We start from the raw sequence: 922,746 nt of genomic DNA on the forward strand, positions 1-922,746 counted from the left end.
CACCGTGATTTTGCCGTTAACGATTTGCAGCGGGGATTTGGTCAGGCGCTGTTCGCCTTCCTGCCAAATCCAGTGGGTGTCGATGGCCGTTGGTTTGCCCGGTGCTGCGGCGCCAACATGTGTGAACATCGCCAGTGAAATATCGAAATGGTTATTAGAGTGACAACCCCACGTCAGACCCCATTCATCGCACATCTGCGCGACACGCACGGCTCCGCTGAGCGTCCAGAAATGTGGGTCGGCTAACGGAATGTCCACCGCGTTAAGCATGATGGCGTGATTCATTTCGCGCCAGTTGGTGGCAATCATATTGGTTGCGACAGGCAAGCCGGTGGCGCGGCGAAACTCAGCCATCACTTCACGACCGGAGTAACCTTGTTCCGCGCCGCAAGGATCTTCGGCGTAGGTCAGGACATCGCCCATTCCTTTGCACAAGGCTATGGCTTCATCCAACATCCAGGCACCGTTTGGATCAACGGTAATTCGCGCATCCGGGAAGCGTTTTTTCAGCTCGCGCGCGGCGTCCAGTTCTTGCTCACCCGGTAAAACACCACCTTTAAGCTTGAAGTCTTTGAAGCCATAACGGTCTTGCGCGGCCTCGGCAAGTCGCACAATGGAATCGCTGCTCAATGCTTCCTGATGGCGCAAATCGTACCAGGCATGTTTTGCATTTTGTCCGTCCAGATACGGCAAATCAGTTTTGCTGCGGTCGCCGATATAGAACAGATAACCAAGAACGGTTACTTCATCGCGCTGCTTGCCTGGCCCAAGTAATTCGCAAACTGGAACATTGAGCGCCTTGCCGAGCAAATCAAGCAGGGCCGCTTCCAGCGCCGCCACCGCATTAACGCGCAGTTCGAATGTCCACGCACCCTTGCCAAAAGTATCGAAGTCCGCCGATTGGTTACCTTTATGAACGTTCTGTACCACGCGATTCATTCGCGCAACTTCCTGGCCCACGACTTGTGGAATTGCATCGACCAGCGTCTGGTAAATCACTTCACCACCCGGTGCTTCACCCACGCCGAGATGCCCGCCGTTATCGGTAAGAACCACAATGTTGCGGGTGAAAAAGGCGCCATGAGCACCGCCGATATTTAGCAGCATGCTGTCATTTCCCGCTACAGGAATGACTTTCATATCAGTAATAACCGGGCTTGCCTGAGTATTCATGATTAGCGTCCTGTAGTGACGGGTTTAAGCTCAACACGTTTGATGTCGCCGACGATGACCAGGTAGCTCAGTACCGCGACAACCGCGTGAATACCAACGTAAATCAGCGCACCGTTAAATGAACCGGTTGTACCGACAATGTAGCCGATAGCAATTGGCGTCACGATGCCAGAGACGTTACCGAACATATTGAACAGGCCACCGCTCAGGCCGCTGATTTCCTTTGGTGCGGTATCGGCCATCACAGCCCAACCCAGCGCACCGATACCTTTGCCGAAGAATGCCATCGCCATAAAGCCAACAACCATCATTTCTGATTCAACGTAGTTACAGAACACCATGCTGACCGAGAGCAACATACCCAGTACGATTGGCGTTTTACGTGCGATATTGAGTGAGCCAGTACGTCGCATCAGCCAGTCGGAAATAACACCACCGAGCACGCCACCTACGAATCCACAGACCGCTGGAACTGAGGCAACAAAGCCGGCTTTCAGAATCGACATGCCCTTTTCCTGCACCAGATAAACCGGGAACCAGGTAATGAAGAAGTAGGTTAAAGCGTTAATACAATATTGGCCGATATAGATCCCAATCATCATGCGTGATCCGATCAACTGTTTGATCTGGCCCCACTTCTGCGCCATTGGGATATGTTCTTTGGGTTTCTTCTGATCCATGTTGATCAGCGCGCCGCCCTCTTCGATGTATTCCAGCTCTTTCTTGTTTACACCGGGATGGTTGTTCGGCTCATGAATCACTTTTAGCCAAACAAAGCTGATGATGATGCCCAGTCCGCCCATGAAGAAGAACACATGTGACCAGCCTACTTCATGCGTCAGCCAACCCATGATTGGCGCGAAGATGACCGTCGCGAAATACTGTGCGGAGTTAAAAATGGAAACCGCTGTGCCGCGTTCCTGTGCCGGGAACCACGCAGCGACTATTCGGCTATTGCCGGGGAAGGAAGGCGCTTCGGCAAGACCCACCAAAAAGCGCAGCGTAAATAGTGCGATGATGATGCCAAAACCACTGAAGATATCGACGAAACCTTGCAGCAAGGTAAACAGCGACCAGATAAAGATCGACCAGAAATAAACCCGTTTTGAGCCAAATTTATCCAGCAACCAGCCACCGGGAATTTGCCCTATGACATATGCCCATGAAAACGCGGAAAATACATAACCCATGCCAATCGGATCGAGGCCGATATCTTTTGCCATTTCTGAACCGGCAATCGATAACGTGGCGCGGTCACCATAGTTAAACGAGGTGACGATGAAGAGCATTACTACTATCCAATAACGAGCGTTGGTCCTTTTTTCGGCAACGCTCGCTGTTTGGCTAATTGTATTCATGTTGCACTCCTGAATTATAGCTTTTGTGCCCTTGATAATTCGAGTTGCATCACGGCGGCAAGATAGCGAGTCCCGATGAGCTTAGTAAACTAAGTGGTTCGGGCGAGCGAACGTAGCCAACAACGATCCAGCTTGAAGAATGAAGGGAATAACTACAGTTCATTCTGTACGTGTAGGGTCATCAGAATGAGGGTTCGGCCTGTCCACAGTATTTTTGTGATGCTGTATCTGCGGTTTTTATTTGGCTGATGGAAAGTATATGAAGGGAGTTAAAACCCCTCACCGTGCAATGACACAAGTTTGTCGCGCGTTTATTGAGCACTTTATGGCGTATGTCCAACGCGCTGGGGGATGGTTCACGATTTTTGAAACAACCAGATAAAATGAAGGGACTAAACTTGAGGTGAAACGAAGTGCAAATTTTATTCGGAGGGCAGGTTAGTGTGACGTCACCTGCCCTGGATTCATGTTGTTATTTTAACAATGCAGCCCACTGCTCAACCCATGGGTTAGAGATAGATTCGGGTTCGGGATGATCGTTAGCATCAATGGCTAAAACTGTGCCCACACGTTTAGCACCCTGCTCTTGCAGTAAGGCATCAAACTGCTTCCCGCCACCACAAAAATGCTCGTAGTTGCTGTCACCTAATGCAATCAAACCGTAATGCAATTCAGGCTGGTAACCGATTTTGTCTTTGAGCGCCTGAAACAGCGGAACAATACTGTCTGGCAAATCGCCCTGGCCGGTTGTGGATGTCACAACCAACACATATTGATCGCGATATTTTTGCCAGTCTGCGAGTTCAGGATCTTCGAATACTGTTGCTTTATGACCATTCTTTTTTAGGATCGCTGCGGCTTCTTCTGCCACCAACAGCGAGTTTCCATACATTGTGCCTACAAAAATTCCCACTTCGGCCATCAGTTAACTCCTTGCGTTACGGCTGTATTATTCATCCTGGCCGTTGCTTGCAACAAACTCAACCTTTTCGATATCACTGAGCAATCCGCTCCAGCCAAACTGTGACATCATCTGCATCCATGTGTCATCAAGGCTGGCACGAAGACACAGCGGTTCACCGGTAACCGGATGATTTAGCGAAAGCTGACTTGCATGAAGCATTAAACGCTGGCAGCCAAAATGTTCAGCAGCGGCCCGGTTTTGGCGCAAATCGCCATGTTTTGAGTCACCAATCATCGGGTGGCGTAAGTGAGACATATGACGGCGTAACTGATGTTTACGACCCGTTTTAGGTTCTAGTTCAACCAGGCTGTAGCGCGCTGTTGGGTAACGCCCAACCGGCACCGGCATTTCTACCGTTGCCAACCCACGATAATGCGTTACCGCAGGCTGTGCCTCTTTATCCTGAGTCGCTTTTTTATCAGCGATTTTATCCAGCTCTTCAACGAGCGGGTAATCAAGCACTGCATCATCTTCAAGCCAGCCACGCGTCACAGCATGGTAGCGCTTCTGAATCTGGTGATTTTCGAACTGCTGAGACAACAAATGCGCGACTTCGCTGGAAAGCGCCATCAGCAACACGCCGGATGTGGGTCTATCGAGGCGATGAACGGTGAAAACGTGCTTGCCGATTTGATCACGTACGGTTTGCATCACAAAAACGGTTTCATACCGGTCAAGCCAGCTACGGTGAACTAACCATCCAGAAGGTTTATTAACCGCCACCAGCCACTCATCCTGATAAATAATTTCCAGCATTATTTCGTGTCACTCGCAAACAAGGCATCAAGATCTTGCAACGCTTTTAGCAGCGGATCGCGCCCGATATGTGCCGCATCCAGCGCCATTTCGTAATAAGGCGCGAGGGCAAAATCAGCAGGCAGAGGGTGTTGAGCGTCAAGAAGTGCGTGCATTCGGGGAATCAGAACCCACTGTAGCCATTCATGGGGCTGCATTGTATCCAGGCAAAATGGCTGCGTGCTTTCAAAGGCTTCAGCGTTCGGTGCACAGCCCTGCCAAAGTTGATGGTCACGCAAAACTTGTTCAATGATAAGTAAATGCTGGCGTACCAGCGCGTGGCGTTCCATGAAAACCTCCGGCATCAGTCAAAAGAAGCCGGCAATCATACCACTTCTTGCTAGGGGCGAAAAAAAGCATAAAAAAAGGGAGCACTGTATAAAACAGTGCTCCCGGTTCGTTTCGCAGCTAATCCGGCTACTTTTGGTGCTCCCTGCTCGTCCGTGACAACTATGTCCTGTGGTCTCCTGACCTACATTCCTTCGTACTCGCGTCCTGCTACCATCATCCTGAGGTGTTCCGGCATCATCCTGATGCAATATCCTTCGATCTTCCAGACCCACCGAACATCCAAATTCGGCTCTCTTTCTCCGTCCTGGAGGTGTCCCTTACTCTTCCTGAGTGATCCTTGCTTCGTCCTGAAGCCTTCCTTGCAACACCATCCTGGTGTGTTCCGCTTCTTCAATGAAGTGACATCATCCTGACATCTCCTTCACTTCCCGACTTCCTGTCGACGGACATAGAATCTACCATTTCGTTCACTCTGGCAAGGCACTCACAACTGAAGCTTACGATAACTTTCATTCAAAAGCTGATCGAGATAAACGTAACATCATGATAATTAATAATAATGTTTTTAACCGTCAAATAAAGTCTGCATGTAAAGTTAGAGATCTCTTACAGCTTGTGTAAGAGATCTCTCACAAGCCCATCAGCGATCTTCGCTTAAATAACCTGTGGCTCAAGGTTGTTAAGGAATGAAATCAGCGATGGAGCGAGTGTTTTGCGCTGCTTAGTACCAATTTTCTCCAGCACAACTTCACCCGTTAAATTGCAAAGTGACACCACTTCCATTTCATCCGGAGTGGTTGCCAGGAACAGTGTCGGCGGGATTTTCAGACGTTTTTGCGTAACTAAATGGCCAATCAGGTTTTCCTGAACGCGCTGAAAATCATCTTCGCTCCAGGCCTGTAACAACGTTAACGCCTGCTTGCCCAAAAGCGCTGGCATATCGCCGGCAAATTGCGTGGTGTAGAACTGATGCGCCGCAGGCTGTAATGCAATGTCCATTGCTCGCTCTACCGCACTTAGATCGTTTTCCGGTGTAAAAGGCTGCGGTTGCCAACGCACATCGTCATCCGTCGTTGTCACGATACACGGCGACGGCACGCCATATAATTCTTCGCTCACAGGCCATCCACCTACCTGCTCACGCCATGCATGACAAAAGCGATTGGTAAAATCTTCCAGTGCCTGACGTACGTCGTTATCCACCAATTTCTCACTCCCTCAAGGCTGCGGTACAATAAAGGCCAATTGTACCTGCATTCTATTGGTGACACATGTCTTATGAAAAACACCAGGCGCTGAGCGGCCTGACGCTGGGCAAGCCAACCGCTTACCAGGATAAATACCAGGCATCTTTACTACAGCCTGTACCACGTAGTCTTAATCGTGACCCGCTTGGCTTACAGGCTGATAACCTGCCATTTAGTGGCGGCGATATCTGGACCTTGTACGAGCTTTCCTGGCTAAACAGTAATGGTTTACCTCAAGTCGCAGTCGGGCATGTGCAGCTTGATGCAAACAGCGTGAATCTGATTGAGTCCAAAAGTTTTAAGCTCTATTTAAATAGCTTCAACCAGACGCAATTTGCCGACTGGGAAACCGTTCAGGAGACGTTAAAGCGTGATTTAAGCGCCTGCGCGCAGGGCGATGTGAGTGTGGTGTTATTCCGCCTGCATGAACTTGAAGGCCAGGAAATTGCGGCGTTCACCGGCGAGTGTATTGACGACCAAAATATCACTATTGATAACTATGAATTTAACGCCGATTACCTCAGTGGTGCAGCTGGTGACGAAATCGTAGAGGAAACACTGGTGAGCCACCTGCTGAAATCTAATTGCCTGATCACCCACCAGCCAGATTGGGGTTCCGTGCAGATTCGCTACCGTGGCCCACGCATTGACCGGGAAAAGCTGCTGCGCTACCTGGTGTCTTTCCGTCATCACAATGAATTCCACGAACAATGCGTTGAGCGCATCTTCAATGACATCCAGCATTTTTGTCACCCGGAAAGCCTGAGCGTTTACGCACGCTATACCCGTCGTGGCGGACTGGATATCAACCCGTGGCGCACAAATACCGATTTCCACCCGGCATTTGGCCGCCTGGTTCGCCAATAAGTGCGAAACACCTCGCAGCCTGCGGAGGGATTATTGTTTTCAGGTTGTTAAATTCAGCTTAGCGAGGCTATTGTAATCATTGGGAGCGGCACTTTACGCTTCGTAAGGAGTTAACTTGATTACACATATTAGCCCGCTAGGCTCAATGGATATGTTGTCGCAACTGGAAGTGGACATGCTTAAACGCACGGCCAGTAGCGACCTTTATCAACTGTTTCGCAATTGTTCACTTGCCGTACTTAACTCAGGAAGCCAGACCGATAGCAGTAAAGAGCTGTTGTCGCGTTACGAAAACTTCGATATCAACATCTTGCGCCGCGAACGTGGTGTCAAACTCGAACTGATTAACCCTCCTGAAGACGCTTTCGTCGATGGTCGTATCATCCGGGCTTTGCAAGCTAACTTGTTTGCCGTATTACGCGATATTTTATTCGTCAACGGCCAGCTTTCCAGCGCAGGTCGCTTCCAGAATCTCGATCTGGAAGACCCGGCAAATATCACCAATATGGTGTTCTCTATCTTACGTAATGCCCGTGCACTGCACGTCGGCGAAGCGCCAAACCTGGTCGTATGCTGGGGTGGGCACTCAATCAACGAAAACGAATACCTCTATGCGCGTCGCGTCGGCACTCAACTAGGCTTGCGTGAGCTCAATATTTGTACCGGCTGTGGCCCTGGCGCTATGGAAGCCCCAATGAAGGGTGCGGCTGTAGGCCACGCTCAACAACGCTACAAAGAAAGCCGTTTTATTGGCATGACAGAACCGTCAATCATTGCAGCAGAGCCACCGAATCCATTGGTGAATGAGCTGATTATCATGCCGGATATCGAAAAGCGCCTTGAAGCGTTTGTTCGTATTGCGCATGGCATCATTATCTTCCCAGGTGGGGTAGGTACTGCGGAAGAGCTGCTTTACCTGCTCGGCATTTTGATGAATCCTCACAACCATGATCAAGTATTGCCATTGATTCTGACCGGGCCGAAAGAAAGTGCTGACTATTTCCGTGTACTCGACGAGTTCATCGTCAATACCGTGGGTGAGCAAGCACGCCGTCATTATCAAATCATTATTGACGACCCGGCTGAAGTGGCCCGTCAGATGAAAAAGGCCATGCCGAAAGTAAAAGAGAATCGCCGTGAAACGGGTGATGCTTATAGCTTCAACTGGTCGATTCGAATCGCGCCGGATTTGCAGATGCCGTTTGAGCCAACCCATGAAAACATGGCAAATCTCAAGTTGTATCCAGACCAACCAGCAGAACAGCTGGCGGCCTCTTTACGTAGGGCATTTTCAGGAATTGTTGCGGGTAACGTTAAAGAGGGCGGGATCCGTGCAATTGAACAGTTCGGCCCCTATAAGATCCACGGTGATGCAGACATGATGAAACGCATGGATGTTCTTCTTCAGGGTTTTGTCGCTCAACACCGTATGAAATTACCTGGCAGTGCTTACATTCCTTGCTACGAAATCTGCACCTGAATCCCAAGGGCGGAAGTACTCCGCCCATCTTTTTTTCTCCATTTTTTCACCCTTCTCCAGATTTATTCACCCTCCTGAATGTTACCGGTATCAGAATTTATCACTACATAAAAACTTATGCTTTCATATAAATTGTCTCTAAAAATCGTGCTTATACAGACAATTACACCACGCCACAATAATGAAACTTCGTTTTATAAACTAAAATACATTCAATTTTAGGGTATAAATACTGCCTGAAATATCACCCGCAGACTGAAAAACTGCAAAAAACCATACAAATAGTGGATTCTTACAATTGGGATCTCGATCACTGATGAATTGACGACATGAATGTATCTTTCCGCCCGCTGATTATCACTGGCCAAAATTACTATAAAATCCACCGTAAACAGCATTAAGTTTCAGTAGTCAATGGCAAGTCATCGCGATTGAACCAGATTTCGAATCATATGTTCCTTTGGAGAAGTAGTAGATGGAAACCACTCAAACCGGCAGTATTGCCTCTGTCGAGAGCAAAAGTTCATGGCGCAAGTCCGATACCATGTGGATGCTGGGGCTATACGGCACCGCAATTGGTGCAGGCGTTTTGTTCTTGCCAATTAACGCCGGTGTTGGCGGCCTGATCCCGCTGTTCATCATGGCAATTCTCGCCTTCCCGATGACTTTCTTTGCCCACCGTGGCCTGACTCGCTTCGTGCTGTCAGGTAAAAACCCGGGTGAAGACATCACCGAAGTTGTAGAAGAGCACTTTGGTGTGGGCGCAGGTAAAGTCATCACCCTGCTCTACTTCTTTGCTATCTACCCAATTTTGCTGGTTTATAGCGTTGCTATTACCAACACCGTTGATAGTTTTATTACTCATCAGTTGGGTCTGGTTTCTCCGCCGCGCGCGCTTTTGTCCCTGATTCTGATCGTCGGCCTGATGACTATCGTTCGTTTCGGCGAGCAGATGATCGTTAAAGCGATGAGTATTTTGGTCTTCCCATTTGTTGCCGCTCTGATGATTTTGGCTCTGTATCTGATCCCTAACTGGAGCAGCGCTGCATTCGATACCATGTCATTTAGCGCGAGCCCGGCAACCGGTAGCGGTTTGTGGATGACATTGTGGCTGGCAATTCCGGTCATGGTGTTCTCCTTTAACCACTCACCAATCATCTCTGCATTCGCTGTAGCGAAACGTAATGAGTACGGTGAAGAAGCTGAGAAAAAATGCTCCCGCATCCTGTCCTACGCACACATCATGATGGTCATTACCGTGATGTTCTTCGTATTCAGCTGCGTACTGAGCCTTTCTCCAGCAAATCTGGCGGAAGCAAAAGCACAGAACATCTCTATTCTCTCTTACTTGGCTAACCACTTTAATGCGCCAGTGATTGCGTGGATGGCACCGATTATCGCTATCGTCGCTATCACCAAATCCTTCCTCGGCCACTATTTAGGTGCTCGTGAAGGCTTCAACGGAATGGTTATCAAGTCCCTGCGCGGCAAAGGTAAGAGCATCGAAATCAGTAAGCTGAACCGCATTACTGCAATCTTCATGCTGGTGACCACCTGGATTGTTGCCACCCTGAACCCAAGCATTCTGGGGATGATTGAAACTCTCGGCGGCCCAATCATTGCGATGATTCTGTTCCTGATGCCGATGTATGCGATTCAGAAGGTCCCGGCGATGCGCAAATACAGCGGCCATATCAGCAATATATTTGTGGTAATTATGGGTCTGGTCGCTATTTCTGCTATCTCTTACTCTCTATACTCGCTGTTCATCTAACAGTTCTAAACCGCCGGCTTCCTGCTGGCGGTTTTTTCATTAAGTTATTCAGGCAACGGACGCAACATGATTAGCGTATTCGATATTTTCAAAATCGGTATTGGCCCTTCCAGCTCCCATACCGTCGGCCCGATGAAAGCCGGTAAGCAATTCGCAGACGATTTAATCGCGCAAGGGATTTTGCAGAACGTCACGCGGGTAGTGGTTGATGTATATGGTTCACTTTCCCTCACCGGCAAAGGCCACCATACCGATATCGCCATTATCATGGGTCTTGCTGGCAACATGCCGGACACCGTCGATATCGATGCTATCCCTCACTTCATTCAGGACGTGAATACACACGGTCGTCTGTTACTGGCAAATGGCCAGCGTGAAGTGGAATTCCCGGTCGATAGCTGCATGAACTTCCATGAAGACAATCTTTCACTGCACGAAAACGGAATGCGCATTACTGCGTTAGCCGGTGATAAAGCTATCTACAGCCAAACTTATTACTCCATAGGCGGCGGTTTTATCGTTGATGAAGCACACTTTGGCCTCGAAGAGACTCAACAGACTGTCGTTCCATATCCCTATAAGAGTGCGGCAGATTTGCAGCGTCATTGCAAAGAAAGCGGGCTTTCATTGTCAGGCTTGATGATGCTGAATGAACGCGCGATGCGTCCTCAATCTGAAATTGATGCACACTTTGCCAACGTATGGAACGTGATGCGCAGCGGTATCGAACGAGGTATCACCACCGAAGGCGTGCTGCCGGGCAAAATGCGTGTACCGCGCCGCGCCGCAGCTTTGCGCAGAATGTTGGTCAGCAGTGATAAGAACAACTCCGACCCAATGGCTGTTGTGGACTGGATTAACATGTTCGCCCTGGCGGTGAATGAAGAAAATGCTGCCGGAGGGCGTGTTGTTACAGCCCCAACAAACGGTGCATGTGGCATCGTTCCAGCGGTTCTGGCCTATTACGACAAATTTATTCGCGAAGTTAATACCAATTCTTGTGCGCGGTATTTCCTTGCTGCCGGTGCAATTGGTTCTCTGTATAAGATGAACGCATCAATTTCTGGTGCAGAAGTCGGTTGCCAGGGAGAGGTCGGCGTTGCCTGTTCGATGGCGGCGGCAGGTCTTGCTGAGTTGTTAGGTGGCAGCCCAAGCCAGGTGTGTATTGCTGCAGAAATCGGCATGGAGCATAACCTTGGTCTGACATGCGACCCGGTTGCCGGGCAAGTTCAGGTGCCATGCATTGAGCGTAATGCTATTGCGGCAGTGAAAGCGGTAAATGCGGCACGTATGGCATTACGCCGTACCAGCGAACCTCGTGTCTGCCTTGATAAGGTTATCGACACCATGTACGAAACAGGCAAAGACATGAACGCCAAATATCGAGAAACTTCTCGCGGCGGTCTGGCTATGAAAGTGTCCTGCGATTAAAAACAAAAACCCGCTGAAAGCGGGTTTTTTTATGTCATCCACTCAGCGCAAATCACCCACTTTCACGTGGTCCATATCATCAAACACCTGGTTCTCGCCAACCATACCCCAGATAAAGGTATACGCACGCGTACCCACACCTGAGTGAATTGACCAGCTTGGTGAGATCACTGCTTGCTCGTTCTGCATCACAATGTGACGAGTTTCTTGAGGCTGGCCCATCATGTGGAATACGCAGCTATCCTGCTCAAGTCCGAAGTAGAAATAGACTTCCATACGACGCTCATGAGTATGGCAAGGCATAGTGTTCCACAGGTTGCCTGGTTCCAGTTGGGTCAGACCCATGCTCAGTTGGCAGGTTTCCAGTACATCCGGAACGAAGTACTTATTGATGGTACGACGGTTGCTGGTAACGCTGTCGCCCAGAGTAACCGGAGAAACATCCGCAGGCGTTACGCGCTTGGTTGGGTAAGTAGTATGAGCCGGTGCGCAGTTATAGTAGAAGCGCGCTGGGTTTGCCGGGTCAATGCTTGCAAACACCACTTCTTTAGCACCTTTACCAACATACAGACCATCACGAGAGCCAATTTCGTAGCAAGTTCCATCGACAGTAATTGTGCCCTGCCCGCCGATGTTAATCACCCCCAGTTCACGACGCTCCAGGAAGTAGCTCACGCCTAACTGTTTACCTACTTCACCGCCAACGCTCACAGTGCGAGTTACTGGCATGACACCACCAACAATGATGCGGTCAATGTGGCTGTAAGTCATGGTGTACTCATCGGCGGTAAAAATAGTTTCAATCAGAAACTCTTTACGCAGACCGGCAGTATCCAGCGTTTTTGCATGATCACTATGAATGCTTTGACGAATATCCATTATTTTCCCTTACTGGAATAAGAGGCGGAAATAAAATCACGCCCGTTACTATTAATAATAATTTAGCAATTAAAATATAGTTGTTCACAGAAACCCTACATTTAACTGCACCACATAGACAGTTTATCACCAGAATAAATAAATAATGTGATCCAAATTGAAATATTGTTTCAATTTGATTGAAGTGCAGTTCCGATCGGTAGATAGTTTATCTCACGACGCGTTACCTGGCAGATTAGCCGAGGTAATTAGCTCAATAAGATTTATGAAACTGCCATTAAGAGCAAATAGCATCTCTGACCCAACATACTCATTAATCAGGGAAAACAAACGGTTTTCGCCGCTAACTGTTAAGTCATTTTTTCATTAACACGCTGTAATTAATGAAAAAATCATAAGGAATTACCATGAAGATCAAAGCTACTATTGAACGCATTCCTGGTGGGATGATGTTGGTTCCATTGATACTTGGAGCTATTTTAAATACTTTCGCTCCAGATACTGGTGCCTATTTTGGTTCATTTACTAAAGGGATGATAAGCGGCACTGTTCCAATTCTGGCGGTCTGGTTCTTCTGTATTGGTGCCTCAATTGATCTTCGTGCTACAGGTACGGTTCTGCGTAAATCTGGCACCCTGGTACTGACCAAAATTGCCGTTGCCTGGGTTGTGGCAATGATTGCCGCTTCCTTTATTCCTGAAGGCGGTATTCAGACCGGAATGTTTGCAGGTTTGTCCGTTCTGGCCCTCGTTTCTGCGATGGACATGACCAACGGTGGCCTGTATGCGAGCCTGATGAATCAGTACGGTACTAAAGAAGAGTCAGGTGCATTTGTCCTGATGTCTCTGGAATCTGGCCCACTGATGACAATGGTGATTCTGGGTTCCGCAGGTCTGGCTTCATTTGAACCTCACCACTTTATCGGTGCCGTACTGCCATTCCTGATTGGTTTTGCTTTGGGTAACCTTGACCACGATTTCCGTGCTTTCTTTAGTAAAGCAACGCCTGTCCTGATTCCGTTCTTCGGCTTTGCGTTGGGTAACACCATCAACCTGGGCGTGATTATGGACACCGGTCTGCTGGGTATCATGCTGGGTGTTGCGGTTATCGTTGTTACTGGTATTCCTTTGATTCTTGCCGATAAATACATCGGTGGCGGTAACGGTACAGCGGGTATTGCAGCATCTTCCGCAGCAGGGGCTGCTGTAGCAAACCCGGTTATCATTGCACAAATCAATCCGGCATTTGAGCCAGTAGCCGCATCAGCAACAGCTCTGGTTGCAGCAAGTGTGATTGTGACAGCAATTCTGGTGCCAATTATTACCGCGCTGTATTCAAGGCGTATGGGCGGCAAAGTCGTAAAAGCTAAAAAGGCTGAAGCCGTCGAAATGACGCATTAATTTCAGAATGCTTTAATAAAAAATGGAGCCTTTCGGCTCCATTTTTTTATCTTACAGCGCAGATTTAAGTCGCTGAACTGCCTCGTAAAGCTGCTCTTCAGTGGCCGTGGCGTAAGAGAAACGTAGCGTTTTCTTATCAGCATTATCACTAAAGAAGAACTCACCAGGTACATACACGACTCCTTTTTCCAGGGTCTGTTGTAACCAACGAGTGGTGTCAAATTCATAGCGGAAAGCGGCCCACAAGAACATCCCACCCTGCGGCTGATTGAAGGTAATGTGCTCACCGAGTTCCTGTTGTAAAAACGTAGACAAACTCAGGCACTTCTTCTTATACGCTTCACGAATAAGCTCGATTTGCGGGTTCAGGCGCTCAAGTGTGAGATACGCCGACACCAGCGATTGCGTAAAGGAATTAGCATGCAAATCTGTAGCTTGTTTAATGATGGCCACTTTTTGCTTCATCCACTCGGGCAAAACAATCCAACCTACACGCAGACCCGGTGCCAGAATCTTAGAAAACGTTGAGGTATACACGACGTTATCTCTGCTACCGCGTTCAGTAGCCACTTGCAGCAAGGTTTTTTCACGAGCTTCAGAGAAGCTAATCGCCCCATACGGATCGTCTTCAACGATGACAAAATGGTGTTCTTCTGCCAGCTTGACCAGTTTTTCACGGCGACTGGCACTGAGTGTTGTGCCACTTGGGTTGCCAAATGTCGGAACGATGTAGACGCCTTTAATACGCGTTGTTTTCAGCAATTCTTCCAGTTCATCGACGATCATACCGTGCTCGTCGCTGCCCACTGATTTCACATTGGCTTCATTGAGGCTGAGGATTTGCAGCGTCGCCAGGTAAGTCGGGCGCTCAACAACAAACACATCACCCGGATTCACCAGCGCACGCATCAGCAAATCCAATGCTTGCTGCGAACCAGAAGTGATCAGGAGTTGATCCGCAGTAGTGGTAATGCCACGTTCCTGGCAAAGCCCAACGAGTTGATGACGTAGTTCAACATTGCCTTCAGTCAAACCATATTGGAAAGCATCGTTAAAATTCTCAGCGACCACTTTTTGAGTCGCTATACCTAACCCTTCGGTATCAAACAATTCGCTGGAAGGAATGCCACCAGCAAGAGAAATCACGCCTGGCATTTTGCTGTGCTTCAATAATTCTCTGATTGCTGAGGGTTGTAGAGCCTGAATACGATGTGCGAGGTGTGAACTATTACTCATGTTGTTGTCTCTAATTTTTCTATTCGCTTAAAATATACATAGCAACCTAATTAGTTAGCAATGTATTTTCAGATCAATAAGTACGACTTTTATTGCGAGCCGCTTTCCTGATTACGCTTCCCGAATTCGCGGTCACTCTACAGAAATGTTAGTGTGTACAAAGCAAATATCGAAAGCGAAATATCCATGATGATTCATTTACTTATCGTTGACGCCCTGAACCTGATACGTCGTATCCATGCGGTCCAGGGGTCCCCCTGCGTTGAAACTTGTCTGCATGCCCTTGATGCGCTGATAACACACAGTCAACCTACACATGCTGTTGCCGTGTTTGACGACGAAGACCGCCGTGAAGGTTGGCGACATCAGGTCTTGCCAGACTATAAAGCGGGGCGCGCACCAATGCCAGATACCTTGCATCAAGAAATGCCACTCTTACGGGAAGCTTTCGCTAAAAGAGGTGTAGCTTGTTGGCATTCCCAGGGAAATGAAGCAGATGACCTGGCGGCAACTCTTGCAGTAAAAGTCGCAGCCGGTGGGCATCGAGCCACCATCGTTTCGACCGATAAAGGTTTTTGCCAACTGTTAGCGCCCACTATTCAAATTCGTGATTATTTTCAAAAGCGCTGGTTGGATGCGCCTTTTATTGCGCAGGAATATGGCGTTCAGCCTGAACAGTTGGCTGATTTCTGGGGACTTGCAGGGATAAGCAGCAGCAAAATTTCCGGCGTTCCGGGCATTGGGCCGAAAAGTGCCACGCAGTTAATCAATCAATTTTCCACACTGGAAGCGCTGTACGAAAGGTTGGATGAAGTGCCAGAAAAATGGCGCAAGAAATTAGAGCAGCATAGGGAAGTTGCGTTTATTAGCCGCCAGGTTGCAAAGCTACAGACGGATTTGGTGCTTGATGGGAATTTGCAGCAGTTACGTTTGCCGAATGGAACACCCTCACCATAGCCCTCTCTATGAGGAGAGGGTTGGGATGAGGGGCGAATTATTATCTTTCGTCGCGACGACCACCGACAGCCGCCCACATACGGCGCACATGCACGGTCACTTCTTCACGGTCGTGATATAACTGGCGAGCCTGAATTTCAGCACTGATACCATGTTCTGCCAGTTTTTCATGAATCAATGCCAGGTTTTGCGACACTTCTTCATAACGTTTCTTCATTGGCAGCTTAAGGTTGAAAATGGTTTCACGGCACCAGCCATTAACCAGCCACGTTGCCATCAGACTCGCTACTTTCGCCGGTTTCTCAACCATGTCACAGACCATCCAGGAGATGTTGTTGCGGCTTGGCTTGTATTTGAAACCGTCTTCCTGCAACCAGGTCACCTGCCCTGTGTCCATCAGGCTTTGCGCCATTGGGCCGTTGTCGACTGAACAAACCCACATGTTGCGTTGCGTTAATTGGTAAGTCCAACCGCCTGGACAGGCTCCGAGGTCAACGGCATGCATCCCGTTTGCCAGACGCTCATCCCACTCATCAGCCGGAATAAAAGTATGGAAAGCCTCTTCCAGTTTCAGCGTTGAACGGCTTGGCGCCTCAGAAGGCAATTTCAGACGTTGGATGCCCATATAGAAAGGCGAGTTGTTATTGCTATAGGAATAGCCGGTATAGCAACAGCCGGGCGCGATAAAAAACACATGCACTACCGGGCGTTTTGGCGTTTCGTAATTGGTAAGAACCCCTGCTTCACGCAGGCTTGCACGCAGTGGCACCGTCAGCTTACGGCAGAACTTCATCAACTCTTTGCTTTCATTAGTGTCAGCAACTTCAACGCGAAGATCGCCGCCTTTTTCTACGACACCTGTCAGCATTCCGGTGATTGGCGTAATACGATCGTCAGTTGGAAGATCTTTGAGCAGTTCACCGGCAACAAACATCTGACGAGCAAAGATCAAATCTTTAAATGGCAGCTCACGCGCAAGCTTATCGGCATCATCTTGCTGATAACATTCGTAAATAACATAACCGCTGTTTTCTTTAACACGAGCAAAACCAAAAATGTCGCGTTGACTGGCTTTATCGGTAATCTCTGCCGCACACTCTTTCTCAAAACCTTGTCGGCAATACAAAATAACTTTATTCATGGCTTACGCCCCTACGTTTCAGGCGCATTGCACCAATCAACATCAATATCCAACCGGCCAGAAAACTGATTCCACCGACGGGGGTAACAAACGCCCAAAGGCGTAAATGAGACAGCGCCAGACAATAAAGGCTGCCGCTAAATAGAACTGTACCGAGCGCCATAAATACGCTGCTCCAGTAAAACCAAATGCTGATCCGGCGCTGCATAGCGACCGCCAGACCAAAAATGGCTAATGTGTGAAACGCCTGATATTCAAGGCCGGTTTGAATCCAGCCCATCTCCACAACACCAAGCGTTTTGCTCAAAACGTGAGCCCCGAAGGCTCCGAGAGCAACAAAGACAAAACCGCTAATTGCGGTAAAAATCAGCATGAAACGGCTGGTCATGGTGTAACCCTAAATTAAGGCGTAGCGGCCTGGCTACGCGATGGTTTGCTTATTGATCGTAGCGAAAACGGAATTTTTCTTGTTCGCTCGCAGTTTTCGCCAGAATCCACTGCCTGAAGGCCGCTATTTTACCCAGTTCTGCCTGGCTGTCATGACAAACAAGATAAAACGCGTTTTTACTCACCAGAACATCATTAAATGGGCAAACTAAGCGACCCGCTTCAAGCTCGGATTGCGCCATAACATTATTCGCCAATGCAATGCCTTGCCCATGAATTGCAGCCTGTAACACCATCGCACTGTGGCTGAAGATGGGGCCCTGCTGCACATTAATATGGCTTACGCCTAATTGGCGAGTATAGGTCTGCCAGTCTCGACGAGAAGCATCATGCAGCAAAGTATGATGGGCTAAATCTTCAGGGGTTTTAATTGGTTTATCGCCCGTTAACAGCAAAGGCGAGCAGACCGGCAGCAAATATTCTGCATAAAGCTTTTCCACTCGCAAACCTGGCCAGTTTCCACGCCCGTAAAAAATCGCGACGTCGACATCATCAGAAAGTTTATCTTCCTGGCGGTCAACAGCCTGGATTCGTACGTCGATTCCCGGATAAGCTGTATTAAAGCTAGTTAGGCGTGGCACAAGCCAGTGAATGGCAAAACTTGGCAGTAAACTGACCGTTAACGCACCTTTAGCGCTTCGCGCCTGAAGCTTACGCGTAGCTTCTGTCAGCTGCGAAAATATCTCTTTGATGTCCAGATAGTAACTCTGCCCCTCTTCGGTCAGCAACAAAGAGCGGTTGCGACGGCGGAACAGCTTAAGGCCCAGAAAATCCTCCAGAGACTTAATCTGGTGGCTCACGGCGGCCTGTGTCACGAATAACTCATCAGCCGCTTTAGTAAAACTCAGGTGGCGAGCAGCGGCGTCAAATACACGTAAGGCATTTAAAGGTGGCAAACGCTTGGACATAGTTGATTGGCTTAAATGTTAAAGTCTATTAACAAACAGGTGAACTTAGTTAACCTATTAGTTTTTTTTATCTGAGCCATTATAAATTGTCCGTTGAGGATGCACCAGCAAATACCTATAGTGGCGTCACTTCCTGAGCCGGAACGAAAAGTTATCTGAAATGCGTGTTTCGGAGGGCTTTTGGCTTACGGTTGTGATGTTGTGTTGTTGTGTTTGCAATTGGTCTGGCATTCCAGACCCCGGTAGCTAAGCTACCCCTTTTTCACTTCCTGTACATTTACCCTGTCTGTCCATAGTGATTAATGTAGCACCGCAAATTGCGGTGCTTTTTTTTGCCTGTACTTTGCGCGATAGTCTGAGCAAAAAGGTTACTGATCCAGTTCAACCATCTCTTTCACATCCGTACGGTTAATCTGCTGCTTATTACCGTTGGCATCTTTATAAGAAATCATCCCGGTTTCATCATCAGTTTTCGGTTTGCCATCGGACACGATGGTACGGCCATCGTTGGTGTGCATCACGTAATTCGGGCTGGAACATCCTGAAAGACCAAAAGCCATAACACCAACAAATACTGCTGCGGCTGCCTTGTTCATATTCTTCTCCTTAGTAGCGTTTAATGCTGATTAACACTAAAAAATAAAGTAGGTGAAATACTCACCTAACATTAATTAGCATAACTCTCTTTCGTGAGCTTGCCAGTTTTGCAGATTATTCCGAAGGTCATTGATCCCTTGTGTGATTAAAGCAAATGCGCCACGATCTACGGATTGGATACGAGGAAAATCATGAAAACTTTTAATCCTGCCCAGTTTCGCAGCCAGTTTCCGGCACTGGCAGATGCGGGTGTCTATCTCGACAGCGCTGCAACCACACTTAAACCTCTCGCCGTTATTGAAGCGACTCAACAGTTTTATAGCCTCAGTGCCGGTAATGTTCACCGCAGCCAATTTGCAGCGGCACAGCGTCTTACAGAACGCTATGAGGCAGCTCGCGACAGCGTAGCGACTCTACTCAACGCGCCTTCAGGCAAAGATATCGTCTGGACTCGTGGCACCACTGAAGCAATCAACCTGGTAGCACAGTGCTATGCACGCTCTCGCCTGCAACCTGGTGACGAAATTATTGTTAGCGAAGCCGAACACCACGCTAACTTTGTGCCGTGGTTAATGGTCGCGGAGCAAACTGGTGCAAAAGTCATTAAGCTGTCGCTGGGCAAAGATTACCTCGCTGATTTAAGCAAACTGCCAGAATTGCTGAGCGAGCAGACTAAAATTCTGGCATTAGGCCAGATGTCTAATGTTACGGGTGGCTGCCCGGATCTGGTTAAAGCCATCACTGCCGCTCATGCAGCAGGCGCGGTTGTAATGGTCGATGGGGCGCAAGGCATAGTGCATTGCCCACCTGACGTACAAGCATTAGATATCGATTTTTATGCTTTCTCCGCCCATAAGCTTTACGGCCCAACCGGCATCGGCGCGCTCTACGGCAAAAGCGAACTGCTGGAAGAAATGTCTCCTTGGCTTGGCGGCGGCAAAATGATTACTCACGTCTCGTTTGAAGGTTTTAAAACGCAGCCGGTACCGTATCGCTTTGAAGCAGGCACGCCAAATGTAGCGGGAGTTATCGGCTTGAGTGCTGCTCTTGAGTGGTTGGAAAGCGTTGATTTGCAGGAGGCTGAAGCATATAGCCGAGGCCTTGCGACTCTCGCTGAAGCGCAGTTGGCTAAACGCCCAGGTTTTCGCAGTTTTCGCTGCCAGGATTCAAGCCTGCTGGCGTTCGATTTCACCGGCGTTCACCACAACGATATGGTCACGTTATTGGCTGAAGCGGGTATTTCCCTGCGTGCCGGTCAACATTGTGCACAGCCGCTGCTCGCCGCATTAGGGGTGAGCGGGACACTACGCGCCTCTTTTGCACCATACAATACGCAAAGCGATGTGGATGCGCTGGTCAAAGCCATCGACAATGCACTGGAAATTTTGGTGGATTAAATGACAAGTGGATTCCTGGCCGGTCACCCTTTCGGCACCTCAATCACCGCTGACAACCTACGAGCCACATTCGCTCCATTGCAGCAATGGGAAGATAAATACCGCCAGCTGATCCTGCTAGGGAAACAGCTTCCAGCACTCCCGGCTGATTTAAAGTGCGAAAATATCGAGATTGCAGGCTGTGAAAACCGCGTCTGGTTGGGTCACAACCTTCAGGCAGATGGCACTCTGCATTTCTATGGGGATAGCGAAGGGCGAATCGTTCGGGGCTTGCTGGCGGTGTTGCTCACCGCAGTTGAAGGGAAAACAGCGGAACAACTGCTCAATGAAGATCCGCTCGCCCTGTTTGATGATTTAGGGTTACGTAATCAGCTAAGTGCTTCACGTAGCAGCGGGCTTGCGGCATTAGCGCAAGCCGTACGTGTTGCGGCTCAGGCCTGATTACGCGCAGCTTTCGCCATCATTTTCTTTAAAACATGGGACACCGCCACGAAGCCAAAACTGGCGGTGACCATGGTTGCCGCACCAAAACCGGATGCACAATCCATACGTTTCGGGCCATCAGCGGTGCTTTTCATGGCGCACACGGAACCGTCAGCCTGCGGGTAAACCAGCGCTTCGGTGGAAAACACGCAATCCACACCCAGCTTCCCTTTGCTGTTCTTCACTACACCAAAATCACTTTTTAATCTTTCACGCAGTTTTGCTGCCAGCGGATCCTGAATCGTTTTTGCCAGATCGGTAACCTGGATCTGCGTTGGATCGATTTGCCCACCCGCACCACCAGTGGTCACCAATGGTATCTTGTAGCGACGACAATAGGCTATCAAGGCGGCTTTAGGGCGCACACTGTCAATAGCATCAATCACATAGTTAAAGCCTAGGTTGAGCAATTGCTCGGTGTTTTCGGCAGTAATAAAGTCATCCACCACTGTCACACGGCATTCCGGGTTAATTTCGCGAATACGTGCGGCCATCACTTCAGCCTTGGACTGCCCTACTGTAGCTCGCAAAGCGTGAATCTGACGGTTAGTGTTCGTCACACAAACATCGTCCATATCGATAAGCGTAATTGCACCAATTCCAGTACGAGCCAGTGCTTCTGCGGCCCATGAGCCCACGCCGCCAATGCCAATTACGCAGACATGTGCATCGGCAAACAGTTGCAAGGCATCGCGGCCATACAAACGAGCAGTACCACCAAAGCGTTGCAGCCAGGCATCGGTCAAAACTACAGACATTACGTTATCCTCGGAAAATCTTTGCGGGTGTTATTGCAGATACAGATGACGGGCTGATTATACAGCCCGTCTGCGGGAAGATTAACCCGTGAATACACTGTTGGTCGTGCCCGGAGCATTTTTCAGCACCCACACGCGACCATAGTGGTTATACCAACCCGCACGGTGACCGGCATCAGCCCCAATCCCCTGGTAGATATCAAAGTGCTGCCCTTTAATCGCACCGCCAACATCCAGCGCCACCATGACACGCAACTCATACTGGCCATTAAATTTACCGTTGTTATCCAGTAAAGGGACTTCAGCAAGAATGGTAGTGCCCGCAGGAATAATAGAACGATCAGATGCGACAGATGCACGACCAATTAACGGCACGGCACTCGCCCCTTTAACTGGAGCGAAACTTGCTGGTTTGAAGAAGACAAAAGATGGGTTCTGCTCGAGCAATTCCTGCACTTGCGCCGGGCTGTGAGTTTCACCCCAGTGGCGAATTGCCTGCATAGACATATCTTCTTTCTTTACTTCACCCCGGTCGATAAGCACCTTGCCGATACTGCGGTAGGCATGGCCGTTTTTACCTGAATAGCCAAAGAAGGTTAATGGCTGCCCATCGCCGAAATCGATATAGCCGCTGCCCTGTACGTCCATAATGAAGTTATCCATTAAGGAGTTGCTGTAAGCAATAATGTAGCTGTCATTGAGTGCGCCACGGTAGATCTCAGCGCGAGAAGGTAAACGTCCACGTTTTGGCGGCATACGGTAGATAGGATACTGGAACTCGCCCTGGCGGGTATAACGCGCTTGCACCACGGGCGTGTAGTAACCAGTGAACTGTACGTTACCGTAGTTATCTGCACCTTCCATCTGCCAGGCATCGATGCCGTACTGGCTCAGCTTGCTGGTGTCTCCACCGGCACGTAACCACTGCTGCACGGCACCGTAAACATCACTCTTGCTATTATAGAGGCGAGGAGACGCAGAACGGATCTGGTTAACTTGTTCAGCAAAGTCGCCACCATTAATGGGTGCACCCACCGCATCAGGCCGGTTTACGAGCGAAAAAGGCTGAGAAAATTTCCCATCCTTATATTGCTGGCCTTTATCTGTCGGTTTTGAGGAACAACCTGCCAGAATGGCAACCATTACCCCAGTTACAATGTACTTCGTCCAACGTCCTATCATTACTTCCCCGCCCTGTTAATAATTTGCGCTATACCCGGGATACTTCTAGATGCAGCCACGGGAAGATAGCAAACACCATGCAAGAATTAAACGTGTTGGACCCCACACAGACCAGATGTGTTCACTATCTGTACTTAAAGTAAATTATTATCAGCTACATGTGACAAATCGGGCATTTATTAAAAAAAAGGTTGCATCAAAAGCCGGGCAGAGTATAGTGCGCTTCCACGGACGCGGGGTGGAGCAGCCTGGTAGCTCGTCGGGCTCATAACCCGAAGGTCGTCAGTTCAAATCTGGCCCCCGCAACCAATTAAAAAAGTCGCTGAAAGTAGCGCGGTGGTGAAAGCCATTAGTAGTAAATTAGTTATACGGACGCGGGGTGGAGCAGCCTGGTAGCTCGTCGGGCTCATAACCCGAAGGTCGTCAGTTCAAATCTGGCCCCCGCAACCAACTAAAAAGTCGCTGAATTTAGCGCTGTGGTGAAAACCATTAGTAGTAAAGAAGTTTACGGACGCGGGGTGGAGCAGCCTGGTAGCTCGTCGGGCTCATAACCCGAAGGTCGTCAGTTCAAATCTGGCCCCCGCAACCAACTAAGTCGCTGAGTTTTCGCGCAATGATGAAAATCATTTGGGTACTAAAGAAGTTTACGGACGCGGGGTGGAGCAGCCTGGTAGCTCGTCGGGCTCATAACCCGAAGGTCGTCAGTTCAAATCTGGCCCCCGCAACCAACATTAAAGCACCTTTATAGGTGCTTTTTTTGTATCTGAAATCCACTCATGACTCTCCAGCCCTCTCAATAATTGCGTAACGCAGCCAACATAGCTGCGCTCAAATTATAACGGGGGATTATCCGCGTCTTGCCAATCGCGCACTATCTGCAAAATACGCTTTTATCCCCGCCAGAATAGACTCGGCAACTTCCTGTTGGAAAGTAGCCGTACGCAACTTGCGCTCTTCCTCAACGTTACTAAGAAACGCAGTCTCCACCAGAATGGATGGAATATCCGGCGCTTTCAGAACCGCAAACCCTGCCTGGTCGACGCTATTTTTATGCAGCTTATTCACCTGCCCCAGGCGAGTCAGCACTTCTTTACCGAATTTAAGACTGTCGTTGATGGTTAACGACTGCACCATATCGAACATCGTATGGTCGAGATATCTGTCGCCACTCTTACTCACCCCACCGATTAAGTCGGCGGCATTCTGTGTTTGGGCGAGGAATTTTGCGGCGGTACTGGTCGCACCTTTGGTTGAGAGCGCAAAGACAGAAGAACCACGCGCAGCGCCGGAGGTAAATGCATCCGCATGAATAGAAACAAAAAGATCGGCGCGTTGCTTCTGCGCTTTCGCTACCCTGACTTTTAACGGGATAAACACATCCTCGTTGCGGGTCATGTAGGCTTTCATATTCGCTTCTTTATCAATCAGCGCTTTCAGGCGGCGAGCAATTTTCAGCACAATGTCTTTCTCGCGCGTCTTATTCGGCCCGATAGCACCAGGGTCTTCCCCGCCGTGGCCGGGATCCAGCATGATAACAATCGGTCGGTCGCGCCCGGCTTTACCCGGCTGTGGCCCTTGTTCTGGCGACGGCGGTTTGTCTTTATCCAGCTTGCCGTTGTTGTAATCTTCCAGCAATGCCAACAGCGGATCTTGCTCACTATTCATATTTGCCGGATACAAATCCATCACCAAGCGCTCTTTAAATTCAGCTACCGGGGCAAGTCCAAACAGATGTGGTGTGACGTTCTGTTTAAGCTCAAACACCATGCGTACGGTTTGCGGGTCAAACTGCCCGACACGCGCAGATTTGATGAAAGGATCGTCAGCACGAATTTGGCTACCGATTCCTTTTAATACTGAATTTAAATTCACACCTTCGATGTCGACAACGACACGATCAGGGTTACTCAGAGCGAACTGCTTATATTTAAGCTCCTTGTTCGATTCCAGCGTGACACGAGTGTAAGACGAAGCGGGCCAGACACGCACCGCAACGACCAGGCTTGAGGCAGCAAAGCCAACCTGGCTAACACTTAGCAGCCACATAGCACCTGCTCCCTTAAGCAAGCGGCGCCGACTTATTAATAGACTGGAATCAGACATAGCTCTCCTGAGCGGTGTATTTCCGGGAATCAAATATTCAGTTTTATTTTTTTGAGCCGAAAACTTTAACGAAACAGGCACGGACTGTCACTCATTAAAGGGTAAACATTCGCAATCAAGCACCTGGCAGGTTAAATGTAGAAATATCCGCTTTGTGGAAATTGTCTCTTGCACCGAAGGCAATAAAAGAATAAAAATACAGAAATTACGAATAATCATGCAATGAGGTCTGGCCGTGGTGAAGGAACGTAGAACCGAACTGGTACAGGGATTCCGCCATTCTGTTCCCTATATAAATGCCCATCGGGGAAAAACGTTTGTCATTATGCTTGGCGGCGAAGCCATCGAACACGAGAACTTCTCCAGTATCGTTAATGATATTGGGCTACTCCACAGCCTGGGGATTCGTCTGGTGGTGGTGTATGGCGCCCGTCCACAGATTGATGCCAATTTGGCTTCGCATAATCATGAGCCTATCTACCACAAACACACGCGTGTTACCGATGCAAAAACGCTGGAGCTGGTAAAACAGGCGGCCGGTCTACTGCAACTGGATATTACCGCACGTTTATCCATGAGCCTTGGGAATACGCCATTACAAGGCGCACACATCAATGTGGTCAGCGGCAACTTTATTATTGCGCAACCATTGGGTGTGGATGATGGCGTGGATTATTGCCATAGCGGGCGCGTGCGTCGTATCGACGAAGAGGCCATTCACCGTCAGCTTGATAACGGTGCGATTGTTTTGATGGGGCCGGTTGCGGTTTCTGTCACAGGTGAAAGCTTCAATCTCACATCTGAAGAGATTGCCACGCAGCTGGCCGTCAAACTGAAAGCCGAAAAAATGATTGGCTTCTGCTCTTCTCAGGGTGTTATTGACGACAACGGCAATATCGTTTCCGAACTCTTCCCGAACGATGCGCAAAAACGCATTGAAGAGCTGGAAGCAGCCAGCGATTACCATTCTGGCACCGTACGTTTCTTACGCGGAGCGGTGAAAGCCTGCCGTAGCGGTGTACGTCGTAGCCATTTGATCAGTTATCAGGAAGATGGCGCGTTACTACAAGAGCTATTCTCACGCGACGGTATCGGTACGCAAATTGTTATGGAGAGCGCTGAGCAAATTCGTCGCGCCACCATTAACGATATTGGCGGTATTCTGGAGTTGATTCGCCCTCTCGAACAGCAAGGGATTCTGGTGCGTCGCTCGCGTGAGCAACTGGAAATGGAGATCGACAAATTCACTATTATCCAGCGCGACAATCTGACTATCGCCTGTGCAGCGCTCTATCCATTCCAGGAAGAAGGGATTGGAGAGATGGCCTGCGTAGCCGTTCACCCGGACTATCGTAGTTCGTCACGCGGTGAGGTGTTGCTACAACGCATTGCCACACAGGCCCGTCAAATGGGTCTGAGCAAGTTGTTCGTGCTGACAACTCGTAGCATTCATTGGTTCCAGGAACGTGGCTTTATGCCGGTCGATGTTGAACTGCTGCCAGAAAGTAAAAAAGAGATGTACAACTATCAACGCCGTTCGAAAGTGCTGATGGCAGATTTAGCGTAACCCATAAGCTAGCCCTTTTAAGGGCTAGCTAAAACTCTCCATTAATCCACTGCGTCTTTCCGTCTTCGTCACAATTGCCTTTTCCAGCACCCGATCATCGGCATACAAAGATAGCCTGTTTCGAGCACGAGTAATCGCGGTATAGACCAGTTCACGCGTCACCACAGCGGTATACTGATTTGGCAAAACCAGTGCGGCATGATCAAATTCCGAACCCTGAGATTTATGCACCGTCATAGCATAGGCGGTCTCATGCCCCGGTAAACGGCTCGGCTGCACTGATTTTATCGTGCCATCTGGCATCGGGAACCAGACGCGCAGCCCCTCGCCTGTGTCTAACGCGATACCAATGTCACCATTGAATAAGCCTAACGAGCTGTCGTTACGCGAAATCATAATTGGTCTGCCGTTGTACCATCTTGAAGCAGCCTGATTTGGCCGCTCAATGAGCCTTTTTTGAATCAGCGCAAGTTCGATTCTGTTATTCAGGCCGCTGACGCCAAACGGGCCATCACGCAATGCACATAACAACTGATAACGCCCGAAAGCGTCAATAATAGCTGCAGGCTCTGCGTGATTGCGTATTAACTCCAGATAGGGCCGATACCCATCCACTGCATCAGCAATCATTAATGCGTAGTCTTCAGTTTCGCGCAAAGGCTGCTTTGTGATATCGCCAAAACCTTTAGCAAACACTGCTTTAGCCTGTTTCACATCGCTTGCATTGACGGCATAGGCCAGTTGCCCAATCCCTGACTGGCTATCAAAACGGTAGCTTTTTTGCAGTAGACAAAGCCCATCACGCAACACACTAGCTTCGGTTCCTTCACCGGTCGACAGTGAGTAACCTGTCAGTCGACTTAATTCGGCCGCACGAACTGGAGAATATCCGTGTGTAACATAGTGGCAAATATCCCCGAGCACTGCCCCCGCTTCCACCGATGCCAGTTGATCACGGTCGCCTAAGAAAATGATCCGCGCATGCGTTGGCAACGCATGAATCAGTTTCGCCATCATTGGCAAATCCACCATCGAGGCCTCATCCACCACCAGCACATCAAGATGCAATGGGTTCCCTGCGTGATAGCGCAGACGTTGGCTGTTAGGTTGTGCACCCAATAAGCGGTGCAAGGTACAAGCATCGCTCGGCAACGAGGCTTTTTGCGCATCATTCAGCGGCAAACGCCGTAGAGCTGAACCTAAGGATTCGGTTAAACGTGCAGCAGCCTTACCCGTTGGAGCCGCCAGTTGGATACGCAAAGGTTTTGCGTCAAACAGCTGAACAAGTGCTGCGAGCAATTTAGCCACCGTAGTGGTCTTCCCCGTTCCTGGCCCACCAGAAATCACTGAAATGCGTCGTGTCAGTGCCACGGCCGCAGCAACCTTTTGCCAGTCGATATCGGCTGTTGGTTCAAAGAGTTGATTTAGTACACGGATAATCTGCGTTTCATCAAGTGGGATTGCGCAGTTCTCTTCACCAAAAAATCGCGCGACAGACTGTTCGTTTTGCCACATTCGGTTAAGGTACAACCGCTCGCCAATCAATTTCAGCGGTGTCGCCCCTTCATGCTCACTTACCGCATCAGACGCCAGTAGCACCTCGTGCCAGTTGGCTTTGGTATCAACCATAGCGAAAAGTTGCTCAGCAAAATCAGGTTGCCGCCCGGCAAAACAGAACTCCGGTTTTAAGCGAGAAACTGGGATACACACATGGCCTTCACCTGCATCGTGACTGACAAGTGCCGCTGCCAGCATGGCTGCGGGCTGCTCGTCACTGGCAATCATCATGGCGAATTGCGTATCCAATGCGCGCAACAATTTTTGCTCGACCGCCTGCTGTAACAACTCAGACATTTTCATGGCATAACCTCGTCCGTTTGCCCGGCAAACAATGCGTCCATCTGATCAATTAATTGCACAGAAGGGCGTGTTGTAAATATTCCCTGTGACGAGCCATTGCTTTCAACACCGCGTAAAAACAGATAAATAACACCACCAAAATGCTTTTGGTAATCGTAATCAGGCATACGGTGGCGCAAATAGCGATGCAGTGCCAACGTGTATAACTGATATTGCAGGTCATAACGATGGGATTGCATCGCACCCATCATTGCTTCCTGGGTATAGGCACTACTGTCTTCACCCAGCCAGTTGGATTTGTAATCCAGCAGGTAGTAACGCCCTTGCCAGCGGAAAACCAGGTCGATAAACCCTTTCAGCATGCCACGCACCTGTTTGAAGTTTAACGGTGGGCAACCTGCCGATAATGAGTCATGTTCACGTACCAACCTATCCAAATGTGCAGCCTGCAAATCACTTTCGATGGGTAGATAGAACTCCAGTTCGACCTGTTTTTCCTGAGGAGATAATTGGTTGAGTGAGACGCCAGAATCATTCAACGGGGCCTGTAAAATTGCCTGCAACCATTCGCTGACAATCGGCTGCCACTCTTCAGCAAAACCTTGCTCTGTGAGTTGCTTTGCAACCCACGCATCGTCAATCGGCTGAGTAAAATCAATGCCTTCGAATAAGCTATGCAAAAATGTGCCCGGCCCTGCCCCACGCGGGAAGGTGTGTGGAGTTAGTGATGGCTCACTTTGCACAGGCATTACACCTGCAGCATCCACATCTAATCGAGGCAATAGTTCCAGCACCTGGCTACTGCCATGCTGCTGCAAACCGGAATAACTGGTTACACGCCAGTTATCAGCAACCTGTCTTTTCATCACTCTGGCACTCAGTTCCGGGAGTGCGGCACTAACGGGCTGCCACGGCGTGTAGTCTTCCGAGTGAGGTTCTTCGACATTAATCGACTCACTGACCAGTTCCTGCAAGCATGCCTGTAAACCGGCAGCATCTTTCGCTTCACCTTTTTGCAGAAGATAGCCCAGCGCACCGAGATGCAGATCGCTGTTCCCCTTTTTAGCGCGATTCCCCTTAAACAATGGGGCGACACCAAGACTGCAATGCCAGATAGAGCGCGTCAAAGCGACGTACAGCAAACGTAAATCCTCTGCCAGACGCTCTTCTTCCGCAAGACTAAGGCTTTCCTCATCGTCGCTTAAATCCAGCAACGGCGAGAATGTTGAACGATCGTGGTACAGGCCACTGTTTTGCGCTCGGTAGTTGGCAATGAATGGCAACCAGACCAACGGATACTCAAGCCCTTTTGATTTATGGATAGTGACAACCTGAACCAAATGCCTGTCACTTTCGAGACGTAATTGTTGGCTAAACGCGTTGCTGTCAGGTTCAGCGACCTGTTGCGCCAACCATCGAACCAGAGCATGTTCACTGTCAGTTTGCGCGGCTTCTTCTTGTAGCAACTCGCTGATATGCAGAATGTCGGTAAGACGCCTTTCACCTCCCGGCGTTGCCAACAAGTTTTCAGCGACCTGGCGATACGCAATAAGCGCCCGCAACATAGGCATTACGCCCCGGCGCAGCCAAATTTGTCTATATTCTGAGAACTCTTCAACCAACTGATCCCAGGCATTTTCATCGTTATTTAGCGCCTCAATCATTTGGGCATCAAGGCCAAACATACTGGTCGCAACCGCACTTCTCAGAGCTGTTTCAATTTCAGGAGCAAGTACAGCCTGCAAGATCCACAAAATCTCGCGCGCTTCAGGCGTTGCAAAAACCGAGTCACGATTTGAAAGGTAAACAGAGGGGATATTTAGCGCGCTCAAAGCTTCCCGAACAATTGAAGCTTCACCGCGACTACGAACCAAAATGGTGATGTCTGATGACTGTACCGGGCGAGATACCTCACCTTTCCACAATAGAGCCTCACCGCGCTGCCCGGCACTCAGCCAGTCGCGAATCTGCTGCGCGCACTGCATGGCCATGATTTGTTGGTAATCACTCACACCACAACCATCACCCGACGGTATCCAGAGTGACATCGCCGCCTGGTTCTTCCCTTTCATTGTAAAACGCAGGCCGCAGTTCTTCTCCGCGGCTTTCACCGCCATAAACGGAATTTGCTCGAATAAGAAGGGATTATCCAGTTGTTGGAACAGCGTATTTACGCTGCTTATCATTGCAGGCGATGAGCGCCAGTTAGTATCCAACGTGTAGTGGGCACTTACCTCATGACGAGCTTTCATATAGGTAAAAATATCTGCCCCGCGGAAAGCATAAATGGCTTGTTTTGGGTCACCGATAAGCAACAGCGCCGTTTCGGGCTGATTGATATATAAGCGCCGAAAAATGCGATATTGCTGAGGGTCGGTATCCTGGAACTCATCAATCATCGCTGCCGGGAAACGGGCACGAATGGCGGCTGCCAGGGCATCACCACCCGGCTTATGCAGAGCTTCATCAAGACGAGTCAGCATATCGTCAAACCCGAGTTCGCCACGACGAAGCTTTTCCTGCTGAACGGTATAGCGGATTTCTGCCATAGCACGAGCGATAACTAAATCACGTAGTGTTAGCGGCTCACCCAATAAATCGTTAATCGCTCTGAAAACAGGATGCTGCGGCGGTTGGCCTTCTTTGGTTTTCTCATCAAGCATTGACTGAGAGAAACGCTCCAGTTGGTCAGGCAATTTATAAGTTGTGGTTTCCGTCTGCGCCCATGTGCCAACAATGTTCAGCCAGTTAGGTAGATTTTTGCTGCTGTAACTACGGCGGTCTATTTTCGCCACACTCAGGAGCTGCGCAATTTCATCCGCGCAAGCGCACCATTGTGCTTTCACATCTTCAATAGCGTTAATTATTTTCTGATGGCGTGCGAGAAGCGTTTCATCATCGGCTGGTGGCTGTTTCAGAACCGGTTGTTCACCTTGCAACCAGCTGTTTATGTCTCTGAGAAGTTCTTCCGGGCCGGCCCACTCCTCAGCCATTACCTGCGCGACCGGTTTAGGAAGCGGGTAACAATGGCGACGCCAGAAATCAGCACAGGCATTACGGCGCAACCGCGATTCATCTTCAATGAGTTGTTGCTCAAACAACATGCCTGATTCGAAGGCATTCAGGCTGAGCATTCGCTGGCAAAAACCATGGATAGTGAAAATAGCCGCTTCGTCCATTTGCTGTTCTGCAAGGCGCAAAACCTGAGCAGCCTGATGAAGATCTGGAATTTCAGCCAGCAGACTTTGGAACAGTGGGTTGTCAGTACGATTACGTACACAGGCGATGCGCAACTCATGAATATTGGCGCGAATACGGCCGCGGAGCTCTTCGGTAGCAGCCTGAGTGAAGGTAACGACCAATAATTCTTCAACTGACAGTGGCCGGGGATGGGCGCTTTGCCCACCCAGGCCAAGTAGCAAACGCAAATAGAGTGCCGCAATGGTAAATGTCTTTCCGGTACCGGCAGAGGCTTCAATCAGCCGCTCCCCCGTCAGAGGTAAACTTAGGGGGTCAAGCGGCTGAGTGATTCCGGTCATTATTATACCCATTGTCTTTCAAGTTGCAGGTGCCGTGGCCGCCATTACTTAGCGTCTACAAGCGGCAATGATTGCTGCAGAGAGCTGACCTCCTTCCAGGTTTTCCAGCCTTTCGGAGTGGCATAATCTGACTTGCCATTGTGGCTACCAGAAACTTGCGACAGTACAGCTATTCCCTGTGGTTCAATCACTGCCTGATGGAAGAAATCAGCCAGTTTTTGCGGCGTCAGTTTTTTAATTTCGGCGACTACTTTATCACGCGAATCAAAATCCAGGTTTCCGCGATCGAAATCTTTGCTCAGTTGTGAAGCCTCCTGAGACAAGGTTTGCGGTGCCTGCATAATTTCACTGATCATTCCCTGCTGCATTTGAGCAAAATCTTCAGCGCTCATCTCACGCAACTTCTTTTCAGCCGTTGGGTAAAACGCTTTAAAACGCTGGTACAAGTAGGCTGGTTGCTTATCGTTACTTTGCAGTAAGAAACCAATCCCCCACTGGCGGCCAACTGACATCGGGAATGCAAACACGGCATAACCCAACTGTTCCTGGGTACGCAACTGATTGTAGAACCAAGGCTGAATGATTTGCCCCAGCATAGAGCTGTAAGCAGTACTTACCGTTTCATCGAAACCTTTCGGTACATAAACTGCGGCCAGCGCCGAATCTGTGCTGCCACCTGTTTTTTCAAACATCGCCAAATGTTTGCTATCCACAAGCACGTCTTTATTGCGACACCACTCATTACCTTTGGTAGCGAGCTGGTTTTGTACATTATGTGCAAGCTCTTTTGCCTGACCAGCAGACATATTGCCCAGCACTAAAAACTCAGGTTTAGCATTAGTTTTTAAAACTTCCCGGTAATCAAGCACGTCTTTTATCGTCAGATCAGGCAACAACGCACGGCGTGTTTCACGCTGGAAGTACGGCACCTGCGATACCATCTGCACCGGCATAATCGCCTGATCGTAAGCTTTGCCTTTATCTGCCGAATCCATCATTTGGGCATACCATGACTTTGCCTGATCCAACTGCTCTTGAGTCGGTGTATAGGAGAAATAGCCTTTTAGCAGTGCTTCAAAAAGTTGTGGCAAACGTTGGGTGTAACCGTTGGCATTAACCATCAAACCACTATTGGCATTTGTAGAGAAGCCAATACCGCCAATGGAAGCCTGGTTGCTTAACTCGTCCAGAGCGATTCCTGCCAGATAGTCATTCAGAGCAAACAAGACCTGGTTTTTCGCGCTATCCATCGCCTGCGGGTTACGCAGCACCATAGTCACGTCAGCTTTTGGTTCACTGGCAAAATAGTGGCTTGGCATATACAACACACGCAAACCTGGTTCTTTTACCAGTAACTCAGGGTGAGCATAGGTTTTATCTGGTTTAACTAACGTAAAGTCATCCGGGATGTACGGGTTCAATTGCGGCAATGTCAGTTTGATTGCTGCCGCTTTTTTCTGCCAGGTATCGAAGAGTTGTGGTGTGATTTTATCGACCTGATAAGGCGCTTCGACAAAATAAGCCGTTTTATTATGTGGCTCTTTCGGGCTGATATACCAGACACGTGCATTTTGCGGCGTCATCATATCCAGGCGCGCTTTAATAGCCGCTGGATCGTATTGATCGGCGATATTGACAGCATCAAGTGTGTGCTCGACAGGCACGCGCAGCATGGTGTCTGCTAACCATTCTACGTAATCCATATCTCGGGTTATGGATGGATAACGGAAGTCGAGATCGAGAACATGGGCAAGTTCGTCGAAATAACTTTTATCGACACCATTCTCACGCAGTTTATTTAAGTAACTGAAAATAGCCGCAACCACTTCATCACGCTGCGCAAGACCTTTATCAGTCAACGATACGGAGATTGCGAACACGCCACTGTTGCCGTTAACTAACGGGTCGGAATCGGCACGGATGCTATCTGCCAACCCCTGCTTTTGCAGCCAGTCAGAAAGCGTATTGTTGCTACGATTGCCAATCAAATAGCCAATTAATTCATCTGTTTTGCTGCGGAATTTATCGCTGTTATTGTCGATACGGAATTCAACACGCACCACTTTGCGAGGCAATGCGGGTACATAATGAATGACGATTCCTTTTTGCGCATCAGTGACAACCGGCACATCAATAACAGGCCGTTCAATATTTTTATTCGGCACTCGGCCATATGTTTCCACAGCAATTTTTGCCAGTTCTGGCAATGGTTTATTACTGTAAATAACGGCCTTCATCAGGTTCGCAGAATAATATTTATCACGGAAAGCGACCAGAGCATCCAGCAGCTTGCTTCCTGGTTTGTCGCGCAGAGTTTCAAGATTACCGCCAGAAAAACGCGAACCTGGATGTGCAGGATTGATAGTTTCAGCACTAACTTGCGCCATACGCATACCATCACGGGAGCGAGCTAAGGTCAGCTCTGCATTAACCGCATTACGTTCACGTTCAGCGTATTCTGGCGCGAGATTCGGCTCAGCGATAGCATCAGACAAACGGTCAACCGCCCCTTCCAGCGCATCGTTTTCCACTTCGAGATAAAACGCAGTGCGGTAAGTTGCAGTGCTGGCGTTATGGCTGCCACCATGCTTTTTGAGAAACTCTGAGAGGCTATCCGGCTCCGGATACTTTTTGGAGCCCATCAGCGTCATATGTTCAAGATAGTGAGCCAAGCCAAGATGGTCGTTAGGATCCTCTAAAGAACCAACGGGAACAACCAACGCAGACAATGACTTAACAGCTTGCGAATCAGAAACCAGCAGGACTGTCATACCATTATCAAGACGTATAGCCTGATATTGACGGTTGTCTTTCTCACTTTTGCGGATAGTTTCCTGGATAGGTTGCCAACCCGTGTCTGCCTGACTTAATGGTGCCCAAAGGGCAACTAACAACAAGAAAAGCGGTTTTAACCAGGTGCTGCATTTAGGCATTCACGAACCTCATAATCACGAAACTTCCTAACTCACTCATCATTAACAACTTTTAAAAACAATCTGTTATTTTAGTTGTTTATTTTTTCGCCAACCCTGAGCAAGTAGCGCATCATAGATGAACCTGCCGGATTGTGCAATTTTTATACAGACATTTAAGCTTTATTAAAACGAAACAGCGGCAGTAAGTAGCGCTCTGCCTCTCTTATAATCGCCTCGTAGTAGTCAGGTTCAAGCGTACGATACAGGCGTTGTAGCCACATATCAGCCCCCTCACCTTCAACTCTCTGATTTCCTTCCCAGGCCGCCAATAGCTTACTTTTGGCTTTCTGTTGCGTTTGCTCATCCCATAAAATGGCATCATTCGCAGGTTCATAACAGGCTTTTATCCATGCACCACCACTCATAGGAAGCAATAAGAGCGGTTGTACCAATCCTTTGCGATAACCATCAATAAGTTGCTGGAGATAGTTTTTTGCCTGTTTCCTCTCAAGTGCAGGGAATTTCCACTCCGTTGAATCCCGTCCGTACAGGCGACTTTCGCCATCCCCCCCCAATGCACACCAGACAACATGTTCGATCCATAGCTGCATACCGTGTGCCGGATTGAGGATGGAAGGACGCCAGCGCAACAAGCCATCAGCCTGCACATCCGACAGCCAACCTTCCAGACTTGTTCCGTCTAAATCTAGCGAGACTTCCACGCTGTTACCGTTTTGCCGTTCAGCTCTCACTTTTTGTGCCAGTTCTGCCATTTCTGTTAACTGGGTTTCCCACAAAATCTCACCGAAAGCTCCATACGGCAACGAGCCTGCCGCACGGTAGCGGCGGAATAGTTGCTGTGTGTCACCTTCCTGAACCAGGGTATTGAGCAGTTCCTGATTCATCTGGAAACGCTCCAGGCTATCTAATGTGAACGGCTCGGCATCGGGTAAATCGCTCTCTTCAAGTCGAAAATGGATACCCAGACGCATCTGGAAAAAGGCCCGTACCGGATGACGCCAGAAACGCTGTAATTGGTCGAGCGTAATGACTTCCTGACTCTCTTCTTGTAATGGTTGAATAAATGCCACCTGGGCCTGGCCCTGATCCCTTGCAGCTGGTAACCATTCGTTGGCATAGCTTTGTACAAGTGCTCCCGGCAAAAAATTACCCGCCTCGAAAGGGGTACGATAATGCTGGTGAACCAGATGTTTTTTCACAAGCTCACTGCTTTCATCACAGGTTTGTTCCGTGTCCTGTGGCAGGCAATGACTTTGCGCGATGTAGTCCAATAATTCGTCAACCAGTACTGAAGGATAGCGTTGGCTGTTGTCCTGAATAGACCGCCCGATATAGCTAATATAAAAACGTAATTGCGCCGAATTTAGGGCTTCAAGGAATAAGTAACGGTCATCGTCCCTGCGGCTACGGTCACCACGCTGCGGCTTCTGGCTCATAAGATCAAAACCAAGTGGCGCCAGTGTGCGCGGATAAACGCCATCATTCATACCAAGCAAGCACACGACTTTGAAAGGAATGGAACGCATCGGCATCAGGGTACAGAAGTTTATTGGCCCGGCCAGAAAACGTTGACTGATGCGTTCTTGATCGAGACGCTGTGCCAACTCGTCACGTAATAACGTTAGCGAGATTTGCTCCTGGTAACGCGACTCAAGACCATATTTAATGATTTCTTGCCACTGCTGTTCAATGAGCGCCAGCGCACCTTCTGTTTCAGTATCAGGCAAGAAGAAGCTCGATAACATGTCGCGGCAGACTGTTGTCCATTCGGCTAATGGCCGAGCTACAGAGAGCTCCCTACGCCAGATGTTCAACTGCATTAATAATTCAGCCAATTGCCCGACAAGTTCAGCGATTAAACCGCTCGACTCATCGTAAGGGAGAATGGATTGCCATTCGCCCGCCTGACTATCCATTGCATAACCCAACAGCATACGCGTGAGACCAAAACGCCACGTGTGCTGCCCGGTTGCGGGAAGATCCATTTCGCGCACATTGTCGTCATCAATTCCCCAACGAATCCCAGATTCATTGACCCATTGGCGCAAATAGCGCAGCCCTTCTTCGTTAATTGAAAAGCGAGCAGCCAGCGCGGGAACCTCAAGCAGTGCAAGAACATCCTGTGCTGCGAAACGGCTATCAGGAAGCGAAAGTAGAGAAATAAACGCCTGCAGAGCCGGGTGAGCCTGTCTGGCGCGGCGGTCAGAAATCGCAAAGGGTAAACGACGCTCACCAACAGCGTTCCCAAATACGGCCTGGATAAATGGGCTGTAGCTATCGATATCTGCCACCATCACGATAATGTCTCGTGGTGTTAGCGTCGGATCCGCATCCAGCATCGCCAGTAGCTGATCGTGCAGCACTTCGACTTCACGCTGAGGGCTGTGGCATTCATGGAATGTTACTGATTGATCATCAAGAGCAAGAAGGCGTTTCTTATGGCTATGTTCAAACTCTTCTTCGGTTAATCCGCTGACAGCATTGTTTTGTAGCTCCAGCAAATCGTACTGCACATTGCGCAGCAAGTTGTCAGGCTCAATATCGACAAATACATCAATCTCTTCAAAACGTTGTAATTCAGCTAACAGGTACGTGTAATCACGCCCCAACTTTCCCCATGAGGCCAGCAGTGGGTTGCCAATATCTTGTTCACCATCGTCGTTGAACAATGTTGAGGCTGTGTCGCAATCTCTGAACAGTGGTAGCGTGATGTCTCGCTGCGCGTGGCTGCGACGTCGACGGCTGATCAAACGAGCAAGATAAGCGGGGTCTTTGATATCACCCCAGTAGTAGCGGCAAGGGTTGGTAAACAGCAGATGCACGTCAATGTGCTTACCAAGGGCCTGTAACGCCTGAAGGTAAACAGGTGGTAATGCCGAAATACCACAAATAAACACACGCGCTGGTAAGCCCGGCGGGCATTCACTGCTTTTTTCCAGAGTATCAATGAAGCGTTGATAGAGATTTGCACGATGCCATTCCGGTTGTTCAAGTTCTTGCGTATGCCGAACCAATGCCGCCCAGAGAGGAGCCTGCCACAATTGGGCTTCACCCACATTGTCCGCGAGTTCACCCTTTTCCCACAGGCTTAACCATGCAGGCCGATAAACTAAATATTGGTCATAGAGGTCAGCAATTCTTGAGGCCAACTGTGAGAGTTTTCGCCCATTTTCATCTTCTTCAAGATACTGACTCAAAAGTGAAAATTCAGGCTGCTCCAGCATCGTAGGGATGAGCGTCATCAATTTCCAGCTCATGCTTTGCTTGTTGAAAGCACTTTGCTCAGGAATGTTTGGTAACACACGTACAAACATATCCCAGATGAAACTAGCGGGAAGCGGGAAGCTTATGTTCGCTGCGATACCAAATTTTTGTGCCAACGTCATTTGTAGCCACTGCGCCATACCGGTGCTTTGCACCAATACCACTTCAGGCTGGAAAGGGTCCGGCAACGGTTGCCTTTCCACTATATATTCCATAATTGCTTCCAGCACATCCAGCCGGTTGGAATGGTAAACACGCAACATAGAATCGCTACTCCTGACTTTTCTCTTTTTGCGGGCAATATAGCCGCGATAGCTGCCCGGTTCGCCCACCAGGGCTAATAATAGTAACGGCGATGCTGACACATCCCGCCGCTGATGTCTGCTGTCGACTGACTGTCCATCCATCTGTTGGCAATGGCACATCAGGCTCGCTCATCTCTACGGCTAAACGCCACAGCTGGCGAGAATGCCATTGCGACTGAAAACCTTGTTGTAATACCCGGTAATACCCCAGCAGAGCCAGCATCACCACTGAAAATAGTGCCATAGCACACAACACTTCAATCAGACTAAATCCGCGCTCTAACGATTTTACTGTGGTAACTGGCATCTGGGCACCTCAGCAAAAGGGCAAAAATCCAGCCAACCATGAGGCGTCGATAGCCAATGTGAATTATCTACAATACCCCATTGCCACAATGTTAGTGCCACCCCTGAATAAGCTCCATGCGCCGCCATCACCACCTCATTTCTATCTACCAACAAGACGCAGGCTTTCCAGCCTTTTTCTATTTCTTGCTGGCACTGCCATGTTTGCTGAGGTTGCCAGGTTAACTGACTTCCCCAGGCTTGAGCAGAAACAGCAGCAGCATATTGCTTAAGAAAACCCACTTCGCTGGCGACCAGGTGCCGCTGGTGACTTAACTGCCGTTGTAATCCACCTAGTATTAATATCCCCAGCGCAAACAATAGCAGGACAAATCCGAGGGTGATATTCCCCTGCTCAGAATGCCCACTCACAAGTTATACCCCACAACGGCATGACGCACAGACACCGGGTTTTGGCCTTTTTTGAAAGCCGCTTCCAGTTCAATGATTAACAACGGAGGCATTAAATGACGGGCCTGGCGGGCGACGGAGAATTTCTGTATAGACATTATTGCTGGATCAGATACTTTCTCCCAGCCACTACCTTCACAACTGGTAGCTCCGCGCATAAATTCCAGATTGCTACCGTTTAGTCGATAGCCTGCCAATTCAGTTTCGGCATGGCTGGCGGGCTCCCAGCGCCCATTACTATTGCTATCCCATTGCAATAAAACGCATCTGCCCTCTTTGCGCAGAACCAACCCATCCCCCTGGCAACTTCCGTGACAATAGCCTGCTCTTTGCAACTGTTTCCCCAAGCTGAACGCCAACTGCCAGATTGACTCTTGTAGGCTTTCTTTTTGGTATTGCTGCAATACTGCTTGTTGCAGAACTGGAAATAATCGCCCTGCACCGAGCAAAACAATACTACTTAATGCCATGGCGATGAGGGTTTCCAGTAAGGTGAATCCCTGCTGATTCAGCTGCATTTGTTGCTCCCTATAACCTCGCAGACACGAATTCTTCCCTGAGCCGATAGAACAACCCGCCATTTCCCAGCCATGCTTTGCAACATGATATGGCCAGGCCAGGCGGTATTTCTTAATCCATAAAACCCTATACCTGGCGTGATCTCAGTGAGATCAACATCAGTAAAAGGCTGGTTCAATCGCCAGCGTTTATCAGAATGACATTCACTGTCATCCACCATTTTGCTGGTAAGACACCACATTTTCTCTGTTCGCTTCACTACTAACAGATGGTCTCGGTTATGCCAGTTAGCATCACTGCGCAGTTGTTCAAGCAAATTGCGGACATGTTGGGTGGTTATCCATAGTCGTTGTTGTTGCTGCCACTGTTGCCAGCCATACACACCGCCTGCACTTAGTACCGCAACAATGACCATTACCACCATCATTTCTATCAGGCTAAAGCCTTGTTGTTTTGTTTTCATGGCGACAGTGTGCCAGCCGAAAAATTCTTCGCTACAGACAAGGATCTATTTTTCGGGGTGACTCGAAGGATAGTTTTACGGTTTCATCAGGTTACAGAAGTACTGGAAAGAGGCTCGCAGAGACGAAATTCAGGCAAAAAAAACCGGCGCACAAATGGCACCGGTTATAGCAGGCTGTCGGTCGTTAGATAGCGACTGGCGCTTTGATTGCAGGATGCGGATCGTAGCCTTCTATTTCGAAATCGTCGAAACGGTAATCGAACAGAGACTCAGGTTTACGTTTGATCACCAGTTTCGGCAAAGCCCGTGGTTCACGGGTTAACTGCAAACGGGTTTGCTCGAGGTGGTTACTGTACAAGTGGGTATCGCCACCGGTCCAGACAAAGTCACCAACTTCCAGGTCGCACTGCTGCGCCATCATATGAACCAGCAGTGCATAGCTGGCGATATTAAATGGCAGGCCAAGGAAGATGTCGCATGAACGTTGGTAAAGCTGGCAGGAAAGCTTGCCGTCAGCCACGTAGAACTGGAAGAACGCATGGCACGGGGCCAACGCCATTTTATCCAGCTCACCCACGTTCCACGCCGAAACGATAATGCGGCGTGAGTCTGGATCGTTTTTAAGCTGGTTAATCACAGTAGTTAACTGGTCAATATGGCGACCATCAGGCGTTGCCCAGGAGCGCCATTGTTTGCCATATACAGGGCCAAGGTCACCATTTTCATCCGCCCATTCGTCCCATATAGAGACGTTGTTTTCATGCAGATAAGCAACGTTGGTGTCCCCTTTCAGGAACCACAAAAGTTCATGAATGATGGAGCGTAAATGGCAGCGTTTGGTGGTAACCAGCGGGAAACCATCTTGTAAATTGAAGCGCATCTGATGACCGAAAATCGACAGCGTACCGGTGCCAGTGCGGTCATCTTTTGGAGTGCCGTTTTCCAGCACATGTTTCATCAAATCAAGATACTGTTGCATGTTCCCTCACGAAAGTTGTTGCTGTGGGCGACGACGATACGCCCAAACCATCATTACCACACCGGCGACAATCATCGGAATAGAGAGGATTTGCCCCATGCTGATGTACTGCACCCACGCACCGGTAAACTGTGCATCCGGCTGGCGGAAGAATTCAACGATAATGCGGAAAGCACCATAACCAATCAGGAACAGACCGGATACAGCCCCCATCGGGCGCGGTTTACGGATGAAGATGTTAAGAATGATGAACAGCACGATACCTTCCAGAACCATCTCGTAAAGCTGAGAAGGATGACGTGGTAAGACACCGTAGGTGTTAAACAGCGACTGCCATTCAGGGTGAGTCGCCAGCAGGCCAATATCTTCGCTACGGGAGCCAGGGAACAGCATCGCCCACTGGAAGTTAGGATCAACACGGCCCCACAATTCGCCATTGATGAAGTTACCCAGGCGACCAGCGCCCAGGCCAAATGGAATCAGAGGTGCAATGAAATCAGCAACCTGGAAGAAAGAGCGGTGAGTGCGGCGCGCAAACCAAATCATCACGCAGATAACACCAACCAGCCCGCCGTGGAAGGACATACCGCCATCCCAGACTTTAAACAGATACAGCGGGTCAGCAAGGAAAGATGGTAGGTTATAGAAGAAGACATAACCAAGGCGTCCGCCGAGGAATACCCCAAGGAAGCCAGCATATAGCAGGTTTTCGACTTCGTCTTTCGTCCAACCGCTACCTGGCTTATTAGCGCGACGACCCGCAAGCCACATAGCAAACACGAAACCAACCAGGTACATCACTCCGTACCAGTGCAAAGAGACTGGCCCGACGGAAAAAATCACCGGGTCAAATTCAGGGAAATGCAGATAGCCACTATTCATCTGTCACCACAAACCATTGTTACCCCACCGAAAGTCCACGATGGGTTGCAAGTACGCATCTGTGCAGATGCGCTCCGAAAGCAGCGGATCATAGCACAAAGGGGGGAAGGGTTAAGCCGGGCAAGTTGTAAAAGATATGTAATACCGGGTGTGGGGAAGAAACAACGAGCGCCTTAACGCCCACCGCGAATCAACCCACCCATACCGCGACGCTCCATGAAGGAAGCTACCTGATGGCGCACTTCTGTCGATAATTGAGCCTCCAGGCTACGCTGTGCAAGCTGTTGCGTCTCTTCCAGGCTAATGTGGCGCAACAGATATTTGACGCGAGCCACCGAGCGGCCGTTCATCGACAAATGGCGATAACCCATACCAACCAGCAGTGCCACGCACATCGGGTCACCCGCCATTTCACCACATAAACATAGGTCAATACCGTTACGTTCCGCTTCTTTCGCAATGTGGCTCAACGCACGGATCATTGCCGGATGAAGGCTGTCATACAGGCTTGCAACGCGAGTGTTATTGCGATCGACGGCCAGCAAATATTGCGTCAGGTCGTTGGTGCCCACAGAGATAAAATCAACCCGGCTGGCAAGGTGCCCCATCATAAATACCATCGACGGCACCTCAACCATCACGCCAATGCGCGGTTTAGGTAGCTCATAACCCAGCACTTCTTCCACTTCACGCCCGGCGCGATCAATCAGGCGGCGTGCCTCATCAATCTCGTCGATGCTGGTGATCATCGGTAGCAGAATGCTCAGGTTGCCCGTTGCCGCATTAGCTCGCAGCATAGCTCGCACTTGCACCAGGAAAATCTCTGGTTGGTCGAGCGTGATGCGGATCCCTCGCCAGCCCAGACATGGATTTTCTTCGCTGATAGGCATATATGGCAGTTGTTTATCCGCGCCGACATCGAGCGTTCGCAGCGTGACGGGTTTTTCATTAAACATCTGCAACATGCCCTGGTATTGGGCAACTTGTTCTTCTTCTGAAGGAAAGCCACTTTGCAGCATAAATGGTATTTCAGTGCGATATAGCCCTATACCATCAATACGACTGCCAAGTTGTTGCTCATGCTCCGGGCTCAAGCCTGCATTGAGCATAACTTGTACACGCTCACCGCTTTTCAGCGCTGCCGGGCTATCAACCTCATCTTCAACCAGGCGGCTGAGCTCATTCTCTTCGGTGATGAGTCGCTGGTATTCCTGCAGCAGCACTGTTTCAGGGTCAACCAGCAGTTCACCGCGATAGCCATCGACAACCAATGTGCGGCGATGAAGCACCGAGGGTTGAATATCAGCCCCCATGACGGTTGGAATGCCCAACGCCCGCACCATGATTGCAGCATGCGAGTTCGCAGCGCCATCACGCACCACAACACCAACCAGGCGGCTTTGCGGCAACTCAGCAAGCGTGGTTGCTGAAAGCTCATCAGCCACCAGCACAAAGCGTTCAGGCCATGTATTTGGGCTCTGAATGTTGTCATCAAGATGGAATAGCAGACGTTGACCGAGCGTGCGGAGATCGCCCGCTCGTTCTTTTAGGTAGCTGTCGCTGAGGCTTGCGAATTGCTCCGCAAATTTTTCGATGACTGTTTTAACTGCCCATTCTGCCACCGACCCTTTATCCACCTCTTCGAATAATTCACGACGAAGTCGGGCATCGGTAAGAAGGTGAGAATAGAGGTCAAAGATGGCGGCAGTTTCTTTCTGCGCCCCCGCGGCAAAGCGTTTGCTATAGCGGCGAAACTCGTTAGAAGCCTCTTCAAGGGCTGCAGTCAGACGTTCACGCTCAAGTGTCGTATCAAGTGTAGATGCCTCAGACACTTGCTCCATTAACGGGAGTGTCGAGTCCATCCAACCTTCTGCAATCGCCACACCCGGAGAGGCAGGCAACGCGCGAATACGCGTTTGGCGATATTGACCAAATAAGGCAGCTAGCTGTGATTGAGAGAGGATTGCTGCCATTTGTGTGGCGAGCGTTACGAGAAAAGACTCCTCGCTTTCATCATATTGCCGGTGCTCACGTTGTTGTACTACCAACACACCCAGCAACTGGCGGCGCTGGATGATAGGAACCCCGAGGAAGGCGCGGAAACGTTCTTCTTTTACTGCAGGAACATATTTAAAACTTGGGTGCTTCTGCGCATCCGCAAGGTTTATCGGCTCTGCAAGACGCCCAACCAGTCCGACAATGCCTTCATCAAATGCGAGTGTAATGGTGCGACCACGCGGCTTTTTAAGGCCACGTGTTGCCATCAGATAAAAGCAACGCCTGTCATGATCTGCAAGATAAACCGAGCATACCTCGGTATCCATCGCAAGGCAGATGTCCGTAACCAAAATATCCAGCGCCTCATTGAGGCGCGGGGCACTGGCAACCTTCTCGACTATTTCTCGCAGACGGGTAAGCATTTTTCGCGTGACTTAACCTCTTTTACGTCGCCATGCAGGCGCGTTATTACGTGGTGGCGCAACTTCCTGTAGCGGCATTACGACGCTTGCAAACTCTTTCATCACCCGACGATAAACATCGCGTTTAAAGGAGACGACCTGACGAACCGGATACCAATAACTAACCCAGCGCCAGCCATCAAACTCTGGAGTACTACTGGTTTGCATATTGATATCGTTATCGCTGCTGATCAACTGCAAGAGAAACCATTTTTGTTTCTGGCCGATACAAACCGGCTTTGTGTCCCAACGCACCAAACGTTTAGGTAACTTGTAACGTAACCAGTTTCGGGTCGAGGCGAGTATTCGGACATCTTTTCGCTGTAAACCCACTTCCTCGAAAAGTTCCCGGTACATTGCCTGTTCCGGGGATTCGCCAGGATTGATGCCACCTTGCGGAAACTGCCAGGAATGTTGACCAAAACGCCTGGCCCACATGACTTGACCCTGCCGATTACAGATTACGATACCAACATTCGGGCGGTAGCCATCATCATCGATCACCGGACTACCTCAAAACAAACTTAGATTAGGGCGATTGTTTCATACAAGCGCTAGACGGTAAACCACTGTGTAGCGGTTCTCAGAAGGAATAACATTTGAATAACTCACAAAATATGACCGAGTTATAAACATTAACACCGGTAGGCATCGTAGTTTATTCACTTTTTCTGTGGATATAACTGTGAAGAACTACCTTATACACTCGGGACAACTTAGGATAACTCCTGAAACAGGTTAAAAATACGAAATAAAATAACCAATATATTCAATGCAATAAAGATAAAATGAATAACTCACAGCTTAGTAGTGTGATGATCATCACACATGAAGATCCCTCACTGATGAAAGATCGACCAATGACGTTTTTATCCACAGATTGTGCCAACAAGTTAGTCACAATCTGGTGAAAAAATGGGTTTCACCCCTCAGTCAAGGCTGTAAATCGAACCAGTAGTGGGCATTTTTACCACTTATCCCATTTTTCTGTGGATAACCCGGTGTAAGATCCTGTTCATTGCCAGTGACCAGAATGGGAAAAGGTTTTTTCTAAATCACAAAACGATAATTTTTAATCTTAAAAATGATTAAAAATCAGTAAATTGCCATTCTTATCCCCGGCACGCTAAACTATCTTCCTATCGCGGGATAATTACGATTAATTTTTGACCAGCCAGTAATAAGACACTATGCAAACACTTAGTCCTTTACTTAACCCTCCAGAAAACGAACAGATTTTACTGACTCAAGCTCAGAAACTGGCAGGCTATACGCTAGGTGAACTGGCGACTTTAGCCAGATTACCGATCCCAAAGGATCTAAAGCGCGACAAAGGCTGGATCGGTGTTTTGCTCGAAGTATGGTTGGGTGCCAGTGCTGGTAGCAAACCTGAACAAGATTTCGCAGCATTAGGGATTGAGCTGAAAACCATCCCTGTGGATAGACTTGGCCGCCCGTTGGAAACGACTTTTGTTTGCGTGGCCCCGCTCACCGGCAACACTGGGGTGAGCTGGGAAACCAGCCATGTGCGCCACAAGTTAAAACGGGTGCTCTGGGTTCCGGTTGAAGGAGAACGGCAAATTCCTCTTGCGCAGCGGCATATCGGCACCCCTTTGCTGTGGACTCCTTCCGAAGAGGAAGAGCAGCAGTTACGCCAGGACTGGGAAGAGTTAATGGATTTGATTGTCCTCGGCCAGGTTGAGCGCATCACCGCACGTCACGGAGAAGTGTTGCAGTTACGCCCTAAAGCCGCCAACAGCAAAGCGCTAACCAATGCGTTCGGTGCTGATGGCGCGCCAATTCTTACGCTCCCCCGCGGTTTTTATCTGAAAAAGAATTTCACCGCCGCTTTGCTGGCTCGTCATTTCTTGTTGTAGATTCATTTAACTTGCACCCAGTTCCAGGCTGGCGTTTATAATTGGCGTTTTATATTTTCAGGCAGGATTTTTTAATGTTGTTTGCATGGATTACCGACCCTAACGCGTGGATGGCGCTGGGCACCCTGACGATTTTGGAAATCGTACTGGGTATCGACAATATCATCTTCCTTTCACTTGTCGTGGCGAAGCTGCCGAAAGCACAACAAGCTAAAGCCCGCCGTCTGGGACTGGGCGCTGCGATGATTATGCGTCTGGTGTTACTGGCGTCAATCGCCTGGATGACGCACTTAATTCACCCACTGTTTTCCGTGATGGGCCATGCGTTCTCGGCACGAGACCTCATTTTGACATTAGGTGGTCTGTTCTTAATCTGGAAAGCGAGTAAAGAGATTCACGAGTCCATTGAAGGTGAAGAGGAAGGAATGAAAACCAACGTTCACTCCTTCTTTGGCGCAATCGTGCAGATAATGCTGCTGGATATTATCTTCAGTCTGGATTCCGTTATTACCGCAGTTGGCCTGTCCGATCATCTGTTTATTATGATGGCTGCTGTAGTGATTGCCGTCATGGTAATGATGTTTGCTGCAAAATCGATTGGTGATTTTGTAGAACGCCACCCTTCGGTGAAAATGCTGGCGCTGTCATTCTTGTTGCTGGTCGGTTTTACGCTGATCCTGGAAGGCTTCGATATTCATGTGCCGAAAGGTTACATCTACTTTGCGATGTTCTTCTCAATCGCTGTAGAAACGCTAAATCTTATTCGCAACAAAAAGAACCCGCTTTAATCGTCTCGGGGGAGGTATTCTCGCTTCCCCTCTGTTTCTTTTAAGAATTTACTGCTTACTTTTCCTGGTTGCCCGAGTTATTACTAGACTGTATATGTCATTCCAAACCACACGAGGCGAATAACAATGAAAAAATGGGCAGTTATAATTTCCGCTGTCGGTCTGGCATTTGCGGTTTCAGGTTGTAGCAGCGATTACGTGATGGCAACCAAAGATGGCCGTATGATCCTGACAGATGGTAAACCGCAAGTCGATGACGACACCGGTTTAGTTAGTTATCGCGATCAGCAAGGCAATGAGATGCAGATTAATCGCGATGATGTTTCACAGATCATTGAACGTTAGTAAATACAGCGACTAAAGGTCAGCGCCTCGCTGGCCTGTAATACTTTTTCTTCATTTACCCCCTTCCGCTTTTCCCTTCCCTCTGCCATGTTTATAGTCCATTTTTGTCGGGCGTTTGCCTGACGGATAAGACAGTAGAATAAGGAAAGCGGCTATGCACTATCACCGTATCCCCCACAGCTCTCTTGAAATAAGTACGTTAGGGCTGGGAACCATGACGTTTGGTGAGCAAAACAGCGAAGCCGACGCTCATGAACAACTTGATTACGCTGTCAGCCAGGGCGTTAACCTGATTGATGTCGCGGAAATGTACCCTGTGCCACCTCGCCCGGAAACTCAAGGCTTAACAGAAACCTACGTCGGTAACTGGTTAAAGCAACGCGCGAATCGCGAGAAGTTAATTATCGCCACAAAAGTCAGTGGCCCAAGCCGCAACAACGATGCCGGCATCCGTCCCAATCAAATGCTGGATCGCCGAAACATTCGCGATGCGCTGGACGCCAGCCTGAAACGTTTGCAAACCGACTATATCGATCTTTATCAAGTTCACTGGCCGCAACGAGCCACTAACTGCTTTGGCAAACTGGGATATACATGGACCGATAACGCAGTACCGGTCACCCTACTTGAAACCCTGGAAGCACTCACCGAGTTCCAGCGTGCCGGGAAAATCCGCTATATCGGTGTCTCCAATGAAACGCCATGGGGCGTGATGCGTTACCTGCAACTTGCTGAAAAGCATGATTTGCCGCGTATCGTCACCATTCAGAACCCCTACAGCTTAGTAAACCGCAGCTTTGAAGTGGGGCTTGCAGAAATTACTCAGCGCGAAGGTGTGGAGTTGCTGGCTTATTCCTGTCTGGCGTTCGGAACACTGACGGGTAAATATCTTAACGGAGCTAAACCTGCTGGCGCTCGCAACACGCTGTTTAGCCGCTTCACTCGTTATAGCGGTGAACAGACTCAGCATGCGGTTGCAGCCTATGTTGATGTTGCGAAGCGACACAATATTGACCCAGCCCAAATGGCACTCGCATTTGTTCGCCGTCAGCCATTTGTTGCCAGCACGCTGTTAGGTGCCACCACACTTGAGCAGTTAAAGACTAACCTTGAGAGCCTACATCTGGACCTAAGCGAAGAGGTGATTGAAGAGCTGGAAGCGGTGAACCGCGTTTATACTTATCCTGCGCCTTAAACTATAAACCCCTCTCCAGTTGGAGAGGGGAAATTCTCTATTTCTGACGAACCTGCCAAACCCACAATCCTGCAATAGCCAGCGCAAACACAGCACCGAAACCAATGCCAATGCCGACTATCGATGCGCCAGTTTTAACCGCCAGCGAATACAACCCAAGCATCAGTAACATCGCGGTATTTTCACCGAGATTCTGCACTGCAATCGCATTCCCTGCGCCCACCGAATGCTTCCCTCGTTCCTGAAGCAATGCGTTCAGCGGCACAACGAAGAAACCACCCATAATACCAATCAGCACCAGCAGCATATAAGACGGCAGCAATGCGGTTTGCATGGCGAAGAACAGTACGCCAACGCCAATCAAAATACCGGCAGGCATACAACGCGCGACAGTTTTAAGCGTCACCAGTTTTGCCGCTGCACCGGCCCCAACGACAATCCCCACCGCCACCATCGCATTCAAATACGTTGGCGTCGCGTTATCGGTAATACCCAGCGCGACCGGCACCCACAACACCAGCAAGAAGCGCAATGTTACGCCTGCACCCCAGAACAAACTGGTGCCAACTAACGAGAAACGAGTTTCACCGTTGTGCCAAAGTGTACGACACGCCGTGAAGAAACTGCGCGTCATCGGTGTAAAGCGCCATGACTGACCAGGGCGCGCAGGGGCAAGTTTTGGGATGAAGAGGTTGGCAACAACCGCACCCGCATACACCAGCACGCACACGCTCAGTGCCGCCAGGATATGCCAGTCGGCCAGCACACCGCCAGCCATTGAGCCAAGCAAAATTGCGGCAATGGTCGAAGATTCCATCAGGCCATTAGCCTTCACCAGACGATCGCCGGTGGTAAGTTCACCGAGAATGCCATATTTAGCCGGTGAATAAGCAGCAGCCCCCACGCCCACCAGCGTATAGCCGACAAACGGATTGAAGCCAAAACAGATAATTGCCGCTCCCATCAGTTTGAGGCTGTTGGCGAACATCATCACCCGTCCCTTGGCAAAGCTATCAGCTATCTGGCCGACAAACGGAGCAAACAAAATGTACGCACCGACAAAGACCATCTGTAAAACAGGCTGGCTCCAGTCGGGATAGAACTGTTGTTTCAGCACCGCAAGCGTGGCAAACAACAGTGCGTTATCACCAAACGCCGATAGAAACTGTGCGCCGGTAACTGCCATCATACCTCTGGACCAGATAGAGGTGTCGTTCACGGCATTATCATGCATTCTCTGTCTCCGGCTGGTCTACCAGCGCTTTCAGGCTGACATAATCTGGTTTACCGCTACCTAACACAGGCAACTGTTTCAGGAAGCGAATATCACGAGGAATAGCCAGCTCCGGCACACCATTTGCGCGAGCATATTGCAGCAGTTTTTCGCGGTTAAGTTCGTTATCAGTGGTGAACATCACCAATGCCTCACCCTTTGCTGCATCCATTTTGATAACGGTTGCATGCATTTTTTCTGGAGAAACACCGAGTGCCAGTTGCTCCACCATTTCCAGCGAAACCATTTCACCAGCAATTTTTGCAAAGCGTTTTGCTCGCCCCTGAATTACACAAAAACCATTTTCATCAAATTTAACGATATCGCCCGTGTCATACCAACCCGGTTCAACTTCACCCAGTGCATTTTCAGCGCCCGGCGCTTCCAGTACACCAGGGTTTTCCACACGAAGATAACCTTTCATGATGTTCGGCCCCTTCAGTTGTAGCCGCCCGCCATCTTCAATACCGGGAACCGCCATCAGACGGGCATCCATCGCCGGGAGAATGCGCCCCACAGTCCCGACCTTCGCCGCCATTGGGACGTTGATAGAAACTACTGGTGCGCACTCGGTTACGCCGTAGCCTTCAAGAATGCGCAAGCCGAATTTATCCTGCCAAAGCTGTTTGGTGCTTTCCTGGAGTTTTTCCGCCCCTGCTACAACATATCGTAAACGGAAGAAATCATATGGGTTTGCAAAACGCGCATAGTTGCCGAGGAATGTGGATGTGCCAAACAGCACGGTACAGTTACGGTCATAAACCAGTTCCGGCACAATGCGATAATGCAGCGGGCTTGGGTACAGGAAGACCTCCGCACCGGTTAATAGCGGTGTGAACAAACCTACCGTCAGGCCAAAAGAGTGGAACAGTGGCAACGCTGACATAAAGCGGTCATTGGCCGTAAAATCAGCAATAGTGCGAATTTGTTCAACGTTTGCCAACAGGCTTTTATGGCTATGCACTACGCCTTTTGGATTCCCTTCAGACCCGGAAGTGAACAGCACCATCGCCGCATCTTCTGGCTGCTGCTTTACCTGGGCGAGATGCGGCACGAATAAATGAGCGAATATCCATAGTTTATCGCTAAGTGTTACCTCTGCTTTTAAATCTTCGAGGAACACCCAGCGCACCTGTGTAAGCTGCTCCGGAAGGTGCCATAACTTGCCTTTATCGAGAAACTGGCGCGAGGTGAAAATCGTTTTGAGCTGAGCCGCCGTTATCGCGCTGGTCAACCCTTTCACGCCAGCGGTGTAGTTCATCATGGCAGGAATCCGTCCGCGCGATGACGCACCAAAAATCACCGCAGCGGTTATTGCCGCATTCGGCAACATCAGCCCGATGGTTTCGCCCGGCGCACTGTATTTATTCAGAATGCGCCCAACAAATAGTGTTTTAGTGAGTAAGCTACGATAGGTATCGGGTTTGAAATTAATGTCTTCGATGCAGTTTTTACGATCGCCGTAGCGGTACTGTGCGCAAAGCAAAGCCTCAAACAATGTTTCCCGAGGACGCACTGCCATACGCGCTTCCATCATTATTTGATGAAGCATCTCCCCAGCCATTTTACGACGCTCGCGGGCACGTGGTGCATCAGGCATCGCAATTGAAGTGGGTGGCAGAATATGTAGATTAATGCGCGGGAATAAGCGGCGTTTGACCAACCCTTTCAGACGGCTGAAAAATGTCAGTTCAGCACCATCAATGCGAATGGGGATAACAGTCGCATTAGATTTAGCGGCAACAAACCCTGCGCCCTCATAGATTTTCATCAGTGAGCCAGTCACCGAGATACGCCCTTCCGGGAAGATAACAACCGGTCGTCCCTGCTCAACCAGGCGAACCAGATGCTTAATCGACATCGGTTTAGTTGGGTCAAGCGGCACAAAATCAATCAGCGATTTTAGCCAACGCATATACCACTGCTGGCTAATCGATGAATACACCGCAAAAACCGGGCGCCCCGGTAAAAATAATGCCAGTAAAATGCCGTCAATAAAGGAGACGTGATTGGGGACAATCAGAACGCGTGGTTGGGAAAGAAGTTTTTGATCGCCATGAAGTCGCACCCTGAACAGAATACGAAAAAGCGTACGGAAAAAACCAAATAGCATAGCAACTCCCTTTGTCATTAATGAACCGCAGGCAATTAAGTGTAGCGGCAGATTACATGACTAACTGCATGGGAGCGAGAGGAGGAATGTGTGTCAACTCTGAAAAAAAGACAAAAAAAACCTGCGCATCTGCGCAGGTTGGTGCAAAAGAATTGTACTTAACAACGTAACTAGAATTCTCACCAATCAATACCTCTGGGATCTGAATTGTGGCTCAGTACAGTCGGTGTCACCAGCGAGAAAAAGCAAGAGAATTAGCGGAAAGTGCAACCAGGTGTTTAAAACATCGCGTCTTGTTACAGGCAGGCAAATTTTGGGCAAAAAAAACCTGCGCATCCGCGCAGGTTGGTGTAATTCATGTGATCAGCATTAGATGCTGACATCACCTATCAATACCTCTGGGACTTCAAATGTAGCAGTGGCTGAATACTTTTCGCCATGGCGAAATAGCAACAGCACGCTGCAAACTGTAAGCAAAAATTTAGTCTGAAATCATTAAAAATCCAGAACATGCCTCTTTCTGCCGCTGCGCTTGAATTTCCGAGTTGGCTAAGTGTAACGATTACACTCAAAACGCCCCCATTTTGCATAGGTTTGCGACAAGGAATACAGTTCCAACCTTGAAGTAGCGTGTCTTTTCCGTAACACTTAACGTTGTGTAAGCGTTTACCCACCCAGGAATATTGACGATGGCGACAATAAAGGATGTAGCAAGACTGGCAGGCGTTTCTGTCGCCACTGTGTCTCGTGTCATTAATGATTCACCAAAAGCCAGCGATGCATCACGTCAGGCAGTAACTTGCGCGATGGAAGAGCTAAATTATCACCCTAACGCCAATGCGCGTGCGCTGGCGCAACAAACTACTGAAACTATCGGACTTATTGTTGGCGATGTGTCCGACCCTTTCTTTGGCGCAATGGTAAAAGCCGTCGAGCAAGTTGCTTACCGCACCGGTAACTTTTTATTGATCGGCAATGGCTATCACAACGAACAAAAAGAGCGTCAGGCCATTGAACAACTCATTCGCCATCGTTGTGCGGCATTAGTGGTTCACGCGAAGATGATTCCTGATAGTGAGTTGATTTCACTAATGAAGCAGATGCCTGGGATGGTAGTGATTAATCGCATCTTGCCAGGTTTTGAGCAGCGTTGCGTAGCACTTGACGATCGCTATGGCGCTTGGCTCGCGACACGACATCTGATTCAGCAAGGCCATACCAAAATTGGTTATCTGTGTTCCAACCACCAGATTTCTGATGCGGATGACCGACTACAGGGTTACTACGATGCGCTTACGGAGCACGGCTTGCCGGTGAATGATCGCTTAGTGACTTACGGTGAACCGGATGAGAGTGGCGGTGAACAAGCCATGACCGAATTATTAGGGCGTGGGAAACACTTCAGCGCAGTCGCCTGTTATAACGATTCTATGGCCGCAGGTGCGATGGGCGTTCTCAATGACAACGGAATTGACGTACCAAAAGAGATTTCATTGATTGGCTTTGATGATGTGCTGATCTCGCGCTACGTACGCCCACGCCTGACTACAGTGCGTTATCCAATAATCACGATGGCAGCACAAGCTGCAGAACTGGCACTGGCACTGGCTGAAAAACGTGAACTACCAGAAATCACTCACATGTTTAGCCCAACGCTTGTGCGTCGTCATTCAGTCATTGCGTATTCAGGCGAGTAATGTTCAGAGAGTAAATTGGTACAAATGAACCGGTGTATTTGGGTAGTCAAGGCCATCACCAATGTACTGCCACCCAAAACGTTCGTAATAACCTTTACAGGCTGAGTAAAGATAAAGCTGCGGGTAACCGAGTCCACGGGCATATTCGATAACGTGCTGTTGGAGTTTTTCCCCTAAACCTTGTCCGCGCTGGTTTTCATCGATGTAAAGTGCAGCCAGCCATGGATAAAGATCCTGGCGGCTAATCAGATCGCAGCGCCATAACCCTACCGTTCCAACTAGCTTCTCACCTTCAACCGCAGCGAAAGTTAAAGGCATCTTCTCTTCTCGCTGGCGTGTTGCCACAATTGAGGCGAAAAAGTCCCGGCTATCGGAAGTACCAAACGCTTGCCACAGCCAATCGGTAATTTGCTGTTCATGTTGTGGCACTGCGTAAAGTGGCACAATTTTCACATCAGTTTTCCCTGGAAGATAGGAACGGACTCGAACAAATAGCCGTCAAAATCAGGAGCATCAGAATCAGACTGTTCAAGCAGACTGTTTTTCACGTTTTCAAGATGCTGCCACATTGCCTGCCACGAGCCCATCACATCCCGGCGGCGAAGTGCAGCCAGAATAGTTTGTAAGTCGCCAAGCCATTTCAGACGATAACTGCGGGAATCGATATGCGCGCGCAGTTGCTGCCACATTGGGCTGCTGTCCATATGACGCCAGATGCTTTCAACCGTCGCCAATAACATCTGGTTTTGCGAAGCGCCTGCCAGCACCAGATGAAACATTTTGCAGTTATCCTGGCCCAGGTCGTTAATCGCAATCGCACGTTGCTCTTGTTCGAGAATACGTTTGAGATTGTCGATATCAGCTTTGGTTGCCATTTTGGCAGCGAACGCCGCGATGTTGCTTTCGAGCAACTGGCGGGCCTGGAGCATTTCAAACGGACCAATATCGCTACTGAAAAACGCTTCTTCTTCCGCTTCGTTTTCTGCAGGAACGCGGGTGACATACACTCCCGAACCCTGGCGAATATCAACCGTACCTTGCAGTTCAAGCATGAGCAGGGCTTCACGGACAATGGTGCGGCTAACACCGTAAGTCTCCGCAATATTTCGTTCCGGCGGCAAACGCGAACCGACTGGATACAATCCTTGTATTATTTGCGCGCGCAGATCCTCACCAATTTCCTGGTATTGTTTTTTTTCTGGCGAAAGTACTACCTTGTCCACAGCGTTACCTACGTTTTTGCAAAAAGCGGCACTGGGTTATGCCGCTGATCAATACTCATTAGCTTATCAAATTAAGCTGCTGAATAATTATTTCCATTCATCGTCAATGGTGATTTGTAACGTGCGAGTTTCACCCAACGTCCGATACCAATGGGCTGATTTTTTCGCACGTCGCTCGCGGTTGTTTTGCAGGTTAATCTCAATCAAACCGTAGCGGTTTTTGAATGCGTTCATTGGCGAAACATTATCGGTGAAAGCCCACAGCATATAGCCCTGACAGTTGGCGCCATCTTCACGGGCGCGCAGCGTCTGGTACAAATGTTCGCTGATAAACGCAATACGATAATCATCTTCAATCACACCGTCAGCATTGCGAAACTGAGCTTCATTTTCTGTGCCCATTCCGCTCTCCGCGACAAACCACGGAATATTGCGGTACTCGGTTTTAATGCGCATCGCCATGTCATAAACAATGCGCGGGTAGATTTCCCACCCACGCGACTTATTCATCCGCCGCCCAGGCAACTCAAACGGTTCATAATAATAAGCCGGATGGAATGGGGTCTCCGGGTTCCAGGCTCTCGACGGTGCTTTTACCCGGTGCGGGTAGTACAAATTAATCCCCAATTCATCAACGGTATTTTCGCGGATGATTGCCAGTTCTTGTTCAGTGTAATCCCACTGCACATTGTGCTTTTCCAGCAATTCCATTAGCTGTTGCGGATATTCACCATGCACCAGAGGGTCCAGGAATACACGGTTGTAGAACAGATCGTAAATTTGCGCCGCTTGCTGATCATGAGCGGCACTGGACCGCGCATAGATCACTTCTGGATTAAGAATGCAGCCAATGGTTCCGCTATAACCTTTCTCGCGGAAATGTTTCACCACTTTCGCTGTGGCGAGGTTTTTATGGTGATTCCACTGCATCCATTTATGGGTATTTTGCTCATATGGCCAACGTAGCGCATCAAGATACACGCGGGTCTGCACCACAATCGGCTCGTTAAAAGTAAACCAGCGATTCACCTTGTGGGCATAACGAGCAAAAACTTTCTCCGCGTATAACAGATACAAATCGACAACCTTCTTCGACGCCCATCCGCCGTAAGTTTCAAACAATGTGGCAGGCAGTTCGTAGTGTTCGAGGCAGATCATCGGCTCAATGCCATTCCTGCGCATTTCGTCGATCAGATTGTCGTAGTACTGCGCATATTCCTCATCAACCACGCCATTTTCATAGTCAGTGAAAAAGCGAGACCAATTGATGGAAGTGCGGTAATGCGTCAACCCTGCCTGTTTCATCAACGCCACATCTTCGCGATAACGATTAATAAAATCCGTGGCGACCGCCGGGCCGTAGCCCTCATGCCAGACGTGCCTGTCGTTTTTATACCAGGCATCCAGCCACGAATCCTGCCCCTCTTTCTTACCGCTCCAGCCTTCTGTTTGCCAGGCCGATGCCGCTGCACCAAGGATAAAATCTTTTGGGATAGTGATTTTTACGTTGCTCATACCTTCCTCATGCGTTATTGGCAATTTGTTGCTGTTCGGCCTGCAATTGAGCCTGTTCGGCACGGCGAGAAGCGATTTTCACAAACGGCAGGTAAATCAGCACAGAAACCAAAATACAACCCAATTGCGTAATGACCGCCCCCATAGAACCGGCAGTAGAAAGCCAGGCGTTGATGAGCGGTGGCGTGGTCCATGGCACCATCACAACGGCTTTACCCGCAAAACCCATTACCGTGGCGAAATAACCAATACTGCCGGTGACCAGTGGCGTAATGATGAAAGGAATAGCCAGTATGGGATTAAGCATAATCGGCATACCAAAAATAACTGGCTCGTTAATATTGAAGATCCCAGGACCAAAAGAGAGTTTGGCTATCTCTTTCATTTCTTTCCTTTTTGTCGCAATCATCACCGCAATCAGCAGGCCGATGGTTAAGCCAGAACCACCGATACTCATATACACATCCCAGAACGGCATGGTGATGATATTAGGAATCTCTTTACCTTGTTCAAACGCGCTCATGTTCACGGTAATCGCCCCAAGCAGCAGCGGCTCGCGGATAGGCTTAATCATCTGGTTGCCATGAATACCGATAACCCAGAAAAGCTGCGCCACAAACATCAACAACAAAATGCCCGGTAGGCTTTGCACCACTTTTTCCAACGGTTGCTGTACCACCTGATAGACCGCGTCATACAGGTACATGCCCGTCGTTTGGTGAAAAATAAAACCAAAGGTCGCTATAGCGGTAACGGTAATGATCGATGGGATCAATGCGGAGAAAGAAGCAGAAACATTCGGCGGAACGGTGTCAGGCATTTTGATCTTCAGCCCTTCCCTTTTTTCCAGCCAGCAGTAAATTTCAACCGATAAAATGGCGATAAACATGCCAAGGAACAGGCTGCGGGTATCAGAAAACTGGCGTGCCAGAATGTCTTTCACCATGTGCATCTGCCCGTCGACCATCATCTCGATTGTGGTCGGCGTAACACAGATAAAACAGATCACCGCCAGCAATCCCGGGAACAGACTTTTAATACCGTTTATCCTGCCCAGTTCGATACCAATCAGGAACACCGCGCCAATGTTCAAAAAGTTAAGCGTGGCATAGTTTATCGCCGCGGTAATCGGCTTTAGCTGTGCGAGAAACGACAGCGCGGAAAAACTGGCAAGACCATTTTTGGGATCTAGCACCATATTAGAGATCAGTACTGAGAATGCCCCAACGATGATCACTGGCATCAGGGTAATAAAGGAAGCTTTGATCGCCATAATATAGCGGTAGCTATTGAATTTAGTGGCAAAACTTCCCAGAGAGTCGATTAACTTTTCCTGCAAAGCCATAGGGTATACCTCGGTGTTGTCGTTTTTTATTATGTAGTGTGATGTATGACGACCTGGATCCGAAAGACTTCAATATGCAGGTAGGCGGCTATCAAACGAATCCCGATGAGCTTACTGAAGTCAGCGATTCAGGTGAGTGAGAGCAGCCAACAACCCTGCATCCTGAAGGGCGACGGGTTTATTTGGTATACCAAAAATAGAACCAACTTCTTAACATTTCCGTGATAAATGTCCCACATTGTTATATTGGAATTCCAATGCCAACCAATTCAATTAATTTGGTATGCCAAATTAATATAAATATTCTGAATCATTCAAAAGCGTGATCTGGCACGACAAATGATATAGCGAAGCCGCAAGCCCGATGTTTCATAAACACAGCATGTTAAACTAGCGAAATCATGCGACCACGCAGCAAGCGTCTTAATCAGGAATGAATTGATGGTAACAATGCTGGATGTCGCGCTACGCGCTGGCGTTTCTAAAGCAACGGTATCACGCGTGCTCAACGGGATTGGGCAAGTCAAAGAGAGCACCCGTGAACAGGTATTTAACGCCATGGAAGAGCTGGGCTACCGGCCTAACTTTTTGGCGCGATCCCTTGCCAATCGCAGCAGTAATAGCGTGGGTCTGGTGGTGTCTACTTTTGATGGCTTCTACTTTGGACGCCTGTTACAGCAAGCCTCACGTCAGACTGAAGCCTGGGGTAAGCAGTTGATTGTCACTGATGGGCATGACACGCCGCAAAAGGAGCTGGAAGCCGTGCAAATGCTGGTGGACAGACATTGTGACGCCATTGTTCTTTACACCCGGTTTATGAATGAACGCACATTACTTTCGCTCATGAATAGCATCAAAGTGCCACTGGTCGTAATTAACCGTGATGTAAGTCAGGCTCGCGATCGCTGCGTGTTCTTCGAGCAACAGGATGCTGCATTTAAGGCGACTGAATACCTCGTAGAGCAAGGCCATCGCGACATTGCATGTATTACAGTGCCAATTTCCACGCCAACGGGCCAGGCGCGCCTGATGGGTTATCGAAAAGCGCTACAAAAGCATGGTATCGCCTTTAGTGAAGAGCGGGTCAAATATGGTGATTCAAGCATGGAGCTCGGCCATAAACTGTGCCAGGAATTGCTGGAAAGCCGCGTACCATTTACCGCGCTATTTGCCTGCAACGATGATATGGCATTGGGTGCATCGAAAGCTCTGCATCAGTCAGGTGTGCGAATACCACAGGATATTTCGTTGTTTGGCTTCGATGATGCCCCGAGCGCTCAGTGGCTGGAACCTGCGCTATCGAGTGTCTATTTGCCTATCGATAGCATGATAACCACGGCTATCGATCAAGTCATAAAACTGGCAAACGGCGAGTCGCTTGAAGCAATCCCACCGTTTGTTGGCAAGCTGGTTTTACGCGAGTCAGTCGGTCCGGGTCCGTATTACGAGCCACGTTAGCTCTGACGAAAAGGGTGGATGAAGCAGTGCTTATCCACCCGACAAAACAATGAAATTAGAACAACTCTAACGCCAGCAACTCCTGAATAGTCTGGCGGCGGCGGATCAGTCGTGCCTGACCATTATCAAACAGCACTTCCGGTAATAATGGGCGGCTGTTGTAGTTAGACGACATCGATGCGCCATACGCCCCGGTATCATGCAGCACTAGATAATCCCCCACCTGTACCTGCGGCAGCGCACGAGTTTCTACTTTTCCGCCTTCTTGTTGAGTAAATACATCCCCAGATTCACATAATGGCCCGGCAACAACAGTTTCAACCAACGGGAACTGAGTCAGCTCTCGCCCATCACCCGCCAAAGCGGAAATATGGTGGTAGCTGCCGTACATCGACGGCCGCATGAGATCGTTAAACCCGGCATCAATCAGCACAAAGTGTCGAGAGCCCATGTTTTTAACCGAACGCACCTGAGCCACCAGCACACCAGACTCCGCCACCAGGAAACGGCCTGGTTCAATTTCGAGCTTCACCGCGTGCCCCAGACGCTGAGCAATTTTTTCACGTGCAGCATTCCACAATCCGTAATAGTGGTTGGTGTCGATTGTTTCTTCACCTTCATGATACGGAATAGACAAGCCACCACCTGCGGAAATCGCCTCCAGATCCTGACCAAAATCAATCACCTGCTGTACCATCGCACCACAAACACGCTCCAGGTGGCCGTAATCAACACCAGAACCAATATGCATATGGATGCCGACCAAATGCAGTTTGTAACGCTGAATAACTTCCAGTGCCTGTGGTAAATCTGCGTGCCAGATACCGTGCTTGCTGTTTTCGCCACCGGTATTGGTTTTCTGGCTGTGGCCATGGCCGAAGCCCGGGTTGACACGTAACCATACGCGATGACCAGGAGAGACTTCACCAAGCTGTTGGAGCATATCTACGGAACCGGCATTAACCGGAATCTGTTGCTCGGCGACCAGTTGCAGCGTCGGCTGGTCAATCATATCGGCGGTGAATACGATATCGTCGTGATTTTCCAGCGGCTTGTAACCTGCCGCCAGCGCACGCTCAATTTCACCCTGTGAAACAGAATCGACCTTCACGCCCTGCTCGCGCATCAGACGCAAAATATGAATATTGGAGCACGCTTTTTGCGCGAAGCGGATCACATCAAACTGACGCAATTGAGCAATCTGCTGGCGAATAATTTGCGCATCGTAAACCCAGACCGGGCAGCCAAATTCAGCTGGCAATGCCAGCAGGTTTTGCGCATTTAAAGCAGTGTCAGTGTTATTGAGTGGGCGTGGCATGGTTGGCTCCGGCAACAATTTGTTTTTTGTATTACGCCACAGAGTGAAGTGAAGAAAAAATATCGCTTTAGCCAGAGTCTATGCAAAACTGATATAGATAAAGGAGACCATCATGCCCTCAATAACCCTGCGCCATATCGAAATTTTCCACGCGGTAATGACTGCCGGTAACCTCACCGAAGCCGCAGGGTTACTGCATACTTCACAGCCTACAGTGAGCCGCGAACTGGCAAGACTTGAGAAGTTGATTGGCCTGCAATTGTTCGAACGTAGCCGCGGGCGCTTACATCCTACAGTGCAGGGTTTACGGTTATTTGAAGAGGTGCAGCGCTCCTGGTACGGACTGGACAGAATACTGAGTGCTGCTGAAAGCCTGCGCGAATTCCGCCAGGGTGAGCTCTCTATAGCCTGCCTACCCGTGTTTTCACAATCATTCTTACCGATGCTGATTCAACCATTTCTGGCTCGCTACCCGGAATTGAGTCTGAATATTGTGCCGCAGGAATCACCGCTGTTGGAGGAATGGCTATCAGCTCAGCGTCATGATTTAGGGTTAACCGAAAACACCACAACACCTGCCGGAACGGAACGCCAGACTTTACTCACGCTCAATGAAGTGTGCGTGTTACCCGCCGGGCATCGCCTCGCCGGTAAAAAAGTGCTCACGCCGCAAGATTTCGCCGGGGAAAACTACATTAGCCTTTCACGCACCGACAGCTATCGTCAGCTTCTGGATTCGCTTTTTCAGGAGCACGACGTAAAGCGCCGTATGGTGATGGAAACACACAGTGCAGCCTCGGTTTGCGCGATGGTACGGGCTGGGGTGGGTGTATCAGTGGTCAATCCGTTGACCGCTCTGGATTATGCTTCAAGTGGCGTGGTTGCTCGTCGCTTTAGCGTGGCGGTGCCATTTACAGTGAGCCTGATTCGCCCACTGCACCGCCCTGCATCTGCGCTAGTGAGCGCTTTCAGCGAGCATCTGCAAAACAGCATGCAGATTTACATCGAGCCGCTAAATCAACTGCTCGATGCCTGAGTTACGACTCGGTTACCGGCTGATGGTGACCCGTTCCACCACTAAAGTTAATCAGGCAAATGATAAGCCCTATAGCCGCAAGCCCTGCTGCCGCAACCGGAACGGCTGTCAGGCCAAAGCCGTGGGCAATGACTGTACCGCCAACCCATGCACCGAGCGCATTGCCAACATTAAAGGCCGCAATATTCAGCGTCGAAACCAGGTTCGGCGCATCTCTACCATGCAGCACAACGTTGATTTGCAGCGCGGGAACTGTCGCAAAAGCTGCCATCGCCCAAAGGAATAAGGTGATTTCCGCAAGCCACATACCGTGGCTAGTCCAGCGAAACAGCAAAGAGAAGATAGCAATCAAGCTAAAACTCAGTATCAGGCTAAAGGAAACTTTCCAGTCTGCCAGGCGCCCACCAAGAATATTACCGACTGTTAAACCCGCACCAATCAAGAACAGTGTCCAGCTTACGCCTTGATGAGTCACACCGGTAACCTGTAACAACATCGGTGCGATATAGCTAAATAGAGCAAACATGGCGGCCGCGAAAAAGACAGTCATCGCCAAAGAAAGCCAAAGTTTGCCATTAGCCAAAGCGCTGACTTCACGTTTAAGGTCAGTCGGCGCTTCCTCTTTCTGCGACGGCAGGCTGACAATCAGCGCAATAAATGCGACCACACCGATGATCGCCACTCCCCAGAACGTCGAACGCCAACCGTACAATTGCCCAAACCAGGTGCCAATCGGCACGCCCAACACATTGGCCAGCGTCAGACCGGTGAACATCAGTGCCACCGCTGATGCTTTACGATTCGGAGCAACCAGACTTGCGGCCACCACGGCGCCAATACCGAAGAATGCACCATGGCAAAGTGCTGTAATCACGCGAGCTAACATCAGGAAATGGTAATTGAGCGCTAAGGCACACAGGATGTTACCGACGATAAAAATCACCATCAGTAACACCAGGGAGAGTTTGCGCGGCAATCTTGCCGTGAGTAACGCCATGATGGGTGCACCAATCGCCACACCCAGCGCATAGCCGCTAATCAACCAACCGGCTGTGGGAATAGAGATCGCCAGATCCCCTGCCACATCGGGCAACAGGCCCATAATAACGAACTCTGTCGTGCCGATGGCAAATGCACTCATCGCCAGCGCGAGTAAGGAAATAGGCATGGAATAACTCCAGGTTACAGAAATAACAAAAGGCGGCAGAACTGTGTTCGACCGCCAGATTACGAGGATGTCAGAGGTGCAGCTTGTTTGGAAAAGCGTGCGCTGCTTAACAAATTAATAACACAAAAAACGCCGGTGGTGACCCGGCGTACGCTAAGGATACTCTTTTTTACCGTTTAACTATTTGAAATATTGAATAAAAAAATTATTACTCGGCCAGCATGAATTTCACCGCGTCGGCGGCGTGAATCGCGGCGGTATCAAAGACCGGGAGTGGACAATCCTGCTGGTTTAACAGCAACCCGATTTCAGTACAGCCAAAAATCACCCCTTGTGCCCCCTGCCCCTGCAACTCTTCAATGACTTGCTGATAGTAGCGTTTCGATTCTTCGGTGATTTTCCCAAGGCAAAGCTCTTCAAAGATAATCTGGTTGATACGCAACCGTTGAGGCTCGTCCGGGATTAGAGATTCGATACCAAATTCAGCACTCAGGCGGCCACGGTAGAAATCTTGTTCCATAGTGTAACGCGTGCCAAGCAGCGCCACTTTATTCACACCTTGCGCGGTAATCACGCGCCCGGTTGCGTCAGCAATATGCAAAAACGGCAGCTCACAGCGAGATTCAATATGGTGAGCGACTTTGTGCATCGTGTTGGTGCACAACACAATACCTTCCGCTCCGGCTTTCTGTAGCCCTAACGCTGCCTGTGCCAGCCTATCACCTGCCAAATCCCACTCACCTTTAGACTGGCAAGCTTCAATCTCATGAAAATCAACGCTGTGCAGAAGGATCTTAGCGGAATGCAACCCACCTAAACGATCCTTAATACCTTCATTAATTAACCGATAATAAGGAATGGTCGACTCCCAACTCATCCCGCCCAGTAAACCAATTGTTTTCATGACCTTTCACCTATTAATTTTTATTACTTTGGTTATATCAGAGAGATTGCCCATCGGGAAAGCGTGATCCGCCTTACAAAATGCTGGCGTGAACTATCGCAAAAGGACTTTTCAGGATACGATTAATTAAATGAAACAACGTTTCACATAGAAAAGGATCGCGAATGTTCACTTTTATTAAAGATACTAAACTGGAAGACTTAGGTGCTGGCGTGAGCCGCCGAATTCTGGCTCACAACGGTAAAATGATGGGTGTGCAGGTTAACTTTGAAGCTGGCGCAATCGGCCCGATGCATAACCATCCACATGAGCAGTTAACCTATGTACTGTCCGGCGAGTTTGAATTCACTATCGGTGATGAAACTCACCGCGTTACAGCGGGTGATACGTTATATAAAGAACCGCATGTGATGCACGGCTGCGTGTGCCTGAAAGCGGGTACTTTGCTGGACACTTTCACCCCAGTGCGTGAAGATTTCCTGAAGTAAACTGCAAAAAAGCGGCACCTGATAAGGCGCCGCTTTTGAGAAATACTGATTTAGGTATTTTCAATCAATATCCATACGAGATGCGAATGCACCACGTACTAACACCATACCTGATGCGACAATTAAACCCACCAGTGCTGCCAATACGATAATCAACGATTTACCTGGACCATCTTTTTTCAGTGGTAACGAAGGCTGCATCTGGAATTGATAAGGTTTGAAATCGATCTCACCCAGCTTTACGGCTTCTAAGGAACGTAGAATGTGATCGCGGTTTTGTACCGAAGCATTCAACTGAGCCACATCTTTAATTGACTGCTCAATCTTTAATTTTTCTGAAATCCCTCTCGAGCCCAGAGCAATAGAGTAATCAGGGTCATCTTTTACCGCCTGTCCGTTGCTATACACCGGGTCTTTCAGGCCCGCTGCATTTGCTACCTGCAATGAATATCCCAGACGTTCCAGGTTAACATTGTGATCGTTCTCAAGCGCAGTACGGTCCAGTGCCAGTTTGTTTTTTTCAAATGCCACTTTGAGTTCAAGAGCAGTTTTTACATTAGAGATAACGTCTTTATTCACTTCAGCAGCAATAAACTCAACATAGCTTTTCAGCACCTGCTGGGCCGCCTCCGCATCTGGTGCGGTAAAACTGAGTGTCCAGGAACTATAAGGTGCATTGTCGGTTTTTTTAGGATCGATATTGTTGACTGCCTTAAATTTTTCCGAAACATTGGATATTGCGCGATAAAGCGCACTTTTATCCACATCAGCATTTTTCACCAATGCCTGTACATAAGGAGATTTTGCCAGAAATTGCTCGCGAAGCTCTTGCGAGTCAAATTTCTTCAAAAACATATTATAGAGGCTACCCGCATCAATATTCGCATCCACCCCAAGCACCGTCATATCAACCATCGCGCGACGCAAACCAATAATATTGGCTGTTTCAGGTGGTGTGATAATCGCTTCGCTAGTCCATTTTTGCGGCAATAAAAAACTGACTGCCAATCCACATAATGCAAATAGTAACGTAATTGTAATTATCTGTTTTTTTGCCGCGTATAGAGTAGACATCAGGCTTAGTAAATCGATCTCTTCATGGCGTGGAGCCATAAGCGGGTATGGAGATGTGTTCTCTAATTGATTGGTTTTCATTTCTATAGAAGACATAACTGGCCGGTTTTTAAGTTATTGAGAAAATACCCGTCTAATTTCCAGGAACAGAAAATTAAGCAGCGCTTACGTCAAAGATTGAGAAATAGGTTGGGTTTTAAACCATAAGAAAGGCTGCTTATCTTTTCCTTGTGCATGTCACTGTCGATATCAAAACTGACTTTAAACAACATACCTACAATCTGGTAATGCACTGATAACAAAGCCTTAACTCTGTAACGAAACGTAACTCTCTTTAATGAATGGGCATTATTCCTAAGAATCACCTGAAAAACAACCACCAACTATTGCAGTTTAAAAACTAAGAATTTCCTCCTTCCTTTTTTTATCCCGCACAAAACCTCGTCCATTTCACATTATCGAAACAGTGTTTCGATGTTGATCACATTTCCATGATGAATCGAATGACTCGGTTACAAATCGTAATAAGATTAATTAAAACGCTGTTTTACAAATCAGGAACCATGGTTCGTATGTTTCTGAAATCCAGAAAACAATAGAGATGTCAGAAATGCAACGGTGTTGTAAGCCTTTAATTATCAACCAATTATCAGGGAATGAATATGACCGATACACCCACCGTTTTCCGACCCAACCGTTTTACTTCACGGGTGAGGCAATGAGTTTCGAGAAAGATTTTTGCAGAAAACAATTTTTAAACCATTGAGCGCCAGGTAGGTATGTATGAATGAAAACAAAATGCTGGGAATGGCATGGATTTCGCCCTACATAATAGGGTTGTTAGTCTTTACTGCCTTCCCATTTGTTTCATCTTTCTTCCTCAGTTTTACTGAGTACGATTTGATGAACCCGCCGGTATTCACCGGTATTGAGAACTATCGCTACATGTTGACCGAAGATTCACTCTTCTGGAAATCCATGGGGGTAACTTTTGCTTATGTATTTTTAACCATCCCGTTAAAACTTGCATTCGCACTCGGTATCGCATTTGTTCTGAACTTTAAACTGCGCGGCATCGGCTTCTTCCGTACTGCGTATTACATCCCATCTATTCTGGGTAGCTCCGTTGCTATCGCCGTTTTATGGCGTGCGCTGTTTGCCATCGACGGCCTGCTCAATAGCTTTATTGGTGTGTTCGGTCTGGACCCGGTGAACTGGCTGGGTGAGCCATCACTGGCACTGATGTCCGTTACGCTCTTACGTGTATGGCAGTTCGGCTCGGCGATGGTTATCTTCCTGGCGGCATTGCAAAACGTTCCGCAATCACAATATGAAGCGGCGATGATCGACGGCGCGTCCAAGTGGCAGATGTTCATGAAAGTGACCGTGCCTTTGATTACGCCAGTCATCTTCTTCAACTTCATCATGCAGACCACGCAGGCGTTCCAGGAGTTTACCGCACCGTACATCATTACCGGCGGCGGCCCGACTCACTACACCTACTTGTTCTCACTGTATATCTACGACACCGCATTCAAATACTTCGACATGGGTTATGGCGCGGCGCTGGCGTGGGTATTGTTCCTGGTCGTGGCGGTCTTTGCCTCCATCGCCTTTAAGTCATCGAAATACTGGGTGTTCTACTCCGCAGATAAGGGAGGCAAAAATGGCTGATATTCAACCAAGCCAGTTAGCGGCTAAAAATGCGACGGATATTGCAGAAGAAGAAATTGCACGTACTTTGCGCCGTGAAAAAATCAGCCGCACCGTTCGTTATATCGTGCTGATTATTGTCGGTCTGTTGATGCTCTACCCATTGGTGTGGATGTTCTCGGCGGCATTTAAACCGAACCATGAGATCTTCACCACACTCGGGCTGTGGCCGGCAAACCCAACCAGTGACGGCTTCGTCAACGGCTGGAAAACCGGTACTGAGTACACCTTTGGCCATTACATGTGGAACACAATGCAGTATGTGATTCCAAAAGTACTGCTGACCATTATCTCTTCAACGATTGTCGCTTACGGCTTTGCCCGTTTCGAAATCCCGTTCAAGAAGTTTTGGTTCGCGACGTTGATTACCACCATGTTGCTGCCAAGCACTGTGCTGTTAATCCCGCAATACCTGATGTTCCGTGAAATGGGCATGTTGAATAGTTATCTGCCGCTGTGGCTACCGATGGCGTTCGCAACCCAGGGGTTCTTTGTCTTCATGTTGATCCAGTTCCTGCGTGGTGTTCCACGCGATATGGAAGAAGCGGCACAGATTGATGGCTGTAACTCCTTCCAGGTGCTGTGGTATGTGGTGGTGCCGATTCTGAAACCGGCCATTATCTCTGTCGCCCTGTTCCAGTTCATGTGGTCAATGAACGACTTTATCGGGCCGCTGATTTATGTGTACAGCGTAGACAAATACCCAATTGCACTGGCGCTCAAAATGTCTATCGACGTGACTGAAGGCGCTCCATGGAACGAAATTCTGGCAATGGCGAGCATCTCCATTCTGCCATCGATCATCATCTTCTTCCTGGCTCAACGCTACTTCGTACAAGGCGTGACCAGCAGCGGAATTAAAGGTTAAGTGAGGGAATATCATGGCTGAAGTTATTTTCAACAAATTGCAAAAAGTTTACTCCAACGGCTTCCAGGCGGTTCATGGTATCGACCTGAAAATTGAAGACGGTGAATTCATGGTTATCGTCGGCCCATCTGGCTGCGCGAAATCAACCACCTTGCGTATGCTGGCAGGTCTGGAAACCATCAGCGGCGGTGAAGTCAGAATTGGCGACCGCGTCGTTAACAACCTGGCACCGAAATCTCGCGGTATCGCGATGGTGTTCCAGAACTATGCACTGTATCCACACATGACCGTGCGTGAAAATCTGGCCTTTGGCCTGAAGCTCAGCAAGCTGCCAAAACAGCAGATCGACGCTCAAGTTAATGAAGCGGCCAAAATCCTTGAGCTGGATGAGCTGATGGACCGCCTGCCGCGCCAGTTATCCGGTGGCCAGGCACAGCGTGTGGCCGTAGGCCGTGCGATTGTGAAAAAACCTGACGTGTTCTTGTTTGATGAACCGTTATCTAACCTTGATGCCAAACTGCGTGCGTCGATGCGTATTCGTATCTCCGACTTGCATAAGCAACTCAAGAAAAGCGGCAAACCTGCGACCACCGTATATGTGACTCACGACCAAACTGAAGCGATGACCATGGGTGACCGTATCTGCGTGATGAAATTGGGTCACATCATGCAGGTGGACACACCAGATAATCTCTATCACTTCCCGAAAAACATGTTCGTGGCAGGCTTTATCGGTGCGCCAGAAATGAACATTCGCCCGAGCAAGCTGATTGAAAAAGACGGCAGCCTACAGATCAGCGTCGGTAATGACACTCTCGCGCTGAACGAGCGCCAGCAGAAGCGTTGTGCTGAATACAAAAATCAGGACATTTTCTTTGGTATCCGTCCTGAGTTTATTTCAATCTCTGATGAACCGTTTGCCGAAAGCCATTCCAGCGGCGAGATGGTGCGTGTAGAGAATATGGGCCATGAATTCTTCATCTACCTGAAAGTAGCTGATTTCGAAATGACCTGCCGCATCCCTTCCGATGAAGCTAAGCCAATGATTGAAAAAGGCCTTCACCGTAAGGTGTATTTCAAGTTTGACATGGAAAAATGTCATATTTTCGACGCAAAAACAGAACAAAACATCTCTCTCTGACAGGAGTCTATGATAATGAAAAAAGTACTGTTAAGTACCCTGATTGCCTCTACCTTAGGAATGGCTGCCGGCTCGGCGTTTGCGGCAGATGAAGTTGATTTACGTATGTCCTGGTGGGGCGGCAACGGACGCCACCAGGTTACGCTCAAAGCAGTTGAAGAGTTCCAGAAGCAACACCCGAACATCAAGGTGAAGTCTGAATATACCGGTTGGGACGGCCACCTTTCGCGTCTGACTACGCAGATCGCGGGCGGTACCGAGCCTGATGTGATGCAGACTAACTGGAACTGGCTGCCAATTTTCTCCAAAACCGGCACGGGCTTCTACGATCTGAACACCGTGAAAGGTGAGTTGGATCTGGCGCAGTTTGACCCGAAAGAACTGCAATCAACCACCGTTGACGGCAAGCTGAACGGCATTCCAATTTCCGTGACTGCACGCGTGTTCTATTTCAACGATGAAACCTGGAAAAAAGCGGGTGTTGAATACCCGAAAACTTGGGATGAGTTGATGGCAGCGGGTAAAACTTTTGAAACTAAACTGGGCAAGCAATATTTCCCAGTCGTGCTTGAGCACCAGGATACGCTGTCTCTGCTGCGCTCTTACATGGTGCAGAAATACAATATCCCTGAAATCGATACTGCGAAGAAGCAATTCGGCTACTCCAAAGAGCAGTGGGTTGAGTTCTTTGGCATGTACAAAAAGCTTATCGACAGCCACGTAATGCCTGACACCAAATATTATGCGTCATTTGGTAAGAGCAATATGTACGAGATGAAGCCGTGGATTGAGGGCGAGTGGGCCGGTACTTATATGTGGAACTCGACCATTAAAAAGTATTCCGACAACCTGAAGCCACCAGCGAAACTCGAGCTGGGTGCTTACCCAATGCTGCCAGGTGCAACCGATGCGGGTATGTTCTTTAAACCAGCACAGATGTTCTCTATCAGCAAAACGACCAAGCATCCGAAAGAAGCAGCCATGCTGATTAACTTCTTATTGAACGAAAAAGCAGGTGTGGAAGCACTGGGGCTTGAGCGTGGCGTTCCATTGAGCAAAGCGGCTGTGACCCAACTGACGGCTGATGGCGTGATCAAAGATAACGATCCGTCAGTTGCGGGCCTGAAACTGGCGCAATCTTTGCCAAACAAACTGCCAACGTCTCCTTACTTTGATGACCCGCAGATTGTTTCCCTGTTCGGCACTTCTTTGCAGTACATCGACTATGGCCAGAAAACCGTAGAAGAAACTGCTGCTGAGTTTGAACGTCAGGGTAACCGTATTCTGAAACGCGCAATGCGTTAATCAACCAGCCTAAGTTTTCAGTTCTATACCCTGCCCCGCTTGCGGTGCAGGGTATTTTTTTAACTTAACAGGAATATCGTTATGGCTAAAGGTAAGAAAATCCAACTTTCCTTCCGCGCCCGACGCGACATGGAAACCGGAACTGAAGTATTACGTCTGACCCCTCCGCATATTATTTGCCACCGCAATTATTTCTATCAAAAATGTTTTAGCCGCGACGGGCAGCGGCTTATTTTCGGCGGTGCGTTCGAAGGGCACTGGAATTACTATTCGCTGGATTTAGAAAAACAAATTGCCACTCAGCTAACGGAAGGTGAAGGCGACAATACCTTTGGCGGCTTTTTATCGGCTGACGATCGGTCATTGTGGTATGTGAAAAATACCCGCGAATTACGCCGCGTCGATCTGGAGTCGCTCGAAGAATACATCGTTTATGAAGTGGATGATGAATGGGTGGCTTACGGCACCTGGGTTGCGAACTCCGATTGCAGCCAACTGGTGGGTATTGAAATCAAAAAGAGTGACTGGTCGCCGCTTACCGACTGGCAAAAATTCCGCGATTTTTACTTCACCAACCCTGAGTGCCGCCTGATTCGCATCGATTTACACACCGGCGAGCAGCAGGTCATTCTGAAAGAAAAACGCTGGCTGGGTCACCCGATTTACCGTCCATTCGACGATGAAACCGTCGCTTTTTGCCACGAAGGGCCGCGAGATGCGATCGATGCACGCATGTGGCTAATTAACCAGGATGGGAGCAATCTGCGTAAAGTTCGCCAGCATGAAGTAGGTGAAAGTTTTACACATGAATTCTGGGTGCCGGACGGTTCCGCACTTTATTACGTGGCGCATAAAGAAGGTGATGCGCACCGTTATTTATGGAGCGCCGACCCGCAAACACTTGAGAACCGTCAGCTCCGCACCATTCCGCCTTGCTCACATTTAATGAGTAACCACGACGGTTCGTTAGTCGTCGGAGATGGCGCACCGCATAAGACCGGAAATATCGATCTCAACGATCCTTTCATTTGGGTATTTGATCTAAAGAAAGGTACACAAAAAGCAGTATGTCGCCACAATACATCGTGGAAAGTTCTGGATGGCGACCGCCAGGTGACGCATCCGCATCCTTCATTTAGCCCTGATAATCAATGGGTGCTTTACACGTCAGATGAAGAAGGAATGCCTGCGCTTTATCTGGCTAAAATCTAAAAAAAACCCTCAGTCCACACGGACTGAGGGTTTTTAAAACGGTGATGTTGAGCGTTAATTAACGCGCTAACCAGCCACCATCAACTGCCACGGTATAACCGTTGATGTAGTCAGAAGCAGTGGACGCCAGGAATACGATTGGACCTTTCAGATCTTCTGGCAGGCCCCAGCGGCCAGCAGGGATACGCTCAAGAATTGCAGCGCTACGCTCTTCATCGGCACGCAGTTGTTGAGTGTTGTTGGTCGCCATGTAGCCCGGCGCGATAGCATTCACGTTGATACCGTGTTGTGCCCACTCGTTCGCCAGCAGACGAGTCACGCCCATAACTGCACTTTTAGAAGCAGTGTAAGACGGTACGCGGATGCCACCCTGGTAAGAAAGCATTGAAGCGATGTTAATGATTTTGCCGCCTTTGCCTTGAGCAATGAACTGGCGAGCAACAGCCTGAGACATAAAGAACACGCTCTTAATGTTCAGGTTCATAACGTCGTCCCAGTCTTTTTCGCTAAAGTTGATTGCATCTTCACGACGAATCAGACCTGCGTTGTTAACCAGAATGTCGATTTTGCCGAACTCAGCAACCGCACGCTCCAGCAAAGATGGAATACCATCAATCTGGCGCAGATCGGCGGTCAGGCTCAGGAAGCGGCGACCCAGAGCATTTACACGCTCGATGGTTTCAGCAGGTTCAACGATATTGATACCAACGATGTCACAACCAGCTTCTGCAAGACCGATAGCCATACCCTGGCCCAGACCTGTATCACAACCAGTAACAACTGCAACTTTACCTTGTAGGGAGAACGAATCCAGAATCATGTAGATTTCCTTTTTTTATACGGGCCTGCTGTTAGCGCAAGCATCCTGGGAAAATTTTGTTCACGCAAACTGCGCAACTCATAAATCACTTACGGCAAAAACACTGTTCCGTAATCTTTGATGGATTCATAGTAATCTGGTTGAAACCGCTTTTCAATTATAAATGAAACGTTGTTTCAAATTATAGGCAATACTTTTCAAATTTGATATTTCGATCACGTTCCCCCTTCCCTTATCCCTTTCAATGCATCTGTTTACTGAAAGTATTGCCAGTGGTGTTGCCGTTTAGTGAATGCAATCACACATATTGAAACAATGTTTTGATAAATTAACACCAGAATTTTGAACATACATTTCGACAATTGAGATTGTCATTTTAAGGAGAGCATCATGGCTAAAGGTATGCGGGTTAAGCTGGTTTATGAAGTGAGTCAGGACCCAGACACAGGCGTCGAAATCACCCGCTTAACGCCACCAGAAGTAACCTGTCATCGGAATTACTTCTACCAAAAATGCTTTACCAATGATGGCAATAAGTTGCTGTTTGCTGGCGAGTTTGACGGCAACTGGAATTACTATCTATTGGATATCGCCGCTGCCGAAGCCGTGCAATTAACTGAAGGGACTGGCGATAACACCTTTGGTGGTTTCCTCTCCCCGGATGACAAATCTCTTTATTATGTGAAGAACGAACGCACGTTGCTGGAAGTTAACCTTGAAACGCTGGTTGAACGTGAGGTTTATAACGTGCCTGCTGACTGGGTTGGTTACGGCACATGGGTTGCTAACAGCGATTGCACAAAACTTGTCGGTATCGAAATTTCCAAAGACGACTGGGTTCCATTGAACGACTGGAAAATCTTCCACGATTTCTTCCATAAAGGACCAAACTGCCGTTTGCTGCGTGTTGATCTGCAAAACGGTGAAAGCGCTGTTATTCACCAGGAAAAAAATTGGCTCGGCCACCCGATTTATCGTCCATTCGATGACAACACCGTGGCGTTCTGCCACGAAGGCCCGCACGACCTGGTTGATGCACGTATGTGGATGGTCAACGAAGATGGCAGCAACGTGCGTAAAGTTAAAGAGCACGCGGAAGGCGAAAGTTGCACGCATGAATTCTGGGTGCCAAACGGTTCATCCTTAATGTACGTTTCCTACCTGAAAGGCCAGCAAGGCCGTACTATTTATAGCTACAATCCGGATAACGGCGAAAATACAGAAGTCATGCAAATGCCAGCATGTTCACACCTGATGAGTAACTTCGATGGCACACTGCTGGTGGGTGATGGTTCAGGTACCCCGGTCGATGTTAAAGATACCAGTGGTTACACCATCGACAACGACCCATATTTGTATGCTTTCGATATAGCGAAAAAAGCTTATTTCCGAGTAGCTCGCCACGATACTTCCTGGGCAACTTTTGCCAATAGCCGCCAGGTTACGCATCCGCATCCTTCATTTACGCCGGATGACAGTGCCATTTTATTCAGCTCTGATAAAGATGGTAAGCCTGCACTATATATTGCAAAAATGCCTGGTAACCCAGAATTAATTTCTGCCTGATAAATAATAGAGTATGCCCTGTGTAGGCCCTTGCCCTCTCTTTATGAGAGGGCTTTTTTATATCTATTTATTGAAGGTGTTGGCTGCTTACTTAAAACCAACCGTTTTATATCCCACTCAAATATAAAAAAGCCTCTGCTAATAGCAGAGGCTTGAAGAGAGTATTAAAGGATTAACTATCAGAAGGAGTATGCAACACCGACACGTAAACGGGTCTGACGGTCATCGCGGTCATTTACCCCAACGTTACCGACTTCACCATATGGAGCCCAGTTTTTATCCAATTTATAAGCTAACTTCACGTTATATTCCTGAGAATAAGGCTTGTTGTTATTACGAGGATTACCCTCTTCACTACGTGCGTAAACATAGTTTAGCTCGGTACGCCAGTCACCCATCACGAAGCCAGCCCATGCATCACCACGGTTGACTTTATCATCATCTTTCTTAGCGTTAGCCGGGTAACGGGTGTAATCATAACGGTAACGAGCAGCAACATAGAAACCATTATCAAAGCTATATTGCACACGTAAGTTTGGTTTATAGATAGAACGGCTATCGTTACTTTCAATATTAAAACCAGGAGTTACTGAGAAGTTTTTATTCGCTTTCCATTGCCAACTAATGGCTTCTTCATGACCATTACCTACAAAATCACTAAATGGCTGATCGGTATTATCGCCACCTGATTTCCATTTCGCTTCTACAGAGAAACCAAAGCCATTTGCAAAACGATGTGAAACTGAGACGCGATCGGCGTTGGTTGAGTCCGTTTTACCACCGTCAATGAATTCATGGCGTAAGTCGACAGTTACAGCCTGGGCTGCAAAAGAAGCACCAATCAACATTGCCAGACCCAGAGTTTTCTTCAACATAAATAAATCCCTCATTGAAATATCGTTTCATTATTATGAAACTGAATTTTATTTTTAAATGAACATCATTTTAGTGATCGAGATCGTAAATATTTATGTCGAAATTCACACGTAGCAATCTTCGTGATGGGTATCAACAAAAGAAACAATGAGTATCAAAATTAAGCGACTCCCATCACGCAAAAAACGCAAAAACCATCAATAAAACATTATTTCAATAATGTTTTAATTTATTTACATATAACATTGTCGTGACTTAAATAAAATTAAAGAAATACCGCCTAATTTATTTGAATTCAAATAGTAACGGAGGAAAATACAATGGAGCTATTTACAAAAAATGATGGTCATTGCCAATGAGCTGGGGCTTTTAACAATGATTGAAGGATCATCTGAGGATAACGATGCTAAATAAAACCCGATAAAAATATTATACCGCTTAAAGAAAAGGCACCTTCATAGCGAAGGTGCCTTTACATTGATAAGCAGGACTGTATGGCAGTTAATCTCTCTCGATAGCTAATGCAACTCCCTGCCCGCCGCCAATACACAACGTCGCCAGCCCTTTTTTGGCATCGCGCTTGATCATTTCATGCACCAGCGACACCAGAATCCGGCAGCCGGATGCGCCAATCGGGTGCCCTAAGGCCAGCGCGCCACCATTAACATTCACTTTGCGCTCATCCCACTCCAGCATTTTGCCGACCGAAAGTGCCTGCGCGGCAAAGGCTTCATTGGCTTCAATGAGATCAAGTTGATCAAGCGTCCAACCCGCGCGTTCAAGGCATCGCTGGGTAGCGGTGACCGGCGCAATCCCCATGTAAGCAGGATCGACGCCGACGCTGGCGAATGCCCGAATACGTGCCAGAACCGGCAAATTCAACTCTTCGGCTTTGCTGGCGCTCATCATTAACACCGCCGCTGCACCGTCGTTTATAGAAGAAGCATTACCGGCAGTTACACTTCCCTGAATATCAAAGGTTGGGTGTAATTGCGCAAGGGCCTCGGCGCTGGCATCAGTACGTGGCTGCTCGTCAGTATCGACAACAACTGATTTCCCAGAATTGAGTTCAACAGTCACCGGTACAATTTCATCTTTAAAACGCCCGGCATCAATCGCTGCCCGCGCTTTATGTTGTGATGCCAGCGCGTAGGCATCCTGGCTTTCACGGCTGATACCATATTCACGCGCAAGATTTTCTGCCGTCACGCCCATATGGTAGTCGTTGAAGGCATCCCACAATCCATCGTGAACCAGGCTGTCGATAAGTTGGCTATTCCCAAGGCCAGCACCGTTACGGCTATCGGCCAAAACGTGTGGAGCACGACTCATATTCTCCTGGCCACCAGCAATCACCACGTCAGCCTCACCACACTGAATCGCCTGCGTGGCAAGATGAAGCGCTTTTAAGCCGGAGCCACACACATCATTAATGGTGATAGCGGAAACAGACCACGGCAAACCACTGTTCAGTGCGGTTTGTCGTGCGGGGTTTTGCCCTGCCCCCGCAGTGAGTACCTGACCCAGGATCACTTCATCAACTTCTTGCTCACTTACGCCGCTGCGTTCTAGTAGCGCTTTAACCACCGCACTCCCCAGCTCCGAAGCGCTACGTGGTGAAAGAGCCCCTTGAAAGCAGCCAATGGGCGTTCGTGCAGCCCCCACGATCACGACATCTTTCATCATTATCTCCGCAACGTTGTGACTGCTTTTCTGGAAAGTTTATAAGCCCCGGCGACGATCTTTTTCGATATACATCGCCGCATCAGCTTCACGCAAAGCTAAATCGTGATCGGTATCTGCCGGGTTGACTGCGACAACACCAATGCTGGGGCCCGCATAATTAATCACACTGGAATGTAGCTGATACTCGCCAGTCAGCAAGTTTGCCAGCCTAATTTTGAATGACTGCGCCGCTTGCAAAGCCTCATCAGAGGCCGAAGGCCCAACGCTTGCCACAACAAACTCATCGCCACCAACACGCCCAATGATTTCACCAGGACGCGTTCCTTCTTGTAAACGCCGCCCGATTGCGCACAGAAAACTGTCGCCAACGCCATGCCCATAGGCGTCATTAATCTCTTTGAAATCATCCAGATCGGTAAAAGCCAGCAACACAAAGCGCGCATCATTGCGAGCCTGTGAAAAGAGTTTCGGTAACTGTTCAAATACAGCTCGACGGTTAGGCAGTCCGGTCAGCTCATCAGTATAGCTGGCGGTCGTGAGCGCGGCATTTGCCTGCTGAAGTTGCTGCATAAGTTGTTCATTTTGAATTTGTTGAGCAATCAACTGCGCAAACAGTTGCAGGACTTGCTCGCTACGCTCGGTCAAAATGCGATGCTCAGAACTGGCCGCGCAAAGTGTTCCATATAAAGAACCATCCGCAAGCGTGACTGGCGTGCTGACGTAAGTGGTAATACCTAGTGCCTTCGCAGCCTGCGAATCACCCCATACATTCGCCACATCGCAGGTATAGCGTTTTCCTTCGTCCAGCGCGCGCTTGCAAAGCGTATCGCCCCACGGCACGCAAAGCCCCTCTGGGATCTGCATATGTCTGGAATTACGAGCAAAAAGAATATGTTGGAAGCTGCCATCAGGTTCGATTCGAGTCAGATAGGTTGACTCCATATTGGTTACCAGTTCGAGCATTTCCAGCAGCTGTCGGACAAGTCCCTCAAGTGTGTATTCAGATTCTAACGCGGTAGAAATGCGCTCGATAAGATTGTCAGACATAAAATCGGGTATACCTTTTTAATTAATCGCACAGATGTAAGCCTCAGATGTGCACGTTTTTAACATATTTTTAATACGACTTCCCCTGCCAAATATGACAATTGGGAGTCTGATACCCGTTGGCTGGATTCATTTTTCAGAAGACTGGAGAAGCGTATAGCTCAGGGAGTTGTCTACGAATTCGACTTGGTGATAACGAAGAGAGCGGGCGGTGCAATACTCACCGCCAGCTTAATAACGGACTCAGGCTTTCATCCTGCACCAGAGCGCGCAGTCCGGGTAATTTGCAGCATTGCTGCAATATCACAGGCAGGGGGAGGATTTCATTTTGCCGAAGTACCACATTTTCCAGCTCTCCCCAGAAAAGCCACCCTGTTGCGACATTGCTCGCAGGAACGAATAGATGCAGATGCATACCGCGCGCTGGCTCATCCGGTAAGCCTAACCATTGGCTAAATCGCTGTATATCTGGATTTTCGTCCCCAGCCAGCACGCAGCGCTGCACCTGCGATGAAGGGATATAAAAATGCGCATCCCCGAGGGTAATTCGCACTGCCGAAAGACTAAGCGAGTGAGTCATAGCCGCTGCTTTCCAGGTAACGCTCAAAGACTAAATTCAAATCCAGCAGTGCAAAATACTCGTGGCCTACAGGAACAATCCCGACCACCACTTTTTGCATGGCGGCAGATAAATTATCAGCAGCTGGATGAATCAGGCTTTCAGCCACATCCAGCACGTCTATTAATTTATCGATAAGAATCCCACTTTGCATTTTATTACCGCGGCCAATAAGAATTGTGCGTTTACCCGGCACTTCCTGCCCCGCGGTTTCAATCAACTGATTTATGTTAATCACTGACTCAACGCGCCCGCGATGATTAATCACCCCTTCAAGAGAAGGCGGGCAGCCCGGCACCCATGAAACAGGGCGCTCTGCCAGAATCTCTTTTATTTGCGAACCGTAAAAAGCAAAATTTTTGTCAGCTTGCTTAAATAAAACAAGGCTACATTGCGGTTCGTCAACGTTGGCAATTTCCCGATGCTCATCCTGATAAAGATTGAGTATTTGCTCTAATGGCTCGCTCATGCCACCTCCTTCTCATCGGCAATGCAATAACGGTTACGACCACGCTGTTTTGCCGAATACAGAGCCTGGTCTGCACGTTCGCGGATAGTTTCAATCTTATCTCCCGGCTGCCAGGAGGCAATTCCCGCACTGAAGGTATTACTGAAGTTAGTCTGGTTGACTGAGAAGTGAATTTTTTCAAACCCCTGGCGCAGTCTTTCAACCACTGCTGCAGCCTGTTCTTGCGTGGTGCCTGGCATAATTATCGCAAACTCTTCCCCGCCATAGCGCCCAACAATATCGGTGCTGCGTAAACGATGGGAGAAAAGCTGTGAGATGCCCAGAATCACCTGATCGCCCGCGACATGGCCGTAGGTATCATTGATATTTTTAAAGTGATCCAAATCGACCATGACCAGACTAAATGGAATGCCGCTGTAGTTGGACTCTGTAATGGCGCTTTCCAGATAATGCGTTGTCGTTGAGTGGTTATACAGGCCCGTCAAACTATCCTGAGACATACGAGCACGCAGCGTACGCATTCTTTCTGCTCGAATCGAAACCGCATTAATTAACTCCTGCGGATCGGCCTGCTTAATAATAAAATCTTCCGCACCGGTACTCATCGCCCCAAACTGGGTTTTCTTATTGGTTTCACTTGAGAGATAGGCGATTGGCAAACCGATATGTTGTGGGATCTGACGAATCAGTTTTGTCAGTTCTTCACCACTGTAGTCCGGCATGTGGAAATCCATAAGAACAATATCGATCGGATGGGTATTGAGAACATTCAGCAAGTGCGGAATCTGTGTAAGAACATGCACTTCCATCCCCGCCATACGCAGCATTTCGGCATTGTATTGCGCGACTTCAGGCTCATCATCAATCAGTAAAACCTGATACGGTTTTTTCAGTGACGGCTGCGTTAAGCGGTGCAGTTCCTGAACTAAATCGGTGGTTGATGCAGGTTTCACATAGTAACCATCACACCCGGCTTTTATCGCGTTGATACGGGCGTGGAAATGGCTATGGCAGGAAAGATAAAGCACCGGGAAAGGAGTGCCGACTTTCTTTCTCAGATCGGACATCGCAAGCGGGCCGCCATAAGCGTTATCCGGGAAGCTGACATCCATAATGACCACTGACGGAGGCTGTGATAACACCGCCTTGGTAAAATCTGCTGTGTTGGTAAACACATAACAGATAAAGCCGAAGCAGCGAAGCTGGGTTGCCAGTAATTCAGCCTGATCGCATTCATCATCACACAGATAAACAGGCTTAATGGTGCGGTTAATCGCCACCTCTTCCTGAGTAGAAGCCGCTATCGGGAACTTAACTAAAGAATCAGCCCCGCGACGTGCGCTCTCCATCTGCTCTTCCGTCAATGCATATAACTGCCGCATTATCTCGCCAAGCTTGCTGTACTTCGTATCCGAAACAGAATGGCTCACTAACAGGTGTTCACCTTCAGCCGCCTGGCTGGCAATTTTCGTGAACCCAAATGACGCGCTGGTTCCGTGGATGCTATGCAATAAAAGGTGCAATTGCTTACTATCTGCTTCATTCGGCTCCGCGACTAATTTCGCCAGCAGCCCATCAGCCTGGTCCAACATCACGGGAATACGTTGCAAAAAACGCTGACGCAAGCGAGCGATTTTATCCTGAGCAGTATTCATCGTATTCTGCATAAATTCTTGTTTTATCATGATTTATATTTGCTCGACCGCCGCATCTGGCTTAAGTAATTCATTCACTACCGCCACCAGTCTTTCTGCCATATTCTCGTCTTTCTTCACCCAGCAATCCGGGATGATGGTGATATCTGTCATCTCACTGGCGCTGAGTAAAATAAAAGGTTTTTTCCAACCGTTGGCACGCAAAACCTCTAATAGATCCAGCCCGGTAATTTCCGGCATATGGAAATCGCTGATGACCAAATCGATTCCATCATCAGAATCAATATTGGCTAATGCGGTCATTGCACTTTCAGCAAGAATCACTTCATAGCCGCTCATTTCCAGAAATACCGAAGCCAATTCAGCGGCAAACAAATCATCATCAACTAATAAAACACGCATCTTTTTTCTCACTTATACCCATCGCCCTTCAAGACACAGGGTTGTTGGCTGCTCTCATTCACCCGAATCGCTTACATCAGCAAGCTCATCGGGATTCACTCGATTGCCGCCTGGCTGCATCTTGAAGTCGCTTGGGTATTTTACGTTTTCAGCATAAAAGCATTTTTAATGTTTCTATGAGGCTGTCCTGTTCGAAATCACCCTTGGCTATATATGCATCCGCGCCCACCTGGATTCCTCGGCGGCGATCTTCTTCTTTAGCCCGTGAAGTCACGATAATAATCGGAATATGTTGGTAATTATCTTCGGCGCGCAATGCTTTAGTGAGGGAGAACCCATCCATCACTGGCATTTCTACGTCCGTCAATACGGCGTCAAACTGTGTTAGACGCGCTTTTTGTAACCCCGAGAATCCATCTTCGGCGAGCGTGACCTGATAACCGTGTGCTTCCAGAACGTTTTTCTCAATTTCACGCGTATTCAATGAGTCATCGACTATCAACACATGCCACGAGTTCTGTCGAACCTGCGGCTTAGGAGCAGCGGTCCGCGGCTGCCCTTGTTTTTGTGCCATCTCCATCAGAACCGGAACTTGCAAAATACTGACCAGTTGGTTGTCCTGGCTCAGAACCATGCCGGAGACTAGCGGCTGCTGTTGCATATGCTTTGGCAGAGGCTTAATCATCATGCTGCGTTCGTCGAGCAATCGGTCCACCAGCATCGCCATCTTGCCAAACTGGTTCTGAATGATGATAAGCAGCAAGTCGTTCGTATTGGAGGCTTGTGAGCTTTGCCCTCCGGGCCTGTCGTTGATACGCAGTAATTCAGCCGCTGAGATAACCGGGATAAACTCGTTGTGCAGAATAATTGCTGGCCGCCCGGCAATATCACGAATTTCTTCACGAGAATATTTAACAACCTCAACGACATATTGAGCAGCAAGGCCAAAAAGATGGTTCTGCTGCTCAAACTGCAAAATGCGCATCATCGCCAGAGAAATGGGCAGCCTAATAATAAAGGTGGTGCCTTGCCCTGGGCGGCTATGAACCTGAAGCGTGCCTTGCAAGTCGGTAACAATGGTTTTGCGAACGATATCCAAACCCACACCACGGCCGGATAATTCGGTGACAATCTTGCTGGTTGAAAAACCCGGGTGGAAAATAAGCTCGTTACATTCCAACTCTGAAAGCTGATCAACGACGGCAGCATCAACCAAACCTCGAGCCACTGCTTTGGCGCGAATAGCCGGATAATCTAATCCACGACCATCGTCCTCTACGCGCAGCAAAATACCTCGCCCGTCTTGCTGAGTGGTCAGGGTGATAGTGCCACGCGCGGATTTCCCCGAAACCAAACGTTCGGAGGGTTCGCAAAGACCATGATCGACGGCATTACGTAGCAGGTGAGTTAGCGGCTCAGAAAGTCTGTCTATGAGTTGTCTGTCGATCTCTACTTCACCACCCAAAATGCGGCAGTCCACCTGCTTATTCAGGGAAGTCGCGAGTTCGCGTACCTGCATAGAGACCGGCTCAAACAGCATTGACACCGGAAGCATCCGAATAGTGGTGGCAACGTCATAGAGTTCATACATCTGGAGATGTTGAACCTGAAAATCTTCTTTTAATTTGCGGCTAAATTGCAGAACCTGCGTGCGCAGTTGCTCTACATCCATGTGAGAGATACGCGGCCCCAGATTAACTAAACTCTGTACCTGCTGCTCAAGGCGATCATGGCTGGCGACAACTTCACCGAGAATATTAATCAGATCATCGAGTTTTTCGAGCTTAACTCGTACCGAACCGGCCTGTTTTAACCCACCATCTAATACTTCAAACGATGGCAAAGTGGCCGGTTTTTCTACCGAAGCTTTAACCACCTCATCAGTTACTGGGCCCATCTCACCACGGCTGGCACGGGCTAATTGCTCGCATAATGCAACATCTGCCGGAGGCAACTGGTTATTACCTTCACTTGCCGACAGTTGCGTCAGTTGATTCGAGATGTAGTCGCAAGCCTGAAGAACCAAGGTGCCAAGACTTTGGTTAGGCTCGAGTTTTTTATCCCGCAGCTCGCTTAATATCTCTTCAAGTTGATGGGTGACATCGGCGATGCTTTGTAATTTCAGCATTCGAGCCCCCCCTTTCAGGGTATGTGCCGCGCGGAACATCTCTCCGATTTGTGCGTCGGTATTTTGGCCAGACGAGAGCAGGAACGCCCCCTCTTTTACGGTATTTAAATGGCCGTTTGCTTCATCAATAAAGCGCAGCACAAATTTTTTAAGATCGATAGCCATACGGTTCTCTATTGCCCATCCTGAGTGGTGAACTGCGCCAGCTGATGTTCACAAAGAAAACGAAACGAATTACTCGGAAATGACAGCGGCAACCGCAGTGCGGTGGCGTTGCCGGTATTGTTCATTTCGGCGTTGAGTAATTGCAGTGTAATGCGGTAGGTCCGCTGAGCCGGTCGGTACAACTCACTTTGTCGGTACATTTCCGCCAGGTAGTAATGGGCAGGCCAATAACCCGGTTGTTGATAAACAACCTGTTTGAACCAGGCAATGGCTTGTTGGGTATGTTGCTGCCACATCATTGCCAGCCCGAGCAACATTTTCGCTTCCGCAGACCATTCATCCAGTTCAAGTACGTGTTTCGCACTCAGAGCCGTTTGCTCGAACTCACATTTTTCCAGCGCAATTGCGCCTTTGATAACCAGTGCTTCCTGATTATCGATATCGCTATCGAGCACCTGGCCTATCCACTCTTCCGCCTCGGTAAAGCGTTTATCCGCAACGCAAGCGAGAGCCTTTTTAATCCAGCTATCACACTGCTGTGCAGAAGGGACAGGAGCGACAACAAACGGTGCTTCGGCGGGAATAACTGGAGTAATAATTCTTGGCTGTACGCCAGGTGCCGGAGCCTGAGTTCGTGACGCCTGGGGCTGGCAAAAGTAAAAACTGCCGAACTCTTGCTTAAGTTTCAGGATGCCAAAGTTATTTGCCAACGTCTCCGCGTTACCAAAGAACAATGCACCATCAGGTTGCAACATCGAGAGAAGATTAAAATGCAGGATTCGCCTGGTTTCGACATCAAAGTAGATGGAGACGTTACGCAGCAAAATAATATCGAATTTGGGCTGTAACTGTTCTTTGACGATATTTGCCCGATGGAACTTCACTTTATTGTGAATCACATCGTGAAGCTGAAACTGGTTACCGTTGCGTGTGAAATAGGTTTGCTGCAACAACGGATCAACACCACGGAAAGAGTAGCTGGAGTAATTTGCCGCACGGGCTTTATCCAGAATCTTGGTGTCAATGTCGCAGCCGTGAATATCGACATTATCCGTAAATTTATCGTGGTATTTCTGATGAAGTTTTATTGCCAGAGAGTAGGCTTCTTCACCCGAAGAACAACCTGCGCTTAAGATGCGCACTGGGCCGCTGCGCTGCTCAAGAATGCGCGGCACCAGCTTATCGCAAATGATGTCCAGCACATCTGGCTCACGGAAAAAGTAGGTTTCGTTAATCGTCAGCAGGCTAAGAAGCTTGTCGAACTCGACAGTCGAGACACAAAGGATCTCATAGTACTCTTCGAAACTCTCTTTTCCGCGCTCAGAGATACGCTGATGCAATGCCGCATTGAGCAATCCTTCCATGCCATTAAAAAAATGCAGGCCTACTCTGTCCTTGATGAGTGTTTTAAAGGCCGCAATGTTTGGGATCATGGCTGTTTGCCCTCAGAGGCCCCAAGGCGAGCCATAGATAATAAAGTCCCGGCAAGCTTTTCCAGCGGCAGAATTTTATGGATGATATTTTTATCGATGGCGAACTTATTCATACCGAATACGACAGATGAGCCTTCATCCTGAGCCAACGTTTTACCGCCTTTTTTATAGATAGCTTCAATTCCATGGCACCCATCACTCCCCATACCGGTCATGATGAGCCCGACGGATTTTTCACCATAAACTTCAGCGACAGACTCCAGCAGTAAGTTACAACTCGGGTGATAGACATCACTCGCTTTACGAGGAATAGCAGCTAACCGATGGTATTTTTTTACTACCAGATGGTGTTCGGGAGGCAGGATATAGACATGACCTGCACACAGGACGTCATTTTCCTGAGCGAGCTGCACAACAAGCCCAGTGACGCTATCCAGCCACTCCACCATGCTTTTGGCAAAACCGTCGGCAATGTGCTGGGCAATAATAATGGGGCAAGGAAAATCAGCAGGCAGTGCCTGCAGTAATTTGCTCAGCGCCTGTGGCCCACCCGTCGAGCAGGCGATAGCCAGTACATAAGGCCACTCCCGGTGATACGCATCATCAAAGCCGCAAGCCTGAACGCTATCGTGCTGAACCTCGGGGGGGTGACGCAAACCCTGGATGTGGCGAATCACTTTAACCCCGACCAACATTTCGACCTGACGGTGCAAGGCTTTGGTCGCGAGCACAGAGTCCCCCTGATTGCTCACTACGGCTAACGCTCCACGCGTGATGAACTCGGCATCCCACTGTGCATCGGAATAATAGCGCATCACCATGATAGGAATTGCGCAAGTCGCCATAATCGTTTCAACGGTTTCCACGTTTTCCGGACCTGGCGCACCTAAGGTCAACAACAGAAGTTGCGGAGCCATCTTTTGGACCAGGGTCGCCGCTTGTTCGCGATGTACTGCCTGGCCTACAACCTCGATGTTGTTGTTAATCTCAAGCTGTCGAATCAGGGAGTTGCGCGACACACTCCCATGATCGACGATCAGCACCCGAATTTTAGGCCTGTTCATCAGGTCCATCCGCCAACTTGAACGACTGTGAAGCCTGGTTCAACTCTTCGGATAACTGAGTCATATCCTGGCTGATGGACAGAATGTCTTTAATTGATTGAGAGGTATAATTGCTGGCAACCACAATTTCGCGCAAAGCCATAACAACCTGATTGCTAGCGGTTTTCTGCTGCTGAGTTGACAGTGAAATCTGCATGGCCGCGGTGGATGTTTGCTCAGCAGTCGCCACAATGTCGTGTAAACGTTCGGCGCTGACTTTACAGGCTTTGGTACCAGCTTTAATGCTGTTGCTACCTTTCTCTGCGTTAAGAACCAGGCGATTAATCGAGTTTTGGATTTCGCTGATTTTGTTCTCAATCTCAAAGGTCGATTCAGTCACTGAATCTGCCAGGCGGCGAATTTCTGCAGCAACTACCGAGAAACGTTTACCGGACTCGCCAGCACTTGAAGCTTCCAGTGCTGCATTGAAGGCGATGAGCTTAGTCTGATCCGCGACGTTGTTGATGATCACCATCACGCGGCTTATCTCTTTAGACTTGTTACCGAGCATCATAATTTCGCGCATGCTTTGCTGGTTGTCGCTGTCGATATCTGACATGCGAGTGAGCAATTCACCCATCGAATCGGAGCCCTTGTTACAGTCTTCAAGAGTCACATTGGCAATGTCTACCACTGCGCGAGAATGCTCAGCAATCTGCGTAGAGGACGCTGACAGCTCTTCCATCGTCGAAGTGATTTCTGCTACTGAAGAAGAGGTTTCAACGCTGGTTGACGCCTGGCCATCAACAGCCTCAGTGATTTTTAGTGCTGCTTCATGTACGTGATGAGCATGAGTAACAACCCCACCGACCAACGCATGTAAAGATGCTCTCATCTTTTCATTGGCATTGAGCAACTCACCAATTTCATCTTTATGATCGATCTGAATATCAACAGTAAGATCACCTTGAGCAATCGACTGAGAAATTTTCAATACGTTCTTCAGACGCTTGGAAATCAGGATTCGACTGGTAAAAGCAATAAGCAGCAAAATAACCGGCATCAGAAGCACGCTGAAAATTAGCAGGCTATTGCGTACAAGATTGCTACTTTTGGCAACATCATCAACAAAACTGGTGGTAGCAACTATCCAGTTAATACCATCAATATGCTCAAATACTGCGACTCTCTTACGTGGTGCTGCACCATATCCACTCACAGTTTCGTAATAAACAGTGCCGTTTTTACGCGCTAAAATATCGGAGTAGCGCTTGTAGCCATGGGCGTCAGTCAAGTTTTCAACATGTTGGTTAACCAGTGTTGGATGTGCCACCATCATCCCTGGACTAAATCCAGCATCCATCACGTAAGCGTAACCACCCTCGCCAATATGTACTGCTAACAGCTCTTTAATGACTGGTTGCAGAGCAAGTTTAACGTCAAAACCAATCGCTACTGCCCCCACAACCTGGCCGTATTTATCGGAAATAGGTTCATAGTGACTGATGAACTGTTTTCCGTATAACACCACCACACCAGAATAGGATTTATTTTTGATCAAACCTGCCAGCGCAGGGTTATCGTGGCTAAGCACTGTAGCCGTGGCTATTCTTCCTTCTTTACCCTGCAACGTCGTGGAAACGCGAACAAACTGATCCCCTTCGCGCACAAAGGTAGAGGCAAACACACTGGTTAACTCAGTAAAATGAGCGTTGATACGCGTATCGTTTAACAACGCTTTTAGAGCATCGGAATCGAGAGAACGCAGCGGGACATCCGACATATTCTGATAATTATTAATATAAACGTTGCTGTAACGCTCAGCGTCCTTCATCACCCTTCTGTATTCAGTCAGGATGTTGTTATGGAAGATTCGGGTATTGGAACGCAGGACTTCCAGCGCGTTGTTTTCCAGTTGCGAGGCTAAGTAATTCGAGAGCAGGAAAGAAGCGCCAATCAGCAATATACCAATAAACGAAACCAGCATTAGCCCCAGTTTCATGGCGACACCCACCTGCAACTTATGCAGCCAGAATGCCAGAATATTTTCTTTGCCTTTAGCCTGTTCCACATCGGAGTGGCTCTGCATGTTTAGAAATTTATGCATGGGGTTCCAGTTATTTAAATAATGTGAAATGAATGCTGATTAATTTCGTGCTACGTGTGGTACTCACTGGACACGCAAGCGTAAGGGCCGGAAATAAAATCATTTCAGATGGATTCGTTTTCATCGCAATTTCATACCAACGTAAGTAAAGGCACAGGCTTACCAATGTGGTATCCCTGAAGCCAGTCCACGTTCATTCTTTCAAGGGTTCTTTGAATCTTTTCGTTTTCAACATATTCAGCGACTACCTGCATATTTTTCATTCTTGCCACGTGGCAGAACGACTCAACGATGTAGTGGCTTAGCTCGTTCTCCGTAATTTCACGAATGAAAGAGCCGTCGATTTTCAAGATATCTGCGCTGACATCTCTTAAGCGCGCATGGCTTGAAAAACCCGTTCCGAAGTCATCAATAGCAACCCGACAGCCCAGGCTTTTAAGTGAACGGACGGTATTCTGAGATTGTTCGGTATCCGAAAGCGCATCAGCTTCGGTAATTTCAAAGATGATGCGATGCGGGTCGACTCCGAACTGCGTAAGCAACAACTGAACGCTATTAACAAAACTTGCACGGCACACAGTTACCGGAGCCAGATTTATCGAAAAACAGTGCTCAGGATGTAACTGCATTGTTTTTAAAGTATTTTTTATGACCCACAAATCAATATCTGGCGCAAGGCCCGCTTCAGTTGCCACGGGTAAGAACCGATCCGGTGGAATAAAACGACCTTCTTCGTCCAGCATACGCAGCAGTATTTCGTGATACCGTTCTTCACCACGGGTGCTCACGATAGGTTGAGCCATCAAGACAAATGCATCGTTATCCAGTGTTTTCTGTAAAACCGTGCGAATGTCAGTACGTCCGACAATATGATTTTCAATTGCGCGGCTGGACTGAGCTTCGAGATTTTCAGGCTTACCACTCACCACCGATAGCCCTGAGACAATGCCCAGCTTTCCTGTAAGGCTGTAAACGTCATCGCAAAATTGTGTAGCCCGGCAATAACCAAGCCCACTGCGAAAACCGAGTTGCTGATTATTATGGGAATAACGAAACGTATTCGCTGACCGGTACAGAATGCTGAGTCTTCCCCAACTTGGCTGCTCGAGTTTTAGCAGCAGACCGTAACCTGCGTGGTAGTAAACCTTTTCGTTGGCATTGAGTTTTGTACGCAGAGTTTCGCCTAGCTTTTTCTGGTATCTGGCGCGAAAGTGCAGGCCATAACGCCGGGCAAACAGATCCACTTCAGGAACCTGTATCAGGCAAACCGTAGAGTTCGGGGATGCTTTTACATCGGCCTTTAGTGCCCGGAGATTAGGCATGTTGGTCATAGGGTCTGTGAGCCCCATATGCAGCAACTGCTCGAAGCGTAACATGTTGAATCTGGCCAGAACGCCCATGATGACAATAGTCAGGGTAAAGATAAAAATGACCGTTGAAACCAACATCTGATGGAGCATGAAGTCATCGTTCAGCGCGATATAATTTGCGTTGTTCTTCGCCAGCACGATCATCATTACGGTCCAGACTGGCGCCGTAAAAACATAGCCGATACGCACAGAACTCCACAGCATCAGCGGGAAAATTAATATCAGGCTATAAAACGTGAATAATACATTGCCCTGATAAGGAGTATTCAGGCAGTACATCAGAATCAGTAGCAGCACCGACCACGCTGCATACTGGGAAAGGCCCACGTTTGTAGAAAACTGAGCTTTCATCGTCCTTACACAAGTAAACCAATACTGCGGGCGGCAAATAATCCTTAACACTGTATAAAACAGTGGAATACCGGTGACACATCCGTTCATCACCCCTTGTATTCTGACCAGAACTTCAGCATTGAAAACATGGTCCAGCACCATTTCTGAACTGCTATGGTAATTTGTCAGCAAGCAAATCACTTCATTCATCACGGTGTTTAGCAAAGCATTGCAAACGCATAACCAGATAATTCTTTTGGTCGTGAGCTTGATACGCCCAAAACTTGCCGCACTCCGCCAACCGGTACTCTGTTTATAAAGGAAGTAGCTGATCAGGGCCGCTAGCTGATAACAAAACAGTTCGTAGATTTCAGGTTCTGGGCGGAATATCAATATGTAAACCGCGAGCAGAGTTGTCCCGGCAATGACTCTGTAGCCAAACAACACGAGTAAAGCCGTCAGAGCCGCTAACCTCAGGTCATACACGACCAATACATGGTTATCAAAAATCCGATGGCTACTAAGTAGCTGCGCCAGTAAGTACAGCAGGCATGGAAGTACCAGCGGTAAAATCCACCGTTTATTGGTATGCGCTGTGCTATTGCTCACTGTAGAGTCCAAGTATTTAACCCGTCTTGTATGTTTTCGTGTGTTATTAATGTGATGTGGTGAGTGTATTGCTAAATGGACAAAAATCTTGCAGCAGATATAATGAATTAAAACAAATACCGTAATTAATTAACATTCACACCATAGCAAAAAAGACATATTCCCTTCCAGGCTAGCAGCGGTATAAACAAATAACTAACAATTACTCTTAACTTTAATAATCTTTATGACTAATGAGCGTTGAAACTGCTTTCATTCTCAAGATTTTTTAATTGTATTCATTTTTCGAACAAAAAAGAACAGCCATTTATAGGTAGAAATGGACAATAAAGAACAATGGGAAATTGTAAAAAAACAAACAGAAAAAACACCCAACTTACTGAAAAACAACAATAATGACAAGAATAAACATTAAGGGATGCTAGCTCTATAATGTTTAATGAAGGACAATACATAATAGTATCTAACGTGTTTATTTAATACAGACGTTAAAGATAATCAATCAATGCTGAAGTTGGTTTTTAACGTATGTTTATTATGATTGACTTGACTAGCAGTGTTAACTATAGTCCCGGCGCGTCGCTCTACCTTTATTTATTATCTCATCAACAATGCTACATTATAGTTGATAATTGTTGACGCAACGTCTGACACACTTCATAAAAACTCACATAAAAGCAACAACCAGACAATATAGTAATGAGTTAATACCAAATTTTTAATTCATGAGTCATTCGCATTTATTAGGAAACGAACAATCTGTGGCTAAAAATTTTTTCTCGCTTAAAGGCGTAAAAGGTTGGCACCATTCTATTGCAGGAAAAATAACCCAATTCTTACTGGCGGGTATTCTTATTGCATTTGGGGCTGGTGCATGTGCTGGTTGGGGCCTGATAGATAGTTTCTCGTATCAGCAGTGGGTACACCAGGCTGAAGCGAATGCTCAAATAATGACTTACATCGTCCGTAACGTGTACACGAATGTTGCAGTAGGCACGAGCTCAACCGGGCAAATTACACGTATTGTCTCGGAGCATAAACTGGGTGATCCCGACTCAGTCATTCAAACGGGTTATAACCCTGTCGATGTATTAGCCCTGGCTTCAGTGCAAACGCGTAACCCAACATGGCTTTTCCTTTATACGCCAGAAAAAGGCTTTCAGGGCATCAGCAATAACTCAGACTCACCGGAAGCAAAAATAACCTTTAAAGGGCAAAGAGCCACCGACGTTTTGGTGAACTATTATATTGGCTTCGCCTCGATTAACGGAAAAGAGTGTTTTATTAGTGCCGTTCCAATCCTTACACCATCAGGTGAAATTCTTGGCAGTTTAATCAGTAGCATCGGTGATAAAAGCCAGCTGTATGCCGCTTATGATGCCATGTTGAAGAAGACACTTGTCATTCTGGCATTGGTTTTATTGGCGACACTCGCGCTGGTTACCCTCTTCATGCGCCGACTATTCCGTCCGGTCCCTGTACTCATTAACTCTTTAACTCGCATTGCACACGAGCAAACCGATCTTATTACACCATTCTTAGACCAGGATGATGAAATCGGAAAGCTTGCTGCTGCAATTGAAAAACTTCGCGTGGCGATGGTGGAACGAGATTACCTGCAACGAATGCAGGAGATGTCGCAAAAAATGGAATATATGGCTCACCATGATTCCCTGACCGGCTTCCCAAATCGCGCCTCCTTTAGCCAGGCCCTTGATAAGTGCATCCGCGAAGTGAACCAGAACGGGCAGCTATTCAACCTTCTGCTTATTGACCTTGATAACTTCAAACCGGTCAACGATACCTTCGGTCACTCAGCAGGTGACGAAGTGCTTATTGGCGTTGCCCAACGTTTATCACTGCTGTTAGGGCCATCAGATTTTGCAGCCCGACTGGGCGGCGATGAGTTTGCCATTCTTCAAAGCGTGAAGTCAGATAATTGCCAGGAAGCAGCGGCCCTGTCGCAGAAAATTGTGCGTGCATTAAGCATTCCATTTACCTATGGAACAAATTCATTTGCGATCAGCTGTAGTGTCGGCATCGTAGCGGCCCCTTCTCAGGGAAATAGCGCGACAACCTTAATGATAAACGCCGATCTCGCCTTATATGCTTCAAAACATAGCGGTCGCGGCTGCTATCACTTCTTCGAAGATGGCATGATGATGAAACATACAAACAGTGTGTTTGTTAATCAGGAAATCATTAATAGTATTGATAACAACGAGTTTGTATTGCACTACCAGCCTATTGTCGATCTGGAAAGTGAAACTGTTTGTGGTTATGAATCGCTAATTCGCTGGAATCATCCAACCAAAGGTCTGATATACCCTGATTACTTCATTAATATTGCTGAAGAATCGGGGCTGATTATCCGTCTTGGTGAGTGGATTATTCGTCAGTCCTGTATGGCAGCAGCTAAGTGGCCTGAAACAATAAAAGTTGCCGTTAATATTTCGGCCTATCAACTTCATAACCCTGGATTGCTTGATATTATTGTCGATGCACTGAAACAAAGCGGCCTCTCGGCCAATCGCCTTGAAATCGAAGTGACTGAATCTGAAAAACTGGATCAGTCCATCGCATTACCCGTCTTTAACAGCATTCGCGAGATGGGAATATCCATTGCAATGGATGACCTGGGCACCGGGTACGCAGCCCTGGATTACCTGCTTATTTATCCATTCACGCGCATAAAAATTGCCCGCACGCTCATTATGAAACTGGAACAAGAAAGTGCCAGCCAGTATCTGGTAGTCATGTTGATTCAGTTTGCTCAGAAATATGGCATGAGTGTGACGGCGGAAGGCGTTGAAACCGAACAACAGCGAACTATTTTACGGCGTATTTCTTGTCAAAACGTACAAGGCTACTATTACAGCCGACCGTTGCCAGAAAAAGATCTGGAACCAACCTTTGGCAATAAAGTTATCGACGGTGAGGTTTGCAATGCTGAATAAGCCATTGTTTTATAGAAGCTCGTATCTCGCCATTGCGCTATTGCTTTTGATAAGCCCGCTGTGCCGGGCATATAACATTCATAGTAAGCCTACCCTGGAAAGAATAGCTGAGACAAAGACCATTACTCTCGGCTATCAGGATGATGCGTTTCCATTTTCTTATATTGAGTCCCAGCATCCAGCGGGCTATTCCATAGATATTTGTAATAAAATCGTTGATGCACTCAAAGTTAAGTTAAAAATTAAAGTTCTCAAAGTTCGCTGGATCAAAAGCAGCACCGCCTCACAATTTGTTTTAATCAAAAACCATGTGACGGACATGATGTGCATTCCGGCATTTTATTCAGAAGCGCGCCATCAACAAGCGGAGTTTACCCTACCCTTCTTCTTTTCCAGCACACGCTTTATCACTCGGAAAAATAATCATACCGATACCATCCATGATTTAGCCGGACACAGTGTGTTAGTCAAAAGTGGCACAATCTATGTTGAGCAATTACATCAACTTAATAAAATGAACGATCTCAATCTTAATATAGAGCTAGACAATAATAACAATGCAGCATTTCAGAATATTGAATCAGGAGAATCACCCGCTTTAATTTCAAGCTACGTATTGCTTAAAGGTATGATGACCCTGGCCCCTAATCCTGATGAGTTCGAAATCTCGGATGAGGTGTTTAGCCAGCCAATACCTGCTGGGTTACTGCTGCCCTTAAATGATAGAGACTTTAAAAGCTTCGTCGATGACACAATGAAATTAATCCTTATTAGTAAGGACTTTACTAATTTATATCAACATTGGTTTATGTCACCCATTCCGCCGAAAGCGATAAATCTTAACATACCTATGTCGACTGCACTAAAAGCGCTAATTTCAGCTACATCGAACGATACGAACTAAAATGAAAAAGTTATTTAATCTCAAGCTAAAGCATTTGCTTAATGCATTGATGTTAATACCATTAATCATGGTGTCGCACCATTTATCAGCACAACCAACGTCTGTTACTCTTGAACATATCAAATCAAGTAGCACGTTAAATATCGGCTATCGTCAGCTTGAACCGTTTTCATTCCGCGATAGTGATGGCAAAGTCACAGGCTACACTATTGCACTGTGTAATATGGTTGCTGATGAATTACGAGAAAGCCTGGGTATCAAAAAGCTCGCTATTCATTATATTCCTGTTTTATTTACCGAACGTGTTTCCGCACTGAACACCAGCAAGATTGATTTAGATTGCAGCGTTAACACGGTTGCACCTGAGCGCAAAAACAGCGTCTCTTTCTCTGTTGATTACTTTGTCGCAAACATGCGCATTGTGTCCCTTCGTAAAAATAATATTAAATCCCTTAATGATTTAAGAGGCAGAACCATTGCTGTTCCGCGCGGTTCTAAAGACCTGTTAGAACTGAACAGGATTAATCGCGAAAAAAACCTTAGCCTATCGATTGTGACTTCAGATACTGTGGAAGACGCTTTCGATATGATGACGCAAAAACGTACAGCCGCGCTAATATTGGATGACATTCTGGCTTATCCTTATATCAACAAAAGCGAACACCCTGAAAACTTCTTCGTTTCGCATGAGGTTGTTGGTGTTAAAATGAAATATGCCCTTATGATGAGAAAGGAAGATCCAGTTTTTGTCGCTTTTGTCGACAAAACTCTGGGAAAAATATTCGAATCGCCCCTTAATGCTCAGTTAGCAAATAGATGGCTGACGCAGAAAGTGGTCGCAAAAAACACACAGAAAACCCAATATTAAGCGCCTCTATGTGGACGTGTAATTGAACTCAGTCAGGAAATTTTTGCCGACCAGGCTACCTGCGCATTTCATATTTTCTGGAATGCTGTTGTTATTGTTGGCGGGGAGCTCGTTGCGTGCTGCCTGGGATTTCACCACCATTCAACAACGCACCGACAGGCTTTATGGCCCTGCCACTATTGACGCCGGGCAGCGAATTGATGACTGGCAGCAGCTGCTGCTTGAACAGCGAAACAAAAGTGAGTCTGAACAATTAAGTGCAGTGAATCATTTTTTTAATCAGAAGCTGCACTATCGTGAAGATATTGATATCTGGCACGTAATCGACTACTGGGCAACACCGATAGAATCCCTACGAAAAGGGGAAGCAGATTGCGAAGACTACGCCATCGCTAAATATTTCACTTTACGTCAGTTAGGTGTTTCAGGAGAAAAGCTGCGTATTACCTACGTTAAAGCCTTACGTCTTGATAAAGCACATATGGTATTAACCTGGTATGAAACACCCGATGCAATACCGATAGTACTTGATAGTTTGACGGATAATATTTTGCCTGCAACAAAGCGTACGGATTTATTACCTGTTTATTCCTTTAATGATAACGGTCTGTGGTTACCAGGAAGTCAGAATAATAAACGTGTCGGGGATAGTAAGCGCCTTTCTCGCTGGCAGGATGTGTTGAAAAAAATGCGGGAAGAGGGTTTCCCAATTGATGAATAGGATAAGCCTGTGTCTCTTTTCAAACAGCTTCTTATAGCTATCTTTCTTTTTATGCTGATTATTTTCAGCGGCAGTTTTATTGTTAATCTCGAAAGTTCTCGGGAGCAGTACAATAACCAACTGCTTTCACACGCACAGGATGCTGCGACGGCACTGGGCTTATCACTCACGCCACACGTAGACGATCCGGCAATGATCGAGCTAATGGTGAGTTCGATTTTTGATAGTGGTTACTACGATGCTATTCGCGTTATTGATCAGAGTAGCGGGAAAATCATCCTTGAGCGTACCGCCTCTTTATCTATTCCTGAGGTTCCGCACTGGTTCGTTGCGTTGGTTAATGTCTCTCCGCAGGCGGCTGAAGCAACAATTATGCGCGGTTGGCAGCAGGCAGCGCGCGTCGAGGTCGTGAGCAACCCGGTCTTTGCCATTAAGCGTTTATGGCAAAGTACCCTGGCAAACCTGTTGTGGATGCTGGCTTGTAGCGTCGTGTGTATTCTGGCCGGTGCCGCACTATTACGCCGCCAATTACGCCCCCTTAACTACATGGTCAAACAATCACAAGCGATTACTCGCCGTGAATACCTGACTCAGAACGACTTACCGAAAACCCCAGAACTGCGTCGCGTGGTTGAAGCCATGAACCTGATGGTCACCAAGCTCAAGACGCTGTTTGAAGACCAGGCCGAGCATAGTGAGCGTCTGCACAGTGAAGCTTATCTCGACAGCCAAACCGGAGTCGCTAACCGCCGTGCTTTCGATTTACAAATGCAAACGCGTTTAAGTGATGAAGAGACCTCATCAGGGTATTTGCTGTTACTGCGTATTCAGGATCTTGGCGGCTTAAACCAACGTTTTGGCGGCCCACATACTGATAATTTGCTTAAGCATGTTGCCGACATGATGGCTGCTGTGAAAAACCAATACGCCAATGCAGACAGCATTCTTGCCCGTATTCGCGGCGGTGAATTCGCCCTGCTCTGCCCGGGTTTATCACATAATGAAATGCTGAATCTGCAAAATTCACTCCATCAGCAATTAGCCGCTTTCTACGCAACAGGTATGTCAGATATTAATCCTGTCGCGCATACCGGAATGGTGCCATTTAGCTATGGTGACTCTCCACAGTCGCTGATTGTTCAGGCTGACCGCGCGTTGATGGAAGCTGAAACTCACACTACGCATCAGACGAATCTGCTACCTGTGGTGCAAACTGACGCCGCAACAGAAGATCAGCACCTGTGGTTTACCCGTCTTGAAAATGCGCTGAGTAAAGAGCAGTTCCAGCTCTTCTTCCAGCCGGTGGTGAACTGTAAAAACACGCAAGAAGTCATTCATTACAAAGTGCTTTCGCGCATCATTGATGAAGAAGGTAACAGTATTCCTGCGGGTCGTTTCCTGCCATGGATACACCGTTTTGGCTGGAGCCAACGTCTTGACCAGGTGATGTTAAGCCTGACCCTGAAGCAATTGAAAAGCTATCCGGGCTACCTGGCACTCAGCTTGTCAGGCAACTCACTGGCCAATGAGGCGAATATCAAAGAGCTTCTCAGCCCGCTGAAGCATAATCCGCAGCTTGCCAGCCGTTTAATTGTGGAGCTGGACGAAAACCAGCTACCAGAACCAGAGCAGATGGAAGTCTTTATCAAGTCGTTGAACCAATATGGCTGCGGCCTGGGTCTGCAACACTTTGGTAGCCGCTTCGATATGATTGGCCACCTGTCACAATGGGGCCTGGCTTACCTGAAAATCGACTCAACCTACATTCGTCACATTGATATTGAAAACGATAAACGCTTGTTTATTGACGTGCTGCACGGGGCGACCAACAACATTGATTTGCCATTAATTGCCGAGCGAGTAGAAACCGAAGGGGAACTGCGAGTGCTACAAGAAGTGGGGATTTATGGTGCAATGGGGCAGTTGTTGGGTGAACCAGCGCCTTTTTAAGCCGCAAAAAATGTTGGATGACGCTTCGCTTATCCTCCCTACAAACCATTAAACGCTTTCACGAATGCATAGCGTCAAGGCGGCAAGAGAACAAACCCCCAGGAGCTTACAAAAGTAAGTAACTGGGGTTTGTGAAAGTAGCCAACGCAGAAGCAGGACGAAATATGACGGCTATTTAGAAGATGCCCTGGTCGTCACTATTTAACAGATCCTCTAACCCACCCAGTCCCTGGCGCGCCTGCGCACGATTCATCAACTTAACTTGCGCCATTGGCGGCAAATCAGTAATCGTTATCACGCCTTTTTGAATCAGCAAGAAAATCAGGTCGTCCAAAACACGGACCATTTCCAGGTCGCTTCGCTGAAGCAACTCTCGATGCTGCAAACTCTCATCAACAACATTGCGCGCGTTATTCCAGGCTGCAATTTCAGGGGTCGGAGAGAAAACCTCACCCGTCATTCCGGTAAACGGTTCTTTCTCAACACGCGTTAACTGGCCTTCTTCATTACGCTGAACGTAGTACATAGTCGATACCTTTAATTGCATGTGATATCACCGCCCGGTTAAGGGCGGTGACTATCAATTATGAATGGTAATGCTCAGGCTTTGGGATTAGGTGATCCAGCGAATGGGTCGCCCCTCCCGCTGAGTCATAGCTTATATGGTGTGCATCACCACCGTGTGCCGGGGCAGCAGAAGGTGCATCAGTAGCACTTGCACTTCCCTTGCCGTGGTGTGCATCTCCACCCTTAATCATCTGTGTAATATCTGTACCTTCATGTAGCTCGTGCGCCAGATCGCTAAGATCCACTTTCTCATGCCCGTGGTTTTCTTTACCGGTAAAGACCTTCAGGCTTTCATCGCCGTGATGGTTTTTAGAATCATGAGCAAGATTAAAGGATAAGGTATCGTGGCTATCATCAAACAGATTGCTTAATCCATTATCGTGAGAAGGTGCATTAGCGGCATGGTGTGATTTATCACTACCATCAACATCATGTTTTCCACGATGAGACGGATCATCCATCGTGAATTCGCTCTTTTGATGGATCACATCTGAGTTGCCATGGTTATCGTTAGCAATGACTGAAACATCCACGTTATTCTTGCCGATACTAAGATCGTGGGTATTAACCGGAATATCGTAGGTTAAACGCCCATTATCATCGTGCAGTACCGCGTCATAATGTTTGCCATTGATAGTGGCGTTGATGTGATCGTTGGCATGTACATCAGCACTGTCAATCTGGCCAGTAATATGAGTCACATGATGACGCGCTTCTTGCGAGTCCAGGTGGTCATCACCGGTCACTTTATCGATAGTGATTTTGGCGTCGGCATGGGTGTCCACCAATACATCGTGTGAGTCATGAACGGTGATTGCGTTACCAGCTTTATCCGTCGCATCGATACTGACATCAAAGGTATTTTTCCCTTCGTGCAGGTAACCTTTGTCTACATGAATGTCGTAACCCAGATGGCCATTAATAACTTTAACCTCACCTGTAAACGACTTGTTGTTAACTGTCACCGTCACATGGTCGCCCAGTTGCGCATCTCCATCAGGAGTCACCGTGCCGGTGACAGAAACATGGTCAACCTCACTGGCATTGATAACATCATTCCCTGCCACAGTATCGAGGGTGATATGAGCATCAAGCTGTGTGTCCACCTGGACATCGTGTGAGTCATGAACGGTGATAGCGTTACCGGCTTTATCCGTCGCATCGATACTGACATCAAAGGTATTTTTCCCTTCGTGCAGATAACCTTTATCAACATGAATGTCGTAACCCAGATGGCCATTAATAACTTTAACCTCACCTGTAAACGACTTGTTGTTAACCGTCACCGTCACATGGTCGCCTAGCTGCGCATCTGTATCTCGGCCAACCGTGCCGGTGACAGAAACATGGTCAACCTCTTTTGCGTTGATGACATTGTTCCCTGCTACCGTGTCGAGCGTGATTTCAGCGCGAAGTTGGGTATCCATCTGTACATCGTGTCCGGCATGAACAGTGATTGCGTTACCCGCTTCATCCGTCGCGTTGATACTCACATCAAAGGTGTTAGTCCCTTCGTGTAGGTACCCTTTATCCACAGAAATGTCGTATCCCGGATGGCCATTAATATCGATCACCTTACCGGTGAACGAGTGACCATTGACCGTCACCGTCACTTCATCGCCCAGCTTTGCATCTCCATCAGGAGTCACCATGCCGGTAACAGAAACGTGGTCAGACTCGCTGGCATTGATGACATCGTTTCCAGCCACAGTGTCGAGGGTGATATGGGCACCGATCGTCGTATCAAGCGTAACTGTGTGAGTCTCGGTGGAGGTTGCAGGGTTGCCAGCGTTGTCTTCCCCATTGATGGTGATAGTGACCGTGTTATCACCTTCAATTAGCGCATCGGTTGAAACCGGAATAGCAAAAGTCTTATGCACACCGTCATCAGCGACGACAACGTCTTTAATATCAACAGTGATATGCGTGCCGTTCAAATCGATGGTTATCTTGCCGTTGACAACATCACCCGTAATGACGCCATGCACAATAGTATTGGCATTGTGGGATTCAGTGATATTCACTCGATCATCACCAGCAACAATATCGATTTTAACCGTGTTTACTGCATCGTGGTCGATGGTAATGGTGTTAGTTTCGGTGACGGTTAAGGTGTTGCCGACAGCATCGACGCCAGTCACTTTATAGGTAATCGTCTGATCGGCAAGCAGATCGGAAGTCGGGACATCCAGTTTAAAGGTGTAGCCATGTGTCACATCGCCATGGATAGTCACAGGGCGCTCATTACCGTTGATGGTAAGAATAACCATGCTGCCGTCTTTCACATCGCCGGTTACTGTGCCGCTAATCTGCGTGGTTGAATTATGACTTTCTTCGATATTCAGGATGTTATCTGTTGCCACCGGATCAAACGTCAGTTTCACATTGGCATGATCGTCGATGGTCACAACTTTGCTCTGACTTTGGGTAAAGTGGTTACCCGAGTCGTCTTCGCCATTTACCGTCACGACAATCGTTGGTTTATCGGTGTGCTGGTATTGCGCCTCGGCTTTGAGATCGGCTGAGTCAACGTCCACCGTATAGACCAGCTTCCCGGTCACAGCATCCACTTCAACAAGCCCGCTCTTCTCAACGCCATTGAGCATGATGGTGACTTTGTCACCGACCGCTGCATCACCCTCTACCGTGCCGGTGATCCGGGTATGCTCCGCGCTGAGATCTTTCGCCGAAAGGATGTCATCACCGGATACGATATTGATTTTGATACCCGCATGGGCCTCGGTATCAACGGTAATAGCCTGAGTCGCGTGTACAGTCAGGGTATTTCCATGATTATCATGGCCCGTTACCTCAGCCGTGATAGTTTTGCCCTGTTCCAAATCTTTGGTATTAACATCAACCGAATAATTCAGTTTCTTATCGAGCGCAATGTCTTTGTAATCCTGACCATTAATATGCAGTGTGACATGATCCCCAGGCTTCACATCACCAGTAACATGGCCTGTAATCGTAGTCGTATTTTTACTCGTTTCAGCAAGATTCAGAACGTTGTCGCCGGTGACTTTGTCGATAGTGATAGTGGCGCTAATGTCCGTATCAACGGTAATCGTTTTACCGTCCGTTGCCGTAAATGTATTCCCTTCGTCGTCATGCCCGGTCACGCTCACGGTGATGGTCGGGGTGTGGCGTAGATCGTCAACGCTGACGTCTTTGCTGAAACGCATCACACCTTTGGCGTCGGTAAAGACCTGGGTGGTAACAGGATTACCATTCACCATAATGGTGACGTTACTGCCGTCATGAATACCATCACCTTTGACGATACCGCTGACGGTTGTTGTCCCGGACTGTGACTCCAGAATATTTATAACGTTGTCGCCAGCAATGTTATCGAGGTGAATTTCGGCCTTAGCCTCAGTATCTATGCTCAGTTCTTTAGATGCCGTATACACTTGGTTACCGCTGTGTGACGTGATGAGTGCTGTCACAGCCGGACTGTTCATCAGGCTTGCTGTATCAACCGGAATTTCATATCCATACTCACCCGGAAGATTGGGCAACTCAACGACTTTGCCGGTATAGGAATCTCTACCAATATGTAGCGTCACTTCATCACCAGGATGAACATCCCCTGAAACCGTACCGCGAATTAAGCTCTTGCTCGCTCCTGATTCGGTTTTATTGATCACATCATTACCCGCAACCGGGCTGATAGTGATTTCGGCATGTGGGTGCTGAGTAACGTTCGATGGATCTGTATAAGGTGGTTCCGCGGAGTTATCATTAGAACCTCGCGCAAAAGCATGATCTGACACCGTTTTAGTATTACCGAGGCCATCATGCCCCGTAACTTCAGCGACAATAAATTCATTTTTAACTGCAATAGGTATATGCCTTATTACGCCAGTGACTGGGTCTTTTTCCTCATCGAATCGATACCATTTCTCAGTAGAACCATTAAAGTTGGTAAAGGTATAAACCTCAGCGGTGTAGGTATGACCACCAGCAGTGATAGTAACTTTATCGCCGTCGTTCACATCCCCGGTTACTTTCCCCTGAACGACCCAGTGATCACCTGACTTATCAATGCCAATGGTGATATGTGCATCAGCACGCGTATCTATACCGACCGCATGATCGGCCGTTGCCGGCACGGTGTTCCCCGCCGCATCGTAGCCAGTTACGGATGCATGAAGAACGGGTTTATCGCCGCCGGAAAGCAGATCATCGGTACTCACATCAATGCTGTAGCCCAGACCCTGTCCCTTGACTTCAGAAACAACTTTTCCGTAGTAGTGCTGATTGTTGACCTCAAGATCAACGGTGTCACCGATATGAACATCGCCGGTGACTTTTCCAGTGATAGTGGTGTATTCCTTGTGAGCATCTACGTTATTGATCCAGTCATCGCCTGAAACAGTATCAATAGAAATAGTCGCCTGTGCACCGTCATCTCTGAAGACTTCGTGTGATGCGTAAACCGAAACGCTGTTGCCATGCGGATCGACAGCGGTGACGGTGGCATGAATATATGGATTGGCTAACAGCCCGTCGGTTCTCACTTCAACGGAATAACCCAGGGCGTTATTGAGATGCAGCTGCGGTTCAACTGTTGCTGGGTAATCAACCCCATTGACCCAAACATGGACGATATCCCCTTTATGAACATCGCCACCGACGGTACCGTTAATGGTGGTGGTTGGGTATTTTTGATCAAGATGATTGAGGGTATCGTCGCCAGAAACCACGTTGATCGTCACTGATGCATCAGCATGATCGTCAATAATGATCGTATGATCTGCAAAGGCTTCCGCGCTGTTTTTAGCATCGTCGGTGACAATGATGCTGGCATGAATATGCGGATTGGCCTGAAGATCTGCCGTGCTAACGGAAATATGGTACCCCATCTTTCCGTTACCATAATCTTCTACAAAACCATGGTAGTCCTTGCCATTTATGGTTAACGTCAGAAGGTCACCTCGATGCATGTCCCCTTCAACCGTGCCACTAACCAGAGTATGTCCCTGCTTGAGTTCATCGGCGTTCAGGGTGTTATCAGGCGTCACCGAATCAACGGTAATCACAGCGTCCACTTTCAGTTTAACCTCAACAGTCCTGTCTGCTTCAGCGGTTGCCGTGTTGTTGGCATTATCATTGACGGTCACGCTTGCCGTGAAGTGAGGGTCGACCATCAGGTCATGGGTGCTCACCTGTTTGCTCCAAAGCAGGTTGCCCTGAGAATCTTTGGTGACTTCCGCTGTCAGTTCATTGCCATTAATCACCAGGTGAACAATGTCGCCTTCTTTCGCGTCGCCGCCGACGGTACCTGAAACCGTGGTTAATTCTTGATCCGACTCTTTACCATTGATCTTATCGTCGCCGGTCACTTTATCGATGGTAATGGTCGCCGTCGCTTCAAGATCAATATCGATATGGTGGGTGATGTCGATATGATCTTCGTTACCGGCAGCGTCGTGCGCCACAACATGGGCAATTGGATCAGGGTCAGCCAGCAGATCTTTGGTCGATACATCCACGCTATAGCCTAAAGCGCCATTCTGATAAGGCAGCTTGATAACGGTAGTTTCATATGAGTGTTGATTAACGGTGATGGTGACTTTATCGCCTTCATTAATCTCACCGCTCGTCGTGCCACTCACCGTGCCAGTGACTTTGGTGGTGTGCTCTTGTGATTCGTGGTGGTTAATGATGTTATCGCCAGTCACCTGCCCCACAGTGAGAACGCCATCAGCATGGTTATCAATATGCACGGTGTGTTCGGTGGTCACAGTGACAACGTTGTGCAGTTCGTCATGAGAGGTGACGGAGGCGGTAAATTTCACATCGGTGTCGATTTTGCCTTGATTGTCGCTGATAGCATAATTATCGACTTCAATACGGAAACCTAAATGACCGTTACCCAAGTCAACAACCTCGCCTGGGTATTTATAGGAATTCACTTCAATAACAACGTGGTCGCCGACTTTGGCATCGCCACCCACTTCACCGGTGATCGTCACCTTAGGCTGTTCTAACTCATTGTAGTTAAGCACGTCGTCAGCAGTGACTTTATCAATACTGATAGTGGCATCCGCATGGGTATCGACCGCAATATCATGCGTATGGGAAGTCGTGACGACGTTACCGATTTCATCATGGCTGGTGATAGAAACTTTTACCGTGTCCAGACCTTCATAAAGCCCGCCCGGTGGCACCGGCACTGAGTAAAAAAGATTGCCATTTGAATCAGTGTGAACCTGACCGTGATAATCATGATGCGCAGGCTTGCCGTGTTCATCAACTCCCGATACACGTACGGTTACTGCATCTCCATTTTTCGCATCATCACCCGTAACTGCACCACGAATAATGGTGTTTTTCAGGGATTCAGCATGGCTGATCCAGTCTTCGCCCGACACCGTTTCGATGGTGAAATCATTTACCGCGAAGTTATCGATATGCACCGTGTGATCGGTGGTGACGACAACTTCGTTATTATGCACATCATGGGAAGTGATTTTTGCCGTGAAGGTGACGTCTTTTTCGACGTTGCCTTTGTTATTGCTGAAATCCACAGAATTAACTGGAATATTGTAGCTAAGGTCATTCCCGAGGTGGCCGGTGTACGGGTTGCCATTAACAGTGATAATGACCTCATCGCCCGGTTTGGCATCCCCCCCAGCGAACCCACTGATCATCTGGGTTTTATCACCCAGTTCTTTGTGATTCAGGAGGTTGTCATCGGTAACGTGTTCAACGTTCAGCGTTGCGTTGGCGTGGTTATCGATATACACCGTGTGTTCGCTAGTTTGAACAACGACGTTGCCCGCAACATCATGAGATTTCACTGTCGCCAGGATGTGAACTTTGTCATCCACTTCACCTTGGTTATTGCTGAACAACCCGGAATCCACTTCAATGTGGTAGGCGAACCCTTTACTCTCAGCCACCACTTCGCCCGTGAACTGATGCCCTCTCACGTCGATAACAACCACATCACCCGCTTTAGCATCCCCCCCCACCGTGCCGCTTACCATCTGCTTCGGTGCAGTCAGTTCGCTGTGGTTCAGGACGTTATCTTGTGTGACATCGTCAATTGAAATCGTGGCGTTGGCGTGGTTGTCGATGTTAACCTGGTGATCATGCGTCGCGATCACTTCGTTGCCCGCATCATCATGAGAGGTAATGGTGGCGTGCACATTGACCGTGCCGTCCACTTCACCTTTGTTGTTGCTGAAGACGCGCGGATCGACCGGAATGTTATAGCCCAGTTGCCCGTTACCCAGGTCAATCACTTCTCCTTTGAAATGATTGCCTTTAATTTCTATATCCACACGGTCGTGAAGTTTCGCATCACCATCCACCACACCATGAATAAACTGGGTTTTAGCCGCCAGCTCATCGTGATTGAGGACGTTATGTTTGGTGACATCATCAATGGTGATCGTGGTGTTGGCGTGGTTGTCGATATACACCGTGTGTTCAGCGGTCTGCACCACCACGTTACCCACACCATCGTGAGATTTTATCGTGGCATGAACGTTAACTTTGCCATCGATTTCACCCTGGTTGCGACTGAACGCCGCAGGATCCACTTCGATGTTGTAACCTAGCTCGCCGTTGCCGAAATCAACGACACTGCCGGTGAAATGGTTGCCATGAATGTCAAGATCAACCACATCCCCCACGCGTGCGTCGCCGCCAACGTTACCGTGAACAAACTGTTTTTCGGCATTCAATTCGTCGTGATTGAGGACGTTATCTTTGGTGACATCATCAATGGTGATCGTGGCGTTGGCGTGGTTGTCGATGTTAACCTGGTGATCATGCGTCGCGATCACTTCGTTGCCCGCATCATCATGAGAGGTAATGGTGGCGTGCACATTGACTGTGCCGTCCACTTCACCTTTGTTGTTGCTRAAGACGCGCGGATCGACCGGGATGTTATAGCCCAGTTGYCCGTTACCCAGGTCAATCACTTCTCCTTTGAAATGATTGCCTTTAATTTCTATATCCACACGGTCGTGAAGTTTCGCATCACCATCCACCACACCATGAATAAACTGGGTTTTAGCCGCCAGTTCATCGTGATTGAGAAGGTTATCTTTGGTGACATCGTCAATGGAAATCGTGGCGTTGGCGTGGTTATCGATATACACCGTGTGTTCAGCGGTCTGCACCACCACGTTACCCGCGTTATCATGGGATTTTATCGTGGCATGGACGTTAACTTTGCCATCGATTTCGCCCTGGTTGCGGCTGAACGCCGCGGGGTCCACTTCGATGTTATAGCCTAAGTTGCCGTTGCCGAAATCAACGACACTGCCGGTGAAATGGTTGCCATGAATGTCAAGATCAACCACATCCCCCACGCGTGCGTCGCCGCCAACGTTACCGTGTACAAACTGTTTTTCGGCATTCAATTCGTCGTGATTGAGGACGTTATCTTTGGTGACATCATCAATGGTGATGGTGGCGTTGGCGTGGTTGTCGATATACACCGTGTGTTCAGCGGTCTGCACCACCACGTTACCCGCRTCATCGTGGGATTTTATCGTGGCATGAACGTTAACTTTGCCATCGATTTCACCCTGRTTGCGGCTGAACGCCGCGGGGTCCACTTCAATGTTATAGCCTAAGTTGCCGTTGCCGAAATCAACGACACTGCCGGTGAAATGGTTGCCATGAATGTCAAGATCAACCACATCCCCCACGCGMGCRTCGCCGCCAACGTTACCGTGAACAAACTGTTTTTCGGCATTCAATTCGTCGTGATTGAGGWCGTTATCTTTGGTGACATCGTCAATGGWRATCGTGGCGTTGGCGTGGTTGTCGATGTTAACCTGGTGATCATGCGTCGCGATCACTTCGTTGCCCGCATCATCATGAGAGGTAATGGTGGCGTGCACATTGACCGTGCCGTCCACTTCACCTTTGTTGTTGCTAAAGACGCGCGGATCGACCGGGATGTTATAGCCCAGTTGCCCGTTACCCAGGTCAATCACTTCTCCTTTGAAATGATTGCCTTTAATTTCTATATCCACACGGTCGTGAAGTTTCGCATCACCATCCACCACACCATGAATAAACTGGGTTTTAGCCGCCAGCTCATCGTGATTGAGGAGGTTATCTTTGGTGACATCGTCAATGGTGATAGTGGCGTTGGCATGGGTGTCGAGCACCACGTTTTTATGCTCCACCGCAATCGCGGTGTTGCCGGCAGCATCGACGCCGGTAACCATCACCTGCACATCATTGTTGCCTTCGTTCAGTGCCGCGGTCGGCACCGGCACGGCGTAGTGCAGCTGGCCGTTTTCATCGGTGACCACATCGCCACGGTATTCATGACCGTTGACGCTGACCACCACTTTATCGCCTGCCTGCGCATCCCCGCTCACCACGCCGGAGATCATGGTCGGCATACGGGATTCAGTGGCATTCACTACGTTGTCGCCGGCCACGGTCTGGATGAGTACATGGTTTTCAGCATGGGTGTCGAGCACCACGTTTTTATGCTCAACGGCAATCGCTGTGTTGCCGGAGGCATCGACGCCGGTGACCATCACCTGCACATCATTGCTGCCTTCGTTCAGCGCATGCGTCGGTACCGGCACGTCATAGCGCAGCTGGCCATTTTCATCGGTGACCACATCGCCACGGTATTGATGGCCGTTGACGCTGACCACCACTTTATCGCCTGCCTGCGCATCTCCGCTCACCACGCCGGAGATCATGGTCGGCATACGGGATTCAGTGGCATTCACTACGTTGTCGCCGGCCACGGTCTGGATGAGTACATGGTTTTCAGCATGGGTGTCGAGCATCACATTTTTATGCTCCACCGCAATCGCGGTGTTGCCGGAGGCATCGACGCCGGTGACCATCACCTGCACATCATTGTTGCCTTCGTTCAGCACGGATGTCGGTACCGGTACGGTGTATCGCAACTGGCCATTTTCATCGGTGACCACATCGCCGCGGTATTCGTGACCGTTGACGCTGACCACCACCCGGTCGCCCACCTGCGCATCGCCTGACACCGTGCCACTAATCATGGTCGGCATGCGTGATTCCGTGGCATTCACAATATTGTCGGTCGCCACGGTTTCAATTGTCAGCGCATTATGCGCCTGGGTGTCCAGGGTGACGGTATGATGTTCAACCGCAATCGCTTCGTTACCTGCCGAGTCATGGCTAACCAGTTGAACCTGAACGTCGTTCGCCCCTTCCTTAAGGAGGCTGCTCGGTACCGGCACTTCATAGCGGAGTTTGCCGTTATCATCGACTACCACCACACCATGGAACTGCTGGCCCTGCACCGTCACGGTAACGGGATCGCCAGCTTTAGCATCGCCACTGGCGTCGCCTGCAATCATGGTTGGCATGCGGGATTCGGCGCGGTTTACAACATCATCGCCAGCAACAGTACCAATGGTGACTGAGTTATGAATGTCGAGATCGATATCGACCTGGTGATCGGCTGTAGCCTGGGTGGTATTGCCTGCTTCATCCGTTGAGGTGACGACAGCGTGGATCTGCGGATTAGCCAGCAGTCCCGGAGTTGATACATCAACCGTATACCCCAGCGTACCGTCACCCATCGCGATAACGTTGGTGTGGTAATCCTTGCCGTCTACCGTCAAGGTCACCTCATCGCCGATTTTGGCGTCGCCCCCCACATTTCCGTGAACCGACGTCAGTGGATTATGAGATTCAGCGATGTTGATAACGTTATCTGGCGTGACGTTATCGATGGTGATGTTGTCATGCAGGTCCGTAATGTCGATTACGGCATTATCGGTACTTGTTGCCGTGCGCCCCGAAACGTCAGTGGCTGTTGCCAAAACAGTAATATCACCTTCAACCAGGCCGGTGAGATCAGGTTGCGCCGTCCAGTGCCCGTTGTTGACGGGAACATCAATGGTGATTGTGTTTTTTTGGCTATCGGTAAAGGTGAGTGTGATGTGATTTTGATTACTGGTACCGCTGATGGGAGTATGGTTTATTTCATTTTTGTTAATAAAACCATCATTACCAGCAAAATCATCAATGTTAACTAACGGTGGTAAAACAGGAGGGGACCCCGCATCGGCTAAGCCGTTCTCGGGTAAGTTAAGTTCCCATGTCGGCGAACCCAGGCCAGCTGTTTTAAAACCAGCGGTTGGATCAATTATCTGCCCGGTTAAATCTAACTGAACAAGAGTGTGGCCACCGCCGCCGCCCTCAATTTGCACCGGGGCTTCATTGCCCGCAGCGGTTGCTTCTAATGCTTGTGTCGGGTCAGCGCCGTCAGCAATGGCTTTCTGTAATGATGCGACATCTTGAGTGTCATGCTCTGCAGTACTTACTGCATTCAAGCCATGCTCACTCCAGTGGCTATTACGACCAAGATCCAAGGTTTTACCATCGGGCAGCGATACGCTCACCGCACCGCTGGCACCTGTGACAATCTCTTCACCACTGTAAATTCTGTCACCTTCTTTCAAGAGACGCTGCGAGCCATCTGCTTCTACTACATAAACCTGGCCAATTACCGCTTTAATAACACCGAGTAAATTACTCACAGTACCCTCTCTTGAAAATCATCATTATTTTTATAAAAGCCGCAATAAATTAAATAATTAATAACATTATCATTTCATTTATAATACATAACCAAGAATATAAAAATGCCCATTAATGGACATATCCTTATTAGAGAGTATTTATAAATGTAGAAAAAAACACAGTTATTAGAACTCTATTATCGGAGGCTTGACTGAGCGTTAAATATAATCAAAAATGACGAAAAGTGAAACATCACATTACAGAACATTAAATTTCATTGCGAATGAAGCTGCGTTTAATGTAATCAGATAAAGACCTCTGCGCTTGTTAATTAATATGATGTTTCGTGTTAAAACTGAAATGGATATAAGGCGTGATATAGGGATATCGTTAACGCGCTCAATAAAGGCTTCATAAAAATGCAGAAGTTTTCCCTTTTTATACTTGGTTGTTTATCAATACCATCAGTTAACGCAGCAACTTTACAAAATACCGTAAATCAAGCTTTATCCAGCCATCCGGAAGTTAATGCTTCAGTAAATAGCCGTTATTCTGCAGAACAGGATTTGCGTGCTGCTCGCGGTGGGTATCTTCCTTCTCTAAATGTTGATGCCGAAGCAGGTAAGAAAAACATCAATGATGCTACCACGCGCGCGGGTGGAAGTAAGAATGGGATGAATCTGTCGCCAAACGACGCCACGCTTAGTCTCAACCAGAATGTATTCGACGGTTTTGCAACATCAAGTGAGGTTGGACGTCAAAAAGCAACCGTTGATTCCCGGGCTTTTAGCGTGCTCAACATCAGCGAGAACACCGCTTTCCAGGTGGTGCAGGCCTACCTTGATGTATTGCAACGCCAGGAATATGTGCATCTGGCAGAAGATGACCTCGCGAACCATGAACGTATCTATGACCAGATTCGTTTACGTACCGACCAAGGCGTTGGCCGCTCGGGCGATTTAATGCAGGCTGAAGCGCGTCTGGCGCAGGCGCGCAACAACTTGTTGACTGAGCAAACCAACCTCGAAGATGCCAATACGACATTCATGAGCGTGACCGGCGAAGCGCCCGAGAACCTGAGTCTGCCTGAGCGTATTGATGCCATCCTTCCAAAATCGCTTGAAGATGCCAAACGCATAATGGAAGACAACAGCCCGCTGTTGAAATCTGCCAATGCTGATATTCAGGCAGCTCGTCAACAATATGAAGCTTCTAAATCAACGTTTTACCCACGCGTTGATGTGGCACTGTCTCGCAGCATCAGTAATGACACCGACACGACTCGCGCCCATTCAGAAGAATGGCAGGCGATGGTAAAGCTGCATTACAACCTGTACCAGGGTGGCAGCGATAAAGCAGCAATGCAGTCCCGCGCGTATCAGGAAAAACAAGCTCAGGACGTGCGTAATAACACGCTGCGCCAGATGAACCAGGAAATTGGCCTGGCATGGTCAGCATTAAAAAGCGCCAGAGACCAAATACCCGCAGCCACAGATTATGCCGATCGCAGCGTGAAAGTTCGTACCGCATATCAGGATCAATTTAGTTTAGGTGAACGAACACTTCTGGATTTATTAGATAGTGAAAATGAAGTATTCTCAGCGAAACGTCGCTTGGTTGAATTACGTTACCTGGAAATTACCACGGGTTATCGTATTTGTGCGCGTATTGGAGAATTATTAAAAGCACTTAAAATTAATCCAGTGCCTGCTGGCCAACCAATCGACTCCCCAGAAGATAACTCATTACCTGAACTTAATTAGCATTTAATTAACTGAAATAGTTCACCGGTGAACTATTTCAGGATTAGCGCATTTTTTATTTTTTGCTGAATAATTGCGTCAGGAACTTTCTTATCAATGAATTCACAAGTTGAAAACATGAATACAATGTCAGAGGCTCCTCCTGTTGAGGAGTCGCATTATCATGACCCGCGCAGTCGCAATGACGATCCATTGCTCGATTGCCTGCTGGTTCTTTGTTCTGTGCATGGTAAATCAGCAAGCCGCTCAACATTAAGTAGTGGGCTGCCGCTGGAGAACGATCGCCTGACGCTGGCTATTTTGCCTCGTGCTGCCGCTCGTGCAGGATTAAAAGCACGTGTCATCAAACGTTCTCTCAATAAAATCGCCGCCATGTCTCTGCCTGCGATTCTTTTGCTGCACGATGGTGGTGCCGCCGTACTGCTGGGTTGGAACGCCGATGGTACTGCTCGCATTATGCCAAGCGAGAGCGAAGGCGGTGAAATCAATATTGATGCAGCAGAACTTGAGAAAAGCTACGCAGGCCAGGTGATTTTCGCACATCCTCGCCATGAGTTTGACTTACAGTCTGAATCTTTCCTGCCACGTACAAAATCCTGGTTCAAAGACACGCTGATGCTGTCTCGCTATCTGTACATGGATGCGATACTAGCAAGTTTGCTGATTAACCTGATTGCACTGGGAACACCGCTGTTCACCATGAACGTGTATGACAGGGTTGTACCCAATCATGCCACGGTGACTTTGTGGGTTTTGGCCGTCGGTATTTGCATGGCGTTTGTTTTCGACTTGATCTTAAAAATGCTACGCGGTGTCTGCCTCGATATTGCCGGTAAAAAAAGTGACCTGATTATCTCAGCCACACTCTTTGAGCGTATTACCGGCATGGAGATGAAAGCGCGCCCTGCTCGCGTGGGTAGCTTTGCACAAAACATTCATGAATTTCAGTCGCTGCGTGATTTCCTTTCTTCACTGACGTTGACCACGCTGATCGATTTGCCGTTTACGCTGGTGCTGTTGCTGGTAATTGGCATTATCGGCGGCACGTTGGCATGGATTCCGTTACTCACCTTCCCTATCGCGCTGGTGATTAGCTGGGCATTGCAGAAACCGGTAAATGCTGCCGTTGCCAAAACCATGAGTTTGGCAAGTGAGCGTCAGGCATTGCTGATTGAAACACTCAGTGGCCTGGACGCTATCAAAGTTAACAACGCACAAAGCGAACGCCAGTATCAATGGGAACAAACTCTGGGCAGTTTAAGCCGCCTGGAATTACGCGTTAAAACCTTATCCAGCTTCGCCAGCAACTTGACCGGATGGTTCCAGCAAATGTCTGGCGTCATCATGATTATCGTCGGCGTGTATATGATTATTGGCGGCAAACTGAGCATGGGGGGCCTGATCGCCTGCTACATGCTTAATGGCCGAGCACTAATGCCAATGGGTCAGCTGACCGGGTTGATAGCCCGTTATCACCAGGCGCGTCTGACCATCAAAAACACCGAGCAAATGATGTCGATGCCGCAGGAAAGACGCGAGCATGAGCATCCGCTGAAGCGTGAAACCTTCCGTGGCAGCATTGAATTCAAAGATGTTGACTTCAGTTATCCTGAGCAAAAAAACCCTTCACTGCAAAAGATTAACCTGACTATTAAGCCCGGCGAACGCGTGGGTATTATCGGGCGCAGTGGCTCGGGTAAGAGCTCGATCAGCAAGTTGATAATCAATCTTTACCAGCCAACCGGCGGTAATATTTTGATCGATGATGTAGATGCTCGTCAGTTGGACGTCAACGATTTGCGCCATAGCATTGGTTATGTTCCTCAGGATATTCAGCTATTTAATGGTTCACTGCGCGATAACCTGATTTGCGGTGCCCGTTATGTCGACGACGAAACGATGCTGCGCGCCGCAGAACTTGCTGGTGTTAATGAATTCGCTCGTGTTCACCCTGATGGTTACAACTTGCAAGTTGGTGAGCGTGGTATGCAACTGTCCGGTGGGCAACGCCAGGCTGTTGCGCTGGCTCGTGCACTCCTGCTGGAGCCACCAGTCCTGCTGCTTGATGAACCAACCAGTGCGATGGACAACACCAGTGAAGACAAGATTAAACAAGCACTGGTGCCATTTGTCGCGGATAAAACACTGTTGCTCGTGACGCACAAAGCGTCAATGCTGACACTGGTTGATCGACTGATTATTGTTGATAAAGGACGCATTATTGCTGATGGCCCGAAAGCCATTGTTATGGATGCGCTGAAGAAGGGTCAAATCAATGCGTCTCGCTGAGTTATTTGCACGTTTACGCCCGCAAATTCGCCACTACTTTAAAGGTCGTGATGAGAACCAGGCCGATAACATTAACGAGGTGAGTCATGCTCTGATTGATGACTCCCCGCGCGTTATTCGCCTGACTCTTTGGACTATCCTGGTGTTGGTCTTACTGGCGTTCGTTTGGGCTGGATTTGCCAAACTTGATGAAGTTACACGAGGCGAAGGCAAAGCCATCCCATCATCGCGCTTGCAAAAAATACAGAACCTGGAAGGCGGTATTGTCACCGAGCTGTATGTACATGAAGGGCAGATAGTTGAAGCTGGCGCACCATTGATTCATTTGGATGATACTCGCTTTGCATCGAATGTGGGTGAGACTGAAGCCGACAAACTCGGCTTGCAGGCTAAAATCGACCGTCTGACTGCGGAAGCTGAAGACAAAGATTTCGTTATTTCAGATGAGATTGCTCAGAAGGCTCCAGAAGTTGCACGCGGGGAGGTCGATTTATTTAATAGTCGCCGTCGCCAGTTCCAGAATGAAATTGAAGGTCTTCAGGAACAGTTAGTGCAGAAAAAACAGGAACTGCGTGACTTCCAGTCGAAACAGGAACAGTACAAACATAGCCTGGGTTTACTGCAACAAGAGATCAAAATGTCTGAGCCGCTGCTGGCATCAGGTGCAATTTCTAAAGTGGAAATTCTGCGTTTACGCCGCACTGAAGTGGAGACTAAAGGGCTGCTGGACTCCATCACTCTTTCTATTCCGAAATCCGCATCAGAAACGAAAGAGATTGAAAATAAGATTGGCGAAAGTCGTAACCGCTTCCAGAGCGACGCACTTTCACAGCTAAATGAAGCACGCACCAATCTGAGCAAAGCAGAAGCAACTGGCAAAGCACTGGAAGACCGCGTCAATCGAACCATGGTGGTTTCACCGGTTCGCGGTGTCGTCCAGCAAATTATGGTTAATACCATTGGTGGTGTTATTCAACCCGGTAGTGACTTGGTAGAAATCGTTCCCCTCGATGACTCACTGCTTATTGAAGTGAAGATTCAGCCGCGTGACATTGCCTTCCTGCATCCAGGGCAGCATGCCGTAGTGAAGTTTACCGCTTACGACTACACCACCTACGGTGGCCTGAATGGCGAGCTGGTACAGCTAAGCCCAGACACGATAACCGATAAAGAAGGCCACAGTTACTACATCGCTCGTCTGCGAACAGATAAGAACTACCTGGGAACAAAAGAGCATCCAATGGTCATCATTCCGGGTATGGTCGCATCAGTCGATATTATAACTGGTAAAAAATCCATTCTGAGTTATCTGCTAAAACCGATTATTCGCGCCAAAGCAGAAGCATTACGCGAAAGATAAAAACGATAAAAAAGCCGCAACAGATGATGTTGCGGCTTTTTTTATGGTGAGATGCAGTTAGCTCATTGGCGTTAAAAACATAACACCCAAATTTGTATTACTAACAGTTAAACGAAGACAACTTCCCACGGTTCAACGTCAATTTCCCCTCATTAACCAACTCCTGCAGCACTTTATGGATAGCGCTGCGTGAAATATGGTTCCTGCTGAGGATAAACGTATAAACTGATGTTTTATCACGAATTTCTGGATCAAGAGACCAGATATGCTTCACATGTTCCGTCACGATTTCGCGAATTGTTTTGTGTGAACGCAAATTTTCACGCTGGAAATAACGCTGCAGATGATTAGTCAGAATATCAAATGCATGTATCCATAGGTTTTTCTTGCTAAGCATCTCATTAGCATTAGCCGCATTCATCACCCACATCTCACAGTCTGTATCACAACGCAGGTAATGAGACATCACATCATTACGCATCTGTGCCAGGCCAAGGATAGCAGGTGCGGTAAAGCTCACCGTAACCAGGTCATTTTCAACCCGGTAAACAGAGACAGAACCTTTCTCAAGATAGAAAATACTTCCATCTCTTTTCATTTCAATGCGCTGACGTTTTTTTCTCAGAGAGAAATAGGCGTTTTCAGATTTTTTAATCTCGTCTCCAATGAGCATTACAGATTCATCAAAATTAAGAATGGACATCAGCTTCTCTTACTCTAGTTATGGGATTGAGATTATCTCCAGGCAAAAAGCCAGGGAGATCACCCTAATGTAAATTGATAACCCACTACCTGGAACGTATATCAATATAGAACATTATGGTAAACCTGCGATTGATAAATCAGATACTGAGGATTGTAGGATGGCGGTTTGAAAAAAATAGCCTTATAAATTTCCTGCCAAACAATATTCAACATTCATGAACAACCGCATACATCATTATTATTTCATTATCTACCAATGAAATAATCACTCAAAAAAACCACATCAGGGCACGTTATTTTTCAAACAATCACAATTTTCATTCCATAAACAGCAAGGATTAAAAATAACTTGAAAAATAATATATATTAAATACAATGGCCAAATAATTGACACTACAATTACTGTATCAATCTTATCTTTGAACCAAGAAAAATCATATTGCTTATACTTTATAACTTGCATCCAAAGCCATACAACTCTGAATAGCATAAACACTAAGGTTGAAACCCCATAAATACATACTATTAATTGAAATAGTTTATTCAATGGCCATAGCCCCATTGTTATGGTGAGACATCGTCAACGATGAGTAAAGGCGACTGAAATACTCAGATATTAAATTTCATTTTCAAATTTACATTATTGAGAATCTAAACCTGAGATACCACGCCTGCCCTCTCGTGCTGCTCTGTCTGTGAGTATATTTATCTAAAGCCAGAAACGTAATTTTTTTAATCTTTGCACTGTTAACTTTCTCTTTTCAGTTAAAAAAGAAACAACATACAACTATAACGAATTGATTTTAAATGACTTTTATTGTATAAAAATAGTTAACTACTTGTTGATCATACGTTTATTGATAAGACAGGAAGTACCTACAGGGTAAATTCGCTAAAAGGCAGGATTATTCCATGCCACATTGTGCTTATAATAGCAGGTGGAAAACCAGCCTGAGTCAACGAGAGTACTGGCAACATGTCCGAAGCAGATAATCCATGTTATCTCATTGAAAATAAAATATTATTTATACCAGAGAAACAGTGCCTGGTGCATACAGACAGCCATGAACAGATAAAGCTCAAGCCGACAGCCTCATCATGCCTGCTGTTGTTGCTCAGAAATCACACTGAAATTGTTACTCAGAACGAGTTGCTCGCTTTCGCATGGGGTGAAAGCCACAGGCAGGTTAGCTTTAACGCCTTTTATCAAAGTATTCTCTCTCTACGAAAGTCATTTTTACAAATGAATGTAGAGAAGCAAATAATCACTACGATCCCGCGCAAAGGGCTACTCATTCAACAAGAAATAACCATTGAAAAAAAATGGGATCATGTTGTACCTGAGGTTGAGATCGAACTTACAGATACTCCCTCGGTAACACCTAATAAAATAGAAAATAAAAAACTGCCGAAACTAAACCTGGCAGAAATGCTCATTATTATATTTACCGTACTAATAGTTGGCGCACTTCTCTATCCTAAGATATCCAGCGAGAATTATTTTTCGGGCTATGTTGCCTCAAAAAAATATGATGGCCAATGCCATTATTTTGTTAATGCTGATGCCAGCAACTATTCCCGTCATGAGGGCTTTATCAAGGAACATCCTGAGATGTGCAGTGATAATAAATTTCTCTATATTACAGCTTATCCTGAGACAAAAAATATCTCAGTCATACTTTGCACTGCCGGTATGGATTTATCACATGATAATTCCTGTCAGTCGGTCTATTACCCTCGGTACGATAGTAAATGAAGATATTCACCGCGATTGCCTCTCTTCGAACACAGACGCGCATCATTTTTTTAGTGTGTCTCGCGATACTTTCCGGTGTGGTGCTGTATCTTCATCACCCTTCTGACGAAAAACCGCATACTCTTGCCTGCAGGGCGACTTTGCAGATAGTCAGAGACAAAGCTTCATTTCGTGGAATTGTCGATTTCAAATCCGGGGATGGTAAAGGCATTGCACACATTAATGGCATCATCAACGTAACCCCACAAGAAGAGTACACCGTCCAGCGCACCGTGCTCTTTACCCTCGCAGACTATGGCCGCAGCCCGGTTTGGGTATCTCGTCAGATTATCATTTCAAACCGTGAAACAACCCCCGCAGGCATTGTTCAGCAATTTCTTCCTGACTTTTATTTGAAAAGCTCAGGAGTGACCGATATCGATATTTTTGCGTTGAACAAGGATGCTGATCTCATCACTCGTGAAGGTATACCTTACTTGTACTGCCAGAAGTACATGCTACCTGATGATGCATAACTTTCATCCGTAAACTCACCTCTATGCATGGATAGATTTGACAAGTTCTGAGCATAACCATAAAAATTTTAGTACTTAAAAAGAGAATCAACTCTTTGACTGTCTTTAATTTATGGAAAAGAATAAAAAAATCTTGAAGATAATAAACACATCGTTATTATCCCACTGCACATTAAGATTATAATAAACATGTACGCCTCTAAGAGTGAACTTTAAGTTAAATATGTTATTTAATTATGATATTTCATTAGTCCTACTCGCAATAATTATTGCTTGCCTGGCTTTTTATGTCTCTTTTTGGCTATGTAAGGCTGGCGCCCGTAAAAAACATAACTGCTGGCCTTTATTCAGCGGGCCAACGATGGGCTGTGGTATTTGGGTTTTACACTATATGGTGATGCAGGCACATCATCATAGTCACATCATAAATTATAACATTAAGATAACGCTGGCCTCCTTAATTGTTGCTATTATTGGTTGCTCGCTTGGTTTTGGTTGCTTTTTATTCAAAAGATTGCGCAAAAATCATTATCTCTTGCCTGCATTGATATTTTCAGCAACCGCAGCTTCCATGCACTATCTGGGAATGGCTGCAATCATCAATGCGGGTGATTGGTATGTTAGCAATGCTTATATCGCTCTTTCACTAATCGTTATTTTTATTACTTCATTAGGCATGTTGCGTTTAACTCATCTGATGTTGGTCATGACGAGTAAAAACGATATCTATGCCAACTTCTGCCGATTAGGTGCCACCGTGACTCTTTGTATCGGTGTAGCAATCATGCACTTTTTGGGTACAAGCAAAATGAATATGGCTCCAATGGGCTCATCCCCCCTTGCCATAAGTCATGATGATCACATCGAAAATACATTAGCTATGACGATGACAATACTCATCGCTCTGGTATTTATGTTGGCTATATTTATCTGGTTTATTAATTTCAAAGAACACTTGAGTAATGAGCTTCTAAAAAGAGAGTTAATCTCAAAAAACTTGCAGTTAAAACAAATGACTCAACATGATTCATTAACTCAATTACCTAACCGCCTTTATTTACAAAATCATTTAAACACTTTATTTGATAAACAGTTACAACCACTGTTTATTATGTTTATTGACCTTGATGGCTTTAAACGTGTGAACGATGTCTGGGGGCATGCCATTGGTGATGAACTGCTGGTAAAGATATCTAAAAAGCTAAGAAATGTTGTTGGTAACGGAGGGTTTGTTGCAAGAATTGGTGGTGATGAATTCATCATCGTCGTTTGTGAACAAACAAAAGAGGCCGCAATACAACTGGCAAACACATTGCTTTCAAGAATTTCAGATAGTTATGAACTTTCAGCAACAACGATTGATTTCTTATCTGCCAGTATAGGGATTTCAATTTACCCAGAGCATGGGCATGACGTTGCTACGCTATTGAAAAAAGCCGATGTGGCGATGTATTACATAAAAGACAAAGGGAAAAACAATGTTATTTTTTATGATGAGGTAACAATGGTATTACCTACTTGATGAGCGAGTGTATTAATAGAGCAAGATAGCCGAGTGCGAGTAACACTTATTTTTAAGCAATGGATGCTTGTAAATCATTCCGAACAGTGGAATTAGTAAAAAAGCAGACATTGATGATGAAATTTACTGCATTATATAATAAGTACAAAGACAAATGGTGGGCGTTACCACTTGTCCTCCCCTTCATTCTTTATCCTATAACTCAGTATATGAGTTCTTATGGGCAGATTGATGGTCACGAAATATCTTTCTATTACCTGAATATGGCTTTAACTACAGCCCTTACAATGATTTATGGCTTTAAATCTCTACCTGGAATTATTTTATGCCTGCTTTACCGGGTTTATCCAGAGCGAGGTTTAGAACCTGCATTAATGTCATTGATTCATTATTTTACTTCTGTAGCATTAAGCTGTGCAGGTTATTACTATTTTACTGGTAAGCGCGGGCTTGCTAGTTTTGGGTACCATCAGCTTGCCAAACCACGCATCTTTTGGCTTGTATTCATTAATGCAACATTATTCCTCCATTATTACCATGCAGAGCTCTACCTGGGACTTTTTGGAATAAATGGTGCACAAATGTATGTAAATCCATTCACAACACAAACATTAATTAGTTATCAGGGAATGCTAGTAGGAAACATGACGGGCTTACCAATGTGTTATTTGGTTATCCGTTCAATACGTAACCCTTTATATCTAATTAAATACTTCAAAAAAATCCGCAATCAGGTTGCAGAGGATTTGCGCGCACCGGAACTTATTTCTTTGTTTGGTGCAATTACCATACTCACTGTATTAATGGTTTCACCAAGACATCATACATTAACACTAATGAATTCCATTTATACTTTGACGTTATTGCTACCAATGATGATATGGGGAACCCTACGTTTGGGCCATGCCGCCATTTCTCTAATATGGTGGACTATATTAATTGTTCTTTGTAACTATTATCAAAGCTTCATACCACCAGGAGCTGATTTTAAATTACATCTTGCAGTAGCATCATCCTGCTTCGCAGCGTTTTCAATAACCATTATCCTTATGGCTATAAATATTTCACGGCAACGCGCCTTGAATATTAAGTCCAAACGATTAATGAGCATCGATCCAGTTTTACATCTACCAAATTTGCTGGCACTTGATGCAGATTTAAACAAACACACTGTATCTGTCTTATGCCAGTTATACGTTCCTGACCTCGAACTACTAGGCCGCCGCTATGGTCTGCTGATGCAAGTTCAATACAAACAACAGCTGGCTCAGTTTTTAAAGCCTGTGCTGGAAAGTGATGAGTTGATTTGTATAAGCTCTGGTCACGATTTAATCGTACGTATGTCCCCTTTAAATGCTGAAAAAAGAATCTCTGAGTTACATAACAAAGCCAAAAATTTCCGTTATACCCGAGATGGCGTAAAGCTTTATCCACAAATTGGTTGTAGCTACTGCATCATTAATTATCCAGTGGGTCATCTATATTTATTAATTGGTGAACTACGCGCGCTGGCAGAGATCTCCCTGACGACAAACTTGCCCGTGGATATGAGAAAGCAAAGCAGCCGCCAGGTACAAAATCAGGTTAAAACTAAAGTCGACATGATGAATCAGCTTCAACGTGCACTTGAGTTAGATCGGTTTGTGTTGATGGTTCAGCCAATTGAAAATAAAAATGGTCATCGCTACCACGAAGTCCTGCTGAGGATGCTTGGTAGCAACGATGAACTTATTTTCCCAGATACCTTTTTACCATTAGCAAATGAATTTGGCATGTCATCCAGCATTGATCTGTGGGTGCTAAACAACACTATGAAGTTTATGGATGAAACCCGTCATTCACGGCCAGACCAGTGCTTCGCTATTAATTTGACTCCAGCATCGATCTGCCGAACCGATATGGCACATCTCATTGAAAATATGCTAATTAAGCACGGTATTGCACCTGAGCAGATTGTTCTGGAAGTGACAGAAACCGATGAGCTTACTAATAACTTACAAGCAGATAAGACATTGGATGCGCTACAACGTTTGGGCTGTAAAATTGCTATCGATGATTTTGGAACAGGTTATGCAAGCTATGCACGACTGAAAAATATGCAGGCGAACATACTCAAAATCGATGGTAGTTTTATCCACAATATTATTTCCAGCGAAATGGACTACAAAATCGTGGAATCTATTTGTGAGTTAGCAAGAATGAAAAATATGACTTTAGTGGCTGAGTTTGTCGAAACAGAAGCTATTCAGAATGCTCTATTCCGAATGGGAATTGACTATGTTCAGGGCTACTTCATTGGTAAACCTGCGCCTATCGAAACCTTACAAACAACGACTTAAGCCTTAAATCAGGCAGCAGAAAGCACATTTCAAAGGGTTTCTTGTAAGCAGTTTTTCTGGCCTACTGAAACCCTTGCGATCTGCACCCATTCGCACTTTTCCGCCAGGAAATCGCATCAGTACGTGTCATTGAATATTAAACCGTAATGGTGTTCTAACTGAAGCGTTACGACTGCTACCAGTACGACGTGTGACCTCGACCACCACAGCAATAAAATTTTTTCAAAACAATAAGATATGCAAATTATCAAATAAAATATCAACACAAGTTGAAATTTCAACTTTATGTTGATATTTTATTTTCACGGTGATGATAATGAACTGACATCTTTTCGGCATACGTGCTGAGAAAAGAACTGTGAACGACAAATTGAGAGAATGCCAATGTCCGATTGCAAGATTAAAGAACAACGCGTCGTTATTTATACCATTATAGTGACACTGGCAGCATATCTTCTGATAACGCTAAGTAGCATATATCTATAATTGAGATACTTTATCTGGTTTGGATATTAAAATGAAGAAAACAAAAAAAATTAATAAACCACAAAACATCCATGGAGATAGACCATTATCGGTCAGGCATAACCTTATTGATAACATTCAGGGGCAGATCTTTGGAATTATTATTATTTCTTTTGGCATGTCCATTTTGCACAGCCTCGGACTCATCACCGGCCAGACCGCAGGACTCGCATTTCTCATTACCTATGCGACAGGAACAAGCTTCGGAATTGTTTTCTTTCTGATCAATATCCCTTTTTATCTTCTGGCAGCCATGAGATTAGGCTTTGCATTCACGATAAATACATTGATGGCCGTGACGTTAATATCTATTTTTACGGGATTATTACCTTCTTTTATATCCTACAACTACTTTAATCCCCTCGTTGGTTCTGTTTTGGCTGGTCTATGTATTGGTATTGGTTTATTAGGGCTATTCAGGCACAAATCCAGTTGTGGGGGTATTGGAATATTAGCTATCTACATTCAGGAAAAGACAGGGCTCAAAGCTGGCTGGTTCCAGCTGGCCTTTGATCTGGTTCTGTTCTCATCCTCACTTTTCTTTTTAAAACCCCAATTAGTTTTATATTCACTTATCGGCGCTGCAGTACTTAATTTTTTGGTCGCATGGAATCACCGAAAAGAATGGTATGTAGCAAAATAAACAGATTGATGGATTGGAACAGCATCCAATTCTCAACAAAAAATCAACACTTGTTGATAAGTTGAATTTTGTTGAACTACCTTTGAGGCAATGCTACCGTGAATGCCTCATTTTGCATCAACGGCAACCAAGAGACTCCGCTATGACACTCACTCGTTACCCGACTACAAAGCCCTTCCCTTTCTCCGACGTGGTCGAAGCCAATGGCTTTCTTTTTCTGTCAGGGCAGGTATCCATGAGCGCGGATGGGCAGCCAATCTATGGAACGGTAACCGAGCAAACTAATCGCATCATGCAGGCAATTCGCGATGTTTTACAACGTGCGGGTTCAACGATGGAAGATGTGGTCCGCGTGCAGGTTTGGCTGAGCAGTATGGAAAATTTTGCCGAGTTCAATGCCGCTTACCGCGATGAATTCCCGCAGGGATTTCCGGCGCGTTCGGTAACCACAAGCCAACTGGCATTTGGCCTGGATGTTGAAATTGAAGTTCAGGCTGTATGCCGTACAGGAACGCCCCATGAATAATGAACGTGAACAACTGATTTCGGTTCTGTCAGGGTCAATTGAGGCGCTTGCAGCAACGCTACCCGCCAACACCGAAGCTGTATTACACGATCTGACTCGGCCAGAAGCCTCGGTTATCAGCATCGTTAATGGCCATGTGAGCGGGCGAAAAAAAGGTGACGCGCTATTGGCAGGCCCTGAAGAAGATGATGGCTTTTTAGGTTTGCTTGACGAGCCAAAAGAGGGTTTATCTTACCAGGTGTTCAGCGGTTATTTTTCGACCACGGCTGCTGGTAAAAAGCTGAGCAGTTCATCGACCATTTACTACGATGTAAATGGCAGTCCTGTTGTTGCCTTCTGCGTGAATGTTGACACTGAAGTTGCGATGCGGCTCAAACGAGATTTGGACTATCTAATGTCTATTCCGGGAATGACTGAGACCCCGGAAACGAGCTCGTCCGCATTAACGGAAGCATCCGTTGAAGAATTGCTTTCCAGCCTTCGACCAACAGGTTCAGAGAGCACCAAAGAATTCAGGCTGCGCGCCGTCAAAGAAGCACACGCCATGGGAATGTTTAAGATTAAGGGTAGTGTTAATCAAATGGCTAAAGTCCTCGGCGTGACGCGATACACCATCTACAACTATCTGGAGAAAATCAGTGAAAAAGAGTGATCTCACCAAGTTGCCTTTCTATCAGGTAGATGCTTTCGCGTCGCAGCCTTTTGCGGGGAATCCTGCAGGCGTATGCCCATTGACACACTGGCTTGATGATTCTGTTTTGCAGTCTATTGCCAGCGAAAACAACCTTTCTGAAACTGCCTTTTTTGTATCTACAACAGAGGGTTATCATCTGCGTTGGTTCACTCCTGCCGTGGAAGTCGACTTATGTGGACATGCCACTCTCGCCGCTGCATGGGTGCTTTTTAATAAGCTGAATTATTCAGAAAATGTTATTCACTTCTCCACCCGTAGCGGGATTCTGTCTGTGAGTAAAGAAGCGGATGAATACTGCATGGATTTCCCGGCGAAGAAAGCATTGCCAATTGATGAACCAGAAGGATTGCTTGCGGCGTTAGGGCTGGCTGGTAACGTAGAAGGGTTCTGGCTGTCCGACGATATAATTGTGCTGGTGAAAGACAAATCATGTCTGGAGAACCTCAATCCCGATTTTAATAAACTGGCCGTATTCAAAACCCGTGGCGTCATTGTTACAGCGCCAGGCGGCGGCGAGTTTGATTTTGTATCCCGCTGGTTTGGCCCACAGGTCGGTGTGAATGAAGATCCGGTAACAGGTTCTGCACATACCTTCCTCGCACCTTTTTGGGCAGAACGTTCAGGTAAAAACGAACTGTTGGCTCAACAGGGGGGCAGCCGTAAAGGCACTCTGCGTTGTTGTGTTCGCAATGATGGGCGCGTAGCTCTTTACGGTTCAGCACGATTAATGATTGAAGGCACTTTCATTTTATAAACAATGGCAAAATATAAAAATATATACACCAATATCGTATTACTGACCATTTTTATGGTTCTGATAGTTTACGGAATAGGCCTATGGCTAATGGTACAGATATGATAATTTTGTTTTACACAAAAATTCATTATTAGATTAACTTTAGAAACCATCAGTATCGTGTGAGTAATAGCTATACGCTCAGCCATTATGCACAATAAAAACTATAATTTTTCTCACAACACAACATCAGCACTACGGATATTAAATGAAGCTAAAAAAAAGTGAAGTTATTACATTAGGGTTAATGACTTTTGCTTTATTTGTCGGCGCCGGAAATATTATCTTCCCACCCTTCATTGGGATGCAGGCTGGCAATAACCTATGGTTTGCAGTCAGTGGTTTTCTAATTACCGGTGTAGGGTTGCCGGTTCTGGCCATCATTGCTATGGCAAATAAAAATGGTTCACTGGAAGCACTAACGGCACCGGCCGGTAAGATATTTGGACTGATTCTGACATTAATCTGTTATCTGGCATTGGGACCATTGTTTGGAAGCCCACGCACAGCAACTGTGTCCTATGAAATAGGAGTAGCTCCGGCAACGCACGGGGCATTATCCTTGCATTTATTCAGCGTGCTATTTTTTATTGCTGTGGTGCTTTGTTCATTAAATCCTTCTAAGCTTGTGACCATAGTCGGTAAATATCTTTCACCGATAAAAGTGGTGTTATTAATAATTCTGGGTATTTATGCTTTCTGGAATCCTGCCAGTAACGAACTCACCACCACGCCAGAGTATGTAGCGATGCCCTTTTCCAGGGGAATGATCAATGGTTATCTCACAATGGATACCCTCGCGGCATTGGTGTTTGCAGTTATTATCATAACGGCTATTCGTCAGCGTGGAGTCAGTCGGTCAAGCTTAATCACGCGGTATTCAGTGATAACCAGCCTGATTGCCGGGCTTGGGCTTGTTTACGTGTACATCAGTCTTTTCTATCTGGGCGCGCATAGCCACTTCCTGGCACCCAACGCAACAAATGGTGCCGTTGTGCTTCAATCTTTTATCGCATATTCCTTTGGGTATAAAGGCACCGTCTTTTTAGCTGTGATCATCACGCTCGCCTGTCTGGTGACAGGAATTGGGCTTACCAGCGCCTGCGCTGGTTATTTGCATCAAATCTTACGCCTGAACTATAAATTGTTAGTCATAATTCTGGCGGGGATATCGTGCGCCATTTCCAACATCGGACTTACTGAAGTTATCAAGTTTTCAGTACCAGCCTTAACTGCTATTTATCCACCCTTTATCGTACTGGTGCTAATTGGGCTGACAAAACATGCTCCCAAAAACATCTGCTTCCCACCTTTGTTGGTTTCATTTGTTTTAGGCATTATACAGAGCATCGTTCCTGATGAATTGACACCTGATTTTATTAAATGCCTGCCATTTTATAATGAAAGCATGGGGTGGATTATACCGACTATCTCAATGTTTATTGTTACCTTGGCTATTACAAAAATCCGCACTAAAAATGCGTCAAGATAAAGTGGAATAAATCAATGTTTGAAGATAATGATTATAAACTTTACGTCATTGTAAATAAAAATGTGGATGTTGCGATCCAAATGAATGCAACAGGCCATCTATGCTCAGGTATCATGCTAAAAGCAAGCGATCCCTGCTTTCACACATATACCAACAGTGACAGTGAGCTAACAGCTTATTTAAACAACTATCCCGTTATTATTTTACAGGCAAAGAACAGCAACCAACTTTCGGTAGCAGCACAACATTGCCAGAAAGAAAATATTCTTTATAATTTTTTCACCACGACGATGCTGGCGCATTCATCTGAGCAACAAATCCAGGATACGCATGCTACAGCACTAGAAGATTTGGAATTTATCGCCATTGCTATATATGGTGAAACGTCAAAGATAAAACAAATCACCAAAAAATTCTCAGTATTAAAATAGAGGACTTTAAGTCGCATTGGTATCCCGGCTATGGCCAGCAGGCCATAGCTGTTTCGAATAAGAGATCAGAGAATAGAACCTTCGAGGCGAATAAATCCATTATTTGATATATGAATCCAGCACTTTTAACACGACTTCAAGATCTTCCTCTCGTCGAACTTCATCACCTTCATGAACAATGTGCTCAGTAAGGTGACCTTTAATCACTTCCCGCATTAATCCGTTTACAGCACCACGTATAGCTGCAATCTGTTGCAACACAGCGGCGCATTCGTGCGGCTCATCGAGCATTTTTTTCAGTGCAACTACCTGGCCCTGAATCTTATTTGTACGTGCTTTAAGTTTTTGTTTATCCCTGATGGTGTGCGACATACAGCAGCCTCAATGAGTGAAGATTCGGTAAATTGTACCATCGGCATTCTACTGGGGGGTAGTATTAGGTACTGGGGGGGAGTAGAATCTCATCGCTCATCAATTCCTAAGAAGCATTCTCATGAACGATTTTGCAACACTCATTCAGCAGGGTAACGCCTGGTTTTTCATTCCCAGCGCTATTTTATTAGGCGCTTTGCATGGCCTTGAACCTGGCCATTCAAAAACAATGATGGCGGCTTTTATCATTGCCATTAAAGGCAGCATTAAACAGGCTGTGATGCTGGGTGTAGCAGCGACAATTTCACACACAGCTATCGTTTGGCTAATTGCTTTTGGCGGTATGTATCTCAGCAAACAGTTTACTGCTGAATCTGTCGAGCCATGGCTACAGCTTATCTCTGCGTTTATTATCCTGGGCACCTCAATCTGGATGTTCTGGCGCACGTGGAAAGGCGAACAACTCTGGAAGCTGGAACAAGAGATAGAACACCCTTCGCATGATGAAACCAGAGTCATCAGTACTGGCCATGGCAGCATTGAACTCTCTATTTTTGAGGATAACCAACCTTCACACTGGCGATTACGTACTCTGTCCGGTAACAGATGGAAAGCGAATGAAGTCTCACTGGTTACAAATCGCGGTACAGGAACATTCTCACAGGTATTTAATTTCACGGATAAAGGTGATTACTTAGAATCAGTATTACCCATTCCTGAGCCTCACAACTTCAATGCGCGGCTTACATTAGGTCATCGCGGTCATGTACATGATTATGATATTGAGTTTCACGATCACCACCATGAGCACTCGGTGCTTGAAGGTATGGATATAAACTCAAAAGAATATCAGGACGCGCACGAACTGGCCCACGCTAACGATATCAAACGCCGTTTCACTGGTCAGGAAGTGACAAACTGGCAGATCCTGCTTTTCGGACTCACTGGTGGTTTGATTCCCTGCCCGGCAGCTATCACCGTGCTGTTGATTTGTATCCAGTTAAAAGCATTTACATTGGGTGCAGCAATGGTGGTGTGTTTCAGTATTGGTCTTGCATTAACGCTGGTGACTGTCGGTGTTGCGGCTGCGGTGAGTGTTCAGCAAGCAACAAAGCGCTGGAGTGGTTTTAGTACCATAGCAAGAAGAGCACCTTATTTTTCAAGTGTATTAATTGCGCTGGTCGGGCTGTATATGGGTATACATGGTTATATCGGGATCACAAATTGAGCAGGTTCGAAAGTGTTTATGCACCAGATAGCTGTTCTTTGATTATTTTTGGGATTGAGAAAGATAGGCACTTGAAGTGTAGCGATCAACAACAAGTTGGGCTGATTCGCGTTTAAACTCTGCTTTAAAATTTCTTTTCTTCATTGAGGCACCTGTAATGTTCTGAGGTGAGCATATCACTTCTGTTCAGATGGCCAAATTCAGTGTGCCACGACACATCAGGCTCATCAATTTCATTCCCAGCTCCAGATTAGGTCTATGAATTCCATTCATAGCGCCTATTTAAGCAGCGTAATTATCTTTAACCGCAACTTCGTTAATCTGTGTATATCGCGTGAAAACGCAATGTAAAGTGCAGCGGCAACTGTCTACAGCTGGCACAGGTTCTGCGTGAACATGGCGAAAATGATGCAGCAACGCGAGCTGAAAAGGCGCTGCAACAGGCGCTCGCAAACAATTAGGAGCTGGTTATGGAGCATGATCCCAACCGCAGAATATTAATCACCGCACTTGCCGGGCTGACGCTGGCGAACGTCCCGCTTGCGACAGCTAACACCGGAACCGCAAACGTGCAGGGTAAAAGCCGTGTTCTGGTGGCGTACTTTTCCCGCAGCGGAAATACACGGGTCATTGCAGGCGTCATTCACCGCAGCCTGAACACCGATCAGTTTGAAATCGAACCGGCAATGCCTTATCCGGAAGACTATTTCCAGACCGTTGAGCAGGCGAAAAATGAGCGTGAACGAGGAGTAAAACCCGCATTAAAAAATCGCGTTGTAGATATCTCACGCTATGAGACCGTGTATTTAGGCTTCCCCATCTGGGGGACCAGCGTACCACCTGTAGTGCAAACATTTCTCAGCAGCCACAACCTTGCGGGCAAATTACTCATCCCCTTTATTACTCACGGCGGCTACGGTAAAGGAGACAGTGACGACATCCTTGCCAGTCTCGCGCCAGCTGCCCGCAGGGAAAAACCGCTGGTCATTGAATGCGACCAGGAGCGAAGAACCACAGAAACGGTCACCCGTTGGTTAGAGACGATACGCGGTTAACCATCCGCATTCATGAGCCTGCCAAATAAGGGCTATCAGGGGTACTAAATAATTAACGCTGACAACTCAGATATGATTGCACGGCAAACATAACAGAGGATGTAATCTTGAAGACAATCTTAAAAACACTGGTCATCTGCGTGATGGCGGGTGGTCTGGTGGCTCAGTCGGTATATGCCGAGCCACTGGTCATTCAGGAACAGGGAAGCTTTTCTGCTGGTGGCACTATCATCACCGCACCAGGAACATTTGACGCGAAAAAGCCGCTGGATTCTGCTGGCCAAACCTGGCATGGCGATCATGCATCTGTGTTCTACCAAATCCCGGAGAATCCGCACAAATACCCCATCGTCATGCTACACGGCGCGGGTCAGTTCTCCCGTACCTGGGAAAGCACGCCGGATGGTCGTGAAGGGTTCCAGAACATATTCCTGCGTCGCGGGTTCTCAACCTATCTGGTCGATCAGCCACGACGGGGCAGCGCAGGGCGCACGACTGTAGAAGGGACTGTTACGCCAAAACCTGATGAGCAGATGTGGTTTAATCAGTTCCGCGTTGGCGTCTGGCCAGCGTATTTTGAAGGTGTGCAGTTCTCTCACGATAAAGAAGCCTTAAATCAGTATTTCCGTCAGATGACCCCAAATACCGGGCCATTTGATGTCAATGTTATCTCTGACGCCATGTCCGCCGTCGTGGATAAATCCGGCCCGGCTATCCTCTTCACCCACTCTCAGGGCGGTGGACCAGGCTGGTACACGGCGATGAAAAATGACAAGGTCAAAGCCATTGTCGCCTTCGAGCCTGGGAGCGGGTTTGTGTTTCCCGAGAAAGAATTGCCCTCCCCTATGCCAAGCGCGTTCGATACGCTGAAGGGTGAGCCTGTGCCAATGGAACAGTTTTTAGCGCTTACCAAAATCCCGATTCTGATTATTTACGGCGATAACATACCGGATAAACCTGTCGCCATGCCCGCGCAGGACAGCTGGCGCGTACGTCTGGCGATGGCCCGCGAGTGGCGCGACGTGGTAAACAAGCATGGCGGGGATGTGACTGTGACGCATCTGCCTGAAGTGGGAATCAAAGGTAATACCCACTTCCCGTTCTCTGATTTAAACAATGTGCAGATTGCTGATTTGGTGAGTCAGTTCCTGAAAGAGAAAAATCTGCAGTAGGACGAAATAGTATTGAGCTTTCATTATTGAGGGCTCAATACAAAAATCAATTTTTATCAAAAAAAATTGGAACGTGATGGGCTGCTTTGAGCGAGGAGCGGATGTTAGTCAAATATTTCCGATGGTTTTTCATTTTCAGGCGACCAATAACCACCGCTGCCATGGTAGGTTTCAGCACCCAATACAAACTGAGTACCACAGTGCTTACAAACAAAATGGTAATCAACTATATCGCCCCATATCATCTTTTCAGCACACTCTTGAAAGCTGTATTGATTCCAGTTATCCGCTGAGTTAATTTCGAACAGAATCCCTTCGCTGAGCGCATGCTTTGCGATACGGATTGCCTTACGTAACTGTTCAGGTTGACGGATAACGTATTTAACACATAAATCCATACACTGTTCGCAACTCATTAAGCAGCCTCCATAATGATGATTTGTTGACGTGGTTTATTCTAATCACTCACCACTGTAAACCCATCAAATTATTCACTACCGCTTCTATGATGTTCTTATGGATTGATGTGAGCAACGTCCGCACCTGGCACAGGAAGTGTATAAACGCTACCTTTGTCATCACGTTTTAGCAGCTTCCAGCAGGTACGGTGCTGCTTACCGTATTTATCCTCAAACGGTGGCATTTTCTGCCCTTTACGAGTCTGGATATATTGGGTGGTGCCGTTAACAATCGACGCCCACTGCCCGGCGTGGGGCGCAATTTCATCGGTCCAGCGAGTAATGCGCACAGGGTCGTAGGATTTTCCTATTTCGTCTTTATCCAGCAGAGCACTGGCTTCATCGAAGCGGGCAAACCATTTCATTGACGACTCTTTTTCGAACTGGAGTCCTTCATATTCTGAGTAAAAATGCAGACCATTGTGTCCGTCATAGCGGATGGGACGAATAATCTGGTTCACCTTTACTAGCAGAGGCGGTAGGTCTTCTGTTTTTGTTTCTCCCAAGGTTGGTGGTAACTCCCCGGCTTTAAGGATCACACCGTTGTTATATGTGAGAAAGCTGATTTCAGGTGTTTTGGCTAAACAATGCTTTAATCGTTCGCTACCCCCCAACTTCTCCAGCCACGGCGTACCTACGATGGTGTACCAGCAGGCACTTTTCAGCCCTTCCGTTGAATTAACACCATCAAGGAAGCCAAGAGAATCCACCATTACTCCAGGAAAACGTTGTGCTAAGGCAAATTCATAGGGGAACATCCGCTCGAATGCGTAAGGAAGAACAAACGAAAGGCCCGCATAGCCACTTTCCACTGAAAAGGTGCCACAGAGCCACATCAGCCAGGCTTCATATCGCTGCTTTCCACCAATCTCTTTTAGCAGCGATAATGGAAAAGATAATTTGATTACCGAGCGATTATTTTCATTATGGTAAACACGTTTGCCCATAATGAGGATATCGTAATCGGGGGTCAGATAAGACTCAGTAGCGCTGCTTAGAACCCAGTCGACAATCTCTTCAGGCGTGGAATCAAGTACTTCCTGCTTTTGTTTCCCATAATTCTTCTCTGTAATAGCTGTCCACTTCTTACCTGGTAACGTTTTTTTCAGATATGGCTTAAATTCCTCATAAAAACGATCCACACACTCCACCATCCTGCGGCGGACTTCCGGCGTATGCCCGTCTTTAAAAAAGACGGTGATAATCAGACCGAGATTGACCGCCGGACTGCCGTCTTTATATTTCACGGAGGCTTCCGGCAGCCATTTCTCGATGTAGTTCAGCTCAAAATCTTGCAATTCCATACCTGCTCCTTTTTAACCGGCCGCCAGTGCCGCCGTCCCCGTACCGAGAATAGCTGCCAGTGTTCCCCAGGCGCTTATTGCCAGACGAACAATCAGTAAAAATGCGCCAATAATGGCTTCCGGAATACCCAGTGTTACCACCAGAACGCCGATACCCACGGCAACCAGAATAACGCCGACCGTTTTCGCGACATTGGTTAAAACCTGTACCCAGTCCACCTGTCTGAGCATATCGAGCGTCATATCGGTGGCGTGCTGTATTTCAGCCCAGGCCTCGCTTCCCTGCCAGTATTTCGCGCCGCTGGTCTGCCAGGCTTTCATCGTCACGTTGACCACCTGGCCCACCGACTGCTGCTCTTCCGGGCCGCAGTCGGTGGGTCTCCATTTAACACATGACGTTACTCAGGAAGTGTATAAACGCTACCATTGTCATCACGTTTCAACAGCTTCCAGCAGGTACGGTGTTGCTTACCATTTTTATCCTCAAACGGTGGCATTTTCTGCCCTTCGCGGGTCTGGATATACTCGGTGGTACCGTTAACAATCGACGCCCACTGCCCGGCGTAGGGCGCAATTTCATCGGTCCAGCGAGTAATGCGCACAGGGTCGTAGGATTTTCCTATTTCGTCTTTATCCAGCAGAGCACTCGCTTCATCGAAACGCCTGTACCACTGCATGGTGGATTTTTTGTCGAACTGAAGTCCTTCATATTCCGAGTAGAAATGCAGGGATCTTGATTCATTAAACCGCACGGGTTTAATTAGCTGGTTAACTTTGACCAGAAGTGGCGACAATCCTTCGGTTTTCATTTCGCCTAATGGCGGAGGAAGTTCACCGGCTTTAAGGATCACCCCGTTGCTATAGGGAAGCAGGCTGATTTCAGGCGTTTTGGCCAAACGATGCGTTAATTTTTCCGCTCCGCCCAGCTTTTCCAGCCACGGCGTACCCAGAATGGTGTACCAGCAGGCACCTTTCAGGCCAATGACGGCTCCATCACCTTCCAGCGTGCCAATGGAATCCACCATTACGCCGGAAAAACGCTGCGCCAGGGCGAATTCATACGGGAACATCCGTTCGAATGCATAAGGAAGGACAAACGACAGTCCCGCATAGCCACTTTCCACCGAAAAGGTGTCACACAGCCACATCAGCCAGGCTTCATAACGCTGCTTTCCATCAGGCTCTTTCAGCAGTGACAGCGGGAACGTTAACTTGATGACTGAGCGATCATTGTCATTATGAAAAATTCGAGTTCCCATAATAAGAATGTCGTAATCTGGGGCCAGAAAATCCTTCTCTGCGCTACCCAGATACCAGGAAAAAATATCTTCGGGTGTTGAATCGAGGATCTCCTGTCGCTTTTTGGCGTAATTTTTTTCAGTGATCCCCACCCAGTTTTTGGTGATCGTTTTCTTCAGATGTGGCTTAAACTCCTCATAAAAACGATCCACACATTCCACCATCCTGCGGCGGACTTCTGCCGTATGCCCGTCTTTAAAAAAGACGGTGATAATCAGACCGAGATTGACCGCCGGGCTACCGTCTTTGTACTTCACGGAGGCTTCCGGCAGCCATTTCTCGATGTAGTTCAGCTCAAAATCCTGCAATTCCATACCTGCTCCTTTTTAACCGGCTGTCAGTGCCGCTGTCCCCGTACCGAGAATAGCCGCCAGTGTTCCCCAGGCGCTTATTGCCAGACGAACAATCAGTAAAAATGCGCCAATAATGGCTTCCGGGATACCCAGCGTCACCACCAGAACGCCGAGACCCACGGCAACCAGAATAACGCCGACCGTTTTTGCGACATTGGTTAAAACCTGTACCCAGTCCACCTGTCTGAGCATATCGAGCGTCATATCGGTGGCGTGCTGTATTTCAGCCCAGGCCGCACGTATCTGGGCGTTGGTCCAGGACTTCACCGCCTTACCGGTTTTGCTGGCCCAGACCCAGGCCTCGCTTCCCTGCCGGTAAACCCACTCACCGCCGTCGTTAAGCCAGCTGGCCGCTGAATTCAGGACCTGCTGCGTCTCTTTTGACAGGGCGTTCCAGCCTTCTGCCACGCCACGCACCGCGCCCTCACTGAGGTCGGCTACAACGTGCCCGGCGTAAGTCCAGGGTTCGATTCTGGCGGCAACGGGGGTTGATGGTGGGCGGGGCATAAAAATAGGCGGGTAGAGAGCCAGCGGCCAGTACTTCGCGCCGCTGGTCTGCCAGGCTTTCATCGTCACGTTGACTACCTGATCAGCCCACTGTTGCTCTTCCGGGCGGCAGTCGTGGATCTCCAGAATGGTCATGCGATCTTCATGACCAATTCCGCCGACAATCTTCATATACTCGCGGTACTGATCCCGATAAAGAACATCCCCCGGAAATTTCACCTCCACCAGGCGGGCCAGATTGTCACCGTGCATCTGTCCTTCCGTATCCGGTCCCGCCAGTCCCGACCATCGATCTTCCTTGTTCTTAACGATAATCACATCAGGGCGACGGTATATGCCTTTGCCGGGCACCGGGAAGGGATTGGTGGTGTGGCGACGGCCGGGGCCGTCCTTGTTCAGCAGCGTACTGCTCAGAAAAGGGCGTGGCGGTGTGGTACGCATATCAAACGCCACCTCCGCCTTGTAGTACCAGCAGTAGTTTCGCGCGATTTCATCCACGCGAATAAGACCACTCATCATGGTCTGCTTAAGACTCATCTGGTAAGTTTTACCTTCCCGGCGGATCTGCGCCGACAGTTGCGGAAAACGCATGGCGTATTCCACCTTGATATGCAGGTACTGACGGTTTTCGGTGGTCGGCAGACGTGACTGTTTCTCGACCATTTCGACGCCCGTCGTGGTGCAGTCCCACGGCTGGCTGGTCCCGCCGGTGGGAATATCGGGTGTCGGTGTATCGGGTAAATCGGGCATTTCCATTATGACGGGTTCTCCCTGAGTTCAGTTTCCAGTTGTTGCGTATCGGTTTCCCCCACAAACCACATCGATTCTTCCGGCTGTGGTGTTTTCGTCAGGACATGCAGTTCCACATCCTCCTGCTGACGGGTATAAACCGGCACGGAGCGGCCTTCGTTATCGCTGAATCCTGTTGCTGTCTGGCCTGATGGGGTGGTGAGGCGATAGGGTGTATTCACCAGAATGTTGCCGTTTTTGTCCTGCAACTGATAGATAGCCGAATAGATGTATGCAGTGCCGGTGCGGGGCATTTTCATCGGCATACCCTGCGCCCCTCCCTTTACCGTCCGCTTCACCTTACGCAGGTACTGGGTTGTCGTGCCGTATTCCACTTTCCCCGCCTCTATCTTCAGGTAACTGCCGCCACCGCCAATCAGCGTGATGCGCTTCTTACCCGCAAACAGAATGTCTTCGGTGCTGGCCAGCGTCAGTTTCTTCTCCGCAAACAGCCGCAGGTTACCGTTCTGGGCCTGCATCTCCACCGGGCCTTCACTCGCTTTCAGGCTCATCGCCCCGCTGCGCGCAAACATCCCCAGCTTTTCCCCTGTCAGCGCGGTCATATTGCCCATGACGCCCACGCTGATATCGCCTCCGGCACTGATGGCAACGTTCTTCTTTGCTGCAAGCTGCATATGCTCACCGCTGGTAAAGGCCACCCCTTCCGGGGCCGAGACGTGCAGGATTTTATTCAGCGGTTTCAGGCGCGCTTCAAACATCTGTTTCTGGCTGTCGATGTCTGCCTTCAGTGCTTTGGCCTGTTCAGCGGCGGCAGCCAGCCGGGCCAGTTGCTGTTGCAGCAGGTCGATGGTCTTCAGCGCCGCGTCCATATCCAGCACCTGGCCCTGCGCTTTCGCCTGCCCGTCTGCGCTGATAAACAGCCCCTTTGCTGCGCGCAGCGTGCCGTAGCCGTCGGTGCGAAGTTCGGTGCCGGTGCCACGGGGTTTGCCCTGTGCATCCACCAGATGTCCGGTGTTCAGCTGGGTTTTCCCCGCTTCCGTGGTGAGCTGGTTATGCTCCTTGCCCCGCAGGTCTTCCATCCGCAACTCATTTCGTGAGGCGGTGCGCAAAATATTCTGGCTGCGGTTATCGCGACTGACGATATCAGGGTGCCCGGAGTCATGCAGCGCATGAGAAATATACGGCAGGTCAATATCGCCATTCCCGTAAGCAATAGCGACTTCGGTACCGTCAGTCAGCGGCGTGTGCCAGCCGAATGTGTCACCGGCATACGGCTTTGCCATCCGCAGCCACAGGTATGCGTAACCCTGTTCGCAGTCATCACGGTCAAAGTCCAGTTTCACCCGGTAACGACCCTGCTCATCCAGGTGTGCGTAGATATCCCCCTTCTCGCGACTCTCGATTCTGGCCGGGAGTGTGCCGTGGGTTTCCGGGCGTTCAGGGCACACCGGGCGGAAGCAGTACCGTTCGGTGTAGGGCTGGCCCCAGACAGAGACATACAGCCGTGAATCGCGGGAGCCGATAAACGTCACCAGCGTCATTATCACACCTTCTTTCAGCGCCGGGACGACGTCACCCTGCGGCTCCAGCACCTGGCCGGGGCTGAGCTGGGAAGCGTTGCTGAACAGGTGGATACGGGCCGATTTATTCAGCTCGCGTTCGTGGTGGAGTCGGGCGTAAAACGCGCCGCTTTCAGTCTCCGGCTCAGGGGCGCTGTCATCCCCTGCTTCCCGGTATGGGGCGCTGTAGTGATAATGTTCTCCCGTAGTCACCACGTCATTGCGCACGCTGACTGTCGCGTCCAGCGGCGTGGTGGCGGTACGGTAGTTGTAATCACGCAAGGCGACACCGCCACTCACCACATTGTGCCAGGTGCGCACACCCCACACCGATTCACGCGCACCGTCAGACAGCCCCGAAAGCTCCCCGTAAGGCAGGCTGACACCGAACATATACTGCAACTGGCTATCACCAAAAATGACGATTTCCATTTCCGTTGCGGCATTCATTTCAAAACGGAACCAGATCCCCACCTCTGCAAGAATACGCTGGATAAATTCCAGGTCTGTTTCACGCCACTGGGTAATCACTTCACGCGGCGGATATTCGCGGAACAGGCGAAACTCAAAGTCAGGCGCCTCCAGCCCGTGCGCTCGCAGCACCTGTTCAACCACTTCTGGTACAGAGTTATTCTGATAAACACCGCAGCGGCGGGTGCGGGACAGTAAGGCAAGACGAGATTCAAGGGTGACGCGGTAGCGGGATTCATCGGCATTCGTGGAAAGCCATTCCAACCGGGTAAGAACGCCATGCACCACCTTGCCGTCCCGCATACTGAAACTGGCGTACTTCATCAGTGCCTGTTCAGGCCGGAGGTTGGCTTGTGGCGACGTGAACTCAATCACCCAGCGAAACGGCTCGCTTAATGCTTCCCGACCACGATAACGCAGCACATCTGCCGGGAACGTTCCGCCCCAGATCTCTAGCGAATAGCCGGACAGTGTTTTAACTTGAGTAGCCAAATGCCCTTCCTTAGTCATTAGACAAAGTACCCATTATGAAAATCAGGGCGTCCTTAACGTAAATCGGGGAATAGTTTCACGATTTTATCCCTTATTCCATAAGGGATATTTAAGAATCAGACTGTCGCCAGTAATATATCGGGTCATTGATCTGACATTTACTACTCTGCCCGGAGATTCAACATCATTCCCCCTGCAGATTGACCTGAAGTGCTGTTGCCGCTGGTTAGCACCATCTGTGCTTTGTAGCCAGGCCATTGAAGCCATTTCTCATATCGGTGATACCGGCAACCAGCCAGATTTGGGTCCCGGAAGGTCATGGAATCATCGCTTTAGTTCCTGTATCAGCAGAGTGAGAAGCTTTTCGCTGACAGGCCGTTAAGGCGTATTAATCAATGGGGAACAGGTCAGCCTGGGCACAAACCCGCCCCTCAGCCCTTATCAATTAATGAGCCCACCTAATAAACCCTAGCTAATTACCCCATCTAATCAAATAAATCGCTTTGCGTTATGCTTTTCCAACACAACAGCTGAAGGATAACGTCATGCAAACTGTAAAACTGAACAACGGTATTGAAATGCCCCTGCTGGGCTTTGGTGTCTTCCAGATGACGGATGCTGCTGAATGCGAAAGAGCCGTTATTGATGCCATCGATACAGGATACCGCCTGATCGATACCGCAGCGTCTTACCAGAATGAAACTCAGGTCGGGAACGCACTGAAACAGACCGGTATCGCCCGTAACGAACTCTTTGTCACCACCAAACTGTGGCTGCAGGATACTAATTACGAAGGCGCTAAAGCCCAGTTCGAACGTTCCCTGAATCGGCTGCAACTTGATTACGTTGACCTCTATTTGATTCACCAGCCTTACGGCGATGTCCACGGGGCATGGCGTGCTATGGAAGAATTGCAACAGGCAGGAAAAATTCGCGCCATTGGCGTAAGCAACTTCCATCCTGATCGACTGGCCGACCTTATCGCCTTCAACAAAGTCGCCCCGGCGGTAAACCAGATTGAAGTTAACCCCTTCAACCAACAACTGCATGCGGTTCCATGGAATCTAAGCCGTGGCATTCAGCCGGAAGCCTGGGCACCGTTTGCTGAAGGTAAAAATGGCCTGTTCCAGCATCCCGTGTTAACGGCAATTGGTCAGAAGTACGGCAAAAGCGTCGGCCAGGTTGTACTGCGTTGGATCTTTCAGCGCGGCATCGTTTCACTGGCGAAATCGGTGCGCAAAGAACGCATGGCAGAGAACATCAACATACTCGATTTTGAACTCAGTTCTGAGGATATGCTGCAGATTGCCGCACTTGATACTGCAACCAGCGCCTTCTTCTCTCACCGCGACCCGGCGATGGTGGAATGGCTGACTGGCCGCAAACTTGACGTTTAAGTCGCGATAAAAGAGGTATTCATTCAATGCAAAAACGTTATCTTGGTCAATCAGGACTCGAAGTCTCCGCGCTTGGGCTCGGTTGCATGGGCTTAAGCCACGGCTACGGCCCGGCGACCGATACTCGTCAGGCTATCGAGCTCATTCGCGCTGCGGTTGAACGTGGCGTCACCTTCTTCGATACCGCCGAAGTGTATGGCCCCTTTCTTAATGAAGAAGTTGTCGGCGAAGCCTTAAAACCGTTCCGTGACCGTGTGGTCATCGCCACCAAGTTTGGTTTTACCTTTGGCGACGACAACAAGCAGCAGATTTTAAACAGCCGTCCGGAGCATATCCGTGAAGCAGTGGAAGGATCATTACGCCGTCTTAAGACTGATGTCATTGACCTGCTGTATCAACACCGTGTCGACCCGGATGTGCCGATTGAAGATGTTGCGGGTACCGTAAAAGACCTGATCGCTGAAGGCAAAGTTAAACATTTCGGTCTGTCCGAAGCGGGTGCGCAAACCATTCGTCGGGCGCATGCGGTACAACCGGTCACTGCTCTGCAAAGTGAATACTCCATGTGGTGGCGCGAGCCTGAGCAGGAGATCCTGCCGTTGCTGGAGGAATTTGGCATTGGTTTTGTGCCCTTCAGCCCATTAGGCAAAGGCTTCCTGACGGGATCGATTAAGCCTGGAACGACGTTTGGCAAGGGTGATTACCGCAGCACCGTGCCGCGTTTCGCCGAACAGGCGATTGAAGCCAATGAAAAGCTGGTCTCGTTGTTGGGTGAACTGGCAGCTGGGAAAGGCGTGACCTCTGCGCAAATCGCGCTGGCATGGCTACTGGCACAAAAGCCGTGGATTGTTCCCATCCCTGGCACCACCAAACTGCACCGGCTGGAGGAGAACCTGGGAGCTGCCGACATCATTCTTTCGCAGGATGATTCTCATCAGATAACCCAGGCACTTGAAACGATTAAAATCGTCGGCGAACGTTACTCTCCTGAGCACCAGGCTCGCGTAGGTCGTTAATACCCGGACGGGTCCACAGCAAATGGCGGACCCGTTATTCCGAGTAGCGAAGTGCATCAATCATCAGTGCAAAAGCGGGCGGATGCTGCTTACGGCTCGGGTAGTAGAGATAATATCCGGGGAAAGATGGACACCAGTCCTGCAGAACCTGAATAAGCTCTCCTGACTTTATATAATCCTGAACCCTGTCTTCAGGAATACAGGCGATGCCAAAACCGGATAAAGCAGCATCAATCCTTTCCGTCTGCAGATTAAACGTTACCTGCCCTTCGACTCTGACCCGTAACGGTTTTCCTTCTTTCTCAAACTCCCAGTGGTAAAGCCCCCCAGCAGTCGGCAGGCGCATATTGATACACCGATGATTTTGTAGCTCGTGCGGTGTTTTGGGTACGGGGTTAGCGGCAAAATAAGACGGTGCTCCCACCACGGCCATTGTCATGTCTGGCCCAATTCTTACCGCAATCATGTCCTTATCCACGCTTTCGCCCAGACGGATCCCGGCATCAAAACGCCCCTCAACAATATCGACAAAGCCGTTATCCACCACCAGTTCGAGATTAATTTCCGGGTATTCCCTGAGGAAGGGTTTTAGCTTCGGCCATACCAGACTTCGCGCGGCATGCTCCCCGGCAGATAAACGGATATTGCCGGAGGCAGTGCCGTTCAGTTGAACAAGCGATTCCAGCTCCTGCTCAAGATCGGCAATACGGGGTTCAAGGCAGGCAATAATTCTCTCACCGGCTTCTGTGGGGGCAACGCTTCGGGTCGTGCGGGTCAGAAGGCGGATATTCAGCCTTTCCTCTAAAGCCTTCATCGCATGGCTGAGTGCAGACTGAGAAACACCCAGTTTGCCCGCTGCTTTGGTAAAACTTCGCTCCCTTGCCACCACAAGAAAGATTTGCAGTTCGTTGAAGTTTTCTTTGAGCATCGGTGATTTCCTTATAAAGGCATTCCCTTCATCGCACATTCATGAGGGGTATTCATAGACACAATCATTTTAGCCCCATTACTGACATTAATGATAATTGATAGTCTGACTGTATCGAATATAAGTCTGAATTATCAGAAGGTTTATCATGAAAATACTCGTTGCAGGCGCGACAGGAAGTATTGGTCTGCATGTCTTGAATACCGCCATCAAAATGGGCCATCAGCCCGTAGCGCTGGTCAGAAATAAGCGCAAAGTAAAATTGCTTCCTCGTGGAACGAATGTTTTTTACGGCGATGTTTCAATGCCGGAAACACTCACCGAATTGCCGAAAGATATTGATGCCATCATCTTTACTCTCGGTTCCGATGGTCAGGGTCGTATTGGTGCCAGAGCGATAGATTACGGCGGTGTGCGTAACATTTTACGCATCTTCAAGAAAACGCCTGTTCGTATCGGACTAATGACCACGATTGGCGTGACTGAACGACTCAGCAGCTGGAATCAACGCACTGAGGTTCATGACTGGAAAAGACGTGCCGAGCGAGTGGTCAGGGCAAGCGGTCACACCTATACCATCGTCAGGCCCGGCTGGTTTGATTACAACAATGATGATGAGTACAGAATCGTTATGCTTCAGGGAGATCGTCGCCATGCGGGAACACCGGAAGATGGCGTGATATCCAGGGAGCAAATCGCCCTGGTTCTGGTCAGCGCCCTGACCAACGATGCAGCAAAAAATAAAACTTTTGAGATTGTGGCTGAACGAGGCGAAGCACAGCAGGATCTTACCCCACTGTTTGCAGACCTGCGGATTGATGATCCACAAAAAAATGATGGGGTTTTGGACATCGACAATATGCCCCTCAGGGAAGAACCTGAGTGCATTATTAATGAACTGAACTTGTACTCAAAAATTAACCAATCTACAACCCTGACAATTTTGTCATATAGCAGTCAGCCTCATGACAGCTTAAGTCTGTATATTTGAATTGATCTTGACCCGCCACCTCCGGACAGCTTTTGTATCTTAAGTTAACGATGCCCGCTGTTGCCGGTATTCTCGTGGAGAGATGTATCCCAGCGCACTGTGCGGGTGATTTTCATTGTAATGCGTGAACGCTGCTGCAAGGTTTTGCAGGGCTGTTCTCACATCCGGTTTTGACATGAACGCGATATAGTCTTCCTTCATCGTCTTCACGAACCGTTCCGCCATGCCATTACTTTGCGGGCTGCTCACCGCTGTTGTACAGGGCTCCAGATTCAGCTCTCTGGCGAACCTCCGCGTTTCATGCGCGGTATACGCGGAACCATTATCCGTCAGCCACTGTACCGCTGTGTCCGGCAACCTGTCGCCGAAGCGCTTTTCCACCGACCTCAGCATCACATCCTGCACGGTCGAAATGTCATAGCCTCCCGTGCTTGCTGCCCAGTCTATGGCCTCACAGTCGCAGCAGTCCAGCGCGAACGTTACCCGCAGTTTTTCGCCGTTGTCGCAGCCGAACTCGAAGCCATCTGAACACCAGCGCATATCGCTTTCTGCTACCGCGATTTTGCCCTTATGTTCACGCTTCGGTCGCTCTGGCTTGTCATGCAACAACAATAGGTTATGCTCGCTCATGATCCTGTAAAGTCGTTTGGCATTGACCGGCGTCAGCCCCTCAGTACGACGTTGCTTACGCAGGATGCCCCACACGCGGCGATAGCCATAACTCGGCATATCGCTGATGATATCGAGGATACCCGACGCTATTTCAGCGTCTGCTTCGTCATTACGCCAGTTACAACGCCTGTCCTGCCAGTCGGCAGAACGCTTTACCCGCAGTGATAGTTGCGCATGCGACACGCTCATGGCGCGGCTGACCAGAGCTATTCCCCATCCTTTGGCAACAAGGGCGCGTGCGCTATCCATTTTCGCGACTGACCGTACTCCACGGCTTCTTTCAGGATCTCAACTTCCATCGTCTTCTTGCCCAGAAGGCGCTGGAGCTCCCGGACCTGCTTCAGCGCAACAGTGAGCTCTGAAGCAGGAACGACTTCCTCTCCGGCCGCTACGGCGGTGAGACTGCCTTCCTGATATTGCTTCTTCCACTTGAACAGCAGGCTGGGCTGAATACCGTGCAGCGTGCGACGTGGGAGACATTAATGCCGGGCTCCATCGTCTGCTGGATAATGGCGATTTTCTCCTGAGGAGTCTTACGTTTACGGACTTCTTGCCCTAAAAGGATCCCGGTCATCTCAAAATTGGCGTTAGTGTTAGACATATATTCAAGCCTATCTCTTATCTGGAGATACAGCTACTGTCAGGTGTTTCAGGGGGTCACATCATGATGCTCAGGCCGTAGCAGCAATGCCGCTACACAATGACCTTTGAAGAGGAATAACCAACTCTCACTTTGTTACGAAACGCAGTTTCGCTTAAGTCTAATACTTGTTGCGCAAATGGTTGCTGCTCGTAAAATGACCACTGTAATTATTTCCATAACAAGCAAAAGGGACTTATGAAGCAATACATCAACGAACTCACCCCACCTGTGCTCGCATCATTCAAGAATCCATTCAGTGCAGAGCAACTGGCAAACGCAGACGACGAACAACGCCAGATTTTCAAATCTCATGTTGAAGAAATGGAAGACCGTTCTTTACTGGCGATTTGGCGTTTTGCCACTACGGGCGCAGTCACCCAAAACGGCGGGAAGATTGAGAAAGCCAGCGCCAACGACTCGTTTACTCTTGAGGACGGGAGTGAAGTTAGTCTGGCAATGGTTGGTGATTATGTTGTTTACCCTGACGGAACACGCGCAAAAATCATCAACGGCTCGGGATCAGTCGATACCAACGGCAACGGCGTTTCTTACGCTCTCGTAGGAAGCCAGCTCGATAACGATGATGTGATTATCAGTACCCCACAAGATTATGCCCTCCTGTGCCAGTTAGACAACAGCCCCGCAATGCCAGCCGATTTTCTCGCTCCAGCAACACTCTAAAAAATAAGGAGTCCAAAAATGTCTATAGGCTTTTGGGTTGTGAAAGGCGATAAAACAACATGCGGTGGATCGGTACTGACCGGACACCCGAAAGGGAAGCAGATTGGCCCGAATCTAAACAGACAGGCAACAGTAGGCTGTCAGGTATCCTGTGGTAAACATCCAGGCACTTACAGCGTGGCAGGTGGATACCCTGGAGAGTATATTCACGGACAATTAGCCGCCAGTACACTTTACAGCCGCTCTACCTGCCCGTGTAAGTCTTTTTTCATCGCCACCCATACTTTTATGCGGCACGGTCCTTACCAGGCGCCAGTGAAAGCAGCGTTTGCGCCAGTGGCAACGAAAGCAGTATCTGACCCAGTACAAGAGTCGGAACAGCACGCCCAAGTAGCGAAGAAGCAAAACAGCTTTTCTGACACCTGCAAACCCGAAGATAACCCGCTATTGAACGGCGTTTACATCTGGACTGAAACAACAAGTGCAGGTCATGCTTTCGTTTCGGTGCATGAAAATAACAACATCTATCTGTACACCTATGGACGCTATGGACGCACAGACAGAAGCACACTAACAGGGGATGGGATTTTAGATTTCTTCCAAGATGAAGATGCACGGAAGTATTACCGTTACGAACTTTATGAAATGGGTGCTCGTGCATTTCGGATTGATGATGCCGATCCTGAATTAATCCGTAAGTTCTTCGAAAAATTATGGAATAACGGTGTATCACCGATTCAAACACCAAAGATGCAGGATGGCACAATACGAAGAGGCCGCACGATAGATAAGTATGACGTAACAGGGAATAACTGTACCACTCACTCAGTCGAGGGGATCAAGTTTGCTGGATCAAAGGTATTCGAACACGGTTACACCTCCACGACTACGCAACTACCAATCGACATAGAAGAAGATTTCACTATCCCTGTATCACTGCAAAGTTACCTTGAATCAAAGAGTGCAGATTATTCCTCAATGCTCGTTGTCGAGATGACAAGCACGTTCAAGCAGCAGTATCCAAACATTGAGAACAAAAGCCCTCAACCGATGGGAGGAAGTGCAAAAATCCAACAAGCAGCGGCTGATTCTGCTGCCGTTGCTGGCTCAACTTCGCCATACTCAGGCGGCACAGTAGGCGGCTCATTGGGAAGTACATACGATGATGAATAAGAAGTTCTGGATCAGGTGGGTGAGTATCGCGCTGATCTGCATAGCGTATTACGCTATCGTGCTTTACTTCGATCTTGTCTTCGCCCTTAACTTCTCAGAGACAATGAGCCAGGGCGGGGAGTTTACACCTTCTCAATGCACTTGGTTTGTTAAGGAGCTATCGCAAAATCACTCTGATTCAGCGTTAGCCTCTATTGTTGGTTTCGCTGTCTGCGTACCTCTGATCCTGCTCATCTTCAAAAAGGTGAGATGACCGCCAAAGGCTGGAAGTCTCCAGCCTTTTCCCTCTTCCCCCGATTTTAGGCAATAGAAGCCATAAAGCCCCGTTAGTGGTAAGGAGACAAGCGGAGCGTAGCGACTTCATCAGATTGTCAGAGGGATCACACCTTATCAGGGTGCCCGTGTACCGTTAGGAGCGTGAGCGAAGTGCTGGCAGAGCCTGCATGTCGTGTGCAGGTACGTAGCTACGGTTGAGCGCAGCGATTACCACTATCACCTGTTTCCGCAGCCACAAGGCCGCACATCGGGCTTAAATGCATATGATCAATCTGGTGTAAGAGACAATGCCCGGACCAGGCTTTTCCTTCACGTTGTGCTATCGCGGTGTGAGGTTGGAACTGCCGCCGTCGAATAGTTATACTCTTACTTCCATAGTAACTATCCGTGACAACTAACAGTGTACCTCTTGTTGGTAGATCGTCGTTCAATGGTAGAACGATCATAGACAACTTATGTTAAGTAAGTTGTTGATAGCGAAACACATTTAAGCCAGTAGCTGGCGGTGTTTTGCAACAAGAGGAGAGATCTGGAGCGGGTGAAGGGAATCGAACCCTCGTATGCAGCTTGGGAAGCTGCCGTTCTACCATTGAACTACACCCGCTTAGAAGTGCGTAGGCATTATAGACGTTCAGCTTTCACTGGCAAGCGCCTTTTCATTTTACATGGTGGATTATTAAGCGATTGTTTTTATTAGAGGCATGCGAATATTTTAGCCTTGTTGGTAAATCAACTTATTGGCACTCCCCTCCCGTTGTCCCCTCCATCCTATAAGTTCTACAATGGTGAACATTTCAACTGCATAGAGCTTAAAAATGATTGATGAGAACCGCCGCATACAGTCAGTTGAACGCGCGATGGCGATACTTGAAGATATTGCTGCCGCAGGTGGTGTCGCTCGTCTAGCCGATTTATCAGCACGGCTTGATTTAAACAAAAGCACATTACATGGTCTGCTTAACACTCTCTCGGCACTGGGTTACGTAACCCGCAGAGGAACGCATTACGCACTAGGTTTGCGTTTACGGGATATCTCGCAACCTCTGGCGGACGCGGATGAACAATTACGGGAAGTATTTACCCCAGCTTTAATGAGAATGGCGAGATTAAGCGGCGAAACCAGCTATCTGGCAGTCCCTTGTGGCACGCGTGAGTATCTTTATATTGATGCTATCGAAGGGTGTAATAACCTACGGGTAGCCAGTCCACGCGGGCGCCGAGAAGGGTTAACGACCTCAGCTATTGGCAAGATATTTTTAGCTAATGAACCTGGATTAGTGCGCAGTTTGCGACGAGCAAACCTACTGCCTGCAAAACTTGAGCAGGAATTACATACCATCCGCGAGCAAGGTTATGCTCTCGACCTTGAAGAAGCTGAAGTGGGGCTACATTGCCTGGCTATACCGCTTCGTCGGCAAGGATGCGTTATTGCAGCATTAGGCGTAGCAGCTCCAGCCAAACGTTTATGCAAGCCAGCCTTGAAAGCGCTCGCTATCGCATTTAATCAGGATTAGTTCGGCATTATCAAACTTTAGCCTCCAGGCACTCTCCCTGTCTTCACAAATTATTAGCTCACAGCAATCATTGGCAACTCTTTATCACATCAAGGAGTTTTCCAATGTCTGTTTTAAGTGAATCAACCGTTGTGCAAGTGATTGAGCGCGCCCGTAAGCTCGCTCAAGAGATGAACTTTGCTATCAATATCAGCGTGGTGGATGACGCGGGTCTACTGCGTGGTTTTTTGCGCATGGACAACGCCGTCCCTGGCGCCATTGATGTCTCTATTAAGAAAGCACGCACTGCAGCACTGTTCCGCACAGATAGCCTGACTCTTGGTGCAGATGCTCAGCCGGGCGGTGCAATTTATACTCTCGAGTCCACGAACGGTGGGTTAATTAGTTTTGGCGGTGGCGTAGTGCTCTACGATGAACAGAACCACGTAACAGGAGCCGTAGGTATAGCTGGCGCAACGGTAGAAGCCGATCAGATCATTGCGCTGGCCGCAGCCGGGAGAACATAAATGAGCTCGACACATCGCATTCATGCGGGTGTATGGGCCCTTGCAGTTACGGCATTTGCTATTGGTGTGGCGGAGTTTATCGTCGTCGGTGTGCTGCCCGCCATTGCACAAGATTTACATGTGTCGCTGGCGCAGGCCGGAAGCCTGGTCGGAACCTACGCGCTTGCGCTCGCCATTGGCACACCGATTGTCGTTCTTGGGCTTGCACGATTACCGCGCAAACCATTGCTAATGGCGTTAGTGACGACCTTTCTTTTTGGTAACCTGCTATCCGCATTTTCTACCGGCTATCACATGCTATTGCTGGGTCGCATCATCACAGCAATTGCACACGGCAGTTTTTTTGCTATTGGTGCCACTGTTGCTGCCCGATTAGCTGCACCGGGGGCTGCAAGTCGGGCAATTTCCGTTATGTTTGCAGGCCTGACGCTTGCGATGGTTATTGGTGTGCCATTGGGAAGCCTGATGGGTAACGGTCTGGGCTGGCGTTTACCCTTTTTTGGGGTCGCAGTGTTAGCCGCAATTGCTCTGGTGGCAACGGCACGCTGGGTTCCGGCGTTACCCACACAGAAGGCAGCATCGGCGTTTGTACAGCTGTCTGCATTAAAGCAGCCCACGATTCTGGCGATGATGAGTATTACCGTACTCGGCTTTGGTGCGAGTTTTGCAGCCTTCACCTTTATCACCCCTATTTTGACTGGTATTAGTGGGTTTTCGGTTCACACCGCCAGCATGTTATTGGTGATTTTTGGCATAGCCACTTTAGTTGGAAATATGGCGGGAGGACGCTGGGCTGCAAGTCTCGGCTGGCCTACTGCGCTACGTCGTATGCTGCCAGGTTTGATGGCGGTATTTGTGCTCCTGGCATTCAGCCTCTCAAACAAACTGGCTGTTGTACCGCTGCTATTTATTTGGGGTGTGCTGGCATTCGGAATGTCGCCAGGTTTTCAGGCAGGAATGCTGGAAACGGCATCACGCTGGGCCCCTCGCGCAGTGGATTTCGCTTCAGCGTTGAATATTTCGGCTTTTAACCTGGGTATCACTTTGGGGGAAATTTTGGGCAGTGGATTAGTGGCGCAAAACAAGATGTCGATGACCCCATGGGTGGGCATGCTGTTGGTGTTGTTAGCTCAAATCCCCCTACTCTGGCTTACGCGTAAACATAATCAACGCAACTGAGATAAAGGGAAACCTCACGGTTTCCCCTCTCTTTTTTAAGCGTGAGCTACCGATTTTTTCGGGAATACCAGCAGTGCCACGATAGGTGAAACAACCATCAACGCAAACACCCAGATAAAGCCCATTGTGAAGCTACCGGTTGCATCAATCGACCAGCCAATTAATTGACTGTTAGCGGTAGCGATAACGAAAGTGCATACCCAGAATGTCGACATTGTATAGGTAACGGTTTGGGTATTGGCCCCTTTTAGCATCTCTTTTGGGATAGAGAAGATAAAGGCAAACCAGGTCGCAAACACAAAACCCGTCAGGAATGAGCAGACCAGAATAAGAATGTCATTTGTTGCAAACAGCATAATGAAGGTGGTTATCGCCATTACAATGCTGGTGCTAAACAACCAGTTTTTATAATGGTAGCCGCGAGCTTTGAAGAAAGGTCCAACAATGGCACCAAGCATAATACCGACCTGGTTCACGGTACCGCTCAGATGAGCATGTGACTCTGGTGGCAGGTGTGCATATTTGGCGTAGTAAAGTGGCAGGAAGGTGAACATGAAAATCATCATGATCATCGCGCCGACGTACTGGGCAATCATTCCCCACACCACGCGGTTAAAAATCGCATCTTTCATGATGCGCAGTTTATCCGTGCTCCCGTCGTTGCTTGCAGTAGTAACGGCAACCTCTTCATCGGTAAAGAAGATAAGCCACACCACTCCCAGAACCAGCGTGATCACGCCATATACTGCCAGCAGGTTTCTCCAGCCACCAAAGTAGACAGATAAGCTGCCCGCCAGCGTCAACGCGATAATAGTACCGATGATATTGGAGGTGCAGTTCAGGCTGTTGAGTGCAGAGGCGGTTTTGTTATTAAACAAACGTGCCACGGTCGGCACCAATGAAACCAGGCAAATTGCGCCGCCCAGGCCGCCCATAAAGCGAATCACTAACAACAGGTCGAAATTATTAGTCCATGGGATGAATATCGATAACCCGGTAAGCACACAACCCAAAAGATAGGATTTCTTCGCGCCCAGTTGTGCCGTCAGAATTGACGTGCAGAAGGCACCGAGAATTTTCGCCCACAGAATCACATTCGACATCAACGCCGCATGAGAAACATCGATATTAAAATCGGCCATGATTTGCGGCATCACTGCACCGGTTGTCGCCCAGGCTGCGCCAAAAACCATATAAACCGCATACAGAACAAACTCGATTATCCACTTATTCACGCAGAAACCTCCTGAGCGCTCAGAGTGATGATTTCCAGCAGCATTTCGCTTGCCAGGCGCAGGGATTCTGCAGGGAGGAACTCTTTAGTTGAGTGGAAATTATGGGCACCGGTAAAGATATTTACTGTAGGCAAACCAGCTGGAGTGATAACGCTGCCGTCATACCCACCACGCATAATTAACGGCTTCGGCTCGATTCCCAAATTGCGCATTGCTTGCTGAACACTGGCAATAATTTCCGGCTTTTTATCGAGACCCGCTTTAACATTATCGTAGGTATCAGATAGTTCCAGAATGATATTTTCGTGACCGTAGCGACTTTGCAATTGTTCGGTAATTGCCCGCAATGTCGATTTTCTGTTCTGGTAACCCTCTATTTCAAAATCACGCAGTGCAATTTCAAGCGTTGCACTAACGGTATTACCAGAGATTTTATTTACCCAAAAATACCCTTCGCGGCCTTCCGTTAATTCCGGACGCTCATTTTCAGGCAAAGCATTGATAACTTCATTAGCAATGAGCAGAGCATTGACTAATTTACCTTTGGCGCTCATAGGATGAGCCGTCACGCCTTTAAAGGTCATTTTGGCACTACCGGCATACCAGTTTTCAATCACGTATTCACCGATACCACAGCAGTCCAGGCAAATACCAAAATCAGCATTGAGCTGCGCGACATTTAGCGCTTTAGCACCACGAATACCAATTTCTTCATCCGGCAATAACACCAGTTTGATATCGCCATGTTTAAAGCCAGGCGTGGCAATCATATAGCGAATGGCTTCAACTGCCGCCGCAATGGCCGCTTTGTCATCAGCACCCAGCAGGCTGGTGCCGTCGGTGGTGATGATGTCCTGGCCAACGTAGTCCAGTAATTCCGGGAATGCTTCAACGGTAATCGCATCACCAGTCGCAGGCAGCACGATATCTGTACCGTCATAGTTTTTCACGCGTACAGCGTGGGTGTCATTCGCGTTATCTGGCGCTGTGTCGAGATGTGCAAAGAAGACAATGGATGGCATTGCTGGACTATTTGCGGCAAGGCTAAGAACGGTAATAGCATTATCGTTAATGGTGGTCTCAACAGCATTTTCAGTTGCGAAATCACTGGCAACAAGTTGCGCTAATTTATACTGATTTTCACAGCTAGGAAGGTGTTGATTATCTGGAACGGAAGTGGTGTTGATTTTTGTATACCTGATAAAGGTATCTATTATTTGGTCTGCGTTGATACGTGTTGTCATTATTTTCTACTCACCATTAACATGGAATGGTTGATAAATATTACAAATTCATTAAGTGAGTTATATTTTTATAACTTAGTTAATATCCTGAAACATATTTACCATTCATATTATGAATTTAAGTGAGCAGCATTATTAGCCAGGAAAGGATAAGGATGCGTGATAAAGATCAATAGGAATGGTATTTAATAGAAGCCAGAAAATATCTGGCTTCTATTAATTAGCAAGATGGCTTGCTACCTGGAGGAGGTAAGTAGCGCTGTGGATCGATAGCATTTGCACGATAACGAATCTGGAAGTGCAAATTCACCGAATCTGAACCGCTGCTGCCCATAGTAGCAATTTTCTGGCCGGCGCTAACTTTCTGGCTGGTATTTACCAGTGTCGTTTCGTTATGAGCGTAGGCCGTGATGTACTCTTCGTTATGCTTAATCATCACTAAGTTGCCATAACCGCGCAGCTGGTTACCGACGTAAACCACGGTTCCGGCCGCAGAAGCATAAACGGGTTGCCCACGTTTACCGGCTATATCAATACCTTTATTCCCACCGTCACTATCGGAGAATGGCGCAATCACTTTACCCGACGTTGGCCAGAGCCAGCATTTTGAGCCAACCGGAGGAGCAGCGACTTTCGCAACGCTACTTGTGGAAGATGAACGTGGTTTTGAGGTTTTCGCAACGGCTGTTTTCTTCGATGAAGATGAAGAACCAGAGCTACTTTTAACACGGATTTTTTGCCCGATCTCCAGCGTATAAGGAGCAGGAATACCATTAAGGCGAGCCAACTGGCCGACGCTTGTGCCGGTCATACGCGAAATACGCGAGAGTGTGTCACCACGTTTGACGGTATAAACCGAACCGCTGTAGCTACCTGAAGAGGCTTGAGTGGTGCCCGCTTTATTTGATGAGCAAGCGACGAGTAACAGGCTTAGCACCAGGATGACGGCATTCGGTGCCCACTTTCTGACTGTGCTTTCCTTGCGCAAACCAATCCTCGGAATACATTAACTGAGAAGAAGATGTTCCTCCCCGCAGCGCAGGGAGGAACCAGTACAACTTACTTAACCGGGCGCAGAGCCGGGAACAAGATAACGTCGCGGATGGTGTGGCTGTTAGTGAACAGCATAACCATACGGTCGATACCAATACCCAGACCCGCCGTTGGTGGCAAGCCGTGCTCCAGTGCAGTCACGTAGTCTTCGTCGAAGAACATCGCTTCGTCGTCGCCTGCATCTTTTGCAGAAACCTGGTCTGCAAAGCGCTGTGCCTGGTCTTCTGCATCATTAAGCTCGGAGAAGCCATTACCGATTTCACGACCACCGATGAAGAACTCGAAACGGTCAGTGATTTCTGGGTTTTCGTCATTACGACGCGCCAGTGGAGACACCTCTGCCGGGTATTCAGTAATGAAGGTCGGCTGAATCAGATGGCTTTCTGCCACTTCTTCAAAGATCTCAGTCACTACACGGCCCAGGCCCCAGCTCTTCTCAACTTTGATGCCGATAGCTGCTGCGATTTCCAGTGCTTTGCCCATATCGTCCAGATCTGCAATATCAGTTTCCGGGCGGTATTTTTTGATGGCTTCGCGCATGGTCAATTTGGCGAACGGCTGGTCGAAGTCAAAGATCTCTTCGCCATATTTCACTTGCGCAGTACCCAGCACGTCATGTGCCAGAGTACGGAACAGAGATTCGGTCAACTCGATCAGATCTTTGTAATCCGCATACGCCATATAGAGTTCCATCATGGTGAACTCTGGGTTGTGACGCGGAGAAATACCTTCGTTACGGAAGTTACGGTTGATCTCGAATACGCGATCGAAGCCACCAACAACCAGGCGCTTCAGATACAGTTCCGGCGCAATACGCAGGTACATGTCGATATCCAACGCGTTGTGATGCGTGATGAATGGACGCGCAGAGGCACCACCCGGAATCACCTGCATCATTGGCGTTTCCACTTCCATAAAGCCGCGCTCAACCATGAAGTTACGAACGCCAGCCATGATTTGCGAACGAATTTTAAAGGTGTTGCGGGATTCGTCGTTAGAAATCAGATCCAGGTAACGCTGACGGTAGCGCGCTTCCTGATCCTGCAGACCGTGGAATTTGTCCGGCAGCGGGCGCAGCGCTTTGGTCAGCAGACGCAGTTCAGTACAGTGAATAGAAAGCTCACCGGTTTTGGTTTTGAACAGCTTACCGCGCGCACCCAGGATGTCACCGAGGTCCCATTTTTTGAACTGCTCGTTGTAGATGCCTTCTGGCAAATCATCACGCGCAACATAAAGCTGAATGCGACCACCAACATCTTGCAGGGTAACGAAAGACGCTTTACCCATGATTCGGCGAGTCATCATACGACCAGCAACGGCAACTTCGATGCCCAGTTCTTCCAGCTCTTCGTTCTCTTTAGCATCGAAGTCAGCGTGCAATTGGTCTGAGGTATGATCGCGACGGAAATCATTTGGGAAAGCAATGCCCTGCTCGCGCAGGCCTGCCAGCTTCTCGCGGCGTGCTTTCAGTTCATTATTAAGATCGACCGCTTCGGTACCCTGTGCTTGTTGTTCAGACATGTTGGTTCCTCATAACCCTGCTTTCAAACTTGCTTCGATAAATTTGTCCAGATCGCCATCCAGTACCGCCTGCGTGTTACGGGTTTCTACACCTGTACGCAAGTCTTTGATACGGGAGTCGTCCAGTACGTAAGAACGAATCTGGCTGCCCCAGCCGATATCCGATTTATTGTCTTCCAGCGACTGCTTCTCAGCATTCTTCTTCTGCATTTCCAGCTCGTATAACTTCGCCTTCATCTGCTTCATCGCCTGATCTTTGTTCTTATGCTGCGAACGGTCGTTCTGGCACTGAGTCACTGTATTGGTCGGAAGGTGGGTAATACGCACCGCAGATTCTGTACGGTTAACGTGCTGACCACCTGCGCCAGATGCACGATACACATCGATACGCAGATCTGCCGGGTTGATTTCGATATCAATGTCGTCATCCACTTCTGGATAAACGAAGGCGGAGCTAAAGGAGGTGTGGCGACGGCCACCGGAATCGAACGGGCTCTTACGAACCAGACGATGGACGCCAGTTTCAGTTCGCAACCAGCCAAAGGCATATTCGCCCTGAATGCGAATAGTCACGGATTTAATACCGGCAACTTCACCTTCAGACTCTTCAATAATTTCGGTTTTGAAGCCACGAGCTTCTGCCCAACGCAGATACATACGCATCAACATGCTGGCCCAGTCTTGCGCTTCGGTGCCGCCAGAACCTGCCTGAATGTCGATATAACAGTCAGCGCTGTCATATTCGCCGGAGAACATACGACGGAACTCCAGCTGTGCCAGTTTGGCTTCGAGCTGGTCTATCTCAACAATGGTTTCATTGAAGGTATCTTCGTCGTCGGCTTCGATGGCCAATTCCAGCAAGCCGTTAACATCTTCCAGCCCCTGGGTCATTTGGTCTAAGGTGTCGACAATGGCTTCCAGTGAAGAACGCTCTTTACCTAGCGCTTGCGCGCGTTCAGGTTCGTTCCACACATCAGGCTGTTCCAGCTCTGCGTTTACTTCTTCCAGGCGCTCTTTCTTGGCATCATAGTCAAAGATACCCCCTAAGAACGTCGCTGCGCTCAGTGAGGTCCTGGATGCGGTTTTTTACCGGGTTAATTTCAAACATGGTCTGTATTATCTTATGTTGATGACAGAAGACGAAAATGCGGTCGTAGACCGGAAAGTTTACCGGAATTACGCCGCTTTTTATAGTTTTGGTTGGCTAAATCGGCCAGATGTGATCGATTAACAACTGAACGCTGCGATTACCCCGAAACTCATTCACATCAAGCTTAAAGGCCAGTTCAACCTCACGCACGCCATTATCCGGCCAGCATGCGGTATCGACGTTAAAAGCAATGCCGTCAATCAACTGGCCACCGCCGATTGGTTCAACCATCACTTTAAGATGGCGCTCGCCCACCAGCCGTTGTTGTAACAAACGGAATTTACCGTCAAATAATGGCTCCGGGAACATCTGCCCCCACGGCCCGGCATCACGCAGCATCTCAGCGGTTTCCAGTGTTATCTCTTGCGCAGAAATAGCGCCGTCTGACCAAATCACGCCCTGAAGTAATGCGGGATCAAGCCATTCGCCGATCAGATCGCCAAAACGCTGGCGGAACTCTTCAAATTTAGCTTCTTCCAGCGACAAACCTGCAGCCATCGCGTGGCCGCCAAATTTCAGCATCATGCCGGGATACAGAGTATCAAGCCGTTCAAGAGCATCGCGCATATGCAAGCCTTGCACTGAGCGGCCAGAGCCTTTGAGCGTGCCGTCACCGGCAGGCGCAAATGCAATTACCGGGCGGTTAAAGCGCTCTTTGATACGTGAAGCCAGTATTCCGACTACGCCCTGATGCCATTCCGGATGGTACATCGCCAGGCCATATGGCAGCTCATCATGGCTGTGTTCAAGTTGTTGGCACAGAGTTAGTGCTTCAACCTGCATGCCCTGCTCAATCTCTTTACGTGTCTGATTGAGTGCATCCAGCTCATTGGCCAACATACGTGCTTCAGAAATGTTTTCACTGAGCAATAACGCCACACCAACGGACATATCATCCAGGCGCCCTGCCGCATTTAGGCGTGGGCCTAATGCAAAGCCTAAATCGCTGGCTGCAAGTTTTTGCGGCTCACGGTTAGCGACTTCTAACAGAGCTTTAATTCCAGGGCGACACTTGCCGGCGCGAATACGGCTCAAGCCCTGCCAGGTCAAAATGCGGTTGTTGGTATCAAGCGGAACAACATCAGCTACCGTGCCCAACGCCACCAGATCCAGCAGTTCTGCAATGTTTGGAATCGCCAGCCCTTGCTGCTCAAACCAACCACAATCACGCAGATGAGCACGCATTGCCAGCATCAGATAAAAGGCAACGCCAACACCGGCAAGTGATTTTGACGGGAACTCACAATCAACCAAATTTGGGTTAACTATGGCATCAGCCGCCGGAAGTTCAGGCCCCGGTAGGTGATGGTCCGTCACAACTACCGGAATGCCCAGTGCGTGCGCTCGTTCTACACCGCTGTGGGAAGAGATGCCGTTATCGACGGTCAAAATCAGCTGCGCGCCACGCGCATGAGCTTGATCCACCACTTCCGGGCTTAAACCATATCCGTCGTCGAAACGGTTAGGTACAAGATAGCTGACGTTTTGACACCCAAGGCTACGCAGCCCCAGCACGCTTAATGCGGTGCTGGTTGCTCCATCGGCATCAAAATCGCCAACAACGATGATGCGCAAACCTTCACGGAAAGCGTTATGCAGTATCTCAACGGCTTTATCCATGCCATTAAGCTGTTGCCACGAGAGCATTCCCTTCACACTGCGTTCCAGGTCTTGCTCACCGCGCACACCACGGCTGGCGTAAAGACGTTTTAAAAGTGGGTGCAATTGCTGGGGTAACACCACGGATTCATCGACCGTACGGCGGCGAAGTTGTGTTTGCTGTTTCACCCGTTAACTACCCGCCTACATTGGTAAGTTGCTGGTGCGCGTCCAGCATTTGCTTCATCTCTTTCGGCCCCTGGTAGCCTGGAATAACCGTACCGTTACTCAGCACAATCGCAGGCGTCCCCTGGATACCGAACTGCACGCCCAGATTGTAATGGTTCGCGATGTTCATGTCGCAAGTCCCACCCGCGACCGCTTCGCCCTTCATCGCCGCATCGAAAGCTTTTTTAGGATCTTTTGCACACCAGATTGCTTTCATGTCGTTTTCAGTCTGGCTTTGCAGACCCTGGCGCGGGAAGGCCAGGTAACGCACGGTAATACCCAGCGCGTTGTAGTCTTTCATCTCTTCATGCAGCTTGTGGCAATAGCCGCAGGTAATGTCGGTAAACACCGTAATGACGTGTTTCTCTTGCGGCGCTTTATAAACGATCATCTCTTTTTCGAGCGCTTTAAGTTTACCCACCAGCAGCTGATTGGTGACATTAACAGGCTGCGCACCGCTCACATCGTACAGCGGCCCCTGAATAACGTGCTTACCATCTTCGGTTACATACAAAACGCCGCTATCGGTTAAAACCGTTTTCATGCCCGCAACAGGTGCCGACTGAATGTCAGCATTTTGCACGCCTAGCTTAGCAAGAGACTGCTTGATTGCTGCGTCGTCAGCATGAACAAAACCGGACACAGAGACCGCTAATAATGGGAGCAGCCACAAACGCTTTTTCATGATGATTCCTTTATCTTTTACCACTCACGCTCGTGGGTGGTGCTGTTGATGTAGCTTGCGTAAACGTTCGGTTGCTACATGCGTATAAATTTGGGTTGTGGACAAATCACTGTGCCCAAGCAACATCTGTACGACTCGTAAATCCGCCCCATGGTTCAGTAAATGCGTGGCAAATGCGTGTCGCAGAACGTGCGGTGACAGCTTTTCGCTGTCGATTCCGGCCTGCACCGCATAGTGTTTAATGCGATGCCAGAATGTCTGGCGCGTCATTTGTTGGGCTCGATTACTAGGGAAAACAGTATCAATCGACACGCCATTGAGCAGCCATGGTCGCCCATGTTCCAGATAGTTTTCCAGCCAGTAAACGGCTTCTTCACCCATTGGAACCAGACGCTCTTTATTACCTTTACCGATGACCCGTACAACTCCTTGACGTAGGCTGACATCACTCATCGTCAGCCCAACTAACTCCGATACACGCAGCCCAGTAGCATACAATAATTCGAGCATCGCCTTGTCACGCAGCTCGATTGGCTGATCAATACAAGGAGCTTGCAGCAGACGTTCTACCTGCGCTTCACTTAAATCTTTCGGCAAACGTTGTGGTAGTTTTGGCGATGAAAGCATCACGCTCGGGTCATCTTCGCGTAATTTTTCGCGGTAGAGATATTGAAACAACCGACGAATCGCGCTCAGCATACGCGCTGAACTTGTTGCTTTATAGCCACCTTCAAGACGTTCAGCAAACAGCGACTGCAAATCGCCAGTTTGCACATTCAACAGGCTCAGAGAGTGACGTTCCAGCCACTCCGCAACCATCTTCAGATCCCGACGGTAGGAGTCTAGCGTGTTTTGTGCCAGATTCCGCTCAAGCCAGAGCGCATCAAGAAATTGTTCGATTCGGGCCAGATCCTGTTCCACTGCAGCCTCACATTTGGCGAATTGTGTCCATTATGCATGATGCACAATGGGATCTGATACACTTGCAATCCTGCACGTTTTTAAAAGAGTTGTTAACGCGATGAACATTGGCCTTTTTTATGGCTCCAGCACTTGTTACACCGAAATGGCTGCCGAAAAAATTCGTGACATCATTGGCCCTGAACTGGTGACACTGCACAATCTGAAAGATGATTCACCCGCCATGATGGAACAATACGATGTGTTAATTCTCGGTATCCCCACCTGGGATTTCGGCGAATTACAGGAAGACTGGGAAGCCATCTGGGATCAACTGGATAATCTGCATCTTGAAGGCAAACCGGTGGCACTTTATGGCATGGGCGATCAGCTCGGCTACGGTGAATGGTTCCTTGATGCTTTGGGCATGCTGCACGACAAACTTGCCCCACGCGGCGCTCAGTTTATTGGCTATTGGCCAACAGAAGGCTACGAGTTTACTAGCCCGAAACCGGTTATTGCCGATGGGCAACTGTTCGTAGGCCTGGCGCTTGATGAAACTAATCAGTACGATTTAAGCGATGAGCGAATCGAAACCTGGTGTGAGCAAATTCTTGCAGAAATGGCTGAACATTTTGCCTGAAAGCTAATTAAGCTTCCCCACTTCCACTCGCCTGTTGTTGCAGCATCAGGCGACGCAAATCACGCCACTCACCTGTATCCATGCTGTCGGCAGACAGCCATAAATGCTGGCAGCGTTTGCGCCCGGCACGACGTAAGCGCAGCATCATGCCACTGCGTAAAACCCAAGGGGAACCAACGATTTCCCACTCCTGGTTTTGCCAACGCAGATGGTAATCGGTCAGAAGTTTCATTTCGCCCTGGCAGGCATGAATGCGCCGCTGGCTGCGCACACTGTCAAATACAACCAGCGAAAGTAGCAGCATCCAGATTAGCGTATAGCTCATCGGCCACGGTATCAGCAGCACTAACAGGGCAACCAGACCGTGAGCCAATAGAGACAGCCATTGTGCACGCCAGGAGACGCGAAGATCAGATTGCCACAGGACCACGTTCTTTATTCCGTGTCTGAATCAGTGTCACCATTCGTTGCAGCTCTGTATCTACTGGTTTGCCATGATTCATTAACCAATTGAACAGGTCTGGATCATCGCTTTCGAGCAAACGGACAAACAACTGCTTATCCTCAGTGCTTAACGAGTCATATTCATATTCGAAGAATGGCATAATCGAAATATCCAGCTCGCGCATTCCCCGGCGGCACGCCCAATGAATTCGGGCTTTGTTATTGATATCCATGTGCTCTTTCCTGGTTCTCTGACAAAGTAGGTACAAATGTTAGTGTAACGTGTTTTTATGGCACGCATTAAATGAATGTTACCGTTTGCGCGCTTTATCGAAAGAAAAATCTGTAATGCGTTGCAGTGGCATTAACCTTGCGAGAAAACTCGCAAGCGCACAACTCGCGTAATCAAACTGCTTGCATTGCCAGATGGCTCTTTTACCATTGAGCCAATTCATTTGCTCAAAACCCAGGGACATAACTATGGCTTTCACTCCATTTCCTCCGCGTCAGCCTACAGCCGCAGCTCGTCTGCCGCTAACACTCATGACTCTTGATGATTGGGCACTGGCAAGCGTGACAGGCAAAGATGCAGAAACCTATCTACAAGGCCAGGTCACGGCTGACGTTGCACAACTGGCTGCCAACCAGCACACGCTTTGCGCGCATTGTGACGCGAAAGGAAAAATGTGGAGCAACTTGCGTCTGTTCCATCGTGGCGAGGGTTATGCCTTGATTGAGCGCCGCAACCTGCGTGATGCGCAGCTTGTTGAGCTAAAAAAATATGCAGTATTTTCTAAAGTCACCATTGCTCCAGATGATGAAAGCGTGCTGATGGGCGTTGCAGGTTTCCAGGCTCGTGCTGCGCTAGCTAATCTATTTGCTACTCTGCCGGATGCAGAGAATCCGGTTGTACAAGAAGGTGCGACCACGCTCCTATGGTTCAACTTACCTGCCGAGCGTTTCATGCTGGTTACAGATGAATCTACCGCCCAATTACTGGCCGAAAAATTACAGGGCGAAGCACAGCGTAACGACAGCCAGCAATGGCTAGCTCTGGAGATTGAAGCTGGTATTCCGGTGATTGAACCTGTCAATAGTGCGCAGTTCATCCCGCAGGCAACAAATCTTCAGGCGCTGGGCGGAATCAGCTTCAAAAAAGGTTGTTACACCGGCCAGGAAATGGTGGCTCGGGCGAAATTCCGTGGCGCTAACAAGCGTGCTCTGTGGTATCTCGCAGGCAAAGCCAGTCGTTTACCGGAAGCCGGTGAAGATCTGGAGTTGAAAATGGGTGATAACTGGCGTCGTACCGGGACGGTACTTGCAGCCAGTCAGCTTGATGATGGGCGCGTACTGGTGCAGGTTGTGATGAACAACGATCTGGAAGCCAATAGCGTACTGCGCGTTCGCGACGATAACGGCAGCGAGCTTGTTATTGAGCGGCTGCCTTATTCATTAGAAGATGAGTAATTCTGATTAACTGTCGCTCCCTGTTCGGGGGGCGACAGATTTAATGGATATACAAATAAATTGCTAGGAAGTGGCAAAAACTGCCGCCCAGCACGAAGCCATGCCAGATAGCATGATTATAAGGAATTCGTTCACAGGCGTAGAAAATAACGCCTAACGAGTAAATCACGCCGCCTAGAGCCAGAAGCGTTACGCTGCCCGGAGCAAGTTTGATTACCATCTGGTAAATCACCACCAGCGATAACCAGCCCATCAGCAGATAAGTCACCAACGACAAAACCTCAAAGCGATGCGCGATGGTCAGCTTAAAGAGAATACCTACTAGTGCCAGGCCCCAGATAACAATCATCAGCCCGCGCGCCAGAGGCGAGTCCAGCCCGACGAGTAAAAAGGGTGTGTAAGTCCCTGCTATCAGTAAATAGATCGCGCAGTGATCAAAGGTCTTCAACCAACGCTTAGCGCGTTGATGGGGAACCGCGTGATAAAGCGTTGAAGCGAGAAACAGCAAAATCATGCTACCACCGTACAGGCTATAACTGGTTATCGCTGTCACGCTTGCGTTGGTATCAAACGCCTGTACTAGTAATAAAATCAGCCCGACGATCCCAAAAACCAGCCCTATACCGTGGCTAATACTATTGGCGATTTCCTCCGCCATTGAATATCCTTTCACTATCAATGGTTTGTCAACCATATGGCAACTCCCGGTGAGACAAAATGGATAATGCTTAGCACACTCAAATTGAAGTATGACCGGAACAGCATAACTGAGAATGATTCCAGCTAACACCTGTACGCTAAAATAAATACATCAGAGCTTATAACGATATCGATACAATAAATTCACACAAATAATTTACTAATGGAGCACAGGATGACGCAGCTAGCTTTTGGCGCAATGAGTGAAGTGATTAACTTTCTGATGGAGATCGACAAGCTGAAACTTGTTGAGCGTCGCACTAAGATTATCGGTCATGGTCGCCCCGAGAACTCAGCTGAACATAGCTGGCATTTTGCCGTAGCAGCCATAAGTCTTGCTCCCTTCGCGCCAGAAAATGTTGATATTTCCCGTGTCGTCCAGATGGCATTACTACATGATATCGTCGAGATTGATGTCGGTGATGTCCTGGTTTATGACCTTGCCGCTCGCGCAGCCATTGCCGAGAAAGAAGCCGTCGCAGCTGAAAGGTTGTTTGGTTTGTTACCCAAACCACAGAGCACTCTGTTTTTACAGCTCTGGCAGGAATATGAAGCTGGTGCCACAGCCGATTCTCGCTTCGCAGGTGCGCTCGATAGAATCCTGCCTATCCTGCAAAATTTGCATAACGAAGGGCAAAGCTGGCGTGAGAATGGAATTTCGCTTGAACAAGTATTGAAGCGCAACGCGCTGGTGGGCGAAAGCTGGCCCGATTTATGGCAACATGTCGTCGGTCATTTATATTCAGCGCAAGAAAAAGGCTGGTTAATTTAATTCAGGAAGACCCAGATGTTTACTCATGCAGCAATTGCCAATCTCAATGGCCTGGAAATGTTGGTCTATAACTTTGTCATCAAAAATCGTGACAAAGTGATGTACATGACAATCCGCGAGTTGGCTGATGCGGTGGGCGTTTCCACGACGACAGTGCTGCGTTTTTGCCGCAAGCTGAACTGCGAAGGCTATTCTGAATTTCGTGTGCGCTTTAAATTGTACCTTGAACAAAATGATGAGCAGCTGGTTAATTTTGGCCCGAGTGAAATAATCAGCTTTTTTAAAAGTACCAACAATGAAGAATTTGATAATTTAATTGATCAGGCAGTTGATATAATTTGCTCATCCGAACGAATTATATTTGTCGGAGCAGGGACTTCTGGTGCTTTAGCTAAATATGGTGCACGTTTCTTTTCTAATGTCGGAAAATTTAGTAACCATATTGATGACCCTTATTTCCCAGTCACTAATGACATGGCGAAAAATGCCCTGGCAATTGTGCTTTCTGTTTCTGGCGAAACAGAAGAGATCCTGCGTTTCGCCAGCCAGTTTAGCCTGCACAACTGTAAAGTGCTCTCCATTACCAGCCACGAGAACTCAGCGCTGGCAAAGCTTGCGGACTTTAATATCTCCTGGCACATTCCCCTTACACGCGTCGGTGGGGTGTATGACATCACCACGCAAATCCCGGTCATTTATATTTTAGAAACCATCGGCCGTAAATTGGCTAAGAAGATGGCATAAAAAACAGCCTGTTTTTTTCATGTAACAAATCACATAAACCGTGATTTGTTATATCGTGACAATTAAATCTCATTTGCTAGACTCCAGACCAGAGTTTATTAATGCACTGCCATTTTGTGATGTATTCCACATTATTTCTGGCACTGACTGTGAGATTACAAAATATGAAAAAACTGACTTTACCTAAAGATTTTTTATGGGGCGGTGCAGTTGCTGCACACCAGGTTGAAGGTGGCTGGAACAAAGAAGGTAAAGGCCCAAGTATTTGTGATGTGCTAACCGGTGGCGCGCATGGCGTACCGCGTGAAATCACTCAGGAAGTTATCCCCGGCAAATATTACCCGAACCATGAAGCCATTGATTTTCATGGACGTTACAAAGAAGACATCGCACTGTTTGCAGAAATGGGCTTCAAATGCTTCCGCACCTCAATCGCCTGGACGCGTATTTTCCCTAAAGGCGACGAACTGCAGCCGAATGAAGAAGGGCTGAAATTCTACGATGATATGTTCGATGAGCTGCTGAAATACAACATCGAGCCGGTAATCACCCTATCCCACTTTGAAATGCCTCACTATCTGGTGACTGAATACGGTGGCTGGACCAATCGTAAAGTGGTCGATTTTTTTGTTCGCTTTGCTGAAGTCGTATTCGAGCGCTACAAAAGCAAAGTGAAATACTGGATGACCTTTAACGAGATCAACAACCAACGTAACTGGCGTGCGCCGCTGTTCGGTTATTGCTGCTCTGGCGTGGTTTATACCGAGCACGATAACCCGGAAGAAGTGATGTACCAGGTATTGCACCACCAGTTCGTGGCCAGTGCTATGGCGGTGAAAATTGGTCACCGTATCAATCCTGAGATGCAAATTGGCTGCATGCTGGCGATGGTGCCGCTATATCCTTTCTCCTGCAAACCAGAAGATCAAATGTACGCACAGGAATCCATGCGCGAACGTTATGTCTTCACCGACGTACAACTGCGTGGTTACTACCCGTCTTATGTGTTGAACGAGTGGGAGCGCCGCGAATTCAATATCAAAATGGAAGCAGGCGACGAGCAAATCCTGCGTGAAGGCGTATGCGATTACCTCGGCTTCAGCTATTACATGACTAACGCCGTGAAGGCTGAAGGCGGTAGTGGTGATGCGTTATCTGGCTTCCAGGGCAGCGTACCGAACCCACACGTTAAAGCGTCTGATTGGGGCTGGCAAATTGACCCGGTTGGCCTGCGTTATGCACTGTGTGAGTTGTATGAACGCTACCAGAAACCACTGTTCATCGTTGAGAATGGTTTTGGCGCTTACGACAAAGTGGAAGAAGATGGCTCAATCGACGACGATTACCGCATTGATTATCTGAAAGCTCACGTTTCCGAAATGATGAAAGCGGTCACGTATGACGGCGTAGATTTGATGGGATATACCCCATGGGGCTGCATTGACTGCGTTTCGTTCACCACCGGTCAGTACAGCAAACGCTACGGCTTTATCTATGTGAACAAGCACGATGACGGTACTGGCGATATGTCACGCTCACGTAAGAAAAGCTTTAACTGGTACAAAGAAGTGATTTCCAGTAACGGCGAAAATCTTTGATTAATTTGCTCGATATAACGCCCCATTTTTGGGGCGTTATAATTCAGGTAGGTAATCCAAAACGGAAGCAGGCACCAGTTTCAGGCCCTTCCACCAGCGCAATATCGCTACCATGTAGCTGTAACATCTGGCGCACTATCATCAGCCCTAATCCACCTACTCTGATGTGCGACTGATTAACAATAGACGGGCGCACAAACAGCCCCTCTTTGAGCTCCTGTGGGATCCCTGGCCCATTATCGCTTATTTGCACCATCACTTTTTCATCCTCTTTCCACAGGCGAACCGCGACAGTTCCCTGCTCTGGCGTATGGCGAATTGCGTTGTCGAGCAAGTTAGTCAGCACCCGCTCAATCATCCCCAAATCTGCATCAATCAACGGCAAACCAGGTTGAATATCAGCCACCAGTTGCAATTGACGAGTTTGCGTCATAAGTTCGAATTTCTGGAAGACATCCTGCAACAGTTCACTCAGGCAAAAATGCTCTTTTTGTGGTTTCACCACACCGTATTCGAGGCGGGCTAACTCAAACAATGATTGTGCGAGGGTACGTACTTTCTGGCTCTGCGCTAAAGCAATTTCCAGATACCGCTTTTTCTCAGCTTCGGAAAGTGTTGCGGACATAACAGATAAGCTTTCCAGATAACCGTGAAGTGAGGTCAACGGTGTGCGCAGATCATGAGAAATATTGGCGATAAATTCACGGCGCAGCTGGTCTTGTTGCGAAAGGCGGTGCCACTGTTCTGAAATCCGCCGCGCCATCATGATAACTCCCTGGCGTAACAGGCTAATTTCATCATTGCTCTCTACTTTTTCGCAAGGGAGTGCAGCCATAGCCTGCATTTCTGCCATGCCACCGGTTTCCAGCGCATTCACCTGGCGTGAAAGCGAGCGCAGTGGCCGGGTAATCCAGCGAAATGCCAGTCCCCCAACAATCAAACCCAGTAATGCAACCAGGCTTATCGAGAGCAAAACCACTTTAAACAACGTGTTCGACTGCGCGTCGCTGGCAAGCGCATTGTAATTTTCACCCAGCAAAATGACATATAGATAGCCTTTCACCTGTCCGTTTTGCCGCATAGGTGCCACGCTAAACACTTTTTTGCCATCAAGACTGCGTGGATCATCACCATAGATCGGATATTGCCGATCGTTAAGAGCTAACTGGATCGGCGCCAGATCGACTTGATGGCGTTTAATATGATCCGGCGGTGCGCCATCGCCAATAATATTGCCTTGTTCATCTAACAGATAAACTTCAACGCTCGGGTTTACCGTCATCAAATGATCGAACAAAGTCCGCACTGAATCATTATTCAGGCCATCTTGTCCAAGAAGTGGATAGCTTTGGTTGATGTGTTCGGCGAGTGAGCCGGAAAGTTGTTGAATCATCGCCTGGCTGTACTGCGTGCTGGTGCGAATTTGCACCCACCCCAACAACGAGCAAGAAGTGATAAGCAGTAACGCAAAAACCAGAGTCAGGCGCTGTGAGAGAGTGAGTTTTCGCATGATTTACTCGTGTCGCGGTGCGATGAATTTATACCCTTTTCCCCACACCGTCAGAATGAATTCAGGCTCTGCAGGGTTATCTTCAATCTTGATGCGCAGCCGATTGATATGCGTGTTTACCGTATGTTCATAGCCTTCGTGTTGATAGCCCCAAACCTGGTTGAGCAAATTCAGTCTGGAAAAGACTTTGCCAGGGTGTTTGGCAAAAAACCACAGCAAATCAAACTCACGAGGCGTCAGTTCAACAGGTTGTTCTCTGAGGCGCACATCTCGCGCAAGCGGATCAATTGTAAGTCGGTCAAAAGTCAGTGTTCCTGCATCCTGCATGAGGTTCTGGCTCATCGCTTCCTGGCGGCGGAAAAGTGCTTTAACGCGCGCGACAAGTTCCAGCATCGAAAAAGGCTTTGCCAGATAATCATCGGCACCGAGCTCCAGCCCTAAAACCCGGTGCGTTTCACTGGATCGCGCGCTTATCATCACAATCGGCGTATAACGCGTCATGGTGCGGGCGTGGCGGCAGATTTCCAGTCCATCAACACCCGGAAGCATAAGATCCAAAATCAGTGCATCCCAGCCCCCCTGCTTGAGTAGTTGCAATCCCTGAGTGCCATCTGCCGCATGGACAAGCTCATAGCCTTCTTCTCGCAAATGGAGTTGCAGAAGTTCAGCAATATTTTCGTCATCCTCGACGATGAGCAGTTTTTTCGCCTGATTCACTAACTGACTCCCGCGCTTATTTGGTGTTAAAAGTCTACACAACAAGTGCGCGGGAAGTTGTCACATTTTGTTGAAGATTGGCGCTACTTTCCGCCCGCTAAATCCAGGAAACTCCCCGTCACGTAAGATGCATTATCACTAAGCAACCAGACGATGGCCTGTGCGACCTCTTCTGGCTGGCCGCCACGTTTCATCGGCAAAAGATCTTTTACGCGATCAACACGCCCGGCTTCACCGCCAGAAGCATGCATTTCGGTATAGATGAAACCAGGGCGCACGCCATTTACACGAATGCCCTGCGCTGCAACTTCCACTGACAGCCCGGTGGTTAACGTATCCACCGCACCTTTTGACGCCGCATAATCAACATATTCACCTGGCGCACCTAAACGTGACGCAGCAGACGAAACATTAACAATCGCGCCCCCCTTTCCACCGTGGCGAAACGCCATGCGTTTTACGGCTTCCCGGCAACAGAGAAAATAACCGGTGATGTTAGTCGCCATCACGCGATTGATTCGGTCTGCTGTCAGTTCTTCGATGGTGGATTGCTGGAACAAGATCCCGGCGTTATTGACCAGCGCGGTCACTGGCCCCAAAGCATTGTCGATTTCAGCGAACATCGCCATCACTTGCAGTTCATCGGCGATATCCGCTTTGATGGCAAGCGCCTCGCCGCTATGCGCACGAATAATACTCACCACTTCATCAGCGGCTTGTTTATTTTGCAGAAAATTAACCACGACTTTGTAGCCAGCCTGTGCCAACAGGATAGCGGTCGCCCTGCCTATGCCACGACTTGCGCCCGTTACCAAAACCACGCCCATTTTGCCTCCTGATTTACAGATAAAACAAAGGGCACCGAAGTGCCCTTAAGAGTGTATCGCGGGATAAATGTTACTGATATTCGCTCATCGGCACACAAGAGCAGAACAGATTGCGGTCGCCGTATACATCATCCAGACGTTTCACCGTTGGCCAGTATTTGTTGCTATGGCCTACCGGGAACACTGCCAGTTCGCGGGTATATGGATGTGTCCAGTCAGCAACGATTTCGTCCTGCGTGTGCGGCGCGTTAACCAGTGGGTTATCTTCCAGCGGCCATTCACCACGCGCAACGCGGTCGATTTCAGTGCGGATAGTCAGCATCGCATCGATAAAGCGATCCAGTTCCAGTTTGCTTTCTGATTCAGTTGGCTCGACCATCAACGTACCCGCAACCGGGAACGACATCGTTGGCGCGTGGAAACCAAAATCAATCAGTCGTTTAGCAATATCCAGTTCGCTGATGCCAGTCTCTTCTTTCAGTGGGCGAATATCGAGAATACATTCATGCGCCACATGGCCACTGCGCCCTGTATAAAGAATCGGGAAGGCAGATTTCAGGCGAGTGGCAATATAGTTAGCGTTCAGGATTGCCGTCTGGCTTGCCTTTTTCAGCCCCTGCGCACCCATCATGCGGATGTACATCCAGCTGATTGGCAGAATCGATGCACTACCAAACGGTGCTGCGGAAACTGCGCCCTGTTGAGTCAGCATCTCTTCAATTTGCACAACGCTATGGCCTGGTACGAACGGAGCCAGGTGCGCTTTCACACCGATCGGCCCCATACCTGGGCCGCCGCCGCCGTGTGGAATGCAGAAGGTTTTGTGCAGGTTAAGGTGAGAAACATCGGCGCCGATATAGCCCGGTGAAGTGATCCCGACCTGTGCGTTCATATTTGCGCCATCGAGGTAAACCTGGCCGCCAAACTGATGCACGATCTGGCAGACTTCACGGATCGTCTCTTCGTACACGCCGTGAGTAGACGGGTAGGTCACCATGATACAAGACAGGGCATCGCCAGCCTGTTCGGCTTTCAGGCGCAGATCGTGAAGATCGATGTTGCCCTGTTTATCACAAGCCACCACCACCACTTCCATGCCAGCCATTTGCGCAGATGCCGGGTTAGTACCGTGTGCTGAACTTGGGATCAGACAGATATTACGACTGCCTTCGTTGCGGCTTTCATGGTAACGACGAATCGCCAGTAAGCCCGCATATTCACCTTGCGCACCAGAGTTTGGCTGCATGCAAAGCGCGTCGTAACCGGTCAGTTTCACCAGCCAGTCAGACAGCTGGGAAATCATCTGGTGGTAACCTTCTGCCTGGTTTGCCGGGCAGAATGGATGCAATTCTGAGAATTCAGGCCAGGTAATTGGGATCATCTCAGCAGCAGCGTTCAACTTCATGGTGCATGAGCCAAGTGGGATCATCGCCTGGTTGAGCGCCAGATCTTTGCGTTCAAGCGAGTGCATGTAACGCATCATTTCGGTTTCGCTGTGATAGCGGTTAAATACCGGATGCGTCAGGATCGCGTCTTCACGCAACATGCCTTTCTGAATAGACAGGCTATCACCTGCCACGTTTTGATCTAATTTGTCGATATCCAGACCATGGTTCTCACCCAGCAATACGGTGAACAGCGACTGTACATCTTCACGCGTGGTGGCTTCATCAAGTGTGATGCCAACTGCATTCAGAATGTCGCTGCGCAGGTTGATTTCACTCGCTTCAGCGCGCGCCAGAACAGCAGCTTTATCGGACACTTCAACACAGATAGTGTCAAACCAATGTTTGTGACGCAGCACCAGGCCTTTTTGCTGTAAGCCTGCGGCCAGAACATCAGTCAAACGGTGAATGCGCCATGCAATGCGTTTCAGGCCAGCCGGGCCGTGGAAAACTGCATACAGGCTCGCAATGTTTGCCAGCAGAACCTGAGACGTACAAATGTTGGAGTTCGCTTTCTCGCGGCGGATATGTTGCTCGCGAGTTTGCATCGCCATGCGCAGCGCAGTACGGCCCGCTGCATCGCGGGAGACACCGATAATACGGCCAGGCATGGAGCGTTTAAATTCGTCACGCGCGGCAAAGAACGCGGCATGTGGACCACCGTAGCCCATTGGCACGCCGAAGCGCTGTGCGGAACCAAACACGATGTCTGCACCTTGTTTACCTGGTGCGGTCAGCAGAACCAGCGTCATAAAGTCAGCGGCAACACTCACGATGACTTTACGTTGTTTCAGTTCGCTAATCAGCGCGCTGTAATCATGCACTTCACCGGTAGTGCCCACTTGTTGCAGCAGCACACCGAAGACATCCTGATGATCCAGCACTTTCGCGGCGTCATCGACAATCACATCAAAGCCAAAGGTTTCAGCACGGGTGCGCACCACATCCAGCGTTTGCGGATGCACGTCGGCGGCAACAAAGAAACGGTTGGCATTTTTGAGTTTGCTGACGCGCTTAGCCATTGCCATTGCTTCGGCAGCGGCGGTGGCTTCGTCGAGCAAAGAAGCAGAAGCGATATCAAGGCCAGTAAGATCCAGCGTAACTTGCTGGAAATTAAGCAGAGCTTCAAGGCGGCCTTGTGATACTTCAGGCTGATACGGCGTGTATGCGGTGTACCAGCCTGGATTTTCCAGCATGTTACGTAGAATCACCGGGGGAGTTTGCACCGCGGTGTAACCCATGCCGATGTACGTTTTAAAACGCTTGTTACGGCTGGCAATGGTCTTTAATTCCGCCAGGGCCGCGAATTCGGTTGCAGCCTCACCCACCTGCGGTGGCTCGGCAAGCTGGATATCAGCCGGAACGATCGAAGCGATCAGCTCGTTTAACGAACGAGCGCCCACCGTCTCCAGCATTTCGTGTTGCTGCTGTGCGTTTGGTCCAATGTGACGGTCGATAAACGCTTCGTGATTTTCAAGCTGACGTAAAGACTGGGTCATGAGCGGTGATTCCTGAAACATGTGGGGCTTTAGCGGTGGATGGCACTATGTTTATCCACCCTACAAACCGGGCTGGTACAGCTCACCCGACTAATTTCAATTCCTAAAATCATTTGTGTTGCTGGTAGGCGGTAAGCGAAAACATCGCCAGGTGCGTACATAAGTACGTGACTGAGGTGTTTGAGCGACGCCAACACCCCAGCAACACGAAGGATGAGGGAATTTATTCGTCTTCTAACAGAGCTTCGTACGCAGTTGCGTCCAGCAGACCGTCCAGTTCAGACTCGTCGCTAGCTTTGATTTTGAAGATCCAACCCGCGGCGTACGGCTCGCTGTTGATCAATTCTGGCGCATCGCTCAGTTCGGTATTCACGGCAATGATTTCACCGCTGATTGGTGCATAGATATCGGAAGCTGCTTTCACAGACTCGGCAACAGCACAGTCATCGCCCGTGCTTACAGTTGCACCAACATCTGGCAGGTCAACAAACACCATATCGCCCAGCAGCTCTTGCGCGTGCTCGGTGATACCAACGGTGTAAGTACCATCAGCTTCTTTACGCAGCCACTCATGCTCTTTGCTGTATTTCAATTCGTTAGGCACATTGCTCATTGTTTTTCTCCTGATTTCAAATTCACTGCGCGACAGCTTTACCGCCGCGAACAAAAATTGGTTTGGTTACTTTGACCGGCATTTCTCGGTTGCGGATTTGAACAATGGCAGTTTCGCCAATGCCCGCAGGAACACGTGCCAGAGCAATGCTGTAACCTAACGTCGGCGAGAAGGTCCCGCTGGTAATCACGCCTTCACGGATGTTGCCTGATTCATCAGTAAAACGAACAGGCAGTTCATTACGTAATACGCCTTTTTCGGTCATGATCAAGCCAACGAGCTGGTCGGTGCCTTTCTCACGCTGGCTCTCCAGGGCTTCACGACCAATAAAATCACGGTCTTCAGGCTGCCAGGCGATAGTCCATCCCATATTCGCGGCTAATGGAGAAACACTCTCATCCATTTCCTGGCTATACAGGTTCATACCGGATTCCAGACGCAGCGTGTCACGCGCGCCAAGGCCGCAAGGTTTCACGCCAATCTCAACCAGCTGCGCCCAAAACTCGGCAGCTTTTTCATTTGGCATGGCAATTTCATAGCCCGCCTCACCGGTATAACCGGTGGTCGCAATAAACAGGTCACCCGCCTGAACACCGAAGAATGGCTTCATACCAGCCACTGCTTTGCGTTGTTCTTCAGTAAACAATTGCGCGGCTTTAGCCTGAGCATTTGGACCCTGAACAGCAATCAGCGACAAGTCATCACGCACGGTGACTTCAACGGCGAACGGTTCAGCGTGTTGATTAATCCAGGCCAGATCTTTTTCGCGGGTGGCGGAGTTCACCACCAGGCGGAAGAAGTCTTCGGTCTGGAAATAGATAATCAGGTCATCGATAACACCACCGGAGGCGTTGAGCATGGCGGTGTAGAGGGCTTTACCCGGTTGGGTCAATTTCGCTACGTCGTTTGCAACGAGATAACGCAGGAATTCGCGGGTGCGGCTGCCTTTCAGATCAACGATAGTCATGTGGGAGACATCAAACATTCCGGCATCGTTGCGCACTGCATGGTGCTCATCAATCTGCGAGCCATAGTGCAATGGCATCATCCAGCCATGGAAGTCCACCATGCGCGCACCGCAGAGATTGTGCTGTTCAAACAAAGGGGTCTTTTGAGTCATTTTTTCCTCTTTAACCATCTGGTTGAAAAGCGCATTTCGCTTTTCTTTTCTTCAGACGAAACCCAGCACCGCCATCGATCCCGAGGGCGACGCAAACGTTACCTTTTGTCTGAAGTTACCACTGAATGAGGGAGTAAACCATAAGGCTAAAATCGTTATAGCATTAGCTTATGACCAAAACAGAAGACGCAGCATGCAGAGTATTCGACTGAAAAAATGCGAAACACCGCGCATAAATAAGAAGTGTTTGAGTCATAATTTAGCGTTAGCTAACATTTACGACCATTTCAGAAACAAATTCACTACATCGCTAAAAACGTGGGATGAGAAAAAGTAATCCGAAATAACAGGTGAGATTAGAATTTTTCAAATGAGGGGGGCGTTTCCCTTTCCGATAAACAAAAAGGGAATTGTGACGTAGTTATCTTAACCAGGCCGGAAGATCGTGTAAGCCCATCGCCTGCTTTACAAGTTGCGGTTTCACACCCGGTAACGTATCCGCTAGTTTCAGGCCAATATCGCGCAGCAGTTTCTTCGCCGGGTTGCTTCCAGCAAACAGATCGCGGAAACCCTGCATACTGGCAAGCATCATCGCCGCACTATGTTTACGGCTACGCTCGTAGCGACGCAGATACAAATACTGCCCGATGTCTTTGCCCTGGCGATGCAAACGACGCACTTCATCAATCAGTTCAGCGGCATCCATAAACCCAAGATTCACACCCTGCCCGGCTAACGGATGAATGGTGTGTGCCGCATCGCCAACCAGCGCCAGGCGGTGAGCCGCAAAATTGCGGGCGTAACGGCCTGTCAGTGGGAATACCTGGCGTTCGCTTTCAACACTGCACAAACCAAGGCGCATATTGAATGCGACGGACAGCGTCTGGTTAAATTCTTCATCGCTTACCTGTTGCATACGTTCAGCTTCCAGCGGCGGCAATGACCAGACAATCGAACATAAATGCGGGTCACTTAATGGTAAGAAGGCCAAAATCCCTTCACCATGAAACACCTGACGAGCCACTGCTTCATGTGGTTCAGCGGTACAGATGGTGGCAACCAGTGCATGATGGCGATAATCCCAAAAAGTCAGCGGAATATCGGCCTGATTGCGTAGCCAGGAGTTCGCACCATCTGCGCCGACCACCAAACGCGCAGTCAGCATTGCACCATCTTTCAAGGTAATAAACGCTTCGTTTTCACCCCATGCGACCTGTTGCAATTCGGCTGGAGCCATCAGAGTCACGTCGCTGCACTGCTCGGCACGCTGCCACAAGGCATGATGGATTACCGAATTTTCGATAATGTGCCCAAGATGGCTGAAACCAAAGGATTTATCATCAAAAGCGATATGCCCGAAGCTGTCTTGATCCCACACTTCCATGCCGTGATAGCAACTGGCGCGTTGAGCGATAATTTTCGGCCATACGCCCAGGTGAGCCAGCAGTTTTTCGCTGGCGGCATTGATGGCAGAGACACGTAATGCCGGTGCAGATTCAGGGGCTAGTGGTTGCGGGAGGTGGTTATCCAGCACAGCGACTCGCAAACCACTGCCTTGTAGACCACAGGCAACTGCCAGCCCAACCATTCCACCACCAACAATCGCCACATCAACGCTTTGCAAATTGACTCTCCTTTAACGCGCAACCCAACCGAGGGTGCGCTGTGCCAACACATCACGTGCCGGGGTAAAATGTTCCATCGCCATTAGTCCAAGATTGCGCCCCACCACCAGCGGAGCCCAACGGTTGGCGAACAGTTGAACTAAGCCATCCGTCACGCCAATGGTGGCGATTTTATCTTCACTGCGACGTTGCTGGTAGCCAGCCAAAACGGCATAGCTGCCAACATCCTGAGATGCTTCGTGCGCAACAGCCAGATTTTCAGCAAGCGACATGACATCCCGCAAGCCAAGGTTAAATCCCTGTCCGGCAATCGGATGCAAGGTTTGCGCGGCATTTCCCACCAACGCAACGCGGTGTAATACCGACTGCGAAGCCGTAGTCAACGACAGAGGGTATTGCACTCTCGCACCAGCATGGGTAATTCGCCCAAGTCGCCAGCCAAATGCACGCTGTAATTCGTTGCAGAAACGCTCGTCGCTCCACTGCGATATTTCAGCCTGAGCGTCCAGCGGATGGCACCAGACTAACGAGCAGCGCCCATCAGACATCGGCAACATCGCTAGCGGGCCATGCTCGGTAAAACGTTCGAATGCGCGCCCGTTATGAGGCTCAGAGGTGGTGATATTGGCGATCACCGCCACCTGTTGATAATCCTGTTGCTGCCAGGTCATGCCGCACTGCGCGGCAAGCGGTGAACGCGAACCATCGGCAGCCACTAGCAACTGGCCTTCGATTAGCTCGCCGTTATCAAGCTCGACGCTGACTTTATCCGTTTCACGCGTAAACGACGAAACACGCTGCGGGCAATGTACAGTCACACCCGGCGTTTTACGCAGCAGAGCAAACAGGCGTATCCCAACGTCGTGCAGTTCCACCACCTGGCCCAGCGCGGAAATTTGATAATCCTGCGCTTCCAGCGTGACAAAACCCGCATGGCCGCGATCGCTGACATGCACGGTGGTAATTGCCGTCGCGCAGTCTTTAATAGCAGGCCACACACCAATGCGTGTTAATTGCTGGCAAGTCCCTTGCGCAATGGCGATAGCGCGAGCATCAAAACCGGGGTGCGTCGCAGATTCAGGATCTACTGCTTCAATCAAATGGACCGGCAATTTTCCGTAGGTCAAATGCGATATCGCAAGTGCCAGGGTCGCGCCCGCCATACCGCCACCGACAATAATCACGCTCATGACTGACGTGCCGCCGCCATTAAGGCTTCAATATCATCCGCGGATTTCACCACGCTGGCGGTCAGGTTTTCGTTACCGTCGGCGGTGATAAGAATATCGTCTTCAATACGAATACCAATGCCACGGTACTCGGCGGGCACATCTGCATCTGGCCCAATGTATAAACCAGGTTCAACGGTGATAACCATTCCCGGCTCAAGCACCCGAGAGCGATCCTGACCATAAGCGCCAACGTCATGTACATCCAGCCCCAGCCAATGGCTCAAGCCGTGCATAAAGAACGGGCGATGGGCGTTGTCAGCAATCAGTTGATCAACCTCACCTTTGAGAATGCCGAGCTTCACCAGTCCATTAACCATAATGCGCACCACTTGCGTGGTAACTTCCTGCATCGAGGTGCCTGGACGATAGAGTTGTAGAGCAGTTTCAAGGGATTCGAGGACGATGTCGTAAATCGCACGCTGCGGCGCGCTGAATTTACCGTTCACCGGGAAGGTGCGGGTAATGTCACCGGCATAACCTTTGTATTCACAACCTGCGTCGATTAACACCAAATCACCATCACGCATCTGGCTTTCGTTTTCGGTGTAATGAAGAATACAGCCGTTTTCACCGCTACCCACAATGGTATTGTAAGAGGGGAAACGCGCGCCATGACGATTAAATTCGTGATGGATTTCACCTTCAAGCTGGTATTCAAACATGCCCGGCTGGCACTTTTCCATCGCACGGGTATGTGCAAGCGCAGTGATTTCCCCGGCGCGGCGCATAGCGACAATTTCTTCTTCCGATTTAAACAGGCGCTGTTCGTGAACCCAGGGGCGCCAGTCGGTCAGTGTCATCGGTGCGCTGAGATTCTGACGAGATCCATGGCGCAGTTTATCCAGTGCGGCAAACACAATGTTATCGGCATAAGCGTATTCGCCCTGCGCGTGATAAACCACATCAAGCCCGTTGAGCAATTGATGCAGTTGCTGGCCGATTTCGGAGAACGCCAGCGCACGATCAACACCCAGCTTTTCAGGCGCAGCTTCCTGCCCAAGACGGCGACCAAACCAGATTTCCGCAGTTTTATCACGCAGGCGGTTAAACAGAACGCTGTGGTTATGGGTCTCGTCGCTTTTAATCAATACCAGTACAGCTTCAGGTTCGTTGAAACCGGTGAAGTACCAGAAATCGCTGTTCTGGCGATACGGATACTCACTGTCGGCACTGCGTGTTACCTCGGGAGCGGCAAAGATAAGCGCGGCGCTTGCCGGAGCCATTTTGGCCAACAACGCCTGACGGCGCCGGAGAAATTCGTGCTGAGTCATCACACCTCCTGAAGCTTATAATTATTAATGCAGAGTGGGTTTTTGCACTTCTGGCGCAGTCGGAACCGGGCGAGTAAAGGTGTCATGGCATAGCAATGCAGCCACTCGAACATACTCGACGATCTCTTCAAGCGACATTTCCAGCTCTTCCTGATCTTCGTCTTCGTCATAGCCCAGTTGCGCAATGTTACGCAAATCGTCGATAGCTTCGCCGGTTTCGCCAGTCACTTTATCGAGCTTAGGTTGAGTCACGCCCAGACCCAGTAAAAAGTGGTTTACCCAGCCCGCCAGAGCATCAGCACGCTGGAATACCGTTACGTCGTCGCCATCTGGCAGATAAAGCTGAAAAAGAAAACCATCATCTTCCAGCGAGTCACCCGTTGCGCCATGCATCTGGCGCAGTGTATCTGCAAGGTTTTGCCCAAAAGCCAGACCTTCATTTGTCAGGTCGTGCAACAGCGGTTGCCAACTGGTGTCTTTGTTGCCACCACATAACATGCCGCTGATTAAGCCGTGCATTTCAGAGGCCGTCAGACCCACACCTTGTTGGTTCAATAGTTGGCCGACTAAGTCATAGTCAGGCATAGTGTTCTGTATAGACATGCGCATTCGCCATCGTTGGCAGGGATAGTTCATGTTATGCTACCACCAGGGACCCCAAGGCACCAGAAAAGGGCTTGTATCTTCATTTCGGGATAGCTATAGTGACGCCCCTTTCGTTACCAGGTACGGTAAACGAAGGCAGGCGAGTTAACAGCAGGAAGGTGGCATGTCTGCACAACCAGTCGATATCCAAATTTTCGGTCGTTCATTGCGCGTGAATTGTCCGCCTGAACAACAGGATGCACTGAATCTTGCGGCGGAAGAGCTTAATCAACGGTTGCAAGATTTAAAAGTTCGCACTAGAGTCACAAATACTGAGCAGTTAGTTTTCATCGCGGCACTGAACATTTGCTACGAGTTGGCTCAGGAAAAATCGAAAACCCGCGATTACGCTTCCAATATGGAAGAACGTATTCGAATGTTACAGCAGACCATCGAACAAGCGTTGCTTGAACAAGGTCGCATAACAGAAAGACAGGGTCCAAATTTTGAATAACACTTCGCAGTTACCTATGGTAGAGTAACTTCGAAGACCAAATTTCTCTGAGATGTTTGCATGCGGGCCAGTCCCCTGAGCCGATATTTCATACCACAAGAATGTGGTGCTCCAGATTCTGTGAGCATGCTCGGTCCGTCCGAGAAGCCTGATGATTCTGACGCTGCATTCACCTTGAACCAAGGGTTCAAGGGTTACAGCCTGCGGCGGCATCTCGGAGATTCCCTCTTTCTACCAACCAGTCATCACCATGACGAAAATTCAGTTAATCCCATCGCTTCGCCAGGAAATCCGACAACATATTCGGCAACGACGCCGTGCACTCACTACAACTGAACAACACCATTTTGCTGAACTCGCCGCTGCGCGTATGCTCGCTTACGAGCCTATTGCAAAAGCAGCTACGGTCGCCGTGTTTTTGTCGTTTGATGGTGAACTGGATACCACGCCGTTAATTCGCGCTTTATGGCAAGCAGGCAAAACCGTTTATCTGCCAGTGCTTCACCCTTTTAGTAAGGGCAATTTGCTGTTTCTACGTTATGCCCAGGATAGCCACCTGGTGATGAATCGTCTGAAAATCCTTGAGCCCAAACTTGATGTCCGCGACGTGCTACCGCTGAATAAACTGGATGTGCTGATTACGCCGCTGGTTGCTTTCGACGAGCAAGGGCAAAGACTGGGAATGGGTGGTGGTTTTTACGATCGCACGCTGCAGAACTGGCAGCAGCATGGTTTGTGGCCAGTTGGGCTGGCACACGATTTCCAGCACGTTCCGGCGTTACCCGCAGAAGAATGGGATATCCCATTGCCTGCGGTCGTCACGCCGTCAAAGATTTGGCAGTGGTGAGATCAGGCTACGCGCAGTTTCAGTAGCTGTTTTGTGTGCCAGTATTGCAGTATCAAAACTGTAGTCAGCGCACCGAGAAGCGCACAAAACATATCTGATTGTGTGTCCCAGACGTCGCCCTGAGTCCCCAAAAACTCATCTGCTCCCTGCCCTAATGACAGCGCCGCCGCCCATTCAATGAGTTCATAAACCGCACTGATGGCGAGCGCGACGCAGCACACCAGAAACGCGATCATTTTGCGCCCACGAACATAGCCACCCCGAATCAGAATTTCCCGTGCCGCCAGTGTGGGAACCAGCCCCTGGAAAAAATGGCCGAGTTTGTCATAAGGATTACGGCTCAAACCCAACCACTCCTGAACTTCAAAACCGATCGGCACTTTGGCGTAGGTATACAAACCGCCCACCATCAAAATAATGGCGTGCAGAAAAATCAAAATATAGAGCAGTGGCGTGAGGGGAAAACGCGAATGAGTCGCTAAAAGCAGAGGGATAATGATAATGACCGGAGTGACTTCCATCAGCCAGGTAAGCCTGTCTGCGGTGCTAAATCCCGTATAGATGAGAATCAGCAGAAGTATAAAGGCACCGGATTTTAAGAATGTAGTTGTCATGTTGCTTCGCCGCCTAGCTAAAAGCCTAACTATCCGTGGGGCAGGCGGAAAAAACAACTCAGGAAAAGGACTTTAAGAAAAAAACGGGAGCCCGTGCAGGCTCCCGTAGACTTGCGATTAGTAAAGCAGACGGGCACGGATAGTGCCCGGAATCGCCTTCATGGATTTCAGTGCCGCTTCAGCAATATCTTCTTCGGCGTCCACATCAATAACGACATAACCCATTTGCGGAGTTGTTTGCAGGTATTGAGCAGCAATGTTGATACCTTGCTCGGCAAAAATCTGGTTCAGCGCGGTCAAAATGCCCGGGCGGTTCTCATGAATGTGCAGCAAACGGCTGGTGCTTCCACCGTGCAGCGGCAGAGACACCTCTGGGAAATTTACCGCCGACAACGTTGAGCCGTTATCAGAGTATTTTGCAAGCTTGCCAGCGACTTCCAGGCCGATATTCTCCTGCGCTTCCTGAGTAGAGCCGCCAATGTGCGGAGTCAGGATCACGTTATCAAACTCACACAGTGGTGACGTGAACGGGTCACTGTTGGTCGCAGGCTCAGTTGGGAAGACGTCGATTGCCGCCCCCGCCAGATGCTTACTTGCCAGCGCATCACACAGAGCCGGGATATCAACAACGGTACCGCGCGCGCAGTTAATCAACAGTGAACCTGGTTTCATCAGCGCTAATTCATTTGCACCAATCATATTCTTCGTAGATGCATTTTCAGGCACATGCAGACTAATCACGTCGCTCATATTGAGCAGGTCTGAAAGATGTTGAACCTGAGTCGCGTTACCCAGCGTCAGCTTGTTTTCAATATCGTAAAAATAGACGTGCATCCCCAGCGCTTCAGCCAGAATACCCAACTGAGTCCCGATATGGCCGTAACCGATGATGCCGAGTTTTTTACCACGCGCCTCAAAAGAACCAACCGCAAGCTTATTCCACACGCCGCGGTGTGCTTTGGCGTTCGCTTCCGGTACACCACGCAGCAGCAGCAGCAGTTGGCCAATAACCAACTCAGCAACAGAACGAGTGTTGGAGAACGGAGCATTAAACACTGGTACACCGCGTTTAGCCGCAGCATCCAGGTCAACCTGGTTGGTGCCGATGCAGAAACAACCCACAGCCACCAGCTTTTCAGCCGCCGACAGAACATCTTCAGTTAAGTTAGTACGGGAACGCAGACCAATGAAATGCGCATCACGGATCGACTCTTTAAGGGCTTCGCTATCCAGCGCGCCTTTGTGGTATTCGATGTTGGTATAGCCTGCTGCGCGAAGGTTATCCACGGCTTTCTGGTGTACGCCTTCCACCAGCAGGAATTTAATCTTGTCTTTATCCAGTGATACTTTTGCCATTTCCCGACCCTATTTTTAGAACTGATGTTGTGCTGTGTGATAAGACACCCTTCTGCCAAAATATCAAAAAATACGGGCGGGGCAATATAAACGATTGCGCACTCATCTGGTCAAAAAAGGAATAAGCCATAGCTGGCAGCAGAAAATGCTAAGTAGAAGAGAGAACCAGGAATGAAAAGTAGACAGTTGTTAATAATGTGACATATGTCACCAAATTTGGCGTTAGATTATTTTGTCATTTTTTATTCATTTTAAGGGGCGCTAATGCGCCCCGGTCATATCATTTCACAATGGTTTTCACGCCATCGGCTGTACCAATCAACGCAACATCTGCGCCACGGTTAGCAAACAGGCCGACAGTCACGACACCAGGTATGCCGTTAATTGCATTTTCCAATGCAATTGGCTCGACAATGCTCAGGCCATAAACATCAAGAATGATGTTGCCGTTATCGGTCACCACACCCTGGCGGTATTCAGGGCGGCCGCCCAGTTTGACCAGTTGGCGAGCCACACAACTACGTGCCATTGGAATCACTTCAACCGGCAGAGGGAAGTTACCAAGAATACCCACTTGCTTGGACGCATCAGCAATGCAGATAAACTTTTCCGCCACAGACGCGATGATTTTTTCGCGGGTAAGAGCGGCACCACCGCCTTTGATCATTTGCATCTGGCCGTTGATCTCATCTGCGCCATCTACGTAGATGCCCAGTGAGTCCACTTCGTTAAGATCGTAAACCGTGATACCAAGGCTTTTCAGTTTGGCGGTAGAAGCGTCGGAGCTAGAAACAGCGCCATCAATTTGATGCTTGATAGTCCCGAGAGCATCAATAAAGTGCGCGGCAGTTGAGCCAGTACCCACACCAACGATCGTGCCTGGTTGCACGTATTGTAATGCTGCCCAGCCGACTGCTTTTTTCAGTTCATCCTGCGTCATGGTTTTTTGCCTGTGCTGTGAAAACTGACGCGCATTATAGGGCAAGCTTCAAAAAAATGCCCTGCGATTGCCATAATACTCAGGCGAACTTTGCGGTTTTGGTCTGGATCAGCGGCAAATTTATGTCATAGTGCGGGGATAACAAAAACAGGAGTTAGCTAACAACAATGAAACGCCCGGACTATAGAACGCTACAGGCGCTGGATGCAGTCATTCGTGAACGAGGATTTGAGCGCGCGGCACAAAAGCTCTGCATTACTCAATCAGCCGTTTCACAGCGTATCAAGCAACTGGAAAATATGTTCGGCCAACCGTTGTTAGTGCGCACCGTGCCACCCCGTCCAACCGAACAAGGGCAAAAGTTACTGGCGTTATTACGCCAGGTCGAACTGCTTGAAGAAGAGTGGTTGGGCGATGAACAAACGGGCTCCACGCCACTGCTGCTTTCGCTTGCGGTGAACGCCGACAGTCTGGCAACCTGGTTGCTGCCGGCACTCGCGCCTGTTCTGGCAGACTCCCCTATCCGCCTTAATCTTCAGGTTGAAGATGAAACCCGAACGCAAGAACGCCTGCGTCGCGGTGAAGTGGTCGGCGCGGTGTCTATTCAACCACAGCCGCTGCCAAGCTGCCTGGTTGACAGACTGGGTGCGCTAGATTATCTGTTTGTCGGTTCGAAAGATTTTGCAGCGCGCTATTTCCCGAACGGCGTCACGCGTTCAGCATTGCTCAAAGCCCCTGCCGTCGCGTTTGACCATCTCGACGACATGCATCAAGCGTTCTTACAGCAAAACTTCGATTTGTCGCCGGGCAGCGTGCCGTGCCACATCGTTAACTCGTCGGAAGCCTTCGTACAACTGGCGCGTCAGGGAACCACATGTTGCATGATTCCGCATCTGCAAATTGAAAGAGAGATTAACAACGGTGAGCTGATTGACCTGACGCCGGGGCTGATGCAACGCCGGATGCTTTACTGGCACCGCTTTGCGCCAGAAAGCCGCATGATGCGTAATGTGACCGATGCACTGCTCGAATACGGACATAAAGTTCTACGACAGGACGCAGAATAGAAGAAGGCCGCTAATATTTAGCGGCCTTCTTGTTTTGTCGAATGACGCTAATGCTTATCCGACCTACATTTTACGATTTTCTAGGGTGGGTAAGCGCAGCGCCATCCACCATTTATTGTGCAGACTGCTCGCTCTTAGCGCGTTCGAGTTCAAACACCACATCAACCTGATCGTCAAACTGAATCGTTTGCTGATCGTAGGTATCCTGGGCTGAAACCGGCGCAGCCGCGTCAGCTTTCATCATCCGTACCATCGGCGCGGGCTGGTAGTTAGAGACGTGGTAACGCACGCTATAAACTGGGCCCAACTTGCTGCTAAAGCCTTCGGCCAGCAGTTTTGCCTGGCGAACGGCATCGTCGATAGCGGCTTTACGTGCTTTGTCTTTATAAGCTTCCGGGTTTGCAACCCCCAAAGAAACAGAACGAATTTCGTTAAGACCCGCTTTTAATGCGCCATCAAGCAACTCGTTCATTTTGTCGAGTTTACGCAGCGTGACATCAACCTGACGCACGGCAATGTAGCCTTTAAGCTGCGTTTTACCATCTTTCAGGTATTCATATTCTGGTTGGGTACGAAGATTGGCAGCATTGATGTCTTTCTTCTCAATGCCACTTTGCTGCAAGAATGTCAGGTATTGTGCAACGCGATCGTCAGCCTGTTTTTTAGCTGATGCAGCATCTTTGGCTGACACATTAACTTCGATTGCGAGCTTAGCAATGTCAGGAACAGCATCCACGCTTGCGGTGCCGGATGTCACGACATGTGGGCCATTTGGCAACTCATCGGCCAACGCCGAAACCGAACCTAATCCCACTAAAGCGGCTAATGCCAGGGTTTTAAACTTCACTGTAATTCCTCCATGCTACATTCCACTGTCATTACGTCTGCAAAATACACTGACGTCTGGCTGCAAGCTTAGCCTGGAATAGTCAGTTGTCTATCAGATAAAGGCTAATTAACCTATCAGCGATGCAATGTGGCGAACCCCGTCAGACGCAAGCTGCAACGCGATAACCCACATCACCACGCCAACCACGCCATTAATAATACGCTGCGCTTTCGCGGTACGCAGGCGCGGTGCCAGCCATGCTGCCAGCAGTGCCAGACCATAAAACCACAGAACAGACGCACTCACGGTACCTAATGCAAACCAGCGCTTCGGTTCATCAGCCAGTTGCCCGCCGAGACTCCCCAGCACCACAAAAGTATCCAGATAAACATGCGGATTAAGCCAGGTCACCGCCAGTACGGTGGCGATAATTTTCCAGCGCCCTTGCTTCATCATCTCAGCCGACGCCAGCTCAACGCTGCTGCTCAACGCGGTACGCAATGCGCCCCAGCCATACCACAAGAGGAATGCCACACCGCCCCACGTGACGATAGCCAGCAGCCATGGCGATTGCATCAGCAGCGCGCTACCGCCAAATATCCCACCGCAAATCAGCACTACATCGCTAATTGCGCAAAGAGAAGCAATCATCAGATGATATTGGCGGCGAATGCCCTGGTTCATCACAAAAGCATTTTGTGGCCCCAGCGGCAGGATTAACGCAGCTCCTAATGTAAGACCTTGAAAAAAATAAGATAACACGATAATTCACTCTTCAATGTTTAGCGATTGAGGAAGAGTGTAATGAGGAATAATTATTAGAGGAAATGGATAATATTAATGGCTTATTAGTATGGCTAATAATAATCAGGCCAGCCGAAGCTGGCCGAGAAAATCATTCTTACGCAGCTTCTGCTTCTTTCACACGTTTGAAATTCACATCCATTTGCGGATAAGGGAAGCTGATCCCCTGTGCATCAAACTCGCGTTTAATGCGTTCCAGCACATCCCAATAGACATTTTGCAGGTCACCACTGTTGCTCCAGGCACGTACCACAAAGTTAATGGTTGACGGTCCAAGCTCATTGAGGCGCACGGTGATTTCGCGGTCTTTTAGCACGCGCTCATCGCTGGTGATGATATCTGTCAGGATTTGCTTAACTTTATCGATATCCGAATCGTACGCCACGCCGATGATAAATTCGTTGCGGCGCACCGGTTCGCGGGAGAAGTTAATAATATTGCCGGCGATGATTTTACCGTTTGGCACGACAACGATTTTGCCGTCTACAGTGCGCAAAGTGGTGGAGAAAATCTGCACATTCAGTACCGAGCCTGCAATACCGCCAAGATCAACATATTCACCCGCGCGGAATGGGCGGAAGGTAACCAGCAAGACGCCTGCCGCAAGGTTAGAAAGCGAACCTTGCAATGCCAGGCCAATGGCTAAGCCTGCGGCACCGAGCACAGCGATAACGGACGCAGTCTGTACGCCAACGCGCCCCAGCGCGGCAATTAACGTAAATGCGATGATGCCGTAACGCACCAGAGCGGAAAGGAAATCAGCTACCGTCGCATCAATACCACGCGCCAACATCACACGGTTAATAGTATTGGAAACCACGCGAGCCACGATCATCCCGACGATGATTATCGCAATCGCCGCCACAATGTTGACCGCATAGCTCAGCAGTAACGCCTGGTTGCGCACCAGCCAGCCTCCAGCATTATTAATACTGTCTACTACGTTGAGATCTTCCATTCACGGTTCCTTGTCATTACTGATTTTTGCGCCTGAAAGGCACAACAGAGACTTTAAAGGGTAAACAAAACAACCGAATATGCCAAGTTGCTCACAAATTTGGCCGAAAAAAACCCGCACGTGGCGGGTTTAAAGAGTGAATAAATGCAGTGTGGTATCAGATAGCGTGAGTAAAGGTGCGAGAAATCACATCCTGTTGCTGCTCACGCGTGAGCGCATTAAAACGCACCGCGTAGCCGGAAACACGAATGGTCAGCGTCGGGTAGTTTTCCGGGTGTTCAACGGCATCAAGCAACATTTCCCGGTTCATGACGTTAACATTCAGATGCTGCCCACCTTCAGTTCGCACATCGTGATGGAAATAACCATCCAGCAAACCCACCAGGTTTAACTGGCGCACGGCGTCATCACGCCCTAATGCCGCAGGAACAATCGAGAAGGTATAAGAGATACCATCTTTGGCGTAGCTGAACGGCAGTTTGGCTACCGACGTTAATGAAGCCACCGCACCTTTCCGATCCCGCCCGTGCATTGGATTTGCCCCTGGTGCAAATGGCATTCCGGCACGGCGACCATCCGGTGTGTTACCCGTTTTTTGCCCATACACCACGTTTGAGGTGATCGTCAGGATCGACTGAGTCGGCACCGCATTGCGATAAGTTGGCAGCGCCTGGATCTTCTTCATAAAGCGCTCAACCAGATCGCAGGCAATGGCATCAACACGATCGTCATTATTACCGTATTGCGGGTACTCCCCTTCAATCACGAAATCTACTGCCAGCCCGCTTTGGTCACGCACCGGTTTCACCGTCGCGTATTTGATCGCGGAAAGCGAGTCCACCGCCACCGAGAGCCCGGCAATACCACATGCCATCGTGCGATAAACATCCCGGTCGTGTAGCGCCATCAGCGAGGCTTCGTAGCTGTATTTATCGTGCATATAGTGGATGAGATTGAGCGCCGTGATGTATTGCGCTGCCAGCCAATCCATAAAGTGGTCGAGGCTGCTCATCACCGTTTCATAATCCAGAACATCGTCCAACAACATCGGCATTTTCGGGCCGACCTGGATTTTGAGTTTTTCATCCATGCCGCCGTTGATGCAATACAACAGCGTTTTTGCCAGGTTAGCGCGTGCGCCAAAGAACTGCATCTGTTTGCCAATCACCATCGGGCTGACACAGCAGGCAATCGCATAGTCATCACTGTCAAAATCACAGCGCATTAGATCGTCATTTTCATATTGCAAAGACGAGGTTTCGATAGAGACTTTTGCTGCATACACTTTGAATGGTTTCGGCAGCGCCTCCGACCACAGAATCGTCAGGTTCGGCTCTGGTGCAGGCCCCATGGTGTAAAGCGTGTTGAGGTAGCGATACGCATTTTTGGTGACCAGTGTGCGCCCATCCAATCCCATACCACCAATGACTTCTGTCGCCCAGATTGGATCGCCGGAAAACAACGAGTCGAACTCTGGCGTACGCAAGAAGCGCACCATACGGATCTTCATAATAAAATGATCGACCAGCTCTTGTGCCTGCAACTCAGTCAGCAAGCCCGCTTTCAGATCGCGTTCAATATAAATATCGATAAACGTGGTGGTACGGCCCAGCGACATCGCCCCACCATTTTGCGATTTCACCGCGGCCAGATAAGCAAAATAGAGCCATTGCAGCGCTTCTTGTGCATTGTTGGCAGGACGTGAAATATCAAAGCCATAGTTCGCCGCCATCTCCTGGATTTGTAACAGTGCGCGGCGATGTTCAGACAACTCTTCACGCAGACGTATCACCGCTTCCAGGTTTTCACCGCGCTCAAGCTGGCCCTGTAGATCGGCAAACTGTAATTCCCGCTCGCGTACCAGATACGCAATCCCGTAGAGCGCCACACGGCGGTAATCACCGATAATACGACCACGACCATAACCGTCCGGTAAGCCGGTCAGCACGCCCGATTTACGGCAGCGCAGAATATCCGGTGAATAAACGTCAAATACCCCCTGGTTATGGGTTTTACGCAGTGAGGTGAACTGGTATTCGAAGTCTGCATCCATTTCACGACCATAAGCTTCGAATGAGCTTTTGATCATATTGATGCCGCCATACGGATGGAGGGCACGCTTCAGCGGTTTATCGGTTTGCAAACCAACAATTTTCTCACGCTCTTTGAGAATATAACCCGGTGCATGGGCCGTAATCGTGGTGGCAATATTGGTGTCGAAATCCACCGGGGCATGGGTGGCATTTTCGATACGAATACCGTCCATGACCTTTTCCCACAGCGCAGTTGTCGCTGGAGTTGCACCCGCTAAGAATGATTCATCACCCTCATACGGTGTATAGTTCTGCTGGATAAAATCCCGAACATTAATTGTCTTTTTCCATTCTTCGCCCGAAAACTGCTGCCAGGCATGGGAATAATTATCGTTGGTAATATCAATATCCACTTTCATTACTTCATTCCTTTGTACCAGATGATTAATTCAGACGTATTCTGCGAGATGGCATTCTCTACCTAAATGCAAAGCATCAAGCGCAATCATTTTTTCTTCATTGGTGGGAATAACAGCTAAATTGACCGGCGACTGTGAGCAGGAAATAACACGTTCACCGATTCGGTTAGGCTGGTTATTTTTATCGATATCCATTTCAATACCAAAAACGCGTAACCGCTCGGCGACCAGGCGACGAATAAGTATTGAGTTCTCACCAATACCACCGGTAAAAATAACGCCATCAAAACGTTTTAACGCAGCGACATGCGCACCAATTGTTCGGGCAATACGATGGACAAATGTTTTTATCGCTAATTGCGCCCGTATATCACCGTTGTGCCAGGCATTTTCCAGCGTACGTAAGTCAGATGACTGACCTGAAAGACCCAGTAGCCCTGACTCTTTATTGGCTACCTGCTCAAGATCATCCATCGATTGCCCTGTCTGACGAGCAAGCCAGGCCATTGCGCCAAAATCCACGTCACCACAACGTGTGCCCATAATCAGCCCCTCGAGTGGCGTCATGCCCATTGAAGTGTCGACGCTCGCACCATTCTGAACCGCACAAACCGAAGCTCCATTTCCTAAGTGAGCAATCACTAACCCCGAGTCTTCTGGCCTGAGACCTAATAACTCACACGCCTGCTGCGCTACGTAACGATGTGAAGTTCCATGGAACCCATAGCGGCGCACACCGTACTCTTCAAAGTAACGATATGGCAAACCGTACAGATAAGCTTCGGGCTTTAGCGTCTGGTGGAAACTGGTATCAAATACCGCGACTTGAGGAAGGCCCGGAAAACGAAGCCGTGCAGACTCCACGCCGTGTAAATTGGCATAATTGTGCAGCGGAGCCAAAGGTGAAACCTGGCGAATTTTGTCTATAACGTCATCGGTAATTAATACAGACTCGCTAAATAAAGAACCACCGTGAGCAATACGGTGGCCAACAAAGGCCACACTATCAATTAAATGACGCTTCTCAAGTTCAGCAGATATTGCCGCAAGTGCCTCTTCATAATTCTGGTGAGCCAGAATAACTGGCTCTCCATCATTGACCGTTAAAAATGCACGTTCGGTATTAATACCTTCACAAACTCCAGATAAAAGCACATCGCAAGTTTCTGCATCTAACACTGAAAACTTAACCGAAGAAGAACCACAGTTAATCGTCAACACTACCGGGTATTCATTCATTTTAAATTCCACTCATCCTGAGTAAGTAATTAGATAAGCTTGTAAACAATATTAAGAATGGTCAGCAAACCAATTACTGTGACAAAAATGTTTTCGGTTCTGCCTTTATATTTCGCCAGAGCAGGGGTTTTGCGGATGGCATACATTGGCAGCAGGCAAAGCAGAGAGGCAATAATTGGTGCGCCCATCGCTTCAATCAAATCGAGGATGTTCGGGTTGGCATAAGCCACAACCCAGGTCGACCCCATGATAAAGACCATACTGATAAGATTGAGTTTTCCCCCAGAGACTTTGGTTTTATCGCCCTTATAGCCAAACTTGAGAACCAGACCGTTAAGCCCTTCGAGGGTGCCAAGATAGTGGCCGAAGAAGGATTTGAAGATAGCGACCAGGGCAATAATCGACGCGCCATACTCAAGTGTGGTTGCAAAGGTAGACTTAGAACCAGACATCGATGAGAAGTGGTTTGCCAGATAAGAAAGCACCGGAATATTTTGCGCTTTAGCTTCAGCCATATTTTGTGGAGAGAGCGTGAACAGGCAGCTGAAGGCGAAGAACATCACAACGGCCACCATCAACATGCTGGCACGGGAGATAATTTTGGAGCATTTGTCTTCAGTGTACTGCCTGCCGAAGTCCTGCTCATACTCTTCGCGTTTAGAAACTACAAACGAGGAGACTATCGGCGAGAAGTTAAAGGAGAAGACCATGATAGAAATACCGAGCCATACGGTCACCAGAATGCCGTCACTGCCGGTAAAGGAAATATCGCTGAGACTCACCTGGTCGATAACCGCAGAGTTCCAGTAAGGGATCAGCGAGACAGAAATCAGGATCAGGCAGGCAATGAACGGGAACACCAGATAGCTCATGACTTTGACCATCAGGTCTTTGCCAAAATAGATAACAAAAGCCATCAATAGCAGCAGGAACAGCGCCACTACACCGCGGTTTAGCGGCATGAGTTGCAACTGGTTTTCCCAGAAAGTCATAAAGGTGTTGGTAATAGTAACGCCGTAAATCCACAGCAGCGGGCAAATGGCGAAGAAGTACAGGAAGGTAATGACCACACCACCAGTCTTACCAAAATGCTCTTCTACCGTTTCGGTAATATTTCCAGAAGGGTTGCTGCCTGAAAGACACAGGCGTGCTAGTGCGCGGTGGCAATAAAATGCAATGGGATAGGCCAGGAACAACATAATCAATATTGGAATTAAGCCACCGTAACCTGCACGAATAGGGAAAAATAAAACTCCGGCGCCGATAGCGGTGCCAAATAAGCCTAATGTCCAGGTAGTGTCAGATTTACGCCACTGCGATACAGCTTTTTGGCCAATAATAGTTGCGTCAGTATTACTCATAATAGAGTTCCTTTAATAATTCAATATCCGTTATATTCCGGGCTACACATTTATTATTCTGAGTGCAACCCGAATTAGTTGGCTATATCAAATATCTGCTGATCCTGTGATTTGCGAAACACGCGAGAGATCGATGTTTCCGCCGGAGATAATACTTACTGTTTTACGGCCTTTAATATAGTGATCCAATTTGCCACTTAATAAAGCCGCCGTGGCCAGAGCACCAGCGCCTTCAGTAACAACTTTATTGCGTTGGATTAACGCCACCATACTGTTGCGAATTTCATCTTCACTTACTAAAACAATGTCGGTAACTAATTTCTTCACTATTTCATAGGTTATTCTGCCCGGACGAGAAACATCGCAGCCATCGGCTAATGTACCTGAAGTACGGTGTGCCATCAGTTCGCCTTTATAAAATGATGCGGCCATACCATGCACATTTTCAGCCTGCACACCGATAATATTAATTGTCGGGTTAATTGATTTAATCGCCAGCGCTATACCCGCGATTAAGCCACCACCGCCAATCGGCACGATAACGTTATCGACATCATATAAATCTTCAAGAATCTCGAGGCCGATGGTGCCTTGCCCGGCAATAACATGTTCATCATCATACGGCGGTATGAAAATACGCCCTTCCATCTCAACAATTTCGCTGACCTTAGCGATGGTGTCGTTGAAGTTATCACCGTGCATCACTACCTGCGCGGAGTAATCAGTAGTTGCTGCCACTTTAGATTTCGGTGCACCGTTAGGCATCACCACCTTGCCATCAATGCCCAGAATAGCGCAGGAAAGTGAAACCCCTTGCGCGTGGTTGCCAGCAGAACAAGCCACTACCCCTTTTTTTCTTTCTTCTTCAGTTAAGGAGCTAAGCTTATTAAAAGCACCACGTATTTTAAATGAACCGGTACGCTGCATATTTTCAAATTTCAAAAATATCTCGCCCTTGCAGCATTCGCTAAGGTAATTAGAACGAGGCATTCCTGTTTTATATATATATCCAGCGAGTCTTTTTTTTGCTTCAAGAACATCAATAATAGTTACAGGAAGTTCATAGTCGATATGCATGTTGACCTCAACATTAAAAAGCTAAAACAATACAGGAGGTGACTGCTTATTAAATCAATCACCTTGAATAAGTTATATATTTATCAATTACTGAATTATGCTAAGCAACTTCAGTTAATTGATTAAATTGAAAATGGCTACGCAACGAGTGTTTTTTGGCAAGCTCAACTAATGTGGCTGCAGAATGATTAATTCGGTAATTTTTAGACCACACCGCGGCATAGCGAGCAATAGGTAATTTATCTTCAACTGGAATTTTTATAAATTGGTTAGAACCAAATGGGGCAATCATATCTCGAGGGATTACCGTCAGGAAGTCGGCATTCAACACTAAATTATAAATAGTCACTACCGAATCAGTTTTAACGATATTTTCGCTTTTAATATTGTTCTTTTGTAGCGTAGTAAGGAGTTCGCTGTAATATCCCATTTCCGTTTGCGGCAAGACCCATTGTTCATGGCTTAGAGCACTTAGCGTAGTTGTTCCTTTGACTACCCGTGTTCGGTTCGCGACCAGAATGAATTCTGACTCAAACAGCGGCTCAATATGGAGATCCTGCAATAGCATTTCATCACTCAACGTACCGATAGCAAAATCCAGACGACCATCACGAATTGCGGGCAAGAATGAGGAAAGCTGGGCTTCAAACATTGATACCTGAGATTGCGGAAAGAGCCCTTTAAACTCTTTCATCATGCCGGGCAAAAAAGTAAAACCGATCAGGGAAGGATAGCCAAATGATACATCACAGACAGTATTGCCAATCATTCGACTCATTTCGCTGCACATATTTCTCAGTTCACGCGTGATGGATTCTGAGTATGTCAGTAACACTTTGCCTGCTTCGGTTAATTTTACGCCGGTGTTTTTTCTAATGATGATCTCTAAGCCGAAATAAGCTTCCATCTCACTAATAACTTTACTGACTGCTGGTTGTGAGAGGCCAAGCTGTTTTGCCGCAGAACCAAATGAACCACTTCTGACAACTTCCTGGAATACCATCAGGTGTTGTGTCTTTGGTAACGAATTATTGTCCATGAAGTTCTGCGCTCAATTTACTTTCCATGCAGAAGATCATAACGAATTGCACACAGGATGTTATGTGGCTTGACTCACAAATACTTGAGAGTTAATTGCATACAGAGCAATCAATTAAAATAAGCGCTTTAAAAACAGATAGATACAAAAAACAATTAGCCTTTAATATGATAAACATCAACCTTAAGCACCCTAATAAAATTAAGTTATGGAGATAATTTAATCATATAAGTTTAAATAAGCAGCTGTTCATACTGCATTTTATAATAGCAAGAGAAGATTTATCTTAGGGTTTAAAGTGAAATATAAACTAATCGTGTTATTTTTAAAAATTAATTAATACACCCAACCTGTTTATTTGAGCATTTAATGAACTTAAATAAAGGGTTTATTGGATTATGAGCAGTGAGTTTAACGGAATATTTCATTTTAAATATTGAGATATAAACGATTGCGTTCTCATTACTGTCGTAAAAAAACCCGCACAAGGCGTAATGCTGGTCAGTTAAGGAAATGAGGCAAAGTAATTCAGGCCTCCGATGAAGGAAAACGGTTCTGTAAGCCTGATTCCTTCGTTATCCTCATAAGCAAAGAAATGAATTTTTATTCATAAAAATACTTAAGTGACTGGCATTAGCCATTACGGGTCCTTTGCCGTTTATGGGGTGTTCACCGTAGCGTTTATTACGCGCAGGTGAAGCGTCCTGTTAATGTGCAAAGAATTGAATTGCGAAGCCGGGTGAGAGCTTTTCATGCCCTCAGTCGTGGCGCTGCCGGTAGCCGGGCCATCAGCCAGCCAGATGTTGCGCCAGAGTGGCGTTGATGCTGGGCGGTGGCTGGCACGACGACTGACGCAGGAATGTGGACTGACAAGTAGTCAACCCGTTAAACATCGCTACCGGGTGAACGAAGACAATAGTCCGGCATTACCAAACTTATTGAACCGGCAGTTTAACCCGGCTATTTTTATTCCCCTCGTATTCCTTTTGCTGTTCTTCAAAGGTCACCAGATTGCCCCGCTTATCATAGCGGCGCGTTTCGCTGATGTTGCTCGGGCCGGCGGCGACAACCTCTTCATTACCGTCATGATAAGTGGTGGCCGGACTCACCGTGTCGGTATACAGCTTGTCTAAAATATAAAATCTTTCGCTGAACGTTTTCTCTGACGTTTTCACCGTTTGCCGATCGATAAACCCGGTGCTGTCCCAGTCCGTACTTTCGATTCTCCGGTTATAGTGCTGCTGTATAACGGCAGAAAGTACGCCGGATCGATACCACAAATATTCCGTTCCGCACACCGCCGCAGAGGTCCAGGAGGCGGAGCACCAGAAGTTGTGCCTCGAGAGTTTATTGCTGCCGGAATGGAAGGTGGATTGCTCTTTACGTCCGTCGTTGAGCAACCGCGTATCGGCCAGCAGTGACATACGAACAGGTTTATGGGCGTAATCATCTAACTGGGAATAATCGTAGCGGGTATTCTCCAGCGGATCCGCTTTCCCATCCCAGCGCGCATAGAAGGACAGCTTGCCGGAGTGGTTAAATTCATATTCAGTCCCGTACCTCTTCCCGTTGCGCCGCTCAGAGATAGCCGCCAGCTGGCCGTCCTCGTAGAAAGAGCGCCACTCGCCCTCTTCCAGAGACTGCGCTAACTTCGCTGCGCGTATATCACAGGCATCCTGGTTGGTCAGGCCCTGACATAAATCGGCATTAACCGCAGAGCCAGGCTTCCAGTTTTGGACCTCAGCGATCTTGCCGCTATCCCTGTAGTTGTAGCTTGTTCCCTGCAACTGGCCATAGAGATAATTGGCGCGTTTTTTTAATTCCCCGTTGTCATGCCACTCGCTGCTCTCGCCGTGCCGCAGGCCCTTCTGATAATGGCCGCTCTCACAGTTCTGACCGTTGAGCTTTGTCACGCGCAGCTCTCCGTCCAGCAGCCCGTTATGATAATGCGCGTAGCGTGGCTCGTGGGTCATTCTCTCCTGCCAGGCTCCTTCTTTGTTATCGTTGAGGTACTGCCCTTGCTCTTCGGTCACCCAGCCGGATTCGCTGCCCTTCGCTGCCACTTTTCGCCACCAGGGACCGTTGCGATATCCCTTCTGGTAGCTTTCTAAGGCAATAACCTCTCCTGACTCAGCGAAGGTTTGCCATACGCCGTCCTCTACATCATGGAGATATTTCCCCTCTTTGCGCAGCCCTTGCTCGTCGAACCGCTGCCAGCTCCCCTCGCGAAGGCCCTTTCTGAAGGTCCCCTTTTCCACCAGGCGCCCGCCTTCTTCAGGACTGTACCAGGTCCAATCACCCTCATAGTGATTATCGTGATATTGCCCTTCACTGTTCTTGGTCAGCTGGCATCCCTGCAGGGTGTAATAGACAAAAGGTCCCTCCTTGACAGATTTTTTTCCTGCCGTGAGGTTTTCATAATGGAGCCCGGTGGGGGAAAAACCTGCCTCATCCATACCGCAGCTGCCCTGGCGTATGATATCCATGGTCAGCGTATATTTGGTTTTTTCAGCTTTCTCGTTAGTACGCTCAATAAACTTGCCCGGGAAGATAAGCGAGTAGCCCTGTGCATCCTGCGGGTTAGTTACGTCGTCCCCCAACTCATCAAAATAGCGCTGGAAGACCGGGTGGTATTTATGCGGTGCGCCCAGCACATCTCTGAACAGTGGCTCGGACGGATCCTGTATTACGCGGGTGATTAAATACTGCTGAGGTAAGAGGTCCGCCAGGGCCTTGCGCGCGCCGGCAACAGTAAATTTCTCCAGCGATGCGGCGATATCCTCAAGCTGTGGCGTAAGGCGCGTTAGCGGCAGCATCTGGTCTGCGTCCGCTCCCCAGGCCCTGAGATGGGGTTTTCCGGACGCATCGCGATACATAACGATAACCTCATCCTGGCCGCCCTTATCGAGATCCTGGTAAAACACCGCCACAATAGAGACACTTCCCAGCTCGTAGTGGCTATCAACGATCAAGGCGTAATCCGAAATCGTCTCCTGCTCGGTCTGAGGAGGGGAAGTAAACCAGGCGGTGACGTTATTGTCCTTCTGATAAAACGCGAGCGTCTGGCCGTCATTGGTCGCCAGCGGGCCGTGAACCAACTTGCCGAGGTCTGTAGCGCACGCCGCCCCCGATGTGAAAGAGGCGCCGAGCAGCGCCGTAAAGGCCAAGGCAAAAGTGTTATTTTTCATATTACTTCCCTGCCTGCAGCGCATGCTGGAGGGTGACCCCCCCCCCAACCGTGGAGAGCGTAAGCTGAGCAGCCGGTGCGGCTCCCTGAGTCAGCTCCAGGCGTTCGTCGCTAAGCGGTGGCTTGACCGCCGTCGGCTTGAGGTCAGACAGATGATTGATGATGTTATTGCCGCTGACACCCTCGGCAACTATCTTCCCCTGCCAGTCGTCGGCAACAAGAGTGGTAATCTCCCCCCCGGCTGAAACTATCGATCCTTTCTTCAGCTTCGAGCCTAAACGAATTTCGCTGCTGCCGGTTTGCAGGTCGTTGGTGAAGACCTCACAGGCCTGGGCGTCGATGGTCTGTTTGCCGGTAATCTGCTTAATGTGCAGGGTTTTCGACGCCGAATTAAGCAGTAAATCACCGTTAACCAGATCCACATCCAGGTCACCCTGAGAGCCTTTATCCGTTAAGGTGCCACTGCGCAGCTTTAACGACAGCTTGCCTTTCATGCCTTCCGTGGTGATGCTGCCGTTTAAGACATCTATCGCCACATCTCCCGCCGCAGCATTCTGCGCGATGACCTTGCCGTTAACCACCTTTACGCGGAGGGTATTTTTTGTGTCCTTAAGATAGACGTCGGACAGCGTGCCGTTAATTTCATACTCGCCCGTAGCGGGGAGGATAAGCGCGGCGGAAACGCCGGTTACCTTCTGTAAATCGATATCAGCAGGAGTGGGGAACGTAAGCGTGGCGGATGAACCTTTAATCGACCAGAGCGGCTCTTCGGAGGGGATATCACCGGTGATTTTGCGGCTGGTTAGCGACGATTCACGGGCAATATTCACCTTTTTCAGATCCAGAGAAACCTGCTGCTTACCGTCTACTCGGGTGACAATGAGCAGCGCCCCACGGGGAATATTCACCGTCAAGGTGGTGTTTTCCGGCAGCGGCCAGTCATAGGTTTTTGCAAAGGCGGAGGCGGCCAGCAGCCCCAAAGAGAGCGCCAGCGCGTGCAGCACAAAGGAGATTTTCTTTGCGGATAACATCGAATTCCTTTTCCATAACAGATTAACTTTCCTCCGGCTGGGCCGGAGCTTCCTTTTCTTGCCCGCATAACTATACGCTTATCCGATAAAAATGATCCGCCGTCTCAGCTCTTTTTTTGGATTTTCCTTACCGTCTCCAGGGAGATCCGCGTTCCCCCACCATCGACGGGCTCTCAACGCTGGTGATTGACGGCAACATGGTCAAAATGCTTGCCTGGTATGGTAACGGGTGAGGATTCTCCAATCGCCTGATGGACCTTGCTCGGCTGATGGCCTGCCAGGAACAGTAACGGCCCGACATAAAAACCAGACCGGAAAAATCGAACGTTAGAGTGGATTTCTGAAAGGTTAACGGCGCCGGGAGCCACGAAGGGGCGGTCGCCCAGCAGCATGATATCCAGCCGGTTAACGATTTGATGAAGAGGTTCTTTACGCTCGAGCGCCATCCCGACAATGCACCAGACCATCATTTCCAGCGGCAGGCGGCGCTTACGCAGAGTCACCGTGCCGGATTCGGCAAGGCAACGGGAGATGAACTCGGGGTCGAGGTAATCTCCCAGTGTGGTCAGTGGGTTACGCAGTGAGTCGTAGCAGGAAACGAGATCAAGAGCCTGTCCGATGTGCATAAAAAAATCCGGAAACGAAGAACATTTCCGGATTCTTACACAACCACTGGATCGGTCAACCGATCCTTAACTGATCGGCATTACGCACAAGGCGGGTTTTTCGGTACGGCAATTAAGCTACAAAGATTACAGAACGTCTACTGCGTTCAGTTCTTTGAAAGCTTGCTCCAGACGGGTGATCATGGAAGTCTGTGCAGAACGCAGCCATACGCGCGGATCGTAGTATTTCTTGTTCGGCTGGTCTTCGCCTTTCGGGTTGCCCAACTGACCTTGCAGATACGCTTCGTTAGCTTTGTAGTAGCTCAGGATACCTTCCCAAGTTGCCCACTGGGTATCGGTATCGATGTTCATTTTGATAACACCGTAGCTCACGGAATCTTTGATTTCTTGAGCAGTAGAACCAGAACCACCGTGGAATACGAAGTTCAGGGAGTTGTGCGGCAGGTTGTGTTTCTTAGAAACATAATCCTGAGAATCGCGCAGGATAGTCGGGGTCAGAACCACGTTACCTGGTTTGTAAACACCGTGCACGTTACCAAAAGAAGCAGCGATGGTGAAACGTGGGCTGATTTTGCTCAGTTCAGTATAAGCGTAATCAACGTCTTCTGGCTGAGTGTACAGAGCAGAAGCATCCATATGGCTGTTGTCTACGCCATCTTCTTCGCCGCCGGTGCAACCCAGTTCAATTTCCAGAGTCATGCCCATTTTGGACATACGCTCCAGATATTTAGCGCTGATCGCGATGTTTTCTTCCAGAGACTCTTCAGACAGGTCGATCATGTGAGAAGAGAACAGTGGTTTGCCGGTAGCTGCGAAGTGTTTTTCACCCGCGTCTAACAGACCATCGATCCACGGCAGCAGTTTCTTCGCGCAGTGGTCAGTGTGCAGGATTACTGGCACGCCGTAATGTTCAGCCATCTGGTGTACGTGATGTGCGCCAGAGATAGCACCCAGGATTGCAGCGCCCTGAGGAACGTCAGTTTTCACGCCTTTACCAGCGATGAATGCAGCGCCACCGTTAGAGAACTGAACGATAACTGGAGCTTTAACTTTCGCAGCAGTTTCCAGTACAGCGTTGATAGAGTCGGTGCCTACGCAGTTAACTGCTGGCAGAGCAAAGTTGTTCTCTTTTGCTACCTGGAAAACTTTCTGTACGTCATCACCAGTGATAACACCAGGTTTTACGAAATCAAAAATTTTAGACATGTTACGTTGTCCTGTATCGTTGGCCGTTAGAAAAAACGATGAGTCGCCCGCGTTTGCAAACGACTAAAAAACAACGGGCAGGAAACCCTGCCCGTAATCATTACTTCTTAGCGCGCTCTTCAAGCATCGCTACTGCTGGCAGAACTTTACCTTCCACGAATTCGAGGAATGCGCCGCCGCCAGTGGAGATGTAGGAGATTTTGTCAGCAATACCGAACAGGTCGATTGCTGCCAGAGTGTCACCGCCGCCTGCGATAGAGAATGCTTCGCTGTCTGCAATTGCATTAGCAACGATTTCAGTACCTTTACGGAAGTTCGGGAATTCGAACACGCCAACCGGGCCGTTCCACAGAATGGTTTTTGCATTCTTCAGGATTTCAGCCAGTTGTGCTGCAGATGCATCACCGATATCCAGAATCTGCTCGTCAGCTTTCACATCGTTTACAGATTTCAGAGTTGCAGTAGCAGTCTCAGAGAACTCAGTTGCAACGCGAACGTCAGCAGGTACTGGGATATCACAGATAGTCAGCAGGCGTTTAGCTTCGTCAACCAGGTCTGCTTCGTACAGAGATTTACCTACGTTGTGGCCTTGAGCAGCAACGAAGGTGTTCGCGATGCCACCACCAACAATCAGCTGGTCAGCGATTTTGGACAGGGAATCAAGAACAGTCAGTTTGGTAGAAACTTTAGAACCGCCAACGATAGCAACCATTGGACGAGCTGGTTCTTTCAGTGCTTTACCCAGTGCGCTCAGCTCTTCAGCCAGCAGCGGGCCTGCACAAGCGATGTCTGCAAATTTGCCAACGCCGTGAGTAGAAGCCTGTGCGCGGTGAGCTGTACCGAAAGCGTCCATTACGAATACGTCACATAGTGCAGCGTATTTTTTAGACAGAGTTTCGTCGTCTTTCTTTTCGCCTTTGTTGAAGCGAACGTTTTCCAGAACAACCAGTTCACCTTCAGCAACTTCAACGCCGTCGAGGTAATCTTTAGCCAAACGAACCGGGGAAGACAATTTGTCTTTCAGGTAGTTAACAACCGGCAGCAGAGAGAATTCTTCGTTGTACTCGCCTTCAGTCGGACGACCCAGGTGAGAAGTTACCATCACTTTAGCGCCTTGCTTCAGGGCCAGTTCGATAGTTGGCAGTGATGCACGAATACGTGCGTCAGATGTCACTTTCCCTTCTTTAACTGGTACGTTCAAATCTGCACGGATCAGAACGCGCTTACCAGCCAGATCCAGATCGGTCATCTTAATTACAGACATGGTGAATCCTCTCGTTGATTCTTAAAGTTTTGCGAACGCATATGCGCTCTACCTGAAACCACTTGCGGCCATGACTAACGTCGTGTCGAGCATTCGGTTAGCAAAGCCCCATTCATTATCACACCAGACTAAAGTTTTAATCAGATGTTGCCCACTGACCCGGGTTTGTGTGCCATCAATAATGGCACTATGCGGATCGTGGTTAAAATCAGTCGAGACCAACGGTAATTCCGTATAGTCAACTATACCATGAAATGAATCTCGTGCTGCTTTTTGCAGCAACTTGTTGACTTCATTGGCTTTAACTGCATTTTTCACCGTCACGCTTAAATCTATCGCTGTGACGTTGATGGTAGGAACACGTACCGCAATTGCTTCAAAACGATCGTTAAATTTCGGGAAAATACGTGTGATACCAGCAGCAAGACGCGTATCAACGGGAATAATAGACTGGCTGGCGGCACGGGTGCGGCGCAAGTCTGGATGATAGGCGTCAATAACTTGTTGATCATGCATGGCCGAATGAATGGTGGTCACTGTGCCCCACTCAATACCGTAAGCATCATCAAGCAGTTTGATAATTGGAATGATGCAGTTTGTGGTGCAAGAAGCATTTGAAACAATGCGATGTTCAGCAACCACACTTTCATGATTCACACCGTAAACAACGGTGGCGTCGAGGTCGTTACCGCCAGGATGAGAGAAGAGGACTTTTTTAGCACCAGCGGCCAGATGAGCTTCACCGTCTGCACGGGAGCCAAACACACCAGTACAATCGAGCACCACATCAACACCCAGTTCACGCCACGGCAAATTAGCAATTTGCGGTTCGTGCAAAATACGGATGGCGTCGTCGCCTACCCATAACTGGTCACGCTCCTGACGGACGTCCCAGGCGAAGCGACCATGGCTGGTGTCATACTTCAACAGATGCGCCATACCCGCAGCATCAGCCAGTTCATTGATTGCTACGACGGTAATTTCCGCACGGCGACCGGATTCGTACAAAGCACGTACCACGTTGCGCCCAATGCGACCGAAGCCATTAATTGCTATGCGTACGGTCATATCTCTCCTGCCAGAATCCCTGAGACTAAGTGGCTGACAGAGTAATCCAGCAATCGTCTGAGGGGAATCCTCGCACTATTGAAACTGCATTTGTTTGCTTAATTGTCGAACATTTAGTCGACTGAAACGCTTCAGCTATGGTAAGCGAAACAGGGAATAAATGGAACGTTACCCCAGGACAGGCAACTAATCTTCTGACGCAGGTCACATTTTCGATGGAATAACTGCAACGAATTAAAGGCTAAGGACGAATAGTAACCAGCCTAAACAAGCTACCCTCATACTTACAGGCTTAGGATCGAGACCGGATGTATACGACAGAGGACAAACGCCACCACCGGGCAGCATTTGTCCTTTAGGCACTCTATTATGCACTCAATTAAAATTCGATTCGTGCACCCAGGTTGTAGCGGAGCCCTTCGACCAGCCCGTAATCACCCCATGGGCTGATACGTAGTGGGTCAGCATCAAATACGTTGTAAACACCTGCCATAAGCCGTAATGCTTGTCAGTTAAGCTTTTGATGGAAACCGTAACGCGTAGCGTTGCGGTTTCTTTTTACTGCCCGGGGATAATGTCAGCACCCGAACCCTTTTCCCATTTACGCCTTGCCTGTGGTGACATATTCAGTTCAACTATTTCATCTCCCTTACCCTGCTTTTTTACTACCTGATACTGCGCGTCTTTTTTGATTGGGATTACCCGGCAGAAGAATATCGAGGTGTGAGACCTGTTGATTCATGGACAATGAGCGAAACAGCGTCATACCGGTGACAGCCCAGACGATCATTTCCATTGGAAATCGACGCTTACAGATGGTTGCGGTGCCGATGTCAGCAAGGCATTCATCAATAAGCTCAGGAGAAAGGAGCTCAGAAATAGCAGAAAACGCTTCTGGCGTGAATTTATGGACGGTATTAAGAGCCTGACTCAGTAGCATAAAAAAATCCGTAATCCCCGGGAGATTACGGATTCTTACACAGCCACTGGATCGGCCAACCGATCCTTAACTGATCGGCATTAGAGCAGTGCTGGCCTTTTTCACATTACAGAACTGCTTTAGCCTGTTTCACCACATTCTCAACGGTGAAGCCAAACTCTTCGAACAGCTGCTCTGCTGGAGCAGACTCACCGAAGGTGGTCATACCCACAACCGCGCCGTTCAGGCCAACGTATTTGTACCAGTAGTCAGCGATGCTGGCTTCGATAGCAACACGCGCAGCAACGGCTTTCGGTAGCACGGCTTCACGGTACGCTGGATCTTGTTTGTCGAATGCATCAGTAGACGGCATGGAAACCACACGTGCTTTGATACCTTCAGCAGACAGCTGATCCCAGGCTGCAACAGCCAGTTCAACTTCTGAACCGGTGGCGATCAGGATCAGTTCCGGCTGGCCTGCACAATCTTTCAGAACGTATGCACCGCGGGCGATATCCGCCAGCTGCTGTTCTGTACGATCCTGCTGTGCCAGGTTCTGACGAGAGAAGATCAGCGCGGTCGGGCCGTCGTGACGTTCTACTGCGTATTTCCACGCCACCGCAGATTCAACCTGGTCACATGGACGCCATGTGCTCATGTTTGGCGTTACGCGCAGGGCAGCAAGCTGCTCTACTGGCTGGTGAGTTGGGCCATCTTCGCCCAGACCGATGGAGTCGTGGGTATAGACCATCACCTGGCGTTGCTTCATCAGCGCGGCCATACGCACCGCGTTACGGGCGTATTCAACGAACATCAGGAAGGTAGAGGTGTACGGCAGGAAACCACCGTGCAGTGCAATACCATTCGCAATCGCCGTCATACCGAATTCACGTACACCGTAATGGATGTAGTTACCGGCCAGATCTTCGTTGATCGCTTTAGAACCAGACCAGATAGTCAGGTTAGACGGTGCCAGGTCAGCGGAACCGCCGAGGAATTCTGGCAGCAAGTGTCCGAATGCTTCGATGGTGTTCTGAGACGCTTTACGGCTAGCGATTTTCGCAGGGTTAGCTTGCAGGTTCTTGATGAACTCTTGCGCTTTAGCTGCGAAATCAGCAGGCATGTCGCCTTTCATACGACGGGTAAATTCAGCAGCTTCCTGCGGGAAGGCTTTCGCGTAGGCTGCGAACTTCTCGTTCCATGCCGCTTCTTTCGCCTGGCCTGCTTCTTTTGCATCCCACTGAGCGTAGATCTCAGACGGGATTTCGAATGGCGCGTGTTTCCAGCCAAGTTGCTCACGAGTCAGTGCGATTTCCGCATCACCCAAAGGTGCGCCGTGGGAATCGTGCGTACCGGCTTTGTTTGGCGAACCGAAACCGATGATGGTTTTGCACATCAACAGTGAAGGTTTGTCGGTAACGGCCTTAGCTTCTTCAACAGCGCGTTTGATGGCGTCTGCATCGTGACCGTCAACGCCGCGCACAACGTGCCAGCCGTAAGCTTCAAAGCGTTTCGCAGTATCGTCAGTGAACCAGCCTTCAACGTGGCCGTCGATAGAGATACCGTTGTCATCATAGAAGGCAACCAGTTTACCCAGACCCAGCGTACCGGCCAGTGAGCAAACTTCGTGGGAAATGCCTTCCATCATGCAGCCATCACCCAGGAATGTGTAGGTGAAGTGGTCCACGATGTCGTGACCAGGACGGTTGAACTGTGCTGCCATGGTACGCTCAGCAATTGCCATACCCACTGCGTTCGCAACACCCTGACCCAGCGGGCCAGTCGTGGTTTCAACACCAGCGGTGTAGCCCACTTCCGGGTGACCCGGAGTTTTGGAATGCAGCTGACGGAAGTTTTTCAGTTCTTCAATCGGCAGATCATAACCTGTGAGGTGCAGCAAGCTATAGATCAGCGTTGAACCGTGGCCGTTAGACAGCACGAAGCGGTCACGGTCAGCCCATGCAGGGTTCTGCGGGTTATGGTTCAGGAAATCGCGCCACAGGACTTCGGCAATGTCTGCCATACCCATAGGGGCGCCCGGGTGACCGGATTTGGCTTTTTGTACTGCGTCCATGCTGAGTGCACGAATAGCATTGGCAAGCTCTTTACGAGAGGACATTTTGACTCCAGATCGGATGGTTGAAGGTCAGGCCTTGACTACTATGCGTTATGGGCTACGCCCAAAAAATTGCCATCAATGTACCGCAAGCCGTGTGCCATGTACATGGAGCATCCTTTTGTCCGGTTAAGAAATCTCTGGAACCTGCTCGCATGTTGCGCAAGTTGCTGCGCGAGTTTGGCTAACTTCTTTATACTGAAGCGACTAGCCAATGGTTTGTGGCTGAATCACCTCTGAGCAGTTATCACTAATTAAGGATATTGGCATGAAATTGCGCCCAATTTTATTAAGCCTGAGCGTTGCTGCCCTACTGAGCGGCTGCCAGAACATGGACTCTAACGGTCTGCTCGCTTCCGGTGCGGAAGCATTCCAGGCGTACACATTAAGTGATGCGCAGGTGAAAGAGTTAAGTGACAAATCTTGTGCTGAGCTCGACAGCAAAGCGAGCATCGCTCCAGCCAGCAGTGAATATGCTAAACGTCTCAGCAAGATTTCCTCAGCCCTGGGCGACAACATTAACGGCATGCCGGTGAACTACAAGGTGTACGTCACCAAAGATGTAAATGCCTTTGCGATGGCTAACGGCTGCATTCGCGTATATAGCGGCCTGATGGACATGATGAACGATAATGAAGTCGAAGCGGTTATCGGCCACGAAATGGGCCACGTCGCGCTCGGTCATGTGAAGAAAGGGATGCAAGTGGCGTTGGGCACCAACGCAGCACGCGTAGCGGCAGCCTCAGCAGGCGGTGTGATTGGCAGTCTGTCGCAGTCGCAGCTTGGTGATTTGGGCGAAAAACTGGTGAACGCGCAGTTCTCCCAGCGTCAGGAATCTGAAGCCGATGACTACTCGTATGATTTGTTGAGAAAACGTGGAATCAACCCAATTGGCCTGGCAACCAGCTTTGAGAAGTTAGCGAAAGCAGAAGAAGGCCGCCAAAGCTCAATGCTTGATGACCACCCTGCTTCTGCAGAACGTGCGCAACATATTCGTGACCGTATGGCTGCGGATGGGTTGAAGTAATATAAAAGCGGTGGATGGCGCGATAGCGCCATCCAACACAAACAATTATTTATTCGCCTTTCTTAGCAGCCTGGATATACAACATCTCCAGCGCCAAAGTCGCACCCGCCAGCGCGGTAATTTCAGACTGATCGTAAGCCGGAGAAACTTCCACTACATCCATACCAACGATGTTCAAGTCTTTCAAACCACGAACCAGTTTAAGCGCACGGTCAGTCGTCAGACCACCGATAACCGGAGTTCCTGTTCCTGGTGCGAAAGCCGGGTCGATACAGTCAATATCAAAGGTCAGGTACACCGGCATATCACCAACAATCTGCTTAACCTGCGCCAGCACATCGTCAACAGTGCGGTCATTCACCTGGCCTGCATCCAGCACGGTGAAACCGTTGTCTTTATCGAACTCAGTACGGATACCAATTTGCACAGAGTGGTTCGGGTCGATCAAACCTTCTTTAGGTGCGGTGTAGAACATGGTGCCGTGGTCGAACTCGCAACCATTTGCATAGGTATCGGTGTGCGCATCGAAATGTACCAGTGCCATTTTACCAAAGTGCTTGGCATGGGCACGCAACAGCGGCAGAGTCACAAAGTGGTCACCACCGAAAGAGAGCATACGCTTGCCGGCAGCCAGTAATTTTTCTGCGTGGGCCTGCAGACGTTCGCTCATATCACGCGCATCACCGAAGGCGTAAACCAGGTCGCCGCAGTCAACAACGTTCAAACGCTCACGCACGTCGAAGTTCCACGGGAAGCGGTTGCCTTCCCATGCCAGATTAGTTGAAACCTGACGAATTGCCGCAGGGCCATGACGACCACCTGCACGGCCAGACGTTGCCGCATCAAAAGGAACGCCAGTGATAACCCAATCGGCATCGCTGTCGTATGGCATAAAGTTCAGCGGAAAACGTAAAAAACCGAAGGCATTGGATACCAGGGAATTGTCGTACTGATGGCCTAAGGTGCTCATGGTTTGACCTCACGATGATGGTAATTATTAGCAAAAAAAAGTCCCCTCCGCGTCGTTAAACCCGACGAGGAAGGGACTGTTTCATTCAGACTGCTTGTTGGCGCGGATTATCGCCGAATGCAGCATTATTTGTACACTATTTACTCTAAATAATTCGCGTTGCAAAGTGTTGGCTGCAGCTCGAAGTATGACGAGTAATTTACTCGTCTTCTAAGTAAGTATAGCCGTACAACCCAGCCTCAAACTCTTCAAGGAACTGCTGCTGTAATGCCGCATCCAGATCGGTCTGTTTAACCTGATCGCGGAAATGCTTCAGCAAAGTGTTTGGATCAAGCTGAACATATTCCAGCATGTCCGCAACGGTATCGCCTTCATCAGAAAGCTCCACCTCTACACTGCCGTCAGGGAAGACAAACACGTCAACCGCTTCGGTATCACCAAACAGGTTGTGCATGTTGCCCAGAATTTCCTGGTACGCGCCAACCATAAAGAAGCCCAACAGCGGCGGGTTTTCTGCATCGTATTCTGGCATTGGCATGGTAGTCGCAATACCGTCGCCATCGATGTAGTGATCGATAGCACCGTCGGAATCGCAAGTAATATCCAGGAGTACTGCGCGGCGCTCAGGGATCTGATTCAGACCTTCAAGCGGCAGCACAGGGAACAACTGGTCTATGCCCCATGCATCCGGCATCGACTGGAACAGTGAGAAGTTGACGTAAATCTTATCCGCCATACGTTCTTGCAGTTCGTCGATTATTGGGCGGTGCGCACGGTTACTTGGGTCGAGTAAGCGCTGAATTTCATGGCACATGCTCAGATAAAGCTGCTCCGCCCAGGCGCGCTCTTGCAGCGAGAAGCTGCCGGACGCATAACCGGTGTGGATATCGTGCAAATCAATCTGGCTGTCGTGCAGCCATTCGCGCAGCGAGCGACGGTTGTTCGGCTCGTGCATTTCGCCCCAGGTTTCCCACATGCTTTGCAGTGCGCGCGGTGCGTCTTCAGCAGGCGCGGTTGGGGTTGTGTATTCGTTACGTTCAACACCGATGATGTTAGACACCAACACGGTATGGTGCGCGGTTACCGCACGACCAGACTCAGTGATAACCGTTGGGTGTGGCAAACCGTGTTCTTCACACGCATCACCAATCGCCCAAATAATGTTATTAGCGTATTCGTTCAGGCCATAGTTGACCGAACAATCCGACTGGGAACGCGTTCCTTCATAGTCCACGCCCAGACCGCCGCCGACATCGAAGCATTCGATGTTGACGCCCATCTTGTGCAGCTCAACATAGAAACGCGCAGATTCACGCACGCCTGTGGCGATATCGCGAATGTTCGCCATTTGCGAACCAAGGTGGAAGTGCAGTAATTGCAGGCTGTCGATACGACCAGCTTCACGCAACATATCAACCAGTTGCAGAACCTGCGTCGCCGCCAGACCAAATTTGGATTTCTCCCCGCCAGAAGACTGCCATTTGCCGGAGCCTTGTGACGCCAGACGTGCACGCACGCCAAGACGTGGCACGACATTCAAGCGCTCTGCTTCTTCCAGCACGATACGAATTTCTGACATCTTCTCGATGACCAGATAAACCTTGTGGCCCATCTTCTCACCGATCAACGCCAGGCGGATGTATTCACGGTCTTTATAGCCGTTACACACAATAACTGAACGCGTCATACCGGCATGCGCCAGAACCGCCATCAGTTCCGCTTTAGAACCCGCTTCCAGGCCCAGAGGTTCACCGGAATGAATCAGTGATTCAATTACGCGGCGGTGCTGGTTCACTTTGATTGGGTAAACGAGGAAATAGTCGCCGTTATAGCCATAAGATTCGCGAGCACGTTTGAAGGCTGCATTAATAGAACGCAGGCGGTGCTGCAAAATCTGCGGGAAACAGAACAGTGCAGGTAAACGCTGCCCCTGTGCTTCACGGGCTTTTACGAGTTCAGCGAGATCAACACGAGCCTCTGGGACATCGGGATCGGGGCACACGGTAATGTGACCGAGTTCGTTGACGTCGTAATAGTTATTGCCCCACCAGGCAATATTGTAAGTACGCAGCATCTTGCTTGCTTCCTGGGAGCTCATGGCAACCTCCTGCATGGAGCGGTGTACATCCTGCTCGCCCACTGACGAACCCGAAACAGAAGAGATTTTGTCAGACATGGCGAACCTCAAATTTAAACGAATGTGCAAAACAGTTGACTACTATCGCAGGGGTATCCTGCAATAACAACCCATTAACAGCGCGTAGAAGCAGCATAAGACGCTGACAGACTAGCTGTGCGACCGGTTTCTTTTTCATATCATAAGTAAAACACGTAACCGAACTCCGTTGTGCGGAGCGGCGAAACCACGAGAATACTCTTATCGATGACAAGAGAGCCCAAGTTCTGAATTTTGCGGGTTAAAAACCGGCCCGAGAATCCATCGATGCGCCAAGATGGGTATAACATCGGCAGGAATGTAGCTGTAGCAAAGAGTTGCTGGATGCGAGGAGCATATGCACGACCTGGACGGTCGCCAGAGTTTGCGAATTAAAGCGGTTTTTCAATCGTATCACCTCCACGCATACGGTTTGGGTATGCGACAAGCCAAAGCTCAGAAATTTGCTCAACCCGGCTGGAAGTGGGCAACACAAAAACTGTGTGCTTGTTGAATGAGCCGCGCGCGCCGCTTTATACCGATAACAGAAGAAAATTGCAAAGTAAAAATCCCTGGATTGCGGCACTGTCAGTAAAATTTGCCACCTGAGATTATTGGCACAGACTTGCAGGCGTAAAAATCACTGGTAATCTGATTAATGGATAACCTAGAATAGCCGTCCAGATGTTAATCCATCTATACCGATTAACTGTTAGACTGCCTGAAATGAAACCTGTGGTGAAAACTCAAGTTACCAGTACATCGCACTGGTTCGAGCGCCGATAAACAGCAGTCTGCACTAACCTAATTCTCTTAGGGTGAATAAAACATGGCCAAACACCTCTTTACGTCCGAGTCTGTATCAGAAGGGCATCCCGATAAAATCGCTGACCAAATCTCCGATGCGGTGCTTGATGCGATCCTGGAACAGGATCCAAAAGCGCGCGTAGCTTGCGAAACTTACGTAAAAACCGGCATGGTTCTGGTTGGCGGTGAAATCACCACCAGCGCCTGGGTTGATATCGAAGAGATCACTCGTCAAACGATTCGTGAAATCGGCTACGTGCATTCTGATATGGGCTTTGATGCCAACTCTTGCGCAGTGCTGAGCGCTATCGGTAAGCAATCCCCTGATATCAACCAGGGCGTTGACCGTACTGACCCGCTGGAGCAAGGTGCTGGCGACCAGGGCCTGATGTTTGGTTATGCGACCAACGAAACCGACGTGCTGATGCCAGCACCAATCACTTACGCACACCGTTTGGTTCAACGCCAGGCTGAAGTTCGTAAGAATGGCTCTCTGCCATGGTTGCGTCCGGATGCAAAAAGCCAGATCACCTTCCAGTATGACGACGGTAAAATTGTCGGCATCGACGCGGTAGTATTGTCTACCCAGCATTCAGAAGATGTTGCGCTTAAAACGCTACAAGAAGCCGTTATGGAAGAGATCATCAAGCCAGTTCTGCCGGCAGAATGGTTAAATGCTTCCACCAAATACCACATCAACCCAACTGGCCGTTTTGTTATCGGTGGCCCAATGGGTGACTGCGGCCTGACCGGTCGTAAAATTATCGTTGATACCTACGGCGGTATGGCTCGTCACGGCGGCGGTGCATTCTCTGGTAAAGATCCGTCTAAAGTGGACCGTTCTGCAGCGTATGCGGCTCGTTATGTGGCGAAAAACATTGTTGCAGCTGGCCTTGCTGACCGCTGTGAAATCCAGGTTTCTTACGCAATCGGCGTGGCTGAGCCAACATCTATCATGGTTGAAACCTTCGGTACTGAGAAAATCTCTACCGAGCAACTGACCCTGCTGGTACGTGAGTTCTTCGACCTGCGTCCGTACGGCCTGATTCAGATGCTGGATCTGCTGCACCCAATCTACAAAGAAACCGCAGCATACGGTCACTTTGGTCGTGAGCATTTCCCTTGGGAAAAAACCGACAAAGCAGAATTGCTGCGTGATGCTGCTGGACTGAAGTAAACCTCGCCAGTTCACCATCAAACTTTAAAGGCCAGCGCTTCGCTGGCCTTTTTGTTTTTTACTCCCCTTCAACACTTAAATCCTCCTCCGAAAAATCTCTCGTAACAAACAGCACCAGTGGAAACGGTTACATTGGCGTTAACAAGGCATTAATTAAGACAGTTCTGCATGACAACTTTTTGTTGCTGCGCTAGTTACAAAATATTTCAGATTAGTCTCGCATGGAAAATTTTTGTTTTATTTTCTACACTCAATTCACTGTTTTAATTAAAAAAATTGCACATACAATTCTTGACAGTAGTGTAACCGATTACACTAACGTGAGTTGAATCACACAATTTTACGTCGCGTTAACCTAATCTTAATAGCGAGATATCCCCCAAATTATTCAACTGGAGAGCAATATGCCTGAAATAAAAAAACAAGGGCGCTCGAACAAAAGCATGACCTTTTTTGTCTGTTTTCTTGCAGCCCTGGCCGGTTTGTTATTTGGCCTGGATATTGGCGTGATTGCCGGTGCGTTACCGTTTATCGCAAAAGATTTCCAGATAACTGCGCACCAGCAAGAGTGGGTTGTAAGTTCGATGATGTTTGGTGCAGCTGTCGGTGCCGTTGGCAGCGGTTGGCTCTCCTTCCGCATCGGGCGTAAATACAGCCTGATGATTGGTGCTGTGCTTTTCGTTGCAGGTTCACTGTGCTCTGCTTTTGCACCGAACACTGAAATTCTGATTCTCTCCCGTGTATTGCTCGGCCTGGCAGTCGGTGTTGCGTCTTATACCGCCCCACTTTATCTGTCTGAAATTGCCCCTGAAAAAATCCGTGGCAGCATGATCTCGATGTACCAGTTGATGATTACCATCGGTATTCTTGGCGCTTACCTTTCCGATACAGCTTTCAGCTATAACGGCTCATGGCGCTGGATGTTGGGTGTTATCACCATTCCTGCGTTGATCTTACTTGTTGGCGTCTTCTTCCTGCCGGACAGCCCACGCTGGTTCGCCGCGAAACGTCGCTTCCATGATGCTGAACGTGTGCTAATGCGCCTGCGCGATACCAGTGCAGAAGCTAAACGTGAACTGGAAGAAATCCGTGAAAGCCTGAAGGTAAAACAAAGTGGCTGGTCACTGTTTAAGGACAACAGCAACTTCCGTCGTGCCGTGTTCCTTGGTGTTCTGCTTCAGGTGATGCAACAGTTCACCGGTATGAACGTCATCATGTATTACGCACCGAAAATCTTCGAAATTGCAGGCTTCACCAATACCACTCAGCAAATGTGGGGCACCGTCATCGTAGGTCTTATCAACGTCCTGGCAACCTTCATTGCTATTGGTCTGGTGGACCGTTGGGGTCGTAAACCAACGCTCGTTCTGGGCTTCCTGGTTATGGCGGTAGGTATGGGTATTCTCGGCACAATGCTGCACGTCGGTATTCATTCCCAGGGTGCGCAATACTTTGCTATCGCCATGCTGTTGATGTTCATCGTTGGTTTCGCGATGAGTGCCGGCCCGCTGATTTGGGTGCTGTGTTCTGAAATCCAGCCGCTTAAAGGGCGCGATTTTGGTATCACCTGTTCCACCGCCACCAACTGGATTGCGAACATGATTGTCGGTGCAACGTTCCTGACCATGCTCAATACGCTGGGTAATGCGAATACTTTCTGGGTGTACGCGGCGTTGAACCTGTTCTTTATTGTTCTCACTGTGTGGCTGATTCCTGAAACCAAACACGTTTCCCTGGAACACATCGAACGTAACCTGATGAAAGGTCGTCGGTTACGTGAGATTGGTGCTCACGACTAACAATCACAAGCCCCTCTCCTCAACCGAGAGGGGCTTGCACCCTGTTCCACCTCGCACTATTCTTTGCCGCTATGAAATCCCCAAGACTCCCCATCGCTATCCAGCAGGCCGTTATGCGCTGCCTACGGGAAAAGCTTCAACAGGCAAATCTGCACTTAGGCCGTAACTACCCTGAACCGAAGCTGGTATATCAGCAGCGAGGCACGGCTGCGGGCACCGCATGGATGGATAGCTACGAAATCCGCCTCAATCCGGTGTTGTTAATGGAAAACCAGCAGACCTTTATTGATGAGGTAGTGCCGCACGAACTGGCTCATTTGTTGGTGTGGAAACACTTTGGTCGCGTAGCGCCGCATGGTAAAGAGTGGAAATGGATGATGGAAACAGTGCTTGGCGTTCCTGCCCGCCGGACACATAAGTTTGAAGTGCAATCTGTTCGCAAAAACACCTTCCCCTATCGCTGCCGTTGCCAACAGCATCAGTTGACGGTGCGCCGCCATAACAAAGTCTTGCGCGGCGAATCAGAATACCGCTGCGTGCAATGTGGCGACCTGTTAAAACCCGACGTTACAACCTCCTGTAATTAAAAATATTATTCATAAAGTTTCCTGATTTAGCTTATTGAATCCCAATAAAGCTTCAAGTACGGTGCGAGCACGTTTTAAAAAGGATTCTGGAAATGTCTCGCAAAATTTCTTTGGCTGTTGCACTTGTTGCAGCCCTCTGCTCTTTCTCCACGTTCAGCACCGGTATCAATAATTTCTCTCAGGCTAAAGCGGCTGGAGCAAAAGTGAATGCCGATGCGCCCGGCGACTTCTATTGCGGATGTAAAATTAACTGGGAAGGGAAAAAGGGTGTTCCCGATCTGGAGTCATGCGGCTATAAAGTGCGTAAAAATGAAAACCGCGCCTCACGTATTGAATGGGAACATGTTGTTCCAGCCTGGCAGTTCGGCCACCAGCGCCAGTGTTGGCAAGATGGTGGTCGTAAAAACTGCGCTAAGGACCCGGAATATCGCAAGATGGAAAGCGATATGCATAACCTGCAACCGGCTGTGGGTGAAGTGAATGCTGACCGTAACAACTTTATGTATAGCCAGTGGAATGGCGGTGAAGGCCAGTACGGGCAATGCGCAATGAAAGTGGACTTCAAAGAAAAAATTGCCGAACCGCCTGCACGCGCCCGGGGTGCTATCGCCCGCACTTACTTCTATATGCGTGACCAATATCAGCTCAACCTTTCTCGCCAGCAAACACAACTGTTTGAGGCGTGGAATAAGCAATATCCCGTCACCAACTGGGAGTGCGAACGCGACGAACGAATCGCTAAAGTTCAGGGCAATCATAACCCTTATGTGCTGCGGGCTTGCCAGGCACAAAACAGCTAACCTACACTAGCGGGAATTGTTTCTGTCCCCTCTCCCTGCAGGAGAGGGAGAATATATATCTGATTTTGGATCATAAAAAACCATGCGCATACCCCGCATTCATCACCCTGAACTCCTTTGTGTCGGCCAGGACATCGCACTTTGTGAAGACGCAGCAAATCATGTTGGCCGCGTACTACGCATGAGTGCAGGCCATGCGCTGCAATTGTTTGACGGCAGCAATCAGGTTTTTGAGGCTGAAATTGTTCAGGCCGATAAAAAAAGCGTGCGGGTAAAAGTCCTCAGCGCGAGCGTTGATGACCGTGAGTCCCCACTTCATCTACATCTCGGCCAAGTGATGTCGCGCGGTGAAAAGATGGAATTCACGATTCAGAAAGCAGTCGAGCTGGGTGTGAATGTGATTACGCCTTTGTTTTCCGAGCGCTGTGGCGTAAAACTGGATGCCGAACGCCTGAATAAGAAGCTTGGGCAGTGGCAGAAAATTGCTATTGCAGCCTGCGAGCAATGCGGCCGGAATATCGTGCCGGAAGTTCGCCCAGCGATGGATTTGGAAGCGTGGTGTGCGGAACAAGATGACAGCCTGAAACTGAATCTGCATCCTCGTGCCAACGCCAGTATTAATACATTGCCGCAACCTGTTGAACGTGTGCGCTTACTTATTGGCCCGGAAGGTGGTTTAACGGCTGATGAAATTGCCATGACCGCACGTCATCAGTTTACTGATATTCTGTTGGGACCTCGCGTTCTGCGTACTGAGACTACCGCGCTCACCGCCATTACCGCGCTGCAAGTGCGCTTTGGCGATCTGGGCTAAAACGGAGAAAAACAATGATCAAGCTCGGCATCGTGATGGATCCCATCGCAAACATTAACATTAAGAAAGACTCAAGCTTTGCCATGCTGCTGGAAGCCCAGCGCCGTGGTTATGAACTGCATTACATGGAAATGGCCGATCTGTATTTGATCAACGGCGAAGCACACGCACGCACTCGCCTGGTCACTGTCGAGCAGAATTACGATAAATGGTACGAATTTGGTAGTGAGCAAGACATCCAGCTTGCCGATCTCGACGTTGTATTGATGCGTAAAGACCCGCCCTTTGATACCGAATTTATCTACGCAACTTACATTCTTGAGCGCGCCGAAGAACAAGGCACATTGATCGTTAACAAACCGCAAAGCCTGCGCGATTGTAACGAAAAGCTGTTCACCGCCTGGTTTGCAGATTTAACTCCGGAAACGCTGGTGACGCGCAACAAAGCGCAGCTTAAAGCATTCTGGCAAAAACACGGCGACATCATCCTCAAGCCGTTAGATGGCATGGGTGGTGCTTCAATTTTCCGTGTTAAAGAAGGCGACCCTAACATTGGTGTTATCGCTGAAACACTGACTGAACTCGGCAACCGTTACTGCATGGCGCAAAATTACCTGCCTGCGATTGTTGACGGTGACAAACGTGTTCTGGTGGTGGATGGCGAACCTGTTCCATATTGCCTGGCGCGTATTCCACAAGGCGGCGAAACTCGTGGCAACCTGGCAGCGGGTGGCCGTGGCGAACCGCGTCCTTTGACAGAAAGCGACTGGGAAATTGCCCGTCGTGTTGGCCCTACTCTTAAAGCGAAAGGGCTGATTTTTGTTGGCCTGGATATCATTGGCGATCGCCTGACTGAGATTAACGTCACCAGCCCAACATGCATTCGCGAAATCGAAGCCGAATTCCCGGTTTCTATTACCGGCATGTTGTTTGACGCAATCGAAAAACGCCTGGCTAAATAGTCCGGCGCACCTCTTCAAAGAGGTATGGCCCAAGGATGGGCCGAGTGTCCAGAGCAGTTCAACAGTGATAAACTGGCTATTCTCTGCGCATCAAATGTCGCTTTTTCAACCGGAACCAGAACCTCTGACAATGAATTTACAGCATCACTTTCTAATTGCCATGCCGGCGCTCCAGGATCCTCTGTTTAAGCGAGCAGTCGTTTATGTTTGTGAATACAACGATGAAGGCGCTATGGGGATAATCATTAACAAGCCCCTCGAAAACCTCCAGGTTGACGGTGTTCTGCAAAAACTCAAGATCGAACCAGAACCACGTGACCCAGCTATTCGCCTTGATAAACCTGTTTTTATTGGCGGCCCGCTGGCGGAAGACCGTGGTTTTATTTTGCACACCCCACCAGATTGTTTCGCCTCCAGCATCCGTATTTCGGATGACACTGTGATCACCACATCTCGTGATGTCCTGGAAACTATCGGCACAGCAAAACAACCTGCAGATGTGATTGTTGCACTCGGTTACTCATCGTGGGAAAAGGGGCAACTGGAACAAGAGATTCTGGACAATGCGTGGCTAACCGCTCCGGCAGATGCCTCTATTCTGTTCCACACCCCGATTTCTGAACGCTGGCGTGAAGCCGCAAAATTAATCGGCATTGATATCCATAATATGCCAAGTGAAGCGGGACACGCCTGATGAGCAGTGGAACTTTATTAGCCTTTGATTTCGGTACCAAAAGTATTGGTGTGGCCATCGGCCAACGCATTACCAGAACTGCACGCCCCTTAACTGCACTGAAAGCACAAGACGGCACACCCGACTGGAACGTTATCGAGAAAATCCTCAAAGAGTGGCAACCTGATGAAGTTGTCGTGGGTTTACCACTGAATATGGATGGCACCGAGCAACCACTCACCGCCCGTGCGCGTAAATTTGCTAATCGCCTGCATGGCCGGTTTGGCGTAAAAGTCTCTTTGCAGGATGAACGCCTGAGTACCGTTGAAGCACGCGCAGGGTTATTCGAGCACGGTGGTTTCCGCGCGCTCAATAAAGGCAGCATTGACTCTGCATCGGCGGTTATCATTCTTGAAAGCTGGTTTGACTATAACCCTTAAGCCCTGCCTCTGATTAGCTCCATCCCTCTTCATTCGGAGAGGGTGAAAGCACTTCATTCGCAAGATCTCCTTGTGCATGTAATAAAGCTTCGCACTGCGCAAAACTCTGCATACCGTATTGCTGCCCGGTTTGAATCAGCCCTGGTAACTGATGCGTCTTGCCTTCGCGGATAAGGCTTGCCACGGCGGGTGTATTAACCAGTAATTCGAATGCAGCCACCCTTCCCCCGCAGCTATCAGGCAATAATTTCTGCGCCAGCACTGCTTTTAAACTGCCCGCAAGTTGGCTACGCACCATGTTTTTTTCTTCTGCAGGAAAGACATCTACCAACCGTTCCACGGCTTGTGCCGCCCCGCGAGTGTGGAGGGTTGCCAGTACCAGATGCCCAGTTTCTGCGGCGGTAAGTGCAAGGCGGATAGTTTCACTGTCGCGTAATTCCCCGAGCAAAATAACATCGGGATCTTCACGAAGTGCCGCGCGTAAACCGGCAGAAAATGAACGGCAATGCTGGCCTGGCTCTCGCTGTTGAATCAAACAACGCTTCGAGTGGTGTACAAATTCAATCGGGTCTTCAAGAGTGAGAATGTGCCCGTCTAGCTGATGATTCAGGTTGTCTACCATCGCGGCGAGTGTGGTGGATTTCCCACTGCCTGTAGCCCCCGTCACCAGAATCAATCCATCAGCAGATTTCAGTAATTCCGGGATGATGGCAGGAACGTTTAACGACTCAAGTTTTGGACTGTGGGAAGCAAGTATCCGTAATGCTAGTGAGACCCCCTCCATCTGGCGAAAGGCGTTGGCACGCAGTCGCATACCGCTGGCGAGGGTCACAGCAAAATCCAATTGTCCGTGCTCTTCCAGCTCTTCTCTTTGCCCGTTTGTCAGCCAGATGTCCAGCAACGTTGCGGGTAATGGAACGTTTTCGGGTAAAGGTTCAAGTCGCCCTCGTCTACGCCAGCGAGCAGGAAGCTGTGCACACAGGTGTAGATCAGAGACATTATGCTTTACACTAAGGGCCACAATTTCTTCGATATCCATATCACTTTTCAACCTATGAACGAGATAGCGCACAATCTGGCACAGGTTCAGAACAAAATCCTGGTGGCAACTGAACGCTGCGGCCGTGCTCCAGAAGAAGTTACTCTGCTTGCAGTCAGCAAAACTAAGCCTGCGAGTGCCATCGCAGAAGCTATTGCTGCTGGCCAACGAGTCTTTGGTGAAAACTACGTTCAAGAAGGCGTGGACAAAATTCGTTACTTTGCCGAAAACGGTGAGATCCCACTGGAATGGCACTTTATCGGCCCATTACAGTCGAACAAAAGCCGTCTGGTTGCTGAACATTTTGACTGGTGCCATACCGTCGATCGTTTGCGAATTGCAACGCGGCTGAACGAGCAGCGTCCAACTGAGCTACCGCCGCTTAACGTACTGATTCAAATTAATATTAGTGATGAGCAAAGCAAATCCGGCATTGCGCTCAATGAGCTTGATGCACTGGCAGCTGATGTCGCTGCTCTGCCGGGTTTGGTGTTACGAGGTTTGATGGCAATCCCTGCCCCTGAACCTGATTACGAGCATCAGTTAGCGGTTTGCCAGAAAATGGCAGACGCTTTCACATCGCTCAAAAACCGTTATCCAACGGTTGATACGTTGTCCCTGGGCATGACCGATGACATGGACGCCGCGATTGCTGCAGGCAGCACCATGGTGCGCATTGGAACCGCTATTTTCGGCGCGCGGGATTACCCTGCTCGTTAATTCATTATAATTATTGAGGAACGCCATGCTGACGTTGACTTTCCTGGTCAAAACGCTGATTGAACTGTATGTAATGGTGCTGCTGATTCGCATCTGGATGCAGTGGTCACGTTGTGATTTTTATAATCCTTTTGCACAGTTTATCGTCAAGATTACTCAACCGATTGTCGGGCCACTGCGCCGGGTAATTCCATCGATTGGCCCGATTGATACATCTTCATTGTTGCTGGCGTTTATTCTCACCACGATGAAGTATCCAATTTTGCTACTTATTCAAGTGGGCGCATTGTCACTTGACCCGATGAACTTACTGGTTGGCCTGTTATCACTGCTGAAATCCGCCGGTACGTTGGTGTTCTGGGTGATTATTATTCGCTCACTGATGAGTTGGATTAGCCAGGGCCGCAGCCCAGTTGAATACGTGCTGATGCAACTGACTGAACCGATGATGGCACCTATTCGCCGTGTGATTCCGGCGATGGGCGGAATTGATTTCTCCGCGATGGTCGTCATCTTGATTCTCTACGCACTGAACTACCTCGGCATGGACTTGTTCCCGGGGCTTTGGTATTTGCTGTGAGTGCAGTGAGTCAAACCGAGGATGGGCTGGTTTTACGGCTATATATTCAGCCTAAAGCCAGCCGCGATAGCATTGTTGGATTGCATGGCGACGAGTTAAAAGTCGCCATCACCGCCCCACCGATAGACGGCAAAGCCAACGCCCATCTGGTAAAGTATTTGGCTAAGTTGTTCCGCGTTGCCAAAAGCCAGGTTCTGGTTGAGAAAGGTGAGTTGGGCCGCCACAAGCAAATTAAGATTATCAACCCGCAACAAATCCCGACGGAAGTCGCGGCATTGCTCGATTAATCATCTAATTTCACAGGATTTTCTCACTATGCAAAAAGTTGTCCTCGCGACCGGCAATGCCGGCAAAGTGCGTGAACTCGCTGATTTACTGGCCGATTTTGGTCTGGATGTTGTGGCACAAACTGAACTGGGTGTTGAGTCTGCTGAAGAAACTGGCCTGACATTTATCGAGAATGCCATTCTGAAAGCACGCCATGCATCACAAGTTACTGGCCTGCCTGCTATTGCCGATGACTCTGGTCTGGCTGTTGATGTACTCGGCGGCGCACCGGGGATTTACTCCGCACGCTATGCCGGTGTTGATGCCTCAGATCAACAGAACCTGGAAAAGTTACTCGCTACACTGAAAGATGTGCCGGACGAGCAACGCAAAGCACGTTTCCACTGCGTGCTGGTGTATATGCGCCATGCAGAAGATCCCACGCCACTCGTGTGTCACGGTAGCTGGGAAGGTCAAATTACCCGCGAAGCCGCAGGCCAGGGTGGCTTTGGCTACGACCCCATTTTCTTTGTCCCGAGTGAAGGCAAAACTGCCGCTGAACTGACTCGCGATGAAAAACGTGCGATTTCCCACCGTGGGCAAGCGCTAAAACTGTTACTGGAAGCAATGAAAAATGGCTAATTTGCCACCTCTGAGTCTCTATATTCACATCCCGTGGTGCGTACAGAAGTGCCCCTACTGTGACTTCAACTCTCATGCACTCAAAGGCGACGTACCGCACGACGAGTATGTCGCCCATCTGTTGCGCGATCTGGATAACGACGCGCCAATGGCACAAGGACGTGAAATAAAGACCATCTTTATTGGTGGCGGTACGCCGAGCCTGCTTTCAGGTGAGGCGATGCAAAATCTGCTCGACGGTGTGCGTGCTCGCCTGCCGTTGGCAGCTGATGCGGAAATCACAATGGAAGCCAACCCAGGAACGGTAGAAGCAGACCGATTCGTGAGCTATCAACGTGCGGGTGTGAACCGCATTTCTATCGGCGTGCAGAGTTTTAGCGAACCAAAATTGAAGCGTCTGGGGCGTATCCACGATTCAGGTGAAGCGAAACGTGCAGCACACCTCGCAAGCGGGCTTGGCTTGCGCAGCTTTAACCTGGATTTGATGCACGGCCTGCCGGATCAAACTTTGGAAGAAGCGCTCGACGATTTGCGCCAGGCTATTGAGCTCAGCCCTCCGCATCTTTCCTGGTATCAGCTGACGATTGAGCCAAACACGCTGTTTAGCTCACGCCCGCCAAAATTGCCGGATGACGACGCGTTGTGGGATATTTTCGAGCAAGGCGACAAGCTGCTGACCGCTGCGGGTTACCAGCAATATGAAACCTCTGCCTATGCAAAACCGGGTTACCAGTGCCAGCACAACCTGAACTACTGGCGCTTTGGTGATTACCTGGGGATTGGCTGCGGCGCGCACGGCAAAGTGACATTCCCAGATGGCCGTATTTTGCGTACCGCTAAAACCCGCCATCCGCGTGGTTATATGGAAGGTAAATACCTCGACAAGCAGCACGATGTGGAGCAAGGCGACAAACCGTTCGAGTTCTTTATGAACCGTTTCCGTCTGCTGGAAGCCGCGCCGCGTAAAGAATTTATCCTGTATACCGGGCTTGATGAGTCGGTGATTCGTGCGCAGTTAGACGAGGCAATTGCTAAAGATTATTTGGTTGAAACAGAGGATTATTGGCAGATTACCGAGCATGGGAAGCTGTTTTTGAATTCGCTGTTGGAACTGTTTTTAGCTGAATAATCAGAAGTTATTTGGCGGATGACGCTACGCTTATCCGCCCTACTAAGTGCAGTTGTAGGTTGGATAAGCGTAGCGTCATCCGACATAATTTCGGCTTAAATATTCTTCACCCGGCTCGTCAAAATCAACGCCAGTACCGACAGCCCGGCAATCAGCCAGTACACCGAATGGTGCCCAAAACTCTCCGCCAGCGCCCCCTGTAAAACCCCTGCCAGAATCACACCCGTCGAGATACTATTGGTGAATAATGTGGTTGCAGACCCCGGCCTACCCGGCATTAAATCCTGGAACCACAACATTCCAATACCGGCGACAATACCAATAAACACCGCGTTAAAGAGCTGGAGCAATAGCAGCGCCGTGCGGCTATGGAATAGAATTAAGCCGACGTAGAACAACACGCCAGCCGCCACAGCAATCACCATCATGCGCCGCTTGCCAAAACGCTTCACGTAATAGCCCGCAAGAATCATTGCCGGGATCTCAAGACCCGCAGCCGTTCCCATCAGAAGCCCCGCCAACGATTCGGGCAGCCCTAAATCACTGCTGACCCACAACGGCATGTCGATGATATACATGGTGTTGCAGGTCCACATCAGCATCGAGGCGATAAACAGCATACGGACGTTTTTGTCTTTCCAGCCACTGACCTGGGTAAGCGCCACATCAGCGGGCTGCTCAATTCTTGCGACGGAAGGAAGTGCGAAGAAAATTAGCGCAAGCGAGATAACAAAAATCCCGGCCGCGATAAGAAACATGGTGGTAAAGCCGTAATTTAACGCGAGCATAAACGACAATGGCGGGCCAATAACCCAGGCAAGCGAGAGCTGCGCACGCATGATCGAGCTGAACATCACCACTTCACGCGCTGAGTTATCTGCATACTCACGGGCAAGCGCGAAAATTTGCGGCATGGCGGTATTAGCAATAGACGCGAACATGACGCCAACAGTGATTAACGTCAGGTAATGACGGTTAAAAGCAAAAAGCACACAGTTTGCTACTGCCATCATGCAACAAACCATAATCAGTTTGCGGCGATCGCCCTGATTATCTGAACGCTTCGCCAGTGCCAGGCTGACGAGAATCCCGGCTATCGCATTGACGGTATAAAACAGACCGACCCAGAATGGGCGCACCTCTACTTCGCGACTTAAAAACAGGCTAAGAGTGGGCGCCTGGAGTGCCCCCGCAATCCCCATCATGAAAGCCACAATCATAAATGCGGCATATACCGGATTGAGGCGGCGTCCTTTGGTCAGAAACCAAATCATGCAGAAATTCCTTTTGTTCGAGCGCTCACTGGGTGTGCAAAACGTAAACTATACCTTAATGACGGGCATAAAAAAGCCAGCAGGAACAATCTGCTGGCCAGGTGAAATTCACCAATTCTCAGTCACACATGTATCAACGAGTCAGTGCTTCACGGTCACGGAAGTTGTCACCTCCCACTGCATTAAGTCCTCAAGCATCCTTAGACGTTGCGATGCTGTCAGGCGAGCCAGCCATCCAGCGGAAACACTTTGGGTTGCGGTAAAATACTGTTGATAGAACTTAATAACTGGCGACCGTTTCATATACATCTCCACTTCCTCGTTTCAACGTTGTTAATTATTGGCGTAATATGAGGAGAGTTAAATTGATGAGTTTCTGACGGGAGTTCCTCTTTTATGTCCAGCGGTCGTCTACAACAACAGTTCATACGTTTATGGCAATACTTTGAAGGTAAGCCGCAGGAAACCACGCTTAATGAGCTGGCAGATCTGCTGAATTGCTCCCGTCGCCATATGCGTACGCTACTGAGTGCAATGCAGGAAAAAGGCTGGCTCAGTTGGAAAGCAGAGGTCGGGCGCGGCAAGCGTTCACAGCTGGAATTCCTGTATACCGGCCTTGCACTGCAACAACAGCGGGCTGAAGATCTTCTTGAGCAAGACAGAATTGATCAACTGGTGCAGATCGTTGGTGATAAAGCCGCTGTACGCCAAATGTTGATTTCGCATCTTGGCCGTAGCTTTCGTCAGGGGCGGCATATCCTGCGCGTTCTCTATTACCGCCCACTGTTAAATCTATTACCAGGCTCGGCTTTACGTCGTTCAGAAACCCATATTGCCCGGCAAATTTTCAGCGGATTAATCCGTATAAATGAGGAAAATGGGGAACTGGAAGCAGATATTGCCCATCACTGGCAGCAAATTTCCCCATTACATTGGCGTTTTTATCTGCGCCCCGGCGTTCATTTCCACCATGGACGTGAGCTGGATATGCTGGATGTAATGACGTCCCTGCAACGCATTAATAGCTTGCCGCTGTATTCACATATTACGCAAATTACCTCTCCAACTGCATGGACGCTGGATATCATGCTTTCGCAACCGGACAACTGGTTGCCGTGGCTGCTGGGTAGCGTCAATGCCATGATTCTGCCGCGTGAATGGCAAACCCTGAGCAATTTTTCCCGCCAGCCAGTCGGTACTGGGCCGTACTCTGTCGTGCGCAACAATACTAACCAACTGAAGATTCAGGCTTACGATGATTACTTCGGCTATCGCGCACTCATTGACGAGGTAAATTTCTGGGTATTGCCGGAGATCGGTGAAGATGTCAGTTGCGCAGTGCAACTGTCGGGCATGCCTGATAGTGAAAAAGCCGTAGAAAGCCGCCTGGAAGAAGGCTGCTATTACATTTTGTTTGATAGACGCTCCGAATCTGGCAGTAATGACGAAGTTCGCCGCTGGCTAAGCCATGTGTTGGCCCCCATCCATCTGCTTTATAGCGCGGGAGCTCAAAACCAGCAGTACTGGTTCCCGGCGTATGGGTTATTGCCGCGCTGGCACCACGCACGTCCACAACCGGTGCTTGAAAAACCTGCTGGTCTGGAATCTGTAACGCTGACGTTTTATCGCGATCACGTCGAACACAGAGTTATCAGTAAAGTCATGGAGGAATTGCTGGCTCGCGTAGGGGTTAAGCTTGTGGTGCAGGAGGTTAGCTATGAGGAGTGGCATCAGGGCAATGCTGAAAGCGATATCTGGCTTAACAGCGCGAACTTCACCCTGCCGCTGGAGTTTTCCCTCTATTCTCATCTTTATGAAGTGCCGTTGATTCAAAAATGCATCGCAAATGACTGGGAAACCGATACCCGCAAATGGCATAACGGCGAGCTTTCGCTGCCTGAATGGTGCCAAAAACGAGTTGAAAACAATGATATTTTGCCGTTAATCCACCACTGGCTGCGTATTGAAGGGCAGCGCAGTATGCGCGGTGTACGCATGAACACATTGGGTTGGTTTGACTTTAAATCGGCATGGTTTGCGCCGCCGGAGCCCCAATCCGTGAATACGGGTAAAGAGCTTTCGTAAGATTCACAAAATCATTACAATGCACGCGTTCTCAACGGGGTGCTAAGACGAAAGTCTGGCTGAGATAATACCCGTCGAACCTGATCCGGATAACGCCGGCGAAGGGATTTGAGGCTCAATTCTCAAAGTCCTTTGCCACCCCTAATTCCAAGAGGTGCAAAGTGTTCAAAAAATTCCTGCCGTTACTGGCACTCATCGCAGCCCCTGTTTTTGCAAAACCCCTGCTGACTGTTTACACCTACGACTCTTTTGCTGCCGATTGGGGTCCTGGCCCTGCGGTGAAAAAGGCCTTTGAAGCTGACTGCAATTGCGAGCTTAAATTTGTTGCCCTCGAAGATGGCGTTTCACTGCTTAACCGTCTGCGCATGGAAGGTAAAAACAGCAAAGCCGATGTAGTTCTGGGGCTTGATAACAACCTGCTGGAAGCGGCTGCACAAACCAAACTGTTCGCCCCGAGCAACGTCGACACCGGTTCACTAAAAATCCCAGGCGGCTGGAATAACAGCACCTTCGTGCCGTTCGACTACGGTTATTTCGCCTTTGTGTATGACAAAAACAAACTCAAAAATCCGCCAAAAAGCCTGAAAGAGTTGGTCGAAAGCGACCAACAATGGAAGGTAATTTACCAGGATCCGCGCACCAGTACGCCGGGTTTAGGTCTGCTGTTATGGATGCAGAAAGTTTACGGCGACAAAACGCCTGAAGCCTGGGCGAAACTGGCGAAGAAAACCGTCACCGTCACTAAAGGCTGGTCTGAAGCTTACGGACTGTTCCTGAAAGGCGAAGGCGACCTGGTGATGAGCTACACCACCTCTCCGGCGTATCACATCATTGAAGAGAAAAAAGATAACTACGCGGCAGCCAATTTCAGCGAAGGGCACTATTTGCAGGTGGAAGTGGCGGGTCGCCTGGCTTCAAGCAAGCAGCCAGAGCTGGCAGCGAAATTCATGAAGTTCTTTACCACGCCTGAGTTCCAGAACACGATCCCAACCGGCAACTGGATGTACCCGGTCACAGACGTGAAATTACCAGAAGGCTTTAATAGCCTTGTCAAACCGCAGACCACGCTGGAATTTAGCCCGCAAGACGTCTCTTCCCATCGCGCCAGCTGGATTAGTGAATGGCAACGCTCCGTCAGCCGCTGATCCCAGGCTGGCTGATTCCAGGGCTATGCGCCGCCACTCTCGTGGTCACCGTAGCCCTGGCTGCTTTTCTGGCATTGTGGTTTAACGCCCCGCAAACCGATATCCGCGCTTTGGTGCAGGATAGTTATTTGTGGCACGTACTGCGCTTTTCCTTCTGGCAAGCGTTTCTCTCAGCCGCCCTTTCCGTGTTACCAGCCATTTTTCTTGCCCGGGCACTTTATCGACGCCATTTCCCAGGGCGGCTCGCGCTGTTGCGTTTGTGCGCCATGACGCTGGTTTTGCCAGTGTTGGTGGCAGTGTTCGGGATTCTGACGGTGTATGGTCGCGAAGGCTGGCTGGCCTCATTTTGCGCCTGGCTGGGAATCGAGTGGGCATTTTCGCCCTACGGACTGAAAGGCATTTTGCTGGCCCACGTTTTTTTCAATATGCCGATGGCGACACGCCTGCTTCTTCAGGCACTGGAAAATATCCCCAGCGAACAACGACAGGTCGCCGCGCAGTTGGGAATGCAGGGTTGGAACTTCTTTCGTTTTGTAGAGTGGCCGTGGTTACGCCGCCAGATCCTTCCTGCCGCCGCACTGATTTTCATGCTCTGCTTCGCAAGTTTTGCCACGGTGCTTTCACTAGGCGGTGGGCCCCATGCAACCACCATTGAACTGGCTATTTTCCAGGCGCTCAGTTACGACTACGATCCCGCTCGTGCGGCATTGCTCGCATTAGTGCAAATGGTTTGCTGTTTAGGCCTGGTGCTAATGAGCCAACGGCTGAGCAAAGCGATTCCCGTTGGTATCAGCCAGATGGAGGGCTGGCGCGATCCGCAAGATAACCTGCGCCGCAAACTGTGTGACGGGCTGTTAATTTCACTCGCATTGCTGCTGTTATTACCGCCACTTTTGGCGGTAATCATTGATGGCATCAATAGTGGTTTTAACACGGTATTGTCGCAGCCGATTCTCTGGCAGGCACTGTTCACCTCATTAAGAATTGCTGTTGGCGCGGGATTGATAAGTGTAGTCATCACGGTAATGCTGCTGTGGAGTTCGCGGGAATTGCGCCTGCGCAATCGTGCATTCGCAGGACAGGCGCTGGAACTCAGCGGCATGCTAATCCTCGCAATGCCGGGCATAGTGCTGGCAACCGGCTTTTTCCTGCTGCTCAATAACAGCATGGGTTTGCCACAATCAGCCGATGGGATTGTGATTTTCACCAATGCGCTGATGGCGATCCCTTACGCGCTAAAAGTGCTGGAAAACCCGATGCTGGACGTCGCGGAACGCTACAACAAACTGTGCCAGTCGCTGAATATCAACGGCTTAAACCGCCTGCGTTATATCGAGTTGCGCGCCCTGAAACGCCCACTGGCGCAAGCCCTGGCATTTGCCTGCGTGCTGTCGATTGGTGATTTTGGCGTAGTGGCGCTGTTTGGTAATGAAGATTTCCGTACGCTGCCGTTCTATCTCTATCAACAAATTGGTTCATATCGCAGCCAGGATGGCGCTGTTACCGCGCTTATCCTGCTGATATTGTGCTTTGCTTTATTCACATTGATTGAAAAACTTCCGGGGCGCTCTTCCCAAAATCATTCGGGTTGCAGGAAGGCGGTAAGTGAATGAAGCCTGGGAGCAGAGAAAACTATGTGACCAGGGTGACCAGGATGAAAGAAGGCAGCCAACGCACCTGTAACTTGAAGGATGAAGGGAATGCTAACGCTGACTGATGTAACCTGGCTCTATCACCATTTACCGATGCGCTTTTCGATGCAGATCAATGCTGGAGAACGCGTTGCGGTGTTGGGGCCTAGCGGAGCGGGGAAAAGTACGCTGCTCAGTTTGATTGCCGGTTTTCTGACGCCTGCCAGCGGGCAAATCATGCTAAATGGCAATGACCATACGGCGACTGCGCCAGCACAGCGCCCGGTGTCGATGCTGTTCCAGGAGAATAATCTATTCAACCACCTGACTGTGCGTCAGAACATTGGCCTCGGGTTAAATCCTGGCCTGAAGCTTAATGCCGCACAGCTCGAACGCCTGGCCACGATTGCCAACCAAATGGCGATAAGCGATTTACTCGACAGGCTGCCGTCGCAGCTTTCCGGTGGCCAGCGCCAGCGTGTCGCCCTTGCCCGCTGCCTGGTGCGCGAACAACCGATTTTGCTGCTCGATGAGCCATTTTCAGCACTCGACCCGGCACTGCGCCAGGAGATGCTGCAACTGCTTGATAATTTATGTCGCCAACAACAGCTGACGCTATTGATGGTGTCACACAGTATTGAAGATGCAGCGCGAATCGCTGAAAGAAGTCTTGTGGTGGTCGATGGCCGTATCGCCTGGGATGGCGACACGGCAACCTTATTGAGCGGAGAAGCTAGCGCATCAGCGCTGTTAGGTATTAGTGGTGCCCAGTGAGCACTTTCCAAAGAATACTGCGGTAAATCGGCATCATTGGGTGCATCTGAATGGCAACAAAGCTCCCCACCGCCAGCACGGCCATTGTTGGGGCTAACCAATGCAAACGAGATCGTGGCAGGTACTGAGTTAAACGATCGGTACCTGCTTTACCGCTGCGCCACCAGCGCCAACACAACCACCCCGCCAGCCACAGCCCCAGAGCCACCAGCAGCAAGAGCCATTTAAAGCTGCTGCTTTGCATATCCGCAGGAATATCAATCGCGGCACCCGCCAGAATCCCCGGTAAGAAATAGATTGGTGGCCAGAAAATGCAGCCAATAATGTTCGGGACGATAAATTTAGAAACCGGGAGATCAAGCATGCCTGCAACCATCGGCACCAGCGGTCGTGTCGGGCCAACAAAACGGCCAACCAGGATGGTAAACATGCTGTGCTGATGCAGCGCATGCTCGGTTTTATCCAGCAGCGCTTTGTTCTTTTTCATAAACGACCAGCGATGCAGCGGCCCTTTAAAGCGGCCTCCTAGCCAGAACGAAATCCAGTCGCCCAGCAAACAACCGATAATCCCCGCAGCCCAGGCATGATAGAACCCGACCTGACCGCCACCAATCAGCGCACCAAGCCCCGCCATCATTACCGTGCCTGGCAGGATAAGTCCCACCAGCGCCAGAGATTCCAGAAAAGCCACCAGCATCACTGCAAAAAGCGAGTACGCCACTGACTGAGTAATAAAGTGTTCCAGCAAAGCTTCCATAAAGCGTCCGTCGAGAAACGAGTGGGCGATTCTCCAGAGTGTGGATTCAAGCGTCAAGCCATGATTTGTATGATTATGTAGGCTACCTACAAAACCCATTCAGCCGTATGTCGGATAAGCGTAGCGTCATCCGACATACATAAGGGCATCCAGTAAGGATAGCGGTTATTCGCAACCTGCACGAAACTCACTCGGACTTGCTCCGGTGCACTTCTTGAAAACTCGCGAGAAATAGAGCTGGTCTTCAAACCCGACATTGCGACCGACGCTAGCAATCGGCATACGCGTAGTACTCAGCAATAGTTTGGCCTGCAAGATACGCTGGTCTTCGCGCCAGCTTAAAACGCTGACACCAAGCTGCTGGCGGAACAGATGCGACAGACGTGAAGGCGATAAGCAGACATGCTGCGCCACACCTGCAATATCAAAATGGTTATCGGCCAGATGGTCGCTGATGTACTGGCAGGCATCACGAACGCGATTATCAAGCGGTGGATTGAGCGATGCGCTCAGCACTTCCATGCGCCTCAACAACAGCTGCTCTAATAGGTTAATCGCCAGTAGTTCGGCGTAGCGCCCTTCCGCCTGACCGGCTTCGATAATCTGGCCAAACAACTGCGAAAAATTCTGCTGATGCGCATCATCCGGCCGGAAAAACCCGGTATGCGCAAAGATAGGATCCCAGTTTAACCACTCCTGCCAGTATGCACGTGGACGGAAGTACACCCACTGGTGATACCACTCTTTGCTGTCTGGAGCACGGCCATAATGATGCACCTCACCCGGCGGGAACAGAAGAATATCGCCTGGTCGGCAAACGTAGTTTTTGCCCTGATTATTGATAACACCTTCACCCTTCACCGTTAAATTCAGAATGTAACCTTTCATTCCTAATGGGCGGTCGATGAAGAAATCCAGCGGCCCATCGGCTTCAATCGGCGTTAATCCCGCAACTAAATGGGCATTAAAAGAGTACCCCGGCAAAAGAGGGTCATTTTGCATTTCAGCCATCTACAAGCTCGCTATTCAAGAAGGGTGTAGAAACAATTTGTCCATATCCGTGCTATTCCTTGCCAGGGCAACACTATCTGAACCGTAAACCGTCCGATTCTCATCATAAAGCCGCAATTTACCTGCACCTATGCTTTTTACCTGACAATTATGGGGTTTTAAGAAGATAACCAAACTGTTTATAAAAGTAGCAGAAATATCCACATCGATTATTTGCGGGGCGTCACACTTCTCAAAGGCACAGCACATTTCTCCATAACTACAGCGAATACGACCTGACTGTTTTTCTGCATAAAAACTAATGTCATTTCCATAGATAACAGGTCAGGGAGTTTAAAAATGTCGATTGCGCTGGGCCTCGATTTTGGTAGTGATTCCGTTCGCGCTTTAGCCGTTGATTGTGAAAACGGTGCAGAGCTTGCGACCAGTGTGGAATGGTATCCGCGCTGGCAAGAAGGCCAATACTGCGACGCCCCAAATAACCAGTTTCGCCATCACCCACGAGACTATATTGAGTCCATGGAACGAGCGGTCAAAACCGTTCTCGCCGAACTGACTGCCGAACAACGCACCCGGGTTTGTGGCATCGGCGTTGACAGCACCGGTTCAACCCCCGCGCCAATTGACGCCCAAGGGAATGTGCTGGCGCTGAAGCCAGAATTTGCCGACAACCCGAACGCAATGTTCGTGTTGTGGAAAGACCATACTGCGGTTGAAGAAGCCGAAGCAATTACTCGCTTGTGCCATCAGCCTGGGAAAAATGACTACTCCCGTTATATCGGCGGCATTTACTCCAGCGAATGGTTCTGGGCAAAAATCCTGCACGTTACCCGCGCCGATCAAAAAGTGGCACAAGCGGCGGTGTCGTGGATTGAATTGTGCGACTGGGTCCCGGCACTGCTTTCCGGCACCACTAAACCACAGGATATTCGCCGTGGTCGCTGCAGCGCCGGGCATAAATCCTTGTGGCATGAAAGCTGGGGAGGTCTGCCTCCGGCCAGTTTCTTTGATGAGTTAGATCCGGTCATTAACCAAAATCTCGCTTACCCGATGTTTACTGAAACCTGGACTGCCGATATTCCGGTGGGCAACCTTTCCGCCGAATGGGCTGAGCGTCTTGATTTGCCACAAAGTGTGGTGATTTCCGGTGGCGCGTTTGACTGCCATATGGGTGCCGTTGGGGCGGGTGCGCAGCCGAATACGCTGGTGAAAGTTATTGGCACCTCCACTTGCGACATTTTGATTGCCGATAAACCTACTGTTGGCGACCGTGCGGTGAAAGGCATTTGCGGGCAAGTCGACGGCAGTGTTGTCCCTGATTTTATCGGCCTTGAAGCCGGGCAATCTGCTTTCGGCGACATCTACGCCTGGTTTGGCCGTGTGCTTGGCTGGCCGCTGGAACAATTGGCGCAGCAGCATCCGGCACTACGCGAACAAATCAATGCCAGCAAGAAGCAATTGTTGCCAGCACTGACGGAAGCCTGGGCGAAAAACCCATCTCTTGAACATCTTCCGGTGGTGCTCGACTGGTTTAACGGACGTCGCACCCCGAATGCCAACCAGCGTCTGAAAGGTGTGATCACCGATTTGAACCTGGCAACAGACGCACCAGCGCTGTTCGGTGGGCTGATTGCCGCTACCGCCTTTGGTGCTCGGGCCATTATGGAATGCTTCACCGAGCAAGGCATTCCCGTCACTAACGTGATGGCACTTGGCGGTATTGCACGTAAATCGCCCGTCATCATGCAGGTCTGTTCTGACGTACTCAATCGCCCATTGCAGATTGTCGCTTCTGACCAGTGCTGTGCATTAGGTGCTGCCATTTTTGCCGCTGTTGCCGCGGGTATTCACTCGGATATTTCTCGTGCTCAACTCGCTATGGCCAGCCAAATTGAAAGTACCTTGCAACCCGATACCCAACGCGCCGAGCGTTTTGAGCAGCTTTATCGCCGTTACCAGCAGTGGGCTGTTAGCGCGGAACAACATTATCTCCCTTCAGCCCCAGTTGCAGCCCCTCGCGCAACCCAGGCCACTGTGACCCATTAAGGAAATGACGATGAACATTTTTGAACAATATGAAGTGTGGTTTGTAATTGGCAGCCAGCATCTCTACGGTGCGGAAACGTTGCGTCAGGTGAACCAACACGCCGAGCAGGTTGTAAATGCGCTGAATAAAGAAGCCAAACTCCCGTGCAAGCTGGTGTTGAAACCTTTAGGAACCACACCGGATGAAATTACCGCTATTTGCCGCGATGCCAGTTACGACGATAAATGTGCAGGTATGGTGGTGTGGTTACACACCTTCTCGCCTGCCAAAATGTGGATCAACGGCCTGAGTATTCTGACCAAGCCACTGCTGCAGTTCCATACCCAGTTCAATGCACAGATCCCATGGGGCAGCATTGATATGGACTTTATGAACCTGAACCAGACCGCCCACGGCGGCCGTGAGTTCGGTTTCATCGGCGCACGTATGCGCCAGCAGCACACCGTGGTGACCGGTCACTGGCAAGACCCCCAAGCCCATCAACGCATTGGTTCCTGGATGCGCCAGGCCGTGTCGAAACAAGATACTCGCCAGCTCAAAGTTGTTCGTTTCGGCGATAACATGCGCGAAGTGGCAGTGACTGACGGTGATAAAGTTGCCGCGCAGATGAAGTTCGGCTTCTCCGTAAACACTTACGCTGTGGGCGACCTTGTTCAGGTCGTCAATGCGGTTAGCGACGGTGACGTCAATGCGCTGGTTGATGAATATGAAAGCAGCTACCGCCTGACTGCTGCTGCGCAAATTAATGGCGACAAACGCCAAAACGTAATTGATGCTGCACGCATTGAGCTGGGGATGAAACAGTTCCTGGAACAAGGTGGATTTAGCGCCTTTACCACCACATTTGAAGACCTGCACGGCCTGAAACAACTTCCTGGCCTGGCAGTACAACGTCTGATGCAGCAAGGCTATGGTTTTGCTGGCGAAGGCGACTGGAAAACCGCCGCTCTGCTTCGCATCATGAAGGTGATGTCAACGGGCCTTGCGGGCGGCACCTCTTTCATGGAGGACTACACCTATCACTTTGAAAACGGCAACGACATGGTGCTCGGTTCCCATATGCTGGAAGTTTGCCCATCTATTGCTCTTGCTGAAAAACCCATTCTCGATGTGCAACACCTGGGGATCGGTGGCAAGGACGATCCTGCACGGTTGATCTTCTCCACTCAGACCGGCCCGGCACTTAACGCAAGCCTTATCGATCTTGGCGATCGTTTCCGTCTGCTGGTGAACTGCGTTGATACCGTTGAAGCACCGCACCAGTTGCCGAAACTGCCTGTGGCGAATGCCCTGTGGAAAGCGCAGCCGGATCTGCCTACCGCATCCGAAGCATGGATCCTGGCAGGGGGTGCGCACCACACCGTGTTCAGCCAGTCTCTGACGCTTGACGATATGCGCCTGTTCAGCGAACTGCACGGTATCGAACTGGCCGTTATTGATAACGACACCCGCCTGCCTGCGTTTAAAGACTCTCTGCGCTGGAACGAGGTTTATTACAGCTACAAACGTTAGTCAGGAGAACGGTGGATGGCGCGTGCGCTTATCCACCCTACCAATTCAAGTAGGTCGGATGAGCGCACGCGCCATCCGACACTCATTTGACCAGGACTTAATATGTTAGAAGATCTCAAACGTCAGGTACTCGAAGCAAATCTCGCGCTGCCGAAACATAATCTGGTCACCCTGACCTGGGGGAACGTCAGTGCGGTAGATCGTGAACGTGGCGTGTTAATTATCAAACCTTCCGGTGTCGATTACAGCATTATGACTGCCGATGATATGGTGGTGGTCAGCCTGGAAACGGGTGAAGTTGTTGAAGGCAATAAAAAACCCTCCTCCGATACCCCAACGCACCGCCTGCTCTACCTGCAATTTCCGCACATTGGCGGAATTGTCCACACCCATTCACGCCATGCGACAATTTGGGCTCAGGCCGGGAAATCTATTCCTGCAACTGGCACTACTCATGCGGATTACTTCTACGGCACCATTCCTTGCACCCGCAAAATGACCGATGAAGAGATTAATGGCGATTACGAATGGCAAACTGGCGAAGTGATTGTAAAAACCTTTGCTGAACGTGGAATCGACGCCGCGCAAATGCCTGGCGTGTTGGTGCATTCTCACGGCCCGTTTGCCTGGGGCAAAGATGCTGTCGACGCGGTACACAACGCTATTGTGCTGGAAGAAGTGGCATATATGGGCATCTTCTGCCGCCAACTTGAGCCAGAATTACCAGATATGCAGCAAACTCTGCTCGATAAACACTACCTGCGTAAACATGGCGCTAAAGCCTATTACGGCCAGTAAGCACTGTATATAAAAGCAGTAAAGCGAGGCGAAGTGGTCTATAATCAGACCACTTTTTCCTTTATGAGAATGCAGCGTGTCGCAAGCTCGTCAGGGGTTTCTACTCACGCGTCACTGGCGAGATACCCCACTCGGTACTGAAGTTGAATTTTGGCTGGCAACAGATGATGGCCCGGTAAAAGTGCGCCTGCCGCGCCAGGAATCGGTCGCATTTATCCCACAGTCACAACAAGCCGAAGCCTCGCGTCTGCTTGAGCGTGAAAGCCAGTATCGGCTTACACCGCTGCCCCTCAAAGATTTCCATCGTCAGCCCGTTTGCGGCCTTTATTGCCGCCAGCATCGCCAGCTTATGCGCATCGAAAAACTGCTGCGCGATGGCGGTATCAGAGTGTATGAAGCCGATATTCGCCCGCCAGAACGTTTCTTGATGGAGCGTTTTATTACCGCTCCCGTCTGGTTTAGCGGCGAGTCGCAAAATAACGTGTTGGTTGAAACAAAGCTAAAACCTGCACCGGAGTATCGCCCACCACTAAACTGGGTATCGCTGGATATCGAAACAAATCGCCACGGCGAACTGTATTGCATCGGCCTGGAAGGCTGCGGGCAGCGTGTCGTCTACATGCTTGGACCGGAAAACGGTGACGCCAGCGGGCTTGATTTCACGCTGGAATACGTCGCCAGCCGGCCGTTGCTTATCGAAAAACTCAATAGCTGGTTTGCACAGCACGATCCCGATGTGCTGATTGGCTGGAACGTGGTGCAGTTCGATTTACGTGTATTGCAAAAAATGGCGGAACGTTATCAGGTGCCATTACGTCTTGGGCGTGAAAATAGCCTGCTGGAATGGCGCGAACATGGTTTCAAGCAAGGTGTGTTTTTCGCACAGGCCGCCGGGCGCGTGATTATCGATGGTATCGAAGCATTACGTTCCGCCTTCTGGAATTTCTCGTCGTTCTCCCTTGAGACAGTGTCCCGCGAACTGCTCGGCGAAGGTAAAGCGATTGATAACCCATGGCAGCGGATGGACGAAATTGACCGTCGTTTTGCCGAAGATAAGCCAGCGCTGGCAAAGTACAATCTTAAAGACTGTGAGCTTGTAACGCGGATTTTCCACAAAACGGATCTGATGCCGTTTTTGCTCGAGCGGGCAACGGTTAACGGTTTGCCGCTTGACCGCCACGGCGGTTCTGTTGCCGCATTTGGTCACCTGTATATTCCACGCATGCACCGTGCCGGTTATGTTGCACCAAATCTGGGTGATGTGCCTCCGCAGGCAAGCCCTGGCGGTTATGTCATGGACTCGCGCCCTGGCCTTTACGACTCAGTATTAGTACTCGATTACAAAAGTCTTTATCCGTCGATTATCCGCACATTTCTTATCGACCCCGTAGGCCTGGTTGAAGGGATGGCGCACCCGGAACCTGAGCATTCCGTTGATGGTTTTCTTGGCGCGCATTTTTCCCGAACCACGCATTGCCTGCCCGATATCGTTGGGCAAATCTGGTCCGGGCGCGATGAAGCCAAACGTCATGGCAACAAGCCATTGTCCCAGGCGTTGAAGATCATTATGAATGCGTTTTATGGAGTGTTGGGCACCAGTGCCTGCCGCTTCTTTGATCCTCGCCTTGCCTCGTCGATCACCATGCGCGGGCACCAGATCATGCTACAAACCAGGGAGTTGATTGAATCGCAGGGCTATGACGTGATTTACGGCGATACAGACTCTACGTTTGTCTGGCTGAAAAAAGCCCATTCCGAAGAAGATGCGGCACGTATCGGCAAGGAGTTAGTGAATCATGTGAATGCGTGGTGGAAGGCGCATCTGCAAGAAACCCAACAGCTAGATAGTAAGCTTGAACTGGAATATGAGTCCCACTTTTGCCGTTTCCTGATGCCAACCATTCGCGGAACCGTTGAAGGTTCCAAAAAGCGCTACGCAGGAATGATTCAGGAAAATGACAAACAGCGGATGGTGTTCAAAGGGCTGGAAACGGTGCGAACGGACTGGACACCACTGGCACAAGAGTTCCAGAAATCACTTTATTTGCGCGTATTCCGCAACGAGCCCTATCAGGATTATATTCGTGAAACCATCGCCAGTTTGATGGCGGGTGAGCTTGACGAACAGTTAATTTACCGTAAACGTCTGCGCAGGCCGTTAAGCGAATATCAAAAAAATGTGCCGCCGCATGTCCGTGCCGCTCGCCTCGCCGATGAGCATAATCAACGGCTTGGCCGTGCCCCGCAATACCAGAATCGGGGAACAATTAAGTATGTGATCACCACCAACGGCCCGGAGCCCGTGGATTACCAGGAATCTCCCCTGGACTATGAACATTACCTAACCCGCCAGCTCCAACCGGTAGCTGAAGGAATTTTACCTTTCCTTGAAGATGACTTTGCTACACTGATGACAGGGCAATTAGGGCTATTTTGATTAACTCTAAATAGTTCGAGTGACAGGAAGGCGGCATGGGAGCAAATCCCCAGCAGCTTGCTAAAGTAAGTGACTGGGCTGAGTGAGTGCCGCCAACGCCCCTGTAACTTGAAGTATGACGAGTAGGTGACGAATGCGTCGGCTTCCAGTACCATAGCGCCCTCCTGAACCATCCATAAATCTACTTTTGAACTACCGCCCTCTTTACGCGCGGTCGTTATGCTATTGCCTGCAAATCTTAGTAACTGATAATAGAGCCGAAATCATATGCCTTTTACACTTGGTCAACGTTGGATCAGCGATACCGAAAGCGAACTGGGACTGGGAACCGTGGTCGCTTTAGACACTCGCATGGTAACCCTGCTCTACCCTGCCACCGGTGAAAATCGACTGTACGCCAGAAATGACTCACCTATCACGCGCGTGATGTTTAACCCGGGTGATACCGTCACCAGCCATGAAGGCTGGCAACTCAAAGTTGATGAAGTTAAAGAAGAAAATGGCTTACTTGCCTACATCGGTACGCGTCTGGATACAGAAGAAGCCGGTACCATGCTGCGCGAAGTGTTCCTCGACAGCAAACTGGTGTTCAGCAAGCCGCAAGACCGTCTTTTTGCCGGGCAAATTGACAGGATGGACCGCTTCGCCCTGCGTTACCGTTCCCGCGTTTACCAAAGCGAGCAGTATCGCCAGCCCTGGAGCGGCCTGCGCGGCATGCGCACCAGCCTGATTCCACACCAGCTGAACATTGCCCACGATGTGGGTCGTCGTCACGCGCCACGCGTATTGCTCGCTGACGAAGTCGGTTTAGGTAAAACGATTGAAGCCGGGATGATTTTACATCAGCAACTGCTGGCAGGCAGCGCTGAACGCGTATTGATCGTGGTGCCAGAAACCCTGCAACACCAGTGGCTGGTTGAAATGCTCCGCCGCTTTAACCTGCGTTTTGCTCTCTTTGATGACGAGCGTTATGCCGAAGCCCAGCACGACAGCGATAACCCATTCGAAACAGAACAACTGGTTATCTGCTCGCTTGATTTCGTGCGCCGCAGTAAGCAACGCCTTGAGCATCTGTGCGATGCAGAGTGGGATTTAATGGTGGTCGATGAAGCCCACCATTTGGTGTGGAGCGAAAATGCCCCAAGCCGTGAATACCAGGCGATTGAACAGCTCGCAGAACACATTCCAGGTATCCTGCTGTTAACCGCAACGCCTGAGCAATTGGGTATGGAAAGCCACTTCGCGCGTCTGCGTTTGCTTGACCCAAGCCGCTTCCACGATTTCGAGCAGTTTGTTGAAGAACAACAGCACTACCGCCCGGTGGCCGACGCCGTGGCATTGCTGCTGGCTGGCAATCATCTGACCAACGATCAGCTCAATATGCTGAGTGAATTGATTGGCGAGCAGGATATTGAACCTCTGTTGCAAACTGCAAACAGCGACCGTGAAGGTAGCGATGCGGCACGTCAGGAACTGGTTTCCATGCTGATGGACCGCCACGGCACCAGCCGCGTGCTGTTCCGTAACACCCGTAATGGCGTCAAAGGCTTCCCGAAACGCGAACTGCACACCATTCGTTTGCCACTACCAATGCAGTATCAAACTGCGATTAAAGTGTCCGGCATTATGGCCGCACGTAAATCCGTGGAAGAACGCGCACGCGACATGCTCTACCCAGAGCAGATTTATCAGGAATTTGAAGGCGATAGTGGCACTTGGTGGAACTTCGACCCGCGTGTTGAATGGCTGATGGGTTACCTGACCAGCCACCGCTCTCAGAAGGTTCTGGTTATTTGTGCCAAAGCCGCGACAGCATTACAACTCGAGCAAGTTCTGCGTGAGCGCGAAGGCATTCGTGCCGCCGTGTTCCACGAAGGTATGTCCATCATTGAGCGTGACCGTGCAGCCGCATGGTTTGCCGAAGAAGACACTGGTGCCCAGGTACTGCTGTGCTCCGAAATTGGTTCCGAAGGCCGTAACTTCCAGTTCGCAAGCCAACTGGTGATGTTCGATCTACCATTTAACCCGGACTTGCTGGAGCAGCGTATTGGCCGTCTTGACCGTATCGGCCAGGCGCACGATATCCAGGTTCACGTTCCTTACCTTGAGAAAACGGCGCAATCGGTGCTGGTGAAGTGGTTCCATGAAGGTCTGGATGCGTTCGAGCACACTTGCCCAACCGGCCGCACAATTTACGACAGCGTTTATCCGCAACTGATTGAGTATTTAGCAGCACCTGAAAATACCGACGGTTTCGATGCGCTGATTAAGCAATGCCGTGAGCAGCATGATGCATTGAAGATTCAACTTGAGCAGGGCCGTGACCGTTTGCTGGAAATTCACTCTAACGGCGGTGAGAAATCACAGGCGTTAGCTGAGTCCATTTCCGAACAGGATAACGATACCAATCTGGTAAGTTTCGCTCTCAACTTGTTCGACATCGTCGGCATTAATCAGGACGACCGTGGCGACAACATGGTGGTACTGACTCCTGGCGATCACATGCTGGTGCCTGATTTCCCAGGGCTTCCAGAAGACGGTTGTACGATTACCTTTGAGCGTGAAGTGGCCCTGTCGCGTGAAGATGCACAGTTTGTGACCTGGGAACACCCAATCATTCGTAATGGCCTGGATCTGATTCTCTCAGGCGATACTGGTAGCTGTGCACTCTCTTTGTTGAAAAACAAAGCACTGCCTGTTGGGACATTATTGCTGGAGCTGATTTATGTTGTTGAGGCAAAAGCGCCGAAGCAATTGCAGCTCAACCGCTTCCTGCCGCCAACGCCAGTGCGTATGTTGGTGGACAAAAATGGCACCAACCTTGCTGCTCAGGTCGAGTTTGAAAGCTTTAACCGCCAGCTCAGCACCGTGAATCGCCATACTGGCAGCAAATTGGTGAACGCAGTTCAGCAAGATGTTCACGCGATTTTGCAATTGGCAGAAGAGAAAGTGGAAGCTGCAGCGCAAGTGTTGATCAAAGCTGCTCGTGAAGAAGCTGATGATAAGCTGAGCTCTGAACTTTCCCGTCTGGAAGCGCTAAAAGCGGTGAATCCAAACATTCGTGATGATGAACTCGAAGCTATCGAGAACAACCGTCAGCAAGTGTTGGAAAGCCTCGCACAAGCCAACTGGCGTCTCGATGCGTTGCGCCTGATTGTAGTGACACACCAATAGTTTGCACACCGCTTTACTCAAATCATTCGAGTTGCAGCAAGGCGGCAAGAGAGAACATCCCCAGGAGCTTACAACAGTAAGTAACTGGGGTGGGCGAAAGCAGCCAACGCCGCTGCAGCTTTAAGGATGTAGAGTAAATGTTGATGGAACCCTATAACCCGCCTACCGAACCCTGGTTAGTTATTTTGTACCAGGACGAGCACATCATGGTCGTCAATAAGCCTTCGGGCTTGTTGTCTGTACCCGGGCGTCTTGATGAGCACAAAGACAGTGTGATGACGCGCATTCAGCGCGACTTCCCGTTGGCAGAATCAGTTCATCGCCTGGACATGGCCACCAGCGGCGTAATTGCCGTGGCACTGACAAAAGCGGCAGAGCGCGAGCTGAAGCGTCAGTTTCGTGAGCGTGAGCCGAAAAAGCAGTATGTGGCGCGGGTTTGGGGGCACCCTCAGCCAGAAGAAGGTCTGGTGGATTTACCGCTGATTTGTGACTGGCCGAACCGGCCAAAACAGAAAGTGTGTTATGAAACCGGCAAAGCGGCACAGACGGAATATCAGGTTCTTGAGTATGCAGCGGATAACTCGGCTCGTGTGCTGTTAAAACCAATTACTGGACGCTCACATCAGTTACGCGTTCATATGCTTGCGATGGGCCACCCCATTCTTGGCGACCGCTTTTACGCTACACCAGAAGCGCTGGCGATGGCTCCGCGTTTACAGCTTCATGCTGAAATGCTGACCATTACCCACCCCGAGTATGGAACACCCATGACGTTCCGCGCTCCGGCAGACTTCTAAAAAAAAGCCTCTCAATTGAATGAACTGACCCCATAAAGTTGGACGGTTTATATCAGGCGGCTATCTGGGCCTGGGTTCGGTACTCTACCGGACTCAGGCCTTTTAGTTTCTGTTTTATTCTTTCATGGTTGTAATAGTAGATATATTCGTCAATAGCATCCCGTAACTCCCTGATGCTTTTATACTCCTCCAGATACAGGCATTCCGTTTTCAGCGTGCCGAAGAAGCTTTCTATCACCGCATTGTCATAGCAGTTTCCCTTGCGTGACATACTCTGTTTCAGCCCTGCTTCCCTGAGTCGCTTCTGATAGTGCGCCATCTGATACTGCCAACCCTGGTCTGAATGTACCAGCGGATATTCACCTTCACTCAGAACCGACAGCGCCTTACTCAGCATATCGTCCACCATCGACAGAACGGGTCGATGCTCCATCTGATACGCCACGATTTCACCGTTATACAGGTCAAGGACCGGGGATAAATACAGCTTTTCCCCGGCAATTTTAAATTCTGTCACGTCTGTTACCCACTTCTGGTTGGGTTTGTCTGCACTGAACTGGCGGTTCAGCACATTACCCGCAGCTTTGCCATATCGCCCTTTGTAAGAGTTGTATTTCTTCCTTCTGATACAGGCGGTTAARTCTAACTGCTGCATCAGTCTCTGAACCGTTTTATGATTCAGTGAACTCCCTTGCCGACGACCGGCCAGCGTGATACGCCGGTATCCATATCGCCCTTTATGCTTATGGAACAGCGCTAAAATCTGATGCTTATCATCAGCATATTTGTCCGGTTTTTTCGCGCAAGCCAGCTGCCAGTAAAACGTACTTCTGGCCAGCTCYGCCGCTTTTAACAGACGAGCCAGGGGATGCTGCGGCCTTAACTCATTCACGACCTGTGTTTTCTGCCGCGTTCTGGCGTGTTTTTTTCCCTGAGTAAGGCCTGAAGCTTTTTTAGATAAGCYACTTCGACGCGTAGCTGCTCGAGCTCCTCACGTTCGTCCGGGTTAAGGGGCGTTTGAGGCGTGTTGACTGATTTATTTCCAGGGGTATCCGGCATCGTTTTTTTCCTGCGGCGGTTATCTGTCAGGGCTTGCAGACCGCCTTCATCATACAGTCGTTCCCACTCACAAACCGTGGAAAAGGCAGGAATAGAGAATGTTGCACAAACTTCGCGAACAGACAGTCGATGCTCACGCATATACAGGATGACGGACTCTTTAAAGACAGGAGAGTAGGTGAAGCGTCGTGTGGTTAGCCCGGCTTCGCCATGAAGCTTCCAGACGGCAGACCACTTACGAACGGCACTGTGATCGATACCAAAACGCTTTGCTGTCGCTTTGTACCCTTCCAGACCGGAAAGATAGTGCTTCACAACCTGAAGTTTGAAGCTAAGAGAATATTTGCTCATAAAAAACTGCACCTTACTCGGTTGGGTGTCCAACTTTTTGGGTGCAGTTCATTTGTCGGGAGGTTTTCTTAGATACGGACTTTCCTCACTCAATATTTTAACTGTATACTTATCCAGTAAAATAATGGATGTGAAAAGTATGCGTAAAATCATTCATGTTGATATGGACTGCTTTTTTGCAGCCGTGGAGATGCGTGATAACCCCGCTTTGCGGGATGTCCCACTGGCTATTGGCGGCAGCGCACAACGCCGTGGTGTTATCAGTACCGCAAATTACCCTGCACGAAAATTTGGTGTGCACAGCGCAATGTCAACTGCGATGGCACTCAAATTATGTCCTCACCTGACACTTTTGCCGGGGCGTTTTGACGCATATAAAGATGCATCAAATCATATTCGTGAGATATTTAGCCGCTACACCAATCTTATTGAACCGCTTTCGCTTGATGAGGCTTATCTGGATGTTACCGATAGCCTGAACTGCCACGGTTCTGCAACGCTCATGGCGCAGGAAATTCGCCAGTCGATTTCTGATGAGCTTAATCTTACGGCTTCCGCGGGGATAGCCCCGATAAAATTCCTTGCCAAAATCGCCTCAGACCTGAACAAACCGAACGGGCAATATGTGATTACCCCTGAGCAGATTCCTGCATTTTTGCAAACCTTGCCGCTCGGTAAAATTCCAGGCGTTGGCAAAGTCACTGCGGGAAAGCTAGAAAGTCTGGGGCTACGTACCTGTGCTGATGTGCAGAATACTGATCTAGCTTCGTTGCTCAAACGTTTTGGAAAATTTGGGCGCGTTCTGTGGGAGCGAAGCCAGGGCATTGACGAGCGGGAGATAAACAATGAACGGCAGCGCAAATCTGTTGGCGTAGAGAAAACATTGGCTGAAGACATTCATGATTGGCAGGAGTGTGAAGCCATCATTGAGCAGCTTTATGCTGAACTTGAGCGACGTTTGATAAAGGTGAAACCAGATTTATTGATTGCTCGTCAGGGAGTCAAACTCAAGTTTAATGATTTCCAGCAAACCACTCAGGAACATGTGTGGCCGCAGCTCAATAAAGCCGATTTAATCGCAACGGCGAAGAAAACATGGGAAGAGCGCAGGGGAGGGCGAGGCGTAAGGCTGGTGGGACTACATGTCACGTTACTGGACCCGCAGTTGGAGCGCCAATTGGTTCTGGGATTATAAAAAACCCTCTCAACGAAAGGGTTTTTATCTGCGCGTATTTGGCTTACTTAGCTGGAATTGCCTTTAGCAACTCAGTCAGCAGGATCCAGTATTGGCCAACGCTTGCAATATGAACTTGTTCATCAGGCGAGTGTGGACCTGTAATGGTCGGCCCAATAGACACCATATCCATCTCAGGGTAAGGCTTCTTGAACAGACCACATTCCAGACCGGCATGGATAACCATGATGTTTGGTGTCTTGTTGAACAGCTTTTGGTAAGTTTCACGAACCAGAGCCATTACCGGGGATTTTGCATCTGGCTGCCAGCCTGGGTAGCTGCCTTTCGCAACGCTTTCTGCGCCAGCAAGCTGACCCAGTGCGTGAAGCATGCCAACCACATAATCTTTGCCGCTATCAATCAATGAACGAATCAGGCAGATGATTTCTGCGCTCTCATCTTTCATTGTGACCACACCCACGTTCAGTGAGGTTTCCACTACACCTTTTACAGCATCGGAATTGCGGATAACGCCGTTTGGCATTGCGTTGAGCAAGTTAATGAAAGCTTCGCGGCTTTTTACTGTCAGCGCGAATTTGTCTGTGCTGGTCGCTTCAACCAGAACGGCTGTGTTTTTCTCAACGGCACCAAGCTCATTTTGAAGAATTGACAGGAACTGCGCTGCCAGTTGCTTGAGTTGTGCTGCTTTATCGGCAGGTACAGCAAGGATAGCTGAACCTTCACGAGGGATTGCGTTGCGCAGCGTACCACCGTTCAGATCAATCAGACGAGCATCCAGTTCTGCTGCGTGAGCGAACAGGAAACGCGCCAGCAATTTATTTGCATTGCCCAGACCCAAATGGATCTCAGCACCAGAGTGACCACCTTTCAGACCTTTGATGGTCAGTTTGAAGGTTTCGTAACCTGCTGGAATCGCTTCACGTTGCAGTGGCAGCGTGGAGATAAAATCAATCCCGCCAGCACAACCCATATAAATCTCACCTTCTTCTTCTGAGTCGGTGTTGATCAGGATATCAGCTTGCAACCAGCCCGCTTGCAGGCCAAAAGCACCGTCCATACCCGCTTCTTCGGTCATGGTCAGCAGGACTTCTAACGGGCCATGAGACACGGAATCATCAGCCAACACTGCCAATGCAGATGCCATACCGATACCGTTATCTGCACCCAGCGTAGTGCCGCGCGCTTTAACCCACTCGCCGTCGATATATGGCTGAATCGGGTCTTTAGTGAAATCATGGACAGTGTCGTTATTTTTCTGCGGCACCATATCAAGGTGAGCTTGCAGGACAACCGTTTTACGGTTTTCCATACCAACTGTTGCAGGTTTGCGGATCAGGATATTACCAACCTGGTCGCGCTCAACATGCAGGCCTTTTTCTTTTGCCCAGGACAGAATATGTTCCGCGAGTTGTTCTTCATGATAAGAAGGGTGCGGAATAGAACAGATTTTGGCAAAAATATCCCACAGCGGCTGTGGAGATAATTGAGACAATTCAGACACGATAAGTCTCCTTGACATCGACTCTGCTGACAATTTTGGTTCGCAGAGCGCAGGATTGATCTTAATGAAATACAACACAAGTAAGCATTGTGCGCTGGCCTGAGAATACCACTATAACTAAGGCTGTGACGAACTAAAGCACGTAAAAACGAGCGGGACAGGCCTACAGTACTGGTTTTTAGTGCGTCAGATCTCTATAATCTCGCGCAACCAAAACCCCTTTGAACATTTTTAAGCCGTTAATAACTGGCTGGGATAATTTCACATGAGCGAAAAATACATCGTCACCTGGGACATGTTGCAGATTCACGCGCGTAAGTTGGCAAGCCGTCTGCTTCCTGCTGAACAGTGGAAAGGCATTATTGCTGTTAGCCGTGGCGGCCTGGTTCCTGGCGCACTGTTGGCGCGTGAACTGGGGATTCGTCATGTTGATACCGTATGCATCTCCAGCTATGACCACGACAATCAGCGTGAGCTGACTGTGCTAAAACGTGCTGAAGGTGATGGTGAAGGCTTCATCGTTATCGATGACCTGGTAGACACTGGCGGTACCGCTGTTGCTATCCGTGAAATGTATCCAAAAGCGCATTTCGTCACTATCTTCGCTAAGCCTGCTGGTCAGCCTTTAGTTGACGATTATGTTATCGATATCCCGCAAGATACCTGGATTGAACAGCCGTGGGATATGGGCGTTGTTTTCGTTCCACCATTAGCTGGTCGTTAATTTTCCCTCTTCGGAAAATACCATTACAGATTTGCATTGATTTACGCCCGGCATAGCCGGGCGTTTGTGTTATTTGGATGCTGACAGAGTACAATAGCCCCATTCCTGACGTTTGTATGGAGGCAGAAACGATGTCGCAGGCCAATCTTAGCGAAACCCTGTTTAAACCACGATTTAAGCACCCCGAAACTTCGACCCTGGTTCGGCGTGCTAAGCATCAAGCCGCCCCTGTTATCCAGTCAGCTCTGGACGGTGCAACAGCTCCTCAGTGGTATCGCATGATCAACCGCCTGCTTTGGGTTTGGCGTGGTGTCGATCCGCTCGAAATCCTCGAAGTACAGTCGCGAATTACCATGAGCCAGGCCGAACGCACCAATGATGAGTTATTTGATACGGTCATTGGCTATCGTGGTGGGAACTGGATTTATGAATGGTCAAAGCAAGCGATGCAATGGCAACAGCGAGCTAACCAGGAAACAGACAAGGTACTTAGCGGCAAGTATTGGTTACAGGCTGCTAATCTTTATAGCATTGCCGCCTACCCACATCTGAAAGGTGATCAACTTGCAGAACAGGCACAAGTACTGGCAAATCGCGCGTATGAAGAAGCGGCTCCCCGTCTTTCCGGCGGCTTGCGTGAACTTGAATTCCCAATCCCTGGTGGCGGAACAATAACCGGATTCTTACACCTTCCAAAAGAAGGGCAGGGGCCATTCCCGACGGTGTTGATTTGCGGTGGCCTTGACGCCTTGCAGAGCGATTATTACAACTTGTTTGATAAGTATTTTGCACCTGAAGGTATGGCGATGTTGACCATCGATATGCCATCGGTTGGCTTCTCTTCAAAATGGAAACTGACTCAGGATTCCAGTCTTTTACACCAGCATGTTCTGAAGGCGTTACCGAATATTCCGTGGGTCGATCACACTCGTGTAGCAGCGTTTGGTTTCCGGTTTGGTGCTAACGTAGCAGTACGGTTGGGGTATATCGAAGCACCCCGTTTGAAAGCGGTGGCATGCCTTGGACCCGTTGTTCATAGCTTATTGAGCGACGCATCACGGCAGGCACAGGTGCCCGAGATGTATATTGATGTACTGGCAAGTCGTCTTGGGATGAATGATGCATCAGATAGCGCCTTGCGTGTGGAGTTGAATCGCTATTCATTAAAAACCCAGGGACTGTTGGGGCGTCACTGCCCAACGCCAATGCTATCTGGTTATTGGGCAAACGATCCATTCAGCCCGGAAGAAGACTCCCGTTTAATCACTTCGTCATCTGCGGATGGTAAGTTGCTGGCGATCCCGTTTAACCCGGTGTATCGCAACTTTGACAAAGCGCTGAAAGAAATTACTGGATGGATCAAGCAGAGATTGCGTTAAAGATTTGCTAAATTTCATCGGTTTGGTAAAACAGTTGCTTCACAACAGGAGATCGCAATGACGTTACCGAGTGGACACCCGAAAAGTAGATTGATTAAAAAATTCGCCTCGCTTGGCCCATATATCCGGGAAGAGCAGTGTGAAGATAACCGTTTCTTCTTCGATTGCCTGGCTGTGTGCGTTAATGTGAAGCCGGCACCAGAAAAACGTGAATTCTGGGGCTGGTGGATGGAGCTGGAAGCGCAGGAAAAGCAATTTACCTATACATATCATTTTGGTCTGTTCGACAAAGATGGTAAGTGGACTGCAACAGCGGCAAAAGACAAAGAAGTAGATGAAAGACTTGAGCAAACACTACGTGGTTTCCATGAGCGCCTGCGCGAGTTATTAAGCTCTCTGAGCCTGGATTTGGTACCCGCAGAAAACTTTGCGGAAAAACCCGTTAAGCTTTCGGCCTGAAATAAAAACCCCCATCCTTGAAGGATGGGGGTTTTCTTTTGCTAATTAGAATTGATAAACAATACCGATGGCAACGACATCATCACTATTCAGTTTTAATGTATTGTCGTCACTGAGTTGGTTAATTTTGTAATCAACATAAGTAGACATGTTTTTGTTAAAGTAATAAGTGGCCGCAACATCGATATATTTTACCAGGTCTGCATCGCCGACCCCTTCAATATCCTTGGCTTTTGACTGGACATAACCCAGAGATGGTCGCAGACCAAAGTCAAATTGATACTGTGCAATAACTTCGAATGCCTGGTTTTTATTTGCAAAACCGCTGACGCTATTATTTATACCATTAATTGATGCAGTGCCAGAAATTGGCGTCATATTACGTGTTTCGGCATACATTGCAGCCAGATACACATTATTCGCATCATATTTCACGCCGGTAGTCCAGGCTTCGGCATTGTCACCCTTGCCGTAAGCCTGATTTTTCTGCGCCAAAGTTCGATTGGAGTTGGCGTAACCGGCACCAACTGTCAGGCCAGTATCGCCGATGTCATAAGACAGTGAAGTACCAAAACCGTCACCGTTTTGTTTGCTGGTTGCACGGCCATCATTCTCATTTTTCCCTTGATATTGCAGGGAAAGCTTCAGACCATCAACCAAGCCAAAGAAGGTATTGTTACGGTAGGTGGCAACACCGTTAGCACGGCCAGTCATAAAGTTATCGGTTTTGGTGTAAGAATCATCACCAAACTCTGGCATCATATCGGTGTAGGAAGCGATGTTATACAACACACCGTAGTTACGACCATAGTCGAATGAACCAATATCACCTGCTTTTAACCCAGCAAATGCCAGACGAGTTTTGGTGGTATTAACATCACCTTCAGCTTTGTTAGCGGCAACTTGATATTCCCACTGCCCGAAACCGGTCAGTTGGTCGTTAATTTGTGTCTGGCCTTTAAACCCCAGACGGACATAAGACTGGTCACCATCTACAGAGTTATTATCACTTAAATAGTGTTCTGCTTTTACTTTTCCGTAAAGGTCGAGTTTATTGCCATCTTTATTATAAATTTCTGCTGCTTGCGAAGAAGTTGATGACGCCAGAAAACCCAATACCATTAATGCTAGTGTGCTTTTCTTCATTTTCTCATCCCAATGATGTATACGCGCTAAAATTTAATCGGAAAATATCCCGTTAAAAAACGCAGAGAGTTTTATCGCCTTGAGATGAAAGTTTTATGACATAGTGAGAGAAAGTTTAAATAAACGTAATAATTTATATTTGTCACAAAATTGTCAAAATTTGCCGTTACGGTTATCGATCGTTTACGCGAAGTTAGCTGTTTTCCGTGCCGGGGCAGTTGGCATTCATCGCGACTCCTGTTACAACGTCATTTGGCATTTTAAATTTCCAATTTCGCTAACACGGCAGAGAATCATGAGTGACAGCCAGACGCTGGTGGTAAAACTAGGCACGAGCGTATTAACCGGTGGCTCACGCCGCCTGAATCGGGCTCATATTGTTGAGCTAGTGCGTCAATGCGCACAACTTCATGCCTCCGGGCATCGTATCGTTATTGTGACGTCTGGGGCGATTGCCGCAGGACGTGAGCATTTAGGCTACCCCGAACTTCCCGCAACTATTGCGTCGAAACAGTTACTTGCCGCCGTAGGGCAAAGCAGGCTGATCCAACTCTGGGAACAGCTATTTTCTATTTATGGCATTCATGTTGGGCAGATGCTGCTTACGCGGGCCGATATGGAAGATCGCGAACGTTTCCTGAATGCGCGCGATACCCTGCGAGCACTGCTGGACAACAATATCGTACCTATAATCAATGAAAATGATGCTGTTGCGACGGCAGAAATTAAAGTTGGCGATAACGATAACCTTTCTGCGCTGGCCGCTATTCTTGCGGGTGCCGATAAGTTGCTCCTGCTGACCGATCAACAAGGGTTATTTACTGCTGATCCACGTAATAATCCAGCCGCCGAATTAATTAAAGAGGTCCATGGTATTGATGATGCGCTGCGCGCCATCGCCGGTGATAGTGTTTCCGGGCTTGGGACCGGAGGTATGGGCACGAAATTACAAGCAGCTGATGTTGCCTGCCGTGCCGGTATTGATGTTGTTATTGCTGCAGGGAGCAAACCTGGCGTTATTGGTGATGTAATGGCGGGAACACCTGTTGGCACGCGTTTCCATGCTCAGCAATCACCATTAGAAAATCGTAAGCGTTGGATCTTTGGCGCGCCACCTGCCGGTGAAATCACGGTTGATGATGGGGCACTGGCCGCGATTCTTGAGCGTGGTAGCTCTTTACTGCCGAAGGGTATCAAAAATGTGGCAGGCAACTTCTCCCGTGGAGAAGTTATTCGTATTCGTAGCCTCGAGGGTCGTGACATTGCTCATGGGGTTTGCCGTTATAACAGCGATGCATTACGCCGCATTGCGGGCCATCACTCTCAACAGATCGATGAAATCCTCGGCTATGAATATGGCCCAGTGGCGGTTCATCGTGACGATATGATTGTTAATTAAGGAGCTGGCAATGCTGGAACAAATGGGCAAAGCTGCGAAAGCGGCTTCTTATCAGATGGCTCTCCTCTCCAGTCGCGAAAAAAATCGGGCGCTGGAACGAATTGCAGATTATCTGGAAGCACAGGCCGAAGCTATTTTAATGGCCAATGAGCAGGACTTAGCTGAAGCAAAAACCAATGGTTTGAGTGAAGCGATGCTCGATCGTTTACAACTTACACCATCGCGCCTGAAAAGCATCGCCGATGATGTTCGCCAGGTTTGTAATCTGGCCGATCCTGTTGGACAGGTGATTGATGGAGGCTTACTCGATAGCGGCCTGCGTCTCGAACGTCGCCGCGTTCCATTAGGCGTAGTCGGGGTCATTTATGAGGCCCGCCCTAACGTAACGGTTGATGTAGCCTCACTGTGCCTAAAAACAGGTAATGCAGCGATTCTACGCGGTGGTAAAGAAACCTGGCGTACCAATGCCGCAACTGTAAAGGTTATTCAGCAAGCTCTGATGGAGTGCGGTTTACCTGCAGCGGCGGTTCAGGCGATTGAAAGCCCGGATCGTGAATTGGTGAACGAGTTGCTGCGTATGGATCGCTATGTAGACATGTTAATTCCACGCGGTGGTGCTGGCCTGCACAAACTTTGCCGCGAGCAATCCACTATTCCGGTGATAACGGGTGGTATCGGTGTTTGCCATATTTTTGTTGATGCAAGTGCTGAATATACTCCTGCGCTGAACATTATCGTAAATGCGAAAACACAACGCCCAAGCACCTGTAACACAGTGGAAACTTTGCTGGTGCATCAGGAAATTGCCGAAACTTTCCTGGTGGCTTTAAGTAAGCAAATGGCAGTATCTGGCGTTACGTTACATGCGGATGAAAAATCGTTGCTGCTTTTGCAAAAAGGCCCGGCTGAAGTGCTGCCAGTGAAAGCTGAAGATTACGACGATGAATGGTTGTCACTGCATCTGAATGTGAAAGTTGTTGCTGATATCGATGACGCTATCGATCACATTCGACAGCATGGCACACAACACTCAGATGCAATTCTGACGCGTACTTTAAGCCACGCGAATCGCTTTGTGAATGAAGTCGATTCTTCAGCGGTTTACGTGAATGCTTCAACGCGTTTCACCGACGGCGCTCAGTTTGGCTTAGGTGCTGAAGTGGCTGTAAGTACGCAGAAACTTCATGCCCGTGGTCCAATGGGGCTTGAAGCACTTACGACTTATAAATGGATCGGATTCGGCGACGATACTATCCGCGAATAATTGATATAAAGGTAATGCATATAAATCTGGAAATTATAAGATTATATGTGTTACCCATCATTTTCTTAAGTTAATCAATATCCCTACTATTCGCTCCTGTACTTCTGGATATTCTAACTATCAGCTATTTGCATGTTATCTATATTATGTATCATGCTAGCCTAATGTTAACCCTCTCCATTTAAATAATGCATTAATAAACATGAATTATTCATTTTTTATATGGGTTTGTTTTTTATTTTTGCATGTCATTAATATGTAACCAGTTATTGATCATAAGTGCTCGCCGTTTTTTATCATATTTGTCCTTTTTCATACTTAATTAATAAATTAATTGAACCATTAACAGCAGGGGCATAATAATCGTTCCGCTAACATCATTACATCTTTTAGTGATTACCGCTTATTGCATTGACTATTGATGGACCAACGAAAATTTAAATCCCTTAGGAGGGATGGCAAATGCATTCTTCGAAAAACAAACTCATAATTTCTCAACTGGCATTAGCCTGCTCCATGGCTATCGCTACACAAGCATTAGCAACCGATATCTCTAATACTCAGTTCGATACTTTTTATTACACTGCTAATGATGGTGTGATGTATCAGGGATATGCCGGATGGAATAACTATGGAACAGATAGCCTCTACAACGGCAATGTTTATCCTGTTATCAACAATGCCAAAGTTAATGGCATTATTTCGACGTACTACCTTGATAACGGCGATACAACAAATACTAATCCGAATTCCCTGACTATCAAAAATAGTAACATCCATGGCATGGTTACATCAGAATGTCTTTCTAAGGATTGCAACCGCGCTACTGATGGTTACATTTATGATCGACTTGCTCTGACTGTTGATAACTCAACGATTGATGATAATTTCGAACATTTCAGCTATTACACACAAAATGCTGATGGCACGATTAGTACCGCAAGTGTGAATACATTTGACTTGGGAACAGCAATTACTTTGAATCAAGAAGCTGATATTGCTATCAAAAATAACTCTCATGTCGCCGGTATTACCCTGATCCAAGGGCATGAGTGGGAAGATCATCTTGATGTGACTTATACTGATGGCTCAAATAGTGCTGAAGTATTCAATAATAACATTACTGTGACAGACTCAGTTCTTACTTCAGGTTCATGGAACGATCAAGGAACCACTGGCTTTTATGGTCGCACGGGTAAGGCAAGTGATTATGACAATTCAGCCACTATAAATGATGTAGCATTGCTAGTTACCGCGAGTTCCTCGGCTGATAATTCTATGCAAACGGTAGCCACTTTTGACCATTCAACGATCACTGGCGACGTAAAATTCAACAGCACATTCGATGAAAATTTTGGTGGCTATAGCAACACGAACGCTAACGGCACAATCACCCACGTTAATGCTTATGACATAAATGGTGACGGCACATTTGATTCTAACGGTTGGGATAATACCGACCGTCTGGATTTGACCCTGACTAATGGCAGCAAATGGGTTGGCGCAGCGGTTTCTAATGTACAAGCGACTTCCGAATTGTACGATATCACCGCAAATAGTATCTGGCCTGCTTCAACATACGGCATTGAAAATGCTGATAGCGCTTATAACGAAAGTGGCCATGTTGTAGGCAACGCTGTTTATCAAAGTGGTATTTTCAATGTCGCGCTAAATAATGGTTCCGAATGGGATACCCGTAAATCCTCCAATATTGATGCGTTGACAGTCAACAATCAATCTCAGGTCCATATTGAAGACTCGAAATTACTGGCTGATAGCATAACTCTGACTAATCGCTCTTCAATGAACATTGGTGATGGTGGCAATGTTGCGACAGATAGCCTGTACATTGATAGCTACAGTAAAGTAGCTTTAACTGAAGAGTTAGCTAATTTGTACGCTAACAAAATTACCATTGATAACCATGCAGAATTGGCTCTGGGTATAGGGCAGGTTGACACGGATAATATGGTAGCGACAGATGGTGGTGTTCTGAATGTTGCCAGCCGTAATTATGTACTGAATTCTGACCTCAACAATGCTCGTTATATTACTAACGATGCTAACCATGCAAATTATGACTACGGTGTCGTTGCATTGCACTCAGATGGTCATCTGGCTGTTAACGGTGATGTAGCGGGTAACTATAAAGTTCGTATCGATAATGCAACGGGTAAAGGCTCCGTTAAAGATTATAAAAACAACGAAGTCATTCGTGTTTATGATAACAATGCAAATACCAATGCACGATTTACTGCTGCAAACAGTGCTGACTTGGGTGCCTATACCTACGAAGCGCAACAGCAAGGTGACAGTGTCGTTCTGAAGCAGGATCGCTTGACTGATTACGCCAATATGGCGCTAAGCATCCCTTCTGCTAACACCAATATCTGGAATTTGGAACAAGACGCTCTGGCAACTCGCCTGGCAAATGGACGCCATACAGAAGGTGATACTGGTGGTGCATGGGTCACTTACATCGGCGGTGGCTTCTCTGGCGATAACGGTACCCTGAACTATGATCAAGACGTAAATGGCATCATGGTTGGTCTGGATAAGCAGATCGACGGCAACTCTGCTAAGTGGACCGTCGGTGCAGCAGCAGGTTTTGCAAAAGGTAGCATTAGCGACAACAGCGGTAATGTTGATCAAGACAGCCAATCTGCTCGCATCTACTCTTCAGCTCGTTTCCAGAACAATATTTTCCTGGATTCAACGTTGAGTTATAGCCATTACAGCAATGATCTGACTGCTCGCATGAGTAACGGATCTGCGGTTGATGGCGATATTTCTTCTGATGCCTGGGGCTTTGGTATGAAACTCGGCTATGACTGGCAGATTAATCAGCAAGGCTATCTGACTCCTTATGCTTCTATTTCTGGTCTGTTCCAGGATGGCGACAACTATCAACTTAGTAATAATATGAAAGTGGGTAGCCAGTCATATGACAGCATGCGTTATGAGTTGGGTATGGATGCGGGATACACCTTCGACTACGGTGATCAAGCTCTTACGCCTTACTTCAAACTGGCTTATGTCTATGATGATTCTAACGGCAATAGTGCTGATGTGAATGGTGATGATATTGACAATGGAGTGGAAGGTTCTGCGGTACGCGTAGGACTTGGTACTCAGTTCAGCTTCACCAAAAACTTCGCAGCTTATGCAGATACTAACTACCTCGGTGGTGGTGATGTTGAGCAGGACTGGTCAGCAAATGTTGGTGTTAAGTACATCTGGTAATAATATAATGAGCGATATGGTTCAAGGGATAATATGAACCATATCTAATCTGAATAAATCAACAGTAATAAATGCCTGTCTCTAATAGAGACAGGCATTTTCTTGTGGCTCTTAAAATAAAGGAATATCGATTATGTATATGAAACCATTAACCCAGCTCGAAGCTATTCGCAGCAGGTTGGTGGACGCGGGCAAGAAATTCAATTTGCCAGCAGACAGTGAATTAAATATGTTTAATGAAAATAATGAACAACTTATTTGGTTCTTTAGTGAGGGGACGATTGTACTACACCGTGAAGTGGATGACCTTTTGATGGAGGTTATATCGGTACCAACATGTATTGGTCTGTCTAATATATTGCAATCATCTCAGATTAAGTATCGATTAACTACTCAAACTGATTGTAAGGGATTTAATGTTCCCACAAACCTTGCTCTTGAAATTATTGAAAAAAATAAACTCTGGCAACCGGTTTGTCACTGGACAGCCTTCCTTCTACATAGTCTTGAGAACCGCGATGCTCGTTTCATTGGTGCAACAAAGTATTCTCAAATTCGAGCAACCTTGCTCATTATGGACTCATGGAGTCCTGAATTACGTGAGCGTACCGGTGTCATAACGTTTGTACAAAAAAGAACTAAAATATCACGCTCAGTTATTGCGGAAATTTTATCTGCTCTACGCAAAGGTAACTATATTGAGATGGACAAAGGAAAGCTTAAATCAGTCAATCGCTTACCGACTAGCTATTAAAAAAGCAGGTCGGTTTACCGACCTGCTTCACCATCTAAGAGGCAGGGCTGGTCTGTGGGGTAAACCCACTTAATTCTGAAACTAAATCATTCACACCGTTACTCATATTCACGAAACGAGTTAATGGCGAGCGAGTAACAACGACAAAAACGCCTACATTACTTTCTGGGACCATTGCCATATAAGTGATAAAGCCACCGCCGCCACCGGTTTTCTGCACAATACCCGGCCTACCATTTTTAGGTGCCATATATACCCAGCCAAGCCCTAAAGCATCTGCTTTCCCCGGAACATCCATACCTATCACTTTAGTGAGCTGAGTACGTTGATAAATAAGCGTCTGCATTCTGTCGGCTTGGGTATTACGGCGATGGAAATCAGAGCTCAGGAATTGCTGCATCCAACGCATCATGTCATCAGGTGTGGAATAAACACCACCACTTCCAATTGCCGCGAGGGTGTTATCGCACGGGCTGGCCCCTTTTTCAGCCACCATCAGACGTTTGCACTGGTCAGGTGAAGGAGTGAACGTGGTGTCCTTCATCCCTAGTGGTCGCGTGATTTGTTCTTCGAACAGGGAAGGGTAAGGTTTACCTGCTGCACGAGAAAGCGCATCAGCAAGTAAGTCAAAAGCAAGGTTTGAATAAGCGGCGATAGTGCCAGGCGAACTCTTTAAACTCGCGGTGGCTAGCCAGTTCCAGCGCTGATCGCGTGTAGGCCAGGTAAACACCGTTCGGTGAGCTGCACCACCAGGTTGTTCACGGGGTAAAGCACTGGTATGCGTAGCCAGATTCACAAGAGTGATAGGGTTACCGTTGTAGGTCGGGACCCTGGCTCCAGGCGGGGCATATTTACTTAACGGATCATTGAGCTGAACTTTTCCCTGATCCAACATTTTCACCAACATCTCACTGGTCATCAGCTTGGTCAACGAGGCTATGCGGATAACAGAGTCAAGCTGTGGGCGGACATTATTTCCGGGCCGTGTTTCACCAAAGCTTCTGAAAACGCGCTGATTACCATCAATCACTACCATTGCCATACCGGTAGCGCCGCTACCGTAATAAATATGGTTGGCGTAACGGTCTGCAATTTCGGAAGCAAAAACAGGATCGGGAGATGTTTGTGCAAAGCTTAAAATTGGCAGCGCAGCAATAACAAGCGCGGCAAGGCGCGGGAGACGAATTTTCAACGCAGGTAACCCATAAACGAAGAGAAGCGATATTGATCGTATTTATACTACTCTCTGGCGCTGCGCAAACGTGGAAAATGAGGAATGTGATAAGAAAAAGCGTAACGCATCATTTCAATGGGTTTTCCGCTCAGTAATGCACCACTGCTTGTCGCTGTGGCGCATCTGATTCTAGTTAGTTTTTTGCACGTCTTTTTGCATTACATCGTCGGTTGTACCGCCTTTCTCCAGCATTTTCTCGTTTCCTTTATGTTCTTTGCGCATTTCATGTTCGGGTTCGCAGCCTTTTTTATCTACATTACCTGGCGCACGGCAATCATCAATAATATGACCAGGATTATTGAGTTGTTCTTTCTCAGCTTGCATACCTGAGGTACTGGTTGCTGGGTTTTCGGCAAATGCCCCCGCGCTAACGAACAGAAACATGCCGGACATTAAGCTTAATGTAAGTTTTTTCATATGGTTTGGTTCCTGAGATATGTAGGGAAATCCCAATAAGTATTGGTACAAATGTCACTATATGACAGGTGAAAAGATGAAAATTTATTCAGCAGAAGTGGCTAAGTGATAGGGAGATTACTGGTAGTAAAAAAACGAAATCAGACTTTTATTGACTGTTTTTTGAACTGAAAAGTGCGTATAACGCTTGATGCTGATGTAATTGTAGGAAATACGCAAAAAAACTGACAACTCCTATACATAGCTTGATCAGAAAATGCGTATCATCAGCGGAACATTGAATACTGTGCTGCAACTATTACTGCCCGATGGCGTCTTAGTTATGGCACCTCGCTGTACCGCTAATGATTTAACTCCTTATGCGATACACACCAATTACGCATAAAGAAGCAGAAAATGTCTAGTAAACCGTCATTCCGAAAAGATCTCCTTCACCCTCGCTATTGGCTGACCTGGTTTGGTCTGGCTATTTTGTGGCTTTGGGTGCAATTGCCATATTCCGTACTGCTTAAAATGGGCGACTTAATCGGTCGGACATCAATGCGTTTTCTTAAACGCCGGGTTTCTATTGCTCGCCAGAATCTCAAACTTTGTTTCCCACATTATAGCGACGTGCAAATCGAAGAACTCGTTAAGCAGAATTTCTCTTCGTTGGGGATGGGGTTGATTGAAACGGGAATGGCCTGGTTTTGGTCTGATGAGCGGGTTCGCAAATGGTTTGATGTCAGCGGCCTTGAGCACATCACCGCAGCTTGCGGAAAAGGAAAAGGCGTTCTGGCCATTGGCGTGCATTTCATGTCGCTGGAATTAGGTGGCCGTGTAATGGGGCTCTGCCGACCAATGATGGCGATGTATCGGCCACATAATAATAAAGCGATGGAGTATGTACAGACCCGTGGTCGCTCCCGTTCTAATAAAGCGATGCTCGATAGGCGCAACTTAAAAGGTATGGTGAAAGCACTTAAAGCCGGTGAAGCCGTGTGGTTTGCACCTGACCAGGATTACGGTCCTAAAGGCAGTTCATTTGCGCCATTCTTTGCCGTGCCGCAGGCCGCAACGACTAACGGGACTTACACTATTGCCCGTCTGGCGAAACCCGTGCTTCTTACGATTGTTCTGTACCGCAAATCTGATGGCTCCGGTTATCAACTGGTTATTGGGCCTGAAATGATTGATTACCCGCTCGATGATGAACAAGCAGCCGCGGCGTATATGAACCGTAAGATTGAGCATGAAATTATGCGTGCTCCGGAGCAGTATCTGTGGCTGCATCGCCGGTTCAAAACCCGGCCTGACGGCGAGCCCAAACTTTACACGGTTTAAAGCAAAACAAGGCTTATGCTACGCTCATGACTTCCTTGTTCATTGAGAGCTTAATTATGCCTGCCCAACGTGTGCTGATGGTGATCGATATGCAAAATGGGGTATTTGAAACCCCACGTTTTAACCGTGAAACTTGCGCGACTCGTATTAACCAACTGATCGATGCCGCAGAAATAGTTATTTTCATCCAGCATACAGAACCTGGTTTTGAACAGGGGAGCGCGGCGTTTGGTTTGTTACCTGAGCTAATACAGCCAACTAATGCGCTGTATGTGACCAAAACAGCCTGTGACGCTTTTTATCGCACGGAACTTGATGAGCTGCTTCAACGCCACAAGATAAACGAATTTGTGGTGTGCGGTTGTGCCACGGATTATTGCGTGGACGCTACTATTAAAAATGGAGCCAGTCGCGGCTATGCCATGACTGTTGCCCTTGATGCCCATACCACAGCAAATCGTCCGGCGGCGCTTGCTGAAGTGTTGATCGAGCATTACAACGATGTCTGGCGTAACTTTACGATTCCTGGAAATACCCTGCGGGTAAAATCTACCGCAGAAATCCTTGAGCAATGGTAAAGCGGCACTCAGCCTTACATCTCTTGATACAACATTTAGTGAGCCTTATTTTTCCGGGGAAGTTATACCTGTCATCCTTCAATATGCAGGGTTGTTGGCTGTTCTCGATCCCCGAATAATCACTTACTTGAGTAAGCTCATCGGGACTCAGTCGATTGCTGCCTGGCTGCATTTTGACGTCGCTTGGGTATACAACAATAAGAGTGTGTTTTCAGGAGTGTTGTAATGTTTAAATCGTTTTTCCCACGCCCGACAGCTTTTTTCCTGTCGGCTTTTATCTGGGCAATGATCGCAGTTGTTTTCTGGCAGGCTGGTGGAGGCAACTGGCTTGAGCATATCACCGGCGCAAGTGGCGAAGTGCCAATCAGTGCGGCTCGTTTCTGGTCGATGGGCTATCTGGTGTTTTACGCCTATTACGCTCTTTGCGTGGGTATGTTTGCACTATTCTGGTTTATCTACAGCCCGCACCGTTGGCAGTATTGGTCTATTCTCGGCTCCTCGCTGATTATTTTCGTTACCTGGTTCCTGGTGGAAGTGGGGGTAGCGGTGAATGCGTGGTATGCCCCATTCTACGATTTAATCCAGACTGCGCTTAGTGCCCCCCATAAAGTGACCATTGAGCAGTTCTACCATGAGGTTGGCGTATTTCTCGGTATTGCACTGATTGCGGTGATTGTTGGCGTGATGAATAACTTTTTCGTCAGCCACTATGTCTTCCGCTGGCGTACCGCGATGAATGAATACTACATGGATAACTGGCAGATGCTGCGCCATATCGAAGGTGCCGCACAGCGTGTGCAGGAAGATACCATGCGCTTTGCCTCCACTCTCGAAGATATGGGCGTCAGCTTTATTAACGCAATTATGACGTTAATTGCCTTCTTGCCCGTGTTGGTCACTCTTTCAGCTCACGTTCCAGATTTACCGATTGTTGGGCATATTCCTTACGGCCTGGTCATTGCTGCCATTATCTGGTCGCTTCTGGGAACAGGGTTGCTGGCTGTGGTCGGTATTAAATTGCCAGGGCTTGAGTTCAAAAATCAGCGTGTTGAAGCGGCTTATCGTAAAGAGCTGGTCTATGGCGAGGACGATCCATCTCGTGCTTCTCCACCAACAGTAAAAGAGCTGTTTGATGGCGTACGTAGAAACTATTTCCGCCTCTATTTCCACTACATGTACTTCAACATTGCCCGTATTCTCTACTTGCAGGTTGATAATGTGTTTGGTCTGTTCTTGCTGTTCCCATCGATTGTAGCTGGGACTATTACGCTTGGACTGATGACGCAAATCACCAACGTGTTTGGTCAGGTTCGTGGGTCATTCCAGTATTTGATTAGCTCGTGGACCACACTTGTTGAACTGATGTCTATCTATAAACGTCTGCGCAGCTTTGAGCGCACGTTACAGGATATTCCGGTAGAAGCGGCAGGTGAATCGGTCTAGAAAGAGAGATCTGGCGGGTATTCCCGCCAGATTGATTTAATGCCCAGCTGATGGAGCACCGGGTGCGTCCGAGCGTACAAACGGTGGACGGGCAAACCAAATAACCACAATCAGTGCCATAAAACCCCAACCTAAAATCCAGAAGTAGTCGATGGTCGACATCATGTAGGCCTGCTGCTCGATAGTCTTATCTACAAACGCCAGATGCTGCTGCGTTGCGCCCCCCATCTTATCCAGATAATCAACCGCTGAAGGGTTATAAATCGACACGCTCTCGGTCAGATTTGCGTGATGGAACACTTCACGGCGTGACCAAATCCACGTAGTGAGTGATGACGCAAAAGAACCACCCAGCACACGGAAGAACGTAGCCAGACCGGAACCTTCGGCCACCTCTGCACCGTTAAGGTTTGATAGCACTATGGTTGTTATTGGCATAAAGAAGAATGCCACACCGATCCCCATAAACAGCTGCACTTCGGCGATGGTACGGAAATCTATATCGGTATTGAATTGCGCACGGATAAGGCACGAAGCCCCCATGGTCAGGAATGACAGCGAGGCCAGGATACGCAAATCAAACTTACTGGCGTAGCGCCCAATAATCGGCGTCATCATTAGCGGTAACACTCCCATTGGCGCTGCAGCAAGACCCGCCCAGATTGCCGTATAACCCATCTGCGTTTGCAGCCACTGGGGCAAAATGATGTTGATGGCGAAGAATGCGGCATAACCGAGTGTCAGCGAAACCGTGCCAATGGCAAAATTACGATCCTTGAACAAGCGCAGGTTAACAATAGGATGGCGCTCGCCCAATTCCCAAATAACAAACGACACCAACGAGATAGCTGAGATCGTTGACATAATAATAATGTGCGGTGAGGCGAACCAGTCGAGATCGTTTCCCTTATCCAGAACGACCTGCAATAGCCCAACACCGAGGACGAGCAGAGCGATACCGATATAGTCGATAGGCGAATGGGTCGTGGTTTCTTCACGACTTCGCAGTTGTGTCCAGACAACAATGGAAGCAAAAATCCCGATTGGCACATTGATGTAGAAAATCCACGGCCACGAGTAATTATCAGTTATCCAGCCGCCGGTAATCGGGCCGACGATTGGCGCAACCACCGTTACCATCGACAATAGAGCAAGCGCCATGCTGCGTTTGCTCGAAGGGAAGATAACCAAAAGTAGTGTCTGACACATCGGGAACATTGGGCCTGCGAAAAAACCTTGCAGAGCGCGGAAGATGATCAACTCAGTCATGCTGTGGGCAAAGCCGCACAGAAAAGAGGTGAGGGTGAACATCACCACTGAACCGATAAATAGCTTTAACTGCCCGAAACGCCGGGTGAACCAGCCAGTCAGGGGCAGAGCAATGGCGTTACACACCGCAAACGAGGTGATAACCCAGGTCCCCTGATCGGCACTTACACCAAGGTTCCCTGCAATGGTCGGCAGCGCAACGTTTGCAATGGTGGAGTCCAGCACTTGCATAAACGTTGCCAGCGATAGTGCGAGCACCGCCAGCCACATGTTGGGAGGCGTAAATGCGGCTTTATCTTGCATAACGTCTCTCTTAATGGGCGCTTGCGGCTACCGCATTGCTGTTGTCATGAAGGATTTTTGCCACAAGTTTATCTGCTGCCTCCAGCGAGTCTTTATAGACATCGGTGGTAAAGCGAGGCGTGCTAACGGTTTGTTGTGGCAGCAGATGGCCATCTTCATTGTTTCGAATATCTACACGGGCATTCATTGATAAGCCAACGCGTAACGGGTGCTTCTGCATATCGTGTGGGTCAAGTGTGATGCGCACAGGTAAACGCTGAACGATTTTGATCCAGTTACCGCTGGCGTTCTGGGCAGGCAATAGCGAGAACGCGCTGCCGGTGCCGATTCCCAGACTTTCAATAGTTCCGTGGTACTCAACATCATCGCCGTAGAGGTCGGCGTTAAGCGTCACTTTTTGTCCAAGACGCATTGTGCTCATCTGGCTTTCTTTAAAGTTGGCATCAACCCAAACTTCATTCAGTGGCACGATAGCAAGTAATGTAGTACCGGATGTCACTCTCATCCCTAACTGCACCGCGCGTTTAGCAACATAGCCACTGACAGGGGCAACAATGGTGGTACGTGCATTATCAAGATAGCGCTGGCGTAGTGTCGCCACTGCGGTTTTGATTTCTGGATGGCTATCAATCACAGTGTCGTCAACCATCGCAAGGTTGGTGCGTAATGCTTGTTGTGCGGCAGCCAAATCACTTTGCGCACTAGAAACTGCATCGCGATAATGCGAGAGATTTTCAGCCGCAATTGCACCGGTCGAGAAAATTTTCTGGCGGCGCGCATAGTCATTTTGTGCAGTTTGCAGGGCAACCTGTTTTGCTGCGACCTGAGCGCGGTAGTTATCAGCCGTGCTGTACAGACCGCGAACCTGGCGCACGGTATTGGCAAGGTTTGCTTCTGCTTGTTGAAGTGCAATTTTAGTATCGCTTGGGTCAAGCAACACGAGTGGCTGGCCTTTCTCGACAAAGTCTCCTTCGTCAGCAGTAACTTGAGTGACTGTGCCACCAATCTGTGGCGTTAACGCCACCTGGTTGCCATTTACATAGGCGTCATCGGTAGACTCGTAATAACGAGCATATAAGAGATACCATGCCAGACAGCCCGCGGCTGCCAAGACGATAATCAGGATAAGAATAATAAAGTTACGTTTGCGTTTACTGGAGCGCTGAACGTGTTCTTCTGGAGTGGTTTCCATCTTTTGGCCTTTATTCGGTGTTATCGGTGCGGCGCTGTAATGTCATCGGGCAGCATCTTGGTAATTAACGTCACCAGCTGTTGGGATTCATCCTGCGTCAGGCGTGCGGTAAGGTCGCTGATGATTGAGGCGAGTGCTTCGTTTTGAAAACGGTCGCAAATCATCTGGCCTTTATCTGTAAGAGCCAGAATGACCTGGCGCTTATCGTGTGGATTTGGGGAGCGAACGATCAGTTCGCGTTTGACCATACGTTCAACCATACGGCTCATTGCGCCAGCATCCATCACCAGATTTTTGCTGATTTCGACCGGGCTTGTGACACCTTTATAAATATTAATCAGCACCTTAAATTGTGCAGCGGTAATATCCATACCAGAGAAATATTGGCTGATAAGCTGGTCTTTAAACTGGTTTGCAAGGTGGATAAGCAAACCGAGATGGAATTTGTTGTCGATAATACCCGGATTGTTCTTCATGATATTTGCCTGGTCAGTAATTACATATGAAATTACTGACCAGGCAGCTAAGTGTCAAGTTTATGTCAAGAAGATCGCACTTTATGTCAGCAAGCCGATGGTCACAGCATTTATCAGTCAATCTCTGATAAACGGCAGATTGCAGAACTGCTATTGTTTCATCCTGCCTTAGAAAACAATTACAACGGAACGTTATGACCATAGTCACGTTAAGCAGACAGCATGGGCTTTTTGCACTCAGCCTCGGTGCTATTTTTGTCCTGGCAGGGTGTGCGACTAAAAGCACTCCCTCTGTTTCGGAAACCAAAAAACCTGTTGATGTTGAAAGTGTAGTGAAGCAAAAAATCCCTGCCAGCGTTAAAGATCGCAACAGTTGGGCGAAAGATTTAGCGGTCACGTTCAAGAGCCAGAATATTGCACCTGACGAAAATAATATTTGCTCGGTACTGGCAGTGGCGCAGCAGGAGTCCAATTTGGTTGCAGACCCTGCGGTGCCGAATCTGAGCAAAATTGCCTGGAAGGAGATAGACCGCCGCGCTGAAAAAATGCATATCCCCGTTTTTCTGGTCCACACCGCATTATTAATTAAATCGCCTAATGGGAAGAGCTACAGCGAGCGCCTGGATAATGTGAAAACCGAAGGGCAACTGAGTGCGATATTTGATGATTTTATCGACATGGTACCAATGGGGCAGAAACTTTTCGGCAATCTGAATCCGGTACATACTGGCGGGCCAATGCAAGTCAGCATCGCTTTTGCTGAACAGCACACTGCTGGCTACCCGTGGAAGATGGAAGGTACAGTGCGTCAGGAAGTGTTCACTCGGCGTGGTGGATTATGGTTCGGTACCTATCATTTGCTGAATTACCCGGCGAATTATACTCAACCTCTATACCGTTTTGCCGACTTCAACGCGGGATGGTACGCCAGTCGCAATGCGGCATTTCAGAGTGCAGTCAGTAAGGCTACCGGAGTGAAACTGGCGCTGGATGGCGATTTAATTCTCTACAACACCGATAAAGCGGGTAGCACTGAGTTGGCCGTAAGGAAACTGGCGGGCAAACTCGATATGAGTGAAAGCCAGATTCATCGTGCGCTGGAGAAAGGTGACAGTATCGATTTTGAGAAAACGGAATTGTATCAGCAGGTGTATGCAATAGCAGAGAAAAAAGCGGGCAAGAAATTGCCGCGTGAAATGTTGCCGGGCATTACACTTGAGAGTCCAAAGATTACTCGTAATTTGACGACAGCATGGTTTGCAAAGCGGGTTGATGAGCGGCGTGCTGCGTGTATGAAATTGTAAGTCAGACTGTCTACGCGGGTGATACTTTGCTCACCCGCCCAACGAACTAAGTTTTCAACTGCGCATTGAATAAGACGCCATTAAAAATGGTGGCGCTGGTAGAATTTTAGCGCAAGGCTAATCAAACCGATTACCGCACATCCCGTGAGGAATGGAACCAGACCAAATACGGTGCTTACTGCGAATCCCATTTCAATGTGCGGACGCGACGCATCATTACCCTGAGCGAGATGTTCAAGCACTCCTGGAGAGTGAACCATCAAACTCAGTATCTGCGTACCGACCCAAAAGCAGAATAAAACGAACACAGCGTAAGCCAAATTACTCTGGGTAGATCCCTCTGTTTTCGTTGTTGAAATCGTGGTTATTACAGGAACAACCTGTTTCGACAAACTCATATCAGCCATCACGACCTCCCATGCAACAGTAAAACGATTCAGGCTGTGGCCTGAGACTTCAATTGCGTTGAGTTTGGCAGGTCATATGGGTTGTCAATATCAGATTGTTGGTAATTTAACGGGCGGAATGCTCCTGGTTTGTGAATGTATGTTTGAGATCACATATTTGTAACTTAGGTGAAATTTACGTAACAATCCTCTGTTTAGCCCGCATTAACGTGCGCTTTATACCCTTCATACTTCAAGTTGCATGTGCGTTGGCTTTCCTCGCTCACCCCTGTCACTTACTGAAGTAAGTGACAGGGGATTCCCTGCGTTGCCGCCTTCCCGCAACTCGAATTATTTTGGGTATATAGCTGTTAGCTATGCCACAATAAGTTCTCTTTTTGCCCTGACGGATTGCATCATGTCTGCGAAAACACTCTCTTTGAAAATGCGCCGTGACTGGCACTATTACGCTGTAGCGATTGGTTTGATCTTTATTTTGAATGGTGTGATTGGCTTGCTGGGGTTTAAAACCGAAGGCTGGCAAAACTATGCTGTTGGGCTTGTGACCTGGGTAATATGTTTCTGGCTGGCCGGGTTTATTATTCGCCGTCGTCCAGAACTTGAGGAGACGGCGAAAGAGTAAGGTTTAGGCGGTAATCGAACTCTTCAGAGCGCAATCTTGCTGGTGGCGCTCAAGAGCCAGTTCAATTAAACGGGTAATCAGTGTCTGATAATCTAAACCGCTTGCCTGCCAGAGTTTTGGATACATGCTGATATTGGTAAAACCTGGCAGTGTGTTGATCTCATTGATAATGACTTCATTATCAGCTGTCAGGAATACGTCAACTCGCGCCATTCCGCTGCATTCCAGGGTCTGATAAGCACGCACTGCAATCTCACGGATTTTGTCGTTAATTTCTGCCGGGATTGAAGCAGGAACAACAACTTGCGCGCCTTTATCATCAATGTACTTAGTGTCGTAAGAGTAGAAATCACTGCTTACCACCACTTCACCACAGGTACTCGCTTGTGGCTCATCGTTACCCAACACAGCACATTCAATCTCACGGCCTTTAATACCGGTTTCCACGACAACTTTATGGTCAAACTCGAAGGCTAAGGTGACTGCTGTTTCATATTGTTCGGCGGTATTTACTTTGCTGACACCCACGGAAGAACCCTGGTTGGCAGGTTTAATGAACAATGGTAGGCCAAGTTTTGCTTCGACTTCGGCAAAGCTGATTTTGTTTCGGTTTGAACGGGTGAGGGTAATAAATGGAGCAACATTTAGCCCCGCATCACGTAACAGGCGCTTAGTTACATCTTTGTCCATGCTTACGGCTGAACCCAGCACACCTGAACCAACGAATGGTAAGTTAGCCATGCGCAGCATCCCTTGCAAAGAGCCATCTTCGCCCAACGTGCCATGAACAATCGGGAAAATGACATCTACGGGCGCTAAAAACTCGGCGGAGGAGGATTCAATCAGTTGGTTTTCTGTTTGACCTGGCACCACGGCTATATTTGTCCCTGAACGATTCAGCGCGATTAATGCCGGGTTTTCTGCATTTAACAGGTAGTTGGACGCATCATTGATATGCCACTGCCCTTGTTTATCAATGCCCAGTAATACGACTTCAAACTTTGATTTATCAATGGCGTCGACAATATTTTTCGCCGACTGTAATGATACTTCGTGCTCAGCTGACTTGCCCCCAAACACGATACCAACCCGCAATTTTGCCATGCCAAAATCCATCCTTAAACGGTACAAAGGCGGACAACATACCATGCTCATAACAAGGATTCATGCGCTTCCTGCCGCTTAAAACCGACCGACTTCTATAATGATTATTCCGTAAACAAAATCAGGTGAAGGGATGGTGAAAGGAGTGAAAATTGTGATGGTCATAGCCATTATGGCCGTAGTGGGGTTCTGGCTCTATCAGCGCCTGCCTGCGCAGTACAATCCGTTTGCGCCACTATCGATTGATGATCCGCCAACGCAGATTACGCGCTACAAATTGCGCCAGATGGTAAACGACCCTCAAGCTTGTTTTGCGTTGCTGCAGCAGGCACAGGCGCGTGGACAAATAAACTTCCGCAAGTCTGCGGATACCCAGGGTAATTGCCCATTAACTGGCGCAGTACGGGTGCTGGATTTTGGTAACGTAGCGCTAAGCAGCAGCTTTCTGGCAAGTTGCTCACTTGCCCTAAGTAGCACGATGTTTATTCACCAACGCGCGGTTCCACTAGCGCAATCTGAAATAGGCAGCAAGCTTACGCGGATTAACCATCTGGGGAGTTTTGCTTGTCGAAATATCTACAATCGCGATGGGGCCCGACGCAGTGAGCATGCTACAGCAGATGCGCTGGATATTAGCGGTTTTAGCTTTGCTAATCAGCAACAAATCAGTGTCCTGAAAGACTGGCGCAGTACAGGGAAGGGAAGTGAATATCTTCATCGGGTATTCGAAAACGGTTGTACATTTTATGGTAATGCGTTGGGGCCTGAATATAACGCTGCTCATGCCAATCATTTTCATATGGGGATGCGTGGCTACGGGCTTTGTCGATAAAATTAATTTGTATGATAAACTTCACATTATTCTACCGATCTTTTTATCCCACTATTAAAGCGTACACGGTATGGAATCCTGGAAGGTCAACATTATCTCGGTATGGTTCGGCTGTTTTTTTACCGGACTTGCCATTAGCCAAATACTGCCGTTTTTACCGCTTTATGTTGAACAACTTGGTGTGACTTCTCACGAAGCGTTATCAATGTGGTCGGGTCTGACCTTTAGTGTGACGTTTCTGGTGTCTGCCATTGTTTCTCCAATGTGGGGAAGCCTTGCTGACCGCAAAGGCCGAAAATTAATGCTGCTGCGTGCTTCTTTGGGTATGGCGGTCGCTATTTTGCTACAGGCATTTGCCACTAATGTTTGGCAACTCTTTATTTTGCGCGCTGTGATGGGGTTAACCTCCGGTTATATTCCCAACGCGATGGCGCTAGTGGCTTCTCAGGTTCCAAGAGAGCGCAGTGGCTGGGCGTTAAGTACACTTTCCACCGCACAAATCAGTGGTGTTATTGTTGGTCCGCTACTGGGCGGATATATGGCCGATACTCTTGGGCTGCGGATGGTCTTCTACGTCACGGCTGCATTGCTGATGGTCAGTTTTTTAGTGACGTTATTTCTGATAAAAGAAGGCGCACGCCCTAATATTAGCAAGGCCGATCGTTTATCGGGCAAAGCTGTGTTTGCGTCATTACCTTATCCTAAATTAATGATAAGTCTGTTCGTCACCACGATGGTCATTCAACTTTGTAATGGTTCCGTCGGGCCAATACTTGCCCTTTTCATCAAACACCTTTCTCCTGAAAGTAATAATATTGCATTCATTAGTGGTTTTATTGCGGCAGTCCCTGGGATATCCGCTCTTATTTCCGCCCCCAGATTAGGTAAGTTGGGCGATAGAATCGGTACCGCCAGAGTATTAATGGCAACGCTAATCTTTGCAGTGATATTATTTTTTGCTATGTCGTGGGTAACATCACCGCTGCAATTGGCTGTATTGCGCTTTTTACTTGGCTTTGCAGATGGCGCGATGTTACCAGCGGTTCAAACTTTGCTCGTTAAGTATTCCAGCGACCAGGTTACAGGAAGGATCTTTGGCTATAACCAGTCGTTTATGTATCTTGGAAACGTTGTTGGGCCGCTCATGGGGGCAGGCGTTTCCGCAATGGCGGGATATCGTTGGGTATTTCTTGCTACCGCGTTGGTTGTATTACTGAATGTTTGGCAACTGGCGGTTATGTTACGGCGTAAAAAGCAACAAGATGCTCAGAGAAAACAAGTTGGGTCATAATATATCCCGTTTATTTTGAAGCTATTTTTTTATTGGGTGATTAAAAAGTATTCACCAAGGGGTGTCGTAGTAGTTGTCATAATTTTAATTGTTGGAATTGTTACCTGATAATATTTTTTTTGGGCTCCGACACATATTTAACAAGTCATATAAAAATAGTCGCCTCACCCTCTAGGCAATCTGAAATCATAATGCTAACTTCATGTTTCAAATCTCAGGTGGTTAGAACTATGAAAAACCTTATTTCTGAATTACTGGCTAAACTCGCTGAAAAAGAAGAAGAGTCAAAAGAGTTTGTTGCACAGATAGAAGCCCTGGAAATAGTGATTTTCGCCATGCTTGAAAGAATGGAGCGTAGCGAAAGATTAGCAATAATCACAAATATTGAAGATGCTTTAAATGAAACTCAGCCTGATGATTCAGTGACTGCAGATGATACCACTCTGCTTAAACAATATTTATCGCGCTTATTGACTCCTCCAGCTACTTGATTTGTCTTGCGGGCATTTCACATTATTTTCTTATTATTAATTAGAATAATTAAAGTAAATTAGCATCCAGCTATATTATCTCTCCCTTTACATTTTATCCCCCTGAAACCTGGTGCCGATTGCGGCGCTTTACCGCTACGCTTAAGCAATAGGCCGAGCAATATTGGGTCTGCCAGTTCGCCATTTTCCCAACTACAGGCCAAAATTAATGCACCACAATAAAAAGGATGGTGCTATGAAAAGTGTATTAATGATGGTGTTACTGGCGGGTGTTATTGGGTCGGCGGCGGCGGCAGATAAAGCGATGACACCGCAGCAGCAACGTATGACGTCGTGTAACCAACAAGCGACCTCACAAACTCTGAAAGGAGATGCCCGTAAAACATATATGAGCAATTGCTTGAAAAACAGTCAGTCAGCGCCAGCAGATAAAAGTCTGACGCCGCAACAGCAGAAAATGAAAGACTGTAATGCTGAAGCTGGCAAAAAAACATTATCCGGCGATGCGCGAAAAACTTTCATGAGCAATTGCCTGAAAAAACAATCCTGATAGCCTAAATGGGTGAGTCGGTTCGCTGACTCACTCATAAAATCATACTTCCCCCCGAATTAAACTTTCTATAATTACGGAAAATATTTCAGAATATTCCTAATTATCATGAAAGATGAACACCGTTCTGGAAGATGGCTTCCTGGGGGATTTATGGATAGCTCAACGTACCTTGATGAAGATCGGCATCGCTCGGCGCGACGATTTGCCCGACGACTTTACATCCCTCGAATCATAGGATTAGCGACAGGTTTTTTCTGTATCTCCTCGGTTCTGGTTATGCAACCGGTGTCAGGATGGTGGTGGCTGCTTCTGGTCGCCTATGGTTTTATCTGGCCACACTTCGCATGGCAAACTGCCGATCGTGCATCCGATCCCGCCCGGGCTGAAATCCGTAACTTAATGGTCGATTCTTTGATGGGCGGTGTTTGGATTGCGGTGATGGGATTGAATGCTTTGCCATCAGCGCTAATTCTCGCGATGTTGTGTATGAATAATGTCGGCTGTGGTGGATTGAAACTGTTCCTTGGTGGTTTGGGGGTAATTGTACTGAGTTGCCTGCTGACGTTGGGTTTATTTCATATACCGCTCAATCTACAAACCATGCCATCACAGGTATGGATTTGCCTGCCGTTCCTGTTGATTTACCCGACTTACTTTGGCCTGGTCAGTTACCGAACGGCTCTCAAACTCTCCGAACACAAGCGGCGTTTAATGCATATGAGTACTCGCGATGGCATGACGGGGGTGTATAACCGCCGTCACTGGGAACACCTGCTTCATGGCGAATATGATAACTGCCAGCGTTACCAGCGTAGTGCCACTTTGTTACTCATTGATATTGACCACTTTAAATCAATTAATGACTCATACGGGCATGATGTGGGTGACGAGGCGATTCTGGCGCTGACCGAGCACTTGCAACTGACTCTGCGTATTACCGATGTTATCGGGCGCTTCGGGGGTGATGAGTTTGGCGTAATTATGTCGGGCACATCTCAAGAGAGTGCAATACAGGCGATGGCGCGAGTACGTGAATATCTTGAAGAGTTTCGCATACCTCATGCACCGCGTATTTCGCTATGCATAAGTGTAGGAGTGGCGGAGTTTGATAACAGTATGGTTAATTATCGCGAATGGTTAAAAGCGGCCGATGTGGCGTTATATAAAGCCAAAAATCTGGGGCGTAGCCGCACAGAGGTTGCCGATATTGCGGCTTAAAACCCTCTCCCATTCATAGGAGAGGGCTGAAAAATTATGATTTACCTAAGTGCTCGGATTTGGCCATACATTTCACTACGGCTTCCATCACTGCGGCTCTGAACCCTTTTTCTTCCAGAACTTTTACCGCTTCAATCGTTGTACCGCCTGGTGAACACACCATATCTTTCAACTCGCCTGGATGCTGGCCAGTTTCCAGTACCATTTTGGCTGACCCCATCACTGCCTGCGCTGCAAACTGATACGCTTGCTTGCGCGGCATTCCACCCAGCACTGCGGCATCAGCCATAGCTTCGATAAACATAAAGACATAAGCCGGTGCTGAACCACTGACACCAACGACTGGGTGGATCATGTTTTCAGAGACGACTTCGGCAAGCCCGAAGCTGCGGAAGATATTCACCGCATCGGCAATATCTTCTGAAGTAACCAGAGCGTTTGGCGTAATCGAGGTCATGCCTGCATTGACTAATGCTGGCGTGTTAGGCATTGCGCGGATAATTTTGCGGTCATGGCCCAGGGCTTTAGCCAATGAATCCAGCGTAACGCCTGCGGCAATTGAAATCACCACGGTATCTTTATTCAGGCTGGAATTAACTTCACCCAGCACTTTTAGCATCACATTGGGCTTTACTGCGCCGAAAACGATATCGGCGATCTGCGCCACTTCCTGTGCACTTTGCGCCGCATTAATACCGTACTGGTCGCGCAAGGCTTCCACTTTATCGGGTGAAGGTGTGTAGACCCAGATATTACCTGGAAGTACCTGTCCACTAGCTATCAGTCCACCCAGGATGGCTTTTCCCATGTTGCCGCAACCAATAAATCCAATTTTCTTATCCAAAGTCTCACTCCATCTTTTGAGTTGTGTGATGAGCATAGCTTACCGTGCTTTCTGGCGCTCACGCTACGTTCAGGCGGAACAACAAGCAAAGATAAAGTTGGTGATTGACGTAAAACCACGGCAAGATCGCCCCCTTCCCACTGACAACCAGGAGTCGTCATGCAAATTTGGGTGGATGCTGATGCGTGTCCAAAAGTTATAAAAGAAGTGCTGTTTCGTGCTGCTGAGCGCGCGCAAATTGTGGTAACTCTGGTAGCCAATCAGGGGCTGAAAACCCCGCCTTCGCGCTTTATTCGTACCCTGCAAGTCGCCACGGGTTTTGATGTGGCTGACAACGAAATCGTGCGCCGTTGTGAAAAAGGTGACTTAGTGGTCACTGCTGATATACCGCTCGCAGCGGATGCGCTGGAAAAGGGGGCGATTGCTCTTAATCCTCGCGGTGAACTTTACACTCCTGCTACTATCCGTGAGCGCCTGACGATGCGCGATTTTATGGATACATTAAGAGCCAGTGGAGTGCAAACTGGTGGGCCTGATAGTCTTAATCAGCGCGACCGCCAGATGTTTGCCAATGAACTGGAAAAATGGCTGCTTGTCGCTGGTCGTTCAAAAAGCGCTTAATACCGATGTAATTCTATTCCACGTACTAGCTTGCTGGTATGATGACAACCTTTGGCGGACTTCTAAGGATTAGCCACCGATGACTCAACCCATTTATTTAGTCGGCGCGCGAGGTTGTGGCAAAACAACCGTCGGTGTTGCATTAGCGCAGGCATTGGGCTGTAACTTTGTTGATACCGACCATTACCTTTTAACCAGCACGAAGATGAGTGTTGCCGATATTGTGGCGCAAGAAGGATGGGACGGTTTTCGTCGTCGTGAATCCGGTGCACTAAAAAGTGTTACCGCCCCCAATACGGTCATCGCCACTGGCGGCGGTATGGTTCTGGCGGAAAGTAATCGTCAGTTTATGCGTGAGCATGGTGTGGTTATCTATTTACGTGCACCGGCGCAAATCCTTGCTTCACGTTTAGAAGCCTTCCCTGAAGAGGGCCAACGGCCAACACTGACTGGCAGACCCATTACTGACGAAATCGTTGATGTTCTCGCGGCGCGTGAAGCGCTGTACAACGAGGCTGCACATCATGTGATTGATGCCACTCGTCCCCCAACCGAGATAGTCGAAGCAGTACTCGCTGCGCTGCAAAAGGCTCATGCCAGCTAATTCTTCACTATACTTAACGCTCATTCATTACCAAAGGAAGAGCGATGGCGAGCAATCCTCCATATCCTCGGGAAGCGCGTGTTGTTGCAGTTGAAAAAGGTTCAACAGACCAAACAGTGACCTGGTATCAACTCCGTGCCGACCATCCACATCCTGATACGCTGATTAGTGAACACGAAACAGAACAAGAAGCGCTGGATGCGAAGCGGCGTTATGAAGATCCGCAAAAAACGTAATACCTCGGCATGGATGCCATGATTACCTCCTTCTTTTTCGAGTGAACTCAATGACCTGGTCATTCATCACACCTTTCGTTTAATCTGGTTGTTAGCAATTCATTATCATGATGTTGTATAGGTGTCATTAACGTTTCGTTGAATATTCCGGCAGATGCTCTGCAATTATGCTGCTACGCTTTGTGGTTAATTATTGAGCGACCTTCAGCAGAGTATCATTCACAGGAAAGATACCAGTGCAGCAGCGAAGGACTGATATTGGGCAAGGGCGGAACGAAACATGAAACAAACATTGGCGATTCTCACCATCGGCGTTGTCCCGGTCAGTGAAATACTGCCGCTACTCACAGACCATATTTCTGAAGAGCAAATCAAAACTTTCAGTCTGTTAGGTAATCTTTCATATGACGAAGTGATGGAAGAATTTTCACCGTCACCCGGTGAAGAACAACTTCTGACGCTGTTAACCGGGAACGTTTTGGCTTACGTGGGGAAGCAGAAAGTAGAACAAGCGTTGCAAAGTGTTATTGAGGTGCTGGATAACCAGGGTTTCGATGTCATTTTATTGATGAGCACACACCGCTTAGCCAATCTTTCGGTGCGTAAAGGCATCTTGCTGGAGCCTGAGCGAATTATCCCGCCGCTGGTGGCCTCAATTGTCGATGGGCATCAGGTCGGTATCATTCTGCCCGTTCCCGAAATGATGAAATACCAGAACAAAAAATGGGAGTTACTCCCCATTGAGCCGCTGTATGAACTGGCTAACCCTGTTCATGGAACTGAGCAAGATCTCATCGATGCAGGGAAAAAACTCGTCGACAGTGGTGCAGATGTTTTGGTGCTGGACTGTCTTGGATTCCACCAAAAACATCGCGATTTGTTGCAAAAATCCCTAGATGTCCCGGTATTGTTATCGAACGTGTTGATAGCGCGTTTAGCCTCAGAATTGCTCGCTTAACGGCAGGTAATAATTTGCGTGACAGGCTCTCAAGTTCCCCTCTATATTGTTTTTTCAACTATTTTAAAAAGGGCTTGGTCATGCTTCAAAGTAATGAGTACTTTTCCGGTAAAGTGAAATCTATTGGTTTTACAAGCAGCAGCACTGGCCGCGCGAGTGTTGGGGTAATGGTTGAAGGTGAATACACTTTCGGTACTGCACAACCAGAAGAAATGACAGTCATCAGTGGTGCATTACACGTTTTACTGCCGGGTGAAACCGAGTGGAAAACTTATGCTGCGGGCACCGTGTTCCATGTCCCTGGACACAGCGAATTCCATTTACAAGTCGCTGAGCCTACTTCTTATCTTTGCCGTTACCTGGCCGACAAATAATGTTGTTTCCCTCTTCCTTTCGGGAAGAGGGAACAGCTTTTAGCGCTGAGCTTCGCCACCTAACGCTTCAACCAGATTTTTAATCAACGCCGCTAACTCGCCGGTCATCAGAATAAAATCGGCATCAAAACGCCCACCAAAATCTTCGCGTTCAATATCATCATTCTGCTCACGCAGTGTATCCGCAAACTTCAGGCGCTTAATCGAACCGTCATCAGCAATCAAAAACTGAATACGTTCTTGCCAGTCGAGAGCCAGTTTCGTTACCACTTTGTCGGCTTCAATATGAGCTGCAATCTCATCGCAAACCAGATCCTGCTGTTTGCAGCGAATCACGCCGCCACCTTCGAGAATAGCTTTAAGCTCGGCTTCATCCATCAGCGCAAAACCTGGAGGCACGTCGCCAGAACGCACCCACTCAGTCAGCGTCAGCTCGATAGGGGTTTCCAGCGCCAGTGGCACAACAGGCAGCGAACCAAGACTTTTACGCAGTAGTGCCAGCGTATCTTCAGCTTTTTTAGCACTGGCACAATCGACCATGATCAAACCGTTTACGGTATCGATCCACATCATTGTTTGATTGAAACGGCTGAAAGCACGTGGCAGTAAAGAGTGCAGCACTTCATCTTTCAGAGAATCTTTCTCGGTCTTTTTCAGCTTACGTGCTTGTTCGGCTTCAAGTCGGCTGATTTTCGCTTCCAGTTCTTGTTTAATCACCGGGGCCGGGAGGATTTTTTCTTCTTTACGGGCGCAAATCACAATCTGCCCGTTAGCGACATGGGTTAATGCATCGCTGTGCGAACCCATCGGTGACACCCAGCCGGTCTTCGCCATATCCTGGCTGCCGCAAGGGGTGAAAGTAAACGCGGCCAACTGTTTTTCCATCTCATCCGCTGAAAGCGTGATGTCACGGCTTAAACGGTAAACCATTAAATTTTTGAACCACAGCATGATTATTTCCCGGACTGTCAGTTAAACGCAGCGGGCATGATAGCGAATCAGCCGCTGTGTTTCATTGCCTTTACGGGGCCGCACTTCTATTCTGTTGATAACACTAATTAAATGAGGGCATCGCTGTGCGCATTGGTATCGACTTAGGTGGGACAAAAACAGAAGTGATCGCACTGGCGGATGATGGTAAACAGCTTTTCCGTCATCGCCTGCCAACACCGAAAAATGACTATCAGCAAACCATTGGCACCATTGTTGAATTGGTACGCCTGGCTGAGGAGGCCACGGGTGAGAAGGGAACGGTCGGCGTGGGCATCCCAGGCTCGATTTCGCCTTATACCCGTGTGGTAAAAAATGCCAACTCAACCTGGCTCAATGGCCAACCTTTCGATAAAGACTTATGCGATGCGCTAAGCCGTGAAGTGCGTTTGGCAAACGATGCTAACTGCCTCGCGGTTTCCGAAGCTATAGATGGTGCAGCAGCAGGGGCTGCGATTGTCTTTGCGGTGATCATCGGAACCGGATGTGGCTCAGGTATTGCCATTAATGGCCGCAGCCTGATTGGTGGCAACGGTACTGCGGGCGAGTGGGGACACAACCCATTGCCGTGGATGGACGAAGACGAGCTGCGTTTTCGCGAGGAAGTGCCTTGCTACTGTGGCAAACAAGGGTGCATCGAAACCTTTATTTCCGGTACCGGCTTCGGCACGGATTACCATCGTTTGAGTGGCAAACAGCTCAAAGGCAATGAGATCATGCATTTAGTCGATCAACAAGATCCTGTTGCTGAGCTGGCGATCGCGCGTTACGAAATGCGCCTCGCAAAATCACTGGCGCACATTGTCAATATTCTTGACCCCGATGTGATTGTATTGGGCGGTGGGATGAGTAACAACGAACGCTTGTACAAAACGGTGCCGCAGCTAGTGAAACCATGGGTATTTGGTGGCGAGTGCGAAACCCCAATTCGTAAAGCGGTACACGGTGATTCCAGCGGCGTACGTGGTGCTGCATGGTTGTGGCCATTAGAGAAATAAAAGCCGCTGGATGACGCTGCGCCCGTAGATTTGATAAGCGCAGCGTCATCCGCAAAAATCAACCGACAGCAAACTCCTTCGCGAGGCGACTCACGCCCAATCCGTTAATTTTCTTCACCTTAATCTGCACTGGAATACGTTCTTTCATCGCTTCAACATGGCTAATTACGCCTATGGTTTTGCCGCTTGCATTTAAAGTGTCGAGTGCATCCAGCGCAGTATCCAGCGTTTCGGCGTCCAGCGTGCCAAAGCCTTCATCGAGGAACAGCGAGTCGATACGCGTTTTATGGCTCACCAGATCGGAGAGCGCGAGTGCCAGCGCGAGGCTGACCAGGAAGCTCTCGCCGCCGGAAAGCGTGCGCGTGTCACGCACCGCATCGGCCTGCCAGGTATCTACTACCTGCAACTCCAGCGCTTCGCTGTCTTTGCGTTGCAGCAGATAGCGGCCATGCAGACGGTTGAGCTGGTTGTTCGCCAGCCACACCAGATTGTCGAGCGTCAGCCCCTGGGCAAACTTACGGAATTTATCGCCTTCTTTTGAGCCAATTAGCGCATTGAGATAACCCCAGTCTTCAACTTGCTGCTGGCACTCAACTATCGCCTGCATCAGCCCTTGCTGGCGCTGGCGGTTTTCCTCGTCATGGCGTAGCTGTTGCTGAATTTGCCCTTGCTGCGTGGTGTTTTCACGTAGTTGCTGATTGCAGTGCGCCAGTTGTTCCTGCAATAAACTCAGTTCCGCCTCCGCCGCCAGTGTTTCCGGGCGAGCTGCAAGGTGTTCTGTCAGCGCTTTTTCTGCCTGCTGGAAAAGAACGGTTTGCTGCTGATGCTGTTGCTCAAGTTGCTGTTTTTTCTGCTCGAGCTGCTGGCGCTCGCTTTCACTTAACAACGCCGCCTGGAATGATTCCACATCAGCAAAGGGGCTTGCGGCAAGCGCAGTCAGGAACTGCTCGTTTGCCTGAGCAAGGCGGGTTTCTTCCTGCTGGAGTTGCTGTTGCAACGTCTGCCACTGGCTTTCCAGTGCGATGCAATCGCTGTGCAGGTTATGCCAGCTTTGTAGCGCCGAAATTTGTACGCTTTCGGATAACGGTGCGGGCTCGCTGCCGTCGTCAATCAAAGCGTTGAGTATGTTTTCCAGCGTGGTCAATTGCTGCTGCAAGTGTGGAAGCTGTTCGTGGCGCTGCTGCCAGTGCTGTGATTCCTGTTGGCGCTCCGCAAGCCAGCTATTTTCTTCGCCACTCGCCGGATGCTGTAAAGCGACATTTTCGAGCGCGGCGTTTAATGCTTCACGCTGGGATGTTATCTCTGCGGCGAGTTTGTCGTGCTGAACTCGCGCCTGCGCAAGTTGCTCTTCCACGGCGATGCGCTGGGTGAGCTGATGCAATTGCTGCTCGCGTTGTTCTTCGCTTGCCAGCCAGTTCTGGAGATCGTCTTCTGGCGCCAGTGCAAGTTGCAAGCTGGCGCACAATTGTTGCCAGCGCGCACGAAGCGCGGTTTCTTCTTCATCCAGCGCCGTGGCTGCGGCAATCAGGTGTTCACGTTGCTTGCGTTGGGTATCAAGCTGGCCCTTCATCGCAAAGCCCGCTTCCGCAAGGCTTGCCACTTCAAGTTTCAGCGTTGCAAGCCGCTGCTGATTTTCACCCGGTTTTATCGCCTGATAATCCGCCACCGCCGGATGCTGCGTGGAGCCACACAGCGGGCAGGGTTCATCGGGCTGCAAATGGGCGCGTTCCGCTTCGAGGCTGACAATTCGTCTTTCCAGCTCGCACACTTTTTCCAGATCGCTTTCGTGCTGGCGGCGTTCTTTATATTGCTGGCGCTTGAGTGCCAGTTCCGCATCACCCTGAGCGATCAGTTTTTCAAGCACGGCGATATCTTGCTGCTGCTGCGTTTTGCGCTTGAGAAGTGAGGAAAGCTGCGGCTTTAGCGTGGCGAGCTGTTGGCGCAGAGGGCGAGCGGCTATCGTCGCTTGTAAATGAGCGCTCACTTCATCTGCATTAAGAGACAACTCAACAACCGGCAGCAGTCCGAGTTTTTTCTGGTTAGCTTCGATATCGCGCTGCAAAGTCTGGAGCTGAGAGGTGTCGCGCTGTTGCTGGCTGAAAGCCATGCGCCAGCCCGCTAATTCCGCTCCCCACAGGCGATAACTGTCGTGCGTTTTGAGCCACTCCTGAAGCTGTGTGTTTTCCTGCGTCAGTTTTGCTGCCTGGCTTGCGGCGGCTAGCCGAGTCTGCTGGCGGCGCACTGTTGCCTGACGTAAGCGAGTATTCACTTCCTCTGTCTGGAGGCGGGTTTTTTGCAGCGTAGTCTGGAGCTCTTGCAGGCGTTGCCAGTCCGGGCGCAGTTTCTCCGCTGGCTGCGCGCGCGTTAGTTTTTCTAATAAAGGTGCCGCTTCTTCAATGGCTCGTGCGGCCGTATTGCGCGCCAGCTCGGATTGCGCATGGTTTTGCGTAAACTGTGCAAGTTGGCTTAGCCATTGTTGGTGCTGCTGGAGTTTGAGCTGTTCTGCCAGCCGTGTTTTTTCTTCTGTAGTGAGTGCCTGCAAACTCCCGGAAAGCTGCTGGCGCTGCTCTTCGCTTAACAGCGCGACACCTGCGGCCTGGGCTTGCAGGTTTTCAAGCTGGCTGCGCACATTCTTATGATTTTCGAACACCGCCGCAGAAACGGTGCCGTAGATTTCGGTGCCGGTGAGTTCTTCCAGCAGTGAGGCGCGGTCATTAGCATCGGCGTTTAAAAACGCGGCGAACTGGCCCTGGGAAAGCATCATCGAGCGGGTAAAACGGTCGTAATCCAGCCCGGTTAGCTTGGCGGTAAGATCGAGCTTATCTTTGACCTTATCGGCAACTATTTTGCCGCTGGCGACTTCGGCCAGCTCCACGCGCGGAGCTTGCAGATTGCCGTTTACCGCATTGCGCGCACGATTCTGGCTCCAGAATGCGCGATACGCCACGCCTTTGACTTCAAACTCCACTTCCGCCAGGCATTCGGCGGTATCCCGCGTCATCAGGTCATTTTGCGACTGGGAGACGGTATTGAGGCGCGGAGTTTTGTGATAAAGCGCGAGGCAGATCGCATCGAGCAGCGTGGTTTTCCCGGCACCGGTTGGCCCGGTAATCGCAAACAAGCCGTTGCTGGCAAAAGGCTCGCTGGTGAAATCAATTTTCCATTCCCCTTTCAGGGAGTTGAGGTTTTTTAACCGCAGGCTGAGAATTTTCATGCCTGTTCCTCCGCGTCATGCAGGCTTGCCACTGTCTGGGCAAACAGAGTGCGCAAACGTTGCGCGCGTTCTTCCGTGGTCTCTTCCTGAATCAGGCGGCGCTCAAAAACTTCTTCCACCGTCAGTTCACTCAGGGTTTCTTTGTGCTGCTGGGCGATAACGCGTTCACGCTGTTCTCGGCTGCGGCGCAGCAACACCACTTCAACGGGCAATGTTTCAGTGAGTTGCTGAATATGGCGCTGCATATCATGCAGATATTCATCGGTGGCGATTTCAATATCCAGCCACACTTTGGGCTCTGTGGGGGCATCGCGCCACTGCGTCAGCTGTTGTTCTATTTCGCTAAGAGAGCCTTTGATCACCGCCAGCGGCTGGCTGACGGGTACATTCAGCGCGTTGACTTCATGCAGTTTGCCTTCGGCAAATTCCACCAGATAAACGCTTTTGCTTTTGCCGGTTTCATCAAAACTTAATGGAATTGGCGAGCCGCTATAACGGATATGTTCAGTGCCGCCAATTAATTGCGCACGGTGAATATGGCCCAGCGCGATGTAATCCGCCTGCGGGAAGTGCTGCGCCGGGAAGGCATCGAGCGTGCCGATATAAATGTCGCGCACCGCATCGCTTTTGGTCACGCCGACCGTCGTTAAATGTCCGGTGGCAATAATCGGCAGCTTTGCATCAGCGCGTAAATCGCAGGCCGCGCTATAACACTGTTGATAATGCTCGCTGATGGCTTCCATTAATGAACGCTGTTTTTCATGGCCGGATAAACCCGCCTGGCTGCTTTGAATATCGCGTGGGCGCAAAAATGGAATAGGGCAGAGAATCGCACCGGGTTGACCACTTTTGGATTTTAGAACAATAGCTTGCTGGCTGGTATCATGGCGAGCACTGGCAATAACATATGTATTCAGGCACGCCATCAGTTCGCGGGATTCGTTAAGCGTCGCGACGGAGTCATGGTTTCCGGCCAGCACCACGAGTGAGCAGCCCGTTGCCTGGAGTTGCACCACAAAGCGGTTATATAGTTCACGCGCATAGCTCGGTGGCGAGCCGGTATCAAAAATATCGCCCGCGACAATTATGGCATCCACATCATGCTCGACTGCGGCTTTCAGCAACCATTCAAGAAACGCCTGGTGCTCAGGACCGCGGCTTTTGGTATAAAAATTTTGACCCAGATGCCAGTCTGATGTGTGAATAATGCGCATTACTTGTCCCGTGGTTCAAAAGCGTAGCCGCGATTATAAAGCGGATACGGAATAACGGCATAACTGAGTGTCATAATTCAAAGTGATGGGTCATCTGGCGGTCATGTTTTTCATAAATCTGTCATAAATCTGACGCATAATGGCGCCGCATTGAAACAACAATAATTATTCCTTGAGCAGGGCGAATCATGGCGAAGCGTATTTTAGTCGTAGAAGATGAAGCTCCAATCCGTGAAATGGTGAGCTTTGTGCTCGAGCAAAACGGTTTTCAACCTGTAGAAGCGGAAGATTATGACAGTGCAGTGAATCTGCTTATTGAACCCTTTCCTGACCTGATATTGCTGGATTGGATGTTGCCGGGTGGTTCGGGGATTCAGTTTATCAAGCACCTGAAACGTGAAGCATTAACCCGTGAAATACCGGTGATGATGCTGACGGCGCGTGGGGAAGAAGAAGATCGCGTGCGCGGCCTGGAAGTTGGGGCCGATGATTATATTACTAAGCCGTTTTCCCCGAAGGAGCTGGTGGCGCGAATTAAAGCTGTGATGCGGCGTATCTCGCCAATGGCGGTGGAAGAGGTAATTGAGATGCAAGGGCTGAGTCTGGACCCATCATCGCACCGGGTAATGACTGGCGAAAACCCACTGGATATGGGGCCAACCGAGTTTAAGTTATTACACTTCTTTATGACGCACCCGGAGCGTGTGTATAGCCGTGAGCAATTGCTTAACCATGTGTGGGGCACCAATGTTTATGTCGAAGACCGAACGGTGGACGTACATATTAGGCGGTTACGCAAAGCACTCGAACACAGTGGACATGACAGAATGGTACAAACAGTACGCGGTACGGGTTATCGGTTCTCAACCCGCTTTTAATTCCTTATCAGGAGAGTGACGCGTGCTGGAACGGTTGTCATGGAAAAGGCTGGTACTGGAGCTGGTGCTCTGTTGTATACCGGCCGTCATTTTAGGCCTTATTTTTGGTCATTTACCCTGGTTTTTATTACTGGCGGTCACTGGGCTGCTGGTTTGGCATTTCTGGAATTTGTTGCGTCTATCGTGGTGGTTATGGGTTGATCGCAGCATGACGCCTCCTCCGGGGCGGGGGAGTTGGGATCCATTGCTCTACGGCCTTCACCAGATGCAGTTGCGTAATAAAAAACGCCGCAAAGAGTTAGGTAACCTGATTAAGCGCTTTCGTAGCGGTGCGGAATCATTGCCTGATGCGGTTGTGCTGACCACCGAAGAAGGGACGATTTTTTGGTGTAATGGTCTTGCTCAACAGTTATTAGGGTTGCGCTGGCCGGACGATAACGGGCAGAACATCCTTAATTTGCTGCGATACCCGGAATTTACCCGCTATTTGTCACAAAAAGATTTTTCCCGCCCACTGACACTTGTGCTCAATAATGGCCGTCATCTGGAATTTCGCGTAATGCCATACAGCGACGAACAGTGGCTGTTGGTGGCGCGTGATGTGACTCAGATGCACCAGCTTGAAGGGGCGCGCCGTAACTTTTTTGCCAACGTCAGCCATGAACTGCGGACACCATTGACAGTGCTGCAAGGTTACCTGGAAATGATGCAGGATCAGGCGCTTGAAGGGCCATTGCGGGACAAAGCGCTAGGTACCATGCGTGAACAAACTTCACGAATGGAAGGCCTGGTTAAGCAACTTCTGACACTGTCAAAAATTGAAGCAGCCCCGGCGATGGTGCTCAATGAAAAGATTGATGTCCCACTGATGTTGCGTGTGGTGGAGCGCGAAGCGCAGACTCTCAGCCAACAAAGACAGACGTTAGAGTTTGATATCGACTCAACCTTGAAAGTGTTTGGTAATGAAGAACAATTGCGCAGTGCGATTTCGAACCTCGTTTACAACGCGGTAAACCATACGCCAGAGGGCACATATATTACGGTGAGCTGGAAACGGATTGCAGGTGGTGCGTGTTTTAGTGTTGAAGATACGGGGCCTGGCATTTCAGCTGAACATATTCCGCGCCTGACTGAGCGTTTTTACCGCGTAGATAAAGCGCGTTCACGGCAAACCGGTGGTAGCGGGCTGGGGCTTGCGATAGTGAAACATGCTTTGAGCCACCACGACGCACGCCTGCACATTGAAAGCCAGTTGGGTAAAGGAACAACATTTTCCTTTGTACTGCCTGAGCGTCTTATCGTGAGCGAAAAAGTGATTCAGACAGAGTAGTTTACTCAAATGGTGTCAAAATAACTTTCCGCAGGCCAGTTTTCTGGCCTGCGTTTTTTTTGCTCAAATGTAAATCAATAATACTCAGTTGGCTATAATTTGACCGCACAAACAACCATGATGTTTTCTTATGAATAAACTTATCCTCTAAATTACTGGCTAATTTAAGGATATCAATCTGGTTTTGGGATCCCTTCTTGCCTTCATTCGCTATAAGCGTTTTAATTGCGGCCCTGTAATTAGTAGACCGACTGGATTTGAGTGGTAATTCAAACAACTATTCTTCTCCACCGATCCCGGAAAGGATTTTCCGCTGTCGTAACTACTGATTGCCGCTTTTATGCCGAGTTTAAAAGTATAAAAATTTGAATATTTTCAAAACTTTCAACACCACACATCCACAGGCTGCAAATATTTTATGACCCATCATTTGAAATCTCGTGACATCCTCGCACTGGGCTTTATGACCTTTGCGCTGTTTGTTGGAGCAGGCAATATCATTTTCCCACCTATGGTGGGTTTACAGGCTGGCGAGCATGTCTGGATTGCCTCACTTGGCTTCCTGGTCACTGCGGTCGGCCTGCCAGTTCTGACCATTGTCGCCATCGCCCGCGTAGGGGGTGGTATTGATAGTTTGAGCTCGCCGATTGGCCGTCGTGCTGGTGTCATATTAGCCACTGTTTGTTACCTGGCCGTTGGTCCACTGTTTGCGACACCGCGTACAGCGACCGTCTCCTTCGAAGTCGGGATTGCGCCACTGGTTGGCAGCAGTGAACTTGCGCTGTTTATCTACAGCCTGGTTTATTTTGCCATTGTTATGGCCATCTCTTTGTATCCGGGCAAATTGCTCGATACCGTCGGCCATGTGCTGGCTCCGGTAAAAATTGTCGCGCTATTGGCGTTGTCAGTCGGTGCGATTCTGTGGCCTGCTGGGGGTATCAGCACCGCGACTGAAGCGTACCAACATGCAGCGTTTTCAAACGGCTTCGTCAATGGTTATCTGACCATGGACACGCTGGCATCTTTGGTCTTCGGGATTGTGATTGTTAACGCGGCGCGCTCGCGTGGCGTTACAGAATCTCGTCTGCTGACTCGCTATACCATCTGGGCTGGCCTGATTGCAGGTGTCGGCTTAACGCTGATTTACTTAGCACTGTTCCGCCTGGGTTCAGACAGCGCAACGCTGGTCGCTGACCAGAATGCGAACGGTGCGGCGATTCTTCATGCTTATGTTGCTCACACCTTCGGTGGTGCCGGTAGCTTCTTCCTTGCCGCACTGATTTTCCTTGCATGTATGGTAACGGCGATTGGCCTGACTTGTGCGTGTGCTGAATTCTTCAGCCAGTACTTACCACTGTCTTACCGTTCGCTGGTGTTTATCCTTGGATTGTTCTCGATGGTGGTATCAAACCTTGGTTTGAGCCATTTGATTCAGATTTCGATTCCCGTGCTAACGGCGATTTACCCACCGTGTATTGCGCTGGTGGTGCTGAGCTTCACCCGTCCGTGGTGGCATAATTCAACTCGCGTTATCGCTCCGGCGATGATCATCAGTACCTTCTTTGGCATTATTGATGGGCTTAAAGCATCGGCAATCAGTAGCATTCTACCGGAGTGGACTTCGCGCCTTCCGTTATCCGATCAAGGCCTGGCATGGCTGATTCCGACCATTATTATGGTGGTGATTGCCATCGTATGGGACCGCGCCGCAGGGCGACAGGTGGCATCCGCCGCCCACTAAAAATTAGAATTATGTTCAACCACGGGGCTTAGCTCCGTGGTTTTTTTATTGTTAAGCAGGTATGGAATCAATGGAAAACGCTAATAAACTCAAGCGCGGCTTGAGTACCCGGCACATACGCTTTATGGCGTTGGGCTCGGCAATTGGCACCGGGCTGTTTTATGGCTCGGCAGACGCAATCAAAATGGCTGGCCCAAGTGTATTGCTGGCTTACATCATTGGCGGGGTGGCGGCATATATCATTATGCGTGCACTCGGCGAGATGTCGGTTCATAACCCTTCAGCCAGTTCATTCTCCCGCTATGCGCAAGATAACCTTGGCCCATTAGCCGGGTATATCACTGGCTGGACCTACTGTTTTGAGATCCTGATTGTGGCGATTGCGGATGTTACCGCCTTCGGTATCTATATGGGGCTATGGTTCCCGGCAGTGCCGCATTGGGTCTGGGTATTGAGCGTAGTGCTGATAATCTGCGCCATTAACCTGATGAGCGTGAAGGTGTTCGGTGAACTGGAGTTCTGGTTCTCGTTCTTCAAGGTTGCCACCATCATCATCATGATTGCTGCCGGCATCGGCATTATCGTGTGGGGGATTGGTAACGGCGGCCAGCCAACAGGTATTCATAACTTATGGAGCAATGGCGGCTTCTTCAGCAATGGCTGGATAGGCATGATTATGTCGTTGCAGATGGTGATGTTTGCTTACGGTGGTATTGAAATCATTGGCATTACTGCCGGTGAAGCGAAAGACCCGCAGAAGTCGATTCCACGTGCGATCAACTCTGTTCCTTTACGTATTCTGGTGTTCTATGTGGGCACGCTGTTTGTCATCATGTCGATTTACCCGTGGAACCAGGTTGGGACGGAAGGTAGCCCGTTCGTGCTGACTTTCCAGCATATGGGGATAACGGCTGCGGCAGGCATTCTGAACTTTGTTGTTATCACGGCCTCGCTTTCAGCCATTAACAGTGATGTGTTTGGTGTGGGTCGTATGCTGCACGGTATGGCAGAACAAGGCAGTGCGCCGAAAGTGTTCGCCAAAACCTCCCGTAACGGTATTCCGTGGGTCACGGTATTAGTGATGTGCTGTGCGCTGTTACTGGCTGTGGTGCTTAACTACTTAATTCCAGAAAACGTCTTCCTGGTGATCGCGTCGTTGGCAACATTTGCCACGGTGTGGGTATGGATAATGATTCTGCTTTCGCAGATCGCTTTCCGTCGCAAACTCTCTCCTGAACAGACAAAGGCGCTGAAATTCCCGGTGCCAGGTGGTGTTGCGACCACAGCTGTTGGGCTGGTGTTCCTGGTATTTATTATCGCGCTTATCGGCTGGCACCCGGATACCCGCATTTCGCTGTATGTTGGCTGTGTGTGGATAGTTTTGCTGTTGGTGGGTTGGATATTCAAACGCCGTCAAATCCTGGCCGCAAGCGAGAGTAACAGCGGGATTTAATCGCAGCAGTAAGGTGGACTAGCGTCAGCGACGTCCACCTTATTATTTACATCTCCGGGCATTCCACTTTACTTATCGCATCCCAGTAGTTTTTCTCGTTGCTGCGCTCAAGCGCAATTCTCGCCTCACGGATATAGCCTTTGTTATCCTCATTAGAGAGGATTTTATTCGCCCAAACCTCATCAGAAACCTTCTTCTGCGGGTGACAAGTCCTCTTCAGGTCACTGACAATTTGTTGTTTATATTTTCCAAACTGTAGAGCTTCATACGTCGAATCTGCCAGAGAGTTGGCAGACCAGGTCACACAAAGAAGCAGGGTAATATTTCGGACGATAGACATAGCAGCCTCCTGCACAGTGAGAATATTCTCACTATAGGTAGGGCTAACTTATTAAGCAAACGGCTCAATTTCTCATCCCCCGCTTTCATCCCCCAATAAAAATAGCAACGATGAGTGATAGCCAGCTACGCTGTGGCAAGGTGGCGGCAATAAATTTTCTGGGGATACGATTATGTTGAATGCCTGGCACCTTCCGGTGCCCCCTTTCATACAAACACGTAAAGACAAGTTGTATATCACGCTGTGGGTTTCTGGCGATGATTTACCGCAGCGTGTAGTTCTGCGTTACGAAAAGGATAATGAAGAAACCTCAATACCGATGACGCGCCAAAAAGTGGCTCCCGAAGAGGGTGTGGTGGCATGGCGCGGTGTGATTGATCTCACCGAAGGGCAGCCGCGTCGACGCTACAGCTTCAAGCTACTGTGGTTGGACAAGCAGCGCTGGTTAACACCACAAGGTTTGAGGTCAATTCCGCCTGCAAGACTTGAGCAATTTGCCATTGATCTGCCCGATGATGGCCCGCAGTGGGTGCAGGATCAGATCTTCTATCAGATTTTCCCCGATCGTTTTGCGCGTAGTGAGCAACGCACTCCAGAGCAGGATCAGGTTTATTATCACCATGCGGCAAAACGCGACATTATTTTGCGCAATTGGGACGATCCGCTGAGTGGGGATGCTGGAGGATCGACATTTTACGGCGGCGATCTGGATGGTATTAGTGAAAAACTGCCATATCTGAAAAGGCTGGGCGTCACCGCGCTCTATCTCAATCCGATCTTCACCGCACCGAGCGTACATAAATACGATACTCAGGATTATCGCCATGTAGACGTGCAGTTCGGCGGCGATCACGCCTTTTTACGTCTGCGTAAAAATACTCAGAAATACGGTATGCGCCTGATGCTCGATGGGGTGTTTAACCACAGTGGTGATACGCATCAGTGGTTTGACAGGCAGCAAACTCATGGAGAAGGAGCGAGCCACAATCCACAATCTCCATGGCGTGATTTTTACAGCTATAACCAGCAGGGGCATGCGCTCGACTGGCTTGGCTATTCCAGCTTGCCAAAACTGGATTACCAGTCTTCCTTGTTGGTTGATGAGGTTTACCAGGGAGAAGACAGTATTGTGCGCCACTGGTTACGTGAGCCGTGGGGGATCGACGGCTGGCGGCTTGATGTGGTGCATATGCTCGGTGAGGCAGGTGGGGCGCGGAATAACTTCCTGCATGTCACGGGTATTACCAGGGCTGCAAAAGAGACCAATCCAGATGCCTATATATTGGGCGAACATTTTGGTGATGCGCGGCAGTGGCTACAGAATGACACTGAAGATGCGGCAATGAACTACCGTGGCTTCACCTTCCCGCTGTGGGGGTTCCTCGCTAACACCGATATTTCCTACGATCCGCAGCATATCGACGCACAAACATGTATGGCCTGGATGGATGAATATCGTGCGGGGCTTTCTCAGCAGCAGCAATTGCGCATGTTTAACCAGCTTGATAGCCATGACACTGCACGTTTCAAGTCGATACTTGGAAAGGATATTGCTCGGTTGCCTCTGGCAGTGGTATGGCTTTATTGCTGGCCGGGCGTGCCTTGTGTTTATTACGGTGATGAAGTCGGCCTGGATGGTAATAACGACCCGTTCTGCCGAAAACCATTCCCGTGGGATCCTGATCGGCAAGATCTGGATTTGCTGGCGCTTTACCAGCGTTTAGGAAAGTTGCGCCATAAGAGCCGTGCTTTGCGCCATGGCGGTTGCCAGGTGATTTATGCGAACGCTGATGTGGTGGTATTTGCGCGTGTTTATCAAAACGAACGCGTGCTGGTGGCGATTAACCGTGGCGAACAAATTGATGTCACGTTGCCGTGGAATCCGCTGCTAAACGGCATAACCTGGACACAACGAGAAGGTGAAGCGCAGCTGGATAATCACCGATTGTCACTACCTGAAGTTTCCGTTTCTCTCTGGCAAAGTCTCTGATTCTGTAACCGGTTTCCCTTTTCGTCAGGCGAGGGGGGAAACTGGTGCTATTCTTATTTCTCGTCCCCCTTCATCACTACCATTCAGGCTAGATATTTCCAGCTCTCATGCCCTCCGGGCCCACTGATTCTGAGGAAACACTATGTCTATACGTGAACTGATCGACCCCACTAACTCCACGCTGATTTTTATCGACCACCAACCGCAAATGTCTTTTGGCGTGGCGAATATCGACCGGCAAACGTTGAAAAACAACACGGTGGCATTAGCAAAAGCGGGCAAGATTTTTAACGTTCCCACCATTTTCACCTCGGTCGAAACGAAAAGCTTCAGCGGTTACATCTGGCCCGAACTTCTGGCTGTTCACCCCGAAATAACCCCAATAGAACGTACCTCAATGAACTCCTGGGAAGATGCCGCTTTTGTTGCAGCGGTGAAAGCGACCGGGCGCAAGAAGCTGATTATCTCTGCGCTGTGGACGGAGGTATGCCTGACATTCCCGGCGCTAATGGCGTTGGAAGAAGGGTTTGAAGTTTACGTGGTAACTGATACTTCGGGCGGGACTTCTGTCGATGCGCACGAACGCTCGATTGATCGCATGGTGCAGGCGGGAGCGGTTCCAGTGACCTGGCAACAAGTATTGCTTGAATATCAACGTGACTGGGCGCGGCGTGATACATACGACGCTGTAATGGATCTAGTGCGAGAGCACAGTGGCGCGTATGGCATTGGCGTGGATTACGCTTACACCATGGTTCATGGCGCGCCAGAGCGGAAAGCCTGATTCATTGCGGCAGGCATTTCCCTGCCTTCTATTTTCTTTGCATCAGGAATAGCCCATGGCTGACAACAATACTGTCACGCTTGTGATTACCCACGCCCTGAAAGCGGGCCAGGCTGCGCGTTATGAAGAGTGGCTGGCGAAAATCATGCCCGCTGCGGCACGTTATCCGGGGCATCGTGGCGTGCATGTCATTCGCCCAACGGCCGGAAATGACGTATACAACATCGTTATCCGCTTCGATACACTGGAAAATCTCACCGCCTGGACGAAATCGGCCGAACGTGAAGCATTGGTCGAGGAGATCAAACCGATCCTCAGCCAGGACGACCATCTGGAAGTACGCACCGAAAACGCATTTTGGTTCACCCCGGAAACACCGACGATCAAACGCCCGGCTCAGTGGAAGCAATTCCTGATAACGCTGGCCGTCATTTTCCCAAGCACTAACGTGGTGCCACGTATCACAGCCCTGGTTTTTCCTTCGCTGCATGGTTCGCTTTTATTACATCTCATCAATGACGCGTTAGTGGTGGCGTTGGTGGTGTGGTTATGGATGCCAATCATGACGCGCCTGTTTGCAGGCTGGTTGAAAAAATAACGTTCCAATGAGGAGAACAGGTTATGTCGCAATCTGCTTCATTAATTCTCACTAACGGTCAATTTCATACCCTTGATAGCGAAGCACCGCTGGCCGAAGCGGTGGCAATCAAAGACGGCAAAATTATCGCAGTAGGGAATGAGTCGTGGGTGATGAGCTTTGCGAGTGGGGAAACACAGCGAATTGATCTTAAAGGCCATACGGTAATACCAGGACTTAATGACTCACATTTGCACCTTATTCGTGGTGGGCTCAATTACAACCTGGAGCTACGTTGGGAAGGTGTGCCATCACTTGCGGATGCACTACGGATGCTAAAAGAGCAGGCCTTGCGTACCCCTTCGCCGCAGTGGGTGCGTGTGGTTGGAGGGTGGACGGAGTTTCAGTTTGCTGAGCGCCGTATGCCAACGCTTGAAGAACTCAATGAGGCAGCTCCAGATACGCCCGTTTTTGTGCTGCATCTTTATGACCGCGCACTGCTAAACAGGCGGCGCTTAGAGCGGTGGGCTACACCAAAGAGACGCCTAATCCGCCGGGCGGTGAAATCATGCGTGACCGCCATGGCAATCCAACGGGGATGCTTATCGCCAAACCGAATGCAATGATCCTCTATTCAACACTGGCTAAAGGGCCGAAATTACCGCTGGAAATGCAGGTAAACTCGACACGTCAGTTTATGCGAGAACTCAACCGCTTAGGTGTAACCAGCGCCATTGATGCTGGTGGTGGTTTCCAGAATTACCCGGAGGACTACCAGATTATCGACCAGCTTCACGCGCAACAACAGATGACGGTGCGTATTGCCTATAACCTGTTTACCCAGCGCCCGCAGCATGAACTGGAAGATTTTGAAAAGTGGACCGATATGCTGAAACCGGGGCAGGGAACGGATTTCTATCGCGCCAATGGAGCCGGAGAAATGCTGGTCTTTTCCGCCGCCGACTTTGAAGACTTTTTGCAACCACGTCCGGATTTACCAGAGGGTATGGAGCAAGAGCTGGAACGTGTGGTACGCCATTTAGTAGAACATCGTTGGCCATTCCGTTTGCATGCGACCTATAACGAGTCCATCAGTCGGATGCTGGGCGTCTTCGAAAAGGTGGATCGTGATATTCCGTTTAATGGTTTGCATTGGTTTTTCGATCATGCAGAAACGATTACCGAGAAAAATATCGAGCGAGTTAAAGCGTTGGGCGGTGGGATTGCTGTGCAGCACCGTATGGCTTTTCAGGGGGAATATTATGCCGCACGCTACGGAACACAGGCGGTTAAGCAGACGCCACCCGTCGCGAAAATGCTCTGTGCTGAATTGCCTGTTGGGTTAGGCACAGATGCGACACGAGTTGCCAGCTACAATCCATGGACCGCGCTCTACTGGCTAGTTTCAGGGCGTACCGTGGGTGGCATGCAAATGTATGACGACAATAACCGGCTATCGCGTGATGTTGCGCTGGAATTGTGGACGGCGGGCAGTGCGTGGTTTTCCAGTGAGCAGGGCAAAAAGGGTCGAATTCAAACCGGGCAACTGGCGGATTTAGTTGTGCTGTCGAAAGACTTTTTCAGCGTGACGGAAGAGGAAATCAAAGGCATTGAATCATTGATGACACTGGTGGATGGCAAAGTGGTTTACGCAGCCGGTGTGTTTACGTCACTGGGACCGCCGGCAATTCCGGTCGTGCCTGAATGGTCACCCGTGGCAAATGTCCCCGGACATTATCGAAGCGATCCGCCAATAGCCGCAAAAGTGGGCATAGCTGCGCAGGTTCATCAGTGTTGTGGGGGTTGTAACGTGCATGGTCACCAGCATGATGCAGCGCGTAAATCGGCGATACCGGTTTCTGACGAAGGGGCATTCTGGGGCGTGATGGGTTGTTCTTGTTTTGCGTTTTGAGTAGATTTAAACCATTAAAAAGGCCGCTTGTGCGGCCTTTTTCGTCAAAAACGTTTAGCGATTACAGGCTAGAAACGTTTTCGCTCAGGTATTTAGCAACGCCGTCTGGGGACGCGTTCATGCCTTCTTTACCTTTTTCCCACTGAGCTGGGCACACTTCGCCGTGCTCTTCGTGGAATTGCAGCGCATCAACCATACGCAGCATTTCATCAACATTACGGCCCAGCGGCAGGTCGTTAACAACCTGGTGACGCACGATGCCGTTTTTGTCGATCAGGAAAGAACCACGCAGAGCAACGCCTGCGTCTGGATGTTCGATGCCATAAGCTTTCTGAATTTCACGCTTAATGTCAGCAACCATCGCGTATTTCACTTCGCCGATGCCGCCATTTTCAACAGGGGTTTTACGCCATGCGTTGTGAACGAACTCGGAGTCAAAAGATACACCAACGACTTCTACGCCACGTTTCTGGAATTCTTCGTAACGCTTGTCGAACGCAATCAGTTCAGACGGACAAACGAAAGTGAAGTCCATTGGCCAGAAGAACACAACGGTGGTTTTACCATTGGTGTGTGCTTTGAAGTTGAAGTTCTCAACGATTTCGCCACTACCGAGAACGGCTGCAGCTGTAAAGTCAGGGGCTGGACGAGTAACCAGGACCATATGTACTCCTGTTAATTTTGTTAAAGTGAGTGTTAACGCAACGGGGGGGAGTATAGGGGCGGCAATCCCTCTAACTCAAGCATGCTGCGCCAATTAATCAGATAGGATTTGCCTATCAAAAAATGAATATTCGCACGGCAGCAATCCAAAATAGCCCTTTTTTACAAAAGGGCAAGAATTTAATCGTAAGGCTGCGATCGCTTACAAATTCTTTTGTTCGGCTAGATTCATCATGCGTGGGTAGAACTGCCAGAACAGCTCTTCAAGCGCATCATAGTGAGCATCAAGATCTTGCCAGGAAGCTCGCAAAGCATCGAGTTTTGGTCTACGGCTAGCCATACCATTGAGAACATTAGCAATAAATGCCATGTCGCTATAACGCTCCATCCAGCGCTCTTCCCACAGATATTGATTCAGATTGATAAAGCGCGGTGGGGTATCTGCTAAGAACGGTTCAATATTGGCACGGGCACTGGAGATAAACTCTGCCAGTGGGAAATCCGGGCTTAGCGTTTGCCAATGGCGTGAAACGAAATGATCCCACATGACATCCAGCGTAATCGGTGCGACACGGCGCGTTTCAGGGCGGAACCATTGACGTGCAATTGCCACTTCCGGTAAACCATCGGTCAGAACATCCACACGGCGGTGCATTCGGATGCCAGCCACCACATCGCCTGGAAAACTTTCATCCGGGTTGCCACGTACGAAATCAGCCAGCAAATTACCCAAGAGTGAGCTGTCAGCAAGGCTTGCGAGATGTAAATGGGCGAGAAAATTCATAGTAACCTTATTCGTAAATAGCGTAAGGGCGGCTTATTCCTTGCAGGGAAAGTCCCCTGGCACTAGACTGTAGCGCCACTTTTTAAGTCTTGAGTTCTAAACCATGCGCGTTGCCGATTTTTCCTTTGAATTACCAGAATCCTTGATTGCTCATTATCCACAAGCACAGCGTAGTGGGTGTCGTTTGCTGTCGCTGGAAGGGCCGACGGGTAATTTAACGCATGGCACTTTCACCGATCTGCTCGATAAGCTCAACCCTGGAGATTTGCTGGTCTTTAACAATACCCGTGTAATCCCGGCGCGTCTTTTTGGCCGCAAAGCGAGCGGCGGCAAGATTGAAGTGCTGGTTGAGCGCATGCTCGATGACAAACGCATCCTTGCCCATATCCGCGCTTCTAAGGCCCCTAAACCGGGTGCCGAATTATTGCTGGGCGATGATGAAAGCGTACATGCGACTATGGTTGCGCGCCACGATGCGCTGTTCGAAGTGCAGTTTGAAGACGAACGCAGCGTGCTCGATATTTTAAACAGTATCGGCCATATGCCGTTGCCACCGTATATTGACCGTCCGGATGAAGAGTCTGACCGCGAGCTATACCAGACGGTCTATAGCCAGAAACCAGGTGCGGTTGCGGCTCCGACGGCGGGTTTGCACTTTGATGAGCCGTTGCTGGAAGCGCTGCGCAGCAAGGGTATTGAGCAGGCGTTTGTCACGCTGCACGTAGGAGCCGGGACATTCCAGCCAGTGCGCGTTGATAGCATCGAAGACCACATCATGCATTCCGAATATGCGGAAGTGCCTCAAGATGTCGTTGATGCCGTATTAGCCTGTAAAGCACGTGGTAATCGCGTTATTGCGGTTGGCACGACATCAGTTCGTTCGTTAGAAAGCGCGGCTCAGGCAGCAAAAAACGATCTGATTGAACCTTTCTTTGGTGACACACAAATTTTTATCTACCCAGGTTATCAATACAAAGTGATTGATGCGCTGGTGACCAATTTCCACCTGCCGGAATCGACTCTGATCATGCTGGTTTCTGCGTTTGCTGGTTATAAAAACACCATGAACGCCTATAAAGAAGCCGTAAGTTCCGAATATCGCTTTTTTAGTTACGGGGATGCCATGTTCATCACGTACAATCCGCAGGCTATTGATGAGCGCCCAGGCGCTTAATCACTAAATTCTACGCCGCCGGTTACTCCGACGGCGTTTTGTCTTAACCATCAGACTGTTTCTCTGATGCTGGAGGAAATGTGAAATTTGAATTAGATACTACCGACGGACGCGCTCGTCGTGGTCGCCTGGTGTTCGACCGTGGCGTTGTAGAAACGCCTGCGTTCATGCCTGTTGGCACTTACGGCACCGTAAAAGGGATGACGCCGGAAGAAGTTGAAGCCACTGGCGCGCAAATTATTTTGGGTAACACTTTCCACCTGTGGCTGCGTCCTGGCCAGGAGATCATGAAGTTGCACGGCGACTTACATGACTTTATGCAGTGGAAAGGCCCAATTCTGACTGACTCCGGCGGTTTCCAGGTCTTTAGCCTTGGTGACATCCGTAAGATTACTGAAGCGGGTGTGCACTTCCGCAACCCAATCAACGGCGATGCAATTTTCCTCGATCCAGAAAAATCGATGGAAATTCAATACGATCTCGGCTCCGATATCGTGATGATCTTTGATGAATGTACGCCATATCCAGCTGACTGGGATTACGCTAAGCGTTCAATGGAGATGTCTCTGCGTTGGGCACAGCGCAGTCGCGATCGCTTTGATTCTCTTGAGAATAAAAATGCGCTGTTCGGCATTATTCAGGGCAGTGTTTACGAAGATTTACGAGATATCTCGGTAAAAGGTCTGGTAGAGATTGGCTTTGATGGCTACGCTGTCGGCGGCCTGGCTGTAGGTGAGCCGAAGGAAGACATGCACCGTATTCTGGAACATGTTTGCCCGCAAATCCCTGCTGATAAGCCACGTTACCTGATGGGCGTAGGGAAACCGGAAGACCTGGTTGAAGGTGTTCGTCGCGGTATTGATATGTTCGACTGCGTGATGCCAACCCGTAATGCACGTAATGGTCATCTTTTCGTCACCGATGGTGTGGTGAAAATCCGTAATGCGAAGCATAAAGATGATGTTTCGCCGCTGGATGCAGAGTGTGATTGCTATACGTGTCGCAATTATTCACGTGCCTACTTGCATCATCTTGACCGTTGCAACGAAATACTCGGCGCACGGCTCAACACTATTCATAACTTGCGCTATTACCAGCGTTTAATGGCTGGTTTACGCAAGGCCATTGAAGAGGGTAAATTAGAGCACTTCGTGAGTGATTTTTACGAGCGAACCGGTAAACCAGTTCCACCTTTGAATGTTGATTAATTTAATAATGAGGGATTTTTAATGAGCTTTATCATTTCTGATGCGGTTGCTGCAACAGGTGCTCCGGCGCAGGGTAGCCCGTACTCTTTGATTCTTATGCTGGTGGTTTTTGGTCTGATCTTCTATTTCATGATCCTGCGCCCACAGCAAAAACGTACCAAAGAGCATAAAAAGCTGATGGACTCCATCTCTAAAGGGGATGAAGTGCTGACTACTGGTGGTCTGGTTGGTCGCGTAGTGAAAGTAGCTGAAACTGGCTATATCTCTATCGCGTTAAACGACACCACTGAAGTGGTTATCAAGCGTGATTTCGTAGCTGCCGTTCTGCCGAAAGGCACTATGAAGGCGCTGTAATATTCGTTTTTCCCTAAGGGAACTACCGTGCTAAACCGCTATCCTTTGTGGAAGTACATCATGCTGATCGTCGTGTTTATCGTCGGTCTGCTATACGCACTTCCCAACCTATATGGTGAGGATCCGGCAGTTCAGATCACTGGCGCGCGCGGCGTCGCCGCCAGTGAGCAAACGCTGATCCAGGTCCAGAACACCTTAAACGCAGAAAAAATCCCCGCTAAGTCTGTGGCCCTGGAAGAGGGTGCGATTCTTGCACGCTTTGACACCACTGATACGCAGCTTCGTGCTCGTGAGGCGCTGATGAGCGTCCTTGGCGATAAATACGTTGTGGCACTTAACTTAGCTGCGGCGACTCCTCGCTGGTTATCCGCTATTTCCGCAGAACCGATGAAACTCGGTCTTGATCTGCGTGGTGGCGTGCACTTCCTGATGGAAGTCGACATGGATACCGCTCTGAGCAAGTTGCAGGAACAAATTATTGATAACCTGCGCACAGACCTGCGCGATAAGAGCATTGCGTACACTAACGTGCGTAAAGCCGATAACTATGGTGTCAATGTTGTTTTCCGTGACAGCAAAACGCGTGATGACGCTATCTCCTATTTAACTCCACGCCATCGTGATTTGGTGCTTTCTGCTCAAGGCAGCAACGCAATGCGTGCTGTAATGACAGATGCTCGCCTGAGTGAAGCGCGTGAGTATGCCGTTCAACAGAACATCAATATCCTGCGTAACCGTGTAAACCAACTGGGCGTTGCTGAGCCATTGGTACAGCGTCAGGGTGCGGATCGCATTGTTGTTGAACTACCTGGTATTCAGGATACCGCGCGTGCGAAAGAGATTCTTGGCGCGACTGCAACGCTTGAATTCCGTCTGGTCAACACTAACGTGGATGCTTCCGCTGCGGCTTCTGGCCGTGTGCCGGGTGATTCCGAAGTGAAACAGACCCGTGAAGGTCAACCGGTTGTCCTGTACAAGCGTGTGATTCTGACCGGTGACCATATCACTGACTCCACTTCCAGCATGGATGAATACAATCAGGCTCAGGTGAATATTTCACTTGATAGCGCTGGGGGTAACATCATGTCTAACTTCACCAAGGACAACATCGGTAAACCGATGGCAACCCTGTTTGTGGAGTACAAAGACAGCGGTAAGAAAGATTCCACTGGTCGTGCAATTCTGGCGAAACAAGAAGAAGTTATTAACGTGGCGAACATTCAGTCACGTCTGGGTAACAGCTTCCGTATCACCGGTATTAGCAATCCAAATGAAGCTCGCCAGCTTTCTCTACTGCTGCGTGCGGGTGCATTGATTGCACCAATTCAGATTGTTGAAGAACGTACCATCGGCCCAACTCTGGGTATGGAAAACATCAAGCAAGGTCTGGAAGCGTGTCTGGCAGGTCTGGCCGTTTCAATCATCTTTATGCTGTTCTTCTATAAGAAGTTTGGCCTGATTGCGACCTCTGCACTGTTGGTTAACCTGGTGATGATTGTTGGGATTATGTCCCTTCTGCCGGGGGCAACGCTCACCATGCCGGGGATTGCGGGGATCGTGTTAACCCTTGCCGTCGCCGTCGATGCCAACGTACTGATAAACGAACGTATTAAGGAAGAACTTAGTAACGGACGTTCGGTACAACAGGCTATCCACGAGGGCTACCAGGGCGCGTTCAGCTCTATTTTCGATGCCAACATTACGACGCTTATCAAGGTCATCATCCTGTATGCCGTAGGCACCGGGGCAATTAAAGGCTTTGCGATCACAACCGGTATTGGTGTGGCGACGTCCATGTTTACCGCAATTGTCGGTACCCGTGCCATCGTAAACCTGTTGTACGGCGGCAAACGCATCAACAAGCTGTCTATCTGAGGAGTGCGTTGTGGCACAGGAATATACTGTTGAACAATTGAACTACGGCCGTAGAGTCCATGACTTTATGCGCTGGGATTTCTGGGCTTTCGGTATCTCCGGGTTCTTGCTAATCCTTTCTCTCGTCATTATCGGCGTGAAAGGTTTTAACTGGGGTCTGGATTTCACCGGTGGTACGGTTATCGAAATCTCGCTGGAAAAACCAGCGGATTTAGACCAGATGCGTGAAGCGTTGCAGAAGGCGGGCTTTGCTGATCCGCTGGTGCAGAACTTCGGTAGCAGCCGCGACATTATGGTACGTATGCCACCTGCCAAAGGGGAAACCGGTGGGCAGGTGTTGGGGAGCAAAGTCGTTAGCGTCATTAACGAAGCGACTAGCCAGAATGCAGGTGTAAAACGTATTGAGTTCGTAGGCCCAAGTGTGGGTGCCGATCTTGCTCAAAACGGTGCTCTGGCACTGCTGGCCGCGCTGCTTTCCATCCTGGTATATGTTGGATTCCGCTTTGAGTGGCGTCTGGCTGCCGGTGTGGTTATCGCGCTGATGCACGACGTGATCATTACTCTGGGTGTACTGTCGCTATTCCATATTGAGATAGACCTGACCATCGTCGCATCGTTGATGTCGGTTATCGGCTACTCACTGAATGACAGTATCGTCGTATCTGACCGTATTCGTGAAAACTTCCGCAAGATTCGTCGTGGAACGCCTTACGAAATCTTCAACGTTTCTTTGACGCAGACTCTGCATCGTACGTTGATTACATCCGGTACTACGTTGGTTGTGATTTTGATGTTGTATCTGTTTGGTGGTGCGATGCTGAAAGGCTTCTCACTGACCATGCTTATCGGTGTTTCTATCGGTACTGTTTCTTCTATCTACGTGGCGTCAGCACTGGCGTTGAAACTGGGCATGAAGCGTGAGCACATGTTGCAGCAGAAAGTAGAGAAAGAAGGTGCGGATCAACCGTCGATTCTGCCTTAATAATCAGGGCATTTGCTGATATCGAAAACCGCGGCCATTGTGCTGCGGTTTTTTTTCGCCGGTATAAAAGTCTCCTGACAGTATGCTGTCAGGAGGGTCTGGTTAGACTCCTTAATGAACCCTATCACTGAGGAGTAAACAAATGGACACCATCATCAATTGGTTTGAAATTCCGGTACAAGATCTGGAACGCGCGGCGGCTTTTTACGAGGCGGTTTTTGCAACTAAGCTTCATCGTGAAACGATGCCCGGTATGGAAATGGCTATTTTCCCGCATACCAAACCTAATCCCGGTGGAGCGTTGTTAAAATCTGATGCGTTCAAACCTTCGGCGCAAGGTACGGTGGTTTACCTGCATGCATCTGACTTGAGCGCGATGCTTGAGCGAGTGGCTAGTTCCGGAGGGGAATGTGTCTTTGGCCCGCAAGAGCTTCCTGATGATATTGGTACTTTTGCACTGATCATCGACAGTGAAGGCAATCGTGTCGGGTTACACCAACCCGTTTGAGTCCCGGTATATACTGAATGACGAACGCCTGTCGGAAATTCTGGCAGGCATTACTCTTTCGAAATAACGCCATGAGCCGAAGAGCAGACCGCCTTTTTCAAATCGTCCAGATCCTGCGTGGGCGTCGTATTTCCACGGCAGCGTTACTTGCCGAACGCCTCGAGGTTTCTGAGCGCACTATCTATCGCGATATCCGTGATCTTTCACTTTCCGGTGTTCCCATTGAAGGTGAGGCAGGGTGTGGCTATCGTTTGCTGCCAGGTTACGATTTACCGCCGCTGATGCTAACGCCAATGGAAGTGGAAGCCTTGGTTGCTGCGATACGTTTGGTGCAAACCTGGAGTGGTGAAACGCTTGCACAGGCAGCAGGAACTGCGGAGGAAAAACTGCTGGGAATTTTGACCCCACAGCGACGAGTAGTTGCTGAACGGTGTCGTATTCTTTCACCGGATTTTAATAAATACCCGCAGGTTAAAACCTGGTTTGACGTTTTTCATTCTGCTATCGGGCAGTTACAGGTGCTTCATATCAGTTATGAGGATGAACAGGGCCGCGTGTCGAACCGAAATATACATCCATTAGGGCTGACTTTCTGGGGAGATGTTTGGTTACTGGTAGCCTGGTGTGAGGTGCGCGAGGATTACCGTAGTTTTCGCGTAGATCGCTGTTTGTCAGTCACACCAGCAGGGCGGAATTTCTCTGAACGCCCCGATCGTTCTCTGAATCATTTCATTCAGTTACAGCAAAATGAAGGCTGTCTTCCAGAAACAAAAAAGCCGATCGGCAAATAGCGGATCGGCTTTTTAAAGATTCAGACAGCGATTAGAAGTTGTAACCAACCACTAAGTAACCACCCCAACCAGTGGAGCGCACGTTCTCATTCATAAAGCTAAGATCTGCATCATCGTTCCACTGGCCACCGTTGTGCCAGTAACGGGCAACAACTGCATAATGGAAGTGATCATAGTTCAGAGAAAGAACATGGCTGGAAGCGATAGAGTTACTGGTGCGAGCTTGTTTGCCATTCTGATCAAGGAAATTGTCGTCGCCCAGATCTGAACCCCAGTCAAAGTTTGTGAAACCGATGTAGCTCAGGTTACCGCCCCACAGGGAAGTAATCGGCACAAAGTATTTCACTTTGAAACGGTAGCCATCCCACTCGTTTTCGTTGGATGCGCCATAGTTCTGCCACTGGTATTTTGCATACACGTTCATGGACAGGCTCATTGGCAGGCCAGTGTCGATGTCGGTACCCAGACCCATGTACCAGGTGCTCTGACGGCCATCTTTGTTGCGACCCATATCGTAGATATAGTTGTTTGCAACATACCACTCTTTGAACGGACCGAAGCTCAGGTCAGTGCCAGTCAGCTTGTCGATAGAGAAACGTGGTTCAATTTCCATAAACAGCGGAGAACCGTGGTTCCAGATACCTTTCGCATCGGTGTTACCACCGAAGAATACTGGCGCATCCATGTAACCATAGAAGTCGAACCAATCTTTCTTAGCGAAAGCTTCATATTCCAGGTAGGTATCGTTACGGATTTGTGGCCCGAAACGGGTGTGGTAGCTGCCTACAACGTTAACGCTTTGGTGCCACCAATCAGAAAGGTATTCAGTGTTTTTTGTTTCTTCGGCGTGAGCCGCGAAAGAGCTTGAAAGCGCCAGGACGGTGCTAGCCGCCAAAATAATTTTTTTCATTTTATATGCCACTGTTTTTACATGAATCCCGTGAGGGCAGGAGGTGTTTTATCACCTAAGGTCATCAACCATTCACTTGGTTCTTATTGACGCGCCTATTATAGAAATCCCTGCTCACAAAAATATGTTTCATTTCACATTATCGACAAGTGCGTAATCGATTGCGTTCTCAATTACGCACATTAAAAACGGGCGAGATTCTACCTGCTTCGTGAATTTAAGCAAATAAATGGCCCGTTGTTACAAATATATGTGATTAAGATCACTAGATTTATTCATCAGAGAGAAAGGAGTTGATCGGGTTTCATTCGCTGAGTTGTAACAAAAAACGCAGATGTTACTGAGGGTTACCCCCGCAAACGCGAGGGTAGTTGTTTATTACTGGACTGGTAGCGCCAGGGAAGGATCGACGGGTTGTATATCGTGAATTCTCACAAAACCTAATTGGTCAGGCGAAAGCCCTGAAAGCACTAACGGAATACTGACATCGCTCGGTGCTAACACGCTCGCAGGTGCATTGAATTGTTGCGACTGAACGTTCAATTCCTGGTAGTTATCCGTGGTGCCCTGTATTTGTCCCCATTCTACTTTGCCGGTAAAAGCGGGTAGCGGATCGTTGGACTCACCTTTGATTATTAGCATCACACGGGTGCCATTTGCTTCCGGGGTAATGCTGCTCAGCGACATTTGCAGATTGCCTAACTGACTATTCAGGCGCGCCGGAGTTTTAGATCCGGGTAACAAATAGACACCAGTCGTTGATTTAGCGTTCAGTGCATTTTGTTGCGTCAGTTTCACGGTCTGATCAGTGAGCTGGGTCATTTCTTTATTTAAAGAATCCACTTCGGTTTTCATTTGGCGCACTTCAGTTTGTTGTGCGCAGGCGCTGAGGCTCACCAGGCTGGTAACCAGGAGAATTCTTAGGTAACTCTTTGTCATCGCTAATTTTTCCTTGAGGTTCTTTCCTGAATTAAGCGTAGCTTGTCACTAATGAAAAGTCATATTTGTTGGGATGAGGTGGCGTTACCTTTGTACTCCCGCTACTTCGCGGTAAACTATTGTTCATTTGAATAATCCTTCAGGACGCGCCATGCATTGCCCATTCTGTTTCGCAGTAGACACCAAAGTGATTGATTCCCGGCTTGTCGGCGAAGGGTCATCCGTGCGTCGTCGCCGTCAGTGCCTGGTTTGTCATGAGCGTTTTACGACTTTTGAAGTGGCGGAGCTGGTGATGCCACGTGTCGTGAAAAGTAATGATGTTCGCGAACCGTTTAATGAAGACAAACTACGTAGCGGTATTCTAAAAGCACTGGAAAAACGCCCGGTAAGCTCTGACGATGTAGAAACAGCGGTAAACCATATTAAATCTCATCTGCGTGGTACTGGTGAACGTGAAGTGCCAAGCAAAATGATTGGCAATCTGGTGATGGAGCAGCTGAAAAAACTCGATAAAGTGGCATATATCCGCTTTGCTTCGGTTTACCGCAGCTTTGAAGATATCCGCGAATTTGGCGAAGAAATTGCCCGTTTACAGGATTAATGCTGATGTCGCTTGATGAAAAATTTATGGCGCGTGCTTTGCAATTGGCAAAGCGCGGCCGTTTCACCACCATGCCGAACCCGAATGTTGGCTGCGTGATTGCCAAAGATGGCGAAATTGTTGGTGAGGGTTTCCACTTTCGTGCCGGTGAGCCCCATGCAGAAGTTCATGCGTTGCGCATGGCGGGTGACAAAGCACGAGGTGCTACAGCGTATGTCACACTGGAGCCTTGTAGTCACCATGGTCGCACACCACCGTGCTGTGATGCGTTAATTGCGGCTGGTGTTTCGCGAGTGGTTGCCGCGATGCAAGACCCAAATCCACAAGTTGCCGGGCGTGGTTTATACCGCCTGCAACAGGCTGGCATTAATGTGAGCCATGGTTTGATGATGAACGAAGCCGAGGTCATTAACCGGGGCTTCCTGAAGCGCATGCGTACCGGTTTCCCGTATATTCAACTCAAGCTGGGTGCATCGCTCGATGGCCGTACCGCGATGGCCAGTGGTGAAAGTCAGTGGATCACTTCGCCTGAATCACGCCGGGATGTGCAGCGCCTGCGTGCGCAAAGTGCAGCTATTCTAAGCAGCAGTGCAACGGTGTTGGCTGATGATCCATCTTTAACTGTGCGTTGGAACGAATTAGACAGCGCGACTCAGGCAGTTTACGCCCAGGAAAACTTACGCCAGCCAACGCGCATTATTCTCGACCGAGAAAATCGCGTGACGCCGCAACACAAAATTATCGCTCAGGCAGGTGAAACCTGGCTTGCACGTTGTAAAGCCGATGAGCAAATATGGCCTGACGGTGTTGAGCAATTTATCGTGCCAGAGCATAACGGCCATCTCGATTTGGTCGTTATGATGATGTTACTTGGCAAACGCCAGGTGAATTCCATTTGGGTGGAGGCGGGTGCAACACTTGGTGGCGCGCTACTGCAAGCCGGTCTGGTTGATGAGTTGATTGTGTATGTAGCACCGAAATTATTAGGTAACGAGGCGCGTGGCTTATGTAACCTGCCGGGGCTTGAAAAACTAGCCGATGCACCCGAATTTAGCTTTAGCGAAGTCCGTCAGGTCGGCCCTGATTTGTGCCTGCATTTGACGCAGCGTATCGCACGTTAGTAAAACGTAAGCAGTCGCGAAAAGATTATGATAAAATCCGCCCCCCTAACGGGGCTAAACAGAACCGTAAAGGAAGAATATGAACATCATTGAAGCAGCCGTTGCTACTCCAGACGCTCGCGTCGCCATCACCATCGCGCGTTTTAACAACTTCATCAATGACAGCCTGCTGGATGGTGCGCTTGACGCCCTGAAACGTATCGGCCAGGTTAAAGATGAAAATATCACCGTGGTCTGGGTTCCGGGTGCTTATGAGTTGCCATTGGCGGCAGATGCACTGGCGAAAACCGGTAATTATGACGCGGTGATTGCGCTGGGCACGGTTATCCGTGGCGGTACAGCTCACTTTGAATATGTTGCTGGTGGTGCCAGCAATGGCCTGGCACATGTTGCGCAGGAAAGTGGTATTCCAGTCGCCTTTGGCGTGCTGACCACCGAAAGTATTGAACAAGCCATCGAACGCGCTGGCACAAAAGCCGGTAACAAGGGTGCAGAAGCTGCACTGACCGCGCTTGAAATGATTAATGTATTGAAAGCCATCAAGGCCTGATTTTTTGTAAGGGGAAATCTGTGAAACCTGCTGCTCGTCGCCGTGCCCGTGAGTGTGCCGTTCAGGCGCTATACTCCTGGCAGTTATCTCGAAATGACATCGCTGATGTCGAATACCAGTTCCTGGCTGAACAGGACGTCAAAGACGTTGACGTTAACTACTTCCGCGAACTGTTGGTCGGGGTGGCTACTAACAGCGCGTATCTGGATGGGCTAATGAAGCCTTACCTGTCTCGCCAGCTCGAAGAGCTGGGTCAGGTAGAAAAAGCGGTTCTGCGTATTGCACTGTTTGAATTGGCTAAACGTGATGACGTGCCATACAAAGTGGCAATCAACGAAGCCATTGATCTTGCGAAAACCTTCGGTGCCGAAGACAGCCACAAGTTCGTAAATGGTGTGCTTGATAAAGCTGCTCCACAGATTCGTCCCCGCAAAAAGTAATCTTCTGGCCGGTGATTATTCATGAGTTTTTGAGCTACAGCTAACAACGCTGTAGCCTAAAGAATACTGAATACCCGGCCTTTTTTTATTCTATATCCGTTAGCATTCGAGTTGCAGCGAAGACCCCTGCAGCTTGCAGAATGACGGGTATATTCAGAGGCGTAACGAATGGCATGCGGTGAGTTTTCCTTAATTGCCCGTTATTTTGATCGCGTAAGCAGTTCCCGTCGCGATGTGGAAACCGGAATCGGCGATGATTGTGCCTTGCTGACGGTAGCCGAGAAGCAACTTTTAGCGATAAGCACCGATACGCTAGTCTCAGGCATCCACTTCCTGCCGGATATTAATCCTCGCGATTTGGGCTACAAAGCTCTGGCAGTTAATCTAAGCGATTTGGCTGCTATGGGCGCCGATCCAGCCTGGTTGACGCTGGCTATTACCCTTCCTGAAGTCGATGAAAGCTGGCTTGAAGCCTTCAGCGATAGTTTGTTTGAACAACTCGAATACTACGATATGCAGCTCATCGGTGGTGATACCACCCGTGGCCCGCTCGCAATGACGCTTGGTATTCACGGCCTGGTGCCGGTGGGGCGTGCGCTAAAACGTAGCGGAGCTCGCCCTGGTGACTGGATTTATGTCACGGGTACGCCAGGTGATAGCGCCGCAGGCCTTGCCATACTGCAAGATCGTTTAGTCGTTAAAGATTCGGCACAGGCTGAATATCTTACTCAACGCCATTTGCGCCCAACTCCTCGCGTGCTGCACGGGCAGGCCCTGCGTGATCTTGCCAGCAGCGCAATTGACCTCTCTGACGGGCTAATCTCTGATTTGGGTCATATCCTTAAAGCAAGCGGATGTGGAGCGCGCATTGATCTCGATGCTCTGCCATATTCGACTGCCTTGAAAGCTAACGTTAGCGATGAACTTGCGTTGCAATGGGCGCTTTCTGGCGGAGAAGATTACGAGCTGTGCTTTACCGTGCCGGAACTCAATCGTGGTGCCCTGGATGTGGCTATTGGTAATCTTGGGATTCCATTTACCTGCATCGGCCAGGTTGCGCCTGATTCTGAAGGGCTGCAGTTCTTGCAAAATGGCAAACCGGTTAAGCTGGATTTAAAAGGATACGATCACTTTGCCTCGTGCTAAAGATGTGGCTAAAAGCCGTCTCAAACTCAGCAATCCATGGCATTTGCTTGCCACTGGTTTTGGCAGCGGCTTAAGCCCAATAATGCCCGGTACCGCGGGGTCGCTTGCAGCGATCCCATTCTGGTATGTAATGACATTTTTGCCATGGCAGCTCTATTCCATGGTCATCATGCTCGGTATTTGTATCGGTGTTTATCTGTGCCACCAAACCGCACGTGATATGGGAGTTCATGACCACGGCAGCATTGTGTGGGATGAATTCATCGGCATGTGGATTACTCTGATGGCACTGCCAATCAACGATTGGCGTTGGGTTGCCGCAGGCTTTTTGGTATTCCGAATTCTCGATATCTGGAAGCCATGGCCAATTCGTTGGTTTGACCGCAATGTGCATGGTGGCATGGGGATCATGGTGGATGACATTGTCGCCGGGGTGTTCTCCGCGGGAATAATCTATGTGATTGGTCACCACTGGCCGATTGGTTTGTTCTGATTTAAAACAACCCTCACGCACTCCCTCGGGAGATCGTGAGGGCATTAATAGTTACTTAAATCCTACCTTTTCATGCGGTTCGTATACCGTTTCCAGCTCTGCAATCTCTTCAGGTTTCAGCGTTAAATCCACTGCTCCGAGCAAATCATCCAGTTGATGTTCGCGGGAAACGCCAATAATCGGTGCGGCAACGCCAGGCTTACTTAACAGCCATGCCAGCGCGACCTGGGCGCGTGACACGCCTTTATCATCCGCGACATTCGCCAGGCGTTCTGCAATCATCGCATCGTTATCCCGACTCCCTTCGTAGAGCGTTTTACCGAACTCATCAGACACCGATCGCGCGGTGGTATCACCCCACGGGCGAGTCAACTTACCGCGCGCCAGCGGGCTCCATGGGATCACGGCGATCCCCTGTTCATAGCAAAGCGGCAGCATATCGAGTTCTTCTTCGCGGTAGATCAGATTGTAGTGATCTTGCATGGTGACGAAACGCGCCCAACCATGTTGATCCTGTAATGCCAGCGCTTGTGCAAACTGGGAGCTGTGCATGGACGAGGCGCCGATATAGCGGGCTTTCCCCGCTTTCACCACATCGTTTAGCGCTTCAAGCGTTTCCTCAATGGGCGTGTTGTAGTCCCAACGGTGGATTTGCAGCAGATCGACATAATCCGTTCCCAGGCGTCGCAGGCTGTCATCAATCGAACGCAAAATCTGTGTACGCGATAAGCCTTCGGCAAGATCGCCAACCTGATGGTAAACCTTAGTGGCCAGTACATAATCTTCGCGGCGCATGAAGTCTTTAAGCGCGCGCCCGACAATCTCTTCGCTGCTACCGTCGGAATAGCTATTGGCGGTATCAAAGAAATTAATGCCGTTATCGATGGCGTGTTTGATGATGAGGCGACTGCTCTCTTCAGGGAGCGTCCAGGCGTGTTTGCCGCGGTCTGGCTCGCCAAAGGTCATGCAACCCAGGCAAAGACGGGAAACTTTGAGGTCTGTTTTTCCTAACGTGTTGTAGTGCATGGTTCCACTCCTGCATAATTTTACTCGTCATACTTCGAGCCGCTGGAGTGTTGGCTGCATTCGTTCACCCCAGTCGCTTACTTTAGTAAGCGACTGGGGATTCTCTCTTTTGCCGCCTTCCTGCAACTCGAATTATTTAGAGTAGTAAGAATCGGTTATAAGCATAGCAGGAGTGGAGGAGGGGGATTATTTAAGCCAGTCGCGAATCCGGGTTTCCATGCCCTGAACATCCAGGCCGATGGCGGCGCGCGCTTCTTCCTGAGTGCCTTGCGGAATAAAGTAATCAGGCAGGCCTATATTGAGCACCGGAACAACTTTACGATTAGCCATCAGCACTTCATTGACGCCGCTGCCAGCACCACCCATGACCGCATTTTCTTCAATCGTCACCAGCGATTCATGGCTGGCTGCCAGTTCCAGAATTAAGGCTTCATCGAGTGGTTTCACAAAACGCATATCAACCAGCGTGGCGTTAAGTGATTGCGCAACCGCTTGGGCTTCTGGCAACAGAGTGCCGAAGTTCAGCAGTGCGATTTTCTCACCTTCACGTTTCTTCACGCCTTTACCGATTGGCAGCAATTCCAGGGGTTGCAACTCAGCGCCAGTACCATTCCCACGCGGATAACGCACCGCAGATGGGCCTGAGTTGTAATGATAACCGGTGTGCAACATCTGGCGGCATTCGTTCTCATCACTTGGCGTCATGATGACCATTTCAGGAATGCAGCGCAGGAAGGAGATGTCGAACGCGCCCTGGTGGGTTTGCCCGTCAGCGCCAACAATCCCCGCACGGTCGATGGCAAATAACACCGGCAGTTTCTGGATAGCAACGTCGTGAATCACCTGATCGTACGCACGTTGCAGGAAGGTCGAGTAAATGGCGACAACCGGTTTGTAACCGCCAATGGCAAGACCGGCCGCAAACGTCACTGCGTGCTGTTCAGCAATGGCGACATCAAAATACTGCGATGGATACTGACGTGAAAACTCCACCATGCCCGAGCCTTCGCGCATCGCAGGCGTAACGGCCATGAGTTTGTCGTCTTTGGCTGCGGTTTCGCATAGCCAGTTACCAAAGATTTTCGAATAGCTTGGCAGGCCACCCGCAGCTTTCGGCAGTGTGCCGCTTTGCGGGTCAAATTTTGGCACCGCATGGAAGCTAATCGGGTCTTTTTCAGCAGGCGCGTAGCCACGACCTTTTTTAGTCATGATGTGCAGGAACTGCGGGCCGTTCAGATCGCGCATGTTCTTAAGTGTATTGACCAGGCCGACAACATCGTGTCCATCAACCGGGCCAATATAGTTAAAGCCTAACTCTTCAAACAACGTGCCCGGCACCACCATACCTTTTAGGTGCTCTTCGGTACGTTTGAGCAGTTCTTTAATCGGCGGTACGCCAGAGAACACTTTTTTCCCGCCTTCACGCAGCGAAGAATAGAGTTTCCCGGAAAGCAATTGTGCAAGATGGTTGTTCAACGCGCCGACATTCTCGGAAATCGACATTTCGTTGTCGTTGAGAATGACGAGCATATTTGGGCGAATGTCACCGGCATGGTTCATCGCTTCAAACGCCATACCTGCGGTAATTGCGCCATCGCCAATCACGCAAACTGTGCGGCGGTCTTTGCCCTCTTTTCCTGCGGCAACCGCAATACCGATTCCCGCGCTGATTGAGGTCGACGAGTGGCCCACGCTCAATACGTCATATTCGCTTTCGGCGCGCCACGGGAAGGGGTGTAAGCCGCCTTTCTGGCGGATTGTGCCAATTTTGTCACGACGGCCAGTAATGATTTTATGCGGATAAGCCTGATGACCGACATCCCAGATTAACTGGTCAAACGGAGTGTTATACACATAGTGGAGCGCCACGGTCAGTTCTACCGTGCCAAGGCCAGAGGCAAAATGCCCGCTGGAACGGCTTACGCTATCGAGCAGGTAACGACGCAGCTCATCACAAAGTTTCGGTAAGCTCTCTTTTGGCAACAGGCGTAGCTCAGGGGCTGATTCCACCAGTGCGAGGGTCGGGTATTTGGCAATATCAAAACTCATTAGAAACTCATCGTGGTGTTATTAATTATTTATCACGTTGGATTATATAGCTCGCTAACGCTTCCAGTGCGCTAGTGTCTAACGACTGGCGAGCCAGGCCTTCCAGCGCCCTGAGAGAATCCTGGTAGAGATCCCAGGCTTTAGCTTTGGCATTTTCAAGCCCCAACAAGGCCGGATAGGTACTTTTACCCAGTTGCTGGTCTGCACCCTGGCGTTTACCCAGTGTAGCGGTATCACCAATAACGTCGAGGATATCGTCCTGAACCTGGAATGCCAGGCCGATGCTTTCAGCATAACGGTCGAGTAGTGGCAGGGCAGCACGGCCCGCATCACCTGCGCTCAGCGCGCCCAGACGAACAGAAGCGCGAATTAACGCCCCTGTTTTGTGGCGATGAATGCGCTCAAGGCTTTGCAGATCCACATGCTTGCCTTCTGCTTCCAGATCCAGTGCCTGGCCGCCACACATTCCGGCAACGCCACTGGCTGTAGCCAGTTCTTTCACCATCGCGAGTCGGTCAGCAATAGCGACGCCAGCCATTGGTGCATCACTGAGTATAGAAAATGCCAGTGTTTGTAGGGCATCTCCGGCCAAAATGGCGCTCGCTTCACCGAATTTGATGTGGCAAGTCGGTTGCCCACGACGCAGATCGTCGTCGTCCATGGCCGGCAAATCATCATGAATCAATGAATAAGCATGGATGCATTCGATTGCCGCAGCAGGTGCATCCAGCGTCTCTTGCGCTATGCCGAACATTTCCCCGGTCGCGTAGACCAGGAAAGGACGCAGTCTCTTGCCGCCAAATAGTGCGCCATAGTGCATAGCCTCAACCAGAGGAGTGTTCTGAAACGGTAGCGGTGCCAGAAAACGCAGCAGCGCATCGTTGGCCCGTTCGGCGTGGGCCTGCAACTGATGGTTAAAATCCATTTACTCGTTATCCGGGGTAAAAGGCTTGAGTGGGGCGTCTTCGCTATCGCTTAGCAGGATTTGTACGCGTTGTTCTGCTTGCTGCAGTTTCACCTGACCCTGGCGTGCAAGCTGCACTCCACGCTCAAATTCATTTAACGCCTCTTCGAGCGCTAAATCTCCGCTCTCCAGACGAGTAACAATCTGCTCAAGCTCCACAAGCGCAGTTTCAAAACTGGCCGGGACTTCGGTTTTTTTCGGCATAGTGAATGTCTGACTCTAATAATTTTGCGACTCTGCAATGGTAGCGGAAACTGACAAGCAAGTAACCATGAGCATGTTGGTTAGCAGAGGTTAGTGATATACTTGCGCGCCTCGGATGCAGCGGCAACTCGCCGTTGCAGTTCTTTAAGTCTTCCAGCCCGCATGATTAGTCATGCCTGGCTCATCAACGAATCTAAGCCGCCATGAAGTTTATCATTAAATTGTTCCCGGAAATCACCATCAAGAGTCAATCTGTGCGCATACGCTTTATTAAGATGCTCACCGGGAACATTCGCAACGTTTTAAAACACTACGATGAAGATCTGGCGGTTGTTCGCCACTGGGACAACATTGAAGTTCGCGCTAAAGATGAAAATCAGCGTATCGCCATTCGTGAAGCGTTGACCCGCATTCCCGGTATTCACCATATTCTGGAAGTTGAAGATGTGCCGTTTACCGATTTGCACAATATCTTCGAGCAGGCGCTGGAGCTTTATCGCGATCAACTGGAAGGCAAAACCTTCTGCGTGCGTGTGAAACGTCGTGGTAAACATGAGTTTAGCTCGATTGAAGTTGAGCGTTATGTCGGTGGCGGCCTGAATCAACACATTGAATCAGCACGCGTAAAACTGACCAAGCCAGAAGTTACAGTTAACCTGGAAATTGAAAATGACCGCCTGCTGCTGGTAAAAGGCCGCTATGAAGGTATCGGCGGTTTCCCGATTGGCACCCAGGAAGATGTGCTGTCTTTGATTTCCGGCGGCTTCGACTCCGGTGTTTCCAGCTATATGCTGATGCGCCGCGGTTGCCGCGTGCATTACTGCTTCTTTAACCTCGGTGGTGCCGCGCACGAAATCGGCGTTAAACAAGTTGCTCACTATCTATGGAACCGCTTTGGCAGCTCCCACCGTGTGCGTTTTGTTGCGATCAACTTCGAACCGGTTGTGGGTGAGATTCTTGAGAAAGTCGAAGATGGCCAGATGGGCGTGGTGCTCAAACGTATGTTCGTGCGTGCTGCTTCTAAAGTCGCAGAGCGTTACGGCGTGCAGGCGCTGGTAACCGGCGAAGCACTGGGCCAGGTTTCCAGCCAGACGCTGACTAACCTGCGTTTGATCGACAACGTTTCCGATACGCTGATTCTGCGTCCGCTTATCTCTCACGATAAAGAGCACATCATCGATCTTGCGCGTGAAATTGGTACTGCTGACTTTGCGCGTACCATGCCGGAATACTGCGGCGTGATCTCGAAAAGCCCAACCGTGAAAGCGGTAAAAGCGAAGATTGAAGCCGAAGAAGCCAACTTTGATTTCTCTATTCTGGATCGCGTGGTTGAAGAAGCGACGAACATTGATATTCGCGAAATCGCCAATCAGACCAAAGAAGTGGTGACAGAAGTTGAAACCGTTGACGCATTTGGCCCGAATGACGTGCTGCTGGACATTCGTTCTATCGACGAACAGGACGATAAACCATTTAAGCCAGAAGGCGTGGAAGTGGCATCACTGCCATTCTATAAACTGAGCACCGCATTCGGCGATTTGGACCAGAGCAAAAACTATTTGCTGTGGTGCGATCGTGGTGTGATGAGCCGTTTGCAGGCGCTGTATCTGCGTGAACAAGGCTTTAACAACGTTAAGGTTTATCGCGCTTAAGTTATTTGATAAGGGTCTTTCTCGAAGGAAGACCCTTTCACAATTTCAGCGTTGATAGTGCCTGTTTTAATTCCCGCGCAATATCTGGAATATCTTCCTTTTCAAAGAACCCCATTGTGACACCAATAGCCAATAGATTGCCTTTACGGTCCAGTATCGGGCAGGCGATTGATTGCGCGCCCGGAATTCCCTGCGCAGGTTTATAGCGTACGGTGTATCCCAGTTTTGTTGTCTCTTCAATTAATTGCTGCTCTCGCTCATTCGCTGGCGTGTAATTGCCAAAGCACATATACACTTGCCCGGCAGCACTTAAGTGAAGTGGGATTGGCGTATTATCACGAAAATCAATTTCGACATTTCGAAAACTGCGGTGATAGTGGCGTAGAACAAGATTGCCCGATTGAGCAATGACCATACCCGTTGAGAGATTCATCCGATCGCGAAACTCGCACAGCAAGTTGTTGATCAAAGAGAGGGGATCAGTATGCGTTGCCGCACTACTTGCGAGCCGCACAATCGTGTCACCCAGGCAGTACTGCCCACTGCCATCCTGAAACAACATTCCCGTCCGGCAAAGTGAAACAAGATACTTATGCAGACGGCTTTTTGATAATCCGCAGCCTGCTGCTATATCCGTGGCTCTCGCCCGGCCATGCTGCGTGGCGATGTACTCCATAATGGAGACTGCAATATCAACTGAATTAACGCCTTGTGTCGTTTCTGGCATGGTATATCCCGTCCTCAATCCTCGCTGAGTTTATCACTAAACCCCCTGTTATCGATCCGACTTAACACTCCTTAAACCCTGATTACGGGATTAAACTATCGTTGACCTTTCTCAAGTTCACCATTGGTTTACCATGATTCACTAATGGTGATTAAAACCAGGAGGTATTTCATGGAAGCGTTGAGCAAATATCGATTACAACGAAGAATGTTACTTAAAGGGATGGGAGTTGTTGGGTTGGCTTCGCTTACACCCTGCATGTTGGGTCTAAGTCAGGCAAATGGTGAGCCATTGCCACGGGTGCGCCTGAAACTCTCGGATTACAAGACCTACCGCTCCACCTGTGCAATGGAGTGCTTACATTGCAATTTGACGGCCTTTGTCTGGCAAGACCGGCTGATCAAAATTGAGGCAAGCAAAGATTTCAATGTGAAATGTTGCCTGCGCGGTATTAGCCGTACCAAATGGGTATATCACCCGCTACGTCTGACCCAGCCACTTTTGCGGACAGGTGAGAAAGGTAAAGGGATTTTTAAACCGATCGGTTGGGATGAAGCTCTCGATCTTATCGAAAACAAGATTCGTGACACGATTAAGGATCATGGCAATGAAGGGCTTTTAATCACCACCCATGCCGGGAATATGGACTCCATCAAGAATGATATGGGGAAAGCCTTTTTCGATTATCTGGGAGGGTCAACCAAACAGGCTGGGTCTCTTTGTTGTGCAGCGGTGACTGCGGCGATGATACCAATGCTGGGTCTTCGCTATGCCGATACACGCGATACGATAGCCGACAGCCGTTATATTCTTTGCTGGGGGAATAATCCAGCAGTCACCATGCATGCTTATTTCAAAAATTACAGTCAGGCGCAGCGCAATGGCGCACGCATGGTGGTTATTGATCCTCGTTTTAATGAAACGGCTGCAAAAGCTGATGAGTGGGTCCCTATTGTTCCAGGTACGGATATCGCTTTGGCTTTGGGGATGATCAAAATCATCATTGATGAAAAGCGTTATGACGCTGAATTTTTGAGGGCACATACCGGCGCTGTTTATCTGGTAGATGCGCAGCAAAAATTATTGCGTGAAAAAGCTGATGATCCAGATAGCTATCTGGTCTTCGATACCCGCAGTCAGAGCGTTGTGCGCCATGACTTACCAGGCGTTATGCCCGCTCTTTTTAGCAACGAATTGCCAGTAGGCAGCGCGTTTACAACCGTTCTTGACCAGATAAAACAAGAAGCAGAGCCCTGGAATGTCCAAAGAGTAACGGAAGAAACTGATATTCCTGAACAGACGGTATTGCGCCTTGCACGTGAATACGCCAGCACAACACCTTCGATGATTATCCAGAATATGTCGGGTGCGCAGCGCACTGAATTTGGAACTTATGTGGCTGCGAGCCAATTCTATCTGGCATTGCTCACCGGGAATATCGGTAAACGGGGCGCTGGTGTTTGCGATGCTGGTGGTGCAAGGCAGATGGCTAAGTTTTCCCCGATTATTCCACCCGCACCAAATGCCAAAAAAATCGCGCCAATCCCTGTGTCGAAAATTGGGGAATGGGTTGTCCAGCAAAAACCTCATCCTGTTAAGTTCTGGTGGAACATGACGATGGGAGCGATGACTCAACTCCCGAATACCAACCAGGTTCGTGAAGCCTTCAAAAGCGTTCCTTTTGTTGTGGTTGCGGACAACCTAATGACTTCTTCGGCACTGTATGCGGATCTGGTGCTTCCGGTAACGACTATTTTTGAAGACGTGAGCCTGATGGCCGGTGTACGTAGTCATTATGTGCAATTGATGGAAAAGGCCGTGGAACCGCCGGGTGAAGCAAAACCTGACTATTGGATTTTTGCCCGACTTGCTGAGCGCTTTGGGTTTGGTGAGGTGTTTAACCAGCCAATAGAGCACTACATTGATGCCTGCCTTGAAGGCTCTGGTATTACACGAGAGATGCTGGCTCAAGGGCCCGTTCGCCCCACTCAGGGCGATTGGATTCCATTCAAAGACGGGCAGTTCCGCACCAGTACCGGCAAAGCAAATCTGTTTATAGAAGAGTGGCAAAAGAAAAACTTTTCACCGGTGGTCACCTGGAAACAGGTTGCTGAGTCAGTAAAAGGTTCTCCTGAGCTTGCGAAAAAATACCCTCTCATGGCGGTGCAGCGCAAGTTGGCCCGCAGCGTTCATTCAAGCCACGGTATGAATGAATGGATCCTCGAGGTGCAACGCAACCGTCCAAACGTAATGATTCATCCAGATGATGCGCGTTCGCGCAATATCAGCGCTGGCGAATGGGTGGTTGTTTATAACCATCGCGGTGAACATCGGGCAATTGCGGATGTGACCAGCCATATTAAGCGGGGTGTGGTGTCGTTAGATAACGGTTGGTGGGAGCAACAGGGCGGCAGTAGTAGTCATGTGACGAATGATCATGTGGAACCATTAAGCAACGGACATTGCTGTAACAGCACCTTGGTTGATGTGAGAAGGGAGGCGTAACTATGGCTAAACAATATGGTTTTCTCATCGATATGAAAAATTGCTATGGGTGCAAAACTTGCAGCATGGCGTGTAAATCAGAAAACGAAACACCTCTGGGTGTACTTTGGCGACGTGTAAGGGAATGCCGTACGGATGATCCAAACAGTCAGGCATTTATTACGATGTCCTGTAACCACTGTGACGATCCACAATGCATGAAAGTTTGTCCGGCAAATACCTACCATAAACGTCCTGATGGCATCGTAGTACAGGAGCACGATCGCTGTATTGGTTGCCGTATGTGCATTATGGCTTGTCCATATAACGCACCCGTGTTCGATCCCAATGAAGGCAAAACGAGTAAATGTAATCTTTGTGCCGAGAGGCTAGATGAAGGGTTATTGCCCCGTTGTGTTGAGTCATGCCCAGCAGGTGTACTGCGTTTTGGTGAAATTTCTGCACTACGAGCGGAGTATCAAACTCCCTGGGAACGGCTGGAAAAACGTTATCACCTGCCAGACCATCGGATCAGTGGGCCAAATATCGTGATCATTCCTGCGGATGAGTAAGGGGTTTATATGGAAATTTATGAATTACCACTCGTATTCTTTACGGTTCTGGCGCAATGGGGAATAGGCGGTGTAATCGCTTTAACTCTTTGTCAATCCGGTAAAAATAGAGTTTTTGATACACCGACTGTGCGTAAAATTGCATTGGTCTTTTGGCTGATAACCATAATCGGCTCCTGTGCTTCTTTAGCTCATTTAGGGTCGCCATTAGGTGCTTATCGGGCTTTTGCAGGCCTTGGGCGTTCATGGCTTAGTCGTGAAGTTGTCGCCTTTATTTTGCTTAATGGGGGGCTGACGCTTTGGCTTTTAATGTGCTGGTTTGCGAATGACTCTGTATGGATGAAAGTCGCCAGCTGGTGTATTTGTTTGCTGGGTATTGGCGCGATCCTGGTCAGCTCTCAGATCTATTACCAGATGACGCTACATCCATTGTGGAACACCCTCGCCACGCCGTTCGCCTTCTTTGGCTCCGCACTATTGCTTGGATTTGCCAGTATCAATGTCATGGCAAATTATGTTCAGCAAAATCTCCCGGCAACGATTAAAGCGGGGTTGTTGCTGGGAATCGCGTTGATCATTCTGGCTCTGTGGATGCGATACCATATTCCCGGCGCGGATGCCGGCAGTGCACTGTTCTGGTGGCAGTTGCTGGCAAGCGTTGTCGTGAGTGTCTGGTTATTAGCTCGTGCAGGCAGTAGAAAAATCCCTTTATTTGCAGGGATGTTGCTGGTGGGGATAATTTTATCGGGTGAACTTGCAGGCCGGATGTTGTTTTATGGCAACGTCATGAGTGGAGCGCCCTGGTTTTAGGGCGCTTGCTGCTTAGACCCGGTAATCGAAAATGCCTGGAGGCAACACAACCTGAGCCGCTACTTCAGCGGCTTTTTCTTTCCCTACCAGCAGATGGATTATCTTCAGAGCAAAATCCATGGCTGTGCCGGGCCCCTGGCTGGTCAACAGGTTAAACCGCGGGTCCCAGACCATACGTTTATCTTGCCATTGAGCTTCTGGAATCGTCTCTTTCAGCCCTGGGAAGCCTGTCATATTGGCGATGGGGAAAAGTTCATGCGGAACCAATACCGTACCGGCAGCAGCACAAATAGCGGCGACGATACGCCCCGAAAGATGGAATTGGCGCACGGTTTCAACCAGCAGTGGGCTGTCGCGAAAACATTCCGCACCTTTTAAGCCGCCTGGTAATACGATGATATCGTACTCACCGTCTGCGACTTCAACCAGCGGCGCGTCGGCCAGCAGTTTTACCCCACGCGAACAGGTAATCGTCAGATCTCCATCGCTGGCAACGCTTGCTGTGGTAACGCTAATACCGCCACGGACCAGTAGATCGATAGTGGTGACGGCTTCGGTCTCTTCAGTCCCAGGAGCCAGACAAACTAGTGCTCGAGCGCTCATATTCATTCTCCTTACGCTTTATTTGCTCATACAAGCGGCTGTTCACCGGCACTGAAAGGCCATGGGCGCGCGCGCGTTGCAGTAAATAACCAGTAATGTAATCAATCTCGGTGTGGCGTTCGACCCGCACATCCTGAAGCATTGACGAGATGTTTTCCGCCGTGCTTTCGATAACTTTGCCGACATAATAAATCAAGTCTTCGGCCGTAGTGTGGTGACCTTCGCGTTCCATCACCCTGGCAACCTCATGGCATATCTCATTAACTTCACTCTGATGATGGCGCAGCTTACCGTTCGGGCAATTGTAGAGTGCAGTAAGTGGGTTTATCACACAGTTCACTGCCAGCTTTTTCCAGTTCGCCGCAAGAATGTTGTCGTGCCAGGCAATCTCAGGTAACGCGTGGTGCAGAATATCTGCAAGAAAGCTAAAATCGTTGCCCGTAGCGTTCCCTGGCCCAATATGTGTAATGCCATTGGCTACGTGAATAATGATGTTGTTATCGCGCCGCGCCGCATGCGTGGTAGCGCCTGATAAAAGTGGCTGGTGCAATGCCCCTAACTCTTCGAGAGTGCCCATGCCATTATGTAGCAGCAGAATAGGGCAGTTAGTTGGAAGTTTACCCGCCAGTGCTTTCACGGCGTCAGAAACCTGCCATGCTTTTAGTGTCACCAGCAATAATTCGCTGCTGGCGAGAAAATCAGGATCGTTGGCGATAAGCGTTTGGTTGAACACGCTTCCATCGGTTTCGACCAGATTGACATGGCAAAAAGGTTGCGGCACGCGCAGCCATCCTTGAACTTCATGTCTCTGCTTAAAAAGCGATGCCAGCCAGAGTTGACCGAGCGCACCGCAACCTAGCACGGTGATTTTCATTTTGCCTCCTGGCAGCAGATGTTTTGCTTAATCTATATTATACAGGGCTCTCTCCTGCTTTAACGGGTTGTTTTGCGCGGCCCAGCAGGTATTATGCAACGCAACAAAAAGAGAGGGGGAAGAAAGCATGCCATCTTTTGACATTGTGTCTGAAATTGATATCCAGGAAGTGCGTAACGCGATTGAAAACGCGGAACGTGAGGTTGCTACTCGTTTTGACTTCCGCAATGTGCCAGCAACATTTGAGCTGAATGAGAAAAATCAGTCCATCAAAGTTGCCAGCGAGTCTGACTTCCAGGTCAACCAACTGTTGGATATTCTTCGTGCTAAGCTGCTTAAGCGCGGTATTGAAGGCGCTTCAATTGATGTGCCGGAAGAGTTCGTGCACAGCGGTAAAACCTGGAGCGTTGAAGCGAAGCTTAAGCAGGGCATCGAATCTGCCATTGCCAAGAAGATTGTGAAGCTGATTAAAGACAGCAAAGCAAAAGTTCAGGTGCAGATTCAGGGCGAAGAGTTGCGCGTCACCGGCAAATCTCGCGACGATTTACAGGCCGCAATGGCGCTGGTTCGTGGTGGTGATTTGGGGCAGCCGTTCCAGTTTAAAAACTTCCGCGACTGATTTTTAAAGGGGCTTTATGCCCCTTTCACCAACTGTTCAATCTCAAAGCGATTCGTTAGCTTACTGTCTATCTTCACGTAGGCGCTGCGTTCCTGCGCGATAATATTCACCTCACTCACGCCATGTTGAGCCAGCAAACGCTGTTTCAGTGATTCATCTGCGGCCACATCTTCCGGTAATTCAATTCGCAGGCTTGCTACATACGGCGGCTCGGTCATCGTGCTGCTCACCAGTAGCCACACCATTGCCAGCAATGCGCCCATCAGGAATACCGTCTGCGAATCAAACAACCCGTCAATCCATCCGCCCAGAGAACCGCCAATGGCTACGCCTAAAAACTGGCTGGTGGAATAAATCCCCATCGCCGTGCCTTTGTAGCCTGCCGGAGATTCTTTGCTGATCAGTGACGGTAAAATGGCTTCCATCAGGTTAAACGCCAGGAAGAAGAGCTGAACACCCAGCACTAATTCCCAGAAATGCGGACCGGAACCCCACAGCACAATTTCAGCAATCAGCAAAAGTGCCACACAGCCCACAAACACGCGTTTCATACGGCGTTTTACTTCTGCATAGATGATAAATGGCACCACCGAAGCAAAAGCAATCAACATAGTGCAAAGGTAAACTTTCCAGTGCTCAGCCGCCGGGAAACCGGCTTGTTCAAGCTGGCCGGGAAGAGCGACAAATGTCGACATCAGCATGATGTGCAGGCACATGATGCCGAAGTTCAGCTTGAGTAGTTTTGGCTCTGCCAGCACTTTGCTAAAGCAGCCTTTCACCATGCCGGACTCGCGGTTCAACACATGGCTTTTAGTGTTTGGCACCACCCATAGGGTGATTAAAATGCCGCAACTTGCCAATAGCGCAATCATCCAGAACAGCGCATTTAAACCGAGGCTATGGGTGATGATGGGGCCAAGTACCATAGCGATGGCAAAGGTGACGCCGAAGCTCACGCCGATAAAGGCCATGGCTTTGGTACGATTCTGTTCACGAGTTAAATCAGAAAGCAGGGCCATTACGGCCGCAGCAATTGCGCCAGAACCTTGCAATGCCCGGCCAAGAATCACGCCCCAGATAGAATCTGAAAGTGCAGCAATCACGCTACCGAGCACAAAAATCAGCAAGCCGCCGATAATTAGCGGTTTGCGGCCAATACGATCGGATAGCAGGCCAAATGGAATCTGGAAGACAGCCTGAGCAAGGCCATAAATGCCGATGGCAATACCAATCAGTGCCTGGCTTGCACCTTGTAGCGCCATTCCGTAAGTAGTAAGAACCGGTAGCACCATAAACATGCCGAGCATGCGTAGTGAAAATACCGTGCCTAAACCCCACGTCGCACGTAACTCGACGGGCGTCATTTTGTAATCGTTCATTACCACCTCAGATAAAAAGCAGGCCTTAGTGTAGTGCGTGGGAAGGGGAGGGTAAATGGCTGGTTGTTTAATAAATATTACAATGTGGAATGCTTGATGGCACTAATAAAAAAGGGCGCAATTGCGCCCTTTTATGAGGTTCATGACTTACCAGACGTAAGTCATAAGATTTTGTGAATCTGGCACCATGAAATCGACCGACATCATCACGCTTAATGAGGTGATAGCAACGATTGAAAAGACGAACAATTTGCGCGCCCAGACTTTATCGTCCTCCACTTTATAACCACGTAATGCCATGCCCAACCACCAGACACTGACTGCGGCGGCCACGACCAGATATTTCCATCCGGCATAACCACCCAGCGACAGCATCAACGTTGCGACGGCAAAAGCGATGATATAAACCGTAATGTGGTTTTTCGCGACCGAAATCCCTTTAACCACTGGCAACACAGGAATGTTAGCCGCCTGGTAATCTTTAAAGCGGAAGATGGCAATCGCATACGAGTGCGGCATCTGCCACAGGCTAAAGATAGCCAGCAGGATTAAAGCACCGGCATCAAATTCATTGGTCACAGCACAGTAACCAATGACTGGCGGTGCGGCACCTGACAGGCTGCCAATTAGCGTGCCATAGACGGAGTGGCGTTTCATGTACAGGCTATAAACGCCGACATAAACCACAAAGCCCATCACGCCTAACCACATGGCCAGCGGGTTAGCACCAAACCACAGCAGCATGAAGCCAGCAATACCCAACAAGGTGGCGTATACCAGCGAGGTTTTCGGCGTAATCAAGCCTTTGACCAAAACCCTGTTCTTGGTTCTCTCCATCTTGCGGTCAATATCGCGGTCAATGAAGTTGTTATAAACACAACCCGATGCAACGACCAACGACACCCCAACAAGGGTGGAGATAAACAGGGAATAATCAATACTGCCCTTTGAGGCCAGTAAAAATCCGCCAATAACAGAAATTAAATTGCCGAAAATAATTCCTGGTTTAGTGACTTGTAGGTACCGCTTCATCATATAGGCTGCTCTTAGTGAACCATCATGTTCTGGTTGAGGTTCCACATAATCCAGATAGAGCCGACCACCAGAATGGCTATTATCAGCGCAGTAAAGGCAAAGGCCACCAGGTTCCAACGTTCCTCAGAAGAGGTGTTCATGTGCAGGAAGCACACCAGGTGAACTAAAATCTGTACTACAGCACTCACAAGTACCACGCCAAGAATTACTGCGTGGGACGCTGTTCCTGTCATAACCATCCAGAACGGGATTGCCGTCAGGATGATAGACAGGATAAAACCAGTCATATAGGTTTTAACGCTACCGTGGTGGGCGCCAGCGTGTTCGTTTGAATGACTCATTACATCGCCCCCATCAGATAAACAACCGAGAATACGCAAATCCATACCACATCCAGGAAGTGCCAGAACAAGCTCAGGCACATCAGGCGAGTACGGTTAGTACTGGTCAAGCCGCGACGGTAAACGTGGAACATCATCAGCGCCATCCAGACCAGACCAGAAGTTACGTGCAGACCGTGCGTACCAACCAGGGCAAAGAAGCCTGACAGGAAGCCGCTACGATCCGGGCCGAAACCTTCTTTGATCAGATGATGGAATTCATAGATTTCCATCGCGACGAAGCCCGCACCAAACAGGAAGGTCAGCGCAAGCCAGGAGATAACCTGGCTCTTGTTACCTTTGTTCATGGAGATGATCGCCATGCCGTAGGTGATGGAGCTGAACAACAGCAGGGCAGTTTCAACCAGCACAAATGGCAGTTCGAAAATATCTTTCCCTGCCGGGCCGCCGGCAGTGCCGTTCACCAGAACGGCATAGGTAGCAAACAAGCAACAGAACAGAATGCAGTCGCTCATCAGGTAGATCCAGAAACCAAAGACCTTATTGGTTCCTGCATCGTGATGCCCATGCTCCGCGGCGTGGGCGTTAGCGTGAGTGAGAGTTTCAGTTGACATTTTTCAGCCCTGCTTTGGTAATTTCATCGAAGTGCTGGTTTTCCAGTTTTTCAACTTCCGCAACCGGAACGTAGTAATCCACATCTTCGTCGAAGCTTTTTGCAATCCAGGTGATGATGATGCCGGCAAAGCCAACAATCGCCATCCACCAGATGTGCCAGATCATCGCGAAACCAAACACGGTAGCGAACGCGGCAATAACGATGCCCGCTGCGCTGTTACGTGGCATATGAATTTCTTCATAATGCGTTGGCTGTTTGTACGCTTCACCTTTCTCTTTCATTTCCCAGAATGCATCACGCTCATGAACGTGCGGCAGGTGGGCAAAGTTGTAGAACGGAGGAGGGGAGGACGTTGACCACTCCAGCGTACGGCCACCCCACGGGTCACCTGTCAGGTCACGGTTCTGCTCACGGTCACGGATTGAGACATAGAACTGAATCAACTGGCACAGGATGCCCAGCGCAATCAGCGCTGCACCACAAGCTGCAACAACCAGCAGAGTGTGGAACTGCGGATCAATCTGTTGGCTCAGGCGACGAGTCATACCCATAAAGCCCAGCACGTACAGCGGCATAAATGCGACGAAGAAGCCGATGATCCAGAACCAGAATGCGCGTTTGCCCCAGGTTTCATTCAACGTGAAGCCGAAAGCTTTTGGCCACCAGTAAGTCAGACCAGCGAAGCAACCGAACACCACACCACCGATAATGACGTTATGGAAGTGGGCAATCAGGAAGAGGCTGTTGTGCAGTACGAAGTCAGCGCCCGGGACTGCTAACAGAACACCGGTCATGCCACCGATAGAGAAGGTGACAACGAAGCCAATGGTCCACAGCATCGCGGAGTTGAACACGATACGGCCTTGATACATGGTGAACAGCCAGTTGAAGATCTTCACCCCGGTCGGGATGGCGATAATCATGGTGGCGATACCAAAGAAGGCGTTTACGTTCGCGCCGCTGCCCATGGTGAAGAAGTGGTGCAGCCAAACGATGAACGACAGTACCGTAATCGCGATAGTCGCCCATACCAGAGAGGTGTAACCGAACAGGCGTTTTTTCGAGAATGTCGCAACCACTTCTGAGAACACACCAAACACCGGCAGCACCAGGATATAAACTTCCGGGTGGCCCCATGCCCAGATGAGGTTGATATACATCATCATGTTGCCACCCATATCATTGGTAAAGAAATGGGTGCCAAGGTAGCGGTCAAGGGTTAACAGTGCGACGGTCACGGTGAAGATTGGGAATGCCGCAATAATCAGTACGTTGGTACACAGTGAAGCCCAGGTAAACACCGGCATTTTGAACATAGTCATGCCAGGTGTACGCATATTCAGGATAGTAACGAAGAAGTTAATACCCGTTAATGTCGTACCGATACCCGAGAGTTGTAGTGCCCATATCCAGTAATCGACGCCGACCCCCGGACTGTACTCTATGCCCGATAGCGGCGGATAAGCCACCCAACCGGTTTGAGCGAATTCACCAACCCCAAGAGACAGGTTAACCAGCACCACACCCACAACGGTGAACCAGAAGCTCAGGTTGTTCAGGAATGGGAAGGCAACGTCACGCGCACCAATCTGCAACGGCACGACAACGTTCATCAGGCCGATAACAAATGGCATCGCCACGAAGAAGATCATGATTACGCCGTGGGCGGTAAAGATCTGGTCGTAGTGATGAGGTGGCAGGAAGCCTGCTTCTCCGGCGGAAGCCAGAACTTGCTGGCTACGCATCATGATGGCATCAGCAAAGCCACGCAGAAGCATGACGATTGCGACAATCACGTACATTATGCCGAGGCGTTTGTGGTCAACCGAGGTAAACCACTCTTTCCATAAATATTCCCACTTACCGAAGTAAGTGATAGCTGCAACTAGCGCCAGTCCCCCGACGATAATTGCTGCCACCGTAACCATGATAATGGGTTCATGATATGGGACTGCATCCAGTGTAAGTTTTCCGAACATCGTATTATTCCTCGGCCCCTTAGTGAGAGGTTTCCGCGTGACTCATGTCCATGCCTTCCATTCCTTCATGCGCAGCGTGCTCGCCTTCAGGTTGGGTCATGTCCATGCTCTTCCCGTGCCCCATGAATTTGTTAATAACGTCTTTAAACAAATCAGGTTTAACAGCGGAGAAGTATTCGACTTTGTTGTATTCGCTAGGCTGTGCCAGTTTCTCGTAAGTCGTCATATCGTTCATGACTTCTGGAGATTGTTTAGCTTTAGCAACCCATTGGTTAAAGGTGTCCATATCTGGGGTGGCGATTGCCTTGAACTTCATCCCAGAGAAACCTTTACCACTGTAGTTAGACGAAATACCGTCGTAGGTGCCCGCTTCATCAGCAATCAGGTGCAATTTGGTTTGCATGCCTGCCATTGCGTAGATTTGGCTGCCCAGGCGCGGAATAAAGAAGGAGTTCATCACTGAGTTAGAAGTGATTTTGAATTCCACCGGGGTATTGGCTGGGAAGGCGATTTCATTCACCGTAGCAATACCTTGCTCTGGGTAGATGAAGAACCATTTCCAGTCCATAGCGATAACTTCGATGGTCACCGGCTTCGCATCGTGAACAAGCGGTTTGCTTGGCTCAAGAGCGTGCGTGGTTTTCCAGGTTAGTACCGCGAGGAAGATGACGATAAGGATAGGAATCGTCCAGACTACAGCTTCAACTTTGTTGGAGTGCGACCAGTTGGGGCTGTATTTGGCGTTTTTGTTTGAAGCACGATACTTCCAGGCAAAACCGATAGCCATTGCGATAGCGGGTATTACGACTATCAACATCAGCCCGATAGCTGTCAGTATCAACGAACGTTGTTCCAGTCCAATTTGTCCTTTGGGGTCCAGAAGCGCAGAATCACAGCCACTAAGTAAAAAAGTGCCTGTAATTAATGCCAACCATCCCAAACTTTTATTGTATTTCCTGAGTCTCATTTAACGACCTCAATTCCGGGGAGCTCTAATTGTCGTTTAAAGTGTGGAGGCATTTTACGGGAAGGTTACATTACTGTAAACATGAATGGCGTAGTGTCAGTGTGGTGTTACCGGGTTCTGCCGACAATGTCACATAGAATGCAACAAACTGTAAAATATCGAGATAGCCCGCGACCATGCTGGGTTATAACGAAAACCTATGTTGCTATAAATAGTGAAGGTTAATTGGTATAACCAATCATTTTGTTAAACATAAATTTAACAAAATGGCATCAATTAACAAACGAAGTGAGCTGTAAATTAATTTACCAACTGGCTGAATCGGTTAAAGGTGCGGAGAAAATAATTTTCGTGCTAATAATGCAAAAAAACAGGCTTGCTTTCGCCAAATAATTCATCGCATAAATCTTTGCATGTTAATTGAACGATATAGTTACTGAGCGAAATTTATTATTTTTATTAATCTGACGAATTTTACACTAAAGCTGATTTTCGCAACGCCAGATAATCAAGTATCCCTCCGAGTAAAACGCCACCAACTGCAAACAACGCTCCCCACTCCAGGAACTGAATGTTGAACGCCCAGTTTGTCAGGCCCGTCGCATTGGTAATTAATACCACCAACCATACCGCCAACAGAGCACAACCTAACATCAATGCCTGCAGAGCTATACGATAAGCGGAAGAAAATTCGCTTCGCGGAATGAAACTATCGTTATTCTGGGTGTATTCCAGCGTTGTTTTGCAAACCAGAAGCAACAGAATGCCTGGAACTGCGGCAATAACAGAGAATAAGTAAAAAGTGGGCCAGCCTTGCGCTTCAACAAACCAACCGGCAATCGGACCAACATAAACGCGGCCTACTGCGGATAAGGCTGAAAGCAGCGCAAACTGAGTGGCAGAAAACGATTTATTACACAGTGCCATTAAAAGCGCGACAAATGCCGCTGTACCCATGCCACCGCAGAGGTTTTCGAAGAAGACGGCGGCTGCCATGCTGAACATGCTCTTATCGGTAATCGACAAAAGCCAGTAACCAGCATTAGAGACACCCTGCAAAATGCCAAAGATCAGCAATGCGCGGAACAGTGACAGGCGCTGCATTAAAATGCCGCCGTAGAGTGCGCCAACGATTGTGGCAATCAATCCCAGTGTTTTATTCACCACACCGACTTCACCGGCATCAAAACCTACGCCGCGGATCAAAAATGTGGTCGTCAGACTCATGGCGAATGCATCCCCGAGTTTGTACAACACAATCAGCAGCAGAATAAGCCATGCATTGTTGCGGCCAAAGAAATCACGCAGTGGAGCGACCACTGCTTGTTCAAGGCTTTTTGGGACCGGAATTGCATCAGTGGGCTCTGGGGCAAGCAATGTAGCGATGATACAAGGCAGCATCAGTGCGGCCATCAACCAGTACATGCCCTGCCAGCCAAGGTATCTATCCGCAAGCCAGAGTGCTAAACCACCCGATACCAGCATCGCCAGTCGATAGCCCAACACGCTGATTGCTGCACCCGTGCCGCGTTCTTCAGCCGGAAGAACATCCGTTTTCCACGCGTCAAAGACGATATCTTGAGAGGCCGAGCAGAAAGCAATCACTACAGCCAATGCTGCCATCCAACGTAACTGCGAGCCGGGTTCAAGAAAACCCATGCCTGCAATAGCAACCAGCAACAGAATTTGGGTGATCAGCAACCAACCACGACGCCGTCCAAGCAGCGGCGGCGTATATCTGTCCATAACCGGCGACCACAGAAACTTAAACACATAGGCTTGCCCAACGAGCGAGAAGAAACCAATGGTTTTAAGATCGATGTTCTCGACCGTCATCCATGCTTGTAGCGTGCCGGAGGTGAGGGCGAGTGGAAGACCGGATGCAAAACCTAAAATCAAAAGAATGGCTGACTTAGGTTGCTGGAAGAGACGCAGATAGTGATTGGGCATACTTTGCTCTACATCCAGCCCGCATGACGCGGGCTGGTGGGGTATTGATTAACGAGCGTTCTGCTTAATAAAGTCGTGAACGCTGGTGTCCTGAGCCATATCAGCAATGGTATCAGTCAATACGGAGTTCACCGCGTTGGCGATATTCTTGTTGGTAGCCTGGAACGCCCCTTCTACGTTATAGCTAGAACGGTAGTTTTTGGTCATCTTGTTGCCATTTTTTGCGGTCGCAATGATCACGATGTCAGCTTTAGTGGCGATGTTGTAGCGCACGCTGCCCTGAGACACGTCAGCAAACAACTGGTTTACGATGATTTGCAGATCAACCGGGCTGTTTGGCCCAACCATATAACCACGCGCAGTCATCTGTTTTTCCAGCACTTCTTGCAGCAAGAAGCGCAGGTCACGGGATGGAGTCAGCGTAACCAGTTGGTTATCACGAGTGACTTTCGCCAGAGCCTGGTCTTTACGCTGATCTGCACCGTTGATGCTGACAGTCACACCCATCAAGCTCGGATCTTGCTGAGGCAGGCTAATGGTTGGAGAAACATCAATGGTAGTTGGTGGTGTTGCACAGCTGGCCAGCATAAATACGGCGACCAACGGGAATAATAGTTTTTTTAACATGTTCGCTATCTCAATGTACTCAAGGGGCAGGCAGATAAAAAATCACGCCATCATAACACTGCGGTTGCCCAGGGGAAGTAGTTAACGCACGTAATTTCATCGCGTTGCGCTTTTTCTGAGCGGTTGCAAAGCTATCTGACCACTTTGCCCTCGATTAGTGCCGTAATCACATTAATCTACAGGGGCTTGGCTAAGAAAATCAGACGAAAGCTAAATAATTGTTGTAATTCCGTTATTAAAACGGCTAAAAGCGGCTAACATTTAAAGGGATGAGTGGCATCTCTACGTAGTCGAGGAGAAAGTTCATGATGATGCGCGAGCAAATAGAATCAAAATTAAGGGCAGCGTTTGAACCCGTGATCCTGGAAGTCGCGGATGAAAGCTATCGTCACAATGTCCCGGCAGGTTCAGAGAGTCATTTCAAAGTGGTTCTGGTCAGCGATCGTTTTGTCGGTGAGCGTTTTTTAAATCGTCATCGTATGATTTATGGCACTTTGAGTGCAGAACTCTCGTCAACTGTGCATGCGCTGGCACTGCATACCTACACCATTAAGGAATGGGAGGGGTTGCATGACACTATTCTCGCCTCCCCACCTTGCCGTGGAGCAGGCTCAATCGCCTGAAGTTAACCTTCAGACTTGCAACTGAGGGAACTTTTCCTTTATGTTGCGGTATATGAATCGTGTTTTATAAAACGGCCTGCGGGCCGTTTTGTTTTGTCTGAGATAGCCCTCGTTATTCCAGGGTTTGGGCAAAAAATCCAAAAGAACTGTGAAAAGGGCCGCAGCAACACTGTGTTGCCGTTCTCGACTCACCTTGGTGATGCCGCTATAATGCTGCGTCTTATTTTTCGGAATGTCTTCGGGACGATTCTGACGACAGGGAATGTGATTCTGATACAGAAGGCATCCCGGTTCTGCGGAGTGCAAATGAGCGCTTCCAGAGTTGACCGAGCACTGTGATTTTTTGAGGTAACAAGATGCAAGTTTCAGTTGAAACCACTCAGGGCCTTGGCCGCCGTCTCACGATTACTATCGCTGCAGACAGCATCGAAACCGCTGTAAAAAGCGAGCTGGTCAACGTGGCAAAGAAAGCCCGTATCGACGGTTTCCGTAAAGGAAAAGTGCCGATGACTGTTATCGCACAACGCTATGGCGCTTCTGTTCGCCAGGACGTGTTGGGCGAATTGATGAGCCGCAACTTTGTTGAAGCGATCATCAAAGAAAAAATCAATCCAGCTGGCGCACCGAACTACGTTCCAGGCGAATACAAACTGGGCGAAGACTTCACCTACGCGGTTGAGTTTGAAGTGTACCCAGAAGTTGAGCTGCAGGGTCTGGAAGCAATCGAAGTTGAAAAACCGGTTGTTGAAGTGACTGACGAAGACGTTGATGCAATGCTGGACACCCTGCGTAAACAGCAGGCGACCTGGAAAGATTCAGACGCTGCTGCAACTGCAGAAGACCGCGTAACTATCGACTTCACCGGTTCTGTAGACGGCGAAGTATTCGAAGGCGGCAAAGCGTCTGACTTCGTACTGGCAATGGGCCAGGGTCGTATGATCCCTGGTTTTGAAGACGGTCTGGTTGGTCACAAAGCGGGCGAAGAATTCACTATCGAAGTGACCTTCCCGGAAGATTACCACGCTGAAAACCTGAAAGGTAAAGCGGCTAAGTTCGACATCGTTCTGAAGAAAGTTGAAGAGCGTGAACTGCCAGAATTTACTGAAGAATTCATCAAGCGTTTCGGCGTTGAAGATGGTTCTGTTGCAGGTCTGCGCACCGAAGTTCGTAAAAACATGGATCGTGAGCTGAAAGGCGCTGTGCGTAACCGCATCAAGTCTCAAGCAATCGACGGTCTGGTTAACGCGAACAACATCGACGTTCCAGCTGCACTGATCGACAGCGAAATCGACGTTCTGCGTCGCCAGGCAGCTCAGCGTTTTGGTGGCAACGAGAAACAAGCGCTGGAACTGCCACGTGAACTGTTCGAAGAACAAGCTAAACGTCGTGTAGTTGTTGGCCTGCTGCTGGGCGAAGTCATTCGTACCCATGAGCTGAAAGCCGATGAAGAACGCGTTAAAGGTCTGATCGAAGAAATGGCTTCTGCCTACGAAGATCCGGCTGAAGTTGTAGAATTCTACGGCAAAAACAAAGAACTGATGGACAACATGCGTAATGTTGCTCTGGAAGAACAAGCTGTTGAAGCTGTTCTGTCTAAAGCGAAAGTGACTGAGAAAGCCACTAACTTTAGCGAACTGATGAACCAGCAAGCGTAAGCATAATTTTTGGCATTATCGCCAAAATATTGCTGCATCAAGCCCGTCACCTACTGGTGGCGGGCTTTTTTTATCAGTGACTCCCTGAAAACCCATCAATAAAACGCAGTTTCAGGGTTAGCGTAACAAGAAAAGGTTGTTATGCTTGAAACAGGGCAAGCTTATCCCCATAAATAAGGGCATGGCTCGAAAATGGATCCCTGACTGATAATCCGTCCGAATAAGGTAATAGGTGTAAGCAGGAGCGTAGTCTTCTTCTGGCACCTCAAGTAGAATCAGTGCTGCAGGTATCGAAGGCTTAATTATTCCAGGAGACGGAAATGTCATACAGTGGCGAAAGAGATCAATTTGCACCCCATATGGCCCTGGTGCCGATGGTTGTTGAACAGACATCGCGTGGCGAGCGTTCATACGATATCTATTCCCGTCTGCTTAAGGAACGTGTCATCTTTATGACGGGCCAGGTCGAAGACCATATGGCTAATCTGATCGTAGCGCAGATGTTGTTCCTGGAAGCAGAAAACCCAGAAAAAGACATCTATCTCTACATCAACTCACCAGGTGGTGTGATTACCGCTGGTATGTCTATCTACGATACGATGCAATTTATTAAACCAGATGTCAGCACCATCTGTATGGGACAAGCCTGTTCTATGGGGGCATTCCTGCTGACCGCTGGGGCTAAGGGTAAGCGCTTCTGCTTGCCGAACTCACGAGTCATGATTCACCAGCCGCTGGGCGGTTATCAGGGCCAGGCGACGGATATCGAAATCCATGCCCGTGAAATCCTGAAAGTGAAAGCTCGTATGAATGAACTTATGGCGCAACACACGGGCAAATCTCTTGAAGAAATAGAGAGAGACACCGAGCGTGACCGTTTCCTCGCAGCAAGTGAAGCGGTAGAGTATGGCTTAGTTGACTCAATCCTGACTCACCGTAGCTAATGCCCGAAAATAGTGAGCCGTATACTATTATTGTTATAGCAACGGCTCATAGCGCGCTTACGATTGGCTGCGCCGTAGAATGGCACTTGCGCCGTCCTGTTCGGTGCACAGAAACAAAAAAGAGGTTTTACCGATGACAGATAAGCGCAAAGACGGTTCAGGCAAACTGCTGTACTGCTCTTTTTGCGGCAAAAGCCAGCATGAAGTGCGTAAACTGATTGCCGGGCCGTCAGTGTATATCTGCGATGAGTGTGTCGACTTATGTAACGACATTATTCGCGAAGAGATTAAAGAAGTCGCTCCGCACCGCGAACGTAGTGCGCTGCCGACTCCGCATGAAATCCGTCACCATCTCGATGATTACGTCATCGGTCAGGAACAGGCTAAAAAAGTCCTGGCGGTTGCGGTTTATAACCACTACAAACGTCTGCGTAATGGCGACAGCACCAACGGTATCGAACTGGGCAAAAGTAACATTCTGCTCATCGGGCCGACGGGTAGCGGGAAAACCCTGCTGGCTGAAACCCTGGCACGTTTACTGGATGTTCCGTTCACTATGGCTGATGCCACAACGTTAACCGAAGCCGGTTACGTGGGTGAAGATGTCGAAAACATCATCCAGAAACTGCTGCAGAAATGTGATTACGATGTGCAGAAAGCACAGCGCGGTATCGTGTATATCGATGAGATCGACAAAATCTCCCGCAAGTCTGATAACCCGTCCATCACTCGTGATGTGTCTGGTGAAGGTGTGCAGCAGGCGTTGCTGAAACTTATTGAAGGTACCGTTGCGGCGGTTCCACCTCAGGGTGGCCGTAAGCATCCACAGCAAGAGTTCCTGCAGGTTGATACCTCTAAGATTCTGTTTATCTGTGGCGGTGCATTCGCAGGGCTGGATAAAGTTATTGCTAACCGCGTTGAAACCGGTTCAGGCATTGGCTTTGGCGCGACCGTAAAAGGTAAATCTCAAAAGGCGACCGAAGGGCAGTTGTTAGGCCAGGTTGAGCCAGAAGATTTGATCAAATTTGGTCTGATCCCTGAGTTTATCGGCCGTCTGCCAGTGGTTGCTACGCTGACTGAGCTGAGCGAAGAAGCACTGATCCAGATCCTGAAAGAGCCGAAGAACGCCCTGACCAAGCAGTACCAGGCGTTGTTCAATCTGGAAGGCGTGGATCTGGAATTCCGTGACGAGGCGCTGGATGCAATTGCTAAGAAAGCAATGGCACGTAAAACCGGTGCTCGTGGTCTGCGTTCCATCGTAGAAGGCGCATTGCTCGATACCATGTACGATCTTCCTTCTATGGAAGACGTTGAGAAAGTGGTGATTGACGAATCCGTCATCGACGGTCAAAGCAAGCCATTATTAATTTATGGCAAGCCGGAAGCGCAACAAGCATCCGGTGAATAATTCGCCAAAATAACCAGTCAGTTAGTCTAAAAAGGGGGATTTATATCCCCCTTTTGCTTTTCCTTCATTCCTGGCATTGAATGCTCGGGAAACATCCCCATATACTGAATTACTTGTTGGTGATGCCATGATTCCTGTCATCCTTCAAGTGCAGGTACGTTGTTTACGCCTTCCTGCAAATTGAAAGATTTAAGGTATAAACAGAGGACATCGCCCCATCACCAGGCGGACCTTAACTAAGAGAGAGCTCTATGAATCCTGAGCGTTCTGAACGCATTGAAATCCCCGTATTGCCATTGCGCGATGTGGTGGTTTATCCGCACATGGTAATTCCACTGTTTGTCGGGCGAGAAAAATCCATTCGTTGCCTGGAAGCGGCCATGGATCATGATAAAAAAATCATGCTGGTGGCGCAGAAAGAAGCCTCGACAGATGAGCCGGGTGTAAATGACCTGTTCTCAGTGGGAACCGTCGCATCCATTTTGCAAATGCTGAAACTGCCAGACGGCACGGTAAAAGTGCTGGTTGAGGGTTTACAGCGCGCGCGTATCACCACGCTTTCTGACAACGGTGACCATTTCTCAGCTCAGGCTGAGTACCTGAATTCGCCAGCTATCGAAGAGCGCGAACAGGAAGTGCTGGTGCGCACCGCAATTGGTCAGTTTGAAGGCTATATCAAACTGAACAAAAAAATCCCGCCAGAAGTGCTGACATCGCTGAACAGCATTGACGATCCTGCTCGTCTGGCTGACACCATTGCTGCACATATGCCATTGAAACTGACTGATAAACAGTCCGTTCTCGAGATGTCCGATATTAACGAACGTCTTGAATATCTGATGGCAATGATGGAGTCGGAAATCGATCTGCTGCAGGTTGAGAAACGTATTCGCAACCGCGTTAAAAAGCAGATGGAAAAGAGCCAGCGTGAGTACTATCTGAATGAGCAAATGAAGGCCATTCAGAAAGAACTCGGCGAAATGGACGACACGCCAGATGAAAACGAAGCGCTAAAACGCAAAATCGATGCGGCTAAAATGCCGAAAGAAGCGCGTGAAAAAACTGAAGCGGAACTGCAAAAACTGAAAATGATGTCACCAATGTCTGCGGAAGCAACCGTGGTTCGTGGCTACATCGATTGGATGGTGCAGGTGCCGTGGAATGCGCGCAGCAAAGTGAAAAAAGATCTGCGTCAGGCGCAGGAAGTCCTCGATACCGATCATTACGGCCTTGAGCGCGTGAAAGATCGTATCCTGGAATACCTCGCAGTGCAGAGTCGTGTTAACAAGCTCAAAGGGCCAATATTGTGCCTGGTTGGGCCTCCAGGGGTGGGTAAAACTTCACTGGGTCAGTCCATCGCCCGCGCGACTGGGCGTAAATACGTGCGTATGGCATTAGGCGGCGTGCGTGATGAAGCTGAAATTCGTGGTCACCGTCGTACTTATATCGGTTCCATGCCAGGCAAGTTGATTCAGAAAATGGCGAAAGTGGGGGTTAAAAACCCATTATTCCTGTTGGATGAAATCGACAAAATGTCTTCTGACATGCGCGGCGATCCGGCTTCTGCACTTCTGGAAGTGCTTGATCCAGAACAGAACGTAGCGTTTAACGACCACTATCTGGAAGTCGATTACGATCTCAGCGATGTTATGTTCGTGGCAACATCTAACTCCATGAACATTCCGGCTCCGCTGTTGGACCGTATGGAAGTGATTCGTCTGTCCGGTTATACCGAAGACGAAAAGCTGAATATTGCTAAACAGCACCTGTTGACGAAGCAAATTGAACGTAATGCCCTGAAAAAAGGCGAAATTACCGTTCACGATAGCGCGATTACTGGCATCATTCGTTACTACACCCGTGAAGCGGGCGTGCGTAGCCTGGAACGTGAAATTTCCAAACTGTGCCGTAAAGCGGTTAAACAACTGCTGCTGGATAAAACGCTCAAGCACATCGAAATCGACGGCGACAACCTGAAAGATTTCCTTGGCGTGCAGCGCTTTGACTACGGCCGTGCAGACAGCGAAAACCGTGTGGGCCAGGTAACCGGCCTTGCGTGGACCGAAGTTGGCGGCGACCTGCTAACGATTGAAACTGCTTGTGTGCCGGGTAAAGGCAAACTGACTTACACCGGTTCTCTGGGTGAAGTTATGCAGGAATCCATCCAGGCAGCGTTGACCGTAGTGCGCGCGCGTGCAGAGAAATTGGGCATCAACGCTGATTTCTACGAGAAACGCGACATCCACGTTCACGTGCCAGAAGGTGCGACGCCGAAAGATGGCCCGAGTGCGGGTATTGCAATGTGCACCGCGCTGGTATCTTGCCTGACAGGTAATCCGGTTCGTGCCGATGTAGCGATGACCGGTGAAATCACACTGCGTGGCCAGGTTCTACCTATTGGTGGTTTGAAAGAAAAACTGCTGGCGGCACATCGTGGTGGTATCAAAACTGTTCTGATTCCGGATGAAAATAAACGCGATTTGGAAGAAATTCCTGACAACGTTCTTGCCGATCTGGATATCCATCCGGTGAAGCGCATCGAGGAAGTTTTGACTCTCGCATTGCAGAACGAGCCTTACGGAATGCAGGTTGTGACCGCAAAATAGTGACCTGACGCATATTCGGTAAATAAAATAAGAGCTGGCTGGTGAATTGTCACTTGCCAGCTTTTTTTTGTATCGCTACTTTAGATCGTTGGTGATGCATGCCATTAACAACGGGTGTTGTAAGGGCATGACAGGCCTGATATAACTGCTGCGCGGTCGCCCTTTGAAGGATACTGGTGCGATATAAATTATAAAGAGAGGAAGAGAAGAGTGAATAAATCTCAACTGATAGACAAAATTGCCGCAGGTGCTGATATTTCTAAAGCTGCGGCTGGACGTGCATTAGACGCTGTGATTGCTTCTGTTACCGAATCTCTGCAATCTGGGGAAGACGTGGCACTGGTTGGCTTTGGAACTTTTGCTGTTCGTGAACGTGCTGCCCGTACCGGCCGTAACCCACAAACAGGTAAAGAAATCACCATCGCAGCTGCAAAAGTACCAGGTTTCCGTGCTGGTAAAGCGCTGAAAGAAGCTGTTAACTGATTTATCACTAGCTAATACCCGTAGCATTCGAGTTGCAGGTAGGCGGCCAGGGAGCTTATCCCGATGAGTTTACTTCAGTAAGTGAATCGGGTAAGTGAATACAGCCAACGCCCCAATAGCTTGAAGAATGATGGGTATATAGGGCAAGGCTAGTAAAGTTAGGTCAGGGCGCATCGTTAGATGTGCCTTTTTTTATGCCTGATGGCTAATTTTGCGCATGTTTGATGATTTGAACCCGTTTTCTTGTCACAATACCCGCTTGCACGCAGCGGCACAGCAGTACGCATATTCAGGGATGCCCATTTAGCGACTGCGCTGGGTTTACCATTCACACTACAGTGGAGTGTTGTTACACCATGATGGACAATTTACGTACGGCGGCAAACAGCCTCGTAATCAAGATAATTTTCGGGATCATTATCGTGTCATTCATTTTGACTGGCGTGAGTGGCTACCTGATTGGCGGTAGTGCCAACTACGCCGCAAAAGTGAATGGCCAGGAAATTAGCCGTGGTCAGTTTGAAAATGCTGTTGCCAGTGAGCGTAATCGCCAGCAGCAACAGCTTGGCGAACAGTTCTCTGTGCTAGCCGGTAACGAAGGCTACATGAAGCAGATGCGTCAACAGGTGCTGTCGCGCATGATTGATGAAGCGTTAATGGACCAATACGCCAAACATCTTGGTCTTGGTATTAGCGACGAACAAATTAAACAAGCCATCTTTAAAGAACCTGCATTCCAGAACAACGGCAAATTCGATAACGCACGTTATACCGCCATTATCAGCAATATGGGTATGACTGCGGATCAATACGCCCAGGCATTGCGTAATCAACTGACCACTCAGCAGCTGATTAATGCTGTTGTGGGTACTGATTTCATGCTGGCGGGTGAAACTGACGAGTTGGCAGCACTGGTGTCGCAACAACGTGTGGTTCGTGAAGCCACAATTGATGTAAATGCACTGGCTGCGAAGCAGGAAGTTTCCGAGCAGGAAATCAACTCCAACTACGAGCAGAACAAAAACAACTACATTGCCCCTGAGCAGTTCAAAGTAAGCTACATCATGCTTGATGCAGCTTCTCAGAATGTTGAAGTAGCAGATACAGATATTCAGGCTTACTACGACCAGCATCAGGACGAGTTCACTCAGCCTCAACGTAACCGTTACAGCGTGATTCAGACTAAAACTGAAGCCGAAGCTAAAGCGATTCTTGATGAGCTAAGCAAAGGCGGTGATTTTGCTGCTCTGGCAAAAGAAAAATCGGCTGATATCATCTCTGCCCGCAACGGCGGTGACATGGGTTGGCTTGAGCCTGGCACCACGCCTGATGAGCTGAAAAATGCCGGTCTGAAAGACAAAGGCCAGCTTTCTGGTGTTATCAAATCTTCAGTTGGCTTCCTGGTCGTTCGTCTTGATGACATTCAGCCTGCGCAAACTAAACCATTGGCAGAAGTGAAAGACGCCATTGCTGCGAAAGTGAAGCAAGAGAAAGCGGTCGATGCTTACTACGCGTTGCAGCAGAAAGTTAGCGATGCGGCAAGCAATGATAACGAATCTCTGGCAAGTGCTGAGAAAGTTGCTGGTGTTAAAGCTGTTGAGACCGGTTGGTTTGGTCACGACAACTTACCTGCAGCGCTGAACTTCAAACCTGTTTCAGACGCTATTTTTAATGGTGGTCTGGTCGGTGCGAACGGCGCTCCGGGTATGAACTCCGACATCATTACTGTTGATGGTGACCGCGCGTTTGTTATTCGTATCGCTGAGCACAAAGCTGAAGCTATCAAACCGTTAGCTGAAGTTCGTGAACAGGTTATCGCGCAGGTTAAACATCAGAAAGCTGAGCAACAAGCTAAGCTGGATGCTGACAAGCTGCTGAATGCGCTGAAATTGGGTAAAGGCGATGAAGCTATGAAAGCCGCTGGCTTGAGCTTCGGTGAAGCGAAAACGCTGACCCGTACTGGCCAGGACCCTATTAGCCAGGCCGCCTTCAACCTGCCATTACCAGCAAAAGATAAGCCAGCCTTCGGCGTGGCAAATGACATGCAGGGTAATGTGGTTCTGTTAGCTCTGGATCAAGTTAAGCCTGGTGACATGCCGGCAGAACAGAAAAAAGCGATGGTTCAGGGTATCACTCAGAACAACGCCCAGATCACTTTCGAAGCGCTGATGACCAACCTGCGCAAAGAAGCGAAAATTAAGATGGGTGACAGCATCGAACAGCAGTAATTAACCTCGAGGTTTCTCGCAGTTAACTGCAACACTATGCAACATTTAAAGGCCGCTTTCGCGGCCTTTTCCATATTTGAAGATTGCCATTTGTAGCTGTTTTTTTTCCTCGATAAGGTGGCTTCGCTGTCAACACACAAGGAGGAACAGCATGAAAACAGGATTCAAAAGTGGAATACAAGCAATGTGCATTGCCGTGGCATTTATTGGTACGAGCATCTGCACTCAGGCTCTGGCGGCCCCAGTTGCTGTCAAAAATGATACAGCTCAGGCTCAACAGCACAGCGATAAAACCCCAGTCACCCCTGTTGCTACCGCTAAATCGAGCGACGCTGATGATGGTGTGGTAAGTATTAACACGGCGAGCGCAGAAGCTTTGGCACAGGCAATGAATGGTGTTGGCCTGAAAAAAGCACAATCGATTGTGAGTTACCGGGAAGAGTACGGCCCATTCAAGGCACTGGAGCAATTGCAAGAGGTACCCGGGATTGGCAGTGCATTGGTAGAACGTAATCTGTCTCACATTAAGCTTTAACGCTTAGTGCTCCTTGCTCGCGCAGCTGGGAAAGTTTGCTATGCTAAATCACAGGTCATACCAGTTTGGTGTGGCCTGTTACCTCACCTGAATATTAAAACTACAGTGAAAGGGTTTTAGCGCTATGCAAACACAAATCAAAGTTCGGGGTTACCATCTTGATTTCTATCAACATGTTAACAATGCCCGCTACCTTGAGTTTCTCGAAGAAGCCCGCTGGGAAGGGCTGGAAAATGCGGCAGGATTCCAGTGGATGACCGAGCACAACATTGCGTTCATCGTGGTGAATATCAACATCAATTATCGTCGCCCGGCGGTGTTGGGCGATCTTTTGCGTATTGAAAGCACCTTGCAGCAACTTAACGGAAAAAGTGGCGTGTTGAGCCAGGTGGTTAAGCTTGAGCCAGAAGGCGAAGTGGTCGCAGACGCACTGCTGACATTCGTGTGCATTGATTTAAAAACCCAGAAATCAGTGCCGTTGGAAGGGGAGTTGCGCGAGAAGTTAGTGCAGATGATGGAATAATTCCTTTATTACTGACAAATGTCGGATGGCGCTCCGCTAATCCGACCTACGAACCGGCTTTGTAGGGTGGATAAGCGTCAGCGCCATCCACCATTGCGAAGCAGATTTATCATCTGCTCCGCGAAACATTACTTCAGGCTGGTTTTCTTTTTCATGGCTGCCATTACTCCTGGTTTATCCGCCAGGTAATGGTTAATACCGTTAGCACGCAGGTTGCATGCGGCACATTCGCCACAGCCGTCGCCTTTAATGCCGTTATAGCAGGTCAGCGTTTCGCTCCGCACCAGATCCAGTTGCTGCCAGTAGTCCGCTAGCGCCCATGTTTCTGCTTTATCGAGCCACATCAGCGGTGTTTCGAAGCGAATATCGCGAGCCATACCAAGACTTACGGCATGATTCAGGGCTTTTACGAATTCATCTCGGCAGTCCGGGTAACCGGAGAAATCAGTTTCACAAACACCGGTGATCACCGCTTCGGCTTCAACCTGATATGCGTAAATCGCCGTCAGCGTCAGGAACAGAATATTGCGGCCTGGAACAAAAGTGCTTGGGATACCTTTTTCTTCGGGACTGTACCCCGGCACCGGAATGCTATCGCGCGTCAGGCTGCTGACAGCCAGTTCATTCAATAGCGTGACATCCAACACTTTATGCGCACGCGCACCCAGTTTCAGCGCCAGTTCACGAGCAACGTCAATCTCAGCACGGTGGCGCTGGCCATAATCAAATGTCACACAGTGGACTTCATCATACTGCTGTAATGCCTGAATCAGGCAGGTTGTGGAATCCTGGCCACCACTAAAGACGACAACTGCACGTTTCATGAGTAATCCTGTTAAACAGCTAAAAACCTATGGTAACTCGTGGGCAGATAGCTGCCCAGCTTCTTCACACCATCGTTGGTGGCGGTAACCATGCCTGGGTGAAATCGAACCAACCCCAGGCATTAAGCTCGATACCATTAACACCCGGCGGCGCGCTGATCTGGTAGCGGTAATTAAACAGTGGCGAGACTATCGCATCACACATTAACGCGCTGAACACTTCCTGCAAACCGGTGCTGCGGGCGTGTTCATCCGGGTGGATTTGCACACTATCGAGTGTTGCCTGCAAATGGGTGTACTGACTTTCAGTAAGAACCGCGGGCCACAGTACATCGCTGCGTAACCACTGCTCCAGCGTGTAGACCGGAGCCTCGCCAATCAGACGGTCGCCCATCATTAAATCGGCCTCAGCCAACGCCTCACATCCTGCCCAGTTTTTCGCATCATGAAATATCAGTGTGAGCTCGCAACCCAAATCCGCCAGATGCGTTTTAAGCTGTTGCGCCATGACATGCAACTCAACAGGCAAATGATAAATCAACGTTAATTGCGGTGGCAGCGTTATCGCTCCGGACAATGGCCATTCGGGGAGTTTCCATCCAGGGATCATCTCGCTACTTGGGGTGATCAGTGATTCATCGACCGGAAGGCTTTCAATCAACTGCTGCTGCTGAATGATTTGCATCAGGAAGCGTGCCTGCTCCGATGTTAGATTGCTGTTTTGTTTTACCGCCAGATAGCAAAACCCAAGGCTAATACTATTGCTGACAGGCCGTAAATGAACCAACTCGTCTTGCTGACCAATGGCGATCTGCACCGGATGGCGGCAACTGGTTCCTAGTTCGGTGTCAAACAATTGCGGGGTAATCCAGAACTCTACGGCTTTGAGCAGTGGATGGCTGAGGTGGTAGTACTCAAAACTCTCGATACGCACCAGATTCTCTTTAAAGCTGCTAATCCGAAATGGCCCACAGCCCATTTGTGTATCTTCCGGATGTGCCAGGCGGCTGCAATAACTTGCCAGCCGATGCGCCAGCCAGTAATCGGGAGTATGCAATATGAAACGGATGCATTGCGCATGGGCAAGTTCAATGCTCTTCACGCTGATAAACAAACGTCGCATAGCCGGAAGTGTCAGCAGCATCATCAATCGTTGCTGTAACTGTATGGTTTCCACCGGCTCGCCATTATGCCAGTGCAAAGTGGAACGAATGAAAAAGTACCAGCTAAGGCCATCTTTAGAGACTTGCCAGTGGTGAGCAAGATCGGGTTGGGGTGCCGCGCTTTGCGAGGTGAAACGGGTAAGTCCGGCAAAGACCTGGCCCGCAAGGTGCTGCTCGGCACGACCTGGCAAGAATCCCGGCTGCAATGGTTCTAATGGTCGATAGTAGGGAATACGTAAAGTCGGCGTATCGTTTTGCCATTGCCCTCCGAGGAATGGTTGCAGCAATTGGCGCAACTGTTCAGGGGCGATTTGCGCAAGCTCAAGGGCATTCTGATGCTGTCCTTTATGCAGTACTTGCTCCATCATTCCGGAACGAACGCTTTCTGGTGTCACCAGAAAAGTCAGGGTGCCGCGTTTCCCTCGCCCCGACTGCGCACGCCATGTCAGCCAACCCGCACCTTCAAGTTGATTAAGTAATGTTCGCACATGGCGATCACTGCAAAAGCAGCGTGCGGCGAGCTCCGCTACCGTAACTTGCTGCGGTTCTCCTGCCGAGGGCTGCCACAGGCGTTGAAATTGGTTTAATCGGTTTAACAGGCGCATTGGTTTAAACCCGGAACAATTTCATGAAAGTATTCACTATTAGTTCCGTATATGCCAGGTGATACTGCCAACTGTGTTTTAGTCGTCACAAACCGGAGTAAACATGGCTCGTCTGGCTGCATTTGATATGGATGGCACGTTGTTAATGCCCAATCATCTTTTGGGTGAAGAAACCGTGCATACCCTTAACCGGCTGCGGGATGAACGCCAGATAACCCTCGCGTTTGCTACTGGCCGCCATGTGCTGGAAATGCGTCATGTGCTGAGCAAGCTCTCCCTTGAAGCGTTTTTGATTACCGGCAACGGCACGCGTATTCACTCAACGCAAGGCGATCTTCTGCATCGCCAGGATCTGTCACCTGAGGCGGCGGAAATGGTTATCCACGGGCAATGGGATACTCAGGCGAGTCTGCATGTGTTTAATGACACCGGGTGGCTAACCCAGTATGAAGTCGGCGAAATGCTGAATGCACACGTTTATAGCGGTTTTAGCCCGAAAATTGTCGACGTTAAGCGCATTCCGTCCGATGAAGTCACCAAAATTTGTTTCTGCGCCCCTCATGAAGATCTTGTTCGTTTAAAAGTCCAACTGGACGAGGCTTTAGATGGGCGGGCATTTTTATGTTTCTCAGCAGTAGACTGCCTGGAAGTGTTACCGATTGGCTGCAACAAGGGTTCTGCGCTCGGTGTATTGAGTCAGCATCTTGGTTTAACAATGAAAGATTGTATGGCATTTGGTGACGCGATGAATGACCGCGAAATGCTTTCAAGCGTGGGGCATGGTTTGATCATGGGCAACGCGATGGCGCAACTGAAAGAAGATTTACCGCATTTACCTGTTATTGGTCACTGCAATAAACAGGCTGTTTCTCATTATTTGAATCATTGGCTGGATACACCAAATCTCACCTATTCCCCCGAATGACGAGACTTTTCAGCTGGCCGGATTAAATATCCGGCCTCTTTTTTTCCCGCCATATATCAATTACATCGAATTATTTAGAGGGATGCCCAGTTAATAATTGCTCGATTTCTGCTCGGGCTGGCTGTAAATCACCGATATTCGCTTTCACCCAATCTGCGTTGTAATAGGTTTCCAGATAGCGTTCACCGCTGTCACAAAGCAGCGTCACAATCGAACCCGTGCGCCCTTCAGCACGCATACGTTCGGCAAGCTGTAAAACGCCCCACATATTGGTGCCGGTAGATGCGCCCACTTTGCGGCCTAACATCGTTTCCAGCCACTGCATGGTGGCGATACTTGCCGCATCAGGAACACGCATCATTTCGTCAATAACATCCGGGATAAACGATGGCTCGCAGCGCGGGCGGCCAATTCCTTCAATTTTGCTGCCAACGGCGCTGCGCAAGCTGCAATCACGATTCTGCCAATAATCCATAAACACAGAGTTTTGCGGGTCGACTACGGTCAGTTTTGTTGGGTGACCCTGGTAGCGTAAGTAACGCCCGATGGTGGCAGAGGTGCCGCCTGTACCTGCACTCATGACAATATAATCCGGAACCGGGTGAGGCTCATGCTCCATTTGGCGGAAAATACTGTCGGCAATATTGTTGTTACCGCGCCAGTCGGTTGCGCGTTCTGCGTAAGTGAACTGGTCCATATAATGGCCATTCAACTCACGCTCCAGCATTTCGGATGCCGCGTAGATTTCACACGCACTCTCCACGAAATGACAGCGACCGCCGTAAAACTCAATTTGCTCCACTTTACGTTTAGCCGTGCAGGCTGGCATAACGGCGATAAACGGCAGACCCAGCAAGCGAGCAAAATACGCTTCCGAAACGGCCGTTGAGCCCGAGGAGGCTTCAATAATCGTGGTGCCTTCTTTAATCCAGCCGTTACACAAACCGTAAAGGAACAGCGATCGGGCGAGGCGATGTTTAAGGCTGCCCGTTGGATGCGTGCTTTCATCTTTCAGGTAGAGCTGAATGCCGGGGAAACCAGGCAGCGACAGGCGAATTAAATGCGTATCGGCAGAGCGTTGGTAATCGGCGTTAATTTCGCTAATGGCGTGGTTTACCCAGGTGCTGGTCATGGTGATATCCGGTTTGTCTATTTGTGCTTAGATTAATGCAAAAGAAAGATAAAAAAGTTGCCTTTTAGCCTTCGAGTGGCATTCAATGGAGAAAATATTTCTCTCCGAGGTCGTCATGTTAGATAAAATTGACCGCAAGCTGTTATCCTTGCTGCAAAATGACTGCACCCTCTCTTTGCAGGCTCTCGCTGATGCCGTTAATCTGACCACCACACCCTGCTGGAAACGCCTGAAACGTCTTGAAGACGACGGGGTGATTCGGGCGAAAGTGGCGCTGTTAGATCCGGAAAAACTCGGCCTGGGGCTGACAGCTTTCGTGCTTATCAAAACCCAGCATCACAGCAGCGAGTGGTATTGTAAATTTGTCTCCGTCGTTGAAGAAATGCCCGAAGTGCTGGGCTTCTGGCGAATGGCGGGCGAATACGACTACCTGATGCGAGTGCAGGTAGAAGACATGAAACGATACGATGATTTTTACAAACGGCTGGTGAACGGTATTCCCGGTTTAAGTGATGTCACTTCGAGTTTTGCCATGGAACAGATAAAATACACCACGGCTTTGCCATTAGAGCGTTAAGCCCTCAGCGCCATTAGTTTTTCATTTTTCTGCCTGCCAGGCAGACAGTACTTCAGGAATCTGACTGCGTGCGATTATTTGCTCAATTAAGCTGGTACTTCACCCGCGAGTGGCGACGCTATCTCGGGGCGGTTGCCTTGCTTATTATCATTGCCATCCTGCAACTGGTGCCGCCGAAAGTCGTGGGCATTATTGTCGATGGTGTCACCCAGCAGCGCCTCTCAGGAAAAGATGTGCTGATATGGATTGGCTTGATGATTGTTATCGCGGTGGCGGTCTATATCCTGCGCTATGTCTGGCGCGTGCTGCTTTTCGGTGCATCTTATCAGTTGGCTGTCGAACTGCGCGAAGACTACTACCGCCAGTTAAGCCGCCAGCACCCCGAATTTTACCTGCGTCACCGCACTGGTGATTTAATGGCGCGGGCGACAAACGACGTCGACCGGGTGGTTTTCGCCGCAGGCGAAGGCGTATTAACTCTGGTGGATTCGCTGGTAATGGGCTGCGCGGTATTGATTGTAATGTCGACGCAAATCAGCTGGGAGCTGACGTTACTCGCGCTATTGCCGATGCCGGTCATGGCATTGGTTATCAAACGCTATGGCGATCAGTTGCACCAGCGCTTCAAACTGGCGCAGGCTGCATTTTCCACGCTTAATGACCGCACCCAGGAAAGTTTATCCAGCATCCGTATGATCAAAGCGTTTGGTTTGGAAGATCGCCAGTCTGCGTTGTTTGCTGCCGAAGCCAAAGATGCGGGAGCGAAAAACATGCGCGTGGCGCGAGTCGATGCCCGTTTTGACCCGACGATTTATATCACCATCGGCACGGCTAACTTGCTCGCTATTGGCGGCGGCAGCTGGATGGTGATTCAGGGGACGCTGACGCTTGGACAACTCACAAGCTTTGTGATGTATCTCGGCCTGATGATTTGGCCGATGCTGGCGCTGGCGTGGATGTTCAATATTGTTGAGCGTGGTAGTGCGGCCTACAGCCGTATTCGCAGCATGCTCGCTGAAGCGCCGTCAGTAAAAGATGGCGAGCAAGAAGCGCCTGCCGGGCGCGGCTCGGTGGAAGCTAATATTCAGGCGTTCCACTATCCGCAAACGGCGCGACCGACTCTTGAAAACGTTTCTTTTACGCTAAAGCCTGGTGAAATGCTTGGCCTTTGTGGGCCGACCGGTGCCGGGAAAAGTACCATTTTGTCTCTGATCCAGCGCCATTTTGATATCGACCAGGGCGAGATTTGTTTCCACGGTATTCCGCTGGTGCAAATGCGGCTCGACTCCTGGCGTAGCCGCCTGGCGGTCGTTAACCAGACGCCGTTCCTGTTTTCTGACACAGTCGCCAGCAATATTGCGCTGGGTAAACCGGATGCTACGCAGGAAGAGATCGAACACGTCGCAAGACTTGCCAGCGTACATGACGATATTTTGCGCCTGCCGCAAGGTTATGAAACCGAAGTGGGCGAGCGCGGTGTAATGCTATCTGGCGGCCAGAAGCAGCGTATTTCGATTGCCCGCGCATTATTACTTGATGCGGAGATCTTGATTCTTGATGACGCGCTTTCTGCTGTTGACGGGCGTACAGAACACCAAATTCTTCATAACCTGCGCCAGTGGGGTGAAAACCGCACCGTGATCATCAGTGCGCACCGGTTGTCAGCCCTGACAGAAGCCAGTGAAATCCTGGTGATGCAACATGGCCATGTTGCACAGCGCGGCAATCACGATGCGCTGGTGGGTCAACCTGGCTGGTATCGCGACATGTATCGTTATCAACAGCTGGAAGCGGCGTTAGATGATGCGCCAGAAACAACGGCAGACGAGGAGGCCGCCAATGCGTAAATCAATACAGCAATGGCCGACCATAAAACGCCTGCTGGCTTATGGCTCCCCGTGGCGTAAACCACTGGCTGGTGCGGTTGTCATGCTGTGGGTTGCAGCGGCTGCTGAAGTGACTGGCCCAATTCTTGTGAGTTACTTTATTGATAATATGGTGTCTGAACATCGCTTGCCGGTTGCCGCAGTGGCAGGGCTTGCGACTGCGTATTTGCTGCTGTCAATTTCCGCCGCCGGCCTGCACTACTGGCAGGCATTGCTGTTTAACCAGGCCGCCGTTGGCGTAGTGCAAAAATTACGTACCGATGTAATGGACGCTGCACTGCGCCAGCCACTGAGCACTTTTGATACCCAACCGGTGGGGCAACTCATTTCGCGAGTCACCAACGATACCGAAGTGATCCGTGATCTTTACGTAACGGTCGTTGCCACGGTATTACGCAGCGCGGCATTGATTGGTGCGATGCTGGTGGCGATGTTCAGCCTCGACTGGCGTATGGCATCGGTGGCGGTTTGCATCTTCCCGGCAGTGATTATTGTGATGTTTATCTACCAGCGGTACAGCACGCCGATTGTGCGCCGCGTGCGCAGTTACCTGGCCGATATCAACGATGGCTTTAACGAAGTCATTAATGGCATGAGTGTTATCCAGCAGTTCCGCCAGCAGGCCCGTTTTGGTGAGCGTATGAATGCTGCGAGCCGGTCGCACTATATGGCACGTATGCAAACACTACGCCTGGATGGCTTTTTACTGCGCCCGTTATTGAGCTTGTTCTCTGCCATGGTGCTGTGCGGCTTGCTGATGCTGTTTGGTTTTACCTCGGTGGGCACTATTGAAGTTGGTGTTTTGTACGCATTTATCAACTATCTGGGGCGTCTTAACGAGCCGTTAATCGAACTCACGACCCAACAATCCATGCTGCAACAGGCGGTGGTGGCGGGTGAGCGCGTGTTCGAGCTAATGGATGGCAAGCGCCAGGATTATGGTAACGACAATCGCCCACTCGAAAGCGGCCATATTGAAGTTGATAACGTGTCGTTTGCCTATCGCGGCGACCGCCTGGTGCTGGAAAATATTAATCTGGATGTCCCGGCGCGCAGTTTCGTTGCATTAGTTGGTCACACGGGCAGCGGGAAAAGCACGCTTGCCAACTTGCTGATGGGCTATTACCCGCTCACCAACGGTGAAATCCGCCTTGATGGTCGCCCGCTGGATACCTTGAGCCACAGCGTGCTGCGTCATGGGGTTGCGATGGTTCAGCAAGACCCGGTAGTGCTGGCGGACTCCTTCTTTGCCAACGTTACGCTTGGGCGTGACATCAGCGAGGATGCCGTCTGGCAAGCGCTGGAAACGGTGCAACTTGCACAATTGGCTCGCACCATGACTGATGGAATTCATACACGACTGGGCGAGCAGGGTAATAATTTGTCCGTTGGCCAGAAACAGCTACTGGCGCTGGCGCGAGTGCTGGTGGATGCGCCGCAGATTCTGATCCTTGATGAAGCAACCGCAAATATCGACTCTGGCACCGAGCAGGCAATCCAACAAGCACTGGCAGCCGTCCGTGAGCACACCACGCTTGTCGTTATCGCGCACCGCTTATCGACTATTACCGATGCCGACACGATTCTGGTGCTGCACCGCGGGCAGGCTGTTGAACGAGGCACTCATAGCGAGCTGTTAGCTGCGCAAGGACGTTACTGGCAGATGTATCAACTGCAACTGGCTGGTGAAGAATTAGCCGCCGCCACGCGTGAAGAACACACAACCGCGTGATGCACCAAAATCACGCATAAAACCAATGGTTATCACCATTGGTGCAGAAGCGAAACGCACCATGCACTAAAGTGGTGCGTTTTTATTCTCTAAGAACTTTCTTAATCCCAGTCATCGTAATTTCTATCCTGAAAATCCCCATTTGGCGCGGTTTAACGCGCTGAAAATAGCTGTTTTTCAAATTTGGCATGGCCTTTGCTTTATCTAATTCGTATCGCAGAGGCAATTACCCAATTCTGACTGGAGGGGATCTATGAAGCTGGTTACCGTGGTGATCAAACCGTTCAAACTCGAAGACGTTCGCGAAGCGCTGTCTTCAATCGGTATTCAAGGGCTGACCGTGACTGAAGTGAAAGGCTTTGGTCGCCAAAAGGGTCATGCAGAGTTGTACCGCGGTGCTGAGTACAGCGTCAATTTCCTGCCTAAAGTGAAAATTGATGTGGCAATTGCCGATGATCAACTCGATGAAGTTATTGATGTCATTAGCAAAGCTGCCTATACCGGCAAGATTGGCGATGGCAAAATTTTCGTTGCTGAGTTGCAACGGGTCGTCCGCATTCGTACCGGCGAAGCCGACGAAGCTGCACTGTAATCGTCTTGCCACTCGTGAAGGGATGGAAAAAATGAAAAAATTAGCCTCTATCTTAGGCGTTGTAGCCCTGGCACTAGCGCCATCAATTGCCCTTGCGGCACCGGCTGTGGTCGATAAAGCAGATAACGCCTTTATGATGATTAGCACCGCATTGGTGCTGTTTATGACAATTCCGGGACTGGCACTGTTTTACGGCGGCCTGATTCGCTCTAAAAACGTGCTGTCAATGCTGACTCAGATTACGGTTACGTTTGCCTTGGTTTGTGTGCTGTGGGTAGTTTACGGTTACTCATTAACCTTTGGTGCCGGTGGTAACTTCTTCGGTAACTTCGATTGGGTAATGTTGAAGAACATTCAGCTCACTGCGCTGACAGGCTCTTTCTACCAATATATTCATGTTGCGTTCCAGGGCTCCTTCGCCTGTATCACTGTTGGCCTGATTGTTGGCGCACTGGCTGAACGTATTCGCTTCTCGGCGGTACTTATCTTTGTCGTAATTTGGCTGACGCTTTCATACTTGCCGATTGCACATATGGTATGGGGCGGTGGTCTGCTGGCGACGCATGGCGCAATGGACTTTGCAGGTGGCACAGTGGTTCACATCAACGCCGCAGTAGCAGGGCTGGTGGGTGCGTACCTGATTGGCAAACGTGTGGGTTATGGTAAAGAAGCATTCAAACCGCACAACTTGCCGATGGTATTTACCGGCACAGCAATTCTCTATTTCGGCTGGTTTGGCTTCAACGCAGGCTCTGCAAGTGCTGCTAACGAAATTGCTGCATTGGCCTTTGTGAACACTGTTGTTGCAACAGCGGCAGCCGTTCTCGGTTGGGTATTTGGCGAGTGGGCATTGCGCGGCAAACCATCTTTGTTGGGTGCATGTTCCGGTGCTATCGCAGGTCTGGTTGGTATCACTCCTGCCTGTGGTTATGTTGGTGTAGGCGGTGCATTGATTATCGGTATCGTTGCAGGTCTGGCTGGCTTGTGGGGCGTGACGCTGCTGAAAAAATGGCTGCGTGTAGATGACCCTTGTGATGTGTTCGGTGTCCATGGCGTGTGCGGTATCGTTGGTTGCATCATGACGGGTATCTTCGCCGCGCCATCTCTTGGCGGTGTGGGTTACGCAGAAGGCGTGACTATGGGCCATCAACTGCTGGTGCAGTTAGAAAGTATCGGTGTGACGATTCTGTGGTCTGCGGTAGTCGCCTTCATCGGCTTCAAAGTTGCCGATCTGACTGTGGGCCTGCGTGTACCTGAAGAGCATGAGCGCGAAGGTCTGGACGTTAACAGCCACGGCGAAAATGCTTACAACGCATAAATCATTCAATAATAAAAAAGGCGGAGCATTTGCTCCGCCTTTTTGCTTTTAAACGGCAGGTTAGCTGCGCTTACGCATCACCCCTTCTTGCACCGTTGATGCAACTAAAACACCGTCACGGGAATAAAACTCCCCACGCACAAAACCACGCGCGCTGGAGGCCGAAGTGCTTTCCACGCTGTACAGCAGCCAGTCATTCATATCGAACGGACGGTGGAACCACATTGAGTGATCGATGGTGGCAACCTGCATACCCGGCTCCAGGAAGCCTACGCCGTGAGGCTGAAGCGCGACCGGCAGGAAGTTGAAGTCTGAGGCATAGCCCAACAAATACTGATGTACGCGCAAATCGGCTGGCATCTGACCATTGGCCCGCATCCACACCTGGCGCACCGGCTCATCAACGTGGCCCTGCATTGGGTTATGGAACACCACCGGGCGAATCTCCAGCGGCTTTTCACACAGAAACTTCTCTTTGAGCGTCTGAGGCAACAGCTTTTCAAACGCCATGGCGATTTCAGTTTCTGATTTCAGGTTTTCCGGGGCGGGGGCAGCAGGCATGGTTTTTTGATGCTCAAAACCTGTTTCTGGCGCCTGGAAAGAGGCTGTCATGTAGAAAATCGGTTTGCCATTCTGAATTGCTGCCACCCGACGGGCGCTGAAGCTATTGCCGTCGCGCAGCGTTTCAACGTCATACACAATCGGTTTTTGGCTATCGCCTGGACGCAGAAAGTAGCTGTGGAATGAGTGCACCAGGCGGTCAAGTGGTACGGTTTCTTTAGCGGCATATAACGCCTGGCCAACGACTTGCCCACCAAACACCTGACGTAAACCTAAGTCCTCGCTCTGGCCACGAAAAATACCTTCTTCAATCTTTTCCAGATTGAGTAATGCCAACAAATTGCTGAGCGCCTGACTCATAAAAGGTCCTCAATAAAAGAAATTTAAATCGTGCAATTGGCCTGATTATAACAGGTTTCCAACATTCTCCACGTAGTGGCCCGACCTGATGATCTGTTTCGGTTTTGGGCAAAAATCAGTTATATGTGCCACACTTAGCGTGATAAGCATGTTTAACCACTCATTACTCGTAGGCCTCAGGCTTGCGGGTGCATTGATAATAAGGAGAACAAATCAATGAAACTTGTGCACACGTTAAGTGGTTTAGCCATTGCTGTTGCGATGGCGGGATGCGCGCAGAAAAGTGCCGATATCCCAACGCCTGCACCTGCTGCAACGACCTCATCCGCAGCGGCAACGGCTCAGTCTGATATTAAACAGCCTAACGTTTCTGGTACGGTCTGGATTCGTCAGAAAGTCGCATTGCCGCCTGATGCAGTACTCACTGTAACTTTATCTGATGCCTCTTTGGCGGATGCTCCGTCAAAAGTGCTGGCGCAAAAAGCGGTGCGTACCGAAGGGAAACAGTCTCCGTTCAGTTTTGTGCTGCCGTTTAACCCGGCCGATATACAGCCAAACGCGCGCATTATCCTGAGTGCGGCCATCACCGTGAACGATAAACTGATGTTTATCACCGATACCATTCAGCCGGCAGTGAATCAGGGCGGGACAAAAGTGGATCTGACGCTGGTTCCTGTTCAGCAAACGGCGGTCCCAGTTCAGACTAGTGGCGGAGCGGCAACAACAGTGCCATTAACTTCACCGACTCAGGTAAACCCTTCTTCAGCGGTTCCTGCGCCGACGCAGTTCTGATCGAATGCGCCTCTGCGGAGGCGCTTTTTAGCCATTCCAGCGATAACGTTCCATATCAATATACCCATCTCCAGAAACCATTATGCCTTCTGAAAGCAGGGCTTGCCGTTGGCGTTGCAGATCCGGGCCAGTGAGGGAAATCTGTCCATGCCGATTGACCACGCGATGCCAGGGTAATTTGCTGCCTTCGGGCAAACGTTTGAGAACGCCACCCACTTGCCTTGCGGCACGTGGTGAACCCGCCAGGCGTGCTACGTCACCGTATGTTGTGACAAACCCTTCTGGAATAGCAGCGATAATCTGGTAAACGCGTTGTGGGAATGAGTCGTGATTATCCATAGAAAACTCCATAGCAGGATGCCGCTAAGGATAATCGGCGTAGGCTAAACTGAAAAGAAAAACGGAGGCTGCGCAAGAAAGCAACACCTGACCGCTCCTTGCTTGCAATTGCATAGGGCAACATGGATAATGCGCCAGCGCGTTAGGTAACTAGCGCTCTCAATGGGGGCCCTGTTGGTTCTCCCGCAACACTAATTTGTGAATTCGGTCAGGTCCGGAAGGAAGCAGCCGCAGCAGATGACGTGTGTGCCGGGATGTAGCTGGCAGGGCCCCCACCCAATTCTGGGTATCAAAGATTCAGCCTTAAATCCTCCCAAACGTTTTACTCATACACAATCACATACTTTCTAAACCACCATACCTCTGCCTGAATAACTTCCTGTTTGTGCCAGGTGCTCCCAAATAGGCTGTAATCGTTCTAGTGCGGCACGCATTTGCGCGGGCTCAAGTGTGAACGGTAGCCGTAAATAACGCTCAAACGCCCCGTCAACGCCGAAGCGTGGCCCTGCGCCAATACGGATACCGATAGCCTCTGCGCTTGCCGCAAAAACCGTAGCCAGTGGTTTTGGTAGTTCAATCCACCAGGATAAACCGCCTTGCGGTATGACCGTCATTTTCCAGTCCGGGAATAATTCTTTAACGATCTCCGCGCAGGCATCACGTTGCTGACGTAGCATTTCGCGGCGTTGCGGCTGGAAGTTTTCGGCCTCATTAAACAGATTGATGGCGGCGAGCTGTTCGAGTATTGGCGAGCCTAAATCCAACGAGTCGCGAATTTGAATCAACGAAGCAATGGTGCGCGAGCTGGCGCGAATCCAACCCAATCGTAAGCCTCCCCAGAAACTTTTCCCGGCAGAGCCCAGCGTGATAACCCGATCCGCTTCGTCGAAAGCGGCTAGTGGAGGCGGTGGTGGATTGTCATACCACAGGTCTACCATGGTTTCATCGACCACTATGGTGGTACGTGTCCTTGCGGCAATATCAGCAATGGCTGAACGTGTTGCAACATCCATGCAGTGCCCGGTTGGGTTATGAAAATCGGCAAGTAAATAGGCGAGACGGGGTGAGGTTTGTGCAATGGTTGCCGCGAACCCATCGGTATCCCAGCCATGTTCGGTCAGGCTTACGGGAACGGCCCGGCATGAAGCGCCTTTAATGGCTGTGAGTGCCATAGGGTAGGTGGGGTGATCAAGAACTACGCGGTCGCCTGGGCCTGTCAGCAGGCGCAAAACCAGGCCAAAACCACTGAGCGCACCATTAACTATCATAATCTGATCGGCATTTGTTGGCAGTCCACGCTCGACATAACGTTGTGCAATGACATGACGTAATTCAGCTAAACCTTGTTGATTGTAACCGGTGCTAATCAAGTGTTCAGGTAATGCAATCAGCGCGTTAGCATAGGCCTGATGAATTTCCGGCCCGGCGGAAAGTGCTGCGGTTGAAAGATCCAGGGTTGTGGCACGCCCGGGGAGGGGCGAAACGGTTTGCTTGCCTTCCGGCAACATTGTGACGGAACCGGAACCCTGGCGGCTTGCCAGATATCCCTCATCACGTAATTGTGCCAGCGCAGTGGCGACCGTCGTGCGGCTTACGCGCAGTGCTGCGGCCAATTCACGTTCCCCCGGCAGTCGGCTATCCAAAGGTAAGCGTCCATCCAGAATCAATAACCGTAATCCATCCGCCAGTTGCCGATACACCGGAGTACGCGGTAAATCCTGATGCCAATTCCCCAGCAGTTTTACCAGAGATACTGAACCCGTTCTGCGCTGTGCCATAGCAATCCACTTTGTATTAACTGGACCTTAATATAGTAACCATTTTCCATAATAGTAAAGCCACAAAAGATCTCTGAGGTGAAGATAATGATTGCTCGTCGATTGCTGCAACTGTATATCGGGCTGGTATTGTACGGTGTGTCCACGGCTATGTTCGTACGTGCCAATTTAGGTGCTGATCCCTGGAATGTATTCCACTTAGGCGTTGCTCAGATCTTCTCCCTCAATATTGGCATGGTGATGATTTTGGTCGGTGCGTTGGTACTGCTGCTGTGGATTCCACTGCGCCAGAAACCAGGTCTTGGCACGATAAGCAACGTGATTGTTTTGGGACTTGCCGCTGATGCCGCGTTAGCAATAATGCCGCCGGTTGAATCATTGGTGGCACGAAGTTTCTTACTATTTGCCGCTATTTTGGTGAATGCCATTGCTACCGGAATGTATATCGGTGCAGGTTTTGGCTCTGGCCCGCGTGATGGCTTGATGACCGGAATCAACGCCCGTACTGGCTGGTCTGTACGTAGTGTGCGAACCTCAATTGAGCTAACGGTTTTACTGGCAGGCTGGCTGATGGGAGGCACATTTGGCGTAGGTACGGTGCTCTACGCGCTGGCAATTGGCCCGCTGATTCAGCTCTGTTTGCCATGGTTCCGCATTCAAAAGCATGCACAAAAAAACCTGGTTGAACCGACGATCGTGCCCTAATGTTGAAGCCAAACCCCCATTGGATGAGGTAGCGATGAATAGCAAGGTTATCAGCAACGCGGCGGTGCACTGGAGTAGCCATCAGTTGGCTGAAATTCTTTCCCACTGTTTTGAAGGATATCTGGTCCCTTTCACCATTGATGGTGAAACTTTTGCTTCACGTTTTAGCGCTGAAGATATCAGTTTCAATGACAGTAGAGTCTGGACGCACAATGGTGAGCCAAAAGCACTGGCGCTAATCACACGCCGAGGGCAAAGTTGTCGCCTTGCTGCATTCGCTATTCGCCCGGAATTGCGTGGGCAGGGGTTTGGCAAACTGTTCATGCAGGAATTAATTGATGGTGCGTGCGGGCGCGGTGACCGTAACTTTTGGCTGGAAGTTATTGTTGGCAACGAGAGTGGGGTGTCATTGTATGAACGTATGGGTTTTGTTCGCCAGCAGACATTGGTCGGGTTTGATACTACTCAGTCGCCGCAATTTACAGAAACCGGCGAATTGCAGGAAATCGACCCGCTGGTGATGGCGAAAAAAATGATGACGGATGACAGCCTGAATTTGCCGTGGTTAAGCGCACCTGAAACGCTCTATAAATTACCGGGTAAAGCCTACGTTCTTAACGACATTGCATACGCAATGGTTGCCACAACCCCGCAGCCCAGACTCCGTATGCTCTATGTTGACCCGCTAGCGCGTGGTAAAGGGCAGGCGAAAAAATTGCTTACGTTACTGCGTGAACGTTTCCCAGGGTTATATACCGCTACAGCTATCCCTGAGCAGCTGGCACCACTTTATTTGAGCAGTGGCTACAGGCAGGATCCCATTACCCAATATGAGATGCTGCTCAAATTATGAGCGGGTAGTATCCATTCTTAACGACTAAACTTATCAATCGTAATCATCACGGGTGGAAATTATCTGCCCGTATTCCCCACACCGTGGAGGTTCACAATGAGTTACGTTGATGGTTTCGTTGTTGCGGTACCCGCAGACAATAAAGAAGCATATAAGCAGTTAGCCGCAAAAGCGGCACCGTTATTTAAAGAGTTTGGTGCGATACGCGTCGTAGAGTGTTGGGCTGATGATGTGCCTGACGGCAAACTCACTGATTTTCGCATGGCGGTGAAAGCCCAGGAGAGCGAAGAAGTGGTGTTTAGCTGGATTGAGTACCCATCTAAAGAAGTGCGGGATGCCGCGAATGCGAAGATGATGTCTGACCCAAGGATGAAAGAGTTTGGCGAGTCGATGCCATTTGATGGCAAACGTATGATCTATGGTGGCTTTGCGCCAATTCTGGATGAATGATTAGACTAATGATAAGGTCACCCTCACCCCGACCCGCTCCCTGAGGGTTAGCAGGAGAAGGTTAGGGTGAGGGTGATTGATTCAAAATCTACAGCACTAATTCCCGCAGTAAACCAAACGCCAGCTTCATATGGGCTTCACTAACAATAAACGCGCGCAACTGCTGCGCTTCATCAAAGCCTTTGGCAATCAGACCCTGCGGATCTGCGGTGATTTGCCAGCTTAAATCCGTGCGCTGCGTTTCACCCGCCAGATGCAATGGCAGTTCAGGTGTTTTCACCTTGACCAGCATTGCCGGAAGCGCAAGACCATCGGCGGCACCGAGCAGATTTTTAGCAAGCGTCATGGCACTAAACTGAATCGGTTGCAGGAATGGCAGCACTTTACCGTCAATTTCTGCACAGTCGCCCAGAGCGTATATATTCGCGTCCGATGTCTGCAACTGGCGGTTAACCTGAATACCCCGGCTTACTGCAATCCCGGCATGCTGCGCAAGACTGATATTAGGGCGCAGGCCGATGGCAGCCACAACCGCATCGACGCCGACAATTCTCCCGTTACTTAATGCTGCGCTGATGCCCTGTGGCGTTTTGCTCAGGGACTCCAGACGTTGGTTAAATAACAGTTCCACACCCATTTGATTCAGGCGGTGCTGAAGGCGACTACTCACTTCAGCAGGCATCAGTGAGGCGAGTAGGCTTGCGGAGTTATCCACCACAATCACCTGTTTACCCGCACGGCAAAAATCCATCGCCAATTCTGTACCAATCAGGCCGCCACCTAAAATCATCACGCGCTGTGCATCGTGCAGTGATGATTCGCATGCCAGGTACTCCTGTTGGCTGTTTAGCGTCAGCATCAATTCTTTGCCTGGAATTGGCGGAAGCAGGGCGCTTGAGCCCGTTGCCAGTACCAGTTTGTCGTATGAAAACTGCTGACTGCCACATTTAACCATGCGTTCACGTGGGTCGATGTCCGACACCCATGTATTGGTGTTTAGCGTCAGATTAAATTGTTCAGCAAACTCCCCGGCACGCTGCCGGGTGAGATCCTCTGCGCGTTGATTCAAACTGATAACGTGGCTGAGATCGGGTTTGTTGTACTCATCCATGCTATCAGCGGCAATCATGCGCACAGGTACCTGTGCATCATGTTTACGGATGTTTTTGACCAGTTGGCGGGCGGCGAAGCCCGAGCCAATGATTACAATGCCATGATTCATTTTGCCTCCGTAGCCAACACGTCAAATACGTCTTTACCGAGTGAGCATTCCGGGCACAAGAAGTTATCAGGTACGTCGCTCCATGGCGTGCCAGGTGCAACATCTTGCATTGGTTCACCGGTTTGCGGATCGTAGATCCACTGGCAAACGCTGCACTGCATGCTTGGGCCTAAATCAGCGCAGGTTTTGACTTCTGCAACGGTTTCCTGAGGTGCAGCTGCTTCAGTTGTCGCAACGGGCAGTGGAGTAAGAGCCCATTGGCGAGCTATTTCACGACCGTGTGCACGGCAGATTTCCAGCGCATCGCCATCCGGACGCCATTTAGCTTTCAGGCTCAGGGACATTTCAAAACCAGCATCTTGCAAACGTGTAGACAAACGATCCACCGCGCCGCCGCTCCAGCCGTGGGAACCAAACGCGCTACCGTGTTTGTTGCGAAAACGCAGGCCGGTCATCTCTTCAACCAGACCCGCAATTTTCGGCATCATCACGTTATTCATTGTGGAGGTGCCAACCAGAACGCCTTTAGAACGGAATACATTGGTCAGAACTTCGTTTTTATCGCTGCGAGCGACGTTAAAGATTTTCACCGCTACGCGTGGGTCAACTTCGGTGATGCCCTGTGCGATAGCATCTGCCATCATGCGTGTGTTGTTGGACATGGTGTCGTAGAAAATCGTGATGCGATCTTCCTGATAATCCGCCGCCCATTTCAGATACAACTCAACGATTTGCGTTGGGTTGTCACGCCATACCACACCATGGGAAGTGGCAATCATATCCACAGGCAGATTGAAGCCGAGGATTTCGGTAATTTTCGGTGTTACCAGGCGGCTGAACGGCGTCAGAATGTTGGCGTAATAGCGTTGGCACTGCTCGAACAACTCGCCCTGATCGACTTCATCATTAAACAGGTGTTCGTCGCAGTAGTGCTGACCGAAAGCATCGTTACTGAACAGTACCGCATCGCCGGTCATGTAAGTCATCATGCTGTCTGGCCAGTGCAGCATTGGAGTTTCAACGAAGATTAACTGTTTACCGTTACCGATATCCAGGCTGTCACCGGTTTTCACCACATTGAAGTTCCATTCTGGATGATGATGGTGACCATTGATTGAATCCACGCCATTCGCGGTGCAGTAAATGGGCGTGTTCGGAATATGGGACATCAGTTCGGACAGCGCACCTGCGTGATCTTCTTCTGCGTGGTTGATGATAACGTAATCAATCTTGCTCAAATCGATTTCACGCGCCAGGTTCTGAACGAATTCGCGGCTAAATTTGTGATCGACAGTATCGATCAGCACGTTTTTTTCTTCCTGAATCAAATAGCTATTGTAGCTGCTGCCGCGCAATGTTTTGTATTCGGTACCGTGAAAATCACGTACTTCCCAGTCACGTTGACCAACCCATTGAATGTTGTTTTTAACTAAAATAGCCATTTGTCAGTACCTCAAGAAGAAATTAAAAAATGATGCTCGTACCTGACATAATACAAACGGTGTGCCAACTTTTTATTTAATTGATTTATAATGATTTTTATAAATAATGATTAATTTTGATAGTCAAAAAGACAGTGTTGAATAGTGTCAATTTAACAATGTGATTGTCTTTTTGACTATCAAAAGCTACAGTTATTGCATCTGTTTCTGGAGCTTTTTATGAGCCTTTCAATTACCTCTCTTGCCAATATCGCTATCGACCTGCAAAGCGGTATTTCCCATCAGGATCGTTTTGCTCGTTTGATTCGTACGCTGCGTCAGCTTTTAGGCAGCGACGCCACGGCATTACTGCGTTATGAATCCCGTCAGTTTCGCCCGCTGGCAATTGATGGCCTGGCGGCCGATGTGCTAGGGCGGCGTTTTGATCTCGACGAACATCCGCGCCTGGAAGCCATTGCCCGTGCGGGTGACGTGGTGCGGTTCCCGGCAGAAAGTGAATTGCCCGATCCTTACGATGGCCTGATTCCCGACCACACCGATCTGAAAGTCCATGCGTGTCTGGGCCTGCCATTGTTTGCCGATCAGAACCTGATCGGCGCGCTCACGGTGGATGGCATGGATCCTGCGCAGTTCGACCATTTCAGTGATGAAGAACTGCGTTTAATCAGCGTATTGGCTGCGGGGGCACTCAATAACGCTTTGTTAATGGAACAGCTTGAGAATCAAACATCTGCGGTGACCGCAGCTCCCATCATGGCCAAGACAGGTAGTGGCGAAATGGTCGGGTTGTCTGCGGGAATAATGCAGCTCAAGAAAGAGATAGAGATCGTTGCGGGTTCCGATCTGAATGTGCTTATCACCGGGGAAACCGGGGTCGGTAAAGAGCTGGTGGCGCGTGCGATTCACAGTGGTTCGGCACGTGCCGCAAATCCGCTGGTTTACCTGAACTGCGCCGCTTTACCGGAAAGCGTGGCGGAGAGTGAATTGTTCGGCCACGTTAAAGGGGCTTTTACCGGCGCGATTCACCACCGAACCGGCAAATTTGAAATGGCTGATAACGGCACACTATTTTTGGATGAAATAGGGGAATTGCCTTTAACGCTGCAATCCAAACTGCTGCGGGTTTTACAGTACGGCGATATTCAGCGGGTGGGCGATGACAGCAGCCAAAGGGTAAATGTGCGGGTGCTGGCAGCGACCAATCGTGACTTAAAGCAGCATGTACTGGCGGGTGAGTTTCGGGCCGATCTGTTTCACCGCCTGAGCGTTTTTCCACTGCATGTGCCACCGCTACGTGAACGGGGCGATGACATCACGCTATTAGCTGGGTTTTTCTGCGAGCAAAGCCGCGTAAAAATGGGATTGAAACAGGTCGCCTTGACGGATGGCGCTCGTGAATTACTGCGTCGATACGACTGGCCCGGAAATATTCGCGAGCTGGAGCATGCTCTTTATCGCGCTACAGTGCTTGCGCGCGCGGGTAAACCAGGTGGCGAAATCTGGCTGGAGCCGCAGCATTTTCAATTGACGGATACTGAGGTTAAACCTGCCAGTACGCCTGTTGCTGAAGTGGCTGAGGTCGATAACTTGCGTACGGCGACTGATGATTTCCAGCGGCAGATTATTATCAGCACGCTGGAGGCTAATGCGGGTAATTGGGCTGCGAGTGCCCGGCAACTGCAGCTGGATGTCGCTAATTTACACCGCCTGGCGAAACGTCTTGGTGTGAAGTAGTGTTTTCAGGAGATTTTGATTTCCTGGCACAAGAGCTTGCTACCCACTCGATAAATTCTTTTTTAGACAGGGCTTTACTGAAGAACCAGCCCTGTCCGTACTGCACACCCTGTTTGCGCAACCATGCCGCCTGGCAAGGGGTTTCAATGCCTTCGGCCACCATCAAAATACCCAGAGCTTTTGCCATTTCAATAATATGCGGAGTGACATTTTTATATTCCAGGGCATCAACGAATGATTTATCTATTTTAAGGATATCAACATCGAGGTCTTGTAAATAACTCAGGCTGGAATAACCGGTTCCAAAATCATCAATATAGATGGCATGCCCGGCTTTTCGATATTGCGCAATAATAGGTGCTGTAATTTTCGGGTCAGAAAAACCACGTTCAGTAATCTCAAATGCTATTTGTTTTGGATGAACTGAATAACGAGACAGGTACGGGCGAGTGAAATCAAGAATATGCAGGCTACGTGCATCCTGAACCCCCATGTTCACAGAAACATGATGATGAGGATGCTTGCTTAACCAATCGCCCAGCTCATGAAATATACGCTTAATGACCTGCTCTGTTAATTGTGTTATCAACCCTGTTTGCTCCGCCAGTGGGATAAACACATCCGGGTTTAACATTGAGCCATCTTGTTGCTGCCAACGAATTAAGGCTTCCGCACCGACAATCTCGCCGCTTTGAAGATGAACAATAGGTTGATAAACCACGCTAAATTCATTGTTTTTGATAGCATCCATCAGCCTGTTACGAGGCGATAACAACCGACGCAAAATACGAATTAAGACTCCACCTGCGGCGAGGCTTATGATTAACCCCACTGGTAACCAGATAAACAATTGCTGATACCATGCGGTCGTCAGGGGTTCCATTGACGCCCAGGCAATCATGGCCAGGCCAAGATTATTATCCCGGCGTATCACATAGAAATTGTTGTTGCTTTGAAATTCGTCCGTACCTTGTTCCAGTGCTTCATGCCATGTTTCAGGGATATATCGGCTGTTGCTGGCAATAAGCTGATTATTATGCAGCCCAATCATTGCAATATTTAATGTGTAATTGCCAAAGGGGAGAACATCAATAAATGACATTGGGTCAATTAAAGCAAGATGGGGGTCCTTACCTATATAGACCATTTTGCGCTGAAAATCGGGTATCGGTGGAGTGGTATACCATGCGTTATAACCATGAATGCCCTGACGGTCTGGCTTACCTAATGTCGCGGCATGAGTAATAGACTCAAGTGAAGTACACAAAATATGCTCATCTTCCTGAAACATCACTTCTTGCACATAGCGATATTCAAGAGCGATTCGATGCATGGCTTCTGCGTGTGCTTGCGAACAGGTATTGTCATTAAAGCGGTTAATATCATTAATCGCAGAAACAGCCTGGTCGATGACTGTGCCCGTGCGTAGCAATGCATGATCGGCAAAGTCACCTAATTCATCGTGAAATGCGTGTTCGGCATTACGATGAGCAAGATAAATGCTTAACAAAATAGGTAGCAAAACTGCCAAAATAAGTACACCGCTTACCAGGCTGATGAGCTTTCGGGATGTCATTCTTTAAGACCCAGTTAAGAAGTGAGTTTTTATAATGGTTTTTGATAGACGAGAACAGTCTATCTCACATGCATAGGCGATGTTATGTTTTCCTGCCTCGATGGTGGGATAAGCTGTGAAAGTGAGTGTCTCAGGTAGTTATATTTCCGATGAATAAGGAATAAAAAAGGGGGACATTTGCCCCCGTTGGTTTAAATCAGTTGCCAGTTATTCGTGAGGCACAGGCGTTTCTTCACTAATCCGCATTCCTTCCTCGTTAAACACCATGCAATGTCCCACCTCAAAGTTCAGCTTAAGTTTCTGGTATGGGCTGAAATGAACATCACCGGGTAGCAACATTTTAAAGCCATCATGACCATGGCACTGACCAAACAGATAAGTATTGTTCCCTAGTCGCTCTACCACTTCACAATGGAAGTCCAGCGTTTGCGACGTCTCCTCTGCGCCTGCCACGTTGAGATGTTCAGGACGTAAACCCAATGTGATGCATTCTCCCGTCTGCAACGGCGCAGTGCGAACGGCAAGCGTCAGGCAGTGGTGATCATCGACGGTCACCATTAATGCATCAGGCTGCCAGCTCTCAACTTTCGCTGGCAGGAAGTTCATCTTAGGTGAACCAATAAAGCCTGCGACAAACTTGTTTACCGGGTTGTAATAAAGCGCCATCGGTGAGCCCATTTGCTCAACTTTTCCGTAGTTCATCACCACAATTTTATCGGCCAGTGTCATCGCTTCGACCTGGTCGTGGGTGACATAGACCATCGTTGTTTTCATTTCCTGATGGAGCTTGGCGATATGCAGACGCATATCTACACGCAGTTCGGCGTCGAGGTTAGAAAGCGGTTCATCAAACATGAATACGCGCGGGTTACGAACGATGGCGCGTCCAATTGCGACACGCTGACGTTGGCCACCGGATAATTGTTTAGGTTTGCGATCCAATAGATGCGAAAGCTGCAAGGTTTTCGCAACCATCTCTACCTGATGGCGAATCTGCTCTTTCGGTACTTTATTAACTTTTAACCCGTAGCCCATGTTTTCGGCCACAGTCATGTGTGGATAAAGTGCATAAGACTGGAATACCATCGCCACCCCGCGATGGGAAGGAGCGACATCGTTCATCACTTCATCACCAATCAACACCTCGCCCCCGCTTATCTCCTCAAGCCCTGCAATCATGCGCAATAGCGTTGATTTCCCACAACCAGAGGGGCCGACGAATACCGCAAATTCTCCGTCTTCAATATCAAGATTGATGTTGTGGAGTGTTTCGGTTTTACCAAAGCGTTTGGTCACGTTTCTCAGTCTAATACTGGACATCCGGTCATCCTCGAAAATTGTCAGTCATGGGTCATCACATGGTTTTACAGGACGTGTTTTTGATTTTATGTATTACGTATAACAATTCACAGTAAGTATGCGTGATGATGAAAAAGCGTGTAAAGACTATAACTTCGCTCTATTTATGCCCCTATCGCTGGATTTCATTTCTGCAATCATGATCACACAATAGGGAGATTTTTATAGAGTTAACAGGCATCAAAGCGTAGCGTATAACATTGTAAGATAACTGGTGTGAATGTACTACAAGCGCCACCAATCAAGATTTCAGTACGTCGTGGGTTCGTTTGATTTAGAAAATTAAACATAAAAATGTTATACCTTCACAAGGAGCGATAATGAAAACCAATAAAATCACTGCACTTGTTTTAACTGCATTAGCGGTAACCCAATTTGCCAGCATGGCTGCCCATGCTGCGACTCAGCAGCTAACAGTCTGGGAAGACATTAAGAAATCGGCTGGTATCAAAGAAGCCATCGCGGATTTTGAAAAACAGCATCAGGTTAAAGTTAACGTGCTGGAAACGCCTTTTGCTCAGCAGATTGAGAAACTACGTCTGGATGGCCCGGCTGGAATTGGCCCTGATGTACTCGTGATTCCTAACGACCAGTTAGGTGGTGCAGTGGTGCAAGGCCTGGTCGCACCTTTAAGCGTTGCTCCGGCGATAACCGACTCCTTCACCAAAACGTCTATTGCTGCCTTCACCATGGACAACACACTCTATGGCTTACCAAAAGCGGTAGAAACTCTGGTAATGATTTACAACAAAGACCTGTTGCCAAAACCTCTCGCCACGCTTGATGAATATGCTGAATTTTCTAAAAAGCAGCGTGCAGAAAACAAGTACGGTCTGCTCGCCAAGTTTGATCAAATTTATTACAGCTGGGGTGTTATCGCGCCAATGGGCGGATATATCTTTGGCAAAAACGATAAGGGTGGCCTGAAAGCGGATGACGTAGGTCTGAATACACCAGGTGCTGTTGAAGCGGTAACTTATCTGAAGAAATTCTATGCCGATGGCTTATTCCCGACAGGGATCCTTGGTGATAACGGCCTCAATGCTATCGACTCACTGTTTACCGAGAAAAAAGCTGCGGCGGTCATTAACGGACCTTGGGCATTCCAGCCTTATGAAGCCGCAGGCGTTAATTATGGTGTTGCACCTTTGCCACTGCTTCCTAATGGTAAAGAGATGAGTTCCTTCCTTGGTGTTAAAGGCTATGTGGTTTCAACCTGGAGCAAAGATAAAGCGCTGGCTCAGCAATTTATTGAATTCATCAACCAGCCACAGTATGTGAAAACTCGCTATCAGGTTACGAAAGAGATCCCAGCGCTGACTGCGATGATTGATGACCCTGTGATTAAAAACGACGAGAAAGCCAGTGCTGTCGCTATCCAGGCAAGCCGTGCTTCAGCCATGCCGGGAATTCCTGAAATGGGTGAAGTGTGGGGCCCTGCTAATGCCGCGCTGGAACTTAGCGTAACCGGCAAGCAACAGCCGAAGGCCGCGCTCGACAATGCAGTTAAGCAAATCAATATGCAAATTGAAGCAATGCAGGCCAGCAATCAGTAACCCGCAGGGTAAACACAGTCAGTTTGAATTCAGGTCAGATGTGACAAGGGGCTGGGTTCAAACTGGTTATGTAAATCAACGCCAGGTGGGCAGTCTCAAGAGTGTTGGAAAAAGGAGCAGTGTGTGATTATCAGTTCCGGCGATAACGTAGCGGTAACGAAACAGTCTGGTCGCCATGCCATTAGCGCGGTGTTATGCGCAATCGTACCTGGTTTTGGTCAGTTTTATCATCGCCAATGGGTCAAGGGGCTTATCTTTCTCGTTCTGATAAGCAGCTTTATTGGTGTGTTTTATGATTTTCTAAAAGAAGGACTGTGGGGTTTATATACCCTGGGCGAACAAGTTCCGCGTGATAACTCAATTTTCCTGCTAGCCGAAGGGATAATCAGTGTGTTGATTATCGGATTTGGAGTGGCAATTTATTATTTATCATTCCGCGATGCCTGGATTAATGGGAAGAAACGCGATGCTGGCATTCCTCTTAATAGCGTGCGTAAACAGTACCAATTGCTGTTAAGCGAGGGCTTCCCCTATTTGATGATTACCCCAGGATTTATCCTGCTGGTATTCGCTGTGATTTTCCCGATTCTGTTTGGCTTTTCAATTGCTTTTACCAACTACAACTTATATCACACACCACCGGCGAAGCTGGTTGACTGGGTTGGATTTAAAAACTTCGTCAATATTTTCACCCTGTCTATCTGGCGTTCCACGTTCTTTGATGTATTGCAATGGACTGTAGTGTGGACACTTTTGGCTACGACTTTGCAATGTACGGTCGGGGTCATGTTGGCGATTTTGGTCAATCAAAAAGATCTCCGTTTTAAACCACTGATTCGTACTATTTTCATTCTGCCATGGGCAGTACCTGGCTTTGTGACAATACTGGTTTTTGCCGGGATGTTTAACGACTCATTCGGTGTCATCAATAACGCGATTCTGGCTTTCTTCGGCATAGCGCCAAAAGCCTGGATGACAGACCCGTTCTGGACGAAAACGGCGTTGATAATGATGCAAACATGGCTTGGTTTCCCCTTTGTCTTTGCGATGACGACGGGAGTATTACAGGCGATTCCTGATGATTTGTATGAAGCCGCCACCATGGATGGCGCGAGTACCTGGACTAAATTACGCACGATTACACTGCCATTGGTACTGTATTCAATTGCGCCAATTATTATCACCCAATACACCTTTAACTTTAATAACTTCAATATCATCTACTTGTTTAATAACGGTGGCCCAGCCGTAGCGGGGTCAAATGCCGGTGGCACAGACATATTAGTCTCATGGATTTATAAATTGACCATGTCCTCTTCACAATATGCGATAGCAGCAACCATCACTATTTTGCTTTCCATTTTTGTAGTTGGCCTGGCGTTGTGGCAATTCCGTGCAACGAAATCATTTAAAAATGATGATATGGCATGAGGAACGAGAACATGGCTAAGTCACAAAGTATTAAACAAGAGAAGTGGATTCGTTTATCACTTTCCTGGTTAGTTATTATTTTTGTCTCGGTAATCATTATTTACCCTCTGATCTGGACAGTCGGGGCGTCATTGAATGCGGGTAACAGTTTGCTCAGTACGTCAATAATTCCTGAGAACTTATCTTTCCAACATTATGCCGACCTGTTTAATGGCCAGGTTAACTATATGACGTGGTATTGGAACTCGATGAAAATCAGTTTCCTGACCATGTTCTTTACCTTAATTAGCGTCAGTTTTACGGCGTATGCATTCTCACGCTTTCGTTTTAAAGGGCGCCAGAATGGGTTGATGTTGTTCCTGTTGCTACAAATGATCCCACAGTTTTCCGCATTGATTGCCATCTTTGTGCTGTCACAGTTATTGGGATTGATTAACAGCCACCTGGCGCTGGTCTTAATTTATGTGGCCGGCATGATTCCGATGAATACTTATCTGATGAAAGGGTATCTCGATGCGATTCCAAAAGATCTCGATGAGTCTGCACGCATGGATGGGGCAAGCAATTTCCGTATCTTTATCGAAATTATTATGCCACTTTCAAAACCGATAATTGCGGTGGTTGCGCTGTTCTCTTTCACCGGTCCGCTGGGCGATTTTATTTTGTCGAGCACCATTCTGCGCACCCCTGATAAATATACGTTGCCAATTGGTTTGTATAACCTGGTCGCCCAAAAAATGGGCGCGAGTTACACCACTTACGCAGCAGGAGCGGTATTAATTGCCGTGCCAGTAGCGATTCTCTACCTGGCATTGCAGAAATACTTTGTTTCCGGGCTGACCTCAGGAAGTACTAAGGGATAAGACGATGAAAATGTTTAAACCCGCTTTACTGGCTGTTTGTTTATCACTTGGCATGATGAATGTGGCTCACGCAGCTGATTCCATCACAATTGCACCTTTAAAAAATGCACCGGCAGATTTTATTAAAGGTGCTGATATTTCGACACTCGCTGAGGTCGAGCGTCAGGGGGGCAAGTTCTATAATGAACAAAATGTTCAACAAGATCCGATTGCTATCCTGAAACACAATGGCGTGAACTATGTTCGTCTACGTCTGTGGGTCGATCCGAAAGACAGTACCGGGCAGACTTATGGTGGCGGAAGCAACGACCTGGCTACCACTCTTGAATTGGCTAAGCGCGCAAAAGCACAGGGAATGAAGGTACTACTTGATTTCCATTACAGCGACTTCTGGACCGATCCGGGTAAACAATTCAAGCCTAAAGCATGGCAGAACATGAATTACGACCAGCTTAAAACGGCGATTCATGACTACACGCGTGACACGATTGCCACCTTCAAAAAAGAGGGTGTATTACCAGAAATGGTGCAAATCGGTAATGAAATTAATGGCGGTATGTTGTGGCCGGAAGGGAAAAGCTGGGGGCAAGGTGGAGGCGAGTTTGACCGTCTGGCGGGGCTTTTAAATGCAGCAATTAGCGGCTTGCGTGAGAACCTGGCATCGCCAACAGATGTAAAAATCATGCTGCATTTGGCCGAGGGTACTAAAAATGACACCTTCCATTGGTGGTTTGATGAAATAACCAAACGTAATGTCCCGTTCGATATTATCGGCCTGTCGATGTACACCTATTGGAATGGGCCAATTAGCGCCTTAAAAGCCAATATGGACGATATCAGTCAACGTTATCAAAAAGATGTCATCGTAGTTGAAGCTGCTTACGCTTATACCCTGGAGAATTGTGATAACGCGGAAAATAGTTTTACAGAGAAAGAAGAAAAGGATGGGGGATATCCTGGCACCGTTCAGGGGCAAGCAAACTTTATTCATGATCTGATGCAAAGCGTTATTGATGTTCCTCAAGGAAAAGGGAAGGGCGTATTTTATTGGGAACCGACCTGGATTGCCGTGCCTGGAAATACCTGGGCCACGCCTGCCGGTATGGAATATACCCATGATAAATGGAAAACGGGCAATGCTCGCGAAAATCAGGCGCTATTCGACTGTAAAGGAAAAGTCTTACCTTCTGTGAAAGTTTTTAATTAGTTTCGCCATTCAGTGCGGCCCTATATATTTTTTATTTAAGGATTTTTTATGTCTAAATTTCCACCACTGAGCGCAAAGCTTCCTGCGTTATTGCATGGCGCTGATTATAATCCGGAACAATGGGAGAATTATCCGGGCATTATTGATAAAGATATTTCCATGATGAAACAAGCGAAATGCAATGTTATGTCTGTGGGGATATTTAGCTGGGCGAAACTTGAACCTCATGAAGGGTTATATGACTTCGCCTGGCTTGATGAAATAGTTGAAAAGCTTTATGCCGCGGGAATTCATGTTTTTATGGCAACACCAAGCGGAGCCCGTCCTGCGTGGATGTCGCAAAAATATCCGCAGGTATTGCGTGTCGGGCGTGACCGAGTTCCTGCGTTACACGGTGGGCGACACAACCACTGTATGACTTCGCCGGTATATCGCAAAAAAGTGCAACAGATCAACCAGCAACTGGCAGAGCGTTATGCTCATCATCCCGCGGTTATTGGCTGGCATATTTCTAATGAATATGGTGGCGAGTGCCATTGCGATCGCTGCCAGCAAAAATTCCGTTTGTGGCTACAGGACCGTTATCAGACTCTTGAAAAACTTAATGAAGCCTGGTGGAGTACCTTCTGGAGCCATACTTATACGGATTGGTCGCAAATTGAGTCTCCTGCTCCGCAAGGGGAAGTGTCGATTCATGGTCTGAATCTCGATTGGCGTCGTTTTAATACCGCTCAAGTCACCGAGTTCTGCATCGAGGAGGCTAAACCGCTAAAGGCGGCTAATCCTGAATTGCCGACCACTACCAACTTTATGGAGTATTTCTACGATTACGATTATTGGAAGCTGGCTCAGGCGATTGATTTTATCTCCTGGGACAGTTACCCGATGTGGCATCGTGAAGAAGATGAAACACAACTGGCGTGTTACACCGCGATGTATCACGACTTGATGCGAACCCTTAAACAAGGCAAACCATTTGTCCTGATGGAGTCTACGCCGAGTGCTACCAACTGGCAGCCTACCAGCAAGTTGAAGAAACCGGGTATGCACATTCTCTCCTCGTTACAGGCTGTGGCGCACGGTGCTGATTCCGTACAGTATTTCCAGTGGCGTAAAAGCCGCGGTTCGGTCGAAAAATTCCATGGCGCTATCGTGGACCATGTCGGACATATCGACACCCGTGTAGGGCGTGAAGTTAGCGAGCTTGGACGTATTCTGGAACAAATGGCACCGGTGACGGGAAGCCGTGTTGAATCGCAAGTCGCAATTATTTTCGACTGGGAAAGCCGTTGGGCAATGGATGATGCGCAAGGCCCGCGCAACTGTGGCATGGAATATGAAAAGACGGTCGTCGATCATTACCGTCCATTCTGGGAGCAGGGTATTGCTGTTGATGTGATTAACGCTGATTGCGATCTTTCTGGTTATAAACTGGTTATTGCGCCGATGCTGTATATGGTACGCGAAGGTTTTGCCGAAAAAGCGACTCGTTTTGTCGAGCAAGGTGGGCAGTTTGTTGCCACCTACTGGAGCGGTGTGGTGAATGAGACTGATTTATGTCACCTCGGCGGATTCCCTGGCCCACTACGCCCATTATTGGGTATTTGGGCCGAGGAAATTGACTGTCTGGCTGATGGCGAAAGCAACATTGTCCAGGGATTGAGCGGAAATAATGCAGGCCTACAAGGGCCATATCAGGTGCGCCATCTGTGTGAATTGATTCATTCAGAAGGCGCCCAGGTTTTAGCTCACTATCGTGATGATTTCTACGCGGGTTATCCGGCGGTGACAGTGAATCATGTCGGCAAAGGTAAAGCCTGGTATGTGGCATCTCGTAATGATGCAGCCTTCCAGCGCGATTTCTTTAACAACATTGTAAACGAACTCAATTTGCCTCGAGCCCTGGATTGTACATTCCCGCAAGGGGTGACTGCCCATCGCCGTACCGATGGCGAGAGCGAGTTTATTGTCGTACAGAATTACAGTGCCCTGGAGCAGTCGGTGACACTGCCTGCAGAGTTCCTCGATATGGTCGGTAAGCAAACCGTACAGGGAAACTTAATTCTTGCACCATGGGGAAGCCGTGTTCTAAACCGTCGCCTCGCCTGAGGTCGATAGCTTTATCCGCCCACTCATCCGAGTGGGCATTTTTATACCCTAAATTAACTTACTCAAGGTGGATGTTATGATCAGCCTGAAATCGTTTATGCATTATTTTTCCCACCCCAAACCAGTAGTGTTATTAACTGAAGATGAGGAGCAGCAAGCTGAGTTATTACTTCAATATTTTGGTGGGAAACCGAATATTAAAAATATTGATGCTTGTATTACCCGCCTGCGTGTCACTGTAGATGATTTATCGAAAGTGAATACTGATACATTACAGAAAACAGGTGCGCTAGGTGTGGTGATATTAGGGAAGGAAGTTCATGCAATATTTGGTAAGCAGTCTGATAATTTACGAAAGATAATGGATGAGCATTTTTCTAAGTCGTAAAAATAACCGTTTAAAATAAAAAGTGATAACCACTTTTGGTGGTTATCACAAAGTTTAGCCAAAGCATAAATAATGTTATGCACTAAGTGACGAGTGGCAATAATGGGTAATAAATTCGTCAATGATCTTTGGAGATACAACCCTGATACTGTTTACTGCAATATGAGTAATGGCATTACCACCATGCTTCGACCTGGACACCGAAGTTCCAGGTATCGCTAGCAGTACGGTCGTTGAATGGCTTGCCATTTTCTGAATCATTTAAATAAGATGCAAATACACGTAGTTCTGGACGAGACATGAAGTCAGGGCCATCAGCTAAACCTAAAGCAATGGTATATTTCTCACCGCTTTGCTTATAGTTAGAACCGTCTTTGTAATTGTCTTTTTGGTAGAAACCACCTACTTCGCCAATTGCACGAACATATTGCGTAAATTGATATTGAGCACGGCCTACAAGCGAGAACAGACTGGTATCGTCGGTGTACTGTGTAATATTATCGGCAGAACCCCAGGTCAAAACATGGTTGATAGAGAATTTGTCAGTAATAGGGATAAGACCTGTGTTAATAACACGATAGCCTTTTGCATCGTTGGTCATATTCCACATGTCATACCAACCGCCCCCCTGAGAAACCATATTCTGGGCTAGTCCCTTATTAGCGTATTGCAGAACGGTCTTATTGTAGCCGCCGAACATATCCTGGCTAATTTCGCCAGTAAGCATGACACCATTGTCGGCATCATATAAACCGCCGTACTCTTCTTTTTGTTTATCAGTAGAATTTGGCATTGCGTAGTCAATACCCACTTCGACCCACGAACCTGCCCATGGTTTCAGGCCTGCATAACGCAAGTCGATGTAGTTGATATTTACGTCATTGTCACCGTCAACCCGGTAATCGACATCGTTGGCATCGCCACGAATCCAGGCAAGAGATACAGCACCAGGGCCAACGGTATAGTTTTCAATACCTGCACCAGAACCAGAAATGTTCCAGTATTTGGTGTCAATGATATGTAAGTCGTGGCGTTGGTAGTAACGCTTGCCGCCCCAGATAACCGCATTCTTATCACCGGGAACGAGACCTTTAATTTGTAGGTTTAGCTGGCGCAGGCCGAATTGTGCATCGTCATTAAAGGTGGTTTCGCTATCGTTAGAACCGTCGGACACCATGCTGATCATGCTGTCGAGGTAGAAACTAACATCATCTTTTTTATAAACCTCAGAACCTAACTCCAGCTCGCCATATGTGTCCGCTTCGTTACCAAGGCGACCTACTTTGTTCTTTTGCCATTCTTGCAGCCCTCCATCGCTTGATACACCTACGCCAGAACGCAGATAGCCGTGGAAGTCAATTTTTTCGATTGCAAATACAGATGGTGAAGTCAGCGCAACGGCTAACGCGACGGACAAAGTGCGTAAGCTGGTTTTCATGTTATCCCCTTTATAGTTTTGTATTACGTTCACATAACGGGTGCAATAAAATGCCTAAACATAATTTCAAGCAATTGGTTAGTTGATTTATTGTGATTTAGTGCAAATAAATCAGCGTTATTTGTAACAATAAGTGACGGGGCTCACCAGTTTTTGATATGTGATCGTAGTACAATTGTTTTGTCGGGTGAGAGGTCGAATTGGGCGATTAGTCATTTAATTTATTGCCCTGATACAATTATTGAAGAACACTTACTGGGAACCTGACTATGAAGTCGAAAAGCGCCACTTTAGAAGATGTTGCCCGCCATGCAGGGGTTTCTTACCAGACTGTTTCAAGAGTGCTGAATAAATCAGCCAATGTTTCGGAGGCTACGCGCCGCAAGGTTGAACAATCCATAGAGCAGTTGCGATACGTACCTAACCGTGTTGCGCAACAGTTAGTTGGCAAGCAAAGTATGACAGTGGGGCTGGTCACCACTTCATTGGCATTACACGCGCCTTCGCAAGTCGCGGCGGCGGTAAAAAACTATGCCAATATTGAAGGTTATCAGGTGCTGATTTCCATGATTGATGAGAGCGTAAAACAAAGCATTCAAAACTCCATCAATGAACTCAAGTCTCAGCGGGTAGATAAGGTGATTATCAACGTCCCCCTGGAGACTGATGAGGCAGAGAGAATCGCGGCAGAGAATGAAGATGTCATTTGTTTATTTCTGGATGTTGACCCCTACAGCTCCGTGTTTAACGTTTCGTTTAACCCAGCAGATGGCACCCGAGCGAGCGTTAAATACCTCTATGAATTAGGGCATCGGGACATTGCATTACTGGCAGGGCCAAAGGCGTCGGTTTCGGCGAATCTACGTCTGAAGAGCTGGCTTGAAACTCTCCAGGGTTACAGTTTAAAACCGGTGAGTGTCATTCATGGTAATTGGGATGCGCAAAGTGGTTATGTTGGCGCCCTGCAAATGTTACGTGAAACCCCCAACTTTAGTGCGGTGCTGGTCGCGAATGACCAGATGGCGCTTGGGGTGCTTAGTGCTTTTCACCAGAATCAATTGTCGATCCCCGGACATAAGTCGGTTATCGGTTATGACGATACTTATGAAAGCTCTTTTTTCTATCCGGCTCTGACGACGGTTTCGTTGGATTTAGATTTGCAGGGTAGGGAGGCCGTGCGGCGTATTCTGAGTGCGAGCGATAACGAAACACTTCGTTCATCATCAATCTTGCCAGCCAAACTGGTGGTGCGAAACTCAACCGGGCCTCAGGTTGAAGAACATCGCGATATTCAAAAAATAGCTGAAGAGTTACGTTTGATTGCCCAACGTTTATCTCGCTGAGCAATCACCCTAAAGCTTAACGTCGGTGCGCCAGGCGGCGCACCAGACGATCTCCAATACTTTGTACCAATTGCACCATCGCGACCAGAATGACAACGGTGCCAACCATGACCTGGTCGTTAAACCGCTGGTAACCGTAGCGAATCGCCAGATCTCCCAGACCGCCACCACCAATTACGCCCGCCATCGACGAAAAACCAATGAGCATTACGATAGTAAGAGTGATCCCTGCCAGTAGCGCAGGCAGCGCTTCGGGGAGCAGCACTTTGGTGATGATATGCCAGACATTTCCTCCCATGGATAAAATGGCCTCAATACGACCTTTATCGACCTCATCTAACGCGTTTTCTACTACACGCGCAAAGAAGGGGAAGGCACCAATAGTTATCGGAACCACTGCGGCTGTGCTGCCTAACGTAGTGCCGATAATTATGCGGGTAAAAGGAATCAGCGCAATTAACAGCACAATAAACGGCAGTGAACGCCCGACATTCACGACACTGCCAATGACCTGATTGAATAGCGGAGCGGGTAATACGCCATCACGACGAGTGAGGAATAACAGTACCCCTAACGGCAATCCAATAAGCACGGTAAACAATGCCGCAAGGCTTACCATGTACAGTGTATCCAGCGAACCATCGAGCAGTAATGGCCATAAATCCCCCCAGTCTAGGCGACTTCGCATAATAGACTCCTTGTTATACCAATACGGCGTAAGAATGCCTGTTCCGCAGCATCTCCAGGGAGCAAAGCCTGACGCAGACGAGATCTGGGGATGACCAGCAATTCAGACAGCGAGCCACTTTCTATAAGCTTGCCGTGTTCCAGCAATGCCGCGTGGTCACAGATAGCTTTTACCACCTCCAGTTGATGGGTTATCAGCACAATGGTGACGCCGAGTTTATGGTTAATATCCTTCAGCAGTGCCAATACGGACGCGGTGGTTTCACTATCTAATGCGCTGGTCGCTTCATCACACAGCAGAACATCAGGATGGGCAGCCAGTGCACGAGCAATTCCCACACGTTGTTTTTGCCCACCGGAAAGTTGTGAAGGAAAAGCCTGTGCTTTATCGCTAAGGCCGACTAACTCGAGTAGTTCCGTGATGCGTGTTTGTCGTTCTTCACGGGGAAGACCCGCAATTTCTAACGGTACGGCGATGTTGTCCGCCACATTTCGCGCATGAATCAGGTTGAAGTGCTGGAATACCATTCCGGTGCGTTGACGATGTACCCGCAACTCTCGGTTATTGAGAGTAGTGATATCGACACCTTGCATCAGAATGCGGCCCGATGTGGGCCGCTCCAGCAAATTAAGGCAGCGAATCAAGGTGCTTTTCCCGGCGCCACTGCGCCCGAGAATGCCGTAGATTGCGCCGTCGGGCACAGTCAGTGAGATATCATCCAGTGCCGGTTGGCCTCCTCCGGCATACACCTTGCTCAGCCGCTCAAGGGTTATCATGACTGTGGCGTAGCAACCGGGATCACTGAGCCGTTAAACTGCTTGCGAATAAAATCAGCAACCTGTGGTGATTGAAGATCTTTCGCCAGCTCCTTGATACGTGGATCGTTTGCCAGATTTGGATTAGTGACCAGAATATTGGCATACGGGTTATGAGTGGCACTTTCCAATCCCAGCGCATCTTTTGAGGGTGTTAAACCGGCTTCCAATGCGTAGTTACCATTAATCACGGCTAAATCGACATCATCAAGCGAACGCGGCAGTTGCGGCGCTTCGATTTCAATAATCTTCAGCTTCTTAGGATTGCTGGCGATATCGCGCGGTGTCGCCTGGTTTTGCGCAGCATCTTTAAATTCAGGTTTCAGCGTGATCAATCCTTTGTCCTGCAAAAGATAGAGTGCCCGACTTAGGTTGGTAACGTTATTGGGTAAGGCGATGGTGGCATTCTCGGGAACGGATTTCAGGTCTTTATATTTATGTGAATAAATCCCCAATGGCTCAATGTGAACGGTGGCAGCAACGGTGAATTTTTTACCTAACGCTTTCTCCTGGTCGCGTAAATACGGAACATGCTGGAAGTAGTTGGCGTCCACATCTCCGTTGGCCAACAGTTCGTTGGCGTTTACGCCGTTACTAAGCTCAATGACTTTAAGCTTTAAATTAGGATCGAGTTTCTGCACAAAGGCCAGGATTTCTGCGTGTGGCACAGCATCTGCTGCAATGCGTAAGGTATCTGCTGCCTGAGCGCTAAAAGCCAGAGTCAATGACAGCGCAATCCCTGCCAGTTTAAAAGAGGCATATTTCATGGTGGTTTCCTTCAATATTTAAGCGATGAGTTCAGTGCTGCTACGCAAGACATCCGGGTAATAACGTTCCGCCACGTCGGGATGAGAGCGCAGGCGGCCTTTCAGGTAGTTCCAGCCAACATCTCGCAGTAACGGGTTGTGAGGATCGCTTTCCGGGCCATGGGCCTGGCTTGCAAGCTCAGGAGGTAATGTGTAAACCGGAACCACGGCATCTAACTGTGCGCCGAGGAAAAATGCGATGGACTGGCGTTCCTGCCCTGGCGGAGGCGACACCACTCGATGGACCGTGGCCCGCAAATAGCCATTGGTCGCCAGTTCAAGCAACTCACCAATATTCACCACAAAGCTGCCGGGTAAAGGGGCTGCATCTATCCAGTTATTAGGGGTGACTTCAACCTGTAAACCTTGCTGCCTGTCTTGTAGCAGGAAGCTTAGGAAGCCGGAATCTTTGTGAGCGCCAACACCCTGATTGCTATCGGTAGCCTGTTGGCCGGGATAGCGAATCAGCTTGATATGCTCGTTGGGTTTGTTGCCATACAGGTCATCAAAGCTGTTAGCCGGTAACTGCAACGCTAATGCAAAAGTGCGTAATAATTTCAATGCCACAGCGGTCATTTCGCGCTGAAATTGTAATAAAGTCGGCCTGAGAGTGGGTAATGATTCAGGCCAGAGGTTGGGTCCTTGCAGACGCAGCCAGCCTGGTTGTGATGGGCTGACTGAAAGTACCGGGCGTTCAGCGCCAATATCAAATTGTTCACGCCAGTCAGGTTTACCACGCGTTAATTCGCTGGCAGCGCGGTTGTAACCACGAAAATGAGGGGAGTGAATCATCGCGACTTTCTGTTTTTCTGTATCAGGTAAAGAGAAAAACAGCTGAGCTTCATCCTGAACGGCTTGTTGCAGTTCCGGGCTGATACCATGATTTATTAGATAAAAGAAGCCGATGTCACGAGCGGCATGGCGTAGTTGTTCAAGAAAGGCTGCGCGATCGGTGTCGGTGCCATCAAGGGCTAAGAGATCGAGTATTGGCAATGCCTGGGTCGTTGTTTTGCTCATTTTGCACTCCACGTAATTCAGATGTTTTCCCGTCACGTTTTGATTTTTTAACCCAACAATAATTTTCACAACGACAGCGCTGACTCATGGTTTATCCCTTCTGGATTGATGTGTTGTTCGTGGAAATGACATTGCCGCAACTGCGCCACGCCGCCCAATATTGTTATCTTCTAAGTTATTGCCTTGCGGGGTTCTAAGCTTTTGCAGAATTTAGCAATCAACGGTTGTTAAGGTTTGGTGGCAAACAGGCTTGCTTTTTTTTCATTCATATTTTACTTTATTGTTATGTTATAACATATCCTGGAAAAGAAAATGAAACGTGACATCCATCCTTTCTATCGAACAGTGGTGTTCCACGACACTACCGCCAATGAGTTCTTTAAAGTGGGTTCGACTATCAAGACCGACCGGGAAATCGAGCTTGAGGGTGTGACATATCCCTATATCACACTGGAAGTTTCATCAGCCTCTCATCCGCATTACACCGGTAAACAAAAAACATTCACCAATGAAGGCAGTCCGGCTCGTTTCCAGCAGCGTTTCGGTCGTTTTTTTGGCAAGGGAGAGTAAAAGATGCAGGTTTTGAATTCATTACGTAGTGCTAAGCAGCGCCATCCAGATTGCCAGATTGTGAAGCGTAAAGGGCGGTTGTATGTGATTTGCAAAAGTAACCCGCGTTTTAAAGCGGTGCAGGGTGGGAAGAAGCGGCGTTAAGACAAGGGGCGCTTTGCCCCTTGGCTTTTATAAATTGTGAACGTTACGGACGTCCAAGAGAGAAAATATCGTAAAACGAGAGTTCGCCTTTCGTGGCAACCATCTTATGCAGTAGCGATTTTTGTTGTTCGTCAACACCAGGGGAATGCAGGATTTTATCGATTAATGTGGGTGGAACGTTACGCGTGTTGTACCACTCACCGTTGTAGCAAACGCGTAAATCCAGCACATCAATATCGTCATAGCGATACCGGGGATTCACATCAAAAAAGAAAAAGCCGTTTAGCAGCGCAAACAACACGACCAATAGCCAAACAGATCCCGCCAGAGTATCCGACTCGAGCATGACCCATAGTGTTGCGAACCAACCTATCCACATGCCGACAAATAGCCCCGGATGCTTGCGAATAAAGCTGATGCTAAAACGCGGGCGATTGTCGCGTTTTTCTTCCGCATTGAGTTGTTCGATTGTATCGGTGAGCAGACGCTGAATTTCAGTCATGATGGCCTTCTGAACGGGAACGCGACAGGCAGAGAACTGTTATTTTAAGAAGCCCTGCAAGGGTAAAAAAGTAACAGTTTCGCCATAAAAAACCATAACAGTTAATGTGGCGTGTCAGGCACCATTTTGATTAGCCTGGCCGGATTTCCAGCAACTACCGAATTCGCCGGAATATCTTTTGTGACGACGGATCCGGCACCTATCACTACATTATCGCCAATAGTCACACCCGGGTTGATAACCGCGCGCCCACCAATCCAGACATTATTGCCAATCGTGACAGGTTTACCGAACTCAACACCACTGTTGCGCGTTTCGGCATCCAGCGGATGAGTCGCAGTATAAATATGAACACCGGGGGCCAGCATACAATTTTCACCGATGTGGACAGGACAAACGTCGAGAATCACACAGTCAAAATTGGCATAGAAGTTTTTGCCGAGGAAAATATTGTAGCCGTAATCACAACGAAACGATGGTTCAATATAGGCATCCAGACTTTGGCCTAATAGTTGTTCGAGCAGTTCACTACGAATAGCCTTTTCATCTGGAGCTGTGTGATTAAAATGGTGAATCAAATGGCGCGCTTTTACACGGTCATCTCGAAGCTGTTGGTCAGCAGGGCGATAAAGTTCACCTGCAATCATTTTCTGTTTTTCTTCACTCATGGTGATGCCTTTTAAAATAGACAGGACACCCGTTACCCTAAGCGATTAGTTTGTAATTAATTTTGCTAAAGTTCCTTTTTGTGACGGTAATCACATGACCGGGTGTGCTATTAACAATCACAAATTAAGAGGAACGACGGACACAATGTAGTAAGCCTTACAGAAAGAGCGATAGCAGCTTGCATCTCGAAAGCTGAACGGCCCGGATAAATATCTATTTAGCACTCTATTAAGTGACTAAATGAGTTTCTGAATCCATTGTGGCTGATTACAAAAGCATGTCAGTCTGAAACCAAAAGGTAATAACAGTTAAGGGGGATTAGCGGATAAATTTCCATACAGATGGTGGTATTTTATCGTAAAGCTTATTCATGGTTAGTTCAGCCAGACGGTGGTCTGCTGCTGAATAAAATACAGCCAATTCATTATCTGGTAATTCGTATTTATTCTTTTCGATTACGCGTTCTAATGTGTCAATAGTTTGGCAGCGTCGCAAGCGCATCAAATAATCAGTCTTAGTTAATGGTTTTGTAGTCATAAAATCACCTTATTACATCTTGTAATAGTTCTAAAAGGAGAGGCTTACTGGGTTCGCACGACTCTCTGTGACGAAACATCTGAATAACCGATTCCCGGACTTACGCCATTTCTGCAAGTCTTGGGCATTGATGCCATAGTTACTGAACAGCATAAATGTATCGTCTAAATATTCGTCAATTTGTTCAATCAATTTACTCTCATCATCGTACTTAATTTTGTAATTAAGTGCGAAAGCAGCAATATGCTCAATCAATTCATTCAACTGTAAGTTAATGGCCGAAGTAGGATCATTAACCCAACCATGATTACTCTCGCCAAGGTTGGTAAGGCAGTCATGATACAGGTTTTCGCAGAGAAATTTAAGCTGTGCGATATCATGCCGTTTTGGTGAGTATTCGTCCATAATGCAGCCCCTTTTTTATCGAAGAAAATTTGATAAACAAAACGCCTTGGGGTGGACACACCTGGATGAGGTGGGAATCAATTACAACGATTATTCCATATGCTTTAACTATAAATCAATCCGCAGTAGATTTCCTTTCACTATTACGAAAAATTACATTTACAGCAAAGCTGTTTACTCTAACGTAATGTTTATTAAGACTTTCACTTATTTTAAAAGCATTGTCTGATAAATTAACTTAAGTGAATGTTTAAGAAAGCAGTTTATATTCAATAGGTTAATTTTGTGTTGCAGCAATGAACCTAAGACGGGGTGTAAATAAGGAATCAATTGAGAATAATCCTAATATATTAGTATGAGCCTTCATACCTCATCTGCCAGTGAATTTAAGAAATATCTTGTCATCATATTCAAGTGCAATCGGTTTTTTATTGCAACATTTCGAAACCTATCGTAGAAAAAGCCAGCAACTATCGTTATTTATTAATATGACAAATAAGGGCGGCGGATATAAAAAAGGCCGCTTGCGCGGCCTTTTAATTGCGGATTTAGACTTACTTGTGGTGCTCAACCGCGTGAGTGTGTTCGATATCTTCAGATTTACGGCTGAAGCGACGACGAACTACCACGAAGAACACAGGTACGAAGAAGATAGCCAGGACTGTTGCAGTAACCATCCCGCCCATTACCCCTGTACCTACGGCGTTCTGTGCACCGGAGCCTGCACCGGAGCTGATTACCAGTGGCATTACCCCGAGGATAAACGCCAGTGATGTCATCAGAATCGGACGCAGACGCATACGAACAGCTTCCAGCGTAGCTTCAATCAAGCCTTTGCCTTCTTTGTCCATCAGGTCTTTGGCGAATTCAACGATAAGTATCGCGTTCTTCGCCGACAAGCCAATGGTTGTCAGCAGGCCTACCTGGAAGTACACGTCATTGGTTAGGCCACGGAATGTTGCGGCAAGCAGTGCACCGACAACACCAAGTGGAACAACCAGCATGACCGAGAATGGAATTGACCAGCTCTCGTACAGTGCAGCCAGACACAGGAACACCACGATCAGGGAGATGGCATACAGGGCAGGGGCCTGGTTACCTGATAAACGTTCCTGATATGACATACCCGTCCAGTCATAACCGATACCGGTTGGTAGTTTGCTGGCCAGTTGTTCCATGAGATCCATCGCTTCACCGGTACTCTTACCCGGAGCTGCCTGACCTAGGATTTCCATGGAAGGTAAGCCGTTGTAACGTTCCAGACGCGGTGAGCCGTATTCCCAGTGCGCCGAAGAGAACGCTGAGAATGGCACCATTTGCCCGGTAGAGCCGCGAACATACCAGTTGTTGATATCGCTTGGCAGCATACGGAATGGCGCATCAGCCATCAGGTAAACCTTCTTCACACGACCACGGTCGATGAAGTCGTTCACGTAACTACCACCCCATGCAGCACCAAGTGTGGTGTTGATATCGCTGATAGAAACACCCAATGCTTGCGCTTTTTCCTGGTCAATATCGATTTTGAACTGAGGCGTATCTTCCAGACCGTTTGGACGCACACCCACCAATAGGTCAGGGTGTTTAGCGACTTCACCAAACAATTGATTACGCGCCTGAGTCAGTTTTTCATGTCCGAGGTTTGCCTGGTCAATCAACTGGAAGTCGAAGCCCGTTGCCGTACCCAGTTCAACGATCGCTGGCAGGTTAAATGCGAACACAATGGCATCTTTGATTTTCGAGAATTCGGCGCTTGCGCGACCAGCAATAGCTGGAACCTTGTTCTCTTCACCTGGACGCTCATCCCAGTCTTTCAAGGATACGAATGCCAGACCGGTGTTCTGCCCCTGTCCCGAGAAGCCAAAGCCGTTAACGGTAAATACGGAGTTAACGTTGTCTTTCTCTTTTTCGAGGTAGTACTTGGTCACATCATCAAGAACGGCTTGTGTACGTTCTTGCGTCGCACCTGCAGGCAATTGCGCCATGGTCAGGAACACGCCCTGGTCTTCATCTGGCAAGAAGGAACTTGGCAGACGAATAAACAGGAAGGCCATGCCAACAACAATCAGCAGATAAAGCACTAAGTAACGACCGGTGCTACGCAAGATGTTACCGACACTATCGGTATAATGATGCGTGCTCTTGTCGAACATATTGTTAAACCAGCCGAAGAAGCCTTTCTTCTCGTGGTGGTCGCCTTTATTGATTGGCTTAAGCAGGGTGGCGCACAGTGCAGGTGTCAAAATCAATGCCACCAGTACGGAGAGCACCATCGCCGATACGATAGTAATAGAGAACTGACGATAGATTGCACCTGTGGAACCGCCGAAGAACGCCATCGGTATAAATACCGCTGACAGAACCATGGCGATACCGACCAGAGCGCCCTGTATCTGCTCCATTGATTTGCGTGTGGCTTCTTTCGGCGGCAATCCTTCTTCCGCCATAACACGCTCAACGTTCTCTACAACTACGATCGCATCATCTACCAACAGGCCTATCGCAAGCACCATCCCGAACATCGTAAGGGTGTTTATCGAATAACCAAATATGGCAAGGATAGCGAAGGTACCCAGCAATACTACTGGTACGGCAATCGTTGGAATCAGTGTGGCGCGGAAGTTCTGCAAGAACAGATACATTACCAGGAACACCAGCACGATTGCTTCAACGAGGGTTTTTACTACCTCTTTGATAGAGATTTTAACGAATGGCGTGGTGTCATATGGATATACAACTTTCAGACCCGCAGGGAAGAATGGTTGTAGTTTTTCCACCGTAGCACGTACCGCATTGGCGGTATCCAGGGCGTTAGCACCGGTTGCCAGTTTGATACCTAAACCAGACGCAGGTTGGCCGTTGTAACGTGCGACAACGTTGTAGTTCTCGCCGCCCAGCTCAACTTTCGCCACATCTTTAAGCAGAACACGTGAGCCATCCTGATTCACTTTCAGCAGAATTTTGCTGAACTCATCGGCAGATTTTAAACGGGTCTGAGCAATGATAGAGGCGTTAAGTTGCTGGCCTTTAACTGGTGGAGTACCACCTAACTGACCTGCTGCTACCTGGGCGTTCTGCGCTTTGATAGCTGCGATGACATCAACCGGCGTGAGTTGGTAATTGTTCAGTTTGTTCGGATCCATCCAGATACGCATCGCGTACTGAGCACCAAACAGCTGAACATCACCGACACCACGAGTACGGCTGATCGGGTCTTTAATGGTTGCGCCAACGTAGTCCGAAATATCTTCCTGTGTCATGGAACCATCGGTGTTGATCATACCGAGAACCATCAGGAAGCTACTTGAAGACTTCTCAACACTAACACCTTGCTGCTGTACTTCTTGAGGAAGCAGTGGCATTGCAAGTTGCAGTTTGTTCTGAACCTGTACCTGCGCGATATCCGCGTCAGTACCAGAATCAAAGGTAATGGTTATGGTGACAGAACCAGAGGAATCACTGGATGAGGACATGTACAGCAGGTTGTCGATACCGTTCATGTTCTGTTCGATAACCTGTGTAACGGTATCCTGTACCGTTTTCGCATCTGCACCTGGATAGTTTGCTGAGATCGAAATTGCCGGTGGCGCAATGGTTGGATATTGCGCGATCGGTAATTTCATGATCGCAAGCCCGCCCGCCAACATAATAATGATGGCGATTACCCAGGCAAAAATCGGGCGATCGATAAAAAACTTAGCCATGTCTTAACGGCTCCTGTTTAAGTTAAGACTTCGTTTGTTCAGACTGTGCGCCAGCGGCTGCTTGATCCTGGCCTTTATTTTCTGCCGCCACTTCCTGCGCTTTCACCTGAACACCGGGTTTCACTTTTTGCAAACCGGTCACAATAACGCGATCACCATCCTTCAACCCACTGGTTACCAGCCATTTGTCGCCGATAGCTTGAGTTGCGGTGATATTGCGTACTTCCACTTTGTCTTCTTTACCAATGACCATTGCTGAAGCATCACCACGCGGTGTACGAGTTACACCTTGTTGTGGAACTAACAGTGCGTTTGGATTGGTACCTTCTTCCAGTTGCGCGCGAACAAACATGCCCGGCAATAACGTTTTATCTGGGTTCGGGAAGATAGCTCGCAAAGTGATAGAACCGGTGGTCTGGTCAACCGTCACGTCAGAAAACTCTAAAGAGCCTTCCTGCGGGAAAGTGATACCGTCGTTGGTCACTAATTTGACTTTTGCTTTACCGTTTTCTTGTTTCAGTTTGCCTTCCGCCAGCTCTTGCTTAAGGCGCAAGAAATCGTTGCTGGATTGGGTCACATCGACATAAATAGGGTCGAGCTGTTGTACTGTCGCCAGTGCAGAGGCCTGTCCACTAGTCACCAGAGCGCCTTCAGTAACAGAAGACTTACCAATGCGACCACTAATAGGTGATGTCACTTTGGTATACGCAAGGTTAATGCGAGCAGTTTCAACGGCGGCTTTAGCAGCTACAACAGATGCGTTTGCCTGTTGTGAATCGGCAAGTGCAGTGTCGTAATCTTGTTGACTGATGTACTTAGTACCCAACAGTTTTTGATAACGTTTAAGCGTCAGCTGAGCGATGTTTGCACTTGCTTGTGCTTTAGCGAGGTCGCCTTTGGCGCTGTCATATGCTGCCTGGTATGTTGCAGGATCGATTTGGTACAGAGACACGCCAGCCTTGATTTCACTTCCTTCTTCGAAGTTACGTTTCAGGATGATGCCACTGACTTGTGGGCGAACTTCTGCAATACGATAAGCGCTTGTACGGCCAGGAAGCTCTGTAGTTATCTGCAAAGGAGCACTTTTCAGAGTTACCACACCCACTTCTGGGGTATGCGGCGCACTCTGTTTTGTCTCTTTGTCATTACATCCTGTAAGTACTAAGCTGCCTGAGAGCATCAGAATGGCCGCCAGAGGCGTAAACCCTCTGTTTTTGTTCATATGTAAACCTCGAGTGTCCGATTTCAAAGTTGTTCAATGGATCAAATGTCCACAAACCCATTGCTGCGTTTATATTATCGTCGTGCTATGGTACATACATTCACAAATGTATGTAAATCTAACTACCGTTGTTTCACCCACTTATGGCACGAAAAACCAAACAACAAGCACTGGAAACTCGCCAACACCTTCTGGATGTTGCAATCCGCTTGTTTTCACAACACGGAGTTTCCGCAACTTCACTGGCAGATATCGCAAAAGCAGCTGGTGTAACCCGTGGTGCAATCTACTGGCATTTCAAAAATAAGTCGGATTTGTTTAATGAAATCTGGGAGCTAACTGAGTCCAGTATTGGCGATTTAGAAACTGAGTATCGGGCAAAATTTCCTGACGATCCACTTTCTGTTGTAAGAGAGTTATTAATTTACATATTACAAGCAACTGTTGTTGATGAACGCCGTCGTTTGATGACCGAAATCATTTTCCATAAATGTGAATTTGTTGGAGAACTTGCGGTTTTACAGCAAGCCAGACGCGAACTTTATATGGAAGGAAACGAGAGAATTGAGAGCAGTTTACAGCGTTGTATTGATGCTGAGATGTTACCGAAAAACTTGCGCCTTCCCCACGCCGTTATCCTACTGCGTAGTTACATTACCGGGCTGATTGAAAATTGGCTGGTTGCGCCAGATAGTTTTGATCTCCATGGCCAGGCCGAAGACTACGTCGCAATTTTGTTGGAAATGTTTCAAACCTGCCCAACCATGAGATCCATTCCACAATAAAAATATGCTTATTAGGGTAATTCCGAACACAGTTGACCAAGGTTTTTCCGAAAAGACGTGCTAATCTTGCGGCTCATATTTCGTCTTTAACTCGCCATCCTTCGGCCTGTTCTCAAACACTGTCAAACTATGCCGCAACTCTTGTGTTCACTGTATTCACGTCGCCTATCCGCACGTTTTTTTCTTATTGCATTCGTTAGCCTGCTTTGCGTGCTGGCACAGCCAGTCTGGGCGCAAAAAAATGGTAGCGATCTGCCGAGCCGCGATGAAATTCAAAATCAGCTGTCTGCCCTGAATAAGCAAAAGACGCTGTCTCCCAATGACAAACTCACCCAACAAGATCTCAATGAAACTCTTGAGGTGCTGGATAAAATTGACCGGCTCAAGGATGAAGCGGAAAAACTCCATCAGCAGATAGTTGAAGCGCCGAAAGTGCTGCGCAAAGCTACTGATGCACTCAATGAGATTAAGAGCCAACAGGTTAATGCGGCCAATGAAGAGGCTGAAATTGAAGCGCTGAGTCTGCGCCAGCTTGAAACTCGCCTCAGTGAGTTGGTGACGAATTTGCAGAACGCGCAAAGCGATTTAGCGACCTGGAACAGCCAGCTGATTTCATTGCAAACGCAACCTGAACGCGTACAAAACGCGATGAATGCGGCATCAGCTCAGCTTGAAACGATTCGCAACCGCCTTAATGGCGTAACGCCGGGGGCCGCAGATTTACGCCCAAGCCAGCAAACGTTGTTACTTGCGCAACAGGCTTTGTTGAACGCACAGCTTCAACAGCAGAGCGAAAGCCTGAAAGGCAACACTATTTTGCAAGATGCGCTGCAAAAACAACGTGACTACACCAATGCGCATATCAACCAAATGGAAATCACGCTGCAACTCTTGCAGAAAGCGTCTAGCAGTAAGCGTTTAACGCTGACGCAGCAGACCGCGCAGGACGCCATAGACTCTGAAGATACCGTTAAAATTCAGCAAAACCCGCTGGTTAAACAGGAATTAGACATCAATCATCAGTTGAGTCAGCGTCTGATTGACGCCACTCAGCATGCCAATGAAATGGTGCCTTCGAGCATTCGCATTAAAAATACACTGGATCGCGCTCTGCAATCTGAACGTAACCTCAAAGAGCAGATCGCCGTTTTGAAAGGCAGCTTGTTGTTGTCGCGTATTCTTTACCAACAGCAGCAACAAAACCTGCCGTCTGCCGAAGACACTGAAGACCTGACCAATCGGATTGCGGATATTCGTCTCGAACAGTTTGATGTGAACCAACAACGTGACGCTTTGTTCCAGCCGGACGAACTGGTCGCGAAAATCGAAGATGGCCATAAAGCGGATGTCACTCCGGAAGTTCACGATGCGTTATTGCAGGTTCTGGATACTCGCCGTGAATTGCTCGACCAGCTCAATAAACAGCTTGGTATGCAGTTAATGCTGGCCATTAATTTGCAGAACAACCAGCAGCAGCTGCAAAACGTCACGAAGTCACTCGACCAGATCCTTACTGAGCAAATTTTCTGGGTAACCAGTAATAAGCCGATGGATTGGGACTGGCTGAAATCATTGCCTTCTTCGCTGCGCGATCAGTTTAAAAACGCCAGCCTCAATTTTAAAGGGCCAGAAAACTCGCTTAAAATTCTCGCCATCCTGCTACTGATGATTCCGGCTTTGTTGTTGGCAGGCGTTATACGCTGGCGCTTTAAAGCGATAGACCGCTATCTGGAAAAGCAGGCGAGCCGTGTTGGGCAACTTCGTAACGACAGCCAAATGCTGACCCCGAAAGCCATTGCTCTGACGCTGGTTAAAGTTTTGCCTGGCGCGCTGGTTATCTACTCAATTGGCCTGGTGTTTGCTGGCTTGCAGATGAACATCAGCGAATCGATGCTGGCATTTTGCAAACAGCTCTCCTTGTTCTGGTTAGTCTTCGGCTTAACTTACCAGGTGCTGTCTAAAAATGGTGTTGCTGTTAGCCACTTTAATATGCAACCGCAATTGTGCAGCCATTATCGCCGCCAATTAGTGCGTATAGGTTGTGCTCTATTACCATTGTTATTCTGGTCGGTGCTGGGTGAACGTTCGCCGCTACATCTGGTTGAAGATGCGTTGGGGCAACTGATTATCTTCTTCAACTTGTTGCTTATCACCGCACTGGTCTTCCCAATGTGCCGTGAAAACTGGCGCAACAAAAACAACCACACCATGCAGTTGTTTACTGTCACGATGATGGGCGTGGTGCCTGCTGTGTTAATCGTGCTGACGGCAATGGGGTATTTTTATACGACACTTCGCCTTGCTGGTCGCTGGATTGAAACTATCTATCTGATACTCGTCTGGAACCTGGTCTATCAGACCGTCTTGCGCGGATTGAGTGTTGCGGCACGTCGTATGGCTTATCGCCGTGCCGTTGCGCGCCGTGAGAATCTGGTGAAAGAGGGGGCTGAAGGGGGCGAGCCGGTAGAAGAGCCACCGTTGGCTTTGGACCAAATCAACCAACAGACCATGCGTCTGGCGATCATTGCCCTGTTCGCTCTATTTGCTCTGGTGTTCTACACAATTTGGTCAGATTTGTTCGGGGTATTCGGTTATCTGGACAGCATCCAGCTCTGGAGTTATAGCGCTTCCGAAGCTGGTGTGGCAGTAGTGAAAAACGTCACCATGGGCAGCCTGTTATTTGCCGCGATTGCTTTTGCTGTTGCCTGGGTGCTGATTCGCAACTTACCGGGTCTGCTGGAAGTATTGGTGCTTTCGCGTCTGCAAATGCGTCAGGGTGCTTCATATGCCATCACCACGATTCTTAACTACGTCATTACTGCGGTAGGGGCGATGACTATCTTCGGCTCTCTCGGTGTGTCGTGGGATAAGTTGCAATGGCTGGCAGCCGCGCTGTCGGTGGGCTTAGGTTTTGGTTTGCAGGAGATATTCGGTAACTTCGTTTCCGGCCTGATTATCCTCTTCGAGCGCCCGGTGCGTATCGGCGATACCGTCACGATTGGCACATTTTCTGGTAGCGTCAGCAAAATTCGTATTCGTGCCACCACGATTACTGACTTTGACCGCAAAGAGGTGATCATCCCGAACAAAGCGTTTGTGACGGAACGACTGATCAACTGGTCGCTTACCGACACGATCACTCGCGTAGTTATCCGCCTGGGTGTGGCTTACGGGTCTGATCTGGATAAAGTACGTGAGATCTTACTGAAAGCTGCACATGAGCATCCGAAAGTGATGCACGACCCTGAGCCAACGGTGTTCTTCACCACCTTCGGGGCCAGCACGTTGGATCACGAACTGCGCCTGTATGTGCGTGAGCTGCGTGATCGCAGCTACACCGTCGATGAGCTAAACCGGACAATCGATCGTCTATGTCGTGAGAACGGCATTAATATCGCCTTCAACCAACTCGAAGTGCATCTGCGTAATGACAAAGGCGATGAACTGACAGAAGTGAAACGCGATAATAATGGCAAATCAAACGGTGGCGACATCGTTCCTGCCCAGTAAAAATTAGCGGGAGGTGTTCTCTTCCCGTTTACGCAAAAAATCCTGACGGACAATCTCAAGCGCTGCGAGCGCGGTTTCCGTCGGGATTTCATGTTGTTCCAGCAGCATTATCAAATCGACAGCCAGTTTGACTTCTTCTGGTGCGTTTTCCAGCGACATTTAGTTGATCCGTAGTTTGCGAAATAAAAAGAGAAAAAGCAGCGATCCGGTCACTGCAGCTAACAGCGAGCGCACATCAAGCGTTGCCAATGTACCAATATTAAACACAGCGCAAATATAGCCGCCGATAAGTGCTCCCGCGGTGGTCGTCACGACCGCAATCGCAAACACGCCGCTTCTGGCTGGGCATAATAGTTTCATCATTACCGCGACCAGCACACCGATTATTACCCAGGCTAAAAGTCCCATGGCTTTGCTCCAGATTCACCGACTCTAATTAGCTTAGTCCACGCTCTCGCCTTTCGATTGCACGCTCTATACGAGTGAGTGCCTGGCGACAACGCTGCAAACGACCTTCAAGGGCGGCCAGTTCTTTCTGGAGTTTTTGCTGTCCGGCGAGCGTGACTTGTACCGAAAGTTGGCTTTCACGATCGCTAATCATAATCTGGATGCGGCGCTCATAATCCTGATGGGTTGAGAGCTTTTCATACAAGTTTTCAACCACGGGCGGTTGTGGATCATTTTTACGCATCTTCCAGGTCGCCAGTTCACGCTGCAACGCGGAAATCTGTGCCACGAGTTTTTCGGCGAGATAAGCAACTTGCTCCGCTTTGCCGACTTTCACGCTAAGCTCTAACTGCGCGAGATTTGCCTGAACTTCGGTCAAATAATCTTTGAGCTGTGTGCTGTGAGTGGAAAACAGTTTACGATCGAAGCGTGCTTGCGATGCGCGTTGTAACGAGACAGGCGCAATGGCCTGTGCGAGTTCCGCGACGCGAGCATCCAAAGCTTGTAACAGCGCGGCGGTTTTCACAAAATGAATCTCCAGTGTTGCACGTGTTTAAGTACGGAATAATGAATGAAACGGATCATTTTAATCATCATTGGTTGGCTGGCGGTAGTCCTTGCGACGCTGGGTGTTGTCTTGCCTTTACTTCCCACAACCCCATTTTTGCTGCTGGCGGCCTGGTGCTTCGCCCGTTCCTCGCCGCGCTTTCATCACTGGTTACTGTACCGCTCATGGTTCGGCAGTTATATCCGCCACTGGCAGGACCATCGTGCGTTGCCGCCTGGAGCTAAACCCAGAGCACTGATTTTCATCGTATTAACCTTTGCGGTGTCCCTTTATTTGGTCAATATTCTGTGGGTCAGACTACTATTATTAGTGATGATGTGCGCACTGCTGTTCTTTATGTGGCGGATGCCGGTAATTGATGAAAAGCAACAAAAGCCATAAACCGCATTTGCAGTGGTTGCAATTGTTGGTGCCAGCCAGTAAATTCGACCGTTTTCGAGCATGGTATGGCTGATTAATGAATCATCAATACTTCATTAATTAACCCGCTCCGTGCTTTGTTAGAACCATGTTTTTAGCAGGCATTAATTATGACCGCGACTGCGCAGCAGCTTGAATATCTGAAAAATAGCATCAAAAGTATTCCAGACTACCCAAAACCTGGGATCTTATTCCGTGACGTTACCAGCTTGCTTGAAGATCCGAAAGCCTACGCCACCAGCATCGAGTTATTAGTCTCACGCTTCAAAGACGCCGGCATCACTAAAGTGGTGGGTACTGAAGCGCGTGGGTTTTTATTTGGTGCACCGGTTGCGCTGGAACTGGGTGTCGGCTTCGTTCCGGTACGCAAGCCGGGCAAACTTCCGCGTGAAACTATCGCTGAAAACTACGAGCTGGAATACGGCACCGATCAACTGGAAATCCACGTTGATGCAATCGAGCCTGGCGACAAAGTTCTGGTAGTGGACGATCTGCTGGCAACCGGCGGCACCATCGAAGCAACAGTGAAACTTATCCGCCGTTTGGGTGGGGAAGTGACCGACGCTGCGTTTATCATCAATCTGTTTGATATTGGTGGTGAACAGCGCCTGGAAAAAATGGGTGTGAAAAGCTACAGCCTCGTCCTTTTCCCTGGTCACTGAGTTCAGCCTCACTTCTTCAATCTCAAGCCTCGCCCGATGGGTGAGGCTTATGTTAGCATTACCCCCCAATTCACACCCGCGATGTAGAGCCTATCTCGTATGAGCTACCAGGTCTTAGCCCGCAAATGGCGGCCACAAACTTTTGCTGATGTTGTCGGCCAGCAACACGTGTTGACTGCTCTGGCTAATGGCTTATCCATGGGCCGAATCCATCACGCCTATCTCTTTTCGGGGACGCGTGGCGTGGGTAAAACATCCATCGCTCGCCTGCTGGCGAAAGGGTTAAATTGTGGAACCGGTATCACCGCCACCCCTTGTGGTGTGTGCGACAATTGCCGCGAAATCGAACAAGGCCGCTTTGTTGACTTGATTGAAATCGATGCTGCCTCGCGTACCAAAGTAGAAGATACCCGTGACTTGCTGGACAACGTTCAGTACGCCCCGGCGCGTGGCCGTTTCAAAGTCTATCTTATCGATGAAGTGCATATGCTCTCCCGCCATAGCTTCAACGCATTGTTGAAGACGCTGGAAGAGCCGCCATCGCACGTCAAATTCCTGCTGGCAACTACCGATCCGCAAAAATTGCCGGTCACGATTCTTTCGCGTTGTCTGCAATTCCACCTGAAAGCGCTGGATGTTGAACAAATCCGCCATCAGCTGGAATACATTCTTGGCGAAGAAAAAATCCCCAGCGAAACCCGTGCTCTGCAACTGTTGGCTCGCGCTGCAGATGGCAGCCTGCGCGATGCGCTAAGCCTTACCGACCAGGCGATTGCCAGTGGTGATGGGCAGGTAACAACCGCCGCTGTCAGCACGATGTTGGGTACGCTCGATGACGACCAGGCTCTTTCGCTAGTAGAGGCGATGGTGCAGGCTGATGGTGAGCGAGTGATGAACTTGCTTAATGAAGCCGCTGGGCGTGGTGTTGAGTGGGAAGCGTTGCTGGTGGAAATGCTGAGTTTGCTGCACCGCGTGGCAATGGTTCAGCTTTCGCCTGCCGCTTTGGGCAGCGACATGGCCGCGATTGAACAGCGTATGCGTGAGCTGGCGCGCGTCGTGCCACCTGCTGAAGTCCAACTTTATTACCAAACCTTGCTGATTGGCCGCAAAGAGCTTTCCTGGGCACCAGATCGCCGCATGGGCATAGAAATGACGCTGCTGCGCGCGCTGGCATTCCACCCGCGCAAGCCACTCCCGGAGCCCGAACAACCGCGGCAGGCACAAAGTATTCCGGTGGTGAACCCTGTTCCGGTGCGTCAACAAATGGCACCCCCGCCACGGCCAAATGAGTCTGCGCTGCCAGACACCACCAGTCAGGTGTTGCAAGCGCGAACACAGCTCATGCGCCAGCAGGGAGCCAACAAAGCAAAAAAGAGTGAGCCGGCAGCGCCAAATCTAGCGCGGCCGGCAAAGAACAGCACCGCTCTGGAACGTTTAGCCTCGGTGAGCGAGCGTATCCAGTCCCGGCCCGCAGCGCTTACAGAAGAAAAGCCTGAGCCTAAGCCCGAAGCTTATCGCTGGAAGTCGCAAATTGTTTCTGATGTCGTTGAAGAACCCGTTGCGACACCAAAAGCATTAAAGCGCGCGATGGAGCATGAGAAAACACCTGAGCTTGCGCAGAAGCTTGCTCTGGAGGCCACTGAGCGCGATAGCTGGTCGGCTGAAATTAGCCAGCTGGTGTTACCGAAATTAGTGCAGCAACTGGCACTAAATGCCTGGAAAGAGCAGGACGGCAATCGTGTCTGTTTGCACTTGCGTCCGGCATTACGGCATTTGAATTCACCGTCGGCACAGAAAACGCTGGCGGACGCGATGAGTACTTTTAGTGGTGAAACTGTTGAGCTGACTATTATTGAAGATGATAATCTTGCGCAACGTACCCCGCTTGAGTGGCGTCAGGCTATCTACGAAGAGAAGCTTGCGAACGCGCGGGAATCAATGAGAACTGACAATAACATTCAGACACTGCGTCGTTTCTTTGATGCGGAACTGGATGAAGACAGTATTCGACCTATTTGACAGACCAGCCACGCTGGTTTGTTGTAAACCCTGATAGCCGTTAATTGTTATACCCACTAGCATTCGAGTTGCGGGTAGGCGGCCAGGACGAGAATCCCCAGGAGCTTACTTGAGTAAGTGACTGAGGTGAGCGTCTGCAGCCAACACCCCGGCAGCTTGAAGGATGATGGGTAGATGCGGTTAGTCGGCCCGAGCAAAAGAGAGAAGACTATGTTTGGAAAAGGCGGTCTGGGCAACATCATGAAGCAAGCCCAGCAGATGCAGGAAAAAATGGCCCAGGTTCAGGAAGAAATCGCCCAAATGGAAGTCACTGGCGAATCTGGCGCGGGTCTGGTTAAAGTGACCATCAATGGTGCTCACAACTGCCGTCGCGTGGAAATCGATCCAAGCCTGATGGAAGACGACAAAGAGATGGTTGAAGACTTGGTTGCTGCGGCCTTCAACGATGCGGCTCGCCGTATTGGCGAAGCGCAGAAAGAAAAAATGGCGGGTGTTTCCAGCGGGATGCAGTTGCCACCAGGCTTCAAAATGCCGTTTTGATCAGTTTGGCGGATGACGCATGCGCTTATCCGCCCTACGATTGACACTGTTTGTCTTTTGTAGGTCGGGTAAGCGCAGCGTCACCCGACATGACATTCTCACTCCTCCTCAAACCCCGCATAACTCTCCACCAGAAAATCAATCAATGCCCTGACAGCCGGTAACTGGCCGCGCCGTGAAGGAAACACCAAATGAATAACCTCACGCCTTGCTCGCCACTCCGGTAACAAACGCACCAGGCTTCCGTCTGCCAGTTGCTTGTTAACCATTAGTATTGGTAACTGAACCACACCCACACCTGCCAGCGCAGCCGCTCGTAGCGCATCCATATCGGTGGTCACAAAGCGTGGTTTGTGGTGCAGCGTCACTTCCTGATTATCCGGGCCGAACAGACACCAGCGATAAACTTGCTGTGGTTTTGATAACGCAAGGCTGGGCCAATGCTGAAGATCTGCCGGTGACGCTGGGGTGGTAAAGCGCTCAACCAGTTCGGGACTGGCAACCAGGCACATGCCGCGATCTGCCAGTTTACGCATCACCAGATCGCTATCGTCCAGAGGCAATGGGCGTACCCGCACCGCTAAGTCGACATTTTCATTGAGCACATCAACCTGGCGATTTGTCTCTTCAAGCTGCACGGTGACTTGCGGATACAGAGCCATAAATTTCGCCAGCATCTCCCCGATATGCACATGCAGCAGGGCAATTGGGCAGCTCAGGCGAATCAGCCCACGAGGCTCTGCGCGTAACGAATTAATCGCTTCCTGCGCAGCTTCGGCTTCAATAATCATCGCCTTGCAGTGGCGATAAAAGATCTGCCCGGCTTCGGTCACCGTGAAACTGCGTGTTGAACGTTGAATCAGGCGTGTCTCCAGGCTCTCTTCTAATAGCGCAATACGGCGACTCAAGCGTGATTTTGGAATCCCGATAATGCGGCTTGCAGGAGAAAACCCTCCGTTATCCACCACTTGCACGAAATACCATAGATCGTTGAGGTCTTGCATTTTCATTGTCCTGTTTATGGAACACTGAGTTCATTTTCAGAGTCTACCGGCTAATTCGTCTTATGAGTAAGCTTTATCTCAACAGAAATCGACACTCAATGGAGATAACGATGAAATCAATTCTTGGCGTTTATTCAGCACCTGCTTCCCACTGGGTGGGCGATGGCTTCCCGGTTCGCTCACTGTTTTCTTACTCAAAATTTGAAAAACAGCTCAGCCCGTTCCTGCTGCTCGATTACGCAGGCCCAGCGGAATTTAAGCCGAGCAACAAAGGGCAGCGTGGCGTAGATGTACACCCGCACCGTGGTTTTGAAACCGTCACCATCGTCTACAAAGGTGAAGTTGCGCACCGTGACTCCACCGGCAGCGGCGGGGTGATTGGCCCGGGTGACGTGCAGTGGATGACCGCAGGTAGTGGCATTTTGCATGAAGAGTTCCACTCACCGGCATTTAGCGAGAAGGGCGGTACGCTTGAAATGGTTCAGCTGTGGGTCAACTTGCCAGCCAAAGACAAATCGACACCACCGAACTACCAGTCCATTACCGACGCTGATATTCCGGTCGTGACACTGCCAGATAACGCAGGCCAGGTGCGAGTCATCGCTGGCGAAATGGATGGCGCAAAAGGCCCGGCACATACGTTTTCACCGCTGCGTGTGCTGGATATGCGACTCAATGCGCACAGTTCTACGCAACTGACGCTGCCAGATGGCTGGAACACGGCGCTGGTGGTGCTCAAGGGCACCGTGCAGGTCAATGGGCAGGAAATTGCTCGCGAAGCACAACTGGTCGTGCTGGATGCGAAAGGGGAGACGGTAACGCTTGAAGCCAATAACGACGCCGTTGTGTTGGTGTTGAGCGGTGAGCCACTTAATGAGCCAGTGGTCGGTTACGGGCCGTTTGTGATGAACACTCGTGAAGAAATCAAAGAGGCCATTGACGATTTTAACAGCGGAAAATTTGGCCAGAAAGTTTAACTAGCATAAACGGCTATCGTCCCGGTAGCCGTTAATTTTCAGTAGTTTATTTAGTAAATAAAAGAGGATATGAATATGTCACCTGCAAACTTTAATGGACAAATTCCTACGATTGACCCTAACGACGCGGTCATGCTGCTTATCGACCATCAAAGTGGTTTGTTCCAACTGGTGCACGATATGCCAATGCCAACTTTACGCACTCACGCCACTGTGCTTGCTAAAGTTGCCACGCTTGCCAACATTCCGGTGATCACCACCGCTTCTGTGCCACAAGGCCCGAACGGCCCGCTGATCCCTGAAATCCACCAGTACGCACCGCATGCTCAATATGTGCCGCGCAAAGGTGAAATCAACGCCTGGGACAACCCCGATTTCGTCGCTGCGGTAAAAGCTACCGGGCGCAAAACTCTGATTATTGCCGGTACTGTAACCAGCGTATGCATGGCTTTCCCGGCGATCAGTGCTGCGGCCGAAGGTTTTAAAGTCTTTGCGGTAATTGATGCCTCAGGTACCTATTCCAAAATGGCCCAGGAAGTGACTTTGGCACGTGTGGTGCAGGCGGGGGTTGTACCGATGGATACCGCAGCCGTGGTAGCAGAAGTCCAGCACACCTGGAACCGTGACGATGCTATGGAGTGGGCAAATCTGTGGGGTGGTGTGTTTATTGAGTATGGCTTGCTGATGGAAAGCTACCAAAAAGCGCAAGACGTAGTGACCAATCAAGAGCAACTCGACTCCCAACGCGCTTAAAAGTTTTCCCCTTGCGCAGCACCTCGCACAAGGGGATTATTTTCTATGTCCTTCCACGGGGCTAATGTTAGGCTATGGCCCACTCTTTTTTCAGAAGTCTGAGCGATGCAAACCAGTCCTTTACTTACCGCCCTTATGGAATCCTTGCGCTGCCTGCCAGGCGTTGGCCCAAAATCTGCCCAACGTATGGCGTTCGCGCTCCTGCAACGCGACCGCAGCGGTGGGATGCGTCTTGCTCAAGCATTAACACGCGCGATGTCTGAAATCGGCCACTGTGCTGATTGCCGTACCTTTACCGAACAGGAGGTGTGCGCAATCTGCGCCAATCCGCGTCGTCAGGAAAACGGTCAGATTTGTGTAGTGGAAACCCCTGCGGATATTCACGCTATTGAAGCGACCGGGCAGTTTTCCGGGCGCTATTTTGTGCTGATGGGGCATTTGTCTCCGATTGACGGTATCGGCCCGCAAGATATTGGTCTCGACAGGCTCGAACAGCGTCTTGAGCGCGAGACAATCAAAGAACTTATTCTTGCCACCAACCCTACCGTGGAAGGTGAAGCCACCGCCAACTATATTGCCGAGCTATGCGGGCAATATGGCGTGGATGCCAGCCGCATCGCGCACGGTGTGCCGGTGGGGGGCGAGCTGGAAATGGTTGATGGCACCACGCTTTCGCACTCTTTAGCTGGCCGTCACAAGATTAATTTCTAATTTTACCCGTCATACTTGAAGCTGCATCTGCGTTGGCTGCACTCACAAACCCCAGTCACTTACTTTAGTAAGCTCCTGGGATTTGCTTCCTTGCTGCCTTGATGCAACTCCAATTATTTAGGGTAAAGAAAAAGAGATATTCATTTCCCCGCTTGAAATTTTGCTTTCTTATCCTCATATCACCCTCAACGTTTTAATCCCCTGCGTAATTTGATTTTGTTGAGGTATCAATGACCATGAAAGGACAAGAGACTCGTGGCTTCCAGTCTGAAGTGAAACAACTTCTGCACCTGATGATCCACTCCCTCTATTCAAATAAAGAAATTTTCCTGCGTGAGCTGATCTCCAACGCCTCTGATGCGGCAGACAAATTGCGCTTCCGCGCATTGTCTCAGCCAGACCTGTACGAAGGTGATGGTGAGCTGCGTGTGCGCGTCTCTTTTGATAAAGAAAAACGCACTTTGACCATTGCCGACAACGGCATCGGTATGACTCGCGACGAAGCGATTGATCACCTCGGTACGATTGCAAAATCAGGCACCAAAGCGTTCCTCGAATCTATGGGTTCTGACCAGGCGAAAGACAGCCAGCTTATCGGCCAGTTTGGTGTGGGCTTCTACTCTGCGTTTATCGTGGCAGACAAAGTCACCGTGCGCACCCGTGCTGCAGGTGTACCTGCTGATCAGGCTGTGTTCTGGGAATCTGAAGGTGCTGGCGAATATACCGTTGCGGATATCACCAAAGCCGATCGCGGTACTGAAATTACTCTGCACCTGCGTGAAGGTGAAGATGAGTTCTTAGATGACTGGCGCGTGCGTTCCACCATCAGCAAATACTCAGACCATATCGCCTTGCCGGTTGAGATTGAAACCCGTGAAGAAAAAGACGGTGAAACCATTCTCGGCTGGGAAAAAATCAACAAAGCCCAGGCTTTGTGGACCCGCAGCAAGTCTGAAATTAAAGATGAAGAGTACAACGAGTTCTACAAACATGTAGCTCATGACTTTACCGACCCGCTGACTTATAGCCATAACCGCGTGGAAGGGAAGCAAGAGTACACCAGCTTGCTGTACATCCCGTCTCAGGCACCGTGGGATATGTGGAACCGTGACCACAAACACGGCCTGAAACTCTACGTGCAGCGCGTGTTCATCATGGACGACGCTGAGCAGTTTATGCCGAACTATCTGCGTTTCGTGCGCGGCCTGATAGATTCCAACGATCTGCCGCTGAACGTCTCGCGTGAAATTCTGCAAGACAGCCGCGTAACGCAGAACCTGCGTAGTGCGCTGACTAAACGCGTATTGCAGATGCTGGAAAAACTGGCGAAAGACGACAGTGAAAAATACCAGACCTTCTGGAAAAACTTCGGCCTGGTACTGAAAGAAGGCCCTGCTGAAGATAATGCAAACCAGGAAGCTATCGCTAAACTGCTGCGCTTTGCGACCACGCATACCGATTCTGCTGCACAAACCGTGTCGCTTGAAGAGTACGTGTCACGCATGAAAGAAGGGCAGGAGAAGATTTACTACATCACCGCCGACAGCTATGCAGCCGCGAAGAGCAGCCCGCATCTGGAATTGCTGCGTAAGAAAGGCATCGAAGTGTTGCTGCTTTCTGACCGCATCGACGAGTGGATGATGAGCTACCTGACCGAGTTCGATGGCAAAATGTTCCAGTCAGTCAGCAAAACTGACGAATCGCTGGAAAAACTGGCCGACGAAGAAACGCCGGAAGCGAAAGAAGCTGAAAAAGCCCTTGAACCGTTTGTTGACCGTGTGAAAACCCTGCTGGGCGAGCGTGTAAAAGAAGTGCGTCTGACGCATCGTTTGACCGATACGCCAGCTATCGTGACCACCGACAGCAACGACATGAGCACGCAAATGGCAAAACTGTTTGCTGCTGCGGGCCAGGAAGTGCCAGAAGTGAAGTACATCTTTGAGCTGAACCCGGATCACGGTCTCGTAAAACGTGTGGCGGATACTCAAGATGAAGCGCAGTTCGGCGAGTGGGTTGAGCTGCTGCTTGACCAGGCTCTGTTGGCTGAGCGCGGTACGCTGGAAGATCCAAACCAGTTTATCCGTCGTATGAACCAGTTGCTGGTTTCTTAATGACAGGAGGCGGGTAGCGATTACGTTTACTCGCCATCCTCTATCAAGAAAAGACAAAAACCTGCCAAAACGGCAGGTTTTTTTTCATCTAAACGCCGCTAACAGCGCTCACAAGCCCCGCTATTCTTGAGGTGAATACGCCTTTAATGGTAAGGTCATCGCCTCTGCTTTAAATAATCAAAAATCCAAACGAATGGGGAATTACGCAATGCGTATTATTCTGCTTGGCGCTCCGGGCGCAGGTAAAGGAACTCAGGCTCAGTTCATCATGGAGAAATATGGCATTCCGCAAATCTCCACTGGTGACATGCTGCGTGCTGCAGTGAAATCTGGCTCAGAGCTGGGCAAACAAGCAAAAGACATCATGGATGCCGGTAAACTGGTTACAGATGAACTGGTTATCGCTCTGGTTAAAGAACGTATTACCCAGGAAGATTGCCGTAACGGTTTCCTGCTTGATGGTTTCCCTCGCACTATTCCACAAGCTGATGCAATGAAAGAAGCGGGCATCAATGTGGATGTGGTTCTGGAATTCGCCGTACCGGACGAGCTGATTGTTGAGCGTATCGTTGGCCGTCGCGTACACGCGCCATCTGGCCGCGTTTATCACGTCACCTTCAATCCACCAAAAGTGGAAGGCAAAGATGATGCGACTGGCGAAGAGCTGACTACTCGTAAAGACGATCAGGAAGAGACCGTGCGTAAGCGCCTGGTGGAATACCATCAGATGACTGCTCCGTTGATCTCTTATTACAGCAAAGAAGCAGAAGCCGGTAACACCAAATATGTGAAAATCGACGGCACCCGTAAAGTGACCGAAGTGAGTGCTGAGCTGGCTAAAATCCTCGGCTAATTCACTGGGTATATAAGAATACCAGGACTTGTTCCTGGTATTTTTTTACCCAAATTTTGCCCTTTCGCTGTAATCGGTTCTCCTGAGGCGCTTTTACGTTACAATTATCAGCAATCTGTTGATAAGGAGTGGAAATGAATCAGGAAAAAGTGGGTATCTTACTGGCAAACCTTGGCACGCCTGACGCTCCCACTCCGGCTGCGGTAAAACGCTATTTACGCCAGTTTTTGAGCGACAAACGCGTGGTTGATACACCGCGTCTAATTTGGTGGCCGCTATTGCGTGGCGTGATTTTGCCGCTGCGTTCTGCTCGTGTCGCCAAACTGTATCAGTCGGTATGGATGGAAGAAGGTTCTCCGCTACTGGTCTATAGCCGCCGTCAACAGACCGCACTTGCTGCCCAGTTACCTGGCACTCCGGTTGTACTCGGGATGAGTTATGGTTCGCCCTCGCTGAAAAGTGCTGTGGAAGAACTGATGACGCATCACGTAGACCATATTGTGGTGCTGCCGCTCTATCCGCAGTTTTCTTGCTCAACGGTTGCGGCCGTCTGGGATGAACTGGGGCGTATTTTTGCCAATTACCGCTCATTGCCGTCAATTTCACTGATTCGCGATTATGCCGAAGACACTTCATATATCAACGCGCTGGCGGCTTCAGTAAAACACTCTTTTGCCCAGCACGGTGAGCCGGACGTTCTGCTGCTTTCCTACCACGGTATTCCGCAGCGTTATGCCAACGAAGGGGATGATTACCCACAACGCTGCCGTGATACGACCCGTGAATTGCTTTCAGCGCTTGAGCTGCCTCCTGAAAAAGTGATGATGACTTATCAGTCGCGTTTTGGCCGCGAACCATGGCTGATGCCGTATACCGATGAAACACTGAAAATGTTGGCTGAGAAAGGGGTGAAGCACATTCAGGTTATGTGCCCAGGATTCTCTGCCGATTGTCTCGAAACTTTAGAAGAAATGGCGGTGCAAAACCGTGAAGTCTTCATCGAAGCAGGTGGCACAAAATATGAATACATTCCTGCGCTTAATGACGACCCAGCCCACATTGCAATGATGATGAACCTGGTGCAGAAATATCGCTGATCTCGCTTAGGGCCGTTAATGTGCTACCATTTCCGGCCTGATTAGCAAACTCCGAACAACATCATGAAATTTCCCGGCAAACGAAAATCCAAACACTACTTTCCTGTAAACGCGCGTGATCCATTACTGCAACAGGTTCAGCCTGAAAACGAGACAGGAACTTCCTGGATAGTCGGGATCGACCAGACGCTGGTGGATATCGAAGCCAAAGTCGATGATGCATTTGTTCATCGTTACGGTTTGAGTTTCGGGCATTCTCTTGTTATTGAAGATGATGTTGCGGAAGCGCTGTATCAGGAATTGGTGAAAGAAGATCTGATTACCCACCAGTTTGCCGGTGGCACCATTGGCAACACCATGCACAACTATTCGGTTTTGGCCGATGACCGTTCTGTACTGCTGGGTGTGATGTGCAGCAATATCGAAATTGGTAGCTACGCCTACCGTTACCTTTGCAATACCTCCAGCCGTACCGACCTCAACTACTTGCAAGGTGTTAATGGGCCAATCGGCCGCTGCTTTACGCTTATTGGTGAGCAAGGTGAGCGTACCTTTGCGATAAGCCCAGGCCACATGAACCAGTTACGAGCCGAAAATATCCCTGAAGAGGTGATTGCCGGGGCCTCGGCGTTAGTTCTGACTTCATATTTAGTGCGCTGTAAAGATGGCGAACCCATGCCAGAAGCGACCATGCAGGCCATCGCATATGCGAAAAAATACAACGTTCCTGTTGTGCTCACGCTTGGCACCAAATATGTCATCGCAGAAAACCCACAATGGTGGCAGGCGTTCTTGAAAGAACATGTCTCCATTCTTGCGATGAACGAAGAAGAAGGGCTGGCGCTGACCGGCGAAAGCGATCCATTGCTGGCGGCGGATAAAGCGTTAGATTGGGTTGATTTAGTACTGTGTACCGCAGGGCCTGTGGGCTTGTATATGGCGGGCTTTACGGAAGAGTCCTCTAAACGTACGACACAACATCCGCTGCTGCCGGGTGCGATTGCCGAGTTTAACCAGTACGAATTTAGCCGCGCAATGCGCCACAAAGATTGCCAGAACCCGATGCGTATTTTCTCGCACATCGCGCCATATATGGGCGGGCCTGAAAAAATCATGAACACTAATGGTGCGGGCGACGGTGCGCTGGCGGCATTGCTGCACGATATTACGGCGAACAATTATCACCGTTCTAACGTGCCAAACTCCAGCAAACACCAGCATACCTGGCTGACCTATTCATCTCTGGCACAAGTGTGTAAATACGCAAACCGCGTAAGTTACCAGGTGTTGAATCAGCACTCTCCGCGCCTGACGCGTGGCTTGCCAGAACGCGAAGATAGCCTCGAAGAGTCTTATTGGGCGCGTTAAAACTTTAGGTATAGAAATGCTTCAGAAGGCTGGTAAGTAAAACTTACCGGCCTTTTTTACATGCTAGTGCCGGTAAAATTGATTTTACACGCCAGTGCCGGTAAAGTTGATTTTACACGCTAGTGCCGGTAAAAGGGGTAAGACGCAAAATGAAAATTACTTCTCCAGAACAGTTAGCCATTTTCCTGAAGGACACTCGCAAACAGGAAAAGCAAACGCAGGAAATGTTAGCTGAGAAAGTCGGTTTACGGCAGGATACAATCTCAAAATTTGAAAAAAATCCTACTAAAACGCAAATCGAGACTCTGTTTAAAATTCTATCTTCCATGAATATGGAGCTTCATATTGAGCCGAAAACCGGACATGGTCGTGCCGAGGCATGGAAAGAGGAGTGGTAGATGAAAAGTTTGTCCGTATTTATGAATGGATATCTGGTTGGAAAGTTGATGCAACAAGAGAACGGCGCTAATTTTTTTCAGTATGACGATAGCTGGCTAAATACCAGCGGCGCCCGTCCAATATCACTTTCCATGCCGCTGCGGGCAACAGAATATACGGGTGAAGTTGTTTTTAACTTTTTTGATAATTTGTTACCTGATAGCCGCGAAACTCGCGAGCGGATAGCCAGTCGCTATCAGACGAATTCTCTTCAGCCATTTGATTTACTCTATGAAATTGGTAGGGATTGCGTAGGTGCTCTGATACTACAACCGCCAGATGAGGCTATTCAGAATATAGAGAAAATAGATGGCGAGGTACTTGATAGCGAAGAACTCGAAATCATTCTGACTGGCTATTTGAATTACTCCCGTTACCGGCAACAAGAAGTGCGCGATTTTCGTATTTCAATCGCAGGGGCACAAGAAAAGACGGCATTGCTTCGCTATCAGGATTGCTGGCAATTACCTAAAGGCATTACACCGACTACCCATATATTCAAATTGCCCGTTGGCGAAATCCAGGGGCATAGCTTTACGTTAGACCTGCGTGAAAGTGTCGAAAATGAGTGGCTCAGTATGTTATTGGCGAGGTTGTACGGGCTGGAGGTAGCAGATTGTGAAATCGTTGCCACCCAGAACACCAAGGCGTTAGCGGTAAAACGCTTTGATCGTCGTTTTGTTAGTAATAATTGCTGGATCGCCCGTTTGCCACAGGAAGATATTTGCCAGGCGCTTGGCATCTCATCAACCAAAAAATATGAAAGTGACGGCGGCCCGGGGATTTCTGTGATCATGAAGTTTTTATTAGGCTCTGATCGTGCTGAAAAAGATCGCGATAACTTTATGCGTAGCCATATTCTTTTCTGGTTATTAGCTGCGAGTGACGGTCATGCCAAAAACTATTCAGTCTCGATTATGCCGGGTGGAGGATACTGCCTCACGCCGCTATACGATATTATGTCCTGTTATCCACTTATTGGTGGGGATGGTCTTGCGAAACAGGATATCAAAATGGCGATGGCGTTGGCTTCAACAGGGAAAGGAAAAAAATATGAATGGAATATGATCTTTCCACGCCATTTCCTGGCAACAGCTAAAAAATGTGGTTTTAGTGAGTCCCGCATGACGGAGTTGATTGAGGAGTTTTACATAAAAACACCAGAAGTACTCAAGCAGGCAAGAGAATTGCTTCCTGCGACATTCCCTGAGCATATCAGTGATGCAATATTTAATGGTGTGGAAAACGCGGTCCGTCGCCTTGCCAAATTAAATTAGAGTGGGTTGAACCCACTCTAAAACATCCCCCATGACGACTTACTGAGCGGTTGAATGTTCCAACAATCCCATCATGGTATTGGCTATCTCACGCTCACCCATCACGACCCGATTGGCACCACGTTCGGTGATGTAATCCACTTCGTCGTCATAATGAGCACGGGCAATAATCTCGACATCCGGGCATTTTGCACGCGCTGCGGCAACGATTTCACCCGCCTCGTAGCCATTAGGAATCGTTAGCAATAACCACCGTGCGCAATCCAGGTGGGCAAGATTCATGATCTCTTCATTGGCTGCATTGCCGAGTACGGCTCGAATCCCACGTTCACGTAGCTCATCGACCCTGCTGCGAGATGTTTCAATCACCACCAGCGGAATGCCCTGGGCCAGCAATTTCTCACCCAGCAAGCTGCCTACACGCCCAAAACCAACCAGCAACGCATGATGGCAAATATCGACCGGAATTTGCTTCTCGTCTTCGATAGCTTCTTCCAGCGTCTGCTCTTCCAGCGTTTCGGTTTTTGCGAGGTAGCGCTCAAGTATCGCAAACAATATTGGATTGAGCATAATCGACAGAATTGCTCCCGCCAGTACCAGATTTTGCCCGGTCTGCGGCAGCAGATTTAGTGCCATGCCGAGACCTGCAAGGATAAAGGCGAACTCACCAATTTGCGCAAGGCTTGTGGCGATGGTTAATGCCGTGCGTTGCGAGTGGCCAAACAGGCGTACCAGAAAGAAGGCAGCTAGCGACTTACCGAAGACGATGATCGCAACCGTGCCCAGTACCGCGAGAGGTTCCTGAATGAGAATTAATGGGTCGAACAACATGCCGACGGAGACAAAGAACAGCACGGCAAATGCATCACGTAGTGGTAGCGTGTCGTGTGCTGCGCGATGGCTTAACTCAGACTCATTGAGCACCATGCCAGCAAAGAACGCACCCAAAGCAAAGGAAACATCAAACAGTTCGACGGCACCAAAAGCAATGCCCAGCGCTAACGCAAGAACAGCCAGTGTGAATAGCTCACGTGAACCGGTTGCGGCACTACGCGCCAGAATCCACGGCACCACACGGCGGCCAACAATCAGCATAATGGCAATAAACGCCACGACTTTACCGATAGTCAGACCTAAATCGAGCGTCAGAGTCGCAAAGCCAACGTCACCTTTCTCCATCATTCCGGCGACAGCTGGCAGCAGAACCAGCGTTAAAACCATTACCAGGTCTTCAACAATCAGCCAGCCAATGGCGATTTGCCCGCGCTGGCTATCAATGAGTTGCCGTTCTTCAAGCGCGCGTAACAGCACCACGGTACTGGCGGTGGAAAGACATAGTCCAAATACGATGCCGGTCATCAGCGACCAGCCCATCAATGATGAAAGCGCCATTCCCAGTAGCGTCGCCACACCAATCTGGGCGATAGCTCCGGGGATGGCGATGGCCTTTACCGCCATCAAATCCTTCAAAGAGAAATGCAAACCTACGCCAAACATCAGCAGAATCACACCAAGCTCTGCCAGTTCAGGTGCGAGTTTAGTATCTGCAACAAAGCCTGGCGTAAAAGGGCCGGCAAGTACCCCAGCTAGTAAGTAGCCCACCAAGGGTGATATGCGAAGTTTGTTAGCGAGCATACCGAGCAAAAAGGCCAGTACAAGGCCGCCGACAATGGTGGTGATAAGCGGGGTGGCGTGGTGCATTCCGTCTCCTTTCGTAAGCAATAGGTCCAATAAATCAAATTATCTACTTCAGTTTATGACAATTTTTTAATTGGTTGGGGAAAAAATAAGTGAATTTTTTATAAAAGGCGCGTTTGGACAAATAAATTGTCCTGAGAAGGGTTTTACACAATTAATGGATAACTAGTGCAGCAGAATATGGGGATGAGGGCAGGCCAATGCAATGCATTGGCCTGGATAAATCAGGATTTGTGGCGATTATCAGGGAGGAATATGGTCAATATACCCAGTAGAGGTAAGAAGGCACATATTTTATAGACTAATTCGATACTTGTATGGTCAGCCACGAGTCCGAGAACCGCAGCACCCAGTCCGCCCATCCCAAAGGCGAAACCGAAAAATAGCCCGGAAACCATGCCGATACGCCCTGGCATCAACTCTTGCGCGTAAACTAAAATCGCTGAAAACGCGGAGGCAAGAATAAAGCCGATAATCACGGTCAGGATCCCGGTCCAGTACAACGAAACATACGGCAGGAAAAGGGTAAATGGCGCGACACCCAGGATTGACCCCCAGATAACGTATTTGCGACCAATTTTATCCCCCACTGGCCCACCAATTACTGTGCCGGCCGCTACTGCAAACAGGAAGGCAAATAGATGGAATTGGGCATTTTGCACCGATAAACCGAATTTGTGCATCAGGTAAAAGGTGTAATAGCTGCTAATACTCGCCATATAAAAATACTTGGAGAAAATGAGTACCAGCAATACAGATACCGCCTGAATGACTTTTTTGCGCGGCAGTGGGTTAACGACAGGTGCAGCCGTTTTACCTTTCGCCATGCGATGTTGCGCGGCATACCAACGGCTAATTTGCAGCAAGACGATAATTGCCAACAGAGCGGCCAACACAAACCAGCCGACATTACCTTTGCCGTACGGAGCGATAATCAGCGCAGCCAGCAACGGTCCTAAAGAGCTACCAAAGTTGCCACCAACCTGGAACAGCGACTGCGCCAGGCCGTGACGGCCACCGGACGCCATACGCGCGACACGGGATGATTCCGGGTGGAAAACAGAAGAACCGGTTCCCACAAGCCCGGCAGCCAGCAGCACCATCGGGAAACTGCCTGCCATTGCCAGAATAACTAACCCGCAAAGTGTGAAGCACATACCAATCGGTAACGACCACGGCATCGGGTATTTGTCGGTGTAGTATCCTACCACCGGTTGAAGGAGCGATGAGGTCACCTGGAAGGTCAGCGTTATCATCCCAATCTGCACAAAGCTCAGAGAGAACTCGCTCTGGAGTAGCGGGTAGAGCGCCAGAATAAGTGACTGAATCATATCGTTGAGCAAATGGGAGAGGCTAATTGCCCCCAGAATGCCAAACGCGGTGCGAGCCTTTTTAGGCTCCGGCGATGCGAGAGTTTGTTCCGAGATTGCCATAAATACCTGTAATTAATAGATGGATTGTTTTTTTAGCCCAGTTCACTGATGGAACCGTAGGAAATCATTACCCAGCTAACATACCTTCTGGGAAGAGTTGAATAAAGTCACAATCATGAAAAGTTATTTGTCTATACTCGTCATACTTCAAGCTGCAGGGGCATTGGCTGCAACTCGAATTATTTAGAGTATATGCGAATTGGTATCTGCTATTGGTGCGGAAGTATTTTTTTGAATATGGAGATTTGCAATGAAGTTTGCCGTGAAAGGGGTGACCACAGCACTGCTGATGGCAGTCAGTCTGACCAGCGCATCTGCGCTGGCCTGGGAAAAAGATAAAACTTATAACATCACCATTCTACACACTAACGATCACCACGGTCATTTCTGGCGCAATGAACACGCGGAATATGGCCTGGCTGCGCAGAAAACTCTGGTGGATAGCATTCGTAAAGAGGTTGCCGAAAAGGGCGGAAGTGTTCTGCTACTTTCTGGTGGCGACATCAATACCGGTGTACCTGAATCAGACTTACAGGATGCAGAACCTGATTTTCGTGGCATGAATCTGATTGGTTATGACGCGATGGCAATCGGCAACCACGAATTCGACAAACCGCTGACCGTGTTACGCCAGCAAGAAAAGTGGGCTAAATTCCCGCTGCTTTCGGCCAACATTTACCAGAAAAGCACCGGTGAGCGTCTATTTAAGCCTTGGGCCATCTTTAAGCCACAGGGCATTAAAATTGCGGTTATCGGTTTAACCACTGACGACACCGCGAAAATTGGCAACCCGGAAAACTTCACCGATATCGAATTCCGTAAACCTGCCGACGAAGCCAAACTGGTGATTCAGGAACTGCAAACAACTGAAAAACCGGACGTGCTAATCGCGGCAACCCATATGGGCCACTATGACAATGGCGACCACGGCTCTAACGCGCCGGGCGATGTGGAAATGGCTCGCAGCCTCCCTGCAGGTGCGTTGACGATGATTGTCGGCGGGCACTCGCAAGATCCGGTCTGCATGGCGGCAGAAAATAAAAAGCAGGTGGATTACGTGCCTGGCACGCCATGTGCGCCGGATCAGCAAAACGGTATCTGGATTGTGCAGGCACATGAGTGGGGCAAGTATGTCGGCCGTGCTGATTTCGAATTCCGTAATGGCGAGATGAAACTGGTGCATTACCAGCTTATCCCTATCAACCTGAAGAAGAAAATCACCTACGATAACGGTGAAAGTGAGCGCGTACTTTACACGCCACAGATCCCAGAAAACCAGCAAATGCTCTCACTGCTAACGCCATTCCAGAATAAAGGCCAGGCTCAGCTGAATGTGAAAGTCGGCAGCGTAAATGGCCACATGGAAGGGGATCGGAGCAAAGTGCGCTTCGTGCAAACCAACCTGGCGCGCCTGTTGCTGGCTGCTCAAATGGACCGGACCGGTGCCGACTTTGCTGTGATGAGCGGTGGTGGTATTCGTGATTCGATTGAAACCGGCGATATCACTTACAAAGATGTGCTGAAGGTTCAGCCGTTTGGTAACACGGTGGTTTATAGCGATATGATGGGCAAAGAAGTCACCGAATATCTCAGTGCCGTAGCGCAGAAGAAACCAGATTCTGGTGCTTACCCGCAGTTTGCGAATGTCAGCTTTGTGGCAACAGCTGCCGGCTTGCAGGATCTGAAAATCAAAGGTGAGCCGGTTGACCCTGCGAAAACCTACCGTATGGCCACGTTAAACTTTAACGCCTCCGGCGGTGATGGCTATCCTGCTATCGATAAAAAACCGGGATATGTGAACACTGGTTTTGTGGATGCAGAGGTGCTGAAGCAATATATCGAGAAAAATTCTCCACTTGATGTGAATGCTTATGAACCGAAAGGTGAGGTGAGCTGGCAGTAAGGGAATTTGTAGGATGTCGTTACGCTAATCTACAAGGTCGCTTTTGTAGGGCGATTAGCGGAAACGACATCCATTATTCTTTATTTCAACGGCAGTAAAATATCCGTCTGCTGCGCATGCTCGGGATGGTTTTTATCAAGCTCGAGGTAACGGAAATAGACTGGAAAATCGCGTAACTCCTCACCGCTGTTTGGTAGCCACTGGCGGTAAAGATAATAAACGCTATCGCTGATTCGTTCATAAGCGCCAACGTGGCGCACCACTGCACAACGCCCGCCGGGTAGTGTTTTACTGATAACGCCCTGAGGGTTTTCAGGAACCTGGCCGTTTGCCTCCGGGTTTAGCTCTCCGCATACATCAAAACGAAATTCATCGCCTGGTGTCGTGTGGGGATCATTCCACGGCACACCGTAAGTCCCTTGTGTACTGTAATCTGAAAGCCCTGATGCTTTGCGCCATTCAATAAACGTTGCGACCGTATTATTGACGAGCATAGGATCGCCAAGATGCTCAAGCACCGCCACTGCCATCGGTTCGACAGTAATGATTTTCACATCCATATTTTTTAACCTCTGCTGGTTTTCACGTCCGGGAAATTGAAAATGCACATGCCAGTCAACCCAAACAGGATCTTTACGAAACTCGCTGGGTGTCAGGCCGAAGGTATTTTTAAAGGCTCGAGAAAATGATTCGGGATTTTCAAACCCGGCATCCAGGGCAATGTTAATCACTCTTTCCTGCGGATTTTTCACTAACTGGAAAGAGGCCCTTTTTAGCCGCATCAGCGTGATATAACGGCTAACGCTGATTCCGCAAAACTGACTAAATTGCCGGTGAAAATGAAAACGCGAAAAACAGGCGACTTCACTCAGTTGCTCGACCGTTAATTGGCCATCCAGATGCTGTTCAATCCAGGCAATTACTTGCTCGAAACGTTGGGCATACAGTTGGTGTCTTGCGCTCGTCATCACTCCTCCCTCAAGGCTTTCACTTTGCCAGTAACATAAAAGAGAGTCCTGACTGAAATTGCTCTTTTGGAAGGATCTTTGTTAATCGCGACGGGCAATTTCTGCAAAAGTGGCATTGAGCAATTTTGCGAGATCTGCGGCGGCCAGTTCGATATCCAGCCCGCGTTTACCGCCGGAAACATAGATAGATGTGAACGATTGTGCAGGGGCGTCGATAACTGTTGGCAGGCGCTTCTTCTGCCCCAGTGGACTAATACCACCGACCAGATAACCGGTAATGCGCTGCGCCACCATAGGATCGGCCATATCCACCTTTTTGGCACCCAATGCTTTTGCCACTTTTTTCAAGTCCAGTTGCCCGGAAACTGGCGTAACAGCAACCGCCAACTGTTTCATATCCCCGTTGATAGCAACAAGCAGCGTTTTGTAGACCTGCTCGGCATTCAGGCCGAGTTTGCGCACCACTTCATCACCAAAGTTTGTTTCGCTTGGGTCGTGGTCGTAAGCATGTATCTGAAATGGAACACGGTTTTTTTCGAGAAGTTTTACGGCGGGTGTCATGGAACCTTCTTAGTGAATTTGTCTGATATACGCACAAATTAATAAACAGGGTTATATGTATTCCTAATATTATAATGACACGTAATAGTGTTGGCGTTAATCGTTACATTGAGCGACAATTCTCTATCTGGTCGTTTATTCGGCCAGAATAATTACAACAATATATAAATTCCTCTTTGACGGGCCAATAGCGATATTGGCCGTTTTTTTATCCTCCGTCATACTTTCAGTTACCCCTTTGTTGGCTACACTCACTCACCCGAATCACTTACGGGAGTAAGCTCATCGGGCTTCGTTCACTTGCCGCCTCGATGTAACTGGAACTATTTAGGGGGATTTTTCAGAAGCCCTGGCAAATTTCCCTCACCGTAAAGATGCAGTGCTCCGACTGCCACAATGTAGCGTCCGGCTGGAAGTTGCTGCAAGAAATGCAGCCACTGAAGGTTACGTTGATGCATAAGAACATCGTATAACTCATCGCCAAATGTATTGGGAAGCTGCACTTTCCCACTTTGCGGTGGCGACTCCAGCCACCAGCTAATCATCGTTTGCAGCAAACGGGCATTGGTGTGCCAGTGGGTGAGCGTATCGGTTAATAACGGCATGCCGCCATCAGGCAGGCGGGTGAGAATATCCACCTGATGCTGCGCACCTTCCAGTTCAATAATCGGTACTGCCTGCGCCTTCGCGGCTTCCAGCAACTGAAAATCAATCCCAAAATCGGCTCGTAATCCCAGTCGTTGCGCCTGGTAGGCCTGTAGCACCAGTGCAATTTGCCAGGCAGGTTGATTATCGATTTGGCTCAGGGGAATACCTAACTCCTGGATTAACGACATAATCTGCGCCCAGTTATCAGGGGAAAGTCGCTCTTCAAGCGGGAGTTCATCGGGATTATTCGGGAACGGGGAACCGCCTTCTGATATGTCGGCTTCAACAATAAGCGCATCGGAATTGTTAAGTTTATCGATAAGCTTGCTCGACAGCGGCGCCATATCGCGCGTACCCATATGAATGCTGCCGACAAGGTGAAGATGGCGATCTCCGGGTAGTACAATATCCAGAGCAGGCCAGGGATATTGGGTGTTCGAAAGGCTTGAAAATAATGCGGTAATTCGCGATAGCAGACCCATTTGCAGATTCCCTGGCTAAAAAGTCATGCTACCGCTGCGATGAGTCTGGTGCAAATTTCCCCACGTGGGATTGCGTGGGGAAGGTGAGTTAGTCTTTTGGTTTAAAACGCAATAAACGGTTGGCGTTACTGACCACAGTAATGGATGAAAGTGCCATTGCAGCGCCTGCAACAACTGGGTTAAGCAGCGTTCCGGTTAGCGGATACAAAATCCCTGCGGCAATTGGGATACCCAGCGTATTGTAGATAAACGCCCCGACCAGGTTCTGCTTCATGTTACGCAAAGTTGCTTTAGAGATCGCCAGCGCATCAGCCACGCCAACCAGGCTGTGACGCATCAACGTAATCGCCGCAGTTTCGATAGCAACATCACTACCGCCACCCATTGCGATACCCACTTCAGCTTGTGCTAAAGCAGGTGCATCGTTGATACCATCGCCAACCATTGCAACTTGTCGCCCTTGTTGTTGCAGATTTTTAATCGCTTCGGCTTTGCCATCAGGCAATACGCCAGCAATCACCTCGTCGATGCCCGCTTCTTTAGCAATCGCGTTTGCGGTAGTTGGGTTATCGCCGGTCAACATCACCAGACGGTAGCCATTACGGTGCAAGCGTTGCAACGCACTGATACTGTCGGCACGCAGTGGGTCGCGGATGGCGAGCAGGGCGACCAGTTTCCCGTCGACCGCCAGCAGCACTGGCGTTGCGCCACGGCTTGCCTGCGCTTCTATTTCAGCCGCCATCGGGCTGGTATTCACATTTTGCTCATCGAGCAGCGCTTTATTGCCGAGCAGCAACTGATGCCCTTCGGTTTCGCCGCTAACACCCAGGCCACGCAAAGTGCGGAAGGCATTCACCAGCGGCAATTCAGCACCGTCAGCTTTATCAAGAATAGCGCGGGCGAGCGGGTGGCTTGAGCCTTGCTCCAGCGCTGCGGCCAGCCTTAACGCATCAGCCTCAGACCAGTCGTTATAGGTTACGACTGCGACCACCTGTGGTTTGCCTTCGGTCAGCGTGCCGGTTTTATCAAACACAATAGTATCGAGCGTGCTGGCGCGTTGTAGGGCATCGGCATCACGCACTAATACGCCAAACTCAGCGGCACGGCCCACGCCGGAAATAATCGACATCGGCGTTGCCAGACCAAGCGCACAAGGACAGGCGATGATCAGCACCGTGGTGGCAATCACCAGCGTATAAACGATTTGCGGCGCGGGGCCGAAGAAGTACCAGATGGCGGCGCTAAACAGGGCAATCAGAACCACCACCGGCACAAACACCGCCGAAATTTTATCGGCAAGCTGGCCGATTTCAGGCTTGCTGCTTTGTGCCTGGCGCACCATACGAATAATGCGCGAAAGCGTGGTGTGGTTGCCGGTTGCTGTGGCGCGGAACAGCACGCTGCCATCCTGCACAACAGTCCCTGCATGAATCTGCTCATCAGTGGATTTTTGCTGCGGCACCGGCTCGCCGGTCAGCATCGCTTCATCAAACCAGGCTTCGCCCTGGGTGATTTCGCCGTCGACGGGAACGCGATCCCCGGTTGTTAAACGCAAGATCATTCCGGCGGTGACTTCAGCCAACGGCAGCGTTTTTTCACCCTCTTCGGTGACGACTCGTGCGGTCGGTGGCGTTAAATCCAGCAGGCGCTCCAGCGCTTTAGAAGAGCGTTGGCGAGCACGTTGTTCCAGCATATGCCCGAGATTTATCAGGCCGATAATCATCGCGCTGGCTTCGTAATAGAGATGGCGAGCTTCCATCGGGAAGTGCTGCGGCCAGATATTCACGGTGATGGAATAAATCCACGCGGCACCGGTTCCCAGCGCGACCAGCGTGTCCATGGTGGCGGTTTTATTGAGCAAACTGCGCCAGGCGCTGCGATAGAAATGCCCACCGGCGAACACCATCACGCCTAACGTGACGATCCCGATTGCCAGCCACAACGAACGGTTGTCGTCGGTGACCATCATGTTGTCGCCGAACATGCCCCACACCATCACCGGAATACCAACGGCAAGGGCTAAAATCGCCTGCCAGCGGAAGCGTTTAACGGCGGCGTTGGCGGTCTCTTGCTGACGTTCGCGGCGTTTCGCATCATCTTCGATGGCTTCCGCCCCGTATCCGACGCTTTCCACCGCTTTAACTAAAGATTCGGCAGAGGCAGAGCCCATAATCAGGGCGCTGCGCTCGGCAAGGTTTACCCGTGCCAGGCTGACTCCAGGGACGTTTTGCAACGCACTTTGTACCCGGGTCACGCAACTGGCGCAGCTCATTCCGTTGATTAACAACTGTTGGCTATCGTCGTCATCAACGGTGGCTGCCGGAAGCGAAGGAGATGCCGCTGTCAGTGCTTCCGACGGGGTTGATGACTCTGTCAGCGGATCAGACTTTGGGTGGCTGGCCGCCGTCGCGTCGTATCCCGCTTGTTTCACTGTATTGATCAGTTCGTCAACGGACGCCGTGCCCGTTACGCTTGCGTGAGTTTGTGTGACTTCGGCCTGCTCAACGTCAGGACGTTGTTCCAGGCTTTCTTTTACGCGTTTAACGCAATGGCCGCAGGTCAGGCCATCAAGATTTAAATCTATAACGTGAGACATCATCAGACTCCTGTATGATCGTGAGGATAAATATTGACCGTCGTAATTATTTCGATTACTTGTGATGAAGGTTAAACCTTCCATCAAGGGGAAGGTCAAGGAGGAAATGTGAATATTAGTGATGTCGCGAAAAAAACCGGCTTAACCAGCAAAGCGATTCGTTTTTACGAAGAGAAAGGGCTGGTGACCGCGCCGCTTCGTGCTGAAAACGGCTACCGTAGCTATACGCAAAAGCATCTTGATGAACTGACATTGCTGCGCCAGGCGCGACAGGTCGGGTTTAATCTTGAAGAGTGCCGCGAACTGGTCAACTTGTTCAATGACCCGGCGCGACACAGTGCAGATGTGAAAACCAGAACGCTGCAAAAAGTGGCCGATATTGATAAACACATCAGCGAATTGCAGGCGATGCGCCAGCATTTGCTCGCGCTTGCCGAATCCTGCCCCGGAGATGACAGCTCAGAATGCCCAATCATCGACAATCTTTCGGGCTGCTGTCACCGCCAGTAGCAAGTTTAAAGTGCCTTCACCTTCAAGGTAATGCCTTCAACGGCGAGCACCACCACTTCGGTACCTGCCGCTAAATCGCTATCTGCCATCACCGGCCATGAGCTATCCGCAACCCGCACATGGCCGCGGCCATTTACCAACGGGGCTTCAAGACGCAAACGCCTGCCGATAAGCTGGTGACCGCGCTGATTAAGCACTTCGCCGGGTTCTTGTTGCTTGCGCGTCGACAGCCAGCGCCACCACAAAAAGGCGGCAACCAGCGTCAGAATAGCAAAGCAAACGCCTTGCCATTCCCAGCCTAGCGGCACAATCCACACCAGCAGACCAGTCAGCACAGCCGCAACGCCGCTCCATAACAAATAACCGCTGGCACCGAGCATTTCAGCCGCCAACAACAGGCCGCCAAGTGTCAGCCAGAAGATATGCGCGTGAGCAAACAGCAGGGCTATCATTTTTTACGCTCGGTACCGCTTTGTGCGATAAGTTCGCTAATCCCGGCAATCGACCCCATCAGGCTGGTGGCGTCGAGCGGCATCAGCACCACTTTGCTGTTATTGGCCGAACCAATCTGTTGCAGCGCATCGGTATATTTCTGGGCAACGAAGTAGTTAATGGCCTGGATATCCCCTTTAGCGATAGCCTCAGACACCATTTGCGTCGCGCGGGCTTCCGCTTCAGCACTACGTTCACGGGCTTCTGCTTGCAGGAATGCAGACTGACGCTCACCTTCGGCTTTCAGGATTTTCGACTGCTTGTCGCCTTCAGCTTTGACGATTTCCGCCTGACGAATACCTTCAGCTTCCAGAATATACGCACGTTTGGTACGTTCGGCTTTCATCTGCGCATTCATCGCGTCAATCAGTTCAGCTGGTGGGCGCACGTCACGAATCTCGATACGGGTGATTTTTATGCCCCACGGATTGGTGGCTTCATCAACGATATGCAGCAGGCGGGTATTGATGTTGTCGCGCTGCGAAAGCATTTCATCGAGCTCCATAGAACCCAAAACGGTACGAATATTCGTCATGGTGAGGTTTATTATGGCCAGCTCAAGATTGCTGACCTCATAAGCGGCGCGCGGGGCGTCAACGACTTGAATAAAGCACACCGCGTCGATGGCGACGTTGGCGTTATCTTTAGAGATGACTTCCTGGGATGGGATGTCGAGGACTTGCTCCATCATATTGATTTTGCGGCCAATGCGGTCCATAAACGGCACCACAAGGCTCAAGCCCGGCATCAGGGTTTTGGTGTAACGGCCAAAGCGCTCCACGGTCCATTGGTAGCCCTGCGGCACGATTTTTACCCCGGCGCCAACGATAATTAGCGCCACGAGGATCAGTACGGGAATGACGATTAGCATCAAAAAAACCTCCATTGTTTATTTGATGTAAGTCTACCCCTTAACGCAGAAACATTCAGTGACTTCCCTGTCTGTAATGTTTCATTTATTTATTCATTTCAAACACGGTGGATGGCAACCGGCGTGGCGTAGGTCGGGTAAGGCGCAAGCCGCCACCCGACGCTTCCCAAAGTAAGATCAATACAGCAAAGAATAGAGCTGGCGGCGATATTTAGAAGCCAACGCATCGCCCGTTCCGAGCGCGGCAAGAATTTCCATCATCATTTTGCGCACTTGCCCGTCTGCCGCACCGAGGTCTTTTTTCAGATGGGTAAACAGCAGTTCCAGCGCTTCTTCATTACGCCCGACCTGATGCAGTTGCAGCGCCAGTTGGCTGGCTAGCAGGGCATTTTGTGGATCTTGCTCAACTTGCTGTTGCAGCAACTGGATCTCTGGAGTGTCAGCCGCTTGCTTGAGCAGATCGATCTGCGCAACCAGGCCCAAATAACGCGTATCCTGATCCTGCAACGGAATAGTTTTCAGTACCGCTTCCGCATCTTCACTACGGTTCAGCGCAATTTGCACTTCCGCCAACAGCAGGCCGATTTCGCTCGCCTGGTTGGAAAGTTGCCACGCGTCTTTCAGCAACGGCAGCGCTTCTGTGTGTTTACCTTCTTGCATCAGCATCATGGCTTCTTGCGCTTTCAGCTCTTCTTCACGCGGCAGAACTTTTTCCAGCAACGCGCGAATCGCTTCTTCTGGCTGTGGCCCCTGGAAGCCGTCCACTGGCTGCCCGTTCTGGAACAGGTAAACCGTTGGAATGCTGCGTAAACCAAACTGTGATGCGACCATTTGCTCAGCATCACAATCCACTTTGGCAAGAATAAACTGGCCCTGATACTGCGCGGCGAGCTTATCCAGAACCGGTGTTAATTGCTCACAGTGTTGACTACGTGCAGACCAGAAGTAGAACAGAATTGGCGTAGTAACGGACTGTTCCAGCGTCTGGTGTAGGTTCGCTTCGGTAATGTCGATATTGTATTGGGCAGACATAAATCAATTCCTTATAACGATTTGCTTTTACATGGGGGCAAGGCGAGGCGCTTCAACTAACCACGTAAAATTTTATCCAGCATGCGGCCAGGCAACAGGCGGCGCAACCAGCTTAAAGCGTGCGCGACCAGCGTGACCGGATAGCGTAATTTCGGCTTCGGGCTTTCAAAAGCATGGCGCACTTTTTCCACTACCGCTTCCGGGCCGAGCGTAAAGCGTGCGGCAATCCCCGGATTTTCTACCGGATGGTCCGCTTGCGTCTGATTAACGTTTTGCGTGAACTGCGTACGAATCGGGCCAGGTTCAATTAAACTCACTTTAATGCCGCTGTGATGTAGTTCCATGCGCAGCGCATCGGACCACGCTTCCAGCGCGTATTTGCTGGCGGCATAAGCGCCACGACCGGGGGTAGAAACCAGGCCCATCACCGAACTGGTCATTACAATGCGCCCTTCTCGGTGCGGCAACATCGCGGGCAGCAGCAGCATGGTGAGCTGGTGGGTGCCAAACAAATTGGTTGAAAACTGCTGCTCAAGCTGTTCGCGGGACAGCGTTTGCAACGGCCCATACACGCCAAATCCGCCATTATTAAACAGCCCGTAAAGGCGATTATCCGTCAGCTCGATAACGTACGCGGCTGCGGTTTTCACGCTTTCCGGGGAGTCGAGATCGAGCAACACGCCGGTAAATCCGCTTTGATTCATACGTTCGACATCTTCAGGCTTGCGACACGCAGCCAGCACGCGATAACCCTGGCGCTTTAAATCTTCGGCGCAAGCGAGGCCAATTCCGCTGGAACAACCTGTAATTAAAACTGATTTTTGCATAACTTTACCCGCGCGAAGCCCCGATTGTTCATGAGTCGTGGTTAACTATTATGGTTAACTAAAGGTGCCAGACGGGAAGACATCCAGTCGGCGATAAACGGCTGAGCATCACTGTTCGGATGTATGCCGTCATCCTGCATCCATTGCGGTTTCAGATAGACCTCTTCCATAAAAAATGGCAGAAGAGGGATAGAAAACTCTTTGGCAAGTTGCGGATAAATAGCGCTAAACGCTTCATTATAACGACGCCCGTAGTTTGCGGGCAGGCGTATTTGCATCAGCAAGGGTTGAGCGTTTGCTGCTTTCACATCGTTAATTATCTGGCGCAGACTTTTTTCAATGGCTTGTGGCTGAAAACCTCGCAGGCCGTCGTTACCGCCAAGCTCAATTAATACCCAGCGAGGCTGATGTTGTTTCAGCAACGATGGCAAGCGTGCCAGCCCCTGTGGCGCGGTGTCGCCACTGATACTGGCGTTCACGACTTTGGTATTTTGCTGGTGCCATTTTGCATCCAGCAAGGCGGGCCAGGCCGCCGTTGCCGACATCCGGTAACCGGCGCTCAGGCTATCGCCCAAAATCAACAACGTGTCCGCAAAAGCGGCACGACAGGTCAACAAAGCCAGAAACAGGAAGGGCAAATGCCAGCGGAAAACATTGTTGAAGTTCATCATCTTAGTAAGTCCGTAGGAACGGGGGAACACCAGCTCTCCATCCTTACCGGAGTTGAGCTGGTTGTCAAACCGGCGCAGACCATTGCGTTAATCGGTGAGTCAGGTTCCGGAAAGTCTACACTACTGGCGATTCTGGCCGGGCTTGATGACGGCAGCGAGGGGGAAGTTCACCTCTGCGGCCAGCCGCTACACAGTATGGATGAAGAAGCGCGAGCGGCACTGCGGGCGAAAAACGTCGGTTTTGTATTCCAGTCGTTTATGTTGGTCCCAACGCTCAACGCGCTGGAAAACGTCGAACTGCCCGCTTTGCTGCGCGGTGAAAACGACTCATCAAGCCGCGCGCAGGCCAAAGCATTGCTCGAACAGCTTGGTTTAGGGAAACGCCTCGATCACCTTCCGGCACAGCTTTCGGGTGGCGAACAACAACGCGTGGCTTTGGCGCGCGCTTTTAATGGCCGCCCAGGCGTGTTATTTGCCGATGAACCCACCGGCAACCTCGACCGCCACACGGGCGACCGTATCGCCGATTTACTCTTCTCCTTAAATCGTGATTTTGCCACCACGCTCATCCTCGTCACGCACGATGAACAACTCGCCGCCCGCTGCGACCGACGCCTGCGCCTGCGTGAAGGTCAATTGTGGGAGGAAGCATGATTGCTCGTTGGTTCTGGCGCGAATGGCGCTCGCCATCGTTATTGATTGTCTGGCTGGCGTTGAGCCTGGCGGTGGCGTGCGTGCTGGCGCTGGGGAATATCAGCGACCGCATGGAACAAGGGCTCAACCAGCAAAGCCGCGACTTTATGGCGGGCGACCGTGCGTTGCGCAGTGCGCGAGAAGTGCCGCAAGAATGGCTGGATCAAGCGCAAAAAGAGGGCCTGAAAGTCGGTAAGCAACTGACGTTCGCCACCATGACATTTGCCGGAGACACGCCGCAACTGGCATCGGTAAAAGCGGTCGATGGCGTTTACCCGATGTACGGCCAGCTCGACACGAATCCGCCGGGGCTAAAGCCTGAGCCAGGGAACGTACTGCTCGCCCCGCGTTTAATGGCACTGTTGAATCTTAAAGTCGGCGACACGCTCGACGTGGGCGACACCACATTACGCATTGCGGGCGAAGTCGTTCAGGAGCCGGATTCAGGGTTTAACCCGTTCCAGATGGCCCCGCGTTTAATGATGAACCTGGCGGATGTGGAAAAAACCGGTGCGGTCCAGCCGGGGAGCCGCATTACCTGGCGCTACAAATTTGGCGGCACGCCGCAGCAGCTCGAAAAATTCGAAAATTACCTGCTACCCAAACTCAAGCCGGAACAAAAATGGTACGGCATGGAGCAAGACGACGGCGCGCTGGGGAAATCCCTAGAACGCTCGCAGCAATTCCTGCTGCTTTCCGCACTGCTGACGCTGCTTCTGGCCGTGGCGGCGGTCGCGGTGGCGATGAATCATTACTGCCGTAGCCGCTACGATTTAGTCGCTATCCTGAAAACGCTGGGGGCAGGGCGCGCCGCGCTGCGCAAGCTGATTATCGGCCAGTGGCTGATGGTTCTGGCGCTGGCGGCAATGACTGGCGGAGCCGCAGGGCTGGTATTTGAAGCGGTGCTGATGCGCCTGCTAAAACCGGTTCTGCCCGCAGCACTTCCACCCGCAAGCCTGTGGCCGTGGGTCTGGGCGGTTGGGTCGATGGTGGTGATTTCGCTGCTGGTGGGTTTACGCCCTTATCGTTTATTACTGGCAACACAGCCGCTGCGCGTGTTGCGCCGTGATGCGGTGGCAAACGTCTGGCCGCTGAAAATCTACCTGCCGATTATCTCGATAGTGGTGGTGGCGTTGCTAGCCCTGCTGATGGGCGGAAGCACGCTGCTGTGGGCGGTGCTGGCAGGAACGGTGGTGCTGGCGGTGCTGTGTGGGGTTGTCGGCTGGGGCGTGCTGAAGCTGCTGAAAAAGCTGACGCTGAAAAACCTCGCACTGCGCCTGGCGGTGAACCGGCTGTTGCGCCAGCCATGGGCAACGCTAAGCCAGCTTGCCGCGTTCTCGCTTTCCTTTATGTTACTGGCGTTATTGCTGGTGCTGCGCGGGGATCTTCTCGACCGCTGGCAACAACAACTCCCGCCAGAAAGCCCGAACTATTTCCTGCTGAACATCGCCACTGAACAGGTTCAGCCAGTGAAAGAGTTTTTGGCGGAACACCAGATTATCCCGGAATCTTTCTACCCGATTGTGCGCGTGCGCATGACGGCGATAAACGGTAAATCCACCGAAGGCAATCCGGATGAAGCGCTCAACCGCGAACTGAATCTGACATGGCAAAGCCAGAAGCCAACGCATAACCCAATCCTTGCGGGCACCTGGCCGCCAAAAGCGGGCGAAGTGTCGATGGACGAAGGCGTGGCAAAACGCCTGAAGATAAAACTGGGCGATACCGTCACGTTTATGGGCGATACCCAGGATTTCTCGGCAAAAGTGTCCAGTATGCGTAAAGTCGACTGGGAAAGCCTGCGCCCGAACTTCTATTTCATCTTCCCGCCGGGGGTGCTGGATAACCAGCCGCAAAGCTGGCTGACCAGTTTCCACCTTGACGGTAAAAACGGTGTACTCACGCAGCTTAACCGCGAATTCCCAACCGTGAGTTTGCTGGATATTGGCGCGATTTTGCGCCAGGTCAGCCAGGTGCTGGAGCAGGTAAGCCGGGCGCTGGAAGTGATGGTGGTACTTGTCACCGCTTGCGGCGTTTTGCTGCTGCTGGCGCAGGTTCAGGTCGGTATGCGGCAACGGCATCAGGAACTGGTGGTGTACCGCACGCTGGGTGCCGGAAAACGCCTGCTGCGCACCACGCTGTGGTGTGAGTTTGCGGTGCTGGGCCTGGTTTCCGGGCTGGTCGCCGCGATAGGTGCTGAAACGGCGCTTGGCCTGCTGCAAACCCGCGTATTTGATTTCCCATGGGAACCAGACTGGCGCCTGTGGGTGATTTTGCCGATAAGCGGTGCGGTGCTGCTGTCGATTTGCGGCGGATGGTTAGGCGTGCGCTTGCTGAAAGGCAAGGCGCTATTCCGCCAGTTTGTGGCCTGATTCTTCATCTAACTGTGGCGGGAAGCGCGTGAGCTTTCCGCCCTGTTTACTGCAACTCCGCAAAGTTTTTCATCACTCTTGCGAGCAGCCTCGAAGTCTGTAATCCCGCCTGGAATTCCACCGATTTTACTGTTGATTTATCCAGTGCCAAAAGCGTATTTAGTAGGCATTCAGTTCAGTATATGGCTGAAAAAGAAACGCCCCCGAAAGGTGCGCTAACACCAGACGAGGGCTGACCACAAACGTTAACTGATTAGGAGTAACGCTATGGCTAACGCCGATAGTAACACACCCGCTCGCCCTGAAATCACCCCTCAACAGCTCGCATTTGCGGACAGCCTCGCAACCCTGCTAAAAAAACCGCAAGGTGCAGCCCTGGATCTGTTCCAGATCCTCGATATCTGCCAGCAGTACGCAGATGGTTTGATCGGAAACGATAATCACACTGAATGTATGGCGCTGTGCGGCCGCCTGTTCGCCGGGTTAGAAATATTGAAAAACGCGCTCAAAGCGCCACTGCCAGATCACTTGATCGAGCAACTAACGCTGAAAGAGTCCGTAGTTGATGAATACCGCAACCCGCTTTCAATCGAGTCTGAAACGCTGCGCGAATACTGCGCAGCATTAACCATCGCGCTGCTAAACCATCAGGATCTGCCAGAGCAAAGAGAGCATATGGTCGGGATTTTGTACGAGATGATTTTTGTGCTGGCAGAAGATTTAAAAGCACCGAGATTTGTTCGGGGTTCGGGCGGGCTGAAGATGATCGGCGGTGAGGCTTTGCATGGGGTTTATTGAGTTTCGCTTGAGTTTAACGGCCCCTTTTCTGGGAGAAGGGGGCTGGGATTTAGGTTGGTTGGGGGGGGGCTTTTGTGGGGCTGCTTTGAGCGAGGAGCGGAAGTTCGCTTTCGGGTAACCTAATCCATATGCCAGTGGATCTCTAAAAGAGAATGGGTCGTTTAAGCGGGATACTTACACCTACCTTGTCGAAAGGCTGTACACTGATAACATCTATAAATGATTCTGAATATTTTATGATTTTGTACAAATACATAGACAATGCTTCATTAGATCGATTTTTCGAAGATGGCTACATCTCTATAAAATTCACCCCGCATAGTGAGTTTAATGATCCTTTCGAAAGTTATGGATATGCACTTGATGATGAATCAATTGAATCATTAACTATGAGGTATGAGATCAATCAAAACCTTGCCTGCTTATGCCTTTCTAAAAATCCACTCAACGTATTGATGTGGTCACATTATGCTGATAAGCATCAGGGTTTTGTTGTAGCAATCGACACTGAGAAAGCAGGATTCGATGATGAAGCAAAATGCCTAATTACAGCTTCGAAAGGTGAAATTGATTATTTAGGGAGCCGAATAAAAAGCAAACTAAAAATCAGTCAAGAAAACATCTATGACACTGATATAATTAGTAAATTATTGCTAACTAAATCATTGCATTGGAAATATGAAGAAGAAATTAGAATAATAAAAAAGATAGAATCATTACAAAAGCAAGGTACTGTTTTAATTGATAAAATAATTGATCTAAAATCGGTGACAGGTATCTATATCGGGATCAATAACAAAGGGTTTGATGAAATTATTAGAAATAACAATACATTAGAGTCATTGATTTTAAACAAGACAGTGCAATTATTTCAGTGTGAATTCAAGAAAAGTACATGGGATCTCGCCATAGAAGGTTATGAATACACCAAATACCCGCATGATATGCAGAGAATGGATGTATTTGATTCTGTAGAGAAGGTTTTAAGAGCGATGGAACGTAACCATATAGGCGATTGAGAGTATTAATGGCGATTAATATATCAGCAATGTCCGCTCCTGGCACGAAGCAGACACCAGCCAAAACCAGCATAACCCCCAATATCAGCCAGCAGAAGCCCGGACAAAAAAATCTATTCTGCCTGGCTATATCAGGTATTGCTTTGCAGCCATTCCTCTACCTGCTGGTAGTCGCCACGAAACACGATGTTGTCTGCTTTTTTGCTCAGCTGATAGCGATACATCGGGTCGTAATACTCTTCAAGCAGCGGAGCAAGCCAGGCGAGGTGCCCTTCGACAGAACCGGTTTTACGCTGCAATTCCAGCGCGTTATCCAGATATGCAGTGAATTGCGTAAAACGCTCCATGCCCAGACGGCGGCGAATGGCGAACAGACCGTGGTGCAAATACTCGCCGTAATTCTGCCACGCTGTTTCTTCATCGCTGACCGACAAAAACGCGGCGCTCATTTGCTCAAAATATTCAGTTTTAAGGCGCTCTAAACGCTGATCGAACGGATCGTCAATCACCACAATCGGTGAGCGTAACATCTGTTCTCTGAAGCATTCCGGGATATGGCGCGAGCCAATCATGCGGCCTTCATCTTCCACAACCCACGTCATTTCTGCGCCGTCACTTTTCTTTAAAAGCGTTACGGCCAGGTTATTTTCGAAGTTAGTTTGCGAGGGCTGTTCCACAATCGTGCGGCCAAATGACGAACCGCGATGATGCGCCAGCCCTTCAAGGTCGATGCCGGTTGGCAGCGAGCGAATCAGAATGGTTTTGCCGCCACCGGTGTTGCCACTGACGAGGATCATCGGCCAGCGCGAGCGGGATTCGATCACGTCCATGGCGTAATGGCGCAGCGCTTTGTAACCGCCTTCGACCAGCGGATAGTCAACGCCCGCGTCGCGTAGCCATTCCTGAACAAGGTGCGAACGCATGCCGCCTCTTGCGCAGCACAGGTATCCTTCTGGATTCTGGCGACATTGTTCAAGCCACTTTTGCAAACGGGCTTCACGAACTTCGCCATTCACCAGGCTATGGCCTAATTCCACCGCCGCTTCCTGCCCGCGCTGTTTATAGCAAGTGCCCACTTGCGCACGCTCGTCATCAGACATCAGCGGTAAATTCAGCGCGGCAGGCATCGCCCCCTGGCTAAATTCCACCGGAGCACGCACGTCGATAAGCGGGATATCGGCGTGCAGCAGATGTTCATAATTTTGAGTATCAGGACGAGCGTTTTGCATACATAAACCTTAGAGCGAGTGAGGCCGAAACGCCGTGGATTGTGCGCCTTGCAACGAAGAAAAGAAAGTTATGCGGGGTGAATGTCTGGTCAATGTCGGATGATCCGCCCGACGGGCGGATTTTTCGTAGGGCGGGTAAGCATCGCGCCACCCGCCGCAAACGGAACTACTTCAGAAGTTTGCTCTGCGCCCAGGCAATGCCGCTGGCGTAATCCGCTGGCAACAACGGCACGATGGCCTCAAGTGTTGCGCTCAGTCGGTCAGTATCGCTGTCGTTGAGGTTGAGATGGCCCACTTTGCGACCTTCACGCACCTCTTTGTCGTACCAGTGCAAATGGACTAACGGTAGTTTCAGCCAGTCGTAGTTCAGATCGGTGCCGATAAGATTGATCATTACTGAGGGTGAATTCACCACCGGTTGTGGCAACGGCAGGTCTACAATCGCGCGAAGATGTAATTCGAACTGGCTGATGGATGCGCCGTTTTGCGTCCAGTGTCCGCTGTTATGCACGCGTGGCGCGAGTTCGTTAATCAGCAATCCTTCAGGCGTAATAAAGCATTCCATCGCCATCACACCGACATAGTTCAGCTCATGCATGATGGCAGAAAGCATCGCTTCTGCCTGTTGCTGTTGCTCAATGTCTGCGTGGGGGAAAACGACGCTGGTACGCAGAATACCGTCCTGATGCAGGTTATGCGTCAGCGGGTAAAACACCGTTGTGCCGTCATGCCCACGGGCACCAACCAGCGACACTTCACCAGAAAAATTAATGCCTTGTTCGACAATACACTCACCGTAGCACTCATCCGGCAACTGATCGGTTTCATGGCTGCGCAAGCGCCACTGCCCGCGCCCATCATAGCCACCGACGCGGCGTTTCACTATCGCCAGTTCGCCCAGGTTCTGGAACACTCCAGCCCATTCGTCGCGACTGGAAAGTAACTGCCACGGCGCGGTCGCAAGCTCGAGCTTATCGAACAGCTGTTTTTGTGTCAGACGGTCGGCGATTATCGGGAAGACGTCACGGTTTACGAACGCGTTGTGACGAGCCAGTTCACGGGTGAGGGCCGTTTCCGGCCAGCGTTCAATTTCAGCGGTGATAACGCTTTGCGCAAATGGCACCGCTTCGGGTTCTGCATCTAAACCAACTGGATAAACCGCAATGCCCAACGGCTCTCCCGCCTGACGCAGCATTCTGCCAAGTTGACCATTGCCCAGCACGCAAACGCGTTTCATGCATCACCCCGAGGATCTGGGTTATCCAGCACTTCATCGGTTTGTGCCTGACGCCAGTTTTCCAGGCGTTGGCTCAGTTCTTTATCATGCAAAGCGAGGATTTGCGCTGCCAGCAAAGCTGCGTTAGCTGCACCTGCTTTACCGATGGCCAGCGTACCAACCGGAATACCACGCGGCATTTGTACGATGGAATAGAGACTGTCCACGCCGCTTAACGCAGCACTCTGGACTGGCACACCCAGCACGGGAACCAGGGTTTTTGCCGCGATCATACCTGGCAAATGCGCAGCACCGCCCGCACCCGCAATAATCACCTGATAACCGTTGTCGGCTGCCTGTTCGGCAAAGCTGAAAAGTTTATCGGGAGTTCGGTGCGCGGAAACCACTTCTACGTGGTGCGGGACATCAAGTGCGGTGAGGATTTCGGCGGCAAACTGCATGGTTGCCCAGTCACTTTTGGAACCCATGACAATGGCGATACGCGCCGGGGTCTGGTTGGAGGACATGCGTCTCAAAACTCCTGTGGGTAGCAAACATCACCGAACGTGGCTCGAACGGTCAGAAGGGCTCAGAGAATAGCATGAAGAAAGGGTAAGGAAAACGGTTGCGTGGCTAATCTGGTAGCGAAAACAGCCATTTTTATACGCTATTAACTCTAAATAATTTGAGTTGCAGGTAGGCGGCAAGGGAGCAAATCCCCAGGAGCTTACTTGAGTAAGTGACTGGGGTTTGTGAGTGCAGCCAACACCCCTGCGGCTCGAAGTATGACGAGTTAAAACTCGAAAGGAATTAGTTCGACGTCTTCAGCAGTGACTTTAATCATCGAACCTTCTGTATGCCACGCTCCCAGCACGCAGCGAAACGCGGGTTTACCGTTAGCGGAAAGGGAATTAATTTCAGGGCGATGCGTGTGGCCGTGGATCATCCACTGCACCCGGTGGCGGGTGAGGGTGTCGATAACGGCTTGCGGATTCACATCCATAATCGCCATCGATTTACTGCTGTTAGACGCTTTGCTGTTGGCGCGCATTTTGGCGGCCACGCGCTTGCGGATAAACAGCGGCAGGGCGAGGAATAAACATTGAAGCCATGGCTGGTGCACTTTTTTGCGGAAGGCCTGATAACCGTGGTCGTCGGTGCAAAGTGTGTCGCCATGCAGGGCCAGGATTTTGCGGCCGTAGAGATTGAGCACTTGCTCTTCGGGCAGCAACGTCATTCCGCTTAAACGGGCAAAACGTTTGCCGAGCAGGAAATCGCGGTTGCCGTGAATAAAGAAGCAGGGAACACCAGAATCCACCAGGTCTTTAATGGCTAAAGCGATTTGGCGGTGCAGCGGTTCAGGGTCATCGTCGCCAATCCAGGCTTCAAACAGATCGCCAAGAATATAGAGCGCATCAGCTTTCCGAGCGGTGCCCGCCAGAAAACGCAGAAAACCGGCGGTAATCGCCGGTTCTTCTGAACACAGATGTAAATCTGCGATAAACAGCGTCGCCATGGGGCGAATTATTCGCTGACGGTTACGCTTGTGATAACCACGTCTTCTTTAGGAACGTCCTGGTGCATACCGCTGCGACCAGTGGACACGCCTTTGATTTTCTCAACAACGTCCATGCCTTCTACAACTTCAGCAAATACGCAGTAACCCCAACCTTGCATGCTTTCGCTGCTGAAGTTCAGGAAATCGTTGTCAGCCACGTTAATGAAGAACTGGGAACTTGCAGAATGTGGCGCCTGGGTACGTGCCATTGCTAGCGTACCTTTGGTGTTTTTCAGGCCGTTATTCGCTTCGTTCTGGATGGTGTCTTTGGTCTCTTTCTGCTTCATACCCGGTTCAAAACCGCCGCCCTGGATCATAAAGCCATTGATCACACGGTGGAAAATGGTGTTGGCGTAGAAACCTTCGCGGCAGTACTCGAGGAAGTTTTTAACAGTAATCGGCGCTTTATCATCAAAAGTTTTGATTACGATATCGCCGTGATTAGTATGAAAAGTAACCATGCTGTGCATCCTATATTAGTCAGACAGTGTTCCGGCAGACGGTGCCGCGACACAAGGTGGTTGTTATAGCATAACTGCGCATGATCATCACCTTGCAAAGCGTGCTGCTTCCTGACGGAATTTTGAGGTAACATATAGCCCAATATCGACTACACACGCTTATATGGAATCCCCTGATGTTAAAAATCTTTAATACAATGAGTCGCCAAAAAGAGGAATTCAAACCTATTCATGCCCCAGAAGTTGGCATGTACGTGTGTGGTATCACCGTTTACGATTTGTGTCATATCGGTCATGGCCGTACTTTTGTCGCCTTCGATGTGGTGGCACGTTACCTGCGTTATCTCGGTTATAACCTGAAGTACGTGCGCAATATTACCGATATCGACGATAAAATTATCAAACGCGCCAACGAAAACGGCGAAGATTTTGTCGCTCTCGTTGACCGTATGGTGGCTGAAATGCACACCGATTTCGACGCGCTGAATATTTTGCGCCCGGATAGCGAGCCACGTGCGACCAAACATATTCCAGATATCATCGAAATTGTTGAACAGCTTATCGAGCGTAACCACGCCTATGTTGCCAGCAATGGTGACGTGATGTTCTCCGTCGAATCCGACGCTGATTACGGCAAACTTTCTCGCCAGGATCTGGAGCAATTGCAGGCTGGTGCGCGTGTTGAAGTAGAAGCGAACGTTAAGCGCAATCCAATGGATTTCGTGCTGTGGAAAATGTCCAAGTCGGGCGAACCAAGCTGGTCATCCCCATGGGGCGAAGGTCGTCCAGGATGGCACATTGAGTGTTCAGCGATGAACTGCAAACAGCTGGGTAACCATTTTGATATTCATGGTGGCGGTTCAGACCTGATGTTCCCGCACCACGAAAACGAAATCGCCCAGTCTACCTGTGCGCACGGCGGCGAATACGTTAACACCTGGATGCACTCAGGGATGGTGATGGTCGACCGTGAGAAAATGTCTAAATCGTTGGGCAACTTCTTCACCGTGCGTGACGTGCTGAAATATTACGATGCCGAAACCATTCGCTACTTCCTGATGTCCGGCCACTATCGCAGCCAGCTGAACTACAGCGAAGAAAACCTGAAACAGGCGCGTACTTCGCTGGAACGTTTGTATACAGCACTGCGCGGCACAGACACCAATGCGCAGCCTGCGGGCGGCGAAGCGTTTGAAGCCCGTTTCCGTGAAGCGATGGACGATGACTTCAACACGCCAGAAGCTTACTCCGTGCTGTTTGATATGGCGCGCGAAGTGAACCGCTTGAAAACCGAAGATTTGGCTGCTGCAAATGGCCTGGCGGCTGCGTTACGCCAGCTTTCTGCCGTACTGGGCCTGCTTGAGCAAGAACCAGAAGTCTTCCTGCAAAGCAGCGTTCAAGCCGACGATAGTGAAGTTGCTGAAATCGAAGCGCTGATCAAACAGCGTAACGATGCCCGTCAATCAAAAGACTGGGCGCTGGCAGACCAGGCTCGCGACCGTCTGAATGAAATGGGCATCGTGCTGGAAGATGGCCCGCAGGGCACGACCTGGCGTAGAAAGTAATCCTTATACGGTCTGTTATACAGAAAGCGGCGTAAGCCGCTTTTTTTATCAACTATGATTGTGGTGCGAGGAATAAAAAGGATTAATTCATGACCACCGTAAATGATCAAAACAGTGAATCAGGGCTGTCGACTCTTTATCCATGCAGACCAGTCGCTGAGATAGATGCTCTCCAGGAAGCGCTTTCCACGCTTGGGACGGTTCGCTCTTTCCAGGAAAACGATGAAATTCACGCAGTTCAGCAGCACGAGAAATTCCTGTATCTGTTCACCGAGGGGCGTTTTACGGCTGTTCGTGCAAATGATGGCCTAGTGCTTTCATCTGTTAGGGGCAAGATTATTTATGGAATTGCTGAATGTTTGCGGCCTCGTGGCGGCTGGTTTTTGAAAGTAGAAGAGCCATGTAAGGCGCGGGTTATCCCGGCTGAACTTGCATTTGAACTCTTCACCCGACAGCAATTATGGGAGCCCGTTTCTGTTCTTCTTGCCTGGTTTTTACAGATGTACTCTTTACGTGATGAACATCTGGTAGGGGTTCCGGCGTACGTGATGATTCGCAGTAAATTGCTCGAACTGAATTTGCAACCTGCAGATATACGCCGTGATATTAATGCGGCAGATTTTATTCAGGAACGTACGCAATTAGCGCGTAGCACGATTATGGCAATTCTCGGGGAATTACGTCGAGGTGATTACATTGAGATTAAGCGCGGGAAACTGATCGGTATTAAGCATTTGCCAAAAGAGTATTAAAAATGGCCCATCAAGCAGCGATGGGCCATTTTTATGGTTGGTTCTATTACGAATTACGAATCAAATAATCAAACGCACTCAGAGAAGCTTTTGCGCCTTCGCCCGTCGCAATGATGATTTGTTTGTACGGCACCGTTGTGCAGTCGCCTGCGGCAAATACGCCTTTCACTGTGGTTTCGCACTTCGCATCAATAATAATTTCACCCATGCGGTTGCGTTCAACACTGCCTTCCAGCCAGTCGGTATTTGGCAACAAACCGATTTGCACGAAAATACCTGCCAGTTCAATCTCATGTACGCTTTCAGTGACAAGATCTTTATACTGCAAACCGGTCACTTTCGTGCCGTCGCCTTTTACTTCCAGCGTTTGAGCATTAAGAATAATGTCGACGTTTTTCAGGCTGCGAACTTTGTTCTGCAATACCTGGTCGGCTTTCATTTCTGGAGCAAACTCCAGCAAAGTCACGTGTTCTACGATACCCGCCAGGTCAATTGCTGCTTCGACACCTGAGTTACCACCGCCAATCACCGCCACGCGTTTGCCTTTAAACAGCGGGCCGTCGCAGTGTGGGCAGTAGGTCACGCCTTTGGTGCGATATTGTTCTTCGCCCGGCACATTCATGTTGCGCCATTTCGCACCGGTCGCAATGATGATGCTGCGTGCGCTAAGTGTTGCGCCTGAAACGGTTTGAATCTGATGCAGGCCGCCTTCGGTCTTAGCCGGAATCAACTTGCTGGCACTTTGTGTGTCAATAACATCCACGTCGTAGTCATCTACGTGGGCTTTCAGAGCGCCCGCCAGTTTTTGGCCTTCAGTTTTCGGCACGGAAATGTAGTTTTCGATATCAACGGTATCTAATACCTGGCCGCCAAAACGCTCGCCCATCAAACCGGTACGAATGCCTTTACGTGCGGAATAAACTGCCGCCGCCGCACCCGCTGGGCCGCTGCCGACAATCAGCACATCGTAAGCTTCACGTTTGTTCAGTGCTTCTGCCGCGCGTTTTTCTGCGCCGGTATCAATTTTACCGACGATTTCAGCAAGCGTCATACGCCCCTGACCGAACTGTTTGCCGTTGAGGAATACCGCAGGCACGCCCATAACGTTGCGTTCCTGAATCTCATTCTGGTAAACGCCACCGTCAATCGCGGTGTGGCTGATGCGCGGATTCAGTACCGCCATCAGGTTCAGCGCCTGTACCACATCCGGGCAGTTGTGGCAGGAGAGCGAGTAATAGGTTTCAAAATGGAAATCGCCGTCGATCTCGCGGATCTGCTCAAGCAAATCTTGCGACTCTTTCGACGGATGTCCCCCGGTCTGCAACAGTGCCAGTACCAGAGAAGTAAATTCGTGGCCGAGTGGGGAACCAGCAAAACGCGGGCCTTTATCGGAACCTGGATTTGTAATCAAAAACGACGGTTTGCGCACCGGTAAGTCGTTATCAATGCTCAAAGTAACTTTGTCAGATAACTCCGCGATCTCTGCCAGCAGTTCCTTTATCTCGGTTGATTTTGCACTGTCGTCCAGCGTGGCAATCAACTCAACAGGTTTGGTTAATCTCTCAAGGTAAGCTTTGAGCTGGGTTTTCATGTTGTTGTCGAGCACGAGTCTCTCCCTGAAGGCAAAAATGTAAAAAGTAGGGTGGATAAGCGAAGCGCCATCCACCTTCTGACAAAAGGGCGGAAGAACCGCCCTGCAAACAAACTGCTTAGATCTTACCGACCAGGTCTAAAGACGGAGCCAGAGTCGCATCGCCTTCTTTCCATTTAGCCGGGCAAACTTCACCTGGGTGAGAAGCAACATACTGAGCGGCTTTCACTTTACGCAGCAGGTCAGAAGCGTCACGGCCGATACCTTCAGCAGTCACTTCGATAGCCTGGATGATGCCCTGTGGGTCAACGATAAAGGTACCGCGGTCTGCCAGGCCTTCGTCTTCACGCATGTTCTCGAAGTTACGAGTCAGTGCGCCAGTCGGGTCGCCGATCATTGCATATTTGATTTTTGCGATGGTGTCAGAGCTGCTGTGCCACGCTTTGTGAGTGAAATGGGTATCTGTGGAAACAGAGTAGATATCCACGCCCAGTTTCTGGAATTCTTCGTAGTGGTCAGCCACATCGCCCAGTTCGGTTGGGCAAACAAAAGTAAAGTCAGCTGGATAGAAGAAGAAAACGCTCCAGCGGCCTTCTACATCCTTCTCGGTAACTTCAATGAATTCACCGTTTTTAAAAGCGCTGTTTTTGAATGGTTTGATTTTTGTATTAATTAAAGACATCTGTACTTCCTCCGTTTTGCGATGGGAGAAAGATACCGAATCTTATTAAAAGGTTCTAATGGGCAAATTGTATTGAATTGATAAGTATTTCCTTGCAACCGAAACGGCAGGCATAAAAAATCTATGGTCCCCACCGTTTTTGCAACACTGATTTTTGACTTATGGTGGCTTGCCTAAATCTATCCGGCGTCACTATGGGCATCGATGCCCGCGCCTTGATGAGTTCCGCACCTGATAAGCCTAAAAAGCCACGCGGCTTCAGAGAGCCATTTTTTATGTTAGGTTTTCATCAGGCCGATAGGCCGTTCATGTCATCAATAATCAGTCTTCGCAAAACCAGATTGGGAACTGCTTAATTAACGATTAACCTGCCAGTCAGACTGGCGTCATCGTTACCTTTCGAACACGGTCTGCCGGGTTGTGATTGCCCATGCTATCCGGGCCAGCTTGTTGGCCAGAGCACAACACACTACGCAGGAGTGTTTTCTTGCCAGTTGTGCCCTGACCCAGTCAGCCAGCTTGCCTGACTGATAATCAATTTTCTGGATAAAGACTCTGGCGCACTGGACAAGTAACCGTCGCAGATTTTTGTCTCCCCGTTTACTTATCCCTAAAAGCGTATTTTTGCCGCCCGTGCTGTACTGCCGTGGTACCAGGCCGGTTGAGGCCGCAAAATCCCGGCTACAGCCATATTGTTTACCGTCGCCCAGTTGCGATGATAAAACGCTGGCAGTTATCGGCCCAACACCGGGTATTGTCTGAAGACGTTGTCCTGTTTCATCACGACTCAGCTCTTGTTCCAGCGCTGTTTCAAGCTCCGTGATCTGTTCGACAAGATAAAGATAATGAGCATGTAAGCGCATCAGCAGCTGTGCCAGATAGGGAGGAAGTTCGTTATCTGCAAGGACTGTTGAGAGCCGTTTTATCACTGCGGCTCCGATCGGCATACTGATGCCAAATTCCAGCAAAAAAGCATGCATCTGATTAGTCGTTTTGACTTTATCTCTGACCAGCGATTCCCTGACCCTGTGAAGTGCCCGCATGGCCTGTTGAGCTTCGGTTCGTGGTTGCACAAATCGCATGGAGGGACGGGATGCCGCCTCGCATATGGCTTCTGCATCGACAAAATCGTTCTTGTTGCTCTTAACAAAAGGGCGAACGAACTGCGGAGAAATCAATTTTGCTTCATGGCCTAAATCAGCGATCCGGCGAGCCATAAAATGGGCGCCGGCGCAGGCTTCCATCACAACGGTAGCGGATGTACACCCAGCCAGAAATTCAATAAGTTTGGTGCGGGTAAATTTTTTTCGCAGTAATGCTTTGCCTGATTTATCCTGGCAGTGAACGTGGAAGGAATGTTTGCCGAGATCGATACCAATAAGCGTAACGTTTTGCATGATGGCCTTCTCCAGAAAGAAAAACACCCTGCCAGCGTACCGCTCACAGGGTGGTGGGGACCATCTCATTAACCACCCGGAGGTGGTTTCACGACACTGCTTATTGCTTTGATTATTCTGATGTTTCCCATGGTGCCCGGGGCGGGACTTGAACCCGCACAGCGCGTACGCCGAGGGATTTTAAATCCCTTGTGTCTACCGATTTCACCACCCGGGCTCGGGAAGAAAGTGGAGGCGCGTTCCGGAGTCGAACCGGACTAGACGGATTTGCAATCCGCTACATAACCGCTTTGCTAACGCGCCAAAACCTTTCACCTTTGCAGGCTGTAACAGAATTTCTGTTACATAAATTTGGAGCGGGAAACGAGACTCGAACTCGCGACCCCGACCTTGGCAAGGTCGTGCTCTACCAACTGAGCTATTCCCGCAAAATCTTATTAATTAACCTTAAAGCTAATCACTTGATTTTACTATCTTCTGGCAAGCTGTGCTGCCGTTCGATGCGTTGCATTCTACTTACCTGACGCGATGAGTCAATGAAATTTTCCGTCACCACGCTCCGTTTGCTGAATTTTGCACCGCACCGATCACGGTTCGAGCAAATAACCCCCTTCTGCGGTTAAATATTGATGCATTAACCAGAAAACGGGAATCAGATTTGATAATCCAATACCGTTTCTTCTGCCTCAAGCGCCAGCCTTTTGATATCCGCAACCGAAAGTTCCGGATTACACAGCTCGATAAAACGCCAGACATAATTCCGTTGTAGCTGACCTCGCTTCAATCCAAGCCATACGGTGTTAGTGTCAAAAAGATGACGAGTATCGAGTCTGATTAGCTCCCCCTCCTCGCTGCTTGCTTGAAATGCCACCAGACCGATACCCAGCCCTAACTCCACATAAGTTTTCACAACGTCCGAGTCTTGCGCGCTCAGTACGATATCAGGAGTCAGCCCACGGCGTGAGAACGCTTCATCAATACGCGCACGCCCGGTAATGCCCTGACGATAAGTAATAATCGGCCAATGGCTTATATCATCAAGCGTAAGAGGATTTGCATGGATCAGTGGATGGCCGCGCGGCACCAATAAAGTGTGAGACCAGCGAAACCATGGATAAGCGACGACTAAGGGATCGGTACTCAAGCGCTCACTGGCAATACCAATATCTGCCGTACCGTTATGCAGCAACATCTCGATTTCTTGCGGCGTCCCCTGATTTAACTCAAGGCGTACTTCAGGGAATAACGAGCGGAACGATTTGATTACCGATGGCAAGCTGTAACGTGCCTGAGTATGTGTGGTGGCTATGGTGAGCACACCGCTGGTGTCGTTGGTAAATACATCTGCCAGACGACGCACATTACTGGCTTCATTAAGAATACGTTCAGCAATTACCAGCAGGGCTTTACCCGGCTCTGTCATGCCCAATAAACGTTTACCGCGACGGATGAAAATCTCGATACCGAGTTCTTCTTCCAGTTCACGAATATGGCGGCTTACGCCCGATTGCGAAGTGAAAAGCATGTTGGCGACTTCGGTCAGGTTGTAGTCCCGCCGGGCCGCCTCGCGGATGATTTTGAGTTGCTGGAAGTTCACATTGCCCCCGGGGCATAACCGTTCTTTACACTATTGTTAAAGTGGCAACCCCGAGATAACAAATAATAAAAACCAGCAACTTATTCGATTTAGCAATAAGCCGAATCACCCTACCAGTAGCAGTTCACGATTTTCCTGTGCAGGACGAACCACCAGTGACATCAAAATGTCTTTAACTGCCTGCGCCTGCGGAGTCAGTGCGGCACGAGCCGATAAATTAACCGAGAGTGGTAAATTCAGTGATGGGCTAGTGATACGTGCCATCCAGCCGTTTGCCGAACTCACAAGTGAACGTGCCGCTGATTCGGGCAACACTGTCACCCCCATACCGCTGGCAATAGCAGCCGTCAGCGTCGAGATTGAATCAATTTCACCCGTGATTTTTGCCGTTAAGCGGCGCAATGAAAAAGCTTCATCCACGCGTTTACGCACGGCGCTATAGTCTCGCGGCAGGAATAGGTTCATTTCGGCCACCGCGCAGAGATCGACTGTCTGACCTGGACAGTCGCGGGTGCCGACAAGAAACAACTCCTCTTTCAATAACGGTTGGCTAATGATGCCCGCCGTTGGAGAACGGTCATACAAGACCGCCATGTCAAGCTGGCCGCTTAACAGCTTGTCATTCAGGACAGAACTACTGTTCTCATGCAGATAGACCAGCACGTCGGGTAATTCCGCACGTACTGCCTGTAATAAAGGCATGGTGATTGAAGAAGCTGCGGTGCCTGGGGCCAGGCCAATAGAAACCTGACCACCTAAAGTTTGACCCACATTGCAAACCGCTAATTGAGCCTGTTCACATTGGCGCAAAATAGTTCTCGCATGGGTATAGAGAATTTTTCCTGCTTCTGTTGGCGTTACGCCGCGTTTGGTACGAATTAACAGCTGCTGATCCATTTCACCTTCAAGGGTAGCAACTTGTTGGCTCAGCGCTGGCTGCGCAATATGCAGCACTTCTGCGGCCTGAGTCAGGCTACCAATATCGACGATTTTCACGAAGTACTTCAGTCGTCTTAAATTCATTTTGCCCCCTACACGGAATGCCAACGCCAGTCTCGGCAGTGATGTCTTTCTAAGAATTGCAATATGCTTGCCACTTTTGAGAAACATCCGACCAGATACGCTAACAAGCTGGATAATAAGCGAAAGTGATTTAAAACGAGGAAAAATGAGTTTGAAACAGTGGTTCGCTTATGCCCCATTAGAGGTACAGGCGCACCATTGCGGTGCGCCAAATTACCTAATTACAAACTTGCCCACCAAAGACGTAATTTCATTCCTGAAAGGCTGGTCCAACCGGTCGTTGATGAGACAACCTCTCCTTTATAAAGCACAACCAACGTAGGGGTGACGCCAATCTTCCAGTGGCGAGATAACTCACCTGAGGCATCATTAACCACCGGAAGATGAATTTTTTTCTGGGCTAACCAACGCGTTACATCCTGTGGTTCGCCGGAGCGTAGGGCAATTGTCATCACGTTTTCTCCCTCACCCACCAGCTGCGCAACAGAAGGTGTGGTGTAGCGACAAACACCGCACCAACTGGCCCAGAAATAGAGCAATAATGGGCGATCTTCACTCAATGCGCTCAACGATACTGCCTGGCCATCAAGCGTATGAAGTGGTGTGCTATCGAAAGTCGTGGGCATTTTTGGCGCTCGCCACCAGTCCATCAGAAAGATAATGGTGATGAGCACAACCACCATCACCAACGCTTCTCGTCCCCAGCGCTTTAATTTACTTTTCATTGGCCTGTGCCCGCTTTTCTATCACCAGCGTTTCCAGAGACTCCCATGGCACTGCCCCTGCCAGTAAGGTATCGCCAACCAATGTTGCCGGTGTGCCTTCCACACCGACGACCCGAGCCAGTTGTAGGTTCAGATTCAGTGTCTCCCGACTTAATTCATCTGGCGTAACCACTGTCGCCCCACTTTTGACGAACGCAGCATCAATAGTGGTTGCGGTGTGATTGCCCTGTTTTGCCATCAAACTATGGTGCAATGCCAGAAACTGCTGTGGATGTTCGCGCCAGGTCGTTAAGGCGACACGCGCTGCAAGCGATGAGGATTCCCCACGAAATGGCAGCAGCTTGAATACCACTGCAACATCGGGATACTTTTCCACAATCTTCTCAAGCATAGGGTCGAACTTTTTACAGTACGGGCAGTTGTAGTCGGTGAATGAAATGATGGTTAGTTTCGGTGAAGTTGCACCAATCCGCGGGCTGGCAGGATCGTGATACAACGCTTGATAGATCATCTGTTGTATTTGTTCTTCATTATTAGGTTGTGTCTCAGCAGTGGCACCAAAAGTGGTCGCCAGCAACAGTACAAGCGTGATGATTATTTTCATTTTTTATCTCCTTTCGCATCATTTAGCGCGTTTTGTACTGCATCTCGTGTCAATAGTGTTGGCAGGGCTTTTCCTTCGCGGATGCCTGGCCCATAGACTTGATTGAATGGCACACCAACTTGCCCACGCTGTTTTAGGAATGCTGTTATCTCTTTTGAAGGGAGTGTCCAGTCTCCGCGTAATGCAATGACATCAGGCTCTTGCAACACAGACTGCACATCCTCACGAGAAAGAACGTTTAATTTGTTAATTTTGCAGGTGATACACCAGTCGGCAGTTACATCAATAAACACACGCTTGTTTTGCGCCAATGCATTCTGAATTGCCGGCTCACTTAGCGGCTGCCAGACGATATTTTCTTTAACGGGAGTACTCACTGTTGACCCAAAATGCACCGGTAACAGACTAACCAGCCATAAAGCTGAGCCCAGCATCATCACTGCCAGTATGCGGCGTAACCACACCATCCAGCGCCCAGGTTTCGGCAGTCGTAATGCCAATGAAGGGCGCATGGCAATCAGCAGCCACGGCAAACTCATGCCTACGCCAAGGGCAAGGAAAATACCCCATAAGGTTGGCAAGGATGCACCAAGTGCCACGGCAACGGCGGTGCCGAGGAATGGAGCGCTACAAGGTGTTGCCAGCAGTGTCGCCAGCGCACCCTGCCAGAAATGCCCACTTATGCCATTGCCTCCTTGCGTGGCAATCCTGGTTGTCGCTTTCGACGAAAGCCGGAATTCAAATAGCCCAAACAGGTTGGCACTGAACACCAACATCACGACGGCCATAAAGCCAATAAACCAGGCACTCTGGAACTGAATCCCCCATCCCACCGCCTGGTTTGTCAGACGCAGTACCGTCATTAACAGCGCCAGCGCCATAAACGAAACGAGAATACCGGCAAATGAGGCAAGAAATTGTTGGCGTATAACGCGTTTTTCTTGTTTTTCAGCCAGTAATACAGAACCGAGTTTCATCCCCAAAACGGGCAACACACATGGCATCAGGTTAAGAATGAACCCACCTACCACAGCCAGCAGTAACACTTGCCAGAGTACAAAGTCTCCCCCGACTTCAGGCACAACCGGCGTTTCAGCTATCGTGATATTGCTTTGTTGAGCAATGCCGTTATCGGCGATAACCAATGAAAGATTGCGCCCACGCAGGTCAGGTCCGGCACCGTCCCAACCATCACTAACCGGTACGGTTGCCCATAACGTTTCACCTTCGACACGGTATTTTGGTTTACCGAAACTGGCGTCCTCTGGCATATCAAAAAACAGCTCGGGTTTCTGCCAACCTGCGGAACGTGTGGCTTGCACAACCAATTCAGCGCTGTGATAACCAGCTTTCAGGCTATCGGTCAGCCCGTTATGAAGCGGCACTTTACCCATCGCTTGCGCATAATCGTGGGCAAAAGCGGCATTGCCATTCTCAGGTGTGATTTCAAAGGGAAAATCTGTCAGCAGGCAGACATCTTTGCAGGTCGAGAGCGTAAGTACGCCTGCGATTTTCCCTGTAAATGCATCATCGAGCACCAATGGAATACTTACCGCATTGTGGTAACCCTGAGTGGTGATCCCCGCCACATCAAAACGTTGCGGCGTCGGCCAGAACCACTGAGCCGATTTCACGGGTTCGCTCCAGGCAATAGTCGGCGCAACACCACCGTCGCCCGGTGAACGCCAATAGGTTTTCCACCCTTCTTCCAGTTTCACATCCAGCAGGATACGGGTTTCACCTGGCGGTGAGGTATCTGCACGCATCCGAACGCTGGCATGATGATTATCGGTAGATTGAAGCCAGCCGGGTTGTGCAGCCCACGAGAATGGCAGCCATAGCAGTAGCAGGCAGAGCAACGCTCGCCTAAAAAGACTCAACATATTTTTTCTCCGTAAATGAATTATCGAACTGTGTTAAACAGCCGGTGTTTCATTCACGGAAAACGCAAAATCGAAGATGAACTCTGAGGGTGGGCGAACTAAATGCCCTGGCGGGAGAAACAGATGATCGTTCAGCTTGTAATGGCGCAATGAGCACCAGAAGAAGACTGAAAACAAAAAATGCAGCTTCAAACAACACTGGCGGTGCGGCAAGCAATGACTTTGCACTCAATTCGCAGGGTGTAACCGATGCACTATCTTCAATTTCAGAATTACTGCTTTGCGAGAGCATGACGCTTTGGGCAGCTTTCATTTGCAAAGCGTGCAATCCCGCCATGCGCTGCGCGGTGCAAACTAACACCACCAGACATGCCAGTAATATAAACCACTTTGCAAAATGCTTCCGTTTAAACATGAATCCCTCGCATTATATGAACCGTATATCTTAACCAGTCGTTATCGTTTGGCAACTGATGTGCTGTAAAGATATGTCTGCATGCATATATAGCTCGGTTTGATTGTTTTATCAGCAAACAAACCTGCAACGTGATAACAGGCTTTGACAAGCCCGAAACGCATCGCTAATATGCGCCCCGTTAACCGATTCCTCTGTAGTTCAGTCGGTAGAACGGCGGACTGTTAATCCGTATGTCACTGGTTCGAGTCCAGTCAGAGGAGCCAAATTTAAGAAGCCTGCTTATTTAAGCAGGCTTTTTGCTTTTCTGCCCTTACCACCCCCTTCCGTTCTCTCCCGTCGATGACATACTATCGAAGCAGCCCTGCTTAGAATCAGCAGGATAAGGAGAGAAAATGACGCATCAGACAGCCGACACTGCCCTTACCCCGAACCAGGCCCTCGATAAATTAGAGGAGCTGTACGATGCCTCGGTCAATGCTCTGCGCGAAGCCATTGGCCAGTATGTTGAAAACGGCGCACTACCTGAAATTGAAAAACGTGCCGCCGGTTTATTTGTCTACCCGGAGTTACGCGTCAGTTGGGATGGCACCGTACATCACCCAAATAAAACCCGTGCCTATGCCCGCTTCACCCATTCTGGCAGTTACACCACCACCGTCACCCGCCCTGCTTTATTCCGCCATTACCTCGCCGAACAACTCACACTGCTTTATGACGACTACGGCGCACAAATTGAAGTGGGGTTATCGCAGCATGAAATCCCCTATCCCTATGTGATTGATGGTTCCAGTTTGTCGCTGGACCGCTCAATGAGTGCCGGTTTGCCTCGCCATTTCCCGACAACCGAACTGGCACAAATTGGCGATGAGACAGCAGATGGATTATTCCACCCTACCGAGTTCTACCCGCTTTCGCATTTTGATGCCCGCCGCGTCGATTTTTCGCTCGCGCGTTTGCGCCACTACACCGGCACTCCGGTTGAACATTTTCAGTCTTTTGTGTTGTTCACCAACTACACCCGTTATGTGGATGAATTTGTGCGCTGGGGTTGCCAGCAGATCCTTGATCCAGAAAGCCCGTATGTCGCACTTTCCTGCGCCGGTGGTGTGTGGTTGACAGCCGACAGCCAGGCACCGGAAGAAGCCATTTCCGATCTCGCCTGGAAAAAACACCAGATGCCAGCCTGGCACTTGATCGATGCCAACGGCACCGGCATCACGCTGGTGAATATCGGTGTTGGGCCATCGAACGCAAAAACCATTTGTGACCACCTGGCGGTGTTGCGCCCGGCGGCGTGGTTGATGATTGGCCACTGCGGCGGGCTACGTGAAAGCCAGTCGATTGGCGATTATGTTTTGGCCCATGCATATCTGCGTGATGACCACGTTCTGGATGCAGTGCTGCCGCCGGATATCCCAATCCCAAGCATTGCCGAAGTGCAGCGTGCGCTCTATGACGCAACTAAACTGGTGAGCGGCATGCCGGGTGAAGAAGTTAAACAACGTTTGCGTACCGGGACTGTCGTCACTACCGACGATCGAAACTGGGAGTTACGCTATTCCGCATCGGCCTTGCGGTTCAACCTCAGCCGCGCTGTCGCTATTGATATGGAAAGCGCCACCATTGCCGCACAGGGTTATCGCTTCCGCGTGCCGTATGGCACGTTGTTATGTGTTTCCGATAAACCGCTGCACGGTGAAATTAAACTCCCCGGCCAGGCCAACCGCTTTTATGAAGGGGCAATTTCGGAGCACTTGCAGATTGGTATCTGCGCGATTGATCTCTTGCGAGCTGAAGGCGAACGCCTGCACTCGCGCAAATTACGCACGTTTAATGAACCTCCTTTCCGTTAAGAGAAAATAATAATGCAACACACATCACCCCTGGCTGCCTTACGCAGCCTGCTTAAAGAGCGCGAACTGGATGGCATGCTGGTTCCGCGCACTGACGCCTGGCAGAGTGAATATTGCGCGCCTTATGACGACAAACTGGAGTTTATCAGTGGCTTTGACGGCTCTGCGGGCCTGGCGCTGATTCTGGCTGAACGGGCGTTACTGTTCGTTGATGGCCGCTATCAGGTTCAGGCACGCCAGCAGGTAAACCTTGAAGAGTTTGAAATCCACCATTTGCATGATGAACCTATTCATCTCTGGCTTCAGGAAAACTTGTCAGTTGGTAAACGTATCGCGTTTGAACCTCTGCTGATGGTCAACAGCCAGTATGAAAGCCTGCGTACCAGTGGCTGCGACCTGGTGGCTATGGATGATGATCCGATCAATAAAATTTGGGCGACGCGCCCGGCGATACCTCACGGACTGATACGCCAGATGCCTGATGAGATTAGCGGGGAACCAACCGCATCTAAATGCGCCCGTGTCGCACAAGCGTTGGCGCGTAAAGGTGTAGATTTTCTCGCGCTCACTTTGCCTGACAACATTGCCTGGTTGCTTAACGTTCGTGGTTCAGATATCCCGACAAGCCCGGTGCCGCTTTCGTTTGCGCTGGTCAAAAACGACGGTGCCGTTGAGTGGTTTGTTGACGAGGCGAAACTGCAACAACTCGATAGTTCAGTGCTGGAGTCAATCGCCATCCATAGCCCGGATGCATTCCTCACACGTTGCCAGCAACTGGCGGCCGGCAAACGCTTCTTGCTTGATGGCGATAACACGCCAGTTGCCGTGCGCTTTGCCGTGGAACAAGGCGGTGGTGACATCGAATGGCAGCCAGATCCAATCACACTAATGAAAGCCAATAAGAACGATATCGAACTGGAAGGGTACCGTTCAAGCCATATTCAGGACGGTGCCGCCTGGGTTAATTTCCTTGCATGGCTTAGCCATGAAGTCCCACTACGTGAAGCCGCTGGTAACCCGATTACTGAACTTGAGGCGCAGGAAAAGCAGCTCGCGTTCCGTCAAGAATGCGACAACTTCATTGAGCAAAGTTTTGGTACCATTTCCGCGGCAGCGGGTAATGCGGCGATGTGTCATTATCACAGCGCGCCGGAAACCAACTTTGCGATCACCGGGCATGAATTTTATCTCAATGATTCTGGTGGGCAGTATTTCAACGGTACAACCGATGCCACACGCACGCTGAACTTTGGACAACTCGATGCTCAACGCCGCTTGCACTACACCGCGGTTCTGAAAGGTTTCCTGTCGCTGATTTCGCTGCAATTCCCACAAGGGACACAAGGCCACCAACTGGACGCATTTGCACGCCGCCCGCTTTGGGAACTGGGCCTGGATTATGATCACGGCACGGGTCACGGTGTCGGTCACAACATGCTGATTCATGAAAACCCGCATCGTATGGCGAAAAAAGTGAATCCATGGCCAATGCTGCCGGGCAATGTGCTAACCATCGAACCGGGTTATTACCTGGCAGGTAGCCACGGCATTCGTATTGAAAACCAGGTTGAAGTTGTCGCTTCAATGCCGGGGTTCTGCAAATTCTCTTCACTGACACTCATCCCGATTGATTTAAGCGCGGTGGAGTTGCCATTGTTAAGTGAGCAAGAGATTGCCTGGCTTGATGATTACCACCAGTTGGTGCGGGAAACATTGTCGCCACTCGTTTCCAGTACTGCGCGTCCATGGCTGATAGAGGCAACTGCGCCAGTCAGAACGCAACGTATGTAAGCCCTTAAAGGGCTAACACCATCAGTTTAAGAGCGAGGTATCCGGGGTGACCACCGGGTTTGACTTCACCCGGAAACAGATCCCGGTGTTACCCCTCATTCATTGGCTTAAGTGAAAGGTGTTACTTAAGAGCCGTATTTTGCGGCTCTTTTCTTCTTTTTGCCGATTAAACCAGCAATCAAACACATTTCACCTAAACAGCCTTTGACAACCCAGTAGCCGCTAGTTACTATGCGCCCCGTTAACCGATTCCTCTGTAGTTCAGTCGGTAGAACGGCGGACTGTTAATCCGTATGTCACTGGTTCGAGTCCAGTCAGAGGAGCCATATTTGAGAAGCCCGCTTAGGAAACTAAGCGGGCTTTTTGCTTTTCAGAATTTGTGTTTTATAGCTGCCCTGCTTTTCCGGGTTCAATGCTAATTGGCACCGGCATCCCGGAACGACGCGTCAACGCGGCGCTCGCTATACCTGCATCTACGCCAGAACCTTGCGTCATATCGCGCAGTGCCGATGTCATTGGTAGCGGGACTTTCTTGTCAGACTCAAACTCCGCACGGTTACGGGACAGCGGCTCATGCACTTCTAGCCAATGCCTCCCGTCCGGTTCGACCGTTGCTTTCACCGGCTGATCAATCAGCTGCACACGCGTTCCCACCGGCACATTATCAAACAAATACTTAATGTCGTCTTTACGTAGGCGAATGCAACCCTGGCTAACGCGCAGGCCAATACCAAAGTTGGCGTTAGTGCCGTGAATAGCGTAAAGCTTGCCGATGTAAATCGCATACAGCCCCATCGGGTTATCCTCACCCGGCGGTACATATGCTGGCAGCGTTTTCCCCTCTTTCGCGTATTCACGACGAGTATTAGGTGTGGGAGTCCAGCCTGGAGCTTCCTGCTTACGCTCAACCCTCGTCACCCAGTTACGCGGGGTTTCCCGCCCGGCCTGTCCGATTCCAATGGGGAAGATCTCAACCGTATTGCTCTGATCCGGGTAGTAGTAAAGCCGCATTTCGGCGACGTTAATCACGATGCCCTGGCGTATGGTGTCTGGCAAAATCACTTGCTGTGGAATAGTTAACTGGGTACCGGCTTTTGGCAGAAATGGATCGACACCTGGATTAGCTTCCAGCATATTGCTGAGCCCCTGCCCATACAGCGCAGCATAATACTCCAATGGCTCAGTATTCCCTTCAGGAACGCTTACGGTTATCGGCGAGCCAACCAGACGGCTCCCCTCAGGTGGAAGCATATAGGTAACGGCCTGGACGCTACAGGTAGCGGTGGCAAGCACAAAGGCAAGCGAGGATAAGCGAATCATAATTTCCCTATTATCAGACATGGCATTGATAAGTTAAATATAACCCTCACTTAAGAGTTCGGTGAGGAGAGCCGCACAAAAGAGTCACTCATTTTGCTATGGTATAGGCGGAGTAATTTTCGGAATGTGGTACTAGCGGGAGTTTGGTGTTTTTAAGAGATGAGCCCGGCAGGAGCTCATCTCTTGTGTCTGATACGGTTATTAATTGCCTGAACTATCGAGAAGATCTTTGCTTGCCGCTTTTAAGTACTGGAACATTGACCAGAAAGTTAATACCGCAGCGATGAAGAATAAACCGATCCCCGCGTACTCAACCCACATATTTGGGCGCCAGAGCATACCGATCAACGCCAGCATTTGCGCCATGGTTTTGGACTTACCAATCCAGGAGACCGCAACACTGCTGCGCTTGCCAATTTCAGCCATCCATTCACGCAACGCAGAGATAATAATTTCACGGGCAATCATTGTGGCCGCAGGCAGTGTCACCCACCATGAGTGATAATGTTCCACCACCAGCACCAGCGCAACGACGACCATAACTTTATCCGCTACCGGATCAAGGAATGCTCCAAAACGCGTGCTTTGGTTCCAGCGACGCGCCAAAAAGCCATCAAACCAGTCAGTAATTGCAGCAAACCAGAAGATAAACGCGCACAGGAAAGGTGCCCAACTGAACGGCAGATAAAAAGCCAGCACAAAGAATGGGATAAGGACGATACGAAACAGAGTAAGCAATGTCGGGATATTAAATTGCATAGTGCTGGTTAACTGTCTGTCGTAAGTGGAAATTGTCTCTATGTTGCTACAGAGCCCTTAATGTTTCAACGAGTAGAAGATCTTTTCTGCCAACGCTTGCGAGATACCTGGCACTTTTGCAATTTCTTCTACGGATGCATTCTTTAATGGTTGCAATCCCCCCATATATTTCAACAACATCTGGCGACGCTTTGGCCCAACGCCTTCGATTGTCTCCAGGGCGCTGGTATTTTTCACTTTTGCCCGTTTTTTACGGTGCCCGGAAATGGCATGGTCGTGCGATTCATCACGGATATGCTGGATAACATGCAAAGCAGGAGAATCTGGCGGTAGTGAGAAGCCTTCCCCTTCAGGTTCGAAGAACAACGTCTCAAGCCCGGCTTTGCGGTCCACGCCTTTTGCCACGCCAAGCAACAGGGGATGATTTTTATCCCACTCAACATCAAGTTCTGCGAAGACGGTTTTTGCCTGGCCGAGCTGCCCTTTGCCACCGTCAATCAGGATAACGTCCGGGATTTTACTTTCGTCGATAGTTTTACCGTAACGACGACGCAGTACCTGATTCATCGCGGCATAATCATCGCCAGGTGTAATACCTTCGATGTTGTAGCGGCGATATTCCGCACGTAACGGGCCGTTGGCATCAAAGACCACACAGGAAGCCACTGTCTGCTCACCCATGGTGTGACTAATGTCAAAACACTCCATTCTTTTAATTTCTGGCAATTCCAGCACATTGGCTAATGCCGCCAGACGCTGATGGATGGTCGACTGCTGCGCCAGACGTGTCACCAGTGCGGTGGCCGCATTGGTCCGCGCGAGTTTAAGGTAACGTGCACGATCCCCTCGCGGTTTGGTTTGCACGTTGATACGCCGCCCAGCAAGCTCCGTCAGAGAGTCTGACAACAGATTTTTATCCGGCAAATTGAAATCGAGCAGAATCTCAGAAGGTAAGGTGCGCATCTGGCTGCCCTGCAAATAGAACTGGCCAACAAATGTTTCCACCACTTCTGACAGTTCCGTGCCATTTGGTACTTTCGGGAAGTAACTGCGGCTGCCCAACACTTTACCCTGGCGGATAAACAGCACGTGCACACACGCCATACCCGAATCAAACGACACACCGATCACATCCAAATCATCACCGGTATTAGAGACAAACTGTTTCTCAGTCACACGGCGGACTGCCTGAATCTGGTCACGGATTCGCGCAGCGGCTTCAAACTCCAGGTTTTTACTCGCCTCTTCCATTCTGGCGATCAACTGGTTCAGAACCTGATCGTCTTTTCCTGACAGGAACAAGCGCACATATTCCACCTGCTGGGCGTAATCCTCTTCACTGACCAAACCTGCAACACACGGGCCAAGACAACGCCCGATCTGATATTGCAAACAAGGACGAGAGCGATTGCGATAGACATTGTTTTCGCACTGACGAATCGGGAAGATTTTTTGTAATAGCGCCAGCGTTTCGCGTACTGCGTAGCCGTTCGGGAATGGCCCGAAATATTCCCCCTTCGCATGTTTCGCCCCACGATGCATAGCAAGTCGCGGGTGTGTATCACCGCTAAGGAAAATGAAAGGATAGGATTTGTCATCGCGCAGCAGCACGTTATAGCGTGGCTGATAAAGCTTGATGTAGTTATGCTCAAGCAGTAGCGCTTCTGTCTCGGTATGGGTTACCGTCACGTCGATATGCTGGATTAGTGCAACCAGAGCTTCCGTTTTACAGCTGGCAAGATTGCTCCTGAAGTAGCTCGACAGGCGTTTTTTCAGATCTTTGGCTTTACCAACGTAAATAACCGTCTCACTGGCGTCATACATCCGATAGACGCCAGGTTGGCTGGTTACTGTCTTGAGAAAAGCTCGTGGGTCAAAGATTTCACTCACTACTGATTAACGTCTCCGCACTAAATAAACCATGACGAATGGCCAGGTGTGTCAGCTCAACATCGCCACTGATATTCAGTTTACTAAACATGCGGTAACGGTAACTATTGACCGTTTTCGGGCTTAGACTAAGCTGTTCAGAGATCTCATTGACCTTCTGGCCTTTGGTGATCATCAGCATAATCTGTAATTCTCGCTCAGACAAACTGGCAAACGGTGTGTCCGTTTTTTCCGGTTCGATCTGGCTTAATGCCATCTGCTGGGCGATGTCTGATGCGATGTAACGCTGACCCGCGTTTACTGAGCGAATCGCATTAACCACATCCTGCGGTGCTGCACCTTTACTTAAATAACCCGCCGCACCGGCCTGCATGACTTTCGCCGGCAGTGGATTTTCAGTGTGAATCGTCAGCATAATCACTTTGATATCCGTTGAATATCGCGCGATTTTGCGTGTTGCTTCAAGGCCACCAATGCCTGGCATGTTCATATCCATCAGGACAACATCAACCGGATGGCTACGGCACCATTTTACGGCATCCTCACCGCAATTTGCTTCACCTGATATCTTGATCCCTTTGATATCTTCAAGAATGCGTCGTATCCCTGCGCGCACCAGTTCGTGGTCATCAACAAGAAGTACGTTGATCAAAGGGGACTCTCCAGAAAAGGAATTACGCTACTAAAAATTATCACGCTATATTAACGGGTTTTCCGGTAACTTTAAAATGCAAAAACAGATTTTCAGAGTTTCCACTGTTTTTGGAAATTTAATTGTACAGTGGAAACTGCACAAGCAATTTGATTAATTTATGGCTTTAAATAATAAAAATGCCTTTCACATTAAAAAAAACGATAATTCATTAATATCAGACGTATTAAATAATGCTTACACACCCCAACATTTAACCGTAAACAAACACAATCAAAACAATTTAACAGCATTGTACAGATAACAACCTGGATGTTTAGCGTAAGCACTAATAAAATGGTTTACGATTGTGCTATACTCCGCCGCCTTACGAAACCGTTACACAAAACAACGGTGTACCAACCAAGACCGAGGAACACAAATGAGCACTCCTGATTTTTCCACCGCAGACAACAGTAGTGAACTGGCTATTGAAGTTACCTGCCTGAAAGCTATGCTGACTCAGATGCTGAAAGCCATGGGCCAAGCCGATGCAGGCAAGGTTATCATCAAAATGGAAAAGCAAATTGCTCAGATGGACGACTCGGCGCACGCAGAAGTCTTTGGTAATACTGTTAAGCAAATTAAACAGGCTTACCGTCAGTAATCGTTAAACGGCGGCTGGATGAGGAATATGTCTCCAGCCGTTTCGTTGAAGAGTCATCGAATTAACTCTCCTTTCAAATTATTCCTATCGCTGCCGCATAACAGGCAATTTGCGTTTTATTTGGCGCATTAAATTTCTTCTGCATATTTTTCTGATGAAAATTGACGGTATTTTCTGATATCGACAAAATAATAGCGATTTCAGCTGATGTTTTTCCTTCACCCGTCCACTGCAATATTTCCCGCTCACGCTTGCTGAGTTTTAATGTCAGCGCATCCATAGATGGATCGTTGAGACGCGTTAACGTCATCAGGCTCAATTCACCTAAATACTGCAGGCGCAACTGAAGCTCATCGCTGGGTAATATTTTCCCTTTTCCCTGAGTACGTGAAACAGAGTAAAAACCCATTGCCCGATTAGGTGCCATGACACACTGGCTAATGCCGCGGCGCAGGCCGTGATCCCTTGCAGCATCCCAGAACTGTGGGGTATCACTAAAAAGCTCGTCATTCCACGGCAAATGGCCGCGCATGAAATTTTCCGGGCGAAGCACAGGGTCAATCGTGAAGTAGTTCTCCGCATGATAGTGATCGAGCCAGCTTTGCGGATAGGACGATCTTAAAGAGGTTTTAGGACGGGTAAATGGCACCGGGTGACGTATACATAGCGAGTAATAGTCAAACTCCAACAGCTCAGTTTGCTGATGCAGAATCTTCGTTATTTCATCAGCCTGAGTGACAGACTGGAAGATATTAAGCGCATCCAGACGCCAGTTAAAAAAGTTACGATCATCCATTATATCTGGCGAAACTCCTGACATTGAATTCATTTTCAAATGTAATGCCTAACGCTATCACATTTGTCATCTTTATTTATATGATTTAACAGCCACAACAGCTGAATATTGAGAATCAATACTCAATAGTTATATTTTTATTTATAACGCTTATTAATTACAGGGTTAATCCACCATAAATAACGGCCCCAATTGGAGCCGTTCAAGCTATTGCGTCAAAAACTTCTCAAGAAATTGCTGGGTACGCGCCTGTTTAGGATTAGCAAACAATTCACGAGCCGGCCCCTGTTCCACAATACGCCCCTGGTCCATGAAAATAGCACGGTCAGCAACATCGCGGGCGAAGCTCATTTCATGAGTCACAATCACCATGGTGCGTTTTTCCAGCGCTAACTGGCGGATTGTGCTCAACACTTCCCCCACCAGCTCAGGATCGAGTGCTGAGGTTGGCTCATCAAACAGAATGACTTCCGGGCGCATGGCCAATGCGCGAGCTATCGCCACACGCTGCTGCTGGCCACCTGAAAGACGGCGCGGGTAACTGGTTTCTTTACCGCTCAACCCCACTTTCGCCAGCAGCTCACGCGCGCGTGCTATTGCCTCTTCCTTCGGCTCACCTTTAACAATCACCGGCCCCTCAATGATATTTTCAATAACCGTACGGTGCGGGAAAAGGTTGAAACTTTGGAATACAAAACCAACATGTTGGCGCAGCTCACGCACTTTATTCTTTTGCTTACTCAGCGAAAGCGCTGCATCAATGGAGATATCTCCAACCCTGATGGTTCCCGCCTCCGGCTGTTCCAACAAGTTAATGCAACGTAATAGCGTGGTTTTGCCTGAGCCGCTTGGACCAATAATGGCGACCACTTCCCCTGCTTTTACTTCCAGATCGATGCCATGCAGCACGGTCTGCCCGTGGAACTTCTTGATCAGTTGTTTTACGTCGATGGCACTCATTTTGGATCCCTGTCCTGGCGATTAAGTTGATTTTCAAAGTAGTTCTGCAACGAAGAAAGCACCGTTGCCATCACCCAGTAAATCAAGGAAGCCGCGAGATACATGGTAAACACCTCAAGCGTGCGAGAAGTAATAAGCTGAGCCTGGCGAAACAACTCAGGAACCTGAATCGTTGCCGCAAGCGAGGTGTCTTTCACCAGACTGATAAAGCTATTGCTCAGTGGAGGTAATGCCACACGCGCGGCCTGCGGTAAAATCGCCCGGCGCAAAGTTTGCCACGGCGTCATACCAATACTTGCCGCCGCTTCCCACTGCCCTTTATCAATCGACGAAATTGCAGCACGCAGTGTTTCCGATGCATATGCCGCCATATTCAACGACAAACCAATCATTGCAGCCGGAATAGGATCAAGCTCAATGCCAAACTGCGGCAGACCGTAATAGATCATAAACAGCTGTGCGATTAACGGCGTGCCACGAAAAATCGACACATAGAAACGCGAGAGCAGTGAAAACGGCCAAAATCGTGATAAGCGCATCAGCGCCAGTAAAAAACCGAGAATCAACCCAAAGAACATGCCGCCGATGCTGAGTTGCAGCGTAAAGACAGCCCCTTTGAGCAGAAAAGGTGCCGAGTCCAGCACCAGTTGAATACTTTCTTGCATACTTAAATTACACCCTGTCTGTCTTTTTTATTCTTGCGCTATACGGTTGCGGATATGGCTACACTAACCCACGCTACATAATCTCTTTAAACATGCGGATGGTAAGCGAACAGTGCTGGCGCCCCACCGGTGTGAATAAAGATTATCGGCCCTTCGTCTTTAAAACGCTTTTGTGCCACGCCATCAATCAAACCAGCCATCGCTTTACCGGTGTAAACCGGGTCAAGCAAAATCCCTTCAAGACGCGCCAGTAACTTAATGGCTTCCAGCCCTTCTTCATTAGGCTTGCCATAACCCGGTGCAAAATAATCATCCCACAGAGTAATCGGCTTATTGGCGCTGACACTCAGCGATTGCGCCACAGCCTGCTGTAAAGCTTCCACTTTTGGAAGCTGCTGAGCAATTGAACGCGAAACGGTGACACCGATTAAGTCGACATCTGGCATAAGCTGTTCAAGCCCTACCGCAAGCCCTGCATGAGTCCCGGCACTACCGGACGCAACAACAACAGACGAGACGTTAACAGCACCTTCACACTGCTGGGCGATTTCCAGCGCACTTTCCACATAACCCAGAGCCCCCAGTGCATTAGAGCCCCCTACCGGAATCACATACGGGCGAAAACCTTGTGCTTCAAGGCGCTCAGCAACTTCTTCAAGTTGTTGATCAGGCGAATGCAGCGCATCACACATTTCGATTTCGACATCAAACAAGTCGAGCATCAAACGGTTGCCATTGGTGAGATAATTTTCTGCCTGCGTGCCAATCGGGTTTTCCAACAACGCGACACATTTAAGGCCAAGTTTTGCAGCAACCGCAGCAGTTTGGCGAACGTGATTAGACTGAATCGCCCCTGCGGTGACCAGAACGTCAGCCCCTTCACGTAGCGCATCGGCTGCCAGAAACTCAAGTTTACGCAGCTTATTGCCCCCCATCGCCATGGGTGTTGTATCGTCACGTTTGATGTAGATTTCACGACCAAGGTAGTCAGAAAAACGCGGCAGATATTCGAGTGGCGTCGGGGCGCCGATAAACTCCAGACGCGGAAAGCGCGTCAGATTGTGCAGTGACATGAGCAACTCCATTACACTTTGAATAAAATCCAGATTTATTCATTATGCACCAGCCGGGCAAAATGCCGACAAATACAAATAAAAAAGGCGGATGTCGCTTACGCTAATCCGCCCTACAGGTATCGGGTTACTTACTTAGTAACGTCAGCACCAAACCATTTTTCAGAAAGCTTGGCCAGAGAGCCATCTTTCTGCATTTCAGCGATACCTTTGTTGATCGCTTCAACCAGGTCTTCATTGCCTTTACGCACCGCAACGCCCGCTTCCTGACGAGAGAATGGAGCACCCGCTACAGCCAGGGTATCTTTAGTTTTCTTCACCAGATCCAGCGCCGCCAGGCGGTCAACCAGAATGGCATCAATACGGCCTACGCGTAAATCCTGATATTTAGTTGGGTCATCATCATAAGTGCGGATATCCACGCCCTGTACATTGGCACGCAACCACTCTTCGTAGTTTGTCCCGAGGCCCACACCCACTTTCTTGCCTTTCAGGGAATCAGGCCCGGTAATGCTGCCTTCATTGCCTTTTTTCACCAGCGCCTGAATACCGGAAACAGTATATGGCGTTGAGAAATCATATTTTTGCTTACGCACATCGGAAATTGTGACCTGATTAATCACCACATCGATGCGTTTGGAGTCCAGTGACGCCAGCATGCCGTCCCATTTCGTCGGCTTAAGCGCGGCTTTTACGCCCAGGTGCTGTGCCAGTTGTTCTGCAAATTCAACTTCAAAACCGGTCAGTTTTCCATCATCACCCTGGAAGCTAAACGGAGGGTAGGTTCCTTCCAGACCAACCAGCAACGTGCCGCGTTCTTTGACTTTATTGAGTAAGTTTTCCGCCGCAAACGTCTGCACACTCGCGCCAGCTACCATTGCCACAGCCAGCACGCCCATCAGCGCCTGACGCCCCACCATTGCTAGTTTCATAGATACCCCGAATGTCGATAATTTGATGTAGTGTAACCACTTAATATAATGAATCAAAACCACTACGTTACAACTTATGCCATTTTAATATATACCCTAATCTTTCAAGTTGCAGGTGTGTTGGCTGCTCTCGCTTGCCGCCTTCCTGCATCCTGAGATCTTATGGGTAAATATCAGAAGTTGATTTATTTTCCTGGAAATGGGCACGGGTAGTTTGGTTCAGGGTCTGGAACTGCCCGTACTTGCGCAGTGCAATACGGTAATTATTGGTGCTGGTTGGCGGTAACCACTCTTCCAGGGAATCGTCGAAGAAAGCGTTAGCTGAAGTGGGAGAAGGGATATTTTGTTCAGCAAAATGATTCCCCAGACGACGCAGGCGCACCACATATTCGCGGATGGTGCCGTGGCTCATCTCCGTTTGCTCGAACAGGTATTCTTTAAAGCCAATGATATCGAAATAGTGCTGCTGCTCTTTGCAGTACAAATCACCGCAAAAACGGCACAGAGCCGCCCATGACAGGCGTTCAGCCTGCCAGCCATTATCATCTATTAAAGTATCAAGTTGGGCGATGGCGGTTTTGCTGACAATTTCCCCCTTACGCGTAAGCGTAATTCTGTCGAGCAATTTTGCGCACTGCGCACAATGAGTTTGTGTGTGTTTAAAGTCTTTCAAATAACGGCTTAATGGCCGTTTTTTTAATTGCTGCACCGTCATTATGTAATCCCGATTATCTCGCCAGATACCCAACTAATTCGAGTCGCATCGCGCGGCAAGAGAACAAGTCCCGATACGCTTACATCAGTAAGTTATTCGGGCGCGTGAACGCTGCCAACAAAGATGAAACCTGAAGTATGACGGGCATTTACAACTTACCGAGCTTCGTGCGTAAACGTTTAATCGCCTGGCTGTGCAACTGACTCACGCGCGACTCCCCCACTTCCAGCACCGCGCCAATCTCTTTCAGATTCAGCTCTTCCTGGTAGTAAAGAGTCAACACCAGCTTTTCACGTTCAGGTAACGCTTCAATTGCGCCCATCACACGCTCACGCAAATTCCCTTCCAACAGTTGTTGAAGCGGGTTCGCCTGCTGATGCTCTTCAGTAATCAGTTCAATACTATCGCCATGCTCTTCACGCCACTCATCGTAAGAAAAGAGTTGGCTGTTATTGGTGTCGAGCAACATCTGACGGTATTCGTTGAGCGGGATATCCAACCGGTCGGCCACTTCAGTTTCGGTGGCGTTACGGCCCAGCTCTTGCTCCAGTTGACCAATTGCCTGCGCAACGCCGCGGGCATTACGCCTGACGCTGCGGGGCACCCAATCACGGCTGCGCAACTCATCAAGCATCGCCCCACGGATGCGCTGCACCGCGTAGGTAGTAAATGCCGTTCCTTGCAGGGCATCATAACGGTCCACTGCGTTTAACAACCCGATGCCGCCCGCCTGTAGCAGGTCGTCAAGCTCCACACTCGCGGGCAGGCGTACCTGCAGGCGCAATGCTTCGTGACGCACCAGCGGTACATAACGCTGCCACAGCGAGTGTTTATCCATCACACCTTCAGCGGTATACAGTGAATTCACGATAAACAGCCCTGCGTTAGTTGAGTTATCGGCATGATTATCCGTTTCTGGAGGGGTTTTAATCGCAAGAATAGTGGGTGAAATGAGGGGTTATTTGGGGGTTATGGGTAACAAGCATAAAGAAAAAACCCCGCAAGCGCGGGGTTTGGGTCAGGTTTGCGTGAATTAACGCAGCAGAGACAGAACGCCCTGCGGAACCTGGTTTGCCTGTGCCAGAACAGAAGTACCCGCCTGCTGCAGGATCTGCGCACGAGACATGTTGGAAACTTCAGTCGCGTAGTCAGCATCTTCGATACGGCTACGAGCAGAGGTCAGGTTGTTCAGGGTGTTACCCAGGTTAGTGATGGTAGAGTCGAAACGGTTCTGTACCGCACCCAGGTCTGAGCGCAGTGCGTCGACTTTAGCCAAGGCTGCGTCAAGTGCTTTCAGTGGATCCGCTGTTTTATCCGAAGCGGTTTGAGCATTAGCACTAATTTTGCCATCGGCATCTTTGTATGCTGCTTTACCTGAACCATTGGTAATAGAACCGTCATCCTGAACGTAGTAAGTAGCTACATTACTGTCAACCAATTCGCTTTTATCATTTTTATAGATAGCTGCGCCTGCACCAGCAGTAGTACCAGCCTTGACAACGCCATTAGTATCAACGTTATAGCCGGTACCAACTGTTGTAGTAAATGCTTTACCTTTTAAAGCATTTGTCATTGTTTCCGGGCTAAGTTGAGCGTTAGCAACATCAATTTTGCCTGCAGTACCACCAGCCAAAGTCAGTGTTGTGTTTGTTCCAGTAATTGCGACTGTAGCCGGAACCGCAGTACCAGCACCATTTGTCTGGAGTGCAGACAGAGAGGCGCTAATAGTAGTACCAGCAGCTTTTGTTTTGGTTAAGTTACCAGTTGGGTCGATAAACAGTGCTGCGTTATCATCAGCTGCTGTCATTGAACCATCTTTGGCAATTAATACATCTTGTGTACTACCTCCAATGCTTACTGTAGCTTTTGTAACATCTCCAGCCTTTGGATTCAGATAGCTAACAACATCCGCAGCATCCAAACCATTTGCCGTAAACTCATAAGATTTACTTGTTGAGTTATAGGTATAAGTAGTGCTTGCTGGTGTTGACTGAAGCCCATTATCAATGGTAGCAGTAACTGCTTTACCACCAGAAATACCAGCCAGCACATCACTTGATGTAGCGGCAGCGTAACCAGCTGAACCAGTATATGTTTTACCAGCATCAGCAGTTTGGAAGCCTGCTGCCGCCAAGTCGGTTGTTTTAGCCAGGGTATTAGCCACACCACCTTTACCATTCACATTAAAGCCATTCAGGCCCAGAGTGCTGGAAGTAATTTCTTTCAGATCGATAGTGATGGTTTCGCCATCGTTCGCACCAACCTGAATTTTCATAGAGCTGTCGCCAGCCAGAACTTTCACACCGTTGAACTGGGTTTGACCAGATACACGGTCAATCTCGCTCAAACGCTGGGTGATTTCATTCTGGATGGAATCCAAGTCAGACGTAGAGTTAGTGCCGTTAGTTGCCTGAACAGACAGCTCACGCACACGCTGCAAGTTGTTGTTGATTTCAGACAGTGCGCCTTCAGTAGTTTGAGCGATAGAAATACCGTCGTTGGCGTTACGAGAAGCCTGAGTCAGACCTTTGATGTTTGCAGTAAAGCGGTTAGCAATTGCCTGGCCCGCTGCATCGTCTTTGGCGCTGTTAATACGCAGACCAGAAGACAGACGCTCAATAGCAGTGCCCAGAGAAGACTGAGATTTGTTCAGGTTGTTTTGGGTCAACAGCGACAGGCTGTTAGTGTTGATAACTTGTGCCATGATTTTATCCTTATCAATTCACATTTTGTGGTTGGGCTGTTGCCCACGGTTTCTCACCGTCTACCCATGTATCGGCACACTAATTTCGAACTTTAGAATAATTTCACTTTTTCTCTAGCCGCCGAAATAACCCGCAACGACTTCATTATTCCCGCCATTAAATACCGACAAATATCATTAAACTTTGCCGCTAAAGTGCCGATATCAACGTGAATAATTGTTAGTAATAAAAAAAGGGATTAATTAATGGCTAGCGTTTCTTCATTAGGCATCGGCTCCAATCTGCCGTTGAATACACTGTTAGATAACCTTACTGTCGCAGAAAAAGGCCGATTAACACCGATTACTGCTCAGCAGTCCAGCTATAGCTCAAAATTGACGGCCTATGGCACACTCAAAAGCGCGATCGAAAAATTCCAGACTGCGAATACCGCACTTAATGACGCTACCCTTTTTAAAAGCAGCACCGCCACCAGCAGCAATACAGATTTAGTTGTAAGCACCGGTGCGGGAGCCGCAGCAGGTAAATACACCATCAGTGTGACTCAACTGGCGCAGGCACAGTCTCTGGCAACTGGCGGAATTGCTAGTGCAACTGACAAGCAGAGCACTGTTTCATCTACCGACCGCACGCTAATCATTAACCAGACAGGCCGTAAAGAGCCGCTGGAAATCAAACTCAGCGATGATCAAACGTCACTGAATGGTATTCGTGATGCAATTAACGCCGCCGATGGTGGTGTTTCTGCAAGCGTCATTAAGAATAAAAGTGGTGAATTCCAGTTAGTTATCTCTTCAGCCGAAACAGGTGAAGATAAAGCCATGACAATTAGCGTCACAGGCGACAGTGAACTCAACGATCTGCTGGGTTATGATTCAAAGACTAAAACGGGCCAGTTAACTCAAACTATTGCTCCTCAAAATGCCCTATTAACCATCAACAATATCGAAGTAGAAAGCGGTAGTAACACCGTTAAAGATACTCCCGAAGGTGTCACGTTAACGCTGAATAAAGAAGTGACTAACGCAACGGTTACCGTCACTAAAAGCAATGATAAAGCAACCGCCGCCATCAAAGGGTGGGTTGATGCCTATAACTCCATGCTGGACACCTTTAGTTCTCTGACCAAGTACAGCGCGGTGGAAGCTGGTGCAGACCAAAGCACGGGCAACGGTGTACTGCTTGGCGACAGCGTGGTACGTACCATTCAGACGGGTATTCGTGGTCAATTCACAACTGGCGATACCGGCTCTAAATTCAGTACCCTTTCCCAAATCGGCATTGCTCAAGACCCAACTACAGGCAAGTTAAAGATCGATGATGATAAATTAACCAAAGCTCTTACAACTAACTCAGTAGACACCCAAAATCTTCTCGTCGGCGACGGCAAAACCACTGGCATCACTACTACTACTGCCAATCTGGTGAAAGACTATCTGGCAACCGATGGCATTATCGACAGCGCCACCACCAGTATCAACGCCACGCTAAAAAGCCTCACCAAACAGTATCTTGCCGTTAGTTCCAGCATCGACGACACCATCGCCCGATACAAAGCTCAGTTTACGCAGCTCGATACCATGATGAGCAAGCTGAACAACACCAGTACGTATCTGACTCAACAATTCTCATCCAGTAGTTCCTGATAACAAGGGGTAATTATGTACAGCGCGCGGGGTACACAAGCATATGCTCAGATTGGTGTGGAAAGCGCCGTCATGAGCGCGAGTCCTCATCAATTGATTGTTTTGCTTTTTGATGGAGCATTAAGCGCCCTGGTCAGAGCTCGCTTGTTTATGCAGCAAGGAGAGCTGGCCGCGAAAGGGGAAGCACTAAGCAAGGCTATCAATATTATCGATAACGGCTTGAAAGCAGGGTTAGATAATGAAAAAGGTGGCGAAATCGCAGCGAATTTATCGTCTCTGTATGACTATATGATTCGCCGCCTGATGCTGGCCAATCTGCGAAATGATGTTGAAGTAATAGAAGAAGTTGAAGGGCTGCTCACCAATATTGCCGATGCCTGGAAACAGATCTCACCTCTGAATGCTGCGCGGGAGCCTGCCTAATGTCGCCGTATGTAGAATTGATCAGCCGCTGGCAGAACGTTGTGCTGTTAAGCCAGTCGTTGCTGGAACTGGCACAGCGTGGCGAGTGGGATCTATTGCTGGAACAAGAAGTCGCGTACCTGCAAGGCATTGAAACGCTCAATGCCAATCCGATTCCACCGGGGACGGCGAAAAGCGTGCAGGATATGTTGCAGCAAAATCTTGAGCAAATTCTGGCTAACGAGCAGGCGCTTAAAAATCTTTTACAGCAGCGCCTGGACGAACTTAGTGCGTTAATCGGCCAGTCATCACGCCAGCAAACGCTTAACCACACGTATGGAAGGTTATCAGGCCAGTTACTGGTGCCTGATGCACCACAATAATTTTCATTCGTTCAGTCATTCCCTCATAAGTTCAAAAATCTTCCATACTCCAGAGGTCAGCTAAATGACTCCTGGAGCGTGGACTCGATGAAAAACCCAACCTTATTGCAATTTTTCCATTGGTATTACCCCGGTGGGGGTCAGTTGTGGGCAGAAGTCGCCGAACGCGCGGCAACGCTCAATGATATCGGCGTCAATATGGTCTGGCTGCCTCCGGCTTATAAGGGCAGTTCCGGCGGCTACTCGGTGGGTTATGACTGTTACGATCTTTTTGATCTCGGCGAATTTGACCAAAAAGGATCGGTGGCGACCAAATACGGCGATAAAGCGCAATTACTGGCAGCAATAAAAGCGCTCAAAGAAAACGATATTGCTGTTCTGCTTGATGTGGTGGTGAACCACAAAATGGGCGCTGATGAAAAAGAGCAGATTCGTGTTAATCGCGTTAACGAAGAAAACCGTAATGAGATAGACGATGAAGTTATCGAATGCGAAGCCTGGACGCGTTACACCTTCCCTGCCCGCGCCGGTCAATACTCGCAATTTATCTGGGATTACAAATGCTTTAGTGGCGTTGACCACATCGAAAACCCGAATGAAGACGGTATTTTCAAGATAGTTAACGATTACACCGGCGAAGGCTGGAACGACCAGGTTGATGATGAGTTGGGTAATTTCGACTATTTAATGGGCGAGAATATCGACTTTCGCAATCACGCCGTCACAGAAGAGTTGAAATACTGGGCGCGCTGGGTCATGGAAGAAACCGGTTGTAACGGCTTCCGCCTCGATGCGGTCAAACACATTCCGGCCTGGTTCTACAAAGAGTGGATTGAGCATGTTCAGGAAGTGGCTGAACAACCGCTGTTTATTGTTGCTGAATACTGGTCACATGAGGTTGATAAACTTCAGGAATATATCGCGCAGGTTGATGGCAAAACGATGCTGTTTGATGCGCCGCTGCAAATGAAATTCCACCAGGCGTCAAAACAAGGTCGTGATTACGACATGAGCCAGATTTTTACCGGCACGCTGGTTGAAGCTGACCCCTTCCACGCGGTAACACTCGTTGCCAATCACGATACGCAACCGTTGCAATCACTTGAAGCACCTGTTGAGCCCTGGTTTAAACCATTAGCTTATGCGCTGATTTTGCTGCGCGAAAACGGTGTGCCAAGTGTGTTTTATCCCGATTTATTTGGGGCAAGTTATGACGATGAGGGTGGCGATGGCGAAACTTACCATATCGACATGCCGATAATTGAGCAGCTCGATGATTTAATTCATGCCCGTGAGCGCTTCGCCCACGGTGTGCAAACGCTCTGGTTTGATCACCCGAATTGCATTGCCTTTAGCCGCAGCGGCACCGATGAAAATCCCGGCTGCGTTGTGGTGTTATCAAATGGCGATGAAGGTGAGAAAAACATCACGCTTGGCGATAATTATGGCGGCAAAAACTGGCGGGACTATCTGGGTAACCGTGAAGAAACCGTCACCACCGATGAAAAAGGTAATGCGACCTTTTCCTGCAATGGCGGAAGCGTCAGCGTGTGGGTACTGGAAGAGGTGTTATAGATTGGCTTAAACTTCCCTCTCCTTTCAAGGAGAGGGAATCATCACTTACGGTAATTTGCTATCGAGCGGGTTCTTCTGCAAATAATCAGCGCATTCTTGAGTCGGACGATCAACACGTTTCAGCGTCATACCGGCATATTCCAGCGTATCGCCTTCACGCTCAACGCTATAAACATCGCGTTTGTTCGTCACGTTATACCAGTCATCTGAACGCACTGTCAGTTTACCCGGCAGAGCAAGCACGCGCTGCCACTGGCGGCAATCCAGCGTATCCCCTTCCGGCGTGACCACAAGAGTCGCGATCGCTTCCGGGCTTACCATCTCACTTTGCGGGCCTTGCGACTGCCAGTAACCAGCAAGTCCTGCAGGCGCTGGGGTTTTAACCACTTCGCGGTAATTATCAACCTGCACACAGCCGCTCAACGCCAGCAACACTGTCAATAATGCAATCTTCTTCATCATCTATCCCGACTGCGGAGAAAAAATAATTTTCGCATTAAAGCACTTGGCCCGCCAGTGTTTCAGCGACTTACCGAAAAACAGCGCGTGATGATTATCGGCTACTCAACGCCAGTTTTGTCGCAAACAGCATAAACACGCCGCCAGTGGCACGGTCCATCCATTTCACGATAGCGGGGATCTTAAGCAGGTCTGAGGCATAACGCGTTGCCATAATTAATGTTAATGACCAAAGCGTGCCTAAAACAACATGAATAGAGACCAACAAGAATGTCCAGATGATAGGTGAATGCCCTGCAGGTATAAATTGAGGCAAGAATGAAACGTAGAATATACCGATCTTAGGGTTTAATACGTTTCCGAGCATCCCTCTTAAAAACCAATTACTTGAGGAAGGTCTTTCACGCTGATTGGTATCAAATGTTTGGCGAGGTCTGAGAAGGAGCTGTATCCCCAGCCAGAACAGATACGCAGCGCCACACCACTTGAGAATATCGTAAGCCAGCTCAGACGCGGCAAGTAGCGCCCCCAGGCCAAAAGCAACTATAGCGCCCCAGATAAAACAACCGGTATCGATACCTAGTGCAGCCTGAAAAGCCTTTTTACCGCCTTCGACGGTAGCCGTCCGCAGGATGAGTGCGGTATCAAGACCAGGAGTCAGCGTTAAGAGAAGTGCAGCAATAGAGAAAGCAAGAAGTGAATCCGCGACAGACATTTTCTATCTCCGAAAGAGCGGATGTTACTGAAAAGTTAACACTCGCACAATTGAAACCTATTCAACTCATAGCGACTTTTTATGATTATTCTCGCCTTCGCCGCTCTGGTGTACTCCCCCGCCAGAGCAAATCTTTTACCAGACTCAATGGCGAGTTGCAGATTATGAATTAAGATTATTCTTATAAATCTTCAATGGAATATCGCCATGCGTGATTTCTTTTCCACATTAAAATATGACTTAAAAATCAACACAGCCAAATCCAAACTCATTATTTTAATTTTCCGATTGGCCACTATTCACGCCAAAACAAAAGCGCTTTACCCGCTTTCGCTGATGTTTGTGATACTCAACAGGGTTATTAATGAAGGTCTGTTTGGGGTTGAGCTCTCTTACCATTTAAAAATTGGCAAAGGTTTTAAAATCTGGCATGGCAACTCCATGATTATCAACAGAAGTTGTGTGATTGGGGAAGGATTTACCATCAGGCAGTTTTGCACCCTTGGTAGCAATAAAAATGGTGTCGACATCAAATTTAAAGTGGGGAACAACGTCAATATGGGCGCCCATTCCTGCATCATTGGCGACGATATAGAAATTGGCGACAACGTGACTATTGGCGTAGGCACACTGGTTTTAAAAAGTGTCCCGTCGAATAGCACGGTCATTTCCAGCAATAAAATGGTTATTATAGAAAAGTCTGAAACGTTAACGGTTTAACTAAACAGGGCAATACCCAGTAAAACGAATAATTGATGGCAGGTTAAATAGAAAAGGCCGACAAGTGTCAGCCTTTGGAATAATCCTGGTTACTTCTGAACTTCTATACATTTTCCTGCAGATGGGGCCTGGACAGTACCGTAACTTCTATCAGAAATTCCCTTCATCACCTCTTTTAAGGTGAGTTCGCACACCTCCATGCTCGGCATGGGAGTCACGTTCCATGACACATTACTCGTATAACCTGACGCCAGAAGCATAAAATAATAAACAGTTGCCACTATACCCCCTATAAACTATTGCGGATTATGTAAATGGAACTAAGAAGCAGCAAGCTATTTATTACATTTGAGTAATTTTTAAGAAATTAATGACAAAAAAATTAAGATTATCGTGGGTGAGTAAAGATAAAAATTAACAAAACCACAAACTTTTCGCAGCAACACTTCTACATAGAGCGTGGTTTATTGACACACGCTTGTCGTTTTTTAGTGATAGAACTATGTTTTTATATTTTATATATCAAATAGATCAAGCAACTACACCTGCATGTTCATTACTTCCTGGTAGGCCGACACCATCTTGTTACGTACCTGAATCCCCATCTGTAACGAAACTGACGATTTTTGCAGATCGACCATCACATCATTTAGTGCAACACCAGGTGTTCCCAGAGCAAATTTTTCAGCCTGGTTACGCGCAGCGGTTTGTGTTTCGCTGATTCGACCAAGAGCTGCCTGCAACTCACCGGCAAAACTTACTTTAGGCTCGTTATTTTGAACCGGATTTCCCGCCGACAGCGCGGTCGCATGCAACTGCGTGAGAACGCCTTCAATGCCCTGAATTGCCATTTTTCTGCCCCAGTGATTTTTAACGCGGCAAGATTACCACCTTGTCAATAGGACAAAGGCGGTAATTAGCGTCAATAAATAGAGCTAATTCAGCCATCGAAACTTTTGAGAAAGAAAATAATGACGGTGCCATCTATCGTGGAACTTTTGTTGTGGGAGCTCGTTTTGTTCACTCTTTATAGTAAAAATGATGTCTATGTTCAGCTGCGAGGTGCTCAATGACCGCAGCGAGCCAGGCACAAACGTCACAAAACAAACCCCAGGAATGGCTGACCCGCGTTCGCGCGAATCCTAAAATCCCACTGATGGTCGCAGGTGCGGCAGCGATCGCCGTTATTATCGCGCTGGTACTGTGGGCCAAAACACCTGATTACAAAGTGCTTTACAGCAACCTGGCAGATCAGGACGGTGGTGCCATCGTCACGCAACTCACCCAAATGAATGTGCCTTACCGCTTCTCCGATAACGGTAGCGCCATTGAAGTTCCAGCCGATAAAGTCTATGACCTGCGTCTGCGCCTCGCCCAACAAGGGTTGCCTAAAGGTGGCGCAGTCGGGTTTGAGCTGCTGGACCAGGAAAAATTTGGTATTAGCCAATTTAGCGAGCAAATAAACTACCAGCGTGCGCTGGAAGGTGAACTGGCGCGTACGATCGAAACACTTGGCCCGGTGAAAAATGCGCGTGTGCATCTTGCCATGCCAAAACCCTCTCTTTTTGTCCGCGAGCAAAAATCCCCTTCTGCTTCCGTAACGCTCAGCCTCGAACCAGGCCGCGCTTTAGATGAAGGACAAATCAGCGCGGTGGTCCATATGGTTTCCAGCGCGGTAGCAGGGCTGCCGCCAGGCAATGTAACGCTTGTTGATCAAGGTGGGCATCTGCTCACGCAGTCCAATACCGCAGGCCGCGATTTAAACGATGCCCAGTTGAAATATGCGATGGATGTTGAAAGCCGCTTCCAGCGCCGTATCGAATCAATCCTTGCACCTATCGTGGGTAGCGGGAATGTCCATGCTCAGGTCACAGCCCAGATAGATTTTGCCAATAAAGAAAAAACCGAAGAGCAATATCGCCCGAACAGCGATCCTTCTCAGGCCGCCGTGCGTTCACGCCAGCTAAACCAAAGTGAGCAGGTTAATGGCCGTAACCCAGGTGGTGTCCCGGGTGCTCTTTCAAACCAACCGGCGCCGCCGAACAATGCCCCTATTGCTACTGCGCCACAAAACAATGCGGCAAATGCACCTCAACAAAATCAAACGACGTCGATGGGTGGTTCTACCCCAACCGGCTCAAGCAATACTCAGCGCGACGAAACGACTAACTACGAAGTTGACCGCACTATTTTGCATACCAAACTGAACACCGGTGATATTCAGCGCCTGTCTGTCGCAGTCGTCGTGAATTATCGCCAGCTAACCGATGGCAAACCGTTGCCGTTAACCGCTGAGCAGATGAAGCAAATTGAGAACCTGACGCGTGAAGCGATGGGCTATTCCGACACACGTGGCGATACGCTCAACGTAGTGAACTCACCATTTAGTGCAACAGAAGAAACCAGCCTTGAGCTGCCGTTCTGGAAGCAACAAGCCTTCTTCGAAATGCTGATGTCCGCAGGCCGTTGGTTGGTCGTTCTGATTGTTGCCTGGTTGTTGTGGTGCAAACTGGTGCGCCCACTTATTCAACGTAAGGTTGAGGTGCAACAAACACAGGTGGAAGCACAGCGCCAGCGTGCCGAAGAGGAGGATGCAGTTTCTGTGCGTCTGACGAAAGACGAACAGCAGCAGCAACGTAAAGCGAATCAGCGCCTCAGTGCTGAGGTCATGAGCCAACGTATTCGCGAGATGTCTGATAACGATCCGCGCGTCGTTGCGCTGGTTATACGCCAATGGATGAGTAACGAACTATGAGTATTAGCGGAACAGAGAAGAGCGCCATTCTGTTGATGACCATTGGTGAAGACCGTGCGGCGGAGGTGTTCAAACACCTTAGCCCGCGTGAAGTCCAGCATCTTAGTTCGGCCATGGCCAGCATTCGCCAGATTTCTAACAAACAGCTAACCGAAGTGTTAGCTGAGTTCGAGCAAGAAGCTGAGCAATACGCAGCGCTGTCGATAAACGCCAACGACTACCTGCGTTCTGTGCTGATCAAAGCGTTGGGTGAAGAGCGTGCTTCCAGCCTGCTGGAGGATATTCTGGAAACGCGCGAAACCACCTCAGGCATGGAAACGCTCAACTTTATGGAACCGCAGAGTGCCGCCGACCTTATCCGCGACGAGCACCCACAGATCATCGCCACGATTCTGGTTCACCTCAAACGTGCCCAGGCTGCCGATATTCTGGCGCTGTTCGACGAACGTCTACGCCACGATGTGATGCTGCGTATCGCTACCTTCGGCGGTGTACAACCAGCGGCGCTGGCAGAGCTGACCGAAGTGCTTAACAACCTGCTCGATGGCCAGAACCTTAAACGCAGCAAAATGGGCGGCGTGAGAACGGCAGCAGAAATTATCAACCTGATGAAAACTCAGCAGGAAGAAGCGGTTATCTCCGCTGTACGCGACTTCGACGGAGAGCTGGCACAGAAAATCATCGACGAAATGTTCCTCTTCGAAAACCTGGTCGAAGTGGACGATCGCAGCATCCAGCGCCTGTTGCAGGAAGTAGAGTCCGAATCGCTGCTTGTCGCGCTCAAAGGTGCCGAGCAACCGCTGCGCGAGAAATTCCTGCGCAACATGTCGCAACGTGCGGCAGATATTCTGCGCGACGACCTCGCAAACCGTGGCCCGGTACGTCTCTCGCAGGTGGAAAACGAACAGAAAGCCATTCTGCTTATTGTTCGTCGCCTGGCAGAAACCGGCGAGATGGTGATTGGCACCAGCGAGGATACCTATGTCTAACTCGCTGTCATGGAAAATCTGGACACCAGACGACCTGGCTCCACCTTCGCAAGCCTTCGAGCCGATGTTCCAGTCGCAATCTGATGGCGATGAGCCTGAACAGGTTCAGGAAAGCGTGCCTGATTTACAGCAACAACTTGCTCAAATGCAGATGCAGGCTCATGAACAAGGCCATCAACTCGGCTATGCCGAAGGCCAAAAAATGGGCATGGAAGAAGGCCGTAAAACGGGTTTTCAGCAAGGGCTGGAGCAAGGTCTTGCTGAGGCTAAGCAGCAACAAGCCCCTGTACATGCGCGAATGCAGCAACTGGTTAGCGAGTTCCAGTACACACTTGACGCGCTCGACAGCGTTATCGCTTCACGTTTGATGCAGATGGCACTGGAAGCGGCTCGCCAGGTTATCGGCGAAACCAAAGGCATTGATAACAATGCGTTGATTAAGCAGATTCAGTCGCTATTGCAGCAAGAGCCACTGTTTAGCGGTAAACCGCAGTTGCGCGTTCACCCCGACGATTTAACCCGCGTTGAAGAGATGCTGGGGGCCACACTCAGCCTACATGGCTGGCGCTTACGGGGTGATCCAGGTCTTCATCAGGGCGGTTGCAAAGTCTCCGCTGATGAAGGCGACCTTGATGCCAGTGTTGCAACGCGTTGGCAAGAACTCTGCCGACTTGCAGCCCCTGGAGTGTTGTGATGACTGCGCGTCTGACTCGCTGGCTCAACTCGCTCGATTCTTTTGAGGCAAAAATGTCTCAACTGCCGACCGTGCGTCGTTATGGTCGTTTGACTCGCGCAACCGGTCTGGTACTGGAAGCCACTGGCCTGCAATTACCGCTTGGCGCGACCTGCATCATCGAGCAGCACTCCAGAGATATCGAGTGTGAGGTCGTCGGTTTTAACGGCCAAAGACTGTTCCTGATGCCGCTTGAGGAAGTAGAAGGCATTCTGCCCGGTGCGCGTGTTTATGCTCGCGCCACCAGCGAAGGTGGCCTGCATAGTGGCAAACAACTGCCCCTCGGCCCGGCACTTCTGGGCCGTGTTCTTGATGGCAGTGGTCGCCCACTCGACAGCCTTCCGGCACCGGAAACAACCACGCTTGGTGCATTGGGGGCCGCCCCGTTCAACCCTTTACAACGAACCCCTATCGAACACGTGCTTGATGTTGGCGTGCGCCCTATCAACGCGCTGCTAACCGTGGGTCGCGGCCAGCGTATGGGTCTGTTTGCCGGTTCTGGCGTGGGTAAAAGTGTGCTGCTTGGCATGATGGCGCGTTATACCCAGGCCGATGTGATTGTCGTGGGGTTAATCGGCGAACGTGGGCGTGAAGTTAAAGACTTTATTGAAAACATTCTTGGCCCGGAAGGACGCGCCCGCTCAGTGGTTATTGCTGCTCCTGCGGATGTTTCGCCACTGCTGCGTATGCAGGGTGCCGCTTATGCCACGCGTATCGCCGAAGATTTCCGCGACCGTGGCCAGCATGTGTTGTTGATTATGGACTCCCTCACCCGTTATGCGATGGCGCAGCGTGAAATTGCACTGGCGATTGGCGAGCCACCAGCAACCAAAGGTTATCCACCTTCGGTGTTCGCAAAGCTGCCTGCGCTGGTTGAGCGTGCGGGTAACGGTATTTCTGGCGGTGGCTCTATTACCGCGTTTTATACCGTTTTGACCGAGGGTGACGATCAACAAGATCCGATTGCCGATTCCGCGCGCGCCATTCTTGATGGCCACATTGTTTTATCGCGCCGTCTGGCGGAAGGCGGTCATTACCCGGCAATCGATATTGAAGCGTCTATCAGCCGTGCCATGACGTCGTTAATTACCGATCAGCACTACGCACGCGTACGCCATTTCAAACAACTGTTATCCAGCTTCCAGCGCAACCGCGATTTGGTGAGCGTTGGTGCATATGCCAAAGGCAGTGATCCGCAGCTCGATAAAGCAATTTTGCTGTGGCCACAACTGGAAGCCTTTTTACAACAAGGGATTTTTGAGCGCAGCGGCTGGGAAGAAGCTTGCCAGTCACTGGAGATTATTTTTCCAACGGTTTGATAACCCATCGTAGGTCGGATAAGCGTCAGCTTTATCCGACACAAGCTTGACGAGAGGTAACAATGAACCAAAGCACAGCACTGGATACCCTGCGCGACCTGGCAGAAAAAGAGGTCGAGGACGCAGCAGTACGCTTAGGGGAAATGCGCCGCGGCTGCCAGGCGGCAGAAGAACAGCTCAACATGCTGATTAACTATCAATTTGAATATAGCTCCAGCCTCAACGACAGCATGAGTCAGGGCATTGCCAGTAACCGCTGGCAGAATTATCAGCAATTTATACAAACACTTGAAAAAGCAATCGATCAACATCGCCAACAGTTGATGCAGTGGAACGGAAAGGTCAATCAGGCGCTGAATGTATGGCAAGAGAAGCAGAAAAGATTGCAGGCATGGAGCACGTTACAACAGCGCAAAGCAGCGCAAGTACTGCTGGCTGAGAACAAGCTCGATCAAAAACTGATGGATGAATACGCCCAGCGGGCAACACTGAGGAAAGCAGAATGATTATGCAGCCCCTGATTATAACTTCCCCCGATGTCGCAAGTACTACGTCTGCTCCGGGTAGTGTCGTTGCTGGCGATAAAGGCTTCAGTGAGGATTTCCTGAGCCTGTTGAGTCAAGCGCTGCCAGGCGAGGTTACTCTGGTAGATGGGAAAACTGTTTCTCTGGAAGCCGCTTTGGGTAAAACAGCGGGCAAAGACGCACCTGCTATTGCTGTTGATGCCGCTGATGAAAAAACCACCCTTGCCGCGCTGTTAAATAACCTCGATACCCCACAGGCTTTGTCTGCCCTGCTCTCTAACGTTAAGAAAAGCAGCAACGATGAAAAAACGGCCCAGGTCGATGCACAACATGAGCAAACGCATACGCTCAGTAATGCTGATATGCAGGCATTAAGCGCGCTGTTTGCCATGTTGCCGCAGCAAGTACCGGTCGCCAACGCACTCAATCCTCAGCCAGATGCTGAAAGCAGCGCGGCGGTTAGCCTGAATACTTTGCTTTCCGGTAGTGGCATAAAAAATACGCCGGCGGTTAATGCACGAACCAACAGCACCATTGCGACAGATAACGCAGTAGCACTCGATAGCACTACCGCAGCGGCAAAAAATGCACCAGCCACAACCGACTCACCGGTTGAAGCAAAAACTTTCACCATAAGTAGCACTGAAAATAGCAACCGTGATGCCGCTGCGAACAACACCAGTACGGCTTCCGCACTCACCACGCCAACTTTCAGTACCGCAACGGTAGCTACACCTGCCTCGGCGCAAATTGCTGTGCCAGTTGCCCCACAAATTAGCGCCCAACTGGGCAGTCAGGAGTGGCAGCAGGCTGTCAGCCAGCACATCACCCTATTCACTCGTCAGGGCCAGCAAAGTGCCGAGCTTCGTCTGCATCCGGAAGATTTAGGGCAGATTCAAATCAGCATGAAGCTTGATGACAACCAGGCACAGTTGCAGATGGTTTCTGCCCACAGCCACGTTCGCGCAGCACTTGAAGCGACATTGCCAAACTTGCGTATTGCGCTGGCAGAAAGTGGCATCCAGCTTGGGCAAAGCAGCATAAGTAGCGAAAGTTCTGCCGGGCAACAGCAACAGCAATCAGGCCAACAACAGCAACAAGCATCACGCTCGGGCGGTACTTTCCCGTCAATGGGAGATGCTGATTCGCTGGTTGTTCCTGCCAGCGTACAACGTTTAGCGTCGGGAAATAACGCGGTGGATATTTTCGCCTGAGCCACGTTCCCTAAGCTAAACGTCAGAGGTAACAACAAATATCACCTGTTTTCGGGCCTTTGAACGCCCGACGACACGCGATAATTAACCAATATGCAGTACCGATACAGGAAAGATGCGTTTTATGACTGACAACGCTTTGCCAAAAGGCCGCAAGCGCTCCATCTGGATGCCGTTACTGGTCCTGATTACACTTGCCGCGTGTGCTACCGCAGGTTACAGCTACTGGCGTATGCAGCAGCAACCTGCTGCCGCGCAGGCGAAGGCACCAGAGCCACCGCCAGCACCGGTATTTTACGCACTCGACACTTTCACCGTTAACCTCGGTGATGCTGACCGCGTCTTGTATATCGGTGTCACATTGCGCCTGAAAGATGAAGCCACGCGTCAACGTTTGAGTGAATTCCTGCCAGAAGTACGTAGCCGCCTACTGCTGCTGTTTTCCCGCCAGGATAGTGCAGCCCTTGCGACTGATGAAGGTAAACAGAAACTGGTTGAAGCGATAAAGAATACGCTGGCACCGCCTCTGGTCGCCGGACAACCTCAACAGGCAGTCAGCGACGTGCTGTATACCGCCTTTATTTTGCGGTAATCCCATGGGCGACAGCATTCTTTCTCAGGCCGAAATTGACGCACTGTTAAATGGCGACAGTGACAACTCTGACGAACCCAAGACCAGTGTCGTTAATGAAACCGACATTCGTCCTTATGACCCCAATACCCAACGTCGTGTGGTGCGCGAGCGCTTACAGGCACTGGAAATTATTAACGAGCGTTTTGCTCGTCAATTCCGTATGGGGTTATTTAACCTGTTACGTCGTAGCCCGGACATTACCGTCGGGGCTATTCGCATTCAGCCGTACCACGAGTTTGCCCGTAACTTGCCCGTGCCTACCAACCTCAACTTGATGCATCTGAAACCGCTGCGCGGCACTGGTTTGTTCGTGTTCTCTCCAAGCCTTGTGTTTATCGCCGTGGACAACCTGTTTGGCGGCGACGGACGTTTCCCAACTAAAGTTGAAGGCCGGGAGTTTACCCATACCGAGCAGCGCGTGATTAACCGCATGTTGAAACTGGCGCTGGAATCTTATAGCGATGCGTGGAAAGCCATTTATCCACTGGAAGTGGAGTATGTGCGCTCTGAAATGCAGGTGAAATTCACCAACATCACAACGTCCCCTAACGACATCGTGGTGAATACGCCATTCCATGTGGAAATCGGCAACCTGACCGGCGAGTTCAATATCTGCCTGCCGTTTAGCATGATTGAACCTTTGCGCGAACTGCTGGTGAATCCGCCGCTGGAAAATTCCCGTCAGGAAGACCAAAGCTGGCGCGATACGTTGGTTCGCCAGGTTCAGCATTCTGAGCTTGAGCTAATTGCCAATTTCGCGGATATCCCGCTTCGCCTGTCGCAAATTTTAAAATTGAAACCTGGTGACGTGCTGCCGATTGATAAACCGGACAGAATTCTGGCGCACGTTGACGGTGTTCCGGTACTGACTAGTCAGTACGGTACGCTTAACGGCCAGTACGCTCTGCGCGTCGAACATTTGATCAACCCGATACTGAATTCGCTGAACGAGGAACAGCCCAAATGAGTGATATTAATCAACCGTCCGACGATAATGCAGACTCCGTGGACGATCTGTGGGCTGACGCGTTAAACGAACAGAAAGTTTCCACCAACAAAAGCACCGCAGACAGCGTATTCCGTGCGCTTGAAGGCAATGACATAGCGGGCGCGATGCAAGACATCGACCTGATTATGGACATCCCCGTCAAATTGACTGTGGAACTGGGCCGCACCCGTATGACTATCAAAGAGCTACTGCGTTTATCGCAAGGTTCCGTGGTAGCGCTGGATGGCTTAGCAGGTGAGCCGCTGGATATTTTGATCAACGGCTATCTGATTGCTCAGGGCGAAGTCGTGGTCGTGGCCGATAAATACGGTGTCCGTATCACCGACATTATCACGCCATCTGAGCGCATGCGTCGTTTGAGCCGCTAATGCCATGAAAACCCAGGCAACTGTTCAGTCACAACCTACTGCCAGCACCGGTTCTCCGTTGGTGCAAGTGAGCGGCGCGTTAACGGCGATTATCATTTTTATTTTACTCGCGGCCTGGGTGGCAAAACGCTTTGGCTTTACGCCGAAAACCGGCTCCAGCAAAGAGATGAAAGTCAGCGCCAGTTGTAGCGTTGGCCCGCGTGAACGTGTGGTGATTGTCGATGTGCAAGATGCGCGTCTGGTGCTCGGCGTTACTGCCGGGCAAATCACTCATTTGCACACGCTCCCCGCAGCCCTGGTGAGCGAAACGGTGTCACCAGCAGCCCCTGCTGACTTCCAGAGTCTGATGAAAAATCTGCTAAAACGTAACGGGAAAGATTGATGAAACGTTGGCTCCCCTTCTCGTTGCTCGGCTTGTTGTTAGTTATGCCAGCCGCTTTTGCCCAACTACCCGGCCTCATCAGCCAGCCGATGTCTAACGGCGGCCAAAGCTGGACGCTTCCGGTTCAGACGCTGGTCTTTATTACTTCGCTGACATTTTTACCGGCAATTCTACTGATGATGACAAGCTTCACACGCATCATCATTGTTTTCGGCCTGCTGCGTAGTGCATTAGGCACACCGTCTGCACCACCCAACCAGGTTCTATTGGGGCTTGCGCTGTTTCTGACCTTTTTCATTATGGCCCCGGTATTCGACAAAATTTATACCGACGCGTACCAGCCATTTAGTGAAAACAAAATCCAGATGGATGAGGCTCTGGAGCGGGGTTCTAAGCCGCTACGTGAGTTCATGTTGCGTCAAACCCGTGAAGCGGATCTGGCGCTGTTCGCACGTCTGGCAGATACCCCTCCGCTGGAAGGGCCTGAAGTGGTTCCGATGCGCATATTGTTACCGGCATACGTGACCAGCGAGTTGAAAACCGCTTTCCAGATTGGCTTTACCGTCTTTATTCCGTTTTTGATTATCGATCTTGTTATTGCAAGCGTACTGATGGCGTTGGGGATGATGATGGTGCCACCGGCAACTATCGCCCTGCCCTTTAAGTTAATGCTGTTTGTGTTAGTGGATGGCTGGCAATTGTTAGTCGGTTCACTTGCGCAAAGTTTCTATAGTTAGAGGGAAAAAGATGACTCCTGAGTCGGTCATGATGATGGGCACCGAAGCGATGAAAGTGGCTTTGGCGCTCGCAGCCCCGTTATTGATGGTGGCACTGGTGACGGGTCTTGTGATCAGTATGCTGCAGGCCGCAACCCAGATAAACGAAATGACACTGTCGTTTATCCCGAAAATTCTCGCGGTGTTCGTTACTATTATCGTTGCAGGGCCGTGGATGCTTAATCTGCTGCTGGATTATATGCGCACGCTGCTGACGAACATCCCGATGAACATTGGATGATTCACATTGATAGCGGGCAGTGGCTCACGTTATTAAGTATGGGGTTCTGGCCATTTATTCGTATTCTGGCCCTGATCTCAACGGCACCGATTCTCAGTGAACGCGCGATTTCAAAGAAGGTAAAAATTGGCCTCGCGTTGATGATTACCTGGATAGTTGCTCCGACGCTTCCGGCAACTGAGGTCACCATTTTCTCGGCAGCCGGATTCTGGCTCGCAGCACAGCAAATTCTGATTGGTACTGCGCTTGGCTTCACCATGCAGTTTGCCTTTGCCGCCATTCGTACCGCAGGTGAGATAATCGGCCTGCAGATGGGGCTCTCATTCGCGACCTTCTTTGACCCTGGTAGCCGCCTGAACATGCCAGTGCTTGCCCGTTTTATGGACATGCTGGCGATGCTACTTTTTTTAGTGTTTAACGGCCATTTATGGCTGATATCGATGCTGGTCGATACTTTTCACACTCTGCCAATCGGTGGTAATCCGATTAACAGCAATGCGTTTATGGCACTGACCCGAGCAGGCGGCCTGATCTTCATCAATGGCTTAATGCTGGCTCTCCCGCTCATCACTTTATTGCTCACGTTAAATATTGCATTGGGTCTGCTCAACCGTATGTCACCGCAGCTTTCTGTGTTTGTTATCGGTTTTCCGTTGACACTGGCTGTGGGCATGTTGGTGATGACAGCATTAATTCCCTTAATGGCTCCCTTCGCTGAACACTTATTTAGTGAAGTATTTAATTTACTCTCAGATATTGTGAGTGAAATTCCCGCAAATTAATCCCCAGGTTTTGTAGCGTCTTACTGAGGATATTCCTAAAAGCTTTCTTGAATAACATCCACCAGGATATAACTGGCGCGGCTTATATGCTTTTAGCTATCTCACATAATGTAACATTCACTTTACTTTGAGAGCATTCTTAACAAATTATACATAACTTTACTAGATAGTTGTAACCGAAATAATTCGAGCTCAATGGCGGTGGTAAGGGAATAAGTCCCGATGAACTTACATCAGGAAGTGATTCTGGCAAGTAACCGCAGCCAACAAAGATGCAGTTTGAAATATGTAGGTTAGTACGCCTAAAAATACTTAATTACGGGTGGGGGGTGTTATGTCAACGATCATTATGGACTTATGCAGTTATACCCGGTTGGGGTTAACAGGTTATTTAACCAGCCGTGGCATCCGAAAACGACAGATGACCAACGTGGAGACGATTGAGGATTTAGCATACGCTTGCGAATCCCAGACACCCAATGTGGTGTTTATTAATGAGGACTGTTTTATCCATGATGCTCAAAGCAGTGAGCGTATTAAGCAGATCATTAATCAGCATCCCAGTACTTTATTTCTGGTCTTTATGGCAATTGCTAATATTCATTTCGATGAATATCTTTTGGTGCGTAGCAATCTACTAATCAGTTCAAAATCTATAAAACCAGAGTCACTGGACGAAATACTTTCAGAATATCTGGCAAAAAATGCCCACTGCATCGGGCATATTAATTTACCCACGTTATCATTAAGCCGAACCGAGTCCAGTATGCTTAAAATGTGGATGTCTGGACAAGGCACGATTCAAATATCCGACCAGATGAATATCAAAGCAAAAACGGTCTCATCGCACAAAGGAAATATCAAACGCAAGATAAAGACACATAATAAGCAAGTGATTTATCATGTGGTGCGCCTGACCGATAATGTCACCAATGGAATATTCGTAAATTTGCGTTAATTCGACCAGGATGGTTTTAGGGTGGATTAGCGCAAGCGATATCCACCGCAAATATATTATTCAGCGCGCTCGACAAAAACGCCATCCGGGTGCCCCAGTTCGTTAAAAAACCAGATTCCCAACGGATACTCTTCGAGCGACACGAGGTACATCGTCCCCTCGCTAAATTGCTCGACAGCTAATACCACACCAGGCCGACGCGGGCCGCCATCGGTTTTGACTGTCACGCGATCGTTGATATTCATAACAAAAATCTCCAGGTTTCTTTGTGCCAGTGTAGATCAAAAACGACTCATTCGCATCGGATGATATGCAAGGTTATGCATTTTGTTAAGCGTCTATACTTAAACTCGGGTACAGCCTGGAGGACGACTGCATGAAGACCGCGAAAGAGCTCAATGAAACCACACGTATCGATGTCGATGCGCTATTGGCGGCCATCAATGAGATTAGCGAAAGTGAAGTGACGCGTGCGAGTGATGATCCGTATCGAGTCAGTATCGATGGGCGCACATGGCATACTTACTCCGAATTAGCGGAAGCCTTCGAACTGGATATACACGATTTTAGTGTTAATGAAGTGAACCGCTGAATTCCCTGAAATAATTCGAGTTGCACAAAGGCGGCAATTGAGTGCCCCCCGATGAGCTTACATAGGTAAGTGAATCAGGTGTGTGAAAGTAGCCAGCACATCAGCAACTTGAAGTATGGAGGGGATAAAAGAATCCCGGCAGGAAAGCCGGGATGAAACTTGCGTTAGCAAGAAGCACTTGAAAATTCGTTACATCAGGAAATCTGACGTGCATCCACAATACATCAGATTTATTTCAAAACAATGAATGATTCATTCTATGAATATTCAATTTTTCGCAATGACTTATCTAAAACAAGCCGGAGTTCCTTATTCTTTGCGGTTGTCAGCACTAATATTGTTACTCACTAATGATTAGGTACCGAATTTAATTGAGATTTATCCTAATCAACCTGGCCCTTAACATTGGAATTTCAGGAGAAGTACCATGCCGAATCTGCACGATCCGTTATTAATCATTTCAGATCTTGATGGCACGTTACTGGAACATCATTCCTACCGTTGGGAGGCCGCAAGTCCATGGATTAACATTTTGCGCCAAAACGAGATCCCACTGATTTTGTGCAGTGCGAAAAGTGCTGCGGAAATCATTGAGTGGCAAAATGAGTTTTCATTAACAGGACAGGCGTTTATTGCAGAAAACGGGGCGGTTATTCAGCTAGATTCTCGCTGGAGTGACAGTGACGATTACCCTCGTCTGATGACGGGTATCCGCCATGAAGAGCTGTTTTCTGTTCTGGATAAGTTACGGCAGAAATTTGGCTTTAAATTTACCTGCTTTGCCGATGTTGATGAGAATACCCTTTGTGAGTTAACTGGCCTTACACGCAAACAGGCAGGTCTTGCAAAGCTCAGTGAAGCATCAGAAACCTTAATATGGCGTGATAGCGAAGAAATGCTCGCCGCATTTAACAATCAGCTGGCAACTCTCGGTTTAATGATGCTGCAAGGCGGGCGGTTTTGGCATGTATTAGATGTTCAGGCAGGCAAAGATAAGGCGCTACACTGGCTTCAGGAACAGTTTCAGCAACGCGAAGGGAAAACCCACATCACAATAGGGCTGGGAGACAGTCCGAGTGATGCGTTACTGCTTGATAGCGTCGATTACGCCGTGGTTGTCAAAGGCTACAGCCGCCAGACTATGACGCTGCAACGGGACGACCCAAAGCGCGTGTACCACACTCAGCACTATGGTCCAGAAGGGTGGAAAGAAGGTCTGGATCATTTCATCACCGCTGAGTAATCGATTTAATCGTGATTACACACCTGATTACGCCCCCTCTGCTTCGCTTTATACAGGCGATGGTCGGCGTATGTCTGGAGACGTTCGAAATCGTAATCGCTAAACTCGGAGGCACTACTGACACCAAACGATGCACTAATTCTTACTGTATTGCCCTGCTTTAACAGTAATTCTTTATTATTAATACGTACTCTAATGCGTTCAGCTACTTTTGTTGCTTCTTCAAGCGAGGTATCAGGCAGTACGATACAAAACTCCTCACCACCTACTCGTCCGGCAATATCTCCCGTACGAAACGCATCACTGAGCATCGCCGCCGCATGGATAAGCACTTTGTCACCACTACTATGGCCAAACCTGTCGTTTATGCTTTTGAAGAGATCAAGGTCCATCTGAATAACCGAGAACGGTAAGCCCTGCTGCTCACACTCTTGCGACAATTTACGCGCCATTTCGAAGAAAGCACCACGATTGTACAACCGGGTAAGCGTGTCGTAATTAGCACGCCAGGAGAGCGTCTGTTGGAGGCTAAACATATTAGTGACCAGGTGGCGAATCACAATCCACGACGCAAACAGCATGAGTGTGAACAACAACCACAGCACGCTCAGTACAATACTAATACGACCAAATTCACCCTGAACTCCTTCCTCCAGCGTGTGAACCTTTATCAGCAGGCCATCAAAGTTACTCAGCTTAGCCCAGGTGATAAAACGGCTATCCATGCGAATTTCACCCTGGGCCCCCTGTTTGGCTGAGGTCACCACGTTGGCGATTTGCGCCAGTTGCGGGGCCGTAAACAACGAATGTGTCGGCAACTCCCCCAAAGAACTTGCTATCGGATTAATTTCGTTATCGTAGAGCAAGACGGTACCTTCATGATCGTCATACTTTGCTTGCTGCAGAAAACTATGTAGCGAGTTGATTGGGTAATCGAGAGCCAGCACACCATACCAGCGGCCATTAAAATCCAGTGGTACTGAAGCGGTAACAATCTGACCCGACGTCGTGTCAGGGTTAAACGTGTGCGTCCACTTCAAAGCGCGTTGCGGGTTATTTTGCTGCGACTGTGAGGAAAAATAGGGCCGGGCAATCAAGCGGTAATAGAGCGAGACAATACCAGGATCATTAGCAGGTGGCGTATTGGTCAAAAAGAACCCGCTGCGCGATGCATAGAACATGCGCTGAGGCATTGTTCCAGAACGGTCTGATAAGCGCATGATGTAGCTTAATTCCAGCGCCGAACTCAACTCTGAATGAAGCGTTTTTTCATCACGGTCTAGTAATGGGCTTTCATGGACAAATTCATCAGACACACCGCTCATCGGCAAACTGCGGTTTAAATCGAGCCGTAATTGCCAAAAAGGTTGGCTACGCAAGGTATCAAAATCGGCCAGCGATTTACGGGTTCTGTCCGTGGATATGGGTGATTGCAGCGCATAGAGCATCGCATTGCGATAAAACAGCAGATTGTCGATGCTGTGCTGAAGCTGTCTATCAAGCAAGGTGGCAACGCTATCAAGACTATTGCGCTGGTTGGCGACATAAGCCCCTTCGAGTACCACAACTTCTCGCCATGTCAGGACGGTGGAGAACAAAAATACAAATATAAAACAAAGGTTAACGACCTTCTGCGGATTTTTAAAACGGCTGATCACGCGTTGTATTGCATTGCCAAACACTGACACTCTCCCTGAAACCGCAATCATCTAAAAATCTGTCAATTGTGCCGTAACCATGACTTTCCCATGGCATAGGTCGGTTCTTATAAGTAGAGAATACATGACCACTCAGGACTATTACTAAGGGTAAATATATTCATGGATATTATATTACCCTCAAAACGAAAGGTATTCAGGAAATAAAAATGCCCCGTCAATTCAATGACAGGGCATTTTAAGCTTATCCTTGCGAGCTGCCCCCTGTTACCAGTGGGGTCAGGTCATCCTCTCGGAAGGCCTCGCGCTTTACACCAAAACCATCATACCAACGACACTCCACCATCCCGCTGGAAAACCCGGTAACAATCATCCTTGGGCCACCATTCTTAGGCTGGACTTCATCGCTGACCACAAAGACCATAACTGCCTCCTGTATCAGGGGTGAAAACTTCTACAGTTATAGACAATGACCTACGGTTTTGCCTGGCAACCCGCACAAATTTACGCAAAAAGTTAGTGAACTGTGCGCCCACGCAGACGGTTTATGCCATTAACCACTGCCAACACAATGGCGCCGATGATAAAACCGATAATCAGGTTTGCTACTGTTGGGCCGAGTAAATGAACCACGCCACCCATTTTTTGAGCCCAGTTTTCAATAGCATGATGAAGAACCGGAATACCGTGGACCAGAATGCCACCGCCGACCAAAAACATCGCAAGCGTGCCGACAACCGACAGGAATTTCATCAACCATGGTGCCAGCACTAATAAACCTTTGCCGATCCCACGCGCGATAAGCGACGTTTTCTCGACCAGCCAAAAGCCGAGATCGTCGAGCTTAACGATAATTCCCACCAGGCCATACACGCCGACCGTCACGACCAGCGCTATCCCCGATAGCACCAATACCTGGTTGAGCAAGGGCGCATCGGCGACAATGCCTAACGTAATCGCCACGATTTCAGCAGAGAGAATAAAATCAGTACGAATCGCGCCTTTTACTTTGTCTTTTTCGTAAACCAGCGGATCTTGCGCGGCAATATCATCTAACCGCTTCTGGCGCTCTTCCGGTGTTTCCTTGTGCTTACGAGCCTGAAGCGTGTGAACGACCTTTTCAACGCCTTCATAACACAGGAATGCGCCGCCAATCATTAACAGCGGCGTGATGGCCCATGGTGCAAAAGCGCTAATAATAAGAGCCAGAGGAACGAGGATCAGTTTATTAATGGCCGAACCCTTCGCGACTTGCCACACCACTGGCAACTCACGGTTTGCCCGCACTCCTGAAACTTGTTGTGCATTAAGTGATAGATCGTCTCCCAATACCCCGGCAGTTTTCTTCGCTGCCAGTTTCCCCATCATCGAGATATCGTCCAGCAACGTGGCGATATCATCCAGCAAAGTTAGTAAGCTACTTCCAGCCAAAATGAGCATCCTTTTTTGTTTGTCTACTCAATAGTATGGAACAAAAGCTGGCTGGCGAATATTAAACTCATCTGTCAATAAAAATTAACATTCCACAAACAAGTAAAATCCTCGCCAGAAAGATAGTTTTGACGTTAACTATTAGCTCTATTAGCGTTAGTTACCCTAAATAATTCGAGTGGTAGGCAGGGTATAGAGAGGAAACATGCGCGTTCGTTCTGGTCAGTTATTGCCGCTGGTTGCAGCATTATTTGCGTTGTACATCATCTGGGGTTCCACCTATTTTGCTATCGCCGTAGGCGTAAAAAGCTGGCCACCATTTATGATGGCTGGTGTGCGATTTATGGTGGCCGGCGTGTTGTTGATGAGCGTTTTATTACTCCGGGGCCATAAATTACCCGCAATGCGCCCAATGCTTAATGCCGCGTTAATTGGCGTATTATTACTTGCTGTTGGCAATGGCTTCGTGACCGTCGCAGAACATCAACATGTTCCGTCTGGTATTGCTGCTGTCATGGTTGCAACGGTTCCGCTCTTTACTTTGTGCTTTAGCCGCCTGTTCGGCATTCAAACCCGCAAATTAGAATGGCTCGGAATCGCCATTGGCCTTGCTGGCATCGTGCTACTGAATAGTGGTGGCAACCTGAGTGGCAATCCCTGGGGCGCGCTGTTAATTCTGATTGGCTCTTTGAGCTGGGCGTTTGGTTCGGTTTACGGGTCGCGTATTGAATTACCCGTCGGTTTGATGGCTGGTGCGGTAGAAATGCTCGCGGCGGGAATGGTCCTTCTGGCCGCATCGGCGTTAACGGGCGAACGCCTGGTTGCAATGCCTACACCGGCAGGCTTTATGGCGGTGGCTTATCTTTCACTATTTGGTTCGATTATTGCGATCAGTGCTTATATGTACCTTATTCGTAATGTTGCACCTGCGGTAGCGACCAGCTATGCCTACGTCAACCCAGTCGTGGCGGTGCTTTTGGGTACAGGTTTTGCTGGAGAAAGTTTATCCCCAATAGAATGGTTGGCATTAGGTGTAATTATCTTTGCAGTAGTGCTGGTTACACTTGGGAAATATCTCCTGCCCCCAAAGCCGGTAGTTATCCCATGTGAAGTAGAGAAGTAATCAACTCATGGGTGGCATTTGCCACCCGCTATTTGTGATGGCATGAATACCCTTCCCATCAATTTGGGCAAAATTTTCCCCGCTACAGACCCACTCTTCAAGCCGTTCGCAAAGCGCGCTATCGCTAAGTTTTTCACGCCCACGTAATGAGCATTCCCATACCAGAAGTACCCGCCAGCCATCGTTCAATAAAAGTTGTATGTCTCGCTTATCGCGCAGCACATTTTTACCTATTTTCTCGAGCCAGAACTCGGTGCGGGTTGCCGGAACCTTGAACAGATAACAGTCGTGGTGATGCCAGAAACAGCCATGCGCAAAAATAACGCAGCGATACTCATCAATGACGAAATCCGGACGGCCAGCAAGCAAGGCATCCTGCACGCGGAATGCAAACCCGCATTCGTTCAATAAGCCTGACAAGCGTTTTTCAATAGCGGTGTCACGCGTCGCAATGGCGCGCATATTTTTACTGCGAATCGCCTTACTATGCACATCAACCATCAGCGGCTCTCTTAATCATTAATACACCCAATCCAATATTAGCAACAACCACATAACATACGTTATAAAAAATTAATAACCCTGCCCGGAATAATTAAAAATAATCTAATAGTGAAATGACTCCTGCTGCGAAAAATAAATATCGAAGGATTTAATTGTGTATACTTTTGGACATTCTGCGACAGTGATTATTCTCCTAACATCATGTATCAACTAAAAATACATCAATTTCTGTTCATCATTTAGCCATTATTGAAATAATTTCAACTTTGATCTGTCGAATTAAAGTGGCAATCTATATTCAGCAACACCCATTATGAAGAACAAAAGGTTAAGTTGTTAACATCAGTGGCATTATTTTGTTGGCATGTAAAAGCTCTTCATTATATCAAATATTCTAATTAACTTTTTACGCCCGAACTGGGCTTGTTTAAGACGATAACATGAAGCTATACAAAGCATTATTCATCCCAACTTTGTTGTTGAGTGGCGTATTCAACACATGGGCAGGAGAAGCGGAAAATAATATTACTCAGGATTATATGGCCCGCTGGAATGAAGCCATGGATGGACAAGCCATCCCCAGTTCCCAGGCCGCAATCCTTGATGCTGATATTGTGAAGAGTTGCAAAACTGTAGCGCCGAAGACTTATCGCAGTGCAATGATCAATTTGTGGCAACATAAAACCGGCACGAAAATGACAGAGACGGCATTTCTGTCCGAAGATTTACAGCTATTTGACCGCCTGGCGGCAATATCCTGTATTGAAGGTGCGAGCTATGAACATAAAGGAAATGGCGAGCTGTTAGTTAACACGCTGGGTGCGCAGCTTCTGGAGATGGATGTTAAAGATGGCAATGATGCTTTCGAGCAAATAAAAACGATGGAATTCCAGACTGGCATCATAACCGCCAGATATGGGGTTAGCATTGAGAAAAAAAGATCAAATAATATTAATTAAGCTTTGCTTCTTTAAAAGATATTGATGCCCGACACAAACTTTATGTCGGGCTTTTCTTGCCTTACATAATAGTCACTTCAGGGTAAAGTCATACTGTACACTGAGTTTGATATCCCAGTAATTCAACCTGTCGCCGAGCGCACTACCCTCTCGTTTTTCCCGGCCTTTATCTGTCGCAAGGAATACATTCAACCCTTTTAATGGCCCTTGCATCTGGCGATAATTCGCACCAACCAGGACACCGACACCTTCAATTTTGACATCCTGGCGACTTGATTCGTATCCGTTTGTCACTATTGGCGCCACGACAATAATCGTTGAAGGGGTCAGGTTATAGCCTGCGCCAATCTGCCAGGAGATCATATCCTCTTTATTACGATCAAGACTCAGAGAAAAAGGGTAACCAAGGTCGGTATCCACGATGGCACCATTCATTGCATGCCGTAAATATCCTGCATTGGTAAACAGATTTCCCCAATGGGTTATCCAGGTTAATTGGCCGCTGATAAGCGAAGTTTCATTTGGTTGCACTGGCGAACGGCTTAGCCCATCCAGATGAATGTACATCCCCAACAGTTCACCTTTTAACGCATATTCTTCGCTAAGCTCCACCCGTTTTTCCAGGATAGTTTGCAGCTGAGTTGAAACATCTTGCTGAATTGAAGCACCAACAGAATAACGCTCGGCGGTGTTATGCCAACTGGATGCAATGAACGTTCGCGGTCGATGCTTATCATATTTCCCGGTTGCTGCGTTATAGACTCCTTCATCACGAACCCCGGTTGTAGAATCCGTCCAGTTAAATACTCGCGAGCGCCACATCGCCCAAAATTCCAGATTAGGCGATACAGCAAGGTATCCAAGTGCTCCTTCAGAAATTGTCGGTAATGTTCGCTGCGAACTACTGGCAATCAGAGGAATTCGCCAGGGCAAACTGCCGTAACCGTAATCAGTGCCGAAACGCCCAACTTTTAATAAAGCATTGTCGGTGTATTTCAAATTGACAGCACCCAATGCCAGGCCGAAACTGTCATGCCCATCCAGATACCAGCGCGTACTCATATCTGCACGCGCACCTAATTTATAAACATAATATGCCCCACCCTCTACACTAATATGGTTATTGTAATAAACACTTTTGAAATCAATTAACCCTCCCTGAACCCAGACATAAATATCTTTAGCATTTCCTACACTGGGTTTATCTGCTCTACGTAATTCGTTTTTAAGGCGTAATCTCAATGAGGAATCATCTTCTGTTATGGATGCGGCATAAACAGAGGTACAGGCGGCTTGCGCAGCTATGACAATAGCTACGAGCTTCGCATTAATATTCATAAGTTAACCTTGTAGGGTTTTATTTTACGAAGATGTTATCCGGTAAAGTCATTAATTAATTGCTGTTGAGCTCGCTTACGCACCTCAATTTCCTGCACAATTTCACTGAACTTTTTATCCGTTAAGGGATAAAACCAGATAATGCCAAACGCCAGTAACATAAACAGGCAAGGCACCAGTGCAATTGAGACTCTTATGCCCATTACGACGTCAGGCGTTTGCGTCTGGTTGGCGATATATCCGCTTATTCCCAGAATAAATGCCGGAATAGAACCACCAATTGCCTGGCCACATTTACGCGTAAATGAGAAGAACGAATAAGTCAGACCTTCAATTCGCACGCCGGTTAAATATTCACCATATTCAACGGTATCAGCTTCCAGCGCCCACATTACAGTCATGGTGATTCCCTGTCCCACTGAAGCTATGGCCAGGGCTGTAAATGCATAATGTGGAGCTTGTTCAGACATAAGGAAAAAGAGCAGGTAGCCAAGCATGCCGATTCCTGCGCCAATAAGAAAAGTATTCTTTTTCCCAAGGTGCTTAACCAATCTTGGTACTAGTGGTGCGGAACCCAGCGTACCGACGAGCATTTGAACCAGCACGAGTACGGAGAACAGCCCGACATCATTGAGAACATAACGCACGTAGAACAGTGACGAGGCGCTGATAGCAAATGTCGAAATCAGAATACATAGCGCCGCCATACACAGCATCAATAATGGCCGGTTTCTTTTCAGCGTTTGCAAGCTGATGTGTAGCGAAGGCTGCGCAACAATGCGCACCACATTTTCCCTGGTGGATTTGAAGCAGATAAAGTAGAGAATCAGGCCGACTATCGCTAATGCAATCGTCCACTCAATGTAGACCGATTGAATTTCAGATGGGCTAACGCCACTAATTTTTGGCCCGATGATAAATGCCAGGCTGACAAAAGCCAGCGCTGCCGCAACACTACGCGCCGCCCCCAGTCTGGCACGTGACTGGGGCTGCTGCGTCATTGCGGTGGCAAGCGACCCATAGGGAATGTTAACCAGGCTGTAGCACACGCCGAGTCCCATATAGGTCAGATACGCATAAATGACTTTATTGGTATGACTCCAGTCAGCCGGAACACAAAATACCAGCACACTAAACAGCATCAGCGGTGCCGATCCAAACAGCAGGAATGGGCGGAATTTCCCCCAACGGGTATTTACGCTGTCCACAATGCGCCCCGCCGCAATATCGGCAAAGGCATCAAAAATGCGCACAACCAATAGCATGGTTCCGGCAACAGCAGCACCGACGCCTGCGACGTCGGTGTAATAACTGAGCAGGAACAATGCACCCATAGCAAAGGCGATATTATTGGCTACATCCCCCAGACTGTAGCCAATGATGGTTCGCCAGGACAGGTGTTGATTCATCCCTTATTCTCCCTGCACCGGTTTTTCACCAAACGCCATGCCATTCCAACGTTTCTTCAGTACAAACGCTGCCGACTTTGGCTTACGGTCGCGGGTAAAGATGCCTTTTTTGTTGCCGCCCACACGTAAAATCCCCTGTGATGTAGCAAAATCAGCAAAATTCCACACCTGTTCACCAGCCACGGCACTAACACGGTCAAAGACACGGTGATACATTTCAAGCCAAGCACACTGGTACTCTTCACTCCACATGTCGTTATAGACCGAGTGCATTCCCGCCAGCGTGTCGACACCGTATTCCGTAATAATGATTGGGCGGTGCAGTTTTGACTGCCAGGCCAGCAGTTCTTGCTCCAGCATTTTTTCTGCTTTTTCCAAATCGCCTGATTGCACATACCAGCCGTAATAGCGATTCAGACAAACCACGTCGAACAGGTCGGTGATGGTGTCGCTTTCGGCATCGCAGAACATCACGTTTACGCAGGTAATCGGACGTGTCGGATCCAGCTCACGAGTAGCCTTAGCTAAAGGCTCAAAGTACTCTCTGGCTCCATTTGGACGGGTATCGGGCTCATTGGCAATACTCCACATCACTACGCTTGGATGGTTTTTATCCCGGGCAATAAGCTCTTTTATAGCCTGTAAGTGAGCCTGCTGAGTCTCGCCATTAATGGCTTCTTCGCTGTAGAGTTCTTTAGGTCTTTCGCCTGCGTCAAAAGTGATTCCTAACGATAAGTTAAAGCCAACTGCCGCGGTTTCGTTAATCACGACGATACCGTGTTCATCAGCCCAATCGAGCATCTCTTCCGCGTAAGGGTAATGGGACGTGCGATAGGAGTTAGCGCCAATCCAGTTCATCAGCGCATGGTCGTGAACCATCAATACCGGGTCAAAACCTTTGCCGCGAAAATCTGCATCTTCATGCCGACCAAAACCGGTGAAATAAAACGGTTTGTGGTTAATCAAAAACTGCTCCCCTTTAACCGTAATGGAACGGATACCGACACGTACAGGATATTCATCGCACTCGCCATTTGATTGACTGGAAACCCGCAGCTCATACAAATACCCTTCACCAGGTTCCCAAAGTTTAGGATTATCCAGTTCAAATATGCCTGTTGCCCCCTGCCCTTGCGCCACTATTTGCTGCTGCCCATCGCGAAGCTCAACCCGAATATCACCCTCAGCAACCACATTCCAGGTCACGGTTGCCTGTTCAGTGTTTTCAGCGACATCAGTAACAACCGTGACATCCTGAATATACGCGGCAGGTGTGGTGTAAAGCATCACGCTACGATGGATACCGGCGTAATTGAAAAAGTCATGAAAATAAGACTGCTGCTTTTTACCGTTATCCAACTCAGTGACGATGCCTGGAGGAATAGTATTCCAACTCAGTTCGTTATTAACGCAAACGGTGATGCGCACCGTTTCACCTGCCGCCACCAGGTGACTGATGTCTGCTTCAAACGGGGTATATCCGCCCTGATGTTCCATCACGAAATGATCGTTAACCCATACACTTCCGCGATGCGTAACAGCATCAAAACGCAGCACGATACGTTGGTCCACCCAGCCACGTGGAATGCGTGTTTCCCGCTGATACCAGACATTGCCCACGTAGTTGTGAATCTCCGCATCGGCAAATTGATCGTTGTAACTTCCAGGTACAGCAATGGTGCGGCTTTGTGCTAAATCCTGCCGCCACCAGCTTTGTTTCATCCCCGCATCACTTGCATCGACCGAAAAAGACCAAAGTCCATCGAGGCGTTTAATTTCACGGGAAGAGGTTTCTGTAGGACGCAACATAGTAAAGCTCCTTAAGCAAAACGAAGGAACGGTGCCTGCCAGTTTCTGACTAAAACTTGCAGGAGATACCGATAAAAATGTGGAAGCACAGAATTAGCATGAAGCCAGGGCGCGAAAAATTTGTGAAATAGCGTTCTGAAATGACGATCATAAAAATCAATATTGCAAGTCAGTTGATGTGCGCTGTTCCACACAACCAGGAAATACACGATTGACTTTAGTTGCTTTTTGTTCAATCGAACGTTCATTCGACTTGTTTTTATTTTACCAGTACACTTATCGCAGGCAGGTATTCCATGGGTTCTCAAAGTTAAGCGACAACTCTGGGCCTGTCAGGAAAACTCTTTTACACTGCTCTCAATGGCCACTTTTATTACTGGATACGCAATGATGCTGACCGAAGTTCTGCCTACTCCTGAGCGCGTGCTGGCTGCTGCTCGCCAATGTTTTTCCAGCAATGGATTTCACAGCACATCCATGAAAACCATCTGTAAAGCATGCGATATCAGCCCTGGCACGCTTTATCACCATTACCCCTCAAAGGAAGCGCTCATTCAGGCGATTATTGCTCAGGATCAGGAGCGCGCGCTGACGCATTTTCGCGACCCGATTGCGGGAGAAGAGCTGGTTGATTATCTGGTGGATTCATTTTTACAGCTGGCGAAAGAAGACCAGGCGCAGCGCGCGTTAGTCGTGGAAATCATGGCGGAGGGGATGCGTAATGCAGAAGTGGCAAGAATGCTGGAAGAGAAATATCAGGCCATTACAGAGTTACTGACGGCACGCCTGAGTGAAGCCAGAGAGGCAGGAGTTATCGGTGCGACGGTTGATTTAGCCTGTGCAGCCCGACTGCTATTGACCTTGAACTACGGCACAATTGCAGATGCCGAAGCACTTGCCAGGAACAGTAATGACATGTTCACCATCTCATTGAAAAACATGCTAAATGGTTTGCTACAAATTAATCCTCCGGCCTAAAGCATCGGCTTAAAACCGGAGTCAACGGCGGCGGTGGTATCAGATTACTTTGCCCAATACAGGAGTGCTTCGGTGTTCCACCGCCTGAGCAATTCGCGATTCAAGCAGTCTGGCGACCGCTGCAAACGCAGGCACCACCACCGAATTACCAAACTGCCGGTAAGCCTGAGTATCCGAAACCGGAATACGGAATGCATGACCTTGAATCGCTTCAAAACCCATTAAGCGCGCACATTCACGGGGCGTTAAACGACGCGGACGGCGAAGCTGATTATCAGCGTTGTCAAAATCCGCTTCTCCAAGAGATTTATCCCATCCCCGATCAATAAGTATTTCAGCGCCATCTTTGTAATACCGGGCTGACAATGTGCGGGCGACACTTGCTGGGTTTTTGGGATCAACCAGTCCATAACCAAAACCATTACCCTTAGCCTGGTGTTTTTTGGCGTAATAATAAAGATACTTCCAGAGCGTAGGCGTCAGGATATATTTACTATCCACTGAGGGTTCCAGTAATTCACCAAAAGTTGGGCGGCGTTGAGGATATAGTTCGCTGAGCTTAGTTAACGTAAAATCTTTATGCAGATTGAGGTCGCGACGAAAACCTACCAGTACAATACGTTCACGGTGTTGTGGCAGGAAGTTTTTACCATCAATAATTTTTGGATCCCCCGCCCCCATTATTGCGGCATCAGCCACCTCATAACCTAGGCTATCGAGGGTTTCCATAATGATACGGAAGGTGTTGCCTTTATCATGGCTTTTGAGGTTTTTAACGTTTTCAAGCACAAAAATTGCCGGACGTTTCGCATCAATAATACGCGCAACATCGAAGAACAGTGTGCCCTGCGTTTCACAAGCAAAGCCATGTGCTCGCCCTAAGGCATTCTTCTTCGACACCCCAGCCAGAGAGAAAGGCTGGCATGGGAAACCTGCCAGCAAAACATCGTGATCGGGCATCGTTGCCTGAATATGCGCCGTAGCTTCTTCATCGCTGACATCGTCACGATGGCTCAAAGTGACATCACGAATATCCTGATTAAACTGATGATCTTCCGGGCTGCAATACCAGTTGGCTTTATAAGTACGCACCGCATGCTTGTTCCACTCGCTGGTAAATACACATTGGCCGCCAATTGCTTCAAAGCCGCTACGAATACCACCAATCCCGGCAAATAAATCAACAAATTTAAATGCGTATTTTCCATGATGTGTCGGCAATGGCGGCAACATGCTTTGCAGCATTTCACTTTCAGCAGGCGTCAAAGTACGCGGAGACGATTTACGGTTAAACCAGCGGTTTAACGATTCACGAGTCCAGTCACCACTCACCTGACGCAAATGGTGTGCCACCGTCTTCTGGTCATAGATTTCCAGAATATGGCTCACGAGGGCGTAGTCTTCTTCTAATTGTTGCTGCTGCTGGCGAAGGGATTGTTGTGAGAGTTGCACGGCAATAGTGTCGAAGTCGTTCATCATGAACCATAGCAGGGAAAATAGAGTGTCACTCTATCACTGATTTGACCCAGAGAGAATCGGAACAGCCCGCAAGCGATGCGGGCATCTATCTAATTTCAGGAGGAAATTTTTTGCGAGGAAAATTGATGCACAACGTCCTGCTCAATACCGCAGTAATCACCTTTCAACTCAGCACAAAGCTTGGCCATGTAATTCACCAAAAAATCTGCATTAAGAAGAGCAAGCGCGCGCCCTGCCTCTGTTTGCATGGTATCAGGCAATTTGAGTAATTTTTTCTGGAAGTGATCAAGGGCATAAGTGGCATCATCCAGCTCACGATGGCGAGCCAGTGGATCTTCGCTGTCAAACAGTGGTCGCCCCAACGCACCAGAAGTATAGAAAACCCGCGCAAGTCCTATTGCCCCTAACGACTCCAGACGGTCGGCATCTTGCACAATTTTCGCTTCAAGTGTCTGAGGTGCAATCCCGGCGCTAAAGCTATGAGCGCGCACAGCATGTGCAACGGCATCGTATAGCGGATGCGGAAAATCGGGAAAGTGAGCATCCAGAATACGTAAAGTCTCTTGAGCAGCCTGTGTGGAAGCAAGATGACGTTCAGGATGGTTCTTCGGCAAATTGACAATATCATGGAAGTAACACGCGGTTAGCACCACCAGCCTATCAGCCTCTGTGGTTTCCATGATCTGCTGTGATGTTTTCCATACACGACGAAAATGTGCCACATCATGGGCTTTATCGTCCTGCAACCAGTTGTGTTGCAAATACTCTTCAAAACGCTCTTGCCAGTGGGCTATCGGCATACGTACTCCTCACTTCGCAGCTGGACCCGGTACTTAATATGAGTACAAGATCACAAAATTAGCAAGTAAAGCGCTGACAACAGACCACATTGGCACGATCTTATTCACCTGGCCCGCGTATACCAGGCTAAACCACCTAATAATGCAGCCACCGATCCCAGAACCAATAACCCCATTAACGCGCCTAGCAACTTTCCACCAAGCGATCCCATATCGCCACCGGTAACGTCGCTGACAACCCAAAAGTAACGCACCACAGCCCAAATCGTGTACAGGCAAAATCCATAAAACAACCACAGCGCCAATTTTCCGCCCGGAGTACGAGTCGGTTTTTCGTCCATAACTTCTGACATATGTCCCTCAATTAATTAGCTGAAGAATTGCGATAAGTGGAGCATCTCCATGAGCGTGATTTTTATCACATTTTCATTGTTTTTTAACAGCATGAAATAGCTGTTTTTAATTAGGATGATTCTTAAAATTGTAATATATCATGTCACTTCTCTTCAAATTAACAACCCACAAACATCAGATCATTTATTGAGCGGTTTTATAAATATGTAATTTTAGACACTCTTAACTTAATAGCCAGGCAGTTCCAGATACACACACCAAAGCAATTCCTACCCGGATTAAAGTTCCAGTAAAAAAAACAACACGCATTATGAGTGCATTCAAAAATATCAGTTCTTAGTTTACCCGGTTAAATTAAAAGAGAGAGATAAGACAAAAAGAGATTTTGGATTATAAAAGTGCAGGCAATAAGTATCGATAATAATACTAATCAGACCTCGAATATCTGTGTGCTCGTCAGTCATATGCTCAGACTAAAGATGCAGCCTGGCAACTGCGTCACCCGGAACAAAACCCCTATCCCAGGCTTTCCGGGTTTCTCTCCCCGGAACGTGCGTTCATATAGCTGATCAATATATTTCTACTACAAACATTGAGGATAGAAATAATTTTAGCCCTTCCCGCGCAAGCTGTGACCCGCGTCGTTGAAAGGAAAAGTGGTAAGTGTTTGAATAATGGCACAGAGATATAGGGTACATCCCTTCTCTCGGCGGTCCTGTTCTGGTCGCTGCCATGTGCCTCACTAGTGCGGCATTTTCACAGTCACGGTATAGTAGTTTTCCGTTCAAGAGATGACTTTGCGAGCGAGTAACATGATTAAGTGGCCCTGGAAATCAAATGATTCATCCGCTGTCACGGTATTGCCGTGGGAGCAGGCTTTAGCCATTCCGGTTCTGGCAACGCTCACGACTGCCGGGCAAGAAAAACTGGTCCGTCTGGCTGACCGTTTTTTACAGCAAAAACGGCTGGTGCCTTTGCAAGGATTCGAACTTGATGAACTAAAAAGCGCACGGATCGCGTTACTCTTTTGTTTGCCGGTACTTGAACTTGGTATCGAGTGGCTGGATGGTTTTCATGAAGTCCTCATCTACCCTGCCCCATTCGTGGTGGATGATGAATGGGAAGACGACATTGGACTGGTCCATAACCAGCGCGTTGTGCAGTCTGGCCAAAGTTGGCAGCAAGGCCCCATCATTCTGAACTGGCTCGATGTGCAGGATTCGTTCGATGCTTCCGGCTTTAATCTGGTCTTCCACGAAGTGGCCCATAAACTGGATATGCGTAATGGCGATCGTGCGAGCGGCGTTCCATTAATAGCACTGCGCGATGTCGCGGGCTGGGAACACGATCTCCAGGCAGCAATGAGTAACATCCAGGACGAAATTGATATGGTGGGCGAAAACGCAGCAAGTATTGATGCCTACGCAGCATCTGAACCGGCAGAATGTTTCGCAGTGCTCTCCGAGTATTTTTTCAGTGCCCCGGAGCTTTTCGCGCCTCGTTTCCCTTCACTTTACCAACGTTTTTGCCAGTTTTATGGTCAAGACCCGTTATTACGGTTACGTGAGAGTGAAAACATTGAGGCATCCAATGGAAATACGGTGCATTAATTCAACAAGTTGATTTTAAATTAGCCATTTGAATCAATACGTTATTTTTGTCGTTGACTCTTTTTGAACGTGACGTTACTATTTGCCTCGTTCAAACGATTCCTCTGTAGTTCAGTCGGTAGAACGGCGGACTGTTAATCCGTATGTCACTGGTTCGAGTCCAGTCAGAGGAGCCAAATTTAAGAAGCCTGCTTAGGAAACTAAGCGGGCTTTTTGTTCTATTACGTCTGCTCATTCTCCCCTTTTCATCTGCTTATTATTCTCGCTCTGCGCGAACTCACACCGCTGCGGTTTCATGCAAGCGTAGCCAGAGCAGCTCAGAACCCGTATTGCTGAATATCACAGTGGAATGACGCAGAGTAGTCTCTTGCCCCGGCAAACTTTGCCACTCGCTATAGCTGACCACCGCACCGGCTGGCCACTGGGCAATAACAGTTATCTCGTCCAGTGAAATTTTCAATCCTGGTTTTGCAGCTCGCTGAGCCGACCGCACTAAAAGATAGAAAAAGGCCGCCACAGATACTGTGACGGCCTTGGTTTGGTGGCTCAAATTATAGAAAACAGGCAGGGCTTATGGCTCAACGGCATTCAAACGAACCAGTTGCAAAGGCTCCGCCAACAATGCATCCATCTGTTGCACAAACGCCTGGAAATGTGGCAGTGCAGTGTGTGCATCCAACGCTTCCTGCCCTTTCCAGGACTCACGCATATAGAACACATCCGGCGTTTCCTGAAGCTGGAACAACGCGTAATCCAGGCAACCTTCTTCCTCGCGCGTCGGTGCAATCAGCGCTTGTAGGGCCGATTTCAGGTTCTCTTGTTGCCCCTCTTTTGCCTTCAGAACAGCAATGATTGACAGTGTGTTATCCGACATTTTTAGCACTCCGTTAAGATTTCGCTGAGCTCAAGACGCGATTTTGGCAACGCCGCGTTGAAGTCTTCCGCACTGCGATAGCCAATTGGCACGATAACCAGGCTGGTAAAACCTTTCTCGCGCAGGCCAAACTCTTCATCCAGAATGCGGGCGTCAAAACCTTCAATCGGCACAGCATCGATATTCATCGTGGATACGCCTAACAAGAAATTCCCCACGTTGAGATAAACTTGTTTTTCCATCCAATGCTGGGCGTCTTTGTAATCAAAGCGGTGCATATTCACAAAATAAGAGCGCCCCTTGTGCTGCCCTTCCATCGCCTGCTGGCTGGCAAAACGGCCATCTGCATTTTCCTGTTCCAACAGTTTAGAAAGATGCGTTTCATCAATTGCCGTTTTCGCACAGAACACCACAACATGTGATGCATCAAGCACTTTGCGCTCATTAAACACATAGAAACCGGAGGTTGCTTTGGCAATACGCGCTTTCGCTTCATCAGTGCTTGCCAGAATAAAGTGCCACGGCTGTGAGTTCGTGCTGGACGGGCTAAGGCGCAGCAAATCCTTCACTTTCTCGATGTTTTCATCGCTAATTTTTTTGCTCGCATCAAACGCTTTAGTTGAATAACGTGATGCTGCTGATTGAATAATGTCCATGATGTTTTCTCTATGATTTTTATGTAATTAGAAGCCTTCGAGCACGATTTTACCGACCGCACGATTGGTTTCAATTAATTCATGGGCACGGCGCAAGTTGGCTGCGTTAATAGTGCCAAAATGCTCACCAAGCGTCGTTTGCAGTACGCCCTGGTCAATCAAGGTCGCCACGCGGGTCAACAGACGGTTTTGCTCAATCATGTCGCTGGTTTCAAACATGGAACGGGTGAACATAAACTCCCAATGCAGCGAAATACTCTTCACTTTCAGCGGGCGCGCATCAAGGGTTTCCGGGTCATCGATCAGCGCCAGTTTCCCCTGAGGGGCCAGCACTTCAATCAGTTGCTGGTAGTGTTTGTCAGTCTGGTTGAGGCTTGCAACATGGGTAACATTTTTCACACCAATACGCGCCAACTCTTCAGTCAACGGCTTGCTATGGTCGATAATGTGATGCGCGCCTAAATCCGCAACCCATTGCTGGCTTTGTGGACGTGAAGCAGTACCGATAACGGTGATTTTCGTCAGCTTACTTGCCAGTTGCGTGAGAATTGAACCCACACCACCTGCCGCACCTACAATCAGCAACACATCATTTTCATTACCGTTTTCTGTCACGCCCAGGCGGTCAAATAACATTTCCCAGGCCGTGATTGCTGTTAATGGCAATGCAGCAGAAGAAGCATTATCAATAGATTTTGGTTTCAGCGCGGTAATGCGCTCATCCACCAGTTGATATTCACTGTTACTTCCAGGGCGAGTCAACGAACCTGCATACCATACTTCATCGCCTGGCTTAAACAGCGACACGGCTTCACCTGTTGCAACCACCACGCCCACAGCATCCCAACCCAACACCCGCGGCTGGTCTGCTTTAAAACCTGCACGTACTTTGGTATCGACCGGGTTTACGGATATTGCTTTTACTTCTACCAACAAATCGTGCCCTGAAGCGACCGGTGTCGGGAGAGTAATCTCACTAAGGGATTCCAGATTGGTACCATTTTGTGCAGCTTGAGTAATCGCGATAGCTTTCATGGTTGCTCCAGAGATTAAAGGGTTCATCGTGTGAATGAACTCATGGTACAAGGTGTTCTCCAGGCGAAAAACAGCCCATAGAAAACAACACTTATACTCGGAGAGTTAAAATGCTCAGGTTGGAAGACCTTACTTTGTTTGTCAGGGCCGCCGCCTTAAACAGTTTTAGTGATACTGCGCGTGAAGCAGGTTTGCAGCCTGCACAGGTCAGTACCGCCATCAAACGCCTCGAGCAAACGCTGAATACGCGTTTATTTGCCCGCTCCACGCGCAGCCTGCGGTTGACACCAGAAGGTGAAACCTGGCTACCCTACGCCATCACTGCATTGCAAACCCTTGAAGCCGGATTCGAACAAATTCAGCCCGCAACCGACGAAGTGCGTGGTGTGTTGCAAATCGCTGTACCTTCAGATCTTGGGCGCAATATGTTGCTTTGGGTTTTCCAGGCTTTTCGTCGTGAACACCCGGCGCTGCATTTAAAAATTCTTTTCTCCGATCAAATTACCGATGTATTCAAAGATCCGGTGGATATTGCATTCCGCTACGGAAACAATGATGACGCCTCGTTTGTAGCCCTCCCACTCGCTCCTTTTAATCGACGAGTTGTCGTGGCTGCACCTTCGTATATCGCACGCTGCGGTGAGCCAAAAACAATTAGCGAACTGGCCCAACATGACGCGTTAACCTACGCACTTCGTGGGCGGATTTACGACAAATGGACGTTAAGCTTAGATGGCGACATGCATCATGTGGCGATGAAAAGCGCAATGGTGAGCGATGATGCCGAAGTGATTCGCCGCTTAGCGGTTGCTGGAGAAGGGATTGCTTATAAATCCTGGCTGGATGTCAGCGAAGATGTGAATGAAGGCCGTCTTAAAATTATTCTGCCGCAGTACCAGGGAGATAGCGTGCCGCTCAATATGATTTGCCCGCATCGTAAACAGCTTTCGGCAACGGTGCGGTTGTTGCATCAGGCAGTGAAACAGCGTTGTGACGTGTTGCAAAGCCTGATGCCTGAATAATACGAATCTGACATACAAATCTTAGGGTGGATAAGCCGCAGGCGTCATCCACCATTTAGCCGTAAAACCGGCCACAAAGTAGCCGGTTGCATAAGCAGTTACGAAATCGGATAAGTATATGGCGCGTTCACGCCCAGTGGCAGACCCAAAGCCCACCACACTAGCAGGAAGATGCTCCAGCAGACGAAGAAGATCACCGAGTAAGGCATCATCATCGACACCAGCGTGCCCACGCCAGTGGACTTCACGTAGCGCTGGCAATAGACCACCACCAGCGGGAAGAACACCATCAGCGGAGTAATAATGTTGGTAGTGGAGTCACCGATACGGAACGCCGCCTGAGTCAGCTCAGGGGAGATACCTACCGCCATCAGCATTGGCACCATAATTGGTGAAAGCAGCGCCCATTTTGCAGAAGCAGAACCGATGAGAATGTTCACCACAGCAGTCAAAAGAATCATACCAATAATGGTTGCTTCTCCTGGCAATGCCATTGTTTTCAGCACGTCGGCACCGGCCAGCGCAATCAGCGTCCCGATATTGGAATCTCCAAACGCTTTGATGAACATGGCACAGAAGAAGGCCATAACCATGTAGGAACCCATTTTGCTCATGGATTCATTCATTGCAGTGATGACATCTTTGCCGCTTTTAAAAGTACCAGCGACAAAACCGTAAACAATCCCGGGGATAATAAAGATCAGGAAAATCAACGGTACGATTGATTTCATGATTGGCGCGCCATAACTGGTGAGTGAGCCATCAGTTGGGCTACGAAGCAGCGAAGTTTCAGGCCATGCCAGAGCGGCAAGCCCTGCCAGCCCCAGAACCATCACCAGGCCCGCGGCTTTAAAGCCGCGGCTTTCCGCAACGGTGTAGCTGCTCATATCTTCGTTATGCTGATAATCGCCGTCGATTTCCAGTTTTGACACGCGTGGCTCAACAATGCGCTCAGTCACCCACCAACCAACCAGGGTAATCATTACCGTTGAACCGATACCAAAGAACAGGTTACACAAGGTGTTGACGGTATATGTCCCATCCAGCAGTTGTGCGGCAGTTTGGGTAAAACCTTGCAATAACGCATCGTTACCGGTTGGCACCATATTGGCCGCAAAGCCGCCAGATACCCCGGCAAATGCCGCCGCAATACCCGCCAAAGGATGGCGTCCAGCAGACATAAAGATAATCGCGCCCAATGGAATAACCAGCACATAGCCGGCATCGGCTGCTACGTGGCTGAACATTGCGACGAAAATAATCATCGGAGTCAGCAGTTTTTTCGGCGTAACACGCAGCATTTTTTTCAGGCCGGTATTAATAAAGCCTGAGCTTTCTGCCACACCCACACCTAACATCGCCACCAGCACGATTCCCAACGGAGCAAAACCGGTGAAGGTAGTGACCATTGAAGAAAGTGTGACAGTCAGCGCCTCAGGCGACAGCAGATTATTAATTCTGACGGCTTCATTGGTAACCGGATTGACTACATCAAAATTGACGGAAGAGAGCACCGCGGAGAGTGCCATAACTACCAGTAAAAAATAGAAAAAGATTAAAGCGGGTTCGGGTAATTTGTTTCCTGCTTTCTCAACAGCGTTGAGAAACCCTGTCATTAGACGACCTTCCGTGTTCCTTGTCGTTGTGCTCATTATTACCTCGTCTTCCTGTTACATTCATAAAAGTCATTGCTTGCCGCAATTAATAACATTTTAGAATAATTCACAGCCAGTAACTTTACGTTACTAGTAAAAACGAGACATAGCAGAGTGATAGATATCAAGAATTTGATTGAAAGCCATACAATGAGTTTGGATAACAGGAGTAATGCAGAACAAAAAACGCCAAAAACTTCCAGAACATCACTACTAACATTGGGTAAACGGTTTTATAGAGTGGATGAGTAAAAACATCATCCACTCAGTCCACCTTACGAAAGCGGCTCTTTTTTAAGACGCGGGTATTTTTTTAGCCAGCGCCCACTGACCATTCGCCAGTAGAACAACACGCCGCGCACCGTCCAGTCGAAGAACATACCCATCCAGACACCGACCACGCCCATCCCCAACACAATCCCTAATGTGTAGCCTGCAACCACGCGGCAACCCCACATGCTCGCCATGGAAACCCACATTGCAAAACGGGCGTCACGCGCCCCTTTCAACCCGGCAGGTAATACCCATGACGCTGCCCAAATCGGCATAAACGCAGCATTTAGCCAAATGAGTATTTTGACGACTTCTTTAACATCATCTTCGTGGGTATAAAACGAGGCCATCAATCCGGCGAAAGGCGCGGTCCCCCAGGCGATTATCGTCAGGCCAAGAGTGGAGAGCCAGAACACATGGCGCAGTTGCCGTTCGGCCTGGCCAATTTGCCCTTTACCCAGTCGCTTGCCGACAATAATGGTGGACGCTGAACCCAGGGCATTGCCGGGTAAGTTAATTAATGCCGCAATGGAGAATGCGATAAAGTTACCAGCAATCACGTTTGTCCCCATTCCGGCGACAAACATTTGCGTGAGTAATTTCCCGGCATTAAACAACACCGACTCAATGCTCGCCGGAATACCAATCCCCAGTACTTCCCACAAAATGCCCACTTTGAGCGGACGGAAATAGCTTTTTAGCGAGATACGCAAAGAAGGAGCAAAACCAATCACCAGCACATAAATGAAACCAATAGCGCCGATATAACGTGAAATCGTTAAGCCCAGTCCAGCACCAAAAAAGCCCAATCCGTTCCAGCCGAGCGCGCCGTAAATCAAGACGCTACTGATGATAATGTTGAGGATGTTCATCCCGCCGTTAATCAGCAACGGAATTTTTGTATTCCCTGCCCCGCGCAACGCGCCGCTACTGATCAGCGCGATCGCCGCTGCCGGGTAGCTCCAGACGGTGGTTTGCAGATACGAGAGTGCCAATGCTTTAACTTCAGGTGTGGCAGCCCCGGCAATAATGTTAACAACATGCTCACCCGCAAGGTGAATGCCGGCCGCCAGGAAAATCGCAATAATTGTCATTAATATCAATGACTGTCGCGCGGCATCTCGCGCGCGTTTAGGGTCACGTTTACCGAGGCTAAATGCCACCACAACTGTAGTGCCGAGGTCCACAGCCGCAAAAAATGCCATGATCACCATGTTGAAGCTATCGGCAAGCCCGACGCCTGCCATCGCCTCTTTGCCCAGCCAACTCACAAGGAAGGTGCTCAGCACCCCCATCAGTAACACGCAGGTATTTTCCAGAAAGATAGGCACCGCAAGCGGTGTAATTTCGCGCCAGAACAGGACTCGGTTGCTTTTCCGTTTGGCGTACCAGCGAGTTTTTTCCACGCGCTGATGAAGTGCTGCTTTTAAGTTCAAGATTGACCTTGGGGGGAAAGTGAAACCACATTTCAAATAATGATTTACAAATCGTTATCCTGCAAAGAGTTTTTTAATTATTAGTGATGAGTACTGGTGGATGACGCTGCGTTTATCCACCCTACACAATCAAAATCAAACCGTAGGTCGGATAAGCGCAGCGTCATCTGACAGAATGCTTGTCAACCATGTCCACCCAAATATGCTTTGCGCACTTCCTCATTCCCCAACAACGCTTCACCACTGCCACTAAGTCGAATCTGCCCGTTGGCCATCACATAACCGCGGTCAGAGAGCTTTAATGCATGGTGCGCGTTCTGCTCCACCAGAAAAATCGTCATCCCGTTGCGCGCAAGTTCACGCAGCGTCTGGAAGATTTGCTTCACGACGATGGGTGCTAAACCCAGGCTCGGTTCATCCAGCAATAACAATTTCGGGCGACTCATCAGTGCACGGGCAATCGCCAGCATTTGCTGCTCACCACCGGACATAGTCATCGCCCGCTGTTTGCGCCGCTCCTTCAAACGCGGAAACAGATCAAACATGGTTTGCAAATCCTGCGCGGCAAACTGGTTGCCAATGGGGATGGTACCCATCAGCAGATTTTCTTCGACGGTCATATCCGGGAAGATGCGCCGCCCTTCTGGCGCCTGTGCAATACCACCAGAAGCCACAAAGTGCGTCGATTTATGGCTGATGTCTTCACCGCGAAACAGGATCTGCCCGCCGCGTATGCGTGGCTGACCGAAAATCGACATTAACAGCGTTGATTTCCCGGCCCCGTTCGCCCCAATCAACGCCACGGTTTCCCCTTCGTTGACCTGCAAAGAAACCTGTTTTAGCGCCTGAATCGCACCATAAAAAACGTCCACATTACGAAACTCCAGCATCGCCTCACTCATACACTGACCTCGTCTTCGTCGGTGCCCAAATAGGCGGCAATCACTTTTTCATCATGCTGGATTTGTTCAGGTTTACCCTCAGCAATCACATCTCCATGGTCGAGCACAATAATATGGTCGGAAATATCCATCACCATGCCCATATCATGTTCAATCAATAACACGGTGATACTGTGGTGGTCGCGTAAGAAACGGATGATCTTACTCAGTGTGTGTGTTTCAACCGGGTTCAAACCCGCAGCCGGTTCATCAAGGCAGATCATCTCCGGTGCGGTACACATGGCACGTGCGATCTCGAGGCGCCGCTGCTGCCCGTACGACATCTCCCCCGCGAGGCGGTTAGCGCAATCCACCAGTTCCACTACTTCGAGCCAGTAAAATGCCCTGTCGAGCGCGCGGCTTTCCGCCCGCCGATAAGCGGGCGTATTTAATACCCCGGCCAGTAAATTACGGTTTACCTGCATGTGTTGTGCCACCAACAGGTTTTCCACCACCGACATTTCCCGGAATAAACGGATATTCTGAAAGGTGCGCGCAAGCCCGGCGCGGTTAACCAGATGTGTACCACCAAACATTTTGTAGAAAATACGCGAGCCGAGTTGCGCCGGATTAATCCAGTCACCCGGTTGGAATTTCTGCCCCAGTATCTGAATCACGTTGGTGGTTTTATCACGCGTGTTAAACAGAATATTACCGCCCGAGGCTTTATAAAAACCGGTCAGGCAGTTAAACACTGTCGTTTTCCCGGCACCGTTAGGGCCAATCAACGCGGTAATCGACCCACGGCGCACCTCAAGATTTACGTCATTGAGCGCCTTAATCCCACCAAAGTGCATCATCAGATGTTCAACACTTAATATCATCTCGCTCATGGCGCCACTCCCTTGCGCACCGCAAACCCGCTGCGGTTGATGCGAATCAGACCGCGTGGCCGCCAAATCATCATCACCACCATTAACATGCCAAACAGCAGCACGCGATATTCGGCAAAACTGCGCAGCAGTTCAGGTGTCACTGTCAGCACAAACGCCGCCAGCACGACGCCCACCGTCGAACCCATGCCGCCCAGCACGACAATGGCGAGAATTAATGCTGATTCAAAGAAGGTAAATGATGTCGGGTTAACAAATCCCTGATAAGTCGCAAAAAAGACGCCAGCAATACCCGCCGTTGAGGCACCCAACGTAAAGGCTGAGAGCTTAACCAGCACATGATTGAGCCCCATGGATCGGCAGGCAATTTCATCTTCACGCAACGCCTCCCAGGCACGGCCTATCGGCATGCGAGTCAGACGATGTTTGATATACAGCACCAGTAAAACCACCAACACCAAAATGGCGTAGATAAAAATAAACTTCAGATTGGGGTTATAGGTGAGATGGAAGAACTCGTGGAACGGTACCCCGCCTTCTTCTTTGGCACGCCGCCCAAATTCAAGGCCAAACAACGTCGGCGGTGGAGCAGAGATCCCGTTAGGACCACCGGTAAACGTCAGCCAGTTATTCAGCACCAGGCGGATAATCTCTCCGAACCCCAGCGTCACAATAGCCAGGTAATCACCATGCATTCGCAACACCGGGAAACCGAGCAAAGCACCAGCCGCCGCAGCCATCAGCGCTGAAAGTGGCAACATCGACCAGAACCCGAGTCCGAGATACTGATACCCCAGTGCAAGTCCGTAAGCACCAATGGCGTAGAAGGCGACGTATCCCAAGTCCAGCAAGCCTGCCAGCCCAACGACAATATTTAACCCAAGGCCCAGCAGCACATAAATTAGCCCGAGGATCGCAACCGTCAGCACGTATTTGGTCGCCACAAATGGGAAACAAACCGCCAGGGCGATCACCAGGGGAATAATCCAGCGCATGCGGCTTTTGTATTCTGGCGGGCGCACATACACGCCTGAATTATCCGTCTCAAAACGGCTTAAAAAACGCGTGCCCGTAGAGGTCGTCAAAAAAGCACTTAATAAAAACCGCCCGACCATCACGACGGCGATAATCACCATCAGCCGCTGCCCTTCGAAGTTAAAGCTGTACCCATCCAGTACCACACCGACTATCGGGCCAAAAACAATCAACGCCACCAGCCCTGCGAAAATCGCATCCAGCAAGCAGCGTTTGAGGGAGAAGCCTTCATGCAAAGCCGTTTCTGATGTCATGTTTTGCTCCCTCACACTTTGGCAACGATAGGTCGGCCAAGCAGCCCCTGAGGACGGAAAATGAGGATCACCACCAGTAATCCAAACGAGAACACATCTTTGTAATCGGAATTCACCATGCCGGAGAACTGCGCTTCAGCAATACCAAGAATCAGCCCGCCAAGCATCGCGCCAGGTAATGAACCAATTCCACCCAACACCGCCGCGGTAAACGCTTTAATACCGATAATAAAACCGGCGTAGAAATCAAAGGTGCCGTAGTTCATGGTGATTAACACGCCTGCCAGACCCGCCATTGACGCACCAATCACAAACACAATTGAGATAATGCGGTCGGTATTAATCCCCAGAATCGAGGCCATTTTGCGGTCTTGCTGTACGGCGCGGCACATGCGCCCCAGCCTGGTATTGCTGATAATCCAGGTCAGCAGCAACATGCCAACAAACGAAGCAATCAAAATGAATACTTTGGTGTAGGTGATTTGCACAAAACCTTCACCGATATGAAACCGGAACACGCCATCAAGCATGGTTGGAATGCCCTGTTGACGCGGCCCCTGGCTGATTTGTGCGTAGTTTTGCAAGATTAACGACATGCCAATTGCGGAAATCAGCGGTGCTAAACGGGTAGAGTTGCGCAGCGGTTTATAAGCGATGCGCTCGATGGTCCAGCCGTACACGCCCGTCACTACAATGGTAAACACCAGCGTGCCGAGAATAAGTAAAGGAAACGACTGCAAACCAAAGAACGAAAGTAGCGCAAGCCCGATGGCGCAGAGGTAAGCGGAGATCATATACACTTCGCCGTGGGCGAAGTTAATCATGCCAATAATGCCGTAAACCATGGTGTAGCCAATGGCTATCAACCCGTAGACGGAACCTAGCGTTACGCCATTGATCAATTGTTGCAGGAAGAATGCGTCCATAGTTTGGCAGTCTCTTTTAGTGCTGCGGACAAACTCCTTTTGTAGGTCGGGTAAGTGCAGCATCACCCGACACTTTCACCAGCAATGCCAGGCGAAAATGGTGGATGACGCTACCGCTTATCCCCTCTACAAATCCCGGTATTATTGGACTTCTTTATATTTTCCTTTGTCATCCCACTGATAAACCACGTAATCCGAGACTTTCAGGTCACCTTTATCATCCCAGGCTTTTTTGCCCATCACGGTATCCACCGGGTTTGCTTTCAGCCAGGCGCTGGCTTTGGCTGAATCTGTGCCGCCAGTGGCTTTAAATGCTGCAGCAATCGCCTGAACAGAAGCGTAGGAATAGAGGGTGTAACCTTCAGGTTCAAATTTGCTGGCGCGGAATTTGTCGATTACCGCTTTGCCATCCGGGATCAAGCGAGGATCTTTACCGAAGGTCATGTAAATGCCATTGGTATATTGCGGGCCGCCTGCCGCAGTCACCATCTCTTCGTTCACGATGCAGTCACCGGAGAAGAATTTAGCCTGTACACCCTGCTCACGCATCTGGCGCACCAGTGGCCCCGCTTCCGGGTGACAACCGCCGAAAAACACCACATCTGGTTTTTGCGCACTGATTTTGGTAACCAGCGCGTTAAAATCTTTTTCACCACGCGACAGGCCTTCGTACATCACATCATTGACGCCACGTTTCGCCAGCGCAGCTTTGGTAGCATCTGCCAGCCCCTGCCCGTAAGTGTCTTTATCGTGAATGATCACCACTCGTTTGGCTTTAAGCTTATCAATAATGAAATCGCTGGCGACCTGCCCTTGCTGGTCATCACGCCCACACATGCGGAACATGTCGTTCATCTTGCGCTCGGTGATGAGTGGGTTGGTCGATCCGGGGGTGATGGCGAGAATGCCCGCATCGTTGTAAACCTCAGAGGCAGGCATAGTAGATGAAGAACAGAAATGGCCGACCACGGCTTTCACTTTGTCCTGGTCAACCAAACGGTTAGCTACGGATACAGCCTGTTTGGGTTCACAGGCGTCATCGCCCTGCACCAGTTTGATTTTTTCGCCATTAATCCCACCAGCAGCATTAATATCTTCGGCGGCCTGAGTCGCGCCATGCCAGTACTGATCGCCATAAGTCGCGTTCGGCCCGGTAAACGGCCCTGCGACACCAATGACAATATCAGCGTGGGCGGAAAACGCCGTTACCAGACAACCAGCCAACACCAGAGAAAGAGGACTTCTAATCAATTTCAGCGACATTTTTATGTTCCTTAGCAAATCAGCAAAGAGGTTTATGCAAAACGGTGTAAGAGCCATTTCAAAAGCAAAAACGCGAACAAAATGCACTATCCAGTCAATTTCCTGTGGTTACAGCGAGGTTTCCTTACGGGGTTTCCTTACGATTTTCACAGCCATAAACATTAAGCAAAATGGTTACCAACGTTACTAGCCGCATATCGATGTTTCGACATATGTCAGTATAGAGCGCAGTAGTAAGCCGCTCGGTACAACGCAATGAATTTACAGCGGGGATCACATCTGCTTAACAATAAAGCCATATTGTTCAAGATTTATGCGTCTTTGCACCAACTTAGTCCACAAATACAAAATGGTTAATATTGTGCGGAGCAATTGGCTGGAGGCTGGCTTGCATTTACTGTTTACAAAAAGGTCAAATTCGCCTTAATACTCAACATGTTGACTATAAAAAGAGCAAACAAAAAACTTTTTCGCGAACCCTTTGACATGCCCCCCTCGAATCGCTAATATGCGCCCCGTTAACCGATTCCTCTGTAGTTCAGTCGGTAGAACGGCGGACTGTTAATCCGTATGTCACTGGTTCGAGTCCAGTCAGAGGAGCCAAATTTTAGTTTCATGATGTATTTAAAATCGTGAAATGTTACAAAAGCAGCGCATAAAAAAGCCTGATGTACTGAAAAGTACCATCAGGCTTTTTTTATGGGTATTTTTTGGGCTAACGTGACTGCAAAATATTCTGATAAGCCCCTACAGGCTCACGGTGTCTCAGCCTGTTGTTTTATGAGCGCGTAGCGGTTCAGTACCTGATTCAGGTGCATATCGATTTGCGATGTCTGGGTTGGGGATAATGGTGTAGTGGCCGTTGTCTGACTCAGCAGATAGAGTTGCTCTTCCACAGGTACCGCACGTCCAAAGTTCTGCGTAATCGCAAACACCATTGATTTCAGCTCCGAACCGGTCAGGTATTTACCTTTGCGTTCATCGAGTTCATTCAGACGCCGGGTCATCTCCTGCAACCCTTCCATTCCCTGGTGCCAGCCCGTCAGCGCTTCAACGGGTATGGCATTGCCGGTGATATGCTGCTGCCACTGCGCTTTCAGTGTTTCCGTCTCTTGCGGTTTTGCCTGTGCTGCCAGGGCAAAACCGTAATTTTGCAGCCACAGCGGGGACTGTTGTGCCAGCTTCGAGAGCGAGGCGGCATCGGCGGTAACCGGCAGCAGAGGCTCAGGCTTGTCATGCAGCATCGACCATCCCCACAGCGCAGCCCCGCCCACAATCAGCATGGTCAGTACGCCCAGCGCAAACCCTTTCCACTGTGATTTTGGCTTCTCCGGTAACGGGGTTATTTCAGCTGGGATAACTGGCTGTTCGCGGATGACATACACCAGTGGCTCCGGCGATTGTGTCGCGGCAATGCCGGCCAACACATCGCCAGATGGCGGTAGCACCACGGGACTGACGTTGATGTTGTTTACTTCGGCATTTTCCAGACGGATGGCCGCATTGTGCATAAAGGTACTGAGTTCACCCATCTGGCAGGCATTTTTCAGTTCAAGGCGTTGTAGCACCTCACGCAATGCGTTGAGATGTTGTTCAGCCTGGTAAACCTGCGGCAAATCACTGTGACGCAGGCTAAGTGTACGCAGTACCGCCTGTAAACGATGACTGAGCCCAGCGAGAATTTCGACGCGTGCATGCACCGGCTGTGGCCACAGAGCGCTCCACTGACGGGTAATGAGCGCATCCAGAATCGCCAGCCCCTCATTCAGACCGTGCATCCCGGTAAGATGCGTGCGCGCCAGGGTGTACCAGGCCGCCGTCTGTAGTTCGACCCCATTCTGGCGGAACAGCGACAGGCTGAGTTGTTCTATACGTTGCCAGTCCACATCCGGGCGTGCCGGATGTGTCAGTTTGCTGAGCTCTTCGCGCAGCGCAATAAAATCGGCAAACTGGCGCGGATCATCGCCGGTTTGTACCTGGCAGGATAATTTATCATTCATGGTGACAGCCCTGAAAAAAGGAGGGAGTAATAGGGAGGAATAATCGAAGCAACAGTCAAGGCAGTAAACTTTCAACCATGCTGAAAAAGGCTTCTTCGTTGAACGCGCTGCCAGGCAAAGTGGAATTACCCGCCGAACGCCACGTCCAGTCACGGTTTTCACCGGTGCGCATAAACAAACGACACAACGGGTTCGCGCTACCTTCCGCGCAGAGGCTGACGTCCACACAACCCGTCACGCCCTGGCCGTACAAAAAGGCAGGCGTGAAGCTCACCTTCCGTTTTTGATAGTGGAGATGAATACCAGGCACGCTGAACACCCTGCCGCCAATCAGACATTCCACCAGTGAGACGGCTGTGCTTTCGATGCGAATACCCGTGCCGTCCAGCCAGGCTTCCATCGTCTCCTGCAACTGACTCATCCTCAGGCGAAATTCCGCGATGTCTGCCTGACCTTTATTTTCCAATGCGCCACAGCGGGGTTGAGCATCCTGCAGTTTTTTAAGAAACCGTTCTTTTGCTGACATAAATTCTTTCTGATTTGGGAGTTGAGCCATCCTGGCCTAAATGCGAGCCCGAGAGTCGACATAGTTTTGCTGCCGCAAATGACGAATTAATACCCTCCCTTCCGGCATAAACGCCGTTCCGTAACGCACCAGCCCTACGCCTTTGAGTTCCGCATCAATGGCATAACGCAGCTCGCCCGGAACTTCCTGTTCAAGCATAACCACAGTGATATTTTTTAAACGCGGCTCATATTTCAGCAACACACCGGAGAGCATGTCCATCAGTTCATGAGCCGTTCCCGGCATACCCTGCAGAATTTTGGTCATATCCGGCAAGCCGTAGTCCGGAATATGGTTGAGTGCCCCCTGCCGGGCGTTGAGGATGCGCTGCATGTTGTCGAGCACCGACAGGATCACCTGGTTTTCTTCGCTGACGTTATGCAGATCAAGGCCGCCAGTGAAGTTGCCGGCCAGCATTTCATAGAGAGAAGGGGATTTATTGCTCATGGTTTTTATTTCCCCTGAGTAAAGGTTAGACATAACGTATACGATGAATTATCAGAGGATGCACCAGGTGTGACATTAGTTTTCAAGGTGTTCATTATTTTTCCGATAAGATGAAACGATCATCGCATTCGCTTTTAAGGAAAATAAATACCCCATAAAAAAACAGGTACCCATCAGCATAACTCGCAGAGGGTGCAAGGAAAACCATTCAACAAATGAATAAATCAGTCCACAGACAAAAAATATAAAGCTAATTCTAAATGAAAAAAACAATGTCAATAGCAATACAGGCGAGGCAACAACCACAAAGAAAAAAGAAATAAATATCAAACCCACACTTCTATGGCTAGTTATTGTGAACACGCTTTCATATAAACAGAAAATCAAATTATAACCACCCACCATAATTATTAAAGCCACAAAAAACACCAGCATCTTTAATAAATTTTTATTTTTCATTCCATATTCCATAGATGTCTAACTCCTCTTTGGTTATGCTTTTCTCTAATGTACTGGAATTAACTTCTATTGATGTTTCTACGATCTCAACCGCCGGATATGTCTTCCCAGTAACCTTTGTGCTATATGTAAATTTCTTGCTGGCATAGAGGGCTCCGCGTAAGACAAAAAAATTGTCATATTCATTTGTAGAGTCAGAGTTTTGCAGTGCCGCATCCCAGGGCTTACCTGTAGCCCATGTTATGCCAGTTTGAATCGTCGCATCTATATTATGAAAAGCCCGGTACGTACCAACAGCGAATGGAATTTGGCCTACAGCATCAGACCAGTAAGGAATATTTTCAATGAGTGATAATAAAAATTTATCTCCTCCATCATGAACATTTTTCCAGTCCCCAGAACCATTGCTCCGGTATGACCACAACGCCCTGTCTACTAATGCAAATTTAGCAATATCCTCCCACGAATAAACTTTATATGCATCCATTACATAATTCGCATCATTGACGTACAACAACTCACGATAGTTATCAGCCAATGGTTCAAACCATTGGTATTTAAAAACATCATACAGTTCCTGAGCAGTCATTATTTTAAATGAATCCCCGAGCGCCCCTCGAAGAACGAACAATACATCAGCGTTTTTCCTGATTATAATCAATATATTAGGAAGAACGATTTTATGCTCTTCATTGTCTTTTTCTGGTGTTGTATTTCCTTTAACTCCCAGTTCGGTCTTACCATCTTTGGTTAAAATTAAGTACGGTTTTCCATCTACTTCCAGATCAATTTTGTTCATAAACCCATCACTTAGCTAACAAACACCCAGTATTCAGATTCATTATCACTCTTATCAACATACGCCTCCCCGCTACTTCCTGAGAGTAACGGTTCACCATCGATACTTTCAATCCGATAATTAACATCTGACGAAAAGCGAATTTTCCTGTCAAAATATTGAGTAGCTATCTTCATTTGCTTCATTGATTCCAGTGGCATGTCATTTTTCGCCCCCTTCACCGTCCGCTTCACCTTGCGCAGGTACTGGGTTGTCGTGCCGTATTCCGCTTTCCTCGCCTCTATCTTCAGGTAACTGCCGCCTCCGCCAATCAGCGTGATGCGCTCTTGCCCGCAAACAGAATCTCTTCGGTGCTGGTCAGCGTCAGTTTCTTCTCCGCAAACAGCCGCAGATTACCGTTCTGGGCCTGCATCTCCACCGAGCCTTCTCTCGCTTTCAGGCTCATCGCCCCACACCGATTCGGCTGCGCCGTCAAACAGCCCCGACGGCTCGCTGTACGGCAGGCGCACATCAAACCGGTAACCCAGCTGGCTGGCGGCAAAAATAAGGGTTTCCTGCTCCGTCGCCGCCTGCATTTCTGAGCGAAACCAGATACCCACCTCTGCCAGCAGGCGCTGGATAAACTCAAGGTCCGTTTCCCGCCACTGAGTAATCAACTCTCGTGGCGGATAGGTGCGATCCAGACGAAACTCAAAGTCCGGCCCTTCCAGCCCGTGGGCGCGCAGCACCTGCTCCACCACCTCCGGCACGGACTGGTCCTGGTACACCGCGCTGCCTTTACTGCGTGACAGCAGCGCCAGCCGTGATGACAGCGTCACCCGGTAGTGCGACTGGTCGGCGCTAGTCGACAGCCATTCCAGCCCGGTGATGATGCCGTGTACCACTTTGCCGCTGTGCATCCGGAAGGACGCGTATTTCATCAGCACCTGTTCCGGCGCGATATTCGCCTGCGGCGTGATGAACTCGATTTTCCAGCGAAACGGCTCGCTTAAAGCTTCCCGACCGCGAAAGCGCAACACGTCCGGCGTCACCGTACTGTCACTGATGTCCAGCGTATAGCGCGACAGACTGTCGTCAAAAGCTGCATCCCGTTATCCATTACGTCACTCCTTTAACGGCTGCAGAATAAATCCATCTCTGCCCAGCTCAATTGTGCGCGGTTTATTTAGTGAGGTTTTTATTTCTGAATTGCGATTAGAAATGTGAACTTAATATAAAAAATACATTTCATAGCTGATGGCAATAATCGTTTTTATACGTCACTTGGTTTTTTTACTAAAATATTAATAAGAACAAGTCGTTAGAGTTGATGAGTTTTTTATCTTCTTTTCATTGTATAGCGATAACCTCGCTGAGATTCTCATATCTAGTAAAAGCCGATTTATTAGGTTAGCAGTCAATGAAAGCTGTATTCCTATGAAAAAACAAATGGGGTTAAACCATTATTGTATTGACATAATTTAGCACTTGCTTTTTATTTTATCTAAAACTTCATTCCGCTCGGTTTGATTTGATGAAAATGTTATATCTGAAGAGTGAAAAAGATCTTCTTCAAAATCATGACCAATTATAAACATTAAAAAATATAGGAGGCCCTGCTATTTGCATCCAGGCTATAATTAGATATTCTATAAACTCCTTTCTCAATCAACCCAGTTATTTTTCTTTTCCTGCGTAACTACACTTCTGGGGATATGATGTACGAGTTGCTTAATGCTAATTTCCATCCAAACCATTTCCTTTTATAATTAACTGAGAATAATAAATAAATTCTCCCAGTTCATTTTTATCAGCATTAAAAAGTTTAGTCCGAATTGAGAATTTAGCACTAACATTAACAATACCATCCTGCACAAAGGGGGCTACTTCTTGAGCAAGAATTGTCCACTTGAGAGAAACCTTACCTTCCTTAGGTACATAAACTAACTCTTTCTTTAAATCCCAACTAGCCAAGTTAGACATTAATGGCATGCGTTTATTACTATTCAAATCAATTAAATGCACTCCGGGGCCAGTCTTTTCGATAAATTTTAGCGGAAGATAAAAGCCAGCATCACTAATATTGATAATAGTCACAACAATAGGAATGTTATCGACTTTATTATAAGCACACTCATTCTGTTCGTAACAACTTATAGTTATTATATAATATTTATTATCAACCATTTCTAACCTCTCCGCCTTTAAATTGAAGGAGCTTAAAATAAGTAAAACGCTAAACGTCATCATATTATATTGCATAATACATTGCATAAAAATTAGACTTTTCATGATTTCACCCCGATCGGAGCCTTCATCGAAAAATACATTACCTACTAACTGGAGATATTACTCAGCACCTTAAATACTGTACAAAAGCATTTCATTATATTGGATCCTCTGATTCTATGGACATAGCGTAATTACTGTTAAAAACATTTTCACAATGAGACTTCTCATCCCCACGATATATTACCCCTCCAGTGGAATCCCAGGAAGTACATTTAATTAACACCCCTGAATTAAATATCAATAATGAAGATTGTTTTTTATTTTCATACCATGACATCCAAGTGCCAATCCTTTGCCCTTTTGCATAATTTTCTTTAGTCCGCATCTTTCCACTTTCAAACAATGAAACAAGCTCACCATCAAGAACTCCTTCTTTCATATTCCCAGAAAACTGCTTCCTTCCGCTTCTAAACCAATAAGACACCATCCCATTTTCTTTCCCTTCAGAAAAATATGTCTTATATTTTCTCTCACCGTTCCTCCACCATGATTCATATACACCATTTGGCACTTCATTGATAAACTCCTGAAAAGATTCCAATTTGTCATTATTGTATTTTGTGACTATTACTTGCCTACCTTTCTCTTCATCAAAATACTTCGTACTATGAATAGTAACTGCCTCTGCAAAGGTACCAGTTGAAAAGAAAAGATTAACACATAGTAGTCCAATATATGTTTTTGCATGATAATTAATCATGAAATATCCTTAAAACCCAAGCCAATTGTCATTAATTCAACCTTATTATGCGCGCTTTCAACAACAAAGACATTATCTCTGTACATAAAAACAGAATCACTTCCATCCCCAGCAACAGCATTAATACAATTAAACGCTAAAAATATACCCCTAAAATCATTAAAACTCATACCTGGATTATAATGCGATTGTACGGCAACATAGCATTTCCCTTTGGAGGTTACCCCAAATCCTACTTTACCCATTCCTGGCATTGCTGCAGCAGCCTTTTCAAGTGCTGCATATTTATTATTATTTCGTTGTGTTAAAAATGGAACGTCTTGCTCCCTTGGCTTTCCAAAAATGATGGCTTCATCAATTTTCTTGCTATATTTATTTCCAGTGCCATATTTCAGGCCATTTATTATTAAAGGACACATCCCGCCAATGCCTGTATAGAAGCCGCTGGTGGGAACATCTCCAGATCCAAACTCCCACGATAAATTATTACTTTGGGCTGCATACATCATTAATGGAGAAGAATTTCCATATCTCTCCCCAGTTCCCATCAAGGCTATTCCTTGATTAATTGTCTCATTTGCTGAGACCGGGTCATCGCCGAGTAATGCATCACTTTTACCAAGAGATGTCACATCAAACCAGCAAGCATTTGTACATACTTCAAATTTCCCAAAAGCTTGTGCTCTTTTAATTGTATCCGAAAATAATTCTTCATTACCATTTAAATCAGCATCCTTCCTAACTATTGGTACAAGTTTACATTTTGCATCAAACTCTACAATATAAACATTTTTTCCTGGAATATCATGATATTTTACCGCCACAATCACCTCCTTAATAAAGTCTAACTTAACTTTAATAACGCATAGTTTTGCTCATCAATAGTAAGCCCTCTGTCCATGAGATTATCTAATGACTTCCAGTACCTCAAATAACCATTGGTAAATGCACGATTAAATTCATCAATGCCTTCCACTTTATATGATGATGTAAAGTCGCTTAAAATACCAACCTGCTCAAGCAATGAATCTATATATTGTATATTACCCTCTGATAGGGATATGTCATATTCTAATTGTAGACTCTCCTTGTTATCAAAGAGCACCGTACTTGCTGGGGAAATATTTTCGGGTGGAATGAAATACAATCGACCATCGCTAGACAACCACTTCTTAATAATATCAACACCACCTATCTTTAGCCCATCAGGATAATACATGGCCTTACCATCAATTCTTTCCAAATAACTGATAACTCCAATCCCCGTGGATAGTTGCATATCAGGGACGACCCTTATTTGTGAGTTCTTATTGCGCTTTGTATTAGGGCTATTTTTTACGGGACCTACAAGCCATGGCAACTCCGGCTGCTGTGCCGCTTTCGCCCCCTTCACCGTCCGCTTCACCTTGCGCAGGTACTGGGTTGTCGTGCCGTATTCCACCTTCCCCGCCTCTATCTTCAGGTAACTGCCGCCCCCGCCAATCAGCGTGATGCGCTTCTTACCCGCAAACAGAATGTCTTCGGTGCTGCTCAGCGTCAGTTTCTTCTCCGCAAGCAGCCGCAGGTTACCGTTCTGGGCCTGCATCTCCACCGGGCCTTCGCTCGCTTTCAGGCTCATCGGCCCGCTGCGCGCAAACATACCCAGCTTTTCCCCTGTCAGCGCGGTCATATTGCCCATGACGCCCACGCTGATATCGCCTCCGGCACTGATGGCAACGTTTTTCGTGGCCGTCATTTGCAGGTGTTTCCCGCTGGTGAACGCCATCCCTTCCGGGGCCGAGACGTGCAGGATTTTATTCAGCGGTTTCAGACGTTGTTCAAACATCTGTTTCTGACTGTCGATATCTGCCTTCAGCGCCCCGGCCTGCTCTGCGGCGGCGGCCAGCTGTGCCAGCTGCTGTTGCAGCTGGTCGATGGTCTTCAGCGCCGCGTCCATATCCAGCACCTGGCCCTGCGCTTTCGCCTGCCCGTCTGCGCTGATAAACAGCCCCTTCGCCGCGCGCAGCGTGCCGTAGCCGTCCGTGCGCAGTTCGGTACCGGTGCCGCGGGCTTTGCCCTGTGCATCCACCAGGTGCCCGGTGTTGAGCTGGGTTTTACCGGCCTCCGTCGCCAGCTTGATATGCTCTTCGCCGCGCTTATCTTCCATGCGCAGCTTATTGTTCGCCGGGGTTCGAAGGATGTTGCGTGTGTGGTTATCGCGGGTCACATGGTCCGGGTGGGCGGAGTCGTGCAACGCATACGCAATGTACGGCAGGTCGATATCCCCGTTGCCATAGGCTATCGCCACTTCGGTACCGTCAATCAGGGGAGTGTGCCAGCCGAGTGTGTCACCGGCATACGGCTTCGCCATCCTCAGCCACAGGTATGCGTAACCCTGTTCGCGCTCATCACGGTCAAAGTCCAGTTTCACCCGGTAGCGACCCTGCTCATCAAGATGGGCGTAAATATCCCCCTTTTCACGGCTCTCGATTCTGGCCGGGAGTGTGCCGTGGATTTCAGGGCGCTCAGGGCACACCGGGCGGAAGCAGTACCGTTCGGTGTAGGGCTGGCCCCAGACCGACACATGCAGCCGCGAATCACGGGCGGCCTGATACGTGGTGAGCGTGATAATAACGCCTTCTTTCAGGGCCGGGACGACGTCCCCCTGTGGCTCCAGCACCTGGCCGGGGCTGAGCTGTGAGGCGTTACTGAACAAATGAATACGCGCGGATTTATTCAGCTCACGCTCATGACCGAGACGCGCGTAGAAAGCACCGCTTTCCGTCTCCGGCTCCGGGTCGCCGTCATCCCCGGCTTCCCGGTACGGAGCGCTGTAGTGATAGTGCTCACCCGTTGTCACCGCGTCACTGCGCACCGTCACGCTGACATCCAGCGGCGTGGTGGCGGTGCGGTAGTTGTAATCGCGCATCGCAGCGCTGCCGCTCACGACATTGTGCCAGGTGCGCACGTCCCACACCGATTCGGCCGCCCCGTCAAACAGCCCCGACGGCTCGCGGTACGGCAGGCGCACATCAAACCGGTAACCCAGCTGGCTGTCGGCAAAAATAAGGGTCTCCTGCTCTGTCGCCGCCTGCATCTCTGAGCGGAACCAGATACCCACTTCTGCCAGCAGGCGCTGGATAAACTCAAGGTCCGTCTCCCGCCACTGGGTAATCAGCTCCCGTGCCGGATAGCTGCGCTCCAGACGAAACTCAAAGTCCGGCCCTTCCAGCCGGTGGGCGCGCAGCACCTGCTCCACCACCTCCGGCACGGACTGGTCCTGGTACACCGCGCTGCCTTTACTGCGTGACAGCAGCGCCAGCCGTGATGACAGCGTCACCCGGTAGTGCGACTGGTCGGCGCTAGTCGACAGCCATTCCAGCCCGGTGATGATGCCGTACACCACTTTACCGCTGTGCATCCGGAAGGACGCGTATTTCATCAGCACCTCTTCCGGGGCAATATTCGTCTGTGGCGTGGTGAACTCGATTGTCCAGCGAAACGGCTCGCTTAACGCTTCACGTCCGCGAAAGCGCAACACGTCCGGCGTCACCGTACTGTCGTTGATGTCCAGCGTATAACGCGAAAGGCTGTCGTCAAAAAGCACCATCCAGTTATCCATTACGTCACTCCTTTAACGGCTGCAGAATAAATCCGTCTTTGCCCAGCTCAATCGTGCGCGGTTTATCCGGGTCGAGATCATCCCGGTTCAGCACCAGACGCCAGGTATTGTTTTTCATGTCCGGGCGGTTAAATAGCCCGACCACCGCCACAAACTGGGCGCTCTCATCCATCGGCATATTCAGCGACACACTGCCCTGGGGCATCACCAGCGTCGATTTGGTCGCCAGCACGTCGTCTTTGAGCACCATGTCTGCCTTGTGCAGCAGCGTCTGGTAGTCTGCGGCATCCACATTTTTACGGTCTGAAAGCTGATAGACCCGCACCATGGTCGCCAGCGGAACCTGTTCGCCGTCGGCGTTAATAGCCGCACGCGGGGTGAAATCCAGATGCAGCGTTTTGATTTTTTTATAGAATATGGATTTTGTCAGGCTAACTGTGCCGTCCTTGACGCTCTGGGTCAGACCGCAGCCTGCCAACAGCGCACAGGCCATCAGCATAAACGCCTGCGCCCACCGCCGGGATAGTGTTGCCATTCGTTGTTCCTTCATGAATTAAGGGAGAAAAAGAGTTATCCGAAGCGGTACTGGCCGCCTTCTGCCGGCGGAAGCGTTGTGCAGTCCAGGCCTTTATAGCAGCCCAGGTTGACGGTCAGGGTTTCCCTGTTATTGCTGAGCTGGCCATTCCTGAGCCCCAGTAGGCCGGTTCGCCCCAGTTGAATGCGTCGCCCCTTGCCCAGTCGCGGCTCAGGCAACAGGCTGACCGGCACCGTGAGGCGCAGACGCACGTCACTGCGATAGCCCAGGTAAACGCGCATCAGTGCCAGCAGGTCCGTGTGTAACAGCCCGCCCGGCAGCCAGCCTTCAGCCTCTGCAGGATCGCGGGTGGACAGGGTAACCAGCACCCGGCTGTTGGCCTCTTTGCCGGTTTTACCGAGAGTGGCACGCTGAGACAGGGACACTCGGTTTCCGTCCCCCAGTCCACTGCGTTCCGTCACCAGGATTTTCACCGGGTCGTGTGGAGTGACTGATGCGACGGAGTTTGGGGCCAGCAGGTTAACCAGCGCCCGTATCCCTTCGGCATTACGCGTGGGCAAGCGCATGGTACCCAGCAGCGCCAGGAAGCGGGAGACCGGGGTCGCTACCTGCTCTGCAGTACCGGGGATGCCCAGCCCCACCAGGCCCAACAGACACTGCGAGGTGGCGTCTGTTCCTCCGGCAGCAAAGGTTGCCGGGTAGGCGTATTTACGCCAGATGCGGTAATACTGGGTGGTAATGCGGTGGCTGAAGATATCCAGAAATGCTGTTTGTGCCTCATACCCTTCCCGGCGCTGGGCAATATCATCCAGATACGCGCCGGGCAGCGGCGAATCCACACCGTACATCCCAAGAAACGTGGTGCGCACCGTGGGCGGCAAATCCGGGTGGTCTTCATCGGTCTCGACTTTTTTCAGTTCGCTGACCGGAAACCCCATTCCTGGCCAGGGACGAAAGCGCACCGGGTCGGTGCCCAGGTGGCTGGTTGACCCCAGCAGCGGGGAATCAGGTTCGGCCTGCTCGAGCAACTGACAGAAACGGTAGAAGTTGACCCGCCAGATGTCGTTGCGTAATGCCAGCGTCAGCCCGGCACGTGCTGGCTGTGATTCTCGCGCCATCTCAGTCGTTTCCCTGTAGGTTGCAGTACCAGCGTGAGTTGGTTGAACAGATGAATATCGGCATACAGCGCAAAGAAGCGGTGTAGCATTTCGCCAAACAGATTCACATCGCCTTCACCGGCAAAGTTATCCATATTGAGCGTCACCTCGATGTCCACGCCGCGCAGCATAAAGCCTTTCTCAAAGCGCCGGATTAGGGTGTGCTTCACCGCGACAATCGCTTCCAGGCGACGGCGGTTCATCTCATCATCGGTCCAGTCATACAGCGCCAGCGTACCGCGCAGCACTTCCGGGTTGTCCATCATGCTGAGGAAGTTAGAGCCGAGGTGACTCATCACTCGCCAGTGGAAACGGTCGTTAGCCGGGGGATAGAGCGGCAATGTCGGAGCAGACAGGTTCAGCACCTTCACCGGCACCTTTCCGGCTTTGACTACCCGGTCCAGCAGGGTGCTCTCCAGTGCCTTGCGCGGGAGCTGGCCGTTGGTCCCGGTGATGCGCATCGATAGCGATTCCGGTTTATCCGACAACTGCTCCATCTCAAACGAAGAACCACCGAGGATAAGCCAGGTGTCGTAAAGGCCGGAAGCACCGCGTTTCACACGGGTATGGAAGTACCGTTCCGGCGCATCGTGGCGCATCATGCCGCCCCGGTGGCGGAAGCTGGTAAACGGCACATACCGATGTTTACCGTTTTTCACCGCACCGTGAATGTTGTCCACGCTGTAAATTTCGGTATGCCCGTCCTGCAGACGCAGCGGGCGCAGCAGGTATTCATTGTCCAGCGGGTTGAGCGTCAGCGGATCGGCTTCAAGGGTGAAGAGATTAATCACCGGCGCACAGTGAAGGCGGAAGTTTTCGGTTTCAAACGGCAAATCAGAAGACCAGGCTTCGCTGAGCACAATATCGATTTCAAATCCGGTACTGTCCGGAGTCAGCCCGATGGTGTCCAGCCCGCGCAGTTCGATAAACATAAACTTCGGCCGGAAGCTGAAATATTCCAGCAGGAGCTGGTAACCGCTGAAGGCCGACTCGCCTTTTGGCCATAGTCCGTCATGGTCATCAAAGCCCATCGGTTTGCACCAGCCGTCAAACTTGCGGCGCTCCCCCCCGGTGCCGGCATGACAGGCATACATGGCATGCACCCGGCGCGTCAGTGCCAGATGGAGGGCGGAGCTCACCGGGCTTTCGGCGTTGAGATAGAGCGAAACCTTGTTGATACCCGCTTTGGTCCAGTCCACTTTGTCGGTGCATTCAAAACGCAGGCGAATAGCCGAGCGACCATCATTTTCCGTGTGCAGACGTGCATCCGCCAGGTGCAGTGGCTGAAAGGCCATCTGCCTTGTGGTGCGGTAATGGCACGGCGTCTGATGTGGCCCCACCGGACGTGAGACAACAGCAAACCCTTCTGGCAGGGATTCGGACTGGCGCAGCCCCCGCCAGTCCGGGGAAAATTCCACAATCGCCAGCGACGGTATCGTGCGCATGTAATGCGGCCACAAGAGGCTCACCAGCCCTTCAGTCAGTTCCGGCAGGTCATCGTCGAGCTTTTCACGCATCCTGCCCATCAGAAAGGCAAACCCCTCAAACAGGCGTTCGACATACGGATCGCGGGCTCCGGGTTTATCCAGGTTCAGCAGCGCTGCCCGGTCTGGATGCGCACGGGTGAATTCTTTACCGGCTTCGCGCAGATAGCGCATTTCGGCATCAAAGTAGCGCAGGGTTAAATCATCCATGCACGAATTTCCTGGGAGTTATAAGAGAGAAAATTAGCCACACAACACCATGGCACGGGCCGGATCGATGGCAATAAGACCTGCCAGCAGTGACTCCATTTCCGGGATCAGCCGGGCTTTATCACTTTCACTGCGCCCGGCTTTCATGCGCAGCAATTTCAGACGGCGGGCCAGTACCTCAAACAGCAAGGCAGGCTCCCAGTCGGTCAGCGTCAATTCCGGGCCTTTGGCCGCCAGCTCACCTAACAGGTGCAGCGCCATTTCATTGCGGCCGTATTGCTCAGCAACCCGGGCCATCAGCAGACGCAGCAACCAGCGCTGGCGAGGAGTGTCAGCACCTGGGCGGGTCTGCAGCCAGGACAGCGCGGCTTCCGGCCCTTCGCTATCGCCCTTCTCCATCGCCTCGGCTTCAAGTGTGAGGACATCGTCCATCTGGCTACCCGCAACAGTCGCGGGTTCATCACGAAAGCTCAGCGTATCTTCGTTGACCTTTTCCGCTATCCAGCTCTGAGTCACTTCGTCTGCAAACGGTGTACCGTCGTTCCAGGCAAGCCCTTCCAGCCCCGGCAGACGCCGGAGTAGCAGGCGTAAATCGAGCACAATGTATTCCGGCCAGGCGTCCCACGGCTGCCCGGCGCGGCTCAGCCCCTGCCACAGGTACCACTGCACGTCGAGCCAGAAATGGTTGACGCCCTCGCAGTACATCTGGCTGGCCTGTTCAACCAGCTCCGCCCAGCTTTGCTGGAGGTACAGGCGTTTGAGCTGGGCGCGATATTCCGGTTTGGGTGGCAGGAGACGGGTACGACCATTCGCATCCAGCGGGGGAATTTGGTTGACCGTATCCCAGCGGACACTTGTCATCATCCGGTGAGCCGCCAGCCAACCCTGCGGCTGTTCACCCAGCCAGCGGGAAAGTAGCTTTGCCTGGTCGAGTAAATCTCGCCCGGACTGTACAGACGAGAGTTGTGGTGAGTTTCGCCCAACCAGCTCCGATCCTGTATCCTGCATACTGCTGTTTTGCGGTATCACTGCATCCAGCCCACCGGAGCGGGCCAGACGAGTTTCCAGTGCAGCGCAGAGTCCGGCAAAGCCGGGTCTGTCGGTTTCGGACCAGTCGGTGACCCGATCCCCGAGCAGTCGCAGCGCTCCCGCCGTCAGTCCCGCATCGTCACGCACCACTTCCGGCCAGAGCGCCAGACTGTCGAGTACTTTTGCGCTGTTGAGCCATTCCAGTGCAGCCTTACGGGCCAGCGGTCGCTGCGGATGGCAGATTTGACCAAAACGGGTCAGCATCGCTACCAGAAGTAGCAGCCCTTCCGCCAGCCCTTTCTCACCGTCACGGTGCAGGCGGGCCTGAATATACCAGGTCGCAACGCGGATATCTTTGGCCGTATGGCAGAGCAGTTTTTCTGCCAGGTTGCACAGCAATTCATGATCGGTTCCGGAAAGCTTATTGATTTCTTCGCGCATGCGCTGAAAGTCATCATCGTAAGCCGGATCGTCGCCGACCGGTTCGTCAGCACTGAACGGTTGTAGCCAGTTATCCCAGAGAGACAAGGCCACGCCCGCACGGGTGACCAGCTGTTGCTGCCCTGCTTCATCCGTGGCGCAGGCGGCCAGTAATGCGAGGGGGGAACTCATATTTTTCTTCCGGTATTGTTCTTTTTCATGGCGTTTACTCCGTGTCTGCCAGACGGCCGGTATCATCAGCCGCACCAGCATCTACATCAAAAATCTTCACCGGCAGGCTGAACCCCTGGAGCTTCAGCAGAGCCAGTGGGCCATCGCCCAGTTCACTGCGCAGAATAAATTTCAGCGCGTTGCCGTCCGGGGTGATCCACACTAGTTGGGTGCGCCCACTGTCGAGCGGGGTGATAAGTGCTTTAGCGAGGAGGCGAATTAGCCCCCAGCTTCCCTGGTTGTTGGTGTAAAGCTGCATACCGCTGTTCACGCTGCGCCAGGTGAGCTGTACTCCCGGGTAGTAGGTATTGCCCGGCCAGGTGAAGCTCTGCCAGCTCTCTGCCTGATTGAAGTAATCCAGGTTCTGTTCATCCACGGTCAGTTGCACCCGTGCCACATCGCGGGACGGGCGCGCCATCAGTTCGAAATGCAGGCTGGCATCGCCCTGGGCAAACACGATGTCTGAGATGTCAGCTAGCTGGTTAATAGCCTTAAGGAAGTCTGGATTGACGGTCATCCCCTGGCTGGCTGCCGGATCTACCACCCAACGATTGCCTTCCTGGTGGAGGATGCCGCCCAGGTTGGTTTTCAGGAATGCAGTAATACGGCCCGAATCACTACGCAAAAATTGCGCCAGCAACGGCAGCGACGCATCGCTGCCGGTGGTTTTAAACGGATAACGACCCACAAACGCCTTATTCCACTGGTCCACAATGGTGCTCTGCCAGCGGGCATTGAGGCTCCCGGCGGCCGGAGCCAGCACCTGTCGCCAGGCCATATCCAGCGGCTGGACAAACAGCGCCTGACCAAAGCCACTCCACTCCTGCCCGAGGCTTGCCGCCAGCAAGCTGCCATAGTCACGGGTATCTGTCAGATCAATGGCTTTGCCCTGGAACACGGTCTGGGCCAGCATCTGTGACATGGCCTGTGGATCGGGCGCGCTGGTAACTTGTTGCAACTTGAGGCGCACCTGGGTGACGCGGGCAAGCCAGGACTGGAAGCTCAGGTTGCCGTTATTGCCGGTACCGTCTTTGCCTTCTATCACCCCCATAAGCGGACCAAATACTCCGTCCAGCGGACCATGGGGGCCCTGAGCCTGAGCGATAAACTGCTTCTCGTTCTTCTCCTTGCCCATCAGTCTCTTCGCCGAGTCGACAATCGAGTCAGCCAGCGCCTCGCTTTTCTGCCCGGTTTTCCCCTGGAAGTTAAGGGTATTCATTAGGGCAACCAGTGGCGACTGACGCACATCGGCCAGCAAATTAAGCTGGGCAATGGCTTCTGACAGTGACCTCGACTCCTGCCATTGAATGCTATTGACCATATTCAGCCAGGCATTACCGAAATCGGTGAAATAGCGCTCAGTGAGTCGCGCTTTCAGGGCTTCAGGGGAGACGTCGCTGCCCGCCTGATGGGTTTTGTCCGTCAGCACCCAGTCGATTTCATCGCGGCGGGTTTTCACCACCTCATCAATCGCGCCCTGAACCTGTTCTTCCCAGGCCTGGCGGGTGAACATGCCCGGCACCACTTCTTCAGTGCTGAACAACGTCGATGCATCTGAGTCGCCGGTCATATCCGCCAGAGTTAAGTCTGGCCAGTTACTGGCGATGCGTTTGAGCATCTCCTGATACAGACCGGACTCGGCGTTACGCTGCCCTATCTGCTTGAGCAAAATCTGGCGCACGGTACTGACCAGGTCTGCATCCGGTTTTATTTTCCACTCCGGGTGCGCCGGGAGATTCTGGGCATAAAAGCCCAGCAGTTTCGGGGCCAGCTCCTGCCAGGTACCATCCGGCACCCCCTGACGTGTCGGCCAGGAGGCCAGCATATTTTTAGCCAGCCAGGCCGCATCGGCCTTATCCGGACGGGCCAGCATCAGGTAGCCTTTCAGCAGCCCATAGGCCAGTTGAGTGTCCTGCGCGCGCGCGTCACTAGCCGGAGGCAACTGCACAAAGGCGTTCAGCTGCTGTTTCAGGTGCTCTGCCGTGGCATCGCGCATGAGCAGCGCATTGTTACGGGCATAAAGTGGCCAGAGTGCCGCCAGCGTATCGTGGTCCTGATTGAGTCCAAAGCGGGTGTACCACGGTGCCCCCGAGGCTTCCCGGTGTTGCAGACGGGCGATGGTCTGCTGAAGCATTAGTTGGTTATGCAGGCGCTCTGCCAGCGGCCGGGTGGTGTCTGCCGCGATGTGAGCCGTTTCCTGAGCCTGATAAAGCTGCGTACGATTCACTGTCAGGGATAACAGAGTCCCGGCTCCCCATAGCACAATCATGCCCAACAGGCACAGACGCAGGGCTTTCAGCCAGTCGAACGAGAGCTTTTTCGCCGTCGCGGCCTGACAGTCTTCTTCCAGTGCCTGCCAGACGGGAGCTCTCAGACGGGCATTAGACACCATCTCCTCACTGGCAGCCAGTACCGGGCTGAGCATCAACCCACGTAACCGGTACGGCGCCGGGCCCTGCATCATTCCGGTCAGTAACACAGACAGACGATTTTTCAGGCCATCCTGCAGACGGAAGGAGAGTCTCAGCAGCCAGTCATGGCGAGTGTTGTTCAGCACCTGACTCATGCCCACCTGACGTAATCGTGGTACCAGGTCATCGAGTGAGTCGGCAATTTCCTGTGCAGGGGCACCCGGGCCAAACAGGGTGCCTGCCGGCATCACGTCTCGATCTCCCTGTGCGCCGAACTGTTTATCAATCAGCCACAACCAGACCGGCGCCTGCCAGCCCAGCAGACGGTCAGATTTCTGGCGGCTGCGTAAGAAAGCATCACGCTCAGCGGCTGATGGCAGTGCGGAAGTACTGAGGACCTGCACAATCCCATCCAGCGGGCGGCGCGGGCGCACCTGACGCAGGGCCTGCACTAAGGTTTCATTGAGCGGAGACTGGGCATTCCCGCCATGCACGAGAACAATGCCGTCCCCTTCCTGCCACAGGTCGCGCTTAAGACCGGGTATGGCATTTTCGATGTCCTCATCCTCGCCCTGAGCCAGCAGGATACGGATTTTGCTTTTCCAGCGGCGGTCATAGCGCAGGTGGAGATGTTCGGTGAGAGGGGCTGCCGTAAACTGGTCATCAGCCCCTTCAGTCTGTAACGAGAGAGGTGTGTCATCCGTTTTTTGCGGCTGATTCTTTTTAAATGACAGCCTTACCCCGGATTTTCCTGCACGATCGAAAGCTTTCTCTACCAGCCAGCCCAGCGAAATGAAGACGACGGCAATTGACAGACAGAACGTTAAAATTCGGCTGGGATCCATTGGCCCCATACCCGTCCAGGCTGCCATTTTTTCAGGGAATGCTGAAAACAGAAAACCCAGAATGGCCGTCAAAAAAATCAGGGCAGCAACAACCCCCCCAATGAGTGTTTTTATTTTCACGATAAGTCCCGATTTATCCCTGTTTTATTGTCGGCGGTAATACCTACAATCCAGATGTCATCCGGACTGGTTTGCGCCACAACGACCTGTGGGCCACTGTGCTGAGCGGCGGCGGCGGCAAGTGCGATCCCAAGCCACGGTGCGGCTTGCCCCGTGTAACCCGTAGTCTGGTCCACGTCATGATTATCTTCTGTCATGCTGAATGTGATCCCGTTAGCCTCACAAGCCGATATCCACTCCCCTCCCTGCGCAACATCTTTCCCCGTCGTCCATGCAGCTTTCATGTCCTCAGGGGGTTTACGGCACCACAGCAGCGCGCGGTTAAGGGTCTGAGAAAGTGTGTCTGCATGACCTTTTTCAGGGCGATGCAGGTTAACCGCATCGGGAAAAGCGGCATGATGACGGTTGAGCAATAGCAACCAGGCTATGGCTTCTCCCTCATCTTCCAGAGGTTCAGCACGGATAACCGCGCTGAGAATAATGAGCGCTGCAGGTTGCGACCAGGCCTCATCTAGCCAGAGATCGAGCGCGGCCAATCCCCTGATATTCAATAAACGAAGTCTTCTGCCTGTGAGTGAGGAGAGCACGCGTGAAATTTGTTCCGGTGCATCCGGAATGCCTGCAATATCGCAGTCAACCATCAGCCTGCAAGGGACTCCTGCAGGGATGCTTTCCAGCACAGGGGAGAGCTGGCTGGCGATGCTTTTCAGTACAGCGTCAAGATCCTGACACTGTTGCATGTCCTTAAACCCTGGCAATCGGGAATGGCGCACTGGCAGCCCACCCGCTCTGGGTACCTGCATACTTAGTTGCGAAGCTGCAGATTTGACGGCACTGAGTAATTTTGCCGATCCATTTCCTGGCTGGGTATTCACTCCTGACGCAAGTATCCGGGCTGACCGCTGTCCACGCGCCGTTTCTTCCTCAATTAACAACATGCGTTCGCGATCCCATGATGCAGCCCAAACCTGGTCACACTTGTAACCAAAGCGCCGGAAGCTGAAAACAAGCCCCCAGATGCAAAACGGCAGGCCCAGCGCCGTAAACCAGAAGGTGAATCCCTCCCGGTTTCCAGTCCACTGCCAGAAAGTGAGTACATTACCCGTGACAAGGGCGACAGCCAGGAGATACAGCCAGCGGCGGGTATCAGGGCGCTCAATTTTGGGAGCGACATCAGGAATGGCATCCAGATATACAGGCATGGTTATCCCACCATCGCAGCCGCAAATGAGCTGATTAATTTGCAGCCACATGCGCATCTATGTCCATGAAACGCCACAGGGACCCCGTTATCTAAATAATTGGGATTCCCCTCAATAATAATGGTCGGCCCGTGACCGGGGATCGGGCAGGACACTTTATCGCCTTTACGAGCTACACCGATGCCACCAAATTTCATCTGATCCGAACAGGTTAATACGGCACCGCCGTGTGTGGTTTTATCGCCCTTGCGAATAATTTGCAGCATGTGTGCCTCCGTGATTTTTTTTGCCAGAAGTGGTCGGGAATATATTTCATCTGTTTCCAGAGAAATAATCATTCATTACATAACGGCTGAAGTCTTATTTCTTCCTGATATTGAGGGGGTGAGATGAAAGATAAATATTGAATTAAATAAAAATTGGTCATAATTAATTATGGGGTCGTGGTTGTTACCTGCAATGAATTGTGCATTTTTTAGTGCAGAAAACGCTGTTTTATTTGTTCAAAAAACACACTCCTGATCTTCATCTCTTGGTAGGAGTGTCTGATTGATGCAAAACTAATACTCAGCATCTGTTATAATTGCTAAATCAGTTTCTGTTGGTAGTTCACTGAACGAATACGTGACAGACTCATTATCCATCACCACTGAAATCTCCAATGACTTTGCCCCATGCCATTTATAAATAACGGATTTATCATCGATATGGTAATAAACATTCTCAAGTGGCATTGTTTTATTTAAATATTCACGACCACTGCTTTCATCACTCCTTAATCTATCGTATGCTTCTTTTAAGTTTTCACCAGGAAAGACACAATTATCTTTGGATGTACCATCAAATACTTTACTGGGATTATTACTATGACAATATGATGACAAACCTGCATCGGTCTCTTTCTTACCATTTACATTTGAGGTAATGTTATTTTTTTTAAAAAATAAAACATAATTTTTTTCTAGAACAATCAAATGATTGCCAAAATCCAACAACTCGGTATAAGGCGCAGGGCAATCCTAGTCGGGAAAAACAGACGTTAAACATTTATGTCCTTAGAAAACTGAATTCCCTCTCGATTAAAAATTTGCTTATACATATCCACAGCTTTTTGAGACAAAAAGTATGACACAGGTGTTTTTTTTAGTTTGACATAATCAATTGTACAAACATGGCTATTTTCAAGAAAATTATTATTGATGGATAATTTTTTCTCATTAACATCAATAATCACCTGTTTATACATTTCACTGAGATGCTTTATCATATCCTCATTATGTTTTTCAAAAACATCAACATCTGAAACTTTGTCATACACCCATATTTCCTTTCCATACTTATCATCAGTCAATGCATTGCATGAAAAAAAAGAAACAAAAAATAATAAACACACAATAAGACTATTATTCATACTAACCCTCAATGAAAGAATTAATGAGATGAATCATAAGTGTTATTCAAAAACAAATTTCTTTCTTTTATTCTTCTGGTAACGAGACTGCTATCACCGCCATTTGTTATATCCAGAAACTCTACTGATGCACCTTCATAGTCAGCGAGATGTGTTGTTTCATTTGTACGAAAAACTTACTTATGATGATCTTTCCCTGACCATACATCAATTCAACTAATTAGAGACATTACCCTGTTTTGGGCCAATACCAGTTCCTGTTGGTGATAATCTTTCAGATTTGAGCCATCCTTCTACTGTCTCGCCATTTTTCTTAAAATACATTACTGAATAAAATCCATTAAACTCAGCGTAAACATTAACAATATCACCTTTTATTAAAAATAATTTCTTATTTATGCAAGAGTTGTCCGGAGCATCGTAAAAATATAATCGACCATCACCAGACACAACATACCCGGATTGGTCGCTATCTACGTGAACTTGAATGGATTCAGACTTTATGTTTATTTCATTGCAAACCTCACTGGCAAAAAGTGAAGCGGAATAAAAGGAAAAAATAAAAAACAATATTCTAATCATAACAAACCTCGTGTCCTCATTATGCTGATGAGCTTGTCTGCATAGGTTGGGTCAGTTGCATAACCTGCTTGTTGCAATCCTGTTGCCCAGTCGCATGGGTCATCATAATCAAAAAGAAAATGATACCTCCTATTATTTGTGAAAAAAGCAGCTCGTCCGGCAATACTATCTTCATATGAAGTGTATTTTTGAAATTTATCTATTATTCTTATTCTTACGCCATTTTGAACCTCGTGAGTCCACACTTGAACGAAGTTTGGGTTACCGTGGGCTTTAATGCCAAAGAGATTGTAGCTATATTCATTTGTGTATAAATCAGTTGGAACCGACCTTCCATAGCCAGTTTCAAGAATTGCCTGCGCTGTAGTTATCGCAGCAGGAACATGAGAAATAGCTTCATTCTTCTTCGCTTCCTCCCAAACGAATTGAACAAACTCATTTCCTACAATACGACCAATAGTTTTTGGCTTACTTTTTAATGAGTCCAATAACACCAGCGGATGCATATGCCACGGCTTCTCTTCCATATCCGGCACTTCTTTCATCCATGTTATTTTGTCGATAAACGCTTCGGTGTACTTTTTCCACTCTGGTGCATCCGTGGTCAGCGTCTTCAGGTAGTTATCCCACAACGGGTCGTCCTTGCCGTAGTACCACTCGCTGCCGTGTTTTGCGATGATGCGGTACAGATGGTCACGGTAGGAGCGGTTATGAACCGCCTGCAGGTACTCCCCTTCCGAATAATGTCCGTCGTGATTGGCGTCAATCTGTTCCAGCAGTCGTTTATAGTTATATTCGTTCATCGCATGGCTGCTGCGGGTTTCATCCGAGGCCGCTTGATACATCTGCTCCAGAATGCCTTTCACCACATTATGCGGCTGTTTAATACCGTCTATCAGGTCAAAACTTTCCGGGGTCTTATCCAGTGTCACAAAGCCCAGTTCACCCAGCGCATACTGCGACACCTTCCTGATACTCGCCGCGGCCAGCCAGCCAAACTCCACATTTATCTGGTAATACGCAGGCTCTGCACCTGCCGCTACCGGCTGGCCATCTGCACCCAGTGTCGCCACTTTTGACCGCGTCGCGATACCCTGATTCCGGGTCCTGCGCGTGCTGGCCACTATCTGGCCCTGTCCGTTTTTCATAAACAACGCCGCGTCTTTTTCGTACTTCAGATAGGCCGCTTTATCATTAACGTCAACATTGTCCGGGTTGGTCAGAAACGTCACCAGCTTATCCCCCGGACTCAGGCACTCAAGGTGCACCTGGTAACGCGAGAGCTTGCCGTTATCTTCCGGTAACTGAAAAAAACCCATATGCCCGATGCCGTCTCCGGCACTGATGGCAACCGGGGGAGTGGCTTTGACCACCTCGCCAAATGCCGGCTGGGTATCTGATGCAACAGGCGTTACGGGCGTCAGACTGTCTCCGTCCGACACCACCCACACCCGGCACAAGATAGTTCGCCGCCTTAACGATGTAATCCCCGTTCGAGCCATGCTCAATCCCAGGGCAAGATTACAAAATCCTGCAGCCCGCAAAGACTGTAGCCAGATAGTGGCTTTGTTGAATAAATCGTTTTTTTTGAAAGAAATTTGGCCAGTTTACATTCTGCAACAGGGTGAGATCATGAAAAGTCTAACTTTTATACAGTCGACTTTATCGCAGATTTAATAAACAATACTTGTTTTCTTAATAGTCATCTTGCAACATTTAAAGCCCAGCGCATCATTAAAATTTACCGCTTGATGTTAAATTATTACTAAATTCGAAAATAAAACCTTAGATTATAGTTGCCATGATATTTCCTTGGCCACAAATCGTCAGAAGAAGAATACCTGACAATTTATGTGTTATTTTCCATGGCTGTCTGCAATTAGGAATAATGGATATATGCATAATTAATTTTTCTAGGCCCATAGGTTATCTCCTTTATTTATCATGAGATAATTGATCATAGTTATGAGATAATTGATCATAGTTCTTTGTGAAATAGTAGTTTTCACGAGCGATAAGCAGTGTGCTTTTTAAGAAAAAAATGCTGTTTCATTTGTACGAAAAACTTATTTCTGATGATCCCTCCCTGATATGGAATAGGAAAATGTTGCCCATGCGCTACACATGGGAATATTTATGTTATTAATTTCTCGGGAGTTATTCTTCTATTTTGCATCCGTCAATGGATTCTGCAAGCTTGATGAGTTTGGTGTCGTCAAATTTAAATACAGCCGATTTGCAGATTGGATCTTCATCTGTTTTTTTACTTGCTGGTATGGCTTGGCCAGTAATCACCGCCATAGTACTATCTTTATATGCATTAATCTCGAATGGAAGGCCTATGGGAGTATCATTATCACCAGTGCCAGCGTAAATATTACTGCCATCGTCATCACGAGGAAGCTCAGAAATTATTTTTCCTGATATTTTATCAATTACCCATCCACATACCCAGCTATCACTTAAGCACTCGTTCCCTTTCCCCCCAAAAGTTGTATAGAGTCTGTAGTGGCCAGCGAAATTAACGGGCTTATTTAACTCATCTTGAACTGATTTTTTCCAGACGGATGAATATCCTTCTTGCTTTTCGTTGAGAACTATTTTTTAGCAAATGGGCCAGTACTAACTTTTGTCTGATAATCAGAGAATTGTGGATCGCTGTTCGTATTTGCGAACGAGCAGAAAGTCAAAATGGATAGGAATAAAATCGATATCTTTATCATATAAAACGCCCTCGCCTTTATCTCGTTAATAAAGATTGGGGATAATGTCTTGCATAGGTTCCAAATCTACTGTGGAGGATTTTTCTTTTACTTCTTTACCCGATAGATTAAATGTTTTAAACATCTCACCACATGAGTTGCACCCGCCAGAAGCAGATAATATAATCCTGTCATTTTTACATGAAGCACCGTAAAAGACGAAATTCATCATTTTTAATTTTTCACCTTTTTGGTTCATGCGCTCAACAAAACCAGTTGATTTTGATAAATCTAGTTTTTCGTCACCAATGGAGAGTATTTGTTTGCTGCAAACCAGAATATCAAGTTTATCTTGATCATCCTTTAGGTTATTTACTCTGCAAAATGATTCGATGCTGTACGGAACGCCTCCACACGAAGATTTGAATATATTAGAAGTATTTGCATAGCAAAATGTCGGTATCAGCAGCAAAAGTATAAATCTGTTCATAAATACCCCGGATAGTTATCTTCGATAAATTTAACCATATCTTCAGAAGTGGCGTGTAAACTTGTTGTGCCTTTTTTTTCCTCAGTTAAGTAGCCTTCATATTTATTTATGATCATTTTTTTATTTGCAGTTGGTTGGCCATGTGGCGAGCCAGGTAAACTAGCCCACTCTATACGGCATAAATGTATGGCTTCACTGATTTTCCCCTGCATTACTGCATCCAGAGCTTTTCGACCAGCAATTAACGCAATACATCCAAGATCTTGGTTGCTCTGACTAAAATCGGTGAATGAATATCGGCGTTGTAGGTTTCTCCATGTACCGTACAAAAACTGATAAGCTCCAGCAGCAGTCGAAACAACGCCATTAGCTTCATGTCTTATGTTAGGGTGTTTACTAAAATCTGTAAATTTAGCACCAGTAAACATAGTCCTGTATCCGTCCTCCTGAGTGGTCCCTTCACCAATACGGATCATCCGGATAAATGAACGCAAGCGTAGTATCCTAATGTTTCCTTCAGTCCGCATTAGTGAAGCTAAGAACTTGACAGGGTGCATATGCCATAACGAAGGTCCTAGCTTTTCAGTTGTAACATCCTGCATCCATGCCATCTTGTCTAGAAAATCCTCACTATACTTTTTCCATTCCGGGGCCTCTTTTTTCAGCGCATTAAGGAACGGTTGCCAGATGGCATCACCTTTTTTGAAATACCAGTCGCTGGGATGTTTCACTATCGTTTTCATAATGATGTCACGATAGTCAGGGTTATGAAGCGCTCTCCAGTACTCCATCGGCGAATAATCGTCGCTTCCGCTGTCAATTTTATCCAGCAAACGTTGGTAATTATGCTTTACCAATGCATGACTGGTTCGCGTATCCGCTGTAGCTGCCTGGTAGAGTGAATCTATGAGGTTACGGAAGAATCCAGTCGGCTGGTTTTTTCCATCCAGATAATCAAAACTGGTGGGATCTGCGGTCTCAGTTCTGAAACCCAGTTTGGTCAGATCATACTGTGACAAAAGCTGTGGCTCACCCTGCCCTTTGAGTGCATAAGCATTTTCTGGTCGCAGCTGCCAGTATTCCTGTTTGGTCATCTTATCGGTTTCCGTTTGCATCTGACTCAGTGGCAGGATCCCGGTCATGGTGGTCGCTCTGGTATCTTTTGTGAATTTTCCGGTAGCGACATCTTTTTTATACAGAGCAAGACCTGGTCCGTACTTCAGCCAGAGCGGATACTTCTCTCCCACCTGTTCGGGGTTGGTCAGGAATTTTTCCAGATTGTCGTCCATGCTCGTGCATTCGATATGCACCTGATAACGCGCTTCATACCCACCATCTTTGGGTGCCTGATAAAACCCCATGTGACCAACAGGGTCACCGGCGCTAATGGCGTAGGGCGTCGGACATACAACCTCATCGAACTTCATTGCCTCTTTCGCTGGTGGCATTAGTTTTTGCCACCAGGAAGGCTGAGAAACACCGCTAGTATCCGGAGATATATTGTTCTTATCGACCAATATCCAGTACCGCTGACCGGGCTTAAAGGATGTTTTCTTGCCTTTTTTCACCGCATCCTCAGACAAACTGACAAAGGTCACCAGGCCGTACTCGCGGTTATTGAACGCAACAGTATGGAGACTTCCGTCAGACTTATTCCATTCTACAATTGCACCTTTCGGCATCGTGCCTTTTGAATAGCTGTCGCTGACATCTTTGTTCTTTGTGCTGGCAGACATTACCCACTCTGGATCATAGGCTGAAAGTGAGTCCTGAAGAGTCCACTTTGTTTCTGCCGGATTGACGGTGTAAGCAGAATATGGGGCCAGGTGCATGTACAGGGTATAGAAATGTAACCCACTGGTTTCTTTCTCACCCGGCTGGATATAGTGTTTCACCAGAACGAATGAGCCTGAAAAACTCAGCGGACCGGATTCCCACTCTAGCGGCAGATAATCCTTACAGACACGATAGGCAACCACTTCACCATCAGCCATACAACGCACAGCCTGTTCGCCTTTGTAGGCGACCGGGAAATCAACTGCCTCAAGGGGAGCCTTACCACTAAGGGCACACCATGGAGTTGTGGCATGTGTAATATGAATTCCGCCATGCCACATACCACTCCGACCGATAGTATATTGCCCGGAAGATTCACCCGCTATATGGGAGAGGATCTCTTCCTGATTATTGAACTCACTTCCCCGATTGTTGGAGGGGACCGGCCAAACAATTTTGGGTAACACAGACACGATCACACTCCCTGTCAGTCGTTAAAGGATTTACTGATGACCAGATTTTTTTCGGAAATATCAGTTATGTTAAAATTTGGAGCATCAACAGGTATGTCAGCCCCCGCTCCCGGCACGATATAGTTCGCCGCCTTCACGATGTAATCCCCGTTCGAGCCATGCTCAATCCCGCTCTGACTCAGTTTCAGATACGAACCGCCGCCGTTCAGGGTCAGGACTTTCGGTGTGCTGATAATGATTTCATCATCGCTGCTGGTAATGGTGACCTGCTGCTTTGCAAACAGGGCCATGGTGTTGTGCTGTGCCTGGATTTCCACATCACCCTGGTTAGCCACCAGTTTTGCGCCCTCTTTATGCACAAACAGCCCCAGCGCTTTTTCCGCCGTGAGGGTAAGGTTTTTCATTGCCCCCATGTCCAGATGCTGGCCGGCGTTCACCATGGTGTTCGCCTTACTGGCCAGCTGCAGATGCTCGCCGGAGGTGAGTGCCACGCCCTGAGGAGCGGTCGCCAGCACCACAGCGGCCTGCAGGTTTTCGAGCTGGCCGGTAATCAGCCCCATCTGGGTCTGAATGTCCGAGACCAACGCCCCTGCGGCTTCTGCAGCACTGTTCAGCGCCTGCATCTCATTGTTGGCCTGATTTATCTGGTTAACCGCCGGGCTCATCTCCAGCACCTGGCCCTGGGCTTTTGATTGTTCATCCGCCGTCAGGAAAATCCCCTTAGCGGCACGAACCGCGCCAAATTCGTCGGTACGCAGTTCAAATCCGCTGCCGCGTTGCTCACGCTGCGCGTCCACCAGGTGGCCGATGTTCAGCTGGGTTTTCCCAAACTCGGTGGCGAGTTTAATGTGCTCCTTACCCCGCAAATCCTCCATCCTGAGTTTATTATTTGCCGGAGAGCGCCAGATATTGCGCGTGTGGTTGTCGCGGGTGACGTGGTCCGGGTGAGCGGAATCATGCTGCGCATAGGCGATGTACGGGCGGTCCGGATCGCCGCTGTCGAACATTACCGAAACTTCGGTGCCGTCGAGCAAAGGCGCATGCCAGCCATAGGTGTCACCGGCATACGGTTTCGCCATGCGCAGCCATAAGTAGGCATAACCCTGTTCCGGGCTGTTGCGATCGAAGTCCAGTTTCACTCGGTAGCGGCCCTGCTCATCCAGCCAGGCGTAGGTGTCGCCCTTTTGGGTACTTTCCACACGAGCAGGCAGGGTGCCGGAGATTACCGGGCGATGGATAAGTGCCGGGCGGTAGCAGACGGATTCACTGTAGGGAATACCGTCAAAGGCCAGCTGGAAGCTGTTTTTGCGCGAACCGCTGCTGATGATATGCGTGATGACAATACCGTCCTTCAGGCTGTCAGGCAGTGTGCCATCGGTTTCCAGTACCTGGCCGGGCGTCAGCAACGGACTACTCGAATGACCGCTGACGGTGAGCTGGTCGTTCAGGATACGCTCATGGCGCAGATGGGCATAAAACGCGCCGGTTTCCACGCTGTCCGGGGTGCCTTCTGACAGGAAAGGCTCAGCATAGTGATACACCTCACCCTCGGTAATGCCCTCCGGGCTGCTGATACTCCCGGTGCTGTCCTGCGGCGTCAGCGCGTCGCGGTAGTTGTAATCCCGGGTGGAGACACTACCACTCACGACCTGATACGCCGTGCTAATATCCCACACGCTCTCCTGACCGCTGTCACTCATACCTGCCTGATTGCGGGACGGCAGCGTGACACCGAACTGGTACTTCTCCTGCGAATCCTGAAATATCACCACATCCTGCTCAAGGCGACTGTCCATCTCAAAGCGCCAGAAGATGCCCACTTCAGCCAGCAGACGCTGGACAAATTCAAGGTCGGTTTCCCGCCACTGGGTAATCAGCTCGCGCGCCGGGTATTCCCGCGAGAGACGGAATTCGAAGTCCGGGCCTTCCAGACCGTGCTTACGCAGCACCTTCTCCACAACTTCGGTCACGGGCTGGTTAAGGTAAATGTCGTTATTGCGGGTGTGCTGCAGCAGTGCAATTCGCGGAACCAGCGTCAGGGCGTAACGGGTCTCATCCGCTGAGGTGGACAGCTGGCGAAAAGACTGCACCACGCCATAAACCGTGCGCACAGGCGTCGCCGGGGCGCCGGTGAACATCGGAGTCTGATACGTAAAGGCACCCGGCTTACGCAGCAGGGCATCGCAGGCAATACCCCGCGTGGCGCAGGTCAGCTGAATGTCATACTGCCAGGGTTTGCTCAGGAATTCTTCGGCCCGGAAGCTCAGCACATCCAGAAAGCACGGGCAGTTATGCACATCCACCCGGTAGCGGGACTGTCCCAGTAACTGACTCACCTGGCTGGCCATATTGCTTATGATGGAATCACTCATGCTCCGTCTCCTTCATGCTCACGGTCAAACTCCAGCACAATCCCCTCGTCTTCATCCCAGCCCAGTGCCAGGCTGTGCGTCCTCTGCTGCCCGGCTTTGCGCTGTAGCAGTTGCTGGCTGAGGACCGGCAGGATCTGTTGATTGAGCAGGCTGTCGATGTTGCGTGCGCCGGTGTCCGGCAGCAGGCAGGCGGCAACCAGCGTGTCGTACAGGCTTTCGTCGATTCGGGTTTGCAGGCCGTAGTGGCGCTTCAGGCGCTTTGCCACCTGGGCGAGTTTCATTTCGACGATGGTTCTTAACGCCACAGCGTTCAGCGGGCGGTAAATCAGCGTCTGGAAACGCGCCAGAAGTGCAGGCTGGAAGTGGTCGCGCAGGATCGGGCGCAGCAGCTCGTGTAAATCGCCATCAGTCGCTTCCGGCTGTTCATCCAGCATTTGCATGATGTGGTCGGAGCCGATGTTGGCGGTCATCAGAATGACGGTGTTGCGAAAGTCGATTTCGCGCCCTTCGCCGTCGCGCATAAAGCCACGGTCAAACACCTGGTAGAACAGGTTGATGACGTCGCGGTGCGCTTTTTCCACTTCATCGAGCAGCACTACGCTGTATGGGCGTTTGCGCACCGCTTCGGTGAGGATACCGCCCTGGCCATAACCGACGTAGCCCGGAGGGGAACCTTTGAGTTGGCTTACGGTATGCGCTTCCTGATATTCACTGAGGTTGATGGTGATGAGCGATTTCTCGCCGCCGAACAGGCTGTCGGCGAGCGCCAGCGCGGTTTCGGTTTTGCCGACGCCGCTCGGGCCGACCAGCAGAAACACGCCCAGCGGGCCGTTCTCCGGCGTCAGGCCGGTTTTCGCGGCGCGCAGGCGCTGCGCCATATCGACTAGCGCGTGATCCTGGCCGACCACGCGGGTCGCCAGATGATTTTCCAGTTGCAGCAGGTCGGTCTGTTCATCTTTCAGCAGGCTGGTCAGCGGCACGCCGGTCCAGTCGGCAATCACATTGGCGACGGTGCGCACATCCACGTCGAGGGACAGCAACGGCGCAATGCCCTGTAACTCAACGAGTTGCTGTTGCAGCGCACTGATGTCGACCTGGCGACTGATGTCCTGACGGGTTTCCAGCAGTTGCTGCGTCAGTGCTTTTTCCTGTTCATAGCGGGTTTCAAGGGCGGTGAGTTCTTCACTGAATGCGCGGGTTTGTTGTTCAATCTGTTCGAGGCGCTCGCCGTGAGACTGATTGCCCAGGCCGATATCTTCCAGCAGCGCCTGCTCTTCCATCTCCAGCGCGGTGAGCTGTGCTTTCAGGCCGGTGAGTTTTTCCGGCAGGGTATCGAGGCTCATGCGCACGCGGGCGGAGGCAGTGTCCAACAGGTCCACCGCTTTGTCCGGCAACTGGCGGCCGGTGATGTAGCGGCGCGACAGACTGACCGCCGCTTTCACCGCTTCGTCTGTAATATGCACGCCGTGGTGCTGCGCGTAACGGGATTTAAGCCCGCGTAGCATCAGGCAGGCCATTTCGTCGTCCGGCTCGTCCACTTTGACTATCTGGAAGCGGCGCTCAAGGGCGGCGTCACGCTCAAAGTACTGTTTGTATTCAGACCAGGTGGTGGCGGCGATGGTACGAAGTTCGCCACGGGCCAACGCCGGTTTCAGCAGGTTGGCCGCATCCGCACCGCCCGCCTGGTTGCCTGCACCGATGATGGTGTGCGCTTCGTCGATAAACAACAGCACCGGCGTCGGGGAGTTCTGCACCGCGTCGATCACGTTTTTCAGACGCTGTTCAAACTCACCTTTCACACCCGCGCCCGCCTGCAGCAGGCCGAGGTCCAGGGTGCGCAGGCTGACGGTTTTCAGGCTGTCCGGCACGTTACCTTCCGCAATCCGTAAGGCCAGGCCTTCAACCAGCGCGGTTTTCCCCACACCCGGCTCACCCACCAGAATCGGGTTGTTTTTGCGGCGACGGGAGAGGATGTCGACCATCTGGCGTATTTCATTGTCGCGGCCAAAGACCGGGTCGATTTTGCCTTCTTTCGCTTTGGCGGTGACGTCGAGGGTGAATTTGTCCAGCGCCGCCTGCAGGGCTTCGCTCAGGTTTTGCCCGATGACGCCCGCTTCGCGCGGTTTATCTTCGCCCAGCGTTGAGGGTTCGCGGTTCAGGCTTTCCTGCTGTTGCAGTTCTGCACGTTCATCCGATTGTGCATCCAGCAGCGGTTTCAGGCGATTAATCTGCGTTGCGCTCAGGGAAAACAGCGGCCACAGCCCTTCGCAGCGCAGTAAACTCGGCTTGCTGATAAGCGCTTCCAGCAGGTGCCGGCTTCGGATGGTCTGGTTATCATCCTGAAGCGATGCCGCCAGCCACGCGCCTTTCATCAGTACTTCGAGGTCAGATGCCAGTTGCGGGCGGGTGGTGACCGAACGAGGCAGCGCATCGAGATGCGCCAGCAGGCTCTGCCACAGGCCGTCCATGTCCCATTCGTAGCGCCGCGCCAGCACCGTAATGTCGCCCTCGCCCAGCTCAAGGAGTTTCAGCAGCCAGTGCTCGATGGTGATTTCAGCGTGTGCGCGGGTCTGGCACAGCGTGGCGGCCGCTTCCAGCGCTTTTGCGCAGTAAGGGTTTAAGCGACGAAGTAGTACGGCTGACTGGTGTTCCATAATAATTATTCTCCTTCAATGCTCGTCATACTTCGGGCCGCAGGTGCCTTGGCTGCAACCCGAATTATTTAGAGCACTCGCTGTTTTCGTTGAGGTATGCTACCGCCCGTCGCCTTCTCCTTTATCAGGAAACCCAGGCGCATCAGGTCGGTGTTCAGGGCAGGTTTTTTTGTTTGCTCAGCAGTCTGTAAGGACAAACCACTCAGAAAACAAAAACAGCAGACGGTTGCCCGTCTGCTGTGGGGTCGGTCTTACGCGGTAGTACGTTCGTTCCAGGAGTCGGAATGAATGATGTTGCCGTCTTTGTACGTCCAGGTGATTTTTTCGTAACGCAGTTCAATCATTTCCAGATGGTTGTGTTTTTCCATCGCAGGATCTTTGATGTCGTGCATTTTCGGCGCGACTTTGACCAGTTTTACGTTTTCCAGTTTGGTGTTGAAGTACTCCACTTCCTGGCCTGCATCGTTGATGCGGTACCATTTGAACTCAGCGGATTTCAGGGTCTGACCGGTGGTCACCGCTTTGTACAGGTACGGGCTGGAGGAGTCGATTTCCTTGGTGAACAGGAACGGCGTGTGGATACGAGTACCGGTCAGCTTGCCGGTGTTGTTATCGGTCGGGATGTACAGGTTATGCTCCTGCGCCACAACTTCGATGCTGCCTTCACGGTCTTTAACATCTACGGAGCCTTTGATGTCCGCGCCGCCGTCGTCTTTCAGCCACAGGTAAACAGGAATTGCCATGGTTTAGTTCTCCATTTCTACGTTAACTTCATCACTCATTCGATGAAGGTTGATGTGCTGCTGCCTGACAGGCATTGGCCTGTGGCACCAGACTGATTTCGACCCGGCGGTTTAACGCCCGGTCTTCGGGGGTATCGTTACTGGCTATCGGGCGCGTCGCGCCATAACCCTGTACTGCAAAACAGGTTGGCGATACGTCACTGGTGGATAACATCCAGTCGCGCAGCGCTTCGGCCCGTTTGAAGGACAGTTGCTGATTAGCCTGTGCGTCTCCGGTGATGTCGGTATGCCCGGCCACCACAATCAACCAGCCCGGTTTGGCTTTAATGTCGACCAGCGCACTGACCAGCATTTTCAGCGAGCCCGGTTTGAGCACGTATTTGCCGGTGTCGAACAGCGACAGGCTGTCCAGACGCACGGTTTTCGGTGCGGCCGCTGGTGGAGGGGGTGGCGGAGGGGGGATATAAGTATCAATCGCCTGTTGCAGAGCCAGCCACAGACGCTGGCCCGGATATAACCCCAGACCATAGCGCAGCGGTTCGCCCTGACGCTGCCAGCGCTCAAGCAACAGTGCGTCCTGCTTCAGGACCGCCAGAGACTGGGCTTTGGGGACATAGTGATCCATCGGGATTGCATTCCAGCGCTGCAAATCGGTACCCACCTGCCCGATAAGATGTCGGTTATTGCCGACAGAGAATCCGATTGCCGCCAGCGCGCACAGCAACAGCAACCAGAGAAGGCGACGCGTGTGTCGCCCCCCCTGCACCGGCACCGAAAACGGCGATAACAACGTGAGCAGATGATCGGCAAAGCGGCCTGCGTGTTCCGCACGGGCAGGCGCCTGAGGGAATTGCAGACAGGTGCGCTTATACAGCCAGTCAGACCACAGTGAATCCAGGGCACTCAACGGGGCACCGCTGCGCAGCAGCACCGCAAACGGATGGACCGCTGGGGAAAACTTGTCCGTTTTCTCCAGTTCATCCAGCAGCGTTTCACGAACAAAGTCGAAAGCCTGGCTCAGCACAGGCAGCAGGGTGATATTGCCCGCAGCCTGCTGCCACTCCTGAAGGGGCTGCACACTTTCATCTTCCGGGCAGACAACTGCCCTGTCGCCGCGAACAATCGTCCACGGTGTGTCAGGACCTGAGCAGCGAGCGTTGAGCACCACTGGCAGAGGAACACCGGTGAGCTCACGCATCTGGTTTATCTGCTGTCGCAGCGCTTTCACGGTTGCCCGCAGCACCGCCTCGTCCTGATGACCATCAGGCAGACAGTGATACATGACCGACAACTGCCCGACCTGACGGGGATATTGCGTCTGAATAGCCCGGATGACATCAGCGAGGGCTGCCACATCACCGACGCGCAGCCAGCAACCCTGTGCGGTTTTGCGCAAAGGCTGCTCAGGGAACAGCGTATCCAGACCGTCACCGCAGACCAGGACGATCGGGCCCTGGCGGTCCAGTTCAGGTAACGCAGCAACAGACATACCACTGACTACATCCGGCCGACGGCGGCAAACGCGCCACATCAGCCAACCCGCCAGAAGAACAAGCAGCAGTGTGCCGGCAACCTTCAGCCCGACCGCCACCGGCAGGAAAGACCACAGTAGCCACAGTAACGCTGCCGCACCAATAAAGACGTGTAACACGCCGGACAAAATGGCTGATTTACGCATTAACGCCGCCACTCCGGCAACTGTGCAGACAGCAGCGCCTGTAGCCACTGATGGCCGCCCCACCAAACAAGGCCTGTTACCACCACCGCAAAGGCTATCCAGAACCACACCGAGCGGAACAGGTTGTAGCGACGAATCCCAGTCCGGCGTACCACCAGAGACAGGCCGCTGTCCGGAGGTGCAACCCGTTCGTTGAGCGCCTGAAGTGCCTCATCACGTTGCGTCTGACTGACGGACTTCACGCCGTATAATCCCTGGAAGCCCAAGGACAACACCCGGTGATAGCACACCAGAACGGCGTTAATCGGGGCAGGTTGACGGAGCACTTCCGCAATCCGATCCCAGATAGCCTCGCCCGCATGCAGAGAACCAAAATAACGGGCCTGTAATGGCGCAGCCCGCCAGGCCAGTTGGCCTTCATCCGGCACCACTGTGTCCCCGTCCTGTGTGGGTTTTCGGCTTAACACCGTCTCATCCAGCAGCGCACACTGGGCATACGAGATGTGTTCGATACTGGCTTCGTCGTAGCCTGCCCTTTCCAGCGCCTCACGCGCGCTTTCCACCTGATGGCAGCATTTCGCGTAAAGAGCTTTCCCGTCCGGCGTGGTGGCACCGTGACGCAGCAGCGTCACCGTAAGCCAGGTTTCCGCCAGCAGCTGATCGATATCGATTTCCTGTCTCATGAACGCATCACCGCAAATAGTTCAAGCTCCAGTGCCCCCAGTAATGACGGCACGTAGAACATACAAACGCCCTGCTCCAGCATGTCGCGGGCGGCAGTGCTTTCCATATCCAGGGCAAAGTACTGGTTCTCCAGACGCACCGGTAAGGCGGCCGGAACGCGGCTGACCGCAATCAGCGGGATCCCCGTCAGCGCTACGCTGTAAATTTCACTCACTTCATCAGGAGAGCCGGCTTTACACAGTGCCGGGAAACGTTCGGCGATCTGCCAGGCCGGAATATCTGAACGTACGGACAGATACAGATCCGCTTCCTCACGCAGGCGAATATCGTGCAGGGAGGCTTTCCAGGTTTGTGCATCCGGGCGCGACATGTTGAGGGCGATAACGCGGGAAGGCAGGCTCGCTTCCAGTAAGCCGGTGATCAGCTCAAACAATGGCGGGAACGCTTTTGCCGGATCGGCGTGATCGTAGCCCGGGATAGCGTCCAGATCGTGATCCAGTGAAAAGGTCAGCATGCTGCCCGCCAATCGCGCTAATTCAGCCCAGACCTGCTCCGGATGGCGTGCCGGGAAACGCTCATATTCGGTCAGTACTCGGGCGTGGGAGTTCAGGGCGTTAAGCAGCCAGAACAGAGAAACATCCGCGACGGCAAAATCGGCCAGACGCTCGTTACTTTCCCGGCGCATAGACATCAGGCGTTGACGGCGAGAGCGTAACTGACGGTTGAGTAACACCAGGCGCTCACGCAGGACCGGGCTCGCGGAGAAGAGTGCCAGCGGCGGGATGAATGCCGAATCCTGACGCCATCCTCCCTGCCCGTCCCGTACCAGACGGGTGACCGGGCAGATCTGCCAGGATTCATTACTTTCATGCCCGAAACGCACCGACACGTTGTGATGTGCCACCGCCATTGACTCTTCTTCAGAGCCAAATGCATCCGGGACCGTGACCCACTCTTCACGATAGCGAAGTGGCCTGTCGGTCACCGTATTTTCCTGTTGCACATTGACCATACCGGACTGCATCAGCGGCAGGGCCAGCACAACGGTCACTGCGTCCTGTCCGGCGAGTTGCGCGAAGTCAAGTTCACGGGGCTCTGGCGGCTGATCGCTGTTGAGCGTATCCACCAGAGTGCCATCAGGCAGCCACAAGCGCAGTTGACGCACCTGGATCAGACCGGATGACAGCAGGTTGTCATCGAACTCCGCGTTTTCCACACCCCAAGGGAATGGGGATGCGAGGGCAGATACCCCGGCGCTGCGGAAAGATTCCCAGTCAGACTGCTGCTGGAACTGCTGAGGGGACAGCAACGCCCCCTCGTTCCATAACGGACGGAAAATTTTCATCTTCTCTCCGCTTAAGCCTTCGCCTTCGGCATCTGCGAAACAAGAGACAGATTCACGTCCATGCCTTCCACCTGGAAGTGTGGGATGGCATACAGTTTCACGCGGAAGAAGCCAGGGTTGTCTTCGATGTCTTCCACAGTCACTTTCGCGTCACGCAGCGGGTGAGAGGCTTGCAGATCATCGCCCGGATCGGTCATTTCGGTGACCAAAGTGCGGATCCAAGTGTTCAGCTCAAGTTCCAGCAGACGACGGTCTTTGGTGGTGCCGATGTTTTCGCGCTGGATAAGCTTCAGGTAGTGCGCAATACGCGACAGCAGGAAGATGTACGGCAGGCGTGCATTGATACGGCTGTTGGCGGTCGCATCGGCGGTGTCGTACAGCGCCGGTTTCTGCGCGGAGTTTGCCGAGAAGAAGCATGAGTAATCGCGGTTTTTGTAGTACGACAACGGGATGAAACCGAGGTTGGCGAATTCAAATTCGCGGGTTTCCGGGATCATCACTTCACTCGGGATTTTCACCTGGTTGCCGGTACCGAGGTCATACAGATGGATGGGCAGATCCTGCACCGCACCGCCCGCTTGTGGGCCACGAATTTGTACGCACCAGCCGTTGTTGATGAAGCTTTTCACCATGTTGGCGGCAAACGCAAACGAAGCATTCGTCCACAGGTATTTCTCGTGATCCGGGCCTTTCACTTCTTCAACATAATTGAAGCTGCGTACCGGAACGGTATCCGGGCCATACGGCAGACGACCCAGCACACGCGGCATGGTCAGGCCGATATAACGGGAGTCATCGGTATCGCGGAAAGATTTCCATTTGATGTATTCGGCACGGTCAAAGTAGTTGCCAATGTCTTTGATCGCTGCCACGTCTTCCATGGAGTCTTTCAGGAAGAATTTTGGGCCGACGGAGCCGATAAACGGCATATGAGCCGCCGCAGACACTTTAGAAATGTTGCGCAGCAGCGCTACGTCCTGGGATGACGCATCGAACTCGTAGTTGGAAATCACCGAACCAATCGGCTCGCCGCCCGGTGTGTCGTATTCCGCGATGTAGGTGTGGTAGTACAGGCCGGTCTGGATGATTTCCGGGGAGTCTTCAAAGTCCTGGCGCAGGGCGTCTTTAGAAACGTCCAGCACTTCGATTTTCACGTTCTGACGGAAATCGGTACGGTCCACCAGGTGCTTCAGGCCGCGCCAGGCAGATTCCACCTGCTGGAAGGCTTCGTTATGCATCACGGCATCAAGTTGGCGGCTGATCTGGTGATCCAGTTCCGCAATGTGGTGGTCAAGCAGCGTTTTGTCCAGACGTTCAACGGTTTGGCCGGATTGCTTCAGGCGCTCCAGGAATACCTGTACGGCAGCCGTCACACGCTGGTCCGCGGTGACATCAGCCAGGGCCGCGGTGTCCTGGAAATCGTTCAGGTCACCCAGTGCAGCAACCGGCTTCAGGTTAATTTTTTCAAACAAAGAAGCATATACGCCGCCAGCGTCCGGGCGTTCAAGAACTGTGGTCTGGCCGGTCGCTGAAGTAGCAGTTTCGTTGTTGACTGACATAAGCATTATCTCGCATTAATCCGTTAAAAGAGGAATTACGCCTTCGGCGCCAGGGCATTCAGTTCGTCGCGCAGTTCATCGCTGAGAGTCGGATCTTTCAGGATGCTTTCGAGCTCTTTACGGAAGGTGACGTTATCGAGCAGGTTGGATTTAAGGTCGCGCAGCAGATTGCGCATCGCCAACATGGCGCGCAGTTGAGGGATTTGGCGGGCCACCTGCTCCGGTTCGAAGTCTTTCATCTCGTTAAAATTGAGTGTGACGTTTTCTTCGGAGCCGTCAGCGGCGAGGGTATTTTCAACGGTAAGATTCAGGGACGGCGAGAATTCGGCAAGAACGCTATTGAAATTATTCTTGTTGATGTTGATCTTCTCACGTTCAGACAGCGGACGATTTTCTTTACCGTTGCTGTAATCCCCCATCACCACCAACTTCAATGGCAGCTCAACTTTCTTTTGAGCGCCCCCGGTATGTACGTCTAGCTTGATATTAACGCGCGCTTTTGGAATCTCATTCTGGAAAGAATTAGACATTTCGTTAGGTCCTTTTGAAGGGCAAAAGAATACGGCGAGCCTATTTTGCTCACGTCATATATATATAAAACGGGAAGATGTTTTCAGATAAGTTATCATTGAAAAATAAACAAATGAACAGTCAAAAATTAAAAAGTGTTTTTTCGGAATTTTCACTCACACGTTTTAACACGAACATAAAAAACAACACGGAAGTGTATTATTTGTTTGACAAAAATCAAAAAAAATTTTTTACGTTGAAAATCCATTTAAACAGTATTTAGACAATTACTAAATAATAGTTAAAATCAACTAAAATTATCTAGTTAATTCATGACGCAAATGCATCCACTCAAATTCATATTTTTTATTTATATAATTATTTTCAATCCCGACCCGAACCATATTATTCAAAATCACCATTCTAATTTAAAGCACATTACTTTCTGGATTATTTCATCACTATTATTTCCAAATACATCTTAAATACAAAATAACGTCAAATCCGACTATAGGCGTCTTGATGCCTATTGCAGCGCAACCATCACGCCTCCATATCTGAAATAAAAGAGGCTTTTACTGTTCAATAAACGATCAGTATCAGTGCTTCGTAGGCAGAATGAATTCACAATACATAATCCACCCGACGTCACTCCGGACAGGGTGTCTCGTTCCAGTACTGTATTGTAGATGCTATCGTTGCGTCATACAGATCACGACAAGCCAAATCACCGCTCACGCTGGGGCGCACAGAGGCAGAAGTCAAGCTGGCGGCAAGAAGCCAGGGGCTTTCGAAAACGGTTATATTCTGGTCCGAGAGAATAGTTTGGCGTTGCCATAAAAAATGCACCTTACTCAGTTGTGTGTCCAACTTTTGGGGTGCAGTCCACTCCCCGTACGGGGCTTTTTTGTTTTTGTCGATCCGAAAATGAAAACTCACTTCCGGATTTTTACTAATTGGCTAAACCTGGATTTCAAAGGGGAACTTCATTCCCCATTCTTTACGCATATTATCCATAATTTTTAATACGGCGATTGTGTCTTGCGGTTTCATTATGTCACTTGCCGTTTTCCCCTGACGAATACAATCGTTGGAATGCCTTAACTGATACTCAAAGCCATCAAAATCAAACGGGAAGTTATACTCTTTTTTATTTTCATTCTGGTAAACAGTAAAACCATTTGCAGCATGCGGCGTATCTATAACAATGTAGCCATTTTTACATTGAATAACCGCTTGCTGGCGTGATAATGCTTCTACTGATGAGCTTAGCAAAGCAACTTGCTCACTTTCATACTGCATATAATAGAAACTTGACAGATCAACTCCACCGTCAGATAACACGGCGTTAGAGACTACTTTTTGAGGTTCATAGCCCAACAACATGCATGTAATACCAATAACGTAAATCCCCACATCATAAAGTGCACCACCCGCAAGCTCAGGGTTTATTTTACGATCACTCCTGCTACCTGGCGGATTGATACCAAAATCTGCGGCTATATTAACCACATCACCCAGTTGACCGCTGTTTAAAATTTTATGTATTTCAGTATATGCCGGTAAGAATTTCGTCCAGAACGCTTCCATAATAAACAAGCCATTATCAGATGCTTGTTTAAATAGATGCTCAGCCTGCTTTACATCGATAGTGAAGCTTTTTTCACATAAAACGTGTTTGTTATTTTTTAAGCACAGTAAGCTATTTTCGTAATGTGAATTGTGTGGCGTTGCGATATACACTGCATCTATATCAGCACTCTGCGCCAGTTCCTGATAACTGCCAAATGCCTTCTTCGCACCATATTGCGTAGCAAAATCTTCTGCTTTTTTAATGGAGCGTGATGCCACACCAACAAATTCACACTCATCTGACAAATATCCCAACGTGCCTGCGAATTTTTTAGCGATCGTTCCCGTACCAATGATGCCCCAACGAATTTTTTTCATATTAATTACCATTCACTATTTTAATTTGATAAATAACCCTACATTCCAAACTAACGCTGAAACACCTTAATTTCAATGAGTTATTCTCAAATAGAAACCACCAGGTCCGATCAAAGTTCATACCCACTACACGCTAACTGTTCATATTCTTATTCAGTCATGCGCTTGAAATATCAGTCAATGGGGCCAGATTCGCCAGTCGATTTAAAATTCGTTATTATCCGCTCCCACTCACCCTCCAGGCAGCCTGATGTCTACGATTATCGATACCTTTATTGCTCCGCCCTGCCATGACAAGGTAGAGATACTCTATCAGGATGAGCACCTGGTGCTTATCAACAAACCCTCCGGGCTGCTCAGCCTCTCAGGGAAAAACCCGCAAAATCTCGATTCGGTGCATCATCGATTAGTTAAGACATTTCCCGGCTGCACTTTGGTCCACCGCCTGGATTTCGGTACTTCCGGGCTGATGGTGATTGCCCGTAATAAGGCTATTAATGCAGCCATTTGCCAGCAATTCAGCCAGCGCGCGGTGACCAAAGTATACAGCGCACTGCTCTGCGGGCACCTGGACAACAACGAAGGGGTGATAGATGCACCGATTGCCAAAGACCCGGCGCTTTTCCCGCTGATGTCGATTTGCGCAATCAACGGCAAACCTGCACGCTCTGGCTATCGTGTTATTGAACGCTTTTATCACGAACTTGAAAACGGGACGTTAATGCCATTAACACGCGTTGAACTAACCCCGGAAACAGGGCGTACTCATCAACTGCGCATCCATTGCCAGCAGTTAGGCCACCCTATTTTGGGCTGTGACCTATATGGCGGTTTACTGCTACCGGGCACCGAACAAACTCCCCGACTGATGCTGCATGCCAGCGAGCTGCATTTTGTTCATCCGGCTAGTGGGGAGTGGATCAGAGCGCGCAATGAGAGTTTGTTTTGAGGAGGGGTTAATACTACTCAAGTTGGATTTGTGTCTGCTTTGAGCGAACAGCGGACATTGCATCGAAAGCCCTGCTGACTTTGTCAGGACATGCCTTTATTTTTAAGTCATTAAAGGCATGGGCCCGCATTCCAGATTATTGCCATATTCCTTTAGGTCAGGGCTTACGAGATCACGTCGCGAAAGCCATCAAATCGGCCTCACTGTTTTTTAATAATCATGCCATTACGCAGCTAGTGCGCTACAGAGAGAAGCTGCATAGATTTTACTTACTGGCTGCCAGCACCTTCTCAAGGGCTGACGTTGCACGTTGAGCGACGACCGGACAGGCCGAATTTTCAAGGGCGACGATCACCCCCCTTAATTGCGTTTCAGTCAAACCAATGTTTAAAGAAATGTTGAAATGGGACATTAGCTGCGGCTCAACGCCTTCCAGGCCTGCAAGTGCGCCAAGGGTGGCAATCTCACGATCTTCATAACTGAGGTTGTCCCGTCCAAAAATGTCACCAAACAGATGTTCTTTCAGGTACGTATCAATAGCAGGAGCAAAATCGAATACAGGCCCTTTGGCTGGCACACCTATCAGGTATGTCTGCACAGATGTGCCCAGTTCAAGGAGGGATCGGCCAGCAGGCAGCGGGCTGGCTTCGGAACCTGCAATATCATTTATACCCTGTTCTTTTCGTTCATTCACAAGGGTCATAAAGGTTCCAAGTGCGTTAAGCGCACGTGGAAAACCAAGGTAAGCATAAAGCTGTACCAGTATTTCTTTTATGTCGTTAATAATCAGGCCAGCATGTAAGCCTGCTTCCAGTGCGGCTCTCAGTTTATGATTATCGCTCAACGCAGTGAATGCAGAAATTGGAGCGATCGCCTGCTGGCGACTCGTCAGCTCTGTAACTTTCATAGAATGATCCCTTTGAGGCGGAGCAGTTTTCCGGCCTTTAATCAGCTAAGTTAATGTGTGATGGTCGCCTGCATCGCAGCGGTTTAGCGCTCACCCACTACCATGACAAAGGCGCATTTACGCACCTTTGTCATTACACTGGAAAATCATCAGTCAGGGATCTGGAAACCATAGGTTGCCAGATCCAGTGAGTCGGGATCCGGGCCGCCACGAACGCCTGTTTCAAGCGCATCAATAGCTTTAATTTCATTAGCCGTGAGCCTGAAATCAAACACGTCGAAGTTTTCGACAATTCGGTGGGGTTTTACAGATTTAGGAATGGCGGAATATCCGTGATCCAGATGCCATCGAAGAATAACCTGTGCCGGCGTCTTCGAATATTTTCTGGCAATGTCAGTGATTACCTTATCTTCGAAAGGATTTTTCTCCGCATTGTTGTAGGTATAAGACCCACCCAGTGGTGACCAGCATTGTGTGATAATGCCATAGTGGTCGTTAGCCGCACGCCATTCCGCCTGTGAATAATATGGATGAACCTGGATCTGATTCACCGCAGGAACAACACTGGTCTCTGTAATCAATCTGTCGAGTTCAGTGGGCGTGAGGTTGGATACACCAATGGCACGCACGCGCCCCTCGGCCAGCAGCTTTTCAGCCGCCTTATAGGCCTGAATGGTCTTTTCAAATTCTGATGCCAGAGGCTGATGAAGCAGCCAGAGGTCCAGTTGCTCAATGCCTAATTTATTCAGACTGACATCAAAGGCGCGAAGAGCAGAATCGTAGCCATAGTCGGAAATCCACAATTTAGTTTCAATAAAGATATCGTCGCGGTCTACGTCCGACCGACGGATCCCGGCGCCGACTTCACGTTCATTAAAATAGGCCGCAGCGGTATCGATAAGCCGATATCCGGTTTCCAGTGCCTTCTTCACCGCCTCGGTAGTTTCTTCAGGTTTGGCCTGATAAACACCCAATCCCAGAGCGGGCATTTTCACACCATTATTCAACGTAATATAAGGATTTATACCATTCATTTGAGTCCCTTTTTAGCGTTGTGGCTTAGAGGAAGCATACGTGATGCCATGAATAAGAAAGCGAGGGGTTACCCTTATCAGTCACTGACACGGGTAATGAGACTGACAGAAGGTCCGAATGTCAGCAGCGGTTGCAGGTATGACATAACTTCTGCAACATGCGGGTTTTCCGCATGGCTGGTTACTGCATCCTGGTTTACCCAGCCGTCAATAATATAAAACGTGTCGGGTTCATCGATTTTTTGATAAAAATCGTAATAAAGGCAACCGGCTTCAAGGCGTGCAGGCTCAACAAATTTCAGGACCAGCTCTTTAACGCGCTCACGATTTTCAGGTTCACATCGCAGTTCACAGATGATGTGGCGTTCTTCCGATTTTATTTTCTGCATCGTCATTTCCTCAGTTCTTACCGGCATAAACACGGGTCATACCGCCATCGACTATCAGGTCAATGCCACGGATGTAAGTACTCGAGTCTGATACCAGAAAAATCAACGCATCCGCGATATCTGCCGCGGTGCCCACGCGCCCGGCCGGTATTTCTGCGGAAACTCGCTCAGCATATGAGGCAATATCGTTGTCACTCATTTTCTGTTCGTTGCTGTAACCCTCGGTCGGGACTACACCGGGACTTATGGTATTGACCCGGATATCTCGCCCTTTTAGATCCGTGGTCCAGCTGCGAGCCAGTGAACGCACTGCCGCTTTGGTCGCGGCATAAACAGCAAATCCAGGTAACCCCATATCTGCAGTAATCGACGCATTCAGCACTACGGAGGAACCGTCACGAAGCACGTCCAGCATGCTCTGCATAGTGAGTACAACACCTTTAACATTTATGCTCAGTTCGCTGTCTATCTGATCTTCGGTCAGTTCTTCGAGTGGCGTGGCGTGGCCACCACCCGCATTAGCGAACAAAATATCCAGATGCCCCTGTTCGGCTTTAATGGTGGCAGCCGCACGCAGCATGTCTTCTTTACTTGAGACATCCGCACATATAGCTCTGGCGGAGTTGCCCAGTTTGGTTACTGCCTCGTCCAGCACGTTCTGTCGGCGGCCAGTGATATAGACTGTTGCGCCGTGTTCAATCAGTCGCTTCGCTGCACCGAAACCCAGGCCGGTTGTTCCGCCGGTGACCAGTGCGATACGGCCTTTAAGAGATTGGGTCGTCATGATGATGTCCTCTGAGAATGAATACGGGGGAGGATACCGGCGACATGGCGTCGCCGGTTAATGAAGCAAGGCTTAGCGGTTAATGGACTTCATCATTGCAGCGTTATAACGCTCGCCCTGGACGGGAACTTTTGCCAGCACATCTGCAATTTCCTGTAGGTCTGCGGCCGTGAGTTCAACTGCAGCCCCGCCTACATTTTCGTCGAGACGGTGAAGTTTTGTGGTGCCGGGGATCGGGGCAATCCATGGTTTTTGAGCCAGCAACCAGGCTAAAGCAATCTGTGCCGGGGTTGCTTGTTTACGCTCAGCAACTTTACCGATCAGGGCGACAAGGTTATTGTTGGCCTGACGGGCTTCGTCAGCAAAACGCGGCAGATTATTTCGGACATCTCCTTCAGCAAAGGTGGTTGCACCATCAATCTTTCCTGTAAGAAAGCCTTTACCCAGCGGGCTGAAAGGAATGAAGCCGATACCCAGCTCTTCCAGCGTCGGGATAATGACGTCTTCAGGTTCACGGGTGAACATAGAGTATTCACTCTGCAGTGCGGACAGCGGCTGAACAGCATGTGCGTCACGAATAGCTTTTACGCCCGCCTCACACATCCCAAAATATTTCACCTTTCCTTCCTGAATCAGGTCGCGTACAGCTCCGGCGACATCTTCCATTGGCACGTTTGGATCCACACGATGCTGGTAAAAGAGATCGATGTAATCCGTTTTCAGCCGCTTAAGGGACTGTTCAACGACAGTACGAATACGCTCAGGACGACTGTCGAGTCCCGCCGCTGCATTACCCTCTTTAAAACCGAATTTTGTAGCGATAACGATCTGGTCACGGAACGGTGCCACAGCTTCCCCGACCATTTCTTCATTGATCTGACCATACGCTTCTGCAGTGTCGAACAGCGTTACGCCGCGCTCATAAGCTGCACGGATAAGTTTGATGGCTTCAGCTTTGTCTGTCGCAGGCCCGTAGCCAAAGGTCAGTCCCATACATCCCAGACCAATTGCCGATACTTCAAGGCCACTGTTACCTAATTGTCGCTTTTGCATAATGAGTCTCCTGTTTATGGATTGAACACCTCACAAGCACGGCTTGATTAGGTGGTGTTCATATACTCTAAGGAATGACTGGTCATTACTGAAGTGGCATAATCAGATAACCGACATGAGTGGAACTAATAATGAATCATACGGATTTCAATCATCTTGCTGTTTTCATTACGGTAGCGCGTGAAAAAAGCTTCACGCGGGCCGCGGCGCACCTGGGCGTTTCACAATCAGCAATCAGTCATAGCATTCGAGGTCTGGAGGAAAGGCTGGGGATACGTCTTCTGACCCGGACAACCCGGGGGGCAGTGCCAACAGAGGCGGGAGAACGACTGCTTGCCAATCTTGCTCCCTACTATGATGGGATTGAGACCGAGCTTACCTCTTTGGGAGAGCTGCGCGAGAAGCCAGGAGGCATGATACGCATCACCGCTCATGACCATGCGGCAACCACTATACTCTGGCCAAAGCTTTCAACGTTATTGAGGGAGTACCCGGATATCACGCTTGAAATCAACATAGACTATGGATTGATCGACATTGTGACCGGTCGTTTCGATGCGGGAGTCCGTGTCGGGGATCAGATTGCCAAAGATATGATTGCCATGCGTATCTCTCCTGATTTTCGCATGATCGTTGTTGGCTCTCCTGATTACTTTTCCAGACATCCTAAGCCAGAAACGCCACAAGATCTGACTTCACACAACTGCGCAAATTTGCGGCTTTCCACACACGGAGGCCTGTTCGCCTGGGAGTTTGAGAAAGACGGGCAGGAGTTGAAAGTTCAGGTATCCGGCCAGATGATATTCAATACTTCGCCTCAACTGTTATCGGCGGCGCTTGCAGGGTACGGGCTGGCGTATGCTCCTGAGGATGTGGTGCAAAAATATATCAGAGAGGGAAAATTAATACCTGTACTTGAGGACTGGTCACCCACATTTCCTGGTTACCATCTTTATTATCCAAGTAGAAGGCAGGCTCTTCCTGCATTCAAGTTGATTTTAAACGCTCTAAGGGTATGAGTTAAGACTCATCCTTAGTGCATGGATAAATTCTGCCAATCATATGTATCGAGCCTTAAGTACAATCCGATTAATACACCTCCTACACTGAGTTTCAGATTGCAGGCTAACATTCCGGGTTCGTAATGTCCGCTATTGGCACTTAGCTGCCTACAGCGACAATATCAGGCGGCGATAACTTAGAAGCAGATCTTCCTCTACACTAAGCCCTAAAAGATCAGCCACATTACTGCACGCCGCGCCGGATTGAAACCTTTCGCTATCTCCTCTGCGTTCAGGTTGGCCAGATGTGGCGGTCGCGCGTGGCCTTCCACAATATTAAAACCTAACGTGGCGTAAAATCTGGCATTGAAAGCGGCCATGCTGTCCGTTGTCAGTGTCGCACCCGCCAGGCCACGTTGCTGCCCGGCACACAGAAGCGCCTGCATAAGCCGTCTGCCGATTCCGTGGCGCTGCCAGTCCGGATGCACGTCAATTTCAGCAACGTGCAGCCATTGATCCTCCACCTTGCCCGCTGCAAACCCTACGGGAACTGAATCAGGCGTCCAGGCGGCAAGCAGCAAACCGTTGCGGCTGAAATCACTCAGCTCCTCGAGGCTACTTGCGCAGGCCTGACCGGTCACCGCACCTGCATCCCGCAGTGTTTCAAAAGCCGCAAGCTCAATAGCACGTAGCATGCCTAAGTGTTCAGGCTGTGCGGGGCCGATAGTGAAATCCATGACTTAATTCTCCATGTTTCTGACGAGACTACCCGCTGCATGTCCGGCAACGATTTTAAGCATTATCAGCGTCCAAAAGAGACGTGCCGTAAGAATTGTCGATGGTGCAAAGCCAGCGACCATCGCTTTCCTGCCGAAATACATAAGTTGCGCGACGTGTGGTTTCAACTGTTCCGCTATGACCATCGGGGAAACGAAGCACCGTTTCCATAATAACAAGAGCGTTGCCACCACCTTCTATGACCTGCATCTCCCCCTGTTCCACCATTAGCTGCCCCTGAAAATAATCAGAGATGGCAATAAAGGCTTTGCGGATATTATCTTTACCTTTGACGATCATTCCTGGCCTAACCACCAGAGCAGCGTCTTCGGAATAGTTTCCCATCAGAGCGTCATAATCTTTAGCGGTGATAGCCCTATCGCAGGATTCAATGATCTGACGTAGCGGATGTGAGTGCATAAATATTTCCTTTATTAAGCGACCAACCCGTTGTCGCCAACGAATATACGAATCTAGAACAGCACCATTTTTTCATAAGGATGCTTCATACAGGCACCGAGTCGGCTATCCAAATCGCCATCATGAATTTCCAGCTTATGCCCATCAGGATCCAGGAAGTAGATAGATTTGCCTTCGCTCTTATTTGTTTTCCACTCTGTCACGCCCGATGATTTCAGATGAGCAGCAAACGCATCAAAGTCTTCGCTGCGGATGCTGAAGGCGTAGTGAGTGTAATCTTCATGCGAAGCAACAATGTCAGCAGAAAGACACAGCCACAGATTCCCAAGGTAAAGGTAAGCCCCAGTGGCCCATCTGGCCTTAGGTGTAAAGCCAAGCGTGTGGACGTAAAAATCAAAACTTCTTGAAATATCACTGACTGCTATGGTTATGTGATTCAATCCACTTAGCATGCGAAGCCTTTTCTGCAGGATGTGGGCGGTTATGAGCAAAAAGCATACACGTTTAAACAGGAGAAAAGCGATGATTTCAAAGGATAATGCGGAGCATTATATCTGGGGTGACAATTGTGACGGTTGGTATCTGTTAAACCGCACGGACATGTTGATTATTCATGAAAAGATGCCTTCCGGCACTTGCGAAAAACGACACTTTCACTCCGTTTCCCGACAGTTCTTCTTTGTTCTTCAGGGTGTCCTGACGATGGAACTTGAAGGTAATAAACATGAAATCAAGGCCCACCAGGGATTAGAAATTCAGCCAGGGATAAAGCATCAAGCCAGAAACGACGGACAATCTTCCGTAGAATTTATTGTAATCTCTCACCCGACAACACGAGGCGATCGTTCAGATATTCCATCCTCATAACGGCAGTTCCGCTTCTGGCACAGAGTCGCCAGCGAACGATCTTAGAGCAGATCTGAGCGAAAAGCAGATATTCCACGACATTATATTGGTAGGAAAATACTTGTTGATTGCACAATCTACTTTTATTATCTGATATATTAACTATTATAAACCCACTTCCCTCCTGTATAAGGATGCACTACTCTCGGAATGAGTTCGCTACTATAACGGTTTTAGCCATATATTTTTTCAATTCATAAAAACTTAGACTAAGATCTGATATATAATTTTTAAACAAAGGTTAAAAATGAAAAAAACAACTCTGGAATATACACCTGTTGACTTATCTCGTTGGGCAAGGAAAGAGCATTTTGAAGTATTTCAGTCTTTTGCTCAATGCACATTTAACCAAACTGTCCTGTTAGATATTACCGCGCTGCTAAAACATATAAAAGAAGTTGGCTGGAAATTTTACCCTACCATTATTTCCCTCCTTTCTAAAGCCGTAAACAATCATGCGGAGTTCCGTATGGCTATAAAGAATAATGAGCTAGTCATATGGAATGAAATTCATCCAAGCTATACCATTTTCCATAATGAAACGGAGACCTTTTCATCATTATGGAGCCACTTCGATGGCAATATTCATCACTTCCAGAGCGTTTATTCAGAAGACGTTGCACGCTATGGTAATAACCTTTCTTATTGGCCTAAGGAGGAGTCTCGGGAAAATGTATTTTTCGTATCGGCTATTCCTTGGGTAAGTTTTACCAGTTTTAATATGAACATTGCTAACATGCAGAATTTTTTTTCCCCTATGTTCACTCTTGGAAAATATTACAAACAAGATGGAAAAGTATTGTTGCCTCTGTCCGTTCTGGTACATCATTCCGTGTGCGATGGCTTCCATGTTGCGAGACTTATCAACGAGTTACAAGAGATGAGCAATAGCATCAAGCACCTTTCAGAAGAACTCAATGCCTGATGCACCAGAAGCCCTGAACGCACAGGCAGAAAGAACATTCCCTCTTTAACCGTTTCTGATTTTCCCATCGATATAAGGCTGAGGCTTACCAAACAGATAGCCTTGTATGAAATCACAGCCCAGCACCTGGAGGCTTTCCAGTTGCTCCTGTGTTTCAACACCTTCCGCAATGGACTTCATATTGAGGGATTTCGCCATGCCGGTGATGAGCCTGATGATATTAAGGGCGTCTTCGTGTGTCGATATCGAATGCACAAAGGACTTGTCTATTTTGATTTTATCGAAGGCAAGCCTGCTCAGGCGCGAAAGAGAAGAATAACCGGTACCAAAATCATCGATGGAGATTTTAACCCCCAGAGCCCGCAACCTGTTAAGGGTATTTATCGGCGTATGGCTCTCACTAAAGAGAGAGGATTCAGTCACTTCCAGTTCAAGACGCTCTGCGGGAAGCCCCGTTTCGTTCAGAATAGACTGTACAATTGTGGCAAAGGCTTTGTTGCTTAGCTGGACAGGAGAGACATTGACTGAAATTTTAGCCGGAATCACCCAGGAAGCGGCCTCCCGGCAGGCCATTTCAAGCACCGATTTCCCCATCTCGTTAATCATTCCTGTTTTTTCAGCCACAGGAATAAAGCTGTCTGGCGACAGGAGGCCCTTCAGAGGATGTATCCAACGAATAAGGGCTTCATAGCTGTAAATTTCCTGGCTGAAAGAATCGACAATAGGCTGATAATAAACCACGAATTCTTTATTCACTATCGCCAGTGCCATATCATGCTCAAGAGTTCGACTTTCTTGCAGTTTTTCTAACATCCATTGCCGGAAGACTTTTATCTTACCCGCGCCTTCTTTCTTAGCTTCATAAAGGGCCAGATCGGCAAATTTATAGAGATAGTCGGAGCGGCGTTCAGTGTCTGAGATGACTATGCCAACACTGGTGGTTATATTGATAATCGTATTATAAATAGTGTAGGGCTGGCTGATAACATCGCATATATTTTGGGCTCGTGAAACGGCACTGCTCTCCGTGAGGCCACTTGAGAGAAATGCAAATTCATCCCCGCCTAAACGATAAAGCGCATCGGAAGTCAGGCCCATCGAAATCAGACGCTGTGATATCTGGCGTAATAACATATCACCGACATCATGACCATACGTATCATTGACTTCCTTGAATCGATCTAAATCAAACAGCATCACATTCACAGTATTATTGCTTTTTACTGCGTTCTCGATGGTTTCATTTAAATTCCCCCAGAAAAAATGGCGGTTATTCATCTCTGTCAGAGAGTCATGGTAGACGTCATACTCCAGTTTTGCATTCTGGACTTGCAGTTTTTCTTTAGATTCCTGTAGGGCTTCAGCAAGACTTTTTACCTGAAGATGTGCCTTCAGAATATTTCTATTTTGATAAAATATCAGCAGACCAAGTATCGCACTCATTATTATCAGCAATACAGACGTCGCTGAGTAAATATAGTACAGGATTTTAATTTTGAGGTTGGCGTCATTAATCGAGTTGATATCTTTATCTAAAGCACCCGACGACAGACGACCCAGTTGCGGGTCAAGTGTCTGCATTTTTTTCAGGTATGCCTGGAGTTCTGAGCGGCTCATTTTCTCAAGATGAGAATCCAGATACTCAAGTGTATTTTCAAGCTGTATAGCCAGTGCATGATGAGTTTTATTACTTTCTATGTAACTCCTCAGGTCACCTTCTTTCATTAAATCACTCTGGCTGAGCATAATGTCGAGACGCATGCGTACATCATCCAGTGTCATCGTCTCATCGATAGTGTAAAGACCAAGCAACGATTCGAACCGGTAATATTCTGAAACCATCTGTGCAGCAGACCACGAAGCGGTGTAGTGAGTCAGTTTCTGTAACTCTTGTTGCCTTTCATGCACAAGGAAAGAGATATATCCGGTAGATATAAAAAGGAAAAAAATGATGCCAGCCAGAATTCTGTTCATGTTGGTCTTCTGACCCCTTACTCAATATTCATTCTGCTGACCTGCCATGCTGACCTTGAATAATAAATCTGATTATTCAACTCAGGCATGCTGTCATAGGGGTAAACAACAAACAACGGGCCTTTATCACGGATACGCATATATTCTCCGTTAATTTTTAAAGCAAGGATAACGTTGTATTTCTTAAAATCACTGAGGGGGATTTCGGTGGTGTAGTCATTGAGTGCTGTGATCTTAACAACAGAACCTTTCGCTCCGACATAATCCATAAGCTTTTGCAGTGGAATACCCGTAAAGGTAGTGCGTCCATCATACCAGGGAGACGTAGTCTGAAAGCTGACCATACCCAGTTTCTCAAGGCTGGCGAGATCAAAAACGGCTTTCCCACCTTCATTTGTATTTTCGATATGACCAGACATCGTTAAAAGGACTTTACCGGCAGGTCTGGAAAATTCACCCGCCCAGACCTGGGTGGAGAGCGCAAAGCTTAACAGCATGACAATTAATCGCATTTTGACCTCGTATATCAACCGGATGTTAAAGAATTATAATTTAGTTATTGTGCTATTTATATATGCTCCCGGACTATTGTTGACGCAATCATTTTACCAACATTTTAACCCTTTAAAATCAAATGGTTAAGAATGATTTTCTTTTTATATTGATTAAGCAAGGTCGATGCCGTTATTTGATATACACAAAATAATGTTGCACCTGCACAAATAAAAGCCACCTGTTTACTCAGCGTAAATAAACACACAGCAATATAAAGGTTTATTTATTTGTAAGGCAGGAGGGGTTTCACGCAAGCAATTTTCCGTTCCTGGCACAATGAAGACATTAAAAAATGATTTCCCCTACAGACACAGGACTGGTGAGCGGATGACGGTCTACATCGTACTAACGGTTCGGCCAAATAGTTTCAGCGGGGATTCCCCTCCCAAATACCCCTACTCTCTGTAAAGTTTTGCATATCATTTTGACCCTCCCCTTACGGGAAGGTTTAGAGTCGGCGTCAATCTCACTCTCTTTTCAGCAAGGAATGATTAATGAAACGAAGCATACTTTTCGCATTACTGGCACTTGGCATCAGCGGTTCAGCATTGGCTCAGAACGATGCCGACTTCCTCGCAGCACACGGTTTAGCGGGTAAAACTACCGAGCAAATGGTTGAGGCGATTGATGGCTCACCGCAGGCGCGACCGTTACCGTATAACGCAGGCATCACCAGCACAGAATTGAAGTTGTCTGACGGCACACAGCAGTTCAGCTATCCGCTCGGCGATAAGTTCTATTTGTCTTTCGCACCTTATCTGACGCAAACCCATCCGTGTTTTAACCACAGCCTTTCTGGCTGCCGTGGAGAGCTTGCGAATACGCCGTTTGATGTGAAAGTGACGGACAAAAGTGGCAAAGTGTTGATGCAGAAAAAGATGAGCAGTCACGCGAATGGCTTTGTTGGCATCTGGTTGCCACGTGATATGGAAGGCACAATTGAAGTGAGTTACCAGGGTAAAACGGCCAGCGCGCCGATTGCGACACATAAAGACAGCCAGACCTGTTTAACCACGCTGCCATTGCAGGGTTAACCGTTTAAATATCGAATGAATGTCGGGTGACGCGAACGCTTACCCGACCTATCCCTCTACCGCGTCGCCCAAAACGCCTGCTGCATCGCCTTCGTCTCTTCGATGATTTCCGGCACCGGGCCAATCAACTCCACCGGTTTCTGGCAATGCTCAAAGACGTATTTCGACGACACGCTCATGGTCGGGTTTTCTTCGTGGTTGCCGGTCGCTTCCAACAGCTGGCTTTCATACATGCCAAAAACAACTCGCCCGATATTCGCCCAATACGCCGTTCCCGCACACATGCAGCAGGGTTCAACGGCAGTATATAGTGTGCATTGCCATAAATATTCGGCGGTGTAATTGGTGGCTGCAATTCGCGCAAGTGTTGATTCCGCGTGGTTAACCGTGTCGATATTGCACTGCTCAAGCAATACTGTTTCGTTATCGGGTGCGACTAACAGTGCACCAAACGGATGATGCCCAAGCGCTATCGCCCTGTGTGCTACCGCATTGGAACGGCGCAAGTGGCGAAGAATCTGTTCTTTACTCGGTGCAGGCCCACGTTTTACTGACATATTTTCTCCTTCATTATTTCGCGTCGATGCTCCACGGGAACAATCGTTTTTGCAGCCAGCTCACCAGCCCATACAACGTCAGGCTGCACACCACCAGTAAGAACAAACTGGCGAAAGCCAATGGGATTTTGAACGATGAGGTGCTGAATAAAATCAGATAACCCAGGCCTTGATCGGCTGCGACAAACTCTGCCACCACCGCGCCGATAATCGATAGCGTAATCGCCACCTTTAGCGCACTGAATATATACGGCACCGCATACGGCATACGAATCTGCCAATATTCGCGGTTGCGTGGTGCACGTAATGTTTTAGACAGCTCAAGCAATTCGGACGGCACAGAATTCATTCCGGTCGCCGTGGAAATCACCAGCGGGAAAAAGGAGATAAGCGTAGTGATCACCACACGCGGCAGCATGCCGGAACCGAGTGTGACGACAATAATCGGCGCAATCGCCACTACCGGCGTGGACTGGATAACAATCAGCCAGGGCAACACCAGGCGGGCAAGCAACTTAGAGCTGACAATAGCAATAGCCAGCGGCAGCGCAATGACAATTGCCAGCAGGAAACCGCTTAACGCCACGCTCAATGTCGCCAGGATATGAGTCGCCCAGCGCCCGGCATCCAACGTAGTCACAGAAGCAAAAATGGCCGTTGGCGACGGCAGGATAAACACCGGAATGGCAAATAATTTACACGCCGCCTCCCAAAGCAAAACTGCCACCACCAGCGCCAGCAGCGCGATGTACTTTTCCAGAAACGCTTTCATGCTGGCTCCTTGCGGCGGCTAAAGACTTTGTGGCGGATATCGGCGGTTAACTCATGGAACAGCGGATGATTAAGGGTTTCCTCATCCCGTGGGCGAGCCAGCGGGACATCAATAATTTCACTTACTCGCCCAGGGCGTGCGCTCATTACCACGATGCGGTCGGAAAGCAGCAACGCTTCCTGAATTGAGTGGGTGACAAACAACACAGTTTTTGGGCGTTCGTTCCAGATACGCATCAACTCAAAACTCATTTCATCGCGTGTTAGTGAATCAAGAGCGGAAAACGGTTCATCCATCAGCAAAATATCCGGGTCATGCAGCAAAGAGCGAGCAATAGAAACACGCTGCTGCATGCCGCCTGACAATTCCGCCGGTCGCTTATTGGCAAACTGCGTCAGCCCTGTCATTTCCAGCAATTCATACCCACGCGCGGTATCTTTAGCATCCACGCGGCCATACTTGTGTTTCATCGGAAAAGTGATGTTATCGAGCACAGTGAGCCACGGCAGCAACGTCGGTTTCTGGAACACAAACCCCATTTCATCACGCGGTTCGGTCACCGGCTTGCCATATACAGAAATCATGCCGCTGCTCGGTTTGAGCAACCCGGCAATCAAACGTAAAATGGTCGATTTTCCGCAGCCTGACGGACCAATAAATGAGACGAATTCGTGGCGGCGTAGCGTCAGATTCACCTCATCAAGTGCCGTAACCCTGGTACCATCAGCAGATATAAACGTCTGATTGACATGACTAAGCTCTATAACAGGCTGCATAACATTCCCTTATTGTGCGAGAAAACTACGGTCGACCAGAGTTTCCGGGGTTACTTTATCGCTCGGATATTTCATTGATTTCGCCACCCATTCCCACGTGTGTTTCAGGAGCGTTGAGTCAAATTGCCCCAGGCCATCGCGCTGGCTAATTTCATTGTTAATCAGCGGTTTTGTGACATCGAAATCGGCTTTCAGCATTGCAACATCAGCTTCAGGCACCATCGCTTTTTGGTCAGCGGCGGCTTTATCCGGATGCGCGAGGCTAAATTCGATAGACTTTTTGGAAGCCCGGACGAAACGCGCTACAACATCCGGCTTTTCTTTGATGAGCTTATCGGAAGCAAAGAACGACAAGCCGTAGCCATCGAGGCCGTAATCGCTCCAGGCCAGTTCAAGCGGTTTTTTACTCACCTGAGCCAGCGTCGCTTCAATGTTCGGGCGGTTCGTTGACCACACCACAACACCATCAACACGTCCCTGCGCAAGCATTGGCACCAACGTGCCCGGGTCCGCTTTGATCTGTTTTACGCTATCGGGGTCAACACCATTGTTTTGCAACATGATCGGCAATAAAGCGTTAGACGCAGAGAACGTTGGAATGCCAAGCGTTTTGCCTTTCAGGCTTTTCATATCGGTTACACCGCTGCCCTGCCACGAGTAGATCGCATCCGGTTGTTTTGAGTAGATGCTCATGATGGCTTTCACCGGAATACCGCCTTCGGCCTGCGCCATCATTAAAGAAGCAATCCCGCCAGTTCCCACATCAGCCGCACCTGAAGCAATTTTCGTCAGCGTGTCGCTGCTGCCACGGCCCGGTAATATGGCGACATCCAGCCCTTCGGCTGCGTAAAAACCTTCCTGGACACCAACAAAAACGAATGCTTTATCACCGCCATTTGGCATCCAGTCGAGTTGCAGTTTTAGCTTATCCAGCGCACTCGCATGCGCACTTGCCAGTACCAGGGCTACAGCGGTTGTAAGTCGAATGACGCGCATGCTTATCTCCTCAGAAGGTGCTGAAACTGCCCCGCGGGCATATGTGAAACTTTTGTCACAACGGTTAGAAACTTTTGTTTCAAACATACGAGTGACAGGGCCAAAAGTTAAAATATGAAAATCTTATAACCTGCTAAAAAGCAGCCATTTACACAGGAATATTGTTGGTATTCTTTATTCTCAGGTGCTTCGGGTATACCGTGTTGGGCATCAGAAACAATTAGGCTGGAATACCCGGCCCAACGAATGAGGAATCACCATGAAAGCAGTCGTACTTGAGCAAGTTGAAGGCAAGACTCTGGCAGAGGTAAAACAAATCTCTGAGCCGGCAATCGATCTGGGAAATGTGCTGGTTGATGTTGAGTGGTCAAGCCTGAACTATAAAGATGCGCTGGCGATCACCGGCACAGGCAAAATCATCCGTAACTTCCCGATGGTTCCGGGGATTGATTTCGCAGGCCGCGTGGCGAGTAGTGATGATGCTAATTTCAGCGTAGGTCAGGAAGTGGTGTTGACCGGCTGGGGTGTGGGCGAAAATCATTGGGGCGGCCTTGCTGAACAAGCGCGTGTGAAATCCGAATGGCTGGTTCCCCTGCCTGCTGGCCTTAGCGCACGTAAAGCGATGATCGTTGGTACCGCTGGATTTACTGCCATGCTGTGCGTGATGGCGCTGGAAGATGCAGGTATTACGCCAGAAAGCGGTGAAGTGGTTGTAACCGGTGCCAGCGGCGGCGTAGGCAGTACTGCAATCGCTCTGCTGCATGCTTTGGGCTACCAGGTTGCCGCTGTTTCTGGCCGGGAATCCACACACGACTATCTGCGCCAGTTAGGTGCCAGCCGCATTCTGCCACGCAGTGAATTCGCTGAAACTCGTCCGCTGGAAAAACAAGTGTGGGCTGGCGCGGTAGATACCGTAGGTGGCAATGTGCTCGCCAAACTGCTCGCACAGATGAACTACTCAGGTTGTGTCGCGGCCTGTGGCCTCGCGGGAGGGTTCTCACTGCCAACAACGGTGATGCCATTCATTCTGCGTAACGTGCGCCTGCAAGGTGTAGATTCGGTGAGTGCCCCGCAAGTTCGTCGCATCGCTGCATGGAAACGCCTTGCTGAGTTATTGCCAGAGAGCTTCTATGAAACTGCGACAACAGAAATTAGCCTGGAGCAGGCGCCACAAGTTGCCGAAAGCTTTATGAGCAATGAGATTCAGGGCCGCACGTTGGTGAAAGTGAAATAAACCATCTGTGAGTGTCGGGTGGCGCTGCGCTTACCCGACCTACAACTGATTGATTTTTTTAGCCGTTGTAGGGTGGATAAGCGATTAGCGCCATCCACCGATTTACGACTCTGAATCCTTAGCCCGGCAACACAATATTGCTGTCCGCAAGCGATCCCATATTGTTGTGCATTGCGCATGCCGCATCCACCAGATGCATTGCCAGTGCCGCACCACTGCCTTCACCTAAACGCATACCCATTTGCAAATACGGCTCCAACCCTAATTTATTCATCGCGATAACCGCACCTTTTTCCGCAGATAAATGCGACGGGATTAGGTAATCACGCACACCGGGTGCAATCTGGCAGGCCGCGAGTGCTGAGGCATACGACAAGAAACCGTCGAGAACGACCGGCAGGCCAGCAGCCGCTGCACCTAACATCACCCCTGTCATCCCTACCAGGTCGAAACCACCCACTTTGGCCAGCACATCAATACCATCAGCTGCATCAGGTTGATTGGTTTCAATCGCTTTACGTACTACGGAAATTTTGTGATGCATCTGGTCGACTGGGAAGTTAGCGCCCATACCAACAACGTCATCCGGTGAGCTATCGGTGAACACGCTGACCATCGCTGCCGCAGGCGTGGTATTGGCCATACCCAGTTCACCCACACCAAACAGCGTTACACCTTCAGCGGCTTTCTGAATGGTGAGTTGCATGGTTGCCAGCAGCAGATTTTCAGCTTGCTCACGACTCATCGCCGGGCCTTGCGCAATATTGCCACTGCCGCGTGCCACCTTCATATCCAGTACACCTGGCAGAACATCGCTGTCGATACCAACATCGACCACATGAATATCCGCACCGACAGTCGCGCCCAGGACACACACGCCAGTGTTGTGGCGCGTCATGTTCATCGCCTGAATAGCAGTGACAATTTGCGGTGAAATAGCCACACCTTCGGCATATACACCGTGGTCGGCACACATCACGAAGATTGATTTGCGTTTAGTGTTCAGGCCATTTTTCATACCTGGCATTCCTGCCAGCTGCACCGCTAATGCTTCAAGACGCCCGAGGCTGCCGAACGGTTTAAGCAGGCCGTCGATATGTTGTTGTGCGCGTGACATTGCTTCGCTATCAAGCGGAGAAATCATTGCCAAAAGGGAGTTCAGTGTTTGCATTTTTTTCTCTTTAGAATCGGGATAAATAATGGTGGATGACGCTGCGTTTATCCACCCGACCTCAGCTCATTTCGTAGGTCGGATAAGCGCAGCGTCATCCGACAATCAACGCAGCAGTGCCAACAAAAACACCAGCTCGCCTAATTCGATAGCCGCGCCTAACGTGTCACCTGTTTGCCCGCCGAGCGTGCGCTTTAACATCAGGCCAAGGCCATACATCGCCAGTATTGTGATTACCAGCGCCAGCAGCCCGGATGTGGGCAGCAGAACCGTACACAGCACCGCGCCGCCAATCAGCGTCAGCAGCGCTTGTGTGCCCGTCACTTTGCCAATAAACAAATTGCCCAGACCTTGTTCACGCGCATACTTGTGGTTGTACATCAGCAGCACACAAGCACTCCGCCCGGCAATGGACGCGGCGGCCAGCACCATCAGCATATTATTACCACGCAGGGCCAGCTCGCTCACCACCAGCACTTTGGTCACAATCACAAAGATCAGTGCCAGCCCGCCGTGCGTTCCAAGGCGGCTATCGCGCATGATTTCCAACATGCGGTCACGTGTACGCGCAGAGAAAATGCCATCGCAAGTGTCAGCCAGCCCATCGAGATGGAAACCACCGGTCAATAATGCGAGTGCCAGAACATAACCCATGGCTGCTAAAGGTAAGCCTGCCCACGGTTGCAGCAGCGTAAATACAGCCCCTGCCAAAGCCCCCAGTACCAGGCCAACAAACGGAAAGGTCACAATGCCGCGCACATACTGGTGTGTTTCGATACCATCCGCCCAGCGAGCGCGCACCGGGATGCGGCTCATAAACTGCAACGTGGCGAAGAACAAACGGAAGATCATTTAATTTTTACTCCAATCCCTGAAACAACCAGCCACACCTCGTCGGCACGCTGTGCCAGGCGCTGATTTACTCGCCCGGCGATATCACGGAAATGCCGCGCCAGGCGGTTTTCCGGCACAATGCCCATCCCCACTTCATTGGTCACCAGAATGACTTCCGCCGGGCTTGATTCACAGGCCGCCAGCAAAATGTCGATTTGCTGATTCACCATCTGTTCCATCAAGTCAAAATCCCAGTCGTCTTCCGGTTTATCACCGGCGGCGTCATACATCACGTTAGTAATCAAAGTTGTGATGCACTCCAGTAGCACAGCTTCGTGGGCATCATTGTGCTCATTAATAACGCTATTTAACTCACGATATTGCTCAATGGTTTGCCAGTGCGAGGGGCGGCTGTCGCGGTGGTGCGCAATTCGCTGCTCCATTTCACTGTCGAAAATTTTCGACGTGGCGATATACAGCACTCGTTCAAAATTTGCCGCCAGTTGTTCGGCATGACGGCTTTTACCGCTGCGAGCCCCACCCGTGACTAATTTCATACCGATTGCTCCTGATGCTCTTCCATAATCTGGTAAATACGTGAGATATCAATATTCTCGCGCATCGCGTCAGCCAGGATATTGAACTGCTGCTCTTTATGATTTTGATAGTCGAATACCTCACCTTCCCAGGCATTCAGCCCCTTGCGCAGACGCAAGCTATTCAACAGACTGCGGGTAAAATCACCACTATCAAACAGGCCATGCAGGTAAGTGCCAAGCACACGACCATCCTCGCTGATTGCACCATCAACATTATGATAAGGCTGAGTATTACACTCGGTGAAGGTGGCGAAAGGCACGGTATTTTCCCCGCGCTGCGTTTCGCCCATATGAATTTCATAACCTTGTAGTGCTGTACCTGAGCTTGCGGTAAAAACTCCTGGCAGCTGTGCTTGAACCTGACCTGCGACACGGGTCGTGGTTTTTTCACTGGCAAAACGGGTGACAACATCAAGCAGGCCAATACCTGGCATTTCGCCAAACCCGGATTCCACTTCATCGTAAATATGCTGCCCGAGCATCTGATAGCCACCACAAATTCCCAGCACCGCGCCGTCATGGCTATGGTGTGTTAGCAGCGCCTGTTCAAGGCCATTTTCGCGCAACCAGCGCAGATCGCCGAGTGTGTTTTTGCTACCGGGCACAATCACCAGGTCACACTTTTGCAACTCATCAGGCTTACTGACATAACGCAGGCGCACATCAGGCTGGGCGGCCAGCGCATTAAAATCGGTGAAGTTCGACATATACGGCAGTTTTAACACCGCAATATCCAGCTCTTTCGCTGTAACTTCGTCGTATTTCCCACGTTGCAGAACAACGCTGTCTTCATCCTCGAGATCGACATCCAGCCACGGCATGACGCCTAATACCGGCACTCCCGTTAACGCTTCAATCTGTTCGATACCGGAATAAAGTAGCGCCACATCGCCACGGAACTTGTTAATGATGACGCCTTTTACACGCCATTTTTCATGTTCCAGCAGTAGCGCGATAGTGCCATAAATCGATGCAAACACGCCGCCACGGTCAATATCCGCCACCAGAATCACCGGACATTGCGCCAGTTCTGCCATGCCCATATTGACGATATCGCGGTCGCGTAAGTTGATTTCCGCCGGGCTGCCAGCGCCTTCGAGCACCATCACGTCGTGCTCTGACGCAAGGCTTTGGTATACCTCGCGGATTTGCGTTTTCAACTGGGGTTTGTAGTTGTGGTAAGTGACGGCGTCCATGTTGGTGGCAACTTTGCCCATCAATATCACCTGGGCTTTGCGGTCGCTGGTTGGTTTAAGCAGGACCGGATTCATACGCACATCTGGCGCAATCCCTGCCGCTTCGGCCTGGAAAATTTGCGCCCTGCCCATCTCTTTACCATCCGGGGTAATGCCCGAATTTAACGCCATATTCTGCGATTTAAACGGCGCGGTACGGTGGCCGCCCTGGGCAAAAATACGACACAGACCTGCCACCAGCATGCTTTTACCCACATCTGAGGCGGTACCCTGAACCATTATTGCAAGGCTCATCCTGCTTCCTTTGAAACGCGCAAAGCGTTAAACAATTGAGTTTCAGTTTTGCATAGCGGAAAACCGAGTTCGCTGTGCAGTTTGACCAGCCACGGCTGCACCAGCCCAGCATCTTGCAGCATCTGCGCCTGGCTAAAGACTTCACCGGGTTCACCTTCTGCGACGATTTTGCCGCCTTTCATCACGTACACACCGCCGCAAACTTCATAAATCAGATCAATATCGTGGCTGGATATGACAACATGCTTACCCTGCGCGGCAATCCGGGCGATGATTTCAATCATCTGTTGGCGGCCCGATGGGTCAAGCCCGGCGGTCGGTTCATCGAGCAATAAATAGTCGGCTTCCATGACCAGTGCGCCGGAAATGGCCACTCGTTTCTTCTGTCCATGGCTTAAATATTGAATCGGTTTGTGGCGAAAAGATTGCGCGTCTACCAGTTGAATGGCTTGTTCAACCCGGCGGGAGATTTCGGCTTCATCCACACCCAGATTGCGCAAACTAAACGCGATATCGCTGTCGATATCGGTATAAAAGATTTGTTGTTCCGGGTCCTGAAATACGGTGGTGACACGCTGGCGGTGCTCGATCATCCCAGCCTTACTGTAATTTAACGGTTTACCCTGCCACAACACGGCACCCTGCTGGGGGCGCAACACACCATTAAGGTTCATAAACAGCGTCGATTTCCCGCAGCCATTTTTACCGACAATTCCCGTCACCGGATACGCGCCAAAATCGAAGGTTAAGTCATGCAGAACCGTATCGTCCTGATAGCGAAAAGATAAATTTTGGGTTGTCAGCATTGGTGCAGTTCTCACAGGTGGAAATCACCCTGGTAAAGTTTGATATCCAGCGTCGTGACCATTTGCTGGTAACGCAGCAGCACGCGTGAAAAAAGCATACTGACTAACATAGCAAGCGATCGGTAGCCGCCGGGCAGCGTACGATAACCGAAACGCAGTGACTGAGCACGGTGAATGGCCTGCGCTTCATCCAGAAGGATGAAAATAAAACGCCAGGTGAGCAGAATTTGCTCAATCAATAAACGCGGCACACGGCATCTTTGCAGCAAAATAATTAACTGCGGAAAAGGCAGATTCAATACCAGCCAATAAGTGGCAGCAAGTGCGGCAAGGCTACGCCAGAAAGTCTGGTTTGCCATCACCATGCCCTGTGCATCAATACCCAGATAAAACGAGCCGAGTGGCACACTCCACAATAAGGATTCGGCGTGGTGTGTCGCACTGAATATAATCGTCACCACTCCCACTAGCAAAAAGCCCAATGGCACCATCAGCCAGCGTAAATAGCGCACTGGCCCTACCCGCAGTAGCCAACAGGTAAATGCGCCAATCACCAGCAGCAAAACCGCCTGTCCAACGGGTGGCAGCGCAAACGCCAGCACCATCATCAGCAGATACAGCGCAAATTTACGCAGCGGTGAGACACGGCACCAGCGGCTTTGGTAGCTGAGTTTATCAATCCCCAGCATGGTCTTCGCGGCGGCCCCGGTAATAACCCAGAATGTAGAAAATCACCGCCGTACCGATAGAGCCTTGCAGGGTAAACAGCAGGCTTTCGATTTCGCTACTGGCGGGTTCATAAAGCGGCTGGAACCACGGTTTATAATGCGGAGCAACAACGAGTATCTGGCCTTCAGCCTGGTCGTCAGAGCCGCCGTATTCGCCACCATGTGAGATAAAGAACGGCACAATCATTAGCCCCACAACCAGGGCGAGTAAAATCAGGGTCTTTTTCATCTTATTGGCTCCGGGCAGGAAGCAGTTGTCGTTTGGTTAGCTGATCGTAAATCATCACGGTGAGCAAACCTTCGGCGATGGCAATCGGGATTTGCGTCAGGCAGAAAATCCCCATAAATTTCATCGAAGAGCCGGTAACGCCAAAGTGCGGATCGGGGAACGCTACACCGAGTTGAATCGAGGTGACAAAGTAAGTGGTTAAATCAGCAATCATCGCACACAGGAATACGGCCACATCGCGGCGAAAGCCTGCTTTACAGGCCAGTTTCCACACCAGATAGCCGACAACCGGCCCAATCACCGCCATCGACATACCGTTTGCGCCAAGCGTGGTCAGGCCGCCATGCGCCAACAGTAATGCCTGGAACAGCAGCACGATGGCGCCTAAAACCGCCACCACGCCTGGGCCAAATAGAATGACCGCAAGGCCAACGCCAGTTGGATGCGAGCAGCTTCCGGTAACAGAAGGAATTTTTAGCGCCGAAAGCACAAAGATAAACGCACCGCACAGCGCCAACAGCACTTTCTGGTTGCTGTCGTGCGCTACGATTTGGCGCAAACGCACCAGCCCGACGTACAAGCACGGCAGGAACAGAATCCACCATGCCAGTGCCCACATTGGTGGCAGAAAACCTTCCATAATGTGCATCGCGAAGGCTTCTTGCGGCACGATGAGCAACAACATCCCCATGCCCAGCCCGCTTAGCGAGAGTTTTTTTAGTAACGATTCCATGGTTTTTCCTTTGAGACGTTAATGTCGGATGGCACTTACGCTTATCCGACCTACGAATGCGTATCAGAATTACAACGTCTGGTTACGCCACTGCTTATTCACAAGAATGGTCGAAAAATACGGTAGCTTCTGGTCATCCGGCACCTCGTCCAGGTTTCGCCAGCATTGCTCGCCAGGTAACGTCGCTTCCGCCATTAACACCGCGTGCTGGATAATTTCCAGGTGTTGCAGCAGCGCTTTGATTTGCGCAAAACGGCCATAAACTTTCATCAACACGACACAGTCGTGAGCGCGCAATGCTTCAGTAAGAGCCTGATGTGAAGCCGTGCAGGACATCACCGCCAACGACTGTTGTTCCATCGCCAATGGCAGTTGCGCACGTGAAGCGATAGCAGCAAAAGAGGTCACACCTGGAACGATTTCCAGCCACTCAGGGTTGCCAATGCGTGCCAGCAAAAACACCCAGGTGCTAAATAACATCGAATCACCGAGCGTGATAAACCCGACCTGTTTTCCCTGCGCCACATCGTGTTGCAGCGCCGCTGCGGTTTCATCCCACACCACCGCTTTTTCATCGTTATCAGCACTCATTGGGAAGTGACAGGTGCGTACTTCGGTCGTCTCACTGAGATATTCGCGCACGATTGAAAGCGCCAGGCTGTCGCCGCCCTTGCGCCCTGCTGGTGCGTATAGCACATCGAGTTTGCCGATGATGCGTGCCGCACGAACGGTGATCAGATCACTGGCGCCAGGGCCGGTGCCGAGGGCATATAAACGTCCGGTCATGCTGGCACCTCCGCTGATTTTTCCAGAGCACGCTGCAAATGGTTCACGAACATGGCGCGAATTTGTGGGTTTTCACCTAGGCCTTGCAGCCAGGGTTGCGCTTCAATGCCTGCTTCCTGTAGCTGGGTTTTCCAGGAGTCTTCTTCATCAGACGCCATGTCGTTAATCGCGTGGTCGCCCGCCACCAGCATTAGTGGCATCAGGTGCACTTTGCGTACCTTTTCTTGCAGTAAACCGCGCAAGATAAGGTCGATTTCCGGGTAGCTTTCTACCGCGCCAACGCGTGCCGGGATTTGGCGTGCTGCCATTAAATGGTCGAGACAGGCATAAGCAGAAAACGCATGGTGGCTGGCACCGTGGCCCATAAACACAACACGTTCGTCGGCTTCGAGCGGTGGCATCTGGCTTTGTAGTGCATCAAGCAGCAGCTCGTAATCATTAAAATCGCTGAGCAATGCAGTGCCTAATGCCAGGCGCTGGAACAAATGGCTATATGCGTTAACTTCACGGGAGATTTTTTCGTACTCATCACCGTTAATAACATGCAGTGATTGCACCGCCACATCCTGATAGCCCAGTTCTGCAAGACGCAGCAGCGCTTGCGCAGGGGTATCAATATCCAGGTTATCGCGCTTTTTTAATTTGCGGATAATCATGCCGGAGGTGAAGGCGCGGAACAGGTCACGCCCCGCAAAAGTACGAGCAAGCTCTTCTTCACAGGCAACAATATTTTTGGCACAGGTTTCGTGGTAACTGGTGCCAAAACTAATCACTAACAGGGCTTTTTTCATTATTTTCTCTCTTGCAGCCAGCGCGTTACGCGGCGGCTCACATCTTCACGGCTTTCAAGTAATTCAGGGCCAAAAACCTGCGGTTGCGGGCGTGTCACCACTACGCAAGGAATGCCTCGTTCCAGCGCAGGATTGACCTTGTCGAGATAACCACCTTCTGCCCCGGACTCTTTGGTAATCACCACATCAGGTGAACAGAACTCATAGGTTGCGGCGTTGAACTGGGCAGTGAACGGGCCGCGCATGGCAATAATGTTGTCAACACCCAGGCCCAGCGCTTCACATTCCGCGATCACTTCGCTGGTCGGCAACACCCGCGCCAGCAACGTTTTACCGGGTAAGCCTTGTTGATACGCTGCCAGCTCTTTGCTACCGGTTGTCAGTAATACGCGCGGGCCGAACTGGCTTGCCACCGCGCATGCTTCTTGCAGGCTTGCGACCTTATGCAGCAACGGGTGTTCCAGATCATTGAGTTCACTGCGGCGCTGATACCGGCTGAGTGTTACACCCACAGTTTCACAGGCGCGGGTGATATTTTGGCTAAGCAATTCGGCATACGGATGTGAGGCGTCAATCACCCAGTTCACGCCATGACTCGCCAGCCAGTCAGCGATTCCGTCAGTATCAATTCGCCCAACACGAATTTTCCCTCTGATATCACCAGCCAGAGCCTCACCAACCGCCGTCGCCACCGACAAGGTATACGAAATGCGTTGATCATCGAGGATCTGGCAGATAAACCGGGCATCGCTGGTTCCGCCAAACACCAGCACCGATGACTCTGCAGAGGTCATCATGTCGGATGGTGCTTCGCTTATCCGACCTACGTCACTCACAGCTCATAACCTCGTGGAGTAATCATTAATCCATTGCGTACAAAGGTCGTTTTGTTGCCGACAATCACCAGGCTCGTCATGTCCACCGGCTCGAAATCCATCTCACCAAAGGTGGTCAGCCATTTTTGTTCTTTCTTCCGACCGGCCGCTTTCACCACGCCCACTGGCGTTTGCGGGCTGGTAAACTCACTCATCAATTCGAACGCACGCGCCAGATGCCCTTCGCGACCACGGCTGCGCGGGTTATAGAAGCAAATAACAAAATCAGCACAAGCCGCTGCAATAATGCGTTTTTCAATAACCGGCCACGGCGTCAGTAAATCGCTCAGGCTGATATGACAGAAATCATGCATTAATGGCGCGCCGAGCAATGATGCCGCGGCAATACTGGCGGTGATGCCTGCCACCAGGCGCACTTCAATGTCCAGGTTCTGCGATGTCACCAGTTCCAGCACCAACCCGGCCATGCCGTAAATCCCGGCATCACCGCTGCTGATTAACGCGACCTTATGCCCGGCTTGCGCCAGTTCGATGGCGGTCTGGCAGCGTTCAATCTCTTTGCACATGCCGGTTTTGATCACCTGTTTGTCGCCAGTCAATGGCTTTACCAGGTGGGTATAGGTTTTATATCCGACAACAATTTCCGCTTCCTGCAAAGCTGCAATAGCTTCCTGCGTCATCATGGCTTCGCTGCCAGGGCCTATGCCGATTACCGTTAACATCTGTCTGAAACTCCTAAAGTTATAGTGACGCCCTGCTGTTTAAGGGTGCGCCCCACTAGTTTGCCGTTGCTCATCAGCCACGCAGCAGGCTGCGAGACGCTGCCAACACCCACGGTCAGGCGTACAAATTCCGATGCCGGAAATCGATGCTCGTGTTCACTCAGTTGGTCAACGCTAAAAATGTCGAAAGGGATTTGATGATTCTTTGCCAGCTCAAGCAGTGCGGGCTCATGTTGTTTGAGCGTCACACTGCCGATTGCGCGAAGCGCCAGCGGGTCAAAATGGTTTTCTGCCAGTTGCTGATTTAACAGCAGGGCCACGGTTTGTGGCTGCGTGTCACGGCGGCAGCCGATACCCGCGACAACACGCTTTGGCACCAGTTTATAAAGCGGGATTTTTTGTGGCGGCAACGCGTCGCGCAGCGTGACGCAAACCAGCGCATCGAGTGCGGGTAGAGAATCGAGATGATCAACGGGGATAAAACCGCGGGTATCGTACTGCTGTGCACTGCCCGCAAAATCATCGTCCCACCACAGGCCAACACGTTGCTGACTTACCAACATCTGGTTGATGGTTTTCACCACCTGACGGAAATCTTGCATCGTTGCGTCAAGTTTTGCCGCAAGCGTATCGAGCGCGGCCATCTGGTTCACATCAGTGGCGGTTGTGATGACCGGATCTGCGTTTAACAGCGTAGCCAGTTGACGAGTTAACTCATTAGCACCGCCCATATGTCCAGACAGCAGGCTTATCACATGCTCTGCGCGCTCATCCATTACCACGATAGCCGGGTCTTGCAGTTTGTCGCACAGCATTGGCGCAATGACGCGCACCACAATTCCGGTGGCAGCAATAAATACCAGCGCCGAATACTGGCTAAATGCCTGCTGTACCGTTTGAGCAAAACTGCCGCCAAACGGGATAAAACCCGGTTGTAACAACTTTTCACTGGTGAAGCAGGTTAGCGGCAAGGCTTCGCGCAGGCGTTGTGCCAGCGCCACGCCGCCGGGTGTCAGACAAAACAAGGCGATAGACTCAGGCCTTACGGTATTCATGGCTGAACCCTGCGTCGTACAGTTTTGAGTAGTGATACTCCTCGCCAAGAAATGCCCCGACCATGATCAAAGCAGTTTTACGAATCCCGGCTTCGCGTACTTTTTCAGCAATATCGGTAAGGGTGCCGCGTAACTCCTGGCAATCAGGCCAGGTGGCTTTATAGACTACGGCGACTGGCGTATCCGCTGGATAACCGCCTTCAATCAGGCGCTCTGCCACACGGTTAATCCGTTGTACCGAGAGGAAAATGGCCATTGAGGTTTGGTGTTTGGCGAAGGATTCAAGCTGCTCAAGCGGTGGCATCGGCGTGCGGCCTTCAATGCGCGTAATGATCAAGCTCTGGGAAACTTCCGGTACGGTGTATTCCACACCAAGTTGCGCAGCAGCGCCCAAAAACGCGCTGACACCCGGCACAGAAACGTAGCCGATGCCGAGTTTGGTGAGCATTTCGCCCTGTTCGCGAATTGAGCCATAAAGCGAGAGATCGCCGGTTTGCAGGCGCACCACCAGCTTGCCTGCTTTCACGCCGTTTTCCATCAGCTCAATAATCTCTTCGAGATTGAGCCCTGCGCTGTCATGGCATTCGGTGCCAGCCTGGCAGTAATCCAGCAGTTCAGGATTGATGAGTGAGCCGGCATAAATCACCACTTCGGCCTTCTGCAAGATGCGATAGCCTTTCAGGGTAATCAGCTCTTTGTCGCCAGGACCTGCACCAACGAACCAGACTTTGCGGGTATCAAATAACTCAGTCATTGCTTCCTTCCTTGCGACAAGAGATCAGATAAGTGGGATTATTGGGTTTGAAGTAGTGCCCACTGCCAAGCGTTGCGAGGTTTGCAACCTGCAATTGCAGGCAGTCAAAATCGCTCACCGCACACTGTTTAAGGTGGGTTAACGCGCAAGTTAAGTTTTCCAATAGGATAAAGGTCAACACCAGGCGCCCGCCTGGGTGCAAATGTGCCAGCGACCAGTCGATCAATTCCGTGAGCTGACCGCCGCTGCCGCCGATAAACACCGCATCGGCCATGACATTCAGCTCTATTGGCGCGTAACCGCTGATGATTTCAACGTTCGGGCAGGCGAAAAGTTCACGGTTTTCCGCCATCAACGCCAGCGCGTCGGGGTTGCGTTCAATTGCCGTCACCTTCAATTGCGGATAACGCATCGCCGCTTCAAGCGATACGCTGCCGGTTCCAGCACCGATATCAATAAAGCGTTCAGCACTCTGAAGTTGTAAACGGTCCAGCGCCTGAGTACGTACTACTTCTTTGGTCATCGGCACGCGTGCACCGCGTAAAAAGAGATCATCTTTCATTGAGGATTATCACCACATTCATCGCGTAAGACTGCGCCACATCGGCAGCGCGCAAGCGATGGATTCGTTCATCTGCTGACGAAAGATTCTCGCCAATAATTAGGGTGGGATTGAGGCCACGTTTCAGCAACTCTTGGGCAATGACATGCGGCCCGATGATGGTGTCGGTGACCATTGCCACTTTTTGGTGCGCCGCAATCGCTTTGAAATCTGGCTCGCGCCCATGGCTGCTGGTTATCCATAAGTCGTTCATATCAACGGCCGCTTTGGCGCACAGATATTGAACTGAGCTAATGCCGGGAATAATGCGCAGTTGTTCAGGCGGGAAATTTGCTGCCAGACGTTTACCAATGCCGTAAATCAACGGGTCACCCGAGGCCAGCACTACAATGCGCTTAGCCATGTTCTCGGCAAGCCAGACAACCAAACCATCAAGATCGCTATCCAGCAGCCGCGTTTCGCCACCAAACTCAGCAAACAACGCCAGTTGGCGCTTGCCGCCGACCAAAATCTCAGCGTCATTAATGGCGCGATGTGCCTGGAAAGTCAGATACTCCGCAGCACCAGGTCCAATACCTACGACGGTCAGCATCGCAACTCCTGAGCTATTTCAGCTACCGGGCGGCTACTGCCTAAAACGTTGTTATCAAAAGAGAATAAAATGGCATCGCACTTAGGTGGGGATTGGGTGAAACGCAGCATCTCATTAACACGCTCACAGATGCGGACGGCCAGGCGTTCGAACACCCCCATCCAGCCTTGTTCGGCGATGATTTCAAGCGCCGCTTCCGTGGTGTCGCACTGGCTGACAGCTTCAAGTAACGCAAACGGCGCACCCATAAGTGCCAGGTGTGCGACCAGCGTCTCCATGCGCCCATCGGCAATGTGGCTGTGGGTGTGGAAAATACCGGCAGCGACTTTCACCAATTTGCCCGGATGGCCAATCAACACGATGTGGCGGTACTCAAGTCGCACCGCTTCCTGAATCATGTAGCCGACGAAATTACTCATCGTCACCACACATTCACTGTCCAAATCCAGTTGCTCGCGGACAAAACGTTCGCCGTGATTGCCCGGCACCAGAATCACTTTATCCAGCCCGGCTGCACGTTTCATTTCCAGCTCAAGTGCCAGCGAACGCTTCCAGCTTTCTTCGGACATTGGCATCACAATACCGGTAGTGCCAATGATGGAAATGCCGCCCAAAATCCCGAGGCGATGGTTGTAGGTTTTCTTTGCCCGCTCCTCACCTTCCGGAGCAAAAATTTCAATCTCTGCACCACGTACTGCGCCGATAACTTCACGTACCGCGGCTTCTATGGTCTGGCGCGGCGTGCGATTAATCGCTGATTCACCAATCGGCAAACCGATACCTTTGCGTGTCACCACGCCGACTCCAGTACCACCGCGCAGCGCAATCGTGCCGCTGTCATTAAGCTGCACACGGGCGAAAATCAGCATGCCGTGAGTAGCATCAATGTCGTCGCCGCCGTCTTTACGAATGGCGGCGATTGCCTGCTGCCCTTCGATTATTGGCATTTCAACATTAAGATGCAGCGTGACACCTGATGGCGTGACGATAGAAACCTGGTCGATAATGTGCTGGCGTAAAACCATCAGCGCCGCGACTTTAGCCGCAGCGGTAGCACATGAACCGGTGGTATAACCCTTGCGGTAGGCCTTGCCTTTATGCCAGACGCAATCGGCATGTTGCTCGCTCACTAAGCCTCCCGCATACGATAGAGCAGCGCATTAACGATAGCGGCGGCGACATTGCTGCCCCCCTTACGCCCACGTGCAGCAATTGCCGGCAAACCACTTTTGACTAATGCTTCTTTGGACTCCTCCGCTCCGACAAACCCAACAGGCACACCGATAACAGCAGAAGGTGTTGCACCTTTTTCCAATAGGCGAAACAGTGCCGTTGGTGCATTACCAAAGACAAAGACCTTCTCGCCCTCTTCTTCCAATGCCAGATCTACCGCCGCCATAGAACGAGTGACGCCCTGCTCTTTGGCATGAGCCACCACGCGCGGGTCGCTAATAAAGCAGCGGCAACTACAGCCAAACTCCGCAAGAAGGGTCTTGTTGATCCCCGAAAGTGCCATGGTGGTGTCGGTGTACAACGTGCAGCCGCGCAACAAACTGGCGGTCAATTTTTCGATAACATCCGGGGAGAACCACAGAATATCCAGCCACTCAAAATCAGCCGTGGTGTGAATAACCCGCTTGATCATCGCTTCCTGGATAGCACCGTTAAAACGATATTCCGGGCGTTCGGCAGCAATAATTTCGCTAATAATTTCAAAACTGTGTTGCTCAATAAGCTGGGGTTTTTGCAGGTAGTTCATCAGGTGTCCTTAAGCTATGCCGGGCGCAAGTGTGCGCAATGCGGCAAACAGCAGCAAAGCAAACAGCGAAGCCAACATCATGAGTTGAATGGTGCGAGTAATGTCGTCGAGGGCAATGCCACGTTGCTCATCCCCCATCCACGGTTTTTCTACTCGCTCGCCAAAATAGGTGTTCGGCCCGCCCAATCGAATACCCAGCGCGCCGGCAACGGTTGCCTCAGGCCAGGCACAATTCGGGCTGCTGTGTTGATAGCGGTCACGCCAGCCGATAAGCAGCGCCTGACGAGGATTGGCTCGCAAGAAAAAGGCTGCGAGAGTAAGCAGTAACCAGCTCAACCTGGCGGGAATGAAATTAGCGAGGTCATCAATCCGGGCGCTGACATAACCAATAGCGCGATATTTTTCGGTTTTATAACCGACCATCGAATCGAGGGTGTTGATAGCTTTGTAGGCCAGGGCAAGTGGCGCACCGCCAATCATCAGGAAAAACAGTGGGGCAATCACACCATCGACACTATTTTCTGCCACGGTTTCAACCACCGCACGAGTAATTTGTGGACGCTCCAGTTGCGAGGTATCGCGGCCAACAATCCACGATAACTTCTCGCGACTCTCTTCTAACGTGCCATCTTTGAGCGCGCGATAAACTTCGAGAGCCGCGTCGCTCAAGCAACGGGCGGCAAGCACGGTGTAAATCATCCAGACTTCAACCAACCAGCCGAGCCACGCAGATACCAGGTTTGCGAGGTGTAAGATTCCCCAACTCACAATCCAGGTTGAACCCACCACAATCAGCCATAACACGCCGCCACCGATTTTCAATGCACGGTCACTTTTGCAGCACCGGCGTATCTGGCGCTGCGTAAAGCTGATGAGATTACCAATCCAGCGCACCGGATGTGGCCAGTGATGCGGGTCACCAAGCCAATAATCCAGTAACCACGCAACAACCCATGCAAGTAGTGTCATAGGTGATTCCTCGCAAGTGCTAACCAGCGATTGAGTAACGATGGACGTTGGGCGAAATGAACATGCAGGTAGCTTGCAAAGGTCGCATGATGCTGAAAACCACCCTGCCAACGCGAAATAGCAACGCCATCGCGCCATTTACAGCAATCGAGAGCGGCAGGTAACGGGCCGCTGAAATCAGAATAGTGAAACTCATGGCCACGCAAGGTTTCGCCTTTTTTGGCAAGTAACGTGTCATGCAATGCCGTGGCTTCGCAGTAGCCAAAACGCGTCAGTCGCTTGCCCATCTGGCTGTGACCGGGTAATACGCCACACATGGCATGAGTTTCATCATTGCCGTCAGTCAGCGACTCACCCAAATACATCAACCCGCCACATTCGGCATACAGCGGCACTCGCTGCTGATGTGCTCTTTGCAGGGATTCACGCATTTTGATATTGGCGGCAAGTTTCGCGCCATGAACTTCGGGGTAACCACCACCCAGCCAGATCATTTGGCACTCGGGAAGTTTAGTGTCATGCAATGGGCTAAAACGTTGGATTTTCACCCCTGCCTGCTCGAGCAATTCGAGGTTATCCGGATAGTAAAAGTTGAAGGCTTCATCTTCAGCAAGCGCAAGCGTAAGCCCATCAGCCAATGCTGCATCAGGAACGGCAGGCACTTCACCTGGTGGCAGCGAATTCAGGCGTGATAAATTCAACAGATGGTCAATATTGACCGTTTTTTCAAGCTGCTGTGCAAGCTGCTGCCAGCATTCATCTTGCGGCGCATTTTCTTGCGCCGGAACAAGTCCAAGATGCCGTGCAGGCAAAGCCACATCAGCCATGACAGGCACACGGCCAAGCACAGGAATGCCACAATAACGGGTGATGGCATCGGCAAGTAACTGATAATGGCTGTCGCTATTGACTCGATTGAGGATAACGCCCGCGATATTCAACGTTGGGTCAAATCGCTGGAAGCCCATTACCGTTGCAGCAATCGAGGTGGATACGGCTTTGCCATCCACCAGCAAAATCACCGGGCAACCGAGCTGTTTTGCCATTGCGGCGCTGCTGCAATAATTAGGGTCTGTTCCGTAGCCGTCGTACAAACCCATCACGCCTTCGATAACGGCCACATCAGCCTGCTGCATTTGTTTTGCAAACAGACCATTAAGCGTTGGAATGGGCAGCATGAAGGCATCGAGATTACGCGAGGCAATGCCGGTAACAGCACTGTGCCAGCCACTGTCGAGGTAATCAGGGCCGATTTTGAAAGGTTGAACGCGCAGACCGCGCAGCATGAGGGCACGGAGCAACCCGAGCGTGACGGTAGTTTTGCCACAACCGCTGCTGGTTCCTGCAATGACGAATGCTTGTTTCGCTGCCCCTGCCATAATTGCCTTTTTGATTTATTCGGCAAAATGCGGATGTCAGCACGTGCGCGCACCCTGCGGCTGCACGCATCTGATGACAACTGACTTCCCACCGAAGGAGTTGTTTTAGAGTAATAGTGACAAGTCGGTCTTCTGGCTTAGCTTCATTCTTACCTGCCCTTCCCAATCAACGATCAGTGGTTACGCAGGTTCGTCAGCATCACAGCAGCGGGGGCTGCGGGGGATTGTCACCCCCTTCCCAGCCATGTTTGACACATGGCATAAACGAGTCAGTTGTATCTGTTTTAATTACCGTTTTACTGCATGACGTTTTTAAATCATCACGCAGATAAATATTTAAATGAGGGTCTAGTGTAAAAGCTAATAGATATTGATTGTTGCGCTATAACAATTTTTACTGATTTTTATTAAGGCTTACCCCCTAATCGTTGGCGTGTGCTGCTGTGGTATCATCCTGCGCCTGCGGTGAAAAACAGAATGAATCCCAACATGAAAAAGAGTGGCCAATACCATGGCTGAAGCACGCTGCCCTGCATCCTGCGGCGAGTTAATTCAGGGCTGGATAGGTGGCGGGGAAAAACTCGTATCCTGCCCGATTGACTGGTTTAGCACCGTTGAGGTGAGTGAAGGTATGAAACTCCCCGGCGAACGCCCCCGAATGCGCCAGATGCTGGAGCGCGTCGTCGCGTACTATGGTTATTCCACTGCATTAGCAAACAGCCTGAATATTAAGCTTGAGTCAACGATTCCGGTCGGGAAAGGACTTGCCAGCAGTACTGCGGATATTGCCGCCACCGCGGTTGCCACGGCTCGCCATTTAGGTGAAATGCTTGATGAATCCACACTTGCTGGTTTATGCGTACAACTAGAACCTACGGACAGCACGATTTTTCGCAATCCAACCCTTTTTGACCATATCCAGGCACAAGTACAAATTAGCTGCCAGCCCACACCAATGGTGGAAATCCTACTGCTTGAGAGCAATACCACTCTATTGACGGAGGATTATCATCGTTGCCAGCGGGAACCCGTGTTAATCCGTAACGCTCGACTATTGGATAACGCCTGGCAGACGCTGCAACACAGTTGCCAGCAACAGGACGCCCGGTTGTTAGGTCAAGCCGCGACAATGAGTGCCAAAGCCTGCCAACAACTGTTAGTGAAACCGATGTTTTCCCAGCTCTTAGCTCTGATCGAGGAGTTAGACTTATACGGATTAAATGTGGCGCATAGCGGCAGTGTGGTGGGATTGTTGCTTGATAGCAGTAAGCAGGATGTTGAGAAAATCCTCTGGCTAATAAAGGATTTAGAGATTGACAGGCATTACCCACAGCAGCATCTGGTAAAGATGATAGAGGGCGGAGTGCGCTGAGTTCTTGCAAAAAAAAACCGCCGAATCGGCGGTTTTCAAAATCAACACTATTTACCCTAAATAATTCGAATTGCACGAAGGCGGCAAGTGAACGCAGCCAACCCACTCGAAGTATGGCGGGTAAATTTACTCGGGTTTGATTTCACCCATCACTTTCAGCTTTTTGGAAATTTCACGACGCTCTTTAGACAGCTCAGCATTCTTGATGATGTAGTCATCAACACGGTCTTCATAGTCGGTTTTCATGCTGGCAATGATGCCCTGAATAGCTTCAATGCTCATCCCAGGCTTAATGTAGTCGCTCAGGTTATCAAGCAGCAGAACACGTTTTGAGTTATCACGGATCTTTTTCTGAACGTCTTGAATCTCACGTTGCAGCTTGTTTTTACGACGGAACAGACGCACAAACTCAAGCACGTCCTGGAAAGAAGGTTTAGTTTGTTCCATTTTTATACCCCTGCTAATTTCATACTCGGATTCGTTAAGACAACCGCCATAAGATTACCTTAATGGTAGCGGCGGTCGCTGACAATTCTTTTATCCCCGCTCGGTTTCGGGCTCTACAACCCGAACATTACAGGCGATTAGTCTCTTTCGCTATCTTAACCTCAATTGGTGCTGAATCGAAACCAGCAATTCGCTCCGCGCCCCGCAATTATTTGCGTAACGCGCGGCAGATCAACTGCGAGAGTAATTCAAGTTGGCGAGCAAGCTCCAGACTCAACCACACATAACCGTGAATTGGGGTTTCCTGAAGTTTCCCATTTTCACCTTCCTGCATTAGCTGGCGCAACTCGCTGACGATTTCGGTCAATTTTTCGTTATTCGCAGAAATCGGTGATGGGTTGCCGTCATGCAATGCCAGGGCAATCGCTGCAAGCGTGCGTTGCGTCATCTGCTGAGTATCACGCAGAGTATGAGCATTGATCATCAGGAAATGGCTCTCTCGGGAAGCCCAGTAAGCATTGATTTGCAGCTCAAGCGTGCACACCATATTTCGGCTGACAGTTTGTATCGCTTCGAAAATAGATTTCTGGATGTGGGTTTCTTTGCTGCTCGGCCCAATCAGCGCGCGCATTTTCACCACATCGGTTAACACCTGATGCAGGTGTTTTTCCAGCCGCGGACGCTCGAGTAAGTTCGGGGATAAACCTGCGTTATAAACCCGGCCAAACGCGGTGACGAAATTCGCCATTTGAATACGCCAGTGAATAAACGCACGCTGCGGATAAATACTGGTAAATAGCATTGCCAGTAATGATCCGAAGATAACATCACCACTGCGCCACATCGCAATTTCCATATCGCCAGCTGGTGCACCCACCACAACTGCAAGGGTAATGCCAATCAGCAGAGCCTGATAAGGGCGTTTCCCCAGTGCCAGATAACCGCAAATAAACATCGCGAAAGCACACCAAACCAACATCAATGGCAGAGAGAACAATTCTAACCTAAGCGCAATAAGCCCCATGGTTGCGCCACAGATAGTGCCACCGATACGTTCAAAGGCTCGAGGTACCACATTTCCCCAAAAGGAAATTGGCCCCATCACCACCACTAAAGTGATTAATGGCCATGTACCTTCCGGAACTTTCAGAAGATGAACAATGAGAAAGGTAAGAACAAATGCCAGCGCGATACGCACGCCATGCACCATTCGATAATTGCGATAAACGCGGAGTTCAAACGGGCTTAATGATTTGTCGGGGCGCACACCCGGCTCTCCTGAAACAAAAGCGTGATTGTACCTATTTTTTTAGGATGAGCATCACAAAGTTAGGGGGCCAAAGCCCCCATCAGCTTCAGACTTGATCTGCTACAGGGATATACATATCAATTTCCCATACCCCACTTTCGGAACCATCATTCAGATAGTGCTCGAAGCACGGTTTGCCGGTTATCTGGTAGCGATTATCGCCTTCTACAGCATCGAAGAAACTTTCCCATTGCTGCTGAAAATCATTGTTATCAACACGTGCGCGTGCGACGGCATATTGCCCTGCTTCGATGCGTGTAGTGATGACACCTTCACTGTTTTCAGGCACGGTAAAATCTTCCGCAACAGAAACAACCGTATCGCAACGGAGCTTTTCCGCAGGTACGACATCTGGGTTATCGTAGTACACCGCCAGCCACTCTTCACCGACAACTTTATGAGATTTCACCCATAGAGAAAGTTGCTCAAATCCTTGTTGAACCGTTTTTTCCCACGGCCCTACCATATGAAAACCCGCTACTTTACGCTCATGAACTTGTTGTACGTTAAATTCCATATGACCTCCTGACCCGATTAAAAGCACTGTATATAAATACACCCCTCTATTGCAGGGAAGCAATCCTTTGGCAAGGTGATGTGGTTGCTTTGCGAGCAAGATCGCTTTACGCCAATAGATCGTAGTACAGCCGAGAAGCACTGGTTAGGGCTACAGGCGAAAAAAAGGCCGACAAAAAGTCAGCCAATTAAAATGTTTAAGCAACTACAGCTTGTGGCTCAGATAATCGCTAAATCGCGACCACGCACTGCCCTTTTTGACGTCAGTTAGCGTCACCAATGGCCAGTGTGCAATCAGCTTGTCGCGGTCAAAAAGTTCAACTTCACCGACATGCTGGTTTGCCAGGACAGGCGCTTCCATTTCTGGTTTATCGAGAACATATTTGGCTTTAATGTTTGGCACTTCTGATTTTGGCAGCGCCAGATACACATCCTGATTGGTGCCAACTTCTACTTTCTTCTTATCACCGTACCAGATGGTTTCGGTACCAATTTTTTTGCCTTTATGCAGCACCTGCACGGTATCAAAATTATCCTGACCCCAATGCAATAATTTACGCGCCTGCTCTTCACGCCCTTTCGGACTTTCTCCGCCCATTACAACGGCAATCAGGCGGCGATCGCCATCAACGCTGGAAGCAATAATGTTAAAGCCGGCGCTGGCTGTGTGGCCAGTTTTCAGCCCATCAACGTCGAGATTTTTATCCCAAAGCAGGCCGTTGCGATTCTGCTGAGTGATGCCATTCCAGGTGAGGCTGCGCTCGCTGTACATATGATAGAAGTCAGGCTCACCGTGGATGATGGCGCGGGATAACACCGCAAGATCGTAGGCCGAGCTATGCTGACCCGGTGCATCAAGGCCATGAACCGTTTCAAAATGGGTATCGCGCAAGCGGAGTTGCTGCACATATTTGTTCATCATCGCCACAAACTGTGGCTGCCCGCCCGCCACGTAATCGGCCAGGGCTACACATGCATCGTTACCCGAATCAACAATTAAGCCGCGGCTTAAATCACGGACCGTTAATCTGTCTCCTGCTTTGAGGAACATTAACGATGAACCGTCAAACACCGGATTGTCTTTCGCCCAGGCATCTTTGCCAACGGTTACCATATCGTCAGGTGAGATGCGCCCGCTATCGATGGCGCGATCGACCACATAACCGGTCATCAGTTTGGTAAGACTCGCTGGGTTGCGTCGCACGTGTTCATTTTGCGCAGTCAGAACTTGCCCGGTGGTGTAATCCATCAATACCCATGAGCCCGCCTGGATTTGTGGCGGTGGTGGTGCATTAACAAAGGTATCGTCGGCAAAAGCGGAGTGAGCAGAAAATGACAGCAGTGAACAGACAGCAAACAGACGGATCTTCAACGATATACCCTCGGTAACAATAAATTTAGCCGCTTCTTTTACTGGAGTTTTCGACTTTTTTCGCAATTAAATTGCAAAAAGTTATGAACAGAAAGAATGGGATGGATAGCTTGAGTGCTTTTCATGGTGATGCAGGAGGCTTATTAATGGTTTACCATGCACTTATGCAGCACCTGATAATCAAGATGGAAACATGGAGAGAGTTTTAGTGGGATTTCAGTTTAATAACAGTATGTTAAACAACACTCAAGGGCGGAAATGAGCCGTGGAAAAATCAACGCAGCAACCGACCTTCCTCTTTCATGATTATGAAACTTTCGGTAAGAGTCCTTCTCTTGACCGACCGGCGCAATTTGCAGCGATACGTACCGATGACCAATTCAATGTTATCGGTGAGCCAGAAGTTTTCTATTGCAAACCCGCTGATGACTACCTACCCCAGCCAGAAGCGGTGATGATTACAGGCATTACGCCACAACACGCATTGGCGCATGGCGTGAATGAAGCGGATTTTGCAAAACGTATTCATAGTATTTTTACTGTGCCGAAAACCTGCGTAGTGGGCTACAACAACGTGCGCTTCGATGACGAAGTAACGCGCAATATTTTTTACCGTAACTTTTACGACCCGTACGGCTGGAGCTGGCAGAACGATAATTCACGCTGGGATTTGCTCGATGTCATGCGCGCCTGTTATGCGCTGCGCCCTGAAGGAATTGTCTGGCCTGAAAATGAAGAGGGGTTGCCAAGCTTCCGTCTCGAACATCTGACAAAGGCCAATGGCATTGAACATGCCAATGCGCACGATGCGATGTCTGATGTTTATGCCACAATTGCAATGGCTCAACTGGTCAAAACTCGCCAACCGCGCCTGTTTGAATACCTTTATAGCCATCGTTCGAAGCACAAACTCACCACACTGATTGATATCCCGCAGATGAAACCGCTGGTGCATGTTTCCGGAATGTTCGGCGCATGGCGTGGCAACACCAGCTGGATTGCCCCGCTGGCCTGGCACCCGGATAACAAAAATGCGGTGATTATGGTCGATCTGGCTGGGGATATTTCGCCGTTGCTGGAGCTGGATGCCGATACATTACGCGAACGTTTATACACGCCGAAGGCGTCACTGGGTGATGCCGCAGCCGTGCCAATCAAACTGGTTCATCTGAATAAATGCCCGGTGTTAGCGGTGGCAAATACGTTGCGCCCCGAAGATGTCGAACGTTTAGGAATCGATCGTAAGCATTGCCTGGATAACCTGAAGTTACTGCGCGAGCACCCTGTGGTGCGTGAAAAAGCCGTGGCGATTTTTGCCGAGGCCGAACCTTTTGTGCCATCTGATAACGTTGATGCGCAGCTTTATAACGGTTTTTTCAGCGATGCTGACCGCGCTGCAATGCGGATTGTGCTGCAAACCGACCCGCAAAACCTGCCTGCTCTGGATATTACTTTTGCAGATAAGCGCATTGAAAAACTGTTGTTTAACTATCGCGCTCGTAATTTCCCAGGAACTCTGGATGAAGCAGAACAACAGCGTTGGTTAGAACACCGCCGTGATGTGTTGTCTCAGGAAGCGCTGCAAGCCTACGCGCAAGAACTGGAGGCGCTGTATAACCTGCATGAAGGGGACAAGGAAAAGACGGCGTTGCTTAAGGAATTGTTTGAATACGCGCAGTTTTTGGTAGGGTAACAGATAGCAAAAAGGCCGCTTTCGCGGCCTTTTTGCTATTGCGCTTTTACGCTAAATCTTCGTTGAATTGCGGAACCGGGTTACGGAAGCGGCGAGTCACGAAGGCCAGATAAGTCAGGCCAATGGCCGCCCAAATCAGACCCAAAATCATCGAGCTTTCTTCCAGGTTAATCCACAACGCACCGACTGTCAGCGCACCACAAATTGGCAGCACCAGATAGTTGATGTGATCTTTGATGGACTTATTGCGCCCTTCGCGAATCCAGAACTGGGAAATCACTGACAGGTTAACGAAGGTAAACGCCACCAGCGCACCGAAGTTAATCAGCGCAGTTGCCGTCACCAGGTCAAACTTCACGGCGAACAGAGCAATGATACCAACCAATACAACGTTCAGTGCCGGGGTACGCCATTTCGGATGAATGTAACCGAAGAAACGCTCCGGGAACACACCGTCACGACCCATTACGTACATCAGGCGAGAAACGCCAGCATGTGCCGCCATACCAGATGCCAGAACAGTTACGCAGGAGAAAATCAGGATGCCAAACTGGAAGGCTTTGCCTGCCACGAAGAGCATGATTTCTGGCTGCGATGCGTCCGGATCCTTAAAGCGAGAGATGTCCGGGAAGTACAGTTGCAGGAAGTAAGACACCACAACGAAGATCACGCCGCCAATTAAAGCAGTCAGGAAAATCGCTTTCGGGATAACACGGCCAGCATCTTTGGTTTCTTCAGACAGCGAACTAATGCCGTCAAAGCCAAGGAACGAGAAGCACAGTATGGTCGCACCCGTAATCATCGGCACCACGTTCGCGTGTTCCGACCAGAACGGACGAGTACTGGTTAATGTGCCCGCACCTTCGCCATTTGCCACACCATAAATGACCAGACCGGTGATAACCACCATGACGACCATTTGCAGCACAACGATAAGGCTGTTGAAGTTAGCCACGGTTTTGATGCCGCGCAGGTTGGAGATAGTCATAAAGCCAACCAGCAGCACTACGAAAATCCACGACGGGATAGACGGCACCAGGGCTTCAAAATAGATTTTTGCCAGCAGGATGTTGATCATCGGCATAAACAGATAATCAAGCAAGGCAGACCAACCCACCATAAAGCCAACCACTGGGTGGATTGCTTTTTGAGCGTAGGTATAGGCGGAACCCGCTGATGGGAAGCGGCGTACTAGCTTTCCATAACTTAACGCGGTGAACAAAATTGCCACAAGGGCAAACGCGTAAGCCGTAGCGACATGTCCGTCGGTAAGGCCAGATACAATCCCAAATGTATCGAACAAGGTCATAGGCTGCATATAAGCAAGGCCCATCATAACAACCGGAATGAGCGTCAGGCTCTTACGGAGTTCAACACGAGATTTTGCACCTGCGGTGACGTTAAGCGACATGGTCATTCTCCCAAACGGCGAATACCTGCGCAAAAGCAAAAAGCTGCCCCATCTTAATTTCCTCGGCGACACGACTGTCGTTTTTTAAAAGCTAGTATCTATCCGGTACGAAGCCCGGCCTCTTGGTTTTTTTGGCGGATGCCTGTTTGACTACTTGAACTCAATGCAAAAAAATAACCGACGCGTTTAACGTCGGTTTTTTGTTCTCATTTAGTGAGGCGCGTATTTTGCACCAATTCGAGGCAGGATGACAAGATATTGAGGCCTTCATTAACAATTTCTTTTTCAGCAGTTAACGGGACGAGAAAACGAATAACATTCGCTCTCACTCCACATGACAGCAACACCAAACCTTTTTTGCCGGCTTCTTTCACAAGTTCCTGTGTTAACTCTTTATTTGGGCGGTGGCTATCGCGTTCTTCCACAAGCTCCATTGCAATCATGGCACCATAGCCGCGCACATCACCGATGCAGTTAAATTGCTCGCTCATTTGCTGTAAACGATGAGTGATTAGCTCACCAATTTCCTGCGCCTTTTGATTGAGATTTTCTTGCTCAATGACATCAGTAACCGCCAGTGCCGCAGCAATCGCTACAGGCGAGCCGGCATAGGTGCCACCAAGACCGCCAGGCATCGCTTTATCGAACAGAGATTTTTTGCCAACCAGCGCTGAAAGTGGGAAGCCACCTGCCAGGCTTTTTGCCATGGTGATGAGATCCGGCTCCACATCACTGTGTTCAATCGCGAAGGTTTTACCTGTGCGGCAGAAACCACTTTGTATTTCATCTGCAATCAGAACGATGCCGTGTTTATCGCACAACGCCCGCAGTTGTTTCATGAAGGAAGGCGATGCGGCATAGAAACCGCCCTCACCTTGCACCGGCTCAATAATGATGGCGGCGACTTCATCCGGCGAAACATCAGCAGCAAAAATACCCGCCAGTGACGCCAGCGCCTGAGTATCACTCACACCAAGATAGGCCGCCGGATAAGGTGCGTGATAAATGCCTGCCGGGAACGGGCCATAGCCTTTTTTATACGGCTGCACTTTACCCGTTAAGGCCATGCCGAGTAATGTCCGGCCGTGGAAGGCCCCACGAAATGCGATGATGGCCGAACGCCCCGTCGCAATACGCGCCACTTTAATGGCATTTTCAACCGCCTCAGCGCCTGTTGTGAGAAACAGTGTCTGGCAAGGCTTGCTTATTGGCACCAGTTTATTCAGCCGTTCTGCAAGCTCAATATAATTGCCGTAAGGCGTCACCTGGAAACAAGGATGGGTGAATTTTTCAAGCTGTTGACGCACCGCATCAATGACTGCGGGGTGGTTATGCCCGGTATTAAGCACCGCAATACCAGAGGCAAAATCAATATAGCGTTTGCCTTCAACATCCCACAATTCGGCATTTTTAGCTTTTTCGATGTATACCGGCATTGCATTACCGACTCCATGAGGAACCGCCTGTTCACGCCGTGACTGCCATTGCTGATTGGTTTGCTTCATAAAAACTCCTTGCGTACAAAAAACTCCGCAAAACAACGCAGAGAAGAAAATTTAAACGCGAAGACATATTCAGAAGAAATAACGATCCACTTTAAACAATAGATGTGAGCCAGGCGCTCTGCCACTCACCCAAAAGCATTATTTTTGCGCCGTTCCGTAAACGACGGCAATTTCGGGGCTGGTGACGATTTGCTCTCTCCACCATTCGCTGGCAAGCCCGGCAGTCTGTTCATTCCAGCCAATCCACACTGGAACAAAAGGCACATGGGAGACAACCTGCTTTTCCACCAGCACGCCACTTTCGATAAAACGCTGCGCCATGTAACGGGGGACATAACCGCAACCAATGCCGCTAATCTGCAGCTCGAGTTTAGTTTTGAAATCAAAAACAGTGATCGCGTCCTGTTCTTCGAGCAAATGCATCGAACGTGATGGCTCAAGACGCGATGTGTCGCCAACTACCACAGCACGGCTGCGTTTGATAATCCGGCGAGTGAGCGGCTCTTCTGCTTCAGCAAGTGGGTGATGAGGTGCAACAACAAAGATACTTTCAAGTTGGCCAAGGAGCGTAAAACCAAAACCACTCAACGATGGTGGGTCGCTCATCGCCCCCACAATAATATCGGCCCGACCTTCAGTCAGCGCTTCCCACGAGCCTCCCAATACACCGTTGATGAATTTCAGTCGCGTCACGCTATAACTTTTGTAGAAAGCTTCAATGAGTGGCGTCAGTAGGGAGAATGGAAAAGAGTCATCAACGCCAATCACCAGTTCGTTTTCCCATCCCTGGTGAAGCTTAATGGCCTGTTGTTCCAGTTCTCGCACGGTATGCAGAACCTCACGCCCTTTTTCCAGTAAAAGTTGCCCGGTTCGCGTGAAACGCGCACGGTGGCCTGAGCGGTCGAGAATCTGAATATTGAGATCGTTTTCGAGTTTTTGAACGGTGTAACTGAGTGCGGAAGGTGTTTTAAAGAGCTTTGTTGCCGCCGCAGCAAAGCTCCCTTCTTTATCGAGGGTATCAAGAATTATCAGCACATCCAGCAGTGGTTTCATACTCGTTCCCGGCAGTCACGAGCAACACCCCACAGCGGTTACTGCATGGGCATTACCAGCGGGTTTGGATACTGATATTCAAACCCAAGTTCGTTGCAAATACGGTTGCCATCCACCAGCTTACCGTGGCCATTTTGCGTTTCAGTTCGAAAAACGGGTGCGTCTAAATTCATCTGTCGTGCCATCAAAGAATAAAACTCGGCACGCGTTGGGTGAGCTGGCGCACATAAATTATAGATGTGCCCGCCTTTCGGAGCCTGTAGCAACAGAGTAATTGCTGAAATAACATCTTCAAGGTGCACCAGGTTGACCCCATGAGCACCGTTAGCCACATCAGTTTTCCCTGCCAGAAAACGCCCAGGATGGCGCTCCGGCCCAACCAAACCCGCAAGGCGCAGAATATCGACAGAGGTGCCTGGCAAGTCATGCAGCCAGGTTTCCAGCTCTTTCAGTACTCGCCCGCTAGCGGTAACTGGCTCAAGCGGCGAGGTTTCTTTAACGCTGCCTTCTGCTTCACCATACACAGAGGTTGAGCTGGTAAAAATGATACGCGGAATATTGTGCGCCAGTGCGCTATCGACAATTTCTTGTACCGCTTGCAGGTAAAAATCATCGCCTTCGCCAGTACGGCGAGCGGGCAGTGTTATCACCAAAGCATCCACGTCGAGCAGCGCATCAAGATCATCGCTATCGCAAACCAGTTCAGGTGTGAGTTGCAGTTGATAACTGTCTATCCCACTCATTCGCGCGGCGTCAACACCATCGAGGGTCGTTTTACTCCCTGTGACTTGCCAGCCTCGCGCTGATAAAGACATCGCCAGTGGCATTCCAAGCCACCCTAACCCGACAATCGCAACCTTTTTCATGCCTTCTCTCCAGGAATGCAGCATATCGCTCTGCTGTGCTTTTTAACCCTCTATTAAGGCTACGCCACGTTGCGACAACTGACAATCAATGGTGCTAAACAGAATATTAATTGAGTGGGTAAAAAGCCCTTGCACAACAGACTGAATATGGTTTACGTTAAAAGCACATCATGAATAAACATTCATACGAGAATTTTATGACACGCGTTCAAACTACTACCCACCATCATCACCATCATCCTGACTAGTCTTTCAGGCGATGTGTGCTGGGAGACAGAAAAATCTTCCAGTGGTGCATGAACGAGTCAATAAGCCCCCGGAAGATTTCTTCCGGGGGCTTTTTTTTGGACGTCAGACAAGAATTTATTAGAGGGATTACTCATGTTAGACAACACACGTTTACGCATAGCTATTCAAAAATCAGGCCGTTTAAGCGATGACTCACGCGAATTGCTCGCTCGCTGTGGCATAAAAATCAACCTGCACACACAGCGCCTGATTGCGCTGGCAGAAAATATGCCAATCGACATTTTGCGTGTTCGTGATGACGATATCCCAGGCCTGATTATGGATGGCGTGGTGGATCTGGGCATTATCGGCGAAAACGTGCTGGAAGAAGAGTTGCTGAACCGTCGCGCTCAGGGCGAAGACCCGCGTTACTTCACGCTGCGTCGCCTGGATTTCGGCGGTTGCCGTTTTTCACTGGCGATTAACGTTGATGAACCATGGGATGGCCCGGCAAGCCTTAACAATAAGCGCATTGCAACTTCTTATCCCCACATCCTCAAGCGCTATCTTGATAGTAAAGGCGTGCAGTTTAAATCCTGCTTATTAAACGGTTCTGTTGAAGTAGCTCCGCGTGCGGGCCTGGCTGATGCAATCTGCGACCTGGTTTCCACTGGTGCAACACTTGAAGCTAACGGCCTGCGTGAAGTAGAAGTGATCTACCGCTCCAAAGCCTGCCTGATTCAACGCGACGGTGAAATGCCGGAAGCAAAACAGCAACTCATCGACAAACTGATGACCCGCATCCAGGGTGTGATTCAGGCGCGTGAGTCCAAATACATCATGCTGCATGCACCAAGCGAGCGCCTGGACGAAATTATTTCTCTGCTGCCTGGCGCTGAACGCCCAACCATTCTGCCACTGGCAGGCGATCAACAGCGTGTGGCGATGCACATGGTGAGCAGCGAAACACTGTTCTGGGAAACCATGGAAAAACTAAAAGCGCTGGGTGCCAGTTCGATTCTGGTGTTACCAATTGAGAAGATGATGGAGTAACACCATGGCAAACTTCAATACATTGATTAACTGGAATGATTGCGATGCAGAGGCACAGAAGGCGTTGCTGACCCGCCCTGCCATTTCCGCATCAGAAAGCATTACCCGCACGGTGGCTGACATTCTTAATAATGTAAAAGCTAACGGTGATGCTGCATTGCGTGAATACAGTGCAAAGTTTGATAAAACCAATGTGCAACAGTTGAAAGTCAGTGAGCAGGAAATTAACGATGCCGTTGCTCGTCTGGGTTCGGAGATAAAAGACGCGATGGCGGTCGCTGTTGCGAATATCGAAAAATTCCACATTGCTCAGCAACTATCCACTGTTGATATCGAAACCATGCCCGGCGTGCGCTGCCAGCAGGTAACTCGCCCGGTTGCCTCCGTCGGCCTTTATATTCCCGGTGGTTCCGCCCCCCTATTTTCAACCGTATTGATGCTTGCCACTCCAGCCCGTATTGCAGGCTGTAAAAAAGTCGTGCTGTGCTCACCACCACCGATTGCCGATGAAATTCTCTATGCTGCGCAACTGTGCGGCGTACAAGAAGTATTCCAGGTCGGTGGCGCACAGGCGATTGCCGCACTCGCACTTGGTACCGAAAGCATCCCGAAAGTGGATAAAATCTTCGGGCCTGGCAACGCGTTTGTCACCGAAGCCAAACGCCAGGTCAGCCAACGCCTCGATGGTGCAGCAATCGACATGCCTGCTGGCCCTTCAGAAGTGCTGGTGATTGCAGACAGTGGGGCAACACCTGACTTTGTGGCATCCGACCTGCTTTCCCAGGCCGAGCACGGCCCTGATTCACAAGTGATTCTGTTAACGCCGGATGCTGGTATGGCGCAAGCCGTTGCCGAAGCCGTTGAACGCCAGTTAGCCGCACTGCCGCGAGCAGAAACCGCTCGCAAAGCGCTGGAAAGCAGCCGCCTGATTGTTGCTCGTGACCTCGAGCAATGCATTGAAATTTCCAACCAGTATGGCCCGGAACACCTGATTATTCAGACGCGTAACGCGCGTGACCTGGTCGATAGTATAACCAGTGCCGGTTCGGTGTTCCTGGGTGACTGGTCACCAGAATCAGCAGGCGACTACGCCTCAGGCACTAATCACGTGCTGCCGACTTACGGTTATACCTCGACCTGTTCGAGCCTCGGCCTAGCTGATTTCCAGAAACGAATGACCGTTCAGGAACTGTCGCCACAAGGCTTCGCAAGCCTGGCTAAGACCATTGAAACACTGGCCGCCGCCGAGCTGCTGGACGCCCACAAAAACGCCGTTACCCTACGTGTTGCAGCACTGAAGGAGCAAGCATGAGCATTGAAGAGTTAGCCCGCGATAATGTCCGCGCCCTGACCCCTTACCAGTCGGCTCGCCGTCTGGGCGGCAATGGTGATGTGTGGCTGAACGCAAACGAATATCCAACCGCTGTTGAGTATCAATTGACTCAGCAGACGCTAAACCGTTACCCGGAATGTCAGCCAAAACTGGTCATCGAACGTTATGCCGAATACGCAGGCGTGAAACCTGAACAAGTGCTGGTCAGCCGTGGCGCAGACGAAGGTATTGAACTGTTAATCCGCGCGTTCTGCGAGCCGGGTAAAGATGCGGTTCTCTACTGCCCACCGACTTACGGTATGTACAGCGTGAGCAGCGAAGCTTTCGGCGTTGAAGGCCGCACAGTGCCGACCCTTGCCGACTGGCAACTTGATCTGCCGGGTATTGCGGAAAATCTTGCTGGGGTAAAAGTGATTTATGTTTGCAGCCCGAACAACCCAACCGGCCAGTTGATTAATCCACAGGACCTTCGCGTGTTGCTGGAAATGGCGCGCGGTAAAGCGTTGGTGGTTGCAGACGAAGCCTATATTGAGTTTTGCCCACAGGCAACGCTGGCAGGCTGGTTGAATGAGTATCCACATCTTGTGGTGCTGCGCACGCTTTCCAAAGCCTTTGCTCTGGCAGGCCTACGCTGTGGCTTCACGCTGGCAAATGAAGAAGTGATTAATTTGCTGATGAAGGTTATCGCCCCTTATCCGCTCTCCACCCCGGTTGCGGATATTGCTGCTCAGGCGTTAAGCCCGCAAGGAATTAATGCGATGCGTGAGCGCGTGGCGGAAGTCCTGGTGAATCGTCAGTACCTGGTAACAGCACTTCAGGACGTGGATTGCGTAGAGCACGTTTTCGATTCTGAAACCAACTATGTTCTGGCCCGGATCACAGCTTCAAGTGCAGTATTTAAATCTTTGTGGGATCAAGGCATTATCCTACGTGACCAAAATAAACAACCATCGTTAAGCGGTTGCCTGCGAATTACCGTCGGTACCCGTTTAGAGTGCGAGCGCACCATTGCAGCGCTGCGTGAACAACCAGGCCTGACGGCCACGGAGGGCGTGTGAGCCAGAAAATTCTTTTTATCGACCGTGATGGCACTTTAATTTCCGAGCCACCTTCAGATTACCAGGTGGATCGCATGGACAAACTGGCCTTTGAACCAGCGGTGATCCCTGCTCTGCTGCAATTGCAAAAAGCAGGCTACAAACTGGTGATGATCACCAATCAGGACGGTTTAGATACCGAGAGCTTCCCGCAGGCGGATTTCGACGGCCCGCACAACCTGATGATGCAAGTATTTTCCTCGCAGGGCGTGAACTTTGACGACGTGCTGATTTGTCCACATTTGCCAACTGACAACTGTGAATGCCGTAAGCCAAAAATTGCGATGGTGAATGGTTATCTGGAAGAAGGCGTGCTGGATAAGCCAAACAGCTATGTGATTGGCGACCGCGCGACAGATATTGAGCTGGCTGAAAATATGGGCATTCAGGGTTTACGCTACCATGGCGAAACGCTGAACTGGCCGATGATCAGCGAAAAGCTGACGAAGCGTGACCGCTACGCTCATGTTGAACGTGCCACCAAAGAGACACAAATCGACGTGCAAGTTTGGCTCGACCGTGAAGGCGGCAGCAAAATTAACACTGGCGTCGGTTTCTTTGACCACATGCTGGATCAGATTGCTACCCACGGCGGTTTTCGAATGGATATCAGCGTGAAAGGTGATCTTTACATTGATGATCACCACACCGTAGAAGACACCGGCCTTGCACTGGGCGAAGCGCTGAAAATCGCATTGGGCGACAAACGTGGGATTACGCGCTTCGGCTTCACGTTACCGATGGACGAATGCCTGGCGCGCTGCGCGCTGGATATTTCTGGCCGCCCTCACCTTGAATATAAAGCTGAGTACAACTTCCAACGTGTCGGCGATTTAAGCACTGAAATGGTTGAACATTTCTTCCGCTCACTGTCATACACCATGGGCGTGACGCTGCACCTGAAAACCAAAGGCAAAAACGACCATCACCGTGTCGAAAGCCTGTTTAAAGTCTTTGGCCGCACGCTGCGCCAGGCAATCAAAGTCGAAGGCGACACGCTGCCCTCCTCAAAAGGAGTGTTGTAATGAACGTGGTGATTCTGGACACGGGATGCGCCAATCTGCACTCGGTGAAGTCGGCAATCCAGCGCCATGGCTATGAGCCACTGGTTAGCCGCGATCCTGATGTCGTGCTGCGCGCCGATAAGCTGTTTTTACCCGGCGTGGGAACCGCGCAGGCGGCAATGGATCAGATCCGTGAGCGTGATCTTATCGAGCTGATAAAAGCCTGCACGCAGCCGGTACTTGGCATTTGCCTTGGTATGCAACTGCTGGCCACTCGTAGCGACGAAAGCAACGGCGTGGAAATGCTCGGCGTTATCGAATATCCCGTGTTGAAAATGGTCGACCATGGCTTGCCTTTGCCGCATATGGGTTGGAACCGTGTCTACCCGAAAGCGGGCGACCGCCTGTTCCGCGGCATCGATGACGGCGATTATTTCTATTTTGTACATAGCTACGCGATGCCGGTTTGCGCAAACACCATAGCGCAGGCCAGTTACGGCGAGGCATTCACCGCTGCGGTGCAAAAAGATAATTTCTTTGGCGTGCAGTTCCACCCGGAGCGCTCGGGTGCTGCTGGCGCAAAATTACTGAAAAACTTCCTGGAGATGTGAGCACCATGATTATTCCTGCTCTCGATTTAATTGACGGCACAGTGGTGCGCCTCCATCAGGGGGATTACGGTCAGCAACGCGATTACGGCAACGACCCGTTACCGCGTCTGCAAGAATATGAAGCACAAGGCGCACAAGTGTTGCACCTGGTGGATTTGACTGGCGCAAAAGATCCCGCCAGACGCCAGATCCCACTGATTAAAAAGCTGGTTGCTGGAGTTAATGTGCCGGTGCAAGTTGGCGGCGGCGTGCGCACTGAAGAAGACGTTGCCGCCCTGCTTGAAGCGGGTGTAGCGCGCGTGGTGGTTGGCTCAACGGCTGTGAAATCACCGGAAGTCGTCAAAGGCTGGTTTACCCGTTTCGGCGCAGATGCACTGGTATTAGCCCTCGATGTGCGCATCGACGAACAAGGCAATAAACACGTCGCCGTGAGCGGCTGGCAAGAGAACTCAGGCGTAACGCTTGAAGAACTGGTGGAAACTTTTCTGCCTGTTGGGCTAAAGCACGTGCTGTGCACTGATATCTCTCGCGATGGCACACTGGCAGGTTCGAACGTGTCGTTGTATAAAGAAGTTTGCGCGCGTTTCCCACAGGTTGCTTTCCAGTCCTCCGGTGGCATTGGCGATATCCATGATATAGCAGCTTTACGCGGCACAGGCGTGCAAGGCGTGATTGTCGGGCGTGCATTACTGGAAGGGAAATTCAACGTAACGGAGGCGATCTCATGCTGGCAAAACGGATAATCCCTTGCCTGGACGTGCGCGACGGGCAAGTCGTAAAAGGTGTGCAGTTCCGCAACCATGAAATCATCGGCGACATCGTACCGCTGGCACAACGTTATGCAGCCGAAGGCGCAGATGAGTTGGTGTTTTACGATATCACCGCATCAAGCGATGGGCGCGTGGTAGATAAAAGCTGGGTATCACGCGTTGCGGAAGTTATCGATATTCCGTTCTGCGTGGCAGGCGGTATCAAGTCGATTGAAGATGCCGCACAAATTCTCTCTTTTGGAGCAGATAAGATTTCAATCAACTCCCCTGCTCTTGCCGACCCTGACCTGATTACTCGCCTGGCCGATCGTTTTGGCGTGCAGTGTATTGTGGTGGGCATTGATACCTGGTTTGACGCGGAAACCGGGAAGTATCACGTCAATCAATATACCGGCGATGAAAGCCGCACACGTGTGACTACATGGGAAACGGTAGCCTGGGTTCAGGAAGTGCAAAAACGCGGGGCCGGGGAAATCGTACTGAATATGATGAACCAGGATGGCGTACGCAACGGTTATGACCTGGAGCAACTGAAGAAAGTGCGCGAAGTTTGCCACGTTCCGCTGATTGCTTCAGGTGGCGCAGGAACCATGGAGCACTTCCTTGAAGCCTTCCGAGATGCAGATGTTGATGGTGCACTGGCGGCCTCAGTGTTCCATAAGCAAATTATTAATATTGGTGAGCTGAAACTGTACCTGGCTCAGCAAGGTGTGGAGATAAGAGTGTGCTAACGACAGAACAACAAGCTCAACTGGACTGGGAAAAAACTGATGGCCTGATGCCGGTCATCGTTCAACACGCGAAATCTGGTGAAGTGTTGATGCTGGGATACATGAATCCTGAAGCTCTGGCACAAACCATCGATAGTGGGAAAGTCACTTTCTTCTCACGCACTAAACAGCGTTTGTGGACCAAAGGCGAAACCTCCGGGAATTTCCTGAATGTAGTGAGCATCGCACCAGATTGCGATAACGACACACTTCTTGTTCTGGCAAACCCAATCGGCCCAACCTGCCATTTAGGCACTTCAAGTTGCTTCGGTGAAACGCATCACGACTGGCATTTCCTGTATCAACTTGAGCAACTACTGGCGTCACGGAAAACTGCTGATCCTGAGAGTTCGTATACCGCGAAGTTGTATGCAAGTGGAACCAAGCGTATTGCGCAAAAAGTGGGTGAAGAAGGTGTGGAAACCGCTTTGGCTGCGACGGTTAACGACCGCTTCGAGTTGAAAAATGAAGCATCGGATTTGGTGTATCACTTGCTAGTGTTGCTGCAGGATCAGGATTTGGATTTAAGCGCAGTGATTGAGAATTTGCGGGAAAGGCATAAGTAGGGTTGCGTTGATGTGAAAAAGGCCGCTGATGCGGCCTTTTTGTCTCGTTTGAATCTAGGCATTAGGCTTATAGTTACGTAGAGCATTGCGGCCTAACACTACACCTGCACCAACCATCCCACCTAATAGCGTTGCTAATATCAACGTTAAAGCACGCTTCGGACTATCTCTACGAATTGGCAGAGTCGGTTTCATTACATAGCGATAAGAATGTATTGTCTTAGGGTCAATTTTCAAACTCTGAATATCTAGTAAATTCTGTTTAGTCTGGTAGTAAGCAGATGAAAACACTAACGGACGTGTAGCCTCATTTTTAATCATCGAAGACAATGCTTCACTACCTAATAGAACCATTGTGTCTTGAGTGACATCAGAAGTCTGTTGTAACTGAGGTGACGAAACCTTTGCTTCTGTTGCAAATTTAAGCGCCTCGCTGATTTGCTTAATACGCAAATCTTTTTGCTCTTGCGCTACTTTTTGCTGAGTTTGCAAAGAGTCCTCAAGCGTTGAAATTTGCAGCTTGATATTGTCCTTAAGGTCTGCGGCAAGCTCTTCACCAACTTGCTCATCAACTCGTTGTATATACTGAGCTACTTTAGCTTTAGCTCCTTCAGGTGTGTTATCGACATAACTAACTTTCAGGGGTAATTGTTGGCCTTTAACAGAAGGTTCAACTGTGAGCTTTTCAGGCTCATCCTGGTTATCTAGCATTTCTGATAAAGCAGAAAGTGAGCCGCTCAAGCGACCGACAACTCTATTTTGCAGATCGGTAATATTAGGGGCAGCATTGCCATAAATAACATTTAACGCATTGTTGTAGGTCGCAATTTGAGCAGCATCTGGTTGTGTAATAACCGCAGTAGAGGTCCATTTCTCTTTAGCGATAAACAGATAGATAACGGCAAGTACTATGGCCGCAACAACACAAGCAATAATGGTGGTTTTCCCTTTCCACAACTGCATTAAAACATCTATTAAATCAATTGACTCATCTGATTTATCGTGGTGTCCGACATTACTGTTATCTTTAGTCATATTTACCCTAAAATAATCTACTCACAAAATAGTAACACAAATAAAACATAACATAAGGTTATACGATGAACGACTACAACGTAAGTACCTTACCCTCTTGTGATCACAAAGAACATTTAAATATTAAATAAATGTTAAATTACGTTATGTTTTATGAATTTTATACCAAGCAGAGTGAGAAAAACTAGCAGGATCATCTTAAAAAAGTTCTGCCGATAAGGTTAGTACAAGATTTATGAAACTGACTTATTAACTTTCATATTTATGGGGTCTATCTTTCGCCACTTGCGATGGTTCTATGGGAAAACGAGGGTGAACACCTGGGGGATAAGTTCATAGGAAACCATAAACTACAGTAAGAAGAATATATTTTTCAGCCCGAGCGTGACTGAAGTCAGGCGCTTACGACAACCTAAAGATCAAAACTCGCAGTTGAAAAGATTTGTCGCGGACCTGAACCCGGATAAAGAAGTGTGAGAACTTCAGAGGCTAACTCGAAACATTCGCTTTAGGTAAAAACTTAGGTGGTTCTAGATGCAATAGATTGATTGAATTAAGAAAAATACAATAAACCTACTACCAGGAAGGATTAAATCGTCACAACCTTACTACAGTAAGTAAATGAGCAAGCCCCCGTTCAGTGCTTTATACACTCGCTGCCAGCAGAGCAATTCACACTTATATCTTGCTAAACGGGGGAGAAAGTAATAATTAGTCGCTACCAAACAAATCCCGAGTGTAGACTTTTTCAGCAACATCAATCAATTCAGAAGCCATACGGTTAGAAACAATGATATCAGCTTCATTTTTGAAATCATTTAGATCTTGCAGAACACGGGAATGGAAGAATTCATTTTCAGCCATTACTGGCTCATAAATAATAACTTCAACACCTTTAGCTTTGATGCGCTTCATTATGCCCTGAATAGATGAAGCTCTGAAATTATCGGAACCGCTTTTCATTATTAATCGATAGATACCAACCACTTTAGGCTGTTTTGCCAAGATAGAGTCGGCAATAAAATCTTTTCGAGTGCGATTCGCATCAACTATAGCCGATATTAGATTGTTTGGAACGGACTGGTAGTTAGCTAATAATTGCTTAGTATCCTTTGGTAAACAATACCCTCCGTAACCAAACGAAGGATTATTGTAATGGTCACCAATTCGGGGATCAAGACTAACTCCTTCGATTATCTGACGTGAGTCAAGACTGAGGCTTTCCGCATAGCTATCTAATTCATTAAAGTAAGCTACACGCATCGCAAGATAAGTGTTTGCAAAGAGTTTAATCGCTTCAGCTTCAGTTGAATCTGTAAAGAGTGTAGGAATATCATTTTTGATAGCCCCTTCTTGCAACAAAGATGCAAAACGTTCCGCTCGTTCAGAACGCTCGCCGATGACAATTCTTGACGGATAAAGATTGTCATAAAGAGCTTTGCCTTCGCGTAAAAATTCCGGTGAGAAGATAAGATTTTCAATACTTAGTTTTTCTTTAATTGATTGAGTAAACCCAACAGGAATTGTAGATTTAATTATCATAACCGCATTTGGGTTTAAAGAAGTAACGTCTCGAATTACACTCTCAACTGTTGATGTGTTGAAGTAATTGGTTTTTGGATCATAATCTGTAGGTGTCGCGATAATAACATAATCAGCATCGCGATAAGCATCACGTTTATCCGTGGTTGCACGGAAATTAAGATCCACCTCAGAGAGGTATTCTTGTATTTCCTTATCGACAATAGGCGAAATTTTATTATTTATCATATCGACTTTATCTTGGACAACATCCAAAGCCACAACTTCATGATGTTGAGCTATAAGAATTCCATTTGATAAACCAACATAACCTGTTCCAGCAATTGCAATTTTCATCCAATCATACTCTTTATTGTGAAATTCTAGAAATTACAAACTCTAACAATAATTTTATATATTTATAGAAAAATTGATATAAAAAACCCGGTTATAAACCGGGTTGAGATTATACTTTTACTATAAATTTAATCTAACCACTCGGTATGGAACACACCTTCTTTGTCAATACGCTTATAAGTATGCGCACCAAAGTAGTCACGCTGCGCCTGAATCAGGTTGGCAGGCAGTACCGCTGAACGGTAGCTGTCGTAGTAAGAGATAGCTGCAGAAAAGGTTGGCGTTGGAATACCATTTTGCACAGCGTAAGAAACCACATCACGCAGTGCCTGCTGGTATTCGTCAGCAATTTTCTTGAAGTACGGCGCCAGCAGCAAGTTCGCAATTGCTGGGTTCTCTGCATATGCATCGGTGATTTTTTGCAGGAACTGAGCACGGATAATGCAACCAGCACGGAAAATCTTAGCAATCTCTCCGTAGTTGAGATCCCAGTTATTCTCTTCAGATGCTGAACGTAGCTGGGAGAAACCCTGAGCGTAAGAAACAATCTTGCCCAGGTACAATGCACGGCGCACTTTCTCGGCAAAATCAGTTTTATCGCCAGCAAATGGTTTTGCATRCGGGCCACTCAGCACTTTAGAAGCGGCAACACGCTGCTCTTTCAAGGAAGAGATATAACGAGCGAACACAGATTCGGTAATCAGAGACAGTGGTTCACCCAAGTCCAGCGAGCTCTGGCTAGTCCACTTGCCAGTGCCTTTGTTCGCTGCTTCATCAAGAATTACATCAACCAGGTAGTTACCATCTTCATCTTTTTTTGTGAAGATGTCTTTGGTGATGTCAATCAGGTAGCTGCTTAGTTCGCCTTTGTTCCAGTCAGTAAAGGTTGTTGCCAACTCTTCATTGGACAGATTCAGGCCATTTTTAAGCAGTGAATAGGCTTCAGCAATCAATTGCATATCACCGTATTCGATACCGTTGTGAACCATTTTTACATAGTGACCAGCACCATCAGCACCAATGTAGGTAACACATGGCTCACCGTCTTCAGCAACTGCTGCGATCTGCTTAAGAATTGGTGCAACCAGTTCGTAAGCTTCTTTCTGACCGCCAGGCATGATGGAAGGCCCTTTCAATGCGCCTTCTTCACCACCAGAAACACCGGTACCAATGAAGTTGAAACCTTCGGCAGAAAGCTCACGGTTACGGCGAATTGTATCCCGGAAGAAGGTGTTACCACCATCAATCAGGATATCGCCCCTCGCAAGGTATGGCTTGAGAGAATCAATGGTTTTGTCCGTGGCCTCACCGGCCTTGACCATCAACAGGATACGGCGCGGAGTTTCGAGAGATTCTACAAACTCCTGTACCGTATAGTAAGGAACAAGCTTCTTGCCCGGATTCTCTGCGATAACTTCTTCAGTTTTATCGCCAGAGCGGTTGAACACGGAAACGGTATAGCCACGGCTTTCTATGTTCAGCGCAAGGTTGCGCCCCATCACGGCCATACCAACGACGCCGATTTGTTGCTTGGACATTACATACTCCTGTCAGGGGTAAATACCCTGCCGCAATCAAGCAGCAGGTAAAGTAAATGATATGTTAACTCAAGTTATAGCGCAGAAGGTAGTAATTGGTGTTGCCTTTAGAGTTAATTAGCCAATGTAATAAATAATAGAATTGTATTGCTAATATGCTCCATCCCGCTTAAATACAACATTTATTGTTTTAAACAGGATAGCTATATCATTCCACATAGACCAGTTTTTTACGTACCATGCATCAAAGTAAACCCTAGTTTCGTAGTCAATATCATTGCGTCCACTAACTTGCCAGAGACCTGTCATCCCAGGTTTTGCCATTAAATAATATTCAACAGAATCTTGATAACGTTTAAGCTCTTCTATAACAACAGGGCGAGGCCCAACCAAACTCATACTCCCAGTCAACACATTGAAAAGTTGAGGTAATTCATCCAAACTTGTTTTACGAATAAAATGTCCAATTTTTGTGATTCGAGGATCATTTTTGAGTTTGAAATCCCTTTCCCATTCTGCACGAGATTCAGAATCACTCTCAAGAATTTCTTTCAATACTTCTTGAGAGTTCATTACCATGGACCGAAATTTTAGGCATTTAAATTTGCTACCATTTCTTCCAATACGTTCGTGTCCAAAGATAGCCGGGCCTCCGTCTTTTTTAACTTGCCAGTATAAATAAAGGAATAATGGAGAGGTAACAGATAAAATTGCCAATGACCCAAAAATATCAAACATACGTTTACGAAATTGAGAAGTCCTTTTTGCGAGGTTGTTATTAACTCTAAAGATCATAACTTCATGGCTAAAAATGAAAGCCATATCAGTACCGTATAAAGGTAACCCACGAATCGTTGGTATGACTGAAACATTTCTAAATCTATTTTTAGCTAAATTTCTCATCCATGTATCACGCAAGTCTGATTGATCAGACTCTAACGCAATAATGAACTGAACTGATTTATCCTCAATTTTATTTAAACTATAAATGTCAGTTTTGATCACTGGACACCCGAATATTTCCTGATGACTACTGGAGCAACTATCAATGAAGTGTGTAACTTTAAACCCCAAGTTTTTCTCACTATTTATTGCGAGATAAGCATCAATTGCATTTTTCCCACAACCTATGATTACAGTATCTCGCTTCCACAGACCAATTCTGTCCAAAAAATTTCGTAATAAACTACGTCCAAGAGGAACAAGTAAAAATGCAAAAGCCCAAGTAAAGACCCAAATATAACGAGAAAAATGCCATTTTGAAAATGCATTTATAGCTAAATCAATAATAGCAAAAATAAGCAATGTTCTGAGGATTTCTTTGAGTTCAAACCAGAATGGTTTGCGGTATGAGTAATGTCGTAAGCGAATCCAATACCAAGCAACACAAAATAGACTTAGCAATAAATGAGTAACTAATTTTTCATTGAACTGAGCCTCTAATATGAAAGCATGCAAACCACCAAAAATTTGTTTAACCAAAAATGTAGCTATAAGGAATGAAATTGCAATTAATATCAAATCAAGAAAGGCCATGCTAAATTTAATAACAAAAAATCTTAAAGGATTGTTCATTTGCATATCCAAAAATAGTTATTTCCAAAATTTTTTATGCATGCTCAATTTTCTAACAATGCCCCTTGGAAGCAAATTATATTTTTTCCCTAATTTATAGCCTAATAACTTCGCGCTATTATTAATAAGGGCCAGAGGTATATAATACGGTGCATTTTTTGCTAGATAGGTTAACTCTGAACGTATAAAATTCGAACCGGCACTCTGTGCACCTCCAAAACGTTGACCTATCCATGATTGATCCATGTGGAATACGCCGATATCGAAGTAACGACGAAACTCTTCAACTGCCGAATAGTTATGAGAATGTTGAACCCGGCTATTTGGTTGATATCCAACCTTGAATCCCGATGATAATGCAGTTGCAGCATACAACATATCTTCACAAAGAATAGTATTATTGGCAAAGCCTCCAATTTCTTGAAAAGTCGAGACGCGATAAGCGGCAAACGAGTTAGACATGAAAACTGATTTAAGTCCTAAAGCCTTTGCATTTTTCTCATCGAGAATATATCCCGAATCAGCATAATTAAAATATCGGGCATGAGTTGCTAAAGGGTTTGCATCATCATGTGGTAACTGTTTTCCATATACGGCAGCTAGTTTATCATCATCTTGTATCATCTCTACTAAACCTGAAACTGCCTCATCATTCTGAAGGATTGCATCTTGAGTAAGAAAAATCGCAATATCACATTTTGATGAAGCTAACGACACACCATAATTCCTTGTCCTGCCATGATTAAACTCTTCTGGTTTTATCCTATATACTTCAAAACCATTATTTTCTGCAATATTAATTGTATTGTCAGTAGAGCCTGAGTCTATAACAATAACTGGACCTTTGTAATGTTTATTTATACTCTGAGCAACCTTTTTCCACAATAACCCACCATTATAGGTAGGTATAATAATGGCACTACGCAAATTATTCATTCAATATGATCCTCAAAGTTACTTCATAGACTATTTAAGTTATATTTAAAAATCAATTTAGAAGTATTTTTTTCTTACATATAAATAGCCCAAAGCATGCTACAATGATTATTTCAACAGCAACTATTGAAGAGGCTACCCCATAAACACCAAAGAAATGAATCAAAGGATAAATAACTACGGCATAAGAAACTAATGCTTTAAAATAAACTCGCTTAAGGTAAAAGCTAAACCCTGCAGGTATGATGATAAGATTAACAAGGATCATTGAATAAGAAATAACCCCTTGAGTTATTATCATAATAAGAAGCAATTGAGAGACAGAAGCAGACTGAGAAAAAAATAGGCTGATAATAAAATCGCCTAAAAATACATTACCAACATATGCAATTACTGTGAGAATTGTAAAAAAAACAAAAACTTTCAGAATTATTTTCCGTATAATAGGAGTGTTTCCCTCTTGAAATAATATACATATTTTACTAAAACAAGCCTGCACCAGAGGGATGTATAACTGCCGTAAAACATTAGCTAGCTTTTCTGCAAAACTATATAACCCTAGAGCGCTATCACCAAGAAAAAGTTTAACCAATATAGGATTAAAGTATGTAAATCCGAGAGTTAAGAATGATGCAGAGAAATTATGAAAACTATCTTTAGTTATAGTAACAGAATTAGAAACTGAAATATCTTTTACTTTAAATCTAACAATTTCTTTTTTTATCATAAAATATTGCATTATTACCCCAGCGACTAATGGTGATAGCAACTGCAAACTGGAGGCAGTGATTATGTCAGCATCTGATTTAATTAAAAGCAGAATGAAAACCATTGAAAATACACGAGTAATAAGATTTAGTACTGCGACATATGAATTTCGCCCCAACCCCTGAAATAGCCATACGGGCATTACAATTGAGCTTAGTGATGATATACCACCAAGCAGCATTAATTTACTATCAATGACTGAGAGATTTATAAAAAGTGACAAAAAAAACAAAAACACAACAACAATACTAAACAATATTATCTTAACAAACTGGACATTGCTGTACAATTTATCTATTTCTTTATTTTTACCTATATTGATTCCAATCCCGCGTGCAGCAGAAAAATTGAAACCAAAATCGACAATAAAAATACAAATATAACTTACTGCCTGAGCAAAACTTAGTTTACCAAAAAAATCCAAACCTAATACATGAGCCAGATAAGGAACCATTATAAGTGGCAATATAATATTTGATATTTGAACCACATATAAATATGCAGTTTCTCTTTTTATATTTACACTCATTATAAAAACCACCATGCACAAAAAGATATAATCTTACTCTCACCTAAATTAGCTTTCTTATATAATTTATATTTTTCTATTAAACTTGTTTTGTTTTCTATTAACCTTAAAAAAGAGTCATTAACTCGGGGATATCTATATCCAATTTCTGAAAATCGAGTGATGAATTCCTTTTGTATTTTTTTACTTCTTAACACTAAGGTCCTAATATTCCTTAGCATCTGAAAAGCACTTATATTTTGGTGAATCATATCTGATGCGCCAATAGTATTGGTGTCATGCTGTCTATATTTAATTAAGCTGGAAGGTTCATATATTATTTCACCATAGTAAGAAGCCAATAATGCAATCCACCAATCATGCATTCTAATATCATCGGGAATAGGTTCTAAAAGAGTTTTTAACTCTTTATTAAACATCATCGCACAACCAGGAATATGGTTACTAAGCAAAAAGTCCAAAGGTTTTTTACATTTACTACTTTTACCTGACGCTGAATAAAATGAAGGATAAAGGCAGGATAATGTTGAATCAACAATTTGTAAATCTGAAAAGATTAACTTGGGACCATGACATCTATTTTCATATTCTTTTAAGCTATTCATCAACACACTCAATTTTTCTGGAACCCAGTAATCATCTTGATCACATAATGCAATATAGTTATCAGTGCAATATTCAATAGTCCTTTTAAAATTTTTAAGAGCACCGCACCCACCATTTACATCATGTATTATTATTTTTCCATCTACAAATAACTTATGCCCCTTAATAGTTGCAATAGTATTATCTGTCGACCCATCATCACATATATGAATCATAAAATATGGATATGTTTGCTTATTAATTGAGTCGAGCATTTCTGGTAGGAACTTACTTCCATTGTAAGTAGCGAGTGCAATTGATACGGTATCATTCATAGGTGTCAGTTATACTAATATGTTATCTGGGTTATTTGCATCTAGGATGTTTTCCTGAGATATAGCACTTTATGAGAAGTAAAACATTCTCTTGTTTGAGGAAACAAATATTTTGTATAATTTTTTTAAAAAAATAAACAACTCGTTTTTTACTAGGGTAATGTCGTGCAATTAATGCAGCATCACATAATCTCTCTTTTAGACGAAAATCTGTAATAGGCTGATTGCCAGCTCTGGATAAGGAATGATAAAGAATACCATTACATATTACGGAAATATTGTTATCTAAACTGCGAACATGAGAAAGCCGTAAGAAAAAAGAAGTATCAATACCATAAAGAGCAAAGTGTTCGTCAAATGTAGTCGAATAATGCTTAGACATCGTTAGGATTATATTTTTACTTAAAGTTAAACCTGAAGCTATTGACATAATATTCTTTACACAAAGAACACATTCTTCTTCGATAATTTCATTATTAGATTCTGGATAGTAGAACTTATTGTCATCACAACTTTTGATACGAGGTAGAATTACATCAGCATCACTTCTAGAAACATACTCTAAAAATGAGGCGTCAAAAATAGAATCATCATCGAAAAATAAAAAATAATCAGAAACCATCGATTGGCTTAAAAAATAATTATACACCATACTTAATGGCTTATTTTCTAAAAACTCACTAATCTTAATAGAATCGAATAAATAAGAATAACTCTCTTTAAATAAGCCAACATCAAGGAGACTAGATGGACCATTGTTAACTATTGTTAAATTGACTGAAAGTGATACATCAATATTAAGCAATGACTTAATTGTTGCGGACTCTAACAATTCCTTATTATATAAAACAACAAGAATTGACAATACATTATTTTTCACTTTTGATCTCGAACATACGGAAATATTGGTCGTAATATTTCTTCCCATGAAAAACGCTCTTCAGCAGCTAATCTTGCCCTTAGTGGAAAATCATCTGGAAGACTTTTATACCACTCAATTATTTCATCAATAGGAATTTCATTTTCATTCGCATCAACCTGAAATACAAAAAAATCATCATCCAAAAATGAATCATCGATATGACTCTTAATAAAAGGCATTCCCATCGCCGTATACTCTTTGGACTTAATTGAGCTATTAAAGTTATTGCCACTTCGATGCCTTCCTAAAGCATCAACACAAACATTAACGGATTTTAATAGCTCCTGAATCTGTTGTTCTATTAGCCGACCTGTAAAAATAACTCTATCTGAAACATTCAACTCCTGTACCAATGCTTTTAGCCTAGTCAGTTCAGGTTCTGAATCACCAACAATATAACACTTTATTGCGTGTTGACCTTTATAATTGCTGATAGAGTTAATTAATCGATCATAACCATGCCAAAACATTAAATTAGCAATTCCCGCAAAGATAAATGGCTCACTTTTCTTTTTTTCCGCCATTATACATTTAACTCTTTCGAGATTCACTCCATTACTAATTTTCCTTGCTTTTATATTATATATTTTATCAGGCCCCTCACCTATATATAATATTTCCTCGATATGCTTTCTGTAAAAGAGCAATGATAACTTATACAACAAATTACTAAGATAACCTTTCCATCCAGTATGCTCTTTATTATAAGGATAGGTTGGGATTTCCATGACAATATTAGACAATGGATTTGTTTTTTTTACTTTACTTATTACCATTGAAAAAAACAGTGGGTACAATCCACCATGCGGTTTTCTAATATAGATAAAGTCATATGAAACAGTGATTAGCTTACTTAGCGTATAAAATATAAAGTAACGATGTCGTAAAGGATAAGCAGCTTTACCACTCTCAGAATCAATGATTAGAGAATTATGGTTCTCATAGACTAAATCAACTGAAAATCCAAGTTGTTTAAATGCATCCCGTTGTGCCAACACCTTCTTCCACACACCACTACTGGGATCTTTATTCACATGAGTAACAAAGAGAACTTTATTCATTATTTTTTCTCCCAGAGAACAACATATAAATACTTAATCAGTGCGTAGAGGAATGCTCTATTTTTATAACACATCGAGAGATGCAAGTCATTTACCGCTGATAGTTTTCTTGCCCAGTAAGGGTTTTTACTTCGCTTTCCTCCCCAACCACGGCAATGATAAGCTTTGAGATCATGAAATATTTTCAGGCCAAACTTTCTTTTAATTCTAAGAGATAATTCAATATCTTCTTTATACATATAATAACTTTCTTCGAACCCAATATTACCTTTGCTGTCAGGTAAACTTAAAAGTGCTTTTGTTCGACAAAACATAAATGCGCCACATATGGCTTCATAATGAATATTTTCTTCCAGTTTTACATTGCATGGACGTTGAATATCTTTCCATCGCCCAACCATATCACAATATATTCCTAATGAGTCGTAATATGAAAGTGCTTTCTTTTCAACAATAGAATACTTCTCAAGGCTAACTGAGAACATGCCTATTGATTCATATTCACAAGAATCGGCCCGCTCTATTAAAATTGCCAGTTCGTTTTTTTCAATTCTTGCATCAGGATTAAGAAATAGCACAAATTTGAAATTTTGAATATCTTTTAGTCCTACATTGTTTGCTTTTGCAAAACCTAAGTTCTCTTCAAAAAGAATGTCAATATTATCTTTTAACTTATACTCCTGCAAATAACTTGTGTCCTTAGATCCCGAATCTACAATTCTGATTTGACACATACCGTTGTTTATTAATGGCTCTAGTGCCCAATGAGTAAATTTCTGACTATTATGCGTAACCATCAGTACTAGTACTTTTTTTTCTGTATTCATAGGGCCTTCAATAACCATTGAAAAGTAACATTAACGACATTGCTCTATAACAATATGATCGTAATGAGCTCTAAGTATATCGCACTTCCTCAGAATCTCATTATTGATATCATGTGTATTTGAGAATATAGTCAGAAATGTTTTTGAACCTTCCCAATAAACTGGATTCCATGCAGGTATACTTGAGACCATAAAAATAATTATTATATATAATAATTTATTGAGTCTTGTATGAAATCCTTTTCCCTGTTGACTCATATAATCATCTACAGATATAACTAAATATGGCACAAAGAAATACCCTACCCTCACCAAGTATGGAGACAATCTACTTAGAAAAAGCATGAATACTGAGTTGACACCAGAATATATCCCCCTCTCTTGCTTTCTTATTATAAATAACAGTAAGTAAAGGAAAAAATATATAAACACTAACCTTGAACCCAATATATACTCCCAAAATCCAACATTTTTTTCTTCGAAAAAACGGGCATATGCAACTATCTTTTGGCCAACAAAAGGTATATTGCTGAATATTTCGGGATGATAAAGCGCATACAACAGACCAATAACGAATAAACTGGATGTAAGGGAGAACTTCAACATTCCAGCCCCTGTATTTTTCCGAATAAACAGGAACAACACAGATATAATTGCTGATATATGAAAAAAAACAGCAACAAATACTACAATTAAAAAATGTCTGATATTTCCTTGGTGTAACCCCCTAATACCCCAAAGTAGTATACAAAGTGCCAACCCTTGGCGAACTTGTTCTGTCAGCATAAAAAAACTGAGGATACTGAACAGAGTGAAAAATGCTAAGCTGGGATTATTCATATCTTTGCAAAAAAAATAAATTGAGCCATACATTAGCAACGAAATAATCGCAGTAAATTGTGGAAAACCAAATCCTAATGCATTGAATAGTTGCATTAGTAATAAATATCCAGGTTCAGTGAAGAAACTACTTATGTCACCTGACCGCACATCAAGAAAAGTATCATAATAGTTTATCCAGTCATATCCATACGCAAACGTAAGTGAATAAAACAAACCAATAAGCAACGCAGATAGTTTGAATAGCCCTCTATTTTCTAGAATGGCCAAGAAAAATAGCATTACTGAAAAAATAATAAATGACATGGTCATCCACATTTAGTGAGAATATACATTACCAACTTGAACAAATAATGTACCATTGGCTTTAAAATAACATTTATATACTCTATTGATATCTCATTAATGAGAAGTAGAAGCTTACGCACGTATGTTAAAAATTTACTTACACAGCAGTGGTTGGCGCATATCTTTCTCTGACAATACAGGATTACGTTCTAAAGGCCATACAATATTGATGGTTGGGTCATTCCATGCTAAACCACTATCACTTTGTGGATGGTAGTAATTAGTAGTCTTATAGACGAATTCCGCCGTCTCACTTAGGACCAGGAAACCATGTGCAAAGCCTTCAGGAATCCACAGCTGTCGTTTATTCTCCGCGGAAATATTTACACCAACCCATTTACCAAATGTTGATGAATCTTTACGGATATCAACTGCAACATCAAAAACCTCACCGACAACGCAACGCACAAGTTTGCCTTGCGCATGAGGTGACAATTGATAATGTAATCCTCGTAACACACCTTTGTAGGATTTTGAGTGATTATCTTGTACAAAATTAACTTTATATCCAACAGTCTCTTCGAAAATATTCTGATTAAAACTTTCTAAGAAAAAACCTCGTTCATCCCCGAAAACCTTTGGCTCAAAGATTAGTACTTCAGGTATAGCTGTTTTAATAACATTCATATTTAATAGCCTTTGATCATTTTCAGCAAATATTTTCCGTAATCATTCTTAACTAATGGTGCAGCAAGTTTCTTAACCTGATCTGCATCTATAAATCCTTTACGGAACGCAATCTCTTCCGGACATGCCACTTTCAGCCCCTGACGCAGTTCAATTGTCTGAATAAAGTTACTGGCTTCAATTAAACTCTGATGGGTACCGGTATCTAACCAAGCATAGCCACGCCCCATCATAGCTACTGACATACGCCCTTGTTCCATATAGATACGGTTAATATCGGTAATTTCTAATTCACCGCGTGGTGATGGTTTGAGACTTTTTGCCATTTCTACAACGCTGTTGTCATAAAAATAAAGGCCAGTTACAGCGTAATTACTTTTTGGTTCAAGAGGCTTTTCTTCAAGAGAAATGGCCTTACCTTCTTTATCAAATTCAACTACGCCGTAACGCTCAGGGTCATGGACATGATAAGCAAAGACTGTCGCACCTGATTCTTGAGCAACCGCATTTTCAAGTTGTTTCTGGAGATCATGTCCGTAGAAAATATTATCGCCGAGCACCAATGCGCAATCATCATTACCTATGAATTCTTCACCGATAATGAATGCCTGAGCAAGACCATCAGGGCTTTCCTGCACTTTATATTGCAAATGCAAACCCCATTGGGAACCATCGCCAAGTAGTTGTTCAAAGCGAGGTGTATCCTGAGGAGTACTGATAATTAAAATATCGCGAATACCTGCCAGCATTAAAGTACTTAGCGGGTAGTAAATCATAGGCTTGTCATAAATAGGCAATAGTTGCTTACTAACTGCCATAGTTACTGGATATAAACGAGTACCAGAACCACCAGCAAGAATAATACCTTTACGTGAAGTCATTTTAATATTCCAATAATTGAAAGTGGCTCATATTCAAGCCACTAATAGAACATGATTATTATGCGTTCGCAGAAGCAAAAATTTCGGCCAACATTCGTTTAACACCTATTTCCCATGAAGGCAGTGTTAATCCGAATGACTGCTGGAATTTTTTAGTATCAAGGCGTGAGTTTTGAGGACGAAGCGCAGGAGTTGGGTAGGCACTTGTCGGGACCGGATTAGTTTTATTAATTGCCAGATCCAGACCCACATTTTTGGCTTCTGCAAATACCAGATTCGCGTAATCAAACCAGGTTGTTGTTCCTGATGCGACCAGATGATACAGACCAGCTACTTCAGGTTTGCGCAATGCAGTTGTAATCGCATGAGCTGTACAGTCAGCCAACAATTCAGCACCAGTAGGGGCACCAAATTGATCATTGATGATAGAAAGTTCTTCACGATCTTTTGCCAAACGCAGCATAGTTTTTGCGAAGTTATTACCCTTTCCTGCATATACCCAACTAGTACGGAAAATGAGGTGCTTCGAGCAATATTGCTGCACCGCAATTTCACCAGCAAGTTTCGTTTCACCGTAAGTATTAAGTGGTGAGGTAACATCGGTTTCAAGCCAAGGCCTTTCGCCATTTCCCGGAAAGACATAATCCGTCGAATAGTGTACCAACCAGGCATTGATTTTTTCTGCTTCTTTGGCGATTGCTTCAACACTTGTTGCATTAAGCAACTGTGCAAACTCGCGTTCACTTTCAGCTTTATCAACAGCAGTATGGGCAGCTGCATTGACAATAACATCAGGTTTCACGCGACGGACAGTTTCAGCAACTCCTTCAGGATTACTGAAGTCACCGCAGTATTCAGTCGAATGAACGTCAACCGCAATAATGTTCCCTAAAGGCGCCAGGGAACGTTGTAATTCCCAGCCTACCTGTCCCGTTTTTCCGAATAACAGAATATTCATTTGCGCTCACCATAATTCTGTTCAATCCAGAATTTATAGGCACCGCTTTTAATATTATCGACCCACTGTTGATTAGTTAAATACCATTCAACCGTTTTGCGAATCCCACTTTCAAACGTTTCTTGTGGTTTCCAGTTCAAATCATGACTTATTTTGCTTGCATCAATAGCATAACGGCGGTCATGACCAGGACGGTCAGCAACATAGGTAATTTGTTCACGATAAGAGGTTTTCTTTGGCACCAACTCATCCAGCAAGTCACAAATTGTCAGTACAACATCGAGATTTTTCTTCTCGTTGTGCCCACCAATATTGTAGGTCTCACCCAAAGAACCTTGTGTTACTACTGTATATAATGCGCGCGCGTGATCTTCAACATAAAGCCAGTCACGGATCTGGTCGCCTTTCCCATAGATAGGTAAATTCTTGCCTTCAAGTGCATTGAGAATAACCAACGGAATCAATTTTTCCGGGAAGTGATACGGGCCGTAGTTATTTGAACAGTTAGTTACGATGCAAGGCAGGCCGTATGTCCGCTGCCATGCACGGGCTAAATGGTCGCTGGATGCTTTAGACGCAGAATAAGGACTGCTTGGCGCATAAGATGTTGTTTCGGTAAATAATGGAAGTTCTGCGCCAACCGGGCACTCATCCGGATGAGGTAAATCACCATAAACTTCATCGGTAGAAATATGATGGAAACGGAAATTGATTTTGCGCTCATCACTCAGTTGCGACCAGTATGCACGAGCAGCTTCAAGCAATGTATATGTGCCAACAATGTTGGTTTCGATAAATTCAGCAGGCCCTGTGATAGAACGATCAACATGGCTTTCCGCTGCCAAATGCATCACCGAATCTGGCTGGTGCTCGGCAAAAATTTTGTCCAGTGCATTTCTGTCACAAATATCTGCTTGCACAAAAGCATAGCGATCATCGCCAGAAACTTCTGCCAATGATTCAAGATTACCTGCATAGGTTAATTTATCGACGTTAACGACGCTATCTTGGGTGTTATTTATAATATGACGAACGACAGCAGAGCCAATAAAGCCAGCGCCGCCAGTAACAAGAATTTTCACGGGAGCAGTCTCTCTTTAATCTTGTAGTGATTTTCTTCGATAAATGAATATCGGACGTGTGAATTAATTGAGGTAATAACAGGTAATACAAAAGGGGAATAATTTACTCAAGCCATGCTACCGCCCCTGGCTCAATAGCTACCAGAACACTAAACACTTAATGCATAGAACAATCCCCTGAACTATGCTGGGCTCAATTTTACGAAACATTCGAATGAACAAGACCTTACTACATCAGTGGCTTCGGTGTGGCCACCCTCTTTTGTTCATTCGAATGTCTTGCCATCCCAGGCAAACACACTTTGTAACATGCTACTCAAAAAAAACGGCAATCAGTCTTGGCAAGGTTTCAAAATGTAACCTCACCGCCACTATTGACTGCCGCTCTTTGTATCAAATATGTACCATCACTTGTTATTAAATCTCTCAGCGAGCCAACAACTTGTGAATGCTGTCTCTGAACTTCTGGCCTTCTTTATGGTTACGCAGACCATATTGCACAAATGCCTGCATATAACCCATTTTCTTGCCGCAGTCGTAGCTTTCGCCAGTCATCAATGCAGCTTCTACCGCTTGCTTTTTGTTCAGTTCAGCGATGGCATCGGTTAACTGGATACGACCCCATGCACCCGGCTCGGTTTTCTCAAGTTCAGACCAGATATCTGCGGATAGAACATAACGGCCAACAGCAGCGATGTCAGAATCGAGAGTCTGCGGTTGATCCGGTTTTTCAACAAAATCAACAATACGGCCAATTTGCCCATCATTTTGCAGTGGCTCTTCGGTCGTAATCACTGAGTACTCAGATAAATCTACATTAGGCATACGTTTTGCCAAAACTTGGCTACGCCCTGTCTCTCTGAAACGCTCAACAATAGCAGCTAAATTATAGCGCAATGGGTCAGCACTGGCGCCATCGAGGATAACGTCAGGTAACACGACAACAAATGGGTTATCGCCAACAACCGGTCGGGCGCACAAAATGGAATGACCCAGACCCAGCGGTTGAGCCTGGCGAACGTTCATAATCGTCACGCCAGGAGGACAAATTGACTGAACCTCAGCAAGCAACTGACGTTTAACACGTTGTTCAAGCAGAGCTTCTAGTTCATAAGAGGTGTCGAAGTGGTTTTCAACTGCATTCTTGGAAGAATGCGTTACCAGCACGATTTCTTTGATGCCGGCAGCGACGATCTCATCGACAATATATTGAATCATCGGCTTATCGACGATCGGTAACATCTCTTTTGGGATAGCTTTTGTTGCAGGCAACATATGCATGCCCAAGCCTGCTACCGGAATAACTGCTTTCAAATTAATCATATTCAAGCCCACCTCGAAATGGTTGGGGGATTATAGTCTTTTCGTGCGTTGATGCCAGCATGAATTGATCCCCAGAATTAGTACATCATCTTAACGTTCTCAATAAAGTACGCAAAACCAAAACCTTGATTTATGCATTGCAAAAGCTCGGAAAATTCGTAATGTGGTTTGACAATCTACTTAACCGCGGCTGGCAGCACAAAATTCAACCCACTCGTGTTCACATGCCGCTGGTCAACCCGGTCGATATCCATCGAACTCTGCCCCTTCTCATTAACGGCACGCACATTCGCAAGCGACAGCAACGTATCCTCCTTAGCCATAAAGCGCCCGCGCACATCTTTGCGCAGGTCGAAGTTTAGCTTCAGCGCAGGCCCAGCATCAGAATGCTGCATGACGTCGATGTTTCGCAGAAACAAATGTTGTGGTTTGTTATGCACTTCAAGTGTTGAGCGCTTTATCGCCACATTGGTGATGGCCACGAAGGAGGTCGCGTTACCCGAAGAAATCTGTATTCCGCGGCTTTTATACTGCATATCCGTATTATCAAGCCTAATATCGTTTAATTTGAAATTTTGCGGAATAGATAAATATTTACCTTTGATCACGCCATAACCAATAAGAAATCCCGCACTCTCTTTCATATCGATATTATCAATCACGAAATTATCACAGCCATAAATTGCTATTGTAGCGTTATCAATCCCCGCTTTCTGGCTGAAAGTATGATTAATATTACGCGCCTTAATATTGCGGATAACAAAGTGTTTGCCGTTCTCGACGTGTATTAATTGCCGACAGTTACTACCGGTAATATTCGCCACGACAAAGTTCTTCACGGCCTGGTCTTCCGGGTACTCATTGTCGTAAGTACTGCCCGCAAGCCCAATCCCAATACCCCAGTTGATCTTCCCATTGGTGCAATCGATGTTTTCAATCACATGGTCAGAGATAAGCAGGTTATGGTCGTTAATCGCCACATTCCATTCGATCGCATCACCTTGCAAGCAGCTAAAATGGCCGTTAGTAATCCTCACGTTCTCCATCCGATTATGGAAACCCTGGCGCAAAATCGCATAGTTCGCATCGTGCACGGTAATCTGGTCAATCACCAGGTTACGCATGGTGCGTTTCTCTTTGCCGCCAATGTAAATCTGTGTGACAGGTACAAAACCGCTCATATCAATACCTTTGATAGTGCAGTCTGAGCCACGCACATCTAGGGTGATATTATTAAACCGCCCTCCCCTCTCCCCCAATACCTTGCAACTCTCCTGCAGTACAAAACGCCCTTTGCCATTGCCCTTTAAACCACCAGCGACATGCAACGTTTTGCCTTCAGGCATAAAAATCGCGGTATTGATGTTGTCACAAACCAAATCGGCCGGCACGAACACGGTATCAGCTGCGGAGAATGCTTGTTTGAATGCGGCAATCCAGTCACCGCTGTAGAATTTTTGCACGTTGACCTCGTTTTTAAGACCAGTGGCAAACGCACTGCGAGGTAAAATGAATGGCACCGCAGCCAGTACTGAACTGGCTTTTAGTAATATGCGGCGGGAGGGAGAAAAGGAGGTGTGGGGAGTTTTAAATGGTTTGCGCATACGTCCTCATAACATCTGTAACTGGCGGGCGAGTTGCTGGTAGATAACCTTCTGGTTGAATTCAGTTTCAACTTTTTCGCGAGCAAAGTTCAGCATAGGTTTCAGCTCATCTGCTTCGATGTTACCGAATGCCTGCAAAGTCTCCGCTAGTGCTGCCGCATCTTTCTCCGGCACCAGCCAGCCTGAACGCCCAGCATCAATCAGTTCAGGAATACCGCTATGTACGGTGGAGATAACCGGGATCCCCACAGCCATCGCCTCCATCAGTGCCACCGGAATGCCTTCCATATCGCCATCTTCCCCGGTTATCGACGGCAGTAAGAACACGTCGGCTTCATCCAGCATCGCTTTCACTTCGTGGTTAGGTTTAAACCCCGGCATAAACACCACATCATCAAGCTGATTTTGTTCGATAAGTGTACGCAGGCGCGTTTCCCACGGGCCAATACCGAGAATGTTGTAACGGAACTTCACGCCACGTTCTTTTAGCAACAGGCAGGCTTCAATTGCTACATGCAGACCTTTCTTCTCGGTCAATCGTGCTACCGAAATAATCCCCAGTGTTTTGGCCGGAGCTTTTACGCAGCGCTGCGAAAACCGCTCCATATCCACGCCCATACGCGAAACGGTAATTTTGTTGGCCGGGCAGCCCATTTTTTGCAAACGCCCCGCCCACAGATTGCTTATTGGCAGCATCAAATCGCCACGCATAAAGAGTTTTTGATACTCCGGGGCGTAGTGCGCAAGCGCCTCACGCCCTGAAATATCAATGCCATGGAAAACCGTAGCAATTTTCCCTTTAAGCAGCCCCAGTTCACGCAGCTTTGCCGCCGTCACTCCCGCAGGGCCGAAGTGGGCGATAAATACATCAGCCTGCACGGTTTGCGGGTTACGACCACAAATAGAGGAGAGAATCAGGTTGCGCGCCTCCTCGCCATAGCGCTTCGAATTTAGCGCACGCCAGGTCTGCGGGCGAAACGCGCCACGCAGAGTGTTCAAGGCTCGTGATTGCAGTTTTGCTGCCTTCCCCGAAGGTTCGTCCATCAGCCAGGTGGTTTTCGCAGCCAGGTCGTACTCTTTGAATGCCGCGTGCGTATTGGTCAAATCGCCCTTCTGGATGGCGACAATTTCCACCTCATAGCCCATATCGATAAATGCCGTTATCTGGTTGAGCACAAAAGTTTCGGATGCCACGGGGAATTTGAGCAGGAAGAAGCCAACTTTCATTTCTCCCCCTTAACACGCTTTAACACCGACTCAACCATGCGTAAACCATCTTCACGCTCTGCACGCACCGCATGAGCCAGACGCTCTTTTATTGCCGGTAATTGGCCGAGGACATCCGCTACCACACTCTGTAAAGAGCCGTTGAGTAACTGGCGAATTTCAATCGCCATCTCCGGCATACCGAGCTGCTTCATGATACCCGCGGATTTGTGTTCATAGTTAATCGCGATCGCAGGCGTGCCGAAGTTCATGGAGATGATGGCTGAATGCAGGCGTGTACCAACCGTCAGCTCGCATTCGCCGAGAATCTTGCCCATCTCAAGGTCGTTAAGTTCGTCCATCACCACATGGTATTGCTCGGGGTCGTTCACATACTGGCGTAGATTGAGTGCCACCATGCGGTCATCTTTGTTGTAGCTGTCGATACCCGTACAGGTCGACAACGCCAGCACCTGGTAACCCTGGTCAATGACACGATTCACAACAGAGGCGAACGCCTGTTCGTAGGCCTGCTGCGTGGTACCAAGGCGTTTGTCGAAAGGTGCCAGTTCACGCAGCGTAATGGCGACGGTTTTCTTGCGCTTGATCGTTTCCAGCCAATGCTGCACCGCGTAGCTCGGCACAAAGCTGTCATTGTGATGATCCACAAGCCAGGCGGTGTCAACGCCCTGCTCCACTTTGCTGCTATCAATATTGCTTTGCTTCATCAAGTCGAGGCTGACGGACTCACGCAAAATCAGCGATTCGGCATGGCCAAAAACATAGCTGGCAAGATGATTAAACTGCGGGTCCTGGAACGGCCCAACGCTATGACCAATCATGTACACCGGTTTTTTCGCCATAAAACTGCACAACGCATGCTCGAACTGAGAAACGCCGTATAAGTCGACAAAGAAAGAGCCGCCGACCTGAATAATTGCGTCATATTTTTGCAGCGACTTCACAAAATCAATAAATCCCTGTGGGATGGAGATATTGCGCAAACGCCCGTTGTCAGTGGCTTTTGCCAGCAAAACCTGGTGCTGATATTTACGGCGCAGCACTTTCTTTACCCGCCCCATCAGCCCAACGGCATTGTTGTGCTGCTTCATCTGCTTATACAGGCCGTCGCCCATCACCGGGCGGCCCAGCAACCATGCTGAACTCACCGGATAACGGCTCATCACATCAACCTGCACGGTTTCATCAATGGTGGTAATCGCATCGATCAGTCCGCGCAAAATGGCGCTGTCACCGCGGTTGCCGCAGGTGTGGTTGCCAAGAATCAATAATTTCATATAAATCAGACCTCTTATTAAGGGGTTTTAGCTTGCGCGAAGCAGTGTTTTTAAACGGTCGTTACGGCAAAACTGGCGCTTCATCTCCACCACCAGCGCATTACGTGAGAGCACCAGCATGACGATAAAGGCTAATGCGCCAGCCGCAATTTGTACGCCCACCAGTAAACCGAGCGCGAGATGGCCTTTCAGGGCAATCCCCAGCGCGCCGCTCACTACAATGGTTGGAATCGAAAGATAAAACGGTAGCCAGATGCTCTGAATGTACTGGCGGTAACTGGACCCCAGCACCGGCTTAATCATGATGAAGTAGCTCAGAACGGTGTTCACCACCTGCACGAATAAGAAGCCGAGCGTCACACCCAGTGCGCCAGCAAGATGGCCACCAACAATAATCGCCGGGATAAACAAGCAGGTTTTGAAGACATTAAATTTAAAGCTTATATCGACTCGCGCTTTAGCCATCAACAGCGACCCGATAGGGTTACCAATAGAACGCAGCAGCCCCACCACGCACAGCAGTTGCAAAATTGGGGTAATAAACTGCCACTTCTCACCAAATACCAGCGGCACAAAGTTGTTCGATATCACCAGCAGACCAAGCAGCGCGGGGAAGTTGATGATTCCGACAATCGACAGCAACTTGTAGAAATTGAGGCGTAATTTGTCGGTATCGTCCTGAATCTTGGCAAATGCCGGGAATAACACGCGGGTGATAATCGGGTTCAGCTTCATCGGTGGCACCACCGCCACGTTATAAGCAAGGTTGTAACCGCCGGCGATGCTCGCCCCCAGGATGCGCGCCAGCACCAACGTAGAGAGGTTGGTATTCACATAATTAATAATGCTATCTGCGGTCAACCACGCGCCAAATTTCAGGTTCGAGCAAACCGACTTCAGCGAAAAATGCAGACCTGGGCGATAAATCTTGCGGCCAAAGAAACCAAACAGAGAGGTACGCACCACGGTGTTCACCAGGTAACCGACGATGGCGGTCATAGCGAACGGGTAATACATCGCAGCCCCCACGGTCACGGTAAAGCCCGCCATCACTGAGACGGTTTCAATTGAGCCAATTTTTGAAAACTCGAGCTCTTTTTGCATAAGCGCGCGGAATTGCTGACCATGGGGAATGACAATAAAAGCAAATGACAGCATTTTAATCAGTGGCGCGAGCTTCGGTGCATGCAGCACCGAGGCAATCACATCGCTGAGCAAAAACACCAGCGCAAACACCACTAATCCCAGGCCAACGTTCAACCAATACAACGTGGTGAGTTCAAGGTGGCTGATTTCTTTGCGCTGGATAATCGAATTAGCAATACCAAAATCCGACAGCGTATCGGCCAGCGCGATAATTACCAGCGAGATGGTCAGCAGGCCAAATTCGTGGTTATCGACAATGCGTGCCAGCACCGTCATCTGCACCAGGCCAAGGCTAATGATTATCACCGTAGCGATGGCAGACCATTTTGCACCGCTGATGGTTTTTTCTCTCAGGCTCATTGTGTTATCCGTTAATTTGTCGGATGACGCTGCGCTTATCCGACCTACAAAAAGGTTCGTCACTTAATACGCAGCTTTGTTAACAAAGCCTTTAAAGATGGTCAGGAAGACAATTTTGATGTCAAACCAGAGGCTCCATTCACGGATGTATTCCAGGTCAAACTCAACGCGCTTTTCCATTTTCTCAAGCGTGTCGGTTTCACCGCGCCAGCCGTTGATTTGCGCCCAGCCGGTAATGCCCGGTTTCACTTTATGGCGCAGCATGTAGCCTTCAATCAGCAGACGATATTGCTCGTTATGCGCAACCGCATGCGGACGCGGGCCAACAATCGACATCTCACCCATCAGCACATTAATAAACTGCGGCAGTTCATCCAGTGAGGTGCGGCGCAGGAAATTCCCCACCGGCGTAATACGCTTGTCGCCTTTGGTGGCCTGAGTCACGACGGCATCGTTTTCCATCACTTTCATGGAGCGGAACTTCCATACTTTGATTGGCTTTCCATCCATGCCGTAACGAGTCTGACGGAAGATAACCGGGCCAGGCGAAGTCAGTTTTACCGCCGCACTGATACACAGCAGTACCGGGGAAATAAACAGCAGGATCATCGCCGACAACACGATATCTTCGAGACGCTTCAGAATCCGGTTGATACCGTTTAGTGGGGTAGCAAACAGCGGTACAACTGGCACACCGTTAACTTCTTCAGTGCGGGAGTTAAGAATATTGAAGGTGAAGACATCGGGGATTAGCATCACCGAACAGGTGGTGTCTGTGAGCTCACGCACCAGCGTTTTAATCTGTGCTTCTTCACTCATCGCCATGGCGATATAGATATTGTCGATTTGCCCCGCGCGCGCTTGTTCAACCAGGTCGGCAAAAGAGCCTGCATAATCACCGTGTGGAGATTCAGGCTGCTGATCGTCATACACCCCGGTGACATCAAAGCCTAACCACGGTTCGTTACGGAAACTTTCGGCCAGCGTGTAACCCACCGGCAGTGAACCTGCGATGGCAATACGGCGCGTGTTGTAGCCCATATTGCGCAACCAACCGGCACCGAAGCGAATAAACGAACGGCACATCACCATGCCGAAACTGGTCAGCACATACCAGGCCAGATACACCCAGAATGAGCCATCAAAGTCAGGGTTAAACGCCAGCAGGCCCGCGCTGAAAATCAGGCTTAAAGTCCAGTTTTGCAACAGCAGCATCAATTCACTGGAAATTCTCACTCCACGCCAGGAACGATAAAAATCAGTGATTCCACCAATCATCTGGAATACGACGAGTGCCAGCAACGCCATTAGCAAATGCATATACAAGAACGGTAACGCGTTGACTTTACATACCACCCATAAGCCAACAAACATAATGGTTATGTCAGAAAAACGTTGCACCATAGAGATTAACGATGCGTTAGTTTTTGGCAGCTCGCGCTTTTTTAGGTTTGTCATCGTTTTACCTTTATTAAAAGGGTGACGGATCCCCTTCTGCGCCTCTGTAGGGTGGATAAACGAAGTGCCATCCACCCTACAAATTCCAGAAGATCTCCGTCCCCACAAATCACTGATTTAACAGTTCCATAATTTCCTGTGTTCGCGCCTGCATCAGTTGTTCATTACTGCGCGATTCCACATTCAGGCGCACTACCGGTTCGGTATTTGAACTGCGCAGGTTAAAACGCCAGTCGGCAAACGCCATGCTCACGCCGTCGGTGTGGTCCACATCCGTCGCGTGCGGCGCAAAGTGCTGCTGCACACGCGCAATCGCGACTTTCGGGTCCGCCAGTTTGCTGTTGATTTCCCCACTCGCGGGCCATGCCGCCATCCGGTCGTGTACCAGTTCGCCCAGGGTTTTCCCTTTCAGGCATAACAGCTCCGTCACCAGTAGCCACGGGATCATTCCGCTGTCGCAGTAGGCAAAATCACGGAAATAGTGGTGAGCGCTCATTTCGCCGCCGTAAATCGCGTCTTCCTCTCGCATACGCTCTTTGATAAACGCATGGCCGGTTTTCGACATCACCGGTGTGCCGCCTGCCCGCTCCACGATATCTACCGTGTTCCACGACAGGCGCGGGTCATGGATAATTTTTGCGCCAGGTTGTTTTTCAAGGAACGCCGCCGCCAGCAGGCCAACGATGTAATAGCCCTCGATAAACTGACCGTGTTCGTCAAACAGGAAGCAGCGGTCGAAATCACCGTCAAAGGCGATCCCCATATCCGCGCCGTGTTCAATCACCGCATTGCGGGTATCGTCGCGGCACTCCGGCAGCAGTGGGTTCGGGATACCGTTCGGGAAATTACCGTCAGGCTGGTTGTGTACTTTGATAAACGTCAGCGGCACGTTCAGGGATTTAAAGCGGGCTTCGATGGCATCAACAATCGGGCCTGCCGCGCCGTTACCGGAGTTAATCACCAGCTTCAGCGGTTTGATGTTGGCGACGTTGATGTACGAGAACAGGTGGTCGATGTACGCCTCCACCACTGAAATCTTCTGGTAGCTGCCACGTTTCACCGCGTCCACCGGCGGGAAGTCGTTGGCTTCTGCCAGGCGCTGAACATCACGCAGACCGGTGTCGCCGCTAATCGGGCGAGCCCCTTCGCGCACCAGTTTCATGCCGTTGTAGTCCATCGGATTATGGCTGGCGGTCACTTCAATACCGCCGTCCACGTTCAGATGCCAGGTGGCAAAGTAGATCTCTTCGGTGCCGGACAGGCCGATATCCAGCACATCCACGCCTGCATCCTGCAACCCTTTCGCCAGCGCTAACTTCAATGCTTCGCTGGTCAGGCGAACATCGCCGCCCAGTACAATGGTTTTCGGTTTCAGGTACTCGCCATACGCGCGGCCAATACGTTCAGCAATCTCTTCGTTCAACTCTTCGCCCAGCTTGCCGCGAATGTCATAGGCTTTAAAACAGGTCAATTCAGTCATGTTTTACCTCTTTTCAGGCAACAGTCAGCCCTCTCCAGTACGGAGATAACTTTTTCTAAAATGTATAACCATTAGATTTCACGTTGCAGGAAGGCGGCAACTGCGTGCATCGCCGGGAGCTTAGTTAACTAAGTGACCGGTGTGCGCAAAGGAAGCCAACGCATCTGCAGCGTGAAATATGATGGTTAGATGCGTCCGTAGCGATCCTCGAAACGCACAATGTCGTCTTCTTCAAGATAAGTGCCGGAACGCACTTCAATCAGGTCGAGCGGGATCTTTCCGGGGTTTTCCAGGCAGTGGGTGACGCCCAGTGGAATGTAGATGGACTCGTTTTCGCCCAGCAGTTTCACCTCTTCACCCAGCGTCACTTTTGCGGTGCCCGCCACCACAATCCAGTGTTCGGCGCGGTGATGGTGCATCTGCAAAGACAACCCCTCGCCCGGTTTCACGGTGATACGTTTCACCTGGTAGCGTTCGCCTTCGTCGATGGAGTCGTATTTGCCCCACGGGCGGTAAACTTCGCGGTGGTTATGGTGTTCGTGGCGGCCATCGAATTTGATCTGCTCAACCACTTTCTTCACGCTTTGTACGTGGTCGCGGTCGGCAATCAGCACAGCATCTTTGGTCTGCACAACAATCAGATCTTTCACGCCAACGGTGGTAACCAGGCCGGATTCGGCATAGATGTAACTGTTTTCGGTAGAGTGGCTTATCACATCGCCGTGATGCACATTGCCCTGCTGGTTTTTGGTGCTGATTTCCCAAAGAGAAGACCATGAACCCACATCGCTCCAGCCGGCATCCATTGGCACCACCACGGCATCGGCCGTTTTTTCCATTACTGCATAGTCAATAGACTCATCCGGGCAGGCGAGGAATGCGGCTTCATCCACACGCACAAAATCGAGATCCGGATCGACGTTCGCCATCGCCTTTTCGCAGGCGCTGAGAATATCCGGGCGGAATTTTTTCAGCTCTTCGAGGTAGCGCCCGGCGCGGAACAGGAACATGCCGCTGTTCCAGTAATATTCACCGCAGGCGACGTATGCCTGCGCGGTAGCGATATCCGGTTTTTCGACAAACTGCGCCACACCAAACGCCACAGCATCCACATCTGGGGTATTCGGGTTTACCACTTCGCCACGGCGAATGTAGCCGTAGCCAGTTTCTGGCAGGTCAGGAACGATGCCAAAGGTGACCAGTTTTCCGGCTTCGGCATACGGCAGCGCATTACGCACCGCGTTTCGGAATGCCTCTTCATCCTGGATAACATGGTCGGCCGCAAGGATCAGCATCAGCGGATCGGTTTGCGGCTGGTTGCGAATTGCCGCCAGTGCCGCCAGTGCGATAGCAGGCGCCGTGTTGCGCCCGGCAGGTTCCAGCACAATATTTTCGGTGAGCTTGTTCAGCTCGCGCAGCTGTTCGGCGACGATAAAGCGGTGTTCTTCGTTACAAATCACCACCGGGCTTTCACACTCGACGCCGTTTAAACGGCTGACGGTGGTTTGCAACATTGTCAGTTCCCCTTTCAGGCACAGGAACTGTTTCGGGTAAAGCACGCGGGACAACGGCCACAAGCGGCTACCGTTTCCTCCAGCCATAATGACCGGATAGAGTCTGGAATTAGTCATAATTAACCCTGAATGTCCGCAATAAATTGATTCAGCACGCTGTTTTTCTCTAGCGTGCGCTCGGCATAGTCACATGCCACGATGTTATGTTCCGGCAGTTGCAGGCAGCGCTGGATGCCATCGGCCAGGGCATCAACCGACTCCGGCTCAACACACAGTGCAATTCCGGAATACGCCTCGCAAAGTTGGCCAAGTTCGGTGTCCGCTTCTGCGGTAATCACCGCATTGCCGCCCACCGCAAGAATGTTGGTCAGTTTTGATGGCAGAACCGCATCAGCCGCACCCCGGCGCTGAATAACCAAATGGCAATCGGCAAGCTTTAGCAACGCTGGCAGCGCGTCGTAAGGCTGCAACGGATGGAACACCACGTTGTGCAGCCCTTTATCCTGAGCCAGTTTTTGCAGGCGAGCTTTGCCGCCGCCCTGGCCGACAATCACGAATACATACGGCAGGTGGGCAAAACGTTCAGCCACTTCAATTACCGTTTCCAGGCCCTGCTTTTCGCCGATATTGCCGGAATAGAGGATGATTTTTTTATCAGCAGGCAATTGCAGGCGGTCACGAACCGCCAGAATTTCTTCACGAGAAATACCGCGAAAACGCTCTACTTCGGACCAGTTGGGGAAGAAGATCACTTTCTGCGGATCCACACCCTTTTCAGTCGCTTTGTTCATCATCGAGCGGGAAATCGTCGAAATGTTATCAACGTTGTGCAGGCCGCTTTGTTCAAAACGCTGCGCCAGACGTGCAACTTTGCCCTGCTTTTTGCCCGCCATCCCCAGGCCAAGCATGGCGTCCACTTCGTAATCCTGAATATGCAGCAGTGTGCGTGCGCCACTCAGTTTTGCGAGCAGGCGCATACCCGGTACGCAAAATAGCGTCGGCACCACGCCGATAATGCGATCCGGCTTCCAGCGGCGTTGCGCCAGCAGCGGGAATAAAGAGCTCAGCGCAAAGCTGCCCAAATGAATCAGGCGCTTTAGCGTTGAAGGCTGCTTTGGGACATACAGCGGGCAGCGCCAGACTGTGGCAGCACCCACTTCTTTCTTATACTTCCAGGCGGAATAATCGGGATGCACTTCCCAAACCGGATAGTAAGGTGGTGCGGTGATGACCCGCACCTCGTGGCCCTGGCGCGTCATCCACTCCACCATTTCGCCGGTGTATTTCCCAATACCCGTTAATTCCGGCGAATAGTTAATGCCGTAGACCAGAATTTTCATAATCCGATGACCTTTTCTTCCTTGTCGCCCAGAAAATAAGCACGGCTGTTTTCATGCACATCATCGTGAGCCAGCAATTGCTCAGGCGTTAACCATAGGTAATCGCTGTGCTGTGCTTTCGGCAATGGCAGATGTTCCGCGTCCACACGCAGACGAAATCCCAGCACGATGTAGTGCGTGGAAAAATCCGCTCCGGAGAAGTTGTCGTCATAAAAGTGCTGCCACACGCCATAGAACTCGCCGTCCTCCAACGTGAACGGCGTGCCTAATTCAGCTTCGGTTAAGCGTGCAAAAGCCCGTTCCAGCGTTTCGTCTTTCTGTACCCGGCCACCCGGCACGAACCAAAAGTTCTGCGCCGGGCGCTGAGTGCGTTGCCCCAGCAGGAACTCTCCTGCCTGATTTTCAACGATAAGATCGATTGAGATCAGTGGCGTTGCGCGGACAACGGTGGCGAAGTCTTCAGCACTCAGAAACATATTTACCCCCGGAACCGTTGCTGGTTTTCGAGGAACCACTGGTAGGTGCTGGCAAGGCCAGGCTCCAGGGTGATTTCCGGGTACCAGCCCAGACGGCGCAGGCGGGTAACGTCCAGCAGTTTGCGCGGCGTGCCATCAGGTTTGGTGGCATCAAACACCACGCGCCCACGGTAGCCCGTGACTTTGGCGATGGTTTGCGCCAGTTCGCGAATGGTACAATCCACCCCGGTGCCGACGTTAATATGCGAAAGCATCGGCTGGGTATTTTCCTGCCACACTTCACTGGCCATTTCCATAATGTGAATGCTGGCTGCCGCCATATCATCAACATGCAGGAATTCACGCATTGGCGTACCGCTGCCCCACACCACCACATCCGGCGAGTTTTGCTGCGTCGCTTCGTGGAAACGGCGCAGTAACGCCGGGATCACGTGCGAATTGCTTGGGTGGAAGTTATCGTTCGGGCCATACAGATTGGTTGGCATCACCGAACGATAATCGCGACCATACTGGCGGTTATACGACTCGCACAGTTTGATACCGGCAATTTTGGCAATCGCATACGGCTCGTTAGTCGCTTCAAGCGTGCCTTGCAGCAGCTCGCTTTCCGCCATTGGCTGGTTCGCCATTTTCGGGTAAATACACGAGGAACCGAGGAACAGCAGTTTGTTCACATTGTGCGTATGTGCGCTGTGAATAATGTTGCTCTCGATAATCAAGTTTTCGTAGATGAAATCAGCTGGGTAGGTATTGTTCGCGACAATTCCACCTACTTTCGCCGCAGCCAGGTAAACCTGGTCGATACGCTGTTCGGCAAAAAATGCATTAACCGCCGCACCATCTAACAGGTTTAGTTCGTCGCGACTACGCAGCACCAGTTCGACATCAGCACGTTGTTCAAGCTGACGGACGATGGCCGAACCGACCATCCCCCGATGGCCGGCAACAAAGATACGGTGTTTATTCATGCTCAGGACTCCAGCGCGATGGCAACCTCGTAACCGTGGGACTTAAGCAACGAGTGTTTTTTCGCCGCTTCCAGATCTTTAGCGACCATCTCGCCAACCATCTCTTTGAGCGTGATTTCTGGTTTCCAGCCCAGTTTTTCGTGTGCTTTAGTCGGGTCGCCCAACAGGGTTTCCACTTCCGCAGGACGGAAATAACGCGGGTCAACGGAGACAATCACATCGCCTGGTTTCACGCCCGGCGCATCGTGGCCCGTGACTGAAACAACAATGCCCTTCTCGTCAACACCTGTGCCTTCAAAGCGCAGTTTGATACCCAGTTGTGCGGCTGACATTTCCACGAACTGACGCACGGAATACTGCACGCCGGTGGCAATCACGAAATCTTCTGGCGTCTCTTGTTGCAGCATCATCCACTGCATTTTGACGTAGTCTTTGGCATGGCCCCAGTCACGCAGAGAATCCATGTTGCCCAGATACAGGCACTTTTCCAGACCCTGAGCAATGTTGGCGATAGCGCGGGTAATTTTGCGGGTCACGAAAGTTTCGCCACGGCGTGGGGATTCGTGGTTAAACAGAATGCCGTTACAGGCATACATGCCGTAGGACTCACGGTAGTTGACGGTGATCCAGTAGGCGTAAAGTTTGGCAACGGCATACGGAGAACGCGGATAGAAAGGCGTGGTTTCTTTCTGCGGCGTTTCTTGCACCAGGCCATAAAGCTCAGAAGTTGATGCCTGGTAGAAACGGGTTTTCTTCTCAAGGCCCAGGAAACGAATCGCTTCCAGCAGGCGCAAGGTCCCCATTGCATCAACATCTGCGGTATATTCCGGAGATTCGAAAGAAACCGCGACGTGGCTCATTGCACCCAGGTTGTAGACTTCATCCGGCTGCACTTCGGAAAGAATACGGGTCAGGTTTGAGCTGTCAGTCAGATCACCGTAGTGCAGATGGAATTTTGGATTGCTGGTATGCGGATCCTGGTAAATATGGTCAACACGTTCGGTGTTGAAAGAAGAAGCACGGCGCTTAATACCATGAACTTCATAACCTTTTTCCAGCAGCAGTTCCGCCAGATAGGAGCCGTCTTGCCCGGTTACACCCGTGATGAGAGCTACTTTAGTCATAATGGATTTTCCTCTGTTAAACCAGGTTCTTATTTGAAGGTCCGTAGGGTGGATAAACGCAGTGCCATCCACCGATTTGTCGGATGGCGCAGGCTTATCCGACCTACAGGGCTACAAAACTCGATCGCGTATTTTTACTGCTGGGTTACCCCGGCAAACGGCATTCGCCGGTAATGATTTATAAATGCTGCTGCGCGCGCCCACGACGGTGCCATTTCCAATATTCACACCAGGTGAAACAAATACATCGGTTGCCAGCCAACATTTCTCACCAATAACAATTGGTGAAGCGGTAATATCAAAATGTTTGCTCATATAATCGTGACTGCCGGTACATAAATAACACTTTTGTGAAATGACAGAATTTGCACCAATCGTAATTTCACCCAGCGTATATAACACGGCGTCATCGCCTACCCAGGCATAATCCCCGAGGGTTAATTTCCATGGGTAAGTAATTTTGACTGACGGACGAATCACCACACCTTTACCGATTCGTGCGCCAAACATGCGTAATAAAAATGCACGCCAGCGATAAAATATTTGTGGCGACCAGGCAAATAATGTTGCTTGTACTGCCCACCATAATTGCACTTTTATTCCGTTTGCACCGCGAAAGCCCCTCGGCACAGTAAAGCCGCTTAGGTCTTGCATAATATTTCCTTATTTTCGTCTAATGGCGCTTACGCTTATCCGACCTACGTGTCAGTCGTAGTTGTAAGGTGGATAAGCGCCAGCGTCATCCACCTTAGGCTTTGTTATAAAGCGTCTTTGTTTTTCCGGTGGTGCGTAAACGTAACTTATAAGACAATTCTGCAATAAAGCCTGGGACGTGTAATATTTTGCGCTGCACGCTTCTCGCATCACGGCACAATTCAATATTATTGGTGGTAGAAACACCGCCCATTGAAAACTCGGAGACAATCCCCTTGACGCGTTTAAATGCATAACCTTTTTTATACATCCGTGCGGCAAGCGCGTAATCCGATGAGACTTTATATTGCAGATCGTAAGGGTATTTACGCAGACCTGAGACAGGGAAAAATATGGCCTGATGGCTAGCTGGTAAACTGTGGTAGATATACCAGCCCTGCTTTGCACGGCGCTCTATTTTTGTACCATCACCAAAATCTAATAATGCATCGCCAATCACCATCGCATTATCAGTTGACGGCATAGCAGCCAGTTGATGCGCCACGGTTGCGATATCCTGATGGAAAATATCACCCGAATTAAGGAATAACGCATAACGGCCCTGAGCCATATCAATGCCTTTGTTCATCGCATCATAAATGCCGTTATCTTTCTCACTCACAAAACGTAAGTTGTACTGCCCATTCAGGTTTTCCAGAAACTCGGCGGTACCATCTTGCGAGCCACCATCAACCACAATCCACTCAAATGTGATACCAGGCGCCTTCGCTAAATGTGCCAGCGACTGCCAGGTTTTTTCTATTCCGGCGAGATTTTTATAAGCAACCGTTATGACACTTAATAGCATGATGGACCTCAACGCTGTGTAATATTAAGTGCCTTACGCAAAATAAACGGGCACACAATCAAAAACGCATATTCAGGGCTAAAAATTGAACCGGTAAAAAATAACGATACAGGTGTAAAAAGCCATAATTGAACGCGGTAATTTTCATTATTACCAAAAGCTGTGCGCATCATTTTAAAGACTTTCCACATATACCAAATAGTCAGTAATACCGCGAACCATGAAAAATAAATAATTAGCAGATACAAACCATTGTCTACTGTTTTACCGACATCCGCACCGTTAAAGATTCCGAATGATGCGACATATTCATATAAAGATCCGAAACGCACCACCCCGTCTATATTGGTTAATGAATACCCAACCATCGCTAACGGGCCAATAATACGATAATAAGATGACGAACCTTCCGTTCCCAAATCGCCAAGACGGGTCGCAATATAAGGGAACGCGAATATTAACCCTACTAAAAACACGGAAAGAGAAATAATTGCTAATGGCAACTTCTTCTTTATGGCACTTTTATTAAGGTACTGGAATGCCCATTCAAGAAGATAGAACAGGATAAAAGTCATTACCCCTGAAAATGAACCTGAAAGCACTATCCCTAAAAGAATCATACCATCTGTTTTCGGTGTTTTGATACCAAACTGTTTGATACTGAGCCAAATTGAGATTAACGCCAGAGCGAAGAACGCCGGTTCAAAATAGAGTGCTGTGGTACGCTTACCGCCGAAGCTAATAAAGTTCAGAACATAGCTATTACTGTATATAAGAAACTTCGAAATTTTCTCAATCAGGCTACTTCCACCGGTCAGAATAATCTGAGCCATTTCTGCCGCAGCAAGCATCACAATAATGCCCACCACCCCATAAAATAACCGCAGAATTTTATGGTGATTACGCTGTGAAATAGTTTTGAAACGGCAGCTCCAGGTCATCGCCATAATCAGCACGATATAGACGAACAATAATGTCGAGGTGACGTATTTGCTGGCATCAAGCGACTGGCCAAAGATGTAGTTAAACGCGGTGAGTCCCGCACCGATACCAAGCGCAATCATCAATTTTTTGACGCTGATTCGTTCTATGTACAAAAAGAGGATTGCAGGTAAGAAGGTAACTATCGTTATGGGGAAGCTTTCCCCCAATGAGGCCAACTTGACGTTGACCACCAGATAGATAAACGGTAACAGCAGATAACTACAGATTCTGATAGAACGAGACATACTCCTCCAGCATCTGTTGCCCACTAAACGCCTGGCGGCTTGCAGCTTTAAACGCCTGCAACTCTTTGCCAAACACCTGCTGTGCTAACTGCTCTTTTGGCATTTTCACCAGTTCGAGCACCCGAGCATCACTAAAGGTTTTGCCACCGACTTTACGCAGCACTTCATCTGCTGCATCGCTTTGGGTAGCAATAACCGGAACACCAATGGATAACGCCTCACACAAAATCAGCGGGTAGTTGTCGACCTGCGAGCTGAATACCAGTGAGTCCATTTCGTTAAGCTCGCTCATCAACGCTTTTTTATCGGTCATGTAACCGTGATTCACCACGTTAGGGCCATTGAATGGCGAGAACTTACCGAAGGTGTGCAACTCGATTTCGTCGTCCAGCGCCATCATGGCCTGTACGAGTTGCTGATTGGTTTTGCCGTCGTAACGTAAATCGTGCGCTACCACTGCCACTTTTGGCCTGGCGCCCGCAGCTTGCGTGAGGGGTAATTCAGCCAGAATCGCTTCGGTTGCCACATCAATACCGTTGTTGATGATTTTGCAGCGCCCTGCTCCGTAAATCAGATTAAAGGCGTCAGCCACATGCTGGCTTGGCGAAATAAACTTACAGCCCAGCGCCAGCATTTCGCGAAGCAACTGACGTTTGGTGTGCACCAGAAGATGTGCACGATCCTTTTTCACCGGCGGGTAGTTGTTTAGCGTCGGGCATTTCTGGCAGCCCGTTTTCCAGCCGTCGCAGCCATCAAGAAACGCACAGCGTCCGGTGATACTCCAGTGGTCGTGGAGCGTCCAGACAAAAGTGACATCCGTTTTATGCGCTTTTACACGCTGGCAAAACGTCACCATCTCTTCGAGGTTAAGCCAGTAACTGTGTACCACATGGAAATGCAGGACTACAGGCCCTTTCGCACGGGTCACTTTGCGATACAGATTATTCAGGTTGCCGAACGGGTCGCGGTTGAGAAAGCGAAACAGAATAATGTTGGCGATAGATGTCAGGCGCGGCGTGTGTTTTTCCACCCCCTGGAACTTGTCGTGGCTGGCGCTTTTTTTGCCGCCTTTGCCGTAGCCGTAAATAAATCGCGAGCTAAAACCTGCGGCATTTGCACGCTGGTGAAGATCCAGCGCAACACCCGCCGCACCGCCTTCAGCAAGGCGCACGTTAAATTGCATGATATTCATTTAATTATTTTTACCTGTGCTTTTTCGCCAACCACCAGCGCATTGTCTGGCACGCTATCGAGCACCACGCTTCCCGCGCCAACAATGACGTTATTCCCAAGCGTGATATCACCGATAATCACCACGTTGGCACCCAGTTCGACACCGTTGCCAATCACCGGGCAGGCGTTGCTTTTGCCACGATTACCGATGGTGACGCCGTGGCGAATAGTGAAATCATCCCCGGCGACCACAAATTTGTTAATCACAACGGCATAACCGTGGTGAATGGTGAAACGACGCCCAATGGTGGCACCTGCCTGGATTTCATAGCCAAACAGGCATTCGGTCACAAAGCGATAAAACAGGATTATCGGAGCCGCCCAAAGATTGTTGATAACGCTTTTTTTGCGCCATACCGAGCAAAAATGGGCAATACGGTAAGCCATCACCATGCAGCAAGGGCGAAGGCTCCAGGAATTTGCGCGTAGGTCTTCAAGCACCGTTATTTCCCCCGTAGTCCGTCTGCCAGTCGCTTGGTATTTCGCACGCTCAACAGCGCTAATAACGTGCGCAAAGACATTCGCTTATTGCGGATCTGGTAGAGGGTAAACAGCTGATACTTCTTGCTGGCACGGTCGAATTTGTCTTTGTGCTTTTGATAGAAGTGAAAGTACCCGGCAAACTTTTTCGGTGATTTGGTGATCTGCATTTCACCGTGATTGATATGCAGAATTTGCGTGGCTTCTTCCACTTTCCACGGCTGGCCATACTCCACAACCATACGCAGGAAAATATCGTAGTCCTGAGCTGCTGCAAGTGTTGTGTCGAACAGGCAAGCTTTGAAGCGGTCGGCATAAGTAAATACTTGATTACCTATGATATTACGCTTGTAAAACAGCTTTAATGAGAAGGGTGATTTAGGGTAGAGCGGCAAGCTTGCGGGCTGCGAATAGACTTGTCCCTCACAAACATAGTCGTTGGCATATAAAAAGGCGTGCGTCACCAACTGCTGTTTATGTTCCAGGAACGCTGACAAGCGATTGGGTGTCCACTCATCATCGTCATCAATACCAGTAATCAACTCCCCCGCAGCCTGGCGAATAGCCTGGTTGCGTACCGAACAGGCACCAGAGTTGAAATCATTACGGATGTAACGCACTCGCGAGTCCCCCAGCTCATCAACAAAGCGCTGAAGCTGTTCAAAAGAGGAGGAGCAGTCATCAACGATTAACATTTCCCAGTGTTCATAATCCTGGCGCAGTACCGATTTGATGGCGCGGATCGCCAACTGCTGGCGGTTCCATGTCGGCATATAAATAGAGATAAGTGGGCGTTTCATGGCGCTCCCCCCGAAAATCGTTTTTATTTATTGGTAGATGGCGATATCGCTTATCCACCCTACGGCTAGATTTGTAGGGCGGATAAGCAAAGCCTCATCCGCCAGTTGATGCCTGACTATTTCGCATCAGATTTATATTCGTACTCGTAGTAACCGTAATCCTCGTACCCTGCCGCACGGCGGAAGATGGAATTGAGGATCACGCCACGTACGGTGACGCCATTTTGTTCAAAGCGGCTGAGACTGGTTTCGACTTCTTTGAGCGTATTCACCGCATAGCGCGCCACCATCAGCGTGGTGCCCGCATGGCGGCCGACAACCGCAGCGTCGGTAACGGCGAGAATTGGTGGGGTATCAATCAACACCAGGTCATAGCTTTTGCTTGCCCATGCGATTAATTCCGCAAAGCGCTCGCTCATCAGTAACTCAGAAGGGTTAGACGGCACCACACCGCGCGGTACAAGGTCAAAATTAGGTACGGAGGTTTTTTGCGCACAGCGGGTAATTTCCGCCTGCCCTGAGAGCACCTCTGCAAGACCGTTGTTGTTGGTAGTGCCCAGTAGTTCGTGGGTATAACCTTTGCGCATATCGCAGTCGATAAGCAGCACACGCTTATTGGTCTGGCTAATTACGGCAGCCAGGTTGGCGCACACAAAGGTTTTACCAATCGACGGACTAACACCGGTCAGCATCAGAACGTTATTGGATGCCTGCATCATGGCGAAATGAAGACTGGTGCGCAGGCTGCGAATCGCTTCGATAGCCAGATCGGTTGGATTACCCACCGCCAGCAGTTGGCTTTGCTTATTGCGTTTCGCCGCTTTAACAGTGCGCACCGTGGCGTTGTCGCGGGATTTCTGCCATTCAGAAAGCGGGATGCTGGCATACACACCAATCCCTGCCTCTTCGAGTACCGCAGGACTTTCGATGCCACGATTGAACAAGGATCGTAACAGCACGCCCATGATGGACAACATCAGACCAAGAATAATACTGCCGAGAATGATCAGGGCACGTTGCGGTTTCACCATGCCTGGTTGAGCAATGGCCGCATCGACGATACGCACATCACCAACGGTACTGGCTTCGGTGATTTTCAACTCTTGCTGCTTGTTCAGCAGCTGCATGTATACCTGTTGACCAGACTCAACATCACGCGTTAAACGCACGATTTCCTGCTGCGTTTTTGGCATCGCGGTAACACGCCCGTTAAGGCGCGCTTTTTCATCGAGCAGCGTCTGACGTTTTTCCAGCAAGGTGCGATAAGCCGGGTGAACCTTAGTATAGAGTTTGGAAATTTCAGCCTCTTTGAAGGTCAACTCATTGAGCTGCGCATCAATATTTACCATGGTGTCGAGGACGGATTTGGCTTCCAGTGACAGGTCAACCGAGTCTTGCTGCTGGCGATAAGCGTTGAGTTTATTTTCGGCAGCATCAAGGCGGCTGCGGACTTCCGGCAGCTGTTGCGCTAAGAATTGCAGGCTTTTAGCCGCTTCTTCCGACTTACGCTGCACGTTCTGCGCCAGATAGTTACGCGTGATGCTATCGAGGATGGCGCGGATTTGGTCCTTGTCTTCACCGGTATAAGAGAGGCTTAACACGCCGGTATCTTTGCCATTTTCAGCTACGGTCAGGTTGCCCTGAAGCTGATTTATCATGCCAAGCGTGGAGTATTTACTGACGGTAAAGGTATCGCCCACTTGCGCTTTAATCGCGCTAACGGACAGCGTGATACCACCTTGATTTAGCGTTTTCCCAACCTGCCCTTTGGCACTAAACCCGTTATCACTGGTCAGCAAATACTGCGTTGGGCTCAGCACTTCCAGGGTAAATATATTTTTGGCCTGCCCTGCCGGAAGATTAAAGGTATCAACAACGACGGTATCGTTCTGGCGGCCTTGCAGCCTGTCCCAGCCCGCGCCTAACAGCCAAAAGCTGTTTTTTGCGACTGAAATATCCAGATTCAGATCGTCTACCGTTTTACCCAATACCAGGCGCGACTGAATCAGCTGCATCTCGGCTGCAGAAGCTGGCGGCTTGTTTGATAGTGCGGAACTGATGTCGTTAACCAGCGAGTTCCCGGCATTTTGTTCGATTTGCACCAGCGCATCTGCTTTATAGATTGGCGTGGCAAACATCGCGTAGACGGTCGCCAGTATCGCGAAAATTGCGGTGATCCCCAGGACCCACCAGCGGGCTTCAAGGACCGTCCCGAACAATCGGCCAATATCAATTTCGTCATTACCCTCAGTCGGGGCGCTCGAACGGCGTGCTTTTTCTGTCATTGTTATCCCTGATGAGCGTTGAGTGCGTTAGCCCATTTTTGGGCGTTCTGGTCCAGAAGACCGTAAACCGCTTCAAAAGCGTCGTGGCTTTTGCGATACGGGTCGGGAATTTCCCGTTCCGCATCCCAGTGACCAAACAGCATCACTTTGCCGCGCATCTCTGGAGCCATTTCGCAAAGTGCCGATATATGGCGTTTTTCCATGGCAAGAATCAGGTCGTATTCGCGGCACATTTTGCCGGAAACCTGTTTTGCGCAGTGCCCCTCCAGGGAGAGGTTATGCTGCTCGGCGACGCGAACAGCACCTGCATCAGCCCCTTTCCCCACCAAAGCCCCCAGCCCCGCAGAAGTCACGGTAAGCTGCGGGTGATAGCTTTTAAGTAACCGCTCAGCGGTTGGGGAGCGGCAAATATTCCCCACACAGACAACCAAAATTTTGTTGAACATAGCGCGTTACCAGGTATGGATATCTTTGGCAGTATCCGTCATATAACGAACACCACTGATAGTCGGCAGCAGTTGGTTGATCAGACGATTCCAACGCGTGACAGGTGCTGTGGTCACATACACCACATCGTAAGGTTGCAGCTGGAACTCGGTGCCCATCACCAGCGAGGTCGCATCCGACATATCAAGCTGATAAATGTTGGCGATTTTGCCGCCCTGCTTCTCTTTGATTGGGCGAATCACAAAGATGCCGCTGGCATTGGAAGCCGTCATATCCAGACCTTCTGCCTGGCCCAACGCTTCGGTCAGCGTCATGCCGCTGAAATCCATTTTCAGAGTGGTCTGTTTCTTCACTTCACCCATTACGAACACTTTCAGATCGTCATTGCGCGGCACGAATAAAATGTCGCCGGGATAAAGCAAATGGTTCTGGCTCAGGTCGCCGTTTTGCATCAGCGCTTGCAGGGAAATACGCTTTTCCTGGCCATTGTGTGTGAGGACCACATTGCGCCAGTCAGCGGCATCCGTCAGACCGCCTGCGGCGTTGATAGCATCAAGGATGGTGAGCGGCACGTTGGTAATTGCCTGTTGGCCGGATTTATTCACCTGGCCTGAGACATAGGCTTTTTGGGAACGGAAACCAGCGATATTAACGTCCACCTGCGGGTCAGCGATGTACGTCGCAAGGCGGCCGGTAATATCACTGCGGATTTCAGACAAGGTTTTACCCGCGACTTTTACTTTGCCGACATAGGGATAGAACATCGTGCCGTCTGACTGTACCCAGTTACCCGCATCGCTTGAACTACGGTATTGGCCCGCTGGGGTGGTGAGCTCCGGGTGATCCCAGACCGTGACATTCAAAACATCCCCTGGACCGACACGATATTGGTAGGCGGAGATCTCCTGATCGAGAGACATATTTGGCTGTGCGACCGCTGGACGTACGCGTAATTGTTCAACCAGACGCGGCGTTAATGGATACACATTTACCATCCGGTCCAGATCAAAATCTGAATCCTGTTGCTTGATAACATCTTTCCCCATCGTAGACATATTGCTACCGGGGAGCACTGTGCAACCACTCATCAGGGTTACCGACACCAATAAAGGCATCAATTTAAGTTTGTATTTAATCATTGAGTATTTATCACTATGGCAGAGTAATTATCCTGATCGAATAAAATAAGTGGCTCGTTAGGCTTATCAGTGAGATATAAAATTGGCCCCAAATGTAGATCTAACTAAATGGCATAATTCCTAAAAAGCACTTATTTAGACACAATGGCGACAGAATAACCGAGGCTTATTCTCTGGCCTTCAGGCATGCTACCGCCCCTGGCTTACAGTCACCAACCTACTGAAAAAAGACAATTTATAAGAAGTCACGATTCCAGGATGTAAATCCAAAGAATAATGTTCTGGAGATAAGCCCTATGGCACCAGGTTAAATATCACAGCTTCAGCGAATATAAAAAATACATCTAATATCAGACACCGATATCGATTGTTGCAGCTAACCCTATATCAGGCAAGGTTCCACAGAACGACACAGGGACTTTTAAGAATAATATTAACGCCACATTTACATGCGATTAGGAATTTCTTTATATTGACAGAATATTAATAAGTGATAAGTCACAATGAGATATACAGATATATCTCATGTGAAATTAAATATAATAAAGAATACCAGGCCGATATTTCACAAAACCATTAACTATTTACCATGGTTATTAAGTGGGATTAAGCGGGATATGCCTGGTATTTAAGATGAAGGAGATTTATCCCTGGCCATGATATTGCAATTTCACGAGTGATTATCCATTATTTCATTGTGACATTTGTCATCTAACAAGAGGTGCTATGCCCAAAAGATTTCAAGTTCTGAGAAGGCAGCAAACTAACGAATCCGCTGGCTTGAAATACTAAGGGTATAAAAGAATATGGAATGGATTGCCGATCCATCTATCTGGGCAGGTCTGATAACGCTGGTAGTTATTGAACTGGTCCTCGGTATCGATAACCTGGTGTTTATCGCTATCCTTGCCGAAAAACTCCCCCCATCCCAACGCGACAAAGCACGCGTGACCGGGCTCATTCTTGCCATGTTGATGCGCTTGCTATTGCTGGCCTCCATTTCATGGCTGGTCACGTTAACACGGCCACTTTTCAGAGTGGGTGAACTTGGTTTTAGCGCCCGTGATCTGATCATGCTATTTGGTGGGCTGTTTCTGCTATTTAAGGCGACCGTTGAGCTCAATGAGCGGCTGGAGGGTAAAGATAGTGAAACTCACACGCAGCGGCGGGGTGCAAAATTCTGGCCGGTGGTCGCACAAATCGTCATTCTGGATGCGGTGTTTTCTCTCGACTCGGTGATTACTGCGGTGGGTATGGTCGACCATCTGCCAGTGATGATGGCAGCGGTGATTATCGCAATTTGCCTGATGCTACTCGCCAGCAAAGCCTTAACGCGCTTTGTGAACAACCACCCTACCATTGTGATTCTCTGCCTGAGTTTCCTGCTGATGATAGGCTTTAGTCTGGTCGCAGACGGTTTTGGTTACCATATTCCGAAAGGCTATTTATATGCCGCTATCGGGTTCTCGGTAATGATTGAAAGTTTAAACCAGCTGGCAATATTCAACCGTCGTCGCTTCTTATCCGCCGATCAATCGTTACGCCAACGCACAGCAGAAGCCGTGCTGCGTTTATTGAATGGTAAGAAGGAAGAGGCTGAACTGGATGCTCAAACCGCATCGCTGATTGCTGACCACACCCGACAAGATGAAATATTTGAGCCGCAAGAACGTCTGATGATTGAACGCGTGCTAAATCTCAACCAACGCACGGTGAGCAGCATTATGACCTCACGTCATGATGTCGAACACATCAAACTCGCTGACCCGGAAGAACAAATACGTGCCTTGCTTGATAAGAACCAGCATACCCGCGTGGTAATAACTGGCGATAGTGACGAAATTCTGGGTGTTGTGCACATCATTGATTTACTTCAGCAATCATTAAAAGGTGAACCGCTTAATCTTGAGGTTTTGATACGACAACCGCTTATCTTCCCGGAAACACTGCCTTTATTGGCGGCACTCGAGCAGTTCCGCAACGCCAGAACACACTTTGCCTTTGTGGTTGATGAGTTTGGTTCGGTAGAAGGTGTAGTGACGTTGAGTGACGTGATGGAAACCATTGCTGGTAATTTGCCGAATGAAGCTGAAGAGATAGATGCGCGCCATGATATTCAGAAAAACCCTGATGGGACATGGACGGCAAACGGCCATATGCCGCTGGAAGATTTGGTCCAGTATGTGCCATTACCGCTGGATGATAAACGCAACTACCATACGATTGCAGGGCTACTGATGGAGGCGTTGCAACATATTCCGGTAACAGGAGAAGCTGTTCAGGTGGGGGATTTTCTGTTGCGGACACTGCAAGTAGAAAGCCATCGCGTACAGAAGGTGCAAATTGTCCCGAAGACCCGCGACGATGAGATGGATTTTGAGGTGTGATTTAAATTAAAGTCGGATGTCGCTGCGACATCCGACGTTTGAAGTGACTAAAGCTTATCCAGAAGATCTTTAACGTCTTTCGCTTTGCTGCTGTCTTTATGCTTGTCTAGCCAATCATTCAGGCGACGTTTCGCTTCACTCTGCAACTGTTTACGCAGTACCTGGTCCACTTGCAAAGAGTAATTCAACTTCTGCCATGGCCCATAAACTCGTAGTGGAATCGGGGTGGTTTTCAGCACCTCAACCAACTTACTATCCCCTTTCCAGCCGTCAACGACCGTGACATCAAAGCGGGTATCGCACTGCTGCTTAACAAGATCAAGAGTCCCCGAACCTGTCAGCGCCAACATGGAAGATTCACCCACCATTTTCTTGAGCGATAACTCACCGTTGTTGAGATTTGCTTGCGCTGAGAAATTATCCAACATGGTGACATTGTCATAATTTTCCTGGGCCTGGACATCATCATTGCTACGGGTAACCGCTTGCTGAATCAACTGTTGGAAGTTCATACCCTGCATTGTGGTATGTAGCATCGTGATGTTCGCATCCCCTTGCCAGCTACGGCGAAACGCTTCGGCGCTGAGTATGTCACCGGTAAACTCCCCTTCCATTGAAAGCAACCCAGACAACGCAATTGGGTAGTTAAACGCAGTCAGAATCGGCTCAATTTCTATGTTTTCAACTTTTGGGCTGAATGAAAGTTGCGGCTGACTCTTGCGCGCATCAAGTTCGCCAGGGAATGACATACTACCTTTGCCAAATTTCCCCATCAGTTCAGAAACCGTCAGTAAGCCGTAATTGTTGGTTATAGCCCCTTGAACATCAGTGAAATCCAGCCCTCGCCACACCACACTGGACGCGGCAATATTAACCTGGGCAGTAAAATCGCGCAGACTCTGGTAGTTGGTCTCTTCGCCACCTGAAGCAATGATCGGACGCGGTAGGGCACTTTGTTGCTGCGCCTGCTGCTGCACATTGATATTGGTCACTGAATTGCCAGCAACCAATCCATCGAGATTCAATTTACCTGAACGTAAATCGATGACCCATTGAGTTTTGTCTTCCAGCACAGCACTGGCGTTGCCTTGCAAATCGCTGTCATTGGCAGTCAGTTGCAGTTGATTAAGTTCAAGACGGCGCTGTGGCTCAAGCCAGCGAGCCGCAAAGGTTCCGCTGCCCGTAATCCCTTTAGCTGGAAGATCGGCACCTTGAATTTCGTAATCGAGTTTGGAGATATTGGCACTGAGTTGCTGTGGATAATTGCTGGCATCAAGATCGGCTACCAATGAAAAGGTCAGATCACGTTGGTCGCGATTAATACGGCTGCTCAGTTCAATGTGCGCTTGTTTTCGCTCATTCTGCTCCATTTGCAGATTGATATTGCGCACCGTAATTTGTTCGTCATTAACATGCTGGAAAACCAGCACACTGTCGGCAACTTTGAGTTTAGCTATGTCAAAAGACCAGCCACTGTCTTCATCTGATGGAGGCGTAGGAGCCGAAGGCCCGACAGGGGCATCTTTCGCACGGCGCTCTTCTGTCTGGGGAGTGAGTTGAATTACTGCACCTTTCAACATCACCTGGTGAACCTTAAGCTGGTGAGAAAGCAGAGGTAATAAGGCAACATCCAGGCGCATATTGTCGGCACGCACCAGGGGCTGACTAGCACCTGGTGCGGTTAATGACATACGCCCTGATAAAATACTAAGTTGTGGCCAGACGTGCCAACGCAGCGGCCCGTCTAAGGCCAGTTGATAACCACTGCGAGCCTCAACCTGGCGCACCATATATGCACGAAAATCATTGGGGTTAACCAATAACACCAACGCAGAAAGGCCGGCAACCAGTACAACCAGCAAAATCATCAGCGTGGTAAGTAATCGTCTCATACAATCCCCATACAGATGGCAACTCAGTCCTTATCAATACGACTCGCCACAGCCCCTTGCTGATCGCGATACTTTGCGTCCTGGCGACTGTTGTAAGGGCGTGCGGCAGGGCCTGAAAGCGGTTCAAAACTCAAAGCACCAATCATCATACCAGGACGCAAGGCTAATGGCAGCTTACCGGAATTATAGAACTCCAGAACGATGCAGCCATGCCAGCCAGGATCGATACGGTGTGCAGTGACATGGACCATTAGACCCAAACGCGCCAAAGATGAACGACCGTCTAACCAGCCGACTAAATCAGCGGGTATCGTTACAGACTCAAGCGTTACCGCTAAAGCCAGTTCGCCTGGGTGCAAATAGAATGCTTCGCCTTCATTGAGGACGATTTCGTCGCTCATGACGCGTTCTAACGCCTCGCTCACTTCATCTTTTGGACCGCTCAAATCTATAAACGGTGCAGTATGACCACTGAAGGTGCGGAATTTGTTCCCCAAACGCACATCGACAGTAGCACCGCTAATGCGTTCAACTGGCGGACGAGGGGTAATCGTTAAGCGCCCATCATCGAGCCAGGCTTCTATATCGCGGTCACACAAACGCATCAGTGATGCTCCTTATCTCAAGCTCAGTTTTGTTTACCCTGCCACAGCGGGGCTAAGATAGCCACGCTACGAAGGGTAAATACCGGGATTACATTACGTTTTTGCGAGCGAATAAGTAGAACTCGTCCGCGAAAGGCTGTTATGCCTGAAGATTATTCAAAGAACTGGCTGATTTTTGCCTTGAGGATATCAATGGCGATACGGTTTTTACCCCCGCGCGGCACGATAATATCGGCATACTGCTTGGAAGGTTCGATGAATTGTAAAAACATTGGACGAACGGTTTTCTGATACTGGGCCATCACAGAGTCCATTGAACGGCCACGTTCGTTAACATCGCGTTTCATACGGCGCATCAGGCAAATATCCAGCGGCGTATCAACAAAAATGGAGAAGTTCATCTCTTCGCGCAAACGAGCATCCGTCAGCAACAAAATCCCTTCCAGAATGATGACTTTCTTCGGCATTAAGTGAACCGTGTTACCGGTACGGGTATGTTCAACATAGCTGTAGACAGGCAGCTCAATAGGATTGCCTGATTTGAGCATTTGTAAGTGTTGAAATAGCAAGTTGTGATCCATCGCGTTTGGATGGTCGTAGTTGGTCTTAACTCGTTCTTCCATCGAAAGATGGCTTTGGTCTTTGTAGTAACTGTCTTCTGGAATAACACCAATGTGTTCATCACCAACTTGATCGCGCAGTTCGCGATACAGTGTGCTGGCAATAAGACTTTTTCCTGAAGCCGACGCACCGGCTATCCCGATGATGACGCATTGATGGGACTTGTCAGTCATGTTGTAACGAGCCTTGTTGACTTAAATGTTGAGGAAGGGCGACGCAAAAGACGTCAAACGCGGCAATTATAGGGAGAACCGCCCGCTGATACCAGAGTAATGCACACGCATGGGTGATTTTAACTGACAGGTAACAGGGATATGGGAGTCAACGGATAGCCATCTAAAAAGAATGGTTATTACCGGATGGTAAAAATAAGTATGTCAAATAACACTTTTTATGACTTCTTGATGTTAAATTATGACCGACCTGCATAGGAATTGTAAATTGTTTGTACTAGCATAAAACCGAAACTTATCTTTTTATTTGCATCCGGGCATGGCACCTGGCGGCACGCCTTAACGGATTTGCGGTAATGATCAAACAAAGCACAAAAGAGTTAATCGCAATGCCTTCCTTCATTTTGCCTGCGGGGTTGGGGTTTTTAAGCTTTATATTCACCTTGTACTCCCTGGAATTATCTTTGGTCGGTACTGTCTTAGCACCGCTTTGGTTCCCAACATCCATCATGATGGTGGCTTTATTCCGTAATCCAGTCCGTCAATGGCCAATGATCATTGTGGTATGTGCTCTCGGAAGTTTGTGCGCTTCTGCTATTTTGCAGCCCATACATGAGATTAATCTCGGCTATACCCTTATAAATATTATCGAGGCATTGCTTGGTGCATCGTTAATGCGGCGTTTCCTCCCACAAATTAACCCATTGCAAAACCTCAATAATTGGGTTCGCCTGGTGATATGCAGTGCAATAGTTCCCCCTCTTATTGGCGGTGTGCTAGCCGTTTGGCTTGCGGGTCCCGATGGCGGAAACATTGCTAAAACTTTCTTCGTTTGGGTCTTATCCGAAACTATCGGTACGTTGGCGTTAGTTCCAACAGCATTGTTGTTTAAACCAAGCTATTTATTACGCCATAAAAATCCGAAACTATTATTAGAAACAATATTCACTTTTGTTATCACCCTGACACTTAGCTATCTTGCTCTGCGTTATATGCCGTGGCCATTTACCTTTATTATTGTCTTTCTGATGTGGAGTGCTATTCGCCTGCCGCGTCTGGAAGCTTTTGTTATTTTCCTGGCCACATTAATGGTTGTCTCTTTAATGATGGCAACCAATAGCACGATCGACATGCAACCGCACACGGACATCATGAATAATGCCCCCTGGCTACCGTTCTTGATGATTTTATTACCAGCAAATGTGATGACAATGGTGATGTATTCGTTTCGCGAGGAGCGTAAACACATCACCGAAAGCGAAGCGCGTTTCCGTAACGCGATGGAGTATTCAGCCATTGGTATGGCGTTGGTATCAACCGATGGGCAATGGTTGCAGGTCAATAAATCGCTTTGCAAATTCCTCGGGTATAGCGCCGAACAACTGCGTTCACTGACATTCCAGCAGATAACGCATCCGGAAGATTTACACGCTGATTTACAGCAACTCAATATGCTGGTGAGCGGAAGTATCAACAGTTACTCGATGGAAAAACGTTACTACACCAGTAAAGGCGATGTCGTATGGGCATTGCTGGCGGTCTCTATCGTGCGGGATATCGACGGCACACCGCTCTATTTAATCGCGCAAATTGAAGATATTAATGATCTCAAGCATACCGAGTGGGTGAATAAACGCTTGATGGAGCGCATTACTCTTGCCAATGAAGCAGGTGGCATTGGCATCTGGGAATGGGATCTTGTCAGCGACATCATCAGTTGGGACAAACGTATGTTTGATCTCTATGAAGTTCCGGCGCATGTGAAACCCACTTATGCTCTGTGGCTTGAATGCATCGTCGCCGATGATGCGCCACTGGCTGAGAAAACAGTTCGCGATGCTTTGCAGGCTCGAGTGCCGTTCAAGATGGAATATCGTATTCATGTCAAAGAAGGCATCCGCCATATTCGCTCACTCGCAAACCGGGTGTTGAATAAAAACGGCGATGTTGAGCGCCTGCTTGGCATCAACATAGATATGACGGAAGTTAAACAACTGAACGAAGCGCTGTATCAGGAAAAAGAGCGTCTGCACATCACGCTGGACTCGATAGGTGAAGCGGTCATTTGTACCGATGTAGATATGAATATCACCTTTATGAACCCTATTGCCGAGAAGCTCAGCGGTTGGCCACAGCAACAGGCAATCGGTCAACATATTCTGACCATTCTGCACATCACTTTTGGCGATACCGGCCCGGTGATGGAGAATATTCATAGCGGCGATTATGCGCGAACGACCATTGAGCACGATGTCGTTCTCCATTGCCGCAATGGCGGCAGCTACGATATCCATTACAGCATCACTCCGCTAACAACGCTGGACGGGCAAAGCATCGGTTCGGTTCTGGTCATTCAGGATGTCACCGAATCGCGTAAAATGCTTAAACAGCTGAGTTACAGCGCCTCACATGATGGCCTGACCCACCTGGCAAACCGCGTCAGTTTCGAAAACCATCTCAAACGGTTATTGCAAAGTGCCGGAGAAAACCGCCAGCGCCATGCGCTCGTGTTTATCGACCTCGATCGCTTCAAAGCAGTGAACGATACCGCAGGACACGCGGCAGGCGATGCGCTGCTGCGCGAGCTCTCTTCTTTGATGCTAAGTATGTTACGTACTGGTGATTTCCTGGCTCGTCTGGGCGGCGATGAGTTTGGTTTGCTACTCCCGGATTGCTCTTCTGACAATGCGCGCCATATTTCTGAACGTATAATCCAAAGTATTAACGACTATCAATTTACGTGGAATGGGCGTTTGCACCGCATTGGCGCCAGTGCGGGGATAACCCAAATTGATGCCGATAACAGATTAGCCTCTGAAGTGCTTTCTCAGGCCGATATCGCCTGTTATGCCTCGAAAAATGGTGGCCGGGGTCGTGTGACCGTCTTTGAGCCTTCTCAGCATGAGATTCGCAAAGAAGACCAACATATGACCATGGATGAACAAAAGCGCATCATTAACGAGAACCCAATCCTGATGGTAGCCAGGGGTGTTGCCCCACCACGCGTTCCCGAATCAACCAGTTTCTATGTTGTGTCATTACGCTTCTGGGGAAGTGATGATGTCGTGATTGATGAATCCCCGTTCCGCGCAGCCGTTACCGACAAAGAGCTACAATGCGCTCTCGATCTGAGGGTTTTTAACGAATTCTTCAGCAAGTTTTCTCAACAAGTAGCCAGCAAAGGCTTTGGTATAGCGCTTCCTGTTTCTTCCTCGAGTCTCGCGAATGATAAAGTTGTCGACGAGCTATTAAGAGGCTTATCCCGCAGCCCACTACCTGCTCGACTGTTGCACCTGATGGTCAATTGCGAAGTGTTGCAAAGTGATGATGAGAAGATAGACAGTAACCTGAAAAGGCTGCGCGATAGTGGATGCCAGTTGATCCTAAGCCACGTCGGCCGAGACCTGGATATCTTTAAACACGTTTCACGCCAATGCTTCAGCTACATCATTGTGGATGAAGACCTGATTAGTCATGTTCACAACAACCTGATGGATGAAATGATGGTAACCATTATTCATGGCCACGCACAGCGTCAGTCGTTGCAAACGATAGCAGGGCCTGCAGATATGCCAATGGTGATGGATACGCTGTCAGGAATTGGCATCGACCTTATTTTCGGTGAAACAGTGACCCAACCAACGCCGCTGGAAATACTGCTGAACACCAGTTATTTCGCGATTAACTGATTCGCTATTAATTACCAGGCACCCAGCCATCACTGTACCAAATATGCAATAACGCATAGGAGCGCCAGGGTTTCCAGCGTTCGGCGTAACGGCGAATTTTAGTTGGCGTCATACCAGGGAATCGTTGCTTAATCAGATAATCGTCTGGTAAGAAAACATCATTTGCCTGCCAGCCACGCAAAGCAATGTAGTTTGCTGTCCAGCGACCAATCCCTGGATATGTGATGAGCGTTTTCACACCTTGCTCAATATCTGCAGGGGCATGGAGCGGAAACTCGCCTTTTACCATTAGTTGCGCCAGATGAATGATCGCAGCGCCACGTTTTAAGGGCATACCAAGTGGCTTTAGCTGTTCAGGGCTCAAAGATGCCAGTCGTTCTGGGGTGGGGAAAACTCGCCACTCAGGAAAATCCACCAGCGGTTCACCAAAAGTCTGCGCCAGTTTACTGGTCAGTTTTGCCGCCATTGCCACACTCACCAGTTGCCCTAAAATCGCGCGAACAGACTGCTCGAAGGTGTCCATGCAGCCTGGCAAACGAAGGCCTGGACGTGTAGTTGCTAAATCCCCAAGACTTTCAAGAATCATCTGTGGTTGGCAATCAAGATCCAGCAGTTGCTTTATTCGCTGCAAAACCTCGTTAGCGACGGGCTGCAAACCCGCACTCAACGTCACGTTGAGTTTGCAGGCCGCTTCGTCAGGTTCGAGTGTTAATAACCCCTGATGCTGCCCCAGAGCAAAACTACGGCAATAACGTGCTTCGCTTACAACTTCAATGCTCGCGACCGCTCTTCCTGCCAGGAAACCAAACATCCACTTCCAGTCGTAAGGTGAGTTGTACTCCAGTTGATACATTGTCTCTTCCTGTCATTAACTATCGCAATAGCATAGGTGTACGCCGCTAATAATGCCTTGCTTTGATATTCAGTTGCCCGATGCTTCACATTCCGCTAAAGTCGCCCCCCTTCTTCACCGGCATGGGGATTATATGCAATTTATAGGCTTCGATTATGGTACTGCAAACTGCTCCGTAGCAGTGATGCGTGACGGCGTTCCACAGGCGCTGGAGATGGAGAACGGCTCAAAACTGCTTCCGTCAATGTTATGCGCTCCGACGCGTGAATCAGTGAGTGAGTGGCTTTATCGCCATCACGAGGTTCCTGCAACGGGTGCTGAAACCCAGGCATTGCTGCGCCGCGCGGTATCCTTTAATCGTGATGAAGATATCGATGTCTTGCCCAACAGTGTGCAATTTGGCTTGAGTTCCCTGCGCCAGTATATGGAAGACCCGGAAGAAGTTTACTTCGTTAAATCACCAAAATCCTTCCTCGGTGCTACGGGCCTGAAACCTCAGCAAGTCGCTCTGTTCGAAGATTTAGTCTGCGCCATGATGCTACATATTCGTAATCAGGCACAAAGCCAGGTTGCCGAGCCAATTACCCAGGCCGTGATCGGCCGCCCGATTAACTTCCAGGGTTTAGGTGGTGATGAAGCAAACCAGCAGGCTCAAGGGATCCTTGACCGCGCAGCTCATCGGGCAGGCTTTAAAGATGTGGTGTTTCAGTTTGAGCCCGTTGCGGCAGGACTTGATTTTGAAGCCACATTAAACGAAGAAAAACAGGTTTTAGTCGTCGATATCGGCGGTGGTACGACTGACTGCTCAGTATTGCTGATGGGGCCACAATGGCGTGCTCGTCGTGATCGCGAACAGAGCCTATTAGGTCACAGCGGTTGCCGCGTTGGCGGTAACGATCTGGATATTATGCTGGCGTTTAAACAGCTTTCCCCATTACTCGGTATGGGCGGGCAAACCGAAAAAGGTATCGCCTTGCCGGTATTGCCGTGGTGGAACGCGGTCGCGATAAACGACGTCCCAGCGCAAAATGATTTTTACAGCAGCGCCAATGGCCGCATGCTTAACGAACTGGTGCGTGATTCGCGGGAACCTGAAAAAGTGGCCTTCCTGCAAAAGGTCTGGCGCCAGCGTCTTAGCTATCGCCTGGTACGTGCTGCGGAAGAGAGTAAAATCGCGCTGTCTGATAGTAAGCAAGTCGCCACCATGCTGCCGTTTATCAGTAAAGAACTGGGCTGCGAAATTACTCAACCGGATCTGGAAAGCGCAATCAGTCAGCCGCTGCAACGTATTCTCGAGCAAGTCACGCTTGCGCTGGAAAACAGTGCCGTGAAACCGGATGTGATTTATCTCACTGGTGGTAGTGCTCGCTCACCGTTGCTGAAACATGCATTAGCTCAGCAATTGCCGGGCATCCCACTGGCCGGAGGCGATGATTTCGGTTCCGTCACTGCGGGGCTTGCTCGTTGGGCTGATGTGGTGTTCCGCGATTAATCTAAAAAGCCGCAGGGAAAACTGCGGCTTTTTAAATATATAACGTTCCAGGTTTATTTCATTGTCCTCACCGCACATCTGCCAATTGTATTTATAGGCAGGCGACTATCTGACCACCATCGTACGAAGCATCTCGTAAAAAACCGCCATCTAAGACTTATCCATACAGTACTTCATATTTCCTCCATTTTTCCGCCGCCTTCACTCACTACACTAGTATCATTAGGCCTAACCCCTGAGTATGACGGGGATAATCGTTTCAGGAAGAGAAGACGTATATCTATGAAAGGCACATTCACCGCACGTTGGATATGGATTGCAGCAGCAGTCATTGTCGTTATCGCCACCGTTTTTTACTGGCGCCATTCGAGTACAGGTAACGACACCGCAGGTTCGCAATCAACTCAGCAGCGCCATCCAGGCAATCGCCAGGGGATGCGCGGCGGTGCATTAGCGCCGGTTCAGGCCGCAACGGCGACCATTGAAGCTGTACCGCGTTATCTCACAGGTCTTGGCACCATTACTGCCGCGAATACCGTTACGGTGCGCAGCCGTGTGGATGGGCAATTACTGGCGATTCACTTCCAGGAAGGGCAGCAGGTAAAAGCAGGTGATTTACTGGCAGAAATCGACCCAAGCCAGTTCAAAATCACCCTTGCCCAGGCGCAGGGGCAGTTGGCAAAAGATCAGGCAACGCTTGCCAATGCGCGTCGTGACCTGGCCCGTTATCAGCAACTGGTCAAAACCAATCTCGTGTCACGTCAGGAATTAGATGCGCAACAAGCGTTAGTCAATGAATCTGTCGGCACGATTAAAACTGACGAAGCCGCCGTTGCCAGCGCTCAGTTGCAGCTCGACTGGAGCCGTATCACGGCCCCGATTGATGGCCGTGTTGGGTTAAAACAGGTTGATGTCGGCAATCAGATTTCCAGCAGCGATACCGCCGGAATTGTCGTGTTGACCCAAACACATCCTATCGACCTGATCTTTACCCTGCCTGAAGGTGACATTGCCACCGTGGTTAAAGCGCAAAAGGCAGGAGCAACGCTGAGTGTCGAAGCCTGGGATCGTACTAATAAGCAAAAACTCAGCAGCGGTTCACTGTTGAGTCTGGATAACCAGATTGATGTCACCACTGGCACCATCAAACTCAAAGCCCGCTTTAATAATGAAGACGATGCACTGTTTCCAAACCAGTTCGTGAATGCACGTATGCTGGTGGATACCCAGCAAAATGCCGTGGTTGTTCCCACTGCTGCGGTACAAATGGGCAATGAAGGCAGCTTTGTCTGGGTGCTTAATAGCGAAGATAAAGTCAGTAAACATCTGGTGACAACCGGCATTCAGGATAGTCAGAAAGTCGTTATCACTGCGGGCCTTTCTGCAGGAGAGCGAGTGGTAACAGATGGAATTGATCGTCTGACAGAAGGGGCGAAAGTAGAAGTGGTCGAGGCACAATCAGCGAAAGCAAATTCTCCGCAGAGCAACAGCGAAGCCGCGCCAAAACACAAACGTAACGGAGCGACCTCCTGATGCAGGTGTTACCACCAAGCTCCACAGGTGGCCCGTCGCGCCTGTTTATCCTGCGGCCAGTTGCCACCACACTTTTGATGGTGGCCATTTTGCTGGCCGGGATTATTGGCTATCGCTTCTTACCTGTCTCTGCATTACCGGAAGTGGATTACCCAACAATTCAGGTGGTAACGCTCTATCCTGGAGCCAGCCCGGATGTCGTGACATCAGCAATTACCGCGCCTCTTGAGCGTCAGTTTGGCCAGATGTCGGGCCTCAAACAGATGTCTTCACAAAGTGCGGGTGGCGCATCAGTTGTAACGTTGCAATTCCAACTCACATTACCGCTTGATGTTGCCGAGCAGGAAGTACAGGCCGCGATTAACGCCGCTACTAACCTGCTGCCAACCGACCTGCCGAACCCACCGGTCTACAGCAAAGTAAACCCGGCAGATCCGCCAATTATGACTCTCGCTGTCACCTCAACGGCCATGCCGATGACGCAAGTCGAAGACATGGTGGAAACACGAGTCGCACAGAAAATTTCCCAGGTTTCAGGTGTCGGCCTGGTGACGCTTTCCGGCGGCCAGCGCCCTGCCGTGCGCGTGAAACTTAACGCCCCGGCGATTGCCGCACTGGGTTTAACCAGCGAAACCGTGCGCACAGCAATTACCAGCGCCAACGTTAACTCAGCAAAAGGCAGCCTTGATGGCCCGGAACGAGCCGTCACATTGTCTGCAAACGACCAAATGCAGTCGGCCGAAGAGTATCGCAACCTGATAATTGCTTATCAGAACGGTGCGCCAATTCGTCTTGGTGATGTGGCAACCGTTGAGCAAGGGGCAGAAAACACCTGGCTTGGCGCGTGGGCGAACAAGCAACCGGCGATAGTAATGAACGTGCAGCGCCAGCCGGGGGCGAATATTATCGACACCGCCGACAGCATTCGTGCGATGTTGCCCGCGCTAACCAAAAGCCTGCCGAAATCGGTTGAAGTCAAACTGCTCAGCGACCGCACTACCAACATCCGCGCCTCCGTTACCGACACTCAGCATGAGCTGATGCTCGCCATCGCGCTGGTCGTCATGATTATCTACCTGTTTCTGCGCAATGTTCCGGCGACAATTATCCCGGCAGTTGCAGTGCCACTGTCGTTGATCGGGACTTTTGCGGTAATGGTGTTTCTCGACTTCTCAATCAACAACCTGACACTAATGGCGTTAACCATCGCTACCGGTTTTGTGGTTGATGATGCGATTGTGGTTATCGAAAACATCTCGCGTTATATCGAAAAAGGTGAAAAACCGCTCGCCGCATCGCTGAAGGGTGCCGGTGAAATTGGGTTCACCATTATTTCCCTGACATTTTCGCTTATCGCAGTACTGATCCCACTGCTGTTTATGGGCGATATTGTAGGCCGTTTGTTCCGGGAATTTGCCGTCACGCTGGCTATTGCGATTCTGATCTCTGCGGTGGTGTCGCTGACGCTTACACCAATGATGTGCGCACGAATGTTAAGCCATGAATCACTGCGCAAACAGAACCGTTTCTCTCGTGCCAGTGAGCGCTTTTTCGATCGCGTCATTGCCGGATACGGGCGCATGTTAACCCGAGTTTTAAACCACCCTTGGTTAACGTTGGGTGTGGCTTTTGGCACCCTGGCGCTCACCGTTGTACTGTGGATTTTCATCCCGAAAGGCTTCTTCCCGATTCAGGATAACGGCATTATTCAGGGCACCTTACAGGCACCGCAATCTGTCTCCTTCGCCAGCATGGCGCAGCGCCAGCAGCAGGTTGCAGACGTGATAATGAAAGATCCTGCGGTCGAAAGCCTGACTTCATTTATTGGCGTGGATGGTACCAACCCATCGCTGAACAGCGCGCGTTTGCAAATTAACCTCAAACCATTGAGCGACCGTGACGACCGCATTCCGGTGGTGATTGAGCGCCTGCAAGCTAACGTGGCAAAAGTGCCGGGGGTCGAGCTTTACCTGCAACCGGTGCAAGATTTGACCATCGATACCACGGTTAGCCGTACGCAGTATCAATTCACCTTGCAGGCAACCTCACTTGACGAGCTCAGCACCTGGGTGCCGCAATTAACCGAAAAACTGCGGGCATTGCCACAACTGGCTGATGTCAGCAGCGACTGGCAGGATCAGGGGCTTGTGGCCTATGTCAATGTTGACCGGGCCAGCGCCAGCCGTCTTGGTATTTCCATGTCAGATGTCGATAACGCGCTCTATAACGCATTTGGTCAGCGCCTGATTTCCACTATTTATACTCAGGCCAATCAATATCGCGTGGTGCTTGAACACGACACCAGTACCACACCAGGCCTGAGTGGGCTGGATAATATTCGCCTTGCCAGCACCGATGGCGGTAGCGTGCCGTTAAGTAGCATTGCCAAAATCGAGCAGCGTTTTGCCCCGTTGACGATAAACCACCTCGACCAGTTCCCGTCGAGTACCTTCTCGTTTAACGTCACCCACGACCATTCGCTGGAAGATGCGGTTAAAGCGATTACCTCGGCGGAAAAAGATCTCGCCATGCCTGCTGATATCACCACTCAGTTCCAGGGCAGCACCCTCGCCTTCCAGGCAGCGTTAGGCAGCACCATCTGGCTAATCGTGGCCTCAGTGGTGGCGATGTATATCGTGCTTGGCGTGTTATATGAAAGCTTTATTCATCCAATAACTATCCTCTCGACACTGCCGACTGCGGGCGTAGGCGCATTGCTCGCGCTGATGCTGGCGGGAGCCGAGCTGGATGTGATTGCCATCATCGGCATCATTTTGCTTATCGGCATCGTGAAGAAAAACGCCATCATGATGATCGACTTCGCCCTTGCGGCGGAGCGTGAGCAAGGCATGAAACCGTACGATGCGATTTACCAGGCCTGTTTACTGCGTTTCCGTCCAATTCTGATGACGACCCTTGCCGCCCTGCTCGGTGCGCTGCCGTTGATGCTCTCAACTGGTGTGGGTGCAGAACTGCGCCGCCCGCTAGGGATTGGCATGGTCGGTGGTCTGCTGGTGAGCCAGGTATTAACGCTGTTCACCACACCAGTTATCTATCTGCTGTTTGATAATCTGTCGCATGCGGTGCGCCGCCGCTTTGGCCGTCGTGATGAGGAAGTGCTGTGAAATTCTTCGCACTGTTCATCTACCGGCCTGTCGCCACCATTCTGCTGACCGCCGCCATCACATTGTGTGGCGTGTTAGGCTTCCGCCTGCTGCCTGTGGCCCCGCTGCCACAGGTGGATTTTCCGGTCATTATGGTCAGCGCGTCACTGCCAGGTGCCTCACCTGAAACCATGGCATCATCGGTCGCAACGCCACTTGAACGGGCACTGGGGCGCATTGCTGGCGTGAATGAGATGACCTCATCGAGTTCACTTGGCAGCACGCGCATCATTCTGGAATTTACCTTTGATCGCGATATCAACGGTGCTGCGCGTGATGTGCAAGCCGCGATAAACGCCGCACAAAGCCTGCTACCAAGCGGAATGCCAAGCCGCCCGACCTATCGCAAAGCAAATCCGTCAGATGCACCAATCATGATCCTGACGCTGACTTCCGATACGTTTTCCCAAGGCCAACTCTACGATTTCGCCTCCACACAACTGGCACAAACCGTCGCCCAGATTGATGGTGTGGGTGATGTGGATGTCGGCGGCAGCTCATTGCCTGCTGTGCGCGTAGATCTCAACCCACAAGCACTATTCAACCAGGGCGTTTCGCTCGATGCCGTCCGCACCGCTATCAACAATGCCAACGTGCGCCGCCCGCAAGGTGCTGTGGAAGATAGCGCTAAACGCTGGCAATTGCAGACTAACGATGAACTGAAAACCGCTGCGGAATATAAGCCGTTAATCATTCACTACAACAATGGTGGTGCGGTACAACTGAGTGATGTCGCTAACGTCACCGATTCAGTACAGGACGTGCGTAACGCCGGGATGACCAACGCAAAGCCCGCGATTTTGCTGATGATTCGTAAATCCCAGGAAGCGAACATCATCGAGACGGTTGACAGGATCCGGGCAAAACTCCCTGAGTTGCGGGAAACTATTCCGGCGTCAATCGATTTGCAAATTGCCCAGGATCGCTCGCCAACTATTCGTGCCTCTCTTGCTGAAGTCGAGCAATCATTGGTTATCTCAGTCGCACTTGTGATTCTGGTGGTGTTCCTGTTCCTGCGCTCCGGGCGCGCAACACTAATACCCGCGGTCGCAGTTCCGGTGTCGCTCATCGGCACCTTCATCGCTATGTATCTATGCGGCTTTAGCCTCAATAACCTGTCGCTGATGGCGCTAACCATCGCCACCGGTTTTGTGGTGGATGATGCAATAGTTGTGCTGGAGAATATTTCCCGCCATCTCGAAGCGGGCGTGAAACCATTGCAGGCCGCACTTCAGGGCGTACGCGAAGTCGGTTTTACCGTGCTGTCGATGAGCCTGTCGTTAGTCGCCGTGTTCCTGCCGTTGCTATTAATGGGCGGGTTACCGGGGCGGCTGTTTAAAGAATTTGCCGTCACGCTTTCGGTCGCCATCGGTATCTCACTGGTGGTGTCGATTACGCTTACGCCGATGATGTGTGGCTGGCTGTTAAAGAATAAACCGCAGCATACCCCGACCCGCAATCGCGGATTTGGTCGCGTACTGGTCGCAATGCAACAAGGCTATGGGCGTTCGCTGAAATGGGTGCTAAACCATACGAAATTGGTGTGTGTTGTGCTGTTGGCAACCATCGCACTGAATGTCTGGTTATATATCGCAATTCCGAAGACATTCTTCCCGGAGCAAGATACGGGGCGCTTGATGGGCAACATTCAGGCCGACCAAAGCATTTCATTCCAGGCGATGCGTGGGAAGTTACAGGACTTTATGAAAATCGTCCGCAATGATCCGGCTGTGGATAATGTGACGGGTTTTACCGGTGGTTCACGGGTAAACAGCGGCATGATGTTTATCTCATTGAAGCCGCTTTCAGAACGTAAAGAGACGGCGCAACAGGTTATCGACCGCCTCCGTAAATCACTGGCAAAAGAACCCGGTGCGAGCCTGTTCTTAATGGCCGTGCAGGATATTCGTGTCGGCGGACGCCAGGCCAATGCCAGTTACCAGTACACGCTGCTGTCAGATAATTTGGCCGACCTGCGCACCTGGGAGCCGAAAATCCGCCAGGCGCTAGCCAAATTGCCACAGCTCGCGGATGTCAACTCTGACAGCCAGAATAACGGCGCGGAAATGGATCTGATTTATGACCGTGAAACCATGTCACGGCTGGGAATAAGCGTTCAGGATGCCAATAACCTGTTAAATAACGCCTTTGGACAGCGACAGATTTCGACCATTTATCAGCCGCTAAACCAGTACAAAGTGGTGATGCAAGTCGACCCGCGCTACACACAAGACATCAGCGCTTTGGATCAGATGTTTGTAATGAATAAAGAAGGCAAAGCGATTCCGCTGTCTTATTTTGCCAAATGGCAACCGGCGAACGCCCCGCTTGCGGTGAATCATCAGGGTTTATCAGCGGCCTCAACCGTTTCCTTTAACTTGCCGACTGGCGTGTCGTTATCGGAAGCGAGTGAGGCTATTGACCGCACCATGACCGCGCTCGGCGTGCCTTCAACCGTGCGCGGGATGTACGCCGGAACCGCACAGGTATTCCAGGACACTATGAAATCCCAGATTTTGCTGATTATTGCCGCCATCGCTACGGTTTATATCGTGTTAGGGATTTTGTATGAAAGCTATGTTCACCCGCTGACAATCCTTTCCACTCTGCCTTCTGCGGGGGTTGGCGCGTTGCTGGCACTGGAGTTATTTGGCGCGCCGTTTAGCTTAATTGCACTCATTGGCATCATGCTATTGATTGGCATTGTGAAGAAAAACGCCATCATGATGGTGGACTTCGCCATTGACGCGCAGCGCAACGGCAACCTGCAACCCGAAGAGGCGATTTTCCAGGCCTGCCTGTTGCGTTTCCGCCCGATAATGATGACCACACTTGCCGCACTGTTCGGTGCATTGCCATTGGTGCTTACCAGCGGAGACGGTGCGGAACTGCGCCAGCCGCTCGGGATCACCATCGTAGGCGGCCTGGTCGTCAGCCAGTTGCTGACGTTGTACACCACACCGGTGGTGTATCTGTTCTTTGACCGTTTGCGGATGCGGTTTGCGCGTAAGTCCACTTCAGTAATTGCAGGCGGGTGACGCTACGCTTAGCCGTCCTACAACACCTTGCTCTCATCGTTGTAGGGTGGATAAGCGCCGGCGTCATCCACCCTCTTTGAAGGATTGAATATATGACTGAACTTCCAGCGCAAGTCCGCTGGCAACTGTGGATTGTCGCCTTCGGCTTCTTTATGCAATCGCTCGACACCACTATCGTCAACACCGCCCTACCCTCTATGGCAGCGAGCCTGGGGGAAAGCCCACTGCATATGCACTCGGTTATCGTGTCGTATGTGCTAACGGTGGCGGTGATGCTGCCCGCAAGCGGCTGGCTGGCGGACCGCGTCGGCGTGCGTAATATCTTCTTCACCGCCATCGTGCTTTTTACTATCGGCTCACTTTTATGCGCCCGAGCTTCAACACTCGACGAACTGGTGATGGCGCGTGTCGTGCAAGGTATTGGCGGGGCGATGATGGTGCCCGTTGGCCGCTTAACGGTGATGAAAATCGTCCCGCGCGAACAATATATGGCGGCGATGACCTTCGTCACTTTGCCGGGACAAATCGGCCCATTGCTTGGCCCGGCTCTCGGCGGCGTGCTGGTGGAGTATGCCTCCTGGCACTGGATTTTTTTGATTAACCTGCCGGTGGGCATTATCGGAGCCATAGCCACTCTTTCGCTAATGCCGAATTACACCATGCAAACGCGCAAATTCGACATGATGGGATTTGTACTTCTGGCGTTTGGCATGGCGGCGCTGACCATTGCGCTCGATGGCGCAAAAGGTTTAGGCGTCACCCCTTCCACCGTATGGCTATTGGTAGGTGGAGGTGCGGCGGCCATGACGCTCTACTTATGGCATGCCAAAGCCAATGAAAACGCCCTGTTCAACCTCAATTTATTTAAGACAAAAACCTTCTCTCTCGGACTATTGGGCAGTTTTTGCGGCCGTATCGGCAGCGGCATGATCCCATTTATGACGCCGGTATTTCTGCAAATCGGCCTCGGATTTTCACCATTCCATGCGGGCCTAATGATGATCCCAATGGTATTGGGCAGCATGGGGATGAAACGCATCGTGGTGCAGGTGGTTAACCGCTTTGGCTACCGCAATGTTTTGGTCGCCACCACGCTCGGTTTATCGCTGGTCATCCTGCTGTTTATGGCAACAGCGCTACTGGGTTGGTACTACTTGTTGCCAGTGGTGTTATTCCTGCTCGGCATGGTGAACTCCACCCGCTTCTCGTCAATGAACACGCTCACGCTAAAAGACTTACCAGACGATCTCGCAAGCGGCGGCAACAGCATGCTCTCCATGGTGATGCAGCTTTCGATGAGTATCGGCGTCACCATCGCCGGATTGTTGCTGGGTATGTACGGGCATCACCAACTCACGGCGGATAGTGCCGTAGTCCACAGCGTCTTTATGTACACGTATTTCAGTATGGCGGTGGTTATTGCCCTGCCCGCGCTGATTTTTGCTCGCGTCCCGAAAGACACCACCAAAAATGTCGTGATTGCGCGACGCAAAAGGAGGAGCTCATGAAGCTCTGGCGGCCTGGTATTACTGGCAAACTGTTCCTCGCGATTTTCTCGACTTGCTTACTGGTGCTGGCAATCATGCATTGGGGTGTAAGACTCAGTTTCGAACATGGGTTTATTGATTACATTAAACGCGGTAATGAACAGCGCCTGGAGATGCTCAGCGACGCGCTGGGCGAACAGTACGAGCAGCACGGAAACTGGCAGTTTCTGCGCAATAACGATCGCTTCATGTTCAAGCTGCTGCGTTCATTCGAGCATGGCGATGTAGAAAATAACAACCTGCCGCCACACGGTTGGCGCACCCAATTCTGGGTTGTCGACCAGGATTACAAAGTACTGGTCGGCCCACGCGGCCCGGTTCCGACAGACGGTATGCGCCGGGCGATTAACGTTAATGGGCGTGATGCAGGCTGGGTTGTCGCCTCGCCGGTCGAACGCCTGACGCGCAACACCGATATTAATTTTGACCGCCAACAAAGGCGCACCAGCTGGATTATTGTCGGTCTGGCAACATTGCTCGCCGCCGCCGCGACCTTCCTGTTAGCGCGTGGCTTGCTGGCACCGGTTAAACGGCTGGTCGACGGTACTCACAAACTGGCCGCAGGGGATTTCACTACCCGCGTGGACTCCACCAGCCAGGATGAACTTGGCAAACTGGCGCAGGACTTTAACCAACTCGCCAGCACGCTTGAGAAAAACCACAATATGCGCCGCGCTTATATGGCGGATATTTCCCATGAATTGCGCACCCCGCTGGCGATTTTACGCGGTGAGCTGGAGGCAATTCAGGATGGCGTGCGTAAATTCACCCCGGAATCCGTCGCATCACTACAGATGGAAGTGGCCACGCTGACCAAACTGGTTGATGACCTGCACCAGCTGTCGATGTCCGACGAAGGCGCACTGGCCTACCAGAAGCAATCTTTGGATATCATTAATCTGTTGGAAATTGTCGCGGGTGCCTTCCGAGAACGCTTTAATTCGCGTGGTTTAAGCATTAGCCTGGCGCTGCCAGATAGCGCCACCATTTTCGGTGACAGCGACCGTTTAATGCAATTATTCAATAACTTGCTGGAAAACAGCCTGCGCTACACAGATGCGGGCGGCCAGCTGGTTATCTCAGGTGAGGTGGTGAATCAACGTTTCGTTATGCACTTTGCCGACAGTACGCCGGGCGTAAGCGACGAGCAGTTAACCATGTTGTTTGAGCGTTTTTACCGTGCTGAAGGTTCACGTAACCGGGCCAGCGGTGGCTCAGGCCTTGGCCTGTCCATCTGCCACAACATCGTTGCCGCCCATAACGGCAAGCTTTATGCCACGCATTCGCCTTTCGGCGGGGTAAGCATTACAGTAGAGTTACCGCTGGAGCCTGAATCGTTGAGACCTGTATGACCGAATTGCCGATTGACGAAAACACACCACGTATTTTAATTGTTGAAGATGAGCCGAAGCTCGGCCAACTGTTAATTGATTACTTACGTGCTGCGGGGTATGCGCCAGAGTTGATTACTCACGGAGACAAAGTGCTGCCTTTCGTGCGCCAGACACCACCGGATTTAATCCTACTCGATTTAATGCTACCGGGCACCGATGGCCTGACGCTATGTCGCGAAATTCGCCGTTTCTCTGAAGTTCCGATTGTGATGGTGACCGCTAAAATCGAGGAGATCGACCGCCTGCTGGGGCTGGAAATTGGTGCTGATGATTACATCTGCAAGCCCTATAGCCCACGCGAAGTGGTTGCACGCGTCAAAACCATTTTGCGCCGCTGCAAACGCCAGCGCGACCCGGTTGCAGCTGACGAAATCAGCCCGTTAATTATCGACGAAGGTCGTTTCCAGGCAAGCTGGCGCGACAAACTGCTGGACTTAACGCCGGCTGAGTTCCGACTGCTAAAAACCCTCTCCCACGAACCGGGCAAAGTCTTTTCCCGCGAACAGCTGCTAAACCAGCTTTACGATGATTATCGCGTAGTGACTGACCGCACTATAGACAGCCACATTAAAAACCTGCGCCGTAAACTCGAAGCGTTAGATGAAGAACAGTCGTTTATCCGCGCCGTGTATGGCGTGGGTTATCGCTGGGAAGCGGACGCCTGTCGTATTGCGTGAGGGTAGTTTCTGGAGTCAATAAGCGCTACAATTCCCGCCCTAAAAATGTGGCTAAGCCGCATATCTAAAAACCGTCTCACCGGGTGAGGCGGTTCTGACCTGACATCAGAACGAGAAAATCATGTTTAAACCAGAACTCCTGTCGCCAGCCGGAACGCTGAAAAATATGCGTTACGCTTTCGCCTATGGCGCGGATGCTGTGTACGCTGGCCAGCCGCGTTACAGCCTTCGTGTGCGCAATAACGAATTCAACCACGAAAACCTTCAGCTCGGCATCAACGAAGCCCATGAGCTCGGCAAAAAATTCTACGTGGTTGTGAACATTGCTCCGCATAACGCCAAGCTGAAAACCTTTATCCGAGACCTGAAACCGGTTATCGATATGGGGCCGGATGCGCTGATCATGTCCGACCCTGGTCTTATCATGATGGTGCGTGAAGCATTCCCGGAAATGGACGTTCACCTGTCTGTGCAGGCCAACGCCGTGAACTGGGCAACCGTGAAGTTCTGGAAACAGATGGGTCTGACCCGCGTCATTCTTTCACGCGAGCTGTCCCTGGAAGAGATCGCAGAAATACGTGAACAAGTACCAGAGATGGAACTGGAAATTTTTGTTCATGGTGCGTTGTGCATGGCTTACTCTGGCCGCTGCCTGCTGTCGGGTTACATCAACAAACGCGACCCAAATCAGGGCACCTGCACCAACGCCTGCCGTTGGGAATACAAAGTTGAAGAAGGCAAAGAGGATGTTGTCGGCAATATCGTGCATCTTCATGAGCCGATTCCGGTTCAGAACATAGAGCCAACTTTGGGCGCCGGCGCACCAACCGACAAAGTGTTTCTACTGGAAGAAGGCAAACGTCCTGGCGAATACATGACGGCGTTCGAAGACGAACACGGCACCTACATCATGAACTCCAAAGACTTACGTGCCATTGAACACGTCGAGCGCCTGACCAAAATGGGCGTGCACTCGTTAAAAATCGAAGGCCGCACCAAATCCTATTACTACTGTGCACGTACTGCTCAGGTTTATCGCCGTGCGATTGACGATGCAGCCGCAGGCAAGCCATTCGACCCGACTCTTCTGTCCACACTTGAAGGGCTAGCGCATCGCGGCTATACCGAAGGTTTCTTGCGTCGCCATAATCATGATTCTTATCAGAACTACGAGTACAGCCACTCGGTTTCTGAAAGCCAGCAATTTGTCGGTGAATTTACCGGCGAACGCCGTAACGGCCTGGCAGAAGTAAAAGTGAAGAACAAATTCCTGCTGGGCGATAGCCTGGAGTTAATGACGCCGCAAGGTAACGTCACCTTCACGCTTGAAGTGCTGGAAAATACCAAATCGCAGCCGATTGAAGTGGCTCCAGGTGATGGTCACACCGTATGGATGCCTGTGCCAGAAGATGTCTCGTTGGATTATGCATTGCTGATGCGCAATCTGGCAGGCTAAACCTCACGCGATCAACAAGCTAAATAGTTAATTTAAGTTATTTTTTACGCCAGGACATTTCTTAGAAACCGATCACATACCGCTTCGCTGTATACGGTTATTATCGCCGGGCTGAAAAACATAACCCATAAATGCTAGCTGTACCAGGAACCACCTCATTGGCCTGTGGAATCTCCCTTCCGCAGGCCTTCTTTTTTGTGGGTATAAAAGAATTTGACTTCAAGCACTAAGGATGTCGTGAAGCCGCTGTTACTGAGTGAGTACATCACTTCCAGCTCATCTTTGACGCGTTTAAATCCTGACACCGCGACCGATGTTTTCGGGTAGAGATCTACGCGCCCCAGACCTGGCTGATGGATAGTACAGGACATAACAGGTGTATTTATCTTTATTATGAATAAAAGGGGTAATTCATTCCCTGAGTGAATGTAAATATATTTCCTTAAATAAAAAACGAATTATCTATAGATGCTGAAGTACGAGACGGTTATTTTATTATGATAATTTCAGTTAACAAACAAGGAATAGTGCTATGGCAATACCCGCATATTTATGGCTAAAAGATGATGGTGGCGCACTCATAAAAGGTGGCGTTGACGTCAAAGGGCGTGAGTACAGTATTGAAGTAAAAGGTTTTCATCATAATTTGATGATCCCGACCGACAATGCAACCGGGAAAGTAACCGGCACAAGAATACACTCGCCCATGCTTGTCGTAAAAGATTTCGACTGCTCCAGCCCTTACATCTACAAAGCTGTAGCAACAGGTCAGAATCTGGAATCAGCTGAAATTAAGTGGTATCGCATCAACGACGCGGGTCAGGAAGTTGAATATTTTAATATGATGCTTGAAGGCGTTCGTGTGGTTTCAATCTCCCCCACTATGGCATCTCCAGAAGATAGCAACAGTAATCATCTTGAAACCGTAGAGCTGCGCTATGAAAAAATAACCTGGAAACATAACGACGGAAATATTATTTATTCCGACTCATGGAATGATCGTCAAACAGCATAAAGCAAAGGGGCTATTAAGCCCCTTAATCATATAACCATCGCCCCGCCGCCGCCGATTCAGCAAACATTTCAACCGTTAAAGGCTTTCTGGTTTTCTCCACTTCGACTCTTTTTGCTTTAAACCATCGGGTAAATAGCGGAGTATTTTCCCAGGGAAAATAACAAGCCCAATCGACAGCAGACAGATCAACTTTGAAGATCTCCTGATATTTATTTATAGCGTCTTCGAAGTCGTCACCAGGTGAATCAAACAAATCTGAGTCAAATTCCAGAGGGATTTCTTTCCGGTGTTTATCTAAATACCCCGGAATCTCCTCCCTGAACATCGCTAATACTTCGTCTTGTATCGTCATCAGAAATAAGTCCATTGTATGCGGTCTTTTGTTCGGGCAATCAGATTGTATTTGTTCTGAGTTTTGCGTGACACCTGATAAATCGCATTGATCAGGCCAATCCATCCAAGCCAGGGAACATAACGAGCAATAATGGCTGCAAGCTTATTCGTTTTCTGCATCCTGAATCCAACAGGTGTAGGAACCCTGATCCCAAAAGGCGTTCGCGCATCCCTCAAAAGCATCCGCCCATACTTTGAAACAACGCTTGTACCTTTGATTGCTGTACCGGGTTTTGTCCTGGTTTTTATCCATGGTTGACCCGCAAGAATAGCAGCCCCTGACTCAATGCCGATTCCCAACTCATCGCAAAATTGTTCTAAGAAGATCATGTCAAACAATTCGCCAGGCGTCAGGTTCGCTTGCCCATGATAAAAATAAGTGCCGCCGAGTTCTTCAACAGTATCCATTATTTAAGTCCATTTAATTTAGGGAACCGCATCATAACGCCTGATTAAAAGACGTACAAATACCAGGGCGATATCATCACACGAATTGATCGGCGCGAGCGATCAATAAGGGATAATTGAACGTTTATATCCATTATCTATCAGTGGGTATTACCACTATCGTGTTTACCATTCACGGAGGCGATGCGATGGAATATGTTTTGTGGGACGTGGCGGTACTGATCGGCTGGTTATTGTTCGGTTACTTCTGGTGTGTCTGTTTGTTAATGATGAAAACGATGAGTATCAGGAATGCCCGTATGACTAGCCCACATCACGTGGGCATTTCTTGGTCTGTCGGACCGAGAGCGGCGTTTGCAGCCAGCAATCTCTGGAGCCATTGAAATATCAATGCGGTTGAGTAACCGACGGTATTTTTCCACGTCATGAGTTGTGCGGTTTCTTCCTCTACCTCACTGAGGCTTGATCCACGATTACAGGCGTCATTGCCTTACTGGTAGGGGTTTTACTTTGCCGAATCCTTCGAGGTTCAACTCGTCTAGCACTAGGAAGGGTTACAGTACCACATCCGCAATATCCTTAAATCCCGCAAGATTGGCGTACATTTAATTTCTCCCGCGAGCCACTGCTGCTCGCGCAGAAAACCGGATAGGATAAAAATCGAGCAGCTCAGTGAGGTGGCGACTAAAGATAATTTCTTTAGCATCAAGAAAGCCGCCCCGAGGATTTAATGAGCGCGCATCGCGTACTACCGCGAATGATGGGTGTCATTCCTAGCAATACATGCGGGTTTGGATATATGGTAAAGGCCGCACAGGTGTTTGTGCGTAACGAGCTGACGCCATTGCAGGAAAGAATCAAGGAGGTGAATGAGTGGATTGGAACGGAGGTGATCCGCTTTAAGCCATACGAGCTGACACTCGCCGAATAACCCTCGATTTCATCCGCTCATGTAGCGGCTTTTTACGCCTTCATGAGCGCCTCATTGCACACTCACTGACAACCAAACCCAAGCGAAATGGCACACCACAAAACGGCCTCACGGTGCGCTCAGACGCAAACTAAATAAAATAAAATACCACGCCAGCGCGCAATGCTATCCCCGCCAAGCCTGCCAGCTTCATGGGCCACTTTTAATGCAGGTTCATAAGGAATCACAAACTGCATACTGACTAGCACTGCAGATAGAAAACAGGAGAAATGAACTAATGCGGAAGAATACATACTATGCATGTATTGCTCCCATAAGATCTAAGTCAAGGAAATTAAAAATTTTATGTGGAAGATCTCTACCATTTCCCACATTAAATGGATTTCAGGATGAGTAGGTCAGCGAGGCAGATACAAATGATCTGCGCATTGCGCGAATATGAAAGTGACAATAAAAATTTCACCATTGCAGATTTGGTGGCTAAAACTGGTTACAACGAAAATAGTGTACGTAAATATATTAATGAGAAGTTAAATGGCGTGCATCTGCATCAAGTAGATGAAAAAAATTGGCGCGCCGAGGGGGTACTAAAATTATCTAACGACGATTTCTGCCAGTTGATGTCTCAGTCATTAAAAGCAAAAGCCCTAACACCGGACATGCGCCTAAGTCGTAGCTTAATGAAACGCAGCCTCGATGCGTTTACTCTTGCATTAGAAGTATACAATCGTCCTAGCTTAGAAAACCGAGTTGAGGCTTTCTGTATTTTCTCAGTAAATGCTTGGGAACTGATGCTTAAAGCAATACTGATAAAATCGTCAGGCTCTGGTGCTGTTTTTCAAAAAAATAAACGTTCCATTTCTATTACTGATGCAGTAAATAAAGTTTTACTACAAAATGACCCTGTTAGAAAAAATATTGAAGCGTTAATTGAACTTCGGGACAGTGCCATTCACCTTCTAATCCCAGAGTTACAACCCCAATTGTCTCGATTGTTCCAAGCCAATGTTCTCAATTATCAACATCAATATACATCCGAGATGGGATGCTCACCACTTTCAGGTCAAAGTGTCGGTATGCTCAGTTTAGTTGTAGACGGAGCACAAAGTGAAGTTGCATTAATTAAAGAAAATTATGGCGATATGACAGCTGAAGCTGTAAGTGAGTTTTTAGAAAAGTTCAATAAAACTGCTGCAGAAACTAATTCTTTAGAGTTCAGTATCCCAATGGATTATCGTCTGACATTGAGTCGTAGCAAGAAAGATAGTGATTTGGTGCTAAGTACAGGTGATAACGGACAAAAGGCTATAATTATTAGGGAAACAAAAGATCCTGATACAACTCACCCGCATTACAGAACCGGAGCAATTTCACTGTTAAACTCTAAACAAGATACTCTTATAACCACATACTCATTTAATGCCGTAATAAAAAAACACGGCATTCAAAAAGATAGAAAATCAGAGATGCATTATGAAATTGATGGCCGCCATCGTTATTCTGATAAATTCATAAATTGGTTTATCTCTAACCTATCACAGCCAAGTTGGTTAAATGACGCCATTAAATCGTATAAAAGAAAATAACTATCATTCAATGACTGGGGCATTACTTTTTACTCCCTTTCGCTATTTTAGTTAGCGAGAATGATATCATAACCTTTGTTTACAGCCGCATTATCTGCGGCTTATTTTTATACACCACCTAAAGTTAACAAGTTAATATAATTCATCGTCCTTAAATCATTTATCTTTTTTAAGGTAAGGAGAAATAATATCATCCCAAGCCTCAAAAAATGGCAGACAAGTTAAATGTAAAATAAAACAACAAGCAAAAACAGGCGAAGGAGAATTACAATGATTAATGCTAAGCCTGCCGTGTGCTTGTTGATGTCTTAAACATGGACCGCCCTTCATATTGAATAGCAAATCCATAGTCAAAACTCTATTTGCGCCAAAAATCTCTTCCATATCACCTCTTAGATTAGAAAGCATCTGAGAAATACTCGTTGCTTCCTCAATTAGTTTTGGATCAATTTTTGTAGTTTCCTTATTTCTTGATTCCAAAACCCAACGAACCGAATTCTCAAGTTGAGGAATTAGCAGATAACATGCAGAAGCATAATCACCCTGCCATAATCTATAAAATCCCAATGAGAAAATATCAGCATAGCCAGGCGGTACAAATGGACTCTGCTGAGTAATAGGGTCAAACGTATTTTCATTAAGAGGATACGAACTAATCACCTCACGTCTAATCACTTCAAACACACCATTAACATAAATTTTATGTTCAACATGACAATTTCTAAGATAATTGTGGCAAGCAGCCTCTTTCGATATTCCTTTTGCTGAGTTTAATGGAGGGTTTTCTGCTATAACCCTACCTTTATCATCATAAATAGTTGATCCCGTCATACTAAGAAAAACAGAAATTTCAGAATCTTTTTTTGCTTGTGCTATAAGATGGTCAATGTCAGGACAATTAAATGTTGCGATTAATGTCTTTAGCGTCATCGAAAAATCCATTTCTTTATATGTATTCTCACTATCATTGATAACTTTTGTCAAATCCAATGGAGTTGAAAATAAATGCATATCGTCATAGATTAAATCTCTAACACCTTCCAATTCGCTTCTAATTAATCTTACTTTTTCTTCCATACCACCGATAGAACGAAACTCGCCAACTGCACTTCTCAACCAATGAGATTTAAGACTCGCTGATTGAGCTTTATTCGCTTGGTAAAGCGTAATTTCTGCATTTTTAATCTTACATCGTCTACTTGACGATTTATCAGCAGCTCTTTCATATAAATGACTGGCAAAGCACATTAATTGTTTCACCGCATCAAAGTATGCAGCATTAATATGATAATCCGCTATTTTCTCAGCATTCTGAGCCAATAACAATTTGTCTAACAACTCATGATTGCACAATATTTTTGACAACCTATGCACGCAATCAAAAATATTCAATTTCATTAGAACATGATATAATCTCAATGCTGCATCAGTAATGAATTTATCAGGAACATTTTTTCGACCATTTACTAAAACTGAAATTGCCACACCTCTTTCTAGAAAATCAACAATATCAAAAACATGTATGCCTGATGCATCACCTTTCTGAGTTAAATCATCACAAGCATCATTTATCATCGAAGAGTAGTTTGATATCGCGACTGTTGCTGCCAATTTGTTCTTTCTATTATTTGACCACAACACATCGTTTACTCGAGAGTTAATATAATAATTCTTACTTTTGTCTTTTAAGTATAATAATGTCTTTTCAAATTGTTCATCAAAATCTGAAGGTCTATAACCACGCTGAGGATATAATATTAACTTCGGTTCAAACCCAATAAGTTCGCCAGACCTAGAAAAAGAAAAATTAAAAATTGCATATAAGAAATAGCATAGTCGCCAAGAATTTAGATCATCATTATTTTTATATTCTAAAGACAAACTATAAAAATAGTTCTCCATTTCATGACAAGAGTAAAATCTCGGCGTATTTAATATTTTAAGAACATCGCTTTTATCAATGTCATCTGTAGAAATTTCAAATACCTCACTATTACTCATATATCACCCTTCAAATTAGCTTAACATTTTTACAAAATAATTTAACAAGAAACCCATCACTTACTTCACTCTAGCAATTATTTTCTACTCGTGGAACAATATTGTTACAATATAATAGAAAACACACGGCACTGAGTTTCAAAATCTTCCAAAACACAATTGAAAAGTTAAAGTGCCTTGGGGGTATCGCATAGCAGTCACATTGATTAGTAACCTTACCGGAAATAATTTATCTTGGGGATAGCAAAACCTAGAGAGGAATCCAAAAAACTTTAAACCTTCATCATTGAAAGGAAATATTTCCCTCTTTCTCACAAGATGAGAACACAAATAACCTATATGTTTTTACGCTAAATTCTGGTTCTATCGTTACTATTTTAAGTACCGCTTCAGCATTAGTATCATCTCAACTCACATCACCACTATTTATAAGATTTAACACCGCTACGCCGTTATCGGCCGCTGTAGGTATAATTTCCGTTTCACTGTTAAAACCACTCCACCCACAGTTATTGACAGGACTCCGAATCACGGCAGAGCCTCTTTTAAGGTCAAAGAACTAAGGTCAACGGCTTTAGCAACAATGCGCTATTAAGTAGTGCGAGTAGCATGCACATTGTATAACCATGATGCGGGGCAAAGATGCCAATAACCTTCTGCATCTCCTCGTCATACGCATTTATCTCGTCAGCTACTTTACGGGCGACACGGACGGTTTACGCGTCACATGGTACATTTGCCCCACCCTGTGCGGCAATGTACATATCAAAGTCTCCACCATCGGCTCGCTCATCAAGTTCACTGGCGATGCTCACACCTCTCGGTAATTTACGTAGTTCACGATAAGCGCCCATTGTCGATACACCAATCGGTTTAAATTGAGGGATGCGCCATGTGGACGCCCAGGCATTAACTGCAGTTGCAGTGTATTTTAACGGCTTGCCGGTGTCTTTTATCCAGTTCACCATCCAGCGAGTAACCGTCGATATTCTTCGCGATGTATTTTGCGATATAGCCCTCCGCCCCACCATTATTAATGGTGTTTACGTTCAAAGCGATTTTTTGCCGCGCCGCACTCATCACTATCTTCTTTTAAAGAGTAACGCCGCGTGATCCCAATAACCTGCTGACGCTGGTCAGCGTTGGCAGAAAATCATCATGTGCCAGTGCGGTGTACCGTCATGTTGAGGTTCGACGACACACAAGCCATACACATTGAGGCCATTATCTTTAAATGTAGCGTACATCTTGCTCCAGATACCACATAGATAGCGTTGACCATCTTTCGGGCTGTAGGATTCATCGTTCCATTTATGATTAAGTTGGACGGTTTTATCTGCACCAGTGATGCGAGTAGGGTGATATTTGGATGTGGTGGCGTATTTATATCAGCTAAAACCGCTTGCTCCTGTCGGTGTTCGTCACGTGTAACAGGCCTGTCATAAGGATCTCGCTAGATGGCCTCACGCGGAGCGTTTCAGGGATAACCATCGACGAATGATTTGCCGGTGCTTTGATTCAGAAGAGTGACAGAAGGAGTAATACGCCCCTGCTCATTACTGTGCATAAGTTTTAAAAGCGTTTTCACATACCGCACAATGCGCGCAATTTCTGCGATCATTGCATCAATAGAATCAACTACTGGTGACTGAATTTGATGATGGATCAGACCGGATCCGAGCTGGCTAATCTTCGGGTAATGCCGTGTTGCTCAATCCACTTCGTGGTGAAACTGAAGTGAAAAACGTCCACACACCAGTTGTTTTTGATAGCTTTCAGTGGTGTTAAGTACTGCGCAAACTCACATTGCACCGCTGAAAGCCTATGTTAGATACCTTGGAAAACGCCCTTCCGCAGGCCTTCTTTTTTGCTCAAACCCCGCAGACTCAGCCTGTTCTTACCCCCAAATCCCCCGCATAAGATACACTTAGAATTCAACTACATTTCCAGAGGTATGCCATGGAGCAGTTTCCTGTAACGTTCGTGATCCTTAACGGCAAAGGTGCCGACAACGACATTTTACGTAGTGCGGTCAACGTGATGCGTGATGAGGGATACACGTTACATATCCGTGTTACCTGGGAAAAAGGTGATGCTATTCGTTATGTTGAAGAAGCTTCGCGGATGGGGGCTGCTACAGTCATTGCAGGTGGCGGTGACGGTACGATAAACGAAGTGGCAACGGCGCTGGCGCAGCTTGCCCGGGAACATCGCCCGGTGCTGGGCATCTTACCTCTCGGTACCGCCAATGATTTTGCTACCAGTGTCGGTATTCCTGAAGAGCTGGACAAAGCTTTGCAGCTGGCGATTGTCGGCAAAGGCGTGGCTATTGATCTGGTGCAAGTGAATGAGTCGTACTTTTTTATCAATATGGCGACCGGTGGTTTTGGTACACGAATCACCACTGAAACGCCGGAAAAGTTGAAAGCGGCACTCGGCGGCATCGCCTATTTTGTTCACGGCCTGATTCGGATGGATACCCTGAAACCGGACCGCTGTGAAATTCGCGGCGAGGGTTTTGAATGGCAAGGCGATGCGCTGGTGATTGGTATCGGCAATGGTCGTCAGGCTGGCGGTGGCCAGGAACTTTGCCCCCAGGCGCTGATCAACGACGGGTTGCTTGAGTTGCGTATTTTTACTGGCGAAGAGCTGCTGCCCGCCATCTTTAACACGCTCACGCGCCCGGACGACAGCCCGAATATTATTGATGCGCGTTCATCCTGGTTTGAGATAACCGCCCCGCACGACATTACTTTTAACCTTGATGGCGAGCCACTGACCAGCCAGAAGTTCCGCATCGATATCCATCCTAATGCGCTGAACTGCCGTCTGCCGCCAAACTGCCCGTTGTTGGGTTAACACCAACGGGCAATCTGTGTCAGAACTTCGCCACCTGGTTTGCCATTTCGCGGCTATATTGGCGGCTGGCATTAACCAGCATTTGTGTATAAGGCACCCGTGCAGCACCGCTGATTAATTCATCGGTGCTTAATGCCTCAAGAATACGACCATGTTGCATTACCCCCACGCGATGGCATAAATGTGCAATGACGCCTAAATCGTGCGTCACCATTAAATAGGTGAGTTTCGATTCCTGCTGTAAATCCGAAAGTAAATTGAGAATTTCCGCCTGCACCGAAACATCCAATGCTGAAGTAGGCTCGTCTAGCAGCAGCACCTCCGGTTCAAGTATCAGCGCACGTGCAATTGCCACACGCTGGCGTTGCCCACCGGAGAGCTGATGCGGATAGCGACTACGAAACGCGCGGTTTAAACCCACTTTATCCAGCATCATATTGATACGCCGGTCGCGATCAGTGAATCCCTGGATTTGTAGTGGCTCCTCCAGAATATCGCCGATGGTATGGCGCGGGTGCAAAGATCCATACGGATCCTGAAATACCATCTGTACCATCCGACAGCGTTCACGGCTGATACGATGTTCAAGCTCCGTCCCATCAATCACCAGTTTTCCCTGCCAGTGGGTAAACAGCCCTGCCAGGCATTTCAGCACCGTGGTTTTCCCGGAACCCGACTCCCCTACTAGGCCAAAAATCTCACCCTCCCCAACGTTAAAATTCACATCGAACAACACCTGGTTGGTTTTCGCCCCTTCGCCAAAGGTTAAATTAAGCTGGCTGACTTCAATCATGGATGACATACGTTGCTCCTTATTCCGTTAGCCAACTAGCCTGGCGCTGTAGAACCGGTAGATGTGCCCGGCGCATATCCATATCCGGCAATGCGCTGATAAGCCCCTGGGTGTAAGGATGCTGCGCGTTATCCAGGTCTTTCGCGGCTATCGATTCCACAACGCGCCCGGCGTACATCACCAGCACGCGGTCGCAGAAACTACGCACCAGGTTAATGTCGTGACTGATGAAGATCAGCCCCAGCCCGCGCGACTGCACCAGATCATCGAGCAGCGCCAACACCTGCAAACGCACCGAAACATCCAGCGCGGACGTCGGTTCATCGGCAATCACCATTTCCGGGTCGGTGATCAGCATCATGGCAATCATGATACGCTGCCCCTGGCCGCCGGAAACCTCATGCGGATAGAGGTTGTAGACGCGTTCTGGCTGGCGAATACGCACCACTTCCAGCATCTCCAGCACCTTCTGTTTCGCTTGCTTTTGCCCCACGGGATGGTGCGTCAGCCATGCTTCAGCAATTTGATCGCCGACGCACATCACCGGATTTAGCGAATATTTCGGGTCTTGCATAATCATTGAAATACGTTTGCCACGCACATTACGCATTTGTGCGTCAGTAGCATTGAGCAGGTCAACATCACCAAATTGCATACACTCGGCGGTGATTCGCGCTTTTTTAGGGTGGAGCTGCAATAACGCACGGCCCACAGTGGATTTCCCGGAGCCGGACTCGCCGACGATGGCGAGTTTCTCGCGCCCGAGCTGGAATGAAACGCCACGCACCGCGTGGGTTTGCTGGCGACCATTAACGAACGTCACATTCAAGTCGCGCACATCAAGCAGTTGCGGCGAATTATTCGCTGCGAGGATCGAGGATGTCACGTAAGCCATCTCCCAAGAAGTTGAATGCCAGACTGTTGATTAAAATCGCCAGCCCCGGAATCGTTACTACCCACCAGCACTCCATCATGTAAGTGCGCCCGCTGGAGATCATCGCCCCCCACTCCGGCTCTGGCGGTTGTGCACCAAGGCCGAGGAAACCAAGTCCGGCGGCGGTCAGGATAATGCCCGCCATATTCATAGTGATGCGGATAATCACCGACGGCATGCACAGCGGCACAATGTGGCGCCACAGCACACGCAGCGGCGAAGCACCTTGCAGACGAACAGCAGAGATAAAGTCGGCTTGCCGTAAAGAGAGGGTTTCCGCGCGTGCCAGACGGGCAATCGGCGGCCAGGCCGTGAGCGTAATGGCTATCACAACATGCTCAAGGCCGGGGCCGAGTGCTGCGACAAACGCCAGCGCCAGTACCAGACTTGGGAACGAAATGAAGATGTCGGTTACACGCATCAATACCATATCGACTTTGCCGCCAAAATATCCGGCGGTCACACCGAGTAACAAGCCAAGCGGGCCAACGGTTATCGACACCAGTAATACGATGTAAAGCGTAATGCGTGAGCCATAAACCAGGCGGCTAAAAATATCGCGGCCAAACTCATCGGTGCCAAACCAGTGTGTGGCGTTTGGCGCAGTGAGCGCGCGATTGAGATCCTGCACCAGCGGGTTATAAGGTGCTATCCATGGAGCAAAAATTGCCACCAGCAACAACAGGAAAACAATCCCTCCACCAATTGCCGTCAGCGGGTTACGTGCCATTTTGCCAATAAACCCAACCGCTCGCAGACCGGCTCGTTTAAAGCGTAATGAACGCTCATCGGCAGCGGTGAGTTGAGGTGTTCCAAAGGAGACAGTCATGATTTTGTCCTCGGATCAAAGAGTTGGTAAAGCATGTCGGACAGCAGATTCAGCAACACAAAGATCACCCCAACCACCAGCACACAGCCCATCACCGCATTCATATCACCCAGCAGCAGACTGCCGGTGAGATAGGACCCAAAGCCCGGCCACGAGAAGACAGTTTCAATTAGCACCGCGCCCTCCAGCAGCGAGCCATAGGCCAGTGCGACCACCGTCAGCAACTGCACGAGGATATTGCGGAATGCGTGGTTCCAGATAACCTGGCGTTCGGTCAGCCCTTTCACACGCGCAGTAATAATGAATTCCTGCGACAGCTGCGCCAGCATAAAGCTGCGCGTCATACGGCTGATGTAGGCCAGCGAGTGGAAGCCCAAAAGAGAGGCCGGAAGAATCAGGTGATTGAGTGCGTTAAAGAACACCGTGCTGTTACCCGCCAGCAATGAATCGACCAACAACAACCCGGTGCGACGCGGCACTAAACCATCCAGCCCTAAATCAATACGCCCTGCGCCGCCCACCCAACCGAGCCAGGCGTAAAACAGCAGCAATCCCATCATCCCTACCCAGAAAATCGGCGTGGAATAACCGGCCAGGCTGATAATGCGCACCGCGTAATCCACCACGCTGTTACGACGAGCGGCCGCCCAAACGCCCAGAGGAATGCCCAGACCCGCACCGACAATTATCGCCACCGTCGCCAGTTCAAGCGTTGCCGGGAACACGCGCAGAATGTCGTCTACCACCGGTTTCCCGGTCAGCAGCGCATTGCCCAAATCACCATGCAGCAGGCCGCCGAGGTAAATCCAGAACTGCGTTGCCAGCGATTGGTCAAAGCCAAGCTGGTGGTAAACCTGCTGGTAAGTACTTTGGTCAGCATCCGGGCCGACAATCGCCAACACCGGGTCGATTGGCATAACACGGCCAATAAAGAAGGTCAGCAATAGCAGACCAAACAAAGTGACGACGACCTGGCTTAATCGTTTTGAGAAACGCCGGGCACGACCACCTGGCGCTAACAGGATCATGCTCATGATTTTTCCTCCCCAACAGACGTTTTATAAACATCGCGCAGGAAAGTAGTGGCCGACGGATGCGGCTGGTAGTTCTGCACTTCGTTGCGCACCACCACCGAATCCACCATTTGTGAAAGCGGCAATAATGCCGGGATCAACTCGTCGTAACGGGTCTGAATCGCCTGATACTCTTCACGCTGCTTAGTTGGGTCACGCTCCACCAGAGCTTTATCGATTTGCTGGTTCAGCGTTTTGTCATAGAAGCTGGTACGCCAGCCCTGGAAGTTAGTCAGACGCGCAGCGTCACTGTTATCCGGGTTGTAAACCAGTGCCCGTAGGCTGGAATGCGGATGCGGTTCTACGCCACTGCCGCCGCGCCCGACCAACATGTCGAACTTACGCTCGCGCATTGCGCCGTAAATCTGGTTGCCCGTTCCGGTGACGATTTTCGCGTTAATTCCCGCCTGCATCAGCGTGGACTGCACCGCAATGGCGATGTTAAGGAATGGTTGATCCGCAAGCACACGTAGCGTGGTATCAAATCCGTCCGGATAGCCCGCTTCCGCCAGCAGTTTTTTCGCCCGCGGAATATCCAGTGCATAACCAGGATTTGGCAGTGTTGCAGGCATTCCTGATTGAATTGGACGCTGGTGCAACACGCCATATCCCGGCATCAATGCTTTATTGATACCCTGATAATCAATCAGATAACGCACCGCTTCACGCACTTTTGGGTTGGCGAAATGCGGCTCTTTCATACTCATGGCGACATAATAAATCGTGCCTTTCTTAACTGCATCGACGGTCAAATCGGGATCTTTTCGCAAGGCGTTCACGTCAGATACCGCCATGTTGCTGGCAATATCCAGATCGCCCTTGGCAATCATCAGGCGTAAAGTTTGCGATTCCTGGAAGTGACGGAATACCACGCGGGAGAGTTTAGGGGCACCACGCCAGTAATCCGGATTGCGCTTCATACGCAATACATCTTTGGCCTGCCATACCTCAAGGCTAAATGGCCCGGAACCCGCTTCGTTAGTCGTCAGCCAGCGGTTGCCCCAGTCGTCATTTTGTACATGCTGCTCTACCGTTTTACTGTCCAGTACCACAACACTTCCGAGTGCCGCCAGGGAATAGATAACCAGCTGCGGGTCATTCGCTTTTGGTAGCGTGATTTCCACCGTTGAATCATCGAGCGCTTTCACATGCTCATCGATGTTCTTTTTGCTAAAACCATAGGATTTCCATACTGATGCCTGTGCCAGGTTGAGATGCAAAACGCGGCGCATTGACCACACCACGTCGTCTGCGGTGAGTAGATTACCGGAGTGAAATTTCACGCCATCGCGCAGATGGAACGTCAGGCGGTTGCCGTCCTCCGAGATATCCCAGGAGGTTGCCAGTGCCGGCCGCACGTTGGTGAGTTTCGCCGGATCTAATTCCACCAGCGGGTCATAAAGATTGACGACCAGCGCCACCACTTCATTACCGGTCATTGCAGCCGGGTCGAGGGTAAGCAGGTTATTCATATTCATGCCGATGATCAGCTGGTCAGGTGGCGTTTTCGCCACAGCCGAGCCACTACCGAACATGAAAAGGAGCGTGAGAATCCACGCCCCCAGTCGGGAGCTTCGATTCATGATAGATACCATTTTGTAGGGTAAGAATGACCCAGCGTCTTGCGCCGGGCTTATTATTGTTCAGCGATGAAAAGACCCTGACGGGTCAGTCGCGGCTGATGGTATGTGTTTCTATATATTCAAAATTGATATCTTCACCAAGCCCCGGCCGCTGCGGCAAATGCACAAAACCGTCGGCATCCATCGGGTCAACGATACTGTTCAGGTATGCGGCAGGCTCGTCATATTCGAGGAACGGGTGCAGTAATCCGCGCTCATACCAGCGGCAGTTACGTATCGCCCCGACTACAGCAAGGCTTGCCGCGCCGTTGCCGTGAACTTCGCAATCCATGCCGAAAGATTCAGCCAGTGCCGCCACTTTCATGGTTGGTGAAATACCACCAACGCCATTGGCACCGGCGCGCAGAATGTCGCACGCGCCTGCTTTCACCCAGTCCGCGCGGCTGTGATGCTTGCCACCAAGGCTTTCAGGCCCAACAACGTCAATAGATAAGTTCTCAGAAAGCCAGACGTAGGACGCCATGCTCTCTTCTTCCATGGGTTCTTCGAACCAGGAAAAGTTGAGTTTTTCAAGCTCCTTGCCGATGTACAGCGCCTGACTACGGCTGTACCAGTGGTAACCATCAAGCATTAAATCGATGTCCGGCCCCACGGCTTCGCGCACGGCGGCACAGGCTTTGACATCCATTTTGGGATCTGGTGCGAAGGCAACCGGCGGCATCCAGGTATGGAGTTTGATGGCTTTATAGCCGCGAGCCACCAGCTTTTCTGCGAACTGCCCAAATTCGTCTGGCGTGGATAATCCCCCTTCCAGTTCATCACCGCACATGGTGCTGCCATAAGCTGGCACTTTGTCGCGGAAACCGCCAAGCAATTTGTAGACCGGCACTTTCAGTTTGCGGCCAATTAAATCCCACAATGCTTGCTCAACAAACGAGAGTGCGCGCTCGGTGAGTTGGTGCGCACTACCGCGCTGCCAGTGCACCAGATCCTGCCAGATGCGTTCGCGGTTAAATGGGTCTTGCCCAACCAATACCTTGCGGAAGAATGCATTTACTACATATGGGCGCACCACTTCTGGCGGCGCGAAAGAGTAGCCGCAGTCCCCTTCATCTGTGGTAATGGTCAGCATTGCCATTTTCGCAAGGCTTTCCGGGCCAGGATGAGAGTGGCCTGCACTGTCAGAAACTCGGCGGGTTGGGTAAGTAAAAACGGTTACGTTCACGGATTCTATTTTCACGGCTGTTATTGTCCCTTTGTTAATTTAAAACAGCGTTTCACCACTTACTCTATGCGTAAAAAATCACCTTCGCCTCGTTCAAAGGTGCTTAAATACGAGTCATTATTTGGACATATGTCCAGGAGGGCGTGATGCTTTTCACAAAATGTTATGGAATTGTGATGAAGATTACTGATGGAGGCGGGGAAGTTTTTGGCGGGTGTCGCATGTGCTAACCCGCCAGGAATACGCAGAAAATCAGGCGATAGTGACTTTGTTGTTCAGATACACGTCTTGCACGGCATTAATCAACTTAACCCCCTCAGACATGGATTTCTTAAAGGCTTTGCGGCCAAGAATTAACCCCATGCCGCCCGCACGCTTATTAATAACTGCGGTACGCACAGCATCTGTCAGATCGGTTTCACCTCCAGCGGCACCACCCGAGTTAATCAACCCTGCGCGGCCCATATAGCAGTTGGCCAGTTGGTAACGCACCAGGTCAATCGGATTATCGCTGGTCAGTTTGGTGTACACACGGTCATCGGTATAACCAAAGTTTACCGCCTTGTAGCCGCCATTATTTTCCGCCATTTTCTGCTTCACGATATCCGCGCCAATCGTGGCGGCCAGATGGTTTGCCTGGCCAGTTAGATCGGCGCTTACGTGGTAATCCACACCGTCTTTTTTAAAGTCCGGGTTACGTAGATATGCCCAAAGCACAGTGACCAGCCCCAGTTCATGTGCGCGCTCAAACGCCACAGAAATCTCTTCAATCTGGCGACGTGACTCAGGCGAACCAAAGTAGATAGTCGCCCCTACTGCCACCGCCCCCATATTGAAAGCCTGCTCGACGCTTGTATATAACGTCTGGTCGAAAGTATTTGGGTAACTGAGCGTTTCGTTGTGGTTAAGTTTGACGAGGAAAGGAATGCGATGCGCGTAACGTCGTGACACCGATGCCAGCACACCATAGGTTGAAGCGACACAGTTGCAGCCAGCTTCAATCGCCAGCTCAACAATGTTTTTCGGGTCAAAATAGAGAGGGTTTGCCGCAAAAGATGCCCCGGCGGAGTGTTCCACACCCTGATCGACCGGTAAAATAGAAAGGTAACCAGTGCCAGCAAGCCGCCCGGTGTTATACAGCGTTTGCATGTTTCGTAGCACCGCAGGCGGGCGGTTGTTATCCACCATCACGCGGTCTACATAATCCGAACCTGGCAGATACAACTGGTCTGCCGGAATAGTCATACAACGATGCTGTAACAAGCTGTCGGCATCTTTGCCAAGCAGCTGTGCAATATCAGTCATAATACGCTCCCGTAAATTCAGCGAGCACCCTGCCCGCTGAGGATGGATTCTCCTGGCCTGCTTTCATTAAAACAGGCAGACATAATCCTGGCCGTGACTGACGGTATTCGCCACCTACGGGAGCACTTTCGGTTTGTTTTGCGGTGTAACGTTTTATACCCGGCGGAGATTTACCCCATTACCACCACTCGTGAAAATGATGCACTGGCCCAATTCCTTGCCCAACCTCCAGCGAATCCGCCTGTTTTAATGCCTGAGACAGCCACTTTTTCGCCGCTGTGATAGTTTGAGGCCAGTCGTTGTTGCGTGGATAAAGTGCCGCAAGAGCTGCGGATAATGTGCAACCCGTACCATGCGTATGACGCGTTTGCACACGTGGCGCAGTAAAACGTTGTGCTCCACTTTGGGTAAACAACCAATCAGGGCTTTCAGCATCATCAAGATGGCCGCCTTTCATCAGCACGGCCTTGCATCCCATTCCTAGCAATGCATCTCCCTGCTCTTTCATTTCACGTTCATTACAAGCTTGCGCCGTATTCAACAGAGCTGCCGCTTCGGGTAAGTTCGGGGTAATCAATGCCACCTGCGGTAATAACCTGCGGCGTAAACTTTCTACCGCCGAAGGGGCAAGCAACGGGTCGCCACTTTTCGCCAGCATTACCGTATCAAGCACCACGTTTTTCACTTTGTAAAATGCCAACCTCTCGGCCACAGCATCAACAATATCTGTTTCTGCCAACATGCCAATTTTGACGGTGTCGATGCGAACATCGCTCAGTACAGAGTCAAGTTGGGCTGCGACAAATTCAGGTTCGATACGATAAACCGACTGCACTCCTCGCGTATTTTGTGCAACCAGCGCGGTAATGACACTAGTGCCATACGCACCCAATGCCGAGAACGTTTTAAGGTCGGCCTGGATACCCGCACCACCACTCGGGTCGGTTCCAGCAATAGTGAGCGCATTAATGCGTTTTACTCCTTTCATATCAGGGCCTCCGCATTAAGTGCGTAAAGCGCGTCCAGAAAGGCTGGAGTGAAACTACCGGGCCCACGGCTTGCAGCAATTGCCTGCTCGCCAGCACATTTCATAAACTGGCAGGCGGAAGCAACATTATCTAGCCGGGAGCCAGGCAATGAACAACAGGCAGCCACAACCGCAGAAAGTGCGCATCCTGTGCCGACAACACGCGTCATCAACGCACCACCACCGGCAACGCTCCAGGCATTCTCGCCATCGGTGACATAATCTTCTTCACCTGTAACTGCAACAATTGCACCAGTCATCTGCGCAAGTTTGAGAGCGGCGGGTAGTGCGCAAAGCGCCTCTTCAGTGCTGTCCACACCTCGTCCGCCACCAGTTTCACCCGCAAGAGCCATGATTTCCGACGCATTACCACGAATGGCGGCCGGTTTTAATTCAAGAATGGTGCGTGCAAATTTTGTACGAAAATCCAGGCCACCGACGGCTACGGGATCCAGAACCCAGGGGGTTGATGATTGGTTAGCGGCATGAATGGCTGCAAGCATCGCAACGCTACGCTCAGAGGTAAGTGTGCCGATATTGATGAGTAGAGCGCAGGCTATAGGGCTAAATTGTGCGGCTTCTTCGGGCTCAATGACCATCGCAGGAGCCGCACCAATAGCGAGCAAAACGTTGGCGGTAAAATTCTGCACCACATCGTTAGTCATGCAATGAACTAAAGGAGAGACTTGACGTAAATTATGTAAAACCGACGCGGCAAGGTGGCCGGGTAGCAGGTCAGGCTGCATATTGAAAGCTCCTGCCCGGCGTGAAGAAGGGATGCCATGGCAGGCATCTGACTTCCCTACGCTGGCATTATCCAGATCAGGTGGTACGGGTATTTCTCAGCCTTCACAAAGAAGGGCACCCCGAGTCATTTAAATCAAAATCAACTACTTGCGAGTAACATCCCGTTAATAGCTGTTCAGGATAATGCCAGCGGAAAGTCTGACAGACAAGTTCTTAATGTCCGTGACCCCAGTGAAATGATGACCAACTTTCCCTGGCATCATCTTTATCAGGATTTGACTATTAATGAGAATACTCTCTCAAAACCTATTAACATAAATCTAAAAAATTAATTTATTATAGTTAACGAATTCACCAGTCGTTATTTTTGACCAACCAGTCAAAATTATTTCTATGGAGCTTTTAATTTTGCCAATAGCTGTTAATACACTGAAACAACTTGATCATTAAATGATCGCAATGTATTTAAAATATACTGAAAAAAACATCAACTCTACCTTGTTCGATATAATGAAATTGGCAACAGCATGCTTTATGTGTATAACTAGCAACAAATATTTGCCTTTGATCTTTTCTTATAAAAAAACATAAATCCAACATCCTATATGAATATCGAAAACAAAATCTCAACTAATAAAAACAGTATTGCAAAAATATTCAATTGGTTAATTACATGTATTTTTATTGTTTCTGGTCTGTTTGTCTCTGTGGCTCAAGCCCAACAATCAAAGACGATAGAGAGCATCACAAATACTCATCAGATAAACATCGCCTATCGTGATGCCCCACCTTTTTCTTATGCAGCATCGGATGGCAAAGTTGTTGGTTATGTCATTGATTTATGCAACGTTATTGTTAGTGATATTAGTAAACATCTGAATATACCTGACTTAAAGATTAATTATATTGATAACAAATATCTACCAGACAGAGATGCTTTATTGCGTGAAAAGAAGGTAGATATGATCTGTTCCGTTAATGCTAACGTCATTGAATGGAAAACGATTGCAGACTATTCAATCCCCTATACTTATTCATACACACGATTCGCAACGTTAAAGAACAAAAATATATCATCTATTGATCAATTAGCCGGGCACACTGTTAGTGTGACATCGGGATCAGTTGATGCCCTTGCTCTTAACCAGGCCAATCGTGAGTTGGGTCTCAATTTATTCGTCATTACTACTCCGACCATGGAAAAAGCTTTTGAGCTGATGCGCAATGGAAAAACATCCGCTGCCTTTATCAACGACATTTCATTAAAAGAAATCATTGAGGCTCAGAGCGATAAAACTTCATTTTCCATTAGTGATAAAGGGGTTGGAAAACCACAATTCTTTGTCATATTGCTACCGCACGATGACCAAGAATTTAAGTCACTGGTAAATCAGAGTCTTTGTAAAATAAGAAAATCACCTGATTTTGGAAAAATTCATGACATCTGGTTTAATAAACCAATTCCTTATTTAAAGTTAAATTTACAAAGCCCTTATTCACAAGAAATGGATAAAGCCTTAACGCAATTTGATGATTGTTCAAGTGCAGAACGATAAATAGTTAGTCGCCCACTACATTGGGTGGCTTGAAGAATGTATTGAACTACAAACCTTCCAGCAGAGACTCCTATTACGAGATACATTTCCAATTTCCTGACTTATACACACACTATTACCCAATGCAAATACAACGATCGATTTTTAAACCATAAACAAACATGAGAACACCATAAACAACATTCATAGCATGTTAATAACATATTGTTTTTGTCTAATCATACATTTCATTTGACTCGTCACTAAAATCCATATGAAAATTAATAGCAAATTATTGGTTTAGTGTTTGTTGGATGAATCACGGATAAGATTAAAAACCTCATGGCTATCATTAGACTTTATATAAACGAAAAGTAAACCATTGTGAGTAAGTAGCATGGGGCTTAGAAGTTTTCTTGAAAAAATGTACAAACCTGTGGTTATGGAAAATGAGTTAGCTAACAGAAACTCCAGGATCAACAAAAGTACAGTGGTTAATCAGTGGCGGAATTTTCCATTGATGTATTTAGCTCGCCCTAAAAACCTAAAAAAGTACATCACACTCTGCTTTTCATTTGTTCTTCTGTACTCATTTGCGGATAAACTGAGTAATAGCATTGAGATTTCTGGTACAACTATCAGGCTCTACGACCTCACGTTGCCCGTAATTTCCGCATTACTTATTTTGTACAACAAAAAGGCAATTCCGGTTCTTATTCTGTTTGCCCTGTATCGTGTTCATACACAGCCTTTACCCCAGGTCCTTGATACAATATCTCAACTCACAGCGGCTTTAATCAGCACAAAAGTCTATTTCTACGCCACTGGTAAGCGTGGGGCCGTCAGTTTCGGACGTAGTAGCCTCAGCGCCCAGCGCATACTGTGGTTGATATGTTTTAACACCCTTATTTTTACACTCTTTCAACAGTTTTTATTACTAAAGTTTAATTTTATATCAGAAATAAATATTTTAAGTATCCCCACTCTCATTAATATTCAATGGATGTTGACATCCTGTATTACAGGCACTCCATTTTGCTATCTCATTCTCAGAGCTTGTTACCAGCCACTATGGTTTTTCAACTACCTGAAAAAGTTGAAAGAATTAATTGTTTCTGGGCCACGTGCAATTTATCAATTACTCTGGGCAATGTTAGTAATCGGAATTATGTATTGCCTGATTTATGTACATGGCGATAGCTTAATATATACAGATTACACTATCGTATGGCTTTTACCGGTGATGCTCTGGGGAGCAATCTGTCTCGGCCATGCACTAATGTCCCCTCTTTGGGTAGTCATGCTCATTTTATTGAGTGACTACATTAATAATTATATATCAATAGATCATGAATTTACTTTTAACCATTATGTTAGCCATTTGGCTTTAACTTGCTCCATGATTTTTACCTTTTCTCTGACAATTGTTATTGTTGGGGTATTGGTTACGCGTATTCTAAAGCATATCAGAAGCCTCAAACGAATTTCTTTATCAGAACCACACACTGGGTTACCTAATCTTCTTGCTTTAAAAAATGATATCATTCGTTACCCACACGCTGGGTTGTGTATTATTCAATGCCCTGAGTTAAATACTCTAACACAAACCCATGGGATAATATTTCGCTTCGAATTCGTTAAAGCTGTTTTTTCTTATTTAAGCCCATTGCTTGTGGATAATGAAAAAATGTATTACAGCCCAGGGTATGGCCTTCTTCTACGCCTGAATAAGGTTGATGACGATATTATCCACCCTTACTATAAAGCGATGTCATCTTTTCGTTTTTCGTGGGAAGAAATGGAGCTGGGTCTCAATTTTGGCATGGCGTACATGGCATACGGAAAATGTATCAATAATCTCTCTTATGTCGTGGGCCAGCTTAATGCACGTACTTATGAATCGCTAAAGCAAGGTAAAGCAAAAGCACTTAATGTCTCGCATCACGGCGATCAGGCTATCAGTTCTGGAGCTATACGCCATCTTCTGCAAAAGTCGATAGATCGTAAATCATTTATGCTCGTTGCCCAGCCAATAGTTTCAACAAAAAACAGCAGCCAGTATTATGAAATTCTTATTCGCATGAAGACTATCAATAACAAAATATTCTTCCCGGATACTTTTTTGCCAGTGGCTGAAGAAGCGGGACTGCTTGCTGAAGTGGATTTGACTGTAATTGAGCAAACATTTCAATTTATGCAATCCCTCGATCAATCTAAATCTGATACTCGTTTTTCCATCAATTTGACACCTCAGTCCCTAAGCAGAAAAGATTTTCTGGATAGGCTGAATACTCTTTTAAAGAACTACTTAATACGTCCTGATCGCATAATATTTGAAATTATAGAATCAGATATTATCGATAGTATTAATGCATCCAGTGTATTGCAAGAGCTACGCAGATTAGGATGCCAAATTGCGATTGATGATTTTGGTACAGGAGCATCCAGTTACTCTCGTCTAAAGACATTAGAAGTCGACATACTGAAAATAGATGGATCCTTCATTCGTAATGTTGTTAACGATAAGTTTGATCGACTAATAGTCATGTCATTTTGTGAAGCGGCTAAATTTAAAAGTCTGCAAGTTGTCGCAGAATTTGTTGAAAATGAAGAAATAAAACAGATGCTTATATCGATGGAAGTAGAGTGGTTACAGGGATATCATACCGGGAAACCGGTCCCAATTGAGTCTCTGTGGTCGTAATTAATAAATTATCGAATTTATATGTAGCTCTATTTCATTGATAGTTAGATTAGGGTGTGGCTTGGTATGATACTTACGTTGAAGAACTTTTTCTATAAATTTTATCCAATGATAACTTTATTTATAGTCACTACACTGACAACCGTCATAGGTATTATTGAAAGAGTTCACGGCCCATTCTCTTTAGTTTGGCTGACCAATGCTATAACCATTGGCGTATTATTACGCTTTTATGAAAATGTTAACTGGCGGCATTATTTAATTTGTTGCGCCGGTATGGTATTGCCAGATTTATTAATCGGTACAAACCTTAATCAGGTTTTGCTAATGACCACTGCCAACATCATAACAATTTCAATAGGTTATATAACACTACAGCGTTTTGCAATGCGTACAGAAGAAGGCGAATGGCTTGGTAGCTTGCATAGCGTCCCGCAATGGTTATTACTCTGCCAACCCGCTCTTATTATAGGATCTTTAGTAGGCTCGCTGGCATTATTTACTCTGTATGATAATGCTTTTTTACAAACAGCATTTTACTGGTATTTAAACGAATCTCTTGATTTCATTGTGTTTTTACCAGTCATTTTGGCGGCGCCGAGAATACTTAAATCTTTCGACAAGGATTTGCTAGATGTATTTCTACATATTATCCCGTCTATTTTGTTATTATTCGCCTTCATTTTTATAAAGGATAAGATATATTTCTTGATGGCATCAATACTGATTATTCCAACCATAATATGGCTGGCGCTTTCAGGAAATCTATTTCTAACAACATTTGGTATTAGTATGAATGGTGCATTCTTTTTTATGTGGATCATTCACTCTACCCATGGTTATCTCCATTTTTCAGAGAATATCTACATCTCTGCTGTCAGGACGATTGTTGCAGTGCTGGCGCTTTGTGCGCTTACCATTGCGGTTGCTATTTCTGAACGAGATAAACTTTTTTCTAAATTATCCCAACTTGCTAATCATGATGATTTGACCGGAATTCTCAATCGTCGGGCATTTACTAAAGCTGCTGAAGCTCTCACTTCGTCATTGAAGAAGGGAGATATCTGTTCAATGGTTTTGATTGATATTGATTTCTTTAAGAAAATAAATGACGTATGGGGGCATCAAAAAGGCGATAAAGTTCTCGTTGCCTTTTGTAAGAGGTTAAAACAGGTTATCCCGGACAGTCAATTATTTGGACGCGTGGGTGGTGAAGAGTTTGCCCTGTTGCTCGCTAAAACTCCTGAGATAAACCACCAGGAATTAACGGCTACCATTGTTAATGAACTGTCCGAAAACCCGCTTACTATTGATAATGAGCCATTTCCGCTTACGATCAGCGCTGGGATGGTTACCTGGTCTGAAGGGCAGAAATATGAGACGTTGTTCAAATATGCTGACCTGGCTTTGTATCAAGCAAAAAATAATGGGCGCAATCAATGGCAGGAATACCTGTCTTGCCAAAAAATGAACCCTAAACCAAATTTCACGCCATCCTTATTATAGGCATTTATATCCAGGTGGTAACCGCCTGGATAAATAACAGCCTCCCTTCCCTTGGTTATTATTTTAAGAAACCCCTTATATTTATTTAAGTTAATTCTAATATCTAGCCTAATTTTTTCATGTCAGTATTTATTACAACAATATAATCGTAAGCTATATAAAATTAACTTACGATTATCAGTAGTATTGACAGAGAGTCTATTTGGCACTGACAGGTGCTGTTGATGAAAAAATATGGAAATGATGATTGATGCACCACTGACTCACGCCCGAATTGCTATTCACAGACCTTTTCTTCGCGCTGCGGGTTAATGAAGATTTGTACATAGCCGCGCGCAAACGTAGATTTCGACGCATCAGAAATGGCGATCTAACACATTTTCATAGCCGGTTGGCCCCGATTGTCTTTGATCGCATTGAGTCTCTACAACAAAAAATGTATGCAAAGCAGTTGCCGGAACCACTCGATATTATCCTCGTGACCAATGACTACTACTTATCACTGGCACTGACTGAGTACTTTTTTAAGTTCCAGCGAACTCACGTCTGCGCAAACCTGGAGGAAGCTGAAGCGATGCTTAAACAAACCCCACAACCGCGAGTGTTCATCGATCTCGATGGCGTAAACGAGCCAGCAATTGATGTGCTAAATATGATCAGGCAATGGCAAAAAACCTGGCCACACCTGAATATGATCCAACTGACTGCCTGCCGTTGTATTGAAGTCGCCCGACTGATCGATGCGGCATCAATCTTCCCTGTGGTGGAGCGGCGACTGAGAATTAGCGATCTGCTTGTTCTGCTGACTCAGAAGCGAGCCAGGCAAGATTGGTCCAATGCTCAGGATGGGTCACACCCAGTCCCATTTTCAAAGCGTGAATGGAATATTTTGCTGGCAGTAGCAAAGGGAGAGTCGCTGAAAACCATTGCCGCTTCATTTAATAAACCCTACCACTCTGTGGTTTACACCCTTGGGCGGATTGCCGCTCGTATTGGCGTCGGAAACAACAAGTCACTGATACATTTGCTGAATAAATTGTCCTGTGCGTCATCCGGTAAAGTGTAGCGCCGCAAACTAACCGCCTTCCGAGTGAAAGCCAGGAAACGGCTTATTTTCAATGCTATAATTTTGTTAAATTAGATCATTCTATTAACAATTACAACTATTCCTGGATAATCAGTTTCCCACAAACTATGCCTCTTTCCGATGATTAATCACGCAATCATTCTGCGCCATGGGTAACAAATAAGAAACATTCGAGACTTCACACTATTCTTCATGTTCAAAACAATCTTTTTTCCCAAATATTTCGCTTAACACAGGTACATGCCCCAAATAACAATTAATTAACCATTTTAATTAGAATTTAATCACAGCATTATTCCCTGAGCATAACAGTGGTCTTTTTCTCAAATAATATGGCTGTATAATCAACCTGGTCATTTATCTAAAATGAACAGGTTGATTTTCTTATTGAAATAATTATTTTCACTTTACCCACAGCCATTAGAAAATAGTACATATGAAGGAAGTTTTTAAGTTCAAGGGAGCATCTTGCATACATTATAAAATACGAAATAGTGAAACACCTTTTCACTTTCGCCGCCAGTGACTTTACGTCAATGCGATATGTTCCTCAAAAATTAGAGGCAAGAATATGAAACCTGCATCCGTAATTATTATGGACGAACACCCTATTGTCAGAATGTCGATAGAGGTACTGCTACAGAAAAATAAAAATATTGATGTGGTGATGAAAACCGACGACAGCCGGGAGGTGGTTAACTACATGCACTCCAATCCTGTCGATTTGGTGATTCTCGACATTGAACTGCCGTCCATTGATGGCTTCACTTTATTAAAAAGAATCAAGAGCATACAGGCCGATACTCGCATACTGTTCTTATCTGCCAAGTCTGAGAGGTTTTATGCGGGCCGTGCTATTCAGGCCGGGGCAAATGGGTTTGTCAGTAAAAGGAAGGAGCAGGAGGATATCTATCATGCGGTGGAAATGTTGCTTTCAGGGTATTCATTTTTCCCCTCTGAAACGCTGGAGTTAATCAGTAATCCGGGTTCACGCAACGGAGTTACTGACGATACGCCATTATCTAACAGAGAGATAACCGTATTACGTTACCTGGCGAATGGTTTATCCAATAAGGAAATTGCCGAACAACTTCTGCTGAGTAACAAAACCATCAGCGCGCATAAATCTAATATATTTTCCAAGCTGCATGTCTCATCGATTGTCGAACTTATCGATTACGCCCGAGTAAAAGGATTATTATAACTGCGCATCCCATCACTATTTGAAATTAAAAAAACCGGGTTGGCGCCCGGTTTTTATTTATTTTAATGATGCCGAATAGGCTTTCTAATAATAATTAATCATAAACGTGGCATCGGCGTCGGCTTGCCCGGCTTGTGGGTTATCGGCAAGCGCGATGTAATTTGCAAAAAAGGTTAATTCCGCATTTCCGTTGGCATCGACTGGCACATCCTGGCTTGCCTGCTCAAGGGGCAGGCGGGTTTTATCTTTATCGCGCAACTCAACGGCCACATTTATCGCCCCACTCGTGTTATTAAGCCCCAGTAAACCGGCGTTGCCTGTGGCTTGCTTTCCAGAAAAGGTGATTGACGCAGCACCCTGTGGGCAGCCGTTAAGCTTCAACGTGAACGGTATGCTTTGCGTCGTGCTGCCTGCGGTACGCAGTTGTTTGGTCGGCCAACGCCCAAGCTGCACTGTTTTATTGTCATCCCCCATTTCGACGTAGCAGCTGAAATCCACCACGTTGCCACGCAGTTCTATATTGATGGCGCCGAGCGAAGTGTCGGCCTGAGCATGACTCGCCAGGCTTGCTGCCAACCACAGCAGCATCGCAATTTTAGTCATAATCCACCCGCAAATAGCCCCGTGCACTAAATGGCCCTTCCGCCGGTTTGTTCCCTGTCACACTTACCGGCCAGGCCCGAATCCCCACTTGCGCCGCAGCTGCATCGTCGAGACGGAAATTGATTTTACTGCCCACATTATTAGGAATAAATGGCGTTCCGCCGCTATCGGCGACGATAAACCCGAGATCGTTATTATTGGAAACCATCATATTACCGGATGCTTTCTCCGCTTCTAACCGCAAAGAAAGATAGGCCTGCGCCGCCACATTGGTGCATTTAATAGCGATGGTTTTAGTTTGCGGTGTCACACCTTGCGGTCGATTCCCGGCTCCGGCCTGGCTGAATAGCGCAGCACCAATGTCGCCAAAATCAAATTCAACGATTTGCCCTGCGTTGATTTCACAGCTTTGTGGCACTTCAATTTTGCCGCTGTAGCTAATGGTATAAACCGGAGTGGTGAGCGGGTCGGTGTTTCGCGTCGTCACATATACCGTAAACATGGTCTGCCGTGGAATTGGCACCATATTGATAAAGCGCCGTGTCACTTTGAGTTTAAAAACCAGCTTAGAATCCTCAACCGGAAACGGCTGCTGTCTGGATACGTTGTCATGGATTCCCATCTGAATATAGTTGCGCGGTGGGTAAAATTGCCCGGCGAAGCTGTCTGTAATGCTCATCGCCCCTTCGAGATAATCATTGAGCTTGATGTACTGGTAATCGCCGATCACTTTTTGCACCGGCAAGGTACTCACGTAACTGCGCATCGTGGTATCGCCGGTGGTTCCTTGCGGGCAAGTGGCATTGACACCGATCCAACCCGACTTTTCCGCGAGGGTGATGATTTGCCCGACGTTATTGTTTGCGCTGGTGAAGACGTCAGACAGATCGTAAAAAATATCCGCTGGCACGCCATTGCTGTTTTGGCAGACTGTGGCAAACGCCGGGAGCACACATACCCATAGCGCCCCCCCTGCTAAAGATGTCATCAATTTCATAAACAGATCCCTGAATCCTATGAACAGGTCGCACTCGCCACGACGATCGCCTGAGTCTGGCTTTCAGGCGGTAAGGTAAATGGTGCGAAACACTGTGATCCTTTGCCCTCGCCCCACTGAATCAGCAGCTTTCCCTGGAGTGGCAAGCCGCTGAGGTAAATTTGCCCGTCATCGCCGACCATACTGGTGATACCCGTGGTTTCTTCGCGCACCACAGAGCCGAACGGTACCGCTCGCCCACCACGGGTTACGGTGATGATTGCCCGCACGCCCACGTGCGCCTTAAATTCCGCGCGCACCAATGCGCCTTCCGTAGGCACCACACTACTGACGTTGTTTTCAATGTCAGTGTGGTTATCCATGGTGTTGGTATCGAGAGCAATACGGTTGTGGCGATATACCGTGGCGTAAGGCATTACCGCGTATCCGCGCCAGTCGGTTTTCACCCCGGTCTGGTTTTCGACGCCAACCCCGCTTGCTCCCGGCGCTTTGATTAACACGTTGGTGTCACCAAGCGGCTGGCTAAACGTGATGCCATCGGCGTGCCCCACCACGCCGCCCGAAGCCTGCCAGTTGTAGTCGTGTTGGTCGCGGTCGTAGTTGTAGCCCAGCCCCAATGTGCCGTAAGTAGCCTGCCAGTTAGCCGTGACACTTCCGCTGTAACCGTTAGTGTTGCTGTGACCTTGAGTGACGCTGTAATTAAGGTTTCGGTCTTCAAGTAATGTGCCGCCGATACCTGTTTGCACGGTGGCATCGCCATCAGCGTTGTTACTGGCAGCAAAAGTGGCGTAAGCGCGATCGATGGTGCTGGTGCGCGAATAACCATGCCCCAGCAAGGTGCTAAATGGCACCGAAAGGTTAAAGGCCATAATGCGATCGCTATCGGCGATCCCGACGGATTTGCTCCACGACATCGAGAGTGAGTAGCTGATCCCGCGCCAGCCGCTGGCATATCCGGCCTGATACCAGGTGTTGTTCTGGCTGGTTTCCCAGTAAGTTTGCTGGCTGCCTGAAACATAGAGTGACCCGTAATCACCCAGTGATTGAGAAACGTTGATTTGAAATCGCCCGCGCTTGCTGTAACGCAAGTTGTGGTAGCTCTGCACAACCGGCTCATCTTTGCGTGCACCATCCGCTTCGTCGGCGTATTCGTAGCCTTCGATATTTTTGTATGCCACCTCATCAAGCGTATAAAAACCACGCGTGGAATAGCGGTAACCCAACAGCTGGAAGTTAGTGCCGTAACCGCTGAGGGATTTTGCATACAGGAATCGTAGCGACTGGCCTTGATGCTCGCTGTCATCTGCAAGTCGGCTGCGGGCGTGGGTAATATCCATTGAAAGTGCCCCCCACTCCCCGAGGTTTTTCCCGGCCCCCAGCGCAACGGAGGTGTAGTCTTCGGCAAGCTGAGTGCCACCATAGGCGGTAAAACCGTAGGGTAAACCCGCATTCAGCGTGGCCTGGGTGAAGAATGGCGTATCCTGCTGGTTGCTTCCGCTACGGAAATCCCCGGCTACCAGGTCGAACTTCAGCCGCCCTTCCCGTTGCAATAACGGAACGGTGGAATAAGGCACAGTGTATTTTTGCTGGGTACCATCTTTTTCTTCGACAGTGACCTCCAGGTCGCCGCTGGAAGAGGTGGAATTCAGGTCACTGATGGTAAATGCACCCGGTGAAACGTAGCTTTGGTAAATCACAAAACTGTTCTGGCGAATGGTGATTTTGGCGTGGGTACGCGCTATACCGCGTACCGTTGGCGCGTAACCTTGCTGACTGTCGGGGTACATACTGTCAGCCGAATAGATGCGCGCCCCGCGAAATCCCAGACTGTCGAACACATCGCTACCCGTGTTGCTGTCGCCTAATACCAGCTCGCTTTTGAGTGGAATAATCGTCCGTTGCGCATAGGTGCTAATGTTGTTCCAGCTGTTAGCGTGGTAGCCATCTCCACGAGTGTAGTTCCAGGCACCGCTGTTACGCAGCCGCCAGGCTCCGTAGTTCAGGCCACTTTGCAGGCTTAAATAATAGTTATCGTCGTCGCTGCCATGGTTGCCGGTAAAGCTGTAATTGAGCAGCGCAGCCGGAATCCCTTCGTCCCACTCCTGCGGCGGTATATAGCCCCGGGCGCTGTTAAGCAGCGATGCCTGCGGCAAGCTGATATCCAGGCGTAGTTTGGCAAAATCAAAATTCGTCTCAGAATCAGGGATCAGCAACGCGAGCGGCACACATTCCCCGGACTTAAACTTCGCAAGCGCCGGATAAGCGAGCATGTTCAGGCCCAGGCGCTTCAACCAGTCAGTGTCCAGGCACGGCACCAGGCCGCTCGATTTTGCTTTTCCGCCACTGGCATCGCTGGCAATAAAACGGAGATCCTGGGTCGAGATAAATTCAACGTTACGCCAGATGTCCACGCGATAAACACCCGGTGCCTGATGGCTGCCTTTTTCAAAACGCGACAAATCCGCCATCGCAGCATCTTCTACCGACAAAAACCCAGGGTTAAAGTAGCTTTCCCCGGAGCTGATTACTGGCCACAGCGCGGCCATTATCATCGCTGCAAGCGGGGTGACTGACTTGTTGATCATCTGCCAGATATCCTTATTGCGCAAATTACCTGCATTACAACATTACGCCCGCTTGCACAGGCGTCACCGCGCCATAGTCATTGACGGTCTGGAAGGAGATAGCACCTTTTAGCGCGGGCGAAACCGCCACTTGCGACACACTTTTTGGAGCCACCAGGGTATTAGCCAGTTTCTCGTTGCCAATTTTAAGATTGACGGTGCTGACATAATAAGGAGACGCGTTGTGAATGCTCAGTAGCTTGCCGTTGCGACTAAAGCGCAGTTGCTTCAGCGCCTCTTCTGGCTGCATTTGCAGGTTTTTAGGGCGCACAAACAGCTTGATGCGCGACAAAATTGCCAGTTGTAGTACGTTGCTGCCGTCGAGATTATTTTTATCGACCGAAGGAATCGCTTTCACGTTCACCCAGAAAATAGTTTCGCGGTCTGTTGGCAACGGTGGCCCGGCGTAAATAATCCGCAGTGTGTTCTCGCTCGATGGCTCACTAACAAAAAGCGGAGGCGTGACAATAAAACTTTTATCTCTGGCACCTGCACTATTTTCAATCCACGAGTTCACCAGAAAACGCTCTTTATTATCGCTATTATTAATTGAGAGCGAGGTTTGTTTTGCCTCGGCAGGATAAATAACCCGTGTCGCACCCAGAGCAACGCCCCCGGCAGCTTGAGCATTAAAGCACAGCATTAACAGGCACAACATTATGGCCGAGCCTTGTTTAAATAAAGTCGTCATCACACCGCACCATCATTATTACTATTATTAAAATGTTCAATTCAGGAATAATAAATTTCTGTTCGTCAATAAAAGAAGCCTCATTTCTGAGGCTTGCGTTATCCCTACAAAATTTGATTATTCGTATTTCATTACAAATGTCGCATCAGCGTTGGCCTGGCCTGCTGTTGCGATGGCTGCAGTAGATTTATAGCGTGCGGTGAACGGCAAGGTGTTCGTCCCGTCAATCAGAGTCTGCGCGGTGGAGAAGACAGAACCATCCGGGGTCAACACTTTCGATTTGCTGTCGAGGATTTCGATACCGACGCCGCCTGCCGTGGTGCTGTTGTCACTCGAGTTAACCGCCAGAAGCGTAGGGTCGGTGCCGTCTGTCTGGCCTGAGAATGAGACTGAAGCCAGGGTGGAGACCGTGGTGTCACAATCGTTAAGCACAATGGTGAATGGGATCTGCGCGGAGGTGTCACCCACTTTAGTAAACGCCGCCGTACGATATTGACCCAGTTTCACCGTTTGATCGGAAGACTGCGTGCTCACCGCACAGGCGGCATTCACCAGCTCACCTTTAAAGTGAACCGTACCGCCATTTACAGTGACTACATCGGCCTGTGCTGCACCGCTTACTAATGCAATACCTGCAACCAAAGAGGACGCAATTTTGCTGAATTTCATCGAGATTCCTTTAATTATTTAATTACCCTTTTTGAATAATGCATCCTTCATTATTCCAGTGAATAACCAGGGCCGTAGATAGTCAACCCCCTCCCCTCAATCCTTAAGGAGACATTTATTTATCGTCATCAATGAAGTCTAAATTAATATTTAAAACACCATCTCCTCGACGATGAATAATTTAAGTTAAATAAATATTTAATAATATGTGAAAAACCTTTATCTCATCTCAGTAATGTCCTATTAAGTTCTAAGATATCGGCCTGTGACTTTCGGATCGGTGAGTGATGCCAACGAAGAAGCACCATGAAGAGTGCTCCTGGTGAATGAAGTAGATAAAACCTGGTACACTTAGCGCCAATTCAAGATATTCTTAGCAAATTGTTTTTAAGCCGCTAATTTAATGATTCACTGGATCTGCCCTGATGATACCAAAAATGTTAAAAATGCCGCTGCTGCTGGCATTGTTGTCTTGTTTAATGGTGATGCCTTTTACGTCTCATGCGGATGACGCTACCGGGCAAACAGCCACTGAAGAGCCGGTTAAGATCAATGCCAGCACGGTAATTCCTGCGTTGCAAAAGCGCCTGGATTCGCTCAAGCAGCGAGTATCCACAGCAAAAACCGATAAACAATTCACCAGTCTCAATGACGATTCACAAAAATTGGTGAGTGAAGCCGATAAGCTTGCCGTTGCACTGGCACCGCAATTAACTCAGGTACAGGCACAACTGGATGTTCTTGGGCCCGCACCGGCACCAAGGGCACTGGCTGAAACGCCGCAAGTTGTTAGTCAACGCAAACAACTAAACAGCAGTAAAACCTTGCTCACCACACAAATCGAGCAAACCAAAGCCATTGCAGTTGCCGCGCAAAACCTCTCTTCGCAAATCTCTGGATTGCGCCGTGATGCGCTAAAAACACAAATTGCCCTAAATACCGGCAGTATTCTTGGTGAAAAATTCTGGTCACCCGTTTTTGAACCCAACGACAAAGACGCGGCACGCTTCGGTGAATTTGGCACTCAGATCAGTGATGCATGGGACCAGGCCTGGAGCGAGGGATGGCGACCAGGTACTGCTATCTATCTGTTATTAGCGCTGGGGATTGGAGTATTTGGTCGTTTCGGGCTGGATAAACCAATGAACTGGGTTCTGCCACGCTGGCTGCCGCAAGGCCGTTTTCGTCGCAGTTTCCTAGCCTGCTTCACAACCTTAAGTACCACGCTGACGCTGGGTATCAGCATGCAGTTGCTGTGCTACACCTTCACACGCCTGCCTGATACCTCACCCTGGGTTAATGAGTTTGCCGGACAACTGGTCGAGTTGACCTATTTTTCCGCGGTGATTGCCGGTCTTGGCATCGCATTACTTTCTAATAGCCATCCTTCATGGCGTCTGCCGGGTATTGCCGACCCGCTGGCAAAAACGCTTGCGTCATTCCCGATTTTACTGGCAGCCTTCATATTTATCTTCGGTATCATCGAGCAGTTGAACTCCTTGGTTGGCGCGAGTATCGATGCCACATTATTTGGTAATGGCCTGGCCGCTTTGCTGGTTGCGCTCAACTGCCTGATTGCACCTGTTCGCGTCAACCGGATACGCAGGCAAATGCGTGCTGAAGGTGAACAAACAGAAGCGCGTTCTACCGTTGCTGGCCTCATTCATCTCGTCATCAGCCTTACCGCTTTTGTTATCCTGCTAGCACTGTTGATTGGCTACATTCCACTGGCCCGTTTCGTCACCTTTGAATTGTTGTGGATTGGCCTGGTGGTTTGCAGCCTGTATCTGCTGATTCACTTTGTAGTGGACTTGTGTGAAGCGGTCTTCTCCCCGTCAACTCACAGCGGGAAAATCCTTAAAAGCACGCTGAGTCTCAACGATCGCCATCTGTCACTTGCCGCAACGTTGTTCTCAGCGGTTGGGAAAACATCACTGCTGGTGATGGCTGCGGTAGCCCTGCTTAACGGCACCTTCGGTACCACAACGCCGATGGAACTGCTGACGAAAATCGCGGATATGTGGGGCGGCAAAGGCCTCGAAGGGATGAACATCATCCCGGCACATGCACTTAATGCGGTGCTGTGTCTGGTGGTGGGCTGGTATGTGCTCCGTTCCACACGCCGCTGGCTCGATAACGATTTCCTGCCAAAAACAAATATGGACCGTGGCCTGCGTGCTTCGCTGGTCACACTGTTCACCAACGTCGGTTACGTGCTGATTATTATGCTCACGTTGTCGATGCTCGGTATTGAATGGAACAAACTGGCATGGATAGTCAGCGCCCTGTCGGTCGGTATCGGTTTTGGTTTGCAGGAAATTGTGAAGAACTTTATTTCCGGTTTGATTCTGTTGACAGAGCGTCCGGTAAAAGTGGGCGATCTGGTGAGTATAAGCGGCGTGGAAGGCGATATTCGCCGCATCAACGTACGTGCGACCGAAATTCAATTAGGCGACAAATCCACGGTTATTGTGCCGAATTCACAGCTAATTTCGCAAAACGTGCGTAATGCCACGATGGGAAATGCGCAGGGTGTAGCAACAATATCTCTGACTTTCCCATTGGATATCGACCCTGAGCAGGTGCGTAATTTACTGCTCGAAGCGTATAACCTGCATGAATCAATTCTGGAAAATCCTCAGCCCTCAGTCAGCTTTAAAGAACTGGGGCCTACCGGGATTGTGCTGAGCGTTACCGGTTATGTGAATAGTCCGCGAATGGTGAGTTCAACGCGCAGCGATTTGCTGTATGAGATCCTCAAAATGCTGCGCGCGGCAGGCATTAGCCTTAGCCAGACGCAAACAATGATCCTTGAGCAGCCTGCGAAAGTGGCGGTAGAGGAATAGCGCGAAACGCCGCTGATTGTTAGCAGTCAGTGGCGTTTCATGCGTTAGCGCCTCCATCAAAGACAGCGCAAAACATAATCACACTAAATAACTCAGCTTTATCTCATTCAGTAAATTGATTTAAGTCAACATTATGGAGGCTCGTCGGTCGCATTATCTCGCTCCGTAGATATTCCACTTCGTATATTCACAATCAGTGAATAGTGTGAAGGTAATTATTCAATAAGAGAGTTAATGATGAGCAAAATCAGCGTAATCGTAGCAGCCCTGGTGGGCGGTTTAGTATTATCCCCGGCAGCAATGGCGCTGGATCTGTCCAACGGCAACTGGCAAGGCGCAGGCGCTCCAGTAAAAGTGGCAGTAAAAAATAACCAGGTCACTATCAACGGTAAGAAAGCTACCCGCACTATCAACAATCCTGATTTCGCTGAGTGGAAAGGCGCGGGTTATACCCTGAGCTTTACCCGTTCAGAAAACCAGGTTTCCGCTGAATGGGCTAAACAACATGCGCATGGTGCGCTTGTACAAGCTGCAAGCACTGCAACAACCAGCAGCAAACAAGCGTTGAAAGCTCAGGATCTTAAAGGCCTGAACACCTCTGGCGTCGAAAAGAAATTGCTGGCTGAAGGCTGGAAAGAGGTTTACCCGTACACCGAATATACCCGCGACGGCAAACGTGTAAAAATTCAGTACCGTGCAGATTACGTTTCTTCTGTAACAGTAGAATAAAAAAAACCGGTCACGGAGGACCGGCTTTCAGAACATCGATAATTACGACAGCAATTCAATCGGCTCATCATTCCCGCGAGCGCGCCATAGCACAAACCAGCGTTGAATCGACGCCACCATAATCACCAGCCCCAACAGCACCATCACTATTGAAATCGTCCCGTTGAAGATGTTGAAGCCTTTGGCTGCACTATTGAAATAGACGTTTTTCACCATCCAGTAAGCTGCGTAGTTTACCGTCACATACAGATAAGACAGTGGCACCAGGCAGGTCAGCACGTACCAGCGTTTTTCTGACATACGCAGAATAATGGTTGCACCAATCATCAGACCGATTGAAGCCATTAACTGGTTAGAAACGCCAAACAATGCCCACACTGAGTTGATATCGCCTGAGTTCAGCAGATAGCCCCACAATAGACAAGCGACGATACTGCAACCAATGGCACCTGGCATCCAGTTAGTGCGTTTGAGCGGAGGCCAGATATCGCCGAGGAAATCTTGCAGCAAGTAACGCGCAACGCGAGTACCGGAGTCTACGGCTGTCAGAATAAATACCGCTTCAAACATCACTACAAACTGGAAGAAGTAGGAGGCCAGGTGGCTGAACCACGGAATACGCGTAAAGATATCGGCCATACCGACAGCAAGTGTTACCGCCCCACCAGTACGCCCATAAAGGTCAAGACCGATAGATTCGCTAAGTTGCGGCAAATTCACCACATCCATACCAAGGCCAGCAAACACTTCACGCGAGGAGTTAATGGCAAAGTAGTCAGCAGGATGTAACGAGGTAGCAGCGATAAGCGCCATCACGCCGACAACACATTCCGCAAGCATCGCACCAAAAGCAACGGGCAGAATATCGTTCCATTTGTCGATTTGCTTAGGCGTCGTACCGGAACCGATAAATGCATGGAAACCGGAAATCGCGCCGCAGGCGATGGTGATAGAGATAAACGGCCATACCGGACCTGCCAGCACAGGGCCATTACCATGGATAAACTGCGTTACCGCCGGGAACTGAATTTCCGGGTTAATGAACACCACACCCACGACCAGCGCACCGAACACGCCGATTTTCATAAAGCTTGAGAGATAACCACGTGGTGTCAGCAGCATCCAGACAGGCAGCGCGGTGGCAAAGAATGCGTAGAAAGGCAGGACCAGACTTACTGTAGAGGCACGCAGGCTCAGCCACTCACCAAATGAAGATTCCTGAATATACGGGCCAATTATCACGCAAGCGAAAATAACAATAATCCCCACCCAGGTCGCACCACGCATACTGCCGGTATAACGCTCCCAAAGCCCGACGCAAATCGCCACAGGAATAGTCATAAACACCGCGAACGTGCCCCATGGGTTACGTTCGAGTGCATGCACTACCACCATCGACAAACCCGCCATGGTAATGGTGATGATGAACAGCATCGCAAGCCCGGTACACCAGCCTGCCACCGGGCCAAGCTCCGCTTTTGCCACTTCTGAGAGTGACTTCCCGCGGTGTTTCATCGAGGCGAAAAGCACCACGGTGTCATGCACCGCGCCACCCACCACACAACCGATAAGCAGCCATAAGAAGCTCGGCAGATAACCGTATTGTGCCGCCAGAACCGGGCCGACTAACGGCCCTGCCGCCGCGATTGCAGCAAAGTGGCTGCCGAAGTTAACCCATTTTTTTGTCGGGACGTAGTCTTTGCCGTCCTCAAGAATATGTGACGGTGTGATTTCTGAGTCATCAGCATTCAGAACTTTACGGACGAAAAACACCCCGTAAAGACGATAACAGATGGTCAGAATACACAAAGTCGCGATAACAAAAGTTAGTGCGTGTTGCATAACCCACTCCATTGCCAAAGATAAAAAGTTCAGCGCTATGCTGGCATGGGTTTAAGAAGCAACAGGTGGGAGTTTTAGTGAGCGGTTAAATGGGGAGTTAAGCGGTTCGATTGCTGGGGTGAGCGGTTTTACTTTTCAAAATATCGGGTAGAGGCTTACGCCTTACCCGATCTACGGCAACTGAATGTAGGGCGGATAAGCGAAAGCGCCATCCGCCGCATTACATTACTTCTCTGGACGCAAAGCCTTCACCTGCTCGGCAGTCACATCCCCCGGTAAACCACCCCATGTTACGCGCAGGTAATTCACCAGTTCGGCCACTTGTTCGTCGTTCAGACGCTCGCCAAAGCCCGGCATGCTTTGCATACTTTCCCCGTTCGGGAAGTTCTGCGCAGGTAGGCCATCAAGTACCGAAACAATCAGGTTTTTAGCATCCGGTTGGCGCAGCGTTGCGTTGTTCAGCATCGACACTGCAACGTGCGGTTTGCCCTCACCTTCGCGAGCATGACAACCAGCACACTGGTCAAGATATGTCATTCGCCCGGCTTCGTTACCCTGACCGAGTTTCGCTGGGATTGCCGCCGGAGGTGCTTCGCCCATCAGGTAGGTCGCCATCGCTTTTTGATCGGCAGGCGTCAGATGCTGAGTACTCAGATCAACCACCATATGCATTTCGCTAAACGCGCTGCCCTGTGGTGCAATTCCAGTGGTAAGGAATTGCTGTACATCCTGCGGCGTCCAGCCACGTTGCGCTAACGCTTTTGGTGTGATGTCAGGTGCCATAAAGCGCCCTAACTCCCCGCCCTGCATCGCTTTATCGAGCTTCATTTGACCCAATAACCCGCGTTCAGTATGGCATTCGCCACAGTGCCCAAGCACATCAGCCAGGTAACGCCCACGATGCCAGTCGGCTGAGTTGCCGGTAGAAATCGCCGGAAGCGGATCTTTGTCATGGAACATAATATTCCAGCCAATCAATGCGATACGCTGGTTAAATGGGAAACTCATTTCGTTATCAGGCGTCTTAACATCTACTGCCGGTCGCGTCATGAGATAAGCATAAATATCGTCGGAATCCTTGCGCGAGATATTTTTATACGAGGTGTACGGCATGGCCGGGAACAGGTGACGCCCGGTTGGGGTAACGCCTTCGGTCAGCGCTTTGTAGAAATCATCTTTCGTCCAGCGGCCAATACCGTAATCGGCAGAAGGCGTCAGGTTGCTGCCGTAAATCGTGCCATATGGGGATTCCAGCGGATAGCCCCCCGCCAGCGGAGCACCGCCAGAAGCTGTGTGGCAAGCTGCACAGTCGGCAGCTTTTGTCAGATAACTGCCGCGTTCGATTTGCTCCTTGCTGGCGGTTACTTTTTGCACCGGCCCGTCATACGTGCGGTATTCTCGCCAGTACAAAATGGCGACAATGATGACCACAATAGCCAGCACAATCAGCGCGAGACGCTTTTTCATTTCACCGCCTCCTTCACCAGCCCCGGTGTTTTCAGCACCACGTCGCGCACCGCTTCGTAATAACGCACGTAGCCTGTGCAGCGGCAAATGTGATTTTCCAGCGCATGTGAAATCGCCCCTTCTAATTCGTCACGTTCGATAGGCTCACGTTTGAGTTTCTCAACGAAAATCGTCGCTGCGTTCACAAAGCCCGGCGTGCAGTAGCCGCACTGGAAGCTGTAGTGGTCGAGGAATGACTGCTGAATGGGCGACAGTTCAACCACTTCGCCCTGATCATCGACTTTAGCGTGCCCTTCAACGGTGCGGACTTTTTTACCGTTAAAGAAATGAGCTCCGGTGATACAGGTACGCACCTCTTCACTGGTGCCGCTTGGGTTATCAACAATCGCTACACACGCGTGGCAAATGCCCTGCCCGCAGCCCAGACGTGATCCAGTCAGATAGACATATTCGTGCAGGAAATCGATCATCATCAACCCTTCTGGCACATCAATTGGGCCATACGGTTTGTTATTGATGGTCAGGGTCATTGGTTTAGTTTTGATGCTCATGGTAATACCTCACGAATTTTTTCAGCACGGACGGGCAAATCACGGAAACGATGGCCTGTGGCATCAGCAATCGCATTCACAATCGCGGCAACAACCGGGATCATCACGACTTCAGCCATGCCTTTTGGTGGGTCGGTTTCCGAAAGCGCGGGCAGGATATCGCCAGTCTGTTTCCAGACTGCCACATCACTGGCACGCGGCAGGTGATAACGGTTGAAGTTCCATGTTCCGTTACCGGGTCCGTCTTCGTAGAGAGGTAAATATTCATGTAACGCATGGCCGATACCCATCGCCAGGCCGCCTTGCAGCTGCCCGGAGACCAGTTCCGGCACAATTAAATTGCCGCACTCCATAATTGAGTGGTGGTTGAGCAGTTCCACTTCGCCGGTGGCGAGGCTTACCGCTACTTCCGCCAGCGTGCCGACAGCGCTGTAGTACGTCACCGCAGCATTGTTGCGCTGCGTTGGCGGGTAATAAACATGTGTGCGCGAAAGTGTGGCGAAATCACCATTGCCGTAGCGCACCGCCAGGGCATCAATCGGCAGGCGTTTGCTTTGCTGGTTAAAGGTGAAATCGGCTTCCGCCCACTGCCAGCGGTTAAAGACGTGCACTGCGGCGCCAGTCATTAACCCCATTTCATGGGCTTTTTTCGCTACCCGTTCAAGGCTTAAAATTTCCATACCAGCAGCGGTTAAACCACCTTCCACCCAACGAGCATCTTCGATGCGCACCACCAGCGGTGCAGCCTGGCCACCACCGATTCCGGTGGACCAGATAGCCATTGCCGCCGGCCATAAGCCTTGTTCAAACACTAAACGCGCCGCTTCGAGCGTGCTGTGTGAGAAGTAATACGCCGAGTTACTGGCACTTGATGGCGAGCAGTACGACGGAGACCAGAATGGATTAGCAGCCAGTTTGTCCTGCTCTTCCTGAGACATTATGTACGGGTCCCCGCTGGTAACAACTGGCAGAGAACTCCAGTCAGTGACCGAGAAATGCGCTTCGTCTGCCGGTCTACCCAACCATTGTGCACAGAGCACCGATTGTGATGTTGACATACCAGTGCCCATTTCAGCACCGCTGTGGTACAGCGCAATACGCCCGTCAGCCGCCACTTCCACACGCGCAAAGGAGGTTTCAGCACCAGTACCAAAGTCTTTTTGCACGCAGCCAAAGCCTACGCCGTAACGCTTACCTGGGTTTTTCATTTCAAATTCGGCTTTACGTTCAGCACGTTTGAGCCAGATTTCATTTTTCGCCGCTTTCGCCAGCACTTCATCTACACGTATCGCACCAGCAGGAATCGCACCCTGGGTGTTTTTCATGCCTGATTTCAGCGCGTTGCGCATACGGAATTCAATCGGGTCAATTCCCAGCTCTTCAGCAATTTCATCCACCATCATTTCGGTGGCGGCCATACTTTGCAGCGTGCCGTAACCGCGAGCTGAACCCGCATCGATAGCGCGGGACGCCACACCGACTGCCGACAAATCGCTTTTCGGGAAGTAATAAATGGATTGTGCAGCCGTTGCGCCCACCATTGAAACCGACGGGGTAAAGTTGCTGCGTCCGCCGCCGTTAGCAGTCATATCACCTAAAAATGATTGCAGGATGCCGGTCTTTTTATTCACCGCAATGGTGTAATTCATGTCGAACGCATGGCGTTTGAGTGCGCTCTGGAACTGCTCGTAACGGTCGTTCGCCAGGCGCACCGGGTGACCGTCGCCATACATCGCGGCAACCGCGCCATAATACGGGAAGTTGTAGTGATCTTTGGAGCCATAACCCACGGTGTAACATGGATGGAGAATCAGTTGTTTTACCGGCTGCGTGCGTTTTGCCAGCATACGCGGCATTTCGTCGGCCACTTCCTGCGGAGATTGCGTCGGCACCACCATATGTAGCGTTTGCGTGGCTTCATCGAACCAGCCGTTGGCGTTATCCGGCTCAAGGGCAGCGGTGTCGATAGATTGTGTGGTGTAGCGGCGTTGTAGCACCAGCCAGTCTTCCGGCGGGTTCTTAAGTTCATCGGCAATCATGCCTGCGTAATACATACCTTCCTGATCCAGCTTGCCGCCTTCGCGCCCTTCAGGCCAAACGGGCAAATGCTTTCTCATCGACACCGGGAAAATCGGCATGTCTTTCAGGCTGGAGAAATGATCGTCGTCTTGTGACGTCGCGCCGCCGACGCGCACAAAGCGGAAGGTGCCCCACGGGTCACGCTCCAGCGGGCCGGTTTGCGCACCGTACTGAATCACTTCGTCTTTAAATTTCAGTTTATCTTTGGCAAAGCGGAAACGGGCAAAATCGTGGTAAATCAGAATGGCAACCGCCTGGCCGAGATAGGCCGGCGTTTTACCGGTTGGCAACAGCATGTCTTCGCCGTAGAACGCCGGGAATGCCAGGCCATCACGCGCCAGATCTTCAGCGGTGACGATGCGATCCGGTTTCAGGTCATCACCCAATAAAGAAAGATCGATACCGCTAAATAGCCTGTCGGCTTTTGTGGTGCGCAGAATAAAGGCGTGAGCCTGTTTCTGCGGCCAGTGAGGCATGTCTACTGCACGAATATCGCGGGCAAAGACTTTCTGGCCCATCACTTTTGATTTGCCGTCGATTCGGAAACGGATGCGCTTGTTTTTGGCATCCCAGTTCGGTGAGTGAAGGATTTTTTGTTCAAACAGCGCGGCATAAGCACGGCTATAGAGAGGGGCAAGATACACCGCGACTCCGGCGACCACCGCGTGTTTAATAAAACTGCGCCGTGATGGATTAAAATTGCTCATAAAACATCCCATTTAAAATTATTATTGTCTTTTTTTCAAACAATTATGCGTAGATTTTATACATTTCCGTAGTGAATATAAGTATATATATTTAAGCTAAATCATGTGAGAATTAACATCTCATTTTCATAAAAAAAACATTGTTGCGCAAATTACTCATCATATTGCGTAATCAAGAAGGCAGTGAGGAATTCCCCCTGAACATGAAAGCGGGCATCATTATTGCCGCCGCAGGCTGTGCAAAACGCTTCAAAGAAGCAGGTGGCGAAGGCAATAAACTTAACGCGTTGCTCAACAACAGCAGCGTGTTTGCGCAAACGCTACGTAATGCGCTGACTTCTGGCCTGCAAGTGCATGTCGTGACGCGCCCGGAAAACAGCCAGGTTCAAGCGTTGTGCCGCGCGCAGCAGATTCCCGTCACGCTGATTGAAAGTTCTGGATTGGGCGAGTCAATCGCTGCGGGTGTTCGCGCAACGTCGAACTGGCAAGGCTGGCTGATTCATCTGGCGGATATGCCTTTTGTTCCACCGGCGGTGTTTGTGGCGGTGGCAGAGGCAATGAAATCTCACACGCTGGTGCGACCATGCGTTAGCACGCAGCCGGGGCATCCGGTGGCCTTCGACCACAACTGGTACAGCAAACTCAGCCAGTTAACCGGTGACAACGGCGCACGTGAATTATTACGTGGCGAGTCAATGCACCTCATCGAAATTGAAGATGCCGATTCCCAGCGCGATATTGATCTCCCATCACAACTGGTTCAAAGGAGTGAATAATCATGCAACACCTTGATATTAGTGTGATTAACCAGGCTCATGAATGGCTGGAACAACGACCCGTCTGGTTATGTACGGTTTTAAATACCTACGGTTCTTCACCCCGCTCACCAGGAGCGTTAATGGTGGCAACAGCCGACAATCGCTTTTGCGGTTCACTTTCCGGGGGCTGTGTAGAAGAGGATTTTTTACAACGGATTGCGCAAGGTGAATACCAGCAAGCCAGCCAGATTGTACGTTATGGCGAAGGTGGGCTGGAGCCGGGTATTGCGCTGCCGTGCGGTGGCGTGCTGGATATTTTGGTCGAATATCTCCCTGCCACCCCTGGCAATATTAGGTATCTGGAAAAGATGGCCGCTGCGCTGAATGGTCATTTTGCCTTGCAGAAACGCCTGACGCTTCCCGAGCCTTGCCGCCACCTGGAAGTTACCGAATTTGCCGATATCACTCAGGTTGAACGCAACGGGCAGCAGATTACGGTGCATGTTGCCGCCGCACCGCGTTTACTGATTGCCGGGCTCTCAAGCGTTGCGTTGTACTGCGCCGATTTTGCCAGTGCGCTGGGTTTTGAAGTGTTGGTTTGTGAGAATCGACCCGACGCCTTAGAGAATTTCGCCGCCCAACTTAAACCAGGTATTACTCTGCTCAGGCAGTTCCCGGCGAATTATCTTGAGCAACACGCTTGCCACGCCAATACGGCGATTGTCGCGCTAACGCACGATCCGCGGATGGATGACCTGACAATGATGGAGGCGGTGAACACGCCTGCATTTTATATTGGCGCGATGGGGTCGCAGAAGAACAGTGCGCGAAGGCTGGAACGATTGCAGAAAATAGCGGAATTAAACCCGACTCAGTTACAACGCATCCATGCCCCTATAGGCTTACCATTGGGGAGCAAAACTCCTGCAGAAATTGCGCTGGCGGTGATGGCAGATATTGTGAAGCAGAAGAATGAAGCGCGGGGATAATCTTTGGGTGGATGTGCGCAAGCGACATCCACCGCAATAAATCTTACTTCTTCGCTACGTGTACGCGTGAAGTCAAACCGCGCAGGAAATAACGCAGGAACTGGTCACCACATTCGCGGAAGTTTTTATTCTCTGGTGCGCGCATCATCGCGGTGATTTCTGGCATAGAGATACGGAATTCTTGTGAGGTCAGAATTTCCAGCACGTCGTCGGTTTTCAAATCAAACGCAATACGCAGTTTTTTCAGGATGATGTTATTGGTCATCTTGCGTTCAATTTTTGGCGCAGGCTTGCTTTCGTCTTTGCCACGTTTGAAATAGATCAGCCCGTTAAGGAAGTTGGCCATCAGAATGTCAGGGCAAAGTTTGAAGTTCTCTTCGTCTTCTTTTTTGGTCCAGCTAACAATTTGCTCAGTGGTAACGGCAGTGTCGGTCAGGGCGAAAATTTTCACCATATCGTCATTGCCCAAATTCAGCATGTAACGCACGCTGCGTAATACATCGTTATTCATCATAGTGGTGATTCTCTCGTTCCAAATCTTGAAAGCGGGCAGTATATAGGGATGTGGCGGTAATGACATAAATACTACACCGCTTTAAGCCCTAAAGCCTCTTTGAGACTCTTCAAGTAGCGACGACTTACCGGGACAGACTGCCCGTCGCGCAGCATTAACTCGGCTTGCCCGCCATCCTCAAAGCGGATCTCTTTGAGATGCACCATATTGACCAGGTATTGTCGATGGCAGCGAACCAGCGGCGTGCGGCTTTCAAGCGTGCGCAACGTCAGCTCAGTAAAACCTTCAGTTCCCTGCGCATTGGTGACATATACCCCGCTCATACGGCTGCTGGCGTACATCACCTCTTCCATTTGTAGCAGGTAAATCCGGCTCTGCCCGGTACAAGGAATGAATTTAAGATCTTCCTGGTTTGGCTCAAGCAGTGTCATATCCTGATCGACGCGCTCATGACGCAAACGCTGTAGGGTTTTCTCGAGCCGTTTGCTGTCTATTGGTTTAAGTAAATAGTCGAACGCATGTTCTTCAAAAGCCTGCACCGCGTACTCGTCAAAGGCGGTAAGAAATACGATGTAGGGGCGCTGTTGAGGATCAAGCATGCTTACCATTTCCAGCCCACTGATGCGCGGCATCTGGATATCAAGAAACACCACGTCCGGATGCAAGCGATGCACCGCGCCAATGGCTTCCACCGCATTGCCACACTCCCCCACGATTTCAATGTCTGGTTCGTTTTGCAGCATGATGCGTAAATTCTCACGCGCCAGCGGTTCATCATCGACAATCAGCACTTTTAACATGGGGTTTCCTCCAGAGGTAAACGTAGGGTAATACGGGTAAATCGGTCTGACTCATAATCCACTTTAATACCGCAGGCATCGCCGTAACGGGCGCGCAGACGTTTATCTACCAGACTCATCCCAAGCCCGCTGGATGTGTTTTTTTCCTGATATAAACCTGCGTTGTCTTCAATAGAAAGCTGCAAATACTCCCCATTCTGGCAGGCATTAATCGTCACCTCCCCAACACCAAGCAACTGCGAAGTGCCATGCTTGATGGCGTTTTCAACAATGGGTTGTAGCGTGAAAGCTGGTAGCTGCACTTGCGACAGCTCCTGAGGCACATTCAGTTGCACGCGTAATCGTGACTGAAAACGCGCCTGTTCGATTTGCAGATAAGCATTCACATGCTCAATTTCATCGGCAAGTGTCACTATCTCGCTTGGGCGCTTTAAGTTTTTGCGAAAGAAGGTCGAAAGATATTGCACCAGTTGACATGCCTGTTCATTATCCCGGCGGATAACAGCCACCAGCGTATTCAATGCGTTAAACAGAAAATGCGGGTTCACCTGCGCGTGCAAAAGCTTGATCTCTGACTGCGTCAGCATCTGCTTTTGTCGTTCATATTGCCCCGCTAAGATTTGCGCAGAGAGAAGCTGCGCGATGCCTTCACCCAGCGTGCGGTTAATCGAGCTAAACAAGCGGTTCTTTGCTTCATACAGTTTGATCGTGCCAATCACGCGGCTATTTTCGCCATACAGTGGGATAACAAGCGTCGAACCCAGTTTGCAATGCGGGTGCAGCGAACAACGGTATGGCACTTCATTGCCGTCGGCATATACCACTTCACCGCGTTCAATTGCCTGCCAGGTATATTCAGAAGAGATTGGGCTACCTGGTAAATGGTGGTCGGCACCGATTCCGGTAAACGCCAGCAGCTTCTCGCAATCGGTAATAGCAACGGCTCCGATATCCAGCTCCAGATGGAGTACCTGCGCCACTTTCATGCTGTTTTCCTGGTTAAAACCCCGGCGCAGAATCCCTTCTGTCGAGGCCGCAACTTTTAATGCGGTTGCCGAGAATGCCGAAGTGTATTTCTCAAACATCGCTCGCTTATCAAGCAAAATACGCATAAATAACGCGGCACCCACGGTGTTGGTAATCATCATCGGAGCAGCGATACTTTTCACCAGATTCAACGCATCAGCAAACGGGCGAGCAATCAGCAAGATAATGCCCATCTGGAAGAATTCCGCCAGCAGCGTAATGCCACCTGCGGTCAAGGGATTAAACAGCAAATCGCTGCGCCCACGACGAATCAACAAACGGTGCAACAGCCCACCAAGCAACCCTTCAACAATGGTGGAAAACATGCAACTTAGCGCCGTCATTCCCCCCATTGAATACCGATGCAACCCACCGGTTAAACCCACCAGCCCGCCAACCAGCGGCCCACCGAGCAGCCCCCCCATTACCGCGCCAATCGCACGTGTGTTGGCGATGGAGTCGTCAATGTGCAGGCCAAAATAGGTTCCCATAATGCAAAAGATAGAGAAAGTAACGTAGCAAAGTAATTTGTGCGGTAAACGTACTGTGACCTGCATCAGCGGGATAAACAGCCGAGTTTTACTCATCAACCAGGCGATAACCAGGTAGACGCACATCTGCTGAAGGAGCAGTAACACCAGGTTAAACTCGTACATTGCGCTCGCCATTGAGTCTCAGAGGCGGCGTAACATACACGTTGGCGGCTTAACTTTCTTTGAAGGGTTTCAATAATTTTTGATTTAGTGGGGATGAAAGCAGAAATTAGGACAAGGATGGGGGTGTGTTTGTCGGGCAGGCGTAAACCCACCCGACATATTGATTTACACGGCGCGGAACGAGATATCCGCAGGGATCACTTCACCTTCCCAGTAAAGCTGCGCTGCAACGCTACCCGCCAGTTGACGGTAGATCGCGGTGAACTCGCTTTCCGGACGATTGATCACCGTTGGCTTACCGGCATCAAGATCCTCACGCAAAGTAATGTGCAGCGGCAACTGGCCCAGTAATTTGGTGTGGTATTGATCCGCCAGTTTCTGCGCCCCGCCAGTGCCGAAAATTGGCTCATTGTGACCACAGTTGCTGCAAATATGCATGCTCATGTTTTCAACGATACCCAGCACTGGCACATCGACTTTCTCAAACATCACGATGCCTTTACGGGCGTCGATCAATGCAATATCTTGCGGCGTGGTCACCACAACAGCACCCGTTACTGGAATATTCTGCGCAAGCGTCAGTTGAATGTCACCGGTGCCCGGCGGCATATCCAGCACCAGATAATCGAGATCCGGCCACATGGTTTCTTGCAGCATCTGCAACAGTGCCTTGCTGGCCATAGGGCCGCGCCACACCATGGCGTTTTCATCAGTGACCAGATAACCAATTGAATTGGTCGCCAGGCCATGCGCCAGAATTGGCGTCATATGCGTGCCGTCAGGTGAAGTTGGGCGTTCGTGTTCTGCCCCCAGCATCGTTGGGATAGACGGGCCATAAATATCCGCATCCAGAATCCCGACTTTCGCCCCTTCGGCGATGAGCGCCAGTGCCAGGTTCACAGCAGTACTCGACTTGCCAACACCGCCTTTGCCTGAAGTCACCGCAATAATGTTTTTCACACCGTTAATGCCGGGGTGATTTTTCACACGCTTTAAGGTGGCAATGTTGTGGCTGAGTTTCCAGTCCACCGCTTTCGCCCCAGTAATGCGCAACAAATCCGAACTGCACTGCTCTTGCAGGGCTTCAAAACCGCTGCGCCAAACGAATGGCATCAACAGCTCAACATGCAGCGTGTCGTCTAACATTGCGACATGATGCAGTGCTTTAAGCGCGGTCAGATTATGTTTGAGGGTTGGGTGCTGAAAATTGGCCAGTGTCCCGGCGACCATAGCGCGTAGCTGCTCGGGGGAACGACTTGACGGGGATTGCGAATTCATCCCGGCTCCTTATTGTTTTTTTAACAGATGATGCAGTTTGTTAAGCATACCAGATGCCATCCGGCACGATAAAATTTCCTTGTTCAGCTTGTGTGGTTTACCACAAGGCGGCTCTCAGTTAACATCTAAGGCCCTTTTCTATTTAGAAGATGCAATTTCTACTATGGCTCATACCGCGAAAAAATTATTGGTAACGTGCGCACTTCCGTACGCTAACGGCTCAATCCACCTTGGTCACATGCTGGAGCACATCCAGGCTGACGTCTGGGTCCGTTACCAACGAATGCGCGGAAACACGGTCAACTTCATCTGCGCGGACGATGCACACGGTACACCTATCATGCTGAAAGCACAGCAGTTAGGTATTACACCAGAGCAGATGATTGCCGAAATGAGTCAGGAGCATCAGACTGATTTTGCTGGCTTTAACATCAGCTATGATAACTATCACTCCACGCATAGCGACGAAAACCGCGAGCTGGCATCGCTGATTTATGGCCGTCTGAAAGAGAACGGTTTTATTAAAAACCGTACAATTTCTCAGCTTTTCGACCCGGAAAAAGGCATGTTCCTGCCTGACCGTTTCGTAAAAGGTACCTGCCCGAAATGTAAAGCACCTGACCAATACGGCGATAACTGCGAAGTTTGTGGCGCAACTTACAGCCCAACCGAGCTGATTAACCCGCAGTCTGTGGTTTCTGGCGCAACGCCGGTGATGCGTGATTCCGAGCACTTCTTCTTTGATTTGCCATCGTTTAGCGAAATGCTGCAAGCCTGGACTCGTTCTGGTGCGCTGCAAGAGCAAGTAGCTAACAAAATGCAGGAGTGGTTCGAGTCTGGTTTGCAACAGTGGGATATTTCTCGCGATGCGCCATACTTCGGCTTCGAAATTCCTGATGCACCGGGCAAATACTTCTACGTCTGGCTCGACGCGCCAATCGGCTACATGGGTTCATTCAAAAACCTGTGCGACAAACGCGGAGACACCGAGAGCTTTGACGAATACTGGAAGCAAGATTCCACCGCTGAGCTGTATCACTTCATCGGTAAAGATATCGTTTATTTCCATAGCCTGTTCTGGCCAGCCATGCTGGAAGGCAGCGGTTTCCGCAAGCCAACCAACCTGTTTGTTCACGGCTATGTGACGGTAAACGGCGCGAAGATGTCTAAATCGCGCGGTACGTTCATTAAGGCCAGCACCTGGCTGAACCACTTTGACGCCGACAGCCTGCGTTACTACTACACTGCGAAGCTATCTTCCCGTATCGACGATATCGACCTGAATCTGGAAGATTTCGTGCAGCGTGTGAACAGCGACATCGTTAACAAAGTGGTTAACCTGGCATCACGCAACGCAGGCTTTATCGCCAAGCGTTTTGATGGCCAACTGTCTGCTGAAATTGCTGACCCGGCACTGTACAAAACCTTTACCGACGCGGCACAGTCAATTGGTGAAGCCTGGGAAAGCCGTGAATTCGGTAAAGCCGTGCGTGAAATTATGGCGCTGGCTGACGTTGCAAACCGTTATGTTGATGAGCAGGCTCCATGGGTTGTGGCAAAACAGGAAGGCCGCGATGCCGACCTGCAAGCCATCTGCACCATGGGTATCAACCTGTTCCGTGTACTGATGACCTGGCTGAAACCGGTTCTGCCAACGCTTGCTGAACGAACTGAAGCTTTCCTGAACTGCGAACTGACCTGGGACAGCATCAACACCCCGCTGCTGAACCATAAAGTGAATACTTTCAAAGCGCTGTACAACCGCATTGAAATGAAACAGGTTGAAGCGCTGGTTGAAGCGTCGAAAGAAGAAGTGAAAGCGGCAGCCGCTCCGGTAACTGGCCCACTGGCTGATGACCCGATTGGTGAAACCATCGCATTCGATGATTTCGCAAAAGTGGATCTGCGTGTGGCACTGATTGAGAAAGCAGAGTTTGTTGAAGGCTCCGACAAGCTGCTGCGCCTGACGCTGGATCTTGGCGGTGAGAAACGTAACGTATTCTCCGGTATTCGTTCTGCTTACCCGGACCCAGCCGCACTGGAAGGCCGTTTGACCATTATGGTGGCAAACCTGGCACCGCGTAAAATGCGTTTCGGCATCTCTGAAGGGATGGTGATGGCTGCAGGCCCTGGCGGGAAAGATATCTTCCTGTTAAGCCCGGATAGCGGTGCTCAGGCAGGTATGGCGGTTAAGTAATCGCATATCAATAAAAGAGAATACCCCGGCATGCCGGGGTATTTTTTTGCTTGTGATAGGGGGATAAGTTGTAGGTTGGATAAGCGAAGCGTCATCCAACAGATAAAGCTAGACGTCCGTCCGATTACCCACGCTTTTATCTTTCAAAAATACAAACATCAAACCCAGCCAGATCACTCCGCCCAGCAAATTCAGCAGGCTAAACCAGCCATTACCACCAAGCAGATAAGCATGCTTACTGACTTCGATGCCGACGGTAAAAATAAGCATCTGTAGCATTCCCATTGCCGCTGAAACAGTGCCTTTGCTCATATCGCTCGCAAACAATGTCAGCCGCACCAGACCTGCGTTAGCAAGGCCAATACCAAATGCGTAGATACTCAACCCGGCCGTCATCCACAAATAAGCATGTGAAGAAGCCACGGTCGCCACGGCGGCAACAACCAGTCCAGGTACAATCCACCAGCCGCCAAGAATAATCAGCGAGCGTACACTACGACGAGACGTTAAACGTGCCAGTACCAGGTTACCCATAATCAGCGCACCAAAAATGGGGACCTGCAGCAATCCATACTCATAGGTTGAAAGCTTTTCACCGCTAATGATGATAATCGGCGATTGCGCAATCCATGTCAGAATCGGCAGGCTAACAAAACCAATGGCCAGCGATCCGGCAACAAAGCGACCGTTCTTAAGCACCAGCTTGTAATCATGGCCTAAATCGCGCAGTGAGAGCTTTTCGCCTAAACGCGTCGCAGTTTCCGGCATCGCACGATGCAGACCGAAGAATGAGAAGGCTGCCAGTGCCGCGAACAACACAAACATCGTTTCCCACGGCGCGTAGTGAATCCATGCAGCCCCAACCAACGGGCCGAGCAATGGTGCAATCAGCGCAACGTTGGCCATCAACGCGGTGATTTTGATACACACCGCCTCTTCGAAAGACTCCTGAATTGCCGCATAACCCACCGCGCCAATAAAGCACAGGCTAACGCCCTGCAAGAAACGCAGAATAGTGAACTGCTCAATATTTTGTGCCAGAAGTGTTGCGAGGCAAGTCACGATAAACCACACCACGCCGGTCAACATCACCGGACGGCGGCCAATACGATCCGACAACGGCCCCAACAGCCACTGCAAGAACATACCTCCCGCCAGATACGCGGTCATGGAGGTCGGTACCCATTCGATTCCCGCGTTGTATTGTTCGACAACCGCCAGCATGCCTGGCTGGATCATGTCGTTGCCGATATACGTAGAAAATTCATAGAGCACCAGGCACAGCGGGAATAGCAGTGCCTGGCGACCCAGTCGTTTATTATTTTGCATGAGTAACTCAAGAGAGAAGAAAAACGCAGGAAGTGTAATAAATTGCCTTCGCGGTAGATAGTGAATTGTTATTTAAGCAGAGCAATCGTTCGGTTGTTTAAGGTTTTCTTAAGAAGCTCAAAGTAGGCTGTCGTCCTATGGTCACGATGCAGGGTGTACGGCATCATTTCCAACCGGCTGATAAAGGAACCAAAGTAGATATGATCGAACAACTCAATCAGGCACTTTTTTTGCTGATCAATGCCACACCGGATTCACCCGAATGGTTGATTAAATTTGCCATTTTTATTGCCAAAGATTTGATTAGCATTGTGCCATTGTTGATTGCCATTCTGTGGTTGTGGGGGCAACGCCGCCAGATGAGCGCCCAGCGCGCGGTGGTGATTAAGACTGCGCTGGCGATCCTCATCAGCGTTTCGCTGTCGTGGATTATTGGCCATAGCTTTCCGCATGACCGCCCGTTCGTGACAGGGTTCGGCTATAACTTCCTGCACCACGCGCCGGATGACTCATTCCCAAGTGACCACGGAACGGTGATTTTCACATTCGCACTGGCGTTTTTGTTCTGGCACCGCGTGTGGTCGGGTGTGGTGTTATTTGTAATTGGCTGTGCGATTGCCTGGTCACGTGTTTATCTCGGTGTGCACTGGCCGCTGGATATGCTCGGCGGTTTGCTGGTGGGTCTGTGTTCTTGTTTACTGGCGCAAATGGCATGGAACTGGTTCGGGGTGCAACTTCACGCCCGTCTGCTTCAGGCTTATCGATTCTGTTTTGCCCTGCCTATCCGCAAAGGCTGGGTGCGTGACTAACTGTTTTTGCAAAGGTAAGATGCGTTAATCGAAACCCGGCGATGCCGGGTTTTTCATATTCAGAGGGCATCATGGAAACCCGGCGCGACGAACGCATCAACCGCCTGATTCAGGCGCTTAAACGCAGCGACAAAATTCATCTTAAAGAGGCTTCCGCGCTACTCGGTGTCTCTGAAATGACCATTCGCCGCGATCTCAACAGTGAACCCGGTCCCGTGGTGTTATTGGGCGGCTATGTGGTGCTCGAACCGCGTAGCGTCACCGCCAACCATTATTTGTTAAGCGATCAGAAAACCCGCCGTATTGACGAGAAACGCCATGCTGCGCGCCTTGCTGCAGCAATGGTTCGCCCACATCAGACGGTATTTTTTGATTGCGGCACCACCACGCCATACATCATTGAAGCACTGGACGATGAACTGCAATTTACCGGGGTGTGTTACTCATTAAACACCTTTCTGGCGCTACAGGATAAACCCGGCTGCCGGGTGATTTTGAGCGGGGGTGAGTTTCATGCCAGCAATGCGATTTTCAAGCCTATTAACTTCCAGGAGTGTCTGAACAATTTCTGTCCGGATATCGCCTTCTTCTCCGCAGCAGGCATTCATACTCGCCACGGAGCTACCTGTTTTAATCTCGACGAGCTGCCGGTAAAACACTGGGCATTAGCGATGGCGCAGCAGCGTGTGCTGGTCGTGGACGACAGTAAGTTTGGCAAAGTACGTGCAGCCTGTATGGGGCCGCTTGCTGCTTTTGATTTGATTATCAGTAATCAACAACCCGATGCGGCATTTATTGAATTTGCCGCGTCGGAAAGTATTCAGCTCGAGTGGTAATAAATAAGCTCTGCCCAAAATACTTCGAGCCGCAAATGCGGCTCGATGTTTGAAGAAGGGATTAAGAGAACCAGGAGCCGAACCATGAATGGAATTTCATCAACACAAAGTCCCACATCCGGCTAAAGAAACCACCCTCTTCCACTGCTTCCATTACCATCAATGGGCGCTGTTCGATTGATTTACCATTAAGCTGGAAATCGATGGTGCCAACCACCTGGCCTTTCTTCAACGGCGCGGTCAGCTGCGGTTCGGTCAGGGTGAAGCTTGCTTTCAGGTTCTTCAACTGGCCGCGGGGAATCGTGACAGAGCCACCTTCACCAGCCCCCAGATTCACTTCGCTTTTATCGCCAAACCATACGCGTTGCGTGACAAAAGTGGCGTCCGGTTTAATCGGTGTAACGGTTTCAAAGAAGCGGAAACCCCACGTCAGCAATTTCTCACTTTCATTGAAGCGAATACGATCGGTTTTAGTGCCCAGCACCACGGAGATCAAACGCATGTCACCCGAAGTCGCGGAAGCGACCAGGTTATAACCCGCTCCGGTAGTGGTGCCGGTTTTCATACCATCAACGTTAAGGTTTGAGCTCCACAACAAGCGGTTACGGTTCGGCTGCTTGATGTTATTAAAGGTGAACTCTTTCTCTTTGTGGATGGCGTACTCTTCTGGCACATCATGAATTAACGCCTGGCCGAGCAGCGCCATATCGCGTGCGGTACTGAATTGCCCTGGTGCGTCCAGGCCATGTACGGTTTTAAAGGTGGTGTTGGTCAGATTCAGTTTTTGCGCATAGTTGTTCATCAGGCTGACGAACGAATCCTGGCTGCCTGCCACATAATCAGCAATTGCAATGCTGGCATCGTTACCTGACTGAATGATGACACCTTTATTCAAATCTTCGACCGAGACTTTATCGCCCGGTTTCAGGAACATCAGCGACGAGCCACGCAGAGCCGGATTGCCGGTGGCCCAGGCATCTTTGCCGATGGTGACCATATCCGTAAGCTTGATTTTATCCGCCTTGAGCGCCTGCCCAACCACATAACTGGTCATCAGTTTAGTCAGGCTTGCCGGATCCAGTTGTAGATCAGCATTGCCTTCAGCCAGAACTTTGCCACTGGCGTAATCCATTAAGATCCACGCTTTGGCATCTACTTGCGGTGCATCAGCAGTCTGTTCTGCACTAACCGCAGGCGCGGCTACCAACAGCAGGGTTGTACCCGCCAGTAATGCTCGAAGCGAAGCAGGGATTTGCAAAGTTTTCATAACACCACCCAGTATCCATTCTATAAAAGTCACGACGCACGCCGTTACTTAATCATCAAGTTGCCAGTAAGCTAACGTGTGAATCCGCTTAAAGAAACAAAGCATTGGTAAAGTTTTTTAAGTTTATTCGATAACTGCGTGACTTGCCGCCACGTTGTCGAGTTTTTTAGCTGCTGTTGAGCTTACGTGCTGTTTTCTTCGCCAGCGCACGGCATACTGAAGTGCAAACTAACAATGAGGAAACAAAATGATCACAGTTTGGGGCAGAGACAATTCGACTAATGTGAAGAAAGTGCTGTGGTGCCTGGAAGAGTTAGGCGTGGAGTATCACTCAATTCCGGCAGGTGGAAAATTTGGTAAAACGCATGATGCTGAATATCTGGCGATGAACCCTAATGCGTTGGTGCCCTGCATTCATGATGATGCAACCAATCTGACATTATGGGAATCCAATACCATCGTGCGTTATCTGGCTGCGCAATATGGTAAAGAGTCGTTGTGGGTTGCTGAACCTGCCGCCCGTGCACGCGGCGAAAAGTGGATGGACTGGGCAGGAACCGCCCTCGCAGGCCCACATCGTGGCGTGTTTTTCAGCCTGGTACGAACAGCACCTGAATTGCGCGATGAAAAATTGATAGCCGATAGCATCGCGCAGTGCAACACGCTGTTTGCCATGGTTGATGCCGAACTGGCGAAACAGCCGTGGCTAGGTGGTGATGAGTTCGGTACCGGCGATATTGCGCTTGGTCCGAGCACTTACAACCTGCTTAATCTCGACATCCAATGGAATGATTTTCCCAATCTGCAACGCTGGTATCAGCAACTGACCCAGCGCCCGGCATTCAAGAAAATCGTGATGATTCCGTTAAGTTAATACATTAGGCTGACGGGCTAATTTTCAGTAATTGCCCGTCAGATTCGTCGGTCAGGACATAAAGATAACCGTCCGGGCCGACGCGCACATCACGTATACGCGCCCCGTGGTCGTCCAGCAACCGCTTCTGTTCCGTGACCTTATCGCCAGCAAGCGTCAGCTCAATCAGGTTTTTCTCTTTCAACGCACCAATAAAAAGCTTTCCCTTCCACTGCGGGAATTTGTCAGCGTTGTAAAACGCCATACCGCTCACCGCCGGGGAAACTTTCCAGTAATAAGCAGGCTGTTCAGTGCCTGCCACAATTTCGCCTTTCGCTTCAGGAATCGGTAAACCACTATAATTAATGCCCCAGGTTGCCAGCGGCCAACCGTAGTTTTTACCGGGCTGAGATACGTTGATTTCATCGCCACCACGTGGGCCGTGTTCATTGAGCCACAGCTCACCATTGGCAGGGTTAAACGCCAGCCCTTGTGGGTTGCGGTGCCCGTAAGACCATATTTCGCCACGAACTCCCTGCTTACCTGCAAATGGATTGTCCTGTGGCACTTCACCGTCTTGCGTCAGGCGTACTAATTTGCCCTGAAGTTTGTCCAGATCCTGAGCGGTAGAGCGCTGGTTATTCTCACCGAGCGCGATAAACAGATAGCCTTTGCCATCAAATGCCATGCGCCCGCCAAAATGGTTGCCGGTTGAGAGTTTTGGAGTCTGGCGGAAGACCACTTTGAAATTCTCCAGCCGCTGCATATTGCTGCTCAGCGTGCCATAACCCACGGCAGTACCCGCTTTGTCATCACTGTTGCCTTCAGCAAAACTCAGCCAGATACGGCGACTGTTTTCAAAGTCCGGTGCCAGAACCACATCCAGCAACCCACCTTGCCCATGCGCCCAGACCTTCGGCACACCAACAATCGGGTCACTGAGCCCTTCACCCGGCTGCCAACGGCGCAATTGCCCATCACGCAGTGTGATAAGCATCCCCTTGTTGTCAGGCAAAAAAGCTAAAGACCATGGGTGGTCGAGCTTGCTTTGCAGCACCTCAACTTTGACCTCCGCAGCCCAACTGAAGCTTGCTGAAAATAATAATGTTGCGGCGATGAATGAGCGTAATGGCGACCGTGGCATAACCTTCTCCTTATCGGTATACCCGATAAGGTTAGTCTTCCAGGATTGGTAGGATGGCAATTTTACAAAAACTTAAATTGGGGGAGTCTCCTCCCCCATATATCACGACTCTACGGCCAGTTGGTGGCCCATAATATCTTTCAGGCTGGCAGAAAGTTCAGACAGACAGCTTTCCAGTTTTTCGGCATCGATGGCGATATATTGTGGGCAATCATGGCGCCCGGTCATCAGGCAAACTCCGGCAGAACACACCGCACTCATACCCTGATTAATACTTTCCATTTCTTGCGCTGCAAGGTGGAATTTGAGGCGTAAAGCCTTCTCACGATACTCAGAAGACAAGTCGAACAAGTTATCGCGCAGATGCTCAGTTTCAATCACAGACATATAGCCTTTGGCTTTTCTCAAAGAGAGATAAGCGGCGATGTCTATTTTGGCGATAATCATCTTTTTCAAGAGATCTCGTTTGAGTGGCTCCCCAGTCATGCATTTATCCTCCATGTGGTTTGAATCGATAACACACACTTATAGTATGGATAAGTTTTAAGCTAACCGGTCTTTTTTGCCGTGTTTTTTGATCCCCGGCAATAACCTTTACAATGGCTAACAATCGCGGTGAAACAAAGGATTACGCAGCGGGATTGACACTACAGGTCGCAGCCTGGCGTTGTTCCTCAAGCATTTGTCGTAACACACTGTGCCCAAGGTTATTTTGCCAGGTGAAACTGTTTTGCAGCACCACAACAGCAAAATGATTCACGCGATCAATACCTATATAGCTGGAGTACCCACCAATATATCCCACCTGATAAGTGATGGATTGCTCGCCATAGGTATCTGTCACCCAGGCAATATTGGCGGCTTCTTTATCCCGTGGATAATAGATCTGCATCGTATCGTGAATCGCTTTATCAAGCGTAGCATCGCCAGTGCTGGCAAGATGCGCGGCGGCAAAAGTCAGTAAATCGGCCGTATCAGTATACAAACCACCCGCGCCAAGCATATTGCCGGTGAACTGCCAGTCAGGCACCACTTGCCCGCGTGGGATAAATTTCGGCTGGCTGCCCGCATGGCCAATAGCCCGTAGCGGATAGCTTTTCAGTTTTTGCGGGGTAAAACTGCTGTTATGCATCCCGAGAGGATCAAAGATGGCAGATTGCACCAGTTGGTCAGCTCGCTGCCCGGTCTGGTAGCGCAAAACATAATCGAGCACGGCATAACCCAGATTTGAGTAACGCGGTTCGGCATTGCCCGGTTTGCTAAATCCAGCCAGGTCTGCGACAACATCATCATTATCGAGATGTGAGTAGAAATTCTCACCGTTGCCAAGATAACGAATAAAAGCAGTCAGCATTGGCAAGTCCATGTTTTGCCGTGGCAAACCAGAGGTATGCGTCACCAGTTGAAGCAGCGTAATTTTTTTCGCATCGCGGCTTAACGCCACCGATGGTGGCAGCAACGTTTCGAGCGTATCTGACCAGTGCAAGCGCCCTTGCGCCACTAACACTGCGGTCGCCTCAGCAGACATCCCTTTACTCAGCGAACCCACAGCAAACAAAGTATGTTCGTTGACAGGTTTATTGTGCCCGGCATCGGTGACGCCAAAATGCCAGTAATGGCGCTGATTACTGGCATCAATCACCCCCACCACCATGCCGGGTGATTGCTCTTCAACCATGGCAGGCAACCATTGGTTGATATCACGCGTTGCGGGCTCCCCGCAGGCTCGCTGGGCTTTTTGCGGCACTTCAGCCTCAGGAGCAACGTTCGACAGCGTTCCACATCCCGCCAACATAAAACCGAGCAGCAGCGTACTCAGGCGACGGGGCGAGTTCATCAATTAGTTTGCCGCCACACAAGGTTTGGCATCAAGACCGACGAGCATCGTGCGGTTTTCACCGACTTTTTTCAGGCCGAAATTACTGCTGTGGTAGCGATAAAATGCCTGTCCGCCGCTCATACTTTGATAGGAGTAACGATCGCCGTTATACCAGGCGTAGTCGCCATCTATCGCGAGTTTTTCACCGCCACAAACAAACTTTTGCGCCGTCGCAGGTGGTGTATTGAGAGGGGTTGGGATCACATTACAGGCAGAAAGCAATGCAACCGCAGCCAGCAGTCCGGTAAGGGCTAAAATCTTGCGCATTAAATATTATCTCTATTAGTAGGGCGGATGTTTAAGGCGAGCGGGAAGATAATAGAACCAGCGCCTCAGGTAAGCAAAAACTAAGGCACTTCAATGATTCTGAAATTTCATCTTGTGTGCCGGGAAAAACAACCAGTAGAGCCACGCCCAAAACCCGTGTAGAATCGGCCGGTTTTTATTTTCTGTTTACTTTGTGAGCGTACAACCCATGCAACAACCCCGTATTGGCTTTGTCTCCCTCGGCTGCCCTAACAATCAATATATAGATTGTGTTTTAATTACAACCAATCGGCTATCTGATTGATTCTGATGTTAAAAAATGGAAGATTGCTGCTATAACTGATTCAATACTAATATTGCTTCTCCCAATATCTCGAAAGCCGGTAAAGATTCATCAGTAACGACTATTTCATTGTATCTAATATTATCACTATTCAAACTATACCCCTCAGAAACTATCTGTACTCTCTTATATAGATAGCTAGTGCCCTTACGCATAACGATCACTTTCCCTTCTCTCAGATTCTTTTGGCTCTGATCTATGATTAAGATGCTACCAACCGTAAATGTAGGCTCCATCACATCGGCATCAACACGAAGAGCAATGAGATGCTCAGTATTACCCTGAAAGCTCGGAAAATTTTTCAAATCCAGCAAAAGGAACTCATCACTTTCATTAAAAGGAACTTTGCATACATTGCTCTTCCCGGCATCGAGTACGAGGTTATGAGCTACCCCCTTAAATTCCTTGCCCGTAGCCAACCATTCTACTGATACGTTTCCAGCTTTTGCGAGCAATACAAGATTCTCAAGCGTGGGGCTTGATACAGCCTGAAGGTAGTTGTGGAAAGTGCTGTATCCGATACCCGCCCTCTTCGCGAATTCACGCCCTGAACCAGAAGGAACAATCGATTTCAGCCGCTCACTGAATTGCACAATGTTTTCTTTTTTGTCAGCCATTTATGTTCCAACATAATTCCAATTTAAGGAATTTTAGTTCCTTATTTTGATTTGACATGTACCTTATAATGATCAATCATATTCTCAATGTAAGTAACGAGTGGTCATTATGAGTATTCATAAACAATCAGGATGTCAGAAAAAGGAGCGAAGTGCCACTAATGAGAATTGGCATAGAGCCGACATACTCGCAGCCATCAAGAAGAAGGGAGGAACACTGGCACAGCTATCCAGAGCAAACGGATTACATGAAAGGACGTTATATAACGCACTTGAACGGCACTGGCCTAAAGGTGAGAAAATTATCGCTGAGTATATAGGAGTATCAGCCCATATCATCTGGCCTCAACGGTATTGACTATTTTAAGATAGTCAGTCGATCAGAAAGGTAATCCCATATGATTCAATCAACACTCAATAATACACAAATCCGCGTTAACCCTGGTGACTGGAAAAATACTGAACCAGGCTTGCTATACATGGGTAAATATCAGGTTGGTCGATTTAAAATGGGCAATAACTTTATGATTCAGTATATGAAACTAATCCACCACACATCTATTGTTATCGGTCATGAACAGGATAATACGACTAATGAATATGTAGTTATGTATATGCAGCATCACGGCATAATCGACAATAGCATCCTAATGCAAATGCGTGAAATGGTTAAAAACCCCAAAGTAGGTTTTTCTGTTTTTCAAAGAAACAATGTAGTCACAGCAATATATAGAGATATGAATAATGAATGAGCATACCGAGAATGTTAGCAACAAGAAGTTATTAAAGGGCGTAGGGATCTTCATTGTGATGTTTATTGCAATGTGTTGGATATTGACGAAAACAGAGGAAAATGATGGACAGGCAAAATCACAGCAACCCGTTATCACATCGGTTGCGGTCGAACCAACACCGCCACCAATTGAGGATAGTGCACCTGTTAGAACCACTTACCATTACACACCTGAAGAACTACAGGCCGAGTTTAAAGCTAACGAGGTACGAATCACAAACAAACTAGATAGCAACATATTGATACTACATGGAAAAATAAGTGATATAGGTTTATCTTTCGGTAAGCCCGTTGTGGGAATAGCTATTCCTGGTAGTCATGACACAATCCGAGCATTCTTTGAAAGCTACTTAAGTGATGATATTTCTGAGCTAAATGTTGGTGATTCCGTGCGGGTTAGAAGCAGAGATGTTTCCCTTAACCCATTTGGCGCAATACACTTGCGTAAATCATTGATAATGCCTGATACAAATAATTAATACATCACCAGCATAGTATGAATATCAGGAAACCAACATATATGGAATTCACAGATCAAGAACTGGAATTATTAGCCTGGTTCATTGGAAAACACTGGAATGAATTTTTCAGTGAGGCAGAAGAAATGGTGTCAATAAGCACCCTACATCGATTAGCTGAAAAGCTAGAACTCGAATACTCAAAGCAGGAAATATAGTATTTGCTTTATAGCAACCCGCCTTCTTAGAAGGCGGACAATATTAAACAATACTCGTCAACGTAGTTGCTAAACAGTCAGTTTTATTTCTTTTAATCATGAGTATTCTCACAACAAAGACTAGTTATCTGTAACTTGCGCTGGTGGTTTAGTCAACGGAATTTCTATCAACGCAGCATGGAACCATTGGTTACGTAGATTTGCGTGCTCTGTAACAAAGGCGTTGAAAACCTGAAAAAATCATTGAAAGATACGTGCGGCGGTGGCGCTTTTAAAAACCTGTTCTTATACGCAGAAGGAGAGAAGAAAGACATCTTGCAGATAATGCCATTCAGCCAGATAGCAGCGAAGGACGAGTTTACCGGCATCAAAGACGCCACCAGCGAGATATGCTTGTCGCGCATCGCGTTCCGCCTCATGGGGGTAATGCCAGACAACGCCGGAGGGTTTGGCTATGTAGAGAAAGCCGCTCGCGTCTTCTCTATCAACGAGCTGACGCCGATACAGGAAAGCCTGAAAGAGCTGAATGACTGGTTGGGTGTTGAGGTGATTCGCTTTAAACCTTACACCCTAGCGACCCCATCACCAGCTGCCTGACCATTCAAAAGATTAATGCCCCACCCTGCCAGATGATGAGCACAGACAGCCCGAAAGCCATATAAGCCCCTCAGCGCCACGCTATCAGGGGCTTTTCTTCCCCCCCTCACCTGAACACCACACAACCAAATTAAAACAAAGCCGCACTGACGCGAAAAAGGACATTAACAGGTTTACCCTCCTGGCTCCCTCAGCGCGCGATGGTTCCCCCGTCTCGCCCGCACACAAGACCCCTGTCTTTTTGTGCACATCTTAACATGAGCTCAATCTGCGCCAGTGCTAGTACGGGTGATTGTTTATAAGGTAAACAAAATATGCAAATTTGCGCACTCTAGTGCAGTAAAATATTTGGGTAGTATAAAAGAGTGCGTACAATAAAAGTTGCTTTTATGTGAACGAAGATCACTAGATAAACTGCAAGCTTCCTCCCAACTTCAAACCGACTTACTAATGATGGCAATCCCCCTTGCTTATCTACTCGCGAAAATTATTCATTTGTAAATAATTTCTGACTGCAAGCCTTACTCTGTGTTGTTCCCGTTGACGATACCATCACCATCACCATCACCATCACCATCACCATCACCATCACCATCACCATCACCATCACCATCACCATCACCTCTGTAAGATTAATTATTATATGACTCACACAACCAATTTTTTGGTAGTACTCGTGTATAAAAATTTGCAGTAGTATATTGAGTGGCATAAGACCATTAAGAGAATGATATTGTTATGAAAATTGCACAGCTAAAGTTGGTTAACTTCCGTGGATATCAGAATGTCTCCGTTAATTTTTCTGATGATTTTAATGTTGTCATAGGGCGAAATGACATTGGTAAGTCAACAATCCTTGAGGCAATGGAAATATTTTTCAACAATGAAATTGTTAAGATAGACATTAATGATTGCAACGTTTTTTGCGAAACAAAAATAATGTCAATTCAGTTATCATTTATTCCTGATAAAACTTCTTATACAATAGATACGATCCCCACCAACTTCAAAGATGAATACTTATTGGATGAAAATGGATGGTTAACTATAAAAAAAACCTGGGACTGCTCCAAAGACAAGCTAACTGCATCCAGCTTAAAAACTGCTTTGGTATCATTCTATCCAGATAACTTTCCAATTCCATTGGTCAATTTGAAGATAACTGAATTAAGAAAAATTTTGACTGATGATTACTCGTCAATCCTTGACGTTGATGCAGTAAAAAAGAATACCAGCTCGCAAATAAGACAAGCAATCTACAATTCTACTGAAAATATAAAACTAAAAACAACCGAGATTGATATAGACAAAGAGGACGGTAAAAAAATATGGACTGTTTTACAAAGTGATTTGCCTTTGTTTTTCTTATTCCAATCTGATAGAGAAAATAGAGATTCAGATAAAGAGGTTCAAAGTCCACTAAAAACCATAACAAAAACTGCGATAGCAGAACTAGAAGAAGAACTAGAACAAGTTAAAGAGAAAATCATCACTAAAGCCATTCAAATTGGAAATGAGACCCTTGAAAAACTCAAAGAAATGAGTCCTGAGATTGCAAGTGTTTTAAATCCTGAAATGACCAACAAAGCTTGGGATAGTCTTTTTTCATTCTCATTCAGTTGTGATGATGGGATTCCTGTCAACAAAAGGGGAAGCGGTGTAAGACGCCTCATCTTGTTAAACTATTTTAGAGCTGAGGCTGAAAGAAAAACATCCGGGAATCGCAATGTTATTTATGCCATTGAAGAACCAGAAACCTCCCAACACCCTGAATGGCAATTAAAACTCTTTCAAGCGTTAATGGATTTACCCAAAAACGAGCGAACACAGGTTATCGTAACAACTCATAGTCCTTCTTTAGCAAGTTTAGCTCCTGTAGATAAGATTATTTTTATCTTTAGGGACGATGGTGAAGTGAATATTCAAACTAAAAACTCAGTTGATCTTCAAGAAGTTGTTACTACATTAGGTGTCCTTCCTGACATCCCTGCAGAAGTTAACAATCCTTCTCTTAAAGTCATCCTATGCCTTGAGGGGCCAACAGATGTAGAATTCTTTGATAATATTTGTCACGTTTTTGGTATTAATATAAATGCAGATCCAAGGATAATGTCATTATCACTAGGTGGTGGGACACTTAAACATTGGGTGAACAAGAATTATCTCCGGAAATTAAACCTTCCTGAAGTTCACATTTACGACCGTGATGTTTCAAAATATGCTGATACGGTTGTTGAAGTCAACTCCAGACCTAATTGTTGGGCAGTTCAAACACAAATGTGGGAGTTGGAAAACTATATCCATCCAAGCCTATACTCTACAGCTTATCCAATACAGAGCCAATTTGTTGACTTAACATCTAACTGGAAGGCCGGTTGGGCCGATAGGAATATACCGAATGAGTTTTCCACTTTTTTGAAAGCTGAAAAAGCAAGTGGAAACATAACAATTATGAATGAAGGTTCCAGCTCAATTAAGAGTGTATTTTCCAATCAACTCTCGACACACATGAATGAGCAACTATTTAGAGATTTAAACGCCTATGAAGAAGTTAACGGTTGGTTCGATAGAATAAAAGTATATATTTAATTGCTAAACATAAAAGCTAAATCTCATGTCATAACTAGATATGAGATTTAGGCAATAAACTAGTGAATTATAGTTTTCTCCTGATAACCGTTCCATCGTCTGTGGCTTTGTAAAAGCCATGCTATGGGGAGCAAAACTATTAACGAAGAATAAATAATCATTGCCATTGAAAATCTACCAGCTTGACTAATGTAGGTCACTTAAACATTTTTATCAATAAAAGCAACGAAAAACTCAGACTCGCAGCGGTTCTCCCTCAGAGGACTACCTTCTGAGGTCCCAATTCTTTAAGTGGCAAGCATTAGCCAGCTTGTCGGCTTTTCAACATGGTGTTGCGTCATCAATTCCCTTTTCCAGAATTCCCATTTGGATCACACAAAAATCGATGACAGCCCCAACCATTTCTGGGTCTTTTTCATAATCCTGCCGCAGCTCTGCCCTTCTGTAATTCAACTTTTGCCCCTTATATTCCCAATCCCAGAACATCGTTAAAATCTGACCATTCCTTTCAAATCGTACACGCGCCTCTGGCTTAACCTTTCTAGCTTCTACAGTGAGTTGCCCTTCGATTGCCATATCTAAAACCTCATAGTTATAAGCGACCATAACAATATAGACGATAAAGCATCGCTTACTAGCTAGCGTCAACCTAGTAGAACGCCGCCATAATTGCTAACTAGTTCTAGGCGGAGAACGTTTGCGATCAGTCAAAAAAGCGGTTGATTTATTTTTTGTGGCGCACTCACCCGTATCACTAACTTGATAACAGACACTAAACTGGAATATAGGGTTTAGATATAGGGTTTCTTGACAATATAGGGATGAACCCCTATATTCCTAACAGTCCCGTAAGGGGCGTGTTCTTTAATAATTTACCTTTGAGGCTTGTCACTATGACAACTATCCAATGGACCGGTAAGGCCGCTAAGGACTTACGCTCTCTCCCCTCAATTGACAAAAAGATTATCAGCGCGAAAGTAAACGCTATGAAGTCTTACCCAGACTTAACGGGGCTAGATGTAAAAAAGCTCACGGATCAGAATGGGAAGTATCGACTGAGGGTTCAAAACTATCGTGTTCTCTTTGAGTTTATCAATGGGGAAACACTAGTGATTGAGATTCAGCGCGTTTTGCGCCGGACGTCCACAACATATTAAAGCGTGGCGGGGTTTCCCCGCCCCACTTTAAGCTCAAATGGTAAATAAAATATATCAATTACATAAGGAGTATTTAATGAAAACCAAATGCCTAACTGCGAGCCGAAAACCTTCTAATTCATTTAGATTAGCTTCTAATTCATTTAGATAAAGTTCAATAATATCAGTGACATAATCTAGGGTTAAAAGTGATGGCTAACATTCAATTTATCACTGACAGTAGAGGTAAAAGAGTCTCTGCGGTCGTGCCGATTGAACTGTTCGAGAGACTAACTCAAGATAGCGATATCGCAGAGTTATACGAGCCTGTTCAAGACGAAACCGGCACATCTGATGATGTTCGATATCCAAACGACGTTATCAACATTCTTGCTGAGAAAGGTTGCACCATGCAAGCCGCATGGCGTATCTACAGAGGCTTGACACAAAAACAAGTCGCTGAAGCTTTAGGTATAAAGCAATCTACAGTGTCGGAGTTCGAAAAGTCTGAGCGCCCTCGTAAAGACAACATTGAACGGCTGGCTACACTGTATAGATGCAGTCCTGAGCAACTTACTCTCGAGTAAAGTAAAATATGCCCCGGAAACGGGGCATTTCTTCATGTTTGTTACCATACACTCCTTACCTATTACCTTTCTCCAACGATTAACAAATGTTTCAGTCTTTTGCCTGGCGAGAGTCTTACGCCAGTGTATTTCCGTGCCGTTCATAATCAATTCCCCTGTAACCAGGTGTGCCCGATAGACAGTATCCAGTACAGAAACTTCATTACCGCGCGCAAGCTGGATGGCCTACGGTTTACTAATCTACACTTTCTTCAACTGCGCCCACTGCTGCACCAATCCAGCCAACCCTACGGTATCGAGCGATAGAACCTGCTCGGATTGCTTGATCTCATGGGCTGCCTTGAGGTAGCTCCCAGCCTTATTCTTGTCATAATCGGAACAGTCACCGATTGTTATTGCAATCGCCAGTGCCTCAAATTCACCGGCAGGCGATTTTTGCCGCTGCAGTTTATGGTTATGCAGACTCTCTTTAATCTGTTTCCTCTGTTCGCAAGTCAACTGACCAATTTCGAACTGTTCTGGCCCCGGACCCGTTGGCGTTCTCCCGCTTAAAATCGGTGAATTTTTAGCCTCAGTACAGTTATTGACACTAGCCCTAGAGGGCGCGGACACGCCCGAAAGGTCAACAGCCTGGCCTGAGTCGTATTGAACTTCCCGTTTCTTCCTGACAATACGGTATGAATGCAGACGGGTTTGAATTGGCGGAATGTGAACGGCTGGCATCATCAAACCTTCGTTTATCGACACCAGCAAACACCGGGGTTTTAAGTGTCATAAAAATAGTAAATTGACTTTATGATACCAGCGATCAATGATGATACCGTTAGTTGATACCAATTATTGATTCAGGAAGAAGATATGAGCCGTTTGTTTGCATACTGCCGTGTCAGCACGAATGAGCAGACTACAGAAAACCAAGTATTGGCTATTCGTCAGGCTGGTTACGATGTGGAATCCCATAGAGTGATTAGTGAAACAGTTTCTGGCGGTGTCCAGGCGATGAAGCGGAAAGAATTCGCTGATATGATTAACCACAAACTTGAAGCGGGTGATGTATTAGTCGTACTGAAACTGGATCGTCTGGGCCGTGATAACATCGACGTGCAAAATACCATTGCTATGTTAATAAAACGTGGTATCAAAGTTATCTCACTGGACTTACCAGTAAAAGATTTAACCAGCGCTGAGGGCAAGTTGATGTTGCAGATGCTCTCAGCATTTGCGGAGTTCGAGAAAGCTCGTATTACAGAACGGACTAGCGAGGGCCTGAAGCGGGCTAAACAACATGGAGTCAGGTTAGGCCGCCCTGTTGCAATAGATACACGTAAGCGTGTCCAGGAAGCAAAAGAACAAGGTCTTACTCAATCTAAAGCGTCAACATATCTGGGTTTGAGTATCGCTACCGTCAAACGGCATTGGAAAGAGGTGAAAACTTTCCAAACGTAGTAGATTAAGCCATTAAAAACAAATTAATAATCACAATGAAAACTATTAGCATGGTTAATATCTTTCATAATATCAACCTTGGCTAAAAGAACCAGCATTACGAGTCGCGTAGCGACGAAGTATCACGCAGTGAGCGAAGCGAGCAAGTGATGACCTAATAAAACTACCACATACAATTCACATCTACGCTGCGGCCTTCGGCCTACACGTACTTATTAGTATTTCTGGAAGAAAACCTAGCCAGAACAATAAGATCTTTAACATTTTATGTAATCTGCAACGTTTCTTTTCACTTCGGCTTCGCCTCGTGATACTTCGTCGCTCCGCGACTCGTAGTATTTATTTCTTAAAGTTTATTGAATATGATCTTACTCGCGAAGCGAGTTCATTTACAAACCCGAACTCCTACAACCCGTTCGCTTCGCTCACTCATGAATTAGCTTTTCGAGTTATCACGATTTTCAGAATGTATTGGCATGGTAGGAATCCAACGAGGCGACAGCCGAAGTTGACCACATAGTAATAAGAGGCAAAATTACCAATACAAAACAATATGTTAAAGAAATACAAGTAAAATACTTGTCACAAAACAAGCGTTATCAACCAAGGTAAATACATTTAATATCAATAGGTTATAAATGCATGTCTATACACGTCACTATAAGCGTGACATGTGTTACATTAATTGTCCCAAAATGCGTTACTAAATAGATATAACAAGAACAGATACGGATGTAGCGAATGAAACTTTACTTCACGATTTTCCCCAAAAAAACCCCACTAGAATCATATTTTTTGAGGGACTCAACGATTAAGCTTAATCGCCTCAACAAAAATGATGTCCAATCTTTATTTCGCTTCGAAAGAGCATTCTCGACAATTGCTCACAGTATAGGCCTGGATAAGACAGAGCAAGATCGTGTCCGTAAGATTGAACAACGACTACCAAAACATACATTAATCGGAGTAGCTCGGTGGGAAATTTCGATTCCTGGAAAAGCACAAACCGCTCTATGTTACCTTTTTGTTTGTGAAAATAATGTTGCTTATCTTTCCGCACCTGATATGACGTTTACTGGTGATATTAGGCACATAGAACCTACCAATAGGAGATCTGTGTATACGACGACCTATAAACTCACAAAGCCTGAAAGAAAATTCGGCTATGTCAATCTACGGTTTGATAATGAGTTTACTCTCCTCACACAACGGAGGGGAACCAGTAAAAAAGAATCTCATGCTAGAGAAGAATCGATAATAGAAAAGCTTACTGCTGAAAACGAAGCTCTAAGAAAAAAAGTCAAGGAATTACTAACAATTATACATTCAAACGAAGTAAAAACGGATACAGTGTAATACTGTCGATGTCAGGAGAAGTCATAGAGTGATAAATTGTGCATGCCCTAACTTTCTTATTTCTCTGTGAGTCGGAGCTTTCGAATCTGTTTAACAAGAAGAATCATACGCCACGTAATAGCTACTGGCTAAAACTAATTCTCTCCCTCCCTCAATGTGAGGGATAGTAACCTTGGCGCCAACCAAACACCACATTTACATTACGAGCGAAAATTCTTAACATCCTCTAGCAAGTCCTTCGCTTGTTTCCCGATTCGTCTATGAAAACGATAAGTTATTTGCTCTTCAGTTAATGTCTGACCTTCAACGTCTTTAGGAAAATACTTGTGGAGTAGCGCTAGTTTTTCTTTTAATTGATAGTCATCAAAATTAGGTATGTACTTGGTTTCATAACGTCTATGAACCATCTCCTCAAAAGCCCGAGAAAATCTTTTCGGAGTTATCGAAACATTAAATCTTTTTAACAACTTCCTAATGTAATGATCAAGCTCATGCAACAATGTTTTGTCATTTATTTCTGAAAAAAAGAAAAGCCATCCTTTACTTTTATTTTCAAACACACACCCTGTAATTCTTAAATCAAGACGCCATAATAGAAATTCTTCATTTTTTATTCTGGAATGTTTGTGAGCAGTGAATATCGCAGCTAAGGAATGCTTCAATTTTTCTATTGTAGCTTTACGAGCCGACACTCTTTCTCCATCAAATTGGTAGCCAAGATAGTTGAAGATACACCCAATTCGCTCTATAGAAGACTTTTCTGGCATCTTAATTGGATCATGAACTGTGAGTCCAATACGCCTAAAACGAGTTATGATATCATTTGCAATCATCTGAGCTTCTGAATAATCACAAAATATCAAAACATCATCAACGTATCGGTAGTAATCTATATTACTTATACTTTTTAAGTAATTATCTATATTAATCATATATATTGAAGCAAGCACATTGGAGACAGCCAGCCCTTGAGGAACCCCTATAGATGATTTTTCATCATGATGACTTGAGGTTATAACTGTTGGTGACGTGATTGCTGATTCTATTAGATTAATGATCTGTTCACTTTTAATACGTTTCCGTAATCTCGATTTAAGTTCACTATGTTGAATAGATGGATAAAAATTAGAAACATCTAACTTTATATATCCCGTATACATTTTTTTTGAAAGAGAATTTTTCACAGCCCTTATTGTAGCCTGAGGTAAATTCACCTCTAATGTTGGTTTAAACACTTCGGTCAATAAGTCATTCATTGCTCTAAGAGCTATGCGGTCTCGAACCGTAGGAATAGATATTTCTCTGGGAGATTTACCTCGCCCCTTACTTGCCAATTTTAATTTATATTTTGTAAAGCAGTAACTACCAGTGTATATTTTTCGACTAAGTATCGCTATTTGTTCATCTAATTGTTTTTTAAAACCCTTAGAATCAAGATTGTCAATACCTGTAGCGCCAGAATATAAAATATACTCATCGAATATCAACTTTAAATTTTGCTCTGAGAATTTACTCAGAAATTTCTCATAAATATTCATGATAAATATTTAATAGCGAATAAAATGAATACCGGAATCATGTATAGTACAGTCAAAACTACTACACGTTTGATTCGCCAGAATATGAACTGGGCCCAGTGATAAACTCCGGGCGCCCTATCGAATCCAGCTTTGAGATTCGTTCTAGTGTCGATGGATGCATTTGATGATGAATACTCAATACAAAGAGCGGTGTAGTAATCAACATCAGTATGGTTCTCACAAACCCCTAATAATTTGTTATACTCATTCGTGATGATATCTTTTTCATCGACTGTTCCTGCGGGTTTTTGTAATAATAAGTTCAAAGCCTCATAACTTTCTTTAACTAAACCGGCACGTTCTTTAAAAGAAAGAGCATTAATAAAACCGGACATACACAGAATTAAAACGGAATAGATTACCCATGAAACCCCTGACAAGTCGTCGTTATCTGAAAATTTAATGTAATAAATAGATATCGCAACGGAAAAAAAAGAATACCATAGTAGTATAAGCTGAGATTGAAAGGCATTCGCAAGAAGTCGCTTTTCAGTTTGAATCCTTGACTTTCTCGTCCACCATATGTTGTCTATCAGGGCCATTATAAATTAAAACACTCCGCTTTAAACATTATTGTATGAGGTTGTTCTTGGAGGTGATTTAGTTATCATAAAGTTAACACCCTTTTTTTTCAGGGCAAGGTTCGACAATTTGCTGCCAGCACCTAAGAGCTAATCACTCTTCCAAATTAGTTACACTCGCAATAATACCGAGTGGCTGATGTTTAATCAGCACCTCCAAGAACAGTGTTTCATCGTAGACTATATACCCGCCCCGAACAAGGTATTTTGTCATTTAATATCCTATGTTTATGGTATGCGCCCCAAAACTGAATAAGGGGATCTAGTTTTATCATAAGGCCCTAAAATAATCGCTAAAGAGATTAATATTGTTATCCAAAACCTAACAATAGTTTCTTTATTATACAAATGAGATCTATTGTATAACAAAGTTTGCATTATATCCCTCCATCCATAACTATCTATTAGGCCAAAAAGCCGAACCATCTATTGCAGGATAACCAACTGCCATGAGTATCTGATTTACTTTATCGAAATACTGATGATATGTGCTCTTCAAGCTGTGGAAATGTTCCATTGTCTCCGCGAACAACTCGCTTTCCAAAAAAGGACTGAATCGCGTGTCATCAGTATCAACACTACTATGTGTAGGTAGATCACCATTAACAAAACCCCAGTCATCTTCATCATACAGTTCAATATCAAACCGCCACTTCGGTTTACGAGTATGCCCTCCGAAGACCAACCACTGATCAGAACCACGGCATTTGATCTTTATGGTTATGCATCCATCAGTCTTATCGATAACAACATGCTCAATGATATTGTCAATGGTTGAACGTATCTTATTTCTCGATTCGTTTGCCAGGTCAGCAAAGACCCCCCATTGAATCAGGTTGATAAACTCCATCATGTTAATTTCGAATGAGCCTTTACGTTCGACGAGTGCCTTTCGCTCTTTAAGGCGATCAACCTCTTTAAGTAAAGTTTCTCGGTTCGCAGACAGCACTTTTAACCTGCTGACAAGTTCCAAGATGTTTGCACCACTCTCAATCGCATGCGCAATATTGCTTATGCTGATATTCAGTTCAGTTATGGCTTCTTCTTTTGCAACAATCGTCGCAGATAACTCAGTCGTGTCATGCCCCTCCTTGCGATTAGCATCCATGTAGCCCATTAAAAGAGCGACCATCACACAGTGCTCGACTAACGGGGCTGCGACAGACCAACCGACACAACCTTTCTGCAAATGCCGTCCATTAAGACAAATGTATCGGGGCTTTTCTCTATTCATGAAGCTGGACATCGTGCCACCGCACTTGCTACATCTCAAGATGGATAAGCCTGAAAGCAATTTGATGTTTTCTTTACTTGGATCTTTCTTCGACTTATGACCATTTTGAGTCTTAAGCTCTTGTAACTTAAGAAACTCAGTTTCATTTTTACATAACGCAGGATAGTAGTCATGCAGCTTATGAGTTTGCGCACCAATGGTTATCGTCCGTTCCCCGATCAATGCCCGGCTTTCACGCATCCGCTTGATAACCTGGTAATCCCATTCTTTTTCGTTTAAACCATTGGGATATTTTTCATCAAGATGGCGTTTAACTTTATAAATGCCATGCCCTTCAAGAAACATCTCAATGGCTTCACGCGCAATTGTCCAGTACTTAGGATGCTGTCGTACGGATTCATATTGAGATCCTGTATCGTCGATCCAAAAAGGGTGTTTACCACAAGACTTAATGTTTACTGGCAGACCTTGTTTATGTCGATCCACCAGCGCCTCGACATTCCCCACTGTACGGGTTTGTTTGGTTTTACTTTCTTCATACGCACGACTAAAAAGCAGGATTGATATCATCAGTTCTGTAGGATTTTTGTTTACTGAATCCAGCGTATAGATACGTTTGTCCATACCCGTAACGAGGGTAAGCCCTAAGTCAAGCAACTCGATGAATAATTTTTGTGCAGTAGTAATGTCTTGTCGAGTGAGGCGGTCCAGGTTCTCAACATATAACCATGTATCCGAAGGTATAACCCCGTTTTTTACCGCATCAATAAAATCTCCCAGCTTCCCATGCTGTTGGTTCTTACCTCTAAATGCACTAACACCAGGATCTGTAATTTCAACGAGTTCCAGTCCTTTCGATAAGGCAAACGCTTTTGCACTAGCCAGTTGACGCTCAAGGGTTGTCCCTTTTGCCTGACGATCTGATGACCAGCGGATATAGCTGTACAGCAGTGGCATATGTATAATCTCCCGATTCTGAGCAATGTATAGTACAAAAAAATGTCTAAGATTGGATTTTTATCATTAGGGTGCCCAAAAAACCTCGTCGATTCTGAACGAATTCTGACTGAGCTGCGCACCGAAGGTTACGATGTAGTGCCTAGCTATGATGATGCCGATATGGTTATCGTTAACACCTGTGGCTTTATCGACAGTGCCGTACAAGAGTCGCTTGAAGCGATCGGTGAAGCGCTGAACGAAAATGGCAAAGTGATTGTGACCGGCTGTTTAGGGGCCAAAGAAGATCAAATCCGCGAAGTGCACCCTAAAGTTCTGGAAATCACCGGCCCGCATAGCTACGAGCAAGTTTTGCAGCACGTTCACCACTATGTGCCGAAACCAAAACACAACCCGTTCCTGAGCCTGGTGCCGGAACAAGGCGTGAAGCTGACTCCGCGTCACTACGCTTACCTGAAAATTTCTGAAGGCTGTAACCACCGTTGCACCTTCTGCATCATCCCTTCTATGCGTGGCGATCTGGACAGCCGTCCGATTGGCGATGTGCTTTCAGAAGCGAAACGTCTGGTTGATGCGGGCGTGAAAGAGTTGCTGGTGATTTCTCAGGATACCTCAGCTTACGGCGTGGACGTTAAGCATCGTACCGGTTTCTACAACGGTGAGCCGGTGAAAACCAGCATGGTTAGCCTGTGTGAACAACTGGCTAAACTCGGCGTCTGGACGCGTCTGCACTACGTTTACCCATATCCGCACGTTGATGATGTGATTCCATTAATGGCGGAAGGTAAAATCCTGCCGTATCTGGATATCCCTCTGCAACACGCCAGCCCGCGTATCCTGAAACTGATGAAGCGCCCTGGTAGCGTTGATCGCCAGTTGCAGCGCATTAAGCAATGGCGTGAGATTTGCCCGGATCTGACTTTGCGTTCTACCTTCATCGTTGGCTTCCCTGGCGAAACAGAAGAAGATTTCCAGATGCTGCTCGACTTCCTGAAAGAAGCGCGTCTGGATCGTGTTGGCTGCTTCAAGTTCAGCCCGGTTGAAGGTGCGACCGCCAACGAACTGGCTGATCCTGTGCCAGAAGAAGTAAAAGAAGAGCGCTGGAACCGTTTCATGCAGCTGCAACAGCAGATCTCTGCTGAGCGCCTGCAAGAAAAAGTGGGTCGCGAAATTCTGGTTATCGTTGATGAAGTTGACGAAGAAGGCGCAATTGGTCGTAGTATGGCTGATGCTCCGGAAATCGACGGCGCGGTTTATCTGAATGGCGAAACCAAATTGAAACCAGGTGATGTGGTGCGCGTGAAGGTTGAAAACGCGGACGAGTATGACCTGTGGGGTTCAGTGGTTTAATTTCTGAATGTCGGATGGCGCATACGCTCATCCGACCTACGAAATAGAGTTGTAGGGCGGATGAGCGTACGCGTCATCCGCCTTTTTTCTTTGAAATTATCCTTTTATCTTCGGATCAAGCGCATCGCGCAGCCCATCTCCCAGCAAATTAAACGCCAGCACCGTCAGGAAAATCGCCAGACTCGGGAAAATCGCCACGTGCGGTGCAATCACCATATCGGCGCGCGCTTCGTTCAACATTGCCCCCCACTCCGGCGTTGGCGGCTGTGCACCTAAACCCAAAAATGACAGGCTCGCGGCGGAGATAATTGAGGTGCCGATACGCATGGTGAAATAGACCACAATCGACGAAACCGTCCCCGGCAGAATATGGCGGAAGATAATGGTCGCGTCCGATGCGCCGATACTGCGAGCCGATTCGATAAAGGTTTGATGTTTAAGCACCAGCGTATTGCCTCGCACCAGGCGAGCGAATGCAGGAATGCTAAAAATGGCGACGGCAATGATCACATTTGACATCCCGCTGCCCATCACCGCCACCACGGCAATCGCCAGCAAAATCCCCGGAAAGGCAAACAGCACATCGCAGATGCGCATGATAACCCTGTCCCACCAGCCTTCGTAATATCCCGCCAGTAAACCGAAGAAAGTACCAATCAACGCGCCGATTAATACTGAAAATACACCCGCTGCTAGCGAGATTTGCGCACCTACCAATACGCGGCTGAAAATATCGCGCCCTAAGGAATCCACGCCAAACCAATGCATCACCGACGGGCCATCGTTGAGCCGGTCATAATCAAAATAGTTTTCCGCATCGAATGGGGAAATCCACGGCGCAATCAGAGCAATAACAATCAAGAACAGTACGAACATCCCAGCAAACATTGCCACAGGTTGCTTACGCAAGCGGCGCAGAAATTCGTGCCAGGGCGTGCGCACCTGGTTTGGCCGAACTACCGGCATCGCATTCAGTACCGCCTGGCGTCGCCAGTTAAAGAGTCGCATCCTTACTTATACCTGATAGCTGGGTTAATGGCGGCGTAGAGCAGATCCACCACTAAATTGATAACAATAAATTCCAGCGAGAACAGCAATACTTCTGCCTGAATCACCGGGTAATCACGCATCTCAACCGAATCCACCAGCAGGCGCCCAAGGCCCGGCCAGTTAAATACCTTTTCGACCACAATTGAGCCGCCAAGCAGAAAGCCGAACTGTAGGCCCATCATGGTGACAACCGGGATCATTGCATTACGCAGCCCGTGTTTGATAACGACCAGCGTTTCACTCACGCCTTTAGCGCGTGCGGTACGCATGTAATCTTCTTGCAGCACATCTACGAACGAGGCTCGCGTAAAGCGTGCCATCACCGCCGCCACCGCTGCGCCAAGCGTCACCGAAGGCAGAATGTAATGTTGCCAGCTTTCCGCGCCCACCGTCGGCAGCCAGCCCAGTTCGACGGAGAAAACCTGCATCAGCAACATGCCAAGTGCGAATGCCGGGAAAGAGATACCGGAAACGGCAATGGTCATACTTAAACGGTCCGGCCAGCGGTTGCGCCAGACGGCAGCGATAATGCCGGTGAACAGGCCGAAAATAACCGCCCAAACCATACTGGTGATGGTCAGCCAGAAGGTCGGCATAAAGCGGCTGGCGATCTCTTCAGCAACCGGGCGGCGCGAGACCATTGATGTGCCAAAATCACCCTGCAAAATGTTGCCGATATAATGCAAAAACTGCTGCCACAGCGGTAGATCCAGGCCCAGTTGCTTGCGCACCATGTCGATAACGGTGGCATCAGCTTCCGGCCCGGCAATCAAGCGAGCCGGGTCACCCGGCAGCATATGAACGAACAAGAACACCAGCACCGCGACGATGAGCAGCGTGGGAATCAGGCCCAGCAGGCGTTTGAGGAAGTAGTTAAACAAATTCACTCCGTTAACGTAGGGCGGGTAAGCGCATGCGCCACCCGCCATATTCCCGGTAGATAGCGCGTACGCTTATCCACCCTACAACGAAAAACCTGCTGCTACTTCAAATCCGCGTCATCAAAACTAAACCCGGTATCCGGCATCACATAAAAACCGCTGAGGTTTTTGCTGTGTGCGGAAACCAATTTTTCAACTACCAGCGGCACCCACGGAGACTCTTTCCAGATGGTGTCCTGCGCGTCTTTGTACAGCTTCGCTTTATCATCACGATTGGTGGTTTTCAGCGCTTCAGTCAAATCTTTATCAACCTGCGGATTACTGTAGAAAGCGGTATTAAACAGTGTTGGCGGCCAGTTAGATGAAGCAAACAGTGGCGACAATGCCCAATCCGCTTCGCCCGTTGACGCCGACCAGCCGGTGTAGAACATTCTCACACCGCTCTCTTTTTGCCCTTTGGCTTCCACTTCCGCAGCACGCTGCCCGGCATCCATCGCCGTGACTTTCACTTTAATACCCACCTGTGCCAGTTGCTGCTGAGTGAACTGCAACACTTTCTGCGCGGTGCTGTGGTTGTGCGATGACCACAAGGTGGTTTCGAAACCGTTCGGGTAACCCGCTTCTTTTAGCAGTTCACGCGCTTTTGCCGGATCATACGGCCAGGGTTTGTACTTCTGCGCAAAGTCGATAGACGGCGGTACCACCCCTTCAGCTGGTGTGGCATATCCGGCAAACGCCACTTTCACCAGCGCCTGGCGGTTAATCGCGTAGTTAATCGCTTCACGTACTTTTGGGTTATCAAACGGCTTTTGCGTCACGTTCATGCTGAGATAACGCTGCATGATGGAGGGTGACGCCACCAGTTCCAGCTTGTCGTTTTTCTCAAGCACACCCGCCTGCTCATATGGGATTGGGAAGGCAAACTGCGCCTCGCCGGTTTGCAGCATGGCCGCACGGGTATTGTTATCGACCACCGGACGCCAGGTGATGGTATCCAGTTTCGGCAGGCCCTGTTTCCAGTAACCGTCGAATTTCTTCACCTTCACAAAGTCAGTCTGGTTCCAGGTGTCCAACTGATATGGGCCAGTGCCCACCGGATGGAAACCAATCTCTTTGCCGTATTTTTTCAATGCAGCCGGGGAAATCATCGCCGTTGCCGGGTGGGCCAGAATATTAATAAAGGCAGAGAACGGCTGTTTGAGGGTGATTTTAACCGTGTTGGCGTCAACCGCTTCGGTGCTTGCAATCGCTTTATACAGGTTATAGCGCTTGAGATGGTTTTCCGGATTGCTGGCGCGATCAAGGTTCACTTTCACCGCTTCGGCGTTGAAATCCGTACCATCCTGGAATTTAACACCTGGATGCAGTTTGATGGTGTATACCAGCCCATCGGCAGAAACGGTGTAGCTTTCTGCCAGCACATTTTGCAGTTTCATCTCTTTATCAAGGCCAAACAGCCCCTGATAAAACGACTTCGCCACGGCCTGCGAAAGCGTGTCATTGGCATCATATGGGTCAAGCGTAGTGAAGTTGGATGCTACGGCAACCACCACATCTTTTGCCGCAAATGCCGGGGCCGCCATGACAGAGGTCGCAAGCCCTGCCGCCAACAGCCACTTTTTACTCTCGAATACGGTCATTGTGTTCTCCTGATTATTATTGTGGCCGGGCAACAAAGTGCCCTGGCCCGACATTCACAAGCGTTGCAACGTGCGGTTCATATCCCAGCTTATGCGTGGTGCTGGGGATGTCATCAGAAAGCAAAACCGGTTTTGGACGACGATGTGCGGGATCGGCGACCGGAACCGCTGCCATTAATTTTCGGGTATAGGGGTGTTGCGGGTTTTCAAACACCGCACGCCGTGGGCCAATTTCAACAATTTGCCCGAGATACATCACCGCCACGCGATGGCAAATACGCTCCACCACCGCCATATCATGAGAAATAAACAAAAAGGCAATGCCAAATTCGCGCTGTAGATCGAGTAATAAGTTGATGATTTGCGCACGAATTGAGACATCCAATGCCGAGACAGACTCATCGGCAATCACTACTTTGGGATTAAGTGCCAGCGCTCGTGCAATGCAAATACGCTGGCGCTGGCCGCCAGAAAATTCGTGCGGATAACGCCAGGCATGTTCAGGCAGCAAACCAACACGCTCCAACAACCAGGCTACACGTTGCTGAGCCTGCTCTTTGGGCATCACGTTATGCACCAGTAACGGTTCCATAATCGAATAGCCCACCGTCAGGCGCGGGTCGAGCGAGGCGTACGGATCCTGGAAGATAAACTGGATGTCTTTGCGTACATGCTGCATGTCTGCATTGGACAGCGTGTCGATGCGCTGCCCGTTAAAGTGAATGCTGCCACCCAGGGTTTCCACCAGCCGTAATAATGCGCGCCCGGTCGTGGATTTACCGCTGCCCGACTCCCCCACCAGCCCTAACGTTTCGCCAGGCCATAAATCAAAACTCACTTTTTCCACTGCATGAACCCGGCTGGTGACGCGGTTAAAAATGCCGCTGCGAATATCAAAACGCGTCACTAAATCACGGATCTTAAGGATTGGCACAGCCCCTGGCGCAACGGTGTCTTGCTCAGTTTCTGTTTCTTGTTGCTGTGGATTATCTGGATTGATCAGTGGGAACTTACAGGGTAAATCGCGCCCATTCATCGCGCCAAGACGTGGCACCGCAGCCAGTAATGTTTTGGTGTACGGATGCTGCGGGGCATTAAAAATCTGCGCGACAGTTCCCATCTCGACCGCCTGACCGCGATACATCACCAGCACGCGGTCGGCGATATCCGCCACCACGCCCATATCGTGAGTGATAAAAATCACCCCCATTTGCATTTCATCTTGCAGGACGCGAATAAGCTGGAGAATTTGCGCCTGGATGGTGACGTCCAGCGCTGTAGTCGGTTCATCGGCAATCAGCACCGCCGGGCGACATGAGAGCGCCATGGCAATCATCACTCGCTGGCGCATGCCCCCTGAAAGCTGATGTGGATAGCGCCCTAAAATGGCTTTCGCCTCTGGTATCCGCACCCGTTCGAGCATACGGCGCGCTTCTTCCATCGCCGCGTGTTTATCAAGCCCTTGATGCAAACGAATAGATTCGGCAATTTGCTCACCCACCGGGAACACCGGATTTAGTGAGGTCATCGGCTCCTGAAAAATCATTGCAATATCCGCACCGCGCACATGGCGCATTTGCGATGAGCTTAACTCTGCTGGTTCAATGACCTGGCCATTTCGGCGGCGCAACAGGACTTTTTCGCTTTCAACAATACTCGAAGACTTGTCCAGCAAACGCATTAACGCCAATGCAGTGACGGATTTTCCTGAGCCAGACTCCCCGACAATCGCCAGTGTTTCACCGCGCTTTAGCGTAAATGACAGGCCAGACACCGCCTGGGTATCGACTTTTTCCTGGCGAAAGCGAACGTTGAGTGCACTGACAGATAGCACTTCATTATCGGGCAGTTCGTGACTATGGGGCATCAATGCTCCTGGCTGCTATAGATTCCGACGCTCGGAGCATCACCCACGTAACCGTAGCCGCGATACATCCCTTCGCTGTTAAAAGGCAGTGCCACATTGCCCTCGCTGTCGATGGCAATCACTCCGCCGCTGCCTTCTAGCGCCGGGAGTTTTTCCATCACCACACGTTCTGTCGCCTGATGCAGGCTGAGACCTGCATATTCCATCAGAGCTGCAATATCGTAAGCCGCCAACGTCTTCATAAATACTTCGCCGGTTCCGGTGCATGAGACCGCAACGTTTGCGTTATTGGCGTAACAACCAGCGCCGATAATCGGAGAATCGCCGACGCGGCCTGGCATTTTGTTGGTCATGCCACCAGTAGAAGTTGCGGCGGCAAGGTTGCCGTATAGATCGAGTGCGACAGCGCCGACGGTACCAAACTTGGTGTCCGGATTAATTGGCTCGCCGCCATCGTGATCCAGAACGGTTTGCTGGTTTGCATGGGCGCGCTGAAGTTGATCCCAGCGCTCCTGAGTAAAGAAAATATCCGGGGAAACCGCTTCAAGACCTTGCTGCTCGGCAAAGTTTTCCGCGCCACTTCCAATCAGCAACACATGTGGGCTGTGCTCCAGAACCTTGCGTGCGGCAAGAATCGGGTTGCGAATATGGCTAACACCCGCCACCGCCCCTGCTTCAAGGGTATTGCCGTCCATGATGCAGGCATCGAGCTCATGGGTACCGTCGTGGGTAAACACTGCACCGATGCCGGCGTTAAATAGCGGGCATTCTTCGAGTAACCGCACGGCTTCGGTGACAGCATCAAGTGCACTGCCTCCAGCGGCCAGCAATGCCTGACCCGCCTCAACAATGTCCGATAATGCTTTGATATAAAGCAGCTCTTTTTCGGGGCTAAGTTGCGCACGAGTGATGGCTCCCGCGCCACCGTGAATCGCGATTACTGCTTTGCTCATTTCGACATTGCCTTGTCAGAGTTCGTTGTATTCTCGGAGTCCGTTGCGTTGTCGGATGGCGCTTCGCTTATCCGACGTACGGAAACTACGAAAGCTATAAATATCAGAATAGTGACTGTTAACTAATACGATTTTTGAATATAGAAAGATGTAAATGTAATGTAAAGAGAAATGGCCTGGTCGATTACTCCCAATGGGACATTCAGCCACGGCCGTTTCTCTGCCATAATGTCCGACATATTTTTCCCGCGCCGCAGGAGCTTTCATGGAATTTACCGCCGGGCTTATCCCCCTTGAAACCGCAATGGAACAGATGTTGTCACGTCTGATTCCTGTCACCGAATCTGAGTCTATCCCTTTGCTAAAGGCTTGCGGGCGCATTACCTCGCATGCTGTCACATCTCCAATTGATGTTCCGGGGTTTGATAACTCAGCGATGGACGGTTACGCGGTGCGCCTGAAAGATATCGCGCTGGGCACAGCGTTGCCTGTCGCGGGGAAAGCTTTTGCCGGAATGCCTTTTACTGGCGAGTGGCCTGAAGGTACCTGCATCCGAATTATGACCGGCGCACCGGTTCCACCGGGGACTGACGCGGTGGTGATGCAAGAAGAAACCACAGTCACCGAAAGCGGCGTGCGCTTTAATGAAGATGTAAGAAACGGACAAAACGTCCGTCTGCGTGGTGAAGATATTCGCCAGGGCGCCAGTGTATTACCGGCGGGCAAAAAGCTGACTGCTGCTGAGTTACCGCTCATTGCCTCTCTGGGTATTGCTGATGTTGCTGTGCTGCGCAAAGTTCGCGCCGCTGTATTCTCAACTGGCGACGAGCTCCAACTGCCAGGCACGCCACTTGGTGAAGGCCAAATCTACGATACCAACCGTCTTGCGGTGCATATCATGCTCGAACAGTTGGGCTGTGACGTTATCGACTTAGGGATTATTCGTGATGACCCAGAAGCCCTGCGCGCCGCATTTATCGAAGCAGACAGCCAGGCCGATGTGGTTATCAGCAGCGGCGGTGTTTCAGTCGGTGAAGCGGATTACACCAGGCAACTGCTTGAAGAGTTGGGTGAAGTTGGCTTCTGGAAACTGGCGATTAAACCGGGCAAACCTTTTGCCTTTGGTCGCCTGAAAAACAGCTGGTTCTGCGGCCTGCCGGGTAACCCGGTTTCTGCGGCACTCACTTTCTATCAACTCGTGCAGCCGCTATTAGCCAAATTAAGTGGTCAGCAAGGAAATGCCCTGCCGCCACGCCAGCGTGCTCGCACAGTCGGGCGTTTGAAAAAATCACCAGGCCGCCTCGATTTCCAGCGCGGCATCATGCGCACAGGTGAAGATGGGCAATTAGAAGTGCTGAGTACCGGCCACCAGGGTTCGCATATTTTTAGCTCATTCAGCCAGGCCAACTGCTTTATCGTGCTGGAACGTGAACGTGGGAATGTTGACGCAGGCGATTGGGTTGAGGTTGAACCGTTCAACCACCTGTTCGGAGGCTAAGGATGAGCGCTGAATTAAGCGATCAGGAAATGCTGCGCTATAACCGCCAGATTATTCTGCGCGGTTTTGATTTTGACGGGCAGGAAGCGTTGAAAGCCGCGCATGTATTGATTGTTGGGCTTGGCGGACTTGGTTGTGCTGCCGCCCCGTATCTTGCCGCGGCGGGAGTCGGGCACCTGACATTGCTGGATTTTGACACTGTCGCGCTGTCCAATTTGCAGCGCCAGACGCTGCATCATGATGCCACCATCGGGCAGCCAAAAGTGGATTCCGCACGTGATGCGCTGGCGGCAATTAATCCGCATATTCAATTAGAAACGGTCAACGCGCTGTTAGACGAAGCGCAACTGCTGGAGCTGATTGCCCGCTACGATCTGGTGATGGACTGCACCGATAATGTGGCGATCCGCAATCAACTCAATCAGTGTTGCTTTACGCTGAAAAAACCGCTGGTCAGTGGCGCAGCCATTCGTATGGAAGGGCAAATCAGCGTATTCACTTATCAGGATGGCGAGCCGTGCTATCGCTGCCTGAGCCGCTTATTTGGTGAAAACGCGCTGACCTGTGTGGAAGCAGGCGTAATGGCTCCGCTGGTCGGCGTGATTGGTTCGTTACAGGCAATGGAAGCGATCAAACTGCTGGCGAATTACGGTACGCCAGCAGCCGGAAAAATCGTGATGTACGACGCAATGACCTGCCAGTTCCGCGAGATGAAGCTGCCGCGTAATCCTCAGTGTGAGGTATGTGGAATTCACTCGTCATAAAGTCCCACGCTACTGACCGCCGTATGGCTCTTGTTTGGGCGAATACGGCGTACTGACTCTCGCACCACCAGCATGCCATTGAGCAGTAAATTACCGACAGGTGCATCCGGACGGATTAAACGCTGCTGAAGTATATGCACAGCCTCTTCGCCAAGCTGGTCACGCGGGACATGAACCGAGGTCAGCGGCACATCATGAATAGCAGCCAGATTAAAACCGTCGATACTCATCACCGAAATATCGTGCGGTACGCGTAATCCCGCATTTTGAAGTGCGCTTACTGCCCCTGCCGCCATAAAATCACCACCGACTAACAAGGCTGTTGGCAGCTGATGGCGAGGCGTCTTTTCCAGAAACTCACTGATTAATCTTTCACTCTCTTTAGCACTGAAATTCTGCGCCGTAATCAAATGCTGCGTGTCATCAAATCGCAGATTGTTAGCATCCCAGGCATCACGAATCCCGGCAAGACGTAACTCCATTGTGTAGCGACGCAGGCAGAGCAAATTGAGCACCGCTTTATGTCCCTGCTCAAATAAGTAGCTTGCCGCATAGTCGCCAATCAATTGGTGATCGGGCGCAACACCAGGAAGCCGCATTTTGCGATCGCGGCAGTTGATCAACACGCAGGGTTTACCAAGATCGAACGCCAGATCGTGGATGTGTGGATCATCAATACCTAATAAGATCGCCGCTTCCGTCTCCGTTTCATTCATTTTGCTTAGAAACATATTGGCGTCGCTGTCGTTTTCTTCCAGAGCGCAATAACGCAGCCTAACTTCATGCGGTGCCAGCGCCTTACTCACCCCCTGTGTAACGCGATAATAAAAGACATCAGACCGCTCATCGAACGCACGCTGCGGGGCAAAAACAACCAAACTGTTAAGTAACATGCGCCCCGCAGCCATTCCTGCAAGCACACCTTTTTGCTCAGCGCAGTTCAGTACTTGCAGGCGGGCTTGTTCGCTGGTGTTCGATTTCCCAGCCAGAACGCGTGAAACGGTGCTGATTGAAAGCCCGGTTTCGGCAGCAATTTCGGCGATTTTTAGCTTTTTACTCATTTTGTGATCTGCGCCCATTTCGCTCATGAAAAAATTTTCACGATAAAGTGTATGGCTTAATCGCAGGCATTTTCGTTAACGAACGCACGAATTCTTCTTTCATATGAAAATTTTTGCATGAAAGTCGCTATTGAGCGTTTTATAACTGTTTTACGCTCTCTCCATTGCCGCATCTGCACCTGCCTCTTCGCGGCAAGAAGCAAATAAAATAATTATTAATCAAATGGATACAAGTTTACACAATCAAGGGATTGTTCACTTTTTCGATAGACACTGCTTCTACGTGGAGAACGACTATGAGTCATGGCATCAACCCAGGAGTCACCGCCGTTAAGGCCAAACGTACTATCCGTAACCTGCGCTGGTGGGTTTTGGTACTGTTCTTATTAGGCGTCACCGTTAACTACATTACCCGTAACTCACTGGGTATTTTGGCCCCTGAGCTAAAAACCAGTCTTGGCATTACCACCGAGCAATATTCATGGATTGTCGCGGCATTCCAGCTTGCCTATACCCTATTCCAGCCAATTTGTGGGTGGTTGATTGACGTCATCGGTCTGAAACTCGGCTTCCTGATTTGCGCGAGTATATGGGCTATCGTCTGCGTGATGCACGCGGGTGCTGGCAGCTGGATGCATCTGGCTATTTTGCGCTTCTTTATGGGGGGTGCGGAAGCCGCAGCAACACCGGCTAATGCCAAAACTATTGGCGAATGGTTCCCGAAAAAAGAACGTCCTATCGCCGCGGGTTGGGCGGGCGTTGGTTTCTCTATTGGTGCCATGCTTGCACCGCCAATTGTCTATTTTGCTCATGCCTCATTCGGCTGGCAGGGCGCGTTTATGTTTACCGGCGTGCTGGCGATGTTATGGGTTATTTTGTGGTGGTTGTTCTACCACAATCCTGAACAACACCCGAATCTGAGCAAAGATGAACTGGAATTCATTAAGCAGGATAACGAACCCGCTGCGGTGAAATTACCTTTCCTGACTGCACTGAAAACAGTTGGCAAAAACAAACGTTTCTACGGTATTGCGATTCCGGCATTTATGGCTGAACCCGCCTGGGCGGTACTGAGTTTCTGGGTTCCACTGTATCTGGCAAACGAACGCGGTATGGACCTCAAGCAAATCGCCATGTTTGCGTGGCTGCCATTCCTCGCAGCCGACCTCGGTAGTGTGGCAAGTGGTTATCTCACCAGGCTTTATACCCGCTGGTTTGGTTGCTCCCGCACAAACTCCATCGTGGCAAGTTCGGTTACCGGTGCGTTCCTGATGATTTCTCTGGCACTGGTTGCCATCACTAAAGATCCGTACGTCACCATCGCCCTGATTTCTATCGGCGGCTTCGGGCACCAGATAATCTCCTGCATGTTGAGTGCACTCGTGGTGGACTCCTTTGATAAAGGCCAGATGGCCACAGTCAACGGTATGCGTGGTTCTGCCGCCTGGATTGCCAGCTTCTTGTTCTCACTACTGATCGGTGTTACCGCCGACAAGATTGGCTACAACCCGCTCTTTATCGCCATGGGTTTCTTTGACCTGATTGGCGCTGTATTCCTGGTTTCTTTTATTGCTGAACGCCGCACCAAGCGTGCCTGAAACGGATTGTGAATGATGAAAATTTTGAAGACCTGGACACTATTGATGTCTGATGCCAACCATGTGGAACTGAGCGTGGATGGGAAGCACCGCCTGAACCTTTTTGTGTTGGAACAAGGCATGTTCCGCGTGCTGATTAAACGCGAAAACAAACTGGCGCTTAACCGTACGTGGAGTATCGCACCAGAAAATGATGTGCCATGGGAAGGGCGTAACCGCGAAAGTCTGGAAGGTTTTGCATTGCCGGGTTTCACTATAGAAGAACTCGGCGATACGCTGCGCATCAGCACCGATAAACTGCGTGTGACCGTTCACCAACCATTGTGGCTGGAGTGGGAATATCAGAACGAAGCCGCCGAATGGCAATTCCTGGCAAGTGACCGCCCAACGAGCGCTTATTTGCTCAACGCACATGGTGATGGTGTGGCGCATTATCAACGTCGTTATAAAGAAGAGCAGTATTACGGTTTAGGTGAAAAAGCGGGTCCACTTCAACGTACCGGTAAGCGTTATGAAATGCGCAACCTGGACGCAATGGGCTATAACGCAGAATCAACAGACCCATTGTACAAACATATTCCATTTACTATCACGCGCCGTCCGGATGTGAGCTTCGGGATGTTTTACGACAACCTGAGTAACTGCTGGTTGGATCTGGGTAATGAGATTGACAACTATCACCTGCCCTATCGCCGCTGGCAGGCTGAATCTGGTGATGTGGATTACTACATCTTCCTCGGCCCGCAAGTGCTGGATGTCACCAAAGCGTTTGTGCGACTGACGGGTAAAACGCTGTTTGGCCCGAAATGGAGCCTCGGTTACAGCGGCTCTACCATGCATTACACCGATGCACCTGATGCGCAAAACCAGCTGATGAGCTTTATCAAACTGTGCAACGAACATGCAATTCCATGCGATTCGTTCCAGTTATCATCGGGTTATACCTCGATTAACAACAAGCGTTACGTGTTCAACTGGAACTACGACAAGGTTCCACAGCCGAAAGTGATGAGCCAGTCGTTCCACGACGCAGGCATTAAGCTTGCGGCGAACATTAAACCTTGCCTGTTGCAGGATCACCCGCGTTATCAGGAAGTGGTTGAGCAAGGTCTGTTTATTAAAGATTCCGAGCAGGATAGTCCCGAAAAATCAGTCTTCTGGGATGATGAAGGTTCGCACCTTGATTTCACCAATCCGGCAACGGTGAAATGGTGGCAGAACGGCGTCACCACACAGTTGTTGGAAATGGGTATCGATTCTACCTGGAATGATAATAACGAATACGAAGTGTGGGATGGCGAAGCACGCTGCCATGGTTTTGGCGAAGAGATCGCTATAAAAAATATCCGCCCCGTGATGCCACTACTGATGATGCGCGCCTCTTTGGAAGCACAGCAGAAGTTTGCCCCAGAAAAACGCCCGTATCTGATTTCCCGTTCCGGTTGCGCCGGGATGCAGCGTTACGTGCAAACCTGGAGCGGCGATAACCGCACTAACTGGAATACGCTGCGCTATAACACCCGCATGGGCGTGGGCATGAGCCTGTCTGGACTGTATAACGTGGGACACGATGTCGGCGGTTTTTCCGGTGACAAACCAGAAGCCGAGCTGTTTGTGCGTTGGGTTCAAAACGGCGTGATGCACCCGCGTTTCACTATTCACTCATGGAATGACGATCAAACCGTCAACGAACCGTGGATGTACCAGTCTGTGACTCCGGCCATTCGCAGTGCCATCGAAACACGTTATCGCCTGTTGCCATATTTCTACACCCTGCTGTGGCAGGCCCATGCAGACGACGAGCCGATGCTTCGCCCGACGTTCCTCGATCACGAGCACGATGCGAAAACCTTCGAAGAGTGTGACGACTTTATGCTGGGTCGCGATTTGCTGGTGGCAAGCGTGGTGGAAGAAGGTCAACGTGAGCGCGAAGTCTGGTTGCCTGAAAATGGCGCGGGATGGTACGACTACTATACCGGTCAGTGGTATAGCGGCGGGCAGACTATTGTGGTTGATGCTCCGCTCGAACGCTTGCCGTTGCTGGTTCGCGCTGGTGCTGCATTACCCCATTCAGCACGCATCACGCATGTGAAAGCGAGCGAGGACAATGTACGCGAGCTGAAAGTGTATCCGCTGCAAGGCACCGGTGTTTCTCACGGTAGCCTGTTTGAAGATGACGGCGAGTCATGGGGTTATCAGCAAGGCAATGCGCTGTGGCTGAACTGGGAAATTCGCTGTACGGCAGAGGAAATCCGCGTGGAGTTCACCCGCAAAGGTGATTACTTCCCAGCATGGAAAGAGTTGGCGTTGACGTTGCCGACAGGTGAGAAGCGTCGCCTGGTCGTTAACGGGAAAGTGCAGGATAGCTGGGCGCTGTAGATAACAGGTGGTGGATGGCGCTTCGCTTATCCACCCTACGCTGCTCTGTAGGTCGGATAAGCGAAGCGCCATCCGACATCTCTACCACCAAAAAAAACCGCCGAATCCGGCGGTTATTTCTTTTAACCATCAATCCCTTTACTACGCAGGTAATCTTCGTAGCCACCGGTAAAGTCAATCAAGCGCTCTGGCGTAATCTCAATCACGCGGGTTGCCAGCGAGCTAACAAATTCACGGTCATGAGAAACGAAGATCAGCGTACCTGGGTACATTTCCAGCGCCATGTTCAGCGATTCAATGGATTCCATATCCAGGTGGTTGGTCGGTTCATCCATGACCAGAACGTTAGGACGTTCCATCATTAATTTACCAAACAGCATGCGGCCTTTCTCACCACCGGACAGCACCTTCGCAGGCTTTTTGATATCGTCCTGGCTGAACAGCAAACGGCCAAGGATGCTGCGCACCGCTTGCTCGTCGTCACCTTCTTGCATCCACTGGCTCATCCAGTCGAACACCGTCAGGTCATTTTCAAATTCGTATTCGTGATCCTGTGCGTAATAGCCGATTTGCACATTCTCAGACCACTTCACAGTACCTGCATCTGGAGTCAGTTCAGCAACCAGCGTTTTAAGCAACGTGGATTTACCCACGCCGTTGGTACCCAGAATGGCGAGTTTCTCACCCACTTCCAGCAGCATGTTAACGCCTTTGAACAGCGGGCCATTATCAAAGCCTTTCGCCAGACCTTCAACTTCAAGCGCATTACGGAACAGTTTCTTGTCCTGCTCGAAGCGAATGAACGGGTTCTGACGGCTGGATGCTTTAACTTCGTCCAGTTTGATTTTATCAATCTGGCGAGCACGAGAAGTCGCCTGGCGAGATTTAGACGCGTTGGCGCTAAAGCGGCTAACGAAGGATTGCAGATCAGCAATCTGCGCTTTTTTCTTCGCGTTATCAGACAACAGACGTTCACGCACTTGTGTTGCCGCTGTCATGTATTCGTCGTAGTTGCCAGGATAAACACGCAGTTCGCCGTAGTCCAGATCCGCCATGTGAGTACAAACCATGTTCAGGAAGTGACGGTCGTGCGAAATGATGATCATGGTGCTGTTACGTTCGTTGAGCACGGTTTCCAGCCAACGAATGGTGTCGATGTCCAGGTTGTTCGTCGGTTCATCAAGCAGCAGAATTTCTGGGTTTGAGAACAGTGCCTGCGCCAGCAACACGCGCAGTTTCCAGCCTGGCGCCACTTCGCTCATCGGGCCGTAATGTTGTTCTACAGGAATGCCTACGCCTAACAGCAGTTCACCTGCGCGAGCTTCAGCGGTGTAACCGTCCATCTCGCCGTAGAGGACTTCCAGGTCAGCTACTTTGTAGCCGTCTTCTTCGCTCATCTCTGGTAACGCGTAAATGCGGTCGCGCTCTTCTTTTACTTCCCAGAGTTCAGCATGGCCCATGATAACCGTGTCGAGAACGGTGAATTTCTCAAAGGCAAATTGATCCTGACGCAACTTACCGAGGCGTTCGTTCGGATCAAGTGAAACGTTACCCAGCGTTGGCTCTAAATCGCCACCGAGGATCTTCATAAAGGTAGACTTGCCGCTACCGTTAGCGCCGATCAAGCCGTAACGGTTGCCGCCGCCAAATTTGACAGAAATATTTTCAAACAACGGCTTACTGCCGAACTGCATTGTGACGTTACTGGAAACTAGCACAGAGATGTCCTGGTAATAGAAAGTTTGTAATATGTGAAATCGAGCACATTATGCCATAACTCAACGTGCAGATCGCTCTGCTTGTGCGCTGGCGATAAAATAATCAATGTGCAAAAAAGTGTGATTTAATCCACATCCGATTTCCCAGGCTGAGGGAATGCACATATAATGCGCGCTCAATTCGCTCCGTTTCTTCACTAACTAGCCTGCATGGCCATAAATACATTGCATAACATGAATATGAAACTACGCACAATTTTACTGGCATTTGTGGCTGTTGTGGCTTTTAGCAAAACAGCTTCTGCCGTGACCTATCCTCTGCCAACCGATGGCAGCCGTCTGATTGGTCAAAACCAGGTTGTCACCATTCCTGAAGGTAGCACCGCACCGCTGGAAGAATATGCAGCGCGTTACCAAATGGGCCTTTCCAACATGTTGGAAGCAAACCCAGGCGTTGACCCGTATTTGCCAAAACCAGGCACTATCCTGAACATTCCTCAGCAGCTCATCCTGCCGGATACCGTTCATGAAGGCATTGTTATCAACAGTGCTGAAATGCGCCTCTACTATTACCCGGCGGGTACTAACACGGTAATCGTGTTGCCTATCGGTATCGGCCAGTTGGGTAAAGACACCCCACTGAACTGGACGACTAAAGTAGAACGTAAGAAAGCAGGCCCGACCTGGACCCCGACTGCGAAAATGCATGCGGAATACATCGCTGCAGGTACTCCATTACCCGCCGTTGTTCCAGCTGGCCCAGACAACCCAATGGGTCTGTATGCACTCTACATTGGCCGCCTGTATGCAATTCACGGTACCAACGCTAACTTTGGTATCGGCCTGCGTGTAAGCCACGGTTGTGTGCGTCTGCGTAATGAAGACATCAAGTTCCTGTTCGAGAAAGTGCCGGTCGGTACTCGTGTTCAGTTCATCAATGAACCAGTGAAAGCAACTGTTGAGCCAGATGGTTCGCGTTACATTGAAGTACACAACCCGCTGTCTACGACTGAAGAGCAGTTCAACTCGACTGAAATCGTGCCAATCACGCTGAAAAGCAATGTGACCGCGATTACTGCTCAGCCTGATGTTGATAGCGCCGTGGTAGACCAGGCTATTTTGGGCCGTTCTGGTATGCCGGTTCGCCTGAACTAATCCATTGCTTGAGCAAAAAAGCGACCTGCGGGTCGCTTTTTTTATGCCTGCAAAACATGATGCTGTAAGAATGCCCAAAACATTCTGGAAAGTTCCTTTGAGGAATATTTGGTATGCTCATAATTCATGATGTGATCGGTAGCACATTTTAAGCTTTAATTGTATGATGAATGCGTTTCTTAAAGGGTAATCACCATGCGTAACTTGCTCACCGTAATTTGGCACTACCTGCGGTCTTTTATTTTAATTTACATATGCTTATATGCTGGCATCGCCATCTCTTCACTGCTACCAATCACCATTCCCGGCAGCATTATCGGCATGTTAATCCTATTTATTTTGCTGTCTCTGCAAATCATGCCAGCGAAGTGGGTTAAGCCAGGTTGCCATCTGCTGATTCGTTATATGGCGCTTCTCTTTGTACCGATTGGCGTGGGCGTTATGCAGTATGTCGATGTGATCAAGCAGCAATTTGGCCCGGTGGTGGTTTCCTGTTTTATCAGTACTTTAGTGGTGTTAGTCATCGTGAGCTGGAGCTCTCATTTGGTGCACGGCGAACGTAAAGTTGTGGGTGAAAGTGAGGGCAAAACAAAATGATGCATCATATCTGGTGGTCTTTACCTTTAACGGTGGTGACTTTCTTTCTCGCCCGCCAAATCGGAATGCGTTATAAGTCACCGCTGCTGAACCCGCTACTGGTTTCGATGATTGTTATCATCCCTATTCTGGTGTTTACCAGCACGCCTTATGATCACTATTTTGCCGGCAGTAAAGTGCTGAACGATTTGCTGCAACCGGCTGTAGTTGCCCTCGCTTTCCCACTGTATGAACAGCTTCACCAGATTCGTGCACGTTGGAAATCCATTATCACCATCTGTTTTATTGGCAGCATGGTGGCGATGATTACCGGTACATCCATTGCACTATTAATGGGTGCCACACCGCAAATAGCAGCGTCAATATTACCTAAGTCTGTTACAACACCGATTGCCATGGCTGTGGGTGGCAGTATTGGCGGTATCCCGGCAATTAGCGCCGTATGCGTGATTTTCGTGGGGATCCTGGGTGCAGTATTCGGTCATAGCATTTTGAATCTGATGGGTATTAAAACCAAATCGTCTCGCGGTTTATCGATGGGGGCTGCCTCCCACGCGCTGGGTACCGCACGATGTGCTGAGTTGGATTTTCAGGAAGGTGCGTTTAGCTCACTGGCACTGGTAATTTGCGGCATCATCACTTCCCTGGTTGCTCCGTTCTTATTCCCGGTGATTTTGGCTGTGTTTGGTTAAAACTTGCGAGAGATCGCGCAATTTTGTTCTTTATTTCATATGTTGCATTTGTAATTAGATAAAGATCACATATAAAGCCCATACAGACCCGTAAACTGCGGTTCAATTACTTGTTATGAGGCTACTACTTATGCGCTCACGTTTTCAGGCTGCTCTCGCACAGCTCCCGGCTTCTTTGCAAGCCGCTTTGCAACCCTTGATAGCTGATTCTCACTTCCCGGCAATGTTTAGTGCAACGGAAGTCGATTCACTGAAAGCCCAGACTGGCCTTGATGACGATGCACTGGCATTCGCTTTGCTGCCGCTTGCTGCCGCCTGTGCTCGTGCTGATTTATCTCAGTTCTATGTTGGTGCAGTAGCTCGTGGCGTAAGCGGTAATCTCTATTTTGGCGGCAATATGGAGTTTCTTGGCTCCACCATGCAGCAGACCGTTCATGCCGAGCAAAGCGCGATTACTCACGCGTGGATGCGCGGGGAAAAAGCTCTTGCTGCAATTACCGTTAACTACACGCCATGTGGGCACTGCCGCCAGTTTATGAATGAACTGAACAGCGGCGTGGCATTGCGCATTAACCTTCCAGGCCGTAAGCCTGCAACCCTCGGCGACTATTTGCCTGATGCCTTTGGTCCTCGCGATTTAGAAATCAAAACATTACTGCTTGACGCAATGGATCATGGCTTTGCACTGCACGGTGACGAGCTAAGTCAGGCGGCTATTGCAGCAGCAAACCGCAGCCATGCGCCATACAGTAACGCGCCTTCTGGTGTTGCACTGGAAATGCGCGACGGAACGATTTTCAAAGGAAGTTATGCTGAAAACGCAGCATTCAATCCTTCCCTGCCGCCACTGCAAGCTGCATTGAATCTGCTTAGCCTCTCAGGCTATGACTACAATGAAATTCAGCGAGCGATCCTTGCAGAAAAAGCCGATGCGCCATTGACGCAGTGGGATGCCACTGCCGCAACCCTGAAAGCGTTGGGCTGCCTGAATATCGACCGCGCACTTCTGAGCTAGAAACCACAGAACGGGCGTAAATGCGCCCGTTCTGGCGAATTTTAATTCAACCAACTCCACGAATCTTGCTCTTAACCACCAGGTAAAGTAGCCTTGAATAAAATTTCATCCCTTTATTGAGCTGCAAGCCCATGTTGAAGCGCTTGTTTTATAGCCTGTTGGTCATCATCGGCTTGGCTGTGATAGCTGCGCTATGTCTTGACCGCTGGATAAGCTGGAAAACAGCGCCTTACGTCTACGACGAACTTCAGGATTTACCGTACCGCCAGGTCGGTGTGGTGCTGGGAACTGCCAAGTATTACCGCACTGGCGTGATTAATCAGTACTATCAATTCCGTATTCAGGGTGCTTTAAATGCTTATAACAGCGGCAAAGTGAACTATCTGCTATTAAGCGGAGATAACGCCCTGCAGAGTTACAACGAACCGATGACCATGCGTAAAGATCTGATTGCCGGTGGCGTTGATCCTGCCGATATCGTGCTGGACTACGCAGGTTTTCGTACTCTGGATTCAATCGTTCGTACCCGAAAAGTGTTTGATACTAATGATTTTATTATTATCACCCAGCGTTTCCATTGCGAACGCGCACTGTTTATCGCCCTGCATATGGGGATTCAGGCGCAGTGTTATGCAGTGCCATCACCGAAAAATATGATGACTGTACGTATCAGAGAGTTTGGTGCGCGTTTAGGTGCGCTGGCAGATTTGTATATCTTCAAGCGGGAGCCACGTTTCCTTGGGCCGCTAGTCCCCATTCCTGCAATGCACGAAGTTCCTGAAGATGCACAAGCTTACCCGGCGGTAACACCAGAACAGTTACTGGAATTGCAGAAGAAAGATAAGAAGTAGAGGCAAGGTAAACGCATAAAAAAACCCGCACATATCTTCCTGTGCGGGTTTTGGTAAAACAATGAATATTACTTCTTACGAGCGTACTTCAGAGAGTCCAGGGCTACTGCGAAGATAATAATCGCGCCTTTGATAATATACTGCCAGTAAGGGTTTACACCGATATACGTCAGACCGTAGTTGATGACCGTAAAGATGATTACACCGGTCACTACGCCGACAACCGTACCCACGCCACCGCTGAATGACACGCCGCCTACCACGCACGCCGCAATCGCATCGAGTTCGTACATAAAGCCGAGGTTGTTGGTTGCAGAACCGATACGACCTGCTTCTAACATCCCACCGAAGGCGTAGAACACACCTGACAGCGCATAAATCATGATCAGGTTCAGTGCAACGTTAACGCCTGAAACTTTAGCGGCTTCCGGGTTACCACCGATAGCGAAGATGTTCTTACCAAAGCGAGTTTTGTTCCACAGTACCCACACGAACATCACAGCAAATAACGCATAGAAGGTAATGTAGGAAAGCCGGAAACTCCCTAACGCGATAAAGCCCTGGGTAAACGTCGAGAAATGCGATTCAAAACCAGAAACCGGCGATGCTCCCACGAAGTCGTAATACAGGGAGTTAATGCCATAAACGATAATCATGGTACCCAAAGTGGTGATAAACGGCGTGACGTTCAGGTAGGCGATGATAATTCCGTTCACCAGGCCAATGACCGCACCGATAGAGCACACGATCAGCAGTACTACCGGGATAGGCAGGCTGTGCATGTCAGGGAAAACTTTATTAACGTTATCCATTGATTGCAGCAGTGTAGCCGCGATTACTGCCGCAAGCCCCACCTGACGACCAGCAGAAAGGTCAGTACCCTGGGTCACAATCAGCCCCGCCACACCCAGTGCAATAATAATACGCACGGAGGATTGGGTCAGAATATTACTTAAGTTGAGTAAACTTAAAAACGTCGGATCCTGGAAAATAATAATTGCCAGTAGCACCAGCAAAACGACATAAATGCCGCCTTCTTTCAGATAAGTTAGAAAACTTTTCTTATTTAACGCACTCATTTTCAATAGCCCCTAAATTATCAAAGATGCACTGACGCAAGACGTAATATTTCGTTCTGCGTGGTTGTTTTAGTGTCTACAATTCCGGCAACAAGGCCATTACTCATTACCAAAATACGATCTGTAATCCCTAACAACTCCGGCATTTCGGACGAAATAATAATGATTCCTTTCCCTTTCTTAGCAAGTTCAGCAATCAGCTGATAAATTTCAAACTTAGCACCAACATCGATTCCACGAGTTGGCTCATCCAGCATTAAGATTTCAGGCTGTGTTAACAACCAACGCCCGATAATAACTTTCTGTTGGTTACCACCAGATAGCGAACCAATAGAAGTACGGTGGCCAGGTGTTTTTACACGCATTGAGTCAATTACCCATTGGGTATCACTTTTCATGCGTGAATTATCTAATAAGCCAACTTTGTTTTTATAATTGCGAATATTAGAAATCAGCGAGTTAAAACCGATATCCAGATAAGCGTAAATCCCCGTCGAGCGACGCTCTTCAGTCACTAACGCAAAGCCATGGTTAATCGCTTCATTCGCCGAATGGTTATTAATTTTTTTACCGTGCAGGTTAATAGTTCCGGCAGATTTTTCACGGATACCAAATAACGTTTCAACGATATCAGTACGCTTTGCACCAACCAGGCCGGCAATACCGAGGATCTCCCCTTTATGCAAATCGAAGGAGACATCACGAATTGAAGGCTGACGCAACGAGGTTAAATTACGCACCTCCAAAATCACGTCACCCGGCACGTTCTCTTTTGTCGGGAAGCGCTGGTTCAGAGAGCGCCCAACCATCATGGAAATGATTTTGTCCATATCCAGCCCTTCTAATGGCTGGGTGGCAATCCATTGTCCGTCACGCAAGATGGTTATTTCATCACACAACTGGAAGATCTCTTCCATTTTGTGAGAGATATAAACAATGCCGCAACCACGTTCTTTTAATTTACGAATGATTTTGAAAAGGTGGTTAACTTCCTTTTCTGTCAGTGAGGATGTTGGCTCATCCATAATGACGATTTTGGCATTGTAAGAGAACGCTTTAGCGATTTCGATCATCTGCATTTGTGAAACTGACAACGTACCAACGCGAGCACGTGGGTCAATATCAATATCCAGTTCATCAAAGATATGTTTGGTATCACGGTACATTTTGTCTTGATCGACAAATACACCTTTGGTTGGGTAACGCCCCAGCCACATGTTATCCATTACGGTACGTTGTAAAACCAGGTTAAGTTCCTGGTGCACCATGGAAATACCATTTTCCAGCGCTTCTTTGGTGCTGGAAAAATTAACTTCATTTCCCTGAAAAAGGATGCTGCCGGAATCTTTGGCATAGATCCCAAAAAGACATTTTAATAACGTTGATTTACCAGCCCCGTTTTCACCCATTAATGCGTGAATAGAATGAGGACGGACTTTTAAATTAACATTATCCAGTGCCTTAACGCCGGGGAATGATTTATTAATGTTGGTCATTTCCAACAAATATTCCGACGACTGATTTGTAATATTGTCGACCATAATTACGGTTCCAATAGTGTCACTGAGTGGATTGAGCCGAACGTAAATTACGTCCGACTCGACACCGTTAAAACAATATTCAAAATAATCCGAATTGCGCAAAGGCGACAAGCTCTTGAATCCCCGGAAACTTACTCAAGTAAGTGACCGGGGTGAGCGAATGCAGTTAACGCATCAGCGGCTCGAAGTATGAAGAATACTTATTTACCCGTAAATTCAGCCAGGTTGCTTTGATCAACGCCGACATATGGGATACGAACGATTTTGTCTTCGATTTTCCACTTAGTGCCATCAGCGGCAGGCTTACCAGCAGCCAGGTTTTTAGCCAGGTCGAAGGTTGCTTTTGCCTGGTTGTTAGCATCGTTCAAAACGGTACCGGCCATTGCGCCAGATTTAACCAGTGCCAGCGCTTCTGGCAGGGCATCTACACCAAATACTGGAATAGAAGATTTGTTGTGCGCTTTGAGCGCTTCAACTGCACCCATTGCCATCGCATCGTTGTTGGCGATAACCACTTCGATTTTGTTAGCGTTCGGGCCAGACAACCATGCGTCCATCTTATCTTTCGCCTGAGCGGTATCCCACATTGCAGTATCTAACTGCAGCTGTTGGGTTTTCAGACCTTTATTATTCAACTCTTTGATAACGTAGGTAGTACGCGCTTCAGCATCCGGGTGACCTGGTTCACCTTTGAGCAGTACGAACTGAATCTGACCATCTTTGTTCAGGTCCCAGGCCGGGTTAGCTGCCCAATGTTTTGCAATCAGGTCGCCCTGAATGATGCCTGATTCTTTAGAGTCAGTACCGACGTAGTAAGCTTTGTCGTAGCTATCGAGCGCTTTACGAGAAGGTTCTTTGTTGTAGAACACGATTGGAATGTTCTGGCCGCGTGCTTTTTCGATAACAGTGCCAGCAGCAGCCGGGTCAACCAGGTTGATTGCCAGTGCTTTCACGCCTTTTGCCAACAGCACGTCAATCTGATCGTTCTGCTTGGACTGGTCATTCTGAGAGTCGTTCATCAGCAGTTCTACGTCTGGCGAAGCTTTTGCATCTTTCTCAATCGCTTTGCGAACCACTGACATAAAGTTATCGTCATATTTGTAAATGGTCACGCCAATACGGGTATCAGCTGCATGAGCGGCTGCGCCAAACAACATGCAAGACATAACGGCGGACAGGGTCAAAACCTTCTTATTCATGGTATCTCCGGTTTTTTTGCAGGGTAGTTCTTAGGGGTATTCAGGCAGGCAGCGTTGTTACAAAAACGTTACTGAATGCCGAAAATTTTTCTGTTCTAAAAAACTCTTCCGTGTTCAATAACGTTCCATAACAGCTTTTATTGATAGTTTTTTGCCGAATACCTATACGTAAACTGATTATTCACCGTTACATATAGTTTCAGCTTATAAGACGCTGACATCATAGTCATCGCATTGTTAATTAACTGTGAATTTACTCACAAATTGAAACCGGTTACATAAAAGACTTTTTTCAGAGAGTGATCGGTGCCGCAATTTGCCGTGGAGCAACAGAATGGCGGCGAACTAAAGTCGGCATAAAACAGTGTGTTTCACCATGATCGAGCGTTCCTGCCGCACCCTGTAATGCCAGTTCAGTGGCCAGTCTTGCCATTGAAACAATGGGATAGCGCACCGTTGTGAGTTGCGGATCGGTGTAACGCGCAATAGGAATATCATCAAAGCCAATCACAGAGACATGATGTGGCACGACAATGCCATTGTCTTTCAACGCAGTTAACGCACCTGCAGCCATGCTGTCGTTATAGGCAAATACCGCACTAAGTTGCAGATTGCGGCCTAATAACTCGACCATTGCCGCTTCACCACCTTGCATATCGGGTGAACCCACACCGACCCAGCTTTCGGGCGGTACAATCCCCTGCTCACTCATGCCACGCAGCCATCCTTCCCGACGCTGCGCGTTATCTTCAATTGCATGGCTCGATGCCAGATAACCGATGCGCTGATGGCCTTGATTAAACAGCATTCTTGTTGCCATCAAAGCACCGCTGATATTATCCAGCCCGACACATCGATGTTCGTAACCCGGTACAATGCGGTTAACCAGCACCATGCCTGGAATGTGATCGAGGAACTCGGCCAACTCTTTATCACCAAGTGCTTTAGCATGAACAATCAATGCGTTACATCGTTGACGGATCAATACCTCAATAGCATGACGCTCTTTTTCTTCCTGATGGTAGCTGTTGCCAATGAGCACATATTTGTTGTGCTCCTGTGCCACAACATCCACCGCTTTGACCAACGCGCCAAAAAATGGATCGGAGACATCCATCACCACTACACCGATAGTATCGCTGACCTGCGTTGCCAGAGCCTGGGCGTTAGCATTCGGGCGATAGCCCAATTGCGCCACCGCCTGCATCACACTTTCACGGGTATCAGCACTGACCAGCGCGCTGTTATTGAGTACACGGGATACGGTCGCCACGGAGACGCCGGCGATTCGGGCAACGTCACGAATGGTGATCATATTTATCACCAGGCGAAGGAGGAATTAGTCTCATGAATGCACCCTGTATATGGCAAGGTGGCTATTCTGGCAGCGACTTGGGAATGACTACGTGAGGATGATCACATCAATGAAAACGCTTACATACATATCGTTAACGTTTGTGATGTATATCATTATCTTGCTGGATGCTTCAGTGATACCCCTGCAGCACGTGCGGTTAGTTGTCTCCAGAGCCACTCAACCGGCCCTTGACGGAAGTAACGCAGCCAGAGCATAGAGAATAAGATATTGATTGCCCAGACAAAAGGCACAATCCCCAACAGGCTCAGACGGTCAAACTTCATGAACCAGCCCATGCGGAAGAAGAAGGTGGTGCAAATAACTGTTTGCAGTAAATAGTTCGACAATGCCATTCGCCCGACATGCGCTATCGCATTCACCAGACGCAAGCGCGACAACTGTGGCCAGTAGCCAAATGCGAGTGCTGCATAGCCAATCGTTTGAAACGGAGCACTCAATTCCCGCGGTGCTTGCAGCAAGAAAGCGCACCAGCGATACATCCAGCCAAGGTGCCACTGGGCATAAATCGCAGGTATGTTAATTAGCATCCCAACCACAATCAGCCACACGCCAATGCGGCGATAATGATGCAGGCTAAATTCCCCTCGCAGCCAGCCACTGCGCATTAATGACGCGCCAATCAGCATCATCCCCGCCAGTTGCCAACCGTACTGCGCGCCCAGAGCAACGAGGTTTGATGAGAGCAAATCAATGCGATTGCTAATGGCCTCAGTCCCGCCGTTAAGCTTCCACCACTGCTCGTACTGCAAATTTGCGGCATCGGGGATCCATGAGCGGTTCGGTGCATCACCGGAAATAAATCCTAGCAATAACAGCACGCCAATACCGGTGAGATATAAGATAACGCCAGTATTAAATAATGAACGATTACCCGGCGCATCACGAATCAGACGCCAGCACACCAACCCCACTAAACCGTAGGCCAGCAAAATATCGCCATCCCAAAGGAAAATAGCGTGCATGAAACCGAGCAGAACTAATAACGTCAGACGTGACTGAATCCAGCGCTTGCCGCGATGTAACAACATCTGCAAACCAGCACCAAACAACAGAGCAAACAGAGTAAGGAATTTTACTTGGGCAAAAAGATCTAAAATCGCCCAGGTCCAGGCATCGTGGTCAGTAGCGGAGCCGGACCAGGCTGGATTAAGGTACGCCGCCTTCGGTAAACCGAAGGCCACGATATTAAGCATCAGGATGCCGAGAATAGCGACGCCACGGACAAAATCCAGCGTAACGTTTCTACTCATACATCCTACCTGGTTAATGTTAGTTATGGCGCACTGCGCGCAGGAATTCCTGGCGAGTATTCTGGCTGGATTTAAACAATCCACCCAAAGACGTGGTTGTCGTCGCACTGGTAGCATCCTGCACACCACGCGCTTTCACACAATAATGGACTGCATCAATAGATACCGCCACATTGTTGGTGCCAAGCAGGGTTTGCAGTGCAATCAGGATTTGCTGTGTTAAGCGTTCCTGAACCTGCGGACGCTGCGCAAAAAATTGCACAATGCGGTTAATTTTCGACAAGCCAATCACGGTGTCTTTCGGCAGATAAGACACTGTCGCTTTCCCGTCGATAGTCACGAAATGGTGTTCACAGGTGCTGGTGAGCGTAATGTTGCGCACGGTGACCATCTCATCAACCTTCATCTTATTCTCAATGACGGTGATCTTCGGGAAGTTAGCGTAATCAAGGCCGGAGAAAATCTCATCGACATACATTTTAGCGATGCGATGCGGGGTTTCCATCAAGCTATCGTCGCTGAGATCAAGATTCAGCAACTGCATGATTTCCGTCATATGCCCGGCAATCTCGCGTTTGCGGGTTTCGTTATCGAGCTCACGCAGTTGTGGGCGCAGTGGCGTTTCCAGGCCGCGTGCAACCAATGCTTCATGAACCAATGCGGCTTCTGGTCTTAGTGATGACATGTTATTTTCTCCTGCAGGTGTGGCTGACCTCGGCCCTACATGGGGCAAAGTGTGTGCTCATTGTGCGTGAGCACAGTCGCATAATCCAGTAGTGTGAACGTTAATTGCCCTAAATAATTATTGAAATCGTCAATACCTTCGCCAGACCAAACCGCCTGCGACTAATAAGGCAAAGCCCGCAACATATAGCGCAGGCTCAAGCTGTCCGATGAGCGAGGTCGATAATGCCGAGAGCATCGGCCCAACCAACTGCCCCATCGCATAACCGGTAGTCAGTAATCCCGCCATATAACGGGTGTGTTCAGGTGCCAGTTCGCGTCCATAAAGTAGCGATAATTGCACCGCACATAAGAAGCCACCACCCACCAGAAGCGAACCTAAAACCAACCCGGTCATACCGGGAATCATATCTGAGGCGAATACCCCAAGTGCTTGTAACCACAAAACAAGTGCCAGGCGTTGATAGCTTTGCAACTTTTGACGCGCGGCAATGCCGAGCAAAATACCGCACACTGCCGCTCCACCAAATATTGGCCAAACAAACTGCGCAAACGCGCTGCCAGGAAAACGTGCGCTGGCCATCTGCGATAAAAATGTGGCTGGCAGAATATAACCAAATCCAGCCAGGCTATAGCTCCACACCAGGCGTTTGAGTTGCGGCGTTAATACCAGCGGCTCAGGTGCCGTTTCCGGGCGGTGAAGCTCCCCTTTGCCAGGCAGGTTACGGGCGATTAATGCAATAAACAGCAGCGCCAAAGCGCCATAAACAAGCCAGGCATGACTTGCTGATAAGCCATAACTATGGATTGCCACTGCCATCAAACCGCTGATAAATATTCCAGCGCCAGGACCTGCGAACACCGCAGCACTTAACCCTGGCTTACCTAAATGCGCCAGCTGCTCATTGCACCAGGCGGCGATTAACACCATCGCCCAGCCGCTGGCGCAACCAATCAGAAAACGAATCAACGCATGCCACAGGGCTGAATCTACGGTAGCAGAAAGCAGCGTCAGGATGACCGCTCCCCAGACGCCAGCGTGCAAACGCAACTCTACCCGCCGGTGTGCGCGCATGGCATCCCATGCGCCAGCAAGATAACCGAGGTAGTTAATCGCTGCTACCAAACCCGCACTGGTTAAGGTAAGTTGCCCTTCAGTTATCATTAATGGGACTTGCGGTGTGAATGCAAATCGGCCAATGCCCATTGCAACCACCAACACCAGAAACCCAGTCAACGCGATACGTGCCGCCACTATCACCCCAAATGTTGCGATTTCGTTGCCAGCATGATGCCGCATGGCTAGACTGGGGAGAAGTGAAAGTTATTCATTGATCTTGAATATAATTAAGGGCCTCTGGATGGAACTCCTCGAAGAACACCGATGTTTTGAAGGCTGGCAACAGCGCTGGCACCATGATTCTGCGGTACTGAAATGTCCAATGACATTCAGTATTTTTCTGCCAACTCCTCGCACCACACCTCCACCGGTTCTGTACTGGTTGTCCGGTTTGACCTGCAATGATGAGAACTTCACCACCAAAGCAGGAGCGCAGCGTGTCGCTTCTGAATTAGGGATTGTGTTGGTAATGCCAGATACCAGCCCACGTGGTGAAAATGTGCCGAATAATGAAAGCTACGATCTTGGTCAGGGTGCAGGTTTTTACCTCAATGCCACTCAACAGCCGTGGGCTGAGCATTTTCGGATGTACGACTACATTAATGATGAGCTGCCAACGCTGATTGCCAATAACTTCAGTATCAGCGAGAAAGCCTCTATCTTTGGGCATTCAATGGGTGGCCACGGTGCATTAAGCATCGCATTGAAAAACCCAGGTCGTTATTGCTCCGTTTCGGCCTTTGCGCCGATCGTAAACCCAACGCGCGTGCCGTGGGGCCAAAAAGCCTTTAATGCTTATTTAGGAGCAGACGAAGAGAAATGGCGCGAATGGGATAGCTGCTGCTTGTTGATGCAGGCTGATAGTACCAACGCCATTCCAGTGCTTATCGATCAAGGTGATGCGGATCAGTTCCTTGCAGATCAACTGCAACCGGCACAATTTGCTGAAGTAGCACGTCAGAAAAACTGGCCGCTAACGCTGCGTGTGCAGCCGGGTTACGATCACAGTTACTACTTTATTGCATCGTTTGTTGAAGACCATCTGCGTTTCCATGCAGAGCATTTGGCGTAATTAATGCTCTCACCCCGGCCCTCTCCCTGAGGAGAGGGTTAGGGTAAAATCAGAACGTGTAATCCACCGCAGCAAAATAACGACGACCATCTTCGTTGTAACTGTAATCGTCACGACTCAGATCTTTATCACCGAGGTTCATCACCCCTGCACGTAGCTTGATGCTTTTCGTCGCCTTCCACGCGGCACCTGTGTTCCACACTACATAACCACCAGGTGTTGGTGAGCCGTCGGTTGTAGCACGTTGCTCACCGGTGTAGTTCGCGGAAACATAGAATGACCAGTCATCTAATGGTGCCCAATCTACCGTTCCGTTAGCGGTGTGGAATGGCAGAGATGCCAGCGGTTTGTTACCACCACCACTCAAATCACGGCCATCGTTATAGGTGTAGTTCAGTGTAAGTTTCCACTGCTCGCTGAACGGCACTTTCAACTCGGTTTCAACACCACGAACGCGTGCTTTGTTGACGTTGTAGTATTTGAAGATTGGGCGGCCCGCACTGTCAAATCCAACAAAGTTTGGATAAGACGGCGCTTCGGTACGGCTCGAAGTACGATTGATATCAATCATATCGTCAAGGTTGTTCTGGAAGGTAGTGATGCTGCCTGAAACCCCGTCCAGCAAGCCTTCATCACCTGAGTAGTACAACCCTAATTCGAAGCTTTCACTGGTTTCAGGTTTCAGATCCGGGCTGCCGACAATCTTACAAGAGCCACGGCAAGAGTTACTGGTCCAGTCCGGGCTAAGTTGTAGTAACGATGGTGCTTTAAATGCCGTTGCCCAGCCACCTTTCATGGTGATGGTATCTGTCGCGCTGTACACGAGGTATGCGCGTGGGCTCCAGTGATCGCCGTAGGTTTCGTGATCATCCATACGCACGCCGGTAGTCAACGCCAGCGGTTCAAAAATTCGCCACTCGTCTTCTAAGAACAATGCATACTGGCTGGCAGACGTTTCAGAGCTATTGCCACCCGTGAGGTTTACCGGGTCTGACAGCTTATCGTGTCGCCATTCCCCACCGAAGGTCAGTAACTGGTTAATTTCGCCCAATGGCAGAACCAGTTTGCCGTCGAGACTGTTATTGCGGGAGGTGATTGGCGAGCTATTGCCTGGATTGAGGTTATCAATCTTATCGCCATAAAAACGCAGTTCGGTATTGCCGTAATCCCAACGTCCATTATGGGAAATCGAGTAATCCTGGCGCTCCATGCGGTTTTTGTTCAGCGAGTCCGAATCACGGTCCTGGCGGTCAAAACCATAGCCAAAGCTCATGTCCTGATTTTCTGTTGGTGTCAGGGCAAATTCAGCGCTGCCGCTACGGGTGGTAAAACCTTCAATACGCGGAGTTTCACCTGTTGCGCTAGTGCTGGAAGTCTCTTGTTTATCTTTCTCGCGCTTGCCGAGGTTGCCGTAAACTTTCACCCCAAGCAGGTCGTCAATGATTGGGCCACTGGCAAAAAAGTTACTGTTATAGGAATCACCGCGATCGCGTTTTTCCTGAATGGTGGTATCCGCCGTTACGGTGCCATGCCAGGCTTTGCCAACTTTGCGCGTAATAATATTCACCACACCGCCTAACGCATCCGAACCATAGAGCGAAGACATTGGCCCGCGCACCACTTCGATACGCTCGATGGCATCAACCGGTATCCAGTTAAGGTCAAAATCATTGTGGCGGAATACTGCGTTGCGCGAGTTCACCCGCTTGCCATCAACCAGAATCAGTGTGTAGCTGCTGTCCAGACCACGAATACTGACGCCCTGGCGGTTATCCCCTTCATTAGTGAGCTGCACGCCCGGGACTTCCTGCAAGACATCTTTCAAATTCTGGATCGGTTTCTTTTTCAGGTCTTCCTGGGTGATGACACTAATACTGGCAGGAGCATCTTTGAGGTTTTGCTCAGTCGCAGAAGCAGTAACAACCATGGTGTCTTCGCGTTCTTCGGCAATAACCGGAAACGCAGCACTGATTATCGACGCGCAAAGTCCTCCCCGGACGATGGGATTCAACCTTAACATTCCTTTCTCCATGAGGTGAATGGCAAACAAAAACGATGGATTGCGCTCACATTCCTTAATGCGTTGCTGGCTACTTTGGCAAACAACTGCGCGCTGTACTCATCGACATCCAGCCGTGGTAAAGCGTGGCGACACCATAAATTAAACGAGAATGGTTATCAATCAAATTGTTAATGTTTGTAATGTCTCGAAAGGGATTAATGCAGAAGGATGATGCGAGAAGGGATAAAAAAGGGCGCGATAATCGCGCCCTTCAAAGTTACTTTTTAAACGTTTTCGGGAACGTCATTTCTTCATACTTCACGAAATGAGTGCCTTTCGTAATCTTATAGCCCCACCAGATTGCCAGGAACAATGGGATACCAATATAGGTAGCCGTTACGCCTGCCCAATCGATTTTATCGGCAAGAAATGCTTCGTAGTTCTGGCCGAGCGTGATGATCAGGCACAGTACGAAGGCAAAGATTGGCCCCAGCGGGAAGAAGCCAGAAACATACGGCAAATCGTTAAGACTAAGACCTTGTTTCACATAACCACGACGGAAACGGTAGTGGCTGATCGCAATACCTAACCAGGCGATGAAGCCAGTCATACCTGAGGTGTTAAGCAACCACAGATAAACTGTCTGGTTACCGAACATAGAAGTCAGGAAGCACAAGCCCGCTACAACAGTAGTTGCATACAGTGCGTTACGTGGCACACCGCCTCTGGAGAGCTTAGAGAAAATGCGTGGTGCTTTGCCATCGCAAGCCAGGGTGTAGAGCATACGAGTGGATGCATACATCCCGGAGTTACCCGCAGACAGTACCGCAGTCAGAATAACGGCATTCATTACCGCCGCTGCAGACAGCAGACCAGCATGTTGGAATACCAGTGTGAATGGGCTCACGCCGATATCTTTTACATCGTTACGCAGCAGGCTCGGATCGGTGTAAGGAATGATCAGGCTGATAATCAGAATCGCGAACACATAGAACAGCAGGATACGCCAGAACACCTGACGCACAGCACGTGGAATATTCTTGCCAGGGTCTTCAGATTCACCTGCAGCAACACCAATCAGCTCAGTCCCCTGGAACGAGAAGCCGACTATCATCGCGACACCAATCATTGCGGAGAATCCACCAGCAAACGGCGCATCACCAATTGCCCAGTTGCTCCAGCCAGCAGGTTGCGCACCTTTAAAGATGCCGAGAATCATCATTAAACCGACAATGATAAAGATGATAACCGTGGTCACTTTAATCAGTGAGAACCAGTATTCTGCTTCACCAAAGCCTTTAACGGAGATGTAGTTCAGCAAGAACATGATGCCAAGGAACAGTGCACTCCAGATCCAGCCCGGGGTGTCAGGGAACCAATAGTTCATCACCAATTGTGATGCGACCAGGTCAACAGCGATAGTTACCGCCCAGTTGTACCAGTAGTTCCAGCCCAGTGCGAAACCGAAGCCTTCTTCAACGTATTGTTGCCCGTAAGTGGCAAAGGAGCCTGAAACCGGCATGTACGCAGCAAGTTCGCCGAGGCTTGTCATCAGGAAGTACACCATCAGACCAATCAGCATATAGGAGAGCAACGCGCCGCCAGGGCCCGCTTGAGAAATGGTTGCACCAGAGGCAACAAATAGCCCGGTTCCGATAGAACCGCCGATGGCGATCATCGTTAAGTGGCGCGCTTTTAACTCACGGCGTAAGCCTGGCACTTGTGTTGTCTTATCTTGAGAAACCATAGAAAATTGCGGTCCTTCGTAAAAATGAGGCGCGATTGTAACAAATCATCCTTGTTCATCTAGCAGAAATGCCGCGTTATAAGAGAGCTTCATGATCGGCACTCGATTATTAGCAAAACCTACGATGAGCAGCCCGAACTGGCTGAGACATGATAAATGACCGCAGCGTTGGGACTGCGCTACGAAGGCACATTTTATTCTTTTCTCCCACAGACCTGGGCTGGGCCTACGCCCGCGCGCCAGAAGTTTGCCGGGAGCATGGCCTTGCGCCGCTTCATTCCTCGCAGTAGCGTAAAAAGCGCTGCAACGCGTTAGAAATATGCTTTTGACGGTGATGGATACGGTACAGCGTGCGCGTTAACCGGGGCAACGGCACCGCAACTTCCACCAGCGTGCCGGACTCGAGCTGCTCGGCAATCACCCTACGCGACAAGCAGCTGATGCCAAGACCATGGCGCACCGCATGTTTAATCGCCTCTGAATTCCCCAGCTCCATCCCAAGATGAAACTGCGGCAGATGTGAAAGCAGCAGATAATCGACGATTTCGCGCGTACCAGAGCCTTTTTCACGTAAGATCCACGGCTGTTCAGCCAGGCTTTCCAGCGTGACGGGTTTCTGTAATAACGGCGCGTCTGGCGGCGCAAACACGACCAGCTCATCTTCCAGCCACGGCTCGGTCACCAATTCGGTCATATGGCTCGGCCCTTCAATCAGACCAATATCAACCCGGAAGTCGGCAACTGCGTTAATCACATCCTGGCTATTGCCAACGCTCATTTCCAGCGGGAGATTTGGAAAAGCGCGGCGATAATGAGCAATCATTTCCGGCAGAATGTAATTGCCTATCGTGCTGCTGGCATAAACGCGAATAGCACCATTATCCTCTTTAAACAGTTGTTCGACTTCTGTTGCCTGCTCAAGCAAACCCACCACGCGCGGATACAGCAAACGGCCATGTTCATTGACAACCAGGCGCTTACCTACCCTATCGAATAATTGCACGCCTAACTGCCCTTCGAGGTCGGACAGCGCCGCACTTACCGCAGACTGAGACAACGCCAGCATTTGCGAAGCCTGAGTAGTAGAGCCGCTTTTGAGGACTTCAGCGAAGACTTCAAGTTGCCGCAGTGTGATATGCATAGTGGACACGCCTTAACACTTATTCAGATTGGTTATAAATATATAATCAATTTTATTTTTAAGCCACCAGGACTTACTCTTTTGCCAACACAAAGGAGAAGGTTATGGCTACGTTATCAATTCCCACTCATCGACATACATTGTGGCATTTCCTGCCAGGACTGCTGCTTGCAGGTGCAATTACTGCACTGGCGCTTTGGTTGGGGAATATTCCTTCCGTTGCAGGTCTTGGACTCGGTGCATTAACGCTCGCGATTCTGTGCGGGATGGTGATTGGCAACACGCTTTACCCGAAAATCTGGCAACACTGTGATGGCGGTGTATTGTTTGCCAAACAACATCTGTTGCGTCTTGGGATCATTTTATATGGCTTTCGACTGACGTTTTCGCAGATTGCGGATGTCGGCGCCAGCGGTGTCATCATTGATGTTCTGACACTCACCAGCACCTTCGCCCTCGCCTGCTGGTTGGGTCAGAAAGTGTTTGGCCTGGATAAACAAACCAGCTGGTTAATTGGTGCTGGCAGCAGTATTTGCGGTGCTGCGGCGATTCTGGCAACCGAGCCGGTTGTGAAAGCTGAAGCCAGTAAAGTCACCGTAGCGGTCGCAACGGTGGTGATTTTCGGTACGCTGGCAATCTTTATTTATCCAATGATTTATCCGTATGTCACACAATGGTTCACACCGGAGGCTTTTGGTATCTACACCGGTTCAACCATGCATGAAGTTGCACAAGTAGTGGCTGCGGGGCATGCAATCAGCCCTGAAACTGAAAATGCCGCAGTCATTGCGAAAATGCTGCGCGTAATGATGCTGGCTCCATTCCTGATTTTCCTGGCAGCTCGTGTCAAACAACTGGCTCCGGCGGGTCAGGCGCAGAAAAGCAAAATCACCATTCCATGGTTTGCGGTGCTGTTTATAGTGGTTGCGATGTTTAACTCACTGCACTTACTGCCAGCCTGGGCGGTCAATGCTTTGATAACACTGGATACTTTCTTGCTAGCAATGGCGATGGCGGCTCTGGGTTTAACCACTCATTTCAGCGCGCTGAAAAAAGCCGGTGTACGCCCGCTGCTGATGGCTCTGGTGCTATTTATCTGGCTGATTGTTGGCGGTGGCGCGATTAACCTTGGTATCCATCACCTGATGGCATAAAGAGGTACGGAAAATTACTGTCTAACCCGCTATCATTGTCCGTTTCCCGATAGCGGGTTTTGACAGGAGTAAGAATGATGAAGTTTATTGGCGCACATGTCAGTGCTGCAGGTGGTCTGGAAAATGCCGCAATTCGCGCGCACGAACTCGAAGCCACTGCTTTTGCCCTGTTCACCAAAAACCAACGCCAGTGGCGCGCAGCTCCGCTCACTGACGAAGTTATCAGCAATTTCAAACGGGCTTGTGAAAAGTATCATTACGGACCAGCACAAATCCTCCCCCATGACAGCTATCTCATTAACCTTGGCCATCCGGTTGAGGAAGCGCTGGAAAAATCCCGTGAAGCCTTCATTGATGAGATGGAACGTTGCATGCAGCTGGGTTTAACGCTGTTGAACTTCCACCCAGGCAGTCACTTGATGCAAATCCCTGAAGAAGAGTGCCTTGCCCGCATTGCTCAGTCGATAAACATCGCGCTGGATAAAACCGAAGGTGTGACTGCGGTAATTGAAAACACAGCAGGCCAGGGCAGCAATCTCGGTTTTCGTTTCGAGCATCTGGCCGCGATTATTGATGGCGTAGAAGACAAATCCCGTGTCGGTGTGTGTATTGATACCTGCCACGCCTTTGCAGCGGGTTATGACCTGCGCACCGAAGCAGACTGCGAAAATACCTTTGCTGAATTCGAAAGAATTGTTGGGTTTGAGTATTTATGTGGCATGCACCTTAATGACGCGAAAAGTGCTTTTGGGAGCCGTGTCGACCGCCATAACAGTCTGGGTGAAGGCAATATTGGCCACACGCCGTTTGCCTGGATTATGCGTGATAACCGTTTCGATGGGATTCCGCTAATCCTGGAAACGACGAACCCGGATATCTGGGCTGAAGAGATAGCCTGGTTGAAAGCTCAGCAGCGTGAAACTGCCGAAGCATAGACAAAAAAAAGCTCCCTGCAAATGCAGGGAGCTTTAGAGTGATGACAAAACTTTAAGCCGTTTTAGCTGCTAACTCTGCTTCCGGACGTTTCAGGAAGGCATAAGACAGACCCGCCAGCAATGTTCCTGCAATTATCGCAATCAGGTAACCCACAACCGGGGTAATCGCACCTGGGATTAACAGAACAAATAATCCGCCATGGGGAGCCATCAGTTTAGCGCCTACTGCCATGGAGATTGCGCCAGTCACCGCGCCGCCAATGATACAGCAAGGAAGAACGCGCATTGGGTCACGCGCTGCAAACGGGATAGCCCCTTCGGTAATAAAGCACAGACCCAGAACCATCGCTGCTTTACCGCCTTCTTGCTGAGCTTTGTCGAATTTACGACGCGCAATAAATGTTGCCAGACCCATCGCCAACGGCGGCACCATACCTGCAGCCATAATGGCAGCCATCGGTGCGTAAGTTTGGGTGCTGAGTAACCCGACACCAAATGCGTAAGCCGCTTTGTTAACTGGACCGCCCATATCAGTACACATCATACCGCCAAGGATTGCGCCCAACAGTACCGCATTCGCGGTGCCCATGGTTTGCAGCCAGTGAGTCAGACCTTCGAGGATTTTCGAAACCGGCGTACCGATCAGATAAATCATCGCCAGACCCACAATCAGGCTTGAGAACAGTGGAATGATAAGGATTGGTTTCAGTGCTTCCATACTTGGTGGCAGTTTCAGCTTAGTGCTAATCATCTTAGCAATGTAGCCTGCGAGGAAGCCCGCAATAATCCCGCCGATAAAACCAGAACCGGTGCTCACGGCTAACATACCGCCGATAAGACCCGGCGTCAGCCCTGGTCGGTCAGCGATAGAAAACGCGATGTAACCCGCCAGAACCGGCACCATCAACGCAAAGGCTGAACCACCACCGATTTGCATCAGTGCTGCAGCCAGCGTACCTGGCTCTTTAAATGCTTCGATACCAAAAGCGAACGACAGCGCGATACATAGACCGCCCGCGACCACCATCGGCAGCATGAAAGAAACACCGGTTAACAGGTGACGATAAGCGCCTGCCCCTTCTTTCTTCCCTTCTTTGGCGCTGGCTGCACTCTGCCCTGTCGCTTCGAAAGGTTTAGCCTCAACAACTGCTTTATCCAGTTCTTGCGCTGTTTTCTTCAGTGCCAGGCCTGTTGAAGTGCGATACATCGGTTTGCCCGCAAATTTTGCCAGGTCAACTTCGATATCGGCCGCAACAATAACCAGGTCGGCTTCCGCGACTTCCTCTGGTGTAATCGCATTACCTGCGCCAACGGAACCGCGGGTTTCAACTTTCACCCACCAGCCGCGTTTTTTCGCTTCGGTTTCAATCGCTTCAGCAGCCATAAAGGTATGCGCCACACCCGTTGGGCAAGCGGTTACCGCTACAACGCGTTTCGGCCCTTTAGCCAACTCGACCGGTGCAGCACTCGCTGGAGCGGTATAAGGCTTCGCTTTATCTTTCGCTTCACCTAAAAACAGTTCCGGATGCTGAACTGCACGGTCAATATCACCCAGATAGACCTTTTTGCCATTCAGCGAACTATCGGCAGGAATAGCAGTTCCCACAACGATCGCCATTTCGGCATCGTTAGGATTGTCGATAATCTGCAAGCGCGCTTTTTGCGCGGCTGAACCCAGCAATGTTTTCGCAAGGTACGCACGAGCTTGCCCAAGACCTGGTTCGATAATCAGCAGCGTTTTCATAGTTCCTCTCCTGCTGTCAGTTAAATGGTTTCAGATCAACACGAGCCATCATGGCCGCCAGTTGAGTACGATCTGTAATTCCGACATTGCTCTGGCTTACCGCCAGCGCTGCCACTGCCGTCGCTAAACGCAGGGTATGTTCGCTGGATTCACGCATTAACAGGCCGTAGATAAGCCCGCCGACCATAGAATCCCCCGCACCAACGGTACTGACGACTTCGCATACTGGCGGTTTCGCTATCCACTCACCCGATGCGTTAACCCAAAGTGCACCTTCGGCACCCAGCGAAATCACCACATGAGCAATTCCTTGCTCACGCAGCGCGTGGGCGGCTTCAATCACATCTTTCATTTCTGGCAATTTGCGACCAGCCCAAATTTCCAGCTCGCGGCGGTTTGGTTTAACCAGCCATGGTGCGGCTTTCAGACCTGCGACCAATGCTTCGCGGCTGCTGTCGAAAATGATGCAAGGGCACTGGCTACGTAGACGCTTCATCCAGTCAGTGAAAGCATCAGGTGAAACGCCCGCAGGCAAACTGCCACTGACACACACCATGTCAAACTGACCAAGCCAGCTCAGGGAGTCAGCAACAAAACGCTCCCAATCGGAAGGGGTTACATCAAATCCTGAGAAATTAAAGTCGGTAACTTCGCCATCTTTCTCAGTCAGTTTTACGTTGATGCGGGTACGGCCTTGCACCACTTGAAAACGGTTGGCAATACCCAATTCGCTGAACAGTTGCTGGAAACCATCCTGGTTATCTTTACCAAGGAACCCACCAACCGTGACATCGATGCCAAGGTCTTTAAGAACTTTAGCGACGTTAATCCCTTTACCCGCGGCATGCAGACCCGTAGTGCGTACGAGGTTAACTTCACCACGTTCAACTTCCGGGGTGTAACCGACCAGATCGTAAGCCGGGTTTAACGTAATTGTTGCGACACGACGACTCATGCTGCCCCCTCACCAAGACCAGCAGCAACCGCTTCACCAATGGCTTTCAGCGCAAGTTCAGCATCGTCACCCGTTGCCGTAAAGCGCAGGTGGTGGCCTTTTTTCACGCCCAGAGCGACGACTTTCATCAGGCTGCGACCATTAGCTGGCTTCCCGGTTCCATCAAGGTTTGTCACGGTAATCTCGCTATTAAATTGTTTAATGGTATTCACCAGCACCGTACCAGGACGGGCGTGTAGACCATGTTCATTGCGAATCTGGAAATCTGCACTCAGGCTATTTTGTTCCGCTGGGACATCAGTAGTCAGCAGCGTCAGCAACCCAGGCGCATCAGCATTCAGCAAACGGTCAGCATTGTTGTTTATCAACATATCGCTCAGGCGATTGAGAACTTGCAAGGGCTGGTCGTCGGCCACTGCAACCGTCATCAACAGCGATACCGGTTGGCCGTCAGCTTCAAAAGCTGATACTGGGCGGCTGATTGCCACAGCACTGGCAAGGTTGCCTTCGGTGCTGTCGTTAAGCCAGATTCCCTGCCCGAGATAGAGTGGTTTGCTGGAAACTACGTGGCTTACAAAAGCTGAGTTGGCAGCACCCGCCTGTTTAATGCGCCCGGCATTTAAAGCCTGAAGCGTCATCAGGTCGGTGGCGGTAACATCTAACGCCAATAATGAGTTATCAAACAGCAAAGATGCAGATTGTTTTTCGCCCATCAGCAATGCGCGAAGCTCTTCTGCTGAAGTAGCGGTTTTGAGTTGTTCAGCAACTTCGTCATCACTGAGCACATGCGTCAGCTGACGCAGCAAACCAAGGTGTTCGTCAGAACGAGCGGCAATGCCAATCACAACGTAAGCTTTTTGGCCTTCACCCCATTCAATTCCTTGTGGGAACTGGAATACCTTCACGCCGGTTTTCAGTACCAGATCGCGGGTATCGGTAGTGCCATGTGGGATGGCAATACCATTACCCAAGTAAGTGGAGGTTTGCAGCTCGCGAGCCAGCATACCTTCTACATAGCCAATACTCACGTTCCCTGCCTGCGCGAGCGCAGCGGCAACCAGACGTATGGCTTCTTCTTTATTTCCGGCACTTACACCCGGATGAATATCCTGCACAGATAACTGGAACATGGTTCTCCTCTCCTGCTGAATTGAAACGATTCAGCTGCAATGAGAAAAAATGCGCCATCCCACTCCTGAAACTAAATAAGACGACGCTGAAACGTTTCAAGTAGTGTGGAGAACCTCCGCGATTCAGGCAAGATATGTTGTATTTTCGTTACCGGAATTTAGAGGTTACGCACATTTTTTCTCCCATCCAAACCGAAAAAGTGAGCAGCATCACGTTACGTTCAGCACAAAATTTAAAAGCATCAGCTTTTGCTGAACATAACCAGGAACAGCGTTTTAACTTTTCGTGTCGCTTTTGATTTGAACAACTGTTTATTTCCAGGCAAGGCGCGTAAACTCCGCGCGTTCATTGACCACCCGACACTGAGAGCATGCAAAACTCCCCCATAACAGCAACACGCAAGCCCCTTGACTTAACTTCTACCGCCTTTTTGATTGTAGCTTTTTTAACCGGAATTGCGGGGGCATTACAAACCCCAACTTTGAGCCTGTTTTTAACGGAAGAGGTACATGTTCGTCCTGCTATGGTAGGTTTCTTTTTTACCGGCAGCGCTGTCATCGGTATTTTGGTCAGCCAATTTCTTGCAGGGCGCTCTGATAGAAAAGGCGATCGCAAATCGCTTATTTTTGTCTGCTGTTTGTTAGGCGCATTAGCCTGTGTGCTGTTTGCGTGGAACCGTAACTATTTTGTGTTGCTGTTTGTCGGTGTTTTCCTCAGCAGCTTTGGTTCCACTGCTAACCCGCAGATGTTTGCCCTGGCGCGCGAACACGCTGACCGTACGGGCCGTGAAGCGGTGATGTTCAGCTCAATTTTGCGGGCGCAGGTCTCCCTTGCATGGGTAATTGGCCCACCTATCGCTTACGCACTGGCTTTGGGTTTTGGTTTTACCACCATGTATCTGAGCGCGGCCTTTGCATTTGTGGTTTGCAGCGTGATGGTACGGCTGCTCCTGCCATCAATGCGTAAAGAGGTAGTAACTAAATCCACCACACTTGAAGCTCCGCACCGTAACCGCCGTGATGCCCTGCTGTTGTTCGTTGCCTGTACCATGATGTGGGGCTGTAACAGTCTCTACATCATTAATATGCCGCTTTACATCATTAATGAATTGCATCTGCCAGAGAAGCTGGCGGGAGTGATGATGGGAACAGCTGCCGGGCTTGAGATCCCAACAATGCTTATCGCAGGCTATTACGCCAAACGTTTCGGTAAGCGTTTTCTAATGCGCATTGCGGGAGTCGCAGGCCTGGCGTTCTACATTGGCATGCTGACGTTGCATAACGAATTCATGCTGCTGGGTCTGCAACTGCTGAACGCTATTTTCATCGGCATTCTTGCAGGTATTGGGATGTTGTATTTTCAGGATTTAATGCCAGGACAGGCAGGAGCGGCTACCACGCTATATACCAATACGACGCGTGTTGGCTGGATTATTGCTGGATCGATGGCAGGAGTAGTCGCCGAAATCTGGAACTACCACACCGTGTTTTATATCGCGCTTGGCATGATTGCTATCACCGCTTATTGCATGGTGAAAATTAAAGACGTTTAAGGGGCTGTCGCGGCTTCAAAATAAATCAAATAATCCATGGCCTGCTGGCGCGTCGTGCCGCACATTTCCATGGAGGCTTGCAGACTCGCGCAAACCTTAGGCCTTAGTGGCGAAAGAAAGATTTTACAGCGCATATCTGCGCCCAAGCTGAACACATGGAATATCAGCCCTGTAGTGTATTTTGAATCTATTACCAACATGCTCAGATGGGATAGATATCGGCACGTTACCTCCTCTAATAATGGTCTGGTTTGCTCTCTTAAATTGACTCATTAGCTCGGGAACTTCTGCCACAGCAAGCCAAAATGCTTCCCTGAACCGGTCAAAGTTACTGAGTTTTTTACCCCGCAATTTATCTGCAACCTGCGCTGGTACGGGAGCTCCCAGATCTGTACTGGCAGCTTCCAGCCATTTACCTGTTCCCGATAACACCTCACCTTTCCCGGCCGCTGTTCCCGGCTTATCCCTCGCAGACTTGAGATAAACATAAATCGGTTTAACCCATGAATCCGCAGGAAACACCAGTATATAGTCGTTGAAATTCTTCTCATCCGGGAACGGTGGCATGGTGCTCTCGCCCTGGTTTTCCGGGATCGGGTTGACCAGTATAGTGGCTGATCAAGGGCCGGAGCCGCACCACCAGTGTGCGCGCACCCGTTGCCGGAATGTAGAGGGCGGAATACAGTACTCAAACCCAGACAACCATCGGGTTCGCAGCCAGCATCCCGCCCACTCGAGTCATTACGCCGACTGTCGTCTATGTTACCTGTGCGCGTATCGCCACTTCGGTGCCATCGATCAGCGGTGTGTGCCAGCCGAGAGTGTCACCGGCATACGGTTTTGCCATCCTCAACCACAGGTACGCATAACCCGGCTCGCTGTTATTACGATCGAAATCCAGCTTCGAGCGTCGGAATCACCTTACCCTGCGGCTCCAGCACCTGGCCGGGGCTGAGCTGCGAAGCGTTACTGAACAGGTGGATGCGGGCGTAGAACGCACTGCTTTCCGCTCCTGGTCGCTGTCATCCCCGGCTTCCCGATACGGAGCGCTGTAATGATATTGTTCACCCGTTGTCACCGCGTCACTGTGCACCGACACGTTGACATCCAGCGGCGTGGTGGCGGTGCGGTAGTTGTAATCGCGCATCGCGGCACTGCCGCTCACCACATTGTGCCAGGTGCGCACGTCCTACACCGATTCTGCCGCCCCGTCAAACAGGCCCGACGGCTCGCTGTACGGCAGGCGCACATCAAACCGGTAACCCAGTTGGCTGTCGGCAAAAATAAGCGTCTCCTGCTCCGTCGCCGCCTGCATCTCTGAGCGGAACCAGATACCCACTTCCGCCAGCAGGCGCTGGACAAACTCAAGATCCGTTTCCCGCCACCGGGTGATAAGCTTCGATTAAAGTTCTGTCATCAACGGTAATAACCCAAGATCCAAAAGTTTTATTTCTATGTCGTTAGCTTTACCTATATGTTCTTTATTATTCCCATCGAATATTTCTTCGGTTGAAACAATAATTGTTCCTTTTTGTTTTTCACCATCCATAACTGGGACAACTCTGGCAGCCTCGGGAATTAATTCAGGCAAGAGCACATGAGGGATATATAGCATCCATCCTACACTTAACCGATCTGGGAAAACATTTTTATCAAAGAAACGATAACCTTTGCTATCAGCATTAATATATGAGCAATCTAAATAACATGCAATATTTGTGATTAGTTCAACAAAACGTTCCACATCAATGTTTTCGTTTTGAGACACCAAATGCAATTCAACATCAGCCCGATTAATTTGATCAAAAAACATTTTCCGATAATTTATTGAACTACTGAAATCACCTTTACCATCCCAGATACTTTCAACAAAAAGAGGAGAATCTTTTTTATATTTTCTTTCCCATTTCAAATATGTATTTTCACTAATTCTATTTTTCTCAAATGCTATGCGTGACAAAGCTTGTTTTTTCGAATACCCAGTTTCATACCATTCATAGCATTTACCAAGTAAACCATTTGATTCTATTACCAAAAATGAAAACTGTTCAATGATTTTTTCAAAAGTAATGTTCCCTGAACCAACTCTAAAAGAATAATTAACTGACATATCAATATTCATAATTATGGTTCCCAACGAACTATAATGTCATGCATACTTTGGAAAATGACTGTAAAGTATTTAGCACTTATGGGTTGCATGAAAATCCACATAACTTTCAAAGGGGGATTGACGGTTGCAACTGCCTGATGTCGAGCAGCTTGTTTAATCGCACTGGTGTCACCAGTCCACCATTCTTTTTTTCGTCCATCAGCCCTGAAAAACTGATCATACCGCGCCTTAGCCTCCCAGAACTGGCACAACTTATCCTTCCAGCCATCAAATGAGACACCGCAGTACTTAAACTCCTGGATCTGCTTCGTTTCTGGATTATAAAATGTACCGCAGACCCGTGTCTGGTAACTGATAGTCACCACACTCCAGCGGGAACAACGCCTCACCATAGGCAACACTTTTCCTTCCGGGGGGCAGCCCTCACAAGTTTTCTCATCTGTCTTTGTATGTGCCCCTATTTTGGTATCGACGCCTTCATAGCTCACGGATTCAGAGTAATCCATATCGTCTTCCCAATAATCACCGTGCGTCTCTGCACTGACTACCATGGGTTCGTCCAGGATCGGATCGTAAAGTTTTCCCTGATAATCAAACCCTCCGTTATGCTGATACTGCGTACTGCCTGAATCAGGATAAGACATATAATCATCCCAGCCCCCATCATTTCCCTTCCCGGGATGAGAGGATGAACCCACTGCACCACCTGCGACCCCGACACTCCCTGCCGCCGCTCCTGTACCCACACCAACCCAGACCATTAAAGTCCTCTCCTTTCCCTGTTTATCATCACATGCTTAAAATCTTCCACTCGCTGGTCAACCGAATAACCGTTCGGGGTTCTAAGCCATTTATCCACCTCGGGTTTCTGGTAAAAGCCCGGATAGAACGCTTCCAGCATTAAAAAATCACGTCTTACATTTTTTTCTTTCAGCGGCAGCGTGTTTGCGTAATCCAACGCGTTACCCAGACGAGCATGGAAAGTCTCATCCGGTTCGTTAATCATCGGGAATCTTTTCTTTATCTTTTGCGCCGTATCTCTGACAAAATCATCATCTTCCATTCTGTCAACACTGGCGCACTGTTCTTCAGACAGTTTCAGCATATGAATTCCCTTTGTTTAAATGACCAGACGCGGTCGCCCACTGTCGTCAGCCATTCCTGCACTGAATCTGTGAGTTCTTGGTGTTGCAGGCTATCCAGCATTTCGCCTAAACGAACCTGTACACGGGGGTCCTGGAAACGCAATAAAGCAGTACGTCCATTAGGCAGCCCGATGTTCATATTTTTCTTAAAATGCGAAGCCAGGTCACTCAGTCTCAAAGGCGACAATATCCATGACACAGAAGGCAACGCCACCTCCAGAGTGCACAATTTTTCTCTGATTTCCATCGATTCACACAGTTGAATAATCCACGGTCCGGCAAACGCGATGCGTGAATCAGGCCAGGTATCAAACAAGGGTATGGCAGCGTGTTGTGCAGACAGTTCTTCACCAAAATGCCGCTCGTATTGCAGACCGTCCACCAGGGAAAATAATGTCAATTTTGTGGAATGAATCAGGTGTTGTGCTGCGAGGCGAAAACTAAGACTGCTCATGACTCCCCTCTTACGACAAAAGTGTCACCATTCATCACCGCCTTCATCAGGCAGCTAAGGCAAATACCATTCCCGGCAACAGCTTCAAACGGCATGTCATTTTTCGCCCCCTTCACCGTCCGCTTCACCTTGCGCAGGTACTGGGTTGTCGTGCCGTACTCCACCTTCCCCGCCTCTATCTTCAGATAACTCCCTCCACCGCCTATCAGCGTGATGCGCTTCTTGCCCGCGAACAGAATGTCTTCGGTGCTGGTCAGCGTCAGTTTCTTCTCCGCAAACAGCCGCAGGTTGCCGTTCTGGGCCTGCATCTCCACCGGGCCTTCGCTCGCTTTCAGGCTCATCGGCCCGCTGCGCGCAAACATCCCCAGCTTTTCCCCCGTCAGCGCGGTCAGATTCCCCATCACGCCCACGCTGATATCGCCTCCGGCACTGATAGCCACGTTTTTGCTGGCCGTCATTTGCAGGTGTTTTCCGCTGGTAAAGGCCATCCCTTCCGGGGCTGAGACGTGCAGGATTTTATTCAGTGGTTCCAGGCGTTGTTCAAACATCTGTTTCTGGCTGTCAATGTCTGCCTTCAGCGCTTCGGCCTGCTCTGCGGCGGCAGCCAGCCGGGCCAGTTGCTGTTGCAGCAGGTCGATGGTCTTCAGCGCCGCGTCCATATCCAGCACCTGGCCCTGCGCTTTCGCCTGCCCGTCTGCACTGATAAACAGCCCCTTTGCTGCGCGCAGTGTGCCGTAGCCGTCGGTGCGCAGTTCGGTGCCCGTGCCACGGGGTTTGCCCTGCGCATCCACCAGGTGCCCGGTGTTGAGCTGGGTTTTCCCCGCCTCCGTCGCCAGCTTGATATGCTCTTCGCCGCGCTTGTCTTCCATGCGTAGCTTATTGTTCGCCGGGGTTCGAAGGATGTTGCGTGTATGGTTATCGCGGGTCACATGGTCCGGGTGGGCGGAGTCGTGCAGCGCATACGCAATGTACGGCAGGTCTATATCCCCGTTGCTGTAGGCTATCGCCACTTCCGTGCCGTCGGTCAGCGGCGTGTGCCAGCCGAGCGTGTCACCGGCATACGGCTTTGCCATCCTCAGCCACAGGTAGCTGTAGCCCCGTTTAGTCCCTTCCCGGTCCACATCCAGTTTCACCCGGTAGCGACCTGTCTCATCCAGGTGAGCGTAGATATCCCCCTTCTCACGGCTCTCGATTCTGGCCGGGAGTGTGCCGTGGATTTCCGGGCGCTCAGGGCACACCGGGCGGAAACAGTAACGTTCGGTGTAAGGCTGGCCCCAGACAGAGACATGCAGCCGTGAATCGCGGGAGCCGATAAACGTCACCAGCGTCATTATCACGCCTTCTTTCAGCGCCGGGACGACGTCACCCTGCGGCTCCAGCACCTGGCCGGGGCTGAGCTGGGAAGCGTTGCTGAACAGGTGGATACGGGCCGATTTATTCAGCTCACGCTCATGACCGAGACGCGCGTAGAAAGCACCGCTTTCAGTGGCTGGTTCCGGGTCGGCATCGTCACCCGCGTCCAGATACGGTTCACCGTAGCGGTACTGTGAACCTGTCGTGACAGCATCATTACGTACAGAAACGGTGGCATCCATCGGTGTTGAAGCAGTGCGGTAGTTATAGTGTTTCATCTGCACCGTTCCGCTCACTATGTTATGCCAGCTACGCACACCCCAGACCGAATCACGCGCCCCGTCAAAAAGCCCCGACGGCTCACCATAAGGCAGTTTCATATCAAACACATACTGCAACTGGCTATCACCAAAAATGACGATTTCCATTTCCGTTGAGGCATTCATTTCAAAACGGAACCAGATCCCCACTTCCGCAAGAATACGCTGGATAAATTCCAGGTCTGTTTCACGCCACTGGGTTATCAGTTCGCGTGTTGGATATTCACACGAAAGGCGAAATTCAAAATCCGGCCCTTCAAGTCCATGCGCACGAAGCACCTGTTCAACGACCTGCGGCACAGACTGTTCGGAATAAATGGCACTGCGACGGGTACGGGAAAATAAAGCGAGTCGGGATTCGAGGGTGATGCGGTAGTGGGATTCATCGGCATTTGTGGACAGCCATTCCAGCCGGGTAATAATGCCATGAACATTCTTCCCGTCACGCATCCTGAAACTGGCAAACTTCATCAGCGCCTGTTCGGGCCTGACGTTGGCCTGGGGCGATGTGAATTCAATCACCCAGCGAAACGGCTCGCTTAACGCTTCGCGTCCACGAAAGCGCAACACATCCGCAGAGAAATCGCCATTCCACATACCCAGCGAGTAACAGGACAGTGTTTCAAATTGAGTTGTCAACATGCCTTCCTTAGCCATCAGACTGATGGTTTCATGATAAAAATCATGATGTACTTAACGCAAACTGCCGAATAATCACACGATTTTATCCCCTCTTCCATAAGGGATATTTAAGGAGCCGTAAATTAAGAATTTTGTCGAAGAATTTTCAACTGAAGCTTTTACTCTCGCTGTCGGCATCAACAATAGTTCGTATTTTGACCACAAAAAGTTACCGAGATTAAGGTGATGTATCTGCTTCCAGATTAATCAAATAGGTCATAGCATCATCACGATGAGTGAAACACATTTCGCGACTAGCCTGTAAGCTCGCGCAAACCTTCGGGCGCAACGGTGAAGTGAAGATCTTGCACATGAAGTTATCCGCAAGCTGGACACATCTCACATTAGCTGGTTTTCCCTGTGGCATTCCTGGGATCGGACTTGAAATCGACGGAGCGATACAGCAAGCTCCGCAGTCAATACGGCATTCCATCAAACACCTCTATAGTGCACTCTAATTAGTAAACGACAGCAACAGGGCGCTAAAGCCGCTATCTACCGTATCCAGGACACAGAAAGCCAGGAAGCTCCTCACCAATCACAATCAATGACTTTTATACTGTGAATAATTGACTATTAGCTTTGCCACCTGGCATGCCGGGAATAGGACTTGATACAGAAGGTGCGGTGCAACACGCGCCGCAATCGGGACGACAGTCCATCAACAATACTCCGGTGGGCTGACAAGAATCAGGACTGTAGCAGCAGGAGTGCGGCTTTACTACGTAGATTTATGCACTATCTGCAATGAAATCCGCTTGCCTGAAAGACGCCTCCCGAGTAATTTGACGCAATATTTTCGCTCCTCAATTTTTTACAGGAAACATCGATGCCAAGAGCTAACGAAATCAAAAAGGGTATGGTACTGAATTACAACGGCAAGCTGCTGATTGTTAAAGATATCGATATCCAGGCACCCAGCGCACGTGGCGCAGCAACGCTTTATAAAATGCGTTTTTCTGATGTCCGCACTGGCCAGAAAGTTGAAGAGCGCTTCAAAGGTGACGATATTGTCGACACCATCACTCTGACCCGTCGTTACGTTGACTTCTCTTATATTGATGGCAACGAATACGTGTTCATGGATAAAGAAGATTACACACCGTATATCTTCACCAAAGATCAGATTGAAGAAGAGCTGCAATTTATTCCAGAAGGCGGTATGCCGGACATGCAGGTTCTTACCTGGGATGGCCAATTGCTCGCCCTTGAACTGCCACAAACTGTGGATCTGGAAATTATTGAAACTGCTCCAGGTATTAAAGGCGCGTCAGCAAGCTCCCGTACCAAGCCTGCAACAATGTCTACTGGCCTGGTCATTCAGGTTCCAGAATATATGGTGACGGGTGAGAAGATCCGCATTCATATCGCTGAAAAGCGTTCTATGGGTCGTGCTGATTAATAAGTGTTTTGCGGTTTAACCGACAAGATCTCAGACCCGCTTCGGCGGGTTTGTATTTTGGGAAAAATTATTTCTGTTATTTCTTAATAGGATAGCTTACCAAAGGTTTAATCTCCTTTAACACAAACATACTCTGCATTTCTTTAATCCCCGGAACCCAGCAATCATATTGAACTGGTAGCTATTGGGTTAATTGGGTCGAAGAAAAAAATCACCAGACTCACGGGTAACCTGGGTCTGTATAAATAGATTCCTGTAGCAACCATAAAAAAACGCGCCAGAAGGCGCGTTTTTACATAAATGTTCAGCTTACTTCAGCAAATCCGGGAACATGGTTTGTTTCAGCGCCAGTTCCACACCGCGAACTTCAGCGAGGCCTTTCAGACGACCAATCGCTGAATAACCTGGGTTAGTTTTCTTGTGCAGATCGTCAAGCATCTGGTGGCCATGATCCGGACGCATCGGGATCGGACGCAGATCACCGGCGTTTTTACGACGTTGTTCTTCAGTCAGAATCGCTTTCACCACTGCAACCATGTTCACATCACCTTGCAGGTGTGCGCCTTCATGGAAGGTTTTCGGGTTATCTTCGCGGCAGGTTGCGCGCAGATGGGTAAAGTGAATGCGATCGCCGAACGTTTCAATCATCCGCACCAGGTCGTTATCCGCGCGAACACCGTAAGAACCGGTACACATGGTGAAGCCATTATAAATGCTGTCGACAGTTTCTTTCAGCCACTGCATATCTTCAATAGTAGAAACGATACGCGGCAGGCCCAGGATTGGACGCGGTGGATCATCCGGGTGAACTGCCAGGCGCACACCGGCCTCTTCCGCTACCGCAACAATTGCACGCAGGAAGTACGCCATGTTTTCACGCAGCTGTTCTTTACTGATGCCGTCATATTCAGCAAGACGTGCACGGAACTGGTCAAGGGTGTATCCCTCTTCCGCACCGGGTAAACCAGCAATGATATTGCGGGTCAGCTTTTCTTTTTCGGCATCAGACATATTGTTGAAGTAGCCCAGCGCCTGACGCTGTTCGTCTTCACTGTAATCCGCTTCAGCACCTTTGCGCTTGAGGATATGCAGTTCAAATGCTCCAAAAGCAATTTGGTCAAAACGCAGTGCGCGCGAACCATCTGGCAATTCATATTCCAGATCGGTACGTGTCCAGTCCAGAATCGGCATGAAGTTGTAGCACACGGTGTCGATGCCACATTCTGCCAGGTTACGAATGCTTTGTTGGTAGTTTGCGATATGTTTATCGTAGTCACCGGTATGCGTTTTAATTTCCTCGTGCACCGGAATACTTTCTACCACTGACCAGGTCAGCCCTTTTGCTGCCAACACCGCCTGACGTTCTTTAATGTCAGCAACCGGCCAGACTTCACCATTTGGGATGTGATGCAGAGCAGTAACGACACCGGTCGCGCCCGCCTGACGCACATCATCCAGAGATACCGGGTCTTTCGGGCCATACCAACGCCATGTTTGTTCCATCGACAGTTCCTCAGTTAAGTTGTCATACCAATTCTATAATGCTGTATTGACTACTACCATACCGGATTCTTCTTTCTGGTCAAATTTTGCGGTGATATTGGTTGATCCAGCTCACATTAAAGGGATAAAGACAGCACACCAATTTGATTTGTTGTCATATAACTTTAGACTGGGCAATGTTACTAATTAGTTAACCAGGATTTGCATTTTATGAACACAATTGCTTCAGCCACGTTACCTGTCGATATTCAACAGCCTCTTTATGACCGCAAGGCTTTAAAAACCCGCATTGTTCATTTTGGTTTTGGTGCGTTTCATCGCGCACACCAGGCGCTGTTGACGGATCGAGTACTCAATAAATTAGGGGGTGACTGGGGCATCTGCGAAATTAGCCTGTTTAGCGGTGATAAGCTGATGAGCGCGTTACGTGCGCAGGATCATTTATACACCGTGCTGGAAAAAGGTCGCGATGGCAACCAGGCGATTATTGTCGGCGCGGTTAACGAATGCCTGAATGCAAAACTTGATGGGCTGGATGCGATTATTGAGAAGTTCTGCGAACCCCAGGTCGCGATTGTGTCTCTTACCGTGACTGAAAAGGGATATTGCATTGACCCGGCAACCGGCAAGCTTGATAGCAATAACGAGCGCATTATTCACGACCTGCAAAACCCTGAAGAACCGCACTCAGCTCCGGGCATTTTGGTGGAAGCTCTGAATCGCCGCCGCGAACGTGGGCTACGCCCATTTACCGTACTTTCTTGCGACAACATTCCCGACAACGGCCGCGTCGTACGCAATGCGGTCATTGGCATGGCGGAAACGCGCAGCCAGGAATTAGCGGACTGGATTCGCGAGCATGTCACCTTCCCTGGCACCATGGTTGATCGAATTGTCCCTGCGGCGACACCTGAATCATTGCAAGAAGTCACTGACACGCTGGGCGTGGAAGATCCCTGTGCCATTGCGGGCGAGCCATTTATCCAGTGGGTCATTGAAGATAACTTTGTTGCAGGCCGCCCAGCGTGGGAAGAAGTTGGCGTCGAAATGGTTGACGACGTGATGCCATGGGAACAAATGAAATTACGTATGTTGAACGGCAGCCACTCATTCCTCGCCTGGCTCGGCTACCTCGCAGGCTATGCGCATATCAATGACTGCATGGCAGATGAGCATTTCCGTAAGGCGGCACACCGTTTGATGATGCAAGAGCAAGCGCCAACACTGCGCGTTACAGGCGTAAATCTACAGCAGTATGCCCATAACCTGCTTGAGCGTTTTGACAACCCGGCGCTGAAACACCGCACCTGGCAAATCGCGATGGACGGTAGCCAGAAACTTCCACAGCGTATGCTAGAAAGTGTGCGCTGGCATCTGCAACAAGGCGATGAGTGGCCATGCCTGGCTTTGGGAATTGCCGCCTGGATGCGTTATGTCAGTGGCACAGACGATGCGGGTCATGAAATTGATATTCGCGACCCGTTAGCAGAAAAGATTAAAACGCTGGTTGCAAACAGCTCTATTAATGAGCGAGTTCATGCCCTGCTCAGTCTGCGTGAAATCTTTGGCACCGACCTGCCTGCTGATGAACAATTCGTTGCGCGCATTACCGCTGCGTGGAATGAGTTATGCAGCAAAGGTGCGAAAGCCGCGGTCGCAGATTTGGTCGCTTAATTTAACAATCAATGCCTTTAACCCCGCTTCACAAGGATGTGGAGTCGTCCGGGCTTCATTTTTTGGTAATTGTTGTTCAGGATAGTGATAATTGAACATTACGTAAGGTTCACTTAACCCGTCCGGAGCACTTGTGACTAAAACCAACCTGATTACCGGTTTCCTCGGTAGCGGCAAGACCACTACCATTCTGCATTTACTTGCCAATAAGCCCGAGCATGAAAAATGGGCTGTGCTGGTCAACGAATTCGGTGAAGTCGGAATCGACGGCGCGTTATTAGCCGACAGCGGTGCTTTGCTGAAAGAAATCCCCGGTGGCTGTATGTGTTGTGTAAACGGACTGCCGATGCAGGTAGGGCTCAATACTTTACTTCGTCAGGGTAAACCTGATCGTCTGCTCATCGAACCGACAGGGCTTGGTCACCCAAAACAAATCCTCGATATGTTGACTGCCGAAGTTTACCAGCCATCGATTGAACTCAACGCCACTCTGTGTCTGCTTGATCCACGCCAGTTGCTTGATGAGCGGGCAGTCAATAATGATAATTTCCGCGATCAACTCGCTGCTGCCGATATCATTATTGCAAATAAAGAAGACCGTTCCAGCGATGAAAGCCGCGCGGCTCTTAACGAATGGTGGCTGCGTGAGGGTACTGGGCGGGAAATGATCGCCGCGCAAAATGGCCATATTGATATTAGCCTTCTTGATAAACCACGCCAAAACCTGCGCGAGGTGCCATCCAGTCAGGACCATAACCATAGTCATGCAGCAACACGTGGGTTAGCGGCATTAAGTTTGCCTGAGCATCAACGCTGGCGGCGCAGCATTAATAGTGGCCAGGGTTATGTGGGTTGCGGATGGATTTTTGATGCCGACACACTATTTGACACAGTAGGGGTTCTGGAATGGGCTAGACTTGCTCCTGTCGACCGCGTCAAAGGTGTGCTGCGTATTGCGGAGGGTTTGGTACGAATCAACCGTCAGGGCCTTGATTTCCATATTGAAACGCAGAATGTCGCTCCACCTGACAGCCGCATAGAGTTAATACATAGCGGTGACGTTGACTGGAATGCGCTACAAACTTCATTGTTGAAGCTACGTTTAAGTTTGTGAGTCTACCCTTTCGTCTTTGTTAAAATATCTAATGATTTAGTATGAATAATATTCGATTACCTCTCATCCTTGTGCTCAATGCACTTGGGTTAGCACTATTTTTTAGTTGGTATCTGCCCGAAGGGCATGGTTTTTGGTTTACCCTGGACTCCGGGATCTTCCATTTCTTTAACCGCGAGCTGGTTAAGAGCCATGCGTTCCTGGTGTTTGTTGCCGTGACAAATAACCGCGTGTTCGATGGTATTTCGCTATTAGCGATGGGTGCACTGTTTTTCTGTTACTGGCGCACGGAGTCTGCGACAGGCCGCCGACGCATGATCATCATGGGTATTGTGATGTTATTTTGCGCAATTATTATCAATCAACTTGGCCATTTGATTCCCGAATCCCACGTCAGCCCAACGCTCTATTTCACGGATATTCACCGTGTTAGCGAATTGCTGCATTTCCCAACTAAAGATGCGTCTAAGGACAGTTTCCCTGGCGATCATGGATTAATGCTGCTGATTTTTACCGGCTTCATGCTGCGATATTTCGGTAAAAAAGCGTTTGCTATTGCTGTCGTTATTTTCCTGATTTTCATCATGCCACGCATGATGATCGGTGCACATTGGTTCACTGATATCTTCGTCGGCTCGTTATCTATTGCTCTCGTTGGGTTGCCCTGGGTTCTATTAACCCCAATAAGCGATGGGTTAATAAATCTCCTGGATCGTTATTTACCCGGCAAAAAAAGAACAATTCAATAACACCAAATAAACATTATTTTCAGCAATCATCAGAAACCAGAAATGATTGCTGCCTGTTTTTTATCCACGCACATGGAGTGTCTAATATTTAACCTGCCATCTTCATTAGACAAATGAAGTACCTGCGCAGATAAGCAACAGTTCTGGTTAACAACTACGCAATATTACTTTTTAACTTTTAACATCACAATTTCTTATAAAATTTCCGTGAAAACCGCTCGCCATGCCTGATTTGATGAGGTAACCTCGAATACGTTTTGCGCTGATGCCCAATTCATTTGTTATGTGAATAATTTTGTGCGACAAACCACAGTTTTGTTCATTAGCGTTTGTCTCATGGCGCGCAGGTAATTAGTCTCGTCACGTTGGTATTTTGTATAACGATATTTATCGTTAAGGACATCAAGGGATAACAAACATAATGGTCAAGTCTCAGCCTATTTTGAGATATATCTTGCGGGTAATTCCCGCCGTTGCTGTGGCAGTTATGCTGTCAGCATGTAGTTCGACAAACACCGCAAATATGCATTCTGAGACGCATGCAGTCGGCAATAAAGATGGTTTTTTACTGCAAGCTTCTCAGGATGAATTCGAAGAGATGGTCCGTAATGTAGATGTGAAATCACGTCTTATGGATCAATATGCAAGTTGGAAAGGCGTTCGTTATCGCCTCGGTGGCAGTAATAGAAGCGGTATTGATTGTTCTGCATTCGTGCAGCGCACATTCCGTGAACAATTCGGTTTAGAGTTGCCTCGTTCAACTTCTGAACAGCAGGATTCAGGTAAATCGATTTCACGTAGTAAATTACGTACTGGTGATTTAGTTCTGTTCCGTGCAGGTTCAACGGGTCGACATGTTGGAATTTATATCGGTAACAACCAGTTTGTACATGCTTCCACCAGCAGTGGTGTGACGATTTCAAGCATGGATGAGCCTTACTGGAAAAAGCGCTACAACGAAGCGCGACGCGTATTGAGCCGCAGTTAATGCGCACCTTGCAGACAGTTACTCCCTTGGCTGATCTGCAAGACACCAATATGACGAGACAAAAGAACGCTGCTTATGCAGCGTTTTTTATTGCCTGAAATTCATCCAGTTAAATAATTATGAAATGATGATAGTTTTCGTTCGAAACTTTATGACGTATCGATCGTTTTTGCGTTATAGTCCAAAAAAACGCAAATAAACGATCAGTCTCTTGCGCTTGCAGGAACCATTCATACATGTTTTCTAAAAATATTTTCTCACGTTACTTTACTTCTATCCGGCAAATAGCCGCCTTCAGTATTTTAGCCGGCGTGCTTGCCGCGCTAATGATTGGCGGAATAACCAGTCTGACATTACACAGTAAGCGTGAAGCCAACTACGACACACTGACTGAAGATATGCGTGAATATCTCAGCATCTTTTTCGAGGATCTACAGTCGACCATCAGCGGCATTCAACCGTTAACCCTTTCAGACTGCCATCAAGTCTCCGGCGAATTGACCTCGCGCGCAGCCTTTAACGCTAACGTTCGCGCCTTTGTATTAGTTCGTAACGGCAACGCCTACTGCTCTTCGGCTACGGGCAGCATGTTGATGGAGATGCACCAGCTCTCCCCAGATATCGATCTCAACAAGAATATTGACCTGGCTATCATGCTCGGTACCCCAATGATGCCCGGTAAGCCAACTATTGCCGCATGGTTTAAAAATCCAATAATTGAGGGGCGCGGTGTTTTCGCCACCCTGAATGTAAATCTTACACCGTATCTATTATTCACTACTCGCCAGAGCGATATGGTGTCGATGGCGATCATCGCAGGTGATAAAGCGCTAACCACAATATCCAGCAATGTGATGAATGCTGAGAATCTCCCGAAGCATCCTACACGCGTAATATCCATGGAAGATTATCCCATCAAGATAGCGTTGTATGGCAAAACCTGGCCCGTAGAAGACATTCAAATCTCGATTCTGACCGGGCTCGTATTCGGCATACTCGGTGGTGCGTTATGCGCCTATTTCCTGACGGTGCGCCTACGCTCTGGTAAAGAGATTTTGATGGGCATTAAGCGTGGGCAATTTTATGTTGTATATCAGCCGGTTGTTGATGCCAAAGAATTAAAAATGTCAGGCGTGGAAGTGTTGATGCGCTGGAACCACCCAATTGCGGGGCTTATTCCTCCCGATGCATTTATCGCGTTTGCCGAAGCACAGCAATTGATTGTTCCCCTCACCCGCCATTTGTTTGAATTGATTGCACGTGATGCCCAAAAGCTCCAGCATATCTTACCGGCTGGTGCGCGCCTCGGCGTGAATTTGGCTCCTAGCCATTTACACTCACCAACCTTTAAAGAAGATATTCAAGCTTTTGCCGCCTCATTGCCTCCTTATCATTTCCAGCTAATTTTCGAAATCACTGAACGAGATATGGTGAAAGAAAATGAAGCCAGTTGCCTGTTTACCTGGATGAATGAGCAAGGATTTCAAACTGCAGTCGATGATTTTGGTACAGGGCACAGCGCACTTATCTATCTGGAACGCTTTAAACTGGATTACCTGAAGATCGATCGCGGCTTTGTGAATTCTATAGGTTTAGAAACTGTAACATCCCCTGTACTTGATGCCGTATTAACCCTTGCTCGCAAGCTAAGTATGACGACGGTCGCTGAAGGCGTGGAAACACCTGAGCAAGCCAAATGGTTAATCGACCGAGGGGTAAATTATTTACAAGGTTACTATTTCGCCCGCCCACTCACTCTTGAGCAATTGAAGTCATGGGACGGTCAGCAAAAAACCTACGATGAGCTTGTTTGAGCCCAGCCAACACCGATGCGGCTTGAAGTATGGCAGCTATAACTTATGATTTATCATCATGGCGTTATAACGCGGCGGGGCGTTGCCTGGACACTGATATTGTTTCGGGAAGAAACGATGAGGTAAGCTCCTCCTCAACAAGGATTGATCTATACGATGTTTGCACGCATTCTCACCCTGCTAAGCCTTTGCCTGATTGCAGCCCCAGGCCTTGCTGAAAACATCAAGGAAAGCTACTCCTTTGCCGTTTTAGGGGAACCTAAATACGCCATCAACTTTACCCATCTTGATTATGTTAACCCTGCGGCTCCAAAAGGCGGGGATATCACGCTCTCAGCAATTGGCACCTTTGATAACTTCAACCGCTATGCTTTGCGTGGCAATCCTGGTGTAAGGACCGATACCCTGTATGACACGCTTTTTGCCAACTCCGATGACGAGCCGGGAAGCTACTACCCGCTGGTCGCTGAGATGGCGCGTTATCCTGATAACTTCGCGTGGGCCGAAATCGAAATTAATCCGCAGGCGCGTTTTCATGATGGGACGCCCATAAAAGCCAGTGATGTCGCCTTTACCTTCAACAAATTTATGACCGAAGGCGTACCGCAATTTCGTCTGGTTTATAAGGGCGCAAAAGTGAGGGCAATTGCCCCTTTAACGGTGCGCATTGAACTGGCAACACCCAGTAAAGAACGCATGTTAGGTTTGTTCTCGCTACCCGTGTTCCCTGAAAAATTTTGGAAGAATCATAAACTCAGCGATCCTCTATCTGCTCCCCCTCTGGCAAGTGGCCCCTACAAGATAACGGCCTGGCGCATGGGGCAATACATCACCTACTCACGTGTCAGGGACTACTGGGCCGCCAATTTGCCAGTTAACCGGGGGCGCTGGAATTTTGACTCTATTCGGTACGACTATTACCTCGATGACAATGTCGCCTTTGAAGCTTTCAAAGCCGGAGCGTTCGATTTTCGTAACGAAGCTTCAGCCAAAAATTGGGCCACGCGTTACACAGGGAAGAATTTTGCTAATCATTTCATCGTAAAAGAAGAACAACCCAACGATGCGGCGCAGGATGCACGCTGGCTGGCCTTTAACATTCAGCGCCCAATTTTTGAGGACCGGAAAGTGCGCGAAGCGATTGGCCTGGCCTTTGATTTTGAATGGATGAACAAAGCGCTTTTCTATGGTGCTTACAGCAGGGCAAACAGTTATTTCCAGAATACGGAATATGCTGCTCGTGATTATCCGCATGCGGATGAGCTCATCCTGTTAGCTCCCTTGAAAAAAGATTTACCGCCAGAAGTTTTCACCAGCGTCTACAACCCGCCAAAATCGAACGGCAATGGTTTTGACCGTGAGAACCTGCTCAAAGCGATGACGTTGTTAAAAGAGGCTGGATGGGAACTGAAAGACCAGAAACTCATCAATGTTAAAACTGGCAAACCCTTCACCTTCGAATTGCTAATAGGGGCCTCCGGTAACACACAGTGGGTTTTACCATTCCAGCATAATTTACAACGGCTGGGGATCACGATGGAGATTCGTCAGGTCGACAACTCGCAGCTCACCAACCGCATGCGCAAGCGAGACTACGATATGATACCAACGCTTTATAGCGCCATGCCTTATCCCAGCGCTGACGTGCAGATCGCATGGGCTTCAGAATACGTTGATTCCACATATAATGCCCCCGGGGTGAAAAGCCCGGTGGTTGACGAACTGATTTCTCAGATTGTGGCTAATCAAGGTGATAAACAAAAACTGCTTCCCTTAGGCCGGGCTCTGGATCGCGTACTGACATGGAATTATTACATGATCCCAATGTGGTACATGGCCGCAGATCGTTTCGCCTGGTGGAACAAGTTTTCAAAGCCGGCTATTCATCCGTTATACGCAACCGGGTTTGATACCTGGTGGTATGACGTCAATAAAGCCGCACATTTACCCGCTAACAGGCGTTAAGGGAATATATGGGAAGTTATCTGTTACGTCGCTTGTTGCTGATAATCCCCACGTTGTGGGCAATTATCACCATCAACTTTTTCATCGTACAGATAGCGCCAGGCGGCCCTGTGGATCAGGCTATTGCAGCAATTCAGTTTGGCCATGGTTCGGGTGTGCCGGGCATCGCCACTGACACTATGGGCAGCGGCCATGCGCGTGTTGGCGTGGGTAACGTTGGTGACAGCCAGTACCGAGGAGCACGAGGTCTTGATCCGGAAGTGATTGCTGAAATCACTCATCGCTATGGTTTTGATAAACCGATCCATGAACGCTACTTCAAAATGCTTGGCGATTATTTGCGCTTTGACTTTGGTGACAGCCTGTTTCGCAGCGCATCCGTTATCCATCTGATTAAAGAGAGCCTGCCGGTTTCTATCTCGATTGGCCTGTGGAGCACCCTGATTATCTATATTGTGTCGATCCCACTCGGCATACGAAAAGCCGTCAGTAATGGCAGCAGTTTTGATATCTGGAGCAGCACTTTTATTATCATTGGCTACGCCATTCCCGCATTCTTATTCGCAATTTTGCTGATTGTATTGTTTGCTGGCGGCAGCTATCTGGACTGGTTCCCGCTACGCGGGTTGGTGTCGACTAATTTTGATACCTTACCGTGGTACAGCAAAATTATTGATTACCTTTGGCATATCACGCTGCCGGTGCTGGCAACTGTGGTAGGAGGTTTTGCGACCTTAACCATGCTGACGAAGAACTCGTTTCTTGATGAAATTCGCAAACAATACGTGGTCACCGCCCGCGCCAAGGGGCTGAGTGAAAAGAAAATCCTCTATCGCCATGTGTTCCGCAACGCCATGCTATTGGTGATTGCCGGTTTTCCTGCCACGTTCATCAGTATGTTTTTTACCGGTTCACTGCTAATCGAAGTTATGTTCTCGCTAAATGGCCTGGGTTTATTGGGCTATGACTCAACTATTTCACGCGATTATCCGGTGATGTTTGGCACGCTGTATATCTTTACACTCATTGGTTTACTACTGAATATTTTGAGCGATATTACTTACACGCTGGTCGATCCGCGTATTGATTTTGAGGGCCGTGGATGAGCCGTTTAAGTCCTGTGACTCAGGCCCGCTGGGCTCGGTTTTGCCAAAACAAACGCGGCTACTGGTCGTTATGGTTTTTTGCCGTTCTGTTTGTGCTTAGCATAGGTTCAGAGCTTATTGCTAACGATCGCCCATTAGTCGTTCACTACCAGGAACGCCTCTATTTCCCATTTGTTGCCAATTATAGTGAAAGTGATTTCGGCGGGCCTTTAGCAACGCCTGCTGATTATCAGGACCCGTGGCTTGCAGAACGTCTGAGTCAAAAAGGTTGGGTAATCTGGGCACCGATTCGCTTTGGCTCTAATTCCATTAACTTTGCCACCAGGGTCCCCTTCCCATCACCGCCAAGTTCCCAGAACTGGTTAGGAACTGACGCCAATGGTGGCGATGTACTGGCGCGTATTCTCTATGGCACGCGTATTTCTATTCTGTTCGGCCTGATGCTGACACTCTTTTCCAGCGTGATTGGCATAATTGCCGGTACAGTTCAGGGCTATTACGGCGGGCGAGTAGACTTATGGGGGCAGCGTTTTATCGAGGTGTGGTCCGGTATGCCAACACTCTTCCTGATAATCCTGCTTTCAAGCGTTATCCAGCCTGACTTCTGGTGGCTGCTGGGTATTACGGTGCTGTTTGGCTGGATGAGTCTGGTGGGTGTGGTACGTGCAGAGTTTCTGCGCACCCGAAACTTCGATTACATTCGCGCAGCACAGGCGATGGGTGTCAGCGACAGGTCGATAATCACACGTCATATGCTGCCTAACGCCATGGTCGCCACTCTGACGTTCTTACCCTTTATTCTTTGCGGTTCGATTACCACTCTCACCTCACTGGATTTCCTGGGTTTTGGTTTGCCACTGGGTTCACCATCACTGGGTGAACTGTTGCTGCAAGGCAAAAATAACCTTCAGGCTCCATGGCTTGGCATCACCGCATTTCTCTCGCTGGCAGTACTGCTGACGTTACTTATTTTCATCGGCGAAGCAGTGCGCGACGCCTTCGATCCGAGCAAGGCGCACTGATATGACCACTCCACTGCTGTCTATTAAGAATTTATCCGTGGCTTTCCGTAGCGGCGACACCATTCGGCAAGTGGTGGACGATTTATCGCTTGAAGTGAATGCCGGTGAAACACTCGCATTAGTCGGTGAATCAGGCTCAGGGAAAAGCGTCACGGCATTATCGGTGCTGCGTCTGTTACCGGCACCGCCAGTTGTTTATCCGTCGGGTGAAATTTTCTTTAAAGGGCAGGAGTTATTACATGCTCCTGAACATACACTTCGAAGCGTTCGTGGCAACAAAATCGCCATGATTTTTCAAGAACCGATGGTTTCACTAAACCCGCTGCACAACATTGAAAAACAGCTTTATGAGGTGTTATCACTGCATCGCGGGATGCGCCGTGAAGCCGCTCGAGCGGAAATGCTGACGTGCCTTGATCGGGTTGGTATTCGTAATGCGGCAAACCGCTTAACTGATTTCCCCCATCAACTTTCCGGTGGTGAGCGCCAGCGTGTGATGATTGCCATGGCGCTGCTGACTCGCCCGGAATTACTCATTGCCGATGAGCCGACAACGGCTCTGGATGTCACGGTGCAGGCGCAAATTCTGCAATTACTCAAAGAGCTCAAACAAGAGCTGAATATGGGGCTATTGTTCATTACCCATAATCTGAATATCGTCAAAAAGCTGGCAGATAACGTTGCCGTCATGCGCAACGGTAGATGTGTTGAACAAAACTCCGCAACTAAACTGTTATCAGCACCGCAGCACCCTTACACACAACAACTGTTGGACGCAGAGCCTACGGGTAGCCCACGTCCCGTAGAGGAAAACAGTAAGCCGTTATTGACTGTTCAAGGATTGCAGGTCGCCTTCCCTATTCGCCGCGGGTTGCTTAAGAAAACCATCGGGTATAACTACGGAATAAAAGACCTAAGCTTTACGCTGCATGCCGGTGAAAGCATCGGTCTGGTTGGGGAGTCAGGATCAGGTAAAAGTACGACCGGCCTTGCGTTGCTACGCCTGATTAATTCCAGCGGTGAGATATGGTTTGATGGCAAACCACTGCATGAGCTTAATCGCAAAAAGCTGCTACCGCTGCGTCGCCGTATTCAGGTCGTATTCCAGGACCCTAATTCATCGCTGAATCCTCGTCTGGATGTTTTGCAGATAATTGAAGAAGGTTTACGCGTACACCAGCCTGCGTTAACTGCGGCAGAACGTGAGCAAAAAGTCATCGTGGCAATGCAGGAGGTGGGGTTAGATCCACAAACAATGCACCGTTATACGGCGGAGTTTTCTGGTGGACAAAGGCAGCGTATCGCCATTGCCAGAGCGCTGATTTTACAGCCTGAGTTAATCATTCTTGATGAACCGACTTCTTCGCTCGACCGCTCCGTACAAGCACAAATACTCGCATTACTAAAGTCGTTACAAGAAAAGCATCAGTTGGCCTACATTTTTATCAGCCATGACTTGCGAGTAGTGAAGTCGTTATGTCACCAGATAGTGGTACTGAGGCAGGGAGAAGTGGTTGAACAAGGAGCATGCCAGCAAATTTTTGCAGCACCTCAGGCGGAATACACACGCCAGTTACTTGCACTTGCATAAGCTACAAGCTTAAAAATCAAAAAGGATTAGCGCTGGAGAAAGATTCAGCAATAGCCACGCCGAAATTTTTAAGTCTGCACGTTGCTGTTTGCTCATCCTGACGATTAACGAACAGGCAGGGCTGACCTTCACATTCCACCACAGCAGAATCCACCTCGATATCTCTTAGCGCCATGCTTAATTTGTGCATGGTCGGCCAGGCTGAATCACTATTGCTATCGCTCAGTAATTTCAAACCTATCAGGCAATTTTCAGCGTTCTGACCATTTTGCGGAATCGGTTCAACTCTGGAACCTGCAAAACCCGCCAACCAACGATATCTATGTGGTAAGCGATGAACAATGGAAAGCTGTAACGTATTCACTGTGGTATCCCCAAAAAAATCCAAAATTATTTCACAAACAGTTTACATAAAGGTTAACACAATGTTGATGCTTTGTGTGTAAACAACCTAGAAACCGCTTACATCCGTTGTAATTATTTGTCTACCATTTCATATTTAACGTTTTATTTTTGTGGTGCTGCACACGTTTCGGCGCTATATGTAACGCTTTCCGCGATGTAACTCAACCTTTTTAACTACAAGAATGTGACTTTTTGTTGTTGATGTGTTTACATTTAAGAAACAAATTGTAGACGCTAATGGGGAATTTTCGTTGATTTAGATTAAACAACGGGCATCCAGGCGATACCCGTTTTAGAATTTTAAGACTATTTAGTGGCTAACCGAGGGCGACTTGCGTAGAGATAAAAAACAATAGAGCATGTTGCACACACCGCGATCGACCAAATCATCGGCCACGCAGAATTAAAAGTCGCAAAAGATAGCAGCGCGCCGGTTAATGCACCGATACCAAAACGAAACGTGCCAGCCAGCGAAGAAGCTGTTCCCGCCATATGTGGAAACTCATCAAGAATTACCGCCATTGCGTTAGACGACACCATTGAAACGCAACCAACAAATGCCGCCACGCCCAATACCATCGACCAAAAACCTAACCCCAGCCCCGTACTAAGTACCAGCCAGATAGCCATAGCAAACTGGACAAATAAGCCAAAGCGGAACATCGCCAGCGGGCCGAAACGGCGTACAAAGCGGCTATTAATTAGCGTCATCACAATTAAAAACAAAATGTTAAGCGCGAAGTAGTAACCAAAATGCTGTGGCGCAACATGATTGAGTTCAATGTAAACAAACGGACCAGCACTCAAAAATGAGAACATTGCAGCAAAGCTAAAACCACTCGCCAGCATGTAACTCAACACACGCTTATGGCGGAACAACGTCGCGAAGTTACCTATCGTTGTACGCAGGTGAAACTTCTGTCGACGTTCAACGGGTAGCGTTTCGTGGATCAGGAAGAAAATCATCGCTGATGCCAGTAGTGCTGCCAGTGCCAGGATCCAGAAGATTGCATGCCAGCTAAACCACACAAGCACTGCTCCGCCGACCATCGGTGCAATAAGCGGCGCAATTGTAGTTATCAGCATGACAAACGACATCATGCGCGAGAACTCTTCTTTTGGATAAATATCGCGCATCAGGGCGTTAATCACCACGCTTGCTGCGGCTGCAGAAAGACCATGCAGGAAACGCATTGCAATCAGATGATCAATGGTTTGTGAAAGCGCACAAGCAATTGCTGCCGCCGCAAAGATAAGCGTACCACCAAGTACCACAGGCTTACGGCCAATGCTGTCCGCCATCGGGCCATAAAATAGCTGACCGATAGCAAAACCAAGAATATAGGTACTTAACGTCATTTGCGCGCTGCCTGCTGGCACGCCAAACTCTGAGGCAATGACCGGCAATGCCGGTAAGTACATATCTATTGATAACGGCATTAACATGGCCAACAGACCAAGTATCACCACAATGCCAATAGATGAGTTTTGCTTACTACTCAACACTTCCTCCTGGAATTAACGTGGCGGCATGCCAACACTGGCAACTTCTTCTTCGGTTAATGTGCGGTATTCGCCTGGCGCGAGATCCGCATCCATAGCAATTGCACCAATGCGCTCACGGTGTAAGCCCACGACATGGTTGCCTACTGCCGCGAACATGCGTTTTACCTGGTGGTAACGCCCTTCGCTGATAGTCAAACGCACTTCAAGCGGGGTAATGACTTCAAGTGTTGCCGGCAACGTCAGATCTTTTTCATTATGCAGTTGAACGCCAGCAGCAAATTGTTCTGCTGTGTCATCGGAGATCGGATTCTCAAGTGTAACCAGATAGGTTTTCTCACAATGATGGCGCGGAGAAGTAATACGGTGCGACCACTGACCATCATCAGTCATTAAGACCAGACCGGTGGTGTCGATATCCAGACGCCCTGCTGCATGCAGTTTGTGCGCCATTGGCTCATCAAGGAAATACAGCACGGTTGGATGATCCGGGTCTTCTGTCGAACAAACATAACCCTGCGGCTTATTAAGCATAAAGTAGCGAGGGCCGACTTGTTGGGTCAGGCTTCTGCCATCAAATTCAACCTGATGTTCAGGTGCCAGCTTGAAGGAAGCATCACGTACCATTTCACCATCAATAGTCACGCGCTGCGCGCGGATTTCACGGCCAGCAATAGCACGGCTCACGCCAAGCTGCTGAGAGATAAATTTATCGAGTCGCATTAAATATATTGCCTGTTTATAGAAGTGCCAGCGGGAAGTTTGCTGACGGGGCGTTCAGCCCGCTTTTTTTTGTCAACGTAAACCCTAAATAATTCGAGTTGCAGGTAGGCGGCAAGGGAGCAAATCTCCAGGAGCTTACTAAAGTAAGTGACTGGAGTTTGTGAGTGCAGCCAACACCCCTGCAGCTCGAAATATGACGGGTAAATCATTTGCCTGTTAATTAGTTTGCCAGTATAGCCGGATAGAAAAGTCTCTCAAGCTAAAACCCCGTTTCATGGCATAATCTGCATTATTTTCAATTTATATAGCCTATAGATTTCGAGTTGCAGGTAGGCGGCAAGGGAGCAAACTCCCAGGAGCTTACTTAAGTAAGTGACTGGGATTTGTGAGTGCAGCCAACACCCCTGCAGCTTGAAAGATGACGGCTATCGAATCTGAGAGTTTATGTCCTTTACCTTACGCCCCTACCAACAAGAAGCCGTCGACGCCACCCTGCACTATTTCCGCAAGCACATCACACCAGCGGTGATTGTGTTGCCTACCGGTGCGGGGAAAAGCCTGGTGATTGCCGAACTCGCTCGCGTGGCGCGTGGGCGCGTGTTGGTGCTTGCACACGTCAAAGAGTTAGTCACGCAAAACCATGCTAAATACTGTGCGCTAGGACTTGAAGCCGATATTTTCGCGGCTGGTCTGCAACGTAAAGAGAGCCACGGCAAAGTGGTTTTCGGCAGCGTACAGTCCGTGGCCCGCAATCTTGAAAAATTCCATGGTGAGTTTTCACTGCTGATTGTCGATGAATGCCACCGCATTGGTGATGCCGACGATAGCCAGTACCAGCAAATCCTCGCACATTTACGCGCGGCAAATCCTAAACTGCGCCTGTTGGGGCTGACTGCTACGCCTTACCGATTGGGTAAAGGCTGGATTTATCATTTCCACTATCACGGCATGGTGCGCGGCAACGAAGATGCGCTGTTCCGTGACTGCATCTACGAATTACCGCTGCGCTATATGATCAAACACGGCTACCTTACTCCGCCAGAACGGCTGGATATGCCCGTGGTGCAATACGATTTCAGTCGTTTACAGGCACAATCAAACGGCTTGTTCAGCGAAGCGGATCTTAACCGCGAGCTAAAACAACAAAAACGCATTACGCCGCACATCATCAGCCAAATTATTGAGTTTGCAGCTGACAGACGCGGGGTGATGATTTTTGCCGCAACCGTTGAGCACGCCAAAGAAGTCACCTCCCTGCTGCCTTCAAACGACGCGGCATTAATTACCGCCGACACACCAGGCCCCGCACGCGATACATTAATAGAGGCGTTTAAAAACCAGCAATTCCGTTTCCTGGTTAACGTTTCCGTGCTCACCACCGGCTTTGACGCACCGCATGTCGATTTGATTGCTATTTTGCGCCCAACAGAGTCCGTCAGCCTTTATCAACAAATTGTTGGTCGTGGTTTGCGCCTGGCACCGGGTAAAAAAGATTGCTTGATACTGGATTACGCAGGAAATCCCCACGACCTCTTCACTCCAGAAGTGGGGGGAGCGAAAGGTAAAAGCGATAATGTGCCGGTGCAGGTTTTCTGCCCTTCCTGCGGTTTTGCTAACACCTTCTGGGGAAAAACCACCAGCGACGGCACGTTAATTGAACACTTTGGTCGCCGCTGCCAGGGCTGGTTTGAAGATGACGACGGCACGCGCGAACAATGTGATTTTCGCTTCCGTTTCAAAAATTGCCCGCAATGTAACGCAGAGAACGATATTGCCGCCCGTCGCTGCCACCAGTGCGACCATGTTCTGGTCGATCCCGACGATATGTTAAAAGCCGCGCTGAAATTGAAAGATGCTCTGGTGCTGCGCTGTGGCGGAATGACACTGCAACACGGTGGTGACGAAAAAGGTGACTGGCTGAAGATTACCTATTTTGATGAAGACGGTGCCGATGTTAGCGAGCGCTTCCGTCTGCAAACACCCGCCCAGCGAATGGCGTTTGAACAACTGTTTATTCGGCCACACAGCCGTACGCCAGGCGTGCCGCTACGCTGGATAAACGCCGCTGATGTTGTGGCTCAGCAATCTGCGCTCCGCCACCCGGATTTTGTCGTCGCACGCAAGAACGGCAACTTCTGGAATGTGCGAGAAAAGGTATTTGATTATGAAGGACGCTTCCGTCGCGCGAATGAATTGCGTGGCTAAAGGTTCTTTTCATTGAAGCTGGGGCCAGATATGGCTATAATCCCGCCCGCTTTTGCATCCGCAAAGCAGATCACTTACCTGTTGCTGGGTCGCCTGTAACAGGATTATTTAAGAGAGAAACAGTTAATGTTTACTATCAATGCAGTAGAACGCAAAGAGCAGGGCAAGGGTGCGAGCCGCCGCCTGCGTGCAGCTAACAAATTCCCGGCAATCATCTATGGTGGTTCCGAAGCTGCGATCTCAATCGAACTGGATCACGACAACGTAATGAACCTGCAAGCTAAACCAGGTTTCTACGAAGAAGTTCTGACTCTGGTTGTAGACGGTAAAGAAGTTAAAGTTAAAGTTCAGGCTGTTCAGCGTCACCCGTTCAAGCCGAAACTGGCTCACATCGACTTCGTTCGCGCTTAATTGCGAATTTAGTTCGAAAAAAAACCCGCCTCGGCGGGTTTTTTTATGGCTATTTTCCAGAACTGCGGCGCTGTAACTGGTCGCGCAAATTCGGTGGCGTGCCCTTAATGGTCAACGTGTCAGTCGCCGGATCCCAGTAAATACGCTCACCAAGTAGCATCGCATCAAAACTGATCGTCAACCCACCACCGCTACCGGAAAATTTGGTTAACTGGCGCAATGTGCCACGGTCAGCAGGGAAACTTTCTTCCAGTTCATAGCCTTTATCAGCGGTAAACTGCTGGAAGTTTTTGTCGTCAACAGCCCAGGGTAACTCGTCTGCAAGGGAAGAAAGTTCGATCTCTTCTCCCGCCTGAAGTTGTTCATTGCAGTAGGCATAAACCTGCTGACGTGCGGCCTGACGTTCGTTTTTATCCAGTTGTGCTTCGCTGGTGAAATCGTCCAGCGCTTGCAATAAACCTTTGTTTTGCGCTTTGGCGTTTAAACCTTCGCTTGCACCGAGGAAATCCATAAAGAAATCGGACACTTTGCGCCCCACTCGCCCTTTCAGGAAAGTCAGGTAACGCGTGGATTCCGGGTTAGTTTCCCATTCGGTCAGATCGATACGCGCCACGATATCGGCGTGGTTGATGTCCAGATGGTGCGTGGAACTGATATCCAGCTCTTCGTTGACGCGCATGCTGCTTAAATTGTTCAGCACTGCGACCAGTAAATACTCCACCGCCAGGTAACGATATTGGCAAAACAGCACAATGCCGCCATCAGCAAATGGATATTTTGCCAGCTCATCACGCAAACGGCCGGTCGCAGCGCGGCTGAAGGCGAGGAAATCCTCATCACCTTTTCGCTGTGAACGCAGCGCTTCTGCTAATTCACTCTCTTCGCTGAACAGACCATATGCTTTATTTTTTGCACTATATACGCGGTGCAATTCGGCCATCATTTCTTCTACGGCGCCGTTCGTTGCCAACAGAGAATCACGCAGCACGACTTCAAGTGTCTGTTCGCCGCGTTTGATCAACTGGTGTAAGGCAATCTGGTTGATATCCAGACTCATGATAAACTCTCCTTTTAGACCCGGCGGTATTCAACCATTGCCAGTAGCCTAGTGCAACCTCCCCTAAATAATTCGGGTGAGCGAAGGCAGCCAACGCACGTGCAGCTTGAAGTATGACGGGGAAAGATAAAAAAGCAGAAAAACAGGTCCTTCTACGGTAAGATAACGCCCTTTCCTGAATCTAATTGATTGTTAATTTATGCCACAAATATCCCGTTATAGTGACGAACGCGTCGAAGAACTGTTGAGTGAACTGGCGAGCGTGCTGGAAAAGCACCAAACGCCAACCGATCTTTCCCTGATGGTGCTGGGAAATATGGTCACCAACCTGATTAATACCAGTGTAGCTTCTGCTCAACGCCGCTCACTGGCTCGCTCTTTCGCAGAGGCACTGCAAGCCTCCGTGAGCGAAGACAAAGCTCATTAAGGGATTGTAGTTACACGTTATGGTGACGAATCGTCAGCGCTACCGCGAAAAAGTTTCCCAGATGGTCAGTTGGGGACATTGGTTCGCCCTGTTCAATATCCTGCTGGCAACGCTGCTGGGTAGCCGCTATCTATTTGTCGCTGACTGGCCGGCAACACTCACGGGTCGTATCTACTCCTGGCTGAGTGTTATCGGTCATTTTAGTTTTGTGGTTTTCGCCACTTACCTGCTGATTCTCTTCCCGCTGACCTTCGTTGTGATGTCACAGCGCCTGATGCGCTTTATCTCGGCTGCGCTTGCTACCGCAGGCATGACACTTCTGCTTATCGACAGCGAAGTCTTTACTCGCTTCCATCTCCATCTTAATCCGATTGTCTGGGAACTGGTGATTAACCCCGACCAGAGTGAAATGGCGCGAGATTGGCAGCTGATGTTTATCAGCGTACCGGTCATTTTATTGATTGAAATGCTGTTTGCGACCTGGAGCTGGCAGAAACTGCGCAGCCTGGGGCGTCGTAAACACTATGCAAAACCTGTTGTTGTGCTGTTTTTTGTCGCATTTTTCAGCAGCCATATTATGTATATCTGGGCTGATGCGAATTTCTATCGCCCGGTTACCATGCAGCGTGCCAACTTGCCGCTCTCCTATCCAATGACAGCCCGTCGTTTCCTCGAAAAACATGGCCTGCTGGATGCGAAAGAGTACCAACGTCGACTGGTGGAACAGGGTAATCCTGAAGCTGTATCAGTACAGTACCCACTGAGCGATCTGCAATTCCGTGATATGGGCGCGGGCCACAATGTATTGCTGATTACCGTCGATGGTCTGAACGCTGAATACGCGCCGAAAAACCTGCCGAATCTTAACGAGTTTGCGGCCAGTAACATTAACTTCAAGCAACATATGAGTGCAGGTAACGGTACCGACAGCGGTATTTTTGGCCTGTTCTATGGGATTTCGCCTGCCTATATGGATGGTGTTTTATCAGCCCGAATCCCAGCAGCATTAATTACTGCATTGAACCAACAAGGTTATCAATTGGGGCTGTTCGCTTCCGATGGTTTTGACTCGTCAATGTACCGCCAGGCCCTGTTGTCTGACTTCTCTTTGCCTTCAGCACAGAGCCAATCTGATGGACAAACAGCCTCGCAATGGATTAACTGGCTGACACAGTACGCATCTGATGACAATCGTTGGTTCTCATGGGTTGCCTTTAACGGCACCAGCATCACGGCAGATACTAATCAGCAAGCCTTTGCGCGCCGCTATGCGCGCGCAGCTGGTAACGTTGATGAGCAAATCAAACGTGTACTTGATGCGCTAGAAGCCTCAGGTAAGCTCCAGAATACAGTGGTGATTATTACCGCAGGCCACGGTGTACCTCTTGGTAAAGAGCAGCAAGACTCCTTCGCATGGTCACGTTCACGAATTCAGGTGCCACTGGTTATCCATTGGCCGGGCACACCTGCGCAGACCATTACGAAGCTCACCGATCACCAGGATGTCATGACAACGCTGATGCAGCGCCTGCTTCATGTCAAAAACCCAGCGAATGAATATTCACAAGGTGAAGACTTGTTTGCCGCGACACGCCGTAATAACTGGGTGGTTGGTGCTGATAACAACAGCCTTGCGATTACTTTGCCGACCATGACGCTGGTGCTTGATAACAATGGCAACTATCGGATGTATGATCTGAAAGGCGAAAGCATCAAAGAAACCAAGCCACAGCTTGGGTTATTGCTGCAAGTGCTGACGGATGAGAAGCGCTTTATTGCCAACTGATTGTATATTTATGAACCAGTTAGCAATAAGCCATCTTGCAAACGATCGCCAGATAAGTAGTATTATTTTTCATGCTTCGGCACGTAGCGCAGCCTGGTAGCGCATCGTCATGGGGTGGCGAGGGTCGAGAGTTCGAATCTCTCCGTGCCGACCAGTAACATCTTAAAAAGCAGCCTGTATGGCTGCTTTTTTATGTCTGTATTTTGAGTAGAGAGAAACTCTCCGGGCACTACCTCCCCCTTGTTACACTCTCAGCAAATCTGAATAACGCGTGGTATAACGTGGTGAGAGCATTGCTCTTTTCATTTTCCACGGTTGCTCAATCCCCTGCCCAGTAAAGTACAGAGTCCCTTTACCCTTCTTATTATTAATATCATCAATGACCTGCATAAGAGCTTCACTGTTGGCTCGAGGCGGATTCTCATCAAAGAGGTTGAGCTGTGCCACCCCCTGACTAAAAAAGTCGCCTAGCATAACCCCAGCTTTTTGATAGTGGAGGCCGTTTCGCCAAATGCCGTTCAGACAGCAGGTAGCCGCAGCGATAATGTCGCGCGTATCCTGCGTCGGAGTCAGGAGTTTCACCATCGCCTGGTTACCGTAATAACGTTCATTTGCTGAGAATGGTGATGTTTTGACGAAAGCCGAAATATGGCGGCAATACTGATGTTCAGCCCGCAGTTTTTCTGCGGCACGTGCCGCATAGCTACACAGCGCCTGACGCATGTGTTCGTACTCAGTAAGACGCTCCCCAAACGAACGAGAACAGATGATCTCTTGTTTCGTTGGCACAAACTCTTCAAATCCCAAACAAGATTCCCCACGTAGTTCACGTACCGTTCTCTCAAGAACCACGCTGAAGTGTTTGCGTATAAAACGAATGTCAGTCTCTGCAAGTTGTAAGGTAGTTTTGATACCCATGGCGTCGAGCTTTTTGCTAATCCGACGACCAATTCCCCATACTTCACTGACTGCCAGTTTCGCCATCAGTTTACGTTGCAGGTCGACACCAGACAGATCAACCACTCCTCCTGTTCGTATCTGCCATTTCTTCGCTGCATGGTTCGCAAGTTTAGCGAGAGTTTTTGTCGGAGCTATACCCACGCCTACGGTCAAGTGGGTATATAGCAAAAGCGTGGCGCGGATATGCCGCCCTAGCTCCGCCAGGTTGCGGCAATTATGCACGTCCGAGAAATAGCAAAATGCTTCATCAATAGAATACTTTTCAACGCTCGGGCATATTTCTTCCAGCGTTGTCATCACCCGTTCGGACATATCGGCATACAGCTCGTAGTTGCTACTAAAAGCAGTAACACCATAGTGATGAAAGAGTTCCTTCTGTTTGAAATAGGGACCACCCATTTGTACACCACAGTTTTTAGCCTCAGCGTTGCAGGCCACCACGCACCCATCATTGTTACTTAACACCACCACCGGTTTCCCTTTCAGGTCGGGTCGAAAAACCGTTTCACAGCTGGCATAGAAGCTATTTACATCGACCAGGGCAAACATCATTAACTCATCTGTTTAATGGCGTAAGTCACAACACCAAATATCTCCAGCGCTTCTTCACCGAGACGAATGGGCTGGAAAGAACGATTAAGCGGAGTCAATTGAATCACAGGCCTGAGCTGTAGTTGTCTGACGACAAATTCGCCATTAATCGCCGCAATGACAATGTTGTTATGCACCGCAGTTCTTGCACTGTCGATTACCAGCAGGTCACCATTGCCGATACCGCCCTCTTTCATCGAATCGTCAGATGCGCGCACGAAGTATGTAGCAGCAGGACGCTTAACCAGTAACTCATGAAGATCGATGCCCTTTTCAGCATAGTCCTGTGCAGGTGATGGAAAGGCTGCCATAGTCATTCTCCATACGTCGTTGATTGATAAAAAATTAAAAACGTTTGCGACATTTTGAATCCCATACGAACAATTTACTGTATATATATACAGTATCGTTAAATGAACGAGCCGATCAAGTCACTTGCAGGCAGATTCTTATAACGATTTGAAGAGGTGGAGAATTTAATTAGCCGAAACAGATCAAGATGAATCGCAACCCACATTTGCCCTACCGCTTCAGCCCTCACCGTTCTATGCTTAGTTAATGGAGAAAATGACTGAACTGAAACGCACCAAGCGCCTTGCGCTTTCCTTGCTGCTGATTGCGGCTGTGACTTTTGTGATAACCCTCTTTTTGCCACCGGGATTCTGGGTTAGCGGCTTAAAAGCGATTGCTGAAGCCGCTATGGTAGGTGCACTCGCTGACTGGTTTGCCGTTACCGCATTGTTTCATCGCGTGCCAATCCCCTTTATTTCCCGTCATACGGCGATTATTCCGCGCAACAAAGACCGCATTGGTGAAAACCTGGGTGTCTTTGTGCAGGAAAAATTTCTTGATACTCAATCACTAATAACGCTGATTCGCCGACACGAACCGGCGCATATGATTGGCCAGTGGTTTAGCAAGCCCGACAATGCACAGCGCGTTGGTCAGCATCTGCTGCAAGTGATGAGCGCATTTTTGGACTTAACAGACGATGCGCGTATCCAGCGCTTGATTCGCCAGGCGGTGCATAAGGCCATTGATAAAGTCGATTTAACGCATTCAAGTGCTCTGTTGCTGGAAAGCCTGACCAAAAATAACCGCCATCAGGAACTGCTTGATGCTGTGATTGCTCAAATGCTGGCACTGATTAAACGTGACAGTACGCGGGCGTTTATTGCCCACCAGATTGTGCGCTGGCTAGAAACGGAGCACCCGCGTAAAGCTAAATTGTTACCAACAGAATGGCTCGGGGAGCACAGTGCAGAGCTGGTTTCCAATGCGGTGAACTCATTTCTCGATGATATCAGTCACGATCAAGGCCACCAGATCCGCCAGGCATTTGATCGCGCCACATTAAAGCTCATTGAGAATCTTAAACACTCGCCTCAGATGGCGGAAAAAGCAGACAACATTAAGAGTTATTTGAAAGAGGATGAGGCGTTTAACCGCTATTTGGGCGAACTTTGGGGCGATTTACGGCAATGGCTGAAGGTTGATGTTAATGCTGAGGACTCGCGAGTGAAACAGCGAATTGCTGAGGCTGGACAGTGGCTTGGGGAAACGTTGGTTGCTGACAGCGCGTTACGCGCTTCATTAAACGAGCATCTGGAACAGGCAGTACAAAAGGTTGCTCCTGAGTTTGCTGCGTTCCTGACTCGCCATATTAGCGACACGGTCAAAAGTTGGGATGCGCAGGATATGTCGCGGCAAATCGAATTGAATATTGGTAAAGACTTACAGTTTATCCGTATTAACGGCACGTTGGTTGGGGGGGCAATCGGGCTGGTGCTTTACCTGCTGTCGCAAATACCGACGGTGCTGCCGTTACTGAACTTCTAATGAACTTAACTGAGTTGTATAGAGTATAAAGAAAACGCCCGCATCAGCGGGCGTTAGAAAATCAATGGTTTTGTTTCGGTTGGTCGCGATGACCGACTTTTGAGAAGACGTTAAAGACTTCACCCAATCCATAGATAAGACCGAGGATCACCGCCATAACGATTGGCACCATGACCACGGCAAACACCAAGCTTTTCAATAACTCTAACATGGATGCCTCCAACAAAAGTGAGAGCGGCTATTCTAACGAGCTGACAGAAAAACGCACTCTCCTTTTGTGCGATTTGCCCAACCCCGCGCAATAGAGGAAAATGGCGTTTTCATTATTGCGGAGAGGTTATGCAAGCTGAAATTTTACTGACGCTGAAACTCCAGCAGCGGCTGTTCGCCGATCCACGTCGTATCGCGCTACTTAAACAAATACAACATACCGGCTCAATTAGCCAGGGTGCAAAGCTTGCGGGCATCAGCTACAAAAGTGCCTGGGATGCTATCAACGAGATGAATCAGTTAAGCGACGAGACATTAGTTGAACGAGCAACAGGCGGTAAAGGTGGCGGAGGCGCGATACTGACACGCTATGGCGAACGTCTTATCCAACTGTATGAACTGCTGGCGCAAATCCAACAAAAAGCTTTTGATGTACTGCGTGATGACGCGCTGCCGCTCGATAGTCTACTCGCGGCAATCTCACGATTTTCATTGCAAACCAGCGCCCGTAATCAGCTTTTTGGCACCGTGCTGCACCGTGACAGTGAAAAAGTTCAGCAACATGTTGATATATTGCTGGCTGATGGTTCGACGCGCTTACAAGCAGCAATTACCCGTCAAAGCGCAGAACGCCTGGGTTTGAGCGAAGGCAAAGAAGTCCTAGTGCTGATTAAAGCACCGTGGGTAGAAATCACCACCGATGCAAAACGTGCAAGTGGCGCAGAAAACCAACTCACCGGCATTGTCAGCAATATTCAGCAAGGTGCGGAACAAAGCGAAGTTCTGGTGCAATTACCTGATGGACAAACGCTTTGTGCTACCGTTCCAAATAATGTAGTGGAAACCCAGCAACTGGTAGAAGGTGCTGAAGTCATAGCATTTTTTAATGCCGATCGCGTGATTATCGCCACTCTGTGCTAAATAAAACTGGCGAATTGACAACAAGACAGGCAATCCGTAAATCTGAGTTTAATGACTGCAAAAAATGGGATGAACTATGTCGACGTTGCAAATTTCGCAAGGGATCTTTCACCTTAGCGACACCCGAACTCTGGCCCTCAATGACTTAACCATTCGCGCCGGTGAAAGCTGGGCGTTTGTGGGTGCCAACGGCAGTGGGAAATCAGCCCTCGCCCGCGCACTTGCAGGCTCCCTTCCCGTGCAGAAAGGCAAACGCGAGAGTTCATTTTCGCGCATTGCTCATCTTTCCTTTGAACAACTGCAAAAATTAGTCAGCGATGAATGGCAGCGCAATAACACTGACCTGTTGAGCCCTGACGAAGACGATACAGGCCGCACGACGGCGGAAATTATTCAGGATGAAGTCAAAGATGAAAACCGCTGCCAGAAACTTGCGCAGCTTTTTGGCATTACCCCATTACTGACTCGCCGCTTTAAATACCTGTCGACGGGTGAAACACGCAAAACCTTGCTCTGCCAGGCGCTGATGCCGCAGCCAGATTTGCTGATTTTTGATGAACCGTTTGACGGGCTGGACGTGAAATCCCGCGAACAGTTGGCCGGATTATTGGGCGAACTGAGCACGCAAGGTTATACCGTTGTACTGGTGCTTAACCGCTTCGATGAAATCCCTGATTTTGTGCAGCACGCTGGCGTGCTGGCCGATTGCGCACTGATTGAAGTCGGCGAAAAACAAAAACTCCTTGAACAGGCGCTGATTGCCCAACTCGCGCACAGTGAAAAACTGGCGGGCGTTGCGCTGCCCGAAGCGGACGATCCGAGCGCGCGCTACACACTGCCGGAAGATCAGCCACGGATTATTCTGCGCGACGGCGTTGTGGAATATAACGACAGGCCGATCCTGCATAAGCTTTCCTGGACGGTAAACCCAGGCGAACACTGGCAAATCGTCGGCCCGAACGGAGCGGGTAAATCGACATTATTGAGTCTGATAACGGGCGATCATCCGCAGGGTTACAGTAATGATTTGACGCTGTTTGGCCGCCGCCGTGGTAGCGGTGAAACCATCTGGGATATCAAAAAGCACATCGGTTATGTCAGCAGCAATTTGCATCTGGACTACCGCGTCAGCACCACGGTGCGCAACGTTGTGCTGTCGGGCTATTTTGATTCGATTGGCATTTATCAGGCTGTTTCGGACCGCCAGCAGAAACTTGCCCGCGAGTGGCTGAACATGCTCGGCATGGATAACGCTATCGCTGATGCGCCATTCCACAGTCTGTCATGGGGCCAGCAACGTCTCGCGTTGATTGCCCGTGCGTTGGTTAAACACCCAACGTTATTGATTCTGGATGAACCTCTACAAGGGCTCGACCCATTGAACCGTCAGTTAGTACGCCGCTTCATTGATATATTGATTGGTGAAGGGGAAACGCAACTGCTATTTGTCTCTCACCATGCCGAAGACGCGCCTGAATGCATTACTAAGCGGCTGACTTTCGTTGCCGATGGCGATGCTTATCGTTACGAGTTTGAAGATTTATAGCCCCTGAACGATAAAGCCCTTTTCGTCGGGGTGGCGGCGTTTTCGTTTAGCCACCCTACTTTCAGACAACCCGCAGCCTGCTCATAGCTACCATTTGTTTTATAATCATTTTTGCTACTACAGAGCGCTGTTGAAATATCAGTGTAAACGATTCCACTAATTTATCCCATGTCACACTTTTGCCATCTCTGTTATGCTATGTTTAATACATACCATACGCGTAATGGAGAGCAAAATGAGAGTATTGGTAACAGGTGGTAGCGGTTACATTGGCAGTCATACCTGCGTGCAACTGCTGCAAAATGGTCATGATGTCGTCATTCTGGACAATTTGTGTAATAGCAAACGTAGTGTGCTGCCAGTAATTGAACGTCTTGGCGGCAAACACCCTCTGTTCATTGACGGCGATATCCGTGATGAAGCATTGCTGGCAGAAATTTTCCACGATCACCAAATTGATGCCGTAATTCATTTTGCCGGGCTCAAAGCCGTTGGCGAATCGGTTAACAAGCCGCTGGAATATTACGACAACAACGTTACCGGCACCTTGCGCCTGATTTCTGCCATGCGCGCGGCTAATGTCACCAACTTCATCTTCAGCTCATCCGCCACAGTTTATGGCGACCAGCCACAAATCCCTTACGTTGAAAGCTTCCCAACCGGCACACCTGCAAGCCCATATGGCCGCAGCAAGTTAATGGTTGAACAGATTCTGGCTGATTTGCAAAAAGCCCAGCCGAACTGGAGCGTGGCATTGCTGCGTTACTTCAACCCGGTCGGTGCACATCCGTCAGGCGATATGGGTGAAGACCCGCAAGGTATTCCAAACAATCTGATGCCGTACATTGCGCAGGTTGCAGTAGGACGTCGTGATTCACTGGCAGTCTTTGGTAACGATTACCCAACCCAAGACGGTACTGGCGTGCGCGACTACATTCACGTTATGGATCTTGCCGATGGCCATGTTGCAGCAATGCAAACCCTACAAGGCAAGCCTGGCGTGCATATCTATAACCTCGGTGCAGGTATCGGCAGCAGCGTGCTGGACGTTATCAACGCTTTCAGTACCGCTTGCGGAAAACCGGTGAATTACCACTTTGCCCCGCGTCGTGATGGTGATCTTCCCGCTTACTGGGCTGATGCAACCAAAGCCGACAACGAACTTAACTGGCGTGTCAGCCGTACTCTGCAAGAAATGGCAGATGATACCTGGCGCTGGCAGTCTCGCCATCCTCAAGGTTATCCAGACTAAGGAAATGTGATGGAGCAGTTTAACCCGGTGGATCATCCACATCGCCGTTTTAACCCACTAACCGGACAATGGATTCTGGTCTCTCCACATCGGGCTAAGCGCCCTTGGCAGGGAGCCCAGGAAACACCATCACAGGAAACATTACCGACGCACGATCCGGATTGTTTCCTGTGTCCTGGAAATACGCGCGTCACTGGTGATAAAAATCCGCAATATACCGGTACCTTTGTTTTTACTAACGACTTTGCTGCATTGATGACAGACACCCCAGATGCACCTGAAAACAGCGATCCACTTTTACGTTGTGAAAGCGCTCGCGGTACCAGTCGGGTTATCTGCTTCTCCCCAGATCACAGCAAAACGCTACCGCAACTTTCCGTGCCAGCACTGGAAGAAGTGGTCAAAACCTGGCAAGAACAGACTGCGGACTTGGGTAAAACCTATCCGTGGGTACAGGTTTTTGAAAACAAAGGCGCTGCTATGGGCTGCTCCAACCCCCATCCGCACGGCCAGGTTTGGGCAAACAGCTTCCTGCCAAACGAAGTGGCGCGTGAAGATGTGCTGCAGCGCGAATACTTTGCCAAAAATGGCTCACCGATGTTGGTCGATTACGCGCAGCGTGAGCTTAAAGACGGTAGCCGTACGGTGGTAGAAACTGAACACTGGATTGCCGTGGTGCCGTACTGGGCGGCGTGGCCGTTCGAAACGTTGCTACTGCCAAAAACACATATTCTACGCATCACCGATCTTAGCGCCGGGCAAAGCAGCGATTTGGCGTTGGCGCTAAAAAAACTGACCAGCCGTTACGACAACCTTTTCCAGTGCTCATTCCCGTATTCCATGGGCTGGCACGGTGCACCGTTTAATGGTGAAGAAAATGGTCACTGGCAGTTGCATGCTCACTTCTATCCGCCGCTGCTGCGTAGCGCAACAGTGCGTAAATTCATGGTCGGCTATGAAATGCTGGCTGAAACCCAACGTGATTTAACCGCAGAGCAAGCCGCAGAACGCTTGCGTGCCGTATCCGATATTCACTTTCGCCAATCCGGAGAATAAAAATGAGTCTGAAAGATAAAACCCAACACCTCTTCGCCGAACAATTTGGTTATCCGGCGACCCATACAATTCAGGCTCCAGGCCGGGTTAACCTGATTGGCGAACACACTGATTATAACGACGGTTTTGTGCTGCCTTGCGCTATTGATTACCAGACGGTGATCAGTTGCGCGAAACGTGATGACCGTCTGGTACGCGTGATTGCTGCAGATTACGATAACCAAACGGATGAATTCTCGTTGGATAAACCCATTCTGAGCCATGACACACAGCAGTGGTCCAACTATGTTCGCGGTGTCGTTAAGCATTTACAAAAGCGCGATAAAAACTTTGGCGGTGCCGATCTAGTGATCAGCGGTAACGTGCCACAGGGCGCGGGCTTGAGTTCTTCCGCTTCTCTGGAGGTCGCGGTAGGTACTGTGTTCCAGAAGCTTTATCACCTGTCGCTTGATGGCTCGCAAATTGCCTTAAATGGCCAGGAAGCTGAAAATCAATTTGTCGGCTGTAACTGCGGCATCATGGATCAGTTAATTTCAGCGTTAGGCAAAAAAGATCACGCGTTGCTGATTGATTGCCGCACGCTCGGCACTAAAGCGGTGTCGATGCCCAAAGGCGTTGCTGTCGTCATTATCAACAGTAACTTCAAACGTACTCTGGTAGGCAGTGAATACAATACACGCCGCGAGCAATGCGAAACCGGTGCGCGTTTCTTTACGCAGAAAGCACTACGCGATGTTGAGCTTTCCAAGTTTAATGAAGTGGCTCATGAACTTGACCCGATTGTTGCGAAACGCGTACGCCACGTCCTGACTGAAAACATCCGTACCGTAGAGGCCGCTGATGCGCTGGCAAAAGGTGATCTAAAACGTATGGGCGTGCTGATGGCTGAATCTCACGCTTCTATGCGCGATGATTTCGAAATTACCGTGCCGCAGATTGATACTTTAGTTGAAATCGTCAAAGCGACTATCGGCGACAAAGGCGGTGTGCGTATGACCGGCGGCGGCTTCGGTGGCTGTATCGTGGCGCTGATTCCGGAAGATTTGGTACCAGCGGTTAAACAGGCTGTCGAAAAACAGTACGAAGCAAAAACCGGTATCAAAGAAACCTTCTATGTGTGCAAACCTTCAGAGGGTGCTGGCCAATGCTAAAAGAGACTCCACAGCTCGCACCCGACGGGCAACCCTTCCGCATCTCCACCCTGCGCAATAGCACAGGGCTGATGGTCACCGTAATGGACTGGGGCGCAACCCTGTTGTCATGCCGTGTGCCAATGAAAGATGGAACCGTGCGTGAAACACTGCTTGGTTGCGAAACACCTGAAGATTACCTCAATCAGGCAGCTTATCTGGGCGCAACAGTTGGCCGTTATGCCAACCGCATTGCGAACAGCCAGTTTGAGCGCGATGGCGTCACTGTTAAGGTGACAGCAAATCAGGGCGCGCATCAGTTGCATGGTGGGCCTGATGGTTTTGATAAACGCCGCTGGCGGATTGTGCGCCAGAATGAGCATGAGGTGCTATATACACTTGATTCTCAAGACGGCGACCAGGGATTCCCCGGCGAATTGCGCGCAACTGCGCGTTATGCGCTTACCGAAGATAACTGCATCACCATCGAATTCCGTGCCAAAACCAGTAAACCATGCCCGGTAAACCTGACTAATCACGCTTATTTCAATCTTGATGGTAAGCAAAACGATATTCGTCAACATCGCCTTCAACTGCTGGCAGATAGCTATTTACCGGTCGACAGCAACGGTATTCCACAAGCTGGTCTTGCCGATGTTACGAACACAGGTTTTGATTTCCGCACGCCAAAAACTATCGCCAAGGATTTCCTGAAAGATAACGATCAGGTACTGGTGAAAGGCTATGACCACGCTTTCTTGTTGCAGGCGCAAGGCGATGCAAGCCAGGCCGCGGCGCATGTCTGGTCGAGCGATAATAAACTGCAAATGACGGTCTACACCACGGCCCCTGCCCTGCAGTTTTATAGCGGCAATTACCTGGACGGAACACCTGCAAGAGAACAAGGTACTTACAGTGCTTACCAGGGTCTGGCACTGGAAAGTGAATTCCTGCCGGATAGCCCAAATCATCCTGAATGGCCGCAACCCGATTGCTGGTTACAGCCAGATAATGAATATTTGAGCATTACAGAATACGAATTTATTACGCTTTAAACTTCTCGCCCTCCGCAATGGAGGGCGATTCTTATCCCGATCGCTGGATTTCCCGCCATTTAGCGACAAAAATATAACAACCATTCACATCCACCTTACACTCCACACTCTTTTTCGCTATGTTAAACGTTTAGCATTGCCGCTTGCCCCTTCGCGGCAATATAATGATAATCGTTATCATTAATCGCAGGCTTATTAAGGAGTAAACTATGGCTGTTACTAAGCTGGTTCTGGTTCGTCACGGTGAAAGCCAGTGGAACAATGAAAACCGCTTCACCGGTTGGTATGACGTTGATCTATCTGAGAAAGGTAAAACTGAAGCGAAAGCTGCGGGTAAACTGCTGAAAGATGAAGGCTACTCTTTCGACTTTGCTTACACTTCAGTGCTGAAACGTGCCATCCATACACTGTGGAATATCCTCGATGAACTGGATCAGGCATGGCTGCCAGTTGAGAAATCCTGGAAGCTAAATGAGCGCCACTATGGTGCACTTCAGGGTCTGAACAAAGCGGAAACTGCTGAGAAATACGGTGATGAGCAAGTTAAGCAATGGCGCCGTGGGTTTGCGATCACGCCTCCAGAACTGACGCGTGATGACGAACGCTTCCCTGGCCATGACCCACGTTATGCAAGCCTGACCGATAAAGAACTGCCAGTAACGGAAAGCCTGGCGCTGACTATCGATCGCGTTATTCCTTACTGGAACGAAACCATTCTGCCACGCATGAAAAGCGGCGAGCGTGTAATTGTTGCCGCTCACGGTAACTCCCTGCGCGCATTGGTTAAATTCCTTGATAACCTGAGCGAAGATGAAATTCTTGAGCTGAATATCCCAACTGGCGTGCCACTGGTATATGAGTTCGATGAGAACTTCAAACCACTGAAACGCTACTATCTGGGTAATGCTGATGAAATCGCAGCCAAAGCCGCAGCGGTAGCAAACCAGGGTAAAGCGAAGTAATTCGTTAGATGTGAAAAAGGCGTGGTGAAAACCACGCCTTTTTTATTGTTATCACGTTAAAGCTTAGCCGCGGCGTGCTTTTACCGCATCTGCTAGCTGGCGCAATACAGTTTCAGTATCTTCCCAGCCGATACACGCATCAGTGACGCTCTTACCATAAACCAGCGGCTCGCTGCCTTCGAGGTTCTGGTTGCCTTCAACAAGGTGACTTTCAATCATCACACCGGTAATTGCGGCATCACCACCAGAAATTTGCTGACAAACATCTGCGCACACTTCCATTTGCTTCTTAAATTGCTTGCTGCTGTTCGCGTGGCTGAAGTCGATCATCACTTGGGCAGGCAGACCCGCTTTTTGCAGATCGGATTTCACCTGAGCAACATGCGCTGCACTGTAGTTTGGCTCTTTGCCGCCGCGCAAGATGATATGACAGTCGCCATTTCCGCTCGTAGTCACGATGGCAGAGTGGCCCCATTTGGTCACAGACAAGAAGCAGTGCGGCGCACCAGCCGCATTGATCGCATCGATAGCAACTTTCATGGTGCCATCGGTGCCATTTTTGAAGCCAACCGGGCATGAAAGACCAGACGCCAGTTCACGATGAACCTGAGATTCTGTAGTACGTGCACCAATGGCACCCCAGCTCATCAAGTCCGCCAGGTACTGCGGGGTAATCATATCCAGGAATTCACCAGCCGCAGGCAGGCCTGAGTCGTTGATATCTAACAGTAGCTTACGAGCAATACGCAGGCCATCGTTGATCTGGTAGCTGCTGTCCATATGTGGATCGTTGATCAGCCCTTTCCAGCCCACCGTTGTGCGTGGTTTTTCGAAGTAGACACGCATAACGATTTCCAGCTCACCCTGCAATTCTTCACGCAGCGTCAACAAGCGCGCACCATACTCTTTCGCCGCTTTGATATCGTGAATTGAGCAAGGGCCAATGACAACCAGCAGACGATCATCATTTCCTTTCAGAATTTTATGAATCGCTTTGCGCGCGCCGGCTACGGTTGCGGCGGCTTTTTCAGTGGCGGGGAATTTCTCGAGCAGCGCTACTGGCGGTAAAAGTTCGTTGATTTCTTTAATACGTAAGTCGTCATTCTGATAATTCATGATATTTCCGGGAATGGCCTTGAGATTTAGCTTAGTTGCAATCCCTTCAATCTATCGCTTCAGACCGAAAGTGTAAACGGGCTTTTACACTTCAGGCAGAATATTCCTGGAAACGACCTAAAAAGCGCCAAAAAATGGTAAAAACACGGTTTCCCGCTACAATTTTTAATTGTTAACACTGAAAAACACTGAATTAGCAAAATTGTATTCTGATGCAGCTTTCCTGGCTGACATATTTAGCCGATAAAAGCACCATGCACAGAATAAAGTCAGTGCACTGTTGGAAGAAGTTATCCAGCAATAACGACCATAACAGGAGCATTAAATGAATAAATTAACTGCACTTTTCCTGACAGCAACCCTTTCTGTAGCAAGCAGTCTGGCAATGGCCGCTGAAACTAGCGGGAGCAATAATGGTCAGGCAAACGCAAGTGCCGAAGCAGGCCAGGTTGCACCAGATGCAAATCAGAATCTCGCACCGAAAAACGTCGATAACAGCAATATCAATAATAGCGGCACCATGCTTCATCCTAATGGCTCAACCAGCAGCAGCGGTATGACCAACGATGGAATGAGCAAAGATGAAATCCATAAAAATTCGATGTGTAAGGACGGGAAATGCCCGGATATGAACAAAAAGGTAGAAACCGGTAGCGGAGATGACGTGAACACAAAAGTGGACGGCACCTCGCAGTAAATTAAGCCCGGAAAGATAAGGGGGAGCTTAGGCTCTCCTTTTTTATGAGCGTTATTCAGCAAGTTAACAATGTTAGTGGTTATAATTAGCGCATTATTGCCTTACGGATATAGAGGAACCATGGCGCATACACATCAACATACCCCGAGTGATTCCAACTCCAGGCGCCTTCTGTGGGCCTTTGCTGTCACAGCGCTTTTTATGGTGGCCGAAGTCATCGGTGGTGTGCTTTCTGGCTCGCTTGCCCTGCTCGCTGACGCGGGTCATATGCTGACAGATGCAGCGGCATTACTGGTGGCTTTGCTGGCAGTACAGTTTGCGCGCCGTCCACCAAATACTCGCCATACCTTTGGCTGGTTAAGATTGACGACACTTGCAGCCTTTGTGAATGCAATTGCTCTGGTGGTAATTACCATTCTGATTGTCTGGGAGGCTGTAGTCCGTTTTTATCATCCGCAACCCATAGCGGGCTGGACGATGCTGATTATTGCGTTTGCCGGGTTACTGGCGAATCTATTTTCGTTCTGGATTTTGCATCGCGGAAACGAAGAAAAAAATATTAACGTTCGCGCCGCAGCCCTGCACGTTTTGGGAGATTTGTTAGGTTCGGTAGGAGCCATTGCTGCGGCACTGATCATTCTTTGGACAGGCTGGACACCTATTGACCCTATCCTTTCCATCCTGGTTTCGTGTCTGGTGCTACGTAGCGCATGGAATTTGCTTAAAGAGAGCGTTAATGAGCTTCTCGAAGGCGCACCTCATGCTTTTGATATTCCGGTACTGAAACGCAAACTTACCAGAACCATTCCGGAAGTACGGAATGTTCATCATGTCCATATCTGGCTAGTGGGTGAGAAGCCGTTGATGACTTTGCACGTTCAGGTGGTACCGCCGCACGATCACGATGCTCTGCTGGAGCGCATCCACCATTTTTTAAAAGAGGAATATCAGATTGAGCATGCCACGGTACAGATGGAGTATCAGCTTTGTCATGGGCAGGATTGTGATTTAAACGAGCATGATGAGCATGACCATCATGGCCATGCCCATCATCACCACTGATTAGGAAAACGCGCGTGAACCACGTTCATGCGCACTTTTGATCCACATGCGGCTACCGTTGAGCGCAATAAATGTCAGGATCAAATATTCCAGCGACATTGCATAGACGCCCTGTAAGGCAAAGATAACTACGCTAATCATGTTAATGATCACCCAAAGCAGCCAGTTTTCGACGTACTTACGAGTCATCAGAATCATCGCCACAATGGACAGCACCATCATGCAAGAATCCCAGAATGGAAACGCATCAGGCTGAAGATCAGGCATCGTGACATTCAGGCCCAGCGCCTGCATAACTGAAACTGCCGTACGCGTCAGGAAAGCAAATACCGGGTCGATGAATATCGTCATCAGCCCAATCGCGCCGACACAGAATACAATCCAGGCCAGCGCCTTAGGCAAGGGTAACCAGCGGATATGGAGTTCAGCCTGATTGTCACTGGTTTGTCTCGACCAGGCATACCAGCCATAAATATTAGCCGCAAAGAAGAACAGCTGTAGCAACAGGCTCGCATAGAGTTGAATCTGGAAGAAAATAATCGCAAATAGGGTAACGTTAATTAAACCAAATGCGTAATTACTAATTTTCTCAAGACTTGCCAGCCAGATACAGAGTAAACCCGCCAGTGTTCCGATCGCTTCAATCCACGATAAATCATACCCGCCTGCTCCGATGGGTATGTGAACCAAAATGTTCTGCGTGCTAAAAAAGTCCATATTCGCTCCTGAAGGTATACCCTTACGCATTACCCTTAATATTGCGTCGCAACTCAGCGGCAAAATCTAACATTCGATTTAAAGGCACCAGCGCTCCCTCACGCAGCGCAGCATCAACATGGATCTCGTGTGCCGCTCCGCCATGCTCCAGCCCCTCAGCGATGGCTTTCAGGCCGTTCATTGCCATCCACGGGCAATGTGCACAGGTACGGCACGTTGCACCTTCTCCTGCTGTCGGCGCTTCGAACAATTCTTTATCCGGGCACGCCTGCTGCATTTTGTAGAAAATACCGCGATCCGTGGCCACAATGAGTTGCTTATGCGGCAATGTTTGCGCAGCCGCAATCAACTGGCTGGTAGAACCAACCGCATCAGCTAAATCAACAATGGCTTGTGGGGATTCAGGATGTACAAGCACCGCAGCGTCAGGATAAAGCGCTTTCATGCGAGTCAATGCCTGAGTTTTAAACTCGTCATGCACGATACACGCACCTTGCCAGCACAACACATCAGCACCAGTCTGCTTTTGAACGTAATTTCCCAAATGGCGGTCCGGTGCCCAGATAATTTTCTCGCCCAGACTGTCAAGATGTTCAATTAATTCAACTGCAATGCTGGAAGTCACAACCCAATCTGCACGCGCTTTTACCGCTGCGGAAGTATTAGCATAGACCACCACTGTGCGATCAGGGTGTTGATCGCAGAAAGCATTGAACTCTTCAATTGGACAGCCGAGATCCAAAGAGCACTCTGCATTCAAAGTTGGCATCAGAACGGTTTTTTCCGGGCTCAAGATTTTCGAGGTTTCCCCCATAAAACGCACCCCGGCTACCAATAACGTGGTTGCTGGGTGATTGGCCCCAAAACGGGCCATCTCAAGAGAATCGGAGATACAGCCTCCCGTCTCTTCAGCAAGAGCCTGAATTTCAGGATCAGTGTAGTAATGAGCCACCATCACAGCATTCCGCTCTTTCAGCAGACGCTTGATTTTCTCACGGTAAAATTGCTTTTCATCCGCGCTCAAAGGCTGTGGTTTAGGTGGGAAGGGATAAATCGCTGCTTCTGGATCGAACATTACGCTCATAGTACTTTCTCGTTTGACTGACTTAACCAAATTAGCACTATTCTGGCGAAGATCTACCAGAAATGGCCACGGTTGTTTTGTATGCTAAACAAGATAGCGAATTACGGCGGAATTGTCGTGGAGAATTTAATTTCAACCTGGAATTGCAGATAGCAAAAAGGCGCCTTTAGGGCGCCTTTCTACATTGGTGGGTCGTGCAGGATTCGAACCTGCGACCAATTGATTAAAAGTCAACTGCTCTACCAACTGAGCTAACGACCCGAATGGTGGGTGATGACGGGCTCGAACCGCCGACCCCCTCCGTGTAAAGGAGGTGCTCTACCAACTGAGCTAATCACCCAAACTTCGGTACTACTTTAAAAACTGGTGGGGCGTGCAGGATTACTCGGCCTGTGGCCTCGCCCTTCGGGTCGTTTAAAGCAACGCTGTTTCGCTTTGCTCAACTCGAACCTGCTGCAGGTTCAAACCCTTCACGCTTTACTTATTACATTCCACTTATAAAGTGGTGGGGCGTGCAGGATTCGAACCTGCGACCAATTGATTAAAAGTCAACTGCTCTACCAACTGAGCTAACGCCCCGCAATGCGGTTTACTGCTTCTTCAAAAACTTACTGCATCGAAATTGGTGGGGCGTGCAGGATTCGAACCTGCGACCAATTGATTAAAAGTCAACTGCTCTACCAACTGAGCTAACGCCCCGCAATGCGGTTTACTGCTTCTTCAAATACTTACTGAATCGAAATTGGTGGGTCGTGCAGGATTCGAACCTGCGACCAATTGATTAAAAGTCAACTGCTCTACCAACTGAGCTAACGACCCAATTTCGTGTCACTTTCGGTTTGTTTGATATCCCTTGGCAACGGCGGCATATATTACTGATTTAAGATTTTGACGCAACAAGAATTTCGATCAAGATCACCTAATGGCTGGTGTTTTGTTCGGCTTGACCAGAAAAGCAGCAATATCTGGTCAGGCCGTACACGCTACATCGCATTCAGACGTTTTTGAGCCTGCTTTGCGCCATCGGTATTTGGGAATTGTTTGATCACTTGCTGATACACAGCTTTCGCTTTTGCAGTATCGCCTTTGTCTTGCATGATCACACCGACTTTATACATGGCATCTGGAGCTTTAGGTGATTTCGGGTAATTTTTCACCACAGAGGCAAAATAAAACGCCGCATCATCTTTTTTCCCCTTGTTATAATTCAACTGACCTAACCAGTAATTTGCATTTGGCTGGTAAGTTGAATCCGGGTACTTCTTAACAAAACTCTGAAATGCAGCAAGGGCTTCATCCTGACGGGACTTATCCTGCACCATGGCAATAGCCGCATTGTAGTCACTGTTAGCGTCACCACCTTGCACTGGAGCGGCTGCAGTTGGTGTTTCAGCGGCCGCACCAGCATCAGGAGTAGCTGCCGCTGCAGCTCCCTGATCGGTGCTACCGGCCGCTTGTCCTGCTGCACCACCACTACCAAGGCTGTCTATCTGCAATAAAATTTGCTTCTGACGCTCAACAACCTGATTCAATTGGTATTGGCTTTCCTGAATTTGACCACGCAGGGAATCAATATCATTTTGATTATCAGAGAGTTGTTGTTGGAGTTGGGTTAAAAGTTGACTATGAGCGTTAGAAATACGCTCGAGTTGAGTGACACGGTCTTCGACCGAGCCTGAGCCGACACTACTGATTGGCGCCTGAGCAGTAGCGGCCCAGGGGGCCGCTATGCCAACCAGTAACGACAGACTCAACAAGTGATGTCTGAGGTTACTGTTCATGCAGTTCTCTTAGTAAACCAGTACGGCACGACGGTTTTTAGCGTAAGCCGCTTCGTCATGACCCAGTACAGCTGGTTTTTCTTTACCGTAAGAAACGATGGAGATCTGGTCTGCAGAAACGCCTTTACCTTGCAGGTACATCTTAACAGCGCTAGCACGACGCTCACCCAGGGCAATGTTATATTCCGGGGTACCACGTTCGTCCGCATGACCTTCTACAGTCACTTTGTAAGATGGGTTGCTACGCAGGAAGTTAGCGTGCGCATCCAGCATTGCAGCGAATTCAGAAGAAACATCATATTTATCCAGACCGAAGTATACGATGTTGTTCTGTTGCAGCTGTTGCATCTGCAGGCGAGCCTGTTCTTCAGATGACATGTTGCCATTGCTACCGTTAGCGTCCATACCAGTGCCGGCGCCCAGCATACCTTCGCCGCTCTCGTTGTTGGCGCTCTTGTTAGAACTACACGCAGCAATTGCCATAACAGGCAGTGCCAGCATCAGCCCTTTCAGCACTTTGTTCAGTTGCATTTCGTTGATCCTTTAATATTTTATTATCACAGATACGGCGACCAGGCAGGAGATTTAACCTGACCATCGGTTGCCGGAAGACGCGCTTTGAAACGCCCATCTGTTGAGACCAGATTCAGCACAGATCCCATCCCCTGAGAAGAGCTGTAGATTACCATCGTGCCGTTAGGTGCCAGACTTGGCGTTTCATCCAGGAACGTTGACGATAAAGTTTGTACGCCACCCGCTACCAGATCCTGTTTGGCGATGTGTTGCTGCCCACTATTGGAGCTCACCATCACCATAAACTTACCGTCGGAACTCACATCAGCATTCTGGTTCTGAGGACCTTCCCAGGACAGACGCTGTGGAGCACCACCGTTGATATTCACTTTATAAATCTGTGGGCGCCCAGCCTGGTCAGATGTATAAGCTACATTCTGACTATCCGGGAACCACGTTGGTTCTGTATTGTTGCTGCGTCCATCAGTCACCTGACGAATCTGACCAGAAGCAATGTCCATAACATACAGGTTCATACTACCGGTTTTAGATAGCGTGAAGGCCAGTTTGCTACCGTCTGGAGAAAATGCTGGCGCACCGTTATGACGAGGGAAGGAAGCTACCTGACGAATTGCACCATTCGCCAGAGTCTGGATAACCAGAGCAGAACGGCCACTTTCAAAAGTTACATAAGCCAGTTTGCTGCCGTCTGGAGACCATGCTGGTGACATCAACGGTTCAGGAGAACGTTTGACAACATTGGTGTTGTAGCCGTCGTAATCAGATACGCGCAGTTCATACGGGAACTGGCCGCCGTTAGTCTGCACTACATAAGCGATACGCGTACGGAACGCACCTTTAATGCCTGTCAACTTCTCAAACACTTCATCACTTGCGGTATGGCCAGCATAGCGAATCCATTGTTTGTTCACCTTGTAGGAGTTCTGCGCAAGCACAGTACCAGGCGCACCAGAAGTATCAACCAACTGGTAAGCAACGGTATAGCTGCCATCACCGTTTGGTGTAACCTGGCCTACAACAACGGCATCAATACCCAGAGCAGTCCACGCGGCCGGTTGCACTTCCTGAGCGGAGCCAGGCTGCTGCGGTAAGCGTGAACGATCTAGTGGATTGAATTTGCCACTATTACGTAAGTCAGCAGCAACGATGCCACCAATATCTTCTGGCGCGGCACCAGGGCCTCCCCATTTAAATGGCGCAACACCAATTGGACGTGCTGAGTCCACCCCTTGGGTGATCTCAATACGAACTTCTGCGTGCAGTACTGCTGCCCACAGCATTAAAAAACTTAAAGCTACTCGAAATGCCTGCTTCATCATATCTCCCTTATCTGGACCCAAAGCCCACGATAATTTAGCAGAATGTTAACAAACTCAAATACACAAAACTACCAAAACCCTGTGACACAGCCTGGTTAGTTTTCCCCACTTTCGCGAGGAAAATTTTACTGTGGCTTAAAGTCGATAGGCGCGTTTTTGAAAGCTTCATAAACGTCCTGGCTTGGCGGCTTTGGAATCTTCGCCAGACGTGCTGCCGCAATGGCAGCCTGACACAGAGCCGGATCGCCACCTTCTGATTTGATATCAAGAAGTAAACCATCAGGAGCCAGTTTTATGCGCAATGAACAGGTCTTGCCACTGAAGGCAGGGTCCTGGTAAAACTTACTTTCTATTGCTGCTTTTATCTGACCTGCGTAACCACTGATTTCAGCACCAGAAGCGCCATTATTTTTAGTATTCCCTTTTCCAGCCGCAGCTGCGCTATTACCTTTCGCTCCTGCGCCAGTTTTCGGTGCATTCTTACCTGAGCTCAAGTCGCCAAACAGATCGTCAACACCCGCAGCGGCAGCTTTATCGGCCGCGGCTTTCTCAGCAGCAGCCTTTTTCTTAGCATCTGCAGCAGCTTTCTTATCAGCGGCAGCTTTTGCAGCAGCAGCCTTATCGGCCGCAGCTTTTTCAGAGGCAGCTTTCTCGGCAGCAGCAGCTTCTGCTGCTGCTTTCTTCTCAGCATCAGCAGCCTTTTTAGCGGCTTCAGCGGCAGCTTTCTTCTCAGCATCTTGCTGAGCTTTCTTCGCTGCAGCATCTGCGGCTTTCTTTTCGGCTTCCTGCTGAGATTTTTTCGCCGCAGCAGCGGCTTCAGCAGCTGCTTTTTTCTCTGCATCAGCGGCTTTTTTAGCTGCTTCTTCAGTGGCTTTCTTTTGCGCATCAGCTGCAGCTTTCTTCGCCGCTTCTTCCGCAGCCTTCGCCTGGGCGTCAGCCTGAGATTTTGCCTGAGCATCAGCCTGGGCTTTGGCGTCTGCTTTGGCTTTCGCCGCCGCTGCTTCAGCTTGCTTCTGTTGCTCCTGTGCTTCTTTAGCGGCTTCTTGCGCCTGTTTCTGCTGGTCTGCTTGTTGCTTCGCTTGTTCCTGCGCTTCCAGGCGTTCTTTCTCCAGTTGCTTCAGACGCTGTTGTTCAGCAGCCTGTTTTTCCTGAAGCTCTTCAGCCTGTTGCTGCGCCTGTTTCTCGCGTTGCTCAGCCGCACGTTTACTGCTCGCCTGCTGCTGTTGCTGACGATTATACTGCTGAACAACAGCACCCGGGTCGACCATGACCGCGTCAATAGCCGAACCCCCACCGCCGCCAGCACTGGCGTCGATGTGCTCGTCAAACGAACTCCAAATCAGGACTGCAATCAAAATGATATGCAGGATCACTGAGACGATTATCGCGCGCTTGAGCTTATCGTTTTCTATGGTTGCCTTTGACACTATCGGTTCCCAAATATCGCGAGATGGATCAGATTGGCTGCGTCATCAGACCGACGGATTTCACACCTGCGCTATGCAGCATGTTAAGTGCTTTGATAATTTCCTCGTAAGGAACATCTTTAGCACCACCGATCAAAAAGACCGTTTTCGGGTTTGCCTGTAAACGACGCTGAGCTTCCGCAATAACCTGTTCAGATGGCAACTGGTCCATACGGTCTTTCTCAACCACCACGCTGTACTGCCCTACCCCGGACACTTCAATAATAACCGGCGGTTCATCGTTACTGCTCACCGTCTGCGAATCTGTCGCATCAGGTAGATCGACTTCAACGCTTTGAGTGATGATAGGTGCCGTTGCCATAAAGATAAGCAACAGCACCAGCAGCACGTCCAGAAGAGGAACGATGTTAATTTCTGACTTTAGTTCACGACGACCACGTGTACGTCTGGCCATGACTTACCCCTTACTGCTTATCGCTGCTGGTAAAAGCCTGACGGTGCAGGATAGCCGTGAACTCTTCCATGAAGTTGTCGTAATTCAATTCCAGTTTGTTCACACGTTGGTTCAGGCGGTTATACGCCATAACAGCAGGGATTGCAGCGAACAGGCCGATTGCAGTTGCAATCAGTGCTTCTGCGATACCTGGAGCAACCATCTGCAATGTCGCTTGTTTCACCGCACCTAGTGCGATAAAGGCGTGCATGATCCCCCAAACCGTACCAAACAGACCGATATACGGGCTGATGGAACCCACGGTTCCAAGGAAAGGAATGTGTGTTTCCAGCGTTTCCAACTCACGGCTCATGGAAATACGCATGGCGCGAGATGCCCCTTCAACGACCGCTTCAGGTGCGTGTGTGTTTGCACGATGCAGTCGGGCAAACTCTTTAAAGCCTGAATAGAAAATTTGTTCAGAGCCAGCAAGATTGTCACGGCGGCCCTGGCTTTCTTGATAGAGACGGGACAATTCAATGCCCGACCAGAACTTATCTTCAAAGGCTTCTGCTTCACGAGTAGCAGCATTGAGGATTCGCGTTCGCTGAATAATGATTGCCCATGATGCAATGGAAAAACCAATCAAAATCAACATGATGAATTTGACCAAAAGGCTTGCCTTCAGGAACAAATCAAGGATATTCATGTCAGTCACTGCTTGAACTCCGCGACAATAGACTTGGGAAGCGCACGAGGCTTCATTAGGTGTGGATCAACACAGACGATCAGGACCTCAGCTTCATTGAGTACCTGATTATCGGCATTGACGATTCGCTGTGTAAATACCATAGAGGTACCACGCATCGATGTAATTTCACTTTGGATTTCGAGTAAATCGTCGAGTCGGGCAGGCGCCAAATAATCCACCGTCATTCTGCGGACAACAAAGGCGACGCGCTCTGCCAACAAATCTTGCTGGCTAAAATGGTGATGGCGCAACATTTCAGTGCGTGCTCTTTCATAGAAAGCAACATAACTGGCGTGGTATACCACACCACCGGCGTCAGTGTCTTCGTAATAGACACGAACCGGCCATCGAAACAGCGTTGTACTCACAATACATCCCGGTAATGCAATTTAACGTTGCTACTATACGCAAGAGGATGGGGGTTGGGAATGGGTTGCATTAAACGTTAGGTAAATATTTATGGGCTTGTTAAAGCCCATAAATATTCTATGAAAATCTTTGAGGTTAAAGAAGCATCAGAAGAAGAAAATAGCCAGTCCTGCCAGCAAGACTAATTGTGCAGGTAACGGGCTAAAAACCCCCTGCCACAGCACTTTACGAGGGCGAAAACCCACGCCATGAATCACACCGGTGCATACAGCCCACATCAGCAAAAAACCATGCCAGATTTCGAGGCTACTGGTTTTCGCCGCAAAGCGGGACGGGTCCCAAAATATACACACAGCAAGAACTAATGCCATTATCAAGGAAAGAGCCCTTAAAGGGCTCTTATCCATTACCGCATAGAGCTTCGCGATAATTGCTTCCATCAAATTTCTTCTTTACCGGCTTTAGCAGCTTCAACGTGCTCAAGTGCCAGGGCGGTAATGATGCCAAAAGCACAGGCAAGAAGCGTCCCCAGAATCCATGCAAAGTACCACATAATCAGCTCCTTACTTAGTACAGAGAGTGGGTGTTGCTTTCGATATGCTCTTTGGTGATTCGACCGAACATTTTCCAGTAACACCAGGTGGTGTAGATAAGAATGATCGGTACAAATACCGCAGCAACATAGGTCATCACATTCAGAGTTAACTGGCTGGATGTTGCATCCCACATAGTGAGGCTAGCATTCAACATGGTGCTTGAAGGCATCACGAACGGGAACATCGCCACACCAGCAGTCAGAATCACACACGCCAGAGTCAATGAGGAGAACACGAATGCCATCGCGCCTTTCTCAAGACGAGACATCAACACAGTCAACAATGGCAGAACCACACCCAGAGCCGGAATGAGCCACAGAATCGGCATATTATTGAAGTTCACCATCCAGGCACCAGCCTGACGAGCGACTTCTTTAGTCAGCGGATTCGATGCTGCATGGTGGTTCAGCTCTGAAGTCACAACGTAACCATCGATGCCGTAAATCACCCAAACACCAGCAAGTGCGAAGCACACCATCATCACCAGCGCTGAAATTTGAGCAGCGGCTTTAGCGCGAAGATGCAATTCACCCACAGTACGCATTTGCAGGTAAGTTGCGCCCTGAGCAAGGATCATGGAGACGCTCACGACACCAGCCAACAGGCCAAACGGGTTCAGCAACTGGAAGAAGTTTCCGGTGTAGTACAGACGCAGATACTCATCAACGTGGAACGGCACCCCTTGCAGCAAGTTGCCGAACGCCACACCGATAACCAACGGCGGCACAAAACTACCGATGAAAATGCCCCAGTCCCACATGCCACGCCAACGCATGTCTTCAATCTTCGAACGGTAGTCAAAACCTACCGGACGGAAGAACAATGAAGCCAGCACCAGAATCATTGCCACATAGAAACCGGAGAACGCAGCTGCATAAACCATCGGCCAGGCAGCGAACAATGCACCGCCAGCAGTAATGAGCCATACCTGGTTACCGTCCCAGTGAGGGGCGATGGAGTTCACCATGATGCGGCGTTCAACGTCTGTTTTGCCAATGATACGGGACAGCATACCTACGCCCATATCAAAGCCATCAGTAACTGCAAAACCAATCAGCAGAATGCCAACCAGCAGCCACCAGATAAAACGCAATACTTCATAATCGATCATTTGACGACTCCTGTCTTAGCGTGCCGGCTGAGAGGTCACATTGGACTGCTCAAAGTGATAGCGACCTGTTTTCAGACTGCTCGGCCCAAGGCGAGCAAATTTGAACATCAGGAACAGTTCCGCCACCATAAACAGCGTATAAAGGCCGCAAATCAGTACCATGGAGAAGATCAGATCGCCCACAGTCAGAGAGGAGTTAGCAACCGCAGTTGGCAATACCTCACCAACAGCCCATGGCTGACGACCGTATTCGGCAACAAACCAACCAGATTCAATCGCAATCCAAGGCAGTGGGATACCATACAGCGCCGCACGCAACAGCCATTTTTTCGAGCCGATTGCATTACGCGTCACCGTCCAGAAGGAGGCTGCGATGATGAACAGCATCAGGAAGCCACAACCCACCATGATACGGAATGCAAAGTACAGCGGAGCGACACGAGGAATAGAATCCTTAGTTGCTTTCTGAATCTGCTCTTCCGTCGCGTCAGAGACGTTAGGGGTATAGCGTTTAAGCAGCAAACCATAACCTAAGTCTTTCTTGACGGACTCAAAGTTATCGCGAACCGCCTGGTCTTTAGAGCCAGCACGTAATTGTTCCAGCAGGCTATAAGCCTTCATGCCGTTACGAATACGTTCTTCGTGTTGCACCATCAAGTCTTTCAGACCAATAACTTGCTTATCCACAGAGCGGGTGGCGATGATGCCAAGCGCGTATGGGATCTGGATCGCATAGCTATTTTCTTGCTTGTCCTGGTTCGGGATACCAAACAGCGTAAATGCTGCTGGAGCTGGTTGAGTTTCCCACTCTGCTTCAATAGCAGCCAGTTTGGTTTTCTGTACGTCACCCATCTCGTAACCAGATTCATCACCCAGCACGATTACAGACAGGATTGCCGCCATACCAAAGCTTGCAGCGATTGCAAAAGAACGCTTCGCAAATGCAACGTCACGGCCTTTAAGCAGGTAGTAAGAGCTCACACCGAGGATGAACATCGCACCACATACGTAACCAGACGCTACGGTGTGAACGAATTTCACCTGCGCAACCGGGTTAAGGACCAGTTCAGAGAAACTGACCATCTCCATACGCATCGTTTCGAAGTTGAAGTCGGAAGCAATCGGGTTCTGCATCCAGCCGTTTGCGACCAGAATCCACAATGCAGAAAGGTTGGAGCCAAGTGCCACCAGCCAGGTTACCGCCATGTGCTGAACTTTGCCCAGACGATCCCAACCGAAGAAGAACAGACCTACAAAGGTGGATTCAAGGAAGAATGCCATCAGGCCTTCGATGGCCAGTGGGGCACCAAAAATATCACCCACGTAGTGTGAATAGTAAGACCAGTTTGTACCGAACTGGAACTCCATGGTTAAACCGGTAGCCACGCCCAAAGCAAAGTTGATACCAAACAACTTGCCCCAGAACTTGGTCATATCTTTATAAATTTGCTTACCTGACAGAACGTACACAGTTTCCATAATGGCCAACAAGAACGCCATACCGAGCGTTAGTGGCACAAACAGAAAGTGGTACATCGCGGTCAAGGCAAACTGTAAGCGCGACAGTTCGACAATATCAAACATCTTGACTCCTTGCTCTTCGCATGAAGACTCCGACCGTGGCTCACCGTAAGGAAAACCACAACGCATGCCCTAATACAAAAACATTCGCTTCCAGACTTCATCCCTTCGTCATTTTATTTGCATGTGACGAAGAAAGATGAAAGGTTACAAACACGTTAATAAAAACCAAAAATAATCCGCAAATATATTACCCTGCAATTTCCCTACAATAAATAGGTAATTGCTTAGTGTTATTTACGTTTCTCGACAGTGATCAATTTATAGCGAAAATGTCCCTCAACAGCCAGTTTGATCTGCAACAATTTACGCTGTTTTGCATACCACTAGCCAGTTTTAGATATTGATCTAGCGCAATTTATTCCATGGTTGTTAATTTAGTTTCCCACTTAAATTAATAGTAAAGTTGATGTTAATGATATGTTTTGAACATATCACTAAGGTTAATAGAAAAATGACACCCATAAACAAAAATTATTTATTGCAGAGAAGTTAAAAAATAAATTCCGAGCATTAACAGCGATCGTTTTTTATCTGCTCTCGCTATTTTCATGAGGCTGTTTCTTTCCTTACCAAGGATTAACAATTAATTTACTTTTAGTGTTTTATTATTTAACAAGGCACTGTTTTTGATAAGGTTAGTCGTAAGGAGTGTAGTCCTTAAAAACATAAAACATTTAAAAACTGACCTTAAAAAAACCGCAGAATTACGGCCGACGAGCCATTACCAGATACGATTTTGACGGTAGGTGAAAGCGGAAAGGTTTGGACTCTCCTGCTCTTGCTGATTGTTGTTACAGTGAATTTTCATCCATTTTCCCTTTTTGATAACCAACATACCGGTAATGATGCTCCAGCATCGATGCTAACAGTCGAAGTGAAAACCTTTCAGCCTTTTAAGCTACTGAGGCTGCCAAATCGCTCAAGGTGTCATAAGTGGCTGTTAAGGGAAGACTCCAATCAATAACCGCAAATTTTGTCCATAAAAAAGGCCGCCCAGTGGGCGGCCAACCATGTCGAACATTTATCTCCTTCGCACCAGGAGCCGTAACAGCGTTAGCTGCTCTCACTTACCCGAATTACTGACTAAATTAAGCCCACGGGATAAGCTCGCTTGCTGCCTTGCTACAACTCCAACTGCTCAGGGGACTTACTCTTATCTCTTTGCTTACTGAGGCAAAATAGCTTTCAGTGCGTCACCGATGTCAGCCAGGCTGCGAACAGTTTTCACGCCTGCGGCTTCCAGAGCTGCGAATTTCTCATCCGCAGTCCCTTTACCGCCCGCGATGATGGCGCCTGCGTGGCCCATACGCTTGCCTTTCGGCGCAGTGACACCTGCGATGTAACCAACAACTGGCTTGGTGACATGCTCTTTGATGTAAGCTGCAGCTTCTTCTTCAGCGCTACCGCCGATCTCGCCGATCATCACGATAGCTTCAGTCTTCGGATCTTCCTGGAACATTTTCAGGATATCGATGAAGTTAGATCCAGGGATCGGGTCACCGCCGATGCCTACGCAAGTAGACTGGCCCAGACCGATATCAGTGGTCTGTTTAACCGCTTCATAAGTCAACGTACCGGAGCGGGAAACGATGCCCACTTTGCCCGGCAGGTGAATGTGGCCTGGCATGATACCGATTTTGCACTCGCCTGGAGTGATAACACCTGGGCAGTTTGGCCCGATCATGCGCACGCCAGCTTCGTCCAGTTTCACTTTCACCGTCAGCATATCCAGCGTCGGGATGCCTTCAGTGATAGTGATAATCAGCTTAATGCCTGCATCGATAGCTTCCAGAATGGAGTCTTTGCAGAACGGGGCTGGGACGTAGATAACAGATGCTGTTGCACCGGTTGCTTCTACTGCTTCACGCACGGTGTTAAATACTGGCAGGCCGAGGTGCTCAGTGCCGCCTTTACCTGGCGTAACACCGCCAACCATCTGCGTACCGTATGCAATCGCCTGCTCGGAGTGGAAAGTCCCCTGGCTGCCGGTGAAACCCTGGCAAATCACCTTGGTATTTTTATCGATCAAAATGGACATTATTTCCCCTCCACGGCAGCAACAACCTGCTGTGCTGCATCCGTCAGACTTTTCGCTGCAATAATATTCAGGCCACTATCTGCCAGTTTTTTCGCACCCAGTTCCGCATTGTTACCTTCCAGACGAACGACCACTGGAACGTTAACACCGACTTCTGCAACCGCACCAATGATGCCGTCTGCGATCAGGTCGCAACGTACGATACCGCCGAAGATGTTAACCAGAACCGCTTTCACTTTGTCGTCAGACAGAATGATTTTGAATGCTTCGGTTACGCGTTCTTTGGTTGCGCCGCCGCCAACGTCCAGGAAGTTTGCTGGTTCGCCGCCGTGCAGTTTAACGATGTCCATGGTGCCCATTGCCAGGCCCGCACCGTTAACCATGCAACCGATGTTGCCATCAAGCGCAACGTAGTTCAGTTCCCACTGTGCAGCCTGAGATTCACGCGCATCTTCCTGGCTTGGGTCGCGCATTTCGCGCAGCTCTGGCTGGCGGAACAGTGCGTTGCCATCAGCGCCCAGTTTGCCATCCAGGCACACCAGATCACCCTGCTTAGTGATAACCAGCGGGTTGATTTCGATAAGTGCCAGATCGCGCTCAAGGAAGATGTTCGCCAGACCCATAAAGATCTTAGTGAACTGCTGAACTTGTTTACCTTCCAGACCCAGTTTGAATGCCAGTTCACGGCCCTGGTAAGGCATTGGGCCTGCCAGCGGATCCAGTGCAACTTTGTGGATCAGGTGCGGGGTTTCTTCCGCAACTTTCTCAATTTCAACGCCACCTTCGGTAGACGCCATAAACACTACGCGACGGGAGCTACGATCAACCACCGCGCCAAGATACAGTTCTTTATCAATGTCAGTCGCAGCTTCAACCAGAATCTGGTGAACCGGCTGGCCATTTGCATCTGTCTGGTAGGTTACCAGGCGTTTGCCCAGCCAGTGCTCAGCAAAAGCACGGATATCTTCTTTGCTGTTGACCACTTTCACGCCGCCCGCTTTACCGCGGCCACCAGCATGAACCTGACATTTCACCACCCACGGACCTGCACCAATTTTTGATGCTGCTTCTTCCGCTTCACGCGGTGTGTTACAGGCGTAACCGACTGGAGCCGGCAGGCCATATCGCGCAAACAACTGTTTCGCCTGATACTCGTGTAAGTTCATGAGTTCTATCCATCCTTCAGGGTAATCGTTATAAACCTGTAGGCCGGTGCGCTATTCATGCCAGATGGTGCGCAGCTTTCGGCCTACAGTGCAGGTGATGCTTTAAAACTAAACGTCCAGCAGCAGACGAGTCGGGTCTTCGAGCAATTCTTTGATTGCTACCAGATAACCCACTGACTCACGGCCATCGATCAAACGGTGATCGTAAGACAGTGCCAGATACATCATTGGTAAGATCTCAACTTTACCGTCAACCGCCATTGGACGATCTTTAATAGCGTGCATACCGAGGATCGCGCTCTGCGGCGGGTTGATGATCGGTGTTGACATCAGGGAACCAAACACACCACCGTTGGTGATGGTGAAGTTACCGCCAGTCAAATCTTCAACAGTCAGTTTGCCGTCACGGCCTTTCACTGCCAGTTCTTTGATGCGTTTTTCGATGTCAGCCATACCCAGGGTATCAACATCACGCAGTACCGGAGTCACCAGGCCACGTGGCGTTGAAACCGCGATGCTAACGTCGAAGTAGTTGTGGTAAACCACGTCTTCGCCATCGATAGAAGCGTTCACTTCTGGATAGCGTTTCAGCGCCTCAACCACCGCTTTGATGTAGAAGGACATGAAGCCCAGACGCACACCGTGGCGTTTTTCGAAAGAGTCACCGTATTGCTTACGCAGATCCATGATTGGCTTCATGTTCACTTCGTTAAAAGTGGTAAGCATGGCGGTGGAGTTTTTCGCTTCCAACAGACGCTCAGCAACGCGTTTGCGCAGGCGAGTCATTGGAACGCGTTTTTCGCTACGGCCAGCAATTGGGGCAACCGGAGCTTTAGTTTCAACAGCTGTTTTCGCTGCCGCCGGTTGAGCCGCTTTCGCCTGGGTCAGATGCTTATCAACATCTTCACGGGTAATACGGCCACCGACGCCGCTGCCTTTAATGGCATTAGCATCCAGAGAATGCTCTGCAATCAGGCGGCGAATAGCCGGGCTGAGTGCGTCATTGCTCTGCTCTTCCAAAGAAGCCTGCTGGCGCTGTGCCGGGGTAGACTCTTTGCTTTCTGTTTTCGCAGAAGTCTCTTTACCGGAACTATTACCTTCACGCAGGCGGCCCAAAATTTGACGAGAAGTTACGGTTGTACCTTCATCTTCCAGTACAGCATCCAGAACACCATCTGCCGACGCCGGTACTTCCAGTACCACTTTGTCAGTTTCGATTTCCACCAGCACTTCGTCACGGGTAACGGTGTCACCCGGTTTTTTATGCCAGGTTGCAACGGTTGCATCGGCAACGGACTCAGGCAGGTCAGGAACTAGAATATCTACGCTACTCATTTTTTATCCTTTAATTAATCGACGTTCAGCGCGTCATTAACCAGATCTTGCTGCTGCTTCTGGTGAACGGACAAGTACCCTACCGCAGGTGATGCGGAGGCTGGACGACCTGCGTAACGCAGACCTGATCCAAATGGAACTACTTCACGGAAATGGTGCTGGCTGCAGTACCAGGCGCCCTGGTTAAGCGGCTCTTCCTGGCACCAGACAAAATCATGTACGTGAGCAAATGGTTTCAACACTTCCTGCATCGCCTGATGCGGGAATGGATACAACTGTTCGATGCGCACAATCGCCACATCTTTCTGGCCGTTCTTACGACGCTGTTCCAGCAAATCGTAATAAACCTTACCAGAACACATTACCACGCGTTTCACGCCAGCAGGATCCAGCTCGTCAACTTCGCCAATCGCAGGCAGGAAGGTGCCGTTAGCCAGTTCATCCATGGTGGAAACCGCCAGTGGATGACGCAGTAAAGATTTCGGTGACATCACCACCAGCGGACGGCGCATACCGCGCAGCGCCTGACGACGCAGCATGTGGTAAACCTGTGCTGGAGTCGAAGGCACACAAACCTGCATGTTCTGCTCAGCACACAACTGGAGATAACGTTCCAGACGCGCAGAGGAGTGCTCCGGGCCCTGACCTTCGTAACCGTGTGGCAGCAACATCACCAGGCCACACATACGTCCCCACTTCTGCTCGCCGGAGCTGATGAACTGGTCAATCACAACCTGAGCGCCGTTGGCGAAGTCGCCGAACTGAGCTTCCCAGATAGTCAGCGTGCGAGGTTCCGCAGTGGCATAACCGTATTCGAATGCCAGAACGGCTTCTTCAGACAGTACGGAGTCCCAGACTTTGAACTCGCCCTGGCTGTTGTGAACGTGTTGCAGCGGCGTGTAAGTTGAACCGTTAGTCTGGTTGTGAATCACAGCATGACGGTGGAAGAATGTCCCACGTCCTACGTCTTCACCCGACAAACGCACAGAAACGCCTTCATCAACCAGTGTTGCGTACGCCAGGTTTTCAGCCGCGCCCCAGTCAAATTTCTTCGCGCCGTTCGCCATTTCCATACGGTCACTGTAGATTTTCGCTACGCGTGACTGCATCTCAACAGTTTCAGGGGTACTGCTAATACGCTTAGCCAGCTCCTGCAAACGCTTCATCTCTACCTTGTTCGGATAGCTCTCATCCCACTCGTGGTTGAGGTATGGCGACCAGGTAAAGGAGTGCATGTTCATTGGGCGGTATTCTTCCACCACACACTCGCCAGCATCCAGCGCATCGCGGTAGAGATTCACCATTTCGGTGGCATCTTCAAGCGTTGCCAGTTTTTGCTGCTCCAGACGGTCTGCGTAGATCTTACGCGGCGTCGGGTGTTTCTTAATTTTCTGGTACATCACTGGCTGAGTTGCACTTGGCTCATCAGCTTCGTTATGACCATGGCGACGGTAGCAAACCAGGTCGATAAACACGTCGCGCTTAAAGGTGTTACGGAAATCCAGCGCCAGACGAGTGACAAACGCCACCGCTTCCGGGTCATCCGCATTCACGTGGAAAATCGGTGCCATCACCATCTTACCGATATCGGTACAGTAAGGCGTGGAACGAGCATCCAGTGGGTTGGACGTAGTGAAACCAATCTGGTTGTTGATAACGATGCGAACGGTACCGCCCACTTCGTAACCACGCGCTTTGGACATGTTCAGGGTTTCCTGAACAACACCTTGCCCCGCAACCGCTGCGTCACCGTGAATGGTGATTGGCAGAACCTGGTTGCTGCCTGGTTTATCTAAACGATCCAGACGTGCGCGCACAGAACCAATAACCACCGGGCTTACGATTTCCAGGTGCGACGGGTTAAACGCCAGCGCCAGGTGAACCAGGCCGCCTTCGGTTTCAACATCAGATGAGAAGCCCATGTGGTACTTCACATCACCTGTGCCGAGATGTTCTTTATGCTTACCGGCGAACTCGTCGAACAGTTCCTGCGGTTTCTTGCCGAGTACGTTGATCAGTACGTTCAGGCGGCCACGGTGCGCCATACCCAGAACCACTTCACGAGTGCCGCTCTTGCCCGCATGGCGGATCATCTCTTTGAGCATTGGCACCAGCGCATCACCACCTTCCAGCGAGAAGCGTTTTGCGCCGGGGAATTTTGCACCCAGGTAACGCTCAAGGCCTTCTGCTGCGGTCAGTTCTTGCAGGAAGCGTTTCTTTTCTTCAACGGTAAACGTTGAATGCCCAACCACTGATTCAATGCGCTGCTGGATCCAGCGTTTCTCTTCAGTGTTGGTGATGTGCATATATTCCGCACCGATCGAACCGCCATACGTCTGCTTGAGCGCATCAATCAAGTCAGCAAGCTTCATGGTCTCTTTGCCGCTGGCAAATGAACCTACATTGAAGGTTTCCTGAAGATCGGCCTCAGTCAGATTGTGGAATGCTGGGTCAAGATCGGGAACCGCGTCCTGTTTCCACAAGCCAAGCGGATCAAGGTTTGCTGCCTGATGGCCACGGAAACGCCATGCATTGATGAGCTGCAACACTTTGACTTGCTTAACGTCGGTGTCAGGGTCGGTAATTGCGGTGGAATAACGTGAGGCATCCTTCGCCAGACGACGGAAATAATCACGTGTTTTGGAATGGAATTGATCCGGTCTGGCCCCGGTTCCAGGTAATTGCTGGAACATTGAGCGCCAGTGCGCATCAACAGAGTCAGGATCGGTTAAGAAGTCTTCATAGAGCTGCTCTATCCAGGACTGGTTTGCACCTGCCAGGTAAGAGGAATCCAGCCAGGCTTTCATTTCGCCGTTCTGCATCGTGATCCCTTAAGCATTTTTATGCTTATTTCGCCGTGAATAACTATTACGTACAAAATTTGTACGCATTACCGGGGTTCACAACAACGAGCTATTCGCTTATCAGGTAGCTCGCGAAGGAACCTTTAAAAACTGTCGCAACTGGGCAGTTTTTAAAGGTTTCCTGCATAGCTCCCATCCGGGAGCCAGGCGGTGGATGGCACTTCGTTTATCCACCCTACATTTTTGCATTGTAGGGCGGATAAGCCTGCGTCATCCGCCATTTGTTTACTTACTAAGCACTCTTTTGTAGCAACATCGACTTAATGTGACCGATGGCTTTCGTCGGGTTCAATCCCTTAGGACAAACACTGACGCAATTCATAATGCTATGGCAGCGGAATACGCTGAAAGCATCGCTCATACCGTCAAGACGACTGGCGGTTTCTGTATCACGGCTATCAATTAAGAAGCGGTACGCAGCCAGTAAGCCTGCCGGGCCGATGAACTTATCCGGGTTCCACCAGAACGACGGGCAGGAAGTCGAGCAACAGGCGCAAAGAATGCACTCGTACAGACCATCCAGTTTTTCACGTTGCTCAGGTGATTGTAAATGCTCACGAGCAGGTGGATTTTGCCCATTATTCAACAAGTAAGGCTTAATCTTCTCATATTGAGCATAGAATTGCCCCATGTCCACAACCAGATCGCGTACAACCGGTAATCCAGGCAGTGGACGGATGACAATCTTCTGCTTTCCGTTACCCAATGCTGAGATTGGCGTGATACAAGCCAGGCCATTCTTGCCGTTCATGTTGACACCATCGGAGCCACAAACCCCTTCACGGCATGAACGACGGAACGACAGTGTTGGATCTTTTTCTTTCAGTTGCATCAGCGCGTCAAGCAACATCATGTCGCGCCCTTCTTCCCCTTCCAGGGTGTACTCCTGCATACGCGGAGCATCGTCAACATCCGGGTTGTAGCGATAAATAGAGAATTCGAGTTTCATCACTTTGCTCCGCTATTAATAAGTACGCACTTTCGGTGGGAATGCCGGACGCAGTTTCGGCTGCATGTTCACCTCACGGCGCGTCATGCTTTCCGACTCTGGCAGATACAGGCTGTGGCACAGCCAGTTCGCATCGTCACGGTCCGGATAGTCGAAGCGGCTATGCGCGCCACGACTTTCGGTGCGGAAATTAGCGGAAACGGCGGTCGCAAAAGCGGTTTCCATCAGGTTATCAAGTTCCAGACACTCAACACGCTGGGTGTTGAACTCGCTTGAAGTATCATCCAGACGGGCGTTTTTCAGGCGCTCGCGAATTTGTTTCAGCTGCTCAAGGCCTTTGGCCATGGCGTCACCTTCACGGAATACCGAGAAGTTGTGCTGCATACATTCCTGAAGCGCTTTACGAATTTGTACTGGGTCTTCGCCGTTACGGTTGCCGTTCCAGCGGTTCAGACGTTCGAGCGCAACATTGATTTCGTCTTCAGTCGCATCACGCAGTTCGCCTTGTTCTTCGATAGACTCCAGAAGATGCATGCCCGCAGCACGACCAAATACAACCAGGTCAAGCAGAGAGTTACCGCCCAGACGGTTTGCGCCGTGAACGGATACACACGCAATTTCACCCACGGCAAACAGACCAGGAATCAGAACGTCTTCGCCCTGCTCATTCACAGTCAGTGCCTGGCCGGTTACTTTGGTCGGGATCCCGCCCATCATATAGTGGCAGGTTGGGATAACCGGAATTGGCTCTTTAACCGGGTCAACGTGGGCGAAGGTACGAGAAAGCTCGAGAATGCCCGGCAGGCGGGACTCAAGAACTTCTTTACCCAGGTGGTCGAGTTTCAGTTTCGCGTGTGGACCCCATGGGCCGTCACAACCGCGACCTTCGCGAATTTCAATCATGATAGAACGCGCAACAACGTCACGGCCCGCCAAATCTTTAGCGTTTGGCGCATAACGCTCCATGAAACGCTCGCCATGTTTGTTCAGCAGATAACCGCCTTCACCACGACAACCTTCTGTGACAAGAACCCCAGCCCCGGCGATACCGGTTGGGTGGAACTGCCACATTTCCATATCCTGTACCGGAACACCGGCACGCAGCGCCATACCAACACCATCACCGGTATTAATGTGCGCGTTAGTAGTGGACTGATAGATACGGCCCGCACCACCGGTTGCCAGAATGGTCGCTTTCGCTTTGAAGTAAACCACTTCGCCCGTTTCGATACACAGCGCAGTCGTACCCACCACCGCGCCATCGGCGTTTTTCACCAGATCAAGCGCATACCATTCGGAGAAGATCGTGGTTTTGTTTTTCAGGTTTTGTTGATACAGGGTGTGCAATAAGGCGTGACCAGTACGGTCAGCTGCTGCTGCTGTACGTGCCGCTTGTTCGCCACCGAAGTTTTTCGACTGGCCGCCAAACGGACGCTGATAAATAGTGCCATCTTCAAGACGGGAGAACGGCAGACCCATATGCTCCAGTTCCAGAATCGCTTCCGGGCCGGTTTTACACATATATTCAATGGCGTCCTGGTCACCGATATAGTCGGAACCTTTTACCGTGTCATACATATGCCATTCCCAGTTATCTTCGTGGGTATTACCCAGTGCAACGGTGATACCACCTTGCGCAGATACGGTATGGGAACGGGTTGGGAAAACTTTAGACAACAAGGCACATGTCTGGCCGCCTTGCGAAATTTGCAGTGCGGCGCGCATACCTGCACCACCAGCACCGATCACGACTGCATCAAACTCTCTGACTGGTAAACTCATTACACACCCCACACCACAACGAATCCATAAATGACGTAAACCAGCAGTGCTACAACAATCACGAGTTGCAGCCCAAGACGAATCGCCACTGGTTTAACGTAGTCGGTCAACACCTGCCACATGCCAATCCAGGCATGGATCAAAATTGAGAACAATGTCAGCAGGGTGAACACTTTGGTGAAGGCAGAGCCGAAGAAACCACTCCAGACCTCGTAGGTTAAATCGCCGGTAACAGCGAAGAACCCGATCATATAAATGATGTACAGGGTGATGACGATGGCGGAGGCACGGACCAATATATAGTCATGCACGCCATTGCGACCTAATGCGGAGGCATTGCTTACCATACGAGGACTCCTGCGAGAAGTGAAAGCACGACAGTAATAACAAAGGAAATCATCGCGGATCGTTTGCCCGCTATCAGGGTTTCTTCCAGCATACCGGTATCCATCATGATGTGGCGGATACCCACAACAACGTGATAAGCCAGTGCTGTGAGGATGCCCCACATAATGAATTTAACAAAGAAGCTACTCATTATTGCTGATGCAACAAGAAAGCCTTCTGGAGATGAGAGTGACTGGCCTAATAACCAAAGTAGGATGCCTACAGCCACAAAGGTGATCACGCCGGATACACGATGGAGGATGGAAGCGATTGCAGTGACGGGGAACCTCATCGTTGTGAGATCGAGGTTTACAGGTCTTTGTTTTTTCGCATTTTTTATCATGAATAGCGCCCACATGCTGTTCTTATAGTTTCCTTCCTCCGGATCTGCAGGCGGGGTCAGACAGCGTGAACTTTCTATAACTGTGCGTCATGCAAAAACAGCTACATCCAGATGCCAAAAAACTGGCTACAACGCTGGGTGGCGCCCGGTGGCAGGGTATTCCGGAGACCTGGCGGCAGTATAGGCGCTTCACAAATTCATTACAATTAACCTACATATAGTTTGAAGGGTTTTGGTCGGAACAGTGAGCAGGATCACGATAACAACATTATTTTAAATTTTAATCATCTGATTTGACAAAAGTTAAACATTCTTGTTACAAACGATGCCAGAAAAGCCGTATAATTCGCAAAAGTTATAGGGTCAGCCTTTCACCTGAGAATAAGTTATGTAACAGTGTATCGGTATTGACCCAATCAATCAGGACCGTTATTAGTGGTACTTTCTCCTAAATAATGGGAGCTGTAGCAAGGCGGCAAGCTCATGAATAGCCGGGAGCTTACTTAAGTAAGTGACTGGTTTGAGTGAGTGAAGTCAACGCAGATACAGCTTCAAGTATGACGGGGAAACAGATTTGAATGATATGGACTGCTAACACCCTGATTTGCTGTTTTTTCGCCTGCGTGACTCGTGTTACCTGCAAGCGCCCATTGCTCTGTACCCTGCGTTACACTGATATCAAAACAGAGCTGAGAGCCAAATAAAAAACTGGTAAGCGTCACGGTTGGTTTGAAAGCAAGTCGGGCACCCGCAGTCTTATGAAATAAGGCGCTAAGGAGACCGTAAATGTCTGATAAAAAAGCAACTCTCACCTATAACGGTGATGATGCTCTGGAACTGAATGTGCTAAAAGGCACTCTCGGTCAGGATGTAATTGATATCCGTAGTCTTGGTTCTAAAGGCGTGTTTACTTTTGACCCGGGTTTTACCTCTACCGCATCGTGCGAATCAAAAATCACCTTTATCGACGGTGATGAAGGTATCTTGCTGCATCGTGGTTTCCCGATAGATCAACTGGCAACACACTCCAATTATCTTGAAGTCTGCTATATCCTGCTAAACGGCGAAAAACCGACTCAGGAACAATACGAAGAATTTAAAACCACCGTCACTCGTCACACCATGATCCACGAACAAATCACCCGTTTGTTCCACGGTTTCCGTCGTGACTCCCACCCGATGGCTGTGATGTGTGGTGTGACCGGTGCGCTGGCGGCGTTTTATCATGACTCCATGGACGTGAATAACCCGCGCCATCGCGAGATTGCCGCGTTCCGCCTGTTGTCCAAAATGCCAACCATGGCAGCAATGTGCTACAAATATTCAATAGGGCAACCGTTCGTTTATCCACGCAACGACCTGTCTTATGCTGGTAACTTCCTGAATATGATGTTCTCCACACCGTGTGAGAAATACGAAGTTAACCCAATTCTGGAACGTGCAATGGACCGCATTTTGATCCTGCACGCAGACCACGAGCAAAACGCGTCCACATCAACTGTTCGTACTGCTGGCTCAAGTGGCGCTAACCCATTTGCTTGTATCGCAGCCGGTATCGCATCCCTGTGGGGGCCTGCGCACGGTGGTGCTAACGAAGCAGCACTGAAGATGCTTGAAGAGATCAGCAGTGTTGAACACATTCCTGAATTCGTTCGTCGTGCGAAAGATAAGAATGACTCTTTCCGCCTGATGGGCTTTGGCCACCGCGTGTACAAAAACTACGACCCGCGTGCCACAGTGATGCGTGAAACCTGCCATGAAGTTCTCAAAGAGCTGAATCTGAAAGATAACAATCTGCTTGAAGTGGCGATGGAACTTGAGCATATCGCGCTTAACGACCCGTACTTCATTGAGAAGAAACTCTACCCGAACGTGGACTTCTACTCAGGCATTATCCTGAAAGCGATGGGTATTCCATCTTCCATGTTTACCGTTATCTTCGCGATGGCGCGTACTGTTGGCTGGATTGCGCACTGGAATGAAATGCACGATGACGGCATTAAAATTGCCCGCCCACGTCAGTTGTATACTGGCTACGAACAGCGTGATTTCAAATCTGATTTGAAGAAAAAGTAATCGTAAACTCTCTCCTTCCGGGAGAGTTTAAAGCAGTTGATGAACCCCGCGTTTAACGCGGGGTTTTGTCTTTTAGAGCAGAGCTTATTGTTTTGTTTCAGTATAGAGATCGTTGCCTGAGCTGCAATCCTGGAATTTGTCAGCGTTATGCCTGCGGGGTATCCGTCAGATTCGTAATACTCACACCCTGCGGTGTCGATGTTTGGGTTTCTGTCTGCGACGGAGTTGTTGGGGTCAGTTCGGTGACTTTCGGCATCTGAGTTTCCTGCGTCGTTGCTGGCGTGTCAGGTGTGACAACTGGCGTTTCTTGAGCTGCTACTGGTGCTGCAGGTGTTACTGTTGGCATTGCTTGAGCTGCTACTGGTTCAGCAGTCTGCGTTTGTTCGGCCGTAGCTGGTTCTTCAATTTGCTGCTCAATAACCGGAACAGATTCTACCGGAATCGTTTCTGACTTCGGTTTCGGAACCGGAGTTGACGCACGGACGATAAATGTCGGTTTGCTATTCGCAATAGAATACGTCACATGGCTGATAACATCGCTTGATGTCGACACTTCGACAGGCGATATGGTTACGCGACCAATCAGCGTACGGGCATAGCCGCCGACTTTATGTTTGCCCTCTGGCAGTTGAAGCTCAAGACTCTCACCAGTCCCCAGCGCACCGGCATCTTTGTCGTCAACGGTCACATAGATTTGGGTGCCATCGTCGGTTTTCGTCGGGATATGCGTCACGGTCACCCGCGAGGAGCCAAAATCGAAAGCCGGTGCCTGCTCGGCGGTATTTGATTTTGCGCATCCCGTCAGGGCAAAAACGGCTGCCAGGGCAGTCAGGGTGAAACGATAACTCATAGTACGGCGTCTTCCTTTAAGGGATTTTTGTGATCTGGGTGGCAATATACCCGATCTCCGCCCTGTGAGATAATCGGTATCTTCCGGATAATTTAATGCTGACAGCCAGGACACCAGTAAAAAGGCCGCGATGCGAGCATGGTTTTTTCAATGGTGCTGCCACAGCGCTCGCATTTCTCCCCAGCACGATGAAATACCCTGAAGCTAAAAATAGCCCCATGATGTCTGTTTTCATCCACATGACCACGCGTGTTGTATGACAAACGCGGAATATCCAGTAGCGCATGAGACAGTTTATCGAGCTGATCAGACGTTAAATCCCGGGCTTTGCGGTGCCCCAGCAATCCAACAATCCAAAGAATTTCTACCCGCAGATAGTTTCCAAGCCCCGCAAGAAACGCCTGGTCAAGCAATAATCCGCTGAATTGACGATTACGAAATCGCGCAGATAATAAACGTTCTTTGACTTGTGGAGCTGTCAGCGTCATATCCAATACATCTGGTCCCACTCGTTTTAAAAATGGATGTTCCGCCAGTTGTTCCTGGTCGAGTATGTCGATGTCCGAAGCGCTGTAGAGCAAAATAGTCTTATCGGCAGTTTGTAACTTTACGCGCAACACACGCGTGGTTTGTGGGATCTCACCGCTATCAATCACACGCCAGACACCATAAAGCTGGTTATGGCTATACAGGATTTTGCCGTTGGAGAAGTGCGTCAGCAACGCTTTGCCTCGAGTTTCTATTCGTTCGACTTTTTCGCCAACTAGCATGGATTCAAACGGTTTCAACTCAGGAAATGCAAACCAGACTTCGGTTAGCGCTTTATTTAAAACGGCGGCTTCGAGTTTATCCGCTGCTCGCCTTATTTCTGGACCTTCTGGCATCTCTTTGCCCTTGAAAATTAGTCTTCGTTATTCAGCCGCCAGGCCAGTTGCTCAAGATAAATTTGCTGCTCACGACGCGCTTTCAGCGCCTCTTCCAGCGTGCATTGCACGAAATGAACCGGCTCTCCTAAACGTAATTGCGCAAGGTTAAACATATCAGCTTCGATCACACAGGCAATCCTTGGATAACCACCGGTCGTCTGCGCATCGTTCATAAGCACAATAGGCTGCCCATTATGCGGCACCTGTACTACTCCCGGCAGCAAACCATGCGACAACAACTCGCGATCGGTAGTGCGCTCAAGCCGCTGTCCCTGCATGCGATAACCCATACGGTTACTTTGCGGGCTTAGCTGCCACGGTAAACGCCAGAATGCATCTTGCGAGGTGTGAGTAAACTCCTGATATTCCGGGCCCGCCAGCGCACGAATACGATTCCCCCACAAGAGCTGCTTTACGCCGCGTGACTCCCGGAACCGTCGGGTTGACGGTAATAGTGGAATTTCATCGCCATCTTTGAGTAAACGCCCTTCGATACCGCCAATTTTCGCTTTGAGATCGGTACTATAAGAGCCCAGTATTTCTGGAACATCCAGCCCACCTGCGACAGCAAGATAGCTACGCATACCTCGCTCAGGCGCTTTGAGCCTTAATTGCTGCCCTGCTTTCACTGGCAGCCGCCAGCCAGTCCAGACCGCATGGCCATCCAGTTCCGCGTGGCTTCCTGCGCCTGTTAACGCAAACCAGCCATCCCTGGTGAATTCAACAACACAATGACCGAGCGTGATTTCCAGCGCAGCACTATCTGGGGCATTCCCCACCAGCAAATTCGCAATTTTTAATGCTGGAGTGTCAAGAGCACCACAGCGGCTAACGCCCAATTGCCGATAACCAAAACGCCCTGCATCTTGTATCGACATATGCATTCCAGCACGGATTATTTTCAGCATACGCCCTCCTTTTGAGGCACGAAGCGGACTGTATCTCCTGGCACCAATAATGTGGGCACGTCATCAGCAGGATTAAATAATCTCAACGACGTCTGGCCGATAAGCTGCCAACCACCGGGCGTTGCTAGCGGATAAATACCCGTCTGGCTGCCACCAATACCTAATGAGCCTGCAGGAACCATCAGACGTGGCTCAGCACGACGTGGGGTGGAAAGAGTGGGAGCAAGGCCTGCAAGATAGGCAAACCCCGGTTGAAAACCGAGAAAATAGACAATGTAATCAACGGATGAATGCAGCTCCACAACCTGGCGTGCCGATAAGCCGCAATGCCCTGCGACTTCGTCTAAATCAGGGCCAAAACTGCCACCATAAATTACCGGAATATCAATGCGGCGGGATTCAACCACCATTGCCTCGCTCTCCTCCCACCAGCGCTGGAGCCGCTCAATACCATCCAGCGCCAGGCTTTGCGGTTCACGGAGCACCACAGTGATATTGTTCATTCCCGGAATCACTTCTGAAACAGCGGGAGATTCCAGTAGACGCTGGGTTAACCCCCAGATTCGTTGCTGGCTTTCCAGCGATAAAGGTGGTTCCAATTCAAGAACTACTGCACTTTCGCCTAACAGATAACACCGCGCTCTTTGCACTTTTGCTCCTCGGTCTGACGTTATGCCGGGTTCGGAATATCGATAAAGGTCACTTCCAAATCTGTCTCGCTATTGAGCCAGTCACTCAATGCCTGAATACCGCCACGTTCCGTAGCGTGATGCCCGGCCGCATAGAAATGCAGACCTTGTTCACGTGCAGAATGAATCGTCTGCTCTGAAACTTCACCGGTAATAAACGCATCAACGCCAAAACGTGCCGCGCTATCAATGAAACTTTGCCCGCCGCCAGTACACCAGGCGACACGGCGAATTTGTTCAGGACCAGTATCACCGCTCCACAGCGGTGTACGACCAAGACGCATCTCAATCCACGAAGCCAGCTCTACGCCCGAAAGCGGAGTTGGAAGCTCCCCCCATGGCACCAGGGGTTCAATCTCACCTTTGGTTTCAATCCCTAGCAACGCACCTAATTGAGCGTTATTGCCAAGCTGCGGATGTGCATCAAGCGGCAAATGCCAGCCGTATAAATTGATGTCGTTGCTGAGCAGTGCTTTCAGGCGGTTGCGTTTCATACCACGGATCACCGGAGACTCACCTTTCCAGAAGTAGCCATGGTGAACAATCACCGCATCGGCCTGTTGGCGCACTGCTTCGTCAATCAGCGCCTGGCTTGCGGTCACACCGGTAACGATTTTGCGGACTTCTTCGCGCCCTTCGACCTGCAAGCCATTAGGCGCGTAATCACTGATAGCAGCGCTGTTGAGTTTTTCGTTAATCAGGCGTTCCAGTTCGCTATTTTTCATCATCTTTCTCTTGAGGTTTACGGGCCGCTTCATAAGCGGCAAGTGTCGCGATACGTGCTTGTTTATGGTCAACAATGGGGCGCGGATAGTCCAGCGTCAGGGGCTGTTTATCAGCCCAAATCCAGGGGGTATGAATGTATTTATCCGGCACAGCGTTCAGTTCTGGCAGCCACTGGCGGATAAACTCCCCTTTCCCATCAAAGCGCTCGCCCTGAGTTGTCGGGTTGAAGATACGAAAATAAGGCGCGGCATCAGTGCCGGTCGAGGCCGCCCATTGCCAGCCACCATTGTTTGCGGCCAGGTCGCCGTCTATCAGTTGTGACATAAAGTAGCGTTCACCGCACCGCCAGTCGATGAGTAAGTCTTTAACCAAAAAACTTGCCACTACCATACGTAGACGGTTGTGCATCCACCCCGTGGTGTTCAACTGCCGCATTGCCGCATCGACAATGGGGAAACCCGTGCGGCCTTGTTGCCAGGCCATAAGCTGTGTTTCATCTTGCCGCCAGACAACGTTATCTGTCCATGGGATAAACGGCTGATGGCGGCAAAGTTTCGGCCATGCAACCAGTAAATGGCGGTAAAACTCACGCCAGATAAGCTCATTTAACCAAACCGTTCCTGCACCTCCATCCAGAGCCTGAGGATGATTTTTCAGTAAGCGGTGCAAACATTGGCGTGGCGAAAGCACGCCAATAGCCATATATGCCGATAGACGACTGGTTCCGTCGAGTGAGGGGAGATCACGCTGCTCCGCGTAAGCAACCACCGGCTGGCCGCAAAATTGGCGTAGTTGGTGAATAGCCTGCTGTTCGCCAACCGGGAAAAGGTTTACGTCTGCGGGCTGGAGCGGATAATCAAACGCCGTCAGTTTGTCAGGTTCAGGCAACATGCCTTCGCGAGCTTTCGGCGCCGATACACATTCCGGCAATCCTTCATGCAGCCGCTTGATGAACGCTTTACTAAATGGCGTAAAGACTTTGTACATCTCGTTATTACCGGTGGTAATGCTTCCCGGCGGCAGTAAAACGCTATCATCAAAGCCCTGGCAAACCACTTCGCGGCCCAGCATCTTTTCTACAGCCGCATCACGTCGCCGTTCATTGAGCTCATATTGATAATTGTAAAACAAGGCGTCGACTTTCCGCGCTTCACAGAAGTTTTTCAGATATTCGACTGACTCATCAAAGCCATCCACCTGGTGAATAGACAGTTCGATGCCACGCTCAGCAAGAGAGGTATGCAAGCACTGCAAATGCTGCCATATGAATTCAGCCTGCCGTGGCGACATTTCATGTTGCTGCCATTGACGCGGAGTTGCGATAAAAATGGCTATTACATGTGAGTGAGGGTCACGGCACGCCGCAGCCAGCGCCAGATTGTCATTCACCCGTAAATCATTACGAAACCAGACCAGATGCGTGGCCATACAACTCCATGTTTAATTAACAGAATACAATTATTGATGCGGCATTTAACTAAGTGTAGCAAAGCCGTAAATCAAAAAGGCTACCCGATTGGGTAGCCTTTACGTAAGTCGGGTTATCGGGTAGCAACCCGACAAATCTGACTGTTACATCATTGGTGTTGCCAGACGCACCAGCGTGATGAGCGGTTGCGGGTAAACACCCAGCAACAACACCAGCACGGCAGAGATCAGAACCACTACACCGCCAGCAGTAAACGCCCAGTTCGTTGGTGCATCGCGGCCCGGCTGTTGCGGTGCGTTCAGGTACAAACTCACCGTCACACGCAGGTAGTAGTACAAACCAATAGCACTACCCAGCACCACAGCACCGGTCAGCCACCACAGGTGAGACTGCACACCAACGGCAATGATATAGAACTTACCGATGAAGCCCAGCGTCATTGGGATACCCGCAAGTGAGAGCATCATCACGGTCATTACCGCTGACAAAATCGGCTTGTGCCAGAACAGACCACGGTAGGAGTACAGAGAATCTGCATCCGGGCCACGGTACGGGCTGGACATCAGGCTAACCACGCCGAACGCGCCGAGGCTGCTGAACAGATAACCTGCCAGATAAACACCTACCGCTTCCATCGACATGTTTCCGCTTTGCAGCGCAATCAATGCCACCAGCAAGTAACCGAGGTGTGAGATAGACGAGTAACCAAGCAGACGCTTGATATTGGTCTGGCTCAATGCCATCAGGTTACCGAAGATGATGGAGATAAAGGCGATAATCCCCAGTACCACACGAACTGCTTCGCTATCGCCAACTGGCGCGTAGAGGAACAGACGCATTACCACACCAAAGATGGCGATTTTGCTGGCGGTTGCCAGGAAAGTGGAAACTGGAGCCGGAGCACCCTGGTAAACATCTGGTGTCCACAAGTGGAATGGAACCAGTGACAGTTTAAAGCCAAGGCCAACAATCATCAGACCCAGACCCGCAAGCAGCAGAGGTTCGTGCAGCATGTTGTCTGCCAGGCTCTTACCGAGGCTCACAAACGACAGGTCGCCTGATTCTGCATATACCAGTGCCATACCGAACAGCAGGAATGAAGAGGCTGCCGCAGACAAGATGGTGTATTTGATGCTCGCTTCAAGCGACCGTTTCTGGCGGAAGGCATAACCAATCAAGCCAAACAGCGGCAGGGAAATCAGTTCAATACCGAGGAACAATGCCGCAAGATGGTTTGCGTTTGCCAGCAGAATACCGCCCAGGGCTGCAATCAGCACCAGCAGGTAAAACTCTTCGCGGTTGTCGGTATAACCCTGAAGCCACGGATAAGCAAACGTACAAGTCGCAAGGCTCGCCAGCAGAACCAGTCCAGTGTAGAGCATCGCATAGCCATCAACGCGCATCAGCGGCGTGACATCCATCGCGCCCGCCTGGCCCACAAACCAGAGCGAAACCAGTGCTGCGTTAAGGCCGACAACAGCCAGTGTTGCATTGACAAAATGGTCGCGTCGCCACGCTATGGAGAGCATCACAACCACCACCGTCAATCCGACGACGAGCAGCGGTAGCAGCGCGATCAATTGTTGAGGAGTTATAGTCATGGCGAATTACGGCCTTGTAGTTGGAATTGAACTGGTAAACCACTGCTGAATATTGCTCATCGCGGCATGCGAAGTATCCAGAATTGGCTGCGGGTAGAAGCCCAGCAGGACTAACAACACCACCAGCAACAGGATGATAAAGAACTCACGCAGCGACATACCTGCCAGTTGTTTATCACTGATTTCGCTTTTAGCTTTACCGAAGTAAGCACGATGAATCATCGCCAGAGAATAAACTGAGGCAAAGACCAGACCGAAGGTCGAGATAATGGTAATCATTGGCACGACATGGTAGCTGCCGAACAGAATCATGAATTCGCCAACGAAGTTACCGGTGCCCGGCATACCCAGCGTTGCCACTGCAAAGAATAACGACAGACCTGGCAGCCATTTAATTTTGTTCCACAGGCCGCCCATCAGACGCATATCACGCGTGTGCAAACGCTCGTAAATCTGACCACAGATGATGAACATACCAGCCGCAGAAAGACCGTGAGCAATCATCTGAATCACCGCACCCTGATAAGCCAGTTGGCTGCCGGTATAAATGGCAATCAATACAAAGCCCATGTGGGAAACGGAAGTGTAAGCAATCAGACGTTTGATATCAGTTTGTGCGAAGGCCATCCACGCACCGTAGAAGATGCCGATAACACCCAGCCACATGGCAATCGGTGCAAATTCAGCGGACGCTTCCGGGAACAGTGGCAGTGCAAAACGCAACAGACCGTAGGCTGCGGTTTTCAGCAAGATACCTGCGAGATCAACAGAACCTGCCGTTGGTGCCTGGGAATGCGCATCTGGCAACCAGCCATGCAATGGAACAACTGGCATTTTCACTGCAAACGCAATGAAGAAGCCCAACATCAACAGCCACTGAACACCATGGGACATTTCGGTATGCAGTAGTTGTTCGTAGTTAAACGTCCACACACCGGTTGAATTGTAGTGCACGAACACCAGACCAAGAATTGCAATCAACATCACCAGGCCGCTTGCCTGGGTATAGATGAAGAACTTGGTTGCGGCGGTAATACGTGTCTTCCCGTCGGAGGCTTTGTGGCCCCACAGTGCTATCAGGAAGTACATCGGCACCAGCATCATTTCCCAGAAGAAGAAGAACAGGAACATGTCGATGGCAAGGAACACGCCGATAACGCCACCGAGGATCCACATCAGGTTGAGGTGGAAAAAGCCCTGATATTTTTCGATTTCATTCCATGAGCACAGTACAGCCAGCACGCCGAGCAGACCGGTGAGCACCACCATCAGTAAAGATAAACCGTCCAGCGCAAGGTGGATGGTTATCCCAAAGCGTGGGATCCACGGGAGGATAAATTCAGACTGCCACTGCGGCAAACCAGCGGATTGCGTCAGTGAATAGCCACCGGCTAACCACAGTTGCAGCGAGAGAGCCAGTGTCAGTCCCATCGTTACCAGCGCAATCCAACGTGGCACTTTTACGCCGAAGCGCTCTGTTTGCCAGCAGAAGAAGCCGCCAATAAAGGGGATTAGTATCAGCCAGGGTAATAGCATGGCATTTGTGTCCCTAAGTCAAAATAAACCAAAACATCACTCACATTCCCTCCCCTTAGCGAGAGGAGGGAATGTTGAATTAGCGCAATACCAGCAGCAAGCCTACAACCACGACCGCACCGATACTCATTGATGCCACATACCAGCGCAGATAACCGTTCTCGCTCACCAACAGGCCGCGACCTGCAAAGCGTGAAAGAACTGCCGGAATGTTCATCAGTGAATTCAACGGATCGCTCTTGATAAGCCAGGCGATACCCAGGAATGGCTTAACAAAGACTTTGTCGTAAAGCCAATCGAAGCCCCAGGCATGGAACCACCAGGTACCGAAGAAGCGGCCAGGTGCGCTATTGGCAATCGCCGTTACCAGGGTACGTTTGCCCAGCCACAGCCATGCTGCAATCAGGATACCGGCGATAGCGACAACGCCTGAAGTTATCTCAAGTGCAAGCACGCTACCGTGCGCAAGTTCTGTCGTCGCTGGCAGAACGCCTGCAAGCGGCGGAACAATCATTGCGCCAACGAAAGTGGACAGCACCAGCAGCACAATCAGCGGCAGGTTATGAGTAATGCCTTTCAGCGCATGAGCGTGAATTTGCTCTTTACCGTGGAAGACGATGAAGATCATACGGAAGGTATACAGTGAGGTCATAAACGCACCGACCAGACCTGCAACCATCAGGTTCACATGACCATTCGCCATCGCCCCGGCCAGAATCTCATCCTTACTGAAGAAGCCCGCAGTAATGAGAGGCAACGCAGACAATGCAGCACCGCCGACCAGGAAGCAGATATACACCAGCGGAATGGACTTACGCAGGCCACCCATTTTGAAGATGTTTTGTTCGTGGTGGCAGGCAAGAATCACCGAACCGGATGACAGGAACAGCAACGCTTTAAAGAACGCGTGCGTCATCAGGTGGAAAATCGCCGCATCCCACGCTTGTACGCCCAGCGCAAGGAACATGTAGCCGATCTGGCTCATGGTCGAGTATGCCAGCACACGTTTGATATCGGTTTGTACCAGTGCTGCAAAGCCTGCCATCACCAGCGTCACCGCACCAACGATACCCACTAAATGCAGCACTTCAGGCGTCAGCAGGAACAGGCCGTGAGTACGTGCAATCAGGTAGACACCTGCGGTAACCATGGTCGCTGCGTGGATCAGCGCTGAAACTGGCGTTGGGCCAGCCATCGCATCTGCAAGCCAGGTCTGCAATGGCAACTGAGCAGATTTACCTACCGCGCCGCCTAACAGCATCAGAGTTGCCCACATCAGCATCTGGTTACCGGCCGCAAAGTGCTGCGGAGCCAGTTCAACCATTTCGCGGAAGTTCAGCGTGCCCAGTTCGTTGTAAAGAATGAACAGTGCGAAAGCGAGGAACACATCGCCCACGCGGGTCACGACAAACGCTTTCATCGCTGCAGCGCCGTTCTTCGGATCGGTATAGTAGAAACCAATCAGCAGGTATGAGCACAGACCCACGCCTTCCCAGCCGAGGTACATCAGCAGCAGGTTATCGCCAAGCACCAGAACAACCATGCTTGCGATAAACAAGTTGGTGTAAGCGAAGAAACGGGAATAGCCCTCTTCTCCACGCATATACCAGGATGCGTACATGTGGATGAGGAAGCCAACACCCGTTACCACAGAAAGCATGGTCAGCGATAAACCATCGAGGATCAGATTAAAGCCGATGTTGAAATCACCAACTGACATCCAGGTCCAGAGCGGCTGGCTAAAAGCTTCTCTTTCGTTGTTAAAGAAATCAACTCCGGCAATCGCGGTGACTAACGCCGCCAGCCCCACCGAGCCAACGCCAACCGTTGCAGAAAGGTTTTCTGACCAACGACCGCGAGAGAACGCCAATAATAAAAAGCCAATAAAAGGCAAAAGAATGGTTAACCAGAGAAGGTTCATCCACGCATCTCACTTACTGAATCGATATTCAGGCTCTGGCGACGACGATGAAGCTGCAATAACAGTGCGAGGCCAATACTGGCTTCTGCTGCAGCTAAGCTAATCGCGAGAATATACATCACCTGGCCATCAGCCTGGCCCCAGTAACTGCCAGCAACCACAAACGCGAGGGCAGCAGCGTTAATCATCACTTCCAGGCTAATTAGCATGAAAAGCAGGTTGCGACGAATCACAAGCCCCGTCAGCCCCAATACGAACAAAATGGCAGCGAGGATTAGTCCATGTTGCAGCGGGATCATACGTGCTCCTCCGTTTTTCTTTTCGCGGCTGCGTCAGCCTGGCGGTTGCTCAGCACTTCACCCGGACGATCTTCACGACCGAGGTGGAAGGCAACAACCAGACCTGCCAGCAGCAGCATTGAGGCTAATTCCACTGCCAGAACATACGGTCCGAACAGCGCAATACCCACCGCTTTTGCACTTACAGGTGTACCGTCAATTCCCTGCTCGTTCAGACCCTGGATTGCGTAAATCAGTACTGAAAGCAGGATGGCTGACAAAATCCCTGGTCCAATCCACAACTGCGGTTTCAACCATTGACGCTCTTGTTCAATGACCGAACCACCGAGGTTCAGCATCATCACCACAAAGACGAACAACACCATGATGGCACCGGCGTAAACGATAATCTCCAGCGCAGCGGCAAAATAAGCCCCCAGCGAGAAGAACACACCGGAGATAGCCAACAACGAGATGATCAAATACAGCAAGGCATGCACCGGGTTGGTATGCGTGATCACCCTGAGGGTGGTCCCAACCGCGACGAGTGCGCAAATATAAAAAGCGAATTCCATTGCCTTGCTCCTTTAAGGTAATAGGCCTTTGACGTCGATAGGCTTGGCTTCGTTTTCCGCTTCGCCCTTATCTTTGCCGTCGATTGCCATACCTGCCATCCGGTAGAAGTTATATTCCGGGTATTTACCCGGACCGGAGATCAGCAGGTCCTCTTTTTCGTACACCAAATCCTGGCGCTTAAACTCACCCAGTTCGAAATCTGGCGTGAGCTGAATAGCTGTTGTTGGGCACGCTTCTTCGCACAGGCCACAGAAGATGCAGCGTGAGAAGTTGATGCGGAAGAACTCTGGATACCAGCGGCCATCTTTCGTTTCTGCTTTTTGCAAAGAGATACAGGCTACAGGGCAAGCTACCGCACACAGGTTACAGGCAACGCAGCGCTCGGAACCGTCGGGATCGCGCGTCAACACGATGCGGCCACGGTAACGTGGCGGTAAATATACGGGTTCTTCCGGATACATCTGCGTTTCGCGTTTGGCAAACGCGTGCAGACCGATCATCCAGATACTGCGTACCTGGGTGCCGAAACCAACCGCTAACTCTTTCAATGTCATGGTTTTTTCACCCCTTATGGTGCCTGATAGAGAATGACCGCGGCGGTCACCAGCAGATTGACCAGTGTCAGTGGCAGGCATACTTTCCAGCCAAACGACATCACCTGGTCATAACGAGGACGAGGCAATGCTGCACGGATCAAAATGAACATCATCATGAAGAACGCGGTTTTCAGCGCAAACCAGATGAACGGAGGTAACCACGGGCCATGCCAGCCACCAAAGAACAGCGTCACAATCAGGGCAGAAACCGTCACGATACCGATGTATTCACCCACGAAGAACAGGCCAAATTTCATGCCGGAATATTCGATGTGATAGCCATCGGCTAGTTCCTGCTCGGCTTCTGGTTGGTCGAATGGGTGACGGTGACAAACCGCAACGCCTGCGATAGCGAAAGTAATAAAGCCAAAGAACTGTGGAATCACGTTCCACAAATCAGCCTGATTATTAACGATATCGCTCATATTGAACGATCCCGCCTGCGCGACAACGCCCATCATTGAAAGACCAATGAACACTTCGTAGCTAAGGGTTTGTGCTGATGCACGCATCGCCCCCAACAGCGAGTATTTGTTGTTACTTGACCAGCCTGCAAACAAAACGGCATACACCGCAAGGCCCGCCAGCATCAGGAAGAACAAAATACCAATGTTCAGATCTGCAACAACCCAGCCTGGGCTTACCGGCACAATAGCGAAGGCAAGCAACAGCGAGGTAAAGGCAATCATCGGAGCCAGGGTAAAGATGACGCGGTCCGCAAAGCGCGGAGTCCAGTCTTCTTTGAAGAACATCTTGATCATGTCCGCAACTAACTGGAGCGAGCCGCCCCAGCCAACACGGTTTGGCCCGTAACGGTTCTGGAACAGGCCCAGCAAGCGACGCTCACCAAAACTCATGAACGCGCCGCAGGTCACCACGACCAGCAGGATAACGACCGCTTTGAGAATGCTCAGCAGAATGTCGATAACGTCCGGTGTTAACCAACTCATTGGCCAGCCTCCTGAAGATTTTCAAGACGAGCACCCGCCAGTACCGGGGCAATGCCAGGCATACCCATCGGTAAACCAACCTGTCCTGCTGCCAGCCCTTCGGAAAGTTGCAGCGGCAGACTCAAGGTTTGCCCTTCATAGCTGAACGAAATCAGGCTACCTGCGTTAACGCCCAGTTTTGCAGCGTCAGCCGGGTTCAGTTTGATATACGGCTCAGCCATACGGCTCTGGAAGATCGGCGAACGCTGTGACATTTCATCGCTGCCAAACAGATGGTAGTACGGCGCAATACGCCATTTCCCTTCTTCTGCATGGAAGATTTCCGGCACGTCAGTGAAGTAATCAATACCCGTGTCGGACGCTTCAATCAGACGCACACCCGGGTCGCCGTGACGCAGTTTGCCACCCACTTCAGCCTGGAATTTGTTCCACGCCTGAGGTGAGTTCCAGCCTGGTGCCCATGCGAATGGGATTTGCTGACGATTTGCTGACGGGCTGTTGTTCCCTTCCATAGAGAAGGCGAACATCGTGTCTTTATCCTGTGGCTGACGCGGTTCGTGCACGCTAATGTTGGCGCGCATAGCCGTACGACCACTAGAGCGGATTGGAGAACGCGACAGTTTCTGACCACGGATGCGGAAGCTGGCATCAGGTGCCGCATCTTTGATCCCGGCCAGTTGTGGCAGCGCTTTCACACAGGCATCGATAACATCATCAAGCTGCGTCCAGTCCACTTCACGGCTTTCAACCGTGCTGTGCAGAGAATGCAACCAGCGCCAGCTTTCCAGCATCACAACGGAATGGTCGTAGTAAGCCGGGTCATAAACCTGGAAGAAACGCTGTGCGCGGCCTTCATTGTTGATAACCGTGCCGTCGCTTTCAGCGAAGCTTGCGGTGGAAAGCACCAGATGGGCTTTGTCCATAATAGCAGTGCGCTGATGGTCGATAACCATCACCAGCGGCGCTTTAGAAAGTGCTGCGTCAACGCGTGCCGCAGAAGCATGGCGATGCAGATCGTTTTCCAGCACCACTACCGCATCGGCAGCACCACTTTCCAGTTCGCTCAACGCTTCTTCAAGCGAACCGCCACCAATCAGGCCAAGGCCAACGCTGTTTACCGCGCGCGCAACCATCGTAATACCAACATCGGCACCACGACCTTTCAGTGCTTTAGCAACGTTTGCTGCCGCCTGAATCACCGCTTCGCTACCCGCGTTAGTACCGGAGACGATCAATGGTTTTTTCGCACCCGCCAGCGCCTGAACGATCACGTCAACTTTGTTTTTCAAGTCGCGATCAAGTTCAACTGCCGGGGAGTTGCTATCCAGCGCATTGGCAATCGCAAAGCCCAGACGCGCCTGATCTTCAACCGGCGCACGGTAAGTCCATGCGGCGATGTCATCAAGACGAGTGCTGTCAATGTTTGTGACGAACAGCGGGTGTTTCGCGTGCTGGCCGATGTTCATGATCGCCGCGATCTGCCAGTCAGCGACTTTCTGCGCTGCTGCCATTTCACGTGATTTGCCTTTCACTGCCTGACGCACAGCCAGCGCAACGCGTGCGCCGGTCTGAGTAATGTCTTCGCCGAGCACCAGAACCGCATCGTAGGTTTCGATTTCACGCAGTGCCGGAGTGTGAATGCCGCTTTCCTGCAACACTTTGAGCATCAGTTGCAGACGAGCTTGCTCACCGGTTGCAATACCAGTGTAGAAGTTGTCCGCACCCACTAGCTCACGTAGCGCAAAGTTGCTTTCAACACTTGCACGTGGGGATCCGATACCGATCACTTTCTTCGACTGGCGCAGAATATCCGCCGCGCCCTGCATCGCTTGTTCTGCATTCAGGGTGATCAGATCGTCGCCACGACGTTGGATCGGCTGACGTGGACGATCCTTCAGGTTAACGTAGCCATAACCAAAGCGCCCACGGTCACACAGGAAGTAGTGGTTCACGGTGCCGTTATAGCGGTTTTCAATACGACGCAACTCACCGTAACGCTCGCCAGGGCTGGTGTTACAGCCGATGCTGCACTGCTGGCAAATGCTTGGTGCAAACTGCATGTCCCACTTACGGTTATAACGCTCGGAGTGAGTTTTGTCCGTGAACACGCCGGTCGGGCAGATTTCAACCAGGTTACCGGAGAATTCGCTCTCAAGCGTGCCGTCTTCCGGGCGACCGAAGTAGACGTTATCGTGCGCGCCATAAACACCTAAATCGGTGCCGTCAGCATAATCTTTGTAGTAACGCACGCAGCGGTAACAGGCGATACAGCGGTTCATTTCGTGAGAGATGAACGGGCCGAGATCCTGATTACGATGAGTACGTTTAGTGAAACGATAGCGACGGAAGCTATGACCGGTCATTACCGTCATATCTTGCAAATGGCAGTTGCCGCCTTCTTCACAAACCGGACAGTCGTGTGGGTGGTTGGTCATCAACCATTCCACGACGCTTTCACGGAACTCTTTGGCTTCGCTGTCATCAATAGAGATGAACGTGCCGTCCGAGGCCGGTGTCATACAAGACATCACCAGGCGGCCGCGAAGATCTTCTGCGTTCTGATATTGCTTCACCGCGCACTGGCGGCAAGCACCGACGCTGCCTAGCGCCGGGTGCCAGCAAAAATAAGGAATATCGAGGCCGAGTGACAGACATGCTTGTAGCAGGTTGTCTGACCCGTTTACCTCATATTCTTTGCCGTCTACATGAATCGTAGCCATAGTCAGCATGCTTCCAGTTAATTATAAAATTTTTCTTACCTGCGCCTTTATCAGCACAGATATCACCAGCGTGCTTTTAACAAGTTCGGTTGAATGCCACTAATGGCACGGGTGTTACCGAAATCTTGTTTGGCAATGCCTGCTTCGAATTCTTCGCGGAAATATTTAATCGCGCTCTGCAATGGTTCAACCGCACCTGGCGCATGCGCACAGAAGGTTTTACCTGGACCAAGGAATCGACACAGTTGCTCAAGTGTTTCGATATCCCCTGGCTGGCCTTCGCCACGCTCAAGCGCACGCAGAATTTTTACGCTCCACGGCAAACCATCACGGCACGGTGTACACCAGCCGCAAGATTCGCGGGCAAAGAACTCTTCCAGGTTACGAACCAGCGGAACCATACCAATTTCATGGTCTACGGCCATCGCCAGTGCGGTACCTAAACGGCTGCCTGCTTTGCCGATGCTTTCGAATTCCATCGGCAGATCAAGATGCGATTCGGTCAGGAAGTCAGTCCCTGCCCCACCCGGTTGCCAGGCTTTAAATTTCAGTCCATCGCGCATGCCACCCGCGTAATCTTCGAGAATTTCACGTGCGGTAGTGCCGAACGGTAATTCCCAGACGCCTGGGTTTTTCACGCGACCAGAGAAGCCCATCAGCTTAGTGCCAGCATCTTTGCTGGTAGAAATGCCCTGGTACCACTCCACGCCGTTCGCCAGAATCGCCGGGACGTTACACAGCGTTTCAACGTTGTTTACGCAAGTTGGTTTGCCCCATACGCCGCTTGATGCAGGGAATGGTGGTTTTGAACGTGGGTTCGCACGACGGCCTTCGAGGGAGTTAATCAGCGCGGTTTCTTCACCGCAGATATAACGCCCGGCACCGGTATGCACGATCAGCTCAAAATCAAAACCTGAACCGAGAATGTTTTTACCCAGCAAGCCCGCTTCTGTTGCTTCGGCAATCGCACGGCGCAAATGCACTGCCGCTTCGATGTATTCGCCTCGCAGGAAGATGTAGCCGCGATACGCTTTCAGCGCGAACGCTGAAATCAGCATGCCTTCCACCAGCAGATGAGGCAATTGCTCCATCAGCAGGCGGTCTTTGTAGGTGCCCGGCTCCATTTCATCAGCGTTACACAGCAGGTAACGGATGTTCATGGACTCGTCTTTCGGCATCAGGCTCCACTTAAGCCCGGTGGAGAAGCCTGCGCCGCCGCGCCCTTTAAGACCGGCGTCTTTAACACGGTTGACGACTTCATCTGGTGCGAGGCCAGTCAGAGCCAAACGCGCACCTTCGTAGCCGTTTTTGCTGCGATATTCATCCAGCCAGACCGGCTGTTTATCATCGCGCAACCGCCATGTCAGCGGATGGGTTTCGGCAGTACGAATAATGGTTTTCATTTGTACTGCTCCAGCAAATCAGGGATCGCTTCCGGCGTCAGATGGCTGTGAGTGTCCTCATCAATCATCATGGTCGGCCCTTTGTCGCAGTTACCCAGACAGCAGGTTGGCAGCAGGGTAAAGCGTCCATCAAACGTGGTTTGACCCGGTTTGATGTTCAGTTTTGCTTCAATAGCAGATTGAATGCCCTGGTAGCCTGTAATGTGGCAAACCACGCTATCGCAATAGCGAATAACGTGGCGGCCTACCGGCTGGCGGAAAATCTGGCTATAGAATGTGGCAACACCTTCTACGTCGCTTGCTGGAATGCCCAGAACTTCAGCGATGGCATAAATAGCGCCGTCTGGCACCCAACCACGCTGCTTCTGAACAATCTTTAGCGCTTCGATAGAGGCTGCGCGAGCATCTTCGTAATGATGTTTTTCTTGCTCAATCGCATCACGCTCGAATTGACTCAGCTCAAAGGCTTCTGCCTGGGGTTGTTGTTTATCGTGCATAGTTAGCGATCCACATCAGACATTACAAAATCGATACTACCCAGATAGACAATCAGGTCAGAAACCAGGCTGCCACGAATCGCTGACGGGATTTGCTGCAAATGCGCAAAGCTCGGGGTGCGAATACGGGTACGGTAGCTCATAGTGCTGCCGTCACTGGTCAGGTAGTAACTGTTAATCCCTTTCGTCGCCTCAATCATCTGGAAGGATTCGTTAGCCGGCATAACCGGGCCCCACGAAACTTGCAGGAAGTGAGTGATCAGGGTCTCGATATGTTGCAGCGTGCGCTCTTTCGGTGGCGGCGTTGTCAGCGGGTGGTCAGCTTTGAACGGGCCAGCAGGCATGTTTTTCAGGCACTGATCAAGAATGCGCAAGCTCTGGCGAAGTTCTTCAACTTTCAACATCACACGGGTGTAGCAGTCGCTGATGCCACCGCCGACCGGAATTTCGAAGTCGAAGTTTTCATAGCCAGAATATGGGCGTGCTTTACGGATATCGAAGTCGATACCGGTTGCACGCAGGCCAGCACCCGTGGTGCCCCACTCCAACGCCTCTTTCTTACCGTAAGCCGCAACGCCCTGAGAACGACCTTTCAGGATGGTGTTGCGCAGCGCAGCTTTCTCGTAGGAATCCAGACGTTTTGGCATCCAGTCGAGGAACTCTTTGAGCAGGCGTTCCCAACCGTTTGGCAAGTCGTGTGCTACACCACCGATACGGAACCAGGCCGGGTGCATACGGAAACCGGTAATAGCTTCGACCAGATCGTAAATTTTCTGACGGTCGGTAAAGGCGAAGAACACCGGAGTCATTGCGCCCACGTCCTGAATAAACGTGGAGATGTAAAGCAGGTGGCTGTTGATACGGAATAGTTCAGACAGCATGACGCGGATAACGTCAACACGTTCAGGAACCTTGATACCCGCTAGCTTTTCAACCGCCAGCACGTATGGCATTTCGTTTACGCATCCGCCGAGGTACTCGATACGGTCGGTATACGGAATGTAGCTGTGCCAGGACTGACGCTCACCCATCTTCTCAGCACCACGGTGGTGGTAACCGATATCCGGAACGCAATCGACAATTTCTTCACCGTCGAGTTGCAGGACAATACGAAATGCACCGTGCGCGGATGGGTGGTTTGGACCAAGGTTCAGGAACATGAAATCTTCATGCTCGCTGCTGCGCTTCATGCCCCAATCTTCAGGCTTGAAGGTCAACGCTTCCATCTCGAGGTCTTCTTTCTGTTTGGTTAATTCAAACGGATCGAACTCGGTGGCACGCGCCGGGTAATCTTTACGCAGCGGATGGCCTTCCCACGTTGGCGGCATCATGATGCGCGTCAGGTGCGGGTGACCATTAAAGGTGATGCCAAACATTTCCCAGGTTTCACGCTCATACCAGTTAGCGTTCGGGAAGAGTTTGGTTACCGTTGGCACGTTCAGGTCGTTTTCAGACAGCGCCACCTTGAGCATGATATCGCGGTTGCGGTCGATGGAAATCAGGTGGTAGAAAACGGAAAAATCCGCAGCCGGTAAACCGTTGCGGTGGGTACGGAGACGTTCGTCCATGCCGTGTAAATCGAACAACATGACGTAGGGCTTCGGTAATTTCTTTAAGAAATCGACCACTTCCAGTAATTGTTCACGCTTAACCCAGGCCACCGGAACTCCAGTGCGGGTTGGCTGAACAGTAAAAGCATCCGGCCCAAAACGGTTACGCAGTTCGCCAATAACCGGATCATCTAAATGGTCACGGGTTTGCCAGGCTTCCTGGTTGGCATCATGCGCAGTTAAATCGGTCATAATTCTCACCATTGCAAATGGTACTGTGGTGACTGTCAGCAGTGGCTCCGCGCTAGTATTATTAATATGCGAAGTAAACTCACACTGCCTACAGGCGCAAATTAAATCTCGTCTGGTGTCCGCAAGTTGGTGACAGCAATACGCTCGCCACGTTTGCGCTCGCGCTCTGATTGCATGTTGGCGCGATATACACCTTGATCGCCAACCACCCAGGAGAGTGGACGACGCTCTTTACCAATAGATTCTTGCAGCAACATCAGAGCCTGCATGTAGGCTTCAGGGCGCGGCGGGCAGCCTGGGATGTAAACATCTACCGGCAGGAATTTATCCACGCCTTGGACTACAGAATAGATGTCGTACATACCGCCTGAGTTGGCACAGGCACCCATCGAGATAACCCATTTTGGCTCAAGCATTTGGTCATACAGACGCTGAATAACGGGAGCCATTTTGGTAAAGCAGGTTCCTGCAATAACCATCAGGTCGGCCTGACGCGGGGAAGCACGCAGAACTTCGGCACCAAAACGTGCCACGTCATGAACGGCGGTAAACGAGGTCACCATCTCAACGTAGCAGCACGAAAGGCCAAAGTTATAAGGCCAGATTGAGTTTTTACGACCCCAGTTCACCATATCGTGCATAGCATGTTCGAGCTTGCCCATGTACACACTGCGGTTGATTTCTTGGTCAAGGGGATCGGTTACGATCTCCTGTTTTTGCAGGGGGTAACGGTCGTTCTCACCGTCGGGGTCTATGCGGGTGAGCGTATAGTCCATCTTATTGCCTCATTATCACTGCGTATGACGGTTAGTAATACTGTCGGTTTCCGGGTTGATTTGGGCGCGGCGCGAACGCGCAGGAGTCCAATCAAGCGCGCCAATGCGCACCAGATACACCAGGCCTGCCAGTAGCACTAAAATGAAAATTGCGGCCTCGACGAAGCCTACCCATCCGCTTTCACGGATAGAAACTGACCACGCATAGAGATACAAGGCTTCCACGTCAAAGATAACGAAGAACATGGCAACCAGGTAAAACTTCGCGGAAAGGCGTAAGCGCGCTGTACCAACTGAGTCGATACCTGACTCGAAGGGAGTGTTTTTGTGCCGGCCCTTAGCTCTCCCGCCAAGGAACCAGGCCCCGAGAAGCATTACGCAACACAGGCCTATGGCAACAATAAGAAAGACTGCGAACGCCCAATGGTGAGCGATAACTTCAGTGGATGTTGACATACTCATTGCTTACTCATCAAAAGTGGCGCCAAAGTCTCTGCTCTTGCTGGCAGATGAACACCACATCGATTCATGGGGAGGAACAATAAACCTTACAATAACTGCTGGAATCAAAACTTTACCAGCAAATTGATGGGGTTTTTTACTCCTTTCTATAACCTTTTGTCAACTTTAACAAAAGTATCCACACATTAATTTACATGAGCCTAGTTTCATTAACATTTAGTGCGTTAAAAATCAGTAATGCCGAATTATTAACCCTATTTTAATGAAGGTGAATCGTGTCCATTAACGAGGAAAAAAATATCTACCGTTCTATTTTGGCAGGAAATCTCAACTATTCATCCCCCCTGAAGGGAGTATTTTCTTGATCTGAGACACGCTTCTGTTAATCCATCCAGGAAACCAACAACATTGCAGCGTATTTTTTAACAATTAACCGAGTGTTGACTCGAAGAAAGTACGTAGAAGGTAGGTATCTAGGGCGCTGTGAAGCAGATTGTTTTAAAACATGTTTTTACAAATTAGTAATAATGACAGCTTGCCATGATTAAAAAATAGGCCATTGAGCCAAAAAATGACCTCAATGACCTATTTTCGAATTTCATATTTTGTTACTAACAAACCGAAGGCGCTACTCGAAATCACGCTCCATGAGCACAGTGTCATCATCTTCATCTGACGAAGCCATGTAACGATATGGATTAGGGTTTGATTCCAGAGCGCTAAAGATAGCCTGAGCCAAATCATTACTGGTCTGCAAATTACGGCAGAGCAAGTATTGGGTATCTGGCATAACCGGTAAGCCATCAGCATTACCCAGTACACGTAATTCAGGGCTCATCATTTCAACAGGCCGGGCAGTTACACCAAGGCCCGCTTTCACTGCGGCACGCACTGCCGAAAGGGTGGAAGCAACATACGCAATACGCCATGGAATGCGCTCTGCATTCAAATGCTCAAGCATCATATCCCGGTAAGGACTCGGATCGTCGAGCATAACTAAAGGTACGGTTTCACCTTTCTGGAAAACGTAATCCGATGCGCAATACCATAAAGTTGGCGAGGTACGTAACACAATGGATTCAAAATGCGCGGGTTTTGATGTGGTGACAACCAAATCAACTTCCTGCTGATTAAGCATTTCAACCATAAATGGATTACGTTTAACTCGCACATCCAACGCCAGCTTTGGGTAAACCGAGCTTATTCGGTTAAGCAGGAATGGCAGAATGGTATCGGCTGTTTCATCAGATGCACCAATCGTGAGCACACCCTGCAAATTGCTAAACATTAGTGATGTACATGCTTCATCATTAAAACGCAGAATTTTTCGCGCATAACCCAGAAGCTGAATGCCATGTTCGGTCAGCAATTTATTTCGACCATGTCGGGCAAAGAGCTCTTTTCCTACTAACTGTTCAAGACGCTGCATCTGCTGGCTTACAGCCGATTGCGTACGGCAAACCGCAACTGCCGCCGCAGCAAAAGTATTCAAATCCGCTACGGCAACAAAAGTCCTTAGCAGATCGAGGTCGAGATTTAGTATCGGACGATTTGCGTTAATCATAATTTTTTCACTAGTAGGTTGCTCTTACGAGTCTGCCTTAGTTTTATTGCTGTGATTTATCAAAAAGATAAAGCAATTCCCTTTTACAGAACGTCTCCCGAGGGACCAAACCGTCATCCTGACAGTCGTTCTGATTTTTTATTTTTCATGCATCCCTGTGTATACGAACCAATAATGTAGTTCACATATTCCAGGAATATTATACCGCCATAACCAACATACAAACATTCGTCTTATTGTTCTAGTCACTTAAATTAAAACTGAGTAATTATTGTAAGCCTGCTTCAGAACTGAGTTTTATTTATTCAACTTTTTGTGGTTACGAGGGCAAGTGCGATGAAAGTTTTCTCTATGCCATTTTTGCAGTACGGACAATTACCAAAGTACAATGGTTATATACTAACCCGCAGTAAAACATAGAGTTTCATAATGTCCAAAAAAATACACTTGTCATTTTCAATGGCATATCTTACCGCAAATCATGCCACTCCATAAGTTTTGTTGCGAATTATCTGATCTCATTCTCCTTTTTTCATTTAACACTTCAACAGGTTATTCATAAAAATCCCTGAAGCGATACAAGGCAAAAGAGAAGTAACTTAACTCTATTCGTCAGTTATATTAATGACACTCACAGTTATTTTTATATACATATTATTAACTCACATTAGCGAGCTTCTTTTAAACTCAAGCATAAACATTCAATTTTCCTTAACTATCACTCAAATTAATTCTCAAATCACTCAGCATTACTCACTGCAACACAAGCACCACAGTAGTTAATGGAATTGCAAAATGGTTAATTATTTATATTTTTATCTGGATTAAATCAAATAATCGAAACTTTATACCAATCATTAGCTATTCAATTGGTTTTTCTGCTTAGTCCTAAATTGAAAGATAAATTACTGTCTGGCGCTCAGACTACCTTCAAATCTGGACGTGGCAGGAGTACATTTGTTGCCTGGTCGCTTCCACGGCAGGAAGTGGCGTTAACATTTAAGGTCAGGTTCATGTCCCCTATCGAAAAATCCAGCAAACTTGATAACGTCTGTTATGACATTCGTGGCCCAGTACTTAAAGAGGCGAAACGCCTTGAAGAAGAAGGGAATAAAGTCCTTAAGCTGAATATTGGCAACCCCGCCCCATTTGGCTTTGATGCCCCGGATGAAATTCTTGTCGATGTGATTCGTAATATGCCTACTGCTCAGGGTTACTGCGACTCGAAAGGACTCTACTCCGCACGTAAAGCCATCATGCAGCATTATCAGGCTCGTGAAATGCGGGACGTGACAGTTGAAGATATTTACATCGGCAACGGTGTTTCTGAGCTGATTGTTCAATCGATGCAAGCATTACTGAACAGTGGCGATGAAATGCTAGTACCAGCCCCTGATTACCCTCTGTGGACTGCGGCAGTTTCGCTTTCGAGTGGTAAAGCTGTTCACTATTTGTGTGATGAGTCGGCAGGCTGGTTCCCGGACCTTGACGATATTCGCGCTAAAATCACACCACGTACTCGCGGCATCGTGATTATTAACCCGAACAACCCAACCGGTGCGGTTTACTCTAAAGAGTTGTTGCTGGAAGTTGTAGAAATTGCGCGTCAGCATAATTTGATTATTTTTGCTGATGAAATCTACGACAAAATTCTGTACGACGCGGCACAACACCATTCAATTGCGGCACTGGCTCCAGATCTGCTGACAGTTACCTTTAATGGTCTGTCCAAAACTTATCGTGTTGCCGGGTTCCGTCAGGGCTGGATGGTTCTTAATGGGCCGAAGAAGCATGCTAAAGGTTATATCGAAGGGCTGGAGATGCTTGCGTCAATGCGTTTATGCGCAAACGTACCTGCTCAGCATGCGATTCAGACTGCACTTGGCGGCTATCAGAGTATCAGTGAATTTATAGCACCAGGCGGGCGTCTGTATGAACAGCGTAACCGCGCGTGGGAGTTGATTAACGATATTCCGGGTGTTTCATGTGTGAAACCTCAGGGCGCGCTCTATATGTTCCCGAAAATCGATGCAAAACGTTTTAACATCCACGATGACCAAAAAATGGTGCTGGATTTCTTATTGCAAGAAAAAGTGCTTTTGGTTCAAGGAACAGCATTTAACTGGCCGTGGCCTGATCACGTACGTATCGTGACCTTACCGCGCGTAGATGAGCTGGAAATGGCTATTAATAAATTTGGTCGTTTCCTCAGTCATTACCACCAATAATTCTCACGGGGGAGATGTTTGCATCTTCCCCCAACTCCCCGCACAATGGTTTTCTTTGCTTACGTACCGAGTGTATCTATGAGCCAAAGCCATTTCTTTGCCCACCTTTCACGCCTGAAATTAATCAATCGTTGGCCGCTGATGCGTAATGTGCGTACCGAAAATGTTTCGGAGCATAGCCTGCAAGTTGCAATGGTCGCGCATGCATTGGCCGTGATTAAGAATCGTAAATTTAACGGGCAAATTAACGCCGAACATGTCGCTCTGCTTGCGATGTATCACGATGCCAGTGAGGTGCTGACCGGGGATTTACCAACACCTGTGAAGTATTTCAACACGCAAATTGCTCACGAATACAAAGCCATTGAGAAGATCGCGCAGCAAAAACTCATCGACATGGTGCCGGAAGATTTGCGTGATATCTGGGCACCGCTTATTGATGAACATCAAAGCAGCGATGAAGAAAGAGCCATTGTTAAACAGGCAGATGCGTTGTGTGCCTATCTGAAATGCCTGGAAGAACTTTCTGCTGGGAACAATGAGTTTTTACTGGCGAAAGGCCGTTTAGAGAAAACGCTGGCAGACCGCCATAGCGAAGAAATGGACTATTTCATGACTGTGTTTGTGCCGAGTTTTCAACTGTCGCTCGATGAGATTAGCCAGGATTCTCCGCTTTAATCTGGCGAATGGCGCTTCGCTTATCCATCCTACATCGTCTTTGTAGGTCGGATAAGCGAAGCGCCATCCGACGTTTAAACACTAAAACGGAAACAACATCGGCACCATCACTACACTAACCACCATCACAATCACGGTAAACGGCACACCCATCTTCACAAAATCGCTGAACTTATAATTTCCAGGCCCCAGAACCAGCGTATTAACCGGCGATGATACCGGTGTCATAAAGGCAGCAGAGGCGGCAAGTGCGACGATCATTGCAAAGGGATAAGGGGAAACACCCATCGATTTTGCCGCAGCCAACGCAATAGGCGCCATTAACACCGCAGTCGCCGTATTTGAAATAAACAAGCCAATCGCGGCACACATCACGAACAGGCAAATCAACATCATGTGTGGGCCATAGCCGCCACCCAGATTCATTAACCCGTTTACAATCAAATCCACACCACCCGTTTTTTGGAGCGCAAGAGCAAACGGCATCATGCCAACAATCAAGATAATGCTTGGCCAGTGCACCGCTTTATAGGCGCTTTCCATGTCGATACAACGGAATTTCCCCATTAGCAAACAGGCAATAATCGCAGCGATTGGGTTAGGAATCTCATCGGTCAGCATCAAGGCAACCATCAATGCCAGACAGAAGATCGCATGTGGTGCCTGACTATGTGCAGGAGAGGCTTCCCCTTCTTCCACTGGCAAATTGAGTACCAGGAAATCGCGGCCTTTTTGCTGCAACTGACTAATCAGTTTCCAGTCACCAACAACCAGTAAGATATCGCCAAGCTGTAGAGCCTCATCGACCAACAGCCCTTCCATCGCCTCGCCATTACGACGCAGCCCAACAACATTTAGGCCGTAGCGGGTACGAAAGCCTATCTCGCGCAATGTCTGCCCTATCAGCTCGGAATCGGGGATCAACGAAACTTCGGCCATACCTACGTCCAGCGCCTGGTCCGAGAAATACTCGCCGCGCAGAATCATTGGCTCAAGCATCTGCTCGCTACAAAACTCGCGCAGATCGACTTCAGAAGCAGACATATCAATCAACAGTACATCGCGTGCGCGAAATTCAGTAACGCCAGTGACATTAACGATAACCCGGCGGAATTTGCGCCAGCGCTCAAGGCCGATGACGTTGGCACCATAACGCTCACGCAGTTTTAAATCATCTAAACGTCGGCCCACCATCGGTGAACCCGGACGGATTGCGAGGCGACGCGCACGGCCAGTCAGGCGATAATCTTTAATCAGGTCACGAAAAGTACGACGACGCCAATCTTGCTTGCCAACGTCTTTGTTCTGCCCTTTTAGTGCAAAGCGTGCAATCAGCATGTAACCAATACCCAACAACAAAATCACCAGGCCAATTGGGGTTACGCTAAAGAAATGGAACCCCTGCAACCCTTCGCGCAGCAATTCGCTATTTACGACCATATTGGGTGGTGTTGCGACCAGTGTCATCATGCCGCTAATCAACCCGGCAAAACTGAGCGGCATCATTAAGCGCGATGGCGACGTTTTCATACGCATGGAAACGCTGAGTACCACGGGAATAAATATCGCCACCACTCCTGTAGAACTCATAAATGCGCCAAGCCCTGCCACGGTGAGCATCAGTAAAACCAGCATTTTGGTTTCACTGCTGCCTGCAACATCCACCAGCCAGGAACCCATTTTTGTGGCAACACCGGTGCGCACAAGACCGTCACCAATAATGAAGAGTGCAGCAATGAGGATAACGTTGGGATCGCTAAAGCCTGAGAAGGCCTCGCTGAGAGTGAGTGTGCCACTGAGGACAAAAGCAATAATGACAAATAAAGCGACCGCATCCATACGTACTTTTCCAGTGGCGAATAACACCACCGCAATCGCTAATAGTGATAAAACCCAAATGAGTTCTGAGTTCAAAACAAATCCTTATGCAGTTGTCTCAGGGTTATACCCTTAGTACTCAAGTTGCAGCTAGCACCCGTGCAGCTTGAAGGATGATGGGTATAAAATCATGCCATAAAAAAGCCCCACTATCGCGGGGCTAAATCATGTGTTTAGTGTTTTCTCAGTACTTCAACTGTACCATCTGGCAGCTTCTGAACCAGAAGCTCAGTCAACGAATACAGAGCATAGTCGACATGCTCAAGCCGTGGCGTATCGGCCGGTGCATTGACCGCGATAACATGGCAACCTGCAGCAAGGCCAGAAAGCACACCCGCAGGTGCGTCTTCCACGACCACGCATTCCTCAGGCTCGAAACCTAATAATTGCGCACCAAGTAAGTAAGCATCCGGTTCAGGTTTCCCTCGGGCAACACGTTCAGCAGTAACAAGCACTTCAGGCTCTGGCAATCCGCCTGCAGCACGACGAGCTGAAGCCACAGGTAATGAACCAGAGGTCACTATAGCCCATGGAATACCCGCTTCGTTCAGATGAGTTAACAACTCCACAGCCCCTGGCAATGCCACAATACCGTCGGTGTCTTCAGATTCGATTTTTTCAAGACGTAAAAACTCTTTTTGAATCTCCTCCTCAGAAGCATCCGCCATAAAATGACGCAGCGACGTTATCGCCTGCTTACCATGAATAAAATCGAGTACTTCTTGCGGGGAAATATCGAAACGCTTAGCCCAGTTAATCCATGCACGCTCGACAGCTGGCAGGGAGTCAACCAAAGTCCCATCCAAATCAAACAAGAAACCTTTGCACTTCACGACGCGTCTCCCCTCAGGCATTAATAATCTGCGCGATCTCGTTCACACTTAAATGATACTGACGTGGGCAGGACTGCCACACTTTCAGCATACGCTGATATTTTTCCCACATTGGGGTCTGCGCGTTAAAGCCATGAGTGCCCGCGTCAAAATGCGCGTAACGGCCTTCAATATTCACCATGAACCGTACATATCCCAGGAACCGGGCTTCAGTTGCCGCATCGAAGCCGAGGAATGTGACACGGCGCTCGTCAATTTCCTGGTTATCCTTCAGGTTCGTCCAGGAGACGTGCAGCGCGTGGTACATTTCCATAATGTCGATGACAGTGCGGCAAGTTTCTTCCGTCAACTCACCGAACTCACGATCCAGTTCGCGCATTTGCAGGCCGTAACCGCGCTCAATGATCGTTTGCAGGCGACGATAACGCTCGGCGTTGTCTGGATCGAGCATGGTCATCATTTTGTACTGATTAGATAAAATCAGACGCTGGGCGTTAGTCATTTCCATTTCTTAGCTCCTGTTGCGCAGAATCACTCCTGCGAAAAAATATCCTTCTATATATGCGTAACGGCAGGGATTTTACAAATCATCGAGAAAAGTTTTATCCAACTGCTTAAACGCACGTTTCAGTACTTCAGCGAGCGCCTGGTAGTCTGGCTTACCTTCAATCGGTGTTAGCGCCTGCCCTGCTTCCTGTAATTTGCCACGCACTTCGTAGAACCAACTCAAAATGGTCGGCGGCAGTGGCGTAACTGAGCGCTTACCCAGCCACCATAAACCTTGCATTGGTAAGCTACAGGCGAATAACGCGGTTGCGACCGCTGGGCCAAGTTGGCCGCCAAGGGCAATCTGCCAGGTGAGCGTAAACACAGCAAGTGGTGGCATAAAGCGGATGGCAAAACGTGTAGCTCGGATAACACGATTTTCTATAAAGACTGGCGCGAGGCGTTTATCGACAGGCCAGGTCTTAGAATAGTGTTGCCCACGGCTGAACATGCTAAACCAGCTGGCGTGGCTATTTAGGGGTGTCGACATGGCTTTACCTCAACTTCACATATAAAAAATAAAATTTTTGTGCAAAACAACAACTCTAAATTACATGGTTCAAAATCTTTTGTCTTTAGCTGCTGCAATCGGGTATCCTGTGCCGGCCTTGATGGCCGTAGAAGGGAAACCGCAGGTTGTCAATTTTTTGCTCAGTCAGCCGTTGCCGAAAAAACGCGCAACATGGCGTAAACTCTAGAGTATTTATTCGTCATGCCAAAAAAACGCTTCTGGCATGACGTTAATCATAAATGTCTGTCTCATCATGCGCTACGCTGAGAGACTAACTGACGTTTTTTTAGCCACATATTAATAGTAGGTACTTCCATGTCGAGTAAGTTAGTACTGGTTCTGAACTGCGGTAGCTCTTCACTGAAATTTGCAATCATTGATGCAGTAAACGGTGACGAGTACCTTTCTGGTTTAGCCGAATGTTTCCATCTTCCTGAAGCACGTATCAAGTGGAAAATGGATGGCGGTAAACAAGAAGCGGCTTTGGGTGCAGGCGCCGCTCACAGCGAAGCTCTTAACTTTATGGTTAATACCATTCTGGCACAAAAACCTGAATTGTCCGAGCAGCTGACTGCTATCGGCCACCGTGTTGTTCACGGCGGCGAGAAGTACACCAGCTCCGTCGTTATCGACGAGACCGTGATTCAGGGTATCAAAGATACCGCATCTTTTGCACCGCTGCATAACCCAGCGCACCTGATCGGTATCGCGGAAGCACTAAAATCCTTCCCTAAACTGGCTGACAAAAACGTAGCTGTGTTTGACACCGCTTTCCATCAGACCATGCCAGAAGAATCTTATCTTTATGCTCTGCCGTACAAACTGTACAAAGAGCACGGCGTTCGTCGCTACGGCGCACACGGCACCAGCCACTTCTATGTGACTCAAGAAGCCGCGAAAATGCTGAACAAGCCAGTGGAAGAAGTGAACATCATCACTTGCCACCTGGGCAACGGCGGTTCTGTTTCTGCAATCCGTAACGGCAAGTGTGTTGACACCTCTATGGGTCTGACGCCGCTGGAAGGCCTGGTCATGGGTACCCGTTCTGGTGACATCGATCCAGCTATCATCTTCCACCTGCATGACTCCCTGGGCATGAGCGTTGACGACATCAACAAAATGCTGACTAAAGAGTCTGGCCTGTTGGGTCTGACTGAAGTCACCAGCGACTGCCGTTATGTTGAAGACAACTACGCGACTAAAGAAGATGCTAAACGTGCAATGGATGTGTTCTGCCATCGTCTGGCGAAGTACATCGGTTCTTACACTGCACTGATGGACGGTCGTCTGGACGGCGTTGTGTTCACTGGTGGTATCGGTGAAAACGCTGCAATGGTACGTGAACTGTCTCTGGGCAAACTGGGTGTTCTGGGCTTTGAAGTTGACCACGAACGCAACCTGGCTGCTCGTTTCGGCAAATCAGGCTACATCAACAAAGAGGGTACCGTTCCTGCGATGGTCATTCCGACCAACGAAGAACTGGTTATCGCTCAGGATGCATCTCGCCTGACAGCTTGATTCTCCTTACCGCCAGCCTTCGCTGGCGGTGTTGTTTTCTGAGTCTCACAAGCCCCGCTTGTGCAACAAAGAGGTTATACCGTGTCCCGTACTATTATGTTGATCCCTACCGGAACCAGCGTCGGCCTGACCAGCGTCAGCCTTGGTGTTATCCGTGCTATGGAACAAAAAGGCGTTCGCCTTAGCGTTTTCAAACCTATCGCCCAACCGCGTACCGGTGACGATACTCCAGATCAAACCACCAGCATTGTGCGTGCTAACTCCAGCATCCCAACGGCTGAACCACTGCATATGAATCACGTTGAGTCGCTGCTGTCGAGCAACCAACAAGACGTGCTGATGGAAGAGATCATCGCCAACTTCCACGCTAGCAGCAAAGATGCTGAAGTGATTCTGGTTGAAGGTCTGGTTCCTACTCGCAAGCACCAGTTTGCGCAGTCTCTGAACTACGAAATCGCAAAAACGCTGAATGCTGAAATCGTCTTCGTTATGTCCCTGGGCAACAACTCCCCAGAGCAGATGAAAGAACGCATCGAGCTGGCACGTAGCAGCTTCGGCGGCAGCAAGAACACCAACATCACTGGCGTAATCATTAACAAACTGAACGCCCCAGTTGATGAGCAGGGCCGTACTCGTCCAGACCTGTCCGAGATTTTTGATGACTCCACTAAAGCGAGCATCGCTAATATCGATCCTAAAGCACTGTTCGCTGACAGCCCGCTGCCAGTTCTGGGCTGTGTGCCATGGAGCTTTGATCTGATCGCCACTCGTGCAATTGATATGGCGCGTCACCTGAACGCAACCATCATCAACGAAGGCGACATCAAAACTCGTCGCGTGAAGTCTGTGACCTTCTGTGCGCGCAGCATTCCGCACATGCTGGAACACTTCCGTCCAGGTTCTTTGCTGGTGACTTCAGCAGACCGTCCGGACGTGCTGGTTGCAGCGTGTCTGGCTGCGATGAATGGTGTGGACATCGGTGCAGTTCTGCTGACCGGCGGTTACGAAATGGACCCACGCGTGAGCAAACTGTGTGAGCGTGCGTTCGCCACCGGTCTGCCACTGTTCATGGTTGACACTAACACCTGGCAGACTTCCCTGAGCCTACAAAGCTTTAATCTGGAAGTCCCAACTGACGACCATCAGCGTATCGAGAAAGTGCAGGAATATGTGGCAAGCCACATCGATGCAAACTGGATCGAGTCCCTGACTGCAACTTCTGAGCGCAGCCGTCGCCTGTCTCCTCCAGCATTCCGTTATCAGCTCACTGAGCTGGCACGTAAAGCCGGCAAACGTGTTGTTCTGCCAGAAGGCGAAGAGCCACGTACCGTGAAAGCAGCATCTATCTGTGCTGAACGCGGTATCGCAACTTGCGTACTGTTGGGTAACCCGGATGAAATCACCCGTGTTGCTGCTGCACAAGGCGTTGAGCTGAGCGCTGGCATCGAAATCGTTGACCCTGAAGTGGTTCGCGAGAGCTACGTTGCACGTCTGGTTGAGCTGCGTAAGAGCAAAGGCATGACCGAAGCCGTTGCGCGTGAGCAACTGGAAGACAACGTTGTGCTGGGTACTTTGATGCTTGAGCAAGATGAAGTTGACGGTCTGGTTTCCGGTGCTGTTCACACCACCGCGAACACCATTCGTCCACCGTTGCAGCTGATCAAAACTGCACCAGGCAGCTCTTTGGTTTCTTCTGTGTTCTTCATGCTGCTGCCTGAACAAGTTTATGTTTACGGCGACTGCGCGATCAACCCGGATCCAACTGCTGAGCAACTGGCAGAAATCGCAATTCAGTCTGCTGATTCCGCTGCTGCGTTCGGTATCGACCCACGCGTTGCAATGCTGTCCTACTCCACCGGTACTTCTGGTGCAGGTAGTGATGTTGAGAAAGTACGTGAAGCTACACGTATTGCTCAAGAAAAACGTCCTGACCTGGTCATCGACGGTCCGTTGCAGTACGACGCCGCGGTTATGGCTGACGTTGCTAAATCCAAAGCGCCAAACTCACCGGTTGCAGGTCGCGCTACCGTGTTCATCTTCCCAGACCTGAACACCGGTAACACCACCTATAAAGCGGTACAGCGCTCAGCAGACCTGATCTCCATCGGGCCAATGCTGCAAGGTATGCGTAAACCAGTTAACGACCTGTCTCGTGGCGCACTGGTAGACGATATCGTTTACACCATCGCTCTGACTGCGATTCAGTCTTCTCAACAAGACTAAGTTCTTCTGAGATGCAAAAAGGCCGCTAAATAGCGGCCTTTTTTTATGGTTTTTCCTACCCACACAGCGCGTGAAACTCTCATCATTATGTTTTAGCGGGCGCAGATTTACAAAAAATTACATATTCACACTATTTATCCACTTTTATAATATGGATATTGTAAGGGCACTTCTTGCATAAGCAATAATGATAGGGCCTTTTAAAGGGCTATTTCACTATCGTTCACAAAATACAAAAACCTCTCCGCTGCTATTGATTAAAAATGGATATGACAACAATGAGAAACAGGATCGTAAATAATTATATATTGGCATACCTAACCTATATGATTACACAATTAACATTTTCAGGTTGGTATTCCTTCAAACCGGGCATCGAGAATCCAGAGCTAACATTTATCGCTTCATTTTTTATAATTGGTATTTTTTTGACACTCAAAAACATCCAAAAGTTTGCTATCTGGATGTTCACCGACTAATTAAATCAAGAATATACTTAGATGATAAACAAAAGAGAAATAACATAGATTTGTGTGGTTTGTTCGCCCAGTTTTTCGAGATGTTTTAACCCAATCATGATACAGAGCAATGCGCTATCGCATGTCATCGTTGATGAAGATGAGTACATCGCTTTATTGCGAACTCGTGTTGAAAGCCTTGGACTACCATGGTTAATCGAAAAAGATACAACCTATTCCGATGCTAAAGAAATCCAGGAGCAAGGATTCGATATCATCCTTGCCATTCCGGGTTTGAAGCTAATGTTCGCCTCTCGGAAGTTTGATAAAAATAAAATCATTCATCTGGATTATTTTAGCTATGCGACAAAAGACGTGAACGTTGCCGTCCAGAAATTAAAGAGTGTGATTAATGCAAATAAAATATTTTAGTTTATTGAAGAGTCACATGTCGCATTAATCATAATAACTATTTTGATGATTAATTTAATGTCCATTTTTCTACATTTGCATTCACCCCGGAATTTATCTCCGGGGGAATTGCAGAATAAAATCAGAAATAAATCACTCAGCAATTACATGCTGGGATTCATTTTTAGCGTTGCGGGTCATCCACAGCGCCAGTGCTTTTAGAGAGTCCGGCGTAAAGTCGTCACAGCGGGCTGTAATCTCTTCTGGCGACATCCAGCACACTTCGCTGACCTCTTCTTCCTGCAACGCAAACGGGCCATGAGAAACGCAGCTAAACAGGCTTCCCCATACGCGACAGTTAGTATCCTCAAAATAGAACTGACCGTGCTCGGCAAAAGGTACACCGGCAATACCCAACTCCTCTTCTGCCTCGCGACGTGCTGAGTCCAGCAACTGTTCATCTGCCTGAACTACACCGCCTGCAGTGGCATCCAGCATGCCTGGCATAAAATCTTTGGTTTCAGTACGACGCTGCACCAAAATCTTACCCATACCGTCATGCACAACGATATAAGTCGCGCGATGGCGCAAACGCTGAGCGCGCATTTGCTCGCGGCTTGCTTGTGCGATTACTTCATTGTCTTCATTGACAATATCAACCCATTCCATGCCAACAAAATGACTCTGTTCCGCCATTGGGGAAACCTTATATAGGGCGCTCTTTGGCGCGTGATTCGTCTAACAAGCGGTAAGTTACGGGGTAATTCTCACCTGCGCAATAACCCCATCGTTATTCAGTGCGTGAACGCTCAGAACACCATCATTTAGCATGCCGTAACTCGGCTCAAACCCGCCTTTAGGTATGCTCACCGAGCCTGGATTAAAGAGATAGACCGTGTCTTGCTTTTCAGCCAGTGGCAAATGCGTATGGCCAAAAACCAGCACGTCATTTTCTAGCAGTGGCGGCAATTTTTCAGGGTTATACAGATGACCATGCGTCACAAATAAACGTTGGTCCGCCATCAATATTTGTTGCCACGGTGCAGTAATTGGGAAATGGAGCAGCATCTGGTCGACTTCGCTGTCACAATTGCCACGTACCGCAATAATTCTCTCTGCAATACTGTTAAAGCGCTCAGCAACAGCACCTGGATTGTAGCCCACCGGCAGCGCATTTCGCGGCCCGTGATTCAGCACATCACCCAGTAATATCAACCAGTTAGCACCACTGCGCTCAAAATGCACCAGCACCTGCTCAGTTGCGGGTAACGAACCGTGAATATCCGAGGCAAACATCAGCTTCATAAAGTCCTGATCCTGTTAATGGTAAGCAGAATTATCATAGCGAATTATGAGGCTAATCAGCCAGAATGCTTTGCGGAAAGTGCCAGAAAACGCTGCACTGATGCCCTCTGCCACTGGAAGGCGGCATACTCTTCGAGCCGCTCAGGAACTTCATCACCATTGAGAATTAAACGATTAAGCATCAACGCCAGATCGGTATCGGCAATGGACCATTCGCCGAAAAGATTTTGCTGGCCGACAGGCAGCAAGTTTTCTACCGCCGTTATAAGTTTTTGAGCCGCATATTGCCCTTTGTCTGTCAGCGGTGCTTTCTTCACGCCAGCGAAAACCACATCGGTTGAACGCTCTTCACGAATCGGCATTAAATCGCTGCGAATCCAGGCCTGAATTTGTCGTGCCCGGGCACGTTTTTCCAAATCATGCGGATAAATCCGTTCCCAGGTTGGTGGAGCAAAACGCTCTTCAAGATATTCAGTAATGGCAGAGGATTCACTCAGTAGAAAATCATCGACTTCTATAGCGGGAACGCGGCGCGTCAGATCATAGCCTTTCCAGCCAGGTTGCAGGTTTTGCCCACTATTCAGATCAATTGTTTGCAGGTTAAAGTTCAGGCCTTTCTCTTTTAGTGCAACGTAAACAGACATCACGTACGGGCTAAAAAAATTCGCATCGGACCAAAGTTTTATTGTCGGCTGGCTCATAATATCCCCCTTGATTTCGTTTCCAGGCTATTGAACATATAGCGGAACATGGCAACTGTCACCTGAGCAAACCTCATCTACGAAGCACTTTTTTCAAAAAGTCTATACTCCATAGGTTTAAGAAAAATACTGACATCAGGATGGGAACACCATGATTGACCTCTACTACGCACCGACGCCAAACGGCCACAAAATCACGCTGTTTCTGGAAGAGACGGGCCTGGACTACGCCATTCATCGTATTGATATTGGCAAAGGAGATCAGTTTCAGCCTGCCTTTTTAGCGATTTCCCCGAATAATAAAATCCCAGCGATCATCGACCACCATCCCATTGATGGCGGCGGTCCGCTGAGCTTGTTTGAGTCCGGTGAGATCCTGCTGTATTTAGCAGAAAAGACCAACGAATTATTAAGCAAAGATCTGCGCGAACGCGCTCACACATTGCAATGGCTGTTTTGGCAAGTGGGTGGCTTTGGCCCAATGCTCGGGCAGAATCATCATTTTAACCACTTCGCACCACAGCCCGTACCCTATGCCATTGAGCGTTACCAGGTTGAGACCCAACGCTTGTACGGCGTTCTGAATAAGCAGCTTGAGAAAACTCCATGGCTGGGCGGTAACGAATACAGCATTGCAGATATTGCGACTTATCCATGGACGGTTTCCCATGAGCGCCAACGTATAAACCTGGCGCACTTCCCTGCCGTTCAAAATTGGTTTGAGCGAATCCGATCTCGCCCGGCAACTGAACGTGCCTATGAGAAAGCGCAGCAAAACTAAACCCTGCGCGCCCGATAAGGCACGCAATTTTTTTCCTCATCTAATTTGGGTATAGTCTGAGAAGGAAAATAACTAAATGGAGCACACCTGCAATGACCCAACAACCAGACGCAATCATTCGAATCAAAAACTTACGCCTTCGCACCTTCATTGGTATCAAGGAAGAAGAAATTGCCAATCGCCAGGACATTGTCATTAACGTCGTTATTCATTACCCGGCGGACAAAGCCCGCGCCAGCGAAGATATCAACGATGCGCTGAATTACCGCACTATCACTAAACAAATCATTCAGTTGGTAGAGAATCATCGCTTCTCATTATTGGAAAAATTAACTCAGGATGTGCTCGACATCGCATGCGATCATCCGTGGGTATCTTATGCTGAAGTAGAGATCGATAAACTTCACGCGCTTCGCTATGCCGACTCGGTATCAATGACCATGAGTTGGCGCAAGTAAGCGCAAACAACTGGAGACGAGCATGCAGATACTGATCACCGGCGGAACCGGCCTGATTGGCAGCCATCTGGTACCACGCTTGCTGGAATTAGGGCACGATGTCACGGTCGTCACCAGAAACCCCGACAAAGCACGTACGCTTTTTGACCCCAAAGTCGAATTCTGGAAAGGGCTGAACGACCATCGAAATCTTGATGGGTTTGGTGCGGTAATTAATCTTGCGGGTGAACCCATTGCCGATAAACGCTGGAGCGAGTCGCAAAAGCAGCGCTTATGCCAAAGCCGCTGGCAAATCACCGAACGCCTGGTTGAGATGTTTAAAGCAAGCCAGCAACCGCCTGCAGTGTTTATCTCTGGCTCAGCCGCCGGATATTACGGCGACCTCGGTGAAGTGGTCGTCAACGAAGATGAACCGCCACACAATGAATTTACCCATAAGCTATGCGCCCGTTGGGAGCAAATTGCCTGTGGAGCACAGAGCGAGCATACCCGCGTCTGCCTGCTGCGTACCGGTGTGGTGCTGGCACCTAAAGGCGGGATTCTGGCAAAACTGTTGCCGATATTCCGACTAGGCTTGGGCGGGCCGATGGGTGATGGGCGGCAATATCTGGCGTGGATTCATATCGACGATATGGTGAATGGCATTCTCTGGCTGCTGGATAACGATCTGCGCGGGCCGTTTAACATGGTTTCGCCCTACCCGGTCCGCAATGAACAGTTCTCCCACGCGCTTGGCCATGTGCTAAATCGCCCGGCGTTTATGCGCGCCCCGGCAATGGTGGTCAGGACGATGATGGGTGAATCTTCGGTGCTGGTATTAGGGGGGCAACGTGCTTTGCCAAAGCGGCTTGAAGAATCCGGGTTTGGCTTCCGTTGGTATGATCTGGAAGAAGCGCTGGGAGATGTGGTGCGTTAACATTCAAGTCCCGCCGAAATGGCGGGACTTCCAGTATTACTTCAACGAGCCTGACAAGAACTGCTGCAAACGGGCGCTTTTCGGATTACCAAACAACTCTTCCGGCGTCCCTTCTTCTTCGATTAAACCTTGATGCAGGAAAATCACATGGTTTGAAACGTGGCGCGCAAAATCCATCTCATGCGTTACCACTACCATCGTTTTCCCCTCTTCGGCCAGTTTCTGCATGATACGCAGTACTTCGCCTACCAGTTCAGGGTCAAGCGCGGAAGTCGGTTCATCGAACAGTAACACTTCAGGTTCCATCGCCAGTGCACGGGCGATAGAGACACGCTGCTGCTGACCACCAGACAAATGCACCGGGTATTTAATCTGCTGACGCTCGTCAATGCCGACTTTCGCCAGATACTTAATTGCACGCTCTTTCGCTTCTTGCTTGCTCAAACCAAGCACTTGAATCGGCGCTTCCATAACGTTTTCCAGCACCGTCATGTGGCTCCACAAGTTGAAATGCTGGAACACCATCGTCAGACGAGTACGTAGTAAGCGAAGCTGATTTTTATCGGCAACTTTCAACTGCCCGTCGGTGTCGCGCACCAGATTAATGTTCTGGTTATTAACGACAATCGTCCCTTCACTCGGTTTTTCGAGGAAGTTAATACAGCGCAAAAAGGTACTTTTGCCTGAGCCCGATGAACCAATGATGCTTATCACATCACCAGCATTAGCCTGTAAAGAGACACCTTTGAGCACTTCATGTTGGCCGTAGCGCTTGTGCAGGTCGGTAACGCTTAATTTTTTATCAGTCATCGTTGAACACTCAATATGTTGAGCTTGGTTTAATATGCTGCAACCAGCGTTGCTCAGCCTTGCGGAACAATCTAATCAGCACATAAGAAATACACAGGTACAGCACCGCAGCAATCCCAAAAGCAGTAAACGGCTGGTAGGTTGCGGAGTTAATGTCACGGGCGATTTTCAGCAGATCCGGCACCGTGGCGGTAAATGCCAGCGCGGTCGAGTGCAGCATCAAAATCACTTCATTGCTATACGCAGGCAATGCGATACGCAGCGCCGATGGCAAAATAATGCAGCGATACATTTTGAATGGTGAGAAGCCATAAGCGCGCCCAGCTTCAATTTCACCATGCGGCACAGCACGGATCGCACCGGCAAAGATCTCAGTCGTGTATGCGCACGTATTCAACGTTAGCGCCAGCACCGTACAGTTCAGGCCACTGCGGAAAAACTCATTAAGCAGTACCGTACCCTTCACTACTTCCAGCGTGTACATGCCTGAGTAGAACACCAGCAGCTGCACATACAGCGGTGTGCCACGGAAAATGTAGGTAAACAGCCAGATTGGGAATGCGATAAATTTGTTGCTCGATACGCGGCCAATGGCCAAAAACAGCGCCAGAATCCCGCCCATCACCACGGATGAAATCAGCAACCACATCGTAATGGCAACGCCGGTAAACCGATAGCCATCGGTCCACAGCAATGCTTTCCAGTATTCCTGAATAATTTCGATCATAGCTCGGCCCTCTTCACGCCAACCGAGTAACGGCGTTCAAGCCAGAGCAGCACTCCATTCGATACCGTAGTAAAGAAGAGGTAAATGATCCCGGCGACAATCGCAAAGTAGAATGGCTGCCAGGTACTTTTCCCAGCAAGTTGCGTTGCTTTCACCACATCTTCCAGACCTAACAAAGATACAAGCGCGGTCGCTTTTAAAATAACCTGCCAGTTATTACCAATCCCAGGTAGCGCATAGCGCATCATGGCCGGGAAGAGAATTCGACGGAACGTTTGTGAGCCGGTGAAACCAAAGGCGGTTGCAGCTTCAATGTGTCCTCTCGGAACAGCCATAAAAGCACCGCGGAAAGTTTCGGTAAAATAGGCACCGTAGATAAAACCAAGCGTAATAATACCGGCAACCATGGGGTCGATATCAAACTGAGCAACCCCAAGCGAGTCGGTTAACGCATTGAGCGCCATTTGCAGGCCATAGAAAATCAGCAGCATCAGCACCAGATCAGGCACGCCACGAATTAACGTGGTGTAGCCTTCAAACAACATAGCTAACGGGCGATTTTTGGATAACTTAGCACCAGCTCCCGCCAGGCCAATAATAACGGCGAGGATAACGGAGCTTAGCGCCAGTTCCAGCGTGACGACAGCCCCTTTAAAAATGACTTCTGAAAAACCGTACAGCATGGTGCGTATCCTGTCGTCAGTGTCTGCACAAACTTAACCTGCCCACATAGGGCAGGTTTAACCACTGGTGACTGTTAACCACCGTAAACATCGAAGTCGAAGTATTTCTTCGCTAACTTCTCATAAGTTCCGTCTTTGCGCATTTCCGCAAATGCTTTGTTCAGTGCTTCACGCAGCTCAGTATCATCTTTGCGCAGCCCCATACCGGTGCCAACGCCAAATAGTTTGTCGTCTTTAACAGACGGGCCACCGAACTGGTAATTGGCGCCAACGGGTTGTTTCAGGAAGCCTTCGCTCGCAGCTACTTCATCCTGGAATGCGGCGTCAATTCGGCCTGCCGTCAGGTCAGCGTAAATAGAATCCTGGCCTTGATAAGAGACAATTTCGATGCCTTTTGGCGCCCAGTGCTCATTACCGTAGGTTTCTTGCGTGGTGCCTTGCAGAACACCGACACGCTTACCTTTCAGAGACTGAAGGGTTGGTTGAATAGGGGAACCTTTCGCGACCACTAAGCGGGAATCTGCGGCGTATAGTTTGTCAGTGAAGGCGATTTCTTGCTGGCGTTTTTCTGTAATGGAAAGTGACGACATAATCGCGTCAATTTTTTTCGCTTTCAACGAGGGGATCAACGCATCCAGTGGGTTTTCCACGAAGGTACAGTTAGTTTCGATGCGTTTGCAGAGTTCTTTTGCCAAATCAATATCAAAACCGACTAATTCCCCTTGAGCGTTTTTCGACTCAAACGGCGCATAAGTTGGGTCAGTACCAATACGTACATTCTTAGGAATTGCGGCGAAAGCTGTGGAAACACTGGAAAATGCCAGTACCAAAGAAAGAGCGATGATCTGCTTGTTCATAATTATCCTCGAGTAGACCGTATATTTTGCGCGATTGCTTTTTAACCGGATAAAATTGCATGTTTCATGCCAATTTATGCACACCAATATAGTGTTTTTTCAAGCGGATGGCGCGCCCTGTTTCAGGACAACTTTCACTTGAAAAGCACGTCGCACCAATAGGATGCAAGTAAAACATCATTTTGGTGCATCGGCAATAATTTGCACTAATGGAGTGCAAACAACTTCGGGTTAGATTGCAATTCTATTCAGCCCGGCCATGAAGCCACAACCGGGCTACAGACTACGGGATAAGGTTATTCACCGTAAACATTAAAATCGAAGTACTTCTTAGCAAATTTGTCGTAAGTTCCATCTTTACGCATTTCTGCCAGCGCTTTATCAAAGGCCGCTTTCAGCTCCACGTCGTCTTTACGCAAGCCAATACCGGTGCCATCACCAAAGTACTGTTTGTTTTTCACTGATGGGCCAGCAAACTGATAGCCTTTGCCCGCAGGCAGTTTCAGGAAGCCTTCGCTGGCAGCGGTTTCATCCTGAAATGCTGCATCAAGGCGACCAGCCGCCAGGTCAGAATAGATCAGATCCTGATTAGCGTAAGGCACCACATCGATACCTTTACTACGCCATTCAGCGTTGGCATATGCTTCTTGGGTAGAGCCTTGCAACACACCAATGTGCTTGCCTTTGAGCGAATCAAGAGTCGGCTGAATTGGAGATCCTTTAACAGCAATCAGGCGTGAATCCGCAGCATAAAGCTTGTCAGAGAAGGCAATCTCTTTCTGGCGCTTTTCGGTGATGGAAAGCGAAGAGATGATGCCGTCGATTTTCTTCGCTTTAAGTGATGGAATTAACGCATCAAAGTCGCTTCCTACCCATGTACATTTAGTATTGATGCGTTTACACAACTCATTGCCGAGATCGATATCGAAACCAACAAAATCCCCTTTCGCGTCTTTAGATGAGAACGGTGCATATGTAGTGTCCGTACCAAGACGAATGCTCTGCGGAATAGCTGCGAAAACACTTGCGGTGGCACTCAGGCCAAGCAGTAATGACAGAGCGAGAACTTGCTTTTTCATACATAACCCTCAAGGTGGCGGATCTTATTATGTGTAACGTCGTGTTGTGTTTTTTTGTGTTGCAGACCAGAGTTGCAGTTCCCATGCCACTTTTTCTTGCGTGAGAGAAAGTGTGCGGTTTTGTGTTAAATAAAAGTTACAACTCTGTCACAAGAATGAAAGATAGCAGGTCTGGTATGAGGGAAAAGCATTAACGGTGGAAAATAGCGGATAAATGTTCTGGAAGTGATCGAGGTTACAAAATCGCCCCATTTTGAGGCGAAGGGTTTTGTGATGCACCACACTGGCGCAATATTTATGCGCCGTTCCAGCGGGTGAACAAGTCCTGTGGCAGCTCAATATCAAACTGATCGAGTACCCGGTTGACCGTCTGGTCGATGATGTCCTGCACGCTTTGCGGACGATGATAAAAGGCCGGCATTGGCGGCATGATCACCGCACCCAATTCGGCGGCCTGGGTCATTAAACGTAAATGGCCAAGATGCAGCGGTGTTTCGCGCACACAAAGCACCAACGGGCGACGCTCTTTTAGCACCACATCTGCCGCACGCGTCAGCAGGCCATCGGTATAGCTGTGGACAATTCCTGAAAGGGTTTTAATTGAACAAGGCAATATCACCATGCCGTGCGTCTTAAAAGAGCCTGAGGAGAGGCTGGCGGCGATATCACGGGCGTCGTGAACCACATCAGCCAGAGCCTGAACTTCGCGCAGGGAAATATCGGTTTCTAAGGCAAGGGTCTGGCGAGCTGCATTACTCAGAATGAGATGAGTTTCGATATCGGGTAATTGTTGCAGTACCTGAAGCAGTCGCACACCGTAGATTGCACCACTGGCACCTGAAATCCCAACAATTAACCGTTTCATATTTTAGTTCGCCCAAGGAGTTTATCTGGGCTGACTTTGCCGCAAGATGGGCAGGGATGCAAGAAATGGTAACCCTCTCCTTCGAGGAGAGGGTTAAGGTGAGGATGGCTTTAACCCTCGTTGTGCATCTCTAAGTTTTCCACTTCGTTTTGACGCTGGATAGCTTTCGAATCGTCATTACGCAGGGACTCAAGATACTCAAGGTATTCGTGGTCCACGTCTTTGGTCACGTAGATACCGTTAAACACCGAGCATTCAAACTGCGTAATGTCCGGGTTCTCAACGCGAACAGCTTCAATCAGATCGTCCAGATCCTGGAAAATCAAACCATCAGCACCGATTAACTGGCGGATCTCGTCAACCTCGCGGCCGTGAGCAATCAGTTCGTTTGCGCTTGGCATGTCGATACCGTAAACGTTCGGGAAGCGAATTTCTGGTGCTGCAGAAGCGAGATAGACTTTTTTCGCACCCGCTTCACGTGCCATTTCGATAATCTGCTCAGAAGTGGTGCCACGAACGATAGAGTCATCCACCAGCAGCACGTTCTTATCGCGGAACTCAGCACGGTTAGCATTGAGTTTACGACGCACAGACTTACGACGCAGTTGCTGGCCCGGCATGATAAAGGTACGGCCAACGTAGCGGTTCTTCACGAAGCCCTGGCGATATGGCTTGTCAAGAATGCGGGCGATTTCCAGCGCGATATCGCAGGATGTTTCTGGAATAGGGATAACCACATCGATATCCAAATCTTCCCACTCGCGGGCAATTTTCTCACCGAGTTTTTTACCCATCTCAACGCGTGCGCTGTAAACGGAAATCTTATCGATAAAGGAGTCCGGGCGCGCGAAGTAGACGTATTCGAATAGACAAGGGTTGCTGGTTGGGTTGTCGGCACACTGGCGGGTAAATAACTGCCCTTTCTCAGTGATGTAAACCGCTTCGCCGGGTGCGATATCACGCAGGAATTCGAAGCCCAGAGTATCAAGCGCCACGCTTTCGGAAGCCACCATATATTCAGTGCGACCATCGTTCAAATCACGCTTGCCCATGACGAGTGGGCGGATGCCGTTTGGATCGCGGAACGCAACCATACCGTGGCCGATAATCATCGCCACACATGCGTAAGCACCACGAATCTGACGGTTAGTTGCAGCAATAGCTGCAAAAATATTGTCAGCCTCTAGCGGATAGTTGCGGAAATTATCCAGCTCGCTGGCGAAAATATTCAGCAGGATTTCAGAATCGGAAGTGGTGTTAATGTGACGACGCTTTTCTTCGAACAGCTTCTGGCGCAGTTCGTGGGCGTTAGTGAGGTTACCGTTGTGTGCAAGGGTAATGCCATATGGAGAGTTAACATAGAAAGGCTGGGCTTCAGAAGCACTGGAACTACCCGCTGTAGGGTATCGCACATGACCAATGCCCATGTTTCCTTGTAAGCGTTGCATGTGAATGGCACCAAATACATCACTCACCAGTCCATTAGCTTTACGCAGACGAAAACAGTTTAAAGCATCAATGGTGACGATGCCTGCGGCATCTTGCCCACGATGCTGAAGCACCGTTAACGCATCATAGATAGACTGGTTTACCGGCATGAAACCGGCGATACCGACAATACCGCACATGTTGTCTTTTCCTCATCGTGAGTCTGTTTTTCTGGCGTTATTTGAAAATAAAACAGCCAGAAAAATCAGACTCTAAGCCATAACCTCCGCCCTAAGGCCGAGGCAAGAAACTTGACGAGCTTTGCAGATAGTCAAAGAACCATCTGATGATGAAACTGAATTGCGGGATAAGCTGCGACTTTTGCCAGTCGTCACTCTTCGAAAAACCAGTAAACGTATCAAGAAAGAACAGAATGGCGGCGACGATCAATGCTCCACGTAAAGCACCGAAACAGATCCCCAACACCCTGTCTGTACCCGACAGGCCGGTTTTCTCAACCAGTGCGCTAATCACATAATTGACTATCGCACCAACAATGAGTGTCGCGATAAATAGTATCGCGATAGCTATTCCATTACGTACCAGTTCGTCTTCAAAGCCTGTGAACCAGACTGACAGGTAAGTGTAGTAATGACTGGCGACAAAGAAAGCACAACCCCAGGTCACCAGCGATAACGCTTCACGCACAAACCCACGAATAACACTAATCAGAGCTGAAAAACCGATGACTGCAATAATGGCGTAATCTATCCAGACCATGAACAAATCTCACGACAAATCGCCCTGACGTCCAGTTCGGGGCGCATTCTAACAGAAAAAGAAAACGTTTGCGTAGGGATTTCCTTCCCTCGCGTAAATAAATAATGGCGTTGAAAAAATGCTCAACGCCATTAAGAATTTGCCCTTGTGCCGGGGCTTCACTGAAGATTTCTTATGAATTTGTAAGGTAGATTTGTACCGCGACATCCGCCTGCGAGAACCCTCTCTGGCGGATGACACTTCGTTTACCAGCCCTACAGTTCAATCAACTTCAGAAAAATTATCTCGCCGTATAATTCATCACAACACCGTTGAGCCCGGAGATGGTACTCAGCTCGCCCAAAGACGATTTCAATTTGTCTTTTGAAGCATCTGGCCCCACCAGAATACGGGTAACTTTACCCTGCACTGGCGTAGACGGTGAGGTATAAACACGGAACCCGGCACCGCGTAGTTTACCAACAATTTCATTCACTTTGTCGGCATTCTTCAACGCACCGAGCTGTACAACATAAGCTTGCCCGGTTGGTGCTTTCTCCGCTGTTTCCTGCTTCGCGGGTTTTTCAGGCTCTGGCGGTTCTTCGTTCATCATCGCCAGGCGTTCTGCCGTTTGATCAATCTCAGCTTTGCTCTGCGGTTTCTCGACCTGCTTAGGTTTCGGTTTCTCAACGACAGGTTGCGGTTTTGGTTGAGCACGGGCGACTGGAACTTCATCAATACCCGCACCACCATCACTCGGCAGTGAGGCAATATCTAATCCTGGTGCCGCTGCCGTACCCGCTCTCACCTCTTCTGCTGCACCCTCAGGTGGTTGAGAAGGGAGTGCCTGCGTTGCCACCGGCAACATATCCGGCTCAGCGGTATCCCCTGGTTTTGGAACCAGAGGAATAGCTGCAAATTCATCCTGATAATGCTTTTTCTGACCATCAAGTAGCCCTGGCAGGATAATGACCCCCAGTGCGACCAGAATAATGGTTCCGACTAATCGATTTTGAAACTTACTCGCCACCTGTTTTCTCCGCGTCCAGCGCTTCCATTACGTGGGCTACTGTATGAAATGAACCACACACCAGCACGGTATCATCCTCTGTTGCCGCACTCATCGCAGCATTCCAGGCCTGCGTCACTGTGCCGTAGACCTCACCCTGGCCCAGATGCTCAATCAACTGTTCAGCACTCGCACCGCGCGGCCCTTCCAGAGGAGCACAATACCAGCTATCAACTTGAGGCGACAAATTTGCCAGCGTACCGGCGATGTCTTTGTCGTGCAGCATGCCAATAACCGCCAGTACACGCCCACGCTTAGGTAGCTGCGCCAGACGTCCGGCAAGATAGGCTGCCGCATGGGGATTATGCGCCACATCGAGAATAACCAACGGTGCCTGCGAAATAATCTGGAAACGGCCCGGTAACGTCGCCTGTTTAATCCCTTGAATAATAGCTTCATTACTGACAGTTAGCTGGCTTACACGCAATGCGGCCAGCGCGGTTGCGGCATTCGGCTGCGGGACTAGTGGCAACGGCAAGCCATGGAGTTCACCCAGAGCATCTTTAAAGCTCCAACTGCTCTCACCAACCTCATAAGACCAGTCGACGTCACGGCGCAGCAGACGAGCGCCCTTTTCAGCCGCCACATCAGCAATAGTGTGTGGCATATCTGGCTCGCCCACCACAGCAGGTTTACCACCACGGAAGACTCCTGCTTTTTCACGTCCGATACTTTCACGATCTGGCCCCAGCCAGTCAGTGTGATCAAGGGCGATACTGGTGACAACTGCCACATCGGCATCGACAATATTGGTCGCATCCAGGCGGCCACCCAGGCCGACTTCAAGAATCACCACGTCCACAGCCAGTTGCTTAAACAACAACAGCGCTGACAGCGTGCTGTATTCAAAATAGGTTAGTGATGTTTCGCCACGCGCGGTTTCAATTTGTGCAAATGCCGCCGTGTGGTATGTCTCATCCAGCTCTTCACTTTGTATGCGCACGCGCTCGGTGTAACGCACCAGATGCGGTGAACTGTAGACACCAACACTATATCCTGCCGCCATCAACACCTTTTCCAGAGTGCGACAAGTCGTGCCTTTGCCGTTTGTCCCGGCAACAGTAAACACCGTTGGTGCCGGTTTTAGCACATCAAGCGTAGCAGCAACTTTTTTAACACGGTCAAGGCCAAGCTCAATGGTTTTAGAATGGAGATTTTCCAGATAACAAAGCCACGTGGCCAGAGGCGACGTGGCTTGAGGAGTTTGAATTTTTTCCATGATGCCCGCTCTATCTACGGTTCAATCTACGGTTCAAGAAAAAGGGCAGGACCTGTTCGGCCTGCCCTTGTTAACAATCAGGCCTGGTGACCTTCTTCCGGTGCGGCCGGAACCACAATGGGTTCGCGCGGCGCTTCCGGATTAGGCGCTGGCTGATTTGTCAGTTTTGCCAGAACGCTTGCCAGTTTCAGGCGCATTTCTGGACGGCGGACGATCATGTCGATCGCCCCTTTTTCGATCAGGAACTCACTGCGCTGGAAGCCCGGCGGCAGTTTTTCGCGCACGGTCTGTTCGATAACACGAGGACCCGCAAAGCCGATCAATGCTTTTGGCTCAGCGACGTTGAGATCGCCTAACATAGCGAAGCTAGCAGACACGCCGCCCATAGTTGGGTCAGTCAGAACCGAAATATACGGCAGACCGCGTTCCTGCATTTTTGCCAGCGCCGCACTGGTTTTCGCCATCTGCATCAGCGACATCAGTGCTTCTTGCATACGTGCGCCACCGGAAGCGGAGAAACAGATCAGCGGGCAGTTATCTTCCAGAGCCTGTTCTACTGCACGAACAAAACGTGCACCGACAACAGAACCCATAGAGCCGCCCATAAAGGCAAACTCAAACGCGACAGCAACAACAGGCATGTTATAAAGCGTGCCTTTCATCACTACCAGTGCATCTTTCTCGCCAGTTTCTTTCTGAGCTGATGCCAGGCGGTCTTTGTATTTTTTAGAGTCTTTAAACTTGAGAATATCTTTTGGCTCAAGCTCACTACCCAATTCAAACAGCGAACCTTCATCTAACAGGCTATGCAGACGATCGCGCGCAGACATACGCATGTGGTGATCGCATTTTGGGCAGACTTCAAGATTGCGTTCCAGTTCGGCACGGTACAAAACCTGGCCACAACTGTCGCACTTCGTCCACACCCCTTCAGGGATACTCGCCTTACGGGTAGGGGTGATATTGCTCTTATTGAGAATTCGTTCAATCCAGCTCATTGATGACCTTTCTGCTTGAACCTGGTCGATGCCAGTTTTTCTGTGGCAGTAATACCTGCCCCAGACCATAAATGGTGCTCATTAAAACATAACGGCCCGCGACTTTGGATAAAAAAGTGGTCGAACCGCGCGATGGAGTTACTTTTGCAGGCGTTTGGCCGCACGTTTGTGGCGAATAATTTCAACCACACCAGGCAGGACCGACAACACGATAATCGCCACAATCAGTAATTTCAGGTTTTCCTGCACAATCGGCAAATCGCCGAACAGGTAGCCTGCGTAGGTAAATAACAATACCCACAGCAACGCACCGGCAACGTTATACATCGCAAAATGGCGATAGGACATATGCCCCATCCCGGCGACAAACGGTGCGAAAGTTCGCACAATCGGTACGAAGCGCGCGAGGATAATCGTTTTTCCACCATGACGCTCGTAAAAAGCGTGTGTTTTATCAAGATAACTACGGCGGAAGATTTTTGAATTCGGGTTACTGAACAGCTTTTCACCAAACAGCCGCCCAATAGTGTAGTTCACCGCATCGCCAACAATTGCCGCGATGATCATTAAAATCACCATGGTATGAACGTTAAGATCGTTAGTTGGCAGTGCCGCAAGTGCGCCTGCAACAAACAGCAGCGAATCGCCCGGCAGGAACGGTGTAACCACCAGACCCGTTTCACAAAACAGAATCAAAAACAGAATGGCATAAACCCAGACACCATACTGCGCAACCAACTCCGCTAAATGCACATCAATGTGCAAAATAAAATCAATAATAAAGCGGATAAATTCCATAGTTATCTACCTTTCTCGACTGGAGTCAGTCTGCCAAAAAAAGAGGCCCCATCGGGGGTTTAGGTAATGCAAAGTGGTCAGGGTAATCTACTGAAACTAAGTACAAGCCTTCTGCTTTTCCGGTGGCCGCTGCAAGCTTACGGTCTTTCGCAACCAGCAATTGGGCCATCCAGTTCTCTTCTTGATTGCCACAACCAATTTCCATCAGGCTGCCGACAATGTTTCGCACCATGTGATGCACAAACGCATTGGCTTTGATATCCACCACCACGTATGAACCATAACGTGTGACGTTGATGTGCATCAGATTGCGCCAGGGTGTGCGCGACTGGCATTGCACGGCGCGAAACGACGTAAAATCGTTCTCACCCAGCAAACATTGCGCGGCACGGTGCATGCGTTCAGCATCCAGCGGATGATAAAAATGCGTCACCCCCTGCCCCATCACTGCCGGACGTAGCCGCTCGTTATAGATGACATAACGATAACGACGCGCCGTGGCACTGAAGCGCGCGTGAAAATCATCGGGCACAGCTTTAACCCAACGCACCGCAATGTCACCAGGTAAATTCGCATTTGCACCAAGTGTCCATGCCGCATCTTTACGCTGCGCACGCGTTTCAAAATGCACCACCTGGCCGGTGGCATGTACACCTGCGTCGGTACGCCCGGCACAGAATACATTTATTGGCTCATCAGCCACTTTAGAGAGCGCTTTTTCAAGCTTCTCTTGCACGCTGCGCACTTCATTCTGGCGCTGCCAGCCGTAATATTTGCTGCCGTCGTATTCAATGCCGAGTGCAATCTTGTTGAGTGGGGTTTGGTGCAACTCGTCGGACATTAGTACATATACTCCTGCACTAATTTCTCAGCCGTTTTCACCGCCATCAATGCACCGCCGAAACGAACGTTATCGGCAACTGACCAGAATTGAATCTGCTCAGGCATACCGTAATCGTTGTGGATACAGCCGATTGAAAGATGTGCACTACCGGAGGCGTCAGCAACCTGAGTCGGGAAATCCCCTTCTACGGAAAGCTCGATATCTTCAAATTGACCAAATGCATCACGCGCTTCTTCAGCCGCCAACGGACGCATTGCTTCAAAATTGACCATCTGCGCATGCCCGTAAAATACCGGGGCCTGAACCATGTTGGCAGAGATCATGACACCTTCATCTTGCAACACTTTACGCACTTCGTTCACCAGACGACGCTCTGCAAGAACGCTACCTTCAGCATCCGGCACCAGCGGTAGCATGTTAAACGCCAATTGGCGACCAAATAGATCTGCCTCTTCGATTGGCAAGCCATTAAGCAGACGAGCACTCTGACCGGCCAGTGCGTCTACCGCACTTTTGCCACGCCCGGAGGCTGCCAGTAAATTGGTGACCTGAATACGTGATAAACCACCCTGTTCGATAAGCGGTTTCAGGGCAGTCAGAAGTTGGCTGGTCAAGCTATCAGCAACGGCAACCAGGTTGCGATTGCGGTATTCACCCAACACGAATGGATTCACATCAGGAACAACCAGCGGTACATCGTGTTCCATGGCGAACAGGCCGCTGGAGTCGATAACCAGGCAACCGGCATTCGTGGCTTCTTCAACATAACGTGTAGAAGCTTCAGCACCTGCAACGAAGAACGCCAGCTGAACCTGAGTCCAGTCAAATGATTCAGCATCCTGAACCATCACTGTTTTGCCTTCATAACGAATATTTTCACCGGCGCTTTCATTGCGCGCCAGGGCATACAATTCACCAACCGGGAACTGGCGTTCGGCAAGCAGTTCAATCACAGCTGCGCCTACGGCACCCGTGGCACCTAAAACGGCAATATTCCAGCCTTCAGACATGTTGGTTTACTCCAGACTTAAATAGCAGTATCTCCCAGGCGCAACACCGGGGAGATGAGAAGGATTTTTTAACGTGCTGCGTGATAGATAGCGTTAAAGCCTAGCTTTTGCAGCATTGTTGCTGCCGCTTCATCATCACATTGGATATACAGCGATGACCATTCACGGCGTTCCTGATAATTTTTGCGTAACTTGTCAAACTCACCCGGAATTCCTGCCACTTTACGCAGCGGAGCATCATCGCGGCGCACATCATACACCAGATGAACCAGTCTTTTGAGTGTTGCCTGATCGAGAGGGCCATGAAGGGTAATACGACCAAATTCCGGGGCAGGAAGCAGAGTGTCTAAAGCCACTTGTTGTTTCTGGCCAATAAACTCGCTAAATGCTTCAAACACTTGCGTGGTGCCACGCGCTTTACCTTCCAGCGTATAGCCCGCGATGTGAGCGGTACCGATATCAACTTTGTCGAGCAGAGCGACATTGAGTTCCGGCTCCGGCTCCCAGACATCAAGTACCACACTCAGATCCTGGCCATTCTCCAGGCATTTTAGCAACGCCACGTTATCCACAACTGGCCCACGGCAGGCGTTAATCAGAATGGAGCCAGGTTTGAGGCTTGAAATCAGTTTCTCGTCAGCAAGATGCAGCGATTTGTACGCGCCGTCTTTAAATAGCGGCGTATGGAACGTCAGAACATCCGCTTCGCGCACCAATTGTTCCAGTGACACAAAATCGCCTTTATCACCGCGATCGACTCGAGGTGGATCGCAAAGCAGCGTACGAACGCCAAAAGCTTCAAGACGCGCCTGCAAACGCGAACCGACATTACCGACACCAACAATACCCACGGTGCGGTCGGTAAGCTGGAAACCATCGCGTTCGGCAAGCATTAACAGTGATGAGAAGACATACTCTACAACAGCAATGGCGTTACAACCGGGGGCTGCCGAAAATGCGATACCCGCGCGCTGAAGGTAGTTTTCGTCAACGTGGTCAGTGCCAGCCGTTGCCGTACCGACAAATTTTATTCCTTTATCATCGAGTAAATCAGCATTCACTTTGGTGACAGAACGCACCATTAACGCATCAGCATCAGCCAATTCGGATACGGGAATTGGGCGGCCAGGGACGGCGGTTACGTCGCCAAGGCGACTGAACAATTCACGTGCATAGGGCATGTTTTCGTCAACGAGGATTTTCACGTTAGCTACCTGTTCGGTTAATCGTCGAGAATAAGCCCGATAGTGTGCCATAATCTGGCGTCCTGGCATACTTGAGCCAGGGATCGACAAAGGATTTAAGCCTATGCAACCCATTCAGGGGGCGACAGCACGTCCTCCGGGGGAACCACCCTCCCCAACTTCAGCGGCAGGTGAGTTTCCGCTTTCTACACAGCAACGTACCGTTCTGGAACGTTTGATTACACGAATTGTTGCGCTTAACCAGCAACAAAGTGCCGAAGTGTGGGCGGGATTAAAACATGACCTCGGGCTAAAAGGTGAAACGCCATTGTTATCGCGTCACTTCCCTGCGGCTGAACAAAATCTGAATCAGCGTCTCAGTAACGCTCAAACAACCCATGCAACGCGCCAGGTTGTACAACAGCTCAGCGAATTGCTATCGCAGGGCAATAATCGCCAGGCTGTGAGTGATTACATTCGCCAACAGTTTGGGCAAACAGCCCTTAGCCAGCTCACGCCAGAACAATTAAAAAGCGTACTGACATTATTGCAAAATAACCAGTTGGCAATCCCGCAGCCGCAACAGCGCCCGGCGACCGATCGCCCTCTGTTACCTGCTGAACATAATTCATTAAACAACCAGGTGGCCAAACTTACCGCCGCGACAGGCGAGTCTGGAAAGTTAATCTGGCAATCGATGCTTGAGCTAAGCGGTGTGAAAACCGGTGATCTGATTCCGGCAAAACATTTCGCCTTGCTGACAACATGGTTGCAGGCACGCCAGACATTGAGCCAGCAGACGACGCCAACGCTGCATACCATCCAGGCCGCGCTAAAGCAGCCTCTGGAACCAGCAGAATGGAGAGAGATTACCGATTATTCCCTGCAGCGTTTTCAGGCGGCGCCGCAGTCGTTACTTACCACTGCACAAGTGCAGGATATTTTGAATCAGATCTTTTTGAAGCGAGCAGAACGTCAGCCGGCCTCGCTTGAAGTGCAAAATATTCAGCCAATCGCCAGCCCAATTTGGGCGCCATTTATTGAACCGATGAAGTTAATAAGTGCTCGCCCTGGGCTGGCACTTATCGCATTGATTGTAGTGATGGTTTTGTTCTGGATAGTGATTTAACCATAAGCCACCCAGCCCTGGGTGGCTTGTGTTACTTGCGAAAGGCGATGAGTGTAACCACAATCCCGACTGACGCGGAAATTGCTCCAGCCAAGAATACTGACGGATAACCCATCGAGGTCGCTAACAATCCCGTCAACGGCCCTGCGACACCGTACGAAATATCCTGAAACGCCGCATAACCACCCAGTGCCGTACCGCGTACCTGAGCCGGGACGCGCTTCACTACTTCAACCCCCAGTGCCGGGAAGATTAACGAGCAACCACAGCCCGTCAACGCAGCACCAATTAGCGCAACGCCTGCTCCCGGGGCCTGCCAGAGTAGAAGCAACCCGGCGGTTTCAATCGCCAACGAGACCAACGCGACTCTTACACCGCCAAATCTGTCAGGCATCCAGCCAAATAGCACACGCATCAGCACAAAAGCGCCACCAAAGGCGGTCAGCGTAAAGCCTGCCCAGGCCCAGCCGTTGGCAGAGAAATAGAGTGAAACAAAGGTACCAATGACCGCAAAACCCACACCTTGTAGCGCAAGGCCCAGACCTGGTTTCCAGATAAGACCAATCACAGTAAACAGCGATGGGCGCTCGCCTTTATGCGCAGGCACCGCGCGAATACGGCCATTAAACGCCCAGGCAACCAGTGGTAGCGCAATGGTTGAAACACCCAGCGCGACAAACCCCCAATGGCTATTGAGCAGCAAACCCAACGGGGCTCCGGCAGCTAGCGCGCCATAGATGGCCATCCCATTCCAGGACATCACTTTGCCAGAACGCGCCGGGCCCACTAAGCCCAGCCCCCAGGTCAGGTTGCCGGTAAGCAGTTGGCTTTCACCAAAACCGAGAATCAAACGGCCAACGATCAACAGCCCGAATTTCGCCATCGGCTCAACGGGCAATAGCGCCGCCAGCAGATAAGCGACTCCTGCAAATGCGCATGCACACATGCCCTGTAACGTCGAACGTTTCGCGCCCTGCTGATCGGCCAGACGCCCGGCATAACCGCGGGTTAAAACCGTTGCCAGGAACTGAATGCCTACGGCAATCCCAACCATGGTGTTGCCAAAACCAAGCTCATGGTGAACAAAAAGCGGGATAACAGGCAACGGCAAGCCAACCGTCATGTAGGTGAGAAACACCGCGAAGGTAATGCTGAATAAGGACTTATTTTCGGATTTGCTATTTTTAAGCTGAGAATCAATCAATGCAGACATGCTGCTTACTCCATTTATCGCAGAGTAAGGCGAGGTAACCACCCACGCCCTTTCCCTCTGAACGTTCAGATTAAGGGTGCGTTGGTTGACGTTGAACGCTTACGCATTATCAGAACGATAATGTTATGGCGGGAATAGTGCCTTCAGCCATTGATGCTGTCAATAATTGTGAACAGCAAAAAAAAACGAGGCGCCAGAGGCACCCCGTTCGTCATTCTCACTGTCAGTGATGAGTTAAGCTTTAACTTTACGCATTACCAGCGTGGCGTTAGTCCCACCGAAACCGAAGCTGTTAGACATAACAGTGTTCAGTTGACGCTCGGTAGTTTCAGTCACGATGTTCAGGCCAGCAGCCTGCTCATCGAGCTGTTCAATGTTAATGCTTGGCGCGATGAAACCGTGCTCCAGCATCAGCAGAGAGTAGATAGCTTCCTGAACGCCTGCAGCACCCAGAGAGTGGCCGGTCATCGCTTTGGTCGCAGACATTGCTGGTGAGTTGTTACCGAAGACTTCTTTGATTGCACCCAGTTCTTTCACATCGCCAACCGGCGTAGAAGTCCCGTGAGTGTTCAGGTAGTCAATAGGGGTATCAACACCGTGCATTGCCATCTTCATGCAACGCACTGCACCTTCACCAGATGGAGCAACCATATCTGCGCCGTCTGAAGTTGCGCCGTAGCCAACGATTTCAGCGTAGATGTGTGCGCCACGAGCCAGAGCGTGCTCCAGTTCTTCAACCACAACCATACCGCCGCCGCCTGCGATAACGAAACCGTCACGGCTCGCATCATAGGTACGGGACGCTTTGTCCGGAGTTTCGTTGTATTTGGTAGACAGTGCGCCCATTGCATCGAACTCACAGGCCATTTCCCAGCACAGCTCTTCGCCGCCGCCAGCAAATACGATGTCCTGTTTGCCCAGCTGAATTTGCTCAACAGCATTACCGATACAGTGTGCAGAAGTCGCACATGCGGAGCTGATTGAGTAGTTCACACCGTGAATTTTGAACGGAGTAGCGAGACATGCGGAAACCGCAGAACCCATCGCTTTGGTCACAACATAAGGACCAACCGCTTTCAGGCCGCGCGGGCTACGCATTGCGTCTGCACCGAACACCTGAGATTTAGAAGAACCACCGGAACCTGCAATCAGGCCCACGCGAGGGTTGCTTTGATAAACTTCTTCTTTCAAACCAGCATCTTCAATAGCTTGCTGCATTGAAAGGTAAGCATAGACAGAGGCATCGTTCATGAAACGGACGACTTTACGGTCAATCAGGCCGGTGGTGTCCAGTTTAACGTTACCCCACACGTGGCTGCGCATTCCAGAATCTTTGAATTCTTGAGAGAAAGTGATCCCCGGGCGACCTTCACGCAGAGATGCCAGGACTTCCTGCTGGTTGTTACCGATGCTGGAAACAATGCCCAGACCAGTAATCACTGCACGTTTCATTCAATACCTCTTTTACTGCACTATTAGGATTTCGACAGGCACAATAGCGTACACTTGTACGCCGAACAAGTCCGATCAGCCAAATCGGTGTGAAATTTGCGCCGCTTCGCACACATCGTTATGATCGTCACACTGCCTGCCAGACGAGTAACTTACGTGAAACACTCCCCAATACAATCTGCCAACCTGGACTTTAATGAAGAGGGTACACCTGTATCCCGAGAGTTCGACGACGTGTACTTCTCTAATGATAATGGACTGGAGGAAACTCGTTATGTATTTCTGGGAGGAAACCGTCTAAATGAGCGTTTCGCTACCCATGAACGTTCGCTGTTTGTAGTCGGTGAAAGTGGTTTCGGCACCGGTCTTAACTTTTTGACTTTATGGCAAGCTTTTGAAGTTTTTTGCAAAAATCAGCCTCAAGCCCCCCTCAAACGCCTGCACTTTATTAGTTTTGAAAAATTCCCTCTGACCGCAAAAGATTTACACGCCGCCTATACTCATTGGCCAGAACTGGCCGATTTCGCACAGCAATTACAGCAACAGTGGCCGCTGCCAATCGCAGGCTGTCACCGCATTGTGCTGGCGGAAGGTCGCATTACTCTCGATCTTTGGTTCGGTGATATTAACGAACTGATACCGCAGTTAGATGACACTTTAAATAATCAGGTAGACGCCTGGTTCCTTGATGGTTTCGCACCATCAAAAAATCCGGACATGTGGACATCACAGTTGTTCAACGCGATGGCCAAATTGGCGCGCACGGACAGCACGCTGGCAACATTCACCTGCGCCGGGTTTGTACGCCGTGGCTTAATTGATGCCGGTTTCACGATGACCAAAACCAAAGGCTTTGGTCGCAAACGGGAAATGCTGGTTGGAGTAATGGAACGTGCGATCGAAACGCCTGCCCGCACGCCCTGGTACGCGCGCCCTTCGTCACCAGCAAAAGAGGTTGCTATTATCGGCGGTGGCGTTGCCAGCGCCCTGCTGTCACTCGCTTTGCTGCGTCGCGGCTGGCAGGTCACGCTCTATTGCGAAGATGTCGCTCCAGCACTTGGTGCTTCCGGCAACCGCCAGGGCGCACTTTACCCATTGCTCAATACTCACAGCGCAACACTGACAAACTTTTTCAGTGCCGCATTTACCTTTGCCCGCCGCGTATATGACTCATTGCCTGTCGAGTTTGATCATGCCTGGTGTGGCGTGACACAACTTGGCTGGGACGAAAAAAGCCAGCATAAAATCGACCAGATGTTGAGCCTGGAATTTCCCGATGACCTCGTTCATGCCGTCGACGCAGAAACAGCGACAAAACTTTGTGGCTTAGAAACCGGACACGGTGGCGCAACTTACCCTCTTGGCGGTTGGTTGTGTCCGGCACAATTGACTGCCGGTGCATTGGCACTGGCTGAAAAGCAGGGGCTAAAAACGCATTATCAGCATCGTGTTGAAGCATTAACTCAAACGCCTGACGGATGGGATTTATCAATTGCCGAGCAGGAAACAAAACGGCATGCGGCGGTGGTCTTAGCCAACGGTTTTAAAATCAGCAAATTCTCGCAAACCGAAAAATTGCCATTCTCAGCCGTGGGCGGTCAGGTCAGCCATATCCCCACCAGCCCGTCACTTTCAAAATTACTTCAAGTATTGTGCTACGACGGCTATCTGACGCCGCAAAACCCGAATAATCAGCAGCATTGCATCGGTGCAAGTTACCATCGTGGCGCGGAAGATATGCACTATAACGAGGAAGATCAGCTGCATAATCGCCAGCGTTTACTTAACTGCCTGCCGGATATGGACTGGCCTCGCGAAGTGGATGTCAGCGCCGCGCAAGCACGCTGCGGCGTGCGCTGTGCGACACGCGACCATATGCCTCTTATTGGTAGTGTCCCTCGCTACGATGCAACGCTTGAAACCTACGCAACACTTGTTGAAAACCATGACCACGCCGAAACCGCACCGGTTTATGAGAATCTTTTTATGTTGGCGGCTCTGGGTTCAAGGGGATTATGCAGTGCGCCACTGGCGGCAGAAATTCTGGCGGCTCAAATGAGCGATGAACCGGTTCCGATGGATGCTGAAACGCTTGCGGCGCTCAATCCAAATCGCTTTTGGGTGCGGAAATTGTTGAAAGGGAAAGAGGTGAAATAATTTTTTATGGTTACGTTTTCGTAGAGTGGATAAGCGAATGCGCCATCCAGCGGAATTGTCGGGTGGCGCTTACGCTTACCCGACCTACGATACTACACGTTCTCCCTGAGGGAGAGCGTGTATAACCGCTACTTAAACTTCGCCTGCTGATACAAATTATCCCACATCCCCAGCACTAAAGACTGGTCGCGTGGTGAAAGCTCACCAGCCTGAATCGCTTTTTCCAGGCTACCTGATACCGCAGTATTAAGCGCTTCCGGGCTGTGGTCTTCACCATGCTCCAGGTCAGCTACCGCCAGAGTCAAATGGCCACGCAGATAACCGCTGGCAAACAGCTCGTCATCACTGGCCGTCTCAACCATTTCATCAATTAGCGCCAGTATGCGTGTCTCAAATTCCGCGATCATCGTACTTCCTCTTTTTTGCAGGTAATTAGTTTAAATCTTCCGGCCACGGGAACAGATCTGCTGTCAACGGCGGCGTTTTGTAATAGTCACGCAGTGCGGCAATCAGGCGAGCCGGGCGCTCAGGAATACCCTTTTCAAGATACTCCATCACCTGCGCGTGAACGCGACGCTGGAATACCACTCTGTCTGGTTCAAAATCACCATTAAGGTTGTCGCAGCTTACGTTAAATGGAAAATCTGCCGCCACACAAAACAGCCAGTCCAGAGCCTGGGGTTTAATTTCTACATCTTCAAACTGGCACTGTGTTTGTGCATCACGCCCGTCCGGGCAATACCAATAGCCAAAATCAACCAGCTTGCGGCGTTCAGCTCCGGCAATACACCAGTGCGAAATCTCGTGAATACCACTGGCGTAAAAACCATGAGCGAAGACGATACGGTTGTACGGCAGCTCTTCGTCTGCTGGAAGATAGATCGGTTCGTCGTCGCCTTTAATCAGACGTGTATTAAATTCGTCTTTAAAGCAGCTATCGAAAATGTCGATAAGTTCCTGATAATGGTGTTCTGTCATTGTTGTCATATTTGCTGTCGTCATCTTAAGCTACCCCCAACCAATGGAGGATCTCCGGTCCATGGCTATCAAATAAGAGTTTGGCGCTCATCACCGCCGACACAATCACAATCATCGGACGGATCAGTTTTTGCCCTTTACTCAACACAAGACGCGATCCCATTCGCGCCCCTAAAAATTGCCCTGCCATCATCACAAAACCGGTACCCCAAATCACTTTCCCGCCGATGATAAACAGCAGCAGGCCGCCGAGGTTTGATGTGGCGTTAAGTACTTTAGCGTGAGCCGTAGATTTGGCGAGGTTAAAACCGCACAGCGTCACAAACGCCAGCGCGTAAAAAGAGCCAGCCCCGGGCCCAAAGAAACCGTCGTAGAAACCCACGCAGCCACCCGCAACCAGTGCAAACGGCAGGCCATATAAACGACGTTGACGATCTTCTTCACCGAGTTTTGGCATCAGTAAAAAGTACAGGCCAATGCAAATCACCAAGAGAGGTAAAATTTGGCGCAGCACGTCTGATTTCACGTACTGAACCAGCAACGCCCCGGTCGTTGAGCCGATAAACGTCATCAGAATATTGAGTTTCTGATCTTTCAGGCTCACCACTTTGCGACGAATAAAATAGATAGAAGAGGATACCGAGCCCCCGCATGCCTGAAGCTTATTGGTTGCTAAAGCATGCGCAGGTGACATTCCTGTGGCTAACAACGCGGGAACGGTAATCAAACCACCGCCACCCGCCAGAGAATCAATAAACCCTGCAAGCATGGCGACAAAAAACAGCACCACCAGCATCAGGGGAGAAACCATAAACCATTCCATGAACTTATCCGTTAGAGAACGTGCTCATCCAGCAAGGCCTGACAAGAGGCCGGTATTGGGGGAGGTGTTTTTTTCTTCGGCGGCGTGCTGCCTGGTGCAGGCGGCGCAAACCAACTTTGCAGTTCTGCGCCACAACCGTCGCCTGGCGGCGGTAATGGCTGATCTTCGCACTCAAGACTATCTGCCGGGCAACGCAGGCGCACATGCATATGCGCGCGGTGCGCAAACCACGGACGCACTTTACGCAGCCAGTCGCGGTCAGCACCCGCATCCAGGCACAGCTGTTGTTTAATCGCCGGATTGACGAAGATGCGGGTAACATCGCTATCTTTCGCGGCAAGCTTGATCAAACTGCTGATTTCTGGCTGCCACAAACGCGGCACCACATGCTGATTATCACTGGCGACTAAATCCAGCGCTTGCGGTTTGAGAAGCTGAGCTGACGTCCAGCGGGCTTTAGGAAGCTGCAAAAAGATATCAACATCCAGGCCGCTTTGATGGCTGGCATGCCCCGAGCTAAAACGCCCACCAGCCGCCATTCCCATGTCACCAATCAGTAGCGTGCCAAGACCAAGTTGCGTCGACTGGTTACTGAGACGTTGAATAAACATCACTAAATCGGGATGGCCGAAATAGCGACGTTGGTCCTGTCTCATCACTTGATAGCGAGGATCGTTGAGCGGCAACTCATGGGCACCAACGATACAACCGTTAGAGAATGCACCAATAGATTGCGGACTGCCCGCAATAGGATGACTAATTTTCTGCCACGGTGTGGCGGCAAAAGTAGCGGTGCTGGCGAGTAACACCAGTAGTCCCACGAGTCTGTTTTTCATCGCATTACCAGCGCGGCAAAGAGCAATTCACGTCAGCGTTTTGAGCACGCTGACGCAGCATGTGATCCATTAAAACAATGGCGAGCATCGCTTCGGCAATCGGAACTGCACGGATACCCACGCAAGGATCATGACGGCCACGCGTCACCATCTCCACTTCTTCGCCTTCGCGGTTGATGGTGCGTCCTGGGACCATAATGCTTGAGGTCGGTTTCAGCGCCATATTGGCCACAATCTGCTGGCCGCTGCTGATGCCACCAAGAATGCCGCCAGCGTGGTTGCTCTGGAATCCGTCTTTGGTGATTTCATCACGGTTTTGACTACCACGTAGATTAACCACGCCAAAGCCCTCGCCGATTTCCACACCCTTCACTGCGTTGATGCTCATCAGTGCGTGGGCAATATCCGCGTCTAAACGGTCAAATACCGGCTCGCCAAGGCCCGGTGGCACGTTATCCGCCACAACGGTCACTTTCGCGCCAATGGAATCGCCCTCTTTTTTCAGCGCACGCATCAGTTCATCAAGCGTTTCGATTTTGTCTGGATCGGGGCAGAAGAACGGGTTCTGCTCCACTTGATCCCAGTCTTTGATTTCCAGCGGCACGTCGCCCATTTGCGTCAAGCAACCACGAATAATGATGCCGTATTTATGCGCCAGATACTTTTTAGCAATTGCTCCAGCCGCAACACGCATAGCGGTTTCACGCGCTGAAGAACGGCCACCGCCCCGATAATCGCGCAGGCCATATTTTTGTTCGTAGGTGTAATCAGCGTGGCCCGGACGGAACACGTCTTTGATAGCGCTATAATCTTGCGAGCGCTGATCGGTGTTTTCAATCAACAGTCCGATGCTGGTGCCGGTGGTGACGCCTTCAAATACGCCGGAAAGGATCTTCACCTGATCGGGTTCACGACGCTGCGTGGTATAGCGAGAAGTACCCGGGCGGCGGCGATCGAGATCGTGTTGTAAATCAGCTTCGGTAAGCGGGATACCTGGCGGCACACCATCAACGATACAACCCAGTGCGATACCATGGGATTCACCAAATGTCGTTACGCGAAATACTTGTCCGATAGAGTTTCCTGCCATTTTTCACGGCTCCTTACCGTTGTCATTTTTGTTGTGTTGTAAGCAAAAGAAGACGGGCCGTAAGGCCCGTCTACACGATTAGTCTTTGTAAATGCTGAAATGTTCACGCGCATCAATAAGCTGCGATTTAGTCAGCATAAACACGCCGTCACCGCCGTTATCGAACTCAAGCCAGGTGAACGGAACATCAGGATACTGATCCATCAGATGCACCATGCTGTTCCCAACTTCACAAATCAGGATGCCGCCATCGGCGAGATAGTCCGGCGCACATGCCAGGATACGACGCGCCAGTTTCAGGCCATCTGTACCGGCAGCTAAACCTAATTCAGGCTCGAAGCGGAACTCGCCCGGCAGGTCAGACATATCTTCCGCATCCACATACGGTGGATTAGTGACGATAATGTCGTACTGCACTTTTGGCAGGTCACGGAACAGGTCGGAACGCATTGGCGTTACCTGGCTTTCCAGGCCGTGCTCAGCGATGTTTTGCTCAGCTACGGCCAGCGCATCAAGAGAAATATCGACCGCATCCACTTCCGCATTCTGGAATTCGTAAGCACAGGCGATAGCGATACAACCGCTGCCGGTACACATATCAAGAATATGGTGTGGTTCCTGGTCGAAGAGACCCGCGAAACGGTTGGTGATCAGCTCACCAATCGGCGAACGAGGCACCAGCACACGTTCATCGACATAAAACTCATGGCCGCAGAACCAGGCTTTGTTGGTCAGATAGGCCACCGGGATACGCTCATTAACGCGGCGAATAACACGCTCAACGATGCGATGACGCTCGCTTGGCGTCAGACGTGCGGTGCGCATATCTTCAGGAATATCCAGCGGTAGATAGAGGCTTGGCAGCACTAACTGAACGGCTTCGTCCCACGGATTATCCGTGCCGTGGCCATACCAGACATTGGCGGCGCTAAAACGACTGACTGCCCAGCGCAGCATATCCTGAATGGTGTGCAGCTCATTAACTGCCTCATCGACGAAAATTTTATCCACGTTGCCCTCCGCAGGCCGTTCGCGCTAATTCAATAATCGATTAGTTTGCCATGAAGGCCGCGACAAATCAGCATTTCAATCACTGACACTACGGTGAAAATTGCGTTTTATTTAGCGATGGACGACAAACCAGGTAAACTGGCGCTAATGCAGATGCGAGACGAGAAACAGATGAAGAAGAAAAATCCGCTCAGCGCTGACGATCAGAACCTTTTCCGTGATCTGATGAGCGGCACAAAAAAATTAACTCAGGACACCATTGTTCACCGTCCAATGCGCAAGAAGGTGCAGGAAGTTCCGGTGAAACGGCTGTTGCAGGAACAGGCTGATGCCAGCCACTATTTTTCTGATGAATTCCAGCCGCGTCTGGCGACGGAAGGCCCTACGCGCTATGTACGCGAAGACGTCAGTCATTTTGAGCTGAAAAAAATACGTCGCGGAGATTATTCGCCGGAGTTATTCCTCGATTTGCATGGCCTCACACAGATGCAGGCAAAACAAGAATTAGGCGCGTTGATTGCGGCCTGTCGGCGTGAGCATGTCTTTTGTGCCTGTGTGATGCATGGGCATGGTAAGCATGTGCTGAAGCAGCAAACACCGCTGTGGCTGGCACAGCACCCACACATCATGGCATTTCACCAGGCACCAAAAGAGTACGGCGGTGATGCGGCCTTGCTGGTGCTGATTGAAATCGAAGAGTGGCTTCCGCCGGAGTTGCCTTAAGATTATGTCGGATGACGCTGCGCTTATCCGACCTACGGTTTTGATTTTGTAGGGTGGATAAGCGCAGCGTCATCCACCAAAACCGTATCGTATGATCGTACAAATAATAAGAGCCGCATTGCGCGGCTCTTTTTTTCATGCTTACGGCTTTCAGATAGCTTTAGCGACCTTCAAATTACACGGGCTCATCTGCCAGTTGAACACCCCTTTCCCTGTTTCAGGATCAAGAGTGACATTAGCAATGGCCGAGGTACTGAACATCGGTGGTGTTTCCTCTGGGCAAAGCTCAGACACCAAATAACCGACTAGCGGTAGATGAGAAATCACCAGCGCCGACTCAACCCCTTCATTGGCAAGGGCTTGCAAATAGCAGCTCACCAGGCCCACATCGCCGCACGGCGTCAATTCCGGCAGAATGTCTTCTTTACCTGGAAGAACCAGTGCTTCCCGCACTACATCCAGGGTTTGTTCGGCTCGCAGATAAGGGCTCACCAGAACACGTTCGATATCCACAACCTGACCTTTCAACCAGGTCGCCATTACTCGGGATTCATCACAACCACACTGGGTGAGTGGACGTACCGAGTCACTGGCGGCATTGAGTGCTGCGTCGCCGTGACGCATGATAAAAACTTGCATATTGCACCGCTTTTGTTAACCAGGAATGCTTGAATTCCCCTGAAATCTGAGAGGAGAAATTCAGCAGCCGGGCATTGTGCCTTATCCGTACATCGAATGAAACGCTGTTTTTTACCTCAATGGTGCAAGTATAGTCAATCACTGTTTATAAAGTGAGCGACCAGCATCCATTCACCGAATCATATAATCATGATTCTTTGACTACATTTCCTTCACCGGGGTTCACTTTCCCCCAGAAATTTCGTTGCTCTTCCACCATTTGTAAAAGTCTTTCACAAGGAGTAAAACGCTCCCCGTACTGACTGGCCAGGCGTTGCAGTTGTGCGACGACTTCACCCGCCCCCAGGGTATCCATATAGCGGAACGGGCCACCAAGGAACGGTGGAAAACCAATACCAAACACGCCACCGATGTCACCATCGCGGGCACTGCGAACAACACCTTCATCGAGGCATCGAGCCGCTTCATTAAGCATCATCATCACGCAGCGTTGTGCGATCTCTTTTTCTGCCAGCTGCCCTTTAGGTGAAACGCCGAGAAGAGTGTAGATAGCAGGGTCGACCTGCTTTTTGCTTCTACTCCCTTTCCCCGAATAAAGATAGAAACCCCGCCCGTTTTTTCTACCTTTGCGATCGTCATTCAAGATTGCTGCAATTTCTGACGGCGCCGCAAAACGATCTCCGTAAGCTTGCTGAAGTATAGGACTAATTTTAGTACCCACATCAATTCCCACCTCATCCAAAAGTTGGATTGGGCCGACAGGAAAACCAAACGCCACCAACGCATTATCAATTTTATCGACAGGCTCCCCTTCCACGAGGCAACGCATCGCCTCGTTAACGTAAGGTGCCAGAATACGGTTGACGTAAAACCCTGCGCTGTCGCCGACAACAATCGGGGTTTTGCCTTGTTTTTTGGCAAGCGCAACTGTCGTGGAAATGGTTTCTGCACTGGTTCCTGCATGTGGAATCACTTCCACTAATGGCATTTTATCGACCGGACTGAAGTAATGCAGGCCAATCACTTGCTCTGGACGTGTGGCGTTAGCTGCAATATCTGCGATTGGCAGAGAAGATGTGTTAGAAGCAAAAATGGTATGCGGTGCGGCATTTTGTTCTATCTCCGCGACCATCTTTTGTTTGAGCGCGAGATCTTCAAAAACCGCTTCCACGACGATATCGCGGTTATGGAATCCGTGATAATCGGTACCACCGGAGATACGCGCCATTTCACGCTGGCGCTCAGCCGCTTTCATATGTCGGCGGCGTACTTTTTTATCCAGCAAGTCCCAGCTGTATTTCAACGCATGGTTAATGCCATCGTTATTAATGTCTTTGATGCGTACGGGCAATTTACCTTTAGTCGCGGTGACAAAAGCAATCCCTCCGCCCATTAGTCCGCCACCTAACACACCTACTGCATTTATAGCTCGTGGTTGTGCATCTGCTCCATGTTCTTTTTTAAGCTCGGTGCTGGCAAAGAATAACCCGCGCAGAGCCACCGATTGCGGGGTCATCGCCAACTCGCCAAAGGCTTTTGCTTCCGCCTCGTATCCGCTAAAGCTCCCCTGCCCGAGGCCAATCTTAATCACGTCGATAATGCGCTGGGTGGCGGGATAATTACCGTGAGTTTTTTGCTCGGTTTTCTTACTCACCATGCTGAACAATAAAGTACGCCCAAGCGGGCCGGCTAAAATACGCTCACGAATCGGCAATGTTCGCGATGCCTGGCGACCTTTGCCCACCAGCTCAACGGCTGCCGCCAGCAGAATTGACTGTGGCACAACTTCATCCACCAGCCCCAATTTCAGCGCCTGGCGTGGACGTAATTGTTTACCGGTCAAAATCATATCAAGAGCGTTACTAACGCCAATCAGACGTGGCAAACGCTGCGTTCCACCAGAACCTGGCAACAACCCAAGCTGTACTTCTGGCAAACCCAATTTTGTTTTTTCATCGTCGGTACAAATACGCGAATGGCAGGCAAGAGCCAGTTCCAGGCCGCCGCCAAGACAAGCGCCATGAATCGCCGCAACTACCGGAATCGGCAAGGCAGCAATTTCAGCCATAATTTGCTGCCCCTGATGTGCCAGGGTTTGTGCCTCAAGTGCCGTCTGGCAACTGGCAATCATGTTGATATCAGCGCCCGCAATAAAGTTATCCGGCTTGCCAGAGATAAATATCAGCCCCTGCAATGCTGTGTTATCACGAATCTGTTTAATGATGTTGTGCACTTCCGGGCCGAACGACGCTTTCAGCGTGTTCATCTTTTCGCCAGGCACATCAATCGTCACGACGGCGATATTGTCGAGGCGGATATGTAAGTGGAAAGCAGAAGTCTGTTCCATTATTCGGCCTCCAGAACCATTGCAGCACCCAGGCCCCCTGCAGCGCAGGCAGTCACCAGACCAAAACCTCCGCCGCGACGACGCAGCTCATGGAGCGTTTGCGTAATCATTCGCGCACCTGTTGCGGCAAATGGATGCCCGTAAGCAATCGAGCCACCCAGTACGTTAAATTTCGCATCGTCAACTTCCCCCGTGGCATGGGCGCGGCCCAATACATCACGCGCAAAACGCTCGCTGGCCAGCATTTTCAGATTAGCCAGCGTTTGCGCGGCAAAGGCTTCATGCATATCGAAAAGCGTCAGATCATTCAAGGTGATGCCCGCTCGCTCAAGCGCCAGCGGCGTTGCCCACGCAGGGCCCAACAGCATATCTTTCCAGACATCAACCGCGGTAAACGCGTAGCTGCGTAAGTAGCCTAAAGGCTTCAAACCCAACTCTTTGGCACGGGATTCCGTCATTAAAATAATGGCTGCCGCACCATCGGTTAGCGGTGTGCTATTTGCAGCGGTGACCGTACCGTGTTTGCGATCGAAGGCTGGACGCAGCTTCGCGTAATCAGCAATTGAGGAGTTTTGGCGAATGTTGTTATCTTCGTTGAAAGGTTGGCGATATGGCGGGATAAAGGCTGTCATCACCTCATCAGCCAGTTTCCCTTCTCTCCAGGCATTAGCCGCTTTGGTGTGGGAACGATGTGCGAGCGCATCTTGTTGCTCACGTGTAATCCCGTGAGTTTTCGCCATTTGCTCGGCAGTGTCCCCCATCCGTAAACCTGTTGAATATTCAGCAACAGCGGGCGGCACCGGCAATAAATCACGCGGGCGTAAACGAGAAAACAATTTTAAACGCTGGCCCAGGGTACGCGCTTTATTCACATCCACTAATGTGCGGCCTAGCTTCTTACTAACGCCAATCGGCAGGACCGATGATGAGTCGGCACCACCAGCGATACCCGCTCGGATAGTGCCCGCCATGAGGCTTTCAGCCACATTCGCTACGGCCTGGAAGCTGGTCGCACACGCACGGCTCACGCTATAAGCGTCGGTATGCACGCTCATTCCGGTACCGAGGACAATTTCGCGAGCAATGTTTGGTGCTTCCGGCATCTGGACGACCTGGCCGAAAACTAGCTGTTCGATAATTTCTGGGGGGATTTCGCTACGTGCCAACAATTCGCTGACCACCATATTGCCGAGATCCACAGCAGGTATGCCGTGAAATGCCGTAGCCTGACGGGCAAACGGTGTTCGTAACCCACTAACAATGGCAATGCGGTCACCCTGACGGGTCACCAGCGGAAGTGCCTGACTCATAACGCTCCCCTGTTCTACCCGGCATACTTCAAATTGTGTGGGTGTTGGCTACACTCACAAATCCAGCCACTTACTTTAGTAAGCTTCTGGAGATTTGCTCCCTCGCCGCCTGGCCACAATCTGAACTATTTGGGTATAAAATTTGTAAATGACCATTAGTGGTCTGACCTGATCACAGTTTTAACCAAAAAGTTACAATCAGCCAACCGGGGAACTAAAAATTTGGGAGGGGGAACACGCTTTAAGAAAGGAAAATGGTGCTCTCACAGATGAGAGCACCAGGAAATATTAACGCAGGCCCAGCTGGAAGATCATGGTTTCAGCCTGGCAGCTGAAAGTGAAATCGATATCCAGACGAATGCCATCAGCTTCTTCGGTATAACGCGGAACAATCTGGCAAGGTTCAGATTCTGCTGCACGAGCTTTTTCACTCAGTGCTGCCAGAGTTTCGTCAGCTTCAGCGCGGGTTGCGAACACACGGCTATATGTCGCTGTGCAGTCGGTGTTATCGATGATCGAGCCGACATCAATACAGCAGCAAACCGGGGTTTCATCAGCAGTGTTCTTACTCATTTTATGATTTCCTCTGTATTTAAAAGCAAAATTTTTTCAACGAATCTTGTCTATTTTACGCTCCCTGTTGAAGCGACTCCAGTCGTTAATCTTGTCAAAATCTACAAGTGACCCAAATCACACTTAAAAATGATCTGAAACAAGATTCGCCCGATTTGCTAGTGATGAACGCCTCGATTTTGCCAGGCAGATCTCGTTTCAGTGATCAAGTTTGAAAATTATTGGATACAAACTTGCAACATCCTATCTGGTCAGACCTATACTCTCGCCACTGGTCTGCTTTCTCTGTAACAGATCAGCCCCTACTATTCGCGCTCCTGTTACGGTATGTAACATTGTTTGTATAAAAATAAATCCAATATGAGGTTTTGGTCATGAGCCAGAAAAACCTGTTTACAAAGTCAGCCCTAGCGGTTGCAGTGGCAATTGTCTCATCGCAGGCCTACTCAGCCGGCTTTCAATTAAACGAGTTCTCTTCCTCAGGCCTAGGCCGAGCTTATTCAGGGGAAGGTGCCGTTGCGGATAATGCGGGCTCTGCCAGCCGTAACCCTGCAACCATCATGATGTTTGACCGCCCTTCCTTCTCCGGCGGCGCAGTATTTGTTGATCCAGACGTTAATATTTCTGGCACATCGCCAACAGGCCGTAGTACTGACGCAGATAACATCGCGCCGACAGCCTGGGTTCCAAACCTCCACTTTGTTGCACCTATTAATGAACAATTTGGCTGGGGAGCATCTGTTACCTCTAACTATGGTTTAGCAACAGAATTCAATAACGATTACACCGCAGGCTCAATGGGCGGTAAAACCGACCTGACCACCCTGAACCTAAATCTGAGTGGTGCATACCGTTTAAATAGCAACTGGAGCTTTGGCCTGGGCTTTGATGCTGTTTACGCTAAAGCGAAAATCGAACGTTACGCAGGTGATTTAGGTCAAATCATTGCAGGCTCCGGTGCATTGCCACCTTCACTTGCTCGTCCAGTATCCCAAATCCCTGCTGACACCCAAATCGCACACCTGAAAGGCGACGAGTGGGGTTATGGCTGGAACGCCGGTATTCTCTATGAAATCGACAAGAATAACCGCTACGGCTTCACCTACCGTTCAGAAGTCAAAATCGACTTTGACGGCGATTATAAGAGCAACCTGCCTTCAGCCTATAACCCGCTGTTGTCTAACTTCGGTTTACCGGCTGGCACCAACGGACAAACCGTTCCAGGCTCTCTGACACTGAATCTGCCAGAAATGTGGGAACTGTCCGGCTATAACAAAGTCGACCCACAGTGGGCTATCCACTATAGCGTGACTTACACCAGTTGGAGCCAGTTCCAGGAGCTGAAGGCCACCGGTACCAACGGTCAGACTCTGTTCTATAAAGATGAAAGCTTCAAAGATGCGTACCGTATTGCTTTAGGTACCACCTACTTTATGGATAAAAACTGGACCTTCCGTACCGGTATCGCGTTCGATGACAGCCCAGTTCCGGCAGACAAACGTTCAATCTCTATTCCGGACCAGGATCGCTTCTGGATCAGTGCTGGTACTACCTACGCATTTAACGATGATGCTTCTGTAGACTTGGGCGTTTCCTACATGCATGGTCAGCACGTAGAGATTAAAGAAGGCCCATATACCTTCCAGTCTGAAGGCAAAGCCTGGCTGTACGGTATGAACTTTAACTACGCATTCTGATAGTTAACAGTGACAAAAAAGGCGAAACCTGGGTTTCGCCTTTTTTATGTCTATGACCCACTCAATACTTACTGAGAGTCGATATCTTTTAAGTCATCTTCAATCGCGGCAGCATTCGGATTTGCTGCTGGTGAAAGCTTCCCACCGTTAGCAATAAAATCATGACGCTGGAAATAAGCTTCACGAACAGTAATGTACGGATCCGAAGATTGTTTGAGCAAACCATCAGAATCCAGCAACTGAGCACGCGTTTCGATACCTTCAACCGTCCATTTACCAATAGACATTGGCCACGTCAGCCATGAAAGCAGCGGATAGAGCGTATCGGCATAGTCACCACCTTCATCACGCAACGTAAAGCTGCCATAGAACGGTAGCTGCACATACGGACCATAGCCAACACCATAGTGGCCCAGCGTCGAGCCGAAGCGATGAGGTTCTTCGCGCTGCAGTTTCGGGTTCGCCATACCAGCAACGTCAATCAAACCACCCATACCGAGCAACGTGTTCAGGAAGAATCGCGTAAAGTGAACCATCCCTTGATACGGGTCACCCTGAATAAAATAGTTCACCATCGACGCGGGTTCTTCGAGGTTGCTGGTGAAGTTACTTATCCCATTACGAGCCGGTTGCGGCACATAATCACGCCACACCACAGCCACCGGGCGCACAACATACGGGTCCAACACATTAAAGTTGAAGTTGTACATTGTACGGTTGAACCCTTCAAATGGATCCGAGCGCCCTTGCGGTTGTGTATCGGCCGAACTAGCACACCCTACTAAAACCGTAGTCGCCAGTGCCAGCCCGGTCAGGCGGAAATTCATATATTTCTCCCTGTTATTATTACTCTACGCTTTCAGCTTTAATGCCATCTTCACCAGCTTGCGCCGCTTTAGCCTGTTCGATGCTTCTTTGCACCACAGCCCGACGCTGGTCGTTTGCCGGTAAGACTTGTAGCATTATTTGCCATGCACCAATAGCTTCGCGGTAATGCTGTTGTTCAAAAGCGTTGAATGCCAGCAGGCTCAATGCGCGAATATTGGTATGATCCACCTTGAGCAATTCTCGCAAAAGATTTCCACCCAACTGGTTATCCTGCGCATCTCCACTACGGGTCAATACTTCAGCATAGCCCAGCTTTGCATTACTGTTAGTGGGCGACAGATTATACGCATGAGCAAAAGCTTGTGTAGCAGTAGATGCATTATTCAGAACCATACCAATTCGCCCGAGCATCATCCACCCTTCAATATTGTCAGGTTCGTGCTGCAAACGGGTACGCAACCCAAGGCCAAGGTTTGCCATTTCGGGCATATTCAGCGGCTCCGCCTGTGGATCTAAAGCGCGTTGTAACAACTGTGGTGTCTGCCTGGTCACTTGTTGCCAGGCTATCACTTGCTTCCAGTCAGATGTTTTTAGATAAACCCCTACACTCACCACCACCAAAATCACCGCTCCGGGCGCAAAAAACCAGAAATGGGCTTTTCGGGTAATTGCTGGTTGAGTTTCATTTTCAGGCTCATCACTAAAGTGCACCCGCCGTTTACGACTGCGCATGACAATCACAACCGCGCCGCCGAGAATAAACAGCCCGGGAAGCACCCACAAAATGATAGTGGCAGGTGTTAGCGGTGGTTCGTACGTCACGAAATTACCGTAACGTTGCACCATGTAATCAATAATCTGCTGCTTCGTTTTACCCTGCTGCATCAGTTCATAAACTTTCAGACGCATATCAGAGGCAATCATCGCATTGGAATCCGCAATGCTGTTGTTCTGGCATTTCGGGCAACGCAATTGCTCAGTGAGCTGGCGGAACTGTTGTTCTTGCGCTTCGTCTTTGAACTGGAAAGTATCTATTGCCGCGAGCACATTAAACGAGAACAAGAATGCGATGAGAAATAGCCATACGCGTTTCATGCACCTGCCTCCTTGTTGTATTTATCCCACAGCGGTTTTAATTCTTGCTGCCAGACGCGATCGTTAAGATCCCCCGCGTGGCGATAGCGAATGATCCCTTTACCATCGATCAGGAAAGTTTCTGGTGCGCCATAAACGCCCAGATCTAACCCCAGCATGCCATTGCCATCAAACAGGCTCAGCGCGTAAGGGTTACCCAATTCATGCAGCCAGGTAATCGCTTTGCGGCGGTCGTCTTTATAATTCATACCGACCACGCGCACGCCTTGTGCCTTGAGCCCATTAAGATACTGATGCTCTGCGCGACAGGTCGGGCACCAGGTTGCCCATACGTTGAGTAATAACGGTTTGCCATCAGTCAGAGCTGACTGGTCATAAATCTTGCCCGGGTTTTCCAAAGACTCAAGTCGGAACACTGGCACCGCTTTACCAACCAATGCAGATTCGAGATTGGTCGGGTCATCGCCCTGCGCATTACGTGCCAGTTGCCACAGTAACATCGCGGCCAACAAGAGAAATAAAACGAGCGGGATAAATAATACTTTGCGCTTCATGCAGCCTCCGGCATGTTTTTACGCTGACGGTAACGTGGGTCAAATAAACAGAACAGGCCGCCGAGCGTCATCAATATTCCGCCCATCCAAATCCAGCGCACAAAAGGTTTGTAATAGAGGCGCACCGCCCAACTGCCATCATCTAACTCTTCACCCAGAGCAGCGTAGAGATCGCGCATCACACCGCCGTCAATTGCCGCTTCGGTCATCATGGCGCGGTTGCTGTTGTAGAAACGTTTTTCAGCATGCAGCGTGGCTTCAGGTTTGCCATTTCGCGTCACATCGATAATACCCACGCCACCACGGTAATTCGGGCCCGTCAATTCATGAACATCGCGGAACACAAAGTGGTATTGATGAATGTCGATGCTGTCGCCCGCTTTCATACGCACATCCCGTTCGACACTGTAATTCTGACTAAAAGCGATACCGACGACAGTTACCGCCAGCCCCAGATGCCCAAACACCATACCCCAATGGCTGCGCGGCAATTTCCATAACCCTTTCAGCAAACCATGGCGATGCGTGGCGCGATCAAAGACTTCGGTTAACGCCAGCACAAATACCCAGACCGCCATAAGTAAACCGATAACCGTCATCGCTTCGATACGGTCTTGCATCAACCAGGGCAAAGTTAACGCCAGCACAACGGTCACCACGACGGCAATCACCAGTCGTTTAATCAGCTTTTGCGGCTCATCACGACGCCAGCGCACCAGCGGGCCAATGCCGAGCAGCAGTGCGAACGGCGCCATCAACGCGGTAAACATCGTGTTGAAGAACGGCTCACCAATAGAAATGCTACCCAGCCCCAGTTGCTTGTGCACCAAAGGCAGCAGCGTTCCTAACAACACCACCAGCATTGCAGCGATTAACAGCACGTTATTGCCGAGCAAAAAGGATTCCCGCGACCACAAACTATTGCCGACACGTGAACGCACTTTACTGCCCTGAACCGCATACAGTAGCAGCGAACCGCCAATCACAATCACCAGGAACGCGAGGATAAACATGCCGCGCGCCGGGTCAGAGGCAAATGAGTGCACCGATACCAGCACGCCCGAGCGCACCAGGAACGTGCCGAGCAGGCACAGCGAGAATGCGGTAATTGCCAGCAACACCGTCCAGGCTTTGAAGCTGCCACGTTTTTCCGTCACTGACAGAGAGTGGATTAACGCAGTACCCGCAAGCCATGGCATAAACGAGGCGTTTTCTACCGGGTCCCAGAACCACCAGCCGCCCCAACCCAGCTCGTAATAAGCCCAGGCCGAACCTAAAACAATGCCGATGGTTAA

At 49.1% G+C, this 922,746-nt stretch carries 814 protein-coding genes, 18 tRNA genes, 3 other RNA genes, 18 pseudogenes, 3 riboswitches and 2 other annotated features (2 of these 858 only partly in view); of the genes and pseudogenes, 336 read left to right on the top strand and 517 right to left on the bottom strand.

Annotation, left to right across the window (positions count from 1 at the left end; genetic code table 11):
• From IX31_RS09295 to syd, 6 genes are all read right to left on the bottom strand, one after another.
• On the bottom strand, window positions 1–1,173 hold the 5' portion of the coding sequence (locus tag IX31_RS09295) for an enolase C-terminal domain-like protein (RefSeq protein WP_034457502.1). It extends 168 nt beyond the left edge of the window; the window shows 1,173 of its 1,341 coding nt (coding positions 1–1,173); its start codon is at window positions 1,171–1,173; the stop codon falls past the left edge of the window.
• Between the two features lie 2 nt (window positions 1,174–1,175).
• Entirely contained in the window at window positions 1,176–2,531 is a 1,356-nt protein-coding gene (locus tag IX31_RS09300) for an MFS transporter (RefSeq protein WP_034457503.1), read from the bottom strand.
• Window positions 2,532–3,003: 472 nt separating this feature from the next.
• Window positions 3,004–3,453 carry a flavodoxin gene (locus IX31_RS09305; protein WP_034457505.1) on the bottom strand — a complete coding sequence of 150 codons (450 nt, stop codon included), beginning with the start codon at window positions 3,451–3,453 and terminating at the stop codon, window positions 3,004–3,006.
• Window positions 3,454–3,480: 27 nt separating this feature from the next.
• On the bottom strand, window positions 3,481–4,251 hold the full coding sequence (gene truC / locus IX31_RS09310) for a tRNA pseudouridine(65) synthase TruC (protein ID WP_034457507.1): 771 nt from the start codon (window positions 4,249–4,251) through the stop codon (window positions 3,481–3,483).
• Entirely contained in the window at window positions 4,251–4,580 is a 330-nt protein-coding gene (locus tag IX31_RS09315; protein ID WP_034457509.1) for a YqcC family protein, read from the bottom strand. The genes truC and IX31_RS09315 overlap by 1 nt, the downstream gene beginning before the upstream one ends.
• Before the next feature lie 655 nt (window positions 4,581–5,235).
• Entirely contained in the window at window positions 5,236–5,784 is a 549-nt protein-coding gene (syd, locus tag IX31_RS09325; protein WP_034459928.1) for a SecY-interacting protein, read from the bottom strand.
• Between the two features lie 68 nt (window positions 5,785–5,852).
• Between syd and queF the strand changes: the two genes are divergently transcribed.
• The 4 genes from queF to IX31_RS09345 all read left to right on the top strand — a co-directional run bounded on the left by queF (window position 5,853) and on the right by IX31_RS09345 (window position 11,380).
• Entirely contained in the window at window positions 5,853–6,695 is an 843-nt protein-coding gene (gene queF, locus IX31_RS09330; RefSeq protein ID WP_034457513.1) for an NADPH-dependent 7-cyano-7-deazaguanine reductase QueF, read from the top strand.
• Window positions 6,696–6,810: 115 nt separating this feature from the next.
• On the top strand, window positions 6,811–8,175 hold the full coding sequence (gene ppnN, locus IX31_RS09335; protein ID WP_034457515.1) for a nucleotide 5'-monophosphate nucleosidase PpnN: 1,365 nt from the start codon (window positions 6,811–6,813) through the stop codon (window positions 8,173–8,175).
• A gap of 475 nt (window positions 8,176–8,650) precedes the next feature.
• On the top strand, window positions 8,651–9,949 hold the full coding sequence (locus IX31_RS09340) for an HAAAP family serine/threonine permease (RefSeq protein WP_034457517.1): 1,299 nt from the start codon (window positions 8,651–8,653) through the stop codon (window positions 9,947–9,949).
• A gap of 66 nt (window positions 9,950–10,015) precedes the next feature.
• The gene (locus IX31_RS09345) at window positions 10,016–11,380 is read left to right on the top strand and encodes an L-serine ammonia-lyase (protein ID WP_034457519.1); all 1,365 of its coding nucleotides are present in this window, start codon (window positions 10,016–10,018) and stop codon (window positions 11,378–11,380) included.
• A 42-nt stretch (window positions 11,381–11,422) separates the two neighbouring features.
• On the opposite strand, the gene kduI is transcribed toward IX31_RS09345, so the two are convergent.
• On the bottom strand, window positions 11,423–12,259 hold the full coding sequence (gene kduI, locus IX31_RS09350) for a 5-dehydro-4-deoxy-D-glucuronate isomerase (RefSeq protein WP_034457521.1): 837 nt from the start codon (window positions 12,257–12,259) through the stop codon (window positions 11,423–11,425).
• 407 nt (window positions 12,260–12,666) lie between these two features.
• Here kduI and kdgT point away from each other — a divergent pair, with 407 nt between their 5' ends.
• On the top strand, window positions 12,667–13,659 hold the full coding sequence (kdgT, locus tag IX31_RS09355) for a 2-keto-3-deoxygluconate transporter (RefSeq protein ID WP_034457523.1): 993 nt from the start codon (window positions 12,667–12,669) through the stop codon (window positions 13,657–13,659).
• A 51-nt stretch (window positions 13,660–13,710) separates the two neighbouring features.
• Here the strand turns inward: kdgT and IX31_RS09360 are convergent, their stop codons facing one another.
• Window positions 13,711–14,895 carry an aminotransferase-like domain-containing protein gene (locus IX31_RS09360; protein ID WP_034457524.1) on the bottom strand — a complete coding sequence of 395 codons (1,185 nt, stop codon included), beginning with the start codon at window positions 14,893–14,895 and terminating at the stop codon, window positions 13,711–13,713.
• A gap of 186 nt (window positions 14,896–15,081) precedes the next feature.
• On the opposite strand from IX31_RS09360, the gene xni reads away from it, so the two are divergent.
• Window positions 15,082–15,852, top strand: coding sequence for a flap endonuclease Xni (gene xni, locus IX31_RS09365; RefSeq protein WP_034459931.1), 771 nt, complete (start codon window positions 15,082–15,084; stop codon window positions 15,850–15,852).
• A gap of 40 nt (window positions 15,853–15,892) precedes the next feature.
• On the opposite strand, the gene rlmM is transcribed toward xni, so the two are convergent.
• The 4 genes from rlmM to IX31_RS09385 all read right to left on the bottom strand — a co-directional run bounded on the left by rlmM (window position 15,893) and on the right by IX31_RS09385 (window position 18,944).
• The gene (gene rlmM / locus IX31_RS09370; protein ID WP_034457525.1) at window positions 15,893–16,993 is read right to left on the bottom strand and encodes a 23S rRNA (cytidine(2498)-2'-O)-methyltransferase RlmM; all 1,101 of its coding nucleotides are present in this window, start codon (window positions 16,991–16,993) and stop codon (window positions 15,893–15,895) included.
• Entirely contained in the window at window positions 16,986–17,381 is a 396-nt protein-coding gene (locus IX31_RS09375) for a DUF423 domain-containing protein (protein ID WP_034457526.1), read from the bottom strand. The genes rlmM and IX31_RS09375 overlap by 8 nt, the downstream gene beginning before the upstream one ends.
• Window positions 17,382–17,430: 49 nt before the next feature.
• Complete coding sequence (gene gcvA, locus IX31_RS09380) at window positions 17,431–18,348, bottom strand: glycine cleavage system transcriptional regulator GcvA (RefSeq protein ID WP_034457527.1); 918 nt, start codon at window positions 18,346–18,348, stop codon at window positions 17,431–17,433.
• 368 nt (window positions 18,349–18,716) lie between these two features.
• Window positions 18,717–18,944: a YgdI/YgdR family lipoprotein gene (locus tag IX31_RS09385; RefSeq protein WP_034457528.1), complete on the bottom strand. Its 228-nt coding sequence runs from the start codon at window positions 18,942–18,944 to the stop codon at window positions 18,717–18,719.
• 192 nt (window positions 18,945–19,136) lie between these two features.
• Here IX31_RS09385 and csdA point away from each other — a divergent pair, with 192 nt between their 5' ends.
• Both csdA and csdE read left to right on the top strand, forming a co-directional pair.
• Window positions 19,137–20,342, top strand: a complete 1,206-nt coding sequence (gene csdA, locus IX31_RS09390; protein ID WP_034457529.1) for a cysteine desulfurase CsdA — start codon at window positions 19,137–19,139, stop codon at window positions 20,340–20,342.
• A complete protein-coding gene (gene csdE, locus IX31_RS09395) occupies window positions 20,343–20,783 on the top strand; it encodes a cysteine desulfurase sulfur acceptor subunit CsdE (RefSeq protein WP_034457530.1) in 441 nt (146 codons plus the stop codon).
• On the opposite strand, the gene tcdA is transcribed toward csdE, so the two are convergent.
• Window positions 20,774–21,583: a tRNA cyclic N6-threonylcarbamoyladenosine(37) synthase TcdA gene (gene tcdA / locus IX31_RS09400; protein ID WP_034457531.1), complete on the bottom strand. Its 810-nt coding sequence runs from the start codon at window positions 21,581–21,583 to the stop codon at window positions 20,774–20,776. The genes csdE and tcdA overlap by 10 nt on opposite strands.
• Before the next feature lie 81 nt (window positions 21,584–21,664).
• Window positions 21,665–22,765: a murein transglycosylase A gene (gene mltA / locus IX31_RS09405; RefSeq protein WP_034457532.1), complete on the bottom strand. Its 1,101-nt coding sequence runs from the start codon at window positions 22,763–22,765 to the stop codon at window positions 21,665–21,667.
• A 232-nt stretch (window positions 22,766–22,997) separates the two neighbouring features.
• Between mltA and IX31_RS09410 the strand changes: the two genes are divergently transcribed.
• The 4 genes from IX31_RS09410 to IX31_RS09425 all read left to right on the top strand — a co-directional run bounded on the left by IX31_RS09410 (window position 22,998) and on the right by IX31_RS09425 (window position 23,493).
• Window positions 22,998–23,074: transfer RNA gene (locus IX31_RS09410), tRNA-Met, on the top strand.
• Window positions 23,075–23,138: 64 nt separating this feature from the next.
• A tRNA-Met gene (locus tag IX31_RS09415) sits at window positions 23,139–23,215 on the top strand.
• Between the two features lie 62 nt (window positions 23,216–23,277).
• Window positions 23,278–23,354 (top strand) — tRNA-Met (locus IX31_RS09420).
• Between the two features lie 62 nt (window positions 23,355–23,416).
• Window positions 23,417–23,493, top strand: a tRNA-Met gene (locus IX31_RS09425).
• A gap of 118 nt (window positions 23,494–23,611) precedes the next feature.
• Here IX31_RS09425 and amiC read toward each other — a convergent pair.
• Complete coding sequence (gene amiC / locus IX31_RS09430) at window positions 23,612–24,868, bottom strand: N-acetylmuramoyl-L-alanine amidase AmiC (RefSeq protein WP_034457533.1); 1,257 nt, start codon at window positions 24,866–24,868, stop codon at window positions 23,612–23,614.
• Window positions 24,869–25,103: 235 nt separating this feature from the next.
• Between amiC and argA the strand changes: the two genes are divergently transcribed.
• Window positions 25,104–26,435, top strand: a complete 1,332-nt coding sequence (gene argA, locus IX31_RS09435) for an amino-acid N-acetyltransferase (protein WP_034457534.1) — start codon at window positions 25,104–25,106, stop codon at window positions 26,433–26,435.
• Between the two features lie 24 nt (window positions 26,436–26,459).
• Here argA and recD read toward each other — a convergent pair whose 3' ends face one another.
• The 12 genes from recD to rppH form a co-directional block, all read right to left on the bottom strand.
• A complete protein-coding gene (gene recD / locus IX31_RS09440; protein WP_034457535.1) occupies window positions 26,460–28,295 on the bottom strand; it encodes an exodeoxyribonuclease V subunit alpha in 1,836 nt (611 codons plus the stop codon).
• Window positions 28,292–31,834: an exodeoxyribonuclease V subunit beta gene (gene recB, locus IX31_RS09445; RefSeq protein ID WP_034457536.1), complete on the bottom strand. Its 3,543-nt coding sequence runs from the start codon at window positions 31,832–31,834 to the stop codon at window positions 28,292–28,294. Before recB ends, recD begins: the two co-directional genes overlap by 4 nt.
• A 44-nt stretch (window positions 31,835–31,878) precedes the next feature.
• Window positions 31,879–34,767, bottom strand: coding sequence for a pitrilysin (gene ptrA, locus IX31_RS09450; protein ID WP_034457537.1), 2,889 nt, complete (start codon window positions 34,765–34,767; stop codon window positions 31,879–31,881).
• A gap of 155 nt (window positions 34,768–34,922) precedes the next feature.
• Window positions 34,923–38,297, bottom strand: coding sequence for an exodeoxyribonuclease V subunit gamma (gene recC, locus IX31_RS09455; protein WP_034457538.1), 3,375 nt, complete (start codon window positions 38,295–38,297; stop codon window positions 34,923–34,925).
• A 7-nt stretch (window positions 38,298–38,304) separates the two neighbouring features.
• Complete coding sequence (locus IX31_RS09460) at window positions 38,305–38,646, bottom strand: prepilin-type N-terminal cleavage/methylation domain-containing protein (RefSeq protein WP_034457539.1); 342 nt, start codon at window positions 38,644–38,646, stop codon at window positions 38,305–38,307.
• Window positions 38,628–39,056 (bottom strand): DUF2509 family protein, encoded by a 429-nt coding sequence (locus IX31_RS09465; RefSeq protein WP_034457540.1) that lies wholly within the window; start codon window positions 39,054–39,056, stop codon window positions 38,628–38,630. Before IX31_RS09465 ends, IX31_RS09460 begins: the two co-directional genes overlap by 19 nt.
• On the bottom strand, window positions 39,053–39,613 hold the full coding sequence (locus IX31_RS09470; RefSeq protein ID WP_034457541.1) for a prepilin peptidase-dependent protein: 561 nt from the start codon (window positions 39,611–39,613) through the stop codon (window positions 39,053–39,055). The genes IX31_RS09465 and IX31_RS09470 overlap by 4 nt, the downstream gene beginning before the upstream one ends.
• Window positions 39,604–40,077: a prepilin peptidase-dependent protein gene (locus IX31_RS09475; protein WP_034457542.1), complete on the bottom strand. Its 474-nt coding sequence runs from the start codon at window positions 40,075–40,077 to the stop codon at window positions 39,604–39,606. The genes IX31_RS09470 and IX31_RS09475 overlap by 10 nt, the downstream gene beginning before the upstream one ends.
• A gap of 184 nt (window positions 40,078–40,261) precedes the next feature.
• Window positions 40,262–41,056 (bottom strand): thymidylate synthase, encoded by a 795-nt coding sequence (gene thyA / locus IX31_RS09480; RefSeq protein WP_034457544.1) that lies wholly within the window; start codon window positions 41,054–41,056, stop codon window positions 40,262–40,264.
• A gap of 6 nt (window positions 41,057–41,062) precedes the next feature.
• Entirely contained in the window at window positions 41,063–41,938 is an 876-nt protein-coding gene (lgt, locus tag IX31_RS09485) for a prolipoprotein diacylglyceryl transferase (RefSeq protein WP_034457546.1), read from the bottom strand.
• A gap of 173 nt (window positions 41,939–42,111) precedes the next feature.
• The gene (ptsP, locus tag IX31_RS09490) at window positions 42,112–44,358 is read right to left on the bottom strand and encodes a phosphoenolpyruvate--protein phosphotransferase (RefSeq protein ID WP_034457548.1); all 2,247 of its coding nucleotides are present in this window, start codon (window positions 44,356–44,358) and stop codon (window positions 42,112–42,114) included.
• Window positions 44,359–44,370: 12 nt separating this feature from the next.
• Window positions 44,371–44,901 (bottom strand): RNA pyrophosphohydrolase, encoded by a 531-nt coding sequence (rppH, locus tag IX31_RS09495; RefSeq protein WP_034457550.1) that lies wholly within the window; start codon window positions 44,899–44,901, stop codon window positions 44,371–44,373.
• Window positions 44,902–45,587: 686 nt separating this feature from the next.
• On the opposite strand from rppH, the gene mutH reads away from it, so the two are divergent.
• The 4 genes from mutH (at window position 45,588) to IX31_RS09515 (ending at window position 48,602) form a co-directional block, all read left to right on the top strand.
• Window positions 45,588–46,274 (top strand): DNA mismatch repair endonuclease MutH, encoded by a 687-nt coding sequence (mutH, locus tag IX31_RS09500; RefSeq protein WP_034457552.1) that lies wholly within the window; start codon window positions 45,588–45,590, stop codon window positions 46,272–46,274.
• A 74-nt stretch (window positions 46,275–46,348) separates the two neighbouring features.
• The gene (locus IX31_RS09505; RefSeq protein ID WP_034457554.1) at window positions 46,349–47,062 is read left to right on the top strand and encodes a TerC family protein; all 714 of its coding nucleotides are present in this window, start codon (window positions 46,349–46,351) and stop codon (window positions 47,060–47,062) included.
• Between the two features lie 126 nt (window positions 47,063–47,188).
• Window positions 47,189–47,407, top strand: a complete 219-nt coding sequence (locus IX31_RS09510) for a YgdI/YgdR family lipoprotein (RefSeq protein WP_034457556.1) — start codon at window positions 47,189–47,191, stop codon at window positions 47,405–47,407.
• 154 nt (window positions 47,408–47,561) lie between these two features.
• Window positions 47,562–48,602 (top strand): NADP(H)-dependent aldo-keto reductase, encoded by a 1,041-nt coding sequence (locus IX31_RS09515; RefSeq protein ID WP_034457557.1) that lies wholly within the window; start codon window positions 47,562–47,564, stop codon window positions 48,600–48,602.
• A gap of 37 nt (window positions 48,603–48,639) precedes the next feature.
• Here the strand turns inward: IX31_RS09515 and lplT are convergent, their stop codons facing one another.
• Window positions 48,640–49,836, bottom strand: a complete 1,197-nt coding sequence (gene lplT / locus IX31_RS09520) for a lysophospholipid transporter LplT (RefSeq protein WP_198528563.1) — start codon at window positions 49,834–49,836, stop codon at window positions 48,640–48,642.
• A complete protein-coding gene (aas, locus tag IX31_RS09525) occupies window positions 49,829–51,988 on the bottom strand; it encodes a bifunctional acyl-ACP--phospholipid O-acyltransferase/long-chain-fatty-acid--ACP ligase (RefSeq protein ID WP_034457558.1) in 2,160 nt (719 codons plus the stop codon). Before aas ends, lplT begins: the two co-directional genes overlap by 8 nt.
• A gap of 689 nt (window positions 51,989–52,677) precedes the next feature.
• Between aas and galR the strand changes: the two genes are divergently transcribed.
• Window positions 52,678–53,685, top strand: a complete 1,008-nt coding sequence (gene galR / locus IX31_RS09530; protein WP_034457559.1) for an HTH-type transcriptional regulator GalR — start codon at window positions 52,678–52,680, stop codon at window positions 53,683–53,685.
• A 3-nt stretch (window positions 53,686–53,688) separates the two neighbouring features.
• Here the strand turns inward: galR and IX31_RS09535 are convergent, their stop codons facing one another.
• The 4 genes from IX31_RS09535 to IX31_RS09550 form a co-directional block, all read right to left on the bottom strand.
• A complete protein-coding gene (locus IX31_RS09535; protein ID WP_034457560.1) occupies window positions 53,689–54,138 on the bottom strand; it encodes a GNAT family N-acetyltransferase in 450 nt (149 codons plus the stop codon).
• Window positions 54,135–54,908, bottom strand: coding sequence for a GntR family transcriptional regulator (locus IX31_RS09540; RefSeq protein WP_034457561.1), 774 nt, complete (start codon window positions 54,906–54,908; stop codon window positions 54,135–54,137). The genes IX31_RS09535 and IX31_RS09540 overlap by 4 nt, the downstream gene beginning before the upstream one ends.
• 87 nt (window positions 54,909–54,995) lie before the next feature.
• On the bottom strand, window positions 54,996–56,423 hold the full coding sequence (locus tag IX31_RS09545) for a glycoside hydrolase family 1 protein (RefSeq protein WP_034457562.1): 1,428 nt from the start codon (window positions 56,421–56,423) through the stop codon (window positions 54,996–54,998).
• Window positions 56,424–56,430: 7 nt separating this feature from the next.
• Window positions 56,431–57,768, bottom strand: coding sequence for a PTS sugar transporter subunit IIC (locus tag IX31_RS09550; protein ID WP_034457563.1), 1,338 nt, complete (start codon window positions 57,766–57,768; stop codon window positions 56,431–56,433).
• A gap of 441 nt (window positions 57,769–58,209) precedes the next feature.
• Between IX31_RS09550 and IX31_RS09555 the strand changes: the two genes are divergently transcribed.
• On the top strand, window positions 58,210–59,226 hold the full coding sequence (locus IX31_RS09555; RefSeq protein WP_034457565.1) for a LacI family DNA-binding transcriptional regulator: 1,017 nt from the start codon (window positions 58,210–58,212) through the stop codon (window positions 59,224–59,226).
• A gap of 55 nt (window positions 59,227–59,281) precedes the next feature.
• On the opposite strand, the gene lysA is transcribed toward IX31_RS09555, so the two are convergent.
• Entirely contained in the window at window positions 59,282–60,544 is a 1,263-nt protein-coding gene (lysA, locus tag IX31_RS09560; RefSeq protein WP_034457567.1) for a diaminopimelate decarboxylase, read from the bottom strand.
• A 112-nt stretch (window positions 60,545–60,656) separates the two neighbouring features.
• On the opposite strand from lysA, the gene IX31_RS09565 reads away from it, so the two are divergent.
• Window positions 60,657–61,580, top strand: a complete 924-nt coding sequence (locus IX31_RS09565) for a LysR family transcriptional regulator (RefSeq protein ID WP_034457569.1) — start codon at window positions 60,657–60,659, stop codon at window positions 61,578–61,580.
• Between the two features lies 1 nt (window position 61,581).
• Here IX31_RS09565 and IX31_RS09570 read toward each other — a convergent pair whose 3' ends face one another.
• Window positions 61,582–62,748: an MFS transporter gene (locus tag IX31_RS09570; RefSeq protein WP_034457570.1), complete on the bottom strand. Its 1,167-nt coding sequence runs from the start codon at window positions 62,746–62,748 to the stop codon at window positions 61,582–61,584.
• A 208-nt stretch (window positions 62,749–62,956) separates the two neighbouring features.
• The gene (locus tag IX31_RS09575) at window positions 62,957–63,652 is read right to left on the bottom strand and encodes an aspartate/glutamate racemase (RefSeq protein WP_034457572.1); all 696 of its coding nucleotides are present in this window, start codon (window positions 63,650–63,652) and stop codon (window positions 62,957–62,959) included.
• A 164-nt stretch (window positions 63,653–63,816) separates the two neighbouring features.
• Between IX31_RS09575 and IX31_RS09580 the strand changes: the two genes are divergently transcribed.
• Window positions 63,817–64,140, top strand: coding sequence for a cupin domain-containing protein (locus tag IX31_RS09580; protein WP_034457575.1), 324 nt, complete (start codon window positions 63,817–63,819; stop codon window positions 64,138–64,140).
• Window positions 64,141–64,200: 60 nt separating this feature from the next.
• Here the strand turns inward: IX31_RS09580 and wzz(fepE) are convergent, their stop codons facing one another.
• Window positions 64,201–65,310 (bottom strand): LPS O-antigen length regulator Wzz(fepE), encoded by a 1,110-nt coding sequence (gene wzz(fepE), locus IX31_RS09585; RefSeq protein ID WP_034457577.1) that lies wholly within the window; start codon window positions 65,308–65,310, stop codon window positions 64,201–64,203.
• Between the two features lie 687 nt (window positions 65,311–65,997).
• On the opposite strand from wzz(fepE), the gene IX31_RS09595 reads away from it, so the two are divergent.
• The 5 genes from IX31_RS09595 to IX31_RS09615 all read left to right on the top strand — a co-directional run bounded on the left by IX31_RS09595 (window position 65,998) and on the right by IX31_RS09615 (window position 71,453).
• On the top strand, window positions 65,998–66,888 hold the full coding sequence (locus tag IX31_RS09595; protein WP_034457582.1) for a carbohydrate ABC transporter permease: 891 nt from the start codon (window positions 65,998–66,000) through the stop codon (window positions 66,886–66,888).
• Window positions 66,881–67,795, top strand: coding sequence for a carbohydrate ABC transporter permease (locus IX31_RS09600; protein WP_034457584.1), 915 nt, complete (start codon window positions 66,881–66,883; stop codon window positions 67,793–67,795). Before IX31_RS09595 ends, IX31_RS09600 begins: the two co-directional genes overlap by 8 nt.
• Before the next feature lie 13 nt (window positions 67,796–67,808).
• A complete protein-coding gene (locus IX31_RS09605; protein ID WP_034457586.1) occupies window positions 67,809–68,936 on the top strand; it encodes an ABC transporter ATP-binding protein in 1,128 nt (375 codons plus the stop codon).
• A 15-nt stretch (window positions 68,937–68,951) separates the two neighbouring features.
• Window positions 68,952–70,241, top strand: a complete 1,290-nt coding sequence (locus tag IX31_RS09610; protein WP_034457589.1) for an ABC transporter substrate-binding protein — start codon at window positions 68,952–68,954, stop codon at window positions 70,239–70,241.
• Window positions 70,242–70,322: 81 nt separating this feature from the next.
• Window positions 70,323–71,453 carry an oligogalacturonate lyase family protein gene (locus IX31_RS09615; protein WP_034457592.1) on the top strand — a complete coding sequence of 377 codons (1,131 nt, stop codon included), beginning with the start codon at window positions 70,323–70,325 and terminating at the stop codon, window positions 71,451–71,453.
• 58 nt (window positions 71,454–71,511) lie between these two features.
• Here the strand turns inward: IX31_RS09615 and kduD are convergent, their stop codons facing one another.
• Window positions 71,512–72,273, bottom strand: a complete 762-nt coding sequence (gene kduD / locus IX31_RS09620) for a 2-dehydro-3-deoxy-D-gluconate 5-dehydrogenase KduD (protein ID WP_034457594.1) — start codon at window positions 72,271–72,273, stop codon at window positions 71,512–71,514.
• Between the two features lie 390 nt (window positions 72,274–72,663).
• Between kduD and IX31_RS09625 the strand changes: the two genes are divergently transcribed.
• On the top strand, window positions 72,664–73,839 hold the full coding sequence (locus IX31_RS09625) for an oligogalacturonate lyase family protein (protein ID WP_034457597.1): 1,176 nt from the start codon (window positions 72,664–72,666) through the stop codon (window positions 73,837–73,839).
• Window positions 73,840–74,018: 179 nt separating this feature from the next.
• Here IX31_RS09625 and IX31_RS09630 read toward each other — a convergent pair whose 3' ends face one another.
• The 12 genes from IX31_RS09630 to IX31_RS09685 form a co-directional block, all read right to left on the bottom strand.
• Window positions 74,019–74,714: a porin gene (locus tag IX31_RS09630; protein ID WP_034457600.1), complete on the bottom strand. Its 696-nt coding sequence runs from the start codon at window positions 74,712–74,714 to the stop codon at window positions 74,019–74,021.
• Between the two features lie 502 nt (window positions 74,715–75,216).
• Window positions 75,217–76,398, bottom strand: a complete 1,182-nt coding sequence (locus IX31_RS09635; RefSeq protein WP_034457602.1) for an acetyl-CoA C-acetyltransferase — start codon at window positions 76,396–76,398, stop codon at window positions 75,217–75,219.
• Between the two features lie 39 nt (window positions 76,399–76,437).
• A complete protein-coding gene (locus IX31_RS09640) occupies window positions 76,438–77,448 on the bottom strand; it encodes a sensor domain-containing diguanylate cyclase (protein ID WP_034457604.1) in 1,011 nt (336 codons plus the stop codon).
• 220 nt (window positions 77,449–77,668) lie between these two features.
• Window positions 77,669–78,028, bottom strand: a complete 360-nt coding sequence (locus tag IX31_RS09645; protein ID WP_034457607.1) for a hypothetical protein — start codon at window positions 78,026–78,028, stop codon at window positions 77,669–77,671.
• On the bottom strand, window positions 78,012–78,536 hold the full coding sequence (locus IX31_RS09650; RefSeq protein WP_034457609.1) for a chemotaxis protein CheW: 525 nt from the start codon (window positions 78,534–78,536) through the stop codon (window positions 78,012–78,014). Before IX31_RS09650 ends, IX31_RS09645 begins: the two co-directional genes overlap by 17 nt.
• Window positions 78,533–80,191 (bottom strand): diguanylate cyclase, encoded by a 1,659-nt coding sequence (locus IX31_RS09655; protein WP_241767181.1) that lies wholly within the window; start codon window positions 80,189–80,191, stop codon window positions 78,533–78,535. Before IX31_RS09655 ends, IX31_RS09650 begins: the two co-directional genes overlap by 4 nt.
• 33 nt (window positions 80,192–80,224) lie before the next feature.
• A complete protein-coding gene (locus tag IX31_RS09660; RefSeq protein ID WP_034457611.1) occupies window positions 80,225–80,593 on the bottom strand; it encodes a response regulator in 369 nt (122 codons plus the stop codon).
• 148 nt (window positions 80,594–80,741) lie between these two features.
• A complete protein-coding gene (locus tag IX31_RS09665) occupies window positions 80,742–82,886 on the bottom strand; it encodes a hybrid sensor histidine kinase/response regulator (protein WP_034457614.1) in 2,145 nt (714 codons plus the stop codon).
• A gap of 8 nt (window positions 82,887–82,894) precedes the next feature.
• Window positions 82,895–84,319 carry a CheR family methyltransferase gene (locus IX31_RS09670; protein WP_034457617.1) on the bottom strand — a complete coding sequence of 475 codons (1,425 nt, stop codon included), beginning with the start codon at window positions 84,317–84,319 and terminating at the stop codon, window positions 82,895–82,897.
• Window positions 84,316–85,383 (bottom strand): chemotaxis protein CheB, encoded by a 1,068-nt coding sequence (locus tag IX31_RS09675; protein ID WP_034457619.1) that lies wholly within the window; start codon window positions 85,381–85,383, stop codon window positions 84,316–84,318. Before IX31_RS09675 ends, IX31_RS09670 begins: the two co-directional genes overlap by 4 nt.
• The gene (locus IX31_RS09680; RefSeq protein WP_034457621.1) at window positions 85,370–87,469 is read right to left on the bottom strand and encodes a methyl-accepting chemotaxis protein; all 2,100 of its coding nucleotides are present in this window, start codon (window positions 87,467–87,469) and stop codon (window positions 85,370–85,372) included. The genes IX31_RS09675 and IX31_RS09680 overlap by 14 nt, the downstream gene beginning before the upstream one ends.
• 131 nt (window positions 87,470–87,600) lie before the next feature.
• A complete protein-coding gene (locus IX31_RS09685) occupies window positions 87,601–89,781 on the bottom strand; it encodes a sensor domain-containing phosphodiesterase (RefSeq protein WP_241767182.1) in 2,181 nt (726 codons plus the stop codon).
• Between the two features lie 761 nt (window positions 89,782–90,542).
• Between IX31_RS09685 and IX31_RS09690 the strand changes: the two genes are divergently transcribed.
• From IX31_RS09690 to lapD, 5 genes are all read left to right on the top strand, one after another.
• Complete coding sequence (locus tag IX31_RS09690) at window positions 90,543–92,738, top strand: putative bifunctional diguanylate cyclase/phosphodiesterase (RefSeq protein ID WP_034459937.1); 2,196 nt, start codon at window positions 90,543–90,545, stop codon at window positions 92,736–92,738.
• Complete coding sequence (locus IX31_RS09695; protein ID WP_072009436.1) at window positions 92,728–93,642, top strand: transporter substrate-binding domain-containing protein; 915 nt, start codon at window positions 92,728–92,730, stop codon at window positions 93,640–93,642. The genes IX31_RS09690 and IX31_RS09695 overlap by 11 nt, the downstream gene beginning before the upstream one ends.
• Window position 93,643: 1 nt before the next feature.
• Window positions 93,644–94,510 (top strand): amino acid ABC transporter substrate-binding protein, encoded by an 867-nt coding sequence (locus tag IX31_RS09700; RefSeq protein ID WP_034457627.1) that lies wholly within the window; start codon window positions 93,644–93,646, stop codon window positions 94,508–94,510.
• An 82-nt stretch (window positions 94,511–94,592) separates the two neighbouring features.
• Window positions 94,593–95,231: a cysteine protease LapG gene (gene lapG / locus IX31_RS09705; protein ID WP_051880659.1), complete on the top strand. Its 639-nt coding sequence runs from the start codon at window positions 94,593–94,595 to the stop codon at window positions 95,229–95,231.
• A gap of 9 nt (window positions 95,232–95,240) precedes the next feature.
• Window positions 95,241–97,181 (top strand): cyclic di-GMP receptor LapD, encoded by a 1,941-nt coding sequence (lapD, locus tag IX31_RS09710; RefSeq protein ID WP_034457630.1) that lies wholly within the window; start codon window positions 95,241–95,243, stop codon window positions 97,179–97,181.
• Between the two features lie 175 nt (window positions 97,182–97,356).
• Here lapD and IX31_RS09715 read toward each other — a convergent pair whose 3' ends face one another.
• A complete protein-coding gene (locus IX31_RS09715; RefSeq protein WP_034457632.1) occupies window positions 97,357–97,707 on the bottom strand; it encodes a hypothetical protein in 351 nt (116 codons plus the stop codon).
• 58 nt (window positions 97,708–97,765) lie between these two features.
• On the bottom strand, window positions 97,766–109,273 hold the full coding sequence (locus IX31_RS23150; RefSeq protein WP_051880662.1) for a retention module-containing protein: 11,508 nt from the start codon (window positions 109,271–109,273) through the stop codon (window positions 97,766–97,768).
• Between the two features lie 402 nt (window positions 109,274–109,675).
• Between IX31_RS23150 and IX31_RS09725 the strand changes: the two genes are divergently transcribed.
• The 3 genes from IX31_RS09725 (at window position 109,676) to IX31_RS09735 (ending at window position 114,668) form a co-directional block, all read left to right on the top strand.
• A complete protein-coding gene (locus tag IX31_RS09725; protein WP_034457635.1) occupies window positions 109,676–111,019 on the top strand; it encodes a TolC family outer membrane protein in 1,344 nt (447 codons plus the stop codon).
• Between the two features lie 117 nt (window positions 111,020–111,136).
• Window positions 111,137–113,308: a type I secretion system permease/ATPase gene (locus IX31_RS09730; RefSeq protein WP_034459943.1), complete on the top strand. Its 2,172-nt coding sequence runs from the start codon at window positions 111,137–111,139 to the stop codon at window positions 113,306–113,308.
• Window positions 113,295–114,668 (top strand): HlyD family type I secretion periplasmic adaptor subunit, encoded by a 1,374-nt coding sequence (locus tag IX31_RS09735; RefSeq protein ID WP_034457637.1) that lies wholly within the window; start codon window positions 113,295–113,297, stop codon window positions 114,666–114,668. Before IX31_RS09730 ends, IX31_RS09735 begins: the two co-directional genes overlap by 14 nt.
• 100 nt (window positions 114,669–114,768) lie before the next feature.
• Here IX31_RS09735 and IX31_RS09740 read toward each other — a convergent pair whose 3' ends face one another.
• Window positions 114,769–115,371, bottom strand: coding sequence for a helix-turn-helix domain-containing protein (locus IX31_RS09740; protein WP_034457639.1), 603 nt, complete (start codon window positions 115,369–115,371; stop codon window positions 114,769–114,771).
• Between the two features lie 978 nt (window positions 115,372–116,349).
• On the opposite strand from IX31_RS09740, the gene IX31_RS09745 reads away from it, so the two are divergent.
• The 10 genes from IX31_RS09745 to IX31_RS09790 all read left to right on the top strand — a co-directional run bounded on the left by IX31_RS09745 (window position 116,350) and on the right by IX31_RS09790 (window position 126,612).
• Window positions 116,350–117,129 (top strand): winged helix-turn-helix domain-containing protein, encoded by a 780-nt coding sequence (locus IX31_RS09745; protein ID WP_034457641.1) that lies wholly within the window; start codon window positions 116,350–116,352, stop codon window positions 117,127–117,129.
• Entirely contained in the window at window positions 117,126–117,644 is a 519-nt protein-coding gene (locus IX31_RS09750) for a hypothetical protein (protein WP_034457643.1), read from the top strand. The genes IX31_RS09745 and IX31_RS09750 overlap by 4 nt, the downstream gene beginning before the upstream one ends.
• A gap of 205 nt (window positions 117,645–117,849) precedes the next feature.
• Window positions 117,850–119,166, top strand: coding sequence for a sensor domain-containing diguanylate cyclase (locus tag IX31_RS09755; protein ID WP_157837368.1), 1,317 nt, complete (start codon window positions 117,850–117,852; stop codon window positions 119,164–119,166).
• A 113-nt stretch (window positions 119,167–119,279) separates the two neighbouring features.
• Complete coding sequence (locus tag IX31_RS09760) at window positions 119,280–121,505, top strand: sensor domain-containing phosphodiesterase (protein WP_198528564.1); 2,226 nt, start codon at window positions 119,280–119,282, stop codon at window positions 121,503–121,505.
• 517 nt (window positions 121,506–122,022) lie between these two features.
• Entirely contained in the window at window positions 122,023–122,673 is a 651-nt protein-coding gene (locus IX31_RS09765; protein ID WP_081908657.1) for a YitT family protein, read from the top strand.
• 142 nt (window positions 122,674–122,815) lie between these two features.
• Window positions 122,816–123,199, top strand: a complete 384-nt coding sequence (locus IX31_RS09770) for a RidA family protein (protein WP_034457646.1) — start codon at window positions 122,816–122,818, stop codon at window positions 123,197–123,199.
• The gene (locus IX31_RS09775) at window positions 123,192–123,851 is read left to right on the top strand and encodes a helix-turn-helix transcriptional regulator (RefSeq protein WP_034457648.1); all 660 of its coding nucleotides are present in this window, start codon (window positions 123,192–123,194) and stop codon (window positions 123,849–123,851) included. Before IX31_RS09770 ends, IX31_RS09775 begins: the two co-directional genes overlap by 8 nt.
• Window positions 123,838–124,647, top strand: coding sequence for a PhzF family phenazine biosynthesis protein (locus tag IX31_RS09780; protein ID WP_034457650.1), 810 nt, complete (start codon window positions 123,838–123,840; stop codon window positions 124,645–124,647). The genes IX31_RS09775 and IX31_RS09780 overlap by 14 nt, the downstream gene beginning before the upstream one ends.
• A 250-nt stretch (window positions 124,648–124,897) precedes the next feature.
• On the top strand, window positions 124,898–126,181 hold the full coding sequence (gene brnQ, locus IX31_RS09785) for a branched-chain amino acid transport system II carrier protein (RefSeq protein WP_034457652.1): 1,284 nt from the start codon (window positions 124,898–124,900) through the stop codon (window positions 126,179–126,181).
• A gap of 14 nt (window positions 126,182–126,195) precedes the next feature.
• A complete protein-coding gene (locus tag IX31_RS09790) occupies window positions 126,196–126,612 on the top strand; it encodes a DUF2000 domain-containing protein (RefSeq protein WP_034457654.1) in 417 nt (138 codons plus the stop codon).
• A 99-nt stretch (window positions 126,613–126,711) separates the two neighbouring features.
• Here IX31_RS09790 and rcnR read toward each other — a convergent pair whose 3' ends face one another.
• Window positions 126,712–126,984, bottom strand: coding sequence for a Ni(II)/Co(II)-binding transcriptional repressor RcnR (gene rcnR / locus IX31_RS09795; RefSeq protein WP_034457656.1), 273 nt, complete (start codon window positions 126,982–126,984; stop codon window positions 126,712–126,714).
• A gap of 121 nt (window positions 126,985–127,105) precedes the next feature.
• Here rcnR and IX31_RS09800 point away from each other — a divergent pair, with 121 nt between their 5' ends.
• The 4 genes and pseudogenes from IX31_RS09800 to IX31_RS09810 all read left to right on the top strand — a co-directional run bounded on the left by IX31_RS09800 (window position 127,106) and on the right by IX31_RS09810 (window position 130,439).
• Window positions 127,106–128,212 (top strand): nickel/cobalt efflux protein RcnA, encoded by a 1,107-nt coding sequence (locus tag IX31_RS09800; RefSeq protein ID WP_034457658.1) that lies wholly within the window; start codon window positions 127,106–127,108, stop codon window positions 128,210–128,212.
• Between the two features lie 371 nt (window positions 128,213–128,583).
• Window positions 128,584–128,673 (top strand): annotated as a pseudogene (locus IX31_RS23595) (carboxymuconolactone decarboxylase family protein); the annotation flags it as partial.
• Window positions 128,674–128,682: 9 nt separating this feature from the next.
• Complete coding sequence (locus tag IX31_RS09805; RefSeq protein ID WP_034457660.1) at window positions 128,683–129,267, top strand: flavodoxin; 585 nt, start codon at window positions 128,683–128,685, stop codon at window positions 129,265–129,267.
• Between the two features lie 107 nt (window positions 129,268–129,374).
• On the top strand, window positions 129,375–130,439 hold the full coding sequence (locus tag IX31_RS09810) for an alpha/beta hydrolase (RefSeq protein ID WP_034457662.1): 1,065 nt from the start codon (window positions 129,375–129,377) through the stop codon (window positions 130,437–130,439).
• A 104-nt stretch (window positions 130,440–130,543) separates the two neighbouring features.
• Here the strand turns inward: IX31_RS09810 and IX31_RS09815 are convergent, their stop codons facing one another.
• The 6 genes and pseudogenes from IX31_RS09815 to IX31_RS09840 all read right to left on the bottom strand — a co-directional run bounded on the left by IX31_RS09815 (window position 130,544) and on the right by IX31_RS09840 (window position 137,650).
• Window positions 130,544–130,855 carry a hypothetical protein gene (locus IX31_RS09815; protein ID WP_034457664.1) on the bottom strand — a complete coding sequence of 104 codons (312 nt, stop codon included), beginning with the start codon at window positions 130,853–130,855 and terminating at the stop codon, window positions 130,544–130,546.
• A gap of 98 nt (window positions 130,856–130,953) precedes the next feature.
• Complete coding sequence (locus IX31_RS09820) at window positions 130,954–132,201, bottom strand: DUF3396 domain-containing protein (protein ID WP_051880665.1); 1,248 nt, start codon at window positions 132,199–132,201, stop codon at window positions 130,954–130,956.
• A gap of 12 nt (window positions 132,202–132,213) precedes the next feature.
• Window positions 132,214–132,573, bottom strand: a pseudogene (locus IX31_RS23600) (hypothetical protein); the annotation flags it as partial.
• A gap of 26 nt (window positions 132,574–132,599) precedes the next feature.
• Window positions 132,600–133,814 carry a DUF3396 domain-containing protein gene (locus tag IX31_RS09830; RefSeq protein WP_034457668.1) on the bottom strand — a complete coding sequence of 405 codons (1,215 nt, stop codon included), beginning with the start codon at window positions 133,812–133,814 and terminating at the stop codon, window positions 132,600–132,602.
• A gap of 12 nt (window positions 133,815–133,826) precedes the next feature.
• Window positions 133,827–135,116 (bottom strand): VRR-NUC domain-containing protein, encoded by a 1,290-nt coding sequence (locus IX31_RS09835; protein WP_034457670.1) that lies wholly within the window; start codon window positions 135,114–135,116, stop codon window positions 133,827–133,829.
• Window positions 135,116–137,650 carry a type VI secretion system Vgr family protein gene (locus IX31_RS09840; protein WP_051880667.1) on the bottom strand — a complete coding sequence of 845 codons (2,535 nt, stop codon included), beginning with the start codon at window positions 137,648–137,650 and terminating at the stop codon, window positions 135,116–135,118. The genes IX31_RS09835 and IX31_RS09840 overlap by 1 nt, the downstream gene beginning before the upstream one ends.
• 527 nt (window positions 137,651–138,177) lie before the next feature.
• On the opposite strand from IX31_RS09840, the gene IX31_RS09845 reads away from it, so the two are divergent.
• On the top strand, window positions 138,178–139,029 hold the full coding sequence (locus IX31_RS09845; protein ID WP_034457674.1) for an aldo/keto reductase: 852 nt from the start codon (window positions 138,178–138,180) through the stop codon (window positions 139,027–139,029).
• Between the two features lie 26 nt (window positions 139,030–139,055).
• Window positions 139,056–140,045, top strand: a complete 990-nt coding sequence (locus IX31_RS09850) for an aldo/keto reductase (RefSeq protein ID WP_034457676.1) — start codon at window positions 139,056–139,058, stop codon at window positions 140,043–140,045.
• Window positions 140,046–140,079: 34 nt separating this feature from the next.
• On the opposite strand, the gene IX31_RS09855 is transcribed toward IX31_RS09850, so the two are convergent.
• Window positions 140,080–140,973, bottom strand: a complete 894-nt coding sequence (locus tag IX31_RS09855; RefSeq protein ID WP_034457678.1) for a LysR family transcriptional regulator — start codon at window positions 140,971–140,973, stop codon at window positions 140,080–140,082.
• A gap of 148 nt (window positions 140,974–141,121) precedes the next feature.
• Between IX31_RS09855 and IX31_RS09860 the strand changes: the two genes are divergently transcribed.
• Window positions 141,122–141,964: an SDR family oxidoreductase gene (locus tag IX31_RS09860; protein WP_241767183.1), complete on the top strand. Its 843-nt coding sequence runs from the start codon at window positions 141,122–141,124 to the stop codon at window positions 141,962–141,964.
• Between the two features lie 39 nt (window positions 141,965–142,003).
• Here IX31_RS09860 and IX31_RS09865 read toward each other — a convergent pair.
• Window positions 142,004–143,210 (bottom strand): annotated as a pseudogene (locus IX31_RS09865) (IS3 family transposase).
• A 264-nt stretch (window positions 143,211–143,474) separates the two neighbouring features.
• On the opposite strand from IX31_RS09865, the gene IX31_RS09870 reads away from it, so the two are divergent.
• Genes IX31_RS09870 through IX31_RS23735 form a run of 3 tightly spaced genes read left to right on the top strand, consistent with a single transcriptional unit; the run spans window position 143,475 to window position 145,386 of the window.
• Window positions 143,475–143,960, top strand: coding sequence for a PAAR domain-containing protein (locus IX31_RS09870; RefSeq protein ID WP_034457680.1), 486 nt, complete (start codon window positions 143,475–143,477; stop codon window positions 143,958–143,960).
• A gap of 18 nt (window positions 143,961–143,978) precedes the next feature.
• Window positions 143,979–145,133, top strand: coding sequence for a PAAR domain-containing protein (locus IX31_RS09875; protein ID WP_034457682.1), 1,155 nt, complete (start codon window positions 143,979–143,981; stop codon window positions 145,131–145,133).
• The gene (locus IX31_RS23735; RefSeq protein ID WP_034457684.1) at window positions 145,123–145,386 is read left to right on the top strand and encodes a hypothetical protein; all 264 of its coding nucleotides are present in this window, start codon (window positions 145,123–145,125) and stop codon (window positions 145,384–145,386) included. The genes IX31_RS09875 and IX31_RS23735 overlap by 11 nt, the downstream gene beginning before the upstream one ends.
• A gap of 553 nt (window positions 145,387–145,939) precedes the next feature.
• Here IX31_RS23735 and IX31_RS09885 read toward each other — a convergent pair.
• Window positions 145,940–146,013 (bottom strand) — tRNA-Gly (locus IX31_RS09885).
• Between the two features lie 211 nt (window positions 146,014–146,224).
• On the opposite strand from IX31_RS09885, the gene IX31_RS09890 reads away from it, so the two are divergent.
• The 3 genes from IX31_RS09890 to IX31_RS09900 all read left to right on the top strand — a co-directional run bounded on the left by IX31_RS09890 (window position 146,225) and on the right by IX31_RS09900 (window position 148,608).
• Window positions 146,225–146,923, top strand: coding sequence for an IclR family transcriptional regulator (locus IX31_RS09890; protein WP_034457686.1), 699 nt, complete (start codon window positions 146,225–146,227; stop codon window positions 146,921–146,923).
• Window positions 146,924–147,027: 104 nt separating this feature from the next.
• Window positions 147,028–147,429 carry a GlcG/HbpS family heme-binding protein gene (locus IX31_RS09895; RefSeq protein WP_034457688.1) on the top strand — a complete coding sequence of 134 codons (402 nt, stop codon included), beginning with the start codon at window positions 147,028–147,030 and terminating at the stop codon, window positions 147,427–147,429.
• On the top strand, window positions 147,430–148,608 hold the full coding sequence (locus IX31_RS09900; protein WP_034457690.1) for an MFS transporter: 1,179 nt from the start codon (window positions 147,430–147,432) through the stop codon (window positions 148,606–148,608).
• A 35-nt stretch (window positions 148,609–148,643) separates the two neighbouring features.
• On the opposite strand, the gene IX31_RS09905 is transcribed toward IX31_RS09900, so the two are convergent.
• The 8 genes from IX31_RS09905 to xerD form a co-directional block, all read right to left on the bottom strand.
• Window positions 148,644–149,843, bottom strand: coding sequence for an MFS transporter (locus IX31_RS09905; protein WP_034457692.1), 1,200 nt, complete (start codon window positions 149,841–149,843; stop codon window positions 148,644–148,646).
• Window positions 149,840–151,087, bottom strand: a complete 1,248-nt coding sequence (pepT, locus tag IX31_RS09910; RefSeq protein WP_034457694.1) for a peptidase T — start codon at window positions 151,085–151,087, stop codon at window positions 149,840–149,842. Before pepT ends, IX31_RS09905 begins: the two co-directional genes overlap by 4 nt.
• Before the next feature lie 220 nt (window positions 151,088–151,307).
• Window positions 151,308–152,075: an amidase activator ActS gene (actS, locus tag IX31_RS09915; protein WP_034457696.1), complete on the bottom strand. Its 768-nt coding sequence runs from the start codon at window positions 152,073–152,075 to the stop codon at window positions 151,308–151,310.
• 71 nt (window positions 152,076–152,146) lie between these two features.
• Entirely contained in the window at window positions 152,147–153,661 is a 1,515-nt protein-coding gene (lysS, locus tag IX31_RS09920; RefSeq protein WP_034457697.1) for a lysine--tRNA ligase, read from the bottom strand.
• Between the two features lie 9 nt (window positions 153,662–153,670).
• Window positions 153,671–154,769 (bottom strand): peptide chain release factor 2 gene (prfB, locus tag IX31_RS09925; protein WP_122974007.1). Its coding sequence is split into 2 segments (ribosomal slippage): window positions 153,671–154,693 and window positions 154,695–154,769, totalling 1,098 coding nucleotides; the frame shifts between segments, so codons are not numbered across the junction.
• Between the two features lie 96 nt (window positions 154,770–154,865).
• Window positions 154,866–156,599, bottom strand: a complete 1,734-nt coding sequence (gene recJ, locus IX31_RS09930) for a single-stranded-DNA-specific exonuclease RecJ (RefSeq protein WP_034457701.1) — start codon at window positions 156,597–156,599, stop codon at window positions 154,866–154,868.
• A 7-nt stretch (window positions 156,600–156,606) separates the two neighbouring features.
• A complete protein-coding gene (gene dsbC / locus IX31_RS09935; RefSeq protein ID WP_034457702.1) occupies window positions 156,607–157,323 on the bottom strand; it encodes a bifunctional protein-disulfide isomerase/oxidoreductase DsbC in 717 nt (238 codons plus the stop codon).
• Window positions 157,324–157,347: 24 nt separating this feature from the next.
• Window positions 157,348–158,244 carry a site-specific tyrosine recombinase XerD gene (gene xerD / locus IX31_RS09940; RefSeq protein WP_034457704.1) on the bottom strand — a complete coding sequence of 299 codons (897 nt, stop codon included), beginning with the start codon at window positions 158,242–158,244 and terminating at the stop codon, window positions 157,348–157,350.
• A 100-nt stretch (window positions 158,245–158,344) separates the two neighbouring features.
• Between xerD and fldB the strand changes: the two genes are divergently transcribed.
• Window positions 158,345–158,866 (top strand): flavodoxin FldB, encoded by a 522-nt coding sequence (fldB, locus tag IX31_RS09945; RefSeq protein WP_034459957.1) that lies wholly within the window; start codon window positions 158,345–158,347, stop codon window positions 158,864–158,866.
• A 7-nt stretch (window positions 158,867–158,873) separates the two neighbouring features.
• On the opposite strand, the gene IX31_RS09950 is transcribed toward fldB, so the two are convergent.
• Window positions 158,874–159,296, bottom strand: a complete 423-nt coding sequence (locus tag IX31_RS09950; protein ID WP_034457706.1) for a protein YgfX — start codon at window positions 159,294–159,296, stop codon at window positions 158,874–158,876.
• Window positions 159,277–159,543 (bottom strand): FAD assembly factor SdhE, encoded by a 267-nt coding sequence (gene sdhE / locus IX31_RS09955; protein ID WP_034457708.1) that lies wholly within the window; start codon window positions 159,541–159,543, stop codon window positions 159,277–159,279. The genes IX31_RS09950 and sdhE overlap by 20 nt, the downstream gene beginning before the upstream one ends.
• 247 nt (window positions 159,544–159,790) lie before the next feature.
• Here sdhE and ygfZ point away from each other — a divergent pair, with 247 nt between their 5' ends.
• The gene (gene ygfZ, locus IX31_RS09960) at window positions 159,791–160,777 is read left to right on the top strand and encodes a tRNA-modifying protein YgfZ (protein WP_034457711.1); all 987 of its coding nucleotides are present in this window, start codon (window positions 159,791–159,793) and stop codon (window positions 160,775–160,777) included.
• A gap of 40 nt (window positions 160,778–160,817) precedes the next feature.
• Here ygfZ and trhA read toward each other — a convergent pair whose 3' ends face one another.
• Window positions 160,818–161,471 (bottom strand): PAQR family membrane homeostasis protein TrhA, encoded by a 654-nt coding sequence (gene trhA, locus IX31_RS09965; protein ID WP_034457713.1) that lies wholly within the window; start codon window positions 161,469–161,471, stop codon window positions 160,818–160,820.
• Window positions 161,472–161,639: 168 nt separating this feature from the next.
• On the opposite strand from trhA, the gene IX31_RS09970 reads away from it, so the two are divergent.
• The 3 genes from IX31_RS09970 to IX31_RS09980 all read left to right on the top strand — a co-directional run bounded on the left by IX31_RS09970 (window position 161,640) and on the right by IX31_RS09980 (window position 164,590).
• Complete coding sequence (locus tag IX31_RS09970; RefSeq protein ID WP_034457715.1) at window positions 161,640–162,248, top strand: HD domain-containing protein; 609 nt, start codon at window positions 161,640–161,642, stop codon at window positions 162,246–162,248.
• 15 nt (window positions 162,249–162,263) lie between these two features.
• On the top strand, window positions 162,264–162,992 hold the full coding sequence (locus IX31_RS09975) for a MurR/RpiR family transcriptional regulator (RefSeq protein WP_034457717.1): 729 nt from the start codon (window positions 162,264–162,266) through the stop codon (window positions 162,990–162,992).
• Between the two features lie 164 nt (window positions 162,993–163,156).
• Entirely contained in the window at window positions 163,157–164,590 is a 1,434-nt protein-coding gene (locus IX31_RS09980; protein ID WP_034459961.1) for a 6-phospho-beta-glucosidase, read from the top strand.
• Window positions 164,591–164,633: 43 nt separating this feature from the next.
• Here IX31_RS09980 and IX31_RS09985 read toward each other — a convergent pair whose 3' ends face one another.
• From IX31_RS09985 to IX31_RS10030, 10 genes are all read right to left on the bottom strand, one after another.
• A complete protein-coding gene (locus IX31_RS09985; protein ID WP_034457719.1) occupies window positions 164,634–166,100 on the bottom strand; it encodes a sensor histidine kinase in 1,467 nt (488 codons plus the stop codon).
• 3 nt (window positions 166,101–166,103) lie between these two features.
• On the bottom strand, window positions 166,104–166,817 hold the full coding sequence (locus tag IX31_RS09990; RefSeq protein ID WP_034457721.1) for a response regulator transcription factor: 714 nt from the start codon (window positions 166,815–166,817) through the stop codon (window positions 166,104–166,106).
• An 83-nt stretch (window positions 166,818–166,900) separates the two neighbouring features.
• Complete coding sequence (locus IX31_RS09995) at window positions 166,901–167,644, bottom strand: SDR family oxidoreductase (protein WP_034457723.1); 744 nt, start codon at window positions 167,642–167,644, stop codon at window positions 166,901–166,903.
• Between the two features lie 70 nt (window positions 167,645–167,714).
• Window positions 167,715–170,588: an aminomethyl-transferring glycine dehydrogenase gene (gcvP, locus tag IX31_RS10000; RefSeq protein WP_034457725.1), complete on the bottom strand. Its 2,874-nt coding sequence runs from the start codon at window positions 170,586–170,588 to the stop codon at window positions 167,715–167,717.
• 223 nt (window positions 170,589–170,811) lie between these two features.
• On the bottom strand, window positions 170,812–171,201 hold the full coding sequence (gene gcvH, locus IX31_RS10005) for a glycine cleavage system protein GcvH (protein ID WP_034457727.1): 390 nt from the start codon (window positions 171,199–171,201) through the stop codon (window positions 170,812–170,814).
• A gap of 22 nt (window positions 171,202–171,223) precedes the next feature.
• Window positions 171,224–172,321 carry a glycine cleavage system aminomethyltransferase GcvT gene (gene gcvT / locus IX31_RS10010; RefSeq protein WP_034459963.1) on the bottom strand — a complete coding sequence of 366 codons (1,098 nt, stop codon included), beginning with the start codon at window positions 172,319–172,321 and terminating at the stop codon, window positions 171,224–171,226.
• A 421-nt stretch (window positions 172,322–172,742) separates the two neighbouring features.
• Window positions 172,743–173,945 (bottom strand): FAD-dependent 2-octaprenylphenol hydroxylase, encoded by a 1,203-nt coding sequence (gene ubiI / locus IX31_RS10015; RefSeq protein ID WP_034457729.1) that lies wholly within the window; start codon window positions 173,943–173,945, stop codon window positions 172,743–172,745.
• A 12-nt stretch (window positions 173,946–173,957) separates the two neighbouring features.
• On the bottom strand, window positions 173,958–175,136 hold the full coding sequence (ubiH, locus tag IX31_RS10020) for a 2-octaprenyl-6-methoxyphenyl hydroxylase (RefSeq protein ID WP_034457730.1): 1,179 nt from the start codon (window positions 175,134–175,136) through the stop codon (window positions 173,958–173,960).
• A complete protein-coding gene (pepP, locus tag IX31_RS10025) occupies window positions 175,133–176,449 on the bottom strand; it encodes a Xaa-Pro aminopeptidase (protein ID WP_034457732.1) in 1,317 nt (438 codons plus the stop codon). Before pepP ends, ubiH begins: the two co-directional genes overlap by 4 nt.
• 24 nt (window positions 176,450–176,473) lie before the next feature.
• Window positions 176,474–177,052 (bottom strand): YecA/YgfB family protein, encoded by a 579-nt coding sequence (locus IX31_RS10030; protein WP_034457734.1) that lies wholly within the window; start codon window positions 177,050–177,052, stop codon window positions 176,474–176,476.
• 166 nt (window positions 177,053–177,218) lie between these two features.
• On the opposite strand from IX31_RS10030, the gene zapA reads away from it, so the two are divergent.
• The 3 genes from zapA to IX31_RS10040 all read left to right on the top strand — a co-directional run bounded on the left by zapA (window position 177,219) and on the right by IX31_RS10040 (window position 178,395).
• Window positions 177,219–177,548, top strand: a complete 330-nt coding sequence (gene zapA / locus IX31_RS10035; protein ID WP_034457736.1) for a cell division protein ZapA — start codon at window positions 177,219–177,221, stop codon at window positions 177,546–177,548.
• A gap of 41 nt (window positions 177,549–177,589) precedes the next feature.
• Window positions 177,590–177,773: non-coding RNA, 6S RNA (gene ssrS / locus IX31_RS22315), on the top strand.
• Between the two features lie 25 nt (window positions 177,774–177,798).
• Window positions 177,799–178,395: a 5-formyltetrahydrofolate cyclo-ligase gene (locus IX31_RS10040; protein ID WP_034457737.1), complete on the top strand. Its 597-nt coding sequence runs from the start codon at window positions 177,799–177,801 to the stop codon at window positions 178,393–178,395.
• Window positions 178,396–178,397: 2 nt separating this feature from the next.
• Here IX31_RS10040 and IX31_RS10045 read toward each other — a convergent pair whose 3' ends face one another.
• The 3 genes from IX31_RS10045 to rpiA form a co-directional block, all read right to left on the bottom strand.
• Complete coding sequence (locus IX31_RS10045) at window positions 178,398–179,009, bottom strand: DUF2238 domain-containing protein (RefSeq protein WP_034457739.1); 612 nt, start codon at window positions 179,007–179,009, stop codon at window positions 178,398–178,400.
• A 117-nt stretch (window positions 179,010–179,126) separates the two neighbouring features.
• Window positions 179,127–180,365 (bottom strand): phosphoglycerate dehydrogenase, encoded by a 1,239-nt coding sequence (gene serA, locus IX31_RS10050; protein ID WP_034457741.1) that lies wholly within the window; start codon window positions 180,363–180,365, stop codon window positions 179,127–179,129.
• 280 nt (window positions 180,366–180,645) lie between these two features.
• A complete protein-coding gene (gene rpiA, locus IX31_RS10055; protein WP_034457743.1) occupies window positions 180,646–181,305 on the bottom strand; it encodes a ribose-5-phosphate isomerase RpiA in 660 nt (219 codons plus the stop codon).
• A 167-nt stretch (window positions 181,306–181,472) separates the two neighbouring features.
• Here rpiA and argP point away from each other — a divergent pair, with 167 nt between their 5' ends.
• Entirely contained in the window at window positions 181,473–182,372 is a 900-nt protein-coding gene (argP, locus tag IX31_RS10060; protein WP_034457745.1) for a DNA-binding transcriptional regulator ArgP, read from the top strand.
• A 112-nt stretch (window positions 182,373–182,484) separates the two neighbouring features.
• Here the strand turns inward: argP and IX31_RS10065 are convergent, their stop codons facing one another.
• The 8 genes from IX31_RS10065 to tdcA all read right to left on the bottom strand — a co-directional run bounded on the left by IX31_RS10065 (window position 182,485) and on the right by tdcA (window position 192,131).
• Window positions 182,485–183,219: an oxidative stress defense protein gene (locus tag IX31_RS10065; RefSeq protein ID WP_034457747.1), complete on the bottom strand. Its 735-nt coding sequence runs from the start codon at window positions 183,217–183,219 to the stop codon at window positions 182,485–182,487.
• Between the two features lie 108 nt (window positions 183,220–183,327).
• Window positions 183,328–183,963 carry an arginine exporter ArgO gene (argO, locus tag IX31_RS10070; protein ID WP_034457749.1) on the bottom strand — a complete coding sequence of 212 codons (636 nt, stop codon included), beginning with the start codon at window positions 183,961–183,963 and terminating at the stop codon, window positions 183,328–183,330.
• A gap of 139 nt (window positions 183,964–184,102) precedes the next feature.
• Window positions 184,103–184,963: a small-conductance mechanosensitive channel MscS gene (locus IX31_RS10075; protein ID WP_034457751.1), complete on the bottom strand. Its 861-nt coding sequence runs from the start codon at window positions 184,961–184,963 to the stop codon at window positions 184,103–184,105.
• Between the two features lie 157 nt (window positions 184,964–185,120).
• Window positions 185,121–187,415 carry a formate C-acetyltransferase gene (gene pflB, locus IX31_RS10080; protein ID WP_034457752.1) on the bottom strand — a complete coding sequence of 765 codons (2,295 nt, stop codon included), beginning with the start codon at window positions 187,413–187,415 and terminating at the stop codon, window positions 185,121–185,123.
• A gap of 30 nt (window positions 187,416–187,445) precedes the next feature.
• The gene (gene tdcD, locus IX31_RS10085; RefSeq protein ID WP_034457754.1) at window positions 187,446–188,654 is read right to left on the bottom strand and encodes a propionate kinase; all 1,209 of its coding nucleotides are present in this window, start codon (window positions 188,652–188,654) and stop codon (window positions 187,446–187,448) included.
• Window positions 188,655–188,683: 29 nt separating this feature from the next.
• Complete coding sequence (tdcC, locus tag IX31_RS10090; protein WP_034457756.1) at window positions 188,684–190,015, bottom strand: threonine/serine transporter TdcC; 1,332 nt, start codon at window positions 190,013–190,015, stop codon at window positions 188,684–188,686.
• Window positions 190,016–190,102: 87 nt separating this feature from the next.
• Window positions 190,103–191,092 carry a bifunctional threonine ammonia-lyase/L-serine ammonia-lyase TdcB gene (gene tdcB, locus IX31_RS10095; protein ID WP_034457758.1) on the bottom strand — a complete coding sequence of 330 codons (990 nt, stop codon included), beginning with the start codon at window positions 191,090–191,092 and terminating at the stop codon, window positions 190,103–190,105.
• Between the two features lie 100 nt (window positions 191,093–191,192).
• Complete coding sequence (gene tdcA / locus IX31_RS10100; protein WP_034457760.1) at window positions 191,193–192,131, bottom strand: transcriptional regulator TdcA; 939 nt, start codon at window positions 192,129–192,131, stop codon at window positions 191,193–191,195.
• A 637-nt stretch (window positions 192,132–192,768) separates the two neighbouring features.
• On the opposite strand from tdcA, the pseudogene IX31_RS23165 reads away from it, so the two are divergent.
• Window positions 192,769–193,093: pseudogene (locus IX31_RS23165) on the top strand (IS3-like element ISKpn37 family transposase); the annotation flags it as partial.
• On the opposite strand, the gene IX31_RS10105 reads toward IX31_RS23165, so the two are convergent.
• Together IX31_RS10105 and IX31_RS10110 are read right to left on the bottom strand one after the other, a co-directional pair.
• Window positions 193,067–195,319: a toxin-antitoxin system YwqK family antitoxin gene (locus IX31_RS10105; protein WP_034457762.1), complete on the bottom strand. Its 2,253-nt coding sequence runs from the start codon at window positions 195,317–195,319 to the stop codon at window positions 193,067–193,069. The pseudogene IX31_RS23165 and the gene IX31_RS10105 sit on opposite strands and share 27 nt — an antisense overlap.
• A 1-nt stretch (window position 195,320) precedes the next feature.
• Entirely contained in the window at window positions 195,321–196,349 is a 1,029-nt protein-coding gene (locus tag IX31_RS10110) for a DUF4097 family beta strand repeat-containing protein (RefSeq protein ID WP_034457764.1), read from the bottom strand.
• Between the two features lie 137 nt (window positions 196,350–196,486).
• Between IX31_RS10110 and IX31_RS23605 the strand changes: the two are divergent.
• Window positions 196,487–196,582 (top strand): annotated as a pseudogene (locus IX31_RS23605) (hypothetical protein); the annotation flags it as partial.
• A gap of 117 nt (window positions 196,583–196,699) precedes the next feature.
• Here the strand turns inward: IX31_RS23605 and IX31_RS10115 are convergent.
• From IX31_RS10115 to tkt, 6 genes and pseudogenes are all read right to left on the bottom strand, one after another.
• A pseudogene (locus tag IX31_RS10115) lies at window positions 196,700–196,975 on the bottom strand (transposase domain-containing protein); the annotation flags it as partial.
• 126 nt (window positions 196,976–197,101) lie between these two features.
• Window positions 197,102–198,181 carry a class II fructose-bisphosphate aldolase gene (gene fbaA, locus IX31_RS10120; RefSeq protein ID WP_034457766.1) on the bottom strand — a complete coding sequence of 360 codons (1,080 nt, stop codon included), beginning with the start codon at window positions 198,179–198,181 and terminating at the stop codon, window positions 197,102–197,104.
• 100 nt (window positions 198,182–198,281) lie between these two features.
• Window positions 198,282–199,445 (bottom strand): phosphoglycerate kinase, encoded by a 1,164-nt coding sequence (gene pgk / locus IX31_RS10125; protein ID WP_034457768.1) that lies wholly within the window; start codon window positions 199,443–199,445, stop codon window positions 198,282–198,284.
• Window positions 199,446–199,493: 48 nt separating this feature from the next.
• A complete protein-coding gene (gene epd / locus IX31_RS10130) occupies window positions 199,494–200,513 on the bottom strand; it encodes an erythrose-4-phosphate dehydrogenase (RefSeq protein WP_034457770.1) in 1,020 nt (339 codons plus the stop codon).
• Between the two features lie 649 nt (window positions 200,514–201,162).
• Window positions 201,163–201,453, bottom strand: coding sequence for a transposase domain-containing protein (locus IX31_RS10135; RefSeq protein ID WP_051880668.1), 291 nt, complete (start codon window positions 201,451–201,453; stop codon window positions 201,163–201,165).
• 106 nt (window positions 201,454–201,559) lie between these two features.
• Window positions 201,560–203,551: a transketolase gene (gene tkt / locus IX31_RS10140; protein ID WP_034457772.1), complete on the bottom strand. Its 1,992-nt coding sequence runs from the start codon at window positions 203,549–203,551 to the stop codon at window positions 201,560–201,562.
• Between the two features lie 265 nt (window positions 203,552–203,816).
• On the opposite strand from tkt, the gene loiP reads away from it, so the two are divergent.
• Window positions 203,817–204,575, top strand: coding sequence for a metalloprotease LoiP (gene loiP / locus IX31_RS10145; protein ID WP_034457774.1), 759 nt, complete (start codon window positions 203,817–203,819; stop codon window positions 204,573–204,575).
• Window positions 204,576–204,624: 49 nt separating this feature from the next.
• Here the strand turns inward: loiP and speB are convergent, their stop codons facing one another.
• The 4 genes from speB to IX31_RS23785 all read right to left on the bottom strand — a co-directional run bounded on the left by speB (window position 204,625) and on the right by IX31_RS23785 (window position 208,058).
• Window positions 204,625–205,545, bottom strand: a complete 921-nt coding sequence (gene speB / locus IX31_RS10150; protein ID WP_034457777.1) for an agmatinase — start codon at window positions 205,543–205,545, stop codon at window positions 204,625–204,627.
• A 199-nt stretch (window positions 205,546–205,744) separates the two neighbouring features.
• Window positions 205,745–207,721, bottom strand: a complete 1,977-nt coding sequence (gene speA, locus IX31_RS10155; RefSeq protein ID WP_072009439.1) for a biosynthetic arginine decarboxylase — start codon at window positions 207,719–207,721, stop codon at window positions 205,745–205,747.
• Entirely contained in the window at window positions 207,714–207,860 is a 147-nt protein-coding gene (gene yqgB / locus IX31_RS23170; RefSeq protein ID WP_122974008.1) for an acid stress response protein YqgB, read from the bottom strand. The genes speA and yqgB overlap by 8 nt, the downstream gene beginning before the upstream one ends.
• 102 nt (window positions 207,861–207,962) lie before the next feature.
• Window positions 207,963–208,058 (bottom strand): hypothetical protein, encoded by a 96-nt coding sequence (locus tag IX31_RS23785; RefSeq protein ID WP_420535598.1) that lies wholly within the window; start codon window positions 208,056–208,058, stop codon window positions 207,963–207,965.
• 471 nt (window positions 208,059–208,529) lie between these two features.
• Between IX31_RS23785 and metK the strand changes: the two genes are divergently transcribed.
• From metK to ruvX, 8 genes are all read left to right on the top strand, one after another.
• On the top strand, window positions 208,530–209,684 hold the full coding sequence (gene metK, locus IX31_RS10160; RefSeq protein ID WP_034457781.1) for a methionine adenosyltransferase: 1,155 nt from the start codon (window positions 208,530–208,532) through the stop codon (window positions 209,682–209,684).
• A 404-nt stretch (window positions 209,685–210,088) separates the two neighbouring features.
• Window positions 210,089–211,483, top strand: coding sequence for a sugar porter family MFS transporter (locus IX31_RS10165; RefSeq protein ID WP_034457783.1), 1,395 nt, complete (start codon window positions 210,089–210,091; stop codon window positions 211,481–211,483).
• A gap of 71 nt (window positions 211,484–211,554) precedes the next feature.
• Window positions 211,555–212,070, top strand: a complete 516-nt coding sequence (locus IX31_RS10170; protein WP_072009440.1) for a SprT family zinc-dependent metalloprotease — start codon at window positions 211,555–211,557, stop codon at window positions 212,068–212,070.
• Between the two features lie 92 nt (window positions 212,071–212,162).
• Complete coding sequence (gene endA / locus IX31_RS10175) at window positions 212,163–212,870, top strand: deoxyribonuclease I (RefSeq protein WP_034457787.1); 708 nt, start codon at window positions 212,163–212,165, stop codon at window positions 212,868–212,870.
• A gap of 82 nt (window positions 212,871–212,952) precedes the next feature.
• Complete coding sequence (rsmE, locus tag IX31_RS10180; protein ID WP_034457789.1) at window positions 212,953–213,684, top strand: 16S rRNA (uracil(1498)-N(3))-methyltransferase; 732 nt, start codon at window positions 212,953–212,955, stop codon at window positions 213,682–213,684.
• 14 nt (window positions 213,685–213,698) lie between these two features.
• Window positions 213,699–214,646 (top strand): glutathione synthase, encoded by a 948-nt coding sequence (gene gshB / locus IX31_RS10185; RefSeq protein WP_034457791.1) that lies wholly within the window; start codon window positions 213,699–213,701, stop codon window positions 214,644–214,646.
• 130 nt (window positions 214,647–214,776) lie between these two features.
• A complete protein-coding gene (locus tag IX31_RS10190) occupies window positions 214,777–215,340 on the top strand; it encodes a YqgE/AlgH family protein (protein ID WP_034459968.1) in 564 nt (187 codons plus the stop codon).
• The gene (gene ruvX / locus IX31_RS10195) at window positions 215,340–215,759 is read left to right on the top strand and encodes a Holliday junction resolvase RuvX (RefSeq protein WP_034457792.1); all 420 of its coding nucleotides are present in this window, start codon (window positions 215,340–215,342) and stop codon (window positions 215,757–215,759) included. The genes IX31_RS10190 and ruvX overlap by 1 nt, the downstream gene beginning before the upstream one ends.
• Window positions 215,760–215,772: 13 nt before the next feature.
• Here ruvX and IX31_RS10200 read toward each other — a convergent pair whose 3' ends face one another.
• Entirely contained in the window at window positions 215,773–216,798 is a 1,026-nt protein-coding gene (locus tag IX31_RS10200) for a type IV pilus twitching motility protein PilT (RefSeq protein WP_051880670.1), read from the bottom strand.
• 15 nt (window positions 216,799–216,813) lie between these two features.
• Here IX31_RS10200 and IX31_RS10205 point away from each other — a divergent pair, with 15 nt between their 5' ends.
• Genes IX31_RS10205 through hemW form a run of 5 tightly spaced genes read left to right on the top strand, consistent with a single transcriptional unit; the run spans window position 216,814 to window position 220,136 of the window.
• Entirely contained in the window at window positions 216,814–217,518 is a 705-nt protein-coding gene (locus IX31_RS10205) for a YggS family pyridoxal phosphate-dependent enzyme (protein WP_034457794.1), read from the top strand.
• 25 nt (window positions 217,519–217,543) lie between these two features.
• Window positions 217,544–218,098: a YggT family protein gene (locus tag IX31_RS10210; RefSeq protein ID WP_034457796.1), complete on the top strand. Its 555-nt coding sequence runs from the start codon at window positions 217,544–217,546 to the stop codon at window positions 218,096–218,098.
• Entirely contained in the window at window positions 218,095–218,385 is a 291-nt protein-coding gene (yggU, locus tag IX31_RS10215; RefSeq protein WP_034457798.1) for a DUF167 family protein YggU, read from the top strand. The genes IX31_RS10210 and yggU overlap by 4 nt, the downstream gene beginning before the upstream one ends.
• Window positions 218,386–218,413: 28 nt before the next feature.
• Window positions 218,414–219,007: an XTP/dITP diphosphatase gene (locus IX31_RS10220; RefSeq protein WP_034457800.1), complete on the top strand. Its 594-nt coding sequence runs from the start codon at window positions 218,414–218,416 to the stop codon at window positions 219,005–219,007.
• On the top strand, window positions 219,000–220,136 hold the full coding sequence (gene hemW, locus IX31_RS10225) for a radical SAM family heme chaperone HemW (RefSeq protein WP_034457802.1): 1,137 nt from the start codon (window positions 219,000–219,002) through the stop codon (window positions 220,134–220,136). The genes IX31_RS10220 and hemW overlap by 8 nt, the downstream gene beginning before the upstream one ends.
• A gap of 95 nt (window positions 220,137–220,231) precedes the next feature.
• On the opposite strand, the gene IX31_RS10230 is transcribed toward hemW, so the two are convergent.
• Both IX31_RS10230 and sgrT read right to left on the bottom strand, forming a co-directional pair.
• Complete coding sequence (locus IX31_RS10230) at window positions 220,232–221,410, bottom strand: sugar efflux transporter (RefSeq protein WP_034457805.1); 1,179 nt, start codon at window positions 221,408–221,410, stop codon at window positions 220,232–220,234.
• 141 nt (window positions 221,411–221,551) lie between these two features.
• Entirely contained in the window at window positions 221,552–221,713 is a 162-nt protein-coding gene (gene sgrT / locus IX31_RS22325) for a glucose uptake inhibitor SgrT (protein ID WP_072009465.1), read from the bottom strand.
• Window positions 221,714–221,806: 93 nt separating this feature from the next.
• On the opposite strand from sgrT, the gene sgrR reads away from it, so the two are divergent.
• The 4 genes from sgrR to thiQ all read left to right on the top strand — a co-directional run bounded on the left by sgrR (window position 221,807) and on the right by thiQ (window position 227,045).
• On the top strand, window positions 221,807–223,495 hold the full coding sequence (gene sgrR, locus IX31_RS10235) for an HTH-type transcriptional regulator SgrR (protein WP_034457807.1): 1,689 nt from the start codon (window positions 221,807–221,809) through the stop codon (window positions 223,493–223,495).
• Window positions 223,496–223,520: 25 nt separating this feature from the next.
• Window positions 223,521–223,620: riboswitch (TPP riboswitch) on the top strand.
• Window positions 223,621–223,656: 36 nt separating this feature from the next.
• Entirely contained in the window at window positions 223,657–224,640 is a 984-nt protein-coding gene (gene thiB, locus IX31_RS10240; protein ID WP_034457809.1) for a thiamine ABC transporter substrate binding subunit, read from the top strand.
• Complete coding sequence (gene thiP, locus IX31_RS10245) at window positions 224,616–226,253, top strand: thiamine/thiamine pyrophosphate ABC transporter permease ThiP (RefSeq protein ID WP_034457812.1); 1,638 nt, start codon at window positions 224,616–224,618, stop codon at window positions 226,251–226,253. The genes thiB and thiP overlap by 25 nt, the downstream gene beginning before the upstream one ends.
• An 87-nt stretch (window positions 226,254–226,340) precedes the next feature.
• Window positions 226,341–227,045: a thiamine ABC transporter ATP-binding protein ThiQ gene (thiQ, locus tag IX31_RS10250; RefSeq protein WP_034457814.1), complete on the top strand. Its 705-nt coding sequence runs from the start codon at window positions 226,341–226,343 to the stop codon at window positions 227,043–227,045.
• On the opposite strand, the gene IX31_RS10255 is transcribed toward thiQ, so the two are convergent.
• Window positions 227,029–227,802, bottom strand: coding sequence for a DedA family protein (locus tag IX31_RS10255; RefSeq protein ID WP_034457815.1), 774 nt, complete (start codon window positions 227,800–227,802; stop codon window positions 227,029–227,031). The genes thiQ and IX31_RS10255 overlap by 17 nt on opposite strands.
• Before the next feature lie 165 nt (window positions 227,803–227,967).
• Window positions 227,968–228,813: an arabinose operon transcriptional regulator AraC gene (gene araC, locus IX31_RS10260; protein WP_034457817.1), complete on the bottom strand. Its 846-nt coding sequence runs from the start codon at window positions 228,811–228,813 to the stop codon at window positions 227,968–227,970.
• 339 nt (window positions 228,814–229,152) lie between these two features.
• On the opposite strand from araC, the gene araB reads away from it, so the two are divergent.
• The 6 genes from araB (at window position 229,153) to rluA (ending at window position 239,578) form a co-directional block, all read left to right on the top strand.
• Window positions 229,153–230,859, top strand: coding sequence for a ribulokinase (gene araB, locus IX31_RS10270; protein ID WP_034457821.1), 1,707 nt, complete (start codon window positions 229,153–229,155; stop codon window positions 230,857–230,859).
• A gap of 10 nt (window positions 230,860–230,869) precedes the next feature.
• The gene (gene araA / locus IX31_RS10275; protein ID WP_034457823.1) at window positions 230,870–232,372 is read left to right on the top strand and encodes an L-arabinose isomerase; all 1,503 of its coding nucleotides are present in this window, start codon (window positions 230,870–230,872) and stop codon (window positions 232,370–232,372) included.
• 102 nt (window positions 232,373–232,474) lie between these two features.
• Complete coding sequence (gene araD, locus IX31_RS10280; protein WP_034457825.1) at window positions 232,475–233,170, top strand: L-ribulose-5-phosphate 4-epimerase; 696 nt, start codon at window positions 232,475–232,477, stop codon at window positions 233,168–233,170.
• A gap of 76 nt (window positions 233,171–233,246) precedes the next feature.
• Window positions 233,247–235,607 (top strand): DNA polymerase II, encoded by a 2,361-nt coding sequence (gene polB / locus IX31_RS10285; protein WP_034457827.1) that lies wholly within the window; start codon window positions 233,247–233,249, stop codon window positions 235,605–235,607.
• A 267-nt stretch (window positions 235,608–235,874) separates the two neighbouring features.
• Entirely contained in the window at window positions 235,875–238,781 is a 2,907-nt protein-coding gene (rapA, locus tag IX31_RS10290; protein ID WP_034457829.1) for an RNA polymerase-associated protein RapA, read from the top strand.
• Between the two features lie 137 nt (window positions 238,782–238,918).
• Window positions 238,919–239,578, top strand: coding sequence for a bifunctional tRNA pseudouridine(32) synthase/23S rRNA pseudouridine(746) synthase RluA (gene rluA, locus IX31_RS10295; RefSeq protein ID WP_034457830.1), 660 nt, complete (start codon window positions 238,919–238,921; stop codon window positions 239,576–239,578).
• A 52-nt stretch (window positions 239,579–239,630) separates the two neighbouring features.
• On the opposite strand, the gene IX31_RS22885 is transcribed toward rluA, so the two are convergent.
• A protein-coding gene (locus IX31_RS22885; RefSeq protein WP_122974009.1) for an IS3 family transposase occupies window positions 239,631–240,988 on the bottom strand; the annotation gives its coding sequence in 2 pieces (ribosomal slippage) (window positions 239,631–240,526 and window positions 240,526–240,988; 1,359 coding nt in all).
• A 139-nt stretch (window positions 240,989–241,127) separates the two neighbouring features.
• Between IX31_RS22885 and dinB the strand changes: the two genes are divergently transcribed.
• Window positions 241,128–242,183, top strand: a complete 1,056-nt coding sequence (gene dinB, locus IX31_RS10310) for a DNA polymerase IV (protein WP_034457835.1) — start codon at window positions 241,128–241,130, stop codon at window positions 242,181–242,183.
• A gap of 43 nt (window positions 242,184–242,226) precedes the next feature.
• Here dinB and pepD read toward each other — a convergent pair whose 3' ends face one another.
• Window positions 242,227–243,684, bottom strand: a complete 1,458-nt coding sequence (pepD, locus tag IX31_RS10315) for a beta-Ala-His dipeptidase (RefSeq protein ID WP_034457837.1) — start codon at window positions 243,682–243,684, stop codon at window positions 242,227–242,229.
• Window positions 243,685–243,949: 265 nt separating this feature from the next.
• Here pepD and gpt point away from each other — a divergent pair, with 265 nt between their 5' ends.
• From gpt to crl, 3 genes are all read left to right on the top strand, one after another.
• Window positions 243,950–244,408: a xanthine phosphoribosyltransferase gene (gene gpt / locus IX31_RS10320; protein WP_034457839.1), complete on the top strand. Its 459-nt coding sequence runs from the start codon at window positions 243,950–243,952 to the stop codon at window positions 244,406–244,408.
• 131 nt (window positions 244,409–244,539) lie between these two features.
• A complete protein-coding gene (gene frsA, locus IX31_RS10325; RefSeq protein ID WP_034457841.1) occupies window positions 244,540–245,787 on the top strand; it encodes an esterase FrsA in 1,248 nt (415 codons plus the stop codon).
• 57 nt (window positions 245,788–245,844) lie between these two features.
• Window positions 245,845–246,246 carry a sigma factor-binding protein Crl gene (gene crl, locus IX31_RS10330; protein ID WP_034457843.1) on the top strand — a complete coding sequence of 134 codons (402 nt, stop codon included), beginning with the start codon at window positions 245,845–245,847 and terminating at the stop codon, window positions 246,244–246,246.
• Between the two features lie 45 nt (window positions 246,247–246,291).
• Here the strand turns inward: crl and ompC are convergent, their stop codons facing one another.
• A complete protein-coding gene (ompC, locus tag IX31_RS10335; protein ID WP_034457845.1) occupies window positions 246,292–247,392 on the bottom strand; it encodes a porin OmpC in 1,101 nt (366 codons plus the stop codon).
• A 295-nt stretch (window positions 247,393–247,687) separates the two neighbouring features.
• On the opposite strand from ompC, the gene proB reads away from it, so the two are divergent.
• The 4 genes from proB to IX31_RS10355 all read left to right on the top strand — a co-directional run bounded on the left by proB (window position 247,688) and on the right by IX31_RS10355 (window position 254,052).
• Entirely contained in the window at window positions 247,688–248,791 is a 1,104-nt protein-coding gene (gene proB / locus IX31_RS10340; RefSeq protein ID WP_034457847.1) for a glutamate 5-kinase, read from the top strand.
• A gap of 10 nt (window positions 248,792–248,801) precedes the next feature.
• Complete coding sequence (proA, locus tag IX31_RS10345) at window positions 248,802–250,055, top strand: glutamate-5-semialdehyde dehydrogenase (protein WP_034457849.1); 1,254 nt, start codon at window positions 248,802–248,804, stop codon at window positions 250,053–250,055.
• A gap of 462 nt (window positions 250,056–250,517) precedes the next feature.
• Entirely contained in the window at window positions 250,518–253,298 is a 2,781-nt protein-coding gene (locus IX31_RS10350; protein WP_034457851.1) for an autotransporter outer membrane beta-barrel domain-containing protein, read from the top strand.
• 139 nt (window positions 253,299–253,437) lie between these two features.
• The gene (locus IX31_RS10355) at window positions 253,438–254,052 is read left to right on the top strand and encodes a helix-turn-helix domain-containing protein (RefSeq protein WP_157837369.1); all 615 of its coding nucleotides are present in this window, start codon (window positions 253,438–253,440) and stop codon (window positions 254,050–254,052) included.
• 34 nt (window positions 254,053–254,086) lie between these two features.
• Here IX31_RS10355 and ampH read toward each other — a convergent pair whose 3' ends face one another.
• Entirely contained in the window at window positions 254,087–255,238 is a 1,152-nt protein-coding gene (ampH, locus tag IX31_RS10360) for a D-alanyl-D-alanine-carboxypeptidase/endopeptidase AmpH (RefSeq protein ID WP_051880737.1), read from the bottom strand.
• 177 nt (window positions 255,239–255,415) lie between these two features.
• Window positions 255,416–255,703: a hypothetical protein gene (locus IX31_RS10365; RefSeq protein WP_034457857.1), complete on the bottom strand. Its 288-nt coding sequence runs from the start codon at window positions 255,701–255,703 to the stop codon at window positions 255,416–255,418.
• 396 nt (window positions 255,704–256,099) lie between these two features.
• Here IX31_RS10365 and lpxP point away from each other — a divergent pair, with 396 nt between their 5' ends.
• The 3 genes from lpxP (at window position 256,100) to sbmA (ending at window position 259,047) form a co-directional block, all read left to right on the top strand.
• Entirely contained in the window at window positions 256,100–257,026 is a 927-nt protein-coding gene (lpxP, locus tag IX31_RS10370; RefSeq protein ID WP_034457859.1) for a kdo(2)-lipid IV(A) palmitoleoyltransferase, read from the top strand.
• A 56-nt stretch (window positions 257,027–257,082) separates the two neighbouring features.
• The gene (locus tag IX31_RS10375; RefSeq protein ID WP_034459973.1) at window positions 257,083–257,604 is read left to right on the top strand and encodes an isochorismatase family protein; all 522 of its coding nucleotides are present in this window, start codon (window positions 257,083–257,085) and stop codon (window positions 257,602–257,604) included.
• A 225-nt stretch (window positions 257,605–257,829) separates the two neighbouring features.
• Window positions 257,830–259,047 (top strand): peptide antibiotic transporter SbmA, encoded by a 1,218-nt coding sequence (gene sbmA, locus IX31_RS10385; RefSeq protein WP_034457863.1) that lies wholly within the window; start codon window positions 257,830–257,832, stop codon window positions 259,045–259,047.
• Window positions 259,048–259,083: 36 nt separating this feature from the next.
• On the opposite strand, the gene IX31_RS10390 is transcribed toward sbmA, so the two are convergent.
• Genes IX31_RS10390 through IX31_RS10400 form a run of 3 tightly spaced genes read right to left on the bottom strand, consistent with a single transcriptional unit; the run spans window position 259,084 to window position 262,287 of the window.
• Window positions 259,084–260,619: a DHA2 family efflux MFS transporter permease subunit gene (locus IX31_RS10390; protein ID WP_034457865.1), complete on the bottom strand. Its 1,536-nt coding sequence runs from the start codon at window positions 260,617–260,619 to the stop codon at window positions 259,084–259,086.
• Between the two features lie 10 nt (window positions 260,620–260,629).
• A complete protein-coding gene (locus IX31_RS10395; protein ID WP_034457868.1) occupies window positions 260,630–261,811 on the bottom strand; it encodes an HlyD/EmrA/EmrK family protein in 1,182 nt (393 codons plus the stop codon).
• A gap of 20 nt (window positions 261,812–261,831) precedes the next feature.
• Entirely contained in the window at window positions 261,832–262,287 is a 456-nt protein-coding gene (locus IX31_RS10400; RefSeq protein WP_034457870.1) for a MarR family transcriptional regulator, read from the bottom strand.
• 194 nt (window positions 262,288–262,481) lie between these two features.
• Between IX31_RS10400 and IX31_RS10405 the strand changes: the two genes are divergently transcribed.
• Complete coding sequence (locus IX31_RS10405) at window positions 262,482–263,591, top strand: DUF1615 domain-containing protein (RefSeq protein ID WP_051880673.1); 1,110 nt, start codon at window positions 262,482–262,484, stop codon at window positions 263,589–263,591.
• Window positions 263,592–263,671: 80 nt separating this feature from the next.
• On the opposite strand, the gene IX31_RS10410 is transcribed toward IX31_RS10405, so the two are convergent.
• Window positions 263,672–263,998, bottom strand: a complete 327-nt coding sequence (locus IX31_RS10410) for a DUF2755 family protein (protein ID WP_034457872.1) — start codon at window positions 263,996–263,998, stop codon at window positions 263,672–263,674.
• A gap of 397 nt (window positions 263,999–264,395) precedes the next feature.
• Between IX31_RS10410 and IX31_RS10415 the strand changes: the two genes are divergently transcribed.
• Window positions 264,396–264,620: a DUF2754 family protein gene (locus IX31_RS10415; protein WP_034457873.1), complete on the top strand. Its 225-nt coding sequence runs from the start codon at window positions 264,396–264,398 to the stop codon at window positions 264,618–264,620.
• A gap of 3 nt (window positions 264,621–264,623) precedes the next feature.
• Here the strand turns inward: IX31_RS10415 and ddlA are convergent, their stop codons facing one another.
• On the bottom strand, window positions 264,624–265,724 hold the full coding sequence (gene ddlA / locus IX31_RS10420; RefSeq protein WP_034457875.1) for a D-alanine--D-alanine ligase: 1,101 nt from the start codon (window positions 265,722–265,724) through the stop codon (window positions 264,624–264,626).
• Between the two features lie 133 nt (window positions 265,725–265,857).
• On the opposite strand from ddlA, the gene IX31_RS10425 reads away from it, so the two are divergent.
• The 5 genes from IX31_RS10425 to adrA all read left to right on the top strand — a co-directional run bounded on the left by IX31_RS10425 (window position 265,858) and on the right by adrA (window position 270,109).
• Window positions 265,858–266,556 carry an extensin-like domain-containing protein gene (locus IX31_RS10425; RefSeq protein WP_034457877.1) on the top strand — a complete coding sequence of 233 codons (699 nt, stop codon included), beginning with the start codon at window positions 265,858–265,860 and terminating at the stop codon, window positions 266,554–266,556.
• Window positions 266,557–266,626: 70 nt separating this feature from the next.
• A complete protein-coding gene (locus tag IX31_RS10430; RefSeq protein WP_034457879.1) occupies window positions 266,627–267,847 on the top strand; it encodes a multidrug efflux MFS transporter in 1,221 nt (406 codons plus the stop codon).
• Window positions 267,848–268,077: 230 nt separating this feature from the next.
• Window positions 268,078–268,338 (top strand): anti-adapter protein IraP, encoded by a 261-nt coding sequence (gene iraP, locus IX31_RS10435; protein ID WP_034457880.1) that lies wholly within the window; start codon window positions 268,078–268,080, stop codon window positions 268,336–268,338.
• Window positions 268,339–268,573: 235 nt separating this feature from the next.
• Window positions 268,574–268,888, top strand: coding sequence for a PsiF family protein (locus IX31_RS10440; RefSeq protein ID WP_034457882.1), 315 nt, complete (start codon window positions 268,574–268,576; stop codon window positions 268,886–268,888).
• Between the two features lie 93 nt (window positions 268,889–268,981).
• On the top strand, window positions 268,982–270,109 hold the full coding sequence (adrA, locus tag IX31_RS10445; protein ID WP_420535605.1) for a diguanylate cyclase AdrA: 1,128 nt from the start codon (window positions 268,982–268,984) through the stop codon (window positions 270,107–270,109).
• A gap of 34 nt (window positions 270,110–270,143) precedes the next feature.
• Here the strand turns inward: adrA and proC are convergent, their stop codons facing one another.
• Complete coding sequence (gene proC / locus IX31_RS10450) at window positions 270,144–270,953, bottom strand: pyrroline-5-carboxylate reductase (RefSeq protein WP_034457886.1); 810 nt, start codon at window positions 270,951–270,953, stop codon at window positions 270,144–270,146.
• 159 nt (window positions 270,954–271,112) lie between these two features.
• On the opposite strand from proC, the gene IX31_RS10455 reads away from it, so the two are divergent.
• The 5 genes from IX31_RS10455 to ppnP all read left to right on the top strand — a co-directional run bounded on the left by IX31_RS10455 (window position 271,113) and on the right by ppnP (window position 273,746).
• Entirely contained in the window at window positions 271,113–271,574 is a 462-nt protein-coding gene (locus IX31_RS10455) for a YaiI/YqxD family protein (RefSeq protein WP_034457887.1), read from the top strand.
• A gap of 79 nt (window positions 271,575–271,653) precedes the next feature.
• The gene (aroL, locus tag IX31_RS10460) at window positions 271,654–272,178 is read left to right on the top strand and encodes a shikimate kinase AroL (RefSeq protein WP_034457889.1); all 525 of its coding nucleotides are present in this window, start codon (window positions 271,654–271,656) and stop codon (window positions 272,176–272,178) included.
• 44 nt (window positions 272,179–272,222) lie between these two features.
• Window positions 272,223–272,414: a YaiA family protein gene (locus IX31_RS10465; protein ID WP_034457891.1), complete on the top strand. Its 192-nt coding sequence runs from the start codon at window positions 272,223–272,225 to the stop codon at window positions 272,412–272,414.
• A gap of 280 nt (window positions 272,415–272,694) precedes the next feature.
• On the top strand, window positions 272,695–273,372 hold the full coding sequence (locus IX31_RS10470; protein WP_034457893.1) for an AroM family protein: 678 nt from the start codon (window positions 272,695–272,697) through the stop codon (window positions 273,370–273,372).
• 80 nt (window positions 273,373–273,452) lie between these two features.
• A complete protein-coding gene (gene ppnP, locus IX31_RS10475; protein ID WP_034457894.1) occupies window positions 273,453–273,746 on the top strand; it encodes a pyrimidine/purine nucleoside phosphorylase in 294 nt (97 codons plus the stop codon).
• A 39-nt stretch (window positions 273,747–273,785) separates the two neighbouring features.
• On the opposite strand, the gene rdgC is transcribed toward ppnP, so the two are convergent.
• A complete protein-coding gene (rdgC, locus tag IX31_RS10480) occupies window positions 273,786–274,697 on the bottom strand; it encodes a recombination-associated protein RdgC (protein ID WP_034457896.1) in 912 nt (303 codons plus the stop codon).
• Between the two features lie 125 nt (window positions 274,698–274,822).
• Here rdgC and mak point away from each other — a divergent pair, with 125 nt between their 5' ends.
• Window positions 274,823–275,734 (top strand): fructokinase, encoded by a 912-nt coding sequence (gene mak, locus IX31_RS10485; RefSeq protein WP_034457898.1) that lies wholly within the window; start codon window positions 274,823–274,825, stop codon window positions 275,732–275,734.
• Window positions 275,735–275,792: 58 nt separating this feature from the next.
• Here the strand turns inward: mak and sbcC are convergent, their stop codons facing one another.
• Entirely contained in the window at window positions 275,793–278,948 is a 3,156-nt protein-coding gene (sbcC, locus tag IX31_RS10490) for an exonuclease subunit SbcC (protein WP_034457900.1), read from the bottom strand.
• Entirely contained in the window at window positions 278,945–280,162 is a 1,218-nt protein-coding gene (sbcD, locus tag IX31_RS10495; RefSeq protein WP_034457902.1) for an exonuclease subunit SbcD, read from the bottom strand. Before sbcD ends, sbcC begins: the two co-directional genes overlap by 4 nt.
• 188 nt (window positions 280,163–280,350) lie before the next feature.
• Between sbcD and phoB the strand changes: the two genes are divergently transcribed.
• The 4 genes from phoB to proY all read left to right on the top strand — a co-directional run bounded on the left by phoB (window position 280,351) and on the right by proY (window position 285,564).
• Window positions 280,351–281,040: a phosphate response regulator transcription factor PhoB gene (phoB, locus tag IX31_RS10500; protein WP_034457904.1), complete on the top strand. Its 690-nt coding sequence runs from the start codon at window positions 280,351–280,353 to the stop codon at window positions 281,038–281,040.
• Between the two features lie 22 nt (window positions 281,041–281,062).
• Window positions 281,063–282,370, top strand: a complete 1,308-nt coding sequence (phoR, locus tag IX31_RS10505; RefSeq protein ID WP_034457906.1) for a phosphate regulon sensor histidine kinase PhoR — start codon at window positions 281,063–281,065, stop codon at window positions 282,368–282,370.
• A gap of 418 nt (window positions 282,371–282,788) precedes the next feature.
• A complete protein-coding gene (gene brnQ / locus IX31_RS10515; protein WP_034457910.1) occupies window positions 282,789–284,111 on the top strand; it encodes a branched-chain amino acid transporter carrier protein BrnQ in 1,323 nt (440 codons plus the stop codon).
• 70 nt (window positions 284,112–284,181) lie between these two features.
• A complete protein-coding gene (proY, locus tag IX31_RS10520) occupies window positions 284,182–285,564 on the top strand; it encodes a proline-specific permease ProY (RefSeq protein ID WP_034457912.1) in 1,383 nt (460 codons plus the stop codon).
• Window positions 285,565–285,610: 46 nt separating this feature from the next.
• Here the strand turns inward: proY and IX31_RS10525 are convergent, their stop codons facing one another.
• Complete coding sequence (locus IX31_RS10525) at window positions 285,611–285,904, bottom strand: YicS family protein (RefSeq protein ID WP_034457914.1); 294 nt, start codon at window positions 285,902–285,904, stop codon at window positions 285,611–285,613.
• A 172-nt stretch (window positions 285,905–286,076) separates the two neighbouring features.
• Here IX31_RS10525 and malZ point away from each other — a divergent pair, with 172 nt between their 5' ends.
• The 4 genes and pseudogenes from malZ to IX31_RS10545 all read left to right on the top strand — a co-directional run bounded on the left by malZ (window position 286,077) and on the right by IX31_RS10545 (window position 291,167).
• The gene (malZ, locus tag IX31_RS10530) at window positions 286,077–287,894 is read left to right on the top strand and encodes a maltodextrin glucosidase (protein WP_034457916.1); all 1,818 of its coding nucleotides are present in this window, start codon (window positions 286,077–286,079) and stop codon (window positions 287,892–287,894) included.
• Window positions 287,895–288,036: 142 nt separating this feature from the next.
• Window positions 288,037–288,678 carry a hydrolase gene (locus IX31_RS10535; RefSeq protein WP_034457918.1) on the top strand — a complete coding sequence of 214 codons (642 nt, stop codon included), beginning with the start codon at window positions 288,037–288,039 and terminating at the stop codon, window positions 288,676–288,678.
• A gap of 55 nt (window positions 288,679–288,733) precedes the next feature.
• A complete protein-coding gene (locus IX31_RS10540; RefSeq protein ID WP_034457919.1) occupies window positions 288,734–289,276 on the top strand; it encodes an antibiotic biosynthesis monooxygenase in 543 nt (180 codons plus the stop codon).
• 23 nt (window positions 289,277–289,299) lie between these two features.
• Window positions 289,300–291,167 (top strand): annotated as a pseudogene (locus tag IX31_RS10545) (amidohydrolase).
• 61 nt (window positions 291,168–291,228) lie between these two features.
• Here the strand turns inward: IX31_RS10545 and IX31_RS10550 are convergent.
• Both IX31_RS10550 and acpH read right to left on the bottom strand, forming a co-directional pair.
• Window positions 291,229–291,831, bottom strand: a complete 603-nt coding sequence (locus tag IX31_RS10550) for a peroxiredoxin C (protein ID WP_034457921.1) — start codon at window positions 291,829–291,831, stop codon at window positions 291,229–291,231.
• A 201-nt stretch (window positions 291,832–292,032) separates the two neighbouring features.
• Window positions 292,033–292,614 carry an ACP phosphodiesterase gene (acpH, locus tag IX31_RS10555; protein WP_034457923.1) on the bottom strand — a complete coding sequence of 194 codons (582 nt, stop codon included), beginning with the start codon at window positions 292,612–292,614 and terminating at the stop codon, window positions 292,033–292,035.
• A gap of 103 nt (window positions 292,615–292,717) precedes the next feature.
• Between acpH and queA the strand changes: the two genes are divergently transcribed.
• The 7 genes from queA (at window position 292,718) to IX31_RS10590 (ending at window position 299,506) form a co-directional block, all read left to right on the top strand.
• Window positions 292,718–293,788 carry a tRNA preQ1(34) S-adenosylmethionine ribosyltransferase-isomerase QueA gene (gene queA / locus IX31_RS10560; protein ID WP_034457925.1) on the top strand — a complete coding sequence of 357 codons (1,071 nt, stop codon included), beginning with the start codon at window positions 292,718–292,720 and terminating at the stop codon, window positions 293,786–293,788.
• A gap of 80 nt (window positions 293,789–293,868) precedes the next feature.
• Complete coding sequence (tgt, locus tag IX31_RS10565) at window positions 293,869–294,996, top strand: tRNA guanosine(34) transglycosylase Tgt (protein WP_034457927.1); 1,128 nt, start codon at window positions 293,869–293,871, stop codon at window positions 294,994–294,996.
• A gap of 21 nt (window positions 294,997–295,017) precedes the next feature.
• Entirely contained in the window at window positions 295,018–295,350 is a 333-nt protein-coding gene (gene yajC, locus IX31_RS10570) for a preprotein translocase subunit YajC (protein ID WP_034457929.1), read from the top strand.
• A gap of 27 nt (window positions 295,351–295,377) precedes the next feature.
• Window positions 295,378–297,225, top strand: coding sequence for a protein translocase subunit SecD (gene secD, locus IX31_RS10575; RefSeq protein WP_072009442.1), 1,848 nt, complete (start codon window positions 295,378–295,380; stop codon window positions 297,223–297,225).
• A gap of 10 nt (window positions 297,226–297,235) precedes the next feature.
• Window positions 297,236–298,207, top strand: coding sequence for a protein translocase subunit SecF (gene secF / locus IX31_RS10580; protein WP_034457932.1), 972 nt, complete (start codon window positions 297,236–297,238; stop codon window positions 298,205–298,207).
• Window positions 298,208–298,349: 142 nt separating this feature from the next.
• On the top strand, window positions 298,350–298,715 hold the full coding sequence (locus IX31_RS10585; RefSeq protein WP_034457934.1) for a VOC family protein: 366 nt from the start codon (window positions 298,350–298,352) through the stop codon (window positions 298,713–298,715).
• 71 nt (window positions 298,716–298,786) lie between these two features.
• The gene (locus IX31_RS10590; RefSeq protein ID WP_051880676.1) at window positions 298,787–299,506 is read left to right on the top strand and encodes a helix-turn-helix transcriptional regulator; all 720 of its coding nucleotides are present in this window, start codon (window positions 298,787–298,789) and stop codon (window positions 299,504–299,506) included.
• Between the two features lie 31 nt (window positions 299,507–299,537).
• On the opposite strand, the gene IX31_RS10595 is transcribed toward IX31_RS10590, so the two are convergent.
• Both IX31_RS10595 and IX31_RS10600 read right to left on the bottom strand, forming a co-directional pair.
• Window positions 299,538–300,416: a nucleoside-specific channel-forming protein Tsx gene (locus IX31_RS10595; RefSeq protein ID WP_034457936.1), complete on the bottom strand. Its 879-nt coding sequence runs from the start codon at window positions 300,414–300,416 to the stop codon at window positions 299,538–299,540.
• A gap of 378 nt (window positions 300,417–300,794) precedes the next feature.
• Window positions 300,795–301,355, bottom strand: coding sequence for a SadB/YajI family lipoprotein (locus IX31_RS10600; RefSeq protein WP_034457938.1), 561 nt, complete (start codon window positions 301,353–301,355; stop codon window positions 300,795–300,797).
• Window positions 301,356–301,506: 151 nt separating this feature from the next.
• On the opposite strand from IX31_RS10600, the gene nrdR reads away from it, so the two are divergent.
• The 6 genes from nrdR to pgpA all read left to right on the top strand — a co-directional run bounded on the left by nrdR (window position 301,507) and on the right by pgpA (window position 305,706).
• Window positions 301,507–301,956, top strand: a complete 450-nt coding sequence (gene nrdR, locus IX31_RS10605; RefSeq protein ID WP_034457940.1) for a transcriptional regulator NrdR — start codon at window positions 301,507–301,509, stop codon at window positions 301,954–301,956.
• 5 nt (window positions 301,957–301,961) lie between these two features.
• Window positions 301,962–303,077: a bifunctional diaminohydroxyphosphoribosylaminopyrimidine deaminase/5-amino-6-(5-phosphoribosylamino)uracil reductase RibD gene (gene ribD / locus IX31_RS10610; RefSeq protein WP_034459981.1), complete on the top strand. Its 1,116-nt coding sequence runs from the start codon at window positions 301,962–301,964 to the stop codon at window positions 303,075–303,077.
• A gap of 79 nt (window positions 303,078–303,156) precedes the next feature.
• Window positions 303,157–303,627, top strand: coding sequence for a 6,7-dimethyl-8-ribityllumazine synthase (gene ribH, locus IX31_RS10615; RefSeq protein WP_034457942.1), 471 nt, complete (start codon window positions 303,157–303,159; stop codon window positions 303,625–303,627).
• A gap of 20 nt (window positions 303,628–303,647) precedes the next feature.
• Window positions 303,648–304,067: a transcription antitermination factor NusB gene (nusB, locus tag IX31_RS10620; RefSeq protein WP_034457944.1), complete on the top strand. Its 420-nt coding sequence runs from the start codon at window positions 303,648–303,650 to the stop codon at window positions 304,065–304,067.
• 168 nt (window positions 304,068–304,235) lie between these two features.
• Window positions 304,236–305,213: a thiamine-phosphate kinase gene (gene thiL, locus IX31_RS10625; protein WP_034457946.1), complete on the top strand. Its 978-nt coding sequence runs from the start codon at window positions 304,236–304,238 to the stop codon at window positions 305,211–305,213.
• The gene (pgpA, locus tag IX31_RS10630) at window positions 305,200–305,706 is read left to right on the top strand and encodes a phosphatidylglycerophosphatase A (protein ID WP_034457947.1); all 507 of its coding nucleotides are present in this window, start codon (window positions 305,200–305,202) and stop codon (window positions 305,704–305,706) included. The genes thiL and pgpA overlap by 14 nt, the downstream gene beginning before the upstream one ends.
• 51 nt (window positions 305,707–305,757) lie before the next feature.
• Here the strand turns inward: pgpA and IX31_RS10635 are convergent, their stop codons facing one another.
• From IX31_RS10635 to xseB, 4 genes are all read right to left on the bottom strand, one after another.
• Window positions 305,758–306,732 carry an aldo/keto reductase gene (locus IX31_RS10635; RefSeq protein WP_034457950.1) on the bottom strand — a complete coding sequence of 325 codons (975 nt, stop codon included), beginning with the start codon at window positions 306,730–306,732 and terminating at the stop codon, window positions 305,758–305,760.
• A 186-nt stretch (window positions 306,733–306,918) separates the two neighbouring features.
• Complete coding sequence (gene dxs / locus IX31_RS10640; RefSeq protein WP_034457951.1) at window positions 306,919–308,781, bottom strand: 1-deoxy-D-xylulose-5-phosphate synthase; 1,863 nt, start codon at window positions 308,779–308,781, stop codon at window positions 306,919–306,921.
• Window positions 308,782–308,806: 25 nt separating this feature from the next.
• Window positions 308,807–309,706: a (2E,6E)-farnesyl diphosphate synthase gene (ispA, locus tag IX31_RS10645; RefSeq protein ID WP_034457953.1), complete on the bottom strand. Its 900-nt coding sequence runs from the start codon at window positions 309,704–309,706 to the stop codon at window positions 308,807–308,809.
• Window positions 309,707–309,949 carry an exodeoxyribonuclease VII small subunit gene (gene xseB, locus IX31_RS10650; protein WP_034457955.1) on the bottom strand — a complete coding sequence of 81 codons (243 nt, stop codon included), beginning with the start codon at window positions 309,947–309,949 and terminating at the stop codon, window positions 309,707–309,709.
• 203 nt (window positions 309,950–310,152) lie between these two features.
• Between xseB and thiI the strand changes: the two genes are divergently transcribed.
• The gene (gene thiI, locus IX31_RS10655; RefSeq protein ID WP_034457957.1) at window positions 310,153–311,601 is read left to right on the top strand and encodes a tRNA uracil 4-sulfurtransferase ThiI; all 1,449 of its coding nucleotides are present in this window, start codon (window positions 310,153–310,155) and stop codon (window positions 311,599–311,601) included.
• 37 nt (window positions 311,602–311,638) lie between these two features.
• Here thiI and IX31_RS10660 read toward each other — a convergent pair whose 3' ends face one another.
• On the bottom strand, window positions 311,639–312,328 hold the full coding sequence (locus IX31_RS10660) for an IclR family transcriptional regulator (protein ID WP_034457959.1): 690 nt from the start codon (window positions 312,326–312,328) through the stop codon (window positions 311,639–311,641).
• Between the two features lie 171 nt (window positions 312,329–312,499).
• Here IX31_RS10660 and IX31_RS10665 point away from each other — a divergent pair, with 171 nt between their 5' ends.
• The 3 genes from IX31_RS10665 to IX31_RS10675 are packed head-to-tail and all read left to right on the top strand — an operon-like array spanning window position 312,500 to window position 316,194.
• On the top strand, window positions 312,500–314,833 hold the full coding sequence (locus tag IX31_RS10665; RefSeq protein WP_034457960.1) for a molybdopterin-containing oxidoreductase family protein: 2,334 nt from the start codon (window positions 312,500–312,502) through the stop codon (window positions 314,831–314,833).
• 2 nt (window positions 314,834–314,835) lie between these two features.
• On the top strand, window positions 314,836–315,384 hold the full coding sequence (locus tag IX31_RS10670; RefSeq protein ID WP_034457962.1) for a 4Fe-4S dicluster domain-containing protein: 549 nt from the start codon (window positions 314,836–314,838) through the stop codon (window positions 315,382–315,384).
• Window positions 315,385–315,393: 9 nt separating this feature from the next.
• A complete protein-coding gene (locus IX31_RS10675; protein ID WP_034457964.1) occupies window positions 315,394–316,194 on the top strand; it encodes a dimethyl sulfoxide reductase anchor subunit family protein in 801 nt (266 codons plus the stop codon).
• Window positions 316,195–316,206: 12 nt separating this feature from the next.
• Here the strand turns inward: IX31_RS10675 and yajL are convergent, their stop codons facing one another.
• Together yajL and panE are read right to left on the bottom strand one after the other, a co-directional pair.
• Entirely contained in the window at window positions 316,207–316,797 is a 591-nt protein-coding gene (gene yajL, locus IX31_RS10680; protein WP_034457966.1) for a protein deglycase YajL, read from the bottom strand.
• A complete protein-coding gene (gene panE / locus IX31_RS10685; RefSeq protein WP_034457967.1) occupies window positions 316,757–317,671 on the bottom strand; it encodes a 2-dehydropantoate 2-reductase in 915 nt (304 codons plus the stop codon). The genes yajL and panE overlap by 41 nt, the downstream gene beginning before the upstream one ends.
• A 127-nt stretch (window positions 317,672–317,798) precedes the next feature.
• On the opposite strand from panE, the gene IX31_RS10690 reads away from it, so the two are divergent.
• Window positions 317,799–318,290 (top strand): YajQ family cyclic di-GMP-binding protein, encoded by a 492-nt coding sequence (locus tag IX31_RS10690; protein ID WP_034457969.1) that lies wholly within the window; start codon window positions 317,799–317,801, stop codon window positions 318,288–318,290.
• A 14-nt stretch (window positions 318,291–318,304) separates the two neighbouring features.
• Here IX31_RS10690 and IX31_RS10695 read toward each other — a convergent pair whose 3' ends face one another.
• The 8 genes from IX31_RS10695 to IX31_RS10730 form a co-directional block, all read right to left on the bottom strand.
• Window positions 318,305–319,669, bottom strand: coding sequence for an MFS transporter (locus IX31_RS10695; RefSeq protein ID WP_034457971.1), 1,365 nt, complete (start codon window positions 319,667–319,669; stop codon window positions 318,305–318,307).
• A gap of 147 nt (window positions 319,670–319,816) precedes the next feature.
• A complete protein-coding gene (gene cyoE, locus IX31_RS10700; protein WP_034457973.1) occupies window positions 319,817–320,704 on the bottom strand; it encodes a heme o synthase in 888 nt (295 codons plus the stop codon).
• Between the two features lie 11 nt (window positions 320,705–320,715).
• Entirely contained in the window at window positions 320,716–321,045 is a 330-nt protein-coding gene (locus IX31_RS10705) for a cytochrome o ubiquinol oxidase subunit IV (RefSeq protein ID WP_034457975.1), read from the bottom strand.
• Entirely contained in the window at window positions 321,045–321,659 is a 615-nt protein-coding gene (locus IX31_RS10710) for a cytochrome o ubiquinol oxidase subunit III (RefSeq protein ID WP_034457977.1), read from the bottom strand. Before IX31_RS10710 ends, IX31_RS10705 begins: the two co-directional genes overlap by 1 nt.
• Window positions 321,649–323,640 (bottom strand): cytochrome o ubiquinol oxidase subunit I, encoded by a 1,992-nt coding sequence (gene cyoB / locus IX31_RS10715; RefSeq protein WP_034457980.1) that lies wholly within the window; start codon window positions 323,638–323,640, stop codon window positions 321,649–321,651. Before cyoB ends, IX31_RS10710 begins: the two co-directional genes overlap by 11 nt.
• A gap of 19 nt (window positions 323,641–323,659) precedes the next feature.
• Window positions 323,660–324,607, bottom strand: coding sequence for a cytochrome o ubiquinol oxidase subunit II (cyoA, locus tag IX31_RS10720; RefSeq protein WP_034457982.1), 948 nt, complete (start codon window positions 324,605–324,607; stop codon window positions 323,660–323,662).
• A gap of 474 nt (window positions 324,608–325,081) precedes the next feature.
• Window positions 325,082–326,557, bottom strand: a complete 1,476-nt coding sequence (gene ampG, locus IX31_RS10725) for a muropeptide MFS transporter AmpG (RefSeq protein ID WP_034457984.1) — start codon at window positions 326,555–326,557, stop codon at window positions 325,082–325,084.
• Window positions 326,558–326,605: 48 nt separating this feature from the next.
• A complete protein-coding gene (locus tag IX31_RS10730) occupies window positions 326,606–327,184 on the bottom strand; it encodes a lipoprotein (protein ID WP_034457986.1) in 579 nt (192 codons plus the stop codon).
• 305 nt (window positions 327,185–327,489) lie between these two features.
• Between IX31_RS10730 and bolA the strand changes: the two genes are divergently transcribed.
• The 9 genes from bolA (at window position 327,490) to IX31_RS10780 (ending at window position 338,189) form a co-directional block, all read left to right on the top strand.
• The gene (gene bolA / locus IX31_RS10735; RefSeq protein WP_034457988.1) at window positions 327,490–327,807 is read left to right on the top strand and encodes a transcriptional regulator BolA; all 318 of its coding nucleotides are present in this window, start codon (window positions 327,490–327,492) and stop codon (window positions 327,805–327,807) included.
• Between the two features lie 356 nt (window positions 327,808–328,163).
• On the top strand, window positions 328,164–329,462 hold the full coding sequence (gene tig / locus IX31_RS10745; protein WP_034457990.1) for a trigger factor: 1,299 nt from the start codon (window positions 328,164–328,166) through the stop codon (window positions 329,460–329,462).
• A gap of 320 nt (window positions 329,463–329,782) precedes the next feature.
• Window positions 329,783–330,406, top strand: a complete 624-nt coding sequence (gene clpP / locus IX31_RS10750; RefSeq protein ID WP_034457992.1) for an ATP-dependent Clp endopeptidase proteolytic subunit ClpP — start codon at window positions 329,783–329,785, stop codon at window positions 330,404–330,406.
• Window positions 330,407–330,539: 133 nt separating this feature from the next.
• Window positions 330,540–331,814, top strand: a complete 1,275-nt coding sequence (clpX, locus tag IX31_RS10755; RefSeq protein WP_034457994.1) for an ATP-dependent protease ATP-binding subunit ClpX — start codon at window positions 330,540–330,542, stop codon at window positions 331,812–331,814.
• A gap of 251 nt (window positions 331,815–332,065) precedes the next feature.
• On the top strand, window positions 332,066–334,420 hold the full coding sequence (lon, locus tag IX31_RS10760) for an endopeptidase La (RefSeq protein ID WP_034457996.1): 2,355 nt from the start codon (window positions 332,066–332,068) through the stop codon (window positions 334,418–334,420).
• Between the two features lie 210 nt (window positions 334,421–334,630).
• Window positions 334,631–334,903 carry a nucleoid-associated protein HU-beta gene (hupB, locus tag IX31_RS10765; RefSeq protein WP_034457998.1) on the top strand — a complete coding sequence of 91 codons (273 nt, stop codon included), beginning with the start codon at window positions 334,631–334,633 and terminating at the stop codon, window positions 334,901–334,903.
• Window positions 334,904–335,259: 356 nt separating this feature from the next.
• Window positions 335,260–337,131 (top strand): peptidylprolyl isomerase, encoded by a 1,872-nt coding sequence (ppiD, locus tag IX31_RS10770; protein WP_034458000.1) that lies wholly within the window; start codon window positions 335,260–335,262, stop codon window positions 337,129–337,131.
• A gap of 151 nt (window positions 337,132–337,282) precedes the next feature.
• Complete coding sequence (locus IX31_RS10775) at window positions 337,283–337,666, top strand: ComEA family DNA-binding protein (protein WP_034458002.1); 384 nt, start codon at window positions 337,283–337,285, stop codon at window positions 337,664–337,666.
• Between the two features lie 124 nt (window positions 337,667–337,790).
• Complete coding sequence (locus tag IX31_RS10780; RefSeq protein ID WP_034458004.1) at window positions 337,791–338,189, top strand: YbgC/FadM family acyl-CoA thioesterase; 399 nt, start codon at window positions 337,791–337,793, stop codon at window positions 338,187–338,189.
• Between the two features lie 128 nt (window positions 338,190–338,317).
• Here IX31_RS10780 and queC read toward each other — a convergent pair whose 3' ends face one another.
• Window positions 338,318–339,013, bottom strand: a complete 696-nt coding sequence (queC, locus tag IX31_RS10785) for a 7-cyano-7-deazaguanine synthase QueC (protein ID WP_034458006.1) — start codon at window positions 339,011–339,013, stop codon at window positions 338,318–338,320.
• A 64-nt stretch (window positions 339,014–339,077) separates the two neighbouring features.
• Entirely contained in the window at window positions 339,078–340,781 is a 1,704-nt protein-coding gene (locus IX31_RS10790; RefSeq protein ID WP_034458008.1) for an SgrR family transcriptional regulator, read from the bottom strand.
• A 103-nt stretch (window positions 340,782–340,884) separates the two neighbouring features.
• On the opposite strand from IX31_RS10790, the gene cof reads away from it, so the two are divergent.
• On the top strand, window positions 340,885–341,706 hold the full coding sequence (gene cof, locus IX31_RS10795; protein ID WP_034458010.1) for an HMP-PP phosphatase: 822 nt from the start codon (window positions 340,885–340,887) through the stop codon (window positions 341,704–341,706).
• A 70-nt stretch (window positions 341,707–341,776) separates the two neighbouring features.
• On the opposite strand, the gene IX31_RS10800 is transcribed toward cof, so the two are convergent.
• Complete coding sequence (locus IX31_RS10800; RefSeq protein WP_034458011.1) at window positions 341,777–342,838, bottom strand: PLP-dependent cysteine synthase family protein; 1,062 nt, start codon at window positions 342,836–342,838, stop codon at window positions 341,777–341,779.
• A 115-nt stretch (window positions 342,839–342,953) separates the two neighbouring features.
• On the opposite strand from IX31_RS10800, the gene IX31_RS10805 reads away from it, so the two are divergent.
• From IX31_RS10805 to amtB, 5 genes are all read left to right on the top strand, one after another.
• Complete coding sequence (locus tag IX31_RS10805) at window positions 342,954–343,415, top strand: Lrp/AsnC family transcriptional regulator (RefSeq protein ID WP_034458013.1); 462 nt, start codon at window positions 342,954–342,956, stop codon at window positions 343,413–343,415.
• Between the two features lie 68 nt (window positions 343,416–343,483).
• The gene (locus tag IX31_RS10810) at window positions 343,484–345,262 is read left to right on the top strand and encodes a SmdA family multidrug ABC transporter permease/ATP-binding protein (protein ID WP_034458015.1); all 1,779 of its coding nucleotides are present in this window, start codon (window positions 343,484–343,486) and stop codon (window positions 345,260–345,262) included.
• A complete protein-coding gene (locus IX31_RS10815) occupies window positions 345,255–347,033 on the top strand; it encodes a SmdB family multidrug efflux ABC transporter permease/ATP-binding protein (RefSeq protein WP_034458016.1) in 1,779 nt (592 codons plus the stop codon). Before IX31_RS10810 ends, IX31_RS10815 begins: the two co-directional genes overlap by 8 nt.
• Before the next feature lie 253 nt (window positions 347,034–347,286).
• A complete protein-coding gene (glnK, locus tag IX31_RS10820) occupies window positions 347,287–347,625 on the top strand; it encodes a P-II family nitrogen regulator (RefSeq protein ID WP_034458018.1) in 339 nt (112 codons plus the stop codon).
• Window positions 347,626–347,656: 31 nt separating this feature from the next.
• Entirely contained in the window at window positions 347,657–348,943 is a 1,287-nt protein-coding gene (gene amtB / locus IX31_RS10825) for an ammonium transporter AmtB (protein ID WP_034458019.1), read from the top strand.
• Between the two features lie 60 nt (window positions 348,944–349,003).
• On the opposite strand, the gene tesB is transcribed toward amtB, so the two are convergent.
• Window positions 349,004–349,864: an acyl-CoA thioesterase II gene (gene tesB / locus IX31_RS10830; RefSeq protein ID WP_034458021.1), complete on the bottom strand. Its 861-nt coding sequence runs from the start codon at window positions 349,862–349,864 to the stop codon at window positions 349,004–349,006.
• A 216-nt stretch (window positions 349,865–350,080) separates the two neighbouring features.
• On the opposite strand from tesB, the gene IX31_RS10835 reads away from it, so the two are divergent.
• The gene (locus IX31_RS10835) at window positions 350,081–350,656 is read left to right on the top strand and encodes a YbaY family lipoprotein (protein WP_034458023.1); all 576 of its coding nucleotides are present in this window, start codon (window positions 350,081–350,083) and stop codon (window positions 350,654–350,656) included.
• Between the two features lie 27 nt (window positions 350,657–350,683).
• Here the strand turns inward: IX31_RS10835 and IX31_RS10840 are convergent, their stop codons facing one another.
• Window positions 350,684–350,995 carry an MGMT family protein gene (locus IX31_RS10840; protein ID WP_034458024.1) on the bottom strand — a complete coding sequence of 104 codons (312 nt, stop codon included), beginning with the start codon at window positions 350,993–350,995 and terminating at the stop codon, window positions 350,684–350,686.
• Between the two features lie 172 nt (window positions 350,996–351,167).
• On the opposite strand from IX31_RS10840, the gene ffs reads away from it, so the two are divergent.
• An RNA gene (gene ffs / locus IX31_RS22335) (signal recognition particle sRNA small type) lies at window positions 351,168–351,264 on the top strand.
• Window positions 351,265–351,342: 78 nt separating this feature from the next.
• Here ffs and yczR read toward each other — a convergent pair.
• Window positions 351,343–352,773, bottom strand: coding sequence for a MocR-like transcription factor YczR (yczR, locus tag IX31_RS10845; RefSeq protein WP_034458026.1), 1,431 nt, complete (start codon window positions 352,771–352,773; stop codon window positions 351,343–351,345).
• A gap of 90 nt (window positions 352,774–352,863) precedes the next feature.
• Here yczR and yczE point away from each other — a divergent pair, with 90 nt between their 5' ends.
• From yczE to IX31_RS10860, 3 genes are all read left to right on the top strand, one after another.
• Window positions 352,864–353,478: a membrane protein YczE gene (yczE, locus tag IX31_RS10850; protein ID WP_034459983.1), complete on the top strand. Its 615-nt coding sequence runs from the start codon at window positions 352,864–352,866 to the stop codon at window positions 353,476–353,478.
• A gap of 34 nt (window positions 353,479–353,512) precedes the next feature.
• Window positions 353,513–354,331, top strand: a complete 819-nt coding sequence (locus tag IX31_RS10855) for a GNAT family N-acetyltransferase (protein WP_034458028.1) — start codon at window positions 353,513–353,515, stop codon at window positions 354,329–354,331.
• Between the two features lie 96 nt (window positions 354,332–354,427).
• Entirely contained in the window at window positions 354,428–354,781 is a 354-nt protein-coding gene (locus IX31_RS10860) for a DUF1428 domain-containing protein (protein ID WP_034458030.1), read from the top strand.
• Between the two features lie 88 nt (window positions 354,782–354,869).
• Here the strand turns inward: IX31_RS10860 and norW are convergent, their stop codons facing one another.
• Window positions 354,870–356,003 (bottom strand): NADH:flavorubredoxin reductase NorW, encoded by a 1,134-nt coding sequence (gene norW, locus IX31_RS10865; RefSeq protein ID WP_034458032.1) that lies wholly within the window; start codon window positions 356,001–356,003, stop codon window positions 354,870–354,872.
• Window positions 356,000–357,445: an anaerobic nitric oxide reductase flavorubredoxin gene (gene norV / locus IX31_RS10870; RefSeq protein ID WP_034458034.1), complete on the bottom strand. Its 1,446-nt coding sequence runs from the start codon at window positions 357,443–357,445 to the stop codon at window positions 356,000–356,002. The genes norW and norV overlap by 4 nt, the downstream gene beginning before the upstream one ends.
• A 219-nt stretch (window positions 357,446–357,664) precedes the next feature.
• Between norV and norR the strand changes: the two genes are divergently transcribed.
• Complete coding sequence (norR, locus tag IX31_RS10875) at window positions 357,665–359,179, top strand: nitric oxide reductase transcriptional regulator NorR (RefSeq protein ID WP_034458036.1); 1,515 nt, start codon at window positions 357,665–357,667, stop codon at window positions 359,177–359,179.
• Here norR and IX31_RS10880 read toward each other — a convergent pair.
• Both IX31_RS10880 and IX31_RS10885 read right to left on the bottom strand, forming a co-directional pair.
• The gene (locus IX31_RS10880) at window positions 359,139–360,755 is read right to left on the bottom strand and encodes an EAL domain-containing protein (protein WP_051880678.1); all 1,617 of its coding nucleotides are present in this window, start codon (window positions 360,753–360,755) and stop codon (window positions 359,139–359,141) included. The genes norR and IX31_RS10880 overlap by 41 nt on opposite strands.
• A gap of 207 nt (window positions 360,756–360,962) precedes the next feature.
• A complete protein-coding gene (locus tag IX31_RS10885) occupies window positions 360,963–362,075 on the bottom strand; it encodes an ABC transporter ATP-binding protein (protein WP_034458037.1) in 1,113 nt (370 codons plus the stop codon).
• A 359-nt stretch (window positions 362,076–362,434) separates the two neighbouring features.
• On the opposite strand from IX31_RS10885, the gene IX31_RS10890 reads away from it, so the two are divergent.
• From IX31_RS10890 to IX31_RS10915, 6 genes are all read left to right on the top strand, one after another.
• A complete protein-coding gene (locus IX31_RS10890) occupies window positions 362,435–363,670 on the top strand; it encodes an extracellular solute-binding protein (RefSeq protein WP_034458039.1) in 1,236 nt (411 codons plus the stop codon).
• Window positions 363,671–363,793: 123 nt separating this feature from the next.
• Window positions 363,794–365,101 (top strand): carbohydrate ABC transporter permease, encoded by a 1,308-nt coding sequence (locus IX31_RS10895; RefSeq protein ID WP_034458041.1) that lies wholly within the window; start codon window positions 363,794–363,796, stop codon window positions 365,099–365,101.
• Between the two features lie 11 nt (window positions 365,102–365,112).
• A complete protein-coding gene (locus IX31_RS10900; protein ID WP_034458043.1) occupies window positions 365,113–365,964 on the top strand; it encodes a sugar ABC transporter permease in 852 nt (283 codons plus the stop codon).
• A 4-nt stretch (window positions 365,965–365,968) separates the two neighbouring features.
• Window positions 365,969–367,171, top strand: coding sequence for a glycoside hydrolase family 53 protein (locus tag IX31_RS10905; protein ID WP_034458045.1), 1,203 nt, complete (start codon window positions 365,969–365,971; stop codon window positions 367,169–367,171).
• A gap of 48 nt (window positions 367,172–367,219) precedes the next feature.
• A complete protein-coding gene (locus tag IX31_RS10910; RefSeq protein ID WP_034458046.1) occupies window positions 367,220–369,280 on the top strand; it encodes a beta-galactosidase in 2,061 nt (686 codons plus the stop codon).
• 76 nt (window positions 369,281–369,356) lie between these two features.
• A complete protein-coding gene (locus tag IX31_RS10915; protein ID WP_034458048.1) occupies window positions 369,357–369,668 on the top strand; it encodes a PTS sugar transporter subunit IIB in 312 nt (103 codons plus the stop codon).
• A 175-nt stretch (window positions 369,669–369,843) separates the two neighbouring features.
• Here the strand turns inward: IX31_RS10915 and IX31_RS10920 are convergent, their stop codons facing one another.
• Window positions 369,844–371,106, bottom strand: a complete 1,263-nt coding sequence (locus IX31_RS10920) for a maltoporin (RefSeq protein ID WP_034458050.1) — start codon at window positions 371,104–371,106, stop codon at window positions 369,844–369,846.
• Window positions 371,107–371,375: 269 nt separating this feature from the next.
• Here IX31_RS10920 and IX31_RS10925 point away from each other — a divergent pair, with 269 nt between their 5' ends.
• Window positions 371,376–372,449 carry a LacI family DNA-binding transcriptional regulator gene (locus IX31_RS10925; protein WP_034458052.1) on the top strand — a complete coding sequence of 358 codons (1,074 nt, stop codon included), beginning with the start codon at window positions 371,376–371,378 and terminating at the stop codon, window positions 372,447–372,449.
• Between the two features lie 16 nt (window positions 372,450–372,465).
• Here IX31_RS10925 and IX31_RS10930 read toward each other — a convergent pair whose 3' ends face one another.
• Genes IX31_RS10930 through IX31_RS10945 form a run of 4 tightly spaced genes read right to left on the bottom strand, consistent with a single transcriptional unit; the run spans window position 372,466 to window position 375,775 of the window.
• A complete protein-coding gene (locus IX31_RS10930) occupies window positions 372,466–373,137 on the bottom strand; it encodes a methionine ABC transporter permease (protein ID WP_034458054.1) in 672 nt (223 codons plus the stop codon).
• Window positions 373,122–373,913 carry a methionine ABC transporter ATP-binding protein gene (locus IX31_RS10935; RefSeq protein ID WP_081908658.1) on the bottom strand — a complete coding sequence of 264 codons (792 nt, stop codon included), beginning with the start codon at window positions 373,911–373,913 and terminating at the stop codon, window positions 373,122–373,124. The genes IX31_RS10930 and IX31_RS10935 overlap by 16 nt, the downstream gene beginning before the upstream one ends.
• A complete protein-coding gene (locus tag IX31_RS10940; protein WP_034458056.1) occupies window positions 373,910–374,719 on the bottom strand; it encodes a MetQ/NlpA family ABC transporter substrate-binding protein in 810 nt (269 codons plus the stop codon). Before IX31_RS10940 ends, IX31_RS10935 begins: the two co-directional genes overlap by 4 nt.
• An 18-nt stretch (window positions 374,720–374,737) precedes the next feature.
• Window positions 374,738–375,775 carry an isopenicillin N synthase family dioxygenase gene (locus tag IX31_RS10945; RefSeq protein ID WP_034459990.1) on the bottom strand — a complete coding sequence of 346 codons (1,038 nt, stop codon included), beginning with the start codon at window positions 375,773–375,775 and terminating at the stop codon, window positions 374,738–374,740.
• A gap of 312 nt (window positions 375,776–376,087) precedes the next feature.
• Here IX31_RS10945 and IX31_RS10950 point away from each other — a divergent pair, with 312 nt between their 5' ends.
• Entirely contained in the window at window positions 376,088–376,345 is a 258-nt protein-coding gene (locus tag IX31_RS10950) for a type B 50S ribosomal protein L31 (RefSeq protein ID WP_034458058.1), read from the top strand.
• Between the two features lie 3 nt (window positions 376,346–376,348).
• Window positions 376,349–376,489, top strand: coding sequence for a type B 50S ribosomal protein L36 (gene ykgO, locus IX31_RS10955; RefSeq protein WP_034458060.1), 141 nt, complete (start codon window positions 376,349–376,351; stop codon window positions 376,487–376,489).
• Window positions 376,490–376,532: 43 nt separating this feature from the next.
• On the opposite strand, the gene IX31_RS10960 is transcribed toward ykgO, so the two are convergent.
• The 6 genes from IX31_RS10960 to acrA all read right to left on the bottom strand — a co-directional run bounded on the left by IX31_RS10960 (window position 376,533) and on the right by acrA (window position 383,528).
• Window positions 376,533–376,991, bottom strand: a complete 459-nt coding sequence (locus IX31_RS10960) for a YlaC family protein (RefSeq protein ID WP_034458062.1) — start codon at window positions 376,989–376,991, stop codon at window positions 376,533–376,535.
• 101 nt (window positions 376,992–377,092) lie between these two features.
• Window positions 377,093–377,659, bottom strand: a complete 567-nt coding sequence (gene maa, locus IX31_RS10965; RefSeq protein WP_034458064.1) for a maltose O-acetyltransferase — start codon at window positions 377,657–377,659, stop codon at window positions 377,093–377,095.
• Between the two features lie 319 nt (window positions 377,660–377,978).
• A complete protein-coding gene (locus IX31_RS10970; RefSeq protein WP_034458066.1) occupies window positions 377,979–378,197 on the bottom strand; it encodes an HHA domain-containing protein in 219 nt (72 codons plus the stop codon).
• 30 nt (window positions 378,198–378,227) lie between these two features.
• Window positions 378,228–378,602, bottom strand: coding sequence for an Hha toxicity modulator TomB (gene tomB, locus IX31_RS10975; RefSeq protein ID WP_034458068.1), 375 nt, complete (start codon window positions 378,600–378,602; stop codon window positions 378,228–378,230).
• 554 nt (window positions 378,603–379,156) lie between these two features.
• On the bottom strand, window positions 379,157–382,306 hold the full coding sequence (gene acrB, locus IX31_RS10980) for a multidrug efflux RND transporter permease subunit AcrB (protein WP_034458070.1): 3,150 nt from the start codon (window positions 382,304–382,306) through the stop codon (window positions 379,157–379,159).
• Between the two features lie 22 nt (window positions 382,307–382,328).
• Window positions 382,329–383,528, bottom strand: coding sequence for a multidrug efflux RND transporter periplasmic adaptor subunit AcrA (gene acrA / locus IX31_RS10985; protein ID WP_034458072.1), 1,200 nt, complete (start codon window positions 383,526–383,528; stop codon window positions 382,329–382,331).
• A gap of 143 nt (window positions 383,529–383,671) precedes the next feature.
• Here acrA and acrR point away from each other — a divergent pair, with 143 nt between their 5' ends.
• Together acrR and mscK are read left to right on the top strand one after the other, a co-directional pair.
• Window positions 383,672–384,313 carry a multidrug efflux transporter transcriptional repressor AcrR gene (gene acrR, locus IX31_RS10990; RefSeq protein WP_034458073.1) on the top strand — a complete coding sequence of 214 codons (642 nt, stop codon included), beginning with the start codon at window positions 383,672–383,674 and terminating at the stop codon, window positions 384,311–384,313.
• A 129-nt stretch (window positions 384,314–384,442) separates the two neighbouring features.
• Entirely contained in the window at window positions 384,443–387,823 is a 3,381-nt protein-coding gene (mscK, locus tag IX31_RS10995) for a mechanosensitive channel MscK (RefSeq protein WP_034458075.1), read from the top strand.
• 3 nt (window positions 387,824–387,826) lie between these two features.
• On the opposite strand, the gene rsmS is transcribed toward mscK, so the two are convergent.
• From rsmS to priC, 3 genes are read right to left on the bottom strand one after another with little or no spacing between them, the layout of a single operon-like run.
• On the bottom strand, window positions 387,827–387,982 hold the full coding sequence (gene rsmS / locus IX31_RS22340; protein WP_064516707.1) for a pleiotropic regulatory protein RsmS: 156 nt from the start codon (window positions 387,980–387,982) through the stop codon (window positions 387,827–387,829).
• Window positions 387,983–388,231, bottom strand: coding sequence for a GlsB/YeaQ/YmgE family stress response membrane protein (locus IX31_RS11000; RefSeq protein ID WP_034458077.1), 249 nt, complete (start codon window positions 388,229–388,231; stop codon window positions 387,983–387,985). It lies immediately after the preceding gene.
• Between the two features lie 28 nt (window positions 388,232–388,259).
• Window positions 388,260–388,796, bottom strand: a complete 537-nt coding sequence (priC, locus tag IX31_RS11005; RefSeq protein WP_034458079.1) for a primosomal replication protein PriC — start codon at window positions 388,794–388,796, stop codon at window positions 388,260–388,262.
• Between the two features lie 45 nt (window positions 388,797–388,841).
• On the opposite strand from priC, the gene IX31_RS11010 reads away from it, so the two are divergent.
• The 4 genes from IX31_RS11010 (at window position 388,842) to IX31_RS11025 (ending at window position 392,479) form a co-directional block, all read left to right on the top strand.
• On the top strand, window positions 388,842–389,219 hold the full coding sequence (locus IX31_RS11010) for a DUF454 family protein (protein ID WP_034458081.1): 378 nt from the start codon (window positions 388,842–388,844) through the stop codon (window positions 389,217–389,219).
• Window positions 389,220–389,368: 149 nt separating this feature from the next.
• Entirely contained in the window at window positions 389,369–389,920 is a 552-nt protein-coding gene (gene apt / locus IX31_RS11015; RefSeq protein ID WP_034458083.1) for an adenine phosphoribosyltransferase, read from the top strand.
• 99 nt (window positions 389,921–390,019) lie between these two features.
• Complete coding sequence (dnaX, locus tag IX31_RS11020) at window positions 390,020–391,939, top strand: DNA polymerase III subunit gamma/tau (RefSeq protein WP_034458085.1); 1,920 nt, start codon at window positions 390,020–390,022, stop codon at window positions 391,937–391,939.
• Window positions 391,269–391,333: a sequence feature (DnaX frameshifting element), on the top strand. Its footprint overlaps the gene before it by 65 nt.
• Before the next feature lie 210 nt (window positions 391,940–392,149).
• Complete coding sequence (locus IX31_RS11025; RefSeq protein WP_034458087.1) at window positions 392,150–392,479, top strand: YbaB/EbfC family nucleoid-associated protein; 330 nt, start codon at window positions 392,150–392,152, stop codon at window positions 392,477–392,479.
• A gap of 98 nt (window positions 392,480–392,577) precedes the next feature.
• Here IX31_RS11025 and IX31_RS11030 read toward each other — a convergent pair whose 3' ends face one another.
• A complete protein-coding gene (locus IX31_RS11030; protein WP_241767185.1) occupies window positions 392,578–393,489 on the bottom strand; it encodes a LysR family transcriptional regulator in 912 nt (303 codons plus the stop codon).
• Between the two features lie 104 nt (window positions 393,490–393,593).
• On the opposite strand from IX31_RS11030, the gene IX31_RS11035 reads away from it, so the two are divergent.
• From IX31_RS11035 to IX31_RS11075, 9 genes are all read left to right on the top strand, one after another.
• A complete protein-coding gene (locus IX31_RS11035) occupies window positions 393,594–394,460 on the top strand; it encodes a pirin family protein (RefSeq protein WP_034458091.1) in 867 nt (288 codons plus the stop codon).
• 75 nt (window positions 394,461–394,535) lie between these two features.
• Complete coding sequence (locus IX31_RS11040) at window positions 394,536–395,213, top strand: isochorismatase family protein (protein ID WP_034458093.1); 678 nt, start codon at window positions 394,536–394,538, stop codon at window positions 395,211–395,213.
• 105 nt (window positions 395,214–395,318) lie between these two features.
• Window positions 395,319–395,924, top strand: a complete 606-nt coding sequence (recR, locus tag IX31_RS11045) for a recombination mediator RecR (protein WP_034458095.1) — start codon at window positions 395,319–395,321, stop codon at window positions 395,922–395,924.
• 236 nt (window positions 395,925–396,160) lie between these two features.
• On the top strand, window positions 396,161–398,035 hold the full coding sequence (gene htpG, locus IX31_RS11050; RefSeq protein ID WP_034459992.1) for a molecular chaperone HtpG: 1,875 nt from the start codon (window positions 396,161–396,163) through the stop codon (window positions 398,033–398,035).
• Between the two features lie 208 nt (window positions 398,036–398,243).
• Complete coding sequence (adk, locus tag IX31_RS11055; protein ID WP_034458097.1) at window positions 398,244–398,888, top strand: adenylate kinase; 645 nt, start codon at window positions 398,244–398,246, stop codon at window positions 398,886–398,888.
• A 134-nt stretch (window positions 398,889–399,022) separates the two neighbouring features.
• On the top strand, window positions 399,023–399,985 hold the full coding sequence (hemH, locus tag IX31_RS11060; protein WP_034458099.1) for a ferrochelatase: 963 nt from the start codon (window positions 399,023–399,025) through the stop codon (window positions 399,983–399,985).
• A gap of 63 nt (window positions 399,986–400,048) precedes the next feature.
• Entirely contained in the window at window positions 400,049–401,353 is a 1,305-nt protein-coding gene (locus IX31_RS11065; RefSeq protein ID WP_034458101.1) for an inosine/guanosine kinase, read from the top strand.
• A 149-nt stretch (window positions 401,354–401,502) separates the two neighbouring features.
• A complete protein-coding gene (locus IX31_RS11070; protein WP_034458103.1) occupies window positions 401,503–401,751 on the top strand; it encodes a helix-turn-helix domain-containing protein in 249 nt (82 codons plus the stop codon).
• Window positions 401,752–403,068, top strand: a complete 1,317-nt coding sequence (locus IX31_RS11075) for a type II toxin-antitoxin system HipA family toxin (RefSeq protein WP_034458105.1) — start codon at window positions 401,752–401,754, stop codon at window positions 403,066–403,068.
• A gap of 39 nt (window positions 403,069–403,107) precedes the next feature.
• Here IX31_RS11075 and ybaL read toward each other — a convergent pair whose 3' ends face one another.
• Together ybaL and IX31_RS11085 are read right to left on the bottom strand one after the other, a co-directional pair.
• A complete protein-coding gene (gene ybaL / locus IX31_RS11080; RefSeq protein WP_034458107.1) occupies window positions 403,108–404,769 on the bottom strand; it encodes a YbaL family putative K(+) efflux transporter in 1,662 nt (553 codons plus the stop codon).
• Between the two features lie 221 nt (window positions 404,770–404,990).
• A complete protein-coding gene (locus IX31_RS11085) occupies window positions 404,991–406,199 on the bottom strand; it encodes an MFS transporter (protein WP_034458108.1) in 1,209 nt (402 codons plus the stop codon).
• Window positions 406,200–406,449: 250 nt separating this feature from the next.
• Between IX31_RS11085 and ushA the strand changes: the two genes are divergently transcribed.
• On the top strand, window positions 406,450–408,102 hold the full coding sequence (gene ushA, locus IX31_RS11090; protein WP_034458110.1) for a bifunctional UDP-sugar hydrolase/5'-nucleotidase UshA: 1,653 nt from the start codon (window positions 406,450–406,452) through the stop codon (window positions 408,100–408,102).
• Window positions 408,103–408,182: 80 nt separating this feature from the next.
• Here the strand turns inward: ushA and IX31_RS11095 are convergent, their stop codons facing one another.
• The 4 genes from IX31_RS11095 to copA all read right to left on the bottom strand — a co-directional run bounded on the left by IX31_RS11095 (window position 408,183) and on the right by copA (window position 413,357).
• Window positions 408,183–409,070 carry an AraC family transcriptional regulator gene (locus tag IX31_RS11095; protein WP_034458112.1) on the bottom strand — a complete coding sequence of 296 codons (888 nt, stop codon included), beginning with the start codon at window positions 409,068–409,070 and terminating at the stop codon, window positions 408,183–408,185.
• An 81-nt stretch (window positions 409,071–409,151) separates the two neighbouring features.
• Window positions 409,152–409,631: a Cys-tRNA(Pro)/Cys-tRNA(Cys) deacylase YbaK gene (gene ybaK / locus IX31_RS11100; protein ID WP_034458114.1), complete on the bottom strand. Its 480-nt coding sequence runs from the start codon at window positions 409,629–409,631 to the stop codon at window positions 409,152–409,154.
• Window positions 409,632–409,954: 323 nt separating this feature from the next.
• Window positions 409,955–410,761, bottom strand: a complete 807-nt coding sequence (locus IX31_RS11105) for a TraB/GumN family protein (RefSeq protein WP_034458115.1) — start codon at window positions 410,759–410,761, stop codon at window positions 409,955–409,957.
• Window positions 410,762–410,849: 88 nt separating this feature from the next.
• Window positions 410,850–413,357, bottom strand: coding sequence for a copper-exporting P-type ATPase CopA (gene copA / locus IX31_RS11110; protein ID WP_034458117.1), 2,508 nt, complete (start codon window positions 413,355–413,357; stop codon window positions 410,850–410,852).
• A gap of 108 nt (window positions 413,358–413,465) precedes the next feature.
• Here copA and cueR point away from each other — a divergent pair, with 108 nt between their 5' ends.
• Window positions 413,466–413,867 carry a Cu(I)-responsive transcriptional regulator gene (cueR, locus tag IX31_RS11115; RefSeq protein ID WP_034458119.1) on the top strand — a complete coding sequence of 134 codons (402 nt, stop codon included), beginning with the start codon at window positions 413,466–413,468 and terminating at the stop codon, window positions 413,865–413,867.
• 5 nt (window positions 413,868–413,872) lie between these two features.
• Here the strand turns inward: cueR and IX31_RS11120 are convergent, their stop codons facing one another.
• From IX31_RS11120 to tesA, 5 genes are all read right to left on the bottom strand, one after another.
• A complete protein-coding gene (locus tag IX31_RS11120) occupies window positions 413,873–414,319 on the bottom strand; it encodes an NfeD family protein (protein ID WP_034458121.1) in 447 nt (148 codons plus the stop codon).
• A complete protein-coding gene (locus IX31_RS11125) occupies window positions 414,316–415,230 on the bottom strand; it encodes an SPFH domain-containing protein (protein WP_034459995.1) in 915 nt (304 codons plus the stop codon). Before IX31_RS11125 ends, IX31_RS11120 begins: the two co-directional genes overlap by 4 nt.
• Window positions 415,231–415,407: 177 nt before the next feature.
• Window positions 415,408–416,262: a co-chaperone YbbN gene (locus IX31_RS11130; protein WP_034458123.1), complete on the bottom strand. Its 855-nt coding sequence runs from the start codon at window positions 416,260–416,262 to the stop codon at window positions 415,408–415,410.
• Between the two features lie 56 nt (window positions 416,263–416,318).
• The gene (locus IX31_RS11135; protein ID WP_034458125.1) at window positions 416,319–417,089 is read right to left on the bottom strand and encodes an SDR family oxidoreductase; all 771 of its coding nucleotides are present in this window, start codon (window positions 417,087–417,089) and stop codon (window positions 416,319–416,321) included.
• Between the two features lie 41 nt (window positions 417,090–417,130).
• Window positions 417,131–417,760, bottom strand: coding sequence for a multifunctional acyl-CoA thioesterase I/protease I/lysophospholipase L1 (tesA, locus tag IX31_RS11140; RefSeq protein WP_081908669.1), 630 nt, complete (start codon window positions 417,758–417,760; stop codon window positions 417,131–417,133).
• Here tesA and ybbA point away from each other — a divergent pair.
• From ybbA to IX31_RS11160, 4 genes are all read left to right on the top strand, one after another.
• Window positions 417,728–418,414 carry a putative ABC transporter ATP-binding protein YbbA gene (gene ybbA, locus IX31_RS11145; RefSeq protein WP_034460001.1) on the top strand — a complete coding sequence of 229 codons (687 nt, stop codon included), beginning with the start codon at window positions 417,728–417,730 and terminating at the stop codon, window positions 418,412–418,414. The two genes, tesA and ybbA, sit on opposite strands and share 33 nt — an antisense overlap.
• Window positions 418,411–420,825 (top strand): putative ABC transporter permease subunit YbbP, encoded by a 2,415-nt coding sequence (ybbP, locus tag IX31_RS11150; protein ID WP_034458127.1) that lies wholly within the window; start codon window positions 418,411–418,413, stop codon window positions 420,823–420,825. The genes ybbA and ybbP overlap by 4 nt, the downstream gene beginning before the upstream one ends.
• A 267-nt stretch (window positions 420,826–421,092) precedes the next feature.
• Window positions 421,093–421,623, top strand: coding sequence for a hypothetical protein (locus IX31_RS11155; protein WP_034458129.1), 531 nt, complete (start codon window positions 421,093–421,095; stop codon window positions 421,621–421,623).
• A 152-nt stretch (window positions 421,624–421,775) separates the two neighbouring features.
• Window positions 421,776–422,642 (top strand): DUF2971 domain-containing protein, encoded by an 867-nt coding sequence (locus IX31_RS11160; RefSeq protein WP_241767186.1) that lies wholly within the window; start codon window positions 421,776–421,778, stop codon window positions 422,640–422,642.
• A 131-nt stretch (window positions 422,643–422,773) separates the two neighbouring features.
• Here IX31_RS11160 and mnmH read toward each other — a convergent pair whose 3' ends face one another.
• The 5 genes from mnmH to ppiB form a co-directional block, all read right to left on the bottom strand.
• Window positions 422,774–423,871, bottom strand: coding sequence for a tRNA 2-selenouridine(34) synthase MnmH (mnmH, locus tag IX31_RS11165; protein WP_034458133.1), 1,098 nt, complete (start codon window positions 423,869–423,871; stop codon window positions 422,774–422,776).
• Between the two features lie 166 nt (window positions 423,872–424,037).
• On the bottom strand, window positions 424,038–425,108 hold the full coding sequence (gene purK, locus IX31_RS11170; RefSeq protein WP_034458135.1) for a 5-(carboxyamino)imidazole ribonucleotide synthase: 1,071 nt from the start codon (window positions 425,106–425,108) through the stop codon (window positions 424,038–424,040).
• Entirely contained in the window at window positions 425,105–425,614 is a 510-nt protein-coding gene (gene purE, locus IX31_RS11175) for a 5-(carboxyamino)imidazole ribonucleotide mutase (protein ID WP_034458137.1), read from the bottom strand. Before purE ends, purK begins: the two co-directional genes overlap by 4 nt.
• Window positions 425,615–425,880: 266 nt before the next feature.
• Window positions 425,881–426,603 carry a UDP-2,3-diacylglucosamine diphosphatase gene (lpxH, locus tag IX31_RS11180; RefSeq protein ID WP_034458139.1) on the bottom strand — a complete coding sequence of 241 codons (723 nt, stop codon included), beginning with the start codon at window positions 426,601–426,603 and terminating at the stop codon, window positions 425,881–425,883.
• Between the two features lie 8 nt (window positions 426,604–426,611).
• The gene (gene ppiB / locus IX31_RS11185) at window positions 426,612–427,106 is read right to left on the bottom strand and encodes a peptidylprolyl isomerase B (protein WP_034460004.1); all 495 of its coding nucleotides are present in this window, start codon (window positions 427,104–427,106) and stop codon (window positions 426,612–426,614) included.
• 176 nt (window positions 427,107–427,282) lie between these two features.
• On the opposite strand from ppiB, the gene cysS reads away from it, so the two are divergent.
• A complete protein-coding gene (cysS, locus tag IX31_RS11190; protein WP_034458140.1) occupies window positions 427,283–428,671 on the top strand; it encodes a cysteine--tRNA ligase in 1,389 nt (462 codons plus the stop codon).
• Window positions 428,672–428,760: 89 nt separating this feature from the next.
• The gene (locus tag IX31_RS11195) at window positions 428,761–429,423 is read left to right on the top strand and encodes a helix-turn-helix domain-containing protein (RefSeq protein ID WP_034458142.1); all 663 of its coding nucleotides are present in this window, start codon (window positions 428,761–428,763) and stop codon (window positions 429,421–429,423) included.
• A gap of 46 nt (window positions 429,424–429,469) precedes the next feature.
• On the opposite strand, the gene ahpF is transcribed toward IX31_RS11195, so the two are convergent.
• The 12 genes from ahpF to IX31_RS11255 form a co-directional block, all read right to left on the bottom strand.
• Entirely contained in the window at window positions 429,470–431,029 is a 1,560-nt protein-coding gene (gene ahpF / locus IX31_RS11200) for an alkyl hydroperoxide reductase subunit F (protein WP_034458144.1), read from the bottom strand.
• 103 nt (window positions 431,030–431,132) lie between these two features.
• Entirely contained in the window at window positions 431,133–431,696 is a 564-nt protein-coding gene (gene ahpC, locus IX31_RS11205) for an alkyl hydroperoxide reductase subunit C (protein ID WP_034458146.1), read from the bottom strand.
• 392 nt (window positions 431,697–432,088) lie between these two features.
• The gene (locus tag IX31_RS11210) at window positions 432,089–433,093 is read right to left on the bottom strand and encodes an IS110 family RNA-guided transposase (RefSeq protein ID WP_034455038.1); all 1,005 of its coding nucleotides are present in this window, start codon (window positions 433,091–433,093) and stop codon (window positions 432,089–432,091) included.
• 130 nt (window positions 433,094–433,223) lie between these two features.
• Window positions 433,224–433,310 (bottom strand) — tRNA-Leu (locus IX31_RS11215).
• A gap of 12 nt (window positions 433,311–433,322) precedes the next feature.
• Window positions 433,323–433,396 (bottom strand) — tRNA-Cys (locus IX31_RS11220).
• A gap of 49 nt (window positions 433,397–433,445) precedes the next feature.
• Window positions 433,446–433,521: transfer RNA gene (locus IX31_RS11225), tRNA-Gly, on the bottom strand.
• A gap of 224 nt (window positions 433,522–433,745) precedes the next feature.
• Entirely contained in the window at window positions 433,746–434,690 is a 945-nt protein-coding gene (cbl, locus tag IX31_RS11230; protein ID WP_034458148.1) for an HTH-type transcriptional regulator Cbl, read from the bottom strand.
• A gap of 105 nt (window positions 434,691–434,795) precedes the next feature.
• Complete coding sequence (gene nac, locus IX31_RS11235; RefSeq protein WP_034458150.1) at window positions 434,796–435,713, bottom strand: nitrogen assimilation transcriptional regulator NAC; 918 nt, start codon at window positions 435,711–435,713, stop codon at window positions 434,796–434,798.
• A gap of 221 nt (window positions 435,714–435,934) precedes the next feature.
• Window positions 435,935–436,438, bottom strand: a complete 504-nt coding sequence (locus IX31_RS11240) for a protein disulfide oxidoreductase (protein ID WP_034458153.1) — start codon at window positions 436,436–436,438, stop codon at window positions 435,935–435,937.
• Window positions 436,428–437,042, bottom strand: a complete 615-nt coding sequence (locus IX31_RS11245) for a DsbA family protein (RefSeq protein ID WP_034458155.1) — start codon at window positions 437,040–437,042, stop codon at window positions 436,428–436,430. Before IX31_RS11245 ends, IX31_RS11240 begins: the two co-directional genes overlap by 11 nt.
• On the bottom strand, window positions 437,039–438,925 hold the full coding sequence (locus IX31_RS11250) for a protein-disulfide reductase DsbD family protein (protein ID WP_034458157.1): 1,887 nt from the start codon (window positions 438,923–438,925) through the stop codon (window positions 437,039–437,041). The genes IX31_RS11245 and IX31_RS11250 overlap by 4 nt, the downstream gene beginning before the upstream one ends.
• Window positions 438,926–438,974: 49 nt before the next feature.
• Window positions 438,975–439,340, bottom strand: a complete 366-nt coding sequence (locus IX31_RS11255; RefSeq protein ID WP_034458159.1) for a hypothetical protein — start codon at window positions 439,338–439,340, stop codon at window positions 438,975–438,977.
• A 190-nt stretch (window positions 439,341–439,530) separates the two neighbouring features.
• Between IX31_RS11255 and IX31_RS11260 the strand changes: the two genes are divergently transcribed.
• The 4 genes from IX31_RS11260 (at window position 439,531) to IX31_RS11275 (ending at window position 443,313) form a co-directional block, all read left to right on the top strand.
• Window positions 439,531–439,606: transfer RNA gene (locus IX31_RS11260), tRNA-Asn, on the top strand.
• Window positions 439,607–439,735: 129 nt separating this feature from the next.
• On the top strand, window positions 439,736–441,196 hold the full coding sequence (locus tag IX31_RS11265) for an AMP nucleosidase (protein ID WP_034458161.1): 1,461 nt from the start codon (window positions 439,736–439,738) through the stop codon (window positions 441,194–441,196).
• Window positions 441,197–441,208: 12 nt separating this feature from the next.
• A complete protein-coding gene (locus IX31_RS11270) occupies window positions 441,209–442,987 on the top strand; it encodes an aminopeptidase P family protein (protein ID WP_034458163.1) in 1,779 nt (592 codons plus the stop codon).
• A gap of 250 nt (window positions 442,988–443,237) precedes the next feature.
• A tRNA-Asn gene (locus tag IX31_RS11275) sits at window positions 443,238–443,313 on the top strand.
• Window positions 443,314–443,371: 58 nt separating this feature from the next.
• On the opposite strand, the gene ldtA is transcribed toward IX31_RS11275, so the two are convergent.
• The 4 genes from ldtA to uvrY form a co-directional block, all read right to left on the bottom strand.
• Window positions 443,372–444,307 carry a L,D-transpeptidase gene (gene ldtA, locus IX31_RS11280; protein ID WP_122974010.1) on the bottom strand — a complete coding sequence of 312 codons (936 nt, stop codon included), beginning with the start codon at window positions 444,305–444,307 and terminating at the stop codon, window positions 443,372–443,374.
• A gap of 201 nt (window positions 444,308–444,508) precedes the next feature.
• Window positions 444,509–445,066: a CDP-diacylglycerol--glycerol-3-phosphate 3-phosphatidyltransferase gene (pgsA, locus tag IX31_RS11285; protein WP_034458167.1), complete on the bottom strand. Its 558-nt coding sequence runs from the start codon at window positions 445,064–445,066 to the stop codon at window positions 444,509–444,511.
• Window positions 445,067–445,123: 57 nt separating this feature from the next.
• Window positions 445,124–446,956: an excinuclease ABC subunit UvrC gene (uvrC, locus tag IX31_RS11290; protein WP_034458169.1), complete on the bottom strand. Its 1,833-nt coding sequence runs from the start codon at window positions 446,954–446,956 to the stop codon at window positions 445,124–445,126.
• Window positions 446,949–447,608 (bottom strand): UvrY/SirA/GacA family response regulator transcription factor, encoded by a 660-nt coding sequence (uvrY, locus tag IX31_RS11295; protein WP_034458171.1) that lies wholly within the window; start codon window positions 447,606–447,608, stop codon window positions 446,949–446,951. Before uvrY ends, uvrC begins: the two co-directional genes overlap by 8 nt.
• A 421-nt stretch (window positions 447,609–448,029) precedes the next feature.
• Between uvrY and IX31_RS11300 the strand changes: the two genes are divergently transcribed.
• Window positions 448,030–448,254, top strand: coding sequence for a DUF2594 family protein (locus IX31_RS11300; RefSeq protein ID WP_034458173.1), 225 nt, complete (start codon window positions 448,030–448,032; stop codon window positions 448,252–448,254).
• Between the two features lie 73 nt (window positions 448,255–448,327).
• On the opposite strand, the gene sdiA is transcribed toward IX31_RS11300, so the two are convergent.
• From sdiA to IX31_RS11340, 8 genes are all read right to left on the bottom strand, one after another.
• Window positions 448,328–449,050 (bottom strand): quorum-sensing transcriptional regulator SdiA, encoded by a 723-nt coding sequence (sdiA, locus tag IX31_RS11305; protein WP_034458175.1) that lies wholly within the window; start codon window positions 449,048–449,050, stop codon window positions 448,328–448,330.
• Window positions 449,051–449,257: 207 nt separating this feature from the next.
• Window positions 449,258–450,010 (bottom strand): L-cystine ABC transporter ATP-binding protein TcyN, encoded by a 753-nt coding sequence (tcyN, locus tag IX31_RS11310; RefSeq protein WP_034458177.1) that lies wholly within the window; start codon window positions 450,008–450,010, stop codon window positions 449,258–449,260.
• The gene (tcyL, locus tag IX31_RS11315; RefSeq protein ID WP_034458179.1) at window positions 450,007–450,675 is read right to left on the bottom strand and encodes a cystine ABC transporter permease; all 669 of its coding nucleotides are present in this window, start codon (window positions 450,673–450,675) and stop codon (window positions 450,007–450,009) included. The genes tcyN and tcyL overlap by 4 nt, the downstream gene beginning before the upstream one ends.
• A gap of 86 nt (window positions 450,676–450,761) precedes the next feature.
• Window positions 450,762–451,748 (bottom strand): D-cysteine desulfhydrase, encoded by a 987-nt coding sequence (gene dcyD / locus IX31_RS11320; protein WP_034458181.1) that lies wholly within the window; start codon window positions 451,746–451,748, stop codon window positions 450,762–450,764.
• 131 nt (window positions 451,749–451,879) lie between these two features.
• Window positions 451,880–452,680, bottom strand: coding sequence for a cystine ABC transporter substrate-binding protein (gene tcyJ, locus IX31_RS11325; RefSeq protein ID WP_034458183.1), 801 nt, complete (start codon window positions 452,678–452,680; stop codon window positions 451,880–451,882).
• Window positions 452,681–452,840: 160 nt separating this feature from the next.
• Window positions 452,841–453,395 (bottom strand): flagella biosynthesis regulatory protein FliZ, encoded by a 555-nt coding sequence (fliZ, locus tag IX31_RS11330; protein WP_034458185.1) that lies wholly within the window; start codon window positions 453,393–453,395, stop codon window positions 452,841–452,843.
• Between the two features lie 148 nt (window positions 453,396–453,543).
• Entirely contained in the window at window positions 453,544–454,263 is a 720-nt protein-coding gene (locus IX31_RS11335; protein WP_034458187.1) for an RNA polymerase sigma factor FliA, read from the bottom strand.
• A 165-nt stretch (window positions 454,264–454,428) separates the two neighbouring features.
• On the bottom strand, window positions 454,429–456,099 hold the full coding sequence (locus IX31_RS11340) for a FliC/FljB family flagellin (RefSeq protein ID WP_034458189.1): 1,671 nt from the start codon (window positions 456,097–456,099) through the stop codon (window positions 454,429–454,431).
• Window positions 456,100–456,345: 246 nt separating this feature from the next.
• Here IX31_RS11340 and fliD point away from each other — a divergent pair, with 246 nt between their 5' ends.
• The 4 genes from fliD (at window position 456,346) to amyA (ending at window position 460,106) form a co-directional block, all read left to right on the top strand.
• On the top strand, window positions 456,346–457,746 hold the full coding sequence (gene fliD / locus IX31_RS11345) for a flagellar filament capping protein FliD (protein ID WP_034458191.1): 1,401 nt from the start codon (window positions 456,346–456,348) through the stop codon (window positions 457,744–457,746).
• A 15-nt stretch (window positions 457,747–457,761) separates the two neighbouring features.
• On the top strand, window positions 457,762–458,169 hold the full coding sequence (gene fliS / locus IX31_RS11350; protein ID WP_034458194.1) for a flagellar export chaperone FliS: 408 nt from the start codon (window positions 457,762–457,764) through the stop codon (window positions 458,167–458,169).
• A complete protein-coding gene (gene fliT, locus IX31_RS11355) occupies window positions 458,169–458,531 on the top strand; it encodes a flagella biosynthesis regulatory protein FliT (RefSeq protein WP_034458196.1) in 363 nt (120 codons plus the stop codon). Before fliS ends, fliT begins: the two co-directional genes overlap by 1 nt.
• 87 nt (window positions 458,532–458,618) lie before the next feature.
• Window positions 458,619–460,106 carry an alpha-amylase gene (gene amyA, locus IX31_RS11360; protein WP_034458197.1) on the top strand — a complete coding sequence of 496 codons (1,488 nt, stop codon included), beginning with the start codon at window positions 458,619–458,621 and terminating at the stop codon, window positions 460,104–460,106.
• 45 nt (window positions 460,107–460,151) lie between these two features.
• On the opposite strand, the gene yedD is transcribed toward amyA, so the two are convergent.
• A complete protein-coding gene (gene yedD, locus IX31_RS11365; protein ID WP_034458199.1) occupies window positions 460,152–460,565 on the bottom strand; it encodes a lipoprotein YedD in 414 nt (137 codons plus the stop codon).
• Between the two features lie 94 nt (window positions 460,566–460,659).
• Entirely contained in the window at window positions 460,660–461,280 is a 621-nt protein-coding gene (locus IX31_RS11370; RefSeq protein WP_034458201.1) for a LysE family translocator, read from the bottom strand.
• A gap of 207 nt (window positions 461,281–461,487) precedes the next feature.
• Between IX31_RS11370 and IX31_RS11375 the strand changes: the two genes are divergently transcribed.
• Window positions 461,488–462,000: an LbetaH domain-containing protein gene (locus tag IX31_RS11375; RefSeq protein WP_051880679.1), complete on the top strand. Its 513-nt coding sequence runs from the start codon at window positions 461,488–461,490 to the stop codon at window positions 461,998–462,000.
• 539 nt (window positions 462,001–462,539) lie between these two features.
• Here IX31_RS11375 and fliE read toward each other — a convergent pair.
• A complete protein-coding gene (fliE, locus tag IX31_RS11380) occupies window positions 462,540–462,851 on the bottom strand; it encodes a flagellar hook-basal body complex protein FliE (RefSeq protein WP_034458203.1) in 312 nt (103 codons plus the stop codon).
• A 218-nt stretch (window positions 462,852–463,069) separates the two neighbouring features.
• Between fliE and fliF the strand changes: the two genes are divergently transcribed.
• From fliF to rcsA, 14 genes are all read left to right on the top strand, one after another.
• Window positions 463,070–464,755 carry a flagellar basal-body MS-ring/collar protein FliF gene (gene fliF / locus IX31_RS11385; RefSeq protein WP_034458205.1) on the top strand — a complete coding sequence of 562 codons (1,686 nt, stop codon included), beginning with the start codon at window positions 463,070–463,072 and terminating at the stop codon, window positions 464,753–464,755.
• Entirely contained in the window at window positions 464,752–465,744 is a 993-nt protein-coding gene (gene fliG / locus IX31_RS11390; protein ID WP_034458207.1) for a flagellar motor switch protein FliG, read from the top strand. The genes fliF and fliG overlap by 4 nt, the downstream gene beginning before the upstream one ends.
• Window positions 465,737–466,438, top strand: a complete 702-nt coding sequence (fliH, locus tag IX31_RS11395) for a flagellar assembly protein FliH (RefSeq protein ID WP_034458209.1) — start codon at window positions 465,737–465,739, stop codon at window positions 466,436–466,438. Before fliG ends, fliH begins: the two co-directional genes overlap by 8 nt.
• Complete coding sequence (fliI, locus tag IX31_RS11400; protein ID WP_034458211.1) at window positions 466,438–467,796, top strand: flagellar protein export ATPase FliI; 1,359 nt, start codon at window positions 466,438–466,440, stop codon at window positions 467,794–467,796. The genes fliH and fliI overlap by 1 nt, the downstream gene beginning before the upstream one ends.
• Window positions 467,797–467,858: 62 nt before the next feature.
• Window positions 467,859–468,302: a flagellar export protein FliJ gene (gene fliJ, locus IX31_RS11405; RefSeq protein WP_034458213.1), complete on the top strand. Its 444-nt coding sequence runs from the start codon at window positions 467,859–467,861 to the stop codon at window positions 468,300–468,302.
• Window positions 468,299–469,534, top strand: a complete 1,236-nt coding sequence (locus IX31_RS11410) for a flagellar hook-length control protein FliK (RefSeq protein ID WP_034458215.1) — start codon at window positions 468,299–468,301, stop codon at window positions 469,532–469,534. Before fliJ ends, IX31_RS11410 begins: the two co-directional genes overlap by 4 nt.
• Before the next feature lie 124 nt (window positions 469,535–469,658).
• Window positions 469,659–470,126 (top strand): flagellar basal body-associated protein FliL, encoded by a 468-nt coding sequence (fliL, locus tag IX31_RS11415; protein WP_034460010.1) that lies wholly within the window; start codon window positions 469,659–469,661, stop codon window positions 470,124–470,126.
• A gap of 4 nt (window positions 470,127–470,130) precedes the next feature.
• Window positions 470,131–471,135 (top strand): flagellar motor switch protein FliM, encoded by a 1,005-nt coding sequence (gene fliM, locus IX31_RS11420; RefSeq protein ID WP_034458217.1) that lies wholly within the window; start codon window positions 470,131–470,133, stop codon window positions 471,133–471,135.
• On the top strand, window positions 471,132–471,545 hold the full coding sequence (gene fliN / locus IX31_RS11425) for a flagellar motor switch protein FliN (RefSeq protein WP_034458219.1): 414 nt from the start codon (window positions 471,132–471,134) through the stop codon (window positions 471,543–471,545). Before fliM ends, fliN begins: the two co-directional genes overlap by 4 nt.
• Before the next feature lie 4 nt (window positions 471,546–471,549).
• Entirely contained in the window at window positions 471,550–471,927 is a 378-nt protein-coding gene (gene fliO, locus IX31_RS11430) for a flagellar biosynthetic protein FliO (RefSeq protein WP_034458221.1), read from the top strand.
• On the top strand, window positions 471,927–472,664 hold the full coding sequence (gene fliP / locus IX31_RS11435; protein ID WP_034458223.1) for a flagellar type III secretion system pore protein FliP: 738 nt from the start codon (window positions 471,927–471,929) through the stop codon (window positions 472,662–472,664). Before fliO ends, fliP begins: the two co-directional genes overlap by 1 nt.
• 10 nt (window positions 472,665–472,674) lie before the next feature.
• Window positions 472,675–472,944, top strand: a complete 270-nt coding sequence (fliQ, locus tag IX31_RS11440; RefSeq protein WP_034458225.1) for a flagellar biosynthesis protein FliQ — start codon at window positions 472,675–472,677, stop codon at window positions 472,942–472,944.
• Window positions 472,941–473,726: a flagellar biosynthetic protein FliR gene (gene fliR / locus IX31_RS11445; protein WP_034458227.1), complete on the top strand. Its 786-nt coding sequence runs from the start codon at window positions 472,941–472,943 to the stop codon at window positions 473,724–473,726. Before fliQ ends, fliR begins: the two co-directional genes overlap by 4 nt.
• Window positions 473,727–474,060: 334 nt before the next feature.
• Window positions 474,061–474,684, top strand: coding sequence for a transcriptional regulator RcsA (gene rcsA, locus IX31_RS11450; RefSeq protein WP_034458229.1), 624 nt, complete (start codon window positions 474,061–474,063; stop codon window positions 474,682–474,684).
• 56 nt (window positions 474,685–474,740) lie between these two features.
• On the opposite strand, the gene dsrB is transcribed toward rcsA, so the two are convergent.
• Window positions 474,741–474,929 (bottom strand): protein DsrB, encoded by a 189-nt coding sequence (gene dsrB, locus IX31_RS11455; RefSeq protein ID WP_034458231.1) that lies wholly within the window; start codon window positions 474,927–474,929, stop codon window positions 474,741–474,743.
• A 131-nt stretch (window positions 474,930–475,060) separates the two neighbouring features.
• On the opposite strand from dsrB, the gene yodD reads away from it, so the two are divergent.
• Complete coding sequence (yodD, locus tag IX31_RS11460) at window positions 475,061–475,276, top strand: YodD family peroxide/acid resistance protein (RefSeq protein WP_034458233.1); 216 nt, start codon at window positions 475,061–475,063, stop codon at window positions 475,274–475,276.
• A gap of 427 nt (window positions 475,277–475,703) precedes the next feature.
• A complete protein-coding gene (locus tag IX31_RS11465; RefSeq protein ID WP_034458235.1) occupies window positions 475,704–476,519 on the top strand; it encodes a mannosyl-3-phosphoglycerate phosphatase-related protein in 816 nt (271 codons plus the stop codon).
• Window positions 476,520–476,524: 5 nt separating this feature from the next.
• Here IX31_RS11465 and dgcQ read toward each other — a convergent pair whose 3' ends face one another.
• The 3 genes from dgcQ to IX31_RS11480 form a co-directional block, all read right to left on the bottom strand.
• The gene (gene dgcQ, locus IX31_RS11470) at window positions 476,525–478,201 is read right to left on the bottom strand and encodes a cellulose biosynthesis regulator diguanylate cyclase DgcQ (protein ID WP_034458237.1); all 1,677 of its coding nucleotides are present in this window, start codon (window positions 478,199–478,201) and stop codon (window positions 476,525–476,527) included.
• 220 nt (window positions 478,202–478,421) lie between these two features.
• Window positions 478,422–478,601, bottom strand: a complete 180-nt coding sequence (locus tag IX31_RS11475; protein ID WP_034458239.1) for a YodC family protein — start codon at window positions 478,599–478,601, stop codon at window positions 478,422–478,424.
• Between the two features lie 92 nt (window positions 478,602–478,693).
• Complete coding sequence (locus IX31_RS11480) at window positions 478,694–479,608, bottom strand: DUF808 domain-containing protein (protein ID WP_034458242.1); 915 nt, start codon at window positions 479,606–479,608, stop codon at window positions 478,694–478,696.
• Between the two features lie 205 nt (window positions 479,609–479,813).
• Between IX31_RS11480 and yedA the strand changes: the two genes are divergently transcribed.
• A complete protein-coding gene (gene yedA / locus IX31_RS11485; RefSeq protein ID WP_034458245.1) occupies window positions 479,814–480,731 on the top strand; it encodes a drug/metabolite exporter YedA in 918 nt (305 codons plus the stop codon).
• On the opposite strand, the gene IX31_RS11490 is transcribed toward yedA, so the two are convergent.
• Window positions 480,732–481,232: a very short patch repair endonuclease gene (locus IX31_RS11490; RefSeq protein WP_034458247.1), complete on the bottom strand. Its 501-nt coding sequence runs from the start codon at window positions 481,230–481,232 to the stop codon at window positions 480,732–480,734.
• 443 nt (window positions 481,233–481,675) lie between these two features.
• On the opposite strand from IX31_RS11490, the gene IX31_RS11495 reads away from it, so the two are divergent.
• Entirely contained in the window at window positions 481,676–482,194 is a 519-nt protein-coding gene (locus IX31_RS11495; protein ID WP_034458249.1) for a hypothetical protein, read from the top strand.
• A gap of 72 nt (window positions 482,195–482,266) precedes the next feature.
• Here the strand turns inward: IX31_RS11495 and uidC are convergent, their stop codons facing one another.
• From uidC to uidA, 3 genes are read right to left on the bottom strand one after another with little or no spacing between them, the layout of a single operon-like run.
• A complete protein-coding gene (uidC, locus tag IX31_RS11500; RefSeq protein WP_034458251.1) occupies window positions 482,267–483,532 on the bottom strand; it encodes a glucuronide uptake porin UidC in 1,266 nt (421 codons plus the stop codon).
• Window positions 483,533–483,567: 35 nt separating this feature from the next.
• Window positions 483,568–484,941: a glucuronide transporter gene (uidB, locus tag IX31_RS11505; RefSeq protein ID WP_034458254.1), complete on the bottom strand. Its 1,374-nt coding sequence runs from the start codon at window positions 484,939–484,941 to the stop codon at window positions 483,568–483,570.
• Window positions 484,942–484,944: 3 nt separating this feature from the next.
• Window positions 484,945–486,750, bottom strand: a complete 1,806-nt coding sequence (gene uidA / locus IX31_RS11510) for a beta-glucuronidase (RefSeq protein ID WP_034458256.1) — start codon at window positions 486,748–486,750, stop codon at window positions 484,945–484,947.
• Between the two features lie 390 nt (window positions 486,751–487,140).
• Here uidA and IX31_RS11515 point away from each other — a divergent pair, with 390 nt between their 5' ends.
• Window positions 487,141–487,728 carry a TetR/AcrR family transcriptional regulator gene (locus IX31_RS11515; RefSeq protein ID WP_034460013.1) on the top strand — a complete coding sequence of 196 codons (588 nt, stop codon included), beginning with the start codon at window positions 487,141–487,143 and terminating at the stop codon, window positions 487,726–487,728.
• Between the two features lie 39 nt (window positions 487,729–487,767).
• Here the strand turns inward: IX31_RS11515 and IX31_RS11520 are convergent, their stop codons facing one another.
• The 3 genes from IX31_RS11520 to drpB all read right to left on the bottom strand — a co-directional run bounded on the left by IX31_RS11520 (window position 487,768) and on the right by drpB (window position 490,348).
• Complete coding sequence (locus IX31_RS11520) at window positions 487,768–489,204, bottom strand: DNA cytosine methyltransferase (protein WP_034458258.1); 1,437 nt, start codon at window positions 489,202–489,204, stop codon at window positions 487,768–487,770.
• A 98-nt stretch (window positions 489,205–489,302) separates the two neighbouring features.
• Window positions 489,303–490,007: a phosphohydrolase gene (locus IX31_RS11525; protein ID WP_034458259.1), complete on the bottom strand. Its 705-nt coding sequence runs from the start codon at window positions 490,005–490,007 to the stop codon at window positions 489,303–489,305.
• Between the two features lie 104 nt (window positions 490,008–490,111).
• Window positions 490,112–490,348 carry a cell division protein DrpB gene (drpB, locus tag IX31_RS11530; RefSeq protein WP_034460015.1) on the bottom strand — a complete coding sequence of 79 codons (237 nt, stop codon included), beginning with the start codon at window positions 490,346–490,348 and terminating at the stop codon, window positions 490,112–490,114.
• A gap of 825 nt (window positions 490,349–491,173) precedes the next feature.
• On the opposite strand from drpB, the gene mtfA reads away from it, so the two are divergent.
• Both mtfA and IX31_RS11540 read left to right on the top strand, forming a co-directional pair.
• Complete coding sequence (gene mtfA / locus IX31_RS11535; RefSeq protein WP_034458261.1) at window positions 491,174–491,971, top strand: DgsA anti-repressor MtfA; 798 nt, start codon at window positions 491,174–491,176, stop codon at window positions 491,969–491,971.
• A gap of 100 nt (window positions 491,972–492,071) precedes the next feature.
• Window positions 492,072–492,147: transfer RNA gene (locus IX31_RS11540), tRNA-Asn, on the top strand.
• 101 nt (window positions 492,148–492,248) lie between these two features.
• Here IX31_RS11540 and IX31_RS11545 read toward each other — a convergent pair.
• The 4 genes from IX31_RS11545 to IX31_RS11560 form a co-directional block, all read right to left on the bottom strand.
• Complete coding sequence (locus tag IX31_RS11545; protein WP_051880686.1) at window positions 492,249–492,431, bottom strand: hypothetical protein; 183 nt, start codon at window positions 492,429–492,431, stop codon at window positions 492,249–492,251.
• A gap of 111 nt (window positions 492,432–492,542) precedes the next feature.
• Window positions 492,543–492,845, bottom strand: a complete 303-nt coding sequence (locus tag IX31_RS11550) for a putative quinol monooxygenase (protein ID WP_034458262.1) — start codon at window positions 492,843–492,845, stop codon at window positions 492,543–492,545.
• Between the two features lie 2 nt (window positions 492,846–492,847).
• A complete protein-coding gene (gene nfsB / locus IX31_RS11555) occupies window positions 492,848–493,501 on the bottom strand; it encodes an oxygen-insensitive NAD(P)H nitroreductase (protein WP_034458264.1) in 654 nt (217 codons plus the stop codon).
• A 27-nt stretch (window positions 493,502–493,528) separates the two neighbouring features.
• On the bottom strand, window positions 493,529–494,536 hold the full coding sequence (locus IX31_RS11560) for a zinc-binding alcohol dehydrogenase family protein (RefSeq protein ID WP_034458266.1): 1,008 nt from the start codon (window positions 494,534–494,536) through the stop codon (window positions 493,529–493,531).
• 110 nt (window positions 494,537–494,646) lie between these two features.
• Between IX31_RS11560 and IX31_RS11565 the strand changes: the two genes are divergently transcribed.
• Complete coding sequence (locus IX31_RS11565) at window positions 494,647–495,558, top strand: LysR family transcriptional regulator (protein WP_034458268.1); 912 nt, start codon at window positions 494,647–494,649, stop codon at window positions 495,556–495,558.
• A gap of 98 nt (window positions 495,559–495,656) precedes the next feature.
• Here the strand turns inward: IX31_RS11565 and IX31_RS11570 are convergent, their stop codons facing one another.
• The 7 genes from IX31_RS11570 to IX31_RS11600 all read right to left on the bottom strand — a co-directional run bounded on the left by IX31_RS11570 (window position 495,657) and on the right by IX31_RS11600 (window position 504,174).
• Entirely contained in the window at window positions 495,657–497,174 is a 1,518-nt protein-coding gene (locus tag IX31_RS11570) for an AbgT family transporter (protein WP_034458270.1), read from the bottom strand.
• 314 nt (window positions 497,175–497,488) lie between these two features.
• Window positions 497,489–498,922 (bottom strand): EmmdR/YeeO family multidrug/toxin efflux MATE transporter, encoded by a 1,434-nt coding sequence (locus IX31_RS11575; RefSeq protein ID WP_034458272.1) that lies wholly within the window; start codon window positions 498,920–498,922, stop codon window positions 497,489–497,491.
• A gap of 182 nt (window positions 498,923–499,104) precedes the next feature.
• Window positions 499,105–499,824, bottom strand: a complete 720-nt coding sequence (locus IX31_RS11580) for an ABC transporter ATP-binding protein (protein ID WP_034458274.1) — start codon at window positions 499,822–499,824, stop codon at window positions 499,105–499,107.
• Entirely contained in the window at window positions 499,821–500,696 is an 876-nt protein-coding gene (locus IX31_RS11585) for an ABC transporter ATP-binding protein (RefSeq protein WP_034458276.1), read from the bottom strand. Before IX31_RS11585 ends, IX31_RS11580 begins: the two co-directional genes overlap by 4 nt.
• Window positions 500,693–501,985 (bottom strand): high-affinity branched-chain amino acid ABC transporter permease LivM, encoded by a 1,293-nt coding sequence (gene livM, locus IX31_RS11590; RefSeq protein ID WP_034458278.1) that lies wholly within the window; start codon window positions 501,983–501,985, stop codon window positions 500,693–500,695. Before livM ends, IX31_RS11585 begins: the two co-directional genes overlap by 4 nt.
• Before the next feature lie 11 nt (window positions 501,986–501,996).
• Window positions 501,997–502,911 carry an ABC transporter permease subunit gene (locus tag IX31_RS11595; protein WP_034458280.1) on the bottom strand — a complete coding sequence of 305 codons (915 nt, stop codon included), beginning with the start codon at window positions 502,909–502,911 and terminating at the stop codon, window positions 501,997–501,999.
• A gap of 141 nt (window positions 502,912–503,052) precedes the next feature.
• Window positions 503,053–504,174 carry a branched-chain amino acid ABC transporter substrate-binding protein gene (locus tag IX31_RS11600; protein WP_034458282.1) on the bottom strand — a complete coding sequence of 374 codons (1,122 nt, stop codon included), beginning with the start codon at window positions 504,172–504,174 and terminating at the stop codon, window positions 503,053–503,055.
• A 527-nt stretch (window positions 504,175–504,701) separates the two neighbouring features.
• On the opposite strand from IX31_RS11600, the gene IX31_RS11605 reads away from it, so the two are divergent.
• Window positions 504,702–504,777: transfer RNA gene (locus IX31_RS11605), tRNA-Asn, on the top strand.
• Window positions 504,778–504,929: 152 nt separating this feature from the next.
• Here IX31_RS11605 and IX31_RS11610 read toward each other — a convergent pair.
• From IX31_RS11610 to IX31_RS11780, 34 genes and pseudogenes are all read right to left on the bottom strand, one after another.
• Window positions 504,930–506,174 (bottom strand): VasL domain-containing protein, encoded by a 1,245-nt coding sequence (locus tag IX31_RS11610; RefSeq protein WP_034458284.1) that lies wholly within the window; start codon window positions 506,172–506,174, stop codon window positions 504,930–504,932.
• Window positions 506,175–506,229: 55 nt separating this feature from the next.
• The gene (locus IX31_RS11615) at window positions 506,230–506,700 is read right to left on the bottom strand and encodes a hypothetical protein (RefSeq protein ID WP_034458286.1); all 471 of its coding nucleotides are present in this window, start codon (window positions 506,698–506,700) and stop codon (window positions 506,230–506,232) included.
• A 36-nt stretch (window positions 506,701–506,736) separates the two neighbouring features.
• Window positions 506,737–507,186, bottom strand: coding sequence for a type VI secretion system baseplate subunit TssE (gene tssE, locus IX31_RS11620; protein ID WP_034458288.1), 450 nt, complete (start codon window positions 507,184–507,186; stop codon window positions 506,737–506,739).
• Window positions 507,187–507,261: 75 nt separating this feature from the next.
• A complete protein-coding gene (locus IX31_RS11625; RefSeq protein WP_122974011.1) occupies window positions 507,262–507,645 on the bottom strand; it encodes a hypothetical protein in 384 nt (127 codons plus the stop codon).
• Window positions 507,635–508,444, bottom strand: coding sequence for a hypothetical protein (locus IX31_RS11630; protein ID WP_034458290.1), 810 nt, complete (start codon window positions 508,442–508,444; stop codon window positions 507,635–507,637). The genes IX31_RS11625 and IX31_RS11630 overlap by 11 nt, the downstream gene beginning before the upstream one ends.
• Before the next feature lie 449 nt (window positions 508,445–508,893).
• A pseudogene (locus tag IX31_RS11640) lies at window positions 508,894–509,511 on the bottom strand (type VI secretion system Vgr family protein); the annotation flags it as partial.
• A 649-nt stretch (window positions 509,512–510,160) separates the two neighbouring features.
• On the bottom strand, window positions 510,161–510,715 hold the full coding sequence (locus IX31_RS11645) for a hypothetical protein (protein ID WP_034458292.1): 555 nt from the start codon (window positions 510,713–510,715) through the stop codon (window positions 510,161–510,163).
• Window positions 510,716–510,809: 94 nt separating this feature from the next.
• The gene (locus IX31_RS11650) at window positions 510,810–511,415 is read right to left on the bottom strand and encodes a toxin-antitoxin system YwqK family antitoxin (RefSeq protein ID WP_034458294.1); all 606 of its coding nucleotides are present in this window, start codon (window positions 511,413–511,415) and stop codon (window positions 510,810–510,812) included.
• A complete protein-coding gene (locus tag IX31_RS11655; protein WP_051880691.1) occupies window positions 511,412–512,239 on the bottom strand; it encodes a hypothetical protein in 828 nt (275 codons plus the stop codon). The genes IX31_RS11650 and IX31_RS11655 overlap by 4 nt, the downstream gene beginning before the upstream one ends.
• Before the next feature lie 20 nt (window positions 512,240–512,259).
• Complete coding sequence (locus tag IX31_RS11660; RefSeq protein ID WP_081908660.1) at window positions 512,260–515,016, bottom strand: type VI secretion system Vgr family protein; 2,757 nt, start codon at window positions 515,014–515,016, stop codon at window positions 512,260–512,262.
• A 4-nt stretch (window positions 515,017–515,020) separates the two neighbouring features.
• Complete coding sequence (gene tssJ / locus IX31_RS11665; RefSeq protein WP_034458296.1) at window positions 515,021–515,551, bottom strand: type VI secretion system lipoprotein TssJ; 531 nt, start codon at window positions 515,549–515,551, stop codon at window positions 515,021–515,023.
• 35 nt (window positions 515,552–515,586) lie between these two features.
• On the bottom strand, window positions 515,587–516,669 hold the full coding sequence (gene tssG / locus IX31_RS11670; RefSeq protein ID WP_034458298.1) for a type VI secretion system baseplate subunit TssG: 1,083 nt from the start codon (window positions 516,667–516,669) through the stop codon (window positions 515,587–515,589).
• Window positions 516,633–518,402, bottom strand: a complete 1,770-nt coding sequence (gene tssF / locus IX31_RS11675) for a type VI secretion system baseplate subunit TssF (protein ID WP_034458299.1) — start codon at window positions 518,400–518,402, stop codon at window positions 516,633–516,635. Before tssF ends, tssG begins: the two co-directional genes overlap by 37 nt.
• A gap of 33 nt (window positions 518,403–518,435) precedes the next feature.
• Window positions 518,436–520,043, bottom strand: a complete 1,608-nt coding sequence (gene tssA / locus IX31_RS11680; protein ID WP_034458302.1) for a type VI secretion system protein TssA — start codon at window positions 520,041–520,043, stop codon at window positions 518,436–518,438.
• A 34-nt stretch (window positions 520,044–520,077) separates the two neighbouring features.
• Complete coding sequence (locus IX31_RS11685) at window positions 520,078–523,458, bottom strand: ImcF-related family protein (protein WP_034458304.1); 3,381 nt, start codon at window positions 523,456–523,458, stop codon at window positions 520,078–520,080.
• Entirely contained in the window at window positions 523,455–524,660 is a 1,206-nt protein-coding gene (locus tag IX31_RS11690) for a hypothetical protein (RefSeq protein WP_034458306.1), read from the bottom strand. The genes IX31_RS11685 and IX31_RS11690 overlap by 4 nt, the downstream gene beginning before the upstream one ends.
• 2 nt (window positions 524,661–524,662) lie before the next feature.
• Window positions 524,663–524,926, bottom strand: a complete 264-nt coding sequence (locus IX31_RS11695; protein ID WP_034460026.1) for a PAAR domain-containing protein — start codon at window positions 524,924–524,926, stop codon at window positions 524,663–524,665.
• Window positions 524,927–525,220: 294 nt separating this feature from the next.
• Window positions 525,221–525,652, bottom strand: a complete 432-nt coding sequence (locus tag IX31_RS11700; protein WP_034458308.1) for a hypothetical protein — start codon at window positions 525,650–525,652, stop codon at window positions 525,221–525,223.
• 47 nt (window positions 525,653–525,699) lie between these two features.
• The gene (locus IX31_RS11705) at window positions 525,700–526,071 is read right to left on the bottom strand and encodes a hypothetical protein (RefSeq protein ID WP_034458310.1); all 372 of its coding nucleotides are present in this window, start codon (window positions 526,069–526,071) and stop codon (window positions 525,700–525,702) included.
• A gap of 216 nt (window positions 526,072–526,287) precedes the next feature.
• Entirely contained in the window at window positions 526,288–526,653 is a 366-nt protein-coding gene (locus IX31_RS22065) for a hypothetical protein (protein ID WP_051880693.1), read from the bottom strand.
• Complete coding sequence (locus IX31_RS11715) at window positions 526,650–528,095, bottom strand: glycoside hydrolase family 73 protein (protein ID WP_157837371.1); 1,446 nt, start codon at window positions 528,093–528,095, stop codon at window positions 526,650–526,652. The genes IX31_RS22065 and IX31_RS11715 overlap by 4 nt, the downstream gene beginning before the upstream one ends.
• A gap of 376 nt (window positions 528,096–528,471) precedes the next feature.
• Window positions 528,472–528,576: pseudogene (locus IX31_RS23615) on the bottom strand (hypothetical protein); the annotation flags it as partial.
• Between the two features lie 234 nt (window positions 528,577–528,810).
• Window positions 528,811–528,954 (bottom strand): hypothetical protein, encoded by a 144-nt coding sequence (locus tag IX31_RS23620; RefSeq protein WP_241767189.1) that lies wholly within the window; start codon window positions 528,952–528,954, stop codon window positions 528,811–528,813.
• Between the two features lie 447 nt (window positions 528,955–529,401).
• Entirely contained in the window at window positions 529,402–529,845 is a 444-nt protein-coding gene (locus tag IX31_RS11725) for a hypothetical protein (protein WP_034458312.1), read from the bottom strand.
• Window positions 529,842–532,094: a glycoside hydrolase family 24 protein gene (locus IX31_RS11730; protein ID WP_034458314.1), complete on the bottom strand. Its 2,253-nt coding sequence runs from the start codon at window positions 532,092–532,094 to the stop codon at window positions 529,842–529,844. Before IX31_RS11730 ends, IX31_RS11725 begins: the two co-directional genes overlap by 4 nt.
• A gap of 14 nt (window positions 532,095–532,108) precedes the next feature.
• Entirely contained in the window at window positions 532,109–534,466 is a 2,358-nt protein-coding gene (locus IX31_RS11735) for a type VI secretion system Vgr family protein (protein WP_034458316.1), read from the bottom strand.
• A complete protein-coding gene (tssH, locus tag IX31_RS11740; RefSeq protein WP_034458318.1) occupies window positions 534,463–537,120 on the bottom strand; it encodes a type VI secretion system ATPase TssH in 2,658 nt (885 codons plus the stop codon). Before tssH ends, IX31_RS11735 begins: the two co-directional genes overlap by 4 nt.
• Before the next feature lie 251 nt (window positions 537,121–537,371).
• Window positions 537,372–537,863: a type VI secretion system effector Hcp gene (gene hcp / locus IX31_RS11745; protein ID WP_034458320.1), complete on the bottom strand. Its 492-nt coding sequence runs from the start codon at window positions 537,861–537,863 to the stop codon at window positions 537,372–537,374.
• Window positions 537,864–537,894: 31 nt separating this feature from the next.
• Window positions 537,895–539,541, bottom strand: a complete 1,647-nt coding sequence (locus IX31_RS11750) for an OmpA family protein (protein WP_034458322.1) — start codon at window positions 539,539–539,541, stop codon at window positions 537,895–537,897.
• Entirely contained in the window at window positions 539,541–540,224 is a 684-nt protein-coding gene (tssL, locus tag IX31_RS11755) for a type VI secretion system protein TssL, short form (protein ID WP_034458323.1), read from the bottom strand. Before tssL ends, IX31_RS11750 begins: the two co-directional genes overlap by 1 nt.
• Window positions 540,221–541,570 carry a type VI secretion system baseplate subunit TssK gene (gene tssK, locus IX31_RS11760; protein ID WP_034458325.1) on the bottom strand — a complete coding sequence of 450 codons (1,350 nt, stop codon included), beginning with the start codon at window positions 541,568–541,570 and terminating at the stop codon, window positions 540,221–540,223. Before tssK ends, tssL begins: the two co-directional genes overlap by 4 nt.
• Window positions 541,571–541,581: 11 nt before the next feature.
• Window positions 541,582–543,135 carry a type VI secretion system contractile sheath large subunit gene (gene tssC, locus IX31_RS11765; RefSeq protein ID WP_034458326.1) on the bottom strand — a complete coding sequence of 518 codons (1,554 nt, stop codon included), beginning with the start codon at window positions 543,133–543,135 and terminating at the stop codon, window positions 541,582–541,584.
• A 29-nt stretch (window positions 543,136–543,164) separates the two neighbouring features.
• Window positions 543,165–543,659 (bottom strand): type VI secretion system contractile sheath small subunit, encoded by a 495-nt coding sequence (gene tssB / locus IX31_RS11770; RefSeq protein ID WP_034458328.1) that lies wholly within the window; start codon window positions 543,657–543,659, stop codon window positions 543,165–543,167.
• 940 nt (window positions 543,660–544,599) lie between these two features.
• Complete coding sequence (locus tag IX31_RS11780) at window positions 544,600–545,589, bottom strand: Gfo/Idh/MocA family protein (protein ID WP_034458332.1); 990 nt, start codon at window positions 545,587–545,589, stop codon at window positions 544,600–544,602.
• Between the two features lie 250 nt (window positions 545,590–545,839).
• Here IX31_RS11780 and IX31_RS11785 point away from each other — a divergent pair, with 250 nt between their 5' ends.
• A complete protein-coding gene (locus IX31_RS11785; protein WP_034458334.1) occupies window positions 545,840–546,538 on the top strand; it encodes an RluA family pseudouridine synthase in 699 nt (232 codons plus the stop codon).
• Window positions 546,539–546,803: 265 nt separating this feature from the next.
• Here the strand turns inward: IX31_RS11785 and IX31_RS11790 are convergent, their stop codons facing one another.
• The 5 genes from IX31_RS11790 to IX31_RS11810 form a co-directional block, all read right to left on the bottom strand.
• Complete coding sequence (locus IX31_RS11790) at window positions 546,804–547,445, bottom strand: carboxymuconolactone decarboxylase family protein (protein ID WP_051880695.1); 642 nt, start codon at window positions 547,443–547,445, stop codon at window positions 546,804–546,806.
• Window positions 547,446–547,594: 149 nt separating this feature from the next.
• The gene (locus IX31_RS11795; RefSeq protein ID WP_034458336.1) at window positions 547,595–548,479 is read right to left on the bottom strand and encodes an aldo/keto reductase; all 885 of its coding nucleotides are present in this window, start codon (window positions 548,477–548,479) and stop codon (window positions 547,595–547,597) included.
• Window positions 548,480–548,556: 77 nt separating this feature from the next.
• Window positions 548,557–548,868 carry a putative quinol monooxygenase gene (locus IX31_RS11800; RefSeq protein WP_034458338.1) on the bottom strand — a complete coding sequence of 104 codons (312 nt, stop codon included), beginning with the start codon at window positions 548,866–548,868 and terminating at the stop codon, window positions 548,557–548,559.
• Window positions 548,869–548,878: 10 nt separating this feature from the next.
• The gene (locus IX31_RS11805; protein ID WP_034458340.1) at window positions 548,879–549,652 is read right to left on the bottom strand and encodes an SDR family oxidoreductase; all 774 of its coding nucleotides are present in this window, start codon (window positions 549,650–549,652) and stop codon (window positions 548,879–548,881) included.
• 72 nt (window positions 549,653–549,724) lie between these two features.
• Window positions 549,725–550,705 (bottom strand): aldo/keto reductase, encoded by a 981-nt coding sequence (locus IX31_RS11810; protein WP_034458341.1) that lies wholly within the window; start codon window positions 550,703–550,705, stop codon window positions 549,725–549,727.
• A gap of 131 nt (window positions 550,706–550,836) precedes the next feature.
• On the opposite strand from IX31_RS11810, the gene IX31_RS11815 reads away from it, so the two are divergent.
• Window positions 550,837–551,724: a LysR family transcriptional regulator gene (locus tag IX31_RS11815; protein ID WP_034458343.1), complete on the top strand. Its 888-nt coding sequence runs from the start codon at window positions 550,837–550,839 to the stop codon at window positions 551,722–551,724.
• Between the two features lie 209 nt (window positions 551,725–551,933).
• On the opposite strand, the gene IX31_RS11820 is transcribed toward IX31_RS11815, so the two are convergent.
• The 3 genes from IX31_RS11820 to fos are packed head-to-tail and all read right to left on the bottom strand — an operon-like array spanning window position 551,934 to window position 553,355.
• The gene (locus tag IX31_RS11820; protein ID WP_034458345.1) at window positions 551,934–552,443 is read right to left on the bottom strand and encodes a GNAT family N-acetyltransferase; all 510 of its coding nucleotides are present in this window, start codon (window positions 552,441–552,443) and stop codon (window positions 551,934–551,936) included.
• A gap of 55 nt (window positions 552,444–552,498) precedes the next feature.
• Complete coding sequence (locus IX31_RS11825) at window positions 552,499–552,903, bottom strand: YybH family protein (RefSeq protein WP_034458347.1); 405 nt, start codon at window positions 552,901–552,903, stop codon at window positions 552,499–552,501.
• 53 nt (window positions 552,904–552,956) lie between these two features.
• Window positions 552,957–553,355: a fosfomycin resistance glutathione transferase gene (gene fos / locus IX31_RS11830; protein WP_034458349.1), complete on the bottom strand. Its 399-nt coding sequence runs from the start codon at window positions 553,353–553,355 to the stop codon at window positions 552,957–552,959.
• Between the two features lie 70 nt (window positions 553,356–553,425).
• On the opposite strand from fos, the gene IX31_RS11835 reads away from it, so the two are divergent.
• Complete coding sequence (locus IX31_RS11835) at window positions 553,426–553,770, top strand: cupin domain-containing protein (protein ID WP_034458351.1); 345 nt, start codon at window positions 553,426–553,428, stop codon at window positions 553,768–553,770.
• A 286-nt stretch (window positions 553,771–554,056) separates the two neighbouring features.
• On the top strand, window positions 554,057–554,734 hold the full coding sequence (gene catA / locus IX31_RS11840) for a type A chloramphenicol O-acetyltransferase (protein ID WP_034458353.1): 678 nt from the start codon (window positions 554,057–554,059) through the stop codon (window positions 554,732–554,734).
• Window positions 554,735–554,779: 45 nt separating this feature from the next.
• Here the strand turns inward: catA and IX31_RS11845 are convergent, their stop codons facing one another.
• Both IX31_RS11845 and IX31_RS11850 read right to left on the bottom strand, forming a co-directional pair.
• Window positions 554,780–556,708 (bottom strand): putative bifunctional diguanylate cyclase/phosphodiesterase, encoded by a 1,929-nt coding sequence (locus IX31_RS11845; RefSeq protein ID WP_034458355.1) that lies wholly within the window; start codon window positions 556,706–556,708, stop codon window positions 554,780–554,782.
• A gap of 17 nt (window positions 556,709–556,725) precedes the next feature.
• Entirely contained in the window at window positions 556,726–557,220 is a 495-nt protein-coding gene (locus IX31_RS11850; protein WP_034458357.1) for a putative pterin-binding protein, read from the bottom strand.
• Between the two features lie 537 nt (window positions 557,221–557,757).
• Between IX31_RS11850 and cueP the strand changes: the two genes are divergently transcribed.
• Window positions 557,758–558,297 (top strand): copper-binding periplasmic metallochaperone CueP, encoded by a 540-nt coding sequence (gene cueP / locus IX31_RS11855; protein ID WP_034458358.1) that lies wholly within the window; start codon window positions 557,758–557,760, stop codon window positions 558,295–558,297.
• Between the two features lie 56 nt (window positions 558,298–558,353).
• Here cueP and IX31_RS11860 read toward each other — a convergent pair whose 3' ends face one another.
• From IX31_RS11860 to IX31_RS11875, 4 genes are read right to left on the bottom strand one after another with little or no spacing between them, the layout of a single operon-like run.
• Window positions 558,354–558,854 carry a nucleoside deaminase gene (locus IX31_RS11860; RefSeq protein ID WP_034458360.1) on the bottom strand — a complete coding sequence of 167 codons (501 nt, stop codon included), beginning with the start codon at window positions 558,852–558,854 and terminating at the stop codon, window positions 558,354–558,356.
• A 13-nt stretch (window positions 558,855–558,867) separates the two neighbouring features.
• The gene (locus tag IX31_RS11865; RefSeq protein ID WP_034458362.1) at window positions 558,868–559,626 is read right to left on the bottom strand and encodes an ABC transporter permease; all 759 of its coding nucleotides are present in this window, start codon (window positions 559,624–559,626) and stop codon (window positions 558,868–558,870) included.
• Window positions 559,623–560,402, bottom strand: a complete 780-nt coding sequence (locus tag IX31_RS11870) for an ABC transporter ATP-binding protein (RefSeq protein WP_034458364.1) — start codon at window positions 560,400–560,402, stop codon at window positions 559,623–559,625. Before IX31_RS11870 ends, IX31_RS11865 begins: the two co-directional genes overlap by 4 nt.
• 9 nt (window positions 560,403–560,411) lie before the next feature.
• Window positions 560,412–561,398, bottom strand: coding sequence for an ABC transporter substrate-binding protein (locus tag IX31_RS11875; RefSeq protein WP_034458366.1), 987 nt, complete (start codon window positions 561,396–561,398; stop codon window positions 560,412–560,414).
• Between the two features lie 259 nt (window positions 561,399–561,657).
• On the opposite strand from IX31_RS11875, the gene acuI reads away from it, so the two are divergent.
• Window positions 561,658–562,632, top strand: a complete 975-nt coding sequence (gene acuI, locus IX31_RS11880) for an acrylyl-CoA reductase (NADPH) (RefSeq protein WP_034458368.1) — start codon at window positions 561,658–561,660, stop codon at window positions 562,630–562,632.
• Window positions 562,633–562,750: 118 nt separating this feature from the next.
• Here the strand turns inward: acuI and cobT are convergent, their stop codons facing one another.
• From cobT to IX31_RS11980, 20 genes are all read right to left on the bottom strand, one after another.
• Window positions 562,751–563,803, bottom strand: coding sequence for a nicotinate-nucleotide--dimethylbenzimidazole phosphoribosyltransferase (gene cobT / locus IX31_RS11885; RefSeq protein ID WP_034458370.1), 1,053 nt, complete (start codon window positions 563,801–563,803; stop codon window positions 562,751–562,753).
• A gap of 105 nt (window positions 563,804–563,908) precedes the next feature.
• The gene (gene cobS / locus IX31_RS11890; protein WP_034460034.1) at window positions 563,909–564,652 is read right to left on the bottom strand and encodes an adenosylcobinamide-GDP ribazoletransferase; all 744 of its coding nucleotides are present in this window, start codon (window positions 564,650–564,652) and stop codon (window positions 563,909–563,911) included.
• The gene (gene cobU / locus IX31_RS11895) at window positions 564,652–565,194 is read right to left on the bottom strand and encodes a bifunctional adenosylcobinamide kinase/adenosylcobinamide-phosphate guanylyltransferase (RefSeq protein ID WP_034458372.1); all 543 of its coding nucleotides are present in this window, start codon (window positions 565,192–565,194) and stop codon (window positions 564,652–564,654) included. The genes cobS and cobU overlap by 1 nt, the downstream gene beginning before the upstream one ends.
• Complete coding sequence (locus IX31_RS11900) at window positions 565,191–566,726, bottom strand: cobyric acid synthase (protein WP_034458374.1); 1,536 nt, start codon at window positions 566,724–566,726, stop codon at window positions 565,191–565,193. Before IX31_RS11900 ends, cobU begins: the two co-directional genes overlap by 4 nt.
• Window positions 566,723–567,532: an ATP-binding cassette domain-containing protein gene (locus IX31_RS11905; protein WP_034458376.1), complete on the bottom strand. Its 810-nt coding sequence runs from the start codon at window positions 567,530–567,532 to the stop codon at window positions 566,723–566,725. The genes IX31_RS11900 and IX31_RS11905 overlap by 4 nt, the downstream gene beginning before the upstream one ends.
• An 11-nt stretch (window positions 567,533–567,543) precedes the next feature.
• Window positions 567,544–568,221 carry an energy-coupling factor ABC transporter transmembrane protein gene (locus IX31_RS11910; protein WP_034458378.1) on the bottom strand — a complete coding sequence of 226 codons (678 nt, stop codon included), beginning with the start codon at window positions 568,219–568,221 and terminating at the stop codon, window positions 567,544–567,546.
• The gene (locus IX31_RS11915; RefSeq protein ID WP_034458380.1) at window positions 568,208–568,489 is read right to left on the bottom strand and encodes an energy-coupling factor ABC transporter substrate-binding protein; all 282 of its coding nucleotides are present in this window, start codon (window positions 568,487–568,489) and stop codon (window positions 568,208–568,210) included. The genes IX31_RS11910 and IX31_RS11915 overlap by 14 nt, the downstream gene beginning before the upstream one ends.
• Window position 568,490: 1 nt before the next feature.
• Window positions 568,491–569,222, bottom strand: a complete 732-nt coding sequence (gene cbiM / locus IX31_RS11920) for a cobalt ECF transporter S component CbiM (protein WP_034458382.1) — start codon at window positions 569,220–569,222, stop codon at window positions 568,491–568,493.
• 69 nt (window positions 569,223–569,291) lie between these two features.
• Entirely contained in the window at window positions 569,292–570,008 is a 717-nt protein-coding gene (locus IX31_RS11925; RefSeq protein WP_034458383.1) for a cobalt-factor II C(20)-methyltransferase, read from the bottom strand.
• A complete protein-coding gene (gene cbiK / locus IX31_RS11930) occupies window positions 570,005–570,799 on the bottom strand; it encodes a sirohydrochlorin cobaltochelatase (RefSeq protein WP_034458385.1) in 795 nt (264 codons plus the stop codon). The genes IX31_RS11925 and cbiK overlap by 4 nt, the downstream gene beginning before the upstream one ends.
• The gene (locus tag IX31_RS11935) at window positions 570,799–571,593 is read right to left on the bottom strand and encodes a cobalt-precorrin-6A reductase (protein ID WP_034460035.1); all 795 of its coding nucleotides are present in this window, start codon (window positions 571,591–571,593) and stop codon (window positions 570,799–570,801) included. The genes cbiK and IX31_RS11935 overlap by 1 nt, the downstream gene beginning before the upstream one ends.
• 38 nt (window positions 571,594–571,631) lie before the next feature.
• The gene (locus tag IX31_RS11940; protein WP_034458387.1) at window positions 571,632–572,357 is read right to left on the bottom strand and encodes a precorrin-3B C(17)-methyltransferase; all 726 of its coding nucleotides are present in this window, start codon (window positions 572,355–572,357) and stop codon (window positions 571,632–571,634) included.
• A complete protein-coding gene (gene cbiG / locus IX31_RS11945) occupies window positions 572,351–573,412 on the bottom strand; it encodes a cobalt-precorrin 5A hydrolase (RefSeq protein ID WP_034458389.1) in 1,062 nt (353 codons plus the stop codon). The genes IX31_RS11940 and cbiG overlap by 7 nt, the downstream gene beginning before the upstream one ends.
• Window positions 573,393–574,166, bottom strand: coding sequence for a cobalt-precorrin-4 methyltransferase (locus tag IX31_RS11950; RefSeq protein ID WP_034458391.1), 774 nt, complete (start codon window positions 574,164–574,166; stop codon window positions 573,393–573,395). The genes cbiG and IX31_RS11950 overlap by 20 nt, the downstream gene beginning before the upstream one ends.
• Entirely contained in the window at window positions 574,159–574,728 is a 570-nt protein-coding gene (locus IX31_RS11955) for a decarboxylating cobalt-precorrin-6B (C(15))-methyltransferase (RefSeq protein ID WP_034458393.1), read from the bottom strand. The genes IX31_RS11950 and IX31_RS11955 overlap by 8 nt, the downstream gene beginning before the upstream one ends.
• The gene (locus tag IX31_RS11960; RefSeq protein WP_034458395.1) at window positions 574,718–575,320 is read right to left on the bottom strand and encodes a cobalt-precorrin-7 (C(5))-methyltransferase; all 603 of its coding nucleotides are present in this window, start codon (window positions 575,318–575,320) and stop codon (window positions 574,718–574,720) included. The genes IX31_RS11955 and IX31_RS11960 overlap by 11 nt, the downstream gene beginning before the upstream one ends.
• Window positions 575,314–576,450: a cobalt-precorrin-5B (C(1))-methyltransferase CbiD gene (gene cbiD, locus IX31_RS11965; RefSeq protein WP_034458397.1), complete on the bottom strand. Its 1,137-nt coding sequence runs from the start codon at window positions 576,448–576,450 to the stop codon at window positions 575,314–575,316. The genes IX31_RS11960 and cbiD overlap by 7 nt, the downstream gene beginning before the upstream one ends.
• Window positions 576,450–577,079: a cobalt-precorrin-8 methylmutase gene (locus IX31_RS11970; RefSeq protein WP_034458399.1), complete on the bottom strand. Its 630-nt coding sequence runs from the start codon at window positions 577,077–577,079 to the stop codon at window positions 576,450–576,452. Before IX31_RS11970 ends, cbiD begins: the two co-directional genes overlap by 1 nt.
• A 9-nt stretch (window positions 577,080–577,088) precedes the next feature.
• Window positions 577,089–578,048, bottom strand: coding sequence for an adenosylcobinamide-phosphate synthase CbiB (gene cbiB / locus IX31_RS11975; RefSeq protein WP_034458401.1), 960 nt, complete (start codon window positions 578,046–578,048; stop codon window positions 577,089–577,091).
• Window positions 578,045–579,427: a cobyrinic acid a,c-diamide synthase CobB gene (locus IX31_RS11980; protein ID WP_034458403.1), complete on the bottom strand. Its 1,383-nt coding sequence runs from the start codon at window positions 579,425–579,427 to the stop codon at window positions 578,045–578,047. Before IX31_RS11980 ends, cbiB begins: the two co-directional genes overlap by 4 nt.
• A 105-nt stretch (window positions 579,428–579,532) precedes the next feature.
• A riboswitch (cobalamin riboswitch) is annotated at window positions 579,533–579,712 on the bottom strand.
• A 226-nt stretch (window positions 579,713–579,938) separates the two neighbouring features.
• Here IX31_RS11980 and IX31_RS11985 point away from each other — a divergent pair.
• A complete protein-coding gene (locus IX31_RS11985) occupies window positions 579,939–580,799 on the top strand; it encodes a GHMP family kinase ATP-binding protein (protein WP_034460037.1) in 861 nt (286 codons plus the stop codon).
• A gap of 126 nt (window positions 580,800–580,925) precedes the next feature.
• On the opposite strand, the gene IX31_RS11990 is transcribed toward IX31_RS11985, so the two are convergent.
• The 4 genes from IX31_RS11990 to dacD form a co-directional block, all read right to left on the bottom strand.
• On the bottom strand, window positions 580,926–581,246 hold the full coding sequence (locus IX31_RS11990; protein WP_034458405.1) for a DUF496 family protein: 321 nt from the start codon (window positions 581,244–581,246) through the stop codon (window positions 580,926–580,928).
• A gap of 208 nt (window positions 581,247–581,454) precedes the next feature.
• Window positions 581,455–582,513, bottom strand: coding sequence for an FUSC family protein (locus IX31_RS11995; RefSeq protein WP_034458407.1), 1,059 nt, complete (start codon window positions 582,511–582,513; stop codon window positions 581,455–581,457).
• 88 nt (window positions 582,514–582,601) lie between these two features.
• The gene (sbmC, locus tag IX31_RS12000) at window positions 582,602–583,072 is read right to left on the bottom strand and encodes a DNA gyrase inhibitor SbmC (protein ID WP_034458408.1); all 471 of its coding nucleotides are present in this window, start codon (window positions 583,070–583,072) and stop codon (window positions 582,602–582,604) included.
• A 204-nt stretch (window positions 583,073–583,276) separates the two neighbouring features.
• Window positions 583,277–584,443: a serine-type D-Ala-D-Ala carboxypeptidase DacD gene (gene dacD / locus IX31_RS12005; RefSeq protein ID WP_034458410.1), complete on the bottom strand. Its 1,167-nt coding sequence runs from the start codon at window positions 584,441–584,443 to the stop codon at window positions 583,277–583,279.
• Between the two features lie 265 nt (window positions 584,444–584,708).
• On the opposite strand from dacD, the gene sbcB reads away from it, so the two are divergent.
• Window positions 584,709–586,136: an exodeoxyribonuclease I gene (gene sbcB / locus IX31_RS12010; protein WP_034458411.1), complete on the top strand. Its 1,428-nt coding sequence runs from the start codon at window positions 584,709–584,711 to the stop codon at window positions 586,134–586,136.
• 46 nt (window positions 586,137–586,182) lie between these two features.
• Here sbcB and IX31_RS12015 read toward each other — a convergent pair whose 3' ends face one another.
• The 5 genes from IX31_RS12015 to IX31_RS12030 form a co-directional block, all read right to left on the bottom strand.
• The gene (locus IX31_RS12015; RefSeq protein WP_034460039.1) at window positions 586,183–587,547 is read right to left on the bottom strand and encodes an APC family permease; all 1,365 of its coding nucleotides are present in this window, start codon (window positions 587,545–587,547) and stop codon (window positions 586,183–586,185) included.
• Window positions 587,537–587,599: a membrane protein YoeI gene (yoeI, locus tag IX31_RS23790; protein ID WP_122974037.1), complete on the bottom strand. Its 63-nt coding sequence runs from the start codon at window positions 587,597–587,599 to the stop codon at window positions 587,537–587,539. Before yoeI ends, IX31_RS12015 begins: the two co-directional genes overlap by 11 nt.
• A 154-nt stretch (window positions 587,600–587,753) precedes the next feature.
• Window positions 587,754–589,052, bottom strand: a complete 1,299-nt coding sequence (gabT, locus tag IX31_RS12020; RefSeq protein WP_034458412.1) for a 4-aminobutyrate--2-oxoglutarate transaminase — start codon at window positions 589,050–589,052, stop codon at window positions 587,754–587,756.
• A 138-nt stretch (window positions 589,053–589,190) separates the two neighbouring features.
• Window positions 589,191–590,105, bottom strand: a complete 915-nt coding sequence (locus IX31_RS12025; RefSeq protein WP_034458413.1) for a LysR substrate-binding domain-containing protein — start codon at window positions 590,103–590,105, stop codon at window positions 589,191–589,193.
• Window positions 590,106–590,143: 38 nt separating this feature from the next.
• Entirely contained in the window at window positions 590,144–590,971 is an 828-nt protein-coding gene (locus tag IX31_RS12030) for an SDR family oxidoreductase (protein WP_034458415.1), read from the bottom strand.
• Between the two features lie 197 nt (window positions 590,972–591,168).
• On the opposite strand from IX31_RS12030, the gene hisL reads away from it, so the two are divergent.
• From hisL to hisIE, 9 genes are all read left to right on the top strand, one after another.
• Window positions 591,169–591,219, top strand: a complete 51-nt coding sequence (gene hisL, locus IX31_RS23205) for a his operon leader peptide (RefSeq protein ID WP_193216250.1) — start codon at window positions 591,169–591,171, stop codon at window positions 591,217–591,219.
• Window positions 591,195–591,317, top strand: a sequence feature (His leader region). (Overlaps the previous gene by 25 nt.)
• A 35-nt stretch (window positions 591,318–591,352) precedes the next feature.
• The gene (hisG, locus tag IX31_RS12035; RefSeq protein WP_034458416.1) at window positions 591,353–592,252 is read left to right on the top strand and encodes an ATP phosphoribosyltransferase; all 900 of its coding nucleotides are present in this window, start codon (window positions 591,353–591,355) and stop codon (window positions 592,250–592,252) included.
• Between the two features lie 4 nt (window positions 592,253–592,256).
• Window positions 592,257–593,564 carry a histidinol dehydrogenase gene (gene hisD, locus IX31_RS12040; RefSeq protein WP_034458417.1) on the top strand — a complete coding sequence of 436 codons (1,308 nt, stop codon included), beginning with the start codon at window positions 592,257–592,259 and terminating at the stop codon, window positions 593,562–593,564.
• Window positions 593,561–594,643, top strand: a complete 1,083-nt coding sequence (hisC, locus tag IX31_RS12045) for a histidinol-phosphate transaminase (RefSeq protein ID WP_034458418.1) — start codon at window positions 593,561–593,563, stop codon at window positions 594,641–594,643. The genes hisD and hisC overlap by 4 nt, the downstream gene beginning before the upstream one ends.
• Window positions 594,640–595,707 carry a bifunctional histidinol-phosphatase/imidazoleglycerol-phosphate dehydratase HisB gene (hisB, locus tag IX31_RS12050; RefSeq protein WP_034458419.1) on the top strand — a complete coding sequence of 356 codons (1,068 nt, stop codon included), beginning with the start codon at window positions 594,640–594,642 and terminating at the stop codon, window positions 595,705–595,707. The genes hisC and hisB overlap by 4 nt, the downstream gene beginning before the upstream one ends.
• A complete protein-coding gene (hisH, locus tag IX31_RS12055; protein ID WP_034458420.1) occupies window positions 595,707–596,297 on the top strand; it encodes an imidazole glycerol phosphate synthase subunit HisH in 591 nt (196 codons plus the stop codon). The genes hisB and hisH overlap by 1 nt, the downstream gene beginning before the upstream one ends.
• Before the next feature lie 5 nt (window positions 596,298–596,302).
• The gene (gene hisA, locus IX31_RS12060; protein WP_034458421.1) at window positions 596,303–597,040 is read left to right on the top strand and encodes a 1-(5-phosphoribosyl)-5-[(5-phosphoribosylamino)methylideneamino]imidazole-4-carboxamide isomerase; all 738 of its coding nucleotides are present in this window, start codon (window positions 596,303–596,305) and stop codon (window positions 597,038–597,040) included.
• The gene (hisF, locus tag IX31_RS12065; protein WP_034458422.1) at window positions 597,022–597,798 is read left to right on the top strand and encodes an imidazole glycerol phosphate synthase subunit HisF; all 777 of its coding nucleotides are present in this window, start codon (window positions 597,022–597,024) and stop codon (window positions 597,796–597,798) included. Before hisA ends, hisF begins: the two co-directional genes overlap by 19 nt.
• Window positions 597,792–598,403, top strand: a complete 612-nt coding sequence (hisIE, locus tag IX31_RS12070) for a bifunctional phosphoribosyl-AMP cyclohydrolase/phosphoribosyl-ATP diphosphatase HisIE (protein ID WP_034458424.1) — start codon at window positions 597,792–597,794, stop codon at window positions 598,401–598,403. The genes hisF and hisIE overlap by 7 nt, the downstream gene beginning before the upstream one ends.
• Before the next feature lie 54 nt (window positions 598,404–598,457).
• Here the strand turns inward: hisIE and wzzB are convergent, their stop codons facing one another.
• The 36 genes from wzzB to IX31_RS12250 all read right to left on the bottom strand — a co-directional run bounded on the left by wzzB (window position 598,458) and on the right by IX31_RS12250 (window position 639,539).
• Window positions 598,458–599,438 (bottom strand): LPS O-antigen chain length determinant protein WzzB, encoded by a 981-nt coding sequence (gene wzzB, locus IX31_RS12075; RefSeq protein ID WP_034458426.1) that lies wholly within the window; start codon window positions 599,436–599,438, stop codon window positions 598,458–598,460.
• A gap of 711 nt (window positions 599,439–600,149) precedes the next feature.
• On the bottom strand, window positions 600,150–601,316 hold the full coding sequence (ugd, locus tag IX31_RS12080; RefSeq protein ID WP_034458428.1) for a UDP-glucose 6-dehydrogenase: 1,167 nt from the start codon (window positions 601,314–601,316) through the stop codon (window positions 600,150–600,152).
• A 128-nt stretch (window positions 601,317–601,444) separates the two neighbouring features.
• Entirely contained in the window at window positions 601,445–602,854 is a 1,410-nt protein-coding gene (gene gndA, locus IX31_RS12085; protein WP_034458430.1) for an NADP-dependent phosphogluconate dehydrogenase, read from the bottom strand.
• A 150-nt stretch (window positions 602,855–603,004) separates the two neighbouring features.
• Window positions 603,005–604,429 (bottom strand): undecaprenyl-phosphate galactose phosphotransferase WbaP, encoded by a 1,425-nt coding sequence (gene wbaP / locus IX31_RS12090; RefSeq protein ID WP_122974013.1) that lies wholly within the window; start codon window positions 604,427–604,429, stop codon window positions 603,005–603,007.
• Window positions 604,430–604,447: 18 nt separating this feature from the next.
• Entirely contained in the window at window positions 604,448–605,356 is a 909-nt protein-coding gene (locus IX31_RS12095) for a glycosyltransferase family 2 protein (protein WP_034460040.1), read from the bottom strand.
• A 61-nt stretch (window positions 605,357–605,417) separates the two neighbouring features.
• The gene (locus IX31_RS12100) at window positions 605,418–606,662 is read right to left on the bottom strand and encodes an oligosaccharide flippase family protein (protein WP_034458433.1); all 1,245 of its coding nucleotides are present in this window, start codon (window positions 606,660–606,662) and stop codon (window positions 605,418–605,420) included.
• Window positions 606,662–607,582: a glycosyltransferase family 2 protein gene (locus IX31_RS12105; protein ID WP_034458435.1), complete on the bottom strand. Its 921-nt coding sequence runs from the start codon at window positions 607,580–607,582 to the stop codon at window positions 606,662–606,664. The genes IX31_RS12100 and IX31_RS12105 overlap by 1 nt, the downstream gene beginning before the upstream one ends.
• Before the next feature lie 31 nt (window positions 607,583–607,613).
• Entirely contained in the window at window positions 607,614–608,462 is an 849-nt protein-coding gene (locus IX31_RS12110; RefSeq protein ID WP_157837373.1) for a glycosyltransferase family protein, read from the bottom strand.
• Window positions 608,459–609,565, bottom strand: a complete 1,107-nt coding sequence (locus IX31_RS12115; protein ID WP_034458439.1) for a glycosyltransferase — start codon at window positions 609,563–609,565, stop codon at window positions 608,459–608,461. Before IX31_RS12115 ends, IX31_RS12110 begins: the two co-directional genes overlap by 4 nt.
• On the bottom strand, window positions 609,565–610,392 hold the full coding sequence (locus IX31_RS12120; protein ID WP_034460043.1) for a glycosyltransferase: 828 nt from the start codon (window positions 610,390–610,392) through the stop codon (window positions 609,565–609,567). Before IX31_RS12120 ends, IX31_RS12115 begins: the two co-directional genes overlap by 1 nt.
• Window positions 610,393–610,422: 30 nt before the next feature.
• The gene (locus tag IX31_RS12125; protein WP_034458441.1) at window positions 610,423–611,538 is read right to left on the bottom strand and encodes an EpsG family protein; all 1,116 of its coding nucleotides are present in this window, start codon (window positions 611,536–611,538) and stop codon (window positions 610,423–610,425) included.
• 135 nt (window positions 611,539–611,673) lie between these two features.
• Complete coding sequence (gene rfbC, locus IX31_RS12130) at window positions 611,674–612,207, bottom strand: dTDP-4-dehydrorhamnose 3,5-epimerase (RefSeq protein ID WP_034458444.1); 534 nt, start codon at window positions 612,205–612,207, stop codon at window positions 611,674–611,676.
• 2 nt (window positions 612,208–612,209) lie between these two features.
• Window positions 612,210–613,088, bottom strand: coding sequence for a glucose-1-phosphate thymidylyltransferase RfbA (gene rfbA / locus IX31_RS12135; protein WP_034458447.1), 879 nt, complete (start codon window positions 613,086–613,088; stop codon window positions 612,210–612,212).
• Between the two features lie 58 nt (window positions 613,089–613,146).
• Window positions 613,147–614,046 (bottom strand): dTDP-4-dehydrorhamnose reductase, encoded by a 900-nt coding sequence (gene rfbD / locus IX31_RS12140; protein WP_034458449.1) that lies wholly within the window; start codon window positions 614,044–614,046, stop codon window positions 613,147–613,149.
• Window positions 614,043–615,128 (bottom strand): dTDP-glucose 4,6-dehydratase, encoded by a 1,086-nt coding sequence (gene rfbB / locus IX31_RS12145; protein ID WP_034458451.1) that lies wholly within the window; start codon window positions 615,126–615,128, stop codon window positions 614,043–614,045. Before rfbB ends, rfbD begins: the two co-directional genes overlap by 4 nt.
• Before the next feature lie 426 nt (window positions 615,129–615,554).
• Complete coding sequence (gene galF, locus IX31_RS12150; RefSeq protein WP_034458453.1) at window positions 615,555–616,451, bottom strand: UTP--glucose-1-phosphate uridylyltransferase GalF; 897 nt, start codon at window positions 616,449–616,451, stop codon at window positions 615,555–615,557.
• A gap of 176 nt (window positions 616,452–616,627) precedes the next feature.
• Window positions 616,628–618,055: a colanic acid biosynthesis protein WcaM gene (gene wcaM / locus IX31_RS12155; RefSeq protein ID WP_051880702.1), complete on the bottom strand. Its 1,428-nt coding sequence runs from the start codon at window positions 618,053–618,055 to the stop codon at window positions 616,628–616,630.
• Between the two features lie 6 nt (window positions 618,056–618,061).
• Complete coding sequence (wcaL, locus tag IX31_RS12160; protein ID WP_034458455.1) at window positions 618,062–619,282, bottom strand: colanic acid biosynthesis glycosyltransferase WcaL; 1,221 nt, start codon at window positions 619,280–619,282, stop codon at window positions 618,062–618,064.
• Complete coding sequence (gene wcaK, locus IX31_RS12165; RefSeq protein ID WP_034458457.1) at window positions 619,279–620,559, bottom strand: colanic acid biosynthesis pyruvyl transferase WcaK; 1,281 nt, start codon at window positions 620,557–620,559, stop codon at window positions 619,279–619,281. The genes wcaL and wcaK overlap by 4 nt, the downstream gene beginning before the upstream one ends.
• 27 nt (window positions 620,560–620,586) lie before the next feature.
• Window positions 620,587–622,065, bottom strand: coding sequence for an MOP flippase family protein (locus IX31_RS12170; RefSeq protein WP_034458459.1), 1,479 nt, complete (start codon window positions 622,063–622,065; stop codon window positions 620,587–620,589).
• 63 nt (window positions 622,066–622,128) lie between these two features.
• The gene (gene wcaJ, locus IX31_RS12175) at window positions 622,129–623,523 is read right to left on the bottom strand and encodes an undecaprenyl-phosphate glucose phosphotransferase (protein WP_034460047.1); all 1,395 of its coding nucleotides are present in this window, start codon (window positions 623,521–623,523) and stop codon (window positions 622,129–622,131) included.
• A gap of 109 nt (window positions 623,524–623,632) precedes the next feature.
• Window positions 623,633–625,003, bottom strand: a complete 1,371-nt coding sequence (gene cpsG, locus IX31_RS12180) for a colanic acid biosynthesis phosphomannomutase CpsG (protein WP_034458460.1) — start codon at window positions 625,001–625,003, stop codon at window positions 623,633–623,635.
• Between the two features lie 185 nt (window positions 625,004–625,188).
• A complete protein-coding gene (gene cpsB, locus IX31_RS12185) occupies window positions 625,189–626,634 on the bottom strand; it encodes a mannose-1-phosphate guanyltransferase (protein ID WP_034458462.1) in 1,446 nt (481 codons plus the stop codon).
• Window positions 626,635–626,636: 2 nt separating this feature from the next.
• On the bottom strand, window positions 626,637–627,857 hold the full coding sequence (gene wcaI / locus IX31_RS12190) for a colanic acid biosynthesis fucosyltransferase WcaI (protein ID WP_034458464.1): 1,221 nt from the start codon (window positions 627,855–627,857) through the stop codon (window positions 626,637–626,639).
• The gene (locus IX31_RS12195) at window positions 627,854–628,333 is read right to left on the bottom strand and encodes a GDP-mannose mannosyl hydrolase (RefSeq protein WP_034458466.1); all 480 of its coding nucleotides are present in this window, start codon (window positions 628,331–628,333) and stop codon (window positions 627,854–627,856) included. The genes wcaI and IX31_RS12195 overlap by 4 nt, the downstream gene beginning before the upstream one ends.
• 2 nt (window positions 628,334–628,335) lie before the next feature.
• Entirely contained in the window at window positions 628,336–629,301 is a 966-nt protein-coding gene (gene fcl, locus IX31_RS12200; RefSeq protein WP_034458468.1) for a GDP-L-fucose synthase, read from the bottom strand.
• Window positions 629,302–629,303: 2 nt separating this feature from the next.
• Window positions 629,304–630,425 carry a GDP-mannose 4,6-dehydratase gene (gene gmd, locus IX31_RS12205; RefSeq protein WP_034458471.1) on the bottom strand — a complete coding sequence of 374 codons (1,122 nt, stop codon included), beginning with the start codon at window positions 630,423–630,425 and terminating at the stop codon, window positions 629,304–629,306.
• 111 nt (window positions 630,426–630,536) lie between these two features.
• Window positions 630,537–631,079: a colanic acid biosynthesis acetyltransferase WcaF gene (wcaF, locus tag IX31_RS12210; RefSeq protein WP_034458473.1), complete on the bottom strand. Its 543-nt coding sequence runs from the start codon at window positions 631,077–631,079 to the stop codon at window positions 630,537–630,539.
• Between the two features lie 94 nt (window positions 631,080–631,173).
• Window positions 631,174–631,926 carry a colanic acid biosynthesis glycosyltransferase WcaE gene (gene wcaE, locus IX31_RS12215; RefSeq protein WP_034458474.1) on the bottom strand — a complete coding sequence of 251 codons (753 nt, stop codon included), beginning with the start codon at window positions 631,924–631,926 and terminating at the stop codon, window positions 631,174–631,176.
• A gap of 8 nt (window positions 631,927–631,934) precedes the next feature.
• The gene (wcaD, locus tag IX31_RS12220) at window positions 631,935–633,155 is read right to left on the bottom strand and encodes a colanic acid polymerase WcaD (protein ID WP_034458476.1); all 1,221 of its coding nucleotides are present in this window, start codon (window positions 633,153–633,155) and stop codon (window positions 631,935–631,937) included.
• Window positions 633,130–634,347, bottom strand: coding sequence for a glycosyltransferase (locus tag IX31_RS12225; protein ID WP_034458478.1), 1,218 nt, complete (start codon window positions 634,345–634,347; stop codon window positions 633,130–633,132). Before IX31_RS12225 ends, wcaD begins: the two co-directional genes overlap by 26 nt.
• The gene (wcaB, locus tag IX31_RS12230) at window positions 634,344–634,829 is read right to left on the bottom strand and encodes a colanic acid biosynthesis acetyltransferase WcaB (RefSeq protein WP_034458480.1); all 486 of its coding nucleotides are present in this window, start codon (window positions 634,827–634,829) and stop codon (window positions 634,344–634,346) included. Before wcaB ends, IX31_RS12225 begins: the two co-directional genes overlap by 4 nt.
• Before the next feature lie 2 nt (window positions 634,830–634,831).
• A complete protein-coding gene (wcaA, locus tag IX31_RS12235) occupies window positions 634,832–635,668 on the bottom strand; it encodes a colanic acid biosynthesis glycosyltransferase WcaA (protein ID WP_034458482.1) in 837 nt (278 codons plus the stop codon).
• Between the two features lie 116 nt (window positions 635,669–635,784).
• A complete protein-coding gene (gene wzc / locus IX31_RS12240; protein ID WP_034458483.1) occupies window positions 635,785–637,953 on the bottom strand; it encodes a tyrosine-protein kinase Wzc in 2,169 nt (722 codons plus the stop codon).
• A gap of 2 nt (window positions 637,954–637,955) precedes the next feature.
• Window positions 637,956–638,399, bottom strand: coding sequence for a low molecular weight protein-tyrosine-phosphatase Wzb (wzb, locus tag IX31_RS12245; RefSeq protein ID WP_034458485.1), 444 nt, complete (start codon window positions 638,397–638,399; stop codon window positions 637,956–637,958).
• Window positions 638,400–638,405: 6 nt separating this feature from the next.
• On the bottom strand, window positions 638,406–639,539 hold the full coding sequence (locus IX31_RS12250; RefSeq protein WP_034458487.1) for a polysaccharide export protein: 1,134 nt from the start codon (window positions 639,537–639,539) through the stop codon (window positions 638,406–638,408).
• A gap of 806 nt (window positions 639,540–640,345) precedes the next feature.
• Here IX31_RS12250 and IX31_RS12255 point away from each other — a divergent pair.
• Window positions 640,346–641,926, top strand: coding sequence for a TerC family protein (locus tag IX31_RS12255; protein ID WP_034458489.1), 1,581 nt, complete (start codon window positions 640,346–640,348; stop codon window positions 641,924–641,926).
• A gap of 47 nt (window positions 641,927–641,973) precedes the next feature.
• Here IX31_RS12255 and asmA read toward each other — a convergent pair whose 3' ends face one another.
• From asmA to udk, 3 genes are all read right to left on the bottom strand, one after another.
• Window positions 641,974–643,818 carry an outer membrane assembly protein AsmA gene (asmA, locus tag IX31_RS12260; protein WP_034458491.1) on the bottom strand — a complete coding sequence of 615 codons (1,845 nt, stop codon included), beginning with the start codon at window positions 643,816–643,818 and terminating at the stop codon, window positions 641,974–641,976.
• Window positions 643,819–643,841: 23 nt separating this feature from the next.
• Window positions 643,842–644,423 carry a dCTP deaminase gene (dcd, locus tag IX31_RS12265; RefSeq protein WP_034458493.1) on the bottom strand — a complete coding sequence of 194 codons (582 nt, stop codon included), beginning with the start codon at window positions 644,421–644,423 and terminating at the stop codon, window positions 643,842–643,844.
• A gap of 152 nt (window positions 644,424–644,575) precedes the next feature.
• A complete protein-coding gene (gene udk / locus IX31_RS12270) occupies window positions 644,576–645,217 on the bottom strand; it encodes a uridine kinase (protein ID WP_034458495.1) in 642 nt (213 codons plus the stop codon).
• Window positions 645,218–645,573: 356 nt separating this feature from the next.
• Between udk and IX31_RS12275 the strand changes: the two genes are divergently transcribed.
• On the top strand, window positions 645,574–648,906 hold the full coding sequence (locus IX31_RS12275; RefSeq protein ID WP_034458497.1) for a diguanylate cyclase: 3,333 nt from the start codon (window positions 645,574–645,576) through the stop codon (window positions 648,904–648,906).
• A 7-nt stretch (window positions 648,907–648,913) separates the two neighbouring features.
• Here the strand turns inward: IX31_RS12275 and alkA are convergent, their stop codons facing one another.
• Entirely contained in the window at window positions 648,914–649,759 is an 846-nt protein-coding gene (alkA, locus tag IX31_RS12280) for a DNA-3-methyladenine glycosylase 2 (RefSeq protein ID WP_034458499.1), read from the bottom strand.
• Between the two features lie 133 nt (window positions 649,760–649,892).
• Between alkA and yegD the strand changes: the two genes are divergently transcribed.
• From yegD to trhP, 8 genes are all read left to right on the top strand, one after another.
• On the top strand, window positions 649,893–651,251 hold the full coding sequence (gene yegD, locus IX31_RS12285) for a molecular chaperone (protein WP_034458501.1): 1,359 nt from the start codon (window positions 649,893–649,895) through the stop codon (window positions 651,249–651,251).
• 282 nt (window positions 651,252–651,533) lie between these two features.
• Complete coding sequence (locus IX31_RS12290) at window positions 651,534–652,784, top strand: MdtA/MuxA family multidrug efflux RND transporter periplasmic adaptor subunit (RefSeq protein ID WP_034458503.1); 1,251 nt, start codon at window positions 651,534–651,536, stop codon at window positions 652,782–652,784.
• Window positions 652,784–655,909, top strand: coding sequence for an MdtB/MuxB family multidrug efflux RND transporter permease subunit (locus IX31_RS12295; protein ID WP_034458504.1), 3,126 nt, complete (start codon window positions 652,784–652,786; stop codon window positions 655,907–655,909). The genes IX31_RS12290 and IX31_RS12295 overlap by 1 nt, the downstream gene beginning before the upstream one ends.
• Complete coding sequence (gene mdtC / locus IX31_RS12300; protein ID WP_034458506.1) at window positions 655,906–658,986, top strand: multidrug efflux RND transporter permease subunit MdtC; 3,081 nt, start codon at window positions 655,906–655,908, stop codon at window positions 658,984–658,986. Before IX31_RS12295 ends, mdtC begins: the two co-directional genes overlap by 4 nt.
• Window positions 658,987–659,078: 92 nt before the next feature.
• Entirely contained in the window at window positions 659,079–660,494 is a 1,416-nt protein-coding gene (gene mdtD / locus IX31_RS12305; RefSeq protein ID WP_034458508.1) for an MFS transporter, read from the top strand.
• Window positions 660,491–661,885 carry an envelope stress sensor histidine kinase BaeS gene (gene baeS, locus IX31_RS12310; RefSeq protein WP_034458510.1) on the top strand — a complete coding sequence of 465 codons (1,395 nt, stop codon included), beginning with the start codon at window positions 660,491–660,493 and terminating at the stop codon, window positions 661,883–661,885. The genes mdtD and baeS overlap by 4 nt, the downstream gene beginning before the upstream one ends.
• Window positions 661,882–662,604 (top strand): envelope stress response regulator BaeR, encoded by a 723-nt coding sequence (gene baeR / locus IX31_RS12315; protein WP_034458512.1) that lies wholly within the window; start codon window positions 661,882–661,884, stop codon window positions 662,602–662,604. Before baeS ends, baeR begins: the two co-directional genes overlap by 4 nt.
• A 121-nt stretch (window positions 662,605–662,725) precedes the next feature.
• Entirely contained in the window at window positions 662,726–664,060 is a 1,335-nt protein-coding gene (gene trhP, locus IX31_RS12320; protein ID WP_034458514.1) for a prephenate-dependent tRNA uridine(34) hydroxylase TrhP, read from the top strand.
• Between the two features lie 155 nt (window positions 664,061–664,215).
• On the opposite strand, the gene IX31_RS12325 is transcribed toward trhP, so the two are convergent.
• Entirely contained in the window at window positions 664,216–664,431 is a 216-nt protein-coding gene (locus tag IX31_RS12325; RefSeq protein WP_034458516.1) for a hypothetical protein, read from the bottom strand.
• Between the two features lie 161 nt (window positions 664,432–664,592).
• Here IX31_RS12325 and IX31_RS12330 point away from each other — a divergent pair, with 161 nt between their 5' ends.
• Complete coding sequence (locus IX31_RS12330) at window positions 664,593–665,075, top strand: Hcp family type VI secretion system effector (RefSeq protein WP_034458518.1); 483 nt, start codon at window positions 664,593–664,595, stop codon at window positions 665,073–665,075.
• 22 nt (window positions 665,076–665,097) lie between these two features.
• On the opposite strand, the gene IX31_RS12335 is transcribed toward IX31_RS12330, so the two are convergent.
• Both IX31_RS12335 and IX31_RS12340 read right to left on the bottom strand, forming a co-directional pair.
• Complete coding sequence (locus IX31_RS12335) at window positions 665,098–665,442, bottom strand: DUF1493 family protein (protein WP_034458520.1); 345 nt, start codon at window positions 665,440–665,442, stop codon at window positions 665,098–665,100.
• Window positions 665,427–665,876 carry an STM2901 family protein gene (locus tag IX31_RS12340; RefSeq protein ID WP_034458522.1) on the bottom strand — a complete coding sequence of 150 codons (450 nt, stop codon included), beginning with the start codon at window positions 665,874–665,876 and terminating at the stop codon, window positions 665,427–665,429. The genes IX31_RS12335 and IX31_RS12340 overlap by 16 nt, the downstream gene beginning before the upstream one ends.
• A 641-nt stretch (window positions 665,877–666,517) precedes the next feature.
• Between IX31_RS12340 and IX31_RS22360 the strand changes: the two are divergent.
• Together IX31_RS22360 and IX31_RS12345 are read left to right on the top strand one after the other, a co-directional pair.
• A pseudogene (locus tag IX31_RS22360) lies at window positions 666,518–666,807 on the top strand (phage portal protein); the annotation flags it as partial.
• Between the two features lie 416 nt (window positions 666,808–667,223).
• Window positions 667,224–668,393, top strand: coding sequence for a DUF3644 domain-containing protein (locus IX31_RS12345; RefSeq protein WP_198528565.1), 1,170 nt, complete (start codon window positions 667,224–667,226; stop codon window positions 668,391–668,393).
• Window positions 668,394–668,549: 156 nt separating this feature from the next.
• Here IX31_RS12345 and IX31_RS12350 read toward each other — a convergent pair whose 3' ends face one another.
• Together IX31_RS12350 and IX31_RS22895 are read right to left on the bottom strand one after the other, a co-directional pair.
• On the bottom strand, window positions 668,550–670,394 hold the full coding sequence (locus IX31_RS12350; RefSeq protein WP_034458526.1) for a DUF7380 domain-containing protein: 1,845 nt from the start codon (window positions 670,392–670,394) through the stop codon (window positions 668,550–668,552).
• Window positions 670,395–670,800: 406 nt separating this feature from the next.
• Window positions 670,801–671,770: pseudogene (locus IX31_RS22895) on the bottom strand (replication endonuclease); the annotation flags it as partial.
• A gap of 583 nt (window positions 671,771–672,353) precedes the next feature.
• On the opposite strand from IX31_RS22895, the gene yegS reads away from it, so the two are divergent.
• Complete coding sequence (yegS, locus tag IX31_RS12360) at window positions 672,354–673,253, top strand: lipid kinase YegS (protein ID WP_034458528.1); 900 nt, start codon at window positions 672,354–672,356, stop codon at window positions 673,251–673,253.
• A gap of 19 nt (window positions 673,254–673,272) precedes the next feature.
• On the opposite strand, the gene IX31_RS12365 is transcribed toward yegS, so the two are convergent.
• The 9 genes from IX31_RS12365 to thiM form a co-directional block, all read right to left on the bottom strand.
• Window positions 673,273–674,046: an ABC transporter ATP-binding protein gene (locus IX31_RS12365; RefSeq protein ID WP_034460049.1), complete on the bottom strand. Its 774-nt coding sequence runs from the start codon at window positions 674,044–674,046 to the stop codon at window positions 673,273–673,275.
• Window positions 674,047–674,065: 19 nt separating this feature from the next.
• Entirely contained in the window at window positions 674,066–674,932 is an 867-nt protein-coding gene (locus tag IX31_RS12370) for an ABC transporter ATP-binding protein (RefSeq protein WP_034460051.1), read from the bottom strand.
• Entirely contained in the window at window positions 674,904–675,809 is a 906-nt protein-coding gene (locus tag IX31_RS12375; protein WP_034458530.1) for an ABC transporter permease, read from the bottom strand. The genes IX31_RS12370 and IX31_RS12375 overlap by 29 nt, the downstream gene beginning before the upstream one ends.
• Window positions 675,806–676,843 carry an ABC transporter permease gene (locus IX31_RS12380; RefSeq protein ID WP_034458532.1) on the bottom strand — a complete coding sequence of 346 codons (1,038 nt, stop codon included), beginning with the start codon at window positions 676,841–676,843 and terminating at the stop codon, window positions 675,806–675,808. The genes IX31_RS12375 and IX31_RS12380 overlap by 4 nt, the downstream gene beginning before the upstream one ends.
• Window positions 676,840–678,465, bottom strand: a complete 1,626-nt coding sequence (locus tag IX31_RS12385; protein WP_034458534.1) for an ABC transporter substrate-binding protein — start codon at window positions 678,463–678,465, stop codon at window positions 676,840–676,842. The genes IX31_RS12380 and IX31_RS12385 overlap by 4 nt, the downstream gene beginning before the upstream one ends.
• 85 nt (window positions 678,466–678,550) lie before the next feature.
• Window positions 678,551–679,705, bottom strand: a complete 1,155-nt coding sequence (locus IX31_RS12390; protein ID WP_034458536.1) for a mandelate racemase family protein — start codon at window positions 679,703–679,705, stop codon at window positions 678,551–678,553.
• A gap of 237 nt (window positions 679,706–679,942) precedes the next feature.
• Window positions 679,943–680,995, bottom strand: a complete 1,053-nt coding sequence (gene fbaB / locus IX31_RS12395) for a class I fructose-bisphosphate aldolase (protein WP_034458538.1) — start codon at window positions 680,993–680,995, stop codon at window positions 679,943–679,945.
• Between the two features lie 178 nt (window positions 680,996–681,173).
• Window positions 681,174–681,983 (bottom strand): bifunctional hydroxymethylpyrimidine kinase/phosphomethylpyrimidine kinase, encoded by an 810-nt coding sequence (thiD, locus tag IX31_RS12400; protein ID WP_034458540.1) that lies wholly within the window; start codon window positions 681,981–681,983, stop codon window positions 681,174–681,176.
• Entirely contained in the window at window positions 681,980–682,768 is a 789-nt protein-coding gene (thiM, locus tag IX31_RS12405) for a hydroxyethylthiazole kinase (protein ID WP_034458542.1), read from the bottom strand. The genes thiD and thiM overlap by 4 nt, the downstream gene beginning before the upstream one ends.
• 36 nt (window positions 682,769–682,804) lie before the next feature.
• Window positions 682,805–682,901: riboswitch (TPP riboswitch) on the bottom strand.
• 473 nt (window positions 682,902–683,374) lie between these two features.
• Here thiM and IX31_RS12410 point away from each other — a divergent pair.
• The 5 genes from IX31_RS12410 to fimZ all read left to right on the top strand — a co-directional run bounded on the left by IX31_RS12410 (window position 683,375) and on the right by fimZ (window position 690,805).
• Entirely contained in the window at window positions 683,375–684,325 is a 951-nt protein-coding gene (locus IX31_RS12410; RefSeq protein WP_034458544.1) for a transporter substrate-binding domain-containing protein, read from the top strand.
• 376 nt (window positions 684,326–684,701) lie between these two features.
• Entirely contained in the window at window positions 684,702–687,008 is a 2,307-nt protein-coding gene (locus IX31_RS12415; protein ID WP_122974015.1) for an EAL domain-containing protein, read from the top strand.
• A gap of 66 nt (window positions 687,009–687,074) precedes the next feature.
• Entirely contained in the window at window positions 687,075–688,514 is a 1,440-nt protein-coding gene (locus tag IX31_RS12420) for a GGDEF domain-containing protein (RefSeq protein WP_034458546.1), read from the top strand.
• 436 nt (window positions 688,515–688,950) lie between these two features.
• Entirely contained in the window at window positions 688,951–689,580 is a 630-nt protein-coding gene (locus tag IX31_RS12425; protein ID WP_198528566.1) for a helix-turn-helix transcriptional regulator, read from the top strand.
• A 592-nt stretch (window positions 689,581–690,172) separates the two neighbouring features.
• Entirely contained in the window at window positions 690,173–690,805 is a 633-nt protein-coding gene (fimZ, locus tag IX31_RS12430; protein ID WP_034458550.1) for a fimbria biosynthesis transcriptional regulator FimZ, read from the top strand.
• A gap of 84 nt (window positions 690,806–690,889) precedes the next feature.
• Here fimZ and sfmF read toward each other — a convergent pair whose 3' ends face one another.
• The 5 genes and pseudogenes from sfmF to fimA form a co-directional block, all read right to left on the bottom strand.
• Window positions 690,890–691,408, bottom strand: a complete 519-nt coding sequence (gene sfmF, locus IX31_RS12435; protein ID WP_051880708.1) for a fimbria assembly protein — start codon at window positions 691,406–691,408, stop codon at window positions 690,890–690,892.
• A complete protein-coding gene (fimH, locus tag IX31_RS12440) occupies window positions 691,401–692,405 on the bottom strand; it encodes a type 1 fimbria D-mannose specific adhesin FimH (RefSeq protein ID WP_034458552.1) in 1,005 nt (334 codons plus the stop codon). The genes sfmF and fimH overlap by 8 nt, the downstream gene beginning before the upstream one ends.
• A 17-nt stretch (window positions 692,406–692,422) precedes the next feature.
• Window positions 692,423–694,945: pseudogene (locus IX31_RS12445) on the bottom strand (fimbrial biogenesis usher protein); the annotation flags it as partial.
• Between the two features lie 79 nt (window positions 694,946–695,024).
• The gene (gene fimC, locus IX31_RS12450; RefSeq protein ID WP_034458556.1) at window positions 695,025–695,720 is read right to left on the bottom strand and encodes a type 1 fimbria chaperone FimC; all 696 of its coding nucleotides are present in this window, start codon (window positions 695,718–695,720) and stop codon (window positions 695,025–695,027) included.
• Window positions 695,721–695,837: 117 nt separating this feature from the next.
• On the bottom strand, window positions 695,838–696,389 hold the full coding sequence (gene fimA / locus IX31_RS12455) for a type 1 fimbrial major subunit FimA (RefSeq protein WP_034458558.1): 552 nt from the start codon (window positions 696,387–696,389) through the stop codon (window positions 695,838–695,840).
• Between the two features lie 437 nt (window positions 696,390–696,826).
• Between fimA and IX31_RS12460 the strand changes: the two genes are divergently transcribed.
• Complete coding sequence (locus IX31_RS12460; RefSeq protein WP_034460056.1) at window positions 696,827–699,235, top strand: DUF3772 domain-containing protein; 2,409 nt, start codon at window positions 696,827–696,829, stop codon at window positions 699,233–699,235.
• 234 nt (window positions 699,236–699,469) lie between these two features.
• Window positions 699,470–699,964, top strand: a complete 495-nt coding sequence (locus IX31_RS12465; RefSeq protein WP_157837376.1) for a hypothetical protein — start codon at window positions 699,470–699,472, stop codon at window positions 699,962–699,964.
• Between the two features lie 42 nt (window positions 699,965–700,006).
• Here IX31_RS12465 and IX31_RS12470 read toward each other — a convergent pair whose 3' ends face one another.
• The 4 genes from IX31_RS12470 to IX31_RS12485 form a co-directional block, all read right to left on the bottom strand.
• Entirely contained in the window at window positions 700,007–701,806 is a 1,800-nt protein-coding gene (locus IX31_RS12470; protein ID WP_034458562.1) for a carbon starvation CstA family protein, read from the bottom strand.
• Window positions 701,807–702,031: 225 nt separating this feature from the next.
• Complete coding sequence (locus tag IX31_RS12475; RefSeq protein WP_034458564.1) at window positions 702,032–703,273, bottom strand: cytochrome c; 1,242 nt, start codon at window positions 703,271–703,273, stop codon at window positions 702,032–702,034.
• Complete coding sequence (locus tag IX31_RS12480) at window positions 703,270–703,824, bottom strand: (2Fe-2S)-binding protein (RefSeq protein WP_034458566.1); 555 nt, start codon at window positions 703,822–703,824, stop codon at window positions 703,270–703,272. The genes IX31_RS12475 and IX31_RS12480 overlap by 4 nt, the downstream gene beginning before the upstream one ends.
• Complete coding sequence (locus IX31_RS12485; RefSeq protein WP_034458568.1) at window positions 703,821–706,610, bottom strand: xanthine dehydrogenase family protein molybdopterin-binding subunit; 2,790 nt, start codon at window positions 706,608–706,610, stop codon at window positions 703,821–703,823. The genes IX31_RS12480 and IX31_RS12485 overlap by 4 nt, the downstream gene beginning before the upstream one ends.
• Before the next feature lie 203 nt (window positions 706,611–706,813).
• Between IX31_RS12485 and IX31_RS12490 the strand changes: the two genes are divergently transcribed.
• Both IX31_RS12490 and IX31_RS12495 read left to right on the top strand, forming a co-directional pair.
• Complete coding sequence (locus IX31_RS12490) at window positions 706,814–707,386, top strand: nucleotidyltransferase family protein (protein ID WP_034458570.1); 573 nt, start codon at window positions 706,814–706,816, stop codon at window positions 707,384–707,386.
• Between the two features lie 2 nt (window positions 707,387–707,388).
• The gene (locus tag IX31_RS12495; protein ID WP_034458572.1) at window positions 707,389–708,357 is read left to right on the top strand and encodes an XdhC family protein; all 969 of its coding nucleotides are present in this window, start codon (window positions 707,389–707,391) and stop codon (window positions 708,355–708,357) included.
• A 43-nt stretch (window positions 708,358–708,400) separates the two neighbouring features.
• Here the strand turns inward: IX31_RS12495 and IX31_RS12500 are convergent, their stop codons facing one another.
• The 4 genes from IX31_RS12500 to apbC form a co-directional block, all read right to left on the bottom strand.
• The gene (locus IX31_RS12500; protein ID WP_034458574.1) at window positions 708,401–708,871 is read right to left on the bottom strand and encodes a YehS family protein; all 471 of its coding nucleotides are present in this window, start codon (window positions 708,869–708,871) and stop codon (window positions 708,401–708,403) included.
• A gap of 71 nt (window positions 708,872–708,942) precedes the next feature.
• The gene (gene btsR, locus IX31_RS12505; RefSeq protein ID WP_034458576.1) at window positions 708,943–709,671 is read right to left on the bottom strand and encodes a two-component system response regulator BtsR; all 729 of its coding nucleotides are present in this window, start codon (window positions 709,669–709,671) and stop codon (window positions 708,943–708,945) included.
• Entirely contained in the window at window positions 709,665–711,353 is a 1,689-nt protein-coding gene (locus tag IX31_RS12510) for a sensor histidine kinase (RefSeq protein ID WP_034458578.1), read from the bottom strand. Before IX31_RS12510 ends, btsR begins: the two co-directional genes overlap by 7 nt.
• Window positions 711,354–711,518: 165 nt before the next feature.
• Window positions 711,519–712,631: an iron-sulfur cluster carrier protein ApbC gene (gene apbC, locus IX31_RS12515; RefSeq protein ID WP_034458580.1), complete on the bottom strand. Its 1,113-nt coding sequence runs from the start codon at window positions 712,629–712,631 to the stop codon at window positions 711,519–711,521.
• A 163-nt stretch (window positions 712,632–712,794) separates the two neighbouring features.
• On the opposite strand from apbC, the gene metG reads away from it, so the two are divergent.
• Window positions 712,795–714,828 (top strand): methionine--tRNA ligase, encoded by a 2,034-nt coding sequence (gene metG, locus IX31_RS12520; RefSeq protein WP_034458581.1) that lies wholly within the window; start codon window positions 712,795–712,797, stop codon window positions 714,826–714,828.
• Window positions 714,829–714,936: 108 nt separating this feature from the next.
• On the opposite strand, the gene IX31_RS12525 is transcribed toward metG, so the two are convergent.
• On the bottom strand, window positions 714,937–716,157 hold the full coding sequence (locus IX31_RS12525; RefSeq protein WP_034458583.1) for an MFS transporter: 1,221 nt from the start codon (window positions 716,155–716,157) through the stop codon (window positions 714,937–714,939).
• 200 nt (window positions 716,158–716,357) lie between these two features.
• Here IX31_RS12525 and ybjG point away from each other — a divergent pair, with 200 nt between their 5' ends.
• Together ybjG and deoR are read left to right on the top strand one after the other, a co-directional pair.
• Window positions 716,358–716,966 (top strand): undecaprenyl-diphosphate phosphatase, encoded by a 609-nt coding sequence (ybjG, locus tag IX31_RS12530; protein ID WP_034460058.1) that lies wholly within the window; start codon window positions 716,358–716,360, stop codon window positions 716,964–716,966.
• Window positions 716,967–717,037: 71 nt separating this feature from the next.
• Window positions 717,038–717,802 (top strand): DNA-binding transcriptional repressor DeoR, encoded by a 765-nt coding sequence (gene deoR / locus IX31_RS12535; protein WP_034458585.1) that lies wholly within the window; start codon window positions 717,038–717,040, stop codon window positions 717,800–717,802.
• A gap of 61 nt (window positions 717,803–717,863) precedes the next feature.
• On the opposite strand, the gene dacC is transcribed toward deoR, so the two are convergent.
• A complete protein-coding gene (gene dacC / locus IX31_RS12540; protein WP_034458587.1) occupies window positions 717,864–719,069 on the bottom strand; it encodes a serine-type D-Ala-D-Ala carboxypeptidase in 1,206 nt (401 codons plus the stop codon).
• 247 nt (window positions 719,070–719,316) lie between these two features.
• Between dacC and IX31_RS12545 the strand changes: the two genes are divergently transcribed.
• The gene (locus IX31_RS12545) at window positions 719,317–719,943 is read left to right on the top strand and encodes a glutathione S-transferase family protein (RefSeq protein ID WP_034458589.1); all 627 of its coding nucleotides are present in this window, start codon (window positions 719,317–719,319) and stop codon (window positions 719,941–719,943) included.
• A gap of 4 nt (window positions 719,944–719,947) precedes the next feature.
• On the opposite strand, the gene IX31_RS12550 is transcribed toward IX31_RS12545, so the two are convergent.
• From IX31_RS12550 to IX31_RS12570, 5 genes are all read right to left on the bottom strand, one after another.
• On the bottom strand, window positions 719,948–721,066 hold the full coding sequence (locus tag IX31_RS12550; protein WP_034458591.1) for a PQQ-dependent sugar dehydrogenase: 1,119 nt from the start codon (window positions 721,064–721,066) through the stop codon (window positions 719,948–719,950).
• 102 nt (window positions 721,067–721,168) lie between these two features.
• Window positions 721,169–721,552 (bottom strand): biofilm formation regulator BssR, encoded by a 384-nt coding sequence (locus IX31_RS12555; protein WP_034458593.1) that lies wholly within the window; start codon window positions 721,550–721,552, stop codon window positions 721,169–721,171.
• Between the two features lie 142 nt (window positions 721,553–721,694).
• Window positions 721,695–722,903: a serine hydrolase domain-containing protein gene (locus IX31_RS12560; RefSeq protein WP_034458595.1), complete on the bottom strand. Its 1,209-nt coding sequence runs from the start codon at window positions 722,901–722,903 to the stop codon at window positions 721,695–721,697.
• A gap of 3 nt (window positions 722,904–722,906) precedes the next feature.
• Complete coding sequence (locus IX31_RS12565; RefSeq protein WP_034458597.1) at window positions 722,907–723,212, bottom strand: hypothetical protein; 306 nt, start codon at window positions 723,210–723,212, stop codon at window positions 722,907–722,909.
• Between the two features lie 333 nt (window positions 723,213–723,545).
• Entirely contained in the window at window positions 723,546–724,172 is a 627-nt protein-coding gene (locus IX31_RS12570; RefSeq protein ID WP_034458599.1) for an XRE family transcriptional regulator, read from the bottom strand.
• 109 nt (window positions 724,173–724,281) lie between these two features.
• On the opposite strand from IX31_RS12570, the gene IX31_RS12575 reads away from it, so the two are divergent.
• From IX31_RS12575 to IX31_RS12590, 4 genes and pseudogenes are all read left to right on the top strand, one after another.
• Window positions 724,282–724,530: a helix-turn-helix domain-containing protein gene (locus IX31_RS12575; RefSeq protein ID WP_034458601.1), complete on the top strand. Its 249-nt coding sequence runs from the start codon at window positions 724,282–724,284 to the stop codon at window positions 724,528–724,530.
• A 40-nt stretch (window positions 724,531–724,570) separates the two neighbouring features.
• Window positions 724,571–724,924, top strand: coding sequence for a hypothetical protein (locus IX31_RS12580; RefSeq protein ID WP_034458603.1), 354 nt, complete (start codon window positions 724,571–724,573; stop codon window positions 724,922–724,924).
• A complete protein-coding gene (locus IX31_RS12585) occupies window positions 724,917–725,444 on the top strand; it encodes a hypothetical protein (protein ID WP_034458605.1) in 528 nt (175 codons plus the stop codon). Before IX31_RS12580 ends, IX31_RS12585 begins: the two co-directional genes overlap by 8 nt.
• 410 nt (window positions 725,445–725,854) lie before the next feature.
• Window positions 725,855–726,238 (top strand): annotated as a pseudogene (locus IX31_RS12590) (phage portal protein); the annotation flags it as partial.
• 487 nt (window positions 726,239–726,725) lie between these two features.
• Here the strand turns inward: IX31_RS12590 and IX31_RS23420 are convergent.
• Window positions 726,726–726,890, bottom strand: coding sequence for a hypothetical protein (locus IX31_RS23420; RefSeq protein WP_157837377.1), 165 nt, complete (start codon window positions 726,888–726,890; stop codon window positions 726,726–726,728).
• Between the two features lie 86 nt (window positions 726,891–726,976).
• On the opposite strand from IX31_RS23420, the gene IX31_RS12595 reads away from it, so the two are divergent.
• The gene (locus IX31_RS12595) at window positions 726,977–728,827 is read left to right on the top strand and encodes an ATP-binding protein (RefSeq protein WP_051880710.1); all 1,851 of its coding nucleotides are present in this window, start codon (window positions 726,977–726,979) and stop codon (window positions 728,825–728,827) included.
• A gap of 321 nt (window positions 728,828–729,148) precedes the next feature.
• Here the strand turns inward: IX31_RS12595 and IX31_RS12600 are convergent, their stop codons facing one another.
• On the bottom strand, window positions 729,149–729,403 hold the full coding sequence (locus IX31_RS12600) for a hypothetical protein (protein WP_034458606.1): 255 nt from the start codon (window positions 729,401–729,403) through the stop codon (window positions 729,149–729,151).
• A 317-nt stretch (window positions 729,404–729,720) separates the two neighbouring features.
• On the opposite strand from IX31_RS12600, the gene IX31_RS12605 reads away from it, so the two are divergent.
• Both IX31_RS12605 and IX31_RS12610 read left to right on the top strand, forming a co-directional pair.
• Window positions 729,721–729,984, top strand: a complete 264-nt coding sequence (locus tag IX31_RS12605; protein ID WP_034458608.1) for a type II toxin-antitoxin system RelE family toxin — start codon at window positions 729,721–729,723, stop codon at window positions 729,982–729,984.
• A 191-nt stretch (window positions 729,985–730,175) separates the two neighbouring features.
• Window positions 730,176–730,550, top strand: coding sequence for a helix-turn-helix domain-containing protein (locus IX31_RS12610; RefSeq protein WP_034458610.1), 375 nt, complete (start codon window positions 730,176–730,178; stop codon window positions 730,548–730,550).
• 240 nt (window positions 730,551–730,790) lie between these two features.
• Here IX31_RS12610 and IX31_RS23505 read toward each other — a convergent pair whose 3' ends face one another.
• The gene (locus tag IX31_RS23505) at window positions 730,791–731,297 is read right to left on the bottom strand and encodes a hypothetical protein (protein ID WP_198528567.1); all 507 of its coding nucleotides are present in this window, start codon (window positions 731,295–731,297) and stop codon (window positions 730,791–730,793) included.
• A 111-nt stretch (window positions 731,298–731,408) separates the two neighbouring features.
• On the opposite strand from IX31_RS23505, the gene IX31_RS12620 reads away from it, so the two are divergent.
• Complete coding sequence (locus IX31_RS12620; protein ID WP_034458613.1) at window positions 731,409–731,996, top strand: recombinase family protein; 588 nt, start codon at window positions 731,409–731,411, stop codon at window positions 731,994–731,996.
• Window positions 731,997–732,737: 741 nt separating this feature from the next.
• The gene (locus tag IX31_RS12625; protein ID WP_034458615.1) at window positions 732,738–733,352 is read left to right on the top strand and encodes a hypothetical protein; all 615 of its coding nucleotides are present in this window, start codon (window positions 732,738–732,740) and stop codon (window positions 733,350–733,352) included.
• Between the two features lie 200 nt (window positions 733,353–733,552).
• Here the strand turns inward: IX31_RS12625 and IX31_RS12630 are convergent, their stop codons facing one another.
• From IX31_RS12630 to IX31_RS12640, 3 genes are all read right to left on the bottom strand, one after another.
• Window positions 733,553–734,890 (bottom strand): reverse transcriptase domain-containing protein, encoded by a 1,338-nt coding sequence (locus tag IX31_RS12630; RefSeq protein WP_034458617.1) that lies wholly within the window; start codon window positions 734,888–734,890, stop codon window positions 733,553–733,555.
• Window positions 734,887–735,474 carry an SLATT domain-containing protein gene (locus IX31_RS12635; protein WP_034458619.1) on the bottom strand — a complete coding sequence of 196 codons (588 nt, stop codon included), beginning with the start codon at window positions 735,472–735,474 and terminating at the stop codon, window positions 734,887–734,889. Before IX31_RS12635 ends, IX31_RS12630 begins: the two co-directional genes overlap by 4 nt.
• 436 nt (window positions 735,475–735,910) lie before the next feature.
• Window positions 735,911–737,704 (bottom strand): recombinase family protein, encoded by a 1,794-nt coding sequence (locus IX31_RS12640; protein ID WP_034458621.1) that lies wholly within the window; start codon window positions 737,702–737,704, stop codon window positions 735,911–735,913.
• Between the two features lie 42 nt (window positions 737,705–737,746).
• Here IX31_RS12640 and rimO point away from each other — a divergent pair, with 42 nt between their 5' ends.
• Window positions 737,747–739,054, top strand: coding sequence for a 30S ribosomal protein S12 methylthiotransferase RimO (gene rimO / locus IX31_RS12645; RefSeq protein ID WP_034458623.1), 1,308 nt, complete (start codon window positions 737,747–737,749; stop codon window positions 739,052–739,054).
• Between the two features lie 96 nt (window positions 739,055–739,150).
• Here the strand turns inward: rimO and gsiD are convergent, their stop codons facing one another.
• The 5 genes from gsiD to iaaA all read right to left on the bottom strand — a co-directional run bounded on the left by gsiD (window position 739,151) and on the right by iaaA (window position 745,445).
• Window positions 739,151–740,062 (bottom strand): glutathione ABC transporter permease GsiD, encoded by a 912-nt coding sequence (gene gsiD, locus IX31_RS12650; RefSeq protein WP_034458625.1) that lies wholly within the window; start codon window positions 740,060–740,062, stop codon window positions 739,151–739,153.
• A 2-nt stretch (window positions 740,063–740,064) separates the two neighbouring features.
• Window positions 740,065–740,985, bottom strand: a complete 921-nt coding sequence (gene gsiC / locus IX31_RS12655; protein WP_034460062.1) for a glutathione ABC transporter permease GsiC — start codon at window positions 740,983–740,985, stop codon at window positions 740,065–740,067.
• Window positions 740,986–741,086: 101 nt separating this feature from the next.
• Window positions 741,087–742,625: a glutathione ABC transporter substrate-binding protein GsiB gene (gene gsiB / locus IX31_RS12660; RefSeq protein ID WP_034458627.1), complete on the bottom strand. Its 1,539-nt coding sequence runs from the start codon at window positions 742,623–742,625 to the stop codon at window positions 741,087–741,089.
• Between the two features lie 16 nt (window positions 742,626–742,641).
• Window positions 742,642–744,492 (bottom strand): glutathione ABC transporter ATP-binding protein GsiA, encoded by a 1,851-nt coding sequence (gsiA, locus tag IX31_RS12665; RefSeq protein ID WP_034458629.1) that lies wholly within the window; start codon window positions 744,490–744,492, stop codon window positions 742,642–742,644.
• Window positions 744,492–745,445 (bottom strand): beta-aspartyl-peptidase, encoded by a 954-nt coding sequence (gene iaaA, locus IX31_RS12670; protein WP_034458630.1) that lies wholly within the window; start codon window positions 745,443–745,445, stop codon window positions 744,492–744,494. Before iaaA ends, gsiA begins: the two co-directional genes overlap by 1 nt.
• Before the next feature lie 265 nt (window positions 745,446–745,710).
• Between iaaA and moeA the strand changes: the two genes are divergently transcribed.
• Together moeA and moeB are read left to right on the top strand one after the other, a co-directional pair.
• Window positions 745,711–746,943 carry a molybdopterin molybdotransferase MoeA gene (moeA, locus tag IX31_RS12675; protein WP_034458631.1) on the top strand — a complete coding sequence of 411 codons (1,233 nt, stop codon included), beginning with the start codon at window positions 745,711–745,713 and terminating at the stop codon, window positions 746,941–746,943.
• 2 nt (window positions 746,944–746,945) lie between these two features.
• Window positions 746,946–747,707, top strand: coding sequence for a molybdopterin-synthase adenylyltransferase MoeB (moeB, locus tag IX31_RS12680; protein ID WP_034458632.1), 762 nt, complete (start codon window positions 746,946–746,948; stop codon window positions 747,705–747,707).
• Here moeB and IX31_RS12685 read toward each other — a convergent pair.
• On the bottom strand, window positions 747,695–748,768 hold the full coding sequence (locus tag IX31_RS12685) for a LacI family DNA-binding transcriptional regulator (protein ID WP_034460064.1): 1,074 nt from the start codon (window positions 748,766–748,768) through the stop codon (window positions 747,695–747,697). The two genes, moeB and IX31_RS12685, sit on opposite strands and share 13 nt — an antisense overlap.
• 296 nt (window positions 748,769–749,064) lie before the next feature.
• Here IX31_RS12685 and IX31_RS12690 point away from each other — a divergent pair, with 296 nt between their 5' ends.
• Both IX31_RS12690 and IX31_RS12695 read left to right on the top strand, forming a co-directional pair.
• Window positions 749,065–750,366 carry an MFS transporter gene (locus IX31_RS12690; RefSeq protein ID WP_034458633.1) on the top strand — a complete coding sequence of 434 codons (1,302 nt, stop codon included), beginning with the start codon at window positions 749,065–749,067 and terminating at the stop codon, window positions 750,364–750,366.
• A gap of 15 nt (window positions 750,367–750,381) precedes the next feature.
• Window positions 750,382–752,745, top strand: a complete 2,364-nt coding sequence (locus IX31_RS12695; RefSeq protein WP_034460066.1) for a glycoside hydrolase family 31 protein — start codon at window positions 750,382–750,384, stop codon at window positions 752,743–752,745.
• A 122-nt stretch (window positions 752,746–752,867) separates the two neighbouring features.
• Here the strand turns inward: IX31_RS12695 and IX31_RS12700 are convergent, their stop codons facing one another.
• The gene (locus IX31_RS12700) at window positions 752,868–754,463 is read right to left on the bottom strand and encodes an ABC-F family ATPase (protein ID WP_034458634.1); all 1,596 of its coding nucleotides are present in this window, start codon (window positions 754,461–754,463) and stop codon (window positions 752,868–752,870) included.
• A gap of 234 nt (window positions 754,464–754,697) precedes the next feature.
• On the opposite strand from IX31_RS12700, the gene ldtB reads away from it, so the two are divergent.
• The 5 genes from ldtB (at window position 754,698) to sanA (ending at window position 758,773) form a co-directional block, all read left to right on the top strand.
• Entirely contained in the window at window positions 754,698–755,618 is a 921-nt protein-coding gene (ldtB, locus tag IX31_RS12705; RefSeq protein WP_034458635.1) for a L,D-transpeptidase, read from the top strand.
• 195 nt (window positions 755,619–755,813) lie between these two features.
• Entirely contained in the window at window positions 755,814–756,215 is a 402-nt protein-coding gene (locus tag IX31_RS12710) for a CidA/LrgA family protein (protein ID WP_034458636.1), read from the top strand.
• The gene (locus IX31_RS12715) at window positions 756,212–756,907 is read left to right on the top strand and encodes a CidB/LrgB family autolysis modulator (RefSeq protein ID WP_034458637.1); all 696 of its coding nucleotides are present in this window, start codon (window positions 756,212–756,214) and stop codon (window positions 756,905–756,907) included. Before IX31_RS12710 ends, IX31_RS12715 begins: the two co-directional genes overlap by 4 nt.
• Window positions 756,908–757,037: 130 nt before the next feature.
• Window positions 757,038–757,922, top strand: coding sequence for a cytidine deaminase (cdd, locus tag IX31_RS12720; RefSeq protein ID WP_034458639.1), 885 nt, complete (start codon window positions 757,038–757,040; stop codon window positions 757,920–757,922).
• A 131-nt stretch (window positions 757,923–758,053) separates the two neighbouring features.
• Entirely contained in the window at window positions 758,054–758,773 is a 720-nt protein-coding gene (sanA, locus tag IX31_RS12725) for an outer membrane permeability protein SanA (protein WP_034458641.1), read from the top strand.
• Window positions 758,774–758,841: 68 nt separating this feature from the next.
• Here sanA and mglC read toward each other — a convergent pair whose 3' ends face one another.
• From mglC to IX31_RS12760, 7 genes are all read right to left on the bottom strand, one after another.
• Complete coding sequence (gene mglC / locus IX31_RS12730) at window positions 758,842–759,852, bottom strand: galactose/methyl galactoside ABC transporter permease MglC (protein WP_034458643.1); 1,011 nt, start codon at window positions 759,850–759,852, stop codon at window positions 758,842–758,844.
• Window positions 759,853–759,872: 20 nt separating this feature from the next.
• The gene (mglA, locus tag IX31_RS12735; RefSeq protein ID WP_034458645.1) at window positions 759,873–761,393 is read right to left on the bottom strand and encodes a galactose/methyl galactoside ABC transporter ATP-binding protein MglA; all 1,521 of its coding nucleotides are present in this window, start codon (window positions 761,391–761,393) and stop codon (window positions 759,873–759,875) included.
• 200 nt (window positions 761,394–761,593) lie between these two features.
• The gene (mglB, locus tag IX31_RS12740) at window positions 761,594–762,592 is read right to left on the bottom strand and encodes a galactose/glucose ABC transporter substrate-binding protein MglB (RefSeq protein ID WP_034458647.1); all 999 of its coding nucleotides are present in this window, start codon (window positions 762,590–762,592) and stop codon (window positions 761,594–761,596) included.
• Between the two features lie 292 nt (window positions 762,593–762,884).
• Window positions 762,885–763,907: an HTH-type transcriptional regulator GalS gene (galS, locus tag IX31_RS12745; RefSeq protein ID WP_034458649.1), complete on the bottom strand. Its 1,023-nt coding sequence runs from the start codon at window positions 763,905–763,907 to the stop codon at window positions 762,885–762,887.
• 155 nt (window positions 763,908–764,062) lie between these two features.
• Window positions 764,063–765,220, bottom strand: coding sequence for a DUF418 domain-containing protein YeiB (yeiB, locus tag IX31_RS12750; RefSeq protein ID WP_034458651.1), 1,158 nt, complete (start codon window positions 765,218–765,220; stop codon window positions 764,063–764,065).
• Between the two features lie 19 nt (window positions 765,221–765,239).
• Complete coding sequence (gene folE / locus IX31_RS12755) at window positions 765,240–765,905, bottom strand: GTP cyclohydrolase I FolE (RefSeq protein WP_034458653.1); 666 nt, start codon at window positions 765,903–765,905, stop codon at window positions 765,240–765,242.
• 129 nt (window positions 765,906–766,034) lie between these two features.
• Entirely contained in the window at window positions 766,035–767,159 is a 1,125-nt protein-coding gene (locus IX31_RS12760) for a YbfB/YjiJ family MFS transporter (RefSeq protein ID WP_034460068.1), read from the bottom strand.
• Between the two features lie 106 nt (window positions 767,160–767,265).
• Between IX31_RS12760 and fghA the strand changes: the two genes are divergently transcribed.
• Entirely contained in the window at window positions 767,266–768,096 is an 831-nt protein-coding gene (gene fghA / locus IX31_RS12765) for an S-formylglutathione hydrolase (RefSeq protein ID WP_034458655.1), read from the top strand.
• Window positions 768,097–768,145: 49 nt separating this feature from the next.
• Here the strand turns inward: fghA and cirA are convergent, their stop codons facing one another.
• The 3 genes from cirA to yieE all read right to left on the bottom strand — a co-directional run bounded on the left by cirA (window position 768,146) and on the right by yieE (window position 772,986).
• Entirely contained in the window at window positions 768,146–770,116 is a 1,971-nt protein-coding gene (cirA, locus tag IX31_RS12770) for a catecholate siderophore receptor CirA (protein WP_034458657.1), read from the bottom strand.
• A 259-nt stretch (window positions 770,117–770,375) separates the two neighbouring features.
• On the bottom strand, window positions 770,376–771,845 hold the full coding sequence (locus IX31_RS12775; RefSeq protein WP_034458659.1) for an amino acid permease: 1,470 nt from the start codon (window positions 771,843–771,845) through the stop codon (window positions 770,376–770,378).
• A 274-nt stretch (window positions 771,846–772,119) separates the two neighbouring features.
• Complete coding sequence (gene yieE / locus IX31_RS12780) at window positions 772,120–772,986, bottom strand: DNA-binding transcriptional regulator YeiE (protein WP_034458661.1); 867 nt, start codon at window positions 772,984–772,986, stop codon at window positions 772,120–772,122.
• A gap of 104 nt (window positions 772,987–773,090) precedes the next feature.
• On the opposite strand from yieE, the gene IX31_RS12785 reads away from it, so the two are divergent.
• Both IX31_RS12785 and nfo read left to right on the top strand, forming a co-directional pair.
• A complete protein-coding gene (locus IX31_RS12785; RefSeq protein ID WP_034458663.1) occupies window positions 773,091–774,140 on the top strand; it encodes a YeiH family protein in 1,050 nt (349 codons plus the stop codon).
• 77 nt (window positions 774,141–774,217) lie between these two features.
• Window positions 774,218–775,075 (top strand): deoxyribonuclease IV, encoded by an 858-nt coding sequence (gene nfo, locus IX31_RS12790; protein WP_034460070.1) that lies wholly within the window; start codon window positions 774,218–774,220, stop codon window positions 775,073–775,075.
• Between the two features lie 52 nt (window positions 775,076–775,127).
• Here the strand turns inward: nfo and fruA are convergent, their stop codons facing one another.
• The 3 genes from fruA to fruB are packed head-to-tail and all read right to left on the bottom strand — an operon-like array spanning window position 775,128 to window position 778,904.
• A complete protein-coding gene (fruA, locus tag IX31_RS12795) occupies window positions 775,128–776,819 on the bottom strand; it encodes a PTS fructose transporter subunit IIBC (RefSeq protein ID WP_034458665.1) in 1,692 nt (563 codons plus the stop codon).
• A gap of 16 nt (window positions 776,820–776,835) precedes the next feature.
• Complete coding sequence (gene fruK / locus IX31_RS12800; RefSeq protein WP_034458667.1) at window positions 776,836–777,774, bottom strand: 1-phosphofructokinase; 939 nt, start codon at window positions 777,772–777,774, stop codon at window positions 776,836–776,838.
• The gene (gene fruB, locus IX31_RS12805; protein WP_034458669.1) at window positions 777,771–778,904 is read right to left on the bottom strand and encodes a fused PTS fructose transporter subunit IIA/HPr protein; all 1,134 of its coding nucleotides are present in this window, start codon (window positions 778,902–778,904) and stop codon (window positions 777,771–777,773) included. Before fruB ends, fruK begins: the two co-directional genes overlap by 4 nt.
• Before the next feature lie 371 nt (window positions 778,905–779,275).
• Here fruB and setB point away from each other — a divergent pair, with 371 nt between their 5' ends.
• Window positions 779,276–780,457, top strand: coding sequence for a sugar efflux transporter SetB (gene setB, locus IX31_RS12810; RefSeq protein ID WP_034458672.1), 1,182 nt, complete (start codon window positions 779,276–779,278; stop codon window positions 780,455–780,457).
• Here the strand turns inward: setB and IX31_RS23625 are convergent.
• The 9 genes and pseudogenes from IX31_RS23625 to IX31_RS22385 all read right to left on the bottom strand — a co-directional run.
• Window positions 780,454–780,625 (bottom strand): annotated as a pseudogene (locus tag IX31_RS23625) (YkgJ family cysteine cluster protein); the annotation flags it as partial. The gene setB and the pseudogene IX31_RS23625 overlap by 4 nt on opposite strands.
• A gap of 51 nt (window positions 780,626–780,676) precedes the next feature.
• A pseudogene (locus IX31_RS23740) lies at window positions 780,677–781,024 on the bottom strand (S-type pyocin domain-containing protein); the annotation flags it as partial.
• A gap of 208 nt (window positions 781,025–781,232) precedes the next feature.
• Window positions 781,233–781,856: pseudogene (locus IX31_RS22905) on the bottom strand (contractile injection system protein, VgrG/Pvc8 family); the annotation flags it as partial.
• Between the two features lie 3 nt (window positions 781,857–781,859).
• Complete coding sequence (locus IX31_RS12820; protein ID WP_241767190.1) at window positions 781,860–782,579, bottom strand: Imm52 family immunity protein; 720 nt, start codon at window positions 782,577–782,579, stop codon at window positions 781,860–781,862.
• Between the two features lie 2 nt (window positions 782,580–782,581).
• Complete coding sequence (locus tag IX31_RS12825) at window positions 782,582–783,331, bottom strand: Tox-REase-5 domain-containing protein (protein ID WP_034458675.1); 750 nt, start codon at window positions 783,329–783,331, stop codon at window positions 782,582–782,584.
• On the bottom strand, window positions 783,331–783,675 hold the full coding sequence (locus tag IX31_RS12830) for a hypothetical protein (protein ID WP_034458677.1): 345 nt from the start codon (window positions 783,673–783,675) through the stop codon (window positions 783,331–783,333). The genes IX31_RS12825 and IX31_RS12830 overlap by 1 nt, the downstream gene beginning before the upstream one ends.
• Entirely contained in the window at window positions 783,669–784,169 is a 501-nt protein-coding gene (locus IX31_RS12835) for a DUF4123 domain-containing protein (protein WP_051880714.1), read from the bottom strand. The genes IX31_RS12830 and IX31_RS12835 overlap by 7 nt, the downstream gene beginning before the upstream one ends.
• Window positions 784,166–786,484: a type VI secretion system Vgr family protein gene (locus IX31_RS12840; protein ID WP_422110229.1), complete on the bottom strand. Its 2,319-nt coding sequence runs from the start codon at window positions 786,482–786,484 to the stop codon at window positions 784,166–784,168. The genes IX31_RS12835 and IX31_RS12840 overlap by 4 nt, the downstream gene beginning before the upstream one ends.
• Window positions 786,485–786,701: 217 nt before the next feature.
• Window positions 786,702–786,956, bottom strand: a complete 255-nt coding sequence (locus tag IX31_RS22385; protein WP_072009446.1) for a YkgJ family cysteine cluster protein — start codon at window positions 786,954–786,956, stop codon at window positions 786,702–786,704.
• A gap of 396 nt (window positions 786,957–787,352) precedes the next feature.
• Between IX31_RS22385 and yeiP the strand changes: the two genes are divergently transcribed.
• Window positions 787,353–787,925 (top strand): elongation factor P-like protein YeiP, encoded by a 573-nt coding sequence (gene yeiP, locus IX31_RS12845; RefSeq protein WP_034458679.1) that lies wholly within the window; start codon window positions 787,353–787,355, stop codon window positions 787,923–787,925.
• Between the two features lie 76 nt (window positions 787,926–788,001).
• Here yeiP and IX31_RS23635 read toward each other — a convergent pair.
• Window positions 788,002–788,082, bottom strand: a pseudogene (locus IX31_RS23635) (Lrp/AsnC family transcriptional regulator); the annotation flags it as partial.
• A gap of 2 nt (window positions 788,083–788,084) precedes the next feature.
• On the opposite strand from IX31_RS23635, the pseudogene IX31_RS23215 reads away from it, so the two are divergent.
• Window positions 788,085–788,174: pseudogene (locus tag IX31_RS23215) on the top strand (DUF2000 domain-containing protein); the annotation flags it as partial.
• Window positions 788,175–788,234: 60 nt separating this feature from the next.
• On the opposite strand, the gene uxuA reads toward IX31_RS23215, so the two are convergent.
• Window positions 788,235–789,428, bottom strand: a complete 1,194-nt coding sequence (uxuA, locus tag IX31_RS12850; protein ID WP_034458681.1) for a mannonate dehydratase — start codon at window positions 789,426–789,428, stop codon at window positions 788,235–788,237.
• Between the two features lie 210 nt (window positions 789,429–789,638).
• On the opposite strand from uxuA, the gene IX31_RS12855 reads away from it, so the two are divergent.
• The 9 genes from IX31_RS12855 (at window position 789,639) to yejF (ending at window position 801,451) form a co-directional block, all read left to right on the top strand.
• Window positions 789,639–791,102 (top strand): mannitol dehydrogenase family protein, encoded by a 1,464-nt coding sequence (locus tag IX31_RS12855; protein WP_034458683.1) that lies wholly within the window; start codon window positions 789,639–789,641, stop codon window positions 791,100–791,102.
• A gap of 133 nt (window positions 791,103–791,235) precedes the next feature.
• Window positions 791,236–792,216 carry a CobW family GTP-binding protein gene (locus IX31_RS12860; RefSeq protein WP_034458685.1) on the top strand — a complete coding sequence of 327 codons (981 nt, stop codon included), beginning with the start codon at window positions 791,236–791,238 and terminating at the stop codon, window positions 792,214–792,216.
• A gap of 41 nt (window positions 792,217–792,257) precedes the next feature.
• A complete protein-coding gene (locus IX31_RS12865) occupies window positions 792,258–792,965 on the top strand; it encodes a phosphatase PAP2 family protein (protein WP_034458687.1) in 708 nt (235 codons plus the stop codon).
• 421 nt (window positions 792,966–793,386) lie between these two features.
• Window positions 793,387–793,953 (top strand): bifunctional murein DD-endopeptidase/murein LD-carboxypeptidase, encoded by a 567-nt coding sequence (gene mepS / locus IX31_RS12870; protein ID WP_034458689.1) that lies wholly within the window; start codon window positions 793,387–793,389, stop codon window positions 793,951–793,953.
• A 236-nt stretch (window positions 793,954–794,189) separates the two neighbouring features.
• Window positions 794,190–795,767, top strand: a complete 1,578-nt coding sequence (locus IX31_RS12875) for a cyclic di-GMP phosphodiesterase (protein ID WP_034458691.1) — start codon at window positions 794,190–794,192, stop codon at window positions 795,765–795,767.
• Window positions 795,768–795,923: 156 nt separating this feature from the next.
• A complete protein-coding gene (locus tag IX31_RS12880; protein ID WP_034458693.1) occupies window positions 795,924–797,732 on the top strand; it encodes an extracellular solute-binding protein in 1,809 nt (602 codons plus the stop codon).
• 8 nt (window positions 797,733–797,740) lie between these two features.
• Window positions 797,741–798,838, top strand: a complete 1,098-nt coding sequence (locus IX31_RS12885) for a microcin C ABC transporter permease YejB (RefSeq protein ID WP_034458695.1) — start codon at window positions 797,741–797,743, stop codon at window positions 798,836–798,838.
• Complete coding sequence (locus tag IX31_RS12890) at window positions 798,835–799,860, top strand: microcin C ABC transporter permease (RefSeq protein ID WP_034458697.1); 1,026 nt, start codon at window positions 798,835–798,837, stop codon at window positions 799,858–799,860. Before IX31_RS12885 ends, IX31_RS12890 begins: the two co-directional genes overlap by 4 nt.
• Window position 799,861: 1 nt before the next feature.
• Window positions 799,862–801,451, top strand: a complete 1,590-nt coding sequence (gene yejF / locus IX31_RS12895) for a microcin C ABC transporter ATP-binding protein YejF (RefSeq protein WP_034458699.1) — start codon at window positions 799,862–799,864, stop codon at window positions 801,449–801,451.
• Between the two features lie 16 nt (window positions 801,452–801,467).
• On the opposite strand, the gene IX31_RS12900 is transcribed toward yejF, so the two are convergent.
• From IX31_RS12900 to rsuA, 3 genes are all read right to left on the bottom strand, one after another.
• Entirely contained in the window at window positions 801,468–801,815 is a 348-nt protein-coding gene (locus tag IX31_RS12900; protein WP_034460077.1) for a YejG family protein, read from the bottom strand.
• Window positions 801,816–802,162: 347 nt separating this feature from the next.
• Window positions 802,163–803,359 carry a Bcr/CflA family multidrug efflux MFS transporter gene (locus IX31_RS12905; RefSeq protein WP_034458701.1) on the bottom strand — a complete coding sequence of 399 codons (1,197 nt, stop codon included), beginning with the start codon at window positions 803,357–803,359 and terminating at the stop codon, window positions 802,163–802,165.
• A gap of 15 nt (window positions 803,360–803,374) precedes the next feature.
• The gene (gene rsuA / locus IX31_RS12910; protein WP_034458702.1) at window positions 803,375–804,082 is read right to left on the bottom strand and encodes a 16S rRNA pseudouridine(516) synthase RsuA; all 708 of its coding nucleotides are present in this window, start codon (window positions 804,080–804,082) and stop codon (window positions 803,375–803,377) included.
• 444 nt (window positions 804,083–804,526) lie between these two features.
• Here rsuA and radD point away from each other — a divergent pair, with 444 nt between their 5' ends.
• Both radD and rplY read left to right on the top strand, forming a co-directional pair.
• Window positions 804,527–806,287 carry a DNA repair helicase RadD gene (radD, locus tag IX31_RS12920; RefSeq protein WP_034458706.1) on the top strand — a complete coding sequence of 587 codons (1,761 nt, stop codon included), beginning with the start codon at window positions 804,527–804,529 and terminating at the stop codon, window positions 806,285–806,287.
• A 126-nt stretch (window positions 806,288–806,413) separates the two neighbouring features.
• A complete protein-coding gene (gene rplY, locus IX31_RS12925) occupies window positions 806,414–806,698 on the top strand; it encodes a 50S ribosomal protein L25 (protein WP_034458708.1) in 285 nt (94 codons plus the stop codon).
• Between the two features lie 49 nt (window positions 806,699–806,747).
• On the opposite strand, the gene yejK is transcribed toward rplY, so the two are convergent.
• Window positions 806,748–807,755: a nucleoid-associated protein YejK gene (gene yejK / locus IX31_RS12930; protein ID WP_034458710.1), complete on the bottom strand. Its 1,008-nt coding sequence runs from the start codon at window positions 807,753–807,755 to the stop codon at window positions 806,748–806,750.
• Window positions 807,756–807,954: 199 nt separating this feature from the next.
• Between yejK and IX31_RS12935 the strand changes: the two genes are divergently transcribed.
• From IX31_RS12935 to IX31_RS12945, 3 genes are all read left to right on the top strand, one after another.
• Window positions 807,955–808,182, top strand: a complete 228-nt coding sequence (locus IX31_RS12935) for a YejL family protein (RefSeq protein ID WP_034458713.1) — start codon at window positions 807,955–807,957, stop codon at window positions 808,180–808,182.
• Between the two features lie 19 nt (window positions 808,183–808,201).
• Window positions 808,202–809,968, top strand: coding sequence for an LPS biosynthesis-modulating metalloenzyme YejM (gene yejM, locus IX31_RS12940; RefSeq protein WP_034458714.1), 1,767 nt, complete (start codon window positions 808,202–808,204; stop codon window positions 809,966–809,968).
• A gap of 77 nt (window positions 809,969–810,045) precedes the next feature.
• Window positions 810,046–810,122, top strand: a tRNA-Pro gene (locus tag IX31_RS12945).
• An 89-nt stretch (window positions 810,123–810,211) separates the two neighbouring features.
• Here IX31_RS12945 and IX31_RS12950 read toward each other — a convergent pair.
• Both IX31_RS12950 and umuD read right to left on the bottom strand, forming a co-directional pair.
• Entirely contained in the window at window positions 810,212–811,477 is a 1,266-nt protein-coding gene (locus IX31_RS12950; protein ID WP_034460079.1) for a Y-family DNA polymerase, read from the bottom strand.
• Between the two features lie 2 nt (window positions 811,478–811,479).
• Window positions 811,480–811,836: a translesion error-prone DNA polymerase V autoproteolytic subunit gene (gene umuD / locus IX31_RS12955; protein WP_122974016.1), complete on the bottom strand. Its 357-nt coding sequence runs from the start codon at window positions 811,834–811,836 to the stop codon at window positions 811,480–811,482.
• Window positions 811,837–812,077: 241 nt separating this feature from the next.
• Between umuD and IX31_RS12960 the strand changes: the two genes are divergently transcribed.
• Window positions 812,078–813,358 (top strand): DUF445 domain-containing protein, encoded by a 1,281-nt coding sequence (locus IX31_RS12960; protein ID WP_034458716.1) that lies wholly within the window; start codon window positions 812,078–812,080, stop codon window positions 813,356–813,358.
• 61 nt (window positions 813,359–813,419) lie between these two features.
• Here the strand turns inward: IX31_RS12960 and IX31_RS22395 are convergent, their stop codons facing one another.
• Window positions 813,420–813,569: an AcrZ family multidrug efflux pump-associated protein gene (locus IX31_RS22395; RefSeq protein ID WP_034458718.1), complete on the bottom strand. Its 150-nt coding sequence runs from the start codon at window positions 813,567–813,569 to the stop codon at window positions 813,420–813,422.
• A gap of 128 nt (window positions 813,570–813,697) precedes the next feature.
• Here IX31_RS22395 and modE point away from each other — a divergent pair, with 128 nt between their 5' ends.
• The 7 genes from modE to gpmA all read left to right on the top strand — a co-directional run bounded on the left by modE (window position 813,698) and on the right by gpmA (window position 821,490).
• On the top strand, window positions 813,698–814,489 hold the full coding sequence (gene modE, locus IX31_RS12970; RefSeq protein WP_034458719.1) for a molybdenum-dependent transcriptional regulator: 792 nt from the start codon (window positions 813,698–813,700) through the stop codon (window positions 814,487–814,489).
• Window positions 814,490–814,565: 76 nt separating this feature from the next.
• Window positions 814,566–816,035: a molybdate ABC transporter ATP-binding protein ModF gene (gene modF, locus IX31_RS12975; protein WP_034458721.1), complete on the top strand. Its 1,470-nt coding sequence runs from the start codon at window positions 814,566–814,568 to the stop codon at window positions 816,033–816,035.
• A 235-nt stretch (window positions 816,036–816,270) separates the two neighbouring features.
• Complete coding sequence (gene galE / locus IX31_RS12980; protein ID WP_034458723.1) at window positions 816,271–817,287, top strand: UDP-glucose 4-epimerase GalE; 1,017 nt, start codon at window positions 816,271–816,273, stop codon at window positions 817,285–817,287.
• A 9-nt stretch (window positions 817,288–817,296) separates the two neighbouring features.
• The gene (galT, locus tag IX31_RS12985) at window positions 817,297–818,343 is read left to right on the top strand and encodes a galactose-1-phosphate uridylyltransferase (RefSeq protein WP_034458725.1); all 1,047 of its coding nucleotides are present in this window, start codon (window positions 817,297–817,299) and stop codon (window positions 818,341–818,343) included.
• Between the two features lie 2 nt (window positions 818,344–818,345).
• Complete coding sequence (gene galK / locus IX31_RS12990) at window positions 818,346–819,494, top strand: galactokinase (protein ID WP_034458727.1); 1,149 nt, start codon at window positions 818,346–818,348, stop codon at window positions 819,492–819,494.
• On the top strand, window positions 819,488–820,528 hold the full coding sequence (gene galM, locus IX31_RS12995; RefSeq protein WP_034458729.1) for a galactose-1-epimerase: 1,041 nt from the start codon (window positions 819,488–819,490) through the stop codon (window positions 820,526–820,528). The genes galK and galM overlap by 7 nt, the downstream gene beginning before the upstream one ends.
• A gap of 209 nt (window positions 820,529–820,737) precedes the next feature.
• Window positions 820,738–821,490 carry a 2,3-diphosphoglycerate-dependent phosphoglycerate mutase gene (gpmA, locus tag IX31_RS13000; RefSeq protein ID WP_034458731.1) on the top strand — a complete coding sequence of 251 codons (753 nt, stop codon included), beginning with the start codon at window positions 820,738–820,740 and terminating at the stop codon, window positions 821,488–821,490.
• A gap of 63 nt (window positions 821,491–821,553) precedes the next feature.
• On the opposite strand, the gene aroG is transcribed toward gpmA, so the two are convergent.
• On the bottom strand, window positions 821,554–822,606 hold the full coding sequence (gene aroG, locus IX31_RS13005) for a 3-deoxy-7-phosphoheptulonate synthase AroG (RefSeq protein ID WP_034458733.1): 1,053 nt from the start codon (window positions 822,604–822,606) through the stop codon (window positions 821,554–821,556).
• A gap of 325 nt (window positions 822,607–822,931) precedes the next feature.
• On the opposite strand from aroG, the gene IX31_RS13010 reads away from it, so the two are divergent.
• A complete protein-coding gene (locus IX31_RS13010) occupies window positions 822,932–823,303 on the top strand; it encodes a YbgS-like family protein (protein WP_034458735.1) in 372 nt (123 codons plus the stop codon).
• Between the two features lie 120 nt (window positions 823,304–823,423).
• The gene (gene zitB, locus IX31_RS13015; protein ID WP_034458737.1) at window positions 823,424–824,365 is read left to right on the top strand and encodes a CDF family zinc transporter ZitB; all 942 of its coding nucleotides are present in this window, start codon (window positions 823,424–823,426) and stop codon (window positions 824,363–824,365) included.
• Here the strand turns inward: zitB and pnuC are convergent, their stop codons facing one another.
• From pnuC to sdhC, 27 genes are all read right to left on the bottom strand, one after another.
• The gene (gene pnuC, locus IX31_RS13020; protein WP_034458738.1) at window positions 824,366–825,082 is read right to left on the bottom strand and encodes a nicotinamide riboside transporter PnuC; all 717 of its coding nucleotides are present in this window, start codon (window positions 825,080–825,082) and stop codon (window positions 824,366–824,368) included.
• 22 nt (window positions 825,083–825,104) lie between these two features.
• Entirely contained in the window at window positions 825,105–826,166 is a 1,062-nt protein-coding gene (gene nadA, locus IX31_RS13025) for a quinolinate synthase NadA (RefSeq protein WP_034458740.1), read from the bottom strand.
• 185 nt (window positions 826,167–826,351) lie between these two features.
• Window positions 826,352–826,427: transfer RNA gene (locus IX31_RS13030), tRNA-Lys, on the bottom strand.
• 3 nt (window positions 826,428–826,430) lie between these two features.
• Window positions 826,431–826,506: transfer RNA gene (locus IX31_RS13035), tRNA-Val, on the bottom strand.
• Window positions 826,507–826,530: 24 nt separating this feature from the next.
• A non-coding RNA gene (locus IX31_RS22400) (RtT sRNA) lies at window positions 826,531–826,654 on the bottom strand.
• A 15-nt stretch (window positions 826,655–826,669) separates the two neighbouring features.
• Window positions 826,670–826,745, bottom strand: a tRNA-Lys gene (locus IX31_RS13040).
• A gap of 44 nt (window positions 826,746–826,789) precedes the next feature.
• Window positions 826,790–826,865 (bottom strand) — tRNA-Lys (locus IX31_RS13045).
• Between the two features lie 44 nt (window positions 826,866–826,909).
• Window positions 826,910–826,985: transfer RNA gene (locus IX31_RS13050), tRNA-Lys, on the bottom strand.
• 164 nt (window positions 826,986–827,149) lie between these two features.
• Window positions 827,150–827,947 (bottom strand): cell division protein CpoB, encoded by a 798-nt coding sequence (gene cpoB / locus IX31_RS13055; RefSeq protein WP_034458742.1) that lies wholly within the window; start codon window positions 827,945–827,947, stop codon window positions 827,150–827,152.
• A gap of 9 nt (window positions 827,948–827,956) precedes the next feature.
• Window positions 827,957–828,478 (bottom strand): peptidoglycan-associated lipoprotein Pal, encoded by a 522-nt coding sequence (gene pal, locus IX31_RS13060; RefSeq protein ID WP_034458744.1) that lies wholly within the window; start codon window positions 828,476–828,478, stop codon window positions 827,957–827,959.
• Window positions 828,479–828,504: 26 nt separating this feature from the next.
• Entirely contained in the window at window positions 828,505–829,797 is a 1,293-nt protein-coding gene (gene tolB, locus IX31_RS13065) for a Tol-Pal system beta propeller repeat protein TolB (protein ID WP_034458746.1), read from the bottom strand.
• Between the two features lie 128 nt (window positions 829,798–829,925).
• Window positions 829,926–831,227 carry a cell envelope integrity protein TolA gene (gene tolA, locus IX31_RS13070; protein ID WP_034458748.1) on the bottom strand — a complete coding sequence of 434 codons (1,302 nt, stop codon included), beginning with the start codon at window positions 831,225–831,227 and terminating at the stop codon, window positions 829,926–829,928.
• A 28-nt stretch (window positions 831,228–831,255) separates the two neighbouring features.
• Window positions 831,256–831,681 (bottom strand): colicin uptake protein TolR, encoded by a 426-nt coding sequence (gene tolR / locus IX31_RS13075; protein ID WP_034458750.1) that lies wholly within the window; start codon window positions 831,679–831,681, stop codon window positions 831,256–831,258.
• A gap of 10 nt (window positions 831,682–831,691) precedes the next feature.
• Entirely contained in the window at window positions 831,692–832,378 is a 687-nt protein-coding gene (tolQ, locus tag IX31_RS13080) for a Tol-Pal system protein TolQ (RefSeq protein WP_072009447.1), read from the bottom strand.
• Window positions 832,375–832,779, bottom strand: coding sequence for a tol-pal system-associated acyl-CoA thioesterase (gene ybgC / locus IX31_RS13085; protein ID WP_034458754.1), 405 nt, complete (start codon window positions 832,777–832,779; stop codon window positions 832,375–832,377). The genes tolQ and ybgC overlap by 4 nt, the downstream gene beginning before the upstream one ends.
• A 147-nt stretch (window positions 832,780–832,926) precedes the next feature.
• Window positions 832,927–833,220: a cyd operon protein YbgE gene (gene ybgE / locus IX31_RS13090; RefSeq protein WP_034458756.1), complete on the bottom strand. Its 294-nt coding sequence runs from the start codon at window positions 833,218–833,220 to the stop codon at window positions 832,927–832,929.
• The gene (cydX, locus tag IX31_RS22405) at window positions 833,220–833,333 is read right to left on the bottom strand and encodes a cytochrome bd-I oxidase subunit CydX (protein ID WP_064512614.1); all 114 of its coding nucleotides are present in this window, start codon (window positions 833,331–833,333) and stop codon (window positions 833,220–833,222) included. The genes ybgE and cydX overlap by 1 nt, the downstream gene beginning before the upstream one ends.
• Window positions 833,334–833,347: 14 nt before the next feature.
• Window positions 833,348–834,487 carry a cytochrome d ubiquinol oxidase subunit II gene (gene cydB / locus IX31_RS13095; protein WP_034458758.1) on the bottom strand — a complete coding sequence of 380 codons (1,140 nt, stop codon included), beginning with the start codon at window positions 834,485–834,487 and terminating at the stop codon, window positions 833,348–833,350.
• 15 nt (window positions 834,488–834,502) lie between these two features.
• The gene (gene cydA, locus IX31_RS13100) at window positions 834,503–836,071 is read right to left on the bottom strand and encodes a cytochrome ubiquinol oxidase subunit I (protein WP_034458760.1); all 1,569 of its coding nucleotides are present in this window, start codon (window positions 836,069–836,071) and stop codon (window positions 834,503–834,505) included.
• Window positions 836,072–837,236: 1,165 nt separating this feature from the next.
• Window positions 837,237–838,109 carry a succinate--CoA ligase subunit alpha gene (gene sucD / locus IX31_RS13105; RefSeq protein ID WP_034458762.1) on the bottom strand — a complete coding sequence of 291 codons (873 nt, stop codon included), beginning with the start codon at window positions 838,107–838,109 and terminating at the stop codon, window positions 837,237–837,239.
• Complete coding sequence (gene sucC / locus IX31_RS13110) at window positions 838,109–839,275, bottom strand: ADP-forming succinate--CoA ligase subunit beta (RefSeq protein ID WP_034458764.1); 1,167 nt, start codon at window positions 839,273–839,275, stop codon at window positions 838,109–838,111. The genes sucD and sucC overlap by 1 nt, the downstream gene beginning before the upstream one ends.
• A 108-nt stretch (window positions 839,276–839,383) precedes the next feature.
• Window positions 839,384–840,610 carry a 2-oxoglutarate dehydrogenase complex dihydrolipoyllysine-residue succinyltransferase gene (gene odhB, locus IX31_RS13115; protein ID WP_034458766.1) on the bottom strand — a complete coding sequence of 409 codons (1,227 nt, stop codon included), beginning with the start codon at window positions 840,608–840,610 and terminating at the stop codon, window positions 839,384–839,386.
• Between the two features lie 14 nt (window positions 840,611–840,624).
• The gene (gene sucA / locus IX31_RS13120) at window positions 840,625–843,432 is read right to left on the bottom strand and encodes a 2-oxoglutarate dehydrogenase E1 component (protein ID WP_034458768.1); all 2,808 of its coding nucleotides are present in this window, start codon (window positions 843,430–843,432) and stop codon (window positions 840,625–840,627) included.
• A gap of 274 nt (window positions 843,433–843,706) precedes the next feature.
• Window positions 843,707–844,423: a succinate dehydrogenase iron-sulfur subunit gene (locus IX31_RS13125; RefSeq protein WP_034458770.1), complete on the bottom strand. Its 717-nt coding sequence runs from the start codon at window positions 844,421–844,423 to the stop codon at window positions 843,707–843,709.
• Window positions 844,424–844,438: 15 nt separating this feature from the next.
• Complete coding sequence (gene sdhA / locus IX31_RS13130; RefSeq protein ID WP_034458771.1) at window positions 844,439–846,205, bottom strand: succinate dehydrogenase flavoprotein subunit; 1,767 nt, start codon at window positions 846,203–846,205, stop codon at window positions 844,439–844,441.
• The gene (gene sdhD / locus IX31_RS13135) at window positions 846,205–846,552 is read right to left on the bottom strand and encodes a succinate dehydrogenase membrane anchor subunit (protein ID WP_034458774.1); all 348 of its coding nucleotides are present in this window, start codon (window positions 846,550–846,552) and stop codon (window positions 846,205–846,207) included. Before sdhD ends, sdhA begins: the two co-directional genes overlap by 1 nt.
• Window positions 846,546–846,950 carry a succinate dehydrogenase cytochrome b556 subunit gene (sdhC, locus tag IX31_RS13140; RefSeq protein WP_034458776.1) on the bottom strand — a complete coding sequence of 135 codons (405 nt, stop codon included), beginning with the start codon at window positions 846,948–846,950 and terminating at the stop codon, window positions 846,546–846,548. Before sdhC ends, sdhD begins: the two co-directional genes overlap by 7 nt.
• Before the next feature lie 278 nt (window positions 846,951–847,228).
• On the opposite strand from sdhC, the gene IX31_RS23795 reads away from it, so the two are divergent.
• Together IX31_RS23795 and IX31_RS13145 are read left to right on the top strand one after the other, a co-directional pair.
• A complete protein-coding gene (locus IX31_RS23795) occupies window positions 847,229–847,387 on the top strand; it encodes a hypothetical protein (protein ID WP_422110230.1) in 159 nt (52 codons plus the stop codon).
• A 334-nt stretch (window positions 847,388–847,721) separates the two neighbouring features.
• Window positions 847,722–849,011, top strand: a complete 1,290-nt coding sequence (locus IX31_RS13145; RefSeq protein WP_034458778.1) for a citrate synthase — start codon at window positions 847,722–847,724, stop codon at window positions 849,009–849,011.
• A gap of 145 nt (window positions 849,012–849,156) precedes the next feature.
• Here IX31_RS13145 and IX31_RS13150 read toward each other — a convergent pair whose 3' ends face one another.
• From IX31_RS13150 to lrhA, 20 genes are all read right to left on the bottom strand, one after another.
• Complete coding sequence (locus IX31_RS13150) at window positions 849,157–849,861, bottom strand: hypothetical protein (protein WP_034458779.1); 705 nt, start codon at window positions 849,859–849,861, stop codon at window positions 849,157–849,159.
• Between the two features lie 92 nt (window positions 849,862–849,953).
• Window positions 849,954–850,745, bottom strand: a complete 792-nt coding sequence (gene nei / locus IX31_RS13155; protein ID WP_034458781.1) for an endonuclease VIII — start codon at window positions 850,743–850,745, stop codon at window positions 849,954–849,956.
• Window positions 850,746–850,762: 17 nt separating this feature from the next.
• Window positions 850,763–851,695, bottom strand: a complete 933-nt coding sequence (gene pxpC, locus IX31_RS13160) for a 5-oxoprolinase subunit PxpC (protein WP_034458783.1) — start codon at window positions 851,693–851,695, stop codon at window positions 850,763–850,765.
• Window positions 851,689–852,345: a 5-oxoprolinase subunit PxpB gene (gene pxpB / locus IX31_RS13165; RefSeq protein WP_034458784.1), complete on the bottom strand. Its 657-nt coding sequence runs from the start codon at window positions 852,343–852,345 to the stop codon at window positions 851,689–851,691. The genes pxpC and pxpB overlap by 7 nt, the downstream gene beginning before the upstream one ends.
• Window positions 852,346–852,365: 20 nt before the next feature.
• Window positions 852,366–853,109, bottom strand: a complete 744-nt coding sequence (locus tag IX31_RS13170; RefSeq protein WP_034458785.1) for a type 2 GTP cyclohydrolase I — start codon at window positions 853,107–853,109, stop codon at window positions 852,366–852,368.
• Window positions 853,099–854,538, bottom strand: coding sequence for a deoxyribodipyrimidine photo-lyase (gene phrB / locus IX31_RS13175; RefSeq protein ID WP_034458786.1), 1,440 nt, complete (start codon window positions 854,536–854,538; stop codon window positions 853,099–853,101). The genes IX31_RS13170 and phrB overlap by 11 nt, the downstream gene beginning before the upstream one ends.
• A 144-nt stretch (window positions 854,539–854,682) precedes the next feature.
• Window positions 854,683–856,140, bottom strand: coding sequence for an NADH-quinone oxidoreductase subunit NuoN (nuoN, locus tag IX31_RS13180; RefSeq protein WP_034458787.1), 1,458 nt, complete (start codon window positions 856,138–856,140; stop codon window positions 854,683–854,685).
• Window positions 856,141–856,146: 6 nt separating this feature from the next.
• The gene (gene nuoM / locus IX31_RS13185) at window positions 856,147–857,676 is read right to left on the bottom strand and encodes an NADH-quinone oxidoreductase subunit M (protein WP_034458788.1); all 1,530 of its coding nucleotides are present in this window, start codon (window positions 857,674–857,676) and stop codon (window positions 856,147–856,149) included.
• A gap of 79 nt (window positions 857,677–857,755) precedes the next feature.
• Window positions 857,756–859,597, bottom strand: coding sequence for an NADH-quinone oxidoreductase subunit L (gene nuoL, locus IX31_RS13190; RefSeq protein ID WP_034458789.1), 1,842 nt, complete (start codon window positions 859,595–859,597; stop codon window positions 857,756–857,758).
• Entirely contained in the window at window positions 859,594–859,896 is a 303-nt protein-coding gene (nuoK, locus tag IX31_RS13195; RefSeq protein ID WP_034458791.1) for an NADH-quinone oxidoreductase subunit NuoK, read from the bottom strand. Before nuoK ends, nuoL begins: the two co-directional genes overlap by 4 nt.
• The gene (gene nuoJ, locus IX31_RS13200; RefSeq protein ID WP_034458793.1) at window positions 859,893–860,450 is read right to left on the bottom strand and encodes an NADH-quinone oxidoreductase subunit J; all 558 of its coding nucleotides are present in this window, start codon (window positions 860,448–860,450) and stop codon (window positions 859,893–859,895) included. Before nuoJ ends, nuoK begins: the two co-directional genes overlap by 4 nt.
• 12 nt (window positions 860,451–860,462) lie before the next feature.
• Window positions 860,463–861,005, bottom strand: a complete 543-nt coding sequence (gene nuoI, locus IX31_RS13205; protein ID WP_034458795.1) for an NADH-quinone oxidoreductase subunit NuoI — start codon at window positions 861,003–861,005, stop codon at window positions 860,463–860,465.
• Window positions 861,006–861,019: 14 nt separating this feature from the next.
• Complete coding sequence (gene nuoH, locus IX31_RS13210; protein ID WP_034458797.1) at window positions 861,020–861,997, bottom strand: NADH-quinone oxidoreductase subunit NuoH; 978 nt, start codon at window positions 861,995–861,997, stop codon at window positions 861,020–861,022.
• Window positions 861,994–864,717: an NADH-quinone oxidoreductase subunit NuoG gene (gene nuoG, locus IX31_RS13215; RefSeq protein ID WP_034460083.1), complete on the bottom strand. Its 2,724-nt coding sequence runs from the start codon at window positions 864,715–864,717 to the stop codon at window positions 861,994–861,996. Before nuoG ends, nuoH begins: the two co-directional genes overlap by 4 nt.
• A gap of 62 nt (window positions 864,718–864,779) precedes the next feature.
• A complete protein-coding gene (nuoF, locus tag IX31_RS13220; RefSeq protein WP_034458799.1) occupies window positions 864,780–866,120 on the bottom strand; it encodes an NADH-quinone oxidoreductase subunit NuoF in 1,341 nt (446 codons plus the stop codon).
• A complete protein-coding gene (gene nuoE, locus IX31_RS13225; RefSeq protein WP_034458801.1) occupies window positions 866,117–866,617 on the bottom strand; it encodes an NADH-quinone oxidoreductase subunit NuoE in 501 nt (166 codons plus the stop codon). Before nuoE ends, nuoF begins: the two co-directional genes overlap by 4 nt.
• Window positions 866,618–866,619: 2 nt before the next feature.
• Window positions 866,620–868,431, bottom strand: a complete 1,812-nt coding sequence (nuoC, locus tag IX31_RS13230) for an NADH-quinone oxidoreductase subunit C/D (protein WP_122974017.1) — start codon at window positions 868,429–868,431, stop codon at window positions 866,620–866,622.
• A gap of 89 nt (window positions 868,432–868,520) precedes the next feature.
• Window positions 868,521–869,195: an NADH-quinone oxidoreductase subunit NuoB gene (gene nuoB, locus IX31_RS13235; RefSeq protein WP_034458804.1), complete on the bottom strand. Its 675-nt coding sequence runs from the start codon at window positions 869,193–869,195 to the stop codon at window positions 868,521–868,523.
• A 15-nt stretch (window positions 869,196–869,210) separates the two neighbouring features.
• A complete protein-coding gene (gene nuoA / locus IX31_RS13240) occupies window positions 869,211–869,657 on the bottom strand; it encodes an NADH-quinone oxidoreductase subunit NuoA (protein WP_034458806.1) in 447 nt (148 codons plus the stop codon).
• Window positions 869,658–870,285: 628 nt separating this feature from the next.
• Window positions 870,286–871,221, bottom strand: a complete 936-nt coding sequence (gene lrhA, locus IX31_RS13245; RefSeq protein ID WP_034458808.1) for a transcriptional regulator LrhA — start codon at window positions 871,219–871,221, stop codon at window positions 870,286–870,288.
• A 1,013-nt stretch (window positions 871,222–872,234) separates the two neighbouring features.
• On the opposite strand from lrhA, the gene alaA reads away from it, so the two are divergent.
• Window positions 872,235–873,449 (top strand): alanine transaminase AlaA, encoded by a 1,215-nt coding sequence (alaA, locus tag IX31_RS13250; RefSeq protein WP_034458810.1) that lies wholly within the window; start codon window positions 872,235–872,237, stop codon window positions 873,447–873,449.
• Between the two features lie 78 nt (window positions 873,450–873,527).
• The gene (gene yfbR / locus IX31_RS13255; protein ID WP_034458812.1) at window positions 873,528–874,127 is read left to right on the top strand and encodes a 5'-deoxynucleotidase; all 600 of its coding nucleotides are present in this window, start codon (window positions 873,528–873,530) and stop codon (window positions 874,125–874,127) included.
• 81 nt (window positions 874,128–874,208) lie between these two features.
• On the opposite strand, the gene IX31_RS13260 is transcribed toward yfbR, so the two are convergent.
• The 4 genes from IX31_RS13260 to yfbV all read right to left on the bottom strand — a co-directional run bounded on the left by IX31_RS13260 (window position 874,209) and on the right by yfbV (window position 877,874).
• Entirely contained in the window at window positions 874,209–876,041 is a 1,833-nt protein-coding gene (locus IX31_RS13260; protein WP_034458814.1) for an SLC13 family permease, read from the bottom strand.
• A 137-nt stretch (window positions 876,042–876,178) separates the two neighbouring features.
• Window positions 876,179–876,859 (bottom strand): sugar phosphatase, encoded by a 681-nt coding sequence (locus IX31_RS13265; RefSeq protein ID WP_122974018.1) that lies wholly within the window; start codon window positions 876,857–876,859, stop codon window positions 876,179–876,181.
• A complete protein-coding gene (locus IX31_RS13270; RefSeq protein WP_034458818.1) occupies window positions 876,852–877,346 on the bottom strand; it encodes a YfbU family protein in 495 nt (164 codons plus the stop codon). Before IX31_RS13270 ends, IX31_RS13265 begins: the two co-directional genes overlap by 8 nt.
• A gap of 72 nt (window positions 877,347–877,418) precedes the next feature.
• Complete coding sequence (yfbV, locus tag IX31_RS13275; protein WP_034458820.1) at window positions 877,419–877,874, bottom strand: terminus macrodomain insulation protein YfbV; 456 nt, start codon at window positions 877,872–877,874, stop codon at window positions 877,419–877,421.
• A 336-nt stretch (window positions 877,875–878,210) separates the two neighbouring features.
• On the opposite strand from yfbV, the gene ackA reads away from it, so the two are divergent.
• The 3 genes from ackA (at window position 878,211) to IX31_RS13295 (ending at window position 882,526) form a co-directional block, all read left to right on the top strand.
• Complete coding sequence (gene ackA / locus IX31_RS13280; protein WP_034458822.1) at window positions 878,211–879,413, top strand: acetate kinase; 1,203 nt, start codon at window positions 878,211–878,213, stop codon at window positions 879,411–879,413.
• 81 nt (window positions 879,414–879,494) lie between these two features.
• Window positions 879,495–881,636: a phosphate acetyltransferase gene (gene pta / locus IX31_RS13285; RefSeq protein ID WP_034458824.1), complete on the top strand. Its 2,142-nt coding sequence runs from the start codon at window positions 879,495–879,497 to the stop codon at window positions 881,634–881,636.
• A 575-nt stretch (window positions 881,637–882,211) separates the two neighbouring features.
• Window positions 882,212–882,526, top strand: coding sequence for a hypothetical protein (locus IX31_RS13295; protein WP_034458827.1), 315 nt, complete (start codon window positions 882,212–882,214; stop codon window positions 882,524–882,526).
• 132 nt (window positions 882,527–882,658) lie between these two features.
• Here the strand turns inward: IX31_RS13295 and yfcD are convergent, their stop codons facing one another.
• The 3 genes from yfcD to yfcF are packed head-to-tail and all read right to left on the bottom strand — an operon-like array spanning window position 882,659 to window position 884,511.
• Window positions 882,659–883,201: an NUDIX hydrolase YfcD gene (yfcD, locus tag IX31_RS13300; RefSeq protein WP_034458829.1), complete on the bottom strand. Its 543-nt coding sequence runs from the start codon at window positions 883,199–883,201 to the stop codon at window positions 882,659–882,661.
• A gap of 57 nt (window positions 883,202–883,258) precedes the next feature.
• Window positions 883,259–883,810 carry a phosphodiesterase gene (yfcE, locus tag IX31_RS13305; RefSeq protein ID WP_034458831.1) on the bottom strand — a complete coding sequence of 184 codons (552 nt, stop codon included), beginning with the start codon at window positions 883,808–883,810 and terminating at the stop codon, window positions 883,259–883,261.
• Window positions 883,811–883,866: 56 nt separating this feature from the next.
• Window positions 883,867–884,511, bottom strand: coding sequence for a glutathione transferase (gene yfcF, locus IX31_RS13310; RefSeq protein WP_034458833.1), 645 nt, complete (start codon window positions 884,509–884,511; stop codon window positions 883,867–883,869).
• A gap of 151 nt (window positions 884,512–884,662) precedes the next feature.
• Between yfcF and yfcG the strand changes: the two genes are divergently transcribed.
• From yfcG to IX31_RS13325, 3 genes are all read left to right on the top strand, one after another.
• Window positions 884,663–885,292 (top strand): GSH-dependent disulfide bond oxidoreductase, encoded by a 630-nt coding sequence (gene yfcG, locus IX31_RS13315; RefSeq protein WP_034458835.1) that lies wholly within the window; start codon window positions 884,663–884,665, stop codon window positions 885,290–885,292.
• Between the two features lie 92 nt (window positions 885,293–885,384).
• Complete coding sequence (folX, locus tag IX31_RS13320) at window positions 885,385–885,750, top strand: dihydroneopterin triphosphate 2'-epimerase (protein ID WP_034458837.1); 366 nt, start codon at window positions 885,385–885,387, stop codon at window positions 885,748–885,750.
• 22 nt (window positions 885,751–885,772) lie between these two features.
• Window positions 885,773–886,666 carry a TIGR01777 family oxidoreductase gene (locus tag IX31_RS13325; RefSeq protein ID WP_034458839.1) on the top strand — a complete coding sequence of 298 codons (894 nt, stop codon included), beginning with the start codon at window positions 885,773–885,775 and terminating at the stop codon, window positions 886,664–886,666.
• Between the two features lie 36 nt (window positions 886,667–886,702).
• Here IX31_RS13325 and hisP read toward each other — a convergent pair whose 3' ends face one another.
• From hisP to pdxB, 15 genes are all read right to left on the bottom strand, one after another.
• A complete protein-coding gene (hisP, locus tag IX31_RS13330; RefSeq protein WP_034458841.1) occupies window positions 886,703–887,476 on the bottom strand; it encodes a histidine ABC transporter ATP-binding protein HisP in 774 nt (257 codons plus the stop codon).
• Between the two features lie 10 nt (window positions 887,477–887,486).
• Complete coding sequence (locus IX31_RS13335) at window positions 887,487–888,203, bottom strand: ABC transporter permease (RefSeq protein WP_034458843.1); 717 nt, start codon at window positions 888,201–888,203, stop codon at window positions 887,487–887,489.
• Window positions 888,200–888,886 carry a histidine ABC transporter permease HisQ gene (locus IX31_RS13340; protein ID WP_034458845.1) on the bottom strand — a complete coding sequence of 229 codons (687 nt, stop codon included), beginning with the start codon at window positions 888,884–888,886 and terminating at the stop codon, window positions 888,200–888,202. The genes IX31_RS13335 and IX31_RS13340 overlap by 4 nt, the downstream gene beginning before the upstream one ends.
• 74 nt (window positions 888,887–888,960) lie before the next feature.
• On the bottom strand, window positions 888,961–889,743 hold the full coding sequence (hisJ, locus tag IX31_RS13345; RefSeq protein ID WP_034458847.1) for a histidine ABC transporter substrate-binding protein HisJ: 783 nt from the start codon (window positions 889,741–889,743) through the stop codon (window positions 888,961–888,963).
• Between the two features lie 296 nt (window positions 889,744–890,039).
• Window positions 890,040–890,822 carry a lysine/arginine/ornithine ABC transporter substrate-binding protein ArgT gene (gene argT / locus IX31_RS13350; RefSeq protein ID WP_034458849.1) on the bottom strand — a complete coding sequence of 261 codons (783 nt, stop codon included), beginning with the start codon at window positions 890,820–890,822 and terminating at the stop codon, window positions 890,040–890,042.
• 295 nt (window positions 890,823–891,117) lie between these two features.
• A complete protein-coding gene (locus tag IX31_RS13355) occupies window positions 891,118–891,687 on the bottom strand; it encodes a UbiX family flavin prenyltransferase (protein WP_034458851.1) in 570 nt (189 codons plus the stop codon).
• Between the two features lie 110 nt (window positions 891,688–891,797).
• The gene (purF, locus tag IX31_RS13360; RefSeq protein WP_034458853.1) at window positions 891,798–893,315 is read right to left on the bottom strand and encodes an amidophosphoribosyltransferase; all 1,518 of its coding nucleotides are present in this window, start codon (window positions 893,313–893,315) and stop codon (window positions 891,798–891,800) included.
• 91 nt (window positions 893,316–893,406) lie between these two features.
• The gene (gene cvpA, locus IX31_RS13365; RefSeq protein WP_034458856.1) at window positions 893,407–893,895 is read right to left on the bottom strand and encodes a colicin V production protein; all 489 of its coding nucleotides are present in this window, start codon (window positions 893,893–893,895) and stop codon (window positions 893,407–893,409) included.
• A gap of 280 nt (window positions 893,896–894,175) precedes the next feature.
• On the bottom strand, window positions 894,176–894,904 hold the full coding sequence (dedD, locus tag IX31_RS13370; RefSeq protein ID WP_034458858.1) for a cell division protein DedD: 729 nt from the start codon (window positions 894,902–894,904) through the stop codon (window positions 894,176–894,178).
• Window positions 894,894–896,162, bottom strand: a complete 1,269-nt coding sequence (gene folC / locus IX31_RS13375) for a bifunctional tetrahydrofolate synthase/dihydrofolate synthase (RefSeq protein WP_034458859.1) — start codon at window positions 896,160–896,162, stop codon at window positions 894,894–894,896. The genes dedD and folC overlap by 11 nt, the downstream gene beginning before the upstream one ends.
• 77 nt (window positions 896,163–896,239) lie before the next feature.
• Window positions 896,240–897,160 (bottom strand): acetyl-CoA carboxylase, carboxyltransferase subunit beta, encoded by a 921-nt coding sequence (gene accD, locus IX31_RS13380; RefSeq protein ID WP_034458861.1) that lies wholly within the window; start codon window positions 897,158–897,160, stop codon window positions 896,240–896,242.
• 138 nt (window positions 897,161–897,298) lie between these two features.
• Entirely contained in the window at window positions 897,299–897,958 is a 660-nt protein-coding gene (locus tag IX31_RS13385; protein WP_034458864.1) for a DedA family protein, read from the bottom strand.
• Between the two features lie 25 nt (window positions 897,959–897,983).
• On the bottom strand, window positions 897,984–898,799 hold the full coding sequence (gene truA / locus IX31_RS13390) for a tRNA pseudouridine(38-40) synthase TruA (RefSeq protein WP_034458866.1): 816 nt from the start codon (window positions 898,797–898,799) through the stop codon (window positions 897,984–897,986).
• Window positions 898,799–899,812: an aspartate-semialdehyde dehydrogenase gene (locus IX31_RS13395; RefSeq protein ID WP_034458868.1), complete on the bottom strand. Its 1,014-nt coding sequence runs from the start codon at window positions 899,810–899,812 to the stop codon at window positions 898,799–898,801. The genes truA and IX31_RS13395 overlap by 1 nt, the downstream gene beginning before the upstream one ends.
• Before the next feature lie 68 nt (window positions 899,813–899,880).
• Window positions 899,881–901,017, bottom strand: coding sequence for a 4-phosphoerythronate dehydrogenase PdxB (gene pdxB, locus IX31_RS13400; RefSeq protein WP_034458870.1), 1,137 nt, complete (start codon window positions 901,015–901,017; stop codon window positions 899,881–899,883).
• Between the two features lie 103 nt (window positions 901,018–901,120).
• On the opposite strand from pdxB, the gene flk reads away from it, so the two are divergent.
• Complete coding sequence (flk, locus tag IX31_RS13405) at window positions 901,121–902,125, top strand: flagella biosynthesis regulator Flk (RefSeq protein WP_034458872.1); 1,005 nt, start codon at window positions 901,121–901,123, stop codon at window positions 902,123–902,125.
• Window positions 902,126–902,156: 31 nt separating this feature from the next.
• Here flk and IX31_RS13410 read toward each other — a convergent pair whose 3' ends face one another.
• On the bottom strand, window positions 902,157–903,338 hold the full coding sequence (locus tag IX31_RS13410; protein ID WP_034458874.1) for an MFS transporter: 1,182 nt from the start codon (window positions 903,336–903,338) through the stop codon (window positions 902,157–902,159).
• 234 nt (window positions 903,339–903,572) lie between these two features.
• Window positions 903,573–904,790: a beta-ketoacyl-ACP synthase I gene (gene fabB / locus IX31_RS13415; protein WP_034458876.1), complete on the bottom strand. Its 1,218-nt coding sequence runs from the start codon at window positions 904,788–904,790 to the stop codon at window positions 903,573–903,575.
• Between the two features lie 156 nt (window positions 904,791–904,946).
• On the opposite strand from fabB, the gene mnmC reads away from it, so the two are divergent.
• On the top strand, window positions 904,947–906,947 hold the full coding sequence (mnmC, locus tag IX31_RS13420) for a bifunctional tRNA (5-methylaminomethyl-2-thiouridine)(34)-methyltransferase MnmC2/FAD-dependent 5-carboxymethylaminomethyl-2-thiouridine(34) oxidoreductase MnmC1 (RefSeq protein ID WP_034458878.1): 2,001 nt from the start codon (window positions 904,947–904,949) through the stop codon (window positions 906,945–906,947).
• Window positions 906,948–907,075: 128 nt separating this feature from the next.
• On the opposite strand, the gene IX31_RS13425 is transcribed toward mnmC, so the two are convergent.
• From IX31_RS13425 to prmB, 6 genes are all read right to left on the bottom strand, one after another.
• Window positions 907,076–907,354, bottom strand: coding sequence for a YfcL family protein (locus tag IX31_RS13425; RefSeq protein ID WP_034458879.1), 279 nt, complete (start codon window positions 907,352–907,354; stop codon window positions 907,076–907,078).
• A gap of 25 nt (window positions 907,355–907,379) precedes the next feature.
• Window positions 907,380–907,925, bottom strand: coding sequence for an elongation factor P hydroxylase (locus IX31_RS13430; RefSeq protein WP_034460087.1), 546 nt, complete (start codon window positions 907,923–907,925; stop codon window positions 907,380–907,382).
• 25 nt (window positions 907,926–907,950) lie between these two features.
• Window positions 907,951–908,748, bottom strand: a complete 798-nt coding sequence (locus IX31_RS13435) for a sulfite exporter TauE/SafE family protein (RefSeq protein ID WP_034458881.1) — start codon at window positions 908,746–908,748, stop codon at window positions 907,951–907,953.
• Window positions 908,749–908,759: 11 nt separating this feature from the next.
• Entirely contained in the window at window positions 908,760–909,584 is an 825-nt protein-coding gene (mepA, locus tag IX31_RS13440) for a penicillin-insensitive murein endopeptidase (protein ID WP_034458883.1), read from the bottom strand.
• Between the two features lie 4 nt (window positions 909,585–909,588).
• On the bottom strand, window positions 909,589–910,674 hold the full coding sequence (gene aroC, locus IX31_RS13445) for a chorismate synthase (protein ID WP_034458885.1): 1,086 nt from the start codon (window positions 910,672–910,674) through the stop codon (window positions 909,589–909,591).
• Window positions 910,675–910,752: 78 nt separating this feature from the next.
• Entirely contained in the window at window positions 910,753–911,685 is a 933-nt protein-coding gene (gene prmB / locus IX31_RS13450; RefSeq protein ID WP_034458887.1) for a 50S ribosomal protein L3 N(5)-glutamine methyltransferase, read from the bottom strand.
• Between the two features lie 171 nt (window positions 911,686–911,856).
• On the opposite strand from prmB, the gene smrB reads away from it, so the two are divergent.
• Complete coding sequence (gene smrB / locus IX31_RS13455; RefSeq protein WP_034460090.1) at window positions 911,857–912,408, top strand: endonuclease SmrB; 552 nt, start codon at window positions 911,857–911,859, stop codon at window positions 912,406–912,408.
• A 150-nt stretch (window positions 912,409–912,558) separates the two neighbouring features.
• On the opposite strand, the gene sixA is transcribed toward smrB, so the two are convergent.
• From sixA to IX31_RS13475, 4 genes are all read right to left on the bottom strand, one after another.
• On the bottom strand, window positions 912,559–913,047 hold the full coding sequence (sixA, locus tag IX31_RS13460; protein WP_034458889.1) for a phosphohistidine phosphatase SixA: 489 nt from the start codon (window positions 913,045–913,047) through the stop codon (window positions 912,559–912,561).
• Window positions 913,048–913,234: 187 nt separating this feature from the next.
• Window positions 913,235–915,394, bottom strand: a complete 2,160-nt coding sequence (gene fadJ, locus IX31_RS13465) for a fatty acid oxidation complex subunit alpha FadJ (protein WP_034458890.1) — start codon at window positions 915,392–915,394, stop codon at window positions 913,235–913,237.
• Window positions 915,394–916,704, bottom strand: a complete 1,311-nt coding sequence (gene fadI, locus IX31_RS13470; protein ID WP_034458892.1) for an acetyl-CoA C-acyltransferase FadI — start codon at window positions 916,702–916,704, stop codon at window positions 915,394–915,396. The genes fadJ and fadI overlap by 1 nt, the downstream gene beginning before the upstream one ends.
• Before the next feature lie 288 nt (window positions 916,705–916,992).
• Window positions 916,993–917,277, bottom strand: a complete 285-nt coding sequence (locus IX31_RS13475; protein ID WP_034458894.1) for a YfcZ/YiiS family protein — start codon at window positions 917,275–917,277, stop codon at window positions 916,993–916,995.
• Between the two features lie 374 nt (window positions 917,278–917,651).
• Here IX31_RS13475 and fadL point away from each other — a divergent pair, with 374 nt between their 5' ends.
• The gene (gene fadL / locus IX31_RS13480) at window positions 917,652–918,974 is read left to right on the top strand and encodes a long-chain fatty acid transporter FadL (protein ID WP_034458896.1); all 1,323 of its coding nucleotides are present in this window, start codon (window positions 917,652–917,654) and stop codon (window positions 918,972–918,974) included.
• 68 nt (window positions 918,975–919,042) lie between these two features.
• Here the strand turns inward: fadL and mlaA are convergent, their stop codons facing one another.
• The 4 genes in view from mlaA to IX31_RS13500 are tightly spaced (at most 19 nt apart) and all read right to left on the bottom strand, a layout consistent with a single transcriptional unit that may run on beyond the window.
• Window positions 919,043–919,801 carry a phospholipid-binding lipoprotein MlaA gene (mlaA, locus tag IX31_RS13485; RefSeq protein ID WP_034458898.1) on the bottom strand — a complete coding sequence of 253 codons (759 nt, stop codon included), beginning with the start codon at window positions 919,799–919,801 and terminating at the stop codon, window positions 919,043–919,045.
• A gap of 19 nt (window positions 919,802–919,820) precedes the next feature.
• Entirely contained in the window at window positions 919,821–920,897 is a 1,077-nt protein-coding gene (locus tag IX31_RS13490; protein WP_034458901.1) for a cytochrome c-type biogenesis protein CcmH, read from the bottom strand.
• Window positions 920,894–921,451: a thiol:disulfide interchange protein DsbE gene (gene dsbE, locus IX31_RS13495; protein ID WP_034458903.1), complete on the bottom strand. Its 558-nt coding sequence runs from the start codon at window positions 921,449–921,451 to the stop codon at window positions 920,894–920,896. The genes IX31_RS13490 and dsbE overlap by 4 nt, the downstream gene beginning before the upstream one ends.
• On the bottom strand, window positions 921,448–922,746 hold the 3' portion of the coding sequence (locus IX31_RS13500; protein WP_034458905.1) for a heme lyase CcmF/NrfE family subunit. It continues 654 nt past the right edge of the window; 1,299 of the gene's 1,953 nt are visible here — the last part of the coding sequence; its start codon lies beyond the right edge, outside the window; the stop codon is at window positions 921,448–921,450. The genes dsbE and IX31_RS13500 overlap by 4 nt, the downstream gene beginning before the upstream one ends.

It is taken from the genome of Buttiauxella noackiae (genome assembly GCF_000737905.1).
Classification (GTDB): domain Bacteria; phylum Pseudomonadota; class Gammaproteobacteria; order Enterobacterales; family Enterobacteriaceae; genus Buttiauxella; species Buttiauxella noackiae.

Excerpts from the sequence above, each read along its gene's own strand:
- IX31_RS09580 (WP_034457575.1), top strand. The coding sequence starts at position 63,817 with ATGTTCACTTTTATTAAAGATACTAAACTGGAAGACTTAGGTGCTGGC.
- hcp (WP_034458320.1), bottom strand. The coding sequence starts at position 537,863 with ATGGCAATTCCTGTTTACCTGTGGCTGAAAGACGACGGCGGCGCGGAC.
- IX31_RS09895 (WP_034457688.1), top strand. The coding sequence starts at position 147,028 with ATGTCTGTTTTAAGTGAATCAACCGTTGTGCAAGTGATTGAGCGCGCC.
- cpsG (WP_034458460.1), bottom strand. The coding sequence starts at position 625,003 with ATGACTGAATTGACCTGTTTTAAAGCCTATGACATTCGCGGCAAGCTG.
- wzb (WP_034458485.1), bottom strand. The coding sequence starts at position 638,399 with ATGTTCAACAAAATTTTGGTTGTCTGTGTGGGGAATATTTGCCGCTCC.
- IX31_RS11070 (WP_034458103.1), top strand. The coding sequence starts at position 401,503 with ATGAAAATTACTTCTCCAGAACAGTTAGCCATTTTCCTGAAGGACACT.
- yedA (WP_034458245.1), top strand. The coding sequence starts at position 479,814 with ATGCGCGTTCGTTCTGGTCAGTTATTGCCGCTGGTTGCAGCATTATTT.
- IX31_RS12100 (WP_034458433.1), bottom strand. The coding sequence starts at position 606,662 with ATGAGTGTAAATATAAAAAGAGAAACTGCATATTTATATGTGGTTCAA.
- folE (WP_034458653.1), bottom strand. The coding sequence starts at position 765,905 with ATGTCATCACTAAGACCAGAAGCCGCATTGGTTCATGAAGCATTGGTT.
- mglA (WP_034458645.1), bottom strand. The coding sequence starts at position 761,393 with ATGGTCGACAATATTACAAATCAGTCGTCGGAATATTTGTTGGAAATG.
- dsrB (WP_034458231.1), bottom strand. The coding sequence starts at position 474,929 with ATGAATATCAACGATCGCGTGACAGTCAAAACCGATGGCGGCCCGCGT.
- fadL (WP_034458896.1), top strand. The coding sequence starts at position 917,652 with ATGAGCCAGAAAAACCTGTTTACAAAGTCAGCCCTAGCGGTTGCAGTG.
- aroL (WP_034457889.1), top strand. The coding sequence starts at position 271,654 with ATGACTCAACCCATTTATTTAGTCGGCGCGCGAGGTTGTGGCAAAACA.
- lysA (WP_034457567.1), bottom strand. The coding sequence starts at position 60,544 with ATGCCACGCCCACTCAATAACACTGACACTGCTTTAAATGCGCAAAAC.
- gabT (WP_034458412.1), bottom strand. The coding sequence starts at position 589,052 with ATGAAGCAAACCAATCAGCAATGGCAGTCACGGCGTGAACAGGCGGTT.
- IX31_RS11810 (WP_034458341.1), bottom strand. The coding sequence starts at position 550,705 with ATGCAAAAGCGACAATTAGGTAACAGTGGCCTTGAAGTATCGGCAATT.
- yieE (WP_034458661.1), bottom strand. The coding sequence starts at position 772,986 with ATGCATATCACACTGCGGCAACTTGAAGTCTTCGCTGAAGTCCTCAAA.
- IX31_RS09995 (WP_034457723.1), bottom strand. The coding sequence starts at position 167,644 with ATGGGCGTGGTTTTGGTAACGGGCGCAAGTCGTGGCATAGGCAGGGCG.
- rcnR (WP_034457656.1), bottom strand. The coding sequence starts at position 126,984 with ATGTCGCACACCATCAGGGATAAACAAAAACTTAAAGCACGTACAAAT.
- thiM (WP_034458542.1), bottom strand. The coding sequence starts at position 682,768 with ATGCAGCCTGACCTGCTACCCGGCCACCTTGCCGCGTCGGTTTTACAT.
- cpsB (WP_034458462.1), bottom strand. The coding sequence starts at position 626,634 with ATGACTAATTCCAGACTCTATCCGGTCATTATGGCTGGAGGAAACGGT.
- IX31_RS10465 (WP_034457891.1), top strand. The coding sequence starts at position 272,223 with ATGGCGAGCAATCCTCCATATCCTCGGGAAGCGCGTGTTGTTGCAGTT.
- IX31_RS09980 (WP_034459961.1), top strand. The coding sequence starts at position 163,157 with ATGAAAAAACTGACTTTACCTAAAGATTTTTTATGGGGCGGTGCAGTT.
- nfsB (WP_034458264.1), bottom strand. The coding sequence starts at position 493,501 with ATGGACATTATTCAATCAGCAGCATCACGTTATTCAACTAAAGCGTTT.
- IX31_RS09665 (WP_034457614.1), bottom strand. The coding sequence starts at position 82,886 with ATGGCTATCGATCTTAAAAAATTTGTGCTGCGCTTTATTGATGAAGCA.
- IX31_RS11035 (WP_034458091.1), top strand. The coding sequence starts at position 393,594 with ATGAAATCAATTCTTGGCGTTTATTCAGCACCTGCTTCCCACTGGGTG.
- pflB (WP_034457752.1), bottom strand. The coding sequence starts at position 187,415 with ATGAAAGTGGATATTGATATTACCAACGATAATTATTCCCATGCCTGG.
- hisP (WP_034458841.1), bottom strand. The coding sequence starts at position 887,476 with ATGACTGATAAAAAATTAAGCGTTACCGACCTGCACAAGCGCTACGGC.
- lpxH (WP_034458139.1), bottom strand. The coding sequence starts at position 426,603 with ATGGCGACGCTGTTTATCGCAGATTTACATCTGTGTTCAGAAGAACCG.
- IX31_RS11250 (WP_034458157.1), bottom strand. The coding sequence starts at position 438,925 with ATGTTGAGTCTTTTTAGGCGAGCGTTGCTCTGCCTGCTACTGCTATGG.
- fghA (WP_034458655.1), top strand. The coding sequence starts at position 767,266 with ATGGAACTCCTCGAAGAACACCGATGTTTTGAAGGCTGGCAACAGCGC.
- recB (WP_034457536.1), bottom strand. The coding sequence starts at position 31,834 with ATGACCGGAATCACTCAGCCGCTTGACCCCCTAAGTTTACCTCTGACG.
- ribD (WP_034459981.1), top strand. The coding sequence starts at position 301,962 with ATGTCGCTTGATGAAAAATTTATGGCGCGTGCTTTGCAATTGGCAAAG.
- sdhC (WP_034458776.1), bottom strand. The coding sequence starts at position 846,950 with ATGTGGGCGCTATTCATGATAAAAAATGCGAAAAAACAAAGACCTGTA.
- gpmA (WP_034458731.1), top strand. The coding sequence starts at position 820,738 with ATGGCTGTTACTAAGCTGGTTCTGGTTCGTCACGGTGAAAGCCAGTGG.
- amtB (WP_034458019.1), top strand. The coding sequence starts at position 347,657 with ATGAAAAAATTAGCCTCTATCTTAGGCGTTGTAGCCCTGGCACTAGCG.
- udk (WP_034458495.1), bottom strand. The coding sequence starts at position 645,217 with ATGACTGACAAGTCCCATCAATGCGTCATCATCGGGATAGCCGGTGCG.
- umuD (WP_122974016.1), bottom strand. The coding sequence starts at position 811,836 with ATGACTATGGCAGCCTTTCCATCACCTGCACAGGACTATGCTGAAAAG.
- sdiA (WP_034458175.1), bottom strand. The coding sequence starts at position 449,050 with ATGGATGATCGTAACTTTTTTAACTGGCGTCTGGATGCGCTTAATATC.
- IX31_RS09640 (WP_034457604.1), bottom strand. The coding sequence starts at position 77,448 with ATGTCTGACAATCTTATCGAGCGCATTTCTACCGCGTTAGAATCTGAA.
- IX31_RS09460 (WP_034457539.1), bottom strand. The coding sequence starts at position 38,646 with ATGCCAGTTACCACAGTAAAATCGTTAGAGCGCGGATTTAGTCTGATT.
- IX31_RS23785 (WP_420535598.1), bottom strand. The coding sequence starts at position 208,058 with ATGCTCCTCGCATCCAGCAACTCTTTGCTACAGCTACATTCCTGCCGA.
- dxs (WP_034457951.1), bottom strand. The coding sequence starts at position 308,781 with ATGAGTTTTGATATTGCCAAATACCCGACCCTCGCACTGGTGGAATCA.
- IX31_RS12525 (WP_034458583.1), bottom strand. The coding sequence starts at position 716,157 with ATGCAAAATAATAAACGACTGGGTCGCCAGGCACTGCTATTCCCGCTG.
- ahpC (WP_034458146.1), bottom strand. The coding sequence starts at position 431,696 with ATGTCTTTAATTAATACAAAAATCAAACCATTCAAAAACAGCGCTTTT.
- wcaJ (WP_034460047.1), bottom strand. The coding sequence starts at position 623,523 with ATGACAAACCTAAAAAAGCGCGAGCTGCCAAAAACTAACGCATCGTTA.
- trhP (WP_034458514.1), top strand. The coding sequence starts at position 662,726 with ATGTTTAAACCAGAACTCCTGTCGCCAGCCGGAACGCTGAAAAATATG.
- sbcC (WP_034457900.1), bottom strand. The coding sequence starts at position 278,948 with ATGAAAATTCTCAGCCTGCGGTTAAAAAACCTCAACTCCCTGAAAGGG.
- IX31_RS12950 (WP_034460079.1), bottom strand. The coding sequence starts at position 811,477 with ATGTTTGCCCTGGTCGATGTAAATAGCTTCTATGCCAGCTGTGAAACG.
- speB (WP_034457777.1), bottom strand. The coding sequence starts at position 205,545 with ATGAGCACCTTAGGCCATCAGTACGACAATTCCCTGGTATCCAATGCC.
- yodD (WP_034458233.1), top strand. The coding sequence starts at position 475,061 with ATGAAGACCGCGAAAGAGCTCAATGAAACCACACGTATCGATGTCGAT.
- moeA (WP_034458631.1), top strand. The coding sequence starts at position 745,711 with ATGGAATTTACCGCCGGGCTTATCCCCCTTGAAACCGCAATGGAACAG.
- IX31_RS12385 (WP_034458534.1), bottom strand. The coding sequence starts at position 678,465 with ATGAATCGAAGCTCCCGACTGGGGGCGTGGATTCTCACGCTCCTTTTC.
- acrB (WP_034458070.1), bottom strand. The coding sequence starts at position 382,306 with ATGGCTAAGTTTTTTATCGATCGCCCGATTTTTGCCTGGGTAATCGCC.
- IX31_RS11610 (WP_034458284.1), bottom strand. The coding sequence starts at position 506,174 with ATGAATGATAAATTATCCTGCCAGGTACAAACCGGCGATGATCCGCGC.
- cvpA (WP_034458856.1), bottom strand. The coding sequence starts at position 893,895 with ATGGTCTGGATAGATTACGCCATTATTGCAGTCATCGGTTTTTCAGCT.
- IX31_RS11960 (WP_034458395.1), bottom strand. The coding sequence starts at position 575,320 with ATGCTGACCGTCGTAGGTATTGGACCTGGTGCTGCGGAGTATCTGACT.
- IX31_RS11560 (WP_034458266.1), bottom strand. The coding sequence starts at position 494,536 with ATGAAAGCTATCGCGATTACTCAAGCTGCACAAAATGGTACCAATCTG.
- IX31_RS11835 (WP_034458351.1), top strand. The coding sequence starts at position 553,426 with ATGATTTCAAAGGATAATGCGGAGCATTATATCTGGGGTGACAATTGT.
- IX31_RS09655 (WP_241767181.1), bottom strand. The coding sequence starts at position 80,191 with ATGAATACTGCTCAGGATAAAATCGCTCGCTTGCGTCAGCGTTTTTTG.
- queC (WP_034458006.1), bottom strand. The coding sequence starts at position 339,013 with ATGAAACGTGCAGTTGTCGTCTTTAGTGGTGGCCAGGATTCCACAACC.
- IX31_RS11595 (WP_034458280.1), bottom strand. The coding sequence starts at position 502,911 with ATGGACGCATTCTTCCTGCAACAATTGATCAATGGCGTAACGCTAGGT.
- IX31_RS09800 (WP_034457658.1), top strand. The coding sequence starts at position 127,106 with ATGAACGATTTTGCAACACTCATTCAGCAGGGTAACGCCTGGTTTTTC.
- IX31_RS10135 (WP_051880668.1), bottom strand. The coding sequence starts at position 201,453 with ATGCTACTGAGTCAGGCTCTTAATACCGTCCATAAATTCACGCCAGAA.
- IX31_RS10440 (WP_034457882.1), top strand. The coding sequence starts at position 268,574 with ATGAAAAGTGTATTAATGATGGTGTTACTGGCGGGTGTTATTGGGTCG.
- wzzB (WP_034458426.1), bottom strand. The coding sequence starts at position 599,438 with ATGACTAAAGATAACAGTAATGTCGGACACCACGATAAATCAGATGAG.
- argT (WP_034458849.1), bottom strand. The coding sequence starts at position 890,822 with ATGAAAAAGCAAGTTCTCGCTCTGTCATTACTGCTTGGCCTGAGTGCC.
- nuoN (WP_034458787.1), bottom strand. The coding sequence starts at position 856,140 with ATGACTATAACTCCTCAACAATTGATCGCGCTGCTACCGCTGCTCGTC.
- baeR (WP_034458512.1), top strand. The coding sequence starts at position 661,882 with ATGACCGAATTGCCGATTGACGAAAACACACCACGTATTTTAATTGTT.
- IX31_RS12710 (WP_034458636.1), top strand. The coding sequence starts at position 755,814 with ATGCGTAACTTGCTCACCGTAATTTGGCACTACCTGCGGTCTTTTATT.
- cyoB (WP_034457980.1), bottom strand. The coding sequence starts at position 323,640 with ATGTTCGGAAAACTTACACTGGATGCAGTCCCATATCATGAACCCATT.
- endA (WP_034457787.1), top strand. The coding sequence starts at position 212,163 with ATGTCTCGCAAAATTTCTTTGGCTGTTGCACTTGTTGCAGCCCTCTGC.
- wcaD (WP_034458476.1), bottom strand. The coding sequence starts at position 633,155 with ATGTCTCGTTCTATCAGAATCTGTAGTTATCTGCTGTTACCGTTTATC.
- gshB (WP_034457791.1), top strand. The coding sequence starts at position 213,699 with ATGATCAAGCTCGGCATCGTGATGGATCCCATCGCAAACATTAACATT.
- ddlA (WP_034457875.1), bottom strand. The coding sequence starts at position 265,724 with ATGGCAAAATTGCGGGTTGGTATCGTGTTTGGGGGCAAGTCAGCTGAG.
- araA (WP_034457823.1), top strand. The coding sequence starts at position 230,870 with ATGAACATTTTTGAACAATATGAAGTGTGGTTTGTAATTGGCAGCCAG.
- IX31_RS12330 (WP_034458518.1), top strand. The coding sequence starts at position 664,593 with ATGGCAATACCCGCATATTTATGGCTAAAAGATGATGGTGGCGCACTC.
- IX31_RS10170 (WP_072009440.1), top strand. The coding sequence starts at position 211,555 with ATGAAATCCCCAAGACTCCCCATCGCTATCCAGCAGGCCGTTATGCGC.
- hemW (WP_034457802.1), top strand. The coding sequence starts at position 219,000 with ATGGCTAATTTGCCACCTCTGAGTCTCTATATTCACATCCCGTGGTGC.
- ackA (WP_034458822.1), top strand. The coding sequence starts at position 878,211 with ATGTCGAGTAAGTTAGTACTGGTTCTGAACTGCGGTAGCTCTTCACTG.
- tcdA (WP_034457531.1), bottom strand. The coding sequence starts at position 21,583 with ATGTCTGTAGTTTTGACCGATGCCTGGCTGCAACGCTTTGGTGGTACT.
- trhA (WP_034457713.1), bottom strand. The coding sequence starts at position 161,471 with ATGGTTGACAAACCATTGATAGTGAAAGGATATTCAATGGCGGAGGAA.
- sucA (WP_034458768.1), bottom strand. The coding sequence starts at position 843,432 with ATGCAGAACGGCGAAATGAAAGCCTGGCTGGATTCCTCTTACCTGGCA.
- galT (WP_034458725.1), top strand. The coding sequence starts at position 817,297 with ATGGAGCAGTTTAACCCGGTGGATCATCCACATCGCCGTTTTAACCCA.
- IX31_RS11825 (WP_034458347.1), bottom strand. The coding sequence starts at position 552,903 with ATGCACTCACATCCGCTACGTCAGATCATTGAATCCTGCGATAGGGCT.
- mglC (WP_034458643.1), bottom strand. The coding sequence starts at position 759,852 with ATGAGTGCGTTAAATAAGAAAAGTTTTCTAACTTATCTGAAAGAAGGC.
- IX31_RS13355 (WP_034458851.1), bottom strand. The coding sequence starts at position 891,687 with ATGAAACGGTTAATTGTTGGGATTTCAGGTGCCAGTGGTGCAATCTAC.
- yajL (WP_034457966.1), bottom strand. The coding sequence starts at position 316,797 with ATGAGCGCTCGAGCACTAGTTTGTCTGGCTCCTGGGACTGAAGAGACC.
- nuoF (WP_034458799.1), bottom strand. The coding sequence starts at position 866,120 with ATGAAAACCATTATTCGTACTGCCGAAACCCATCCGCTGACATGGCGG.
- drpB (WP_034460015.1), bottom strand. The coding sequence starts at position 490,348 with ATGGACGAAAAACCGACTCGTACTCCGGGCGGAAAATTGGCGCTGTGG.
- loiP (WP_034457774.1), top strand. The coding sequence starts at position 203,817 with ATGAAATTGCGCCCAATTTTATTAAGCCTGAGCGTTGCTGCCCTACTG.
- thiP (WP_034457812.1), top strand. The coding sequence starts at position 224,616 with ATGGCAACGCTCCGTCAGCCGCTGATCCCAGGCTGGCTGATTCCAGGG.
- sucD (WP_034458762.1), bottom strand. The coding sequence starts at position 838,109 with ATGTCCATTTTGATCGATAAAAATACCAAGGTGATTTGCCAGGGTTTC.
- IX31_RS09575 (WP_034457572.1), bottom strand. The coding sequence starts at position 63,652 with ATGAAAACAATTGGTTTACTGGGCGGGATGAGTTGGGAGTCGACCATT.
- modF (WP_034458721.1), top strand. The coding sequence starts at position 814,566 with ATGTCGACGTTGCAAATTTCGCAAGGGATCTTTCACCTTAGCGACACC.
- phrB (WP_034458786.1), bottom strand. The coding sequence starts at position 854,538 with ATGGCCACGCATCTGGTCTGGTTTCGTAATGATTTACGGGTGAATGAC.
- IX31_RS12335 (WP_034458520.1), bottom strand. The coding sequence starts at position 665,442 with ATGGACTTATTTCTGATGACGATACAAGACGAAGTATTAGCGATGTTC.
- truA (WP_034458866.1), bottom strand. The coding sequence starts at position 898,799 with ATGTCCGACGAGTTGCACCAAACCCCACTCAACAAGATTGCACTCGGC.
- nuoE (WP_034458801.1), bottom strand. The coding sequence starts at position 866,617 with ATGCACGATAAACAACAACCCCAGGCAGAAGCCTTTGAGCTGAGTCAA.
- IX31_RS11850 (WP_034458357.1), bottom strand. The coding sequence starts at position 557,220 with ATGCGATTAATTGTCATGCTGTTAAGCTTTGCGCTCTCCACCCAGGTC.
- sanA (WP_034458641.1), top strand. The coding sequence starts at position 758,054 with ATGTTGAAGCGCTTGTTTTATAGCCTGTTGGTCATCATCGGCTTGGCT.
- clpP (WP_034457992.1), top strand. The coding sequence starts at position 329,783 with ATGTCATACAGTGGCGAAAGAGATCAATTTGCACCCCATATGGCCCTG.
- IX31_RS09675 (WP_034457619.1), bottom strand. The coding sequence starts at position 85,383 with ATGAACAGGCCTAAAATTCGGGTGCTGATCGTCGATCATGGGAGTGTG.
- IX31_RS10780 (WP_034458004.1), top strand. The coding sequence starts at position 337,791 with ATGCAAACACAAATCAAAGTTCGGGGTTACCATCTTGATTTCTATCAA.
- IX31_RS10880 (WP_051880678.1), bottom strand. The coding sequence starts at position 360,755 with ATGACATCCCGAAAGCTCATCAGCCTGGTAAGCGGTGTACTTATTTTG.
- mepA (WP_034458883.1), bottom strand. The coding sequence starts at position 909,584 with ATGAAAAACAGACTCGTGGGACTACTGGTGTTACTCGCCAGCACCGCT.
- truC (WP_034457507.1), bottom strand. The coding sequence starts at position 4,251 with ATGCTGGAAATTATTTATCAGGATGAGTGGCTGGTGGCGGTTAATAAA.
- IX31_RS10110 (WP_034457764.1), bottom strand. The coding sequence starts at position 196,349 with ATGTTATCCGCAAAGAAAATCTCCTTTGTGCTGCACGCGCTGGCGCTC.
- IX31_RS12575 (WP_034458601.1), top strand. The coding sequence starts at position 724,282 with ATGAGTATTCATAAACAATCAGGATGTCAGAAAAAGGAGCGAAGTGCC.
- IX31_RS11785 (WP_034458334.1), top strand. The coding sequence starts at position 545,840 with ATGTCTACGATTATCGATACCTTTATTGCTCCGCCCTGCCATGACAAG.
- IX31_RS09650 (WP_034457609.1), bottom strand. The coding sequence starts at position 78,536 with ATGAGCGAGCCATTAGAGCAAATACTCAATCTTTATCAGGATGAGCAT.
- ubiH (WP_034457730.1), bottom strand. The coding sequence starts at position 175,136 with ATGAGCGTGATTATTGTCGGTGGCGGTATGGCGGGCGCGACCCTGGCA.
- IX31_RS12015 (WP_034460039.1), bottom strand. The coding sequence starts at position 587,547 with ATGTCGCTTAACGTCACCGCAGGTGCAAAATCTCGTGTTGAACTCCGT.
- cobU (WP_034458372.1), bottom strand. The coding sequence starts at position 565,194 with ATGAAATTAGTCACGGGTGGGGCTCGCAGCGGTAAAAGCCGTCATGCC.
- IX31_RS11970 (WP_034458399.1), bottom strand. The coding sequence starts at position 577,079 with ATGAACTACCTGCAAAAACCCCAGCTTATTGAGCAACACAGTTTTGAA.
- yeiP (WP_034458679.1), top strand. The coding sequence starts at position 787,353 with ATGCCAAGAGCTAACGAAATCAAAAAGGGTATGGTACTGAATTACAAC.
- tdcB (WP_034457758.1), bottom strand. The coding sequence starts at position 191,092 with ATGCATATCGACTATGAACTTCCTGTAACTATTATTGATGTTCTTGAA.
- IX31_RS09345 (WP_034457519.1), top strand. The coding sequence starts at position 10,016 with ATGATTAGCGTATTCGATATTTTCAAAATCGGTATTGGCCCTTCCAGC.
- IX31_RS11910 (WP_034458378.1), bottom strand. The coding sequence starts at position 568,221 with ATGCTGGGGATTGATAAACTCAGCTACCAAAGCCGCTGGTGCCGTGTC.
- IX31_RS12685 (WP_034460064.1), bottom strand. The coding sequence starts at position 748,768 with ATGAGTAAAAAGCTAAAAATCGCCGAAATTGCTGCCGAAACCGGGCTT.
- IX31_RS12030 (WP_034458415.1), bottom strand. The coding sequence starts at position 590,971 with ATGAAAAAGGTTGCGATTGTCGGGTTAGGGTGGCTTGGAATGCCACTG.
- hisJ (WP_034458847.1), bottom strand. The coding sequence starts at position 889,743 with ATGAACAAGCAGATCATCGCTCTTTCTTTGGTACTGGCATTTTCCAGT.
- IX31_RS11905 (WP_034458376.1), bottom strand. The coding sequence starts at position 567,532 with ATGCTGACAACCCAAAATTTATCTTTTCGCTATCAGGACGATACGGTT.
- IX31_RS11990 (WP_034458405.1), bottom strand. The coding sequence starts at position 581,246 with ATGGAACAAACTAAACCTTCTTTCCAGGACGTGCTTGAGTTTGTGCGT.
- IX31_RS12345 (WP_198528565.1), top strand. The coding sequence starts at position 667,224 with ATGATCTGCGCATTGCGCGAATATGAAAGTGACAATAAAAATTTCACC.
- IX31_RS10945 (WP_034459990.1), bottom strand. The coding sequence starts at position 375,775 with ATGAGCAAAACAACGACCCAGGCATTGCCAATACTCGATCTCTTAGCC.
- hisF (WP_034458422.1), top strand. The coding sequence starts at position 597,022 with ATGCTGGCAAAACGGATAATCCCTTGCCTGGACGTGCGCGACGGGCAA.
- fabB (WP_034458876.1), bottom strand. The coding sequence starts at position 904,790 with ATGAAACGTGCAGTGATTACTGGTCTGGGCATTGTTTCCAGCATCGGT.
- dsbC (WP_034457702.1), bottom strand. The coding sequence starts at position 157,323 with ATGAAAAAGCGTTTGTGGCTGCTCCCATTATTAGCGGTCTCTGTGTCC.
- IX31_RS10840 (WP_034458024.1), bottom strand. The coding sequence starts at position 350,995 with ATGGATAATCACGACTCATTCCCACAACGCGTTTACCAGATTATCGCT.
- rdgC (WP_034457896.1), bottom strand. The coding sequence starts at position 274,697 with ATGCTGTGGTTCAAAAATTTAATGGTTTACCGTTTAAGCCGTGACATC.
- epd (WP_034457770.1), bottom strand. The coding sequence starts at position 200,513 with ATGACCGTACGCATAGCAATTAATGGCTTCGGTCGCATTGGGCGCAAC.
- mglB (WP_034458647.1), bottom strand. The coding sequence starts at position 762,592 with ATGAATAAGAAGGTTTTGACCCTGTCCGCCGTTATGTCTTGCATGTTG.
- IX31_RS12340 (WP_034458522.1), bottom strand. The coding sequence starts at position 665,876 with ATGGATACTGTTGAAGAACTCGGCGGCACTTATTTTTATCATGGGCAA.
- cyoA (WP_034457982.1), bottom strand. The coding sequence starts at position 324,607 with ATGAGACTCAGGAAATACAATAAAAGTTTGGGATGGTTGGCATTAATT.
- IX31_RS11690 (WP_034458306.1), bottom strand. The coding sequence starts at position 524,660 with ATGCCTGTATATCTGGATGCCATTCCTGATGTCGCTCCCAAAATTGAG.
- IX31_RS12935 (WP_034458713.1), top strand. The coding sequence starts at position 807,955 with ATGCCACAAATATCCCGTTATAGTGACGAACGCGTCGAAGAACTGTTG.
- IX31_RS13295 (WP_034458827.1), top strand. The coding sequence starts at position 882,212 with ATGATACAGAGCAATGCGCTATCGCATGTCATCGTTGATGAAGATGAG.
- ompC (WP_034457845.1), bottom strand. The coding sequence starts at position 247,392 with ATGAAGAAAAGCACACTAGCATTAATGGTATTGGGTTTTCTGGCGTCA.
- lrhA (WP_034458808.1), bottom strand. The coding sequence starts at position 871,221 with ATGATTAACGCAAATCGTCCGATACTAAATCTCGACCTCGATCTGCTA.
- araC (WP_034457817.1), bottom strand. The coding sequence starts at position 228,813 with ATGGCTGAAATGCAAAATGACCCTCTTTTGCCGGGGTACTCTTTTAAT.
- IX31_RS09975 (WP_034457717.1), top strand. The coding sequence starts at position 162,264 with ATGTTTACTCATGCAGCAATTGCCAATCTCAATGGCCTGGAAATGTTG.
- IX31_RS12820 (WP_241767190.1), bottom strand. The coding sequence starts at position 782,579 with ATGAATATTGATATGTCAGTTAATTATTCTTTTAGAGTTGGTTCAGGG.
- queF (WP_034457513.1), top strand. The coding sequence starts at position 5,853 with ATGTCTTATGAAAAACACCAGGCGCTGAGCGGCCTGACGCTGGGCAAG.
- recC (WP_034457538.1), bottom strand. The coding sequence starts at position 38,297 with ATGTTGCGTGTTTACCATTCCAACCGGCTGGATGTGCTGGAAGCAATT.
- IX31_RS12275 (WP_034458497.1), top strand. The coding sequence starts at position 645,574 with ATGATCAAACAAAGCACAAAAGAGTTAATCGCAATGCCTTCCTTCATT.
- nuoJ (WP_034458793.1), bottom strand. The coding sequence starts at position 860,450 with ATGGAATTCGCTTTTTATATTTGCGCACTCGTCGCGGTTGGGACCACC.
- speA (WP_072009439.1), bottom strand. The coding sequence starts at position 207,721 with ATGTCTGACAAAATCTCTTCTGTTTCGGGTTCGTCAGTGGGCGAGCAG.
- IX31_RS10405 (WP_051880673.1), top strand. The coding sequence starts at position 262,482 with ATGACCATAGTCACGTTAAGCAGACAGCATGGGCTTTTTGCACTCAGC.
- smrB (WP_034460090.1), top strand. The coding sequence starts at position 911,857 with ATGAAGAAGAAAAATCCGCTCAGCGCTGACGATCAGAACCTTTTCCGT.
- IX31_RS09900 (WP_034457690.1), top strand. The coding sequence starts at position 147,430 with ATGAGCTCGACACATCGCATTCATGCGGGTGTATGGGCCCTTGCAGTT.
- IX31_RS09315 (WP_034457509.1), bottom strand. The coding sequence starts at position 4,580 with ATGGAACGCCACGCGCTGGTACGCCAGCATTTACTTATCATTGAACAA.
- IX31_RS09670 (WP_034457617.1), bottom strand. The coding sequence starts at position 84,319 with ATGATCCCAAACATTGCGGCCTTTAAAACACTCATCAAGGACAGAGTA.
- IX31_RS11075 (WP_034458105.1), top strand. The coding sequence starts at position 401,752 with ATGAAAAGTTTGTCCGTATTTATGAATGGATATCTGGTTGGAAAGTTG.
- nac (WP_034458150.1), bottom strand. The coding sequence starts at position 435,713 with ATGAATTTAAGACGACTGAAGTACTTCGTGAAAATCGTCGATATTGGT.
- tdcA (WP_034457760.1), bottom strand. The coding sequence starts at position 192,131 with ATGGACAATAATTCGTTACCAAAGACACAACACCTGATGGTATTCCAG.
- IX31_RS10415 (WP_034457873.1), top strand. The coding sequence starts at position 264,396 with ATGTCTGCGAAAACACTCTCTTTGAAAATGCGCCGTGACTGGCACTAT.
- bolA (WP_034457988.1), top strand. The coding sequence starts at position 327,490 with ATGATGATGCGCGAGCAAATAGAATCAAAATTAAGGGCAGCGTTTGAA.
- livM (WP_034458278.1), bottom strand. The coding sequence starts at position 501,985 with ATGACATCAGAAACGGCTTTGCATGAAGGCTTCTCCCTCAAACGCTGC.
- IX31_RS11650 (WP_034458294.1), bottom strand. The coding sequence starts at position 511,415 with ATGATTAATTATCATGCAAAAACATATATTGGACTACTATGTGTTAAT.
- cysS (WP_034458140.1), top strand. The coding sequence starts at position 427,283 with ATGTTAAAAATCTTTAATACAATGAGTCGCCAAAAAGAGGAATTCAAA.
- IX31_RS12785 (WP_034458663.1), top strand. The coding sequence starts at position 773,091 with ATGGCTACGTTATCAATTCCCACTCATCGACATACATTGTGGCATTTC.
- zapA (WP_034457736.1), top strand. The coding sequence starts at position 177,219 with ATGTCTGCACAACCAGTCGATATCCAAATTTTCGGTCGTTCATTGCGC.
- tssJ (WP_034458296.1), bottom strand. The coding sequence starts at position 515,551 with ATGGCAACACTATCCCGGCGGTGGGCGCAGGCGTTTATGCTGATGGCC.
- fliE (WP_034458203.1), bottom strand. The coding sequence starts at position 462,851 with ATGGCAATTCAGGGCATTGAAGGCGTTCTCACGCAGTTGCATGCGACC.
- gcvT (WP_034459963.1), bottom strand. The coding sequence starts at position 172,321 with ATGACTCAAAAGACCCCTTTGTTTGAACAGCACAATCTCTGCGGTGCG.
- proY (WP_034457912.1), top strand. The coding sequence starts at position 284,182 with ATGGAAAACGCTAATAAACTCAAGCGCGGCTTGAGTACCCGGCACATA.
- metK (WP_034457781.1), top strand. The coding sequence starts at position 208,530 with ATGGCCAAACACCTCTTTACGTCCGAGTCTGTATCAGAAGGGCATCCC.
- IX31_RS12295 (WP_034458504.1), top strand. The coding sequence starts at position 652,784 with ATGCAGGTGTTACCACCAAGCTCCACAGGTGGCCCGTCGCGCCTGTTT.
- IX31_RS13340 (WP_034458845.1), bottom strand. The coding sequence starts at position 888,886 with ATGCTGTACGGTTTTTCAGAAGTCATTTTTAAAGGGGCTGTCGTCACG.
- ppiB (WP_034460004.1), bottom strand. The coding sequence starts at position 427,106 with ATGGTTACTTTTCATACTAATCACGGCGATATCGTAATCAAAACTTTT.
- fbaB (WP_034458538.1), bottom strand. The coding sequence starts at position 680,995 with ATGACTGATATTGCACAGCTGCTTGGCAAAGATGCCGACAGCTTGTTA.
- IX31_RS10600 (WP_034457938.1), bottom strand. The coding sequence starts at position 301,355 with ATGACAAAGAGTTACCTAAGAATTCTCCTGGTTACCAGCCTGGTGAGC.
- alkA (WP_034458499.1), bottom strand. The coding sequence starts at position 649,759 with ATGTATCAACTGGAGTACAACTCACCTTACGACTGGAAGTGGATGTTT.
- dsbE (WP_034458903.1), bottom strand. The coding sequence starts at position 921,451 with ATGAAGCGCAAAGTATTATTTATCCCGCTCGTTTTATTTCTCTTGTTG.
- gsiA (WP_034458629.1), bottom strand. The coding sequence starts at position 744,492 with ATGCCCCATAGTCACGAACTGCCCGATAATGAAGTGCTATCTGTCAGT.
- serA (WP_034457741.1), bottom strand. The coding sequence starts at position 180,365 with ATGGCAAAAGTATCACTGGATAAAGACAAGATTAAATTCCTGCTGGTG.
- cbiM (WP_034458382.1), bottom strand. The coding sequence starts at position 569,222 with ATGGAATCGTTACTAAAAAAACTCTCGCTAAGCGGGCTGGGCATGGGG.
- thiI (WP_034457957.1), top strand. The coding sequence starts at position 310,153 with ATGAAGTTTATCATTAAATTGTTCCCGGAAATCACCATCAAGAGTCAA.
- tkt (WP_034457772.1), bottom strand. The coding sequence starts at position 203,551 with ATGTCCTCTCGTAAAGAGCTTGCCAATGCTATTCGTGCACTCAGCATG.
- IX31_RS12640 (WP_034458621.1), bottom strand. The coding sequence starts at position 737,704 with ATGCCACTGCTGTACAGCTATATCCGCTGGTCATCAGATCGTCAGGCA.
- lgt (WP_034457546.1), bottom strand. The coding sequence starts at position 41,938 with ATGAATAGTGGCTATCTGCATTTCCCTGAATTTGACCCGGTGATTTTT.
- IX31_RS11270 (WP_034458163.1), top strand. The coding sequence starts at position 441,209 with ATGCAACACACATCACCCCTGGCTGCCTTACGCAGCCTGCTTAAAGAG.
- nuoL (WP_034458789.1), bottom strand. The coding sequence starts at position 859,597 with ATGAACCTTCTCTGGTTAACCATTCTTTTGCCTTTTATTGGCTTTTTA.
- IX31_RS10805 (WP_034458013.1), top strand. The coding sequence starts at position 342,954 with ATGTTAGATAAAATTGACCGCAAGCTGTTATCCTTGCTGCAAAATGAC.
- fliD (WP_034458191.1), top strand. The coding sequence starts at position 456,346 with ATGGCTAGCGTTTCTTCATTAGGCATCGGCTCCAATCTGCCGTTGAAT.
- IX31_RS11800 (WP_034458338.1), bottom strand. The coding sequence starts at position 548,868 with ATGCAGAAAATAAAATCGGAAGAACGCCACATCATCTGTGAACTGCGA.
- IX31_RS12595 (WP_051880710.1), top strand. The coding sequence starts at position 726,977 with ATGAAAATTGCACAGCTAAAGTTGGTTAACTTCCGTGGATATCAGAAT.
- IX31_RS09840 (WP_051880667.1), bottom strand. The coding sequence starts at position 137,650 with ATGACTAAGGAAGGGCATTTGGCTACTCAAGTTAAAACACTGTCCGGC.
- tolR (WP_034458750.1), bottom strand. The coding sequence starts at position 831,681 with ATGGCCAGACGTACACGTGGTCGTCGTGAACTAAAGTCAGAAATTAAC.
- radD (WP_034458706.1), top strand. The coding sequence starts at position 804,527 with ATGTCCTTTACCTTACGCCCCTACCAACAAGAAGCCGTCGACGCCACC.
- IX31_RS11935 (WP_034460035.1), bottom strand. The coding sequence starts at position 571,593 with ATGACCTCTGCAGAGTCATCGGTGCTGGTGTTTGGCGGAACCAGCGAT.
- IX31_RS11340 (WP_034458189.1), bottom strand. The coding sequence starts at position 456,099 with ATGGCACAAGTTATCAACACTAACAGCCTGTCGCTGTTGACCCAAAAC.
- IX31_RS12565 (WP_034458597.1), bottom strand. The coding sequence starts at position 723,212 with ATGCGCAAGATTTTAGCCCTTACCGGACTGCTGGCTGCGGTTGCATTG.
- IX31_RS09360 (WP_034457524.1), bottom strand. The coding sequence starts at position 14,895 with ATGAGTAATAGTTCACACCTCGCACATCGTATTCAGGCTCTACAACCC.
- IX31_RS11130 (WP_034458123.1), bottom strand. The coding sequence starts at position 416,262 with ATGTCTGCCCAATACAATATCGACATTACCGAAGCGAACCTACACCAG.
- yfcD (WP_034458829.1), bottom strand. The coding sequence starts at position 883,201 with ATGGCGGAACAGAGTCATTTTGTTGGCATGGAATGGGTTGATATTGTC.
- IX31_RS10455 (WP_034457887.1), top strand. The coding sequence starts at position 271,113 with ATGCAAATTTGGGTGGATGCTGATGCGTGTCCAAAAGTTATAAAAGAA.
- IX31_RS11585 (WP_034458276.1), bottom strand. The coding sequence starts at position 500,696 with ATGAGCGAGATGATATTAAGTGTTGAACATCTGATGATGCACTTTGGT.
- IX31_RS10030 (WP_034457734.1), bottom strand. The coding sequence starts at position 177,052 with ATGTCTATACAGAACACTATGCCTGACTATGACTTAGTCGGCCAACTA.
- IX31_RS10190 (WP_034459968.1), top strand. The coding sequence starts at position 214,777 with ATGAATTTACAGCATCACTTTCTAATTGCCATGCCGGCGCTCCAGGAT.
- fliT (WP_034458196.1), top strand. The coding sequence starts at position 458,169 with ATGTCGCCGTATGTAGAATTGATCAGCCGCTGGCAGAACGTTGTGCTG.
- IX31_RS11095 (WP_034458112.1), bottom strand. The coding sequence starts at position 409,070 with ATGACGAGCGCAAGACACCAACTGTATGCCCAACGTTTCGAGCAAGTA.
- zitB (WP_034458737.1), top strand. The coding sequence starts at position 823,424 with ATGGCGCATACACATCAACATACCCCGAGTGATTCCAACTCCAGGCGC.
- clpX (WP_034457994.1), top strand. The coding sequence starts at position 330,540 with ATGACAGATAAGCGCAAAGACGGTTCAGGCAAACTGCTGTACTGCTCT.
- IX31_RS10590 (WP_051880676.1), top strand. The coding sequence starts at position 298,787 with ATGAGCCGAAGAGCAGACCGCCTTTTTCAAATCGTCCAGATCCTGCGT.
- cueP (WP_034458358.1), top strand. The coding sequence starts at position 557,758 with ATGAAACGAAGCATACTTTTCGCATTACTGGCACTTGGCATCAGCGGT.
- wcaA (WP_034458482.1), bottom strand. The coding sequence starts at position 635,668 with ATGAAACGCCCACTTATCTCTATTTATATGCCGACATGGAACCGCCAG.
- aroC (WP_034458885.1), bottom strand. The coding sequence starts at position 910,674 with ATGGCAGGAAACTCTATCGGACAAGTATTTCGCGTAACGACATTTGGT.
- IX31_RS12715 (WP_034458637.1), top strand. The coding sequence starts at position 756,212 with ATGATGCATCATATCTGGTGGTCTTTACCTTTAACGGTGGTGACTTTC.
- IX31_RS10205 (WP_034457794.1), top strand. The coding sequence starts at position 216,814 with ATGAACGAGATAGCGCACAATCTGGCACAGGTTCAGAACAAAATCCTG.
- IX31_RS10210 (WP_034457796.1), top strand. The coding sequence starts at position 217,544 with ATGCTGACGTTGACTTTCCTGGTCAAAACGCTGATTGAACTGTATGTA.
- IX31_RS10835 (WP_034458023.1), top strand. The coding sequence starts at position 350,081 with ATGAAACTTGTGCACACGTTAAGTGGTTTAGCCATTGCTGTTGCGATG.
- IX31_RS11705 (WP_034458310.1), bottom strand. The coding sequence starts at position 526,071 with ATGAATAATAGTCTTATTGTGTGTTTATTATTTTTTGTTTCTTTTTTT.
- IX31_RS11410 (WP_034458215.1), top strand. The coding sequence starts at position 468,299 with ATGATTATGCAGCCCCTGATTATAACTTCCCCCGATGTCGCAAGTACT.
- IX31_RS11520 (WP_034458258.1), bottom strand. The coding sequence starts at position 489,204 with ATGAACGACTTCGACACTATTGCCGTGCAACTCTCACAACAATCCCTT.
- alaA (WP_034458810.1), top strand. The coding sequence starts at position 872,235 with ATGTCCCCTATCGAAAAATCCAGCAAACTTGATAACGTCTGTTATGAC.
- gcvH (WP_034457727.1), bottom strand. The coding sequence starts at position 171,201 with ATGAGCAATGTGCCTAACGAATTGAAATACAGCAAAGAGCATGAGTGG.
- rfbA (WP_034458447.1), bottom strand. The coding sequence starts at position 613,088 with ATGACTTCACGTAAAGGTATTATTCTTGCTGGTGGTTCTGGTACTCGT.
- IX31_RS10710 (WP_034457977.1), bottom strand. The coding sequence starts at position 321,659 with ATGTCAACTGAAACTCTCACTCACGCTAACGCCCACGCCGCGGAGCAT.
- IX31_RS09790 (WP_034457654.1), top strand. The coding sequence starts at position 126,196 with ATGTTTGAAGATAATGATTATAAACTTTACGTCATTGTAAATAAAAAT.
- IX31_RS09845 (WP_034457674.1), top strand. The coding sequence starts at position 138,178 with ATGCAAACTGTAAAACTGAACAACGGTATTGAAATGCCCCTGCTGGGC.
- IX31_RS11490 (WP_034458247.1), bottom strand. The coding sequence starts at position 481,232 with ATGGTTGATGTGCATAGTAAGGCGATTCGCAGTAAAAATATGCGCGCC.
- IX31_RS10775 (WP_034458002.1), top strand. The coding sequence starts at position 337,283 with ATGAAAACAGGATTCAAAAGTGGAATACAAGCAATGTGCATTGCCGTG.
- uidC (WP_034458251.1), bottom strand. The coding sequence starts at position 483,532 with ATGAATATTAATGCGAAGCTCGTAGCTATTGTCATAGCTGCGCAAGCC.
- IX31_RS12170 (WP_034458459.1), bottom strand. The coding sequence starts at position 622,065 with ATGAGCCTGAGAGAAAAAACCATCAGCGGTGCAAAATGGTCTGCCATC.
- IX31_RS10940 (WP_034458056.1), bottom strand. The coding sequence starts at position 374,719 with ATGAAATATGCCTCTTTTAAACTGGCAGGGATTGCGCTGTCATTGACT.
- IX31_RS12125 (WP_034458441.1), bottom strand. The coding sequence starts at position 611,538 with ATGTCATTTATTATTTTTTCAGTAATGCTATTTTTCTTGGCCATTCTA.
- apbC (WP_034458580.1), bottom strand. The coding sequence starts at position 712,631 with ATGAATTCGCAATCCCCGTCAAGTCGTTCCCCCGAGCAGCTACGCGCT.
- nuoG (WP_034460083.1), bottom strand. The coding sequence starts at position 864,717 with ATGGCTACGATTCATGTAGACGGCAAAGAATATGAGGTAAACGGGTCA.
- maa (WP_034458064.1), bottom strand. The coding sequence starts at position 377,659 with ATGAGTGAAGAAAAACAGAAAATGATTGCAGGTGAACTTTATCGCCCT.
- IX31_RS12550 (WP_034458591.1), bottom strand. The coding sequence starts at position 721,066 with ATGCCACGGTCGCCATTACGCTCATTCATCGCCGCAACATTATTATTT.
- IX31_RS10800 (WP_034458011.1), bottom strand. The coding sequence starts at position 342,838 with ATGACCAGCACCTGGGTAAACCACGCCATTAGCGAAATTAACGCCGAT.
- IX31_RS11565 (WP_034458268.1), top strand. The coding sequence starts at position 494,647 with ATGCTCAGGTTGGAAGACCTTACTTTGTTTGTCAGGGCCGCCGCCTTA.
- IX31_RS09700 (WP_034457627.1), top strand. The coding sequence starts at position 93,644 with ATGAAAAAGTTATTTAATCTCAAGCTAAAGCATTTGCTTAATGCATTG.
- araB (WP_034457821.1), top strand. The coding sequence starts at position 229,153 with ATGTCGATTGCGCTGGGCCTCGATTTTGGTAGTGATTCCGTTCGCGCT.
- tssC (WP_034458326.1), bottom strand. The coding sequence starts at position 543,135 with ATGCTTATGTCAGTCAACAACGAAACTGCTACTTCAGCGACCGGCCAG.
- IX31_RS12410 (WP_034458544.1), top strand. The coding sequence starts at position 683,375 with ATGAATATCGAAAACAAAATCTCAACTAATAAAAACAGTATTGCAAAA.
- IX31_RS09340 (WP_034457517.1), top strand. The coding sequence starts at position 8,651 with ATGGAAACCACTCAAACCGGCAGTATTGCCTCTGTCGAGAGCAAAAGT.
- IX31_RS11950 (WP_034458391.1), bottom strand. The coding sequence starts at position 574,166 with ATGACTGAGTTATTTGATACCCGCAAAGTCTGGTTCGTTGGTGCAGGT.
- folX (WP_034458837.1), top strand. The coding sequence starts at position 885,385 with ATGACCCAACAACCAGACGCAATCATTCGAATCAAAAACTTACGCCTT.
- IX31_RS11820 (WP_034458345.1), bottom strand. The coding sequence starts at position 552,443 with ATGGATTTCACTATCGGCCCCGCACAGCCTGAACACTTAGGCATGCTA.
- uidA (WP_034458256.1), bottom strand. The coding sequence starts at position 486,750 with ATGTTGCGTCCTACAGAAACCTCTTCCCGTGAAATTAAACGCCTCGAT.
- wcaM (WP_051880702.1), bottom strand. The coding sequence starts at position 618,055 with ATGCGCAAACCATTTAAAACTCCCCACACCTCCTTTTCTCCCTCCCGC.
- IX31_RS11940 (WP_034458387.1), bottom strand. The coding sequence starts at position 572,357 with ATGTTAACGGTAATCGGCATAGGCCCTGGCAGCGAAGCCATGATGACG.
- IX31_RS12695 (WP_034460066.1), top strand. The coding sequence starts at position 750,382 with ATGAAAATTTTGAAGACCTGGACACTATTGATGTCTGATGCCAACCAT.
- IX31_RS11135 (WP_034458125.1), bottom strand. The coding sequence starts at position 417,089 with ATGCAAAAATCAGTTTTAATTACAGGTTGTTCCAGCGGAATTGGCCTC.
- nei (WP_034458781.1), bottom strand. The coding sequence starts at position 850,745 with ATGCCAGAAGGTCCAGAAATAAGGCGAGCAGCGGATAAACTCGAAGCC.
- tssF (WP_034458299.1), bottom strand. The coding sequence starts at position 518,402 with ATGGATGATTTAACCCTGCGCTACTTTGATGCCGAAATGCGCTATCTG.
- IX31_RS09515 (WP_034457557.1), top strand. The coding sequence starts at position 47,562 with ATGCACTATCACCGTATCCCCCACAGCTCTCTTGAAATAAGTACGTTA.
- rplY (WP_034458708.1), top strand. The coding sequence starts at position 806,414 with ATGTTTACTATCAATGCAGTAGAACGCAAAGAGCAGGGCAAGGGTGCG.
- IX31_RS09890 (WP_034457686.1), top strand. The coding sequence starts at position 146,225 with ATGATTGATGAGAACCGCCGCATACAGTCAGTTGAACGCGCGATGGCG.
- dacC (WP_034458587.1), bottom strand. The coding sequence starts at position 719,069 with ATGAAAACTTTGCAAATCCCTGCTTCGCTTCGAGCATTACTGGCGGGT.
- galE (WP_034458723.1), top strand. The coding sequence starts at position 816,271 with ATGAGAGTATTGGTAACAGGTGGTAGCGGTTACATTGGCAGTCATACC.
- IX31_RS12635 (WP_034458619.1), bottom strand. The coding sequence starts at position 735,474 with ATGGCCCTGATAGACAACATATGGTGGACGAGAAAGTCAAGGATTCAA.
- yfcE (WP_034458831.1), bottom strand. The coding sequence starts at position 883,810 with ATGAAGCTGATGTTTGCCTCGGATATTCACGGTTCGTTACCCGCAACT.
- IX31_RS10535 (WP_034457918.1), top strand. The coding sequence starts at position 288,037 with ATGTCTATACGTGAACTGATCGACCCCACTAACTCCACGCTGATTTTT.
- IX31_RS12600 (WP_034458606.1), bottom strand. The coding sequence starts at position 729,403 with ATGGCAATCGAAGGGCAACTCACTGTAGAAGCTAGAAAGGTTAAGCCA.
- ushA (WP_034458110.1), top strand. The coding sequence starts at position 406,450 with ATGAAGTTTGCCGTGAAAGGGGTGACCACAGCACTGCTGATGGCAGTC.
- yedD (WP_034458199.1), bottom strand. The coding sequence starts at position 460,565 with ATGAAGAAGATTGCATTATTGACAGTGTTGCTGGCGTTGAGCGGCTGT.
- IX31_RS12420 (WP_034458546.1), top strand. The coding sequence starts at position 687,075 with ATGATACTTACGTTGAAGAACTTTTTCTATAAATTTTATCCAATGATA.
- xni (WP_034459931.1), top strand. The coding sequence starts at position 15,082 with ATGATGATTCATTTACTTATCGTTGACGCCCTGAACCTGATACGTCGT.
- mscK (WP_034458075.1), top strand. The coding sequence starts at position 384,443 with ATGCCGCAACTCTTGTGTTCACTGTATTCACGTCGCCTATCCGCACGT.
- IX31_RS09565 (WP_034457569.1), top strand. The coding sequence starts at position 60,657 with ATGCCCTCAATAACCCTGCGCCATATCGAAATTTTCCACGCGGTAATG.
- IX31_RS13430 (WP_034460087.1), bottom strand. The coding sequence starts at position 907,925 with ATGACAGAACACCATTATCAGGAACTTATCGACATTTTCGATAGCTGC.
- ppnP (WP_034457894.1), top strand. The coding sequence starts at position 273,453 with ATGCTTCAAAGTAATGAGTACTTTTCCGGTAAAGTGAAATCTATTGGT.
- cof (WP_034458010.1), top strand. The coding sequence starts at position 340,885 with ATGGCTCGTCTGGCTGCATTTGATATGGATGGCACGTTGTTAATGCCC.
- fruA (WP_034458665.1), bottom strand. The coding sequence starts at position 776,819 with ATGAAAACGCTGCTGATTATCGAACCAGGTCTTGGGCAAGCTCGTGCG.
- fliO (WP_034458221.1), top strand. The coding sequence starts at position 471,550 with ATGAAAACCCAGGCAACTGTTCAGTCACAACCTACTGCCAGCACCGGT.
- IX31_RS12475 (WP_034458564.1), bottom strand. The coding sequence starts at position 703,273 with ATGAAAAAGCGTCTCGCGCTGATTGTGCTGGCTATTGTGGTCATCATT.
- IX31_RS11025 (WP_034458087.1), top strand. The coding sequence starts at position 392,150 with ATGTTTGGAAAAGGCGGTCTGGGCAACATCATGAAGCAAGCCCAGCAG.
- IX31_RS09745 (WP_034457641.1), top strand. The coding sequence starts at position 116,350 with ATGTCCGAAGCAGATAATCCATGTTATCTCATTGAAAATAAAATATTA.
- IX31_RS09695 (WP_072009436.1), top strand. The coding sequence starts at position 92,728 with ATGCTGAATAAGCCATTGTTTTATAGAAGCTCGTATCTCGCCATTGCG.
- IX31_RS10375 (WP_034459973.1), top strand. The coding sequence starts at position 257,083 with ATGCCTGCCCAACGTGTGCTGATGGTGATCGATATGCAAAATGGGGTA.
- IX31_RS10730 (WP_034457986.1), bottom strand. The coding sequence starts at position 327,184 with ATGTTAAAAAAACTATTATTCCCGTTGGTCGCCGTATTTATGCTGGCC.
- catA (WP_034458353.1), top strand. The coding sequence starts at position 554,057 with ATGAAAAAAACAACTCTGGAATATACACCTGTTGACTTATCTCGTTGG.
- htpG (WP_034459992.1), top strand. The coding sequence starts at position 396,161 with ATGAAAGGACAAGAGACTCGTGGCTTCCAGTCTGAAGTGAAACAACTT.
- IX31_RS22385 (WP_072009446.1), bottom strand. The coding sequence starts at position 786,956 with ATGGAATGCCGTATTGACTGCGGAGCTTGCTGTATCGCTCCGTCGATT.
- nuoA (WP_034458806.1), bottom strand. The coding sequence starts at position 869,657 with ATGAGTATGTCAACATCCACTGAAGTTATCGCTCACCATTGGGCGTTC.
- IX31_RS11780 (WP_034458332.1), bottom strand. The coding sequence starts at position 545,589 with ATGAAAAAAATTCGTTGGGGCATCATTGGTACGGGAACGATCGCTAAA.
- crl (WP_034457843.1), top strand. The coding sequence starts at position 245,845 with ATGACGTTACCGAGTGGACACCCGAAAAGTAGATTGATTAAAAAATTC.
- IX31_RS12580 (WP_034458603.1), top strand. The coding sequence starts at position 724,571 with ATGATTCAATCAACACTCAATAATACACAAATCCGCGTTAACCCTGGT.
- IX31_RS10920 (WP_034458050.1), bottom strand. The coding sequence starts at position 371,106 with ATGAAAACCAGCTTACGCACTTTGTCCGTCGCGTTAGCCGTTGCGCTG.
- IX31_RS13145 (WP_034458778.1), top strand. The coding sequence starts at position 847,722 with ATGTCTGATAAAAAAGCAACTCTCACCTATAACGGTGATGATGCTCTG.
- IX31_RS12545 (WP_034458589.1), top strand. The coding sequence starts at position 719,317 with ATGATCACAGTTTGGGGCAGAGACAATTCGACTAATGTGAAGAAAGTG.
- nfo (WP_034460070.1), top strand. The coding sequence starts at position 774,218 with ATGAAGTTTATTGGCGCACATGTCAGTGCTGCAGGTGGTCTGGAAAAT.
- IX31_RS22065 (WP_051880693.1), bottom strand. The coding sequence starts at position 526,653 with ATGATTAGAATATTGTTTTTTATTTTTTCCTTTTATTCCGCTTCACTT.
- IX31_RS09850 (WP_034457676.1), top strand. The coding sequence starts at position 139,056 with ATGCAAAAACGTTATCTTGGTCAATCAGGACTCGAAGTCTCCGCGCTT.
- IX31_RS22395 (WP_034458718.1), bottom strand. The coding sequence starts at position 813,569 with ATGTTAGAGTTATTGAAAAGCTTGGTGTTTGCCGTGGTCATGGTGCCA.
- IX31_RS11245 (WP_034458155.1), bottom strand. The coding sequence starts at position 437,042 with ATGAAAATAATCATCACGCTTGTACTGTTGCTGGCGACCACTTTTGGT.
- nuoM (WP_034458788.1), bottom strand. The coding sequence starts at position 857,676 with ATGCTATTACCCTGGCTGATACTAATCCCCTTTATTGGCGGCTTCTTC.
- wcaF (WP_034458473.1), bottom strand. The coding sequence starts at position 631,079 with ATGCAAGACCTAAGCGGCTTTACTGTGCCGAGGGGCTTTCGCGGTGCA.
- hisC (WP_034458418.1), top strand. The coding sequence starts at position 593,561 with ATGAGCATTGAAGAGTTAGCCCGCGATAATGTCCGCGCCCTGACCCCT.
- tssE (WP_034458288.1), bottom strand. The coding sequence starts at position 507,186 with ATGAGCAATAAATCCCCTTCTCTCTATGAAATGCTGGCCGGCAACTTC.
- deoR (WP_034458585.1), top strand. The coding sequence starts at position 717,038 with ATGGAAACCCGGCGCGACGAACGCATCAACCGCCTGATTCAGGCGCTT.
- pal (WP_034458744.1), bottom strand. The coding sequence starts at position 828,478 with ATGCAACTGAACAAAGTGCTGAAAGGGCTGATGCTGGCACTGCCTGTT.
- rsuA (WP_034458702.1), bottom strand. The coding sequence starts at position 804,082 with ATGCGACTCGATAAATTTATCTCTCAGCAGCTTGGCGTGAGCCGTGCT.
- IX31_RS23735 (WP_034457684.1), top strand. The coding sequence starts at position 145,123 with ATGATGAATAAGAAGTTCTGGATCAGGTGGGTGAGTATCGCGCTGATC.
- galS (WP_034458649.1), bottom strand. The coding sequence starts at position 763,907 with ATGATCACCATTCGTGACGTTGCCCGAATCGCCGGCGTCTCCGTGGCG.
- IX31_RS11255 (WP_034458159.1), bottom strand. The coding sequence starts at position 439,340 with ATGTTTAAACGGAAGCATTTTGCAAAGTGGTTTATATTACTGGCATGT.
- yeiB (WP_034458651.1), bottom strand. The coding sequence starts at position 765,220 with ATGAGTAGAAACGTTACGCTGGATTTTGTCCGTGGCGTCGCTATTCTC.
- IX31_RS10355 (WP_157837369.1), top strand. The coding sequence starts at position 253,438 with ATGAAACCATTAACCCAGCTCGAAGCTATTCGCAGCAGGTTGGTGGAC.
- thiD (WP_034458540.1), bottom strand. The coding sequence starts at position 681,983 with ATGAAAGGAGTAAAACGCATTAATGCGCTCACTATTGCTGGAACCGAC.
- IX31_RS10200 (WP_051880670.1), bottom strand. The coding sequence starts at position 216,798 with ATGGATATCGAAGAAATTGTGGCCCTTAGTGTAAAGCATAATGTCTCT.
- sgrR (WP_034457807.1), top strand. The coding sequence starts at position 221,807 with ATGTCCAGCGGTCGTCTACAACAACAGTTCATACGTTTATGGCAATAC.
- fos (WP_034458349.1), bottom strand. The coding sequence starts at position 553,355 with ATGCTAAGTGGATTGAATCACATAACCATAGCAGTCAGTGATATTTCA.
- aas (WP_034457558.1), bottom strand. The coding sequence starts at position 51,988 with ATGCTATTTGGTTTTTTCCGTACGCTTTTTCGTATTCTGTTCAGGGTG.
- ybaL (WP_034458107.1), bottom strand. The coding sequence starts at position 404,769 with ATGCACCACGCCACCCCGCTTATCACCACCATTGTCGGCGGCCTTGTA.
- IX31_RS11240 (WP_034458153.1), bottom strand. The coding sequence starts at position 436,438 with ATGAAAAGTAAATTAAAGCGCTGGGGACGAGAAGCGTTGGTGATGGTG.
- nuoI (WP_034458795.1), bottom strand. The coding sequence starts at position 861,005 with ATGACATTGAAAGAGTTAGCGGTTGGTTTCGGCACCCAGGTACGCAGT.
- IX31_RS09605 (WP_034457586.1), top strand. The coding sequence starts at position 67,809 with ATGGCTGAAGTTATTTTCAACAAATTGCAAAAAGTTTACTCCAACGGC.
- IX31_RS11645 (WP_034458292.1), bottom strand. The coding sequence starts at position 510,715 with ATGAAAAGTCTAATTTTTATGCAATGTATTATGCAATATAATATGATG.
- gmd (WP_034458471.1), bottom strand. The coding sequence starts at position 630,425 with ATGACTAAAGTAGCTCTCATCACGGGTGTAACCGGGCAAGACGGCTCC.
- wcaI (WP_034458464.1), bottom strand. The coding sequence starts at position 627,857 with ATGAAAATTCTGGTCTACGGCATTAACTATTCGCCGGAATTAACGGGT.
- IX31_RS11550 (WP_034458262.1), bottom strand. The coding sequence starts at position 492,845 with ATGTCGGATAACACACTGTCAATCATTGCTGTTCTGAAGGCAAAAGAG.
- IX31_RS09545 (WP_034457562.1), bottom strand. The coding sequence starts at position 56,423 with ATGAGCAACGTAAAAATCACTATCCCAAAAGATTTTATCCTTGGTGCA.
- galK (WP_034458727.1), top strand. The coding sequence starts at position 818,346 with ATGAGTCTGAAAGATAAAACCCAACACCTCTTCGCCGAACAATTTGGT.
- kduI (WP_034457521.1), bottom strand. The coding sequence starts at position 12,259 with ATGGATATTCGTCAAAGCATTCATAGTGATCATGCAAAAACGCTGGAT.
- galR (WP_034457559.1), top strand. The coding sequence starts at position 52,678 with ATGGCGACAATAAAGGATGTAGCAAGACTGGCAGGCGTTTCTGTCGCC.
- sdhD (WP_034458774.1), bottom strand. The coding sequence starts at position 846,552 with ATGGTAAGCAATGCCTCCGCATTAGGTCGCAATGGCGTGCATGACTAT.
- IX31_RS11475 (WP_034458239.1), bottom strand. The coding sequence starts at position 478,601 with ATGGTCTTTGTGGTCAGCGATGAAGTCCAGCCTAAGAATGGTGGCCCA.
- IX31_RS12425 (WP_198528566.1), top strand. The coding sequence starts at position 688,951 with ATGTATGCAAAGCAGTTGCCGGAACCACTCGATATTATCCTCGTGACC.
- thiQ (WP_034457814.1), top strand. The coding sequence starts at position 226,341 with ATGCTAACGCTGACTGATGTAACCTGGCTCTATCACCATTTACCGATG.
- IX31_RS11300 (WP_034458173.1), top strand. The coding sequence starts at position 448,030 with ATGAGCACTCCTGATTTTTCCACCGCAGACAACAGTAGTGAACTGGCT.
- ybgE (WP_034458756.1), bottom strand. The coding sequence starts at position 833,220 with ATGGAAGCAATTATCGCGAAGCTCTATGCGGTAATGGATAAGAGCCCT.
- IX31_RS10525 (WP_034457914.1), bottom strand. The coding sequence starts at position 285,904 with ATGTCTATCGTCCGAAATATTACCCTGCTTCTTTGTGTGACCTGGTCT.
- fimZ (WP_034458550.1), top strand. The coding sequence starts at position 690,173 with ATGAAACCTGCATCCGTAATTATTATGGACGAACACCCTATTGTCAGA.
- IX31_RS12605 (WP_034458608.1), top strand. The coding sequence starts at position 729,721 with ATGACAACTATCCAATGGACCGGTAAGGCCGCTAAGGACTTACGCTCT.
- IX31_RS13395 (WP_034458868.1), bottom strand. The coding sequence starts at position 899,812 with ATGTCTGAAGGCTGGAATATTGCCGTTTTAGGTGCCACGGGTGCCGTA.
- IX31_RS11980 (WP_034458403.1), bottom strand. The coding sequence starts at position 579,427 with ATGGCAGGGGCAGCGAAACAAGCATTCGTCATTGCAGGAACCAGCAGC.
- rluA (WP_034457830.1), top strand. The coding sequence starts at position 238,919 with ATGTTGATGGAACCCTATAACCCGCCTACCGAACCCTGGTTAGTTATT.
- sbmA (WP_034457863.1), top strand. The coding sequence starts at position 257,830 with ATGTTTAAATCGTTTTTCCCACGCCCGACAGCTTTTTTCCTGTCGGCT.
- brnQ (WP_034457652.1), top strand. The coding sequence starts at position 124,898 with ATGAAGCTAAAAAAAAGTGAAGTTATTACATTAGGGTTAATGACTTTT.
- IX31_RS10390 (WP_034457865.1), bottom strand. The coding sequence starts at position 260,619 with ATGCAAGATAAAGCCGCATTTACGCCTCCCAACATGTGGCTGGCGGTG.
- IX31_RS10105 (WP_034457762.1), bottom strand. The coding sequence starts at position 195,319 with ATGAAAAATAACACTTTTGCCTTGGCCTTTACGGCGCTGCTCGGCGCC.
- IX31_RS12630 (WP_034458617.1), bottom strand. The coding sequence starts at position 734,890 with ATGAATATTTATGAGAAATTTCTGAGTAAATTCTCAGAGCAAAATTTA.
- IX31_RS10255 (WP_034457815.1), bottom strand. The coding sequence starts at position 227,802 with ATGGAAGCTTTGCTGGAACACTTTATTACTCAGTCAGTGGCGTACTCG.
- csdE (WP_034457530.1), top strand. The coding sequence starts at position 20,343 with ATGACAAGTGGATTCCTGGCCGGTCACCCTTTCGGCACCTCAATCACC.
- recR (WP_034458095.1), top strand. The coding sequence starts at position 395,319 with ATGCAAACCAGTCCTTTACTTACCGCCCTTATGGAATCCTTGCGCTGC.
- cdd (WP_034458639.1), top strand. The coding sequence starts at position 757,038 with ATGCGCTCACGTTTTCAGGCTGCTCTCGCACAGCTCCCGGCTTCTTTG.
- cydA (WP_034458760.1), bottom strand. The coding sequence starts at position 836,071 with ATGTTTGATATTGTCGAACTGTCGCGCTTACAGTTTGCCTTGACCGCG.
- lpxP (WP_034457859.1), top strand. The coding sequence starts at position 256,100 with ATGTCTAGTAAACCGTCATTCCGAAAAGATCTCCTTCACCCTCGCTAT.
- flk (WP_034458872.1), top strand. The coding sequence starts at position 901,121 with ATGCAACCCATTCAGGGGGCGACAGCACGTCCTCCGGGGGAACCACCC.
- thyA (WP_034457544.1), bottom strand. The coding sequence starts at position 41,056 with ATGCAACAGTATCTTGATTTGATGAAACATGTGCTGGAAAACGGCACT.
- IX31_RS12585 (WP_034458605.1), top strand. The coding sequence starts at position 724,917 with ATGAATGAGCATACCGAGAATGTTAGCAACAAGAAGTTATTAAAGGGC.
- IX31_RS10930 (WP_034458054.1), bottom strand. The coding sequence starts at position 373,137 with ATGCGAAGTCGCCTAGACTGGGGGGATTTATGGCCATTACTGCTCGAT.
- IX31_RS11105 (WP_034458115.1), bottom strand. The coding sequence starts at position 410,761 with ATGGGTCTGCTATCGCGAATTACCGCATTATTTTCAAGCCTTTCGAAC.
- IX31_RS11495 (WP_034458249.1), top strand. The coding sequence starts at position 481,676 with ATGAAGCTATACAAAGCATTATTCATCCCAACTTTGTTGTTGAGTGGC.
- apt (WP_034458083.1), top strand. The coding sequence starts at position 389,369 with ATGACCGCGACTGCGCAGCAGCTTGAATATCTGAAAAATAGCATCAAA.
- IX31_RS12830 (WP_034458677.1), bottom strand. The coding sequence starts at position 783,675 with ATGCTGAAACTGTCTGAAGAACAGTGCGCCAGTGTTGACAGAATGGAA.
- cpoB (WP_034458742.1), bottom strand. The coding sequence starts at position 827,947 with ATGAACAGTAACCTCAGACATCACTTGTTGAGTCTGTCGTTACTGGTT.
- IX31_RS11915 (WP_034458380.1), bottom strand. The coding sequence starts at position 568,489 with ATGAAAAAGACCCTGATTTTACTCGCCCTGGTTGTGGGGCTAATGATT.
- IX31_RS09600 (WP_034457584.1), top strand. The coding sequence starts at position 66,881 with ATGGCTGATATTCAACCAAGCCAGTTAGCGGCTAAAAATGCGACGGAT.
- argP (WP_034457745.1), top strand. The coding sequence starts at position 181,473 with ATGAAACGCCCGGACTATAGAACGCTACAGGCGCTGGATGCAGTCATT.
- acrR (WP_034458073.1), top strand. The coding sequence starts at position 383,672 with ATGGCACGAAAAACCAAACAACAAGCACTGGAAACTCGCCAACACCTT.
- IX31_RS12105 (WP_034458435.1), bottom strand. The coding sequence starts at position 607,582 with ATGAATGATACCGTATCAATTGCACTCGCTACTTACAATGGAAGTAAG.
- tssK (WP_034458325.1), bottom strand. The coding sequence starts at position 541,570 with ATGAAAATTTTCCGTCCGTTATGGAACGAGGGGGCGTTGCTGTCCCCT.
- cydB (WP_034458758.1), bottom strand. The coding sequence starts at position 834,487 with ATGATCGATTATGAAGTATTGCGTTTTATCTGGTGGCTGCTGGTTGGC.
- IX31_RS13335 (WP_034458843.1), bottom strand. The coding sequence starts at position 888,203 with ATGATCGAAATTATTCAGGAATACTGGAAAGCATTGCTGTGGACCGAT.
- IX31_RS09305 (WP_034457505.1), bottom strand. The coding sequence starts at position 3,453 with ATGGCCGAAGTGGGAATTTTTGTAGGCACAATGTATGGAAACTCGCTG.
- IX31_RS12885 (WP_034458695.1), top strand. The coding sequence starts at position 797,741 with ATGGGAAGTTATCTGTTACGTCGCTTGTTGCTGATAATCCCCACGTTG.
- IX31_RS11630 (WP_034458290.1), bottom strand. The coding sequence starts at position 508,444 with ATGAACAAAATTGATCTGGAAGTAGATGGAAAACCGTACTTAATTTTA.
- IX31_RS09820 (WP_051880665.1), bottom strand. The coding sequence starts at position 132,201 with ATGGAATTGCAAGATTTTGAGCTGAACTACATCGAGAAATGGCTGCCG.
- IX31_RS11955 (WP_034458393.1), bottom strand. The coding sequence starts at position 574,728 with ATGAAAGATGATCTCTTTTTACGCGGTGCACGCGTGCCGATGACCAAA.
- IX31_RS10595 (WP_034457936.1), bottom strand. The coding sequence starts at position 300,416 with ATGAAAAAAATTATTTTGGCGGCTAGCACCGTCCTGGCGCTTTCAAGC.
- yfbR (WP_034458812.1), top strand. The coding sequence starts at position 873,528 with ATGAGCCAAAGCCATTTCTTTGCCCACCTTTCACGCCTGAAATTAATC.
- IX31_RS13150 (WP_034458779.1), bottom strand. The coding sequence starts at position 849,861 with ATGAGTTATCGTTTCACCCTGACTGCCCTGGCAGCCGTTTTTGCCCTG.
- IX31_RS10905 (WP_034458045.1), top strand. The coding sequence starts at position 365,969 with ATGAAAATGTTTAAACCCGCTTTACTGGCTGTTTGTTTATCACTTGGC.
- IX31_RS13425 (WP_034458879.1), bottom strand. The coding sequence starts at position 907,354 with ATGATCGCGGAATTTGAGACACGCATACTGGCGCTAATTGATGAAATG.
- IX31_RS13385 (WP_034458864.1), bottom strand. The coding sequence starts at position 897,958 with ATGGAATTTATCCGCTTTATTATTGATTTTATTTTGCACATTGATGTG.
- fliZ (WP_034458185.1), bottom strand. The coding sequence starts at position 453,395 with ATGACGGTGCAGCAATTAAAAAAACGGCCATTAAGCCGTTATTTGAAA.
- sbmC (WP_034458408.1), bottom strand. The coding sequence starts at position 583,072 with ATGGAATTTAACGTACAACAAGTTCATGAGCGTAAAGTAGCGGGTTTT.
- modE (WP_034458719.1), top strand. The coding sequence starts at position 813,698 with ATGCAAGCTGAAATTTTACTGACGCTGAAACTCCAGCAGCGGCTGTTC.
- fruB (WP_034458669.1), bottom strand. The coding sequence starts at position 778,904 with ATGTTCCAGTTATCTGTGCAGGATATTCATCCGGGTGTAAGTGCCGGA.
- rfbD (WP_034458449.1), bottom strand. The coding sequence starts at position 614,046 with ATGAATATTCTGTTATTCGGAAAAACGGGACAGGTAGGCTGGGAATTA.
- IX31_RS09830 (WP_034457668.1), bottom strand. The coding sequence starts at position 133,814 with ATGGAATTGCAGGATTTTGAGCTGAACTACATCGAGAAATGGCTGCCG.
- fliJ (WP_034458213.1), top strand. The coding sequence starts at position 467,859 with ATGAACCAAAGCACAGCACTGGATACCCTGCGCGACCTGGCAGAAAAA.
- IX31_RS10165 (WP_034457783.1), top strand. The coding sequence starts at position 210,089 with ATGCCTGAAATAAAAAAACAAGGGCGCTCGAACAAAAGCATGACCTTT.
- phoB (WP_034457904.1), top strand. The coding sequence starts at position 280,351 with ATGGCGAAGCGTATTTTAGTCGTAGAAGATGAAGCTCCAATCCGTGAA.
- IX31_RS09775 (WP_034457648.1), top strand. The coding sequence starts at position 123,192 with ATGAATAATGAACGTGAACAACTGATTTCGGTTCTGTCAGGGTCAATT.
- IX31_RS11735 (WP_034458316.1), bottom strand. The coding sequence starts at position 534,466 with ATGAGTGATTCCATCATAAGCAATATGGCCAGCCAGGTGAGTCAGTTA.
- hisD (WP_034458417.1), top strand. The coding sequence starts at position 592,257 with ATGGCAAACTTCAATACATTGATTAACTGGAATGATTGCGATGCAGAG.
- IX31_RS11600 (WP_034458282.1), bottom strand. The coding sequence starts at position 504,174 with ATGTCGCTGAAATTGATTAGAAGTCCTCTTTCTCTGGTGTTGGCTGGT.
- IX31_RS10470 (WP_034457893.1), top strand. The coding sequence starts at position 272,695 with ATGAAACAAACATTGGCGATTCTCACCATCGGCGTTGTCCCGGTCAGT.
- IX31_RS12485 (WP_034458568.1), bottom strand. The coding sequence starts at position 706,610 with ATGAGCAATTTTAATCCATCACGGCGCAGTTTTATTAAACACGCGGTG.
- fadJ (WP_034458890.1), bottom strand. The coding sequence starts at position 915,394 with ATGGAACAGACTTCTGCTTTCCACTTACATATCCGCCTCGACAATATC.
- lplT (WP_198528563.1), bottom strand. The coding sequence starts at position 49,836 with ATGCATGATAATGCCGTGAACGACACCTCTATCTGGTCCAGAGGTATG.
- yejF (WP_034458699.1), top strand. The coding sequence starts at position 799,862 with ATGACCACTCCACTGCTGTCTATTAAGAATTTATCCGTGGCTTTCCGT.
- fliL (WP_034460010.1), top strand. The coding sequence starts at position 469,659 with ATGACTGACAACGCTTTGCCAAAAGGCCGCAAGCGCTCCATCTGGATG.
- IX31_RS11465 (WP_034458235.1), top strand. The coding sequence starts at position 475,704 with ATGCCGAATCTGCACGATCCGTTATTAATCATTTCAGATCTTGATGGC.
- IX31_RS11085 (WP_034458108.1), bottom strand. The coding sequence starts at position 406,199 with ATGGCAATCTCGGAACAAACTCTCGCATCGCCGGAGCCTAAAAAGGCT.
- IX31_RS12480 (WP_034458566.1), bottom strand. The coding sequence starts at position 703,824 with ATGAGCATCAAAACTAAACCAATGACCCTGACCATCAATAACAAACCG.
- IX31_RS10885 (WP_034458037.1), bottom strand. The coding sequence starts at position 362,075 with ATGTCCAGTATTAGACTGAGAAACGTGACCAAACGCTTTGGTAAAACC.
- IX31_RS09740 (WP_034457639.1), bottom strand. The coding sequence starts at position 115,371 with ATGTCCATTCTTAATTTTGATGAATCTGTAATGCTCATTGGAGACGAG.
- IX31_RS10430 (WP_034457879.1), top strand. The coding sequence starts at position 266,627 with ATGGAATCCTGGAAGGTCAACATTATCTCGGTATGGTTCGGCTGTTTT.
- IX31_RS11695 (WP_034460026.1), bottom strand. The coding sequence starts at position 524,926 with ATGCTGCAAATTATTCGCAAGGGCGATAAAACCACACACGGCGGTGCC.
- IX31_RS09985 (WP_034457719.1), bottom strand. The coding sequence starts at position 166,100 with ATGCGAAAACTCACTCTCTCACAGCGCCTGACTCTGGTTTTTGCGTTA.
- IX31_RS09730 (WP_034459943.1), top strand. The coding sequence starts at position 111,137 with ATGAATACAATGTCAGAGGCTCCTCCTGTTGAGGAGTCGCATTATCAT.
- hemH (WP_034458099.1), top strand. The coding sequence starts at position 399,023 with ATGAATCAGGAAAAAGTGGGTATCTTACTGGCAAACCTTGGCACGCCT.
- gcvA (WP_034457527.1), bottom strand. The coding sequence starts at position 18,348 with ATGTCCAAGCGTTTGCCACCTTTAAATGCCTTACGTGTATTTGACGCC.
- sfmF (WP_051880708.1), bottom strand. The coding sequence starts at position 691,408 with ATGACTAAAATTGCGATGCTGCTGTGGTTGGCAGCAAGCCTGGCGAGT.
- tomB (WP_034458068.1), bottom strand. The coding sequence starts at position 378,602 with ATGGACGAATACTCACCAAAACGGCATGATATCGCACAGCTTAAATTT.
- rcsA (WP_034458229.1), top strand. The coding sequence starts at position 474,061 with ATGTCAACGATCATTATGGACTTATGCAGTTATACCCGGTTGGGGTTA.
- IX31_RS10425 (WP_034457877.1), top strand. The coding sequence starts at position 265,858 with ATGGTGAAAGGAGTGAAAATTGTGATGGTCATAGCCATTATGGCCGTA.
- gpt (WP_034457839.1), top strand. The coding sequence starts at position 243,950 with ATGAGCGAAAAATACATCGTCACCTGGGACATGTTGCAGATTCACGCG.
- IX31_RS11660 (WP_081908660.1), bottom strand. The coding sequence starts at position 515,016 with ATGGATAACTGGATGGTGCTTTTTGACGACAGCCTTTCGCGTTATACG.
- norR (WP_034458036.1), top strand. The coding sequence starts at position 357,665 with ATGAGCCTTTCAATTACCTCTCTTGCCAATATCGCTATCGACCTGCAA.
- IX31_RS10970 (WP_034458066.1), bottom strand. The coding sequence starts at position 378,197 with ATGACTACAAAACCATTAACTAAGACTGATTATTTGATGCGCTTGCGA.
- wzc (WP_034458483.1), bottom strand. The coding sequence starts at position 637,953 with ATGACAGAAAAAGCACGCCGTTCGAGCGCCCCGACTGAGGGTAATGAC.
- fadI (WP_034458892.1), bottom strand. The coding sequence starts at position 916,704 with ATGAGTCAGGCACTTCCGCTGGTGACCCGTCAGGGTGACCGCATTGCC.
- wcaL (WP_034458455.1), bottom strand. The coding sequence starts at position 619,282 with ATGAAAGTTGGCTTCTTCCTGCTCAAATTCCCCGTGGCATCCGAAACT.
- fldB (WP_034459957.1), top strand. The coding sequence starts at position 158,345 with ATGAACATTGGCCTTTTTTATGGCTCCAGCACTTGTTACACCGAAATG.
- IX31_RS12290 (WP_034458503.1), top strand. The coding sequence starts at position 651,534 with ATGAAAGGCACATTCACCGCACGTTGGATATGGATTGCAGCAGCAGTC.
- IX31_RS12465 (WP_157837376.1), top strand. The coding sequence starts at position 699,470 with ATGATGAGCAAAATCAGCGTAATCGTAGCAGCCCTGGTGGGCGGTTTA.
- metG (WP_034458581.1), top strand. The coding sequence starts at position 712,795 with ATGGCTCATACCGCGAAAAAATTATTGGTAACGTGCGCACTTCCGTAC.
- tdcD (WP_034457754.1), bottom strand. The coding sequence starts at position 188,654 with ATGAATGAATACCCGGTAGTGTTGACGATTAACTGTGGTTCTTCTTCG.
- malZ (WP_034457916.1), top strand. The coding sequence starts at position 286,077 with ATGTTGAATGCCTGGCACCTTCCGGTGCCCCCTTTCATACAAACACGT.
- IX31_RS09505 (WP_034457554.1), top strand. The coding sequence starts at position 46,349 with ATGTTGTTTGCATGGATTACCGACCCTAACGCGTGGATGGCGCTGGGC.
- IX31_RS12510 (WP_034458578.1), bottom strand. The coding sequence starts at position 711,353 with ATGTACGAGTTTAACCTGGTGTTACTGCTCCTTCAGCAGATGTGCGTC.
- IX31_RS10045 (WP_034457739.1), bottom strand. The coding sequence starts at position 179,009 with ATGACAACTACATTCTTAAAATCCGGTGCCTTTATACTTCTGCTGATT.
- IX31_RS12195 (WP_034458466.1), bottom strand. The coding sequence starts at position 628,333 with ATGTTTCTGAGTGCTGAAGACTTCGCCACCGTTGTCCGCGCAACGCCA.
- IX31_RS13325 (WP_034458839.1), top strand. The coding sequence starts at position 885,773 with ATGCAGATACTGATCACCGGCGGAACCGGCCTGATTGGCAGCCATCTG.
- setB (WP_034458672.1), top strand. The coding sequence starts at position 779,276 with ATGCAAAACTCCCCCATAACAGCAACACGCAAGCCCCTTGACTTAACT.
- rpiA (WP_034457743.1), bottom strand. The coding sequence starts at position 181,305 with ATGACGCAGGATGAACTGAAAAAAGCAGTCGGCTGGGCAGCATTACAA.
- IX31_RS09385 (WP_034457528.1), bottom strand. The coding sequence starts at position 18,944 with ATGAACAAGGCAGCCGCAGCAGTATTTGTTGGTGTTATGGCTTTTGGT.
- IX31_RS09765 (WP_081908657.1), top strand. The coding sequence starts at position 122,023 with ATGAAGAAAACAAAAAAAATTAATAAACCACAAAACATCCATGGAGAT.
- IX31_RS12775 (WP_034458659.1), bottom strand. The coding sequence starts at position 771,845 with ATGGTTTCTCAAGATAAGACAACACAAGTGCCAGGCTTACGCCGTGAG.
- fliP (WP_034458223.1), top strand. The coding sequence starts at position 471,927 with ATGAAACGTTGGCTCCCCTTCTCGTTGCTCGGCTTGTTGTTAGTTATG.
- IX31_RS11000 (WP_034458077.1), bottom strand. The coding sequence starts at position 388,231 with ATGGGACTTTTAGCCTGGGTAATAATCGGTGTGCTGGTCGCGGTAATG.
- baeS (WP_034458510.1), top strand. The coding sequence starts at position 660,491 with ATGAAGCTCTGGCGGCCTGGTATTACTGGCAAACTGTTCCTCGCGATT.
- moeB (WP_034458632.1), top strand. The coding sequence starts at position 746,946 with ATGAGCGCTGAATTAAGCGATCAGGAAATGCTGCGCTATAACCGCCAG.
- IX31_RS12620 (WP_034458613.1), top strand. The coding sequence starts at position 731,409 with ATGAGCCGTTTGTTTGCATACTGCCGTGTCAGCACGAATGAGCAGACT.
- IX31_RS13475 (WP_034458894.1), bottom strand. The coding sequence starts at position 917,277 with ATGAGTAAGAACACTGCTGATGAAACCCCGGTTTGCTGCTGTATTGAT.
- IX31_RS12610 (WP_034458610.1), top strand. The coding sequence starts at position 730,176 with ATGGCTAACATTCAATTTATCACTGACAGTAGAGGTAAAAGAGTCTCT.
- yfcG (WP_034458835.1), top strand. The coding sequence starts at position 884,663 with ATGATTGACCTCTACTACGCACCGACGCCAAACGGCCACAAAATCACG.
- ugd (WP_034458428.1), bottom strand. The coding sequence starts at position 601,316 with ATGAAAATTGCAATTGCTGGAACAGGTTATGTTGGTTTATCAAATGGA.
- IX31_RS09645 (WP_034457607.1), bottom strand. The coding sequence starts at position 78,028 with ATGACTCACTCGCTTAGTCTTTCGGCAGTGCGAATTACCCTCGGGGAT.
- mepS (WP_034458689.1), top strand. The coding sequence starts at position 793,387 with ATGGTCAAGTCTCAGCCTATTTTGAGATATATCTTGCGGGTAATTCCC.
- IX31_RS11725 (WP_034458312.1), bottom strand. The coding sequence starts at position 529,845 with ATGAACAGATTTATACTTTTGCTGCTGATACCGACATTTTGCTATGCA.
- galM (WP_034458729.1), top strand. The coding sequence starts at position 819,488 with ATGCTAAAAGAGACTCCACAGCTCGCACCCGACGGGCAACCCTTCCGC.
- IX31_RS09595 (WP_034457582.1), top strand. The coding sequence starts at position 65,998 with ATGAATGAAAACAAAATGCTGGGAATGGCATGGATTTCGCCCTACATA.
- IX31_RS10395 (WP_034457868.1), bottom strand. The coding sequence starts at position 261,811 with ATGGAAACCACTCCAGAAGAACACGTTCAGCGCTCCAGTAAACGCAAA.
- IX31_RS11370 (WP_034458201.1), bottom strand. The coding sequence starts at position 461,280 with ATGTCTGTCGCGGATTCACTTCTTGCTTTCTCTATTGCTGCACTTCTC.
- sdhE (WP_034457708.1), bottom strand. The coding sequence starts at position 159,543 with ATGGATATCAATAACAAAGCCCGAATTCATTGGGCGTGCCGCCGGGGA.
- IX31_RS12625 (WP_034458615.1), top strand. The coding sequence starts at position 732,738 with ATGAAACTTTACTTCACGATTTTCCCCAAAAAAACCCCACTAGAATCA.
- IX31_RS10915 (WP_034458048.1), top strand. The coding sequence starts at position 369,357 with ATGATCAGCCTGAAATCGTTTATGCATTATTTTTCCCACCCCAAACCA.
- IX31_RS11570 (WP_034458270.1), bottom strand. The coding sequence starts at position 497,174 with ATGACAGGGTTTCTCAACGCTGTTGAGAAAGCAGGAAACAAATTACCC.
- adk (WP_034458097.1), top strand. The coding sequence starts at position 398,244 with ATGCGTATTATTCTGCTTGGCGCTCCGGGCGCAGGTAAAGGAACTCAG.
- IX31_RS11210 (WP_034455038.1), bottom strand. The coding sequence starts at position 433,093 with ATGCAAAACGTTACGCTTATTGGTATCGATCTCGGCAAACATTCCTTC.
- fliM (WP_034458217.1), top strand. The coding sequence starts at position 470,131 with ATGGGCGACAGCATTCTTTCTCAGGCCGAAATTGACGCACTGTTAAAT.
- IX31_RS13170 (WP_034458785.1), bottom strand. The coding sequence starts at position 853,109 with ATGAAAAATAGCGAACTGGAACGCCTGATTAACGAAAAACTCAACAGC.
- IX31_RS12865 (WP_034458687.1), top strand. The coding sequence starts at position 792,258 with ATGAATAATATTCGATTACCTCTCATCCTTGTGCTCAATGCACTTGGG.
- tesB (WP_034458021.1), bottom strand. The coding sequence starts at position 349,864 with ATGAGTCAGGCGCTCAGCAATTTGTTGGCATTACTCAATCTGGAAAAG.
- cobT (WP_034458370.1), bottom strand. The coding sequence starts at position 563,803 with ATGCAAACACTGAACTCCCTTTTGGCAATGATTTCTCCGCTTGATAGC.
- IX31_RS11985 (WP_034460037.1), top strand. The coding sequence starts at position 579,939 with ATGGCTGAAGCACGCTGCCCTGCATCCTGCGGCGAGTTAATTCAGGGC.
- gcvP (WP_034457725.1), bottom strand. The coding sequence starts at position 170,588 with ATGACCCAGTCTTTACGTCAGCTTGAAAATCACGAAGCGTTTATCGAC.
- ybaK (WP_034458114.1), bottom strand. The coding sequence starts at position 409,631 with ATGACACCCGCCGTAAAACTTCTCGAAAAAAACCGTGTTCCATTTCAG.
- aroG (WP_034458733.1), bottom strand. The coding sequence starts at position 822,606 with ATGAATTATCAGAATGACGACTTACGTATTAAAGAAATCAACGAACTT.
- IX31_RS10890 (WP_034458039.1), top strand. The coding sequence starts at position 362,435 with ATGAAAACCAATAAAATCACTGCACTTGTTTTAACTGCATTAGCGGTA.
- IX31_RS10860 (WP_034458030.1), top strand. The coding sequence starts at position 354,428 with ATGAGTTACGTTGATGGTTTCGTTGTTGCGGTACCCGCAGACAATAAA.
- IX31_RS12225 (WP_034458478.1), bottom strand. The coding sequence starts at position 634,347 with ATGAATATCATGCAATTTAACGTGCGCCTTGCTGAAGGCGGTGCGGCG.
- IX31_RS09760 (WP_198528564.1), top strand. The coding sequence starts at position 119,280 with ATGATGAAATTTACTGCATTATATAATAAGTACAAAGACAAATGGTGG.
- IX31_RS12875 (WP_034458691.1), top strand. The coding sequence starts at position 794,190 with ATGTTTTCTAAAAATATTTTCTCACGTTACTTTACTTCTATCCGGCAA.
- IX31_RS10695 (WP_034457971.1), bottom strand. The coding sequence starts at position 319,669 with ATGAACGATTACAAAATGACGCCCGTCGAGTTACGTGCGACGTGGGGT.
- panE (WP_034457967.1), bottom strand. The coding sequence starts at position 317,671 with ATGAAAATCACCGTGCTAGGTTGCGGTGCGCTCGGTCAACTCTGGCTG.
- gsiD (WP_034458625.1), bottom strand. The coding sequence starts at position 740,062 with ATGCGACTCTTTAACTGGCGACGCCAGGCGGTACTGAATGCGATGCCG.
- IX31_RS11010 (WP_034458081.1), top strand. The coding sequence starts at position 388,842 with ATGAAACGGATCATTTTAATCATCATTGGTTGGCTGGCGGTAGTCCTT.
- IX31_RS13265 (WP_122974018.1), bottom strand. The coding sequence starts at position 876,859 with ATGCCTGAGGGGAGACGCGTCGTGAAGTGCAAAGGTTTCTTGTTTGAT.
- IX31_RS12825 (WP_034458675.1), bottom strand. The coding sequence starts at position 783,331 with ATGGTCTGGGTTGGTGTGGGTACAGGAGCGGCGGCAGGGAGTGTCGGG.
- IX31_RS12415 (WP_122974015.1), top strand. The coding sequence starts at position 684,702 with ATGGGGCTTAGAAGTTTTCTTGAAAAAATGTACAAACCTGTGGTTATG.
- IX31_RS11030 (WP_241767185.1), bottom strand. The coding sequence starts at position 393,489 with ATGAAAATGCAAGACCTCAACGATCTATGGTATTTCGTGCAAGTGGTG.
- purE (WP_034458137.1), bottom strand. The coding sequence starts at position 425,614 with ATGTCCTCCAACCAGACCCCGGCGCGTATCGCCATTGTCATGGGTTCC.
- nuoC (WP_122974017.1), bottom strand. The coding sequence starts at position 868,431 with ATGGTGAGAATTATGACCGATTTAACTGCGCATGATGCCAACCAGGAA.
- IX31_RS12555 (WP_034458593.1), bottom strand. The coding sequence starts at position 721,552 with ATGACTGGGGAGCCACTCAAACGAGATCTCTTGAAAAAGATGATTATC.
- ppiD (WP_034458000.1), top strand. The coding sequence starts at position 335,260 with ATGATGGACAATTTACGTACGGCGGCAAACAGCCTCGTAATCAAGATA.
- sdhA (WP_034458771.1), bottom strand. The coding sequence starts at position 846,205 with ATGAGTTTACCAGTCAGAGAGTTTGATGCAGTCGTGATCGGTGCTGGT.
- mutH (WP_034457552.1), top strand. The coding sequence starts at position 45,588 with ATGCAAACACTTAGTCCTTTACTTAACCCTCCAGAAAACGAACAGATT.
- fliQ (WP_034458225.1), top strand. The coding sequence starts at position 472,675 with ATGACTCCTGAGTCGGTCATGATGATGGGCACCGAAGCGATGAAAGTG.
- IX31_RS10665 (WP_034457960.1), top strand. The coding sequence starts at position 312,500 with ATGGAAGCGTTGAGCAAATATCGATTACAACGAAGAATGTTACTTAAA.
- dcd (WP_034458493.1), bottom strand. The coding sequence starts at position 644,423 with ATGCGTTTGTGTGACCGCGATATAGAAGCCTGGCTCGATGATGGGCGC.
- IX31_RS11870 (WP_034458364.1), bottom strand. The coding sequence starts at position 560,402 with ATGCAGCCTGTTATAGAGCTTAGTCATGTCAATCAGACGTTTATATCT.
- uxuA (WP_034458681.1), bottom strand. The coding sequence starts at position 789,428 with ATGGAACAAACATGGCGTTGGTATGGCCCGAAAGACCCGGTATCTCTG.
- mdtD (WP_034458508.1), top strand. The coding sequence starts at position 659,079 with ATGACTGAACTTCCAGCGCAAGTCCGCTGGCAACTGTGGATTGTCGCC.
- yejK (WP_034458710.1), bottom strand. The coding sequence starts at position 807,755 with ATGAGTCTGGATATCAACCAGATTGCCTTACACCAGTTGATCAAACGC.
- fruK (WP_034458667.1), bottom strand. The coding sequence starts at position 777,774 with ATGAGTCGTCGTGTCGCAACAATTACGTTAAACCCGGCTTACGATCTG.
- IX31_RS13435 (WP_034458881.1), bottom strand. The coding sequence starts at position 908,748 with ATGGAATGGTTTATGGTTTCTCCCCTGATGCTGGTGGTGCTGTTTTTT.
- IX31_RS11860 (WP_034458360.1), bottom strand. The coding sequence starts at position 558,854 with ATGTCAGTAAAACGTGGGCCTGCACCGAGTAAAGAACAGATTCTTCGC.
- IX31_RS10790 (WP_034458008.1), bottom strand. The coding sequence starts at position 340,781 with ATGCGCCTGTTAAACCGATTAAACCAATTTCAACGCCTGTGGCAGCCC.
- sgrT (WP_072009465.1), bottom strand. The coding sequence starts at position 221,713 with ATGAAACGGTCGCCAGTTATTAAGTTCTATCAACAGTATTTTACCGCA.
- fbaA (WP_034457766.1), bottom strand. The coding sequence starts at position 198,181 with ATGTCTAAAATTTTTGATTTCGTAAAACCTGGTGTTATCACTGGTGAT.
- iraP (WP_034457880.1), top strand. The coding sequence starts at position 268,078 with ATGAAAAACCTTATTTCTGAATTACTGGCTAAACTCGCTGAAAAAGAA.
- csdA (WP_034457529.1), top strand. The coding sequence starts at position 19,137 with ATGAAAACTTTTAATCCTGCCCAGTTTCGCAGCCAGTTTCCGGCACTG.
- queA (WP_034457925.1), top strand. The coding sequence starts at position 292,718 with ATGCGCGTTGCCGATTTTTCCTTTGAATTACCAGAATCCTTGATTGCT.
- IX31_RS10960 (WP_034458062.1), bottom strand. The coding sequence starts at position 376,991 with ATGACTGAAATTCAGCGTCTGCTCACCGATACAATCGAACAACTCAAT.
- fcl (WP_034458468.1), bottom strand. The coding sequence starts at position 629,301 with ATGAATAAACACCGTATCTTTGTTGCCGGCCATCGGGGGATGGTCGGT.
- uidB (WP_034458254.1), bottom strand. The coding sequence starts at position 484,941 with ATGAATCAACACCTGTCCTGGCGAACCATCATTGGCTACAGTCTGGGG.
- IX31_RS09470 (WP_034457541.1), bottom strand. The coding sequence starts at position 39,613 with ATGCAGCTGAATCAGCAGGGATTCACCTTACTGGAAACCCTCATCGCC.
- IX31_RS11120 (WP_034458121.1), bottom strand. The coding sequence starts at position 414,319 with ATGATAGCCCTGCTGTTTGCTCACGCGCATATCTTCTGGCTGACACTT.
- IX31_RS09630 (WP_034457600.1), bottom strand. The coding sequence starts at position 74,714 with ATGTTGAAGAAAACTCTGGGTCTGGCAATGTTGATTGGTGCTTCTTTT.
- lysS (WP_034457697.1), bottom strand. The coding sequence starts at position 153,661 with ATGTCTGAACAACAAGCACAGGGTACCGAAGCGGTCGATCTTAATAAT.
- cydX (WP_064512614.1), bottom strand. The coding sequence starts at position 833,333 with ATGTGGTACTTTGCATGGATTCTGGGGACGCTTCTTGCCTGTGCTTTT.
- IX31_RS11795 (WP_034458336.1), bottom strand. The coding sequence starts at position 548,479 with ATGAATGGTATAAATCCTTATATTACGTTGAATAATGGTGTGAAAATG.
- IX31_RS10705 (WP_034457975.1), bottom strand. The coding sequence starts at position 321,045 with ATGAGTCATTCAAACGAACACGCTGGCGCCCACCACGGTAGCGTTAAA.
- ptsP (WP_034457548.1), bottom strand. The coding sequence starts at position 44,358 with ATGCTTACCCGTCTGCGAGAAATAGTCGAGAAGGTTGCCAGTGCCCCG.
- tcyJ (WP_034458183.1), bottom strand. The coding sequence starts at position 452,680 with ATGAAACTAGCAATGGTGGGGCGTCAGGCGCTGATGGGCGTGCTGGCT.
- yczR (WP_034458026.1), bottom strand. The coding sequence starts at position 352,773 with ATGGCACAGCGCAGAACGGGTTCAGTATCTCTGGTAAAACTGCTGGGG.
- fimH (WP_034458552.1), bottom strand. The coding sequence starts at position 692,405 with ATGAAATTGATGACATCTTTAGCAGGGGGGGCGCTATGGGTATGTGTG.
- IX31_RS12255 (WP_034458489.1), top strand. The coding sequence starts at position 640,346 with ATGGAATGGATTGCCGATCCATCTATCTGGGCAGGTCTGATAACGCTG.
- IX31_RS09725 (WP_034457635.1), top strand. The coding sequence starts at position 109,676 with ATGCAGAAGTTTTCCCTTTTTATACTTGGTTGTTTATCAATACCATCA.
- IX31_RS13125 (WP_034458770.1), bottom strand. The coding sequence starts at position 844,423 with ATGAAACTCGAATTCTCTATTTATCGCTACAACCCGGATGTTGACGAT.
- proB (WP_034457847.1), top strand. The coding sequence starts at position 247,688 with ATGAGTGACAGCCAGACGCTGGTGGTAAAACTAGGCACGAGCGTATTA.
- IX31_RS09555 (WP_034457565.1), top strand. The coding sequence starts at position 58,210 with ATGGTAACAATGCTGGATGTCGCGCTACGCGCTGGCGTTTCTAAAGCA.
- amyA (WP_034458197.1), top strand. The coding sequence starts at position 458,619 with ATGAAAAACCCAACCTTATTGCAATTTTTCCATTGGTATTACCCCGGT.
- IX31_RS10230 (WP_034457805.1), bottom strand. The coding sequence starts at position 221,410 with ATGATTTGGTTTCTGACCAAAGGACGCCGCCTCAATCCGGTATATGCC.
- IX31_RS10410 (WP_034457872.1), bottom strand. The coding sequence starts at position 263,998 with ATGGCTGATATGAGTTTGTCGAAACAGGTTGTTCCTGTAATAACCACG.
- IX31_RS10900 (WP_034458043.1), top strand. The coding sequence starts at position 365,113 with ATGGCTAAGTCACAAAGTATTAAACAAGAGAAGTGGATTCGTTTATCA.
- IX31_RS09610 (WP_034457589.1), top strand. The coding sequence starts at position 68,952 with ATGAAAAAAGTACTGTTAAGTACCCTGATTGCCTCTACCTTAGGAATG.
- folC (WP_034458859.1), bottom strand. The coding sequence starts at position 896,162 with ATGGAAAAAATTCAAACTCCTCAAGCCACGTCGCCTCTGGCCACGTGG.
- IX31_RS10815 (WP_034458016.1), top strand. The coding sequence starts at position 345,255 with ATGCGTAAATCAATACAGCAATGGCCGACCATAAAACGCCTGCTGGCT.
- IX31_RS11790 (WP_051880695.1), bottom strand. The coding sequence starts at position 547,445 with ATGAAAGTTACAGAGCTGACGAGTCGCCAGCAGGCGATCGCTCCAATT.
- IX31_RS11615 (WP_034458286.1), bottom strand. The coding sequence starts at position 506,700 with ATGTCAGCAAAAGAACGGTTTCTTAAAAAACTGCAGGATGCTCAACCC.
- sucC (WP_034458764.1), bottom strand. The coding sequence starts at position 839,275 with ATGAACTTACACGAGTATCAGGCGAAACAGTTGTTTGCGCGATATGGC.
- fliR (WP_034458227.1), top strand. The coding sequence starts at position 472,941 with ATGATTCACATTGATAGCGGGCAGTGGCTCACGTTATTAAGTATGGGG.
- IX31_RS10670 (WP_034457962.1), top strand. The coding sequence starts at position 314,836 with ATGGCTAAACAATATGGTTTTCTCATCGATATGAAAAATTGCTATGGG.
- fimC (WP_034458556.1), bottom strand. The coding sequence starts at position 695,720 with ATGACGACTTTATTTAAACAAGGCTCGGCCATAATGTTGTGCCTGTTA.
- IX31_RS12690 (WP_034458633.1), top strand. The coding sequence starts at position 749,065 with ATGAGTCATGGCATCAACCCAGGAGTCACCGCCGTTAAGGCCAAACGT.
- IX31_RS09875 (WP_034457682.1), top strand. The coding sequence starts at position 143,979 with ATGTCTATAGGCTTTTGGGTTGTGAAAGGCGATAAAACAACATGCGGT.
- wcaK (WP_034458457.1), bottom strand. The coding sequence starts at position 620,559 with ATGAAATTATTGATTCTTGGCAACCACACCTGCGGCAACCGCGGTGAC.
- IX31_RS12855 (WP_034458683.1), top strand. The coding sequence starts at position 789,639 with ATGAACACAATTGCTTCAGCCACGTTACCTGTCGATATTCAACAGCCT.
- rsmS (WP_064516707.1), bottom strand. The coding sequence starts at position 387,982 with ATGTCGCTGGAAAACGCACCAGAAGAAGTCAAACTGGCTGTCGATTTG.
- fliN (WP_034458219.1), top strand. The coding sequence starts at position 471,132 with ATGAGTGATATTAATCAACCGTCCGACGATAATGCAGACTCCGTGGAC.
- ribH (WP_034457942.1), top strand. The coding sequence starts at position 303,157 with ATGAACATCATTGAAGCAGCCGTTGCTACTCCAGACGCTCGCGTCGCC.
- IX31_RS12960 (WP_034458716.1), top strand. The coding sequence starts at position 812,078 with ATGGAGAAAATGACTGAACTGAAACGCACCAAGCGCCTTGCGCTTTCC.
- pepP (WP_034457732.1), bottom strand. The coding sequence starts at position 176,449 with ATGACTCAGCACGAATTTCTCCGGCGCCGTCAGGCGTTGTTGGCCAAA.
- IX31_RS10585 (WP_034457934.1), top strand. The coding sequence starts at position 298,350 with ATGGACACCATCATCAATTGGTTTGAAATTCCGGTACAAGATCTGGAA.
- IX31_RS10660 (WP_034457959.1), bottom strand. The coding sequence starts at position 312,328 with ATGCCAGAAACGACACAAGGCGTTAATTCAGTTGATATTGCAGTCTCC.
- ptrA (WP_034457537.1), bottom strand. The coding sequence starts at position 34,767 with ATGCCTAAATGCAGCACCTGGTTAAAACCGCTTTTCTTGTTGTTAGTT.
- cbiK (WP_034458385.1), bottom strand. The coding sequence starts at position 570,799 with ATGAAAAAAGCCCTGTTAGTGATTAGTTTTGGCACCAGTTACCACGAA.
- IX31_RS12380 (WP_034458532.1), bottom strand. The coding sequence starts at position 676,843 with ATGAGCATGATCCTGTTAGCGCCAGGTGGTCGTGCCCGGCGTTTCTCA.
- IX31_RS11580 (WP_034458274.1), bottom strand. The coding sequence starts at position 499,824 with ATGAGTGAGGCGATGCTGGAGTTTCGTAATGTGGACGTTTTTTATGGT.
- IX31_RS10925 (WP_034458052.1), top strand. The coding sequence starts at position 371,376 with ATGAAGTCGAAAAGCGCCACTTTAGAAGATGTTGCCCGCCATGCAGGG.
- nuoH (WP_034458797.1), bottom strand. The coding sequence starts at position 861,997 with ATGAGTTGGTTAACACCGGACGTTATCGACATTCTGCTGAGCATTCTC.
- IX31_RS11525 (WP_034458259.1), bottom strand. The coding sequence starts at position 490,007 with ATGCCGATAGCCCACTGGCAAGAGCGTTTTGAAGAGTATTTGCAACAC.
- IX31_RS10910 (WP_034458046.1), top strand. The coding sequence starts at position 367,220 with ATGTCTAAATTTCCACCACTGAGCGCAAAGCTTCCTGCGTTATTGCAT.
- IX31_RS09475 (WP_034457542.1), bottom strand. The coding sequence starts at position 40,077 with ATGAAAACAAAACAACAAGGCTTTAGCCTGATAGAAATGATGGTGGTA.
- IX31_RS11125 (WP_034459995.1), bottom strand. The coding sequence starts at position 415,230 with ATGCTAATCGTCATTCCCGTACTGATCCTCGTGGCGCTAATTATCGTT.
- IX31_RS12350 (WP_034458526.1), bottom strand. The coding sequence starts at position 670,394 with ATGAGTAATAGTGAGGTATTTGAAATTTCTACAGATGACATTGATAAA.
- IX31_RS11865 (WP_034458362.1), bottom strand. The coding sequence starts at position 559,626 with ATGAAAGCGTTTCTGGAAAAGTACATCGCGCTGCTGGCGCTGGTGGTG.
- rsmE (WP_034457789.1), top strand. The coding sequence starts at position 212,953 with ATGCGCATACCCCGCATTCATCACCCTGAACTCCTTTGTGTCGGCCAG.
- wbaP (WP_122974013.1), bottom strand. The coding sequence starts at position 604,429 with ATGAACAATCCTTTAAGATTTTTTGTTATTAAATTTAGCATGGCCTTT.
- ispA (WP_034457953.1), bottom strand. The coding sequence starts at position 309,706 with ATGGATTTTAACCATCAGTTGCAGGCCCACGCCGAACGGGCCAACGAT.
- IX31_RS12570 (WP_034458599.1), bottom strand. The coding sequence starts at position 724,172 with ATGGCTGACAAAAAAGAAAACATTGTGCAATTCAGTGAGCGGCTGAAA.
- mnmH (WP_034458133.1), bottom strand. The coding sequence starts at position 423,871 with ATGCAAAACGCTCGTCCTGATACTCAAAATTATGAACATCTGCTGCAC.
- IX31_RS12890 (WP_034458697.1), top strand. The coding sequence starts at position 798,835 with ATGAGCCGTTTAAGTCCTGTGACTCAGGCCCGCTGGGCTCGGTTTTGC.
- IX31_RS12560 (WP_034458595.1), bottom strand. The coding sequence starts at position 722,903 with ATGAACTCGCCCCGTCGCCTGAGTACGCTGCTGCTCGGTTTTATGTTG.
- IX31_RS12840 (WP_422110229.1), bottom strand. The coding sequence starts at position 786,484 with ATGTTGACAACTCAATTTGAAACACTGTCCTGTTACTCGCTGGGTATG.
- IX31_RS11265 (WP_034458161.1), top strand. The coding sequence starts at position 439,736 with ATGACGCATCAGACAGCCGACACTGCCCTTACCCCGAACCAGGCCCTC.
- nadA (WP_034458740.1), bottom strand. The coding sequence starts at position 826,166 with ATGAGCGTAATGTTCGATCCAGAAGCAGCGATTTATCCCTTCCCACCT.
- IX31_RS09510 (WP_034457556.1), top strand. The coding sequence starts at position 47,189 with ATGAAAAAATGGGCAGTTATAATTTCCGCTGTCGGTCTGGCATTTGCG.
- gsiB (WP_034458627.1), bottom strand. The coding sequence starts at position 742,625 with ATGACCGTATTCGAGAGTAAAAAGTGGCTGTTGGCGGCAGGGCTTGCG.
- IX31_RS09735 (WP_034457637.1), top strand. The coding sequence starts at position 113,295 with ATGCGTCTCGCTGAGTTATTTGCACGTTTACGCCCGCAAATTCGCCAC.
- IX31_RS11750 (WP_034458322.1), bottom strand. The coding sequence starts at position 539,541 with ATGCGTAAATCAGCCATTTTGTCCGGCGTGTTACACGTCTTTATTGGT.
- tssG (WP_034458298.1), bottom strand. The coding sequence starts at position 516,669 with ATGGCGCGAGAATCACAGCCAGCACGTGCCGGGCTGACGCTGGCATTA.
- btsR (WP_034458576.1), bottom strand. The coding sequence starts at position 709,671 with ATGTTAAAAGTGCTGATTGTCGATGATGAACCGCTGGCGCGTGAGAAT.
- tcyN (WP_034458177.1), bottom strand. The coding sequence starts at position 450,010 with ATGAGTGCCATCGACGTAAAACAACTGATCAAGAAGTTCCACGGGCAG.
- IX31_RS10635 (WP_034457950.1), bottom strand. The coding sequence starts at position 306,732 with ATGCACTACAACACGTTAGGAAAAACAGACCTCAAAGTTTCCCGTCTT.
- sixA (WP_034458889.1), bottom strand. The coding sequence starts at position 913,047 with ATGCAAGTTTTTATCATGCGTCACGGCGACGCAGCACTCAATGCCGCC.
- tdcC (WP_034457756.1), bottom strand. The coding sequence starts at position 190,015 with ATGAGTAATACTGACGCAACTATTATTGGCCAAAAAGCTGTATCGCAG.
- IX31_RS23620 (WP_241767189.1), bottom strand. The coding sequence starts at position 528,954 with ATGGCGGTGATTACTGGCCAAGCCATACCAGCAAGTAAAAAAACAGAT.
- IX31_RS09815 (WP_034457664.1), bottom strand. The coding sequence starts at position 130,855 with ATGAGTTGCGAACAGTGTATGGATTTATGTGTTAAATACGTTATCCGT.
- asmA (WP_034458491.1), bottom strand. The coding sequence starts at position 643,818 with ATGAGACGATTACTTACCACGCTGATGATTTTGCTGGTTGTACTGGTT.
- IX31_RS09855 (WP_034457678.1), bottom strand. The coding sequence starts at position 140,973 with ATGCTCAAAGAAAACTTCAACGAACTGCAAATCTTTCTTGTGGTGGCA.
- pxpC (WP_034458783.1), bottom strand. The coding sequence starts at position 851,695 with ATGCTGAAAATAATCCGTGCTGGAATGCATATGTCGATACAAGATGCA.
- mltA (WP_034457532.1), bottom strand. The coding sequence starts at position 22,765 with ATGATAGGACGTTGGACGAAGTACATTGTAACTGGGGTAATGGTTGCC.
- IX31_RS09870 (WP_034457680.1), top strand. The coding sequence starts at position 143,475 with ATGAAGCAATACATCAACGAACTCACCCCACCTGTGCTCGCATCATTC.
- proA (WP_034457849.1), top strand. The coding sequence starts at position 248,802 with ATGCTGGAACAAATGGGCAAAGCTGCGAAAGCGGCTTCTTATCAGATG.
- IX31_RS12120 (WP_034460043.1), bottom strand. The coding sequence starts at position 610,392 with ATGAATACAGAAAAAAAAGTACTAGTACTGATGGTTACGCATAATAGT.
- araD (WP_034457825.1), top strand. The coding sequence starts at position 232,475 with ATGTTAGAAGATCTCAAACGTCAGGTACTCGAAGCAAATCTCGCGCTG.
- IX31_RS13010 (WP_034458735.1), top strand. The coding sequence starts at position 822,932 with ATGAATAAATTAACTGCACTTTTCCTGACAGCAACCCTTTCTGTAGCA.
- IX31_RS10365 (WP_034457857.1), bottom strand. The coding sequence starts at position 255,703 with ATGAAAAAACTTACATTAAGCTTAATGTCCGGCATGTTTCTGTTCGTT.
- yegS (WP_034458528.1), top strand. The coding sequence starts at position 672,354 with ATGGAGCAGTTTCCTGTAACGTTCGTGATCCTTAACGGCAAAGGTGCC.
- acrA (WP_034458072.1), bottom strand. The coding sequence starts at position 383,528 with ATGAACAAAAACAGAGGGTTTACGCCTCTGGCGGCCATTCTGATGCTC.
- rfbC (WP_034458444.1), bottom strand. The coding sequence starts at position 612,207 with ATGAATGTTATTAAAACAGCTATACCTGAAGTACTAATCTTTGAGCCA.
- IX31_RS11160 (WP_241767186.1), top strand. The coding sequence starts at position 421,776 with ATGGGTCGTTTAAGCGGGATACTTACACCTACCTTGTCGAAAGGCTGT.
- hisG (WP_034458416.1), top strand. The coding sequence starts at position 591,353 with ATGTTAGACAACACACGTTTACGCATAGCTATTCAAAAATCAGGCCGT.
- ldtA (WP_122974010.1), bottom strand. The coding sequence starts at position 444,307 with ATGATTCGCTTATCCTCGCTTGCCTTTGTGCTTGCCACCGCTACCTGT.
- fliS (WP_034458194.1), top strand. The coding sequence starts at position 457,762 with ATGTACAGCGCGCGGGGTACACAAGCATATGCTCAGATTGGTGTGGAA.
- copA (WP_034458117.1), bottom strand. The coding sequence starts at position 413,357 with ATGTCTCACGTTATAGATTTAAATCTTGATGGCCTGACCTGCGGCCAT.
- xseB (WP_034457955.1), bottom strand. The coding sequence starts at position 309,949 with ATGCCGAAAAAAACCGAAGTCCCGGCCAGTTTTGAAACTGCGCTTGTG.
- acpH (WP_034457923.1), bottom strand. The coding sequence starts at position 292,614 with ATGAATTTTCTCGCCCATTTACATCTCGCAAGCCTTGCTGACAGCTCA.
- cbiB (WP_034458401.1), bottom strand. The coding sequence starts at position 578,048 with ATGACACTACTTGCATGGGTTGTTGCGTGGTTACTGGATTATTGGCTT.
- pnuC (WP_034458738.1), bottom strand. The coding sequence starts at position 825,082 with ATGGACTTTTTTAGCACGCAGAACATTTTGGTTCACATACCCATCGGA.
- IX31_RS10935 (WP_081908658.1), bottom strand. The coding sequence starts at position 373,913 with ATGATAACCCTTGAGCGGCTGAGCAAGGTGTATGCCGGAGGAGGCCAA.
- IX31_RS12880 (WP_034458693.1), top strand. The coding sequence starts at position 795,924 with ATGTTTGCACGCATTCTCACCCTGCTAAGCCTTTGCCTGATTGCAGCC.
- IX31_RS12375 (WP_034458530.1), bottom strand. The coding sequence starts at position 675,809 with ATGACTGTCTCCTTTGGAACACCTCAACTCACCGCTGCCGATGAGCGT.
- wcaE (WP_034458474.1), bottom strand. The coding sequence starts at position 631,926 with ATGCTATTAAGTGTCATAACGGTTGCTTATAAAAATCTCGCCGGAATA.
- IX31_RS09300 (WP_034457503.1), bottom strand. The coding sequence starts at position 2,531 with ATGAATACAATTAGCCAAACAGCGAGCGTTGCCGAAAAAAGGACCAAC.
- IX31_RS10550 (WP_034457921.1), bottom strand. The coding sequence starts at position 291,831 with ATGGTCCTGGTTACTCGTCCAGCCCCTGACTTTACAGCTGCAGCCGTT.
- IX31_RS11805 (WP_034458340.1), bottom strand. The coding sequence starts at position 549,652 with ATGACGACCCAATCTCTTAAAGGCCGTATCGCACTGGTCACCGGCGGA.
- IX31_RS09570 (WP_034457570.1), bottom strand. The coding sequence starts at position 62,748 with ATGCCTATTTCCTTACTCGCGCTGGCGATGAGTGCATTTGCCATCGGC.
- lapG (WP_051880659.1), top strand. The coding sequence starts at position 94,593 with ATGCTGTTGTTATTGTTGGCGGGGAGCTCGTTGCGTGCTGCCTGGGAT.
- mlaA (WP_034458898.1), bottom strand. The coding sequence starts at position 919,801 with ATGAATTTCCGCCTGACCGGGCTGGCACTGGCGACTACGGTTTTAGTA.
- rimO (WP_034458623.1), top strand. The coding sequence starts at position 737,747 with ATGTCTAAGATTGGATTTTTATCATTAGGGTGCCCAAAAAACCTCGTC.
- odhB (WP_034458766.1), bottom strand. The coding sequence starts at position 840,610 with ATGAGTAGCGTAGATATTCTAGTTCCTGACCTGCCTGAGTCCGTTGCC.
- IX31_RS09615 (WP_034457592.1), top strand. The coding sequence starts at position 70,323 with ATGGCTAAAGGTAAGAAAATCCAACTTTCCTTCCGCGCCCGACGCGAC.
- IX31_RS13490 (WP_034458901.1), bottom strand. The coding sequence starts at position 920,897 with ATGAAACGCGTATGGCTATTTCTCATCGCATTCTTGTTCTCGTTTAAT.
- yegD (WP_034458501.1), top strand. The coding sequence starts at position 649,893 with ATGCAATTTATAGGCTTCGATTATGGTACTGCAAACTGCTCCGTAGCA.
- purK (WP_034458135.1), bottom strand. The coding sequence starts at position 425,108 with ATGAAACGCGTTTGCGTGCTGGGCAATGGTCAACTTGGCAGAATGCTG.
- IX31_RS09860 (WP_241767183.1), top strand. The coding sequence starts at position 141,122 with ATGAAAATACTCGTTGCAGGCGCGACAGGAAGTATTGGTCTGCATGTC.
- yqgB (WP_122974008.1), bottom strand. The coding sequence starts at position 207,860 with ATGAAAAAGAAACCGGTCGCACAGCTAGTCTGTCAGCGTCTTATGCTG.
- ldtB (WP_034458635.1), top strand. The coding sequence starts at position 754,698 with ATGAATATGAAACTACGCACAATTTTACTGGCATTTGTGGCTGTTGTG.
- thiL (WP_034457946.1), top strand. The coding sequence starts at position 304,236 with ATGGCATGCGGTGAGTTTTCCTTAATTGCCCGTTATTTTGATCGCGTA.
- IX31_RS09805 (WP_034457660.1), top strand. The coding sequence starts at position 128,683 with ATGGAGCATGATCCCAACCGCAGAATATTAATCACCGCACTTGCCGGG.
- IX31_RS10220 (WP_034457800.1), top strand. The coding sequence starts at position 218,414 with ATGCAAAAAGTTGTCCTCGCGACCGGCAATGCCGGCAAAGTGCGTGAA.
- IX31_RS09750 (WP_034457643.1), top strand. The coding sequence starts at position 117,126 with ATGAAGATATTCACCGCGATTGCCTCTCTTCGAACACAGACGCGCATC.
- IX31_RS11875 (WP_034458366.1), bottom strand. The coding sequence starts at position 561,398 with ATGCGCGTCATTCGACTTACAACCGCTGTAGCCCTGGTACTGGCAAGT.
- sbcD (WP_034457902.1), bottom strand. The coding sequence starts at position 280,162 with ATGCGCATTATTCACACATCAGACTGGCATCTGGGTCAAAATTTTTAT.
- mtfA (WP_034458261.1), top strand. The coding sequence starts at position 491,174 with ATGATTAAGTGGCCCTGGAAATCAAATGATTCATCCGCTGTCACGGTA.
- ybjG (WP_034460058.1), top strand. The coding sequence starts at position 716,358 with ATGATCGAACAACTCAATCAGGCACTTTTTTTGCTGATCAATGCCACA.
- iaaA (WP_034458630.1), bottom strand. The coding sequence starts at position 745,445 with ATGAGCAAAGCAGTAATCGCGATTCACGGTGGCGCGGGAGCCATCACT.
- fliH (WP_034458209.1), top strand. The coding sequence starts at position 465,737 with ATGTCTAACTCGCTGTCATGGAAAATCTGGACACCAGACGACCTGGCT.
- IX31_RS11065 (WP_034458101.1), top strand. The coding sequence starts at position 400,049 with ATGAAATTTCCCGGCAAACGAAAATCCAAACACTACTTTCCTGTAAAC.
- IX31_RS13410 (WP_034458874.1), bottom strand. The coding sequence starts at position 903,338 with ATGTCTGCATTGATTGATTCTCAGCTTAAAAATAGCAAATCCGAAAAT.
- IX31_RS12835 (WP_051880714.1), bottom strand. The coding sequence starts at position 784,169 with ATGAGCAGTCTTAGTTTTCGCCTCGCAGCACAACACCTGATTCATTCC.
- fimA (WP_034458558.1), bottom strand. The coding sequence starts at position 696,389 with ATGAAATTCAGCAAAATTGCGTCCTCTTTGGTTGCAGGTATTGCATTA.
- ybbP (WP_034458127.1), top strand. The coding sequence starts at position 418,411 with ATGATTGCTCGTTGGTTCTGGCGCGAATGGCGCTCGCCATCGTTATTG.
- IX31_RS12115 (WP_034458439.1), bottom strand. The coding sequence starts at position 609,565 with ATGAATAAAGTTCTCTTTGTTACTCATGTGAATAAAGATCCCAGTAGT.
- dcyD (WP_034458181.1), bottom strand. The coding sequence starts at position 451,748 with ATGTCACTGCACAATCTGACGCGCTTTCCGCGTCTGGAGTTTATCGGC.
- fliG (WP_034458207.1), top strand. The coding sequence starts at position 464,752 with ATGAGTATTAGCGGAACAGAGAAGAGCGCCATTCTGTTGATGACCATT.
- IX31_RS10540 (WP_034457919.1), top strand. The coding sequence starts at position 288,734 with ATGGCTGACAACAATACTGTCACGCTTGTGATTACCCACGCCCTGAAA.
- rapA (WP_034457829.1), top strand. The coding sequence starts at position 235,875 with ATGCCTTTTACACTTGGTCAACGTTGGATCAGCGATACCGAAAGCGAA.
- IX31_RS11155 (WP_034458129.1), top strand. The coding sequence starts at position 421,093 with ATGGCTAACGCCGATAGTAACACACCCGCTCGCCCTGAAATCACCCCT.
- frsA (WP_034457841.1), top strand. The coding sequence starts at position 244,540 with ATGTCGCAGGCCAATCTTAGCGAAACCCTGTTTAAACCACGATTTAAG.
- ampG (WP_034457984.1), bottom strand. The coding sequence starts at position 326,557 with ATGCCCAATCACTATCTGCGTCTCTTCCAGCAACCTAAGTCAGCCATT.
- IX31_RS09970 (WP_034457715.1), top strand. The coding sequence starts at position 161,640 with ATGGAGCACAGGATGACGCAGCTAGCTTTTGGCGCAATGAGTGAAGTG.
- ygfZ (WP_034457711.1), top strand. The coding sequence starts at position 159,791 with ATGGCTTTCACTCCATTTCCTCCGCGTCAGCCTACAGCCGCAGCTCGT.
- yfcF (WP_034458833.1), bottom strand. The coding sequence starts at position 884,511 with ATGAGCCAGCCGACAATAAAACTTTGGTCCGATGCGAATTTTTTTAGC.
- amiC (WP_034457533.1), bottom strand. The coding sequence starts at position 24,868 with ATGTCTGATTCCAGTCTATTAATAAGTCGGCGCCGCTTGCTTAAGGGA.
- acuI (WP_034458368.1), top strand. The coding sequence starts at position 561,658 with ATGAAAGCAGTCGTACTTGAGCAAGTTGAAGGCAAGACTCTGGCAGAG.
- kdgT (WP_034457523.1), top strand. The coding sequence starts at position 12,667 with ATGAAGATCAAAGCTACTATTGAACGCATTCCTGGTGGGATGATGTTG.
- hisA (WP_034458421.1), top strand. The coding sequence starts at position 596,303 with ATGATTATTCCTGCTCTCGATTTAATTGACGGCACAGTGGTGCGCCTC.
- norW (WP_034458032.1), bottom strand. The coding sequence starts at position 356,003 with ATGAATCATGGCATTGTAATCATTGGCTCGGGCTTCGCCGCCCGCCAA.
- IX31_RS12470 (WP_034458562.1), bottom strand. The coding sequence starts at position 701,806 with ATGCAACACGCACTAACTTTTGTTATCGCGACTTTGTGTATTCTGACC.
- IX31_RS10040 (WP_034457737.1), top strand. The coding sequence starts at position 177,799 with ATGACGAAAATTCAGTTAATCCCATCGCTTCGCCAGGAAATCCGACAA.
- tolB (WP_034458746.1), bottom strand. The coding sequence starts at position 829,797 with ATGAAGCAGGCATTTCGAGTAGCTTTAAGTTTTTTAATGCTGTGGGCA.
- tcyL (WP_034458179.1), bottom strand. The coding sequence starts at position 450,675 with ATGCAAGAAAGTATTCAACTGGTGCTGGACTCGGCACCTTTTCTGCTC.
- IX31_RS13270 (WP_034458818.1), bottom strand. The coding sequence starts at position 877,346 with ATGGAAATGACTAACGCCCAGCGTCTGATTTTATCTAATCAGTACAAA.
- tssB (WP_034458328.1), bottom strand. The coding sequence starts at position 543,659 with ATGTCTAATTCTTTCCAGAATGAGATTCCAAAAGCGCGCGTTAATATC.
- dinB (WP_034457835.1), top strand. The coding sequence starts at position 241,128 with ATGCGTAAAATCATTCATGTTGATATGGACTGCTTTTTTGCAGCCGTG.
- ruvX (WP_034457792.1), top strand. The coding sequence starts at position 215,340 with ATGAGCAGTGGAACTTTATTAGCCTTTGATTTCGGTACCAAAAGTATT.
- cbiG (WP_034458389.1), bottom strand. The coding sequence starts at position 573,412 with ATGAATACCGTAAGGCCTGAGTCTATCGCCTTGTTTTGTCTGACACCC.
- accD (WP_034458861.1), bottom strand. The coding sequence starts at position 897,160 with ATGAGCTGGATTGAACGAATTCTCAATAAGAGCAATATCACCCCTACC.
- tssL (WP_034458323.1), bottom strand. The coding sequence starts at position 540,224 with ATGAGACAGGAAATCGATATCGATCAGCTGCTGGCGGAAACCTGGCTT.
- IX31_RS11195 (WP_034458142.1), top strand. The coding sequence starts at position 428,761 with ATGACCACCGTAAATGATCAAAACAGTGAATCAGGGCTGTCGACTCTT.
- nrdR (WP_034457940.1), top strand. The coding sequence starts at position 301,507 with ATGCATTGCCCATTCTGTTTCGCAGTAGACACCAAAGTGATTGATTCC.
- IX31_RS10350 (WP_034457851.1), top strand. The coding sequence starts at position 250,518 with ATGCATTCTTCGAAAAACAAACTCATAATTTCTCAACTGGCATTAGCC.
- IX31_RS10690 (WP_034457969.1), top strand. The coding sequence starts at position 317,799 with ATGCCATCTTTTGACATTGTGTCTGAAATTGATATCCAGGAAGTGCGT.
- rlmM (WP_034457525.1), bottom strand. The coding sequence starts at position 16,993 with ATGAATAAAGTTATTTTGTATTGCCGACAAGGTTTTGAGAAAGAGTGT.
- IX31_RS11515 (WP_034460013.1), top strand. The coding sequence starts at position 487,141 with ATGCTGACCGAAGTTCTGCCTACTCCTGAGCGCGTGCTGGCTGCTGCT.
- IX31_RS10075 (WP_034457751.1), bottom strand. The coding sequence starts at position 184,963 with ATGGAAGATCTCAACGTAGTAGACAGTATTAATAATGCTGGAGGCTGG.
- recD (WP_034457535.1), bottom strand. The coding sequence starts at position 28,295 with ATGAAAATGTCTGAGTTGTTACAGCAGGCGGTCGAGCAAAAATTGTTG.
- ykgO (WP_034458060.1), top strand. The coding sequence starts at position 376,349 with ATGCAGGTTTTGAATTCATTACGTAGTGCTAAGCAGCGCCATCCAGAT.
- ybbA (WP_034460001.1), top strand. The coding sequence starts at position 417,728 with ATGCCAGCGGAAAACATTGTTGAAGTTCATCATCTTAGTAAGTCCGTA.
- IX31_RS12365 (WP_034460049.1), bottom strand. The coding sequence starts at position 674,046 with ATGATTGAAGTCAGCCAGCTTAATTTAACCTTTGGCGAAGGGGCGAAA.
- IX31_RS10400 (WP_034457870.1), bottom strand. The coding sequence starts at position 262,287 with ATGAAGAACAATCCGGGTATTATCGACAACAAATTCCATCTCGGTTTG.
- pgsA (WP_034458167.1), bottom strand. The coding sequence starts at position 445,066 with ATGCAATTTAATATCCCGACATTGCTTACTCTGTTTCGTATCGTCCTT.
- IX31_RS09550 (WP_034457563.1), bottom strand. The coding sequence starts at position 57,768 with ATGGCTTTGCAGGAAAAGTTAATCGACTCTCTGGGAAGTTTTGCCACT.
- IX31_RS09635 (WP_034457602.1), bottom strand. The coding sequence starts at position 76,398 with ATGAAAGATGTCGTGATCGTGGGGGCTGCACGAACGCCCATTGGCTGC.
- yajC (WP_034457929.1), top strand. The coding sequence starts at position 295,018 with ATGAGCTTTATCATTTCTGATGCGGTTGCTGCAACAGGTGCTCCGGCG.
- yejM (WP_034458714.1), top strand. The coding sequence starts at position 808,202 with ATGGTGACGAATCGTCAGCGCTACCGCGAAAAAGTTTCCCAGATGGTC.
- IX31_RS09375 (WP_034457526.1), bottom strand. The coding sequence starts at position 17,381 with ATGACCAGCCGTTTCATGCTGATTTTTACCGCAATTAGCGGTTTTGTC.
- glnK (WP_034458018.1), top strand. The coding sequence starts at position 347,287 with ATGAAGCTGGTTACCGTGGTGATCAAACCGTTCAAACTCGAAGACGTT.
- IX31_RS12460 (WP_034460056.1), top strand. The coding sequence starts at position 696,827 with ATGTTAAAAATGCCGCTGCTGCTGGCATTGTTGTCTTGTTTAATGGTG.
- IX31_RS11625 (WP_122974011.1), bottom strand. The coding sequence starts at position 507,645 with ATGAAAAATAAAAATTTATTAAAGATGCTGGTGTTTTTTGTGGCTTTA.
- brnQ (WP_034457910.1), top strand. The coding sequence starts at position 282,789 with ATGACCCATCATTTGAAATCTCGTGACATCCTCGCACTGGGCTTTATG.
- nuoB (WP_034458804.1), bottom strand. The coding sequence starts at position 869,195 with ATGGACTATACGCTCACCCGCATAGACCCCGACGGTGAGAACGACCGT.
- IX31_RS12500 (WP_034458574.1), bottom strand. The coding sequence starts at position 708,871 with ATGATGAATAACGATGTATTACGCAGCGTGCGTTACATGCTGAATTTG.
- IX31_RS12490 (WP_034458570.1), top strand. The coding sequence starts at position 706,814 with ATGAAAGCGGGCATCATTATTGCCGCCGCAGGCTGTGCAAAACGCTTC.
- cirA (WP_034458657.1), bottom strand. The coding sequence starts at position 770,116 with ATGTTAAGGTTGAATCCCATCGTCCGGGGAGGACTTTGCGCGTCGATA.
- cyoE (WP_034457973.1), bottom strand. The coding sequence starts at position 320,704 with ATGATGAAGCGGTACCTACAAGTCACTAAACCAGGAATTATTTTCGGC.
- IX31_RS11845 (WP_034458355.1), bottom strand. The coding sequence starts at position 556,708 with ATGAACAGAATTCTGGCTGGCATCATTTTTTTCCTTTTTATATCTACC.
- IX31_RS11375 (WP_051880679.1), top strand. The coding sequence starts at position 461,488 with ATGCGTGATTTCTTTTCCACATTAAAATATGACTTAAAAATCAACACA.
- IX31_RS09715 (WP_034457632.1), bottom strand. The coding sequence starts at position 97,707 with ATGTACTACGTTCAGCGTAATGAAGAAGGCCAGTTAACGCGTGTTGAG.
- fliF (WP_034458205.1), top strand. The coding sequence starts at position 463,070 with ATGACCGCAGCGAGCCAGGCACAAACGTCACAAAACAAACCCCAGGAA.
- IX31_RS10950 (WP_034458058.1), top strand. The coding sequence starts at position 376,088 with ATGAAACGTGACATCCATCCTTTCTATCGAACAGTGGTGTTCCACGAC.
- IX31_RS11925 (WP_034458383.1), bottom strand. The coding sequence starts at position 570,008 with ATGACCGGACGTTTATATGCCCTCGGCACCGGCCCTGGCGCCAGTGAT.
- lon (WP_034457996.1), top strand. The coding sequence starts at position 332,066 with ATGAATCCTGAGCGTTCTGAACGCATTGAAATCCCCGTATTGCCATTG.
- IX31_RS10855 (WP_034458028.1), top strand. The coding sequence starts at position 353,513 with ATGAATAGCAAGGTTATCAGCAACGCGGCGGTGCACTGGAGTAGCCAT.
- IX31_RS12250 (WP_034458487.1), bottom strand. The coding sequence starts at position 639,539 with ATGATTAAATACAAACTTAAATTGATGCCTTTATTGGTGTCGGTAACC.
- IX31_RS10675 (WP_034457964.1), top strand. The coding sequence starts at position 315,394 with ATGGAAATTTATGAATTACCACTCGTATTCTTTACGGTTCTGGCGCAA.
- pgk (WP_034457768.1), bottom strand. The coding sequence starts at position 199,445 with ATGTCTGTAATTAAGATGACCGATCTGGATCTGGCTGGTAAGCGCGTT.
- purF (WP_034458853.1), bottom strand. The coding sequence starts at position 893,315 with ATGTGCGGTATTGTCGGTATCGCCGGTTTCATGCCGGTAAACCAGTCT.
- tssH (WP_034458318.1), bottom strand. The coding sequence starts at position 537,120 with ATGGAACACCAGTCAGCCGTACTACTTCGTCGCTTAAACCCTTACTGC.
- nuoK (WP_034458791.1), bottom strand. The coding sequence starts at position 859,896 with ATGATCCCGCTGCAACATGGACTAATCCTCGCTGCCATTTTGTTCGTA.
- IX31_RS12495 (WP_034458572.1), top strand. The coding sequence starts at position 707,389 with ATGCAACACCTTGATATTAGTGTGATTAACCAGGCTCATGAATGGCTG.
- fliI (WP_034458211.1), top strand. The coding sequence starts at position 466,438 with ATGACTGCGCGTCTGACTCGCTGGCTCAACTCGCTCGATTCTTTTGAG.
- kduD (WP_034457594.1), bottom strand. The coding sequence starts at position 72,273 with ATGATTCTGGATTCGTTCTCCCTACAAGGTAAAGTTGCAGTTGTTACT.
- galF (WP_034458453.1), bottom strand. The coding sequence starts at position 616,451 with ATGATTAATTTGAAAGCAGTTATTCCGGTAGCAGGCTTGGGCATGCAT.
- dnaX (WP_034458085.1), top strand. The coding sequence starts at position 390,020 with ATGAGCTACCAGGTCTTAGCCCGCAAATGGCGGCCACAAACTTTTGCT.
- IX31_RS11900 (WP_034458374.1), bottom strand. The coding sequence starts at position 566,726 with ATGAGCCTTGCAATAATGGTTCAGGGTACCGCCTCAGATGTGGGTAAA.
- yfbV (WP_034458820.1), bottom strand. The coding sequence starts at position 877,874 with ATGTCGACACCCCTAAATAGCCACGCCAGCTGGTTTAGCATGTTCAGC.
- hisH (WP_034458420.1), top strand. The coding sequence starts at position 595,707 with ATGAACGTGGTGATTCTGGACACGGGATGCGCCAATCTGCACTCGGTG.
- tssA (WP_034458302.1), bottom strand. The coding sequence starts at position 520,043 with ATGAGTTCCCCCCTCGCATTACTGGCCGCCTGCGCCACGGATGAAGCA.
- IX31_RS09835 (WP_034457670.1), bottom strand. The coding sequence starts at position 135,116 with ATGGAAATGCCCGATTTACCCGATACACCGACACCCGATATTCCCACC.
- IX31_RS11040 (WP_034458093.1), top strand. The coding sequence starts at position 394,536 with ATGTCACCTGCAAACTTTAATGGACAAATTCCTACGATTGACCCTAAC.
- IX31_RS09625 (WP_034457597.1), top strand. The coding sequence starts at position 72,664 with ATGGCTAAAGGTATGCGGGTTAAGCTGGTTTATGAAGTGAGTCAGGAC.
- IX31_RS09680 (WP_034457621.1), bottom strand. The coding sequence starts at position 87,469 with ATGCATAAATTTCTAAACATGCAGAGCCACTCCGATGTGGAACAGGCT.
- pepT (WP_034457694.1), bottom strand. The coding sequence starts at position 151,087 with ATGACAACACGTATCAACGCAGACCAAATAATAGATACCTTTATCAGG.
- IX31_RS11815 (WP_034458343.1), top strand. The coding sequence starts at position 550,837 with ATGAATCATACGGATTTCAATCATCTTGCTGTTTTCATTACGGTAGCG.
- IX31_RS12025 (WP_034458413.1), bottom strand. The coding sequence starts at position 590,105 with ATGAAACCACTGCTGGATGTGCTGATAATTCTTGATACCCTCGATAAA.
- IX31_RS09770 (WP_034457646.1), top strand. The coding sequence starts at position 122,816 with ATGACACTCACTCGTTACCCGACTACAAAGCCCTTCCCTTTCTCCGAC.
- norV (WP_034458034.1), bottom strand. The coding sequence starts at position 357,445 with ATGGCTATTTTAGTTAAAAACAACATTCAATGGGTTGGTCAACGTGAC.
- tig (WP_034457990.1), top strand. The coding sequence starts at position 328,164 with ATGCAAGTTTCAGTTGAAACCACTCAGGGCCTTGGCCGCCGTCTCACG.
- IX31_RS12325 (WP_034458516.1), bottom strand. The coding sequence starts at position 664,431 with ATGTCCTGTACTATCCATCAGCCAGGTCTGGGGCGCGTAGATCTCTAC.
- IX31_RS09660 (WP_034457611.1), bottom strand. The coding sequence starts at position 80,593 with ATGCGTGTTTTATTAGTTGATGATGATTTGTTTGCCGCTGAATTGGCT.
- tesA (WP_081908669.1), bottom strand. The coding sequence starts at position 417,760 with ATGATGAACTTCAACAATGTTTTCCGCTGGCATTTGCCCTTCCTGTTT.